Raw genomic sequence first — 918,539 nt, forward strand, 5'->3', positions numbered from 1 at the left:
CACGCCCACTTCCCAAGAACTACACCGGTACACTGACACCGTTCTCGCTGTGAGCGTGCCTGAGCGAGAGTCGAACACCTGTCACCAGCAGCGCCAGGACCGCGAACAATACTCCAGCCCAGACTAATTGGCGGGTTTCGAAATGCGCGAGAAACAGTCCACCGACCGCAGTGCCGAGCGTGATCCCCAGGTTGGAGAACGAGATGAAAAGGCTGTTGCCGAATTCAGGCGCGTCGACTGCGTCTCGCCCCATCCAGCTCTGCGAAACCACCAGTCCACCGGAATGCAGTACACCCCAAACTAACACGGCTACAACCATCGCGCCGAAGTACGGGCCCGCCAGATAGAGCATCACGTAGACGACGATATACAGCAAGGGAAAAGCCACAACCGTGCGCACCACCCCCTTGGCGAGCAGAGCCCCGAAGACGAAGTTGCCGAAGATCATCACGACACCGAAAGCCAAGAGCATCGCGCTGATCCACGATCCGCTCATGCCGGTCACTTCGCCGAGGTATTCGGCAAAGTATCCGTACACCGAGAACATGGCTGCGAAGACGAAGGTGACGGAAAGAATGGTCAACCACACGCGCGGCCGGCGAAGTATCCCGACCTGTGCACCGTACGACAGGCGTTGTGTCACAGGAGCCGAGGGCAGAAGTACGACAATCCCGAGAAACGCGAGAACGTTGACCACGGCGCCGAACACGAATGCTGTCGACACCGAAAAGTTCTCGGCCAAATAGGACGTCAAGGGCACGCCGAACGCGAATCCGACTGTGACGCCTGCAAATACCTTGGTCACCGCGGCGGTCGCCTGTTCCGGCGATACCAGACGAACCGCACTTGCAAGCGCGACAGCGAAGAAGACCGGATGAACCACGGCGGGGATGATCCGAAATGCAAACATCACCTCGAAACTCGATGTGGTCGCATACACCACATTGGAGACCGCAAAGACTGCAATCGCCACCAACAGAACGGTTCTCCTGTTGATTCCCGAGGTGATCAGCGTTGTGAACGGACCGGTCACCGCCACGACGAGTGCAAACACACCGACCAACCATCCGGCAGTCGACGCGGTGATACCGAACTTTTCGCTGATCTGAGGCAGAACCCCGATAATGCCCATCTCCGTAGTGATGATTCCGAATACACCCAACGCCAGAACCGGTATCAACAATTTCGACTTCACGACACACTCCTCACTACTTCGCCACACAAGACAGTTACATATCTGTATATGTAGATATATCTGGTTGAACAACCCGACCGACGAGGGCAATTCGGCCGCTACAGCTTTTCGCGAACGAATTCCCTGAACTCGCCGATCACGGATTCGTTTCGTCGGTAATACGTCCACTTCCCGATGCGCTCGGACTCGAGCAGACCCACGTCTTTCATGCCCTGTAGATACCCCGAGATCACCGACTGGGCAAGTCCCGATCGCCCCTGGATGTCACCGACACAGACTCCGATGTGAAACCCGAGATCCTGCTGCGTATACGAGTCCTCGTCGAAATACTTCGCCGGATGCGCGAGCCACTCCATGATCTGCAGGCGAGTCGGGTTGGACAGCGCCTTGAAGATCGCCAAAGCATCCATGGACCACACCCCTCTGCACGACAACCGGAACGCATCTACTTTTATGGATATGTTTGGCGAAGTCAAGCCCGATCCGGACCGAAAGCCGTCTGCATCACATCGAAGCATTCGAAGTGAGCTGCGACACTTACGTTTCGACGACCTGCGGAAATCTCAGCGTCGACTTTCTATCTGTGACGACTTGTTTATAGTTATCGCCAACAACGAATTGCCGGAAGTTTCCGGTTCACCTCAGAACGTCCGTGGGTGAACACAATTCGCTCAACACCAGCCGTACCCGGCTTGTCATTCGGGAGTCGAACCATGAACACACCGCATCAGTTCAGGGTCGTCACCTCATGGTGATGTCGAAGCTCGCCAAATGGCAGCTGGTCGCCCTCGTCGTGGTTGCACTCCTGGGCTTGATCTATGTCGGAGCGAAATACGTACGGCTGGACAATCTTCTGGGATTCGGCCAATACACGGTCAAAACCGAACTGGCGACGTCCGGTGGCATCTTCACCAACGCCGAAGTGACCTATCGCGGTGTACCCGTCGGACGCGTCGGGGACATGTCGCTCACGTCCGACGGAATCGAAGTCGACCTGTTGATCGACAGCAGTGCTCCGCAGATTCCCGCATCCGCGCGGGCCGTGGTGGCCAATCGCTCAGCCATCGGCGAGCAGTACGTCGACCTTCAGCCCGATACCGACCAGGGCCCGTTCCTCGAAGACGGCTCGGTGATCGCCGTGGGCGACACAACCACGCCGATCCCGATCGAGAATGTCTTGACCAGCGCCAACGGTCTGGTGCACTCCGTTCCGGTCGACGCACTCCACACCGTCGCGAAAGAACTCGGCGCGGCATTCAACGGCAAGGGCGAAGATCTGCAGGTACTTGCCGACTCGCTGTCGGGGATCTCCCAGTCGGGCCTCGACACCCTTCCCCAGACCCTCGGACTGATCCGCGACAGCCAGACGGTGCTCACGACCCAGTCCGATCAATCGTCGGCGATCAAGCAGTTCAGCACCGACCTCGACGCACTGACGGCGCAATTGCGCACCAGCGACCCCGACATCCGACGCGTGATCGACAACGGCATACCGGCCAGCGAACAAGTCGGCTCTCTCGTCACCGAAGCCGGCCCCGCGCTCACGACCAACCTCTCCAACCTCTCCGCCGTTGCAGCGGCAGCCGCACCGACACTGCACTCGCTGCAGCCCTTCCTGCTCTTCCTGCCTGCGCTCGCCGGGGCGGCGCCCACCGTTGCACCGGGAGACGGCACAGTACATCTGGGCTTGGTACTCGAGACCAACAACCCGCTCTCGTGCACCGTCGGTTACGAAGGGACCATGGCGATCCTCGACGAGATGAAGCGCAAGGACCCGAACTTCGACGACACGACGCAGAACTTCCCGTTGAACACTGCCGCCAACTGCCAGGCACCTCAGGGCAGCGAAACGGGAGTTCGTAGCGCCAACCGCATCGCGTTCGCCGACCCGAACACCTCGCAACCGTGGGACGGCAAGCCCAAGGTGGACCCGGACAAGCTCAACCTGAACCCGATTGCCACTCAACTCGCACCGATGCTCGGCGCCACCCCGAAGTAGCCGTAAACAACTGGCACCGTCGACCCTCCGCGACGATGATGATGTGATGTCGGAAGGAACGCCTGAAGGCGAGTCACAGAGCATGTCACGAGGTTTCGACGAACTTGTCGCCGAAGCGGAATCCGCCTCCGTCGACGGGTGGGATTTCTCGTGGCTCGACGGACGCGCCACGGAGCAGCGTCCGTCGTGGGGGTACCAGAGGCTGATGGGTGAACGTCTCGGCCGCGCCGGCGCCGCATTGGACATCCAGACCGGCGGCGGCGAAGTCCTCGCCGCTGCACCGTCACTCCCGCCGGTGATGGCAGCAACCGAATCCTGGCCACCGAACATCGCCAAGGCCACCGCCTTTCTGCGTCCCCGAGGTGTGGTGGTGGTCGCGGATCAGGACGAGCCGCCGCTACCGTTCGCCGATTCGGCTTTCGACCTGGTGACCAGCCGACACCCAGCGACGGTGTGGTGGACCGAAATCGCGCGGGTACTCGAACCGGGAGGAACGTACTTCGCTCAACATGTGGGTCACGCCAGCGTGTTCGAACTGGTCGAGTACTTTCTCGGTCCTCAGCCGCAGGCTCGTCGCGGACGGCACCACGAGGACGAAACTGCCGACGCGATTGCGGCCGGGCTCACCGTCGTCGACCTTCGTTTCGAGCGTCTGCGCATGGAATTCTTCGACATCGGCGCCGTTGTCTACTTCTTACGCAAGGTGATCTGGATGGTTCCGGGATTCACCGTCGCGCAGTATCGGGACCGGCTCCGCGAACTCGATCAGCAGATCCGTCGCGACGGATCTTTTGTCGCGCACTCGAGTCGATTCCTGATCGAGGCACGCAAGAGCTGAGCGCACCGCGACGGGCCGCACATCCCGAACGTGATCGATGCTGCTAGTCGGACTCGTCGGCGTCGCTCCGCGAGCCGATCGCAGCGGCAAGATAGTCGCCGAGTTCACGCTGAAGGTTCGCGTCGAGTGCCCGGGCCAGTGCCGAATGTACCGACGCCACACCGAGTTCACGCATCGTCTGGAGCATCTCGGCTGTTCCGGCAACCTCGTCGCCCTCCGGGAGCCAACCGACCCCGTGCTGATCGACGATGCGATCCTTCGCCGCCTGAATCAGGTCTTTGGCGATCCCGTCCACAGCGTTGTGAAGCTTTTCGTGCACATCGACCAGTTGATCGAGAGTGAAACCGTAGTCGAGGAGACTCGAAAATCCGCTGAGCAAAGCAGGATCGGTGAAAACGCAGTTCTCTCCTTCGATCTGTACCAGTCCGAGATCTACGAGACGATCCAGTTGACCATCTGCATCTCCCCCGAGAAACTCGCGTACGACGGCCATCTCGATACTCACGGTGTCGCTGCGGGACCATGGTTCGGTGACCGCGTGCTGCAGACCCAGCACCTCTGTCAGGTCTTTCCCGCTTTCCCACCCGGTGATGAAGTCGTCGATATGCGCAGTGGTGAAACCTCGTTGAAGAAGCGTGTCGATCAGCTTGAGGCGTTCGAGGTGCGCGTCGCCGTAGATGCCTACCCGCCCACGCTTCTCCGGCGGAGGAAGCAATCCACGTTCCTGATATGCCCGTACATTCCGCGAGGTGGTGCCCGCAGCGCGCGCTAGATCGTCGATGCGGTACTCGGTCACCGCCTCGTCTCCTCTGCCGCGTCGGTCGTCACGATTCCAACTTAGTGGCAACACCAGGCCGATCAGAACCCGGGATCAGGTCTGCGCGGTGTCTTTCTCGCGCACCGTGGTCGTGTAGTCCCGAAGATCCACCGATTTCAATTGGTTCACGTACTGGGTCGCGAAACCGGGAAACATAGTGGCATTGAATCCTTCGTCGGTGAGATACCAACTCGAACATCCCGAGTTCCACGTGGTCTTCGACAGCCGACGCTGCAACTCGACGTTGTACGCATCTTCGACATCTTGACGAACATCGAGTGCCTTGAGGTCGCGCTCGAGAACGATCTTGATCGCTTGGGCGAGATAGTCGAGTTGCGCTTCCATGTACACAAGGGCGGAACTGTGCCCCGGACCCGAGTTGGGTCCGAAGGTGAAATACAGGTTGGGATAACCGGATACCGCAATGCTCTTGTACGCACGCGCCCCGGATTTCCACTCCTGAGCGAGCACACGTCCGTCCCGGCCTATGATCGGGACCGGTGTTCCGGTCTTGCAAACGTCGAAGCCGGTGGCGAAGACGATGCAGTCGAATTGATGCTCGATCCCTTCGACCGTGCGAATGCCATGTGGCGCCAATCTCGCGATCGGCCAGGTCACGAGTGTGCAATTGTCTTGCTGGAGAGCCGGGTAATACTCGCTGGTCATCAGCAACCGCTTGCACCCTGCCCGAAAGTCGGGAGTGAGTTGTCGCCGCAACCACGGGTCCTTCACCTGCATGCGCAGATGAAGACGCCCGACTGTTTCCACCACCCTCGTCAACGGGGATTCCCACACCACCCCGAGAGCTACCGATTCGTGTCCCCAGTACCAAGCCCGACGCGCCAGAGTCTGGACGACCGGATGACGACGGTACAGATCCTTCGTGCGAGATCGGGTGCGTAGGTTTGCTCTCGGCAATGCCCATCCCGGTGTTCGTTGGAAAACCTTCACTGATCGTGCAGTTTTCACGAGTTCCGGGACGATCTGGACGCCACTGGCTCCGGTTCCGATCACTGCGACCCGCTTGTCGGTGAAGTCGTAGTCATGGTCCCAGCGAGCACTGTGAATCTTGTGTCCTTCGTAGCTCTCCAAACCCGGAACAGCAGGAAAGCTGACGTTCGCCAGCGGACCGGACGCCATGACGACGGTCCGGGCAATGACCGCTTCACGGCCCTCGAGCGCGATCGCCCAGACACCTGTCTGCTCGTCCCACTCGACGCCCGTGACGTTGCACCGAAACCGAATCTTCGGCTCGAGGCCGAACTCTTTCACCATCGTTCGGATGTAGCCGAGGATCTCCGCGCTGGCCGAGTAGGTGTGCGACCAGTCCGGGTTCGGGGCGAAACTGTACGAGTACAGACGGGACGGAATGTCGCACGCAGCTCCCGGATACGTGTTGTCGCGCCACGTCCCGCCGACCTCCGTGCCGCGTTCGAGAACGACGAAGTCCTCGATACCGTTCTGCTTCAACCGAATCGCCGCTCCGATTCCTGCGAAACCTCCACCGATGATCGCCACTGACAGTGGCTCGGCAGTACTCACGCGAGTGGCTCGTACGTAAGTTCCTTGGCCCAGGTCGGCTCGGAATTGAGCCTGCTGCCGGAAAGTCGGCCAGTGACCTTGACCATCCGATCGGCAAGCAGATGGTAGGGATGGTTGCGATTGATGACCATGTTGCCGTGCCACTTCACCACCCGATACATCGGGACGCGGAGCGCGGCCGGACTCCGTTCGCCTACGTTCCTGAATCGCTTCATCGCGGTGTAGAGCCGTTCCTCGTTCACTCCCATGTCGACGATGTTGTCGCGCATCTTGTTCAGCAGCGGGATGTAGCGAAGTGTCCCGATGATCAACGCCGGATTCAACCAGGCGCCGACGGTTTCGACAACGAGCTTGCGCGTCGTCGAGTGCCCGAGCATCTCGATCACCGCAAAATCGACCGCCAGATGCCTGGACTCGTCTGCATTGATCTTCTTGAACACAGCCTGACAGACCGGATCCTCGATCTCGTCCATGATGAACTTGACCAGGGCTCCGTCGAGCGCCACCTCGAGCATCGGTATGACGGTCCCGAGAATCGAGAGCGACAAACCGTCGGAATGCTTGTCCAGCCAGTCGATGACGAGCTTGACGTTGATGTTGGGCTCGGGCATCTCGTCGCCGTCGAGCATTCCCCACCGACGCATCAGCGCGAGTTCGGCGTTGGCGTGCTTCTGTTCCTCGGCGTGGAAATGCCGATAGATGTCTCGGAGAGTTCCAGTCGGCGCCTTGAGAGCCATCGCAGCGAAGCCACGGGCACCAACGTTCTCGATCCACATCAGGTCCGACATGAACGGTTTCAGCTTCGCATGAAGCTCTGGACTGATCGTCTCGGCGCCCGGAGCATCCCAGTCGATGTCCACCAGAGCCCACTGGCGGTCCTTGATCTTGTGCAGCATGCCGTCGAAATCGAAGGACATGTCACGCTCCTTTCGTGCTCGGCGAGTTCGTCTCCGGCGCCGCCGAAGTTCCAGATGATCCCGACTTCTGTTTCGGTGCAAAGCGATTGAGAACTCCACAGCCCCACGTGTATGCAACGGGTAGATACCGTTTGAGTCGCCAGATCACCTTCGCATCGAACTGCGGCACCACGTAGAGTCGACCCTTGTCGTAGGCGTCGAGAGTGGTGACGGCGATGCGCTCCGGCGAAAAGCCGGTTCGCCGCATCAACGCTTGCGCCAATTGTGTTGCTTCCGCGGTGATTCGGCCGTCGAGAGCAACATTTGTCTTGACGAAGGTCGGACACAGCACCGTCACCCGCACTCCCGTACCGGCAAGTTCAGCGGACAAGGTCTCCGAGAGCGACATCACGGCGGCTTTACCGACGTTGTAGGGCGCCATCAGCGGCGCAGCCGCAAACCCAGCAGCCGAGGCCACGTTGATGAATCCCCCGGCGCCGCTCGCACGCAGTTGTGGAGCAAATAGCTCACAGCCGTGCACGACACCCCACAGATTGATCCCGAGTGCCCACTCCCAATCGTCGAAACCGATCTCGCCCACCGGTTTTCCACCGATACCCACCCCGGCATTGTTGATCACCAGCGAAAGCGGACCCGCAAGTTCGAGTTCCGCGAACAACGCCAGGTCCTGAACCTGCTCACGAATTGACACATCGCATTTGACGGCGTGCGCGGTACCACCGATCTCATCGATGAGTGCCACTGTTTCCTTGGCCCGTTCCAGCGAGATATCCGCGCAGATCACCTCACCGCCTCTGCGCGCCAACTCCAACGAAAAGGCACGGCCGATTCCGCTGCCGGCGCCGGTCACCACTGCGCGGGCATTGTGGGACAACTTCGATCCGCGGTTCTTGGTCGGTTTCTTGGTCGGCACCGGTCGGCTCACCTTGAAGACGCTTCGACTGCTGTGTGTTTCTCCATCTCCAAAGAGTCATCCACAACCGTGCCAGTTGTCAATGGCCTAGAATTCGATGGCGGAATACGCGGCAGTCGAACCAGTACCCGGACTGCTCGAATGAAGTCTTTTGTCGACCGACCGTGATCTAAACGGGGTGCGCGGTCTTCCAGTGCTCGGCGATGTCGATGCGCCGCGCGATCCAGACCTTCTCGCGTGACTGCACGTGGTCCAGAAATCGCTCGAGAGCGGCCGCACGGGCAGGGCGGCCGACTATGCGGCAGTGCAACCCGATCGAGAGCATCTTGGGCGATCCGGCCGTCCCCTCCGCATACAGCACGTCGAAGGCATCGCGTAGGTGCGCAAAGAACTGATCACCGCTGGGAAATCCTGCGGGAGAGGCGAAACGCATGTCGTTGGTGTCAAGGGTGTACGGAACGACCAGGTGCTTCACCGATTCTGCGCCACGCGGAACGTCGACCCAGTACGGCAGATCGTCGGCGTATGAATCGGAGTCGTAGACGAAGCCGCCGTGCTCGACCACCAATTCGCGGGTGTTCGGTGAATCGCGCCCGGTGTACCAACCGAGGGGCGCCGAACCCGTCAGATCTCGCAGAATCTGCACTGCCTCGGCCATGTCTGCGCGTTCGCGCTCGATGTCCACGGATTGGTAAGACTTCCAACGTAATCCGTGGCACGCGATCTCGTGGCCCAACTCCTGAAAAGCACTGACTGCTTCGGGGTTCCGCTGCATCGCCCGCGCCACCGCAAAGACTGTGAGAGGCAGGTTTCGCCGCTCGAAGGTTCGCAGTACACGCCACAACCCGGCCCGGGAGCCGTACTCGTACAGCGATTCCATGCTCATGTGTCGATTCGGAAATGCCTCTGCCGGAGTCATTTCCGACAGAAATGTTTCCGAAGCCGCGTCCCCGTCCAGGACGTTGTTCTCGGCTCCCTCTTCGTAGTTGAGCACGAACTGAACCGCTATCCGCGCGTCGCCGGGCCAGTGCGGATGCGGCGGATGAGGGCCGTACCCCACCATGTCCCGGGGATAGTCGTCGCGCGGATAGTCGCTCATGCCAACAACTTTACCGTCAGCGCCCGGAGATCACAGCGCGAGCAGCGTCGGTGAGTACGCCGAAGACTCTCAGCCGCGCCAGGCCACCGTCCGGGAAGATGTCCAGGCGAACATCGGTGACCTGGACTTCGGAATCGATCGGAAAGCGATGGCGCGTATCCGGACGCAGCGTCGTGCGCGGCAACAGTTCGATCCACTCCCCCTCCGACGTCCGCCCGGTCAGAGCGCCCTCACCTGGACTGTTTCCGAGGAAGTACGAGGTGTCGATCTCGACGAAACTCAGCACGCCTTCACCCGCGAGTTGTACTTGCACCCAGTCGTTTCCGTTGTCGCGGCGCCTGGCGGTCTCCCACCCGTCACCCATCGAAGCAGCGCGTCCGGGAAACAGGATGTTCTGCGGTGAGCTGTAGAACATGTTGGAGCAATCGGTCACGCGGCCACCGTTTTCGAGTGCTGCGAGGTCCAACGGCCCGGCATCGAGGAAACGCGGGTCCGGCCGCGCTTCGCCGTGAACACGGAATCTCGCCACGCCGCCGTCCGGGTAAATGGTCAGCTTGACGTGCGTCCACCGCTCCTCCGACGCCACCGAGAACGGATTCTCCGAGTCACCGTGCACGGTCGAGCGCTCGACGATGGTTGTCCACTCGCCGGATCCGGCCAGGTCGGCGGGATCCGGATACCCGTCGACCGAGATTGCTTCCACCGAGATCTCGGGCGGGTAATTGCCCTTGAACCACGCGGTGTCGACCACGACGCCTCGCACCACTCCGGGAACACCGAGTCGAACGATCGCCTCGTCATGGCCTGCCACCCGGCGGCGACGCGTCTCCCAACCGTCGTACACCTGCCCCTTGTGACCGAACGTCGCCGGCTGGTACCCGGCCTTGCCTGGGCGGATCAGGGCCTCACGCTCGGCAAACGCCTCGTCGTTCGCCCAGATGACGGCTCCGCCGAGGGTGCGCAGTGCGAGATCGGGCAGCAAGGTGAATTCGGTGGTGCTCATCGGTCAGTGTTCTCCTGTGATCGGTGTGGTGCGTCCTACGAGGTGACGGAGTGCGTTGGTGTCGGCGCTCGGGGCGAGCCGGAGAACTTCGGATTCCGGATAAGCCCCCGCGTCGAGCCCGCGCAGTACCACCGCTGCGAGCGCCTGGGCGGTTGCAGGTTCGTCCATCACGTCGCCACCTTGGCGCCCCAAGTACGACTGGATGCGCGGGGCAGCGGCGCCGAGCGCGTTGCGATAGAAGCCGAACGTGGCGAGCCAGCGGGTGACCAGATGCCCGGGGTGCATGTCCCACCCCTGGTAGTAACCGCGTTCCAGGGACCGCGTGACGAGGCGATGGTGCCGAGTGATCGCGTCGCGGATCGCCGTGGCGCTCCCGACAGGCGCGACCTGAGTCGACCCGTCGCACACCCAGACACCGGTCTGCGCGGCAGCAGCCAACATGACAGCCTTTGCGTGGTCTGCCACCGGATGTTCGAGCGACTGATGACGCGATGCAATTCCGCAAGCTGCACTGTAATCGTAAGTGCCGTAATGCAAACCGGTCAGACGACCGGCACCGCGATGGATCGCCTGAGCAACTGCCACCGTTCCGTCGGCCGCGATGACCGCCTGCGGGCTCTCGATCTGCAACTCGAACCGAAGCGAACCGAGCTCGAGTCCGTGCGCCTTCTCCAGCTCTTCGCAGAGCAACACCGTCGCCGTGACCTGCTCCACCGCGCGCAGTTTGGGAACGGTGAAGACAAATCCGTCCGGCACTCCGCCGGCCGCGTCGAGCACAAGCTCGAGCGTCCTGATCGAGCGCCGACGCTCACCGGCCGGCAACCCCTTGAACCTGATTCCACTCCAGTTCGGCCCGGCAGGATCAGCGCTGAGCGCGGCAAGCGTCTGTCCGGCCGACGTCGCTGCATCGTCTTCTTCTTCGTCGCTGCGGCGTCCGTACCCGTCCTCGAAATCGATCCGAAAGTCTTGGACCGGCTTGCGGCCGAGTTGAACTCGCACATCAGCGAGCGCATTCTCCGTGTCGAGATCGGCGAACACATGAGCATGGGAATCGAGAAGCGCGATCGCCTGCTCACCCCAGAGTCGAGGGGTGTCGACGGTTGCATCCGCGGCACTGACGTAAATCGTGTGCACGGGTTGGATCTCGTCACGGTTTCCCGGGTACTGCGCCGCGAGCCGCTCGTCCACCGGATCCAGAAGTCCGTCCAGACGATCGTGGACGGCGGCGGAGAGTCGGGATTCTGTCATCGGACGATCTTCTCAGAACGTCCGCGAGCCCGCAGGTTCTCACGCCGCCGATCCAATCCGAGTCAGCGGCCCCCGACGAACGGAACGTTGACGAAGCTCGGCCGGTCTGCAGCCAACTCGATGTGCTGCGGTTTGAGTTGGCTGTCGGCGAGCATCGGGCCGAGCGCCAGGTATCGCGGCACGCTGGCAGCGTAGACGTCGACGCGGAGCCGGTGCCCCGGTTGCAGCACTGCGTCCGTCGGGAGCATGTTGATGTCGACGGTGGTGACCTCACCGGGAACCACCGGCTGACGCGTGTCGATCGTCAGATAGTGGTGCGGTTCACTGTAGTCACCGTTGGCCGAGCGAGTGCTCTTCGAATCGTCGACTGCCCGCAGCGACGCAGTCAGAGCGCCGTTCGTGATCGGTGTCGATGTTCCGTCCGGTGCTACGTCGTTGACCGTCGCTGCCCAGAATCCGTCCGTCGCGTCCAGGACGGTCTCGAGGTGGACGTTGATCGGGCCCGAGAGTGAGGTCGGCTCCGTCACTGCCTCACCGGTGAACGTCAGGCCCTCCGCTTCCTGGAATCGGGAATCCTTGGAACACGTCGCACCGAGCACCACGGAGATCCCGGCAGTTCCCTGAGTTCCGTCACCGGAGCAGAAGCCTCGCAGTCCTGGTGCGACTGTCAATCGCGCTGCGGCACTGGGCGGGTCATTCGTCAGCGAACCGTCGTACGCTGCGTGGGCGGCAGTACCGCTGGGCGCAGAGTTCAGATACATACGTTCGTAGCTCGCACCGGCTCGCGGGAACTGATCGTCCGTGATCCATCCGCCGCCTTGCTGGAACATCGTCACCGGACCGTAACGATCGATTCCGTTGTCGATGCCCTTGAGCCACTTGTCGAACCACGCACGTTCGAGTACGTCGAGGCGCGGCGGCGCACCGTCCTTGCCGAATCCTCCACCGGGAGTGACGTGATAGCCGTTCCCCATGATCAACTGCTTCTGCCCGGGCGGCAGATCGATTCCGTTGTAGATCCGCGGCTCACTGTTGGCGAAGATGTCGTGCCAACCGCCGTAGACCATCGTCGGAACGGCGATGTTGCCGACGTCAGCGGCTCGGTCCTGATAGAACTGCCCGTCTTGCGCGACTTGCAGAGTCGACGGCGACACGTCCTCGATTCTCTGAGCCGTCATCGCTTGCACCAGTTCGGGAATCAGCGTACCGGGATCCTCGAGGCGGCTCGCCAACCACAGGGGATCGAAGTTTCCTTGCAGGATGTCCTGAACGTTCGGGATGAGTTTGAGCCCGTTGACCGCGGTCAACCACAACGGCATGAACCCGACTCCGAGGCCGCCACCGGTTCCGACGATGTCGCGCAGCAGATCGTTGCCAGGTTCGACCGGGAAGATCGCCTTCAGTGCAGATGGATTGTTGCTCGCCGCCTGCACCGAGTTGATCGCGGAGTACGAGATGCCCGCCATCCCTACTTTCCCGTCGGACCATCCCTGCTTGCTCATCCAGTCGATGACCTCGACCGAATCCTGTTGCTCGCGCTTACCGAGCACGTCCCAATTACCTTGGGAGAAGCCGGTTCCACGAGCGTCGACCACTACCTGCGTGTATCCGTTCTGGACCAGATCACGGTTGACGCCGAGAACCCTGGCGCCTCCGCCGGCGATGACGCCCGTCAACTCCGACACGCCGTCGAACGGCGCCGCGAGGTCGAGCGAGTTCGCAACGTCCATCAGCGTCTCACCGACCTGCGGGATCGACAGAGCTGAATCCACCAGTGTGTCCAGCAGTTTCGTGTACGGCGTGATGTTGAGGACCGATGGCGTCTTCGATTCCACGGCCCGCCCGGATGCATCCGCCGGTCGGTACACATTCGCTTGCAGAACTGTGCCGTCACTCATCGTGATGGGCACGTCCCACTCGATCGAGACCCCCGGATACTGCGGCGTCGCCTCCGTTGCCGCGAGCCAGGCCTGCCCGTCCGACCCTCCCGTCGGATCCGCAGAAGCGACGGCGCTCGGCACCGCCAATCCCACGACGCACAGCCCCACCGCAATCGTTGTCGACCTTCGACGTAGAAGTCGTGTCCTCACGAAAACTCCAATTTTCTGTTGTGATGACCCAGCCCTGCCCCCACGACAGTGACCGGTGTCACGAACTTACCGGATAGTAACTTCCGTCCCATATGTCGTCAATAGGTCTGAATGCCGACCGGACGGCTAGCTTTGAAGATGTGTCACGATCACCGCTTCCCGTCCGCGACGGCCTGAACCCCAGTCGCATCCGTCAGCCAGACGACGGCATGTGGACGACGACGCTCGACTACCTGCTCGAACGGTTCCCCCAGGACGCCGTCCGATTGCGGGAGAAGGTCGCAGCCGGGGAGGTCGTCGACGAGAAGGGTGTCGGAATCACCGAGACGAGCGCTTTTGCTCCCCGGCGGTTCGTCTACCTGTACCGCGACCCTCCCGTCGAAACGCGGGTGCCGTTCGAGATCGACATCCTCTACCGGGACGAGAACATCTTGGTCGTGGACAAACCGCATTTCCTGGCGAGCACCCCGCGCGGGCGATACATCGCCGAATCGGCGTTGGTCCGCTTGCGTCGGGACCTCGAACTACCGGAGCTGAGTCCAGCTCATCGCCTCGACCGCGTCACGGCGGGACTGCTGCTGTTCACCGTGCATCAGGCGGCCCGGCGCGACTACCAGACCATGTTCGCCGAGCGCCGCGTCGCCAAGGAGTACGAGGCCATCGCGCGTCACGACGCTCAGGTGAGCACCCCCGTGGTCGTGCGTAGTCGCATCGTGAAAGAACGCGGCGTGCTCAAGGCCGCGGAGATCGAGGGCGAACCCAACAGCGAGTCGCGGATCGAACTGATCGAAACGCGAGACGGCTTCGCGCGGTACCGGTTGACTCCCCATACCGGCAAGACCCATCAACTTCGGCTGCACATGACCTCGCTCGGGCTCCCGATCCACGGCGACAACTTCTATCCCGACTTCTACGACGTTGCCGCAGAAGATTATTCGAACCCGCTGCGCCTGCTGTCGAAGGTTCTCGAGTTCGAGGATCCGAAGACCGGCCGGCTGCAACGGTTCGAAAGTCGGCGGACCCTGTCCTGGCCGGACGAATCAGGCCGTGGCGACTCGCCGTAGGGACCCCGGACCCTTCCACTGCGCCTCCGATACCGGGAGGATGGAAGCGCAGACCGCACCGCAAGAGGAGACCAGATGAGCAAGACCGCCGTCGTACCCGAAGCCGTACGGGAGATCGAGCGCAAGTACGAGGCGCCGGCCGAGCAGGAAGTTCCCGCCTTGGGCGGACTTCCCGGTGTTGTCGGCGAACCGGTCCACGACTCGATACAGCTCTCTGCCACCTACTTCGACACCGCGGACTACCGGTTGCTGGCCGAGAAGATCACGCTGCGCAAGCGTGAGGGTGGCGACGACGCGGGGTGGCACATGAAACTTCCCGCAGGCCAGGACACTCGAACCGAAATCCAACTTCCCCCGGACGAGAGCACCGATGTGCCCTCGCCGCTGTCGAGTCTGATCCGGGCGATCATTCGCGGTCACGATCTGGTGCCGGTCGCCCTGATCATCACCGATCGGGAGCGCACCAGGCTCAACGGCGAAAACGGTGTGCTGCTTGCCGAAGTGGTCTCCGACACCGTCATCGCCTGCAAGGCAGACGGTTCCGGAGAGTCCACGTGGCAGGAAGTCGAGGTCGAACAAGGCGCAGGCGGGCAAGAGCTGGCCGATGCAATCGAGTCGGTTCTACTGGACGCCGGGCTGGAGCGCTCTGCGAGTCCGTCCAAACTCAAACGAGCACTGGGCACGTCGGTCACACCGTACGCCGGTCACGAGGTCACCTCGGGCAAGGCGTCGAATCCGCGGATCTTGTTGCGTAATTACCTCATCGAACAATTGCGCGCACTGGTCGCCGCGGATCTCGGCACGCGTCGGGCCGACGACGAAGCCGTTCACGACTTCCGGGTTGCGGCACGTCGCATCCGCAGCGCTCTGCAGTCGTACGCCGGCCACTCCCCCAAGACCGACGATCTCATCACGGATCTGCGGTGGATCGGTGGAAAGTTCGGTGACGCCCGCGACGTCGAGGTCCAGTGGGAGCGTCTTGTGGAACGCCTCGGCGAAATCGACGAGATGCCCGAGCGAGAAGCTGTGCGAGCTCGAATCGACGAGTTCTTCTCTGCACGTGGTGAAACCGCCCAGGAAACAGCCCTCGAGGCGCTCGATTCCGAGCGATACACCACGCTGCTCGATCGCCTCGACGAGTACGTCGGCGACCTCGAATTCGACACCGCCACCCACCGCGTCGGAAAGAAGGCATCGGCACGAGAGTTGGCCCATACCCTGCGGCACCTGGCACACAAGGTCGGTAAGCGGGTCGATCACGTCTTCGATGCCGATAGCCGCACCGAGCGTGACGAGCGAATGCACCGCGCCCGCAAGGGAGCCAAGCGGATGAAGTACGCGATCGAGGTCATGGAACCCGTGTCGAAGAGCCGAGCGAAGCGCGCACTGAAGCATTTCAGCCACTTCCAGGATGTTCTCGGCGAGCACCAGGATTCCGTTGTCGCCCAACATCATCTACTTGCAATGGCAGCCGAGCAGGAGCATACCTCGCTCACCAGTTTCGGATTGGGCATGGCCTACCGACGAGAACTGGAAATAGCCGACGGGCAATCGACCCTGCTACGCAAGACGTGGAAGGAAGCCGTGAAATCAGCATCGTCACTCTGGTGACTTCGCTGTAAACAGTCGACCGATCTCGATCATTTCAGAGGGAGTAGACATGAACACACTTGCAGGACACCAGGATGTCGTCGCCGGTATCGACGGATCCGAGGCCTCGACGGCGGCGGCCCGGTGGGCAGCCTCCGTCGCGAACGCGGTGAACTCACGACTGATTCTGGCGCACGCCCTGCCGCAAGAGGGCCCGATCTACAGTCCCGCTGCAGTGATGTTGCAGTCACAGTTCCTCAGCCAGATCCGCGAAGACGGCGAAGCGATCGTCGATGCCGCCGCCGCGGTGATTTCGGCCGAATTCCCCGAACTGACCATCGAATCCGAGATCGCGCCAGGGCCGGCGTCGACGCATATCCTCGAATCCTCGGGTACCGCACGCCTGATCGTGATGGGGTCGACCGGATCGGGTGCACTGCGCTCACGGCTGCTCGGATCGACCGCACTGAAGGTGGCCAATCATGCAACCTGTCCGGTCACCGTGTGGCGTGGTTCGGCGGAGAATCCCGGTCCGGATCAGCGTCCCGTCATCGTCGGAGTCGACGGAAGCGCGTTGAGCAAGAAGGCCGTCGAGTACGCGTTTCGTTATGCCGATCAGTTCGACGCGCCGCTCATCGCGGTCCACACCTGGCAGGGCTCGTCCACCTTCCGCGAAGGCGGAGCGGGAATCCTGATCGACTGGGAGGCTGTCGAGCAGGAGGAATCGGCGCTACTGGCGGAAAATCTAGCCGGTATGGCCGACCAGTACCCGGACGTGCCGGTCACCCGCATCAGTGAACCCGGTGCCGCTGCTCCCGTCATGCTCAAATACGCCGACGACGCACAGTTGATAGTTGTCGGAAGTCACGGCCGCAGTGCGATGGCGGGCGCCGTGATGGGCTCCACCAGCCAGAATCTGCTGCACCATGCGCCAGGGCCGGTCATGATCTGTCGCGCCTGAATTGCTGTGCGCCTTTATTAACCCCCCGCGGTTAATAAAGGCGCACAGCAGGGGTCAGGCGAGACCCGTGCCCACCAACTGACCTACTCCGTACGTCACGGCCATCGCCAGCGCGCCGCCGATCACCACGCGTAGCACCGCTCTGGTCTTGCGAGCTCCGCCGAGCGTCGCGCTGATCGTCCCGGTCAGCGCAAGTGCGATCAGCACCGCGAAAAATGCGATAGGGACGCGGATGCCTGTCGGCGGCACCAGAATTGCGACCAACGGGATCGCCGCGCCGATCGTGAACGAGATTGCCGACGAAATCGCTGCATGCCACGGATTGGTGAGATCGTCTGGATCGATACCCAATTCGACTTCTACGTGCGCTGCGAAGGCGTCGTGCTCGGTTAATTCTTCGGCGACGCGGCGGGCCGTCTCCGGACTCAATCCCTTGTTCTCGTAGATCTCGGTCAGTTCCTGAAGTTCAGCCTCCGGGGTCTCGAGGAGTTCCTTCTTCTCCTTCTGCAGGAGTGCGCGTTCGGTATCCCGCTGAGCGCTGACCGAGACGTACTCGCCCAACGCCATGGACACAGCGCCGGCAACCAGTCCAGCAAAACCGGCTGTGAAGATTGCTGAGCGCTCGGTTGTGGCTGCCGCAACACCGACCACGAGGCCTGCGGTCGAGACGATTCCGTCGTTTGCACCCAGAACACCTGCACGCAGCCAGTTCAGGCGATTGTTCAAACTCGGTGCGTGAGGTTCCGATTCCCCACCGGGCGCCCCGTCGGTCAACTGCACACTGTCTCCGGACATGGCAACAGATTAGGACGATCAGTCCGGTTGCGATAGCAATCTGAGCCTGTCCTTCGCGCACTGATATATTCCGATTGGCACCCCAACCAAGCATTTGTTCGGTTTGGAATCGGCAGACATCTGGAGGCATTGTGAGCGCAGTACGCACCGCTTTTGTCAGCGGCGGAACCGGTGGAATCGGGTCCGCGATCGCCCTGACCCTTGCCGAACGCGGACACGACGTCGCCTTCACCTACCGAAACAACAAGGGCGCTGCCGAGCAACTGAGCGAGCAGATTCGAGCGCATGGCGTGCGCGCCCACTCGTACTCTCTCGACTTGACCGACGAGTTGTCGATCAGCGCCGCCGTCAACGATGCGGTCGATGATCTGGGCACATTGACGACGCTGGTCCACGCTGCGGGACCGCACGTCCCGATGACGCACCTCTCACGTGTGACGCCGGCGTTCTTCACCGAACAACTCAACCAGGAGGCCGCGGCGTTCTTCACCCTCATCCACACCGCCCTGCCTGCGCTGCGTGCATCCTCGGGTTCGGTGGTGGCGGTGACAACCGCGGCAACGGATCGCTTTCCCGTGCGCGACGGACTCTCCGCTGGCACCAAAGGGGCTGTCGAACAACTTGTTCGCGGATTCGCCGCAGAGGAAGGACGCTACGGCGTCCGGTTCAACGCTGTAGGACCAGGCATGTTGACGGACGGAATGGCGGAGCGCCTGATCAGCTCCGCCGAACTCGACCAAGGCGCGCTCGACGTGACGATGAGCCGAATCCCGTTGAAGCGCTTCGGATCAGCTGCCGACATCGCCGAAGCAGTATGTTTCCTCGCAAGCGACGCGGCCGGATTCATCAGCGGCCAGAAGCTCAACGTCGACGGTGGCTACACCGTCTGAGCGCTATCCGCCCAACTTGCGAAAGACCAGTCGCACGGCAAGTTCCAGGTGCGCCATCACCTCGTCCGTCGTCATCCGGCCCGCAACCCACGAGACGAGACTCGACATCCAGACGTCGTCGATCACCTTCACCGCGTCCAACTGCTGCTGCGAGACTTCCTCGACACCGATCGCCTTCGCGAACATCTCGGTCACGACCCCACCGAGCGCGTTGAGTTCCGGAGTCGCCGACGCGTCCGCGAACATGTACGCCCGAACCAACGCTTCGTAACGGAGGTGATCGGTCTCGAGGACCTCCGTATTCTTGCGCAGCACAAACAGAATCCGGTCCGACGGAGTCTCGCCCGGGATTACAAAGTCTTGGAATCTGTCACGCAAACCCTCGAACATCCACAACAATGCGACGACAAGCATGTGGTTCTTGGACGGGAAATACCGGTAAACAGTGCCGATCGCGACGCCGGCGCGATCGGCCACCGATCGCATCTGCACCGCGTCGTAGCCGCCTTCGGAGGCGGATTCCATTGCGGCGTCGACAATCCGGCGAAAACGCGCTCGCTGCGACGGCGTCGTACGACGTCCGGTCACCGAGCTACGTTCGACCACCGACTGGTCTGCCTTGTCGCCACCTGCCATGTCCACAACCCTTATTAGACGTCGTTTTGCCGACTCCCAATGTAGCCGCCCAACGCAATTGTCGGGTGCATGACTGCCCGCTTCCGAACTGCCCGCCAGTGGAACTGGCCCAGATCAGGAAGCGCGCCGCGGCCGATCGGATCGGCCGCGTCTACGTGGATCTTCCGACCAGTCGCGAGAGGGTGCGCGTCGGCCCGGAGCTGGAGTCCGGCGTCTGTCGGGTTGTGGTGCCCGTCGTTCCGGTCGGCGTTGCCCAGTTGGAGCAGGCTGGGCGCGGCGAGCTGGCGGCCTCCGTCGATCGGTCTGTGGCTTCTTGGCAATGCCGAACCGAGGCTTGCCGAAGACCAGCGGTATCCAACCGCGACCGCTGCTCTCTGCCGAGGCGACAGCCTCGGGCTCACGGAAGGCTGCGTGCGCGATGAGCCCGAACATCAGCAGGGTGGTGATCATCGACGTTCCGCCCGCCGAGATGAGCGGTAGTTGCAGACCGGTCACCGGAATCAGGCCGACGACGTAGGCGATGTTGATGAACGCCTGCACGACGATCAACGTCGTTGCCGTCGCTGTCATGACTTTGAGGAACGGATCAGTGGACCGTTTCGCGATCCGCAGCCCGACGATCAGAACCGCGGCAAAGAGAGCGACGACGATCAGCGCGCCGACCAGACCCAACTCTTCACCGATCACGGCAAAAATGAAGTCGTTGTGCGCCTGCGGGAGATAGCTCCATTTGGCGTCGGACTGTCCTAGACCGCGCCCGAAGATGCCTCCGTTCGCCAGTGCGTACTTGGCCTGAGTGCTCTGGAAGTTCAAACCCTGCGGGTCGAGATCAGGATTGAGGAAAGCCTTGATGCGATCCGAGCGGTAACCAGCAGTAAGCCCGAGCACGAGAAATGCGACTGCGGAACCGAGTGTGAGGCTGATGAATGTCTTCATCCGGAACAGCCCGAACCACAGCACCGACATGAAGATGATGCCGATGGTGATGGTGGTTCCGAGGTCCTTCTCCAACACCACCAGAACCAGAACCAGCAACGTCGTACCGCCGATCACCGGCAGCGCGCGGTTGACGTCCATCCGCGCCTTCATGAACGACGCAACCGTCGCTGCGGACCAGATCGCCAGAGCAAGTTTGGCCAGCTCCGACGGCTGGAAGGAAATGCCCGCGATCACGAACCAGCTGCGAGCACCCATCTGTTCCGAGCCGATACCTGGAATCAGCACCAGGACAAGCAGAACAAGACACAGGATCAGCAGCCATGGTGAGGCTCTACGCATCGTTTCGGTCGGCAACCGCACGACCGCCACGAACATCACCAAACCGATCGCTGCGAACATGCACTGCGGCCAGAAGCGGGCGTAGGACGTCCCGGACAGAACATAGGATTCGACGCCCGAAGACGACAGCACCATCAGCAGTCCGAACGCGACGATCAGCACGACCAGACCGACGATCATATGGAAATCGAACAGTGGCCGATTCGTCCACATCGCCGTTCGAGCGCGGAAGGGTGTCGATGTGCGGTCACGTTTGTCCGACGCTCCACGGGGTGAGTTAACTGGCTCTCCACTCCCGCGACCGTTGGGCTTGTCTTCACTGCGACCGGTCACCACACAAGTATCGTCCCACGACTCCTAACCCATGGGTAACACAAGTCCCATGAGTCACACGGGCTCGGCCTCCCGAGGTCCATGTAGACCCACGAAATACCAGGTCACGTCCTTCGCCGGCGTCGGTCTGCCACCGCTCCCGCCAACGAGAGCGTCAACATGACCACGCAGACGGCAAGCGCGATCCCGAACGCACGTCCGTATCCGTCGGGCGACGATCCGAGCACACCGAGATACAATCCCGATACCGCGGCCAGCGAGATGGTCGCTGACAGGCGCTGAGACAGTTGAAGGAAACCCGCCGCAACACCGTTCGCGCCCGGCGGTGCATATTCGAGAGTCAGCACCCGATTGGGCGCGTCGACCAAACCGCTGGCAACTCCCGACAACACCGCCAGGACCACCAGCACCGGGATCAGATGTTCCCGAGGAATCAGATTGACCGCTGCGATGTAGCCGAGGACGACAAGGATCTCGCCGACGATGGCAAAAACCACCGCACTTCGGCCGAACCTGGCAACCAGCCGCCATCCGAAAGCCGACGTCAATGCCATCGCGAGTGAGCTACCGGTCATGATCAACGCCGCACTCAGCGGGGCGAAGCCCAAACCCTCGATCAGATAGAGGCTGAGCACCGCGTTGACGGCGAGGATGGATCCGAACCAGAAGAGTGCAACCGTCGTACCCAACCGGAAGCCCCTCGAGGCGATCAACGACGGAAGCAGTACCGGCGTCCCGCCGCGCTCGGCGTACCGACGTTCCCAGAACCAGAAGGCAACGGCAGCGCCGAACGCACCGATCAGGAAAGCCGCAGCCACAGTGACACTGGTTCGGGTCACGATGGGCCACAACAGGAGCCCGGTCGTAGTCGCCAGCAGACACAGCCCAACCGGATCGATCGATGCGCCCGATCGGGTAGTTCGATCACGGCGCAGAAAGCGAAACGCCAGAATCAGTGTGATCAGAGCAAACGGCACGTTGAGAACGAGAAGCAACCGCCATCCGAAGTCGGCGTCAGAATACTTCAGCAGAACGCCACCGAGGATCGGTCCGGAAACGCCGGCCAGACCACCCGCGGTGCTGTACGCGCCTAACGCCTTCGCCCGAGCCTTTCCGGACACCCGGTCGGTGATGATGCCGAGCACCTGCGAACTGATGGTGCCTGCGCCGATCCCTTGCCCAAGACGAGCCAACACGATCATCGACGGATCCGACGCACATGCCCCGAGGATTCCCATCACAGCGAAAATGCTCAGCCCCGCCAAGAACAAGCGTCGACGCCCGACGACGTCACCGAGTCGGCCCGCCGGCACAAGGGCCAAGCCGAAAGTCAGCGAATAGCTCGCAAGGATCCACTGCACCTCGGAGGTCGACGCGCCCAGCGACGCCCGGATCGACGGAACCCCGATTCCGAGCACCGCCGAATCGAGAAGGGTGGTGAAACCCGCAGCTACGCAGACGACGATTTCCCAGCGGACGGCCGAACCGAGCTTGGTGGATTCGGCCGCCGCTGTGACCGTGTGGGACAGGACCCGTTACCCCGCAGCTTCAGACGTGGCCCGACGCGTGAGCGGCGGTCGCAACCCCAAGTGCTCTCGCAGCGTCGACGTGGAGTACTCGGTGCGGTACGCCCCACGCTCCTGCAGTTCCGGGATCAACCAGTCGACGATCTCGTCGAGCCCGGTCGGCACCAGGTACGGCGAGATGTTGAAGCCGTCCGAAGCTCCGTTGCGCACCCAATGGACCAACTGATCTGCGACCTGCCCCGGAGTGCCCGCAAAACCCGAACGCTGCGAGGTCTCGATAGCGACCTGACGTAGGGACAGATTCTTTGCCTCGGCAAGAGCACGCCATTCACGTGCGATCGCAATGGGGTCGTTGCCGTCCCGCGCGGAACCGCGCGTCTCCGAAACCGGGCGGGCAACCGGATCTTCCTCGGGGAGTGGACCGTCGGGGTCTCGATCGGAAAGGTCCTTACCCCACACCAGTCCGACGAGAGAGAGGGCAGTCTGACCGGTGAACTGGCCTTCGAGGACCCACCGTGCCTTCTCCTCGACTTCGGACTCGTTCTCCGCCAACACGATCTGCGTGCTGGGCAAGATCTTGACGTCGTCCTCCGGTCGCCCGGCTTTACGCAACCGAGCCCGAATGTCGTCGGCGAAGTCGAGCGCGCCCTCGAAATGAGTCCCGTGTCGCGAGAAGATGACGTCGGCATGGGTCGCCGCGAAATCGCGTCCACTCGGGGAATCACCCGCTTGGAAGATGACCGGATGCCCCTGGCGGCTTCGGGGAAGCGTCGGCGTCACGGTGATGTCGAACTGTGAAGTCTGCCTGCGCACGTCGCCGACGGCACCCGGAGTAGACCAGTTCTCGGACGTGCGAGAATCCGAGATCGCGTCGTCGGCCCACGAATCCCACAGTGCCCGCGCGGTTTCGATGAACTGCCCGGCACGCTCGTAGCGCAGGGAGTGGTCGAGGAAACCACCGCGACGGAAGTTCTCTCCCGTCCACGCGTTGTCGGTGGTCACCGCATTCCAGCCGGCCCGTCCGTCGGAAAGTAGGTCGAGGCCGGAGAGTCGACGCGCAAGGTCGGCCGGTTCGTTGTACGTGGTGTTCTGTGTCGCGACCAACCCGATCTTGTCGGTGATACCGGCGAGGGCGGCCAACTGCGCAATGGCGTCGGGGCGGCCGGCGATATCCAGATCGAGAATCTTGCCGTTCTGTTCACGAAGCCGCAGGCCTTCACCGAGGAAGAAGGCGTCGAACAGACCTCGCTCGGCGGTGAGTACCAACCGCCGAAACGTCTCGAAGTCGATCTGGGATCCGCTCGCGGAATCGGACCAGATGGTGGTGTGGTTGACCCCCTGGAAGAAGACACCGAAGTGAACGTGAGCGTCGGGTCGAGGTACGGCGGAGCGTGATGCAGTCATGGCCGAAATATCCTTAGCGCGAAGTCAAGTCAGGAGGGGTGGGCGAATCGATTTGAGGGCCGCTGCAGACCGAGGTTGCCCCTCAGGGTCGATCCCGGAACCGGGCGTCGCGTCAACCCGGCCTTGGACAGCGTCGGAAGCACGAATTTGGCCAGCACCGGAAGGTCCTCGTCGATCACGAGAGCATGGAAATGAACACCGTCGAGGTGTCCGGCCAATTCCTTCAGAACCACGGCCGCTTCCCCCGGATCTGCAGCCAGGAGCAGTCGGCCGGTGACGACGGCATTCCCGTACGAGTTCAGCTCGGTCCTCCGCTGCGCCGCAGACAGATTCGGCGTATCGAATGCCACATCGACCTCGGCGACCACCAATGACGCGCCCTCATCGCGCGCCTTGGCAGCCGACTGTGCAATGGTCTCCACCGAATCACCCGAAACGAGAACAACATCCGGCTGGCGTGGATCGATTTCGCCGTAGCGGCCGAACACCACCAACTGGCCTTGAGGCGGCCGCGGAACGATTGCCGGCCCCTTCACCGAGAACGTGTCGCCCTCGAAATTGACGTAATGCAGACGATCACGTTCGAGGAAACGCCCACTGAGATAGTCACGAACGACGGCGTCGTCCTCCCACGAGTCCCAGAGATCGGTCACAACGGTGACCGAATCCCGCTGCTCTTGCTGACGCGCCGACTCCGTTGTTACCGGAGCCCTCCCCCACGCCCTCGCCGCGGCATCGTCTTCGACCGGAACAGCAAGCCAGCCGCCGCGCCCACGCGAGGAGTAGTCCAACGTCGCCAATTGCGAGGACGTATGAAACGGTTCGGCGTACGTGGTCCCGACGACGGGGACCAGCCCGATCGTGCTGGTTGTCGCCGCCACGTACGACGCCCTCGAGACGGCATCGATGCGGCCGACGACGTCACCACTCGGGGGGAGGATGGAATCGTCGAACGTCGCGAACGTGAAGCCGGCATTCTCGGCAGCCGCGACGCGATCGCGCACGGCTTTGCCCGTGAGCAGCTGGTCCGGGCGGTGTGAGCTTCGGCGCCAGGCAGCGGGGTGAGTGCCCTCGCCGTCCAGTTCGATACCCACGGCAAATACAGTCATGTGTCCTCCATCGGTCCTGGCGGTAGCACCCACACTGCGGTTAGGTAGCGGGTTGCTGCGGCATCATCGAGCCAGGTCTCTCAGCCACTCTGGATGGTGGATGCAATCTATGCGGGCCACGCTGGGCAAGTCAAATCACGCTTGTCGAATCATATTGACCTACAACATATTTCAATACAATCATCCTGATCGAAAGGGTTGCGCAACGCTAGCCGACGTAGACACGAAAGAGCCCCGCCCGACTCGCGTCGGACGGAGCTCTCGGTGTGCGCTGGAACGCTACTTCGCGCCCATCCATGCCTGATCGAACAGCATGATGCCGGTTGCAGTCGGAACCACACCGTGCACGTTCTTCTGCCAAGCCCAGAACGACGTGAGCCCGCCGATCGGCGCCGATGGAACCGTCTCGTTCCACAGCGTCTGAATTTTGCCGATGATCGCCAGGGTCGACGAATTGTCCTTGGCCTGTTGTAGATCTGCGATCAGCTGATCCATCGCCGGGTTCGCATATCCAGCAGTATTCGCCCTCGAGGTGCTGTTGGTCGTGGAGAACAATCCGAGATCGAGAATCGACTCATACATTCCGATGCCCGCGTGCGCGAGGTCGAAATCGTGCTTGACGTAGACGTTCTGCACGATGTCGCCGGCGTTGTTGGCCAAGATCAAGTTCACCTCGAACCCGACGGCCTGCAACAGTGACTGCACGGCGAGGCCGATCGCGTGGTCCTTCGGCTCACTGAGAACGACGTAGTCGAGGCTGCCGTCGTACCCGTCTGCCTTTGCCTGATTCAGAAGTTCCTTCGACTTTTCGGGGTCGTAGGCAATACCCGGTGTGTCTACATGCCATTGCGACGTCGGACCGAACAACTCCGAGCCCGGCAGTCCCTCACCGTTTTCCACTCGCTGATCGATCAACGTGGTGTCCAGCGCGTAGCCGATGGCCTGGCGAACGCGAACATCCGAGCCCGGTCGGCCTTCACGGTTGTTGATAATCTCGGCACTGCCGGCATTGAGCACGTCGATGTAGCCGGGGTAACCAGCGGACTTGGCAGAATTGATCGCCGACGTGAGGCCGCGAATGTAGGCGACATCGAGCTGACCGCTGTTCAATGATTCGAGATTGGCCTGCGGGCCGTTGAGCGCAACCATCCGCAACTTGTCCAGCTTGGGAGCGCCGCCGTAGTAGGACGGGTTGGCTTTGAAGATTCGCTCGACGCTCGGTGTGAAGACATCTTCGGTGAAAGGTCCGGCTCCGACGGCGGTGAACTTGTCGCCTTGCTGCGAACTCGGGGCGACGATCATCCCGTGCCCGAGAGCGAGCATCGACGGAAAACGCATCCACGGCGTCTTCAGCTTGAATTCCACTGTCGTCGGACCGCTTGCCTGCGCCGATTCCACCGAAGCCAGCCACAGTTCGGCGCCATTGCCCTTGCCCGCGTTGTACCGATCGATGCTCGCGATCACGGCGTTGGCGTCGAGGGTGGTGCCGTCACTGAACTTCACACCGTCGCGAAGTTTCAGCGTCCAGGTGGCTCCGTCGTCAGCTGTCTCGAGCGATTCAGCCAACTTGGGCTCGAACTCGCCGCTCGCAGTGTCGTAACTCATCAGGACGTCGTACACAGCAGCGAAGGCCTCACCGCCGGAACCGCCGCGAGCGGCCGTCTTCGTCGGGTCGAGTGAGGGAACGAGCACCTGTACGCCGTACGTCATGGTCCCGCCGGCCACCGCAGTTCCCGGATCGGGCTGCTCGTTGACCATGCCGGTCACGATGTCTCCCGACGCGGTCGTCGTATCGGTACCGCTGTCGTCATTGCTGCTCGCGCAGCCCACCAACAGGACACCGGCACCGATCAGCGCCACGGCGACCCGGCTGACTTTCCCGATAGGCCAAGATCTCGAGTGCGACACGGAGATTCCACCTCACTTCCAGTAGACGCGGCCAGGGATCGGCCGCAACCGGCTAATAGTGAGGTTCTTGACGGAGTGACGCGCAGCACGTTCCCGGTCACCGGAATCATTCACGGAGACAAAGGATGCGTATAACTCAGATGATCGAGCCGAGCGGTTTATGGCGACTGACATCCGAATACGAAAAAGCTCCAACCTTATGTTCGAAGAACATGAGATTGGAGCTTGTCGATAAGAATTATGGTGGCCAGGGCCGGGATCGAACCGGCGACCTTCCGCTTTTCAGGCGGACGCTCGTACCAACTGAGCTACCTGGCCGGACGGCACCCGAACCGAATGCCTATCGCATTGCTTTGTTCTCAACCGATTGATTGAGAACAAAGCTTTGCGACCCTGACGGGACTCGAACCCGCGACCTCCGCCGTGACAGGGCGGCGCGCTAACCAACTGCGCCACAGGGCCTTGCTTTTTCCTTGCTGTGAAACCGTACTACATCTTCGAGCCGCTCCCAAACCACTGTCCTGGCCCGGCATTTGTGCATCTCAAAGCGTGTCGTGCGGGTCAAACCATACTGCATCGTTTCGCTTTCGCAAAACGTACCCCCTACGGGATTCGAACCCGCGCTACCGCCTTGAAAGGGCGGCGTCCTAGGCCGCTAGACGAAGGGGGCCCGCCGGATCTCTCCGAACTAGTACCCCAACGGCGTTCCGTTGGGAGCTTGGATAGCTTATGGCACGGCATTCGGAAATCACAAATCGCCTGTTCACGGGCAGAAAAGTGCACTATTCAGTGTCAGGGAACTCGACTTGGGGCCACCCGTCACGATGGAACGTCTCCAACCACTGCGGCGTAGCCATGGCTTCGAGGACTACTTCGAGAGACTCCTCGAACCACTCGCCCAGATCTCCACTGGAGGCAATCAGGTCTGCCATGTACCGCTGGCCGGCAAGGCTCGCTGCCAGTACACGCGTGAATTTGTCCGGGTCGGCGTCTTCTCGGAGCAAACCGTCGTCCTTGGCACGCAATGCCAACTCATAGGCGGTCTTTCCCCAGACCTGCCCACCACCGGACTGCACATCCTTGTAGAACTCGGGCTCGATGATCAGCCGGAATTCCGCCTGCACGATCACCTCGGCACGGAAGACCTCGGCAATGTCGAGCACGAGACCGTGCAAAGCGACGAATGGATCGAGGTCTGTTCTCTTGGCCCAACGATCAGTAATTCCAGTGAAGGTTTCGATAGCCGAGGTCAGAACCGCTCGCGCCAACTCTTCCTTGGACTGGAAATGGAAATACATGGCGCCTTTGGTGGCGCGGGAGCCCTCGAGGATCGTGTTCACCGACGCAGCTGCATAGCCGCGCTTGGCGAATTCGACTGCAGCCGCTTCGACCAGGGCGGCGCGGGTACGCCGCGCACGCTCTTGTTGACGTGCCATTTACGGTGTTGTGCCTCTCGCAGAGTTGGTACGCAGAGCCGCCGTGATCGGCGCCTGTCATCCCCCGAAACTTCACAATATCCCCTCCAACACACCCTACGTAAGGACTAGAGCCATACCCGCCAAAAGTACTAGACGCAATCGGCTGTTCAGGGGACAAGAACCGACTTTATGCCCAAAAGACACCAAGTGGTATGGTTTTGGCCGCTCGGGTGCGCCGCAGGGGGTGCGCATCCGAGCTTTTTCGTGCCCGAGATTCTGATAATTCGACCTCGCAGACGGAACTGCTTCGCCGACCGATGGACAGCAGTCCCAAGGTTTTAAACAACTAGTGCAATTGTTTATTCCCCCTTTTCCGTCGAAACCGTACTGGCAGCATCGAAACAACACAGTTAGACTGTCTAAATGAATATTGGAGAGGGTCGCAGCAAGGCTCGAGACGAGATCGACGTACTTTGGGACGATCTGGGTGCCTTCGTCCGACGTCTACGCACCAAACGCAACGACCACAAGCTCACGCCGAGCCAGATCCAGGCCCTCGGCCACCTCGACCGACAAGGTCCGTCGACCGCCAAAGAATTGGCAAAATTCGAGCGCGTCACGCCGCAATCAATCGCAAAGACCGTGGCCGCGCTCGAAGAGCAGGGCATGGTGACGCGAAGGGCGGATCCATCGGACGGCCGCGCGGTCTTGGTCACGATGACCGAACTCGGCACATCGACCCTTCACGAAGACCGAACGAAACGAACAGAGTGGCTGGCCGAGGTCATCGACGCCGAGTGCACCGAAGCCGAGCGTGACTTGCTTCTGATCGCCGGCCGAATCCTGCGAAGACTCGGCCAGGGCGAGTCCCCAGCATCGACATCGATATCAGAGGAGTCACTGATGAACTCGTGACCACCGTCGTCGAAACGCCGACCCCCCAAACTCCCGTTCCACTGAAACTGAGTCTTGCTCTCGGCTCCGGAACCGTTCTTCAAGCGCTGAACTCGTCGATGATTGCGGTGGCAATCGTCCCGATCGCCACATACTTCGGTTCCAGTTCAGGCACAGCGTGGGTCATCTCGGCCCTCTACATCGCGACTGCGGTCACGGCGCCGGCGGCTGGTCGACTCGGATCGATCCTCGGCGCCAAACGCGTCTACCTCGCCGGATTGGGCCTGATCGCTGCCGGATCGATCCTCGGCTCGCTCGCCCCGTCGCTGGGCTGGCTGATCGCCGCACGAATCCTGCTCGGAATCGGCACGGCGACACAGTATCCGAACGCAATGACCGTCATCCGCGAATACGCTGACCGCCACCGGACTCAAACCCGTTCAGCTATAGCAACACTCACCATTTGCGCTCAATCGGTCGTCGCGCTGGGGCCCACTCTCGGCGGGTTGTTGGTCGGCACACTCGGTTGGCAATCGATCATGTGGGTGAACCTCCCACTTGTCGTCGTCACTGTCGTATGGGTCTTCTTCGCCACCCCGAGCGACTCCGCCCTGCCCGACCGGGCCGGCGCCGCTGCGTTGTTCAAATCTCTCGACCCACTCGGCATCACCCTGTTTCTCGCTCTGACGACATCGACGATGCTCTTTCTCCTCTCTCTCGCCGAGCACGCGAAGTGGTACCTCGTCCCGTCGACGGCCCTCTTCGCGTTCCTGTTCGTCTGGTGGGAACGTCGAACGGCCTCGGCGTTCATCGACGTCCGCGCCGTCGTCCGAAACCGCGCACTGAGCATGACTCTCGGCCGGACGCTTCTGACGTACACGGCGTTCTACTGCATCTTCTTCGGGCTCCCCCAGTGGCTACAGGTAGCCCGCGGAATGTCACCGATCAGCGCCGGACTCTTCATGCTGCCCGTCGCTGCGGTCGGGATCTTCGCGACCATGTCCGCGTCCAGGGTGTACGGGAAATTCGGCGCACGGATCACCCTGCTGATCGGCACCGCGGCCTTGGCCGTCGGCGGCGTTCTGATCGCCTTTGTCGAATCGAGCTCGACTCCCCTAGTGGCACTCCTGCTGATTGCGGCGATCCTGGGCATTCCCAACGGCTTCAACAACATGGGAAACCAGAACCTGATCAACTCGGTGACCACCTCCGCCGACGTCGGGACCGCGATCGGCCTTTACCGAACAATCCAGTACATCGGCGCCAACCTTGCCGCCGTCGTCATCGAGCTGACCATGCGCGGAACCATCGACGACGCGGGTCTGCATCGCACGGGCGGGACCATCGCCGTCATCGGAATCGCCCTTCTGGTGGGGGTGGTGTTTTCACGGACTCTGCGGTCCCGTTAGACTCTGCGCCGCGCCCCTATAGCTCAGTTGGTAGAGCTACGGACTTTTAATCCGCAGGTCGTAGGTTCGAGTCCTACTGGGGGCACAAACACAGACCCGGCGCCTCATTCAGAGGCGCCGGGTCTTGTGCATTCGTGCCACATCGATTCGTGCCACATGAATGCAACAGCAGGTCATCGAAGCAGGAACTCGAGGGTCACGCGCTCGAATGCCTCCTTGGCTTCGATCATCACCCAGTGCCCGCAGTTCGAAAATACATGCAGTTCGGCGTTCGGAATCAGTCGCATCGGAATCATCGGCATGTCCGGTGGACACTGCCGATCATCGAGCCCCCATGTCAGCAAGGTCGGGCATTGCACCTTGTGCATCATCGACCAGTACGGCGGCACATCCGAGTTGGACATCATCTGCTGCTGAGCGGCAAAGGCTTTGGATCCGTACATCGCGGTCAATGCCTGGTGCGAGGCCGGATCGTTGGCCGTTTGCCATCGTTCCTCGATCCGCTCCTCGGTGATCACGGATCTGTCGTAAACCATGCACTCGAGCCAGCGAACCAACTTCTCACGGCTGGGAGCGTCGGCGAATTCCTGGAGGAGACGCGTACCTTCGCTCGGGTTCTGACTGAAGATGTTCGGGCCCACGCCTCCGATGGTGACCAATCTGCGGACGCGGTCAGGGAACCTCATCGCGACGTTGACCCCGACAACTCCGCCCATCGAATTGCCGATCATCGCAGCGGATTCGATTCCCAGCGCATCCATGAATCGAACCACCGCCGAGGTTGCCGTGAGAACTGGATGACCGTCGACGGCATCGCTCACGCCGAACCCCGGGAACTCCAGGAGGTAGCAGTGGAAGTGCTTTGCGAACACCTCGAGGTTCCCCCGATAGTTCCGCCAACCACTCACACCGATCCCTGAGCCGTGCAACAGGATCAACGGCGGACCATCGCCCGCCTCGTGATAGCGCAAAGTCCCCTTGTCAGTAGCGACTTCGCGTTTGGTCCCCTCATAGGTCACGTCCATCACGCAAGATTAGAACGTGTTACAGATCCAGGACGGCTGATTGCGGAACTTCGCAACCACCGTCAGAAGCATCCCCCGCTGCCTCGACGCCCACTGCGATTCGTGGACTTCTGCTCGCTCGGTTTCGACTTCCCCGTCCCGGCCTTCACACACCGGTTGGGGCGCCGCACCTGCTCGAAGTGCCCGGCGCTCACCACATGACCGGCCACGCTGACCTTGACCGGCGCGTCCGCGCGGGCGGTTCCGACTTGCGCCGATCCCAACGTCAGGGCGCAAGCAGCCACAACGACCAGCGCTACCTTCTTCGAGATCTTCATATGCACGGCCACTTCGACACGGGTCCACTCCAGATGCTGAACGGGTGCGCGCACCGAAGGAACACGCTCGGCGTCGACGATATTCAGTCAGGGTGGCCGGCCGCGATCCTTTTGCTCACCAGCATCTGAACAGTCGACGACAAAAGTTTTGGCGGCACGTCAACATCCCGAGGGCGTCAACGAGCCGACGCCCAACGTACGCACCGTTACTGAGAAATCCGTAAATCCGGGCAACCACACAGCGACGGGCGTGGACGTTCGCGTTTGGACTCGCTAAGCCACAATCAAACGCCGAACCGCCTCGACTGCCGCCTCCCGACGTCGAGGGATGGAACGAGACGACTTGAGCGCGAGCATCCGGGCGATATCCGTGATCAGCAGGATCAACTCCGTGGGATTCCACGCGGGGTCGATGTGCCCCTCGAGCTGCCCCTTGCGGATTTCCGCAACTTTAGGCCGGAAGGTCTTGCTTCGTATGTCGTCCTCGCTCATGACGTCCGGCGCTTCGAGATCCGCCCATTGCTGCAATCGGGCGTTCTCGGGATGGGCAACGTAGTTGTCGAAGAGGCGACCTGCATAGCCCGGCAAGTCGTCACCTCGAAGTGCTGTCTCCGCTGTTGTTTCGGACGTCCACTGTTCGGTCACGGCAGCGAACAACTCTTCCTTGCTTGCGAAGTACGCATAGAGACGGTCTTTGCTGGCACGCGCTTGCGCGGCGATCCGATTGATCCGCGCGCCGGCCAGCCCGTACGTGGCAAATTCGTCCTTTGCGGCCGCCAGAATGCGGTCCCTCGTAGCTTCCCCTGCTGAGCGCATGTTCACAGCCTAGAACGAATCGACCGTTGCCGAACCATCCGGTTCGGCGTAGCGTGCAGAGTTGACGAACAATTTGGTTCGCGAACAAGTCGTGCCACTTACCGTCAACTCGAGGAGAGACATGAATCTCGACGAAGCCCGAACTGCTTTCGCCCGGCTCCGTGCTGCGGAAAGTGGTGTATCACCAGCAGAACTCGACGAAGTGTGGGCCGCGCTGGAAACCGTCGCCGCCGAAGAAATCCTCGGCGAGTGGAAGGGTGACGACTTCGCCACCGGTCACCGTCTTCACGAAAAGCTGTTCGCGAGCCGTTGGTACGGCAAGACCTTCAACTCGGTCGAGGACGCCAAGCCGTTGATCTGCCGAGACGAAGACGGCAACCTCTACTCCGACGTCAAGAGCGGCAATGGCGAGGCAAGTCTGTGGAACATCGAGTTTCGTGGCGAAGTCACGGCGACGATGGTCTACGACGGCGCGCCGATCTTCGACCATTTCAAGAAAGTCGACGATTCGACGCTCATGGGCATCATGAACGGAAAATCGGCGTTGGTTCTCGACGGCGGACAGCACTACTACTTCCTGCTCGAGCGAGCGTGATTCGCGCCGAACAGAATTCGAGATTCTCCATGCAGATGACAGCGGCGCTCTCACACGGCCCGCACTCCCCCTTCACACTCGACACCGTTGAAATCGACGAACCCCGCGCAGACGAGATCCTGGTTCGCATCGTCGCTACCGGCCTGTGCCACACAGATCTGTTCACGAAGTCGGTGCTACCGGAAAGGCTCGGCCCCTGCGTGTTCGGGCACGAAGGGGCGGGGGTGGTCGAGGCCGTCGGCTCGTCGATCGACAGCATTGCGCCCGGTGATCACGTGTTGCTGAGCTACCGCAGTTGCGGTGTGTGCAGGCAGTGTCTCAGCGGCCATCGGGCGTACTGCGAAAGCTCACACGGGCTCAACAGCTCTGGCGCACGCACCGACGGCTCGACGCCGGTCCGGCGAAGCGGAACTCCGATACGGTCCGCATTCTTCGGCCAGTCCAGCTTCGCGGAATACGTCATCGCCACTGCCGACAACACCGTCGTCGTCGATCCTGCGGTGGACCTGACCGTCGCGGCTCCCCTCGGCTGCGGATTTCAAACCGGCGCGGGTGCCGTGCTGAATCTACTTCGCCCCGAGCCCGACTCGACGTTTGTCGTCTTCGGAGCCGGCAGCGTCGGACTCGCAGCGCTACTGGCAGCGAGGGCTGCCGGCGTTTCCACCCTGGTCGCCGTGGACCCCGTTGCGCAGCGGCGCGCACTCGCCGAGGAATTCGGCGCCGTCACTGTCGATCCGACCACCGAGGACGCGGTCGAAGCAGTACGCGCCGCCACCGACGGAGGTTCGACACATTCCCTCGACACCACCGGAATCGGCTCCGTGATCAATCAAGCCGTCACATCACTTCGAGCACGGGGAACACTGGCGGTAGTCGGACTCGGAGCGTCCACGGTCGAGATGAACATGGCCGACATCATGCTGAGCGGAAAGACAATTCGAGGATGCATCGAAGGAGAGTCGGAAGTCTCGACGTTCATCCCCGAACTCGTCGAACTCTACACTGGTGGCCGGTTTCCGATCGACCGCTTGGTGACGCGCTACGCCTTCTCCGACATCAACAAAGCCGTCGAAGATCAAGCGTCGGGGCGCGTCATCAAACCCGTTCTCGTGTGGTGAGGGGCGAAATGTCTCATTCGTCGACCCGACGGAATTCGCCCTAGACTGCGCTCCTGCACTAGACGTCGGAGCAAGGTGGGGACGATGACAGAACACACCAGTACAGGCGCGGGCCACGGCCGGGCCGTAATGCCGATCATCCGGATGCGCGCACGCAGCCGCGACGAGGACCATCGAGCATCGACGCCACTCGAACTGTTCTTCGACCTGTGTTTCGTGGTTGCAGCCGCACAGGCCGGAGTTCAACTGGTGCATGCTGTCGCCGAGGGCCACTACGCCGACGGCATCGCCGGCTATATGTTCGTCTTCTTCGCGCTGTGGTGGGCGTGGGTGAACTTCACCTGGTTCGCGTCTGCCTACGACACGGACGACGTCCCCTACCGGGTCGCGACCTTCGTACAGATTTGTGGCGTGCTCGTCTTCGCCGCCGGAATCCCCGACGCATTCGACGGAACCGACCGTACGACGGCCATCGTCGGCTACCTCATCATGCGAATTGCGCTCACCTGCCAATGGCTTCGAGCCGCCAGCGGTGAATCCGGTGCAGCGCGAACGACTGCTCTGCAATATGCCGCCGGGCTCGTGATCGTCCAGGCCGGCTGGATCGTGCTGCTTCTGATGCCGGCGTCGGCGTGGATTCCGGGCTTCTTCGTTCTCATGATCGCCGAACTCGCGGTGCCGGCGATCGCCGAACGCAACCACCAGACGCCGTGGCACCCGCATCACATCGCCGAACGCTACGGCCTCTTCACCATCATCATGCTCGGCGAAACCATCGCTGCCGCGACCATCGCGGTCCAATCCGGCATCCGGGATTTCGACGCCGCCGATCTACTGATTCCGATTGCCGTCGGCGGAGTTCTGATCGTGTTCTCCGCGTTGTGGATCTACTTCGCCGTCCCGATCCACGAGTACCTCGCAGACCAAGGCAATCGCGCCGTCCTGTTGTGGGGATACGGGCACTACTTCGTATTCGGATCCGCTGCGGCCATCGGCGCCGGCATCGAAGTAGCCGTCGAGGAAGCAGTTGGCGAAGCGCACATTTCGACGTTCGCAGCATCTGCCGCGGTCACGATTCCGGCCGCGATGTTCCTGATCTTCGTGTGGCTCATGCATTCACGCCACTTCAAGCGCGACAGAATCGAGCAGGCCGTTCTACCGGTGAGTGCAATCCTGGTTCTCGCCTGCACATTTGCCGGACACTGGGCTGTCCCGCTCGCCGGACTGGTGGCGGCGGGAACCGTCGGAGTCGGTGTCGGCCTGAGTACTCGGTCGAAGAGCTGACTCAGATTTCCGGAGCCGGAGCCTCGCCCTTGCTCTGCGGCTCGTGCTGCTTGAGCTCACCGCGCATCTTGTCGAGATCCTTTCCACGCTTTTTGTACATGTAGCCGAGCGCGACAAGTCCAAGGAACAACGCAACGCCCAGGACGGCACCGACAACGGATGCTCCGCGGAATCCGGGGCCGTCGACGTCGAGGATCCGCTCGCCCGCATGCGCAGCGTTGTTGTTGCCGAGAACAACTGTCAGAGAGAGCAGATTCGGCAGCGCGAAGATCACACCCAACGCGAGAGCCGTGATCTGCATGATTCGAGCATGCTTGCGCTTGCGCACCTGCCAGACCGCCCGGAAGAAGATGAGCGGGACCAGGGTGCACACGAGACCGAACAGCAGCCCCCACGCGATTCCGGCGCTGAAACTGCCGTTCGCCAACGACGCAATGCGCTGCGCCCACCAACGCGGAAGGAAGGCGGCAAGGATGAAGTAGGCGATGACCAGGACCACCGCCATCACTGCGATCCCGATGGCCTTCTTCGCCCACGGCGGCATGCCCGGTTTTGCGGTGGCCGGTGAAGTTTCCGGTGTCGTCATGACAATTCCTCGTCTAGTCGGCGTCTGTACTGACGAATCTATCCGTTACGGGCGTTCCTCATCCGCATCGAGAACGATCCGGGCAAGCCGCTTCGGCGCAACGAGGGTGAACGAGGTGTAGATCCACTCCTCCAGTTGCGACCATTTCTCCTCGGAAACGTCGGTGCCGATGTCGAGTGCAACCCACCCGTGTCGACCGAGTCCGTAGCCCGCAGCACTTGCGCCTGGTTCGGTGGCCACCACCGCTTCGGCTTCCTCCTTGCTCAGCTTGACGGTCAAGGAGGTGGCTTCGAGGTTGCAGAACACGAAATTCTTGCCGCGGACCCGGAACGTCGGGTGGCCGTCCCACGCTTCGATGTCGACGCGCTCCGCTTCCGGCAGCGACAGCGAGATCTCTTCGAGTCGACGCATGTTGTCGGGCATGGAGACGATTCTGCACGCCCGATACCGAGCTTGACACCCGCGACACAGCTAGGCTCGGCGACGACCGCGTCACCGAACTCCGAACACAGGGAGACTGGCATGCGCACGTTAGTTCATCTCGTTCTGCTCATTTGTGGAATCGCCGTTGCCGTCGGCTCGTTCATGTACGTACTGGCCGGGGTCAAACCCGACAACGTTCGCCTCGAGGACCTGCGGGACGGCTTTCCGGCCGGGTGGGCAATCGAGCAACTCGGCGATCAGTCCGTGACCTTCTACCGGTCGATGGCGATACTTCTGCTCGCCGCCGCCGTATTGATTCTGATCGCCGCATTATTCGGTTCTCGCATCGCAGCATGGATCGGAATTATCGTGGGATTGGGGACTCTTGGCACGTTCTACTACCGCGTGAACGATCAGTTCGACAATGTCATCAGGGAAAACTACTCCACGATCCTGACAAATCAGACAGGATTCATTCTGACGGCCGGCGGACTGATTCTCGCTCTCCTAGCGTGCCTGGTCCCCCGCGAGAAGACCCGAGCCTGACCGCTCGGCAACCGGAGGGTTACCGTCGACGCCGACATTCACTAGTGTCTGCAACAGCCGGGTACTGACGAGTAGTACCCCAGAAGAGGTAGGGCATCAATGGCATCGCTTGACGACCTTCTATCCCAGATCCCCATCGACCAGATCGCGCAGCAACTCGGCGTCGACCAGGCAACTGCCGAATCGGCGGTCAAGACTGCACTTCCGACCCTCGTCGGTGGCCTCGGCGCCAACGCGCAGGATCCCGCCGGTGCAGCCTCGCTGGAAAGCGCGTTGCAGTCTCACGCCGACACCAGCCTTCTCGACGACGGCGTCGACATCAGCAAAGTCGACACCGCTGACGGTCAGAAGATCGTCTCGAACATCTTCGGCGGCAACACCGATCAGGTCGCCAGCGCACTCGGCGGTGTCGGTGGCGGCGGTGGAAACGATCTGGTGAAGCAGTTGCTGCCGATCCTCGCTCCCATCGTCCTGGCTTACCTCGCCAAGCAGTTCACCGGTGGCGGAGCCGGCGCGCAGACCCAGACCTCCGGTGGCGGCGGACTCGGGGATCTCCTCGGCGGAATTCTCGGCGGCGGCGGCAATTCCGGCGGCGGCATCGGCGGAGCACTCGGCGGAATCTTGGGCGGATCCGGGGGCGGCGGCCTCGGAGACCTGCTCGGCGGCCTCCTCGGCGGCGGCAAGAAGTAATACGCTCGACAGATTCGCACTGCGGCGATCCCGTTCGGGATCGCCGCAGTGCTCGGTTCAGTCAACCGTCGAAGATCGAAACATCCTCAGTGACAAGGCAAACGCAACCAACAGCAGCGCGCCCACAAAAGTACTGACCCCGACCCAACCGCCACCCGCGTATGCAAGACCCGCGAGGGCGCCCGCCACGGACGAACCCGCGTAGTAGGCAAACAGATACAACGCCGACGCCTCGGCCCGGTGATCGGTAGCGATCAGCCCCACCCAACCGCTGGCCACCGAATGTGCGGCGAAGAATCCTCCGGTGAAGAGCAGCATCCCCACGAGCGTCAACGCCAGATTGTCCGGAACGGTCAGTGCCAGGCCGATACCGATGACGACAACCGACCCGAGCAGCACGCTGCGCCTACCCAGTCGGTCAGAGGCCCCGCCGGCTACCGCCGAGGTGAAAGTTCCGGCAAGGTAGAAAAGGAACACCAGGCCCACAAGCGCTTCGGGAAGGCCGAAAGGTGCTGCCGTGAGCCGAAACCCGAGGAAGTTGTAAATCGACACGAAGCCGCCCATCAGGATGAATCCCAAAGCGAAGAGTGTTCGCAGCGACGGGTTCGCAAGGTGGCGTCGTAGATTCGACGCGATCGTGCGCGCCGATATCGGTTGCGGGCGAAAGAACTTCGACGCGGGAAGCCGCCGGATCATGTTGAGCGCGAACAATGCCGACAGCGCGGACGCAGTCAACAGCGCCCAACGCCACGTACTGAAATCGACGACGGCCGACGGCACGAGCCGTCCGATCAGCCCACCGATCGTCGTGCCGGCGACGTACCTTCCCATCGCTGCACCGAGGTCCTTCCGATCGACCTCCTCGGCCAGATAGGCCATCGCCACCGCCGGGACACCGGCCAGAGCCAATCCTTGTGCTGCGCGTCCGACCAGCAGAACCTCGATCGTCGGACTCAGCGGCAGAAGTAAACCGATCACACAGGACGCCGACGCCGACGCGATCATCACCCGCGTGCGACCGAAGCGCTCGGAGAGCGCACTGGCCGGAATGATTGCCAACGCCAACATGCCCGTCGTCGCCGAGACGGACAGCGCAGACACCGCAGGCGAGACGTGGAAGTCTTCGGCGAACGCAGGCAGCAGCGCCTGTGCCGCGTACATCGAGATGAACGTCGACAGCCCGGCCGCGAACAACGCAACGGTCACGGTTCGATATCCCGATGTTCCGCGGCGAAGCGGCATCACTTCGGATTCGATCACATTCTCGACAGTCACCACGTACCTCCAGGCATCACTTACCTCCGGCAAGAATCCTCCCGCCCCGACTTGGCAAAAGAAAATGCATAAACTTGGTGTTCTATATGCTCTGGGGGTATATAGATTGGGTTCGTGATGCTGACCGAAGACCTCGAATGGTTTGTCGTGCTCGCCGAAACCCAACAGGTGACCGCTACCGCGGATCTGACTCACCTGTCGCAGCCGACCCTTTCGCGCAAACTCGCTCGCCTCGAACGACAGATCGGCGTGACACTCTTCGACCGTCAGGGACGCCGACTCGAACTGAACCGGTACGGCGAGATCCTCTATCGACATGCTCGCATCGCACTGCGTGCCCTCGACGCCGCGCAGACCGAAATCCAGTCGCTGGCGAGCCCCGAGAGCGGCACGGTCCGACTCGACTTCCTCCACTCGTTCGGCACCTGGTTGGTGCCGCACATGCTGCGCGGATACCGCGTCGAGTATCCCGGAGTGCGATTCGAACTGCATCAGGACAGCGCGCAGTTCCTGGTCGACAGAATCGCCGCCGGCACGTCCGACCTGGCCGTCGTCTCGCCTCAGCCGCGCGATCCGCAGGTGGCGTGGATGCAGATCGCCCAGCAGTCACTGGCATTGGCTGTTCCGGCTGATCATCGCTTTGCGAAGTTGCATTCGGTCGAGCTTGCGGACGCGGCCGACGAACCGTTCATCGGTATGCATCCGAACTTCGGGATGCGAAGAATTCTCGATGAACTGTGCGCGGCCGCAGGATTCACTCCGAATTTCGTCTTCGAGAGCAGCGAGCTGGCAACGGTCGGCGGACTGGTCTCCGCGTCCTTCGGTGTCTCGGTCATGCCGGTTCAGGATCCACCGATCTGGGCCGAAGGAGTCGTCTATGTACCGATCGAAGGAGCACAGCGAAAAATAGGGCTGATCTGGTCGAAGAGTCGCAAGCTGTCCGATCCCGCCCGGACGTTCCGCGACTACGTCGAAAGAACGACTTGGTAGTGAAAGTGCCCCCGGATAACTACGGATCGGTAACATCCCTCGAGGGGAGCAATTTTCATGCCATTCTTTTCAAACCTACGGTGCCGTAGGCTGGGGCGAAGTCGCGCATTCACTCAACATGGAGGCAAGAAATGACGAGGATTCTGACGCAGCTGGAGCTGCTACAAGAGCTGCAGCCGGTTGCCGAGGAGAACGTCAACCGCCACATCTCCATGGCCAAGGAATGGCATCCACACGACTACGTTCCGTGGGACGAGGGCCGTAACTTCGCAGCCATGGGTGGCGAAGACTGGAGTCTCGAACAGTCACAACTCGGCGAGGTAGCTCGCGCCGCGATGATCACCAACCTGCTCACCGAGGACAACCTGCCGTCGTACCACCGTGAGATCGCCGAGAACTTTTCGCAGGACGGTGCCTGGGGAACGTGGGTCGGCCGGTGGACCGCCGAGGAGAACCGCCACGGCATCGTGATGCGTGACTACCTCGTCGTCACGCGCGCAGTCGACCCCGTCGAGCTCGAGCGCTTCCGCATGGAACACATGACAAACGGTTACAGCGCACCCATCGACGAGGGCGACGCCGGCCTGCTGCACTCGGTCGCCTACGTGACCTTCCAGGAACTCGCGACGCGCGTCAGCCACCGCAACACCGGCAAGGCCTGCGACGAGCCGATTGCCGACAAGATGCTTCAGCGCATCGCCGCCGACGAGAACCTGCACATGATTTTCTACCGCAACATCTGCGCCGCCGCGCTCGATCTTGCTCCCGATCAGGCGCTCAAGGCTGTGGCGAACATCGTCCAGAACTTCCAGATGCCCGGTGCCGGCATGCCGAACTTCCGCCGCAACGGCGCCCTCATGGCCAAGCACGGCATCTACGACCTTCGCCAGCACCTCGACGAGGTCGTCTGGCCTGTCCTGCGTAAGTGGAACATCTTCGAGCGCAACGATTTCAGCGCCGAAGGCGAGAACACGCGCGAAGAGTTGGCGGCCTTCCTCGAGACACTCGCCGCCAACGCGACGAAGTTCGAGGAACAGCGCGATCGCATGCTCGCACGCGAAGCCGCCAAGCGCGAACAGCAGGCTTCTTAGTTTCACCAGCTATTCTGTGCCCGGTACCGGATTCGGTACCGGGCACTTCCAATTGTCACAAGTATTTGTTCAGAGGTAGACATGTCATCCCTTCGTATCGGTTCACTCGAGCTGCACAGCCCCGTGGTCCTCGCACCCATGGCGGGCGTCACCAACGTCGCCTTCCGCACGCTGTGCCGTGAACTCGAACTCGAACGTGCAGGCAGCACGTCCGGGCTCTACGTCTGCGAGATGGTCACCGCCCGCGCGCTCGTCGAACGCCAACCCGCCACGATGCACATGACCACGTTCGGTCCGACCGAAACGCCCAGGTCGCTGCAGCTGTACACCGTCGACCCGGATACGACTTACGCCGCGGCCAAGATGATCGTCGACGAGAACATGGCCGATCACATCGACATGAACTTCGGCTGCCCGGTACCCAAGGTGACCCGCAAGGGCGGCGGATCGGCGCTACCGTACAAGCGTCGACTGTTCGGTCAGATCGTCGCGGCAGCCGTGCGCGCCACCGAAGGCACCGACATTCCGGTCACCGTCAAGATGCGCGTCGGCATCGACCCCGAACATCACACGCACCTCGACGCAGGCCGGATCGCCGCAGCTGAAGGCGCCGCTGCCGTCGCACTTCACGCACGTACCGCGTCGCAGCGCTACTCCGGCACTGCTGACTGGAACGAGATCACGCGCCTCAAGGAACACGTCACCGACGTGCCGATCCTCGGCAACGGCGACATCTTCGACGCCTCGGATGCTGCCCGCATGATGAACGAGACCGGCTGCGACGGCGTCGTCGTCGGACGCGGCTGCCTCGGACGGCCATGGCTGTTCGCGGAACTCAGCGCAGCTCTCAACGGACAACAGATCGCCACGCCGCCGACGCTCGGCGAAGTCACCAAGATCATCGCCCGTCACGCCCAACTGCTCGCCGCACATCACGGTGAAATGAAGGGTCTGCGCGAACTTCGCAAGCACGTCTCCTGGTACATGCGTGGGTTCCCGGTCGGATCGGATCTGCGGGTCTCGATGGCTCTGGTCAGCACGTTGTCCGAACTGGACGATCTGCTCGGACAGCTCGACCACGACGTCCCGTTCCCCAAGGACGCCGAAGGCCCGCGCGGACGCCAAGGCTCACCCGGTCAGGTAGCACTCCCGGAAGGTTGGCTCGACGATCCCGAAGACGACCTTGTGCCGGTGGGAGCTGACATGATGCACTCGGGTGGCTAGCGAAAACACGCCGTCGGATTACTCACATCACTTTCTGAGTGAAGCACTCAGGATTCACCAGTAATATGGCTCCAGCTTCGTCGACAACCGGTTGACGCCGGCATCTGAATGACGAGTTACTGACAGTCGACGACGGGACAGGTTGCATCGGTGGGTGATGATCACGATTCGGGCCCACCTCCGCCCGAGAGCCGCGCCCCCTGGGAACGTCCGCTCGCAGACAAGCGCTTCCGCAACGCCCGACCGGACCAACCGGCAACGCCCCAGCGCCCTGCCACACCCCAGCGACCAACACCGCAACCACCCAGTCCCCCGGAGCGTCGCAGCAGTGGACGTACCGGGCGACGGGACTCGCCTCCGACCGACGACTCTGTTTCGGTCGCCGAGTTGGTCCGTCGGGTAGGCGACAAGAAGCCGCCACCAGCCCCGGCTACGCCGCCCAAGCCGGCGCCGAACAAATCCGTAACACCCAAGACTCAATCTTCAGCAGCGTCGTCGCCGCCCCCCGCCCGGCCGATTCCCGCCCGTCCGACCGTTCCGCCCGCCGCTGCGGACTGGATCACCGAAGAACATCCCGTCACCTCCGCAGTGCCGCGGGTAGTCGGTGACACCGGCGCCACTCGTCTGGCGCAAAGCAAGATTCGCCGCCGCCATCGCGCAAAAGTGATCGGCCGATCGGCAGTAGCGTTCCTGGCCGTCATGTCTCTCGCATTGACCGGCGTCGTGTGGGGCTATCTGCGCTCGGTCGAAGGCGGATTCGATCAGATTGCGGCACTCGACACCGAGTCCGACGACATCATCGACGCCGGTGGTCAACTCGGCGACGAGACGTACCTGATCATCGGCACCGATACCCGCGCCGGTGCGAGCGGTGAGATCGGCGCCGGAACCGTCGAAGACGCCGAAGGCGCCCGAGCCGACACGGTCATGCTGGTGAACATTCCCGCCGACCGAAGCCGCGTCGTCGCCGTCTCCTTCCCGCGTGACCTCGACGTCGAACGTCCGATCTGTCAGGGATGGGACAACGACGCCGGCAAGTACACCAGCGAAACCTTCCCGGCAGCGAGCGGGGACAAACTCAATGCGACGTACGCACTCGGTGGCCCCAAATGCCTGGTCAAGGTCATCCAGAAGATGTCCGGCCTGAAAATCGGGCACTTCGTCGGAATGGACTTCGCCGGTTTCGAGCGCATGGTCGACACCGTCGGCGGTGTGAACGTCTGCTCCCCCGGACCGATCGAAGACGGCATCCTCGGAACCGTCCTCGCCTCCGGCGGCACGCAGATGCTCGACGGCCGTACCGCCCTCAACTACGTGCGTGCTCGCCACGTCGAAGCCGAGGGCAACGGCGACTACGGGCGCATCACCCGTCAGCAGAAGTTCCTGTCTGCGCTGCTCCGCTCGGCCCTGTCCAACCAGGTCCTCCTGAATCCGAGCAAGCTCAACGGATTCATCAACGCCTTCACCAGCGACACGTTCGTCGAAAACATCGACACCAAGTCACTGGTCACCCTCGGTCGCTCGCTCCAGAACGTCGACGCAGGCGCGGTCACGTTCTTGACGGTCCCCACGGACGGCACCAACGACTGGGGCAACGAGATTCCTCGCACGGACGAGATCAAGTCCCTCTTCCAGGCGATCATCGACGACGATCCGCTTCCGGGCGAAGAGCGCGAGGACACCACACCGTCGTCGACCAGTTCCACGACAACCGCTCCTACGTCCAGCACGCCGCCGGCCGCCACTTCCGTCGAGGCAATGAGCGCCTACAACATCTCGGTCGACGTCTCCAACGCCTCGGGAATCGCCGGGCAGGCCGCGACGATCGCCGACAGCCTCGCGGCTTACGGTTTCCAGATCTCCACGGTCGGTAACTTCAGCGCAGCCACCGGCCTGGCGAATGCTCAAGCGTCGACCACCGTCGTGCGCTACGCCGCAGGTTACGAGGCTGAAGCGGTGACGGTCGCGTCGTCGATTCCCGGCGCGGTTCTGGTTCTCGCTCCGAGCATGGGAGACATGATCGAGGTCGTCGTCGGAAGCAATTTCGCCGGCACCGTCGTCGCCCCCGCGGACCCGGGAACCATCCTGGCGGCAAATCCGACGTCGGTCGACACCAGCACCTCGACGGCTCTGCCCGCCGACATCGCCAGCGTCAACGCCGGCGACACCACCTGCGACTGACACGCGTTCATTCACCTTGCGTTCACCTGGTGCTTGTGACTTGGTCTTTCACGGCACGTAGGCTCTGACCTCATGCGCGTGGCTTACAACGAACAGATGACCGAGCTTGCAGACACGCTCGGCGAGATGGCAGGACTGGCAGGTGCCGCTATGGAGCGCGCCACCCAGTCCCTGCTCCAGGCAGACCTGTCCCTGGCAGAACAAGTAATCGGCGAACACGACAAGATCACCGAACTCAGCACCATCTGCGAGGAGCGCGCGTTTGCGTTGCTCGCCCTGCAGGCTCCCGTTGCCGGAGATCTGCGCTCGGTGGTCAGCGGAATCCAGATCGTCGCCGACATCGACCGCATGGGCGCACTCGCCCTGCACGTCGCCAAGATCGCGCGCCGCCGACATCCCAACCACGTGCTTCCCGAAGAGGTCAACGGCTACTTCGCCGAGATGGGACGCATCGCTGTCTCCATCGGTGCGGCCGCCAAGGTCGTCCTCGAGACCCGCGACCCCGAGCGCGCTGCCCGTCTGCGCGAAGAAGACGAAGCGATGGACGACCTCCACCGCCACCTCTTCACCGTCCTCATGGACCGTGAGTGGAAGCACGGCGTTGCCGCCGCAGTCGACGTCACGCTGCTCGGCCGCTTCTACGAGCGATTCGCCGACCACGCCGTCGAGGTCGGCCGACGTGTCATCTTCCTGGTGACCGGCAAGCTGCCCGAAGAGCCCGAAACCACCGAGAAGGTCGACAACCTCACCTCGTACCCGGATCTCTGAACCCAACCGTCCACGTGAGTAAAAGGCGGCCGCGCACTTGCGCGGCCGCCTTTCCTATTCAGTTCTCGTGCAACCAGGTTTCCAACGTGGGTCCTGCAGTTGTCGATCCCGGCGCGGGCAGCAACGCCCCACCCTTCATCGCCTTACCCGCTCCCGGCATCGAGATCGGGATCAGCCACTTACATCGGCCACGGTATTTCAAGATCTCGCGCGTCATGGCCGGGATCTCGAGGACCTCGGGCCCGGCCAGGTCCGGAGCCCTCCCGGTCGGACCGTTCTGAGCGCAGGTCACGAGCGCCTCGGCAACGGTCTTCGCTGCCACCGGTTGTGACCGCATCCGGGGAACCATCGCGATCGGCCCCAGCCCGAAGAGCGCGATCGTCTTCTCGCCGAACTCGAACCACTGAGTGGATCGCAGGATCGTGAAGGGAATACTCGACGCTTCCACCGCGCGTTCCTGCGCAGCCTTCCCCTGGTAGTAACCGAAGGACTTCAATCGCGGATCGTCGCAGTTCACGATCGAGAGCAACACGTGGTGCTTCACGCCGGCCCTGGCTTCGGCCGCGGCGATGTTCTTCGCTGCCGTCTCGAAGAACTCGATCGCCTTCCTCGCACTGTTGGTGACATGATCACTCACGTCGACGACCACGTCGGCGCCGGAAAATGCTTCGTCCAACCCCGCACCCGTAGAGATGTCGACTCCCGTCGATCGAGCGGCAGCGACCACGTCGTGGCCCCCTGCCTTTGCCTGCTCGACGACCAGCTTTCCCATCTGGCCGGTTCCGCCCAGAACAACAATTCGCATGATGCCTCCGTCAAACCTGTGCGCCCGGCTCTCTTCGGCCTGGTCACATACTGGACGACGCAGCCTCCCGAAGTGTGACGGTAGGGCGAATCAGTCGGTGTACTCCTGCGAAACTCGCCCACGCCACTGCGACCAGATCGGATCCAACGCTGCGCTCGCCTCGTGTGCGTGATCGGCAACGGCCCGTGCCAGCATCCCTGCTCCCGCCAGCGGCGTCACGTGCCCTTCGACGTCGTCGGTAGTCTTCATCCCCAACAGCATGGTCGTACCGAGCACGCGATGGCCACCGAGAATTCCCGGCAGCGAACGGCCCGGCACGCTACGCAGGTCGAGAGTTTCCACGAGCAGCGCGTCACCGTCGACGGTAATGCGCTGATCCGAGCGAAGGGCACCGCCGGTTTCGCCGGTCCGGCCGAATACGATCATCTCGTCGAGCAGCGCAACGGCATCGGATTCCAGTGAAATATCCACGCGCCTGGTCACATCCGCGCCGCCGGCGACGACAAACGGTGCCGCACGCCAGATCAGCGCCGCACCGGCACCGACGCTCGCCGAAGCCGACCACGACGCCCGGCCACCGCGTGCGTTGTACGCGACGGTCCCGGACGGCTCGATCACCTCGAGACACGTACCGGGTGCGACCACGAAGTCGATACGCAGGTCGTCGCCGGCCAACAGCGTTGCGCTGTGCCCTACCAGGGCAATTCGCACGGTGAGCCCGCGAGCGTCGACGAACCGCGGGGCCAGGAAGTCGCCCGAGATCAGCTCTCGCGCAACAGCGGTGTCACCCACTCTCTCGACGACGACCCGCGTAGCTCCGGTGCGCATCAGTGAGCGTGAGAGTGGCTGTGCCCGTGACCGTGTCCGTGGTCTTCTTCATCGGCATGGAAGTGCGGCGCCATCGGCCCCGGATCCTGCGGGGTGTGACTACCCGCACGGTGAGCTGCGATGACCTGGCGAAGCCACGCACTGAGTTGGTCGATCGTTGAGTGATCCTTCTGGCTGAGCGCGAGAACGGGAAGTCCGTCACGCGCGGCCGTGGCATCGGCAACCATCTGGACCGCGTCGACGTCGACGTGCGGGGCCAGGTCGATCTTGTTGACCACCAACAGATCTGCCCGCTCGATTCCGGGACCGCCCTTGCGTGCGACGTCTCCGCCGCCCGCGACGTCGATGCAGAAGATCTGGGCGTCGACCAGTGCCGGGCTGAACGTGGCGGTCAGGTTGTCACCGCCGCTTTCCACGATCACCATGTCGAGGGGATGGAACTGACGCTCGAGGTCTTCGACCGCAATGAGGTTCGGCGTGACGTCGTCACGAATAGCCGTGTGCGGGCACGCACCGGTCTCGACTGCGACGATGCGCTCGATCGGCAGAACGTTGGCCGCGCGCAACAGTCGCGCGTCCTCGTCGGTGTAGATGTCGTTGGTGACCACCGCGATCTCGTACTCCGCCGCGAGTTCGCGGCAGATGGTGGCGATGAGGGTGCTTTTGCCGGTGCCGACGGGGCCGGCAACGCCGAGCCTCAAACCTCTTGCAGCAGTGGTGGTGTTGTTCAGGTTGTCAAGCACGGAAAATCCTCCTGGATCGAGCGTGGTGTTCGAGTGACCATTGTTCGACCAACGGCCCTGTTGTTGCGGGTATATCTGCGACGCCCTCGACGGCTACGGCAGCCGCGGCGACGGTTTCGATGGTCGGGGCTGCTCGGAGCAACCATTCGACCGGTTCTGCCGGATCCACCGGCAGTAGCTTCAATGCCGCCGACGCCACCGTTTGGGCGTCGTCGTACAAACAAGATCTGGCTGCCTGTAGGTCGTCCATCCCGGAGACCGCCGTGAAGACGCCCAACGCGAGCGGACGCATCGGATGCCCAGGCAGCGCCATGAGCATCTGCACCGCGGGGTGCTGCGGCCACAATCGCGACGCCAGTCTCGCCAGCCCACGGCCGAGCTGAATCGACGCCTCACGCAGCGGTGCGCTGGGAGTCCGAGCGAGCAGTTCCCTCGAGATGTCCTCGAGTTCGCCTGCACTACCCTCACTTACGGCCCAGCGGCGCGTGACCACCGTTGAAGCGGCCTCGACAAGTCCGACTGTTTCGAGTCGACCGCGAATGAAGTCAGGGACCTGACTCTGCAGGAGTCCGCCCGCCAGTGCCGGTTCCAACCCCGACGAGTGCGCGTGACCGCCGGTAGGCAGACGCCCATCTGCCAAGAGCATCGATGCTATCTCGGCAGATGCCGTCTCGATCGACATGGTTTCAGAACAGCATGTAGCGCTGAGCCATCGGCACCACGTCAACGGGGTTGGGCGCGATCAGGTCGCCGTTGACCTTGATGGCAAACGTCTCCGGATCGACGTCGATGGACGGCAGCGCCGTGTTGTTCGGCATGTCCGCCTTGGTGAGGTGTCTCGTCGGACGAACACCGGTAAGGGTGCGGGTGAGACCGAGACGATCGGCCAGACCGTCCTCGATGGCCATCGGAGAGACGAACGTCGTGGACAGGTGCGGGGCCGATCCCGGAGTCGCCGCGATGGCCGGGCGAACGAACACCGGCTGCGGGGTCGGGATAGCAGCATTCGGATCACCAAGCGGCGCAGCAACTATCGCCCCGCCCTTGATCACGGCAGAAGGACGGACTCCGAAGAACGCGGGATCCCACAGCACCAGGTCCGCCATCTTCCCGGCCTCGACCGAGCCGATCTCGTGATCGATACCGTGCGCCACCGCGGGGCAGATCGTGTACTTGGCGACGTAACGCCGCGCACGCTCGTTGTCGGCCGGCATGCTGGTGCCCAGCTTGCCGTACTGGGCCTTCATGACGTGAGCCACCTGCCATGTCCGCAGGGTCACCTCACCGATACGGCCCATCGCTTGGGCGTCGGACGAGGTGATCGAGATGGCTCCGATGTCGTGCAGAAAGTCTTCTGCTGCAATCGTTGTCGGCCGGATCCGGGACTCGGCAAAGGCAAGATCCTCCGGAACCCGGGGATTGAGCGCATGACACACGATGAGCATGTCGAGGTGCTCGGCAACCGTGTTGACGGTATGCGGCAACGTCGGATTGGTCGATGCTGGAAGAACGTTCGGCTCACCGGCGGTCACGATGATGTCCGGCGCGTGCCCGCCGCCGGCGCCTTCCGCATGGAATACGTGGATTCCGCGTCCGGCGATCGCGTCCAAAGTGTGCTGTACGTAACCGGTTTCGTTGAGACTGTCCGCGTGCAGCGCTACCTGGAGGCCGAACTCGTCGGCTGCTCGAAGAGCGGCGTCGATCGCGGCCGGAGTGGAACCCCAGTCCTCGTGAACCTTGAATCCGCCTGCGCCCGCGAGAGCTTCCTGGCGCATGGCCTCATGGCTGACGGTGCTGCCCTTGCCGAGAAGAAGGACGTTGAGCGGGATGTGGTCGAGGGCGCGGTGCATCATCGTCAGCGACCAGGCGCCGGGTGTGACGGTGGTTGCCTTGCTTCCCTCGGTGGGACCCGTTCCGCCGCCCGCCACCGTCGTCGTACCGGTCGCGAGCGCCTCCATCATCTCGATTTCACTGAGGAAGTGCACGTGAGTGTCGATCGCACCCGCGGTGAGGATCTTTCCCTCACCGGCGATCACGTCGGTGCTCGGCCCGATGAGCAACTTGGGGTGCACGCCATCCATGATGTCGGGGTTACCGGACTTGCCGATCGCAACGATGCGTCCGTCGCGAATTCCCACGTCTGCCCGGACGATTCCCCAGTGATCGAGAATCACCGTGTTGGTGATGACGACGTCGAGAGCACCCTGGTCGCGAGTGGTCAGGCCCTGGCCCATCGACTCTCGGATGCTCTTACCGCCGCCGAAGACCATCTCGTCGCCGGTCGCGGTGTAGTCGTGCTCGATCTCGATCCACAGATCGGTGTCGGCCAAACGGATCTGGTCACCTGCGGTCGGGCCGTACAGGGAGGCGTAGCCGCGTCGATCGATCCTGCTCATTCGGCTGTCCTCTCAACTGTCGTCGCGGCGTCGTCCGGTGAATCCGCCTCGACTGGAACATCACTCACACGCACGTTCACCGAGGACGCTCGCAAAGGTTCTTCGACCTCGACGCCGGGCGTGCCGAACGGCATGACGGTCTTGGGCTCGCGCGCATGTGTCGGTAGGTCTTCGTCCGGCACGATCTGCAGGCCCGGAACCCTTTTGAGTCCGCCGAGCGCGATCAGTGTCACCGTTCTGCTGACCCCGGGTTCGAACCGAACCGACGTTCCCGAGGGGATGTCGAGCCGGAAGCCGTCTGCCGCTTCGCGATCGAAGGTCAACGCCGGGTTGGCCGCGGGAAGGTGGAGATGTGAACCGATCTGAATGGGGCGATCGCCGTCGTTGACGACGACCATCGTGATCTTCTCCGCGTCCGTGCCGAACTCGAGCGGTTCGGTGGACACACGTACTTCGCCGGGAATCATCGAATGGGCTCCGTCACGGTGACCAGTTTGCGACCGTCCGGGAAAGTGGCCTCCACCTGGACGTTTGCAATCATCTCGGGTACCCCTTCCATCACGTCGTCGCGGGTGAGCACTTGCCGACCGGCGTTCATCAGTTCCGCAACCGTCATTCCGTCACGCGCGCGCTCGAGAATCCAGCACGAGATCAGTGCCATCGCTTCGGGGTAGTTCAGCAGTACCCCGCGCTCGCGGCGGTCACGGGCGACCATGCCCGCGACGCTCAGGAGCAGCTTTTCGGTATCTGAAGGGGTGAGGTGCACTGACAAGCCCTTCCGGTTGTGAAACGACATCGATCGACAGCGTGCTGTCGGGCCGAGATTAGCATTGTCCGAAGCGTCGTCAGTATCCACGAGATTCACGTCGTCGGCTACTTCAGCGCCCACTCGGCGCACTTGCGCTGCTCATCGAATTATTCGGGCGCCCAACGACGCTCAGCTCTGCGCACCGGAGTGGGAACTATCACCACAACCAAAAAGTTTCACCCCCGTCTCCTGTTGGAAACGGGGGTGAAACATGATCGTGCAGGGTTGATCCCGGGACCTATCCGAAGCGGCCGGAGATGTAGTCCTCGGTGGCCTTCTGCGTCGGGTTCGAGAAGATCTTCTCGGTGTCGTCGATCTCGACGAGCTGACCGGGCTTGCCGGTTGCCTCGAGGTTGAAGAATGCCGTCTGGTCACTCACACGCGCAGCCTGCTGCATGTTGTGCGTGACGATGACGATCGTGAAATCCTTCTTCAGCTCGGTGATCAGGTCTTCGATCGCGAGAGTCGAGATCGGGTCGAGCGCGGAGCACGGCTCGTCCATGAGCAGGACGTCGGGCGAGACCGCGATGGCACGCGCGATGCACAGACGCTGCTGCTGACCGCCTGAGAGGCCGCCACCGGGCTTGTCGAGGCGATCCTTGACCTCGTTCCACAGGTTGGCACCGCGCAGCGAACGCTCGGCCACCTCGTCGAGCTTCTTCTTGCTGCGCTCGCCCTGCAACTTCAAGCCCGCGACGACGTTGTCCTTGATGGACATGGTCGGGAAGGGGTTGGGTCGCTGGAACACCATGCCGATGGTCTTGCGAACACCGACCGGATCGACGTTCGAGCCGTAGATGTCCTCGCCGTCGAGCAGCACCGAACCCTCGACGCGCGCACCGGGAATCACTTCGTGCATGCGATTGAGTGAACGGAGAACGGTGGACTTGCCGCAACCGGACGGGCCGATGAAGGCGGTGACGCTCCGGGGCGGGACGGACAGGCCCACATCGGCGACGGCGTGGAACTTGCCGTAGTAGATGTTGACGTCCTTGAGATCCAGACGCTTGGCCATTACCGGCTCCCTACTGAGTTGTTGACGCTGTTGAGTACGAACATGTTCCGAGGCCGCATCACTTACTTCTGACCTGTGAGAAGTGACCGATCAGCTTCGCGACGATGTTGAGGATCGCGATCAGCAGGATCAGGGTCAGTGCTGCGCCCCAGATGCGGTTGGTGCCGGCGTCGGTGGGGTTGTTCATCTCGGCGACCATGACGGAAGGCAGTGTGCCCATTTCGCCGTTGAACAGGTCGAAGTTGATGAACGGTGCGTAGCCGACGAGGATCAGCAGCGGTGCGGTCTCACCGAGCACGCGGGCCAGGGCCAGCATGACGCCGGTGATGATGCCGGGAAGTGCCGTCGGCAGAACGATTTTCGAGATGGTCTTCCACTTCGGCACACCGAGCGCGTACGACGCCTCTCGCAGATCCATCGGGACGATGCGCAGCATTTCCTCGGTGGAGCGGATGACGACCGGGACCATCAGAAGGACCAGAGCCAGTGACACCGCAAACGCGGACTTGGGGAAGCCGAAGGTCGCGATCCACAGGGCGTAGATGAACAGCGCAGCCACGATCGACGGAACACCGCTGAGGATGTCGACCATGAACGTGGTCAGCTTGCCCAGCTTCGACTTCCGGTCGGCGTACTCCACCAGGTAGATCGCGACGAAGATACCGAGCGGGATGGAGAAGACCGCGCACACGATGCCTTGCAGCAGGGTGCCGATCAAGGCGTGATAGATACCGCCGCCGTCGGCCGACGCCGTCAATCCGCTCAGCGAGTTGGTGAACCAGGTAGGCGACGTCAGAGCGGGCAGGCCCTTGGCGATGACCGTGAAGAGCACCCAGACCAACGGGATGAGCGCGATGACGACTGCCAGGCTCACCAGGATGGTCGCGATGACGTCCTTGGCACGACGACGAGCGCCGACGCCTTGGAAAGTGGGGGCCTTGACCGGCCGGTCCAGAGTGGAGGTCATGGGTCAGTCCTTCTTTCCGGCGATCACTGCGCGGGCAGCCGCGTTGACGACGAAGGTCAGTACGAACAGCACCAGTCCGGCCGCGATGTACGCGCCTGCCTGGATGTCGTTGTTGAACTCCGCGTAGCCGAGGGCGATCTTGGAGGCGATGGTCGAGCCGCCGTCGAACAGCGACCAGCCGAAGGCCTGAGAGGTGGTGCGCAGGATCAGGTAGAGCGCCATCGTCTCACCGAGTGCGCGTCCGAGACCGAGCATCGAGCCGCTGATGTAGCCGGACTTACCGAACGGGATGACCGTGGTGCGCACAACTTCCCAGCGCGTGGCGCCGAGGGCGAGTGCGGCTTCGATCTGTGATCGCGGGGTCTGGATGAACACCTCGCGGGTCACTGCGGTGATGACCGGAAGGATCATCACGGCGAGGACGATGCCTGCGGTGAAGATGGTGCCGCCGCCGGTGATCGATCCGCTGCCGTCGGCGAAGAGCGGGAACCAGCCGAGAGTGTCGTTGAGCCACACCGCGACCGGGGTGATCGCCGGAGCGAAGACGAGAAGTCCCCACAGGCCGTAGACGATGGACGGCACAGCTGCCAGAAGGTCGATCGTGTACGACAGTGGCCGCGTGAGCCACTTGGGTGAGTACGAAGTCAGGAAGATCGCAATGCCCAGTGCGATCGGCATCGCGAGCACCAGTGCGAACAGCGAGACCAACACCGTGACCTGGAAAAGATCGAGGACACCGAACGCCATCGCGTTGATGTTCTGCGTGACCCATTCACGGCTGGTCAGGAAGTTGACCTGGTTCCGGCTCAAAGCAGGAACAGCACGCCAGATCAGGAACGCGCCGATCGCCGCGATGACAACCGTGATGAAGATTGCCGAACCGGAGGCGAGCGAGCTGAAGATGCGGTCACCCGGACGGGTCACCGTCTTGCTGTTGCCGCTACCCGGACCGTCACCCTTCGGAGGATGCTCGGTTTCTGGAGCCTTGGTGGAAGTAATCGTGTCCTCCGTGGTGCCGTTCGGACCGCCCACCCCGGCCCCGCTGGTTGCGGGGCCGGGAGAACGAGATGTCGAGGTGATGGGCGCGTCACTCATGCGCGCTCACTTCCTTCACGTCTGAATGTAGATCCATGAGCTTGTCCGCACGAGTCTCTAGGTCAGCTGATTGCCGTGATGGACGCGTTGAGGCGATCCTGGACGTTGGACGGCAGCGGGACGTAACCCTGCTCGGCCAGGTTGGCCTGACCCTCGTTGGCCGCGCTCGTCAGGAACGACTTCACTGCTGCGGAGGTGTCCGCGTCGTAGCCCTTGGAGCAGACGATCGAGTACGTGGCGAGAACCAGCGGGTAGGCGCCGGCTTCGTTGGTCTTGAAGATCGACGCGAGGTCGAGCGTCAGGTCGCCGGTTGCGTCGGACTTGAACTTCGCGCCTGCGATCGACTTCGCGGCCGTGTCGTTGGTCAGTGCGACTGCCTCGGAGCCGGTGTTGATTTCGGCAACCGAGAGCTTGTTCTGATCGGCGAACGACTTCTCGACGTAGGTGATCGAACCCGGTGCCGTGGCAACTGCCTGTGCAACGCCCGCCGAACCCTTGGCGCCCTCACCGACGCCACCGGTGAAGTCGGACCCTGCGCCCGACGTCCAAGCACCGTTCGATGCCGCGTCGAGGTACTTCTGGAAGTTGTCGGTGGTACCCGAGGAATCGGAGCGGATCACGGTGGTGATCTTCTCGTCGGGAAGCGATGCACCGGAGTTGAGCGCGGCGATTGCCGGATCGTTCCACTTGGTGATGCCGCCGTTGAAGATCTTCGCGAGAACCTCTGCGTTGAGAACGAGCTTGTCGACGCCGTCGAGGTTGTATGCAACTGCGATCGGGCCGAAGACGAGGGGAAGGTTCCAGGCTTCGCCGCCGACGCAACGCTCCTTGGCCTTGTCGGCCTGCTCGTCCTTGATGGCCGAGTCGGAGCCGGCGAAGTCGATCTGGCCGGCGATGAACTGTGTACGACCGTCGCCCGAACCGCTGGGGTTGTACGCGACGTTGACCGTCTTGCCCTTTTCCTGGCACACGGAGATGTAAGTGGCGACGAACTGGTCCATGGCGTTCTTCTGTGCCGAGGAACCAGCGGCAGAGAGGTTGCTCTTGCCTTCGCACGTTGCGTTCGATGCGGACGCGTCCACACCCGTCGACGACGAGTTGTTGTCGCTGCCACATGCGGCCAAGGTCATGGCGCCCACGGCCACTACACCAAGCAGGGCACCACTGCGCTTGAGATTCACCAAGATCCTCCGGAAATCGCTACCGCCACGCCCACGATCGGGCGGCGACATGAGACGCAGAATGATTGAAATCTGCATCAGGCAACACGGCGCTGCCCACAGAGAAAAGTAGGCGGGCGCGGTGTCCGGCTGGACCACACATGGTTAACGCAGAATGAACAGACTGGACATTTCTGCGTGTCCGACTGTGACGTCAGAGCGCGCGGGCGTAAGCCATGTCCACGTGGAACCGATCGAAGCCGAGTCGTTCGTACGTGTGGAGGGCGGCCGTGTTGTCGCCTTCGACGTACAGAAGGACGGTTCCGAGGCCGCGATCACGCAGGTAATGCATGCCCGCGAGAGTCAGCACTCGGCCGAGACCTCGTCCCTGCGCCGCGGGATCGATCCCCACGACGTACACCTCCCCCAGCTCCGGATCGTCACCTTCGGGTGCGTGCACCTTGGTCCAGTGAAAGCCGAGAAGAGTATCGGGATCGGTGTCCGCGAACGCCATGAACAGACCAGCAGGGTCGAACCAACCTTCGGCCGTTCTCTCGTCGATCTCCGCCTGGGTCCAGCCACCCTGCTCGGGATGCCAGGAGAAGGCCGCATTGTTGACGCGAAGGATCTCGGAATCGTCTTCGGGTCCACGATACGTCCGAATCTTCACACCTTCGGGCACAACGATTTCCGGAAGCTGCGGAGCATCGAGTGGTCGACGCAGCTGCAGGAGTTCACGAACGCTGACCAGATCGAGGCTCTTGGCGAATTCGACTGCGGCGTCGACGTTTCCGTGCGCCCAGACACGCGTGCCCGGCCGGCCCTCGTCGAATACCGCTGCGGCAAGCCTGGTTCCGATGCCGCGGCGCCGCGCCTGCGGGTCGACCACCAACTCCGCCATGTCGGGATGCTCGTCCGAACCGGCTTGCAGCTGCGCATAACCGACGACTGCATCGCCGTCGAGTTCGAGGAAGTGTCGCGCGCCGCCGCGCCCGGCAACGGCATGGCGCCCCTGTTCCGACACGGGCGCCTTGCCGTCGAACTCGGTTGCGCGATCGAGAAGCGCGGAAACCTGCTCGGCGAATCCAGCCGGCAGTGAATCTGTCCAACCCACGTCAGACCACCGATCCGTCGGCCGCGTCGTAGTCGACGTCCTCGTCGTCCTCGAACTGAACGGGAGCAGCTGCGCCACCCTTGGCCCTGGTCGGACGCACGGCCTTATATCCGACATTTCGGACTGTACCGATCAAGGACTCGTATTCGGTGCCGAGTTTCGCCCGCAGACGACGCACGTGGACGTCGACCGTCCTGGTGCCGCCGAAGAAGTCGTAGCCCCACACTTCCTGCAGCAGCTGCGCCCGGGTGAATACCCGTCCGGCGTGCTGCGCGAGGTACTTGAGCAGCTCGAATTCCTTGTAAGTCAAATCAAGGGGCCGTCCACGCAGTCGTGCCGTGTACGTCCCCTCGTCGATAACCAGTTCGCCCAGCGTGATCTTTCCCGACGCTTCCGGACTGGCCACACCGCCGCTGCGGGCGACCAACAACCGCAATCGGGCGTCCACCTCAGCCGGACCGGTACCGGGAAGCAGGATGTCGTCCAACCCCCAGTCGGCGTTGACGGCAACGAGTCCGCCTTCGGTGAGGACGGCGACCACAGGTACTGCGGATCCTGTGCTTCCGAGCAATCGACACAACCCGCGTGCGGCAGCCAGATCGGTGCGCGCATCCACCAATGCCACGTCCGCGGAACTTGCCTCGAGTAGCGAGGAAACCTCTGTGGGGGCAGGCCGAACCGAGTGCGCCAGCAACGCCAACGCCGGTAGTACAGCTTCCGGGTTGGGGTCGGAGGTGAGGAGGAGCAGTTCCACACGGCCTCCTATCTAGTAGCCCGCGCAACCCGTGAGGGCAACGCTCGAGTAGTTCGACGCTTTTGGTCGGTCCCTACATTAGCGTGCCTGGTACCGGGGCCGTCGCATCGAACCCCGACCGGAGTCCGTCACAATGGTGCGGTGCGCAAACTGATCATCGGCATCGTCTTTCTCCTCGGCCTCGGACTGGTGGCCGATTTCGGCGCGGCCGCGTACGCCGAGTACCGGGTTTCCCGCGAGCTCCGAACCGGCGCATCACTCGAGTCGGATCCGGAGGTCACCTTCAACGGGTTCCCCTTCCTCACCCAGGCACTCGGCGGGAAATACAAGGACGTCTACGTCAGAGCTACCGGCGTCCAGAGCGACGTGGTGGGCGAAGTGACCGTCGAGGCCGATCTGCGCGGGGTCACCGTTCCCTTCTCCGACATCGTGAACGGCAATGTCACCCAACTCCCCGTCGACAAACTCGACGGCCGGATGGGAATCAACGCCACCGACCTCGGAAAGCTGCTCAATATCCCTGACCTGCAGGTATCTTCGCCGCCGGCCAACAAGTCGGATGGCACCGGGGGCAGCGGCGGAACCGGAGCGAGCACCGCGGGCGCCGTCGTGCTGACGGGAACGGTTGCCGTCGGCCCGGTCGAGACTGCAGTGAGCGTGCAGGCCAACCTGGTTTTGGAAGGTGGGCAGGTCAAGATCGTCGCCAGCAATCTGTACTTCGGTCCGGAGGGCAAAGCCGATTTCTCGATCCCCGCAGCACTCGAACCCGTCGTCCTCGGACTGTTCAGCTACACGATCGATCCGCAGGCACTCCCCTACGGAATTCAGCCGAGCCTGGTCTACGCGGAAGGCGGAAGAATCGTGATCGAAGGCAGCGCCGAAAACACGACGATCGATCTCGCAGAGCTGCAGAACCGATGACCGGGATCACAATTCTGCTGGTCGCGCTGGTCGCCGTCGTCGCGGTCGGGCTCTTTCTCAAGTCGCGCAACGGAAAGGTCCGAGTCACCACGCCGGCCGCGACCGGCGCGGCGGACAGTCGCCTCGAACTGCTCCGCGCCGCTGGAGTCTCTTCGCCGAACGGCGGACCCGTCGTACTGCATTTCTCTGCCGACTGGTGCGGACCGTGCGCGGCAGTACGCCGCGTCGTCGGTCACGTCGTGATCTCGATGGCCGACGCTCCCCGTCCGCCGGTGGAGATCGAGCTCGACATCGACAAGGAACCGGCTCTGGCACGCGAGATGAGTGTCCTCTCGCTGCCCACCACCTTCATCCTCGACGGTGGCCTGGAGGAACAGTTCCGGGTGTCCGGAGTGCCATCCGCAGCCGATCTGAAAGCTGCACTCGTACCACTATCCGGACCCCACGAGCCAAAATCCGAGAATTCGGGGTAAACTCGCCGACGTGCAAACCCGCCACGAGCTGATGCTCACCCGACGCCGCGCAGTAGACCTGTGCCGCCTCGGGGGCTGTTGCTGTACCTGTTGCTGATCACCACATCCGTCAGATCTCTCTGACCTTCGAGCTTTCGCTCACGTGATCAATCCACCGAGTGGGACTTTGACGTCCCGTTTTCTCGGCCCAGGCACAGCATCATGCAATCCAGCGCAGGAGCACTCCCGATGTCCACAACCACACCCCAGCTCGAGCAGGTCGACGTCCGCGGACCTCGATTCGCCGCGTGGGTCACCACCGGCGTTCTCGTACTCACGCTCATCCTCTCGACCTTCTCACTGCCCGCCGCCACCGTCGTTCTCGCACTGCAGGCCATAGTCTTCGCGGTCGGAGCGGTACTCGGCCCCAAGCGCAGCCCGTACGGCCAGATCTTCGTCAAGCTCGTCGCCCCGCGACTCTCGCCGGTCAGCGAACGCGAACCCGTGGCGCCGCTGCGCTTCGCGCAGTTCGTCGGCTTCGTCTTCGCACTCGCCGGCACGGTCGGTTTCCTGGCCGGGTCGACGATCGTCGGCACCGTTGCCACCGGCTTCGCCTTGTTCGCGGCCCTGCTCAACGCCGCGTTCGGCATCTGCCTCGGCTGCCAGATCTATCCACTCGTCGCAAGGCTGCGAAATACCGGCCGCGCTACCACCGCGTGAAAACGCTTGCCCCACAACCCTGCTGAACCCCTGCTAGATAACGACCGATGCAAGACCACATCGAAAGGAACACCATGGCTCGCTCCGACGTCCTAGTCTCCGCTGACTGGGCTGAGCAGAACCTCAACACCCCCAAGACCGTTTTTGTCGAGGTGGACGAGGACACCAGCGCATACGACGGCGGCCACATCGAGGGTGCAGTCAAGCTCGACTGGCGCAAGGACCTCCAGGACGGCGTCCGACGCGACTTCCTGAACCAGGAGCAGTTCTCGGATCTGCTCTCCGCCAAAGGCATTGCGAACGACGACACCGTCGTTCTCTACGGTGGCAACAACAACTGGTTCGCCGCTTACGCTTACTGGTACTTCAAGCTGTACGGCCACCAGGACATCAAGCTGATCGACGGCGGCCGCAAGAAGTGGGAACTCGACGGACGCCCGCTCTCCAAGGACGCAGTCAACCGCGAAGCCACGCAGTACAAGGCCGAGACCCCCGACTTCTCGATCCGCGCATTCCGCGACGAGGTCATCGACGCCATCGGCAGCAAGAACCTCGTCGACGTTCGTAGCCCTGACGAGTTCTCGGGCAAGATCCTCGCTCCCGCCCACCTTCCGCAGGAGCAGGCGCAGCAGCGTGGCCACGTCCCCGGAGCCATCAACATCCCGTGGAGCACCACCGCCAACGAGGACGGCACCTTCAAGTCGGACGACGACCTCGCCAAGCTGTACGCGGAAAAGGGCTTCGACGACACCAAGGAAACGATCGCCTACTGCCGCATCGGCGAGCGTTCGAGCCACACCTGGTTCGTCCTGCAGGAGATCCTCGGCAAGAACAACGTCAAGAACTACGACGGCAGCTGGGTCGAATACGGCTCACTCGTCGGCGCACCGATCGAATTGGGAGCCTGATCATGTGTGGAGCACCTACCCAGGGCCAGACCCTGCCTGCCGGCGTCGACGTCGAGAAGGAAACGGTCATCACCGGCCGCGTTCTCGCAGCTGACGGCCAGCCCATCGGCGGCGCATTCGTGCGTCTGCTCGACGGCTCCGGAGAGTTCACGGCCGAGGTCGTGGCATCGGGAACCGGCGATTTCCGCTTCTTCGCCGCTCCGGGCGAGTGGACCGTGCGTGCACTGTCCAGCTCGGGCAACGGCACCTCCACCGTCGCTCCCGAGGGCTCGGGCGTGCACAACGTGGACGTGACCGTCAGCAAGTAATTCCTGCTTTGTCAGGCGGCCCCGCACCCCTCCGGTGCGGGGCCTTCTGCATTCCGGCTCCCGATTTTTCCGGTCGGTCGCCGCGGTCTAAGATGTACCCGTGGTCATTTTCTTCGAGGTACTCCTCGCACTCGCATCCGTCATGATCGCTTGGTTCTCCGTGTACGTCGTGTACCGCTTGGTCACCGACGAGTCGTGAGTCAGGCTCCGGATTCAGGGTCCGACGCGACCGCTGACGATTCCGCCGCTGCAGGTGCCGTAAGGCGCGGCAGCGGGGACGAAGCTGTCGCCATCGCCGTCGAGCGCTCCAAGTCGACGGCGTCGCTCAACATTCCGACCCTGCCGGACCTTCCGTTGCCGGAGGACACCGCAAACCTGCGCCTCGGCCCGGACATCAATCCCGAACTCCTCGCGCTTCTCCCCCTCGTCGGTGTCTGGCGCGGCGAAGGTGAAGGACACGACGAGAACGGCGACTACGCCTTCGGTCAGCAGATCGTCATCTCGCACGACGGCGGCCCCTACCTCAATTGGGAGTCCAGATCTTGGCGCCTCGACGCCGAGGGCAAGTACGTGAGCCCCGATCTGCGCGAGAGCGGTTACTGGCGCATGGGCGGCGACGGCATCCCGGGCAGCGTCAACCAGGAAGTGGTCGAACTCCTGCTCAGCCACAGCTCCGGTGTCGTCGAAATGTACTACGGGCGCGCACTCACCCAGGCGTCGTGGGAACTTGCCACCGACGTGGTGATCCGCAGCCAGTCGGGTGCACTGTACGGCGGCGCGAAGCGTCTGTACGGCATCGTCGAAGGCGGCGACCTCGCGTACGTCGAGGAGCGGATCATGTCTGACGGTGGCCTGGAACCGCGTCTCTCGGCCCGCCTGACGCGCTACATCGGCTAGCTCTGCTGTGCGCCTTTATTAACCCCCGGCGGTTAATAAAGGCGCACAGCAGATTTATCCACAGGCACCGACAAATTCCACAGGCGGGCTTCGGAGCGGCATCTTCGACCGATTCTTGTCGGTCCGCGATCTGACGGTATTCGCATGAGCTGCGACTACATCGATCCTGATCTCCGAAGACTCTTCGACTTCCAACACGGACTCGCGACCAATAAACAACTACGCCCTTTCGGCTATTCACCGCGGCGCATCCAACATCTGGTCGAATCGGGTCAATGGACTTCCGTCCTCCACGGCGTTCAATCCAGCACCAACGGCCCGCTCAACCGAGCAATGATTCTCGAGGCCGCCCTTCTGTTCGGCGGCGGAGAGACCTACCTGAGTCATCGGACGGCAGCTGAAGAGTGGGGACTCACGCACATCGAGTCCGAACTGCCGGTCCACATCACGGTCCGATACGGCAGATCCTCGCGCTGTCAGAGTCCGACGGTCAGACCCGAACGCTCCCCGGCGCGCCCCGTTCCGTTGGGGTGGTCCACTGCCCATCCCGGAGTGATCGTTCATCGTTCACGCGCTCAGGCCCACATCGGCGTTGCCACTCAGCCTGCTCGTACTTCGCTGGCCGACACCGCAATTGACCTGGCGGTTGCAGAGCCGTCGGCTCGCGACGCCGCTCGTTCTCTGGTTCGCTCGGCCACGGCGTGCAAAGTGTCACGGATGGAATTGCGCACCCGAATGGAATGCCGACGGCCGAGGCGATATGTCAAAGCGCTGTCCTCGACATTGGACCTGTTGGATCGCGGTGTCCAGTCGGTACTCGAGCATCGCTACGCAATCGAGGTCGAGCGAGCACACGGTTTGCCGGAAGCACGACGGCAATCGCCGGTCCTCGTCGATGGGAGAACTTTCTACGAGGACGTCGACTACCGCAATTGCGGTGTCGCACTGATCGTTCGACTCGACGGATTTGCCTTCCACTCTTCTCGGGCGACTGCGCTGCGGGATCGTCGGCGAGGAAACGCATCCGAACTGTCAGGCAACGCCACACTGGTCTTCGGTTGGGAGGAGGTGGAGGGGGCCTCGTGCCGAACTGCAGCCGAGGTCAGAGCGATCCTCGAGCGCGGTGGATGGTGGGGGCCTAATCCTTGTCCACGCTGTGCGCCTTTATTAACCGCCGGGGGTTGATAAAGGCGCACGGCACGAAGCGACCCCCGAGCCACACCCACGCTTTCGCGCGGATCCCGGTCGGACTGATCGGGGGCTCGGGGGTCGGGTGGCTGCCTGGGATTCGCCGGCCGCTCACGCGGTAAGTGAATTCCATCAGCGATTGCGGCTAGCTGGCAGCCACCTCACGCGTCCGTCTGTACTTCAATTTCAGACCACCTCCTTCCTTGTGTACAGGAGAAAGTACGCCCACTTCACGATGACGGCAACGTATTTTCCACAGAAACTCTTCCGACGCATATCACCTGGTCAGCTGTTGTGCCGTCCGGAAGTTGGTGGGTGACGACAACAACGGTTCGCGAAGAATCGACCAGCGTTGCGTCGCGACTGAGCAACTCGCGGAGCAACTGATCGCCCGCCTCCGCGTCCATGTGCTCGGTCGGCTCGTCGAGCAGCAGCACCTCCGCAGGCGAGACGATCGCGCGCGCCAACAGCAACCGACGACGCTCACCGCCCGAAACCGCTCGCATGCCGCCGACCAGGTAGGTGTCGAGCCCTCCCGGCAGTTCCGACAGCCAGTCGCCGAGACCAACTGCGGCAAGTGCCTTCTCCGCGTCCTCGGCGGTGAGGTCACCCCGCGCAACGCGCAGGTTCTCGAGTACCGACGTCTCGAAGAGGTGTGCGTCTTCGGCGAAGTACCCGACGTGCCTGCGCAGTTCGGCCGGATCGACTTCCGAAACATCCACTCCGCCAACGCGAACTGTTCCCGCGATAGGCGGCAGCAGTCCCGCCATCGTCATCAGCGCGGTGGTCTTTCCGGATCCGCTCTCGCCGACGACGGCAACACGAGCACCGCGAGGAAGATCCACCGACAGCGGTTCGGTCACCTTTCCCCCGGGCCAACCCGCCCGCAACGCGTGCACACTCAGGACCCCGTCCTCCGGCCACGCACGATTTCCTTCAACGTGTTCGGCGTCGGCTCGATCGAGTACCGCCATGATGCGTGCCGACGCCAGCCGCGCCTTGGTCAATGCCACCGCCGCGCTGGGCAGTATCGCGGTTCCCTCGAAAGCCGACAGCGGAAGCAGTACAAGGATTCCCATGGACATCGGTGACATGTCGGTGGTTCCGTACAGCGTAATTCCGATCAACAGGGCACCGAGGACGCTCACGCCGATTGCCAGGGGCGTCGCCGCGGCGGCAAAGGCACTCGGTACCGCCGCGCGATCGGTTGCATCGACCGCCTCGTTCTCGGCGGACACAGCCTCGCTCACCGCCTGATCCAAGCGACCCGATACCCGGAGCTCGGCGGAATGGTCGAGGGCGGTCACCGCGGACTCACTGAATCGCGCTGCGGCAGCAGAACTGTCGGCCTCGGCGAGACGAGCAGCACGAGCCGAAAGCCAGGGTGCCGCGATCCCGGACACCGCCAGCGCAACAGCCAGGATGAGCGCGGCCGGAACCGAGATGAACAACAGGATTCCCACCGCAGCAAACGCGAGGACAATCGAGACCGCAATCGGGATCAGTGCTTTGACGACGACGTCGCCCAGTGCATCCACGTCGGCGCCCGTACGTGAGAGCAGGTCACCGCGTCGTAGTCCGGCTGCTGCCGCGGGATCTCCTGCGGCCAACTGCTGGTAGATCCTCGATCGCGCCGCGGTGGTTCCGCGCAACGCGACGTCGTGCGTCGTCAATCGTTCGAGATAGCGGAAGACACCACGTGAGATTCCCAATGCGCGTACGGCAACTACCGCAACACTGAGATCGAGAACGGGGGGCATCTCCCAAGCACGCGTGATCAACCATGCGGACAGCGCGGCCAAGGCGAGTGCGCTACCGAGTGTTGCCACACCCGCCGCTACCGCCGTCAGTACGCGTCGTGGCCGAAGTTCCAGTAGCCGCAGAGCACGCAGAAGCGGATCGTGAGCGTCACTTCTCATGAGCGCGCACCTCGACGATCCGGTCAGCTGCGGCAAGCACACTCGGACGGTGGCAGATCACGACAACGGTGTCGCCACGCTCCGCCCGTGCTCTCAGAGAAGCCAACACTGTCCCTTCCGAATCCGAGTCGAGGTGAGCGGTGGGTTCGTCCAGGACAAGAACTGCGCGGTCCGAGGCAAGCACGCGTGTCAGTGCCAGCCGTTGCCGCTGCCCCAAAGACAGACCTGTACCGCCGACGCCGATCACGGTCTCGACGCCCGCAGGCAGCTCGGCCAGTACCGCGTCGAATCCCGTCGCAGCAGCGGCGTGGGTCAGTGCTTGCGCATCGACGACCCCGGTGAGATCGAGATTTTCACGAACGGTGCCGGGTAGGAGGACCGGATGCTGGGGAAGCCAGGCCAACTGACTCCACCACGCGTGCTCGTCCAGGTCTCGGACATCGACGCCGGCGACCGTCACACGCCCACTGCTCGGTTCGATCAACCCGAGCAGCGCGTGCACTGCCGTCGACTTGCCGCAGCCGTTGGGACCGGTGAGCACGGTGATCGCCCCTGGCGATGCCACGGCGGAAAGTCGAGACGGTGCGACTCCCCCACGAGAGGCCACACCGAGTCCGTCGAAGACGATGTCGGCGCCTCGAGCGACCACCGTCGTGCTACCACCCTCCGGCGCGGCAGAATCCGCCTCGATAACCTCGAATGCCTTGTCGGCTGCCGCCATTCCGTCCTCGGCGGCGTGGAACTGGGTTCCCACCATCCGAAGTGGCAGGTACACCTCGGGGGCGAGGATCAACGCGACTATCCCCGGCTCGAGTGACATGTCGCCGTACACCAGTCGCAAGCCGATACTCACGGCCACCAACGCGACGCAGAGCGTTGCGAGCAGTTCCAGCACCATCGAGGACAGGAACGCGACGCGGAGAGCTGACATCGTCGTTCTCCGATGAGCGTCACCGAGTTCACGGACGCGCTCGGCAGGACCTTGCTGACGACCGAGCGCCCGCAGCGTCGGCAAACCGGCAAGGAGATCGAGCAGTTGCGAAGACAACGTGGTCATCGCTGCCAGCGTCTTCTCCGACTTACCCTTTGTCAGCAGGCCGATCAGAATCATGAAGATGGGGATCAGCGGCAGCGTCACGAAGATGATGACCGCAGACGTCATGTCCTGCACCGCAATGACTATCAGGGTGATGGGTGTCAGCGTCACCGACAAGACCAGGGCCGGAAGGTATCCCGTCAGGTACGGACCAAGGCCGTCGACACCTCGGGTGACCACGGTCGCGATCTCGTCACGCCGCGGATCCAGATCGCGAGGACTCATCGCCGTCGCCGACGTCAGCACGCCGTTCTTGATCTCGGCAACGACGCGAGTCGACGCCCGGTGCGCATACCTGGTCTGCAGCCAGGTCCCCAGAACTCGGACCGCCACAGCTGCGGGGAGAACAACCAATTCGGTTGTCCACGAGGAAACATCCACAGTTCGAGTGGTGATCACTCCGGCCAGCACCCGGCCGATCATGAGCGCCGCGACGATGACCATCACGACGTTCACCATCGACAGAGCAACAGTCAGGATCAAGTAGCCGCGCGCAGAAGCGGAATGTCGCCACAGCCGCGGGTCGATCGGCCCCCGGCGACGCTCCCGAGTGGTGGGAGCGTCGCCTACTTCGATTGTCACGTGAATTCGACCGTCAGTTCTTTCGTGTTTCGAATGTGTCGTGATTCAGGGTTCGTGACTACCACGTCTTCTCCTTGAATCGGAGACCGATCGACGCCGGAATCTGCTTGGAGGAGATGCGCTGTCGGAACACCCAGTACGTCCAGCCCTGGTAGATGATCACCACCGGTGTCATGAATGCCGCGGCCCACGTCATCACCTTGAGCGTGTACGGACTCGACGACGCGTTCTCGATGGTCAGGCTGTACGCCGGATCAAGCGTCGACGGCATGACGTTCGGGAACAGCGAGGCGAACAGCAGCACGACAGTGGCGATGACGGCCACACAGGTGAGAACGAAAGCCCAGCCTTCGCGCTCGGCCCGCGTCAGGAAGACGACGCCGATCAGTGCCGCAGCAGCGGCGGCTACCAGAATCCACGTCCATCCCTTGCCGTAGGCGAGTTGCGTCCAGAGGACGAATCCGCCGGCGACCGGAATAGCCGGAATTGCCAGTCGTGCGGCAATTTTCACGGCGTCTTCACGAACCTCGTCGGCACTCTTGAGTGCCAGGAACACTGCGCCGTGGAGAGCGAACACCAGCGCGGTGGTCAGACCGCCGAGCAGCGCGTACGGATTGAGCAGATCGAAGAATCCCGACTCGACCTGCTTGTCGGCGTTGATCGCCACGCCCCGAACGATGTTCGCGAAAGCCACGCCCCAGAGAACTGCCGGGACCCAGGAGCCGAAGATGATGCCCCAGTCGCAACGCTGACGCCATTTGTCGTCGTCGATCTTGCTTCGCCATTCGATGGCACAGATACGAACGATCAAGGCCACCAGGATGATCAGCAGCGGTAGATAGAACCCGGAGAACAACGTCGCGTACCACTCCGGGAATGCCGCGAACATCGCGCCACCGGCGGTGATCAGCCACACTTCGTTGCCGTCCCACACCGGGCCGATCGTGTTGAGCGCCACCCGTCGACGCGTATCGGCCGGGAGGTCACTGCCTCTGCCGACGATCGGCATGAGCATCCCGACACCGAAATCGAACCCTTCGAGGACGAAGTAACCGATGAACAGTACTGCGACGAGCACGAACCATACTTCTTGAAGTCCCATGATCGCCTCCTAGTACGCGAACGACAGTTGTTTGGGCTTGTCCGGATCTTCCGGCTCGTCATGATCTGCATCGCCTGGTGGATGCATGTCGTGCTCCAACGGGCCTTCCTTCGCGTACCGCACGATCAGCTTGAACCAGACCACACCCAGCGCTCCGTACAGGAGGGTGAAGGTGATCAGCGAAGCCCAGACGGTAGCCGACGCGTGGTCCGAAACACCTTGGTCGACAGTGAGTCTGATCATGTCGACGCCGGTCGGATTGGGATGCACCACCCAGGGCTGACGGCCCATCTCGGTGAAAATCCAACCGGCACTGTTCGCCATGAACGGAGTGGGAATCGCGACGAGGCTGAGGACTCCGAACCACTTCTGGTCCGGGACTCGCCCCTTACGTGTGACCCACAGCCCCGCGAGAGCCAGTGCTGCCGAACCGGCGGCGAGGCCGATCATGGCGCGGAAAGACCAGTACGTGACAAAGAGATTCGGTCGGTAGTTACCCGGTCCGAAGTCCTGCTCCGCCTGCTCCTGCAGTTGGTTCACGCCTTGCAGTTCGACGCCGGTGAACTTGCCCTCGGCCAACCATGGCAGAACGAACGGCACCTTCAGAACGTGCGTCACGCTGTCACAGTTGTTGTGAGTGCCGATAGTGAGGATCGAGAAGTCCGGATCCATCTCGGTGTCGCACAGCGATTCCGCCGACGCCATCTTCATGGGTTGCTGCTGGAACATGAGCTTGCCTTGGACGTCACCGGTGTAGATGATTCCGATTCCGGCCACGATCATGACGAGCAACGCGAATCGTGTTGCCGGACGGTACATCGTGCGCGCGTCGGACTCGAGGCGTTCGGCTTCGGCGGCCTCAGCCTGCTTGGCGCGGCGCATGTTCCGCACCATCCACCAACCACTGATGCCGGCAACAAACGTCGCCGCCGTCAGGAAGGCGCCGGCAACCGCGTGCGGGAAGGCAGCGAGAGCGGTGTTGTTGGTCAGCAGCTCCCAGATACTGGTGAGCTCGGCACGACCCGTTTCAGGGTTGTACGTCGCACCGACCGGATGCTGCATGAACGAGTTGGCCGCGATGATGAAGAACGCCGACGCGTTGACGCCAATCGCCACGAGCCAAATGCACGCCAGGTGTACAAGTTTGGGCAGCCTGCCCCAACCGAAGATCCAGAGTCCGATGAAGACGGACTCCATGAAGAAGGCGACAAGGCCTTCCAATGCGAGCGGAGCTCCGAAGACGTCACCGACGAATCGCGAGTACTCGCTCCAGTTCATGCCGAACTGGAACTCCTGCACGATGCCGGTGGCTACACCGAGTGCGAAGTTGATGAGGAAAAGCTTGCCGAAGAACTTGGTGAGCCGATACCAGTGGTCCTTTTTGGTGACCACCCACATCGTCTGCATGATCGCGATCATCGGCGCAAGTCCGATGGTCAGCGGAACAAGGATGAAGTGGTAGACGGTAGTGATACCGAACTGCCACCTGGAGACGTCCAAAGTATCCATTGGCTACTCCGAGAGTAGGGCCCTGGGACAGGCTTCGGGGTTCGAGACGCGGGCAGTCGCTCGGCCCCTGCGGACACGGTACTGCTGTCCGGTTTGGACCGCAGGACTTTGCTACTACCAAATGTAGTAGAGACCTGTCGCGATTCCTATTCGCCTATCGCCCTGCTGAATCCGAATCAATTGCACGTTCAACCAATTCCGCGAATTCCCCGGAGACCTTCGGCTCTGGCAATGTGAGCCCGTCGAGTGTATGGACGCGTGCGGCCAGCGTGACGCTCGAAACCATCCACACTCCGTCGGCCGCAATCAAATCCGCAGGTCGGAGGGTTTCGTATCGGCAATCGAAGCGAGCACTGCCGGCAACGTCGAACAGGGCGCGCTGCGTCGTACCCATCAAAATGCCCTGTGCGGGAGGCGGTGTGATCAAAGTCCTGTCCCGAACGACCACCACCGTCGAGCGTGGTCCCTCCAACACATTGCCCTCGGAACTGACGAAGATCACATCGTCAGCACCCAAATTCGCCGCATATCGAAGCGCTGCCATGTTGGTTGCGTACGACAACGTCTTCGCGCCCAGTAGCTGCCAGGGTGCCCGGGCAGAGAGATCGACAGAGAAACCTCGCTCGAGAGTCATCACCGACAACCCCGATTCGCGGACCTGTCTGACCCGATCGGCCACCGGACCGACCATCACGAAGGCTGTCGGCTTGTCGCCGCTCTCACGGCCGCGGGTCAGAACGAGACGAAGGGCGCCTTCCTTCTCGGTCCCCCATTCCTCGGCAGCCATCTCGATCGCCAGACGCCAATCATCGAGAACCGGAGCGGGCAGGCCGAGTGCCCGTGCGCTCAGAACCAGTCGACTCAGGTGTCCCTCGACCACCCGGGCGCGGCCGTCGCGTACCAACAGCGTCTCGAAGACTCCGTCGCCGCGCACCACCGCCAGGTCGTCGGCGTGCAGAAACGGTGCGTCAGCATCGAGCACCTCATGGTCGAGAGTCACCAATACGCGATCAGGCATGCCATCAACCCTAACGATCCGCCAAGCCGCCGGGGCCGCCCTGTAACCGCGATCCCGCCCACACTCCTAGACTGGTCTCGTGGTCGACAACGCTCTTGTGCCCAACAGCCCACTTCTGACTTCCCCCGGCGCGGTCACCGCACCGGACGGTTCGGCCGACATCGGTGTCGCGTGGCACTACGGCGATCCCCTCGGCGAACAGCGAACCGCGCAGCGCGCAGCAGTGGTGGTCGACCGCAGTCACAGATTCGTGATCGCCATTCCCGGCGACGAACGCCTCACGTGGCTGCACACGATTTCGAGCCAGCACATCGCCGCGCTCCCCGACGGCAAGAGTGCCGAGAACTTGAGCCTGGACGTCAACGGACGCGTCGAGCACCACTTCGTGCAGACGGACCTGGCAGGTGTCACCTGGATCGACACCGAGGCGAACCGCGGACCCGACCTTCTCTCCTTCTTGAAGAAGATGGTGTTCTGGTCCAAGGCCGAACCTCGAGACGGCAACGAACTCGCGGTCCTGAGCCTGATCGGACCCGAAGCGTCAACTGTCCTCGCCGCACTCGAGGTTCAGACACCCACCGAGGCCTACGACGCTCACGCCTTGGCCGACGGCGGATTTGTCCGCCGCATGCCGTGGCCTACCGAGAACTCTTTCGACCTTCTCGTCCCACGTGAGCAACTGGCAGCGTGGTGGACCAGGCTGACCGATGCCGGCGCCAAGCCCGCCGGCAGTTGGGCCTTCGAGGCACTGCGCGTCGAAGCGACGAGGCCTCGCCTCGGACTGGACACCGACGAACGGACCATCCCGCACGAGGTCCACTGGATCGGTGGGCCGGCCGAGCACGGCGCCGTCCACCTCGACAAGGGGTGCTACCGCGGTCAGGAAACCGTCGCCCGGGTTCACAATCTCGGCAAGCCCCCGCGCCATCTCGTCATGTTGCACCTCGACGGCAGCGCCGAAGCCGTCCCGGAACCGGGTGACCCGATCACGGCGGGCGGACGGGCCGTCGGACGCGTCGGGACCGTCGTCAATCATCACGAGCTCGGCCCCATCGCACTCGCTCTGATCAAGCGCAACATCCCGGTCGACACCGAACTGATGGCCGGCCCCAGCGCTGCGTCCATCGATCCGGATTCGATCGTGGCGGACGACGCACCCCAGGCCGGACGTGAGGCTGTCAACCGATTGCGCGGAAAGTGACGGGCACGGTCGACGCGGTCTGCGTCGTCCACACCGAACGTGACAGTGGCGTCAGGCGAGTCCCCCGTACCGCGATCGACAAGCGTCCCGTCGACGGCCGCGTCGCGGTCGGCCGACTCGGTCTGGGTGGCGACTACGTCTGCGACACCGAGTTCCACGGCGGCGCCTTCCAAGCTGTCTACGCGTATCAGCGCGACGAAGCGCAGCGCTGGTCGGACGAATTGGGCCGACCTCTCGGCCCCGGATGGTTCGGCGAGAATCTTCACATCAGCGGGATGCTCGTCACGGACGCCGTGATCGGCGAGCGTTGGCACATCACCGGAGCCGAGGCGTCGGACGTTCTCGAACTCGAAGTGACCGCTCCCCGGGTCCCGTGTGGCACCTTCGGCATCTGGGCCGCGGAGAAGGGCTGGGTCAAGCGATTCACCGAGCGGACCGACGTCGGCGCCTATCTTCGCGTCAACCGGACCGGCACGATCGCCGCGGGCGATTCGGTCACCCGAGTCCACGTACCGGATCACGGAGTGACTGTTCGAGAGGTCTTCGCCGGAACGGACCCTGAGCGGCTTCGACGGCTACTCGCAGAACACACCGATCTTGCACCGAACGTCACCGCGCGTGTCCAGAGGTTCATCGAACAAGCAGAAGCGCAGGTGCACTCGTGAGTATCGAATTGGTGGAAGTGGTCCGCTCCGGATTCCGCGAATGCGTGCATCGCGGATCGGCCGTCATTCTCGGCGCCGACGGCGAGGTCGTTGTCGGACTCGGGGAAATTCACACACCTATCTACCCGCGCTCGGCGAACAAGCCGCTGCAAGCCGTCGCTGCGCTTCGTAACGGCTTTGCACCCACCAGCCCGGAAGAGTTGGCCGTCGCGTCGTCCTCACATGCGGGCGAGGCCGATCACATCGAACTGGTCGCAGCGCTTCTCGCTCGCTACCAACTCGGTGTCGACCAGTTGCAGTGCCCCTCCGATCTGCCGGGCAACGAACTGGCCCGAGCCGAACTGATCGCAGCGGGCGAGCTTCCCAGCCCGATCTACATGACCTGCTCGGGCAAGCACTCCGCGATGCTCGCCACGTGCGTCGTGAACGACTGGCCGCTCGAGACGTACATGGAGCCGACTCATCCCCTCCAACTCGCGATCCAGGAGACGATCTTCGATCTCAGCGGCGAGGAAGAGCAGGAACTCGGCATCGACGGTTGTGGTCTCCCGATCGTGCCGCTCTCGCTCACGAACCTGGCTCGGGCATTCGGACGCCTGCCCTCGGCTGAGCCCGACTCACCCGAACGAGCTGTGGCCGACGCGGTCCGCGAGAACCCCTTCCTCGTCTCGGGCACCGGCCGCAACGATCAGCGCCTGATGTCCGCCGTGCCGGGTCTGTTCTCCAAAACCGGATACGACGGCATCTACGCCGGAGCGCTTTCCGACGGTTCCGCTTTCGCCCTCAAGATCGACGACGGTCACGAGCGGGCGCTCCTGCCCTTGGCGGCAGCTCTGCTCAAGCGGATGAACACCGAGTGGACCGAGGAGTTGGCGGCTCTCGCATCCGCTCCGGTCTTCGGCGGCGACGCCCGAGTGGGGACGATTCGCGCAATTCCCGGAAACTTCTGAGCAGTTCTCACAAAGTTCTGACGAGTTCTTTCAGCATCCTGGCAGCTCGCGGCCATAGTGAGAGCAATCAGACACGGCGGTGAGGCCTTCGTGGAAGCGGAAGCGACTTTTCCACGCTAGAGTGTGTGTCAGGAAACTTACACACTCAAACGGGGCCGCCAAATTCCCCAGGCCGCCCCGCGAAAGCGCGAGGGGGTCAGCCATGGGCCGCGGCCGGGCTAAGGCAAAGCAGACCAAGGTTGCACGCGAATTGAAATACAGCGTACCGACCACGGATTTCGACAGCCTGCAAAGAGAGCTCGCAGGTGGATCGACCAACTCGCATCGGAGCAGTGTCCGATCGGACCAGACTTCCGATAGGGAAGGGCATGCGCGAGAGGACGACTACGACGACTGGCGGCGTTGACCGCGCACTGCCACCGCGCAGACTGTGAAATGAGGAAGAGCTGATCGCTCTTCCTCATTTTTGCGTTCCATTTTCCGCCTCGCGTCTGCTTGCACGGACACACAAAACTGCCCCACCGGATCTCTCCGATGGGGCAGCTGACGTTGCGGTCTAGAAGCGCGGGTGGTCTCCGGCCAGGAACGCACGCTCTGCAGCGGCGTCCGACGCCTTCTTGACGCTACCGAGCGTCCAGCAGTCGATGTGGCGTGCGGTGAGGACGGCAAGTGCGCGGTCGACGTCCTCGGGTGCGACGACGGCGACCATGCCGACGCCCATGTTGAACGTCTGCTCCATCTCGGCGCGCTCGACGCGTCCGCGCTGCGCGATCATGGCGAAGACCGGAGCGGGGCTCCAGGTTCCGCGATCGAGTTCGGCGACCAAGCCCTTGGGCATGACGCGCGCGAGGTTGTTGGCGAGGCCGCCACCGGTGACGTGGCAGAACGTGCGCACGTCGGTCTCGGCAGCGAGTGCCAGGCAGTCCTTGGCGTAGATCTTGGTGGGCTCGAGCAGCTCCTCACCGAGCGTGCGGCCGAACTCGTCGACGTGTGCGCTCAGGTTCATGCGGTCGATCTCGAGCAGGACCTTGCGGGCCAGTGAGTAACCGTTGGAGTGCAGTCCCGAAGAACCCATCGCGATGACGACGTCGCCGGGGCGAACGCGATCCGGTCCGAGCAGCTTCTCTGCCTCCACGACGCCGACACCGGTGGCGGAAAGGTCGTAGTCACCGTCGGCCATGATGCCGGGGTGCTCGGCGGTCTCGCCGCCGAGGAGAGCGCAGCCGGCCTGGATGCAGCCCTCGGCGATTCCGCTGACCAATTCCGCGACGCGCTCGGGGATGACCCGGCCGACGGCGATGTAGTCCTGGAGGAACAGCGGCTCGGCGCCACAGACGACGAGGTCGTCGACAACCATGGCGACGAGGTCGAGTCCGACCGTGTCGTGCTTGTCCATCGCCTGCGCGACAGCGAGCTTGGTTCCGACGCCGTCGGTCGATGCGGCGAGCAACGGCTCCTTGTAGTCACCCTTGAGGGAGAACAAGCCGGCGAAACCACCGAGGCCACCCATGACCTCGGGGCGGCTGGCCTTCTTGGCCAGAGGGGCGAAGAGTTCCACCGCCCGGTCGCCTGCGGCGATATCGACTCCTGCTGCCGCGTAGGAGGCGCCTGCGGTGCGGTGACTGTCCTCGGTCATCGGGTTACTACTCCAGCCTTGTATTTCTCGCGAGCACGTATTGCTCGTGCACAGGTAAGTGGTCTTGCAATGTGAAGTGTTTGCAATCCTCGTGACGCGAGATGGATCGTTCGACTCGAGACCCAGAGCGCGCACACAAATACCGACGATTACGCCCATACGCTACCGGACCGGCCCCCTCGGTGAGACCTCGCGTACCCCGAGACGTCAGTTCTGCAGCCGCGCACCGATCGAGGCGTGCAGTGCGCGCAGACTGTTCTGCCCGAGTGCGACCGTCTCGGATTCGATGTGTTTGAGGAGGTGTCCGTCGTGGACGACCTTCTCGCTCGACTGGATCAGTACCGTCCCGGCTCCGGTGAAATCGAACTGGCGTTCTTCACCGGTGTTCGCGCCGAACATGCTTCCGCGAACCGCGCCCAGGAAACTCTGCATCCAGTCGGCGTCGAAGTGGTGGGACGGCGACGGGCAGTCGGCCCAACCCACCAACGCCTGCGGGTCGATGCGCAGCGGCGGCTCCGCGAACATGACCGGGCCATTGGACGACGCCAGGAACTTGCCTGTCCCCAGTAGCGTCAAAAAGCCTGGGACGATGGACTGTTTGAGGTCCAGGCTCGTCTCGAAGGCGAGGAGATTGGCCGCGCGAATCGTGAGGTTGCCGTCGTCGAGGTCATAGGAATTGATGTTGAACCCGCGGTCCCCGAGGATCAACTTGCCCTGTCCCTGAGCGAGCACCCAGTCGTCCGCGTAGAGCGGTGAAGAGAACCTGGCCGCGACGATCGCCGTCATGCTCGTGCGCCCGAGCGGCTCGAAGTTGATGTTTCCGTAGTACGCGATCATCGCGCCCTTGGACGTGAACCACGGCTGCCCGGCCATCTCGACGCAGAAGGCGTAATCATTGCCCGGGACGTTGTCGTTGCCGGGCAGAGTTGCCGGATTGTGAATTTCGATACCCATGCTCTGTGCCCTCTCAGAACTTCTGCTCGGACGCCTGGACCCAGACGGTGCCGGCGCCGGTCATCTTCAGCTGGATGGACTCCCCCGAGCCCTTGCCGACGGCCTCGCGCCAACCGACGTTCGCGGAGATGTCGACGTTGATCTGACCGATGTGGCACACGTATGCCTGCGGGTCGACGACGACCTGAGGATTGTTCGGACCGACCTGCAACGGAATCGCGCCCCCGTGCGAGAGAACCGCGACGCTTCCCTGTCCGTGCAACTGCGTCGTGAACAGGCCTTGACCGGTCATGGCGCCACGTACCGCTCCGCGCACACCGCCCTGCGACGTGAGAGCGACTATCGAACTCTGCAGGTAACCGTCGTGTGCGAGGAGCCGGTCGGCTTCGACCGTGAGCATCGAGGAACCGTCGAGGTGGATGACCTCGACGTACAAGCCGGCATGCCCGTAGAAGACCTCACCGTTTCCCTCGGCCGCCATCATGCGTGCATGCTCGCCGGACATCATGCGGCCGGCCATCCCGGCGATACCGCCCATGTTCGGCATGGCGCCGGGCCCACCGCCCATGCTGTGCGGGATGAAGCGGACGTCGCCGGTGTAGTAGAGCATCGACCCGGTGCGGGCGAGCACGTTCTGTCCCGGTGCGAGGGTCGACTTGACGACCTTGCTGTTCACCAATTCCAACGGCATGGGTCAGCGCTCCTCAGGCTGGATGTAAACGACACCGGATCCGTCGAATCGCAGCGAGAACGCTTCACCGCTGCCACCGCCGATCGCGGAGCGCCAGGTGACGTCGGTGACGAAGCTCTGGTTCAGCTGACCGCGGTGAGCGACGAAGGCGTCGGGATCGGCAACCAGCGGATACTGCGGGCTGACTTCGAGCGCGATGATCGGTCCGCCCTTCGACAGCACCGCCACCAGACCGGTGCCGCTGACGACCGTCGTGAACAAGCCCTGTCCGGAACCTGCGCCGCGGAGGCCGGCAAATTTCACGTCGGTTCGCAGCTGTCCGACCAGTGCGAGCAATTGTGAGGCTTCGACGTGCAAAGCGTCGTTGTTGAGCTCGATAATCGTGATGTCCTGGGCGTCGACCGCGAAGTAGACGGTGCCTTGACCGCTGACTTCCATCAGGGACAGTGATTCACCTGCCGCCTTCTGTTTCAGCGCGGCACGTAACCCACCGCCACCGCCCATTCCGGCGTTCTTGAAGGTAATCGCACCCTCGTACGCCACCATCGAGCCGTTGATCGCTTTGATGGTGTCCCCCACCAGGTCTGCGACCAGGACCCGGTGCCCATCCATTCTCAGTTGCGCCACGGAGGGCACTATGCCAGATGCTCACGACGTATGCCGTGTCGTGGAACAGAAAGTCGTGAACAGAAAATCTGCCGCCCACATGCTGTGGACGGCAGATTCTCGGCTGTCGAATTTCAACGATTCTGATGTTCAGGGGCGGCTGAGCGCGCTCGCATTGTCGTTGTCGCGAGTGGCCGTCGAACCTGCGGTGCTCTCGAGCATCCCCTCGAGGACGTTCTTGCCGATCGACGTTTCCTTGGGAAGCGCGATCGGGTAGGTCCCGTCGAAGCACGCGGCGCACAGACGGCTGGCCGGCTGCTCGGTGGCGGCGATCATGCCTTCGGTGGAGATGTATCCGAGCGTGTCCGCTCCGATGGAACGACGCACACCGTCGAGCATTTCCTCGAACGTCGCATCCTGTCCGCCTGCGCCGTTGGCAATCAATTCGGCCGGTGAGGCGAAGTCGATGCCGTAGAAGCAGGGCCACTTGACCGGCGGCGAGGCGATACGGACGTGAATTTCAAGGGCGCCGGCTTCGCGGAGCATCCGGATGAGCGCACGCTGAGTGTTACCGCGGACGATCGAATCGTCCACCACCACAAGGCGCTTGCCGCGGATGACTTCCTTGAGCGGGTTGAGCTTGAGCCTGATACCGAGCTGACGGATCGTCTGCGACGGCTGGATGAAGGTACGGCCCACGTAGGCGTTCTTCATCAGACCCTGGCCGTAGGGGATGCCTGAGCCCTGTGCGTATCCGACGGCTGCGGGGGTGCCGGACTCGGGAACGGGGATGACCAAGTCACCTTCGGCGGGATGCTCGCTGGCGAGCAGACGGCCGATCTCGACGCGGGTCGAGTGGACCGAACGGCCACCGATGACGCTGTCGGGACGGGCAAGGTAGACGTACTCGAAGACACAGCCCTTGGGCGTCGGATTCGCGAAACGCGAGGAGCGGACGCCGTCGGCGTCGATCGCGAGTAGCTCACCGGGTTCGATGTCGCGAACGAACGACGCACCGACGATGTCGAGGGCTGCCGTCTCGCTGGCGACTACCCAACCGCGGTCGAGTCGACCGAGGCAGAGCGGGCGGATGCCGTGCGGATCGCGCGCTGCGTACAGCGTGTGCTCGTCCATGAAGGTGAGGCAGAACGCGCCCTCCAACGTGGGAAGCAATTCCATCGCGGCCTGTTCGATGGTGCTGTCGCCGGCAGCGTGTGCCAGGAGACCACCGATGAGGTCGGAGTCGGAAGTCGCGGCATTGGGGCGCTTGTCGTTGACCAGGCCGGCTGCACGGGTGCGGCTCGCGAGTTCAGCGGTGTTGACCAGGTTGCCGTTGTGGCCGAGCGCGATGCCGGTTCCGGCAGTGGTCGTACGGAAGATGGGCTGCGCGTTCTCCCACGTCGTGGAACCGGTAGTGGAGTAACGGCAATGTCCGACGGCGACGTGACCTGGCATCGCTGCGAGGGTCTGCTCGTCGAATACCTGACTGACCAGGCCGAGATCCTTGAACACCAGCACCTGGGAGCCGTCGGCTACCGCAATGCCGGCAGCTTCTTGACCACGGTGCTGAAGTGCGTACAGGCCGTAATAAGTGAGCTTCGCCACATCCTCTCCCGGCGCCCAGACGCCGAATACACCGCATTCTTCGCGGGGCTCGTTCTCGTCCTCGTCGGACGGGTTCGAAGCGAGGAGATTTGGACTGTTGACCGACAGATCGGCACGAGTCACCGGGCGCTCCCTTTGTGGGCAGGGGTTGGGGGGCATCCACAGTCTACGGCCATTTTGGGACTCACTTCCCCTGAGGGCTGCCTTGGGTCTCAGATCACGCCGAAGCGAACCGGATGGTCTCTGTCACTACGCCAACCGGAGCAGTGGGAGCCAGTGCGCAATTTCGGGAGCGCGGCTACCTGAGGCGTCGACTCTTCCGTCACCTGAGGCCTCGGAGAACTCGAGCAATCCGGTGACCATCTGCAACCACGTCCGAGCGTCCGTCTCGACGACGTTGGGCGGGGTTCCGCGCGTGTGACGCGGACCTTCGATGCATTGCACCGCAACAAACGGTGGGACCCGCACCTCGACGCTCGATCCGGGGGCGATCTGTTCGAGAGTGCGCGCACTCATCTTCACTGCCGCACCGAGTTCACTGCGCGAAGGCTTCGGCAGTTCCGGATCTCGAAGCCACGGGCCGACGGCCAGGACGGCGGCACGAAATTCGGCGGGGTCGACGGCGCGGCGGGGCGGCATCAGTTCACTCCCTGTCTGCGAGTAGCGATACGAACGGCAAGTGCGCCACCGGCATTCGTGGCCAGGTGCAGCAGGGCGGGGGCAAGTACGCTGCCGCCACGGCGGTGCAGCCACTCGAACAGCAATGCCGAAGCGCCGGTGAACGCCACTGCTGCGGGAACGTTGTCGCCGGCACCGCGAGCGGGAGCGACGTGCCACAGCCCGAAGGTCAGTGCGTGAACAGCCTGCGCGGTCGGCCTGTTCAGTTCGCGGCTCCAGACGGCCGACATCGCGCTACGGAACAACAGTTCCTCGGAGAGCACCGTCCCGAACGGGATGTGCAGGATGATCCATTCGAGGAAGTCTTCGCGGCCGTCTGCTCGCTCGTCGGCAGCGAGAGTCGCGCGCAAGGACGGAACGGCCAAAGCGACGCTGTAGCCGGTAAGGACCGCCCCCGCCGCGGCTCCGCCGAACTGAGCACCACCACGAATGCCGGTGTGCGCCAAGCCGAGTTCCTCGCGGGTGTAACCACGTGCGAGTAGGACTCCGATGGCCGACAGACCGGCCGCGGTGTTGACCACGGCGCGGGCTCGGGGCGAAAGACCGAATGCCGGAAGCACGACGTTGCTCCAGGTGATCGCGGTAGCGGAGAGCGCGATCGAGGCGACTCCCCTCACTTCTCGGGGCCCTCTGATTTCACGGCGACAACCAATGCCGACCGCACTCGCTCGGTTTCTGCGGCCGTCCACCCCTCGGGCTGGGCAACGCTGATCCAGGCGTCCAGAACGGAGGTTCCGTAATTGTGACCATGGCCGTCCGGAACTCCCGCGGCGTTGCCGAGGTCGGCCGACACCTGCCAGAACGTCACGACCGGGAACCATTTCATCGACGGCGAGCGGTCGAAACCGGGCACTTCCTTGAGCCACTCGGGCCGATTGAACATGAGGTCGGGTGACCACCACACCACTGGATCGGAAGGGTGCTGGACAAACAGAACCCGCGGCTGCGGCCACGTCATCCCGTCGGTCGGAATGTCTTCGGAGCGATCCGCGAACCGCACGCCGGCCAAGCCGTCCGCGTAGACAGGAGCTACTTCGGGAGTGCCTGGATCGCGCCTCTTCTCGATCGAACGCCACAACTGCGTCGCGTTCGGCGGGCCCACCCACAGAATTCCGTCGGCGGTATCGCGCGCCGCCTGCAGTGTGTCGAAGGCTCCGGCGCCGGCCATGACGCCGAGGCTCTCGCCGTAGACCATGAACTTCGGCCTGGTGGCTTCCGGTTCCTGGAGCCATCTTTCGTGTACCCGCTCGATCAACAGGCGTCCGGCAGCTTGCGCCTTCTCCTGGTCGGCGAGGAACGAGATCCAACTCGGCAAGTACGAGTACTGGCTGGCGACAAGAGCAGTGTCGCCGTCATGCACAAGTTCGATTGCCTGTGCCGCAGTGGGATTGACCCACCCCGTACCCGTCGTCGGAATGACCACGAGGACCTTGCGTTGGAAGGCGCCGGTTCGCTCCAGCTCCTTGATGACCAGATCCATACGCTCTTCGGGATCTTCGGCGCTTTCAAGTCCGGCATATACGCGAATCGGATCCATCGCAGGCTTACCGGTTGCCGCTTCGAGTTCCTGCGCGTCGAGTCCGCGCGAGACGAAGTTTCGTCCCTCGAACCCCAATGTGTCCCAGGGAGCGGCTGATTCGGGGCTACCCGATTTCATCGGATCCTGCGGTTCGACGACGCCGTCGCGAGTGGTCGAGTTCTGCAGACTGAAGATCGAGTTGGTCGCTGCATAGATTCCGCGGACCAGGACGCCGTCGACCAGCATGAAGAACAGGACGGTGACAACCAGGACACCGACGCCATTGGCCACCGACCGTGACCAGTGGAACCGCCGCATCAGCTGTCGGGCAATCAGTTTCACCAGATCATGGAGGACCCGCCAGATCGAGATGAGCAGGCCACCGACGAGCAGGCTCAGTCCGAGGGTTCGGATGTAGCCGGAAGTGGTCGTGCCTTCGGCATCGGTCAGTGCCGCGATTTCACGTTGCCACCCGGCCGCGTAGACCAGCATGATGATCGCCGCGACGATGGACGCGACCGGAACGAAGACCTTGATCGCGGAAGGCACCGGCTCGGGCAGTGGCCACCACCGTCGCCCGCTGAGCAGGTATCGCTCGACAGCCCAACCGATCGCAGTACCGACGCCGTAGCCGATGGCCGAGTTGATTCCGCCGATCAGACCTTGGAAAAGCCAATCGCGCGGCAACAGCGAAGGGGTCAACGACCAGCAGAAGAAGAACGCGGCAAACGCGATGCCGGTGAAGTCGAGTTTGAGGAGCCCCCACGCCCACTCGGTGAAGCGGTTGTCGAGCTTCTCGAGGGGTGCGGGAACAGCCAGCCGCAGGTGGTGTTCCTGCGGCTGGCTGTCAGAAGAAGTCAGTTCTCCGGAATCGACCATCTATCACCCGAACAGTGCGGGCAGCGTTCCCTCGAAGGCCTCACGGAGCTTGGCCATCGTGACGGAGAAGTGTCCCTGGACCTCGACGGAGTCGCTGCCCTCGTCGACGACCCCGATACGCGTCCACGGCAAGCCGCGGGCGGTGCACATACCGGTGAAGCGAGTCTCCTCGGTACGCGGAACTGCAACGAGGACACGTCCCGACGATTCCGAGAACAGGGTCACGAACGGATCGGCGCCCTCGGGAATCAGGATGCGGCAACCGGTTTCGCCGGCCAGCGCGGCTTCGACGACAGCCTGGGCCAGTCCACCCTCGGAGAGGTCGTGGGCTGCGGTGACGAGACCGTCACGCGAAGAGGCGAGCAAAATGTCGGCGAGCAGTTGCTCACGGGCGAGGTCGACCTTCGGCGGCACGCCACCGAGGTGACCGTGCTCGACCTGCGACCAGATGGAGCCGTCGAACTCGTCGCGGGTGTCGCCGAGCAGGATCAGCGTCTCGCCCGGCTCGAGTCCGAGGCCCGTCGGGATGCGGCGGTGAACGTCGTCGATCACACCGAGGACGGCAACCACCGGCGTCGGCAGGATTGCCGTGGATCCGGTCTGGTTGTAGAAGCTGACGTTGCCGCCGGTGACGGGGATGCCGAGGGTGGCGCAGCCGTCGGCAAGGCCGCGAACGGCCTGCTGGAACTGCCACATGACACCCGGGTCCTCGGGAGAACCGAAGTTCAGGCAGTTGGAGACGGCCTTGGGCGTTGCGCCCGTGACTGCCACGTTGCGGAAAGCCTCGGCCAACGCGAGCTGCGCACCGGTGTACGGGTCGAGCGCGGTGTAGCGGCCCGAAGCGTCGGTGGACAGTGCGATCCCGCGTCCGGTCTTCTCGTCGATGCGGATGACACCGCCGTCGGCGTTCTCGGCCAGGACGGTGTTTCCGCGGACGTAGCGGTCGTACTGCTCGGTGATCCACTTGCGGCTGCACAGGGCAGGCGAGGCGATCATCTTCAGCAGGGTCGCTTCGAGCTCGGCGTCGGTTTCGGGACGCTTCAGTCCGGCAGTCGTATTCGCGATCAAGGCATCCTGCGTTGCCGGACGCTCGACGGGGCGGTGGTAAACCGGACCCTCGTGCGCGACGGTGCGCGGGGGAACGTCGACGACGGTCTCGCCGTGCCAGGAGATGGTGAGGTGCTCACCGTCGGTGACCTCGCCGATGTCGGTGGCCAGGACGTCCCACTTCTTGCAGACCTCCATGAACGCATCGACGTTCTCGGGCGTGACCACGGCGCACATGCGCTCCTGCGATTCGCTCGAGAGCACCTCGGCCGGGGTCATTCCGGTGGCGCGCATCGGAACCTTCTCAAGGTTGATGTGCATGCCGCCGTCGCCGGCCGCGGCCAGCTCGGAGGTGGCGCAGGACAGCCCGGCGCCGCCGAGGTCCTGGATGCCGACGACGAGGCCGGCCTTGTAGAGGTCGAGACAGCATTCGATGAGCACCTTCTCGGTGAACGGGTCGCCGACCTGAACCGCGGGCAGCTTCTTACGTCCGCCGGTGTCTCCACCCTCGTCGTCGAACGTCGCCGACGCGAGGACCGAGACGCCGCCGATTCCGTCGAGACCGGTGCGTGCGCCGAACAGGATGATCTTGTTGCCCGCGCCCGAAGCGAAGGCCAGATGCAGATCCTCGACGCGCATGACGCCGGCAGCGAGGGCGTTGACCAGCGGGTTACCTGCATAGGACTCGTCGAAGACCGTCTCGCCGCCGATGTTCGGCAGGCCGAGGGAGTTTCCGTATCCACCGACACCACGCACGACACCGTCGACGACGCGACGGGTATCGGGGGCGTCAGCAGCACCGAACCGAAGCTGATCCATGACGGCGATCGGACGAGCACCCATGGCCATGATGTCGCGGACGATGCCGCCGACACCGGTCGCCGCACCCTGGTAAGGCTCGACGTACGACGGGTGGTTGTGGCTCTCGACCTTGAACGTGACTGCCCAGCCGTCACCGATGTCGACGACGCCGGCGTTCTCACCGATACCGGCCAGCATGTTGGCGCGCATCTCGTCGGTGGTGGTCTTGCCGAAGTATCCGAGGTGGACCTTCGAGGACTTGTACGAGCAGTGCTCGCTCCACATCACCGAGTACATCGCCAGTTCGGCGTCCGTGGGACGGCGGCCCAGGATCTCCTTGATGCGTGCGTATTCGTCGTCCTTGAGACCGAGCTCCTTGAACGGCTGAGCGGCATCGGGATCAGCCGATGCGTGCGTGACGGTATCGACCTGGTGAGCAGACACTGGAGAGTGGTCCCTTCCCTACGGGAGTCAAGAGGCAAGCCGGCGCGGAGCGGGACACCACGAATGTGCCCAACGAAAGAACGTGCCGGGGGACAGTCTATCGGTGTGGGCCGACGACTTCCGCAGACGGCAGCACCCGCAACACCTCCGGGCCTGCGAAGTATCGCCCGTCACACCCGCCCCGGTTGGGTGATCCGGTCGGTTTTCTTAAAGTCAGGGCCGGCCCACTCTCTCCCTCGAAAGGCCTCGCATGCCCCAGGATGTTCGTCAGTCCGACCTCACGGCACAGTCCCAGTCGGTGACCACTCCCCTCACTCCGGCTGCAATTTTCCTGGTCGCGACCGTAAATCCGGGTGGTGAGAACACCACACGAGAACTACTCGCCGACGTCGCCGGCCTGCAGCGCGCCGTGGGGCTGCGCGTCCCCGGATCAGGTTTGGATGTGGTGACAAGCATCGGTTCGTCGGTTTGGGATCGACTGTTCGCCGGTCCGCGCCCCGCGCTACTGCACCCGTTCGCCGCTCTACAGGGTGACGTTCACTCGGCGCCGTCGACTCCCGGCGATCTGCTCTTCCACATCCGCGCGATGAGCATGGATGCGTGTTTCGAGGTGGCTCGGCAGATCACGAAGCGACTGCACGGCGCAGCCACGGTGGTCGACGAGGTTCACGGCTTCCAGTACTTCGAGAACCGAGACCTCATCGGCTTCGTCGACGGCACCGAAAATCCGGTGGGCCGCGACGCCGTCGCCGCCGTGACTGTCGGAGACGAAGATCCTGCGTTCACCGGAGGAAGCTACGTCCATATCCAGCGCTACGTCCACAAGATGCGGGACTGGGAAGCAATCACCGTCGACGAGCAGGAACGTGTGATCGGACGCAGCAAGCTCGAGGACATCGAGATGACGTCCGAAGTGAAGCCGGCCAACTCGCACGTAGCCCTCAACGCAATCAAGGACGAGAACGGCAAGGCTCTCGAGATCCTGCGTGCCAACATGCCGTACGGGCGCCTCGGCGACGACGAGATCGGCACCTTTTTCATCGGCTACTGCCGCACGCCGGCGATCACCGAACGGATGCTCGAGAACATGTTTCTCGGCAACCCTCGCGGCAATTACGACCGTCTGCTCGATTTCTCGACGGCCGTGACGGGCTCGATGTTCTTCACTCCGAGCGCCGACTTCTTCGAGGATCTACCGGCTGCACCCGCTGGGCTCTCAGCCGTTTGACTGCCCGCTCCCAGCTACCCACCCTCTAACTACGCGGCGTGAGGAACGCACCGAGCGCGTCGGCATACATGCGGACATCTGCCGCGCCCATCAGCTCGCGGGCAGAGTGCATCGCGAGCTGAGGCGCGCCGACGTCGACGGTGGACAGTCCGGTGCGTGATGCCGTGATCGGTCCGATGGTGGAGCCGCACGGCAAATCGGCGCGGTGGACGTAGCGCTGCATCGGCACTCCCGCCTGATCGCACGCGAGCGCGAATTCGCCGGCACCGGCCGCATCGGTGGCGTAGCGCAGGTTCTGGTTCACCTTGAGTACCGGCCCACCGTTGATCTCGATCCGATGAGCGGGCTCGTGGCGGTCCGGGTAATTGGGGTGCGTCGCGTGTGCCATGTCGCCCGACGCGCATACCGAGCCGGCCATCGCCTGCAGGAATTCTTCGCGGCCACCACCGCGTCCCAACACGATCCGCTCGAGCACGGTGTTCAGCAGGTCCGAGAAAGCTCCGCGATCGGACATGCTGCCGACCTCTTCATGATCGAAGAGAGCAAGCACTGGGACCTGCTGACCGGGCGACTCAGCCGCGGCCAAAAGTGCTTGTGTCCCTGCATAACACGTGCCCTGATTGTCGAGCCTGGGGGCGCTGACCAATTCCTTGTCCACCCCCACGACTGCGCTGGGCGCAAGGTCGTGTGTCATCAATTCCCAGCCGAGAACCGACGACGCGGCTACACCCGCACGCTCGGCGACAAAGCCGATGAACGACTTGGGCTTCGAACCCACGCCCCAGATTCCGTTGACGTGCCTCTGCGGATCCAGCGTCACACCCTTGCGATCTTCGGACAGGTGGATAGCCAGCTGCGGAACACGAAGAATCGGGTCGTCGATGCGAACCAGCTTCTGCTCCACAGTGTTTCCCACCCGGACACTCAATCGGCCGGAGATACCGAGATCGCGGTCGAGCCAGGAGTTCAGCCACGCACCGCCATACGGTTCGAGGCCCACCATCTGCCACCCGGCCGAAGTGAGGTCGGGATGCTGTTTGACCCGCAGGTTCGGGCTGTCGGTATGACCTCCGACAATCCGGAACGGAGCGGTGTTTCCCACGCCCTCGGTGCTCCAGGCGATCAGCGAACCGCCTCGCACGAGGAAGTACCGTCCGGGCTCGGCTGGCCACGACTGCGTTTCGTGGACTTCGACGAACCCGCCGGCCGTCAGCTCGGTCGCCACCGTCGCGCACACATGGAACGGCGACGGTGACGAATCGACGAAGCTGCACAAGCCGTCTGCGTCGGCCCCGGTCAGAGAAGCCGCCCCGGCCCGAGCCGCCCGAGAAGTCTGAGAAGTCATGCCTCTCATCATGCCCGAACAGGTGTCCGGGATATCAGTGGCCACGAATCAGGTGAGCACAGAATCGGTTAGCTCAGGCGTGAGGACCGGACACGCAGAACTGATTCCCATCAGGATCGAGGAGCGTCACCCAGCGGAAACCGTCCATGTTTTCGCGGTGGTGCTCAGTTGCTCCGGCCTCGACGAGCCGCGCCACCTCGGCGTCGAGATCCGGACTCCCCAAATCGAGATGGATGCGATTCTTGCCGGCGGTGGGGTCCGGGACCTTCTGGAATGCGAAGTTGGTGGCGCTGTCAGGGACCGAGACGATGTAGAACCAACCGTCGTTTTCCTCGACGATGTTTCCGCCCAACTGCGCTGCCCACCACGTTGCGAGCGGACCGGGATCGAGACTGTCGAAGGTGATCATGCCGAGTGTGAGAGTCATGCGCACACGCTAATGGAAGCCACCGACAAAGACTCTCGATCTCGGGCTGAGATGAGACGATCGTCGAGTACGACTCACAACGCTGCGCGACCGTGTTGCAGAACCACTCTTCGCCGTTATCCACTTCGACCTCGAGCCGAACCTGATCACCTTCACCGCAACAGGTCTTGCCGTCGGCCTTCTCGCGGCCGCCCTGCTTTATGTCCGGAACTACTCGCTCACACGAACGAACTAGCGGGCGCGGAGATCACTCGACCGCTTCGAGTTCCGCGACACTCCCGTCCGAGATCACCCGGACGTGGCGGGTGATCTTCTCGATCGGCCAGTCCCACCACGCAATTCGCACCAACTTCTCGATGTCTTCGGCACTGAAGCGGCGCTTGATCTCCGTTGCCGGGTTGCCGCCGACAATTGCGTAGTCCGGGACGTCGCGCGTTACGACGGCGCCAGTGGACACGATCGACCCGTGACCGATCCGGACACCGGGCATGACTGTCACGTTCCCGCCGAACCACACGTCGTTCCCGACGACGGTGTCACCGCGTGACGGCAGATCCTGCACCAAATCCATGTGCCTGGCCCAATCACCGCCCATGATCGGAAACGGGTAGGTGGAGACACCGTTCATACGATGGTTCGCGCCGTTCATGATGAAGGTGACACCGGTGGCCAGGGCGCAGAACTTTCCGATCACCAGTTTGTCGGGACCGTAGTGATGCAACACGTTTCGAGTCTCGAACTCTTCGGCGAACTCCGGATCGTCGTAGTAGGTGTACTCCCCTACCTCGATCAACGGGTTGTCGATCAACGGCCTCAGCAACACCACTCGCGGTTGCCCGGCCATCGGATGAACATTGGTGGGATCCGGCGCGTTCACTGCTTACTCCGATCCGTCGGCGCGGTGTCGCCGACCGCAGCAAGACTATCTGGTTCCTGCTGCGATCGACCGACAAGCGAAAACGTACCGGTGTCAGCCCAGGAGACCCTTGGCGATATGGGTGACCTGAATTTCGTTGCTGCCCGCATAGATCATGAGCGACTTGGCATCACGCGCCAATTGCTCGACTCGGTACTCGGCCATGTAGCCGTTTCCACCGAACAGCTGCACGGCTTCCATCGCGACCTCGGTCGCTGCGCGCGAGGAGTACAGCTTCATCGCCGACGCCTCCGCGAGACTCACCTTGTCTCCGGCCGCGGTACGTTCGATCGCGTTGAAGACCATGTTCTGCACGTTGATTCGAGCGACCTCCATCTCGGCCAGCTTGAGCTGGATGAGCTGGAACTGCCCGATCTCACGTCCCCACAGTTTGCGGGACTTCGCGTATTCGATGCTCAGACGGTGGCATTCGTTGATGATGCCCAGTGAGAGCGACGCGATGCCGATGCGTTCGGCGGCGAAGCTCTCCTTGGCGCTGGATTTGCCGTCCGACTTTCCGCTGTCCTCGGTCTCGCCGAGCAGACGGTCCTTGGTGATGCGGACGTTGTCGAAGAACAGCTCACCTGTGGGTGAGGAGTTCATGCCCATCTTCTTGAACGGCGGGCTCTGGGTGAGACCCTCCATGCCCTTGTCGAGGATGAAGGCGAGCACCTTGCGATCGCGACGATCAACCGACGCATCGCCCTCGTCGAGCTTTGCGTACACGATCATCACGTCGGCGTACGGACCGTTGGTGATGAAGGTCTTGTTGCCGTTGAGAATGTAGTCGTCGCCGTCGCGGCGTACGTAGGACTTCATGCCGCCGAAGGCATCCGAGCCGGAGTCCGGTTCGGTGATCGCCCAGGCGCCGACGGTCTCGAATGTCACCAGGCCGGGGAGCCAGCGTTCCTTCTGCGCGAGTGTGCCGCGGCTGCGGATAGTTCCGGCAGCCAATCCGAGGCTGACACCCAACGATGCGACCAGGCCGAGGCTGACTCCGGCCAATTCGCTGTTGAGCACGACGCCCATGCTGCCGGCGCCGCTGAAGGCGCTCGACTTCTCACCGTCACCGGAGGGCGCATCGCCGCGCTCGCGTGCCAGCGACTTCTCGAGGCCCTCGCGTGCCATGTCGGCCAGACCGAAGGTCGAGTACAGCTTGCGAATGATGTCGAACGGCGGCAGCGCACCGCTTTCGAGCTCGTCGACGTGAGGTCGCACCTCTTTGTCGATAAAGCCCCGCAAGGCGTCGCGGAACATCAGGTCGGTGTCGGACCACTCGTACATGTGCCTGAACTCCAGTCGGTGAACGATCGAGAGACTGCCGAACGACAGCCACACACCGAATATAGAACACGTTCCAAAACCGGAACAGGATTCAGCTGATCAGTCCCATTCGCTGCGAGATCCACGTCAGCTCCTGCTCGACGCCGGCCGACCACACCGAAAAGCTGTGACCACCGGGAAGCTCGAGGTACCTGGCGTCCATTCCGGCCGCTTTGGCCGCTTCGTACACCTTTTGCTGACCGGGCTTGAACTCATTGTCATCTGTTCCGACGACGAACACTCCGCCCGAGTTCGGGAACTTCCGAGTCGCCAGCAGGTCCATCGGATTCACCTTCACGAACGCCGCTTCGTCGCCGCCGAATATCTCGTCGACGGTTCGCTGTCGGTCACCGAGCGAAGGCTCCAATTGACCGGACAGATCGAGGAATGTCGGGTACACCTCGGGGTAATTGGTCGCCATCTGCAGTGAGCAGGTGCCACCGTAGGAGAGCCCGCCGATTGCCCACGCTCGCGGATTCGTGTCGATCTGGAACGCATTCGCCACCGCAGCGGGCAAGTCCTTTGCCAGATACGTGCCGACCTTGCTTTGTGACGAGTCGGTGCACAGCGGATTGGCCATCTGCGACCCTGTTCCATCGGCTATCACGACGACTGGGGCCAACCCCTCGTGATCTCGTGCAAAGGCATCCATTGTCGCGGTCAGCTTTCCGCCCTGGAGCCAGTCCTCGGGCTTGCCAGGCTGACCTGCCATCAGCACGAGCACGGGAAGAAGCGGACGCGGATTGGTGAAGTACGACGGCGGCAGATATACCTGCGCGTCGCGCGCGGAGAATCCTGAAATCGTCCCGGGGACAGGCAAAGTCGTGACCCGTCCGCGAATCGGCATGCCCTCCGGCGCTTTCCACACAGTGTCGGTGGGATCGCCGGTGACAACAGGATCGGTCGGACCGGGAACTTCACTGAGTGAGATGCGGTCGAAATCGTCGTGTCCGAACGCAATTCCCACAGTCGGATACGCGGCGAAAACCAGATTGATCTGCGTCGCGGCAGTGATGACGACCAGAACCGTCGCGATCACGGACAGGAGCGCTTTCGCGACGGTTCCGCCCGCCTTGATTCGCGGCCCGAGAAGTAGCAACGCGTAGATACCGATTCCGATCCACACGTAGATCGACATCTCGATGGGATCGGGGAACGGCACGATCACCTTTTCGACGGTGATCCACACGGCGATCATGATCACCAGCGCAATCAGCCCCGCGATCGGCACCGCTCTGCGGTAGTACCAGCGCACGTTCGAACCGAGCAGCCACACACCACCCAGGACCCCAAGGACAGTCAGGATCACCGGCAGCGATCCCGAGATCAAACTGATTCGGTAGAGCCAGTCCACGTCAAGCCTCTCGCGCGTAGAAATGTCGCACGCACGAGGCTAGACGACGACGCTAGTACTCTGTATCAGGTGACATTCATCAAGGTCTGTGGCCTACGCGACGTTGACACGGTCGACCTCACGGTGGGCCTGGGCGTCGACGCCATCGGTTTCGTCTTCGCCGAGAGCGTCCGCAAAGTCGACCCCACACTCGCAGTCGCTCTGCTCGCGCGAGTTCCCGATCACATCCGTGCAATCGGAGTCTTTCTCGGCAACCCGATCGATCAGATCCTCGAGATCGCGAAGATCACCGGGCTTCGCACCGTACAGGTTCACGATCTTGTCGACGCCGAGCAAGTGCAGCGGCTGCACGATGCCGGCCTCACCGTCATCCGCGCGGTCGTCTCCAGCAACGTCCGCGACGGTTACAATCTCGACCTCGGCGAGGACGAACTCCTGATCGACGGCGCAGACGCCGGATCCGGGGTGCCGTGGAACTGGGCCCAACAGCAATCGCGCCCGCAAGGCCAGTGGATCCTGGCGGGCGGACTGTCCCCGGACAACGTTCGCGACGCACTCGATGCCACCGGCGCCTGGGGCGTCGACGTCTCCAGCGGCGTCGAATCCTCCCGCGGCGTCAAGGACCACACGTTGATCGAGAAGTTCGTCAGCGCTGTCCGGCAGACCGATCACTCGAAATAGGACGCGTAGTCACTGAAAGCGACTTGACCGGTGGGACTCGCTTTCACGGCGTCGGCAACGGCCGGCGGAATGGGAGCCCAATGTGCAGGCATCGCTGCCGCCAGTGACGGCTTCAAGATGTAGAGCAGTGCGAAGTTCACTATCCAGAGCGGCGGCGCCATCGACATGCCGACTTCCGAACTCACATCGCCTTTGGTGTTGGTCACCAGCTGCGCTGCTCCCGAAATCTGCTGCGCTGCAAATCCGTAGACTGCCTGCACCGTGTATGCCGACTGATAGAGCGCAATCAGAGTGTGCGTCGCACCGTTGTTGCGCAACCAGGTGCCCACGAAACCGCCAGGGGCGATCAGCGTATTCACCTGTCGCGTCGGCGCATCCGCGTTGGCCGGACTCTCCAGCAATCCGTCTGGATTCACGTATAACCCGTAACTGGCCAGAACCGACGGCGTCGTGCCGGAATAGAGGGGCCGCCCGTTCGTATTGGTGAGAATCCCGGCGCATTCGTCGATCACCGCGGCGTCCTCGCGATTTCCGCCGACCCCTCCGCCGGAGATGAGATCGCGATACTGCTCCTCGGTCAAAGCGTCAGCGGGCTCGAGTCCGATCTGCGCGGCAATCTCTTCCGCAGTCTGCTGACCGAGTAGCTGGTTGAGTTGATCCGGAGTAGTCATCTGCGTGGGCGCGACGCTCTCGTAGCCAGGCGCCCCAGCAAATGGGATCACGAACCCGGTATCGACTGTGTCTGCAACGGGTTGCGCGCCGGCCATCTGAGTGGCGGCACACGAAAGTACGCACACCCCAACCAAAGCCAGCACCGAGACGGTCCCGCGATGAGACCGTGCTCCACGTCTACAGCCCTCGTTTGAGAAAGCCTTGCCTGCAATTCCCTTGCCGCGCATAGGTCAACCTCCCGGGACACAGTCCGGCGAATCAACTCGAGCTTGCATCTCAGTCAAACGCTGTGACCAGCGCCGTGTCAAGACACAGGTCAGGTCGAGGCACGGCGACAGCTCGCTCGATACAGGCGACAGCTCGCCCGCTACAGTGATGCTTCCATCTGAAGTGACCTCACCCCATTTGAATTGCAGGACATCTCTGGAGGCGAGCAGTGTCTGACGAGCGCGGGACCGTATTGATCACCGGTGTCGGTCGGAGCAAGTCGATCGGAGCGAGCCTCGCATTGGGCCTTGCCGAGGATGGTTGGGATCTGGCTATCGGCTACTGGGAGCCTTACGACGAACGCGTCGGGTTCGGGCGCGGAGCGCACGATCCGCAAGACATTGCCGAGAAGTGTCGCGCACTCGGAAGCCGTGTCGACCTCGTTCCCGGAGATCTGGCCTCGCCCGACGTGGCCGATCAGCTCGTTGACGCTGCCGCAGCGCGGAACGACCTCCGTGGGCTGGTGCTCTCACATTGCGAAAGCGTCGACAGCTCGATCCTCGATACCACCGTCGAGAGCTGGGAACGACATTTCGCCGTCAACGCTCGCGCCTCCTGGCTGCTGATCAAAGCGTTCGCTGAACGGCTTCCGGAACAGCGCGACGTCAGTCAGGTGGCCGGGCGGATCATCGCACTCACCAGCGACCATGCGGCCCACAATCTTCCGTACGGGGCCAGCAAGGGCGCTCTCGACCGCATCGTCATCGCCGCCGCAGTCGAACTTGGATCACGCGGCATACGAGCCAACGTCGTCAACCCAGGACCTATCGACACAGGATGGATGACACCCGAGATCAGACAGGCCACAACCCTCCAGACTCCTGCCGGCCGGCTGGGTACTCCCGGCGACACTGCAAACCTCGTTCGGTTTCTGATGTCCGACGCCGGAGGCTGGATTACGGGACAACTCCTTCACTCCAACGGCGGATTCAGTACGAACTGAGCCTTGGCCGGACTCAATTCAGGCTTTGTAGGTCGGTAGCGTCTGGCCGAGCCTCTTACCCATTTCGGCAGCCAAAGCCGCGAGCCCGCTGGCCGGACGCACCATGACCTCGAAATCGACGATCTTGCCGTCCTCGTCGAATTCGACCATGTCGATTCCCTTGAGACTTTTATCGCCGATGTTCGCACTGAATTCGAGCACGACCTGCCGACCGTTGGCTCCGGCGAACTGACGGTGGTACTCGAAGTTCTCGAACACCTGGATCACCGTATTGAGAATGAGCACAACGGCATCCGCGGACTGGTACGGCTTGAATCCCGTGGGCGATCGGAACTGCGCGTCGGGCGCGACGATCGTCGGTAGCGCCGACAGATCGCCGGTTTCGATCATGGTGTGCCACAACTTCAGTGCAGCTTCGACTTTCGGTTCGAGCGTCAATTCCGTGCTCATGCTTCTACCCTTCCCTCGACGTTACCTGCCGCTTGATCTACCGGCACTTGACTTGCGACGGACCACGCACTCAACACAGTTCGCACCCCGGTCACGAGTTGCAACGGCTGATCGATCATGACGTGATGTCCGGCTTCGGGAATCTCCGCCACGATGGCCTCCGGTCCGAACAATCCGCGCATGTGCTCCATGAGTCGATCGGACACGATGCCGTTCTCAGCTCGGAAATAGGCTACGCGGCAACGTGGTTCGCTGTCGAGAACATCTTCGGCGCCTACTCGGAGAAAGAAATTCGGATCGAACTTCCACGACCAACCGCCCTCGACTTCCTCCATCGACGTGGCCGCCACATGGTCACGCACCGCAGGCAGACCCGAATCCTGCGGCGGAACGAAGCGGAAACGGCCCATCGCGTCTTCCCCGGTGGGATAAACCTTCTTGGGGCCGAACGCATTCTGGCGTCGAGCCGCCTCCTCTTCGGGCGTACGCGCCTTGAGCGGAGAATCGATGATGACAACCCCGTCCAACAGTTCGCCATGCAGATGCGAGGCCACGAAAGAAACAATCCCACCCATACTGTGCCCCACCAGAATCGGCTTGCCGTCGATTCCCCCTGCCTCGGCCGCCGCCAGCACCTCGCGAGCCCACTGGGACATCGCGTAGGCGTCGCGAGTGTCACTGTCGCCGTGGCCCGTCAAGTCGAGAGCGACGACGCGGCGCCCCTCGGCGAACTGCGGCGCAATGTGATCCCACCAGCGACTGTGGGCTGCGCCGCCGTGAATCAGCACGATTCCCGGCCCCGCCGGCCCCCAAGCCCGAAAGTGCACCGAGGCACCCTCGACCTCCACCGACCCCGTCTCGACCGGCGCTGCCAACGCCCGAGTGAACCAACCAGGCGCGTCTTCGACCACATTGCTCATCGATCGAACATACATAGTCGTCAATCGGTTCATCCAACTCTTCCCAGTTCGTGATCCATCACCTATATTGAATCCGGCCTCAAGTTCAATTCGTTTCGCCGAAGGGGAGAGATGACCAACCGCCAAGTACGCCTCGCCGCCCGCCCGACAGGACTTCCCGACGCTTCCACCTGGGAATACGTCGATGCCGAGATCCCGTCCGCCGGACCGGGCGAGTTTGTCGTCAAGGTCGAATACCTCTCCCTCGACCCCGCGATGCGCGGTTGGCTCAACGACGTCAAGTCGTACGTTCCGCCGGTCAAGCTCGGTTCCGTCATGCGCGCCCACGGCGTCGGACGCATCACCGAATCACAGCACCCCGATTACCAGGTCGGGGACATCGTGGCCGGATCCTTCGGCGCTTCCGAGTACGGCGTTTCCGACGGTACAGACGTCACTCGGGTCGACGAATCGATCGCTCCCCTGCCGACCTGGCTCGGCGCTCTCGGTTTCCCCGGCGTCACTGCGTATTTCGGATTACTCGACGTCGGAAAGCTGAAAGACGGTGACACCGTCGTCGTGTCCGGTGCCGCGGGTGCGGTCGGCAGTCTGGTCGGCCAGATCGCAAAGCTTCACGGATGCAAGGTCATCGGCATCGCCGGCGGTCCGGAGAAGTGCGCGTGGCTCACCGAGGACCTCGGCTTCGATGTCGCCATCGACTACAAGAACGAATCCGTATACAAGGCGCTCAAGTCCCACGCTCCCGACGGTATCGACGTGTACTTCGACAACGTCGGCGGAGAAATTCTCGACGCCGCTCTCTCCCGTCTGCGCCTCGGCGCTCGGGTGGTCATCTGCGGCGCCATCGCGGGCTACAACGCCACCGAACCTCAGCCAGGCCCTGCTCACTACCTGTCACTTCTCGTCAACCGCGCCACGATGGCCGGCTTCGTGGTCTTCGACTACCTCGATCGCTACGCAGAAGCACAAGAGCAGATCGGAAAGTGGATCAAGAGTGGCGAATTGACTGCTCGCGAGCACGTCGTCGACGGCGGTATCGACGCGTTCGGCGACAGCCTCAATCTTCTCTTCGCCGGAGCGAACACCGGAAAGCTGGTCTTGAAGGTCAGCTGAGTCGGCCACACACGCAGATCGGCCACCGGTATTCCGGTGGCCGATTCGCTTGGGTCAACTGACTCCGGACGGAGTGGGAACGCTGTCCTCCCCCAACCGCGGCGGGGCCGACCGATAGGTTGCCGGCGTGCCGCTCATCCGAATCGGATTGGCTACCTGCCGAGTCGGTGCATCGCGACGCGGGTCGTCGATGGACACCACCGGATCGAGATTCAGCCGTTCCGCCAGCGCTATCGCGTCGGCGATGTCGTTGAGAGGCCCACACGGAACACCTCGCTCGGTCAGTGCCTCGAACCACGAGTCCGCAGAGCCCTTGGCCAATGCAGCAGTGACGGCGTCGAACAGTTCTTCTCGATGCGCAACCCTGTCGCTGTTGGACGCGAAACGCGCATCAGCGGCAAGTTCGGAAACTCCGAGAACCTCTGTCAACGAACTGAATTGCCGATCATTGCCGACCGCGAGGACCAGCGGACGGTCCGCGGTGTCGAATACCTCGTATGGTGCGATGCTCGGATGCCGGTTGCCCATTGCCTGCGGCACCACGCCCGCGGCCACGTAGCCGGACGACTGGTTGGCCAGTGCGGACAGCAACGAGGACAACAGATTGACCTCGACGTGCTGCCCTTCGCCTGTGCGATCGCGATGGCGCAGCGCTGCAAGGATTCCCACGCTGGCATGCAGGCCGGTGATGACGTCGACCACCGCGACACCGACCTTGGTGGGAGTCTTGGGATCGGGTCCGGTGATACTCATCAATCCGCCGACCGCCTGAATCAACAGGTCGTATCCCGGCAGAGAGTTGTTGCCACCGAAGCCGCTGATCGAGCAGTAGACCGCACGCGGATTCATTTCTCGGACAGCGTCGTAGCCCAGCCCCAGACGGTCCATCGTTCCCGGCAGGAAGTTCTGCACCACGACGTCCGCATTGCGAACCAGCTCGCGTGCACTCTCCAGATCCTCGCGCTCGCGCAGGTCCAGAGTGACCGACTTCTTGTTGCGGTTCACCGACAGAAAGTAGCTCGACTCGTCCCCCACCCACGGTGGGCCCCAGCTGCGAGTGTCGTCCCCGACACCCGGCCGCTCGATCTTGACGACCTCGGCACCCAGGTCGGCGAGAATCATCGTGGCGTACGGACCGGCGAGGACGCGGCCGAAATCAGCGATCACCAACCCGTCGAGCGCTCCGACAGCGTCTGCCGTCACCGGAAAGCTTCTTCACCGGTGAGAGCGCGGCCGATCACGAGCTGGTGAACCTCGGACGTGCCCTCGTAGGTGAGAACGGATTCGAGGTTGTTGGCGTGCCGGATCACGGGGTACTCGAGCGTGATGCCGTTGGCGCCCAGAATGGTTCGGCATTCACGGGCGATCTTGATGGCCTCGCGGACATTGTTGAGCTTGCCGGTGCTGACCTGCTCGGGGCGAACCGTCCCGGCGTCCTTGAGGCGCCCGAGGTGGATGGCGAGCAACTGCCCCTTGCCCAATTCGACTGCCATGTCGGCGATCTTGGCCTGGGTGATCTGATACGCGGCGAGCGACTTGTCGAAGACCTTGCGATCACGTGCATATGAGATCGCAGTCTCGAGGCAGTCACGTGCTGCACCCATTGCCCCGAAGATGATGCCGAAGCGTGCCTCGTTGAGGCAGCCGAGCGGGCCGGACAGTCCGCGAGCCTTGGGCAGCATCGCCGAGGCAGGCAGACGCACGTCCTCGAGCACCAGTTCCGAGGTGACCGACGCCCGGAGCGACATCTTGTTCTTGATCTCGGGGGCGGAGAATCCCGGAGTGTCGGTGGGAACGACAAATCCGCGCACGCCGTCGTCGGTTCGAGCCCAGACCACGGCGACGTCCGCGATGGAGCCGTTGGTGATCCACATCTTGGTGCCGTTGAGGATCCAGTCGTCGCCGTCGCGTTTGGCGTTGGTTCGCATACCGCCGGGGTTGGATCCGAAATCGGGTTCCGTGAGACCGAAGCAGCCGATGGCTTCACCCGCCGCCATTCGCGGGAGCCATTCTTCCTTCTGCTCTTCACTTCCGTTGTGGTGGATCGCGAACATGGCGAGCGAGCCCTGGACCGAGACGAGGCTGCGAATGCCCGAATCGACAGCTTCGAGTTCCTGGCAGGCCAACCCGTACGCCGTGGCGCTCATCCCGGCACAGCCGTAGCCCTCGAGGTGCATGCCCAGTACGCCGAGCGCGCCCAGTTCCTTTGCCAGCTCACGAGCCGGCAGTGCTGCCGCTTCGAACCATTCACCTACGTGCGGGCGAATGCGATCGTCGACCATCTTGCGGACCGTGTCGCGGATCGCGTTCTCCTCGGCGTCCAGCAGGGTGTCGATGGCAAAAAGCTCGGACAGGGACTGCGGCGTGGTCACGGGGCCTCCAGTGTTCTCGGGCGCAATCCTTTGCGAGAACGATTGCGCAATCGTTTGCATCGCCTAGAGTAGAGCCCGGTTGCGCACCCGTCAATCCCCGAACTGCCGACCGACACCGAACCAACTCAGAACCGACGCAGACCAGGAGCCACGACGCAGATGACGCCCGATCCGTCGAACCGCAGCAACGGCCGTCCGCCGACGCTGCGCGAAATCGCCGACCAGGCCGGGGTCCACATCTCGACGGCGTCGCGGGTCCTCCGTCAGCCCGAGCCCGCCGACGGTTGGTCCGACTCCGCACTCCGAGTTCGTCAGGTTGCCGAGGAACTCGGTTACCAACCGAACCTGTGGGCGGCCAGCCTGCGTACCCGCAAGACCACCACTATCGGCGTCGTGATGCCGAGACTGACAGACGTTGTAGTGGCCACCATGTTCCAAGGCATCGAGGAAGCCGCCACCGCAGCCGGGTACTCCGTCTTGCTCTCCAGCCCGCCCGACGATCTGGAAGCGCAACGCAAAGCGGTCGAGTTCCTGGTGAGCCGACAGGTCGACGGTCTCATGCTGAGCAGCATCCACCTGCCGGGTACCGATTTCGTCGACTCGCTCCCCCTGCGCTCACTGCCGATCCTGCTGCTGAACCGGCACATCGACTCGGCGACGTCATCCGTCAACCGAAGCCTTCCCTTTGTCAGCGGCGACGACCGCCTCGGCGGCTACCTCGCGGGGAGGCATCTACTGGACTGCGGCTATCGCGATCTCGGAGTGATCGCGGGGCCGGATCACGCCAGCACGTCGCGGGAACGCGTCGCGGGTTTCCGCGACGCCCTGACCGAAGCCGGTCTGGAACTGCCGCCGAACCGAATAGTGGCGTCCGAGTTCGAAGTTCAAGGGGGCGTCGATGCGGCGGCCACGCTGCTCAGCGGGAACACGCGCCCTGACGCCGTTTTCACGGTGAGCGACACCATCGCGATCGGCGTACTCGGTGTGGCCCGTGATCTCGGGTTGAGCATTCCCGACAATCTTGCGTTGGTCGGCTACAACGACATTCCGGTTGTCTCCCAACTCCCGGTGCCCCTGACGACGGTCAGGTCCCCCGCTCGAAAGATCGGTGCGACCGGGCTCGAGCACCTACTCGCACTGATCTCCGGCAAGAACGTCGAATCCGTGAAACTTCCCGTCGAACTGATCGCGCGAGCCTCCACCAGAAAGCCTGCCAGTCACAAACTCTGAGCAGCTACCAGACCTGAGATTCGTCGATGCCCAACTGTCGCGCGTAACCGGAGTTGAGTGCGTCCCAGCCGTACTCGCGCGCCCGTTCACCCACGATCGGCCCGAAGGGCTCGCCTGCCAGAAGGGCATCGAGTACGTCGAAGCACAGATGCCACCCCGCAGCGAGCGCCGACGCCATCCCCTCGGCGCGCGACCTCTGCGTCAGCACGACGCGGGTACCGCCTTCGATCGGGGTCAGGTCCCACACCAATTCGTCCGGGCCCCACTCGTGTTCGAGCCGCCGAGTGGTCTCCACGACGTGAACGGTGACCGGCAGCGACATTTCGGGGGCGCCGTCCTCGGTGAGCATGGTGATCACCGCATCACCGGTACGGCTCAGATTCCGATCGGCGGTGTACGGCGTCCATTGCGCCAACATCTCCGGGTCGGTGATCGCCTCCCACACCTTCTCGACGGAATACGGCAGCACCCGAGGAAAGCTGACGACTGTGTCGTCACCGTCGACGCTCACCGTGACGTCGGACAGGGCACTGGGCTGATACGGCTGGGCACTCATGGTTCGATCTCACCAGGAACCACCGACACGGGCAACCGCCCGCTCGGCGTTCAGAACGCAAACACCGCCGATGCGGCCGCGACTGTCTCCTCCACCACCGGAAATTTCACCACGGACAAGTCGTGTCGAGCTCCTTCGAACTCCACCAGACGCGTCGCGGCGGGAATCAAGGCGAGTGCTGCCCGCATCTCCTCCGTTGTCGCGAACTCGTCCTTCGATCCGTGGACGACAACGGTCGGTGTGTTCAGGTCGGGCAGGTGTTCGGTTCTGAGCTTCTCGGGCTTCTTCGGTGGATGCAGTGGATAGGAGAGTAGGACCAGGCCGTCGGCAAGTCCCGGGTTCTCCACCGCAAGCATCGACGCCTGCCGACCGCCGTACGAATGTCCGCCGAGCAGAACGGGTCCGGGCACCGAGTAGTCCTTGCGAACAGCAGCAATCACCTCGGCAATGCCCGCGCGATCCTCTGCAGCACGCGACGGATGCGGAGGCCCCGAAGCTCGACGCACCCGAAACGCGAGATCGAAGCGCAGAACTTGCACTCCTGCCGCAGCAAAGCCGTCGGCAACAGCACGCAACAGCACGGTGTCGCAGTTACTTCCCGCGCCGTGAGTCAGTGCAAGCGTGGCGACGGGCGACGCGAAGGACACAGATGCAGGTCGATGAAGGAAACCGTGCACCGCACCTTCGTCGACCGTTTCGACAGTAGTCATGGACGCATCCTTGTCCGGCCCGCTCGGGCCTGTTCGACCGCGGCAGTCATGCTGCCCTCGTAAACCGGACCGTGTCCGGGAAACAGCACGCCGGCAGGTGCAGCGGCGATATTGTCCAACGCCTGGTCGGTCGCTTCACGGTCATGATTGAAGGGGCACACCAGAAACTGTGGTCCGGCGACGCTCGACGTCGCGTGTCCGGTCACCAGAGCGTCACCCGACGCGATCACTCCTGCGTCGGGAACAAGGTAAGCGCTGTGGCCGTCGGTATGCCCATGAGTGGGAATCGGCACGATCCGACCGGGAACGTCCAGCGCACCACCGGACGCAAAGGACTGTGCCCGAGGCAGTTCCGCACCTTTCAACGCGCCGACTCCGATCACGTCGCGAAGCCATTTCGGAGCACCTCGCCGCCACAACAGCAACGGAACTCCGGCCGGCGACAACTGTTGCAGATACTCCCTCTTCGCATGAGGCACTTCCAACGGATCCATCAGGACCGGAACTTCGAGCCGAGTCACGATGTCCGCGATCCCACCGATGTGATCGATGTGCGCGTGAGTGACGAGAATTGCCCGAACATCCCCGAGCTGGTGACCGATCTGTTCGATCGAGCGTTCGACGTCGGTGCCGTTGGCCGGATATCCGCCGTCGATCAAGGTCAGATCGGACCCCTCTTCGACCAGGACCCAATTGGCGTGACCGCACCGAACCAGATGTGTGTTCTCGATCTGCGTGATCGACAGTGCCGCAGTAGTCATGCTTGGTAGTCTGCGCCACGTGTCGGAATCCGTGAAGCAGGCCAGCAGCCGCAGCATTCGAGATCGCGCCGAAGCATCCTTGGTGGCAGCCGCATTCGCACTGCCCAGCGCGGTGAAACGTCGAATCACCGGACCACCCGTCGTCATCGAGGGCAACACGCTCGACGCCGACGCACACCTTCTGCTCACGCTCGCGAGGACGCGGCCACTCCCCTCGCATTCAGCCGATCCCCAGTCACTCGCCGCTGCTCGCGCCAATCTCACCCGAACCGCGATCATGATGGGCGGCAGGCCCACGCCCGTCCACACCGAGGAGATCTCCGTTTCGGGTGCCGACGGCCCGCTTCGCGCCCGGCTCTACGTCCCGACAGCCGACACCGGCGCTCTGCTCGTCTACTTCCACGGCGGCGGGTGGGTACAGGGCAGCATCGAATCCCACGATGCCCCGTGCCGCCTGTTGGCCGAAACCTCCGGCGCACGGGTCATCTCGGTCGACTACCGGCTCTCACCCGAATTCGCTTTCCCCACACCGGTACACGATGCCTACGCCGCCTACCTCGATATCGTCGACCGCGCCGACGAGTTCTGCGCAGACCCGACGCGCATCGCTGTCGGGGGCGACAGCGCGGGCGGGCATCTTTCCGCAACGGTCGCGCTGCGTGCCCGCGACGACGGCAAGACCCCACCGGCGGCGCAGCTGTTGATCTACCCCGCGACCGACTTTCACGAGAAGGCCCCCTCGCGAACGACGTTCGGTGAAGGTTTCTTCCTGACCGAGGCCAACATGAACTTCTACGAGTCCAGCTTCCTCGGCAGCAATGCCGATCGACTCGATCCGATGGTGTCGCCGCTACGCGCCCCCGACGCGACCGGACTGCCGCCGGCCATCGTGATCACGGCGGGATTCGATCCACTCCGGGACGAAGGCGAAGCCTACGCAGCTCGATTGCGCGACAACGGTGTTCACGTGACCGATCGACGCTATCGCGGGTTCATCCACGGCTTCGTCAACGTTCTGGGACCGAGCGTGGGTTCGCGCACCGCCGTCGCCGAGATCGGCGGAATGCTCCGCGTTCTACTCACCCACCCAGCAAAATCTCCCGCAACGTATCCACCAGCGGATCAACCGGCAGCTCAGGGCTGATCGCACGCTGTAGCCCCAAACCGATTCCGACGCTGAGTATGCGCAGTGCCGCGGCGTTCGGGTCCAGTGCCGGCGTCACGCCGTTGGACTCGGCAAGATGTTGCACCACTCCGGCAATCAATCCGCGCACCTGATCGGCACCCGTCGCGATCTTTTCGCGGATCTCTTCGCTGTGCCGCGATCGCACCGAGAACTCGACTTCGAGCAACGTCCATCTCTTGTCCCCGATGGTTCGCTCGGCCCATCGCGCGAACTCGGCCACCGCGTCGTCGAGCGTCGAATTGGCTCCGAGCTGTGAGGTGATCTCGCCGACCTTGGTCAACCTGATTCGGCCGAGCACCTCGGCGCACAACTCGTCCTTGTTCTTGAAGTTCGAGTACACCGCACCTTTGGAATAACCGGCATCCTCGGCGATCTGATCGAGCGACGCGGCGGCGTACCCGCGATCGAGGAAATGTTCGACGGCCGTCGCCAACAAGGTCTCGCGGGTCATCGCCTGCGCTTCCTGCCTGGTCAATCGCGCCATCGGAACCTCCTCGCGGTTCTGAGTATCGAGATTCCAACGGTAGCCGAATACCGGAAGCGCACCGCAGGCGCACTCCCGAAACCCAAATTTGGGGTACCCACGTTATTCAGATACTGATAGTCTCCGAAATATGACTTCAGAAGTGACCGGCACCACCGCGCCCGGGTCCGGACGACACAGCGCGCCTAGACGGGGATTGGCAATCGGATGCGGCGGCACCCTCGGGTTCGCCTGGACCGTTGCTGCCCTCGCCTCGGTTCGGGACGCCCTCGACTGGGATCCCCGCGAAGCCACCGCCATCATCGGCACGTCCGCCGGAGCCGAGTTCGTGACAATGCTCGGCAGCGGAGTCGGCGTCGACGAGTTGGTAGCCATGCAACTCGGAGAGCCCGCCGCACGTCCCGAACTCCTCGCCCACACAGCATCGGCGCCCGGAAGAATCCCGCCACTTCCGAGTTTAGGGATCGGCAATCCACGACTGGTGACGCGTCGAGATCTTCCCGTTCTGAGCCGGATGAGCGGTATCGCACCGCGTGGTGGCGGCGACCCGTCCTGGCTCACCACGCTCGCCGAATCTCTTGCCCCTGGCGATTCGTGGCTCCCACATCCGTGCGCGTACATGGTATCCATGGACTACAGAACCGGGCGACGGGTCGCGTTCGGGGCACAGGGGGCTCCGAAAGCGACAGTCGGTGAAGCGCTTCGAGCGTCTTGGGCGATTCCCGGCTGGTTCCCACCTGTCACCATCGACGGCGTCAGGTACATCGACGGCGGCGCGGCGTCCACGGCATCGGTAGACCTCCTGCTCCCCCTCGAACTCGACGAGCTGGTTGTACTGGCGCCCATGGCATCTCGAACACTGAAGCCGGCGCGCGGCGCCGCCCGTATCGAACGCGGCGCCCTGCGGAACTCCATGTCCAAGGGCCTCGACCGGGAAATCGAACTGGTGCGCGCTGCGGGAACCAGGGTCTTGCGCATAGACGCCACCGACGACGATCTCGCCGTCATGGGCGCCAACTTCATGGACGGCCGACGGCGGCTCGCCACCTTCGAATCATCCCTACGTACAACACGTGCGAGCGTGAAACGCGAACTCGATGCGCGCCCGTTCCACTCCACCCCGTCCCACCAGTGAAAGCGCAGACTCAGTGAACAACAGAACTGACCACTTCGAGGTCGTGATCATCGGTGGCGGGATCTCCGGGATCGGTGCAGCAATTCACCTGCAGCGCCTCGGGATCGACAATTTTGTCCTGCTCGAGAAAGCGGACTCCCTCGGCGGCACCTGGCGCGCCAACACCTATCCCGGTTGCGCCTGCGACGTCCCGTCCGGCCTGTACTCGTATTCCTTTGCCGCCAATCCGGATTGGACCCGACTGTTCGCGGAGCAGCCGGAGATCCGCGAGTACATCGAGGACACGGCCGTCCGCCACGGGGTCGACAAGCACGTTCGCTTCGGGGTCGAAATGCTCTCCGCACAGTGGGACGCATCGCAATCACTCTGGAAAATCACAACTTCCAGCGGTGAACTCACTGCTCGTTTCGTGATAGCCGCCGCCGGCCCGTGGAACGAACCCTTGACGCCGGCGATCCCCGGGCTGGAAACGTTCGAGGGCGAGGTGTTTCATTCCTCGCAGTGGAATCACGACTACGACTTGATCGGAAAGCGCGTCGCCGTCGTAGGTACCGGCGCTTCCGCAGTCCAATTCGTGCCGCGCATCGTCTCCGACGTGTCCGCCCTTCACCTTTACCAACGCACCGCTCAATGGGTCCTTCCCAAACCCGATCACTACGTACCGCGGATCGAAAGGTCCGTCATGCGATTCGTACCGGGAGCGCACAAGGCTCTACGCAGCATCGAATACGGAATCATGGAAGCGCTTGGATTGGGGTTCCGCTATCCGTGGATCCTGCGTATCGTGCAGAAACTCGGGTCGGCCCAATTGCGCTTGCAGGTGCGCGATCCGAAGCTACGCAAGGCGCTGACTCCCGACTACACCCTCGGTTGCAAGCGACTACTCATGTCGAACTCGTACTACCCGGCCCTCGGCAGACCCAACGTGACCGTCCATGCCAACGCAGTCGAAGAGATCCACGGCAACACCGTGATCGGAGCCGACGGAGTGGAATCGGAAGTGGACGCGATCATCTTCGGAACGGGCTTCCACATCCTCGACATGCCCATTGCATCAAAGGTATTCGACGGAGAAGGTCGATCACTTGACGATCATTGGCAGGGAAGCCCGCGGGCGTACTTCGGTTCCGCCGTCAGCGGATTCCCCAACGCGTTCATTCTGCTGGGCCCGAGCCTCGGCACCGGACACACGTCGGCCTTCATGATTCTGGAAGCCCAACTGAACTATGTGGCACAGGCGATCGGCCACGCTCGTCGGCACGGCTGGAAAACCATCGACGTGCGCCCGGAAGTACAGGCAGCCTTCAACTCTCAAGTTCAGGAGGCATTGGGTACCACGGTCTACAACGCCGGTGGTTGCGAAAGCTATTTCTTCGACGTCAACGGCCGCAACAGCTTCAACTGGCCGTGGTCGTCAGGAGCCATGCGTCGACGGCTACGGGCCTTCGATCCATACGCCTACAACCACACGCTGTCCGACAACCCTGCGTCAGACGACACCGCCGCTGAGCCCACCACCACCCCCGAACCGGAGTACACCACATGAGCCTTTTCGGCACCACCTACCCGCCGATCGATCTCGACGGAGCAGTCGTCGTCATCTCCGGAGGTGGCCGCGGAATCGGCCGGGCCACAGCGGAGTTGTTCGCAGCTCGCGGCGCACTCGTCTGCGTCGGCGACCTCGACGAGGAGACGGCCGTCGACACCGCCGCATCCATCGGCGCACGGGCCCGCGGGTACGCTCTGGACGTCACCTCACGCGAATCCTGGGATGTGTTCGTCTCCACAGTGATCGGCGAATTCGGTCACATCGACATTCTGGTCAACAATGCGGGCGTGATGCCGCTCGGCAGCTTCCTCGACGAGTCCGACGCCACCAGTCGAGTAACCCTCGACGTCAATGTCTGGGGCCCGATTCACGGGATGCGCACCGTGCTGCCCGGCATGGTGGATCGGCGACGCGGCCACGTCGTCAACATCGCATCCATGGCAGGCAAGCTACCGGTGCCAGGAATGGCCGTGTACAACGCAAGCAAGTTCGGTGCGGTGGGCCTTTCCGCCTCTGCTCGTGTCGAATTCGCAGATTCCGGCGTCAGCGTCAGCGCCATCCTGCCCAGCGCGGTGCGCACCGGGCTCTCCTCCGGTGTGCCACTCGGAAAGGGCATGCCGACGGTTGAACCCGAGGTCGTGGCCAAAGCTGTCGTCGACACGGTCGCGCACCGGCGAGCCGAAACTACTGTTCCGCGTTACCTTGCGGGCTGGGACCTCATCGACGCTGTAGTACCCGAATGGATGATAAACATCGGACGCCGGGTGATCGACGATCGCCGCGCGCTGACATCGGTAGATCCGAACGGGCGTGCGGACTACGAAAAGCGAGTGGCACGTCAGGCCGAAAACGAGGAGCACGATCGGAGATGAAGCGGGTAGTTTCGTGGCCATGTACATCCGCCGCGAAACTTCTTCCGACCGTGACGCAATCTATTCACTGCTCGGGGCGGCGTTTGCCGACCAAGCGCCGCCCGGCGAGTCTCCCTACGAGATCGAACTGACACGTCAGCTCTTCGCCTCGAACGACTACTTACCGAAGTTGTCCCTTGTCGCCGTCGCCGGTGATGAGATCGTTGGTTTCGTAATCGGAACACGCGGATGGGTCGGTCCCGTTGAGGCGGTTGGCCTCGGCCCGTTGGCAGTCACACCGGACAACCAACGCAGCGGCGTCGGTTCGGCGCTGATGCACGCGGTGATCGGTGCGTCCGACGCTCTGGACGTGCCACTGCTCGCCCTCCTGGGCAGCACCGAGTACTACCCGCAGTTCGGGTTCGTCACCAGCACGGACGCCGGGATCGAGTCTCCGGAAGCCGAGTGGGGCGAGCACTTTCAGATCAGGACCCTCACCACGCACCGCCCCGATCAGACGGGGAAGTTTTCATACGCAACGCCTTTCGGGGTCGCTTGACCCTCAGCGCGATGTAAGAGTTCTTTGACATCCAGCGCACGTAGACCTACGCTCAGGCATGTCAAAGAACTCTTACACCTGGGAGGCTTCATGAGCACCACGGCACGGTGGAGCCTGATCATCGGTATCGGCGTCGCAGCAACGCTAGCCTTCAGCTTTTTTGCAGCATTGACCGCCGATGATCGGAAGACGTTGGCCTTCATCGTCTTCGCAATCGTCATGGCACCGGCTTGTATCGGGTCGGCGTGGGCCCTTTTTCCATCGGAGAACGACAAGGCCCCCGCCTACCCCGAGGACACCGTCGAAACAGAATGGAGTCGCAAGGCCGGCTTCGGCGCGTTCACCGACTTGATCACTGCCATGGGGATCGCGCTGATCGCGCACAATGTCTTCGGCGCTCCCGAACTGCCGCTCGTAATGTTTACAGCCCTCGGTCTGGCCGACTTCGGAATCCGGTACTGGGCAGTGTCGAGGGACCGCACCCCACATTCGAGATCTGACGAGATCTGATGCGCAACAACCTTCAAGAACTTCGTACGGCAGCCGGATTGTCACAGCAAGCGTGCGCCGACGCGCTCGGCATCACACGCCAGACCGTCATCTCGATCGAGAAGGGACACTTCGACCCGCGTCTGTCACTGGCGTTCCGAATCGCCGAATACTTCGACAAACGCGTAGACGACATTTTCTCCAGCTGACGCCGACTCGAACTGACGGAAGATCAGTCGAGCTGCGGTTTCAGTCGAGCTGCGGTTTCAGTCGAACAGAGTTGGCGCACCGTTTTCGTCGTTCCCGTCTTCGACGGCCGTTGCCTTCTTGCCCGAGCCCTTGCGGACGACGGTCAACGTCGTCGTTCGACGCGACAACCTGTGCCCGTCACTGTGTTCGAGCAGCGCCATCCCCTGGCGAACTTCGACTACCGTCCACGGACCCGCATGGCCGGCTGCCTGCACGAGGTCACCGGACTCCACCTCAGTTGCCATGACCACTCCTTGTTCGTCGTGTCCTGCACGTTCTCCTTCCTATTATCGACGCGGCCACCTGGTAGTCGACGCGCAGGGTACCTACGCTGCAGCTGCAACCTTGACCGCATGGCCGACTTCGGCTCGGAATGCCGCGTATTCGGGTGAGCCTCGGAGATCGTCGGGATCGACGCCGGTTCGTGGCAGATCGATTTTCAGGTCGAGCGCGACCTTGCCCGGACGGCTTGTCAGAACTACGACGCGGGAGCCGAGAAAGGCCGCCTCGTCGGCACTGTGAGTGACGAAGACACTTGTTCGCCCCGATTCGGCACTGACACTGCGCAGGTCCTCCTGCAGACGCTCGCGAGTGAGGGCGTCCAGCGCGGCAAAGGGTTCGTCCAACAGGAGCAACGACGTTTCGGCCGCCAAGGCACGAGCAATTGCCACCCGCTGCTGCTGCCCGCCGGAGATTTCCCAGATACGCCGGTCCGCAGTGCCGACCAGACCGACGCGGTCGAGAAGCTCGTCACGCCTTTGCCCGCGTTCGCTCTTCGCAACGCCGGCGTATTTGAGTGCCAGATCGATGTTGCCGCCCACCGATTTCCACGGAAAGAGCCGTGGCTGCTGAAACACCACTCCCGCACTCGACCCGGGAATCGGGTCGGATCCGGAGACCTGAACCGTTCCACTGGAAGGATTTTCGAAACCCGCGATCAGGCGCAGCAATGTGCTCTTGCCGCAACCCGACGCTCCGACGAGAACCAGAAACTCACCAGGTGTGACGTCGATCGATACGGGCCCGAGTGCCGTGACGGACTCTCGACCGTGGCCGTACCTGTGCGAGACGGTGTCGATTCGGATCGCGCCCGGGCGGTCGGGGGCGAATCCTCCCGAGGCCTGCTGTGCGGTCACGCTACTGGTCAAGGACATCGGGAAGCCCCTTCACATAGAGAGCATTCTGAAAGACCGCCAGATCAGGCACACTGTCGATCTGCTTCTGCTCGGCCAGGAATTGCGCTGCACTCTGCAGGTTCACTGCCAGATTCCCGGGAGCGCCCTCGGTGCCCAACCATTCCGGCGAGGAGATCTGCTCCGGAGTGAGGAACACACCCTGTTTCAACTGCGCTGCCGCGTCGTCCTTCGAGGCGCCTAATTGTGCGGCAACAGCTTCCGCTGCCGCGTTCGGATCAGTGGCGATCGTCGTGAGCGCGCGGGCCTGAACCTGGCGCCAGGTGTCGACGATCTCGGGGTGATCCTTGGCAAACGCAGTCGACACCACACCAAGATCGAGTGTCGGCTTTCCTGCTGTCGCGAGCTCACGGCTGGCGATCAACTGTGTTCCGTCCTTACGGAGTTCGTCGAGCGTGGGCAGCCAGGTGTAGACGGCATCGATGTCACCGCGCTGCCAGGCTGCGAGGGATGCTTGCGGCTGGAGATCCACCAACTGGACGTCGTCGGCACTGAGTCCGGCCTGGTTCAGCGATGCCAGCAGACTGTAGTGCGCGGTCGAGGAGAATGCCGTGGCCACTTTCTTGCCGCGCAGATCTGCGACGGTCTTGATTCCGGTTGCGTTGCGCGCCACCAGGGCTTCGTTGTCGCCGGCCACGTCGAGAACAAACGCGACCTGGTACGGAATGTTCAGCGGTGCCGAGAGGCCACGAGCAACCGGGCTCGAACCGATTGCGCCGAAATCGATTTCACCGGCGATGAAGGCGGTGTTGATGTCGGCTCCCGAATCGAACTTCGTCCACTTCACGTTGTATTCGGGCAGCGCGTCTTCGAGCCAGCGATTGTTCTTGACGATCAAGTCGCCGCTCGGGAACGACTGGTAAGCGATACGGATTGTTTCCTTGGACGAATCCTGGCCCGAATGATCCACTGAGCACGCACCGAGAACAAGGGCAAGGACGCCGATCAGCACCGTGAACGCCGTCCGGGAAGCCCTTCCTTCATTGCGCGTCGAATTACTGCTGCGCTTCAGATTGCTGCTGGCGTGTTTCTGATTGTCAGTCATACTTTTCCCCTCCAGGGAACGGCGCGGCGCTCTGCAGCCCGCAGCAGTCCGTCGATGATCAGGCCGGAGAATCCGATGGCAAAGATCCCCACCAGCACGACCGGCGTGTTGTTGTAATTGCTTGCATCCTTGACCATTCCGCCGATTCCGGGGATGCCGTTGAACAGTTCGGCCGCGACCACCGACGAGTACGCCATACCCACCGACAGCCGAATGCCCGTGAAAGTTTCCGGTAAGGCCGACGGGACGACGACGTCCCGGATCACCTGCGCCCGTGAGGCTCCCAGGGCCCTGGCCGCTTCGACCAGTCCGACCGGCGCCGCGACCACAGCAGCTGTGGTGGCCACCGCTGCCGGCGGAAGAGCAGCGAGCGCCAGCAATGTAATCTTCGGCGCCTCGTCGATTCCCAGCCAGATCACCAGCAGGAAGAAATACGCCAGGGGCGGCAGTGCGCGCAGGAACGTCAACCACGGTTCGAGCAGGCTCCGCAGCCATGTCACCGATCCCATGGCCAAACCGAGGATCACGCCCAATCCGACGCCGATGATCACACCGACCAGCACCCGTCGCAGCGTCATGTAGAGGTGCTCCCAGAGCAGGTAGCCCTGGTAGCCGCGCACTCCGTCGTGCGTGGTCATCGTGTTGACGAAGGCATGCCAGACCGTGCTCGGGAACGGCACGAAGGTCTCACTCCAGGTGCCGCTCGCGGCAGCGACCTGCCACAGGGCCAAGAATGCGATCACGGAAAGCACCGGCAGTCCGACAGTGGTCGCACTCGAAGTCCACGGCCGACGCGGCTCACGGTTCGGTTCCGTGACTGATGTTGGTTCTATTGCTTCGACAGGAGTCGACATCGCTGTTCTTCCTCGACGTACGGAAAATTCCGGCACACATGCAGCAACGGGCGCATATGCAGGGGCGAAGGCGCACAGAGCGGCGCCATTCTCACTCAGGAGAGTCGGAAGGAATCAACAGCAACAGCAGTTGGCACCAAGACGGCACAGGTCGACGGCGATGCGTCGTGTCAGTGGCGTCGAGGGCATGGGGGTAATTACTACCTGTGTCTGCAATTACCCGCAAATGCGGGGGAAATAGGCGTCAGTCGGCCAAGCGAACCGACAGCGAATACATGAGCGGGATCTCGGGTCGTCCGGCCGGGACTCCCCAACGCTTGCCGCCGAGTTCAGCCATCTCCTCGAATCCTTGCCAACCGTTGGCGTACGGGTACTCGTCGAAGGACTCGAGCGTCAATCCGGCGCGCCGCAAAGCTCCTAGCACTTCGGAAATGGACCAGTTGAATTCACATGAGGGGAAAGGATTTTCGAAGTTCTCGACTCCGTTTCCCTCAGCGCCTGGCAAGATGAGATCGGCCGAATCTGCCACGTAGTCGCCCACGCCACGGGGTTCGGTCACGGGAGTCCCGCCTCCGTACGGGTATGTCAGCGACCACTTCTCGTCGAAACACATGGCAAACGGATGAAACTCCACCAGAACGAATCGACCGTTCGGCGCCAGAACACCGGCAATCCCCTCGGCCCACTCGTCGAGATCGGGTAACCAGATCACCGTTCCGTACGAAGAAAAGACTCGGTCGAACTTTCTCTGGCCAGCGGCAGCAGCGCGGAGCCACGCAGATACATCGGCACGCTCGAAATCGGCGGCAATATCGGATTCCGCGGACAAGGTTCGGGCGAAGTCGATCGCGGAATCCGCGATGTCGACGCCGGTCACCGCGGCACCGAGAGCGGCCAAACTCAACGAATCCTGACCGGAATTGCACTGCAGATGAAGAATCGAGGAGCCGTCGATCTCGCCGAGCAGCGCCAGTTCTTCCGGATACAAGGTCGACCCGCCGTTGCGAAAGAACTGTGCCTGGTCTCCTTTGTGACTGTTGTGAGCGACGGTCGCCGCATTCCACGACAACCGATTCATCTCCGCTGCATCCATCACTACTGCATCCACCTCTACTGCATCCACTTCTCGACCCACAACAAGTCCGCCCGAGTTCACCACGTCCCCGGTCACGTCGGCAATCGATTTACTGGGCCGGAAACCTATCCGAACGAAGATGCAACAGGTTACAGTTTTTCGACGGACCATCGAAGGAGAACCAGTGCGCTACGGACTCAGCCTGTTCACCAGTGATCGCGGCATCCGCCCTGCCGATGCAGCAAAGGCTGCGGAGGCGAATGGATTCGACGCCTTTTACGTTCCGGAGCACACTCACATCCCCGTCTCGAGGGATTCCGATCACCCCGGAACCCAGTCGGCCGAATTGCCCGACGACCGTTACATGCGCACACTCGACCCCTGGGTTGCCCTCGGCACCGCCGCGTCGGTCACGAACACCATCCGATTGGGCACCTCCGTGGCCCTCCCCCTCGAACACGATCCGATCACTCTCGCGAAAACCATCGCATCGCTGGACCATCTTTCCGGCGGACGCGTGGTCTTCGGCGTCGGATTCGGCTGGAATGCAGAGGAACTCGCCGACCACGGCGTACCGCCCAACAAACGCCGGACCGCACTCCGCGAGTATCTCGAAGCCATGGGCGAACTGTGGTCGAAGGAAGAAGCGTCGTACGACGGCCAATTCGTGAAGTACGGACCCAGCTGGGCGTGGCCCAAACCAGTTCAGAAGCCCCGTCCTCCCATCCTCTTGGGCGGCGGCGGCAACGAGAAGACTTTCAAGTGGATCGCAAAGTCTGCCGACGGGTGGATCACCACACCCATCGAGCAGGAGATCGACGGAAACGTGGAACTGCTCCGAAAGATCTGGGCCGAAGCAGGTAGAGTCGGCGAGCCTGAAATAACCGTCCTGGCAGGCAAACCCGATTCGGAGAAGCTCGCCCACTGGGAAGACATCGGTGTCACCGAAGCAATGTTCGGCACTCCGGACAAGAGCCCCGACGAGGTTGTCGGATACATGGAACGTCTGGCAGCCAAGCTCGGACGGTGAGGTCCGCCACAGCATCTTGACCTCAACTGCACTCGAGGTTTTAACGTCGGTATTGCACAAGACAGTGCAACGGCAGCAAAACCCGAGACAGAAGAGGGGCGAGGAGTGACCACAAAACTGGTTGGCACCCAATCTGTTTCGGACGACTCTGTTGATGCGGAGCCGTCCATCCGAAACTCCTTCGTCGAGGCGTTCCGGAACCATCCCGCCGGCGTCTCGATCATCACCGCAACGGGCGATGACGGCCCGGCCGGCATCACGTCATCGTCGGTGATCTCGATCAGCGCCGATCCTGCAGTTCTGGCGTTTTCACTGCAGTCGTTGCGAGGCTCTGCGAGCGTCATCGCTTCCGCCCGCAGTTTTGTTGTTCACCTGGCAAATTCGGCGAACGAACGACTGGCTTCCACGTTCGCAACCCGCGGCGCTGTGCGCTTCGGAGACGATATGCCCTGGTCGTTTCTCTCGACGGGTGAACCGTTCCTACATGGGACAGGCCACGCCCTGCGTGCGGTTCCCTTGAATGCCACTACATGTGGCGCCGCAGTGATCGTCACTGCACGCGTCGTCGACGTCATCGATCCGCAGCACATGTCAGCGCCGCTCGTCTATCACAATCGAACCTATCGGAATCTCTCGACTCACAACATTTCCTCAAAGGAAGGCATGTCACATGACTGAATACGTTCTCCCCGAACTGGATTACGACTACGCCGCTCTCGAACCGCACATCTCCGGCGAGATCATGGAACTGCACCACAGCAAGCACCACGCCACGTACGTGGCGGGCGCCAACAGCGCAATCGAGCAGTTGGCTGCTGCGCGCGAAGACGGCACGATCACCGCGAAGGCGCCGCTGCTCAGCAAGAACCTCGCCTTCCACCTCGGCGGCCACACCAATCACTCCATCTTCTGGAAGAACCTCTCCCCCAACGGCGGTGAGCGGCCAGAGGGCGAGTTGGCAGCCGCAATCGACGAGCACTTCGGCACCTTCGACGCATTCGTCAACCACTTCTCCGCTGTAGCAACCACTTTGCAGGGGTCCGGCTGGGCGGTACTGGCCTACGACACGGTCGGGCAGCGCCTGGTCATCGAGCAGCTCACCGACCAGCAAGGCAACATCAGCATCGGTATCGTTCCGTTGCTCATGCTCGACATGTGGGAGCACGCTTTCTACCTGCAGTACAAGAACGTCAAGGCCGACTACGTGAAGGCCTACTGGAACGTCATCAACTGGGAAGACGTTGCACAGCGATACGCGACGGCCACAGCGGCGACGGGCTTGATCGTCCCCGCCTGATCGTCCCCACCCGATCACTGCCATATCACCCCGATCAGCCCAGCTCGGCACGGTGGCTCCGTTGCCGAGCTGGGTTTTTACACCCCCGAGATCGATGTATGTGAAGGCAGGTAACATACACCGAGCGCGGCTGACTCGGCCGTCCGCCGATTCGACTCCGAGGGGAACCAGTGCTCGATATCAGTGGTTTGATCGCGACGTGGCGTCCGACGCTGGACACCGCAGCACGCAATGCATGGGGACTCTCGTTCGGCGACGGTGTCGAGAAGACCGAACGCACCCCGTCCGTACTGATCAGCGAAGGTCCACACCGCGATCTGTATCGCTTCGGCGCATTGTGGAGGCCAAGAGGTAATCCGGTTCTCCTCGTACCGCCCCTCGCGGTTTCAGCCGACTGTTACGACCTTCGTGCGGGCCAAAGCCTCGCCGCGCACCTACTGGATGGGGCGAACACGCCCTACCTCCTCGACTACGGGACCATGCGGTACTCCGACCGCGGGATGGGTTTCGAGGCCTGGGTCGACGACATCATCCCGGAAGCGATCCGTACGATCTCGGACCTACATGACGGCGCACCGGTTTCGCTGATCGGGTGGAGCCTCGGCGGGACCATGTCTCTGCTCACGGGCTCCGCTCACTCCGACCTGCCGATCGCATCGATCACGGCAATCGGAACGCCAATCGATTACACGAAGATTCCCGCTATCAGCCCCTTGAGGCTGATCGGCAAATACACGGGCGACACCCCACTCACGTCCGCGACCAATCTTGTCGGCGGACTACCTGCTCCACTCGTTCAGGCGAGTTACAAGGTGACGGCGTTGCAGCGCGAAGTTCTCAAGCCATGGTTCATCATGCGCAACCTCCACAACACCGAGACACTGGCTCGCATGGAATCGATAGACAAGTTCATGGCAGCCATGCCTGGATACCCTGGCAAGGCTTTTCAGCAGATCTGCGAACAACTCATGCTCGGCAACAATCTCTACAACGACGCCGTCACGCTTGCCGGACGCGAGATCAAACTGTCAGCTCTGAGCGTTCCCGTTCTCGCGATCGGCGGCACCACTGACGTGATTGCACCCATCGCTTCGGTGGAAGCAATCACGTCGGTCCTCACCGGCGCGCCGTCGGTCCGGTTCGAGAAGGCGCCGGGAAGTCACCTCGGGCTCGTTGCCGGCCCCACCGCGAGAGACTCCACCTGGGCGCACATCGACGAATTCTTGAAAGAGAATGCACCGCAGTTGGTTTCGACCAGCTAAATCACGGCGTTGTGATGCCCGCGGCTACAGCTGCCTTGTGCCAATCCGGGAATTCACTCAGCAAACGGGTGTACAACTGGGCGTCGTCGACGGTGTCGATGTCGTCCAGCGCGAAGAATCCGGCATTGTCGACCACCCTGCCGTCGAGGTCGTCGAGCTTCTCCAGCACTCCGTAGTTGGCCTTGCCGATTCCGACGAACTGCCAAAAGGCCGGGAGCCCAGACGCTTCGCGCATCAATTTCGTGATTTCCTTGCGCTCGCTGAAGCCACCGTCGGTGAAGAACAGGACGAGCGTCGGCGCCGAACCACGTGTCAGGCCGGAAAGAATCTCAGTCATGATCGGCACTTCACGATTTGCGGCGCCGATCTTGTCGTAGTTGAATCCGCCGTGCGAGCCGCGCAAGTGCAGGTAGGTATCCGACCACTCTTCCGCGTCATGGACAGAGATCTCGGGGAGTTTGACGAAGCTGACTGCATACAAGTACGGCTCCAGCTTGCCGTCGTCATCGAGTTGGATCGCAACGGGAATCATGCGTTCGACAACACGATGCACCACTCTGGTGCGGTACTGCTTGGCCATACTTCCGGTTTTGTCGATCACCAGGACCACCCGTGCCCGAATTCCGTTGCCACCCTTGGTCAGCAGGACCTTGGCCACTTCGCGCTTTCGGAGGTCCAGCTTCTCCCTCTTCACCATGGAGAGTTTGGCTTCGTCGGGCACGGTCCGGATACCGCCTGTCGATTCAGCAGAGCCGGCGGGTCGAGCCGGCGGTTCCTCGTCGACCGAAACGCCGAATGCTGTTACCAGGTCCGCCAATCCGCTGTCCCAGCCAGCTGACACGTTTCGCAGCTTCCAGCCCGTGCCGCGGCGATAGATCTCGACGAGAACCGCTGCTCTCTCACTCGTCAACCCCAAAGCCTGAGCCACGATGGCGGTGGAACCAACCTGCTCCACCACGACACCAAGGCCCCCGACAGCAGACAGGGTTCCGTTTGCCGCCGCATCAAGTGCCACGGCAACACTCAGCTGATGGATGTCAGCGGGCAACCTCGCAATGTCGATTTCGATGACGCCGCCGGACTCCAAGCGCACCGCGCCTTCGGGTGAGACCGGCTGATTGAAGAAGACAAAATCTGCGTCGTCCCGTACTTTGTTCCGTTCGTCGAGCTGGAACACCATCAGGTCTACCGTGCCCGGGGCGCTACCGTTCACCGCCACCTTCAGCGAAGTTCCCTCAACGACTGTGTTCGCTCCACGCGCCAGCTCCATACCGGAAGATTAGCTGGCCACCAAAGAATCAACGGCCCCGCGGTCGGAAGAATCACAGCACACTTTCAGCAATCGCGAGGATTCTCGAGGCAGACTGTTCGTGGAAGATTTGTCGCACGCGGGACCAAGAGCCTGAACATCGACAGAATCCTAGGGTCGATCAGGAGGTCAAAATGCCGCACGGCCAGACGCGCACCATCCCGATGTTGCCACTCTTGCCACCTCTGACGAATTTCGACGACGCAAGTCGCTCGGTCGTGTCCTACCTCGACGAATATCTTCCGCTGGCACTGTGGTCGATCACGCGGTTCGACGGGTCCAATCAAATCTTTCTCACCGTCTCACCCAACCCACTTCACATCGAATTCGGCGAGACCCGGGCTTGGCCAAACACCATGTGCAGCGAGGTGGTACTCGGAAATGCGCCGCCAGTCTCATCGAATCGCGCGCTCGTGCGCGCACTGTCCCGTGATGGCAGGTGGGAAGGCATTGGCGCATACGTCAGCATCCCAATCCTCCACAACGACGGCAGTCTCTTCGGCACTCTGTGTGGCGCCGACCCGAGTGCGGGCGACTCCGCACTCGAGGACAACCTGGCCCTCCTCAATCTCCTGTGCCGACTTCTCGGAACCATTCTCGACGTCGACTATCAGCGCGCGCAGTCAGTCCGACTGGCCGAAACTGCGCAACTCGATGCCGAGACCGACCCGTTGACAGGTCTTCTCAATCGGCGCGGGTGGAATCGCATCCTCGAGGCCGAGCAAACTCGGTACCGCCAATTCGCCGATCCGGGAGCTATCATCATCGTCGATCTGGACGGCATGAAGACCATCAACGACGAACTCGGCCACGCCGCGGGCGACAAATACGTTCAAAGGGCCGGCAAGATCTTGGCAGCGTGCGCGCACCCTGGTGCGGTGGTTTCACGGTTGGGCGGAGACGAGTTCGGAATCGCTCTGCCCGATACACAGCCGCGCGCCGTCGACTACCTGCTCGAGTGTTTGGAGAAGGCGTTCCGGAATGCCGACGTCTGTTGTTCGATCGGTCGAGCCGACTTTTCCATGACCCAAAGCCTTTCCGAGACTTGGGATACGGCCGATGCGGAGATGTACCGCCACAAGCGCTCGAAGCACTGATTCGACTCCTCCACGGCCGGTTGGCACCGCATCGGAGGATCCCTTCGATGCGGTGCTCGGTCCGTGTTCTGTTGTCGCCAAAGAGGTTTGACCTCTCAGGTTTTGAAGGTGGTGTTCGCCGGCCTGGGTTGCTGTCCGGGGTCGATCGAGGGCGGCGGGATGAACCAGGGTTTGTTGTCGACTCCTATTCGGATTTCCCATTTCCCGACGAACCCTGATTTTCGGTGCATCAGCCGGTGGTGTGAACGGCACAGCAGGACCAGGTTGTTCATCACCGTCGGGCCACCGTTGGCCCAGTGCCAGATATGGTGCGCATCAGTCCAGGCAGGCACGCATGTGCAGCCCGGGAAGGCGCAGCCTTTGTCTCGGGCGATGAGGGCGACGCGTTGTTCGGCGGTGACCAACCTCTTTCCTGGTTGCGCATCCAAGGGCGCGCCGTGATCGTCGAGCAGAACGGTGGAGAGGAAGCAGTCGCATCCGAGAAGTCGGGTCTGCGACACCGAGAGTGGCCCGAGCCAGGGCATGTGGCCGACATCAAGATCCGACAAGTCCAGATCGGGTGAGCCTTCGTCGTCCACATCAGAAGGCGACGCGGCGCAATCCCGATGCTCAGCGAGATCACGCGCATTGATGTGCACGTTCACGTGTGGACGCTGACCACCATCGGTACCAGTCTTGGCGCAATCGAGATAGCGGCGGATCAGTTCGGCGAACCCGTCCGCCGTCCGCTTGGCCGCCGACCGAGAATCCGGGGTTCCATCGGGTGCCGGGGTGGGCATCGTCAGATTCGACAACGCCGACAGCAACATCTCGCCGGTGAGGGCGTCGAAATCGCCGCGCACCACCACTCGACCGTTCAATGTCGACGCGATCCGGAGCTCGTTGAGGTCGGTATCCTCGGCGGGCGGAATCTCATCGGATTCGAACACTCGCTCCAAGGTCGCGATCACGTTCCGCACCTTCGTGGTCGTCGCTTCCACCCCCGACGCAGCAGCCAACAACAGATCGATGCACTTCGGTAGTGCTTCCTCCGGCATGCCTTTCGGCGGTGATTCGCAGAACGCCACGATCAACACGGCATGATCGAACGAGCAATCCCCATCATCGAAGCCTGCCGCCACCGCCGGAAACGGCCGCAAAGCTGCACCCAGGGCGGCGATCTTCTTCCCGTCCCGAACCTGCAGCATCGTGTTGGCCGCCAACCACGAACCGACCCCGCGGCTGGCGATCACCTGATCATCCGGGCGCATCGAGAGTTCGTCGACCACTGCCACCCGCACAGCCTCGAGACGAAGAATCTCCGCGCTCGCCGACACCGCAGCCGCACGTAACTCAGCAGCCGACAACTGCCACAGGCGTCCGCGTAACCCCACCGCAGAACCAGACACCACGTCCGACAGACAAACACTCATTGAATCCCCCGATCCCCTCCCCAAATCATACTCGAACATGCGTTCGAGTCAATACCTCGCTACCAGCGCAAATAAGAGCAGGGAATAGTTCGACCGTCACACGCGTATTATTTGAGTAAGCAATACTTGCGGTCGCAAATAAATGGAGGGCGTCACCGATGACAACTGATGAACACGTACGTGGTCGTGTGTGGCGCGACCTCGTCGTCTCCCACAGCGTCATCCTCGGCAAGATGGAGGCGGACCTTCGAACCACCACCGGACTCACCCTTGGCCAGTACGACGTTCTGCTCCGACTGCACGAAGCTCCGGGAAACACGATCCGAATGGGCGATCTGGCCGAACTGGTCCTGGTCACCACCAGTGGCGTGACGCGCGTCGTCGATCGATTGGTCGAGGCCGGATTAGTGGAGCGCGTTAGACCGGACAACGATCGACGCGTCGTGACGGTATCGATGACGCCTGCGGGCAAGAAGACGCTTCGAAAAGCGTCCGCCATACACACGCGAGGGATCGCCGAATACTTCTCCGATCTCATTGAAAACGAGGAGCTTCCGGTACTCGAACGCTTCTTCTCCCGACTTGCCACACATCACACGAATCAAGGCGGCGCATGCGATGCGCACGTAGAACAGCTTTCCATCACCCCCACGAACAGATAGCGAGAAACAACATGGCTTTCGAATTGGGCGTCTACCATTTCGGTGAACTCACCCCAGACCCCACCACCGGCGCGATGATGAATCCCGGTGTCCACCTTCGTCATTTGGTGGAGCAGGCAACCGTTGCCGATCAGGTTGGACTCGATGTCTTCGGCGTCGGCGAGCACCATCGCACCGACTTCGCAGTCTCAGCCCCTGCCGTTGTGCTCGCGGCAATGGCTCAGGCTACCGACAACATCAAGCTGTCCAGCGCCGTAACCGTACTCAGTTCCGACGATCCCGTACGTGTGTTCCAACAGTTCGCGACAGTCGACCTGCTTTCCGAAGGCCGTGCCGAGATCATTGCCGGCCGAGGTTCGTACACGGAGTCATTTCCGCTCTTCGGGTACGACTTGTCCCAGTACAACGAACTCTTCGCCGAAAAGCTTGATCTACTACTGAAACTGCGCGACGAGAACCCGATCAACTGGGAAGGACAACTTCGCCCACCACTGATCGACGGTGACGTGACGCCCCGCCCGGACCGTCAGATTCCGGTGTGGATCGCAGTCGGAGGTACTCCGGCCTCTGTCGTCCGTGCCGCGAAACTAGGCCTGCCCCTCTCACTGGCCATCATCGGTGGAAGTTACCAACAGTTCGAACCGTTCGTCGATCTATACCGCAGGGCTGCAGCGGAGTTCGGACACGATCCGAAGAAACTGGCTGTCTCGATTGCTTCGCCAGGATTTGTCGATACCTCGAAGCAAACAGCACTCGACACGTCGTACCCGTACTTCCAGGCCGGGTGGATGCAGAATCATCATCAGCGCGGAAACGGAGTTCCCATGCCGCGCAGGGCATATGAAGCGCAGGCAACCACCGCGGGTGCGTTCTTCCTCGGCGGCCCGCAGGAAATCATCGACAAGACGATGGCGCAGTACGAACTGTTCCATCATGACCGGATCATGATCCAGATGGGGTTCGGCAACGTGCCACAGAGGGACATGCTGCGTGCGATCGAGATCCTCGGCACCGAAGTAGCCCCCGTTGTGCGTAAGGAAATCGAATCACTGAAGTCGTCCCAAAAATAGGAGTTTCGATGAGCACACCGCTCAAAATTGTTGCCGTTGTCGGCAACCTTCAAAAACCCTCCAAGACTCGTGCCCTCGTCGACCTGATCGTCGAAACCTTGGGAGACTTCGAGCAGATCGACACACGAGTTTTCGAGATCGTGGATCTGATTCCAGGTCTTGCATCTGCTCTGGATCGCGATCACGTCGACTCAGTGACCGCCGAAGCGCTGGCAGCAGTCGAGTCCGCCGATATCGTCATCGCGGCGTCACCGGTGTTCCGCGGTTCGTACACGGGAATGTTCAAGCATTTTTTCGATCTCGTCGACCAGTACGCGCTTGCCAACACTCCGGTGATTCTTGCCGCTACAGGTGGTAGCGACCGCCATGCTCTCGTGTTGGATCATGCCCTGCGGCCACTGTTCGCTTTCTTCCAAGCGCTGACCGCTCCGGTCGGAATCTATCTCAGCTCAGGTGATTTCGACGGAACGACCATCCTCAATCCCGAGGTATTCGAACGTATCGAGATGGCAGCAAAGGACGTCCTGCCGGTAGCGAGGATGCTCGCGGAGCGGCATCGAGTTGCGCTGACGTGAACGCCCCTCGTCTGCACAACAATGACCCGGAACCACCACCAGCGGTCACGACTGGCAATGCGGCTGATCCAGCACACTTACGCCGCTGATCCACATCGCATCACCGAACACCGTTTTTCAGTGATTCTTCAGCTCCATCGCAGTAGCGTCGAAAGGGCCACCTCATGTCAGGAGCCCCCATGACCACCCCGGATCAACCCACTGTCCAGCAATCCGTTCCTCAGCACCCGATTCGACCACCCGTCAATGCGGGCTGGGCAGTGGTCTCGCTGCTGTTCTTCTGGCCGCTTTCCTTCTCCGCTTTCACGCACGCCTTCAACGTGTATCCGCTGTGGGCTGACGGCGATGTGGCCGGGTCGCGGTATGCGTCCGATCGAGTGAAACGGCTCGGTCAGATCTCGCTGTGGATCGCAGGCGGCCTACTACTCCTGGTCTGCATCCTGTACGCGATTGCGGCAATCGTGTGGTTCGCCAACGGTGGCCACGATTACGGTCCGCGGCGTATGCGCTGAACAGCCACCCTGGACAACCACACCACCAGGACATCACCTCATCAATCGATCGACGAACGCCATGGTCTGGTCCATCGAAGCGACCGTCGTTTGACCGTGGCTGATTCCGGCGAGTTCTTGATACTCGAACTGCGTTCCCCGCGAACGCATGTCGACCAGTTGCGCCCAGGTAAGGGCGACAGGAACCGTTGTGTCCGACACGCTCTGCACCACGCGCAGTGGACGGTCGTAGCCGTCGACCGGCACCTGCATCATCTCGCGGAACAGGTCGTACATGCGCGGCGTCCATACCGACCGAGAAAACAACGAGCTCAACTGGATTCGTTCGGCTCGAATGTGTCGGCCGAGATCTCCGGCGCACAGTGTCCGAGCCTTTTCCATCCACTCGATCCCCTGCGGCGAGAGAACCTCGCGAATGTTCTCTTCGGGTCGTTGATCGTCGATCCCAGCCAGGACGTACAGCGCATATCCCACCAGCCCGGTGATACCGATGTCGGGAAACAGCGGGCCGCCCAACGGAAACAGCCCTTCCATGTGTGTGGGGCCTGCGACGACAACCGAGCCACGGAAATCCAATTCCGGTGCACGAGTGGTGGCATCGTGTCCCGCGAAGTACGCCGCATGACCACCTTCGGACAAACCCGCGACCATCCACCGCGGACTCAGCACATTGCCGTACAACTCGTGCGCGGCCCGCACGATGTCGACGGCATTCGCCCCGGCGGCATGTCCGTCGAGATAGGCCAGCACCCCGTCGGTACCAACTCCCGAGTAGTCGGTAGCGACCACCGCGTACCCCTGCTCCAACCAGCGTTCGATCGGTTCGATCTCGCCCGGACCGAATCCGGTCGACGAGGGTGCACACTGATCCGCACTGCCCAAAGTTCCGTGGGCATAGGAGATGACGGGCCAACCGCCCGCCGGTGGGGCGCCTTCCGGCAGAAACACGGACCCTGACGACTCTCCCCATCTGTCAGCGGTACGCAGAGTTCGATAGACGACCCGCTGCGTCTCACCGGCGCCGACCGGAAACACTGCGGCCGAGAGTTCGCCATAGGACTCCAGCGCGCCCGCGACTTCCGGTTCGTCCGCCGTCGCCACTGCAACACCTGACCCCCACCCGAGACCCGACAACAGAATGCTCGCCACCACGGCCGCAACAGAGGTTCTACCCGAACGACTCACCACGCCAACCCCTCCCGACCTGTGCAGAGCATGATGTCGATATGCAGATCATCATCACCGGTCACCGCCTGCCCGGACGTGAGTGTTCCGAAACCGCAACCTTCGAAGAGCGCAGCAACATCCACGTCGGCGTTCAGCGCCGAGGCAAGCCACACGAAATCCTCGACCTCGTACCGGGAGATACCGAGACAGTGCGATGGGAACTGACAGCGAGTCTGGAGCGAAAGTCCGGTGCCTGGGACTTACTCGGTCCATACATCCAGGGTCCACCTCGCGGACGCTTCATCTACCTGTCCTGGGTGACGGTATCCGATGACCAGACGTTCGAGATGTTTCGGCGCGCAAAGCTGATGCTCGACGCGATCCCCGAGCACATCGCCGAGGAGGCCGACGCTTCCGACATGCTCCACGGAGACCTCGGCCTCACCGACGCCGCAGGTAAACCACTGTGTGCGGCTATCCGACCGCCGACGATCACATGGTCATCCTCGCCTTACTGAGCATCGTTCAGTAGTGTGGAGATCGAACACTTAGCCTGCCCGGTGGCCCCACACGATCGATACGGAGTCCGAACTGATGAGCACCGAACACCTCGATGTCCTGATCGTCGGCGCCGGCTTGTCCGGCATCGGTGCTGCGTATCGACTCCAGACCGAGCTTCCCGGCAAGTCGTACGCAATCCTCGAGGCCCGCGCGAACAGTGGCGGAACCTGGGACCTCTTCAAATACCCTGGCATCCGGTCGGATTCCGACATGTTCACGCTCGGCTACCCGTTTCGGCCGTGGACAGATGCCAAAGCAATCGCCGACGGTGATTCGATCCTCCGGTACGTGCGCGACACCGCGCGAGAGAACGGGATCGACAAGAAGATTCGGTACAACCGGAAGGTGACGGCCGCATCATGGTCGTCGGCGGACTCGACGTGGTCAGTCACGGTCACGACCGGCGACGAAGACGAAACATTGACCTGCAATTTCCTCTATCTCTGCAGCGGTTACTACAGCTACGAGGGCGGATACACCCCCGACTTCCCCGGACGTGAATCGTTTGCCGGCGAGGTTGTGCACCCGCAGTTCTGGCCCGAAGAACTCGATTACTCCGACAAGAAGGTCGTTGTGATCGGAAGCGGCGCCACCGCAGTCACATTGGTCCCCACGATGTCACGGGACGCAAGCCACGTCACGATGCTCCAGCGATCACCGACATACATTCTGGCTCTGCCGTCCAGCGACAAGGTATCGGACACCATCCGCGCAGTATTGCCGAATCAACTCGCGCACAGCATCGCTCGATGGAAGAGCATCGTAGTGAACCTGAGTTTCTACCAACTGTGCCGGCGCAGTCCTGCGCGTGCAAAGCGGTTGCTGAACCTCGCGATCAGTCGCCAACTCCCGGAAGAGATCCCACTCGATCCTCACTTCACACCCACCTACGATCCCTGGGATCAACGCTTGTGCGTCGTACCGGACGGCGATTTGTTCAAAGCCCTCCGATCGGGCAAGGCCTCGATCGAGACCGATCGCATCGACACTTTCACCGAGACTGGAATTCGTCTCGCGTCAGGTCGCGAACTCGAAGCTGACATCATCGTCACTGCAACAGGATTGAAGATGGAAGCGTGCGGCGGGATGTCGATCGAAGTGGACGGCGAACCCGTCACCCTCGGTGATCGTTACGTCTACAAGGGCATGATGATCAGCGACGTACCGAACTTCGCGATGTGCGTCGGCTACACCAACGCCTCGTGGACTCTGCGAGCAGATCTCACGTCGATGTACGTCTGCCGACTGCTGACGGAGATGGACAAGCGCGGCTATTCGAAGTGCGTGCCGCACGCGAGCGAAGAGATGGACCAGCGGCCGATCCTGGACCTGGCGTCGGGGTACGTCATGCGTGCTGTGGAACAGTTCCCGAAGCAGGGATCGAAGTCACCGTGGAACATGCGTCAGAACTACATCCTTGATCGTCTTCACTCGACGTTCGGGAGCATCAACGACCACATGACGTTCTCGAAGGCGCCAGCTCGACATTCGACACCGGTACCGAGCAAGAGTTGAGCGGACCACGAACAACCAGGTAGAGCAATCGGGCGAAGCCACCAATCGATCCGACGACAAAGAACACACCCGAACCTGCGACTACTGCACAGAGCGCACCGAGAACGATGATCGCCGACGCCTCTACCATTCGACCGGCGGACTCCGATCCGAGAACGTGTATTTCATCAACTCCTTCGTCCATAAAACTATTTTCAGCCAACCGTCCAGCCGGTTTGTAGGGACTTTAGTCGCGAGTCGGATCAAAATGGACTCATAATTGCAGGTCAAGCGTTCAGTTGGCCATTCCGGCCGGATGATCTCCAGTCCGTTCCGTTGTGATGGTCGGCAACAGAGTGCTGGTCGAATACATGGACGATTCACGAATCGACACGGTCGTATCAAATCTCCGTGCCTCTCCACCCACTCTTACGCAGGGTGTGGCCCAGCAGCGTGACCACCAGTGAAAACATCGGCAGGGCAATGATCACCCTCGCGGCAAACACCCCCGATCTTCCCGGCCGCGTCCTTCGCAGCGACAAGATCAACGAACTCGCGCAGGCCTGACAGCTTGACCTCGAAAGACGAAACCGCGGGCGACGAGTTCCAACGCCACGGCCACCGAGCAGGTTTGTGCCAACAACAACCCTGCCAATACAAGAATTTGCACAGCACCGGCCTGAACGGCCGATCCCGTCGCGAGCAACACACCGACAAAGGCTCCGGGCAATGTCACGAGGCCGACGGTGCGCGTCTGGTCGACTCCAGGCAGCAGAGCATCGGAGGCAGCGGTGCGGGCTACCTCCCACCGCGCATCGCGTTGGGAAAATCCAAGGCTCAGTGCTGCTTCCACTTCCCCGTACCGGTCGTCGACGGCGTCGAGTCCGCGTTTGGCTGCCATCGATGTTGCAGTCATCGCGCCACCCAGAACAATGCCGCCGATCGGCACCAGAGCGACGCCTTGCAGCGGAACCACTCCGGACAGCAGCATCAGTGGCAGAACCACACCGATTCCCGACGCCAACGCGATGGTCAGCCAAACTCCGGACGTCCCCGCGTTCGAGCGTCGTGCCGCGGTGAAAGACGCCGCAACGAACATGCCGGCGAGCACGAGGAGCGCCGACCAGATGTGGGCCAAGGCGGCGGCAAGGATCAACGAAATCGCAGCCAGCTGAAGAGCGCCACGAGCGAGGGCACCGGGGACCACCCGAACGCTACCGAGATAGGTGAATCGGTAGACGAGCGTGGCGACAAGTGCCATGACGATGCAGAGCACAGCCAGACGGATGCCGGAGTCGGCTATCGAAAGGCTCATGGGTCTCAGTGTTCCCTACGAGCCGAGTCCGATCCGAATTCGAGAACCGCTCAGAACACCCAACCGCGAAGGGCGACGAATCGCAGGCCACCGACAATTCCGCTCACGGCGATCACAAGCCCGGCTTGAAGAAGCCCGTCGGCGCCTGGGAGAAGGAAGCCGAGCGCACTGATGGCGGCAGAACTGGCGATCAACCCGACCAGTGCGAGTCCACCGCCTTCCCACTGCGCGGTGAACCAGTTGACGCGATCCGCGGCGTGGAAGGTGAGCCGGCGATGCAGTTCGTTGGCCAGAATGGTGCTCAAGACCGCACCAACTGCGTTGGCGACCAGCGCTCCGTCACCGCGCAGCGCCAGAAAAGCGGCAAAGTACAAGATGTTGCTGGCTCCGCCGACGAGGGCAAAACGAACGAGCTGAGCAAAGGCGCCGTCGCCGGCAAGGGCGCGAAGCCTCGTTGCCGCGAAACCTGCACTCCGCGTACCCACCATCGAGATCGGATTGCTCCCGACCCAGATGTCAGACGTGCTCATATCGGCTTCTCTCATACGGACAATCGGAACCACACGTTCCGCTTAGTAATATAGCACTAACGGAATCGATCATTCCGCTTAGTGCCGTAGACTGTGAGGATGCCGACAACACACCCCGACGCTTCTCATGCGGGGACCTCGGCCGACTGCTCACAGCCGCGCCTTCGGTCCGACGCCAAGGCCAACCTCGAGCGCATCCTCAACTCCGCTCGCGAGGTGTTCGCTGCCCAAGGACTCGACGCCACGCTGGCGGACGTCGCGAAGCACGCCGGCGTCGGCGTCGGCACCGTCTATCGCCGGTTCGCCAGCAAGGACGAACTGATCCAGGCACTGTTCGACACGCGGTGTTCCGAGATCGAAACGATCGCCGCCACCGCCCGAGAGATGCCCGACGCCTGGGAAGGTCTTGTCTACTTTCTCGACGTGATCTCTCTGCGCATGGCAGACAACCGCGGATTCGGCGATCTCCTGATGGACGGACGCTTCACGTCCGACACCTTCGCTCGCGCGCGCGCCGGGATCGCTCGACACACTGCGGTACTTGTCAATCGAGCCAAGGAACAGGGCACCCTGCGCAGCGACTTCGAAGTCAACGACATTCCGCTTCTCATGCAGGTCGTCAAGATGGCCCAGAAGTTCGGTGGCGACGAGGCCCCTCAGGCTTACCGCCGCGCACTCGGGTTCATGATCGACGGACTCTGCGCGTCCCGCACCGACCATCGGGAACTGCCCGTGCCGGCGCTGTCCTCCGAGCAACTCGATCACGTCCTTCATCGGTTTCAGGCAACGCCCGGGAAGAACTGCTGAGTCGATTTCGGGGTCGACGCCATTGCGGCGTCGACCCCGAAATTTGCTGTCAGTGGGCGATTACCGGTTCACCTTCCGGCGAATCCGGAAGCAGTCCACTCCGAAGAACCAGTCCGGTCAAGACCGCACCGACCGCGAATATGCCTGCGGCCCAATAGAACGTCGTGGTGTAACTCTCGACGGCGGCCTGCGCCTGAGTCAGCGGATTCATCTCGCGGCCCACCAGGTAGTTGGTGGAAGCCGAGGCGGCAATCGTGCTGAGCAGTGCAGTTCCGATCGAGCCGCCCACCTGCTGCATCGTGTTGACCGTGGCAGATGCGACGCCGGCATCTTCGTGATGCACGCCTGAAGTTGCTCCCTGCATCGACGGGGCGAAAATGCTGCCCATGCCGAGTCCGGTGACGACGAGCCCCGGCAGAATGTGGACTGCATAGGTGCTGTCCACCGAGATCTGGGCCAGCAGAGTCATTCCGATCGCCGCGATGACCATTCCGCTCACGATCAGCACTCGCGGACCGACGCGCGGCAGCAAAACCGCTGTCGAAAGCGTTGCCGCTGTCACGATTCCGAACACCATCGGCATGAATGCGAGGCCGGTCATGATCGGGCTGTACCCGAGGATCAGCTGCATGTAGTACGTCAGGAACAGGAAGACTGCGAACATGCCTGCGCCGGAAAGGAAGATCGCCAGGTACGAGCCCGCCCGGATTCGGTCGAGGACCACCCGCAGCGGAAGAAGTGGGTGCTCGGACTTGGTCTGCCAGTAGATGAACGCCGCCATGAACACGACGCCGGCAACGAGCCACGAGATAGTGGGAGTTGCACTCCACCCGTCCGACTCGGCCTTCGAGAATCCGAAGACGATGCTGAACAAGCTGATCGACACCAGGATCGTTCCGGGGATGTCGAGCTTGGGTCGCGAGTCACTGGTGTGCGGCGCGAGCAACAGGACTGCTCCGACCAGAGCGATCGCCGCGAAGAAGAGATTCACGAAGAGGCACCAGCGCCAGTCGACCCACTCGGTGAGTGCGCCGCCGAGCAGCAGTCCGATGGCGCCACCACCACCGGCAACGGCACCGAAGATACCGAACGCCTTGGCACGCTCACCTGGATCCGTGAATGTCACGGACAGCAGCGACAGGGCTGCCGGGGCAAGGAGCGCACCGAATACGCCTTGGCCGGCACGAGCGGCAACAAGCATTTCGAAGTTGACGGCTGCGCCACCGATGGCGGAAGCGACTGCGAAGCCGATCAGGCCGACGATGAAAGTTCGCCTGCGCCCGAACAAGTCGCTCAATCGACCGCCGAGTAGCAGCAAACTGCCGAACGCCAATGCGTATGCCGTGATGATCCACTGGCGGTCCGAATCACCGAACTCCAGTGAGCGCTGCGCAGCAGGCAGCGCGATGTTGACGATGGTGGCATCCAAGACCACCATCAGCTGCGCAATTCCCAGAACCGCGAGAACCAGCCACCGCTTTGCGTGGTTGTCCCCTGAAGGCGCTGAGGACTGCTCGAATTCAGTCCGTTCAGCAATGTCTGACATAGTCCCTCGCCCAACCTATGCGGAGATGGCTTCTCCGGTTAGCAAAAACGCTACACCAAAACGGAGAGGCTGTCTCCACTTGGCGGGTAGAGTGGGGACATGAGTACCGCAATGGAGCGCCCCCTTCGCGCCGATGCTGCACGTAATCGGCAGTTGATCATCGACGCCGCACGTGAATTGTTCGCCGAAGAAGGGATCGACGTCACACTCGACGACGTCGCCCGGCGCGCGGGGGTCGGCGTCGGAACGGTCTATCGGCGGTTCGCCAGCAAAGAAGAATTGATCGACGGAGTCTTCCAGCAGAACTTCGCCGACATGGCAGCGGCCGCGGACGCGTCACTTGCCAATCCGGATCCGTGGGACGGACTTGTCACCTTTGCCGAATTCGCCTGCAGCCGTATGTCGGTCAACCGCGGACTCAAAGACGTCCTGAACGGAACCGACGAGGGATGCGAGCAAGTCGCATGCCAACGATCCATCATCGAACCGTCGGTCGAGAGGATCTTCTACCGGGCCCAGGAGGCCGGGATGCTGCGCACCGACGCCGTACCGACGGACCTGTTCGGCCTCATCTTCATGGTGGGCGCAGTCACCGAATTTGCTCAGCCCGTCAACCCGACCGTGTGGCGTCGATACCTCTCGGTAATGCTCGACGGCCTACGCACGGAGGGCTTGCACCGTGACGCACTGCCCCTTCCTCCACTGAGTTCGGAGGAATTGCACGAGGCCAAGCAATGCCTGAAAGACCGCCGCCGTTGAGCGGTTCGGTCAGATCTGCTCACGAGGAATGAAAATCCACATCACGATGTAGATCAGAAACTGCGGGCCGGGCAGCAGGCACGAGAGTACGAACAGCAAGCGGACAGTCGACGACTTCCAACCGAAGTACCGAGCGATTCCGGCGCACACCCCACCGAACATTGCTCCCGAGCGGGCGCGGGTGAGCTTGCGGGTATTCATCGGGGAGGTCATGTGTTGTTTCCTTTCAACGGAACTCGCGGTTCATCCGCGTCGACCTCCACTATCCGCTGCCGATCCACCTGTGCGCATCAGGCCATGGACCCATCTTTTCCGACGCGGTGTGTCCTCAGGTACGAGTCCGTCCCCGCGTCGGACTCAGGGTTCTCCCCCACACCCCGGCCTCGGACCTCAGCCTCGCACCTCAGCAGGGAAACATGCGTCGAAGCCGTTTCGGAGCCGCAAAAGGTTGCCAGTTGTCGACGTCCTGCGCCAGACGATCGGCAACGGTCCACAACGCCGACGGGTTGTGGGTCAACCCCATGTGACTGCCTTGCACCGCAATGCTTTCCGACAGGCCTGCCGAGGTTTCACAGCACGCTTGCCATGGAACGATACCGTCGTGCCTGGAGTAGACCGACGTGGCGGGAACGGAAATAGGCGATCCCTGTTCGGATTCGATGCCGTCGACCGGAGGCAGTATCGCGTGATTGCCGGACAAACGAGCGTAGAGAGATCCGACTCTCGTCTGCTCCAGACTGGTGAGACCGAAAGGACTTCCCAGTGTCACTACCTGACGCACCGAATCCGGCAGGTCCCTCGCCAGCTTTCGAGCGTAGATACCGCCCAGACTCCAGCCGATCACCGACACCTTCTGCTCGTATCGATCTGCTACCTCGGCCAATGCGGCAGGCAGTCCGTCGACCACCGTCGCCGTCGGACCGGTGTTCAGACCCAGATTCCAACCGTGAACCCGGTATCCGAGAAAGCTCAAGTATGTCCTCAAGGCGAGAGTCGAAACGTCCGAAGTCAGCAATCCGGGGAGAACGAGGACCGGATGCCCGTCCCCACGCGGCGATCGAAGCAACCAAGGAGCCGCGAGAAGCAGTGAAGCGATGTCGACCAGTCCGCGCGTCGGTTCGCTCAGACACATCGCCAAGGATGGTGGCCCCGGAACGAGTGGGTCGACTTCACGAATCAGCGTCGATCGCTGTGCCCAATCGAATTCGGTCTCCGCGAAATCGATCGCCGAGACTTCCGCAACTACGGACACCTGAACTCCTGTCGGCCGGTGCCCTCGTCGGGGCGTGTGGTTGGGCGGTTCCGCGAGCTGTGTGCTCAACCCGCGGAACCTTGTCCTCATCCACCACCGGTAGCGAACCAGGACCCGTTCTGCCCACAGATTCGTGACCAAATGCCTCTCGACCACGCGAACACTGTGTGATCCAGAACACTAGTTTTGGTTACGTTGCATCTACGTTGCGTAGATGTTTCATCGCTACCAAGGAGAATCTCGACAAGTCTTGTCAAGCACTGCGGTAGGCCGTTTCCTCCGGCAGAGCCGTCGGCGCTGCAGGTCCGAAGGGTCTGAGTGAAGTCACGCGGCCAATCGGTTGCGTCTCGATTGATCCCCTTTTCCAGTCGCTGCAACCAGCCTGGAAGCCATGATCGGTACAGACAGCGGTACCCAGATCCGACAGTTCGCATGCCGGATCTGTTTGTCGCGACGTTTGTCGGCGCAGACATTCCCACCGATCCGCAAGACAGCTGTCAGCCTGAAGCCTCGAAAGTCCAGTTCCGGCAGTGGGTCAGGCGCCTACGGCGATGTGCCAGGCCTGGCGTCCCGGCGCGTGACTGATTTCCATTGGCGACCGGATCGGGGCAACGAGAACAGCAGCAGCACAACTACTCCAGCGAGCACGATACCGATCAGATTGACACCGAGCTGAGCCAGCGAACTCAGCACGACATTCCACTTACCTGCGAAGACCGCAACGACCGCCAATCCCGCAGCTGGCACCGTCGTCACCGAGATGAACACCCCCACCAGGACCGTAGAGGTAGAGGTGACCGTTGCCAGCATGCCAGCCGCTCCCGCCAGCAGTGCTACCACCAGTGAGAACGGCCCCACCTCGTAGATGAAGTCGAATGCGCGGGCGTTCTCGACATCGCCGATTCCGACCCAGCCCAGACGAATCCACAGCATGGTAGCCAGGCCGGTGAGGGCCATCGCGGCCGGAAACGAGATCGCGAGGGTACGAATCGAATTTCGCACGAGATCTTTGTCTCGACGTACCAGACCCACTGAAAGCGCTGCCAGCGGCCGGAACTCCGGCCCCACCACCATTGCACCGACCAGGGTCAGCGGCGACGCCGTGGCAACACCGACTGCCGAGAGCAAAAACGCGATCACCAGGAAGGCCAGGAACGCCGGAGTCAGTCGGGCACCTTCGCGCACCTGACCGAGCAACTGCTCCCACACCACTGTCTCGTCGGGTCTTCTCGGGGCCGCAGTGTCCGCCCGTTCTGCGGAGAAGGACAGCATGGTTCCCGCCGGCTCGAACGAAATACCGCCAGCCCTCACCAGGTCCAGAGCAGTCAACGCGGCAAGCACGTCGTTCGCGCATGCGCGGGCTACATCGGCCTCGATCACATCTCCCGGCGGATCGACAGCGGCTCTGAGTGCGAGTGTCACATGAGTAGCCCCAGGTTCGGCGGCCAACATGTTCAGCACATCTCCGGTCCGCTCACTCGGCGAGATGACACGCAGATGCAGCACAGTTCTGTCTCCTTCAGCCGGCGGTGGCCTCGGGTGCAGGCAGCATCGACGGCCGGTCCATCACCGGAAACCATAGCGGGCTCGGACATGTCTCAGCACCGTGGATTCTCAGCGCTACGAGCCACACTCCCCCGGCGCACATACATCTACCGCACTGCGTTAGTCGCTAGGGCGCTCACGCAGCCGCGGCGGTAGTCGGTCCAAGTTGATAGATCGCGTTATCGCGGAGGAGCGCCCACCACACGTTCAGTCTCCGCCTCCCAACGCAAGAACCGCCTGCGTATGACACTGCCCCTCGGCCCGTTTGCGGGTACAAAAAGCCTACGACTGAGCGTTGTGCCGGATACTGTGCTGCGCGGACAGATAGAACGCCCGCAACAGCCTGCGGTCGTACCTGCGCGGCCGGCGCAGATTTCCACTGACTCGGCCCGAATCTCGCGGCACAGGCGCTAGACCCTGAGATGCCGGCCAATCTGTCTGCGCTTCCGAACGCAGACACGTCACCACCCGTGGCGGCGACATCTGCCCAGCCACCCGCACCAACTACCCGTTTGCGGCCTCGACCGCGGCGTCGTCAATCCGAGAGGCGTTGTATGCCTTCTTGTTCCGGAAGAGATATTGTCAAGACCTGTGGATGAGGGTGTTTCAGGCGACCTCCGTTTCGCTTGATTCGTCGGGCTCAGCGGGTGAGATGTCGATGGGTCGTTCGAGCAGCTTGCCTTTGTGGAACACCGCGCCGGCACGGACCAGCGCGACCAGATGGGGGGCGTTGACCGCCCGCCAGCGGGCTTGTGCGGCGTCGATCAGCTTGTAGGCCATGGCAATCCCCGCTGCGCGTGACCCAGGGCCCTTGGTGACCTTGGTTCGCAACCGCACGGTCGCAAACGTCGATTCGATCGGATTCGTAGTGCGCAAGTGGATCCAGTGCTCGGCCGGGTACCGGTAGAACTCCAGGAGCACGTCGGCGTCGTCGACGATCTTGGCGACCGCCTTGGGGTACTTCGCGCCGTAATCTACCTCGAAGGCCTTGATCGCGACCTGGGCCTTGTCGATGTCCTCGGCGTTGTAGATTTCCCGCATCGCCGCGGTCGCACCTGGATGAGCCGACTTGGGCAGCGCAGCAAGCACATTGGCCTGCTTGTGAAACCAGCAGCGCTGTTCACGGGTATCCGGAAACACCTCCCGCAGTGCCTTCCAGAACCCCAGCGCCCCATCACCGACGGCCAGCACCGGGGCGGTCATCCCGCGGCGTCGGCATGAGCGCAGCAGATCAGCCCACGACTCTGTGGACTCCCGGAACCCATCGGTGAGCGCGACGAGCTCCTTGCGGCCGTCGGCGCGGACGCCGATCATCACGAGCAAGCACAGCTTCTCCTGCTCCAGGCGGACCTTGAGATGGATGCCGTCGACCCATAGGTACACGAAATCGGTGCCCGAGAGATCCCGGTCGGCGAAGGCCTTCGCCTCGTCCTGCCATTGCGCGGTCAGCCGGGTGATCGTCGAGGCCGACAGCCCGGCACCAGTGCCGAGGAACTGCTCCAACGCCGCACCGAAGTCGCCGCTGGACAGCCCGTGCAGGTACAGCAGCGGCAACACCTCGGTCATCTGCGGGGACTTGCGTGACCACGCCGGCAGGATCGCCGAGGAAAACCGTTGCCGTTCACCGGTCTCGGCGTCGACACGGCGGTCGTTGACCCGCGGTGCGGTCACCGTCACCGCCCCCGCCGCGGTGAGCACGTCACGCTCGTGGTGATAGCCGTTGCGGACCACCAGCCGCCGGCCGTGCTCATCGAGATGCTCGGCGAACTGCTCGATGTATGCGGCGACTTCGGCGGCCAACGCCGCCGCGAGCATCTGCCGGGCACCGTCGCGAACGATCTCGTCAAGCAACGACCGACCAACACCGCTGTCGTCGTTGGAGGATTGCTGATCCTGAACTACCGTGAGCATGGGCGTACCTTCCCGAACCAGCGCGCCAACGCCGGTCCTGATCAGAGCTGATGGAATTTCAGATCATTCCCGGGAAGGTGCGCCCACTCACGCCGCCTCGCCGAGAACCATCCACAGGTTCTGATCATTGCTCTTCCGGAACCACACTTCCGACTTCGTCCGGCCGAATTTTCGAAGTCCGTCAGGCGATTGATAGGTCGAGTCGTCGAGAACACCGGGCGGCCGTTCTCCTTCAGCCATGCGAACAGCAGCACAAAAAGAGCCATACCCGGCGTCCCCAGGCAGCCCCGAACCTACAAATGTTCGGCCAGTATCGCCCGGGAAAAACGGTAAGGAAATATCAACTGGCAGAAACAGGATCCGCGCAGTCGCTGAACTGCCGTTCGAGCTAGCGCTCAGTTCGAGCAACTCTCGGGTGGCAGATTTTCGGCGGCCCACGTTGTCAGTTCACTGAGAGCAGGGAGCAGCGCCTGCCCCGACGCTGTGAGTTCGTACTCCACGGCGATGGGCGGACCTGCATCGACGCTCCTCGTCACCAGGCCTGCCCCTGCCAACTCCGTCAGGCGTTCCGAGAGCACCGAATCACTGATCCCGCCCACCGCGCGCTTGAGTTCGGAGAATCCCGCCGGCCCGTTCAGCAGCGTGCCGAGAATGACGCCGTTCCACCGTTTGCCCAGGAAGCCGAACGCGCGGGCCAGAGCCCCGTCACATGCGCGGGGCTCGTGTCCCGCTTCGCTCTTGCTTGCCACCCCACCATCCTAGCCACAGTGCTAACGTATCCGTAGGCACTATTTTTTTACTAGCAACTAGCTTTACCGGGTGATGCTCGGTCGAGCTACCACGGAACGGAAACCCCCGATGTCTCTCGACGCAGCCACCCCATTCACCGCCCAGCAACTCGACGAAGCCGGCCGCGAGCTCCTCTTCACTGCGGCTCGCACCGCCAACTCCTTCTCGAACGAACCTGTGACCGACGACGAACTGACTGCGATCTGGGAGCTCGCGAAGTGGGCACCGACCGCGGCCAACACCAATCCGCTACGTGTGCTGTTCGTCCGTACCGAGGAGGGCAAAGCACGCCTCGTCGAGCACATGGCAGACGGCAACAAAGCCAAGACCGAGGCCGCTCCTGCAGTTGCCGTACTGGCGGTGGACACCGAGTTCTACAAGCACATCCCCAACCTGTTCCCCATTCGCCCGGAGATGAAGGACTACTTCGAATCCGACGAGGCTGCCGCCAGTTCGACGAGTCGGTTCAATGCCGCACTTCAGGCCGGCTATGTGATCCTCGCGATTCGCGCACAGGGTCTGGTCGCCGGCCCGATGGCCGGGTTCGACGCCGACGGCATCGACGGCGAATTCTTCGCAGACGGACGTTTCAAGACGATCCTCGTGGTGAACATCGGCCATCCCGGTGAGAACCCCTGGTTCGATCGTCTGCCGCGCCTCTCCGATGAGGATGCGCTCAGCTGGGCCTGAGGACAATTCGGACAAATCAAGCAATGCGGGAGAGTTCTGCGGAACTCTCCCGCTTTGCCATCTACAGCGCGTTTCAACTCTGCACGCAGTGGGTACATACCCGAGTCTCGCAAAATCTCACGTCCAGAACAACATCCGACACGCTGCAATCGGAATTAGTTGCAGTATCTCAGTTTTTGGACGACAGTCGAGGGAAACCCCTCGGCCTACGGAGGCTGCGGGGAAAACCCTTGTGCGCCGGTCGGTGTCGAGGGAAGACGTTCGAGCGAGCAGAAGTCCGAAGAAAGTGGGTTCGGAAATATGGGCGCCCTATGGGATTTTGTCGTTGCACGACGACAACAATTGATGACCGACTCGTACCTACATGTTTCAGCAGTTATCCAGTCCGTGATCATCGCGACGATTGCCGCCGTGATCATCGGCATTCTCGTCTACCGGAGCCCGGCGGGATCCTCCATCGCTACGGCGTTGGCCAGCACGATCCTGACGGTTCCTTCATTCGCCCTCCTCGGACTGCTCATTCCGATTCTCGGTCTCGGCGTCGCTCCCACGATCACCGCGTTGATCTTGTATGCCCTGCTCCCGATCATTCGGAACACGATCATCGGTCTGGATGCAGTCAACCCGGCGATCACGGACGCAGCCCGCGGTGTCGGAATGAATCGCATGCACGTACTGAGTCGAATCGAGCTACCGATCGCGTGGCCGTCGATCCTCACCGGCATGCGGGTCAGTACACAGATGCTCATGGGCATCCTCGCCATCGCGGCGTACGCCAAAGGTCCTGGTCTGGGAAACCTGATCTTCTCCGGACTCTCGCGTGTCGGTAGCCCGAATGCTGTTCCGCAAGCGCTGGTCGGCACCGTACTGATCGTCATTCTCGCTCTGATTCTCGACGGAATCTACGTCGTCATCGGTCGTCTCACTACTTCGAAGGGGCTGCAATGACTGAAACCATTCCGTCTGACGTATCCACAGATCAGAAGGTATCCGGGGTCGAGATCGTCCTGGAGTCCGTCACCAAGCGGTACCCGGGCCAGAAAGCTGCAGCGGTGGACAATGTTTCGCTGACTGTTCCGGCTGGTGAGATCGTGGTCTTCGTCGGACCTTCGGGTTGCGGCAAAACAACGACGATGCGCATGATCAACCGCCTGATCGAACCTACCTCCGGCAAGATCACCATCGACGGCAAGGACGCGCTGTCGATCGACCCGGACAAGCTCCGCCGTGGCATCGGGTACTCGATCCAGCAGGCAGGCTTGTTCCCGCACTTCACGATTGCGAAGAACGTCGCGACTGTCCCGGGTCTGATCGGTTGGGACAAGAAACGTATCGCAGCGCGCACCGACGAGATGCTCGACCTCGTAGGCCTCGATCCCGATACCTATCGCGACCGCTACCCTCGCCAATTGTCCGGCGGGCAGCAACAGCGTGTGGGCGTGGCGCGGGCGCTGGCTGCCGATCCTCCGGTGCTGTTGATGGACGAACCTTTCGGTGCCGTCGATCCGATCACCCGCGGCCTGCTCCAGGACGAACTGATGCGTCTGCAGTCGGAGTTGGGTAAGACCATCGTCTTCGTCACGCACGATTTCAACGAGGCAGTCAAACTCGGTGACCGTATTGCCGTGCTGGGCAATCAGTCCAGCATCATGCAGTACGACACTCCGGAAGCGATTCTCGCCAATCCCGCAAACGACATGGTCGCCGGATTTGTCGGGGCGGACGCCTCGCTCAAGCAGCTGACCCTGACACGCGTGCGCCAGATCAAACTCAAGCAGTGCCTCACCGCCCGCGAAACCGATTCGGTCGATGATTTGAGAACCGCACTCGCAGCGCGTAAGTGGAAGTGGGCCCTGATTCTCGATCAGCGCGGACGGCCGCTTCGCTGGGTCTCGCCCGGCCACCTCGCCCATGCGTCGACTCTTCGAGGTGTCGGTAACGAGATCGGCGAAGCCGTGTCCATCCAGTCCACCCTGCAGGATGCTTTGGAAGCTCTTCTCGCAGAGAGCAATGCGTCCACCGTGGTCACCGGACGGCGTGGCGAGTACGTCGGTCTCATCACCATCGACACACTGGTCAGCCATCTTTCCGAAATGCGCGAGGAGCATGCGCACGACCACGACGAAGAGCCAGACACCGAGAACGTCGAGGGTTGAACATGACTGCCACGACAGAGGAGCGCGTCTCCGCGCCTGAGATGGAACCGGACGCCCCCGATCTGGGTGCGGCCGAGAACGCCGCCACGCGCCGTGCGGAACGGATGCGACTGTATGTGCAGCCGGTCATCGTCCTGATCCTGGTTGCGGGCGTGTTGATCTGGGCATTCAGCCGAGATCTCAACGCGACGCAGAAGGCGAGCATCAACCTCGACAACATCGTCACTCTGACCTGGCAGCACGTACTGATCACCGCCGCCGTGGTCATCATCGTCGTCGCCATCGCGGTTCCACTCGGAACCCTGCTGACCAGGCCGAAATTCACCCGCCTGGCACCGTTCTTCGTGGGAATAGCCAACATCGGAGCCGCAGCGCCTGCCATCGGCCTGCTCGTGCTGTTCTATCTCGCGACAAGAACGACCGGCTTCTGGATCGGCGTGTTTCCCATTGCGTTCTATTCGTTGCTTCCGGTGCTGCGCAACACCATCCTCGGCTACCAGCAAGTGGACAAGACCTTGATCGATGCGGGGCGCGGGCAGGGAATGTCTTCGCTCACGGTCCTACGTCAACTCGAGTTCCCGATGGCCGTCCCGTACATCCTTGCAGGACTGCGTACTTCGCTCGTTCTGGCCGTCGGTACTGCGACGCTGTGCTTCCTGGTCAGTGCCGGCGGACTCGGCATTCTGATCGACACCGGATACAAGCTCCGCGACAACGTCACCCTCGTGGTCGGTGCCGTACTGGCGGTGTCGTTGGCCTTGCTGATCGACTGGCTCGGCGCGCTCGCCGAAACTTATCTCGGGCCCAAGGGATTGCGATGACCAAGACTTCGATCACCAGAACGTGGGGCTGGAAACTCGCGGTTGCCACGATCGGCCTCACACTTGTCGCTTCGTGTGGTCTCGAGTCCGGTGGCGCACTGCCCCTGGCCGTCGGCCCCGGCAGCATCGAGCCGGTTCCGGAGCTCGAGGGAGTGAAGATGACCGTCGGCTCCAAGGACTTCACCGAGCAGATCGTGCTCGGGTACGTCATCGAATTCGCGATGGCCGCTGCGGGCGCGGATGTTCGAGACCTCACGAACATCCAGGGCTCGAACAGCACCCGTGACGCACAGTTGAACGGCCAGATCGATCTTGCGTACGAATACACCGGAACCGGCTGGATCAACTACCTCGGCAACGAGACACCGCTTCCCGATTCGCAGGCGCAGTTCGAGGCCGTCCGCGATGCGGACCTTGCTGCGAACGACATGGTGTGGACCGATCCGGCGCCGATGAACAATACGTATGCATTGGCGATGAGCAAGGAGACCGCTGAGAAGACCGGTGTCAAGACCGTTTCCGACTACGCGAAGTTGGTCGAATCCGATCCCGGAGCTGCGGTGACGTGCGTCGAGACCGAGTTCAACGTCCGCCAGGACGGATATCCCGGCCTGGCAGCGAAATACGGTTTCGACGCCTCTCGTGCCCAACGCCAGATCCTGCAGACCGGCATCATCTACCAGGCGACAGCCGATGGCGATCAGTGCAAGTTCGGCGAGGTGTTCACCACCGACGGTCGCATCATCGCACTCGATCTCGTTCTGCTCGACGACGATCTCCAGTTCTTCCCGAAATACAATCCGGCACTGGTAATGAAAAAGGACTTCGCGGAAGCACATCCGCAGGTAGCAGAAGTCATGGCACCGATCTCGGAGCGACTGACCAACGAGGTGATGACCGAACTCAACCGGCAGGTCGACGTCGACGGCAAGGAGCCGGCGGACGTGGCCCGCGACTGGCTGGTCTCGGAAGGCTTTGTCACGGCGCAGTGATCGGCTGACCGCAACCCAGCCGAGTAGTTACCGCTTGCGTCCGACGCAGAACACCCGCCGGAACGGAAAGAGCGTTCCGGCGGCTGTTGCGGGGTAGGCCTCCCTCAGCAGATCGGAATACTGACGCTCGAACTCCGGAGCGTCAGCTTCGCCGAGAACGTCGAGCACGGGCCGTAACCCCGTCCCCCGTACCCATCCGAGCACCGGGTCGGCACCTGCCAGCACGTGTACGTACGTCGTCTCCCAGGCGTCGACGTCGAATCCGTGTTCCTGGAGACGCTGCGCGTACTGAACTGGACTGTCGACGCCTTCCGGGCCGCGTAGGACGCCACCCAGTCGCTCACTCCATTCCGCTGATTCCGCGAGATCTCGCATGAGCGCATGGGACGGAGCATCGAAGTTACCCGGCACCTGCCACGCCAGCCACGATCCGGATTCCAGGGTGTCCGCCCACTGGTCGATCAGCTCGCGATGGCTCGGAACCCACTGCAATGCAGCGTTACTGACGACCACGTCGTAACCGGTGGCGTCGAAGGACATGATGTCCCCTAACTCGACGGTGACGTTTCCCGGTAGGTCTGTAGGGGCCTGCGCGACCATTTCGGGAGACGAGTCGAATCCGGATACCGAGGCGTCCGGCCATCTTTCCCCGAGCATCGCGGTCAGGGTGCCTGATCCGCAGCCGAGGTCGGCTACCCGCGTCGGGTCTTCGGTGGCCACCCGTGACACCAGGTCCACGAACGGGCGTGACCGCTCACCCGAATAGCGGCCGTAGACTTCGGGATTCCACGTGACAGTGCGCATGAACCCATCCTGCACCCTGTTCCTGAGAATTGCCGCCCGTCAGATCTCGCTCTTCACGATCCGGCCATTCGAAAATCACCGACGCGGCACCACGGTGGACAGTACGTTCGGCAACCTCGACCAGTCCGCGGTGATGTAACTTGCGTGCTGCCCGGCCAACAGGTCGAGACGCTCGCTCGCCTCGGTTTCGGTGGCATGGGTTCCGTCGATCTGCGGAGCGACCTTGTGCGCGTCGGTCATGACGAGCAGGTAGCCGCGATCGTGGTACCAACTCGGATCCACGACTCCGGCGGTGTAGTCGAGAGCGTCGCCGTCGAAAATCACGAACCACGGACGGATCCCCGGGTCGGTATAGCGGTCGAGACGTGGGTCTCCCGGTGATGCACGGTGAACAGCGGGAAAGGCGGCGCCGAGTTCGACGAGCCCGGCGGAGGACAGATCTCGCAGGTGCGTCGCATACTGCCGGTCCGTCCACTCCGTATCGAGAGGGTTTCCCTCCTCGATCGTTCCCGGTATCAGCTCGAACAGAAATTTCCCGGTCATTTCGGAATTGCTCAGCCATCCACGCTCGGTGACGGCGGCATCCGGGGTGGAGTAGGACTCCCCCATCAAATCGGCCGGCGTGAAAACCGCGTCTCCGAGTGTCCCGAGAATCAGGGCGTCGAGATCCGCGGGCCCACGTCCGTACCCGGCAGTGAACCCGTCCTTGATTTCCAACTTGATCATCACCGGCGGATGCTCGGGATTGGCCTCGTGCCACGCCCGCATATCTGCCAGGCATCCACGGAATCCCTGATCTCGTAGACCGCTTCGCAACCCGGATGCGTCCTGAGCGCCGACGCAGTTGCTCTCGCTCGCCACCGGATTCATGTGCGACACACGCCAGTCCGGACCGCCCCCGTTGGTCCACAGGTCCAGCTCGAGCAACGACGCCCCGGAATCCAAAGCGTCGGCGAAGTACGGAAACGTCGCCTTCTCGTAGGAATTGTGGACCCCGACTGACGTGGTCTCGGAAAACGAGCGCACTTGGTTCGTAGTCGTTTCGGCGCCGGCAGAGGGCGCCGAGACGACCGCCACGAACGCACTCATACCGGCTACCAGGATTGCTCGCATGTTCGACACTCTCGCAGAAATCACCCCACGGCAGGATGGAATCGTCAGAGTTAACTGGACGATCGTCCTAGATTGCACCGGAGTGGGGCATGATTTCAGGCGGTGGGTGAGGGCAATTGTCAGGCCAATAGCATCAGTGCCGGAACTGATCCGAGTCAGAGCACTCGCCGCACAGTCGCAGGAGGAATCGCATGCAGCTGACTCAATTCGTTCACCGATCCCTACGAGCGTCGCCCGAAGCGGTGATGACGATCTCCGACGGCCGAGTGCGCACGTCTCGCGAATCGGTCGACCGGATCAAGAGGCTCGCGGGCGGGCTGCAGACGTTAGGCCTGCGCACCGGTGACAGAGTCGCGATCTTGGCATCGAACTCCGACTACTACCACGAGGCGCTCCTGGCCTGCTGGTGGTTCGGAGCAGTGGCCAGTCCGGTCAATTCTCGCTGGAGCACGGCGGAAATCAGGTACGCCCTGGAAGATTCAGGGTCGACGGTATTACTCGTGGACGAGAATTTTGCTTCCGTCGGATCTACCCTTCGCGAGGCGTGTCCAGGCCTGACCACTGTCGTCTACTGCGGCAACGACCGAGTTCCGGACGGAATGCTCGACTACGAACAGGTGATCGCGGAGGCGATTCCGGTCGACGATCTGCGCGTCGGCGGCGACACGCTTGCACTACTCCTCTACACCGGCGGGACCACCGGAGTGCCGAAGGGCGTGATGATCAGCCATCAAGCGCTGATGACCTCGGCGCTGGGCACTCTCGCGGCAGGCGGCGTGGCAATCAGCAACGGAACGAACCTCGCGGTGAACCCTCTGTTTCACATTGCCGGGATCGTCGGATGGTTGGCTCAGTCGCTGATGGGTGGAACCCAGGTCTTCGTAGCGAACTTCAGCCCACGGACGTTCCTCGAGGCCGTGGACCGCTATCGCCCGACAACCGTGGGTCTGGTGCCGACAATGCTCCAGATGTTGGTCGCCCACAAAAACGAAACGGGCGAAGACGCAACCACCTACGATCTGTCCAGCGTCAGGATCCTGAGATACGGCGCCTCGCCCATATCTCCGACGCTTCTCGGGCAGGTCATGCAAATGTTCCCCAACAGTTCCTTCGCTCAGGGCTACGGGATGACTGAAACCGCGCACATCAGCATGCTGAGTCCAGCCGATCACCTCGAAGGTGGTGATCTCCTCCGCAGCGCTGGTCGCGCGCTCCCTCATTGCGAGGTGAAAATCGTCGATCCGGCCGGCTCGGAACTCCCACCCGGCAAGGTGGGCGAAATCGTCACGTTCGGCAGCCACGTCATGCTCGGATACTGGAACAAACCGAAGGAGACCGCAGAAGTGCTCCGCGACGGGTGGATGCATACCGGCGACGCCGGATACCTCGACGCCCGCGGTTACCTGTTCATCGTCGATCGCATCAAGGACATGATCGTCACCGGTGGCGAGAACGTCTACTCCACCGAGGTCGAAAACGCTCTGGCACAACACGAATCCGTCGCGGCCTGTTCCGTGATCGGTCTGCCCGATGCCCAGTGGGGCGAGCGTGTCCATGCCGTGGTCGTCCTTCGGCATGGTTTCGACGCCGACGCCGACGAACTGCGCGCTCACGTGAAAAGGCTGATAGCCGGATACAAATCTCCGCGCACCTTCCAATTCGTCGATGCATTGCCGCTGTCGGCAGCAGGCAAGGTGCTGAAGCGCGATCTTCGTTGCAACGCAACGTAATCCTTTACGACGGTCAGGATTACAGCTTCAATGTCGGTTCTGGGTCGGTGATCAAGCGGTGCAGTGACGGCGACGCCGCTACGGCCTCTCCTAGTTGCGTCGCACTCGCGATTTCGTCGCCGAACTCCGATCGCCAGGCGTGCAGTCGACGCGTCAGTTGTTGCAATCGGTATTCGCGGGTCATGCCGATTGCACCGTGTGCCTGGTGGGCGGCGCGGACGCTCACGAGCGCATTCTGCGAAACCACCAATTTGGTTGCGCTCACTTCGAAGTCGGCGTCGCGTCTGATGAGTGCATGTGCAGTGCGATCGACGGCCAGCGTGGACATCGAAGCCATCTGAGCAAGCGTCACGATATGCTGCTGGACTGCTTGAAACTGCGCGACGGGCCTACCGAATTGCACCCGGTCGGACACATAGCGCCGGGTCAACGTCGACGCCGACTCCATCGCTCCCGACATCTGCACCGAGCGCAAGAACGCGCCGAGCTTGCTGAGAATCCGGGCATCGACCGGGTTGTCGCCGTCAATGGTCCGCGCTTCGGAGAACGTCAGGCTCTCACGCGGTTGCCCCGCAAGATCCGTCCCGCCACCGATCTCGGCGTCGGAGATGTCAAGGAGTACGACGCGATCACCGAGAACTGCTGCCAGCACTGATGCGGCACTACCCCACGGCACGTCGTGAAAGGTTCCCGACAGGAAACCGTCGTCGGTCCGGCGCACATCGTCGCGCGGCGAACCCGGGGCGACCGTTGCGATTCCGGAGGGCACGGGTAACCCGCCCGCTGTTGCCAGCCTGCCCGCGAGGTACGTCTCGGCGAGCGGCAGCGGCGCAGCGTGCCTCGCCGCCGCGCGCTGGACAGTCACGGCGTCGAGGAGCGAGCCACCGGAACCACCAACCGATTCGGGAAGACCGACCAGAGGTAACCCTAGTTCGACTGCCGCGCTCCATAATCCGGCGGGCAGACCGCCGATCTCCGCCTGCGCTACCACCTCGGTGCCGGACTTCTCGGCGAAAAATTGCTCGACCATCGATTCGAGGTCGGCGTCGAATGTGTTCGCGTTGATCTGTGACCCCGAATTCATCGGTCCAACCCTTTCATGATCACGGTGCGGAGAATTTCGTTGGTACCGCCGCGAATCGACCACGACGGCGCCACCAGCACGGCCCGGGCGAGCAGCGACTCGTACGGATCGTCGGATGCAAGGTCCGGAGCCCGGCCGAGGTGCCGCGCGACGGTCGCAACACAGTCCTGTTCGAAGCGTGTTGCCATCTCCTTGATCAGCGCGGCCTCCGTGACCGGCGAGCGACCGGCGTCGACCATCCGTGCGATGGACAGCGACATCCCGCGAAAAGCCCAGCAGCGTGCGGTAATCGAGCCCAGATCGGCGAGGGCAGCTGGACCGCCTTGCGCTGCTTGGTTGGCCGCGAAGTTCTCGAGGACCGGCATCAGCGACATCCAACGGTCGACGCCACCTCGCTCGAGTGCGAGTTCACCGGTGTTTTGTCCCCAGCCCGCTCCGACGTCTCCGAGGCGACGCGAATCCGGCACGAAAACATCCTGGAACGACACCTCGCAGAAGTCCTCACTACCGTCGATGAACGGAATGGGTGAGACGGTCAGGCCCTCGCTGTCGCGATCGACGATCAGCTGAGTGAGTCCGTTGTGCTTGTCTGCCGAGGTTCGAAGCAGGGCGAGTATGTGTGTGGCGTGGAAGGCGCCGGTGGTCCAGATCTTGGTGCCGTTGACTTTCCAGCCACCATCGACACGTTCGGCGCGAGTGCGCACCGATGCCAGGTCCGAACCCGAGTCGGGCTCACTCATCCCGATCGAGAACGAGAACTCACCGCTCGCGATACAGGGAAGGAAGTACCGCTTCTGTTCTTCCGTGCCGTTGGCGGCGATGCTCGGACCCGACTGTCTGTCTCCGATCCAGTGATAGCCGACCGGCGCTCCCCGCGCGAGAAGTTCTTCGACGACGACCAATCGATCCACTGCTGACCGTCCGCCCCCGCCGTATTCCTTCGGCAGCGACATGCCGAGCCACCCACGTCGACCCAGATCTCGCGAGAACACCGGATCCACCGCCCCGGCCATCCCGAGTCCGAGCGAGTAGGTACCGGGGGTGAGTCGCTTGTCGAGGTACTCCCGCACTTCAGCCTGAAGAGCAAGCTCCTCGATCGTCAGTTCTGTTGCGTCGAAACGCATGACGTCTCCGATCAGTTTCGTGAGTCGATCCGCCGCCCGTGGCGCTTACCCGAATTTTTCATGCGCCCAGCAGCAGGGCGCAGCCGATCTCGAAGAGTCTGTCCGACAGGTCGTCGCGACGGCGAAGCCGGCCGATTCGGACGGCGTTCTCCACAACTGTCAAAGTGGCATTGACGGTGATCCTGGCGGTGGCGGACTCGAGGCCCGGACGGACTTCTTCGAGCATCTTGACCCATAGCGCGACGTACTCACGTTGATTCTGTTCACACGTGCGGCGGAACTTGTCCGGTAATTGGTCGAGTTCGCTGATCAACAACCCGATCAAATGACGCTCGTTGATCGCGAAATCGATATGTGCGGCGAGCAATCCGGATAGCGCGTCCTCCGGGCCGGTTGCGGTGCCGAGAGCCTGCGCAACGCCGAGCCGGCGACGCTCGCCGCCCCTCGAGACCGCGGAGATCAGCAGGTCGATCTTGGCATCGAAGTGGTTGTACACATTCGGGCCTGTCGTTCCTGCAGCCTCACCGATGTCCTCGGTATTGACTGCTTGATATCCACGCTCGTCGAACAGCCGAATTGCTTCGGTCAACAAGAGTTCACGTCTGGGTATCACAACGGGCAGGTGACCCGTTGCCGCCACGACTTTCACTTCTGAGCGACCCAGTTCCGCGTATGCAGCGCGGTCTGCCAACTCGACAAGCAGCAGTTCCATCTGACGCCTCGGCAAGGACACTCGATGCGAAGACACACTGTTGAAGACTGCGATGACAGCCCAGGCGAGCAGATAGCTGTCTTCTTCGTCGAGGTCGGGACGCTCAATTCGGATCAGCGCTGCATCGCGCGAAGCTGCACTCTTGAGGGTCGAACGCATTTCCTCACGTTGCTCGTCAGGCAGATAGCGTGCCTCTCGCTGCCACAGGAGCGACAGACCCCGACGTTTGGACACCGATGCCGCAAGTTCGGTGATCAGTGTTTTCAGATCCTCGGCACCTGCGACCCGATCGTAGAGCGATTCGATGCCTGCGTTGACCGCGGCGTAGAGGAGATCCGGCTTGTTCTTGAAGTGCCGATAGAGCGCAGGTGCCGTGATTCCAACTGCAGCAGCCACCTGAGCGACAGACACGTTGTGATAACCGTGCTCACGGAAAAGCTCACCTGCAGCCGCAAGAATCTGCTGCTTACGGTCGCGGGGCCTGCGTACGACCATCGTGACTCTCTCCTTCGCGGCAGCGGACAAGCTCAGAGTACCGAGCCGAGGAATGAAGCAATGAACCGAACCGTCTACAGCAGCGACGATCCGATGCACCGTTCACGAACACGGAATCCCGCTCAGGAGTAGATGAACGACTCGACCATCCCTCGTTCGGCGGCTCTGTCTGCAAGCGGCCACGCCAACAGCATCAACACGATCCGAACCACCCACTGCGACTCTTGACCTTCAGGATCCAATCCTGCAAGTTCCAGTGCAGTACGCGGGAGCAACGGCGAGGACACGAGATACTCGTCGATTCCGTTGGCCCGCGCTGCCGCAAGGCCGTGGCTCATGGCAGCGTCGGATCTGATCGCGTCGACGGCGACGAGGATCGACTCCACGATGCGCTCGTCGCCGTGCAGTGATTCGACGGCGGTTGCGACCTGGCTCGCCACGGATGCCGCGCCTCGTGACAACAACCCCTCGCGGATCGCGGACTTGCCACCTACGTAGCGGTAGAGCGTTGCCCTCGAACAGCCTGCGCGGGCAGCGACGTCGTCGGCGTTGAACCGATCGAATCCCTGTTCTCGAATCAGCTCTGCCGCAGCCGCGAAGATGCGCTCGGTTGCGAGTTCACGGCGGTTACCGCCGGCCAACCAGTCGGCGGCGCGGCGCTCGTTTGCACCGGTCACTCTCCGTCACCTCGTCTCACTCTGAGACAGATTCAATCAGAAATCTCAAGGCTACGGAAGGCCGCGAGCCTCTGACCTGGAAGAAGTACGAGGGGGTTGAAGTGCGTGAGATTTTCTCAAAATGCCAGTTCAGAGGCATTTTCCACCTGTTGACTTCTCCTCGACGGCCGTGAAATCTTCCCTTCGTGACACCATCGACGCTCGACATCAACCCTTTCCTGCCGTCGAACATCGACGACCCGTACCCGCTATACGACGTACTCCGGCGCGAGCACCCCGTGTACCGCATTCCTGATACCGACTTCTATCTGGTGTCCACGTGGGAATTGGTCACCGAAGCCGTTTCCCGTACCGACGACTTCTCCAACAACCTCACCGGCGTGCTGGTTCGTACACCGGACGGTTCGGCCGTGACCTTCGACATGAACGGCGGCGGCCAAGCTGTTCACGTTCTCGCGACTGCCGACGAGCCCGACCATCAACACCAGCGCAAACTTGTCTTGCCGACACTGGTCGCCAAACGTATACGAGCACTTGAGCCGGCGATGACCGAGTACACGCAGCAGTTGTGGGACAACGGCTTCGACGGTCGACGGATCGAATGGGTCACGTCGGTAGCGGACACGCTGCCGCTGCAGATGGTTGCCACGCTGATCGGCTTGCCGGCACACGACGTCCCCCAATTGCTGGCGTGGTCGTACGACAGCACCGAACTTCTCAGCGGCATCGTGACCGCACAACGGTTGACAGGCGTCGTCACCTCGGCGGCCGAACTCACCGGGTACCTCTACAGCAAATTTCGTGAGGCACGGGCTCACCCGGTGGATGATCTACTCGGAGATCTCGTCCGTTGCTGTGACACTGGCGAACTCAGCGAAGACGTGGCCGTGCTCATGTTGGTGCAACTCGTCGGTGCGGGTGGCGAATCGACCGCCGGACTGATCGCCAACTCTGCACGGTTGCTCGCCGAGCGCCCTGAGATGCAGACGCAGCTGCGCGAGGACCCTCTACTCGTGGGTGCGTTCCTGGAAGAAACGCTCAGGCTCGAGTCACCCTTTCGCGGACATCACCGACATGTCAACGCGGACACGACACTCGGTGGCATGACACTGCCCGCCGGCAGTCATCTCATACTGCTGTGGGGTTCGGCGAACCGCGACCCCGAGTCGTTCGTCGAACCACAGGTGATGAACCTCGACAGAGTCAATCCCCGAGCACATTTCGCCTTCGGCAAAGGAGCACATTTCTGTGTCGGGGCCGCGCTGGCTCGTCTGGAAGCAAAGACCGCGATCGCAGTCCTTCTCGAAAACAGTTCACACTTCACAATCGATTCCGAATCCCCACCCCGTTGGGTCCCCAGCATGTTCGTGCGCCGCCATCAGAGTTTGTGTCTCGCTGTCACCGGATAGTTTCACTCAGTTGTCGAAATTGTGGGCTATCCAGTCGATCGTCTGCATTCCGAACAGATCAGTTCCCCAACCGTATGGATCCGTGAATGCGCGGTCCATACTGCAGTCGGTGGGCTGGTAGCTCACGTCCGTCCCTCGACTCCTGTACGTGTCCGCCAGTTCTCGCGCATCAGCTGCCGGTACAAGTGACATCGGGGAGTCGTCCTTTGCGCACGAAGTTATCAATACCTTCGACGCCGGAGCACCGTGGCCCAGTACGTTGTCGTCGTACGCGCGCTGGAAACTGGGTTCTGTGATCGGATCGATCCCCGGCTCGAAAAGGCTCGCCAGCGGTACGAACGGAAGCGTGAAGTACGCCGGCATCTGGCACTCATCCCGGTACACGTCGGCAATCGCTCGGCCCACGGGATTGAGCTTGTCGTTCAACTTCATCTCGGGGTACCAGGGTTCGAGGCCAAGGAGCGTCGCAAATCCGAAGCCTGCGCCGACCGAGGAATCTGTTGTCTCCATGAATGTTCGGGGCTTGATCACCATGCCCTCGAGGACTGTCGAGACGATATCGAGTTCCGGCGCGTAGGACTGCGCAGATTCTGCGGCGAATGCCGAACCAACTCCACCACCAGCGATTCCGAACAACGCAATCTCCGCATCCGGATTCAGCTCGGAATCCTGCAGCTGAAATGCTGCGCGCACAGCATCCAACTGCGCGTGCCCCGCGAACTTGCCCGCGAAGACGCCGTGAGGATCACGGTCTCCGTTGTTCCCGACGTCGGATATCACTACGGCATAGCCTTTTCCGAACATCAGTGCCAGCGGACCCAACGCCGACCAGGAGGCGCCGTCCAGCGGATCGCCGCCCGTCCAGTGCGAACTCGGATGACAGTAGCCGCCGACGCTGTCGTTGGCCTCCTGGTAGCTGATGACTTTCTTCTCCGATGCCGGTATTCCGTCGATCGGAATCATCATGATCCCGGTGCTCACCACCGGCGTCGAACCGTCGATTCCGGTTGTGACGTACATGATCTTGTAGGCGTCGAGCTGTCCCGGTTTGTATCCGGTGAACAGTACATCCACCTTCTTCGACTTCAGGAGATCACCGGGACGCTCGGCGCCGGTCAACACCGGCTCGTCGTAAAACGGATCATCGGGCGTGAGTGCAGTGAAGATCTCCTCTTCGGATGCGAACTCCCCCGAACTGAGAGCACCGACGGTGAACCCGTTGAACACCTCTCCCAGAGTTGGGGTGTCGGTTCGAAACTCCTCGGATACAGGAGTTTGCACGTCTTTCGGGGCATCACTGTCCGGCACCTCAGCTCCAGCCGTTGCTGGCAGGACCAGCGCAACGGTCAGCGCTACCAGCGGCGCCAACCTTCGGAATGTCGCCGACGACATCACTGAACCGTCACTTTCAAACTGGAGAGGGCCGATTCGAGAGTTTGTGGGAGGGTCACCATCGGGCGGTGACTCTCCAATTGAATTTCGTAGGGAACACTCAATGTGGCTACGAGCCGCGGCCAATCTTCTTCGACCATCGCTCGGTACTTCGGCAAGAGCTGCGAGGTGATGTAGTCCCACCGGTCCTCGTACACCGACCAGTTCCAATCCGGGAGGGGCAGCGTCACTGTCGCGGTGCGTCCGTCCGCCAGTGTTGTCGCGAACTCGAGAGACCGAAACGAGCGAGGCGGTACGACGCCGGCGACCGAAGGTGAACCGGCGACAGTCGATGCGTAAGTGATCGCCTCTCCCACATCACCTTTGTAGGCGCGCACGGTATCCCACTGGTCACGGATGATCATCCCTTGCTCACGTTGGAGCAGTGCTACGTTCCCACGTGCAATCCGATTCGAATCGCCGGAAGCTAGATCACGCCAGGCGTCCATGACATCCTGACCGAACAATCCGGCACTCTGCATTTCCTCCAGCGCGGGAAGTCCTTCATCCACGTATGCCTGATGCATCGGCATCAGATCCGAGAAGATGTTCTTCTGCATCACCAGGATCATCCCCAGCACATAATCCAAGTCGTCCGCTGTGACGTTCCTGCCCACCGCGGCGAGCGCGCGCAGCCCTGCCGGCAATTGGTTCAGCGCTTGCACGCCAACCTGATCCGTGACCTGAGAAACTATCGAATTGGCAACATATTGCAGATTCGGAAACGAGTACACGTCCGCCATCAGTTCGAAGTCGATCAGTCCTCCGCCGAAGTCCGCACCAACCTGTCCGCCCATGCCCGCCCACTGCAATTCCGGGTGACCGAGTTGCAGATCCTCGTAGAAGCGGTACGACTTCACCAGGTTCGTGCGATTGGCCGACACTCCGGCGCGCGGATTCCACGATGACAGATCGATTCCGGCGGCTTCCGTGGCAGCGACCAATCGATACTGAAACAGCAAGGCCGCATAGGATTCCGGACTGCGACCACTGGCGCTGGCTTCTTCCACAAGGGCTTGCAAGGTGCCGAGATCAGTCGGCAACGCGGGATGGACACCGCCCGGACTGTGTTCGGCATTCCGATTCACCAAAGGCAAATTTACGTACTCGTCCAACTCGGACGCCGACGCTGAAATCTGTACCGAGAGCAACGCGGACATCGCCAGCGCACATGCCGTCGCGGCTGCCAATACGTCGCGCGCCCAACGACGTCGCCGAACACCTGCCCCCAGGTTCATCCGCATATCGATCCCTGCACTCAGGTCGGCATAGCCCCGATCGACGCCGACACCAAACACTTACTTTGCAGTAAGATAGCTGAATCTGTAAGAAATACCAAATGCCGAATCAACATCTCCGCAGCGACTGAAGCCATTGCAGATGAGAAGCCTTTACCCCGCATGGCCGGCATCGAAACTCACTCGTCAAGCGATCGACCAGCTATCCGCGCTCCCAATCTGCGGCTCACATCCGCTCCGATCACAGTTCATTTTCAGCTCCCTCCCACTAGATTCGTCAAATTTGCGAAAATTGTTGCACAACAAACAGTTAGCTCTCACAACTCGTCACGCCCGGACGTTTGTCCGACTAGAATTCGGAGTTATGAAAACAATCAGTTACTCATCTCGAAAGCCTGGTGCGCTATGGAGCACAGTCATTGGGATACTCACGGCCCTCGTACTTGCACTGGTGGGCGGAGCGCTGATGCCGTCGCTCGCTCACGCAGCGGACGGTGAGAGTGGAATCATCGAGTACTCCGCAGACCACTCGACCTGGGGAGATACTTCCAAAATCGTCTGGAGCACAGACATACTCATCCCGGGTGGGAAGAACACAACCACATTTTACGTCCGAAACGCATCGGACCGCGCAGGTGAGGCACACTTCTACGTCGGAGACTACGAAATCAGCGACGGCATGGAAGCCTTCCTTCGTGTCGACGTAAACGGCGTCACCGGCAATCCGCTCACCGTCACCGGCAATGCCGCCACACCAGGGACCCAGTTGAACTCGGTCCGCCTCGCACCGGGCCAAAGTGCCAAGGTTGCCTTCGTGATCGGAATGCCCGTCGAGGCAGGGAATTCTTCGCAGAACGGCAGTATTACGCCGAACTGGAGTGTGGACCTCACACTCGATTCCACCGATACACCCGTCACGCCCGGCGGAACCGGATCACTCGATTTCGGTTCCCTGAATTTGGGGTCGGCGAGCTTCGGTTCACTCGACACCGGATCAGTTAAGACCGGATCTAACAGCTCCGGATCGCTTGATGTCGGATCGCTCGGCAAGCCGGTCACATTCATCGGATAACCTCCCCTACAACAATTCACAAAGTGAGGCCGGATAGCAGATTTGCTACCCGGCCTCACTTCTGAACAGCTACAGCGCTCGTGTTGTCCGCACCGACATCATGCGGGAATCTGCACCAGATTCACGTCGAATCGCGCCAAGTTCAACGACTGATCCATCGACAACGCTGTCGCGGAATCCTTGTCGAAGGTGAAACGTATTGCCACGTCGACTATCTTGCCGTCCTTCGCCGTACTGACCACAGTTCCGTCGGCACCGACAGGCACTGGCACCCCGTCGAGCTTGACTTCGGTGACCGGCTTCAGCTGGGCAACCAGCGCAGCTCCGCCGGAGACACCCAGATCACTGGTCGACAGCTTTGCCTTCATTCCAGTTCCCTTGATCTCCAACGCGAAACTGGCGTGGTAGGTCAGAACGTCGCCCGGCACGACAACCATCGTCGACAGATCGATCGGACCGTTCTGATCCGTCCAGGTAGGTGCGGTGACGGTTTTCAGCGCCAACGAACCGGATTCGACCGGAGTAGTCACCACAGGCGTAGTTGTGGCCGGAACGGACGTGGTCGTGGTGGGCTTACCGCCGCCGGACGAACCCAACGAGCCGGTATCAGCACAGCCAGTCAGGAATGCCGCCCCTCCGAGCATGACCAGCGATGTGCCGATCATTTTGGTACGTCGCGTATTCCATCGACTTGCAGGAACGATGCGATTATTCATTCGAACTCTCCCGTTCCCGAATTCCGTCTCTTCTATATTCATCACTTCTGCCCGTCGATCCAGGCAGCGATCTCTGCGGGAGCTTCGCCGGAGGGGTTCTTTTCCGAGACCCCTGTTTCGGCGTTGACGCGATAGACGTTGGCGCCGTCCATGATCCACAGCTCGTCTGCATCGGACTGCCACATCACGGTTGCAGTGGCGCTCACCGGTGTGCTCGACACTTCTGCACCCGAACTGTCGGTGACCACCACCGCGACGCTGGCACCGTCCTGCATCAACGTTGCGTCGTAGCCAGTCAGCGACGTCTCGGCCGCACCCAAAGCCACCGGCGGTTGCTTCGTGGTTGTGGTTGTCGTGGTGGTCGCATCAGTTGTTGTTGTCGGAGTTGTCGACTGAGTCGTAGTGCTGGTCGAGGACTCCGTTGTCAGTGGGGCGCCGGTCGTGGTTGTCACGTCAGTCGTAGTGGGAGCCGTCGTCGACGTTCCTGTCGGTGCACTTGTCGTGGTGGTCTCGGCAGCCGTCGTGGTTGTCGGTGCTACTCCGCGAGCAAGCGGTTCCGTTTCGACGAAAGCCGCTGCCGTATTCCCTGAGTTCCCGCTGCCGCAGACGACGTCATTCGTTGTGGCCTGCCTCAAATTATAGCCACCCCACTCAGTGCCGATTTCGCCGGTGACGCGGTTTACGCTGTAGATTCTCGCCGTGTAATTCCAGTTCGTGTGAATGCCGAGTTCGCCAGCACCTAATTCCACCAGCTGTGATGCACCGATCGCAGCATTGACTCCCGGATCGACGTTCTTTGTATACCGAAGCTCGCTGTTGTCCCTGTAGACCAGCACCCTGTATGTGAATGGAGAGCCCATATGCGGCCAAGTTATCTTGGTCCACCGGAATCCTGCCGATCCGCTGTTGCCGCAACTGATCGACCCAGGCTTGGGGAGGACATTTGAGCTGACCTGCAAAGCACCACTGGTTGCAGTTGAGTTATCCGTGAAAGCCGCTGCGGTGCCACCCACCTGCGTAACACCGATCAGTGCAAATGCTGAAACACCGAGAACCGTAAGCTTTCGGAGCGAGAACGCCGAGCTGTGCCCGCCTGTCCCGCTGCTCGAAGAAACCATCGGAAACTCCATTGTTGCAGCGGCTTCCGTGTCTACGCTGCCGATTCCTCCGCTCGGACCGTCATCCGAATCCTTACGGCGAGAGTTCGGCCGGAACGCAATGATCACCAGTCCGCCGACCAGTGCCCCACCGAGGAAGATCGCTAGTGGGCTGGAAAGCCAGGCAATCGCATAGCCCAAACCGCTTACGCTGAAGAAGATCCGGTCGGCCTCTGTGATGAAGTAGGGCTCCGCGTCAGGCTTGGCGTTTGCGTCGCCTTTGAGAGTCACCGTGACAGAGTTGCCGGCCTGCTGGTCAAGTTCGTACACGCGGTGTGTGATCCGCGTACCCTGGCCGTTAACGACGCTTACGACGTCGCCCACTGCGAGATCAGTGGCGGGCACGGTGTGGGCCAATGCCATTGAGCCAGTGGCGATTTCGGGAGACATCGAACCCGAACGGAAGACGAGCGGCTTGATGCCGAACAGCATCGAGGCCGCGGCGGCGAGAACGCAGATGAGTCCAGCCACCGCCCCTACTGTCAGCGCGAGTTCGCGACCGGCACGTGCCGATCTCGAACTGCCGGGAGTTGTGTGATCAGACATGGTCACCTCAGGCCGTCGTCGCCGCGAACTGGAACGAAACATTCATCGACTTGTTCTGTTGTGCCGAAAGCACTCCCGTATCGAGCGCAACCTTGAAGCACAGAGTCTCAGAACCTGAATTCGCAGCCAACTGGCGTCCCGTGGTGATGATCGGAGTCGCGGCAGTCGTCGACAAGCCGACCGGACCGGCGATAACGGTGGTGCAACTCTGATCGAGAACAGTCACCTTCATGAAGGGGGCGAGCGCGGCCTCGCCTGTTGCGGTTGCTGCCATGGTGTATTTGAACTGTGCCGCGCCAGTGTTCTGCACTGGAAGAGTTGCCGTGACACTGTCGCCGGGCATCATGCCCGTCTTGGTCAACGCGGTGAAGCCGTAAGCAGTCGGATCTCCCGGGTCACCGTTGAGCTTCATCTCGATCGAACCGGTGCTGAATACGCCGGAAGTCGCTGTAGCGTTGTCAGTCCACGCAGCAAGAGTGCCAACGGCACCGAGGCCCAGAACAATTCCCACCGACATGATCGCGCGTGCGCGGCCGCTGGTTGCGCCCCCGACCAGACGTGTACCGAGCGAGGCGGGCGCCTGCTGCTCCTCGTGCTTAGACATGGCTGTGCCTTTCTTGCTGCTCAACTCGAGGCGCCGACGCACTCGGTTCGGAAGGTTGGGAGTCTGCAGACGCAGAACGTCGCCGGGTACGGTCACGGACCGATCCGACGAACATGAACACGGCATAGATCGACAATGCGCCGACGACAACCGTCAGCATCACCGAGCGCATCTGTCCCGTGATGGCGTTGTACACGTATCCGATATACGGCACGCTGTACCACACCTTGCCGCGAATCTGCTCCGGTACAACGGGATTCTGATCTGCTATCGGATTTGCATCGCCTTGCGTGACGAAGGTGAGATCACCGGCGGAGTTGAGTCGCACCATGATGATGCGGTGCGTAACCACGTCGGGCTTCCCGGACTCGATCTGATAGGTGATCGCATCGCCTGCCTGCAATCGGTCAGCGTCCTGCGGTTTCACCACGATGAGGGTGCCGGGTGGATAGGTGGGTTGCATCGAACCGGTCAACACAGTGAAGGGCGTCGACCCCGTCAAACGTGGAACAACGACCGTCGACAACAGAATCGCCAGAACACCCAGCAGCAGAGCCCACGAGACAATATTGCGGATCCACCACCAGGCGCCGGTTCTCTGATCAGAACCCTTCACTGTGTGCGTCATACCGACTCCGCTTCGAACGAGAAATGCACGCTCGTGGAAACACCCGATGCGACGTCAGGACCGACAGTGCCACGCAGGCACAAGATTTCGGTACTGCCAGCAGCAACCGTGCGCCATCCCGAAGCTGTCGGTACCTGAGCGCCGACCATGGGACCGTCGTAGATCGCGGTGCCGGCAGCTGCGCCCTGGGCAGGGCAACCGGCTTCGGTAGTCACTGGCGTTACTACCAACGCGAGCGGAACATCAGCGGAAGACTGCGTGACGTTCTGGATCCGGTAATTGAGTGGAACGCTACCGGAGTTGTGAACTGTCAACGGAGCCTGTGCATATGCGTTGGGGAACATACCGGTGGCGCCCAGAGCAGTGAAGTCGTAACTGCTCTGGCCGCTCCCGGCACTGCCCACCGTTAGGTCGAGGATCCCGGACTGGATCGTGCCACCGGACAGTGTTTCAGCGGCCGTCCACCGCGCGCTGGTCTGTTGCACCGATACGAAGATCAGTCCGATGACCAGCGCGGCGGCAGTTGCCCACCAACGGTAGTGCTTACGCAAGCCTTAGACCTGTTCAAGCTTGACGTTGAAGTTCGCCAAGCTTGCCGTCTGGTCCTGGCTGGCGTTGTTGGCTGTGTTGTCAGGCAACACTGTGCCCTTAGGGAAGTCGAAGGTCACCACAACGTCAACTGTCGTGCCGTCGTTGGCTTCAGTCAGCTGAGTGAGCGGCTGCCCCGCGAGGGTGGTTGAGGTCGTGGTTGTCAGGGCAGTAGCCAACGAGCCGGTAATCGTGGTCGTGTCGGCAATCACTTGAGCCTTGAGATTCTTACCGTCGATACCGACCTTTACCTTGCCTGTGTAGGTGATCTTGTCACCGGGAGAAACGCGATAGCTCGCGATGTCGACATTGGTTTCCGTTGTTGCCCCATTGGTGACGGTCCAACTCGGCAGAGCAGAGGGATCGGCGCTGAGAGTCAGATGACCTGCGGTGATCGTTCCGCCGGTCATCGGTGCGTTTGCGTTCCACGCCGCCATGGTTCCCGCGCCACCGGCGAGGAGAAGTGCTGCTGCACCGGCCGCGACTGCGCCCTTGGTTGCCTTGTTCATGGAGAACACTCTTTTCGTCTGGTCCCCGTGGCGGGGAGCTTGCAGGGTGAGAAAGCTGGTCGGATCCAGTCATGTGCGCCCTGGTACGGGCAGAGGGTTTCGTTCATCCGTGGTCAGTGAGGGGTCGTAGCGGTAAGTGCAGAGCGAGAGCGTGTTGCGGAAAGATTGCGAGCCGTTCTCGCGAACGGGTCATTCCTCTCTCGTGCTGTCGACGTCCGCTTGCGTCGTTTAGATTTTTACCACACGTATCAGGAATTTTTGGCGAAAAGCTGGTCGAATGTCCAGAAGCTTGTTGAAACCTGAACTTGACTACAGAATCGCCTCTCACCTGGATCATTTAAAAGACGCAGCACTTTGTTGCAACCCGTTTGCTGAAGTAACCTTCGCCCGGATGGTCCATACAGTCGGAAATTCACCTGAAACAAGTTCTACAAACTTTTGGTTTGTTTTGGGGATCGTTCGATTGCCTCCGCTTTGAAAGCAGCGACAATCGAGCAACAAACTAAGGCGGAGGCCCTACACCTCGAAGACGGTCTCACCTCCGACAACCGTGCGCAGGACCGACAGTTCATTCAAGTCTGTCGAATCGCTGCGCAGCGGATCTCCGTCGAGCACAACAAAATCCGCCAAAAGTCCCACCGCTATCCGACCTTTGTCCGATGACTCACCGGTGAGACGAGCGGCTGCGCTTGTGTAGCCGGCCAGCGCCTCGGACGCGGAAACCCGTTGCTCCGCACCCAGAACATGACCTTCTCGCGTCACACGATGTACGGCGGTGTTCATCGTGAAGAGCGGGTTCACTGGAGTGACAGGGCAGTCGCAATGCAGCGCGTAGGCAAGCCCCGCCGCCACGACCGACGCCACGGGGCTGATCCGCTCGCCGCGACCCGGTCCGAGAAAACGATCGCGGTGCCGGTCACCCCAGTAGTAGACGTGGTTCACGAAGATCGACGCCACCACCCCGAGTTCGACCATCCGCGCGATCTGATCTTCCCGCAACGTCTGAACGTGCTCGAGGCGATGCGAAACTTTGATGTCCGGGTGCGCCGTCCGTGCCGCTGCAATTGCGTCCAATGCAAAATCGATGGCCTGATCACCGTTGGTATGAATCGCAACCTGTCGGCCGGCGGCGTGATGTTCCTCGACGAGTGCCCCGAGCGCACCTGCCGGGATTGCCATTCCGCCGCAGTGGCATCCGCCCAGATCGTGGTACGGCGCGGTCAGCGCAGCGGTGTGCAACTGAATCGACCCGTCCGAAATGAGTTTGACGCCGCCCACACGAACTCGCTCGGTCGGATCGGCGAGTTCACCCAACTGATCGTGAACCCCGTGGCCGAGATAGAGGCGCGCACGCAGCCTCAAGTCACCATCGGCGTCGAGTTGCCGGTACGCCTCGTACATCTCGGCCGTGACGTACATGTCGTGGAAACTCGTCACGCCCACCGACGCCATGACTTCCTGCGCCCGCAGCATCGCGATCTTGGACGCATCCGGGTTCATATCCGGAACAAGTCCGTGCACCAGAGACATTGCCGGAACCTCGCACAGTTCACCGGTGGGTACACCGTCGCTGTCCCGAACGATGACACCACCCTCCGGATCGACCGTGGTGGCATCGATTCCGGCCTTCTCCAGTGCGACCGAGTTGACATAGATCCCGTGAGCAGACAAGTGCCGCACCAGGATCGGATGCTCGGTGGAGGCTTTGTCCAGATCAGCTACGGTCAGGCCTCGATCTTCCGCCACGAGGCTGTCGTCGAAGCCCCACGCTTCGATGGGCTCGCCAACTGGTGTGATCGCGGCCCGCGCGGCCAACGCCGTGATCAACTTCTCGATGGTCGGGCACGTACTCGTCGTTGCGTCGACCCCACTGAGCATCAAACCCCACATCATCGGATGAAGGTGCGTCTCGATGAACCCCGGCACAACCACCGCTCCGGCGAGATCGACAACGGAGGTTTCGGAATCGGTCAGCGCCGCGATCTCGGCGTCAGTTCCGAGGGCGACAAATCTGCCGTCCTTGACTGCCACAGCGGTGGCGTTATCGCCGACCGCACCGTCCATGGCCCTGATGTCGCCGTTGATGTAGATGTGGTCAGCCGCCGTGGTCATACGCTTGTCTCCATTCGTTTTCCGACAACAGTCGTCGAGGATTTCTTCGCGGGTATCCGCGTCGCCACAACCACTCCGGCCAAAATCATTCCGGCACCCGCAAGTTGGACGAGAGTTGGGGTCTGTGCAAGCAGCACTGCGCCGAACAACAGTGCTGACGCCGATTGCAACACGAGGCTGGCGGCGACTGCACTTGCAGGCAGACGCTGACTGGCGCTGGCTACCAGCAGCCACCCGATCACCTGAGATACCAACGCGAGCAGCACAAGCCAGCCTTGAGCTACGAGCGAAGGGGTCAGATCCAAAGTTCCACTCACGAGGCCGTATGCACCTGCCGTGAGGGCAGTGGCTCCCGTCGAGACGAACATCGGCAACGCCGTTCTGCCCGCCGCCCGAGTAGCCAGACCCATGAGGAAGATGTAGACCGCGTACGCGCCTGCGGCGATCACGGCAAACGACACTCCGACAGCAGGATTCGACCCGGTGAGCGTTGTGCTCGTCCCGGCTACCAGAGCAACTCCGACAAAGAGCAACGGAAGGCTGGCGACCAGTTCCCGGCCGATCCGTTGGCGCAGGACAACGTAGCCGAGGATTGCGACGAACAGCACCTGCAAATTCAGGATCACAGTCGAAAGACCTGCCCCGATCGAATGAATCGACTCGTGCCAGAGCACCAGATCGATTCCGAGGAACGCGCCGGCAAGTAGAGACTTCACGATCCAGGGCGCCGAGACCGAAGGCCGGGGTGACCGACGACGCTGAACGAGCACGAGCATGCCGAGAGGGATGAGCGCATAGAGACACCGAAAGAATGCACCCGTCGACGGAGACACTCCTGAGAGTTCGTAGAGCACCGAGGTCAACCCGAGGATGCATGCACCGGTGACGACTACGCGCAGGTCACGACGGCGTAGTTGATCGCCGGACAGCTCGCGTGGCGATACTTCATCACTCATGGTGATAATGTATCACCGACGCGAAGCCTGTCATACAGGGAAGATGCGTGCATGAGAACTCCGGTTACCCGTGAACGCGTGATCGCTGCCGCAGCCGATCTGGTCGACAGCAAAGGCGCCGACGCTCTGGTACTGAGTCAACTCGCCGAGACCCTCGACGTCCGGCAGTCAGCCCTGTACAAACACGTCGACGGGGTCGACGACGTCCACCATCAACTCAGCCTCCTCGCACGCAACCTTCTCGCCGAACAACTGCGTGCCGCCGCGGTCGGTCTCTCGCGCGACGACGCCGTCATGGCGCTCGCGGACGCATGGCGTGCGTTCGTCCGAGTACACCCCGGGCTCTACGCCATCACCGACCGCTACCCCACTGCACCGCATCCCGATCTGGTCTCCGCCGTCGGCGAGGTGGTCGACGTCATCAACAAGGTGATCGCGGGATACGGTCTGAGCCCGGATGATTCGGAGCAGGCGGCGTGGTCTCTTCGCAGTGCGCTGCACGGCTTCTGCATCCTCGAATCGGTAGAGGGACAACCGGCCGGCACCGACCCGGATCGGGTGTATCGACGACTGGTCGAACTTCTCTGCGCCGGTATTGCTCGTATGTAGATACCGGCTCCTGTTATCGTCGGATGAAACGATACAGACCAAAAAGGATCAGACATGGTTGGTGAACTCGACATCTCCGGATAAAACCGGGCATGACGGCCACCGGCAGACGCCTCGGAGCGCTGCCGTCGTGGCCATGTTGTCGTTCACTTACCCGACTCTTCGCGGAGCAGCGTTGCCGCGACCGCACAACACCTGAGGTCTATTCATGTCCGATACCTACATCGTTTGCTCGAATCTGTCTTTTGCCTGGCCGGACGACACTCCGGTCTTCGACGAATTGTCATTCACCGTGCCCGGCGGCCGAACCGGGCTGGTGGCCCAGAACGGCGTCGGGAAAAGCACTCTGCTCAGATTGATCGCCGGCCAGTTGCGGCCGCGCGCCGGCAGTGTGTCCGTCGACGGCGTTCTCGGATACCTTCCGCAGGACCTGCCACTGACGGGCGATCTGACCATTGCCGAGGTCTTGGGCATCGCCCCGACGCTCGCTGCGTTGGACGCAGTCGAATCCGGGGACACACGAGAAGAACACTTCACGACAATCGGGTCCGACTGGGATATCGAGGAACGAACGCGAGCCCAACTCGGTCGACTCGGTTTGGCCGACATGACGTTCGATCGTCGCCTCGACACTCTGAGCGGCGGGCAGGTCGTCTCGCTCGGACTGGCGGCGCAACTCCTGCGACGCCCCGATGTCCTTCTCCTCGACGAACCCACCAACAACCTCGACCTGGACGCGCGCCGCAGGCTTTACGACGTTCTCGACGACTGGAGTGGTTGTCTGTTGGTGGTCAGTCACGATCGAGGACTACTCGACCGCATGGACCGCATCGCCGAACTTCACAGCGGCGAGATCAGCTTCTACGGTGGCAATTTCACCGACTACGAAGCCGCGGCACGCTCGGCTCGCGAAGTGGCGGAGAAGAACATCCGCAACGCCGAGCAAGAGGTCAAGCGCGAGAAGCGCGAACTGCAGCAGGCCCGAGAACGTGCTTCGCGACGCGCAAGTAACGCTGCCCGCAATCTCGGGAACGCGGGCTTGCCCAAGATCTTTGCGGGGACCATGAAGCGCAATGCTCAGGAGTCGGCAGGCAAGGCCAACGAGACACACCTCGCCCGGGTCGACGCGGCGAAGGACCGACTCGACAAAGCGGGCCGCGCTCTTCGAGACGACCAGACGATTTCACTCGAATTGCCTGGCACACATGTACCCGCCGGCCGGACGGTGTTCCTCGGTGAGCGAATGCAATTCGCGTTCGGTGATCATGCGATCTTCGCCGACTCCGGAATCGACCTGGCCATTCGAGGACCGGAGCGTATCGCGTTGACCGGGCCGAACGGCGTCGGAAAGTCGACGTTGCTACGCATCGTCAACGGGGATGTGGCGCCGACTTCCGGTGAGATCACGCGAGCCGACGGTCGAGTGGCATACCTGTCGCAGAGGCTCGACCTACTCGACCCCGCACGCACCGTCGCAGAGAACTTTGCCTTGTCTGCTCCAGGCCTACCGGCACCGGAACGCATGAACATCCTGGCGCGCTTCCTCTTTCGGGGTGCGGGTGCTCATCTTCCCGTCGCTGCACTCTCGGGCGGTGAACGACTGCGGGCTACATTGGCGTGCGTTCTCTTCGCCGATCCGGCCCCGCAGCTGCTTCTTCTCGACGAGCCGACCAACAACCTCGACTTGGTGAGCGTTGCTCAACTCGAAAGTGCCCTGAATGCATATCAGGGGGCGTTCGTGGTGGTCAGCCACGACGAGAGATTCCTGGCCGAGGTCAAGGTCGAACGCTGGCTCAGGCTCTCGGACGGCCGTTTGACCGAGGTCGCCGCACCAGGCGCAGTGGGCTGACACGAGAAGTGAACAGGCGAAAGGCCTTCACACACGATGTGTGTGAAGGCCTTCGTCTGCACTACTGGTCAAGGCGTCCTGGTGTACACCGGATCGTCGAAGGATCGACGTTGCGTCACCCAGTCCGTGGACAGGATGTTCTCGATCACGTCTTCACGGGATTCGTCGAACACGACAATCCGATCGGCGATTCGCCATTCACCGTGGCGCCTTTCGAACCTGTCGACGTAACGGCATTTGATCGTCGCAAGCGTCTGCACCGTATCCGTACCGGAACGCTCTTGCCGCAGAAAGCACAAACAGTACGACTCGCACTGAGCGACATCGCCGTTGACGTCGATCAGTATGTTGGAAATGCAGTGAATCGACGAGTCGATCGTCTTGTGTCTGAGCTTCATGTCTTCGATCAGCCCGTCGACGGTTCCGATGTAACCGCCGTGGTTGTCTATCGCGTCGTCGAAGTAGCAGAGGGCCACGCTGTCGAAATCCTTCCGATCGACGGCCCGAGCGTAGCGATACAGAACTTCGGTGATTTCTTGCTTGTCAGCGAGGGACACGGTCAGGCTCCTGTTCTACCCGATAATCAATCAACCTGCAGTTCAACACCCTTGGTCTCCTTGATGAAGAAGACCGTGACGAGGGTGATCACCGCACAGAAGACGAAGTATCCAGCCGGAGCGAGAGAGTTACCGGTCAAGCTGATGAGATAGGTGGCGATGAAAGGCGCGGTGCCACCGAGGAACATGTTGGTGACGTTGTTACCCAATGCCAGACCGCTGTACCGCACAGATGCTTTCAGCATTTCGACATAGGTCACGTACGAAGCACCGTTGACAACGGAAACGCAGATGAAGAGCACTGACTGACCGACAACCGCCTGCCAGATGCCAGAACCGGCCATCATCATGAACATCGGGATTCCGAGAACCACTGCGGCGGCACTACCGGCGAACAGCACCGGCCGACGCCCGTACTTGTCTGCCATGTATCCCGAGATCGGCAACGTGATGACGCCGAGAACCAGTGCAAGAGAAGTGGAAAGGAAAGCAACGCGCGACGAATGACCGCCGGTGGTCTGCAGGTACGTCGCGGCATACACCGAGGCGATGTAGTAACCGCCGGTGATGAGTGCGCCCAGCAGGATGATCTTGACGACGCTGCCACCGGAGGTGCTGAGCAACTCACGGATGGGAAGCTTCTTGGTCTCACCCTTGTCCTGCAGTTCTTCGAACTGAGGAGTGTCTTCCATCTGGCTGCGGATCCAGATACCGATGCCACCGATCAGCAGGCTGAGCAGGAACGGGATACGCCAAGCCCATTCGAGGATCTGCTCTTGCGAGAACACCGACGTCAGGCCGAGGGCCATGAGCGAAGCTGCCAGCGAACCCAGGTAGGTGCCGGTATTGACCATCGAGGTCTGCGTCGCACGCCACCGTTTGGGAGCGGACTCGGAGACGAACGCGTTGGCGCCGCCGAGTTCACCGCCGGCCGCGAAGCCCTGCAGGCAACGAGCCAGAACCAGGATGGACGTCGCCCACACACCCAACGTGGCGTAAGTCGGCAGCAGGCCCATTCCGGCTGTCGCGAGAACCATCAGGAGGATGGTCCAGGACAGCGCGTTCTTGCGGCCGTACTTGTCGCCGATGTGGCCGAAGAAGATGCCGCCGGGCACGCGTAGGAAGAAGGCCACGGCGAATGCTGCAAAGGTACCGAGCAGTGCTGCGTTCGGGTCATGGGAAACGAAGAACAGCGCGGCGATCGTCGTGGCCATGTATCCGTAGATACCGAAGTCGTAGTACTCGACGACGGTACCGACGATGGCCGCGCGAATTACCTTCGTCGTCGACTGTCGTTCGGTTGCCACGCTGCTGCCCTCGGTGGATTCGGCTCTCGCCATGGTCTCATTCTCTGACATGTTGTTCCCTGCCTGGATTGGATACTGACTGGATTCGGTGCCGCGCAGACGTCGGACGTCAGGAGTGCGCGATGGAATGGACCGGTGCGCTCTCAGCGCTGGTCCTGGTGTAATTCGCCGCATTACGTCCCGCTACGCGGCCCATGGTCAAAGCGTTGGCAACCGCATTGCCGCCGCCCACGTATCTCAGTCCGAGGATTCCGGCGCCGGCCTCACCTGCGGCGTACAGACCCTCGATAGGTACTCCGGTGCTGCCGAGCACGGCCGCATCGGTGTTGATCTCCATTCCCGCATGCGTACAGACGAGCTCTGCCGGAAGGATCTTCGCGGCATAGAACGGAGCTGTCGCAATAGGATCCGGATTGCCGACGGCACCCTTGTTCCGCAACGTGCGATGGCGGAGGAAGTCGTCGTCGTGACCGCTGGGCAGTTGGTCGTTCCATCGACGCAGGGTTTGCGCCAACGTCGCAACCGGAACACCCGTAGCCACTGCGAGGTCTTCGATCGTGTCCGCACGAATCGTGCCACCGGCGGCAACTTCTTCCTCGATGCGTTCGGGATTCCAATCCGCATATCCTGGAGCCAGATTCACGCGAGCGTTCTCGTCGAAGATCATCCAACCGTATCCACCCTGATGGTCGATGATGCCGGTCGAGACCGCGTACGAGCTGTCCTCGTCCATGAAACGACGGCCGTCCTGGTTGACGTAGATCCGCGACTTCGGCGGAAAGCCGGCCTGCCAGTGGTGGAATCGCTGGAAGTAGACGGTGGGCAGCATCAGACCCCAGCCGTCGCCCGCCAGGGAAGCACCGAGGTCTTCGGCAAAACGAAGATGGTCTCCGCGGCTCCCCTCGGCTGCGACGACGAACAAGGTCTCTCCGGCCTTGTTCGCGTCCGGGAAGTGGCGTTCCACCAAACCCGGATCTTGCGCGAATCCACCGGAGGCAACAACGACGGCGCCCGCAGGCACCTCGATGTCGTCGGCGACAACACCGACAACCCGACCGTCTTCCTCGATCAGCTTCTGCACCCGAGTTCCGAAGATGACCTCGATCCCGTGCTTACGACGAGCCTTGTCCAGCACCTGAATCAGTCCGTATCCCTGATCCTTGGGCACGTGGCCGCGCCAGACGTCCTCGACGCCGGCTTGGGCGAGTCCCGGCTGGTGAGCGTTACCCGAGATCGTCGCGGGAATCTCGACGCCGAGTCCGATGAGCCATTCCAGTGTCGGACCGGCGTTTTCGCAGAACGCACGAATCAATCCGGGTGAGAGCATCCACTGGTTGAGGTCCATGTAGTGCTGGAAGAACTTCTCTGCCGAGTCGTCGACGCCGAGGCCGGCCTGCACGCTCGTTCCGGCGGCCGTGAAGATGCCGGCCGACAGCGCGGTGGATCCACCGAGTTCGGTTTCGGATTCGAACAGCAGAACGGATGCGCCTTCTTCAGCTGCCGACACCGCAGCGGCGAGACCTGCTCCGCCGCCACCGATGACAACGACGTCCCAGTGCTCGGTCATGAAAGTTCTCCAGTCTCCGCGATGATGCGGTGGTAAAGACCGTTCGACACCAACCCGCCGTCGACAGTGAGTTCCGTACCGGTGGTGTAGGTGGAACTGTTCGAGAGCAGGAACAGCACTGCTTCGGTGATCTCGTCGAGAGTTCCCATGCGTCCGAAGGGAACCGACTTCAGTGACGCGGCGACGAAGTCGTTCGCGCCGCCGAGCAGCGCCGTACCGACCAGTCCCGGGTGCACCGAGTTGACGCGAATCCCCCACTGCGCGAAGTTGCCTGCGGCCGACTTCGACAGACCGGTCAGACCCCACTTGCTCGACGAGTAAGCCGGAGAGAAGTATCCGATCTGACCGGCGATGGACGAGATGTTGACGATAGATCCGCCACCACTCTCGCGCATCAGCGGCGCCACCGCCTTCATACCGTAGAACGGGCCGAAGAGGTTGATCTTCATGGTCAGCTCCCAGATGTCGTTCGGGGTGTCCATGAATTCGAGCCGACGCGAGATACCGGCATTGTTGACCAGTCCGCCGAGTTCCCCACGGGTGGTGCGAATTTCGTCGACAACCCGGTCCCAGGCATCGACATCGGTGACGTCGAGAATATGAGCGGACGCCGATCCGCCTGCGGCGACGATGTCGTCGACCACGCCGGATGAATCCGAAACATCGGCAATGCAGACATGCGAACCGCGCGCGGCGAGAGTGCGCGCGTGATGCGCCCCCATCCCGGCAGCACCGCCGGTAACGAGAACGACGCCGGGATATGTCGTGGACTCAGACATGCCGCGAACCACCGTCCACCGCAATGCTGTGCCCGGTGACGTAACGCGCGCTGTCCGAGAGCAGGAACAGCAGCGGGCCGAAGACCTCTTCGGGCGAGCCCAGACGATGCAGTGGTACCGCGTCGAGTGCGTTCGCGAGCGCGATCGGATCTTCCTGGACCCACTTCGTCATCGCCGTGTCGATGTAGCCGGGTGCAATGGAGTTGACCCGAATACCCTTGTCGCCGAACTCCACTGCGAGAGACTCCGTGAGGTGCGCAACGGCAGCTTTCGACGTGCAGTATGCGCCTCTCCCCTTCCGCACACGCAGCGCAGACACCGAAGACATGTTGACGATGGCGCCGCCGGGACCGAGGTGACGTGCCGCCGCCTGAGCACCGTAGAGCACTCCCTCGACATTGACACTCAGCGTTGCGCCGATCTGCTCCGGGGTGATCTCCTCGGCCAGCGCAAACGGGAAGATACCCGCATTGTTGATCCAGAAATCAACCCGGCCGAACTCCTTCAACGCCAACTGCGCAAGCAATTCATGCTCGTCGGGCTTGGTGACGTCGACCCGAGCTCCGACGACGCGACCCGGCTTGTCCGCCAGTGCATTCGATTCGAGGTCCGTGTTGATTCGTGCGGCCGTGGCGAGCATCTGCTCTTCGTTGATGTCGGCGCCGACGACATGTACGCCGCGCGTTGCCAGTCCTTCGGCGAACGTCGCACCCATACCCTGAGCCGCGCCGGTCACCACTGCGACCTTGCCTGCCAACTCCGGGTACACCGCCGACATCTGCGTCACAACGGTACGGCCCGGGTTCGTCTGGTCAGAGCTTTCGGTCATGATGTACTTCTCCTACTGAATATTGTTGTGCAAGAAACATTTCGGTACTTCAAGCTTGTTCGGACGCTCGGGGCGCGTCGTCGCGAGAAACGGTGCGGCGGGCGATCTTCCACTCCTCACCGACCCGAACCACGTGATCTGTGACAGTTGTCATCCGCACCAGTCGCGAGTCTCCGCCGCGAGCGGTGGCAACGATCTGCAGGTACCCGTGCACTGTGAGAGCACTCTCGTCCACCGCCTCGACGACGAGATTGGTCAGAACGTGGCGATGCACCTCGTCGGCAGCTTCCGCCGCAGCGAAGAAGCGAGCAGCAAAAGCCGCAAGGTCGTCGAAACCGACCACGGGTTCCGGATAACTGGGGGAATGAAACTCACCGCCATCGGTGAATGTCTGCGCCCAATCCTGCTGGCGCCCAGAGTCTATGCAATGACTCTGGTGGCCGTACAGCTGGTGGATTGCGGCAACGTCCTCCGTTGCCACGACGCTGTAGTTGCTCATGAAGGTTCTCTCCGAACACGCTGCGCTGCATCCACCCGAAGGTTGTGCAGCTTCGTAAAGTGTGCGATAATCGCACACACTGTGCGATATGTTCAAAGCGTAGGTGGCATACCTCACAAACGTCAAGAAAGGGATTTGATGTCAGAGCTGAGCGAGGAACACCGACCGCGCAAAAGTGCAGTTCAAGTGGACTCCAGCATGTCGAAAACGCTGCACCACGGACTCGAGATCCTGGAACTCCTGACGTCTTATCCGCACGGCTTGTCGGTCACCGACATCGCCGACGGAGTGGGAGTCCACCGAACCGTCGCACATCGGTTGATCCGCACGCTCGAGGCTCATCACCTGTGCCGCAAGGACTCCTTCAAGCGCGTCACTCTCGGCGCCGGCCTGGTCACCCTCGCCGAACCGGTGGAGCAAGATTTGCGCACTCTCGCTCGCCCGATACTTCAAGAACTTGCCGAGGCCACCGAGGCGACAGCGCACCTGGTGGTCCGCGAGAGCGATACCGAAGTGCGCGCGCTGATGGTGGTCGAACCACGCAGCGCCAAGGTTCACGTCGCGTTTCATCCAGGGCAGGTCGATCCGATCGACCGCGGCTCCGCCGGGCTTTCCATCCTTGCCTCACTCCCGCCGACGAGCGGGGAACGAGAGGAAGTGACGGCGGCACGCGCACGCGGCTACGCAGTGACCGTCGGCGAGGTCATCCCGTCCGTCCTCGGAATCTCGGCAGTCATCCCCGGCAGACGCCGCGACGCCATCTCCAGCCTCGGAATCTCCGTGTTCGACTCCGAGGACCAAGCAGCGCTGGGCGCCGAGGTCATGGCAGCGGCAAAAACCCTCGGCAGCATGTTGCGCTGATCCGAACACCAGTCGAGCCCCGGGAATACCCGGGGCTCGACTTTGTTGACTCCGAATGAGATAGTTGAACAATCAACTACCTGACATCAGCTTCACGGATACAAGGAGTACGACATGCCTGCTGTGACAGTCGAGAACATCTTGGCCCTGCCCCGTCTCGACGAGCCGGCAGAGTCAGCAGTCGACCGCCCCGTCAAGAGCATCACCACCGCACCGGTCGGATACGAAGGTGAAGGCTTTCCCGTTCACCGCGCCTTCGCCGGCATCGACCTCTCCGCCCTCGATCCCTTCATCCACATGGACCAGATGGGCGAGGTCAACTACGCACCCGGAGAACCCAAAGGCACACCGTGGCACCCGCACCGCGGCTTCGAAACCGTGACCTACATGATCGACGGCATCATGGAGCACCAGGACTCCAACGGTGGCGGTGGCATTATCGGCGGCGGCGACACCCAGTGGATGACCGCGGGTGGCGGCATCCTCCACATCGAAACTCCGCCGGAGCACCTCGTCCTCAGCGGCGGCCTTTTCCACGGCGTCCAACTGTGGGTCAACCTGCCTCGCGACAACAAGATGGCATCTCCGCGGTACCAGGACATCACCGGTAACAAGGTGGCCCTGCTTTCCTCGCCGGACGGCGGAGCCTTGGTACGCGTCATCGCCGGAGACATCGCCGGCCACGCCGGACCTGGTTCGACGTACACACCGATCGCGCTCTCCCACACGACTGTGGCCCCGGGTGCGAGCCTGACGCTTCCGTGGAACCCCGAGTTCAACGCGATCGTCTACGTGCTCGCCGGCGAAGGCACGGTCGGGGCAGAGCGTCGGCCCATTCGTGTCGGACAGACAGCTGTCTTCGGACGCGGTGACTCCATCACCGTCGCCGCCTCCGATCGCCAGGATTCACGGACCGAATCTCTCGAGGTATTCATCCTCGGCGGCAAACCGATTCGTGAGCCCATCGCGATGGCCGGGCCGTTCGTCATGAACACCAAGTCCGAGGTCATGCAGGCCTTCGAGGACTTCCAGGCCGGACGCCTGGGATCCATCCCGGCGGCACACGAGACGCTGAGCTGACATGTCGTCGGTAGTCGTCCAGCGAGCTGACGAACGTGCGCATCTCAACTACGGCTGGCTCACGGCGCGTCACAGTTTCCCCTTCGCTGGAAACTTCGATCACGCCGCGTACGCGCATGGACTTCTGTTGGTGAACAACGACGACATCATCGAAGCCGACTACGGTTTCGACACTCATCAGCACCGCGACACCGAGATCGTGACGTGGGTGCTCAGCGGATCTCTGGTTCACCAGGATTCCGCTGGGCACTCCGGGGTCATCCATCGCGGACTCGCGCAGAGAATGAGCGCCGGTACCGGAATCCTGCACTCCGAGCGCAACGATCGCTTCCGGGCCGACGGCTCACGTGTCACCGAGCCCGTTCACCTCGTCCAGATGTGGATACCCCCGGACGAATCCGGAGTGACTCCGAGCTATCAGGAACTCGACATCAACTCCGAACTCGACGGCGGTGGCCTGATCACCCTGGCGTCGGGGATGCCCGCGCATCGCGACCACAGCGCGATCAGCTTGCACAACAAACATGCGGCACTGCATGTTGCTCGCCTCGAGACCGGTGGGTCGGTATCTCTCCCGGATGCGCCGTACGTGCACGGCTTCATCGCCGGTGGCACTGTCGACGTCGAGGGAGTCGGATTGCTCGGTCCGGGAGATTCGTTGCGACTCAAGGATACTGGCGGTCAACGAGTCGAGGGAATCGGCGATGCGGAGATACTCGTGTGGGAGATGCACGCGTCGACGAACTGACGACACCACCGAGTACGCCCAATGTTCGGACTACACAGCAGGTTCGTCGTAGGGTGGATGCCGGTAGTGGCGGATCCCGATTGTGGTGGATCCCGGTGGTACAGAAGGAGGAGCCATGGCATCTGGTCGAGCACAGGCCCCACGGACGACACCGCACATCGATGTGCACCGCTCCGGCGATCGCTTGAAATCCCGCGTCTCCTGGCTGGATTCGAAACATTCGTTCTCGTTCGGACAGCACTACGATCCGGACAACACTCATCACGGATTGCTGCTCGTCAACAACGACGACACCGTACTGGCGGGAACCGGTTTCGACACCCATCCGCACAAGGACATGGAAATCGTGACCTGGGTGCTTCGCGGTTCGCTCGTGCACCAGGATTCCATCGGCCACACCGGCGTCATCTATCCGGGACTCGCCCAGCGCATGAGCGCCGGTACCGGAATCATGCACAGTGAGAAGAACGATTCGTGGCGTATCGGCGGCGAACAGCATTCCGACCCCGTGCATTTCATTCAGATGTGGGTGGTACCGGACGAAGGTGGACTGACCCCCGGTTACGAACAGCTCGAGATCGACGACGAACTGCTGCGCGGCGGTCTGATCCCGGTTGCCTCGGGGATGGAGCGCTACAAGGATCATTCGGCGATTCGCATCAACAACAAGAACGCCGCCATGCATGTCGCACGCATTCTGCCGGGCACCTCCGTGAATCTTCCGGGCGCACGGTTCCTGCACGTCTTCGTCGCGCAGGGCACTGCCGAGATGGAGGGCGTCGGCACACTGTACGAAGGCGATGCTGTCCGGTTGAGCGATTCGGGTGGCCAGCAGCTGACCTCCGACGCCGGGGCCGAAGTCCTCGTCTGGGAGATGCATTCACGTATCGGTGGTTGAGACCCGGTCTCGGCAGGACTCGGCGCGCTGGAGATACTCGACAGATGAGCATCGACAACTCCGCCGCGCCCGTCAAGAAGCTTGACCCACTCAACACATTGATGGGTGTGCGCGCCGTTTCGGTCGAGCCCGGGGACCTGGCCTTCGCGCAGGCCGTCGGCGAGCGATTCCACGATCACCGTGGCAAGACCGTGCTCGGTTCCATCGGAGTCATGATCGACGGTGCCATGGGTGGCGCGGTGTACTCGGGACTGACCTCGGGCCATCAGTCCGTGCTCGCGCAGGTCACGGTCAGTGCGGGCGCCGACATCCCCGACGTCGCGGACGTCGGTGCCACCGGAACACTCGTGCATCTCGACGACGGCGTCGGACTCGCATCCGGGCAACTTCGCGACGAGAACGGCACCCTTCTGGCAGTGATGGCCGGTCGCGCCATGGTGGTCTCGCGTCCCCCCGTCGTGGGAATCGACGACTACGTGGAGGGCGAGCCGCTGCCCGTCCCGACGCCGGAGAAGACAAGCGACCTGAGCGGGTTGTCCGGGTCCGACGTCGTCGAAGGAATCCGCGACGGCAAACTCGAACGCGGTCCACTCGCCGGACTCCTCGATCTTGCTGTCGTCGACGTGACCCCAGGTTCCGTCGTCGGTGAGTTCGCACCCGTGGCCTGGATGGCCAACCCGTTGGGCGCCGTTCAGGGCGGTGTCCTCATCTCGGCAGTCGACGCCATCACTGGCCTGTCTGCCCAGACCCTGACCAGCGTCGACCAGGACTATCGCGTCCTCGACCACAAGATCGACTTCCTGCGCTCACCCGACATCGGCGGGCCGGTCATGCGCGCCGAGGCCTCCGTGATTCGTGCCGGGCGCAGGCTCGCGCTGATCGAAACGCGCATCGTCGACGCCGGCGGACAGGTCTATGTGCGGGCCACTTCGAGCATTCAGATGCTCTCCCAGCAAGTTCACAGCGGATAACCAGTTCCGCACCAGGTCGCCCGTCCACCATTGAGACAACAGCCCACACAATGGAGGTACAGCGGCGTGAACAAAGACATCGAAGCGAGCAGGCTGCGCGTGAGCCGTCGGCGGGCTCTCGCCCTCGGCGGAACCATCAGTCTCGGCGGGCTCATCGCAGCGTGCTCCGGCAACAGTGGCACCGCCACGACGACTTCGGCTGCGGCTGCGTCGACGACAACCACTTCCGGCACCTCCGCCGCGGCCACGTCCGGCGACGCTGTCACCGCACTTCTGGCCAAAGCACCGCAGTGTGTCATGAGCAAGGAAGAGACGCAGGGTCCCTACTGGTTCGACGTCGACTCCATTCGCGGCGACATCCGCGAGGACCGTCCGGGCACCACGCTGCAGGTTGCGATGCGCGTGCAGGACAACAGCCAGTGCAACGTCGACGGCAGCATCGGCGCGGTCAGTAACGCCGTCGTCGAGATCTGGCACTGCGACGCCGGCGGCGTGTACTCCGGCTTCGAATCCGGTTCGCTGAGCGCCAACGGCGGCGGCGGTGGCGGAACTCCCCCGGCCGGGGGGATGGGTGAACCTCCGTCAGGTGCACCCGGAGGCGGAATGGGCGAACCACCGTCAGGCGCCCCCGGCGGAATGGGCGGCGGCATGGGAGGGTCCGGTGAGACCTCCGACGGTTCGTACAGCGTCGGCGACACCGAAGCCACCACCACCGACGACGGTACCTATCTGCGCGGGGCGCAGACCACCGATGCAAACGGCATCGCACAGTTCACCACGATCTTCCCCGGCTGGTACATGGGCCGCACCACCCACATCCACGTCAAGGTTCACATCGACAAGAAGACGGTCCTCACGTCGCAGACCTTCTTCGACGAGACCCTTCTCGACGAGGTGTACTCGCAGTCCCCGTACAGCGAGCACACCGGTCGTGAGAACAACACGAACAACGCCAGTGACGGCATCTACGACGACACCGGCCTCATGACCGTCGAAAAGCAGTCGGACGGGTCCTACCTCGCCGTCATCAACCTGGGTATCGACGCCTGAGGTAGGAGCCCGGTCAGCTGCCGACGTATGCCGCGAGGTGCTTTCCGGTGAGGGTGGAGCCGTCGGCGACGAGCTCCTCGGGAGTGCCCTCGAAGACGATCCGACCGCCGTCGTGACCCGCACCAGGGCCGAGGTCGATGATCCAGTCTGCGTGTGCCATCACCGCTTGGTGGTGCTCGATCACGATGACTGACTTGCCGGAATCGACCAGTCGATCGAGCAGGCCGAGCAACTGCTCGACGTCGGCCAGGTGCAGTCCGGTGGTCGGCTCGTCGAGGACGTACACGCCGCCCTTCTCACCCAGGTGGGTTGCCAGCTTGATGCGCTGACGCTCACCGCCCGACAGCGTCGTCAACGGCTGGCCGATCGTGAGGTATCCGAGCCCCACGTCGACCAGTCGGACGAGGATCTTGTGCGCAGCGAGGGTCTTGGCCTCACCGTCGCCGAAGAACTCCTCGGCCTCGGCCACCGACATCGTGAGAACCTCGTTGATGTCCTTGCCACCGAATTTGTATTCGAGTACCTCGGCTTGGAAGCGCTTGCCCTCGCACTCCTCGCAGAGAGTGGCAACGCCGGCCATCATCGCCAGGTCGCTGTAGATGACGCCGTTGCCGTTGCACGTCGGGCAGGCGCCCTCGGAGTTGGCACTGAAGAGCGCCGGCTTCACGCCGTTGGCCTTGGCGAATGCCTTGCGAATCGGGTCGAGCAGCCCCGTGTACGTCGCCGGGTTGCTCCGACGCGAGCCGCGGATCGCGCTCTGATCGACCGACACCACGTCTTCGCGTTTCGCGAGCGAGCCGTGGATCAGCGAACTCTTGCCCGACCCGGCGACACCGGTGACCACGACCAGGACGCCGAGCGGTACGTCGACGTCGACGTCCTGCAGGTTGTGTGAGTTCGCTCCACGAATCTCGATTGCTCCGGTGGACTCCCGCACGGTCTCTTTGATTGCGGCCCGGTCGTCGAAGTGACGGCCGGTTACGGTGTCGCTGGCACGCAAACCGTCGACGGTGCCCTCGAAGCAGACGTTTCCGCCGGCGCTACCCGCACCCGGACCGAGGTCGACGATGTGGTCGGCGATCACGATCGTCTCCGGCTTGTGCTCGACCACGAGCACGGTGTTGCCCTTGTCCCGCAGGCGCAGCAGTAGGTCGTTCATCCTCGCGATGTCGTGCGGATGCAGGCCGGTGGTGGGCTCGTCGAAAACATACGTGATGTCGGTGAGCGAGGAACCCAGGTGACGAATCATCTTGGTGCGCTGAGCTTCACCGCCGGAGAGGGTTCCCGACGGCCGATCGAGACTGAGGTAGCCGAGTCCGATCTCCACGAACGAGTCGAGCGTTTCACCGAGCGTCGTGAGCAACGGCGCGACCGAAGGCTCCTTCAGTCCGCTGACCCATTCCGCGAGATCGCTGATCTGCATCGAGCAGGCGTCGGCGATGTTGACGCCCTTGATCTTCGACGACCGCGCCCCCTCGCTCAGTCGCGTCCCGTCGCATTCGGGGCAGGTGGTGAACGTGATCGCCCGCTCGACGAACGCCCGGATGTGGGGCTGCATCGCGTCGACGTCCTTGGCCAGGAACGACTTCTGAATCTGCGGAATCAGACCCGTGTACGTCAGGTTGATGCCTTCGACCTTGATCTTGGTCGGCTCTTTGTAGAGCAGATCGTTCAGTTCCTTCTTGGTGTACTTCTTGATCGGCTTGTCGGGATCGAAGAAACCGCAGCCGCGGTAGATCCGGCCGTACCAACCCTCCATGCTGTAGCCGGGGACCGTGATCGCACTCTCGTTGAGCGACTTGGTGTCGTCGTACAACGCGGTCAGATCGAAATCGTTGACCGCCCCTCGTCCCTCACACCGCGGACACATGCCGCCGGTGATCTTGAAGCTGCGACGCTCTTTCGTCTGACGTCCGCCGCGTTCCATCGTGACCGCGCCTGCTCCGGAGATCGAGGCCACGTTGAACGAAAACGCCTGAGGCGAACCGATGTGAGGCTTTCCGAGACGGCTGAACAGGATGCGGAGCATCGCGTTGGCGTCGGTGGCGGTTCCGACGGTCGAGCGCGGGTCGACTCCCATCCGCTGCTGATCGACGATGATCGCGGTGGTCAGGCCGTCGAGAACATCGACGTCCGGCCGCGCGAGCGTCGGCATGAATCCTTGAACGAAAGCGCTGTAGGTCTCGTTGATCATCCGCTGCGATTCCGCGGCGATCGTACTGAACACCAGCGAACTCTTCCCCGAACCGGAGACGCCGGTGAATACCGTCAGCCTCCGCTTCGGGATCTCGACACTGATGTCTTCGAGGTTGTTCACCCGCGCGCCTTGCACGCGGATCAAATCGTGGCTGTCTGCGGTGTGCAAGGCAGTCATCGTGTCTCCATCTGTCAGTCGATCGCCGACGGTCTCAGCGCAGTTGACGGGCTCAGCGCAGTTCTTGAATACGGATCAGGTTTCCCGCTGGGTCCCGGACGGCGCAATCGCGAACGCCGTACGGCTGCTCGGTCGGTTCCTGGACGACGTCGATGTCGCCGGCCTGAAGCCGCTCGAACGTGTCGTCCAGATCTTTGGTGGCCAGGAGAAGTCCGCCGTAGGTGCCCTTGGCCATCATCTCGATGATGGTGCGGCGCTCCTCGTCGGTGATTCCGGGATCGACGGCCGGCGGATGCAGCACGATGGAGGTGCCGGGCTGGCCGGGCGGCCCCACCGTGATCCAACGCATCCCGTCGTAGCCGACGTCGTTGCGAACCTCGAAGCCGAGCGTGTCGCGATAGAAGTTCAGGGCGGCTTCAGGGTCGTCCTGCGGAAGGAAACTCGAGTGAATGGTGATGTCCATGGCGATCACGTTAATTGCGGCTGCGCGGTCTGCGCTTCTCGATTCCTGATCGGTCTGGTGACTTGTTTGGACACGCAGGACGGCATTCCTGCCGTCGACTGCTCGGCCTCGCGCCGATAGACACTGGGCGGAACCCCCACCAATTCGGTGAACTTGCTGCTGAAAGTGCCGAGAGAGCTGCAACCGACCTCGAAGCAGACGTCCGTGACACTGAGGTCTCCGCGCCGCAGTAACGCCATCGCTCGCTCGATTCGCCTGGTCATCAGGTAGGCGTACGGCGGTTCTCCGTATGCCTGACGGAATTGGCGACTGAGATGCCCCGCAGACATGTTCACTCCCCGCGCGAGCGCCTCCACGTCCAGAGGCCGCGCGTACTCCCGGTCGATACGGTCTCGCACACGTCGTAGTCGCGCGAGGTCCTGCAGGTGCGGATCTGCGGCAGGTCTGCTGGTCACGTATTCGATCGTGCCATGCCATACCGACGTTGCCCAGCACAAGAGATGAACTCGGCGTGGAGCGATCGCGCACACACCGAGCAGTTCGTCATGATCGTGTAAGGATGGAGAAATGACCACGGCTCATCGCTCAGGCATCGACCTCACCCACCTCGACGGCGACACACGGGCGCAGGACGATCTGTTCGTCCACGTCAACGGAAAATGGCTCGCCGAATACGAGATTCCGGCAGACCGCGCAGTCGACGGGGCCTTCCGGACGCTCTACGACAAGGCCGAAGAAGACGTACAGACCATCATCACCGAAGCCGCGGAGTCCAACTCGGCCGCCGGTACCGATGCACAGCGCATCGGCGACCTGTACTCGAGTTTCATGGACGCCGACGCCGTGGAGGCCGCAGGCCTCGGCCCCATCGACGACGAGCTCGACGCCGTCGCCGATGCGCCGGACCGGTCGTCGCTGGCCACCGTGATCGGACGCCACCAGCGCGTCGGCGTCGGCGGTGCCATCTCGCATTACGTCGACACCGATGCCAAGAACTCCGAGCGGTACCTGATCCACTTCAGCCAGTCGGGAATCAGCCTCCCCGACGAGTCGTACTACCGCGAGGACAACTACGCGGAGATCCGCGAGAAGTACGTCGCGCACATCGACAAGATGTTCACCCTCGCCGGCGTCGGCTACGACGCCCAGCGTGTGTTCGAGCTCGAGAAGAAGATCGCGGCCGGGCACTGGGACGTCGTCAAGCGTCGTGACGCAGATCTGAGTTACAACCTGGTGGGCTTCGAGGAACTGACCGAGCAGAACCCCGGTTTGGACTGGGCGGCATGGCTGTCCGGTCTCGGCGCCGATTCGGAGAAGTTCGCCGAGATCGTGGTCCGCCAGCCCGAATTCCTGCACACCTTCACCGCACTCTGGGCGTCGGAGTCACTGGACGACTGGAAGGCATGGGCGGCGTGGAAGGTGCTTCATGCCCGCTCCCCTTACCTGCATTCGGCCCTGGTCGACGAGACCTTCGCTTTCTACGGCACCACACTGTCCGGGACCGAAGAGAACCGTGAGCGCTGGAAGCGCGGGGTAAGCCTGGTCCAGGATCTGCTCGGCGAGGCCGTCGGCAAGCTCTACGTCGATCGACACTTCCCCGCAGAGGCGAAGACCCGCATGCTGGAACTGGTCGCAAACCTGCAGGAGGCGTACCGCCGCAACATCTCCGACCTCGAGTGGATGAGCCCGCAGACTCGTGAGGCTGCATTGGCCAAGCTCGAGAAGTTCACCCCGAAGATCGGTTACCCCGACAAGTGGCGCGACTACGCCGGACTCGAGATCTCGGCAACCGACCTGGTGGGCAACTACCGTCGCGGATACGCCGCCGAGTACGACCGTGACCTGGCCAAGCTGGGCGGCCCCGTCGACCGTGACGAGTGGTTCATGACGCCGCAGACCGTCAACGCCTACTACAACCCGGGCATGAACGAAATCGTCTTCCCCGCAGCCATTCTCCAGCCGCCGTTCTTCGACGCGGCAGCCGACGACGCTGCCAACTACGGCGGCATCGGCGCCGTCATCGGCCACGAGATCGGTCACGGGTTCGACGATCAGGGCGCCAAGTACGACGGCGACGGCAACATGGTCGACTGGTGGACCGACGAGGACCGCAGCGAATTCGGCAAGCGCACAAAGGCTCTCATCGAGCAGTACAACGAGTTCGAGCCCAAGGAACTTCCGGGCCACCACGTCAACGGCGAGTTCACGATCGGCGAGAACATCGGCGACCTCGGCGGGCTGTCGATCGCGATCGCGGCGTACAAGATCGCGACCGAAGGTACCGAACCTCCGGTCATCGACGGACTCACCGGCTTGCAGCGCGTGTTCTTCGGGTGGGCGCAGGTATGGCGCACGAAGGCCCGTGAGGCCGAAGCGCTTCGCCGTCTGGCCGTCGACCCGCACTCGCCGCCGGAGTTCCGGTGCAACGGCGTCGTCCGCAACCTCGACACGTTCCACGAGGAGTTCGACGTCAAGCCCGGTGACGCACTGTATTTGGAGCCGGAGAAGCGTGTGAAGATCTGGTAGCAGGGGCAAGCCCCTGTGCGCGCTTAGGGACCCCCTGGACTCCCTGAGCGCGCACGGGGCCGAAGGCCTACCGGGCGTACATGATCACCCCGACGCCGACCAGACAGATCAGCGCACCGGCGATGTCGAAACGATCCGGGCGGAATCCGTCCATCACCACCGCCCACAGCAGTGAACCTGCGACGAAGATCCCGCCGTACGCGGCGAGGATGCGCCCGAAGTTCGCATCGGGTTGCATGGTGGCGACCAGACCGTAGAGGCCGAGCGAGATGACGCCGAGCCCCACCCAGATCCATCCCTTGTGCTCGCGAATTCCCTGCCACACCAACCACGCGCCCCCGATTTCGAGCAGCGCGGCGAGTACGAACAGCAACAGCGAACGTGCGACGGTCATGCCGCACACAGTATCGCTACAGACGTACTCCGGTCTCCGCGGAAAAGAAGTACACCTCGCCGGCCTTGGGCAGCAGATGAAGCGACTCCCCCGGTGCCACCGACATCTTCCGGTCGACGCGAATGACGATTCGACCGGATCGGCTCTGCCACTGCGAATCCGGGGCACCCTTTGCATAGACGAACGATTCGGCTCCCAACTCTTCGAGCAGATCGGCATCCACGGCCAGCGAGCCCTTTCGCCACGCTCCCACCAGATCCCACGATTCCGGGCGCACTCCCACGACGACCCGCTCCCGCTCGGACGCCCCGGTGGGCAGCGGAATCCGCAGATCACCGAGCACTGCGACGGTACCCTCGACCGGCGCTTCGATCAGGTTCATGCCGGGCGATCCGATGAAGGCGGCCACAAAGGTGTTGACGGGGTTGTCGTAGAGTTCGCGCGGCTTCGCCACCTGCTGCAAGCGACCGTCCAGCATCACCGCCACTCGGTCTCCCATCGTCATCGCCTCGACCTGATCGTGGGTGACGTAGACCGTCGTGGTGCCGAGTCGACGCTGTAAGGCGGCGATCTGCGACCGCGTGCTGACGCGTAGTTTGGCATCCAGATTGCTGAGCGGCTCATCCATGCAGAACACCTTGGGATGGCGAACGATGGCTCTACCCATGGCGACTCGCTGGCGTTGCCCACCGGACAGCTTGGCCGGTTTACGTCCGAGCAGCGGTTCGAGCTCGAGCATCCGCGCTGCCTCGAGTACCCGCTCCCGTCGCTCGGCCTTTCCTACTCCGGCATTCTGCAGGGCGAAGCCCATGTTCTGCTCGACGGTCATGTTCGGGTACAGCGCGTAACTCTGAAACACCATGGCGACGTCACGTGCTCGCGGAGCGAGGTGCGTGACGTCCGTGCCGCCGATCTCGATCCGACCGTCCGACGCGGACTCGAGACCGGCGAGCATTCGCAGGCTGGTGGACTTACCGCAACCGGAAGGTCCTACGAGTACCAGGAACTCACCGTCGGCGATGTCGAGGTCGAGACGGTCGACTGCCGGCCGATCGGTTCCTTCGTAGCGGTGCGTGACTCCCGCGAATTGCACGTTGGCCATGAGTGTTCTCTCCTACTACTTCGGCAGCTTGGGGGTGATCTGCCGGTCGATGATCTGCTGCAACTGCGTGGCAACGCCGGCGAATGTCGATGCGACGTCGGCCTTCTGGAGAGCGATCTGCTCGAGTCCGGTGCCGATGATCTGATCCCCACCCGGGACGAACACGCGTGCGTAGTCCTGCGAGCGCGTACGCGAGAGCTGATCCACAGCGGTACGGGAATTGGGGTTCGCGTCGAGGAACGCCTTCATGCTCGGCTCCGAGGTTGCCGACTTGCGGACCGGCATGTAGCCGACGTTCTGCGAGAAGTACGCCGTGTTCTCACCATTGGTGATGAAGTCGATGAACTTGAGCGCGTTCTTCTTACGCTGATCGGAGATCTTGGACGGGATGGCAAGCCCGGCACCGCCGGTGGGGCAACCGGGAGTTCCGTCCACTGCCGGGAGGAAAGCGGTGCCGAAGTCGAAGTTGGCAGTCTTCTTGATGCCGGACAGATCGCCCGTCGACGCGATGGTCGACGCCAGAATGCCGGTACCGAATTCGTTTGCGATGTCAGTGGAGACCGCGGCGTACTTCTTGTCGTGAATCATGCTGGAGAGGAACTGCCCTGCGGCAATGGTCTTCTCGTTGTCGAGCTGCAGATTCCACTGGTCGGAGTACGAGCCGCCGAACGTCCAGATTGGGCCTTCGTAGGTCCAGCCGAGGTAATCCTTCGCGTTGCCCCACCCGTGTGCCAACTTGCCGTTGCCCACGACCTTCTGCAGCTCGGGTCCCCACTCGTCGAACTCCTGCCATGTCGCCGGCCCACGGTCGGGAAGACCTGCCTGCGACCAGACCGCCTTGTTGTAGTAGAACAACGGCGTCGACCGCGCGTAGGGAAGCGCATAGTGCTTGCCCTGGAACAGGTAGTCGGCGAGCAGTGAATCGACGTAGTCGGCCGAGTCGACCCCCACCTCGGAGAAGAGTCCGTCAAGCGGCTCGATTGCCCCGGCCAGTGCATAGTTGAACCACCAGACATCCGACAGCACAACCACATCGGGCACATCTCCACCGGAGAGGGCAGCGTTGAACTTCTGTGCCACCTCTTCGTAGTTCTTGCCGCCGTCCACCAAGTTGACCTTCAGGTCCGGGTACTTGGTCTGGAAGCGGTTGATCAGTTCCTTCTCCACGTCGGTGGACTTACCCGGATGGTTCGACCAGAAGGTGATGGTGTTGGAATCACCCGACGCACCGGATGTTCCCGCAGCATCAGCGCTCGACCCGCCGGATCCCGCGCACGCGGTCAGTGCGGCGCCGGCGGCGATTGCACCGCCGAGGCTCAAGAATCCGCGCCTGTTCATGTTTGCCATTACTGCTCCTCGAGAAAGAAATGTGACGGGAAAGCTGTCAGCCCTTGACCGCACCGGAGGTGAGGCCCTTGATCATGTGTCTTTGCAGCAGAAGGAAAATCACCAGGATCGGTAGCATCGTCAGCACCGTTCCTGCCATGACCGGACCCCAGTTGGTAAGTCCGTCGTTGTTCTGCAGTTGGGTCAATCCGATCGGCAGCGGTGCTACCGAGGAATCGTCGGACATGAGGAACGGCCACAGGTACTCGTTCCATTCGTTGACCACCGTGATGATGCCGAACGCCACCATCGTGGGTCCGGAAACGGGGAGCACCACGCGCCAGAGCAACCGCCAGTGGCCGGCTCCGTCCATCCGCGCCGCCTCGACGATCTCCGAAGGGATCGAGAGGAAGTGGTTGCGCATGAGGAACGTACCGAAGGCTACACCCGCGAGCGGAACTATGATGCCCTGGAACGTGTTACGCCAGCCCCACTCTGCCACGAGCGCGTAATTCGAGATCACGGTGATCTGGTTCGGAACCATCAATGCGGCGATGATTCCGAGAAAGACGAAGTTCTTCCCCGGGAAGCGCAGGAAAACAAGCCCATAGGCGCTGAGAGTCCCCAGAACGAACTTCGCCGCCGACAGAATCGTCGTGATCACTATCGAGTTCCGCAAGAACATCCAGAACGGGACCGATGTGGTTGCTTCCGAATAGTTTTCGGGATGCAGCGACGACGGCCACCACGTTGCCGGCTGCGTGTAGATCTCCGGGCGCTCCTTGAACGAGGTCATCACGATCCAGTAGAGCGGCAGGACGATGATGACCAACGCGATCACCATTGCCGCATAGCCGAGGATCTTCACACCGACCTCACGCCGGTCCACGTTCTTGCGGTCCGGCCCCGGCCTAACGACGGAAGTCGGAGCAGCGCTTTTCTTTTCCTCTACCGCTGTCATTTCTCTTCTCCCCGATCCATGGCACGAACCTGGTAGACGGTGATGATCAGCAGGATCAGGAACATGATGGTGGCAACCGTCGCACCGTAGCCCGCCCGGAAGTTTCGGAACGTCTCGTTGTACACCTGGTAGACCATCGTTGTCGTCCCTGTACCCAGCGGACCACCTCGGGTCATGACGTTGATGATGTCGAAGACCTGGAGCGAGTTGAGCATGACGGTGATGGAGAGGAAGAACGTCGTCGGGCGCAACTGAGGTAGGAGAACCCGGCGGAACTTGGTCCACGGCTTGGCGCCGTCGATTTCGGCAGCTTCGTTCAGCTCCTGCCGAACTCCTTGCAGTGCAGCGAGATAGATGACAAACGTGTACCCGAGGTTCTTCCACATGTATGTCACCGTCACCATGAACAGCGCCCAGTGGGGATCCTGATAGAAGTCGGGCGATTGGAGTCCGACACGGTGCAGGAGATCCTGGATCAGGCCGAAGTTGGGGTCGAAGACGAACTGAAACGCGACACCGATCGCTGCACCGGAGATCACGAACGGCGCGAAGATGGCCGACCGGACCAGGTTTCGCCCGACGAGCTTGCGATCGAGCAGCATGGCCAACGCCAAACCGATGACCATCGAACCCACCACTGTGACCAATGTGAATACCACTGTGTTGGTGACGATCTGCCAGGTGTCGCTTCGTCCGAACCACTCGCGGTAATTGCTCAGCCCGATGAACGTCGCCTTCGGGTCCGCAATGTTCCAGTCGAAGAACGAAAGTCGGATGTTGTCCACCAGCGGGCGATAGGTGAACAAGATCAGCAACGCGAGATTGGGACCTACCAAGAGCGCGAACAGCGCGTAATCACGCCATGGTCTGCCCCACAGACCTGGCTTGCCTGATGTGGGCAGCGTTCTTTCCGGACTCGATCTCACTGAGGCAGTCTGACCGCCCGCAACGAATGAATGGTGAACGTACAAGACACTCGAGCTGAACGCGACACGAAAAAGGCCCTGCGCGAATACTTCTCGCGCAGGGCCTTCCTCGTCGATGTCTAGCGGTTCCAGTCGCCCAATCCGTCGGCGCCGCTGAGGACTCCACCTGCGGTGTTCTGCACGATCACCGGGTCACCCTTGCCTGCGTTCTCGAAGAACCACTTGGCGTCCTCGGTGCTGACATTGAGGCAGCCGTGGCTGACGTTGGTGAAACCTTGTTGCGCAACCGACCACGGAGCGGCATGGACGAAGATGCCACTGTAGGAAATTCGTGTCGCGTACTCGACGTAGGTGCGGTAACCCTCGGGAGAATCGATCGGGACGCCGTACGTGGACGAATCCATGTACATGTCGCGCAACTGCTCGCCGACGATGTACGTGCCGTTCGGTGTTTCGTGACCCGGCTTGCCGAACGACGTCGGCATGGTGCGCACGACCTCACCGTTGCGGGTGACGGTGACCTGCTTGGTGTTGTCGTCCGCGACGGTGACGAGTGCGTCACCGATGTTGAACGTGGAGTGCGAATCACCGGCGTCGACGGTCACGGAGATGTTCGCCGGCCAGAACTGTGCCGGCTTCCAACGGACCTGACTGTCGTTGATCCAGTAGAAGCTGCCATCGACCGGAGGATTGGTGGTCACGCGAATCGCGCGCTCGGCCGTGGCACGGTCGCCGACTGCCTCGTTGAAACGAATGATGATCGGCTGCGCGATACCGACGGTCTCACCCGCGGACGGGTTGAGCGACGGCGCGGAGAAGTTGGGGACGCCGATGGGCGCCTGGATCGGCGTACCCGGGATGCCCGGAACCGGAATTGCCGGGTCGAGGTACGGAACGCCGGGGATCACGGGCAACGGAATGTCGGGTCCACCGGGAAAGAGCGGAACAGCCGCGGAGGGTCCGGCCAGAGCGAGGCCGGCGGCCACTGCTCCGACGATTGCCACGGCAACCCGTGACGTCCGACGACCCTGTTTGCTGCCCATGTCACTACCTTCGCTCGACTGACCACGTACTCACGTGGATCGTGCGCGGCCGGCATCGATACCCGCCTGGTACCGATGCCGATGCACCATTCGGACGCACCGCTCGGAGCACACCTACACACCCGAGCACGCCGAAGAGAGCAAACCGCACATTTCCATAGTCATTAACACACAAAAGCGGCAATCGAGCAATTCGGATGTTCGCCCAAACGTTGCTATCCGTCGCTGCGGGCAGCCGCCAACATGGATTCGATGGAGATGAGTTTGGTTCGCGGTCGTCCGGTTGCGGCACCGGATGCGCGTTCTGCCTTGTCGATCCGCTGCCAACCTTGATAGTCCACCTGATCCGGCGACCGGTCTGCCAACAAAACCTGCAACTTGTCGGCATCCTCGGTCGGGGTGGCGAGGCGCCCACCAGCGAAGTCGTCGAAGATCATCGACACGGTCTCGGCGGAGCAGTACTTGTTGGTGCCGATCACGCCAGTCGGTCCGCGCTTGATCCAACCCGCGACGTAGACACCCGGGATCGGCGTGCCGGTCTCGGTGTCGATTACTCTGCCGTTCTCGTTGGGGATCACGCCGCGAGCGTCGTCGAAGGGCAAGTCGGCCATCGGTGTGCCGCGGTATCCGACCGACCGAAGCACCAGTGAAGTGTCGATCGTCTCCTCGGTTTCGGTAGGCCGGGCGGAGAGCTGACCGGTCGGCGTTGCCACCAATTCGTTTTTCACGATCCGCACCTGTGAGACTGCACCGTCGCCGAGGACCTCGACGGGAGAGGTGAGGAACCGGAGAACGATCCGCTTGCGAGAAGGATCTGCGGTACGCGAAGCAAATTCCTGCGCCTGCTTGACCTTGAGCAGGACGGACGGCTCGGCGGCATCGCTGTCCACGAACGCCTGACTGGCCTCGTCGAGTTCGGCTTCGATCGGGTCGACGACTACGTCCACGTTCGCCATCTGTCCGAGCGCCAACAGTTCGGGATTGGTGTACGCGGCCTGCGCCGGCCCACGACGCCCGAGAATGACCACCTCACGAATCTTACTGTTCCGCAGCGCTTCCAATGCGTGCTCGGCGAGGTCCGTCTTCGCAAGCTGGTCAGGGTCGGTCACCAGGATGCGTGCGACGTCGAGTGCGACGTTGCCGTTTCCGACGATCACCGCTCGCTCGCCGGACAGATCGAAAGTCCGATCGGCATATCCCGGGTGGCCGTTGTACCAGGCGACGAACTCGGTGGCGGCGTGACTTCCCGGCAGATCCTCGCCCGGGATCTCGAGCTTGCGATCCCCGGCAGCGCCCACCGCGTAGATCACTGCGTGGTGATGGTCCAAGAGTTCCGAATGCGAGATGTGGGTGCCCACCTCGACGTTGAAGTGGCAGCGCACAGTCTTCTTCGCGACGACGGCGCGGAACTGATCGGTGACCCCCTTGGTTCCGGGATGGTCTGGCGCCACGCCGGCGCGCACCAAACCGTATGGAGTGGGAAGTCGATCGAACATGTCGACCTCGACGCGAGGCTTGCCGGTCAGTTCCATCGCCGCGTAGCAGGCGGCCGGGCCGGAGCCGACGATCGCCACTTTCAGCGTTCCCAGTTCGGGATCGATCTTGGCCATCGTGATCGGCTCGGGCCAATCCGGGCCCATCGGATGCTTCTCGAAGTACGACGCGTTCATCTGCAGGTACGGCGCGTCGTCCTCGTCGAGTTCGTTGTCCGGGAAGATCGCCTCGACCGGGCATTCGTCCACACACGCACCACAATCGATGCAGGTGTCGGGATCGATGTAGAGCATTTCGGTGGTCGCGAACGGGGCTTCGTCCGGTGTGGGGTGAATGCAATTGACCGGACACACGTCAACACACGAGGCGTCGTTGCAGCACGGCTGCGTGATCACATACGCCATGACATTCCCCTATCCCTGAAACACGAAGCTCGAACTGGTTCCCAGACTATAACGTGTTCCAATTTGGCGCGAGAATCGTTTTCAGATCACCCCATTGCGCTTCAGCAGCCACACCGCCTGCACGGTGGCGTGACCTCGCCATTCCAACGCCGCGACGGGCGAATAGCTGTCGAAATCCACCGCCCAACCGCCGTCGCCATGTTGTCGCGCAGCGAGCGCAGACAGTTCGGACTCGATCACTGATGCGTCGAACAACGCGCGGGTCGGGCCGCCGGGAAGCGGTGAGAAATCGAGGGGCCGCATGAATTCGCCCTCGGCTCCCCCGTCCACGTGAACCAAGCCGTCAGCCGGGATACGCGAACCAAGAGTGCTCACCAACGACGACGCTTCGGGACTGTTCCGGTGAACCGCGTCGAGAAACTGCAAGGCAAAGGCCAGCTCGAGGGCATGCAGAGAATCCGCCCCGTCGATCGCGTCGAGGCAATATCGAACGGCAGAGGCGAACCACGGATGTTCGGCGACGGCCTCGTCGAATTCGGCAACGCGAGCCGCTGCAGCACACACGATGCTGGTGATCTGCAACGACGGCGCCAACGGATCCGCATCCACCCAGAAGGGCGCACAACCGGCCGGGTCGGCGATCGGGAAGGCGAACGGCAAACCGCCGTCTGCCAGCGACTTGGTCTGCAACCAGTCGCACAGCTCGATGGCTCTGGGCGTCGGCGTTCCGATGTCGGCAAAGGCTTCGAAGGCGTGCAGCGCGCCGCCAGGTTGGCTCGATGCCGAGCGAAGATCCGGTTCGAGTCCCCAGCCGTACCCACCGTCCGGGTTGCGATAACTGTCCACAGCCGCCAATGCCGTGGTCCGGTCACCCTGTCCGAGAATCAAATTCAGTCGATGCCGATCGAGAGTTCTGGCATGTCCCGCCATGAACCCGACGGCCGCCCTGAGATCAACACTCATGAACGACGACTCAAGATTCGTCGCCGTCGAGCCGGAAGCCGACCTTCAACGTGACCTGGAAATGCGCCACGGCGCCGTTCTCGATGTGACCGCGAGTTTCCACCACCTCGAACCATTCGAGGTTGCGCACCGTCTCGTTCGCCCGGGCGATGGCGGTGCGAATTGCCGCGTCACTGCTCTCGGTGGACGAGCCGACGATCTCGGTCACCCGGTACACGTTGCTGCTCATGGCATTCCCTTCGTGTCAGATTCGACGAACCAACTCCTGCGCCTCGGCGCCGAGCCTCGCAAGGCGAAGATCACCGAGAGCTGTCACAGCACTACCCAACCTGTTGGTGGTGAAACCGAGCGAGAGTCCGCTGGACAGGTCCGCATACGCGCCTGAACCGCCGACTCCGTAGTGGCCTATCGCATTCCGCGGCTGCCGCCGCGCGGCAATGATCGGCGGGTGGTAACCGAGAGTCCAGTTGGGCCGCACCGCCAGCACGTAATCCCGATCGCGAGTCTGGATGGTCGACATCTGGTCGATGGTCGATTCCTTCAGGAACCGCTTCCCGTCGATCACGCCGCCGTTCGCGATGGCGCCGTACATCTTCGCGAGAGCACGCGCGCTGAACACTCCGTTCCAGCCCGGCATGACGGCGTCGTGGACAGCCGGGTTGCGCACCATGACGTCGAAACCGTCCGGCATCGCGGCCTCCGCGAGTCCGCGAGTCGGACCGACGTGTGAGAGCACGGTCGACGCGAAGGCCCAGTTCAAGCCGGCAGGGTTGATATGTGGGAACAGCTTCGCGATCCGTGGACGCTCGGTTTCGGGTACGCGGTACCAGAATTCGTCGACTCCGAGGGGCTTCGCTATCTCCGCTTGTACGACGTCGATGAACGGCTGACCGGACACCCTGGCCACAAGTTCGGCTACCAACCAGCCGTAGGTCACAGCGTGATAGCCGGGGCCTCGAAGCCGACGCGGATCCGGTTTCTCGGCAGCCAGGGCGGCAACGACCGCGTCGTAGTCCATCAGGTCGAGAGGATGCGGCATCAAGCCGCGAACTCGGTGAAGGCCCGCGCGATGTGACATCAGTTCACGGACGGTGATCTTGTCCTTGCCGGCCGCCGCGAATTCAGGCCAGTACCGAGCAACCGGAGCGTCGTAGTCGATCAACCCACGTTCGGCGAGTCGGTGAACGACGGTGCTGGCGACGCCTTTGCCGGTCGAGAACGACAGCGACACCGTGTCGTGGTCCCAGCGCCGATCACGATCGGCATTGCCGGCCCAGATGTCGAGCACTTTCTCACCGCCCAGGTACACGACCAGCGCGCCGCCGCCTTGTTGCGGTTGGCGATACATCGCGAAAAAGCGGTCGGCCAAGGGAAGGAATCGCCGGTCCACGTACAGCTCGGTGCGCGAAGGCACCTCCACCCGGGCGAGCGAACCCCGTCGTGCACTGGGAGTCATCGCGTCCTCCGATCCCCGCTGATCAAGTTGCCCGGTCACCTGATCGGTGGCAGGAGCTTGACACCATTGTGACCACTGTCACGCAAGAGGCTCAGGGCCGGGGTGCCCTCACGGGGTGACCCACGTCGAAGTGCCGTCGCTGAAACATCCCTGACCTGTGGCGATATTGAAAACAAGGGTGGGACCACCTGAGCAGATCGCCCCGACGTCCGCGTCACCCACCGCCGCTCTGCCACCAGGTCCGCTGAGCACCACGGCAAAGGGTGAGGAGTCGGTGCGACCGAGTGCGAGCGAACCCGGGCCGTACGCAACGGCGGCAAGTAACCCACCGCGCGACTCCGCCGCAGCAACGCCGCCGAAGAGTCCGACGCCCGCCGACCTGCCACCGTCTCGAGAATCCGCGACGCCGACACCGTCGCCCTCGACGTGTGAAATCGCGTAACTGGAGGGATCTGCCACCGCTCGGCATGCGGATGATCCGTCGACGATCGTCTGATCTTGCCCGCGCGCCGAACAATCCAACGTCGCGGCTGACGCTGTTCCGCTACCGAGTGACAATCCGAAGGCGGCAAGAATCACGCCGCCCGCCGCTAAGCTTGCTGCTCGCATTTTCCGGCGATCCATATCCAACCCCCACAGTGCATTCGACGTGACCGTACATTCGACGTCTGATCGAATTACCCGATATGTCCGCCTCTGACGCTACCCGTCTTTGTTCTTCCGATCGCGGTCCTTGCTCGGTTGAACACGTTTGGGTTCACCGGGCATTTTGGGATAGTTCGGCGGGTACGGCAGATCGCCCAGTCCCGCCGCCAGATCCTTCTCCCACATCTCCAACAGAACATCGAGGGCAAAGGCCTTGTCGTGCATGGCTTCCATCGGATCACCACGATCGGCGAGCAAGCCGGGAACCGTGGCGATGGTGCAGTCGTCTGGATGCACGTCGCGCAGTTCGTCCCAGGTCACCGGCGTCGACACAGTTGCGATCGGCGTCTTACGAGCGGAATACGCCGCCGCGATCGTCCGGTCACGGGCATTCTGATTGAAGTCGATGAAGATCCGTTCACCCCGCTCTTCCTTCCACCACGCGGTTGTGGCGCGATCGGCACTACGACGCTCGACTTCACGAGCAAGGGCGATACCCGCGTGACGGACCTCGACAAAATCCCAGCGCGCCTCGAGCGGGATGTAGACGTGAAGGCCTCGGCCACCGGACGTCTTGGGAAATCCTTCCAATCCCAACTCAGCGAGCAGAGGGCGAAGGACCTCGTCCGCGATGGCAACGGCCTCGTCGAACCCGGTCCCCGGTTGCGGATCGAGATCGATGCGCAGTTCGTCCGGGTGGTCGGTGTCCGGGCACCGCACGGCCCAGGGATGAAACGTGACAGTCCCGAGATTGGCGGCCCACACGATGTTCGCAGCACTTCGCACTCGAAGGACGTCGGCCTTGCGACCCGACGGGAACGTGACCTCGCAGGATTCGACGTGCTCAGGCCGTTTTGCCGGCAGCCGCTTCTGGTAAACCTCTTCGCCCTCGATGCCGTCGGGGAATCGCTGAAGATGCGTTGGCCGATCTTGGAGCGCCCGCAACGCTGCACCCTGCAGCGCCACCGTTCGGTAGTACTCGACAAGATGCCGTTTGGTTCCGCCGTCCTCACCCAACTGCGGATAGTAGATCTTGTCCGGGCTCGACAATCGGACCGCGATCCCGTCGACGTCCAGTTCCTCTGCCGGGCTCGCCATCACTTACCGCCTGCAAGAACATCCGCGAAGTCGTATCGCACCGGAACCTCCAACTGATCGAATGTGCATTCGTCGGGCACCCTGTCCGGACGCCAGCGCAGGAATCGTGCAGCGTGCCGAAAGCGTTCCCCTTCCATCTGGTCGTACGCCACTTCGAGCACCCGCTCAGGACGAAGCGGAATCCAGGAGCGGTCTGCGGCCGATCTCCACCGGCTGGCCTCTCCCTCGGCTACAACGTCGTCCCCGAGGCGCAAAGGTTCGAGTTCGGCCAACAACTCGATCCGCCGCGCCGCGGTGAAAGCAGAAGCGCCACCGACCATCTTCAATTCGGAACCGTCGTACAGACCAAGAAGCATCGACCCGATACCTGGCTGACTCTTGTGGGGACGGTAGCCCAGCAGTACGACATCCGCGGTCCTGGCGTGTTTCACCTTGATCATCTCGCGCTTGTTCGGCAGGTACGGTCCCGCCAGCTTCTTGGCGACAACCCCGTCGAGACCCGCGCCTTCGAAGGTTTCGAACCAGGCCATTGCTTCGGCGCTGTCGGCCGTCGCTGCCGTGACGTGGCAACTCGGCCCGCCACCGACGCAATCGAGGAGCAACGCACGTCGAACCCCGAAGTCCTCGATCGAGACGTCGCGATCCCCGAGCGCCAGTAAATCGAACCCGACAAATTGCGCGGGCGTCTGTTCCGACAACAATGCGACGCGGCTCGCGGCGGGGTGAATCCGCTCGGAGAGCGCTTCCCAACTCAAGCGCGTCACACCGTCGATCTCACGGGGAACCACCAGTTCTCCGTCCACCACACATTTTTCGGGCAATTCAGACTTGACGGCTTCCACCGCTTCGGGAAAGTACCGCGCCAGGTCCTTTCCTCCTCGCGATCCGAGCACCACTTCGTCACCGTCACGAAAGATGATTGCTCGAAATCCGTCCCATTTCGGCTCGTACGACCACGTCGGGTCACCGGACTCGGGCTGAGGCGGCACAGTGGCCGCAGCCTTCGCGAGCATCGGGGCGAGCGGCGGCATCAGGGGTAGCTCCACCTACCCATACTGACAGTCCGGTTGGCAATTCGACTACCGATGTATTGGAATAGGTCCCGAACAATCCACGAACCAACAGAACTATCCAAGAATCAACAAAGGGGTCCTTATGTCCGGAATCGTCCGGCGACTTTGCACTGCGGTGATCGCAACTTCTGCAATCGCCGCCTTCACCGTCGGTTGCGGTTCCGACATCGAGCCGAAAGCCATTGCGGAATCATCTTCCTCGGTTGCCGATTCGACCACTACCTCCGCAGCCCCGACCACCTCGAAGATCACCGGCCAGGAGGGTTCGGACGATGGCGGCGACGTCGACATCGACGTGTCGATCGGTGATTGCGTCAAACTCGGCGGTACCACGACGGCCGCAGAAATCGACAACGCGGACTGCGGTAGCAAGGATTCCAACTACAAGGTGGTCGCCAAGGTTCCCACCTCTGATCTGTGTGCCTCCGATGTCGACTCGTACTACTACGAGACCCTCGCGGGTGACGAGCAGGGCGCTGTCTGTCTCGACGTCGACTGGGTAGTCGGCGGATGCATGGACCTCGGCAGCGGAATGGATGAGCCCGCCCGCATCGAATGCTCGGATACCAGCGGCACCAACGTCGTCGAGGTCGTCGAAATCCTGCAGAACTCCACGTCGATCGACGAATGCGGTTCGGGGGCAGACTCGGGATTCGAGCACCCGGAACGTAAGTTCACGGTCTGCGTCGCAACGCTCTGATTCGAGCGCCCTCCCGAAAAACACCTGTGCGCCTTGCCAACCGATCTCGGTTGGCAAGGCGCACAGCGCTTTCTACAGCCGGCGCTTTCTACAGCCAGCCCCGACGCTTGAAGATCGTGTAGAGACTTCCACAGGTCAGGAACATCATCGAGAGCGCAAACGGATAGCCCAAGTGCCAGTGCAGTTCCGGCATGTCGTCGAAGTTCATCCCGTACACGGTTCCGATGAGCGTCGGCGCGAAGAGAATTGCCGCCCACGCCGAGACCTTCTTGATCTCCTCGTTCTGCGCGTAGCTTGCCTGCGTCAGATTGCGCATCTCCTCGTTCTGGTTCTGCGACACCAGAGTTGCGTTCACCGTGAGGATGTTTCCGAGCAACTGACGAAAGCCGTCGGCCCGCTCCACCACAGTCGTCGCATGGTCGGTGACGTCGCGCAGGTATCGCTGGAGTTCCTCGTCCGTGTGGTACTTGTCGAACCCTGCCGACAACCCACGCAGCATTCCCAGCAGCGGACGCGTCGCCCGCTGGAATTCGATCACCTCACGGGTCAGTTCGTAGATGCGACGCGAAACTCCGGGATCGCCACTGAATACTTCGGTTTCGATCTCGTCGATGTCGTTCTGCAGTCCGGCCACCACCGGGGCGTACCCGTCGACGACTGCGTCGAGAATGGCATAGAGAACGGCCTCGGTACCCAACCGCAACAGGTCAGGATCGTTCTCCATGCGAGTCCGCACCGCCGACAGATCCGGCGATTCACTGTGACGGACGGTCAGAATGAAGTTCGGACCACAGAAGATGTGCAACTCGCCGAATTCGACCCGCTCGGTCTCGTCGCGGTACCGCGCAGCACGCAGCACCACGAACAGTGTCTTGCCGTAGCGCTCGAGCTTGGGGCGCTGGTGCGCGACGATCGCATCCTCGACCGCCAGTTCGTGGAGGTCGAAATGTTGTGCAGCGGCATACAACTGGGCGTCGTCGGGCCGGTACATGCCGATCCACGCCATCGACTGCGAATCCGGAAGGCATGACAGTGCTTCCGCCAGCGTGGACGGTGACGCTATCCGCTCGCCGTCGCGGTACACGCCGCTGTTGACGACGGTCGATTCGACGGGCGCCACCGCCTCGGGCGGGGCAGCCTTGACGACGGTGCGTGCGGCACGCGAGTGTCCGGGATGTGAGTCACCGAGCCCCGCGGAACGACGCGGCAGTACCGAACGTGAACGACGAAATTCGCGCATGCTGAACAGCTTTCGAGGGAAGAGTGAACGACGACGCTTGCTTCACAGCAAAGCCGAAGCCGATGAACACACGATGAAGCTGCAGCAAAATACCGGATCAACCCGGGCGGCTACAGCTTCAGTTGGTACTCGGAGGTTGGCCACGCATTACAGCCACACCTCCTCTTCCCTGAATTCCTACGCAAGTCCGCGCACGACGCCAACATGCTACCCCGACTGTCAGAGCGGGACAAACCGAACGACAAGCCGCAGGACAGCACGAACCGGTCGGAGGAAACCCGCTCGACGAATGCAGCTTTCAGTCAGTTCGCAGCGCGCAATCCGCCGATCAACAGTTCGACGATCTGGTCCGCCAACGACTCCGTCTCCGCCAAAGTCTGCCCTTCACGCCTTCGGTACCAGAGGTCGATGCCGTTGAGACTGCTGAGGAGGACTTTTGCCGCCATTCGAGGTGAGCCCGCACGAATGGAACCATCCGCGACACCTTCGGTCATCACGTCGACGAACAGATTCTCGTAATCGAGTCGCAGCGAATTCAGTTCCACGAGGACTTGCTGTTGTCTCGGTTTGAGCGCGGAGTTCATCTGGCCCCGGACGCCTTGGTGGATCGTGTGGTGGTACCCGAGATGTGTCATGAGATTGACCAGGTGGGCGTGCGACATCGCTTCGAGACGCGCGAGGCCGCTTTCTGCCCCGCCCATCCGAGACTCGACCTCAGCGCGGAGCAGGCTCATCCCGCGCTCGTAGATTGCCAGGTAGATGTCGAACTTCGAACGAAAGTGGTAGTAGACAAGACCTTTGGTGGCGCCGATTCGATCGGCCAGTAAATCTACAGTCGTGGCCGCGTAACCGTCTTCGGCAAAGGCGTCGGCGGCGCTGGTGATGATCGCGGATCGCACGTCCGGAAGATCACTACTCATTCGACTTCCACTCCCATTCACACTGCCTGCCGGCCCTTGACTGTTTCCACGCCATCGCATAGTAATACTGAGTAGTATCCCACATCAGAGAGGTTTTCCAATGTCGTTGGATTTTTCCGGCAAGGTAGCGATCATCACGGGCGCAGGCGGCGGACTCGGCCGTTCACACGCATTGGCCCTCGCCGCACGCGGCGCACGCGTCGTCGTCAACGACATGGGTGGCTCGGTCAACGGCAGTGGCGGCGCTGATACCGCAGCAGCCAAAGTAGTGGCGGAAATCGTCGAGCTGGGCGGCGAGGCCATCGCGGACCACTGCGACATCACCGACGTCGACGCCGTTGCCGCCATGGTCGCGACGGCCGTGGACAAGTGGGGCCGCGTGGACATCCTGATCAACAACGCCGGAATCCTGCGCGACAAGTCGTTCATCAAGGCCGAGCTCGACGACTTCCGCAAAGTCATCGACGTGCATCTGATGGGTTCCGTCATCTGTTCCAAGGCAGTCTGGCCGCACATGGTCGAACAGAACTACGGACGCATCCTCATGACTACGTCAGCATCGGGAATTTACGGCAACTTCGGCCAGGCGAACTACGGCGCCGCGAAGTCCGGCGTCGTCGGCCTGATGAACGTTCTCGCCATCGAGGGCGAACGCAAGGGCATCCGCGTCAACTCGCTGGCCCCGACCGCCGCGACCCGCATGACCGAAGACCTCCTCGACGAGAAGACTCTCGCTCTGCTTGCACCCGAATCGATTTCACCCGGCGCACTGTTCATGGTCTCCGATGACGCACCGACGAAGACCATCCTCAGCGCCGGCGCCGGCGTCTTCGCGATCGCTCGCATGGAAGAGTCGCAGGGCGTCTACATCCCCGAAGGCGCACTCTCGCCCGAGGTCGTCGCCGAACGGTGGTCCGAGATCAGTGACATGACCGATTCCGTCCAGGTGCCCGCGGCGTTCGATCAGACCCGCCGGTTCGTCGAGAAGGCCGTGGCGGAGCAGCCCAGCAACTGAGCAGGGCAACCAGACAACTGATCGACCCCGCTCCCCCTAAGGTGTGGTGGTGACCACACCTACGGGAGTATCGATCGTCGACATCGTCGACAGACTGGGAATGACGTTCCTCAGCGGTGGCGACACCGTCGACGGCGCCCGCACTGTCAGCCGCGTGACCCTGCACGAAGGGTCCGAAGCTACCCAGGACAGTGCGGGCGCCGTCGTACTCGGCGCAGGTCTCGCAGGTTCGGCCGATATCGCAACGGCGGTAAGAGAATACGGCTCGGCAGGTGCGGTAGCGCTGATCGTCAAAGAGCCCCTGGACTTCGACGGCCTCGTCGAGAAAGCGGTGGCCGACACCGACGTCGCACTCCTCGGAATGGTCAAGGATGCAAGCTGGCTGCAAAGCGCGTCGTTGATCAACGAGATCCTCGAATCCGGCAACAACGGGGACCGCACGTCGGCCGCCGACGCCGACCTGTTCGATCTTGCCAACTCGATCGCTCAGGTATTGAACGGCCCGGTCACCATCGAGAATCAGTCGAGCCGGATCCTCGCGTTCTCGGCGGATCAAGCCTTCGGCGACGAGGCACGTAAGCAGAGTGTCCTCGGACATCAAGTGCCGCAGCACTATTCCGATCGGCTCAGGTCAATGGGGTATTTCAACAAGATCTACGGCTCTACCCTGCCGGTATTTCTACCGGGTATCGGGCCGGGCATCAGGCCCCGCGTCGGCATGCGAATACATGCGGCATCGCAGATCCTCGGTTCGATCTGGGTGATCTTGGACGAGGAGCCGAACGAATTGCAGGTCAAAACGCTCGTCGAGGCAGCGGGCGTGGCCGCGATGAGTTTACTTCGCGCCAAGCTGGCCGCCGATTCCGCACGACGACTGAGGTTGGGCGAGGTGATCACGTTACTGAGTGGCGGCACTTCAGCGAAGGAAGCGGCCGAGCGACTGGGCTACGGCCGTTCGAAAGCAAACGTGCTTGCGGCCGGCTTCCGTAGCGGCGCCGGTGCATCGTTGGAGGCCGAAGCCGACGTCGATCAACTGGCCCTGACACTCAATACCTATCTCGACCAAGTATTTCCGCTGTCGGTGGCGGCAGCGATCGGCGGCACCGTCTACGCCGTAATCCCACACACCCGGCACCAGACCGACGACGACTACGTGCGTCGGATCGCGTCGGAGTTTGCAGACCGTTCCCGTTCGGAAAAGTCGGTGGTCATCGGAATCGGTGCGACAGTGGCCGACGTGATGACGCTGGAGAAGTCACGCGACGAAGCCGACCGAGCACTTCGCGTTCTGAGGTCGACGTGGAATTCTTCGGGCCGGACCGTCGCGCGCGCCGACGACGTGCAGATCAATTCCCTACTTCTGCGCCTCTCCGACGCCCTGGCGGACGAGAACGAGACCGCATCGGGTCCGCTCGCGGTACTGCGTGAGTACGACCGCAGTCACGACATCAACCTTGTCGACACTCTCCGCGCCTGGCTCGACACGTTCGGCGACATTCCGGCTGCTGCGTCCTTGGTTCACATCCACGTCAACACGTTCCGGTACCGCCTCAAGAAGCTTGCCGGGATTGCCGGCATCGATCTCGATGATCCGGAAACTCGATTCAGCCTGATGCTCCAGCTTCGTCTCTTCCATCCGACAATGTTGTAGCGATCTACCAAGTCTCACGAAACATTCGTAAATCCGGACGATGTTCTCGTTCTTTTGTTGGGTGAAGATTCAAGCAATCGTCTTTTGCTCCTGACCCGACAGACCTCGCGTCACTCGGGCGGGACCACACCTTCCGGAGGCACCATGAAACAACGGTCCTACGCACTACTGGCCGCGGCAACCGGCACTGTCCTTGCCCTGACCGCATGCTCGTCGGGTGGAACATCAGGTTCGGGTGGGGGTGAGCCGCTCACCGACGGCACCTTCAAGTTTGCACTCGTGGCCGACCCCGGCGCTCTGAATCCGCTGATGACTGCCGCTTCACCGGCACACGCACTGGCACGTCTGAGCTACGACTATCTGCTCAACCCAGATCCCGATACCGGCGTCACCAAGCCGTGGCTCGCCGAAAAATGGGAAGAGACAACTACTTCCGCGTCGTTCACCATTCGCGACGGCGTCACCTGTACCGACGGATCCGCCCTGACTGCTCAGACTGTCGCAGACACCGTCAACTTCATCACGAACGCCGCAAACAAATCCGCTCTCCGCGGGGTGTACGCACCGGCAACTGCAACTGCCAACGCCGACCTGGCAACACGGACAGTGACTGTTACGACTCCGGAGCCCTCGCCCTTCCTGCTCCTCAATCTGGCGCGGATTCCGATCATGTGCGAGGCAGGGTTGAAGGATCCGACGGCGGCAAACAAGACGACCTTCGGATCGGGCATGTTCCAGATGACCGAGGCAGTCGCCAACGATCATTACTCCTACGTTCGGCGCGACGGATACAACTGGGGACCTGACGACACCACCTCCGACACTGCCGGAGTGCCCAAGAATGTCGTCGCGTCCATCGTGACCAATACGAGTACGTCTGCGAATCAGCTGTTGTCCGGTGATCTGAATGCCGCCGCCGTCTCCGGCGCCGATCAGGACCGATTGAATGCCGCGAACCTGAACACGGTCAAGCAGCCGGCTCCGGCAGGCGAGATGTTCTTCAATCACAGCCCGGGTAATCCGACCAGCGATCCGGCCGTGCGCAAAGCCCTTGTCCAGGCGCTCAATCTCGACGACCTCGCCGAGATCTTCACCGCCGGCCGCGGAACCCGGTCTACCACGATGGTGTCCATCGAACCGAGGGCCTGCATCTACGACTCTGTCGCCGGAAACCTGCCGGCCTTCGATCCCAGCGCAGCCGCAGAAACTCTCGAATCAGCGGGCTGGAAAATCGGTGCCGACGGTAAGCGCAGCAAGGACGGCACACCGCTCCGACTTCGGATGGTCTACGAAACGTTCGGTGACTCGACCGATGCTGCCGCCGACGTCGCACTCAACGCTTGGAACAATCTGGGCGCAACTGTCGAACTCACCAGCGGAGACTCGAACAAGATCCTCGATGTAGCACTCAGCGGCAAGGACAACACCGCGTGGGATGTTGCGTGGGAGCCGATCAACGTCGCGCTGCCCAGCATGCTCGTACCCTTCCTCTCCGGTCCGGTGCCAGCTGCGGGACTCAATTTCTCGTCGATCTCCAACCCGGCCTACGACGCAGCCGTCGCCAAGGCTTCGGGACTGACCGGCGAGGATGCTTGTGCCGCTTGGGCAGACGCCGAATCAGAGATCATCAAAGCAAACTCCGCGGTACCTTTTGCCGACAAGATCACGACTCTCTACTTCAACAATGCGGGTCTCGCATTCGGCCGTAATTTCACCGGTTCGGCCCTGCGCCTGTACCAGTAGACCGCCGGTAGCGACCGGGGAAATCGTCGTGTTTCGCCGGTCGCTGTCGGTATACGGACAGGTATTCACTGATCCTGACGGTTTTCGTGGGAGCGGACGAAAATCGACCCGATTTTCGTGAGGATCGACAGAGATGCGCGTCACGTCATGCGCCAAGATTTAGCAGTCAACACTCAACCGCGCCCTCACGTTTTTCGCTCGGGCCCCTGCTCCATCACGGAGGCACCATGAAACACCGCTTCTATCCAACACTTGCGGCAGCCGCAGGGCTCACGCTTGTGTTGTCTGCTTGTGGCTCGGGAGGCACGTCCTCGGGCGCCAGTGGCGGTGAACCGGCCACCGACGGGACCTTCCGTTTCGCCCTGCAGGCCGATCCGGGTGCACTCAACCCGATCATGTCGGCCGCCTCGGCGACCGCCGAGTTGTCTCGTTTGGCGTACGACTACCTGATCTACCAGGATCCCGATACCAGTGAAGTCGGACCGTGGTTGGCGGAGAAGTGGGAGGAGACCCCGACCTCGGCGTCCTTCACCATCCGTGACGGGGTGACCTGTACCGACGGATCGACGCTGACACCGCAGACCGTCGCGGACAACATCAACTTCGTGGCCAACCCGGACAACGGTTCACAGTTGCGCGGGTCCTCCGTACCGACCGGCGCCACTGCGACTGCCGATCCGGCAACGCGCACTGTCACGGTGACCACTCCGGCGCCGAGCCCGTTCCTTCTTCTCAACGTCGGTCGCCTGCCGATCCTGTGCGAGGCCGGATTGAAAGATCCGACAGCGTCGAACAAGAAGTCGCTCGGCACCGGCATGTTCGAAGTCACCGAAGTTGCCGCCAACGACCACTACACGTTCCAGCGTCGCGAGGGCTACAACTGGGGCCCCGACGGCACGACCTCCGACACCCCGGGCGTCCCCAAGACGGTCGTCGCCGCCATGTCGCCGAACGTGAGCACCGCCGCAAATCAGCTGCTCTCGGGTGAACTCAACGCAGCTCCGATCGCCGGTCCGGACAAGGACCGCGTCGCGGCAGCCAATCTGGACTCCGTCGGTCGGCCTCTGCCGGCAGGCCAGATGTACTTCAACCAGATCGCGAGTAATCCCACCAGCGATCCCGCAGTGCGCAAGGCCCTGATCCAAGCGGTCGATCTCGACGACCTCACTCAGGTCATCACCGCCGGACACGGCGTCCGGGCAACCAGCCTCGTCGCCGTCGAACCGCGCGCCTGCGTTTACGACTCTGTCGCAGGCAACCTTCCGGACTTCGACCTCACTGCCGCCAAGGCAACACTGGACGGCGCTGGTTGGACCGCCGGCGCTGACGGCAAGCGAAGCAAGGATGGCAAGCCGCTCAATCTCCGCCTCGTGTACGACGGCACCGACGATCCGCGCAACGCGGCGGCCGAACTTGCTCAGTCGGCGTGGTCCGAACTCGGCGCAAACGTCGAGGTGACCGGGGGCGACTCGAACAAGATCATCGACGTCATTCTGAGCGGCAAGGACAACTCTGCCTGGGACATCGCCTGGGTCCAGGTCAACTCCTCGCTGCCCAGCACCTTCACTGCGTACTTTGCCGGGCCGGTTCCCGCAGCAGGCAAGAACTTCGGATCGGTCAGCAACCCCGCCTACGAAGCAGCAGCCACCAAGGCTTCCGGTCTGACCGGTAGCGACGCTTGTGACGCCTGGGCCGACGCCGAGTCGGAGCTCACCAAGACGATCGCGGCCGTGCCCTTCGCAGACTCCGTCATGAACGTGTACTTCAACAAGGCCGGACTCTCATTCGGCAAGTCGCTCAACGGTTCTGCGCTGCGTCTCTACCAGTAGGCCGTCCGCCCACTCCGAAATATCTTCCCGCCCCAGCATCCCGCCCTCCGGAAAGACAGCCCATGAGTCAAACTATTGAAGCCGCGAAACCAGAAGCGGCGCCTCAGGCTCGAGCAAAGTGGCTCGAGTCCGACAGCTGGCCCGCATATCTTCTGCGCCGTTTCGGCACCTTCGTGATTTCACTCTGGGCGCTGGTGACTGCGGCGTTCCTGATGCTCCAACTGATTCCGGGAGACCCGGTTCGGTTGGCACTGGGAATGAACGCACCGGTCGAACTGGTCGAGACAACGAGGTCTCAGCTCGGTTACGACCTTCCCTTGTGGCAGCAGTACTTCCGATTCGTCGGCGGGTTGCTGAGCGGGAATCCCGGTGACTCGATCACCTTGAGGACTCCGGTCTTCGAGGTGATCGCGTCCCGCCTACCGGCAACACTCGAACTGGCTGTACTCACAGTCGTCACGGTGCTGCTAGTGGGCATTCCGATCGGCCTCATCTTCGCTGCACTGACCCGCAACGGTCGACGACGCGGAGTCGAGATCGGTTACACCGCAACGTCGGGCACCATCGCCGTGATCCCCGAGTTCATGTTCGGTACGGCGCTGGTCTACCTCTTTGCCGTCACGTTCCCTGTTCTGCCCGTCGCCGGCCGAGGTGGACCGGAAAGCTACATCCTCCCGGTCGCGGCCATGTCGATCGGTGCCATCGCCTCGATGTCGCGCATCGTCCGTGCAGAGGCACTCGGCGTGTTGGACATGGACTACATCCGTACGGCGCGCGCCAAGCGAATGCCCGTGGCACGAATCTACTTCCGTCATGCAATGCCCAACCTCATGACGTCGACGCTGACGCTCGCCGGACTCCTCCTGGGCGGTCTGATTGCCGGCACCGTGCTCATCGAGAGCATCTTCGCCTGGCCCGGCATGGGCATGGCGCTGGTCAAGTCCATCACCGAGAAGGACTACCCGCTCGCCCAGACACTGGTCGTGATCTACGGCGCCATCGTCCTTCTCATCAATTTCATCGTCGACGTGGTGCTCGCTCTCATCGACCCACGATCCACAATTCGGGAGAACTGAGTTGAGCACCTCACCTACGGCCCCCACTGCGGCCCCCAAGACGCCCCCGCGACGACACTGGATCGTCGGAACGTTCCGCACCCCATTGGGAATCCTGGCCCTCACCTTCCTGACCGCTCTGATCGCCCTCGTCATCTTCGGACCGATGATCTGGGGTGACGCCGCTGTCGCAGCCAACCCGAAGGCACTCTCTCAGGGACCGAGTTCCGAGCACATCTTCGGCACCGACGCCGGCGGGCGTGACGTCTTCGCCCGCACGATGACCGCCGCGAGACTGTCGGTGCTCATGGCTCTCGGAGCCGTCGCACTCGGTGTCACAATTGGCCTGATACTCGGTACGCTCCCGACGCTCGCTCCCCGCTGGGTCGGACGAATGGTCGTGGCATTCCTCAACTTCGCCATCGCATTCCCCGGACTGCTCCTCGCGATCTTCCTGTTGGTCGTTCTCGGACAGGGTGCTGGCAGCGCGGTGATCGCCATCGGTCTCGCCCTGGCCTCGCCGTTCGCGAGGTTGACGTACGCACTGGCTTCGTCGGTCAACGGACGCGACTTCATCGACGCAGCACGCATCCTCGGGGTTACCAAGCCCGGGCTGCTGTTCCGTCACATTCTCCCCAATATCCGTGAACCACTCATCGTCAATGCCAGCATCGCTGTCGGCAGCGGCCTGGTGGTCTTCGCCGGACTCTCGTTCCTCGGCTTGGGCATTCAGCCGCCTGCATTCGACTGGGGCCGGATGCTCAACGAAGGTCTGTCGAAGATCTTCGTCAACCCGGCCACCGCACTCGCCCCCGGCATCGCCGTCGTGCTCGCCGGCTTGACCTTCACGCTGCTCGGCGAGGCCATTGCTCGCGGCGCGGGAGTTCGCAGTCCGATCAGCAGTCGCCTGCCGAAGTGGAAGCCGATCAACCGGAAAACTGCCCAGGCCGATTCGGCGCCCACCGACGAAGACGCGGTACTGACCGTCCGCAACATGTCCGTCGCAGTTCCCGCGGTTGACGACTGGCGTCGCCCCGTCGACAACATCAGTTTTACAGTTCATCGCGGCGAAACCGTGGGCATCGTCGGTGAATCCGGATCCGGAAAGTCACTCAGTTGCATGGCAATCGCGCAGCTGACCGACCACCCCACCGTGGTCGACGCCGGGCTCATCGAGTTCGACGGCACCGTGCTGATGAAGGACGGCAAGCGGCCGGACGACGCGGCTTCGCGCAAGGTTGCCCGCCAACTCGGCACACGTATGGCGATGGTGTTCCAGGATCCGATGTCGTCCATGAATCCGTCTCTCAAGGTCGGATACCAGGTCGCCGAGATCGGTTGGCTCCACGAAGGTATGAGCAAGGCCGACGCGAAGAAGGCAGCAGTCGAGCGACTGAACGCCGTCAAGATCCCCGACGCGCCCAGGCGTGCGAAGCAGTACCCCCACGAGTTCTCCGGCGGCATGCGTCAGCGCGCGATGATCGCCATGGGTCTGATGGGTAAGCCCGCTCTGATCATCGCGGACGAACCCACCACTGCGCTCGACGTGACCGTTCAGCGTGAGGTCCTCGGGCTGCTCCACGAGGTTCGCGAAGAAACCGGCGCCGCAATCCTTCTCATCTCGCACGACATGGCCGTCATCACCGGCATGTGCACCCGTGTCCTCGTCATGTTTGCCGGCGAAATCGTCGAAGACATCGCAGTCGACGATCTGATTGCCGGCCGTGCAAAGCATCCGTACACCCGCGCGCTGATCGCCGCGGTCCCCACCATGAGCACCGATCGCGACAAGCCGCTTGCCACCGTCGACGAAGCCTGGCAGGTGGAGAGCCTCGACGCCGAGGAGAGCACCGCCGACATCGAGTTGGAAGAACTGTTGGCTGTTGCAGAGGAGATCCGATGAGCAGACTCGAATTCCGTGACGTCAACGTCCACCTCGGTAGCGGTTCGAAAAAATTCCACGCCGTCAAGAACATCAATCTCGACATCCCCTCCGGATCGGTGGTCGGTCTCGTCGGTGAATCGGGTTCCGGAAAGTCGACACTGGCGCGAGCAACTGTCGGCCTGGCCGAGCCCAGTTCCGGCCAGATCCTTCTCGACGGTGTGGACGTCGCTCACGCCCGCGGCGCGACGGCTCGTCTGCGCCACCGGATCCAGATGGTCTTCCAAGATCCGTACTCGTGCCTCGACCCGCGAATGACCATCGGCCAGTCACTCGCCGAGGCGCTGCGGTCCACCGAGCGTCGTGACAAAGCTCGGCGCAGCGGCGGCGACCGCGCTGCCGAGGTCGCTCGACTCCTCACCACCGTCCAACTGCCGGTGGAGAAGGCGCACGAATACCCATCGTCGTTGTCGGGTGGTCAGCGCCAACGCGTTGCCCTCGCGCGGGCTTTGGCAGCCGCACCGGCAGTTCTGCTTGCCGACGAAATCACCTCCGCTCTGGACGTGTCCGTGCAGGGCGCGGTTCTGAATCTGTTGGTGGATCTGCAGAAGCAGCTTGGTCTGACGGTTCTGTTCGTCAGTCACAACCTGGCGGTGATCCGCTACGTCTGTGACCACGTCGCAGTCATGCTCGGCGGCGAGATCGTCGAGCACGGGCCGGTTCTCGACGTGATCGATTCGCCCAAGGAGCCGTACACGGCAAAGCTGTTGTCCGCGATCCCGACATTCGGGGAGCCGATGTTCCAATGACAACGCCGACCACTCTCGACTCCCCCGCTGCCGTAGCCCGTGCCGAAGAACGTCGTTCGGCGAGAATCCAGGATTACGCGTCGGTGGTTACACCGACCGACATCGCCGTATCGGCGTCGGGACGCATTGCATACGTACGTACCGAAGCGAATCCGGCTGCGGATACCAACGAGCACTCGATCTGGTTGGCTTCCCCGCAACTACAGCTCACCGCGGGACCTGCCGACACCTCGCCGGCTTGGCATCCCGTTTCGACGCTGTTGGTCTTCGTTCGGCCGGATTCCTCGGGCACACCACAACTGTGGAAGGTCGACGCCACCGGGGGCCCGGCAACACAGCTGACCACCACGGCGCAGCTCCCGCTCGGCGCGGGGGCACCGGTGTTCTCTCCCGACGGCGCTCGGATCGCCTTCAGCGCCCCCGTCGACCGCACTGCCGCCGGATCGTCATGCCTCTTGGTGGCGAAGCGCCTCAACTACAAGGTCGACGGATCCGGTGTCCGGGGCAGCGTTCGGGCGCACCTGTTCGAGTTCGATCTGGCCGCCGGCTCACTACGGCAGCTGACGGACGGCGATTGGGACGCTTCGCATCCCGCGTACAGTCCCGACGGCACCGAACTGGCTTTCACCGCGGCGATGGACGGCGACGCCGATCTGACGCGGGCGAGTTCCGCCTGGACCGTATCGCTGACTGATCTCGCCTCCGCTCCGCGGATGTTGGGGCACGCACGCGGCATCGCAGGACCACTTGCATGGACACCTGCCGGCGACGCGGTCGTAGCCGTCGGTTGGCACACACCGATCATTCACAACAACGAACTTCTTGTCCTGCACCGCGACCAGCGAGTGGAAGACCGCAGCCTGACGTCCGGACTCGACCGAAACGTCATGCCGGGCGGGACCGGTTATCCCGGTGGCGCACCGAGTTTCACCGCCGACGGCGACATCGTCTTCTGCATCCGCAACCACGGCTCCACCGAACTGCACAAGGTCGATTTCGGATCAGGCTCCGTCTCACCACTTCTCACCGGCGAGCAGACAGTGGTCTCAGGCCTTGCCCTGACGTCCGGGCGAGCCGTCGTCGCGCTGGCAACGGCGACATCCTTCGGCGAGGTCGCCGTCATCGACCTCGAGACTCGTGCAGTCGAAACCGTCACCGAATTGAACACGGAACTGACAACTTCCGTCGCGTTTCCAGTCGCCTCCGAGCGTTGGTTCGACATCAGCGACGGCACCCGTGTTCAGGGTTGGATCCTGCGCGACCCGAACGTCACGGGCGCCGGTCCGCTGGTTCTGGACGTCCACGGCGGACCACACAATGCCTGGACCGGAACGCCCACCGTGATGCACGCATACCACGCGGAACTGGTCGCGCTGGGATTCACGGTCTTGATGATCAATCCGCGCGGAAGTGACGGCTACGGAAACGACTTCTTCGACGGTGTGCGGGACGGCTGGGGTGAGGCGGATCGTGCCGACCTGCTCGAACCGGTCGAAACCCTTGTCGCCGAGGGGATGGCCGATCCGAAGCAACTGGTACTCACGGGCTACAGCTACGGCGGATTCATGACGTGCGCCCTGACGTCCGTCACCGATCGGTTTGCCGTCGCAGTCGCCGGTGGGCTCGTTTGCGACATCGCGAACACAGCCGGCCCCTCGGACGAGGGCATCTTGCTGCAGACGGTCGAATTCGACCCGCAGTCATCTCGGGTACGGGAACTTTCGCCGCTGGGGCGAGTCTCCCAGGTGACGACACCGACGCTGATCCTTCACGGCGGCAGCGACGTCCGTTGCCCGGTCAACCAGGCCGAACAGTGGTTCGGTGGACTGCGTTTGGCCGGCACCCCGACCGAGTTGGTGGTTTTCCCGGACGCGTCACATGCCTTCGTGTTGACGGGTCGGCCGTCCCACCGACTGGAGTACAGCACTCGTCTCGTCGACTGGATCGAACGGCACCTCTCCCCCAAGCCCGCACTGACCACGGTCGATCCCGACTACTGGCAGTACCGACTCGACACCCTGAGTGCGAAGTACGGGGTGCCCGGCGCCTCACTGGGAATTCTGACCACAACCCGCAGCGGATTCTCCCGCACCGTGGTCACGTCCGGTGTCGTCAGTACCCGCACCGGCGTCGCGGCTACGCCCGACACGTTGTTCCAGATGGGTTCGATCAGCAAGGTCTGGACGGCCACCCTGATCATGCAGCTCGTCGAAGAAGGATTGCTGGATCTCGACTCACCTGTCCGGAACATCTTGCCGGACTTCGCAGTTGCCGACGCGGTAGCCACCGAAACGGTCACGACTCGCCATCTGTTGACTCACACCAGTGGCATCGACGGTGACGTTTTCATCGACGGCGGACGCGGCGACGACTGCGTCGAGCGATACGTCGCAGAACTGAAATCAACGGTGCAGCTCTTCGCCCCCGGCACCGATTGGTCGTACTGCAACACCGGCTTCGTGATCGCCGGACGAATCATCGAGGTTCTCCGAGGTAAGAGTTGGGACGCGGTTCTGCGCGAGCGGATCATCGAACCGCTCGGCCTGACCAAAACCACGACCCTGCCTGAGGAGACGGCACTGCACCGCGCTGCAGTCGGGCACGTCGGCGCTGCCGACGACCTCGAGCAGACACCACAATTCCTCATCCCTCGCTCGATGGGCCCCGCCGGCCTCATCAACAGCACGGCCGAAGATCTACTCCTGTTCGCTCAGGACTCGATGCGCGAGGACCCGGTTCTCCTTCGGCGTTCCACTCATCTGGCGATGCTCGAGGAGCGCCGCCAGATCGGTGACGTGTCGTCAGCGGACATCATGGGAACCACGTGGTTGCTGCACAATTGGGGCGGTGTACTGGCTCATGGCCACAATGGCGGAACTCTCGGCCAGCAGTCGTTCTTGCGAGTGGTGCCGTCGTGCGGTCTAGCCGTGGTCCTGATGGCCAACGGTGGAGCAATGGACGCTCTCTCCGGCGATCTTCTGGCTGAAGTAATCGGTTCCATAGGCGGCGTCAGTGTGACACCGGCATTCTCGCCTGGTGACCCCCACACCCGCGTCACGTCCTCACCTGAAGAACTCGATGCGCTGTGCGGCCTGTACCGCGATGCCGCAGCCGATTTCGTCTTGGAAAGGACCGGCGGTTCCCTGACCGCCCGCCGCACCGATCACATCGACCCTTCGGTCACCGCCGAAAGCGCAGAGTCCGTCTCTCTCAGCCTGATCGAAGTTCACCCTGGAGTGTTCGGGACCCGACTCCCTCAATCAGCAGGTTGGATCCGGATCACTTTCTCCGACAACGGGAGTACACAATTGCTACACGTCGGAAGCCGCGCGTATCCGCGAGTGAACAACCGATGACCATTCTCCGCGATCTGGCCGAGCGCCAACTTCCTCAGATCCTCGAGGACGCCATCGCGCTCATCGAAGTCGAGTCGCCGTCACACGATCTCGAAGCTGTTGCCCGCAGCGCGAAGTGGACGTCAGACCTTGTCCACGAACGACTCAGCGTGACACCGGAGTCGATAGTGACGGAAGGCCGTACCCATCTGGTGACCCGTTTCGGCAGCTCACCGACGCGGCTGATGCTGCTCGGTCATCATGACACCGTGTGGCCGATCGGCACCCTGACACGCCTGCCCGCAGCCGTCACCGACGGAGCGCTCCGAGGTCCGGGCGGACTCGACATGAAACTTGGTGTCGTTCAGGCAATCCACGCCCTCGCTATCGTCCGGGAGCTGCACGGCGACGATGCACTCGACGGAATCACACTCCTCGTGACCGGTGACGAAGAAATCGGTTCACCCACGTCGCGGTCCCTCATCGAGGAACTTGCGGCAGGCGCGGTACTGGTTCTCGAGGCCGGCGGTGACGGTGGCGAACTGAAGACTGTCCGCAAGGGAGTGTCGCTGTATCGGATCCATGTTGCCGGTCGCGCCGCCCACGCCGGGCTGGAGCCGGAAAAAGGCATCAACGCTGCAGTAGAACTGGCTCGTCTCGTGATCGCGATCAACGACTTGTCCTCGCCGGCGCAGGCAACCACCGTCACCCCGACTGTCATTTCAGCCGGAACCACAACCAACACCGTTCCGGCAGAAGCCTTCGTCGACGTGGACGTGCGCGCGACCAGCGCTGCCGAGCAGGAGCGCGTCGATGCGAATATCCGAGCCCTGCAGGCAATCCACCCCGAAGCCGTAGTCACGGTCTCGGGTGGTGTCAACCGTCCACCTCTCGAAGCGAAGATGTCCGCACCGTTGCTGGCGTTGGCGGAACGCGTTGCGCTCGAGCATGATCTGACTCCGCCCGTCGGCCTCGCCGTAGGCGGAGCCTCGGACGGAAACTTCACTGCCGGTATCGGTATCCCCACCCTCGACGGCCTCGGTGGCGTCGGCGGCGGTGCACACGCCGAGACCGAGCATGCGCTCGTGTCCGCAATCGCTCCGAGGACGGCGTTGGTTGCGGGCCTTATTCGTTCGATCACGTCTGAAGGGGGCCCTCGTGTCGAAAAGCAAAGCGGTTGAGTTTCGAGAACTGGTCGATACCCGCGAAATAGCCGATCTATCCGCCGTTTTCGACGAGATCTGGGCTACCAGTCCCGGACCGGCTCATTTCGGCACTGCGATGTTGGTTGCGCTTCACCACGGTGGTCACTACGTGGTGGGAGCCTTTTCCGAAGGCGAAATGATCGGTGGTTGCGTCGGATTCTTCGTCGAGCCTCTCGGCGAGGTTCTGCACTCACACATCGCCGGAGTACTACCGGGACACGCAGGCAAGGGAATCGGCCGCGCCCTCAAGCATCATCAGCGAGACTGGTGCATCGAGCGCGGCGTCAAGACGATCCGGTGGACCTTCGATCCACTGGTCGCACGAAATGCCTATTTCAACATTCAGCGTCTCGGAGCCGAACCGGCCGAATACAACCCGGATTTCTACGGGTCGATGGCAGACGGAATCAATGCAGGCGACGCCAGCGATCGTATGCTCGTCAGTTGGGACCTCGACGTCGGTGGATCTCCGAGTTCTACTGTGGCCGTGAATGATACATTCAAGGTGCTTCAACCCACCGAAGACGGTACACCTCGAATGCTCCCGATCCCACCCGACTGCGTCGATATCGCAGTCGGAATACCCAGAGACATCGAGCATCTGAGAACAGTCGACCGCGCCTCTGCCTTTGCCTGGCGACACGCGCTTCGCGAGTACCTCGAACCACTGATCGCCTCGAAGGAATGGCAATCGACCGGCTTCGACCCCAGCGGCTATTACATGTTCACGAAAATCTGCGAGACAACCGGAGAAGAGCAAGTCCATGCACATTGAGTCCGTCGAATTGCGCGAACTGCGCATCCCTCTCGTCTCCCCCTTCACCACGTCATTCAGCACCCAGCTCGAGCGCAACACCCTCGTCCTGAAAGTGAGCGGCACCACCGACGGCCCCAACGGTCCGGTGGAGACCGTCGGCTGGGGCGAGTGCGGCTCGCTCAGCGATCCGTACTACAACTCCGAATACACCGCTGGTGCGCGGGCGATGCTTCGCGAGTATCTCGTTCCGACGCTGCGTAAGTCGCAGTCGGATCAGCCGCTCTCGGCCGAGACGGTCGGCAGCGTACTTCACCACGTCGTGGGTCACCAGATGTCGAAGTCGGCTATCGAAATGGCAATCCTCGATGCTGAATTGCGCGCTCGTGGACAGTCTTTCGCTCGGTACCTCGGTGCCACTCGCACTCGGGTGCCCTCGGGAGTGTCCGTCGGCATCCAGGACAGCATTCCGCAGCTACTCGAAACCGTCGGTAATTATCTGTCGCAGGGTTACGTACGAATCAAACTGAAGATCAAGCCGGGCTGGGACATCGCTCCCGTCGCTGCGGTGCGCAAGGAGTTCGGCTACGACGTTCCTCTGCAGGTCGACGCGAACGCCGCGTACACCCTCGTCGACGCGCAGTTGCTCCGTCGCCTGGACGAATTCGCACTGCTCCTCATCGAACAGCCGCTGGCCGAGGACGATTTGGTGCAGCACGCCAAGCTCGCCCAGTCCCTTTCGACTCCGATCTGCCTCGACGAGTCGGTCGAGTCGGCCAAGGATGCGGCGGATGCCATCACGCTCGGTGCCGCTTCGGTCGTCAACATCAAGCCGAGCCGTGTCGGTGGATATCTGGAAGCCAAGCGCATCCACGATCTCGCCTCGGCACACGGTATTGCGGTGTGGTGCGGCGGAATGCTCGAGACCGGAATCGGCCGCGCCGCCAACGCAGCCCTCGCGGCGCTGGACGGATTCACGCTGCCCGGCGACATCTCGGCGTCCGATCGCTTCTACAAGGAAGACATCACCGAACCTTTTGTCATCGAGGACGGCCACATCGCCGTGCCGCAGGGACCGGGCTTCGGTGTGACTCCGCGCGAAGACGTCATGGATCGCTTCACGGTCGGAACCGAGATTCTGTAGGTCCGTCACACAGTCACGCAGCAGCCACCTCCACCTTCACCCCGGAGGTGGCTGTTCGTCGTTTGTGTCGGTAGGGGGGTGCATAGTGATTCGGACATGACGTTCTGCACCGAAAGGCCCCCGATGAGTAGCTGGTCCGATCGCCCAATCTGCGCGTTCGACCTCGAGACCACGGGGCGGGATCCGTCGACCGCTCGTATCGTCAGTGCCTGCGTCGCGGTGATCGACGGTTCGAGTGTCGAAACACGCACGTGGCTACTCGATCCCGGCGTCGACATCCCCGCCGGCGCCTCGGCTGTTCACGGCATCAGCACCGAGTTCGCGGCGCAACACGGCCAGGATTATTCCGAGGGCTACGAAGAGATTCGCGAGGCTCTGCACAATTCCTGGGCGCGCGATCACGCCGTCGTGGCGTTCAATGCCTCCTATGATCTGACGGTCATGCATGCCGAGGGTCTGCGCATCGGCAAGCCTGCATTCGTTCCGGGGTTGGTGATCGATCCGTACGTGATCGATCGGGCGATGGATACGTTCCGCAAGGGCAAGCGAACGCTTGCGGCCGTGTGCGAGCACTACGGAATTTCATTGGAGTCGGCGCACGAAGCCGAGGCCGATGCCAAAGCTGCGGCAGCGTTGGCCCGCGAGTTGGCCGTGCGGTTCCCCGACATCCTGGGGCTCGATCTCATGGTCGATCAAGCCGATTGGCACGCCGAGCGGCAACGCGATTTCGCCGAGTACCTTCTCAGCCAAGGGAGGGACGTGGCAGATGTGAACGGCCAGTGGCCGATTCGCATCATCGCCTGACGTCCTCCCCGGCTCGGACGACCGCGCGCTACGCCGGGACCGGCGGCCACACCGGCGCAATGGACCACGGACGGGCTGTTTCGAGCTGCGACGCAACCTGAATCAGCAGATCTTCACGGCCGAACGCGCCGACCAACTGCACGCCGATCGGAACGCCGGCCGAGTCATGACCCATCGGCAAGGAAATCGCCGGCTGACCTGAACTGTTGAACGGACTGGTCAAGCCGCTGTACCCGGCCGAATGCTCCCAGATCGACATAGGATTCGCCGTATCGAGCAGACCGAGCGGAGCTGCCGGCCGAGCCATCGTCGGAGTCAGCAACAGGTCGTGATCGACAAAGAACGCACCGATCACCTGGGCGGCCCGCTCGAGTTCCTGCAGCGCCTTGACGACGTTCGTCGCACTTTCGGACTTCGCGCGGTCGTAGATCATCCGCGCCATCGGCTCGAGGTCGTCGTCGCGGATCGCGCGGTTCAGGGCGTCGAGTCGTTCGTCGACCTCGATCGTCATCGGAATGCCCATCAACACCGACAGCCCGGCAGTGAGCGCATCGAGCGGAAAGTTCGGGGCACTCTCGGTGACATCGTGACCGAGTTCTTCGAGCAGGCCGGCAACACCGGTCGCGACGGCCGAGCACTCCGGGTCCACCGGTGTGCCGTCAGGAAGAGCGTTACTCAGACCGATCCGCAACCGTCCGGGATCGGCACCCACTTCCTCGATGTACGGCCGCTTCGGCGCCAGGATCACGTAAGGATCGCCCACTGTCGGCCCGGCGGACAGATCGAGAAGCAACGCAGTGTCGCGGACACTTCGGGTGAGCGCGTGATGAACACTCATCGGCGACGAGAAGAGCGTGCGCGCCGGTGCCGTCGGAGTACGTCCTCGGCTCGGCTTGAGGCCTACCAGGCCGCAGGCCGATGCGGGAATACGGATCGATCCACCACCGTCGCTGGCATGCCCGCCTGGCACGATCCCGACGGCAACAGCTACAGCCGTGCCACCCGAAGATCCGCCGGGCGAACGATCAAGGGCGTAAGGGTTACGGGTGGGTCCGAACAGCGCAGGTTCGGTACTCGCGTTCTTGCCGAACTCCGGGGTGTTCGTCTTGCCGATGACAACCAGACCAGCCTGGCGGTAGCGCTCGACGAGCGTCGAATCTTTTTCTGCCACAGCGTCGGCGAACAATCGAGATCCATTGGTGCTCGGCAATCCTGCGACGTCCATGCCGAGGTCTTTGATCACGAACGGGACGCCCTGCAGTGGACCATCCGGCAGGCCGCCTGATACCTCGTTGCGCGCTTCCTCTCGACGCTCACTGATCACCGCGTTGACTGCCGGGTTGCGCTCGTCGAGCCTGTCCAGACTGAACTCGAGGACTTCCTTGGCGGAGACGTCGCCGCTCTTGATCGCTTCGGCCAGGCCGGTCATGTCGTTGTTGTCGAACAAATCCTGCATCGATGCCCTCATCACTCGTGTCGAACTCTGCCGATAGTGAGGTCCGTCATATCAACCGGAGTGGCGACGCAGTTCCGAAATTCCGCTTGGCGGGACCGATCAGAGAATCAAGCCCTCACAGAATCAAACCCTGCCGCCGCGCTTCCACGACCGCTTCGTGACGACTGCGGACGTCGAGTTTTCCCATCAGATTCCTCATGTACGTCTTGATCGTTTCGACGCTCAGGGACAACCTCTCGGCGATCTCGGCATTGCGCAGTCCGAGAGCGACGTACCCCATCACCTCCCGCTCGCGTGGCGACAGGACAACGGTGTTCGCGACTGGAGTGTTCGCGGAAGGTTTCGGCGACGCCAACGCCCGCAACTTTGCCTCGACCGCGAGGACCTGCGCGCTGAGAGCCATGTCCTCGAGGTTCGCCGCGATCTCACCGAGCGCCAGGACGCTCTCGGTCAACCCTTCGGATATCTGGGCATCGCGGTTCGAACCATGTTCCACCGCAGCGGTATCGAGCATCGCCACCCGACGATCCACTTCGTCGCGAATCTCGAATTCTCGGGCCAACGCGTACGACGATCGCATCATCGTCTCGGCGATCACGTCGCCGATCGGCAGGTTGGCACGCAGTCCTCCGTAGATCGCTCCGCGAGTAACCCCGCGTACGACGATGGGGACTGCCATCAAGGATTCGATCGCTTCGGTGCCCACTTCGTAGTCGTAGTCGTGAGTGATGTGCGACGAGTTCGCGTAGTCCTGGACCGCGCCCGGTCGTTGTTCTGCGATCGCCCGACCGCCGAGTCCGCATTCGGCGTCGATCCGCAGGTTTCGCAGGATGTTGCTGCGCGTGCCGACGTGACCGGTGATGGTCAGCGACCGGTCGCTGACGCAGCCGCCGAACAGAACCGGCAACTCGGTTTTGGGGTGCAGCCGACGCAGTTCGGCGCGCAACGCGTCGTCGTCGCTCGGTCTCAGTACCCTGTTCACTCTCACCTCCACGTACCCAATTCAGAGGGTAGCGGCACCTTTGGCTGGGCAATAGCGTGCATCCAGGCCATTTGTAGTGCCGATCACACTTATCGTGACACCAACCGTGCCACGTCGCCTTCGGAGGAACCGTGTCTGTCCCGACAGCTGTTGCAGCCAACAACACCCCGCTCAGTCCGCTGCGTTTTCTCGAGCGCAGCGCCGCGGTGTTCCCCGAGCGCACCGCCGTCGTTCACGGCGACCGGACCTACTCGTACCGAGAGTTCGGTGACGAGGTCGCGGCTCTGGCCCGCGTCCTGCGTGAACGCATTCAGCCCGGTGACCGCGTCGCATACCTGGCGCCGAACGTACCCGAGATGCTGTTCGCGCATTTTGCCGTTCCCCTCGCCGGCGGGGTCCTGATCGCCCTGAACTCACGCCTCGCCGGTCCCGAACTCGAATACATTCTCGATCACTCGGGAACCACGATCCTGTTCGTGGACTCCGAATTCGTCGGTTCGGTCACCTCGTCCAAGGCAAACGTGGGGAGCCTGCGTGAGATCGTCGAGATCCCGGACTCCACCGTCCCCTATCCGGACGTTCCCACCGGAATCGTCACCGGGCAGTACGCCGATCTGATTGCCGAAGGCGAAGCTCTCTCCGATCAGCCACTGCACTGGGGCGTCGACGACGAGCAGCAGTGCATCGCCATCAACTACACCTCGGGTACCACCGGAAAACCCAAGGGCGTCATGTACTCCCACCGCGGGGCGTACCTGAACTCGCTCGGCGAGACATTCCACAACGGCTTCGACGGAGCGACGAAGTATCTGTGGACACTGCCGATGTTCCACTGCAACGGGTGGTGCACGCCGTGGGCCGTCACTCAGGCCGCGGGCACACACATCTGCCTGCGCGCGGTCCGCGCCGATGCGATCTGGGACGCCATCGACAATCTGGGCGTGACACATCTGTGCGGCGCTCCTACCGTCTGCTCCACCATCGCCGACGCAGACCAGGCCCACAAGGTCGACGCCTTGCGCATCACCACCGCCGGCGCTCCCCCGTCACCGACGATCATCGGAAAACTCGAAGACATCGGTGTCACCGTGGTTCACGTCTACGGCCTCACCGAGGTGTACGGCCCCTACACGATCTGCGAATACCAGGAAGCCTGGGACGACAAGCCGCAGTCCGAGCGCGCCGCACTTCTCTCGCGGCAGGGAGTCGGCATGGTGCAGGCCGAAAATGCTCGCGTTGTCGATGCCGAGATGAACGACGTCCCCGCCGACGGCCAGACCATGGGTGAGATCGTGCTCCGCGGCAACAACGTGATGCTCGGGTACTACCGCGACGAGGCCGCGACAGCCGAAGCATTTGCCGGTGGTTGGTTCCATTCCGGCGACCTCGGCGTCATGCATCCCGACGGATACATCCAGCTCAAGGACCGCGCGAAGGACATCATCATCTCAGGCGGCGAGAACATCTCCACCGTCGAGGTCGAGCAGGCGATCATGAGTCACCCCGCGGTGATCGACGTGGCAGTCGTCGGCGTTCCGGACGAGAAGTGGGGCGAGCGCCCGAAGGCATTCGTGGTGCTGGGCAAGGGATTACAGGCATCCGCCGAAGACATCGTCGAGCACACCCGCACTTTGCTGGCCGGGTACAAGGTTCCCCGCGACATCGTCTTCCCGCTCGACCTTCCTCGCACCCCCACCGGCAAGGTTCTCAAGTTCCAGCTACGCGCCGACAACTGACGCCGACGAAACCTGGATACTTGCATCCATGACCGAGCGCTCCGATGTACCCGGAACTGACCCCGCACAGTTTCGGGTACACGTCGCGTCTCAAGCGATCCGGTTGTTCTCGGAGAACGGGTACGAAGCCACCACCGTCGAGCAGATCGCCGCTGCCGCCGGTGTGTCGCGTCGGACGTTCTTCCGGCAGTTCCGCTCCAAGGAAGACGTGATCTTCGCCGATCACGAGTCCCTCCTCGAACACGTCGCAGAGTTCCTCGCGTCCGATTCCGCCGACCCCTGGGCGTCCGTGTGCGAGGCCGCGGGACTGGTCTTCGATTTCTTCCGCAGGAACCGAGACCTGTCGATGCGGCGATACCGCGTCGTACAGCATGTTCCGGCTCTTCGCGACCGCGAACTCGTCACCGGATTCCGCTACGAGCGCCTCTTCGTCGACTACCTGCGCAGCGCTGTGCCCCGCGAACCTGTCCTCGAGGTTGTCGGTTTTGCCGCAGCTGTCACCGCGTGCCACAACTACCTCTTGCGAAGCATGATCAAAGGCGACGAGGACGCCACAGCTGACGCACTAAGTCAGGCATTGCTCGACGTTCGGCGGACGTACGGCGTGGCACCCGGGTCCAAGACCAGCACGCCAGAATCGAAGTCCGTGCTGGTAGTAGCCTTTCCCCCGGGCACGTCCGCTGATGAGATCAGCAGAAAAATCCACGAACAACTCGGCTGACACTGCTCGTGCACCGAAACTTCACACACCCATCCCTTGACCTGGCACTCAGTGCCGTGTTTGACTGGGGTCATGGGCACCGGTCTGTCCGCGAATCTCGCTGGTAACGCCGGAGCCGCACCGACCGCCTTCAAGCCACCTTCACCAAGGAGCGTTCCCATGGCAGGAAACCCGGATTTCAATCTCTTCGCACTGAACGAAGAGCACGACGAACTGCGGGCTGCTATCCGCGGACTCTCCGAGAAGGAAATCGCGCCGTACGCCAAGGACGTCGACGAGAACGCACGTTTCCCAGAGGAAGCGCTCACCGCTCTCAACGCGTCCGGCTTCAACGCCATCCACGTTCCCGAGGCTTACGACGGCCAGGGCGCCGATTCCGTCGCCACCTGCATCGTCATCGAGGAAGTCGCCCGCGTCTGTGGATCCTCCTCGCTGATCCCCGCTGTGAACAAGCTCGGCACCATGGGCCTGATCCTCAAGGGTTCCGAAGAGCTCAAGTCCAAGGTGCTCCCGGACCTCGTCAACGGCGGAATGGCGTCGTACGCACTGTCCGAGCGTGAAGCCGGATCCGACGCCGCTTCGATGCGTACCCGCGCAAAGGCTGACGGCGACGACTGGATCCTCAACGGCTCCAAGTGCTGGATCACCAACGGCGGCAAGTCCACCTGGTACACCGTCATGGCTGTCACCGATCCCGACAAGGGCGCCAACGGCATCTCCTCCTTCATGGTCCACAAGGACGACGAGGGCTTTGTCGTCGGACCGAAGGAAAAGAAGCTCGGCATCAAGGGCTCCCCCACCGCCGAGCTGTACTTCGAGAACTGCCGCATCCCCGGCGACCGCATCATCGGCGAACCGGGCACCGGCTTCAAGACGGCACTCGAGACCCTCGACCACACGCGTCCCACCATCGGTGCTCAGGCTGTCGGCTTGGCCCAGGGCGCACTCGACGCGGCGCTGGCGTACACCAAGGATCGCAAGCAGTTCGGCAAGTCCATCAGCGACTTCCAGGCTGTTCAGTTCATGCTCGCGGACATGGCGATGAAGGTCGAAGCCGCACGTCTGATGGTTTACACCTCCGCAGCACGCGCCGAGCGTGGCGAGAAGAACCTCGGCTTCATCTCCGCTGCGGCGAAGTGCTTCGCTTCGGACGTTGCCATGGAGGTCACCACCGACGCCGTGCAGCTGTTCGGTGGCGCCGGCTACACCACCGACTTCCCGGTCGAGCGCATGATGCGCGACGCCAAGATCACGCAGATCTACGAAGGCACCAACCAGATTCAGCGCGTCGTGATGTCGCGTGCGCTGTTGAAGTAAGGCACTTCGCGCCCCTGTGCGCCTTTCTGGTAGTTCTGACTACCGGAACGGCGCACAGGGGCTTGCCCCCAAATTTTTGAGGAGAATCGTGGAACTCGTAGGCGTAATCGGCGGCGGCACCATGGGTGCCGGCATTGCCGAAGTTTGTGCAAAAGCCGGTAGCTCGGTACTGGTGCTCGAAACCAAAGAAGAATTTGCCGCCGCTGCTCGCGAACGGATCGCCAAGTCGATCAACCGCGGCGTCGCCAAGGGCAAGATCACGCAGGAAGAAGCCGACGCCGCGATCGCACGTGTCCGCGTCACCTTGGACATGGAAGAGTTCGCCGATCGCGATCTGGTGATCGAAGCTGCTCCCGAGATCGAAGCTCTCAAGTACGAGATCTTCGGCAAGCTCGACAAGATCGTCAAGCCTGCAGGCATTCTGGCGACCAACACGTCGTCGATCCCCGTCATCAAGATCGCCAAGGCCACCTCGCGCCCCGGCCAGGTTGTCGGCGTTCACTTCTTCAACCCCGTGCCGGTCATGCCGCTCGTGGAGATCGTGGTCAGCCTGACGACGTCCGAAGAGACCGTTCTCGCCGTCACCGACTACGCCAAGAACACCTTGCGCAAGAAGACGGTTCGCGCGGGCGACCGTTCGGGCTTCATCGTCAACGCTCTGCTCATCCCGTACCTGTGCCAGGCTGTCCGGATGCTCGAATCCGGCTACGCCACAGCAGAAGACATCGACGAGGCCATGAAGGGCGGCTGCGGCTACCCGATGGGCCCGCTGACGCTGCTCGACACCGTCGGTCTCGACATCGCTCTCGCAGCAGCGGAGTCGCTGTACGCGGAATTCGCAGAACCGCACTACGCTCCGCCGGCGCTGCTTCGCCGCATGGTCGACGCCGGTCGCCTCGGCAAGAAGACCGGTCGCGGCTTCTACGAATACGCCTGAGTCCGACCGCTTCACTCTTCCGGCCCCTCACCTGTTGCAGGTGAGGGGCCGGAGTTGTTTTCGGGCAGATCTAGCCGAATCCATTGACAAATTCGCGCGGCGCAGCAAAAGTCATCATGTGACAACAACCGTTGTCACATGAGCGCAGGCGGAGGGTCAACCAGATGAGCAGCGATCCGGACACCGATACTCGTCGACCTAAGCCCCAGGCGCGACCAGAGCCCCGGGAACTACGAGCCGATCCGATCGGCCCCGGTTCCCTGACGTGGACACACTTCGGCGACGTTCGCGGTCTGCTGTATCTCGGACGCGCAGGCACGCTGCAGAACATGCACCCCGCGGTAAGTGGAGCGCTGCAAGATCATTCGAACTTCTTCGACAATCCGCTCGACCGCCTGTTCCGCTCACTTCCTCCCATCTACGGGGTCGTGTACGACCGGACCGAAGAGGGCACAGGCACGCTCGTTCGCAACTTCCACACCGATCTCAAAGGAACAGACGAAACCGGCGGGCGCTACCACGCCCTCGCTCCTGACACTTTCTGGTGGACTCACGTCACGTTCTTCGAGGTGATTCTCGATTTCAACGAGCGATTCGCGTACAAGAAGTTCACGCAGGAGCAGAAGGACCAGCTTGTCCGTGAGGCCGTAACTTGGTGGCGTTGTTACGGTCTCACCGATCGACCGGCTTTCGACGACTACGCGAGTTTTCGCACGTATTGGGAAGACATGCTCGACAACCACCTGATCAACACCCACACCACAAAATGGTCGACGCGCATCGCCGAGCACGACATCGCACCGGCTCCGAAGGTTCCGACGTGGCTGTGGCGTCTTAGCTCTCGCCCCACGATGGCCGTGGCGAACTGGATCGGCAAGGCACTGATGCCGGAGAAGGCGCGCAAGACCCTTGAATGGGAATGGACGCCGCGCGACGAACGGATGTACTTCTGGTTCGCCCGCTTCCTGACATTGACAGATCGGTTCTGGCATCTGCTGCCGTTACGACTGCGGTATGCACCGCGCGCCTACTCGGGCATCCGCGCGCAGGGTCTGTGAGCACTCGTCGGTAGGCTGGAGTGCGTGCCAGCCCAACTCCCCTCCGACGCGATCAGTGTCCGCGTGGACAGCTGGACGTGGGCGGTTCGGCTGTTCAAAACACGCTCGCAGGCGGCGACCGCCTGCCGATCGGGACACGTTCGGGTCAACGGAACGTCGGCAAAGGCGGCTCAGCAGGTGAAAGCCGGCGACGAGGTGCGGGTGCGTGTATCCGGCATCGAGCGCATCGTCGTCGTGGTCAAGCCGATCACGAAGCGAGTCAGCGCCGTGCTGGCCGCCGATTGCCTGCAGGACAATTCGCCGCCCCCACCACCGCCCGAACTGATCGCGTCCATTCCGCGACGTGATCGTGGCGCCGGCAGACCGACCAAACGCGAGCGACGCGACCTCGAGAAGTTGCGCGGCCTCGAGCCCTGATTGCTACCTCGAAACAGGCTGACGCAGAACCGTCTTCAGTTTCTCGGGCGGTGTACGGCGAGCGTCGCTGAGATAGATCTCGTGATGATCGCCGTTGAAGCTCAGGCCGTTCGACGGGATGAACGTGTTGTGCAGCCGGTCCAGGGTAGGAGCTTCGTCGTCGTACGAGCCGACGTGAAGAATCTGGACGGACAGACCTTCCTCCAACTCGAGAAACCTGACCTTGTCGAGAGCGGCAATCTCCTTCTTGGCCCGCACTGCCTTGGCCCGGACTGCGTCAATCGACGCAGACAGTTCGGTCTCCGTGATCCACTCCGGTTGCGAGATCATCATCGTCCAATCCCACGACGACTTGTCCCGCGTCACGAACACCTCGGGGTCATCTGCCCGCCACAACCCTTCCAGCGGGCCCACGACGAAGTCGCGATCCAGTTCCTTCTTGCTCGCGAATTTGGTCGCGTAGGACACCGAATACAGCGCTTCGAGCGCCTCGGAGTACTCGGTGGCAGTGTTGGGATCACCGTGACCGTCGACGGCGAAGTAGCCGAAGCGTGGGACGGTCACGAGGGCAAAATCGCTGCGCCCGGGGGAATAGAGATCCTTGTGTGCCTTCTTGACGTCGTACTTCTCCATGCGCCACCCACCTGATCACTGGCCGAGTTTCAACGTTCGGAAACCTATCCGAGAACACCGACATTCCGATAGCGGACCACCGTCCCCTTGTTAATAGACCAGTGGACCTTTACTCTGGACGGGGTGACTACACCCCAGGCGACCGACGTCGCTCGAGTTCCGCGCCGCAGACCGTTGCGGATCGTTGCCATATCCGCGATTGTCGCGTCGATCTTGGCTCTGTTGTTCGTGTACCCGTGGTGGAGCTTGTTCGTCCGGCCGGACTGGCCGACAGCGGTGGCAGTTTTCGGCACCGTTCTATTTGCCGCCCTCCTGATCACCCTGCCTGCCACCATGATGCTCAGCCACGGACACACTGACCGCGATCCAGTTCGCCTGGTCGGCGACGCCCTCCTCGGAATCATCTGGGTCGTGTTCGTGTGGACCCTGCTCGGTGAAGTCCTGAGGCTCGGATTGCTCGTCGGCGGCGTGGATGACCCGCTTCGATCGAGAATCGTCGCCGTTGCGGCACTGATCACCTCGGCCGTTCTGCTGATCTGGGGCTATCGGGAAGCCATGAGACTGCCACGGATCAAGCACGTCGACGTCACCATCCCTCGCCTCGGAGCGGGAATGGACAAGCTTCGGGTAGTCGCAATTACCGACACCCATTTCGGCCCGATCAATCGCGAGAAGTGGTCCGAGCGCGTGATCGCGGCAGTCAACGAACTCGACGCCGACATCGTGGCCCACGTCGGTGACATTGCCGACGGAACAGTGGAGCAGCGCCTCGGCCAAGCCACCCCACTCGCGTCGGTGGAAGCCAGACTCGCTCGTGTCTACGTCACCGGGAATCACGAGTACTTCCACGAGGCTCAGGAGTGGCTCGACTACATGACCTCGATCGGCTGGGATGCCCTGCACAACCGGCACCTCGTCGTCACCAAGGGCGGCGACAACCTGGTCATCGCCGGAGTCGACGACGCCACCGCTCTGGGATCGAAGCTCGACGGTCACGGCGCGAACTTCGATATGGCCCTTGCCGGCACCGACCCCGATTTGCCGATCCTGATGCTCGCCCATCAACCGAAGCAGGTAACTCAGTCCGCTTCCGCGGGAGTGGATCTGCAGCTCGCCGGTCATACCCACGGCGGACAGATCTGGCCCTTCAACTTTCTGGTCAAACTCGATCAACCTTCGGTGCACGGGCTCACCCGTCACGGCGACCGCACGCAGTTGTACACAAGCCGCGGAACCGGGTTCTGGGGTCCACCATTCCGCGTGTTCGCACCGAGCGAGATCACCGTCCTGACGCTGCACAGCGCCTGAACGGGCTCAGCTCGTTCGGGTTGCCGCTCGCGCCGACAGCCCGACGAGCTGATTGATCAGACCTTCACGTAGGCCGGTTGCGAACATGTCGGCAGCAGGGGGCGCCTGCATCTCGTTCAGTACGACGACCATGGATTCGGCAGGCTCGGCAGTCGGCCACAAGCCTGCAACAATCACCAGGGTTACCTTGGCGAATTGAGCCGCGTCGCCCTCCGAGAGGTGAGGCAATTGCGAATGAATCAGCGACGCAAACCTTCCCGAGTTGACCGTTGCCCGCTTCTTGAAGTCACGGGCGAAGTCGACGGAGATGTTTCTTTCGAGGACACCTGCCATGACGCTCATCAACTCACACAGTAAACGCTGTGCGACAAGCGATTCCGCAACCGTCGATGCCACATGGATTTCAGTGGCGAACGGTGACTCGTCACCGGCCGGAGTCAACGACTCGGACAACCCGTCCAACCACGCAACCCAGTTCTCGTCGAGCACTTCGAGAAAGATGGCTTCGCGACTGTCGAAGTAGCGAAGCACGTTCGACTTCGCCAGTCCGACGCTCTCACTGAGCTCACGCAGGCTGATGTCGGCGACGGGCCTGGACCCGAGCATCGCGCGGGCCGCATCGAGAATCGCGCACCGACGCGCTTCGATCTGCTCAGGCCTGCGCGCGCGCTGAAATCCGTGGGTCGCCACCATCACGCAAGATTATCAGACCATCGTTCTATTGTTCGCTGCGATGCATGTCAGTTGTCCGAAGACGCGTGCTGCGCCACGACTCCCCTCGACGCCAATTCACGACGCAGCGAATCGGTATCGACAGACGCGAGATCAACCCGGTGAGTGCGGGCAGCCAAGGCTCGGACTTCCTCGGACAGGTCCGCCACCTGCTTACGCGTCGCGGCCTGGGATGCCTCGTCCTGTTCCGCCACGCGCTCGACCAACCAGGAAGCGAGTGTGGCAGTCACGATGCCCAGCAACGCAATTCCGCCGATCATCAATGCTCCGGCGGTACGACGTGATGGCAGCGCCCTGCGCGTGACGCTCGGCATCGAGCATGGCCAGCGCCGCGACACCGATCAGCAAGGCCGTGGCACCAGTGGCGTAAATAACCACCCGTCCACGCAAGCTTTGCCCGCTCGAGCGGTGAACTATCGCAAGCAGTGTGACCAACCGAAGTAGGCGCAGCGGACGCAGCATGGGCAACACCACCATCGCCAAGTCCAAGAGATGCCTGACGAACCAGCGACCGCGGGCAGGTGCCAACCACAGGCGAACTGCGTAGTCGACGGCAAAAACGACCCACGCAGCCCACATCGTCCATTCGGTCAGACGATGTGGAAGGCCCGTCGGTTGCGCCAGCACTTGGTACGCGTACGCCACCAAGAACAGGCAGGCCGCAGCGGTCAACGGGATGTCGATGGCTAGCTGCCATTTCTCCAACGTCCACGCAGCGCGGCGGTGCGCCGACTTCGTCGATTCGTTCATCCGAGAAGTCTGACACCACCGCTACCTAGTGCCCGGCAGAACCGACTCAGATCCGAGTGTGCGTCAAGATGTTGAGCGCCGTGGGAACTGCCTCGATCGTGATGGGCAACGGCCCCACCCGATCGCCGTCCGCGTAGGCGATGATGCCCTCGGAGACCAACCGCACCTTCTTCGACCGATACGTCTGCACCGCATCCAAGGAGACGTGAGTTCCCTTGTACACCCGCGGAAACAGGCGCACCAGACGCAACCTCGAACCGTGCCCGACGACGGTCAGATCCAGCAACCCGTCAGACTTCGACGCGCCCGGAGTGATGAGCATGCCGCCACCGTACGAGCGGCCGTTGCCGACAGCCACGAGCGTCGCGTCCACCGTGATGACCTCGTCGTCGAGTTCGATCCGGTACGGCAGCGGCTTCATCTTCGCCAACTCGGCGAGCATCGCCAAGTTGTAGCGCATCGGTCCCTTGGGCCACGACATCCGATTGGCCCGTTCACTGACCAGCGAATCGAATCCGCTCGCGATGATCGTTCCCGACCAGACGACGGAACCGTCGGCCAGCGTGATCTTCGCCAGGTCGGACTGCTGCACGACGCCGTCGGCGATCACATCGGCGGCTGCCTCGGGATCGCCTGTGGGAATGCCGAACTCACGGGCGTGATCGTTACCGGTGCCCGCCGGGATGAGCCCGATAGGAGTATCGGTCAACGCGGCAGCCTGCAATCCGATGCTGATGGCACCGTCACCGCCGACCACCACCAGCGCGTCGGTACCCTCCTCGATCGCACGACGGGCCAATTTCTTGGCGTCGTCGGCGTCGGTTCCGATGATCTCGGTGACGGCAACTCCCCGAGCGCGCAGTCGCGCAACACCTTTGCGTCCTGCCGCAGGCGCGTGACCATGTCCCGCCATCGGATTGATCAGGACGGTAACCTTCTCGATCTGACTGCGGGTTTCGGTCACGGAATCAGCTTTCCAGGATTGAGGATGCCGGCAGGGTCCACTGCATTCTTCACTGCGCGAAGGATGTTCGCGCCCAGTTCACCGATCTCGTCCTTCATCCATGGGCGGTGATCGGCGCCGACAGCGTGGTGATGGGTGATCGTGCCACCGGCGGCGATGATCGCATCGCCAGCGGCAGTTTTCGCCTTGTGCCACTGAGCGATCGGATCCTCGGTCTGCGCGCTGACCACGGTGAAGTACAGCGAAGCACCGGTCTTGTAGGTGTGCGAAATGTGGCACATCACGAGCGGCTGAGTCCCCTGCTCGACGAGAGCCTTGGTCAGCGCCTCGGTGACCGAGGAGCGCAGGTTCGCGAGGTTACCCCAGGTGGTTGCCGTCTCGAGGGTTTCACACAGCGCACCGACATCGAGGAGAGCGTCACGCAGATACGGTGCATCGAATCGCCCGTGTTCCCAGCTGTTTCCGGGCTCCTCGCCGAGCGATGTGCCGCCGTGAGCGGTGAGAATTGCTCGGGCCTCCGCCATCCGTTCAGCGGTGTGCGAAGCGGTGCCCTCGTAGGTAGTGATGCCGAGGCAACCACCGGTGAAGGCGTTCTCGCCGATCTTGTCGGTGGTCGCCAAATTCACGCCACTCTCGGCCTCGTCGGACAACCGCAGCACGGTCGGAGCCGATCCTTCCTGGACAAGCTCACGCAATGCAGCTGCGCCGGTGGCGAAGTCGGGGAAGCTCCACCCTTCGCGCACGGTGGTCTCGGGCAGACGGTGAACCCGCACACGCACGTGCGTGATGACGCCGAAGGTGCCCTCGGAGCCGACAAAAAGCTCACCCAGATCGGGGCCTGCAGCGGATGCCGGCGCACGCCCGGTCTCGATCACTCCACTCGGGGTGACAACGGTGAGGCCCTGAACCATGTCCTCGAAGCGCCCGTATCCAGCCGACGCCTGCCCCGAAGACCGGGTGGCGGCAAACCCGCCCAGAGTGGCGAACAGGAAGCTCTGCGGGAAGTGCCCGACCGAGAAACCGTGCTCACGCAGAAGCTCCTCGGCCCGTGGGCCGGTAGTTCCGCCGCCGAACGTCGCAATGCCCGATTCCTCGTCCAACCCGACAAGCTGATCGAACCTGCGCAGATCGAGAGAAAGAACTGCTTCGAACCCGTCACGAATGGGATCGAGCCCGCCGACGACGCTGGTGCCACCACCGAACGGGACCACTGCGATCCGGTTGGCAGAGCAGTATCGGAGAACCTGCTCGACCTCTGCGTCTGTCCCTGGAGTGACGACTGCGTCCGGTGCGTCCTGCGGCTCGACGCTACGACGGCGAAGCAGATCCGGGGTGCTCTTGCCACCGGCCCGAAGGATTCGATCGGAATCCTTGGTACTGACGTACTCGGCCCCGACCAGCCCGGACAGCGCTTCGACATGCGACTGGGCCATAGCGGACGGAGCCACCTGGACGTCTTCGATGGCGAGACGCGATCGAGTCGGTGCGGAGACACCGAGAAATCCGGTCAACAATGATGTGACTGCGTCCGACAGTTCACGCTTCTTGGCCGGATCGCCCCAGGCGTCCCACTGCATCGGCGGTTGCAAGGCAGACTTTTCGGTGCTCATAGACACTAGTGTTACATATTTGTGTGATGTGTAAACATCCCGGTGGATCAATCCATCCATCAACCCATCGTCTTGGAACCGTCGATGGCTTCGCGAAGCATGTCCGCGTGGCCCGCATGCTGGGCCGTCTCGGCGATGATGTGCAGCAATGCGCGCCGCGCTGACCAGCGAGCTCCCGCTTCGAACCACGGCGCCGACGGCAGTGGATGCGAGATGTCGAGGCTGTCCAGCGAGGCCACCAACTCGTCGGTCCTGGCCGCGATCCCCTCGTACTCGGAAACGATGCCTGCCAAGTTTTCACCCTCGACCATGGCGAATTCGTTCGCCCGTTCCTGTTGCATCTCTTCCGACCACTGGGTCGGGTCGAAGTCCCCACCAAGTCCGGCCGGCCCTTCCAGAATGAAGTCGACCCATCCCTTTTCCGCCTGACCCACATGCTTGATCAATCCGCCGAGGCACAGTTCACTCACGGTCGGCCTCGAAGCGGCCTGCTCGTCGGTGAGGTCCTTGACGGTGAAGAGAAGGAATTCACGATGCCGACGCAGGCTCTGGAGGAGATCCGCGCGCTCGCCGGTGACGGTGGTGATCGGTGCGTTCATGATGTTTTCCTTCGCTCGTGGGTTCGTGCCCTGTGAGAACTACGTTAGAAGTTATTGCGGACAGAAACGGTCCTCATTAGAAAACGATCAAGAAAAAACTCCCGGCACCCACCGATGAAGGTGAGTGCCGGGAGTTCGAGCGAGCTAGACGAGATCAGACTGTGCGGGCCAAACGATCGGCCAGCAGGCGCGTGAAGTGCGCCGGATCGCTCAGCTCGCCGCCCTCGGCAAGCAACGCCATGCCGTAGAGCAACTGAGCCGTCTCCGTCAGGTTCTCTGCATTGTCATTGGCGGCCTGCGCCTCCCGCAGACCCGAGACAAGCGGATGCTCCGGGTTGAGCTCGAGAATGCGCTTGCTGTGTGGAACAGGCTGACCCGAAGCCTTGTACATCTTCTCGAGCGTCGGAGACATGCTGAACGCGTCGCCGACGATGCAGGCAGCCGACGTGGTCAGGCGCGTCGAGAGACGCGTTTCCTTGATGTCTTCGGACAGGGTTTCGGTCAGCCACGTCAGTAGCGCGCCGAATTCCTTTTCCTTCTCTTCGCGCTCGGCCTCGGCCGCCTTCTTCTCGTCCTCGGTGTCGAGGTCGACCTCGCCCTTGGCGATCGACTGGAAGGTCTTGCCGTCGAAGTCCGAGACTGCGTCGACCCACATCTCGTCCACGGGATCGGTAAGTACCAGAACCTCGAGGCCCTTGGCCTTGAAAGCCTCCATGTGCGGCGAGCTTTCGATGAGGTGACGAGATTCGCCGGTCATGAAGTAGATCTGTTCCTGACCGTCCTTCATGCGCTCCACGTACTCGGCGAGAGTGGTCACGCCCTCTTCACTGTTGGTCGAGGCGAAGGACGAGATGTCGAGCAGCGTCTTGCGGTTGTCGGCATCGGCCATCAGGCCTTCCTTGAGCGCGCGTCCGAACTCGGTCCAGAAAGTCGAGTACTTCTCCGGCTCGTTCGCCTTCATGTCCTTGATGGTCGAGAGGACCTTCTTGGTCAGACGACGACGGATGGCAGCGATCTGCCGGTCCTGCTGCAGAATTTCACGAGAGACGTTGAGCGAGAGGTCTTGTGCGTCGACCACGCCCTTGACGAAGCGCAGGTAATCGGGCACCAACTCTTCGCAGTCGTCCATGATGAAGACGCGCTTGACGTAGAGGTGGATCCCGGCCTTGCGCTCACGCATGAACAGATCGAACGGCGCCGTCGACGGAATGAACAGCAGCGCTTGGTATTCGAAAGTACCTTCGGCCTTCATCGGGATGACCTCGAGAGGCTCGTCCCAGGCGTGGCTGACGTGCTTGTAGAACTCCTTGTACTCGTCCTCGGACACCTCGTCCTTGGCGCGAGTCCACAGCGCCTTCATCGAGTTGATCGTCTCGGTCTCGATGGTGACCTCGGGCTCCTCGCCCTCGGCCGGCGTCGACGTACGAGCGACATCCATGCGGATCGGCCACGCGATGAAGTCGGAGTACTTCTTGACCAGTTCCTTGATCTTCCATTCCGACGTGTAGTCGTGCAGGCCGTTCTCGGAATCCTCGGGCATCAGGTGCAGGGTCACGGAGCTACCCTGCGGTGCCTCGTTCACATGCTCGAGCGTGTACGTGCCTTCGCCGGTCGATTCCCAGCGCGTCGCGTGATCTTCACCGGCACGGCGGGTCAGCAGCGTGACCTTGTCCGCGACCATGAACGTGGAGTAGAAACCGATGCCGAACTGACCGATCAGTTCTTCCGATGCCGCTGCATCCTTGGCTTCCTTGAGCTTACGACGTACCTCGGCGGTGCCGGACTTGGCGAGCGTGCCGATCAGGTCGACGACCTCGTCACGCGACATGCCGATGCCGTTGTCGCGGATCGTGAGGGTGCGCGCCGCTTTGTCGATGTCGATCTCGATGTGCAGATCGGAGACGTCGACGTTGAGGTCTTTGTCCTGGTACGACTCGAGGCGGAGCTTGTCCAGCGCGTCCGAAGCGTTGGAGATCAACTCACGAAGGAAGCTGTCCTTGTTCGTATAGATTGAATGAACCATCAGATCCAGCAGCTGACGTGTTTCTGCTTGGAACTCGAGCTGCTCGGTATGCGCGGTCACTTCGATCCCTTTCTCTTCTCGGACTGATCACAGGAATTTTACTTGACCGCGAATACCGCGGGTCGGCCCCCGCACAGACAAGGGAGGCCACGCGACCTGCGCGTGACCTCCCGTTATCTTCACCACCGATCTACTCGGTGACGTTCACCATCGAATAGTTCGAGACGCCGGCGGCCAGCACCCTGAGGTGATCGTCAGATGCGCCCAAAGTGTGTTCGATGGCCACCAGCCGCGAGACGTAGTGCCCGACCGGATACTCGGCTGTCATACCGATACCACCGTGCATCTGAATTGCTTCCTGACCGATCTGATGCGCGGCGCGACCGACAGACAGCTTCGCTCGCGACGCGATGGTCGGATCGATCACTCCGTCGGCGATGGCCATGGTGGCGTACAGACTCATGCTGCTCGCCAGTTCGAGCGCCACGTACATGTCGGCCGCACGATGAGTCAGCGTCTGGAACTTCGCGAGCGGAACACCGAACTGCTTGCGCTGCTTCAGGTATTCCGTCGTCAGTCGCAGAGCTTCGGTCATGATCCCGATCGCCTCGGCGCACAGAGCTGCCTGCGCCCGAACCTCTGCTTCGACGATCGCCTCCGTGACATCGCCGCCCTCACCAAGCTGTTCGGCCGCGGCATCGGTGAACGTGAACTGCGCACCGCGACGGCCGTCGTGAGTTGCGTATTTGCTCCATGAGACACCCGCGCTTTCCGCATCTACCAGAAAGAGCCCGGTGCCCCCGTCTGGAAGTGCGGCGCTGACGATCACGACGTGCGCGCTGTCGCCCTGCAGGACCGGGTTCTTGACGCCGGTGATAGTCCACCCCGATCCCGACTGCGACGCCGTGGTCGTGACGGTGGCGACCGGCCAGCGCGTGCCGGGTTCCGTATGCGCGAAGGCCGACAGAGTGGTCCCGTCGCTGAGCGCCGGCAGGAGCCGCGCCCGCTGATCTGCCGAACCGACAGCCGCGATCAAACCGCCGGGGATCAGAACACCACCCAGATACGGCTCGGGTGCAAGCGCGCGGCCCAGTTCGGTCATCACGACCATGGTCTCGACCGGCCCAGCGCCCATCCCGCCGTCGGCCTCCGCGAATGGCAGGCCGAGCAGCCCGAGCTCGGCGAACTGCTTCCACACCGAGGCATTCCATCCCTCGTCAGTGGCCGAGGTGGCGTTACGCTTCTCCGCGTCGTAGCTGCGGTTGAGCAATTCGCGCGTCGTGTCGCGAAGCATCGTCTGCTCGTCATCGAGTTCGAAATTCATGTCAGATGCTCACAATCCGAGAATCGAGGAGGCAATGATGGAGCGCTGCACCTCACTTGATCCGCTGTAGATGGAAACCTTCCGGTAGTTCAGGTAGCGCGGCGCCGCTTGCTGCGCCCACTCCGGCGAGTCGATCTCGACCGTATTCACCGGCAACGAGTCCGGACCCGCAACATCCATCAGCAATTCCGTTGCTGCCTGCTGCAATTCGGAGCCGCGGAGCTTGAGCAGCGAGGACGCCGGGTTCGGCTTGCCGTCTGCCGAACTCGCCACAACTCGCAGTTGAGTCAGATCCAGCGCAAGCAAATCGTTTTCCAGCTCAGCCAACCGAGCCGCGAACAACGGATCATCGAGGAGGGTGCCGGTTCCAACGCGAACTTCCCGCGCCTTCTCTTTTGCCGTGGCGACAAGAGTTTTGGAGAACCCGACCCGCGTGACGCCCGTGCGTTCGTTGCCGAGCAGGAACTTGGCGTAGTCCCAGCCTTTGTTCTCTTCGCCGACAAGATTCTCCGCAGGGACGCGGACGTTGTCGAAGAACACCTCGTTAACCTCGACGCTGCCGTCGATCAGTTTGATGGGGCGAACCGTGATGCCGGGAGTTGCCAGATCGATGAGCAAGAACGAAATTCCGGCCTGCCGCTTCTGAGCACTGGCATCTGTACGAACCAGACAGAAGATCCACTCGGCGTGCTGCGCGAGAGTAGTCCACGTCTTCTGACCATTGACGATGTAGTCTGCGCCGTCACGAACAGCGGCCGTCTTGAGTGAAGCGAGATCCGAACCGGCTTCGGGTTCCGAAAAACCCTGGCACCACCAGATATCGGCGTTGGCCGTAGCGGGGAGAAATTTCTCCTTCTGCTCCTGCGAACCGAAGGCAGCGATAACGGGCCCAACCATGCTCACGTTGAACGGCAACGGGTTGGGTACCGACGCCAACTGCATTTCCTCGGAATAGATGTGGCGCTGTACCGGAGTCCAGTCCTTGCCACCCCATTCGACCGGCCAGTGCGGAACCGCCAGTCCGTGTGCGTTCAGAATCTGTTGGCCCGCAACGATGTCTTCACGCGTCAGCTTTCCGAATCCCGCTGCACGTGCTCGAAGTTCGGGCGAGAATTCGGTGGTGAAGAACTTTCGCATCTCCTCGCGGAACGCAACTTCCTCAGTGGTCAGTTCGAGATTCATGTGGAGTCTGCTTTCTTCTTGCAGGATTTCAGAACAAGATTCGCGCGACGGTCTGCGCAACGACGGCAGGTTTGCCCACGCCTTCGATCTCGACGGTGTTGGTGATCTGACTCTGTAGGGAACCGTTCGGCAATTCTTCGATTGCGGAGAGCACTGCGGTATTTCGAACCTTGGCCCCGACTGGCACCGGACTCGGGAATCGAACCTTGTCGGACCCGTAGTTGACGACCATTTTCGCGCCGTCGATGCGATACACGGACTTCGACAGAAGCGGCAGGAGTGAGAGCGTCAGATACCCGTGCGCAATTGGTCCACCGAAAGGTGATTCGCGCCTGGCTCTTTCGTCGTCGACATGAATCCACTGATGGTCACCGGTCGCGTCGGCAAATTGATGGACCATCTCGCGGGTGACCTCGACCCACTCGCTCGAGCCCAGCGTTTCACCGACCGCCCCCAGGAGATCGGACTTGTTCTCGAACACCCGTGTCATCTGATCCTCCACGTTCCCGAACACTGTTAGGTTAATTGGATAATAAACTCACAGTGTAAGGTTGTCCAGTACTCAGACGAAAGGTTTCTGTGCGATGGCGCGACCGCGGGTTCCACTACTGAGCAAGCCGATCATCAGGGACACCGCCCTGAAACTGGTCGACGAGAACGGTTTGACCGACTTCTCGATGCGCAAACTCGCCACCGTCCTCGGCGTGCAGGCACCGTCGCTGTACAGCCATTACGCCAACAAGGATGAGCTACTCGACGACGTCGCGAACGTCATCATGGAGTCCGTCGACGTGAGCGGCTTCGACTCCGACGATTGGCGCGGCGCGCTACGCACGTGGGCGCGGTCCTACCACGCCGCCCTGGGCAAGCATCCCAACATCGTTCCCTATCTGGCCTACGGTCCGAGCGTCAGGCCCATCGCCCTCGATCGCGCGAACGCCATCCACGGCGGCCTGGTGCGCGCCGGATGGCCGCAGCGCACGGCAACGCTGATCGGCGCTTCCGTCAAGTACGTGGTCATGGGTGCTGCGACGGCAACGTTCTCCGGCGGATTCGTGGACGATCCCGCTATCTACGCCGAGCGTTACCCGCACCTCACACGAGCACACCTGTTGCGTGAGCGTGCCACCGAGATCGACGGCGCCAGCTTCGAACTCGCACTGGAATCCCTGCTGGACGGGCTGGACGCCAAATACGCACTGCTGCAGAGAACTACAGAGCAACCTCCTCGAAACTGAGGGTTGTTACCGTCGATCAAGCGTGCCGAGCATCGCGACGAAGGCCGCCTGACGATCCCCCAGAGCGGCGAAGAATTCCCGGTCCGAAGATTCCACCGCGCGGTTCGCCCTGCCGGCCAAGGCCGCACCCACCGGCGTGACGGCAAGCGAGCGAGCACGAGCATCCGTCGGATGTGGACGTCGTTCGACAAACCCCTTGGATTCGAGGGTCCGAATCACCTGTGACGTCATCATCGCGTCGGTGCGCGCGTACTCGGCAAGACCGCGTTGAGTTATCGGCGTCTCTGCATCCAGCCAGGTCAGTGCGGCGAGCAGAACGAACTGCACGTGGGTCAGGTCGAAAGGTCGCAGCGCCACGCGAATCGAGGCTTGCCAAGCATTGGTGACACGCCACAACATCAGACCGGGACTCTCGTCCGCGTCCTCGAAGTCGGTTTCCAGTTTCTTCGCCACAGCGCCAGTGTGTCAGCTCGTCGTCGAACGCAGAACCTCGACGTCGTTGTCATCCAACGGAATCAAGCCACGCCGGAGTTGATACCCCCAATTCGGTGCCGAGGTCAGCGCCAATCGACTCCGGACTGCGTCGAGAGGAACGGGGTTGAACTGTTCGTACCGAACTCGCCGCCGAAACGGCTTGAAACACCCCTCGTCCGCCTGCCAGATCTCACCCTCTTCGATCACACCGAGAGCTGTGAACTCGCGCAACGGATCTCGGTCGCCCATGGACTCGACCGGCGAATAATAGACCAGCACGTCACCTGCTTTCATCCGTACCAAACCAGCTCTCTTTCCGTGCCCGATCTGTGCGATACCGAGATCCACTGCGCGACGCACATGTTCGGCAGAGACAACCCCTAACCAGGCATTCATCGCCGGCCCCCTGGCGAACCGAAAGCACATTCATTCATGCATTTAGTATGCGCGCTTATTATCTTTCACGCAACAGATCCACTCTTGAACGTGTTCAACTCCAGGGCGTACGCTGCACTTGAACATGTTCAAAGAAGGAGTGTCGATGGGTAGTCGCGGGATCGAGACCAGGGAAAAGCTGGTGGAAACAGCATTGCGGCTCTTCCGCGACGAGGGCTTCGCAGCGACGACCATGCGCAAGATCGCCAATAAGGCAGAGGTCTCGCTCGGGAACGCCTACTACTACTTCGCCAGTAAGGACGAACTGGTTCACGAGCTGTATCTCGTCATCCAACGCGATCACCGCGCGCGGGCGCTTCCACTCCTTCGCGAAGGTGGGTCACTGACAGAAAATCTCAGGATTGTTCTGCACACCGGACTCGATGTCATGGGGCCCTATCACGGCTTCGGTAGCGCGTTTCTGCACGTTGCACTGCCCACCGCATCACCGTCCAGCCCGTTCTCGGCCGAGTCGACCGATGCGAGATCGATGGCCGTCGAATTGATGCGCCAAGCACTGGCGGCGTCGAAGCAGAAGACGCCGGCGTCATTGGAGACCCAGCTCCCCACGCTCTTGTGGCTCAGCTATCTGGGCGTGACGCTGCACTGGGTCACCGACGCGTCTCCGGGGCAAACTCGTACCCGATCCCTCGTCGACGGCCTGGTACCGATCATCGCGAAAGCGCTCACCCTCGCCCGGCTGCCAGTGGCACGAGGTCTGGTCGGCGATGTCGCCGCCCTGATGACAAAAGTCGTTTCTGCAGAGGGGAACACAAAACCATGAAGACCGTTGTTGTCTGTGGTGCGTCGGGTTACGTAGGCCAACACCTTCTTCGAACGCTCGAATCCAACGGGGTCGACGTTCGGACGATCGGCCGGGGAGGAACGAGCGATGCCACGTGGTCCGACGAGCACGGCGTCGCCGATGTACTCAGCGGCACGGATCTGCTCGTCAACCTCGCCGGCCGCTCCGTGAGCTGCCGCTACAACAAGCGCAATGCCGACGACATCTTCTCCTCCCGAGTGGAAACGACTGCACTGTTGGGTCGTGCGCTGACCCGCACGCCGCAGCCACCCTCACTCTGGGCGAATGCCAGTACCGGCACGATCTACCGAGACGCACGAGATCGACCGATGGACGAGAAGAACGGAGAGCTGGGTAAGGGATTCTCCGTAGCGGTCGCGCGAGCGTGGGAACACGAATTGTTCTCAGCCCCGACGCCTGTTCGCATAGTGGCACTTCGGATGTCGATCGTCCTCGGAGCCGGCGGTGGGGCGATCAATCCGTTCGTCAACCTCGCCCGAATGGGCTTCGGCGGACGAATGGGCGACGGCCGACAGATGTTCAGCTGGATTCACATCGCCGACGTCATTCGCGCGATCATCCACGTCTACGAGAATCCGGAGATCTCAGGCCCGGTCAATATCGCATCCCCGTATCCGGTAACCAACACCGACATGATGCGGATGGTACGAGCGAAACTTGGCCGACAATATGGGTTTCCGACGCCGGGCTGGATGCTCGAGTTCGGCGCACGAATCATCCGCACCGAGGCTGAACTGGTAACGAAGAGTCGCTGGGTTTCACCAGGGGTGCTCGCGGACAGCGGCTTCCAGTATCAATTTCCGACGTTGGAGTCTGCGCTGAACCAGATCGCTCAAGAGACCCCGCGAGGGTTGCTTCCGGTTTCACTCGGCTGAAGTTCGGCTGCGATCGCAACCGCTCGCACGATATCCTGCTCGAGCAGATAGTGATTCAGTGCAATCGCAGCCTTTGATCCGGCAGCGGCGGCGGTGATCAACTGCGCCGGAGAATCCGACACATTCCCCGCGGCCCAGGCTCCAGGCACACTTGTGCTGCCTGCAGGATCAGTTACCACCCAACCATTTTCGTCGGCTTCACACCCCAGGTCAGTCAACAGATCGCCTCGCGGAACAAACCGTGGGCCGACAAACACTACGCTTCGCGGAATTACCTGACCGGAGGCCAGTTCGACGCCGTCCAATCGACCATCGCCAACCGACACGCCAGCCACATCGCCTTCGACAATGCGAATCCCCCTGGCAATCAGCCGCTCCCGTTCGGCTCCCGTCAGCTCGATACGGTTGGGAAAGAAGACGACATCCTCCGACCATTGGCGCACCAACGACGCCTGATGAATGGTGAACGGCCTGTTGTCACCACCGAGCACACCGATCGGGGAATCTCGAACCTCGTATCCGTGACAATAGGGGCAATGCAGAACATCGACTCCCCACCGATCGTGCAGCCCAGCGATGTTCGGCAGCTCGTCACGTAACCCCCCGGCCACCAGAACAGTCCGTGCCTCCAGCTGCGCGGTCGCATCGGTTTGCACAAGAAATCCACCGTCATCCGTGCGCTCGATTCGGATTGCGGTGCCAGTCGTCATTTCGCTGCCGTACTCGAGAACCTCCTTGCGGCCGGCCGCAAGTAATTGCGTAGGACTCTCACCATCCCGCGTCAGGTACCCGTGCAGGTGCTCGGAGACACCATTGCGCGGGTTACCTGCATCGACGATCATCACTCGCCGCCGAGCCCGAGCCAGAACAAGCGCGGCACTCAACCCCGCCGCACCGCCACCGACAATCACCACGTCGAACCTCATGTGCTCCCCCAGTCCGCAGATCGTCCCACCCGAGACGGTGGGCTATTCTGGCAATCTAGCAAATTTGTTTACCGGTTAACAAAGTTGAGGAATCGTGAACGAACCAACGCTCCGCTCCCGTACCTGCAACCTCTGGGCCGAAAACAATCCCGACCTCGACACCTCGCCCATGGAAGTAGTCGCGCAACTCAAACGGATTACGGCGCTTCTCGAACTAGCAGTCGAACCGGTATACCAAACCGCGGATCTCACCGTGTCGGAAGTGGAACTGCTTGTGCCACTGCGATACGCCGAGGAACCGGTCACCGCGATTCGTCTCGCCGAACGCCTCGGTATGTCTCGGGCCGGGGTCAGCAAGGCACTCGCGCGACTCGAGAAGCGAGGACTCGTCTCCCGCACAAGCAATCCCGAAGACAGGCGATCTGCACTGATCACGATGACGGTCCAGGGAAACGCTGTCGTCGACGACGTCTTTCCTCGCGAACTCGCCGCTCACGGTGAATTGTTCACCCAACTCGGCCGGGACCGGGGGAAGGTCCTTGCCGCACTCGAGCGACTGGCAGTATCCATGGAAAGCGGGCTGAATCGAATGCCGGGCAAGTAATCGGGGTTACTCCTGCTCTCCGGTCCGCCCGCCGTACGTCGCAATCTTGTACTCCGTCGCAGCCAAAGACAACGTGAGCTCCTTGATCTGCCGACGAACGGTGTCCCGGTGCTCGAGCAGCATGTCGAGCCTCTCCGGAACTGTCCCTTCACCGGCGTCGACCAGTTCGACGTAGTGCTGCAGGTCGCGAATCGCCATACCCGAGATGCGCATGCGGGTCAGAAACACCAGCCTGCGAACAGATTCCGGACCGTACACACGATGTCCGCTCGAGTCACGATCGACCTCGACCAGACCGATCTTCTCGTAGTAGCGCAGCGTATGTGCCGAGACATCCAGCAGGTCCGAGACTTCGGCGATCGACATCGGCTCCTGAACGTCCCCTGCATCGACGAGTCGGTGAATCACCTCGATCGACATTGGCCCGTCCACTTCCCCAAGTGCCTCGAGTGCCTTACGCATCAAGTCTTCCGTAGCCATGACTCTCAGCCTAGAACGGGCGGACAGGGCCGGCAGCATCCGCGAAGTCTGCACTGCGAGCCAGGTCGGCCCAGACGCATACCTCGGCGAGATTCTTCCGATACGACGCGGAGACACGCTCCACGGCTTCCTTTCCGAGTGGCAGACGAAGTGGCACATTCTCGCTGTGCACAAGCGAGGTGATGATCTCTGCTGCTTTCTCCGGATCACCCTCCTGAACACCGTCTGCGGCCGCCATGTCCCGCAGAACGGGATCCAGCAAATCACGGTATTCCGATGATGATTCGGCGAAGCTCAGAACGCCAGGCGTGTTGAATGCTGTACGGAATCGGCTGGGCTCGACGATCATCACCCGAACGCCGAACTGCGCGACCTCACCGGCGAGAGCCTCCGACCAACCTTCGAGAGCGAACTTCGACGCCGAGTACGCCCCGACGCCGGGAAACGACATACGGCCGCCTTGACTGCTCATCTGCACGATCGTCCCGCTGCCCTGCACTCGCATCGACGGGAGGACGGCGCGCACCAACGCGGCGGGTCCGATCAGGTGCAGTTCCATGAGATCCCGCAAGGTCGAATCGTCCACCATCTCCGCCGCGCCGACCATCCCATGACCGGCATTGTTGACCAGCACGTCGATGCGACCAAAACGCTCGAGCGCATATTCGACGACGCCCGGAGCCGCTGCGGTATCTCTGACGTCGAACGTCACCGCCGAGAACCGATCCGGATTCGCCGACGCAATATCTGCAACGGACTCGGGACGACGAACTGCAGCGACTACCGCGTCCCCCGATCGAAGTGCAGACAGTGCGAGTTCACGGCCGAAACCCTGAGAAACTCCAGTGATGATCCAGGTCTTTGTTGTCATGGTCGGCAACGCTAGGGGTTAGAGCGCGCTCCAACGCAAGCCTGTGGTTCTACCGCCGAACTACACGCCGGCCCAGAGCGGTCGTTCCCCGCGAAGGAAACCGTCGACGCCGGCTTTGAAGTCGTCACTGCTGTAGATCATGCTCATCAGATCATCGTTGTCGGCAATCACTCGGGTTCTGATGCGTCGCAGGGACTCCCGAATAGTCCAGACGGTCATCGGGGCGGCGGCAAGTAGATCGCGAGATACCTGGGCAGTCAGGGTCGCGAACTCGGACTCTGTTGCACAGTCGCTGAGGAAGCCGCTCCGCAGAGCCTCGCCACTCGACATCACCCCAGCCCGAGCGATCAACGACATCAGACGCGAACTGCCGATCCTGTCCGCCAGCAACGCCACGGAATGGATCGACAACGAGTTTCCGAGTGTGCGCGCGATCGGTAGGCAGAAGCGTGACCCCTGGGTCGCGATCCGCACATCGCACGCTGCCGACAGCAACAGCCCTGCTCCCGCGCACACACCGTCGATGACCGCGAGGGTGGGATCCCTCACTTTCTCGAGTTCGGTCAGTACGCCGACGAACCGGCTTTCGTAGTCGAGCCCGTCGTGAAAGCTCGAGAAGGTTTGAAAGTGGCCAATGTCGGAGCCCGCCGAGAACGCCTCTCCCCCAGCACCTCGGAGAGTGAGTAACCGAATCTCGCGGTCGGAGTCGGCGCGCCGGCAGGCTCCGGCAATGGCGTCGTACATCTGCGGGGTCAATGCGTTGCGCTTTTCCGGCCGGTTGAACACGATGTCGAGGGTCTCGCCACGACGGATGATCAAGATTTCTTCGTGCGTTTCAGTCATGACACTCACGTTATTTCCGGTAGAGAAAAGTCGAAACACATTGCACTTGAATATCTTTGCGAATTCTCGATGCAAAGTTGCAGATAGTGCGAACGGAGAAGCGTCGACGAGGCCAGGAGACGGTGATGCCAGAACCGAACCTCGCCGACGCAGTATCAAAGGGGCGTCATGCCACGACAGCAGAAAGTGTCATGCCACGACTGTGCGCTGTGGCACACCGGAGTACTGGCTCAGCGGCCTGATCAGTGCATTCGACTGCCCCTGCTCGATGATGTGCGCCGTCCATCCGGTGATGCGGCTCATCACGAAGATCGGCGTGAACATCTCGACGTCGAAGCCCATGAGGAAATATGCAGGGCCCGTGGGGAAATCGAGATTCGGCTTGATTCCGGTGGCACTGACCATGGTCTTCTCGAGGATCTCGTACATCTGCACCCACTTCTCGCCGTCGGTCGCTGCCGCGACGTCGAGGAGGGCCTGCTTCATGGTCGGAACACGCGAATCACCGTTCTTGTAGACGCGGTGCCCGAAGCCCATGACCTTCTCCTTGGCAGCCAACTTCTCCGACATCCAGGCTTCGGCGCGGTCGGGGTCGTCGATCTCGAGCATGTCGTGCATGACAGCTTCGTTTGCACCGCCGTGCAACGGGCCCTTGAGCGTGCCGATAGCCGCGGTCACTGCGCTGTAGATGTCCGAAAGTGTGGACGTCACAACACGAGCGGCGAACGTCGAGGCGTTGAAGGAGTGCTCCGCGTACAGGATCAGCGAGACCTCGAAGGCCTTCACGATCGCCGACTCCGGAACAGCACCGAAGCACATGTTCAAGAAGTTTTCGGCGAAACCCAGGTCCGACTGCGGCGCGATGGGATCCTGACCGCGCCGGCGGCGGAAATCGGCTGCGACGATGGTCGGCAGCACAGCCGTCATCCGCAGCGCCTTGGCCAGATTGGCCTTCTCCGAGTTGTCGTCCTCCGCCGGATCCTCGGCGCCGAGGTAGCTGATCGCCGTGCGGACAACATCCATGGGGTGGCAGTTGTCCGGCATCTTGGTCAGGAGTGAGAGCAGTGAGCGGTCGGCACGACGGGCCGCACGCTCACGCAGGCAGAGTAATTCGAGCTGCTCGGGAGTCGGCAGTTCGCCGTACCAGAGCAGGTGCGCAACTTCTTCGAAGCTGCAGTTCGCGGCAAGGTCCTGCACTGCGTAACCGCGATACGTCAACGAATTCGTCTCGGGCACTACCTTGGAGATAGCCGTCGTATCGACGACAACTCCGGCCAAGCCCTTGTAGATCGTCGGAATCTGTTCGGTCATGTCCTACTCCCCTCCAAGCTGAAATTGAAAATGCCACTGTCGAATTCGTTGTAGCGCTCGTACTCGAGAATCTCGTACAACCTGCTGCGATGCTGCATTTCGCCGAGCAGTCCTTCTTGCGTGCCCTCCGCAAAAATCTCGCGCAGACCCTTTTCGATAGCGAACATCGCCAGCCGAAGGGTGGTCACGGGGTAGATGACGGCGTTGAAACCGATCTCTTCCAACGTCTTCGCCGAAATGAGACTCGACTTCCCGAACTCGGTCATGTTGGCGAGGAGCGGAGTGTCGACCGCTGCGCGGAACTTCTCGAAGTCTGCTTCTGTGGCAAGAGCTTCGGTGAAGATCAAATCAGCACCGGCATCCGCGTAGGCCTTTGCTCGCTCGATCGCCGCGTCGATACCGTCGATTCCGGCAGCATCGGTGCGCGCGCAGATGACGAAGTTCGGGTCACGACGCGCCGACACTGCAGCATGAACACGGCGAACCATGTCTTCGGTGGGCACAATTGCTTTGCCGTCGAGGTGCCCACAGCGCTTGGGGTTGATCTGATCCTCGAGGTGCAGACCGGCTATACCGTCGTCCTCGAAGATCGTGACCGTGCGGGCCGCGCTCATAGGTTCACCGAAACCGGTGTCGGCATCGATCAGCGTCGGGAGGTCCGTGACGCGCGCGATCTGCTTGCTGTGGCCGGCGACCTCGGTCAAGGTTGTCAGTCCGATGTCGGGAAGCGCCAATCCGGCGGAATACGCACCACCTGAAACGTAGACACCCTCGAACCCGATTTCCTGAATCAGTCTGGCTGTCAGCGGATTGATCGCACCCGGGAGTCGTTGAATCTTTCCGGACGTCAGCCCGGCCCGGAAGGCAATCCGCTTGTCGGCTGCAGACGTCGCTGCTGCGATGAGGCCCGGCATCAGAAAAGTCCCTTGGCGACCTTGGGAGCCCGAGCGAGAACGTCTTCGGAAACGGTGAAGGTCAGCTGATCGAGTTCGCCTGCCTTCAATTCGGCGGTGCGCTGAGCCGCGTCGAGGAAGCGGTCCTGTTCGCTCGGCTCGATGACGCCCTCGGCGAGGGTGCGGAACTTCCCGACGTACTGATCGCGAGCGAACGGACGTGCGCCGAGCGGGTGCGCATCGGCAACCGCAAGCTCGTCGACGATGACTTCGCCGCTCTTCAAGGTGATCTCGGCGCGAGCACCGAAAGCCTTCTCGTCCGGATCCGTCGAGTGGTAACGGCGTGTCCATTCGGGATCTTCGCGCGTGGAGATCTTGTTCCACAGCTCGATCGTGTCCGCGCGCTGTGCACGCTCGGACGCGTAGGAATGTTCGTGGTGCCACGTACCGTCCTGTAGCGCAACGGCAAAGATGTACATCACCGAGTGGTCGAGGGTTTCACGCGAGGCGGTCGGGTCGAACTTCTGCGGATCGCCGGAACCGGTGCCGATGACGACGTGGGTGTGGTGACTGGTATGCAGGACGATCGACGCGATCTGGTCGAGATCACCGACACGAGAACGCATTCGGCGAGCGAGGTCGATCGGCGCCTGGCTCTGGTACTCCGCGGAGTGTTCTTTGGTGTACGAGTCGAGGATGGCGCGCTTCGCCTCACCCGAACCGGGTAGCGGAACGTGGTACTCCTTGTCCGGGCCACCGAGTAGCCAGGCGATGACGCCGTCTTCGCCTTCCCAGATCGGTGACGGTGCGCCCTCACCGCGCATCGCGCGGTCGACCGCCTCTACGGCAACCTTGCCTGCCAGCGCAGGCGCGTACGCCTTCCAACTGGAGATCTCGCCCTTGCGGGACTGACGTGTCGCCGTCGTGAGGTGCAGCGCCTGGCCGATTGCCTGGTAGACCGTCTCGGTGCCCAGGCCCAGCAAAGTTCCGATACCTGCCGCAGCCGAGGGGCCGAGGTGTGCGACGTGGTCGATCTTGTGCTCGTGCAGGCAGATAGCCCGAACCAGGTCGATCTGGATCTCGTAGCCGGTCGCCAGACCACGAATCAGGTCTCGACCGTCACGGCTGGTGTGCTGAGCGACGGCGAGGATCGGCGGGATGTTGTCTCCGGGGTGCGAGTACTCGGCGGCGAGGAACGTGTCGTGGAAATCGAGTTCACGAACCGCGACACCGTTGGCCCAGGCGGCCCATTCAGGCGAGAACGTACCGGGGATACCGAACACGGTGGAGCCCGGCGTATACGGATGCGACTGTGCTTGCGCCCGCGCATTCACCACGGGACGGCGCACCAGGGAAGCTGCGGCAACTGCCGCGTTGTCGATGATCCGGTTGACGATCATGTCGGATGTGGCGTCGGTGACGTCGACGGAATCCGTCGCAACTTCCGCGATCTTCCACGCGAGGTGGTCTTCCTTGGGGAACTCTTCGGCAGAGCGGTGAGTGCGTACGAGATGCGTCTTCATCGGTCCTCTTCTCACGTTCTTCGGTATCTATTTGCACGCTACGCAGCTCATTCACCTCGGGATAGGCCCTCGCAATTGCCTATTTGTGCAATGACAATGCTGCGATGTTGCGAATGTTGCGAATAGCTTCTCGGTAGGGTGAACGCGATCGGCACCGAGGAGATTCGATGAAGAAGATGTACGCGGGAGCGCGGCTGCGACGGCTGCGGGAGGAACGAAACCTGTCACAGTCCGCACTGGCGAAGGCACTCGAACTCTCCCCCAGCTATGTCAATCAACTGGAGAACGATCAACGACCGCTGACGGTGCCCGTCCTTCTCAAGCTCAACGCCGAGTTCGATCTCGACGTGCAATTCTTCGCCTCCGATTCCGACGCACGCCTGGTTGCGGACGTTCATCACGCCTTGGCCGAAACTTCGGAATCTGGAGACGTATCTCTGGCCGAGGTGGACGAATTGGTGGCCCGCATGCCGGCGGTCGGACGCACCCTCGTGATGTTGCACCGCCGCCTTCACGCCGCGACAGAGCAGTTGGACCAGTTCTCGACGCAGTTGTCCGGCGAACCAGCGTCCGATGTGTCAATCGTACCGATGCCCTACGAGGAAGTTCGGGACTTCTTCTACGACCGAAAGAATCACATCGCCGTTCTGGACGACGCTGCCGAGCAGATGTTCCTGGACAACGGATTGTCCGTGGGCGCAGTGGATTTGCAACTGGCACGACTACTTCGCGATCAGCACGGCGTCACCGTGACGATCCGTACCGACGAACCCGACAAGCTCGGCCCCAAGCGTTACTACGATCCGAACAAGTCGGTCCTCACACTCGCCCGTCGTCTGTCGGCAGGACAACGCGCGTTCCAGATCGCAATGCAGTTGGCCTTCTTCACGCAGGCCGACGTGATCGATTCCCTTGTCGCCGAGGATGAATCATTGAGCGCCGAGTCCGCAGCGCTGGCCCGCGTCGGACTCGCACACTACTTTGCCGGCGCACTGCTACTCCCGTACACCCAATTCCTGCAATCCGCTGAGGCCTTGCGGTACGACATCGACCTGCTCAGCCTCAAGTTCGAGGTCGGCTTCGAGACAGTCTGCCACCGGTTGTCCACTCTCCAACGACACGGCCAACGCGGCATCCCTTTCTTCTTCGTCCGAACCGATCGCGCCGGAAACATCTCGAAGCGTCAGTCTGCTACCGCCTTTCACTTCTCCAGAGTCGGAGGCAGCTGCCCGCTGTGGGTCATCCACGAGGCATTCGCGAGCCCAGGTCGCATCCTCACTCAGGTCGCGAAGATGCCCGACGGCCGGACATACCTCTGGGTGGCGCGCACTACCCACAGCGGCGGACTCGGGTACCTCGCACCCGAGCGCAACTTCGCCGTCGGACTCGGTTGCGACATCGGCTACGCCGATCGCATGGTCTACTCACACGGAATTCAGACGGACGACCCCGCGACCATCGTGCCGATCGGCGCGGGGTGCAAAGTCTGTGACAGGCCAGCGTGCTCTCAACGCGCCTTCCCCCAACTCGGCCGCTCGATCTCCGTCAGTGAGAACAGCAGCAGCCATCTTCCGTATCCGCAACAATAGGGCGCAAACAATAGGGCGCACCGACTCCACCTGCAGTTTCCCGGAGCTACGACGCTCTTCTGCTTCCATGGACGTCATGCAACCCGATGCCGTGACCCCTCGTCGACTGGTTCTTCGCCGCCTTTCGGCCGTGGCCGGTGTGGCCGGCATCGTGACTGGTTTGGTTGCCTTGATCGCAACTCAGTCGGACGTCGATCACAACATCGTGATCGTTCTGGCGTCGGTGGCGCCCTTGTTGATGATTGCTCCGCTGATCGGTGCCGTCGTCTCGGGTATCGGGCGTCAGTGGATCGTGTGCGCCGCCTCGATCCTCGTCCTTGGGTTGTTCGGATGGTCTGTGAGCCCGCTGTACATCGGCGGAACTGGGGAGTCGACGTCTGCGAACGGTCCATCGATTCGAATCATGCAGGCCAACTTGATGGTCGGTGCAGCGGATCCGGAGTCGCTTGTGGCGATGGTCCGCGAACGCGAGGTCGACGTGGTGACGGTCCAGGAGTTGACGTACCAGGAAGCCGACGCGCTCAAAGCCGCCGGGCTTGACGAGGTTCTGAGCCACCAATTCCTCGTCCCGTACACCGACGGTGGTGGCGGGGCAGGAATCTACAGTCGCTTTCCACTCTCCAATCCGCGTAGCCTCGACGGATTCTCACCCGAAACGCTGTCCGCAGAACTGAATGTCGGCTTGGCGCAGCCAGTCACATTGTTCGCCGTGCATCCGGCACCGGCGTACATCTCACCGCCTTCGGTGTGGGCGGACGAGCAGCGAAGGCTTGGGTCTTACATGGACAAAGTCGCCGGACGGGACAACGTGATAGTGAGCGGCGACTTCAACGCGTCGTACTCGAACAAACAGTTCCGGAATCTTCTCACGAACGGATACACCAGCGCCGCCGACCAATTGGGTTCCGGCCTGATCCCGACCTATCCGACCGACAAGCGGTATCCGGCGGTGGTCGGTATCGACCACATCATCACGAAAGGCGCCGTGGCGACATCCTTGGAACGGATCGAGATCGAGGGATCCGATCACCACGGCCTGATTGCCGACATCACGTTGTCTTGAGTAAATACTGGATTGAGCAAGCACCGGGGCATGGTTGTGCCCCGGCGTATTCGTCAGTTGTCGCGGTTCACGCCGCTGTCGGTGGGCTGTTCCCGCCGATCGGCTGCTGATACGGATCGATCGACATCGGCGGATAGAACACCGATTTCCGATCGGGCCCGATCTCCACCCGCCACTCCGTGTGATGCAGCGTCCGGTGATGATGACCGCACAACAAGACCAGATTATCGAGATCTGTTGGGCCACCATCGTTCCAGTGAACAATATGATGAGCATCGCACCACCCCGACGGAGTTCCGCACCCCGGAAACGCACACCCACCATCACGAACCGCCAACGCCCGCCGCTGGGGTACCGTCGCGGTCCTTGCTTCTTTGCCGCAGTCGAGCGGAACACCGTTCTCATCCAGGAGGATCCGCGTTACCGTGCAGTCGCACGCCAACATCCGCGCGGTATCGATACTGATCGGACCTACCCAATCCGTCCACGCGAAACCCAGTTCCTGAGTCGACGGCAGTAGATCCTTCAAGGCTTTGAGGTCCGTCATGTCTTTCGCAGACGCAGTCACCGTGATGTGCGGTTTCACCCCGCCCTCGATCGGACCCAACCCCGCCCGCTCGTACCGGCGCAACAATTCGCAGAACCCGTCCGCCCGCCGCAGTGCCGGAGTGCGGGTGTCTTTGACACCGTCCTTCTCCGGCGTCGGAGCCGACAGACTCGACAACAACGTGATCAACCGTGCCCCGTTCACCGCATCCAGATCACCCTTCACCGACACGCGCCCGTACAAGCCCTTCGACGCGTAGAACTCGTTACGCTCCGAATCCTCACCCACCGGAACCCCGTCTTCGCGCTTGCCGTACTGCTTCTCGATCCGCCGAATCGCCGCCCGCACCGCATCACAATCGGCAATGTTCTGCGACGCCAACCCCAACAGAATCCCGCGAGCCTTGTCCACATCCGCCGGCGTCATGTTCTTCGGTGGATGCTGACAAAACGACGCCACCTGCCGCGCCTTCAACGCATCCACGTCACCACGATGAAACGCATCGCCCACCACGGGTTCGAGCATCAACAACCGCGCCAACCCGACCAGCAGACTGCACTCACCGATCTCCAAATTCGTCGAACCATGCAACCACAGCGCGATCGCCCGAAAACCCTTCCCACCGAGAACCTCACGGGAAAACATCTCCACGATCAACAACACCAACCGCGACTGCAACTCGTGCCGGACACGCACCAGATCCAGAACCTCACTCTTGAGGTCCTCACCATCCAGCTGCCACGCTCCCCGACTATCCATGCCGAAAGTTTAATCGAACATACTTTCGAGAACCAGAGACAAAACGGACAACTTCAAAAAGGTGCGCGACTCGAGACCTGTTGAAGTACAGGCTCGTCCACGACTGATACAGCGCTAGGTCGGAGTGACTATCGCAAAGTTCGGATCCGGCTCGTCGAGGTATCCGGCAAGTTCTGCGAGCTTCGCCGGGTCGCCGGAAACCGAGATGGTTCCATTCGCAATCTCGGCACCCAAGTCCACACCACCGAGCAGCACACCGAGTAAGTCGCGCCGACTCAAACTGAACATCGCATCCACAGACCCAGCATCTGCAGACCCACCTTCCACGTCGAAATGGATCAGAACTCCGTTGCTGAGTTCCGTTCGGTGAACGATGTTTTCGTCAGTGATGTTCCAATCGACGACGATGTGCGAGCCCGCTGCGCGCACTCCATCCACGCGCAGCGATACTGCATCGAAGACTTGACTTACCGACAGCGCTGCGGTGATGTCGGGCGCCGCGGCAACCGTGGGCGTCCCCACTGAGCCGTTGCGCAGTTCGTATGCACCGGTGAGGTAGAAGTTCCGCCAGGTGCCGTTCTCGGCGCCGTACCCGAGTTGCTCGAAGGTATCGGCCTGCAGATTCTTGGCCTCGACGTTGTCCGGTTCAGCGAAGACCACGTAGTTCACCACCTGCGCAACCCAGCGAAAGTCGCCGCGCTCGTACGATTCCCGAGCTTTCCGTAACACTTCTGCTGATCCGCCCATGAACTCCACGTGACGCTTGGCCGATTCGACGGGTGGATGCTCCCACAGATGCGCAGGGTTACCGTCGAACCAACCCATGTATCGCTGGTAGATGGCTTTGACGTTGTGACTGACGGAACCGTAGTACCCGTGCGTGTGCCACGCTTGCGCCAATGCAGTTGGCAGCTCGATCGATTCGGCGATCTCGAGACCGGTCCACCCCTGATTGATTCGACGAAGTGTCTGATCGTGAAGGTACCCGTAGAGGTCGCGCTGCAATGACAGGAACTCGGTGAGCCGTTCGGTCCCCCACGTCGGCCAGTGGTGGGACGCAAACAGAACGTCGGATCGTGAGGCGTAACGATTGATCGATTCCGTCAGGTACGCAGACCAGACGTGAGGATCTCGTACCAGGGCACCGCGAAGCGTGAGCAGGTTGTGGAGAGTATGAGTTGCGTTCTCCGCCATACACAGTGCGCGCAAATACGGGAAGTAGAAGTTCATCTCGGACGGGGCCTCGGTTCCGGGCGTCATCTGGAATTCGATCCGAACGCCGTCGATCGTCTCCGTGTGACCTGTCTTCGAGATCGACACCGTCGGCGAAATGAGCGTCGGTGTGCCGGTTGAGGTGGTCTGCCCCAACCCGGCTCCGACGCTACCTCGGGGACCTCGGGGTAAGGCCGCCCCGTACATGTAGGCCGCGCGTCGAGCCATTGCCGTTCCCGCATAGACGTTTTCCTCGACCGCGTGCTCCACGAGCCCGGTGGGTGCGACGATCACGCATCGCCCGGCGGCGACGTCGTCGTCGGTGGTCACACCTTTGACCCCGCCGAAGTGGTCGATGTGCGAATGCGTGTAGATCACCGCGACTACTGGTCGATCACCACGGTGTTCCCGGTACAACGCGAGCCCGGCAGCAGCGGTTTCCCGGGAGATCAGTGGATCGATGACGATGATTCCGGTATCTCCCTCGATCAACGTCATGTTCGACAGATCAAGTCCGCGAATCTGATAGATCGAATCCGTCACCGCAAAGAGTCCCTGCTTGGCGACCAACTTCGACTGACGCCACAAGCTCGGATTGACCGTTGGCGGGCAGTCCTCGTCAAGGAAGGCGTAGGAATCGTTGTTCCACAGGACTTTCCCGTCCGAATCGGCAACCAGCCCCGGATCGAGCGCGGCGACGAAACCCCGCTTCGCCTCGGTGAAGTCGGCGTCGTCGGAGAACGGTAGAGTCTCGGCGACTCGGGCGTTCGCGGCTTCGATTGCGGCCGATGCCGCACGTGGGTCGATCATAAGTCAGCCTTTCACGCCGAATTGCGGCAATGCGCATTGCCGCAATTGAAGAGAACAGCAGGGCTAGCTCAGCAACTGCGCCTTTGCCGCCGCGAACTCGGCATCGGTCAACACGCCGGACTGATGAAGCTGTCCCAACTCCTGCAGCTTGGAGACCAGATCGTCCGCGCCTGAAGGGGGAACGGACTGCACGGGGGCGACCTGCTGCTGCGGCGGCGGCTGTTGCTGCTGGTACTCCTGCTGATATTCCTGCTGCTGCTCGCTGGCCTTTCGTTGACTCCGTCGATCCATGGCGTTGGACGTCGCCTTTGCGGTTCCAGCCACTACCGCCGTGCGCGCCACCGTGCCGAGCAACCCCGGCCGCCCTCTGCGTCCACCTCGAAAAACCATGCCGAACTCCTTGGGTAATTGTCGCTACTGAAATGCTGCTTCGACCGCTGCGACGACTACCTCGCGCGGTATCTGAACGTGAAGGACTACGTCGCCGCCGCCACCGCGAACCGTCGACGCGAGCTCACGCGCCCACGTCTGCTCGTAGACGATGACTGCGGCTGACGTTCCTGGTTCGAGTGACTCACGGACCACGTCCAGGTCCTCGTCACTGATCAATGCCTTGGCTTCGATGGACAGAATCGCCAGTCCGATGTCGGTGAGATCTTCGTCGACGTCGATCTGCGACACCTGTCCGTCCGCGTCCTTGGCGATGTACACGAGGTCGAGCAGAGTGACAAAACCTCGTTCCACCACGTTCTGCAGCGCGGCGACAGCTTCAGGATCCACAGTTGAACCTGGGAATGCCAGCACCACGAGCTCGACCGGTCCGATGTTCATTGCGTCGTTCATCCATCAAGCCTGGTGGCTCGGACGCTTGGGAACCTCACCCGCAGGGGATGAATTACCCGATGCGATCGAGTTATTTGTTGCGACGAATGACTTCGCGAATCGGCCGTACGCGTACGCCTTCTGCTGCGAGGGCGCGCCGGGCTTTGCCTCGGGTGACGAGCACGCCGACGATGCCGAGAACCCAGACCGGATATTGCACCATCCAGGCGACGCGGAATCCGTCGAACGTGTACCCGCCCATGTGCCCGAGGATGACGCCCATCACTTGAATCACGATGAGGGAAGCGAGGAATCCCCCGATGTTGACCATGCCCTGGGCGGTGCCCATCGCCGAACTCGGATTGGATGTGCGCGCGTAGTCGAAGCCGATCACCGAACCCGGCCCACCCACCGAGATGACGACCACCAGGATCGTCAACAACCAAAGCGGAGACGGTTCGCTTCGTGAAAGCACGATCGTCCACATGAGCGCGCTGGCCACCATGATGGTGAGAACCAACCACGATCGACGCATGGGATAGCGACCGGTGAGAATACCGAGGATCGGGCCGGCCACGATTGCCGAGATGACTGACAGCGTCAGCAGCGAGCCGACCGTCGTGGAGTCGAGGCCTTGAGCCGATTTCAGGTACGGCACACCCCACAGCAGCGCGAACGTCGTGATCGAGAACTGAGTCCCCATGTGGCTGAAGAACCCGAGTCGGGTGCCGGGCCGCATCCACACCGTCTTGATCTGTCGCCCGATCTCCTTGGCGCCGGCCGGCACGGCGACCACGTCGGCACCGGGAGGCGCGTCGCGGATGACACTCAACGCCAGCGCAAACGCCAACAGTCCGACAGCGGCAGCGCTGCCGTAGGCAAAAGTCCAGCCCGGTCCGGACAACAGCAACATGAACGGAAGCGCAGACATCACCTGGCCCAGCTGACCGAGGATGCCCGTGAACTGCGAGACCAACGGCACCTGCCGGGGCGGGAACCACTGCGGTACCAACCGCAACACCGAGATGAAGGTGAGTGCATCCCCGGCACCGACGGCAATACGTGCACCGATCGCGACGGGCAGCGATTCGGTGAAGGCGAGAGCCAACTGCGCGGACATCATGATGAACGCACCGACTGCGATCATGATCCGCGAACCGTAGCGGTCGAGGAGGACTCCCGCCGGAATCTGCATGCCGGCGTACACGACGATCTGCAGCACGACGAAGCTCGACAGAACGCTGGGCGAGATCGAGAACCGATCAGCAGCAGACAGACCCGAGACGCCGAACGAAGTGCGGTGAAGCACGGCGATCACGTAGGCAAAAACACCGACACCCCAGACCAACCACACTTTTTTCATCGGGTCTGTATGTTACTCCTGTCTTTCGCAAGGCTCAGGACATGATTATTCGCGGCCCTGAGACACCCAATTCAGATCGGCCGAACGGAAGCCTTCGGTGATCGCGGCGAGGGAGTCGAGGCGAGCGATCTGGTCTTCGCTCAAAACGATGTCCAACGCTCCGGCGTTTTCGGTGACTCGTGCAGCGAACCGAGTGCCGGGAATCGAAACGGAAGGCAACCCGTACTGGCGGCCCTTGGCATCGAGCCATGCCAGGGAAACCTGTGCAGGCGTCGCGCCGAGCTCCTCACCGACGGCGCGGACCACGTCGAGAACCTTCTGATTGGCGGGAAGTGCGGAGTCCGAGAAGCGGGGGAAGCGTCGGCGTAGGTCGTTGTCACTGAGCGTCGCCGCATCGAACGATCCCGCCAAGAAGCCTCGGCCCACAGGTGAAAAGGGCACGAACCCGACTCCGAGTTCCGCCGCGGTGGGTACTACCTTGTTCTCGACGTCACGGCTCCAGATGCTCCATTCCGACTGGATCGCCGCGATCGGATGTACCCCGTACGCACGACGCAGTTCATCGCCGGTCGCCTCGGACAGTCCGATGTTGCGGACCTTGCCCGCCTTCACCTGCTCCGCGATCGCGCCGACGGTGTCTTCGATCGGCACGTTCGGGTCGACCCGGTGCAAGTAGTAGAGGTCGACATGATCGACGCCGAGTCGTCCCAGAGACTCGTCGAGTGCCCGCGGCACGTAAGCCGGGTCTCCGTTGATCCCGCGCTGACCGTTGGCGATGTTGCCGACCAGACCGAACTTGGTCGCCAACTGCACTTCGTCCCGGCGGTCTTTGAGAAGCTCTCCCACCGCACGCTCACTCGAGCCCTCGCCGTACACGTTGGCGGTGTCGATGAACGTGATCCCGATGTCCACCGCATGGTGCAGCGTGGCGAGCGCCTCGGCCGGATCCACCGGGCCGTAGACCGGGGCGACGGACATCGCGCCGTATCCCTGGGCGCTGACAGTGAGACCTTCGGCCAGAGTGACGGTGGGGACGGTCATGAAAACTCCTCGATTCGACTGAGCGACAACCCCGACAGTCTTCACCGAATCGAAGCCTCACGCACCGATTAACGTCACGCTGATCGGGTTACCCTCGAGTGATGGCATTCGATTGGCTCGAACTCGTACTCACCGCCCACCGCGAATTCGGTTCACGACTCGCTGCGGTCGAGGACTGGAACGCACCCACGCCCGACTCCGACTGGCACGTTGAACACCTCGTCCGCCACGTCATCGAGGAGCAGCAGTGGGTACCGCCGCTCCTGGCCGGACTGACGGTCGGCGAGGCGACACCGGACATCGTTCCCGTCGGGGACGACCTGTGGACCGAATGGCAGAAGTACTCCGATGCCGCAATCAAAGCGTGGAAATCGACGGACCTCAGTGCCCACGTTCACCTCTCGTACGGCACGGTGAAGGTGGAACCCTATCTGCGCCAGCAGACCTCGGACGTCACGATCCACACCTGGGACCTCGCGCGAGCGGTCGGAGCAGACGAGCGACTCGATCCAGACCTCGTCGAGGCCGTCTGGTCCGACCTCGACGGGCAGCGCGACATGCTCGCCGAGAGCGGACTCTTCTCCGATCCCGTCGACCTCCCGGACGATGCGTCGTTGCAGGACAAGCTGATTGCCCTGACCGGTCGCGATCCTCGTTAGACGTTCAGCGACACACCCGTCGTGCGGGCGACGCCGTCCCAGCCGCCGGCAGGTGCACCGAGGCCGAGCAGAGCCGCAACCGTCGGCGCGACGTCGATCGTGCGAGCCTGCGTGTCGATCTTCCGTCCACCGTCCAGAGCGGGATGCCCGCCGCTGAGGAAGAACGGAATGGGCAGTGTCACGAAATGGCCGTGGTTGCCGGGAATCGGGTTGGACAGTGGAGTCGGATCACTGAACCGCCAGCCCTGAGCGCAAAACGCAACGACGTCACCGGCATTGGTGCCGAGATCGAATTCGGCGGGGAGGTGGCTGGATTCGACGCCGTCCACACCATCCACGATCTGCTGAATCCGGCTGACGGCTTCCGCCCGTTCGCCATCGGGTCCGATGAAGTAGATCAGGTCTGCGCCACCGTTCTGGGCGATTCGAATCTTGCCTGCCAGCAACGGGTCCGCGTTCAGCGGTCGATCCAAGCCGATGAGCCGCGCGGGCTCCGACCAGTCCATGGAGTGGTCGGCCAACACGATCAGAATGCTCCGATTCCAGCGACCCGTGTCATGAAGGAAGTCGACGAAGCGGCGAACCTGGTTGTCGGTGTTCTGAAGTGCAGCCGTGCGAGCGATCCGGATGGACGGACCGGACAGATCCAGGTGCCCGACCCGATCGACGTCACCGAGGTTGGTGAACGAGAGCCGCGGCGAGTTCCCGCCGACGATACGGATCAAGGCGTCGATCGTGAAGTTGTCCGGCGCATGCTCGGTACCGGGAACGAGCGGCTGCGGATCCCACACCAATGAGGCGCGGTCACCGAACAACCCGTGCAGGTAGCGCTTCGACAGCACACTCGCAGTGGTCAATCCGAGTTCGGTGCGCACCCGATCCAGAACCGTCGATGCCTGCAGGTCGGAAGGCCGATCGAGGTCACGCTTCTTGTCGATGGCCGGATCGTAGACGGAGTTGGCGGGTACACCCGAACGCGCCGGCAGCACTCCCGTCATCATCGCCGTGTGGTTCGGCAGCGTCTCTGCGATCGTGATGGCACTGGCGTCCGGGTAGTGGATACCGCCGGCCGCAAGCCCGGTCAGCGTCGGGGTGAGCTCCGATCGCAGCTCGTCCGGCCGCATGCCGTCGACGACTATGACATGCACGTCCAGGTCTGGGATTCCGGCGCTGGTGGGAACACTCGCGCGAGCGGGCGTTCCGAGCAATGCCGTTCCGGCGACAACACTTCCGCCGATCAGAACGCTACGACGCGAAACTTCGATGCTCACTGGTCGACTCCTGGTCGGTACGAGGCCTGATCGAGGGCGGCCGAGGTGGGTGAGACTCTACTGCCCGCGCCTGCCGGAAGACGGTAGCTCACGGCGTAGTGCGCATTGCTCTGCGGATTGGTGAGATCGTCGACGTAGTACCAGTCCATCTGAGTACCTTCGCGGGCGATTTCGAATACGCCGTAGCCGTGCGAATCCAGTTCGACGTACCGCACGTGTCGGTTCACGGCCTTGAATGCTTCTTCTGCCGCAACGGTTACCGTGCGCGGTGGCACTTTCAGCATGTCGTCGATATTGGGCGACGTCACCGACGGGACGACGAACTCGGCGCCGACGGTCGGCCCACCCGGATAGTTGGCGGCGTTGGTCGGTAGGTCGCAGGCCCACGACGTGTGGATGTCACCGGTGATGAAGACGGTGTTGTCCACACCGTTCGAGGTGATCGCGTCGAAAAGCCTGGTGCGGTCGGCGGTGTACCCGTCCCACTGATCCGTGTTGTACGGGACACCGGCCTGCGGCACACCCACCAGTTCGGTCAACGCCGCGGTGGTCGCCGGTTCCAGCGGCGGGAACACGCAGGGCGTGATCATGACCGGATTGCCGACGACCTTCCACTGCGTCGGGGAGGTGACGATTCCGTTGGTCAACCAATCCATCTGTGCGCGTCCGGTAATGGTGCGCGACGGATCGTCGACCTGCTTCATGGTCGGTTGCTCGTCGCGGTAGGTACGCAGATCGAGCATCGAGATCTCGGCCAGATTCCCGAAGCGGAACCGACGATACAGCTGAACGCTCGAACCATTACCCGACGGGCGGACGGGCATCCACTCGAAATATGCCTTGGCCGAGTTGGCCTTTCGATCTGCCCAGTCACCTTCGACACCGGGAGTGTGGTTTTCGGCGCCGTCCCGGTACGCGTTGTCGGCCGATTCGTGATCGTCCCACGTGGTGATGAACGGGAGCTTCAGGTGCAGAGCTGCCAGATCCGGGTCTGTCTTGTACTGCGCGTGCCGAATTCGGTAGTCGGCCAGCGAAATGATCTCGTGGGCCGGCTCGTGAAGGCGAACGGATCCGTTTCTCGCGCCGTACTCCCCCTGCCCGTACTCGTAGATGTAGTCACCGAGGTGGATGATCGCGTCGAGGTCTTCGCGGAATGCGAGGTGACGATAGGCACCGAAATACCCCGCCTCCCAGTTGGAGCAGGACACCACGCCGAAGCGGAGACGATCGAGATCTGCCGAGTTCGACGGAGCCGTGCGGGTGCGGCCCACCGGAGAAACAGCCGAACCCGCAGTGAATCGGTACCAGTACGTCGTCGACGAATCGAGTCCGGTGACGTCGACCTTCGCGGTGTGATCGGAATCCGCCGAAGCAGCAACACTTCCGGACGCAACGACGCTCGCGAACCCCTCATCGGTCGCGACCTGCCAGTTGAGAGTCACCGCCGGCCCGACGCCGGAACCGGGCGTCGCGTCTGCCGTCGGGGTGATGCGGGTCCAGATGATCACCGCATCCGGCAACGGGTCACCGGATGCCACGCCGTGCGCGAAGCCCGGGCTGCCACCCGGAACCTCGGCACCGGCGTGGCTCGCCGAAGCGACACCGAGACCTACTGCGCCGGCGAGGGCCGCCGATCCCTGCAGCAGGCCACGTCTGGATATTCGATCGAAGGCATTCGTGTGCACGCTAGGAGTGAACCCGCACCTGAACGGGCGTTCAAGAGAGCTTCGGGATGTTCACCCAGGCTTCGCCTGCGCTTCTCTGGAAGTTTGATCGAGTCGATCCCGATTACAACCGGTAATCGAGGGCCGAGCCTCGAACCACACCGACCTTGACTCCGATGTAACCGCCGAGTGCACCCCCGGCCGCGATCAGGATCCAGAACGCCGGCGGAAGCAGAGCCTCGGACCCGTCGACCTCGGAGAACGCGGAATAGCCTGCAATCAACGCGCCGAACAGGATGGGCAGTATCAGCAGAGCGGCAAAGAAAGTCACCCACACCCGATGCGACGAGTCTATTCACGACGGACGGCGTTTGTCGGCAAGTCGAGTCGCTCGTCTGCCGGAAACACACCCCGCTGACGCCTATGCTTGGAAAATGACCGAACCCGACATCAAGCCCAGAAGTCGTGACGTCACCGACGGACTCGAAAAGACCGCAGCGCGCGGCATGTTGCGTGCAGTAGGAATGGGCGACGACGACTGGGTCAAGTCGCAGATCGGCGTCGCCTCGTCCTGGAACGAAATCACGCCATGCAACCTGTCCCTCGATCGCCTGGCCAAGGCCGTCAAGGAGGGCGTACGGGAAGCCGGCGGGTTCCCTCTCGAATTCGGCACTATCTCCGTCTCCGACGGCATTTCGATGGGGCACGAGGGCATGCACTTCTCCCTCGTCTCCCGTGAAGTGATCGCGGACAGCGTCGAGACCGTCATGCAGGCCGAGCGTCTCGACGGATCGGTCCTTCTCGCCGGCTGCGACAAGTCGTTGCCCGGCATGATGATGGCGGCGGCCCGCCTCGACCTCGCCAGCGTGTTCCTCTACGCCGGCTCCACCCTCCCCGGCGTCGCCAAACTTTCCGACGGCAGTGAGCGGGAAGTCACCGTCATCGACGCGTTCGAGGCGGTTGGCGCCTGCTCGCGTGGGCTGATGAGCCGCGCCGACGTCGACACCATCGAACGGGCGATCTGCCCGGGCGAAGGCGCGTGCGGCGGCATGTACACGGCAAACACAATGGCGAGCGCCGCCGAGGCCATGGGAATGTCGCTGCCCGGCAGCGCTTCACCGCCCGCACCGGATCGTCGCCGCGACGGCTTCGCCCGCGAGAGCGGCAAAGCCGTCGTCGAACTCCTGCGTCGAGGTATCACCGCGAGGGACATCCTCACCAAGGAAGCGTTCGAGAACGCCATTGCAGTAGTCATGGCATTCGGCGGATCCACCAATGCGGTGCTCCATCTCCTCGCGATCGCGCACGAAGCGTACGTCCCGCTGACGCTCGACGACTTCGCTCGCGTCGGCGCGAAGGTCCCGCACCTCGCCGACGTCAAGCCTTTCGGAAAGCACGTCATGACGGACGTCGACCGTATCGGCGGCGTCCCCGTGATAATGAAGGCATTGCTCGACGCGGGACTCATGCACGGAGATTGCCTGACCGTCACCGGTAAGACCGTGGCGGAGAATCTCGCGCACATCACCCCGCCCGATCCGGACGGCAAGGTCCTGCGGGCGATGAACAAGCCCATTCACCCCACCGGAGGCATCACGATCTTGAAGGGGTCACTCGCGCCCGGCGGCGCGGTGGTCAAGTCGGCAGGATTCGAGTCTGATGTATTCGTCGGCACTGCACGGGTTTTCGAACGCGAGCGCGCCGCGATGGATGCTCTCGAGGACGGCACCATCACCGGCGGTGACGTTGTCGTCATCCGCTACGAAGGCCCGAAGGGTGGTCCCGGCATGCGCGAGATGCTGGCCATCACGGGCGCGATCAAGGGCGCGGGTCTCGGCAAGGACGTCCTGCTGCTGACGGACGGACGATTCTCGGGCGGCACAACCGGCCTGTGTGTCGGACACGTTGCGCCCGAGGCCGTCGACGGCGGTCCCATCGCGTTCGTTCGCGACGGCGATCAGATCCGGCTCGACGTGGGTACCGGACAACTCGAATTGTTGGTCGACGACTCCGAATTGGAAGCCCGCAAGAAGGGCTGGGAGCCGTTGCCGCCTCGCTACACACGTGGTGTATTGGCCAAGTACTCCAAGCTCGTGGGATCAGCCTCGGGTGGAGCAGTGTGCGGCTGATCCCAGCCCGCCGCTAGATCGGCCGGTACCCGGCGCCGACACCTCCGTGGGCATTGATCGTGTCCACGATGGAGGTCATGTTGGTGCCGAGTTCCGGCCCCAGGCACGGCACCCAGAGGTAGGCGTTGACCATCGCGACCAGCGTCGTCCCGACCGTGACCGGGGCTCCCGAATCACCGTGGTCGACGCAGATCTGAGTCCAGGTGGATGCGTCGGCGCTCAGGTCTCCCCAGACGACGCCGCAGGTCGTGCCCGTCGTACGGCCTTCCTTGCAGGCTGTGGCCGGGAAGCTGGCTGGAGCGCCGATCGAGGTGATGGTTGCCGCGCCCACCGTTCGAACTGGTGTGACCTTGCCCGGATCGAACTGGATGACCCCGTAGTCCAGGTCCGGGTTCGACTCGACGAACGTGCCGACCACGCCTGCGTCCTCGTTGCTTTCCGGGATCACGAACGATCCAGGACCACCGCAGTGACCTGCGGTGATACCCACGAGTCTGCCGCCGTTGTCGTGACCGATAGTGGTCAACGTACAGACCAGCTGATTGTCGATGATGATGCCCGAACCACCACCCATGGGCGTGGGTGCAGCAACAGCGTTGCTGCTGACGATGAACCCGAGTCCGAGTGCCAAGACCAACGCTGCCAGAGCCGAAACAATTCGCTGCAACATCACAATCTCTCCGCCGGTAATCTCCCCGCTGCAAAAAACGCATACCCCGGAAAGTGCGGACCTACGCAGCGTTTCTAGTCGGTAGCTCCGAGCGCTTCGAGCATCTTGCGTGCCTCCTCGAGCTGACGACTCAACTCGTCGACTCGCGCTGCAGCCATGTCCCGTGCAGCGACGATGATGGACTCGACAGCCTCGATTGCGGTGGGCTCACCCAACTCGCGGACAGCTCGCTCGACCGCATCGGGTGCGACCGGAACTGCTTTGCCCGGACGCTTGGCGCCCTGTGTGACCGTCACGCTCCAGTCGTTGTCCGCGCCCGCATGGATCGTGACGCTGATGCCGGCCGGCAGTTTCTTCGCACGCTTGACGGCCGGACGAGGTGTCGCGGCAGGGGCAGCAGTGGTAGTCGGTACCGGAGCGGGTGCAGGCTGCGCACGCGGCTTCGGTCGAACAGGCTCTACGAGTGGCTCCATCAGGGGCTCGGACTCCACAACTGGTTTGGGCCGTGGCGCCGGTTTGGCCGGTGCCGCGGAGACGCGGTTGATGCGCAATTCCTCTGCCTCGAAAGGCAATTCGTCGTTGACGCCTTTGGGGCGGATCATCACGGTGTTGCCGTCCACCGACACGACTTTCGCCGAGGTACCGGCTTCGATCCCCAGGCTGGGAGTCGCCTCGCGCAGATAGACGGTGGCGCGCTTGCCTTCGGCGACAGCCGTGGCGAGCGCTGCCAGATTGTCCGCAGTGAGGTGATCCGGCGTTGATGCGGCAGCGCCGGAACGTCTACGGGGTGGCATGCGCAGGTCCTTTCAGAAGTATCTCGTGCATTTCGGTATCGACAGTGCTTTTCTCGGGGCAACTCTTGCACAAGCCACCGACGTGTTGACTCTTACCGCCCGCCTGAGCCCGAGGATCCGTAGACGGTTCGGCCAATTCAGTACTGTTCTCGGGGCACCGCGTGGAAGATGGTGGACAGAAATTCGTTGCGGCAATAAGGAGCACGGTGAGCAGTTCGGAGTCAGAGTGGATCGACGAGGTCACCGAACCCGCCCCTGCTGAATCTCACGTTGCCGAACCTCACACTGCTGATCCGGTCGACGTCGATGCTCATCTGCTCAGCCGGATTCAAGCCGACATCGAGGAGTCCCTCCTCGGCGGACCGCGCTGCTTCACGCAATCGCAGATCGCGGAATTCGCCGGTGTGACACGCGAGCGTGCCGATCGTTTGTGGGTCGCGATGGGCTTTGCCGTCGACGAGGATCCCGACGCCGTCATGTTCACCCAGCAAGACGCCAACGCCCTCAAGACGATCATCGACATGGTCAATCGAGGAGTCATCTCGCAGAGCAGTGAGGTGGCTGCCGCCCGTTCACTGGGGCAGTCGATGTCGAGGTTGGCTGAGTGGCAGGTCTCGCTGATCAGCACACACATCATCGACCAGCTCGCCGACTCGGCAGATCACGAGCCCGAAGCGATCCGGAAGATCGTTCTGCGCCTCGGCGCCGAGATCATTCCCGCTGTCGAATCTCTGCAGACGTACGTGTGGAAGCGCCACGTCGCGTCGTCGACGGGCCGCAACGTCGGAAACCCGGGCGAAGAAGTAGCGAGTCGTGTTCTGGTCGTGGGTTTCGCCGACATCGTCGGGTACACCTCGCTGACCCGCGGCCTCGACTCCGCCGAACTCAACGATCTGCTCGAGCGGTTCGAGTCCGCGTCCACCGAAATCATCGGTCGCAACTACGGCTGGGTGGTCAAGACCGTCGGTGACGAGGTCATGTTTGCCGCTGAAAGTCCCCACCACGCCGCCGAGATCGCTTTGCAGATCCAGCAGGCGGTCCTCGCCGATCACGACGATCCGCAGCTTCGGGTGGGTCTGGCCATGGGGCCGACGTTGGTTCGCTTCGGAGATCTCTACGGTTCGGTGGTCAACAAGGCCGCGCGTCTCACCAGCTCTGCTCGTCCCGGCACCGTGCTGATCGACTCCGAGTTGGCCACCCAACTCGGCTCGGACGCCAATTTCAAACTGCGGCACCTTCGTCCGCGACGAGTACGCGGAATCGACAGGCTCGAACAGTACGTCCTTCGACGCAACCTGGAGCCGTGAGCGTCAGCTCGACACTCCGCGTGCAGCCAGAAAGTCGTCCACGATCTGCTCACACGCAGCCTCCCCGAGAGGCGTCAGCGTGGCCAGCTTGGTGAGCACCAAAGGTCCGACCAACTGAGCAAGTGCGACGTCGTAGTCGTACTCCCCCAACGCGTCGATCGCGCCCGGCGAGCGCAGGATCCGATCGAACGCGTGTCGGTACTGCTCGAAAACCGTCTGGCGCAGCGATCGCAATTCGGGCTTGTCCGTGGACAGGGCATCGACGCTCGAATAACCCTTCAGTTCCGGCCCCAAGCCGAGCCAGCACATCGCCGTCACCTGGATCGGTGCGCTTTCGATGGCCTTGGCCTGACTGGTCAACAACTCGAGCAACTGCGCGCGGAGATCGCCTTCACCGGACATCTCCGGCACCGGCGGCAGTAGACGTGCAAATGCCGCGGCGAGTAACTCCGTGCCGCTGTCGAAATGGCGATACAGCGTCGCACGCGCGACGTTGGCCAACTTGGTGACGGCATCGATCGTCACGGCGTCGACGCCGCCTTCTGCCAGCAGCGTGGTCGCTGCGTCGAGCAACCTGGACCTGGAACGCTGTTTGCGCGGGTCCTCGTCGTTTCCCTGCTGTTCGATTCCCTGCTTGTCGATTCCCACCGTCACAACTTCAGTTATACCCACTTGGGGGTTGTGGAACTGCTGTTCTTGTAACGATACTGATGGTCTTGTTTCTATCGGGAGGTTTCGTGAGTAGCGATACGACGCTCGAACAGTCCACGTGGACCATCCGACAGATCTGGATGCTGACGGTCGCGTGCTGCGCCGTCGCGCTGGTCGTCGCAGCGATGGCCGCGCTCAACACGGCCCTTCCCGACTTGGCCCGCGATACCGGTGCAACACAGAGCCAGCTCACGTGGATCGTGGACGGGTATACGCTCACGCTGGCTTGTCTCTTGTTGCCGGCGGGCGCACTCGGCGATCGATACGGTCGACGAGAACTGCTCATGTTCGGACTACTCGTTTTTGCTGCCGGCTCGTCGATTCCGGTCTTCGCGGACGAACCGTCGTGGATCATCGTCTCCCGCGTGATCTCCGGCGTCGGCGCCGCGTTTGTCATGCCAGCGACGCTGTCTCTACTCACTGCAGGTTTCCCGCCGGCGCAGCGTGCCCGCGCCGTCGGAGTCTGGTCCGGCGTCGCAGGGTCCGGTGCAATCGCCGGACTCGTCGTCTCCGGGCTACTCCTCGAAAAATGGTCCTGGCATTCGATTTTCGTCAGCCTGGCCGTCGTCTCAGTTCTCATCCTCGTGGTGTCGTTCACGATCGTGACGTCGAAGGACACGGAGGCAACTCCACTCGATCTACCTGGTACAGCGCTGATCGCCGGCTCGATTGGCCTGTTCGTCCTCGGGATGATCGAGGCGCCCGCCCGTGGCTGGCTCGATCCGGTGGTTCTCGCATTGCTGATCGGCGGAATCGCCATGACAGCAATCTTCAGCTGGGTCGAATTACGCACTCGCCACCCACTTCTGGACGTCAGACTGTTTGCCAATCGTGCATTCGGCAGCGGCGCGGCGTCGCTGACCCTGCAATTTCTGGCGACCTTCGGCCTGTTCTTTCTGATCGTGCAGTATCTGCAACTGGTGCTCGACTACTCCCCTCTGCAATCTGCGCTAGCCCTCATGCCGATCGCCGTGCCGGTAATGGCCCTGTCCGTGGTTGCGCCCCTGCTGATTCCGCGTATCGGTCTACGCGCCCTCACCGCAACCGGAGTCGCCTTCCTCGGAACCGGAATTGCACTCCTGACGCGCTTGGATGCCAGTTCGACCTATGCCGAAGTCTGTGTTCCCTTGGTAGTGGCCGCTATTGGATTGGGTTTGTCGACAACCCCCGCCACTGCTGCCATCGTCTCCAACGCACCGGACTCCAAACAGGGGGTTGCCTCAGCAGTCAACGACGCAACCCGTGAGATCGGCTCCGCCATCGGCGTTGCACTGGCGGGAAGTATCCTCGCCGCCGGCTACGGAAATCACGTCCAGCCCGCGGTCGACTTGCTACCCGTACCGGCCAAGGAGCCGGTATCCGGTTCTCTGGCCGCAGCTCTCCACGTCGCCGAAGCAGCCGGGCCGCAGGGTGCCCAGTTGGCCGAATTCGCCCGTGAAGCCTTCATCAAAGGCATGGATCAAGGAGCACTCATGCTCGCCGCGATCATGTGGGTATCCGCGATCGTTCTGGGATTCTGGGCTCCGGGTCGTCAGCGAGACTGATCGTCGTGTCTATACGCGGGAGCTTTTGTCGTCTGCTTCGACTGCAGAGTCTGCAGTAGGGGCATCGACCGGAGCGGCACCACAACCGAGAGAACCATGACGCTGGTCGACCGGGTGGCTATCCCCGACCGATTCAGTTCGAGCAGCGTCGCTTGCAAATCCTCGTGCGACGCAGCGGCAATCCGGCACAGCACGTCGCCGGAGCCGGTGGTGGCAAAGGCTTCGAGCACACCGGGGATTGCCTCGAGTTCCGCGGTGACGGTGTCGAGCGCCCCCTGGGCGATCTGCAAAGTCACGAATGCTTGTACTCCGAAACCCGCTGCAGCCAAATTGACGTGCGGCGCGTATCCGGCGATGACGCCCGCATCTTCCATCCTTTTCAATCTCGCCTGCACTGTCGCCCGCGCAACCTTGACCTGACGCGAAAGCTCCAACGCACCGGCTCTCGGGTGCTTGTTCATCGCGTCCAACAGAGCCAGATCCACTGCGTCGAGATTCACGTCTGCTCCACTCGTCGTTCAACTATGCAAATTGCCTACAAAACAGTGCCACCATCTTCGCATTCCGGCGCTGTGTCTACTTTCAACTACCTCCGTTGACTACCCAACCTCTGAAGGACTTATCTGTTTGTACTGGCAGTGCCGAACATAACTCGAGCACCGCGCTGTGTACATCGCACTCAGAGGGGACTCACCATGACCGTCGAACAGACTCTCACCGACGACGAACAGTTGGCCGGCCTGGATCTGGAGCAATTACGCCAGCTGGTCGGACTGGTCGAGTACGACAGCGATCACGATCCCTTCCCGGTGAGTGGTTGGGACGGCCTCGAATGGATCGTCGGAAACGCCACGCAGACTTCACATTTCTTCCAGTCCGCATTCGGCATGGAATTGGTGGCCTATTCAGGCCCGTCGACGGGAAACCGCGACCACCACGCGTTTGTACTCAAGAGCGGTGCCGTGCGCTTTGTCGTCAAAGGTGCTGTGGATCCGACAAGCGAGTTGATCGCGCATCACAGCCGTCATGGCGACGGTATCCGCGACATCGCGCTCAGCGTCCCCGACGTGGACAAGTGCATCGCACACGCCATCACCCAAGGCGCGACAGTGTTGAGCGAACCGCACGACGTCACCGACGAGCACGGCACCGTTCGCCTGGCCAGCATCGCGACGTACGGCGAGACTCGGCACACCCTCGTCGACCGTTCCCGCTACACCGGCCCTTACCTTCCCGGATACGTCGAACGGACGTCGTCGTACCGCAAGCGTGACGGCGCGCCCAAGCGAATCTTCCAGGCCCTCGACCACGTCGTCGGCAATGTCGAACTCGGCAAGATGGACCAGTGGGTCGACTTCTACAACCGGGTCATGGGATTCACCAACATGGCCGAGTTCGTGGGCGGCGACATAGCCACCGACTACTCCGCGCTGATGAGCAAGGTCGTCTCGAGCGGCAATCACCGAGTCAAGTTCCCACTCAACGAACCTGCCATCGCGAAGAAGCGGTCACAGATCGACGAGTACCTCGAGTTCTATCAAGGTCCCGGCGCTCAGCATCTCGCGCTTGCGACCAACGACATCCTCGGAGCAGTCGATGCTCTGGTCGACGAAGGAATCGAGTTTCTCTCTACTCCGGCTTCGTATTACGAGGATCCCGAATTGCGCGCGCGTATCGGAGAGGTTCGAGTTCCGATCGAGGAATTGCAGAAGCGAGGCATCCTCGTCGACCGCGACGAGGACGGCTATCTTCTTCAGATCTTCACCAAGCCGATCGGAGATCGTCCCACCGTGTTCTTCGAAATCATCGAACGCCACGGCTCACTGGGATTCGGACTGGGAAACTTCAAAGCCCTGTTCGAAGCGATCGAGCGTGAGCAGGCCGCGCGGGGCAACTTCTGAGGTAGGTCAGCTGTTTTCGGTCCACGCCCAGACCACCGCGGGTCGCCCGGTGGCACTGACCCGGACTCGTTCGTCCGTACGTTCCAACCCTGGCAACGCTTTGAGCGTCCGGTTCAAATTGCCCGGGTCCGGACGCACACCGGAAAGCTCCTCCGCCACGGCCAGCGCGTACGACGCCGGAAACGACGGACCCAGTAGTGCCCGCGTGAATGCCTGATCTCGCCACAACAGGGTGTCAGCAAGGATCGGGCGGGTATCGGCGACTATCCGATTGTGGTCGAACGCAAGGTCCCCCGGGTTGTCCCAGCTCACCCATTCGGCCGAACCCGGCACCTCGTCCGACGAGATCACTGCCCACATGGTCACCGAGAGCGTCGGACCGCGGGGGTCGCGATTGGGTTCGTCGAACACGGTCAATTGACCGCTGACGAGGATCTTCTCGTCGGGAATTCCGAGCTTGGTGGTCACGGCTCGCCTGGCGGCGTCCTGCAACCGCTCACCGGCGCCGAGCAGTACACCGGGCAGCGCCAACTGCCCGGTGTACGGCTCCGCTTGCCGCGGAGTGACGGCAAATCGCAACATCCCGGGTTCCGGATTGCCGAACCGGAGCGCGATGACATCGATCGAGACAAGTGACTGGTCCACACCGTCCATCATGCAGGCACTGGGCATCGCATCTGACGATCGACCCGGTCGGCACCGTTCGCGGTCAGCACTACCGGCGCACCCATTTCCTCGCTCAGATACCGGGCGAAATCCTCCGGGTCGGCCGGAAGTTCCTTCGGCACGACCCCTACGGCTTTCAGGGAATCTGTCAGCGCCTGCTGGTGATCGAGATCCTTCCACTCTCCGACGGGAACGAACGGCAATCCTTCGTACGCGTGCACCCCGTGGATCGGGATGCCTGCAGCCCGCGCGCGATCCATCGCATCGAGATGAGTAAGCGCCAAACCGTCGACGCCACCGCTCACCTCGATTGCGTAGTGCAACAACAACTCGTCGAAGTGGCCCGTCCGGAATCCGCCTTGATACTCACCCGTCCCGTTGTGCAGCTCGGGCAACACCTTCGCCAACTCCGGATCCTCCGTCGGGAAGGGCCCAGCTCCGTGTCGTGTCATGTAGGTGCGGGTGACGCCGAGTACGTAACTGTCCCGGCCCAACTCGTCGATCATTGCTCGCGCGTTGGACGGCTCGACCGTCGACCACGTGGTGTGTGGGTGAAACCCCCGCCACTCGTCGAGAAGGACACCTTGTGCCCCCTCGAATACCAGACGACCACCGGCACCCAACGCGCCCAGCGCATCCGGGTCGGCGATGTCCACGACGGCACCGAATTCCGCGTACATGTCGACCATGTCGTCGATCGGCGGAAAACCGTGGCGACTCTCCGCGATCAACGGTCCGTAGAATGTGACCAACGCCGACAACTTACGACGCAAGGAGTCAGGTCGCCGGCAGTCTCCCACCGTAGGCGCATTCGCAACTTCGAGCGCGTACGCCGCGGTCTCACCGATCCCCTTGCCACACGAGCCGTGTCGGTTACCGCCGCGAGCATCCTCACGGGCCCTGTTGGCGGCCACGTGAATCGGCGTCGTCAACAATGCGCGCGCGTCGATCCGTATCAAATCGAACGGATTTCGAACTCCGAGCGCTTCCAGAGCACGCGCCTCCCGGGCGAGCGCGATGGGCTCGACCAACACGAATCTCGAGAGAAACGTCGGGACGCCGGACAGCGTTCCCGAACCGAACTGCGAAAACGTGTGGTGGCGCTCGCCGACCGTCACGTTGTGCGCTGCCTGTGCCCCACCGTTGAAGCGGACCACTGCGGCCACACCCAAATCGGCTTGGTCGGAGCAAAGCCAATCGACGGTTGCTCCCTTCCCCGCATCTCCGAACCCGAGGTCTACGACGACGATATCGCGGTCTTCGAACGGCTCCATCATGCTCTCCTTCTATGCGAAATCGACATCGTCCGTATCGGTTCCGAGATCGTGGGGCAACCCGGCCACCGTCGCGGTGCTGCGCCCTGGAATTAGAGCGAGAGCCTTGCCGACGGTCTCGGCTTCAGCTCTTGAACCGATGTCGCGGAGATCCGCCAGTCCGTCACGCAGGTCGATGCGGTCCTCGCCGATTCCGACCGTCAGCGCGATCAGTTCGCACACCGCAGCGGGGTCGTCGAGTTTGACGAAGCGTTCACCGAGCAACTTCTTCCAGTGATCCGCGATTTCCGGATCGTTGAAGTACGACGACTGATCTGGCAGAACGAAGTAGACATTCCATCTTTCTTCGAGTTCACGGTAGATCGACGAGACCGATACGTCCTGACGTACCTTGTCCCCGATCACCGAACGGATGTGACGAGCCGAGAGCCGCGGCTTGTTCAGCTCGTCGCCGATGATGAAGAGGTAGCCTTTCCTTCCGCGCTTCTCCCAGGCATCCGTACTGGTGTGGCGCGCCATGAAATATGCTGCCAATTCATAGCTTTCCGACTTCTGTCCGCCACCGTTGCCCTCGAGGAAGATCGTCCGAAGCTGCTCGTCCATCGCGTTACCCGACTCGAACTGACCGACTTGTAGTGGCACCTGATCGGAATCGGCGTCGCCGATACCACCGAACAGAATCTGCGGATCATCCGCGTATCCCTTGCGTTGCAGCAGCCCGTGCAGCTTTCCGAGCTTGTCCTGCATGATTCGCGGAACAGCGCCCATCGAGCCGGTGACATCGAAAAGCACTGCTATCGGGAGAGAATCGGGGTGCCCGGCCGAGTCTCGGCATTCACGCTTGTCGACGCCGAAGGGGTCGAGGGTCGGGTCCGCTTTCCAACTGCTTCGCGGACGCGACCGAAGCGAATCGGTGTAACCGAAATCGTCGACACCGCGTGCGGCACGAAAAGTCTTGCCCGCCAAATAGGTGTTGTCGTCCCAGTATCCGTAGCCCATGACAATCACTGTCCTTTCGTGGATGGAACGGCGAACGGACGAAATGTCCGCTGGCCATAGAGAAGATCGAGGAGTTCGTCGAACTCACCCAGTAGGTCGACCGCGTCGGGACGCAATCTCGGGTTGTCCTGCATGCAGCCGTCGGCAAACACCTTCATCCGTTCGTGGGTCTGCTCGCCCAGCATTCGGAGCATCAAATGATGAGCCATGTAGACGTCCCAGCCCGGAGACGCTCCTTCGCCGAGTTCCGGTGGGTACGAATCACGATCGGAACCGATCGTCGCCACCGGGCGGCTGCCCGTACGGGTGCCAAAGGACCAGCCGACCAGCACCACCCCGTGCCGATCAGGCTCGATCAGCACGTTCTCCGCGGTAATCGCGGTGTGCACCCAACCAGTCGCATGTGCTGCTGCCAGAGCCCGAAGTAGCCGTCGGTGCATCCACGCCCAGTCCCGTGGATCGAGGCCACCCGGATACGCCTCACGGACGTCGGCGAGACTCACAAAACCTTCGGTCAGATCGTCCAGCACATCGATCTGACGTCTCGTGCCGCTGCCCACATGGGTGATTCGATCGATCAATCGCGGGAAGTACGAGACTGCCCAACCGGCTTCGCACGAATTCTCGATGTCCGTCAGCACATTCCGTTCGGCCTCGATCATCGAGTTCGCCCGAGGGTTTCGCGGAATCTTGAGTACGACACCGGCATCGGACCGGTACAGATTAGCGACCGAGCCGCGCTCTACCAGTCCACCCAACATGTACTCGCCCCGCTCGCCGACATAAACGGGTCGAGAATCTGCCGGCTCGAACTCCACTGTCCAACTGCGGTAAAGCTCGTTCAATCGAGATGTTGCGGCCGAGTATCGCACCCGATCTTCGGGCTTCGCCCGGTCCGGATGAATGGCTGAGGCGAGCCGATGAAAACGACGCTTTGCAGCGCGGCGGGAGTCGAGATCACTGGGGACTCCCCCGAACACATCAGCCGAAACCTTTGCCGTCTCGACCGTTTCGAGTGCAGTGTGCGTCGTTTTCATGGTTTTAGTCTAAGCGACTAAAACGAAAACGGCAAGAATGCGTATTTCATCCGAGTACATGCGCATCACATCAGGACACAGCAATCACCTGTCGGCACCGAGGGCTGAAACAGCTTTGCGTAGCTCGATCACTGCCGGACTGCTGTCGCCCTCACGGGTACACAGATCGATCGAACACTGCTCGATATCGGAAATGCGCACGAAACTGATATCCGAGCGGGTGTAGTACTCGGCAATGGTTGCTGCCGTTATCACCACCGCCCGACCGTTGGCGACAACCTCGAGCGCTTCGTCCATCGTGCGGACAGAGGGACCGTACCGGACGGGTACACCACTGGGGCGCGGGTCCACCGACCACCATTTCACCCATTCGGGTGGCGCACCGTCACTCGAAACCTGCACAGTCCCATCTATTTCAGAAATCTCGATGCTCGTACGGCCCGCCAGTCGGTGTCCTCGAGGCAGGGCCACCACCTGCGGTTCGACGCCGATCCGTTCGAGCACCACACCGTCGAGCACCGGCAGTGGAGGGCGCACGAAGGCGGCATCGACGGTCGCGCTCGCCACCGCGGAAACCTGTTGGGACCAGTCCAATTGGACCAGCTCCACCTCCGCATGCAACGAATCGATCACCGCACGTCCCAAACTTCCGGCCGCCCCGTTGATGAATCCGATCCGCAACCGCCTGGCCCGCCGACGCTCGAGTGCGTCGAGCCCGTTCATCGCGCGGACGGCGAACTCGAGAGCGGGCCGTGCATCCGCGACGAACACCTCACCCGCGGCGGTGAGCACCACCGGGTGCGAACTGCGATCGATCAACTCGACTCCCACCTGCTCCTCGAGTCGACGAATCTGCTGACTGAGAGCAGGCGCCGTGACGAACAACCGGTCTGCCGCTCGTCCGAAGTGCCCTTCCGCCACGACGACGAGCAACGAGGACACCAACCGCAGATTCAGATCTTCACCTCTTCTCGCCTTTTTCATTACCGTCCATTCGGTTGTCTTAGGCCGCCGTTCGCCAGCAAAGTGATGACCATCACGGTATCTGAACAGCGGAGTTAAGCAAACCGGCAATTGTCGAACGAAGTTCTACATGTACAGCGAATGCCACGTCAGGTCACAGTTGTCGCAGATCCGGACAGCCCGCCGAATCCGCGAAACCAGGAGATGTGATGAGCAAGTACGAGCACGAATTCGTCCACATGATGGATGGCGTCGAAAAGCAATTGGAAACCATCGACAATCCGCGGCACCAGAAGATCCTCCGAAACTACCGGCGCCACGCATTGCTCGAGGTCTCCGGTCGTTACAAGGAAATCCTCTCGCCCGACATGACCGTCGAAGAACCCGTCTACCGGTTGTTCGAAGACGGGCAGTCGATTGTCCTCGACGGCATGGACGCCGTCACCAACTTCTACCAGTCACTCGCCGAGACGGACACCCTTGTCATGTGGACCGGACAGTCCGACTTCGCGGTCTCCGACAGCGGATTCTCGGGTGAGACTCTCTTCAGTCAATTCGTCCCAGGATCGATTCTGGGAGACGGGGTGTTCGGCGCGGTGCACGAATCGGGTGGATCCACCCCCGCAGCCCCCGAACAGTCGTCGGACATCGACCCCGACGGTTGGTATCTCGTGCGTCGGACCTTGGCATTTGTCTGGCCGTACGACGAGCAGGGGCGACTCATCGGTGAGCATGTCTACGAAGATTCTGCTTCGAAAGTCGTGACCAAGGTGGACCCGAGCGAGGTCATCACTGCGGCGCGCGCAGCCGAACTGCTTGCCCCACTGCTCGAAACGCACCTGCCGTGAGCGCGCCCGTAGCCATTGTCACCGGCGCAGCTGCCGGGTTGGGCGCCGCTATTGCCGAGCGCCTTGCGGAGGACTTCGGCACCCTGCTTCTCCTCGACATCGAAGAGGCCGCACTCGCCGACACCGCAGCACGCCTGGAAAGCCTTGGCGTAGCAGTCCACACGGCACGATGCGATGTTCGACGTGAAGGTGACGTCAAGAACGCCTTCGACGTGGCTGCATCGGCCGGAAGCCCGACTGCACTCGTCAACGGCGCCGGAATCGGCGTCTTCACTCCGTTCCTCGAGATCACCGAAGACCAGTGGGACAACACCTTTGCGGTGAACACCAAGGGCAGCTTCCTGATGTGCCGCGAATTCGTGAGCAGAACCGAGGGTCCGGCAGCGATCGTCAACATCGCGTCGATCGGTGCCCGCTTGGGCGGTGACATGCTCGCGCACTACGGACCGTCGAAGGCCGCCGTGATCGAGATGAGTCACAGCGTCGCCCGAATCGGTGCGACTCGAGGACTTCGCTCGAATACGGTCATGCCCGGCCTGATCCTCACCGACATGTGGCTTCGAACCATCAAGGAACTGCGTCGACGCGATCCCTCGCTCACAGATGTTTCCGATGCTGACGTCTTCGATTCTTTTGTCGCACAGATGGTTCCGATGGGTCGAGCTCAGACGCCCGGAGACATCGCCGAGATGGTCGCCTTCTTGCTCAGTGACAAGGCTCGCAACGTCACCGGCCAGACGATTGCCGTCGACGGCGGCGCCGTGATGACCTGATCGGGTCGATGGCGGTCAGCCCCAGCGCGACTGGCCGCCGTCGAGCGGGATCGTGGCACCCGTGAGGTACCCGGCGTCTTCGCTGACGAGGAAGACGACGGCACGACCGATGTCGGTCTCGGGGTCTCCGACGCGTCCCAGCGGAATACCTGCGACAAATGCCGCTGCCTCTTCGGGATTCTTTTCCATCCACCACTGCAACGCGGGAGTCTTGGCGTGCGGGGCAACATTGAGAACGCGAATGTTGTCCTTGCCCCATTCGCAGGCGGCAGCGCGGGTCAACGAGCGCATGCCTTCTTTGATGGAACCGTAAGCGCCGTAGTTACTGGCATCCCAGCGCACCGCCGCCGAGGTGACCATGTTGATGATGACGCCACCGCCACGACTGTTCATGTGGGGGTACGACGCCTGCATCATGCGCAGGGTGGCGAGCGGCCCCGTCGCGAAGGAACGCTCGAAGTCTTCGTCGAGCACGCTCAAGAGCGGGCCGGGCTTGCAGTCGTTGGCGTTGTTGACCAGGATGTCGATTCCGCCGAACAGTTCGACGGTACGGTCCACGGCGTCGGTGATGTCGTCCTTCTTGCTGACGTCGCAGACCACCGCCTCACCGCGCGCACCGATGTCAGCCAGTAGTCCGCACGTGGTGTGCAACTTGGATTCGGTGCGGCCGGCAACGGCGATCACGGCGCCCTCTTTGGCCAAGGCCAGGGCAATCCCCTGCCCGATTCCCTGACCCGCACCGGTGATGAGTGCGACTTTGCCTTCGAGCTTGCCCATGTGACTACTCCAATGTCCGTCGACGCAGAGGTCCCTTTTGCGGGAGGGACCGGTCGATTCTGGTGACTGCCGCTGTTTGTCGTCTACACTCGACCTACAAAACAACCAAGCACTTGCTTGACCCTAAGGTGTGCGACCACGTCGCGTCAATCACATTGGGCGGCAATTCAGCTCGGCACCGCACCAGGAAGGCTCCACCGTGACACTGCCCAACCCCGTCGATTTCAGCGGACGCTCGGTGATCGTCACCGGCGGCACCAAAGGCATCGGCTACGTCATCGCCGAAACCTTTCTCGCCGCGGGTGCGAACGTGCTGGTCTGTGGCCGTAACGAGCCCGAAAACCTACCCACCGCCGACGGTCGTAGCGCAGCCTTTCGCGCCACGGACGTCCGCGATCCCGCCGACGCCGCAGCCCTCGTCCAGGATGCCGTCGAGCGCTTCGGCCGTCTGGACGTCCTGGTCAACAACGCCGGCGGCTCCCCCGACGCCGACGCTGCGACGGTGTCACCCCGCTTCGTCGAGAAGATCGTGGCCCTGAACCTGTTGGCACCCTTCAACGTTGCCCAGGCCGCAAATGCAGTGATGCAGACTCAGGACGACGGCGGCGCCATCATCAACATCGGCAGTGTCTCGGCGATCGACCCGCAGCCCGGAACCGCGGCGTACAGCGCAGCCAAGGCAGGCCTCCTCGTTCTGACCAAGGCATTGGCCCTCGAATGGGCGCCGAAGGTCCGGATCAACCACATCACCACCGGCCTGATCCGTACCGAGGCTGCCGCCGAGGTCTACGGCGCCGACGGCGGCGCTGCGGTCACCAGGACCATTCCGATGGAGCGCATGGCCGTGCCGGCCGATATCGCCAACTCCTGCCTGTTCCTGGCGAGCCCGCTCTCCTCGTACGTGAACGGCGCCGACATCGCCGTTCACGGCGGCGGTGAGTACCCGGCTCGCTACATGGCGACCCACCAGGATTGAAACAAATACGAAGCAGCCCCTGAGCGGATTCGCTCGGGGGCTGCTTCTTCGTGTGAACAACTGCGGGGCGCGACGAGGGGTCAAGCACCCCGCAGTTGAGTCTGGAGGGACTAGCGAGCGGAGAAGCTCACTCGTGCACCGGAAATCGCTACCTGATCACCCTTGGTGACCTGGAAGGCCAGGTCGTCGGGAGTTCCCCACGCAACGATGGACGGCGCTTCACCCGGATGGATTGCCGCAGCGAATCGACCCTCGAGGCTCACAAGGTCCGCCGGATGCACTCCGGCGACCCGGGCAAGCTCGAGCGTGCTCGCGGCCAACGTGCACAGGCCGTGCATGATCGGACGCGGCTGGTTGATCCGCGCCGCAGCCTCGGGATCGATGTGGATGTGGTGCTTGTCGCCCAGGAGCCGGTACATCGCCGTCTGGTTCTCCGCTGTGGTCAACACACCGGTCAACAAAGGCTCGCCGGTCGGCTCCGCCGGACGTGAGGGTCCACGTTCTCCGCCGAATCCACCGGCACCGGGGGCAAAAAGTGACCAGGTCGCGACGAAGTATTCGCACTCCACCTTCACTTCGAACACGGCCGCTGCGCCCTTGTCCCACACCTCGCCGACCGAAGCCTTCAAGGTCACGTCACCGCTACGCGGAAGCGGAGCAAGCACTTTCAGCTCTTGCGAGCCGTGCAGTGCCGTCGAGGTGTCGAAGGCGCCCGCCGAACCCAGAGCGTCGGGAGCCCACTGCGCCAGCGTCAGAGCAAAGGTCGGCAGTACCCGAAGCTGATCCTCGAAGACGAGGTCCAGCTCGGTCGCCTTGGCGCCCACGGCAAGTGCGTACAGGATCGCGTCGCGCTCGGTGTACGACACGGTGCGGGTCCCGAGATCGGCTCCACGCCAATCGCCGGCGGTCTTCGCAGCTTCCGAAGTTGTCACTGTCTTTTCCTCTCTCAAACAGCGCCGAGAACGAGACCGCTGGTGGGTACTGCTGTTCCGGCTGTGACCAATACGTTTTCGACGCCCTCGGGCTGGTTGGTCGACGTGCCTCGCACCAGTCGCACACCTTCGGCAATTCCGTTGACACCGTGCAGGTACGCCTCGCCGACCTGACCACCGTGAGTGTTGGACGGCAGGCGTCCACCGATCTCGAGGTTGCCTTCGCGGATGAAGTCCTTGGCTTCGCCTGGCTTGCAGAAGCCCAGTTCTTCGAGCTGCGGAAGCACCAACGGGGTGAAGTGGTCGTACAGGATCGCGGCGTTGATGTCATCAGGGGTCAGGCCGCTCTGGCCGTACAACTGACGAGCAACCAGGCCCATCTCCGGGATACCCGAGATGTCAGGACGGTAGTAGCTGGTCATCATGTGCTGATCCTTGCTACTGCCCTGAGCGGCGCCCTTGATGACGACGGGCTTGTTGGCCAGATCCTTTGCGCGCTCGGCAGAGACGATGACCAATGCCTGGCCACCGTCGGTTTCCTGGCAGCAGTCGAGCAGGTGCAGCGGCTCGGCGATCCAGCGCGAGTTCTGATGGTCCTCGAGCGTGATCGGACGCTCGTAGAACCAAGCAGCCGGGTTGTTGGCGGCATGCTTGCGCGCCACCACTGCAACTCGTCCGAAGTCCTCACTCGTCGCACCGTACTGGTGCATGTAGCGGCGGGCGAACATGGCGACCCACTGAGCGGGAGTCGACAATCCCTGCGGAGTCATCCACGCATATGCCGCGCGATCCGCGGTGCTGTCCATGGGGCGATCGTGCTGCCCTAGGCCGTAGCGCACACCGGAGCGCTCGTTGAAGGCGCGGTAACAAACCACGACGTCGGCAACACCCGTCGCAACTGCCATGGCCGCCTGCTGCACGGTGGCACACGCGGCGCCGCCTCCGTAGTGAATGCGCGAGAAGAACTTGAGCTCACCGAGGCCGCAGTTGCGAGCCACGATCGCTTCGCCGTTCGTCTCCGACGTGTAGGTGGACAGACCGTCGACCTCGGACGGATCGATACCGGCGTCAGCGAGTGCCGCGACGATGGCCTCACACGCCAACTGCAGTTCGGTGCGGCCGGAGTTCTTGGAGAACTCGGTGGATCCGATGCCGACGATGGCGGCGGCTCCCGAGAGTGGGCTGATCGCCATCAGGGCCTCTCCTCTTCCTTGAAAGCGACTGCGACGGTGCCGGATGCATGGTTGCCGAGGCTGTTTGCACCCTGCACCTTGACTACGACCACTCCGTCTTCCTTGGACACGACCTCACCGGTCATCGTCATGGTGTCACCCGGGTAGTTGGGCGCCCCGAGACGAATGGCGATGCGGCGCAGGGTCGATGCAGATCCGGCCCAGTCCGTGACGTATCGACCGACAAGACCGTTGCTCGTGAGGATGTTCATGAAGACATCCTTCGAGCCACGCTCCTGGGCCAGGCTCGGATCGTGGTGCACGTCCTGAAAATCGCGAGTGGCGATTGCCGTGGCGACGATCAACGTGCGGGTCAGCGGGATCGCCAACTCGGGCAATGCCTCTCCGACAACGACGTCTGCGTAACTGCGACCGGCAAGTACGGTCATGCGAGCACCTCCACACCGGATGCGAGCTGCGCACCCAGACGCGCTAGATCGGAGCTGGAACCACCGAGGGTGGCAGCAATCTGCTTGCCCCACAACAGGTGACGGTGAACCGGGTAGTCGGTGTCGACGCCCATGCCGCCGTGAACATGCGTGGTGCGATGCACGACGCGCTGTCCGCCGTCGGTAGCCCACCACTTGGCGACCAGTACCGAGGTGCCGAGATCCAGTCCCTCGGAGATGCGCCAGGCGGCCTGCCACAGTGTCACGCGCATCGCTTCGAGATCGATGTAGCAGTCAGCGAGTTGATGATTGACGGCCTGGAAGGTCGCCAGCGGACGGCCGAACTGCTTGCGGCCGTTCAGGTACGTGACGGCCTGCGCGACTGCACCCGAGCCGACGCCCCATTGGATTGCGGCCAATGCCAGCTGAACGCGGTCGATCAGCCACGGAACCGTGGTGCCGTCAGCCGCACCGATCAGCTGCGCGGGGGCACCGGCAAAGGTGACATTGGCACAGATCTCCCAACTGGTGGACTGCGTCTGTTCGAGCGTCACTCCCTCGGCACTCAGGTCGACCAGCAGCAGTGCCGTACCAGTGGAAGCGGTTGCCGAAACGAGAGCAAGGTTCGCGACGTGAGTCATCGGCACTACTGCCTTCTCACCCGTCAGAGTCCAATTGCCGTCGGCGTCCTGCTCAGCCGTGGTCAGTGGGTCGCCGCCAGTGTACGGACCGAACTCTTCGAGACCGACGGCCAGGAATCGACTGCCGTCGGCAACTCCCGGAAGGAGTTCGGCGCGAAGGGAATCAGAGCCGAATTCGTTGACAGCCAATGCTGCAAGGGTCGTTTCCCAGATCGGCACGGCCGCAACGTGACGTCCCTGCTGTTCGAGCAATGCGTACAGCTCGGACAAGCCGAGGCCACCGCCGCCGAACTCCTCCGGCAGGGCGATACCGAGCAGGCCGGTGCTCGCGAGTTCGCGCCACAGTTCACGGTCGACGCGCTCAGCGGAGAGTTCGATCTCCTTGGTGCGCTCGATCGTTGCCTTGCTGGTGAAGACCTCGTCGGCCAGTGCGCGAATTGCTTCCTGCTCTTCGCTGAAATTGAAGTCCATCAGTGCTCCTCGCGTACGGCCGGCCGGAACGCGGGAAGCGTCAGATCCGGGTCGGCGTCGATCCAGTCAAGTTCCACGGGCATGTCGACCACGACATCTTCGGGCGCGATACCCACCATGTTGGCGATCAATCGGGTTCCCTCTTCGAGTTCGATTACCGCAACGATGAGCGGGTAGTCGAACGCGTCGATCTTGGGGTGGTGATTGACCACGAAGCTGTACACCGTGCCACGACCCGACGCGTCGATCGTGTCCCACTCGAGTGACCGGCACTCCCCGCACATCGGGCCGGTGGGATGACGCAGCGTCTTGCAGGACGTGCAGCGCTGGATCACCAGACGGCGCTCCTTGGCTGCTTCGAACCAGAAAGCGTTGTCCGCGTTGAGAGCCGGACGCGGACGCAATGCGCGCGGAGCCTCCGGAGCCTTGGCTTCCTGAGGCTTGAACCGCAGCGTCCGCCACCGCTGCGTGCCGACAACTTCGTCGTCGCCGTTGCGGTACGTCTTGAGCGTCGTCACGAAGTGCCCAACGCCGAGGCCGGTCTTCTTCTCCGGGGAAATCGACTCGATGACCTCGGTGTAGTTCACGCGATCGCCTGGGCGCAGTTCGGCGAAGAACTCCTGATCGGAATCGGTTGCCACGACGGAGCTGTAGCCGGCTGCGTCGAGGGTGGCGATCAGATCGGTCCACACCTGCGACGGGTCGTTGCCCGCCATCTTGTCGGTGAACGTCCGCATGATCCAGACCTGAAGCATCTGAGCGGGAGCGACGACGCCGTCACGGCCGGTGGCGCGGGCAGCTTCGTCGTCGAGGTAGACGGGGTTGGTATCGCCCATGGTCTCGGCCCAATGCCGGATCATGGGGATGTTGACCTCGTCTGGCCCCCAGGTGGTGGGAACAAGCGTCTGGCCTACAAAAGCGTCGAGTTGCGCCGAAATGTCGCTCACTTGACCCTCTTTTCGCGAACGAGTCCCAAGCCGATGGTGCCGACCATGTCACGCAGAACTTCGTTGACGCCGCCGCCGAAGGTGTTCACGACACCCTGACGCGAGATCTGCTCGATCTGACCGGCAAGCAGAGCGCCCGGAGACTCGGGGCGGATGCGACCGGCGGAGCCGAGAATTCCGAGCAGGGTGCGGTAGACGTCGACGTGAGTCTCGGTCCCGTACGTCTTGGTGGCACCGGCGTCGGCTCCGGAGAGCGTGTCCTGTGCGACGGCTGCCGTCATCTTCCAATTCAGCAGTCGCATGGCCTCGAGCTTGGCGTGTGTGCGAGCGAAGTCCTGTTGCACCCACGGGATGTTGATGGCGCCGTTTTCCTTGGCCCAGTCCAGGACCAGGTTCCACAGACCGTACGTGCGACCACCGATGGCCGCCAGGCCGATTCGCTCGTGGTTGAGCTGAGCCGTGATGAGCTGCCAGCCGCCGTTGACCTCGCCCACAACGTCCTTCGACGGAACTCGAATGCCGGAGTAGTACGTGGACGTCACCATCAAACCGCCGACGGTGTTGATCGGTGACCACTCGAAGCCTGCATCCTCGGTGGGGACGATCAGGATCGAGATTCCCTTGTGCTTGGGGGCATCCGCGTCGGTGCGGCAGGCCAGCCACACGTAGTCGGCAGTGTTGGCGCCACTGGTGAAGATCTTGTTGCCGTCGACGATCCACTCGTCACCGTCGAGAACCGCACGAGTCTTGAGTGACGCGAGGTCGGTGCCGGCCTCGGGCTCGGTGTACCCGATTGCGAAGACGATGTCGCCGGCCAGGATGCCGGGCAGGAAACGTTCCTTCTGTTCTTCGGTGCCGTACTTCATCAACGTCGGTCCGACGGTATTGACCGTCACGAAGGGGAACGGCAGACCTGCGCGCTGAACCTCGTCGAAGAACACGAACTGCTCTTCGATGGAGCGTCCCTGGCCACCGAATTCCTTGGGCCAGCCGATACCGAGCCAACCGTCCTTGCCCAGCAACTTCACGATCTCGCGGAAGTACTCGCCACCCACACCTTGCTCGCCGGCCGCGCGACGCTTCTCTTCCGGCAGCAGCGCCGCGAAGTACGCGCGCAACTCCTTGCGGAGCTCCTGCTGCTCGGGCGATTCCCTCAGATCCATCGCTGTTTCTCCTATGGCATTCATGGCTGGCAACTCTTGGCCTGGACGCTAACCAGATGCCCAGGTGGGCGCTGTGAGTGTCTCGATGAGCGGGAAGCCGAAACATGAGCGGCGTCACATAGGGTGAGATATGCGCATGGACTCCTCGGATTTCGTCGCTCTCACCGACTTGGCCGCCAGGTACGCACAGGCCGTCGACCGCCGAAACACCACTGCACTTGCGGCTCTCTTCACTGACGACGTGGCATTCGTCTTGCCGCCGGCACTGAACGGAACGGGTGCGCCGACGGAGATACGTGGGAATTCCGTCGTCAGCAGTTCGGTGGTCGATGCCGTCTCACATCTGCACTCGACCCGGCACATCGTCGAGCAGCAGATCCTCGACCTCGACGGCCCCACCACTGCGCACGGTGAGGCCTACTGCTCCGCCCACCACATCTATCCGCGGGGCGAGGGCCACCGGGACAACCGGATCGAGATTCGTTACCAGGACAGCTTCGAAAAGATCGACGGCACCTGGCTGTTCTCGCGTCGCGAACTGGTAGTCGATTTTGCCGAGGACGTTCCGGTCATCCTGCTCGGACAATAGGTACATGAAAAAATCGCGGTGATTCTGTATCTCCTCACGGGAGGTTTACCGGGCTAGCGTTCAGCAACTGTCACGCCATCTCGGCGTGCGTTCGGCTATGTCTTGGAGATTCACATGTCACGCTCGCGCACCAGAAGATTCCTCGCTGCCTTCGCAGTGGCCGCCGTCGCAGTCGGAACCGTAGCCGCGTGCTCGAGCGACAACTCCTCCGACGAGAACGCACCTCTTCGCATCGTCGCTTCTTCGGTTCCGCACGCCGAGATCCTGAAGTTCGTCGAAGAAAAGGGCCTGCTCGGTGACACCAAGATCGAGGTCAGCGAGATCACCGGCGATCTCGACGCCAACGAGGTGCTCGAAGCCGGAGACACCGACGCCAACTTCTTCCAGCACGTGCCGTACCAGGAATCGTGGTCGAAGGAAAAGGGTGTCGACGACCTGGTCGCCGTGGCGAAAGTCCACGTCGAGCCGCTCGGTGCATATTCCAAGAAGGTCACCAACGTGGCCGACCTGCGCCAGGGCGCAACGGTCGCTTTGTCCAACAACGTGACGAACTTCGCCCGTGGGCTGTACCTGCTGCAGCAGGCCGGTTTGATCAAGCTCGATCAGCAGTTGGGCGCCCCCGGCACCGACATCACGCAGATCAGCGAGAAGAACATCATCGACAACCCCAAGGGACTCACGTTCACCCAGGTCGATCCCCCGCAGTTGCCGCGCACGCTCGACGACGGAAATGTCGATCTCGCAATCATCAACGGCAACTACGCAATCGAAGGTGGCCTCAACCCGGCCAAGGACGCCCTGGTGCTCGAGAAGGCCGAGGGCAACCCGTACGCCAATGTCCTGACCGTACGCACCTCGCTCGAAAACGATGCGCGAGTACAGAAGTTGGCCGAGGCATTGACGTCCGCCGACGTCGCGACGTTCATCGAGCAGACCTATCAGGGCTCGGTCATTCCGGCCAGCGCTACCTGATCGAGACCCGTCATGGTCTTCTCGATCGAATCGGTCTCCAAGGAATACCGCAGCGGCACAAAGGTTCTGCATGCACTCGATTCTGTATCCCTGAAAATCGAAGACGGCGAAATCTTCGGCATCATCGGCAAGAGCGGCGCCGGCAAGTCGACTTTGCTGCGCTGCCTCAACCTGCTCGAACGCCCGACCAGTGGCCGGATTCTGTTGGGCGACACCGATCTGACCGCGTTGAGCCCAGCGCAACTGCGCGACACACGCAAGCGGATCGGTGTCGTGTTCCAGCATTTCAACCTGCTGCATTCCCGTTCGGTCGCCGCCAACATCGCCTTCCCTCTCGAAGTGGCGGGATACTCGCGGGCAGATCGACGTGCCCGCGTCGACGAGCTGATCGAGTTGGTGGGCTTGGAAGACCGACGTGACGCCTTCCCCTCGCAACTGTCCGGCGGCCAGAAACAACGCGTCGGCATCGCGAGAGCCTTGGCGGCTTCACCCGACGTCCTCCTGTGCGACGAGGCCACGAGCGCCCTCGACTCGGACACAACCGATTCGATCCTCGACCTGCTCGCCGATCTCAATCGACGACTCGGTGTGACCATTGTTCTGATCACCCACGAGCTCAACGTGGTTCGACGGATCTGCCATCGCGCTGCGCTGATCGATCAGGGCCGCATCGTCGACGAGGGAACGCTCACCGAACTGGTCGCAGACCCGGACTCACCCCTCGGAGAGGCGCTACTGCCGACCGGAACGGTACGAACGTCCACGACCGGAATTCCGGCGCTCCTCACCTTTGTCGATTCACTGTCCACCTCACCCGTGATTTCCCAACTCTCACGAGATCTCGACGTCGACGTCACCGTGATCTCCGGCGGTGTCGAGGACATCGGATCCCATCAGGTCGGTCGCCTTCGCGTGGAGTTCGCCTCGCACACGGGACTCGTCAGCAACGAAGAGACAAGAAAGTCTGTCGAAGAACATCTTTCGCAGCGCGGAGTGAAGGTGACGTTCTCATGAACAAGACGTCCTGGCAGGATTCCCTGGGCGAAGCATGGGAAGCCCTACTCGACACGCTCTACATGGTCGGTGTCTCGTTCGTGCTCACCGTGATCATCGGTATCGCTCTCGGTGTTCTGTTGCACGCGAGCGCGCCCGACGGAATCCGTCCCAACCGCGTCCTCAATTCGGTTCTGGGCACCGTGGTGAACGTCGGCCGTTCGCTGCCGTTCGTCATCTTGTTGGTGCTCCTCATCCCGGCAACGAGGGCGATCGTCGGAACAGCGCTCGGCGCCACGGCAGCGATCGTCCCGCTGACCATCGGTTCGGTGCCCTTCTTTGCGCGCGTCGTCGAGAACGCCTTGCGTGAAGTCGATTCCGGACGCGTCGAGGCAGCGCGGTCCATGGGCGCCACCGACAAAGACATCATCACCAAGGTGCTACTGCCCGAATCCGTTCCGGGATTGGTAGCAGGAGCAACCCTGACGGCGGTGATGCTGATCGGCTTCTCGGCCATGGCAGGTGCCATCGGCGCCGGTGGACTCGGCGACTTCGCAATCAAGTACGGCTACCAACGATTCAACACACCGGTGCTGTTCGTCGCAGTCGTGATCTTGATCGTGCTGGTGCAGGCAATCCAGTCGACCGGCGATCTCGTGGTTCGTTCAATGGCGCACAAGCGGTAACTGATCAGCTCGAGACCATCGCGATCGCTGTTCGCAGTCCGCGCCGCTTACCCGTCTGCGGATCGACGCCGAACACTTCCTTGATTCCGCCTCGGATGCGGAACTTCAACTCCGAGTGCGTCTCCGGAGCGTCGTCCTGGGAAGCCGAGAGAAACCTGTTGGGCAGCGACAACTTCCAGATGGTGCGCAGAGTCAATCCGTACTGCTTCCACAGCGGCCCGGTCGTGTACGGGAGGTCGTACTTGTCACACAGGTCGCGCAACGGCACCGCGATTTCCGAGTACCGATTGCTCGGCAGATCCGGGAAGCAGTGATGCTCGATCTGGTAGCAGAGGTTGCCGCTCATGAAGGCCATGACGGGACCGGCATGAAAGTTGGCAGAGCCCAGCATCTGTCGTAGGTACCACTGAGCACGCGATTCGTTCTCGAATTCCTCGAGCGTGAACTTCTCGGCACCGTCGGGAAAGTGCCCGCAGAAGATGACGGCGTAACTCCAGTAGTTTCGGATGAGGTTCGCAACGACGTTCGCCGTCAACGTGGTCTTCCACGCCGGGCCGGTCAGGGCGGGGAACAGGATGTAATCCTTCGCCACCTGACGCGCGATCTTCTTTCCGACGTCCTTGGCCATCTCCGATTTCTCGGACCACTTCACCTCGCCTTTGCGAAGCTTGTCGGTCTCGAGGTGATGCAGTGCGACGCCCCACTCGAAGAGGGTCGCCAGCACGAAATTCGTGATCGGTTGGAAGAGATAGTCGGCGTGCCAGTTCTGATCGCGCGTGACGCGCATGATGCCGTAGCCGACATCGTTGTCGAGGCCGACGATGTTGGTGAACTTGTGATGGGTGAAGTTGTGCGAGTGCTTCCATCCCGAGGACGGGCAGGTGTTGTCCCACTCCCAGTTGCTCGAGTGAATCTCGGGATCGTTCATCCAGTCCCACTGGCCGTGGATGATGTTGTGACCGAGTTCCATGTTCTCGATGATCTTGCCGACCCCCAGGAGCGCAGTCCCCAGAATCCAGGCAGGCTTCTTCTTGCTGGCGAACAAGACGATGCGGCCGGCCACCATCAGAGAGCGCTGAAACGCGATCGTCCGCTGGATGTATCGAGCATCGTGCGCGCCGCGCTTCTCTTCGATGTCGAGCCGAATGGCATCCAGCTCGCGCCCGAGTGCCTCGACGTCTTCCTCGGTGAGATGGGCATATTCCTTGATGTCGGTGATCGCCACAGTGTTTCTCCGTATCGGTTTTCTCCGTGCCGCAGGACTGGTCCGTCGGGCGGTACCCCTGGGAGCCGGTGCGGAAACGTCAGCCCCGATATTCATGTGCGTCTTCGTGCAATCTATGCCAGAGTCGATACACGTGAGCCCCGAAAACAAGATCACCATCCGCACCGCTACCGAGAGTGACTGGCCGGCTCTCCAACTACTCGACTCGGTGGGGTTCGGTTTTCACCCGTCTCCCGCGGTCAGCGAACTGACGAAGGCGCTCTACAAGCCCGAGGACATCATCCTCGCCGTCGACGGTGACCTACCCGTCGGCGTGGCCATCGAAATCGACATGGAATTCACCGTGCCCGGCGGACGCCAACTCCCCACGCGCGGAATCACCTGGGTATCCGTCGCCCCGACTCACCGTCGTCGTGGCGTCCTACGCTCGATGTTCACTGCGCTTCATGCCCACATCGAGTCGACCGGAGCACCGCTTGCCGCCCTGACGGCCAGCGAGGCCGGCATCTACAACCGCTTCGGATACGGCCCGGCCACCTTCAGCGAAGGCGTCACCCTCGATCGCCGCTTCGCACGATTCCGCCCCGAGGTGCCCGACAACGGTGGCGTGTCCATCGTCGACATCAAAGCTGCCTCGACGCTTCTTCCCGAGATCTACGACCGCTGGCGACTGCAGACACCCGGCGCTCAGGTCCGTCCGCAACCACTCTGGGACCACATGTTCGCCGACCCGTCCGAGGATCGTGACGGCGCCTCCGGACTGTTCTTTCTGACACACGCGGACGGATACATCGCTTACCGGCACACGAGCGAGGGCCGCGACAGCATCGCCCGGATCGACGAGTTCGTGACGATCACCGAAGATGCGCACGCGGCGCTGTGGCGCACGATCTGCGGCCTCGACCTCGTCACCCGGATCGAGACACGCCAGCATCCTGCCGATCCACTCCGGCTGATGCTCACGGACTACCGCCTTGCCCGGACGACGACGCGCTCCGATCGACTGTGGCTGCGCATCATGGACGTTCCCGCGGCTCTCGAGGCTCGTGAATATGCTGCTGACCTGGACACAGTCATCAAGGTCGAAGATCCGTTCCTGAAGGCCGGCGGAACCTTCGCACTTCAGGTCAAGGACGGCAAGGCCACCTGTACGGCCACTGACGCGGTGCCTGCGATCACGATGCCCTCTGATGTCCTGAGCAGCTTGTACCTGGGCGAGCACCAGGCCAAGACCTTCGCGGCGGCGCACCGACTCCACGCGTCCGATCCGCAGGAGATCGTGAATTTCGACTTCGCTTTCAACGCGCAGAAGCCCGCAATTCTCGGGTACGGATTCTGATGATCTTGCCGACACGGGCATCGACGATTTGTGCCCTCGGTCGTATTCAGGGTTAGCCTCGAACAATGGCGTTTGTCGAAAAGATGGTCAATAGGCTTCCTGAGCGGGTTCTCGTGCGCGTCCTGCCGCACGCAGAAATGCTCAAGTTCCTGGTGGTCGGCGGCATCGCCTTCATCGTCACCACGGTGCTGTTCTTCGGCATCAAGTGGACGGTTCTGCCTCAGCACCCGGTGACGGCCAACATCCTTGCGGTCCTGATCGCGACGGTTCTGTCCTACGTCCTCAACCGCGAATGGTCGTTTGCGCAGCGCGGTGGTCGACAGCGCCATCACGAGGCCGCTCTGTTCTTCATCGTCGCGGGTATCGGTTTGGCCATCAACCAGGTACCACTCTGGACCTCCCGGTACGTGTTCCATCTGCGTCAACCCGAGGTGTCGGTGTTGATGGAAAACTTCGCGGACTTCATCAGCGGATCGATCATCGGGACCCTGCTGGCGACGGCCTTCCGCTGGTGGGCCATGCGTCGGTACGTCTTCCCCGAAGAAGCCACCGACAGCCAGGTCGTTCTCGACATCGAAGCGACTCCCGGCACCAAGACGCCGACAACCGACGCCACCGCCCTCGACTGACTCCCGGATCGACGCACCCGATCGCTCGCGCTTCGATCAGAGTTCGTCGATTGCGATCAACCCGTCCTGCAGCGCCCGCGCAAGCAGTGCCATCTTTGTCGGCGCGATGCTCCTGAACGGGCTGGCCCATCCCTGATCATCATCGGCGACAAGCACTCCAGCCTGCAGTTTTCCCGCTCTGCACAACACGGTCACGACACAGTGATCACTGGTGCGTAGCCTCCGATTTCCAATTGGATTCGGAGGACCCATGGCTACTTGCAAAACTCGAGTTCTTGCGCTGTCGGCGGCAGGACTCATGCTCGTACTCGGCGCATGCAGCAAGGCCGAGTCGGCGAAAACGCCGACCGACCTCGACGTGACATCAGCGTCCGCCGGACACTACTCACTGGTCTGGGAACACGGCGGCTCGGAAAAGGTGCGTGTATTCGCCGCCACCGACCCGAAAAACCCAGCCGCAGAAGGAAAGGAAATTGGCACGGTCGACGGCTTCTCCACTGAGGTCGACGGCCTCGACCCACTGTCACGCTGGTACTTCGAGGTCATAGACGAGGACGGCACTTCCACCATCGCGTCAACCCGCCACGTGACGCTGCAGGGCGCAGCCAACGTGCGTGATGTCGGCGGATACGAGACAGCCGACGGCCGATCAGTCAAGTGGGGCCTGGTTTTTCGTGGCGACCGCTTGAGCGATCTGACTGCTGACGATCAACAAACGATCGAGAACGCAGGCATCCGGACCGTTGTCGATTTCCGAGGTGACAGCGAGATCGCAAAGGACGGAGCAGACAAGGTTCCCGCGAACGTGAAAGTGGTCAACACGGCAGTCCTGGATGCCGGCACTCAGGCTCTTGCCACAGCGATTACGAGTGCCCTGAAATCTGGTGACCCTGCAATCGTGGAGCAGGTGCTCGGGGGCGGTGAAGCCGTCCGGATCAGCGACACCGGCGCCGTCGACCAACTGTCCAAGCCTGACGGAATGACTGGGTATTCCCAAGCCCTACGGACCATCGCCGATTCCGAGTCCGCAGTCGCTTACCACTGCACGGCAGGCAAAGACCGCACTGGACTGATGACAGCTCTACTTCTCGGCATTCTGGGTGTTCCTGACAAGACCATCGTCGACGACTTCGTCCTGTCGAACACCTACAACAAAGCCAAGAACGAACAGACCTACACGTTTCTGTCTTCGAAAGGAATCGATGTCGATCTGTTGAAACCGTTGATGGAGCAGCGTCCCAGCCAGATTCAGCCAGTACTCGACAAGATTCGCGACCAGTTCGGTGGGTGGGAGAAGTTTTCGCAGGACGTGCTGAAACTTGACGCCGACACGATCGCAAAGCTCCGGAGCAAATTGCTGACCAAGCAATAACTGATCGACGTTCCGACAGCAATGACCGGCAGCCGCTCCGATGGCTGCCGGTCACGCCCGCACTCCTAGTTACTCAGCCCCAGCCGCTTCGAGCATTCGGCCATTTCGTCGATGATCAGTTCCAGCGACGTGCCACGACGACTGGCGGACAGCACGATTCGATCGGCTCCCAACCCGCGTGCCCACTCGAGTTTCGCTTCGTCGAGCCTGGGCAGTGTCGCACCGAGTACCAGCGATACGTCGGCAGGATCTCGATCTGCCTTCACCGCAGCCGCTTTCATCGCCGCTACAGCCTTGTCGAGATCTTCACCGGCCAGTCCCAGCGGCTGGAAACCGTCACCCAACCGGCCTGCTCGCCGAGCAGCAGCGAGACTGTGTCCACCGATGTAGAGCGGAACTCCGGATTCGCGGTGCGGCTTCGGCCAGCTGTATGCACCCTTGAACGAGAAGTAATCGCCGTCGAAATCGACCGCTTCCTTGCCCGCCCAGAGTGAGCGCATCACCGCGATGGCCTCATCGGCTACCTTGCCGCGGCGCTCGAAGTCACCGCCGCACGCCTCGATCTCTTCCTTCATCCACCCCAGGCCGAGGCAGATGCGCAATCGCCCACCGGAAAGGCGATCGAGCGTCGCCAATCGTTTGGCGAGCACTACCGGATTGTGATTGGGCAGCACCAGAACTCCAGTGGACAAGCCCAAAGTGGTTGTGGCACCCGCCACGAACGAAAGCAGTTCGAGCGGATCCGGGATGTCGCAGTCATCGGGAAGATGCGATTTGCCGGTCGGAGAATAGGGGTACTCGCTCTCGGTGTCGGCGATGACCACCGAGTGCTCCACTGCCGAGATCTCGTCGAAACCCAGCGACTCGGCCGCACGGGCGAATTGCAGAATCCAATCAGGGTCTCCGCTTCGACCCAGTTCGACCGGAACGACCACGCCGAGCTTCATACCGTTTCCTCCAGTGTCGCCATCAATTTCGGACCATCCACGACGCGACCGAGGTACCGGTCCGCATCGGGATCTGTTGCAAGCCACACCGCCGCTGCAGCGGGTACGGATGCCGGTGTGGCCGCAAATCCGGCTTCCACGATTGCGTCCGCGCCACCACGGGCTTTCCCTGATTCCGTGATGACAAATCCCGGACTCAGGTTGAACGCTTTGATTCCGGCGTCTCGGTACTCGGAGTTGATCGCTCCGGCAATACGTCCGAACGACGCCTTCGACGCGGCGTACGACAGACCCCAACCACCCTCGCCGGGAGGCGCAGGCGGATCCATGGTCGCCGAGCCCGATGCCAGATTGACCACTACGCCGTTGCCGCTCTTGATCATCGACGGGAGTATCACCTGGACCAGAGCGAGTTGGTGCAGATAATTCCCGATCGCCATCGCCTGAGCGTCGTCGATCTCGATGTCGAGCACCCGGTCCATGTTTCCGACCGTCTGCGCATAGGCGTTGTTCACCAGCACGTCGACACGTCCCCACTCGGCCAGCACCCGTTCACCGGCGCCGCGGACGGATGCCAGATCGAGCAGGTTCATCGGAACGGCCAATGCGCGCACACCGAAGGACTCGATCTCGGCAACCGTCGTCTCCAGGCTGCCGGGCACCGGAATCACTTGCTCGCCTTGCCTCGTTCGCGGGGCTGCCCGCCCCTCTCCTTCACGAACGGTGCGAGCAGTGATTGCAACGTCGAATCCGGCGCGCGCGAATGCCAGCGCGCACTCTCGGCCGATCCCCCGGGAAGCGCCGGTCACCAGCGCAACTCCACTCACAGGAACCGCGTGCGGCCGTGAGTCTCGAACTCCTTCTCCAGGTTCACCACGTCAGCTTCGGTCATCAACGTGTATTCGGGAGTGCCTCGGCCCACCCAGTGGAACACTGGTTCGTCGGTCCGCCAGCGATCGGCTTGAAGTTCACGTTTGAGTACCTTGTTGGAGCCCGTGACGGGCAGATCGGTCGAAACGCGAACAAATCGTGGCGCTGCCTTGGTACCCAGATCCGCCTGCGCGGCAAGGTAGTCGGCGAACTCGACCGGATCGAAATCGGCGAGATCGGCGACCTCGATCGCAGCCATGACCTGATCACCCGAACGCGGATCCGGCACCGCGAAGACACCCGTGGCGATCACCTTGGGGTGCCGACGCAGGATGTGCTCGATCATCAGGGCCGAAGTGTTCTCACCGTCGACCCGGATCCAGTCGCCCTTGCGTCCCGCGAAGTAGATGAAGCCGGCCTCGTCGACGTAGCCGAGATCGCCTGTCCAGTACCAACCGTGGCGAATCTTCTCGGCGATCGCGTCTTCGTTCTTGTAGTACCCCTCGAACTTCTTCGATCCGGCCTTGTCGACCATCTCGCCGATGGATTCGTCGGGGTTCAGCACGTGACCGTGCTCGTCGAGAATTGCGCGGGGTCGCTCTTCGCGCGTATCGGGATCGACGATGACGATGTTCTCGCTCGCGGGACGGCCCAGCGCTGCGGCAGGTTGGTTCGGATCGAGCACTACTGAACCGGCACCTTCACTCGAACCGTATCCCTCGAAAAGTTGTGCACCGAAACGACGGATGAACTCTGCCTTGTCCCCCGGCGACGCCTCGGTCCCGAAGCCGTGGGTGAGGGTGTTCTCGATGTCGTCGGGCAGTTCCGGCGTCGCCATGAGATACCCCAAGGCCTTACCGACGTAGGTAAAATATGTTGCGCCGTAGAACCGAACGTCCGGCATGAATCCCGAGGCCGTGAACTTACGAACGAGGCAGACTGTAGCTCCCTGCGAAAGGGCCGGCGCCCACAGAGCCATCAACGCGTTGCCGTGGAAGAGCGGCATGCAGCAGTAGCAGACGTCGTCGCGGTCGATGTCGTACTTGGCGCAGTTCGCGTAGGCCAACCGCGTCAGACGCCCCTGGCTGCACCGCACTGCCTTGGACATTCCGGTGGTGCCCGAGGTGAAGAGAAGCAAGAACAGCGTCGACGCGTCGACACCGAGGTCGATCTGAGGCGACTCGACGTGATGTGCTGCAATCTTGTCCGGGTACGACGCGTCGTCGACGAGGACGAAACGATCTTCGGTCAGCCCGAGGTCCAGGCCGGCAAGCTTCTCGTAGCCTGCTTTGTCGGTGACGATCAGCTGGCAGTCGACGTACCGGACCTCAGCCTCGAGTTCAGCTCCACGCCTGGTCGGATTGATGCCGACGATCGTGGCCCCGGTCAGGGCCGCGCCGCCGAGCCAGAACAGGAACTCCGGATCGTTCTCGAGAAGTACTCCGATGTGAAACGGTCCGGGCGCGCGAAGCGACTTCGCCAGCGAGCCGCGCGCTGCGCTCTCGCGCACCACCTCGTCCCAGCTCCAGTCCTGCGTCCGCGTCCGCAGGCCCAGGTGCTGATCACCGAGACGGTCGATCAACATCTGCGCGACGTCCTCGCGCTGAGGAGCTGCAAGAGCTGCATTCGAAGATGCTTCGGTGGCGGTGTTCGTCATCGTGTCCTGTGTCCTAGTCGATATCGGAATGTCGATTACTCCAACTGCGATACGACTCGAACGTATCGACGCCTCAGAGCCGGAACGGTCCCAGTCTCGCTCAGTGGTAACCGCCGCCACAGATATGATTTTCTCGTGAGATTTTGTGACGTGAAAAGCGCCACAATACGAAAGGCCATTCCATGACTGCCCCCGCAGATCCGCAGTTGCTTCTGGACCAGGCGGTCTCACGCCTCACCGGTCCAGGTGGGCCATTCGAGATCGTCGAAGAAGAGGTTCTCGGCACCGTCATGCCTGTGATGAAGAACCGCGGTCACGCCATCGGTGAACTGATCTCGGCATCTCGCGCCTGGGGCGACGGCGACTATCTCGTCACCAGCGATCGTCGAATCTCGTTCACCGAGCATGCCGATTCCGTTGCCGCGCTGGCAACTGCTCTGCGGGACAAGTACGGAGTCCGCAAGGGCGACCGTGTGGGCATCCTCGCTGCCAACACTCCCGAATGGGTCATGACGTTCTTCGCGACGCAGGCGCTCGGCGCGATCGCTGTCGGTCTCAACGGTTGGTGGGTTCCGCGCGAGGTCACCCACGGGATCGAGCTCTCACGTCCGAAGGTTCTGGTCGTGGACGCCAAGCGCGGCGCCGCCCTCCCCGAACTGCCGGCAGACATCACGGTCCTCACCATGGAAGAGGATCTGCCCGCGCTCATCGCGGAATATGCAGGCTCCGACGTGCCGAGCACCGACATCGACGAGGACGACCCTGCCGTCATCTTGTTCACCAGTGGTACCAGCGGCCGCCCCAAGGGCGCACTCCATTCGCACCGCAACGTGATGGCCGTCGTCGACTACCACAAGTACAGCGACGCGATCGGCGCCGCATTCACCGGCCGTGAGTACGACGCTTCCAAGCCGAGCCCACTGCGTTATCTACTCACCTCCCCGCTCTTCCACATCGCCAGCCTGCACAATCTGGTGGTTCCCCGTCTCGCGACGGGCAGTGCCGTCATCCTGACCGAGGGCGGCTTCGACGTCGACAAGGTGCTCGGGTTGGTCGAACGCGAGCGTGTCACCAACTGGGGTGCTGTCCCCACGATGGCATCGCGGCTACTCGAGCACGGCAACATCGCCAAGTACGACGTCTCTTCGTTGACTGCATTCTCGCTGGCATCCGCGCCGTCGTCGCCCGCGTTCAAAGAACGCCTCAAGGAGCAGGTGCCGTTCGCACGCAATGCTCTGGTCGACAGCTACGGCCTCACCGAATGCAGCACCGCCATTGCGGTCGCCGTCGGCGCCGAACTCGAAGAGTTCCCAGGCACTCTCGGGCGTCCGATCATCACCGTCTCGATGGAGATTCGCGATCCCTTCGGCGAATGGCTGCCGGACGGCATCGAAGGTGAAGTGTGCGTACGCAGCCCCTTCGTCATGCTCGGATACTGGGAGAACGACGAGGCGACCGAGTCGGCAATTGCCCCCGGACGCTGGCTCCGCACCGGCGATTTCGGCGTAATCGAGAACGGGCGTCTCCGTCTCACCGGTCGTCGTTCCGACCTGATCCTGCGTGGCGGCGAGAACGTCTACCCCACCGAGATCGAGCAGACGCTCGACGAACACCCCGACGTGATCGAGTGCGCTGTCATCGGCATGCCGCACCCCGACCTCGGCCAGGAAGTGTCCGCCGTGGTTGTCCTGCGTCCCGGAGCCGCCACAACGGAGGCGGAGCTGCGTGATTACGCTGCCGAGCGACTGTCCTATTTCAAGGTGCCGTCGAAGTGGCGCATCACCAGCGATCTGCTGCCTCGCAATGCAACCGGCAAGATGGTTCGGCGCGAGATCACCGTATGACCGCGGAGCTGTCACGGATCGTCGCCGAGTCGGCGATCCGTGACCTGCTCTGCGAGTACACGCATCTGATCGATCAGGGCCGATTGCGTGAAGTCGCTGCATTGTTCGCCTCGTCCGACTACGGGCAGTGCGGGCCGGACGGGGTTGCCACCACGCTCATTTCGTCCGACGCCGACGCAGTGTTCGCAGCCTGCAGCGGCTTCATTCGAATGTACGGTGATCCGCCGGTTCCACGAACCAAACATCTGCTGACCAACACGCGAATCGTAGTCGACGGTGAATCAGCGACGGCACTCTCGTACGTCACGGTCATCCAAGGTACCGAAGATCTTGCCCTGCAACCCATTCTGGCGGGGCGCTACTTCGATCGCTTCACCTGCGTCGACGGGTCGTGGCAGTTCAGCTCGAGACTCTTCTGTCTGGACAACATGGGCGAGATGTCCGCGCATGCCAAGCGGGCACTGTAGAGGAACGACGACTGTGGAAATCGGCGTCAACATCTTGGGCCTCGAGGCCCTGTTCGACGGCAAGATTCGCCCGGTTCTGGACTTCGCCGCGCGTGCTGACCGTGCCGGGATCGATCTGATCTGCACCGGCGATCATCTCGGGTTCAATGCCGAAGCACACGCTCAGCGGGTAGCCGAACACAACTTCCTGTTCCCGTTGGATCACCCTTGGTACGAACCGATTTCACTTCTTTCCTCCATCGCCGCGGTGACCGAACGCGCTCGCCTCGGAGTATCGGTTCTGATCGCCACTGTTCGCCCAGCCGCTCTGCTCGCCAAACAGGTTGCAACTCTCGACTCATTGTCCGAAGGTCGAGCCGTCATGGGTTTCGGCGTCGGTTGGCAAGAAGCCGAATACACCGCTACCAACATGCCTTTCGACGCGCGATTCGGGCGCATGGAGGAGGCTGTCGCAGCGTGTCGCGAACTGTGGACCAATGCACCGGCCACCTTCCAGGGACGCGACTTCGCTTTCGAGAACTACCACAGCCTCCCGCTGCCGATCCAACCCCGAATACCGGTGCTCTTCGGTTTCGGACCAAGCCGGCGGAACTTCGACCGCATCGCACGCGTCGCCGACGGTTGGACCGTGAACCCGACCGACCTGGGAACGTTCACCGACAGTGTCACATTGCTGCGCAACACGTTCGAAGCCCACGACCGCGAGCCGGATACCGCACGTGTGCAAGTGTCTGCGGCGCCGGTTCGGCGCGACAATCGGTCCGTCGACCGCTCGGCAACCGCTGACAAGGTCCTGGACTGGTCCGACCGCGGCGCGTCTGCCGTGGTGCTTCGGCCTGCCGTATTCGATTGCGCTGCCGAAGAACTACCGGAATTACTCGACTGGATAACCAGCATCAAGGAGGCATGACATGGACCGGGCACTGCAGGATCTCATCGACAAGCAGGCAATTCGTGAGGTGGTTCTGACGTACTGCCGCGGCATCGATCGCCTCGACTTCGATCTCGTCCGCAGCGCCTACCACCCGGACGCGATCGACCATCACACCGGATTCGACGGCACCATCGACGAGTACATCGCCTGGGCCACAACAAAACTCTCCGCGATCGGCGGCACGATGCACCACATCGGCAACCACCTGGTCGAACTGCACGGCGACCACGCGATCAGCGAGGCATATTCGATGTCCACACACTGGGGCGGGCCCGAAGACATCGGAATGATCAACTTCACCAGTGGTGCGCGGTTCATCGACCACATGGAGCGGCGCGACGGCCGTTGGGCGATCAAGGAGAGATGGGCCGTACGCGAGTGGACTCGCTCGGACGAGGGCCGCTTCGTCAACCCCGAAGGGCCTGGTCCGCGTGGGCGTCGAGATGCCTCGGATCCGCTCACCGCACTACGAAGGTCCCTTGAATAACTTGGGGTTCAGTCTTCGAGGTCGAATTCAACTCGCGCTCTCGCGAACAACATGCGGATATCCTTCCCGAACGTGACTGCTGCCGTTCCCAATGCATTGACCGCTGCGGTCAACGGGTCCGATTCGATCGCGTCGAAAATCGCATTGAGAGCGTAGGACGGGACATGAATATTCCCGTGATCGAACGGATTGGACTCCGGTTGCGGCGAATGGTCCACTATCTCGATCTTGACTTCCAACTCCACATTCTCGGTCCCCGCACCGAATTCCTCCTCGTGTAGGTGCTCGAATGCCGCTGTGCGATTTCCGAAGGGTTCCGGAAGTTGTTGTCCCACATGCATAGCGTTGAGGGCCGGACGAACCCAATCCCTGTCGGCTAATCCCGCATGCTCATACGCCTGCACAGCGGCCCAAAACGCGAGTCGACGAAGAGTCGCGACGTTCATGCGGACGACCGCTTCGACAAGTGGTCGGTCCATACGAGCTAGATCTTTGCCGGACTGGAATCGTTCGAGTTCAGGCATCGGATCTCCTCCCCACTCCTGCCGCTCTCGTTCAGCAGCTTCGGCGCGGAGGTCACTGATTTGCACAACCCTGGACGGCTCGCCGTTCTCGCCGTAAATCGTTATCCATTTCGACTCGATGTCCCGTTGTGGACGAGGAATCGGTTCAGGTATCGGTTCGTCCACAGGAACGCCATATCCCGGCATGTCCCACTGCAGCGATGGCCGCACCTCGTCACCACCTGCAGGCCACATACGCACCCGCCAAACATCTCCGGGTTCCGTCGATCCGGGCCAGCCGTAGTTTACAAAACCGCGGCCGGCAATCTCGACCAGATATGACCCCTCGGGTACATCACAGACAATGAACTCCCCACCCGGAGGTGAATCAAAGCTGATTGACCCCTGCGGACCAACCGTCAGAAACGACTCACTGACCTGCTGCCATTTCTCGCGATCGGATGTGGGTCGGGAGGACCAGACTTCGACCGTTGTATGCATGTTGAAGTTGTTCTGGTGCGGGCTCAGGACAATCACAACTGTGCCGTCACTGTACGCAGGGCGCGAAGCCATCGCGAGTTCGAGCAGGTCCGTTTCCCTCCCGAAACCGTCATCGTCGCCGTATAAGTAAAACTGTCCATAGTCCATGAAGAGCACAAGCGACTGTTCACTGAGTTTCACCGCGTTGTCTGCCACAAGCCGATACTTACACAGTGGCACGACAATCACGTTCGAGTTTCGAATGAACAGGATCCAAAACGCAAGCACAATAAGCATTTCGGCCGATTCGGACTATTCCGACTGATTTGAGAATTCGGTTCGCATCGAACACACATTCGAATAGAATGGATGCATGTTCAACCCGACAACAGAGCTCTTCGGTATCTCAGCACAGCTGACCGGTACCGAAACTGATTGTGCGCTGGTTGATCTCATGACCGATCTGCATGCATGCGAGGCGATGCTGGTCGAACGCAAGCTCGCTGTGATTGCCGAGTTCTTTTCGCGGCGAAGCTCGGAGCATGTCGCCAGAGGTGCGTGGTCGTCGACCGCACACGAGTTGGCTGAATCGGAAGTCGGTGCGTCACTGACGATGGGTCGCGCGGCTGCCGGCAAGCTGATCGGGTTGGGGTTCTCGTTAAAGACTCGTCTGCATCGCACTCGAGCGGCGATGGCGCGTGGCGAGTTGGATCTGTACCGAGTTGGTTTGATCGATTCCGCGACCGCGAACGTGAAAGACGAATTGATCGACGAGGTGGAACGACTACTGCTCGAGCAGGTTCTCGCCCCACCAGTAGCAGGCGGAACGGGCTTGACGGGAAGACGACTGACAGCGGCGATCGATCGGATCGTGGCGATGGTGGACCCGGAAGGTATGCGAGAACGCCGACGCCGTGCTCTCACCGATCGGTTCGTCGGAGTCAGCGCTGCCGAGGACGGGATGGCAAAGATCTTGGGAAGCGTTCCGGCAGAGCAGGCCCGGGCATTCGACGGCCGACTACGCGAGTTGGCAGTGTCGGTATGCCGAAACGACTCACGAACGTACGAGCAGCGACGAGCCGACGCGCTCTTCGAGTTGACCAACGGATCACAATTCTTGCCGTGCAACTGTGGCCGAGATGATTGCCCGCAGGATCGTAGCGGTGGTGTTGTCGTTCGTCGGCCCGTGGTTCACGTCGTGATGACTGATTCCACTCTGCACGGTGGCGGTGAGCCCGCCCACCTCGACGGGTACGGGGTGATCAGCGCTGAGCATGCTCGCGATATCGCCCGTGACGCCGTAATTCGAAACCTCCGAGCACCTGCTGATGACGTCGTAGAGCCGGTGCCTGCTTCGGCGCGCGTCTACCGGCCGGGCGCCGTACTCGATACCTGGTTACGGATCATTGCGGGCAGCTGCCAATGGCTGCATTGTGATGTCCCGGCCTGGAATTCCGATCTGGACCACAATGAACCGTTCCATCATGGCGACCCCGAACGCGGCGGTAAAACGATCGCGTCGAATATGAGTGCGTTCTGCCGCAACCATCATCGCCTCAAGCATTCCGACCGGTGGCGGTTCACGTCGAACGAGGATCGGACCATGTCGCTGACGTCGCCGACCGGGCATTGTTACCGAACGCGACCCGCAGGATTGATGGCTGGATCGCACGAACCGACACCGCCCCAGGGCGGTCGAAATCGGCGGACCCAGGCGGAGAACAAAGCTGCCCGTATCCAGAGTGAACGCAATCGCCAGCGCCGACGGATACAGAAACGAGCAGAGAAATACGTTCAATGTAGGCAGTGGAAATCACCGCCGGCTCACCGAGAACCCATCGATTTCGGAGACGACCCGCCACCGTTCTGAGATACCGAGCGGTGTCGAGGCGCGCCGACGTGTCGCAGGGTCAGTCTGACGTCGGCTTGGTGCCGTCTTCTGGTGCCGGATCGTCGTCGGCAAGCGGATCTATGGTGTCGACACCTTCGAGGACGGTCAGCTCTTCTTCCGCCTCGGCGAGGAGCCCTTTGGCTTCAGCTTCGACCTTCTTCACCCAATCGGACATCCCGAGCCTCTTCTCTTCCGAAGCGAGTTCCCGCTGTAACTGAATTCAGACTACGTCGCCGGCGACGAATTTCGCCGTCCCCTCGGGTCAGTACTCATGACCGAGTAGTCATGATTCACGACGGACGGAGCACGCATGCCCGGACAGTTGGAAGGCAAAACCGCACTGATCACCGGGGCCGCCCGAGGTCAGGGCAGGAGCCACGCCGTGCGATTGGCGCAGGAGGGCGCGAACATCATTGCGCTCGACATCTGCCGTCAGATCGAATCGGTGGCCTACCCGATGGGAACCGCCGACGATTTGCGGCAGACAACAGCAGCGGTCGAGAACCTGGGACGAAGTATCGTCGCGCGAGAAGTGGATGTTCGCGATCTGTCCGCACTGCGAACTGCGGTATCCGAAGGAATTGCGGAGCTGGGCAGCGTCGACATCGTCCTGGCCAACGCCGGTATCGGCATGATGTCCCCGGATATCGACGATGCTCGCGCCTTCCGCGACCAGATGGAGGTCAATCTATTCGGCGTCTGGAATACCGTCCAGGCCGCAGCGCCCGCGATGATCGAACAAGGTACAGGTGGCGCAATAGTCCTTACCGGATCAACTCTGGGACTTGTCGGTCGTGGAGGTGACGGCACCGGCGGATCCGACGGCTACTGCGCGAGTAAACACGCCATCGTGGGGCTTGGGCGCACGTGGTCGCACTGGCTTGCTCCCCACAATATTCGTGTCAACTCCGTGCACCCGACTGGCGCGAATACACCGATGGTCGTCAACGACGCGGTCGCGAAGCTGTTTGCGGACTCCCCGACATCGAGCGGAGCCGACGTGGGCAACCTCTTGAACGTCGAATTGATCGAAGCTGCCGACGTCAGCAACGCGATAGCCTGGCTGGTTTCGGATCAGGCTCGATACGTCACAGGTATCGCGTTGCCGGTCGACGCCGGGTTCACGGCCAAATAGACGCCGGATACACCGGCTGCGTCGCCGTCGATCAGTCGACGGTCGGCGCCCACTGCACGCCGTTGATGTGCCCACCACCGTCGACGAAGAGGGTGTTGCCGGTGACGTAACGGCTGTCGTCACTTGCCAGGAAGGCCGCAACGGGGCCGATGTCGTCGAGGGGATCGCCGATCCGCCCCATCGGGTTCTGTGCGGCCATCACTGCCACGTTCTCCGGATTGGCTTCGGCGACTCGCTTGTACGCCGCACTCTGCGCACCGGGACAGATGACGTTGCAGTTCACCTGCTTGGGAGCCCACTCGCGGGCAGCAGTGCGAGTCAGGGTTCGCAATGCTTCCTTCGCCGCGTTGTACTGCACCGAGTACATGTGAGCATTCACGCCGTTGAGGCTGCACATGTTGATCACGCGGCCCGTGCCGTGACGCTCCAGTTCCGGCAGGGCAGCCTGCATCGCCCAGAATGCCGCCATCACTGCCATGTCGAAACCGCCGCGCAACTGCTCGTCGGTCATCTTCTCGAGCCGAGCGAAACCGAAAGTCCGCCAAGCATTGTTGACCAGGATGTCGAGGCGTCCGAACCGCTCGACGGACTTGTCGACCATGGCAACAACCTGAGCTTTGTCAGTGACGTCGGTCCGGACGAATTCCGCCTCCGCGCCCCATTCGTCCCGCAACCACTGGGTGGTTTCGAGGCCCGCTGCCTCGTCGATCTCGGCAACCAACACCGACGCGCCTTCACGCGCGAACGCGCCCGCCACTCCGCGCCCGATGCCCATACCGGCACCGGTGACCACTGCTACACGTCCGTCGAGCTTGCCCACTGGGCCCTCCTTCGTCAGAACCCCTGTGCGCCTTTTTGGTAGTTCCCACTACCAAAAAGGCGCACGGGGGCGAAGCCCCTACCTGGGGCGCGGCACGGTCTTGTCGATGAACAGTCCCTCTACCGACACACACAATTCGCCGTCCGCAGTTTTGATCTCACCGACGGTGTGAATCTTGCGGCCGTCCTTGGACAGGAATTTGCCGCTGATCGTGAGGGGCTCGAACAGCGGAGTCGGGCGATGGTACCGAGTGCTCAATTGTGCTGTCATGCCGGAAGTTCCACCCCAGGCGTTCGCGACGCCGAGAACGTGATCGAGCAGCAGCGCCGAAACACCGCCGTGCACATGGCCGGGAGGGCCCTGGTACGGCAGCGTCAACGTGACCACTCCCTGCACCGACCCGTCAGCGAGCCCTTCCAGAACGAGCGGCGGCGCAATGGCGTTCTCGGGGCCGGTCACGGGGTCGTGACGAGTCACGCCCTCACCGTTCCACATGTCGATCAAGCGCTCGGCCACCTCGGGTGAGTGCTGCTCGAGGTGCTCGGCAATGCTGTTGAGCTCCTCCGCAACCCGGTCCAGATTGGCGTTTCCGCGGTCGGTGCGCAGCATCGCGTCGACAACGCGACGCGCTGCTGCCGTGGCCCGGTCGACCGGGGCGTCCTGCGGCGGCGACGTCAGAATCGTGCCGCCCGGATGTGTCGCTGCTGTGGGGTGCGAACCGAGGTCCATCAGTTGATCTCCATTGTTGCGTGCGTGAGAACCGGGGAGTTCTCGCGTTCGGGGCACGTCGCCGCCAACGTCAGTGTGTTGCCGTCCTGCCATACCGAGGTGGTGATGGATTCGCCGGGGAAGAGCGAACCGGCAAACCGCACCGAGTAGTTCTTCACCCGCGTCGGATCTCCGTCGAGAATCCCGTCTACCACGGCCTTGCAGACGATGCCGTACGACGCGAGGCCGTGCAGAATCGGTGCATCGAAGCCCGCCATCTTCGCGAAGGAGGGATCAGCGTGCAGCGGGTTCATGTCTCCACTGAGTCGGTACACCAGCGCCTGTGAGGGACTCGTGCTCGACGTCAGTACCTTGTCGGGCGCTCGATCAGGCACCCCGGCAACAACTTCGGGTCCGGCGTTGCCGCCGAATCCACCTTCGCCGCGCGCCCAGATCTGCATTCCGGTGGTCCATAACGGATTCCCGTCCAGGTCCTCGGCCGCCGTCTCGAGAACGATCACAGCTGCCTTACCCTTGTCCCAGACATCGGCGACCCGAGAGGAAATACGGGCAGCACCCGTCGACGGGATGGGCGCGTGAAGTGCCAGCGACTGCCCACCGTGCAGGATCTTTCGCAGATCGATGTCGATTCCCGGCATACTCATCAACGGTGCGGGCAGTACACCCGCCGAAACTCCCTGGCCTGCAACCATTGCAAACGTCGGGAGTACCTTCAGCCCCTTTTCGTACACCCAGGTCAGTTCGGCGGGATCGAGAGCATTCGCCCCTGCCCCGAGTCCCAATTGGTAGAGCATGACGTCGCGATCGGTCCACGACGCCTCGCGCACAGTCGGTTCGGCGGCCAACGCCACCTCGAGATCGATAGCCATCAGTTCTCCAAAGTTCCGGCTCGGTAGACCGTCACGACGCACGCGCCGCCCAGTCCGAGGTTGTGTTGCAAGCCAATACGAGCGCCTTCGACCTGCCGCGCATCCGCGGTCCCGCGGAGCTGCCACGTGAGTTCGGCGCACTGCGCCAAGCCCGTCGCGCCCAGCGGGTGTCCCTTCGAGATCAAACCACCCGACGGGTTAACGACCCACTGGCCGCCGTACGTGGTCGCGCCGGATTCGACGAGCTTTCCGCCTTCTCCGACCGCGCACATCCCCAGGCCCTCGTAGGTGATGATCTCGTTGATCGCGAAGCAGTCGTGCAGTTCGATGACGTCGACGTCATCGATGGTGATCCCGGCCTGCGCAAAGACCTGCTCTGCCGCAGCTGCCGTCATCGGCGCGCCGACCACGTCGATCATCGACTTCTCGGCGAACGCTGCCTCGGTGTCAGTGGTCAACGCCTGTGCGACGATTTCGATCGCCCGGTCTTCGAGGCCGTGCTCACGCACGAACTTCTCGCTCACGACGATCGCGGCTCCGGCGCCGTCCGAGGTCGGCGAGCACTGCGAGCGTGTCAGCGGCTCGTGAATCATCTTGTCGCCGAGTACCTGTTCGAGGGTGTACTCGTCACGGAACTGTGCGTACGGATTGTTCACCGAATGCTTGTGATTCTTGACCGCCACCGCTGCGATCTGCTCGACCGTGGTGCCGTACGTCTTCATGTGCTCGACGGCAGCGTTACCGAACAGCTGAGCTGTCATCGGCGATCGGGCGAACCCGTAATCCTCGACCATGATCTTCAGCTGAGAGTCCAAGGTCGTGACCTTGGGCATCTCACCGTTACCGGTCAACGCCGTTTTGGTCATCTTCTCGAAGCCGACGGCCAAGGCGCACTCGGCTTGTCCGGCCTGGACCCACTCGCGCGCCATCATCAGCGCCGTCGAGCCGGTCGCGCAGTTGTTGTTGACGTTGAAGATCGGAATGCCGGTCAGACCGGTCTCGTAGAGAGCTCGCTGTCCTGCTGTCGACGCGTTGAACACGTAACCGACCGCAGCACGCTGAATCTGGCCGTAGCCGATCCCGGCATCGGTCAGGGCATTCGAGACGGCTTCGGTCACCATGTCCGGGTATTCCCAGTCGCGGGTCTCGATCTTCTCGAACTTGGTCATGCCGACGCCGATGACGAAGGTGCGATTGCTCATGTGCAGGTCACTTTCCCGGTTCAGGGTCGCGAGGCAGACCCAGGATTCGCTCACCGATGATGTTGAGCTGAACATTGGTTGTACCACCCGCGATGGACATGCACTGCGAGTTCAAGAACATCTGGGTTGCAGACATCCGATGCTGTTCGCCCAGAAGTGAACTCGGTCCGGCCCACTCCATTGCCACGTCCCAGACCTGCTGGATGTGCTCGACACCGATCAGCTTCGCCACCGAGGATTCGGCACCCGGCTGCGCGCCGGTGAGCGAGCGCAGCGTGGTGCGCAGACCGAGCAGACCACCGGATTGCGCGTCGCACAGCACCTTTCCGAGCACGGTCAGCTGCTCGTCGTCGATGCCACCGGGCAGTCCGTCGACCAGGCTCAGAAGAGCCTCGCCACCCGATCCGAGCGACGAGTCGTTGGACAGCGAGACACGCTCGTTGGCCAGCGTGGTGCGAGCGAGCTTCCAGCCGTCGCCTGGCTCGCCGACCAGGCACTCGTCGGGAACGAAGACGTCGTCGAAAAAGACTTCGTTGAACAGTGCTTCACCGGTGATCTCGCGCAGCGGACGAATGTCGAGGCCACTGTTCTTGATGTCGATGAGGAAGTAGGACAGGCCCTTGTGCTTGGGTGCGTCGGCGTCGGTGCGCGCGAGGCAGATTCCCCAGTGCGCGTCGCGTGCCATCGACGTCCACACCTTCTGGCCCTGCAACTTCCAGCCACCATCAACCTTGGTGGCCTTGGTGCTCAGCGCCGCGAGGTCGGAACCTGCGCCGGGCTCGGAGAAGAGCTGGCACCAGACGATGTCGCCGCGCAGTGACGGCGGGACGAACTTGGCAAGTTGCTCTTCGTTGCCGTGCGCGATGAGCGTCGGGATGACCCAGTTGCCGATGATCATGTCGTGCGGCTTGATCATCGCAGCGCGTAGCTCTTCGGCGATGACCAGCTGGCTGACGGCATCGGCGGATTTACCCCACGGAGCCGTGAAGTGCGGTGCGGTGTAGCCCTTTTCCGCGAGATACGTTTTCTGGGCGGCGCCTTCGAGTTCGAGTGCAGGAGCGAGCTCGGCTCGGACGTCGGCTCGGATCGCCTCGGCCTCGGGCGGCAGCTCGACGCTGAGCACGCGACGGGTTCCGGCAATGGTCAGCTCGGCAACGCGACGACGCCAGGATGCCGTGGAACCCAGCAGAATTCGCAGGGACTGCGCGCGGCGCAGGTACAGGTGCGCGTCGTGCTCCCACGTGTAGCCGATTCCGCCGAGCACCTGGATGCAGTCACGCGTGACGGAGAAGCCAGCCTCGAGGACCGTGGCTCCGGCGACGGCTGCTGCGAGAGAAGCCTCTTCGGCACCGACGCCGTTGGCGGGAGTCAGCGCACGCGCAGCGTCCCAAGCGCAGACGCGTGCCTGTTCGGCAAGCGCGAGCATACGTGCAGCCTTGTGCTTGACACCCTGGAACTGGCCGATCGGGCGACCGAACTGCTGACGCACCTTCGCGTAGTCGGCCGACGTCGTGACTGCCCAGTCGGCCAAGCCTGATGCCTCGGCCGCGAACAGTGTTGCGGCAATGTCCAGTACACGCTGGGTATCGATGGCGAGGATCTCGGAATCGGTGAGCACCAAACCGTCGACGGTGACCTCGGAGTTACGACGCACGACGTCGTAGCTGGCCAAGTCCGTGACCTCGAGGCGGTCACGTCCGAGCAGAACGAATCCGCTGTCCGTCGCGAGGAGGAACAGGTCAGCGACATGGCCGCCGAGAATAAGGCTGGACGTTCCGCTGAGGGTGGTGTTGTCGCCGTCGCGGGTGATCTTCAGCGAACCCGGCTGTAGTGCAACAGCTCCGAGCGTGCTGCCATCCACGAGCGTCGGCAGTCTGTCCGTTTCTCCGGCATCGCTGAGAACAGCGCTGACCACTACCGTCGGCAGGAACGGTCCGGGAACCATCGAGCGTCCAAGTTCCTCGACGACGATGGCGAGTTCGACCAATCCGTATCCTGCGCCGCCGAATTCCTCGGCTACGTGTAGTCCGAGAAGCCCCTGCTCGGCAAGCCCGTTCCAGAGTTGGGGGCGAGTTTCGACCTTCGCCTCGACGGCTTCACGGACGACGGTGGGTGTTGCGTGACGCGCCGCCCAGCCCCGTACGGAGTCGCGGAGGTCACGATCTTCTTCACTCAATCCAATAGTCATGTCTACCTCGTCAATTCGACAGTGTCAGTACGGGTCAGATGCGTTCGATAATGGTGGCGGTCGAGAGAGCGCCACCGGCGCACATCGTGACCAGAGCCGTCGACTTGTTCGAGCGCTCGAGTTCGTGCAGCGCAGTGGTGATCAGACGAGCGCCCGTGGAACCGACGGGATGCCCGAGCGCGATCGCACCACCGTTGACGTTGACCTTGGACAAGTCTGCGCCGTGAACCTGCGCCCAGGAGAGCACGACCGAGGCAAAGGCTTCGTTGATTTCGACGAGATCGATGTCGTCCAAGGTCATTTTGGCCTTGTCGAGCACCATCTGGGTGGACTCGATCGGCCCGTCCAGGTGATAGAAGGGATCGGATCCGACCATGCCGGACGCGACGATCCGCGCGCGGGGCTTCAATCCCAGTTCCTGTGCGCGCTCTTCGCTCATCAGCAGTACCGCAGCCGCGCCATCACTGATCTGCGACGAGTTGCCGGCGGTGTGGATATGGCCTTCGATGACCGGCTTGAGCCCAGCCAGCGCTTCTGCCGTCGTCTCACGCAGTCCCCCGTCGCGAGTGACAGTGGCGATCTCACCGGTAGGCACGCCTTCCTTGTCCACCACGGGAGCCTTGACGGGCACGATCTCGCGGTCGAAGCGTCCTTCTGCCCAAGCCTTAGCTGCGCGGCGCTGCGATTCCAGACCGAACGCGTCGACGTCGGCGCGCGTGATCCCACGCTTCTCGGCAATTCGCTGCGCGGAGGTGAACTGGTCACCCATGTCGATGGTCCAGTCGTCCGGGTACGGGTTTCCCGTTCCCGGTGCGTTTGCCTGACCCAGGAACACACGGCTCATAGCCTCGACGCCGCAGCCGATACCGGCCGAGATCTGACCAGACGAAATCAGGCCGGAAATCAAATGCACTGCCTGCTGGGCGGATCCACAGGCGCAGTCGATAGTGGTTGCCGCGGTGCTGTACGGCAATCCGGCGTGCAGCCACGCCTGCCGCGTGACGTTGTTGGACTGCTCACCTGCCTGGGTGACACAGCCGCCGATGATCTGTCCGATGTCTTCCGGTGCGACGCCTGCCCGTTCGAGAACGCCGAGCTGCGCTGCTCCCAGAATCTCGGCGGGGTGCAGTCCCGCCAGGGCGCCGCGACGACGGCCGATCGGTGTCCGAGCGGCCTCGACGATGACTGCATGACCCATGATGTTCGCTCCTTCGTGGAGTTTTCGGTCGGTGAGCTGGCTCACCGTCTAATTTTCTGTAATTTATTCTATTAATGATGTCAGGGCAATGTCCGGATTGACATCAACTCTCAACTGATGCGGATTCAAAAATAGAATTGATTTCAATTTTGCGAACATGACGAACCCACCCCAGAGAGGGGCGAAGTCACGTCAGTGCCGTGAGAGATTCACCAGAAGCAGGTCGCATCCCTTGCGGATGTCGTACTCCGCATCGGGGATGGAGATTCGACCGTTGAGGCACGATTGGATGACCCCGAACCACAACTGCATCAGCAGACGCAACCCGGTGTTGTCTTCCTCGGTGGGGTTCTCGATCCCGGCCGCATCGAGAATGATCTGCCGGAAGCCGCGATCGATCTTTCCCACGTCCGGCACCGTCGCGACGTTGGCGGTACTGGACGACTGCAGCATCGCAGTCGAGAGAGCCGGCCGACGCAGTAACCCGCGAGTCGCGCGAACCAATACCTCGTACACCGCATCCTGCGGATTGTCCGACTGAACCTGATGCCTGACAAAGCTGGCACCGATCTGGTCGATCTGCTCGACCATCACAGCGACGAAGAGGTGCGTCTTCGAGGGGAAATAGCGATAAAGAGTGCCGATGGCCACGCCCGCCCGCTTGGCGACCTCGTGCATCTGTACCCGTGAGAGTTCCTTCTCGGTCCCCAATTCGGCTGCCGCTTCCAGCATCCGCACATGGCGCGCCCGCTGCTCGTCCGAACTGGGCTCTGCAGCGTCCCTGACCTCGGCAATTCTCGGCAACGTCGCCCCCATCATCGATTCTGTGTCCCGGTCGCGAACGACCTCGCCAATTCTCTCATCTCGACCACCCATCTCGGCATATTGCCCGCTCAGTGGGACCTGGCATGGCCTTCTCTCCCCGTGCGGTATTCCGTGGACACCCCACCCTCTTGGAGTTAGGACGCAATGATGCAGGACTGGACCACCGAGTGCGACGTGTTGGTAGTCGGCTCCGGCGGCGGCGCGCTGACCGGCGCATACACCGCGGCAGCTCGAGGATTGACGACGATCGTCCTCGAGAAAACCGATCGCTTCGGCGGAACTTCCGCGTACTCGGGCGCATCCATCTGGCTGCCGGGAACCCAAGTACAGGAACGTGCGGGACTCCCCGACTCGACGGAGAACGCACGCACCTATCTGCGCGCATTGCTCGGCGACGCCGAGTCCGAGCGCCAGGATGCCTATGTCGAGACCGCTCCCGATGTCGTCGCACTACTCGAGCAGAACCCGCACATCGAATTCGAGTTCCGTGCGTTCCCCGACTACTACAAGGCCGAAGGCCGGATGGACACGGGACGCTCCATCAACCCTCTCGATCTCGATCCCGCCGACATCGGTGACCTCGCCGGCAAGGTGCGTCCGGAACTCGACCAAGACCGCACCGGTCAGGATCATGCTCCCGGCCCGATGATCGGTGGGCGCGCACTGATCGGCCGACTGCTGGCCGCAGTCCAGAGCACCGGTAACGCAGAACTTCGTACCGAATCCATCCTCACCTCCCTGATCGTGGAAGACGGTCGGGTTGTCGGCGCCGAGGTCGAATCCGGCGGCGAAACCCAGCGAATCAAGGCGAACCGCGGTGTGCTGATGGCAGCGGGCGGCATCGAAGGCAACGCCGAGATGCGTGAGCAGGCCGGCACCCCCGGCAAAGCGATCTGGAGTATGGGTCCCTTCGGCGCCAACACCGGTGACGCGATCTCCGCCGGAATTGCTGTCGGTGGCGCAACCGCTTTGCTCGATCAGGCGTGGTTCTGCCCCGGCGTCGAGCAGCCGGACGGCAGCGCCGCATTCATGGTCGGCGTTCGCGGCGGACTCGTCGTCGACAACGCGGGCGAGCGTTACCTCAACGAGTCTCTCCCGTACGACCAGTTCGGCCGGGCCATGGATGCGCACGACGACAACGGTTCTGCAGTGCCGTCGTTCATGATCTTCGACTCGCGCGAGGGTGGCGGACTGCCTGCCATCTGCATCCCGAACACGGCGCCCGCCAAGCACCTCGAGGCCGGAACCTGGGTCGCCGCCGACACTCTCGAAGAACTCGCCGCCAAGACCGGACTGCCGGCCGACGCATTGCGCAGCACTGTCGAAAAGTTCAACGACGCCGCAAAGCTGGGAGTCGACGAAGAGTTCCATCGCGGCGAAGACCCGTACGACGCATTCTTCTGCCCACCCAACGGCGGCGCGAATGCGGCACTGACGGCGATCGAGAACGGTCCGTTCTACGCGGCCCGCATCGTCCTCAGTGACCTCGGCACCAAGGGCGGATTGGTCACCGACGTCAACGGTCGAGTCCTGCGTGCCGACGGCAGCGCCATCGACGGCCTGTACGCCGCCGGCAACACGAGCGCGTCACTGAGCGGCCGCTTCTACCCCGGTCCTGGCGTTCCGCTCGGCACGGCCATGGTCTTCTCGTACCGAGCAGCCCAGGACATGGCGAAGTAACCAGCACAACGAGGACGTGGGGCAGGCAATGTCAGAATCACCTGCCCCACACTCTTTCGCACGGCGACGCGATTTTGTATCACTCCAGGTCGATACCGGGCAACCCGTCCACACTCTTCGCGTTCTTCTCGGCGCGATAGGCGATGAGCCGCTCCGGCCCCCTCTTCTCCGCTACGCGGTCGAGCACGTCACGATCGGATTGGTAGTCCATCAGCGGTACTGCGTATCCGCACGAATCCGAAATGCGCGTCAGATCGACCACGACGATCGACCGCAGCCCCGGGTGCTCAGGGAACCTACCGACAAGCTCGTTGAACGGTTCCGACCCTGCAAGCAGAACGTGTCCGTGACCGTGCAGTCGTACGATCTTCGGTGGTCCGTCAAACGCCATGAACATCAGTGTTATTCGGGAGTTCTCGCGCACGTGCGCGATGGTTTCCACACCGCTGCCGGTGAGGTCGAGGTACGCCACCCGGTTGGATGTCAGCACCACAAACGATCCGACTCCCCCTTTGGGTGAGCAATTGACCAACCCGTCAGCAGACAACGGTGCGGTGGCAACGACGAACAGCGGTTGAGCCTGCAACCACGTGGTGAGCTTTTCATCGATGCCTTCGTAGACGCGCCCCATGTCGAGAGTGTAGTTCGCGCCGACTGGACGTCACGGGGCAGACGCTGCGGCGGCTCGAATCTCCTCACACATCGCTGCGAAGACGCGGTCGTCGGCGGGATTCGCCGGCACCGCCAGTGCAATGCCGTCGCAGAGACTCGCGTATTTCGAACTCAGCACCTCGGGGAGTTCGGCGTAGGTGCATTGCGTGACCAGCCTGTCGAGAACATCGTCGGTGAGGACGGCAGGTAGTCGAGCCCAATCACCTGCCCGCGCCATCACTGTCAGTTCTTCCCCGACCTCGGATAATCCGAGGACCTCCAGCGCGACTCGGTACGCCGGAGTGGAGTAGAGAAAGGCAAGTTCACTGCGCACCGCTTCTCGTTGAGCAAGTATCGCGGCAGGATCTTTGCCGGTGATCATCTTCGGAACGGCAATCAGTCGCGGCTTCCTTCCGCCCGCCGTCAACGATGGAATGATCCTCTCCGCGAGCACCTTCGGATGGGAGCTGGTGGGGTGAGAAACAAAACCGTCGGCGACGGCTCCCGCCAGTGAGCACATACGCGAGTTCACTCCCCCGGTCCAGATCTCCGGAGCCGGAACATCGAGCGGCCCCGGATTGAAGTAGGGCTGCAGCCGGTCGAAGGTGTAGTGCGTTCCGACATGGTCGAGTTCACCGCCCTCCTGAAAAACTCGGAAGATCTCGCGTACAGCGCTGACGTAATCACGCAGTTGCGCAACAGGATCCGTCCACGGCATCGAGTACCGCCCAACGATGTTCCCACGCACCTGCGTCGCAAGCCCCAATTGAAATCGTCCACCCGAGAAACCCGCAAGATCCCAGGCAGCCAAAGCCGTCACCATGGGACTGCGCGCAAACGCGACAACCATCGACGTCCGGACAGTGAGAGTACTGCTGTGCTCGACGGCCAGGGCCGCCACCGCAAACGGATCACGAATGGTTTCGGAGATGTGCACCGTGTCGAAACCAAGGTTCTCGATGCGTCGGACGTGCTGAGCTACCTGCCGCAGCGGAGTGTCGGCAGGTAGCGAGGTCACCAATTCCATATCAGCTCAAAGGCTCCAGGCGAATCGACAGCAGCTTTCCTTCGGTAGCCACCTTGCGAGCGTGTTCATTGAAATCCGGGGCGGCACAAACGAACAGGGTACGACCGTCGGAACCGCCGAGTCCGCAAGCGAAGACACCGCTGTCGAAGGCAATTTCGTCGACTATCTCCCCGCTGACGCCCACATGAAGAACACGGCTTCCGAGGGCATCGGCCACCCACATCGAATCGTCTCCGTCGATACAACACCCGTCCGCCGCAACGACGATCTGAGCGAGGGTGGTCTCCATCTCGGGTCCACCAGGCACCGGCCCGAACGACGCCCAGTCGCGGCGTTCACCCAGAGAGCCGTCGGACTGGACGGCAAACGCACTGATTCGATTTCCCAGCGTTTCGTCCACGAGCAGATCTCCGGTCGACGTCAGAGCCATTCCGTTGGGGAAGTGGAGATCTCGCGCGACGACGTGCACCGATCCGTCGGGGTCGACGCGGAGTAGATCTGCCGTCTCGACGGGGGCCAGGTTCATCAGATCGAACCCGAAGTTGCCCACGTACGCTCGTCCCTGTGCGTCGACCAGCATGTCGTTGACGTTGGCACTGACGTACCCGGACAAGTCTGCGTGCACCACCAACTCGCCATCGGATTCTCGCCGCAGAATCTTCTGGTCCCGCATGGAGACGACCAGTAATCTGCCGTCCGGAAGCCACCCCAGCCCGGACGGCTGCCCTGGAACCTCCGCCTCGACGCGTATGTCTGTCCCGTCCTCGCAGGCCGAAATCACCTGGTAGGTGTAGAAGTCCGATACCCAGATCCGGTTCTCGTGCCAGCGCGGGCATTCGAAGTAGGTGTATCCCTCGAGAACTACCGCAACTTCTGGTGCCATCAGGCTCTCCTGCGTCGGTGACGAATGGACTATCAGCCCCATTCAATCACCGGCACCGCTGTCGCGGTGTCCGATTCCCGACTAGTCGCCGGCGCGAACTTCGTCCAACACGTCGAAAGCGGATTCCCATCCGTCGTACGCATTCCCGTCACCCTTGAATCCCGGAATTCCTACCAGGTGGAAGGTCATTTCGGTCTTGTCACCCCGTTCTGCGAGCGTGACCGTTATCCGAGGTGCGGCATCCACTGGATCACTCGGATTTCCCCAGGTGAAGACCAGCCTCTTCGGCTCGTCGACCTCGAGATAGGTTCCGCCGGTGGGGTACTCGGCTCCGTTCTCGTCGTTGATCATCAGGTAGCGGTACGTTCCGCCAACCCGGGGGTCGATCGTGACGTACTCCCGAGGACTGCTGACACCCTTCGGATGCCACCAGCGCGCCGCCTCGTCGGGGTCGGTCCACGCCTGCCAGACAAGGTCGCGCGGCGCATCGAAGATCCGGGTGATGGTGAATTCTGCAGTGGCATCGACGTTCTGGTCACTCATTGTCCTTCTCCTTCTTCGGTCGAGGTTGCTTCAGCTCACGTAGACGCTCGTCGAGGAGGTCGAAGCGTTCGTTCCAGCCTCGCCGGTGTTCGTCGACCCAGGCGCTGGCGTCGTCGAGACCCTCTGCGCGAAGGGTGCACGTGCGCCATTGCGCGGTGGCGGTTCGTTCGATGAGACCGGCTCGCTCGAGCACCTTCAGATGCTGAGAGATGGCGGGTCGACTCATTTCGAACGGCTCGGCCAACTCACCGACGGTCATCGAACCATCAGTGAGGCGAGAGAGCATTTCACGCCTCGTCGGGTCGGCCAATGCGCTGAACACTGCATCGAGTCGGCCACTTCGCTCGTCCATGTAAGCAACTCCTTAATTAAGGAATAGCTTAAACATAGGACTCGACATCTTGCGCGTCAACCCTTTCAGCTCCAGGTATATCGAAGCCGCTCGACGGTTGTCGCCTCGTCCATCTGGGAGAAAGTCTCGCGCTCAACTCCCTTCACTGACACCATCGCTTCGATGATCGACTCCCCGAAGATTTCCTTCGCCACCGAGGAGGAGTTGAACTTCTGCACTATCTCGCGCAGATCGGTGGGGACTCGGGTCACCCCGCGCTCATCACGTTCCGCCTCCGTGAGAGTCGACGGGTTCACCACAATTTCCGGCGGCAATGGCGAGGCATTGCCGATACCGATATGCGAAAGGCCAAGTATCGCAGCGGTCGCCAGATACGGGTTGGCCGATGGATCGACGATTTTCACTTCGGCGTTGGCGCCGTGTGGATTCGACGGTGACTCTGCGCAGAACCTCAGTGCCGCTTCCCGGTTCTCGAGCCCCCAACAGACGTAGGCCCCCGACCAATTGTCCGGTCGCAGCCTGACCCCGGAGAGCGGTGAGGACGCAAAGATGGCCGTGAATTCCGCGAGGTGAGAGAGGATTCCACCCAAAGCTGACGATCCTTTGTCGGTCATCCCGTACTCCTGCCCGCCACCGGAGAAGACGGGCCGCCCACCTGAGTTCAACGAAAAGTGCTGGTGTGCACCGTTCCCTGCACCTCCGACCGTAGGTATCGGTGAAAACGAGGCCGCCAATCCGTGGGCTCTGGCAGTGCGGCTGATCAAGATCCGGGCCAGTATCACCAGGTCGGCCGCCTGAACAGGAGTTGCCGGAGCGATGGAGATCTCGAATTGATCCGGTCCGTACTCTGCATGCACTTGCTCGATATGAAGTTGTGCGCGTTCGGCATTGCGCAGAAGGTCCTTGAGGAAGTCCTCGCGGAGCAGGACTGCACCTAACCCGTACGCCGACCACGCTCCGTTGCACGCATCACCGAAAAGAGTGAACTCGATCTCGTGACCCACCCGAGCTTCCAGTCCGTCGGCGGCAAGCCGCGCCACGACGGCAGTGAGTGCGGACCGAGTACACACGGCAGCCGTCGCACCGTCTTGCTCGTGCAACGTCGCCGGCGCCCACGACACGCCCCCGCCGAGATCACGGAGGTCGGAGCGGTCGATACGCAACCGGAGATCACCCACGACGGAAAAGGAATCGGTGAAGGCAATCCGATCGTCGCTACAGAAGACGTTCCAGCTCGGTGAGACTCCCGCACCGGCTTTCTCGAAGACACCGGTTCGGCCGGCCGGCATCACCTTCGCGCGCGCGACACCCGCCATGTCGACGATCGAGCCGATGGTCAGAGCCGGTACTTCCCTCATCCAAAGGCAAATACCCCACCCGGTGACGCGCCAACCCGTCAGATCAGGTTGTCCTCCACCGGCAGTCCGAACGCCGCCCGGCCGTAGAGCGCCAACGCGCGCTCGGGTTCGTTGGCAACGTGAACGCTGCCCGCATGAACGTCACGCCACGCACGCTCGATCGGGTTTCCGCGAGAGAGGGAGTTCCCTCCTGCCGTCTTGAAAAGCATGTCGATCGCTTCCACCGAGCGTTCCGTCGCACGAACCTGATCACGACGCGCACGCAGCCTCATCGAGAGTGGGAGCTCCTGACCGGCCACAGCAAGTTCGTACATCTCCCGGATATTGCGATCCATCTGCAGAATCGCAGCATCGATCTCCGACGACGCACGTGCGACGGCGACCTGAGCGAACTGATCCTCGCTGAACCGTCCACCACCCAAACTCAGACGGACGCGCTCACGCATCACGTCCAGGTACCCCTCGTAACAACCGGCGACGATGCCCACACACGGAGCGGCAACCGTCGAGGTGAAGATGCTCCCGAACGGAAGTTTGTACAGCGGGCCAGGATTGACCGCTTGGCCAGGCCCACGCAGTTGTGCGGTCTCGTAGTTGCGCTTCAATCGGTGCTCGGGAACGAAGGCCTTCTCGACCACGATCTCGTTGCTCGCGGTGCCCCGCATACCCACGACATCCCACACGTCACGGATTTCGTAATCGGTGCGCGGCACCAACACCGTCATGAAATCGACGGGACGACCATCCATGCCGACCACCATCGCTCCCAGCAACGCCCAACTCGCGTGGTCGCAACCGGAGGAGAAACCCCACTGGCCCGATAGCTCGTAGCCTCCGTCCACCGCCGTCAGTCGACCGACCGGCGCATAGGCGGACGAAATGAGCGTCGTCTGATCCTCTCCCCACACGTCGGCCTGCGCTCGGTCGTCGAAAAGTGCAAGATGCCACGGGTGCACCCCCACCACCGACGCGACCCAACCGGTCGAGCCGCAGGCAGCCGAGATGGCCCTGACCACTTCGTAGAACTGAACCGGGTCGCTCTCGGCACCTCCGTATCTTTTCGGCGCCAGCATGGAGAAGACGCCGGCTTCGGACAGCTCCCGGATGGTCCGTTCGGAGATCTTGCGCGAATCGTCGACCTTCTGAGCGCGGGCCGCGATCTTCGGAAGCAGATCACGGACTGAACTCAGAACCTTGTTGACCATGGGAGACACTCCTCGCACCGAACCGTGAGGGAGCGGATCGGCAGATAGACATAACGGCTGCCCCGTCACGATATGTCGGTCACGCGTTCCGGTGATCGGAAGTCCCGGAGGCCGGGATCAGCCGCCGGATCCTCGCGCTCGCCGCTGGTCCCGGCCAGTGAGACGAGACCCCAGAGGCAATTCACGCTCCCCTAGCGTCGGGCGTCGACACTGCCCCTGGAAAGGACGGGACTCATCGTGACGATCACTCAGTCCGACAACGACGAGGTTCGCGAGATCCAAGCTGGAACCGCGCCTACACGCTTTGCGCGTGGATGGCACTGCATTGGACTCACGGAGTCCTTCAAGGACGGCCAGCCGCACTCCATCGAGGCGTTCGGCACCAAACTGGTCGTCTTCGCCGACAGTGAAGGCAACGTCAAGATCCTCGACGCGTACTGCCGTCACATGGGTGGCGACTTGAGCCAGGGCACCATCAAGGGCGACGCCATTGCCTGTCCGTTCCACGATTGGCGCTGGGGCGGCAACGGCAAGTGCCAGAAGATTCCGTACGCACGCCGCGTCCCCCCGCTGGCCAAGACGCGCGCCTGGCAAACCCTCGACCAGGACGGCATGCTCTTCGTCTGGCACGACCCCGAGGGCAACCCGCCGACCGACGACGTGGCTATCCCCCGCATCGAAGGCGCGCTCAGCGACGAGTGGAGCGACTGGGTCTGGTACACCACGACCGTCGACACCAACTGTCGTGAAATCGTCGACAACATCGTCGACATGGCGCACTTCTTCTACGTGCACTACTCCTTCCCGACGTACTTCAAGAACGTCTTCGAAGGCCACGCCGCAACGCAGTACATGCGCGGCGTCGCTCGCTCCGATATGCGTCCCCACGCAGCAGGCACCCCGAAGATGGTCGGCAGCAACTCGGTTGCGACATACTTCGGCCCCTCCTTCATGGTCGACGACCTGACCTACGAGTACGAGGACTACAACGTCGACTCTGTACTCATCAACTGCCACTACCCGGTCAGCGCTGACAAGTTCGTGCTCCAGTACGGCATCATCGTCAAGAAGTCCGATCGCTTCCAGGGTGAAGCCGCCGACGCGATGGCCGCGAACTTCGGTACGTTCATCGCCAAGGGCTTCGAGCAGGACGTCGAGATCTGGAAGAACAAGACTCGCATCGAGAACCCGCTCCTGTGCGAAGAAGACGGCCCGGTCTACCAGCTCCGTCGCTGGTACGAACAGTTCTACGTCGATGTCGCGGACATCGCTCCCGAGATGACCGAGCGCTTCGAATTCGAACTCGACACCGCGCGACCCGTCGCAGCCTGGCAGAAGGAAGTCGAAGACAACCTCGCTGCAAAGAAGGCAGACGAAGATGCAGCCTCTTCAGTGCGCTGAGTGCAAGGCTCAGGTCCTGGTCCAGAAGAACAGTTGGGAACACACCACCGTTCAGTGGAGTGACCAGGCCCGCGCCCAGTGCCTCGAAATCGCCGACGACCGTGAATTCGGGCAGCGAGAGGGACGACCCGGTGCCCCTCGCAAGCAGTGCGGCGCCTTGATCGCGTCCATCGTGAACGCTGCAACAGCGGGCGAACTCGAGATCCTCAACGACGAGCCGGTGCCTCAGCCGATCGTCGACGACAGCGAACCCGTACCGACTCCGTTTCACTAGTCAAGCCAACATCTTTCGAAGAAGGTAGTAATGATCGATCCTCAGTACTACGGCCCGTGGGCAGTCATCGCCGGCGGTTCAGAAGGTGTCGGCGCAGGGTTCGCCGACGAGCTCAGCAAGATCGGCATCAACCTCGTTCTCATCGCCCGCAAGCCGGGCCCGCTCGAGGAGACCGCGGCCAAGGCACGCGCCAACGGCGTCGAAGTACGCACTCTCGCATTGGATCTGCTCGTTCCGGACGCGCTCGATCAGATCAAGGCTGTCACCGACGACGTCGAGGTTGGTCTCCTCATTTTCAACGCCGGCGCCAACAGCTACGGCCACGAGTTCGTCACCGGAGATCTGACGGGATTTGCCGGAGTCATCGAGCTGAACATCAACAAGCAGCTCGAACTCTCGCACCACTTCGGCGGATTGATGAAGGATCGCGGACGCGGCGGCATCATGCTGCTCGGTTCGCTGGCCGGATTCATGGGCTCCGAGCACCAGAGCATCTACGCGGCGTCCAAGGCATTCGGGCGCATCTTCGCCGAAAGCCTGTGGCTCGAACTCCAGCCGTACGGCGTTCACGTCGTCGAGTTCATTCTCGGTGTCACTCGCACACCCGCTATGATTCGCGCGGGACTGAACTTCGACATCCCGGGCATGAACGTCGCAGAGCCCGAAGATGTTGCACGTGAAGGTCTCGAACACCTTGCCGACGGCCCGATCTGGGTGGCTGCAGGAAACTACGAAGGCGCCAAGAAGCGCAGTGGCTTCCCCCGAGACAAGATGGTCAAGGGTGCTGCCGAAGCGATGCGCAAGCTGCTCAACCGCTGACATCTGCTGTGCGCCTTTATTAACCCCCCGACGTTAAGAAAGGCGCACAGCATGAGCATCGACATCACCACTCTTCTCGACGAACGCGAGATCACCCGCTCCATCTTCGAGTTCGCCCGAGCTATGGATGCGCGAGCGTGGGATGAACTCCACCGGATCATGACGCCGGACGCTACGGCAGAATTGGGCACCGGAACTCTGCGCGGACCCGCCGAGGTAGTGGCGTCCATCCGCTCGTTCCTCGACGAGTGCGGTCCCACCCAACATCTGATCGGTAACGTGCTGGTCGAGGTGGTCGGCGATCTCGCCACCAGCTGCTCCTATGTCAGCGACATGCATGTGGGCACCGGGAGCAAGGCTCACCTGAACTTCTTCACCCTCGGCGACTACCACGACTCATGGGCGCGGATCGACGGAAAGTGGCGAATGACGCACCGCACCAAGCATTCACACGCCAGTCAGGGATCCATCGAGGTTCTGGGCGCCGGCCCCAGCGGTTGGCGGAGCTGATTCAGCTCAACATCGACGAACGGCCGGTCGCGAGCGGACTCTTGCTGGTGAGTCCGCCGTCGACCACCAGGGTCTGCCCCGTCATGTAGCGAGATTCGTCCGAAGCCAGGTAGACCATGGCATGCGCGATGTCTTCGGGTTCGCCGAGGTAAGGCAGGGCGTTTGCCTGCTTCATACCGTCGATGACATCAGCGGGGATGTTGTCCACGAGAGCGGGTGTCATGATCGCGCCCGGCGCTACGGCATTGCACCGAACACCGTTTGCTCCGTACTGGACTGCGATGTACTGCGTCAGACGAATGACTGCCGCTTTGGCGGATCCGTAGGCAGACTGCAGGGAATCCCCGATCAATCCACCTACCGAGGCCGTGTTGACGATCGATCCTCCACCGGCACTGTTCATGTGCGGAATGGCAAGTCGTGAAGCGACGACAGTGCTGCGGACGTTGAGCGACATCACGCGATCCCACTCGTCCAAGTCCATCCGGAGCAGGTCGAGATCCTTGCGCGGGTTACTACCGCCCACGTGATTACACAGGACGTTGATGCCGCCGAATTCGGCGACCGCCTTTTCGATCATCGCTGCCAGAGAGTCCTCGCTCATGACATCGACGCCGAAACCCAGTGCATTGCCACCGGTCTCGCGAATCGCCACCGCCGCTTCCTCTGCACGCGCAGGATCGAGGTCGGCGACCAACACCTTGGCGCCCTCTGCCGCCATGAGTTGTGCTGCTGCACGCCCGATTCCACTGGCGGCGCCTGTGATCACTACACTCTTGCTTTCGAGCCTGTTCATATCTGTTCCTTTCGCGGAGAATCGCCGTACCCGGATCCCACGTGCCCGGAGTTGACAGCTCGGCGATTGCCCGATCACTACCAGTCAACGCAGGATCGACAGCCTCGTCCAACTTTCTTGAATGAACTCACAAGTACGTGACCACGGCCCGCGCACCTGCTACACCGCCGAAATCGAGTGGCGACGGAAGACCTCACTGTGCTGAAGTGGCACTATGCAGAATTCTGTTCGACCGCTGTCCATCGACGACCTCGACCGTGCCGCCGAGGTTCTCGGCGAGGCGTTTGCCGACTACCCCTGGACGAACTGGTGCGTCGCCGAAGACTCCCACGTGGAACGCGTCGCGACTCTGCAACGGATCTACCTCGAACACCTGGCACTACCGTTCGGGCGTTCCTACATAGACGATTCCGGCAACGGCGTCATCGCAGTCCTGCCGCCGGACGCTCCAGAGCCTGATGAAGCGACCGTCGAGAAGATCGTCGAACTGCACGGAGATCGGTTCGAGCGCGTTCTTCAGGCTGACGAACAACTGTCTGCGCTTCCCGTCCCCGACAACGCGTGGTCGTTGGCAACGATCGGTACGACGCCGCGCTCACGCGGAACCGGATTGGGTTCTGCGCTACTGAAACATGCTTTGGCGGAACTGGATCGAACCGAACAGAATTGCTGGCTCGATACGTCGACCGAACGAAATCTACCGCTGTACCAACGGTTCGGTTTCACGATCGTCGGCCAGACCTCGCTCCCCGACGGACCGGACGTATGGCGGATGCATCGACTTCAGGGCTGATTGTTCGACTTCAGCACTCGCCGAATCATTTTCGACAACGACGCGTATTGGGTGATCGTGTTGACGGCGATCCACCTCGAGACCGGCCACGTCCGGGTCCACGAGAAAACCCCGACCGACAGCAGTTGATCGTCGTCAAGGGTCTCGATGTAGTTGCGCAATATCGCAACAGCAGCTCCCAAGCGGTCACGAAGCTCCTGAGCCGGAATGTCGATGCTCGCGTCGACAACCGACTGGTTCAGTGCGGGTGTTTGCGTCCACTTGTAACCCGCCGCCGGCGTCTGCGGAGCCTCGTCTCGCAGCCCGGCACCTATCCACTCTGCGACGGCCTCTGCCCACCAGACACGCACAGCGAGTACGTCGTGCACCGTCCACGCGTCGACGGCAACGGCGTCGAACGCATCGGCCTCGGCGACGCCGTCGAGTAACGCTTCGAGTTTCGAATACGCCGAGTCCAGCTCGCTCACCAGTTCTTCGCGTGACCAGGTCTGCGCCACAATGCCTCCGAACGATCAGTGGAGAAGAAAGAAGCGGGACCATCTCGACTCGATGGCCCCGCCTCCAACTTTAACGTCCTCCCGGATTCAGTTCAGCTCACCCAAGAACCTTCCGAGGTTCTCGGCGATTTCCTTCGACCTGGTGTGGTGCAGGTAGTGGTCTCCGTCCAGCAAGATCACCTCTCCGTGGTCGACGGAGGCTGCCTGCCCCTCGTGCAGCTCTGCCCAGCCCTGAACTTCTGAATTGTTCACGGCGAACAACAGAATCGGAAGATCGGCTGGGAACGTCTTGCCGATTGCTTCAGCGAAGTTACTGGAAAGATGATCCATCTCGTTGAGATAGGTATCGCTGAAGTTGTTCTTCGCAGTCAACTGTCGCATCTCGTCCTTCGCGGCGGGATCGAGGTACTCGTCCGAGGCTTCACCACCGACGACCTTGGACAGCAATTCCGCCAAGCCCAATTGCCTTCCAACTCGGAGTGCGTCGATCGGGAATTTGGTATCCATGTTCGGCTGCCCTGGAACACTGCTGTCGATACCCACGAATGCGGTGACCTCGTCACGGTACTTCGCGGTGTAGTCCAGCGCATAGAGACCAGTGATCGAGTGCCCCATGAGGATGTATTCGTCAATTCCCAGCGACTGTACTGCCGTATGAATCTCTTCGACGATGTTCGCAGTCGTGCGGTCCTTGTCCGTTCCGTCACTGTAGCCGTAACCGAAGGGCTCGATCGTGACGACGCGGTAGTCGGGTGCGAGCTCGTTGACAAGCGGTGTGAAGTCGAGAATCGGTGCGGACGTTCCGAACCCGGGTAACAGCACTATGGTCTGATCGCCGTTGCCGCGGATCGAGTAGCTCATGTTCTTTCCGTCGACGGACACGAACTGGTTGCCCGTCTCCCCGGCCGGAACGCTCGCACTGCTGGAGCCGACATTGAATACGAGCGCTATCGATACCAGCACAACCAGAACTACGGACACCGAAGCAACCAGCTTCAGTGCAACGGTACGTATCTTCTTCATTCTCATCCTCATCTTCTCGGGCGTCGATACGGCTAGGAAAGGCTCGACATCGAGGCCGCACTGGTCTCGTCGAGCACACGCAACACGTTGTTGCCCATCAGCTTTGCCAAGTCCTCCGCGGACCAACCGCGTTCCGCCAGACGGTCTATCAACACCGCGAAACCGGATACGTCCTGCATACCGTCCGGAAAGTCGTCGAACCCATCGTAGTCACTGCCCAAACCGATGTGGTCGATGCCCGCGACGTCTCGGGCATGCTCGACGTGGTCGGCGAGATGGTCCACTGTCATCGCCGGTCGTGGGCCGACTCGCCCGCCTTTGAACCACTCGTTGTACTCGGCAGAAAGGAACATGGGTACAAAGGCGATCATGATGACCCCGCCGTTGTCCGCGAGCAGTCGCATGACGTCGTCGGGAACATTACGGGGGTGACCGCATAGCTGAGAGCACGACGAATGGCTGAAAATCACCGGCGCCGACGACGTCTCGATGGCATCTCTCATCGTTTCCACCGAGACGTGCGACAGGTCGACGAGTACGCCGAGCCGATTCATTTCGCGCACGATCTCGCGACCGAAGTCGGTCAGCCCGCCGTATACTCGAGTGTCCGTCGCGGAGTCCGCCCACCCGGTGTTGTCGTTGTGCGTCAGCGTCATGTACCGAAGACCAAGGCGCGCCATCATTCTCAGGACACCGAGCGAGCTGCCGATGCTGTGACCGCCCTCCGCGCCCAACAAGGACGCGACCTTGCCCTCACTCCAGATGCGACGCACGTCGTCACCTGTACGCGCGAATTCGAAAGTATCCGGATATCGCTCGATCATCCGGTACACGTAGTCGATCTGTTCGAGTGTGTACTGAACCGCCTCTGGCTCCGTCCTGTCACACGGGGTGTAAACCGACCAGAACTGCGCACCGACGCCGCCGCGACCGAGTTTGTCGATGTCGGTTTGGAAGATGGAATCCTTCTCGAGATTCTCCACCGAGTATGCGGCAGTTTCGCGAGCCGTCCAGGCCAGATCGTTGTGACCGTCGATGACCGGCGCAAGGCCGTAAGCATCCAGTGCCGCGGGGTGATTCACGTCCGGAAAAGGAGCGAGAGGTTTCATCATGAGTTTTCCTCGAAAAGTAGTGCGGGCAGGTCGAGGGCCCTCATCGCCTTCGACCTGCCCGAGATTTCATTCAGCGGAGAGAATCATCTCGCCGCGACTAGTCGGAAATCTTCTTGAAAAGCCTTGTCATGTAGAGATATTGCTCGCCATCGATCGTGAGATGAGCCATCTCACCCGAAGCGCTCTCGTTACTGATCAAGAACCTGGAGGCGGACAGAGGTACGACCTTGGTGGGCGGAGCCGGCGGCTCGCCGTCGATCTCGACCTTGGCGAAGTTCTGCACCTGGAATCCGCCGTCCTCGCCGCGCGTGAGTTCGATTCGCACGGTTGTCGATTCATAGGTTCCGAGAATGTGCGACAGGTCGATGTCTTCCGCATTCGGCTCGGACTTCGGTTCCGGCAGAACGAGATCGAGCTCCTGGGCGATCTCCTTCTCGATGTCGTGGGCCAGGGCGCCGCCGCCACGCGAGTTGGTCACCACGGCCATGGCGAGACCGAGCTCGGGGAAGGTGTGAAAACGAGTGATCTGGCCGATCGTCGCACCACCGTGCTGCGCGGACGTCACGCCGCCCCAGTCGGACAGGATCCAGCCGAGGCCCCAGGCCTGATCGACGCTCGAGACCGCGGTCAGGTCGAATTGCGGAGTGCGCATCAGGCGCGCGGATTCTTCGGACAGAATGCGTTCACCCGTCAATGCGAGTCCGTCACGCATGTGTGCAGCACCGAAGGTCAGGAGCGAGCTGACCGATCCGGTGATGATCCCGGCCGGACCGATACCGCGCGGAAGCAGCCACTGCTTGGTCGGAATCACCTTGTCCGGCGACGTCCGATCCGGGTTGGCCACGTGGCCGACGGCCGTGCGGAACAGCGGCGCGTCCTTGGCCTTGGTGATGATGTGCGTCAATCCGAGTGGCTTCCAGAGATATTCGACCAACGCCTCGTCCCACGTCATCTCACGGAGGACCTCGACGATGCGGCCGGCAACGGCAAAACCCGCGTTGCTGTAACTCAGATGCCCGCCGGGCTCGGTGACGCTGATCGCGGTCGCGAGTTCGTCGACGTACTTCTCGACGCAGTCGTCACCGTCACCGGTGTCGTTGAACAGGTCTCCGTCGATACCGCTTGTGTGCGTGAGCAACTGGCGGATCGTGATTTCCTTCGTGTTGGAAGGATCCGCGATCGTGAACTCCGGAAGCACCTCCACCACCAGGGTGTCCAGCGTCAGCTTGCCCTCGTCGACGAGCTGCATGATCAGCGTCGTCGTCCAGATCTTGCTCGCGGATCCGTACTGGAACAGGGTGTCTGCGTCGACGTCAACGCGCGTGTTCAGGCTCGTCACTCCGGTGGTGATGACACGGATGTCCGCTGCGCCGTCTTCGCCCAGCGCGATCACACCGACCTGCGCGCCCGGTACCGAATGCTTGGCTGCCAGTTCGTCGAGGCGTTCCTGCCACTTCGGGGCGACAAGTAGGTCCTTGGGCAAGTCGGTCACAGGTCGAACTCCTTCGATCATGGAAGCGAGCGGCGTAGACGGCGTTGCTGGGATCCGCTCAGGTCTCACTCGTCGGGAAGTGAGGTTGCGGAAGCAATAACCGTCCACCCATGATCTCAGTGTGCTCGCAGTCACGTCCTGGTCGATTGCACCGAAGTCGGCCCCGAAAATGGTGCAATCCGACGAGCGAGTGTTCAGGATTCGCCATTCGAAACGATCAACGCTCGAAGGTTCCTTCCAAGCGATTGCGTGAACCCGGATGGATCAAGCGCGCCGCGCTGACCAATCCGTTAGCCGACCACGTGCGGCGGCGAATCAGCAGGCACGGTTCCCCGCGATCGATGCGTAACAGCTCGCATTCGTCCGGGCTACCCAACACCGCTTCCACGACATGCTCGCCGCGAACCAGAGGCGCAACGTCACTCAAGTAGTTGTTGGGGGTGATCGCGGTGAAGTCCTGGCGCAGATAGTCTGGCGCCTCGTTCGGATTCACGAATCGGTCTTCCACCTGAATCGGAGTTTCGTCCTCGAAGTGCACCATCAGCGAATGGAACACCCGTTTGCCCACCGATTCACGAAGGAACGTCTGCCCGTGGTCGGTTTCTTCCTCACGAACGAAGACGACCTCGGTTCGATGACGGTGGCCGCGGCGCTGAATCTCGTCGGCGATGTTCTTGACTTCGAACAGCGGGGACGCGGTCTTCGTGGCGGCGACAAAAGTACCGACCCCCATCATCCGCACGATCAGACCGTCGCTGGTGAGTTCGCGAAGCGCTCGATTGATCGTCATTCGTGACAACCCCAGCGCACTGACCAGTTGATTCTCCGAAGGCAGCTGATCGCCTTCGGTCCACCGACCCGAGTTGATCTGCGAGACCACGAGGTTCTTGACCCGTTCGTAGGCAGGGGCGGACTCGCCGCCTGCCTCGTTGAACAGCACGGCGAGTTCTGCGTCCACTTCGGCAATCGCCATCGCCACCACCCGTTCGTCGAAAACCACCGAGTCGGTTCTCCCGTTCGGCCTCCGAAGTCTATCCGCCTCGTGCACCTTTCCGATCCATCCGCGAGCGTCCGCGCCGGACCTAACCCACCATGCGCCGCAATTGGCTCGTCGCAACCGAAAGCGCAGCAAGATCGTGTTGCCCGGACGCCTCGATCTCTGCGAGCGCGAGAGTGGACCTCTCGATTCTCGACGCATTCCTTTCTTCCCACCTCGAGAGTTTTTCCGCTGTCGTGTCACCCGCTTCCGCGTCGGCCAAGACGTCGAGGGTCAGGGCCCGCACCGTCGAGTACAACTCGTCCCGCAACGACAACCTCGCCAACGCGTTCCATTTTCCGTCCTTGCTCAATGCCGACACTCGATTGAGCATCGGGACGAGCCCAACATGCTCACCGAGCCGGAAATAGAGTTCGCCGGTCTCCGAGATCGTCCGATCGGCAAGGTCCGCGATCTCCACCACGTCGAGCAGTCCGAACTGATCGAGCAATATCTCCACTCGCCTGACCAGGTTCTCCGGCGCGCCCTTGTCCGTGATGAGGACCGTTCGCGCAGCCAGGTTCCGCTGATCTGCGCCTACCAGCCAGTCATCGAGCTCTGCCGACGCCTCCGCGATGCGATCACCGAATCTGCTGATCTCGGCCCCGACGGCCAGCGGTTGCGGACGACGTGTCAGCATCCACCGTGACGCCCGGTCGAGCAGTCGCCTGGTGAGCAGGATCAACTCGTCGGACACTGCGGTCGAGAGCGAGGCTTCGCTGATGTCGTGCCACAACTTCCACAGTCCGAACACCTCGGAGACCACAGTGAAGGCACGTACTGCGTCTTCCGGATCAGCGCCGACTTCTTCACCGAGCCGATACACATAGGTGATGCCGCCTCGATCGATGACGTTGTTCGTCAGTACTGTCGCGACGATCTCGCGACGAAGTGGGTGCCGGTCGAGGGCGTCACCCCCTGCAACTCGAACGCCCTCCGGAAAATAGTTCGCCAGCACCTGGCGGTAGATCTGGTTGTCGATCGAGCTTCCCGCCAACAGCGTGGATTTCAGATCGAGCTTGACGTGGGCCATCAGTGTGGCGAGTTCCGGCGACGTCAGCCCCGTTCCCGACTTCTCGGCCGCGGCGAACTGCTTCTTGGTCGGAAACCCTTCGATGACACGGTCGACGATCCCGCGCGATTCGAGGTTGGAAATCACTCTGCCGTGCACACCGATCATCGCCCCCGCATCCGCCCGCGTGGCACCCATCAGTTCGTTCTGCGAACGGTTGTCTGCGAGAACGAGTTCTGCGACCTGGTCGGTCAGCGATTCGAGTAGTGCGTCACGACGTGAGTCCGTGACGACGCCTGAGCTGATCAGGGAGTCGAGAAGGATTTTGATGTTCACCTCGTGGTCGGAACAATCGACTCCGGCCGAATTGTCGAGGGCGTCTGTGTTGATCCGTCCACCGCCGCGTGCGTATTCGATCCGTCCGGCCTGGGTGAGGCCGAGATTGCCTCCTTCACCGATCACTCGGGCACGCACTTCGTTGCCGTTCACCCGAACGGCGTCGTTGCTCTTGTCGCCGACTTCGAGGTCGGACTCACCGGAGGCCTTGACGTACGTTCCGATGCCGCCGTTCCACAACAGATCTGCCGGGGACCGCAAAATCGCCCGAACCAGTTGCGGTGGAGTCAGGTCGGTGACGTCGTCCTCGAGGCCCAGTGCCTCTCGTATCTCGTCACTGATCGGAACGCGCTTCGCCGAGCGTTCCCACACTCCGCCGCCGGCACTGATCAAGGTCGGGTCGTAGTCGGCCCACGAGGATCGGGGGAGCGCAAAGAGACGTGATCGCTCGTCGTACGAGCGCTCAGGCGACGGGTCCGGATCGACGAACACGTGCCGATGATCGAACGCCGCGATCAGGCGAATGTGCTTGCTGCACAACATACCGTTGCCGAAGACGTCGCCACTCATGTCTCCGATCCCCACCGCGGTGAAGTCATCGTGCTGGGTATCGACGCCGAGCTCACGGAAGTGCCGCTTGACACTTTCCCAGGCGCCCTTCGCCGTGATACCCATGGCTTTGTGGTCGTAGCCGACCGACCCGCCGGACGCGAAGGCGTCGCCGAGCCAGAATCCGTACTCCGCGGCAACCTCGTTCGCGATGTCGGAGAACTTCGCAGTTCCCTTGTCCGCGGCGACAACAAGATACGTGTCGTCTCCGTCGTGGCGAACGACCCGCCGCGCCGCGACAACGGCCCCGCTCTGCTTGTCGACGTTGTCGGTCAGATCGAGTAGTCCGCGAATGAAGGATCGGTAGCAATCGATCCCGGCCGCCAACGCGGCTTCTCGGTCTGCGTCTGCGCCCAGCCCTGGAACCGGTGGGCGTTTGACGACAAATCCGCCCTTCGCTCCGACAGGCACGATGACTGCGTTCTTGACTGCCTGCGCCTTCACCAATCCCAGTACCTCGGTGCGAAAGTCCTCTTTCCGATCCGACCAGCGCAAGCCGCCGCGAGCCACCGTACCGAAACGAAGGTGCACACCTGCTACATCGGGTGAGTACACGAATATCTCGAACTTCGGTCGAGGGAAAGGCAATACGGACAGCTTCTCCGAATCGAACTTCAACGAGAGCGCGCCGAGCGATTGAGTGGGATACACGAAATAGTTGGTACGCAACGTGTTACGGACCAGTTCGGACAATGCGCGCAGGATCCGATCGGCGTCGAGTCCTTGCACCTGCGCCACGGCCGTTTCCACGTCCGCTGCTGCACGTGCACCTCGATCTCCGTCGACGACGCCAGGATCGAAACGGCTCTCGAACAATTCGCACAATCTGCCGGCGATCTCGGGATGATCGGCAAGTACCTCGGCGACGCGACCGGTGCTGTAAGGAAATCCCGCTTGCTGCAAGAACTCCGCGTATGCCCGCAGCACCACTACCTGTTTCCAGCCGAGTCCCGCGATCGCGACCAATTCGTTGAACGAGTCCGGCTCGGCGTCACCGTTTCGAACCGCGGCAAACGTCGCCGCGAATCGCGCGGCAAAGTTGTCGAAGCCTTCGACCGGAGCACTCGGATAGTCGAGCGTGAACTCGTAGATCCTGGACTGTTCGGTTCCCACCGGTGCGATCTCGTACGGACGTTCGTCGACCACTTCGACGCCCAGGCTCTGCAATACGGGCAGCACCTCGCCCAGCGAGAGCGGATCACCCGAGACGTACAGCCCGAGACGGTGAGTACCCGGTCCGTCGACAGATCGGGCCAACCGTGGACTTACTTCTCCGGGCGCGAGGCCCTCGAACACCGCCATGTCCTCGGCGGCTCGGACAGCGTCGAAATCCTGCTTGTATGCCGCCGGAACTCGCTCGGCGAACCGAGCACGCCTGCGCCGCTCGTCGTAGTGCGAAGCATCCAGAACGAATCGTTCGTCCCACGTCAGGCACGCGTCGACGACGAGGTCCCGAATCTCCCGTGCTTGTCGCGCCGACGCGAAGTTCGCGCCGCCGCCGACTGTGGCCGTGAAATGTACGACGGCCAAGGGGGATTCCGAGACTCGACTGGAGAACTCGATATTGTGGGCACCGAGTGCGTCGGCGAGTACCGACTCGGCCGTTGTTCTGATCGTCGTACTGAATTTCTCGCGCGGAACGAAGAGCAAAGCCGACAACTCTTGATCTCGCCCTGTCGCCGGGGAACTTCCCACCGGTTGCAAGAACAGATGGATCGATGTGCGGCCGTCCACGGAAGTGAGTTCGTCCAGCGCGTCCGCGATTCGGGCCGGCTCGGCCGCCAGGAGCACTGTGACCGGAATCGACTGAATCACTGCCAGCATCGATTGTCCGACAAACGAATCGACGGTGGATCCTGAGGCCTCGAAGATGTCTGCGACGCGTCCTCGCACGAGCGGGGTTAGCCTGACGTCGGCGACGATACCGGTCGCGGTGAAGAACCCGACGAATCGGTACGCACGGTCGCCGACGGACACGTCGATCTCGGTGGCGTATTCGGATCCACCGAACCCTTGCCGGAGGTACACCACTGCAATCGCGAGGGGCGCCGCTTTCGAATCCGAAGAGCCGGTTGGATCGGGGAGCACGCCGATGGCGTACGGCTCGTCACTGTCGACAGTTCGCGCACCACCGATGACACTGAAGTTTCCGGCGCTGCACCACCGGAGAAAGTCAGCTTCTTCGGCGTAGCCGTTCGAGTCCAGTTGCTCGCGCGCCTCGTCGACGAGGTCCCGCAGGGGCACGGAATCGCGGAAGGCACGCGCGATACGGTCGAGGATTCCGGCGACGTCGTCCGCGATCACCTGCGCCTGCGCGTCCGAACAGTGTGCGGGTAGTCCTATGTGGATCCATGATTCGGTGCGCTCCCCGGCCCGGGCGTCTTCGGTGCTGTGCGCCGGTTGTACGGCTGTGCGAAGCACGGGGTGCACCACGAATTCAGGTTCCACGCGGGCACGGGCAAGTGTCGCCAAGACCGCTTCGACGAGCTGCGGCATGTCGTCGCCGACGTATTGAATCGCGGGGCCATCCCCTAACTCCCCGGCCGGCGCGAGTCGCGAGATCGACGAGTTGTGTCCTCGTCGACGCGAAAGGTCCATGTGCGCGGCGACAATCGCCAGCTTGCGGTCTTCGGCGAGCGCAGCGTATCGATCCGCCGACAAGCCCTCGAAATACGTACTGGACACCCTCCTCACATTCTCGGAGTCCGGTGTCGTGTCGACTGAAACGAGGCTCATGTCAGCACCTTCCGTCGAAAGCCACGCTGCTTCCGACTTGTAGTGGGTTCGATCCGCAATCAACTTGTCTATACAGGCTTAGACAAGTTGATCATTGCAGAACGTGAGCCGCGACACAACAAATTCACCCCTGGACAAATTCGCCACCCTCGGCCATAGTCAGTCCATGCCAACTAGTGGCAATTAGATTTCATTAGATGAAATTCGTAACTATTCCGCCTCGAAGGAGCCCCCGTGACTACCCAGACCGCGCCCGACACCGACAGCGTCGATCTCGCAGAGTTCCGCAGCACTGTCCGAGCCTTCGCCAACGCCGAGATCCACCCAGGAGCAGCCGCACGCGACGAGTCCAAGGAGTTCCCGGCGCAGCTGGTCAAGCGCCTCGGGCAGCAGGACCTCATGGGCATTTCCGTGCCCGAGGAATTCGGCGGCCTGGGTCTGTCGACACGAACCCAACTGGTCGCCATCGAAGAAGTTGCACGCACCGACGCCGCGCTGGCATCGATCTACACCGCCCACTACCTGGGCCTCGAGCCGATTCTCGTCGGCGGCTCCGAAGAGCAGAAGCATCGCTGGTTGCCCCAGCTCGCGTCGGGCGAACTACTGGCCGGCTTTGCACTCACAGAACCCGATGCCGGCTCCGACATCGCCTCGATGCGTACCGTCGCCCGACGCGAGGACGACGGCTGGCATCTCTCCGGATCGAAGACGTACATCTCCAATGCCAAGGAAGCCGACCTGGTCGTGCTCTTCGCCAAGACGGACCCGAGCGCAGGATTCCGAGGCATCACCGCCTTCGTCGTCCCCAAGGGAACTCCGGGAATCAGCTACTCGGAGCCGCAGGACAAGATGGGAATTCGTTCGGCCCCGACGTACACCGTCTACCTCGACGACGTCGTTCTGCCGCTCGACTCCGTGATCGGCACCGAAGGTCGCGGCGGCAACATTGCCTTGACCGCCCTGAACCGAGCACGCATCGACGTAGCGGCAATGGCAAACGGCATCGCTCTGCGCGCTTGGGAACTGGGACGCGAGTACGCAACGGAGCGAAAGCAGTTCGGCACGCCGATCTTCGACTTCCAGGCAATCCAGCTACTCCTCGGTGGCTGCGACGCGCAACTTGTCGCATCACGCGTCACCGCAGACTGGGCCGCCGACGTCAAGGACGCCGGTCAGGACATCCGCCGCGCCGCATCGATTTCGAAGTACGTCGCCACCGAAGCCTGCTTCTCGATCGTCGATCAAACCGTACAGATCCACGGTGGCGCAGGTTTCATGCGCGAATCGGAAATCGAACGCCTGTACCGCGATTGCCGCATTCTCCGCATCTTCGAGGGCACCTCGCAGATCCAGTTGCTCACCATTGCCGGCAATGCTCCGTCGCCGCGTTCCACCGAGTTCTGAAAGGCGCGGACATGACTGCACTTCCCCCACTCGACGGCATCCGGGTCATCGACCTCTCGCGCGTCCTTGCCGGACCCTACTGCACCGCACTGCTTTCCGACGCCGGTGCGGACGTCGTCAAGATCGAATCCGAACACGGTGAAGACTCTCGGCACCTCGGCCCGTTCCGCGACGGCGAGAGCATCTACTTCAACGTGCTCAATCGTGGCAAGCGTTCGGTGGCACTCAACCTCAAGAACGACGGGGACCGTGAGGCGCTATTAACGCTCATCGAGACCGCCGACGTCGTCGTCGAAAACTTTCGCCCTGGAGTCACCAAGCGCCTGGGAATCGACTACGAGGCTGCGCGGGCTCGCAATCCGCGGATCGTGTACGCGTCCATCTCCGGTTTCGGACAGGACGGGCCCATGTCCGGAGCCGCCGCCTACGACCTTGTAGTCCAGGCTCTTTCGGGCATCATGAGCATCACCGGTTCGGAGGAATCCGGGCCGACACGGTTGGGTGAGTCGTTCGGAGACCTGGTCGCCGGGCTGTTCGCCGCCTGGGGAATCAGTACCGCCCTGCTGAGTGCACGGGCGAGCGGACTCGGGCAGCACCTTGACGTCGCGATGTTCGACAGCATGCTCGCCATGCTGCCGACAGCACACAGCCAACTGCAATCCACCGGGCTCACTCCCCCACGCGTCGGCAACCGTCATCCGGTGTCAACACCGTTCGACACCTACAAGGCCGACGACGGACTCTTCGTCCTCGCGGTTGCGAGCCAGTCGGGTTTCGAGAAGCTGGCGCAGACGATGAATCGCGTCGACCTGATCGCAGATCCTCGATTTGCCGACGACACCGCCCGGACCGAGAACGAACCGGCACTGCGCAAGGAGATCGAAAACTGGGCTGCCGGAAAGACCGTCGCCGACGTGGTCGGCATTCTCGGCGACGCGGGCCTCGCCGGCTCGGAAATCTGGGACGTCCAGCAGGCACTCACCTCCGCGCAGGCCGAGTATCGCGGAGTCGTCGAATCGTTCGAGCACCCGGTAGCAGGAAAAATCTCCTACGTACGACAACCCGTCGTGTTCGGTGATAGCCGACGCCCCGATGTCCGCCGCAGTCCCCTGCTGGACGAGCACCACGGTGAGGTACTGCCGGGCTCGCGATAGATTCAGCGCAGACATCCCTCGGCACTTGGAGTAGGACATGGCCCCCGGCGACGTGACCCGCAGCGCGAATCGCACGTTCGAACTTCTCGGTGCGATCGTCGAGCACGGCGGGTTGACGCTCGGCGACGCCGCCAAGGCAACCGATCTGGCAACCAGTACCGCGCTTCGCCTGATCAGAAGCCTCGAACAAACCGAGTTCGTCGTCCGCGGCGAGGACAACGTCTATCGCGTCGGCCCGCGGCTACTACAGATCGGGGCTCGCGCACTCGGTGACAATCAACTGTTGCCGAGAGCGCGGCCCGCGATGAAGGCCATCGCCGAAACCACGAGAGAGTCGACCTACCTGTCGACGAAGGGACCGAAAGACACTGCGCTGTATCTCGATCAGATCGAGGGCACGCACGCGATCCGCCACATGGGGTGGGTGGGCCAGAGCGTTCCCCTGGACGGCACCGCCGTCGGCGCAGCGTTGAGCGGCAAGGTAGGCGAGAGCGGGTACGCCATTGCGCACGACACCATCGAGGATCACTCGACCGGAGTTGCCGCGCCGATCTACAACGCGGTCGGTCAGATAGCCGGAGCGCTCAGCGTCGTGGGCCCGACCTTCCGTCTGACGGACGAGGTCTGCGCCAGCCACGGCCGCGTCTTGGTGGAGCACTGCGCCCGGTTGTCCGCGGAACTCGGCAACCAGACTCCCTGACCACCCCGAGCACTTGGCGATTCAGTCTCGTATCCGAGCACTTGGCGATTCAGTCTCGTATCCGAGACAATGTGGTTCCCCGCTCCCACCTCAGCCCTACCCGTAAGGACACACCCCATATGACGACGAGCCGCGTGAAATCTGCTGAGCGCGTGCTCGACGTGCTCGATCTCCTGGCCCGCCGGGGTGTGCCGCTGGCGACGGCAGAAATCTCCAGCGCCCTCGAGCTGCCGAAGAGTACGACGCATCACCTCCTCAATGTCATGCGGGATCGACGGTTCGTCTCGTACTGGGCTGATCAACGCGCCTGGACCCTGGGTGTCTCGGCGTTCGAAGTCGGTGCGTCGTACATGCGGTCCGGCCCACTTCACCGTGAGGGCCAACGATTCATGCTGGCACTCACTCAGTCGACCGACGAGACCTCCCATCTGGCGGTACTTCAGGGTTCTGACGTCATCTACCTCGACAAACGTGAACCTCTGAAGCCCGGCGTTCGGTTGGTGACCGAGATCGGGACCCGCCTTCCGGCGCATCTCACCGCAGTCGGGCGGGCGATTCTGAGCCGTCTGGACGTGGAACAGATCAGCGCGCTCTACGAGGGGTACACCTGGCCGACGCGGACCGGGACGGGTCCGTCGGCGCTCGCCGAACTGCGAGAACTGCTCGCCGCAGCACGTGAGAGCGGATATGCGGTCGAAGAGAATGCGACGACATCCGGGATCAACTGCATCGCCAGCCCCGTGATCACACGGGACGGTCGTCCGGTCGCAGCTCTCGGCGTCACCTTCCTCTCCGGCTCCAAATCGGCCGAGGAGAGTGCCCTGATCGCCGACCGAGTGCGCGCCGTCAGCGCCGAGTTCTCCGCCGATCTCGGAGATCGAATGGTGGAGACCCCGACCGCAGACATGTAGCCAATTTCTCCGTTCCGTACTTTGCGGGCCTTGTTTTCGTCTCATATTCAAGACTAGAGTCTCGTATACAAGACTTTGTTAGATAGCCACGCATCATCATTGGAGTCCCATGAACGCCACCCCTGCCACCCAGACAGCCACCCGAACCATCGAGGTCGGAATCGGCGCTGTCACCATCGCCGACGTCGTCGACGTCGCGCGCAACGGATACGGCGTTGCATTGACCGCGGAATCACTGGCCGCGATCGCCGAAAGTCGTGCACGCATCGAAGCCCTGGCCGCAGACCCCACACCGGTCTACGGAGTTTCCACCGGATTCGGCGCACTTGCCACCCGGCACATTCCGGCGCATCTGCGGACACAGTTGCAGCGCAGCCTGATCCGCTCACATGCGGCAGGTTCGGGACCGGAAGTCGAACGCGAAGTGATCCGGGCCTTGATGCTTCTGCGTCTGTCGACGCTCGCCACCGGGCGGACCGGAGTGCGCCCTGTTGTCGCACAGGCGTACGCCGACCTACTCACCGCAGGCATCACCCCGGTGGTGCACGAATACGGCAGCCTCGGATGCTCGGGAGATCTGGCACCACTGGCGCATGTGGCGATGGCAATCATCGGTGAAGGTTCCGTCCGCACCGCCGACGGTGAACTCACCGATGCGGCAACGGCATTGGCTGCCCATGGTCTCGAACCGGTGGTTCTGGCCGAGAAGGAAGGCCTCGCACTGATCAACGGTACCGACGGGATGCTCGGTCAACTGGCCCTTGCGATCACCGATCTCGATCATCTGCTCAAGTTGGCCGACATCGCTGCCGCTATGAGCGTCGAGGGCTTGCTCGGCACCGATCAAGTGTTCGCCGCCGATCTTCAGGCGCTTCGCCCCCACCCCGGACAGGGCGCGGCCGCCTCGAACATGGTGCGCTTGCTTGCCGACTCCCCGATCGTCGCCAGCCATGCGGGCCCTGACTGCACCAGAGTTCAGGACGCGTACTCACTGCGGTGCGCACCGCAGGTTGCCGGCGGCGCACGCGACACCGTCGATCACGCCCGACTGGTTGCCGGGCGCGAATTGGCCAGTGCTGTCGACAATCCCGTCGTCACTCTCGACGGAAGGGTTCGGTCGAACGGTAACTTCCACGGAGCTCCCGTGGCCTACGTCTTGGACTTTCTCGCCATCGTGACCGCGGATGTCGCGGGTATCAGCGAACGCCGAACCGACCGCTTCCTCGACGTAGCACGCAATCACGGTCTGACCCCCTTCCTCGCCGACGACCCCGGTGTCGACAGCGGACTGATGATCGCGCAGTACACACAAGCTGCCATCGTGTCCGAACTCAAGCGACTCGCGAGCCCGGCCAGTGTCGATTCGATTCCCTCCTCGGCCATGCAGGAAGATCACGTCTCCATGGGATGGTCGGGTGCACGCAAGCTCCGCCGGTCCATCGACGGTCTCACCCGAGTTCTCGCGATCGAGATACTGACTGCAGCACGAGGAATCGATTTGCGCTCCCCACTCGAGCCCTCCCCCGCCACCGGAGCCGTCCTTCGGACCCTGCGCGAGAAGGTGCAGGGGCCGGGTACCGATCGCTTCCTGTCCCCCGAGATCGAGGCCGCGGTGGACTTGGCGGCATCGGGTGCACTTGTTGCGGCCGCGGAGAACGCGATCGGCGCCCTGGCATGACCGCGCCCGGTGCGCTGAGGCCTCGCCCCCGACCCGAAATCGAAGCACTCCCTCGATACTCCAAAGCCGCCGGCCTCGAGCAGGTTCGGTGGCGGGCGTCGAGCAACGAGTCGACGGTTGCACCCTCGGCGGCCATTCTCGAGGCCGTCAATCTCGCGGCCTCACACTCGCACTTGTATCCGTCGCTGTTCGGCGACACGCTGATCGCTCGGTTGAGCGGCCGCCTGGGCGTCGGCGACGACCAGGTATTGGTCGGCGCCGGTTCGTTGGCACTGCTCCAGCAGGTATTGACTGCGTACACGGGTCCGGGCACCGAGGTCGTCTACCCGTGGCGCAGCTACGAGGCGTACCCGATACTGATCGGAATCGCCGGGGCGAGCGGTGTCCCCGTCGCACTCGATTCCGAACATCGGCACGATCTGAGTGCAATGGCGGCGGCGGTGACCCCGCAAACCCGCGCGGTACTCGTCTGCAACCCCAACAATCCGACCGGTAGCGAGTTCTCGACCGCCGAGTTCGTCGCGTTCGCCCGTGCAATCCCGAGCGACGTCCTCATCCTCCTGGACGAGGCCTACCGGGAGTTCGCGACCAGCGACGTCGACGGCGTCGACCTGCTTCGAACCTTTCCCAACATCGTCGTCTTCCGAACCTTCTCCAAGGCTTACGGATTGGCCGGACTTCGTGCCGGCTATGCCGTCACCAACTCGGCGATCGCAGCGGATCTTCGCAGCGCTGCACCGCCCTTCGGGCTCAGCGCCGTTGCCGAGGCCGCGGCCTGCGCGGCCCTGACCGATCCGGCACACACCGATTCGATAGTCGAAACGGTGACCGCGGGTCGTTCTCACCTACGTGAGCAATTGGCTCTGCGCGGCGTCGAGACGGTCCCGAGCGGTGCCAACTTCGTGTGGATCCCTCTCGGCAAGAGAGCTTCTGCGCTCGAAGCGGCCTGCGTCGCGCAGGGTGTCTCGGTCCGGATGTTCCCCGGCGAGGGAGTGCGGGTGACCGTAGGTGAGCGGGCAGCAGAAGACGCCGTGATCGCCGCTGTGGATGCACTCGCACACAACCATTGACCGACTGGAGAAAAGAATGTCCGTCCACGAACTTGCTCGGTCGATCGGTTCGAGTCGCCTGATCACCGACCCTGCGGTAATGGACTCGTACCGCCGTGACGAGGCCCATCTCGCCGAACCCGGCCATCCGGCGGCCGTCATGCTCGCCGAAACTGCGGCCGACATTTCCGAGGCGCTGAAATGGGCTACTGCTCACCGTGTCCCGGTGGTAACCCGCGGTGCGGGAACCGGTTTGGCGGGCGGCGGGGCAGCCGTCGAGGGCTGCCTGGTCATCTCGACCACTCGCATGCGCTCGATTCTCGAGGTCAATCCGGACGATCAGCTCGCTGTCGTGGAAGCCGGGGTGATCAACGCCGACATCAGTCGAGCAGCAGACGAGTACGGGCTGATGTACGCCCCTGATCCGAGCAGTTTCGAGATCTCCACGATCGGCGGAAACATCGCCACCAACGCCGGTGGACTGCGTTGCGTGAAGTACGGCGTCACCCGCGATTCAGTCCTGGGTCTCGAGGTTGTGCTCGCCGACGGTCGGATCGTGCGGACAGGCCGAAGGACCGTCAAAGGTGTTGCGGGATACGACTTGACCAGTCTTCTCGTCGGTTCGGAGGGAACACTCGGAGTCGTCACGAGTGCCACGCTGAAGTTGCAGCCCAAGCCCAAGACAGCACCGGTCACCGTCGTCGGCAGTTTCGATTCTCTCCGCTCCGCAGCGGACGCAGTTGCCGCGGTCGTTCGCGACGGGATCGGACCGAGCCTGCTGGAGCTGATCGATCGAGCAACGCTGCGCGCAGTCGACGACTGGAAACGAATCGGGTTGGAAGACAACACCGCCGCGATGCTGATCGCACAGGCCGACGGGGTCGATGCCGACGCAGCAGCCGCGGCGATGCAGAAACACTTCGAGAGGGCGGGCGCAGATTTTGTCGCCGTCTCGCAGGACGCGGCAGAAGCCGCACAGCTACTCGAGATTCGCCGACTCGCCTATCCGGCTTCCGAACGACTCGGGCAATGTCTCGTGGAAGACGTCGGGGTCCCGCGGTCGAAACTGCCCGACATGCTCGAGAGTATCGACCGAGCCGCCGCCGAGCACATGGTCAAGATCATGACCGTCGCGCATGCTGGTGACGGCAACGTCCATCCGACCTTCGTCTTCGACCGCACTGCCGACGGCTCGGTCCCCGAAGCCGTGTGGACCGCCGCGGACGAGGTCTTCCGGCGTGCTCTCGAACTCGGAGGAACTCTGACCGGAGAGCACGGCGTCGGCGTTCTGAAGCGTCGCTGGCTCTCTCTCGAGCTCGGCGAGGACAGCATGCAACTGCACCGATCGATCAAGGCTGCCTTCGACCCGCTCGGAATCCTCAACCCGGGTAAGGGTTTCTGATTTCTCGCGTGGTGTTACACAGCATTTACGCGAAAACGGGTCCCGGGTATTGACGCCTGTATATACAGGCATATACATTTATCCGCAGTGACAGTGACCCAGCGCACAAAGCACAAGGCGCAAAGCACCAAGCACGAAGAAGGTGGGCAATACCCCGACGTCGATTCCGTCGCTCGACGGGCTCGCAGCAGAAAGACAGGCCTATGACTCACGATGGACCGGCCGAGGTCATCCTCACTCCGGAACGACGCACTATCGACGTCGTCCCGGATGCAGAACGACACGGCACCCCGCGCAGCCAGTTCACTCTCTGGTTCGGCGCCAACATGCAGATCACTGCAATCGTCGACGGCGCTCTCGCCGTCGTATTCGGCGCGGACGCCATCTGGGCGATCGTCGGACTTCTGATCGGCAACATCTTCGGTGGCGCTGTCATGGCGCTTCACTCCGCACAGGGCCCGCGTATGGGTCTCCCCCAGATGATCTCGAGTCGCGCCCAGTTCGGCGTCAAGGGAGCAGTCGTACCGCTTGTTCTCGTCATCCTGATGTACCTCGGCTTCGCTGCCACCGGCACCGTGTTGGCCGGACAGGCCGTCAACAAGATCCTGCACATCGACAGCCCCACCGTCGGCATCGTCGTCTTCGGTCTCCTCACCGCATTCGTCGCGGTCACCGGCTACAAGCTGATCCACATCGTCGGCAGGATCGCCACCGTCGTGGGCATCGTCGGTTTCTCCTACCTGGCCGTTCGACTGTTCCTCGAGTACGACGTCGCCTCGTACGTCGGCATCAAGGGCTTCGACATAGTCACCTTCCTGCTCGCGATCTCGCTGGGTGCCGGTTGGCAGCTCACCTTCGGCCCGTACGTCGCCGACTACTCGCGTTACCTGCCGCGCAGCACTTCCGAGAGCACCACGTTCTGGTCGACGTTCCTCGGTAGTGTCATCGGATCGCAGTGGTCCATGACCTTCGGCGCTCTCGTCGCGGCCTGCGCCGGCGACGCGTTCCTGAGTAACCAGGTCGGCTTCATGGGAGATCTGGCCGGACCCGCTGCCATCGCCTTCCTGATCTACTTCGTCATCCTGGTCGGCAAGCTGACGGTGAACGTGCTCAACGCCTACGGCGGATTCATGTCGATCCTGACCACCGTCACCGCCTTCAACGGACAGTCGCGAATCTCGAGCACCGCGCGCACCCTCTACATCCTCGGTTTCACTGCGGTCTCGGTCTTGATCGCCATCGCCGCCAGCGCCGACTTCCTGGACAACTTCAAGAACTTCGTCCTGGTGTTGCTGATGGTGTTCACGCCGTGGAGTGCGATCAATCTGATCGACTACTACCTGATCTCCAAGGAACGCATCGACATTCCGGCGCTGTACGACGTCAACGGTCGATACGGAGCATGGAACTTCACCGCATTGGCTTGCTACGCCGCCGGCGTTCTCGCCCAGATCCCGTTCCTCGCCCAGAAGATGTACACCGGCCCCGTCACGGACATGCTCGGCGGCGCCGACATCTCGTGGCTGGTCGGCATCGTGTTCACCGGGCTGATCTATTACCCACTCGCCAAGCGCACGAGCAATCCCCCTTCGTCGATGATCTACCCCGATCACACCGCGATGACCGACTCTCGCGTCTGATCCCCCAACGTCTTTCGAACTTCAGCAAGCTAGGAGAACACAATGGAAATCAGCACCCCCGGCCACGAGCCGCGCCCCGTCCGTGCTCCCCGCGGCCCCGAGCTCACGACGCTCGGTTGGCAGCAGGAGGGTGCCCTGCGCATGCTCATGAACAACCTCGACCCCGATGTTGCCGAGCACCCGGACAGCCTCGTCGTCTACGGCGGAACCGGTCGCGCAGCGCGTAGTTGGGCTGCCTTCGACGCCATGGTCGCCACGCTGAAGACGCTGAAGAACGACGAGACCATGCTGGTGCAGTCCGGCAAGCCGGTCGGTGTCTTCCGCACCAACGAGTGGGCACCGCGAGTGCTGATCGCCAACTCCAACCTGGTCGGTGACTGGGCGAACTGGGAAGAGTTCCGCCGTCTCGAAGACCTCGGCCTGACCATGTACGGCCAGATGACCGCAGGCTCCTGGATTTACATCGGCACCCAGGGAATCCTGCAGGGTACGTACGAGACCTTCGGCGCCATCGCGAAGAAGCGCTACAACGGCTCACTCGCCGGAACGATCACCCTCACTGCGGGTCTCGGCGGCATGGGCGGCGCTCAGCCTCTCGCCGTCACTATGAACGACGGCGTCGCGATCTGCGTCGACTGCGACATCACCCGCATCGACCGTCGTATCGCCCACAAGTACCTCGACACCAAGGCAGACAGCATCGAGCACGCGCTCGAACTGGCGACCGCGGCACGCGATGCCAAGAAGCCGCTCTCCATCGGCCTCGAAGGCAATGCGGCAGAGATCTTCCCGGCGCTGCTGGAGATGAAGGCCCCCATCGACATCGTGACCGACCAGACCTCGGCGCACGATCCCCTCGCCTACCTGCCGATCGGCATCGACTTCGGCGACATGAAGACCATGTCGGAGAAGGATCCGCAGAAGTTCACCGAAGATTCCCGCAACGCGATGGCCGCACACGTCAAGGCCATGGTCGGATTCATGGACGCCGGCGCCGAGGTATTCGACTACGGCAACTCCATCCGCGACGAGGCCCGCAAGGCCGGCTACGACCGTGCATTCGACTTCCCCGGATTCGTTCCCGCCTACATCCGTCCGCTCTTCGAAGAAGGCCTCGGCCCCTTCCGCTGGGCGGCGCTCTCGGGTGATCCCAAGGACATCGAGGCCACCGACAAGGCCATCCTCGAACTCTTCCCCGAGAACGAGCACCTGCGCCGCTGGATCACCATGGCCGGCGAAAAGGTTGCCTTCGAAGGCCTTCCGGCTCGCATCTGCTGGCTCGGATACGGTGAGCGCCACCTCGCCGGCCTCAAGTTCAACGAGATGGTGGCCTCGGGCGAGCTCTCCGCACCGATCGCCATCGGCCGCGATCACCTCGACTCCGGATCGGTCGCCTCGCCGTACCGCGAAACCGAATCGATGATCGACGGGTCCGACGCGATCGCCGACTGGCCGCTGCTCAACGCCCTGGTCAACACCGCGTCCGGCGCTTCGTGGGTTTCACTCCACCAAGGCGGCGGCGTCGGGATGGGGCGCTCCATCCACGCGGGACAGGTGTGCATCGCCGACGGCACCGAACTCGCAGCCAAGAAGCTCGAAGCAGTTCTCACCAACGATCCCGGGATGGGCGTCATCCGGCATGCGGATGCAGGATACGACCACGCCATCGACACGGCAGCCACCCGCGGCGTCCGCATCCCGATGACCGAGAACTGAAACAGCTCCACCACCTCACCCTGAGTTAGGAATTACATTGACCACGAATGGTTCTCGAACCACCGTTCTGACCAACATCGGAACCCTCGTCACCAATGACCCGACTCTGGGTGAGGGCAAGCTCGGCGTACGACACGACGCGGCAATCGTTTTCGACGACGGCGTTGTTGCTTGGGTCGGTGATTCCGCCGACGCCCCGGCTGCCGATATCGGTCAGGATATCGGCGGTCGGGCCCTGCTCCCCGGTTTCGTGGAGAGTCACTCGCACCTGGTGTTCGGTGGCGAGCGGGCCGAGGAATTCGCAGCTCGCATGGCGGGCGAGAAGTACGCCGCCGGCGGCATTCGCAACACCATCGAAGCGACGCGCTCGGCCACCGACGAACAATTGCAGGCCAATGTTCGACGCCTACTCGACGAATCCCTGCGCTCGGGCAGCACAACCGTCGAATGCAAGACCGGATACGGGCAGAACACCGAGAGCGAACTACGCAGCGCACTGATCGCCGGACAGTTCACCGACGAGGTCACACTGCTGGCCGCCCACGTTCCACCACCCGAATATGCCGGCCGCGCCGATGACTACGTCGCCATGGCGTGCGACGAGATGATCCCTGCCTGTGCGCCACACGCGAAGTGGATCGACGTCTTCTGCGAACGAGGGGCGTTCAACCGCGAACAGGCACATGCAGTCCTGAGCGCAGGCGTCGCCGCTGGACTGATCCCCCGCGTCCACGGCAATCAACTCGGCGAAGGGCCAGGAGTTCAGCTCGCCGTCGAGATGGGAGCCGCGTCCGTCGATCACGTCACCTACGTCACCGCCGAGGACATCGACGCCCTGGCTCAGAGTTCCACCGTCGCAACACTGTTGCCAGGTGCCGACTTCTCCACCCGCAACAAGTACCCCGACGCCCGCGCACTGCTGGACGCCGGCGTCACAGTAGCTCTCGGCGCCGACTGCAATCCCGGCACCTGCTACACCACCAGCCTCCCGTTCTGCATAGCAATTGCGGTGCGAGACATGCACATGACACCCGCCGAGGCAGTCTGGGCAGCCACTGCAGGAGGCGCCCGGGCGCTGCAGCGCACCGACGTCGGAACCCTTTCTCTCGGAACACGTGCCGACGCCATCGCGCTCGATGCACCGTCGTACCTCCACCTCGCCTACCGCCCGGGCGTCCCTCTGGTGCGCGAGGTCTGGAAAAACGGCGCACTCGCCACAAGCTACTGAAATACTCACCGGGAGGCCGTCGTGGCTCATCAGATCGCAGTCGACATCGAACCCAAGCCGTGGACCGGGCGCTCCGACGGCACCACTGCCGAGCATCTGCGGTGGCATCATGCCGTGCAACCGTATTCAGCCGAAACAGCTCCCGGCGACTGTGTTCTGATCGGATTCTCCAGCGACGAAGGAGTCCGCCGCAACAAGGGCCGCCGCGGTGCCGCGGATGGCCCCGACGCTTTGCGAGCCGGGTTGGCTTCCATGGCGCTGGCCGAACCACTGCAGATTCAGGACGCCGGAACCGTTGCCGTGTCGGGTGAAGAACTCGAGGCCGGTCAAGCCGCACTCGGGAACGCCGTCAGCGCTGCGCTTGATTCGGGACACTTCCCCGTGGTTCTCGGGGGAGGACACGAAATCGCCTACGGCACGTATCTCGGCGTCGCGGGCTCCGAGTTGCGAACCGCTGGAGCCAAACTCGGAATCCTCAACTTGGATGCGCACTTCGACCTGCGGGGCGATCCGATACCCAGCTCCGGCACACCCTTTCGTCAGATCGCCGAGGACGAAGCCGCGGCAGGCACCTCGCATCAGTACAGCGTGATCGGAATCAGCCAACCGAGCAACACCACGGCACTGTTCGACACGGCTCACCGCCTCGGTGTTCGCTATCTGCTCGACGAAGAATGCGGAGCGATCGGCCGAGGCGTCGTGGATCAGTTCCTCGCAGACTTCCTCGACGACGTCGATCTGGTCTACCTGACCATCGACCTCGATGTCCTGCCTGCAGCTGTGGCGCCGGGCGTCAGCGCACCTGCGGCCTACGGAGTCAGCCTCGAAACCATCCAATACGTATGTGACCGAGTCACATCCAGCGGAAAACTCGCGGTTCTCGATGTCGCCGAACTGAACCCGAGCCTCGACGTCGACAATCGCACTGCCCGAACGGCTGCTCGTCTGATCCACCGGATAGTCACGAAGCACGTGCCGGTTCAGCGCTAGCCTCGGCGCGCCTCCAGCGCATCGAGGATGAGATCGAGACCGTAGGCGAACTCACTCGTGTGGTCGTAAGCCGGACTCAGACCGTGATCGACGATCATCTCGTGAAGGAAGGGCAACTCTTCAGCCGGAAGGTGCTCGAGGATGTCACTCGCAACTTCTTCGACGTCGCCGGGTGCGCTTATCGGTAGATTCGCCTCCTGGAGAACATATCCGCCGATATAGCTGTCGATCAGCGAGGCTCCGTGGGCGGCCATCGGGAGTGTGAACCCGGCCTTCCGGAGGACTCCGAGCACAGCGTCGAGATGACGCAGGGTCGCCGAGCCAGGGTTGCGTCGCGAATCCAGCAGACCGAGAGCCCAACGGTGCTGCGACAGGACTGTGCGAGCGGAATAGGCGCGTCCACGGATTGCGTCTCGCCAATCCGCACACTCACTGTCGGGCAGGTCGATCGCCTCGAAGACCGCATCGACGAGGCCGTCGAGAATCGCATCTTTGTTGGGCACGTGGTGGTAGAGCGACATCGCCTCGATGCCCAGTTCCTGGGCCACCCGTCGCATCGTGACGGCTTCGACACCACCCGCGTCGGCAACGCGGATCGCACCCTCAATTACGCGAGTTCTGTTCAGCGACTGTCGCGGTTGCCGTGACACACAGACTCCCCTCGGCGGAACGAATACGTTGACAACCTTACATACGTAAGTCACCCTTACAGGTGTAAGCCCGCCTTACGTTCGTAAGGCGCTCGCGAAGGGAGACCGCAATGCCGATGCCGAGATGGTGGGGACATGTCAACAAGCGAGTGTTCAATCCTCGCGCGATCTCGAGCGGGAAATGGCCGGTACTGACTCACGTCGGACGCACATCCGGCACGACCTACCGGACACCTCTCGACGCCTATCCGGTCGAGGGTGGCTATGTCTTCATTCTGGTGTATGGATCAGGCTCGGACTGGGTGCAGAACGTCTTGAGAGCGGGAAGCGCTCGACTGTCGGTCGACGAGACGGAGGTGAGCCTCGGCACCCCACGCCTCGTCGCGAAAGACGAAGCATTTCAAGCACTTTCCTCAGACGTGTCCCAACCCCCGAGGCTGCTCCGCATCACCGAGTACCTTCGGATGGATCTGATTACGGCCTGAGGCTGCCACTCACGCGAGGACCTCACGCACGGCGGACCTGACTTCGTCCATGCTGCAACCGGATTCGATCAGTTCGGTACCCGTATGCACCAGCGAGTTGATCAACTTGGCGGTGAGCTTCGGGTCCGACACGCCACGGAGGCGGAGGGCCTCGACCAGCGGAAGCACAAGACTGTCGTGCATTTCCATGATCCGCGAATCTCGAAACGTTTGCGGGGTCAGCGTCGCCAGCGCTCCGACTATCGCATGCTCCCCGTCGGCAACCAGTTGGAGGTTTGCCTCGACGTACGCCCATACCGGATCGTCTGCGCCTGCCATCGCCTCGACGATCTTGTCGTTCCAGCGCGGGAACATGTCTTCGACGACGGCACTGAGGAGATCTTCCCGGGACCGGAAGTAGTGGTAGGCACTCGACCTGGCGAGCCCTGCCTTCGCTGCCACCTCACCGAGCCCCGGCGGCCGGTCCGGGGCCTCGGACAGAAGAGCGTGTGCAGCGTCGAGGAGGGCACGGCGCTGAGCAGCACGATGCTCGACCACAGTGGGCGCATCGATCCTCGGCACCGAATCTCCTCCAGTCCCCTCGCGGGCTTACTCGCTCTGACGCAACCGACCGTCAACCATTTCGAGGATGCGGTCGCAGTGCCCGAGCACGTCGTGATCGTGGGTCACCATGATCGTAGCGACGCCTGCCTCGTGAGTTTCGCGCGAGAGCAGTTCGACCACCTCATGGCTGCGTTTGCGGTCGAGAGCAGCCGTCGGCTCGTCGACGAGCAGTAGCGAGGGATTGCTCATCAATGCCCGAGCGATACCGACGCGCTGGCGTTCACCGCCGGAGAGTTGACCGGGTCGACGATCTGCACGGTGACTCATACCGACCGAGTCGAGCAACTCCTCGGGATCGCGACCCGGCCGCCCCGTGAGCTTGGGAATCATCCGAAGCTGATCGCGCGCCGTCAGCGCTGGAATCAGGTTGCCGGACTGAAAGACGAAGCCGACCTTGTCTCGTCGAAGTTTGGCGAGAGCACGGGCCGGCATCGCCGACACGTCCACGCCGTCGATGACAATCGTTCCACTCGACGGCCGACCGAGTCCGCCGGCCACAGCGAGCAAGCTCGACTTTCCAGCGCCTGACGGTCCGACGATCGCGACAAGTTCGCCGCACGAGACCTCCAGGTTCACGTTGTCGAGGGCGAGCACGGTGGAGTCACCGTCACCGAATCGAAGACTGACAGCGGTCAATACCAATCCGGTTGTGGCCTTTTCGACTGTGGTCATCGGTTTTCTCCCAATGCGGTGAGCGGGTTGACACGGGTAACACGGACGATGGCAACGGCTGCGCCGACCAGCCCGAGTACCGCCAAGAGCACTGCGCCGTTGACGACTGGGCCGGACTCGAGGGCGAACGGCATCCCCCCGCCTTCGAGCCCCGAACCGAGCCCCAAGCCCAGCAACACACCGAGGCCGATGGAACCAAGCAGCACTACCAGTGCCTGCGCCATGCCGTCACGAAGCAGGAAGCCGGTAGAGGCTCCCATCGCGCGCAACACTGCGAGTTCACGACCGCGCTGAACCGTCCAGATACTGAAGAATGCACCGACCACCAGGGCCGAAATCGCGTACAGAAACGCCTTGATCATCGACATAGTCATCATTTCCGCGGAGAACCCTGGTGAGGAGTCGAAAGATTCCTCGAGCGTCTTTGCGGACGTTCCCGCCGCCGCATCGCCCGACACGAGATCCGGTAACGCGCCACCAATGCCCCGAATCGCAACAACACTTGCTTCGGAATAGGCACTGGCATTGGCGGTTTCGCCGATCTTGGCACCGGCGTGAACCTCCTGCCAAGTACGCAGGGGCAGGTAGGCGACGTCGACGTGACCGAAAGTGCGCTTGTCTTCGGTGAATCCGACAACTGTCAGCTCCGTACCGAGTCGATCGAGTATCACGGTGTCACCGATCGCAACACCGTCGTCACGGAAGGTAGAGCTGACGATGATGTCCGTGTCGGCATGCAGCCCCCTCCCGTCGGCGGAGACGGGCTCGAGGAAGGAGCCAGGTTCGATGCCGAAGAGCGTGAGATCGACAGGCGTGCCACTGCGAGTTTTTGCATTGACGATCATGTTGCCGAAGAGCTCGGCGTCTTGGACATCGGGTTGCATACGCCATGCCTGCGCCTGCTCCTCGGTGACGACCGAGCGCGAAAACGCTGAGTCGGCTTTGGTGTCCGGTGCGAAGGCAAACCCCTGAATCGGCGTCCGCTGCAAAGCGGAGACACCGTCATTTACCAGTCCGGACGAGAGGCCGGACAGAATCACCATCAGGATCGAGATGAGGGCAACCACGGCACCCATCAAGAGGAATCGATTTCGCGCAAACCACAGTTCACGCAGGGCGAGGAACATTCGGGAAGCTCCAAAGTCGTCGATACGAGTCACGCCGACTTTTATCGACGCCTTGTCGAAATCATATCGACAAGGCGTCGAAAAACTATGTGAGGTGCGTTACTACTTCCCGTAGTAGACACTCGAGGCGCTGAGCGTCGTATCAGCCCCCGACGCCCACCGGTCGATCCCCGACAATCGAGATTCGATCCATCACACGACGAGCCGGGAAGTAGTCACTGGCCGCGTAGTGCTGGCAGGTCCGATTGTCCCAGAAGGCAACAGTATTCGGCTCCCACTTCAAACGGACCTGAAATTCCGGACGATTGACGTGGCGATACAGCATCGTGAGAAGTTCGTTCGATTCTTCTTCTGACACACCCAAGATCCGTTGCGTGAAGGTCATGTTGACGAACAACACCCGCCTGCCACTTTCCGGAATGATCCGAACCACCGGATGCTGCACAGCGGGGAACTTCGGACGCAACATCTCGACCGCATCCACCGGCATCGACCTGCCGAACGAGTTGATCCAATCGTGTTCTGCAACAAGCGGGTCGATACGCTTCTTGATGTCTTCAGGAAGCAGATCGTAGGCAGCTGCAGTATCGGCCCACAAAGTGTCACCACCCACCTCCGGCACCTCGACCGCACGAAGAACTGCTGCGAACGAAGGAAACTCGTGCCACGTAACGTCGTTGTGCCAGTTGTTCTCGACTCCGCCGACCATCGCATCCTTCGCCAGTGTCGTGACATCGACGTCCGTCTGCCCGGGCTGCGTGTACTTGAAGAACGGATGCTGTTCGAGATCGCCCCAACGCTCGGCAAAAGCTCGATGTTCCGCTCGGTCGAGGTCCTGATCGCGGAAGAAGAGGACTTTCCATTCGAGGAGAGCTCGGCGGAGTTCCGCAATCACGGCATCAGACAGACCCCCGCCGAGTCGAATACCGGAGATTTCCGCTCCGATCGTCGGCGCGACCGCCTTGACCGCAAGGTGTTCGTACGGTGCCGGAACTACCGACTCGGGATTCCGGTGAGCAACGAGTGGACCGTACGCAGCAAGCGGGTCGGTGGGGATCGGAAAGATTGTTGCCGCAGGAAAAAGGGTAGCCATCAGGGCACTTCCTCGAAATCGACGATGTCGTAAAGGACAAAAGTCAGATTAAGTCTGCCTCCTTAAAGTGTCAACGGTCACGTTCTCCGGCGCGAATCTTGACCCTGACGCCGCGTCAAGGTTGGAGAATGGTTTTCACAGACGGAATCCGATTCGATCACGGGAGGGCAGGGCGATGATGACCATCGGCGAGCTGGCCAAATTGGCCGGCACCACCGTCAGGTCCGTGCGCTACTACCACTCGAACGGCCTTCTCGAAGAACCACAACGCCAACCCAACGGCTACCGCATGTACCGGGCGGTGGACCTGGCACGACTGAGTCGCATCCGCCGCCTGCGCGATCTGGGGATTCCTGTTGCCAAGATCGCCGAACTACTCGACGGCGACGCTCACGACACTCGGTCTGCACTCGATACCCTCGACAAGGAATTGGCGACGAAGGCCGAACAGATCGCTGTTCAGCGTGCGCACATCGAGTCGCTACGCCGCAATGCCGATCCTGAACTACCCGACGCGTTTTCGGAAGTGCTCGCACAGTACGTCGTTGCCGGTGCGCCGACAGCGTGGATCGACAACGAGCGTGAACTTCTGATCCTCGCACTCACGGTCTCCGGGGGCGATCCCGAGGTCTGCGATTCACTCCTGTCCGCCCATCGCCGGGTATTGGCCGAGCCGAACCGCGAGCAGGCCATCGAATTGATAACTCGTATGTATGCCCTCGCCGACGCACCGGCTGACGCGGACACGATTGCGGCCCTTGCCATTCAGTTCTGCGACTTCACCGAGCGCGTGCTACCCGAACAGGCTGCACCGGAGGACGCTTCCCCCACCCGGCTGGTAGCGGTACTGCGCGAACACCAAGCGGATCGACGAACCGTCACCCAGGAAAGATTCGCGAAGGCTGTGGCCGCGGAGTTCGCCGCCCGTCAATCCCGCCTCTGAAAAACCCTGATTAGCCCCCACATTCGAAGTGGGGTGACCAACACTGCCCGAAAATGGGCTCAACGCAAGGACACGACAATGACTGGATTCACCATGCCCAGATCACGCATGCCTCGATCACGAAGGTGGCTGGCTACCACAATCGCCGCTGCCGCACTCGCCGTACCTGCATTGGCGGCGTGCTCGGATCCTGCTACTCCGCAGGAAGATCCACAATCGAATCTCAGCGCGTTCTACGAACAGGATCTCGAGTGGGGGCCATGCGCCACAGACACCGGAACGTCGACCGCAAGTGAATGCGCCATGGTCACAGTACCTTTGGACTATTCCGCCCCCGACGGCAAGACGATCGAAGTGGCGATCTCGCGGGTCGCATCCACCGACCCCGCACAGCGACGCGGGATCCTGCTCACCAACCCCGGCGGCCCGGGCGGCCGAGGACTGGGATTGCCCGAGATTCTGAATGCGGGCATGACACCGGAAGTCGCAGCGGCATACGACGTCATCGGCACGGACACCCGAGGACTCGGCAAGAGCACACCGATCGACTGCGGCGTCGAACAGATGACATGGATGCGGTCGCCGGGCACCACGGACGAGGGATGGAACGAGAGTGTTGCGCTCGCACGCGAGGCCGCTGACACATGCTGGGACAAGTACCCGGACTATCTGCCGCACATCAATACTCAAAACATCGCCCGCGACCTCGACGTGATTCGTGGCGCCCTCGACCAGGAGAAGGCGTCGTACTTCGGGTGGTCGTACGGCACATACCTCGGTGCAACCTATGCTCAAATGTTCCCGGACAGGATCGACCGTGTGGTTCTCGACAGTGCACCGGATCCGAAGAAATACGGATACGAGATGTTCCAGGACATGGGCCCGGCCAACGAGAAAGCGATCGACGGATTCTCGCAGTGGGCAGCAGAACACAACTCCACCTATGCACTCGGATCGACGCCCGCCGAAGTTCGCGCCCTCATCGAGAAGCTGATCTCGGACGCGGCCACCACTCCGATACAGATCGGTGATCATGCCGTCGACGATCACGTCCTTCCATTCCTGATGTACGTCAACGGAACCGGCGACACCGAGAAGGAAAGTGAGGCATTCGCACAGGTATTGGTTCAGTTGCGCGATCTCGCCGCAGGCAAGACCGTCGAGAACATCCATCCCCAGCTGACGAGATTGATGCAGGCATGGTTCCAGACCGAACTGGGAACCGGTCCTGACTATGCCGGGACAATCGCCATCGTCTGCGGAGACGTATCGATGCCGAGCGATCCCCAGTGGTACCGCAACAAGTTGGAGGAGCACCGTGATGATCAGCCGATCTTTGCCGGCACACACAACACGATCATGCCGTGCGCGTTCTGGCGCAGTGAGGCCCCTACGCGGATCGACATCGACAACAACGTTCCGGCATTGCAGATCCAGGCAACCGGTGACACCCGCACGACGTACGACGAAGGCCTCGGCATGCATGAAGCGATGAAAGGCTCACGGCTCGTGACAGTTCCAGGCCGCACTCATGCGGTGTTCCCGGGCTACGCGAATACTTGCGCGAACGCCGCCGTCAACTCGTACCTGCTCGACGGCTCACTGCCGGCCGAAGACGTGGTGTGCGAGTCGTGACCTCAGCCCGTCAGCTCGCTCTTGATCTCGTTCTTGAGAACTTTGCCGACCTTGGAGCGAGGTAGATCGTCCCAGACGATGACTTGCTTCGGAGTCTTCACACTTCCGATGCGAGCCTTCACGAAAGCCATCACCTCGGCGCCGTCGATGTCGGCGCCGAGGTGCGGTTGCACCACTGCCACAACGCGTTCGCCCCACTTGTCGTCCGGCAACCCGATCACTCCGCAGTCCTGAATCCCCGGATACGCCATGAGTACCTGCTCCACCTCGACCGAATAGACGTTGAAACCGCCGGTGATGATCATGTCCTTCGCACGGTCGACGATGAACAGGAAATTGTCCTCGTCCAGGTACCCGATATCGCCGGTGTGATGCCAGCCGTGGGCTGACGCTTCCGCGGTTGCGTCGGGGTTCTTGTAATAACCCGCCATCACCAACGAACTGCGAATCACCACCTCACCACGCTCGCCACGTCCGAGCAGCGCGCCTTTGTCATCCATGATCCCGACGGTCACCAGCGGCGACGGTCGACCGGCCGAGGAAAGTCGTGACGTTGCGACAGTGCCGTCCGAGCCGAAGTGCTCCTTCGGTGACATCGTCGAGATCATCATGGGGGCTTCACTCTGCCCGAACAGCTGAGCCATGACCGGGCCGATCTTGTCGATCGCCTCCGCGAGTCTGGTCGGGGAGATCGGCGCCGCTCCGTACCAGAAGCATTGCAGCGAGCTGAGATCCGTGGCAGACAGGGCCTCGTGCTCGAGCAGCATGTAGATGAGCGTCGGCGGCAGGAAGGTGTGAGTCACCTTGTGCTTCTGAACGTTCGCGAGGAAGTACCCGAGATCGGGCTTCGGCATGATCACTACTTCGCCGCCGAGGGCCATGATCGGGAAGCACAGAACACCGGCGGCGTGAGTCAGCGGTGCCAGCGCCAGATACACCGGGCGCCCCTCGAACGGATAACTCATCAAGGTGATTGCGGTCATCGTCTCGATGTTGTGCCCGGTCAACATCACTCCCTTTGGCCGTCCAGTTGTACCACCGGTGCCGACCAGCATGGTGACGTCGTCGGGCGCCGCGGCGTCGAGTTCTTCTTCCCCGAGCCAGCTTTCGAGGGACTGTGCCGAATCCCACTCGCCGTCGATACAGACGAGCGTCACCAACTGGGGAAGAGCATCCTTGATCTGGTCGACGAGCGGCGCATAGGACTTCTGGAAGAACAGAGCGCGACAATCGAACAGATCCAACAGGTCTCGGTTTTCCGCAGCTTCGTTGCGAGGGTTGATCGGGCACCAGACTGCGCCAGCCCTACTGATACCGAATACGCAGGAGAACGAGATCGGGTCGTTGCCGGACAAAATCGCGACCTTTTCGCCCGCCGCGATGCCCGAAGCCGCGAGCGAAGCTGCGAAGCGTCGGCTGAACTGCTGCACCTCGCCGTAGGAGAGAGTGCGCTCCCCCATCGTCAAACACGGTGCAGTGGAACCAAGAGAGGCTCCCTTGTCGAGATAGTCGGTCAAACGCATGGGGAGCCTCCAGGGCGGGGCTCCCGGCGTGCTACACGCCGGGAGCCGTGAACATGATGACGAGGACGACGAGTTAGGCGTTGATGGTTACTTCCGGCTCCAGAGCCAGCCCGAAACTACGTAGCGCGCCGAGCAGTTCGCGATGGCCGAACGCCTGGCAAGCCGAGGCAAGCCCGGTCCGCTTCGGCGCCTGCTGGAGCAGAGAATGCGCTGCATAGGCGTGCAGGAGGCCCGTCTGCTTGTAGTTACAGTTTCCGTGGATCACGACGTGCGAGCGACCCAGCGGGCCCGACGCGTATACGGAGTCGAGTGAGGTGTTGATGCGCGGATTTTCACGAGGGGGCATACCGGCCTGAACCGATCCGGCGATCTCGGCCAAGGCGGCTTCCTGCTCGTCGGCGGGCAGGGTCTTGATCTGCTCCTCCACGATCTTCTGCGTCGCGACAACGCCTTCCATCACGGTGCGGTCGAACACTCCGCCCGCAGCCTTGACGTTGGAAACTCGCGGATCGTTCTTGAACCACACCGGGTGGCATGTTCCGCCCCACGGCAATGCAAGCGCAGTTTCGTGCTGGCCCGGAACGACGACGTCGAAAGTCTGGCCGGGCGCCCACTGCACGTACTTGTTCTGCTCGAGGTAGTACCAGTTTGCCTTGAGGATGGTGAAGATCGTCTGAGTGGACGCGTAGGTGGGAAATCCCTTCCACAGCACGAGGATGTCGAGCGTATCGAGGCCCGGTGTTTCCAGTGCGATATTGGCCGCGATCTCACCGGTGGTGTACATCTGCGCGATACCGGGCGAGAGGAGCAGGCCCTTCTCCTGGTACTTGTCGCTGAACTTCTCCTGGACGTCGAGTACCCAGTCCTGCTCACCGGTTGTGTCCATGTAGTGGCAACCGGCATTCAACGCGGCCTCGACGACGGTCCCGCCGAGCTTGATGAACGGCCCGACCATGTTGCTGACAACCTGTGCACCGGTGAACAATTCGGTGAGAGCCTCGACCGTGTGCTCGACCTCGACGACCTCGTGATCGACGGTGTCTAATCCGGGGATCTTATCGAGGACCTCTTGGATGCGAGCGGCGTCGCGGCCGGCTGCGATGAACGGGATGTTGAACTCGCGCAGGTATTCACACACCAGACGGCCGGTGTACCCGGAGACGCCGTAAACGATGACGGGCTTCTTTTCGGACATGTTCGTGGAACCTTTCGAAGACGTGAGAAGGGTGTACGTACGAATGAAGGGCGAGTTACATGCCCATGCCACCGTCGACCGGTAGGCCGATTCCGGTGATGAATCGCGCGGCGTCGGAGGACAAGAACACAACGGCGTCAGCCATGTCGTTCACTTCACCGAGGCGGCCGAGCGGGGTGAGGCCGATGACGTCTCCGACTGCTGCTTCGGCGCTGGGCCAGAGACCGAGCTTCTCCATGTCCGCCGCGAGTCCGAGACCCATCTCCGTGGCGACAAGACCCGGGTAGATGCAGTTGACGCGGACTCCGTAGCCGAGCTTGCCCGACTCGGCGGCGGCAACTCTGGTGAAGCGATCGACCGCGGACTTGGTCGCGGAGTATCCACTGATCCCGGGAAACGGAATGGTTGCGGCCACTGAAGAGATGTTGATGACGGAACCGCCGGTTCCGGCTACGCCACCCGGACGCATGCTGCGCAGTCCGTGTTTGGTTCCGAGCGCTGTTCCGAGGATGTTGACCTCACACATACGGCGGATGTCGTTCGGATCGAGGTCGACCACCAGCGAGGAAATCTCGATGCCTGCGTTGTTGACGAGGATGTCGAAGCCGCCGAGAGTCTCCGCGGTGGCGGCGACTGCCTCTTCCCAGTTGGCGTCGTCGGTGACGTCCAGCTTTACGAAGCCGGTTTTGACTCCGCCCGAACCAACAGCCTCTGCGGTGGCACGACCCTCGTCTTCGAGAACGTCGCCGATCATCACTGACGCCCCCGCCTTAGCCAACGCCTCAGCCATTCCGGCTCCGAGCCCCTTGGCACCACCTGTGACCAGTGCTTTTCGTCCCTCGAGATCAAACACGCTCATTTTCGACTGCCTCCATGACTGAAACGACTCTCGCGATGCCACCGTTCACAGCGACGCTGCCAAGTGGTGTGAGTCACAGAGTATTCAACTTTGGACGAGTGTCAAGAGAAATCTTGACGACTGTCAAGATTTTGTTACACGCTCGTCAAAGACCAGGGGTTACACTGATTCGGACGCGGTGATCGTGCCGCTGTGGAAACCGCAGGGAACAGGACGTGCCATCGTGACCACGACAGTCGAGAAGCCTAGTGAGGCAGGGAAAAAGGCTGCACCTAGCTCACCGGGCCAGCAGTCCGACTCCGCGAAGCGGTCCGACTCCGCCAAGCGGTCCAACGCAGACAAGGTGTCGCGTCGCCAGGTCGACAAATTCTCCGAGCGACGTGATCAACTCGCCGAGGCCGCACTGCAAACCCTGGCCGAATTGGGCTACGCACGCACGAGCCTGCGCGAAATCGCCCAGAATTCGGAGTTCTCCCACGGCGTCCTGCACTACTACTTCAGCGACAAGGTCGATCTCATCACCCACTGCGTGCGCCACTACAAGGCACGCTGCGTCACCCGCTACGACGGCATCGTCGCCACCGCGAAGACACCGGAGGAACTGAAAACCGGTTTCGGCGCACTGCTCGCCGAGACCATGATCGAAGAACCCACGATGCACCGCCTCTGGTACGACCTGCGCGCGCAGTCGATGTTCGAGGAGTCGTTCCGAGCCGACGTCGCCGCGATCGACGAGAGTCTCGAAAACATGATCTGGCGCATTGTTTCTCGCTACGCCGAGCTTCTCGACGTAGAGGCATCGGTCACCTCGGCGGCGATGTACGCAATCTTCGACGGCCTGTTCCAGCAGAGCCTGCTGCGCCATCTGTCCGGCGATCAGACTGCCGCAAACTATCTTTCGGTGAGCGTCCAGCAGATGCTGCCTCTGGTAGTGCCCACTTCCTGATCAGCGAGCAGCGATGCCTTCCGCGACGTACCTGGCTCCGCGATCGAATTCTCCGACCACGTCGTAATCGGCGTCTTGCCGCCAGAAGCGGACCAACGCTCCGTACGTACCACCGATCATCTGTGCGAGAAAGAGCGGCGGGTAGTCCGATCTCACTTCGCCGGCTTCGATACCGGCAGTGACGATCCGGAGAAGTTCCACGTGGAACCGATGATCGTGGGCCGCCCCCGCTCCGGAGGAGGCGAAGTCGCGCTCGAGTTCTGCAGTCACCATGCGCAGATAGCGCGGGTGCATGATCGCTTGCTGCGCAAAGTCCTGAAAAATCCGGGAGATCCGATCAGAAGTCGGCATCGGCGATTCCATGAGCTGATCCACCAGTGCCGCAAGCTGATCGAGATGATCACTGTGCAGCGCCTCGAGAACCGAGTCCTTGCCCTGGAAGTAATTGAAGAAGGTGGCTCGCGACACCTCGGCTCGCTCGGCGATGTCGTCGACGGTCGTGCTGGCGAAACCCTGCGCCGAGAACAGAATTCGAGCAGCCGAGAGCAACCTGTCGTTGGTGTCGCGCTTGTTCTGTTCTCGTTTGGAAATCACGTCGACCTGCCCTTCTCCGCCTCAGAACACAGTCTTCGCCACAGTCCGGAATGTGTCCAATGTCCGTCCCGTCAGGTGACGCACCTCCGCCTCCGATAGGTGGACTACAGTCCAATTATGTCGACTGTTTCCACCGAACGCCATGACCGCGTTCTCATCGTCAGGATCGAACGCGAAGAACGCCGTAACGCGATCAACCGTGAGACTGCCGAGGGAATCGAAGCCGCGCTGAATCTTCTCGACGACGACCCTGATCTGTGGGTCGGCATCATCACCGGAACCCCCAACATCTTTTGCGCCGGAACCGATATCCGAGAGCGGGCCGACCTTCGCATGCCTCGCGGCGGTGAGTACGGCGTCATTCGGCGCCGGCGGAACAAGCCCCTGATCGCTGCAGTCGAGGGCTACGCGCTTGGTGGCGGTTTCGAAATCGCACTGGCCTGCGATCTGATCGTCGCCTCTGCCACAGCGCAATTCGGCCTTCCCGAAACCAAACGCGGTCTGGTTGCGACGTCCGGCGCACTCTTTCGGGCTCCTCGCGCGCTTCCGATCAACGTCGCCCGTGAACTCTTGATCACCGGCCGCACACTCGATCCCGAACGGGCAAAGGACCTCGGCGTCGTCAATGCAGTCACTGCCCCTGGTAAGACACTCGACGAGGCACTGGTGATGGCAGCGGAGATCTGCGAGTCCTCCCCCACCTCCGTGAGTCTGAGTTTGAAGGCCATCGAGGCTCTCTACGCCGACGCCGACGCCGACGGATGGAAGGTCACCGACGACGCCAAGGACGCAGTGTTGCGCTCTCCGGACATCGCCGAAGGACTCGACGCTTTCGCCAATCGTCGGACACCCCGGTGGAGCGGACTGCCGCCCGCATGACAGACCACAATCCGAGACAGATTTCCTATACGTCTGGTCGGAAAGGGTATGAACCGGTTACAGTCTCTCCTGTGACGGGAATCGACGCATACGAGACGGGCACGCTGCTGACGCGGCGGCGCCATGTCGACTTTGCGCATGTCTGTACATCCGGGTGTCCGATCTACTGATCGGACCTACGACGTGAGCGCCGCTCACGTCGATACTCGTATGTACACCCAGATCAGGGGACATTTCTGTCATGACCACCGCCTCCATCTCACACCTGAGTTCCGTCGTAGCAGCCAACGCCGACGCCATCGACAAAGACGCGAGCAAAGCGCACGTCGTCTTCAAGGCTTCCGCCCAGGCGCACGACGCCGTTGCCAGCACTATTTCTCTCGGTAAGTACAGCGTCGAGGTCGACGAGCCGCCGGCCCTCGGCGGCGAGAACACCGCAGCCAATCCTGTCGAGTACTACCTTGCTTCCCTGCTCTCCTGCCAGGTGGTCACCTACCGCGTCTGGGCGGACAAACTCGGTATCGCTCTCGACGACATCTCGGCCAGAGCCGAAGGTGACCTCGACGTTCGTGGATTCTTCGGCTTCGACGACGCCGTCCGTCCGGGATTCTCCGAGGTCCGCGTGGTCGTCACCCTGACCGGCCCCGAAACCCGCGAGCGCTACCTGGAACTGCAGGAAACGGTCGACGCACACTGCCCCGTACTCGATCTCACCCGCAATCCCGTCCCAGTGCATACAGTCGTCGAAACCGCCTGACCCGCACCAACCCACCTTCACCACGGAGTATGAATTCATGAGCGAGAACACCCCCGTCGATACCGATCCGACCGCCGATTGGTCGTTCGAAACCAAGCAGGTCCACGCCGGACAGGGCCCGGACAGCGCTACCAACGCTCGGGCGCTTCCGATCTACCAGACCACCAGCTACGTCTTCGACAACACCGACCATGCGGCGGCGCTCTTCGGCCTCGCCGAGCCGGGCAACATCTACACCCGCATCATGAACCCGACGCAGGACGCCGTCGAGCAGCGCATCGCCGCCCTCGAAGGCGGAGTCGCGGCTCTGCTGGTTGCGTCCGGTCAGGCCGCCGAATCCTTCGCGATCCTCAACCTCGCCGAGGCCGGGGACCACATCGTCTCAAGCCCTCGCCTGTACGGCGGCACGTACAACCTCTTCCACTACACGCTGCCCAAGCTCGGTATCACCGTCGACTTCGTCGAGGACCCGGACAACCTCGATCACTGGCGTGAGGCAATCCGTCCGAACACCAAGGCGTTCTACGGCGAAACCATCTCCAACCCCAAGAACGACGTGTTCGACATCCCCGGCATCAGCGCAGTCGCCCATGAGCACGGCATCCCGCTGATCGTGGACAACACGGTCGCAACTCCGTACCTCATTCAGCCGCTGAAGCACGGCGCCGACATCGTCGTCCACTCCGCCACCAAATACCTTGGCGGACACGGCACCGCGATCGCCGGCGTCATCGTCGACGGTGGCACGTTCGACTGGACCCAGGGACGCCACACCAACTTCACGACCCCCGACCCCAGCTACCACGGCGTCACCTTTGCCGATCTCGGTGCACCCGCCTACGCCCTCAAGGCACGCGTTCAGCTTCTGCGCGACCTCGGCTCGGCCATCGCACCGTTCAACGCCTTCCTCATCTCGCAGGGTATCGAGACACTGAGCCTGCGCATCGAGCGCCACGTGTCCAACGCCCAGAAGGTCGCGGAATTCCTCGAGGGCCGCGCCGAGGTCACGTCGGTCGCGTACGCCGGACTGGAATCCTCGCCCTGGCACGAGCGCGGAAAGCAGCTGGCTCCCAAGGGAACCGGCGCCATCGTCGCGTTCGAGCTCGCCGGTGGAGTCGACGCAGGCAAGAAGTTCGTCAACGCTCTGACGTTGCACAGCCACGTCGCCAACATCGGTGACGTTCGCTCACTCGTCATCCACCCCGCGTCGACGACGCACTCGCAGCTCACCCCCGAGGAGCAGCTCGCTTCGGGCGTCACCCCGGGGCTCGTCCGCCTTGCGGTCGGCATCGAAGGGATCGACGACATTCTCGCCGACCTCGAAACCGGTTTGGCCGCAGCAGCTTCCTGATCTATCGCACGAAAAAGCTCGGCCCCGATATGCATTGGGACCGAGCTTTTTCGTTGCGTAAGAGCTAGCTCTTGGGAGTGAACGCGGCCAGCGGTTCACTCTCGGACCAGTCATGGCCCCAGTAGCTGTCGGCCGTGATTTCCTCAGCGGTGTAGAAGGCTTCGTCAACAAGCATGCCTTCGCAACCGAACTCCAGATCCCATCCACCCGGTGCGCGCACGTAGAACGACACCATCTTGTCGTTCGTGTGGCGACCCAACGTCGAGGAGATCGAGAAGCCGAGCTTGGCAACACGATCGAGAGCCTGACCGACGGCGTCGAGAGTCTCGGCTTCCATCATCAGGTGCACGAGACCGGGCTCGTCAACCGGCGGCGCCGGGCACAACGCCAGGCTGTGGTGGCGCTGGTTGACACCCATGAAGCGAACGCGGCGAGCCGGCGGCGGCGCATCGATACCGCCGAGACGGATGGAACCGCGCGGGAGGAATCCGAGCACCTCGGTGTAGAAGGTGTATGCCTCGTCGAAACGCGTAACCGGAAGCACCACATGGCCGAGGCCCTGATCGCCGGTGACGAAACGGCCGCCGTGCGGGGTGACCAACGGGCTGTGGTCGAGTACCGGTCCGAAGAAGACCTCGACTCGGTTACCGTTGGGATCGTCGAATGCGATGACCTGCTCGGCATCGCGGTAGCTGGCGTCGACCTCGGAAAGAACCTCGACCTCGACTCCGGCCTTCTCCACTGCTTCACGAACACGCTGGAGCGCGAACTGATCTCGCACTTCCCAGCCCACTGCGAGAGCCTTGTCCGTCTCACCGGGCAGGACGATCAGTCGCGCACGACGCTCGTCCAGGCGCAAGTAGAGGCCGTCGGCTTCCGGGCCACTACCGACCGCGAGGCCGAGTCCGTCGACCACGAGCTCGCGCCAGCGAGCCACGTCCTGCGTTTGGATCCTGAGATACCCCAGGCCCCGAATTTCAGTCATGCCTAACCGTCCTTGCTTCGAAAGTATTTGTGGGACTAGATCATCGAGCGGTGGATACCCTGCGGTTCGCCGCCGAGCTGCGAGAGCGTCGACGCATGGAAAATGGAGCCAGGTACGTGGATCGCGTGCGCGAGACCGGCATGAGCATCACGCCAGAACCGCTGCATCGGCGTGTTCAACTGCAAAGCCCCACCACCGGAACGAGCAAAGATCTCGTCCACCGCACGCACCGCCCGCCACGCAGCAGCAGTCTGCGTACGGCGACCGATCGCACGAAGCTCGAACGAAACTTCCTGCCCCTTCTCGGTCATGTCCCAGAAACGATCCACCGTCTCCAAGATCGCAGCCCGAGAAGCAGCGATCTCGGCCGCCGCCTCACCGATCGCGAACAGCACGTACGGATCTTCCTTGATCGGAACACCACTGACCGTCACCCGCTCACGCTGCGCCGCCATGTTGCACGCCAACGCACCCTCGGCGATACCGATCAACGACGAGGTGATCCCCAACGGGAAAATGCACGAGAACGGGAACTTGTACAACGTCTCCGTACGACCCGCTTCCTTCCACGCCGTCCCGTCGTACACCTTTCCGGCGTCGATCGTGCGGTACGTCGGCAGGAATGCGTCCTTGACGATCAGGTCCTTCGACCCGGTTCCGCGCAGGCCCACGACATTCCAGCTGTCCTGGTCGATGTCGTAATCGGAGCGCGGCAGCAGTACGTGCAGGTGCTTCGGCGGCATCAACGGCTTACCGGACTCGTCACCGACCATCGCGCCGATCATGATCCAGTCACAATGATCGGTACCGGAGGAGAACGACCAGCGACCGTTGAGGATGTACCCACCCTCGACCGGCCTCGCCACGCCCATCGGCGCATACGGCGACGCCATCCACGTATCGGGATCGGTTCCCCACACCTCTTCCTGAGCCTTGCGGTCGAAGAACGCAAGCTCCCACGGATGCACACCGACGATGCCGCTGACCCAGCCCGTGGCACCGTCCATCGCGCCGATAGCCATTGCCGTCTCGGCGAATTCACGCGGATGCGCCTCGAGGCCTCCGAACTCCTTCGGCTGGAACATCCGGATGACGCCGGAGTCGCGCAAACGCTTCGCGCTGCCGTCCGTCAAGCGCATCAGCTTGTCGCCCTCGACTCCGTCGGCGCGGATCTCGTCGGCGAACTGTGAGATGTTGTCCAGAACCTGACCCATGATTTTTCCGGCTTTCTGGTTTCGCTACCCGGCGAGTGCCTGGGCAGAATGAAAATCTGTTGGTGAAACGGTGGCAGGTAGCCCACCGAAGTGCAGAAACGCTTCCCGGTGAGTGGGAGCACCCCTGTGCGCCTTTTTGGTAGTGGGGGCTACCAAAAAGGCGCACGGGCCTTACTTGCCTTCTGGACGCGTCAGAAATGCCAGAACGGACGCGACCCAGGCGTCGCGAGCTTCGATCATCGTCCAGTGTCCGCAGTTGGGGAAGATGTGAACTTCGCCGTTGGGGATGTCGCGCATCGGCAGAATCGCCATGTCCACGGGGCTGACGCGGTCGTCGCGTCCCCAGGTCAACAGCGTCGGCGCCTTGATCTTGTTCAGCTGCGCCCAGTACGGCACGGCGGTCGACGCAGCGGCAGCCGCGCCCATGGCGGCCATGGCCTTGCTGCTGTACATACGACGGGCGATCTCGAGCGTCGTCGGCTCGGTGGCCAGGGCCCAACGCTCTTCGATGAGCTGCTCGGTGACGACGGCACGGTCGAAGACCATCGAATGCAACCAGCGGACCAGGGCTTCGCGGGTGGGGTTGTCGGTGAACTCCATGAGGAGTTTGATGCCTTCACCGGGCCCCGGCGAGAAGGTGTTCTTTCCCATGCCGCCGATGGTGACGAGCTTGCTCACCCGGTGCGGCTCGTCGATCGCGACCTTGGTGGCGACGATGCCGCCCATGGAGTTACCGATCATGTGGACCGGGCCGAGGCCGAGGCCGTCGAGGAACATCCCGACCGACGCCTGCGCCATCATCATCGGATGGTCGGGGCCGGGATCGCTGACGCCGAATCCGGGAAACTCGAGAACGTAGCAGTGGAAGTGCTCCGCGAAGTCCGCGAGAACGCCGCGGTAGTTACGCCAACCGGTGACGCCGGGGCCCGATCCGTGCAGCAGCAGGAGCGGCGGGCCGTCGCCGGCTTCGTGGTACCGGAGCACACCGAGATCGGTCTGCAGTTCCTTCAGAGTTCCCTCGTAGCTCAGTTCAGTCGTCATGGTCCGAACGGTGCCATCAGTACCGCTGAGCTGCTATGACTCGTCCCGATCAGCGAGACAAGTCGATCAAAATACGTCAGATCCAGTGGTCGGACGACGCTGCCAGCAGGCGATCCATCGTCTCCGCCGAGAACGTATTGGTCGGAACGGGAGGCGTTTTGCGGCCGCGGCGAGGAGCACCCAGTTCGGGGTACAGCGTCCGTGAGACCTCGCGAGCCGCGTCGACGACCAGCGGAGCAACTCGCTCGAGCTGAGCGGTCCGCATGTCACCACACAACGCGATGCTGCCGACGGGACCCTCGTGTCCGCGAATTGCCGAAGCCACACAAGCGACTCCACGCGCTGACTCCCCTCGTTCGAAGGCCAGTCCCCGACGCTGACGGATGCGGTTCAGTTCCTGGTGGAGCACAGCGACGTCGGTGATCGTGTTCTCGGTACAGCGGGGAAGAGAAGACCCGAACAGAGCGTCGACGCGCTCAGGGTCGATCCACGCCAGCATCGCCTTGCCACCAGCCGTCGAATGAGCGAGCACTCTGCCGCCGACGCGGGACGGGAGCGCCGCGGCGAATCGTCCGCCGACCTTGTCGAGATAGACGCTCTCGCGTCCGTCGAGCACCGACAGGTGAACGACCATGCCGGTCTGCAGGTGCAGTTCGTGCAGAAGCGGTGCAGCGGCTTCGCGGATCTGGCTGTGGCCGCCGTCGCCACCACCGAGGCCGAGCGCGCGACGCCCGAGGCAGTAGCCGAACGATGCGTGATCGACCCAGTCCAGCTTGACCAGCTGATCGAGAATGCGGTGGACCGTGGAGCGCGGCAACTGAGTACGGCACGCGACCTCTTCCAGCGTCAGCCGCGCGGCGCGGCCGTCGAAGGCGTCGAGAATCAGTGTCATCCGCTCGACCATCGACGGCGGCAGATCCTTCTTGGGTTGCCCACCGGCAGTCTGGACGGTGGACAGTGTGTCGTTCATGTCAACAATGGTCATGGACGCCTCCCGAAAACTGGAATTGATTCTACCGACTATAACCCAGGTCACAGTTTCTGGAAAGTGAATCGATCTTTTCGATCCCGATCAGCGGTAATTCACCTGCCACCGGGCGAGTGGGGACGCTATAAACGCCCGATGCACCTGGGAATCGTCACACCGGTCCTGATTCAGCACCCGAGCACGCGCTCGGAGTGGGAGGCAAGTGCTGACATCGGCGAGATCGCCACAGTGGCCACCACGGCGGATCGACTCGGTTTCCATCATCTGACCTGCAGTGAACACGTGGCGGTCCCCGAGGAGATTGCCGCCGAGCGCGGCGGAACCTACTGGGATCCGCTCGCCACCCTTGGTTTTCTCGCCGCGCGTACATCAAGAATCCTGCTGGCGACCCAGGTGCTGGTGTTGGGCTACCACCACCCCCTCGAGATCGCCAAGCGTTACGGAACGCTTGATCGCGTCAGCAATGGACGCCTGATACTCGGCCTCGGGGTGGGGACTCTGAAACAAGAATTCGATCTCATAAATGCTCCATTTGCCGACCGAGGAGCGCGCGCTGACGATGCCTTGGCCGCACTTCGGGCATCACTGTCGACGCCGACTCCGGAGTATCACGGCGAGTTCTACGACTACTCCGGATTTGTCGTCGAACCCCACGCCGTCCAGAAACGGGTGCCGCTGTGGATCGGCGGCCGGACCAAGAGATCGCTGCGCCGGGCCACCACACACGGCGACGGGTGGGTGCCGTTCGGGCTGCGATTCTCCGAACTGAAGGAAATGCTCGATGCCACGACGCTCCCCGACGGATTCGACGTGGTGCTTCCCGCCGGTGCGCCGCTCGATCCTCTCGGCAATCGCGAATCCACCCTTCGCGCCTTGACTCGCGTCCGTGACGCCGGGGCGACCATCGCCAGCTGCTCGGTCGGCGCTCGAAGCGTCGAGCACTACTGCGAACAACTCGAAGAACTTCACCGAATCGCCCTCGCCGAGGGCTTTTCTTTCACCACTTCCTGATTCCCCGACAATTCAAGGCAAAGGACGTACCGATGACCGACTCGACCGCCCTGATCGAATCCCTGCTCGCCCGAGTGGAATTGCTCGAGGACAAGCTCGCGATCACCGAACTGCTGACCACATACAGCCCTGCCGTCGACAGCGGATCAGCCGACGAGGTCGCGAACCTGTGGCTCGAGGACGGCGTCTACGACGTCGATACCGGTGCGATGCACGGCCGCGGCGAACTGCGCGCGATGGTTCACAGCGCCTCGCACCAGAACTGGATCATGAACGGCGCGGCCCACATGATGACACCCGCGCACATCCGCATCGACGGCAACAAGGCCGTCGCGACCTGCCATTCGCAGTTGGTCATCAAAGACCCCGAGAACCCGACGGGATTCAAGGTCCTCCGCATCACCGCGAACCGCTGGGAACTGATCAAGACGGACGGCGAGTGGAAGGTCGAACTGCGTACCAACGCCCTCCTCGACGGCCGACCCGAGGCTCGCGCTCTCCTGGCTGCCGGCGTGACGGCCTAACCGGCCTGTGCGCGGTTAGGGACCCTCTGCGGTCGCTAACCGCGCACAGCTGTTGAAAGTTCGGCTCCCCGAACTCTATAGTTCACTTATTCGAACCAACAGGTCCGAGTACGTGTGACCAGGAGACCGATGAGCACCAGTACGCAAGAGCCGACGACTCCGCGCCGACGACCCACGGGGAGATCCATCGCCCTGCTCGGTCCGGCGTTCGTCGCGGCAATCGCGTACGTCGATCCGGGCAACGTCGCCGCCAACCTCACCGCCGGCGCCAAGTACGGCTACCTCCTCATCTGGGTACTCGTACTCGCCAACGCGATGGCCGTCCTCGTGCAGTATCTGTCCGCGAAACTCGGTCTCGTCTCCGGCAGATCCCTGCCCGAAATGCTGGGTCAGCGCCTGCGTAAGAACAACCGCCGCGCCTTCTGGCTCCAGGCCGAGATGATGGCGATCGCGACCGACGTCGCCGAAGTCATCGGCGGCGCCATCGCACTCAACCTGCTCTTCAACATCCCGCTCTTCCTCGGCGGACTGATCACCGGATGCGTGTCGATGGTCATCCTGACGATCCAAAGTCGGCGCGGACAGCGCACTTTCGAGTTCGTGGTCATGGGATTGCTGGCCATCATCACCATCGGCTTCCTGACCGGGCTCGCCTTCACCGACGTCTCCGGCAGCGAGGCCGTCGCCGGACTGGTCCCCCGCTTCGAAGGAACCGAGACCGTACTGCTCGCCGCCAGCATGCTCGGAGCCACGGTCATGCCGCACGCGATCTACCTTCACTCCGCATTGGCACGTGATCGCCACGGCCACATCAAACCCGGCCCACGGTTGCAGCGATTACTCAAAGTCACCCGTTGGGATGTCGTTGTCGCGTTGATCATCGCCGGTGGCGTGAACATCGGCATGCTGCTGCTGGCCGCTTCGGCGCTGCGCGGAGTACCCGGCACCGACACCATCGACGGCGCGCATGCCGCGATCGAGAATTCGCTCGGCCCGGGCGTAGCCGTGGTGTTCGCGATCGGCCTCCTCGCCTCCGGACTCGCGTCGACCTCCGTGGGATGCGCGGCCGGCGCCGAGATCATGCATGGTCTTCTGGCCATTCGGATTCCGGTGATCACACGCCGGATCGTCACGCTCGTCCCGGCGCTGATCGTGCTCGGACTCGGCGTCGACCCGACGCTGGCGCTCGTGCTCAGCCAAGTGGTCTTGAGCCTGTGCATCCCCTTCGCGATCATCCCGCTGGTGCGAATGACCTCGGACCCCGAACTCATGGGCGACGCGCGCAATGCCCCGCTCACGACCGTCGCGGCGTGGATTGCGGCGGGCTTGATCGTTGCACTCAACGTCGCTCTGCTGGTTCTAACGGTGACAGGCTAGAGCACCGGAGCCACCCAACGCGTCCCTCACAAACGCGCTGGACGGCTCCGGCCGGACTAGGAGACTTGCTCGGCGAGAGTGGCCTTGGCCCAGCGATAGTCGGCCTTTCCGCTGGGAGAACGCCTGATCGACGGAACGTTCATGACGGTGCGCGGCACTTTGTACCGAGCGACCTGCGACGCGCAATGCTCACCGATCTCGGCAGCGTCCGGGACGTCGAAGCCTTCGCGGGTCGTGATGACCGCAGCGACGCGCTCACCGAACTTCGCATCCGGAATTCCCGCGACCAAAGCGTCGAGCACCGCCGGGTGACTCTTGAGCGCCTGCTCGACCTCTTCCGGATACACCTTCTCCCCGCCGGTGTTGATGCACTGAGAACCACGCCCCAGCAGGACGATCGAGCCGTCGGCTTCCACGCGCCCGACGTCGCCGAGCACCGACATCCGCACCCCGTCGATCACCGGGAACGTAGCCGCGGTCTTGACCGGATCATTGAAGTAGCCGACCGGCACGTGACCGCTGCGAGCGATGTAGCCGGTCTCGGGCGATCCCGGCTCCAGCGGCCGCATCCTTTCGTCCACGACGCGGGTCTCGTCGCGAGCGGCGATGCGCATCAGGCCGTCTTCGCCGATCTCCAGATTGCCGTCGACGCCCGACTCCGAGGAGCCGAATCCGTCGCGGATCACCAGGTTCGGAAGCATCGACTTGAGCTGCTCCCGCAGTGAGAGCGAGAACAAGGCTCCACCCGACGAGACCATTCCGACCGTGCTGAGGTCGTAATCTGCTGCGTTTGCTGCCAATTCGTCTGCGAGCGGACGTGCCATCGCGTCTCCGACGACGGTGATGGAGACGGCCTTCTCACTTCCGGCGAGCTGCAGCGTCGTCTTCGCGTCGAACCGCGCCATGAGAATTGCGTTGGCGCCCATGAAGAATCCGGTGAACAGCGAGTACGACGCCGCACCGTGCATCAGGGGTGCGGTACTGAGCATGTTCATCGCGGGGACGTTCGGCACCGCGGCGAACAGAGCCTCAGCGGTCGTGTGCGGCGGACCGAACGGATTTCCGCCGGTGAGCGCCGCGAAGTAGAAGTCTTCATGACGCCACATGACACCCTTGGGCATCCCGGTCGTGCCGCCGGTGTAGATGACAAAGAGGTCGTCGTTGCTGCGGGGCGCGAAGTCACGAGTAGCGGGCTGCTCCGCGGCAGCGTCGGCGTATCCAACGACGTCGACACCTTCGATATCGCGGACCACGGACTTGCCGACGACAACGACGTGTTTGATGCCGGGCGCGGCCGGGAGAACCGTCTCCACGACGGAAACGAACTCCTCGTCCACGATCAGTGCCACCGACTGCGAATCGTTGTACAGATAGGTCAGTTCGGCGTCGACGTAGCGATAGTTGACGTTGATCGGGACCGCACGAATCTTGAGGCAGCCGAGCAAACTCTCGACGAACTCGATGCTGTTGCGCATGTGCAGAGCAACGTGATCGCCGGGCCCGACACCGACGCTCGCCAGGTGGCGGGCGATGCGATTCGAGCCCTCGTCCAGCTCGACGTAGGTGCGACGACGACCATCGCACACGAGCGCCGTGCGGTCCGGAATCAGATCCGAGATGCCCTCGTACAGATCTGCCAAATTCAGTGACACTGCTGGTGCCTTCCTTGATGTCCGGCCCGGTGAATTCGGGGCCGACCGTACTGCGTTTTCGGTGGGAACTATCCGACCCTGGAGCCGACGAATGCGGCCGAGAACTGAGCGGATCGGTGGTGACGCAAACGCGTACGCGGTGGGATCGCCGCGTCGCCCCAAGGTGGCATGCAGCGCTCGTGACCCAGATCACCGCTCCCACTGAGTGAGACTCCTCCTCAGTCGGCCAATCTTCTGTTCAAAACTAGAACTAATTCTGATTTCGCTCGAATGATTTTTTCGGAACGACTACCGAACTCTCGACTTCAAATTAGAATGAATACTAATTTTGCAAGACGTACCCGACCGCCCGGATCGAAGGAGCACGACATGACGCAATCACTGAGCTTGGAAGGCAAAGTTGCCGCCGTCACCGGCGCCGGCGCCGGCCTGGGTCGCGCCGAAGCACTCGGACTCGCGGCTGCCGGTGCAGCCGTCATCGTCAACGACATGGGTGCAGCGGCCAACGACGTGGTCGACGAGATCAAGGCCGCAGGTGGACAGGCACTCGCCATCACCGGCGACGTCTCCGACTGGTCGCTCGGCGGGCGCATCATCGAAGAGGCTGTCAAGAACTTCGGATCCTTCGACATCCTCGTCAACAATGCAGGCATCCTGCGCGACAAGATGATCTTCAACCTGACCGAATCCGATTGGGACGACGTCATCCGCGTGCACCTCAAGGGCCACGCCGCCACCTCGCACGCAGCCGCAGTCCACTGGCGCGCAGCCAGCAAGGCAGCCGACGCACCGGTCTACGGCCGCATCATCAACACCTCTTCCGAGGCCTTCCTCTTCGGCAGCGCCGGACAGCCCAACTACTCGGCAGCCAAGGCCGGCATCACCGCTCTGACGCTCTCGAGCGCAGCAGGTCTCTCCCGCTACGGCGTCCGTGCGAACGCGATCTGCCCCCGTGCCCGCACCGCCATGACGGCAGAAGCCTTCGGCGAGAACAACACCGGCGTCGTCGGCCTCGATCCGCTTGCACCCGAGCGCGTCGCGACCCTGGTCAGCTACCTCGCATCCCCCGATTCCGACGAGATCAACGGACAGGTCTTCGTCGTCTACGGCAAGATGGTGGCGTTGATGGAAGCACCCAAGGTCGAGAACCGTTTCGACGCAGCCGGATCCGCGTTCACCGTCGAAGAACTCGGTGGCCAGCTCTCGTCTTACTTCTCCGGCCGTGGGCCGTACGAGACCTACGCCGCCTACAGCATCGCCGGCCTCGAAAAGATCGCACTTGCAGTCGACGAGACCGCAACAGTTTGAGCAGCACTTACGAAGAGGAGCGTTTCATGAGGTTGAACGGCAAGGTAGCGATCGTCACCGGCGGCGCCGGTGGAATCGGTCGCGCTGTCACCCGAGTCTTCGCCCGTGAAGGCGCGAAGGTCCTGTTCGTCGACATCAACGACGAGCAGGGCCAGGCCCTCGAACAAGAACTGGCCGGCTCCGGCAAGTTCCTGAACGTCGACCTTGCTGCCGCCGGTTCGGCCGAGCAGATCCGTGACGCCGCGCTCGAGGCTTTCGGCAAGCTCGACATCCTGGTGAACAACGCTCACGCGTCCCGTCAGGCTCCGTTGCTCGAAACCACGCAGGACATGTTCGACCTGTCCTTCAACACCGGTTTCTACCCCGTTGTCCACCTCATGCAGGCGTGCCACGACGAACTCGCGAAGACCAAGGGTTCGGTCGTCAACTTCGCGTCGGGTTCAGGTTTGGACGGAATGCCGACCCAGACGTCCTACGCTGCGGCCAAGGAAGCTGTGCGAGGCCTGACGCGCGTCGTCGCCAACGAGTGGGCGCCGGAAGGCATTCGGGTCAACGTGGTCTGCCCGTTCGCCGCCACCGAAGGCGTCGTCAAGTGGCAGGAAGCCTTCCCTGAGCGCGCAGCCGCATCGGTTGCCAAGGTGCCTCTCGGACGCATCGGTGATCCCGAAACCGACATCGCTCCCGTCGTGGTGTTCCTGGCGAGCGACGATTCCAAGTACATGACGGGTCAGACGTTGATGGCCGACGGCGGCAGCATCAAACTGCGCTGAGTCGAAGTTCTTCTCGGTGAGCTCAGCACACCGAGAAGAGCTTGGCGGCGTTGTCGTGCACGACGGCTCGCAGCCATTCGTCTCCGAGATCGAAGCGCGTAACCGCTTGCAAGGCTGTGAGATACGGGTACGGAATGTTCGGGAAGTCGCTACCGAACAGAATCCGGTCCTGCATGTCGACGAGCCGTGATACGTCTACCTTCGGGAAGGCACACTGCTCTTCCGTGAAGTCGGTGAACGCCATGGTCGTATCCAGGCGGACGTTGCCGTAAGCCTCTGCCAGATCGAGGAATTCGCTGTACTCGGGCATCCCCATGTGGGCGACGATCAACGACAGGCGCGGGTACCGTGCGAGCAGCGAAGCAATGCGATCAGGTCCCGTGTACTCCCCCGGCGCCGGTCCCGAACCACAGTGGATCACGATGGGCGTCTCGGAGTCCTCGAGTTGCCCCCAGACCTTGTCGAGCAGAGGGTCGTTCGGATCGTAGTTTCCGACCTGGATGTGGGACTTGAAGATTCGCGCGCCCGAATCCAGGGCCTTGCCGACGTACGACGCCGCCGACTCCTCGGGATAGAACGTGGCCGTGTGCAGGCAATCGGGCGTTTGCGCGGCAAATTCGACGGCCCACTGATTGAGCCACTCGGCCATCGCGTGCTTGTGCGGGTAGATCATCGACGTGAAAGCCCGGACACCGAACTCGCGGAGACGGTGTACCCGCTCCTCCTCGGCAAGTCGGTACGCGATCGGCCAAGGTCGACCGATCATCGGTCCCGCCGAATCGAAGTAGCCCCACACCTTGTCCATGACGCTCTTCGGCATGAAATGGGTATGGACGTCGATCACGCCAGGAACACCCAACTCGCGCCAAAAAGCCCGAACCTCGGCGATCTCCTCCGGTCCGGTCGATGGGACCTCTTCGGTACACACGTCTGACACCCCTTTCGTTCGCTCGACCATACCGAGTGCCGTCGCGCTCACCGGGACAGGTCGTTGACGGCCCGCCCGGAGCACCCGAATGTGAACCCATCTTGCCGATCACCGTTGGAGGTTGAATGTCTCAGGCCGAGTCCGAAGTGGGGTCGATCAGTGCCGTCGAGGAACTGCTCGCAATCGAGGAAATCAAGCGTGTGTTCGCCGCGCGCCTACGCTGCATGGACACCAAGCAGTGGCACGTCTACCCAACCCTGCACACCGCAGACGTCGTCAGCGAGACGTGGGGCGGACTCCCGACAGACAAGCAACCCAAGACCGGCGACACCTCGAACCAGGTAGTGGGCATCGACAAACTCACCGCGGCAATTCGGAACATGCTCGACGGCGACATCCCCCTCACCACGGCGCACCACGCACACACTCCCGAAATCGTGCTGACCTCGCCCACCACCGCAACCGGCATCTGGGCGATGGAGGACATGCTGTGGTGGAACGACGGCGAGAAAGAACTGCACCTACACGGCTACGGCCACTACCACGAGAAATACCGCAAAGAAGACGGCAAGTGGCTGATCAGCTACCGAACCCTCACCCGGCTCCGTGTCGACCAGGACCCCGGATTCTTCCGATTCATGAAAGCGCTGTGACGAAGTGACCAACCCGCTGTTCCAACCGCTCCGCATCCGTTCGCTCGAACTGTCCAACCGCATAGTCATGTCGCCGATGACGCGCACGTACTCCATCGAAGGTGTGCCCGGCCGCGACGTTGCCGACTACTACCGCCGACGAGCTGAGGGCGGCACCGGACTGATCGTCACCGAAGGCGTCGCGATCGATCACGAGACTGCTGTCGACCACGCCAACGTCCCCAACCTCCACACTCCCGCTGCTCAGGCCGGATGGCGGAAGGTAGTCGACGACGTGCACGCTGCGGGCGGCAAGATCGTGCCTCAACTCTGGCACGTCGGACCTCTGTGGGGCGCGATGACGCAGATGGACCCCTCACTCAAGCCGATGCGCCCCTCAGGCGAATGGGGCCCGCTCGGCGTCACCTCGTACTCCGCTGCCTACGTCGAACGCGCACAGGCGAGCACCGAAGCGATGACCGAGCAGGACATCCAGGACGTCATCGACGCGTACGTCCGTAGCGCGAAGCACGCCGTCGAACTCGGCTTCGACGGCATCGCGATCCACGGCGGTCACGGCTACCTCCTCGATTCCTTCTTCTGGGAGGGCACCAACCAGCGCGACGACGCGTGGGGAGGCGACCTGGAGCGTCGTACCAGGTTCCCGGCCGCCGTCGTCGCCGCGATCCGCGCGGCCATCGGACCGGATCTGCCGATCATCTACCGTTTCTCACAGCACAAGCAGCAAGATTTCACCGCGAAGATCGCCGAAACCCCCGAAGAGTTGGGCGTCATCCTGGGCGCGCTGGTCGACGCCGGAGTCGACGTTCTCGACGCCAGCATCAGGCGTTTCGACGTGCCGGCCTTCGAAGGCAGCGATCTCTCGTTGGCGGGTTGGGCGAAGAAGCTGACCGGCGCCGTCACGATGGCCGTCGGCAGCGTCGATATCGGAAAGTCGCTGCGGGACAGCCGCATCGAAGGCGTCGCACCTGTAGTCGACAACATCCCACAGCTCGAGGAGCGCATCGGCAGCGGAGAGTTCGATCTGATCGCGATCGGCCGTCTCCATCTCGCCGATCCTGCATTGGCAACTACCCTGCGCGCCGGTGGCCCGCTACCGGCGTTCGATCGAGCGGTGCATGAGGGCAGCTTGATCTAGGGGCTCCGCCCCTGTGCGCCTTTCTGGTAGTTCGCACTACCAAAAAGGCGCACAGGGCCGAAGGCCTTTATGTTCGACCCATGACTACTTTCAACGCCTGGGTCGCCCGCGACAGCGACGGCACCATCGACTTCGCCCCCGAAACCGTCGACGAATCCTTCCTCCCGGCAGGTGAGGTCACCATTCGCGTCGAGTATTCGAGCGTCAACTACAAGGACGCGCTCGCGGTCACGCCGAAAGGCGGGGTGGTTCGCGAGTACCCGATCGTCCCCGGCATCGACGTCGCCGGCGAGGTCATTGCCTCCGAGTCCGACGCATTCGCCCCGGGAGACAAGGTCGTCGCACATGGCTACGAGATCGGGACCGCCCGCAACGGCGGCTACGCCGAGATCGCCCGTTTGCCTGCCGAGTGGGTCGTGAAGCTCGACGGCATTTCCACCGCCGACGCTGCCGCGATCGGCACGGCAGGATTCACCGCGGCCATGAGTGTCCAAGCCATTCTGGCCAGCGGAGTGAAGCCCGCCGACGGTCCCGTCCTGGTGACTGGCGCGAGCGGCGGAGTCGGCACCGTCAGCGTCGACCTTCTGGCAAGCGCAGGCTTCGACGTGGTCGCCTCCAGCGGTAAGCCCGGCGCGGCAGACCTTCTGACGTCACTCGGTGCGTCTTCGGTGATCGGCCGGCTCCCCGAGGATCCCGACGCCAAGCCTCGCCCGCTCGGAAAATCTCAGTGGGCGGCGGCCGTCGACTGCGTCGGTGGAATGACCCTCGCTCACGTTCTGAGCACGATCAACTACGGCGGTGTTGTCGCTGCCAGCGGATTGACCGGCGGCGCCGCGCTGCCTACGACCGTGCTGCCGTTCATTCTCCGCGGAGTCTCACTGCTGGGCATGGACTCGGTATTGATGCCGATCGAACCCCGTCGCGCGCTGTGGACCCGGCTGGGCTCCGACTTGGCCCCACGTCATCTGAAGGAGATCACGAACCTCGTTGCCGTCCGCGACGTCGTCTCGGTGATCGATCAGGTACGCGAAGGCAAGTACACCGGCCGGGCGCTGGTTCAGGTTGCCGACGGATTCTGAACCGCTCAGAAAAGTGTGAACAGATCTGCCGGTTCTTCGACCGTCGTGGACTTCTCCTTGTAAGGAGAGTTCACGGCGGTCGGTTCCTTCTTCACCGGGGCAGCAAGCGGGACCGATGCGATGTCCCCCGAGACGATGGCGCGTGCGGCTTCGCCGGCCAGCTTGTCTGCCATTTCGTTGTAGTGGTTGCCGACGTGCCCGCGCACCCAGCGAAAGCGCACCGGACCGACTCGATCGGTGATGGCTCGATCGATACTCTGCACCAGTTCGAGGTTCTTGACCGCCCCGCCGCTCGCGGTCTTCCAGCCCTTGCGCTTCCAACTGGGCAACCATTCGGAAGCGCACTTGATGGCGTACTGCGAGTCGGATTCGATGAGTAGAGGATCAGCACCGGGATGGGCGACGACGGCCTCGAACAGAGCACGCAACTCTGCAATCTGGTTGGTGCCGGACGCTTCTCCGCCGGACATGCTCGGACCCTCGTGATTGACCCACGCCCAGCCGATAGCCCCACCGGGGTTTCGCAGACAGGATCCGTCGGTGCTCACGATGATCATGGCTCGGACAATACGTTGCGCCACCGACACACGCCTTAACGGAGGATGGACGGTGGCGATACGCTGACCTCGATGACGCCGCTATCTCCGGTCGACGAAGTCACGGTGACTTCTCAGCGACCACTCGATGCCGCGCTGACGCTCAGCCCGCATCAGCGCGGACCCGGCGACCCCGCACATCGACGGTCAGCCGACGGAGCGATCTGGCGAGTTTCCCGCCAACTTTCGGGTCCTGTGACCTACCGCATCACCCAGTCGGATCGCCATACGGTCCGGGTACAGGCCTGGGGTCCCGGCGCCACGGAATTCCTGAACGGCGCCGAAGCGCTGCTCGGTCTCGACGACGAAGCCGAAGATTTTGCCCCCGAACATCCCAAGCTCGCCGAAGCTCATCGACGCTTCCCTCATCTGCGCATCGGCCGCACCGGCCGCGTCATGGAAGCTCTCGTTCCCGCGATCCTCGAGCAACGAGTCCACGGCATCGACGCATTCGCCGCGTGGCGCCGCCTGCTGACCAAGTTCGGGGAGCGCCCACCCGGCCCCGCGCCCGACGGAATGCGAGTTCCACTCACCGCGGACCAATGGCGTCGAATGCCGTCATGGGAATTCCATCGCGCGAACGTCGATCCCGCGAGGTCCAAGACGATCGTTCAGTGCGCTCGCGTCGCCGACCGCCTCGAGCAGGCATCCACGTTCCCCAGGACCGAGGCGACCAAACGGTTGCGAGCGGTACCCGGCGTCGGGATCTGGACTGCCGCCGAAGTGGCTCAGCGTGCATTCGGCGATTCCGATGCACTCTCGGTCGGCGACTACCACCTTTCTGCCGTCGTCGGGTGGTCACTGCTGGGTGAACCGATCGACGACGCCGAGATGGTGCAGTACCTCGCTCCCCTTCAACCGCATCGATACCGCGCCGTGAGGCTCCTGCAGGTCAGCGGGCAAGCCGTCAAACCCAAGTTCGGTCCGCGAACTGCCGTTGCCGACCACCGTTGGCACTGAGCATCAGGAGTTGGAAAATGTCGACCCGATACGCACACATCGCCTTCTCCCCCGCTGCGGTGGAGCGTCAGCGGTCGACCGGAAGTTTCACCGTGTACGGTTCGAAACTCGATCAGCCCGACGAGGGCCCGATGGAATTCGATTTCCGCGCGCAGGGATTCGTGAAATCCGTGGATTCCTTCTTCATGTCCACGGTGACGCCCGACGGTTGGCCGTACGTCCAACATCGCGGCGGCCCGCGCGGATTCCTGCATGTGTTGGGCCCGAATCGAATCGGATTCGCCGATCTCCCCGGCAATCAGCAATTCGTGACGCTCGGCAATCTGGAAGAGAACAATCGCATCTCGCTGTTCGTCATCGATTACCCGACGCGAACGAGATTGAAGATCTACGGGCGTGCGCAGGTGATCGAAGCGGACGAGGACCCTGCACTACTGCAACAGCTCTTGCAAGTCCCCGGCGGCACCATGACGGCAAAAGCCCAGCGTTCCATCGTCATCGACGTCGAAGCGTTCGACTGGAACTGCAGTCGAAACATCACGCCACGCTTCGACAAGGAGCGCATGGACGAATCCCTCGCTCTGGCACGCCAACCCCTGCAAGCCGAGGTAGATCGGCTTACTGCCGAGGTCGAAGAATTGCGTGCGCGGTTGTCGAAAAACGAATGAGACTAGGCGGTTTCAGGGCACTCGGAGTCGGGTAGCCACCAAACACGGCCCGTCGCGCGGAGACGACGGGTCCCGTTGTGCCCGAGGAGGTCCGCACGATCGATCCAGACGGTGGAGTTCTGGTTAACGAACTGCACCGCCACCATTCACGACTGGTTCCACACAGACAGATTGGCCGTCCCCATGAAACTGTCCCGAACTCTCACCATGTCCGTACTCGTCGTCGCCGCAGTCGGCGCCGGAGCCGGCACCGCGGTCGCAGCGCCCCCGAATGCGGGCTTCGATCCGTCCCAACCCCTACTGACACCGACCGCAGAGTCGAACAGCCAGGCGGCGTTGATGCTCTTCCCCGGTAACGATCCGAAGCAGGCCGCGTTCGACACGATGGCCAACGAGGTCAATATCGGCTGGAACAACGGTGGTCTGCAGTCGACCCTGATCGGAGCCAACCTCGGCGTCGGAATCGGCTGCCTGTCGATCTTCCCGAACTTCATCGCCGGCTGCATCGTCGGTGGAGTCATCGGCACGGTTGCCGGAGTCGGCGCAGGAATCACCAACGGAAACCCGAACGCTGCGCCGGCCGTCGAGAAGTTCTTCGCGACTCCTTGAGTAGCGCTCAGCTGTGCGTGTGCCCGGGGGTGGGTGTCTCGTCGTGAAAATGTGTGGCGCCGATCGAATGCAGCAGCTGGTGAACGGTGTCGTCCGCCAGTTGGTATCGCATCGATCGGCCGTCGCGGGTCGCGCTCACCCACCCCTGGCTACGCAGTAGCCGCAGCGCATGTGAGACGGCTGTGCCGCTCATCCCCAGCGCCACGGACAAATCCGTGACGCAGATACCCGGTGCGTGATGAAGGCAGAGCAACAGACGCAGACGGTTGGTGTCGGAGAGAAGCTCGAAGCGACCGGACCAACTGGTGACGTCCAAACCCTCGAGTGCGGCCCTGGCGCGACGAACATCCTCGACGCTCAGCGCGCCACTGGTGTCTGCTGCGCCTGCATTCGTCAACCGACTGCCTCCGTAGAACTTCCGATCCCCCGCCGCAAGTGTACCCAGAAGCGAACCTCGTCAGGCAGACTCCACCACGGCCGCCATACCCTGGCCACCGCCGATACACATGGTCAACAGCGCTTTTCCGCCGCCGCGTCGGCCGAGTTCGTGAAGCGCGGTTGTTGCCATACGCGCACCCGTCGCTCCCACGGGGTGCCCGAGCGAGATGCCGGAACCGTTGACGTTCAGGCGATCGAGGTCCTCGAATCCCCATTCCTTCACGACGCCGAGAACCTGGCACGCAAACGCCTCGTTCAGCTCGACCAGATCGAAATCGGCAAAGCCTGCCCCGGTGCGAGCAAACAGTTTCGAGACGGCGGCAACCGGCCCGAGGCCCATCAGCGCCGGTTCACAACCGGCCGCGGCCCAACTGTCGAGGAACCCGATGGGTTCCAGCCCCAGCTCGTCCAGACGATCCTCGGCTACAACCAACATCGCTGCCGCAGCGTCGTTCTGCTGGCTGGCGTTACCGGCGGTCACGACGCCTCCCTCGGTTACCGCACGCAGCCGTGCCAAGGTTTCGAGTGAGGTATCCGGACGGATCCCCTCGTCAGCACGAAACTGTGTGACGTTCCCTTTTCGATCCGTCAGTTCGACGGCGACGATTTCGGCATCGAAGCGGCCGGATTCTCTTGCCAGTGTTGCCTTTCGGTGGCTGTCGACGGCGAAGGTGTCCGACTCTTCCCGCGTGATCCCGCAGCGTGTCGCGACGTTCTCGGCCGTTTCGATCATTCCGCTGATCCGACCGAATCGCCACTCGGGTTGCGAGCGCTCGCGGCCACGATCGAGGCGGTCGAACAGTTGCAGCCCACCGGATCTGGTGCCCCACCGCGCTCCGGTGGTGTAGTGCTCGATCCCGCTCATCGATTCGACGCCACCCGCGAGAACCACGTCGGCCGCACCCGTCTGGACCATCATGGCCGCGGAAACGATGGCCTGCAGACCCGTTCCGCATCGGCGATCCGTCTGGAAGCCGGCTACCGAAATCGGCAACCCGGCCTCGAGCGCCGCCCACCTTCCGATGCACGGTGCCTCCGAATTGGCATACGACTGCCCCATCGCGACGTCGTCGATGCGGGACGGATCGATTCCGCTACGACGCACGGTCTCCTTGACGACGGTGGCAGCCAGACTTTCCGCAGGCACGTCACGAAGTGCCCCTCCGAAACGGCCCACTGCGGTTCTGACCGGCGCGACCAATGCTGCTCGTTTCACAACTGACCTCGAATCTCGTTCTGGAAGAATGGAAAAGGATTCAGGAGACCAACAGGCGCACGGTATCCGCTACCAGCGCAGGTTTACCCGCTCCTTCGATTTCGATCGTGTACCGCACGACTATCGTCGCGCCCTTCGCGGTGCGCTCGAAGGAAAGAATCTCCGCACCTGCCCGCACCGAAGAACCGACCTTGACCGGTTCGGGGAATCGCACCTTGTTGCTTCCGTAGTTCACGGTCATGGAGATTCCGTCGACACGCATCACCTGAGCGCCGAGCACCGGCAACAACGAAAGAGTCAGATAGCCGTGGGCGATGGTGCCGCCGTACGGACCCTGCGCTGCGCGCTCGGGATCCACGTGAATCCACTGGTGATCCTCGGTGGCGTCGGCGAACTTGTCGATCCGGTCCTGTGTGACCGGGAACCACGCGCTGTAGCCCAAGTGCTCACCGACAGCCGTCTCCACTTCGTCGATTCCGTTGAAAATTCGCATAGTTCTCTCCTGAAAGGTGTTGAACAGCAAAGAAAAGTGCAGCGCTAATGTGCGCCGCGGCGCAGCGTCAATGTGCGCCGCGGCGCAGCGTGACCCGATACGTGTACTGCTCCGGCAAGAAATAGCTCACCGACAACTCGTTGGCAACGCCCTGCGCGTTGGAGTACAAACGGTCCACCCGCAACATGGCGTGGCCGATTTCGCAATCGACGTCCCTGGCAACGTCCGCCGTGGCCGGGGACACCGTGATCGATTGTGCTGCTTCGACAATCGGACTGTCGATCAGCGGTTCCAGCAACCCGATCACCGTATTGGCGCTCACCGCACCGGCCGCCATGGCGGGCAGGTCGATGATCTGCCGCGCGATCGCCTCCGGCAGATGCGCCGTCGTCTGCACGAACGGAACTCCCTCGTGTATCCGCCGGAAGACCACGGTGTACACGACGTCGGTGTCGAGCCGAAGACGACTGGCCGCCTCGATGTCCACGCGCCGTTGCAGCGGTGACACAACTTCCATCGTCGTGTCCCGCGAAAGGTTCATGAGATCTTCGATGGATCCGAGATGACGGAGATAGCGGCCGCTGTTCTCGGTCACGAACGTTCCGCGCCCGGGTACTCGGTACACGATGCCCTCGGCAACCAGATCGTGAAAGGCTCGGCGGACCGTCTGCCGACTCACGCCGTGATGCTGCGCCAGTTCGGATTCGGTGGGCAGTTGAATGCCGTCGCGGTAGGTACCGGCAGAGATCTGCTGACGAAGCTCACGAGAGAGGCGTTGGTACGCCGGCTCCGTCTCTCTTTCCTTACCGCTCATAGCGACATGATCCTACTTGCTCACCGGTCCGTCACAGACCGCCGCGGGCAACCAGTTGCGAAACGATCACGTTGCGCTGAATTTCGTTGGTTCCCTCCCCGACGATCATCAGTGGTGCATCACGGAAATACCGCTCGACGTCGTACTCCGTCGAGTAGCCGTAACCGCCGTGGATGCGGACGGCGGACAAAGCGATTTCCATCGCCACCTCGGAGGCGTACAGCTTGGCCATGCCCGCCTCCATGTCGCACCGCTCGCCGCTGTCGTACATCTGCGCCGCGTGCCACGTCAGCTGCCGTGCGGCCGTCAGCTTCGTTGCCATGTCGGCGAGGTAATTGCCGATCGACTGGTGCTTCCAGATCGGCTGGCCGAAGCTCTCGCGCTGCTGCGCGTAGGCAAGTGAATCCTCGAGTGCGGCCGTGGCGACGCCCAGTGCGCGGCAAGCCACCTGGATACGGCCGGTCTCGAGCCCCTTCATCATCTGACCGAAACCCTTTCCGGGAGTACCGCCCAGAATGGCCGACTCGGAGATGCGGTAATTGTCGAAGGACAGTTCACAACTCTCGACGCCCTTGTATCCGAGCTTCGGGAGGTCGCGGGAGACGGTCAGCCCTTCGCCGTGCTCGACGAGAACGATCGAGATGCCCGCATGACGAGGGCTTGCGCTTGGATCGGTCTTGCACAGCAAGGCGATCACGCCGGATCGGCGGGCATTGGTGATCCATGTCTTGGCGCCGTTGACGACCAGATCTGTGCCGTCGCTCTTGGCGTTGGTTGTCATGGCCTGCAGATCGGAACCTCCGCCGGGCTCGGTGAGGGCCATCGTTGCCCGGATCTCGCCGGTTGCCATTCGCGGCAGGTACTTCACCTTCTGCTCTTCGGTACCGAACAGCGAGATGAGTTTCGCGACCACCGTGTGACCGCCCATCGCCCCCGCCAGGGACATCCATCCGCGTGACAGTTCCTGCGTCACCTGCGCATAACAGGGCATGGACACCGGCGATCCGCCGTACTCCTCGGGAATCGCGAGCCCGTAGATCCCGATCTGCTTCATCTGATCGATCCACTTCTCGGGATACTCGTTCGCGTGCTCCACCTCCTGGACCGTGGGCTTGACCTCTCGGTCGACGAACCGGCGCACGGTTTCGATCAGGAATGTCTCTTCGTCGTTGAGCTTGAGCATAAATCCGCCTCGACTTGAAATAAGTTTGTACGGCCATATTTCGATATTGTTCGCGCAATGTCAATACCGCGCCTTGACATCGATACGCAGCAACTGCCAGCATCGAGGCAGTTCGGTGCACATCAACGCCGTTCACGGCAGCTCATCCACTTCACAACTGGCCGTACATTTGATTTCCAGATCGAGGTAATCGACACACTATGGACGAGAACCACTACCGCGCCACCAGACGTCGCGCGTCCCTGGTCGCGCCGGGTTCAGACGAGCGCAAGGCACGCAAAGCACTCTTCTCGAACGCAGACGAGGTGATTCTCGACCTCGAAGATGCCGTCACTTCGGCGAACAAGGACCTGGCGCGAACCCTCGTGAGCACCTTGGTGCACGAGTTCGGTAGGGCGCGCACCATCTCGGTCCGAATCAACGGCCTGACCACACCATGGGCCCGCGACGACCTGATCGCCTGCGGCGCCCTGGGAGAATCGCTGACGAGCGTGATCGTCCCGAAGGTCGAGTCCGCCGACGAACTACTCGAGGCCGAGCACATCCTCTTCACTGCCGGTGGGCACCACACCACCCTGCAAGCCCTGATCGAAACTCCGCTCGGCGTCCAGAATGCCGACTCCATCGCCCGCGCGACCCCTCGTCTCCAAGCCGCGATCATCGGATACGCCGATCTCGGTGCAGCGCTCGGCCGTTCACGCTCGGCACTGCCTGAACACTGGCTTGCCGTCCAGGACAGAATTCTGATCGCCTGCCGCGCAGCCGGCGTCGCAGCCATCGACGGGCCCTTTCTCGGCATCACCGACGACGACGCTTTCCGCCGCGCCGCGCACTGGACCAGCGCTCTCGGGTTCGACGGCAAATGGGTCATCCACCCGGCGCAGATCGACTCGGCCACTACCGCATTCACTCCTTCGGACGACGCCGTCAATGACGCCCGACGGGTACTGACCGCACTCGAAGAAGCCGAAACCCTGGGTTCGGGTGCCGCCCAACTCGACGGCCAGATGCTCGACGAAGCTGTGGCCGTGGCAGCGCGTCGTACGCTTGCCCGAGCCGAAGGAGTCACCGTATGAGCGAGCACTACGTGGGAGGCCCGTACTTCGACGAGCTCACCCATGGTCAGATCTTCGACGAAGCCCCCGCGGTGACGTTGACCAGTGGACTCGCCGCCTCCCATCAGGCGATCCTCGGTGACCGCATGCGCCTGCCTCTCGACGCACACTTGTCGTCGAGCGTCACGGGTTCCGGTGCACCAGTGGCAAATCCAGGACTGGTCACCGACATCGCCATCGGCCAGTCAACCGTGGTCACACACCACGTCAAGGCGAACCTCTTCTACCGTGGACTGCGATTCCACCGTTTCCCGGTACTCGGTGACACCCTGTACACGCGCACCGAGGTTGTCGGTCTACGCGAGAACTCGGCCAAGCCGGGACGCGGCGCCACCGGACTTGCCGCGCTACGGATGACGTCTGCTGATCAGAACGGCAACACGGTCCTCGACTTCTACCGCTGCGCCATGCTCCCCCTGAGCCCCGACCCGATCGAGGCGAGAACTCGCCACGCCGACGACCTCGGGGCGATCGGTCCGTCCGAACCGGCTCCGTACGTATCACCTGACGGTTGGGACCTCGACACGTATCGAGAGCGGGTACCCGGCAGGCACTTCGATTCCGATTTGGTGGGCTCCGTCTTCCACAGCAGCGGCGACGTCGTCTCCAGCGCACCCGAACTTGCCCGGCTGAGCTTGAACATCGCAGCGACGCACCACGACGATCGCGTCGGCGCCCACGGTCGCCTCGTCTACGGCGGCCACACCATCGGGATCGCACTCGCCCAGGCGACTCGCGCTCTGCCCAACGTGGTGACGGTTCTCGGGTGGCACTCGTGCGATCACACCGGACCCGTTCACGAGGGCGATACCCTCACGAGCGAACTGCACGTCGAAAACTCGTCGCCCCTCGAACACGGAACCGCAGTGCAACTGCGTTCGCTCGTGTTCTCCCACAATGCTTCTGCAACACAAACTCCGGTTCTCGACTGGCGTTTCACCGTGTTGATGGCATGAGCACACACTCTTCTATCACGGAGGACCACACATGACTCAGAGCCCAGGCCCGCTGTCCGGGCTTCGCATCGTCGAGGTCTCGAGCTTTGTCGCCGCGCCGCTGTGCGGACTGACGCTCTCCCAACTCGGCGCCGAGGTGATCCGGATCGACCCGATCGGAGGTGCCTCCGATTACAATCGCTGGCCCGTCACAGACAAGGGCGAGAGCATCTACTGGACCGGACTCAACAAAGGCAAACGGTCACTGTCAGTGGACATGCGCGCCGAACGCGGCCAAGAACTGATACGCCGACTGGTCACGGCGCCGGGACCTGGCGGCGGAATCCTGGTCACCAACGCCGGCGGCCGTAAGTGGATGAGCCACGACTCCCTGGCCCAGTTGCGTAGCGACGTCATCACCCTCGAGATCCTCGGACGCCGCGACGGCAGCCCCGGAGTCGACTACACGGTCAACGCCGCCTTGGGATTTCCACAGATCACCGGCCCCGCCGACTACGCCGGAGTTGTCAACCACGCACTGCCCGCCTGGGACGTCGCATGCGGGCTCTACGCCGCCCTGTCGATCACTGCCGCAGTGCGCCAACGTGACTCGACCGGACATGGATCTCGGATCACGCTCCCACTCGAAGACGTCGCATTGGCCACCGCGGGAACCCTCGGTTACCTCACCGAGGTACAAGTGAACGGTCGCAGTCGCGAGTCCGGCGGAAACGCCGTCTACGGCACGTACGGAATCGATTTCGTCTCCAGCGACAACGAACGGTTCATGATCGTTGCACTCACTACCCGCCATTTCCGCGACCTTGCGTCGGTCACCGGCACCACGGCGGCTGTCGACGCTGTCGAAGCTGCGCTCGGAGCCGACTTCTCCACCGAAGCGGATCGCTACCGTCATCGAGAGGTACTCACTGCTCTGTTCTCACATTGGTTCCGGGAACACAGCGGCGCCGAGATCGCTGCAGCGCTGGACACATCGTCGGTTCTGTTCGAGAGGTACCGCAGTTTCGAGGAAGTGGTGAAATCTGGCGAACTGGAGAACAACCCGATGTTCTCCGCACTCGATCAACCTCGAATCGGAAGCTACCTGGCTGCCGCCAATCCTGCCTCGTTCGACGGCGCACACCTGGGTACCGGACCCGCCTCCGAGGTCGGCGGCGATTCGATCGCGGTGCTCGCCGACATCCTCGGAACCAACGCCGATCACGCCTCGACGCTGATCGCGGACGGCGTGGTCGGGGTTCCGGCGAACTGACCTACCCGGAAGATGTTTTCGGCCTCGGAACACTTGTTCCGAGGCCGACAACATGTCGAGAGTGCGTCAGAGACCAAGATCCTTCGCGATGATGGTCTTCATGACTTCACTTGTGCCACCGTAGATTCGTGTGACACGCGTGTCTGCGTAAAGACGCGCGATGGGATACTCGGTGATGTAGCCGTACCCGCCGTGCAATTGGAGGCACTTGTCGATCACTCGACCTGCCGCCTCGGTGCAGAACAGTTTCGCCTTCGCTGCGTCGGGAATCGTCAGAGTGCCGCGGTCATGACATTCGAGTGCGTTGTCGGACACCAGCTGGATGGCATCAACCTCGGTAGCGCATTCGGCCAGAACGAATTTGGTGTTCTGGAAGGCCGCGACCGGCTTGCCGAACACCTTGCGGTCCTTGACGTAGTCGATGGCAAAGCGAAGCGCTGCACTGGCAGTGGCGGCCGCTCCGAACGCGATGGTCAACCGCTCCTGAGCCAGGTTGTGGGTCAGATAGCTGAAGCCGTCGCCCTCTTCTCCGAGTCGGTCCTCGACGGGCACCTTGACGTCGACAAACGAAAGCTCCGCAGTGTCGGAGGTCTTGAGCCCGATCTTGTTGATCTTGCGCCCCACCGAGTATCCGGGCGACGACGTATCGATCACCAGAATCGACAACCCCGTGCGCCGGTTCTCCGCTGTGCTGGGCGCGGTACGGCACACCACCAGGACGCGGTCGGCAAGTACTCCACCGGTGATGAACGTCTTGGAACCATTGACCACGTAGTGCGTACCGTCCTCCGACAGCTTGGCCGTGGTCGCGATGTTCGCCAGATCCGATCCTGTTCCCGGTTCGGTCATCGCAATCGCGAACATCAGATCTCCGGAAGCGAAGCCCGGCAACCAGCGGCTCTTCTGTTCTTCGTTCGCGTACTCGAGCAGGTAGGGCAGGATCAGGTTCGTATGCACCGACTGCGAGCCGAACGACGCCCCGGCGGCAGCAACTTCCTCGGCGACGACGACGTTGAACTTGAGCGACTTCTCGCCGCCTCCGCCGTATTCTTCCGGCACCTGAATTCCGAGTACGCCCAGCTCTCCGAGTCGTCGGTAGAAGTCACGGGGCGGGTGACCGTCCTCTTCCCACTTCTCGTGGACCGGGGTTACTTCCTTCGCGATGAAATCGCGAACGGTTGCCCGGAATGCCTCGTGATCCTCGTTGAACACGGTGCGCTGCATGTATGAACTCCAGTCGGTCAAGGGGACAGGGTGATCCTGATCTCACCTTGCCTCAATGTTCCGCATTCGATCCAACACTCATCGGCTATGCGTCCGATAGGGCGTACCAATATGGCCTGACCTGCGATACATAGGCAACCGCTATCGTTCCGATCATCGACGCGACATTGCTCAAAGTGATCCAGAACACGTTGAATGGGTCAGCCGGCAAACACACCACCATCGATCGCTTCGAGGCCGCGCTTCGAGCACGATCGCATCCGCCCACCAGTCTCGAAGGGACGCCACGTGACCCCCATCGCGCCACAGCGTAACGACGTCCAGCCCGAAGCAACAGCAACGCCAGATTCGTCAGCAGTTCCCGTCTTCGGTACCCGCAAGCGTGCGTGGACGATGACCGGGCTCGTCGTTTTCCTCTACATCGTCAACTACGCGGACAAGGCAGTCCTCGGAATCATCGCTCAGCCCCTCGCTCGTGAGCTCGGACTGAAGTCTTCGCAAATCGGCATGGTCGGCTCGCTCTTCTTCCTGATGTTCTGCATCGGTGGATTCCTCGCCGGACCGCTCAACAAGTACCTGACCCTACGTTGGGCGCTGTTGATCCTGGCCGCAATCTGGTCCGTGGTCATGCTCCCCCTCGTTCTCGGCGCCAGCCTCGCGATGTTGATCGTCTCGCGCATGCTCCTCGGATTTGCCGAAGGCCCCAGTTCGGCGCTGATGCACACCGCGGCGTACTCGTGGCACCCGCCGGCCAAGCGCGGCCTTCCCGGCGCAATGCTCGCCGGATCCGCCTCTGTCGCAAAGATCGCCCTCGCGCCGGTACTGACCTTCATCGCCGTTCATTACGGCTGGCGCGCAGCGGTTCTCTCGCTCTCCGTTCTCGGTCTCGTGTGGATGGGTTGCTGGCTGGCCGGTTGGTCCGAGGGCCCGTACACGAGCAAGGCCGTCAAGGCGACCAAGACTGCAGATACAGAAGCAACCGAGGCAGCCGGGACAGCCACGAAGGCGGTCACCGAGCCCAACGTTCCGTGGCGCAAGATCCTGCTCTCCCGCACGTTCGTCAGCTGCTGCTTCCTCATCGCGACCATCTACGCGCTGACCACCGTCGTTCTCACCTGGTTGCCGTCGTACTTCGAGGTCGGCCTCGGATACAGTGCTATGCAGGCCGGTTCGATGTTCGCGCTGCCCTCGATCGTCGGTCTCGTCCTCATGATCACCTCCGGTTCCGTCACGGACAAGTTGATCGGCCGCGGCTTCACCTCTCGTACGGTTCGCGTCATCGTTCCCTGTGTCGGCGTTCTGATCTGCGGATCGATTCTCCTGTTCCTGCCACAGATCTCCACTCCCATCGTCGCTGTCGCCATGGTCTCGATCGGCTACGGGTTCTCGGCAATCACCTTCCCGCTCATCAACGCTGCGATCTCGGAGCTGTGCCCGCCGCAGCAGACTGCCGGAACGATGGGATTCTTCCTCGCCATCATGTCGATCGGTGGCCTGATTGCTCCTTACGCAACGGGAGTCATCGTGGACAACGCTGCAACCCCGGCCGACGGCTACGCCCAGTCCTTCCAGGCAATCGGCGTCATCGGAGTGATCGCCGCGGTTCTGGTCCTCGTCTTCGCCAATCCCGAGCGCGATCGCAAGCTCATCCGAGGCTGAGTACTCCACGTATAGCCATTCGCTAACAAAGCCATTCACCGAAAGACATTGCCGGGTCGACCCGCTCGTGATCGACTCGAGACACGCCCCGACCGCACAGTCGCAGAACCGGGCACGAACAGCAGGAGAGATACATGCGAGATGCCGTCATCGTCGACGCAGTACGTACACCGATCGGCCGTCGCGGCCGCGCCCTCTCGGAGATCCATCCGGCCGAGTTGTCCGCCCATGTACTGCGTGCGCTCGCTGAACGGACCGGACTCGACGCGGCGACGGTCGACGACGTGATCTGGGGTTGCGTCAGTCAGGTCGGCGAGCAGGCCGGAAGCATCGCCCGCACAGCGGCACTCGCTGCCGGCTGGCCCGACAGCGTTCCCGGCGTCACACTGACCCGGGCCTGCGGATCGAGCCAGCAGGCAGTTTCCTTTGCTGCGGCCACCGTCATCTCCGGTCAGAACGACGTGGTCGTAGCCGGAGGCGTCGAATCGATGTCACGAGTACCGATGGGTACCGCCAGCAAGAACGGTGAGCATTTTCCGGCTTCGGTACTCGAACGCTACGGGGTGGACGGTTTCAGCCAGGGGACCGGCGCCGAGATGATGGCCCGGAAATGGGCACTCACACGAACAGCTCTGGACGAATACTCCCTCCGCTCACACGAACTCGCGGCCCGTGCCACCGATGAAGGGGCATTCACCGGGCAGATCACTCCGATCGCGGGCTTGTCCCAGGACGAAGGCATTCGGCGAGGCGGAAGTGTGGAGTCGCTCGCGAAGTTGCCCCCGGCCTTCGACGCCGACGGTGCCATCCACGCCGGCAACTCTTCTCAGATCTCCGACGGGGCGGGCGCCACACTCGTCACGACCAGCGAGTACGCCCGGGCACGTGGGTGGAAGCCGCTCGTTCGTATTCACACCGCAGTGGTCGCAGCCGACGACCCGGTCATCATGCTCACCGGTCCGATTGCCGCCACCGCAAAGGCATTGGATCGCTCCGGATTGTCCATCGACGACATCGGCGCCTTCGAGATCAACGAGGCATTCGCCCCCGTCCCGCTTGCCTGGCAGTCTGAAACCGGCGCAGCCATCGATCGTGTGAATCCGCTCGGCGGCGCTATCGCGGTCGGCCACCCACTCGGCGGATCAGGTGCGATCTTGATGACTCGCCTGGCACATCACATGCGCGACAACGGAATTCGCTACGGTCTCCAGTCGATGTGCGAGGCCGGCGGCATGGCCAATGCGACCATTCTCGAATTGATCTGACCCGACAACGCTTTCGGGCCGACACGTCATCCAGCAGGAAAGAAGAATTGATCCATGAAACTCGAGGGACTTTCCACCGCGATCACCGGCGGCGCTTCAGGCCTCGGCCTGGCAACCGCTCGACGGCTGCTCGACGCCGGAGCGCAGGTCACGTTGATCGATCTGCCTTCGTCCGACGGTAAGCAGGTGGCGGCCGATCTCGGTGCTGCCGCACAATTCGCCCCGGCCGACGTCACCGACAGCGAACAATTCGCCGAAGCACTCGACGCGGCGCACGAGCGCGGCGGCCTCCGCGGCGTCGTCCACTGCGCGGGCGCCGGGCGTCGTATGCGCATTCTCGACAAGGACGGAAAAGCCGGATCGGTCGAAGATTTCGAGTTCGTCGTCAAGCTGAATCTTGTCGGTTCGTTCAACGCACTCCGTCTCGGCGCCGAGCGGATGGCGGAACTCGACGCCGTGGACGGTGAGCGAGGTGCCATCGTCATGACGGCGTCGGTCGCAGCATTCGAAGGTCAGATCGGTCAGATCAACTACACAGCGTCCAAAGCCGGCATCGTCGGTATGACGGTCACCGCTGCCCGCGATCTCGCCAGCCGCGGAATCCGCGTCAACACCATTGCTCCCGGCATCATGGACACTCCCCTCCTGGCGCGCCTACGCGAAGACGTGCGCACGGCCCTCGAAGCCTCTGTTCCCAATCCCTCACGACTGGGTCGTCCGGACGAGTTCGGCCAGCTCGCCGTCTCGATGCTCGAGAACGGCTACCTCAACGGCGAGACCATCAGACTCGACGGCGCTATCCGAATGGCTCCCCGGTGACGGGCACCAGCGTGATCGCCAATCCACAACTGCGGCACAACATGCAATACCCGGATACCACCATGGCGTACTGGGCGCCCAGCATGGCGGCGCTCTACGGTGACCGCCTCGCCGTCGTGGACGGCGAGCGTACGTGCACCTTCCGCGAACTCGGCCAGCGCAGTGCGCAATTCGCCGGCGCACTGCGGCAAGCCGGGGTGGGCGTCGGCGACGTGGTGTTGATGCACCTCGGGAACTGCGTCGAGTTCCTCCAGGCTTACTACGGATGCCTACAGGCCGGGGCGACAGTCACATTGGTCAACCCACTGCAGCCAGAGCTCGGCCTGCGCAAGCAGATCGAGGAGACGTCCGCCGTTGCTGCAGTGACTCAGAGTTCGCAGCTGCACGTACTGCTCGCGGCCGCTTCAGGAACCTCCGTGCGTACGATCGTGATGGTCCAGGACACCGAGGGCGCGCTCGACACACCGGAGTCGGTCGTCGCATTCGACTCCTTCATCGCCGATCTACCCACCGAATTCACCCCTGCCTCGGTTCGTAGCGACGACATCGCACACATCGCGTTCACCGGCGGAACCACCGGAGTCTCCAAAGGTGTTCGTGTTCTTCACCGCAACGTCGTCGGCAACATCACACAGATGTGTGGGTGGAGAACCGGTCACGAGTTGGATGCAGATCCTGAAGGTCTCGTCACTCCTCGACGCATCGATGGCCTCGACGTGCTCGGTCCGACGCCCGGGACCGGGGCGACCATCGTTGTCTCCCCTCTCTTCCACGCACATTCGTTGCTCAACACGTCGTTCCTGTTGATTTCCGGTCTCACCCAGGTGTTTGCCGGTCGGTTCGAACCCGGCCGGATGCTCGAGCTGATCGAAAAGCACGAGGCCACCTATCTCACCGGGTCTCCCGCCATGTGGCACGCACTGTCGGTTCATCCCGACGCCACGGTGCGCAACACCGACAGCGTGTGCGTCGTCTCTTCGGGTGCTGCCCCGATCGACAGTGTCACGCTCGCCGCACTCCGCCGGGCATTTCCCAAAGCGCTCGTCGTCGAAGGCTACGGGCTGACCGAGGCCACCTGTGTGGTCACGGCCGCTCCGCTGATCAACGGCTCGGAATATCGGCAGAGCAGCGTCGGCCTCCCGATCTTCGACACCGAAATCCAGATTCGCGATCAGCTCGACCGGAAGACCGTTCTAAGCGAGAACGAACGCGGCGAACTGTGGGTGCGTGGGCCTCAGGTCACCGACGGCTATCTCGGACACCCGGAAACCACCGCAGAACAGTTCGTCGACGGCTGGTTGGACACGGGAGACATCGCGTACCTGGACTCGGACGGATACCTCTTCATCTGTGACCGGGCCAAGGACATGCTCATCTACAAGGGATACAACGTCTATCCGCGTGAACTGGAAGAGATTCTGGTCTCGCACCCGGCGATCTCGACTGCCGCGGTCGTCGGCCGCGAAGTGGGGAGCAACGGCCAGGAGCCCGTAGCCTTCGTCGTGATGATTCCGGGCACCGAGTTCGACGCCGAGCAGATCAAGGCGTTCGTCGCCGAGCAGGTGCTGCCGTACAAGAAGATTCGCGAAGTCGTCGAGGTAGAACTCCTTCCGACATCGGCTGCCGGTAAGGTCCTCAAGACCGACCTCCGCTCGAGACTTCTCGAATCCGTCGATCAGAAAGGCGGTTCCAGGTGACGACCTTCGCAGACCTGACGTCGCAACTGCGTGTCCCGGTTCTCGCTTCACCGATGTTCATCATCTCGACCCCTGACCTCGTCATCGCGCAGTGCACCTCTGGCATCATCGGGTCCTTCCCGGCACTGAATGCTCGTCCGCAGTCGGCACTTCGGGATTGGCTCAAACTGATCACCGTGGCTCGTGAGGAACATGATCGTGAGCACCCGGAGAATCCATCGGCGCCATTTGCCGTCAACCTCATCGTCCACCGGTCCAACAACCGCCTGGAAGAGGATCTGGCGACCATCGCCGAGTTCGAGGTTCCGATCGTCATCACGTCCCTCGGCGCTCGCACCGACATCAACGACGCAGTCCACGCATACGGCGGAATCGTTCTCCATGACGTCATCGACAATCGCTTTGCACGCAAGGCGATCGAGAAGGGCGCCGACGGACTGATCGCGGTAGCTGCCGGGGCCGGTGGCCATGCCGGTAGGCAGTCGCCGTTTGCCCTGATTCGGGAGATTCGTGAGTGGTTCGCCGGTCCACTGCTGTTGTCAGGTGCCATCGCTCATGGTGATTCGATTCTCGCTGCGCTCGCGGCCGGGGCCGATTTGGCATACGTCGGATCAGCTTTCATCGCAACCGAAGAGGCTAACGCGGATCCTGCGTACAAGGAGATGATCGTGGATTCAGGGGCCTCCGACATCGTCTATTCCAACCTGTTCACCGGAGTACACGGAAACTACCTGCGGGGCAGCATCGTTGCCGCCGGCTTGGACCCCGACAACCTGGCCGAATCCGATCCATCCGCAATGAGTTTCGCGACCAACGACACCGATACCAAGGCCTGGCGTGACATCTGGGGCGCCGGACAGGGCATCGGAGCGATCGATGCAGTCCTTCCGACGCATGCAGTAGTAGAACGTCTCGCCGCCGAGTACTCTGCCGCGCGAGAACGTATCTGCCGACTCTAGTGCTGTGACCGGCGTTCGTCGGACAGGTACTCGTGGATCAGGTTCACGAATACCTGTCCCACCGGCGACAACGTCGAGGGGTCGAAGGCGAGACCGTACGCACGCAGGAATCTCGGCTCGCAGGCCCGTTCCACCACCTGACCAGGCATCGATTTCGCCACCGAGCGCTCGACCAACGAGCCGCCGAGTCCGGCGATGACCATCGGGAGCCGCGACTCCCGTTGCTCGGTCACCACCGCGAGTTCCGTTCTGGTACCGGCCTTTCGGATCGAATCTTCGATCGCGTCACCCATCGCTGCCCCGCGAGGAACGAATACCATGGGAATGTCCGGCATTTCCGAAAGGCGTACCGGCCCCTCGGGTAGTTCTGTTCCAGCCGGGTAGACCAGGCGGTATTCCTGCTCCCCCAATTCGACGATTTCGAGCCCTTCGCCCGCCTCGAGCGGCAGATGAGCCACCGCGAATTCGCAGTGGCCGTCCCGGATGAGACTTTCCAGATTGTCCTCACGCTCGAGTTCCGAGAATCTGACTCGTGCTTGCGGATACCGTCGACAGAACTCCGCAATCAGATCGACGATCGTCCCCGAGGTCAGTGCAGGGAAAGCCATGATGTCGAGGCGACCGACGATGGCGCCATCGGATGCCGTCAACTGTTCAGCCGCCGCAGCTACGTCTCGCAAAACCTGTCGACTCGGGCCGACCAGACTGCGACCGGCAGCACTGAGCACCATGCCGCGCCCGATGCGGTGAAACAGCCTCACTCCCAGTTCACGTTCGAGCCCGCGCAACGCTTGTGACACGGTCGGCTGAGCAACGCCGAGAGCCGCTGCGGCGCCGTTGATCCCCTTGTTCTCGACCACTGCGAGGAAGTACTCCATCTGCCGGAACTCCACAGTTCACTCCTCTTCCGTGGACGGAACGGCGGAGGTGGCCATTTCCGCAGCCGTCGCGATGAATGCAGCGGCCGCCGGGGATTGCTCGCCCGAGCGATAGACGATACCGACGTCGCGTGTCAGCGGCGGATCGAAGGAGAAGGCGCAGACGTCTGTCATCTGCTGTTGTGCAACCCTTCTCGGCACTACAGTGGCGCCGATTCCTCGACGCACGAGTTCCCACGTGGTCACAGGGTGGACACAGTCCACGACTACGTTCTCGGCGCCTTCGCTGAGCAAGCCCCGGAACTGATTCGATTGATCACCGAGATCGACCACAAGCGGCAAACTGTGCAAGAGCGCTCGCGGAACCGGATCCGCCAACGGCGTTGCAAGTCGGCCGGACAACGACGCATGGGTGGCGAGCACCAACTCCTGAGTGGCAATCGGAGCCGTGACCAAACCTTCGTACCCGATACTCAGATCGGTGACGCCGACCTCGGCCGACCCTCGCCGCAACGCATTGTCGACCCCGGCCGGGCCGTACGTGTCGAGAACACGCACGACGATCTTCGGGAAGTTGGCCCGGAATCGCCGGACCAACTCGACCATCGGATCGATCGAGAACGCCGAGTACGAGACGACGTCGACACGACCGAACTCGAGTTCGCGAACGGCGGTCACTTTCGCCTTCGCGCGCTCGACGTCGGCAAGGATTCTCCTGGCCGCGAGATCGAACGTGCGGCCCGCGTCGGTAAGAACCAACCGCCTGCCCGTCCGGTCGAACAGCGTGGCGCCGAGTCGACGCTCGAGCGTACGAATTGCCTGTGACAGCGAGGGCTGCGAAATGTAGAGAGCCTGAGCGGCCTTCGTTATCCCACCGTGGTCGACAACAGCGACGAAGTAGGTGACGAAGTGCAGATCCACTCATCCATCATACGACCAGCGATCCGTCGCTCACTCCACCCGAGTTGCCCCTGGTACGGCCCACTCTCCGGTGAAGATCGGCTCCCGCTTTTCCACGAAGGCACGAACCGCGTCGGTGGCATCCGTCGCAAAATTGACCGCTTGCGCCCTCGCCTCGTTGTCCAACGCCTCCCGCAACGAGAGGGAGGTGTGATGTTCGAGCATGGCGGCAGACTGACTCAGTGCGGCCGGCGGGCCGGCGGCGAGCCGCTGCGCCAGTGTTGACGTGTGTTCGTCCAGCTCGGCCGGTTCGACCAGATAAGTCACCAACCCGAGCTCGTAGGCTTCCTGTGCGTCGATCGTCTCGGCAAGCATCACCAGTCGCTTGGCTTGCTGGAGGCCGACCAGTCTCGGCAGGATCCACGAACCACCGAAGTCGACAGACAACCCCCGTTTGGCAAAGATCTGGCTGAACTTCGCACCCTTGGCCGCCACGACGAAGTCGCAGAGCAACGCCATGTTCCATCCGGCTCCGACGGCAAACCCGTCGACCTTCGCCACCAGAGGTTTGGGAAACTCACTCAGTGCGATTGCCGTTGCGTTGATGACACGCATGCGATCGAGCGGGTGCGACGAGCCACGCTTGTCCAGATCGGAGCCCGCGCAGAAGGTCCCATCCGCGCCGGTCAGGATTACCGAGCGAATCTGCGCGTCCTCTTGAAGTTCGAGGACTGCTTCACGTAGAGCGATCCAGGCGTCGAGATCGAGAGCGTTGCGGCGGTGCGGCCGACAGAGAACAATCGTCGCGACAGCACCGTCTCGTTCGATGCTTACGGCCGCACGCTCGATCGTCTCGGCACTCATGAACCACTCCACACGGGAGAGCGCTTCTCGGCAAATGCCGTGGCGCCCTCCTTGGCATCACGAGAGGTGAAGACCGGATCGATGAATTCGCGTTGCGCGACAAAGGCATCCGGATCGGTGTATTTGGCGGACATTGCCAGTACCTGCTTGGTCGCGCGAACAGCCAGTGGACCGTTAGCCGCTACTCGGGCCGCAAGCTCGCGTGCGACGGTCAGCGCGTGTCCCGGTTCGGCGAGCCGATTGACCAAGCCGTGATGATGCGCCACGGTGGCACTGAGTGGATCCCCCGTGATCGCGATTTCCATGGCCAACTGATACGGAAGAATTTTCGGCAGACGTAGGAGTCCGCCGGCGGCCGCGGCAAGTCCCCGCTTCACTTCGGGCAGGCCGAATTTCGCGTCCGTGGACGCCACGATCAAGTCGGCCGCCAAGGCCAGTTCGCAACCGCCGGCGAGTGCCCAACCTTCGACGGCTGCGATCAGCGGCTTCGACGGCGGTGCCTCGGTCAGACCGGCAAAACCACGACCCGGTAGCGATGGCCGCTCTCCGCGCGCAAATCCCTTCAGATCCATACCGGCGCAGAAGGTTCCACCAGATCCGGTCAGAATGCCGATGGTGAGATCGGGGCGTTCCTCGAACTCGTCGATCGCGGCGGCGAGTGCCTGTGCGAGTTCCAGGTTGACCGCGTTCTTGGCCTCGGGACGATTGAGGGTGATGACGGCAACGCCGTCGGCGAAGTCGGTGAGCACGACGCTCATGTTCGGTTCCTACTTCCGTGATGAGATTCTTGAAAGGTCACTGCGCGCGAATGCTCCAGCGCACGGGTGTGCCGCCGGACGGTGTCACGATCTCCCGCTTGGCCAAAACAACAAGATGAGCATGGGTTTCGCGGACTGCCAAGCGAAGTAGTCGCGGCGACATCTGTTCGAACGGGCGAGACCAGGAGATCGTGCGTGAGAGTTCCCAGGCCGTGGATTCAGGCTCATCCTGCACCGCAGCCACGATCTCCGCCAATCGCTCCTCGTGGTGCCCCATCAATTGACGTGCACGATCGGCGATCCCACGGAATCGATATTCATGTGCCGGAAGCACTTCGCACTCGCCCAGTGTTGTCGTCGCCTCGAGCGAGAGAAGATAACGATGAAGCGGGTTCTCGAGTTCACCGGGAATCGTGGAGATGTTCGGGCTGATCCTCGGCAGCATGTGATCGCCGCTGAACAACAAGCCTCTGTCCTCTTCCACGAAGCAGAGATGTCCGGGAGTGTGCCCCGGTGTCCACTGGGCCCGGAGATTCCACCCGGGAAGATCGAGTGAATCACCATCTCCCAGAACAATGTCGATGGTTTCATGCTCGGCGAACCGCACCAGGTCGACCCGAGACGCGTCGAGCACTTCGGCCGGTGCGCCGAGTTCGGACAATTGCAGGTTCCAGCCACTGATGTCGTCGCGGGTCTGCTCGGGACCGTGGTATCCGAGGAGCGTCGCGTCGGCCACGTGCATCGCAAGCGTTGCGCCGCTGACCTGCCGAAGACGCGGCGCCAGACCGAAGTGATCGGGATGCAGGTGCGTGATTGCCGCATAGCGCACTTCGGAAATGTGGTATCCGATCGATGCTATGCCGTCGACGAGAGCCTGCCACGACTGTTCGTGATCCCAACCGACGTCGATGAGGGCAAGTCCGTCGTCGAGCGCGAGTGCGTAGACGAGTACGTAGCGCAAAGGGTTGTCCGGCATGGGAACAGGGATCGACCACAATCCGTCCCGCACCTGTTCGACCGGTGGAAGGACTTTGTTCGCCCATGCCTCACGTTGTGCGACACCGACGTCTTCGGTCACGATCATGATGCTTCTCCGCTCGCGTTCAGCATGGTCCGCAGGCTCGACTTGAGCAGTTTCCCGCTCGCGTTGCGAGGTAGGGAGTCCACGAAATGGATCTGGCGAGGTTTCTTGTACGACGCCAACTTCGCTGTACTGAAGGCGATCAACTCGTCGACGCTCGGCACGTCGGCACCGTCGACCAGCTTGACCACTGCGGTCACGGATTCACCCCAGCGCTTGTCGGGAACCCCGACCACTGCGACCTCGGCGACCGAGGGGTGCTCGGCCAGAATGGATTCCACCTCGATCGGATAGACGTTCTCTCCGCCGGTGACGATCATGTCCTTGAGTCGATCGGTGACGAACAGATACCCCTCGTCGTCCAGATGGCCGGCGTCCCCCGTTCGGAGGAAACCGTCGTGGGTGAACAATTCGGCGGTCTCACGGTCACGTCGCCAGTATCCGCGAGTGTTGTTTCTACTGCGCGCGACGATCTCACCGGAATTATTGGGCGGCAATTCCTCACCAGTGGTGACGTCTCGAATCGAGATCTCGACGCCGATCATCGGCTTGCCCGCAGAGCGAAGCAACTCCGAACGCGGCCCGCTCACATGATGGTCGTAAGCACGAAGGACGGATACCGAACCCGTCGTCTCGGTCATCCCGTATCGCTGAACGAATTTGCAGTTCAAGACAGTCATCGCGTGGGCGAGGAGCGCCGGAGTGATCGGTGACGCCCCATAGGCGACCACCTCCAGGCTGGTCAGATCGAAACTGTCGAGAGTCGGCAGATCTACCAGCGTCTGAATGACTGCAGGCACCAGAAATGCGTGGGTGACGCGGTGGGTCGCGATGGCATCAGCGACCCGAGCAGGCGCCATGTCTCCGAGCAGCACCAAAGGCACTCCGGCCGACAAGCATGTACTCATCCAGCCGGCACCGGCGATGTGAAAGAGGGGAAGTGCATCGAGTGCGACTGCATTCGAACCGAATTCGTAGACATCGAACCCCTCGGGCTCGTTGTACAGATTCCGGTGCGTGGCCACGACGCCCTTGGGCCGGCCGGTTGTCCCGGACGTGTACAGCTGCAGAACTGCTGCGTCCGGATCGTGCCCGTGTCCGGGGTCGACACCGGTCCCTGATGCCACGAACTCCGCCCAGGTTCGCGAATCCGGCAGGCCCCCTGCAGCTCCCACGGTTATGACCTCGATGTCCGGCAACGCTGCGGACATCGCCGCCGCCCCCGCGGCGAACTCGTCATCGACGATCAAGACGTCGAGCTCCGCGTCCTCGGCGATGTCGACGAGTTCGAGTGGGTTGAGCCGCCAGTTCAACGGTATGAACACAGCGCCTGCCTTCGCACATGCGATGAAGGTTTCCGCACCTTCGAGCCCCATCCGCAGTAGCGCACCGACACGAGCACCCGTTGTGGTCACTTCTGCCAGCGCACTCGCCAAGGTGCTGGTCTCGCCATCCAGCTCAGCCCAAGTCAACGTTCGGTCGCCGCACGTGATTGCCGGATCGGACGGCCGTGTCGACGCCGAGTGGCGTATCCGGTTGGGTAGGTGAAGCTCGCTCACATCACGCTCCTGTGTTCCAGGTACTCACCGAGCACGAACCGCGGTCGGTGGTACTGGAACAGTCGACCATCGCTATGGCCTGCGCCACAAAGACGAGAAGGCGCACAGAGCCATAGCTCAGACCTATGTCCGCAGGTCGCAGCAAGTCACCGCCGCCAAGGCTCCGTCATCTGGGAGAATTCGTCAGATGCAGGCACCCGGGATGGACATACGCAGCGCGCAGTATCTCGTCGCGGTCGTCGATCACGGCAGCGTCACTGCCGCCGCGGACGTCCTGCGTATCTCGCAACCGTCCCTCTCGCAGGCCGTACGCAACCTCGAACGAGCTCTCGGAGCCACACTCTTCGAGCGCACCACTCGCGGTCTGGCTCCCACCACGGTCGGACTGGCAGTTGCCGATTCTGCCCGTACGTTGCTCGCCGACGTTGCTCGGGCCGAGGCCGCGGTGGCTGCGGTAACCGCTTTGCGCGCCGGGGAACTCGCCATAGCAGTTCAGTCCGATCTCGCCATCGACCCTGTTGCAGAGGTCGCCGGACGCCTCCATCTGACGGCACCCGGAATTCGGTTCTCCACGAACGCCTCCGCCAACGCACAGGACGTGCGCGCGCTCGTCAGAGCAGGTACGTGTGAACTCGGGTTTCTCGAGACCCACCCGGGTACCGAAGTCTCCGACGGGCTTCGAGAAATTGCCGTGAGCACCCAGGAAACGGTCTTGTCGATCCCCATTCGCCTGGCCACAGACCTCCCCGATCCGGTTCCGCGCACCGTGGTCGCGCGCCTGCCGATGGTGGTCGAGGCATCCGCAGTTCGGCGCGGGCACTCGATCGACGACGATCTGGAACTCACCGACGTCGTCGTGGAAGTACCTGATCGCCTTGCTGTCCGGGAAATGGTCGGGCAAGGTGTAGGCGCCGCGCTGCTGCCCAGATCGATCGCCGAACAAGACTCCCCGGCATCTGAGGTTCGCTCGCTTTTCCCACCGATCACCCGGCAGACGATCTTGGTCTACCGCGACGGCCCGCTCTCACCGGCCGGGTCTGCGTACATCGAGAACATCTCCCCACGTCACAAGCCCTCCACGAACAGCCTGCCCAACGGCGAGAGCGTCTCCGGATCGAACTCGACGCCGTAATTCAGTGAGATCGCCGGCTCCACCGGAAATATCTCCGCGCCGGACGCGACCGACCTCTCGGCCAACGAACGCTCCATGAATGCCATGCCCAAACCAGCAAAGACGAACGCGCCGACGGTCTCCCGCTGCGCCAACTCCGTCGACATCCGAGTCCGGGCCCCGGCGGCCTGCAGAGACGACTCGATGGCAAGCCGAGCCCGCGAGTGTTTGAGCACACCCACCACGGGGAGATCGGGCAATGCCGTCAATGACACCGGCTCTCCCGCAGCGGGTTTCACACCATTCGGCCAGACGTCGGGATGAACCCCCGACGGCACTGCCAGCCAGTACTCGTTCACCCCCAACACTTTCGTGGACAGCGCCGACATGTCGGGTGGCCAATAGCTGAAGACCACCTCGCACGCGCCGTCTGCCAACACCTGCTCAGACGTAGCACCCTGCGGCAACTCACCGACCCGAACGGTCACAGCAGGCCACCGCTCACGAAAGTCCGCCACGATGCGTGCGATCGGACCTTCGAGACCATGTGCCGCGGAGCAGATGTCGAGCCGGCCACGAGGCTCGTCGGCCGTACCGATCGCGACGTCGAACGCGGCCGCGCTGCTGCGAGTCATCTGCCTCGCCGGCCCTACCAACGCCCGACCTGCTGCCGTCAGCACCAAACCGCGACCGACACGGTGAAACAGTTCGACTCCGAGTTCACGCTCGAGGCCACGAATACCCTGCGACAGCGACGGCTTGGTGACCGACAGATTCTGCGCAGCCGTCGACAAGGACTCACCACCGGCAACGGCAAGGAAGTACTCGATCTGACGTAGGTCCACTCCATCGACTTTGCCATAAACGCAGCCGGGTATACCGGTACCAAGCACTGCAGGGTGTTCACACACGCTTCATTAATCGGACATTCAGGACACACCTTCTTCTACCCGGCGCCACCTACCGTAATTGGTCCAGACCAATTACGGATAGGTCTGAACCACCGCGTCGAAGACAAGGAATCCTCGTGAGACGTACGACCATCGCGATAGCAGCCGTGACCGCGGCTCTCGCCGTTCCCGGCATCGCCCCCGCCGAATCCCACGCCGAACCCGGCTGGGGCAGTTCGTCCTTCGAATGGGGCAGCTCTTCGGGCGAGAACAACACGCCGCCCGCAGCGCCCGGCGTCAGCGTCCCCGGCGGACGGTACGAGCACCCCGTCGACCTGACCTTCACCGCCGAGCGCGGCGCCACCGTCCGCTACACCGTGGACGGAACGACACCCACCACCGACAGCCAAGCTGCCACGCCGGGACGTCCGCTGCACATCGCACAGGACACCAACGTCACTGTCGCAGCTTTCCGCGGCGATCACGCGAGCGCGGCCGTCTCGTTCGGCTACCTGATCAAGACCTCGGAAAAGCCGCTGGCTCAGGTCGTCGTGATGTCCGACGTCCACGTCGGCGATCACGCGAACAACGACAAGAAGTACGAAAGCTTCTTCGACACAATCGGTTCCATCTTCCCGAAACCCGACGCTATCCTCTCCACCGGGGACATGATCAACGACAACGGAGACGGCAAGGGGCCCGACCACAAGATCGTCGCAGAAATCTTCCAGGCAAACCTCGCCCGGAAGGGCATGAACGACACACAACTCCTGATCTCCAACGGCAATCACGATGCAAGTCTCGCGGCGATCAGAGCCGGATATCCGGCGGAGTGGTTTCCGGATTCCGGTGGCGGATACTACGAATCCGACGTCAGTGGTGTCCATCTCTTCACGGTCAACACCGAAACCTACAACAATGATTCAGCGCAACGCAATTGGCTGAAGTCCCGCCTGACCGAAATCACCGCGGAGTCCGGGAACCTGACCAAGCCGATCCTGGTCCAGGGACACCGGCCGGCAAGCAACACAGCCATGGACGGCCAGCAGGCGTCGAACCCTCGATTGACCGAAGACCTGAGTGCCTTCCCTCAGGCAATCTTCTTCTCCGGGCACTCACATCTGAACAACAACGACGACCGGTCGATCCATCAGCGTGACTTCACGTCGGTCAACGACGGCTCGATGTCGTACATCGAAATCGATCACGGCTACCAGATGGTGACCGAGTCCGGTCTCGCGAACCGTTTCGAATCACCCACTGCCCAAGCGCTCTTCGTCGAGGTCTACCAGGACCGCACGGAAATCAACCGAATCAACATGGCGGCAGACAAGCACGACATCTACGCCGGTGGCGCGTGGTCAGCCAACTGGCAGCCGCCGTACTCGAGCGCGGGCACGCTGAGCGGTTCGGGGTGGACGGTCGAACTCGACGGGTCGACCAACCAGCAGATCAAGGACAACTTCCGCTACACCTCGGGCGCACGGAACACGCACGCGCCGGAGTTCACCTCGAGCACTCCGCTCTCGGTGACGACCGGCGAAAACGGTGCGACCGCACTGAGGATCGCGCAGGCCAAGGACGATCAGATGGTGCACCACTACGCCGTCGAGGTCACGGACACAGCCACCGGAGCGAAGGTGGTCTCGTCGAAGGTGCTCTCGGACTTCTACTTCATGCCGCGGCCGAACAGCCTCGACATTCCGATTCCCGATGCCGCAGCGGGCACCGCATACGAAGCCCGCGTCGAAGCCGTTGACGCATACGGCAACCGGTCACCGGTGACAACCCTGGCCTTCACCCGCTGACCCGACACGACTAAGCGGCACCGCGCATATTCGCGGTGCCGCTTCTCGGCTCAGTTGTACGTGCGAAGCAGGCCCTTGCTGATGATCTGCTTCTGGATGTCGCTGGTGCCTTCACCGATCAGAAGGAACGGCGCCTCACGCATCAACCGCTCGATCTCGTATTCCTTGGAATAGCCGTATCCGCCGTGGATACGGAAGCTGTCCTGGGTGACCTCCGAGCAGAATTCACTCGCCAGATACTTCGCCATACCCGCGGCGACATCGTTGCGCTCACCCGAGTCCTTGAGCCTGGCAGCGTTGACCATCATCAGATGTGCCGCTTCGACTTTGGTGCCCATCTCGGCGATCCGGAACGCGATGGCCTGATGCTCGGCGATCGGCTTGCCGAAAGTCTCGCGTTGCTTGGCGTAGGTGACAGCCAGTTCGAAAGCGCGCTGGGCAATTCCGCAGGCACGCGCGGCGACGTTGACCCGGCCGACCTCGACGCCGTCCATCATGTGCCGGAATCCCGAGCCAGGGGTGCCACCGAGAACCTCCTCGGCTCCGATCTCGAAACCGTCGAAGATCATCTCCGTGGTGTCGATTCCCTTGTACCCCATCTTCTCGAGCTTGCCCGGAATGGTCAGGCCCGGGAGTACCTCGCCGAAACCTGCGGGTTTCTCGATCAATATCGTCGTCAGATTGTTGTGCGGCTTCTCCGCGCCCTCGTCCGTCTTGACCAGGACTGCCACCAAGGTCGAGGAACCCCCGTTGGTCAGCCACATCTTCTGGCCGGTGATCACGTAATCGCCGGAGTCCGTCCGCTTCGCCTTGGTCGATATGGCAGCAACATCGGAACCGAGGGCAGGCTCCGACATGGAAAATGCACCGGTGAGTTCCCCGGAAGCCAAACGCGGCAGGTACTTCGCCTTCTGTTCCGGCGTCCCGTGCGCCGAAATCATGTGAGCCACGATGAAATGCGTGTTGATGACACCGGACACGCTCATCCATCCACGGGCCAATTCTTCGACGCACAGCGCGTAGGTGAGCAATGATTCGCCGATACCCCCGTACTCGGGGTCGATGGTCAGTCCGAACAGACCCATGTCCTTCATCTGCTTGACGATGTCGGTCGGGTACGTATCCGAGTGTTCGAGTTCCTGCGCCGCGGGGATGACCACACGATCGACGAACTCGCGTACCGCCCCGACGATATCGGTCTGAGTTTCGGTCAATCCCGCCGTCTGCGCCAAACGAGTCACTGTTCCACCTGTCAGTCGGTACTTCGTGCCCTCCCGGTCGACGAAATTGATTCGACTCCAGGAACTTTCATCCCGCCGCGACGTGTGTGCGGCAGAGACGCTGTATCCATTCAATCCCCGAACGGTATATGTGTCAAAGTCGATTTCGCATACGAACCGTATGGCGGAAACTATGTCCGAACAGGTCGTTCCTGCTGTTGACAACCGCGCCACGCGTGCTGGATATTCGAGTGGCCAGGTCGCGACGGGCCCTTCGATCGGCCCGTTCACGCGACGCATTCCCCACCTCTCCTCGAGACAGGCGCATTCCATGCACGACGCAGTCATCTGTGAACCCGTTCGCACCCCGGTGGGCGGATTCGGCGGAGTCTTCAAGGACGTTCCCGTCACCACACTCGCCGGCACTGTTGTGCGTGGCCTCGTCGAACGAACCGGCATTGCGTCCACCGATGTCGACGACGTCATCTTCGGTCAGGGGTACGCCAACGGAGAGGCCGCGGCCATCGGGCGAATCGCGGCACTCGACGCCGGTCTCGACGTGTCCGTTCCCGGAATACAACTCGATCGCCGTTGCGGTTCGGGATTGCAGGCGATCATCTACGCCGCGATGCAGGTACAGACCGGGATGAGTGATCTGGTCATCGCCGGCGGCGCGGAGAGCATGAGCGGAACCGAGTTCTACTCCACCGACATGCGTTGGGGCACAAAGCGCCCTTCCGTCGAGTTCCACGACCGATTGGCCAAACCGCGCACGAACTCCGGCGGAGTCAACTTTCCGGTGGAAGGCGGCATGATCGAGACCGCTGAGAACTTGCGCCGGGAGTACTCGATCACCCGCGACGAGCAGGACCGATACGCGGTGCGATCGCACGAACGGGCCGTTCACGCCCAAGACAGTGGGTACTTCGACGACGAGACCATTCCCGTTTCGGTGCCCGGACGCCGTGGTGAGCAGACGGTGGTCACTCGCGACGAGCATCCGCGCCGAGGGATTCAGTTGGCCGATCTCGCTGCACTGCGCCCCATTCGAGGTCGCGTCGATCCCGAAGCCACTGTCACCGCCGGTAATGCGTGCGGCCAGAACGACGCCGGCGCAGCCGCCATCGTCACTACTGCTGCCAACGCCGAACGGCTGGGCCTGCGACCGTTCGCGAAACTGGTCAGCTGGGGTGTGGCCGGTGTGGAGCCGAACCGGATGGGCATCGGCCCGGTTCCTGCCGTGGCGAAAGCACTCTCCCGGGTCGACCTGTCACTCGACCGCATCGACCTCATCGAAGTCAACGAGGCCTTCGCGGCCCAGGTTCTCGCGTGCGCCAAGGCCTGGGGATTGAGCGCCCAGGACATCGAGGAACGGTTCAACGTCAACGGTTCCGGCATCTCGCTCGGACATCCTGTCGGCGCTACCGGTGGGCGGATCCTTGCAAATCTGCTGCGCGAACTCGACCGGCGCCAGGGACGGTACGGGATCGAGACCATGTGCATCGGCGGCGGACAAGGGATTGCCGCGGTGTTCGAGAACCTTCGACGCTAGAAGCGTTAACCGATCGATCCGTCGCGGCGAAGTTCCGCGATCCGGTCGCCCGTAAGTCCCAACTCGGCCAGCAGAGAATCCGTCTGCTGGCCGAGTGCTGGAACGTCACCCATGCGCATTTCGACATCCGAATACGTCATCGGAGGCAGCACGGCATCGATCGGACCGTTCTCGGTGCCCACGGACCGCCACCTGGCACGCTTCTCCAGCTGCGGATGTTCCAGCAGACCGGCCATGTCGTTGAGTGCCGCGGCCGGAACACCAGCGGCGGCCAGACGCTGATCCAGATCTGTCGTCGAGTACAGACGCGTCAGAGAGCCCACCAATTCGTCTACCTCGCCACGGTTTTCGACGCGCACGATGTTGGTGCGGTAACGCGGATGATCGACCAGATCCTCTCGCTCGAACACGTCCACCATCAGCGCTCGCCATCCACGATCGTTCTGGACGCCGATCAGGATTTCGCCGTCGGCCGTGGGATACGAATCGTAGGGAACGATCGCGGCATGGCCGAGACCGACACGTGGAATCTGCTTGTCCGCATACATTTTCATGTACATCGGATGGCCCAGCCACTCGACGGTGGAATCGAACATCGAGACCTCGACGAGCGCTCCCTTGCCCGTTCGCTCTCTACGGAACAGGGCGCTCAGAATCGAAGTCAGCGCGTACATTCCTGCCGCGATGTCGGAGACCGGGATGCCGGTCTTGGTGGCCGTCTCCGGTGTGCCTGTCACGGAGATCATTCCGGTCTCGGCTTGGACCAACATGTCGTAGGCCTTGCGCTCGCGCCGCGGGCCGGCACTGCCGTAGCCGGACATGTCGATCACGATGAGCCGTGGGTATTTATCGCGCAGTTCCTCCGCGCCGAACCCCAGTCTCGCGGCTGCGTCGGGAGCCAGGTTCTGCAGGAACACATCGGCTCGCGCGACCAGATCGAGAAGGATCTGCCGGCCGGCTTCCGACTTCACATCGACGGCGATCGATTCCTTGGAACGGTTGAGCCACACGAAGTGTGATGCCTGACCGTGAACCGCCTGGTCGTAGTGACGCGCGAAGTCACCCTCGCCGACGCGTTCTATCTTGATCACCCGCGCACCCATGTCCGCGAGATGTCTGGTGGCGAGCGGTGCCGCCACCGCCTGTTCGAGTGCAACTACGGTGATTCCGTCGAGCGGAAGATCCGAGTTCGGCTGTCCCATGTCAGTAGTCACCCCAGAAGTTTTACACCCAGAATTCTCACACTCTGAATTCTTGCACTCGAACAGGACGGATCAGATGTGGCGGCCGCCGGTGATCTCGAGAACCGTGCCGGTCATGTAGCTCGAGAGGTCGCTCGCGAGGAACAGCACAACCGAAGCAACTTCCGAAGGCTCGGCTGCGCGCCCCATCGGAATCTCGGCAAGCTTCTCGTTCCAGATCCGTTCGGGCATCGCCTCGGTCATCGCCGTGCGGACCAGTCCGGGCTGAACGGCGTTGACGCGAACATTCTTGAACGCGACCTCTTTTGCCGCGGCCTTCGTCAGACCGACGATCCCGGCCTTCGCGGCCGAGTAGTTGGTCTGCCCGAGCATGCCCACCTTGCCGGAGATCGACGAGATGTTCACGATCGCGCCCGTCTCACGCTCGCGCATGCGGGCGGCGGCAGCGCGTGTTCCGTTCCAGGCGCCCTTGAGGTGAACTGCGATCACGTCGTCGAAGTCCTGCTCGGTCATCTTCCGCATCGTGGCGTCGCGCGTCATGCCGGCGTTGTTGACCATGACATCGACTGGACCGAAAGCGCTTTCGGCCAGATCGAGCATGGCCTCGACCTGTCCGGAGTCACGCACGTCGCAGGAAGCGAAACGGGCGACCGACTCTCCACCGAGTTCGGCGACCGCAGCCGTTCCCACGGTTTCGTTGATGTCGCCGAGAACGACGGTCGCGCCTTCCTTGATGAAGGTGCGCGCAATTTCGAGCCCGATGCCCTGGGCTCCACCGGTCACTACCGCAACCTTGCCGTCCAACAATCCCATGTCCACTCCGTTCGTGAGGTTAAAGCTCGTCTGGAAAATGTGTCAGCGCTGGTTTTGCTTTTTCGCTTGCGCCACGAGCCCACCACCGAGAATCAGACGCTGGATCTCGCTGGTTCCCTCGTACAGGCGCAACAGGCGAACTTCACGGTAGATGCGTTCGACCGGAACACCGCGCATGTACCCGTTGCCCCCGTGGATCTGCACGGCGAGATCTGCGACCTTGCCCACCATCTCGGTGCAGAAAAGCTTTGCCGCCGAAGGCCCGAGACGGCGATCCTCACCGCTGACGTACCGCGCGGCCACCTCGCGCACCATCGCGCGCCCTGCCATCACACCGGCTTGCTGGTCTGCCAACATCGCTTGAACCAGCTGGAAGTCGCCGATCGCGGTGCCGCCCTGTTCCGTGACCACGGAGAACGCGACAGATTCGTCGAGCGCTCGCTGTGCTGCTCCCACCGAGAGCGCCGCGATATGGACTCGTCCGCGCGCGAGAGACGTCATCGCTGCGCGGTATCCGGTGTCCTGGTCGCCACCGACGAGGGCCGACTCGGGAACCCGGACGTTGTCGAAGGTGACCTCGGAGGTCCAAGCACCTTCTTGACCCATCTTCTTGTCCTTGGGACCGACCGTGACACCTGGCGTGTCAGCCGGAACCAGGAACACTGCAATTCCCGGACCATCGGAATCCGCCGGGCGAGTGCGCGCGAACACCACGAACAGCTGCGCCAGTGGAGCATTGGTGATGAACCGCTTGTTGCCGTCGATCACCCAGTCGGATCCATCCAGCACTGCCTTGGTCCGAAGGCCGGCCGGGTTGGAGCCCGCGCCCGGTTCGGTGAGAGCAAAGGAAGCCACGACATCACCGGAGGCGATGCGCTCGAGCCACTGAGCCTTCTGCTCGTCGGTACCGAAGCCGACCAGCACCTGTCCGGCAATTCCGTTGTTGGTACCGAACATCGAACGCAGCGCCAGAGACGTGTAGCCGAATTCCATTGCCAGTTCGACGTCTTGGGTGAGGTCGAGTCCGAGCCCACCCCATTCCTGAGGGATCGCGTAACCGAAGAGCCCGATAGCTGCGGCCTTCTTGCGTATGTCCTCAGGAATGGCGTCGGTGTCGGCTATCTCCTGCTCACGCGGAACTACTTCCTTACGGATGAACTCCCGCGCAGTCGCCAAGATATCTGCGAAGTCATCTGCGTCGACCTGCATTCCCACCACTCACCTTGCTGTTTCCGAAGTCCATGCCGTCCCCCGAAGTCAATACCGTGAGGCAATCGGAGTCAAAGACCTGAAAACGAACCGAAGGTAAGGCAGAACCTATAGCAAGCTTCAGACGGTGCGCAGTTCCCGCTTCAGTAGCTTGCCGCTCTGGTTGCGCGGAAGCTCGGCCACGAAACGGACATGCTTGGGCACCTTGAACGGAGCGATTCGCTCCTTGACGTGGGCAATCAACGCCTCGGGCGTCAACTCGTCGTTGCCGTCCTTGAGCACGACGATCGCGGTGACGGCCTCGATCCACTTCTCGTCGGGCGTACCGATCACGGCAACTTCTGCCACGGCGGGGTGCGTGTAGACCGCATCTTCGACCTCGCGTGACGCCACCAGGATGCCGCCGGTGTTGATGACGTCCTTGATCCGGTCGACGACCGTGATGAACCCTTCTTCGTCCCGCACGACCAGATCGCCCGAATGGAACCAGCCGTCACGGAAGGCCTCGGCGGTGGCTTCCGGATTCTCCCAGTAGCCGTTGCACAGCTGCGGTGAGCGGTAGAGAACCTCGCCGGCCTCACCGTCGGCGACATCGTTTCCGTCGGCGTCGACGACGCGGGTTTCGACGAAGAACACCGCGCGACCACAGGAAGACGGGCGATCAGCATGCTCGCTGGGCTGGAGAACTGTTGCCAGTGGGCCGATTTCGGACTGGCCGAAGCAGTTGTAGAAACCGATGTCCGGGTAGCGCTCGCGCAGACGATTGAGCACGGTGACCGGCATGATCGAGGCGCCATACTGCGCCTTCTTCAGCGACGACAGATCGCGGGTCTCGAGGTCCGGATGGTTGGCCAGCGGCACCCACACGGTCGGCGCCAGGAACAGCGATCCGATCTTTTCGGCTTCGACACGGCGCAGGATTTCCGGGATGTCCGGCGCCTGCATCAGACTGACCGTCGCGCCGACGGACAGGTAGGGCAGCATGAAGACGTGCATGCCCGCGGAGTGGTACATCGGCATGCAGATCAGCGGGTTGTCGTTCTTGTCGAGGCCGAGCGCGATCACCGAGGACACGTACTCGTGAACCAGTGCACCGTGAGACATCATGGCGCCCTTGGGCTTCGAGGTGGTGCCCGAGGTGTACAGGAGTTGCGCCAGATCGGTCGACGTCGCACGCGGTTCGAAGACCGGCACCTCGCCTGCCTCACCGATCGTGACGACGGACAGTTCCGCGTCCCGCAGTGCGATCACGTGATCGAGATCGAGGTCGGAGCGTACCGAGTCGAGTGTCGGCGCCAATGCCGGATCCACCAACACCGCGCGGGCGCCTGACTGCGCCACGAGGTACCGGAGTTCCTCCCCCTTCAGTGCGTAATTGACGGGAACATGCACCAAACCTGCTCGTGCACAGGCAAGAAATCCGATTGCATAGGCGTCGGAGTTGGTTCCGTATGCCGCGACGCGGTCGCCGTGTTCGAGCCCCAGACCGAGCAAGTAGGCGGCGACCCGCGTCACCGCGTCGTCGAGTTCGCGGTAGGTGCGAGTGCGATCTTCGAAGACGACGGCTACACGGTCGGGGTACTTGGCTGCCGAGCGCCGAACCACTCCGTCGACAGTGTTGGTGCGTGGATCCAGGCTCATGCGCCTCAGGTTATAGGACGTCCAACTAAACCGGAAGAGCGATCGTTACTTATTGCGCCATTCGGGCTTTCGCTTGTCTACAAAGGCCTGCATACCTTCCTGAGCGTCGCAGGTCACGGCGTTGGTTGCCATAGTTTCCGCCATCGCCTCGTACGCCTGCGCTTGTGGCAGATCGATCTGGCGATAGAACGCCTGCTTACCGATCTTCACCGTCAAGGGGCTGGCCGTCGTGATCTTGGCGGCCAGTTCGCGCACCTCTCGGTCCAGGTCTTCGGGCGCGACGACGAAGTTCACCAGACCCCAGTCCGCAGCGGTGTCGGCGTCGATCGTCTGCCCGGTGAGCAACATCTGCATCGAGCGCTTGCGCCCTACTGCCCTGCTCAGCGCCACCATGGGCGTCGAGCAGAACAGTCCGATCTTGACGCCCGGCGTGCCGAAGACAGCATTCGACGCAGCAACAACCAGATCACACGACGCGGCCAGTTGGCAGCCCGCCGCGATAGCCGGGCCCTGTACTGCGGCAATCACCGGCTGCGGAATCCGCTGTACGGTCTCCATCATCTCGGTACAGCCGTCGAAGATCGCCCGCTCGTCCTCGAGGGTTCTCCCGATCATCTCCGTCAGATCGTGTCCGGCGGAGAACACCGGGCCTTCGGCGCGCACGATCACGACCCGCACGCGCTCGTCTACAGACAATTCGACAAGGGCAGCCGTCACCTCACGCATGGTCTCCGCCGAGAGCGGATTGCGCCGCGCCGGCCGATCGAGCGTCAGGAAACCGAGTCCCACCGATTCCTCGACGGAAATCTTCACTGCAGTGTCTTCTACCTGTGTCTGCGACATGTGTTCTCTCTACCAATCGAATCCGTCCCGGTCAACGAGACGAAAAGGACATCCACTCGCACCGCGTCGATACGGTCCGGTCAATACTTCGCCACTACGAGGAGTGCCCATGAGCACCGATGCCGCCGTCACCACTGATCTCGAAGAGATTCTGCGCGCTCAGCAGGAAGCAACTCGAGCCGCTGGTCTTCCGTCCGCGCAGACACGACGCGAGCGCATTCAACGCGTCGTCGATCTCCTGGTGGCAAACCACAAGGATCTGACCGAGGCGATCAACGAAGACTTCGGCGGCCGAATCCCGGCCTACTCGGTGATGAATGACGTTCTCGGGTCGATGGTTTCACTCAAGCACGTTCGTGATTCGCTCGAAGAGTGGATGATTCGCTCACCGAGAGCTACCGGAGCGATGCAGGACCAGTTGGGTGCCACGGCGTACGTGTCGTACCAGCCGAAGGGTTCGATCGGCATCATCGGAACCTGGAATGCTCCCCTGTTCACTCTCCTGAGCCCGCTCGCCTGCGCCCTCGGAGCAGGAAATCGCGCCGTTCTCAAACCGTCGGAGATCGTGCCCAATACTGCGGCCGTCCTGGCCGAGGCGTCTCGTCGAACTCTCGACCCCGTGGAGGTCGCGGTGGTGACCGGCGGCCCGGAAGTCGCTGATCTGCTGACGTCGCTGCCTTTCGACCACCTCGTCTTCACCGGCAGCACGACCGTCGGAAAGCTGGTCATGGCCAATGCTGCGAAGAACCTGGTGCCGGTCACCCTCGAACTCGGCGGCAAGTCACCGAGCGTCTTGAGCCGCAGTGCCGATATCAGCTCTGCTGCTTCGCGTTTGGCTATCGCGAAGTCCACCAACGCCGGTCAACTCTGTGTCTCTCCCGATCTGATCTACGTTCCGCGCGAGAACACGGAAGCATTCATCGACGCGTTCACCGACCAGTTCACGGGACTGTTTCCCACGATCGCCGACAACAAAGACATGGTCTCGATAGTCAGCGATCGTCACCTCGCACGCATCGAGGGGTACATCGCGGACGCCGAAGAACGTGGGGCACGGATCATCACCGTTCCCGACGAAGAACTCTCCGCAGACACTCGTCGTCGCCCACTGCGAATCGTGGTCGACCCTCCGACCGACGCGCAGATCATGAAGGAGGAGATCTTCGGGCCGGCCGTCGTCGTCTTGCCGTACGACCAACTCGACAACGTCGTCGCCGACATCAATTCACGACCGAAACCGTTGGCGCTGTACTACTTCGGAACCGATCTGGACGAGAAGGAATCCGTACTCGAACGCACCGTCTCGGGCGGCGTCACCATCAACGACGCGATGTCTCACCCCGGGCTGAGCGACGCACCCTTCGGCGGCGTCGGGGCTTCGGGCATCGGGCACTACCACGGCCGTGAGGGTTTCCTGGAGTTCAGTCACGCGCGAACGGTATTCGAAGCAGCGCAGCATGACCCACGCGGTGAATGGGGAATGCTCCCGCCGTACGGTGAGGGTTTCGAGCAGATGATGTTGGCTCAGGTAACGCCCTAGGGCCTCCGGCCCCGTGCGCCTTTTTGGTAGTTCGCGCTACCGGAAAGGCGCACCGGCAAGGCCGCGACTGAGGAACTCCACCAGCTGACCCGGCTCGGTGTCCTCGGACTCGATCAGTTGGATCAACACCTTCTTGTCTTCTACCGCAAGCGGTTCGATGCCACCGAACGTGCGCATCGTGGACCCGGCCGGAAGAACACGAGCACACACGAGTGTGCCTGGCTCGAGGTTCAGCGAGCCCCACTCGTCCGTGACCTTCACCAGATGCCCGTTGCGGACGTCGCTGAGGGTCACCAACTGTCCCGGCTCCGTCGAGGCGACCTTGTACACCGAGCGCGGAATCGACAACCACTGATCGGCCAGTTCGCGTTCGTCGGCAGGCAGCAGTTCTCCGCGGCGCTCGACAAAAGCCGCGAAGATACCCGCATCGAACAAGGCAGCGTCGACGGCCAAACCACCTTCGACGGCCAGCGTCAGTGCTTCTTCGCTGTTGAACTGCTCGGCACGGATGAGCGCAAGATCGAACACGGCGTCGAAGTACTCCGGCGTGCGCGAGAACAACTGAGCCTTGACGTAGAGCCAGCTGGCCCGGTCGTCGAACGTCACCTCGGACTTACCGAGATGGCAAACCTTGAACTTTCGACCGGAACCGCACCAGCACTTGTCATTTCGTCCGAGTTCGGGGTGCTCGGCCGGGGCGTAGCGCTGAAGAACCTCGTGCAGAACCTCGGACTCGCCACCCTCGATTCGGCCCAGCAAAGCCAGCGCGCGCGTCACATCGCTTCGATCGGCGGCCAGTAGCGCCAGATCGAAGATCGCGGGAGTCCAGTCGGGATCGAGATCGTGCGCTGATTCGTACGACGCCTCAGCGGCCAGGATCTTGCCGAGACGATCCGAAGCCTTGCCCGCCAGCCAGTGCGCTGCCGGCTTGACACGACGCGACCCTTTTTCGTCGAGAGCAGTTGCAACAGAATGCAATACGGAATCATGATCGTCGAGTTCGGACAACAGCTCCAACGCTGCCGCAGCCGCGGGCGGCTCGGCGAGGCCTGCGAAGGCCTGCGGATCCTCCTTGATCTGCTTGCGCGCCCAGTCCGAGACATCGTCGACGCCTTCAGCTTTCGCGGCCATGACCACATCGACGAAGGCGATCACCGACGCGGCTTCTTCGGGGTGCAGATTCTCGCGGACCTCGAGCATGCGAGCCCGGTTCGCCAGGTGGTACGCCTCGAAATCGAATCCGTCGACCGCAACGTAATCACCGTCGCGGACGTAACCTGCCGCCTCGAGCATTTCGCCCAGCGGTGCGGTCGGCTGACGGAACAGCGACGGCTCGTCGAGCATCAATTGCCAGACAATGGCATCGAGGGTGTCAGCACCGGTGTCTGCGAGGACCGTCCCCAGACTCTCGCCGAATCCGGGTGCGGGATCCAGTACCTCGGGGATGGTGCAGAGTGTCAGCTCACGGTCAGCGACGAACAATCCGATCAAGTCACCTACCGAGCACTCGGCAAGGGTGTCGGTGTCGAGCAGAAAGCCTTCGTCGTGTGGGAACTCCGGATCTTCGATCCCACGATCAGCCAAAAGATCGTCGTCGGTCCCGCGGTGCACGACGCTGATGCCGTGGATTTCGTCGTCGTCACGATCGAGGAAAACCCGCAGCATCATCAGATCGGGGTTCGCGTCGAGAACGCCGGACTTGATCTCCGCTTCGGTGAGGCGATGGGTCAACACTCGATGCTCGAACAACGTGTCGAGTGCGGCGTACCGCTCCTCACTCAAGTATCCGAGCAACGGGTCCTCGACGTACTCGACGAATTCGGTCATGTCCTCGGCTGTACCGTGCCCGGCGTCAGCCAACAGGGTGCCCCAGTCCGCCGCTGTCTGCGGGCCGTGCTCACGCAACAACTCCATCGCGGCTTCGGCGATCAAGTCATTGGCATCCATCGGTTCGTTCACCTATCCAACTTTAACGGGGTCGACTCGATACATCGTCACCGGTCATCGGTCGAGTGATCGGCGCCTCCACGCAACTCGCGCACCAGTTCTTCGGCCTCGAGATCTTCGGAAGCGAGAACCTCGAGCACCCTCGCAGCCTGCGATTCCATTGCCATGACCACAACACCCACCGCAAACGCTCCAGTGGGGGCCGTCAGGACCCGAGCACTGATCACATCACCTGGCTTGCCTTCGACCGAGTGAGCAACCGTGACGGTCTCCTTGGACCCACGATCGAGCAGCACGACGCCGGTGTCGGACGTTTCGATCACCTCGTACACCGACCTCCGGATTCCGAGCCACTGTGCGGCTGTCACAACTTCCGCCTCCGGAAGTAGTTCGCTGCGTCTGGCCAAGAATTCGGCAAAGATTCCACCCTCGAACAGAGCGACGTCCAGTGCCGATCCGTCGAAGATCGTGGCCGCGATCAGTTCGTCCTCGGAGAGATTTTCGTTTTCGAGATCGTCGAGCCCGGTCACGATGTCGACGAATTCGGAGGCAAACGCAAACAGGCATGCCTTCTTGTACAGCCACCGACCGTCCGCCTTGACGGATTCATCGGCCTTTCCGAGGTGGCAGACCTTGTACTTGCGGCCGGAACCGCACCAACACTTGTCGTTTCGCCCGAGTTCCGGGTGATCGGCTGGGACGAAGTCCTGCAGTACGGCGTAGAGATTCTCTTCGGTTCCGCCGTCGATCCGCCCGAGCAGTGACAGCGCCCGGGTCGCGTCGCCGCGGTCCGACGCGAACTGAGCCAGCTCGAACAAGGCCGGACCCCAACCGGATTCGGCAAGGAGCGCTTTCTCGTAGTGCGCCTCCGCTTCGAGGACGCGCCCCAGCCGATCGACGGCCTTACCGGCGAGCCAATGAGCCGCCGCCCTGACCGACCGTGGCCCTCGCTCGGCCAGTTCGGAGGCAAGCGCTTCGAGGATTGCGTCGGTCACCGGGTCCTGATTCCGAAATCCGAGATCGAACACGGCCACTGCAGCACCCGGATCTGCCAGTGAGACAAAAGAGTCCGGAGCAGCGCTCACATGACGGTGGGCCCAGTCCGCGATATCGAAGTCGGCGATGACCGCGTCGGTGTATCCGCGGTCCGCCAGATCGACAAACGCAACGGCAGAGACTGCCTCGTCGTGGGTCAGGTCGTAGGTACCGGCCACCAAGGCTGTCCGAATCTGCAGGTCGTAGGCGTCGAAGTCGAATCCCCGCCGAGCCAGTAGCTCACGCTCGTGCTCGTAACCTGCCACCTCGAAGATCTCACCCAGCGGCGCAACAGGAACCGTGAAGAGTGACGGATCCTCGATCAGGAGTTGCCAGCACACAGAATCCAGGGCCTCGACTCCGTCCTCCTCGAAGAGTTCGCCGAGCGCCGGAGCAAGATCGGGTTCGTCCTCGATCTCGACCAGACGAAACGCAAGTGTTCCGTCTTCGACAGCCAAGCCGACGAGATCACCGTCGGCGCACTCGCCGAGGGTTCCGGCCGGAAGTACCACAACTCGTCGACTCCGGAAGGGAGCAGCTCCGCGTTCGGAGGCTGCTTCTTCCGCCAGGGCCACCCGGATCGCCCCGTCGTCGTCGCCGAATGCCAAGATCGGTTCCAGGTCGGGGCTCGCGTCAAGGATGTCCGACGCAATTTCGACTTCGCTGAGCCGGTGAGTGAACACGAGCCCTTCGAGGACCGTGTCGAGAGCGACGTACTTTCCGTTGGGCAGGTACCCGAGCATCGGTTCGGACAGGTACTCGAGTACATCGGCCAACTCGGTCGCAGTTCCGTACTCCTCGAGATGGGTCGCCCACTCTTCGAGACTCAGCGGGCCTTGCTCGCGCAGAACAGCCAAAGCAGCGGAGGCAATGGAACCGGCAGCGTCGTCGTCGAAATCAGTCACCCGCCAATGGTAGGCGACCTATTGCAGCCCACTGAGCCCCTCGCCCAGCACGGTCGCACCGAGGATCGTCAGGATGACCGTCATCATCACCGCGTTGTTGGCGGTCATCCATGCCTTCGCGGACGCGAGGATCTCGTCGGCACGCTTGCCGGAGAGCACCTTCACCAGGATCGGCAACGCGATGCCGACGCTCGCGATGACCGTGAAGATCACCGCGGCAACAATCTGTTGGGCAACGACATTCGTGGCGACCGCGATAGTGGCCGCACCGGATACCGCCAGCGCTGCATTCTTGGGATTGACCGCCGCGGACAAGAACGCCAACCCGAACGCCTTCCGCGGAGTCAACCCGTCGACGCTCTTCATCCACTTCGGAACTGTCGGCTCACTCCCGTTTCGCGGACGCGCGCGCCACTGCTTGTATGCCAAGCCGAACAGGACCAGACCCAACACGATTCGTACGACGCTCGACCACACGGAAGTCCGCGACGACTCCGACTCCGCAAACGAATAGTCCGCGATCACGATGGTCACCGCGACGACTGCCGAGATTCCGAGGACCCACCCGAGTAGAAAAGATGCCGCCCCTCGATGTGCTCCAGCGGTGATCATGACGAGCACGATCACCGCCATGGGCATCGAGACGAAAAGCAGGCCGAGGGCAATCGGAAGAGACAGACCGATCGCAGCTAGCACCGAAAACCTCCAGTTGAATGCACGATCGACGATCGATTCGAGGTCGAAATCACGACGTCGGAGGCAGCATGACCTCGATGAGATGCGGGCCGGGTTCCGCCAGCGCTGCGGCAAACTGTTGGGCCAACTCCTCCGCTGTGTTCGCCCGCGACGCGGGCACTCCCAACCCCTCGGAGATCTTGACGTAGTCCATGTTCGGAGATGACAGATCCAGCATCGACTGTGCGACGACGCCGCCACCTTCTGCGCCGACTCGTTGCAGTTCGCCACGCAGGATGGCGTACGCGCGATTGTTGAGCAGAATCGTCGTGACGTTCAACATCTCTCGCGCCTGCGTCCACAACGCCGTGATGGTGTACATCGCGCTTCCGTCGGCTTCGAGATTGATCACCGGTCGCTCCGGCGCTGCCACAGCGGCGCCCGTCGCCACCGGGATGCCCTGGCCGATGGCACCTCCGGTGAGCGTGAGCACGTCGTGGCGCGGCGCTCCGGCAAGGGCAATCGGGATCGCCCAACCGGAAGTCGCCGCCTCGTCGGAGATGATGGCGTCGCCGGGCAGCAGGGCGCCGATCACGTCGGCCCAATTTCGAACGTCCAGAGGCCCGCTCGGCAGCGCCGGCCGATTCGCTTCCTGCAAAACAGGTTCGACTCCCGGTGCCACGAGTTCGGCCACTGCCTCCAGTGCACCGGCAACATCGTCGCCGACGCTTGCCAGCGTTGTCACCGCAGCACCCTCCGGTGCCAGATCGCTCGGTTTTCCGGGATACGCAAAGAACGAGACCGGCGAAACCGCTCCGGCCAGAACCAGCTGAGTTGTTCCGCGAAGTTGTTCGGTGGCGTGCTCGGCGAAGTATCCCAAGCGCTCGAATGACGGTAGCCCCGCACCTCGTTGAAGCCTGGCTGGAAAAGTCTCGATCAGAATCTGGGCACCGGTCGCGACCGCAATTCGGGAAGCGGCGCGCAGCCCAGCTTCGGAACAGGCTGCGCCGCCCAGCAGTAGCGTGGCGCGACCCTCGGCATTGAGCGCGCCCACCACCGAGTCGATCTGTGTTGCAGAAACTTCCGCCCGCCCCGGTATGTCCCGAGGACCCGCAAGAACTCCACCTTCGCCCCACGAGACGTCGGCAGGGAGGACAAGTGTGGCAATGCGTCCGGGCGGATTCAACGAGGCGGCAACGGCGTCGGCCGCGTCGCTACCGACGGTCGCGGTGGATTCGGAACGTCGACTCCACCCCTCCAACCATTCGGTCAGCGCATCGATGTTCGATTCGAGAGGAGCGTCGAAACCGTGGTGGTAGGTCGCGTGGTCCCCGACGATGTTCACGATCGGTGTGTGGGCGCGGCGCGCGTTGTGAAGGTTCGCCAGTCCGTTCGCCATACCGGGGCCCAGATGGAGCAGCGTCGCGGCAGGCTTTCCGGCGATCCGTGCGTAGCCGTCCGCGGCACCGGTCACGGCGCCCTCGAACAAGCCGAGTACCGCCCGCATCTGCGGAACGGAATCGAGTGCGGCGACAAAATGCATCTCGGACGTTCCTGGATTGCCGAAGCACACCTCGACGCCCGAGTCGACCAGGCTTTGGATGAGCGACTGTGCACCGTTCATTTCGATCACCTCTTCTTCATGAAAAGCTGCGAATGCTTCCTGCGCTTCATCGTGAGCAACCGAACTCCCGGTGCGTGCTCCTCGATCCGAACAGTCATCCGTACCTCCGTCGTGGCCGAGAGTCTCGATTCAAGCTACTCGGTCGGGAGTTCAGCGTTCATAGCCCTTGCGCATATCGTCGACGATGCGTGGCCGGTCGAGCGTCGAGGGTTCCAACTCCCGCCTCGGGCGATCGCGAGGAAACACCGAGGCCGACGCCAGCGTCGGCTCGTCGAGGAACCGTAGTTCCGGCACATCAGCGGGCAGACGAAGCTCGGGCGGCGTGGAACCTCTTTGCGCGAGCACATATCCCCAGTCACCGAAGCTCGGCACGAAAACGTGATAGGGCGAGACGCTCAGTCCGACAGCCGATACCGTCGACACCGTTCTCCAGTACGCATCCGGTGTCGAGTACGGGCTGCCGGACTGGACGACCATCAGCCCGCCCGGATTCATCGCGGCAGCGGCAAGTCCGTAGAACTCCATCGAATACAAGCGGCCAAGTGCGGGGGTGTCGGGATCTGGGAGGTCGACGATCACCGCATCGAAACCCGGTTCCGGACGCTCTCGCAGCCACCGAAACGCGTCGTCGGGTACGACGTCCACCCGTGGATCCTCGAGCGCTCCCTCGTTCAGATCACGAAGACGCGTGTTGGCCAACTCGATGACTGCCGGATCAAGTTCCACTTGAACGATCTGCTCGACGCTGCTCATTCGCAGCACTTCCCGTGCAGCGAGGCCGTCACCGCCGCCCAGAATCAGCACGCGCCGGGGGTCGTTCACCAGGGCCGGATACACCAGCGACTCCGTGTACCGATGCTCGTCGACACTGGAGAACTGCAGGTCTCCGTCGAGGAACAGGCGCACGTCGTTCCCCCGCTCGGTGACGACGATTTCCTGGTACACCGATCGCTCGGCGGCCACCACGGGATCGGTGTAGAGCCGCTGCCTCGACGTGGTCTCGATGTCCGAGGCCGCGATCAGCAACCATCCGATCAAACTTGCTGCCAACAGCATTGCGACGACGGCGATCGATCGTGCGCGCAGGCTGAGCTGCCACCGAAGGAGTATCAGCGCGACCACTGCCGCAGCCACGAGATTGATCATGCCGGTGAGTGCGGCACCGCGAATCATTCCCGCCCACGGCAACAGTACGAACGGCCACAGCAGACCACCGATCAATGCGCCGAGGTAGTCGGCGGCATTGAGGTTGGCCAGTACCTTTCCGGTGCTCTGTGCGTCGTTGTCGCTGCGACCGGACTGCAAGAGCGTCATCAGCAGAGGCACTTCGGCACCGACGAGGATGCCGATCAGCGCGGTCGCCGCCACCAGAACTGCTGCGCTGGAACCGAAGAACGTGAAGGTCACGTACAGCGTGACGGCACTGAATCCGCCGATCAGCCCGAGCAGTATCTCGACCGTCACGAACGAAACGGCAGCGTGTCCCAGCAGAGGTTTGGCGGCCAGCGCTCCGATACCCAGAGCGGCAACAAATCCCGCGACGATCAACGACGTCTGGGTGATGCCGCCGCCGGTCAGACTCACGCTGAGTGTCAACAGGGCCAGCTCGTAGATCAGGCCACACGCAGCGCACGCCGCAACAGCCGCAAGGAGAAGGACGCGTGCGCGCGGGCCGAGCATCGTCGAACGCTCGTCAACTGTCACATCGGGATCAGCGGCAACCATCAGGTGAGCGCTGCGGCGTTCACCAAACCGATGGACAGCAAGCTCACACCCACAGCCCACGCGGCGCCACACATCTTCGGATCCTGCACCAGCGCAACCAACTTGCCGGGAAGGAATGCGTTCATCAATCGCAGCGCGATCGCTTGCAACACGATCGCGAACAGTCCGTACACCGCGGAGTCGGCGAGTCCCTGAGCAAAGCCGTCCGAACTGGTCAGGATAGCCGTCACCACGATGATCGCCAGCGCAAGATGATTGGAGGCCAACAGAATCGCAGCGTTCGGGTTCTTGTCGACGTAAACCTGGTGGCGGAGATTTCCGGGTGTCATGAGGTCGAGGACCAGGAATCCCGTCGCCAGAACCGCTGCACCGACGACGAAGTAGGCGAGGGTGCCGAGAACGCCCCCGACGAGCAATGCCGGATCCACCGTTCCGATCTCGACGGAAGTGGATGCAAAGATGTTCGTCACGCCGTTCTCCTTCTCATTGAGCATTACCGTCATTTGGCACTACCCGAGCCGCCGCTGCCACTGCTTCCACCCGCCGGGGATCCCGGGTTGAAGCCCGGTCCCAGGTACGCGTATCCGCCGCTGCGATACGTGCCGTCGATGTCCTCTACCTTGATGGTGCTGCCACCGCCCGAAGCCGAACTGACAGTGACGATGTCGTCGTCGTAGCGCAGGTATTCGTTGCCGCCGTCAGCACTTCGCGCCGCTGGTTCGTCCGCGTCGACAATCCGTGAGACGGTCGTGCCCACTGGATCTTTCGACGAGTACAACACGACGTCGCCATCCTGGGACGTCTTGGAATAGTTGTCCGCGATGAAGTCTTTGGCTCCACCACCGCACGCCGACAACATAATTGCGGCCGCCAGCATCACCGGAGCAAACCACGTCCGCCCCCTCACGGGCGCCACCTACTGCGCGTCTTCACGATCACTCCTGTCCCCTCCCCCGGGTACAAATGCCAACTCTGCCAACTCCACCCCTGGCGGTCTCGCACGCCACACAACGCGGTCAACGCTGTGTCGTCGCCGGGAAAGGATCCGCAGATCCAACCGTCCTGGCCGGCGGACTCTCTCAACGATGCAGCTTCCGAATCGAATTCGACTCGGTCCAGGATCAGCGAGGAAGACTCGAACCGGTAGTTTTCCGTGGACTCCACTGCCGGCAAGGGTTCACCGCCGGCGGCAAGAGCATCGCACGAAACCTGCTCGGTCAGTTCCTTTCCCGACGCCCAGGCCGTCACCACGTGCGAAGCCCCGAGCACTCCGAGTGTCAGCGTCGCGTCGGAAGTTCCGATCACCAACTCGGCGAGGGTCGGTGGCGCAGGAGCTCCCAGTACCAACCCCAGTGCCGAGGCATCCACGTCGGTCGGCTCCACGTCGAGTAGATACAGGCTCATTCCGGGGGGCCCGAGTGGATGACAGTGAGTTCGCTGCGAGTGACCGCCCGTCCCGTGGAAACCTCCCACGACTGTCCGCGCGCCCACTTCTCGAATGCAATCAGGCCGGTCTTGTCTGCGGTCGCATAGTCCGCGTATTCCATCGAGCCGGAAGGGGCCGTACCCGTCGTACCCTCGGCCGTGAACTTCGCCGTTCCACTTTCGATCTTGCGGTGAACCTTGTCGTCGAGAATGACGTCGCCGTTCGGGACCAGGTTGGTTCCTTCTCGACGCATCCAGAGAGTCATCTCCAATTCGCCCTCGTCGTCCTCGACCGTCAACCAACGACGACCGGTCGAACCGTCGAGAAGGTGCTCACGCCAGATGTACCCCTCTTCGTCGAGCGTGATGGTCCCTCGAACAACATGGTCGATACCCGCGTACGTGATGATGTCGCCGACCCCGATCTTGTGGGGGTCGTACACCTCGGGATAGTCGGCGAGCGGGTCGACGCGAGCACTCGGCTTGCCCTGGCGTCCACGCAGGACCACAAACACGACGGCAGCGATCACTACGAGTATCAGGACAACTATCAGCACGTTGGTCAACGGTTTCTCCGAAATCGTCTCGGCAGGGTTGCCGCGGGCCATACCCTACCGATCCGTTCTCAGCCTTTTCGGATGAGACTGCCGGCAATCCGGCCTGTCGCCGACCGGACAGGTCTCCAGCGCCGCGGGCAGATCGAAAGACTGCCCCGGCGCACCTTTGCGTTTACGCTCAGCCCGAGGAACTCCGCGCGAACGAAAGCCGGTCGACTGACGATGAGCAAGAACACGGAGCCGTCTGCCCGCACCGTCATGCACACACCACGATTCTGGTTGACACCATTGATAGTGGTCACCCTCTTGATGTCTGCGCTGGCAGCGTTGTACATGGGCGGAATACTCGACCCCAAGAAACACCTGGACCAGTTCCCGATCGCCCTGGTCAACCAGGACGAGGGCGACACCCTCCCCGGTGGCGACCCCGCCGACCGCAAGAACTTCGGAAACGACATCGTCGCCGGCCTCGAAAGCGGAATCGACCACCAGAAGATCGACCTGCAGCAGATCGGTATCGCCGAAGCCCAATCGCGGTTGAACTCCGGCACGCTGTACGGCGCGATCGTGATTCCCAGTGATTTCACGAAGAGGACGATCATCCTGGCGGAGGCCAGCGTCGTCGCCGGTGACGTAGAGCAACCGATCATCACGATCTACACCAATCCTCGCGCCGGTTCCGTCTCGGCATCGCTGGTCCAGTCGATCGGAACCACAGCCCTCGCCTCGGTCAACAAGAACATGGGCGAGCAACTCACCGCCCTTGTCACCGCGCAGTTGGAAGCGGGAGGCACCGGAACCCAGATCTCCGGAGCGAGCCGCCTGCTGCTCGAAAACCCGGTGAACGTACTCACGGTTGCCCACGATCCGCTTCCCGACGGAACCGGATTCGGTTTGGTGGCATTCTATTTCGCGCTGCTGTTGGTCCTTGCGGGATTCACCGGAGCAACCGTGGTCAATTCCTTGGTGGACGGCATGCTCGGATACGCGCCTACCGAATTCGGTCCACTCTTCGTTCAGAACGACGTTGTGGGTATCAACAGGTTTCGAACGCTGCTCGTCAAATGGGCATTCATGATCGTGTTGTCCGGCATAGTCTCCGCGTTGTTCCAGTGGATCAGTCGCGCCCTCGGAATGCCGGTCACTCACGGGCTTGCATTGTGGGAGTACGGCGCGCTGGTCATCACAGCGGTGGGCATCACGGCGATGTCGGTGATGGCCGCGTTCGGCTCGTTGGGCATGTTGATCAACCTGTTCGTGTTCGTCATTCTCGCGCTGCCCTCGTCCGGTGGCACCATCCCCCTCGAAGCCAGCCCCAGGTTGTATGCCTGGCTGGCGCAATTCGAGCCGATGCACCAGATCTACATGGGCACGCGATCGATCCTGTTCTTCGGCGCACGCGGTGAGGCAGGCCTGCTGCATGCCGTCTGGATGACGTTGGTGGGGCTACTGATCGGCGTCGTACTCGGCATCGTGACCACCCGTTTCTACGACCGCAAGGGCTACGAGCGCACCCATCGTCCCAAGGTGGCGTGACATGGTACCCAGCCGGGATTTGATCGAAACCTGTTGAGCCGATTCAATGTGATTGCGCGTTTCGGGAATCTTCGAGCCCCTTCCGCACGTTGTACAACTATGGCTAATTACAAAACAGTCAATCCCGCGACAGGTGAAACCGTCAGGGAATTCGATACTTTGGATGACGCCGGAGTTGAAGCCGCACTTGCGAACACGCATCGCGGCTACTTGACCTGGCGCAACAGTGCGCCACAGCAGCGTGCGGCAGTCCTGAGCAAGACCGCCGAACTGTACACAGAGCGCGCAGACGAACTGGCCCGAATGATCTCCTTGGAGATGGGTAAGCCGGTCCGCGAGGCCAAGGGCGAAGTACAACTCTCGGCCGCGATCTATCAGTGGTATGCAGACCACGGTCCGGCACTGCTCGAGGAAGAACGACTCGACGTTCCCGGGGCCGAGGAGTCGGTTGTGTACCGGCGACCGATCGGCGCTCTCATCGGCGTCATGCCGTGGAACTTCCCGTACTACCAAGTCGCCCGCTTCGCGGCACCGAATCTGATGCTCGGTAACACGATCATTCTCAAGCACGCATCGAACTGTCCGCAGTCGGCGCTGCTGATGGAAGAGATTCTGCGACAAGCCGGATTGCCGGACGACGCCTACGTCAACGTCTTCGCGACCAACGAGCAGATCGCGGACATGATCGCCGATCCCCGAGTTCAAGGTGTGTCACTGACCGGCAGCGAACGCGCCGGAACCAGCGTCGCCGAAACTGCCGGACGCAATCTCAAGAAGGTCGTCCTCGAACTCGGCGGATCAGACGTGTTCATCGTCCTCGATTCCGACGACATGGATGCCACCGTCAAGTCCGCAACCAAGGCACGTCTGTCCAATGCCGGCCAGGCCTGCAACGCGGCCAAGCGTTTCATCGTCACCGAAGATTTCTACGACGACTTCACCAACAAGTTGGCGACGTCCTTCGAATCCGTCACTGCCGGTGACCCGTTGGACGAATCCACAGTCTTGGGTCCGCTCTCTTCGCAGAGCGCGGCAGACACTCTGATCGAGCAGATCGACGACGCTGTGTCCAAGGGTGCCACGCTGCTGACCGGTGGAAAGAAGATCGACGGCCCGGGCGCCTACGTTCAACCGACATTGCTCGCAGACGTGACACCGGACATGCGGGCCTACAGCGAAGAACTGTTCGGACCTGCCGGAGTCGTCTACAAGGTCAAGTCGGCCAGCGAGGCTGTGGAACTTGCCAATTCGTCGGTCTACGGCCTGAGCGGATCCGTCTGGAGTAGCGATCTCGATTCCGCCCGGTCGGTCGCTGCAGATCTCGACGTGGGAATGGCGTTCGTCAACGAGCACGGAACGACGTTGCCCGGTCTGCCCTTCGGCGGAGTCAAGCGCTCCGGAGTCGGCCGCGAGCTGGGTCCATGGGGAATGGACGAGTTCGTCAACAAGAAGCTGCTCCGCGTCTCGAAGAAGTAGTTCGACACAGAAGTAGCTCGACACAGAAGTAGCTCGGCGCAAAGGAAGGCCCTGACCTCGATGGAGGTCGGGGCCTTTCCTCATAACCCACGGACCAGCAAGCGGGTCCGCTGCCTGGTCACTCGCTTGCCGGCGTGGCACCCCCCACGAGTGAGGCTCCACCCGAACCTCGTCGCGATGACAGCTGACACCCAGCCCAACAGTGCACCCACCAGTGGAGCAGCGACGGCGGTGTAGATCGCCTCGTTGGAAACACCAACCGACACGGCGGAGTCACCGACGAAGGCGAAATCGGTTCGGGAGGCGAAGGACGCCCACTCGATCAGGCCGGAGACAACAATAATCAGGAACCCCAGCAGGAAGCCGAAGCCGGCCAGCAGAACGTGAAGTGCGCGCATCCGGTCAGTCTGCCTGTAACACCCACCCAGATAAAACCGACCTGCTGGTATGACACTTTCACGTATCGCTCGCACTTCCGTGATCGCCGCCGCCCTCTGCGCGGGCGCAGCCATCTGTTCCGCGACGTCAGCTTCCGCGGACGTAGTCGACGTCACGATCCTTCCGGGTCTCAGCAGCGGACCGACGACGCCGTACGGAGCGGGCTGCACGTATCTGGTGGTTGCCAGGACAGCAGCGTTGAACGAGCCGAACGTCTCGATTGTCGACATGAACCGGGCGTCGACCATGTTCCCGCAGGAACTGATCTGGGACACCGTCGATCCCTACTTCACCTTGCCGGTCGTACTCGGCCACGCCATCACGCTGTGGACTCCGACTGCACCGGGCGAACACTCTCTGATGGCCTACCAGACGTCCGCGGGCGGGCCGGTCACAACGGTCGATGTCAATCCGGCGACACCGATCGGTCCGGGGTGCGTCGTCGCACCCTGATCCGCTAGCCCTCCAAGAAGTCGACGAGCACCCGGTTGATTTCATCGGCGGGAACCATCGGAATGCTGTGATGCGAAGAAGCTTTCAGAACCTCGACACGCGCTGCGGGAAACCTCTCCCGCACTGACTTCGACACGGTTTCCGCATCATGCACCCGCCCGTCTTGTGCGAGGACCACCAGCAACTCGACATCCAGTGCGCTCAAGGCATCCTTCGAAGGACGTCGAGGCACTACGAGATCGGGTCGCGGTAGATCCGAAGTGCCCACTTCCACGAGAGACAGCCAGTCGGAGTCGATACTCAACTCGCCTGTCTCCCATTCCAACAGTCGGCGTCGGCGTGCTCGCGACGGGGAGAGCAACAGCGGAAGCGCACGCAGAAGGTAGCCCGCCTTCATGCCGGAGAAACTCGAATTGGGGTCGAGCAGAACAAGTTTGCCGAGACGATCCGGTCGATGCAGCGCAAAGGCCAACGCAATCATCGCGCCGTAGGAATGTCCGATCACATCGACGGTGTCGGCCCCGGTGTAATCGACTATCGAGTCCATCCACTCGATCAGATCGTCGACGGACTTCATCCGATCGCCATTCGGAACGCTGAGTCCGGCATCACCCAGCGTGTCGACGGCAAAAACACGCCGGGATTTCGACAGCGCCCCAACGTTGTCGAACCACACCGTCGAAGTGGCACCTCCCCCGGGCAGAAGGATCAACGGCCGCGAGTCTGCAGGTCCACAGACGTTCACGTGAGTGCTACCGAACCGCCCCGCGAGATCCACACCCAGCGGTTTCTGCGGCCATTTGGTCAGTACAGCGTCGTATGCGCGATTGAAGTCCATCCCCTACCCCCATTTCTCTCGATTATCGAGATAGTAGACAATCAAGAGACAACACACCAGGGCTGGAGGCATCCTTGAGCGTCGGCGATGCAGAAGACGAAGCGATGGCGATCGTCCACTCGCTTCGCGCACTTACCGTCGACTTGAACGTGGCGGTTTCCGGCTTTGCGAACAAGTACAAAATGCACTCCACCGACGTGCGCGCGTTGATCTGCCTTCTCGATGCCGAGCGCTCGGACACACCGGCGACACCAGGCTGGCTCGGCGCACAGCTGGGTATCAACTCGGCGTCAGTGACCGCGCTCGTCGACCGGATGGTCAAAGCGGGCCACGTAGCTCGGGAGCGGGACTCAGCAGACCGCAGGCGGGTGCTCTTGCAGGTCACACCAACCGCAGCCGCACTCGGCGAGAGTTACTTCGGCCCACTCATTTCACGGGCGGTGAGCACCCTCGGCAATTACACCGCCACAGAGCGAGCCACCATCGCGAGTTTCATCGCCGCGATGCGAGCGGACGTGGAGCGGACTCGAGTCGATAGGGAGCCCTCCCTGTGACTCGCATACTTCCCGCGGGAGAACGCGCATTGCTCGTGGACTTCGATTCCGAAGCTGGCGTTCTCGCGTTCACCGAAGCACTGACGCGTAACACCCCGGTCGGGGTCGAAGACTTCCTCCCCGCAGCTCGCACGGTCCTGGTCACGTGCACCCCGGCGGCAGATCTCACGTACGTCCGGAAGCGCTTGAACGATCTCGAGCAGACCGATTCTGCCGCGACCACAGACGAACATTTCGAGACGGATGCACTCACCATCGCCGTCAGGTACGACGGGCCCGACCTCGACGACGTCGCACAGTCACTTGGTATGAGCCGATCCGAGGTGGTTGCGGCCCACACCGGGGCAATGTGGCGTTGCGCCTTCATCGGATTCGCACCCGGCTTCGCCTACCTGACTTCAGGCGACACTCGGCTCGACGTTCCGCGTCGAACGCAATCACGAACCGCTGTGCCTGCCGGTTCCGTCGCCCTGGCCGCTGGATACAGCGCGGTCTACCCGCGTGCATCACCGGGTGGCTGGCAGATCATCGGGAGCACCGATGCCGTGATGTGGGATCTGAACGCCACACCACCGGCCACCGTTCATCCCGGCAGACGCGTGCGCTTCGTGAACGAGGAACAACGATGAACAGTCTGGAGATACTCGACACCGGGCCGCTGAGCCTGATCCAGGACCTCGGACGGATAGGTCATCTTCGCTCGGGTGTCGGGGTTTCCGGTGCGGCGGACAGGCGATCTCTCAGGCTTGGCAATCGGCTCGTCGGCAACAACGAGGGCGCAGCCGGTGTCGAGGTCCTCCTGGGTGGGCTGAGTCTTCGGGCGCAGCAACCGACAACGATCGCGTTCACCGGTGCGCCGGCACAGGCCTACCGCGACGGCATTCCGGTCGGGCATTCGAGCGTGATCGATCTGCGGGCTGGTCAGACCGTCCGCCTGGACTACGCACCGAGCGGACTGCGGACGTATTTGACCGTCCGAGGCGGCATTGTGGTTCCCGAGATCCTGGGATCGCGCAGCACCGACACGATGTCCGGGATCGGTCCGGCGCCTCTCGAGCCTGGTGTTTTTCTCCCGATCGGGCCATCGCCGACCACGTTCTCAGCCGTCGACCTCGCACCGGTGCCGCCGATGGCAAACGAGACTCTCGCCATTCGAGTGGTGTTCGGTCCTCGCGCAGATCGATTCACCAACCCCGAAACACTCCTCCATGGCCGATGGGCGATCTCGACCGACTCGGACCGAATCGGCGCACGCGTCGATCGCGTCGGCGCCGACGAACTACTTCGAAGAACAGACGACACCGAACTGCCCACCGAAGGCGTGGCACTCGGATCGATCCAGGTCCCACCCAGCGGCCAACCTGTCGTGTTCCTCGCCGATCACCCCATCACCGGCGGCTATCCGGTGGTGGGAGTGGTCGCGGACGCAGATATCGACCGACTCGGCCAAGCCCGCCCGGGTCAACACATCCGGTTCGTCAGGGCCTGAGCACGCCGAGCGATGGCGTGTCGGACCCAGCCGTCACACTGATGTCGTGCGAGTTGTCCTGGTCCCCGGTAGTACGACGTCCACGGGAGCTGTGACGGCAACTGTCCTACGGACCGATCCCGCTGGAACGCCGCTCGCCGATCCCGTCGAATACCCCGACCTGATCGCAGCGGTACGCACCATCGAGGAAGCCGAGCACCCGCGGTGGGTGTGGCCGAGTACGGCGACCGTGTACCCACCTCTTCTGCGGGCAGGCGTACGGGTTCAACGGTGCCACGACATCTCCCTGACCCGCGCGATACTCGGAATGCGCGCCGGCAAACCGTCACCGCCCGCCGACGAGTTCGACGACGATCGACTCGGACTCTTCGACACTGCACCCGTTCTCGATCCCCTCGCCGTCGTCACCGAATTCGCCGAGCAGCGCGCAACCATCGGCGCGGACGCTCGACTGGACTTGTTGATCGCAGCAGAATCGGCCGGCGCTCTCAGCGCCGCCGAGATGACGCACACGGGCCTTCCGTTCTCGACGCAGAAGCATCGCGAACTCCTCGAAGAACGGCTGGGGCCGCGGCCGACGGGATACGACCTCCCCGCTCGTATGCAGGAACTTGCCGCACAGATCAGTGAGGTCTTCGGGCGCACCGTCAATCCTTCGTCTTCGGTGGAGATCACCGAGGCGTTCGGTCGTCAGGGCATCGAACTTCCGTCGACGCGCAAGTGGTTTCTGCAGGAGATCGATCATCCGGCTGTGCCGCTACTCCTTCGTCATCGCGAACTCGCCAAGCTGTACAGCACCAACGGGTGGCAGTGGATGGACAGTTGGGTGCGGGGAGATCGATTCCGTCCGATCTACGTTCCTGGTGGTGTCGTGTCCGGCAGGTGGGCGAGTCGAGGCGGCGGGGCCCTCCAGATTCCGAAGACAATGCGCTCGAGCGTCGTCGCCGATCCGGGCCACGTGTTCGTCGTCGCCGACGCCGGTCAGCTCGAGCCCCGAATTCTGGCCGCCATGTCCGGCGACCGCCGCATGATGGCCGCCGCCGGCGACGACGATCTGTACGCACTTGTCGGTGCAGAAGCCTTCGGCGGGGATCGCGCAAAAGCCAAGGTCGCAATCCTCGGAGTCCTGTACGGGGCGACGGCGGGTGAAGCCAAAGCACTGCTCATCTTGTTGCGGAAGCGATTCCCGGTCGCCGTCGAGTACGTCGAGCAAGCTGCCAAGGCAGGTGAGCGCGGCGAGGTGGTGAAGTCACTGCTCGGCCGGGCCTGTCCCCCACCGTCTCCCGACTTCTACTCCCACGGCGACGCTCACGCCCGCGGTCGTTTCACGCGAAACTTCGTCGTTCAGGCCACTGCGTCCGAGTGGGCGTTGTGCCTGCTCGCCGACCTCAGGCGCCGCCTCGCCGAAGATCCGGACGGCGAGTTGGTCTTCTTCCAGCACGACGAAGTGGTCGTGCATACCCGAAACCCCGAGTCAGGTGCCGCCCACGTGCTGGCCGCCGCGGCTTCGGCAACTCGATTGTTGTTCGGCGACACAGTCGTTCGTTTTCCTATGGACGTCGCAGCCCGCGAGACTTACGGCAAAGGCACTTCGTAGCGTCGTCAATTCCACTCCAAGTGGTTCCACCACGCCCGTATTGCGTGTTCTACTGGAAAACGTTGCTTTGTTGGTGCTGGTCGACTGTGTTCGAGGAGAACCATGACCAAGCTGGATACAACTGATGCAGAACGGAACGAGCGCGGAACGGTCAAACGCCTTCGCGTGCCGATCTTCACCGTGATCGCGCTTGCAATCTTTGCCTTCGTCGCAGGCGGATTCGGCGGTTCTTTCCAGGGCAAACTCGCCGAGGTTCAGAAGAACGACAACGCCTCGTACCTGCCGAGTTCCGCAGAATCGACGATCGTCAGCAATCAATCCGCGAACTTCCTCGCAGTCGAGACGATCCCTGGTTTTGTTCTGTTCCATCGAGATTCGGCCCTCACCGAGGCGGACAAATCTGCAATCAACTCGGCGTACGGCGCCATTGCCGGCATCTCCGGGGTAGACGCCGACGGAATGCAACCCACTCAGTACTCCGCCGACGGCACAACTGCGTCGATCTTCGTGCCACTCGTCGCCAAGGACGGAGACACATCCGTGGCAGGCGATGTCCTGGCGACCACCGAGCAGAACGTCATCGACGCAGCAAAACAAGCAGCTGGTGATGTCGAGGTACTCCCAGCCGGGCCAGGTGGGCTACTCGTTGCGTTCATCGACGCCTTTGCCGGTCTGGACGGAGCGCTCCTTGGCGCGGCACTCCTGGTCGTGATCCTCATCCTGCTTGTCGTGTACCGATCGCCGGTGTTGTGGTTCTTCCCGCTGTTCTCCGCGCTCCTCGCCATCGGCTTGTCGTCGATGGTGATCTATTTCCTCGCGAAAGCCGAATTACTCACTCTGACCGGACAATCTCAAGGCATCCTTTTCGTGTTGGTGATCGGTGCCGGTACCGACTACGCCCTACTCTTGATCTCTCGCTATCGCGAAGAACTGCACACGTATCCCAACCGCTTCGACGCGATGATCAAGGCCTGGCGCGAGTCTGCGCCGGCCATCACCGCTTCGGCTGTCACCGTGATTCTCGGTCTGCTTTGCCTGACGTTCTCTCAACTCAACTCCAACAAGAGCCTCGGACCCGTCGCCGCCATCGGGATCGCCTGCACCTATCTGGTGATGATGACGTTCATGCCGGTCGCTCTGGCCGCCACCGGACGGTGGGTCTTCTGGCCGCGCAAGCCCAAGGTCGATCACGCCGCAGACCTTACGACGCACGGGATGTGGGGCAAGATCGCCGAGGCCGTCGGCAGCAAGGACCGCCCACTGTGGATCGGCGCCACAGTCTTGTTGATCATCCTGTTCGCGGCCGGGATCGGCAGTCTCGAAACCGATGGCCTGACATCCACCGAAAGCTTCACCAATCGTCCCGACGCTGTTGTCGGACAAGAACTCTACGACTCGAAGTTCGATCCCGGAGCCGGCGCACCGGCCGTGATCACCGCAAACGCCGACCGGGCCGACGCCGTCATCAAAGCAGCCAGCGGCGTCGAAGGTATCTCGCAGGATCCCGGCGCCGTCTGCACCCAGGTGGACGTCGCAAAGGTCAGCGAGCTGATCAAGACCAACCCCGCTGCCGTCGCACAAGCCGCCGCTGCGGGTTGCGCCCCTGCGGCTTTCACCGTTGCACCGATCGACGGCCGAACCATGATCAATGCAACCCTCGCCGACTCTTACGATTCGCCGCAGGCACTCGAAACTGTCAAGCGACTGCGGACTGCCGTCCACGACGTGCCCGGCGCCGACGCGCTCGTCGGCGGCAGCACGGCCACCACCCTCGATGTCCAGGCCGCCTCGGTCCGCGACAGAAACCTGATCATCCCGATCGTGCTGGTGGTGATCTTCCTGGTCTTGGCCGCTTTGCTCCGCGCTCTGCTGATCCCGGTGATTCTCATTGTCACCGTGGTACTTTCCTTCGCGGCGACCCTCGGTGTGAGCGGATTCTTCTTCACACACGTATTCGGGTTCGCCGGGGCGGATCAATCGTTCCCGCTGTTCGCCTTCGTCTTCCTCGTCGCGCTGGGTATCGACTACAACATCTTCCTGATGACCAGAGTCCGGGAGGAGACCGGAGAATTCGGCACCCGCGCAGGTGTACTGCGCGGTCTTGCGGTGACGGGCGGTGTGATCACGTCAGCCGGAATCGTCTTGGCCGCAACATTTGCCGTACTGGGCATCCTGCCACTGGTCTTCCTCGCCGAGATCGGATTTGCCGTGGCCTTCGGCGTGCTGCTCGATACGATCATCGTGCGCAGCGTCCTGGTGCCGGCACTCTCTCACGACATCGGGAAACGTATTTGGTGGCCGTCCGAACTGGCGCGCGCGAAAGACTGACCGACTACAGAAACGCTTCCTTGGTCCACAGATGAAAGAGCGCGTAGGCTCGCCAGGGTCGCCAGCGCTCGGACAACGCTGCGGCTTCTTTGGCCGTCGAGACCCCCAGCGCACGTTTCAACACCAGATCATCGGGTACGAATGCGTCGCGATCACCGAGAATCCGGACGGTGAGATAGTCAGCGGTCCACGGTCCGATTCCCTTTAGCGCCAACAGCTCTCGCCGAAATTGGACAGGATCCGCATTCCAGGAGAGGTCGAGGCCGTTCGCTGCCGCAGTTGCCAGCGTGTGCACTGTTCTTGCGCGCGCTGTGGTCAATCCGACGGCTTTCTGTATGCCCTCGGTTGATTGCGCTGCAACCATGTCCGGATCAGGGAAGGCAAGAAAATCCCCTTGCACCGGCGCTCCGAATGCGCTGACAAAACGACCACCGAACGTCCTCGCCGCGCCGAGCGAAACCTGTTGTCCCAGAACGGTGAGCACTGCGGTCTCGAACCCGTCCACCGAACCGAGCACACGCAATCCTGGACGGGCGGCAACAAGTGGGGCCAACAACTCATCACTACCGAACGCCGCTTCGACAGCAGTGTGATCGGCGTCGAGGTCGAGCCAACGGCGCACGATCACCTCCAGAACTGCGGAATCCGTTACCGGCACATCGGAATCCACGACGACACCGTCGTCGGTCCACGACACCGACACGACAACGGGTCCGGAAGGCAACGGTACGACTCTGGTGTGAACACCGTCGTCGTGACGCTCGAGGCCTGCGACGCAGTGAGCCCGCAGGGCACCGGTGAGCGGTTCGACTGCATAGGGCGCCTGAAAGCGCAGCGTCACTGCGCTCACCGGCCGGCTTCCAGATCCAGCAGAATCGCTTTCAGTTCGGGGCCACCCGCGTACTGCCCGAGGCTGCCGTCGCTGCGCACCACCCGGTGACACGGGACCACCAACGGCAGCGGGTTCTTTGCACATGCGGTCCCTACGGCACGCACCGCACGTGGGCTTCCCGACGCTGCCGCGACCACCGAATAGCTTGCAGTGTGGCCGTATTCGATCTCGGGAAGATGACGCAACACTTCGCGTCGAAACCCTTTCGCGAGTTGGAAATCCAAGCGCAGATCGAATTCTCGACGCGCACCGGCAAAGTACTCGTCCAACTCGCGAGCGACAGTGTCCAGCCTGCGCGGGTAATGAAGCACACGAGGGCTGACGGTGTCCGCCAATCGTTCCAGAACGAGGTCGTGCCCTTCGACGGCAAAGGCAACCCGCACCAGGCCGACATCAGTTGCCGCCAGCAGCAGCTTTCCGACCGGCGAATCGACGGTTCGATATGCCACGTCGATCAATTCGGCTTCGGACGCCTGAGCAGCCAGGCGCGCCCGTAGGCGGATCATGGCGTCGGCGTCAACGGCTGGAAGTGCCTCGAACACATCGTTACTCATGAGTGACTCCCTTCCGCAGCGGTAGCGGACAAGTAGGTTCTTCGTAGGGTGGCGATACCGTCCGCACCCGCGCGTCTGGCGGCTGCCGGCGTGTTGCCGAGGATGTCCGCGATCTCTGCGTACGGCAGCCCACCCAGAAAGTGATAGGCGACCGCCGCACGTTGTTTGAGTGGTAGTTGTTCGAGTGCGTCCCAGAGTTCGTGATCCCACGTGCCCGGCACGCCGATTCGCGTCGGCAACTCCGGAACGTCGTCTGTCGGCACGGCCACGCGGGCACGCACTCGGGTGATGTCGATCGCCTTGCGGTGCGCGATGGTGACCAGCCAGGCTTCGATGTTCGCGTCCGGGTTCAGATCCGGGTATGCCCGCATCGCCGCGATGAACGTCTCGGACCACGCGTCCTCGGCGTCGACGGGCCCGACCACCGCGCGGCAGACACGGAGGACCACTGCACCGTATTCGGTCACGACGTCTTCGAACGGTTTGAGTGTCACGACCGGTAGACGTTCCCGATCACCGAATTGTGAGCCGAGCGCATCAGAAGAGGACATCCGATTCGCCGCCGTGCTCGCGGTCGAGCAGGAACCGCTTACGTTCGAGGCCGCCGGCGAAACCGGTCAGACTTCCGTCGCTACCGACCACGCGATGACAGGGAACGATGATGCTGATCGGATTCTTGCCGTTTGCCGCGGCGGCAGCACGGATCGCAAGCGGGTTACCCAAAGTTTGCGCGAGCTCCATGTAGGTCCAGGTTTCGCCGTACGGGATCGTTCGCAAGGTGTCCCACACCCGCTTCTGGAACTCGGTACCCACGGGCGCCAGCGGCACGGAGAACTCCGTGCGATCACCCTCGAAGTACTCGGTGAGCTGCGATTCGACTTCACCGAAGACCGCCGAGGAACGATCACCGAACGTGGACTCGTCCGGCTTGTGGCGATGCTCCGCCATGTACAGACCGCAGAGGTCGTCACCTGCTGCTACCAGCGTCAACGCTCCGATCGGCGAGTCGATCACAGTGTGCGTACGGATAGCCGTCATGTCTCGATCCTTCCAGGTTGCGCGGTGCGGCAGGCAGCGGGTGAAGTGATTGTCCGCGCAGGCACCGACACCTCGAAGACGCCGCGGGCCTCGTGAATGTGAGATTTACCTGTACTTTGACGTCACATCAGGCAGTATCGAGGGATGGCTCTAGTTTTGCCCGGCAGCTCCACCGTCGTCCGCTCCGTCGGCGACGTGGTGCACTGGTCCCTGTCCACGGTCGCTTTTGCGGTCACCCTGCCCACTCGACTCGAGGCGCTCCTCTTCTCGGTCGAGAGGTTGGTGGCGCGCATCAACCAGATCGCCGAAAACGCCGACCGCGTCGTCATCGGAGCTGCCGCCGTGACCGTTCGCGCTGAGACACTGGTCGAGGCCGTCGAGCAGACGTCGGACATCGCGGGACAACTCCTCGAGATCTACGAGCCCATCGCCCTACAGCTCGCGCCGCTGGCCGCCAGGTTCGCCGACGACCTTTCCGAGGCAGAGGTCAGCGCCGCGATCAAGCTGATCGACCAACTACCGGAGCTCACCGACCGGGTGGCCGCGGTGTTGCCCATCCTCGGAACCTTGGACTCCGTCTCGCCCGAGATCCACGAACTCCTCGGAGTGGTCAAGGACCTGCGGCAGGCGATCGTCGGGGTGCCTGGCTTTCACTTCTTTCGCAAGCGGGGCGAAGCCAAGCTGGATTGAAATTTCAGGCGGAGTAGCCGTTGGTCCCGGCCCGCGCCATGACGACCTTCGGAACGACCGCTCGAGACGAGAGCTTGAGCAGACCGTCCACCAACTCCACGATGTCGTCGACCTTGATCATGGTGTCCGGTGTGATCCGATCGTGTGTCCATGCCGACATGTCGGTGTCGACGTAACCGGGAGCGATGGCCGTCGCACTGACGCCGTTTCCGGATTCCTCGGCGTTGAGTGCCTCGACCATCGAAATCAGCGCAGCTTTGGTGGCTCCGTAGACGGCCAGGCCGCTCTCGGCATACACACCGGCCATCGAGGCGAGAGCGATCACCTTCGCTCCGCCGGCAAGGTCCGCGTCCGCCGCTGTACGCAGGAGCGGCAGCGACGCTTGCAATAGTGCAAACGGTGTTCGGAGATTGACGGCAACGGTCTTGTCGAAACGTCGCATCGGGTAATCCGCTACTCGCCCACTGGTTCCCACTCCGGCGTTGAGGACGAGAGCCCTCATGGAGCCGAATCGCTCATTGTGTGTGGCGACGAGTGCTGCGGCGAAGTTCTCGTCCGCCATGTCGCCGGCCGAGACGACGACGTCCGGCGATCCGGCGCGCGTAAGTTCTTCGGCGACAACGGCGAGCCGCTCGGTATCACGCGCCGTGATGGTCAGCCCGTACCCTTGCGAAGCCAAGCGTGTTGCGATGCCGAGCCCGATTCCCTTGGAGGCGCCGGTGACCAGTGCTGATCGAGTCATTCGAATTTCCCTTGCAGTGCGTTGAGTCCGGCCGAGATCAGTTCCGGCACAGAAGATCCAGCCTTGTCGAATCCCCCGCCGACGGTGGCTCCTGCTCGGAATCGGTGATCGATGCCCTGCGCCACGACGGCGAGTTTGAAGAACCCGAGCGCCATGTAGAAGTTCCAATGCGCCAGTTCACGACCCGAAACGGACGAATACCGTTGCGCCAGATCGACAACGGACGGTAGCGACGGGCTCGTCCACGCAGCAGGCTCACCCAGAACCAGATCCAGCGCGGGATGCCGATAGACGCACATCATCGCGATGTCCGCCAGCGGATCGCCCAGCGTCGACAGTTCCCAGTCCACCACTGCGGCAACCTTGGTGACGTCGTTCGCCGCGAGAATCGTGTTGTCGATCCGGTAGTCGCCGTGAACGATCGACGAGGCTGATTCCGCCGGAATCAATTCCGCGAGGCTCGACGCCAACCTGTCCACGTCGGCCGAGTCCTCGGTCTTGACGCGTGACCATTGACCGGCCCACAACTTCACCTGGCGGGCTACGTAACCGTCGGGTCTGCCGAGTTCGCCGAGACCCACTGCGGTGTAGTCGACGTCGTGCAGTGCAGCGAGAACACGCACCAACTCGTCGGTGCACTGCGTGACCTGCGCTGCCGGAACAGCTTCCAACTCGGTTTTGGTTCGGATCACTTGACCGGTAACGAACTCGACCACCGTGAACGACGCACCCATCACCGAGGCGTCCTCGCACAGCACGACGGTCGGCGCGACCGGCACGGCGGTGTTCTGCAACGCCGAGGTGATTCGGAACTCGCGCGCAACATCGTGCGCCGACGGCGTGAGGCCGGCCGTGGGTGGACGACGGAGAATCCACTTCGAGTTGTCGTCGAAGATTCCGTAGGTGAGATTGGATTTGCCGCCTGAAATCAGTTCGGCTCGCAACTCTCCGCTCACCTCGACGCCAGCGGCTTGCAGATACTTGTGGAGCGCCGCGAGATCGAGTCCTGGAAAGTCCGTCACTTCGACTCCTCCCGAGCAGCGCGCTTCGCAGCTCCGACAACACGTTTCGCAATTGCCCAGCGATGAACCTCGGACGGGCCGTCGTAGACGCGGAAGGGACGCACTTCGCGGGACAAGCGTGCCAGCGGCAGATCGCCGGAAACGCCCATTCCGCCACACATCTGAATGGAGCGGTCCACGATCCGGAAGATCGCCTCGGCAGCGTAGGTCTTGGCGATGGACGTCGCGTTGCTCGCGTGCCCGCCCTGATCGAGTTCGAAGCAGGCCTGCACCAGAAGTGCGCGGCTGGCTGCGATGTCGATCTCGTTGTCGGCGACCATCTTCTGGATCATTCCGAGATCACCGAGTTTCGAGCCGAAGCCTTCTCGTTCGGCAACTCTGGCCACGGCGACGTCGTGGCCGCGGCGCGCTGCACCGAGCCAGCGCATCACGTGCGTCATGCGGGCGGGACCGAGGCGAACCTGCGCGTAGGCGAAACCTTGATCGACCTCACCGAGAACGGCCTCGTCGGGTACGAAGAGATCCTCGAACGTGACCTCGCAGTGCCCACCGATCATGGCCTTGTCGAGGGTGTCGATGTGTCGACCCACTACCAGGCCGGGAGTGTCCGTCGGCGCCAAGAACATGGTCGCTCCGCCGCGCTGCCCGGGCTCGCCGGACGTGCGCGCCATGATGATGAAGAATCCGGCGCCGTCGGCGCCGGTGATGAACCATTTCTTACCGTTGATCTTCCAGCCACCGGGGACTTTTTCGGCGCGGGTGTTCAAAGCCGAGGGATCGGATCCCGCTCCGGGCGCGGGTTCGGTCATGGCGAATGCCGACCGCATGTCCCCGCTTGCGAGCGGCGCGAGGAACTGCTGCTTCTGTGCTTCGTTCGCCACGTGGGCCAGCATGTGAACGTTGCCCTCGTCCGGCGCCGCGATGTTGAGCGCCGTCGGCCCGAAGAGCGAGTAGCCGGCTTCCTCGAAGACCGGCGCGCGATCACTCATGTTGAGTCCGTGTCCGCCGTACTCGATCGGCGCATGCGGGGCGAAGACACCGGCTTCTTTTGCTGCCGACTGCATCTCGATGCGGATGGCATCGCCACCCGCTACAGCGATGTCACCGGCGTGTTCGTCTTCGATGGGGAGCACTACGTTGCGCGTGAAGTCGCGCGTCTTCTCGATCAGCGCCACCACCTCGGGCGCGTACGTCAGATCGATTGCCACCAGCCACCTCCGAAAGAACATCCCGACCGAGCGATCGCTCGGTATCAGCACTCTCGCACACGCCGACGCGTCGGGTCAACAATCCTCGAGCATTGCCTCGCCCTGATCGAGCCGGCCGGCAACCACCATGTCGCGGTACAGATCGTCCTTGTCCATGAGCTCGTCATGGTTGCCGATGTTCCGGATCCGACCGTCTTCCATGACCACGATCCAGTCGGCGTCACGCACCGTCGAGAGCCGGTGAGCGATAGTCACCACGGCCCCGGTGCGCGCACGTTCGTTCGGACTGGGTGCAGAACCTGCTGTGGTCACTGCTCTACACGTCGATGGACTACGTGAACCGCGGTTCCGGGACGCGACTACAAGCCTTGGATCTGACGGTTCGCAGCCTCCGCCGCGGAATTGCCCCCGACCCCGCGGTCTAGGTTGTCGGCTGCTTGAACAGCGGCACGCCGTTTGGTCACGCCTAGTTTGCGGTAGATCGAGCGAATGTGAGTCTTCACAGTGGGATAGGCGATTCCGAGGTGCGCAGCGATCTCGTCTGCAGTCATCGTAGTTCGCAGAAAAGTGAGGATCTCTTTCTCACGTTCCGTCAGGACTCCGGCGAGTTTGGCAGAGAGCTGGCCCCGTTTTTCCAGAATCGTGCGCAGGAGCTCCTGGTGTCTCGACCCCTGTGTTGCGTGCGCGTTCAACAGATCGACGATTACCGGATCGCCGCTCAGAAATGGGGCGAGAATCCGCTCGGGGATTGCTTCCGCCAGCGCACGATCCAACTGCTCGTGTGCCTGCGGTCCACGCCCGGCGACGGAGCTCAGGGCGGCAGTCGTGACAAGGGTGCTCACCAGCGCATATCGGGGCAGCGCGGCCGAGGTTGCCAACCGAAGCGCCTGAGCTGACGGTTCCGGATCCCCCATGACTCGGTAGAGCTCCGCGAGAAGCGCGTGAGCGACCGCAGCACCTGTTCTGGTCAGCGTGGGCATTGCGATGCGGCGAGCTTGCTCGTCCTGTCCTTGAGCGTGGGCGAGCCAGGCCGTGGTGACGCGCCGCAGCGTATCCCAAGGAATGCCGTGCTTGTCCGCAGTGCTCACGCCTCGCAGCAGACGAGCGGCGTTGTGGTACCGGTCTTCCCGGTTCAGAGCGATCAGGCTCATCACCAGGTACAGACGGGCGAGCGCCTCGAAATTGGTTCCGGGGCTGCCCTCCTCGATGATCGAATCGAACTGAGCGATCGCCTCCTCGAAGTCGCCACGCCAGTAGGCGATGCACCCCCGATTCGACTGTGGGAGCCCACCTTCGAAGCGTTCCCAATCGGACGCCACCTCTCGCGCAGGAAGGCCGTCGAGGATCTGTTCGGCTTCCGTGAATGCTCCCGCGTGGGTCAGCGCAAAGGCCAAGTTGGACTGTGCAAGACGCAATGTCTCCGTGCGCGACTGCAACTGCGCCTCGTCGCCGGCGGAGCGAAGTAGCGCGATGGCACGAGGAAGGTCACGACGAAGCCTGACCTCGGTCCATCCGAGGAGGAAAAGCGCGGACGGGTAATCGTCCTCGGGCTCGCACTGGGCGAGCGCGTGACGCGCGCGATCGGCGATGACGGCCTTGGTCGAGGTGTCCGGAGCGAGCAGCAGGTCGGTGAAGCAGACGACAAAATCGTCGGACGCCACCCGCAGACCCTGCCCGCGGAGAAACTCAGCGCCGTACGGATCACCGCTGAGATCGCGGCAGCACGCTCGTATCAGCAGGATGTGCGGATCGTGGGGATCGGGATGAGCAAGGCAGAGCTGCTCGAGTTCCCTGGTGTGAGATTCGAGAATCAAACGAAGCCAGTTTTTCCGCAGGACTCGTCGAGCCTGCTCCGCCTCACCAGAGGCGAGTGCGTCACGCACGGCTTCGATCATGTGTCGAAGATACTCGAGACGTTCGATGTCCGTGGAAATCCGGTCTCATCCGCTTCGGATTAGGCCGCGATCGAAGCCCGCCGATACCGGTGAGAATTGCCGGAATCAACCGAAATGCGTGAGTCAGCGGAATACCGTGTGCGCAGGCCTTACACGAAACGGATAAGACACATGAGCTTCTGGGAAAGCCTCGGCTGGATGCTGTGGGCGACCGTCTTCATCGGATATCTCTTCGCACTGTTCGCGATCATCGCCGACCTGTTCCGCGACCACAAGCTGAACGGCTGGTTGAAGGCCGTTTGGGTGTTCTTCCTGCTCTTCCTACCGATCCTGACCGCCCTCGTCTATCTCGTCGCCCGCGGCGAAGGGATGACGGAACGCAGCAACAAGGCCGCACGCGACGCCGAGAAGGCCGCCGAATCGTATATCCGCGAGGTCGCGGGGAAGAGCCCCAGCGAGGAGATCGCCGCAGCCGCAGCACTGCTCGAAGCCGGAGCGATCAGCGAGGACGAGTTCGCCGCACTCAAGCTGAAGGTCCTCTCGTGAGTGCCGCGCGTTTCGGCCCCGTCGACTTCTACCTTCTCGGCCTGCCTGGGCAGAGCCTCGACCCGGCCGCGCTCTCCGCACTGACCGACCTTACGGATACCGGCCTGGTGCGGCTGCTCGATCTGATCGTCATCTCCAAGTCCGAGGACGATGAACTCACCCTCATCGAAGTCGAGGAGTTGCCGAACGGCTTCGAGATCAACGTCGAGATGCTCGGCGCGTCCGGTCTGCTCGGGCATGAGGACATCACCGAACTCGCGGCAGCCATTCCCACCGGCGCTGCAGCGCTGCTGGTCGCGCTCGAGCTGGTCTATCAGCGCGAACTCGCCGCCCGCACCGCTGCGTCAGGCGCGGTGCTACTGGGTTACGAGCGGATACCCGCACCCGTCGTCAATGCCCTCATGGACACGATCATCCCGAAATTGGAGGTCTGACATGCCGTACATCCCGAGACGAGGCCGCCCCGGACTGCTGGGCCTCGCCGCCCGCACCGCGGTCGTCACCGGTACCGCGACCGCCGTCAGCGACGGTATGGCCACCCGCCGGCAAAGGAGAGCTCAGGCCGACTACGAGCAGGCGCAGTACGAATTCGCCCAGCAGCATGCCGCACTCCCGATGCCCACACCCGCACCCGCGGCCCCGGTCGATCTCGTCGCCGAGTTGCAGAAACTCGGCGACCTCAAATCACAAGGCCTGCTGAGTGACGCCGAGTTCCAAGCCGCGAAAGCACGACTGCTGGGCTGATTCACCCCGACGGGCCATGGATTACCGCGCCCGCTTCCGTACCCCGACACCGATTGGAACCCACTATGTCCACGATCGCCGTCAACGTCCTGAACTTCAATCGGGCAGAGTCCGATCTCATGTTCGCTCGCCTGGCCGCGGGCGTCGGCCTGGGCACGTGGAACCACACTCGTGATCTCGGGTCACTCGACAACCAGCCGATCATCCGCCAGAACCGCGACACTCTGTACAGCAGCGCGATCATCGACGTGCGCGAGAACGTCACCATCACGGTGCCCGATACCGGCGAGCGCTACATCTCCGTGTGGGTGGTCAGTCAAGATCACTTCGGTCCCGTCATCCTGCGCGACCCGGGAGAGCACCTGCTCACGCGTGAATTGGTCGGGACCGACTACGCCGCACTGATCGTGCGCATCCTCGTCGATCCGAACAGCCCCGAAGACGTCGCCGAGGTGAACCGGTTGCAAGACGCCCTCAACATCGACGGCGGCGGAACGGGAGAGTTCCCGTTGCCCGACTACGACGAGCAATCGCAGACCGAGACCCGCGACGCACTCCTCGCACTCGCGCGTGGCATCACCACGTACGACCATTCATTCGGTACCGCTGCGGAAGTCGATCCGATCAGGCACCTGCTCGGTACCGCATCCGGCTGGGGTGGCCTTCCCGAGTACGAGGCCACCTACGTCAACTTCGACGAACGTCTCCCGGTCGGGGAATACCGTCTCCGCCTGAACGATGTTCCCGTGGATGCGTTCTGGTCGGTCTCGCTGTACAACGCGGCCGGATACTTCGAAGAGAACGCTCTGGGCGTCAACAGCATCAACAGCCTCACGGCCACCCCAGACTCCGACGGCAGCACCACCATTCGCTTCGGGGTCCATCTCGACGGCGTCGCGAACGCACTGCCCATCATGCCCGGGTGGAACTACGTACTGCGCCTGTACCGCCCCCGTCCCTCCGTGCTCGACGGCACCTGGACGGCGCCTCGTCCCGAAGCCCTGCAGCAAAGCGTTCCCCACGCACACACCACTCTCGGGTGACTCGACCTGATCACGGAGGTACAAGCCATGCGTCTGTTATTTCAGCTCATTTCGCAATGTGTTCTCGGCGCGATCGCGCTGATCGTCGTGCATTTTGCTCTTCCCGGGGTCAGCCTGAGCGTGAACGGCTTCTTGGCCGTTATCGGTGTATTCACCCTCGCACACATGATTCTCGGCCCATTCGTGCTCAGCGTGGCACTGCACTACGCGGCTCCGCTCGCGGGTGGTGTCGGCTTGGTCGCCACACTGCTCGCGCTCTGGGTTGCGACCCTGGTCCCCGACGGTATCGAGATCAGCGGCGTCGGGTCCTGGATCCTCGCCCCGATCATCGTGTGGGTGATCACGGCATTGGGAGGGTGGATCTTCATGGCCCTCGTCATCGACAAGTGGATCAAGAGACGCAATGCCGAAAAGCTCGTGCGCAGTGTGCAGAAGGCATGAATGATCAGTTCGGAAACGGAACCCACAAGGAGTCAGCCATGCCAACTCACCCGCTCGATCGCCGCGTTCTCCTGAAGTCCGCTCCGAACTTCCGGGACCTCGGTGGCATTCCTGTTGCGGACGGCACCGTCCGCGCGGGCGCGCTCTATCGTTCGGCGACTCTGGCGAAACTCGACGGCGACGACCTTGCCGCGGTCGCCGACTTGGACGTCCGGACGGTATACGACCTGAGGACCGCCGCAGAGCGCGACGGCGCACTCGACAATCTCCCTGACTCGACGCGCACAGTCTGGCTCGACGTACTTGCCGACAATGCCCAAAACGCCGCGGCCACTGGACTACTCATGACGGACCCGGTCGCATACGCCGAGACCATCAGCGACGGACGTGGGATCGCACAGATGGAGGAAGCCAACCGCAACTTCGTCAGCCTGCCGTCCGCTCTCGACGCCTATCGCACGTTCTACCTCGACCTCATCGACGAAAAACGCACCGGGGCAGCACTTTTCCACTGCACCACCGGCAAGGATCGAACCGGGTGGGCCGCGACCTCTTTCCTACTCCTCCTCGGGGCCGACGAAGCCGATGTACGCGCCGACTACCTGGAGACGAACACCGATCTGGCTCCCATGACAGAACCGATCCTCGACTTCGCCGCGAGCAAAGGCGTTGACGCAGAAGTGCTACGACCCCTCCTCGGAGTCCGTGACAGCTATTTCGACGCAGCTCTCGACGAAATGCGCACGCACTTCGGCACCGTCGAGGACTACGCAATCAACGGACTGAAGCTCACCGCAGAGCAACTCACCGCGCTCCGCGAGCGGTTCACATCCCGATCGGCCTTCATCAGCGCGACGTGATCGAAGCTCTCGCCGGGCAGGAATCCGTGCCCTCGTCCTGCTTCTTCGGGCGATTGCCCACCCGGGTGACCACGACGACGGCGACGATGCCCACCGCCAAGCCGAGCGCGGTGAACGGAGTGAAGGATTCTCCGAACATCAGTGCGCCCCAGACCGCGGTGACGGGGGCGATCAAGAACATCAGGGTGTTGACGGACGTAATGCCGATGCGGCGGAGCAACAACCAGTACAGCCCGTAACCACCGAAGGTGGACAACACGATCAACCAGAGCAACGCGATCCAGAATGTGCTGATACTCGGCGGTACGGCAGCATCCGAGACGATCGCCAGAGTTGTGAAAACTATTGCGCTGGTTGAGCAGTGGATGGCCAAAGCCTGCAGTGGCGGTGTAGACGTGGGAGCGCGTTGCTGGACGAAGGTGGATGCAACCAGGCTGAGCATCCCCAGGAACGGAATCGCGTACGCCCACCACGGCGCCGATGTACCGGCCCCGGCATCGGCTGCCGTGACCATCGCGACGCCGCCCATTCCGATCGCCAACCCGACCCACTGCATACGCGGGACTGCGACACCGAGGACCGGACCGAGCAGCGCGGCAGCCACCAGCGGCTGAATACCGTCGATCAGCGCTGTGGTTCCGGTGTTCACCCCGAGATCGACTGCCCAGTACACCGACAACAGGTAGCCACTCTGGGAGAGCATCCCGATCACCACCTGCCTGCCGAGAGCCCGCGGTGTGGGCATCGTGTTCCGGCGCCGGGCGGAGAGCCAGACAATCGGGAGCAGTACCACCGCGAGCGGGAGAAAACGCCACATCAGCAGTGTGGGGACCTCGGCACTGCCGGCGCCGAGTTTGGCCCCGATGAATCCCGAACTCCAGCACGCGACGAACAGGACCGACAAGGTAGCCGTCACGGCAGATCTCGAGGTCACGATCCGAGGTATACCGATCTGTTTACTCATGAGCCCGACTATACAGATCGGTATACTTTTGTCCATGGCAGAGGAATCCACACCCGAATTGACTCCGAAAGCGCGTCGCATTCTGGAGTCTGCGTCGAAGCTGTTCTACGAAAAGGGGATTCATGCCGTAGGCGTGGATACCGTCGCACTGGACGCCGGGGTCACGAAGAAGACTTTGTACGAACGGTTCGGCTCGAAAGACGGTCTCGTCGTGGAATACCTGAGGGCTCGAGATCGGCGGTGGCGAATCTTTCGCGACGAGAAGCTCGCATCAGCCGGAGCTAGCCGCGCCGAACAGTTGAGTGCGGTATTCGACGCTTCCGCCTCCTGGTCCAAGGCGAGCGGAGGCAAGGGGTGCAGCATGATCAACGCGCACGCCGAGTTCAGCGATCACTCACATCCGGTGTTCGCTGTCATCGCCGAACAAAAGCGGGAGATGTCAGACCTTTTCCGGCGCATTCTGGCGACGGACGGACTAGCCGACGAACGTCTCGTCGAGGCAATCATGCTGCTTCACGAAGGTGCCCTCGTCGCAGACGGGATCGGTATCGGCACCGACCCCTTCGGTGCCGGCCGGAACGCAGCGCTCGAATTGCTCAAAAATTCAGACTGATTCGCGCAGTTGCGTCAACAGATCACTCCCCCATCCGCTTCGCCCCCACAGTCACTCCCTCACCCGCTTCGCCCCCACCATCCGACGCGCTATCTCCAGATACCTCTCCACCAACTCGTCCGGAGACAACTCACCGTCCGCTCGGTACCAGACCGCGACGGCGACGCACATCGTCACCACGGCTCGGCTGGCGTCCTCGGGATGGTCGGCTTCGAACACGCCCGAGGCGACGCCGTCGAGGACGATCCGGTCCACCTGCTTCTGCTGTTCGTCGCGCTGGGCGATGTAACCAGCCCGGCTGTCGGGCTCCATGCTGCGGATCTCGGAGGAGGCGACGAACGACTGCTCGCGTCGAAACATGTGGAACCGCAACAGAGATTCGATCACCGCGTCGAAGCGATCAGAGGGATCGTCCCCGGCATCGAGTTCGGCGGCGCGGCTTCGCTCCAACAACTCCGTCATCACAACGGTCGCCAGACCGATCAGCAGAGCCTGCTTGGACGGGTAGTGGTGGTAGAGCCCCGGCACCGACAGCCCGGACCGCGACGCGACGTCACGGATCGAAGTCCCGTGATAGCCCTGCTCGACGAACGCCTCCAACGCCGCAGCGAGCGGTTTCGGTAGTCCCAGGTCTTCGTAATCGCGCCAGGACCCGCGTACCGGAAGCTCGTTCGTCATACCGATACCGTAGATCGCTCTTGCGCCGCCGCCGAACACGTCGGAGCCATTGGTTAGAGTCGGTGTTCACCGAAAGACAGGGACCAGTCATGATCCATGTTCGCCACACCGCGGTTGCTGCCGTGCCGGTTGATGTCGCCTTCGACTACATCGACAACTACCGCAATGTCCCGACGTGGATGTTCGGTGTTTCCGAGTTCACCCCGTTCGGAGAGTTCGATCAGGGACTCGGCGCCACGTTCGACGCGGCCATGCAGATCGGGCCGAGCACGTTGCGCTCCAAACTCGAGGTCACCGAGTGGGAGAAGAATCGGATCATCAAGCTGTCCTCGCTCGGCGGTGTATCCAACTCGTCCACGTGGGAGTTCGCCGCGATCGACGATTCCAAGACCGAGCTTTCCGTCGACTTCGCCTACAAACTGCCCGGCGGCATTGCCGGCAAGGCACTCGGCCGATTGATCGGGCCGTTCGTCGAAAACGCTGTCAAGAACAGCGAGGAAACACTGCGCCACAGCCTCGAGGAGCAGTTCGCGGCCCGCGGCGAAGGCTGAAACTACCCGCGGTCGCCTTCGAGTCCCAGCGCGTTGGCCCACACCTGAGTAGCCGTCTTGACGACGTCCTCGAACGGGACGGGGTTGCCGTCGGCGCCAGGTTCCTCGGAGACGAATGAACTGTAGGCAAGACGGCTCACCATCGCCGACAGTGCTCGGGAAGCCAACAGCGGGTCCAACGAGGCGTCTGCCTTGCCAGCTGCTTGCAAGCGTTCGATGGCTCGGGCATTGCGAGAAATGAAGGTCTCGGCTCGGTCCCGACGCAGTTTCGCGAAGGCCGGGTCGATGTGCGATACCTGCTCGAGTAGGCCCATGAGTTTGGCGTTGCGGCGAAAAGCCGTCAGGTAGGCACGGTTGCTCGATTCGAGGACCGCATACGGATTGTCGACGTCGCGGACCCGTCCCATGCCTGGGTGCAGCATGTCTTCCTGCGCGACCTCGAGAACTGCGGCGAAGATCTGCTCTTTGTTGTCGAAGTAGGTGTAGAACGTGCCGGTGGAGCAGTTCGCTTCCTTGGTGATGTCCGTGAGACGGGCGTCGAGATACCCTGCGCGCTCGAACACCGTTCGAGCCGCTGCGACCAGAGAAGCCCTGGTCCGGACGCCGCGGGCAGTCACCGGCAGGTCACGCAGAAGCTCCGTCGCAGCCATGGATGGTGGCGGACGGTCTTCCCAGTTCTCCTGAGGTTCGGCGCGAGAGGTCACCAGCTACTTATACGGCAAAGCCGGCGACATCTCGGCATCGGCGTCAGGTGATGGTGATTCCTCCGTCGACGGCGATGGTCTGACCGGTGACGTATCCGCCGGCCTCGGACGCGAGCCACACCATGGTGGCCGCGAGCTCTTCCGGATCGCCCATGCGGCCGAGGATCAGGCGCGGAGCCATCGCGTCCAAGTAACCGTCGTTGTATTGGTCTGTCATTTCCGACTTGAAGAAGCCGGGCGCGATCGCGTTGACGCGAATGCCCTTGCGCGTTCCCCACTGCTGTGCGAGGTCGCGGGTCAATCCGACGACGCCTGCCTTGCTCGCCGCATAGGCGGCCTGCGGGAGTCCGGCGGTCGTCAATCCGAGAATGCTCGAGATGTTGACGATGGAGCTGCCCGGGAGCATGACGCGGCCGCAGGCCTGCGCTGCCCAGTAGGACCCGTTGAGGTTGATGTCGATGACGGCGCGGAACTGGTCCGGGGTCTCGCGGGTCGCCGGAACGGCAGTTCCGACGCCGGCATTGTTGACCAGCACGTCCACGCGGCCGAACTTCTCCATCGCGGCGTCGACCATGTTCTGAGCCTGAGCCGGATCGACGATGTCGGTGGCCACGCACAATGCTTCGCGGCCTGCGTCACGCACGAGCTTGGCCGTGTCTTCGAGCTTGTCGACGCGGCGAGCAGCGAGGACGACGTCCGCGCCGGCCTCTGCTGCGGCTTTCGCAAACGCCACCCCGAGGCCCGACGACGCACCGGTCACGATGACCACTCGATCGGTCAGAGAGAACTTGTCGAGAACAGACATGCGCGGTGATGCTCCTGTGTCGTCGGGTTCGGGAAGTGGCGGTTGCAGTGACGTATCGACTGCAGTTGCGAAATTACAGGCCGAGATCGCGGCCGATGAGTTCCTTCATGATCTCGTTGGATCCGGCCCAGATCTTGGTGACGCGGGCGTCCATCCACGCGCGAGCGGCGCGGTACTCGGTCATGAAGCCGTAGCCACCGTGCAACTGAACGCAGTGATCGAGGACCTCGTTCTGCACCTGCGCGGTCCACCACTTAGCCTTGGCGGCGTCGATGGCGGTCAGCTCGCCGGCAGCGTGTGCCGCGACGCAGTTGTCGACGTAGGCCTGGGTGACCTCGATGCGGGTGACGAGATCCGCGAGAAGGAATTTGTTCCACTGCAACGAGCCGATCGGCTGACCGAAAGCCTTGCGGTCCTTGGCATATTGCAGCGTCTCTTCGAGGATCGGAGCGGCGTGCGCGATGTTGGACACCGCAGCGCCGACGCGCTCCTGCGGCAGCATTTCCATCATGTGGATGAAGCCGCGGTCGATCTCACCGATGATGTTGGTGGACGGCACGCGAACGTTCTCGAAGAACAGTTCGGCGGTATCGGACTCGTGCTGGCCGACCTTGTCGAGCTTACGTCCGCGCTCGAAGCCTTCCATGCCGGTCTCGACGGCAAAGAGGGTGATGCCCTTGGACTTCTTCTCGGGACTGGTCCGAGCCGCCACGATCACGAGGTCGGCGTTGTAGCCGTTGGTGATGAAGGTCTTGGAGCCGTTGATGATCCAGTCGTCGCCGTCCTTGACCGCAGTGGTCTTGAGCGAGGCGAGGTCGGATCCACCGGAAGGCTCGGTCATGCCGATGGCCGTCAGCATCTCACCGGTGCAGAACTTGGGCAGCCAACGCTGCTTCTGCTCTTCGGTGGTGAGCTGAACGAGGTAGGGAGCAACGACGTCGGCGTGAATGCCGAAGCTCGAGGCAACAGCCGCACTGGCGCGCGAGAGCTCTTCGGCCAGAACCGCGTTGAAGCGGTAGTCGCCGGCTTCGCTTCCGCCGTACGCCTCCGGAACCTCGAGTCCGAGGAAGCCGTTGCGTCCCGCTTCGAGCCAGATTTCACGATCGATGAAGCGCTGGTCGATCAGCTTCTCTGCGACCGGAAGGATGTTCCGGTTGACGAATTCGCGAGCAGATTCGCGAAATGCCTCGTGATCGGGTCCGTACAGAGTGCGACGCATGACGAGTTGCTTCCTTTCGGCGTGGCAAAGCCACACGTAACGATGTTCCTAAGCATTCGCTTAGAATCTAAGCACCTGCTTATAGTGAATCGAGAGCGGGATATTGTCAACATCGAAATCCGTCACACCTGGAGGAAACCGTGAGCGATTCACCTGACGTGGTGATCAGCCCCTCCAAAGCTGCGGCCCGTATCCGCGCGGCAGCCGTGGACGCTTTTGCCTCTGCCGGCTACGGCGGCACCACCACCCGTGACATCGCCGCGCGACTCGACATGAGTCCCGCCGCCATGTACCCGCACTACCGCTCGAAAGAAGAACTGCTTTTCGCGATCAGCTTCGAAGGCCACACCGAAGCGTTGAAGGTGGTCGAGGGCGCCGACCGACCTGGTGAAGAACCGTCCGTTCGTTTGCAGGAACTGATCAGCACCTTCGCCAGTTGGCAGGCCGGGCACCATTCACTCGCTCGCGTTGTCCAGTACGAACTCACTGCCCTCACACCAGAGCACTACCGAACCGTCGTCGCGCTTCGCCGCAGCACGACGCGGGTGGTCCGGGAGGTTGTCGATGCCGGCGTGCAGTCGGGCGATTTCACGATCCCCGATGCCGAAGGCGTCACCCTCGCCTTGATGTCCCTGTGCGTCGACGTGTGCCGCTGGTTCCCGGCCGGCAACTACACGAATCCGGAAGACATCGGAAAACTGTACGGAGACCTGGCATTGAGGATGGTGGGCGCCGCCCGAATCAGGTGACGCCGACCGCAGAAAGGACTCGGCCAGTGGCCAACCGCACCTATCTCTACTCGACCCCTGTTGCCCCGCATGAGAATCCGGCTGCCGCTCGCACCCGTGGACTCCAAGGAATCTCGGAGTGGTCGTACGCGATACCGCTGGTCCCCCGGATCCTTGTGTCCGTGAATCCGCTCCCCCGCCAGTCGATCATCTGGGACGACACCCCCGACCTGATCGCGGTCACCGCGCCCTGTGGTCCTGGTATCGCCCGGCTCGAAGACTTCCTCGGCCGCATCGATCACCCCGCACTCGGCACGATGGCCGGCGATGCGCTGCGTTTCCTGCACAGCCAAACCGAACCCGACCACTACTTCGTCCTCGAGTGCGGCGAGATCTTCGACATGGACGACGAACCGTTCGCCGAACAGGGCGCGGCCCTGATGGCCGGTCTGGCGGACATCGACGCCGAGATGGAAGCGGCGCTGGCCACACTCGCACCCGCCAAGCCGCGCTTCTGGGAGCGACTGTTCACGCCTACTCAGGAGAGCGTCGAGGAACCGCTACGCGAGCTCGGCCTCGGTTACTGGTCCGAGACCCTGTACTTCGATCTCGACGTCCCGCGATAGGCGAACCGAGCATCCATCGGTTTCAGACCAGTTGGTCCGCAAACAGGTACCCTCGGATTTCGTGTCCGACTACGCCACCGATCTGCCAACCGCTGCGTCCACCGTCCTCGGCGGTTGGGGTCGCACAGCCCGAACTACCTCGCATGTCGTTTCGACTCCTGATGTAGAGGCGATCGCAAAGGCCGTCGCCCGCGTCGCAGACGACAACGCGGACAAGCCGTTGCACCTCCGACGTGGAGTCATCGCTCGTGGCCTGGGCCGGTCTTACGGAGACAACGCGCAGAACACCGGCGGCTTGGTCATCGACATGACGGCCTTCCGTCGAATTCTCAAGATCGATGCCGAGTCCCGTCTCGTGGAGATGGACGCGGGAGTCTCTCTCGATCAGCTGATGCGCGCGGCGCTACCATTCGGTCTCTGGGTACCGGTACTCCCCGGAACACGCCAGGTAACCATCGGCGGAGCGATCGCCTGCGATATTCACGGCAAGAACCACCACACCGAGGGCAGCTTCGGAAATCATGTCCGCTCGATGGATCTGCTCACTGCTGACGGAAGTATCCGAACACTGGAGCCGCAAGGCCCGACATCCGAGCTCTTCTGGGCTACCGTCGGCGGGATCGGACTGACCGGGATCATCCTGCGCGTCACCCTCGAGATGACACCGACCGAAACGGCGTATTTCGCCAACGACGGCGCTCTGACCGCGAGTCTTGATGAAACCGTCGCTTTTCACAGCGACGGCAGCGAAGCCGACTACACGTATTCGAGCGCCTGGTTCGATGCAGTCAGTGCGCCGCCGAAGCTCGGCCGGGCCTCGATCACGCGTGGTTCGTTGGCGACCGTCGACCAGCTTCCGCTGAAATTGCAGAAGAATCCGTTGAAATTCGATGCGCCACAACTGTTCACGACACCGGATGTTTTCCCCAACGGCTTGATGAACAAGCTTTCGGCGTCAGCGATCGGCGAGTTCTACTACCGCACCGGCGGCAACTACGTCGGGAAGGTGCAGAACCTGACGCAGTTCTACCATCCGCTCGACCTCATCGGTGAGTGGAACCGTGCCTACGGGTCCAAGGGATTCCTGCAATACCAGTTCGTGGTGCCCGTCGACGCGGTGGACGAATTCAAGAGCATCATCCGCGATATCCAGCGTTCGGGACACTACTCAGCTCTCAACGTCTTCAAACTTTTCGGCGAGGGAAACGCAGCGCCACTGAGCTTTCCGATGTCCGGGTGGAACGTCGCCTTCGACTTCCCGATCAAGTCCGGCCTGGGTGAGTTCGTCGCCTCCCTCGACAAACGGGTACTCGAATTCGGCGGTCGCCTCTACACCGCCAAGGACTCTCGGACTACCGCAGCAAGCTTCCACTCGATGTATCCGCGAATCGACGAGTGGATCCAGATACGCAGAAATATCGATCCGACAGGTGTTTTCGTGTCCGACATGGCCCGAAGACTCGAATTGGTCTGAGGAGCCGATCAGTCCGAGATCTCACCCAACCGACGCTCCAGGTAGGCCCGCTCCGGTTCCGTACCAACGAGTTTCAGAGCTTGTCGGTACGCGGATGCCGCTGCGTCGGTGCGCCCCAACCGAGCAAGTAGTTCGGCTCGTGCAAGGTGATACGGATGGTAGTCGGCAAGTTTGGGCTCCGCTGCCAGTTCCTCCAGCGCAGTCAGCCCGACTTCCTCGCCGTCGCGCATCGCCAACGCTACTGCCCGATTGACGGCCACGACCGGCGACGGAGTCAGCGTGAGGAGCACTCCGTAGAGAGCGCAGATCTGTGGCCAGTCGGTGCTCTCCACATCGGCGGCCTCGTCGTGCAATGCGGCGATGGCGGCCTGCACCCCGTACGGCCCCGGCGCTCCCCCGGTCAACGCGACTACGACGAGGTCGCTGCCTTCCTCGATCATCGGCTGGTCCCAAAACCCGCGATCCTGGTCTTCGAGGAGCACGATCCCGCCGGCGGCGTCGGTACGGGCATCCCGACGCGCGTGGACGAGAAGCATCAATGCAAGCAACCCGGCGATCTCGCGCTCATCGGGAAGCAATGCGCGCAAGATCCTCGCCAGCCTGATCGCCTCCACCGCCAGGTCGACGCGTTGCAGATCCGGACCCGAACTCGCTGCGTACCCCTCGGTGAACACCGAGTAGATCACCTGCAGAACACCGGGCAAACGTTCCGGGAGTTCTTCGGCGCTGGGAGTGCGGAAGGGAATCCGAGCCTGACGGATTTTCTTCTTCGCGCGCACGATCCGCTGCGCCATCGTCGCCGAAGGAACGAGGAAGGCCCGAGCGACTTCGGGCGTCGTCAACCCGCCGAGGCAACGCAAGGTGAGTGCGATTCGGTCGTCCTCGGCCAGCGCTGGGTGCGAGCAGGTGAAGAACAGCTGCAACCGCTCGTCGGGAAGTTCTCCGTCGACCGTGGGCGGCGCCGGGTCGGCACGATCGGCGTCCACCTGCATCACCGCCAATCGCGCCGCATAGGCCTGATCACGACGAAGCCTGTCGACGGCTTTACGACGCGCCGTGGTCAGCAGCCAGGCGCCCGGTTTAGCCGGCACTCCGTCCACGGGCCAGTGCACCAACGCGGCCTCGACGGCTTCGGAGGTGACTTCCTCGGCCAGATCCAGATCACCGAAGCGGCGGACGAGCGAGGCCAAGAGTCGTCCGCGTTCCTCCCGGAACACTGACTCGATGGAGTTCTCGGCCTGCTCGTCCACGGCGAATCAGTCCCCGAACCCGGCCAGTGGACGCACCTCGACGCTGCCGCCGTCGCGCGCGCCGGGGCACCGCGCGGCCCAGGAAAGCGCCGCATCCAGATCGGGAACGTCGATGACGTCGTAGCCGCCGAGGATTTCACGGGTTTCTGCGAAGGGTCCGTCGGTGACAGTCTTTTCTCCGGACTGCGAGACCCGAACCGTCGTCGTTGTCGTCAGGTCGGCGAGGGCATCGCCGGACACCCAGATCCCGGCATCCTTCATTTCCTTGTCGTATTGCTGCCAGTCCTCGAACGTGCACTGGGGTTCGGTGTCTCCGCCGGGTGCGGTGTAGATGAGCAACATGTACTTCATGACTGACTCCTTGGTCTGTTGTTTTTCTTGCGGCTTTCTTGCCTTACAACATGACGACGAACGGTTCTCCCCGGAATCGACAGGCGACTCGAAAAAACTTTTGGCGAGTTCGTCCGGGGCGCTGCCGTTAGGCTGAGTGTATGACCGAACGCGACCGGGACGCCGCTGGGAAACCCCTCAATTCGCGGCCCCGTGACGGACTCGGACGTCCACTGCCACGCGACGCAGCGGGCGGTGTCCCGCGCATTCCGGACGATGTACGCCTGCCACCAGACGAGTCGATCACCGAGGCTCAGCGCCTCCTCGACCACGGCATGCCTTTCCATGCACACGAGATTCTCGAAGGAACGTGGAAAGGCGCGCCGCCCGAGGAACGTGACCTGTGGCAGGGACTGGCTCAGCTGGCCGTCGGGCTCACCCATCTGCTTCGGGGCAACAACACCGGCGCCGTCTCACTCCTCGGCCAGGGTCACGACCGCATCAGGCACTACGAGGTCGAGAGTCCGCACGGCCTCGATATCCCCGGTCTACTGACGTGGTCCGAACACCTGCTCGCCGAAATCGATCGCCCCGGCGATTTCCCCGCCCCTCCGATTCCGAGGTTGAGAATCCCCTGATGCCCATCTTCCCCATGTTTCCGCTCGGCTCCGCTTTGCTACCGGGTGAGGTGTTGCCCCTGAACATCTTCGAACCTCGGTATCGCGCACTGGTCGAGAACGTTCTCGAAGCTGCCGACGGCCCACTGTTCGGAGTCGTGCTCATCGCTCGTGGCCACGAGGTCGGTGGCGGCGAATCACGTCACGACGTCGGCACTCTGGCTCGGATCGAGTCTCATGTCGCCATGGGTGCCGGGCGGTATCAGTTGTATTGCCGGACCGAAGACCGCATCCGGGTCAATCGATGGCTGCCAGACGATCCCTACCCACTTGCCGAGGTCGAATTGTGGCCTGACGAGAACAACGGAACACCAGTCACTGCTTACGAATACGACTCGCTCCTCGAGCGCATCGAGTTCATGTACGGAATGCTGGGAAAGCTCGCACTTCGGGCCGGCGAACAGACTCCGCGAATGCCCGTCCCACCGGATCCCTTGGATCCGCTGGGTTCTCGGCTGTATGCCCTCGCCAGGAGCATTCCAATGGGTGACGCCGATCGCCTGGCGATTTTGACCGCGCCAGGCGCCGACGAACGTATTCGCACACTCTCGGAGGCAGTCGAGAACACCATCGAGGTCGCGCAGTTCAATCTCCTCTGAGCGCAACTACGCCATCGTCTGACCCATGTCGATGACGATCTTCGTCCCGGTGACCGCGCGGGAGAGGTCCGTCGCGAGGTAGACGACGGCGTTGGAGATGTCCTCGACGGTGGTGCGCGGGACGGACGTGAGCGGCCACTTGTACGAGTTCATGTACTCCGGATGAGTAGTGAGCACTTTACCCACGTTGGGATCGTTACCCATCTCGGTCTCCACCGCGCCAGGGTGGATGCTGTTGACTCGAATGTCGAAGCTTCCCAATTCCGTTGCAGCAGTGCGAGCCAAACCCACGAGGCCGTGCTTGGCCGCCGAGTAGTGCGCGCAGCCGGGCGCTTCGGCGACGCCGGCAGCACTGCTCACAATCACGATGGAACCACCGTTGCCGGCTTCGATCATTGCAGGAACCGCAGCTGTCATCGTGCGCCAGACACCATTGAGATTGATGTCCACCAGCGTCGACCACTGCTCTTCAGGCATCTCCCAGAAACGGTTCCACGTAGCGATGCCCGCATTGGCAATCACGACGTCGAGGCGACCGAACTTGTCGACGCCCGACGCCACCGCCGCACGCAGTGCCTCGAGGTCACGGACGTCCGCTACAGCGGTGACGATCTCGCGCCCCTCCGCTCGCACGAGACGAGCCGTTTCTTCGAGGTCGGCTTCAGTCGCGGCCGCGTAACCCACGTCTTCGGACACCGACGCGCACACGTCGACAGCGATGACGTCTGCACCTTCCTGCGCGAGTCGAATCGCGTGATTGCGTCCCTGACCCCGCGCTGCACCGGTGATGAAAACGACCTTGCCTGCCAACAGTTGTGTCATGGCCGGGACGTTAGACGCTGATGTGGCCCGCTGCCTGCGAGTTCCCGCTCGACGGGAATCAACCGTCGACGATGACGACGTGAAGATTCCTCGGACCATGGACACCTTCGACGCGCTCGAGTTCGATGTCGGAGGTCGCCGACGGGCCGCTGATCATGGTGGTGGGGCGCTCCGGTGTCAGATTCGCAATCGCCTCCGGCACTCCCACTTCCACACTGCTGCGATACACGACGCAGATGTGTGTGTCCGGTACCAGTGTCAACGCACGGCGTCCCTGCGATGGACCGGCGTCGAGGAAGATGGTGCCGGTTTCGGCGCACGCTACCTTCGAGCCGGTGACAACGGCGTCGAGGTTCTCGAGTTCAGGAGCCGGTACGTCCGGGCTGTCCACCACCAGCGTTCCGTCGAATCCGGCTACCCATGATCGGTCGAGGCCGGCGGGGATCCCCAGAGTGTGTAGTCCGTGCTCTCTCACTATTCCGGTGACGGCCTCAGCGATTTCTGTTGCAGCGCAATGGTGAACGTGCGCCTTGTAGTCCACCAGACGGTCGACGAACAAATCGATGAGTTCCTCGTCGGACATGGTTCTGCCAGTCCGGTAGTTTCGCGGTATCTCGCCTTCGCGGGCGGGCGCCAAGGTGATGGCATCAAGAATGCGTCCGAGCACCACCTCACGTGAATTCATCTGTCCGCCTTCCCGCCACGACGAGCCTCGTCCAATGCCGCGCGGCCTTCGTCGGAGTCCCACCAGGATCGGAAGGTCTGCTTGGGCGGTGCGGGAATGTCTCTGGCAGCTGTCCAACCGTTCAATGGAGGTGGCAACGTAGAGATCTTCCCTTTCCTGCCGGCCACGACGCGTCCGAGCCCGGCAGCTTTCTGAGCCAACGTCCACCGGCCCTCGGTCGACATCGCCAGAGAGGCGGCTTTCATCGCCAAAGACTCTGCTGTGACACCGGATTGCTCGACCTTCTGGTGCCGCAATTCGACGAGCAGCGAGGGTATGTCGATCTTGACCGGGCAGGCGTCGAAGCACGCACCGCACAGACTCGAGGCAAAGGGAAGCGTCGAGTTGGGATCGTCTTTGCCATGCATGCCCGCGAGCTGCGGAGTCAGCACCGCGCCGATCGGTCCCGGATAGGTCGATCCGTAGGCGTGACCGCCGGTGCGCTCGTAGACCGGGCACACGTTCAGACACGCCGAGCACCGTATGCAGCTCAGGGCTTCCCTCCCGATCTTGTCGGCAAGCGCGGCAGTCCGACCGTTGTCGAGGAGGACCAGGTGGAACTCCTGTGGACCGTCGTCGGGCGTGACGCCGGTCCACATGGAGGTGTACGGGTTCATCCGCTCCCCCGTCGAGGACCGCGGCAGCAGTTGCAGGAAGACCTCCAGATCCTGATACGTCGGCAGAATCTTCTCGATGCCCATCACGGTGATCAGTGTTTTCGGCAGCGTCAGGCACATTCGCCCGTTGCCCTCCGACTCCACGACGGTCAGAGTGCCCGTGTCCGCGATGCCGAAATTGGCGCCGGAGACGGCGACCGGCGTCGTCATGAACTTGTGGCGCAGAAACTTTCGTGCAGCAGCGGCAAGTTCGGCCGGGTTCTCCCCGAGGTTCGGATCGACATCTGGCATCTCTCGAAGAAATATCTCGCGAATCTCGGACCTGTTGCGATGGATCGCGGGAACCAGGATGTGCGACGGTTTGTCGTGGCCGAGTTGGACGATCAATTCCGCGAGATCGGTCTCGTAGGCGGTGATTCCGTGGGCTTCGAGATGCTCGTTGAGACCGATCTCCTGCGTGGCCATCGACTTGACCTTGATGACCTCGTCGGAGCCGGTGGCTTTGACAAGTTCGGTCACAATGGCGTTGGCCTCGTTGGCATCCGCCGCCCAATGCACCTGCCCACCGCGCGCGATGACTGCAGCTTCGAACTGTTCGAGCAGTTCCGGCAACCGCGCCATGACGTCGGCCTTGATCGCCGAACCCGCATCACGCAGGTCTTCCCAATCGGGAAGCTCTCCAGTCACGTTGATGCGCTTGGCACGGATGGTGTGCGTCGCCTTGCCGATATTGCGTCGCTGTTGCGCGTTGGCCAGCTCGTGATGTGCTGCGACGGGGAATTTCTCAGTACCTCGCAGGAACCCTGCACCCTCGGGCGACCTCGGCGGGAAGCTGGGCAGACCCAGCGTCACAGCGCTCATGCGTGCACCCGGCTTTCCACCGACGCCAGAATCTCCGCGAGGTGAATGGTCTTGGCGCCCATCTGCAGTCGTGACATACCGCCGCCGATGTGCATGAGGCAGGACGAGTCTCCGGCGCTGCAGAATTCGGCGCCGGTGTCCGCAACGTGGCGAATCTTGTCCGCCAGCATGGCCGTCGAAGTCTCCGCATTCTTGATGGCGAAGGTGCCGCCGAATCCACAGCAGGAATCTGCTTCGGGGAGTTCGACCAGATCGATGTCGCGGACGTTGCGCAGCAACTGAAGTGGCTTGTCCCCTACCCTCAGCATCCGCAGTGAGTGACAGGTCGGGTGATAGGTGACCCGGTGCGGGAAGTACGCGCCCACATCGGTGACCCCGAGAACGTCCACGAGGAATTCGGAAAGCTCGTACGTCTTTGCCTTCACGGTCTGCACCTGTCCACACAGCGACGCGGTGCCGTAGCGCTCGGCGACGATCTCGTGTTGATGACGGACCGAGCCGACGCACGACCCCGATGGTGCGACAACGGCGTCGATCGACGCATCACCGAAGGTATCGGCGTAGTTCGCGACCAGCGGTAGTGCGCCCGGCTGATAGCCGGTATTGACGTGCATCTGCCCGCAGCAGGTCTGCCCGGACGGAAACACGACGTCGTGCCCGAGACGGGTGAGCAGGAGGGCGGTGGCCTTGACGGCGTCGGGAAACATCGTGTCCCCGATGCAGGTGGCGAACAGCGCTACTCGCATGTGGTTCCCCGCAATCTGTCAGTGTGGTCTGACCACAGTAATACATCCCCGTACAGGCCACCCCATAAACGGCGTCCACCCGGTTATGCTCTTGCCTCATGCCGACCGAGCCGAGCCCGCGAGCGTGGGAACAAGTACTGAGTCACCTCGAACGTCGGCTCGTTTCAGGCGAGGTGTCTCCTGGCCAGCGCCTGCCGGGAGAGAGAATTCTGGCAGCAGAGTTGGGCGTCGGACGGTCATCGGTCCGAGAAGCGTTGCGGGTCATGGAAGCACTCGGCCTCCTGAAGGCGCAGACTGGATCCGGCCCGACGTCCGGCGCGATGATCGTCGCCAAACCGACCGGCGGTATGACCATGCTGATGCGGATGCAGGTTGCAGCACAAGGCTTTCCGGTCTCGGATGTGGTGAAGACACGACTCGTTCTCGAATCCGAGGTGATGCAGTCCCTGGCATCGCGGACCCCGGCACCCGACCTCCGCGCGGCCGTCGAACTGCTCGACTCGATGGAGGACGCAGCTCTCTCGGCCGAGGAATTCTTGCTACTCGACGCACAGTTCCACATGGCGCTCGCCGACGCGGCGGGCAATCAGGTGATCGCAGCCATGATGACCGGCCTGCGCGAGTCCATCGAGGCCTACGTTCTCGCGGGCGTCCAGATCGACAGCTGGCCGAGCACCTGCAGGCGACTGCGTGACGAACACCGAGGATTGGTGGATGCGGTCAACGCGGGTGACGGCGAACTCGCACGTCAGCGCATAGTCGGCCACATCCGCGGTTACTACTCGGAAAGCGCGCACTCCGGCCGGTGACAGGGGGGTGGTAATTGCGCCTCCAGAAGTCGTGTACTGTTGGTTTCACACCGACGCGGGGTGGAGCAGCTCGGTAGCTCGCTGGGCTCATAACCCAGAGGTCGCAGGTTCAAATCCTGTCCCCGCTACAAAGAAGAGGCCCGTAGGTTGCGAAAGCGACCTACGGGCCTTTTGCTGTGCGCCTTTATTAACCGCCGGGGGTTAATAAAGGCGCACAGCAGTACCTCACACCACCACGTTGTGAAAATCGATCTCTGCGACCAGCATGCCGGAGAACCACCGATCCAGGTCCTCGTCGGTGACGGACTCGGGCATGGCGTCCACCTCGCACGCCAGCACCGCCACCTGAGACACGAACGGCGGAGCGACATGCATGTCCACCCAGTCCTGCAACGCTGGTTCGCGATCTACCTTCACTGCCGCCGCCTCCCGGCACCACGACAGATACAGGGTTTCCGCGGCGTACATGCCCACCAGCGCCGCCGCCCTGCCCTCTTCGCGAGCGAGGGCCAAGGCGTGCGTGGACAGCACGGCCGACTCCTCGACCAGCGCCGCTGCGTCACCCTCGTACGGGAAGCGGGAACGCAACTGCGCGAAATACTCGCGCTGCTCGCCCACCAGGTTCGACATCGACGTCACGTGGTCGAGCGCGTCGTCGAGCGTCGGGGATTCGGCGACCACCAACCCCAACACCTTGACGGCCGTCAGTACGAATGCCTCTTCGATCACGAGGTACCGGCGGAATCCCTCATCACTCAACGTCCCGCCGATGGTGTCCTCGATGAATGGAACCGCCCGCGCGGCAGCGAGATTACTCTGCTGCCGCGCGAGCAGGTCTGAGGAGCGACTCATTCGCCGGCGACCCAACTGATCAAGCCGTCGAACAGGTCGGTGTATCCGGGCCACTGCTCACAGAACTCCGGCGGAGCCCAGTGCGGCGAGCAGTCCGAGGTGAAGACGATCGACCGTCCGGCGCCGTATTCACCGGCAGCGACAAGCGGGTCGCCGTTGATGGTGGCGGGAACCACGGCACCGTCCTTCGCGACGACGCGGTTGTATCCCAGGAGCGCCGGCCAGGAATCGCCGGCACCACCGAGAGCCGGGTGAGCAGCATCGACGACGGTGGGGACGATCCCGGCCGGTGTCTCGACGCGATCGTCCTCGGCCAGCATCGTCACGGGCAGTACCTCGGCGATCGCGGTCTGGCGGAAAGCTGCTCGCGCCTGGAACCCGGAGAACGAGAGGTAACCACCGATCATCATCAGTGAGCCGCCGGCGTTCACCCAGTCACGTAGCGCGACAAGACGATCCTCGCCGGCGCGGAACTGGTCGAACACGCCGGGAGCCAACTGCAGCGAGTTCGCTCCGATGTCGGAGAGAACGACGACGTCGAACTGGGACAACGCTTCTGCTGTACCGGGGAACTGCGTCGGCACCAGGTGTGCGGGCATGTGTGTCACGTCGTGGCCACGTGAGGTGAGCGCATCCCGAAGCGGACCGACTCCCTCGACGTAGGAATGGACACTGAACTCGTCGACGCCCTTGACGTGCGTCGACGTCGTCATCCAGCTCTCGCCGGCGATCAGTACTCGTTTACCCATGACTGCTTCTGTTTCCTTTCGCGGCCTGCTCGAAGAGCGACCTCGGGTTGTCTCGCATCAACGCGGACACTTGCTGGGGATCTACGCCTGCGCGCACCAATCGGGCGGCGAAGGCGAGTGGTACGTAGGAGAATCCGTTTCCGCCGTGCTTTCTGAGCATTGATTTGAGGAAGAGGTCGTGACTGAGCAGGAGCTGTGATGCGTGACCGGAGGTGACCAATCCGGCTACCGCAGTGGCTGTTTCCGCCGGATGCGGCGAAAGACCCTCGCCGGGGAAATCGAACGGCATCCCGATCATGTCGAACTCGAGAAAGACACCGCGGTCGGCGAGCGATCGTTGGTAGTCGGCGTCGTGTCCGGACGGGTCCATGTGGCACAGGACCACTGCTTGCGGATCGACGCCCATCTCGTCGACCACGATGTCGACGACGTGATGTCCGACGCGCTGCCATCCCGGAAGGTGGACGAACAGGGGCACGTCCACCTCGCGCTGGGCGATGCATGCCGCCCTCAACGCTTTCGCCTCGTTCTGAGTGAAGAGCGGGGAGACTCCGATCTCCCCGATCACGCCAGGTGCCAATTCCTTTGCCGGATCGAACTCCTCGACGAGCGAACCTGCCAGATCGTCGACACCGAGTTCGTGGACCTCGACCGGATGGGTCGTCTCGAGGTACCACCCTGAACCCATGATCACTCGCACGTCTGACTTTCGCGAGAACTCCGCCAGCTTCTCCGGTGCCCGGCCCAGTCCCGGCGGTGTCAGATCGACGATCGTCCGACCACCGAGGCGGGCGAAGTCCGCAAGGTCTTCCACCACGGCCGATCCGTCGTCGACTCGACAATTGTCGAGACTGTAATACGGATTGTCGTGAAGAAGCCAGGCATCCTCGGCGCGTACCGGACCGGCCAACCGCTGTGCCACAACCGGATCCGGGGCCTCGGTGTACGCACCGGTGACGTCGTTGTGCAGATGTTCGTGTGGGAGAACCAGTCCGAGTTCCGAGCTGTCCACAGTTCCCGTGACAGTACGAACCTTGCTCATGAGCGTGCAGGCCCCGAGGGTGCGGACTGCAGGTGTCGCCACAGCGCGCTCAGGGTGTGTCCCCGCATGTTGATCCAGATGGCCAGTAGCAGAACGACACCGGTGATGATCGGTGTCAAGAACGGGCTCACGCCGAGCAGGGTCAGTCCGTTGGCGATGATTCCGGTCAGGACGGCGCCGATGACGGTACCGATCACGGTGCCGCGACCGCCGAAGAGGTTGGTGCCACCGAGAACCACCGCGGTGATCACCGTGAGCTCGAATCCCGTTGCGGAGTTGGCCGAACCCGAGCCCAGTCGAGCCGCGATCAGCAGGCCCGCGATACCGGCAGCCAAGCCGGTGAAGACGAGCGTCATCATGAGCACACGACGCGTGTTGACGCCGGACCGTCGCACGGATTCGACGTTGGATCCGATACCGGTGACGTAGCGCCCGAAGCGCATGCGGTTGAGCGCAATTGCTCCGATGACCACGACGACGAGAGCAATCCAGGCGCTGGCGGAGAACCCGAGGAACTCAGCAGTTCCGAGCTTCGCGAAGTAAGTGTCGGCCGGAACCGGAACGGAGAATCCTTCGGTCCGATACAGCGCGATACCGCGAATGACGGACATCGTCGCCAGAGTCACGATGAACGGCGGAATGCCCTGATAGGCAGCGAGCCATCCGTTGACCAGGCCCCAGGCCGCACCCATCACCGGGGCGGCGACGAAGACCAGGGACGAATCGACGCCGGCCTGGATAAGCTCGGCACTCATCGCCGCGACGAACGCGACGATCGCACCGACGGACAGGTCGATCTGACCTGCCGTGATCACGAAAGTCATCGCCACCGCGATGATCAGAACCGGAGCGATCTGGGTTGCCAGGTTCGACAGGTTCGTGAATGTCAGGAACGACGACGTGGTCGCCGAGAAGACGGCTGCGACAGCAACTGTCACCGCCAGCATCGCGAGGGTGGGCTTGTTGACGCTATCCCACAAGGAGGGTTTCGCGGCGAGCTTGCGCTCGATCGGCGCCTGGGTCTTCTCGAGAGTGGTCATGCCGTGGCTCCCTGTGTTGCTGCCGATGTCCGTTGCGGCACCGGAGTTCGAGTGATGAGTCCGACGAGGGACTCGATGTTGAGGTCGCCGATCGGAACGTCGTCGACACTCTGCCCCTCGTACATGACCGTGATTCGGTCACACACGCGGAACAGGTCCTGCAGGCGGTGTGTCACGAGAATGACGCCCACGCCGGCCGCTGCGACGTCCGTGATCAGCTTGAGCACCGACTCGACCTCGGCGACGGCAAGCGCTGCGGTGGGCTCGTCGAGGATCAGTACGTCTGGGCGGAAGGAGACTGCGCGGGCGATCGCGACGGTTTGCCGCTGTCCGCCGGACAGTTGCCCGATCTCCTGGTAGGTCGACTTCACCTTGACATGCAGGTCGGCAAGAATGTGAGCCGCCTTCTCGTGCATGGCATGCCGGTCGAGGAAGGGGCCTTTTCGCGGTTCTCTGCCGAGGAACAGGTTGCTGGCGACGTCCAGCGTGTCGCACAGAGCCAGATCCTGGTAGACGATTCCGATCTTTTTCTGCTGGGCGTCGAGAGGCGTCGAAAAGCGCACTGGTTCACCGTTGACGCGCATTTCGCCGCCGTCGTGCTGAACCGCACCGGCGAGAATCTTCATCAGAGTGGACTTACCGGCGCCGTTGTCGCCAACCACTCCGAGTACTTCACCCTTCGCCAGCCGAAGGTCCACTCCTTGAAGGGACTTCACCGGTCCGTACGACTTGGTGATGCCCGAGAGTTCGATCAGTGGAGGTGCCATGATTACTTCTCCAAGTAGTACATGTAGTCGGCCACGTTCTCCGGGGTCACGATCTGGGTGGGAACCGGGATGTTTGCCGGAGCGCCGCGTCCGCAAGCCAGGTCGATTGCCGAATTCATTGCCTCATGGCCGAATTCGAAGGTGTTCTGCTGGACCACGCCTTTAAGCCAACCGGCTTTGAGTCCGCCTACCGCCTGATCCGAAAGATCCCAACCGACTGCTTCGATGCGTTCCTGCGCCTTCTGACTGTTGACCGCCGCGACGAGACCGATCAGTGCCGGCTCACCGGTTGCGTAGACGTACTTCATGTCGCCACCGCCGGTCAGCAGGTTCTCCGCCGCGGTCTGTGCGTTCTCCTGAATGTTACGTCCGTCCACGACGGTGCCGACGGTCATTCCGCGGCCGGTCACGGTCTCCGTGAAGCCCTTCTGCCGCTCCAACTGAACAGTGCTGTTGAGCGCGCCGACGATACCGACCGTTCCGGTGTTGTTCGCGACGTCGGCCAAGGTGTTTCCGATCTTGGCACCACCCTCGGCGTTGGCCGTACCGACCTGAGTCGACAGTGCCGGATCGTCGATGGTCGCGTCCACCGCGACGACGGGGATGCCCGCGTTCTTGGCCTTGACCACCGACGGCTTGATTCCGTCCGTGTCGATTGCATCGACGATGATCGCGTCGACTCCGGCGGCGATCAGATTGTCGAAGGCGTTGGCCTGCGCGACGGAATCGTCGTTGCCGCTGATGATCTGCAGGTCGACGCCTGCCTTGTCCGCGACGTTCTTCGCGGCATTGTTGATCTGGTTGAAGTACAGCGCCTGGAGGTTGATGGTCACCAGACCGACCTTGAGCTTGCCGTTCGTCCCGTCACAGCTTTCGGCGACCCGGGTCGGCTGCGGGATGGACGAGCCCCCCGACGCGTCCTTCGAGTCACTCGACGAAGCCGAGTCACAAGCGGTGAGCGTGAGCGCGACTGCAGCTCCCAGAGCCAGAGGCAATGCACGTTTCATCATCGAGTCTCCAAAAGGGTATGAGGGGTCAATGTTGCTGTGAAGCTGTCCAATTCATCTCGGGTGGGGCATCCGCGGGGGCCTGCGGTGGCGCAAGCCAATGCAGCCGATGCCCCGGCGAGTCGTGCGGCGTCCACCGGTGAGCGCCCGGCGTCGACAAAAGCGATGTACGTACCGCCGAAGCAATCACCGGCCCCGACTGCATCGACGACGTCGACCGCGACTGCCGGTTCGCTCGTCACCTCGCCGTCCGGTGTGGCCAGTGTCCAACCTCGCGAGCCGTCGGTCACCAGCAGGTGGGTGTGGTGCTCGGCGGCCAGAGTCTGCCACTGGTCGAAACCGATCCCGAACTCGCCTTCCCACAGGGCACGCCCTACGACGACGTGGTCGGCCAGAGCGAACGCTCGCAGTGCCGCGGCTTTGTTTTCACAACCGTCCAGATCGATTACCAGACTTACGCTTCCCGGTAATTCATCCGGGAGGAAGACCGCACGGTATCCGTCGAGGAACAGTCTTCCACCGCCGGCAGCGGCCAATCGGGTGACGACAACTCCGATGCGTTCGGCATCGTTCGGGTCGTCCTGGCTGATGATGGAGCGATCGCCGTCCTGCGCGATGAGAACAACTGCCGTCGACAGGAACGCATCTCGCGGCGACCAACTGGTGTCGACGCCATCTGCCTCGAGGGATTCGAGAAACTCGGTGGACCGCGCGTCCGGGCCCACGGCACCGGCAAAGATCACTTGCGCGCCCATTCTGGCCGCGGATACCGCAGCATTTGCATTCATTCCACCGTCGATCTGACTGATGGCCGTTGCCTGAACGCGCTCACCGAGTACCGGTACGTGTGGGACATGTACCGTCACATCGTTGTTGGCGTATCCACAAAAGACAATCATGGTTACTTTCCTGCGGCCCGGGACAGTTCGCGGACCTTCTCGCCTGCGACCCGTCCCCACCAGCGTCCATTGTCCTTCACCGAGGATGCAACTATGGCGCCGTCGCATTCCTTCATCAGCGCTGCGACATTGGCAGCCGTGATGCCGGATCCGATGATCACGGGAAGAACGGTGTTGTCTCGGATCACGGAAACCTCGTCGACCGAAGCGGCGTCACCGGTGCGCGAACCCGTCGCGATCAGAACATCTGCGTCGAAGAACTCGGCGTCTTCGGTCTGTTCCGCGACAGTGCGGTCCGCGACAATGGCATGCGCACCGTGCTTGACGTGCACGTCAGCGAAGATCCGGACCGGGTCGGCACCGATGCGATGGCGGAAGCGCGTCGTCTTGGCCGCCTGACCCTCGATGAATCCCTCATTGGCAATGTAGGCATTTGCCCACTGATTGACGCGCACAAAACTCGCGCCTGCCGCCCACGCTGCGGCCACTCCGCACTCGCCGGCGTTGGACAGGATGCTGACGCCGACCGCCTTGCCGAACTCGCCGACCACCGCTGCCGTGATGACTCCCATGCTGGCGGCGGTTTCGTATCCGTGTTCGCCGGGCTTGAGGAACGGTATGTCCCAGTGATTTTCGACGATCACACCGTCGAAACCGTTGTCGACATACGCGTGTGCTTCCTCGACGGCGAAGCGAGCAATTTCCGAAACCGGCTGCCCGGTGTAGTGCGGGCTGCCCGGCAGGGCCGGGAGGTGAATGGCCCCGATGAGAGATGGCGTGCCGGTGAACATCTCTGCCAGCGCCGAGGGCTTGGGCGGAAAGACTCCGAGCGGTGATGCGGTCACTTCAGCTACCCCATTCCATGCGCAAGATTTGCGCTGTATGTCCATGCACAAGATCTGCACACGATGTAATCGATTGCCTTGATGAATTAGCAGGTTATGCGATCAACACCGGGTTGTGTCAAGGATTTCACAATTCGAATTTGTAAACGATTGCCTCAATCGCGTTACATGCGGGACACTGGACCGTGCGGTTCGATAACCTCGGACCCGAATCGAGCAGAAAACGGGGGACGCATGCGCAAGGCGACCATTCGCGATGTCGCGGAACTGGCCGGGGTGTCGACGGCCACCGTGTCGCGGGCACTGTCCGGCTCCCGCCCTGTCTCGGACGAGCTTGCAGCGACGATCAAACGAGCCGCGGATTCTCTCGGATACTCGGGAAACATCATCGCCAGCTCACTGCGTCGCAATCGGACGGACACTGTCGGAATGGTGGTTCCGAGTATCGCGAACCCCTTCTTCACTTCGCTGGTGGTCAACGTCGAACACGTCCTCGCTCGGCGCGGCCTACAACTGTTCCTGTGCGATTCTCGTTCCGATCCCGACGTGGAAGCGCAGCGGCTCAAGTCGCTCGTCTCCCGGCAAGTGGACGGAATCATCATCAGCCCGTGCCACGGCGAACTGAGTGCAGAAGCCGTCCGAGCCAGCGCGGCAACGCTTCCGGTCGTTCAACTGGACCGGTTTGCAATGGATACCCAGACGGACTGGGTCGGCGTCGACGACGACGCCGCTCAATCCCTGGTGATGGAGCATCTGTCGGAGCGTGGCGCGCAATCAGCCGCCTTCATCAGTTCCGAGCTGACCAATTCGTCAACAGAACTTCGCCGGGCCGGCTTCTTCCGCCACGCGGATCGAATGGGCATCGAAACTCGTGACGAGTGGACACAACTCGGCGAGTACTCGATCGAGTGGGGGCGCACGGCATCCAACATCATCCTGACCGGCAAAACTCGCCCCGACGCCCTGGTCTGCGCCGACGACTTGATCGCACTTGGCGTGTTGCAGACGTGTCACACATTGGGCATCGACGTTCCCGGCGACGTTCTGGTCACCGGTTTCGACAACATCCCATTCTCCGAATTGTGCAACCCGCCGTTGACCACCGTCGGGCAGCCGCAGGAAAGAATCGCGGAAGAAGCTGTGCGACTTCTGGATCAGGCGATGAACAACTCTTCCGAGTCGACAGCCCACATCGCGCTTGCTCCTGAACTGATTGTCCGTCAGTCCACCGTCGGCCAAGCGGCGGCAACCGCACCGTAAGCAGCGATCGCATCGTCCAGTTCGGAGACCTTGACGCTTTCGTTGGCCGCATGCATCAGCGAGGGAGTGCCAGGGCCCCAGATCACGACGGGAGCACCAGGGGCGGCGGCGGCCAGTACCGAAGCGTCGGTGAAGTACGAAACCGGTTCGGTTGCAACAGGGATAGGCAGGGTGGCCAACCACGGGTCCGACGCGTCGGTACGCACACCTCCCAGATGAATCGACGTCTCCACCGAGTCGACTTCTGGTTGGGCTCGCCACCACGCGAGCAGGTCGGCGCCGTCTCCCACCGTGCGGTGATCGATCACCGCACGTGCACTGTCCGGCACGATGTTCGGAGCCGAACCCCCGCCGACCAAGCCGAGGTTCCAGGTTTCGGCACCCAGAAACGCGTCGGACGACAGCGGAAGCTCACGCCGGGCTCGGTCGACGACGTCAAGCAGTTTGAGGACGGCGTTAGTTCCTCGCTGCGGCGTACTCCCGTGCGCGGCTTTTCCTTTGACGGACACTTCGAGCCACAGTGCGCCGCGGTGCCCCAGGTTGATGCGATTGCCGGTCGCCTCGGGAACGATGACGGCCCCGACCTCGAGATTCGCAACGGCGTCGGCCGAACGAACAGCCCCGAGCGATCCGATTTCCTCGTCGCTCGTCAGCAACAGCGCGACCGGGACTCCACGTTCGAAAGCGTCGACAACCGCGGCAGTAGCGGCAACAAGGCCGGCCTTCATATCCGATGTCCCTCTGCCGAGGAACAATTCGCCGTCGACCTGTGCGGCATACGGATCGAACTCCCAGTCGGAGACAGTGCCCACCGGCACCGTGTCCACGTGGCAGGCGAACAGGAGTCTGGCTGCCGAGGGTGCAGCTTCGTTGGTGATCAAGGCCCAGGGATGATTGCCGGTCAGGTCTGACTCCACCTTCGCCTGTGGCGCACGTGAGAGAACCAACGAGACAATCGAATCCATCGCCCGCTGTTGAGGAGCGGACTCCCCCGAGACCGTGTCGAGAGCTACCAGTTCCGAGAGAAGTCCGAGGGAATCCATGTACCTATTCTTGCACTGCCACGGATTCAGTGCGCTGCCAGCTGGGCGATGACAACGTAATTGTCGTCGGTCGACTCTCCCTCGACGACATCACAATTGGCGAGGATCAGCCGTCCCGGAACCGATTCGCGCAACTCGTGAGCGCCCAGCAGCGAACCTTTGTGCAGCGGCCCGACTGTTTCGACGTCGTACTCGAGTGTGCCGTTCGGTGTACCCAGGAGAATTCGATCGCCCGGCTCCACTACCCGGAGCGCCCGGAATGGTGCTTCGCGAGTGGTGTAGTTGTGGCCGACCACGACAACTGTTTGTGTGGTCGACGTTCCCGGCATTCCGCTTTCACCCCACCACACCGGCAGTTCGTCGACGGGATTCAGTTGCTGCCCACTCTCGCCGCCGCGCATCAGTTTCTCCGAGTGCAACGGACTGCTCAGGTACGTGACCCCGGACGCAGACCTCAACTCGATCCTCTCGGGTTCTGCCGGATCGACGGTCACCGAAGCCGGTGCAGCCGCGATATGCGACTGCACCGGCGAGCGGTCAGGTAGCGATCCCGCGTTCTCGCCCGAACATCCGGATACGAGGACGGCGAGGATCGCTACCGCCGAGAGACCGAGGCTACGCAGACGTGTTGCCCGGGCCGTCATGACGCTTGCGACGAACAACCACCGTCGTAGCTGCTGCGGCGGCAGCGCCCACGACTCCGACGCCGATCAATACAGCCGGCAGGTTGGAGTTGCTGCTACCGCTGGTGCTGCTGCTTGCGGTGTCACCGAGAGCAAGGTCGACCGGGGGCAGGCTTCCGGCGAGCGCCGGATCGCCGTCGGCATCGGTGACGTAGTAGTCGACGACGTCGAAGGCTCCCTTGTTGTTGTAGTAGCCGACCAGCTTGACGCCGGTCTTGTTCACTACAGCGGTGGTCTCGTCGACCTTCGTGACCCCGGAGCCGTCGTCAGTGTGCTCACCGATGATCACTTCACCGCCGACGCCTGTTCCGTTGTCGATCTCCTTCTCGCCCTTTGCCTTGAGCTCGTCGACGATCTTCTGCGCTGCATCCGCTTCGGCCTTTGCGGCGGCTGCAGCGGCCTGAGCTTCCTTGGCCTTTGCTGCCGCGGCGTCGGCTGCGGCCTTCGCGTCTTCGGCGGCCAGGTAGAGATCCTGCGCCTTCTTGCTCGCCGCTTCGGCAGCTTCGGCCTTCTTGGCGGCTTCGGCAGCCTTTTCGTCGGCGATGGCTCGCTTGTCGGTGGCAGCCTCGCCCGCAGCATCGGCTTCGGCCTGGGCCGTCTCCGCGGCCTTCTGCGCAGCGTCGGCATCCTTCTGCGCGGAAGCCGCAGTAGCCGCCGCTTCATCTGCGGCCTTACGGGCGGCGGTAGCAGCTTCTACCTCGGTGGCAGCTGCGGACTCGGCTGCCTTGGCCGTGGTTTCAGCGGCGGTGGCCACCTTCTGAGTTTCCTTGACGGTGATCGCGAGCTGCTTGGCGTTCCAAGCCGCGGCCAGCGCCTGAGCCTTAGCGACGGCTGCCTTCGCGAAATCCCAGTTCTTGAAGGCTTCCTCGGCTTCCTTGTTCTTGTCCGCAACCAGCTTGGCGTTTGCATCCGCGGCAGCCTTCGCCTCATCGGCTTTGGCCTGCAGAGCATTAGCCTCGGCGCGCGCCTTTGCTGCCTCTTCGGTCTTGGGCCCCGAACCGGCGGCCTTCGCAGCCTCCTCGAGTTCCGCAGCCTTGGCTGCGGCCGCGTCGGCTTCTACCTGAGCTGTTTTTGCTACCTCCTTGGCATCGGCCGCCGCGGACTCCGCAACCTTGGCCGCCTCTTCGGCTTCCTTGGCAGACTGTTCCGCGGCCCCGGCCTCCGCCTTGGCCTTGGTCGATTCGACCGCCGCCTTGGTTGCCTCGACGCTCGCCTGGGTCATTGCCTCGGTCGCCTTCACCGAAGTGTCTGTCGCTGCGGACGAGTCGACCCCTGCCGTCGCGGCTGCTTCGGCGGCCTTCGCTGCCGCGTCGGCAGCTGCCTTGGCTTTTGCTTCGGCTTCCGCCAGTGCTGCAGCGTCCGTACCAGCGGTTTCGGCACTGCCCGTGCCCGCGACCCCGGCTTCAACCTTCTCCGGCGTGGTCTCGGTGCTCGTCGCCGCGTCGGCGTCGGTGGTGGCAGCTGCCTCTTCCTCGGCGCAGGTCACCAGCGGATCAGCGCTCGGTGTACACACGGTTTCCGGCTCTGCCGATGCAATTCCCGTGCCGCCCACCGCCAATCCGAGAGCTAGTACGGCACCGGCGGCCGCAGAGCGGACCCTCCGAGAATGGGCGATGGACTTCTCCGACATAGCGCTCAACCTTTCGGCCTTCTTTACGAAGACGGCAATTCCGGCGTGGACAGCCTTTACTTCGTCGGCTGACTTCCAGACGTTACGACCGGTCGGTCCGAAAAATTGAGAGGTGCTGCTCTACCCGCAAGAATCAGGACCGCGGAACGCGCCCCATCAGGTAGAACTCCGGATTGGGCAGCATGCCGGAGAAACTCGCCATGCGATTGCTGAGCCCGAAGAATGCAGTGATCGCGGCGATGTCCCACGCGTCCTCGTCGCCGAAGCCGTGCACACGAAGGGCGTCGAAGTCGGCGTCGGCGATTTCGTGCGAGGCGGAGTTCACCTTGGTGGCGAAGTCGAGCATCGCGCGCTGACGATCGGAGATTTCTGCGGTGCGATAGTTGACCGCAACCTGGTCGGCAACCAGCGGCTTCTTCTCGTAGATACGCAGAATCGCGCCGTGCGCGACAACGCAGTACGTACATTTGTTGGCCGCAGAGATCGTGGTGACGATCATTTCTCGATCACCCTTGGTGAGTGCGGAATCTTCCTTGAGCATGATCGCGTCGTGGTATGCGAAGAATGCCCGGAACTCGGCTGGGCGCCGAGCGAACATCAGGAAGACGTTGGGCACGAACCCCGACTTCTCCTGGATCTCGAGAATCTTGGCGGCGATGTCCTCGGGCACCTCGGTCAATTCAGCCTGCGGAAAACGGGTGCTCACTGTGCCTCCTGGTCAGCCATCGATGTTCGATTCAAGATAATGATGATTAACTGAGTTGTCCAGATGCATTTCCTGCCCTACTTTTTCGGGCACGGATAGTCGGGTACGGCCCAAGTGATCTGCGTAGCGTGAAACCCGTGAACAGGAAGACACGATGATCGACGGACTGAACCGCGCGCTCGACTACATCGAAAGCAATCTGAGCGGCGAGATCGAGACAGCCGAGATGGCAAGGCTGGCAACCACCTCGGAGTATCACTTTCGGAGGATGTTCTCGGCCCTGGCCGGCATTCCCGTATCCGAATACATCCGTCGACGTCGACTCACCCTGGCTGGTGCCGAGTTGTCCGTCAGCAGATCAGGAGTGTTGGAGACCGCCGTGAAGTACGGCTACTCGTCCGCGGAAGCCTTCACACGAGCGTTCACCGCATTTCACGGCGTGAGCCCCGGCGCGGTCAAACGCGCTCCCGCCGTTCTCAAATCCCAACAGAAACTTGTCATTCACGTGACACTGGAAGGAGCCACACCGATGGACTACATGCTTGTGGACAAACCTGCCCTGACGGTAGTCGGGTTCAAGACCCGGGTTCCATTGGTTCACGAAGGTCCCAATTCTGCGATCGAAGATTTCACCCGCTCCGTGGACAAGGTTGCGTTGCGAGGGTTGCGCGAGCTCTCCGATCAGGACCCGGCGGGAATCGTCAGTGTCGTCGACAATTTGGCGCCTCCCAGAACCGAAGGCACAGAACTGGATTACTACCTGGGAGTGGTCACCGGCAAACCTTCACCCACGGGTTTCGATCTGCTGACGGTCGACGCACACACGTGGGCCGTCTTCACCGCCGACGGGTCGGAAATCGAATCTGTGCAGTATTTGTGGCGAGATATCTACACGGAATGGTTCCCTGCCAACCCTTTTCGCTCCGTACCTGGTCCCGAGATCATGCGTACCGAATACAACGACGATTTCACCGTCGCACGGTTCGAGCTCTGGATTCCGGTCGAGAGCGAGCTGAGCGACGTCGGGGCGTAAAACAGCCGCCAGGTCGGATGGAAGTCACGACCCGGCGGCTGAGCCATCAGATGAAACAGACTGTCAAAGAATCAGTTTCGCTCCGGTAGCAGCAACCACGTCCTCGACGCTGATGCCCGGCGCCGTCTCCACCAGGCGGAGACCGTCGTCAGTCACGTCGATCACGGCCATGTCGGTGATGATTCGCTGGACGCAGCCCTTACCGGTCAGCGGAAGCGAGCACTTCTCGACGATCTTGTGCTCACCCTTCTTCGAGACGTGCTCCATCATCACGATGACGCGCTTTGCGCCGTGGACCAGATCCATCGCGCCGCCCATGCCTTTGACCATGTGGCCAGGGATCATCCAGTTCGCGAGGTCTCCGGTGGCACTGACCTGCATGGCACCGAGCACGGCAACGTCGACCTGGCCGCCGCGGATCATGCCGAACGACGCTGAGGAGTCGAAGAACGACGCACCGGGGAGAACGGTGATGGTCTCCTTGCCCGCATTGATCAGCTCGGGATCGAGTTCGTCCTCGGTCGGGTACGGCCCCACGCCCAGAACGCCGTTCTCCGAGTGCAATACAACGGTGATGTCGGTCGGGAGGTAGTTCGGAACCAGCGTCGGCATACCGATGCCGAGGTTCACGTACTGCCCGTCCTCGAGTTCGCGCGCGACGCGGGCCGCCATCTCTTCGCGGGTGAGTTTGGTGGGTAGTACAGAAGTCATGCTCGTACCGTCCGATTCTCGATGCCGACCGTCACGGGGCCGACGTGGACAACACGCTGAACGTGAATGCCCGGCGTGTGGATCTCGGCGGGGTCGAGCTCACCCGGCTCTACGAGGTGCTCGACCTGCGCAATGGTGATGCGCCCCGACGTTGCTGCAGCCGGATTGAAGTTCTGGGTACTCGCGCGGTAGACGAGGTTGCCATGCCGGTCACCTTTCCAGGCATGGACCAGTGCATAGTCGGCGACGATGCCGCGCTCCATCACATAGGTGACGCCGTCGAAGTCACGAGTTTCCTTGGGCGGACTGGCAACTGCGATGCCGCCGCTGCCGTCGTAACGCAGTGGCAGGCCGCCGTCGGCGACCTGGGTGCCGACGCCGGCCGGGGTGAAGAACGCGGGGATGCCCGCTCCCCCGGCGCGCATGCGCTCGGCGAGCGTGCCCTGCGGCGTGAGTTCGACTTCCAGCTCACCGGAAAGGTACTGACGCGCGAACTCCTTGTTGGAGCCGACGTACGAGCTGACAGTACGACGGATACGCCCCTTCTCCAGAAGCACTCCGAGCCCGAACCCGTCGGTGCCGCAGTTGTTGCTCACCGTTTCGAGTGATGTCGCGCCCTGCTCGAGGAGCGCATCGATGAGGATTTCCGGCACTCCGACGAGCCCGAAACCTCCGACAGCGATCGTGACGCCGTCCGGCACGTCGGCGACGGCCTCGGCAGCAGTGGGAATGACTTTGTCCATCATGTCGATCACAGTAGCGCGACCCGTACGTATTGTGAACCCCCGTCCGCATAACGAACATTTCTCGCCCCCGGCATTGCCTGGGTCACATCCACGAACTATTCTGTTCGCAGAGCGCAACACATGTACACATTGCGAACACCTTCACGTAACCGAACGACGAGGTTCCCTATGCTGCATCTACCGCCGAGGTACCAGCGGCCGACTGGCGTCAACGCCCCGGCCGATTTCGCGGACTACAAGACCACTTCTCTTCGCCACCCGAAGCAACCGCTGAAGCTGCTCCCCCAGCGCCTCACGGAGCTCACCGGGCCGGTATTCGGCGAAGATCGCGTCGGCGCCGGCGAAAACGACCTGACCATTGCCAACGGCGGCGAAGCACAGGGACAGCGCATCGTCGTTCACGGCCGCGTACTCGACGGCGACGGAAAACCCGTCCCCCACACACTGCTCGAGGTGTGGCAGGCCAACGCCGGTGGACGCTACCGCCACACCGGCGACAACTGGCCCGCGCCGCTGGATCCGTTCTTCAACGGCCTGGGTCGCTGCGTCACCGACGCGAACGGCCACTACAGCTTCACCACGATCAAGCCGGGCGCCTACCCGTGGATGAACCACGACAACGCCTGGCGACCGGCACACATCCATTTCTCGCTGTTCGGCACGGCATTCACGCAGCGCCTCGTGACGCAGATGTACTTCCCCGACGATCCGATGTTCTTCCAGGACCCGATCTACAACGCGGTACCCGAAGCAGCACGTCACCGCATGGTCAGCGTCTTCGACTACGACGCCACAGTCCCCAACTGGGCTCTCGGGTTCCGCTTCGACATCGTCCTGCGCGGCCGTAACGCCTCCGTATTCGAGAACGAGGAAGACCACGATGACTGATCACACCGCGAAGCCCGCACCCACTTATCCGGTCGTCCCCGGCGACTTCACCACTGCCCCCTTCGGGGTCACGCCCTCTCAGACCGTCGGGCCGTACTGGCACATCGGCCTCCCCTGGACGGACGGCCCCGACGCTGCCCCGAGCGATACCCCCGGACGAATCACGCTGGCCATCACGGTGATCGACGGCGCCCGTACACCCGTCGCGGACGCGATGATCGAAACATGGCAGGCCGATACGCTCGGACGCTTCAACCATCCGGACGATCCCCGTGGCGCAGTGGAGCTCACTCCGGCTGGTTTTCGCGGATTCGCCCGCAGCGCAGCGGATCCCACGGGCACTGCATTGGTCCACACTGTCAAGCCCGGTGCGCAGCCCACTGAAACGGATGCGGACGAGGCCCCACACGTGAACGTGTCGGTCTTCGCTCGCGGCATGCTCGACCGCCTGGTCACCCGCTTGTACTTCCCCGAAGACGCCGACGCACACGCAACAGATCCGGTGCTGTCCTCACTGAGCGAAACCGAACGCGCGAAGCTGGTTGCAACCAAGGTCGACGGTGGGTACTCCTGGACGGTCTATGTTCAGGACGAGGACGCGAACGGCGTCGAGACGCCCTTCTTCGAGCTGTAAGAGGAGTACACATGCCCACTCGCGGCGCACTGTTCGACCCGGTGTTCGGGGCCACCCGCGTATCGGAGCACCTGTCCGACCAGGCGTGGGTCACCGCGTTGCTCGACGTGGAGGCCGCACTGAGTTGTGCGATGGCCACCGTCGGATTGGCGGACGGGGAACATTGCGCCGCGGTGGCTGCTGCCGCGGCCGAACTCTCACAACCGGGCGGTCTGGACATCGTGGCGCTCGGCCGCGCGTCGGCCGCCGGCGGAAATCCCGTCATTCCTCTGGTGAAGATGCTGCGCGAAAGGGTGGGACAGGAAGGTGTGCCTGCCTCCGTGGTGCACCCGGGCGCCACCAGTCAGGACATCATGGACTGTGCGCTGATGCTGTTGACGCGACGCGCGGGCGCGGTGGTTCTGGCCGACCTGACCCGCGCCGCCGATTCCGCCGCCCACCTCGCCCGCATCCATCGCTCTACTCCGATGGTCGCGAGAACCCTAGGACAACAAGCACTTCCGACCACCTTCGGGCTACTGGCATCGAGTTGGTTCACCGCACTCGACGCCGCAGCGATTCGCCTCGAGATCGTGCTGTCCACGTTGCCGGTTCAATTCGGCGGCGCCGCAGGCACACTCGCTGCGTTGTATCCCGACGGGCTCAGGATCGCCGACGCGCTGGCCGACGAACTCGGCCTGGCCAGGCAGGTCACTCCCTGGCACACCGACCGCGTGACTATCGCAGAACTCGCGACCACACTCGGTATCGTCGCCGGCGCCATTTCCAAGCCCGCCACCGACATCACCGTCATGGCGTCCACCGAACTGTCCGAGGTTGCCGAGAGCGCTCCGGGCGGCTCATCGGCCATGCCGCACAAGCAGAATCCGGTTGCCGCGATCACCGCCCGCGCGGCAGCGCGACGTGCTCCCGCGCTGGTGGCCACAGCCCTGTCGAACATGGATCACGAATTCGCTCGCGCCGCAGGCCCCTGGCACGCCGAGTGGGAAACCGTCACCGATCTCCTGCGTCTGGCAGGCGGAGCGGCGCACCAGCTTTCCGTGAGCCTCACCGGCCTGCAAGTACACACCGAGTCGATGGCTCGCAATCTCGACATCACCGGTGGCCTGATTCTCGCCGAGCGTGTCACCAAGGCCCTGTCCGCACACACTGATCGAGCGCGCGACATCGTCACCGCGGCAGCCACTTCCGGAACCAGATTGGATCGTGATCCCGCCATCGCAGAGCACCTGAGCGAAACCGAGATCGCCGAACTACTCGACCCCGCACACTATCTGGGCCACGCCACCGATCTGGTCGACCGCGCCCTCGCCGAACGCCCCACAGGAGGATCTCGATGAGCGTCGCGCTCAACTTTCAACAGACCGGCAATCTCGATGCCCCGGCAGTGGTTCTCCTGGGTTCACTCGGATCCGATCTGTCCATGTGGCAGCCGCAGATTCACACGCTGTCGAATCGCTACCGCGTCATCGCCGTCGACCATCGCGGCCACGGCAAGTCACCGGTGCCTGCGGGCCCCTACTCAATTGCCGATCTCGCCGGCGATGTCATCGCTCTCCTCGATTCGCTCGAACTCGAGTCCGTACATCTCGTCGGGCTCTCCCTCGGCGGCGCTGTCAGCCAGTGGATCGCCGCACACCACCCCACTCGCGTCGAGACGTTGACCTTGATGTGCACGTCCTCGCAGTTCGCCCCTGCTCAGCCGTGGATCGATCGTGCTCGGGCTGTCCGTGCGGACGGTATCGCGTCCATCGCGGCCGCCGTCGTCGGACGCTGGTTCACGCCGGGACTGGCCGAGAATGATCCGGAGCTTGTCGCCCGTCACGTCGCGATGGTCGAAGCCACACCCGACGAGGGCTATGCCGCCTGCTGCGAGGCGCTTTCGACGTGGGACGGCCGCAACGACCTGGCCCGCATCGTCGCTCCGACGCTCCTCGTCGCGGGCGAGCAGGATCCGGCGACGCCTCCGTCGACGTTGGGTGCGATCGCCGACGGCATCGCCGATGCGGTACTGCACGTGGTCGATCCGGGCGCACACCTGGCCAACGTCGAACAAGCCGGGCACGTCACCAAACTACTTGCAACGCATATTGCCTCGCACACATCTGCGCTCGCCCAACGTAGCGCCGCGGTGTCGGCCGGCATGACCGTACGACGCCAGGTGCTCGGCGACGCCCACGTCGACCGTTCCATTGCCGGTGCCACCGAGTTCACCGCCCCTTTCCAGGACTTCATCACTCGCACGGCGTGGGGTGACATCTGGTCGCGCCCCGGCCTCGATCACCACACCCGCAGGCTCCTCACTCTCGCGATCCTCACCGCCGTCGGCAACGAACACGAACTCGACATGCACATTCGCGCTGCGCTGCGTGCCGGGATCGATCCCGACGAACTCGTGGAAGTATTTCTCCATACCGCGGTCTATGCGGGTGTGCCGAACAGCAACTTGGCTTTTGCGCTGGGAAAGCAAGCACTCGCGGACCTCTCGGCCGAACCTGAGGAGAACGAGACAACATGAGTGAGAACAGCAGCGAGCAGGCGCCGGGACCGTCCCCGGACTACGTGCAGTCGCTGGCCCGTGGGCTTTCCGTCATCAAGGCTTTCGACGGTGAGCACCCGCGTCGCACCCTCAGCGAGGTTGCCAGGCACACCGATCTCACGCGTGCGACCGCTCGCCGCTTCCTGCTCACACTCGTCGAACTCGAATACGTACGTACTGACGGTTCGGTGTTCTGGTTGACGCCTCGCGTCCTCGAACTCGGCTACAGCTACCTGTCCAGTCTGTCTCTCCCCGAGATTGCCGGGCCGCATCTGGAAGCTTTGTCCGCCAAGGTCCGTGAATCCACGTCCGTGTCGATCCTCGACGGTGACGACGTCGTCTACGTGGCTCGTGTTCCGGTCAGCCGCATCATGACGGTGTCCATCACCATCGGCACGCGCTTTCCCGCCTATGCGACGTCCATGGGCAGGGTCCTGCTCGCGGGCCTACCCGACGACGCACTGGACGCCTACCTCGCCCGAGTGTCCTTCGCCCGCCTGACCGGCAAGACCATCTCCACCGCCGACGGACTGCGTGCCGAACTCGAGAAGATTCGCGCCGACGGGTTCGCGATTGTCGATCAGGAACTCGAAGAGGGTCTGCGCTCGCTCGCCGCACCCATCCGGGACGCGACCGGTGACGTGGTCGCTGCCGTCAACATCTCCACCCAAGCCGCCCGCTACAGCGCCGAAGCTGTTCGCGGTGAACTGGTTCCGGCCGCAGTCGCCACCGCGGACGCCATCTCCGTCGATCTCGGACGTACTCAGTCGTCCAACAAACACTCGGCTGCCACCCGCTGACCGAGCAGACCCAAGGAAGAACCAATGCCTGACGTTGTCATCTGTGAACCGCTCCGTACCCCTGTCGGCCGCTTCGGCGGTGTCTTCCGTGACGTAGCCCCGGAAGATCTCGCCTCGACGCTGATCACCGAACTCGTCACGCGTACCGGCATTTCCGGCGCGGAGATCGACGACGTCATTCTCGGCCAGGCTTCGCCGAACGGTGAGGCTCCGGCGATCGGACGCATCGCGGCGCTCAACGCGGGTCTGGGCATCGATGTTCCCGGCATGCAGGTGGATCGCCGGTGCGGGTCGGGATTACAGGCAGTCATCCAGGCCGTCATGCAGGTTCAGTCCGGTGGCAGTGACCTGGTCCTCGCCGGCGGTGCCGAGTCGATGAGCCAGGCCGAGTTCTACGCAACCGGAATGCGTTGGGGCGTCAAGGGTGAAGGAGTTGCGCTCAGCGATCGTCTCGCGCGCGCCCGCGTCACAGCCGGCGGACGTGACTTCCCGGTTCCCGGCGGAATGATCGAAACGGCAGAGAACCTGCGCGCCGAGTTCTCCATCAGCCGCGAGGATCAAGATGCACTCGCGGTTCAGTCCCATCAGCGTGCAGTCGCAGCACAGAAGAACGGCGTCTTCGCCGAGGAAATCGTTCCGGTATCCGTTCCGCAGCGCAAGGGCGAGGCCCTGCTCGTCGACACCGACGAGCATCCACGCGCCGACACCTCGATGGAATCGCTTGCGCGCCTTCGTCCCATGCGCGCAAAGATCGACCCGGACTCCACCGTGACTGCAGGTAATGCCAGCGGGCAGAACGACGGCGCAGCACTGGCGATCGTCACCACCGCCGACAAAGCTCGTACCCTCGGACTGCGACCGCTCGCACGCCTCGCGAGTTGGAGCGTTGCGGGCGTTCCGCCGCGCACCATGGGCATCGGCCCCGTACCGGCGTCGGAGAAGGCACTCGGCCGCCTCGGATTGACCCTGGCGGACATGGACGTCATCGAACTCAACGAAGCCTTTGCGGCACAAGCACTTGCAGTCCTGCAGAGTTGGAATCTCGAGGCCGACGACCCACGCATCAACCCCAACGGCTCCGGCATCTCCCTCGGACATCCGGTCGGAGCCACGGGTGGACGAATCCTGGCCACCCTGTTGCGCGAGATGGACCGTCGCGAAGCGCGTTACGGCCTCGAGACGATGTGCATCGGCGGCGGGCAGGGCCTGGCTGCGGTCTTCGAGCGCCTGTCCTGATCAAGCCCCGACGTGCGCGACGCCGGAGTCACCGAGTTCGCCGCGTAGGCCGTCGAGAAAGACACGCAGCAGTTCGGTGAGTTCGGCCTGCTGCTGCTCGGTGAGAATCGACGTCAGTTCGGCTTCACGGCCGAGAACTCGGTCCACCAATTGCTCCACCAGCTCGTGACCGGCGGCAGTGAGGGTCACGAGCACTATTCGTGACCCTTGCGCGGCGGAGGACCTCTCCACCAGACCCGCGTTCTCCGCGCGTGCGAGTCGCTGCGAGATCGCACCGGCCGTGACTCCGGTCTGCTCGGTGATCTGGCGAGTCGTCAACTGATACGGCTCGCCGGATCGCCGCAGGACACTGAGTAGGTCCAGCGTGGCTGTGTCCGCACCGGCCGAGGCGAGTACCCGTCGGCGATCCTCACCGAGCAGCTTGGCGCACATCCACAGCCTGGTGACGATGCCGATACCCTCCACGGGCGTGCCCGGCCTTTCGCGAAGCCACGCCAAGGCAACCGCGTCCACCGCGTCGTCCGGGTTGTAGTCGCCCACCACTGCACACCTCGTTTAGCTCTAAATGATACGTTCTTCGTATAGGTCTAAACGTAGCTCACGGAGGTAGGCATGACACGCACAGTTCTGGTAACCGGCGGCGGAACAGGGATCGGACGCGCAGTTGCAGCGGCGTTCGCCCGGGACGGAGACACCGTTTTTGTCACCGGCCGACGCACGGAACCACTCGAAAAGACCGCGGAGGAGTTGGGCGATAATGTTCACGCCTTGACGTGTGACAACTCCGACCCGAAAGACCTGAAGCGGCTGCAGGATTCGCTTCCGGGAACCATCGACGTCGTGGCGCACTGCGCCGGCGGTAACACGGACTTCGATCGTGAAGCGCCGTCAGATCTGGAATCCCTGGCCGCCGGGTGGCGGGCCAATCTGGACTCCAATCTGATCTCGGCAGTGTTGACCACAGCAGCAGTTCGAGATCGAATCCCCAGTGGCGGTGCCGTCATCACCATCGGATCGATTGCCGCCGACAAGGGAGCTGGAGCGTACGGCGCTGCCAAAGCAGCAGTTGCGACGTGGAATGTCGATCTGGCCGCCGAACTGGGCCCAGAAGGCATCACGGCGAACATCGTCTCCCCCGGTTACATCGCCGACACCGAGTTCTTCCGGGACTTTCTGACGGACGAGCGTCGCGCGATGCTGATCGAATCCACCAGCACCAAGCGCGCCGGAACCCCGGACGACATCGCATCAGCCGTCCATTTCTTGGCCTCACCGGGTGCCCGGCAGATCACCGGTCAGGTATTGGCAGTCAACGGCGGTGAGAGAACCAGTCGCTGATCACGCCAGGTGGCGCTCGAAGAACGAGTCGATTCGCTTCCAGGCATCCTGCGCTGCAACAGGATCGGGACCGATTCCGAGGATGCGCTCCAAAGGACGAAGCACCTTGGGTCCGGCCTCCGCGTCGTTAAGGAACGCGTGGCCGGCGGTGGGGTACTCCTTGACGTCGTTCTCGATACCGGCATTGCTGAGCGCCGTCTCCAGCTTCGCTGCCGCGCCCCGGAGCGAAAAGTCCTTGCCTCCGAAACTCCCGACGATCGGGCACGCATCCACCACGGCCTCATCGAGTTTGCGTGGAAGCTGACCGTAATTGACCGAGGCAGCGTCGAAATCTCCGGCGCTGACCATCGCGAAGCCGCCGCCCATGCAGAATCCGATGACACCGATCTTTCCGGTGCAGTCCGGGGATTCCACCAGCCAACTGCGAGCGACTTCGATGTCGGTGAACGCCTTGCCGTGTCCTCGAAGCATCGACGTCATGGTGGGCACTAGGCACCGCTTCGCCCCGCCCGCGCTGTAGAGGTCGACAGCGAGCGTCAGGAATCCCGCAGCGGCCAGCCGCTTGGCTTGCCGCTGCATCACCTCCTCGAGCCCGAAGGCCTCGTGAATCATCACTACCCCCGGCCACGGGCCGGGGGTAGTGGGGGTTTCGAGTATCGCTCGCAGCGGTTGTGATCCGCCGACTACTGCGGCGCGGCCCGTCAGATCTATGTCCACCATGTTTCGATGCTAGGCCGACGCGGCGTCAATAGGCTCGGAAGCGAGGTCAGGGGAGCTGTTTTCCCTGGCCCGCCGCAAGCCCGGTCAAGACCCCGGCGAGCTGCGGCAAGGCGTACGGCGCGCTCAGTGGACCGAAATTATCGACAAAGGCATTCGAGAGCAGAAGTTCGACCGGCGCATAGGATCGCGCCTTCACCGCGGGGAGGTTCTGGAAAACTGCGAAGTTCTCCAACCTCGTCGTCGCTTCCTGATCAGAAGCGAGGCTGAGCAAAATGTCTGCGGGTGCGAGTTCCTCCGCCTGCTCCATCGACAGCGCAGTCATCTGCTCGGCGTTGTATCCGCGATAGTCGAGTCCGAGTTCGCGCAGCAGAACCCCGGGCGCACTGGCATCCCCCTGCACATACAACTGATCGCCGTACATCGAGCCGATCATGATCGACTTGCCACCCAAGCCGTTCAGGGAAGCTGCGGTGTCGGAGATCAGAGCGTCGGTCCGGGCGATCGCTGCAGCAGCAGCCTCGTCGACAAATGCGGCCTGCCCGACCGTGGCGACGCCGTCACGCCACGAGGTGGTCCAGTCCAGCGCGATGACCGGAGCGATCTGACTGAGCCTCTCGGCTGCAGGTTCGAGATAAGTCTTCATTCCGATGATGAGGTCCGGCGAGTAGCGCGCGATGATTTCCGGGTTGATTTCGCCTGTGGTGCCGAAGCTTTCGAGGTCGGCTATTCCCGCGGTGCTCTGCCAAGGCAGTGAACCGCGGTCCCACGATCCTGTGTTGCCGTAGGCGACTGGGTGAACGCCGAGCGAGAGCAGGAATTCCAGATCCGTGAAGTCGCTGGCAACAACGATCCTTTCCGGCTTTCCCGAGATCGTGGTGGTTCCGAGCGCATTGATCACCTCACGTTGTTCGCCGGCATCAGAAGCATCTGATGTAGTCGAACACCCCGCAAGGATGGCGGCCGCTGCCACTGCGCCGACCCCGAAGAACCCACGGCGACTGAGCTGGTCCACAAGTTCAGCGGTCGTCGGTGATTCGCGAATCGTTCCGTACACGTGTGCACTCTCCTTCTCGGCATCTGCTGCGCGCGCCGAGGGCACAGCGAATGCGAGATTAGCCCACCCTGAGCACGAGTGGGGCTCCTACGTTTTGGTGTACGGCAACCATTGACGTTTAAATATATCGATTGATATATTTAAACGAAAGTTGTACTGCCCATCGAAACGGAGACCGTATGAGCGCGCCGGCCACCACCCCGCCAACAATTGCCAAGTCCGAACTGGAACTTCGCCGCGAACTCGCCGCCGTCTACCGGTTGCTCGCCCACTTCAAGATGACGGACCTCATCTTCACGCACGTCTCGGTGCGCCTACCAGGACCCGAACATCACTTCCTCATCAATCCGTACGGCCTTCTCTTCGAAGAGATCACAGCATCCAACCTGGTCAAGATCGATCTCGACGGGAACCTCGTCGAGCCGTCCGAATATCAGGTCAACCCAGCAGGATTCGTAATCCATGGGGCAGTGCACTCCGCGCGGTCAGACGCACAGTGCGTCCTTCATACCCACACCAAGGCCGGCTGCGCCGTCGCAGCACAGGAAGACGGTCTGCTGCCGCTCAACCAGATCTCGATGGAGTTCTACAATCGGGTCGGCTACCACGACTACGAGGGCATCGCTCTCAACACCGTCGAGCGTGAGCGGTTGGTGAAGGATCTCGGCACCCACCCCGCGCTGATTCTCCGCAATCACGGCCTGCTGACTGTCGGCGAGACTGCGTCGGAAGCATTTCTGCGAATGTTCTACCTGGAGAAAGCATGCGACATCCAGATCGCCGCACAGGCTTCCGGCAGTCTGCGCCTACCCTCCCCTGAACTGGCGGAGTACACCGCCAGACAATTCGCGGGCGAGGTGAAAGACGAGTTCAGTGACGACCAGGCTTACGAATTAGCCTGGGCTGCACTACTTCGCCTTCTCGATCGAATCGATCCGGAATACAAGAACTGAGGCGAGCGCCCCTCAGGACCCCGGTGCGGCTACAACGCCCACCGGGGACTTTCCCGTCAGCACCGCAACGACGTTGAGTGCGGACTGTCTGGCCAGGGTCCCCGAGACCGCCGACGAATACCAGGCAGAATGAGGAGTGATCGTCAGGTTCGGAATCTGCAGTATCGGATCATCAGCAGTCGGCGGTTCTGCCGGTAGCACGTCGACCGCAGCGCCGGCCAATCTGCCGCTACGCAAAGCACTTCCGAGCGCTTCGTGATCGACGAGGCCTCCGCGCGAGACGTTGACCAGGAACGATCCCGGCTTCATCGACGCCAAAGCCTGAGCGTCCACGATACCGGCGGTCTCCGGAGTCAACGGCACATGCAGGCTCAGCACGTCCGATCGACGCAGAAGCTCGTCCCACTCCACGACCTCGACGCCGGGCGCTCCGGCCGAGAGCGAACGCCCCGCTGCCAAGACCGTCATCCCCAGCGCTGCTGCACGGCTGGCAAGTGCCTGAGCGATCAGTCCGAATCCATAGAGGCCCAGAACTGTTCCTGCGATCCGACGTGGCGGATACTCCACGACACTCCAACGACCTTGGTGCACTGCGGCATCAAGCGGACCGATGGAGCGCAGCAAGGACAGGATCGACGCCAGCGCATGATCGGCCACCTCCTCGGTGCAGTAGTCGACCGCGCGAGTGACGGTGACGCCCCGATCATGCGCCGCGCCCACCGGCAGGTGATCGAACCCGGCCGAGGTGGCCGCGAGGAGACGCAGATCCGGCAAGGAGTCGAGATGATGTGCGTCGAGCCCTACAGTCTCCGGCCCCACCAGTAGCGCGATTATGCCTGCGCCGCTCGGGATCTCGGAACTGAACTCGACGCCGACGTCGATCCCGGCGGCGCCGAGAGTTTCTCGCAGAGTGCCGAGGTCGATGAAATCGTCGAGCACCACGATTCGATCCGTCACGTCCGAGCCTCCGCGGTAATCGCTTGCAAGACTGCGTCGACGCCTCGGGCCACCGCGCCGGGAGCCCGAATGGCGTCCATCATGAAGGGATCAAGAATCGACTGCATGGCAAGGCCGTCGGTGAGTCCGACCAACCTGATCGTCACGAGGTCGGGGTCGACATCTGCCGGCACCGATCCCTCCTGTTGCGCCTCCAGAACCGTCTCGCGAACGATCCGGCGCCACCGAGCGAGAAAGCCCGCGATCTCACTGCGAGCCTTCTCTTCCTGTGCGCCTTCGGCGTAGAAGAAGAGGAACACGCGCGTCATCGCCAGGCGTCGATCGTCGAGCGGCAAGACACTGGCGGTGATTCCCCGCAACTTTTCGAGCGCCGAGTTGTCGACCTGATCCAGGATGACCTGATACTGATCACCTTGGATGTCCGCTGCCCGGCGCAGCGCGGCGAGGAGAAGTTCGTGTCGAGAATTGAAGTAGTGGTTCAACACTCCGGTCGACCATCCACTCTCCTCGGCAACCGCCCTGGTGGTCACCGCCGAGATACCCTCGCGGGCGATCAGGCTGAGGACAGCGTCGGCCAGCACCAACCGTCGCTCGTCGTGATCAACGACCTTGGGCACGATCTACCTCCTTGTGGCGTGCACTCCTGCACGCACCGACCTTCAGGCTATCGGGGCAACTTCCGGTTCGGCCGTCTCCGTGTCCTTTCCGGAAACTCGCTCGTTCCAGATCTTCATCACCGCGGGCGGAGTCGGCGCCGTGGTCAGACTCAGCGCAACGAAGACAACGAGTGCACTCACCAGACCGACGTACACCGGTTCGTTGGCCAGCACGTCGCCGACGACGAACATCGTGATCAGAGTCGCCGCCGTTCCCACCGCCATCGAAGCCATTGCCGCGGTTCCGGTGGCCCTCTTCCACACCAGACCACCGAGGATGGGGACGAGCAGGCCACCCACGAGGATGTCGTACGCAATCGTGAGCGCCGCGACGATGTCGTTGATCAGGGCAGCGAGAACGATACTGACGAGGCCGATCACGATGACGTACAGGCGGTTTCCGCGCACATCTGCTTCCGGATCGGACGTATCCAGGCCAGGCTGTGTACGCCCGAAGATCTTCGAGACGAGAGGCAAGACGTCTTGCCGAGCCACTGTGGCAGTGGCGATCAGTGCGCCGGAAGCGGTCGACATCATCGCTGCGACGGCGGCTGCCAGCACAATTCCGCTGAGACCGATCGGGAGAACGTGAACGGCGACGTCGGCGTAGACGTCGTCGGACGAACCGATGTCGGGCATCAGAGCCGAAGCCGCCAGACCGATCAGCGCACCTGCCACACCGTAAAGCAGGCAGTAAACGCCCGCAGCGACGCCGCCCCAGCGCGCAACTTCGGGCGACTTGGCCGTGAACACGCGCTGCCAGATGTCCTGCCCGATAAGGATTCCGAGCGTGTACACGACGAAGAAGGTGATGATCGTGCCGGTGCCGATAGTGCCGAGTGAGAACGCTGCGTCGCCCACACGCTCCTTGATCCCGTCGTACCCACCCGCTTTCGACCAGGTGAACGGGAGCAGGAGGAAGAAGATTCCGATCGTCTTGATGACGAACTGAACAACGTCGGTCAGCGTGATCGACCACATGCCGCCCATCGCGGAGTACGCGACGACGATCAATCCACCGAGGACTACGGAGAGCGTCCGGTCGAAACCGAAGAGCACGTTGAAGATAGTGGCGTAGGCGATGGTGGACGTGACGGTGAGCATCAACGTGTAGGCCATCATCACGATGCCGGACGCGCCGGTTGCGTCGATTCCGTAGCGCAACTTCAGCATTCCCGAAACCGTGTACACCTTCAGACGCTGAATCCGGGAGGCGAACAACAAACTCAGCAGGAGCACACCAGCGGCGATGGAGACAACCAACCACATACCGGAGATTCCGTATTTGTAGCCGAGGCCGACACCGCCGACCGTCGACGCTCCGCCGATGACGACGGCGGCCATCGTGCTCGTGTAGAGAACTCCACCGAGCCTTCGACCGGCGACGAGGTACTCACTGGAGTTGCTCGCGCGGCGTTTGCCCCACCAACCGAAAGCCAGCATTGCGGCCAGGTAGGTCAGGATTATGGCTATGTCCATGGTGACGATTCCTTCGTGAAGTACCAGCAGGTCCGAGAGCAGACGCCGGTCTCGTCAGACCGCCTGAGGAAACCGTAGAAGACGATTGACGTGAAATAAATCACTTGATACAAATAATCACTTCAGAAATTTCTGATGTATCTGTTCTCGACTCTGCCGAGGTACCCGATGCGTAGCACACTTCCCGATCTGAAACTGCTTCGGATCTTCACCTCCGTGGTGCGCCATCAGGGCTTCGCGCCGGCACAGCAGGATCTAGGACTGTCCGCCTCGGCGATCAGCACCTACATGAGCCAACTCGAACGCCAACTCGGCATCGTCCTATGCCACCGCGGTCGCAGCGGGTTCAGCCTGACCAGCAAGGGCGAGCTCTACCACCAGGAATGCGTCCGCATCCTCGGCGAGCTGGAGGGGTTCGAGCGGTATGCCACCGCACTCCAAGGCGAACTTCGGGGAACGATGACCGTCGGGGTACTGGATTCGACTGTCACGGATTCGACGCTCCCGCTCGCCGACGTCATCGGTGAATTCAGCCGAACACACCCCGGTGTCTATCTCGACCTCAAAATCCAAACTCCGCACGAGCTTCAGGTAGGCGTTCTCGACGACCGCATCGACGTGGCGATCGGAGCGTTCGCCTCGCCCATGAACGGCCTGACAGCGCAGGCTCTACACCGCGAGCAGCACTGGCTCTACTGCAGCGACAAACATCCGCTCTTCTCGAGCAAGCGGGTGCACCCGGACGTCATCACCCGTCAACGAATGGTCACCAGGGGTTATTGGAGCGAAGCCGAGTTGGCTCGCCAAGGATTCACCGAGAGATCGGCCACCGTCGAGAACATGGAGGCCCAACTCATTCTGATCCTCTCGGGCGGATACATCGGATATTTGCCCGAGCACTACGCCGGATATTGGGTCGACCAGCAACGATTGCGCCCACTCTTGCCCGCCTCCTTCGGATATCAGGCACCGTTCTCCCTGATCTATCGCCGCGGACGGGCACGCGAACCACTGGTCCTCGCTTTCCGTGAATTGGTCAGAACCAGCGTCGAAGATCAGTAGCGCAGCCACCTCCGATAGTCCTGACAACTCGCTTTCTGCACGTCGCCCACCGTTCGACTTGCGCGGCGTGGGAGGATAGACATATCGAGATCGGGACTTCGATGTGAGGGCCCGGATCGAGTTTGTAGGGAGTATCGGTATGGCACAGGGCATCGTGAAGTGGTTCAACGGCGAAAAGGGCTTTGGTTTCATCGCTCCCGACGACGGAACACCGGACGTGTTCGTTCATTACTCTGAAATCTCGGGCAACGGCTACAAGTCGCTCGACGAGAACCAGCGTGTGGAGTTCGAGGTTGGCCAGGGCCAGAAGGGTCCTCAGGCCACCAATGTGCGCGCTGTCTGATCAGTGACACAAGAAGAGGGCCGCACCCGCAAGGGTGCGGCCCTCTTCTGCATCGGATTCACCTCTGAATCACTGATCCTGAATGACGGCCAACGCTCCAACGATGTTCGACTCCGCCACCGACTTCGAGATTCCGAGATCAGCCAGAACGCCTGATCCGTCTTCGAGTTCGAGCAGCGCGAGCAGGATGTGCTCGGTTCCGATGTAGTTGTGGCCCAGGCGAAGAGCCTCACGGAACGTCAGTTCCAGGACCTTGCGCGCACGAGCGTCGTACGGAATGAGTTCTGGTAGTTCGGAAGTCGGAGTCGGTAGTACACCGGCCACTGCAGCTCGGACGGATCCGAGCTCCACCCCTTGCGCCACTATCGCCTTCGCAGCCAACCCGGCAGGCTCCTCGACGAGCCCCAGGAGCAGGTGCTCCGGCTGGATCTCTGCGTTACCGGCGGCGCGGGCTTCGTTCTGCGAGGCCATGACGACGTTCTTCGCCCGGGGAGTGAACCGGTTGAACCCTTCGTTCGGATCCATCGGCTTCTGATCACTCGGCGCCTTGGGAACAAAACGCTTCTGCGCAGCCTGCTTCGAGACACCCATGCTCGCGCCGATCTCCGTCCACGACGCTCCCGACCTGCGCGCCTGGTCGACGAAGTGACCGATCAGGTGATCTGCAACTTCACCGAGATGATCAGCGGCAATCACGGCGTCGGAGAGTTGGTCGAGAGCATCGGTGTGCACCTTCTTGATCGCGTCGATGAGGTCGTCGAGTCGAACCTTGTTGGTCATTTCCACTGGTTTGCTCATGCGTCAACCCTAGGTTGACGCAATCGAAAGCGTCAACCCTAGGTTGACGATCGTCTTCGCCGCCCAGTGCTCAGCCGGAAAAGAATTCACGCAGAGCCGGGACAATAGCGTCGTCGGCGACGCCGTGGCCCTGACCGGGGATCTCCAAAGTCTTTGTCCCCGAGACTTTTGCAGCGATTCTCGTCGCCGAGGCAGGTGCCCATTGACCACTGTCACCGCCGTACATGACCAACGTGGGGACGGTAATGGAGGCAAGCCAGTCGAGCGACTGACAGCCGTGATCACACACAGCGACGTCGTAAGGCAAGGTGTGCGCGATGGCGCACATGTCGGGCCAATCGGCACTCCGCTTGATCTCGTCGACCATCTCCGCGGATGCACCGGTCAGATCCAGAAAACGCGTCACAGCACCTTCCCTGTCGCCGCCCGCAATCAATCGCTCCAGGTCACTTTGGGCAGTCTCGTCACGCTGGTCGTCGTCCATGTACGGCGCCTCGTAGACGGCGAGCTTACGCATCGGAACGGCCTGCGCAGCGGCCTCCAAAGCCAGCGCGGCACCCGACGACAATCCGTAAACGAGCGGTGTTTCACCGGTGGCAGCGACGACCGCCCGCAAGTCCTCCACCTCGGCGTCGATCGAGAACGCGCGACTGTCACCGCTGTCCCCGCGTCCGCGCCTGTCGTACGAGTACACCGTGAAGTCCGCCGCCAACTCTGCAGCCAGGGAATCGAACCATCCGCGGTCGCAGAACGCTCCGGCGACCAGGACCACTGCTGGTCCGGCACCGGAGCGTTCGTATGCGATGGTCGTACCGTCGCGGGATTGCACTACCGCTGGGGATTGCTCTGTTTGCACGTCGATCTCCTCAGGTCTGGTCAATGCCTACCTGATTAGACCGCCCGCGTTACCGAAACTCATCGGTCCGGTCGGCAGAGGCTTCAGCTGATCTTGTTGTACAGGGCATCCCAACCCTGTGCCACGTACGAAATCGTGTAGATCGAACCGTAGAACGTAGAGCCACCCAGACTGGTGACGTTGCCCGCCTGCACTGCCGGGAGTCGCTGCCACAGCTTGCTCGCCACCAATGCCTGGTACGCGGCACTGTCCTCGTTCTCGGTGATCATGAAGCCGTCGACGCCGGCCAGCACGTCGAGGCCTTCGAGGCTGACGCCGCCCTCGGGATCGAGCCCCTCCGAGGTGGCGGTTTTGCCACCGATGTCGCCGAGCGTCATGTCGCTGGGCTTGTCGCCCTTCTCGGAGGTACGGATGCTCGTGACGTACAGCGTGTTCGTGTCCGGCATGAACGAGACACTGGCGACGGTCTTGGACGCAATCTTCTCGGCATGACGACTGCGGATGTCGGAAATCAGATTGTCGTAGTCGAGCGTCAATCGATCGAGTGTGGCCGTTCGACCGAGCCAGCCCGACAACCGCGAGAGGTTTGTGCGCCAGTCGTCGGTGAACTCTGTCGTCAGAACCGGTGCGATGGTGGACATCTCGGCCACCGGCCACCACTCGCTCTCGTAGTTCAGGCACACGATCAGGTCGGGCTCGAGCGCCAAGATCTGCTCGCGGTTGGGGATCTCCGACAGGAACGGTACCGACGAATCGATAGGCACCCACGGTGTCGCCTGGGCGTACGTGTAGCCGACGAGCGGAAGTTCCAGCGCTACAGCAGGTTCCAGATCGAGCCGCGAGTCGATCGCGACAACCCTCTTCGGATTGACAGGAATGTCGTACGTTCCGAGAGGTGTCGTCACAGAACGCATTTCGGTTTCACCCGAACTGCTCCCGCTGTCACCGCAGGCCGCCAGGAACGCGCCCAGCCCGGCGATTCCGGCACCGAAGCCGAACTGCCGACGTGTGAGGTCCGAAACGAGGCGGTTGTCGGAGTAGCCCTCGGGAAGCAAGAGCGTGGATTGAGCGGGCATGCGTGTCGAACCTCCAAAAGAAATGAATCATCCACTGTTGCGAGCGGATAAGGATGCCCTAACAGCGTACGCAGGGAGGGTCGTCGCGATCGGCCCAGAAATAGTCGAATCAGGCCAATTCGCACCCCTTACTTGTCGAGTTTGCGCATCTCGACGAAGTAGACCGCACTGAACGCGAGGTAGGTGCCGACGATTCCGAGGACCGAGATGATCAGGACGAGAGCGAGAAACATAGCCATGATGGTCTCCACTGACACGGGTTGTTCACGATGTCGATCGAGAGAAAATGGCTTCGAACTGCGGCGCTGCGACTCGAAGCGGGGCCGAAACTTTCGGTTACACACACCACGCTAGCCCCAGGCGTCTCGAGTTTTGATGAACTCGAGGTGAACTCTCCTACGGCTACGTCACACTTTTCTGTCGGACGGTCAGTTCGGTCCGAGCACCTGTCCGGACCATTCGACCAAAGGCGTCAGTGCGCGCCACGCTGTGCGAACTTCCTTCAATGTCCTGGCGCTGTCCAGCCACGACGGGCTTGGGTAACTACGACCAACAGTCAGCGACTTGTGACGCAGCAATTCGATCCGCGGGTGATCGACCGTGTATCCGCGAGGCGCCGTCTTGAGCTTGTCGCCGCCGATCGTGAATCCGGCCTTCTCGACGGAGGCCAGGATCTTCTCGAGCTCCGGCCCTCGAACGTCGTCGTCGACAGCCGCACGATAACGCGCGATGGTCTCCGAACTGCTGGCGTAGAAACCACCGGCCACCATCAACCCTGCCGCGTCGATCTGCACGTAGTAGCCACAGCTCTCGGCGAGACCGACGAACGCTCCCTGGTGCGTCTTGTACGGGATCTTGTCCTTCGAGAATCGAACGTCACGATACGGCCGAAAGAGCTTGGCCGTGCCGAATTCGTCCTCCAACGCCGCGGTCAACGACGCCATCGGACGACGAACCACTTCGTCGTACGTCTCCTTGTGCGCTGCCCACCAGGTCTTGCTGTTGTCGGCCTCCAAGTCTTCGTAGAAGTCGAGTGCAGCAACGGGTATGCCAGTGAACGCAGCCATGGCGTAAGCCTAGCTGCCTGTTCGGCTTGGACCGTCTGCCCTGCACCGATGCCCGGATCGGCCCGAATCCGTAGACTGCACGGAGATGATTTCCGAAATACAAGCATGGGAACTGACCGATACCAACCGAGACTGGTTGATTCACCGACCCGTCGAGATCGCGATCTACGTGGCACTCGCAGTCGTTCTGCGCTTCGCACTGCACCGCGGGATCGATCGAATGTCGAAGCCTCGCAAGTCTCCGAACGCCAAGGTGAACGAGCGCAGATCGCAGCGAGCCCGGACCATCGGTTCGGTACTCAAATCGACGGTGTCCATCGTCATCCTGGTCTGGTGTGTGCTGCAGATTCTCGGCATCCTCGGGATCAACGTCGCGCCGTTCATCGCATCCGCCGGAGTCATCGGCCTTGCCATCGGTTTCGGTGCACAAAACCTGGTGCGTGACTTCCTCTCCGGCATCTTCATGTTGCTCGAGGATCAGTACGGTGTCGGCGACATCGTCGATCTCGGCGACGCGGTCGGCACCGTCGAGACAGTGGGCCTGCGTGTCACCACGATTCGAGATGCCAACGGCACCTTGTGGTATTGCCGCAACGGCGAAATCCTGCGAGTGGGCAACATGAGTCAGGGTTACGCCACTGCAGTTCTCGATCTCCCGATCGCCCACAATGCGAACGTGCACAAAGCGTGTGAGGTGGCGACGCGAGCTGTCCTCGAGGCGGCGGAGTCCGAACCGATCAGGGCGGACATGATCGACAAGCCGGAGATGCTGGGAGTCAATTCGGTTACTGCCGAGGCAATTACCATTCGAGTGACGGCGCAGGTCAAGCCTGGGCGCCAATGGGCAGTCCAGCGCGCATTTGCGCGCTCGGCGCTGACTGCGTTCGAAGAGCAGGGAATCGAGGCGCCGTACCTGCCTGTTCTGCGATGACGGTTGAGACCGAAGCGTCTGCCCTTTCCATCAAGTACGCGAGCCCCCGGCGCGGTCGATACCGCCGGGGGCTCGCTGGTGCCTGAAGCACGATTCAGACGGTGGAGGTCGAGACCTCCCGATCTGCCGAGCTGTTGCCAAACACCCGGTGCAGGAACATCGTCAGAGCAATTGCTACGACGATGCCGATCAGCGGCGGGATTCCCACCTCGAACTCACCGGAAAGCCAAGCGAGGAACGCTGCGACGGCATAGACGGCCAGGTTTCGCCAGTGGACCGGCTGCGGGGTGTACCCCTCGGGTATGCCTCGCCGCCACCGGCACAGGAAGTCAGCGATGATCACGCCGCCCAATGGCGGGATGAAAGTTCCGAGCAGACTCAGGTAGTCGACCAGATGGTTGTGCACACCGGTCAGAGCGAGCGCCGTGCCGATCACACATCCACCGATGACGAACGGGGTCTTGCGAGGCTTTCTGAACAGTTCGGCACCGGCCACTCCGAAGGCGTATGCGGTGTCTGCGTTGCTCTTCCAGAGGTTTCCGAACAGCAAGACCAGGCCCCAGCCGACAAGCCCGAGGTTGTAGAGGATCAACACGAAGTCACCCTCGTGGAACGTGATGGCTCCGATGGCGCCGAACAGGATCATCAATCCGTTTCCGAGGAGGAACCCGATAACGCAGGCCCACACCGCTTGTGATCCGGAGCGAGCAAATCTGGTCCAGTTGGGCGCTTGCGTTCCCGCCGATACAAACGTGCCGACGACAGTGGTGATTGCGAGCGCGATCGTCATGGTCGTCTGCGGTTGAACCGAGACCAGGCCGGAGAATCCACCGACCTCTTCGAGGGACCGGAACACGACCCAGCAGGCCAACGCCAGGATCAAGGGCGTCGAGACGAGCGAAACCCAGTACATTCCGCGGTAGCCGTAGCAGGCGGTGACGCACATCAAGATGCTCGCCGCGATCATCACTGACGCCCTGGCGAGGTAGGAATCCCAGCCCAGCGCCTGGGCGGTGAGATCGCCGATCGTGCCGATGATGACTCCGTACCAGCCGATCTGAGTACCGCCCAGCAGGATCGAAGCGAGCTTGGACCCGCGAGTGCCGAAACTGTAGCGCGCCATCACAACTGTTGTCAGTCCGGTTCGAGCTCCGACGAACCCCATCATGGCGACGTAAACCCCCAAGATGGCGGATCCGGCGGCGATCACCACCATCAGTTTCCAGAACGAGAACGCGGTACCGAGCGCTGCTCCGGCCAACATCGTCGGTGTGAAGATGGTGAACCCCAACAACACCACCGCGAGCGAGAAGAACGGCTTTCGTGCATGAAGCGGAACCGGAGTAACGGGATAGTCAGGATCGACCGGGGGGCCTGCGCTCTCCGAATCGCCTGCGACCGTGGCAGGTTCGACGGCGCTGCTCATACAACTTCGCCGATGTCTTCGAGCCACAGGCTCGGGCGCTCGGCCAGCATGCGGTCCATCAGTGCCACACACTCCGCGTCGTCGACGACGTCGACCTGAATTCCGCTGCTGCGCAACCATTCCTCCGATGCCTCGAAGGAACGATTTTCGCCGACCACGATTCGAGGGATCTCGTACAGGCGCGCCGTTCCGGCGCACATGAAGCACGGCGACAAAGTCGTGTAGAGGACACACTCGCGATACACCGAGGCCGGCAGTCGTCCGGCGCGCTCGATGCAGTCGGTCTCTCCATGACGGATGGCGCTGTTCATCTGGACCCGACGGTTACGTCCGACTGCGAGAACCTCGCCCCGGTGAATCAGCGCCGCGCCGATCGGCACGCCGCCCTCCTCCCAACCGATCTTCGCCTGTTCGATCGCAAGTCCGAGAAAATACTCATCGGTGTGTGCCGGATGATTCATGTGCGCTCCTGGAGTCTGACCAAAATCGTCGATTGTGGCTCGTGTCACAATCCGACCACGGTGGTAACAGCCCGACAAGGGACAACCTGTCAGTTCGGCAGAACTAGCTCTATGACGAAGTGCCCCCTCGGCGGACGATATAGAAATGCTCCCGACTCTGCGACAAGTTCTTGCGATGCCCTCGTTCAAGGCCGCCGCAATCGAGGTGCTCGCGGGCGACATCGATACCGCGGTGGTCCGCTGGGTCCATTCGTCCGAGGTGTACGAGATGGGTGGGCTGCTGTCCGGAGGTGAGGTCCTTCTGACCACGGGCCTCGGTCTGCACGGGCGATCTCCCGAGCAGCTCACCGCCTACATCGACCAATTGGCGGACGCGGGATGCGTCGCACTCGCGATGGAAGTCGGGCGCTCGTTCCTCACGGCCCCTCCCGAACTCGTCGAAGCTTCGCGCCGACGGGGACTCGCGTTCTTGGCCCTGCACGCAGTAGTGCCCTTCGAGCGGATGGTCGAAGACTTTCACGACCTCATGCTCCGCCGCACTCTCGGTTCGGCGCAAGCGGGCGAGCCTGTCTGGCAAGAACTTCTGAGTCTCGTGGTTGCAGGCCAGGGCATGACCGCGCTGCTCGACAAGGTGTCACGACTCGCGGGGTGCGGCGTCGATCTGCTCGACGCGGATGGCAGAACCGTCGAGCGCAGCACAACCGGCGCAGAGCGATCCGAGACCGAACGCACTATCCACGACGTACGCGGCCCGACGAACTCACTCGGTCGACTTGTCCTGTGCGGGCCGGCAACCACACGCCGAACCGCCGTCGCAAACTGCGCCGCCGTCGCGGTAGCTCTGGAACTCGGCCGTCACGGCGATCTCGGCCCAAGACAGTCACTCGCCCAATCGGTGATCACCGACGTGGTGGGCGGTGTGCTCACATCGCACGGCGACTTGTCCGAGCGACTGACAGCGGCCGGGTGGACGCCGTTGTCGGAGGGGCACCACGTCCTCGTCGCCGCTGTCGACATCGATCGGCAAACCCCGGTTCGAGAGCTCGCTGACCAAGTACGCGACGCCGTGCGGGCCGTGCTCGGCTCCTGTGTCGTCGGGACTGCGGCCAATCACGTCATCGTGCTCGCGCACGGGTGGGCGTCCGCATCCCCCGCTCGAGTGCGGACTGCGTTCACCGAAGCCGACGAGCTGCTACGCCGCGGGCCGGGCGGTTCCGCGGTACGCACGCTCGGAGTGGCGACGCCGGTCGCGGATCTGTCGGGCGTCGGGGCTGCGGTCGCGCAAGCTCGTGAAGTCGTCCAGATCGCGCGGCGCTTCGGCTCCCGGACCGGAGTGATCCTCGCGAGGGACGTCGGCGTCCAACGACTGCTCGCCGCCGGAACGACACCCGCTTCGCTGTCCGTGTTCGTAACCGAGCAACTCGGTTCGCTGATCGCATACGACACAGCACATTCCGCCGATCTCGTCCGAACGCTCGACGCGTACCTCGCACATCGGGGCGGCAAGGCGAGAACCGCGGATTTCCTCGGCATTCGGCGTCAGTCGCTTTATGCACGGCTCACGCGTATCGAGAAGCTGATGGGTGTTTCCCTCGACGATCCGGCACAGGTGGTCTGCCTCGGGCTTGCGCTGACCGCATGGCGCATGCGCACCGGCCTTGATCCACAAGCAGCGTTCGAGCGTCTCCCCGGGTGAGCGACAACCTCTGCGATGATGAACGAATGACCGGAGCAGCGGAGTTGATGATCGAGATCCCTGCCGGCGAGGTGCACCTTCGGGACGACCGCAAAGGTACTGCGTGGACCTCGAAAGTCGAATCCTTCCGCCTCGCACGCCATCTCACCACCAGGGCGCTGCTTCACGGAGATTCCTCGGACGATTCGAGCAAACCAGCGGTCGACCTTTCATGGAAGGACGCCATCGCAACCTGCAACACACTTTCGGTCGCGGACGGTCTGACACCCGCATATCGAGACGTCGACACCGATTCTCCGCAGTGGGACCGGGGCGCAACTGGCTACCGGCTCGCCACCGAGGCTGAGTGGCAGTACGCATGCAAGGCCGGCACCTCCGGCTACCGCTACGGCGAGATCGACGAGATTGCCTGGTACAGCGACAATTCAGAGGGTAGAGCGCATCCCGTCGGAACCAAGACACCCAACAACTGGGGCCTGTACGACATGATCGGCAATGTCTGGGAATGGTGCTGGGATCTCTACGACCCCGAGGTTTACGGCACGTACCGGATCTTCCGCGGCGGCAGTTGGGCCGAAAGTGAGCGCGGTTGCGGCGCTACCGTAAGGAGGCGAAGCCACCCGACACTTGCTATCGACGACTTGGGATTTCGCCTAGCTCAGACGATCTGAGGGCAGACGGCCGAGGACTTCGAGCACAGCCTCGATCTCTTCTCGACTGCGCAGCCGAACTATCGGCAACGACGGCACATCGACAAGGACCGTGGCCATACGCCCGACGTTGCGTCCGTCGCTTCGCCAGGCCCAGCGCACCACGTGATCCGGATCGAACAGAATGGTGTGCAGTGGCGGCTCCATGTTGCGATTCCACAACACCTCTCGATGCAATCGCCGACGCACGGTTCGTGTGATCACCTGGCGCATCACCGTCCGCCGAGGCAGATCCAACCACAGCATCAGGTCCGCACGCTCGGCCAGAAGCTCACGCACCGCACCGTACTGCCACTCGGTCACCCAGGCCGGCTCGCTGGAAAAGCGTCGTACTTCGGTTTCGAAACTGTCGAGCGGAATCCAGCCGGGCCCGTGGAACAGCGAGTCCAGCTCAGTGTGTTCGATCTCGAGAAGCCGCCCGATTCGACCGGCGAGAGTCGTCTTTCCGGCACCGGAAGTCCCCGCGACAAGGATCTTCTGCGGACGAATCGTCAGCGCGGCGGGGTCTACGAAAGGCACCGATACACCCTAGGGGCCTTACACTTCGCAGTCCACCCATTCGATGTAACCGGTGCCGTTGATCGACGCACCGTCGAAGCTTCCCCGGTAGGTATACGCGCCGACGTATCCCTTGCCGTGACCGTAGCGCCACTCCGAGTCGATCTCGGCCTCGAACTCCACGACCGTCCTGCCGTGATCGCGTACCTGCCAACGCAGTACGCGCGGCACACGCATCTCGCGACCCTGTGGGTCGACGTGCAATGCGTCGGCGTACTCGAGCACGTCGAACTCGACGTCGTCGAAGACCTTCGCACTACCGTCGACAGTCCGAATGTAGGCGAGCTTGCACGCCGTAACCCCTGACGCTCGAACATCGGTGAGCAACAACTGATGCCGGTCGTCCAGTTGAACGATCTGGTAGGTGAAAAAGTCGGCCGGGAGCTTCCACGACTCGGGAAGCGCGCGGCGAGTCAACGATTGCGGTGTCATGCACCGCGCGTACTCGACGGTGCACGGAGCCGAAATACTCACCGGTCCATCCGGACTCGCAATTGTTCCGGAGCACTGTGCCAGCAGACTGACGTGGTCGTAGACGGGATTACGCACGAACCACGACGCTTGGTCCGGTGCCACGATCTCGAGATCGACGTCGAATGAGTCGTATCGCCCGGTGACACGGAAGTTCGGATAGCTGTTCTCGATGATCAGGTTGTCACCGAAGGCGATTCGCGAACCATCTTCTTCGAATGCACACTCATCGGCAGCGTCGTACGCCCGGTAGAAGTGATGGCCCGGCGCTGCGGTGGAACTCAGCACGGTTGCGGTGTTTCGCGCGTCTGGTGCAGCGAGATAGTCGTTGTCGAACACCACCGTCCCGGTTGCACCGATCAACGTCATGGTGTTGAGGTAACGGAGAGGCCCTGGCAGCCGGGGAACGAAGATCCCGTAGTGCGTCCACGCGAACTTCCGCGAAGCCAGGTGCGGACGCATCATGTCGGGCCGATCGAACGGGCGTACCGATTCCGCCATTCGCTTGTCGATCAGCGGTAGCGCGCCGTCCAGCAAGGCCCGAACCGCGGGTCGCCACAATCGGCGCGAGCGGGTGGCGGGAACAGGGTCGGAACGATCAACGGTTTGTCCGGTCACGCCCCTAAGTTAATGTAACCAGACGTAACAAACAAGTGTCGAATTTTCCTCGACGACCTCACACCCTGAACACCCGCGCCCTGCGCACGCGGCGAATAGCATGTGAGAATCCGCGTACCGGAACCGGTCGCAGAGAGGGCGCAACAATGCAGCACGAAGAGTCGTCGTTCACCGGAGTGGCCGGCACCAAGATCGTCTACGACGTGTGGACACCGGACCGCGAACCCACCGGGGTTCTCGTCCTGTGCCACGGACTCGGCGAACACGCGAGGCGCTACGACCATGTTGCTGCGCGGCTCGGGGAACTCGGGCTCATCGTGTACGCACCCGACCATCGCGGGCACGGACGCTCTGGCGGCAAGCGCGTTCACCTCAAGGAATTCTCCGACTTCACCGACGACGTCCACACGTTGTTCTCGATCGTGACGGCGGCACATCCCGGCAAGGACAAGTTCCTGCTCGGGCACAGCATGGGCGGCGCGATCGCCCTTTCCTACGCCCTCGACCATCAGGCCGATCTCAAAGCCCTCGCCCTGTCCGGACCTGCGGTGATCATCGCAACCGGCACTCCGAAGATCGTGATGCAGCTGGGCAAGATCGTCGGCAAATACCTCCCGGACGTGCCCGTCGAGAACCTGGAAGCTGCTGCCGTATCGCGTGATCAGAAGGTCGTCGACAAGTACAACGCCGACCCGCTGGTTCACCACGGCAAGGTTCCCGCCGGCATCGCGCGCGGCATGATCACCGCCGCGGAAGGCTTCCCGGCGCGCCTGCCCTCGCTCACCATTCCCGTACTGCTTCAACACGGCTCGGACGACCGTTTGACGGACCCGGCCGGCAGCAAGCTCGTCGCAGATCTGGCCGGCTCTTCGGATGTGACCTTGAAGGTGTACGACGGCCTGTACCACGAGATCTTCAACGAGCCTGAGCAGGAAGAAGTTCTGAACGATCTGATCGAGTGGCTGCGTCCGCGGGTCACCGGAGCATAGTCATGTCTACGTGCGGGATCCTGCTGGCGGCCGGGGTCGGATCCCGCATGGGCAAGCCCAAAGCGCTCGTCACAAACGCCGAGGGTCAGTCTTGGCTCCACCACGGGGTGACGACACTGCAGTCCGCAGGCCTCTCACCGGTCATCGTGGTCCTCGGCGCGCAGGCAGAGGACGCCCTCGAACTACTGCCCACCACCGATGTCATTGTGGTGATATCGGATTGGCAACACGGAATGAGCGCGTCACTGCGCTGCGGACTCGAGGCCGCCATGCGAATCGACGACGCAGATGCGGCAGCGATCTCTCTGGTCGACGTCCCGGACCTCAACGCCGACACCGTGACGCGGATCGTGGGTCACAGCTCCCCATCACGAAACATACTGCGAAGAGCTGTCTTTCACGGCCGTCCCGGCCATCCCGTCCTGATCGGACGCGACCACTGGCCGACGCTTGCAAAGTCACTCACCGGGGACGGCGGCGCCAACACCTACCTACGCGAACACGGGGTCGAGTTGGTGGAGTGCAGCGACCTCAGCAGCGGCGTCGACGTCGACTACCCCGAAGCCTGATCGCACGTCACAATCCTCCCAGGTGGTGGGTGTCCGTATTCGGTGTAAAGATGGCCCGATGAAACGTACAGTCGCCGCCCTGCTCGACATCGAGATCGACGAGGCGACCAACCTGGAGTTCAAGATCGCGGTGACGCGCGCGCCGGGTGTCGAACTGCTGGAAACGATGTCGTTCGTCCATGACGGCAATCCGCTCGAACCCCGCGAGATCACCGCCGAACACGGTACCCGGATTCACCTACTCGACTGTGCCCCAGGCAAACTGATCGTCAGCTACGACGCAACCGTCATCGGCCGCGCAGAACCGGCGTCGGTCAGCGACTACGACGTGTCGAAATATCTGCGCCCCAGCCGGTATGCCGAGGCCGACAAGTTCTTCGGTTTTGTCGCCGGGCAATTCGATCTCGCCACTCCCCCGGCCGAACTCCTCCTCGAAGTCACTCGCTGGGTGAGTACACATTTGAGTTATGTTCCCGGCACCAGTCGCGGCACCGACAGTGCGGTCGACACCTTGCTCGCCGGCGCCGGAGTGTGCCGCGACTACTCGCACCTGACCATCTCACTGCTGCGCGCCGTGGGGATTCCCGCTCGACTGGTGGCCGTCTACGCGCCGGGCTGCGATCCGATGGATTTTCACGCCGTAGTCGAAGCCAATATCGACCACGTCTGGCGCGTGGTCGATGCAACGCAATTGGCGCCGCGCAGCAATCTTGTGCGCATCTCGACCGGCCGAGATGCCGCAGACACAGCCTTCCTCGACAATCACGGCGGTTCGATCACGTTGCACGCCTCGGAAGTTCGCGCAGTCGTCGACGGCGTTCTCGACAACGACGACTACGCAACACTCACATCGATCGGCTGAAAAGCGTCAGGCGCTGATCTGGTTCTGCGAGGCCATCGTTCGCTCGAGGAACTTGATCGTGAGATCGACGATCGCCTTCCCCTCCCGAAGAGCTTTCCCGATCACCGGGAAAGCATGGATCTGCCCACTCCAGATGTGCGTTTCGACGGCTTGTCCTGCCTTGATCAAGTTTTCGGTCATGATCTCGACGTCCGGACGCATCAGTTCGTATTCGGCGGACACCAGGAACGACGGCGGAATCAGACTGGCGTCGGCGTTGATCGGCGACTGCGCACCAGGAATCTCGTCCGGCCCCTCGAGCCACCGGTCCTTGAGCTTTTCCACCTGTGACATCGGTAGGTAGGCATCACGTTTCATGAAATCGGGATCATGGTCCTCGAGGTTCACGTTGAGAAGAGGGGAATATCCCACCACGGCAGCGGGCCGCGTGATTCCGCGCAGTGCGGTAATTTCGGCGACCTTCATGGCCAGGTATCCGCCCGCCGAGTCACCGGCAACCACAATCTTGTTCGGGTCTTCGGCTGTCTCGAGCAACGCGGTGTACGCGGCCATTGCGTCCTTGACGGAGGTACCGATGGAACCTTCCGGCAGCTGGCGGTAGCGCACGGAGATCACCGGTACGCCGGCCTTCGCAGAGAGCAAACCGCACAGTGCCCGGTGCGTTGCCAGACCGCAGAAGACGAATCCCCCTCCGTGGAAGTAGAGGATCGTGGCGCCGGCCAACTCGCCCTGCGCTTTGCGTGGATGCTGCACCTTCTCGCTGGGCACACCACCCAGCGTGAAAGGCTCGATATCGAGGTTCTTCGGCTTCGGCAGTTTGTCCGCCATCGCGTCGAGTCGCTCGAGTTGGCGGATACCACGTTCGGTGGTCGGCCAGAGGGTGAACATCGGCTTCACGAACGTCCTGGTCAGGCAGAAGATAACCCGCGCTCGCGGACTCACGTTCCAATGCCATACCGTCGAATCTCGCGTCCGCATAGCGTCCTCCCAGGTCAAGCCGTTTTGTGCATTTGAGTTACACATACTTGTCGGCTGCTGATGTGAACGATAACTGACGCTGCGTCAAATTGACACGACGGGTATGGATCAATTGCTCGAGCGTGTGCAAGTTCTGGTCGCGATCACGGCCGGGAGAGATATGCGCACAGTCCGCGGTGCCCTCCACGCATCATCGCTTCATGATTCCACTCGAACAGCGGCTTCGCGACCTTCGCGGCCAGACCAAGCGCTCCGGACACCGCTACCTGTTGCCGAAATTCGGCTGTGCAACCAGATCCAGCGGGGCGCACCGCCCAGCTACTCCACCCGGTCATTGCGCCGGTGAGACGCACTTTCAGAAAGCGGTCAACTGAGTCTTCCACCTCGCGTCGCCCGAAGACCAGCAGCGTCAGAGGGACAGCGCTGCGGATGGACATGGAGCCTGAATGCTCGTCGATCGTCCCGACTCGGCGTATCTGAGGCCACCACTGCGAATACCGTTCGGCATCCGCGAGAACCTCGTAGACGCGGTCAGCAGAGGCAGGAAGCGTCCAGACGCTGTGGAAGTCGAAGTCGGTCACGGTTCAGTCCGTCTGCGCAGCAGCAGTCACCCAAGCACCGTAACCCGAACCGCGGGTGCCTACACGCCGGGCTTGCTCAGTATTCGAATGTCTCCACCCGTCGCAGGATCTCCTCCGCGATCTTGGCGGGACTCCCGCCCACGTCGACGACGATGGCCTGTTCGTCCGGGTCGACGGCCTCGAGTGTCGAGATCTGGGAGTCGAGCAGCGAGGCGGGCATGTAGTGATCGAGGCGAGCGGTCAATCGCTGGCCGATCTGATCCCGCGAACCGGCGAGGTGCACGAACACGACGTGCTCACCGCGAAGCACGTCGCGGTAGCTGCGCTTGAGTGCCGAACACGTAACGATGCCCGGCTGACCGGCGTCGGTATGGCTCTTGATCCAGACGGCGATCTTGTCGAGCCAGGGCCAGCGGTCTTCGTCGTTCAGCGGATGCCCGGTCGCCATCTTGTCGATGTTCGCCTGCGGGTGCAGATCGTCGCCTTCTTGAAGGTCCCAGCCCATCGCTCCGGCGAGCATGCCGCCGACCGTCGACTTTCCCGAACCCGAGACACCCATCAGGACGAGCACGGGGTACTGCTTCTGCTGTGCCGCTTCGCTGTCCATGTGCTCGCCTACCTAGATGAATGCGCTCAACACGAGCACTCCGGCCAGGCCCGATACCGAGATGATGCATTCCATCACGGTCCAGGTCTTGAGGTTCTGTACCACGCTGACGCCCAGATACTCCTTCACCAACCAGAATCCGGCGTCGTTGACGTGCGAGAGGAAGAGCGAGCCTGCGCCGATCGCCAAGACCATCAGCGAGACATGTGCGGACGAGAGATCGGCCGCAACCGGAGCAAGGATGCCCGACGCCGTCACCGTTGCCACCGTCGCCGAACCCGTTGCGACGCGGATCAATACCGCCACCAGCCAGGCCAGGAACAGCACGGGAAGGCTGCTGCCCTTGATCGCGTCGGCGATCACTCCGGCGATACCGGTGTCGATCAGGACCTGTTTGAAACCGCCACCGGCGCCGACGATCAACAAGATGCCTGCGATGGGAGGTAGGGAACTCTCGAGTGACTTCGAGATGGCCTTGCGGTCCATTCCGCCGCCGCGACCCAGCAGCACCATACCGACCAGAACCGCGAGACCCAAAGCCACAACGGGTGTTCCGAGGAAGTCGAGGACGGACTTGGGGAGTGCCTCGGAATCGGGTGCGATCACGTCTGCAAATGCTTTGCCCAGCATGAGAACAACCGGCAGGAGGATCGCTGCGAGAGTAGCCGCGAACGAGGGACGCTGCTTCTTCTCTTCCTCGCCTCGATCTTCGCCTGTGACAAAAAGATCCGGGACCTTCACGTCGACCCACCGCGCGGCGTACTTACTGAAGACCGGTCCGGCGAGAACAACAGTGGGGATCGCGACGAGGACACCGAGCGCGAGGGTGAGGCCGAGGTTTGCGTTCAAAGCCGAGACTGCAACCAGCGGCCCTGGGTGCGGGGGAACCAACCCGTGCATGGCCGAGAGGCCGGCGAGGGTGGGGATCGCGATGCGCATCAGGGACAAGCCGGAACGCCGCGCGACGAGGATGATGACCGGCATCAACAGGACGAGACCGATTTCGAAGAACATCGGCAGACCGATCACTGCGCCGACCAGAGCCATGGTCCACGGAAGCGCCTTGGTGCTGGAGCGGCCGACCAGCGTGTCGACCACTCGGTCGGCACCGCCGGAATCGGCGAGGAGTTTGCCGAACATCGCGCCGAAACCGATCAGGATTCCGACGCTTCCCATGGTCGACCCGAAGCCGGTGGCGAACGCCGCGACCGACTCGGCCGATCCGAGGCCGGCCGCCAGACCGACGCCCACCGCGCCGATGGACAGCGCGAGGAAGGGATGCAGGTCCAGCCAGGTGATCAACGCGATGATGACCGCGACGCCGGCGACTGCAGCGATGATCAATCGTGCGTCGCTACCAGCGGGGACGACCTCGGCCGCCAGCAATGCTGTGGTGTTCATAGGGACTCCCAGTCCGATGAGTGATTGAGGTCACTGTTCCTTAATTAACCTACAATTTCAAGAGCAGACACTAATTTGTAGTATTTATTCGGCTTCCACCGGGCTTACTCCATACGCATGGGACGATCTACGTATGCCTTCTGTCCCGTTTCAGCAGTTACACGACTCGATGCTGGAACAGCTCGGCCAAGACATAGTCGGTGGTGTGCTCGCTCCGGGAACCACGATCTCCGCCGACGAGGTGGCAACGCGATACGACGTGTCGCGAACCGTCATCCGCGAAGTTGTCCGCGTTCTCGAATCCCTCGGACTCGCCTCGGTTCGTCGACGCGTCGGAATCACCATCCTGGGCTCCGAACACTGGAACTCGCTCGACCCCAATGTCATCCGCTGGCAACTGGCCGGTCCTGATCGGTTCGAGCAACTTTCGATCCTCAGTGAACTCCGTTCCGGCATCGAACCTCTGGCTGCGCGACTGGCCGCAACTCGCGCCACACCTGAGCAGTGCGGCGCTCTCACTGCAGCCGTCATCGGCATGTCAGCTACCTCGCGCGCTGCCGATACCGACGCATATCTCGGCCATGATTCCGACTTTCACCGCACACTGCTCGCCGCTTCCGGCAACCCGATGCTGCGGGCGATGTCGCAGATCGTCGTCGAGATACTCGAAGGCCGCACCCGCCACTCGTTGATGCCCCACGAGGCCGACCCCGAAGCGATTCACCTGCACGGAGTGGTCGCATCTGCTATTCAGGCCGGGGACGCCGACGCCGCGGAAGCCGCCATGCGCTCGATCGTCGCGGAATCCGCAGAAGCGGTCGAAACAATGCGCGAAAGCCCCGAACCGCCGCCTCATCTGTAAGTCGAGCCACAGACTCGGCGGAATTGGCCCGCAACTGCTCCGCAAGTGGAACGCTTGGCGCCATGACAGCACTCGCTACCCAGAACAGCGCACTCTGATGGCCCGCCCGGTACGCGTCGTCGTCCTCGGTGCCGGATCGTGGGGAACCACGGTGGCCGGCCTCGCCGCCCGCAACACCCCGACCCTGTTGTGGGCACGCAATTCCGAAGCAGCCGACGAGATCAATTCGCAACGGACCAACTCCAAATACCTTGGTGAGCGCAAACTTCCCAAGGGGCTCAAGGCAACCTCGGATCTGGTCGAAGCCGCCCGCGAAGCGGACGTACTCGTATGCGGGGTGCCATCGCACGCCGTTCGCTCCACCCTCGCCGAGATCGCCAACGAGGTTCGGGCGTGGGTCCCGGTGTTGTCACTGTCCAAGGGTCTCGAGCCCGGCACCCGGCAGCGCCCCACCGAAGTGATCGCCGAGTGCCTGCCCGGCCATCCCGTCGGACTGCTCGCGGGCCCCAACATCGCCAAGGAGATCGTCGACGGCATGGCCGCGGCATCGGTCGTGGCGACCCAGGACGATCGTGTCGCCGCCGCGCTGCAACCCCTGTTCGCGTCGTCGGTCTTCCGCGTCTACCGCAACACCGACGTGCTCGGCTGCGAACTCGGCGGCATCCTCAAGAACATCGTTGCCATCGCCTCGGGCATGGCCGACGGTCTGGGAGTCGGTGACAACACTCGTGCGATGGTGCTCGCACGTGGTCTCGCCGAGATGACCCGACTCGGTGAAGCGATGGGCGCCAACCCACGCACCTTTGCCGGCTTGACGGGCGTCGGCGATCTGATTGCCACCTGCATGGCTCCGACTTCTCGGAACCGTCGCGTCGGCGAAGCTCTGGCGCAGGGATTGACCGTCGAGGAGGCGGTCGCCAAGCTCGGTCAGGTCGCCGAGGGCGTCAAGACCGCCCCCACTGTCATGGATCTGGCCCGTGAATACGGCGTCGACATGCCGATTGCCGCGGAGGTCGAGGCCGTCATCGGTGGTCGCCAAAGTGCCAGCGACGCATATCGCGGACTTCAGAAGGTTGCCCCGGGCGGCGAGCACGAAGTGGCGTGAGGAAGATCTACAGGTATCTAGCGATTTGGCTAGATACCTGTAGATCGCCCGAGATCACGGAATTGGAGCGTCGACGAAGATGTCGATCGCCAACGGTGACTGACCGCCGTACTGCGAGAAATCCGAGATCCCCGCCTCGCGCAAGATCTCGACGTCGAGCACTGTACGACCGGTATCCGTGCCGGCGGGACGACCGAGAATCTCGACAGCCGCATCGGCCATGATCTTGGGTGAACGCGAGTGCTCGATACTGTCGTCTCCCCCGAGCAGGTTTCCGACAGCGGCCGTGGCGATCATGGTCTCCGGCCACAGGCAATTACTCGAAATCGGTGCACCTGAATACTCTGCGGCGATACCCAAGGCCGCCAATGTCATTCCGTATTTGGCCAACATGTAGCCCGGATGAGCACCCAACCAGTGCGGCGAAAAGTTGAGCGGTGGCGACAGCGTCAATACGTGCGCGTTAGCCGAAACCCGAAGGTACGGAAGGCACGCGCGGGTGAGCGCAAAGGTGCCACGGACGTTGACCTGCTGCATCAGATCGAATCGCTTCATCGCGAGATCTTCGGTTTTCGAGATGTCGAGGACGCTCGCGTTGTTGACCACGATGTCGATGCCACCGAAGTGCTCTACCGCTGCAGCCACGGCCCGCGCGATGTCGTCGTCGTTCCTCACGTCGCCGACGACCGGAACGGCATGACCCTCGAGCTCGTTCAACTGGTCCACAGCCGTGTGGATAGTTCCGGGCAACCGGGGGTCAGGCGTATCGGTCTTGGCGAGCAACACGATATTTCCGCCGCGGCGCGCTATCGCACGGGCGATGGCAAGTCCGATGCCACGGCTTCCCCCGGACATGATCGCGGTTCGTCCGCGGAAGTTCTTGTCGTCCAAAACGAATCCTTGTCATCGTCGACGGTCTTCGTCGCTGCGGGTGTGGCCGCGTGAAGTCCCCACACGACCACTCGTCGACTTCCACGATATGAGCGCCTTCATGCGATGACTACGTCCGCAGAGCATCAACAATCGTTGGTCCGTTGTCCTGACGGGACAAAGGCTCAATCCGGTCAGCCACCCACCGGGCGCAGAATCCACCATCCGCCGAGCACGAGCACCGCGACGTTCACGAGCAGGAACAACCCGACCCAGACGATCGCGGGTATCGGTGAGAGCCTGGCCAATTGGTCTGCGTCCGAGTCCGGTGCCCCGCCTCGTCGCATTCGCTGCCGTTGAAGTTCCACGACCGGGCGTGGTCCGGCAAAGAGGAGAAAGAGCGTCAGGAAGTACGCTGCGGCCACTTGCTGCTCCTGGGTCCCCCACCAGACGAGTCCGAACAACACGGCTCCCACCACGGCAAGTGAGAAGACTCCGTAGAGGTTTCGGATCAGGACCATCATCACCGCGATGACGAATACGCCGATCCACAGCACCGAGACCGCGCGCTGCGCGCCCAACAACCCGGCCGCGCCGAGTCCGAGAATCGACGGACCGACGTAACCCGCGAACGTCATCAGAATGACGCCGAAGCCGGTCGGTTTGCCCGACGAAATAGCAACACCCGACGTATCCGAATGCAGGCGAAGACCTTTCAACCGTCGACCGACCAGGACTGCGACGATCAGATGAGCGCCCTCGTGTGCGATGGTGACGACGTTGCGGGCGATCCGCCACAGGTGCGGTTCGAGAACGATGATCACGGCGATCAACGCGGCCAGTTGAACCACCCAGGCCGGCGGATTGGGACTGAGCGCCGCCACCCGATCCCACGCGGTTTCGAGCGCGTTCACTCCGCTTGTCCGCGCAGGTATCGGCCGAAGTGCGGGACCGTGAATCCGATGGATCCACGTTCTGCCGAATAGATCAGTCCCTTCTTGATCAGTCCATCGCGTGCCGGCGACAGGGAAGCCGGTTTGCGCCCCAACTCGACGGCGATCTTCGCGGTTGCGACGGGTCCGTCGTCACCGGCGAGATCGGCCATGGCGCGCATGTACTCACGCTCCGCGGGCGTTGCTCGCTCGTATCGCGATCCGAAGAAACCGACAGCGAGTTCTTCCTCAGCCGTCGGCGCGCCGACGCGCACGTCTTCTGCCGTGATAGGACTCGACGCCGCCACATCCCACGTGGCTTTTCCGTAGGCCTGAACGAAGTACGGGTACCCGTCAGCCGCTTCGTACAGAGCGTCGAGCGCGGATTCGGTGAACTCGACGTCCTCACGCTCGGCAGGTGCAATCAGTGCCTGATCTGCAGCTTCACGCTCGAGGCGGTCGATCCGGTGGTAGCTGAACAGGCGCTCCGAGTAGCTTTTCGACGCCGACAGCACAGCAGGTAGATGTGGAAGCCCCGCACCGACGACGATCAGCGGTGCCGCGTCCTGACTCAACTCGTGGCAGGCCCCGCAGATCGCCGAGACATCCGCGGCACCGAGGTCCTGCATCTCGTCGATGAAGATTGCGATCCCGACGCCGACATCCCTGGCCAGCGCCGACGCGTCGAGCAGCAACTCGACCAGGTCGATCTCGATGTCGCCGCTGTCCGCGCGACCTTTGATCGCAGGTGCGTCGATGCCTGGTTGCCAGCGCTCGCGCATTCCCTTGTCCGCAGTGGCGCGTAGGGCAAACGATTTGAGGACTCCGAGGAACTGCTCGACCCGCTCCGGATCGCGATGGGAGACCGCGATCTCTCGGACTGCCATGTGCAGCGCCGACGAGAGTGGGCGTCGTAAATCCTGATCGGGGCGCGCCTCGATCTTGCCTGTCCCCCAGCTTCGGGAGATCGCGGCCGAACGCAACTGATTGAGCAGGACGGTCTTGCCGACGCCACGCAAGCCGGTGAGGACAACACTTCGTTCCGGGCGGCCACGCGCAATTCGCTCGAGAACGACGTCGAAGGCGTCGATCTGCTTGTCGCGCCCAGCGAGTTCCGGCGGGCGTTGACCGGCACCGGGGGCATACGGATTGCGCACGGGGTCCATGCCCATCGACGGTACAAGCCGAGTAGACGAATATCCCGCTCTCTAGCGCGTGTCCTAGAGAGAACTAGTAACTGCTATTGCACCCCGTGAACCTCGTACTATCGCCGTATGCAATGGCTTCGGGCGGGGATCGGAATCATCGCGGGGGGCGCGCTATGGGTCATGTCGTTGCTCGCGTCCACACCAGACACGCTTTGCCAGGACAACTATCCCGCCCCCGACTCGCCTGGTCCGGGATACTTTTCAGCTGTGTGGAAGGCACATCGTCTTCCGCTGCCTGTGCCAGCAGCCAGATGCACGACACATCTAGTCGATGTGGACTCCACGGCTACCTCGGTCGTCGTGGACTGGCCGATGGCCAGTTTGGGGGTTCTCGGCATTACCCTCGTGGTGGTCTCGTTGCTAACCCTAAAACGCCCTACCGAAAACTGAGCGCCCAGCATCCCGTCTACCTGTTCGAGCCCGACCGCTAGATGAAGTCCCCGGCCACGTGGGCCCCAATTGCTCCGGCCAGAATGATCGCAGGATGCGCCGCGGCCAGATAGAGCCCCGACACGTCTTCGGCGAAGCCCAGCAGTGGCCGGCCACCGCGTGGAATGGGACGGTCAGCGACTACCGCCTCGATCAGTTCCACGTGTTCACCGCCCACGAGCTGACTGCGGACCGCCTGCAGGGTCGGCTCGGCAAGCTCATGAGTGTCTCCGGAGAACCCGAACGGAACATCCTCAGCCGCAATCAGTGTCGTGTCGTCCAATTGCCTGATCTCGAAGTCCGGGGTGGAGAGGATTCCGCTCACCAATCGGTGCGGCGTCGAGAATCTGATGAGGCAACACGGTGAGGCGCCGACCGCGACGTCGACTCCCGCCGACGCCGCGAGGCCGGGGATAGCAGTGCCCGCGGAGAGGATTGTGGTCGATCCGTAGACGGGACCGTCGGCAGTCACTACTCCGCACACTCTCTTGCCTTCCGTGTACATCGAGAGCGCACTGACATCGGAATGCACTGTGGCACCGTATGCTTCGGCACCCCGCAGGAGCGATCGAGCGAACGCAACCGGGTCAACTCCACCATCGTCAGGCGCATATGCCGCTACCGCGGGCGCTGTGCGCAATCCCGGCTCACGAGCAAAGACCTCATCTTCACCGATGAGTTCGACTGGATGACCGAGTGCGCGATGCGCGTCGACGAACTTTCGAGTCTCCGCTTCCGTCGTCTCCCACGTGATCGCGCCTCTGCGGCGCAGACCGAATGGCTCGACGAGTTCGCGCTCCAGCCGGTCGAACTCGGGTGCGGCGCCATGTCGGCACGGATCGGAGTAGGTTTCTGCTGCACTCTTCGAGAGGCCGACCCAGGCAAACGAGTTGCCGGTCACCCCTCCCGCCACCGAGCCCCGCTCGAGCACGGTGACTCGGAGACCAACGCGCGCCAGGTGATACGCGATCGACGCGCCGACGACACCGGCACCAATCACCAGGATCGGGCTGTCGTTTCGACCATTCGGATGCGTCACCAGTGGACCATATCTGCGAGCCGCAACCTGGATCCACTCGATTTGGATGCGAGGACTTCGGCGGTTAATGGAGGACTAGGCCTGTTCCCGCTCGGCGGCGAGAGCGACCGCCCGTTCGAAGGTATGGACGAGCACTGCACGCCGAGCACCCTAAACTCGAGCCACTCCCCACGCGGTGAACCTGCGGTCACCAGTCATCGGAGTACACGCAGCAGTTCCCAAAAGAGAACAACAACCGCCTGTGGGCACCGACAGGCCCGCCAGACCGGGCGTAAAGCCCGCCCAGTCTTGTCGCCAAGTCGCCGATCAGGTAACCCGAGGTCATCCGCGCGCTGATGCTTTGAGGCTGTCGACATTGGCGACGGGTCGCACTGGTGAACGCCCAGTCGTGGCCGAGGCCCTAAAGAAGCCCTCCAACAACCGATCCCGACTTCAGGTCGCATCACCCCCAGAACACCGATACTGAAATCCCGGCTTCCGTCTGAACGCGTTGGCGTGCAATCTTTGCTCTGACTCTGTATCTCGGGACTTTCCAAAGCACTCTTCCGATCGTCGAAAAATATCCGCGCTGGATTCGACAATCGTCTAACGATATGTGACCTACATCTCCGTAGCGTTACCCGTCATATCCGGTTGGGTTTTCGTGAACAGGGAGTTGACGCTTGAAGAAGCCAGTTCTACATCGCGCGATGCGCGCTTACACGCGAACCGCCACGTACGCGGTATCGGCAACAGCACTCGTCCTCGTGGTTTCCGCGTGTGGCTCCGCACCGGGCGCCACACAGACTCGAACGATCACCGACGATCCGATACCCGCCTTCACCTTCGCTCTTGCAGCGGCTCCGATCTCCTTAGATATCACTAAGGATTTCGGTCCTTCCATGCAGGTTCAGACCCTGTTCACCGAACCGCTGGAACGGCTTTCCGGTGAAGGAGAGTTGCGACCTCATCTCGCCGAAGCCGTATCGGTTCCTGACCCGACGACCATCGACTACGTCATCCGGTCCGACGTGCGATTCTCCGACGGAACTCTACTGACCCCGGAGGACGTGATCTGGAGCCTTCGGCACGTCTCTGATTCCGCAGCCGGGGCGCAAACTGCCGGCGAGCTGGAAAGTCTCGAAAGCATCGAACAAACCGGACCGATGCGGGTGACTGTGAAGTTGTCGCATCCCGATCCGGTTGCCAGGCAGAGCATCGCGCTATTCGGACTGATCCAACAGGCAAGGTTCGCTGAAGAACATGCTGCCGAATTGGGTACTGCGCAAGCGGTTCCGGTGGGCACTGGCCCGTACCGGGTCCAAGAATATTCAAGTTCCGGTGTGCAACTTGTCCGTAACAATGACTACTGGTCGGAGCAACCTGCACCGGAAACGCTGAAGTTCGACGTGATTCCGGACGGCAACACCGCTCAGTTGGCAATGCGATCCGGCGACATCCAAGCTGCGAATGTGGCCGACATCAAGAAGCAGTCACAGTGGAAGCAGATCGGTGGAATCGACACGATCGAGGTCCCTCTGACCAAGCTCACGTATTTGACGTTCGATACCAGTACGAGTCCGTTCGACGATGTCCACGTGCGGAAGGCCGTCGCGCACTCGATCGATCGGAAAGGAATCGCAGAGGCGGCATTCGGCAACGACTCCGCGATATTGAAGGGTTTGGCAACTCCGGAAATGTTGACCGGTGTCGCCGGTTCCCCTGGGAACGCGCAATCCTTCCTGGACGGAATCGGCGGAATCGAGTTCGACAGTAACCTTGCGGCGCAAGAACTTGCCGCCTCGTCGCACCCCCAGGGATTCACGGTGGAGGTCCCCTACACCGACAACGTGAACTGGACGGAACTGACGGTACTCAACCTGCAACAAAACCTGGCGCCACTCGGTGTGACCGTTGTTCCAAAGCCCATCACCCAGACCCAATGGATTTCCGACCTGTACGCCCACAAGGTTCCCGGAATCGGATTCCTGTCGATTACCGCATCGACGCCCGACCCCAAATTGATCGGCTCCGTCGTCGGAAAGGAGAACGCTGTCGCACCGAAATTCAACGCCTCGAATTGGTCTACCGATTCCGTCGAACAGGCGCTGCCCGTCCTGAACGGATCGACCTCACCCCTGGACCGATGGACTGCCGCCCAGACCATCTTGACCGGCATCCACGAACAACTTCCGTACGTCCCGCTGTTCAATCCGAATCTGGTCTACGCAATTGCCGACGGGTTCGCCTTCGATCGCGACATGTCCTTCTACGACTTCGTCAACGGTTCGTGGGTTACCGCAGTGAAGGCAACGTCGTGAAAGACTATCTCTCCCACACAACGAGGTTCGATTGAGATGGCAGTAGCGGCGTTCATCGGCAAGCGACTCGTGGTGTCGGCCGCGCTGCTTCTGGTAATCAGTTTTCTGGTGTTCAGTCTGCTGTCGGTGACGCCAGGCTCTGCAATTGCCGTCCTTGTCGGCTCTCGTCCGAGCACACCCGAACTGATCGCGGCCCTGGAGGCACGACATCACCTCAACGATCCTTTCCTTGTTCAGTATTGGCACTGGTTGGTCGATGCACTGCAGCTCGATTTCGGGACGTCGACCAGATCAGGTGCGCCGGTGACCGGCATCATCACCGATCACCTACCGGTCTCGATCCAACTGGCGGTGTACACACTTGTTTTGGTGGTCGGGATCGGGGTCCCCTGCGGAATGTCAGCGGCGTATCAGCGCGATAAATGGGTGGACAGAGGTATCTCGATGGCTTCCGTAATAGGTATGAGTGCACCAGGTTTCGCAGTCGGAATGTTGCTGATTTTCGTATTCGGACTCGAGCTCGGACTGTTCCCCGTTTACGGCGTGGGCAATGGATTCTTCGATCGCTTGGTGCACCTCACCCTGCCAGCAACAGCACTCGGCATCGCGCTCATCGCACTGCTGATCCGGCAGACACGCGCCGGAGCGCTCAACGTGCTCCGGCAGGACTACATGACATTCGCGAAAGCTCGTGGTCTCGACCCCTCACGGGTCTTCTTCCGATATGCGTTACGGAACTCCGCAATGCCGGTGGTGACTGCGGCCGGTCTGATACTGATTGCTGCGCTGTCCGGCGCCGTACTCGTCGAGACCGTGTTCTCCGTACCGGGAGTCGGTTCGCTGATGGTGCAGTCGGTCACCGAAAAGGACCTACCCGTCGTACAAGGGTTGGCCGTGTGTCTCGGCGCCTTCGTGATTGTCGTCAACCTGGCGGTGGACGTGGTAGCTCTCCTCGTCGACCCGCGCATGCGGTACGCAGGAAAGGGATGACATGACTGCACTCACCGATCGCGAAAAGAGCAGGCAGGGATCGCGAATTCCCATCACCGTTGTGATTGCACTGGTGATCCTCGGTGTGATGGTATTCGCGGCTGTCGCCGGTCGGCTCATAAGCCCTTACGACCCTTACACTCAGGATCTTCTCCGCGGTGTGACCGGTTCCGATCGCACACACTGGTTGGGCACCGACGATATGGGACGCGATGTCCTCTCCCGTTTGATCGACGGTACCGGCCGCTCCGTGCTCGGACCGCTGTGCGTAGCGATGGGAACAGTGATAGCCGGCGCATCCGCGGGGCTGGTCGCCGGATATAACGGCGGTGCACTCGACAACGTCCTCAACCGATTCGCAGACCTCGTGTATGCCCTGCCCGCGCTCCTCGTCGCCATCGTGCTCCTGGGGATTCTCGGCGGGAGCTACTGGCTGACTGTGGCGATTCTGGTTTTCCTGTCAGTACCGAGCGCCATCAGAATAGTCGGCAGTGTGACGCGCGTCCAGGTTCGTCTGCCGTACATCGACTCTGCGAAGACCCTCGGATTGACCGACTCACGGATCATGATCCGCCATGTGCTGCCCAACATCGCGCCCACCGTGCTCGCCGTCTTCCTGCTGGATTTCGTCGGAGCGTTGGTCGCCTTCTCGTCGTTGTCATTTCTCGGTATCGGTATCGCCCCCGGGGCTGCAGATTGGGGATCGATGCTCTCCCAGGGGCAATCGATGATCTCCGAGAACCCCTGGGTCGCAGTCGCCCCCGCAGCCTGTCTCATCCTGACCGGCAGCGCCGCAACTATCTTCGGCGACTGGTTCTTCAAACGGCTGTCAGACTCAGGAGAACGGAAGTAGATGACTGTGGAAGATGTGACAGTACAATCGGAAACGGCCGATGCGAATGGCCCCCTCCTGAAAGTTTCCGGGCTATCGGTGTACGCGAACAGGTCGCAGGTGCTCGTCAGCGATGTCAACATCACGGTCCCCCGAGGCGAGACTCTCGGGATAGTCGGCGAGTCTGGCAGTGGAAAATCGATGGCAGTTCGTTCGCTTGTCGGTTTGCTACCGCCGGGAATCTATGCACGAGGAGCAGCAGATTTCGACGGAATCCCGTTGATCGGCACACGCGAACGTGAACTGCGATCGTTACGGGGCTCCCGAATCAGTCTTTTGATGCAGGACCCGTTCAGCATGCTCAACCCCATCCACACGGTAGGCGAGCACGTGCGGGAGACACTCCCGCCAAATGTCAGAAAAGGCGGACGCCAACAAGTTCGGGCCGAAGTTGCTGCGCGTCTCGCGGAGGTTGGCTTGGATCCCGCCGTCGCACAAAAGTACCCCTTTCAGCTCTCCGGGGGGATGCGGCAACGAGTTGCCATGGCGGCCGCGCTTGCCGGCGATCCGGAGTTGCTGATCGCCGACGAACCGACAACTGCACTGGACGTGACCACCCAGGACGAAGTCCTCCGACTTCTCGCCGGTCTACAGAAGTCACGAAACATGGCGCTCATCTTGATCACTCATGATCTGCACGTGGCGATGGACGTCTGCGATCGGATCCAGGTCATGTACGCCGGACGCGTGGTGGAGGAGGCTACGGTCGCCGATCTTGCCCGCACCCCGACGCATCCCTACACACGTGGGCTGATGTCGGCCAGTCCCCCTGTCGATCGTCGAGTCGAACGGTTGACGTCGATTCCCGGCAGTGTGCCCAGAGCCGCAGCCGTCGAGGCGATCTGCGCATTCGCTGACCGATGCGAATGGTCTGTCGGCGAATGCTTTTCAGCCCGACCAGCTCTTACTCCCATCACGATCGAACACGCTTCGGCTTGCATCCGGATCGATCGGATTCACGACGAGTTTCCCCGCGGTTCCGAGTTCGAACCACCTCTACCTCAACAATCCGAGTCACGATCTTTCGACACCATCGGCCCACCGATAGTCGAGGTTGCGAACGTACACAAGGTATATCGCGCCAAAGCGATGTTCGGCAAGCCCAAGGACTCGCACGCCCTCCGCGGCGTGACTTTCTCGATCCGCGCCGGCGAATCAGTGGGACTGGTAGGTGAATCCGGCTCAGGGAAGACAACTATCGCTCGTGCTCTCCTAGGTCTGGAGCACGTCACCTCGGACCGGATATCGGCATTCGGCAGAGAGCTCGCGCCCACTGGATCCACTGCGCGAAAAACCAGAGTCGAGTTGGCCCGGGAGATCCAAGTAGTGTTTCAGGATCCGTACGCAGCGCTCAATCCATCCCGAACCATCGGTGCAGCCTTGCGAGAAGCTATAGCCGTACGAACCGGAGCGGACAAACGCGATAGCGATTCCGTAGCCTCGGAAGTCTCGGAGTTACTCGGCAAGGTGGGACTACCAGGCAGCTACGCCGCTCTCCGTCCGGCTGCGCTCTCGGGTGGCGAACGTCAGCGCGCCGTGATTGCCCGGGCAATTGCCGTTCGACCCAGGCTGCTCATCTGCGACGAACCTGTTGCCGCCCTGGACGTGTCCGTGCAGGCCCAAATTCTCGAGCTGCTTCGCTCTATCAGAGCGGAAAACGGGATGAGCATGCTCTTCATCACTCACGACTTAGCAGTCGTGAGGCAGATGACCGATCGAACAGTGGTTCTCTACCGGGGTGAAATCGTAGAAGCCGGCGAGACAGAGGCCGTGCTCGACGCACCAAATCACCAATACACACAACGACTGCTCGCATCGGTTCCATCCTCCATTTCAGCAGTTGTGCAACGTAGTTCAAATGCAATCCCGAGGTAGCACTGCTGGATACGGCGACCGGGCACCCACTCTTGAACTGCCGGCACGCAACACGAATGCCGACCTCGGATTTGCATGGAACATCCGCCGATCCTGCACCTCCCGACGGACCGACACGGATGCACGGACTGCCACAGAAAACACCACTTCGTGAACCCGAAGCCGTGACGCCGAAAGACATCGACGTACAGCATCGCCAAGGCCTTGCAAGGCTGCAGACGATATCCAGCTTGAGATCGGATAGTCGCCGCGTCCGACGAAAGAGGACCACCCACCGTCATCGGCCATCTCGGCGAGCCCGTAGGTCCGTCCCACGTGGCGGGCGAGCACTGTTGCGCGTTGTACCCAGCGCCCGTCATCTACACCCAGTGACGATCCTGGGCGATCCTGCAAACAGGCTGCCGGTTCCGAACACCACGGGCACGGCAGCGAACCTGAGAAGCATTGCCGTCGAACCGTATCGGAGGCCACCCTGCATCTGGTTAGTGGTGGAACGCGTGTCGGCAAACTGCCGACGAAGCTTGCGCCAGCGGCGAACTTTTCGTTCGGAACGTACGTGACTCGTCTGATTTCGGCTCCGTTGAACCCGACGCCTTCCGCCGGTTCGAGTGCCAGTCGGCTGCAGCAATGCTCTTGCCGAACATCGCGTGAGCGTCGTCGGAGGACACGTCTACTCGTCGGGATCTCTTGGCGAGAAAATTCGGTCCTCCATCATGCCACCAGCCAGGCCGATCACTCTAAGAATGCTGGGACGCGGCTCGGTGGCCTTAGGCCATCAGCGACCACTCTCGTCTGAGTACGTGCGCACAATGCGATCGGTGAGAAGTGGAAAAATCTTGTCCGTGCCGATAGATGCAAAGTGCGGCGAAGTTCGGTGCGCTTCGAAGCCGTCTTCGTCGATGTACATCTCGAGGATGGTTACGTGTAGCGGATTCTCGACGTTGCGGAAGTACTCGTAGCCGAGATTGGCGGGCTCGTTCCGGCTTGCCTCAGCGAGTTGGGCCAGATGGCCGAGCACCTCGTTCGCGGTTTCCTCGCCCAGCCGGTATTCGGCGATTACCCGAAAGTTCGACGTAGCGGGCCGTGCGTTCTCAGTCACGAAAATTACTCTCTAGTAGTAGATTACGAGCAAAAGACAGTGCCTGACTGCAACTCAACGACGACCACGTGCGGTACGAGTCCTGACGCCTACTGACGCTTTTCGCGCGGTCGATTCAAGTGTCATCGGGGTGTCAACGTGTACTTCGTGGACAAAAACTCGCGAATTCCTTCGAAGCCACCTTCTCTTCCGATCCCCGAATGCTTGATGCCGCCGAAAGGCGCTGCTGCATTCGAGACGAGACCGGTGTTGAGGCCCATCATCCCGGTTTGAAGTTTTTCTATCATTCGCTGGCTTCGGCCGACGTTCTCTGTGTAGACATAGCTGACCAACCCGTACTCGGTGTTGTTGGCAATGTGCACGGCCTCGTCCTCGGACGAAAAGCGAGTTATAGCCAGCACTGGTCCGAAGATCTCCTTGTTCACCATCCGAGCTTCAGGCCCGATCTTGTCGATCACAGTCGGTTGAAAGAAGTTGCCCGGGCCGACGATAGCCTGACCGCCGGTGACAATCTCCGCGCCGGTGTCCACCGCGTCAGCGACGAGACCTTCTGTCTTCGCAATGGCTTTCTTGTCGACCAGTGCACCGATGTCGTAACCTTCGTCGGCCCCACGACCAATTTTCAACGCAGCAACCCTTTCACTTACTCGACGAACGAATTCGTCGGCCACGGAATCGTGTACCAATATGCGGTTTGCGGCGGTACATGCCTGACCGATGTTGCGGAATTTCGCGAGCATCACGCCATCAACCGCTCGGTCGATATCTGCATCCTCGAAAACCACGAAGGGTGCGTTGCCGCCGAGCTCCATCGAAGTACGCAATACGTTCTGCGCAGCAGCTTCGAGGAGTTTGACGCCAACCGCCGTCGAGCCTGTGAAGCTCAGCTTGCGAAGGCGTGGATCCGATAGCAGGGCACTGGACTGAGCGCTGGGATTCGACGTGGGTACTACGTTCACCACACCCGGCGGAAGTCCTGCCTCTTCCAGCAGCTGCACCAGGTAGATCGTGGTCAGCGGAGTGAGTTCCGCCGGCTTGATGATGGTGGTGCAACCGGCGGCGAGTGCCGGAGCAATCTTGCGGGTTGCCATCGCGAGTGGGAAGTTCCACGGTGTGATGAAGTAGCAGGGCCCCACAGGGAGGTGCGACACTGTGATGTTGCCTGTCCCTTCGGGGTTTCGGCGATAGTCTCCGCTGACGCGTACGGCTTCCTCGGAGTACCACCGAAGGAACTCTCCACCGTAAACGACCTCACCGCGCGCTTCGGCGATCGGCTTCCCCATTTCCAGGGCGATGAGCAGAGCAAACTCTTCTTTGCGATCCATCAGCAAGTCGAATGCTCTGCGGAGGATGTCCGAACGTAGGCGGCTAGGTGTTTCGGCCCACTCTTGTTGTGCTGCAACGGCTGAATCGAGGGCGCGAATGGCGTCGTCGACCGTTGCGTCGGCAATCGTCTTGATCACAAGCCCGGTTGCGGGGTCTTCGACGGTGAAGGTCGCACCCGAACTCGACGTCGCCCATGTTCCGCCGACGCCGATACCGGTCTCGACACGGTTGAGTAGGTCCTGTTCATGTGGCTTCAATGTCATGACTGGCTTTCCTTTGTGGCTGAGGTCGGGGCGTGCGCACGGAATCCGTCGGCCACGACGCGTAGACCTTCGCGTAGCAGTTCGTCCGAAATTGCGAGCGGAGGGAGAAATCGGATGACGTTTCCGTAGGTGCCGCACGTAAGAACCACTACGCCATGATCCGCGGCGAATTTTGCGACGGAAGCGGTCAGCGCCGGGTTCGGATCTGTGCTGTCGGGGTGTACTACTTCGATGGCCTTCATCGCGCCGCGGCCGCGGATGTCACCAATACGGTCGTCCGAGGCGCCCAGTTCGGTGAAGACCTCATCGATGATCGCCGCGATTTCACGTGCACGAACAACCAGGTCGTTCTTTTCGTACGTTTCGATTGTGGCGAGCGCCGCGGCGCAGGAGATTGGGTTTCCGGCGTAGGTGCCCCCGAGAGCGCCGGATTGTGGCGAGTCCATGATCTCTGCGCGGCCAGTGACCGCGGCCAGTGGCAATCCACCCGCGATACCTTTTCCTGTTGCGATGAGATCAGGTACGACTCGCTCGTGGTTCGCAGCGAAGAGATCACCGGTACGGGCGAACCCGGTTTGGACTTCGTCGAGGATGAACACGACGCCGTTGGCAGTTGCCCATTCGGCTAGAGCAGGCAGAAAACCGGTCGCGGGTTCGATGAATCCACCCTCGCCCTGGATGGGCTCGATGACGATTGCTGCGAGATTGGAAGCGCCGACCTGTCTTTCGATTTGCAGGAGCGCAATTTCTGCCGCCTCCACCCCGCTCAGCCCATCGCGATATGGGTACGAGGTTGGAACACGGTAGATCTCGGGTGTGAACGGACCGAAGCCGTTTTTGTAAGGGGTGTTCTTCGCAGTCATGCCCAAGGTGAGGTTGGTTCTGCCGTGGAACGCGTGATCGAAGACCACAACCGCATGTTTGTTGGTGAAGGAGCGTGCGATCTTGATCGCGTTCTCGACGGCTTCGGAACCGGTGTTGAACAGTGCTGTGCGCTTCTCGTGGTCACCGGGGGTGATCGAGTTGAGCTTCTCGGCGACCGCAACGTAGCCGTCGTATGGGGTGACGGTGAAGCAGGTGTGAGTGAACAGTTTCGCTTGGCGAGTTATGGCTTCGACAACGGCTGGAGCTGAATTGCCGACGCCGGTGACGGCAATGCCCGAACCGAGATCGATCAGAGAATTGCCGTCGGCATCGATCAAGATCCCGCCTCCGGCTGCGACGATCGATATGGGTACAACGTGCCCTACACCGGCCGCAACGGCCGCCTCTTTTCGACGCATAAGCACCTGCGATTGCGGTCCTGGAATTGCGGTTACGAGTTCTCTATGTTGCGACACCAGCGGGCCGCCCGTTACTGACGAGACTGACAATTCGTTCCTCATTTTCGTGTTGTCGATAGTGAGCGTCAGAGCCAGCGCGGAGCTGTCGGGGCTGTGCCGATCTCGCGGCCCGACGTGTCGACCGCGGACACTGCGATGTTTCTGCGGCCGGTCACCCACATCAGCAGATTCGGAAGCGACCCGGACACCGCCGTGCGTGCCGTGGTCGAATCGGCGGTGGTGATGTGACTCGAAGCCGGTTCGAACTCTTCACCGGTGTCCGCAACTGTCATGTGCACGCGATAGTCGTCTCGGGTGGCCCACGTATCCAGGACATTGTGAATTATTCGTCGCTGCACCGCTGGCGGTATGTCCGCTGCACTCGCCGAATAGTTGAGATCGATTGCGTGTAACCACAATTCGCGAGATCGCATCCACACTGTATCGACGACCGGTATCCGCACACCTTGAGCGTTGCTCACCTCGGTAGACCAGCGATTGTCGGGGACTGCGCTCCAGGCGATTTCGAGCGCTCTCGCCTCCCTGTCGCAGAGTTCACGGAGTTCGACATTTGACAGTGGTGCTGCACTGCCGATTTCCCGGCTCCGCGCATGGGCAGACTCGTACATCGGTTTCTCGATGCCTGTCGTCGCCCAATCCACCAGGCGGCCGAGGGCGCGGGCGTTGAAACCGACGTGCGCGATCACGTGCGCGCGAGTCCATCCTGGAAGCAACGAGGGTCCACGTAGTTCGTTGTCACCGAGTTCACGCAACGTCCGGTCGAAGTGCGTTTGTCCGGCTTTCACGTAGCCGAGATCGACGGCGAGTTCGTCAGCCGGCTCTCGCATCACGTTCACGGCATTCTCCTTCACAAGATTACGAGTAATTCTTCAGCGAGTCGGTCGGGCATCATGGGTTAGGTTTCCTCCGAGTATTGTTGCGACGACGTCGATCTCCGATATGTTTGGCGCGGTGAGCGGCGACGACGAGAACACGGCGAAGTCCGCAAGTTTTCCCCGTTCGAGGGTGCCTTTGTCGTCGATCTGACCGGTCGCGCGCGCAGCCCATTCCGTGTGCGTTCGAAGGGCTTCCTCCGGTGTGATCGCCTCGTTCGAGCCCAGGACGAATCCGGTGTCGGTACGACGATCGACGGCCGACTGCATACCTCTACGAAGATTGTTGTCGGCGACAGGAAGGTCTGATGAGCCTGCGAGTATTGCTCCCGCATCGATGACTGATCGCCCACGGTAGAGCCACGGTTCACGGTCGGTCCCGACAAGATCGACAATCTGATCGCCGAGCGGCCCGATGAAACCTGCCTGGGGGGTCACAGCAATAGCAAGATCGCCGGCACGCCGCACTTGATCCGGTCGAGCGATGCCGAAATGTTCGATACGGCACGGAGCTGTGTGGCGGCCGTAGCTCTTCTGTGCCTCCTCGATCAGGTCCAGGGCCAGGTCTATTGCTGCGTCTCCGATTGCATGCAGCGCAAGCGGCCACCCCGATCGATATGCCGCGAGTGCACGCTCTCGATACAGTTCCGGCGTGTCGAGGAGGTAGCCCCGGTTGTGTTCGTGGCCGCAGAAGTCCTCTGTCACAGCGGCGGTCGCCCCGAGCAAAGAGCCGTCGAGGAAAACCTTGACGTGCCCCAACTGAAGGTGGGAATCGCCGAAGCCGTAACGAATCCCGAGGTCCAAGCCAACTCCTGTGCCCTCGCCGCAGAAGTCCGAGGCGTTCGCAGCAAGGGGATGAAGGGCGTCGGTTGCCGGCATCAACTGTGCACGGGCGTGCAGATGATTGCGATCTGCGGCCAATTGATAGGCCGCGATTTCGATGGAGCTGTGGCCGATCCAACCGCCACCGACACCAGCTTCTGTGAAGCTTGTTATCCCCTGTGCAGCAAAGCGTTTGGTTGCTTCGTCGATTGCCTCGGCGAGCCGCTCGGTGGAGTAGGGCAAGAGCAACGCCTGCACCAAACCTTGCGCCGACTCTTCAACGACACCGGTAGGGCGGCCCTCGTCATCCCGCACGACGACACCTCCGACGGGAACTTCGAACCCGTCGTCAAGCGCACCGATGAGACGCAACGTAGCGGTGTTCGCAATCGCAGCGTGACCAGAGGTGTGCCGTAAGTACAGTGGGCGGTCTCCCGTCACGGCGTCGAGCCGATCGATAGCAGGGAATTCGCCGCCATAGTGCCCCTGGTTGAAACCTGTGCCGTGGACCCAGGCATCGGCGTCATCACCGATACGCTCTACTTCGGCCTCGATCAGCCTGTAGAGATCTTCGAGAGTGGCGGCGCGGCTGAGGTCTATCGACGCCAATCCAAGTCCCCACCAGACGGTGTGACAATGAGCGTCGATCAGACCGGGCGTCACACAGGCGTCTGCGAAGTCCAGGGTTCGTATCGCCTCGATACCGGCGACCTCGTCGTCGAACCCGACGATCCGGTCACCGATTACCCCGACAACCGACGCGATCGGCCGATGAGGATCCATGGTGATGATTTCGCGCGCCCGCACAATGAGGTCGAGTTGCATAAGAGAAATGTCCTTGTCCAGTAATCCAGCCGCGTCTGATCCAGCGGTACGAGGTGCGATGTTTCGAACACCAGCCGCGCTACGTTTCTCAGTGCTTGAAGCCGGGGAGGTCCACGCTGAATTTCGGCGCGATCGCTCCTGCCGATGCGGTGATCAACGAGATCAGCGCGAGAACCAACGCAGCTGGCCACCAGTGATCATGAGCTGCAGCTACGAGGCTGGTAACCAGAAGTGGAACGAATCCTGCAATCATCGCGGCGGTGTTGTTCGCGACGGCAACACCTGTGAATCGGGTTCGCGCCGGAAAGAGTCCGGTCAGAACAGCTCCTGTACCTGCGTAGGGAAACGACAACGTCGCCACTGCCAACGTCATCGACAGAACGATGAGCACGGGAACGCCCGAAGTCAGTAGCAGAAAGGCCGGCAGAGCGACTACGGCAGAGGCGATCCCGCCCCACAAGATCACTCGACTCGAACCGAACCGCGCGCCCAACCGCCCGCTCAACAAGATCACGAAGATCTCGACGACGGCCGCGACGATAGTTCCGAGCAACATCAACGATCGGCTGTATCCGAGTACGTTCACTCCGTACCACACACAGAATGTCGTGACGAGGTAGAACCCGCCCATTCCGAGAAGTGAAGCCGCCATTCCGATCAGAATCTGACGCCAGCTGTGTTTGAAGGCTGTGCTCACGGGATTGGTCGCCAACTCCCCAGCTTCCTCGAGCTGACGGAAGACAGGGGATTCTTCGAGTTTGCGCCGAATATAAACCGCGACAAGAAGTAACGGTAACGAGAGGAGGAAGGGAATGCGCCAACCCCAGGATTCGAAGTTCTGCTGCGAAATTGCAATGGTGACCAGAAAAAATCCACCAGAAGACAGAATTGTTCCGATCGGAGATCCGATGAGGGGAATCACTGCGTATCGCGCCCGCATATGCAGTGGCGCGTTCTCCACCACCAGGGTCAAGGCACCTGACCATTCCCCTCCTACGAAAAGTCCCTGCACGATTCTCAGCAGCACGAGCAGCACCGGCGCCGCGATGCCGATCGCTGCGTAGGTGGGCAGTATGCCGATCAACGCGGTAATGATGCCGATACCGACGATGGTGATCATCAGCGTCTTTCGGCGGCCGATCCGATCGCCCATTGCACCGAAGACAATGCCGCCGATCGGTCGGGCCGCTACCCCTACTCCGAAAGTGGCGAACGAGGCAAGTGCGGCCAAGGTTGCGTTGCCGCTGGTGAAGTACTGAACATTGAACACGAGAGCGGCCGCGGCACTGAACAGGAAGAAGTCGTAGTACTCGAGCACGGAACCGACCAGAGCGCCGAGTGCGACCTTGTTTGCGCTCTTCTTGTCGAGCTCGTGAACGGCTCCGAATTCGATCGACGTCGATTGTGTGTACGTCATAACTCTCCATCAGGGATGAGGGATTCGGTCTGCTTCTGTCCCCAGGGGATTTCGGCCTGTTGCAAGCATTTCAGGTTATTCGCTCACTGTCCCTAGGCATTCCCCGCCGATTACGGCCACGAATTTGTGCATATGCCCTATTCTGACTTGGTGAACCACTTCGCCCCCTCACGACCGGGCAACGAGCCGGACGCCCGCGACTCAGGAAGATGGCAAGAGCTGCTCGACAGCCTCGACGTCGCCGAACTGACCGACACCTTCGTCAAACGTGTCGCCTCGATCGCGGGCTACGACTCGTCGCCGCTTCCGACGTCCGAGATCGAACGCACAGGCCGGATGGCCTTCTCCGCCATGCTCCAAGGTCTGCGCGCGGGAGGTCTGCCCGATTTCGTCCCCGTCGCGAACGATGTCGGCATCTCTCGTGCACGGGCAGGGATCCCCATCACCTCATTGATGACCGCGATCCGATTGGACTACAACGTGCTGTGGGAGGCCCTCACCTCCGCGTCGTCACCGAGGGATGCCGAACTGTTGGTTCGACACACGTGGATCGTGCTTCGCACCGTCGACGAGTACGCCGCACAGACACAAGGGGCCTACATGGCCGAACGAGAACGCATGCTGAGAGAGGAATCGTCTGCACTGCAAGGACGCATCGCAAACCTGTTCCAGGATCCCCGATCCACAGACACAGATCAACTGGATGCTATTGCAGCCGAACTCCGAATCCCACAACGCGCCCCCCTTCTGGTCATCGGAGCTGCCGGTGACGACATCCCGGCGCTACGAGTGTTCATCTCCGAAACCGAGCGCTCCGGACGAACGGTGTACACCCACTACCTCGGCGACGTCCTGATTGCCTTCACGCGCAGATTCGACCTCGACGGACCGCAAGCTACCGATGTCGGCCGGAACCTCCTCAAGCTTCGAGTCGGAATTGTCAACGCCGACACCGGTCTGTCAGCCCTTCGCGCGGCGGCCAATACCGCACGAGCTCTCACACGAACAATCACCAGCGAAGACCACGCGGCTCTCACCTGGGACCGAGGGTGGGCAAGACTGGCCAAACTAGGCCTACAAGAATCAGGTAGCGGGCTACTCACCGATGTCGACGATGCTTTGGTGACCTGCGGAGACGCGGAGCGGGTCCGTCTCGAAGAATGCGTGCGCAGCTATATGAAAACAGGCAGTATCGGGGAATCGGCCAACGAGCTGTTCTGTCACCGCAACACCGTTTCCAATCGTCTTCATCGATTTGCGAAACTCACCGGTTTGGACCCCACGATTCCTGAACAATCGGCGAGACTCGTCGTGGGTTGGGCCTAGAAGCACTCGAACGCCTTCCCCTTTACCTTCTCGGGGCGATCGCCGTCGGAAGCGTCACGCAACGAACTGTATGGGCGAGGTAGCTCTGCGTGCGCTGGGAGGTTGCCCGGTAACGCGTTTGAAAGCGCGGCTGAACGCAGCTTGAGAGGTGTAACCAAGATTTCGAGCCATGGCTTCCACCGACATCGTGTCCTGGGCCAGCCACTGGCTGGCAAGAAGCATTCTCAGTTCCGTCGCGTACCGCAGAGGCGGTACGCCGATCATCGCATGGAAGCGCTCCGCGAACACCGATCGGGAAACATGGCACTGCGATGCCAATTCCGCTACCGTCCAATGATGTCCGGGATCCCGGTGGACAGCCAAGATGGCTCCCGCCAGTCGCGGATCGCGCAGCGCCGCCACCAGTCCAGAGGCATTGTCGCAGCCACATTCAACCCACCCTCGCACGATCATCGCAGCCACGACTTCGGCGAGACGCGCTGAAACACCAGCAAAACCGACACGCGCCGAACAGGTCTCACGCCTCATCGCAGCAAGGATCGGTAAAAGTCCGGGATATCGCTCCCCCTGGGCGTCGGCGATCATGATCTCGGGCATGATACGACTCAGGCCTTGCATCCCGCCGAGATCGAATTCCATGTAACCGGTGAACAATACGGCGCTGGGAGACAGGTCGGCGGCGAGGCCGACGTTCACGTCCCCCACCGCATCGCCGAGGGGTTCGGAGTCGTAGCTGTCGATGCCCTGAACCACTACGCCCGGCCCGGACAGCCACTGATGGGGTCGACCGTGCGGGATGAACACAGCGTTGCCCGCTGACAGTTCGTGGACGGTGCCGTTCTCGGCACGCAGAAACGCGTGACCGACTGCGAGGAAGTGGAAATAGGCACGGCCCGGTTTCGCATCGAAGCCGATGCCGAATCGCGGACCGGCATGGACGCGACGGTACTGCACTCCACGCAACCGCATACTCGTCAACAGTTCGCTGATGAGGTCGGAGGACGAGGCGAACGTCCCGGCAGCCGACTCGGCCGGACTCTTGATCAAAACGGCCGGATCCTCGGTCATAGATCATCCTGAAAGTCGTATCTAGTGTTGACTCAAAGCCTTTCATGCGATCCAGGAGAAGTACAGCCGTTGTCCAGTGATGTGTGCAGCACCGCGCCCGATACCCGACCCGTCCGAGCAGCCGCATTTGTCGACCCGCCACCGCTGCCGGTAACACCGAAGTGGATGGCGGTGATGTCACTGGCTCTGGGCGTATTCGGACTGCTTACGGCCGAGTATCTTCCGGCTAGTCTGTTGACTCCGATTGCCGATGATTTGGGCGTGCCGGAAGCACTGGTGGGCCAAGCAGTCACCGTCACGGCTGGAGCAGCAATCCTCTCTGGACTACTGACGGCAAGCCTGACACGACGGATGGACCGGCGGATTGTTCTGCTCAGCTTCACTGTGCTGATGATCGCGTCGAACTCGCTCGTGGCCCTGGCCCCGAACATGTTGGTGCTGTTGGCGATGCGGATCCTGCTCGGTATTGCGTTAGGTGGTTTCTGGAGCATGGCGGCTGCCACGGCGATGCGCCTGGTACCGGAATCGTCGGTACCTCGCGCTGTATCAATCATTTTCAGCGGTATCGCCGTGGCAACCATCGTGGCCGTGCCGCTCGGTAGTTACCTCGGTGAACTGTCCGGTTGGCGCAGTGCCTTTTGGGTCACCGCGGCCCTCGGGGTCGTGACGCTTGCCTTCCAACTGTTCGCGTTGCCCCCGATGGCACCGCGGCACGAGGCACGGTTGAGAACTTTGTGGTCGGTGTTGGTACATCCACGCTTCGGGATCGGCATCGTCGGCATGTTGCTCGTCCATATCGGGCACTATGCACTGTTCACCTACATTCGACCGGCGCTCGAAACCATGGTCAATGTCGGCGCCTCCACCTTGACTGTTCTATTGTTCGCCTTCGGAGTGGCGAACTTGGCAGGCACACTTGTCGCCGGATGGCTCCTCCAACTCAGCCTGCGTCTGACATTGGCGCTGATGCCCTTACTGATCGGGACAGCTGCTCTAGGTCTGGCACTGGTGCCTGCAACTCAGAGCGTAAGCGCAGCCTTGGTGGTGTTGTGGGGCTTGGCATTCGGCGGAGTTTCGGTGGCGTGGTCGACGTGGGCGACCAGGACCGTGCCCGACAAGGCGGAAAGTGCAGGCGGGATCGTGGTGGTCGGTGTCCAGTCCGGAATCGCTGCAGGTGCCGCAGCAGGCGGTGCGATGTTCGGAGCCGGGGGTGCCATGGCGGTGTTTTCGGTTTTCGGAGTCGTGCTGATTGCGTCAGCATTGTTCATCACATTGTCCGTGAAGAACCCCGATCACCTTGCGTGACACCGGTTACCTGCATGCGGCGGCAGACTGGGACTACGAATCAGCGAGGTCAGCTGATCGGTGCGCGAGCAGCGTGATCTGGCCCGCTCAACTCTCGAACAGCTTCCGCGCCTCGAGCTTCGCCGCGAACGACAGAAGACCAGCCTCGGTGTGTGAGCGTCCGACGAGCTGTACACCGACAGGTAGACCGTCGACGTCGGCTGCTGGAATGGACACTGCGGGCAGTCCGATGAGACTCCACGGCGCGGTGAGTGAGAGCAGACCACTTGGAACGTCGACCGGCTGATCCTCGACACTCACCCGACGGCTGAACAGCGGCGGTGCCGAAAAGGGAATCGTAGGCAGCGCAATGAAATCGACCGCACTGAGTAGCTGAGCAACACCTGCACGGAACTGTTCACGAATTGCGATCGCCTGCAAGAACTGCGAATCGGTGTACGTGCCGCCCATCTCGAGACGCTCACGCACCTCTGGGTCGTAGAGATCGGTTGCGAGACTGAGCCTTTCGGCGTGGACCGCGTGAGCTTCACGCCCTTGGATGACACGATAGGAGAAGCGAAGTGCCTCCGCGCCGTGGATATCTATTTCGTCGGCGAGAAATGGTGCGACCAGATCGCGGGCAGAACGGGCAATCGATGGTTGAGTGGCATGAATTGATCTCGGCGATATCCAGCGAACGCGCACACCGGCGACGGAAGTGCCCTCGGCCGGTGGTGAGAAATCGTCGATCAACGCCGACAGTACGACGTGTGCATCAGCCGCACAGCGAGCAAGAACGCCCACAGTGTCCATCGAACTGGCCAGAGGAAGTACTCCGTGCGTGCTGATCGCCCCTTGTGTGGGGCGAACACCGACGACGCCGCAGCATGCTGCGGGGATTCGCACGGAACCACCGGTATCGGTGCCGAGTGCGACTGGAACGATGCCGGCAGCGACGGCGGCCGCCGAACCGCTACTAGACCCTCCGGACATGTGCCCCAATGCATGTGGGTTACGAGTGGGTCCAGTAGCAGCACGATCCCCCGTCGGACCGTTCGCGAATTCATGCGTCGTCGTCTTCCCGATCACTATCGCACCTGCGCGTCTGAGCCGCTCGACGCAATCTGCATCGCGAGCGGCGATCCGATTCACGAAATGACGCGAACTGGCGGTCGTCGGGAGACCTCGTACATCGATCATGTCCTTCACCGCTATCGGCACCCCGTGCAGCGGACCCCGGTCAGCACCTGCGGCCAATTCTCGATCGGCGGCGGCTGCGGCCGCACGAGCTCCGGCCACGTCGATGGTGACGAACGCGTTGATTGTCGATTGCGAGCTCTCGGCCTCCTCGATGGCAATCCCGATCAAGTCCGCTGACGTGACCCGACGAGCCCGAAGGTCCGCAGCCAGGTCCGTGATGGTTCTTCGGCTGAAGTAGCCGCCAGTCGCGGAGCCATGGACGGCCGAAGGGGGATTCTCCGTCATGCCGCCGACACGGTGAGCGCCGCGATGGCCTCGCGGAAGGGTTCGATCGGGGCGATGAGCAGACCGGCGCCCGCGTGTCCGCCCTCACGCAGGGCGGCACCCATGTGGATATGTGGAGTGATCGCGGTGGAAACCACACGTGCCGCGTCGATTCCGAACGGAACGCCACGAAACCCTAGATACGGAATCTTCCACCGGGGGTGCTCAGTGTGAGTAATGCCGTACATTGCCTCCGTCGTTTCGACCATGTTCTGAGCCGATCCGCCGCTGTAATCCTGAAGCGAAAAAGCAGCCGCCGCCGAGAGGCCGCCGAGTCCCACCGTCTCGGTGATCAGGCTCTCCCCGCCCATGTACGCAGTATCCTCAGCGGTGATCCCGTCGAAATATTTCGCCTGCAACGTGGGAATCGGCGCGCGAAACCATCGCTGGCCGGTGCCAGCTGTACGAATCGCGAACTCCTTCCCGCTCAACGCCATAGCGGTGACGATGCTGCTGTGCGGTGTATTGCTGGCGGTTGTCGCGATGCTCTTACCCGTCGCCATGGCGACATGGAGAAAGAACAGGTCGTTCCGACTGAGGAAGTTCAGAACGTCGCGGGTTGCTGCAGTGAAGCCGTTGGCCTCGAGAACAGACTCGTAGATCTGTTCGAAGAACACCGCTGTTGCCGCTGTATTACGGCTGTGCAAGTCATCGCCCATACCGAGGGCACGCCGAATGATCGGACTGGTGTGTAGACCGCCAGTGCGCCGTAGTGCCGCTGAGAGAGCTGGGCCGAGCACGTCCTTGATCCAGGTCAATTGTTGGTGTACGGCCTCGTTCCATACCCCGTAGGTGAGGCGTTCGCGGGCACTTCCCTCGTAGAGAACGCAGTGTCCGCGTGAACCCGACATCGAATCTTCGACAACGAGGACAGGCATCGACGCCGTCGTCACCCCGGTCAGCGAGCCTACGCTCCCGTAGTCATGGCACGGCCGGACGAGGATGTCTCCCGCATGCAGGAGAGCGTCGGCCTCTTCCACCGAGTTCGCGAGCCCCTCGAAGAGTGCTGCTCCCAGTATTGCTCGGCGCTGGCCTCCTTCGTATGCAGGCCAGGGCAACGGGGCCCCCGAGGTGAGGATGGTGTGGCGGGTCATGCCGGGGAGCGCATCGAGTGCCGGGGTGACGTCGATCAAGACGGGGTCTGCTTGCAGCATCGCATTCACTGCGACCGCATTTGCATGAATTCGCCTGTCCGACAATATGTCTTGCATAGCTTCTTCCTTTTGCTCGAGCTGTGTGTCGGTCATGCCCACCGACCAAGGAAATCGATCACAGCAGCATTGACTTCAGCGGGTTTGGACGCACTCAGGAAGTGATGCCCGTTCGGGATCGTCTCGAGGCGCACTTCTGCCGCACGGGTGAACAGTTTGATTTCGTCCTCGGCGTTGGCCACTGAATAAACCTGGTCTGCCGTGCCGTGGAGCCACAGAACCGGCTGCGTCACTTCGTCCAATCGCCCGAACAAGCCGTCGCGATCACGGAGATTGATCGTGGCGAGCCGCAGTCGGTGCCGGCCCGCGTCGCCGGAGTAGTTCGTGCGGTAGATCTCAAGCCACCTCACTCGGTCTTCCGGGCTCAAGCCTCCCAGCGCAGCGTCGAAGGTGGCATCGACGAAATCATCGGGAACAACCCAGTCGTCGTCGACCGGCTCGCCGAAGGCCTCGATGTAGGGGGTGCAGAATCCCGGCCCGTCCCAGCACCCGAGGTCACGACTGCGTTGACTCTCGACGTCCAGCGAGGTACCCAACGGAATCAGGCCTTTGACTACCTCTGGTGCCAGCAAGCCCATCCGAGTGGCAATCCACCCCCCTTGCGAAGTCCCCAAGACGAATGCGTTCGGAATGTCCAGTGCCGCAAGCGCCTGCAGATTCGCAACTGCGCTGTCCCAGTAGGTAAAATGCTTGTATGTCGAACGGGTTCGACCATGACCGTACGGCTCGAGCGCCAGCAGGTTGGCCCTGCCGGTCAGCGCAGTATCCGCGAACTGGTCGCGGTACAACTCCGCAGAGGTGGTGTACGAGTTGATCATGACCAGGGTCGGCAATTCGGGGTTGTAAGGTCGCCCGAACGTGGCCCCTATGACCGAGCCGCCGAGGTGGGGGATGGTGATGGTTTGATCAAACGTGCTCATGAACTCAATTCCTCTTCTTTGTGGGAAAGTCCCGAGATCGGGTCACGGTAAAGGTGCGGGCGCTACCTGGCCGGCACTCGGCACGGGTGTTGTCTGGCCGGGGCTGCGGGACGGCTCTCGGGCCGACTCGAAGAGCTGATCAACTCGTTCCAACTCTTCCCGGTCACTGGCTCGAAGGAGACTGACCGCGACGAAGACGACAAGATTGGCTACGAGGCCGACCAGCCCGGAACCTAACCCCTCAAGCCACGGCACTGCCCCGCCTTGGTCCATGTACGGAACCGTCAGCGCCAGAGCGATTACCGCACCGACGAGCAGCCCGGCGATTGCGCCGTCCCTGTTACCTTTGCGCCACATGAGTCCACCGAAGATCGGTACGGCAAGTTGGATGATGGCTTGATACGCCAACTGCGTGACGCCGGCCAAGTTGGGTGAATCGTAGATGCGGTACGCGATGATCGCGGCAACCATTGCGGTAACTGCCATCGCAGCCTTGGCGAGGTAGAGCTCCTGCTTGTCCCGCAGTGGGTGAACGACAGCAACGATGTCGTTTGCAACTTGAGTGCCGATCGCTTGGGTGACCCCGTCGACGAAACCCATTCCCGCCGCGAAAACTATGACAAGCGCGATCGCCAACAACCAGGTACCACCGGCGTCCTGCGCGATCGCGAAGAACGACGATACTGGATTGGCGGCCGCGAAAGGAATCGGCGCCGCGCACAGCGCGACAAACATGAGTAGAACGCAGAACACGAAGCCGATTGCCATTGTTTGCAGCGAGCCCTTTTTCACTTCACGCACGCTGGCCGCAGTGTAGATTCGCGTGAATATCATAGGCCAGCAAAGACTTCCAATGATTCCGGCGGCCACGATGCCGAAGTAGTAGAGTCCGCCTTCATCGGATCCGAAGCCGGGCAGGCTCAGTTGAGCGTCGGTAAGCTTGCTCATGTTCGAGATGCCACCGAAGTAGAAGAACAACAGGCCCAGGCACAAAATGGCCGATCCGATGTAGGCAACAATCCCCTGGACCATATCGGTGAGGATGAGACCCCTCATACCCATCTGGACGGTCCAGAACTGACGCACGACCAATACTGCAATCCCGATCAGGATGGAGTCGGCGTCAGAGAGTTTACCCAGCGATGCCCACTGAACTACCGCGCCCATTGCAATGAGCCCGAGAACGAGCCAGGGCACGAGGGCGACGACACTGATGGCGCTTCCGATCAATTTCAGGCCGCGGCTGTTGTACCGCAGGTCCAGTAGATCCGCCTGGGTCCGCAGGTCGAACTTCTTACCCCACTTCCATACTGGCCGGGCGATGAAATACATCGCGAGAACACCAAGGACGGAGTAGACGAGAAAGTACAACCCGATCACGCCACTAGCAACGGTCAGACCGAAAACCGCGGTAAAAGTCGAACCGGGCCACCATGAATTCGTGTACGCCATCGACACGAACCAGCTCGAAAACGAGCGCTCGCCGACGGCGTAGTTGCTGAACGTCGCGACGCTTTGCCGGTTCTTGGAGATGTGAAGGACAACAACGATGACCACGAAGAAGACGCCTAAGGCGCCAAAAGTGACGATCATCAGTCCACCGCTCCCTGACGACACTCGGTGACCCAGAGGCCGGTGACTGCTGCGATCGCAGCTGCGGACACGAGTATCAGGTACCAGACCGAAATCGGTACGCCGATGACCAGACCGTGCTGGTGGGACATTGCGATGTACAAAGGTGGCCAGAGCGCGATCATATTGATCAGCGCGAATAGTGCGCCGAAGGCGATGTTCCTCGCTGGGGAACGACTGAATAAGCCAGTGCGTTTCATTGGTACTCTTTTCGTCTCTGCAGGCCGTCAACAGGGCCGGCTGGGCGGCGTATAGCCAGATGAAAAGCGTATGAACAATCACATTCCTCGACCATCGGTCAGTTGACGTATTTTCCGCATACCTCCGGTCGGACATCGCATGCGGACACAACAAACCGAACGGGCGAAATGTACTGGGGCATCGAGAATTTCATAACCGGAACTGAACGGGCGAGAATCCGCCACTAAAGATGCGGCTGCTGCATCATCAACGGAGATACATCTTCCCTCACAACGCCTTTGGCGCTACCGTAGGGCTTTGGTTTACGCCCGTTCCGGCTACCCCGACTCGCTGGTCGTTGCGGTCACCCTGCCCGACGGTTGCACTCCGGGTCCTCACATCTCGCTCGCGAGCAACAGTCCTGCTTCCACAGCAAGCGCGGCGAGCTGCACCCGAGATTGGCTCCCAAGTTTGACGAGAAGATGCTCGACGTGGGTCGAAACGGTTCTAGGACTGATGAACAGCTTCTTCGCGATCTGGGGATTGGAATAGCCTCGGGTGACCCAGTGAAGAATCTGCACTTCCCGGCAGCTCAACCCGAACGGCCACGGAATCCGACGTTCAACAACCACGAGGGACGTTCCGGGACCCGCCGACAACTCGATCCGATGGCACGAACCATCCGACTCGGCCCACAAGTACTGCGCAGGTCGGCCAGCCCAATCCCGGATCGCTGACGCCAACCACCTGCGCGCAGACTCTCCAAGAACCGGACCCGCCGTATGACCGGGCAGCTCCGAAATTACGCCTGTATCGGTGACGATGGCGGCGTGCGCTGCCACCCCAGCCCGTTGCACGGCACCATGAGCGCTCCGGAAGAGATCACAGACGTCAGCGAGTACAGGACGGAACCTCTCGATCACGCGAAGTGCCTCGTTACTGGCGTCTTTGGGGCGCGCCCAACTCACGTGCAGAGCACCGGTATATCGCCCACCAGGCAACCTCAGACACATGGTCGCCCCCTCCTTGAACCCAGCGGGAATCAAGAATCCCTCGGCTGACTGAGTCTGCGCGAACGGAATGTGCCAATCCCTCTGCAAGTCCAGCCAACGAAGGGCGTGCGGAACCTGGGTATGCAACAAATGAAAGCCCGGATTCCCATCGACGAACGCATCGTTCATATGTTCGTCGAGCTCCCGCGTATAGCCTTCGCTCGCCAACGTGACGTGCCTATGACTTCCTGAACCCGCATCCCATGCCGTCAATGCGTATCCATCCCATGGAATCGAATCACGCAGGACTCTCATTGCAGCAGAAGCGCGCACGTGGACATCGGATAGTTCGACGAAACGGCCATCGTCCGGCGGGATCATGGCCGGAAGCAAAGCGTGGATCTGCATACGATACTCCTGGATCCGACTCCCCCAAGTACGTATAGGCTCTCATTGTCTCGCCAGTCAGGCAACATCGGGGAACGAGAGGGAAACCGGCGGCAGAGCCACACGCAGTGGTCGAAAAGTGGCTGGGTTTACGCCCACCCGGCGATCGGCTCGACCAAGCTGGGGTCGCTGTCCCCGGCATTTTTGGCGGCAGTCGAGACTTCGCAAAGCTCAGATGCGGCACCCGCAATCGAACTGTCACTGGCGGCAACCGCTGACAAACAGTGCGCGCAGATTGGCTGCAAGTTGACCACCAATGGTGAATCGGCAATCGTTCGGGCAGCGATCAAGGGTATACCGTTCGGCACCATCACAATTCACACTGAATCAGGGCCGATCCACACCGAATCGTTGTCGAACACCGGGACCGGCGGAGGTGCGTTCGTCGCCGCGGTGGGCAGTGCAGCAAGTTTCCGGCCATGTTCGATGACGCTGCCAGATGCCCGTTCTCCTTGAAGAGTGCCTATCGCCCTCAGTCTCAGTCGCCGTTCGAACCGCCGAATACAAGTTCAGGCGTGCCCACTACCGATAGGCCGGGGTGTAGTTGCTGCTGTAGGGACTCGATCCCGGCGGTGTCGAGTGTTCCGTGGTGAATCTGGCAGACCCAGTCGAAATCTTCTGTAGACCAGGCGATCTGATATCCGTAAGTCTTGGTTTTCCACGGCTGGTTCGATCGTGGCCTCCGGGCGATCCATCCCGCTTTATCACCGAGTTCTGCGGCGAATGCGCCGGTTTCGGGTTCGATCGAGTGAACGAAGCGTGGGGTCAGGTCCGTCAGCATGGGCACCCTGATGGGTTCGGCGGCGATCTCCTCATGAAACCAGCTCATCGACTCCTGCGCCGGCGTTACTGGTGGCCCGCCGCGACCGGTGAGGCTCCTCGATTCTGCATCGGTGGTGACCGGACCGTCCCAGGTGAACAGGGAGAGTTCGAGGTGCTCCCCCACTCTGAGGTCGGTGTATGCGGCGCCGTCGATACCGTCGCCGGAGTGTTGGGCAAGTACCGCACCGGTTTCGGCGTCGACGACAAGCCGCAGCGACGGCTTCGGCAGATTCCGGCTCTCGCGTGGGGCGAGATCCACCGACCAGCATCGACGGCCGAGGAACTCGACGTCTGTCACCGGCCCTGTCGGGCGTGAATGATCGTTGCCGACCCAATGCTCAACGCGCGGGGTGATCGCAAGGTATCGGCCCGCGCCGGGCGAGTGCACGTGATGGAGTTCGGTGCAGCGCGGTTGGTCTGGGTCGGCGGTGAAGTCCCAAGCGGTGGTGCCGTCGCTGACGAACATCACCTGCCCGTCGAGTGACTCGATCCTCGATCGGCGCCCCCACCGATACAGATGCACGCCGGGGAGGCGAACGGGAAGAAACACAGGTTCTTCACCGTAGCTGCCGAAGCAATAGTGAAACGGTTCGTCGGAATTGCGGTACGGGACCACGACCCCGTGGACCGGTTGCCGCGGTCCGTCGGCCAAGGTCACCAACATCTGCACCCATTCGGTCATCACTGCCTCCGTTATGCATTCGGGTATCGGTCGTCTGCGGCCTAGGTCAACGCGCCTCCCACTGGTTTCGGTGAGCTTTCCGGCCCGATCGCCTGCGCCGCTCAGCTCAGACATGCAGGACTCCCGCGATCGCTTCGGAAGCCGCGGGGTAGGCGCGGGTGTCGGCTTGTTCCCTCAACTCTGCCGAGGCGTAGGACAGGAGATTGTCGAGACGAACACCAAGCTCGTCGTACAGATTCAGCCGAGCTGTCAACATCAGTCCCGGGTAGTCACGATGCCGGAATCGGACATGGATCCGGCCGCTCGGCCAGTGGCCGACGTACGTGGCGCTCACCTGATCGACTTTGTCCGAGAACCGCATTCGGTCGAGACCGCGCAGGCAGTACTGCACGTACCCGTGATGATCGAGTGGCTCAGGCCCGACAGGCCAGCACCGATCGGTGATGTCGATGCCGCCGGTGATCAGCGAATGGATGCCGCCATCGACCCCGGTGGAAAGTACCGACCGACCGCCGGCAGGACGGGTAGCGGTCCTCGCGACCAACCACAGCCTCCTGGCCCCTGCGACCCCGTGGGCGACATCCATCCCGGGCAGCATCAAAGTCGTCACCGGCGACGGAACCTCACCACGGTAGGCCCGTACAGTTGTGGCGCCACGCGCAATGGGGTCTTTGCCCCAGTACCAGCGCACGTTGCCATCGAATGCGCGCTTGCGGCGATGGTTTTCGTTGTACGACACATCCGCATACTCGCTGGCGTACCCGACCTGCCGATTTTCCGCGCACAGGTAGGTGTTGCGGTCGATGCGCAGCGGGGCCGGATCATGCAGAGGTATCTGCAATACCGATGAGCTGTAACGCAACTCGAACCCGGCCCGCTTTCCTCCCGTGCCGTCCACGCGCGGCACCCGTTCCCACGGATCGTGCTCGACACCGAGATAGAGCGAGGATTCGTCGAACTCGGCCGACACGATCGCCGCGGCATCCACTTCGACCAGACGCATCCCACCACCCGGCTTGCTCACCAGCAGCGCCGGTTTGCGCCTCAGCGTCCGTGGCGGAATATCCGGCGAGGGTGAGATGTCGTTGTGCCTGCGTGTAGTCGTCATACACCAGGCGCCGGCGCGTCCCGCGCCGATCAGATGGTGCCCTTCGGTGTATTCGGACCGGTCGATGCCGTCGGTACCGACGTGAACCAAAGGGCCGTCGCGGTGATTCTGTATCCACAAACCGGACTCGTCGGCAGAGATCTGTGCTGGGCCGAATCCCGGAGGGGTCGGAGGAAGATCGGTCCACGCCACCAACCCCGCCAACGATTCTGTGTGCGGATCAATCAGTGCCGCAACGGGTTGACGCTCGTCGACCACCCACAGGTGAGCAGCGGCGAAGAAGACATATCGAGGGCGCAGGAACCTACGCCGGAGGTGGGCGCTCATGCGCCTTTCTGCAGAGTCATGACATCGACGGTACCAGCGAAACCGCATCGTGTACCGCAACGGTCGCCCGACTGGTTCGATTTCAGGGCTGCCGATCGCGCAACTCCTCGACGATAATCCACTGCGATCGAGGGTTGAGCGCACCGTGCGCTGTGATTGTTTCTTTGCTGCGGTGCACTATCTTCTTTTTGGACGTTCGATCAGGACGGGTCGACATCGGAGCGAATGAACTCCAAAGTGCCCGAGCACGTTCGACGCTTGGGCACTGTCGGACTTTGTTACCCGTCAGTCGGGGTGGGCTCAGGGTTTTCCTGGATGAATCGCAGATTGCAAACCCGTACGCTATCGCAATGGACTTGATGGTCTGGATCGTCACGACGCCATTTCTTGCAGCAGCACTGGCGGGCGTGATGCGACGAACGCTGGGGACGAGAGTCGGATGGCCGCGAACCCTTGCGGTCGCGGTGATAGCACTCTCGGTGGGGGTTCCACTGTCGGGATACGTCGCAACACTTGCAGGAATTGCCAGCCAGGACGATCAACTTCTGGTGAGCGTAGGAACAGCGCTCATATTCTTCGGAGTTGTCGCGCTCTGGGTGTTCGCAGCATGCCTGGCCGCATTGGTTTTCCTCGAAGTTGTCCTTCCAACAGGATCCATCCCCGGACCGCCAGAAGCATTGCAGCGCAGCCGAAAATCGTGGCGCCGAACCAAGCGATACGTCCAGATCATGGGCATCGTCGTGCGAGCGGGAGGCGGGCCCGCTCTTCGTGCTGGGCCATCAGCGCCTCAGTTCGGGGACGCGCTAGTGGAAGTAATCAACCGGTGCGGTGTCACTTTCGTCAAGTTGGGACAGATCCTCGGCACGCGAGACGACCTCATACCACCCGAGTTGGCTCGCACTCTCTCGTCTCTGCAAAGTTCGGCACGACCGGCTGATCCAGTCCGCATTGCGGAGCTACTGGCATCGGAACTCGGCGACGCACCAGAGTCGGTGTTCGCATGGTTCGATGTGGAGCCGTTCGCCGCCGCCTCTGTCGCACAGGTACATTCCGCGCGCACCGTTGAAGGCGTCGACGTTGTGGTGAAGGTTCAACGCCCCGAGGCGAGCGCGCAAGTGAGCGTGGATTGCGATATCTTCCTTCGCGTTTCGGCGCTCGCGGAGACCCGTTTTCCCTGGGCACGCGATATCGGCGTTCACCGACTCGCCGGGGGCCTCGTCACGTCACTGCTCGAGGAACTCGACTACCGCACCGAAGCAGCGAATACCGGCGCGATTGCTTCCACCATGTCGAACCGCCCGGATATCGTCGTTCCGCACATCTACCCCAACCTCAGTAGCGGACGGGTGCTCGTGATGGAACGTCTTCACGGCACACCGCTTTCCGACGGTGAGTCGGCGCTCACCGGCCTCGACCGCGACACCCGCAGCAGCATCGCCAACGAACTTCTTGCGTCGTTGCTCGACGGGATCTTTGTCCACGGCGTGTTTCACGCGGACCTGCACCCCGGCAACATCATGATCCTCGATGACGGCCGGGTCGGGCTCCTCGACTTCGGCGCAGTAGGGGTTCTGGACGGCGAGACACGGATCTTGTTCGCCGTGCTCCTCAACGCTGCCCTCGCAGGTGATCCGGTGGCGACAGTCGACGCGATGCTGATGGCATTCGACGTGCCGCCCGAAGTTGATCGCGGAGCACTACGTCACCAGGTGGGCCGAGAGATCACCCTGCTCAGTGTCCAACCCAATGTTTCCATGGCATCGTTCGCGCGAATGTTCACTGTGCTTCGCGAACACCGAATCGGAGTGCCGGGAGACGTCGCCGCCGCTTTCCGTTCGCTCGCGTCCTTGGAGCGCGCCCTGCGGCTCCTGGATCCGCAGATCGACCTCGTCGCTGCTGTTCGGGCCGAAGTACCCCGACTGTTGACCCATGTCGCCAGCCCGACTGCAGCCGCGCAGGCAATCCTGTCGACGACGGCGGTCACAACCGCGGTGGTCCGGCGCCTGCCTGGTCAGCTCGATCAGATCGCGACCTCGATCGCGTCGGGAAGCTTCACACTTCGCACTCGCTCGGTTGCACACCCCGACGACAGGCGATGGCTACGACGGTCGGCGAACAACGCCCTGGGTATGGCGGCGGGAGTGACCGCGCTGATCGTCGCGGCGATCCTGCTGTTCGTACCTGGCGGACCACAACTCACACCTCAGCTGTCGGGCTATGCACTCGCGAGTGCGGTACTGGGCTTCGTCGGCGTCGTTCTGTGCATGCGGACCGTGTTCCGTTTGTTCACACTCGACAACAGGTAACCGAGAACTGATTTTCATCGCTTGATCTCGATGTCGTCGAAGTCGAGCGCCAGGAGGGTCGGCCGCGAGAGAACGCGACTGCCTGGGCCCCGCGGGAGAACGCGCCGTCGAGTGGGAAAGGTGAGACCGTCGAACTGACGGTGATGGTCACAGTAGAGAGCAGCTTTCGCCCAGCTGCCTACCGGTTCGGCGACGAAGTCGTGACGGCGGATGAGGCCACCGTTGTCGACATAGAAGGTCTGCTGCCGGCAATGGGTGTCGATTTCTGGCGCAAATGTTGCTTGTAGTCGTCGCCATTGCTGCCCGGATTCCTGCCAAGGTTCGGCTTCGGTGACAGTGATGTCGTCGCGGGCGAGCAGCAGCGGTGCGTTCAGATAGTTCCAAAAGGCGTAGCCGGCAAAGTAAGCGGTGTCGAGCGCGTCCCAGTGGAGGTTGCGCCGGACTCCACTCAACCCGAAAAACTCTGGACGTGGGTCGGTTCGCCTCCCGAGTTCTTCGCCGTCACGAGTTTCGATCCGCACGACGCCCTTGTCGAACACAGCGCACTCGCCGACACGCGGAAAGTCTTGGAGGACAGTGCGTTGCTCGGCGACTTCAACCTCGACCGTGAACTTCGCCAGCTTGTTGCCGGGGAAGCGCTGAGGCAGCAGACCGCCCAAACGTCCCCGTGCCGTGATCGCTGAAACAGACTGCCAACGTTCGACTCCGCCATGTGCGGTGAGGACTTCATCGAGTAGTTCGGTCATATGTCGACGCTCTCCGTCCCTTGACGGAACTGTGGAAATCAGCGATCAGACGGACGCGTAGTTGTAGTTGCGTTCCTCCCGCGGTACCACTGCCACCCCGCGGTGATGATGACAGCGCCGGCAAGGGACCCGAGGATGCCGCTCGGGCGCAATGATAATCCGTCGCCCGCAATCAAACTCACAAGCAGTCCGCCCACCAGCGAACCACCGATTCCCGCGATGAACGCGAAGGTCCAATCCACTCGTGCGGCCCTTTGTCCCAGAATCAACTGGGCTCCCGCTCCGATGACGATTCCGAACAGAAGTATTCCGATGATGAGCATGAGCTGAGACCCTTTCGTGGAGTGACGACGCAAGGCGCGAACGACTTACTCTGCGCCATCTTTCCGGTATGTCTCTTATGTCGTGGTGAAATCCGTGTGAAAGGTTGTCGCCACCCACTCCACACTGCTAGGACGACGCCAGTGTCGTCGCCCAGCGGTAGTCCGCCTTACCGGCCGGGGTCCTCTTGACTTCATCGACCAGCACGATCGTGCGCGGCACCTTGTAACCGGCCAACGTCTTACGGCAATGTTCCTGAACCGCTTCGAGAGTCAGCTCGTCGGACTCGGGATAGGTCGCGATCACCGCGGCAACCTGCTGCCCCATGCGCGCGTCGGGTGCGGGGACGACAAGCGCGTCGGAGATCGCCGGATGCGCGTGAAGGGCAGCCTCGACCTCTTCGGCGAAAACCTTCTCGCCGCCGGTGTTAATGCACTGTGAGCCGCGGCCCAGGAAGACAATCGTGCCGTCCGCTTCGACCTTGCCCATGTCGCCGAGCACCGAAAGACGGGTGCCGTCAGCGCGGGTCGGGAACGTGCGGGCGGTCTTCTCTTCGTCCTTGTAGTACCCGAGCGGGACGTTTCCGATACGCGCGATGTAGCCCACGTCGTCGGAGCCGGCGGGGATCTCTTCGAGCCGCTCGTCGACCAGGATCATGTTCGGCGAGGGCGGCATTCGCAGATTTCCCGCCTCATCGATGGAGAAGGCGCCGTCATTACCGGACTCCGAGGCTCCGAAGTTGTCCCGCAACAGCAGGTCCGGCTTCACCGCCAGCATGCGGTCTCGAACGCTGGTGGACCAGATCGCACCACCTGACGTGATCGAGAAGAGACTGCTGAAATCGACCTCGTCTTTGCGTCGTTCCATCTCGTCGACCAACGGCAGTCCCATGCCGTCACCGACGATCAGGATCACCTGTACCGAATCCTTCTCGATCGCTTCGACGACCTTCTCCGCAACGAATTCTCGTCGTAGAACCACGCGGGCACCGAGGGTGAGGAAGGTGAACAGCGAATACAACGCTGCGCCGTGCATGAGGGGGGCGGCAATGAGGAACGAGAGTTCCGGAAATTCCTTTGCAGCGCTGGCTATCTCGGCGAGGTCCTGTCGAGCTTCCTCGCCGTACGGATTTCCGCCGGAGAGCGGCTTACGGAAGAAGTCGTCGTGACGCCACATGACACCCTTCGGGTATCCGGTCGTCCCGCCGGTGTAGAGCAGGTACACGTCGTCGCCCGAACGAGAATCGAACTCCCCTACCGGTGACATCTCGCGAGCGTCGTCGAAGGAAACCACCGACACTTCATGCGCTTTCGCGGCAGCGACCAGTTCGGCCTCGACCTCGCCGATCACGATCACCGTCTTCACCTTCGGGCATGCACCGAAAAGGGAAGCAAGGACACGCTGATGCTCGGGGAGTTCCACGACCACTGCGACCGAGTCGGAGTTGGTGAAGATGTACTCCAGCTCGGCGGGCGTGTACCGGTAGTTCACATTGATCGGGACCGCACGGATCTTGATCAACCCGAGGATCGACGTGACATGTTCGACGCTGTTCTTCAGGAACAGGGCTACATGATCGCCGCGCGAGATGCCGGCTTGCGCGAGCAGGTTGGCCGTTCGGTTGGCTTCCGCGTCCAGCTCAGCGTAGGAGAAGTTCTCTCCCTCGTAAGTCAAGGCGACGCGATCAGGCACCGAGCTGGCGACGGTTTCGAATACATCAGCGAGGTTGAACTGCATCGTCTTCCCTTTCAGAGTCTGCGCCGCGATACCGAGGCATACAACCCTGAATCTAGAACACGTTCCATGTCACCCGAGGCAAAACGGAGCGATTAGCTGACCATTACCTGGACCTGACCTTGATCGGCGCAGCGACGGCCGAGCCCGCACCGCCCGACACCCATTCGGCGAGCAAGGTCTGCCACGACCCGCAATGGCAGCGCAGGTAGGTGACCGTCCCCTCGCTGGTCCGATGCCGAGATTCGATCTCCCAGCGGTGGATGCAACTTATCGGCGCGAAATCTGTTTTCTTCATACGACGAGCATGATGTAATGGCATTGTGCATCTCAACCCTTACGGCGAATATGCGGTGACGCTGGCCGCCGACCTGGCCAATCGAAATCCCGAGACCTTGGCCGAACTCGTCGAACGCTGCGTCGATGCAGGCATCATTCTCGATTTCCCCATCGCCGAGAAGGACCTCGACGAGACCCTCGACCTTCTGATCGAGTGGTCGAAAATCGTCGACGTCACGGAGGAGGCAGCCCGCGCCGAGTTGGTGAACGTCATGCTCGAGCAAGCGTCGGCGTATCCGCGCATGACCAACCACGCAAACGACGGGTGGCATCTGCACTACCGCGATCCGCAACAGTCGCTCGCCGAGGTCCTCAAAGCCCTCTTCTCGGTAGGCACGGCGCTGCACCTCGTCGGCCGCGGAATGCACAGATTAGGTCGGTGCACCCTGGACGAGTGCACCAACATCTATGCGGACACCTCACGCAACGGCAATCAGCGGTACTGCTCCCCCACGTGTGCGAATCGCGACGCGGTGCGACGCCACCGCGCGCGCAAGTGAGCCGGACCGATTACGACGCGGGACCTACTACCTCGAAATCCGAGCCACCTTGGTAGTCGAACTGGAAGCTGCCGCCGCTGCTTCCCGAGCTGATTCGATTCCACGCGTCGATCAAGTCCTGGACCGTGTTGTATCCCAGGTCCTCCAAAGATCCTGAGAGACTTCCGGTTCCGGCGCCCTCGAACCAGCCGCCGACCACAACGGCCTGCGGAATCGCGATAGTGGGGTTAGTCGGATCGAGCAGTCGAACGCACGCTCCCGCAACGGCGTACACCCCGGCCGGCAGATTCCCGACGGTCCGCGTGATCGTCTGCCCAGGCGAAACGGCAAACAGATCGAGGATGTTGCTGACGGTCGGATACACCAACACGCCGGGCTGGAGCAGCTTTGCCGGATCGCGGATCACGTCGGGGACATCCCTGGCGTTGAGGATCGCCACTGTGCAGTTGATGAAGCTGAACCGCGGGTTCGGATTGGTGATGGTGAAGGTGATCGCATTGTCCGCTGCGCTCACCGACACCGGAGGCGGGAGAATCGCCGGTGCTGCCGACGCCGTCGCCGGAGTCATGACAACCAGTCCCACGACGGCGGCCGACGCCGCGACAATGCTTCCGAGAGCGCGTTTGAATCCACGACTTCGCATTTCCGAACCTCCAGGCAAGTCGGTCAGATCACCAGATGCCTGAAGAATAGACCGCTCAGTCGGAAAATTGGGGAGACAGACGGTGAGCTACCCGAAAAGTCCTTCGAGGCTGCCGCTGCCAAACAGGTCGCTCAGGCTTCCGGTATTGATGCCGCTGAACGGTCCACCGATGACAACGAGGCTCGGCACGCCAGGAACAGGCTTACCCAACGTCTCCAGATCGAGAAGATCGGAGCAGGCACCGAGCACGGCGTAGGTTCCGTCCGGAACATCGGTCACGGTGTTGGTGACCGTCTGCCCCTTACCGACGGCGAACAGTGAGGACGGGTCGGTGATCTTGGGGTACACCACAAGGTTCGGATCGAGCAGCTTGAGCGGATCATCAAGCACGGCAGCAGAATCCGCGGCGTTGACGACAAACGCCTGGCACAACGGGGCAATGCCCGTGTTGTTGTTCGTGATCGTCAGTGCCAGATCGTTTCCGGTCACCTTGTACGAGACGACCGGCGGGACCACCTCGGCCGACGCAGTTGCAGGATTGACCATCGCGACGCCTGCCGCGGTTGCAGCGGCGACTGCCACGGTTCCCACGACGCGACGTACTCCACTCGTGCCCAGCTTCATCGAGGATCCTTTCGTACTGCGCCTTGAGTTCGGCAACAGTGCGCAGCCTAGAACGGATCTACTGACCGAATTGCGTGAATAGTCCCGGAGGGAGGCCGTGCCCGAAAGATCGGGACAAACGTCCCCTTCTCGAAGAGCTCGCTGTTCGACTCAGTTCCCACTGGAGACGAAGGGCGTTCGCACCGGTCCGCCGACCGAACCGTGCGGTGCTACCAATCCACGCTTTTCGAGGATCGGACGCACGCCCTCACCGAACTGATACGCCTCTTCGAGATGGGGATAGCCCGACAATACGAAGTGATCCAGACCGATCGCCGCGTACTCGGCAATCCGATCAGCCACTTCTTGGTGCGAACCGACCAATGCGGTGCCTGCACCCCCTCGCACCAATCCGACGCCGGTCCACAGGTTCGGCGCAATCTCCAGCGACCTCGCTCCGACGCCCTCCTTGTAAGCCGAACCGCCGCCGTGCAATTCGAGCATTCGACGCTGACCTTCGGAGCCGGATCGCGCAAGACTCGCCTGAGCCTGCTCGACGGTCGCCGGATCGAGCGCACTGAGCAGCCGATCCGCTTCTGCCCATGCCTGTTCCGAGGTGTCCCGGCTGATGACATGCAGACGGATTCCGTAGTCGAGGTGACGACCTTGGACTTCCGCGAGGTCGCGGATCCAGGCGATCTTGGCGGCAACAGCGGACGGCGTCTCACCCCACGTGAGATACGTATCCGCGTAACGCGATGCGACGGTTCCGGCCGCCGGCGACGATCCGCCGAAGAAGATGGGCGGTACCGGATCCGGAATACGCTGCAGCGTAGCCTTTTCCACGTTGACGTACTCGCCGGAGAAATCAACCGGACCGTTACCGGACCACAACTGGCGGATCACGTCGAGGAACTCGCCGCATCGTGCGTACCGTTGGTTCTTGTCGAGGAAGTCACCGAACGTGCGCTGCTCGTGGTCCTCCCCGCCGGTCACGACGTTGAGCAGCAGACGACCGCCCGACTGCCATTGGAAGGTTGCGGCCATCTGGGCGGCCAGCGTCGGGCTGAGCAATCCCGGTCGCAGAGCAACCAGAAACTTGAGCGTCTCGGTGGTCTCGAGCATCATCGCAGTCGTCAGCCATGCGTCTTCGCACCACGCGCCGGTCGGCGTGAGGACGGCCTCGAAGCCGTTCGTCTCGGCGGCCGCGCCGATCTGATTCAGGTATTTCAGCGTCGCCGGACGATCACCGGACATCGAGCTGCCGTGCCCACCCGCCATCAGATTCCGGGAATCACCGTAAGTAGGCAAGAACCAGTGGAAGCGCAGTGACACGGTGATTCCTTTCGTCGACGAACAGGCAGAACTCTTCTGTCATTACAACCACAGTCCACCTCGAAGAACAGGGTTGAAATCACCCTGATCGCTACGGGTGCCCACTTTCGGCTCCGGCGATACCTTCGTGAATTTGCACCGCGACCCGGGGGCTCCGATGACCACGTTTGCCGAAGTCGAGCACAATTCACCGTTCTCGAACGAGACCGACGACGAGCGGCGATCCAGACTGAGAACCGTCGTCGCCGCGAGCCTGCTCGGCACGACGGTCGAGTGGTACGACTTCTTCCTCTACGCGACGGCCGCGAGCCTCGTCTTCAACCAACTGTTCTTCCCCAACCAGAGTTCCTTTGTCGGGACCATGCTTTCTTTTGCGACCTTCGCGGTCGGCTTTCTCGTTCGCCCCATCGGCGGAGTGGTGTTCGGTCACATCGGCGATCGCATCGGGCGCAAGAAAACGCTTGCCCTCACGATGTTCATCATGGGTATCGCGACGGCGCTCATGGGTGTCCTTCCGACCGCAGCTCAAATCGGGGTCGTTGCACCGATTCTGCTTCTGCTGCTTCGTATCCTGCAGGGATTTGCTCTCGGTGGTGAGTGGGCCGGAGCCGTTCTTCTGGCGGTCGAACACAGTCCGGAGAAGAAGCGCGGGCTGTTCGGCAGCATCCCGCAGATCGGACTGGCTCTCGGCTTGGCTTTGGGCACAGGAATGTTCGCACTACTTCAAACGGTCTTCGACGACGAACAGTTTCTCCGTTTCGGCTGGCGCATAGCCTTTGTTCTGAGCTTGGTACTCGTGATCGTGGGGTTGGTGGTCCGTTTGAAGGTCGACGAGACGCCGGCATTTCAGGCCGTTCGCGACCTCGAACAGCGCTCATCCGCCCCGCTCAGGGAAGTCTTTCAAGGAAGAGTCGCGCGAAACACCGTACTGGGCATGCTGTCTCGCTGGGGCGAGGGCGCCGCGTTCAACACCTGGGGCGTCTTTGCAATCACGTATGCAACCAAGACTCTGCATTTCGAAAAGGTTCCGGTACTTCTTGTGGTCACCGTGGCCGCAGTAGTGATGGCGATCTTGCTGCCGTTTTCCGGTTCACTCGCTGATCGGTTCGGCCCGCAACGGGTCTACATCGTGGGCATCGCCGCGTACGGCCTCGCGATCTTCCCCGCCTTCGCACTGTTCGGTACCGAGAATCTCCTGCTCTTCGGAGTCGCGATGGTCGTGGTCTTCGGAGTGATTCATGCCTTGTTCTACGGCGCCCAGGGAACGCTGTATGCGAGCCTCTACCCCACAGAAATCCGGTACACCGGGTTGTCGGTCGTCTACCAGTTCTCTGGTATCTACGCCTCCGGCGTCACACCTCTGATCCTTACTGCACTGATCGGCGCCACCGGCGGTTCACCGTGGCTGGCCTGTGGATATCTGGTGGCTACCTCGGCGATCAGCGTCGTCGCCACTGCGGCGATCAGGAAGCGTGATCTGCATCTGTAGCGATCACATCTGAATATTCACCTCTCTTGCACATTTACTAGATATGCATAGAAATACCTGCGAAGAAGAACAGATCGAGATACGCCTGCGCATCGGATACATCGGTGTATCGTTTGGGGTCCCACCCTGACGGAGGCGCCGATGACGACTGGAACGGACAACTCTCCGGCCAAGCGTGTCACCAAACGCCGTGGTCAGACCCGGCAGCGCCTGCTCGACGCGGCTGCAGATGTCTTCTCCGAATCCGGGTTCGGGCACGCCACGGTCGAGCAGATCTGCGAACGCGCCGGATACTCCCGAGGCGCGTTCTACTCCAACTTCGATTCACTCGACGAATTGTTCTTCGCGATGTGGGAGCAGCGATCTGCATCAATGCTCGCCGATCTACGGCTGGCGACGGAGTCGATCACCGCCGGCAACACCGTCGACATCCATGCCGCTGTCGCCCGGATCGTGGCGGTGGTTCCGGTCGACCCCCAGTGGTACCGGATCAACGCGGAATTCACAGCCCACGCGCTCCGTAACCCGGCACTTCGCAAAGCCCTTGCCGACCGTGAAGACGCGATCCTTCGCACCCTGTTGCCCATCGTGGAGTCCGCACTCAGCGATGTCGGGCGAACAATCGTCGGCGACCCGACGGCGTTGGGACGGGCATTGGTTGCAGTGCACGACGGCACCAGCGTGCAGTGCCTCGTCGATACCGACACCAACGCCGCCTTTGCACTGCGCCGCGATATCTTCACTCGAATTCTGCTGTCCTACAGCGAAATAATCCAGAACAACCAATCGGAAGAGGAGTTGTCGTGAGCGAACAAGCTGACGTCATCGTTGTCGGGGCAGGGCTGGCGGGACTGGTCGCCACCTACGAACTGACGCGGGCGGGCCGCAAAGTCCTTGTCGTGGAACAGGAGAACGCTGCCAACCTCGGCGCGCAGGCATTTTGGTCTCTCGGCGGACTCTTCCTCGTGAACAGCCCCGAACAACGCCGACTCGGCATCAAGGACTCCCTCGAGTTGGCGATGCAGGACTGGATGGGCACAGCGGGATTCGACCGCGACCGCGAAGATCACTGGCCGCGTCAGTGGGCCAAGGCGTACGTCGAGTTCGCGGCCGGCGACAAGCGTCAGTACCTGCACGATCTGGGGCTTCGCCTGATGCCGAATGTCGGCTGGGCCGAACGCGGCCGCGGAATGGCTCTTGGACACGGCAATTCGGTGCCGCGCTTCCACCTCACCTGGGGAACCGGCCCCGGCGTGGTCGATGTCTTTCTGACCAAGGTGATTGCGGCCCAGAAGCGCGGACTGGTCACGTTCAAGCACCGCCACCAGGTGGATCAGTTGGTGGTCACCGACGGCGCGGTCACCGGTGTACGAGGAACCGTCCTCGAACCTTCCAGTGATCTGCGCGGCGTGAAGAGCTCACGCACTCCCGTCGGCGAGTTCGAGTTCGCCGCACAGGCCGTCGTGGTCACCTCCGGTGGAATCGGCGGCAACTACGAACTGGTGAAGAAGAACTGGCCCGAGCGACTCGGCAAGGCACCCAAGCACATGCTGACGGGAGTACCGGCGCACGTCGACGGGCGCATGCTTGAAATCACCGAATCCGCGGGCGGAAACATCGTGAACCGCGACCGCATGTGGCACTACACCGAAGGCATCCAGAACTGGAATCCCATCTGGCCGAACCACGGAATCCGAATCATTCCCGGACCGTCCTCGATGTGGTTCGACGCCACCGGCAAGCGTCTGCCGGTCCCCAACTTCCCGGGCTTCGACACGATGGGAACCTTCAAGTACATCCTGGACAGCGGCCACGAGTACACGTGGTTCATCCTCGACCAGAAGATCATCGAGAAGGAGTTCGCACTCTCGGGATCGGAACAGAACCCGGACTTCACCAACCGCGACTTCAAGCTCCTCCTCGAACGAATCAAGAAGGGCGCGCCGGGACCGGTCGAGGCGTTCAAGCAGAAGGGCGCCGACTTCGTTGTGCGCAACAACCTTCGTGATCTGGTCGACGGCATGAACGCCCTCACTGACGAACCGCTCCTCGACTACGAGGACATCGAGCGCGAGATGATCGCCCGCGACCGCGAAGTCGACAACAAGTACAGCAAGGACTTCCAGGTCACCGCCATCCACGGTGCCCGTAATCTGTTGGCAGACAAGATCGTGCGCGTCGTTGCACCGCACAAGATCCTGGACCCCAAGAACGGCCCACTGATCGCGGTCCGGTTGCACCTGCTCACACGCAAGACTCTCGGCGGCTTGGAAACCAACCTGGATTCGCAGGTCATCAAGGCCGACGGCAGTGTCTTCGACGGCCTGTACGCAGCCGGTGAAGTCGCGGGCTTCGGCGGCGGCGGAGTCCACGGTTACAGCGCACTCGAGGGGACCTTCCTCGGCGGCTGCATCTTCTCGGGCCGCGCAGCCGGACGAGCATTGGCGCGCGACCTGTAGCCCCGAAATCAGGCGAGCGAATGCGTGACCAGAATGTGGTGGGCACGCATTCGCCGCGCCTCGTGCACGGATTGATGGTGGTGATGGTGCGTCGGCCCGCGCGCGTGGCGGACCAGATCGTGAACAGTTCGGATGACGGTCGGCATTGCGACCCTCCCTCAGGAGATGGCGACTGCTGTTGTCGGTGAAATCACTGTCTGGACACCGCCACTCGCGCCACCTCCTCCGGATCGATCAGGTGGGTATGGTCGTCGTCACCGACATCGATCTGCACGACGTCGATACGGCAGTTGAATGTGGTTGCGCCACTGTAATCAACACTGACAGGCATGCCGTAGTCGTCACCGATATCGGTGGTCTCGTCCGCGGAGAACACCATCGGTTGAGTCTGCTCGACGCGACCCGAGCCCACTTCGCGACCGTCGTGATAGATCGTGACCCCGCCACCTCTCGCGAGACCACCTCCGTCGTAGGCGAACTCAGCCCTGATCTGGTGGGATCCTGCCGGAATGTCTTCGTCAGAGCCGATGACGAACTCGGTCATGCCCAGTAAGTTGTAGACGAATTTGGCGCGACCTTCCCGCGCGTAGAGTGCCCAGCCCCCGAACCTGCCTCCCTGCGCGATCATCACACCGTTTGCTGTGATGCCATCCGCGACGTCGACAGCTGCTGTCACACTGAACGATCGGTTCTTGATGCTCAGCACGCTGTGCTCGCTCAGTCGCTTCATTCCGGGAAACAGAACCTGTCTGTTCCCCGACACCAACTGCGGGCGCCCCGCGATGTGAGGGTTGAACCTCTCGAATCTTCGGTCGTCGATGGGGAGCACGTTGTACTTGACCGCTTCGATCAACCACAAACGTTGCAGTGCAGCGAGTTTCTCCGGCATCTGGGCCGCCAAATCTTTGGACTGCGTCCAATCCTGTGACCCGTCGTAGAGTTCCCAGACGTCGTCGTCGAGAGCGGGGAGTACCTCCGCGAACAGCCACGGAGTGCTGTGCCTGGTGACCGCACTCCAACCCTTGTAATAGATACCGCGATTGCCGGCCATCTCGAAGTACTGCAGATCGTGGCGTTCCGGGGCTTCGGCGTCGTCGAAGGTGTAGACCATGCTGGTCCCCTCGACGGGCGATTGCTGGACGCCGTTGACAAAAGTCGGTTCCGGTAGTTTCGCGGCTTCGAGGATCGTCGGTGCAACGTCGATGACGTGGGTGAACTGCGACCGCGTCTCCCCCTTGGTCCGAATCCCTGCAGGCCAGTGCACGATCGTCCCGTTACGGGTGCCACCCCAGTGTGACGCAACCTGTTTCGTCCACTGATACGGCGTACACATTGCCCACGCCCACCCCACGGAATAGTGGTTGTACGCGTCCTTGGTGCCGAACTTGTCTTTCACTTCCGCCATGAACTCCGGCGTCTCGATGGCGGCGAGTCCGTTGAAGTTGGCCATCTCGTTGAAGGCCCCGTTGATAGTCCCCTCTGCGGATGCTCCGTTGTCGCCGATGATGTAGTACACGAGGGTGTTGTCGAGAGCCCCGAGTTCTTCGATCGCATCGACAAGCCGGCCGACATGAAAGTCGGTGTGTTCGAGAAATCCTGCATAGACTTCCATTTGGCGTTCGAGGACAGGCTTCAATTCCTCACTCATGTCCTCCCACGCCGGAATGGCCTCAGGGCGCGGGGTGAGAACCGCATCCGCGGGAACGACTCCCCGCTGCTTCTGCTGCTCGAGAATCGACTCGCGTTGAGCATCCCAACCTCCTGCGAACCGCCCCTCGTACTTGTCGGCCCACTCCTTCGGAACATGGTGCGGCGCATGGGTAGCGCCGGGAGCGAAATAGACGAAGAACGGCTTGTCCGGAGCCAAGGACTTCTGCATGCGAACCCAGTCGATCGCGTGATCGGCAAGGTCTTCGGTGAGGTGATAACCCTCCTCCGGTGTCTTGTCCGGCTCGACAGGCGCGACGCCCTCGTACAGAGCCGGGTAATACTGGTTGTTCTCCCCGCCGATGAATCCGTAGAAGTGCTCGAACCCGCCTTCTCCCGTCGGCCACGATGTGAACGGTCCCACCGGGGATGTTTGCCACGGCGGAACCTCGTGACACTTGCCGAACTGCGCCGTCGAGTATCCGTTGAGTTTCAACGTCATCGGCAGTGCGGCTTTGGTATTCGGCCGCAGGCCGGAAAGACCAGGAGCCGAGGTAGCGGTTTCGGTGATCGATCCCATGCCGACCGAATGATGGTTGCGCCCGCTCAGAAGAGCGGCGCGGGTCGGAGCACACAGTGCCGTCGTGTGAAACCGCGTGTACGTGAGCCCATTACTTTGCAATCGCTCAGCAGTCGGTGTGTCCGCTGGTCCTCCGAAGGCACTGCTCGCGCCATATCCCACGTCGTCCAACAGGACCACCAGAACATTGGGTGCGCCGGCCGGCGGTAGTAGCGGAGTGATCGGCGGAAACTCGGTGTCCGGATCCTTCGCGTCGTACGTCACCAGACCAAGATGTTGTCGATCCGGAATCGGTAGTACGGCGCGGCTCTGGTCTGTCGGATCCGTCATGACGTCTCGCCTTCTGTCTCTCACATGGCTCTTTCAAGCGTTTCAGGATCACGACGACGTCGACATCATCCGTTTCGGGTGAAGGCGCACCATTGCCGCAGCGTGGAGGCTTGAAGTGTGGATCAGCCCGGACGTTTCGCTCCCACCCCGATCGGGCATGCCTTCCTCGTCCCCCGGCGCCGTGTACGTGCAGGCCTGACCCAGATCCTGTGCGTCGTCGTGGGACTGGCTGCCGGACTGGGGATGCCGTATGTCCGGAGCGGCCCGATGATTCCCGCCCGTCAGGTCAGCGAGATGCTCGTTGCCCTCGGACTGGGGTTACTGGGTGTAGTGGCAGTGATCTTCTCGCTGCTGTTCCTCGTCGTCCAGTGGGCCGCGACCACCTTCACTCCTCGCTTGTTGTTGTTCCGCGACGACCCCATCGTGTGGCGGACGTTTGCCTTCGCGATAGGCCAGTCGGTTTTCGACATCACGGCGGCGCTCGCCATCAGCAACGAAACGGACGTGTCGGTGATCGTGCCCAGCCTCGCAGTGCTGGCGCTCTTGGCGACGCTGACGCTGATCAGGCTGCTCCAGCTGCGCGCATTCTCGGCCATCCAGTTGGCTCCTGTACTGACCACGATCTCGAGTCGTGGCCGAGCAGTCTTCGCCGCCGTGTACCCCACCACTGATCTGGAGTTGCTTCCTCTACCAACACTTCCGGTGATCACGACAATCGAGTGGCATCGACCGCCGGCCGTTCTGCAGCAGATCCTCGTCGAAGATCTGCTGCAGAACGCTCGGAACTGCCGATCCATGGTGGTCCTCCGAGTGTCGCCGGGTAGCACGCTGCGAGACGGATTGCCGCTCGCCGACGTCTACGGCGGACCCATGCCCGCCAACACGATCCTTGACGCCTTGGTCAGTGGGAGTGAGCGGACCTTCACCCAGGACCCCCTACTCGCGATTCGGTTGTTGGCTGACATCGCGCTCAGAGCGCTCTCACCCGCTATCAACGATCCTGCGACGGCCGTGCAGGCTCTGGACGAGATCGAGGACCTCCTCTCTCTGGTGGCCTCCGTACGCGCAGATTCGATCCGGGCCGTCGACGAGCGTGGTGATCTGCGTGTGGTGATTCCACTGCCCGACTTCACGAGCTTCGTCAGAACCGGACTGGACGACGTCATAGCCTCGGCATCGAACTCGCCACTCGTTCTGGGCCGACTTCGCGACCTACTTTCGCACGTCGCCGCCCAATCGGAGTCTCGGAACCGCGATATTCTCGCCAAGCGCGCTCGCTGGATTGATCAGCTGTCACAAGGCTTCCCGCGACTCGAACCCCCGTTGTGAACCCGTACAGATTTGCGGGCCATCGCGTCAAAGCATCGTCAAGATCAGTCTCAGAGCTACGGGAAATGACGATACTGACTCGGTGAGACATGCAGTGATACTCGGACACCGTGGAGTCATATCGTCGACGACCCGCCCGGCCCGTGGGCCAGAGAATCAGAAGCTCTCCGTCGCAACCGGACTGGCAGGGCTTTCGCTCGACGCGATGGCCTCGGTGTCGTACGGGCCAGAAGCCATCGTGTTGGTGTTGGCCCTCGCCGGCGGCGCAGGGATCGGGTTCACCGTGCCGGTGACAATCGCCATCGCAGTGCTGCTTGTGGTCCTGGTGGCGTCGTACCGCCAAGTGATCGCCGCATTTCCCGAAGGCGGTGGCGCCTACGCCGTCGCAAAGAAGCATCTGAGCCCGCGGGCAAGTTTGACCGCCGCCGCGTCGTTGATCGTCGACTACACCCTCAACGTCGCGGTATCGATCGCAGCCGGTGTCGCGGCTCTGACCTCCGCCTTCCCCGCACTTCTCCCCCACACGGTCTGGATCGCACTGGCGATACTCGGCGGCATCACGGCACTGAATCTGCGGGGTATCGCAGATTCCGCGCGGGTATTCATGTTGCCCACCGTGATCTTTGTCGTCAGCATCTTCACGGTGATCGGTGCCGGACTGCTTCGGGAAAACCCTGCCGCCGCAACGGCTCCCTTTATCGTCGACAATGCACACACGATCGGCATTCTCCTTCTGCTCAAGGCATTTTCGAGTGGTTGCGCCGCATTGACCGGTGTCGAAGCCATCGCCAATGCCGTACCCAGTTTCAAGAAGCCTCGCGTGCGTAGCGCTCAGCGCGCCGAAGTAGCTCTGGGAATCCTTTTGGGCACCATGTTGATCGGCCTTGCCGTGTTGATCGAGAAGTTCTCACTGGCCCCAGTCCCTGGAACAACGGTCCTGTCGCAACTCACTTCCGCTGCCCTCGGAAATGGTGTGGGCTACTACGTCGTCCAATTCTCCACTGTGATTCTGTTGGCGTTGGCCGCGAATACCTCGTACGGCGGACTCCCCAATCTGATGCGAATCCTCGCCGACGACAACGTGCTCCCGCACCGCTTCAGCCGGAAGTCGACGCGCGACGTCTTCACGTACGGCGTCTTGTCGCTCGGAGGCGTCGGTGCTCTCCTGCTCATCGGATCCGGCGGAAACATGAACACCTTGGTGCCGCTGTTCGCCATCGGTGTGTTCATCGGATTCACGCTCGCGCAGTTCGGCATGGTGCGCCACTGGCTCGCCGAACGGACACCGGGCTGGAAGTGGCGATTGGCGCTCAACGGTTTCGGGGCTGCGTTGACTTCGATCGCAGCAGTGGTGACTACCGCCATGAAGTTCACCGAGGGCGCCTGGCTGATCGCTCTCGCGCTCCCTGCGCTCGTCCTCGGCATGGAACGCATCCGCGGTGCGTACACACATATCGGTACGCGGTTAACCGTTCAGGGTGAGAACGATTCTCTGTCCATCGGATACAAACCAGCGGTCCTAGTACCGGTGTCCGAAATTACGTCGCTCTCCACCCGCGCGATGGCCGCGGCAACGGCGATGTCGTCACAGCCCATCGCAATTCGAGTCTGCCTGGCCCACGAATCGACGACGGACTTCACACGCCGATGGCAAGCCCGACATCCGAATTCGCGTTTGATCGTCATCGAGGACACCGAGAATTCCGTGGGGAACACCCTCGCCCGATACATCCGCACACACTTCCCCCACCGAGAGACCTTTGTTGTCGTCGCCACCATCGACCCGGCGACCAGATGGCACCGGTTCCTCCCGAGCCAACGGACCGATGAGATCGCTCATGCACTGCGCAAACACACCGAGGCCGTGGTGTGCCAGATTCCGGTTCGGATCGATCCGGCTCACCGCGATCCCGCCCTACGCGCATGAGCCGACGCTCAGAGCGAGGTCCCGAACAACATGCCGAGCAGATACGTCGCGCCGGCAGCGCCGTAGCCGATCGCAAGTTGGCGTAGCGCCCGCTTGAATGGCGGCCCGCCCGAGAGCAACCCGACCACAACGCCCGTCGTCAGCAACGCGATCCCCACGAGAACAGATGCGACGATCAGAGCCGTCATGCCTTCCAGGCCGAACAGATACGGCAGCACCGGAATGATTGCGCCCGAGGCGAAGAAGCAGAAACTTGCCGCCGCTGCGCCCAACCCGGTTCCGACAGCTTCATGGTCGTCGACAACGTCGGCGGCGCCGAAGGTGCTGTTCGCGAGGACCTCGGCGGCGCGCTGATCCGCTTCCTCGGCGGACATGCCGCGGGCCCGGTAGACCAGGGCCAATTCGTTCGCGTCGACGTCGAGCAGTCCGACAGCTTCGCTGGCAGCCGGACCAGGATTGGACGCTTCCAACAACTCTCGCTGCGAGCGGACTGAAACGTACTCGCCGGCGCCCATCGACAGGGCGCCGGCCAGAAGCCCGGCCATGCCGGTGATCAGAACGATCTGATTGGAGACGCCGCTACCGCTGATGCCGAGCACGAGAGCGAGATTGCTGACGAGGCCGTCGTTGGCTCCGAAGACGGCGGCACGAAACGTCCCCGAAAGTCTGTTCCGACCCCGAGTGGCCAAGGCCCGCACCACTTCTTCGTGGATCTTCTCGTCCGCGCCCATCGATGCAGTCGCGTCGGCGTCGTTGGGATACGGGGATCGCGTCTCCGCGCGCTGTGCAAGAGCGAGCACGAAGACGGAGCCGAAGCGCCTGGCCAGAAAGCCCAGTATCCGAGTGCGGATATCGCCGCGAAGTGGTTTGCCGACGTGATCGCCGAGTAGCGCTCGCCAGTGCGCCTCGTGTCGCCCCTCCGCATCGGCCAGTGCGAGAAGGATTTCGCGCTCCTCGCCGCTGCGCCTACTCGCGAGGTCTCGGTAGACGGCGGCCTCGGCTTGTTCGTCGGCGAGGTATCGTCTCCAGCGCTTGACATCTCGCGGGTCTGGATCGGGTCGTGCGGCCGGAACTGTGGACATCGTGTTCCCCTTTCCGGTGAGGCGGTCACGCTTCTAGTACGCGGTCCATCCACGTCGTCAGATCGTTGATGACGTCGTCGCGGTTGGTCTCGTTGAAGATCTCGTGTCTGGCACCCGGATAGGTGTAGTAGGTGACGTCTTCGATCCCCGCCGAGTTGTACCGTTCGACTGCGACGTCGGTACGGCTCAGCGCGGCGTTGAGAGGATCCGAGGTGCCGACGAAGACCAGGATCGGAAGGTCTTGTCGCACGCCCTCGACGTCGACGAACCTCGGTCCCGCTGCGATAAGTCCACCCATGCCGGCGTCGTCCAGGCTGAAACCGCACAGCGGATCGTTGATGTACAAATCCACCTGCGCTTCGTCACGGCTGAGCCAGTCGTGCGGAGTACGGGCCGGTTCGAATTCCGCATTGAACTGGGCGAGGACGTCCGGGCCCTCGTTGACGAGGCTCTCGATCAGTTGATCGACCGCGGTGGTCCCCGACAGTGCGACGGCGTCGATCAGGTGCGAATGATCGAGGATGTACTGCTGCGAAGCGAACGAACCGAGGCTGTGGCTGAGCAGTACGACGGGCAGGCCGGGGTGTTTGTCGCGGATGATGCCCGTGAGGGTCACCATGTCTGCAACCAAGCGGTTCCAGCCGTCGTCGCCGATGTTGCCTGGGCCGGCGTGCATGCTCTCACCGTGGCCGCGGTGGTCCGCCGCGTAGACGTGGAAACCGCGAGCATTCAGGGCTTCGGCAACGTGTGCGTAGCGTTTTGCGTGCTCACCCATACCGTGCGCGAGTTGAACAACCCCTCGAGGTTCCTGCTCGGTGGGCCATTCGTGGACATGAATGACCACTCCGTCGTCGCTGGTGAAGGTGAACATGCGCTACTCCCGGTGATCGCGATCCGGACAGGTCATTTCTCATGCTAGATCCGCAACGGCAATCCATCCGGGAAGTAGGTCCTGATCACCGGCGAGCCTGATTCGTTTCTGCACATCCGGCTTCAAACTCGGATATACCGGACACGGATGTTCGGAAACAGTTGTCGACCAGCCTGAGGAGTACAGAGCGATGAATTCGAACCGCATGCGCAACGTCGGCTTGTTGGCGGCTCCACTTGCTGCTCTCGCCCTTCTCAGCGGTTGCGGCTCGGATGAAACGGGAACGGCCGAGAGTTCACCGGCACCCGCCTCAACGACGACCGCCTCTGCGCCGACGACCCAGACCGGCACCGCTTCACCTTCGACGACCCATACCGATCACACCCAAACCACAACCTCGACGGCACCCAATCCCGAAGGCTGCGCGATCGGGGAACTGAACGTCACCCTCGGCGAGTCGAGTGGCGCCGCCGGTTCTGTGGAGCTTCCGGTGGTCTTCACCAACACGGGCGGCCGCACGTGCACGCTCGACGGTTTCCCCGGCGTCTCGTATGTCACGGGAGCGTCCGGAAGCGAAGTGGGTGCTGCAGCCGGCCGCTCCGGATCCGGTTCACTCGTCTCCCTTGCCCCTGGCTCTGCCGCAACTTCTTTGGTGCGAGCTACGAACGTCGAGAACTACCCGGCAGATCAGTGCGGCCTGACCGACGTTGCGGGACTGAGGGTTTACCCACCCAACAGCTACGACTCGGTCTTCCTCGCCTACCCCACCAAGGGTTGCTCGATGACCGGCGCGAACATCAACCAGCTGACGGTCGCGCCGGTCGCCCGCTGAGTCACGGCTTGAGGCGTCGTAGACCCCAGAGCGCCGGCAGGAGGAACAATCCCGAAAGGAACAGGACGAGTGCAGCTTCCGTGAATTGGAAACGCCAGAACCGATCATCCGAGTGGTAGCGAACTTCGTAGTGGTCGACCCCGTGCTGCCGCAAACAAATCTCCATCTCTCTGTTCTGCTGCGCTGAGAGCACATCCATGCGGAGGCTGTACTCGGCGCCGGTCTCCTCCGGGCGCTGGTCGTACGGGTCCTCATCGCCTGATCCACCCCACGTGCACTCGTCGTATTTGACGTCGACCCAGTTACCTCGGAGGTCGACATATCCCTGCGCGAGTTCCCAATTGACCGCGGGGATACTGGTATCGCTCGAATAGTAGGAACTGAATCCGGCGACGGGTGACGTTCGGACACTCGGCTCGGCGTAATCGGGTCGTGCAACCAACTGAAATGCTGCCAGGATCGCAACAACACCGACCATCGTGATCGCCATTGCGCCGATCGAACTACGCACCAGCAAAGCCAGTGCTGCTCCGAGCATGAGTGCCATGAATGTGTATGCACCCAAGACCAGTCCGCTGGATTGAAAGAGCGGATACGACAGGTTCGATATCTCGACGAAAGTCGAACGCCCGGCAACAAATGCATACCGGGAGTTGTCCGGGAGAGATCGAGCCCATTGCAGTGCAAATCCGAGCAATGACGAAGCCACAGAAATCGGCAGGAAGACGATTAACACCCGGGTCCAGAACCAACGAGTCCGACTGACCGATTGAGTAAGCCCCAGTACGTGTGTTCCTTGTTCGACATCCCGCGAAAACACGGTGACACCGATCAACACGCCGAGGAACACCGGCAGAGCAGTAGCAACCACTGTCGTCAGTGTGAGAGCAGTCTCTGCCGTGCAGATAGCGGTGATGTCATCGAAGCAACTGAGAGGCGATCCGAAGAGTTGGGCTTGTCCGCCGCTCTTGATGATCGCACCACTCGACAAGACAATGACTGCTAATGCCGCGAGGAATCCCAACGACACAACGAGCGATGTCCGGTGATGCCGCCACGTAACCCAGATCATGCCGCCACCATCGTTTCTGCGCTCAGGTGCCCGAGCACCACGTCGTCGAGAGTTGCGTCGTCGATCACCCAGCCGTCCCGAGGGCTCGGACGCATTCCCTCCACCACGTGAGAATTCGACCGCATCCCCTTCTCGGTATGAATGACCGCACCGGCGCCGACCACGTCCGAGGGATCGCCGTCCCCGATCAATACGTAATGGGCAGCGATCAATTCATCCAACGGACCGGACAATCTCGCGTTTCCGCCGCCCAGCAGAAGAAGTCGATCCGAGACGTCTGCCAATTCGGAGACGATGTGTGAAGACAACAGAACCGTGGTGCCGTACTCGGCAACGTCTTCGAGCAGAGTGGTCGCCACAGACCGCCGCGCCACGGGATCGAGATCTGCCAGAGGCTCGTCGAGTAGAAGCAACTGCGGCCTGCGTCCGAGCGCCAAAGCCAGTGCAACCCTGGTTCGTTGACCTGGTGACAGAGTCTTCGCCTTCGCATCGAGAGAAATTCCAGCGCGCTCCACCAGATCCAGAGCGTACTTCGCATCCCACTCGTCGTTGGTGTATGCGCCGAATCGAAGAAGTTCTGCCACAGTGAATTTGGGGTACAGGGGCTTGTGCTGAGCGAGGTACGACAGGCCTGGGCAGATGCCGTCCTGATCCGGCGTGCTGCCCAGGACGGTGATCGAACCGTGGTCAGGCATCGTCAACCCGACCGCCAAGGACATCAGTGTGGACTTGCCCGCTCCGTTCACCCCGACCAGGGCAGTGATGCTTCCTGTCGCGACCTCGAATGTGCAGGCGTCGAGCACCTTCTTCTTGCCGAAGCGCTTGTCCACGTCCTGCATTGTCAGTGCCGATTCTTGCGCAGTCATGATGTCTCCCCCTGCTTTCCGGACGGATCCGTTTCGATGAACGTCTTCTCGAGCTCCAAACTCACCAATGCTTCGATGTCCGTGCGCTCGAGTCCGGCGGCCACGGCATCTGCCACCCAACGCGCCAACTCACGACGTAGCGCAGAGCTTTCCGCCATACCGGGCTTGGCCAGGGACTTCACGACGAACGTGCCCAATCCGGGCCTCGGGGCGACAAGTCCGTCGCGCTCGAGTTCCTTGTAGGCCTTCAGGACTGTGTTCGGGTTGATCGCGAGCGCTCCCACGACGTCCTTGGCTGTGGGCAGCCGATCCCCGACTTGGAGATCACCGAGCCTGAGCGCCTGCTTCACCTGAAGGACCAATTGCACGTAAGTGGGAATGCCGGATCGGCGGTCGATACGGAAGTCGATCATCCGAACCCTTTCACTAGTTCATTAGTGGAATAGATATTTACCCTGCCTTGACCTCCCGGGTCAAGCCAGACGACCCCTGTAAAGTGCAGATGCCCCGGTTCACCGGGGTGCCACGCTGCTCGTGTGAAGTTCGGTGAAACCCCGGCACTGTCGACGCAACTGTGAATTCGCCCGTCACTACTCGAGGCGAACGAGTCAGGTCACCGGCCTCGTGGCGACACGATGGTTCTCGGACGAAGGACCGCTCGTGGCGCTTCGCCTCGCGGCCGCGCTGCTCGCGACCCTTCGCCACTAGCGGAGGGGTGGCTGTGAGTACTCGGCCGACACGTAAATTCAGATCTGTACTTGCAGCACTGACGGTGAGCACCGCACTGCTTGCCGGTGCGTGCAGTAGCTCGACGTCCGATGCACCCGCAACCACAGCGGCCTCGGACGGCTCGTTCCCGGTGACTGTTGTTTCCGGTCCCACGGATTCCGGCACGGACATCACCATCGAGTCACGTCCGCAGTCGATCGTGTCACTCAGTCCCAGCGCCACCGAGACCCTGTGGGCCGTCGGCGCGGGCGATCAGGTGAAGGCCGTCGACAATCAGTCCGACTACCCGGCCGGTATCCCGGTCACCGATCTCTCGGGCTTTCAACCGAACGTCGAAGCCATCCTCGGCTACGCACCGGATCTGGTGATCGCATCGGATGACATGAACGATCTTGTCTCCGGACTGCAAAAGGCGAAGGTGCCGACACTCCTACTACCGGCAGCGACGAGCATCGACGACGTCTACGCCCAGATCGAGCGCGTCGCGAAGGCCACCGGCCACGAGGACAAGGGCACCGAAGTTGTCGACACCATGCGCTCGGACATCGACGCCGCTGTCGCCAGTGTTCCTGCGCGCCAACAGCCGCTGACGTACTTCCACGAACTCGACTCCTCGCTCTACACCGTCACGAGTTCGAGTTTTGTCGGGCAGATCTACTCGCTGTTCGGAATGAAGAGCATCGCCGACGCCGCGGGGCAGGGTGACTATCCGCAGTTGTCCGCCGAATTCGTGGTACAGGCCAATCCCGATCTCATCTTTCTCGCAGACTCCCAATGCTGCGGAGTGACAGCAGAATCCGTCGCCGCTCGACCCGGGTGGAGCGGCATGAAAGCGGTTACCGGCAACCAGATCCATGTGCTCGACGAAGACCTCTCCAGCCGCTGGGGACCTCGTGTCGCCGACCAGGTGAAGGCCGTCGCTGCCATCGTTGCCCAAGTTCCCACGGCCTGAGCACTCGATGATCAAAGCCGGTATCTCCCAACATCGGACCGCCGTTCTGCTCGGCGCCGCGCTAATTCTGTGCGCCGCCTTGCTGATCGGTGTTCTGGTGGGGCCGGCCGGTTTGACGCCTGATCGGACCATTCTCGAACTTCTGGACGGAATACCCGGCATCCATATAGATTCCGGCCTCACCGCAACACAGCAGGCCATTCTCTGGCAGATCCGGCTTCCGCGAGTAGTCCTGGGCGCGTTGGTCGGAGCAATGTTGGCGGTAGCCGGCGCCGCCTACCAGGGCGTGTTCCGCAATCCCTTGGCGGATCCGTATCTCCTCGGAGTTTCCAGCGGAGCCGGACTGGGCGCAACCCTCGCCATCGTTTCGGGTGGAGCGCTGGGCATGTTCGGAATTCCCATGGCCGCCTTCGTCGGTGGTGTGCTGGCAGTGTTCGCAACTTATTCGCTCGGTCGAAGCATTGGCGGGCCGCAGAACGCGGTAGTCATCATCCTCGCCGGTGTCGCAGTCGCAGCGTTCACGAATGCAGCGCAGACTTTTGTTCAGCAGCGGTTCGACGATTCACTGCGCGAGGTCTATTCCTGGCTACTCGGCGGACTGTCCACCGACGGTTGGTCGGAAGTTCTGGTTGTCTTGCCGTACGTCGCGCTGGCATCTGCCGTCATCCTGGTACACCGACGCGTACTCGACGTGATGGCCGTAGGTGACGTCGAAGCCGCCAGCCTCGGCGTCGACCCGGCCAGATCACGCCTGGTGCTGGTGCTCGCCGCAACTCTGGGAACGGCCGCGGTCGTGAGTGCAAGTGGACTCATCGGCTTTGTCGGAATCGTTGTTCCCCATGCGGTTCGACTGGTCGTCGGCCCGTCTCATCGGCTGCTTCTCCCCCTGTCACTCATGCTCGGAGCGGCGTTTCTTGTCCTCACCGACGTTACCGCCCGCACGGTCATGGCACCGGCCGAACTCCCCATCGGAGTTGTGACCGCGATGATCGGCGCTCCGTTCTTCCTTCTGGTTCTGCGCCGCAGCCGGGTCTCGGCATGACCGACAGCGCAGTGCGGTGCCGCGACCTCCGAGTCAATCTCGGCGGCAAGGACGTCGTCGACGGCATCGATCTCGATGTGACACCAGGCGATTGGGTTGCCGTGGTCGGGCCGAACGGCGCCGGCAAGACAACCTTGATGCATGCCCTCGCTGGATTGATTCCGTCTACCGGTGAGCTCTCGGTCGGGGGACTGAGTCCTCGCAATTCCAGCCGCAAGGCGATGTCCGCCGTCGTCGCGTTGATGCCTCAGCGTCCGGTAGTACCCGAGGGCTCAACGGTCAAGGAACTGGTTGCGCTCGGCCGCACTCCGTATCTACGACGATTCGGAACCGAAACCGCCACAGATCGTTCGGTGATCACTTCGGTGATCGAAAGGCTCGACCTCACCGAGTTCGCAGATCGACGAGCCACCGAACTTTCCGGCGGCGAATTGCAACGCGTGGTCCTGGCTCGGGCACTGGCTCAAGAGCCGCAGGTATTGCTCCTGGACGAACCCACCAGCGCCCTCGACATCGGTCACCAGCAGCAGGTTCTCGACTTGGTGGAGGAACTGCGAGAAGACGACAACATCACGGTCATCGCCGCGATGCACGATCTCACTCTCGCGGGTCAATACGGTCGACGAATTGTGCTGCTGGACAAGGGCAGCGTGGTTGCCGACGGTACACCCTCAGCGGTGCTGGAGGCAGACCTCCTCGGCCGCGTGTACGGCGCTCGCGTCGAAATCCTGGAACGGCCCAGCGGTCCCATCGTTGTTCCGATTCGGCAGGAAGGCACCCGCTGATGGAACTGGTGATGCTCGGCACCGGCGCTGCCGACGGTTGGCCGAACCCGTTCTGCACTTGCCCTTCCTGCCTGGCGGCATTGTCGAATGAAACCATTCGCGGACACACCGCTGCCTTGCTGGACAACCGCATCCTGTTGGACTGTGGACCCGAAGTACCGCGCGCCGCGTCGCGATTCGGTCGCACGCTGGCACACGTCGAACACATCCTGCTGACGCATTCTCATCCTGATCACCTCGGCCCGATGGCATTGCTGTTCCGGTCCTGGGCGTCTCGCACCGAACCGCTCCAGGTTCTCGGACCACCCGACGCGCTCGCTCCCTGCCGAGACTGGGTGGGCCCGGATGACCCGGTGACCTTCACACCGCTCGAGACCGGCCAGTCGATCATGTTGGGCACCTATCGTGTTCGCGCACTCGAAGCCGCGCACGAAGTAACCACCCTTCTCTACGACATCACCGACGCATCCGGAACCCGAATCTTCTGGGCCACCGACACCGGGCCTCTGCCCGAAGTCACTGTCGACGCCCTTGCCGACGCCCGTTTCGACGCCGTCTTTCTCGAAGAGACCTTCGGCCACAAGACTGACCACGGCACCGGGCACCATGATCTGCCGAGTTTCGCGGAGACGGTGAGCCGACTACGCAATTGCACCGCGATCACCGATAGAACCGATGTGGTCGCCGTACACCTCGGGCACCACAACCCGGTCGAAAACGAACTCTCGGAAGCACTTCGAACGTCCGGGGCGCGAGCGGTTCCGGATGGAGCTGTGCTCGAGATCGGGGTAGGACAGAGCCATCGAACTCTGGTCACCGGTGGCGCCCGCTCGGGCAAGTCCACTTACGCGGAGGGCCTGCTTGCCGGCTACCGGCACGTCACGTACATCGCCACCGGGGATCCGCAGGACGACGATCCCGACTGGATCGAACGAATTGCGTCGCATCGCGCGCGGAGGCCGTCGACGTGGACGACGGTAGAGACCTCCGAAGTGACCGAGATTCTCGCAACCGCAACAACACCGATCCTGCTCGATTGCCTAGGCACGTGGTTGACCGCATGTCTGGATCGACATCAGGCGTGGGCGACAGAAGATCTCAGCGCCGTCCACGCAGATATCGACCGGTTGGCCGACGCCTGGACCGCCTGTCCGGTACCGATTGTCGCCGTCACCAACGAAGTCGGAAGCGGCGTCGTCCCGGACACGAAGTCCGGGAGACTGTTCCGCGATCTACTCGGTCTGGTGAACAGCCGCATCGCCAGTGAATCGGAGTCCGTGGTCCTGATGACCGCCGGACTCCCCCTGAGCCTGCGCGTGTGACGTCAGAGCAATCCGGTGAGCTGACGCGCACAATCGAGTAGGAAACCGACCAACTCTCGATCCTCGTCCGTCACTCGCCCGCTCGCTCCCTGAACACACAACCCGCCGGCCACCTGGTCTGCGTGATCTCGAACCGGTACTGCCACTGCGGATCGACCCAGGCGGCATTCCTGGTTCTCGAATGCAAAACCCTGCAGGCGAACAGACCTCAACTGCTCATACAACGCGTCGAAATCACCGAGGGTGAACTCCGTGACCCGGCGAAGTTCCAAACCCGAAAGCAACCGCTCGTCGTGCGCCAACAGAACCTTCCCCAGCGCATTCGCGTGAAGGTTCTTCGGCAGTGCCGCTATTCCGATGATCTCGTGGTCCGGATCCTTGTCGACGAACCTCAAGCGCCCACCGGCGAATGACGCGACGTGCAATCCGAACCTCGTGTGTGTCCGCATGTCCTCGACGCGCTCGTGCAGCGTGGGCGCCGGGCCACTCGACGACGCCGCATGCGAGAGCTCGGCAGTCCGACGCCCCAACGCGAACCCTGACAGGTCCGGCACCCGCACGAGAAAGCCCTCCGCAACCAGCAGATTCAGCATCCGGTAGGCCGTGGCCGATGGAACGCCTGCAAAAGTGGCGATCTCCTTCGCTGTTGTTCCCGGTCCCAGATGAGCCACCGCCTCGAGCATCCCCAGCGCCTTCTGAACCGCACGCGGTTGTTGTCCACTGAAGTGGGTCTCTTCGCCGATCCGTTTGTCTGATCGTGGACCAGCGGTTGCACGGTCCGCGGTCACCGCCCATGCTCCGGCGAGTTACCCTCGGCGGCCCCACGATCCGGCACGAGTCGCCTTCGCCCGTCACCGTCGATCAGCAGAGTACCCGTACCGGGCAACAGGTCCGCCGTCTCGACGCTGTCGAAAGCGCCTACCATCAGAAGGCTTTCCGGTCTGGCTCTCCGAAGCAATGAACTCCACAATGTCCCCGAGACCGCAACAACAAGCGCCGCGATCGGCAGTGCCCACATTCCGTGAACCGCACCGTCGAGAACGATGTAGGCCAGTAGACCGGCACCCGCAGCGCTCACGGATACGGTGCATATCCGAGTCAGCGACGTGTGTTCCCCGATTCGGCGCAAGAACTTCCACGAGGCAAAGGCCACCAGCGTGTAAGCGCAGACCAACGCGGTCTCCACCACGCCGTCGAAGGATCCCGAATCGTCGCGAACCGTATCCGAATAGATGAATACGCCTGCCGCACTTACCGCGACGAACGCAAGTACCGCAACGTACGGGGTGCGGAACCGTCTGTGTACGCGAGCGAGCGGCGCAGGCAGTACCCGTTCGATCCCCATCGAGTACAACAACCGCGAACCCGCCTGCGCACAACCGAGAGTGGATGCGAACCAGGAACACGTCATTCCGATCTTGACTGCCAGAACCACTTCCGCGCTGGCTCCGGATGCCGTTCCTTCGAAGTACGCTCCGACGATCGTTGCGCCGTGGCCGGTCATCGCCGCCCAGGCCGCAAAAACGAAGAGGACCCCGCAGATGATCGGCGAAATGAGAACCGTGCGTGTGACGCTGATGAGTGGTCGTTTCGCTTCCGGGCCGAAGAAGGCCGAGCTTTCGAAGCCCGCCATGCTGAGCACCGTCAGCATCGCGAGAAACGGAACTGCACTCAGCGACGGATTCGGCAGGGCAACAGCAGTTGTCGTGTCACTGTGCGTCGCCAGCATGACCACGACGATGAGAATCAACGAGCACGCTTCGACGACCAGGATCGCTCGGGTGGCGAACCGGACGCCTCGCACTGCAATCCACGCGACGGCCAGGGCAATCGCCACCGTCGTGATCACCGTCGCGGCAGTTCCTCGCACGTCGGGGCCGACAATGGCGATGGTATCGAGCAGACTCGGAACTGCCTGCGAGAAAACCGAAACCGAGATTCCGAGATACCCGAGTACCAGTGCGGCACCCGCCGTCAGTGTCGCCCGGATACCGGAGCCTTGGAAGACGAAGCTGTACAACGATCCTGCTGCGGCCAGTCTCCGCGTGAACTGAGTGATGCAGAACGCAACGAGAAACACCGCCGAAGTTGTCGCAGCAATCGCAGCCAACCCGACGTAGCCGGGACTGTAGGTGATCATCCACAGGGCGATGAACACCATTCCCGTTGCCGGAGCGATCGTGGAAAGTGATTGCCCCAACAGGTCGATCGGGGTCAGACGTCCTCGTCCGAGACCACGGAGCGGGGAGAACACGGGCTCACTGTGTTGATCCGCATTCTGCGCTCGCGTGATCGCCGCACGCAGTGCCGCACTCACGGCCATGAGTCACCGTCCGTCGCGTCCAGGCCCGAACCTACGAGCGAATTGTCAGAATTCGGTCAAGTTAGTCCGCTTATGTTTCCGCGCAGTTTCCACGATGGCGCGCACAGAACTTTCAAGTGAGAATCCGACTCTGTTTCCCACCCAGCGTCATGCCGGATCAAGGGCGGCCGACGGTATCCGGCCCCTCCGGGAGCACCTTGACCTGCGAGTTCTCCGATTCTCACACGACAACTGCTCTCTCAGTTGCACCTCGTCCAGGCGTAGCGCGGTCGACGCGGGTTCGCAGCATCGCCCGTACAGGATGTGTCCCACACACCACCGGCACTACCCGAGAGGAACGGAGGAAGCATGCACTTGGTCAGCGCCACCACTTCGGCGATCATCGGATTTGTTCTCCTGCTCGCCGGCATTCCCAAGCTGAACGACCACGACGGGGTCCTTCGTTCGGTGCGCGGATACAAAGTGTTGCCGGTGCGACTCGAAGTACCGATCGCTCGCATCCTTCCCGTCGCGGAAACCGTCGTAGGCATCCTCCTGGTTCTCGGCGTGGCCCATCGCCTCGCCGCCTTGGTTGCTGCCGTCATGTTCGCGTCGTTCTTCACGGGCCTCACGATCAACCTCCTGCGTGGGCGACGCGATCTGGACTGCGGATGTTTTGCATTCGGAGTCGGCGAGATTCCGCGTATCGGATGGTTCCACGCCGTTCGCGCCGGAACACTCGCGGTGATCGCTGTGGCACTGTCGGTCACCGCCGGACAGGCTGAGATCGGCGTCCAGGTCGTGGCGGCGACCTTCGGATTCCTCCTCGTTCTGGCGGGAGTTGCTCTCGCACAGATTCGTTCGGTGGTCCACCTCGGACGACGCCCGGTCGACGACTACCTGTCGAGTGCCTCCATTCGCCTCCGAACCGCCGAAACCGCGTCCCGGTACGGCTCGTGAACTCACATCCCCACCACTGAAAACTCGAAGGCAGGACTACCACGATGACCACTTTCCTCCTTGTCGCGACAGTGATCCTGGTGATCGCCGTAGCCGTACTGTTCTTGATGGTTCTTGCTCTGGCTCGTGAAATCGGCCGCGTACAAGTACGTCTCGGACCTCTCGGTGCCCGGATGATGGATACCGGGCCCAAGGTCGAACAGGCCGGCCCATCGTTTGCCGGTCTCATCGATCAGGAAGGACGGATCGTCGGAGTCGGTGGTCACCGCGACAAACCTCAACTCCTGCTGTTCACAGCACCGAGTTGCTCGACGTGCAAGAGCCTTCTTCCCGGCGTAAGGGCAATGGCCCGAGCCGAATCGGATCTCGACGTGATCATCATCTCCGACGGAACACCCGAAGAGCATCGCGAGTTCCTGGCCGGCAGCGGGATCGGTTCCGAGCTCAGTTACATCGACGCTCGAGACGTCGGTATCGCATACCAGGTGGGCACCACTCCGTACGGCGTGATTCTCGACGAGCACGGCAAGATCCGAGGAAAGGGCCTGTGCAATCACATGGCTCAGGTGGAAAGCCTGCTCAATGCGCTCGAATCCGGCACCCCCTCACTCCAGCACCTTCATGCCCAGGCGAAATCCGGCAGCGCGGCCTGATCTTCCTGCACAGTTCGATCCTCTTCACGAATCAGGAGAAAATCGTTGGACGACAATGAATTCCCGCAGCACAACATGACGGAGAATCGATATCCCGTCGACGAGGCGACAGTTCAGGCCCAGGCCGAATGGATGGCGGGCCAGGGCGGTTCGCTCACCAGCCGAACCGGACGTAAACTCTCCGAACGAGTTTCGCGGCGCTCGATGATCAGTCGGATCGGCAAGTGGACCATGGGTGTGTCAGGAGTGGCACTGATCAGCACACTTCCCGTGACACGTAGTGCCTTCGCCCAAGAGCCCGAGGTTCCTGCGCCGGCACCTGGCCCCGAACCTCTTGTCCCTGTCTACGACGGTAAAGATCCGGCCGAGTGCGAGTACTGGCGCTGGTGCAACATGGACGGAACGTCCTGTGCCGCATGCAACGGCGGCGGTGTCACCACCTGCGCCCCCGGCAGCAAGCCCGGCGCAGAGTTCTGGGTCGGATGCTGCACCAACCCTGATACCGGCAAGACCTATCTGATCGCCTACTACGACTGCTGTGGTGCACCTTCGTGTTCCAACGCATTCTGCGGCGAACCGGACATGCAGGCCGTGATGTACAACCCGGTCTCCGGAAGCTACGACCAGGAAATCATCTGGTGTGTCTCCGACGAGTCCCAGGCATACACCTGCACGATGGCGCCCATCATCGGTGAGGACTGCCAGACTCGACCGGCCGAGCGCCCCAAGGTCGGTGCCGGATCATGAGCAGTCCGCGAACCCGAAAACTGGCGCGACCCGCCGTTGCCGTCATCCCCCTCACCGTCGTACTCGCGCTGGCCGGCTGCAGTTCGTCTGACAACGACGAACCCTCCAGCGCAGGTGATGTCACCTATCCGACAGTTCCGTTCACTGCTCCAGGTGAAGGAATCTCCCTCGGTCACGACGACCAGGAAATCGGCGACACCATTCCCGAGCCGTTGCACGTCGGTTCGATCACCCCGATCGCAGCTGACCGCTTGCTGGGCGTCGAAGGTGGATTCGGCCAACTCGAGCTCAGCGTCAACGTCATCGATCCGAAAACCGGTGTGGCCGAGAGCCGGATCACCGTCGGTCCTGGTATCTGGGATCCGGTCATTCACGGATTCGTCGGGGATTCCGCCGAGGATCCTGCGGTGCTCGCTGCCGAGGTGTGGCGGCCCCGAGGTTCCCGCGGCGCGGCAGATTTCACGGTCAGCACCTACTCCGGAAACCTGCTGGAACCAGCCGAGGTCATGCTTCCGGACGTCGCACGCGTACATTCCCGTCCCGGCTCGAACGCCGTGACGTCCGACGGCAAGTTCTTCGTCACGTGGGACGACGGTTTGTACGGCATCAGAGTGGTCGACCTCGAGAAGAAGGAAGCGACCGGTGCACTCCAGATAGTCGGCTGCGGTCCGTTCACGTGGATGGTCGATCACGAGCTGTACAGCGTCTGCGAGGACACCCGGGAACTGCTGCACGTCACGATCGGTGACGACGGAGTTCCGAAGGAAACCGCCCGAAGCAAGGTCCTACCCGAGGATTTTGTCTCCACCCGTAAGGTCACGTGGGCCTCGGAAGCACAAAAAGCCTTGATGGTCAGTGAGAACGGCGATGTGTACGTCTTCGACTTCTCCAACGGACTGCCTCAGGAAGGTGTCAAGCCGATCGGAAACGCCGGGCAGGACTCCGGTCGATTCTCGGAGAACGTCATCAACGCCGACGCAACCCGGCTCGCAATCGCGTACACGGACACGGCTATTCATCCGGACTCTGCTCGGGGAGGCTCACTGGTCAAGATCGACTTGTCCGATGCAACGACCTTCGCCCCGGTGAAGAGCTTGACGCTTGCAGACCTCGGCTTGACAGACATCAAGAGCATGACCTTTTCCGTCGACGGCGCCACGTTCTACGTGCTCGGTACCGGACCTGAGGTCGAAGGCTCCGCTCCGCAGAAGATCGTGGGTTACAACGCGAGCACCGGCGAGCAGGTCAGTTCCGTCGATGTCTCGGGCAACGTCGGGGATGTCAGCGGGTTGATCACACCAGAAGTACTCCGATGAGTCGTCCCGGATCCGGTGTGGTGATGGGCCGGCGCCGCTTCCTGAGTTTGGGAGCACTCGGCGCCGGAGCACTCGGGCTCGGCGCAATGGGGACGATTGCCGGATGCAGTTCCACTGCAGCATCTCCGACGCCGACGACCGATCTCGACTACATCCTGCCCACCGACCCGGAAGTTGCCGCCGCAGAATCGGCGCGAGCCTGGAACGGGACCACCGCTGCGTTTGCCCTTGCCGCCGGATTCTCGACGGTAGATCTTGGCGGACGCCTCGTGGACACGTGGACGTACGGAGGCGCTGCGGTGGCTCCGGAACTTCGCCTGAAGTCCGGTGACCGGGTGAACGTCAGCGTCCAGAACGGCCTCGACGCCGAAACAACACTGCATTGGCACGGAATTCGAATCCGCAACGACATGGATGGCGCGGCACCCACCACGCAGGCTCCCATCGGCGCCGGTTCGAGTTTCGAGTACAACTTCATCGCACCGGATCCGGGAACGTACTGGTACCACTCGCACAGCGGATTACAAGCCGATCGGGGGCTCTTCGGCGCCATGATCGTCGAGAACCCGAACGACATCACCGGGGCCGACATCGATGCCGTTCTGGTGCTCGACGACTGGCTCGACGGATTGGGTACCACACCGGATTCCGTCCTGATGGCCCTGAACCCGGCAATTTCGGGCGGGCACGGCGGACACGGCGGTGGGGCAACAACTCCGGCGGAACACTCGGAAGCCGACATGTCCGTCGCGCAACAGTTGGTGAGCGGCGGACACGGTTCTTCCGAACCACTCGGCGGGATGACTCAACACATCGTGTATCCACTGCACTTGATCAACGGGCGGCCACCCAACGATCCTGCTGTCGTGACTGCAGCGCCCGGTTCGACCCTGCGACTGCGAATCATCAACGCAGCCGCCGAAACTCCGTACCGGTTTGCGGTGGCCGGTCACGAGATGACAATCGTCGCTACCGATGGCTACGACGTGGAACCAACTCCCGCCGACACCATCATCGTCGGAATGGCCCAACGCTACGACGTACTGGTGACGGTGAAGTCGGGAACATGGCCGGTGGTGGCGAAGGTCGAGGGCCGAGATGGTTATGCGTCGACCGTCCTACGCAGCACCGACGCGTTGGCCCTGGCGAACCCGGATGTGGGCGGAAACCTCTCGGAACTGGCCGGCCGACTGGTCACCGAAAGCGAACTCCGGCCCGCGGAATCCGCACGGCTCGAGACGAAATCGCCTGATCGCGACTACCGCATCGAGTTGATCCAGGCCGGCGATCGGTACGTCTGGGGAATGGCGGGGGCCGATGCAGGCAAGCTCGTCATGAAACAGGGCGAACGGGTCCGGATCACGATGAAGAACGCGTCCACGATGTGGCACCCCATGCACACCCACGGCCACACGTTTGCGGTACCGGATTACGGCGGACTTCGCCGCGACACCGTCAACGTCCTACCCGGCACCGAGCTTGCCATCGAGTTCGACGCCGACAATCCCGGCGAGTGGATGTTCCACTGCCACAACGCCTACCACTTCGAGGCCGGCATGACGGCAAATCTGCGTTACGTCCGCTGACAAGTCGAAGAATGGAGAGAACACCTCATGAAGAAACTCGTTCCCGCTTTCCTGGCCGCGTGCGCTGCCCTGAGCCTCACCGCCTGCAGTAGTGATGCCGGTGCGTCGTCGGACGAACCTGCAGTCGTGATCGAGGTGAAGAACATGGCGTACACACCGGCATCGGTCACCATCGAGAAGGGACAGACCGTCGAATGGAAGTTCGACGACAGCGGACTCCCCCACGACGTGGTCGGCAACGGTGATCTCGACGGGAAACTGAAGAGCGAGTTGCTCACCGAGGGAACCTTCTCGTACACGTTCGACGACGCCGGAACCTTCACCTACCACTGCACGCCCCACCCGATGATGGTGGGCACCGTGATCGTTCAATAGTGAGGAGGTGGATCGCCGGCTTCGGCCTCGCCGTCGCGGCGACGTGTGTCCCAGCTTGCGGCACAGAAGATCCCGTCCCCGACGTGGTGGTCGAGATCAGCAATGTTCAGTTCAGTCCGATGGACGTCACCGTGGAGCACGGCGGCACCGTCGAGTGGCGCTTCGACGACGGTGGACTCCTGCATCATGTGGAATCACCCGGCCTGTTCGACAGTGATATCACCGGAGACGGAACGTTCCGGCACACGTTCGAGAGCGTCGGCGTCTACGAGTATTCGTGCTCCGTGCACCCGTACATGATCGGAGTCATCACAGTGCTGTGAACACTGGCTCATCACTTTTCGCTGCGACTTCGGCTCGACACTTTTCCTGAACCACAAACACTTCGGAGGATCTGATGACTACTGTTCTCTCACACGGCCCACTGCAGACCGATGTCCCTGACATCCGGCCGACCCTTCAAGGCTCGGTCGGCACCGCGACCCGTGTCAGCCTCGTCGCGGCGGGCGCCGCTGCGGGTGCCGGCCTCGCACTCGTGGCCACGCCATCTGCGACAACAGCTTTGACCACAGCTGTTATCGGCGCCGGACTGGTTACGTCGCTGGCCGCGAACTGGTCGACCTGCGGAATGTCCGTCGCCGGAGTTGTTGCCGCGCCGAAGCAAGTCGATCGGAAGGGATCCTCGACTCCCGTCCGCCGACTCGGCTGGCACGCTCTGGGTTCGGTCACGACGGGAGCCGTCACCGGGGCATTGATCGGCGCTCTCGGTGCGGCGATGTCCGGGTACGTGCCGGTCGGCTGGGCGCTGGGCGTCTGGGCCGTCGTCGCGGTTGCATACGGGCTGCACGAGTTGGGTGCGGTGAGCATGCCGACTCCGATGCGGCGCCAACAGCTTCCGCGCCATCTGCGCCGCACCATGGCGCCGTGGAAGGTCTCGCTGATCTTCGGCGCGATCATCGGTCCGGGATTTCTGATCTTCATCCGCTCGAGTGCGTACTACCTCTTGGCACTCGGCGTCATGGCTTCGGGTACACCGGCTCTCGGGGCGGCGCTGTTCACGGTCGTATCCCTTGGCCGCTGCATGCCCAGCCTCGCGGCAATCGTGCACACCAAGCGTGGTGGCTCGATGCCGGGATTCCTCTCGATCATGTGCGTCGTGGACCGTCGCGTGCAGAGCGTCACCGGCGCGGCATTGATCGCACTGGGAGCATTCGCCGCCGCAGCACTGATCTGACTGTCGAGCTAGCACCCTTCACCTCGAGTGAACACACGCTCCGACTCTCCGGAGCGTGTGTTCACTCGACAGAAACCGTGCGCACTCACCCCGCGTCAGGGAAACGACAGCGCCACCTGGACCGAGTCCTCCGACGGCGACGTCACCTTTGCGTCCCGGCTCCACAGCATGTCGAGCGCCGCCTTGGGCTTGGCAAGGACCCACTCCCGGGCGGCGTTCTTGATCAGCGTCGGACTTGCGCACCCGCAATCGCTGTTCACCCCGTCTGCGTCGATGCCGACGTCTCGGCACAATGCCACGGCGCGTGGCACGTGATACCCCTGAGTGACGATCAACGCCTTGGTCACCCCATACGTATGTATGGCCCGGAAGCAGGTGTCGTAGGTGTCGAGGCCGTACGGATCCCCCACGATGCGACGCTCATCTATTCCCTGCTCCAACAGGTAGTTCGTCATCGCCGCGATCTCGTCACCCGAGCCGCCGTTCGCGTCGCCGGAGACCAGGACCGCTTTAGCCTTTCCCGCTTCCACCAGTTCTACTGCTGCGTCCAGCCGCCCTTTCAGGAAAGCCATCGGCTTACCGTCCTTGATCTGCGCGCCCAGCACGATCACGACCGGAGCATCGGGAGCATCGGCGGCGTCCGACGTGTGGCCGGCCGACGCCACGGAAATCCACACGATCGAGCCTGCGTAGACAACCGCTCCGAGCACCGCAATGCCTGCGACCCAACGAGGCCACCGGCGCTTGCGCGGCGGTTTCACTGGATCTGCAGCGGCTTCGTCCATTCGTCGATCAAACCACACGGTTTCTTCACCGCTTAGGCGCTCGGTCGATCCTCCATCCCTCCGCGCCACTGCGCTCGGCCCACAAATCCGAGTACTTCCCACCTCGCGCGATCATGTCTTCGTGGGAGCCGACCTCCTCCACCCCACCGTCTTCGAGGTAGACGATGCGATCTGCTCCCTCAATAGTCGACAGGCGATGAGCGATGATCACCACCGTTCGACCACGGGCCAATCGGTGAATTGCCTCGGTGATGGCGACTTCGTTCTCTCCGTCGAGGGCGGAAGTCGCTTCGTCGAGAAGAACAATCGGAGTGTCCTTGAGGAATGCCCGCGCAATCGAGACCCGCTGACGTTCACCGCCGGACAGCAGTGATCCGCCTTCACCTACCCTGGTCTCCTCACCGCTCGGCAAACGGTCGATCACTTCGCCTAGCCTGGAATCCACCACTGCTTGACGGACCTCCGACTCGGTGGCATCCGGTCTCGCCAACCGAACGTTCTCCAGGATGGTTCCGTCGAACAGGTAAACCTGCTGTGAGACAGTCGATATCCGAGACATCAATGCTCTCGTTCCGATCTCGCGAACATCGGCTCCCCCGATGGTTACCGCACCTTCGTCTACGTCCCAGAATCTGGAGATCAGCCGAACCAGAGTTGTCTTTCCGGAACCGGAAGGACCGACCAGAGCGGTGACCGAGCAGTCCGGGAACTCGAGGCTCACGTTACGAATCACGCGATCCGGGCCGTAGCCGAAGGAAACCGAATCGAACCGAATATCATACGACGTAGGCTCTTTCGGCACCTCAGGTTCCGCCAGCACCGGTACATCGATCATCTCTCGGACAGATCCGAGCGACACCCGGGCCAGTGAGATACCTTCACCGAATCCTGCGAGCATCTGCATCGGCTCCACGAACCTCACGGCCAACACGAGAACAACGATCACGCTTGCTGTGTCGATGGACCCGGTGGTGACCAGCAGTGCCGCCAGAACCAGGACGGTGAGAAAGGCAACCTGAACGACGATCATGAAGCGCAGCAGATACTTGTCGACCGATCCGATTTCCTGCAGGTGTGCGTCCCGGTTGGACACAAGAGCTTCGTCCAACCGAGTCCAGCCTTCGCCGCTCTTACCGGCCGAACGTAGAACTTGCTGCGCCTGTGCATATTCGACGACGCGCGATGCCAACTCGGATTCGCTCTTGCCGATCGCCTCGTATTCGGGAACAACCGCACGCTGCACGTTGCGGTAAGCCCGAATCCCCAGTGGAACGAAGACGACCATCGCGAGGGATAGTCGCCAGTCCACAAACAATACAGCGATCGCCACTGTCGCTGGAGTCACCGTGACGGTGACGAGTTGCGCGATGATCATTCCCGGGATGCTCATCAAGATAGCCGTGCCCTCGGTGACCAGGCGAGTGAACGCTCCACGGTTTGCCTTGCTGAACCACCCGAGCGGAACCTGCACCAAGTGCTCACCGAGGCGATGCATGATTCCACCGGCAAAACCCTCGATTCCGATGCGGTACGCCCGATTCTCGGCGATCCACCGTACGGCGCCACATGCCACCGCCACGAGAGCAGCCGTGACAACCCACGGCACTGCGGCGTCGTAATCGCCGCGAACCACCGCTTTCAGGATCGGAACCATCAGTGCAAAGACGACACCCTCGAGTATCCCAGCGAGCGTGAAACCTGCTATCTGACCTCGCATCCCATTGCCGCGCCCGAGGATTTCGTCCAGGTCGCGAATCATTGCAGCGCCTTTCGCGGAGATATGTCTTCGACGAGGGGGTTCTGGAGCGCCCACATCCGCGCGTAGGTTCCGCCGAGCGCCGACAACTGTTCGTGCGTACCGTTTTCCACGATCCGTCCGGCGTCGAGAACGAGTATCTGATCTGCGTATCGGACGGTGTGCAGTCGATGAGCGATCACCATCAGGGTGCCGCCGTCTGCACTGATCTCGCCCAGTGCGCGTTGAACGGCCGATTCACTGTGGGGATCGGCCTGCGAAGTCGCCTCGTCCAGGATGACGATCGGCGGGTTCTGAAGGATGGCGCGGGCGATCGTCAGGCGTTGCTTCTCCCCACCCGACAGCTCACCGCCCGAACCACCACCGATCTCGGTGTCGTACCCGTCCGGCAGTCGCATGATCACGTCGTGAATCTGCGCCCGCCTCGCCGCTGTCTCCACTTCCAGATCCGTTGCATCCGGTCGACCGAGCCGAATATTCTCGCGCACGCTGTCCCGCAGGAGCACAACATCTTGGAAGACGATGGCCATTGATCTCAAGACTTCGCGACTGGACTGATCTCGTAAATCGCTTCCGCCCAGTCGAATAGACCCGTCCGTCACGTCCCAGAACCGCGGAAGTAGACGCGCCAATGTGGTCTTTCCGGAGCCGGAGGGGCCAACGATCGCGGTCACGGTGCCCGGTTGCATCTCGAAGGAGATGTTCTCGAGGACGCGCTGCCCAGTGGTGTATTCGAAGCCGACGCTGTCGAATTCGACCAAAGTGCTGCGAGCAGGCACTGCATCCTGAGGTTCGGCCAGCTCTGGTTCGCCGAGGATGCTCTCGACGTGAGTCGCTCCCAGTTGGCCTTCGCGGTAGAGGTTGGCCATCGTTCCCATGTGCAGAACCGACGACGGAACACCGATTCCGACGACCAGAAAGGCAACAAGAGCTACCGGGGTAATCCAACCCCCGGACAACATTGCAGTTCCCGTCGCCGTGATGACCACGATGAGTACCGCCGGTGAGAGGAGGATCGACATCGCGACCACCGGCCCTCCCATCCCCGACATCCATCGCACGCACACCGCAACCATCGAATCGACAGCGCTCGAGTAGCGCGCGAATGCGCGACTCCCACTCCCGTACGTCTTGACAACCTCGATACCGTCGCCCAGTTCTACTGTCGCAGAGGTCAATGTCGACATTGCAAGATTCCAGGAGTCGACGTTCGTTCGATAGGCTCTGCGCATCGACGGCGCGGCGAGAGCGAGACACACTCCGATGTAGCCGACCAGGACCAGGCTGAACTTCCAGTCCATCGCCACCAGATAGATCAGGGCCACTATCGGCGACAGGATCGCTGGTACCACGTCGGCGGGAAGGTGAGCGACGAGAAGATGCATCCGCTTCACGTCGTCCGTCATCGCCTGCTTCACTTCACCGGTGCCACCATTTGCAAACCACCCCAGAGGAACTCGGGACAGATGCCGAGCGATACGCGAGCGGATCGAGTATTTGAAATGCGCGTCGGCGGTGTGACAGACGGTCAGTGCTGCGTTGTAGACGACAAAACCGAGAATTGTGCCCGCTGCACCGATTGCGGTCCACATCCAGACCAGGTTAAACGACGAGCCGGTCAGGAGCACCCGCGCGATCTCGACCACCGCAACGTAGGGCAGGAATCGCAACGGCACCGACAGTGCCGACAGACCCGCCCCTAGGAGGAGTTGATTTCTCACCGGCGCGATCATCCTGCCCAAAGCGTCTCGGTCGACGAGTCCAGGCGAGTCTTCCGGGGCTGCGGACTCGTTCACTTTCATTGCCGCACTCACTCTTCGACGATGATCGTGCCGGTCATGTTCGGATGTGGTGTGCACGTGTAGGTGAACGTTCCGGCTTTGTCGAAGGTCTGACTGTAGGTTCCGCTTCCTTGGAGATCGCTCTTGATCCCCAACTCGGCGAACACGACATCGTGCGGCATTCCCTGGTCCTCGAAAATCCACGTGACGGTCTGTCCTGTGTGCACGGTGACGGAGTTCGGTGTGTACGCAAGGTTTTTCACCGAGATCTCGACCGGCGCTTGCTCGGTAGATCCCGTCGAATCGTTGCCGCACGACGTCAGTGTGAATACCGCTGCAACAGCGATCAATGTGGTCAATCCGGTGCGAACTGACATTCTGCTCTCCTCATCGAACGTAGTGGAGGTCGGCAGTCATCCCGGCCTCGAAGTGGTACGCGTTGTGACAGTGAAACATCCACCGTCCTGGATTGTCGGCGTCGAAGTCGATCGCCATTTGTGTACGCGGAAGTACGATCACGGTGTCTCGGCGAAGCCCGCCGTAGGAGGGAACCGAGAAGGTGTGCCCATGGGTGTGCATCGGGTGCCACATGTCGGTGTCGTTGTTCATGACGATTCGTATTCGCTCGCCCTGCTTCATTCTCAACCGACCTGCATCGGCGCCCGCCATTCCCCAGAGGTATCGATCGCCGGCCTGAATGAGATCCACCGAATACGCACGATCCGGTGCCCTCTGCTCCAGCGCTCCTGACGGGCGAAGCTCCGATTCCAGAACGAGCCGACCGCCGGAACCTGACAGCACTGCAGGCGAAGTCAGGTCGACGACCGCTACCGAATCCGGCGTCCGAAGCAGGCACGCGACGCCACCTGACTTCCCTTCCACCTTCGCGGCGATGGGCCACGAGCCGGACTGCACCGTCACCAATACGTCGTATCGCTGCGCGGGTGCGATCAGAATCTCGTCTCCGGCTGTGTAGGCAACGTCCTGCCCGTCAGCACTGACAACGGTCATCTCGTGCCCGGCGACCGAGAAACGGTACGGAGTCTCTGCCCCGGCATTGATCACCCGCAATCGAAGCCGAGTTCCGGCCGTCGCACTGACGACGAAGGGATCTTCCACAGGCCGTCCGTTGATCAGGTGCAGTGGATACGTGATGTGCGTTGCCATTCCACCGAGCGCCTCGGAATTTCCGTGACCACTGCCGAGAAGTTCTGCGGCAGAATCAATCTCTGCACCATCGACTTCCGGTGGAGTGCCGCCGTGCCCGTGGTGTCCTCCCTGCACGTCCGGTGACAATGCGCGAAGCACTGCATCCGGGGTTGTTCCCAGCCCGTCGAGCCAGTCGTCGATCACGATGACGACGTCCTCGTCGGCTCCGGTCCGGTCGTTCGGGTCCTCGACCACGAGTGCACCGAATAACCCTCGATCGGCCTGCAAGCCTGAATGGGAGTGGTACCAATATGTTCCGTGATCCGGGGCCACGAAGTCGTAGGTGAACTCGGCACCTGGTTGGATTCGTTCCTGGGTGACCGGCGGGACGCCGTCCATGTCGTTGCGGATCGCAATGCCGTGCCAGTGCACCGAGGTCTCCGTCGGAAGGTCGTTCTGCAAAAGAACGTTGAGCTGGTCTCCCTTGGAGATTCGAAGCTCCGGGCCAACTGCTTCCGCACCGTACGACCATGTGTCGACCTCTCTGGCGCCCAGACTCACCCGAGCCGGTGCAGCTGTCAGATTCCGTTCGACTGTGCGCCCGCTATGAAATCTCGCCTGTTCGGCAGCACGAACTTCGTCGTCGAACGGTGAAATCTCAGAACCGGTTTCGTTCGCCGAACCACGGCTGCACGCACTCAGTGCCACAGAACCCAAAGCCGCAGAGCCCAAAGCCGCAGAGCCGAGCGTCACCGCTCCCCATCGCAGAGCCAGGCGCCGACTCAACGCTCTCGAACTCATGCCGTCAGCGCCGTGAATTCCTGATAGCGCGTCGCGGCAACAGCTTCGGTTCCGGTGCCGGTCAGATTGCCGGCAGCCATGGCATCCATGTCCTCGATCATCCAGAAGGTGGCGAAGGGATGAGTGGCAAGCCACATGTCTCCGTTGACCTTGGCCACTCGGTTCTCCTGCACCGCTGAAAGACTCGAGAATCCGGGAACACCGGCAACCTTGCCGAACTCGTACACGCCCTCGTCGAACACGGCTACGATCCGAGCATCCTGCGCCGGGATCGCCTCGTCGGACAGGGGCGCATACGGCAGTCCTCCAGCGGCATTCGCTCGCTGGGATTCCGGACGCCCGAAGCCGCTCTCCGCCAACAGCAACGACGGCGGCGCCTGCTCGGTGGTGGTGGCAAGGATTCCAGAACTGCTCATCAGCACCGACACGGTGTTCGCTTCACCACCGGACCGAGCAGAGACGTCAGCGATCTTGCCCTCCAAGGCGACAGTCAGCTTGTCGGCAACCGACTGACGATCAAAAGCGCGTCCGAAGAAGGCAAGATTCTCACGCCACGGAGTGGTGACGGCTGGGACCGGCACTGTGGGGACGGTCGACGCGAGGGAGTCGTAGTAGCTCCGATCGCCCATCGACGTGAAGATGACCAGTCCGGGATCCTGTGCGAGTACCTGCTCGATCGGGGGTGCACCGAGCGGCGGCACCGTGACCACCTCGGTACCAGCTGACGCCAAGATGTCCTGGCCGATCTCCGATCCCCACGACGTGAAGACCACGTCAGGGGTGATGCCGACGGCAAGGAGACCGAGTGCGGCGTATTCGTCGAGGGAAACAATTCGCCCGAGGTCGCCCGGAACCGACGTTTCACCGAATTCATGGGACACAACACGCGTTCCCTCGGCAGGTTCCGTCGTCGGTCCCGCCTCACTCGAGCTACAGGCGGCCGCAGTCAGGGCAACGACACTGACCAGCAGCGAAGCACCCAGCCTCGATAGGTAACCGGGTCGCGTTTTCAACTTCATGGTGTCCTTCAGCTTCGAAAAATCGGGGGCTTCGCATAAATCCGAGCACTGCTCGGATTTGGCAAGTAAACCTCACCTAAGTTCATCCGTCAATCGCTTGCGTCGACTACGCGACGCGATCCGACGCCACTAAGCTCGGTCGGACCATGACTGCGCCATCACCTGACAAGAAGTCCGCCGCGAAATCACAGCGCCGCCGGAGTTACAACACCGGGATCACTGCGGACGCGGTGCTGACCGTGGCGTTCGGGCTCAGTCGCGAGCACGGAGTCGAGGGCTGGTCGCTGCGGCAGCTGCTCGGCGAACTCGATACGTCGTTCTCCGTCGTCTATCGACTCGTCGGAGATCGGGACGCACTCTCGGCTGCGGTGGTCGACAGTGCGGTGTCGGCCGTGAACGTGCCATCCGCACAAGAAGATTGGCGTCAATGGCTGACGCATCTGCTCTTGCAGATGCGAGAGGCCTTGATCAAGTGTCCAGGCGCGGCACAGTGGCTGCTGATGAACGGAGTTGCCACCCAGCGCAGCCGGGAACTCATGGAGGCCGGATTGGCATCGCTGATCGACGCCGGGTTCGGGGAAGAAGCCGCTCAGGCTTACACCGTCGCCTTCACCTCGACAACCACACTGATCGCCATGAACGACGCCAGGCGCATTCCCAGCGGACAGCCTTCACCCGATCACAGCGCGATGCTGGAACGACTGAGTAACGACAGACCCTCAGATCCTCGTTCATCGATGGAGACACTGATCGGGAAGTTCGCCGGTCCACCGGATGCTGCGGAAGCAACACGGGCAGAACACTATCGCTACACACTCGACCGTGTCCTCGACGGCCTCGAGGCGCGGCTGAACGCAATCAAGGAGTCACAGAAATGACCGAGGGTCGCTGTCGCAGTTGTGCGACAGCGACCCCGCGGATGATCTGGATTCTCGGTATGCCTAGCGGAACAGGTTCGCGACGAACGGAATCGTGTCGGCCTGTGATTCGACCAAAGCGCCGCTGTGATCGGTGTTGTAGGTCTTGAACGTGACCGGTTCACCGTTGGCGACCAACGCTGCAACCAGCGAAAGTGCAGACGGTGCAGGGACATCCACGTCGAGCAAGCCCTGGCCGATGAAGATGGGGCGATCGTATCCACTGGTCGGTACACCCATGTAATCGTTCAGCAGACCCTGGAAGTTCGGGATCTGACTGAGCGGGCGGGAGAAGATGTCACCGAGGACCAGATCCTTGGATGCCTCGTCCAGGTCTGCGGCGCAGAGCTTTTCGGCCGAGTCGACCTTTTCCCTTCCCAAGTCGTTCAGGTAGGAATTCAAGTCGATCTCGGGGTGCGCTTCCCGCAAGCCCGCGAGGATGTAGAGCGCGTACGACGTCAATCCGCCGCCGAGGGCGATGGGAGGGAAGCCCGGACCGGCAGGCAGGAGGGTCAACTCGATGTTGGCCGGCACTCCGGTACCCACCCCGCCGCGATAGTCGAGAGAATCCCCACCGTATTCGGTGGCGTAGCGCGCCGTCGTGATGGCCGCACCGCCGCCCTGCGACTGCCCGACCACTGCCCACCTATTCGAGATGGTGGGGTCGATCACCCGAGCAGCCTTGACCGAGTCGACGACGCTGTGCGCCTCCACCTTTCCGTCGAGATACGGCATCAGCCCCGGTGTTCCCAGACCGACGTAGTCGGTGGCGACTACGGCGTAGCCCTCGGAGAGCCAACGCCCCAGGTAGGGGTAGTCGCGCTCGGGCAGGCCAGGACCGACCAGCGAAGGGGCACAGGAATCGTCGAGTCCCGTGGTGCCGTGCGCCCACGCAATGACGGGCCAACCACCTTCCGGTGCCGGACCGGCCGGGACGTAGTACGCGCCACTGCTCAGCGCAGGCCCGCCGTTGGAACCGATGGTCCAGTACGTGAATCGCTTGGCGTCGGCGGTACCCGGAATCCACAGATCTTTCGGTAGCGGCTCACTCGACACCACAGTGCCGGTGGCTTGCGACGCGCTCGGTGCCTGTGCGGACGCGATGGGCGCAGCAACGGCGGAGCCGATCGTTGCAGCACAGAGGGCTGCGATGGATATGCGGGCAAACGACTTCGACTGGAATTTCACGTCTGACGACTCCGGTTCGTGCGGTGGGCGACCTCGTTGGACGTTATCGTAGATTTTGTTTAACCGATCGGTCAAGCAAAATCTTGCAGCTTCGTGAAACGTATATGTCGAGATTCCGGCCCCAACTCCGACCTAGCATCGAACCGCACGAAAAAACAGTAGGAGGATGTGTCCATGGCACACGTACAGCGTTTCGACCACATCGGCATCACCGTCACGGACCTCGAATCAGCGACGGCATTCTTCGTCGGTCTGGGTCTCGAGGTGGAGGGCACCGGATCCGTGGAGGGTGAGTTCGTGGAAACCGTCTGCGGTATCCCTGGAGCCAAGTGCGAAATCGCCATGCTGCGCCCGCCGGGCGAAGGATCACGGCTCGAGCTCTCGTCCTTCGTCACGCCCGAGCACGTACCCGGATCGCCTGCTCCGATGGCCAACGAGATCGGGATACGCAACGTGTCTTTCGAGGTGGGCGATCTCCAGGCTGCGGTCGACGCGGTGGCTGCGGACGGTTACGGACTCATCGGCGGGATCGGCGAGTACGAGAACAGCGTGCGCATGGCCTACGTCCGGGGGCCTGAAGGGATCATCGTGTCCCTGTTCGAGCAGATCGCCTGAAGCGTCACGGCATTCGGAGCGTCAGATCGCCTTCCAGGAGCTGGCCAGAGCGCCCATCGCAGCCGCGAATTCGGCGAACGCCGCGTCGATTCTGACGCGGTCACCGGTGGTCACCAGATCGAGCGTCAACCCGCGAATCTGCGCCAACACGATCGTCGCGTAGCGATCAGCGCGATCGGGTGGACATCCGTGCGCGAGCGCAGCTTCCGCCAAACCACCCAACCAGTCCCCCACCACATGGTCGAGAAACTCGCGATACCGCTCCGGATGCAACAACGCCTGTCCGTAGATCTCGAACATCAAGCGAAAGTTCGGCAACGATTCCGCTGATGTGCGCCCATTCCAGTAACTCGTCAACATCTCGACGATGTCGGTCCCGGAAGAGATGTCGAGAGAAGAGCTGTCTCGCAGGGTGGCAACCACTTCAGTGAGCAGTTGTTCCTTCGAACCGAAATGATGGATGAGTGTCGCATGACTGATCCCCAGATCCTTGGCCAATGGCCGCATGGACAGTTCACCGACGCCGTTCGCCGTGACGTACGCGGTTACCTGCTCGAGCAATTCGGCACGGCGATGCTGGTAACGCAGTTTCCGGCCGTCGACCGGCGTGCTGTCCTCCACCTGCAGGAGCCTACGCAGTACCGGAAACACAGCAGTACCGGAAACACGGCAGTACCGGAAACACGGCAGAACCGGTTACACGGTGACGTGGTGGCGATCCGATCGACTGATCGTCACAGCGGCGACGACAACACCGATCACCACGCCGATGAGAGTGTCCGCGACGCGAGCCACTGCCGCTTCGGTCCCGATCGGAGCACTGAAACCGATGAGGAGCAGTGCCATCGGGGTGACGGCCAGTGATGTCAGTGCATAGTTCTTGATCACGAGCAACTCAGCAGCAGTCTGCAGAATCACGACCACGGCAACCGCTTGCCAGTAGCCGAGCGTCAATGCGATGAGAGCAGCAGCGACGACGGCGCCACCGACATTTCCCACCAACCGCTGAATCCCACGCTGGACGGTCTGCTTGTAGTTCAGCCCCTGCATCGCGGCGATGGCACCCATCGACGCCCAGAGCGGATGCTCCAACCCGGCTCCCGCCGCGAGCCAACCGGCCAGAGCCGACGCTGCCACGATGCGGAGAGCATTCATCCGCACCGGGCGCGAATACAGCCGATTCAATCCTTCGAGAAAATAGCCTTCGGGCGCGGCCAGGTTCTTTGCCGGTGCGAGATCGTGTTCGATCATGCTGGATCGCTTGAGCTTCCGAAGCTCCTTCTCGTGCCGAGCAATGCTGCGAATCAGGGTGGCGTCGCCGTGCAACTGCCACTCCTGAACTGCCGCTTCTGCTTCGTCGAGCACCGCCACCAGTTCGCGTCCGTGATCGACGGTCGACTTGATCCGGCCACTCGACGCAATAACCAAGCGGGCGTTGGCAATCGATCCGAGCGCCGGTTCCACTCCGTCTGCGCCGGACTGTTCGAGACGCCCCACCGCAGAAACTGCACGGGCAACTGCCAGGCGGGCAGGTCCCATCGGCAGTACGAGCGCTGGGAGCATCGCGGCCGCCCAACCGACCAGAACTCCGAGCGCACCGGCAGTGACCAACCGCGCCAAATCATCAACGCTGGAGGCATATCCGGCTGCACCGGTCGCCGCGAAGACGAGGATGACGGGCCCTGGCCCGGTGATCCGGAAGCCCGACATGAAGCAGTACGACGCACCCGCAAGCAAAGAGAGGATGCCGATCTGCAACCACATCGGAACGCCCGCGACACCCATGGCGCCGCCGAAGGCAATCGAAACCACCAGTGCAGCACCCACCATTGCCAGCTTGCCGGCCAACCGTGGATACGGCTCGTACCTGCCGAACGCGGCGCACAGCGCGCCCAAGGCCGCGAAGCCGGCCAATTCCCGATGCCCGAGCAGTCCGCCGACCACGAGGACTACGGCGGTGGCGAGCCCGACCCTGATCGCGGGGGCGATGGTCGCGTCGGCAGATCCGACGCGAAAAGCCGCTCGCCACGTCGCCCCGGAGACGGTATGTGCAATGGCTTCACTCGAATGAGTGAGACGGCTGGGCGTCCTGGCTGCGGTTTCGGTTCGGCTCACCCACCCAGCATACATTTATTTCACTAGTAAATTACTTGTGAAGTAATGTGAAATCTGTCGCTAAGATGGGGCCATGGGCGCGGCGAACAGATCCGAAGACGACTTCATCGACAAAGTCCGTCGCGAATGGAAGCGCGCCTACCCGGAGTTCGACACCGCCCCCGTCGAAGTGATGGGCCGAATCGCCCGCATCAACGCGCAGTCTCTTCACCAGCTCGACCGCGCACTGGCGTCCAGCGGGGTCTCTCGCGCCGAATTCGACGTGATGAGTGCACTCGCTCGCAGTGACCGTCCCCTGCGGGCGAGCGAAGTCACCGCCGTCACGATGGTCAGCGGCGCCGCCACCACAAAACACGCAGACCGCCTGGCCAAGCTGGGCTTTGTCGAGCGTCAGCGCTTCGAACACGACGGACGAGTGGTTCTGCTTCAACTCACCGATGCCGGTCGCGCATTGGTCGAGGCAGAGTTTCCCCGACGCGTCGAGCGAGACCGTCAAGTACTCACCGGACTCGACGAGGACGAACGTGCCCAACTGACGGCACTGCTCAAACGCATCTCACTCAACATCGACTCGGGGATCTGGGACTGACCTACTTCGGCAGCGGCACGTTCTGCAAGCGCACCTGACCGCGCGCCACCTCTTTCCCCGATTCCGGATCGGTGATGACCACCGACCACAACTGCTGAACGCGTCCCTGCTGTATCGGCACAGCCACGACGTCCACGCGCCCACCCGTACGCGCCCGCAGGAAATCCGTTCCGTTGTGCACTCCGACGGCAAATTCGCCACGGTCCGCCACTGCGGTACTCGCCCCGATGCTCGCGGCCGACTCGACGGCAGTCGTGTAAACGCCGCCGTGGACAACGCCCCACGGAGTGTGGTGTGCCTCGGACAGATCGATGTGCCCGACAACCTTCGTGCCAGACACCTCGTCCAGTTGCAATCCGGCAGCGCTGACGAATCCGCTTGCTGCCTCGAGATTCAATTCCGTCATGACGACCCCTCATCTGCTCCGTTGGATTTCTCGACCTACCTTCCGCCCTCGAATACATGCCGTCAAGTGCTAAGTTGGAATTCCCAACTAACATTTCCAACTAACAGGGGCCCAGAGATGACGGCGACAAAAGGACGCAACTGCTCCATCGCCAACGCCTTGGAGGTCGTCGGCGAGAAGTGGTCACTGTTGGTGCTCCGAGAAATCGTCCTCGGGCAACGACGGTTCGACGAGATCGCCGCGGGCACGGGAGCCAGCCGCGACATCCTCGCCGCGCGTCTACGCACCCTTGTCGACGCCGACGTCCTCACGAAGCGACGCTACGAAGACCATCCACCGCGCTACGAATACGTCGCCACCGAATCAGGGAAGGCGCTCTATCCCATTCTGATGGCGCTCATGGAATGGGGGGACGCCTTTGCGACGACGGGTCCACCGCCAACCGTCGTCGAACACCGTTGCGGTGAGATCCTGCACGCCCAAGTTGTGTGCGCGCACTGCAAAGAGCCGCTGGCCGCCAAAGACGCGCATGTAGTCGAACTCTCGCCGCCTGCTCGATAGCGTCAGCGTCCGGGCGGAAACCCGCCTGTTGCGATCGGACCCCAGGAGTCGACGGTGACGCGGATCAGGCTCTTACCCTGCTTGCGCATGGCTTCGCGGTACTCGTCCCAGTCGGGATGATCACCGGCGATGGATCGGTAGTAGTCGACCAACGGTTCCACCGAGTCCGGGAGGTCGATCAACTCCGCGGTTCCGTTCACCTGGACGTACGGGCCGTTCCACTCGTCGGAGTGGATACACAGAGACACCGCCGGGGGTGCGGCGGACATTCGCGGCCTTGGCCCGTTCCGGGTACGTGGAGATGACGATCCGACCCTCGTCGTCGACCCCGCACGTCACCGGAGAGATCTGCAACTCGCCGGATTTCTTCACCGTGACGAACGTGGCCCGATGGCGCGGCCTGACGAATTCGAGGAGCTCGGCAAACGACACACGATCTGCGCTGGCGATCTTGGACATGACCTCAGCCTAATTCGATTTACGAACTGACGCTCAGGGCATCTCGATGGTCTGAGCACGTGCGATTTCGCCGATTGCACGAATGATGTACGCGCTCTGAGCTTTCTTCACTCCGGTCGACAAACTCCCGATGACCAGAACCGCCGAACGCAGGTACGCGCCGTGCCCGATACGGAACGAATCGTCTTCCAGATCCGAGATCCCGAGCGCCCCGGTGTAGACCGCAGCGAGCGCCTGCACGTCCAGATCCGGCAGCCACACGATCGTGGACTTGGCGCAGGCGGTGAGCGCATCCTGCACGTCCTCGCTGGACAAGCCGTCCGGATGCGTGTCCTCGAGCAATTCGCGCACGATCGCCGCGTGAACCGAGCTGACCTGCTCGAACGAGAGCCCGCGCAGTTCCTCGACAGCCACGAGTAGTCCGTCACGATTTGCCGCCCGCACCGCGGCGAGTGCGTCGGCCGTGGCATCGGCGATGTCACGGGCGACCTTCGGCCAATGCGTCGGCCAGCTCTGTTCTGGCGTCCGCTGTTCTGGCGTCATCGTGGTATCTCCTCGGTCCTCGTGTTCATGCGGAAGCCTTCCACATCCCACCGACAGGCCAGGCGATCCGTCAGCGCAGCCGCTCCAACAAGGACATTGCGTTGTGCGGCGCAAAGCCTTTCATGTCGTTGTCGAAGTAGACGTACACGTCGAGGCCCTCGTCCATCCAGTCCCGAAAGCGCTTGGACCACTTGTCCAGAGCTTCGTCGGTGTACCCACTCGCATACAGTTCCTTGTCCCCGTGCATCCGCACATAGACAAAATCGGCAGTAGGAGTGGTGATGCGGGGATACCTGCCGGCTGTGTCTGCGACGACAAAACCGATGGAGTGCTCGCGCATCAGGTCCACGGCTTCGTCGGTCTCGAAGCTGGCGTGCCGCGCTTCCACCGCGTAGCGAATCGGCACGTCCCTCTCGGTCTGGGCGAACACTCGGTCTTCGGTGAGTTTGTCGTCGTGCTGTGCTGCCAGATCTGCTGCAGCCTGCGTGGTACGGGGAAGACCGTCGAAGAAGTCGGCCAATCGCTGCGATTCGAACTGCAGCGTCGGAGGTAGTTGCCACAGAATCGGCCCGAGCTTGGGGCCGAGGGCGAGCGTTCCGGCGGCAAAGAAGTTGGCGAGTCCGTCACGGGCGTCGAGCAGCCGTTTCATGTGTGTGATGTACCGGCCGCCCTTGATCGCGAACACAAAATCTTCGGGAGTTTCGCTGCGCCATTTGGTGTAGCTTTCCGGCTTCTGCAGCGCGTAGAACGAGCCGTTGATCTCGATCGACGCCAATCTCTCTGCGGCATAAGACAATTCTTTGCGGTGAGCAAGACCTTTCGGATAGAAATCTCCGCGCCACGCGGGATACGTCCACCCGGAGATACCTACCCGAATATCTGCCATCGATTCAGACTAAGCGGCACTCGAGCGTTTTGGCACTCCGTGTTTCAAACTCCGGCGCTGAGCGCGACGGATACCGGTACGACGGTCAGGCACACCACCGCACCGACGAACAACGCGATCACGAGGCGACGGTCCCACTTTCCGCGTGCACCACTGGCAGCGAGCATGAAGATCACAAAACCTACACACACGGACACGATAGTCACGATCACCGGAGTTCCAACCATGCCGTGATTGTCCCCTACCCATTGCCACCGAGCGCCCTACGGGTACACGATCGAAGTACCCATCCCGAGCTAGGAGTGGAAATGCCGAAATACCTCTGGCAAGTGACGTACTCACCCTCCGGCGCCGCCGGTCTACAGCAGGAGGGAGGCACTGCGCGGCGCGACGCGATAACGCGAATGGTCGAAAGCATCGGTGGCACTGTCGAATCCTGCCACTTCGCACTGGGCGGTCACGACATGTTCGTGATCGGCAACCTGCCGGACGACGTCGCGGCAGCCGCATTGAGCATTCGCACGGCTGCGGCAGGTGCAGCACGCTCGGAGTCGATCACACTGCTCACGCCGGAGCAGATCGACGAGGCAGTCAAGCGACCGACCGACTACCGCGCGCCGGGCAAATGACGACGGAAGGAATAGATCCCGGCAGCAGCCGAGTTGCACCCGCTGTGACGGAGACTACGAAAACACCTGACCTGGGAACCTACGGAATCTGGCGAGGAGCGGCTGGTTTGCCGCCCGAGCTGGGAACTGCGATCGAGAAACTCGGTTTCGGCACCATCTGGATCGGCGGCTCCCCACGCGCCGATCTACGGATCGCCGAGAAACTTCTCGACGCGACCGAGCACATCACCGTGGCAACCGGAATCGTCAACATCTGGTCCTCACCTGCGGCTGAGGTGGCGGAGTCCTATCACCGACTCGAAGCCGCGCACCCGGGTCGATTCCTGCTCGGCGTAGGCGTCGGACATCCGGAGGCTACCGGCGACTACACCAAGCCGTACGCCTCGCTCGTGTCGTACCTCGACGAACTCGACGCGGCCCAGGTCCCGGAAGCGCGGCGCGTCCTCGCCGCACTGGGGCCGAAGGTGTTGAAACTGTCCGCCGCTCGCGCCGCCGGCGCGCATCCGTACCTGACCACCCCCGAACACACGGCCGAAGCTCGCGAAATCCTCGGCCCTTCGAAGATCCTGGCCCCCGAGCACAAGGTTGTCCTGGAAACCGATCCGGAGAAGGCCAGAGCAATCGGTCGCCCCGCCGTCGCCAACCCGTATCTGTATCTGCGCAACTACACGAGCAATCTCGAGCGCCTCGGTTTTGCGCCCGAAGAGTTGGCCAACGAGGGGAACGATCGCGTCATCGACGCCCTGGTTGCGCGGGGTACCGCGAAGTCCATCGCGGATCGACTTCGGGAGCATGTCGCGGCGGGTGCCGATCACGTTGCGATCCAAGCACTTCCCGCCGAAGGTGATCCGATCGCGACCTACGAAGCACTGGCCGCCGAACTCTTCGACTGACCGGGCAACCCTTGACTTGGATAAGTGGTGTCCGAGTATACTTGGACACTACTTATCCGAGTAAAGGAGAAAAACATGAAGATCGTCATTTTCGGAAGCGGACTCATCGGAAGCCAGGTCGCCGCCAAGCTCGCTGACGCCGGGCACGACGTGAAGGCGCTCGGTCGCGGCGACGGGATCGACATCACCACCGGCGCAGGTATCGCCGAGGCAGTCGAGGGTGCCGACGTCGTCGTGGATCTGACCAATTCCCCGTCATGGTCGGACGACGACGTCTTGGCCTTCTTCCGCGACGGAACCGGCCACATCCTCGCCGCGGAGGAGAAGGCAGGCGTCGGGCACCACGTCATCCTGTCCATCGTGGGTGCCGATCGACTGCCCGATTCCGGGTACATGCGAGCCAAGGTCGCCCAGGAAGACCTGGTCAAAGCGGGCCCGACCCCCTACACGATCGTCCGATCGACCCAATTCTTCGAGTTCGTCGCCGGAATCGCCGACGCGGGAACCACCGACGGCGCCGTCCACGCAACGCCGGGACATCTGCAACCCATCGCGTCTCGAGACGTCGTGTCCCACGTCGCCGAGGTAGTGACCGGCGCGCCGCAAAACGGCACGGTCGAGATTGCCGGACCCGAACCGCTGGGCATCGACGAACTGGTCCGGCGCTTGTTCCTCGTCACCGGCGACAAGCGTTCGGTTATCTCCGATCCCGAAGCCGGCTACTTCGGCGCGAAACTCGACAACTCGGCACTGACCCCGACACCCGGTGCAGATGCATGGATCGCGCCGACAACATACGACGCGTGGCTTGCCGAGAAGGCCTGACGTCGACAACTCGAGCGACGTCCGGCCCGCACCGCTTTCCGCGGCGTCGATAGAGTCCAATCATGAAGCTTTCCGGAGGCGTGGAGTGGTCACTCCACTGCTGCGTGGTTCTGAGCCAGTCCGAAGGGCCGGTACCCACAGCCAGACTCGCCGAACTTCACAGGGTGTCGAAGACATACCTGGCGAAGCATCTGCGAGCGCTCGCGCACGCCGGTCTGGTCAATCCGACCGAGGGCCGAGACGGCGGGTACGTTCTCACCCGGGCTCCCGAGAAGATCACCGTTCTCGACGTCGTACAGGCCGTTGACGGCACCGAACCTGCGTTCCGGTGCACGGAGATTCGACAGCAAGGAATCCTCGCCGCCCCACCGGAACAGTGCCGTTCCGCCTGCGGAATCGCCAAGGTCATGGCCGACGCCGAAAAAGCCTGGCGCGCATCACTGTCGGGGGTCACTATTGCAGATCTTGCTGCAACCCTGGACCTTCCGGCACTCAGAAAGATCCTGACCACACCGATCACACCCTAGAGCAGCCCACACCCCACGAGACGGCAATCCATCGTTCAACTATCGGGTACCTTGTTCGGGGATCAAATCTTGACGAAGAATCTTCCGGGAATTTTCGCAAGATCTCGGAGGGGGTTTCATGGGAGTCAGTGGCGCTGCGGGGTTGGGGCAGAACATTCGTCAAACAACGGGACTGTTGAGTCGCTGGTGGTCTCTTGCGTACGACGGCGAATGGTTCCCGAGGTTCCTGGCTGCTCGATCGATGTTGGGGACAGCCAGGGTGGTCGTCACCTTTTGGTGTGCTGTGTTCGTGGCACTCGCCGTACTGGCTCAATTCGTGAAGGGTGGCGCAACCGAGCTCCCTGAACGGCTCGCGGCGGGCGCAGCATGCATGATCGCGCTCTACTGCATGATTCGCTGGTCACTCGGACGGTCTTGGCCGAGTCACCATCAATCCGTTCGTTTCGTTTCGCTCACCAATATCTGCTTGTCCTTGACACTTCTCGCCGGAATCCATTCGAGCTTCCTGGCATTGACCGGCACCGTCCTGTTCGTGGTCGTCGCGAACTATTCGTCGGTATTCCACAGCCCTCGAATAGTCACCGCACAGATCACCGGCGCGCTGTTCGTCGTTGCGCTACTGACAATTCGAGCTGTAACCGATCCGGATACCGACTCTTCGCTGTCGGTGTCCACTGGATTCGTCATCGGGTGTGTTATCGCTTCAGCTTCGATGACCGTGCATTTCCTCGTCCTGTATTTGACCGACGACGCACGACACTCTTGGCGTGATCCACTCACCGCTGCCCTGAATCGACGTGGGCTGCACAATGTCTGGCAACAGTTGTTCGGTGTCGGCGAACTCCAAGGACACGTAGTCCTTGCGGTGGTGATCGATGTCGATTCGTTCAAGAGCGTCAACGACAAACTGGGTCACGCGGAAGGCGATCGGATGCTGGTGACAGTCGGCCGGCGCCTGAACTCGGTGGTCGGAGAGGTCGGACTGGTTGCGCGGACTGGCGGCGACGAGTTCGTGATTCTCATGCCCGTGGAGCCACGTCGCATCGAACAAACCGTGGTGGACATTCACAATTCGATATCGCGGCCCGCCGGCCGGCAGTCGATTTCCGTGAGCGTCGGAGCCAGCGTGTGGCTGTCCTCGACAATCCCGGACGCTTCGGGAACCATCGATCGGATTCTTGCCGATGCCGACAACGCGATGTATCGGGCGAAACGACGAGGTGGAGACCAGGTAGCTTGGGCAGTAACGCATCTGAGCTGAATCGGCACGACTACCTGCCGATCGAATTCAGAGCGCCGCTTCGCTGTCGTTCGCCGGATCCAGCTGATCCTGGGTTGCCGCCCAACTCGCCAAGAGTTTGAGTGCGTCAGCCGTGGGCGTCCCCGGCGCCGCGGTGTAGACCAGCAGTGTCAGCCCGGGATTGGACGGCAGTTCCATCGCCTCGAAGTTCAGCTCCAGGTCGCCGACGACGGGGTGACGAACCTTCTTGAATCCCGTCCGATGAAAGCGCACATTGTGTTTCGCCCACCGGGTGCGGAATACCTCACTGCGAGTGGCAAGTTCACCGATGAGCTCGGTCAGCGCCCTGTCATGGGGATTGCGCCCCGCTTCCGAGCGGAGCATCGCGGCGATGTCGTCTGCCGCGCGCTCCCAATCCACGAAGAAGTCCTGCGATGCCGGGTCCAGGTACACGAACCGGGCGTAGTTCGCCGGCCTACGTGGATCGGCCAACACCGGCGAATACAACGCGCGCGCCATACGATTGGCCGCCAGCATGTCGTGCCTGGCATTACGTACCCACGCCGGCGCGTCGGTGATGGCGTCGAGTATCTGCTGAATCGCCGGGCTCACGCCCTTGGGGGCGGGCCGCTTTCTACTCGGTGCGCCTGCACTGGCGGCCTTCGCGAGGTCGTACAAATGGGCAGTTTCGGCTTCGTCGAGTTGCAGTGCTCGGGAAAGGCTTTCGAGCACCGAGTCCGACGCTCCCGCCAGATTTCCGCGTTCCATGCGCACGTAGTAGTCGATGCTCACACCGGCGAGCGGAGAAGACCGAGGGAGGTACTGCCGTTACCTGGAACAACAGACACTCCCGCGCCCGCGAGGCGCGGCGTTGACTGATTGCAGTCGACCGGTCCACGCCGAAACGTCGACTTCGAAGCACGCGACACCAGAAGCAAGAGGGGACACCATGCGAGCAACCATCATGTACGGCGCCGGAGACGTTCGGGTCGAGACCGTGCCCGATCCGGCACTGCAGCAGCCGACGGACGCGATCGTGCGGGTCGTCAGGGCGTGCGTTTGCGGCTCTGACCTGCACCCTTACCACAACATGCCGGCCACACCCGGTGGTTCCCCGATGGGCCACGAATTTGTCGGAGTGCTCGAAGAGACCGGTCGCGAGGTGTCCACGTTGAAGAAGGGCGACTTCGTCATCGCCCCCTTCGCCTGGTCCGACGGGACGTGCGACTTCTGCCGCGAAGGCTTGCAGACGTCTTGCCGACACGGTGGATTCTGGGCCGGAAACGGGATCGGAGGCGGTCAGGCAGAGGCCATCCGAGTGCCGTTGGCAGACGGCACCCTGGTCAAGGCGCCGGTCGGTGAGGATTCCGAACTCCTACCGTCACTGCTCACACTCTCCGACGTCTTCGGCACCGGCTATCACGCGGCGGTCAAGGGTGGCGTCAACCAACGCACGACGGTCACGGTCATCGGCGATGGAGCCGTGGGGCTGATGGCAGTGCTCTCCGCCAAACGCCTCGGCGCCGAGCGCATCATCCTCATGGGGCGCCACAAGACCCGCACGGATCTCGGTCTCGAGTTCGGAGCCACCGACGTGGTTGCCGAACGTGGAGACGAGGGCATCGAGAAAGTCCGCGAACTGACCGGAGGCGACGGCACTCATGTCGTCCTCGAAGCGGTAGGTCACATGCCTGCCTACGAGCAGTCGCTCGGAGTTGTCCGACCGGACGGCATCATCAGCCGAGTCGGAGTACCCCAATACGAAGAAGCTCCAATCGGATTCGGGACACTCTTCGGACCCAACATCACACTCACCGGTGGACCGGCCCCGGTGCGCGCGTACATCGAAGAGCTGATGCCGGATGTGCTCGATGGAAAGATCGAGCCGGGCAAGGTCTTCGACCACACCGTCGGACTCGACGACGTAGCGGAAGGCTACCGAGCCATGGACTCCCGTGAATCGTTGAAGGTCCTCGTCCGCCCGTAGTCCACCACTTGCGAAAGTCCACCACTTGCGAAGAAGATGCGCGTGACCCACATTGCCACCCGTCCTGTTGCCGGTCGCATCAATCCCACCGCGATCCTGGCGATCATTCTGATCAGCTATTTCATGATCCTGCTCGACAATTCGATCATCTTCACCGGGCTACCCAGCATCCAAAGCAGCATGGGTTACTCGGCAACCGGGCTGTCCTGGGTCCAGGACGCCTACACCCTGGTGTTCGGCGGGCTTCTCCTGCTGGGTGCTCGTCTCGGGGACATCTTCGGCCGTCGTCGCGTATTCGTGGCCGGTCTCGCGATTTTCGCGATTGCGTCGTTTCTCGTCGGGGTCGCGCCGAACGGTTGGTGGCTCATCGCAGCGCGCGCTCTCCAAGGCGTCGGAGCAGCAGTGGTCGCCCCGGCGTCGCTGTCACTGCTGACCGCCAGTTTCCCGCCCGGCCCGGAGCGAACGCGCGCTGTTGCCTGGTACGGCGCTGCTGCGGGAATAGGCGCCAGCCTCGGACTCGTGATCGGCGGCGCCCTTGCCGACTGGGTGTCTTGGCGCGCAGGCTTTTTCATCAACGTTCCGATCGGTATCGCGATGATCGCTCTCGCTCCCCGGTTCATTCCGGAAACCGAGCCCAACTCCGGACGTTTCGATGTGACCGGCGCTGTTCTCGCCACACTCGGGATGACCGCGCTCGTCTTCGGCACCGTCAACTCGGCCGAAGCGGGGTGGACCTCACCGATCACCGTTGCGACACTGGCGGCCGGGGCGATACTACTGACCTTGCTCTTCCTCAACGAAGCGAGAGCGGAGCAGCCGATCATGCCACTGAGGTTGTTCCGTAGCCGGGAGCGATCCGGGGCGTACGCCGCCCGAATGCTCTATCTGGGTGCCATGATCGGATTCATCTACTTCACGACTCAGCTACTCCAAGGCGTCATGGGCTTCAGCGCGTTCCAAGCAGGCATCGCCTTCTTCCCGATGACGATCGTCAATTTTGCTGTGGCGATGCTTATTCCGCGACTGACACCGCGATTCGGAAATTCCGCAATTCTGTCGGTTGGCATTGCCGTCACCCTAGCCGGGATGGCGTGGCTCAGTCTGGTCCATCCCGGCAGCACGTACCTCACTGCGATAGCACTTCCGATGATCTTGATCGGCGCCGGACAGGGGTTGGCTTTCGCCCCACTGACTTCTGCTGGCATCTCCGGGGTACAGGCCGAAGATGCCGGTGCCGCATCAGGATTGGTCAACACTGCACATCAACTGGGCAGTGCTCTCGGACTCGGCATCCTCGTCGCAGTCTCCGCGGGCGCCGGATCCTCTGCCGACGACGCTACAACGGCACTCACCGATCACGTATCAACGGCTCTCACCGCAGGCACCGCCCTGCTCGCCGCTTGTCTCGTCATCGTCCTCGCACTGATCGTCCCGGCTACGAGAACGCGAAGTACCGCAAAGCAATTCGACCAGGAGAAAGGAAGCCGAGATGTCGCACTCGTGGACCGAGGCTGAACTGACCAAGATCGGCGACGCCGAGGAGTTGCAGGTCTCCTCGTACCGCCGAGACGGAACCGCAAGGCCGTACGTCACGATTTGGGTTGTCCGTACCGACAACCAACTGTACGTTCGCTCGGCCTACGGAACCGACAACCCGTGGTTCGTCCGAGCAACGGCAAGTGGAACGGGCCGAATCCGAGCAGGAGGAATCGAGCGGGACGTGGCGTTCGAGTCCGCCGCACCGGATGCCCACTCGTCGATCGACTCCGCCTATCACACCAAGTACGACCGCTACGGCCCGCAGATCGTCGGCTCCGTCACCGGCCGCGCCGCCGCACCCAACACCATTCGACTTGTTCCGCTGACGCAGAACTGAACCGCCCCTTTCGATTCCGAGGAGACCTCATGGAAATCTTGAAGCCCCAGCCCACCAGCAAAGCATCCAGCGACTGGTTCACCGGCGACGTCTGGTGGGACGTCATCTACGCCGGCCAGGAGCCGTCGAGGATGCGCGCCAACATGGTTCGCTTTGCACCGTGCGCGCGAACCGACTGGCACTCCCATGCAGTCGGACAGACCCTCCACATCGTCTCCGGTACCGCGCTGGTTCAAGCTCGCGGCGGCGAGATCGTCGAAGTCCACCCGGGTGAGACCGTCTACACCCCAGCGGGAGAGGAACACTGGCACGGCGCGGCACCCGACCGTTTCATGAGCCACCTCGCACTGTGGGAAGGACCCGGCGACGGAAGCACCGAAACTACATGGGGCGACAAAGTCACCGATGAGGAATACGGCGGTCCCCGCGCCAGACGTCGTTGAGACCGGACACCTCTCAGATACGGCGCATCACGGAAACAACTTTGCCCAGGATGACCGCGCGATCGCCGTCGATGACGCTGTATGCGGGATTGCGAGGCTCGAGGTACACGTGACCGTCGCGACGCCGGAGCACCTTCACCGTGGCCTCGCCGTCGATCATCGCGGCGACGATCTCACCGGAATGAGCTTCGTCCTGGCGGCGCACCACGACGACGTCACCGTCACAGATCGCTGCGTCGACCATCGACTCACCACGCACCCGAAGTCCGAACACCGTGCCGGAGCCGACGAGCTCGCGAGGAAGCGCAAGCACCTCGTCGGCGTGCTCCTCCGCGAGGATCGGCGCGCCGGCCGCGATGTCACCGACGACCGGAACCGTCACCGTATTCGACGACGACTGTTCCTTCGCGCCTACGAGGAACGGCCGCACGTCCAACTGCCGAGCCATGGCCGCTCCCCTACGGAGGAAGCCCTTCTCTTCGAGACTCTTGAGGTGCTTGGACACCGTCGACGTCGAGCGCAGACCAACCGCGTCTCCGATCTGCCGTGTGCTCGGCGTGCACCCGTTGGCAGCCACGAGATCCCGGATGGTCATCAGAATCTGCTGCTGGCGGAGCGGCAGGGAGGAGGCGTCGAGGCCACCGAACATGTCGAGATCGTCGTAATCGGTCACGATGAGAATCGTAGTGAGGGGTCCCGACATCCAGGCCAGGCAGCCGGAGTCTGCCAGAAACGGCACAGGCAGTTTGTTTCCCGAGCGGCGCATGGCACGCTGAGCTGATGGAGCCTCTCGAACCGATGCGCCCGGTCAGTGTTCCCACCGACACCCATAAGTCGACGCCGATCTGGAAGTCGGCACCGGTCACTTTGGGAACGGTGGGTGTGTTTGCCTACGCATTGATGTCCGCGAGAACCGGCGTCGTCGAAGTTGCACTTGGCGCGGCGATCGCGATCGCCGGCGCCGCCCTCTACTGCATGTCAGTGATGCGCACGATCAGAGAAAACTCGTGCAGCCGCGTACCTCTGCTCGGAACCCCACCCGTCTCGCCCCGTGACGTCGACCTGCTCGCCGGGGCCGGGATGCCCTTGATCATGGGCGGATCGTTGCTGGCCATACGAGCAGCGGGATGGACCTGGCCATATCTCTATCTCGGACTGCTCGCCGTGATCATGGTCGCTACCTATGTTCTTCCCGTGGTGGTGCACAACCGACGATTACGGAAGCGAACTCACCGATCGCAAACCCCGTGACGCGGGTACGTCGACGCAACATCTCCAGCACATTCTCCGACGTCCCCACTGGTACGACCGGTCCATCCCCCGGTGGAGCCGACTATGCGCTGGCGACCTTGCTATCAGGCACGACAGCAATATCGACCTTGCTGAACTGCAGCACACCGTCTTCGATCTCGGCGTCGTGCATCAGCTTGCGGTCGCGGTAGTAATTGTTGACCACTTTCCACGCACCGCGGGCACCCTGACGCGGCATCTCTCCGTCGCCGCGCTGGATGTAGCCCGAGGTCAGGGCTCCGCCCATGAGAGATTCTTCGGCGAAGTCCTCAGGTTCGGCGTGAACCTCGAAAGTCGTGTAGTCGCGCTTACGCATGATCTTGAGTACGCGACACAGATAGGACGCGGCCAGGTCTGCCTTGAGCGTCCAGGATGCGTTGGTGTAGCCGAGGATCATCAGGAAGTTCGGGATGTCGGAGTAGAGCACGCTCTTGTAGGCGACCGTCTCGTTGAGCTTGACGGGCTCGCCGTCGATGCTCATGGTCGCCCCGCCCAGGATCTGTACGTTCAAGCCGGTCGCCGTGACGATGACGTCGGCCTCGATTTCGCGGCCCGACTCGGTCACGATGCCCTTCTCGGTGAACGTGGCGATACGGTCGGTGACGATGTCGGCCTTGCCGCTCTTGAGCACCTTGAACAGGTCCCCGTTGGGAACCACGCACAGGCGCTGATCCCACGGGTTGTAGTTGGGGGTGAAGTGACGCAGGTCCACGTTCTTGCCGAGTTGCAAGCGGATCTGGGTGAGGAACAGCTTCTTCGCCAGCTTCGGATTGGTACGTGAGAGCTGAAAGCTGGCGCGTTGCAGTGCGATATTGCGGGCTCGACCGATCTTGTAAGCGATCTGGTCGGGAACGCGTGCAAGCTTGAGACCCTTGGCAACAGGGTCCTCGGACGGAAGCGCCTGGATCCACGTGGGCGAGCGCTGCAGCATGGTGACGTGACCGGCAGTGGGGGCCATCGACGGGATCAGGGTGATCGCGGTGGCACCGGAACCGATGACCACTACCTTCTTTCCGGTGTAATCGAGATCCTCCGGCCAGTGCTGCGGGTGCACGATCTGACCACGGAAGTCGTCCTCACCGGGGAAGGCGGGGCGGTATCCCTTGTCGTAGTTGTAGTAACCACAGGCGCCGACGAGGACGTTCGCGGTCCACGTCTCGGTCTCCCCCGTCGCCTCGACCAGGACGGTCACGGACCACTGAGCAGTCGCGCGATCGAAGTCCATTGCCACGACCTTGCGGCCGAAGTTGATGTGGTCGGTGACGCCGTATTCCTTGGCGGTTTCCTCGACATAGTCACGGATACTGGCGCCGTCTGCGAGCACTTTGGTTCCGATCCACGGACGGAAACCGAATCCGAAGGTGAGCATGTCGGAATCCGATCGGATGCCGGGATACTTGAACAGGTCCCAGGTGCCACCGATGTTCTCGCGGCGTTCGAGGATCGCGTAAGTACTTCCGGTCTGCTCACGAATGAGGTGGCAAGCCGCGCCGATTCCGGACAAGCCAGCGCCGATGATCAGTACGTCGACATGCTGTGTCATGAGGAAACTCGTTTCGTCGGTCGTCGCGAAGCTACTTCTGGCGTCGGCAGTGACCGAGAACGATCGGCCGGTTCAGGCCGGGTTCCCTAAGGTCAGCGCCAATGAACAGGGTATGTGCAACTGACGGTAACAGTCAATATCTCGACCCGGCCGCGTACGGAACATTGAGGCGCGACGCACCGGCCTCGCGGAAACTCGATCGAGACGCCTGAATGCCTCGAGCCATTGGGGAGTCGTTCACGTCGTCGACGGAACGCCTAATGGCCCGTCTACGCGGGATACTCATCGCCCAAATATTCAGCGCCCTAGCATAATTCGAAGGTCCACGATCAGGTGTCGAACGCGCGAGTTTCCATGGGAGGACGGGCAACTGCGATATCGCCGTAACCTTCGTGCGCATCAGCGGAAAGGTCACTGCGATAGCTAACCTGCTGACGAAACCACGCTGAAAGCAACGGTTTTGGTTCCGCAGCGAAGAGAGCGGGCGGAGTGGACCGAGCAATGATCAGAACCTGTGGATGGTTCTCGGCGAGGCGGCGTGAGTGGGCGCACCTTCCCGGGAATGATCTGAAATTCCATCAGCTCTGATCAGGACCGGCGTTGGCGCGCTGGTTCGGGAAGGTACGCCCATGCTCACGGTAGTTCAGGATCAGCAATCCTCCAACGACGACAGCGGTGTTGGTCGGTCGTTGCTTGACGAGATCGTTCGCGACGGTGCCCGGCAGATGCTCGCGGCGGCGTTGGCCGCCGAAGTCGCCGCATACATCGAGCAGTTCGCCGAGCATCTCGATGAGCACGGCCGGCGGCTGGTGGTCCGCAACGGCTATCACCACGAGCGTGACGTGCTCACCGCGGCGGGGGCGGTGACGGTGACCGCACCGCGGGTCAACGACCGCCGTGTCGACGCCGAGACCGGTGAACGGCAACGGTTTTCCTCGGCGATCCTGCCGGCGTGGTCACGCAAGTCCCCGCAGATGACCGAGGTGTTGCCGCTGCTGTACCTGCACGGGCTGTCCAGCGGCGACTTCGGTGCGGCGTTGGAGCAGTTCCTCGGCACTGGTGCCGGGCTGTCGGCCTCGACGATCACCCGGCTGACCGCGCAATGGCAGGACGAGGCGAAGGCCTTCGCCGACCGGGATCTCTCGGGCACCGATTTCGTGTACCTATGGGTCGACGGCATCCATCTCAAGGTCCGCCTGGAGCAGGAGAAGCTGTGCTTGCTCGTGATGATCGGCGTCCGCGCCGACGGCCGCAAGGAGCTCGTCGCGCTCACCGATGGGTTCCGGGAGTCCACAGAGTCGTGGGCTGATCTGCTGCGCTCATGCCGACGCCGCGGGATGACCGCCCCGGTGCTGGCCGTCGGTGATGGGGCGCTGGGGTTCTGGAAGGCACTGCGGGAGGTGTTTCCGGATACCCGTGAACAGCGCTGCTGGTTTCACAAGCAGGCCAATGTGCTTGCTGCGCTGCCCAAGTCGGCTCATCCAGGTGCGACCGCGGCGATGCGGGAAATCTACAACGCCGAGGACATCGACAAGGCCCAGGTCGCGATCAAGGCCTTCGAGGTAGATTACGGCGCGAAGTACCCCAAGGCGGTCGCCAAGATCGTCGACGACGCCGACGTGCTCCTGGAGTTCTACCGGTACCCGGCCGAGCACTGGATCCACTTGCGCACTACGAATCCGATCGAATCGACGTTTGCGACCGTGCGGTTGCGAACCAAGGTCACCAAGGGCCCTGGGTCACGCGCAGCGGGGATTGCCATGGCCTACAAGCTGATCGACGCCGCACAAGCCCGCTGGCGGGCGGTCAACGCCCCCCATCTGGTCGCGCTGGTCCGTGCCGGCGCGGTGTTCCACAAAGGCAAGCTGCTCGAACGACCCATCGACATCTCACCCGCTGAGCCCGACGAATCAAGCGAAACGGAGGTCGCCTGAAACACCCTCATCCACAGGTCTTGACAATATCTCGAGTGGACCTCCACCGGAGATGTAGTCGCTATGACACTCTCCAGCACAGTCACCCTGTACACCACTCATAGCGATCGAGAGTTCGCCAATGCAATCGCTGCCGGAATCAGCGCCAGGGCTTATTCCGAGCCACAAACCGCAGACATGAGCCTGTTAAGGCATCACACCAGCGATCACGGTAGAGCGCTCGTTCTCCTACCACTCGGGGGCGTCGATTGGCAGGTGAAGGAGCTCTCCGCGCTCGAGGGATCGGTCCTGGTCGGCGATCTCAGTAGCGGCAACTCCATGATTCGGGGGCTCGCAGCGGGCGCCCACGCCGTGCTCAACTCTCAACTGCCATTCGCATCCCTGCTCGATGAGCTGCAGGCCGCGATCAACCCCAACTCCGCTCGGTCTGCACACGACAAGTCCTCGCTCGTACAACGCATCCGGTTGCGCACCGAAGAATTCGCACGAATCAGCAGTCTCACCGATCGCGAGTTCGAGATCGTGGGCCTTCTCTACGGAGGCTCGAATGTCGACTCGATTGCTCGAACCGCCCACATCGCACCGACCACGGTTCGCGCCCACATCCGAAGCATCCTGCAAAAACTGGGGGTGCATTCCCAGCTGGAGGCATGCGCGATGCTCCGCCGCTCTGGTCACGACGCACGCAGACACCCACTGGAACTTCGGATCGGACGCTTCTAGCAGGAAGTGCCCCAGACACACTCGCCGAGATGGGGTGCCGCCCCTGATCGAACTCGACCTTCGAAAAGATCGTCAATTTTGACGATTCGATGACGCGCCCGGACGTCGAATATTAGGTCCTACACGACACCGAAGACACGAGTGAACATCGAAAGGTGCATTCAATCAATGGAATACACACGCACAGTGCCGCGGCATCTCGTCCACAGACATGCTGTTGCCGAGGTTTTCTTGACGGACTACCGGATCGAATCGGACTCGGCGTACCAGGTTGCTGTGCAACTCCCGGTCTCGCACCGGATATTCGACGTATCGAGCGAGCAACACGATCCGCTCGGGGTGGCAGAAGCATTTCGACAGGCAGTGGTGCTTCTGTGCCACACCCGATACGAGATTCCACTGCACTACAAGTTCCTCATGGAAACGTTCAGCTTCGAGATGCTGGACGCGCTCGACGTGCAATCAGTCGCGGAGCCGTTGAGTTTCTCGATGACAGTGGACAACCTCACTCATCGCGACGGAGCGGTTTCGGGGGTCGAAGTATCGGGGATCCTCAGCGAGGGCAACCGGCACGTCGCCAGATGCAACGCTGTTGCGCGAGGAGTCAGCCCCGAGGGATACCGTCGAATTCGGCAAGGACGAGAAGACCACCGCCCGAGCCGACGCATCCTTCCTTCCGGAGCCGCGGTGGTCGGATCGGAGCGAGTCGGACGCCTAACCGATGGAGATGTGCTCATCAGCACTGATCCTGCTCGGCACGCGATGTTCTGCGCTCCCGATCCGCGCAACCACTCCCTTTTCGATCACCCCGTCGACCACATCCCAGGAATGATTCTTTTCGAGGCCGCCCGACAAGCGCTCCGATTTCACATCGGCAACCCAGCAACAAAGATCGCCTCACTCTCGGCGGTCTTTCCGAGGTTCACTGAATGGGAAACGCCGTGCGAGGTGTCAATGATCCCCCTTGACGCGTCGGGCCATGTGCACCGAGTTCGGTTCACTCAAGAACTGGAAACCACCGCGGAACTCGAAATTACAGTTGCGGACCAATCATGAGAGGGAACGAACACGTTCTTCTCGTCGCGTCTTCCACGTCAAGCGCTCGGTGCTTCCCACTCTCTCGGTGCAAGCGCCGCCAGTTGCATGACGTGCGCCAACTTGTCCTCGCGGACGATCGTTGGCAGCACCAGGTTCCACATCTGACTCAACCGCTCGTACAGATCGGTTCTGCCCGTCAGCATTTCCGAGAGAATCTGCACTCCGGTGAACGACCCCACCACAAATCGAGCCAACGCGTCGATATCGGTGCCCGGGACGATATCGCCGGCTTCGGCCGCTTGGGTTGCCACCTGCTTGATAGCCTCGATCCAATCGAGGTACGGCTGTTCGATGGGGCCTTGAATACTGCCGATCTCCATCGTCAACCGCATGCCACCTCGCGCGATGGGCTCGGTCACAAGCTGCCGAGCCATCTCCTGCGAAACGAGCACCAGGGTTTCGACCGCGATGTCGGAGTGCGCAGCAACCCGCCGGGTACCCTCCATCGCCATACCGTGCTGCGCTGCGATGACCGCGTGCGCAAGCTCCTCCTTGGACGCGAAATGAAAATACATCGCCCCCTTCGACACACCCCCGTGCTGCAAGATCGTGCCCAAACTGGCGGAGTACCCGAACTTCTCGAAGCTCTTCGCAGCACCCAAAATGACGGCCTGGCGCGTCAGGACAGCACGCTCCTGCATGATCTACCCAGCTCTCGTTGCCGACGGAATGAATCTCAACGATACGTCGAAAGAGCCCGCAGCAACGCTCTCGACACGGACACACCGTGACGACTCTGGTACTCGGGGCCACTGGTTTCATCGGCTCCGCAGTGATGAAACAGCTGGTTTCCCGCGACGGAAACGCTGCAATCGGTTTCGTTCGCACGGCCACCGCAGCCAAACAGTTCGGCCGTGAAGGAATCGCCACCGTGATCGGCGACATCAACGAAAGTGCTTCTCTACGACTTGCAATGAGTCAGGCGTCGACCGTCATCTGTTGCGTGTCGTACGTGGGCGACGACGAACAACAGTGCGTTCACGTCAACCAACACGGCGTACAGAACGTTGCGTCGATGGCCGCCGACGTCGGCGTCGAACGCTTGCTCTACGTCAGTACCGCGGCCGTGTACGGGCCGGGACCGTTTCGAGACTTGCCGGTCAACGGCGCACCTCTCAGCCCCTTCTCACCTGCCAGTCGCACGCGCGCTCTCGCCGAGAAGTTCGTGCGCGACGCCGGAGGCCTGGTCGTCCGGCCGCATCTCGTGTACGGACCCGGCGACAGATGGTTTCTTCCGACACTGACGCGAATTGTCTCTCGCCTCGACTCGATCATCGACGGCGGTAGCGCTGTCCTGTCGGTAGTCGACGTAGACCTACTCGCCCGATCCATCTACGAGTTGTCGATAGAACAGCAATTTCGCTACGGCTCAACACTTCACGTCAACGAGCCTGTCCCGCGGACAGTCATCGACCTTCTCGAGCAACATGCACGGGAGACCAACTGGACTCTGCCCCAGAACTCTATCCCCCGCGCCGACGCGGTGAAAGCTGCTGCCCAGCTGAGTCTCGACATGCACCAGATCGACATGATCAGCCTCGATCACTGGTTCCGGTCGAGACTGTACTGATGGCACACGGATCACTCCTGCCAAAACACCTGTCTCCCAACTTTTTCAGCCCTCTCTATTGTTCAGCCTCAGCAATCAATACGACCTATTTCGCAGTCACTACAGGCAAACAGAGAGCTCTGATCGACGAAAACCACAGCTACACAAAGACGGCAGTGATCGCGCCCGACACCGATTCTCTCGGGCAGATGGCGATCCACAGTTCCACTACCGGTGTCAGCTCCCGAAGTTCATGCCAGGGGTTGATGTGGGCGCACCAGCGCTGGGCAGTGAGACCACCCAGGATGCCTGTTGCACCGCGTATGTGGTGTACGGGAACATCGCCAGGTAGGGCTCGAGTCCTGGATAGTCCGATACCCACATACTCGTCGGTTCATCGACGCTGCCGCAGGATGCCAGGACGACGTAGGAGCCGTCCGGGATATCGTTTATCGTCTGAACTGTTGTGCCGGTGGGGATCACGCCGCTCTCGTAGATCGTCTGTCCCGGACCGATCGTCACTTCGATCGGTGGCAGCACTCCGCCGGGCGCGTTCGCGAGCGAGGTGCTGCATTGCAGAGCTCCACCCGAATTGTTGGTGATGGTGTTGCTCACGGTCGAGCCGGAAGCACTGTAAGCGAAGGTGACGTCGGCAGCTGTGGAAGCTGAGGCCAGCGAGGGAGCAGCCATTGCCAACGGAAGAGCTGCAGCACCGATAAGGGCCGCTCGTGTGATCGAATGCATCGAATCTCCATCTCGTTCAGCCTGAAACGTCGTCGGTTGATCTTGACATGAAACGAGACCAATTGGACGGATTCAACGAAGGTTGATGCCTTAACTAATGACCACAGTTGGTGACTATTTCAGAATGACCTGGGATGTCGATAAATTGAATGCCCGTTTCTTCTCCGAGCGCTGCCCACCGATCCTCCCATTCGCGAGGCCGAAATCAACCTGAAACTCAGGACATCCCGGTATCGCGCAGCGTGATGTTCAACCGTCCGGACGGCAGACCTATGTCGGGACTTGCACTTCCCGCAATAACTTTCGGCACTCCGTGATATGCGAACCGAGACTCTCCACCGAAGACGAAGAGATCACCCGAATGGAGTTCGACATCGGTGTACGGCTTGTTCCGGTTCTCGGAATTCCCGAATCGAAAGACACAACTCTGCCCGACACTCAGTGAGACGACGGGAGCGTCGCAGCGCTCGTCCTTGTCCTGGTGCATTCCCATCCGAGCGCCCTCGTCGTAGAAATTGATCAGCGCGGTGTCCGGCGTGTACCGCTCCCCCGCAGTCGGATCATCATAGGCAGCGGCAACTGCGGCCCGGCCGAGATCGACGAGCCAGTCAGGCACCGCTGCGACAGGCGCACCGTTCACGTCGTCGGCGATGCGCGTGTACTTGTACGGCTGCCAATGCCAACCGAGACAGACTGTTTGCACCGACATCTTGTGCCCACCAGGGACAACAGCGGAGCGCATCGGTACGGGTGCGGTCGCCCACCGTCGGCACTCGGCCACCAAGAAGCGTTGCTGTTCGACGCTGAGCCAATCCGGAACGAGGATCGCCCCCGGCGCCACTTCCAATCGTGGCCGAGGAATCAGAGCGTTCATGGTTTCCACGCTAATCGGTTTCGAAGCATTGACACCCTCGGCATGGGCTCGTATCGTAATCAACAGATTGGTTGATAAAGGAGATGGTTGACAAGTGATCGTGGATCCAGGGGCGGACGAGCGTCTCGACAAAGCGTTCATGGCGCTTGCCGACCCGGTACGACGGCGGATCATCGCCCGCCTGAGCACCGGCCCCCAAACGGTCAACGAGTTGGCCGAGCCGTTCGAGATCACGAAACAGGCCATCTCCAAACATATTCAGGTACTCGAAGCCGCGGGTTTGGTCACTCGCAGCCGCGAAGCCCAGAGGCGGCCGGTACATCTCAACGCCGCAACTCTCGAGGCGTTGACCGCCTGGATCGACCGCTATCGACTGATCCACGAACAACAGTTCCGCAAGCTCGATCACCTACTCAGCACCACACAGAAGGAGACTTAGCCATGGCTACCACCAATCCCGTCACCATCACGGCTCCTGAGGGCGTGCCGTACATCGACATCACCCGCGAATTCGACGCACCCGTCAGTGCCGTCTTCGCAGCTCATTCGAATCCCGATCTGGTCAAGCAGTGGCTCGGCCCCAACGGATACGAGATGGAGATCGACGAATACGAGTTCGTGAGCGGCGGTCGATACAAGTACGTCCATCGCAACCCCGAGGGCGAAGAGTTCCGGTTCAACGGTGTATTTCACGTTGTTCGCGAGAACGACTTTGCCATCCAGACCTTCGAATACGAGGGATTTCCCGACGTCGTCAGCATCGAATCGATCACGTTCGAGGATCTGGGCAACGGACGCACCCGCCTCTCCGGCCATTCCGTATATCCGAGCCTCGAAGCGCGAGACGGAATGATCGAGAGCAATATGGAGCTCGGCGTCACCGAAGGTTACGAACGCCTGGACAAGATCGTCGCGCAACTCTGACTACCTGTTTGCCCGAACCTCCTCAGCGAAAGGCAGTTTCATGGACTGGACCCTCGAAGTAGTCATCGTTCCCGTCAGTGACCTCGACCGTTCCATCGAGTTCTACCGTGACAAGGTCGGTTTCGATCTCGACCACCACACCGTCAACGAACACATGACGGTCGCCCAGCTCACTCCGCGTGGTTCGGGCTGCTCGATCGTCATCGGCAACCTGCCGTCGCAAACCGAGATGGCCCCTGGTTCGTTGAAGGGATTGCAGTTGGTCGTGGCCGACGCTGCAGCGGCTCGCCAGGAGCTCATCGACCGCGGCGTCGATGCCAGTGAGGTCACCGTCTTCGACGAGCGTGACGGGGGCACCTTCTTCGGATTCGCCGACCCGGACGGCAATACCTGGGCTGTCCAGCAGCTGAAGGTCCGCGGCGACAAGCCGCTCATTCCGAAGGAGTACCGCGACCGCTTCGGCGCGTAGCAACTGCCTTCCAGGCTGCGTAACCTTCGGGCATGCAGACGGCACAGGGGCGATAACCGGCCGCAATCGCGGTCGGCTCGTCCGCGAAGAACACCCGACTGGCGACATACCCGCCACGCGCGATTGCCTGCGCGGCCCCTCGACAGTCGAGTCGCCCGTAGATCTTCGTTTTCCGGTGCCCGCCAAGCACACCGGGCGTCGAACTCTCGTAGGGTTTGTTGCGAGCGTCGCGGAGAATGTACGTCTTACTCGGCATCGTGAAGCACCAATCCCAATGTTCTACGCGTACCCGAGTGCACCACGCTGACACCATGTCGCACAGGGGCTCTCGACCACCCACGAGAACTCTGCACCGGTCGATCCCGCGTGGTGAAGATCAAAGCGTGACCTTGCCCGAGAACTGTCACCGTCCCTTTCGACTGGGCGCGCGGCCGCTGTTCCACGAGCAAGAACTCGCCGCCGACGTGGTCGATGCGAGGTCTGTCGAGCCCGATCACGACTTGCAAGGGAAACACCAACTCTCCGTACAAGTCCCGATGCAATGCATTCCAGTCACCAGGTCCGTAGGACAGAAGGATCGGGGTAGGGCGATTCTGACCGGCGTCGTGACACTGATCGATCCATTCTTCGAAAGAATCCGGCCACGGTGCACCCTCGCCCAGCTTGAACGCCCACTCCCGCGCCACGGGCAGGAGGTGTCGGTAGAAGGCGGATCGCATAGCCGTGATCGGCTCCGGTACGGGATCACCGAAGTACCGGTACTCCCCTTGGCCGAAACGGTATCGAGCCATGTCGACGGTGCTCCGGAACCGGTCGACCTCCGAGTACCAGGAAGCAATTTCGCGACATTCCGACTCGTCGAGTATCGGCGTCGTCTGGGCACACCCACTGGAGTCGATTCCCTCGATCAGCGCAGGCCAATCGAGGGATTCAACACGAGCAGACAGAGCGGTGAAGAGGTCCATACGTCGTAGACGACGCGGCGGTCAGGAATGTGAGAATGCCAGCAGCTGGTCAGCCAGATCGTTGTACGTACGGGCGATCCCGGCATAACTGAGCACGGGTTCCGGATTCCAGGTCCCGATCTTCCCCGCCTTCACCGCGGGCAAGTTGGACCACGCAGGATTGGTTCCGAGCGTATCCAGTTGCAAACTGGACGGGCGATCGTCGAGGAAGATCATGTCGGCCGGATAGTGGTCCGCCATCTCCCAAGCCAGTTTCTCGACGTAGACCGACGATCCCGCGGCCGGATCGACGACGGCAAGGCCCAATCCCGCCAGATCTGCAAGGATCGGGAATCCCGAACGACTGACACGAATCGTGTCCGGATCTGCGGACGCGAACAAAACCTGTGAATTATTCAGCGAAGAAGCAACTTCGGAGATCCGTGCACGCGCAGCGTCGTAGTCTTTTCGCTGAGCCTCCATATCCTGGTCCGCCCCGAGTTCCACGGCGAGTTCCACGATCTCTTGCACGGTTCGGTCGATGGTTCCTGCTGCCGTTTCCACGAACAGTACTGTCGACAAGCCTTTCACCGCATCCAAGTTCGCCTCGTCGAGTAGTGCCGAACCACGCAGCTGAGGGACTATGACGACGTCCGGCTCCAGCGAAGCGATCTTCTCGAGTTCCACTTGTCCCCAGAGCTGCCCGACCATGTCGGTCTTCGCGAAATCCAAATTGCCGGAGATGCTGGTGTCCGTTGATCCCGGCGATCGTGTCAGTGCCCCGAAAACTCCGACAGGCACCAGTCCGTAATCCCACAGAGCACCCGCGATACCGGTGTAGGTGACAAATGTCCTTGGTGGTGAATCCAATTCGATCAGATTGTCGCGATCATCGGTGAAGGACCAGCCTGCGTCGCCTTCGCCCCCGGCGTCTGCGTCCGAACGCGAGCAACCGGCCGCTGCCAGCGCAGCAGCCAATCCTGCTGCAGCGCCGAGGAACCTGCGGCGATTCCAGTCCATCTCGATACGCCGGTGCGGTCGTGGAGTGAACAGCGTGGTCATGTGTGTGCCCTTTCGGCGATTGGTTGAACTGTTTCAGGAGTTGACGAACGAGAAAAGAGAAGGATCGACACCAAACCCGTGAGCATTCCGACGCCGGCACAGAAGACCAACGGCCACAGCAAGGCGAACTCGTCCGGACCGACGAAGAGCGAGCCGCACAACGCAATTCCGACGGCAAGCCCGAATTGACGCGACGAGTTGGCTGTTGCCGAAGCCGTCCCGGCGCGCTCTGCCGGGGCGTCCGACATCGCGGCACCCGGCAGCACCGGCGACACCATCGCCGAACCGACACCGGTCAGAATCAGCCCGGCGATCAGTGCGGGCCAGACCGGCTCGGCGAGAACGTACAGCATGGCCACGCAACCGATTCCGCAAAGGATCGTCCCGAATCCGAGCGACAGTCGAAGGTCGACGCGCTGAAGCCGTGATCCACACAAGGCCGATACGAAGACAAAAGCGAGCGGTTGAATCGAGAGCACGAGTGCGGCCGCCGATGCCGACAGTTCCAGCCCGTTCTGCAGCCACAGTGAAAGGACTACGAGCGGGCCGTAGGCCGCGAGATTGTACCCGAAAGCAGCGACGAGGACGCCGTCGAATTTCAGGGATCGGAACAATGCCGGATCGAGCATCGGACTGCTGCCTCGACGCTGCCAGCACACAAACGCCGTCAGCGCACCGATTGCGATCAGGAAGGCAAGAGCTGTCGACGACGAAGCCCACCCGATGTCGCCGCCCCACGTCACGCCGAGAACCGCGGCAACGGCAGCGAGGGTGAACAAAACGATTCCGGCCCAGTCGATGTTGTCGTCGCCGCGCTCACTGTCGGCGAAACAGAACACAGCCATTGCGAGCGCCACTGCGGCCACGGGGATTCCGAAATAGAAGACCGCACGCCAGTCGAAGAACTGCGTCAGCAGCCCTCCTGCAACGTTGCCGATTCCCGCCGCCAATCCAGCGACGGCACCCCACGCGGCAAAAGCCACGTGCCGATCGCGGCCCGAATAAGCGTCGCCAAGCAGAGGCAGGAGTGTCGCGAACATCGCCGCACCGGCAATTCCTTGCGCGCCGCGAGCAACGACCAGAACCGTGATGTCCGGAGCAATCGCGCACACGGCCGTTGCAACCAGGAACACGACCAGTCCACAGATGTAGAGGCGTTTGCGTCCCCACGCATCGCCGAGTGCGCCCATGCCCACAAGAAGCGCGGCAAGAGCCAGCGTGTAGGCGTCGACGACCCATGACATCGCGCCCGTACTGCCGTCCAAACCGACTGCGATGGCCGGCACCGCGATCGTTGTGATCGTGGCGTACGTCAGTAACAGGAAAGTTCCGATGCATGCGGCGATGAGCAGCAGCCATCGTCGTGCCGACATGGTCAACCTCCGGGTAGGGCGGTAAGTGCACCCTAACTATGAAGGTTCAAGTGAACTTGAAGTCAAGCGCCGCTTCGACACGAATGTCGAGCTGCTCGAGCAACCACGGGCACTGCATCGGACGCTCTTGCCGACACGTCAGGTGATGCTCGAGGATCAGCTTCGCTCGCGTAGCAGCGGCGATCTGTGCCTCGAGTGTCGACACTTGATCTGCGAGAACCGTCGAGAACTGGTCGGACGTGGTGTCGGTTTCGATGAAGGACCGCACCTGTTCCAAGGACATTCCCGTCTCGGTGTACATCCGGATCAATGCCAGCCGGCGCAGCTCACGCTGCCCGTACCAGCGTTTACCGCCAGTTCGCGACCGCGCGGACAGCAGTCCTTCGTCCTCGTAATAACGCAAGGTCGACGCCGCAATTCCGAACGATTTTGCAACCTCGCCGATCGGGATCAAGTGCTCACGCATTCACCGATCGTAGGCTGAACGCGTAGGCGGTTCCGGCAGTTATGTGTGACTTGGCATACTGACTAACGGAAGGGGTCGCGTAAGTGATCTCACGGCAAAATGCTGGATGCGCTCGTTGAACGAGGGAGAGCTGTGCTGGATCCAACGCGACCTGTCGGGCCGTACTCGTCAGGAGTGCCCGCCACTGCCCTCGAAGTCCGCATGCCGGACCTCGAACGCTTCGGCCTCGCCCAGTTGTGGCGTTCCGCGATCATCGCCGTCGTGTTGTCGACGTCGATCATGCTGGCACTGATCGTGTGGCCTTTCCGCAAGCGTGGACGCACGTGGGCTGACGCCGCTTCCGACGGGATGGTCGACGGCTTCATCGCGCTGGGTCCCACCTTCGTCAAGCTCGGGCAACTGGTCGCGTCGTCGTCAGGCCTGTTCCCCGCCCCCGTCGCCAATGCATGCCTACGTTGCCTCGACGACGTTCCGTCATTTCCTGCCGAGCAGGCCAGAAGTGTCGTGCACGAAGACCTCGGATACTCCGTAGACGACCTGTTCGCGAAATTCGACGACGTACCTCTCGCGGCCGCGTCGGTAGCGCAGGTACACGCGTGCGTTCTGCACGATGGCCGCGAGGCCGTCATCAAGATCCAGCGTCCGGACATCTATGCGCGGATGCTGATCGACCTGAGGGCGGCGTACTGGGGCGCGAACATCCTCGAGAAGTTTGTCGAGTTCCTTCGAATTGCCAATGCCACCGCCATCATTCGCGATCTGCACAACGCAACGATGACGGAGTTGAACAGCGCGGTCGAGGCCGACCGGCAAACCACTTTCCGGAACAACATCAGCGCATTCGGTGACAACAAAGGAGTCACGACACCGGAGGTGTACTGGGACTACTGTGGTCCCCGCGTCATCTGTATGGAACGCATGCGCGGCGTTCCACTGGATCGGTTCGTCGCCGGTCCGGACGGCATCGACGAAGCCCGCATGCTGATCCGGCGCGGAGTGAAGGTCTGGCTCGAATCAGTCATCGTTCACGGTCCGTTCCACGGAGATGTCCACGCGGGAAATTTGTGGGTCCTCGACGACGGCCGGATAGCGATGCTCGACTTCGGCATCGTCGGCGTCCTTCCCGAGACCTGGAGATCCATCCTTTCCGACATGTTCCGAGCCACCCTCATCGACGGTGATTTCGCCCGTGTCGCCCGCGGAATTCGATCCTTGGGATATGCAACCGACTACGAGGTCGACGACGATCAGCTCGGTATGCAGGTCGCAACGGCCCTGGCCCCGATTCTCGGCCGTGACCTGGGTGAACTCAAGCTCAGTGAATTGATCATGGCACTGATTCAGTTGGGCAAGCAGTGGGGTGTTGCGAGTCCCGAGGAATTGGTTCTTTTCGGTAAACAACTCGGATACTTCGAACGATATGCGACGGCTTTGGCACCTGGTTGGGTGATCGGACAAGACCTTTATCTGTTCAAGAACGTTTTTCCAGAGGCAGTCGCCGAAAAGGTGCAGGAACTCGGCATCACCATGCCCGACGAATAAATTTGTCCCCTATTTCCTTATTCTGCATTTCGTCTGTCGGGGTTAGCCTGTAGTGACCCACTGGCCGAGGAGCAAATGTGCAGCCACTTTCTGTAGCCCTCCCGCAAGCGTCGACAGGTCCGAGGAATAACGGGCCGAGTGTCGGCACCACCCTCGGCGCCCTCATGCATTCCACGGACAAGTCCGTGATCGAACTTCTGGAAAGCCCGGACGGACTCGATGTCGAAATCCGTTCGATCGCCCTCGTCGAGTCCTCCGATATCGACGGCACCGACAGCCGTGGTGCGATCTCCGACATTTACCTTCCCGTGGGAGTTCCCGAATCGACGTTGACGCAGTGGCTGCGAAAGTTCGAAGGCAGGCCGGCGAGGCGTCGTCCGAAGCTCTTGCTCGTCAAGAATGCGCGCGCGGCGACAACGCTTCTCACCGCCGCACGCAACATCGGAATCGCAGTGGCCGCGGTACATCCGCAGGCTAGTTCCGGACACGTCTATTCACTCGTACAACGACTTCTGACACAGAGCATGTACCGTTCGCGGGCCGTCTCAGGAGCTGTGGCCGGTGGCGATTCGGATCTGTTCGCGCTCTCGGAGACGATCGCCGAATTGACCGGCGGACTCGTGACGATCGACGACACGGCACTCCATGTCATCGCATATTCAGCTGCTCACGAAGGTGAAGACGAACTCCGTCAGCTCTCCATACTGGGCCGGGAGTGGCCGATCGAATACACCGAATGGATAGAGCGCAGAGGCGTGTTCGAGCATCTCAGGCGATCGGACGAGGTCATCAGTCTGCCCTCCGAGCCGAGCATCGGAGCCGCGCACAGGTTGGCTGTGAGCATCACCCGCCCGGACCTGTCAGCGCCGACGGGTTCTGTTGCACACCAACACAATCTCGGCAGCATCTGGGTGCAGCGCGCCTCTGAACCTCTTTCCGACGACGCCCAAGCGGTATTGCGGGGTGCAGCGGCAGTCGCCGCACGCATTCTCATGCGAACCTTGGACGCCTCCAGCCGCGAGAATGCCCAATTGCAAAGGCTGTTCGGCGTTCGCTCCGGCGGAGTCGACATGCACTCGCTGGCCGGCTCCTTCGGCATCAACACCGACGGACCGTCTGCGGTCATCGGATTTGCGACATCACTCGCGCCCGGATCGAATCTCGATCGAATCACCAACGCCTTGCGCCTGCGCGCCAGCGCATTCCGCAGCGACGCGGTCACAACGATCATCGACAACCGGATCTACGTGCTGTTTCCTCAGGCCGAACACGAGGTCGCGATCAGCGACTGGGCTTACGACACCGTGGGAGTAGTCGAGGCCCGTGCGGGCATCAGCGTGCGCGCCGCCGTCGCGGTCCCGATCGCGCGATTGCACGGCGTACCCGAGGCGCGTCGAGAAGTGGACCGCGTGCTCGATACCACCGATGATCACGAAACCTCGAAGGTCACCACACTCGCGGCGTCACGCACCGCGGTGTTGCTGGGCGAGATACTCGACCTCGTTGCTGATCACGAGCGATTGCGGGACCCTCGTATCGACAGACTCGTCTCCTACGACGACAAGAACACCTCTGACATGCAGTTCACGCTCACGGCCTACCTGACAGCTTTCGGGGATGTGAAGAAGGCCGCCTCGTCTCTGAAAGTACATCCGAACACGCTGCGCTACCGCATTCGGCGCGCTGAACAGATCATGGGCATTTCGTTGGACGAGCCGGATACGCGACTGCTCACCGAACTGCAACTCGCCATCTTGGGACGCACCCCGGACGAGTCTGAAAGATACGAAACGTCCGATCAGTGAGATAGGCCTCGAGCCCGTCCTGAACTCTCGAGTAGACAACTGAGGAAGCCGAAGAACAACTCTTACCTCAGGAGATACCTTGCGCACTCGTGGAGCCGTCATTCGCCAAGCACCAGGCACATACGAGGTGGTCGATCTCGAACTCGATTCACCCCGCAGCGGCGAACTCACTGTCAAAATGGTCGCCTCAGGCCTGTGCCACTCGGACGATCACATCGCCAGCGGCGACCACGGAGTCGGCCGCTACCCCATCTGCGGCGGACACGAAGGCGCCGGAATCGTCGTCGAGGTCGGGCCGAACACGGAAGGATGGTCCGAGGGCGATCATGTCGTGTTCTCGTTCCTCGCCGCCTGCGGCCGTTGCCGTTGGTGTGCAAGCGGAATCCAGAACCTCTGCGACAACGGCGCCGCCATCATGACCGGCAGCAGACCCGGCGAAACCTCGAGTTACAGAATGTCTCTCGACGGTCAGCCCGTCGCACAAACCTGCGGCCTGTCCACCTTCAGTGAATACACCACGGTCAGCACTCTCTCGGCTGTGAAAGTCGACAAGCACCTGCCACTCGACGCTTTGTGTCTGCTCGGCTGCGGCGTCGGAACCGGTTGGGGCGCCGCGGTCAACTCCGCTCAGGTGTATCCCGGGCAGACTGTCATCGTCATGGGCGTCGGCGGAATCGGAATCAACGCGGTGCAGGGCGCCTCGCATGCCGGCGCCGCCCACGTGATCGCGGTGGATCCGGTTGCGTTCAAGCGCGACAGTGCATTGAAGTTGGGCGCCACCCACGCCGTGGCCACCATGGAGGAAGCCACCGACATAGCGCGCTCGTTCACCAACGGCCAGGGCGCGGATTCGGCCATCGTCACCGTCGGCGTGACCACCGGAGAACATGTCGCGCAGGCATTCTCGTCGATCCGCAAGGCAGGAACCTGCGTGGTCACCGGCCTCGGGAAGATGACGGACGTCGGAATTCCCGTGAGCCTGATGGAACTCACGCTGTACCAGAAGAGAATTCAGGGATCCCTGTTCGGTGCATCCAATCCCACCGCCGACATTCCCTGGATGATCGATCTCTACACCAGCGGCAAGCTCGAACTCGAAGGACTGATCACCAACCGGTACACCCTCGACCAGATCAACGACGGTTTCGCCGACATGCATGCCGGTCGCAACCTCCGTGGAATCATCGCCTTCTGAGCGAGTTCTCTCCGGACTTTCGATCGAGAGCAAGTCCGGAGAGATCCTCACTACAGCTTCACCAGGCGTTCATGGTGTCGAGGATTTGTCCTCTGGCCATCCACAATTCAGCAGACCAATACGGCCACGAGTGAATTCCGGCGGGCGGAAAGCTGTACGTCGCTGGGATTCCCAAGGATTTCAGGCGAATTTCGAATGCACGCGCGTGCACCCACGAGAGCGCCTCGAGCCCCATACCCGTCGCCGTGTGGAAGTAATCGATCGGCGCAGAGGGATGATCGTACGGTCCCGGGATGCCGTTGGACGACGAAATGTACATCGACAGTCCGCGAAGCGATTCCGCGTTGACGAACGGGTCGTTGCGAAGCCATCCGGATGACCACGGCGGGCCCCACATCGAATCGACGTTGTACCGGCCGGCGTCGAACATGGCCACGCGGATCGCTTCACGCATACCCGGACCCGAGATATTGATGTAGCCGGACAGCGAGCCGGCGAACTTGAACTGATCCCGATGATGCCCCGCCAGGTTCAACGCGGCACTGCCGCCCATCGACAACCCGATGATCGCATTGTTGATTGGTGAAACGCCATACCCTGCAAGGAAGTCCGGAAGCTCGCGGGTGAGGAACGTTTCCCACCTGTACGTTATCGGCTGAGCGTTGAAATTGGACGGCGCGTACCAATCCGTGTAGAAACTCGACTCACCGCCGACCGGCATCACCAACGTGATGTTGTCATTGCGGTACTGATCGAGTGCGTTCGTTTCGAAACTCCAAGCATTTCTGTCGTTTTGCGCGCGAAGACCGTCGAGCAGGTACAACGCGGCGTTGCCACCGCGCGCGGCCCACTGCACCTGAACCTTGATGTTTCCCATCGAAGACGGGACCCACAACTCGTCGTACCCACCCCATGGCGCCGAGCGCGCCGGAGTAGCACCCGCGGCGGTCGGACCGAACATACCGCCGAGCAGGAATATCGACAACAACGCCGCTACGAGCACCCGCACCCGCCGTGTATTGCGTTCGGGCAACGTGAATCTGATTCTCTGCAAGGTTGTGTCTTTCCCCGAAACTGCGCATCAAGAAACTCGCTTCGGTAAGTGCATCGTCGGTTCCACTGTCGACGTGTTTGTCCCTTTCCGGGGGCCCCGGTGTTACAAAGTCGAGGTCATCGCAACAATCGGACAACTGTCGTGCCGAGCGAATCCAGGTGGCGAAAAGCACAATTCACGAAGCACCCTGAATGCGCTCACTCAGCCGAGTGACGAAGCGATCGCATCACGACCTGCGGCAGCACACGCTTGGTCCTGCATTCCGTCTGGAGCGCCACCGACACCGATACCGGCGATCGACCCGGCTCCAGCCTTCAATGTGACTCCACCTGCAAGGAAGAGAGTGCCGGGAAGGTCGGCGATGGTTGATCCTTCGCCTTTGGTACGCTGCGAGAGGTCACTGGTGTCGGCTCCGAAAGCTGCAGAGGTGTACGCCTTCTCACGTGAGGCCTCCACCGTGTGCTGGGCTGCGTTGTCGCCGCGCACCATGGCGATGACGTTTCCGGCACGGTCGACGACGGAGACGGTGACGAAGCCGAGACCGTCGGCGCGGCATTTCGCCAGGGCCGCACCAGCAGCCTTCACCGCTGCGTCGGCGCTGAGTCGATTCTGGGTGACAATCGCCGAATCACCGGTCGCGGCAGGCTGCTGCGTGGCAGTAATCGACGTCGTGCTCGATGCGTTCGCCACCGGTGTGTCGGTGGTCGAGCATGCGGCGCTGGCAAGGATTGCGACAACCGGAACGGCGACAGCGAGCGTACGGGGAAGTCGTGTGTAAATGCGGTGGTTCATGTCGGGCACACTTTCAATCGAATGGTTCGAAACCGTCCACTACAGCGTCGCGTCCGGGGGCGGGTGCGCACATCGGGCGCTCGGGTGACGAACCGTGCCCCCTACGGCTACCCGGATATCATCCGAATGGTTGATACGACGGCCTGGTGCCCTCCGTAACATTCGAGGGATGAGTAACGGAGCCATGAACGCCGACGCCGAACGCGGCCTACGCGGCCCGTTGGCGTATGCGATCCACGCGTCGTTCTTCGTACTGCTGTCTACATCGGGAGTTCGGTACGTCACAGTCCACGGGACCAGCGGTCGGTTCGGGGTTGTACTCGTCCTGGCCGTGGTCCTCGCCCTGCTCTACGCCGTCATGGCCACGGTGTCCTCGCGAGATGTGGTTCGCCAACGGCTGTGGATGTGGCCGGTACTGAGCGCATGGGCAGCGCTGGTCTGGCTTGCCCCGAGTTTCGCGTGGTGTGCGTTTCCCGTTCTCTTCCTCTGCATTCGTCTGTATCCGAGCAAGATCGCCTACCCCCTCGTCGGGATCCTGGGCGTCCTCGCCGGTATCGCGTTCTACCGGGTCACCGGTCGTGCCGAATTGGTGACACTTCTCGGGCCGCTGTGCACCGCGGCACTGGTCGCGGCCGCGTACGGGCAGATGGAACGAGATGCCCGAGAACGCCTTCGGCTTCTGCGTCAGGTTGCGGAAGCGCAATCTGCACTGGCAGATACCGAACGCGCTGCCGGCGTTGCCGCTGAGCGAGAGCGCCTCGCGCGCGAAATCCACGACACCGTTACACAGGGACTGGCGAGCGCCCTTCTACGGCTCGAGGCAGCCGAACAAACGTGGAATACAACGGGTTCGCCGTCTCGAGCCGATGTCGATGCCGCAGCAGAGAACATCCGAACCAGCTTGATGCAGAGTCGCGACCTCGTCCACGATCTGGCGCCGACCAAGGGCGGCACGGGCGACTTCGACGCCTTGGTCGTGGCCGCCGCCCGCCAGTTCGTCCCGGCCGTTCGGATCCGCACCGTCGGTGAAGCCGTCATCTTGCCCTCGGACGTAGCTCATGCCATCGTGCGAGTGGTCTCGAGCGCGTCCTCCAACATCGCCCGCCACGCTCGCGCCGAAACGGCGGGCGTGACGATCACGTATCTCGACCACTCCGTCTCCGTAGACATCTTCGACGACGGCGTCGGCTTCGATCCGGGAAAGCTCGCCGACCATTCTCGGTACGGTGGATACGGCCTGCGTGCGATGCGAAGCCGCGTCGCACAGCTCGGCGGATCGTTCACCGTGGAAAGTGCACCGGGAGACGGCACCGTCGTCGCGGCCCAGTTCCCTCTCGAACGGAGGATCCGGTGACCACCACCATTCGGGTGTTCCTCGTCGACGATCATCTGGTCGTGCGAGCCGGGCTGAGAGCGCTGCTGAACACTCAGCCGGACGTCGAAGTAGTCGGCGAAGCATCGTCCGGCGAGGAGGCGGCCACGGCGATACCGTCGGCCTCACCGGATCTGGTGATGATGGATCTGGACATGGGCACCGGCATACACGGTGCAGAAGCGATCAAACGCCTGCGAAGCGACGGTGTCGATGTTCCCGTACTGGTTTTCACGACGTACGACACCGACGCCGACGTCGTGCGGGCCGTGGACGCCGGTGCCATCGGTTACCTACTCAAGGACTCAACGCCCGACGAGATCTTCGGCGCGGTGCGCGGCGCGGTAGCCGGGCGCAGCGTTCTCTCTCCCACTGTGGCCTCTCGTCTTGTCCAGCAGATGCAGCGCCCGCAGGAAGCGCTCACCGCCCGTGAGTCCGAACTGCTCAGCCTGCTCGCCGAGGGGATGACCAACCGCGAGCTGGGTAAGGCACTCTTCATCAGCGAAGCGACGGTGAAAACACACCTCGGGCACATCTACGCCAAACTCGGTGTCGATACCCGCTCTGCCGCAGTGTCCGTCGCACTCCGTCGCGACGGAATACGCTGACCTCGGTGGCGGCCGAACAGCTCAGCCGCCCATCGCCTTACGCACTCCGTCGATCAGTTTCGAGGAATTCAGCCTTGGGAGCAAAGTCGACATACTCCGAGTCGTCAATCGCTCCGGGAACGTGACCGGGTGCCCAGTAGAACACGTCGCCGGCATCGTAGGTTTGCCGACCTGCTTCGGAATCTGTGTAGATCCTTCCTTTCAAGACGTATCCGTAGTGCGGACATTGACAGCGCCCGCCTTCCAATTGTGCGAACGGTTCGGCGAAGTCTGCACCAGCAGGAATTTTGACGAAGTTGACGATCATGTCGCCTTCTTCTCGCATTCGCAATTCGAATTCGCCGTCCTGCAACACGATGGGAAGATCGTGAGCCGAGATGGTGTGCATAGGAGTACCTTTCGACTTCAGAAGGGGAAGGTCTGCGCCGCTGGCCGGCTGGTTCGCCACTGCCAGGTGGTGAATTCGTCCCAACTGCTTTGAGTTCCGAATCTCGCGCCGTTTCCGGAGGCACCCGTGCCACCGAATGGTGCATAGGCATCGTTGTTCAAAGTCTGATCGTTGATGTGCACGATGCCGGTACGCAGTCGGTCCGCGATCCGCTCGCCGCGTTCAACCGATCCTGTTTGAATGGCAGCAACCAGACCGTATTCGCTGTCATTGGCCGACCTGACTGCCTCGTCTTCGTCCTTGACGATCACGACGGGCGCCACGGGCCCGAAGATTTCTTCACGGAACGCGGGCATGTCCGAGGTGACTCCGGCCAGGACGGTCGGCTGATAGAAGAGCCCTTCGTATGTTCCACCGGCGCGGATTTCGGCGCCGGCCGCCTTGGTGCCCTGGACGATTCGATCGACGTTCGCAATCTGCCGCGCGTTGATGAGCGGTCCGAGAGCGACGTCGCCTGTATTGGGATCCCCGACCGGCAGGACCGCTGCGCGCTTGGCCAGCAGGTCCAGGTACTGATCGGCGACCGATTCCAACACGATGTGGCGGCCTGCGGTCATGCAGACCTGCCCCTGATGCAGGAACGAACCCCACGCGCCCGCCGAGCTCGCGGCATCCAGGTCTGCGTCGTCGAGGACGATCAGCGCATTGTTCCCACCCAGTTCCAGCGAGACACGCTTGAGCGTGCGACCGGCAGTTGCCCCGACCTGACGGCCGACGGCGGTCGAACCCGTGAAGGACACCATCGCGATGCTCGGGCTCTCGCACAATGCCTGACCAGGTTCCGCGTCACCGGCGAGCACATGCAGGAGGCCTTCGGGAAGACCTGCGGACGTGAACAATTCCGCGATGACCGCACCCCCGCTGATCGCGGTTTGAACATCCGGCTTGAGAACGACGCCATTTCCGAGCGCCAAGGCGGGGGCGACAGCGCGCATGGCGAGGAGAAGCGGGAAATTCCACGGGCTGATCACGCCGACCACACCCAGGGGCACCCGGCGACCGATGCTCGTGCGCCCCTCCTGGCTGGCGGGCAGAAGGTGCCCGAACGGCTGTGTCGGCAGTGCCGAGGCTTCCCACAGTTCGGAGATGACAAGATCAACTTCGAATGCGGCTTTCCCTGGTACGGAACCACCTTCACGGATCAACCAGCGCTCCACCTCGGCTCGCTCGGCTTCCAAAATCTGCGCTGCCTTACGGATCACCGAAGCGCGAGCCTGCCCGATCGTCGCCGCCCACGCCGGCTGCGCGGCTGACGCGATGTGTGCCGCTCGATCGATATCCGCAGCAGTCGCCGTGCCGATCACACCGAGCACCTCGCCGGTAGCCGGTTCGAGCGACTCGACGGTGTCACCGCCTCCGTCGATCCATTGGCCGTCGAAAATCTTTCCGTGCCATTGCTGATGAGCGAGCAGATTCGTCATGCGTTCCTCGATTCGTAGCTTTCGCTGCGGTCCTCGCTGTTCGTGGACCTGAGCTCTTCGCGAGCCTGAAAAAGCGATCTGAAAACACACTCTGCCCCGGTATTCGGGCTCCCAGTTGTCGTGATCGGACACGTTTGTTGTTCGGATGCGACAGATCAGTGACGTTCGCGGGCGTTCGGATCAGGCGAGTTACGTACTTCCGACGGCGCCGCACCGAATTCCGCTTTGAACGCACGCGAAAACGCTGATGCGTCATGGAAACACCATCGTGCGGCCAGGATGGAGATCGAATGACCCCGCAGTGAGACGTCGGTGAGATCGCGGCGCACGCGGATCAACCGTTCGCGGCGAATCAGCGCACTGAGGGTCAGATCCCCGTCACCGAAGTGACGCTGAACGGTTCGCGGCGACAGGTGCAACGCACCGGCGATCGACGCGACCGAGAGGTCTGGTGAGTCGAGATTCCGAAGCGCATATCGCAAGATCTCCTCTCGCGTCGAACGTCCGGGTGTCGCGGGCGCAGATCCTTGCATCAGAACTGCCGAAGCGAGATTGACTCCAGCATCTCCGAGAAGCCCGGCTGCGCTGCCGTCGACCTGGGATGCAACAGCGCCCGAGATGAAATTTTCCAGCAATGCACCGGACCCACGCCGACCGTCGTGGGTGCGCTCGAGCGCGCAATTCAGTTCTCGCTCGGTCAGACTCACCGCACTGCGCGGTAGGGTCATGACGGTGCACGACCAGTGACCGTCGAAACGCAGCGCGTACGAATGCTCGACGTCGTAGAAAATCATCGCGCCGGGCGGGGCCGTCAACTCGCGGTCCGATTGGCGCAGTATCGCGCTCCCGGTTCGGACCGTGCAGATCTTGAGCAGATCACTACCGTGTCGCTTCGCTGCGCGTGCGCTCCGCCGGAGTATCTGCGGCGAACCGGAGATGTCGAAAGCGCCTACGTCCCCGAGACTTACGCCGCTGACCGTACCGACAGGCGCGGCATCGACGGAACTCTCGGGGCACAGGCCACCGAAGGTCTCCGACATCTCGCAGTGCCACTGCTGCACAGATTCCGGCAGGCTCGCAGGCGTGGCAGACACGGCAGACATGGCGGGCTACTTGATCGAAGATCCGTGCTGCGTCAACGGCATGACCTCGATGGTCATGTACGGGAACAGGGGCAGGTTCCAGAGAATCTCATGGAGTTCGTCAGCCGACTCGACATCGAAGATGCTGATGTTGCTGAACTGTCCCACAATTCGCCACAGATGTACCCACTTTCCCTGTCGCTGAAGGTCTTGCGAGTACGCCTTCTCCGTTGCGACGGTATCGGCGCGTATTTCCGGATCCAGGTCGCGCGGAATATCGACGTCCATCCGAACGTGAAAGAGTGCCATGTTCTTCTATCCTCTAGTTCCTGGTCCAGGTCTTGACGGCGTCCATGTTCAGTTCGACTCCCAGGCCAGGTCCGGCGGGGAGGTGCAACTGACCCTCGGAATACTTCAGGGGTTCCTGAAGCAACTCTTCGCTGAAGAGCAGTGGGCCGAAAAGCTCTGTTCCGAAGTTGATTCCGGGCTCGGCGCACGCGAAGTGCAACGAAGCGGCGGTGCCGATCGGGCCTTCGATGGACGTCGCACCGTGGCACGCGATACCGGCGGCCTTGGCAATCGCGACGATGTCGCGGCTGCGCTGGAGGCCACCACATTTGGTGGTCTTGAGGGCGATGACATCGGCGGCGCTCCGGCGGGCGATTTCCAGAGCGTCGTGTGGGGTCTGCACACTCTCGTCGGCCATGATCGGAATCGGTAGAAGCCTACTGAGTTCGGCGAGGACCTCGATTTGGTCTGCCGGAGTGGGTTGTTCGATCAGTTCGACTCCACCCTCGGCGAGTTGTGGCAAGTACCGCAGGGCAGTGAAGCGATCCCACCGTGCGTTGACGTCGACACGGACTCCGGCGTGGCCGTCCAGCGCCTGCGCGATGTTGACGATGCGCGCGACGTCGACTGCTGGATCGAGTGCTCCCATTTTCAGTTTGAAGCTGAAATTGAGCCGGGATTCGAGCTTTTCGTGAGCTTCTTCGATGATCTCGTCCGCCGGCGCAGCACCCAGTGCCCACGTGACGTCGACACTCTCGCGGAAAGCCCCGCCGAGGAGCGTGTGCACGGGGACTCCCAGGCTACGCGCCCAGGCGTCGTGCAACGCCACGTCGACGGCGGCCTTCGCGAATCGTGCATTGGCAACAACTTTTTCGATGTCGGCCATGATCGCGGTGATGTGATCCACGCGCCTGCCGACCACCACGGGAGCGATGTACTTCTCGATGATGACCTGCATCGTCTCCACCGATTCGCCACCCCACCACGGCCCGCCCGGAACGACTCCTTCGCCGTATCCGATCACCCCGTCGGAGGTGCGAATCGCGACCAGCAACAACGGCTGCGCCGTCATCGACGTGGTGGCGAACTTGTGGGGGCGAACCAGCGGAACGTCGAGGATGGTCGTCTCGATGGAGACGATCGACAGGTCTGTCATCAAATCACTTTCTTCAGAGCAGTTGTGGATCAGGCCGGATCGAGCACGAAGTCGTATGTGACCCGGTTGGTTCCGTCGGCACCTGGCTTCGGATCGAGAATCAGTTCGGGCTTCGTCGCCGTTGCCACGTCGTTCTCGATCCACTCTCCATCCTTGAAATAGAGCTGGGTGGTGATGGTGCGCTTACCGGGAGCCTTCACCATGAGGTGCAGGTGAGCCGGACGCCACGGGTGCCAGCCGGCCTTCTCGATGAACCAGCCGGTGGGGCCGTCGGTCGGGATCTGGTACGGCGCAGGCTGAATCGTGGTGATCTCGAAGCGTCCCTCGTCGTCGGCGACGATCGTTCCGCGGAGGTTGCCGTCGGGGATGTGCGGCGCGAAATGGGAGTAGTAGCCTTCGTCGTCCGCGTGCCAGAGTTCGACGGTTGCACCGCCCAACCCCTTGCCGTCGAGATCGCGAACCTGGCCCTCGAAGACCAGCTTCGATCCAACCTCGTTGTCACGCATCGGAAGTTCACACTTGGCAGGCAACGTCTTGGCATCGGCAACGTAGTACGGGCCCTCGATGCTTCCCTTGGTGCCGTGCTGGCCGCGGTACGCGACCTCCTCGACGTTGTGCTCGAGGAAGACGTCCAGCCACAGGGGCCACTCGCCGAACTGGCCGATGTCGATGAGCCACTGCTTGAGGACGCGGTACTCGGGGTAGGTGATGCCGTGCTTGTCGATGACGCCTGCGAGTGCCTCGAGCACGTCCTTGGCGATGGCCGAGACGCGTTCGGGCGGGGTGTCCGCGCTGACTCGTTCCTGGAGGAACTTGTCGGTGGCGGCAGTACCCGAACCTACTGCGGTGGGGCTCTCGGAAGTGGTCATGTGGTCCTCCTCGGGGCCGTATGTGGCTGTTACCGGGTGGGTGCCGTACTGCTGGGCTGCGTCGGCTCCCCAAGTTTGGGTTGTACGCTCTGCGTACATCTGTTACGCTGTGCGTACGCTTGTACTGTGCGCCCAGTCACAAGGTTTGTCAACCTTCGAAGGCGTCGATCGGGCATACCCGCAGATGAAAGGCCATTCCGTGAGCGAGAACGATCGCGATTACATCCAGAGCATCGAGCGTGGATTTGCTGTGCTGACGGCCTTCGACGAGAAGAACCCCAACCCGTCGCTCGCCGATCTTGCCGCCGAAACGGGTCTCTCCCGCCCCGCGGTCCGGCGCATCCTCCTCACGCTGCAGAAGCTCGGATACGTCACCGGCAACAACAGTCGGTGGTCGCTCACCCCACGCGTTCTGAGTATCGGGCAGCACTTCTCGGCATCACATGCTTTGACAGAGGCGGCGCTCCCTCGTCTGTTGGAGATCGCAGAACACACCCACGAGTCGGCGTCGCTCGGGGTGCTCGACGGTGTCGACGTGGTCTACGCCGCGCGTGTACCCGTCCGGCGGATCATGAGCATCAACGTCAGCGTCGGCACCCGAGTGCCTGCATATGCCACCTCCATGGGTCGAGCCCTGCTAGCTTGGGCGCCAACCGAAATCGTCGACAACGTCATCGCGAACTCCACGTTCGACGCCCTCACACCCACCACGATCACCGACGAAGGCGCATTCCATACCGCCCTCCGGGTGGTGCGCGAGCAGGGATACGCGCTCACATCGGAGGAACTGGAAGACGGCCTGATTTCCCTCGCTGCTCCCGTCCGCGACGCCGGTGGAAGCGTCGTCGGAGTGACAGCGTGTTCGACCTCGGCCGGACGAACATCCCCGGAAGCTTTCCGCGCCGACGTCGCGCCTTTCCTCGTCGAGAAGGCGAACCAACTCAGCGCGGACATGGGGTACCGAAGCTAGCGCCTCAACACCTCGGAAGGCAGCAATCCGTACTTACGCCGAAAGGACGACGCGAACCGTCCGGTGTGCGTGAAACCCCATCTCACAGCGACATCGGTGACCGTCGTCGAGTCGTCGGCATCCACCAGATCTGCATGGACCCGCGCGAGACGGATGTCGAGCAGGCATTCCGACGGACTCCGGCCCACGTACTGCCGAAATCCCTCCTGCAATCTCCGTACGCTGACGCCCGCCACCTCCGCCATCTCGGCTGCGGTCCACACGCGGGCCGGGTCGTCGTGCATCTCGTCGAGCACCCGCTTGACGATGCGTGGCCTGGCGTGTCGCACCGCGTCCTCGCTTTCGGGCATTGCGGCAAGGACGAATGCCGTGACCACGGCGCCGGAGAGCTGACCTGCCACCAGTTCGTTGTGCAGCACGCCGACCGGGCCGAGTATCTGATCCGACAGTGAGCGAACAAATTTCAGCCATCTGGCTCCGTCGTCGCCCCGAAGATCCACCTGATCAGGCAAGTGCATTCCGGGTCGACCGAGAACCTTTTCCATCTCACGGTCGAGGTACTGACGGTCCATCCGGACTCCGACGATCTCGCAGTCCGCACTCCACCGCGTAATTCTCGTCGTGATGTCGGGTGGACATACCGTCGCAACACCCTGCGTCGAGAGCACGTGCGAGCCCGCGAACACCGACTCGAGCTCGCCCGAGAGCGGGATGTTCACCCCATAGGCACCGGGATGATCGGATTCGACGGCGACGTCAGCTCCCCACCGAATATGAGCGATCCTCAGCGGTCCCAACTCGGTGGTGCACACCCCGACTCCACTGGCCGCATGCCGTGACAACGGCGTCAGCGTGTGCGGAAAATAGGCGTCCGAAACCGCATGACACGCCTCGTCCCAGTCGCGGGGAGCAGTACCGATCATGGAGTCGACCATCGTCCTTCTTCACCTTCCAAACCCGTGACCAGCCACATTGCCGAGCAAGGGCGCTGAACATCATTGAACACTGTGTCCCCGGTCACTTCCAAGAGAAAACGGGTACGGGCCGCGATCGGGTGCGCAATCCGGATAGCCACCGCGCTGTACGGATCGACCGAAGCCTGCGCCCGCCGTACGTTCGTCTTCACTCCCGGCGCGAGTCGCCCACTACTTCCCTCCCGCACTTCGCGGCACTCTCACTCAACCGCCATCCGACAAGGAGGTCCGGTCATGGAACAAAATCAGCTTCGAGGAATCTTCGGTCAATTCGCGAGCGGCGTCACCGTCATCACCTGTACCAATGCCGACGGTCAACCACACGGAGCCACGGTCACCGCATTCACGGCCATTTCCCTGGAACCACGGCTGTGCCAGATCACGATGACTCGCAAGTCCAAGGCGTGCGGCTACCTCGGCAACGCGCCGTTTGCGGTCAACATCCTTGCCTCCGACCAAGTGGACACGGCCATGCATTTTGCCGGCCGACCGCAGCGCACCGAGCCGAGGTGGATCGACGGACCGACCGCTCCCCTGCTCGACGGCGCCGCAGCAACCATCTCGTGCGTCCCGTGGAGGGAGTACGACGGCGGTGACCACATCATCTTCATCGGCGAGATCGTCGACGCTCAGTCGAGTGGCAAGGATCCGCTTCTGTTCTACCGAAGCACTTTTCACGATCTAGGCGCTACCTCGTCGACCACAGTCTGGAACGGAAGTCAGGACGACCCCCACAGCGGCTGGTTCGACGCCACCACTTCGTTCACCCCGATTCATCTTCAGCCCGCACCCCAAACGATCTGAAAGGCTTTGCCATGACGACCACCGAAATTCCTCCCACCGGCGTCGATCCCGCAGATTCCGGAGCGCCACAGGTCAATCCGGCCGCCGATTGCGAAGCCAACCGCACGAAGAACTTCGCCACCCGACCGATGACCGGTGACGAGTACATCTCGAGCCTGCAGGACGGCCGCGAGATCTGGCTTCACGGTGATCGCGTCAAGGACGTCACGACGCACCCCGCGTTCCGGAATCCGATCCGCATGACCGCAAGGCTGTACGACGCTCTGCATACGGGCGAGCACGTGGACGCCTTGACCGTTCCGACGGACACGGGCAACGGCGGTGTCACCATGCCGTTCTTCCGCACTCCGACGTCGTCGGCCGATCTGCTCAAGGAACGCGACGCCATCGCGACGTGGGCTCGTATGACCTACGGCTGGATGGGCCGTTCCCCCGACTACAAGGCGAGTTTCCTGGGCACCCTCCACGCCAACAAGGAGTTGTACGCACCGTTCCAGGACAACGCCGAACGCTGGTACCGCGAATCGCAGGAGAAAGTTCTGTACTGGAACCACGCGATCATCAATCCCCCGGTGGATCGCCAACTTCCACCGGACGAGGTCGGTGACGTCTTCATGAAGGTGGAGAAGGAAACCGACGCAGGTTTGATCGTCAGCGGCGCCAAAGTGGTCGCCACCGGATCGGCGATCACGAACTACAACTTCATCGCTCACTACGGTCTGCCGATCAAGAAGAAGCAGTTCGCCCTGATCTGCACGGTACCGATGGACGCGCCGGGTGTGAAGCTGATCTGCCGCACCTCGTACACCGAACATGCTGCGGTGATGGGCAGTCCGTTCGATTATCCGCTGTCGAGTCGCATGGACGAGAACGACACCATCTTCGTCTTCGACAAGGTGTTGGTTCCGTGGGAAAACGTCTTCATGTACGGCGACGTCGACCGGATCAACGCATTCTTCCCTCAATCGGGCTTCCTGCCGCGCTTCACCTTTCAGGGCTGCACTCGCCTGGCCGTCAAGCTCGACTTCATCGCCGGACTGTTGATGAAGGCACTCGAAGCCACCGGCGCCGGCGGCTTCCGCGGAGTCCAGACCCGTGTCGGTGAGGTGATCGGGTGGCGAAACCTCTTCTGGTCGTTGACCGAATCGATGGCACGCGATCCCGAACAGTGGGTCGGCGATTCGGTGATCCCGAAGCTCGAGTACGGCCTCACCTATCGAATGTTCATGATCCAGGGGTACCCGCGGATCAAGGAGATCATCGAACAGGACGTCGCGTCGGGCTTGATCTACCTGCCTTCGAGTTCACTCGACTTCAAGAGCCCGGACGTGCGTCCGTACCTCGACAAGTACGTTCGCGGTTCCGACGGCATCACCGCCGTCGACCGCGTGAAAGTCATGAAGGCGCTGTGGGATTCGATCGGGACCGAGTTCGGCGGCCGACACGAACTCTACGAGCGCAACTACTCCGGCAATCACGAGAACGTCAAAGCCGAACTGCTGTTCGCAGCCCAGAATCGTGGACACGCAAGTTCCATGAAGGGACTGGCCGAGCAGTGCTTGAGTGAATACGACCTCGACGGCTGGACGGTCCCTGACCTCATCGGCAACGACGACGTCTCGTTCTTCAAGAACCGGTAATCCCCTCGGCAGGTAGGGCGGACTCGCGATGTCGAGTCCGCCCTGCTCGTCGTCTTCAGCAGGCATGGCCCATCAGCAGAATTCGACGAACACTGCACCCTTGGTCAGGACTAGGCAATTGCCTAGTGTGACCCGAGACACACGATGTCAAGGTGAATTCAGTACCGGACGCAGCCCCGTCCGGAAAGCGGGTCCACCGATTTGGTCCGACAGCCCTCGGCTTTCTCGGTAGGCGCCCACTCTTATCTGGAGGACACCCATGACGGATATGTTGGATGCTGCCCGCGGCACCGACCAGTTCGCGAACATCCGCGCCGTCCTCGACGACGCGCTCGTCGAGGACCCGGAGACCGGCCGCTACCAGGTGCGGCGCAGCGTCTTCACGGACGAGCAACTGTTCGAACTCGAGATGACGCACATCTTCGAAGGCAATTGGATCTACCTCGCGCACGAGAGCCAGATCCCAAACGTCGGCGACTACTTCACCACCTACATGGGCCGTCAGCCCATTGTGATCACCCGCAACAAGGACGGCGAATTGGGTGCGCTGATCAACGCATGCAGCCACCGCGGTGCGATGCTCTGTCGCCGTAAGACCGACAACCGAACCACCTTCACCTGCCCGTTCCACGGCTGGACCTTCAACAACAGCGGAAAACTCCTCAAGGCCAAGGACGCTCGCACCGGTGGCTATCCGGAGCAGTTCAACAAAGACGGCTCACACGACCTAACCAGGGTGGCGCGGTTCGAGAACTATCGCGGCTTCCTCTTCGGCAGCCTCAACCCCGACGTGCTGCCACTCGAAGAGCACCTCGGTGACACCACGAAGGTCATCGACATGATCGTCGATCAGTCACCTGACGGACTCGAAGTTCTGCGCGGTGCATCCACCTACACCTACGACGGCAACTGGAAGTTGCAGACCGAGAACGGTGCCGACGGCTACCACGTGTCTTCGACGCACTGGAACTACGCCGCTACCACCGCTCGCCGCACCGCCGGTGAATCGTCCAACGAGACCAAAGCCATGGACGCCGGCACCTGGGGGAAGCAGGGCGGTGGATACTTCTCCTACGACTACGGCCACCTCCTGCTCTGGATGTGGTGGGGCAATCCCGAGGACCGGCCCCTGTTCGAACGCAAAGCAGAACTGGAGGCTCAGTTCGGTTCCAAGAAGGCCGAATTCATGGTCGGTGCGTCGAGGAACCTCTGCCTGTACCCGAACGTCTACCTCATGGATCAATTCAGCAGCCAGATCCGGCACTTCCGTCCGATCTCCGTGGACCAGACCGAAGTCACCATCTACTGCATCGCGCCCAAGGGAGAGAGCGCCGAAGCGCGCAGCAACCGCATCCGTCAGTACGAGGACTTCTTCAATGCCAGCGGTATGGCCACCCCGGACGATCTCGAAGAGTTCCGTTCCTGCCAGAAGACCTACCAGGCAGCCGGCGCCCCGTGGAACGACCTCAGCCGTGGCGTCACACACCAGATTCCCGGTCCGAACGACGTCGCGAAGGATCTCGGCATGAATCGCGTGCTCTCGAGCGGAGCCAAGACCGAGGACGAAGGCTTGTATCCCATTCAGCACGGGTACTGGCGCGACGCCATGCTTGCGGCCGTAGATGCCGAGCAAGCCGCTTCCAACCGGACCATCTGAGGACGATCACCATGACTGTCACCACCACCAATGCCGTCGCCCTCGAAACAGTGCAGCAGTTTCTCTACCGTGAGGCTCGCTATCTGGACGATCGCGAGTTCGAGAAGTGGATCGAGTGCTACCACCCCGATTCCGAGTACTGGATGCCCGCATGGGCGGACGACGGCGAGCTGACCACGGACCCGGCCGCAGAGATCTCCCTGATCTACTACCCGAATCGCGGCGGTATCGAGGACCGCGTGTTCCGAATCAGGACTGACCGTTCCAGCGCGACAAGCCTTCCCGAGCCCCGCACCGGTCACAACATCACCAACGTGGAAGTGATCGAAGAACGCGGCTTCGTCGTCGACGTCCGCTTCAATTGGTTCACGCTGTACTTCCGCTACAACACAGTCGACACCTACTTCGGCACCTCGCACTATACGATCGACTTCTCGGGCGAGCAGCCGTTGATCATGAAGAAGAAGGTAGTCCTCAAGAACGACTACATCCATCACGTGGTCGACATCTACCACTTCTGACACGACTTCCCTTCGAATCGAGCTGTTTCCCATGAGCATTCAAGCTGCGCCGACCTTTCAAGTAGCCCTGAGTTTCGAAGACGGCATCACCCGCTTCGTCGAATGCAACACCGACGAGACCGTCGCGGACGCGTCGTACCGCGCACGAATCAACATTCCGCTCGACTGCCGCGACGGAGCTTGCGGCACCTGCAAATCACTCTGTGAGTCAGGTACTTTCGACGCCGGCGACTACATCGAGGAGGCCCTGACGGACGACGAGGCCGAGCAGGGATACTGCCTCCCGTGCCAGATGGTGCCGGAATCTGATCTCGTGCTGCAGATTCCCACCACGTCGGCGGTCGCCCAGACCACTGCCGGTTCGTACACGTCCACCATCACCGAGATCATTCGCCATTCGGATTCCACGGTGGGTTTCACCGTCGCAGTCGACAACCGCGCAGATCTGGTCTTCCTCCCCGGTCAGTACGTGAACATCCTCGTTCCCGGAACTGAAGCGACGCGGTCGTACTCGTTCAGCTCCGGCCCTGAGGTCGAGTCGGCGTCGTTCCTGGTCAAGATCACCCCGGGTGGTCTGATGTCCGAGTATCTCAGTCAGCGTGCGCAGGTAGGCGACACTCTCGAATTGACCGGACCGATGGGTAGCTTCTTCCTCCGGTCAGGTCAACGGAGAGCCCTACTGCTTGCCGGTGGAACCGGCTTGGCCCCGCTGCTCTCCATACTGGAGAAGATGCGTACCGAAAGCTCCACTCGGCCCGTCCATCTGGTCTACGGCGTCAGCTCCGACACCGATCTCGTCGAACTCGACAAACTGCACGACTACGCGGAGTCTCTACCCCAGTTCACCTTCGACTACTGCGTATCCGATCCCGACAGCACAGCACCGAACAAGGGCTATGTCACGGGCTTGATCGAGCCCGATCACCTCGACGACGGCAACGTAGACGTCTACCTGTGCGGCCCGCCGCCGATGGTCGAAGCCGTACGTCTGCACTTCAAGGACGTATCAATCACACCCACGAACTTCTACTTCGAAAAGTTCAACAATGCGGCAGCACCGGCTGATTCACCGGCAGCCTCGGCCGAAGAATCAGCTGCCGGCACGTACGAGATCGGTGAAGAACATCTGCCGGTCACGGAGTCGGACGCACAGTTCGACGCTCGGATGGCCCTCGAACTCGGAGCAATGGAACTCACGATCGGCCGCCTCACTCCGGCACAGTTGACGGAGTACCGCATTCTGGCGGAGAACTCGGCTGCTTCCATCGACCGCGATCACTTCACGGACGCAGCGGCATTCACCGAAACCAATGCCCTGTTCCACGACTTCCTCTTCCGCTGCACCGGAAACGAAGTGCTGCTGCAGGCATACCACCGTCTCGAGGTCACACAACTGATGAACCGAGTGCTCCGCACCGCCGATTGGGTGGACGAACATGTCGCGGAGGATCACTCACGTATCGTGAGTGCATTCGAGCAGAATGATCGCACCGCGGCCCGTGATCTGATCGTCCAGCACAGCGAACACGCCAAGTCGACGATGCACCGCGCCATCACTGACGCTCGGGAAAGTGTGGCGTCGTGAGCACGAGATTCTTCGCCGGCCGGTTCGACGACCGGGTCGTGGTCGTCACCGGAGCGGCTCAGGGGATCGGGCGCAGCGTTGCCGAAAGAGTTTCCGCAGAAGGTGGTTCCGTCGCGCTTGTGGATCGAGCTGAACTGGTTCACGACATCGCGACACCGCTGGAACGTTCCCATTCGGTGACCGCGGACCTCGAGACGTTCGAAGGTGCCCAGAATGCAATAGATTCCGCATTGGAGCGCTTCGGACGCATCGACGTCCTGATCAACAACGTCGGTGGGACCATCTGGGCCAAACCCTACGAGCACTACACGCCGCAGCAGATACAAGCCGAGGTCACACGATCACTGTTCCCCACGCTCTGGACGTGTCGCGCCGTACTGCCCCATCTGATCGAGCAGGCGAGCGGCACCATCGTGAACGTCTCCTCGGTCGCCACCCGCGGTGTCAACCGTGTTCCTTACGCGGCGGCCAAGGGCGGGGTCAGCGCGATCACCGCTGCACTGGCGATGGAAGTCGCGCAGTACGGAATACGCGTCGTGGCAACCGCTCCCGGCGGAACCGAGGCGCCACCACGCGTCGTGGCACGCGGGCCGGGTGCCGAGACCGACGAGGAGAAGGCCTGGTACCAGCAGATCGTCGACCAGACCGTCGACTCGTCGCTACTCAAGCGTTACGGCACCCTGGACGAACAGGCTGCTGCTATCACTTTCCTTGCCTCCGAAGAGGCTTCGTATGTCACCGGAACGGTTCTGCCCGTCGCCGGTGGCGACCTCGGCTGAATCCAGCCTCCCCCGATTCCTGATCTCTCGAACGGAGATTCGCCATGTCCTCGATCGAACGTGGTTCCTGGGCCAGTGCCCGCCATCGCTCGTCAGTGTTGTGGGTGGTTACCATCGCCGCCATTGCCATTCTGTTCGACGGATACGACCTGGTCGTGTACGGCACGATCCTGCCCGTACTCATGGACGACCCCAGCCATATCGGCACCTTGACCGCATCTCAGGCCGGCGCGTTGGGTTCGTATGCACTCGTCGGAGTGATGGTCGGCGCACTGACGTGTGGAGCGATCGGCGATCACTTCGGTCGCCGAAAGATGATGCTGGTCAACATCATCTGGTTCTCGGTCGGAATGGCACTGGCAGCGTTCGCCACCAGCATCACCACTTTCGGTCTGCTGCGGTTCTTCACCGGCATCGGTGTCGGTGGGCTTGTCGCCACCGCCGGAGCCATGATTGCCGAGTTCGCGCCGCCGGGACGCCGCAATCTGTTCAACGCCATCGTCTACAGCGGTGTCCCGGCCGGTGGCGTCATGGCTTCCGTCCTGGCGATCGTCCTCCGTGATTCCATCGGATGGCGCGGACTGTTCCTCATCGGCGCGCTGCCATTGGTGTTCCTGTTCCCACTCGCCTGGTTCAAACTGCCCGAGTCTCCCGCGTGGCTGATTGCTCGCGGACGTGTCGAGGAAGCTCGCGCCATTTCCTCGAAAACCGGAATTCCATTGCCTGTCGGTACAGATCGACCCAACGACGCCGTGGCCGAGAAGGTCGGCTTCCGAGCGTTGGCGAGCAGACAATATGTCTGGGGCACCGCGCTTCTCGGCCTCATGAGCTTCGCCGGCCTCCTCCTGACCTACGGGCTGAACACCTGGCTGCCCAAGATCATGGAAAACGCGGGATACAACGCGAAGGGTTCGCTCTCGTTCCTGTTGGTACTCAACGGCGGTGCCATCATCGGTGGACTTCTCGCCTCCAAGATCGCGGACGTCACCGGTCCGCAGCGGGTTGTCGCAACCACCTTCGGCCTGGCCGCACTCGCCCTACTCCTGTTCACATTCGGGTTCCCGCTTCCCGTACTCCTCGCCTCCGTTGCCATCGCGGGTGTCGGAACCATCGGTACTCAGGTTCTGATCTACGGATTCGTGTCCAACTACTATTCGACGGCCGCTCGGGCCGCAGGTGTCGCGTGGTGCGCCGGATTCGGACGTCTGGGCGGGATATTCGGGCCACTGATCGGCGGAAGTTTGATCAGCGCCGGAATCAGTTCCGAATCGGCATTCTACGTCTTCGCCGGCATCGCGGTGCTGGGCGCCATCGTCACCTTCTTCGTGCCGAAGCAAGCACCTGATCTGGGTGCCACTGCACTTCGATCCGATGGAGACCGTGCCGAAAAGGAAACCCGTGGTGAGCCCGGCGTTACGGTAGTCGGGTGACACTTCGTGACCTGTTGCTCGGCCGAGAACGCGAGCTCGCCGTTCTCGGCCGAGCCTTGGCCGCGGCAGAGACAGGAGTGCCGACTCTCGTGCTGGTCGAGGGCGATGCCGGTAGCGGTAAGTCCACTCTCGTCGACCGGTTCGCCGAAATCTCTTCCGCTCATACGCTCCGCCGCGCTCGTGGGCTGGAGTGGGAATCGAACACTGCCTTCGGAGTGATCGAACAACTACTCGAACGTCCGGTTTCCAACTCGGACCCGGTCGCCGTTGCACACGAGATCGTCGACGCAGCGGAGCAACTGACCCTGATCGTCGTCGACGATGCCCATCACAGCGATGTCAGCTCGCTTCAGGCAATCACCTCCGCCCTCCATCGAGGCCGAACGGCACCACTGCTGTTCGTCCTCGTCGCCGAGGAAACGCCGTTCCTGCGCGAGGATGTCAGGCAGATTCTCGACCTGCACTGGTCGACGCGATTGCACATCAGCCCGATCGACGCACCCGTCATCATCGACATCGCGCGCATGCGAAGCGGAATCGACCTCAGCTCCGGCGTCGCGCTTGCCCTTCAGGACTTCACCGCGGGCAACACACTCGACATCGTCTCGCTTCTCGACGAGCTGCCACCTACCTATTGGACCCAATGGCACCGAACTTTGCCCGTCCCTCGCCATCGTGCAGTATCGATCGCCGCCGCCCTCGCTACGTGTTCGGCGGGAGCACGAACGTTGATCGAAGCCGCAGCAGTTGTCGGGCGCAGCACGACGTTGTCGCATCTTGCTCAGCTAGCCGAAATCGACGACGTGGTCGGCGCCTTGGACAGCGCCTTCGCCAGCGGCCTCCTTTCTGTCCACGAGCAGCACGGCAGCACCGAGGTGTCACTGAGCAGCACGATGGTCACGGCCGCAGTGCGCGGGGCGTTGGGACCCGCGCACTTGCATCTGCTGCACACACGCGCAGCCGAGATCGCTTGGGGAGAAGGTGAACGGCTTTTCCACCTTGCCGCTGCCAGCACCACACATGACGAGGACCTCGCCGCCGAACTCGTTGCGTACGCATCACTACGAGCATCCGACGGCGCGTGGTCGGAAGTCGCCGACGCCATGGTCACGGCAAGCCGTCTCACCACGGCCCGAACCGAACACGAGGACCGACTGCTCCGCGGAGTCGACGCGCTGACCGGATCGGGTGACATCCCCCGCGCCATGGTCTTCGTGCCGGAGATCGAGAGTATTTCGCGCGGGCCTCTCCGCGACGCCGTCCTCGGCTACCTCGCCATCCATAGAGGGCGACCGACCGAGGCCGCCGATCTTCTGACCAGAGCGTGGGACAGCTGCAGCGTGGATCGTGAGCCAGGCATCGCTGCGATGATCGCCCAACGAATGGTCCTGCATTCTCTGGCTCGGCTCGATGGCACGGCGCTCGTCGAGTGGGTTGACCGCGCAGTCGAATTGGTGGGCCCTTCTGATCCCGCAGCAGTGGAGTCCGAAGCGATCAAGGGTCTCGGGCTCGGTGCTACCGGAAGAACCGAGAATGCGCTCGCGGCATACGCCGAACTCTCCGATCGTGTCCGCCCCGGAGCCCAGGCACAGCGCTTCCAGATGGGACGCGGATGGCTCGAGCTTGCGTTGGACCACCCGGAGTCCGCCAGACGCGACCTCGAAAGTGCGGTGTCCACAGAGTTTTCCAGTGGTTCGTCAAGAATCTCACTGTGGGCACAGGCCTGGCTCGCCCGCACTCAATTCGCTCTCGGCGCCTGGGACGAAGCGCTCTCGACCGTCGAGGGCGCCGGTGCCGAGGTGGATCGGTTCGAGATCGAGATCATCCGGCCGTTGGTCCACTGGTCGGGAGCACAGATTCACGCTCTGCGCGGCAACTGGGAACTGGCCCGTGACCATGTGCGACGTGCGTACGCCGGCATTCATGCCTACGAAATCATGTATGTTCCTGCACTTCTCGCCAGGGCCCAGGTTGCCGAGGCCGCCGCCGACTACGCCGAAGTTCTGGTGGCGCTGGCTCCGCTCACCTCGAGCAAGGCGCAACAATGGCTCGACGAGCCGGGCTTCTGGCCGTGGGTCGATCTCTACGCCAATGCATTGGTCATGGTCGGGCGAGCTGATGATGCCGACGCCTTTCTGCAACCACACGACCAGACCGCACGACGTCGGGAGCACCGCTCAGCTGCGGCACGTCTCGGCTACGTTCGCGGCCGGATCCACGGCGCACGGGGCGAACTCGACTTGGCAAGAGAAAGTTTCGATGCTGCACTACTCGGCATCGAGACGCTGCCGCTCCCCTACGACCGAGCCCGAATCAATTTTGCCTACGGCCAAACTCTCCGCCGGGCCGGGAAACGCGCGGAGGCCGACGTCGTCCTCCGCGCCGCCCGCGAGCTGTATCACTCGTTGGGCGCCGCTACTTACGTCGAGCGCTGCGAGCGCGAACTCCGCGCGGGCGGGTTGAACCTCTCGCGGACGGAGAAGGGAATCACCGACCTGACCCCGCAAGAACGAGCCGTCGCCGACCTTGTCGCAGCGGGCAAGTCCAACAAGGAAGCTGCCGGCGAATTGTTCCTCTCCGTCAAGACCATTCAATATCACCTCACGCGCGCATACGCGAAACTCGGACTGCGATCACGGAGCGAACTCGCGGCTTTGTTCCGCGACCGAGGGCTTTCGGATCCGCATCAGGAGAACTGAGAACATGCCGGACACTACGACGACCGCGCCCGTTCGCGTCGTCACCGAGCCACTCCCCCAACCGCTCTACGGCCCGAAGCGGGTCTTGCGCGACTTCGGCGGAACGTCCATTGCCAACGGAATCATCGGCATCGTCTTCTCGGCCACCGGGCCGGTGGCGGTCATTCTCGCTGCGGGGTTGGCGGGTGGACTGAGTCAAGCTCAATTGGCCTCTTGGCTTTTCGGTGCCTTCTTCGTCAACGGAATTCTCACCATCACGGCTTCCTGGCTGTACCGGCAGCCGCTGGCCTTCTTCTGGACGATTCCCGGAACCGTTGTCGTCGGAGCGTCGTTGGAGCATCTGCCGTGGGAGCAAGTGCTCGGAGCGTTCTTCGCGACCGGCGCCCTGATCTTGCTGTTGGGATTGACAGGGTGGGTCACACCGATCATGGCCGCATTACCCTTGCCCATCGTAATGGCAATGGTGGCAGGCGTTTTCCTTCATTTCGGAACGGATTTGGTCGAAGCGCCTGCCCACGACGCGGTGATTGCCCTGCCGATGATCGCCACCTTTGTCGCTCTGAGCGTGTTCGCCAAGCTGGGAAGATTCGTTCCGCCCGTTCTCGGCGCGTTGATCGTCGGCGTGGTTGTGATACTCGCGGCCGGAAGATTCAACTCCGCCGGCGACGCGCACGAGTGGCTGGCGCATCCGATGCTGACCACGCCAACCTGGTCTTGGCAGGCGATGATCGAACTGGTTGTACCGCTGGCGATCACAGTCGTCGTCGTGCAGAACGGCCAAGGAATCGCAGTCCTCCGCGCAGCGGGTCATCAACCGCCGATCGGGGCAGCAACGGTTGCCTGCGGTGTGTTCTCTCTCGTGAACGCGGCGGTGGGTTGTGTCTCGACGTGCCTTACCGGGCCGACGAACGCATTGCTCACGGCGTCGGGAGAGCGGACACGCCAATACACCGCCGGAATCTTCTGCGGCTTACTCGCCGTCGTCTTCGGACTGTTCGCCCCGACTTTCGTCGCGATGATGTTGGGAACTCCGACGGCATTCATCGTCACTCTGGGTGGTCTGGCCATGCTCAAGGCCTTACAGGGAGCCTTCGTGACCGCATTCGGCGGGAAATTCACCTTCGGCGCTTTGATCGCGTTCCTCGTGACGATCTCCGACATCGAACTACTCAATATCGGAGCCGCTTTCTGGGGACTCGTCTTCGGGGTCATCGCCTCGCGCATGCTCGAGCGAGCCGACTACACCTGACATGCGAATATTCGCATACTCGACTTTGACAATCATTTACATTAAGCAGTAGATCTATACCCATGCACCTCAACACCCGCATGTCGCGGCGCCTCACCCTTGCCACATCAGTAGGCCTCTCACTCGCCCTCGTTACGGGTTGCTCGTCCGACAACAAGGACTCCGCCCAGTCCGAAACCACGACCACGACGTCGGCCGCACCAACCGAACAGGCCTCGGCAACACCACGTCTCGCCGTGTCGTACGACGGCGGCGTCCTGGTGCTGGATGCAACTTCCCTCGACGTGGTCGGCGAGACCGAGATCGACGGCTTCACCCGACTCAACCCGGCCGGCGACGGTCGCCACGTCATGATCTCTGCCGGCGAAGCATTCAAGGTGCTCGACACCGGCACGTGGTCTTCGGCTCACGGTGATCATTCTCATTACTACACAGCCGATCCCGCGATGTCCGAGGTCGAGTTCGCAGCCAACGAGCCCGGACACGTCGTACGCCATGCCGGAAAGACGGTCCTCTTCAACGACGGCTCGGGACTCGTCGAGATCTTCGATCCGGCGCAGTTGGCAAAACGCCAACCCCGCGTCGAGACGTACACCACGCCAGAACCCCATCACGGCGTTGCGGTCGCACTTGCCGACGGCAGCCTGTTGACGACCATCGGAAATTCGGAGTCCCGCAACGGCATTGCCATCCTCGATGCCGACCGCAAGGAAATCCTGCGCAACGAACAGTGCCCCGGTGTCCACGGCGAAGCAGTCGCTGCCGGCGACGCCATCGTGCTGGGCTGCCAGGACGGGTTGCTCGTGTACAAGAACGGAGCGATCACCAAGGTCCAGAGTCCGGATGCATACGGCCGCATCGGAAATCAGGCAGGCTCGGAGGAGTCGGACATCGTGCTGGGTGATTACAAGACCGACAAGGACGCCGAACTCGAACGTCCGCAACGGGTCTCGCTGACCAACACGACGACGTCCGAACTTAAGCTCGTCGACCTCGGCACCAGCTACACCTTCCGCTCACTCGGCCGCGGACCACACGGAGAGGCACTGGTGCTCGGCACCGACGGCGCCATCCACGTCATCGACCCGAACACCGGCGTCGTCACCAAGAAGATCGCCGTCATAGACGCATGGACCGAGCCCACCAAATGGCAAGAGCCCAGGCCCGCGCTCTTCGTAGAAGATCACACCGCTTACGTCACCGACCCAGCGTCGAAGAAGCTGATCGCAGTCGACCTCGAGGACGGCAGCATCCTGACCGAGACCACTCTCGATCACGCCCCCAACGAATTGACCGGTGTCACCGGCTGATTCAGATCCTCACCTCAGGCCCCCATCTCACACCGAGATGAGGGCCTGAGCCGTTCTCGTGCTTCGCCTACTGACCAGGGAATCTCATACCCAGGCAATCCCCGAGGTGCTACGACGCGCACCTCAGAGAATCGAAGCCGTTGTCGCCAGCTCTGCTGGAGCTGAGCGATGAGCAGGACCACGATTGACCGCGGCACAAGTCAGCATGGAATAACTCCGTGTGGAGGTTCGTTGGAGATGGTGTCGGTGTTCGGTTCTTTGCCCCGGGTACCACCCCAGAATTGCCACTTCGAGTGGCCACTTGCCGAGAGGCGCAAGACGGGCACCGACGCGCCGGAGCCGCTGGACACCTTTTGGTGCCAGCGGCTTTGTCGTCTGAATGATCAGGCCGGGTTTTCGCCGGCAGCGACGTCGAGGATCCACGTCACCCCGAACGCATCGGTGAGCATGCCGAAACCGGGGCTCCACGCCGCGGCGGCAAGACCCTCGATGATCGATGCACCAGCAGAGAGTTTGGCCCAGTAGTTCTGCACCTCTTCGAGGGTTTCACCGCGAACCGAGACGAAGAACGGTTGGTCAGTGATCGTGGTGCCGTTCTCGCGGTGTGTCGAGCCTGCGTTGCCGGCCGAGCCGCCCGACTGTCCAGGGATGTCGTATGCCATCACACAGAAGCCGTCCTCTGTCTCCACCTGGCCGAACACGACGTTCTCAGCGCCGGGCACCTCCTTGGGCATCCCGAAGTCGCCGTAGGTTGCGATCGTGACCTGGCCACCGAAGACGGACTGGTAGAACTCCAGAGCCTCGCGGGCGTCTCCGCGGAAGTTGAGGTGGGTCGTTGTCTTGATGCTCATGTCTGCTCCTGGTACGAACGTCGCTCGGGTTTTCCCTGACAACGTCGACTCTCACAGCCGTATAGGACTGTTTTCGTCCTAGACTCGTCGTAGTCTCACCGCATGGCGACCACCACTCGACTCTTGAATCTGCTGTCCCTCTTGCAGACGAGACGCGACTGGCCGGGCGCTCTACTCGCCGAGCGGCTCGACATCAGCCATCGCACGGTCCGCCGCGATATCGACCGGCTCAGGGAGATGGGTTACCGCATTGCGGCGACCATGGGCCCGGACGGCGGATACCGACTCGACGCCGGCAGCGAGCTGCCACCCCTGCTGTTCGACGACGATCAGGTCATCGCACTGGCAGTTGCGCTGCAGGCGGCGACGCTGACCGGCGTCGGTATCGAAGAGGATGCGGTTCGAGCGTTGACCACTGTGCGGCAAGTGATGCCGTCGCGTCTGCGCCATCGCCTCGACGCGCTCACGTTCACCACGATTTCGGCCGGTTCCGGCGACGCAGACTCCGTGTCCCCAGAGGTGCTCGTAGCGATTTCCGCTGCAGTCCGCGCTCGCGAGGTGTTCCGCTTCGATTACTCGAACGACCACTCAACCGACAACAGCGAAATAACACCCCCGCGCCGAGTGGAGCCGCATCATCTGGTGACCTCCAAGCGTCGCTGGTACCTCGTCGCGTGGGATCTCGCGCGAGACGACTGGCGAATCTTCCGCGCCGATCGCATCACCCCACGCACCCCGAACGGTCCCCGGTTCACGCCGAAGGAAATCCCCGGCGGCGACGTCAGCGAATACGTGTCCGCGCGCTTCAAAGGATCGGAACATATCAACAATTGGCCGTGCCACGGCAAGGTCGTTCTCCATCGACCAGCCAGTTATGTTCTTCCCTTTGTCGGGGACGGCATCGTCGAAGATCTTGGCCCCGAGCAGTGCAGTCTCGAAGCCGGATCATGGTCTTGGACGGCGCTGGCAGCCTCCTTCAACCAATTCGACACCGACATCGATGTCGTCGGCCCGCCAGAACTTACCCACGCTTTCGCGCAACTCGCCGCCCGCAACGCCGCGACTGCTGAGAGTTAGTCAGTCGTCTCGAATGAGATCCAGGTCTCCAACGCAACCGTGCGCCCGCGGGTTCGTGATAGCTTTCAAGTCCTCAGAGGACCTGAGGACTTGAAGACCTGAACGAAGGGATGCCCAAGGAGATGAAGAAGGGGCAAGTTGCATTTCTCACCGGCACACACGTCGTGAACGATCTGTACCAGGGGGCTGTGCCTGCGCTGTTGCCGTTCATGATGCTCGAACGCGGATATTCCTATTCCGCGGTCGCCGGAATCACGCTCGCCGCGACCGGACTATCCAGTGTCGTGCAACCTGCATTCGGCATGCTGGTCGATCGAAAGAGCCGAAACTGGCTGGTACCCACAGGTTTTGTGACGGCCGCAGCAGGCATTGTCGTGGCAGCGATGAGCACCACCTACATCGTCACTTGGCTGGCAATTGCCGTGGCCGGCATCGGCATCGCCGCATACCATCCTCCCGCCACAAATTTGGCACGCGCGGCTGGAGGTCATTCACAGAAAGCCATGAGCGTGTTCTCCGTGGGCGGTACGTTGGGCGCCTCGCTGGCGCCACCGTTTGTCACGCTCGTGGTTGGCTCACTCGGTTTGTCCGGCGGCTATCTACTCGCAGTTCCTGCAGTGGTGGCGGCTATTTGGTGGATGGTCGCCCAGTCGCGATCGGCCAACACGGGTGCGGCCGAGTCAGCCCAGTCGTTGAGTGCGCAACTGGCAGCGAACGGTCCCGTGTCAGACGATTGGCGCTCGTTCACACGACTCGTGCTGGTAACGGTCTGTTGGTCAATTCCGTACGTGACCACTCTGTCGTTGGTCTCACCGTTCGTGCTCAACGCACTGAACGGATCGTCCTCGAGCGCTGCAATCGTGTTGTCCTCCTTCACATTGGCAGGAGCGGCCGGAACGCTACTGGGAGGAGTCCTCGCGGACCGTCGTGGTCGACGCGCATCCATCCGACTCGGCTACCTGCTTGCGGTACCTTCACTGGCACTGCTCGCTGCCGCCCCGCACGTAGCAGTTGCCGAATTGGGAATCGTCTGTCTCGGATTTGCTATGTTCCTGCCCTTCGCGCCACAGGTGACATTGGCGCAGGACTACCTACCGAATCGCCCCGGCACAGCAAGTGGGGTGACGCTCGGACTCGCGATGTCCGTGGGGGGCATCGCATCTCCGCTGTTCGGCTACCTGGCAGATCACTTCGGACCGCGCATGGCGATCGGGGCGACAACTGCAGTGCTGTTCGTCGGCGCCGTCATCGCATTCACCTTGCGCGATCGACGCCTCGACCCGGAAGACGAGACGGAGCGCGAACTGGACGTCATCGCCCTTCGATAAACCATAAGACGGCCCCGTAGTCTGAAGATTCATCGGAGGACATGAAGTATTACTCGGTGAGCCGCTCCATTGCGGTTCACCGAGTCAGTCAGGAGCAGTCACATGGCAGTGCGCCAGATCAAGCAGCAGTCGCTGGTACAGAAAGCCGCGGACGAACTTGCGCGCCTCATCGGCGACGGCGAGTGGCCGGTCGGGACCAAAATCCCGAACGAACAGGATCTGAGCACACTCCTCGGAGTCGGGCGTTCGACCGGCAGAGAGGCCGTTCGCGCACTGATTGCGTCGGGCCAGCTCTACTCGCATCAAGGGTCCGGCACCTACGTCATGTCCTCGACACCGGTCACAGAACTCGAGCGAGAACTCAAACGCTCGGACCGCCGCGAAGTCTACGAAGTACGCAGACTCCTGGAAGTGGAAGCGGGCCGCCTGGCTGCCATGCGCCGAACTTCGGCCGACGTCGATCTGTTACAGGCAGCACTCGAAGCCCGTGAAAATGCCTCGACACCAACAGAATTTGTCGACGCTGACATGGAACTACATCGCGCCGTGGTGAATGCTGCGCACAACAGCGTGTTGTCGATGGTGTTCGATTCATTCATCGAAACGCTCCGCAACTCGGCCCTGGACGTGATCACCGACGTCGCGGCGCGAGACCCCGAATCGATCGACGACGAAGCCGCTGCCCACCGAGATCTAGTAGAAGCCATCGTCGCGGGTGATGCCGACGCTGCCAGCGCGGCAACGCGCAGGAACATGGACGGGCTCGACTGACCCTCTCTATCGTTGTCAGGCATGACGTCCACATCGCTCCCTCCACGGGGTCTCCGGATCGGTCTGTCCGCCATCGCGTGGCTAAACCTGCTCTCTGCGCTCGTAGGAATGGCGGGCCTGACGATCGGCGGCGGGATGGGCCTGCCTCCTGAGTGGATCGAGGGAACCGTCTTCCCTTCATATTTCTGGCCCGGAATCCTCCTCGGCGTTGTCGTCGGAGGCATCCAGGCCGCCGCGCTCTTCGCTCAGCACAACAGGTTCCGTCTGACGTGGGGCCTGCACGCGGCCGCCGGCCTGACCATGATGATCTGGATCTTCGTCGAGATCGCCATCGTTCTCGCCTGGTCGCCGCTGCAGGGCATCTTCTTCACCACCGGACTAGTCCAGACGATCCTCGCCGTTCTCGCACTCGGCGCCTGGCCTCACCCCTTCCTTCAACGAGTCGAGTAATGACGGAACCTGTTCTCGAACAACAGAATCACGACGGCCGGGCCCACCTCACCTTCTCGAAAAAGCCCTTGACTCGAAAGTATGTTCGAGTATGATGGGAGGTGAAACGGGGGGTTCTCATGACGATCAACATCACCGACGATGCCGTCACCGACGTGGTCAACAACTCCGCCGTGGGTGTGCGCGGACGATTGTGGCGGCTTCACCCCAGCGACGTCCGCGAGATCGCCATCACCGCGTCAGCGGAAATCCTTCGCCTGGAAGCCATTCGAGTGGCCGCTGTCGACACCCTGACGTTGAACCCGGACGAACAAGTACTCTGCTACCGCGGCACCGGACAATGGCTCGCGAACCACACCATGCTGCAGATCTCCACCGGCAGAAGAATCGCAGCCCTGGGCAAAGCGCTACGGTCGTTTCCCGAGATCGAAGACCAATTCGATGCCGGTGACCTCACTTTCGAGCACGCAGCACTGATCGTGGCGTTCTGCGAATCCCCACCCAAGGCAATGCCCGACGCCGCACTACCGTACTGCCGCGACACACTCCTCGCCGCAGCATCCGGAACCGAAGCAACCACCGTCAAACTGCGCTACGCCATCAGCGTCCTCGAGCACATGTTCGAATCCGACGACCCACCACCAAGCGAAGACACCGACCGCAACGAACTGCGCATCTCCCCCACCCTCAACGGAAGAGTCGCCGTCCGAGGCGATTTCGACGGAGTGACCGGCGAAATGCTTCTCTCCGCCCTCTCCAACCTCTCCATGCCCACCCCCGCCGAAGACGGCACACCCGACAAACGACCCGCCGCCACACGCAACGCAGACGCCATGGCAGAACTCATCCGACGCTACCTCGACAACGCTGCCACCGGCATCGACGGCGGCCAACGCCCACACCTGAACGTGCACATCAACGCCAAAGACCTGGCCTACCACCGTGAATGCGCCACAACGAGTGATGGCTCAACACCTGTCCCCTCCGAGGACGACGATCCCGGCATGCTCGATCTCGACTTCCACGATCTCGACAAACAAGATCTCGATGTCGGCCACATGCCCTGGATGGGACCACTGAGCGTCGGCCGCACCCGCATGATCGCCTGCGACTGCATGCTCTCCAGCGTCCTCCTCGACGAAAACGGCGCCCCACTCGACGTCACCCCACTCAAAAGGCTTGTCACCGCAGCACAACGAACCGCACTGATCGCCCGAGACAAAGGATGCGCCTTCCCCGGCTGCGACTGCGTCCCCGCCTGGACCGACGCCCACCACATCAAACACTGGGCCAAAGGAGGACCAACCGTCATGGACAACCTGGTCCTGCTCTGCCGAACCCACCACACCCTGATGCACCGAAAACCCGGATTCACCGGCAAATGGGAAATCCGAATGGGCACCGATCACCTGCCCTGGTTCATCCCACCACCGGGCATCGACCCCGACCGGAAACCCCGCCGCTCCACCACACGACTCTGAACCCGGAGGTCACCGAGCAAACGCCTCGGTGACCCATTCCGGCGTGCTTCGATAACCGGAAAGGGCGGCACGGTATCCCCTATTGCTAGCGTTGAGGGTGTGTTTGCACAGGGAACCAACGCGCTGACGGTAGACGGCCGACCGACGCTCGCGCATATCGATTTTGCCCTTATGGATTCCTATCGATTTCCCGACCGGCAGGGCTTCCCCGATTCATATCGCGCATTCATCAGGCACGCAGGTTGGGCGCGGACCTTCGGACTCTGGCTCATCTATCCGCCCGTCCTTCCCGGATTTGCCGACGGCTGGCAAGGGCGCGCCCGCAACCTCACCGCCCATCTTCATTCGGTCTACAGAGAAGGACAGGATGACGAGTTCGATTGGATGATCGAACCCGACGGCGATTGGTCACTCCCCGACTCGCTGCAGGTTTTCGGATGGAGCGAAAACGGTGACGCCCTCCTGTGGGACACAGCATCACGCGACACCGACGGAGAGTTTCCGGTTTGGGAATCACGCTGGTTCAACTCTCTCCACCGCCTCGGCGGGAGCATCCACGAAGCAGTACCGTCCATTCGCACCCGGGCTATGGGCCTGTTCGGACCTCGCACCTTCGACATCGAGCCACTCCAGCCCACCCAACTCTGACGCGCGACCCAAATTATCGATAGGCCGCGGACACAGCCACGAATACGACACCTACGACGACGACCAGCGACAGATAACCGAGAACGAGTCCGGCCACTGCCAATCCTCGCCCACTTTCGCCGGAACGGCGAATCTGGTTCAACGACACATGGCCCACTGGAATAGCAAGAACTCCACCGAAGATTCCAAGTACAAGTGCGACGATGGCCAAGGCATTCGTGCCGACCGCTGGTCGCGCTGGATAACGCGCTTCAAGTTGATCTGCGAGTACCGGAATCCCGTCCGATGTGAAGCCCACTTGTGCAAAAACGGGTCGGCCATCGGCGGTGTAGCCGACCACCCCAGGGAGCGGTGCCGCCACCTGCCTGACAGGCCCGAACGTCGAACGAAGGCTCCTCCCTAACAGCAGCGCCGCGGCCATATACAGCAACAGCCCCGCCACAGATCCGGCTATCCAGGCTCCACGAAACGCCGGCCCGTCGACGTCGAGGATCCTCCCCGCCGCCCTCACACCGGATCCTGCTGCACCGACCGCGATACTCAAATTCACTGCGCCAGGAATAACGGCAAGCATGGCAATGGCACCGACACCAAGCGACAATGCCGGGCCACCGCGACGCCGCCACGCCAACGAACTCATCAGCGCTGCAAACAAAGTCACAGCGGCGCCTAGAAGCCCAGTCACAAATCCGACAACGACTCCCGTCTCGAAGTCCCCACCTAGATGACGAGCAACCCACTGTGCCCAGGCCCGCGCGAATGGCGGCCCGAGCGTCAGCGAGACAACGACCGTTGCAACCGCAACGCACGCCACGACACTGATGACCCGCAGAATCCACCCCAGATAACCGAAATGCGAATTATTCTGCGCAACAGTAGTTTCCGAGTCGATCACCAGGATTCCTTCGTTCAGAGTGTGAGAACAGAACGGCTCTAGCCGTCACTCCACACAGAACCGTGGCCGGACCGGCTCACTCATCTGATCAAGTTCTGGCGCCTGTGTCTGTAGTTCGTTCGCACGACCAAACCGGCGATAGCAACGATTACATAGTTGTGTTAGCGTTGTTTTTATGAGCTCGAGAGCAAAGATTCTGGCCGCGGCAACCGAGCTGCTGAACACCTCCCCCAACGGCGACATATCCACCCGCGCCGTGTGCGAGATGGCCGGCGTCGGCGCCCCCGCGCTCTACCGTCAGTTCGGCGACAAGGACGGACTGCTCGCAGCCGTCGTCGAGGCGGGCTTCTTCGAATACCTCGAAGGCAAACGGGCTGCGACACCTTCCGATGACCCCGTTGCCGATCTACGGGCCGGCTGGGATGCGCACACCGCCTTCGCGCTCGCGCATCCCGCTCACTACCGCTTGATGCACTCACCTTCCCCCCAGAGCGCCGACACTGCCTTGCAGGCTCAGGCGCTACTTCGATCCGTTCTCGAACGATGCGCTGCGGCAGGTGTTCTGACCGTATCGGTCGACGTGGCTACGCAGATGGTGATGTCCGCCAATGCGGGCGTCGCTCTGATGCTCGTCGTCAGGCCGGAACAGTACCCCGATCCGACGCTGTCACAGCGAGTTCGCGACGGAATCTTCGCGTCCATCATCGACGAATCCGGCGCCCACCCGGAAACCTCACTCAACAGAGTTGCATCTACTCTCGACGCCCAACTGGCCGCCGCAGATTCAACTTCTCTCTCCGCCAACGAAGTCGGCCTACTACGAGAGTGGCTTCGCAAGCTGTCCGATGCAACCGAAACCAGTTCAGGAGTTACATCATGACTGACACCACCACCCGCGTCGCCATCGTCACTGGAGCTTCCGGCGGCATCGGGCGAGCGACTGCCGAGAAGCTCGCCGCCGACGGAATGGCTGTCGCCGTGCACTATTCAGGAAACATTCAACGCGCCCAGGAAACAGCTGACGCCATCGTCGCTGCGGGCGGTCGCGCCATAGCGGTGCATGCGGACGTCGCCGACGAAGGTGAAGTCGCCGCACTGTTCGATACGGTCGAGGAGGAGTTCGGGGGCATCGACGTCGTCGTCCATGCAGCCGGAATCATGATTCTCTCCACCGTCGCAGAACTGAACTTCGACGATTTCGATCGGATGCATCGGACCAACGTCCGAGGGACCTTCGTGGTCGACCAGCAGGCAGCCAGACGTGTCCGGCGCGGTGGTGCGATCATCAATTTCTCCACCTCCGTGAAGAAGCTGGCGTTTCCGACTTATGCCGCGTACGCCGCCACCAAAGGTGCTGTCGACGCGATCACTCTGGTTCTCGCGAAAGAGCTACGGGGACGCGATATCACGGTCAACGCCGTAGCCCCAGGCCCCACGGCCACCGATCTATTCCTTGACGGGAAAGACGAAGCTACAGTGGAGAACCTGTCCAAGCTGGCTCCCCTGGAACGCCTCGGCACACCGGCGGACATCGCGGAGGCTGTCGCGTTTCTCGCCGGCCCAGCTCGTTGGGTCAATGGCCAGGTCATCTACGTCAACGGCGGAGTGATCTAGCGACACTGTCCTCTAAGGACCACACCTTGGCAATTCCGACAAAACAGTCAAACCAGTCGACTTTGGTTGTAATGTGCAAACAATGGATAACCAGGATCGAGGGTCCGCCCGGACGTCACGACGACAGTTCATCAGCGTTGCAGGGCTGGCGGCAACCGCGGTCATAACCCTCGCGACCTCCTCGACCGCCGGCGCCGCCGGCCCCACTGCACCCAATCCAGGTTCGCGGGTCGGCGATCCTGCGGAAGCCCAAGCGGTACAGCGCGTCGCAGAGACACTGCTGAACAGCGGAGTCCCCGGTCTTGCCTTCGCCATCGTCAAACCGGATGAGAAGAACCGCAAGGCGAGTGTCGCCACTACGTACCACTACGGCCAGGCCGACGTCGAAAACGGCGTGAGAGTCACTCCACGAACGCAATTCGAGATCGCCTCGGAGACCAAGACCTTCACCGCTGCACTACTGGCGAAACTGATCGCTCGGGGAGAAGTCGGATTGGACGACCTGGCGAGCAAGTATTCGGATGGCAACCCGCTGCCGAAAGGCATCGGCGGCGAGGAGATCACGCTTCGCCAACTGGTCACCCACCGTTCCGGCCTGAGCGACGACCCGCCCAATCTTTCGGCGGGGTGTGCCGATCCCACACGATCGTGCACGGACGAGAAGGCGAAGTACACCAGAAATATGCTCTGGAAAGGACTCCAAGACGCCGGCGCCTTGGAGTTCGCCCCCGGTAGCCACTGGCTGTACTCGGACTTCGGGTTCGGACTGCTCGGCACACTGATGGCCGACAAAATCATTCCGGGACAAGAGAAGCCACCATTCGCGGCGGCAGTCCCCCGCGAAATCACCGACCCGCTCGGGATGATGGGTACCGTGATCGAGACCAAAGCAACCGACCTTGCCGTTCCGTACCACCTCGACGGCACACGAGCGCCTCTGTGGAACAACACGGGTGCGATCGCAGGAGGGGGTGGGCTGGTCAGCACCGCCGAGGACATGTCGATTTGGGCTGCAACAACTCTCGGCTACGGAAACAACCCGCTCAAACCAGTCCTGACCTCGATGCTCGAGCAGATCGACACGCAAGCTCCGGAGAATCCTGCATTCGGAATGGGAATGGCGTGGCAGCTCCAACCCCCGACGCCGAACTTCCCACAACGGTTCGCCAAGAAAAACGGAGACAGCTCGGGATCCAACTGCATCACCCTGCTGGTTCCCGACAGCGGCTGGTCGATCACGATTCTGGCGAACGGTGGAAATGCGGCGATGATCGACCCTGCAGCCGTGAACCTGATGCATGATCTGGTTCCGAGACGACCCATATTCGGTAGCTCGACGGGAAGTTCGTCGGGCAGCGACGTCGGCTTCCAGACCGGGTCATTCGGATAGGCCCACTTGCCTACAGGCGCTACATCTTCGTCGAGCGCGCCATCACGAAGCAGTAGAGCCCGTAGGTGATGATGCCCAATCCGGCAAGGATCAGCAGCGCCACTCCGTACGGCTGCGCGCCCAGCGTCTTGAACGCTCCGTCGAGTCCGGAGGACTTGCCGGGTTCGGAACTGTTGACCGCAAGAAGAACCAGAATGCCGACTGCAGCGATGGCCAAGCCCTTGGCGACGTACCCGACGGTTCCGAGTCGGCGCACGAAGTTGCTGGGTGTGCCTTTCAGATCATCGAGGAAGTTCTGGCTCGCGCCCTTGTACACGTGGTACACACCAACGGCGATGATCGCGATCCCGCCGATCACCAATGCGATAGTTCCAAGCGTGTTCTCCATCAAACGCGCCGTGATCCCCGCACTCTGACCGCTGCTGGACTTCCCGCTACCGCGGGCGAATCCGAATGCAGTGAAAGCAAAACCGAAATAGACGAGCGAAATGCCCAGAGCCTTTGCGCGGTTGAAGAACTCTTTCTTCTTGTCGTCAGAGGACGGCGACGACGAGCTTCCCAACGCAGCTTCGGCCAATCTCCACAACGCCATGGCAAGGAAGGCCACGACGCCGACCCACAGAGCGAAGACACCCCCTGGCTTTCCTGCCAACTCGGCCATCGCACCCGATTGGTCCGCAGACCCGGATCCACCGAGAGCAAGGCGGATCGCGATATATCCGATCAGCAGATGAACCACACCGCTGACGACGAATCCGGCACGGGCAAAGCGCTCGAAGACATTGTTCTGTGCGACGTCAGCCGCCGTGGACGCGACGCTCTTCTGGTCGTGCGGTGACGATTCTTTATTCATCATGATCGTCGAACCATATACGGGCAGACGCTTCCCTCGAACGCCTGCATCAAGTGTTTCGAGATCAAGGGTTTCGAGGGTTCTGATCCGGCGTCGACCGCGGTTCTTCGGGGTTGGGAACCTTGGGGTCGATCGTGTCTGCATGATCTCGTTGCTGGTTCAGTTCCTCGCGAGAACTCGTCGCCTCTTTCCGATGCTGCGCTGCATGATGTTGCAGCGCAGACGCTTCCGCCGCTTTGGCGTCGGCCTCTGCCTGCACCATGCGCGCTTTGGCTGCTGTCTCTTCTGCCCGCGCCTCGCGCTCGCCTACTTGCAGTGACTTGTCTGCGACGTCTTCGCGGATCTGTTCTGCCTCGATGTGACGACGCTCGTCACGCCTGTTTCGCGCCACCCACAGGAGTGCGGCCACGATCGCTATCACCACGACCACGGCAACAATTATCCAGATAATGCTGCTGGTACTCATACTGCGAGAGGTACCCACCTGCGACTTTCTCACACGCAGGCAAACAAATACGCTGAAATTACAGGTCGGTCGGATGTGTGTTGGCTCCGCATAAAACCACGCACAGTTCACCGTCGGACGGCGGCGACACCGTTCCGTTCAGAACCGGAGCCAATGCTGCTGCGGTTCCCAACTCCACCAGAATCCGGAACTCCCGCCACAGGAATGCCCGCGCCTGTCGGATCGAATCATCTTCGACCACAACACTGTCTACCGAACTCTCATGCAGTGTCTCCCAGGCGATGGCACCAATTCGTGTAGCCCCCAACGAGTCTCCGGCGATACTGTTTACTTCGATATCCACCGGACGCCCCGCATCGAGCGAGGTGCGCAAGGTGGCAGCCCCGGTCGGCTCGACGGCTACCACGTGATCTTCGGGACGAGCCGCCGCGACGATTCCAGAGACCAATCCGCCGCCGCCGACTGCAACGCAATACGTGATCGGTCCGGATGCGTCGTCTTCGAGCTCGAGAGCGATGGTGCCGGCCCCACTGACGATGTCGGGCAGGTCGTAGGCGTGCAGTTCGAGCGCACCGCTGGTGCGTGCGATGTCCGCCGCAGCGGCAGCAGCGAGTGCATACCGGTCGCCTACCTTGTGAACGGTTGCACCCAACTCTCCGAGAGCCTTCACCTTGGCATCAGGCGCTGTCTCCGGCACCACCACTGTGCAGGTGAGTCCCTGTCGCCGCGCTGCCCACGCGGCCCCGATTGCAGCGTTGCCGCCAGACGCGATCACCACGCCGGCATCGGGCATGGTGCCGTCGGCGACCGCTCGTTCCACTGCATTGAGACTGCCGCGCACTTTGAAGGAACCGCCGTGCTGGAGGTACTCGAGCTTGAACAGAACCGGTACCTCACCCTGTGGCGTCGGTAGCGCAGAGCGAAAGATCGGAGTACGCCGCGCCAGTCCTGCGATACGAGTCCGCGCAGCTTCGACGTCCGAGCGCTCGATTGCCACTGGACCTGCATTGTTGTCGGCGGTGAGAGTCATGTACCAACCCTACGGTTCGCAACGTCGACCCGAAGCAGTCGGCCCATCGTCATCATGATGTCTGTTTTTCACCAAGGAATGCCCGCATCTGACCGAGACAATGCACCTCGGGGTGAATAAATTTACTACTACAAGCACAACGACGACATCAAGGAAAGGCACACCCCATGTCGAAGATCGCAGTATTCGGTGGAAACGGTTTTGCAGGAAGCGCAATCGCGAAAGAAGCCGCTTCACGCGGCCACGAGGTAACCGTCGTCGCTCGCAGCGCGCAGTCCGGAACCGACACGAATGTCGTGCAGGGTTCTGTTCACGACAACACGATCGTGGAGCAGGTCACGGCAGACAACGACGTCGTTGTCGTTGCCATCCCCGCTCGCGAGATCGACGGCAAGCGCCTGCTCGACGCCGTCACTCCCCTCGCAGATGCCGCCGCACGCAACGGTGCTCGCATTGCCGTAGTCGGTGGCGCCGGCAGCCTGTTGGTCTCCGAGGGTGGGCCACGCGTCGTCGACACCCCCGACTTCCCGGACGCATACAAGGGTGAGGCACTCGCTCACGCCGACGTCCTCGATGCGCTCCGCGCGACCGACAGCAATGTCGACTGGTTCTACGTGAGCCCGGCCGCAGCGTTCGGTGCCCATGCCGGCGTCGCCCCGAAGGGATCGTTCCAGTTGGGTGGCGACATTCTCCTGACGGACACCGAGGGCAACTCCGCCATCGCGGGCGAAGACTACGCCCATGCTTTTGTCGACGAGATCGAGACTCCGGCCCACCGTCGCCAGCGTTTCACCGTCGCACACTGAACATGAGCAACCTCCGTAGGCGCGCAGCCTGGATCACTGTTCCCGCTGCCGCCGCACTCCTGCTCACCGCGTGCTCCAACGACGCGGAATCCGCAACGCCCAGCAGTTCTACGACGTCCACGAGCGTTGTTGCCGAACAGGGCGATCAACTCGAATCCAACAAGACCGTCGTCACGGACTTCTACGAAGTGGCGTTCAACGGCCGTCAGGTACAGCAAGCCGCCGACCGGTACCTTGGCGACGTCTACATACAACACAACCCCACCGCCGCCGATGGGGCAGCCGGATTTGTCAGCGGCATAGGCGGTTACGTCGAGGCCACACCCGGATTGCATGCCGAGATCATTCGCGTTTTCGCCGAGGGCGATCTGGTTGCCCTCCAGTCCCACACCACGTCTGCACCCGGCGACCGCGGCCAGGCGGTATTCGACATCTTCCGCGTCGACAACGGCAAGATCGTCGAACACTGGGATGCCATTCAAGACGTGCCGGAAACGTCCGCGAATCCGAACACGATGTTCGACGGACCCACCTCGTCGCCGTCCAAGTCGTCAGAAGTCTTGGAGCGCAACACGGCCAACGCGTTGACGTTCCTGCAGCTCGCCTTCAACGAAGGCAAAGCCGCCGAGGCTGCCGACCAGCTGGTCGGTCCGACCTACACCCAGCACAACCCCTCGTTCGCTGACGGCAAGGACGCATTTGTCACCGCACTGGCCGGGATCGAACCCGTTACCGGAGACAAGGCCACCAAGTTTCCACGGACGGTAGCCGAGGGCGACTTCGTCTTTGTTCAGACCTTCGCTTCGTCCGGTGAGGGAACGGCCGGCAGCGGCTCGATGGACATCTTCCGATTCGACGAGAACGGCAAAATCGTCGAGCATTGGGACGCCGTCCAGGACTACCCGTCGACGACTGCAAGCGGCAACACCGTGTGGGACGACGGTCGCTGAGACGACAACTCCGAACAGTTCAGAGAGGGATGCGGATCAGCCGACGTTGATTCGTTCTGTGTCGCCGTCGTAGTAGTCCAACAATCTCTGATCCATCACCCGGCGCCACAGCGGTGGAATCCACGCGATCACGATCATCACTGCGTAGCCGGCCGGAAGTTGCGGCGCTTCGGCCGCGCTACGCAGACTTTGGTACCGCAGCTTCGGGTTGGCGTGGTGATCGCTGTGCCGCTGCAGTTGGTAGAGAAACAGATTGCTCACGACGTGATCGCTGTTCCAACTGTCAGCGGGGCTGCAGCGAACGTACGAGCCGTCGGCACGCTTGCCACGCAGCAGGCCGTAATGCTCGAGGTAGTTCGCGGCTTCGAGGAAGGTGAATCCGGCAACTGCCTGCAGCAGGAGCCAGGGCGCGACCTCCCAACCGAAGATACCGATCAGCGTCGCGAAGAGGACAACACTCATCGCCCAAGCGTTGAGAATATTGTTCTCGAAGCTCCAGGTTCGTTTGCCTTTCCTCTGGAGTCGAGCGCTCTCGATGCGCCATGCCGAACGCAGCCCGCCGAACACACTTCGTGGCAAGAACCTCCAGAAGCTCTCACCGAACCGTGAGCTGGCCGGGTCCTGCGGAGTAGCTACACGCACATGGTGGCCGAAATTGTGTTCCACGTAGAAGTGCCCGTAGAGAGATTGCGCAAGCGCCACTTTCGCGAGCCACTGTTCGATCTTCTCGCTCTTGTGGCCGAGCTCGTGGGCCGCGTTGATACCGACGCCGGCGACGACGCCCACCGTGAACGACATCGCGATCTTCTCCGCGATTCCCATCGGAGCGTTGATCCAGCACCAGCAGGCGAAGACCAGACCGGCGTATTGCAAGGGGAGGAACGCGTAAGTGCACCAGCGGTAGTAGCGGTCCTTCTGCAGTCGTGGGATCGCATCGTCCGGCGGACTTTCGCCGTCTTCACCGGCCAGCATGTCGATGATCGGGATGACGATGACCAGTAGCCACGCGCCGGTCGCCCAGAACAATCCGAGACGAAGGTTGTCGACGAGAATCCAGGAGAGGAACGGGCTGAGTGGAATCAGCAATCCGAGCGGCCACAGGTACCTCTTGCGGTCGCGCCAGCGCGGATTTTCGCCGGACGGCGAGTCGGTGTTCTGGACAGCGTTCGATTCGGTACGCCGTGCGTCGGAAGTCGCTGTCATTCGCCGATCTCGCCTTTCGTCCCCTCGAACGATTCGCCCCACGCACCGTTCACGCTCAGCAAACCAGAACTAATGTCCGGACGGGTATGGTCCCGAAATCCAGAGCGCCCTGCTCGAAAGACGGCACGAGCGCTTGTACTCACCAAAAAACTCCCCCGCACATCACTGCTCACCCCGACAGTAGATACGGACAAAATACCCCACGGATCTGCGGGGATGGCGACCACCTCCGCACGTCGCCGAGGATCGATGATCCCTGCCAAGGCAAGGTTGAACCGCGTCGCCCTCGTCGAAGTAACGGTAACCGGCAGTGACAGAAATCATAAGCAGAGGACAGGATTTCCGCTCGTAGTGGCGACCAAAAAGACTGCGCGCCCTCAACTGGTCAGTTGCGGGCACGCAGTGAAAAGGTGAGCAAGCGTCAGAGCGTTGCAAACACCTTCGTTTTCACTTCGTTCAGCCAACCGTTCGCGGTCACGAAGTCTGTGACGCTCGACTGCAATCCGAAGACGTGCCCGGCCTGCGCCGCCGGCAGCCTCGTGAAGAGGTTGTCGTCGAGGACCGCCTGAACCGCCGCACTGGTCGACCCGTCCGCGTTCAGCGGATACAGCACGACCGTCACGCCGTTCAGGATGTCGGCCAACTGCTCCATCGGATAGGACGCGTATCCGGCATCGGTGTAATTGGTCGGAACACCGGGCCCGTACGCCAATCCGAGTTCGTTGACCACCAAATTGCCGATCGCACCGGTGGGCTGCTGAACCGAGAAAGCGCCGGGCGCGTCTCCGAGTGAAATGTGAATCCACTTGTTGGTCGCGATCACGTCGGCGTACTCGCCACGGACACGTTCGAGATTCTCTTCGTAAGCAGTCCGCGTCGACTCGAGCACGTCGGTCTTGCCAATTGCCTCAGCAAGCTCGGTGGTGATCTTCTTCCAGTCGCCTCGGCTCTCTCCCTTGACGATGACGGTGGGTGCAATGCCGGACAGACGGTCGAACGCCGCTTGGTCCACCTCGTCGGCGTCGCCGACAATGATGTCGGGATCCGCCGCAGCGATCGCTTCGAAGTTCATTTCCCCGAAAGGCCCGATGGTCGGGAGCCCGTCGACGAAGGCCTGCTGCTCCGGCGTGAATTCACTGATCCACTTGCCGTAGTCCTGCACAGCAGCCGGTTTCACTCCGAGAGACATGAGCTGCCAAGGAGTGTCGTACGACGCGGCGACGACGCGCTCAGGTGAAACCGGCACCTCGATGTCCCCGTACGCCGACGCGACGGTCCGGACGTCCGTCTGCTCGGAGTCGGCCGACGACGAGGAACAGCCGGTCACCACCATCGCACCTACGACGGCAACCGCCGCCGCTGCGATGACTCTGGAACCGAAAGAAAATGATCGAATTGCGCGCACGCAGAACTCCTACAGGGTGATTGTTTAGCCAACCCTAAGTTCATTCTGCCGCACGGCACAAGTCCGATCGAGGCACTTAGAGTCGCTGTTCGGACTAGTCCTGTAGCCAATCGGTCATTGGCGCGCGCGGATGATCGATCAGGCTTGCAAACTCCCCCGGCGTCACGCCCATCGTTCGACGAAAAGCCGCACCGAACGCGCTTTCGGAACGAAAACCCGTCTTCCGCGCCACAAACGAGATGCTTCGACCGAGTGCCAGAAGTTGCATCGCATGATGAGCCCGCAGTCGCATACGCCATTCCGAGAAGGTCAATCCGGTTTCGGCCGGAAACCGTCGTGTGAGAGTCCTCGTACTGACCTTCGCGTCGGTGGCCCACTCCTCGACCGATCGGGTGTCGGCCGGGCTGGCAACCAACTGATCTGCGATCTGCCGAAGCCACGGCGTCGTCGGCAGCGGCACATCGAAAATCAGTCGCGGAACGGGTTCGACGAGGTCGATGGCAAACGCCTCGGCTCGTCGACGAGCCGCGTCGGTCAAGTCGTCTCGGGTGAGGTGATCGAGTACTTGTTCGAGCAGCGGAGGGGTGGACAAGGCCACCACACGATCCAACCCGGTCACATCGGATGCCACCAACCACGTGCACGACAATTCTGTGCCGCTACGCGCCGTCACCTCGTGGGGAACATAGGACGGGATCCACAGACTGACCCCGCTCGGCACCGTGTACACAGTCTCCGGAGTACGGACCTCGAGAACACCGTCGATCGCCCACAGCAATTCGTGATCGCTGTGGCGGTGCATCTCCCAGGTGTAGTCGGAATCGACGGCCAGCCGATTGGTCGCCAACCGCAAGTACCCGTCGGCACTGACGCGCAGCGGTCGAACGACGCGTTGCCACTCGGACAGTTCGTCGAGCGGACTGCTGAGCGGGTAGTCGATCTGCTCGCTCACCGCAGCGTCGACAGTTCGGGATGTCCGAACAGGCCAGGCAACCCACCGGTGTGCAGGAAGACCGTTTTTGATCCCGCCGTGATGGCTTTGTCCTTCACGAGTTGGATCAATCCCGCAAAGGCTCGGCCGGTGTACGTCGGGTCGAGGAAGATGCCCTCAGTACGAGCCAAACATCGGATCGCGCCGGCTGATGCTTCCGTGAGCGTCGAATATCCTTGTCCAACTTGGTTTCGCAGGATCTGAAGATCTGCGGCTCGCGCGGCCGGACCAGGCATCTCGTCCAATAACCCAGCGACAGTCGACACCGGGTCGGCAACAGCCCCGACGTCGACGCCCACAACTCTGTCGACGCCCAGATGCGCGACAAGGCCTGCCATCGTTCCGCCCGATCCGAGTGCAACCACGACGCGATCGACGCCGGAGAGTTGGTGCTCGATCTCGCGTGCGCAGTCGACGTAACCCTGCGCGGCCACCGCGCTGGTACCACCGAAGGGAATGACAAAAGGTACACCGCCCGAGTCAGCAACGGCCTGCGCCGCGGCGTCGAGCGCGGATGCCGTGTCCCCACCGGCCCAGACGATCTCAGCGCCCGCGAGTGCATCCAGAACGAGATTTCCCTGCGCGGATTCCGGCTCGGCACCACCGAGCACCAGCACACAACGCAATCCCAAACGGGCTGCTGCCGACGCAGTCAAGCGAGCGTGATTGCTTTGCGGTGCACCGGTAGTGATCAGAGTCGTCGCGCCGACGGCCAAAGCCTGAGCGCAGGTGTACTGCAGCTTTCGGATCTTGTTGCCGACGCCGCCCAGGCCGGTGACGTCGTCACGTTTGATCCACAGATCTTCCGGCCCCAATCCGAGTGCCTGCGCGCAACGCGCCAGAGGTTCGACGGGCGTCGGCCAACTGACCAAGCTGATCGGCGGAACGGCGGAACTCAACATTTGACGAGTCTAGTTCGACCGTGCACCTACAGGCTGGGCTCGCATACAGTCGGGACATGGGAACTTTCACGACGACCACACGTGATGTACCGCTGACCGTCAGCCGACCGGATTCGCCGAGTGAACCGAGACATGCGGTAGTAGTTCTCCAAGAAGCGTGGGGCGTGAACCAACACATCGAGAGCATCCTCGAACGCCTCGCCGATGCCGGCTACCTTGCCGTCGCCCCGCATCTCTACCACCGCGGCGCACAGACCTCCTTCACCGACTTCCCGTCCGCGAAGGATGCGCTCATGGCACTCGACAGCACAAGCATCGGCCACGACGTACGTGCCGCCGTCGACTACAGCCGATCCGAGGGAGCAGACAAAGTCGGCTCCCTCGGATTCTGCATGGGCGGCACCGCATCCCTGTGGTGTGCCGCCGTACCCCTCGTCGATCCCGCTGTCACGTACTACGGTGGCGGCGTTGCAGAAGCCCGATGGGATGGGATTGCCGCAGGCACCGAACTTGCAGCGCAACTGCAGGTCCCGTGGCTCGGTCACTACGGCGACCTCGATCCGAGTATCCCGCCGGAGAGCGTCGAGCAATTGCGCGCAACCGCGTCCGATCTCGCCCGGGTGTACCGCTATGCCGACGCCGGCCACGCGTTCAACAACGACACTTCGGCCAGCCACTACGCCCCGGATTCTGCTGCCCTCGCCTGGACCCGCACTATGGAGTTTTTCGCCGAAACCCTGTGATTGCCAATGTAAGTCAGGGAACCCGCTTGACCACCGTGCCGGTGATCTCCTGAACCTGTTCAGCCGTTACCGCTCGACTCTGCGCCCGACGTGATCGGGTGAAGTAGTAGATGCCGATCACGGCAAGAACAAACGGCACCCCGAACACCAAGGTCATCTTGAAATCCTCGACCCACAATGTCGTGACGAGGATCGCGACCATGAGGACACCTCCCAGTATCGTCCCCACCGGGAAGAACGGAATCGTGAACGAGAGGGTTCGTCCTTCGCTTGCCATCCGCTTGCGAAAGAACCAGTGCGTCACGAAGATCAGCAGCCACGTCGCCATTGCCCCGAACATCGACAGCGAGATCATCAAGGTGAATGCCTGCTCGGGAAAGAGAACGTAGACGATTGTTGCGACGGCGATACCCGACGTCGACAGCAGCAAGGCATTGACCGGTGAGCCGTTGGCCCTGACCTTGCCGAGAATGGCCGGCGCGTCACCAGCACGTGAGAGCGAGAACATCATTCGCGAAGACACGTACAACTGACTGTTCATCGCGGACAGTGCGGCAATGATCACCACGAAGTTCAGCACGCTGTCTGCGCCCGGAATCTCGACGACCTGCATCACCGTGACGAAAGGGCTTCCGCCGCTCAATATCTTGTCCATCGGAGCGATTGCCAGAATCAAGGCAAGCGTTGCGATGTAGAAGACGAACAGTCGGACGATCGTCACACGGAATGCCTTCTTCACCGCCACTGCCGGGTTTTCCGCCTCACCGGCCGCAATGGCGATCATCTCGATGCTCAAGTAGCTGAAGATCGATACGATCACGGCAAACCACATGCCGGACAAACCATTCGGGAAGAATCCGCCACCGGCCGTGTAATTGTGGAATCCGTAGTCCGGGTTTCCGCTACCGAACACGACGTACGCTGCCATCACGATGAACGCCACGATCGCGAAGACCTTGATCGTCGAGAACCAGTACTCCATCGTTCCGAAGGCCTTGACGTTGAACATGTTCACGCCGATCAGCACTCCGGAGAACAACACGATCCACAGCCACGACGGTACGTCGGCGAACCAGAACTGCATGTATTCACCGATCGCGGTGACCTCGGTCCCGACCGCGAGGACGATGCATGACCAGTAGAGATAGCGAACGAGGAAGCCGATCAACGGTCCGACGTAGAATTCTGCGTACGCACCGAACGAACCTGATGTCGCATGTGCAACAGTCATTTCGGCGAGGGCACCCATCAGCAGGAGGGCGATCAACCCGCCGATCGCGTAACTGATGATGACGCTCGGGCCGGCAAATCCGATGGCGAACTTACTGCCGAGGAAGAGTCCGGTGCCGATTGCACCGCCGAGCGCGATCATGCTCATCTGCTTGGGGCCGAGTTCGCGTTTGAGACCTGATTCTCGCTGCTGAATGTTTTTGAAATCACTCATGAAAGCTCCTTGCGAAAGGCGGTACCTCCCGGTCCGCGGAAACTTGGAAGAATCAGGTGACTGCGTCGCGCTCGCGGAATTCGGGGCGATCCCAGGACTTGTTCTCGAGGATGTCTCGCAACACGTCGACGGCGTTCCACACGTCGGCGTATCCGAGATAGAGCGGAGTGATACCGAACCTCAGCACTCCGGGTTCGCGGTAGTCGCCGATGACGCCCCGCGCGATGAGAGCCTTCATGATCGAATAGCCCTCGGGATGAACAAAACTCACGTGCGATCCACGACGCTCGTGTTCGCGCGGCGTGATCAACTGCAAACCGTAATCAGCGCAACGCTCCTCGACGAGGTCTATGAAGAGATCGGCCAGCGCGAGCGACTTGCTGCGGATGTCGGCCATGTCAGCTTTGAGCATGATGTCGAGACCACATTCGACGAGTGACAACGACGTGATGGGTTGAGTACCACTCAGAAACCGTCGTATTCCTGCGCCCGGTTCGTAGGCCGACTCCATCGCGAACGGTCGCGCGTGCCCCCACCACCCGGACAGCGGCTGGATTCCGGTGTTCTGATGGCGACGGTTGACCCAGATGAATGCAGGTGAACCCGGACCGCCATTGAGGTACTTGTACGTACACCCGACCGCGAAGTCGGCGTCGGCACCGCTCAGATCGACAGTGACGGCGCCGGCCGAGTGTGCGAGATCCCAGATCATGAGGGCGCCACGTTCCTGCACTGCTGCAGTGACTTCCGTCATCGCATACAGGTTTCCGGTGCGGTAGTTGACGTGCGACAACATCACTACGGCGGTGTCCGGTCCTACTGCTTCGGTGAGGTCGCCCGGTTGGTCGATCAGGCGTAGTTCGTATCCCTGATCGAGCAGCGAGATGATGCCCTCCGCAATGTAGAGGTCAGTGGGGAAATTGTCGCGCTCGGAGACGATCACCTTCCGGCTGGGATCCTGAGCAGCCGCGATGGACAGCGCAGAGGCCAATGCCTTGAACAGGTTGATCGACGTCGAATCCGTCACTACCACTTCGCCTTCACCTGCTCCCAGCAAGGGGGCAAGTTTGTCACCGAGGCGGACCGGGAGGTCGAACCATCCAGCCTCGTTCCAACTGCGAACCAAGCCGTTGCCCCACTCGTCGCCGATCACTCTCGCGGCGCATTCCTGCGCGGCAATGGGACGCGCGCCGAGCGAGTTTCCGTCGAAGTAGAGAACGCCCTCCGGAATCGCGAACTCGCGGCGGAACTCCCTCAGGGGATCCACTGCGTCGGCCTTGACGCAGTCTTCCAACGAAAGTGTGGTTGTCGATGTCATGACGATTCTTCTCCTGCATGTGTCGGCGTTGAGGGTGATGAAGGCAGAGTCCGGAGCACGGCCCGTACCGGGCTGGCATCGAGGTCGAGGAACTTCAGCGGCAGTGCGATCAACTCGTAGTAGCCTTCGTCGACGTCGTCGAGGCAAAGTCCTTCGAGGATCGCGACGCTACGATCGCTTGCCGCGTGGTGCCCGTCCATGGTCTTGCTGTCCATCGGATCGAACGAGGCGCCGTCGATTCCGATCAGAACTCCACCGCGGTCGGCGAACCAGTGGGTCAGCTCCGGAGATACACCGGCGAAGTCGTTGTCCCACTCGCGCGGGTACTTCGGGTACGTCCTCAGAATCAGCCGCTGCGGCAGATGTCCGCCGAGTCGCTCCACCGTCTCTTCGACGGGCCTGATGCAGGCGGCACCGTCGACCCCCGTCATGTCGACCACCAGTGCTTCGCCGAGATAGGGCTCGAGGGGAACGGAACCAATGGTCGCGCCGTCGATGCGAGTGTGCGCCGGCGCATCGGCGTGAGCACCGATATGCGGAGTGGTGGTGATTCGGTTGATGGTGACGGCGTCACTGCCGCCGAGGTCGGACGTGACAGCGCGGGTGAAGGCGGTATCGCCTGGCCACACGGGCGTCGATTCGGAGATCGGCGGGCTGATGTCGATCAACCGCGCCCTCCAGTCGCCCGTGTGTCCGTCGCCCGCGTGTCGGCCGATCCTCGGAAGCATCCAGACCCCTTCGTCGCAACAGTCGACTGTGTCGATCTCGACCGTTTGATAATTCGATGTGTTTGGCAAAAGCTAGGATCATCGACGGGCGCGGTCAATAGATGCTGAATATTTTCGCGACGGCAGGGAGAAATCGGATGATAAATGCGATCGAACGGGCAGCTGCCGCAGCTCGGCCGAATCATGTTCGGCTCGACGACGTCGATACGGCGATTCTCCGCGAACTCGTCCGGGATGCACGCATCCCCAACAACGCACTCGCCGAGAAGGTCGGGATAGCGCCGTCGACCGCTCTGGCGCGGATGCGCGCTCTACGCGAATCGGGCGTCATCAAGGGGTTTCACGCAGACATAGACCTCGAGCTACTCGGCCTCGAGATCTCGGCGATGGTGTCGATTCTGATTCACTCCCACGCCAGAAGTCGGATGACGGAAATTGCCGAGCACCTGAGCGGATTGGATTCCGTTCAGCGAGTGTTCCTGATGAGTGGGGACCGTGATCTCCTGGTGCACGTGTCGTGTGAATCCCCCACTCGGCTTCGCGATTTCGTCAGCGCGCACCTCAACGATCCGGCCATCGCCAATACCCAGACCAACCTGATCTTCAGCGAACTGAGTCAAGGCGGCTGAACTGCAGCTGTCGTCAAGGCGTCTTCGGGTGCTTCCGAGATCGACACCTCGATTCGAACTTCCCCCACTAGAGTCGAACGGCATGTTGCCACTCGGGTTGTCCATGCTCTGGGAGTCGGTGGAGTCGGAAGCCGCTCTGAAGCAGCGATTCGGATTCAACAGCTTCGGCGCAGCCACCCATTGGGTCTCGGCGGTACTCGAGCAGACTTGGGGATTGACGGCCCTCGAGTGCTCGCGAATGGCGATCAGTGACCAGAACGCGATCGTGTGGGTTGCGAGCGACCGCGGTGGGCTGGTGGTGAAGTGGTCGCGCGCCACAGAGCGCTTCGCGAACCTGGAGGCGTCGACGCGCCTACTGAGCGCACTCGCCGCGCAGGGCGTGCCCGTTCCGTCACCAATCACGTCCCTGAACGGATTGGACCGGGAAACACTGTTGGACCGGAAAACACTGGAAGGGCCTTCGTGCGCAGTGTCATTCACCGTACTGCCGGAGTTGGCGGGAGATTGGTTGGACGTGCAGGACCGCGTGGCGGTCCGTTCGGCAGGAGCATGTCTGGCAGAAATACACCGAACGCTCGGCGCCACCCATGTCGACGGATCGGTTTTCTCGTCGCGCAGCACCGGGTTGAAGGAGCGCATCGGTGGTTGGCTCGAGAATTTCGACCGCGGGTTCGCGCCTGAGGCAACGCGTAGGCTCGTGGGCCTCCTGGCGCGTGCGTCCGAGCTCGATGACCAAACTCAACTGGTACACAACGACTTCCGTGCAGCCAACATCTTGACTCGAAACTCTCGGACCACCGGAGTACTCGACTTCGACGACGTGGTGATCGAGCACCGGGTGAGCGACCTGGCCAAGGCAAGCGTCTATCTGGGCACCCTGTTCACCGATTGGCGACCGACACCGATCGCGGTACGGCAGAGCCTGCGCGCCGGCTACGAATCCGTCCGTCCCCTCAGCCGATCCGAGACAGAATGGTTCGAGATCCTCGAACTGTGGCACGGCCTGATGGCAATCCCGGGTGAGAACGACACCGCCGGTTGGGCATCAGCGTTGTGACAAAAGTGGGGACGCCGGTACCGGCGTCCCCACTTCGCTTCTGATCACATCAGGATCCGGCGCGGATCCATTCTTCGAGATGCGGCGCCTCGGTACCGATCGTCGTGCCGTCGCCGTGACCGGTGTGAACCTTGGTCTCGGCGGGGAGCGCGAACAGCTTGTCGCGAATGGACCCGATGATGGTCGGGAAGTCTGAGTACGACCGCCCCGTTGCGCCGGGTCCACCGGAGAACAAGGTGTCGCCGCTGAACAGTTCCCCCGCCTCGGGCAGGTAGAGGCAGGTCGACCCCGGGGAATGGCCCGGTGTGTGGATGGCCAGAATGTCCGTACCCGCCACAGCAATACGCTGATCATCTTCCAAGCTCAGATGCTTCACCCCGGGGTGAGTCATCTCCCAGAGGACATCGTCGGCCGGGTTCAGGTAGATCGGAGCGTCGAGTTTCTCGGCCAGCTCCGGCGCAACGGTGACGTGGTCGTTGTGGCCGTGGGTGCAGACGATTCCGATCACCTTGCGTCCACCGACAGCGTCGATGATCGGCTGCGCGGTGTGAGCTGCGTCGACGATCACCACTTCGTTGTCGTCACCGATCAGCCAGATGTTGTTGTCGACGTCCCATGTTCCGCCGTCGAGGCTGAACGTGCCCGAGGTGACGACGCGATCGACTCGCAATGTCACAGGACCACCACCGAACGAAGGACCTCGCCGCGGTGCATCGTCTCGAATGCCTTCTCGACCTCGTCGAGCTTGATGCGCTCGCTGACGAACTTCTCGAGCGGCAGACGCCCCTGCTGGTACAGGTCGACCAGAACGGGGAAGTCACGCTCGGGCAGGCAATCGCCGTACCACGACGACTTGAGGGCTCCGCCGCGCGAGAAGAAGTCCACCAGCGGCATTTCCAGCTTCATGTCCGGCGTCGGAACTCCCACCAGCACTACGGTTCCCGCGAGGTCGCGGGCGTAGAACGCCTGCTTCCAGGTCTCGGGACGGCCGACTGCGTCGACAACCACGTCGGCGCCGAAACCTCCGGTCAGCTCCTGGACTGCTTCGACGACGTCGTCGACCTCGGTCGCATTGATCGTGTGCGTTGCACCAAGTTCCGTGGCCCACTCCAGCTTTCGTGGATCCCGGTCGATGGCGATGATGGTATTGGCACCGGCCAGGCGTGAACCCATGATCGCTGCGTCGCCGACGCCGCCACACCCGATCACAGCCACCGAATCACCGCGTCCGACGTTGCCGGTGTTCATCGCGGCACCCATGCCGGCCATGACGCCGCAACCGAGCAGTCCGACGACAGCCGGATCGGCCGAGGCGTCGACCTTGGTGCACTGGCCTTCGTGAACCAGCGTCTTGTCTGCGAATGCGCCGATGCCGAGTGCCGGCGTCAGTTCGGTGCCGTCTTCGAGTGTCATCTTCTGCTCGGCGTTGAACGTGTCGAAGCAGTACTGCGGGCGGCCACGCTTACACGCACGACACTGCCCGCATACGGCACGCCAGTTGAGGACGACGAAGTCGCCCACCTCGACGTGAGTGACACCGGGGCCGACGCTCTCGACGATGCCCGACGCCTCGTGCCCGAGCAGGAACGGGTACTCGTCGTTGATTCCGCCGTCGCGGTAGGTCAGGTCGGTGTGGCACACACCGCACGCTGCAATGGCGACCACTACCTCGTTGGCGCCGGGATCGGGAATCGTGATGGGGACGATTTCGACGGGGGCACCCTTGGATCGGGCGATGACGCCGCGTACCTGCTGTGGCATGGCTTTGCTCCTGGCTTCGTGCGATTGAGGACGTGTCGTCACATGGCGCCGTGTTTTCACATTGCGATATGTGCACTCGTTGAAAGGTTAGCCCGAAGTAGGTGCCCGCAACCCTGGTCGAACTGACTGACCGACCTGGCCGAAAGGACTAGGGTGCAGGCTTCACGCCGGCCTCGGCGCCCGCGGCGGCCGCCGCACCCCGACTCTCGACGCCCAATTTCCGCAGGACCCCGGCAACATGAAACTTGACTGTGCTCTCACTGACGCCGAGTCGCTCCGAGATTGCCTTGTTGCGCCGTCCGGCCACCAGATGCTCGAGTACCTCGAACTCCCGCGGAGCCAGTTCCGTCAGGACGTCGCGGTTCGGTAGGGCGACGGGCGCGTCGAGCGGGATGGTTGCGCTGATCCGGTTCCCCCACCCGGGCGTCGACTCGGATTCGACGGTTCCACCCAAAGTCTCTACCCTCGAACGTAATTGGCGTTCCACGTCGATCACGTCGGCTTCACCACCACCGTCGTCGCGGATGTCGATCGAGAGCGAAGCCGCGTCGAGGGTCCAGGCCACCCGGATTCGCGAGAGCGTCTGCTGATCCGACAAGGCCAAGACCGCGCCGCGGACGACCGCGCGGGCGCCGTGCGCCACTTCACCGGGCAACCCACGCCCGTCGACGGGTGGCTCCACCAACTCCAACGCGATTTCCCGATGCTTGAGCAGCGAACGCAATTCCCCACGCATCCGCGCAAAAGCGGTGGTGGTCGACTCCTCGGCCAACTCGCGGTGCACGTCGACGGCCGAACGCAGGCCGATCAGGGCCGAAGCCGCAGTCTCCCTGGCCGAGGTTCGAGCACGCGTGTCGTCGAGATCCGCCGAGCGCAGCGTCGCCAGCATCGTCTCGAGGGTGGCCGCATGCACCTCCGTCATCTCTGCCACGGTGCGTGCACGCTCGGACGACGCTGCCCGCGACTCGGCGAGATATGCCGGACTCGCGTTCCGCACCTGGAGCTGAATTCCGGTTGCAGTCACCGCGAACAGTGCCTGGATCAATTCGAGGGATGCCGCCTTCACCGGTCCGGGGTGTGGCGTCAGCACGAGGAGGGTGTCTGTTCGATCGAGCATCGCGAGCACTTCACGGTCTCGGCCGGCGATAGCGCACTTTCCCCGAAATATCTGTCCGACAGTGAGATCCGTACGGATACGGTCGAGTTCGGCGATGGTCACACGATCGACGACAGCTGGATCCCCGGCAACCTTGCGCGGCCTACCGGTGCACTCGCGGGTGAAGATCACCAGAGAGGTGTGCGGCGCCATGTCCGCGATCAGCGTCGAAAATCGTCGGCCGATTTCGGGAAGTGGTCCCACCAACACGTCTCGAAGGGCGGTGATCAGTAGCGCATTGTCGGTGGTGCTCACTGTTCAACGATAACCATCCGGTTCACTGGTGCAGCGTGGTCTTCATGAGCATCACGTTGTAGTCGGACCACGTGGTGGCGAGAAAGTAGAGGTCCTGCCCCTGCGACCAGGGGTGCATGTACGCGCCGTAGAGTCCCGGAACCTCGTCGGTGCCGATCACGACGTCCGGTGCGCTCCACGGACCGGTCAGGTCCGAGGCCGTCCGCAGCACCAGCGCTCCCCACTCGTTGGAGTACATCGCGACGAACTTTCCGAGATAGTTGTTGTACTGCACCGACAGTTCGCTGACATCCCCGTCGAGAACTACTGCAGCGGCAGCAGGATTGTTGGGGACCCATGCCTTTCCGTCCCAGTATTCGTACGCCGCGACGTCCGCGATGGAGGCTTCCTTGACTCGCGAGAGACGCCCCTCGCCAAAGCGTCCGGCGGGGGTGCCGAAGTTGTAGACGTAACCACCGTCTTTGACGAAGGACCCCATCTGGAAGTTGTCGTTACCTGTCAACGGCAGATTGGGCCGGGACGAGGCCGGTTCGATCTGCCAGGTCTCACCGTTGTCGTGCGAGGACGCGATCTGCGAGAAGTTGGTGACCCACTCGCCCGACCCTCCCCACGAACGTATCGACATGTAGTTGACGTACTGAACGCCGCCCACGGAGATACCCGTCGTCGGAATGCTGCTGGTTTCGACGCCGGTGACTTTCAGACTTCCGATGATCTCGCGCGAGTGATTCGGTCGGTCGGTCGGTGAGGAGTCGATGTTCATGCCGTCGGACAGATTTCCGTCCGAGCTACGGAACAGGACGTTGCTGCGCCAGTCGCCGACCACCCCGGAGCACAGAGGGTCAGATCCGATACCGACGGTGTCACCGAAAGCTGTCAGGACCTGACCTGCGCCGTTGTCCCACATGATGCCCAGATCCGTGCCGAGAACGTTGAACCGCTCGACGGTTTGGTTGGGGCTCAGCGCGCCCGTGATGTACTCGACCGCCGAGGTGCGGCCTTGCAATTCCGGCAGTTTGCCATCCGTGCCGTTGAGCCAGGGAATCGGATTGGTCGGCCCACCTGATTGATCCAAGCTCCCGGTGACATTGCAATCCCATGGGGATGCATTGGCCTGGGTCGCCCCCAAGACCGCGGTCGACGCGAGTACACACGTCACTGCTGCTGTCGATATCTTCCGCATCCGGCGCATCGCTCCCCTTTCGCGGGGGAGATCCGGACTCTACGAGGTGTGTTGCTCGACCGGATCGGTTCATCCACCCACGAGAACACAAGGTAACAGGTAAATCGGTCAATCAGGACAAAACGGGCTTATTCGGTGGAGATGGATTTCAACCATTTCTCCATCACGGCTGCGGCAATCTCGAGCCCCTGCGACTCGGCTGCACTCAACTGCTGCATGAAGATGCGCGGACCGTCCGCTCCCAGCGAAGCATGCAGCGAATCGCGGTACTCGGCCAGTTCCATCCACTCGCGCGCCACCGCGGAGGACGCTTCGAGGTGAAACTGAACGGCGTAACTCTGCTTGTATCGGAAGAGTTGATTCGGATACTTGGCTGAACCAGCGAGCCGCACCGCGCCGTTCGGAATGTCGAAGGTATCCGAATGCCATTGCATTGCAGGAAATGTGGAGGGCAGATCTCCCCACACGGGATCTTGCCGGCCCTCGACAGTCAAGGTGATCTCCTCAACTCCGACTTCAGGCACAGCGCCCGTGTAGACGCGAGCACCCAGCGCCGCGGCGAGCAACTGCGAACCCAGACACACTCCCCACACCGGGACGTCGCTCTCGACCAGATCGCGAATGTATTCGATCTCGGATGCCAACCACTCGACCTCGCCCTGATCGCCGACGCCCATCGGCCCGCCCATCACGATCACGGCGTCGAACCGTCGATGTGCCGGAAGCGGGTCGGTGCCCAGAAGAACAGTCTGCACGTCTCCGTAGCTCTCCAGGACAGGCGAATACGCCGCTGGGGGTTCACACTGCGCGTGTCGTAGTTCCAGAAAATGCATGTAGGCAATTCCTCTCGAATCCGGTGCCGAAAGCCTATGGTTCTATTCGACATAAGGCACATCGACGGCGTCGGATGTGCTCTGCGCTCGAATCTCCGCTTTCATCGCCCCTTTACCGACAAGGAACGTCTGTGCGCGCACCACACCTCTTTTCGACATCGATTCGCCCGCCCTCAACTGCCGTTCGCATCGGACTCAGCGCATTCGCCTTGGCGTCACTTGCCGCGTGCTCAGGAACAAGCACCGACAGCGAGGCCGAATCAACATCCACCGCGACCTCCACTGCAACCTCGACAACTCAACCCACGACGACTCAGGCTCCATTGACCACCTCGGTGACCGGTACGACGAATTCTCCACTGGCCACGACCCCAGTCGCCGCGGAAGTGACGCCCGCTGCAGCTCCCGCGGTCATGCCCAACGTCGTGTGCATGAATCTTCAAGACGCACAGGACACCATTCAGTCGGCCGGAGTCTTCTTCTCCAGAAGTGCTGACGCAACCGGCGCGGGTCGACGCCAACTGGTCGATTCCAACTGGATTGTCGTCGATCAGACACCCTCTGCCGGAAGTCCTTTCGGGGAAATCGAAGCCGTGCTCTCGGCCGTGAAGATCGGCGAACCGAACCCCTGCTGATCGGCTGAGTTCTCGAACTTCGCAATTCCGGGAGCACTGCGCCTTACTTGACAACTACCTCCGACCTCCTTCACTGTAGTCAACATTACGAGTATCCAATATATTGGATGCGAAAGGTTGGATTGCAACATGAAGGTGCCACGAATACGGCAGAGCGCCAGCTCTCCGGCGTCCATGAGCGACCCCGTCATCGGAATACTCGGAGGCATGGGGCCCGCCGCTACTGCCGACTTCTACTCCAAACTCGTTGCGCTGACACCAGGTTCGACGGATCAGGAGCACCCCAAAGTTGTCATCTGGGCCGATCCCACCGTTCCCGACCGGACATTGGCACTCACCGAGAACGGCCCTGACCCCACTCCGTGGCTGATCCGCGGTGCGCGCGTTCTCCGAGAGTCGGGCGCGACGACGCTCGCCATCCCATGCAATACCGCCCACGCCTTCCTGCCCGCCATCTCGTCCCAACTGGGACTTCCCGTCGTCCACATGATCGACGAAGTCGCTCGGCACATCCGGACGCTCTCACCCGCCGTCACATCCGTCGGACTATTGGCCACCACGGGGACGGTCCGCACCGGGTTGTATCAACAATGGCTGTCGGAACACTCGATTGACGTCCTGGTGCCCGGACCTGCGATCCAGGACGAACTGGTGATGCCGGCGATCCGAGCAATCAAGAGCGGCAACGTCGGAGACGAGACCACCGACAAGCTCGTCAGGGCCGCTGATCTTCTCGTCGAATCGGGCGCGCAGGTCGTCGTGGCCGGATGCACCGAGATTCCGCTCGGACTGCCCGCCGACGCCACAACCTGTCAGATCATCGATCCGGCAACAATTCTCGCCCGCGCTCTGCTCCGGCGGGTTGCGGATGCCCGGAGACACCCTTCGATGGTCGTTTCGGGCTGACCTGCAGCAGGGAGGCTGCAGAGTACGCTATCCAGTATGTTGCGTGGCGGTAAACCGGTTGAGCGAGCACGAATGAGCGACATCGCTCTCGAACGCATTCGCGAAGCGATCGTCACCGGTGAACTGGCGCCGGGCTCGAAGATCAAGGACAGCGAACTCGCCGAGTATCTGGGACTGAGCAGAACTCCGGTCCGCGAAGCGCTCGCAAGGCTGGTCGACACCGGACTCGTGGAAGCGAAACCCGGTGCGTACACGCGCATCACCACCCTCGACCGCGGCGACGTCGAGGCAACACTCGCAGTCATCGAAGCTCTCGACCAACTGGCCGTCGTCACCGCTGTACCGAATCTCACCGACGAGATGATCGGGGCGATGCGTTCGGCCAACAAGGACTTCGCTGCCGCCGTCAAGCGAAACGACATAGGCCGAGCCCTGACCGCTGACGATCGCCTACACAGCGTCATCATCGATGCTGCGGCGAATCCGCTGTTGAAGAAGCTGATTCATCAGGTTCACCCACAAATTCACCGCATCTACTACCGCAAGTTCTCGAGCCTCCTCGGGAGCCAGGACTCCGTCGATCATCACAACAGACTGATCAAGCTGTGCGCAGACCACGATGCCGAGGCGGCAGCGACGCTGTCAGCCGAACATCGACGCCATCTCGGCGGGCTGATCGGCGAACTTTTCGACGCCGACGAGTTCGCGCTCTCGGACTGACCGAGTCCGGGTACAAGTTTCGGCGCTTGCCTATATTGGCCATTGCCGATATAAATGACTGGTGCATGCATTCGACGTTCTCGGAGACCCAGTGCGGCGACGAATCATGGAACTCCTGTCCGGCGGCGAGCGCTCGGCGGGTCAGATCGCCGAAGTCGTGGCAGCGGAGTTCGGAATCTCGCAACCGACCGCGTCCGGACACCTGCGAGTACTCCGAGAAAACGGATTCGCCACCGTCCGCAGCGAAGGCACCAGGCGTCTCTATGCCGTCGAGCCCGCGCCATTGCAAGAAGTGGACCAATGGCTCGACGGATTCCGGCAGTTCTGGAGCGGCCCTCTCGACGCATTGGCCACAGAACTCGCACGCGGGAAACGACGCGACTCGAAGCGGAGCAGATCTTCACAATCGAATTCTTCCGACGAAGGAGACTCACAATGACCGAGATCGCGAACCAGGACACCAGCCTCACCGCGGTGGAGCGGAGCATGGGTAACCGCGACATCGCAGAAGGTTCGGCTCGAACTGCCGTACTCAAGCGCCGCTACAACGCGTCGGTCGACGACGTCTGGGATGCCATCACGACCCCTGACCGCATCAACCGTTTCTTCCTTCCGGTGAGCGGAGACTTCCAGGTGGGCGGCTCTTACGCCTTCGAAGGCCAGGCAAGTGGCGAGATCCTGGCCTGCGACGCCCCACACCTGCTGCGACTGCAGTGGACACCGCCCGGCGATCGTGGATACAGCGATCAGGTCGAGATCCGGCTGACTGCCGACGGCCCCGACGCCACCTGGCTCGAGTTGGAGCACGCCTCCGTCGCCGATGTCTTCCGTAACGACCCGGACACCGGCTGCTACGGCGTCGGAACCGGCTGGGAAGGCCCACTTCACTACCTGGGCGAATACTTGCGCGGCACTCTCCCTGATGCGCCGAGCACCGAGTGGTACACCTTCGACGAAGCAGAGGAGCTTCGTCTGGCCAACTTCCGAGGGTGGGAGTGGGCAAAGATCGAGGCAGAGCACGGCGGCCGATAACGCCCAATTCTTCGAAAACGGTCACAGGATGGCCGTTTGCTTTGTATCGTGACCGAGCTGGACGTATGTCCAGCAGTTTTGGTGGCTTCCTTTCGTGCCACACCTGCTTCGGTCCACGAGAAGAGAGCTCCACATGGCGCCACAACCCGTAGTCGACAACGCGGCCACGACGCGACGCACGCACATCATCCGGACAGTTCTCGCTGTCCTCGTCATCGCACCGCTGTCGATTGCGGCGTTCTACATGTGGGCACTGTGGGATCCGGGCGACACGGTCAACCGCTTGCCCGTCGCCATCGTCAACGCCGATGCGGGCACAGAACTCGACGGAACACGTCTGCAAGCCGGCGATGAAGTTGTTGCCGCGCTCGTCGAGAGCGGAGACGTTGCATGGAAGGTCGTCTCGGAACAGGAAGCCGCCGACGGCGTCAACGACGGCACCTATTACTTCTCGGTCGTCATTCCGAAAACTTTCAGCGCGGATGTGGCCAGTGCCGCATCAGGTTCGGGCCGCAAGGCCGAACTCGACGTCTTGTACAACGACTACAACAGTCTGGTCGCCGGCCCGGTCGGTGAAAGCATCATCGCTCAAGTGCGCTCGGCGGTCTCCGAGTCGATCGGCGAGCAGTCCATCGACCAGGTGCTGGTCGGGTTGGGTGAACTCGGAACAGGATTCGGTGAAGCAGCAGCAGGAGCGCAACAGCTGTCCGACGGATCCTCCGAAGCGCTTGCCGGAACCAACGAGCTCTACGCTGGAAGCAAGGAACTCGCCACCGGCATGGGCGAAGCAAATCAGGGCGGCAAGGAGCTGGCCGCCGGAGCCGGCGAGCTGGCTGCCGGAGCTGGCGAAGCTGCTGCAGGCTCGGGCGAGCTGAGCAGCGGACTCAACCAGTTGGTCGGGGGAACCGACGAACTCGGCGCAGGCGCCCGACAGATCAGCGAAGTGGTCGACATGGTCACCACCCCGGTACTCGACCTCGCGGGGTCCTCGGACGCCGTCGTCGGTCAGATCGACGCCCTCACGTCGATGCTTCGAAACTCGGCCGATCCGGTCTCCGCCGGACTCGTCGAAGCCCTGGCTGGACTGCGGGCTTCCCTGACTGCACAACCGTCGGACGACGACGTGATCGGTCAGCTCGGCCAGCTTCGCGACGGCGCGCGGGAGATCTCGCGCCAACTCACCGATCCGAGCAGCGACTACCGTGGTGGGCTCCTTGCCGCCGCGGTCGGTGCAGGTGAACTCAACACCGGCCTGGGCCAACTGTCCGACGGTGCAGGCCAACTCGCTACCGGTGCACAGGAACTCTCCACCGGGCTGGGGCAGTTGGACACTGGAAGTATTGCGCTCCGTGACGGTCTCGGGCAGCTATCGGCCGGCGTCGGCGAGCTCGACGCGGGTAGCGCGGAACTCGCCACCGGTTTGTCCGACGGTGCCGCCCAGGTGCCGCAGTTCTCGGACGACGAGCGCGCCACCACGGCCAATCTGCTCTCGTCCCCGGTTGCCGTCGACGCGCGGAACAACTATCCCGCAGCCGGTTTCGGACCGGGAGCCGTCCCTGCCGTGATCTCGGTGGCACTGTTCCTGTGCGGAATTCTCACGTGGTTCGTCGTCCGTCCACGACGCGGACGTTCACTGAACTCGCACACCAGCGTGGTGCGTGAGGGGCTGCGCCGCTACCGCATTCCCGCCCTGGTCACCTTGGTCGCGGCGCTCGTGTTGTCGGTGGTGTCACTGACCGTGGCAAACGTCGAACCACCTAGTGTCCTGGCGATGATCGCAGTGATGATCCTGGTGGGTGCCGCCGCGGTCAGCTCGGGCAGGCTCTTCACCGTTGTGTTCGGAGCCGTCAACGGAACCTTCATCGCTTTGGGCGCCTTGATGATTCAGATCTTCGCCTTCGGCGCGGTGTACCCCATCGAACAGATGCCGACGGTTCTGCAGTGGCTGCACGCCCTGATGCCACTCACGTGGGCGCGCAACGCCATGCGCATGGTCCTTGTCGGATACTACGGCCCGAAATTCTGGGTGGCGGTAATCGCTCTGGCTGCCTTGGTGATCGGAGCCGTCCTGTTCACCATCTGGTGGCGCCGCCGACAAGAACCGCCGACCGAAGCCGATGACGACGCGCCGATCACCGAAGAGATCGTGTACCTCCAGCAAACGCAAGCGTGAGTCGGATCAGCGAACGAGCGTCGTACGCATCAACATGACGTTGTAGTCGGCCCACGTGGTGGCAAGGAAGTACAGATCCGAACCACTGGACCACGGGTGGATGTATGCGGCGTAGATACCGGGAACCTCGACCAGATTGACCAGTGTCTCCGGTGCCGTCCACGGACCGACCGGACTGGGAGCGGTTCGCATCACGATCGAACTGAACGCGTCGGCGTACATCGCCACGAACTTGCCGAGGAACTCGTTGTACTGAACGGAGACCTCACCGATGCGGCCGTCCATGACGGGTACGGCCGCAGCGGGATCGGCAAGGATCCAGCCGTTTCCGTTCCAGTACTCGTAGGCGGAAAGATCGAGGATCGCCCCCTCGGGCACGCGAGAAAGTCGAACCTCGCCGGATCGTCCCGCGGGGGTTCCGTAGTTGTAGACGAACCCGCCGTCCTTCACCATCGAGCTCATCTGGAAGTTCTCGCTACCGGCGACGGGGGCGACACCCGCGGGAAGAACCCCACCGATGTTGGGGCGCAGAGTTTCCGGACGAGTGGTCCACGTCTCGCCGTTGTCCGAGGAGGTAGCAATCTGTGAGTAGTTTGTACTCCACTGCCCGGCCTCGCCCCAGTTGCGCACCGACATGTAGCTCAGATACTGCACACCGTTCACTGCGATGCCGCTCGTGGGGATGCTGGAGGCCTCGACGCCCGGAATCTTCAGACCGGAAATGATCTCACGCGCCTGAGCTGTGCCGTCCATGGGCGCGCTGTCGATGCGCATACCGTCGGCCAGTACCCGATCCGAGCTGCGGAAGAGTACATTGCTTCGCCACTCGCCCACCAAACCGTCGCAGCCGGGGTTACGACTGAGCCCGGTGGTATCGCCGAAAGCGGTCAGAATCTGCCCCGCACCGTTGTCCCACATGATGCCCAGGTCGGTACCCAGGACATTGAAGCGATCAACTGTCTTGTTGGGACTGTATGTGCCGGTGACCTTTTCGATCGCGGTAGTACGACCGGATAGATCTGGCAACCCTCCGGTGTTGCCGTTGAGCCACGGCGCCGCATTGGCCGGACCACCGCTACTACCGACGCCACTGACTCCGACGCAGCCCGGCGCAGCCATCGCCGGCGAAGCCACCGCCGTGACGGCAGCAGCTGCCAGAGCAGCAACTACCCCGAACACCCCCAACGATCTCCCCGCGCGAAACATGACTCCCCCATGGCCGGGATTGTTGGTGTTGTCGTCGTCGTTCCCCCCGAACCTCGGACAATCTAGCAACTGCAGTCACAGATAACCCAATCCGACAAAGACGCGAAAAGGCCTGAAAGTCATAGTAGTTCAGACTTTCAGGCCTTTTCGGACAGAGAAGATCAGTCAGTAGGTCAGCGCGCTCCGCTCGCACCGCCGTCGAGTGGAATCACCGCGCCGGTCAGATAAGCCCCGGCACGTGAAGCCAGGAAGATGGCAAGACCTGCAGCATCCTGGGGAGTTCCGACCCTGCCCAACGGGACCGAGTCCGCCACAGCCTTTGCACTCTGCTCGTCCGCGAGGAGGAATGCCATCATCTTCGACGGGAACGGGCCCGGCGCAATGGCATTGACCGTGATCTGTTCCCCCGCAAGCGTTGCCGCGAGCTTGCGCGTCAACATGTGTACCGCAGCCTTACTGGCTCCGTACGAGAAGTTCTCCGAACCCGACACCACGAGTCCGTCGATCGATCCGATATTGATCACGCGCGCGGGATCTTCCGCCGTGGCTGCAGACCGCAACTGCGGCAACAGCTTCTGCGTCAGGAGGAAGATTGCCTTGACATTGATGTCGAAAATCTTGTCGAAGCCTGCGGCCGGAAAATCGTCGACGGGAGCTCCCCACGTGGCACCGGCGTTGTTGACCAGTACGTCGAGCGTCGGCGAAATCTCGGCGACCTTCGCAGCGAGGCTCTCGATCCCCTCGTCCGTGGACAGATCGGCCGGATGCGAGATGCAGGTGCCGAACTCCGAAAGCTCTCGCGCGGCTTCGTCACAGGCTTCGGCTTTTCGGGCCGAAATGACGACCGTCGCTCCGCCTTCGACAAACCCGCGAGCGATCATGTATCCGATGCCGCGTGATCCACCGGTGACCACAACGGTCTTGCCACTGACGTCGAACAGTCCCTCGATCAAGCTCATGCGACCTCGAAAAGCCCGGCAGCGCCCATACCGCCGCCGATGCACATGGTCACCACCACGAGCTTGGCTCCGCGCCGTTTTCCTTCAAGAAGAGCATGGCCGACCAGACGAGCGCCCGTCATTCCGTACGGATGGCCGACGGAGATACCGCCGCCGTCGACGTTGTACTTCTCGGGATCGATCCCGAGCTTGTCGCGGCAGTACAGGGCCTGAGAGGCGAAGGCCTCGTTGAGTTCCCAGAGATCGATGTCGTCGACCTTCAGGCCGTGAAGATCCAGCAGACGCGGAATCGCGAACACCGGTCCGATGCCCATCTCGTCGGGAGCGCAACCCGCGACAGCCATGCCACGGTAGATACCGAGAGGAGCCAACCCGCGGCGTTGCGCCTCGCCTGCCTCCATCAGCACCGACGCCGAAGCGCCGTCGGAGAGCTGAGACGAGTTGCCCGCAGTGATGGACGAATGAGCACTGACAGTCCCGTCGGCCAGAACCGGTCGCAGACTCGACAGCCCTTCCAACGTGGTGGAAGCGCGGTTGCCTTCGTCGCGGGTCAGCGTCACGGACTCGCTGCGGATCTCACCCGTCTCCTTGTCCTGCACCTGCTTGGTCGAGGGCAGCGGGACGATCTCGAGATCGAACCGACCTGCGTCCTGGGCCGTTGCGGTCCGCTGCTGGGAAACGAGCGCGAACTCGTCCTGCTGCTCGCGGGTGACTCCGTAGCGCTCGGCGACGATCTCGGCCGTATGCAGCATCGGCATGTAGATCGACGGCTTGTTTTCCTTCAGCCACGGATCAGCCGCGCGGAAGTTGTTCATGTGATCGTTCTGGACCAACGAGATCGATTCGACTCCGCCGCCGACCGCGATCTGCATTCCGTCGTCCACGATCTGCTTGGCTGCGGTTGCGATGGCCATGAGACCGGACGAGCACTGACGGTCGATCGTCATTCCGGAAACCGAATCCGGAAGCCCGGCCCGCAGCACCGCTTGCCGTGCGACGTTGCCGCCGGAAGAGCCCTGCTGCAGCGCGGCGCCGAGGATGACGTCCTCGACCTCGCCGCCCTCGAGGCCCGCGCGCTGAACTGCATTCCAAATGGCATGTGCAGCAAGCTCTTGAGCCTGAGTGTTGTTGAACGCGCCGCGGTACGCCTTACCGATCGGGGTACGGGCGGTGGAAACGATGACAGCTTGCCTCATCGGGGAATCCTTTCGTCGAACACGAAGTGCTGTGCGCCTTTATTAACCGCCGGGGGTTAATAAAGGCGCACAGCAAGAATCAGGGCTGGAACACGACGCGACCGACCGTGGTGCCGTCGCCGAGGCGACCGATACCGTCGGCAACGTCCGTCAACGACAGCCGCTCACTGATCAGTGGTTTGACCAAGCCGGCATCGGCGAGCCTGGTGAGCTCGACGTGGCAGTCGTCGATGGCCTGCTGGTTGTAGGCCTTGTACAGCCCCCAGTGCAGTCCGATGATCGAATAGTTCTTGATGAGAGCGTGATTGAGTGCCGGCTGCGGGATCGTGCCACCGGCGAAGCCGATGATGACGATCCGTCCCTCGAAGGCGATGCACTTGGTGGACTTCGCGTATGCGTCGCCGCCGACCGGATCGAAGACCACGTCGGCGCCCTTGCCGCCGGTGAACTCCTTGACCGCTGCCACGAAGTCCTCACTGTGACGGTCTACGACGAGGTCGGCGCCGAGCTTGCGCGCGTACTCGGCCTTGTCCGGGCCGCCGACGACACCGATCACCTTGGCGCCTGCCGCCTTGCCGAGTTGCACTGCCGCACTACCGACACCACCCGCAGCAGCGTGGACCAACAACGTCTCACCCTCGAGCAGTTGGGTGCGGCGATGCAGAGCGAACCACGCTGTCTGATAGCCGATGCTCAGAGCGGATGCTTCCGCGTCGTCGAGAGCCGACGGCGCCGGGAACGTGTTGTTCTGATCCAGTACCGAGTACTCGGCGAATCCGCCGGACGGCAGACTCGGATTACCGATCACCCGGTCCCCCACTGCGAATTTGGTCACCGATTCACCGACCGAGACCACTTCACCACACAGTTCGACACCGGGTGTGAAGGGCAGCGGCGGCTTGATCTGGTACTCACCGCGGCACATGAGGACGTCGGGGAAGTTGGCCGGAGCCGCCAGCACCTTGACCAACATCTCCGTCGCATTCGGGGTGGGATCCGCGGTCTCCTCCAACGCGAGCACATCGCGGGGTTGACCGAGTTCGTTGACGCGCCAAGCCTTCACAGCAATTCTCCAGACAGATAGTGGGTGAGTTTCAGGACGAGATCGGGAGGTCGACCAACTCGGCGAGGCGTGCCCGATGCTGATACGCGGTTCCCAGCGACAGCTGATCGCTCTTCGCCCGTTTGAGGTACAGGTGCGCCGGATACTCCCACGTCATTCCGATACCACCATGAAGTTGGACGCACTCCTCCGCAGCATGAACCGCGACGCCGCTGCAGAATGCCTGGGCCACCGTCGCTGCGATCGCCGCATCGGCGTCGCCGCGTGCATAGGTGTCCGCCGCATAGCGTGCTGCCGCGCCCGAAGAGCTGACTTCGAGCCAGAGATCGGCGAGGCGGTGCTTGATCGCCTGGTACGAACCGATCGCCCGGCCGAACTGCTTGCGCTCCTTCACATACGCGAGAGTCGTTTCGAGGCACCACTGAGCTACAGCGAACTGTTCGGACGCCAGAAGTGCGCTTCCGCAGAGCAACGCTTCCTCAACCGCTTGCGCCGCATTGCCGCTGTCGACACGGACCGACGACGAACCCGAGAACTCGACGTCCGCCAATCGGCGCGTCATGTCCAGGGACAGAACCGGCGTGACGGTGGCGTCGGCGATCCGAACGGTATGCAGCTCCAGGCCGCTCTCACCGGCAACCGGAACAACAAGAACATCGGACTCGGCGACGCCGGCAACCGTCGTGACGCTGCCGACGAGTCCACTCGCCGTTGCCTTGACAGTAGGTGTGAAAGTTCCTGATGCAGTGGACAACGGGACGACCAGAGCAGCCGTCGAATCCCCCGCTGCCAATTGACCGAGCACCTCGGTCTCGCCGGCCTTCAGCAACGCCGTCGTCGCCAGCACCGCGCTGGTGAAGAACGGAACGGGAGCGACCGCACGTCCGATCTCCTCCATCACGACCGCCGCCTCACGCGTCGACGCACCTGCCCCGCCCAGTTCCTCGGGTACCAGCAGTCCCGCCAAACCGAGTTCCGACGCCAGCGACTTCCACAGCCCGGTGAAGTCGGCGGACACGTCGTCGTACGCCGTGACCACGGTGTCGGCGCCGGCCCGCTCGCTCAGCAGTCGTCTGACGCTGGCTCGCAGATCTTGTTCGGTCTCGGAGTACAGCAGATCGGCGCTCATCGGGGTAGGTCCTTCCAGGCGATGTCCTTGTCGACGCGATGCTCGGGCGGCAACCCGAGTACACGTTCTGCGATGACGTTGCGCAGGATCTCCGACGTTCCGCCCTCGATCGAATTGCCCTTGGCTCGCAGGTACCGGTATCCGGGTTCACGCCCGGTGAAGTCGACGGAATCCGGTCGACGCAGTGTCCAGTCGTCGTAGCGCAGACCGGCTTCGCCGTGCAGTTCGAGGTCGAATCCAGAAATCTGCTGGGCCAAACCGGCAAACGCGAGCTTCATTCCCGAGCCTTCGGGGCCGGGCTGGCCGGCGGCGAGCTGCTGGCGCAGTCGCTCCCCGGTCAGACGCGCAACTTCGGATTCGGTCCAGAGTCGCATCAACTCGTCGTGCATCGCCGGGTTACGCAGCTCGGGCTCGTCACGCCAGGCCTGAGCGACCTTTCCGATCATGCCGCCCTCACGCGGTGCGCCCGAACCGATGGCAACACGCTCGTTGTTCAGGGTGGTGGTCGCAACCTTCCACCCCTGGCCTTCGGCTCCGAGGCGATTGGCGTCCGGAATCCTGACGTCCGTGAGGAATACCTCGTTGAATTCGGCCTCGCCGGTGATCTGACGCAGCGGCCGGACATCGACGCCCGGATCGGTCATGTCGCAGATGAAGTAGCTCAGACCCGCGTGCTTGGAACGTGACGGATCGGTCCTGGCCACGAGAATCGCCAGCTGCGCATTCTGCGCGCCCGACGTCCATACCTTCTGCCCGTTGACTATCCAGTCGTCGCCGTCGCGGACGGCGCGGGTAGCGACGGCCGCGAGGTCCGACCCTGCGCCCGGTTCACTGAACAGCTGGCAGTAGACCGTCTCCGCAGTCCACAACGGGCGCAGGAACTTCTGCTTCTGCTCCTCGGTGCCGAAGGCAGCGATGGTCGGTGCCGCCATGCCCAGTCCGATCCCGTTCTTGCCGGTGGCCGGGCCCGGTGCACCGGCGGCCTCCAGCTGAGCGTTCACCTGACGCTGAAAGCTCTGCGGTACACCGAGTCCCCCATGACCTTCGGGGAAATGAACCCACGCCAGTCCGGCGTCGAATCGTGCGCCGAGGAAGTCCGATACCGACACGCTGTTCGGATCGTTCTCCGCGAGAAGCGTGTTCACCTTCTCGGTGAGATCACGCGATACTGCCTCTTCGTCGAAAGCCATGCCCATTCCTTCGGTTCGAGCGGTGAGCGGACGGTCAGTCCTTCGGTCCACCGGCGACGTAGACGACCTGACCGGAAACAAAGCCTGCGCCTTCGCTGACAAAGAACGACGCGGTGTGCGCGATGTCCTCGGGCTGTCCGACGCGATTGACCGGAATCTGCGAAGCGGCAGCGGTCTTGAAGTCCTCGAAGCCGACGCCCATGCGCTCGGCCGTTGCGGCGGTCATCTCGGTTTCGATGAATCCGGGGGCAATAGCGTTCGCGGTCACGCCGAACTTGCCCAGCTCGAAGGCCAATGTCTTGGTGAAGCCCTGCATTCCGGCCTTCGCAGCGGAGTAGTTGACCTGTCCACGATTACCGAGAGCCGACGTGCTCGAGAGGTTCACGATGCGGCCGAACTTCGCTTCCACCATGTACTTCTGCACCGCACGCGACATGAGGAACGCTCCGCGCAGGTGGACGTTCATCACCGAATCCCACTCGGCAACGCTCATCTTGAACAGAAGGTTGTCGCGAGTGATACCGGCATTGTTGATCAGCACGGTAGGTGCACCCAGGTCTGCGGCCACACGATCCACCGCTGCGGCGACCGAAGCCTCGTCGGAGACGTCAGCGCCGACGGCCAGCGCCTGTCCGCCTGCGGCCTTGATCGCGTCGACGGTTCCGGCACACGCCGCTTCGTCGAGGTCGAGCACGGCGACGGCAAAACCGTCTTCCGACAGTCGCTTCGCTACTGCCGCACCGATTCCGCGTGCTGCACCCGTGACAATTGCGGTTCTACGTTCCTGGCTCACTGGCCCTCCATACTTTCGTGATTCGACGGACACCGGACGATCTCGTCAGATCCCGGCCTGATCTGCAATTTCCCTGGCTTTGGCGACCAAGGCGTCAATACGTTCCACGGTGGGAGTTCCGCTCTCGGCGGCATTCTGCGGTTCGTCGCGGGCGCGACGCATCACGCCCTCGGCGATCACGGCAATCTTCCACAGTCCCAACGTGTGCCAGAACTTCAGCGCAGCAGGATCCCGTCCGGTGGCCTCGAGATAGATCCGGGAGATCTCCTCTCGCGAGGGGAATCCCGGGAGTGCCGACGCCGGGAAATCGCCGCCGGTATTCTCACCAGCCGCCGGCCAGTACGCCAACAAGCTTCCGACGTCCGCCAACGGATCACCGAGTGTGCACAGTTCCCAGTCGAGGGCCGCGACAACTTCGCCGTTGCTCGCCGAGGTGATCACATTGCGTAGGTGAAAGTCGCCGTGCACCAACGTGGTTTCAGTGTGATCCGGCTGGGCTGCAATCAGGCGTCGGGTGAGATCGTCGAGATCAGGGCATTCCCGCGTCTTCGACTGTTCCCATTGACCTCCCCAACGCTTCAACTGCCGTGCAGCGTAGGGCTTGTGGCTTGCCAGGTCGTCGAGACCGGCCTGCTCGAGGTCGACGGCGTGTATCTTCGCCAGCGTCTGAGCGAGCGAGATTCCGATTGCCCGGCGACGATCTTCCGACAACGCCTCCGCAAGAGGCATTCGGTCCACCACTTCGCCGTCCACGAATTCCATGAGGAGCAGCGGAACTTCGGTGACGGCAGGATCCTCGGTCAACCCGAATACTCGCGGCGAAGGCACGTCGGTGGATTCGAGAGCGCTCAGGATTCGAGCCTCACGCGCCACGTCGTGAGCCGAGGCCAGCAGATGCCCCAGCGGTGGGCGTCGTAGCACCCAGCGATTGCCGTCCTGATCGCGAACCAGGTACGTGAGATTCGACTGCCCCAAGCCGATTCGATCGAAGGACAACGGCCCGGAAAAGTCGATCCCCAGGCCTGCGATCCACCCGGTGACCGCTTCGGTATCGAGTCCCACTACTCCGACGCTAGCCACCGACGGACGCTCCCTGCCGGAACGGGAGTGCGTCACCCAACAACTGGCCACCGTCGATGGTCATGATCTCGCCGGTGATCCACTGGGCTGCATCCGAAACCAGGAAGGCAATGGCAGCGGCCACGTCCTCGGGTTCACCGATGCGTCCGAGAGCAGTCGACGCGGACACCGCTTCTTCGTGTTCTTTCCACAGAGCTTCGGCGAGTTTGGTTCTCACCACTCCCGGCGCAACGGCGTTGACACGAATCTTCGGTGACAACTCGAGCGCCAACTGCTTGGTGATGTGGATCAGAGCAGCCTTCGACGCGTTGTACGTACCGATTCCCGCCTCGAACGCCATGCCGCCGATCGAAGCGGTGTTGACCACGGAACCACCGTGCTCGCCCATCCAGGCCCGCGCTGCGAGGCCGGTCCACAGGACTGGAGCCCACACGTTGACGTCGAAAGTCTTGGCGAAGCGCGAGTGATCCTGGTTGATGATCGGCCCGAACGACGGGTTGGTGCCCGCGTTGTTCACCAAGATGTCGAGACTGCCGAAACGCTCGATCGTCTGCTCGACGCACTTGCGTGCAGCATCCTCGTCCGTCGCGTGAGCGCCGACGCCGATCGCGTTGCCGTTCACCTGCGCGGCAGCCGCATCTGCGGATTCCTGTGAGCGCGAAGTCAGTACGACGTTTCCGCCCGCCGCCGCAATCGCCTGCGCGGTCGCGAGGCCGATGCCCCGCGATGCGCCTGTGACGATTGCCGTCTTACCAGTGAGATCCAGTCCTGCCATGTCAGTTCGCCTTGACTTCGCGGTACTTGCGCAGTTCCTGCTTGGCGATGGCGCGCTTGTGCACCTCGTCCGGGCCGTCGGCCAGGCGAAGGGTGCGCATGTGGGCGTAAGCCATCGCGAGCGGGAAGTCGTCGGTGACGCCGCCACCGCCGTGAACCTGGATGGCGCGGTCGATGATCTTGAGCGCGATGTTCGGTGCCGCAACCTTGATGGCTGCGATCTCGGTGCGCGCTTCCTTGTTGCCCACCGTGTCCATCATGTGTGCGGCCTTGAGTGTGAGGAGTCGAACCATCTCGATGTCGATACGAGCCTCGGCGATCCAGTCCTGGATATTCGCGTTGTCACTGACGGGCTTTCCGAAGGTGATGCGGGTGGATGCGCGCTTGCACATCAGTTCCAGTGCGCGCTCGGCCATTCCGATTGCACGCATGCAGTGGTGGATGCGGCCGGGGCCGAGGCGGGCCTGGCTGATCGCGAATCCTTCACCCTCACCGGCGAGAATGTCCTTGGCCGGGACGCGCACGTCCTCGAAAGTGATCTCGCCGTGTCCTTCGCGGTCCTGGTAGCCGAAAACCGGCAGGTTGCGCAGGATCGTGACGCCGGGAGCATCGATCGGCACGACCATCATCGACTGCTGACGGTGGGTGGCGGCATTGAAGTCGGTCTTACCCATGACGATCAGAACCTTGCAGTTCTGGTGCAAGGCGTTGGAAGCGAACCACTTACGGCCGTTCAGCACGTACTCGTCGCCGTCACGGTCCATACGGAGCTGGATGTTGGTGGCGTCGGAGCTGGCAACCTCGGGCTCGGTCATCGCGAAAGCGGAACGAATTTCGCCTTCGAGAAGCGGCTTGAGGTACTTCTCCTTGTGCTCGTCGGTGCCGAAGAGCGTGAGCACCTCCATGTTTCCCGTGTCCGGAGCGGCGCAGTTGGTGGCCTCGGAGGCCAGGTGGCTGCGGCCCATGATCTCCGCGAGCGGTGCGTATTCCAGGTTGGTCAGGCCGGGGCCCCATTCGGGATGGGGATGGAAGAGGTTCCACAGCCCGCGGGCCTTGGCTTCCTTCTTCAAGTCGTCGATGATCGGCGGCTGAAAGTGCGGGTTACCGGACTCACGCATCTGCTCTTCGTAGACCGCTTCGGCCGGGTAAACGTGCTTGTCCATGAAATCGAGCAGTTCGGCCTGGTACTTCTTGGTGCGATCCGAGAACTCAAACACTGACATGTGAACTCCTGACAGAGAGGGAAGGAAAATTGGGGGCTCGATGTTCGAGATGGCTGTTGACACCCTCGACGACATCCGGGCCGTGAAATGCGTTCAGCATCAGCGATTCCGCACGCCTGGCGGAATCGGTGAAGGTCGAGTGCGCGTCGGCACTCATCTGAGATTTGATGACGGAGAGGGACGTCGGCGAGCAGTTCGCCGCGATGTCCTCGGCGTAAGCAATCGCCGCATCCAGAACGTCACCGCCGCTGACCAGGTGGTCGATCAAACCGATACGGTACGCCTCGTCGGCATCCACCATCCGGCTGGAAAGCAGAAGATCGACTGCTCGACTGTGCCCGACCAAGCGGGGCAACATCCAGGAGATGCCGTACTCCGCAATCAGGCCGCGACGCGCGAACGCGGTAGTGAATCGTGTTGCGCTCGAACCGAAACGAACGTCGCAGTACAGAGCCTCGACCATTCCGAGCCCGGCAGCGACGCCGTTGACGGCGGCGATCAGCGGCTTGCGGATGGTGGTCGGGAAATGACGGTCTCGCGGCCGGACAAGATCACTTTCGGAGACTTCGCCGACGTTCTTCAAATTGCCGAGGTCAGCCCCCGAGCAGAATCCTCGGCCGGAGCCGGTGACAACAATTGCTCGGACACTGGGATCTTCGTCTGCCATGGCCAGAAAGTCGTAGTACTGATCTTCGAGCTCGTTGGTCCACGCGTTGAGAACGCGGGGCCGATTGAATGTCAGAACCAGCACCGCTCCTCTCTGCTCGGAGAGGACGAGTTCCTCGGTCATCGTGTTCCCGCGAGGAGCGACGCCTGGTACCGGCGCATCCCGCGCAGCCAACGGTCGTAGTCGGCGCCCTTCTGCCGGTACATGTCCAGCACGTTCTTGTGCGGAAGGATGAGAAATTCTTCGGCATCCACTGCCGCAAGAACGATTTCGGCGCATTCGGCAGGCTCGAGAACATTGCCTGCCGCAAGCACGGCTCCGGTTGCGGCCTTGCCGACCGGATCGCCGGAGTTCTCACCTTCGTAGAGAAGCTTGGTGTTGACGCCCATCGGGCACAGGCAACTGACGCGAACACCCTGATCTCCGTAGGTGATCGAGAGCCACTCGGCAAACGCGACCGCGGCATGTTTGGTCACCGAGTACGCGGCGGACCCGACCTGACTGAGCAAGCCGGCCGCAGAGGCCGTGCTGATGAAGTAGCCCTCCCCGCGCTCCGTCCAGCCGGGGACGAGGAGCCTGGCAGCGCGAATGTGGGCGCGAACGTTGACGTCGATCGTCGTGTCCCAGACGTCTTCACTGATGTCGAGGCCCATGCCACCGGTGACGCCGGCATTGGCGAAGTAGAGGTCGACCGGGCCGAATTCCTTTTCCGCCTGCGCGATCAGGCCCGCAATGACCGTCTCGTCGGAGACGTCGCCACCGGCAGACACGGCCGCTCCGGGACGCTCCGCGTTGATCGCCTCTGCTACTGCCGAAGCTGCTGCCCCGTCCAGGTCAGCCACTACGACGCGAGCACCCTCGGCAGCCAGTCGCTCGGCCAGTGCACCGCCGATTCCCCCGCCGCCACCGGTGACAATTGCTACCTTCTGGGCAACCTTCATGAGCGATTCCTCTCGCTTGCGTCATACCTACGCGCTGACAGTGATCCACGTCTCCCCTCATGTATAGTTGAATCCGGCGTCAGTTTCAACCGTCGAATCGCGACGGTCACCCGAACGGCCCGTTCCGTCCTCCTGAACTGCGAGTAAAGGGATAACGATGACTGAAAACCAATTGCCCGTCCGCCCGTCCACCTTCGCCGAGCTCGAGAAGCTCATCGGCCAGGAACTTGGCCCGACGGAGTGGTACGACATCACCCAGGAGCGCATCAACGCGTTCGCCGAAGCCACAAACGATCATCAGTGGATTCATGTCGACCCGGAACGAGCCGCATCGAGCCCGCTCGGCAGCACGATCGCGCACGGACTCTTCAGCCTCTCGCTGGGACCCCAGTTCTCCTACCAACTCATCCACTTCGACGGCTTCGCCCACAGCCTCAATTACGGCTACGACAAGGTTCGCTTCCCCGCTCCCGTTCCCGTGGGATCCCGGGTCCGGATGCGCGCAACCGTCGTGTCCGCGGAGCAGTTGCCCGGCGGAATCCAAGTGAAGATGAGCCAGGTGGTCGAGCGCGAGGGTTCCGACAAGCCCGTCGTGGTCGCCGAATCCGTCGCTCGCGTCGTCGAAAAGAGCTGAACCGAAAAGAGCTGAACCGAGACTGGGACGCCCGGCCGCTCGAACATCGATGCAGCCGGGGCGGCCCACCTCGTCAGAGACGGTCGGGGAACTTCAGAGCGTTCGCCCACAGATCGGTCACAGTGGCGACAATCTGATCGAACTCCGGTGAACGCCCGTCCACCTCACCCTCACGAAGGGTGAACAGACTGTAGGCGAGTCGACTCACCATGCCGGACAGAGCAATCGACGCCGTCATCGGATCCAGCGCCGTGTCCGCGATGCCGCGGGACTGCAGATCTGCGATCCCGCGGGCATTACGGCGTATGAACGCATTGGCACGCTCGCTGCGGAACTTCCGGAACTCCGGGTCGATGTGAGCAACCTGCTCCATGAGCCCCATCAACTTCGCATTGCGTTGATACGCGGCCAGATACGCTCGATTACTTGCCTCGAGCACGGCGTACGGATCGTCCGCGCTCGCAACGCGTCCCATGCCCGGGTGCATCATGTCGTCTCGCGCGACCTCGAGGACGGCGGCGAACACCTCTTCCTTGTTCGCGAAGTACGTGTAGAACGATCCCGTCGCGCAACCGGCTTCTTTTGCGATGTCGATCAAACGTGCATCGAGATAGCCACTGCGCTCGAAAACCTTACGGGCAGCAGCAACCAATGCCGCACGCGTGCGTGTCCCCCGCTCGGTGGTCGGTCGATCCCGGAGCAGCGCGGGCGGAGCCACCGGTAAGGCGGCAATTCGCGATTCGTCGTCGAGCACGGTGCGCTCCTCATCCTTCCGATCAACATCATTTTCGGGACAATCCCAGCAGACTCGATGTTGACGCCGGATTCAAGTGTACGCTCTGGTGAGACCCAGGACACACAATCGGTCGATTCCTCCCGAAAGGCAGAACCATGGTTAGCGTTCTCGACCCGGTGACCCGTCACGCGGAAGCCACTCCGGAAAATATTGCAATTCGCGGCACGGATAGTCATTGGACATACCGACAGCTTCACGACGCGTCTCTGGCGTTCGCCGGCCGCATTCGCGACGAAGGGTTGAGCATCGGCGACCGGGTTCTGCTCGCGGCGCCGTCGGTGCCTGAATTCATCGTGGCATACATGGGGATTCAGGCTGCAGGTTGTGTCGTGGTGCCCATCAACACGATGTCGGCGCAACCCGAAGTCGAGTACGTACTGGACGACGCCGAGATTTCGCTGGCGATCGCCTGGCACCAGCTCGGTCCCGCAGTTCAGGATGCAGGGAGTGCGCGCGGCGTCCCGGTGTGGACGCTCACCGAAGAATCGGCGAAGGCCGACCATCCACCGGCAACGGTGGTCGACCGCGACACAGCGGACACCACGGCGATTCTCTACACCTCCGGTACCACCGGACGTCCGAAGGGAGCTCAGCTGACAGTCGGGAATCTGTTGTCTGCCGGTGAGATCGGCGCCGAGAGCAGCCGCGGAAATCCCTCGGACCGCACCGGTACCGGACTGCCGCTCTTTCACATCTTCGGCCAGGGTTCGGTCATGATGGCAACCTTCACCGGCGGCGGATCACTGTCCCTGCTCGCCCGGTTCGACCCGGCCGCCATGCTCGACCTGGTGCGTCGGGACAAGCTCACCATCATGGCGGGCGTCCCCACCATGTGGAATGCCATGCTGCACGCCGCAGCCGACGTGGACAGCTCCGACTTCGAACAACTGCGGATCGCAATCTCCGGTGGCGCATCACTTCCCGGTGAAGTCGCTCGCGCCTTCGAAGCACGGTTCAACTGCACAATCCTCGAGGGCTACGGCCTGACCGAGACGAGCGCATTCGGAACTTTCAACAGCATCGACCGCGTCGCAAAGATCGGATACACCGGCCGCGCCGTACCGCGCACCGAGGTCGAGGTCCGTGATCACGACGGAAATGTCTGCCAGGCAGGCACAGTGGGCGAGGTATTCATCAAAGGACCGACGGTCATGAAGGGCTACTGGAAGCGCCCGGCCGACACGGCCGCCGTCCTGTCCGACGACGGATGGTTCCGCACCGGAGACCTCGGCGAGACCGACGCCGACGGTGACCTTCGCATCGTCGACCGCGTCAAGGACCTCATCATCCGCGGTGGATACAACGTCTATCCAGGCGAGGTCGAAGAGGTGCTCTACCAGCACCCCGACATCATCGAGGCCGCGGTGATCGGTATACCCGACGACTACTACGGCGAGGAGGTTGCGGCGGTGGTGGCCGTGCGCCCAGGCTCCGACCTCGAAGCAGATGACGTCACCTCGTGGGCTCGGGAACGTCTGTCCGCCTACAAGATTCCGCGGGTCGTCCAGTTCATCGACGCGCTCCCGAAGGGTTCGACGGGAAAGATCCTCAAGCGATCGATCGACCGCACCGAACTCCTCGCCCAGAAGCAGAACTGAAAACACAGGTGAACCCCGGCGAGATTTCGCCGGGGTTCACCTGTCCATGCGCTCAGAGTGCCCTGTCCATGCGCTCAGAGTGCGTCGAAGTACTCGATCTGCGGGGCGCCTGCGAGGAAGGGCGCCATCGCCTTTCCCGCGGCCTGGAAATGCTCGGACGATCCATGGGCCTTGATCGCAGCACTGTCTTGATACAGCTCCATGAACTTGTACGAATTCGTATCCGTCTTCGAGCGGATCAGTTGATACAGAACCGTTCCGGGCTCTTCCGTGCGCACCTTCTCGGCAAGTTCGGCGACTACGGCTTCGAACTGTTCGCCGCTTCCGTCTTTGACGGTGATATCCGCGATGACAGCAATCATTCATTCCTCCAAAAGTGTTCCAGCAGTATTCGAGTGTTACCGAGAACCTACAGTTTCACTGCATGGGCAGTAGTCCGAACGTCGATTCCAACTGACTGCGAGTGCTTTCCGCATCGGTGTGGAGAATGCCGGCGATCCCCAATCGTGCCGCGCCGTCGAGGTTCTGTTGCAGGTCGTCGATCATCACGGCGCCTTCGGGCGCAACACCCAGCCGCTCGCACGCGATGGTGTAGATCTGACGAGAGGGCTTACGAATCCCGACTTCCGAGGAGATCACCACTTCGTCGGCGAGGTCCTCGAGCACAAAACCCGCGTAGCAATCACGCCCGAAAGCATTGGACACGAGCGCAACAGGGTGACCCGCCGCTCGGACGTCCGCAATCAGTCGCACCATCTCTTCGTCTCGGACAAGCCCGGCCTGCATACGGTCGACCAATCCTTCGCTGTCCACGACGGCGCCGTGCGCTCGTAGCCGTTCCCCGAATCCTGCTTCGAAGGCCTCCTGGTCGATCTTTCCGGATTCGTGATCGGAGAGCAGTCGCTTCGAGACGTCGTCGCGGGAGAGCAGGGTCAACGGAAGTCGTGGGTCGCCCCCAAGCGAGGCTCCGAAATCTTCGAAGGCTCGCAGCACACTGGAGGTGAGAACTCCACCGAAATCGACGAGCACTGCCGTACGCGTGGGTGTCATTGCTCCATCAGACACCAAACATGAACCCGGCGTCAACATCAATTTCGGCGTAGCGAGAATTGCAAAGTGTTGATCCACAACCGGTTGACGGTATCGAGCAGACCGTCGAAGGTCACTCCGGCGGCGCCGTCCTCGCCGCCGCGGGATACGAAGTACCCGAACGCAAGTCGACTGATCATCCCGGAGAGTGCCCGAGACGTCAGTAGCGGATCCAGATTCGCGTCCGCCAGTCCGGCCTTCTGCAGCTTCTCGATACTGCGCGCGTTGCGTCGAACAAACGCGTCAGCACGCTCGAGGCGGAGAACCCGGAACTCCGGATCGATGCTTGCTACCTGCTCGAGCAGTCCCATCAGCTTCGCGTTCCGTCGGTACGCCTCGAGGTACGCGCGGTTACTCGCCGCGATGACCTCAGCAGGATCCGCGCCTTTCGGAGTGTGCGGCATACCCGGATGCATCATGTCTTCGCGTGCCAACTCCATCACTGCCGCGAAGATCTCTTCTTTGCTCGCGAAGTAGGTGTAGAAGGTACCGGCCGAGCACTGCGCCTCCACAGTGATGTCGATCAGCCGCGAGTCCAGATAGCCGGACCGTTCGAAAACGGTGCGGGCCGCATCGATCAACGCTCGCCGCGTACGCAAACCACGCTGAGTGGAGGGGAGTTCCCGTGACACTGTCGACGAAGCATCTTCGGAGCCTGTGCGTGCTGCAGCCATGCTCCAGTTATACGTCAGACGCCCGCTACCGGTGACCGATAGCGGGCGTCTGCTCGAAACCGAAAGAGTTACTTGGCGTACAGGTGCGCGCCCGGAATTGCGTTCGGATCGTCCCGAACTTCCTTCGGGTTGGTCTCTTTCAGCACCCAGGCACTGAAGAAGGTCACCAAGCCCATGAGTGCCACGAACACGGCAACCCATGTCGTGGTTCCGGTCTTCGCGATAAGTGCTGTCATGATGAACGGAGTGCCACCGCTGACCGTGATCGCAGCCAACTGGTAGGCCAACGATGCTGCCGAGTAGCGCACGTTGGGTGCGAACAGCTCACCCATGTATGCCGCGATCGGCCCGTAGGTCATCGACTGGAACACGCTGCCAACCGTCACCGCGATGAAGAACAGCGGCAGGGACTTGGTGTTGATCAACCAGAAGTACGGGAATGCCCAGACCACGATCGCCGCGGCGCCGATCAGGATCATCGGACGACGACCGATCTTGTCGGACATCTTCCCGGACCACAGCACCACGCCGACTGTCAGCAACGCGCTCAGGAGCGAGATGATGAGCAGTGAGTTCCGCTTCAACCCCAGTTCGGTTGTGCCGTAGCTGAGCACGCCGGCGATGCTGATGTAGAACAGTGCATTGGTGGCGGCCAGAAGTCCGCAACCGAGCAGAATCTTGCGCCAGTGATCCTTGAGCGCCTGCGCCAGTGGAGCCTGAACGACGACGTCCTTTTGGTTCTTCTTGGCGTCTTCCTGCAACTCGAGGAATTCCGGTGTGTCCTCGACCTTCGTCTGGATGTACAGAACCACAGGGAAGAGCAGCGCGCTGGCGAAGAACGGAACTCGCCAACCCCAGCTCAGGAATGCATCATTGGAAATGGTCGCGGTCGCGACGAGGAAGACCAGGTTGCCCAGCACTACACCGAACGAGACACCCATCTGACCGAAAGTGCCTGAGAATCCGCGCTTCTTGGGACTCGCGGATTCGGTGAGGAGAAGGACGATTCCGCCCCACTGGCCACCGCAGGCGAGACCTTGGATGAATCGCAGTGTCACCAGAAGAATCGGAGCGACGACGCCGATTGCCGAAGCACTCGGGATCGCGCCGATCAGGAACGTCGCGACAGCCATCAGCAACAGGCAGGTGACGACGGCGGGCTTACGCCCATACTTGTCGCCGAAGTGTCCGGCGACCAAACCGCCGATGGGGCGGGCAACGAAGCCGGCCCAGAACGTACTGAACGAGAGCAATGTGCCCATCAGTGCGGATGAATCGGGGAAGAACACATGCGGAAAGACCAGTGCCGCAGCCGTTCCGTACAAGAAGAAGTCGTACCACTCGATGGAACTGCCGAGCAGTCCCGCGCCTAGAAGTTTGCGGTGCGCCTTCTTCTTCTTCCGTTCCTGATCGGACAGGCCCCCTGCCTGCGTGCTCGAATCCACTGCCGATCTCGTCATGGGTTACTCCTCGATGGGTCGGACGCTCGTCGCGCCGGGAGTTGAGAAGCGGAACCGGGCCAGAAGTAGAAACTGACACCAACTTCAACTCTGTGGCGTTGCGATCAGTCTGCGATACAAAAAGAGTGATGTCAATCACTGAAATGCATTGCCGCATAGGGGACTAAATCCCCTACCGATGCTCGTCAGCCACCACGACGAATGGCCGGCTCACCTTGTCGGCGGCCGGCAATTCGTTTGTCAGGCAGATCTAGTTCGGTACCCGCAGTTCACGACGAAGAATCTTGCCGCTCACTGTTTTCGGGAGGTCATTCATGACCTCGACGATGCGTGGATACTTGTATGCTGCAAGCCTTTCCTTGCAGAACTCGACCAGATCCTCGGTGGTCGCCTCGGCACCGTCCTTGAAGGACACGAAGGCCTTCACGGTTTCGCCGCGATACGGATCCATGACACCGACGACAGCAGCCTCTCGTACGGCGGGGTGTTCATAGAGAACATCTTCCACTTCGCGTGGCCACACTTTGAAGCCCGACGCATTTATCTGATCCTTCATCCGGTCGACGATGTAAAACCAACCGTCGCCGTCCATGAATCCGATGTCGCCGGTGTGAAAACGCCCGTCCGGCATGGCATGTGCGGTCTCGTCCGGCTTGTTCCAGTATCCGAGTGCAACCTGGGGACCGGAGACCACGATCTCGCCGTACTCCCCGACCTGTACCGGCTTGTCGTTCTCGTCCACCACCTCGGCGTACGTATTCGATACCGGTACGCCGACAGCAACGGCCCCCGACGCCGGATCTACCGGCGCTTCACGCGAATTCGGCACCACGATTGCCGGGCTGTTCGTCTCGGTCAGCCCGTAGCCGTTGTGAATGTAGTGACCGAACTTCGCCCGGAACGCTTCCAACGCCGCGTGCGGGATCGGCGCGCCACCTGAATACACCGACTCGAGAGAGCTCAAAGATTCCTTCGAGACTGCGGCGCTGTCCGTCCACGCGATGAATACCGTGATCGCTCCGATGATCGCGGTAGCCCGATGCTCCGAAATTGACTCCGCTGCAACGATGGGATGGAATCGGCAGGTCAGAATCGTGGGCGCGCCGGCTAGGAGTGGAGCCGCGACGTGCCCGATCAACCCGGTGATATGGAACAGTGGCGCCACCGCGAACATCGCGCCGCCGGTTCGCAACCCCAGCCAGTCCCGATAGATCTGCGCTGCGAACACGACATTTGAGTGCGTGTTCATCGACCCCTTCGGCGGGCCGGTTGTCCCTGACGTATAGGGAAGGTAGGCAAGGTCTTCCGGGGACAGATCGACCTTCTCGGGCTTCTGCCCTCGATGAGCCTCGATCAATTCCAGTAGATCCGGAAATCCATCGTGCCGAATCCTGGACGCCGAACCGAAGATCCGTTCATCGTCGCGCGACTGAAAATCCAGTTCCGACGTGGTTATCACCCGTCGCACTGCGGTGCCCTCGGACGCAGTCGCCACGGTCTCGGCCGAGGACTCGAGACAGATGACTGCCGCCGCTCCGCTGTCGGCCAGTACGGTGGACAGCTCACGGTCGCGGTACATCGGATTGACCGGAACGACGACGGCACCGAGCTTCCAGACCGCGACTGTCGCGATCACGAACTGCGGAACATTCTGCAGGACAAAGGAAACTCTGTCTGCGAACCCGATTCCATCCTTGGCGAGGGCTACGGCAAGCGCATCCGACATCTCGTCGAGCTCGGCAAAGCTGACGGTCCTGTCGAAGTACCTGATGATCGGGGCAGTGCGATCGCGCTCCAGCGAAGCACGGAACATCGCGAGGGCGTCGACGTGCTCGATGTCTACGTTCGGCGGAGTGTCGGCGTCGTAATTGGCGAGCCAGGGCTTGCTCTCGTACACGTTGGTCATATCTCAGCTCTCGAAGTACCGACGTGGGTTGTCCACCAGCATCGCCTTGACCTGGTCTTCGGTGACACCACGTTCGAGCAGCGCCGGAATGACATCATCGCTGATGTGGGTGTAGTTCCAGTTCGGAAGTGCCGCTTCTCTTGCAGCACTGGGGAAGTAGTCGATGAAACACGACGCGTCATGCGCCAGAACCATCTTCTCCGCGTAACCGCGACGGGCCATCTCCACCACGGTGTTGACACGATCCTCGAACGACAGGAACGGTTCGAGACCGAAACGGTCCATCCCCAGTAGCGAACCGGCATCGGCCAGCGCACACAAGTAGTCGAGATCGGTGGTGTCGCCGGAGTGACCGATGACCACCTTGGTCAGATCCGCACCCTCTTCGGCCAGAACCTTCTGCGCGACCAGCCCGGATTCAGTGTGCGGATTGGTGTGCACGGTGATCGGCACTCCCGTTTCCACCTGCGACTGTCCGACCGCGCGCATGACCCGCTCGACGCCGGGGGTAAGGCCCGGCTCCTCGATGGCGCACTTCAGGAAGGAGGCTCGGACACCGGTTCCGGCGATTCCTTCCCTGATGTCCTTGACGAACAGTTCGACCATCGGCTCGGGGCCGTCGAACAGCAATCCCGGTCCGGTGTAATGGAATTGGAAGGGAATGTCGTTGTAGGTGTAAATGCCGGTAGCAACGATGATGTTGAGATCGACCTGCTCGTTGATCCGGACGATGCGCGGAATGTACCGGCCGAGGCCGATCACCGTGGGATCGACGATCGTGCTGATTCCGCGGGACTTCACCTCGGTCAGCTTTGCCACCGCGTCCGCTACCCGTACTTCCTCGTCCCAGGGTTCGGGGTAGTCGGGGTAGTTCTGGCGCAACTCCTCACCCAGAACGAAGACATGCTCGTGCATCAACACCTTTCCCAGATCGGCTGTATCCACCGGCCCACGAACGGTTTGTACTGAACTCATCGATCGAACCCCTGACTGTGATCGCCATCACTAACATGAGACAATGAGCTAGTGTGTCTCACGTGGCCAGGTTCGTCAATAGGCTCGATCCCCCGAGGCTCACCATTTTTCAACGGCCGAAATTGTGCAGTACCGGACAACCGGAGAGAATGTCCCGATGCCTACCGACCTCGAACGCCGACGCGCGATCGACACCGCCGCGAGCATGTACCTCGCGGAGGAACCACTCGACATGTCACTGCTCGCCGAACGTCTCGGCGTAGGCCGCGCGACGCTGTACCGCTGGGTCGGCAACCGCGACGAACTGCTCGGAACAGTGCTGGCCGAGGCCACCGAACGGACATACCGAAAGGCGATGTCACAGGCGTCGGGGCAAGGTCCGGAGTACATTCTCGACGTCTTCGGCCGCGTTATGCGATCGGTGGAATCGTCGACAGAACTGCGCGCGCTGACCAAACGCGAACCGATGGTGTTCATCAAACTCGCGATGATGCCCGGCTCCATCGAATCGATCTCCGCCTCCATCACCGCCGAAATCTTGCAGTCCCAGGTCGACGCCGGCCAACTGACGATCACGCTCTCGCCGCAAGTGCTGGGCGAAGCCCTCGTTCGCATCTGCGACGTACACCTCTACGCCCCCCTGCTCGGCCGAGAAAAGGCCGAGATCGAGACGGCCCTCGACCTGATCGCACTGCTCCTCGGCGTCACCCGCAACTGACACGCTTCGACCGCGTGAACACTACGGCGACACACCGGCCACCCGAGTCCTCAGACGTCTGATGAGTTGTTACTCTTTCGGTACCCACCCGAGAGGCGAGCCGTGTCCGACGACCACACAGGATTCACACTTCGCAGTGGTCCGCTGGTACCGCAACTCGAACAGTTGCTGCGCGGGCGAATCATGCATGGAACGTGGGCGCCGTCCGAGCGCATACCGAGCGAGGCGGCCCTCGCCGTCGAACTCGGCGTCGGGCGTTCCTCGATTCGCGAGGCAATCCGCCTCCTCGCTCGCGACGGACTACTCGAAGTCCGACACGGCGTCGGAACCTTCGTGGCTGCCGCGTCCGAACTCGAACACGTCGACGAATTCACCAAACTTCTTCGACGCTCGAGGATCCTCGAGGTCTTCGAAGTCCGTCGCGCACTCGAGATCGAGGCCGCCAGACTGGCCGCGGAGCGGGTACAACCCGAGGACCTCGACGGCCTGCTGCGTCGACTGACCATGCGACACAGTCATTTCGAGGGTGATGTCGAGAAGTTCGTCGACGTCGACCTCGACTTCCACACCGAAGTCGTTCGACTGTCAGGAAACGCAGTTCTGCTCTCGCTTTTCACGTCGGTGCGTCCACTCCTTCGTGAATCCCTCGTCGAGATGATGGCCCACGAGGCCGGCGTCCCCGACACCTCACATGCCCATGATCAGTTGGTCGAGGCCCTTCAAGACGCCGACCCAGAAGCCGCGGTAGCGGCAACTCGAGCAAACATCGACACCGTCCTACGACGACTGCGTGTGCTCGACGCCTAAGAGAGGTTAGTTCTCGTGCAACACCCCACCGGCACAGTTCTGTCGACCGAACACGTGGATCTCGTCCGCGACGGCCGATACTTGTTGAAAGACATCAACATTTCGATCGAACCCGGACAACACTGGGTCCTCCTCGGCGCGAACGGCGCGGGCAAGAGCACGCTTCTGAGCCTGCTCGGAGCAACCGCCCACCCGACTCGCGGTTCCGTTTACGTCCTCGGCCACAAGTTGGGCCGCGTCGACATGAGGGAACTGCGGATGGACATCGGGCACGTGAACCCTCGTCACACGATCGGAATTCCGATCACCGTCCGCAACGTCGTGATCACCGGCCTCACCAACACCACCGAGGTGATGCCGCGCTGGTCACCGACGCCGGAGCAAGAGGCTCACGCCGACGCACTGATCGATCTACTCGGAATGAGTCCGCGTTCAGACGCGCTGTGGCCCAACTTGTCCCAAGGCGAACGGGGACGAGCCCTGATCGCCCGCGCACTCATGGTCGAACCGCGCCTGCTTCTGCTCGACGAACCGGCGACCGGGCTCGATCTTGCTGCACGCGAACAACTCTTGACGGCACTGGACGACCTCCGCAATCAGAACCCGTCACTTGCCAGCATCCTCGTGACGCACCACATCGAGGAGATCCCCAGCACCACCACACATGCTCTTCTGATCAAGGACGGCGTCGTGACCGCCAGCGGCCTCGCCGAGGATGTGATCACCACCCAGAACATCAGCGAGTGCTTCTCGCATCCCATCGAGATCGAGCGTCGTGGTGGTCGGTGGAATGCTCAGTCGCGGCCACGCGAAAGAGTGTGACCGACAGTAGTTTCAGAGACGTCTGGCGCCGGGTCCCTCCCGGCCCAGTTCGTCTCCAGGGTTGAGCAGGTTGCATGTTTTCAGTGACAGACACCCGCAGCCGATACAGCCCGTCAGTTCGTCCTGCATCCGGTTGATGGCCTGCTTGCGATCCTCGAGGCGTTGATTCCACTCCGTGGAAATCTTGCGCCAGTCCTTCTTCGTCGGAGTTCGCCCCTGCGGCAACGATCCGAATACTTCGGCAACTTCGGCCAGGGGTATCCCGAATCTGACTGCCAACTGGATCAGCGACACCCGCCGGATCGAATGCCGCGGGAACTTCCTCATATTTCCTGCCGTCCGCTCCGCAGGAACCAGACCGAGTGTTTCGTAGTAGCGCACAGCCGACACGGCGACGCCAGTGCGCTCCGATACCTCGCCGATCGAGAGAAGTTCGTCACTCTTACGGATCATTCTGCCTCCCAATGGCTGCGCGACATTGACCTGAAGCGCACTCGAGATTCTACCTTCGACAACATGCACTCCCCCACCGATGCTCCCACCGGAACCTGGCGGCAGCTCCTGAGCGGTCGATACCTCGGCACCGCTACCGTCCTCGCAGGCGGCGTTGCGCTGTACGCGACCAACGTCTACCTGACGACCAGCCTGCTTCCGACTGCCATCGACGACATCGGCGGTCAGCAGTACTACGCCTGGACCGCGACGGTCTTCCTCATTGCTTCCGTCATCTCTTCGATGTTGGTCACCAACGTCCTCGCTGCCAGGGGACCGCGCGGGGCCTACCTGATCGGCCTCGCGATCTTCGCGCTCGGCACCGTTGTCTGTGCGGTCAGCCCGACGATGGAATTGCTGTTGGTCGGCCGCACGATCCAGGGTTCGGGCGGTGGCCTGCTGGCCGGTCTCGGTTACGCCGTCATCAATGCCGCGCTCCCCAGACATCTGTGGACTCGCGGGGCCGCGCTGGTTTCGGCGATGTGGGGAGTCGGCACCTTCGCCGGCCCTGCAATCGGCGGTGTCTTTGCTCAGTTCGGAGCCTGGCGATGGGCTTTCGGCGTCCTGGTCATCGCGACGATCGCAGTCGCCGCTCTCGTCCCCAGCGCGCTACCGGCACATGAACCGGGCAGCACCACCAGTAGCCCGGTGCCGGTCCTCTCGCTGGCATTGCTGACTGCGGCAGCTTTGCTGGTCAGCGTTGCCGGAATTCTGTCCAACCTCGCCGTGACCGCCGCAATGGTTCTCGCCGCTGTGCTGCTACTGATCGCCTTTGTCGCCGCTGACCGTCGCTCGCGCCACGGCGTACTACCGCCGTCGACGTTCAACGCGTCGTCCCTCAAATGGGTGTACCTGACCATCGTCGTCCTCGCTGTCGCGTCGACCGTCGAGACGTTCATTCCACTCTTCGGGCAACGACTTGCCGGCCTGGCGCCTCTCGCGGCCGGATTCCTCGGGGCCGCACTCGCTCTCGGCTGGACTCTCGGCGAAATCCCGAGCGCCTCGGCCACGACCCCTCGTATCGTGCGACGAATCGTTGTCAGCGGTCCGATCCTCGTCGCGATCGGGTTGGGCATCATGGCAGCATTTCTCACCGAACACGCCGGCGCCGGTGCGATGGTCGCGTGGGTGATCGGACTGCTGTTCGCCGGCGTCGGAATCGGCATCGCCTGGCCTCATCTTGCAGTCGGGGCGATGACCTCGGTCACCGATCCCGGAGAAGGTGCGCGTGCCTCGGCTGCCATCAACACCGTTCAGCTGATCGCCAATGCCTTCGGTGCAGCCCTGGCCGGAGTGCTGGTCAACATCGGCGAACCGTCGACGCTTCGTTCTGCGCAATTGCTTCTCTTCACCTTCGCCGCTGTCTCGATCATCGGCATTGCCGTGGCAGCTCGCGCACTTCCGCGAACGCCCGACAAAATCGGCAGCCCCGAAATCGTTCACGACGCTCGCTAAACTGTGAGAAACCCACACGGAGGAGTTGGCCAGTGACAGAACCGGATCCGGGCACAGTGGAAACCGACTTCCCGAAGACGGGAGCTCCCGCACAGCGCGCGCTGATCGCAGCGGGTTACACCCATCTCGCGCAGCTGACGTCCGTGTCCGAGAAGGAACTCGGCGCTTTGCACGGGATGGGACCGAAGGCCTTGAGGATTCTGCGCGAAGCACTCGCCGAACGTGGTCTGAGCTTCGCCGACTGAGCTCTCACATCAGACCAAGCTCGCCCGCACCTGGTTGCCACCTTCGCGCTTCGCTTCGTACATCACCGAGTCCGCGACGCGGAAGAGTTCGGCAAAAGCAGCGTCGACGGACTCACCCGGATTCCGGGGCGCGGTGCGGACCGCCATTCCGATGCTCGCGCTCGTCGGAGGGTCATCGTTCGCTCCGTCCATCGCGGAGCGGATCTGTCCTTCCAGCCTGGAGATCACGCTGACCGGTACCCGTTCGACCACGACGAACTCGTCACCGCCCATACGAGCAGTCAAGGCGGACTGGGTTGTCCACAAACGGATGCGCAGTGCAGTTCGCATGATCGTGCTGTCTCCTACGTCATGGCCGTGAACGTCGTTGATCGTCTTGAAGCGATCGAGGTCGATCACCACTACGAGCAGTGCATCCGCTTCGGTGACCGGAGCGCCCATCAAGTCGTTCACCCGACGCGCCAATCCGCGACGGTTGAGCAGTCCGGTCAACGGGTCGATGTCGGAGGTAGTGGCATCCGAACCCAGGACCGCCAGAACAATCTGTGACACAACAGGAATCACGATGATCGTAGCCAGCACAACCGAGATCTTCGCCAGTCCCAAGCCGACGTCCGCTGCTGGCCCGAACAACAAAGTCCACCCCGAAAGCACCGTGACGGTCGAGGCGAAGACCAAGTGACCGACTTGGAGTTTCGGATTGTGGAAGAACGCGATGTAGCCGCCGATCGACGCGAAAACGACGCACGCGATGAGTCGTCCCAGCGGTTCCGAGTCGGTTGCGGCCGCCGCCGCAATCGCGACGTCGGAACCCACGACAAAGGTGTACGACCACAGCGGCGTAGGCGGAAACAGCCACCAGATCAGGGCCGCGCCGAGGCACAGCGCGATGACCGCCAGATTGACCGCTCGCCAGAACGTACCTTGCGGACCGACGTCACTGAATCGCGCCGACAGCAACACCAGCCCCATCCAGAATGCTGTTCCGCCGACCAGCGCCCGGCAGGAAGTCAAGAACCCGCGGTCCTGGAGGTACCTGCTGAAACTGTGGAACTGGTCCGGCAACTGCCACCAGCGCATGACGACGTCGACCAAACCGTTCATCGCCGATCAGCCGATGCAGCTCCGCAACTTTTGGGCGTACTTCGACGAAACGGACTCGCTGATTTCCCCCCGGAACACACTGGCATATCCGGCAGCATAGTCAGCGGCGACAGACAAAAACCGTTCTGCCGGATTTGAATCGGTCGATCAACTCAAAGCGTCGTAGGCCGCCGATACGTACTGCGCCGATCTCTCGGAACCGAGCAGACCCGGCCCCATCTTGTTCATCACGTACGAGAACGTCATGCGCTTCTCGGTGTCGATGATGATCTGCGAGCCACCCCAACCTCCCCAGAAGCAGATTCGCCCCTCCGGAATGAACGGGACGGACTCGGGCGTCGGCAATCCGAATCCGACGCCGAAGCGGACCGGCACGCCGAGGACGAGGTCGACCCCGTACGACTGCTCCTCGAAGATCTTGTCGATCGTTTCCTCCGACAGCAAGCGAACGTCACCGACCTTGCCACCGCACGCGATCACCGATTGGATCCTTGCGAGTGCCCTCGCATTCGAATGACCGTTGGCCGCACCGATCTCGGCGGCGCGCCACCCGTCGGTCCACGAACCCGTAGCGTCAGCCGGCGGCGCGGTGAATGTCTTCACCATGATGTTGTCCATCCCGAGTGCCGCGATGTCGATCGGCAACGGCGGTGGCGCAATCACATTCGAGACTCGCCCGTATTCCGACTTCGGCAAGCCCAGGCGGAAATCAGCATCGAGTGGGCCGGCGATTTCCTCGTCGATGAAGCGGCCGAGGGTTCGTCCGTCGATGCGCCTGACGACCTCGCCGATCAGGTGGCCGTAGTTGAGGGCGTGGTATCCGGATGCCGTACCCGGTTCCCACCACGGAGCCTGCGTCGCCAACCGGGCGGTGGCATATTCGTCGTCGCAAATGTTCTCGAGGGTGAACGGTTGATCCCACCCCGACACACCCGAGGTGTGCGACAACAGTTGCCGGACCTGAATTCGGTCCTTGCCCGCTGCTGCGAATTCCGGCCAGTACTGCGCGACCGGGGCGTCGAGATCAAGCAACCCGCGGTCGACGAGCATGAGCGCGGCCAGTGCGGTCACGGTCTTGCTGCAGGACCAGACATTGGTAACGGTGTCGCGAGACCAAGGAGCAGTGTGCTCGAAGTCGACCCAACCGCCCCACATGTCGACGACGGATTCGCCGTCGATCGTCAGTGCGATCGCTGCCCCGACGTCCTCGCCGGAATCGAGATTGCGTGCCAGCGCCTCCTTCAAGCCAGAGAATCGCTGGTCACATACGCCTTCGATGTTCGCCACTGACAGCCTCCACAGGAATGATGAAACTTGACGTCAACTTCAACTATGTCGAGTATGTGTCCGATTCACCTGTGGTGTCAATCACTTCAAGTGCCAGAGTCGGCTCAGACCAACGGGATACCCTTGGCGATGCGCCGACGCAGATCCCAGAGATAGAAGTTGTAGGGAAACATCCGCAGAATCTTCGGACTGAACCGATTGACCAGCGCGGCGACGCGCATGGATCGATCGAAGTTACGCTGCTGACGCACTGACCACGGGAGCCGCATTTCGTCACGAAAGGCTTGGGGCAGGAACCCGGTGGTGACAAATCGGTTGAGCGGACCGACCACGGGATGCAACAACTTCGGAGTGAAGGTCGCCGACGCGATCCCGTAGAGATGCTCACGAATCGTCTCGTCGATCGCCACCTTGTCTAGGTTCTCGTTCCAGTAGACCTCGAACGCATCCCGGTCCGCCGGCCACATGTCGCGTCGCATCTGAAGGGTTGTACCGAACGTGGCGCTGCGCTGATAGAACGCATCCCGGGTGACCGGATCGAGATCCCCGTACAAGATTTTGTAGACGTCCTCGAAGCCTCGGTACAGGCAGGCGGCTACCCACAACTGCAGTTCGGGATCGAACGCGTTGTACCCGACCGCACTGTTCTCATCGGAGCGAACATGCTTGTGCGAGCCATTGACTGCGCGCCGGTACAGCTTCTTTTCTTCGTCCGTCGCCAGGCTCGCCACCGCGAGATACGTCAGCGTCGTCCGGGTTCGCTTCACCGGATGCCGATCCAACCGACCCGTCTCGACCTTGCTCTCGTACACGCCGTACCCCACCGCCGGGCGCGCCAACTGCATGATGACGTTGGCGCCGGCTGCCAACAGTCCGAGTCCGGACATCGCCTTTTCGACTTCCGCGTCGATGTCGATCGCCCGGACGCCGACCGCTCCGATGCCGCCTGCCACCGCTTCCTCGCGCCCGTCCATCGAATCCCTACTCACCGTCATGGCAGAACCCCTTCGAGTCGATATCTGCGAACGCATGTTCTCAGATGAGTGAAACGCCGAAATGCCGAGATGTCAAGCAATCTCGGGATGCAAAGATGGTCTTCATGAATGACCAACCGCGTTCGTACGGTGGCGTCGACGGCGCGCTCCGCGTAGCCCAACGACGGGAGGCGCTGATCGAGGCCGGTCTGGAACTCATGGGCTCCGCCGAGCCCGAACTGACGGTCCGCGGAGTGTGCAAGAAGGCCGGTGTCGCGGCGCGGTACTTCTACGAGAGCTTCACCGATCGTGATGCTCTGATGTCGGCCGTCTACGACACCGTCATCACGGACATCGCCGTTTCAACCCAGGCTGCAGTGGACGCCGCCGAGACCGAACGCGGCAAGGCGCTCGCTGGAATCGCGAACATCGTCCGCACTATCGCGAACGATCCCCGTCGCGGACGTCTACTGTTCTCCAGCGCCCTGACGAGCCCTGTCCTGGCCGAGAAACGCCAAGCGTCGACGACGATATTCATCGGTCTCCTGGCCGCCAACGCGAAGACCTTCTACCGATTGAACGACAGCGGTCATCTGACCCTGACCGCCACGTTCCTGGTCGGCGGCCTGGCGCAGACCCTCAGTGCATGGCTCGACGGGTACATCGACGTGACGGAAGAAGAACTGGTCGCCGAATGTGCGGCGATCCTGCTCGCACCCGCCCTGCCGCCGTCTTGAGCTCCTGATTCAGTCCCAGATCCCGATGTTGTCGAGGTGAGCGAGAAGTCGAGCAGCGCCGTCGGAGAACTGCAGACTCATCTGCGCGTCCACCTGTTCTCGATCGTGCTTCTCGAACGCCGCGATCAAAGCATCGTGGCTCGATACCGCAAGCTCACCCCAGCCTGGATCCGTCGCGTAGAGACGAGCAGGGGTGTACCGAATCGCGCCGAACAGGAACCATGCCAACTTCGCACCACCCGCAGCGCGATTGATCAGGCGATGGAACTCGAATTCGCACTGCTCGATCGCAGCTGCATCCGAAGCGTCGACCGCCGCTCGCAAATCGGCATTGAGTTCCGCGAGTTCCGCGAGTTGATCAGCGGTGATGCTGTCCATCGCCCGCAACGCCAGCTTGACCGCGATCTGCCCCTGCAACCAGAAGATGTCTTCGATGTCCTGGCGACTGAGGGGCGAGACGAGATAGCCGCGATGCGGAACCAACTCGACCATCCCCTCGCCGCGTAATGCGACGAGGGCTTCTCGCACCGGCGTGACGCTGACCCCGAGGTCGGCCGCCGTTTCGTCCAGCCTGACGAACTCGCCCGGACGGACCGAGCCGGACATGATCAGGTTGCGAACGTGGTTGGCCACGTCCTCCGACAACTGTGGCCGTCTCCTCAGCTCAGATGTCGCTCTCCGAGTGCGTGCAGACGTTGCCACAACCGATCCTCACAGTCCGTACGTTTTGCCGATGATGTCTCGCTGAATCTCGTTGGTACCACCATAAATGGAGGACACAAGAGTCTTTCGCACATGGTGCTCCATGTCGAACTCAGTCGCGTAACCGTACCCACCCATCATCTGCATCCCCTCGAGCGCGACCTTCTTGGCGGTCTCGGTCAGCTTGAGCTTGGCCATCGACGCTTCCCGCGGGAACATCTTGGTCGGGTTGGCGTCGACCATTCGGGCCACGCTGTAGACCAGCAGACGGCCGCATTCGATCTCCGTGGCGAGATCCGCGATCCGGTGGCGAAGCGCCTGAAACGATCCGACCGGACGGCCGAACTGCTTACGCGTGGTGACGAATTCGAGGGTGTCGTCGAAAGCGCGCTGCGCGGTCCCGAGCATCATCGCCGCGAGGATGAGGCGTTCGATGTTGAGTCCGGCCATGAGTTGACGCCAGCCGTTGCCGACTTCGCCAACCACCGCGTCCTCGGGCAGGAATGTGTCGGTGAAGTAGAGATCGTTGACCTCCTTGCCGCCCATGGTGTCGATTCCACTGATCTTCAATCCGGAGATGTCGGCCGGGACATGGAACATCGTCAGGCCCTCATGCTTGCCTTCACCTCGGGATGTGCGAGCCACCAGAAGGATGTTCTCGGCGAAGTGCGCGTTGGAACACCACGTCTTCTGGCCGTTGATCAGCCACCCACCGTCGACCTTCTCGGCGCGGCAACTCAGATTTCCCACGTCGGAGCCCGCTTCGGGTTCGGACATCGAGATCGACTGAGACGCGCCACGGACGATCCCGCCGAGCACTGCCTCCTTCTGGGCCGGACTGCCGAACTTCTCGTATGCAGCCCCGGTGATGACGGTCGGGCCGAGTCCACCGATCGGCGCCATGCCCTTGGCGGCTTCCTCCAGAAAGATGCACAGGTCGACCGTGCTTCCGGCGGATCCGCCGTATTCCTCCGGGACAGTCAGCCCGAGCCATCCCAATTCCGCCATCTTCTCGTAGAACGCCTGGTTGTGGTTATGGGCGCCATGATCGGTCAGCAGGTCTCGCTGCTCACGGGTACCACTTTCCTTCTTGCAGAACGACGCTACCGACTTGGCGAAATCAGACTGCTCCTGCGTGAAATCCATGTACATCGAAAACTCCCGAGTGAGATGAGGCTGGAGGCTTGTCGGAGCTCGGTCCGACGCATACTGTGACTACCAGCACAGTAAATCACATCACATATATGTGATGCACCGACATGTGGAGGATCTGAAGAACATGACAGAACAGCTCGGCCGCCAGAGCACGTCCACGTCGACAGATCCGAGATCGGACGATCACACTTTCGCGAGCCTCGACCCTCGCAATGATTCCGTGGTCGCGCAGCACCCCATTGCAGACCAGCAGGAGATCGAGAAAGCGGTCGCCGCAGCACGCACGGCGTCGAAGTGGTGGGATCAACTCGGATTCCAAGGCCGCCGGAAGGTGCTCGGCAATTTCCGCGCCGCGATCGCCACTCACGCCGAATCGATGGCGGCGATCATTTCCGCCGAGACCGGAAAACCCAGCGACGACGCACTACTCGAAGTCATGCTGGCCGTCGAACATCTCGACTGGGCGGCACGCAACGCACAGAAAGTGTTGCGCCGCAGACGTGTCGGTGCAGGACTGATCAGCGCCAACCAGTCTGCATCCGTTGGCTACCGGCCGATGGGCGTCGTCGGCGTGATCGGCCCCTGGAACTATCCGCTGTACACACCGATGGGGTCGATCGGCTACGCACTGGCCGCCGGCAACGCCGTAGTCTTCAAACCGAGCGAACTCTCACCAGGCGTCGGCGTCGAATTGGCCCGGCTGTGGAACATCGCCGCACCCGGACACCCTGTCCTGCAGACCATTACCGGTGACGGAAAAACCGGTGCACTTCTGTGTTCGTCCGGTGTCGACAAGATCGCATTCACCGGTTCGACCGCTACCGCAAAGCGCGTAATGGCCGCCTGCGCGGACACCCTCACCCCCCTGGTCGCCGAATGCGGCGGCAAGGACGCCATGCTGGTGGACTCCGACGCCAACCTCGATGCGGCCGTGAGCTTCGCGGCATTCGGGGCAGTGGGCAACGGCGGACAAACCTGTGCCGGCGTCGAACGAATCTACGTCGCAGCGCCCGTGTACGACGCCTTCCTGTCCAAGCTCACCGCCGCGCTACGAGACGCCCACGCCGGCGCCACCGACAGCTCGACCTACGGGCCGATGACGCTGGGAAAGCAGACTGGGATAGTCCGGGGCCAGATCGAAGACGCTCTCAGTCGCGGCGCGAAAGCTGTACTCGGCGGACTTGATTCGTTCAACGGTCCGTTCATCGATCCGATCATCCTGACGGATGTTCCGGAGGATTCCACGGCGATCACCGAGGAGACGTTCGGCCCGAGCGTCGTGGTGAACAAGGTCGCCGACATGAACGAGGGGATCGAGCGCGCCAATGCGTCGAAGTACGGCTTGGGCGCCTCGGTGTTCACCAAGAGTTCGTCGAAGGGCCGAGCAATTGCCGAGAAGCTCGAATGCGGTGTCGTCACGGTCAATTCGGTTCTCGGTTTCGCCGGAATCGCCGCCCTGCCGTTCGGCGGGGTCGGCGATTCCGGATTCGGCCGTATCCACGGAGCCGATGGGCTGCGTGAGTTCAGCAGTGTGAAATCACTGGCCGTTCAGAAGTTCAGCGCTCCACTGGACCTGCTGACCATCGAGCGAAAAGCCAGGGACATGAAGATCTCACGTTGGATGCTGGCGAAACGCCACGCGAAGTCCTGAGAGATCAGGCGATCAGCCGGCGGTGACGAGCACCTGCTCGTCGCTGTCGGCTGCTTCGAGTTCACGAACCAGCGGAAGCACCTTGGCCCCGAAGTATTCGATCTCCTCCTGGAAATGCAGGAATCCGCCGAGAATCAGATCGACACCGCGACGGCGATATTCGACGATCCGATGCGCGATTTGTTCCGGCGTGCCGATCAGTTGTGAGCGGAAACCGTCGTTGTACTGAACCAAGTCCTCGAACGTCGAATCCGCCCACATCCCGTCCTTGGACGCGGTCGATGCGCCGGCCTGTTGGACTGCATTCTTGAATCCCTCGACCGCAGGGCGGTTGGCCTTGGCGATGATCTCGCGCAGTGTGTCCTTTGCTTCCGCCTCGGTGTCGCGGGCGATGATGAATCCGTTGAGCCCGAACTTGACCTCCCGATCGTTCTCACGAGCAACACGGCGAACGTCGACCAACTGTTCGGTGACGCCGTCGTAGTCCTTGCCGTTACTGAAGTACCAATCCGAATACCGGCCCGCGTTCTCACGGGCTGCCGCCGAGTTACCACCTTGGAACAGTTCGGGATTGGGGCGCTCCGGAGTGTTGAGAGGCTTCGGCTTCAACGTGAAGTCGTGGATGCGGTAGAAGTCGCCGCGGAAATCGACGTCGTCCTCCGTCCAGATCTTCCGAAGAACCTGAAGGAACTCGGCGCTACGCCGATAACGCTCGTCGTGCTCGAGCCACGGCTCGCCTAGATGTGTGAACTCGTCCTTGAACCAACCACTGACGACGTTGACGGCAAAACGACCGTTCGACAAGTGATCGGCGGTAGCGCCCAGTTTCGCCAACACGGCCGGCTGCCAGAGTCCCGGATGCACCGCGGCGATCACCTTGAGCTTCTCAGTGGCCAGAAGAAGCGCAAGGCTGAAGCTCGTGGATTCGTGCTGGAATTCGGCCCCATAGCTCGCCTCGTAACGTACCTGGCTCAGGGCGTACTCGAAGCCGTTGTTCTCGGCGGTCTGTGCCAGCTTCTTGTTGTACTCGTAGTCCCAGCTGGTCCGCTGCTCGATGTCGGAGGTGACCAGACCACCACTGACATTGGGCACCCAGTAGGCGAACTTGATCTCGTCGGCGATACGTTCAGTAGACATGAAACCCAGCAAACATGCAGTTCCCAGTGGTTTCCAGGGTAGCGATCACACAGGTTGTAAGTGTTGGGTGGGTGCTGCGACTGTGAAACGGTGGCAGCATGACTGCTGTGGACATTCAGGAGATCGCGCACCGCATCACCAGCGAGGACGAGGCGCTCTCGGTGGCGTCACAGCTGTCCGACGAGTTCGCGGCAGGTGCCGGAGTCCGCGATGCGCAGCGCCTCCTTCCCCACGACGAGGTTCGCACCCTGGCGCGGTCCGGCTTGCTCGGACTCTCGGTGCCGAAGGAGTTCGGTGGCATCGACGCAAGCACCGAGACGTTGGCCGAGGTCTTCCGCCTACTCGCCGAGGGCGATCCCAGCATCGCGCAGATTCCGCACAGCCACTTCACTTTCCTGGAAGCGCTCCGGTACCAGGGGTCTAACGAGCAGAAGCAGTTCTTCTACGCCGAAGCATTGTCGGGCAAGCAGTTCGCCAACGCCCAGAGCGAGCGCGGCAACAAGACCATCGACATCGACGGCACCACTCTCACCCCCGACGGGGAAGACTTTGTGCTCGAAGGTCGAAAATTCTATTGCACAGGAGCACTTTTCGCAGATTGGATCGTGGTGCGTGCCGCCAATGCGGATCAATTCACCGAGACCGGCGCACAGGTGAAATCCGCGGTCTACCTACCCCGGAATACTCCCGGACTGTCGATCGTCGACGACTGGGACGGCATGGGACAGAAGACAACTGCAAGCGGAACCGTGACCCTGGAATCCGTTTCGGTGCCGCGGTTCAATGTCGTACCCTTCACGTCGCTCTTCACTCACCCGACCACCTACGGAGCACAGGCCCAGATCCTGCACGCCGCGATCGACACCGGCATCGCGTCGGCTGCACTGCGTGAATCCGTGAAACTCGCGGCAAAGGCGCGTCCCTTCTTCGAGGCGAAAGTCGATACAGCGGTGGAGGATCCACTGCTCGTTCAACTCGCCGGCGAAGCGGCAATCGAGGTTCGCGCTGCCAGATCCCTCTTGGCGGAAGCAGCGCGATCGATCGACGTGGCGCGTCGTGATCCCACCGAGGACTCCACGGCCCGAGCATCCATCGACGCTGCAACTGCCAAAGTGGTCGGCGCCAGGGCGTCATTGGCGGCCACGAGCACTTTGTTCGAGATCGGTGGCACCAGAAGCGCGGGCGAATCGGCGAACCTCTCCCGATTCTGGCGTGACGCGCGCACGCACACCCTGCACGATCCGACGAGGTGGAAGGTCCAGCACATCGGCCGGTGGACACTGTCCGGGACAATCCCACCGCGGCACGGACTGCTGTGAACACACTCAGTCGGAGTTCATATATCCGCTGATCAAGACTTCCAGTCCTTCCAAGTAGCTCTCAGTCGTCGTCCCTCCCGGCCAGTCCTCGAGCACCTCACTGAGCACCGGCAGTTTCTCGGGCCCGATTTCTCGGATCTTGACCGCGAGAGGTGACACGCTGCCTTCCGGTCGCGTAGTGGTGTCGTAGATGTTGAGCAATGCGCCGAGTGTGTAGTTCCACAGCGCTCGATAGACCAACAGTGCGCGACGAGGTGACATACCGAGTTCGACACACGCGGCCATCGCCCGATCGACCAAGACCACAGCGCCGCTCCCACCACGGCCACCGCGCTGAAGCAACTCGATGATCCAGCGCTCCGACGCCAGCTTTTCGAAGATCGCGGTGAAGATCGTGCGAAGCCGTTCGACCTGATCCTGCGGCAGGACCAGCGCGCCGAGATCTTGTGAGTACACATCGAGCACCGCGCTGATCAGCTGTTCCTTGTCGCCCACGTGCCGGTACAGCGCCATCGGCGTGGTGCCGAGCGACTTCGCCAACGCGCGCATGCTCAACGCGTCGGCGCCGCCGGTCTGAAGCTGCCGTTTCGCCTCGTCGACTATCTGCTCCGACGTGATCGTCGGGGGACGTCCGAGCCGCGGTGATCTCGGTTCCATCTTTTCGGCCATCCGTCGATTGTGCGCGCCCCTGCTACGACGCTCTCGCCCGGGGAACCCCTTGCATCTCAGTCGCCAGCAAGGTAAACCTAACTACTTATGAGAACGCGTATACAAATTAGGTACCTGCAATGACAACAACAACTCGAGCGGTAGCCGCACCGGCTCTGGTCCTCACAGCCGCCGCGGCAGCGCAGTTCCTGGTGGCCTTCGACATGTCGGTCATCAACGTCGCGCTGCCCGACATCCAGGAATCGCTGAACTTTTCCGACGCCGGGTTGTCCTGGGTCGTCAACGCGTACGCCCTCGCCTTCGGCGGACTGCTGCTTCTCGGCGGTCGTCTGTGCGACGTGATGGGCACTCGTCGAGTTCTGGTTTCCGGGCTTCTGCTGTTCGCCCTCGTCAGCATCGTCGGCACCTTCTCCGTGTCCGCCGAAATGCTTGTCGGAGCTCGGGCGCTTCAAGGCGTCGGCGCTGCACTGATCGCGCCGGCCGGGCTCGCCGCCCTCAGTCAGGCCTTTCCCACCGGACGCGCCAGGGCCAAGGCATTCGGCATCGGCGCAATGTCGTCAGCACTGGGCGGCGCACTCGGTGTCGTCCTGAGCGGCATTTTGACCGAAGGGCTCAGTTGGCGATGGGTGATGTTCGCCGGCGCACCAGTGGCCCTGATCGCCGCAGTTGCCGGTGCCCGCGGCCTGCCGGCCGGCCAAGCCGCCAGAGGCGGCTCTCTCGATCTCCCCGGAGCCATCTTGGCGACGGCCGGAATCACCGCCCTTGTCGGCACAGTGATCGCCACGGAATCACATTCCTGGACTTCGGGTTACGTGCTGGGTGGATTCGCGCTCACGATCGCGCTGCTCACTGCGTTCGTTGTGGTCGAAAGCCGCTGCGCCACACCACTGGTAAGACTGTCCACCCTGCTTCGACCCCGAATCGGACTGGCCAACGCCATCATGTGCCTGGTGTGCGCGGCACAGTTCAGCGCGTTCTTCTTCGTCTCACTCTTCCTGCAACGCGGGCTGGGCTATTCACCGACCATCACCGGTCTGGCTTTCCTGCCCTTCTGCTTCGGCCTGGTGATCGGCATCCTCGCATCCACCAAACTCCTTCCGCGCTACGGAGTTCGACCGTTGCTCGTAGTCGGAACAGCAGTCGCCGCATTCGGAACTTTCATGTTTTCGACCATGAACCTCGACAGTCCCTTCTGGGCCGTCATCCTGGTGCCTTCGCTTCTGGCGAGCATCGGCATCGGTCTGTCGTTCATGCCGCTCAGTAACGTCGCCACCGCCGACGCTCCCCCCGAAGAAGTCGGCATGGCATCCGGGCTACTGAGTACATCGCGTCAGATCGGCGGTTCACTCGGACTAGCCGTTCTCGTGAGCGTCGCCGCTTCCTCGACGGCACGTTCGGACAGCGCGCCGACCGAAGCACTGGTTTCCGGATACTCCCAAGCCCTCTTCGTCTGCTCCGGCCTACTGCTGGCCGGTACCCTCCTGTCCTTCTTCTTCCCACGAATGGATCGTTGACCTCAGATGTTCACCACCCGAACCGCATTCGGCATCGTCTCGGCGCTTCTCCTGACCGTCGCCGGCGCAAGCGCGTGCAGCAGCTCCGCCGAGTCCGACACCGCCTCTGCAACTCGCTCCGTCACCCACGAACTCGGCACCGTCGAAGTTCCGGCCTCACCGCAGCGCATTCTCGCGCTCGACGAGTACGCGGGGTTGAGTGCACTCGCACTCGGCGTGAAGCCCACCGTCGTCTACAGCACCCTGCGATCGGACGTCGCCAAGTCGATTCTGCGCGAGCAGGGCGTCGAAGTTCTCGACAAGCCGACTTTCTTCGCCAACCCCGCCGTCGAGGAGATCGCGTCCGTCGAACCCGACGAGATCTTGATGAGCAATGCCGGTCCACTACCGAGCCTGTTCGCGCAGATCAATTCCGTGGCGCCAACCTTGGTCCTCCCGTACTCGGCGCCGTGGCGTGATGTGCTCGAACAAGCTGGGGCACAGCTCGATCGAGGCAGCGAAGCTACCGCCATGATCGGAAAGCTGGAATCCGGCCTCGAAGGCGTCAAGTCCGCGGCTGCCGGCCAGAGCCTTGCGATCCTTCTCGGCTACAGCGGAAACCTGTTCACCGTGCCACCGACCACTCCCATCTCCACACTGGTCACCGAGGCCGGATTCACCAGGCCGGCATCGGAAATCAACGCGACCAACAATCAAGACACCGGCACGATTTCCCCCGTCTCGCCGGAACTCCTACCCGAGCATGCGGCGCAGACCGTCGCCGTACTTTCCGGGCAGCAGTACGACGCATCCATCGTGCGAAACACTCCACTGTTCGACAACCTGACACCCGATCCGGCGCACGCTCTGGACGTCAGCGGTGATCTCTGGTTCGGCAGCCATCCTTTTGCCATCTACTGGATCATCCAGGATCTGGACGGCATCGCACATGGCAAGGGGCAGAACAGTATTGGAACCCTCGACAGCGCCGACGCGCGATGGGCGGCATTCAGCGCGCTCTGACGTCCTGACGAAAGGTCAGCGGAGAAACACCCACCCGGGTGGCGAAGAACTTCGTGAAGTTCGCAGAATCGTCGAACCCCAACTTCGACGCCACCTGGGTGACCGTGTCCGTGCCGAAAGACAGCAGACGTTTCGCTTCGAGAACCACACGCTGATCGATGTACTGCTTTGCCGTCATCCCGGCAGCGGCTCGGGTGGCCCGCAGCACAGTCTTCTCGGAGTACCCGATCTTGTTGGCGTACTCCGAAACCGAACGGACCGTGGCGAAGTCACGTTCGACAACGGCATGAAACCTTTCGAACACGTCATTGTGCGCCAGCACGGAACTCTGTTCCTGTCCACCGAGATGGGTCAGTTTCAACAGAATTGCTGTCAGCGTGTGCCGCAGAATGGCCGCGCGAACGACCGGCGCGGAAGTATCCGGGCAGCCGTAGTTCAGGTTCAGGTGTTTCATACCCGTGCTGATGGTCTCGAGGTTCTCGCCGGACAACTGCCACGCTGCCTGCCGACTGCGAGCGTTCCCGTCCAACAACTGCTGACTGACGGCATCGAGCGACGAGGGCGTGAACAGAACAACCGTCGCCTCGAAATCCTGGATTCGCCCCCACTGTTGCACCTGCCCCGGTCTGACCCAGAACACGGTCCCCGGGCTCACCGCGTAGTTCACGAAGTCGATGGTGTGTAGCGCCGAACCCTCGGTCACCAACGCGAGCAAGTGAAATTGCGGACGTTGGGGGCCGACGAACTCTGCGCTTCCCCCGTTGATGCGAATGGTGTCCAGGCTGAGTACTTCGATCTCGGTCGCGTCAGCCACCGAAGATGCGTACCCGACGTCCCGGACGGGTACGTGTCTGTTTTTCACTAGTTCGGGACTCATCTTCACCGTGACCGAATACCCGAATGCGACATACCGTCAGGGTATCAATCAGTTCACGCTCGGATAGGAATCTTCCAGTGCAGACATCACGCTCGGAAACAGCAGGCACGACGCAACTCACCTACGTCTTCGACGCCTATTGCGGGTGGTGTTTCGGCTTCGGCCCTGCGTTGACGGAGTTCGTCCGTCAAAATGCCGATTCCATCGACTTGTCCGTGGTCAGCGGCGGACTGTTCACCGGTGAGCGCGTCGCGCCCATGTCTTCGGCTCCGTACCTGAAATCAGCCAACGCCACCATCGCCGCCCAGACCGGCGCTGTCTTCGGTGACGGATATTCACAACTGGTGACTGATGGGCGGTTCGTCATGGATTCGACGGATGCAGCGATCGGACTCGCCGCACTGCGCGCGCAAGATCCGACACGCGCCCTCGACATCGCGGAGGCCATGCAGATCACGTTCTACCGAGACGGTCGCAGCCTTTCCGATCCCGAGACGTACCGATCCATCGCGGAATCCCTCCAACTCGACCCATCTGCCGCGGTGTCTTCCCTGTTCACCGCCGCCTCGAAGGATGCCGCCCGCGCTGATTTCGTCCGAGCACGCAGGCTCGGCGCCACTTCGTTTCCGACGCTGTTGTTCCACGGGAGCGACGGGTCCGTCGTGAAATTCGGTTCTCCGACCAGTACCGCGGCCGATCTCACCCGCGACCTGAACACGTGTGTGCGGGCGTATGCGGTGGCTTGACCCACCCACCTTGCGAGTGAAAGGTACGCCCGGCGCCTTCAGTACGCCGAACGTACCTTTCGCTCAGCGTGACTTCACCCAAATCACTTCGGCCCTCCTTCTGGTTTGATGAACACCGAACGAATCGCACCAAAGGGGAAACGACAGTGGTTTCAGATCCGATCACGGGCCTGGAGATGGAACTTGCCGACATGTGGCAACGAGGACGCGCCCAGGCGCGCACCTATGCGCGCGCAATTCATCCCAAACTCGATCCGGCGCTCTACCCGGTTCTGGTCATCCTGAACCGTTCGGATGCGGTGCGGATGTCCGACCTGATCTGCACCCTCGATATCGAGAAGTCCACCTTGACCAGGCAAATCGACGCCGCAGCTCGACTCGGCCTGGTGGAACGAATCCCCGATCCCGACGACGCTCGCGCCAAGTTGGTAGCTCTGACCCCTGAGGCGCGAACGAAGCTCACGACCATCCGCAATCACCAGATAGATCGCTGGCGCGCCCGACTCGAGAAATGGGATACGGACGACATCACCACGCTGACAGCGCTGCTTCACCGACTGGGCAGTTCCGAGGACTGACGACAAATTAGTCGTGATGGGCAGCCCACTCGAACAGCCGGACGATTTACGCCGTCACGACAATTCTGCAGCAGCACGCAGGATCAACTGGGTGACCTCGTGCGGGTGGGACGCCAAGGATGCATGGCCTGCGTCGAGTTCCTCGATCTCGCGGGCACCGATACGCTCTGCCATCCATCGCTCGGTTTCCGGCGGAATCATTCGGTCCTGCCCTGAAACCTGATACCAACTGGGCTTCCCACGCCATGCCGGCGGCCCTGACGGGTCCGAGAAGCACTGACCCGCAATGGGTTTCTGCGTCAGCGCCATGACCAATGCTTCGGTGTCGTCGAGATCCTGACTGAAACTCTCCTGAAACTTGTCCGGGGCGATCCACAAGAAGCCCTCGGCGTCCGGCGCGATGTTCGCCGCGCCCGCCGGCTGATCCGTGCGGGCGAAGATACTTCCCAGGCTGTCACCCTCGTCCGGCGCAAAGGCAGCGATATATACCAGTCCCACAACGTTTTCCGCATGACCCGCGCCTGTGATCACCGCGCCGCCGTACGAGTGTCCGACCAGCAGGGTCGGGCCGTCCATCGATTCGGCCAACTTCCTGGTCCGGTCCACGTCGTCGGCGAGCGAAGTAAGTGGATTCTGGACCGCAACCACTCGATGCCCGGCGTTGTGCAGGGTGGGTATGACGTGACGCCAATGAGAACCGTCTCCCCAGGCTCCATGTACCAGAACGATGTTTACCTTCTCTGTCATGACCAACTCCTCCAGATACGCAGTGCGACGAATACTCCGACGATCGGCAAGCCTTCGAAACCCAGGCCTTGCCTGTTACCCAGGTTAAGGGGATCCTGGATCAATAACCATGACCAGATTGCCAAGTTTTTGTGCAGAAACGCCGAATGCTCGAGACATCGGAGTGATCGATCCATGAGGACAACATCATCACAGCGGTACGTACCCACCACCGACGAGACTCGAACCCGGGACACCCTCTCGCACGTTCTCGAAGTCGTCCACCTTCGCGGTGATCAGATTCATCGCTGCGTCCACGGCGAGAACTTCACCGTGGAGGTACCCGCTGGGGTGCGAGCACTTCACATTGCCGAGCACGGTGACATCGTGATCAGAACGCAGGGCAAAGCCCCGATCGAACTCGGCCCCGGGGAACTCGTACTGTTACCCCATGGGCATGCTCATACGATCGAGAATGCGATGCCGATGCACCCGAAAAACGAAACATGTTGGCTTTTCGGTACTTTCACACTCGACGACGTCGCAGCGCAGCGACTGCTGTCCGTTCTGCCGGACTTCGTCGAACTGCGCGCGACACAAGGGACCCCGGTCGAGTGGCTCGAGGTGAGCAGCCGACTGTTGGGCGCCGAGGTGGACGATCCGAAACCTGGTTCCTCCGTGATGGTTTCCCGGATTCTCGACCTTCTCTTCGTCCAGATCCTCAGAGCGTGGGCTCGAGCGGACGGATCGAACGGCGGATGGTTGACCGCAGCAATGGATCCACGAATCGGGCAGGCCCTCGAGGCCGTCCACAACGACCCGTCACGCAACTGGACCATCGACGAACTGGCGACGCTGTCCACCCTGTCGAGATCGTCTTTTGCGGAGCGCTTCTCGCGACTGGTCGGCCAGACGCCCGGCGCTTACATCACCGAGCGCCGACTCGACCGTGCCGCCGAACTACTCGTGCAAACCACCGAGCCGGTCGGAACCATTGCGATAACTGTCGGCTACGAATCCGATGCCGCGTTCAGCCGCGCCTTCCGTCGACGATTCGACGCCTCGCCGTTGAACTGGCGAAAGTCCAACTCCCACAATCACTGACGTCAGGTCGCAGCGATTACGCCTGCGACCGGGATCCGGCCGAGAACTGCAACGCGGAAGTCCACCATCGCGCGCTCCACGTGATTGGCGCTCGAGACCACAACCACGCCGGTCGCGCCTCGATCGGCGAGAATCCGCGCAGAGTTGATCGCATTCTCGACCGTCGACCACGAAGTTCCCTCTTCGGTGATCCGGCCCGGGTTGACGCCGTTGGCAACGAGCCATTCGCGCATCGCCCTGGCTTCCGTTACTCCGGCCTTCGGAGCCCCACCGCTTGTGATGATCGGAGACTGCGGGTACTGACGGGCCAGCTGGAGCGCCGCCTGAAGCCGGTCGACCAACATCGGACGCATCGTGCCGTCGTCGAAGAGGCCGGCACCCAAGACGACGATGTTCGTGCCCACGGGGTTGAGGTCGAGCAGCACGGGCGACTGGCGTGTCAGCGTCTCAGCACTCGTGCACGCGAGAATGAGAGACCGCACCGGTGTTTGGCAGCCGCCCACCGTCGACAGGATGCCGTTGACGACCGTCGTCGGAGTGATGTCGGCACTCGCTGTCGCCGGCGTCAATCCCACTCCGGCTGCGGCGATTACCGAAGCAGCAATCAATCCCTTCGTCAGAGACCTACGAACATTTGCCATGTAGCCGAACCCCCAGATTGTCGATTGTCCAGCCCACGGTAACGAACATTTCGTCGCGATTGCATCATTTGACTCAAATTTACTGTTCACTGACCGTCACACAGATTAAACATAAATATTGGGCAACAATTCGGGTTCGAAACCGTCATCTACCAGCATCTCGAATCGACGCGCCTGCCGCGTTACCGATCTGAGCTGCAGCATCCCCGAGCAGGTCGGCCACACTGAACGGCAACAATTCGTTGTTGCAGATCACGATGTTGCATCCGGGTGTTCCTGCTCGCCCCGTCCCGACCATCGTGTCGAAGATCAATTCGGGGTTCGCGAAGCCGACGAGCTGTGACGGATCGTCGATGAGCGGACCACCCGACCCATGCACGGGAGGCCCGACGTACGGCGGCGGTGGAACGTCCACGATCGAAGCGACGACAAGCCGCAAGAACTCCTGGAGATAGAGATCCCGAGGCGCGTTCTGCCACACCGGATGCGAAACATACTTGCTCACCGGCGCATTCACGGAGTAGAAGTCCTCGCCCGCGTTCACTCAGGTCAAGAAGCCGTACCCCCCATTGGACGGAGAGGGCGCGGACAACTCGTCGAGGTAGGCGGAGTCGATCAACGTCTGATCACGCCACGCGCCTCGTTGCACCATCAGCTGACCCAGTCTGGCCATGTCTCCCGACCACATTGCCAATCCGAGAATCGGACACGTTCACAGAGAACCACAGACGCATCACGTTTGGGAAGAGTCAGCCTCCATTCCGAGCGCGCGACGCGCTCCCAGCGCCATGGTGACCTGTACAAGATCTTTCGGTGACGACAGGTCAAGTCCCGTCAGGGAACTCGCTTTACGCAGGCGGTACACGACCGTGTTCGGGTGTACGTGCAACTGCCGAGCGGTGGTAGCTCGATCGAATCCGGAGTCGATGAAAGATTCGAGCGTCTCGAGCACGGCAGGATCGGACTCCAACCGCGACAACACATCTGCGAGGATCGGCAGCGCAGCGCTCGGGCGGGTCAGTTGATACTCGACTGCAAGATCCTCGAGACGCACGACCCCACTTGTACGGCCGTACTTTCGGGCAACGTTCAGCACCTCGCGCGCCTGCGACACCGCTGCGGGAATTGCCGGCGGTGCCGCGACATGTACGGCGGCAACCGTCGATGCACCGATGACCTTCTCGAGATCACCCAATCGTCGACACAATGAAAGATACTGCGGACTCGACGCCCAGTTCCCCTCAGCGGGTTCCGATTCCACAATAGGAATCAGTACGGCTCCGCCACTGCTCCCGAGCACCCCGAGCGCTTTGTCACGCCCCACCTGATCAAGCTCTCGTTGCAGGTGGCGCACCTTTCTCCGCTCGGCGACGGCAGTGTCCACCTCGGTCGAGGACTCGTCGTCATTCCGTTCGACGTGCAGCGCCACCACCCAGTACAGGCGCGCCAACCTGATGCCCACATCGTCGGAGACCCGATCAACATCGACACCCGTCGAAAGTGCTACGAACAATGACCTTCGCGCAGAATCCTCGTCCGTCTGGGTGGCATGGTCGGAACCGTAGCCGGCAAGAACCGCCGACGCGGAGGCCGCGGTGTATGCATTCAGGAGTCGTCCGGTGCGGGCAAGTGCGACACCGTCTTCCGGGACCGCCCATTCGCTGATGGTCTCCCACCACAGCCCGGCTGCCAAGTGATATGCCCGCAGCACCTCACCGAGCGGAACCAATTCCTGAGCCCGTTGGCGAGCCGATTCGCTGATGTCGGCGAGCAGCTCGGGCGCCAGATCGGCGCCGGTCCGCAGCATCGAAATGAACAGTTCCAGATTGCGCCTCACGATGGTGGTGACGTCGTTACGCAATGCCTCGTCAGGGAGCAACCGGTAGAAGGTGACGTCGCGGTGGACCAGATCGACTGTCTCAATGACCAGTGGATGGGTGCGTTGCGCCAGTCGGTCGGCCAGAGATCTGCCACCAACCAGGATCGGCTCGAACGGCAGATCTTTGTTTCCTGACACAAAACCCTCCACAGAATTGAATTGCCACCACAAGGCCGACCTGCCTTTTTCCTATCACTATGTAACCCACGCCACTCACGAATTCACAATCGGCGGCGTAACTGGAAGTACCACCTTCGACCAATAGGAGCCTCGAGTGACGTGGAAAACGCGCAGCGCAGCCATTCTGGCAGGCGTCGTGGCTGCCGGTTCGATCGCGGCTCTCGGGACCGGTGTGTCGAGTGCCAAGACAGCGGTCAGCACTATCCAGTACGTCGCGCTCGGCGATTCCGCGGCGGCCGGCCCACTGGTCACCGCGCAGGACTCGTCGTCACCGGGCTGTCTACGATCACTCGACAACTACCCGTCCGTGGTGGCGCGAGAACTCGGCGCTCAACTCACGGATATGACCTGCTCGTCGGCGCGATCCGCCAACGTCACGGACACCGCACAATCGACGTTCTCCGGTCAAGTATCACCGCAGGCCACAGCATTGGGGCCTGATACCGACCTCGTCACCATCACCATCGGTGCCAACGACATCTCGTTGTTCCCGACAGTTCTGAGCTGCGTCAATCCACTCCCCGAACCCACCGGAACGTCCTGCCGTGACAAGTTCACCTCCGGTGGCGTCGATCAACAGCGACAGATGATCGAAAATGCGTCCACAGGTTGGAGTTCCATGATCGAAGTCGCGCAGGATCGAGCACCGTCGGCGCGCATCGTCGTGGTCGGATACGGAACATACATCCGTGGTGGCGGCTGCCCCGGCACTCAGCCGTTCTGGCCGCGCGACGCCGACTATCTCCAGAGTGTGATCGACTACGGCAACACGGTCATGGCAGCAACTGCGGCCCGTCACGGCGTCGAGTACATCGACATCACCGAAACCACTGCCGGGCATGACATCTGCACGGACCCTGCCACTGCTTACTACACGGGAATCGTCCCTACCCAGCCGGCGGTTCCACTGCATCCCACTGCGGCCGGGATGCAGGCGATCGGCAAAACGGTCGCCGACGCTCTGTCCTGAGCTTCTCCCCCAGCACAATTCATTCAGCACTCGCGAAAAGGGTGGAACAATCATGTCAATTCAACGAGACGCTCCGCCGCTGCCGTCCGTCGACGGCGCCCCTGTCGGAACACGTGACAAACTACTCGGCGGCACACTCGTCGCCCTGTTTCTCGCGAACATGCTCAACTTCTTCGACCGGGCGATCCCCTCGGTCGTTGCCGAGCCGATCAAGAACGAGTTTTCGCTCAGCGACTTGCAATTGGGATTGATCACCTCTGCATTCACCCTCGTCTACGCAGTCGCAGGACTGCCTCTGGGCCGGTTGGCCGACACGAAGAACCGTCCCAAGATCATCGGGATCGGACTCCTGGTGTGGAGCGGACTGACGGCAGCAACCGGTGCCGCCGGCAGCTACGTGCTGTTCATCCTCGCGCGTCTCGGCGTCGGTGTGGGCGAAGCGACCTTCACACCCGCAGCAAACTCGATGATCGGCGATATCTACCCGGCGGAACGACGCTCACGCGCACTTGGTGTCTTCATGCTCGGTTTGCCAATTGGCCTCATGCTCGCCTACTTCACCGTCGGCAAGATCGCCGAGGCATTCGACAGCTGGCGTGCACCGTTCTTCCTCGCGGCGATTCCCGGTGTCCTGCTGGCAGTCGTGCTCTACCGCATGGCAGATCCGGTTCGTGGTGGTTCCGAAAGTCCGGAGGCCCGCGCAGCCGCTGTTTCACAGGCACCGATCACCCGCCCGATCCGTCGTCTGCTCGCAATTCCCACGCTTCGTTGGCTCATCCTTGCCGGGCTGACGTTCAACTTCGCCGCCTACGCAGTGAATTCGTTTGTCGTCCCACTGCTCATGCGCCAGTACCACCTGAAGCTGACTGCGGCGGCATCGGTCACGGGCATCATCGTCGGAATCACGGGCCTGATCGGATTGCTTCTCGGCGCTCGCTACGCTGACAAGGCCAGCGCACGCTCACCGCGCGCACGGTTGATGATCGGTGTCGGAACCTCGGCATTGGCGGCACCTTTGACGGCGCTGGCACTGTTGCAACACGGCGGAAACGTCGTGATGTTCACGCTCTTGTTCTCGGCCGGGTGGCTTCTGGCTTACGGCTTCTACATCAGCGTCTACCCTGCCATTCACGACGTCGTGGTTCCCAGGCTCCGCGGCACTGCGACGGCGCTGTTCTTCGCTGCCATGTACCTTCTCGGCGGATTCTCCGGACCGGTTGCCGTTGGAGCGATCTCGGACTGGTTCGCCAAGCGTGCACTTGCAGATGCCGGTACCGGGAAGTTGGCTCAGTACGCCGGCGACGGGTTGAACTCGGCCATGTATCTCGTGCCGATCATGTTGGCACTCACCGCGGTATTCATCTACCTGGCTACCCGCACTGTAGGCAAGGACTCCGCGCGCATGCAAGCGGAGCTGAGCCAGGCCTGACCGACAAGTTCACGGGCGGTGGCGGGACCCTGAGGCCCCGCCACCGCCGAGTTCAGTTGACCGTAATCGCCAGAGTCGACAACATGGACCGCAACATGTCCGGCAAGCGAGCGATCATTCGCTGCTCGGTTATCCGAACGGAGACGGGCGCGGCCAGCGTCGCTCGCCACAGTTCCGGTTGATTCTTCATCAGGTTGTTGTAGACCGGGAGCAACTGATCGTTGATGTAGGTCCAACGACCATCCCGGTCCGCCCAGTTGAAGTCCGGAAGCGGCGTTTGCACAACAGCATTGCCCACCGCGAACGAGAGCGGGTTCGACTCGCGTGGCGGCACGACGCCAGGCATCGACGGTGATGCGGCGAAGGTGGTCAGGTAAGTCAACGAGCGACCAACGCTGCCGCGGTAGGCCTTCGCCTCGTCCCACTGATCACCCACCGACTGGTACTGCTCCCTTCGCAGCAGACGCACATTGCCGTCGAAGACCGATTCCGGTGTCCCCGAAGCAATGTTGTTCCACGCGATACGGGCGTTCTCGTCGAGCAACCCTGCGCGATCGAGTTCGGCGATGCCGTCGACACCGTCGTGAACCCACGCCATGTGCATGGGAATCAGGTCCGAGTAGATGTGTTTGCTCATCGCAATCACTTTCCCCTGGAACCACATCACGTCCTCGGGGCGAATCTCGTGGCCGACCTCGAGAAGTGCCGCAATGTCCTCGGGTGCTCCCATCGACGATGCAACCGGCGACCCGATGCGGTCGATCTCTCGCCAGACCAGTGCCATCGCCTCGCTGATCGCTTGGACTTCCAGCACAACCCGCCCGTAGTCCAAGTCGAGGAGTCCACCGGCGAAAGCGGGCCCGACCATTCCTCCCATACCTGCCCACTGCAGCTCTCGATGCTCGAGCTGGAGTCGCTCGTAGAACTGGAAAGTGTTGGTGAGGTTTCCGAGATTCGCGTGCACACCGTCGAACGGAGTCCACGAAGCGAGATCGATACCTGCCGACTCCGTCCCGACCGCGAGCCAGTACTGCTTGAGCAGTGTCTGATAGCGATGCGGATCCACTCCCGAGGCTCGGGCGGTATCCACCAAAGACCGCAGCGTCGCGGAATCCGATGGCAGAGAAGGATGCAGGCCGCCCGTGGCTTCGGCGTTTGCGTTCACTGCTTCCAGGTCGAGGTACCTGTCGAGCTCACCAGTACCCGCGGACGCCCTGCCTCCCAGTACGACGGCACCGCCGATACCTGCCGAAGCAACGAGAACCGTGCGCGCAAAATCCCTGCGCGTCAGAGACTTCCGCAAGCTCATCGTCCCTCGGCTTCGTCGAACGTCTTTGCCAGCCAGGCGATGTCCTGCATACCCAGCTGATCGGTCACCGTCTTGTACAGGTTGGTCACGTAATCGAGCGGCCCGCACTGCGACGGGAGCAGGTCCACGTTGCCGCCGTCTGCTCGATATGTCTGCGCCAATTGCTCTGCCTCACTGAAGGGAACGAGAAAGTCGTCCTCACAGGAAGAAATCAGAAGCTTGGAAGCCGGCGCCTGCTTTCCCAACGTGTTGTCCGCGTACGCCGCGGCCAGCGCAGGGATCGTTCGGGGCGAAGGGTTGGTGAGTAGGACGTCGAACGGAACGAATGGGAGTCCGAGGTAGAGCGCCTGGCAGGACGCGCGGAAGGCTGCGGCGACGTTGTGACCGATCGGAGTCAGATGATCGTCGAGCCGAACGTCGGGGTAGCCCGCGTCGAATCCGAGAATGCTCGAGAAGACGAATCCGGAACCGATCCCACCGGCCGCTGTTTCCTCGAACGTTGCGGGGTCGATCATCATCGCCTGAATGGCACTGGCCTGGACGTTCAGTTCCGGCGCATAATCATGGGCTTGTTCCGCGGCAAAGCCCGCTGCGACACCGCCTCCGGCGACACCGTAGATGCCGACAGGGGTGTCTGATTCGAGGCCGCCTTCCGGAAGCGCGAGTGCTGCCCGAACGCCGTCGAGCGTTGCCTTCCCTGAGAACTGTCCGATCGAGAACGGATGGGGAGCAGTGTCGCCGTCGTTGCCGACGTCGCTCATCATCACTGCCCAGCCGTGGCCGAACATCTGAGCCACCGGGCCGAGCGCCGAGAACATCGCCGGGTCGCTCTGATTGCCGCCGGTCCACTGGTGACTTGGTGCGCAGTTCGCGCCGAGGCTGTCGTTCGCCTCGGCGTATCCGATGATCTTGCGATCACCTGGCGCAGTTCCGTCCTCGGGAATCATCAGAATTCCGGTGCTGATCACCTGCCGACCGAAGTGATCAGTGGTGGTGTACATGAGTTGGTGAGCCGAGACCACGTCGGGACGGACCTGGTAGACCTGCACGCTGACCGGACGCGCTTTGAGAAGTGTGCCGGGGGCGGTACCCGGCTCGATTTCAGGTTCGTCGAACCACGGATCATCGGACGAGAGCCCGAGTGGAGTCAATTCGGTGGAAATGTCAGCGCCTTGGAGTGCCTTCACGACCAACGGGTTGAACACGTCGGCCAGGTCGACGGTCTCCTGCGCACCAGCCGGCGACCCCACCGCAAACAAGGCCACTGCCAGGGCCGATGCCGTTCCGGCGCGCCATGACCACCGTCGCCACGTCGAGTCAAACATCGTTCACGAGTTCCTTACTTTCGGGTAATGAGCACCCCTACACTCCCATTCACCTGCATTAACAGACAAGTCGGGCACCCATCCGTTGGCCGAAAACCTCGATCGGGCTTAGGCTGACGGCACCTGTCCGGCAAGTCTGGCGTGGGAGGTTTGTCTGTGAGTGCTCCGACCCGTGTATCGCGAGCTACCGGCGATTCACTCCAAGCTCGACCGCGGCCGTCCAACATCACGTGCAAGATTCTGATGGCCGTGACAGGACTGATCTTCGCCGCTTTCGTTCTCGTCCACATGATCGGAAACCTGAAGGTCTACACCGGTGCCGATCACTTCGACGACTACGCACACTGGCTACGAACGGTGTTCGAACCCTTCCTGCCCTACGAGGGACTTCTGTGGATTCTTCGCATCGTCTTGCTCGCGTCATTGGTCGCACACGTCTGGTGTGCCTGGCTGCTCACCGTCCGCGGACGCCGAGCTCGAGGAAAATTTCGACGTAAAGGTCTGGGAATCAAGTCCTTTACAGCGCGCACGATGCCCGTCACCGGAGCTGTGCTGCTGCTATTCGTCATTTTCCACATACTCGACCTCACGACCGGAACCCGACCCATCGGCAGCAGCGAGTACGAAGCGGCCACGCGCACACAGAGTTACGCATACGACAATCTGATTGCCAGCTTCGAGCGTCCGCTGGTGGCAGCGTTCTACATCGTCGCGATGGCTCTGCTGGCAATGCACCTCGCGCACGGGCTCTGGAGCGCGGTCAACGATCTCGGCGTGACCGGCCAACGACTGCGCCGGATTGGCGTTGCACTCTCCGGAATCTTTGCGCTCGCCGTGATGGTCGGAAACATGTCGATCCCCATCGCGGTCATGACCGGCGCCATCTCGAAGACAGGAGCGTCATAAGTGAACAGCTTCGAACTCGACGATCTGCGCAGCATCGGGACACCGGTGGACGGTAAGGTCCCGGCCGGCGATCCGGCGACGGCCTGGCCCACTCGCAAACTCGACTACAAGCTCGTCAGCCCACTCAACCGGCGCAAGTTCACGGTCATCGTCGTCGGTACCGGCCTCGCCGGCGCGGCCTGCGCCGCCTCCCTCGGTGAACTGGGCTACCACGTCGAGTCCTTCACCTTCCACGATGCACCCCGCCGTGCACACAGTGTCGCCGCGCAAGGAGGCATCAACGCTGCTCGCGCTCGAAAAGTGGACAACGACAGTCTCGCCCGCTTCGTGAAGGACACCGTCAAGGGCGGTGATTTCCGGGGCCGTGAGGCCGACTGTTTCCGTCTCGCCGAAGAATCCGTACGCGTCATCGATCACATGAATGCCATCGGGGCACCGTTTGCTCGCGAGTACGGCGGCACTCTGGCCACCCGATCCTTCGGCGGCGTTCAGGTGTCGCGCACGTACTACACGCGCGGGCAGACAGGCCAGCAGTTGCAGATAGCGTCGTCGCAGGCACTGCAACGTCAGATCGCAGCCGGAACGGTCAACCTACACACCCGAACCGAGATGCTCGATCTCATCGTTTCGGACGGGCGAGCACAAGGGATAGTCACACGCGATCTCGTGACCGGTGAGATCGGCGCCACCACAGGCCATGCCGTCGTACTGGCATCCGGCGGCTACGGAACCGTATTCCACAAGTCCACACTTGCGAAGAATTCCAACGCCACGGCCGCCTGGCGAGCGCACCGACGCGGTGCGTTGATGGCTTCACCCTCGTTCATCCAATTCCATCCGACGGCACTTCCCGTCAACTCCGAGTGGCAGTCGAAAACCATTCTGATGAGCGAATCCCTGCGCAACGACGGCCGGATCTGGGTACCGGCCAAGCCCGGAGACGATCGTGAGCCCGGCGACATTCCCGAAAACGAACGCGACTACTACCTCGAGCGCAAATATCCGGCGTTCGGGAACCTCTCTCCCCGCGACGTCTCTTCACGGGCCGCCCGCGAGCAAATCGACTCCGGTCACGGCGTCGGCCCTCTGAAAAACAGTGTGTACCTGGATTTCCGCGATGCGTTGGCACGGCTCGGCCGCAAGACCATCGAGGAGCGATACGGAAATCTGTTCTCGATGTATCGCGACGCCACCAGCGAAGACCCCTATACGGTGCCGATGCGCATCGCCCCCGGAGCCCACTTCACCATGGGAGGACTGTGGAACGACTACGACCAGATGACCTCCATCCCCGGCTTGTTCGTCGGTGGTGAGGCAGGCTGGGGATACCACGGGGCCAACCGCCTCGGCGCCAATTCGTTGCTCTCGGCATGCGTCGACGGCTGGTTCACCCTCCCGTACGCGATTCCGAATTATCTTGCACCGCTACTCGGATCCACTCCACTCGAACTGTCCGATCCCGCTGTGACGTCGACGCTCACTGACGTGAGGGGTCGGGTGGACCTGCTGCTCTCGGTCGGCGGAACACACGGCCCCGACAGGTTCCATCGACAACTGGGCGAGATCCTCTATGCGGGTTGCGGTGTCACCCGAACGGCCGAGGGCTTGACCAAGGCGATCGCCGAAATCCGCGCACTGCGAACCGATTTCTGGTCGAACCTGCGAGTTGCCGGCAGCGGAAACCAGTTCAACCAGGAGTTGGAAAGGGCCGGCAGGGTAGCCGATTTCCTCGAGCTCGCCGAACTGATGTGCGTCGATGCTCTCGATCGTGACGAGTCCTGTGGAGCGCACTTTCGTGCCGAACATCAGACTCCCGACGGCGAAGCGCAGCGAAACGATCAGGACTGGTGCTTCGTCTCCGCGTGGGAAACCGCCCAGGACGGCAGACACGTTCGACACGACGAGCCGTTGTCCTTCACCGCTGTTCCACTGCAGACGAGGAACTACGTATGAAAATCACCGTGGACGTGTGGCGCCAATCCGGACCTGAGTCGTCCGGCGCATTCGACACCTACCAAATAGACGACGCGACGGTGGAGATGTCGCTGCTGGAGCTCCTCGACCGACTCAACGACCAACTCGTGGAAAGCGGCAACGAACCCATCGCCTTCGATTCCGACTGCCGAGAAGGGATCTGCGGGTCCTGTGGCATCACCGTCGATGACGTTCCCCATGGGCCGGTTGCGAACACTCCCACGTGCCGTCAGCACCTGCGCAGCTTCTCCGACGGTGACCGAATCAAACTGGAGCCGTTCCGCTCCGCAGCCTTTCCAGTGGTCCGCGACCTCGTCGTCGATCGCTCTGCGCTCGACCGGGTGCTCGAAGCCGGTGGATACGTTTCGATCAATGCAGGAACCGCGCCGGACGCAGACAGTCAGCCGCTCTCGCATCAAAGTGCCGAAGCTGCACTGGACTTCGCCGCGTGCATCGGCTGCGGCGCTTGCGTGGCAGCCTGCCCGAACGGTGCCGCGCACCTCTTCACCGGGTCCAAACTGACCCACCTGTCTCTCGTCACGCAGGGCCGCAACGAACGTGGCAAGCGGGCCCGAGCGATGTCGCACCAGATGGAGGCCGATTTCGGGCCGTGCTCGACCTACGGTGAATGTGCGCAGGTGTGTCCCGCGGAGATACCGCTGACCGCGATTGCCGCTGTCAACAAGGAATCGATGCGATTCGGATTGCGGCGCAAGGACAACTGATCGTCACCAGGCGCCGATCAGCTTCATCCACGCGCCGCCGATGATCGTCCAGATCAGGATGATCACGACGCTCATCACGAAACCGATTCGGAACCATTCCGAGGTCTTGATGTATCCGGAACCGTAGATCACTCCGGCCGGACCGGACGCGTAGTGCGAGATACCGCCGAACAGGCTGCCGATGAAGCCGAACACCAGGGCTGAGAACAGCGGCGGTGCACCGGTTGCCACCGCCGCGCCGAGAAACACCGCGTACATCGCGACGATCTGCGCGGTGTTCGACGCAAACAGATAGTGCGCGTAGAAGTACACCAAGGTCAGGATCGCAAAAGCCCAGATCCACGGCAAACCGTCGACGCTCGAGGAGACCTGGGTTCCGATCCACGAGATCACGCCGAGTTCTTCGAGATGGCTTGCCATACCGACCAGAACGGCAAAGAACACGAGCGTCTGCCACGCCCCGGTGTCGTGGACCAGGTTGTTCCACGTCAGCACCTTGGTCACCAACAGGATGCCGATTCCGACGAATGCTGTTGTAGTGGCATTGACGTTGAGCTGCGAGCCCAGGCACCAGAGCACCAGCAGCAGAACGAAGGTGGCGGCCATGATCTTCTCGTTGCGGCTGATCGGACCTGCCTTGCGCAGTTCCTCCCTGGCTTGCTCGGGTGCTTTCGGAGTCTTCAACATCGTGGGCGGGAAGATCTTCGACATCACCCACGGGATCGCGATCAGACTCGCAATTCCCGGAACCGATGCTGCCAGCGCCCATTTGCCCCACGAGATGTCGATGCCGATCTTGGCAGCCGCATCGACGGCCACAGGGTTACCCGCCATGGCGGTGATGAACATCGCGGAGGTCACGACGTTGACTTGCAGCGACGTGAGCAGCAGATATGCTCCGAGCTTCTTGCGAGAGTCCTCGGGCTCGGGATTGGAGTCCTCCAACTTGCTCAGCGAGACGATGATCGGATAGACGACGCCACCCGCACGGGCGGTGTTCGACGGCGTCGCCGGAGCAAGTATCAAGTCCGTCAACGCCATTCCGTAGGACAATCCGAGACTCGACTTGCCGAGTTTGGTCACGAACATGAGCGCAACCCGTTTGCCGAGTCCAGTGACCAGAAAGCCCTCGGCAATGAAGAACGATGCGACAATCAGCCAGATCGTGGTGTTACTGAAGCCGGACAACGCTTCCGTCGGCGTCTCGGTCTGGGTGATCATGGCGATCGATAGGCCTACCAGCGCCACAGAACCCGTCGGCAGCGGCTGCAAGATCAACGCCACGATGGTGCCGACGAAGATTCCGAGCATGTGCATGCCCTTGGGATCCACACCGTCCGGAACAGGCATGAAATAGATGATCAAGCCGAGGACGACGGGCACCGCAGCCGGGTAGTACCGCCTGAGCACTGATTGTTTCGACGGCTCCGCCGGCGGTGTCGTCTCAGAAAAAGACTCAGTGCTTTCGGATTTGGCCTCGGACATTTGCATCTCCTCGACTTGTCGCCCCAGGTGATCGCCCCAGATGATTGTCCCCCAAACATCAGGTTTTCGTGCGGTCAATCCAAGTTCGAGAGAAATTGCCCGGAAGTACAGTCGTCCTTACGAGGCGCTGTCTCGCACCGACGCTTCAGTGGGAGAATGCCCATCTCTCGCAAAAGATTGTGCCAATCGATCAACAGAGGCGCCGGCGTGCTGCACGCTTGAATCTCGGAGAGTTGTTCAACCTGCTTCTGCGAAAGGTATTCGTCGGCACGATGTTTGGGTCAGGACTGCGCGGATTGCCGATCTCGACCGGATCTTCGCGCGTGATGTGATCCAATTCCGAAGCATGTCAGCCGACAGACAGACCCACGAACCGAGAAGATTCGTATCGGGCCGACGACTGGTTGCGCCATCTATTGTCGGGAGTGTGACGGAATCCGACGCCCACGAGGACTCGACCGACTCCACTGAATCGGCAGTGGCCGATCACCCGAGGAAACGTCCACTGTGGCGTGAGATTCTGATCCTCGTTGTCGTCGCACTTGTCCTGAGTGTTGTCATTCAGAACTTCGTCGGACGCATCTTTCTGATCCCGTCGGAGTCCATGGAACCGACACTTCACGGATGCACCGGCTGCACGGGAGACAAGATCTTCGTCGACAGAATCAGCTATCGATTCGGGGATCCGCAACCTGGGGATGTGGTCGTGTTCAAGGGACCCGAGTCCTGGAACGACGAGTACAAATCCATTCGATCCGACAATTCGATTGTTCGCGCGTTTCAGGGACTCGGGTCCATCGTCGGCTTGGTTCCGCCAGACGAAAACGACCTCGTGAAGCGGGTAGTCGCGGTCGGTGGCCAAACCGTACAGTGCCTGTCCGAGGAAGAGGGGCTTCGAGTGAACGGCAAGCCGCTGACCGAGCCGTACATCGACAAGCGCATTCCGGGCAACGATACCTCTTGTCAAGGAAGGTATTTCGGGCCGGTCACGGTTCCCGACGGGAACCTGTGGGTGATGGGCGACAACCGCGCCCATTCGAAGGATTCACGTTTCCATCTCGATGACGAACATAGTGGAACGGTGCCGATCGACAATGTCATCGGCAAGGTTCAATTGATCGTCCTTCCCTTCTCACGGTGGGGAACTGTGAGCTCGTTCGATCCGCAGTGACAAATCGAATCAACCAGGCGGCCTGCATCTTCGGACGGCACAGTCGACATGGCTCCGCTTTCGGACGATCATCGAGCGCATCTGTTGCCGAAGGTAGGAGAACCACATGCGCGCTCGACGCATCACCGCCAATCTCAAAGTCGCCGATATCGGAACCGCCAAGAGCTTCTACTCCGACTTTCTCGGCCTGAGCACCGAAGAGTTCAACATGGGGTGGGTCGCTCGCTACACCTCTCCCGACACCGGCGCGAACGTACAGCTCGTCACGCACGACGCCACTGCAGCCGAGGACTCGGTCATCTCAGTCCACACGGACGACGTCGACGGCGCCTACGAAGAGGCCCGCAGGCTCGGCTACGAAATCGTGCACCCCATAACGACCGAAGAGTGGGGTGTTCGCCGATTCCTCGTCCGGACACCCGATGGCAACGTCGTCAACATCGTGCGACACCGGGACTGAGCAGCGGAAAGAACCCCATTCGACGTTTTAGGTCATTTGACCTAGAGTTAGGTGCATGACCGATTCATTGCAGTATTCAGCCGACGGCCCGATCCTCGTGGCCGGCGGATACGGAACCGTGGGCAGCGCCCTGACAGCGTTGCTCGCCCCCGACTTCCCACTACTCCTCACCGGACGCACCCCCGAGCGAGGCGACGAACTGGCCGGCCGTCACGGCGCTTCCGTCCGCCGCTGGGACCTCCTCGACCCGACACCCTTCGACGCGTCCGTACGCGCGGTCGTTTCGACGGTCAACGATCCCCACGATCGTGTCCTGTCCGCCGCCGTCGAGGCCGGCATTCCGTACGTGGACATCACCCGCTGGACAACCCGCGTCGCTCGCGCCGCCACTCTGGCGGGTCAGAAGTCGCCGAGCGCACCGGTGTACCTGTCGTCCGGATGGATGGGCGGAGTCACCAATATCGTCGCCGCAGCGCTGGCCGAGGAACTGGGTGGCGCGAGCACGATCGACGTCTCGATTCGCTACGACGTCAACGACATTGCCGGGCTCGACTCCGTCGACTTCATCGATCGGCTCGGGCAGGATTTCGAGGTGATTCAGCAAGGAAACCCGATCACCGTCAGCCCGTTGACGGATACACGCTGGGTCGACTTCCCCGGATCGCGCACCAAGGTCGGAAGAATCGACACTCCGGAACAATTCACGTTCCCCATGACCCTGGGCGCCGAAACTGCCAGCACTCGAATAGGTTTCAGTTCGAATGCATCCACAACTGCGCTGCTCGCCGCCAAGAAGGTGGGTCTGTTCCGTTGGGGTCGCGGCGACCGCTTCACACCGCTACGACGCGGACTCCTGTACTCGCCGGGCAAGGGCGGGAGCGCGCAAGTACGCATCGATGTCACGGGCCCGAGCGGCACGACAAGCGCGACAATCGTCGACCGGCAGGGCCAGGCTCACCTCACCGCGGTGGGCGGCGCGCTGGCCGTCAGACGAGCCTTGGCCGACGATGCCCGGCCTGGAGTCACTTTCCCCGAATCGCTTCCGAACCCTCGCCGCACCGTCTCCGAGTTGGAGAGCTTCGGGGTGGCAGTATTGCGACCATGACCCTCTCCAAGGGCGCCGCCCGTGCGGCAGCACTTCTCGACGCAGCAGAACAGGTCCTCACTACTCAGGGCAATGCCAACTCGGCAATGCGCGATTTCGCAGCCGCGGCCGGAGTGCGGGTAGGACATCTGCAGCACTACTACCCCACCCGTGCAGATCTGATACGCGCAGTGATGTCACGTGCATTGACCCGCTCACTGGATCGCCTTGCCGTCGTCCCCGATACGGATCAGAGCCTCTCCCGCGAGGAATCCGAACACTTCATCGGAGTCCTGCTCGGAGAACAGGACGACCAGGCCACGGTGCGTCTGTACGTCGAAGTATGGGCCATTGCAGCGGCGGACCAAGAAGTCGCGGTCGTGCTTCGAGACTTCTACGCCCAGTACATCGCACACGTAGAGCGCGCAGTCGCGTGTGCACAACCGGAGCTGGATGCGGCGGAACTTGGCGCGACAGCGCAGACCATCGTGAGCCTGCTCGAGGGTTCCGCAATTCTCCGATCGGGAATCACCGGCCGAAAGTCCGAGGCTTCGGACCGAAAGCTCGTGGACACACTGCAGTACCTGATTCACGGGTCCTGACTCGGACGTATCGTAAAGCCCATGAGCGTTGCAAACGAATGGAGCCGAATCGAAGCGTGGTGCCGTACACACGCACCGGTGACGGCTGCAGCGTTTCAACCAGGACTCGGTGACGCCGTTATCGAGGAATTCGAAGCCTCGACCGGCGTCACGTGGCCCCAGGAACTTCGCGACCTGTATCGGGTCCACAACGGCAGCCTGACCCACGACGACCGGACCGGCCTCTTTCTCGGCAGCGTGCTCCCGGACAAGTTCTTCTACCCCATAGACGTCGCAACCGAAGTTCGTCTCACTCTACTCGAAACGTGGGACGAGACGATCTACGAGAATCCAGACCTCTACGCCGAGGACGAGATGGATCGACACGATCAACGCGACGCAGGCACTGCCGCAACCATGTTCATCCCCTCGTTCGTTCCCTTTGCCGGACTGGACGAGTACCACTACTTCGTGGACACCCGTAGCGGCGCACTCCACCATTGTGTGACCGAGTATGCCTCGGACGCCACTGACAACGGCGGTCCGATCTGGGCGTCCATCTCGGTAATGCTGGCCGCCCATGCCGTAGCGCTGGAAACAGGATCAACGATCGGAGTGTGGAAACCCGTTGTCAGCAAGGGTGTTCTGGAATGGGAAGTCGACGCATGACACCCAAGCAGGATCCGACCCGTCGCACCCTCGCCGACGGGCGTCAGATCTTCTACTTCGACGATGCCGGCAGTGCCCGCGCCCACTCTGCGCGAGATTCCCGCGAATTGCCGGCTCTCGACCACTCGTCTCGGATGAGATTCGACGTTCTCACCGGGGAGTGGATCACCATGGCTTCGCATCGCATGACACGGACACATCTCCCCTCCGCCGCCGAATGTCCATTGTGCCCGACCGACGAAACACGCACGCCCACAGAGATACCCGACGGAGACTACGACGTCGCGGTGTTCGAGAATCGGTTTCCGAGCTTTGCCGCGGCGCCTGAGGAAGCCATTGACAGTCCCGGAGACGGTGCGGGCGATCGCCCAGCGGCCGGTCACTGCGAAGTGATGTGCTTCTCGAGCGATCACACGGCGTCCGTCGCCGAGCTTCCACTCGAACGCATGCGCACGATTGTGGGCGCCTGGATTTCTCGGACCGAAGAGTTGTCGGCGGATCCGCTTGTGGAACAAGTGTTCTGCTTCGAGAACCGCGGCGAAGAAATCGGGGTGACACTCACCCATCCACACGGACAGATCTACGCATACCCGTATGTCACGCCACGCACCCGATCGATGCTGACGCAGGCGCACAAACACTTCGAGCGCACCGGTCGCTCACTACTCGCCGATGTTCTGGCGTTCGAGCGCGAGGACAAGGCCCGGTTGATCTACGACGGCGATCACTGGAGCGCCTACGTCCCGACCGCCGCACGATGGCCCATCGAGATTCACCTGGCACCGCACCGAGACGTCCCGGACCTTCCCTCGCTGAACGACCAAGAGCGCGACGAGCTTGCGGTCGTCTACCAAGATCTCCTACGCCGTATCGATCGCTTCTATCCGGGCGTCGACCGGGTACCGTACATCGCGGCTTGGCACCAAGCTCCCGTCCGCATCAACCGACCTCTGGGCCGACTGCATCTTCAGCTGTTCTCGATCTTGCGCGCACCGGGCAAACTCAAATACCTCGCCGGGTCCGAGTCCGCCATGGGCGCCTGGGTGAACGACACCATTCCCGAGGCAGTCGCGGCCCGTCTACGGGAGTTGAAATAGTGGATACCGTCTCGAACAATTCTGTGCTCCAACAGTTTCACGCCACCTACGGCTATCCGGCAACCGGAGTGTGGGCGGCACCCGGTCGAGTCAACCTGATCGGTGAACACACGGACTACAACGGTGGATTGTGCCTACCGGTCGCTCTCGAGCAGCGAACACTGGTTGCCGTCGCACTGCGCAGCGACGGGGTCGTCCGCGTGCACAGTCGGCAATCCGCCGAGACGTACACCGGGCCCGTCGACGACATCGCCACAGGGTGGGCCGCCTACCCCACAGCCGTTCTGTGGTCTCTTGCGCGCAGAGGCCTCCCGATCGGAGGAATCGATCTTGCCGTCGACTCGTCGGTACCGGTCGGGGCCGGACTGTCGAGTTCCGCCGCCCTCACCTGTTCGGTTGCGTTGGCCGTCAATGAACTTCATGATTCACCCTTCCCCCGCGATGAGCTGGTACAGGTGTGCATCCAGGCGGAGAACGACGGCGTCGGCGCACCGACCGGAGGAATGGATCAAACCATTGCCCTCTTTGCTCAGCCCTCGACTGCGCTCCTGCTGGACTGTCTGGACGGATCCACCGAACCCATACCTTTCGAACTCCACGGTGCAGGGTACGAACTGATCGTCATCGACACCCGGGTCAAACACTCGCTCGCAGACGGACAGTACGGAATGCGGCGCTCTCAATGCGTCGCTGCAGCAGCAGCTCTCGGCGTCGGCAGCTTGCGAGAGGCTACAGCAGACCAGGCCGAGACAGTGCGAGACCCGATCCTCCGGGCGCGGGCACGGCACGTCGTGACCGAGATCGAGAGGACGCGGAAGACCGCAGAACTTCTGCGCAGCAGCAGATTCAGTGACGTCGGCGAGCTGTTCGACAACTCGCACGCCTCGTTGCGCGACGACTTCGAGGTCTCGTGCGATGAACTCGACGTCGCCGTTGCCGCAGCACGACGCGGCGGCGCGATCGGTGCGCGGATGACCGGCGGCGGATTCGGAGGCTCGGCCATCGCGCTGGTTCCGGAAGGAAGCGGAGCGGAGGTCATCGCGTCGGTGAGCCGCGACTTTGCGGCGCGAGGTTGGCGAGCACCCCACTTTCTCGGCGTCGTTGCCGGGGGTTCGGCCGCCCGTCTCTGAGCGAACGGCACGTTCAGCGCACTGGAGGCGCCGAACGTACCGTTCGCCCTGGTTGGGGCATCTCGAGATCCCCCTCACATAAATAGTCATCTCAGATGCGAATTATGTAGGTTCAGATCATGCAACTGACGCAGTTCACCGATCTGGGATTGCGCGTCGTCATGCGGTTGGCCGTACTCGACGCGGATGCCTCCCCCAGCACTCGGGATGTTGCGCAGCAGCTCAACGTGTCGTATTCCCATGCCACCAAGGTGGTTACACGGCTCGGTGAGCTCGGCATCGTGACAACCAGGCGCGGCCGCGGCGGTGGGCTTTCCATCACCGAACTCGGCCGCACCGCCACCATCGGCTGGCTGGCCAGACGCCTCGAAGGCCCGGGTGAAGTCGTCGACTGCGAAGGCGACAAACCGTGCCCACTGCGCGGAGGTTGCCTCCTTCGGAGCGCTTTGCGCGAAGCACAGGAAGCGTTCTTCGTTTCACTCGACGCGGTCACGATCGAAGACGTCATCCGGCAGCCGTCCAAAACTGTCCTGCTACGCCTCACCACCCGGAGCGACGAAGCAGGCTGATCAATCGAATTTCGACCGAACGGAGCAGCTCATGCTTTCCCCACAGTCAACCGAGGTCATTCGCGCCACCCTTCCCGTGGTCGGCGCTGCCATCGGCGATATCACAACCCTGTTCTACCGCAGGATGTTCGACGCGCATCCTGAACTCGAACGCGATTTGTTCAATCGCGGCAATCAGAAGCAGGGCGAACAGCAGAAGGCTCTCGCCGGCGCCATCGCGGCATTCGCGACGCTTCAGCTCGAGCCGGACAGCGCCAAGGTCGATCTCATACTTTCACGTATCGCCCACAAGCATGCGTCGCTGGGAATCACGCCCGACCAGTACGCAATCGTGCACGAACACCTCTTTGCCGCGATCGTCGAAATACTCGGCGATGCAGTCACTCCCGACGTCGCAGCAGCCTGGGACGAGGTCTACTGGCTGATGGCGGAAACCCTCATCACGATGGAGCGTGGCCTCTACCAACTCGCCGGCGTGGACGCCGGTGACGTCTGGCGCACAGTCAGGATCAGTGAACGAGTTCTTCAGTCCGCCGACACCGTCTCACTGACGCTCACGTCGCTCGACGGCAGTGCACTCCCCACCTTCGCTCCCGGACAGTATCTTTCGGTTGGGGTTACGCTGCCCGACGGCGCCCGCCAGATCCGCCAATACAGCCTGTGTTCGATACCGAGCAGCGCAGACTGGCGGATCAGCGTCAAGCGAATCTCCGGAACTCCCGATGGCGAAGTGTCGAACTTCCTCTACAACAACGTATTCGAAGGCCAAGAACTCTCCGTCACCACACCTTTCGGTGATCTCACCATGCCGGACGACAACTCGCCGCTCCTGCTCGCGTCGGCCGGAATCGGTTGCACACCGATGATCGGGATGCTCAATCATCTCGTGGACACCGGCGCTGACCGTCCGGTATCTGTCATCCATGCGGATCGATCCATTGCGGATCACGCGCACCGCGCAGAACTCAGCACACTCGTCGACCAGATTCCCGCCGCAACCCTGCACCGTTGGTACGAGGATCTCGGCACGCACGTTGCGTTCGGATCGGTTCACGAAGGACGGGCGGATTTGCAAGGTATTGCAGTGGAGCCCGATACCCAAGCCTTCCTTTGCGGGCCGATGCCGTTCATGTTGGCGATGCGCGCATCGTTGCTCGAAAGGGACGTCCCGGCACAGAATATCCACTACGAGGTCTTCGGGCCCGACAGCTGGGCCAACACCTGAGCGGACCACTGCCTGCGAACTGGACCTTGGCGCGCGACTGCAAACCCTTGTGTACTCGACGAAACATACGCATCGAGTAGTGGGAGACCGACATGATCACGTCAGCGTCGATGACGGGAGTCGCGCTGATCGCCCTGGCGATGGTTCTGACACCGGGCCCCAACATGATCTATCTGGTGTCCCGCAGCATCAGCCAGGGCCGCCGGGCAGGTTTGATCTCGCTCGGCGGAGTCGCAACCGGTTTCCTGGTCTACCTCACCGCCACGTGTGCAGGGCTGACGGCGGTTCTCTTCGCCGTACCAACGGTGTTCACCGCGGTGAAAATCGGTGGTGCCCTGTACCTGGCCTATCTCGCCTGGTCGACACTCCGACCAGGTGGGAAGTCCGCTTTCGAGGTGGGCGAGGTCGACCGCCACGGTAGCGGCCGTCTGTTCGGGATGGGGTTGACCACCAATCTGCTCAATCCCAAGATTGCGCTGATGTACGCGGCCCTGATCCCCCAGTTCGTCGATCCCACTGCGGGTCCGGTCTGGCAACAGGCACTCGTACTCGGCGGCGTGCAGATCCTGGTCGCAGTCACCGTCAACGCGTTGATCGTGTGCTGTGCGGCAGCCGTGTCGACCTTCCTCATGGCGCGTCCGGTGTGGATGCGGGCTCAGAAATGGCTAGCTGGTGGCATTCTCGGAATCTTCGCCACCCGCATGGCCCTGGAGTAGTTTCAGTCCTTCGGACGTTGGTCGATCAGACGACGCGCTTTGCCGATCGAGCGTTCGAGTCCGCCGGGTTCGAGAACGCTCACCTCGACCGTGACACCGATCTTGTTCTTCACCAGCTTCTGCAACGCCGAAGACGCTGCCGCATGATCGGAAATTGCCGCGTCAGGACGAGCCTCGACGCGCACTGTCAGAGTATCCATCCGGCCCGGACGCTCCAGCACACACTGGAATTGGGGTGCCAGGGCGGGGACGGTCAGGATCAGCTCTTCGATCTGTGTGGGGAACAGATTGACCCCACGCAGGATGATCATGTCGTCGGTCCGGCCGGTGACCTTCTGCATCCGACGCATCGAGCGCGCCGTACCCGGCAACAGTCGGGTCAGGTCCCTGGTTCGGTAGCGAATGATGGGCAGCGCTTCCTTGGTGAGAGAGGTGAAAACCAGCTCACCTTCTTCACCGTCCGGCAGCACTTCGCCCGTGACCGGATCGATGATCTCCGGGTAGAAGTGGTCTTCCCAGATATGGAGCCCGTCTTTGGTTTCCACACATTCCATTGCCACACCCGGGCCCATGATCTCGGAGAGTCCGTAGATGTCGACCACATGCATGTCGAGTTGCTGTTCCAGCTCGGTACGCATCTGTTCGGTCCACGGCTCCGCTCCGAAAACTCCCACCCTCAGTGAGGTCTTCGAGGGATCGATGCCTTTCTTGATCATCGCATCCACGATGGTCAACATGTACGACGGAGTCACCATGATGGCGTCGGGCTCGAAGTCCTCGATCAGTTGAATCTGCCGCTCGGTCATGCCACCGGACATGGGAATGACCGTGCAGCCCAAGCGCTCCGCACCGTAGTGTGCTCCCAACCCACCGGTGAACAGACCGTACCCGTAAGCCACGTGAACCTTGTCCGAAGACCGCACGCCCCCGGCCGAGAGACTGCGCGCGATGAGATCGGCCCAGTTGTTCAGGTCGTTGCTCGTGTACCCCACCACCGTCGGGCGACCGGTGGTCCCCGAAGACGCGTGAATTCGCGAGACCCGGTCCTGTGGCACCGCAAACATCTTGAACGGATAGTTCTCACGTAGATCCGCTTTGGTGGTGAAGGGAAACTTCGCGAGATCGCTCAGATCCTTCAAGTCGCTCGGGTGGACGCCGGCGTCGTCGAAAGCTTTGCGGTAGTGCGGAACATTGGTGTACGCGTGCATCAGGGACCATTGCATCCGCTCGAGTTGGAGCGTCGAAATGCGGTCCCGACTGGCAAATTCGATTTCTTGCGAAGTAGCAGTGACGAGTTCGGTCATGATTGTCTCCGGTGGGCTCAGTGAGGGCGCTGTGCGGGCGGTCAGGCGTCGAAATCGACTGTTATCTGTTCACCGACAGGGAAGGTCTGGCAGGTCAGTACAAAACCCGCGTCGACTTCGTAGTCTTCGAGTGCGTAGTTCCTGCGCATCTCGACGTCACCGCAGGTGACCTTGGCGCGACACGTTCCACAGACCCCGCCCTTGCACGCGAAGGGCAGATCCGATCGGTACTGTTCCGCTGCATCGAGAATCGACTGGTCTCGCGGAAGTGTCGCGGTGGTCGATCGACCGTCGAGCGTGATGGTGACCTCGCTGCCTGGTCCCACAATTCCGGGCTCACGATGCACTGCAACCGGCGGAGCGACGTCGTCGACGTAGAACAGCTCGTGATGGATGCGATCCTTGGCAATTCCCAAGCCGGCCAGTACTTCCTGGGCGTCGTTGACCATCCCGAACGGACCACACAACCAGAAGCCGTCGACCTGGTCGCACGGAACGAGAGAGGTGAAGATCTCACGCAACCGGTCGGCGTCGAGACGGCCCGAGAACAACTCGACCTCGCGCGGCTCGCGAGAGAGGACATGAATAACGTCCAGGCGCGCACCGTACCGGTCCTTCAGGTCGGCGATCTCTTCGGCGAACATGACCGAACGGGTGCGCCTGTTCCCGTACAGCAGGGTGACATCGGCCTCGGGGTTCACCAGCAGTGTTGCAGCGATGGACAACATGGGCGTGATTCCGGAGCCCGCCGCGATCAGAACGTGCCGTCCACCCAATGCCGGATCGGCGACAAAATTGCCAGATGGGCCCTGGACGTCGATTCGATCCCCGGCCTTGACGTCTCGCACCAACCAGGAGGAGAAGAGTCCGTCTGCCACTTCGCGAACCCCCACCCGTGGAGACGCCCCTACCGGTGCACAGATCGAGTAGGAGCGACGGTGTTCGACGCCGTCGATCATCCGCCGCAGTGTCAGTGACTGCCCGGCGCCGAAGTCGAATTGATCGGCGATATCGGCAGGCACGTCGAAGGTGACGGCAACTGCGTCGTCGCACAGTGATTCGACACCGGCGACCGTCAACGGGTGAAATGGTTTGTTCCGGTTCGTCGTTGCGGTACTCATCTGTTCAGATCTCCTTCACGTGATCGAACGGCTCGAGGCAGTCGAGGCAGCGATAGAGCGCTTTGCACAGGGTCGCACCGAATTCCGAACTCAGTCTGGTGTTTGCCGAACCGCACTGGGGGCACAGGATGTCGCGCGGCTTGGCCGTCAAGGTCAAGGCGATCGGGCCGGAGGTGCGACGCGGCGCGGCCCCCGGCACCGAGTACCCGGCCGTCCGAAGTTTCGCGAGCCCCTCTTCGCTGATCCAATCCGAACTCCAAGGCGGCGACAGTTGAGTCTTGATCTGGACGCTGCCGTACCCCGCGTCGGTCAGCTTGTGCTCGATGTCGTCTCGCATCGTCGCCATCGCCGGACACCCGGAATAGGTGGGAGTGATTGTCACACAGACCAAGTTCGCTTCGACGTCGACCGATCGGATGACGCCGAGATCGGCCAAGGTCAACAGTGGCATCTCCGGATCCATCACCGAGGCGACGATCTCCTGCGCCGAAGAGACAGTAGCGGAAGAGACGGTAGCGGCAGTCACGGTCACCACACCCCTTCCGGATGCTCCCGAGCGACGCTCTGCATTTCGGCGAGAAGTAGCCCCAGTGCCCCGGTGTGCAGTCCGGCACGCCCGCCGCGGCCGCCGACGAAACCGGAGAAACGCGAAGGGGGCTCTTCCATTTCGGCTGCATGGAGGACCTGGGCAAGAACAGCGTCGAACTCCGGCCGAACAGTACGCGGATCCACTCCGACGCCAACTTCTGCCAAAACGAGTTCGTCCTGGGTGGGAACAAAGAGTTCGTCCACGAACGGGAAGATCTCGAGCAGGGCCGCGGCAGTCCGACGCTTGGATTCTGCCGTGCCGGCGCCCAACGTGACGACCCATCTTGCCGCGTAGTCGCGGTGGTAGGTCAGTTCTTTGACGCCCTTGTTCGCCACGGCCGCGAGGACCGGGTCCCGCGATGTGCGGAGCCGATCGAACAGCGCCAGCCGCCAGGTCGAGAACACGAGCAGCCGAACGACCGTGTGCGCGAAGTCGCCGTTGGCGAGCTCCACCAGTCTCACGTTGCGGAAACGGAACTGATCACGAAAGAAGGCAAACGCATCTTCAGCCGGCACCGGCGACGTGTCCGAGATGAACGGAACGACAGTGGAATCGGCTGCTGCCGCGCGAGCCAGCAGCAGCCTGGCCTGTCCGATCAGATCCAGACCGACATTCGCGAGAGCTACCTCTTCTTCGAGTTCCGGTGCCCGCGTCGACCATTCGGCGAGGCGCTGCGAACTGACGAGCGCGTCGTCGCCGAGCATGAGGCAGTAGTGCGCCAGCGCACCGAGATCGACGTCATCCGGCACCGTGGTGTCGACTCCGGCGAGGGGGTCGTCGAAGCTGGTTCCGAACGCCCACTGACCGTGGCCGTCGCCGTCGACCAGGCCGTCGTAGGCACTGTCGTGATCGTTCATCTGTTGGTCCTCGAAGTCGAAGTGATTCTCACATGTGCGGAACGGAGTCCGGGATGTCGTAGAAAGTCGGGTGCCGGTAGACCTTGTCGCCGCTCGGCGCGAAGAACGGATCCTTTTCTGCCGGACTCGAAGCCACGATGTTCGCTGACGGCACGACCCAGATGCTCACGCCTTCGTTACGTCTGGTGTAGACGTCGCGCGCGTGGCGTAGGGCCATCTGATCGTCTGCCGCGCGCAGGGATCCGACGTGCACGTGGTTCAGTCCGCGCTTTCCCCTCAGAAATACCTCGTACAAAGGCCATTCGCCCCGCACCTGATCGCGCTGTACCTGATCGTTCTCGCTCATGATGTTTCCCCAGTCGTGCGATCGTGCGCGAGTCTCTCGCGCTGTGCAAAGGCGTACGCGGCGTCGCGAACCCAGGCCCCGTTGTCGTGTGCGGCTCTCCGATTGGTGATCCGCTCGACGCTCGCCGCTCCGTTGCCGCGGACCACGTCCATGAATTCGCTCCAGTCCGGCTCGCCGAAATCGTGTGCGCCACGCTCGGGGTTCCAGCGCAGGTCGGGATCAGGGAAGGTCACACCGAGCATCTCGGCCTGCGGTATCGACATGTCCACGAATCGTTGCCGCAGTTCGTCGTTCGTGTGCCGCTTGATGCGCCACTTCATCGACTGCTCGGTGTTCGGCGATTCGTCGTCCGGCGGTCCGAACATCATCAGAGCGGGCCACCACCATCGGTCGACGGCTTCCTGCACCATTGCCCGTTGAGCTTCCGTGCCGCGCATCATCGTCGCCAACAGCTCGAAGCCTTGCCGCTGATGGAACGATTCCTCCTTGCACACACGGATCATCGCGCGCGCATACGGCCCGAAGGAGCTGCGGCACAGCGGAACCTGATTGCAGATAGCAGCTCCGTCGACCAGCCAGCCGATCACACCCACGTCGGCGTATGTCAGCGTCGGATAGTTGAAGATCGAGGAGTACTTCTGCTTTCCCTCGATCAGTTTGGTGGTCAGATCGCCACGATCGGCACCGAGCGTCTCGGCCGCGGAGTAGAGATACAGACCGTGCCCGGCTTCGTCCTGGACCTTCGCCATCAAGATCGCCTTGCGTCGCAACGAAGGCGCACGGGTGAGCCAGTTTCCCTCGGGCTGCATTCCGATGATTTCGGAGTGCGCATGCTGGGCGACCTGACGGATCAGAGTCTTGCGGTAGCCGTCCGGCATCCAGTCGCGAGGCTCGATGCGCTGGTCTGCCGCGATCGTCTCGTCGAACAGGTTCTGCAGGTCTTGTGGAGCTTCCACGTTGGTCATCGTACCTACCTTTTATTACCGAATGATCGGTTGGTAACTAGTATGCACCGAGGTGTCCCAGCACACAAGAGAATCTTTCGCCGCACCAGAAATCAGCGGCCCTCGAAAACCGGCTTCTGCTTCGACAGGAAAGCCGTGACTGCGCCTCGATGATCTGCCGTGGAACCCAGCTCCACCTGTGCGTTCGCCTCGGCCGCCAGCGTCTGGGAAAGCCCAGGAGCAACGGCACGGATCAGCGATTTCACGTGGGCGAAGGCCGCGGTGGGTCCGTCGGCAAGCCGACGCGCGAGTACCCGAGCCTCAGCTGCGACGTCCTCGTCGGCCACCACGCGATGAACCAAGCCCCACTCCAGCGCGCTCTGCGCGTCGAACTTGTCGCCGAGCAACATCAGGCCACTGGCGCGGCTAGGTCCGAGCGCGTGCACGAGCGCATGACTGAGCCCGGAGTCACTGGCCAGACCGATGCCGGTGAATGCCGTCGCAAAGCTCGCGCGAGCCCCCACGACACGGATGTCTCCGGCCAACGCGATTCCCAACCCGGCCCCGACGCAGGCTCCGCCGATACCCACCACCACCGGGACAGAGAGCGTCGACAGTGCCGTGACGATGGGGTTGTAGTGCGCCTCGACGGTATCCATCGCGTGCGCCGGATCAGCATCCAACGCTGCGGCGTGCTCGCCCAGATCCTGACCGACGCAGAAGTTCTTGCCTTCGGCGAGAATCAACACCGCTCGAACCTCTGCGTCCGCGTGGACCTGCAGCAACGCTTCGAGCAGCTGAGACTTCATTTCGCCGTTGACGGCATTGGCGGCCTTGGGTCGGTCGAGAGTGATTGTCGCCAAACCTCGCTCGATCTCCAAGCGAATCACGTCAGTCATCGATGTTCCTTTCGCAGGCAGTTCGGGTCAGCTCCATGTGTGAAAACCCTGTCCCGTCTTGCGCCCCAACTCGCCGCGAGCCACCTTCTCTCGCAGCAGTGCTGGAGGTGCAAATCGATCACCGAGCGTGCTCGCGAGGTGTTCGGCGATCGCCAGGCGCACATTCAACCCGACCAGATCTGTCGAACGCAGCGGGCCCATCGGATGCCGATACCCCAATTCCATTGCTCGGTCGATCGATTCCGCGTCCGCCACACCCTCTTCGAGCATGCGGATGGCTTCGAGCCCGAGACCGACACCAAGCCGGCTGGTTGCAAAACCAGGTGAGTCGTTGACGAGCACCTCGGCTTTGCCGAGCATCGACACCCATGCTCGTACCGAGTCGACAACCTCGGGGCGGGTCTGAGGCGCCCGGACGATCTCGACCAACAGCGACGCCGGGACTGGATTGAAGAAGTGCATACCGATGAACCGGCCCGGATCCGACAGCGCTGCGCCGAGTTCGGCGATCGACATGGAACTGGTGTTGCTGGCGATCACGGTGCTTTCTCCGGCAACGGTTTCCGCAGCGGCGAGCACCTCGACCTTGAGGGCCGCAATTTCCGGGACCGCCTCGACGATCAGGTCGAGCGACGGTGGCAACGAGGTCACTGCGTCCACGGTGCTCACGCGCGCCAGCACCGTCGCGGGGTCCTGGTCGTCGAGTTTCCCTCGCTCGTGAGCTCTGTCGAGGCCGGCGGAAACACGCTGCAACGCGGCCGCGGTGTCGCCACTCTCCGCGATGGTGACCGCCCCGCCGAGACTGGCGAACACCTGGGCGATACCCGCACCCATGCGTCCACCGCCGATGACTCCGACGGTCTTCGGTGCAACTGCTTCAGTCATGATTTCTTCTCCAGGAAGGCCGTCATGCGATCGCGCTTGTCCGAACTCTCGAACAGGACGGCCTGGGCGATGTCGTCGGCAAACGGATGCGATCCCGGCGCATCGACGATGATCTTGGTCAATCGCAGTGCCAGCGGGGACAGTCGGGAAATGCGGTCGAGCAGCCGATGCGCTGCGTCGACGTGGCAGTTCGGTTCGGTTACCTCGACAACCAGGCCCGCTCGTAGCGCCAACTCGGCGTCGAGGTTCCTGGCACCGAGGAGCACCTGCTTCGCGATCGAGACGCCGACGAGCTTCGGCAATCGATAGCTGGCGCCGGCGGCTGCCATTATGCCGAGATTGGGCTCCGGATTCCCGAAGACCGCCGTCGTTGTCGCGATGCGAATGTCGCAGGCGTAGGTCAACTCTGCCCCACCGCCGAGCGCGTAGCCGCTCACGGCGGCCACGGTGGGAAGCGGGAGCTTTCCGATTCGGTCGAACAGCGTGCGGTTGATACCCGCGAACGCTTCCTCTCGTCCGCGCTCTCGGAGCTCCGCGATGTCAGCGCCGCCTGCGAAGTGATCGCCGCGCCCCGCAAGCAGGAGCAGCTTCGGATCCCGTTCGAGGCGTCCACAAACCTGATGCAGTTCGTCGATCATTTCCGCGTTGATCGCATTGCGTTGCGCGGGCCTGTCGAGGGTGACCACGACGCGATCCTCGCGCTCGTCCACGTGCAGGGTGTTCACATTCGCTCCTTCTCGCTCTTCTCCATTAGTAACCGAACATTCGGTCGTTTGGCAAGGGTGAGAACGAGGATGGTGCACAGCTTTGCCCGAACTGAGAAGATGGGGACATGACTACGGCACGCCCCACTCGACGCACCGGCCTCCCCGGACGTCCCGGCTACGACCTCGATTCGCTCCTGGCCGTGGCCGTGAAGGTGTTCAACGACAAGGGCTACGACGGCGCCAGCATGGAGGTGCTCGCCAAGAAACTCGGCATCACGAAGTCCTCGATCTACCACCATGTGTCCGGAAAGTCAGAACTTCTCGAACTCGCCCTTTCGCGTGCACTCAACGCCCTGTTTGCGGTCACGACCGAAGAGGGCGCCACCACCGGTCCGTACATCGACCGGCTCGAATACCTGGTCCGGCGCAGCGTAGAGGTGCTGGTCGCAGAGCTTCCATACGTCACCCTGCTCCTGCGCGTCCGCGGCAACACGACGGTCGAGCGCGCCGCGCTAGCTCATCGACGCGAATTCGACAACTTCGTCGGAGGTCTCGTCGCGTCCGCCGCAGCGGAGGGAGACTTGCGCCCGGACATCGAACCAGCCCTCGCCAGCAAGCTGATGTTCGGCACCGTCAACTCACTGATCGAGTGGTACAAACCCCGAGCGGGTGAGTCCGTCTCCGACATCGCCGACGCGGTCGTCGCCGTCACTTTCGACGGACTTCGCAAGGCCTGACTCCAGGCAGTTCTGCCGAATCCTTGACAACGCGGCGTTACCGGGCGATCGTAATTACCGACCGAACGTACGGTGAGATGGAGTTGTCGTGAGCAGACTGTTGGAAAGCTATGTGGCCGGTCAGTGGTACGCCGCACCGGACGCAGGTACCCCGTTGCCGAGCGCAGTGGACGGATCGGAGGTGGCCCGGATCTCCGCAACCGGCATCGACCTCGCCGAGATGGTTACGTACGCCCGCGAGGTCGGCGGGCCTGCACTGTCCGCGATGACCTTCCACGAACGTGCCGGCGCGCTCAAGGCTCTCGCCCTCACGTTGATGGCAGGAAAAGCCGAGTTCTACACACTCGCCACTGCCACCGGTGCGACGACGCGAGATTCCGGGGTGGACATCGACGGCGGATTCGGGACCCTACTGAGCTACGCGAGCAAGGCTCGGCGCGAATTGCCCGACAGCACAGTCTTTCTGGACGGAAACGTCGAGCCTCTCGGCAAGGGCGGAACCTTCCTCGGGCAACACATCTATACATCACGTCGCGGCGTCGCCGTGCAGATCAACGCCTTCAATTTCCCGGTGTGGGGGTTCCTGGAGAAGCTGGCACCGGCATTCATCGCGGGGGTGCCGTCCATCGTCAAACCTGCCAGTTCCACGGCATATCTCACCGAACTCGTCTTCCGGCGCATCATCGAGTCAGGCTTGCTCCCAGAGGGTTCCGTCCAACTGCTCTCCGGTAGTGCACGCGGCCTCCTCGATCACCTCGGCGGGCAGGACTCAGTGGCATTCACCGGATCCGCCGACACCGCGGCAACGCTGCGTGCTCACCCGAACGTCGTCGGCAAGGGCGTCCATTTCAATGCCGAAGCCGATTCACTCAACGCGTCGATCCTCGGCGAGGACGCCGTACCAGGAACGCCCGAATTCGATTTGTACGTCAAACAACTCGTCACCGAGATGACGGTCAAGGCGGGCCAGAAGTGCACGGCGATCCGGCGCGCCCTGGTCCCGCTCTCGCTGGTCGACGCCGTTGTCGATGCCGCATCCGAGCGACTGAACAAAGTGGTCGTGGGACACCCCGATGCTGATGGCGTCACTATGGGAGCTCTCGCCAGCATCGAACAGCGTGACGAGGTCTTGAAATCCATTCGCGGTCTGACGAAGTCGGCAACTATCGTATTCGGAGACCCGGACAACGTCGACGTGGTCGGTGCCGACGGCCAGTCAGGAGCCTTCCTTTCCCCAGTCCTTCTCCGGGCGGAAGAGAATGCGCACGAGGTACACGAACTGGAGGCCTTCGGACCCGTCAGCACCGTCATCGGATACGACGGCATCGATCATGCGATCGAACTCGCGGCCCGTGGCGAGGGAAGCCTCGTCGCCTCGGTGGTCACTGCCGACACCGACATCGCACGTCGACTGGTGCTGGGTCTCGCAGCTTTTCACGGCAGAGTGCTCGTGCTGAACCGCGACGACGCCAAGGAATCCACCGGCCACGGCTCTCCCCTTCCAGTCCTCGTACACGGCGGTCCCGGCCGTGCCGGCGGCGGTGAGGAGCTGGGTGGCATCCGCGGAGTTCTGCACCACATGCAGCGGACCGCCGTACAGGGCACACCCGACGTCCTCACCGCAGTCGGCGAGCGCTGGTTCACCGGATCGCAGCGCACGACCGGATCCGAACATCCATTCCGAAAGAGTCTCGCCGAGTTGAAGATCGGTGACACTGTTGTCGGCGGTCCGCGCCAGGTCACACTCGCAGACATCGATCATTTTGCAGAGTTCACCGGTGACACCTTCTACGCTCACACCGATCCGGTGGCCGCTGCGGCGAATCCACTCTTCGGCGGCATCGTCGCGCACGGCTATCTTGTTGTCTCACTCGCTGCGGGCCTGTTCGTCGACCCGGCTCCCGGCCCGGTTCTCGCGAACTTCGGCGTGGACAGCCTCAGGTTCCTGACTCCGGTCAAAGCCGAAGACAGCCTGACGGTCACCCTCACAGCCAAGACCATCACACCTCGCAGCAGCGCCGACTACGGTGAGGTTCGTTGGGACGCCGTGGTGACGAACCAGGACAACGATCCGGTCGCGACATACGACGTCCTGACTCTGGTAGCCAAGACTCGCCCCGAAGGGAATTGAAAGCACATGACCTATCGAGTAGCAGTGTGTTACGGACGCCCCACCGATCCGGAGGCTTTCGACAAGTACTACAACGAGATCCACGTCCCGCTCGCCAGCGCAGTGCCAGGGCTCTCGGACTTCACGTTCAGCAAGTGCTCGACGCTGGACGGCTCCGATCCAGTCTTCTATGCCGTCGCCAACCTCGAGTTTCCCGATCTCGAGACTATGCAGAGCGGCCTGAAGTCCCCGGAGATGGGCGCCGCTGGAAAAGATGTCGCAAACTTTGCCACCGGCACGGTCGACATGTATGTCCAGGAAGTTGTCTCGGTCCTCTAGACCCCTGCAATTTCCCGATCACACAGGAGTTGTCTCGTGAGTACAGGAAGCATCACCGCCAGAGAGATGTTCGACGCGGACCAGGCATCGCAGGCACTCGGTATCGAGATTTCCGAACTGGCGCCCGGTAGCGCAACCGTGACCGTCACCGTGGGCGAAACCATGGTGAACGGTCACGGAATCACACACGGCGGTTATGTTTTCCTGCTCGCGGACACCGCGTTTGCGCTCGCCTGCAACGGCTACGAGGATTCAGCCGTTGCAGCGCGCGCGGACATCAGATTTCTGCGTCCGACCCGTCTGGGCGACACCTTGACCGCGGTCGCCACCGAGAAGGCTCGAGGCGGCCGAAGTGGGATCTACGACGTGACCGTTCGCAATGGCGACGCCGTCGTGGCCGAGTTCCGCGGCGACAGTCGAACCATCACCCGCTGAAATTCAGCCCACGGTGTATCAGCCCACGGTGTATCAGCCCACGACGGGAAGTTCGAGGGGGCCGGACCCGTCGGCGAAGATCGTCACCGGCATGCCCTGCAATCCCCCACGGAAACTGATGTCGCCACCGGTGATCGCGAGACGCACGGAATGCCCTGGCTCGAATCGATGCACTATCGCCGGCATCGTCACCGGCACCGGCTGCGACGGATCACTGATGCGTATGGGTGCGATGAGTCCGTTGATCAGCGAGGAAGTTCCGTCCGGAGCCACGTCGTAGAGTTTCGCGAACACCACCGGCTGTCCGGGCGCCGCAACACGCAGCGTCACAGTGGGGGCTCCCACCACGTCCATCGCCTCGGTCATCGGCGCAGTGGTCCAGAGCGCCTCGGTTCCCGGAATCTGTGCATTCGGAATGTTTCCGGCCGGATTGATATTGAGTGGCTCTACGCCCGTCGGCAGCCCAGCCGGTGCGGTGACGATCGTCTTCGAACCCGGTATCACCGGCGTGCCGTCCGGTAGCAGTCCCCCGTCAGCGGACAGATGGAAGGCGCGAGCGGTCCCGACATCGACGGTGTCGGACGTCGCGTAGGCCGGTGCCGCGTTTCCCTCGTAGTCGATCCAGTTGCGGAAATACGCGAATTCCGGGCCGGTCTCCGTGTTCTCGTCCTTGAGGTAGTGATCGAACCAGTCCATGAAGCGACCGGTCTCGTACTGGGTATCCTCGTCGGGTGCGGAGAAGCTGAACTCGCCCGGCGCAGCGGCCAAGTGGCTGTGCCCCCACGAGTGCCAGATCATCTTGGCTTCGACGCCACGATCCTTCAGCGCGTCGTAAGTCGCGGTTGCCTCGTTCAGATCGAACAGGGTGTCCTGTTGCCCCTGAGCAAGCAGTACCGGAATGTTGATCCGGTCGACGAACGACGAGACCGACGACGCTCGGAGCTCACTCACTACTTGCGGTCCGATGTCGCCGGTCACCACCGCCTCGGCGATCGCGTTGCACATGTAAGGGACGTAGTTCGGGCAGCCGGGTAGCCGTGCGGGATCTGCGATGTAACCGTCCACACCGGGATTCGCGATGCCCGCGCCGAAGAGCAGCGATGCAAAGAGCACCTTCGCGGCTCCCGGCTCCGCAGTCGACACTCCGGAGATGATCCCGGTGCTGTTGGGCGCCAGAGAATACGAGAGATCGTTCCAGGTGATCATGGGGATGATCGTGTCGATACGGGGATCGACACTCGCGGCGGCGAATTGAATCCCGCCGCCGTAAGAGCCACCCGTCATTCCGACCCGCGGGTCGTTCGTCGACGGTGCACCGGTGTGATCGACGGAGTCCTGAACCACCGCGGTGAGCGCCGGATAGGGCTGCGTCAGAGCCTGATCCGTGAAGGCAATCCCTTCTTGGCCGCCGAGGAAGCTGACCAACTGGGAAGCGGCGACACCGTCGTATGCGGGAGAGTCGAGGGTGATCTTGCAACTCGTGCCGCCGAAACCCAATCCCGAATACGTCAGTCCGACATACCCGTTCTCGGCGAAGTTCTGCAGGGCAGGAATCTGGTCCTTGTACGAACCGCCGAACCCGTTGGTGGTCAGGATCGCGGGAGCTGGGTTGTCAGCGTCGACACCATCGGGAACAAAGAGTTCACCGACGACGGTGCACGGCGTCGAGAGTTCAGGCCCGACATCGACCGAGAAGTACAGCAGCTGTGACGAATACGAGCCGTTCGGTGAATCCGCGAGCGCCGGCGGCGAAAAGCCGAGGGCGCAAACCACGAGCGTGACGACACTGATCGCAATTCTCCGGCGCACCTGAAAACCGTACACCCGGATCTGTTCTCCACCAGCTCAATCCGGCGCGTGCCGCCAACGTTTTCTCGCGAAAGTCACGCCAGACCGAGCCGACCTCTACTTGACCGTCAAGGTGCCGCGCATGCTCGGATGATAGGTGCAGTGGAACGTGTACGTTCCCGGCTCGTTCGGCACCGTGATGGTTTCCGTCTCGCCGGCCTCGATGTCCTCACTGAACAGTCCTGCCGTATCGGACGTGACCGAGTGCTCGACGGTGTCGTTGTTCTGAATGGTCAGTACCTGTCCGGGCATCACCGACTCCGGCGTCGAGTATTCGAAACCGCTGATCACGATTCCCATCGACGACGCTCCCGGCGTCGACATACCCAGAGGCATGCTCGGCATCGACATACTGGTCGGCATGCTGGTCATCGGCATACTGATCATCGCCATGCCGTCGTGATCGGCCGAATCGTTGTCCGACGAATCGTTGTTGTCACTGCACGCGGTCAGTGCGAACACCGCCAGGATCAGCGCTGCGAGCACTGCGAGAATCCGCTTCATTGCTTCGCCTCCTGCTCGTTCCCCCGCAGTCTGCTGATTACCCGCCGCCTAGGGGGCCAAACAGCTCCGATGTGGTGCCTGCGGCGCTGATAGTGCACGATTTCTGCACCAGCTCCACTCGCGGACCGACACTGAAGGAAACAGCACAGATGGCCAAGAGCAAAACGTCGAAGGCAGCCAAGACGAAGGCGCCGGTAGCGTCAAAAGCACCCGCGGCGAAGGCGCCCGCAGTCCTCTGGAAGGACCTGCCGGACGAGCACGACTACCCGGCAGCCCGCGATTACCTCCAGTTGGGCGCGACGCCGGTTCAGGTCCAAGCTCTCGTGTACGCCCTCGAGACGGCGACGCTGGTCTCGAAGAAGGCCAAGGACATCCTGCGGGCTGCTGGGCTCCCTCTGCTTCCGGTCGACAACCCACACGTGGCTGCCGACCTGTTGAAGATCCGTAAGGGGATCGCGCTGTCGCCGATCCTGCTGGTGCAGGGAGACTTCCGCGCCGGAGTACCGGCGCAGATCGCCGACGGCTACCACCGTGTGTGTGCGAGCTACCACGTGGACGAGAACACCGGCATCCCTGCAAAGATCGCTCCCTCGACAGTGACGTCGTAGGTCGTCGATGACCTTCGGCATCCTTGCCCTCGTCGCGCTGGCCGGCATTCTCGGCCCGCTGCTCGGCGCTCGCGTCAGTTGGCATGTCCCCGTGGTGGTCGGCGAACTTGCCGCGGGCGTCGTCTTCGGTGTCACAGGTTTCGGGCTGCTGGACTCTTCCGACCGGACTTTCACCTTCCTGGCCGATATCGGATTCGCGCTCACGATGATGGTGGCCGGCTCACACGTCCCGGTTCGCGATCCGGCAGTCCGTGCGGCCATCGGCAAGGGTGCCGTTCGCTCGGTTGTCGTCGGACTTCTGTCGGTTGTTGCCGGCTACGGTGCGGCGACGGCATTCGGCACCGGTCACGCCGCGCTGTACGCGGTCCTGATCGCGTCGTCGTCCGCGGCGTTGATTCTCCCCATCGTCGATTCGCTGGGGCTCGGTGGAACCTCGGTTCTGCAGATGACTGCCCAGGTCGCGATCGCGGACACCGTCTGCATTGTTGCGCTGCCTTTGGTGATCGATCCGGACAATGCCCCTCGTGCCGGTGTCGGCGCACTGGCTGTGGCGGCGTGTGCGGTTGCCTTGTTCTTCGTACTGCGAGCCTTCCACCGGTCCGGCCATTGGCGAAGGCTCCACAAATTCTCGGAGAAACGAAAGTTTGCACTCGAACTCCGGATCAATCTGGTGATCCTCTTTTCTCTGGCAGCGCTGGCGTCGAGCACTCACGTGTCGATCATGCTCGCGGGCTTCGCCTTCGGGCTCGTTCTTGCCGCGATCGGTGAACCCCGCCGCCTCGCCAAACAGCTCTTCGCCATCACCGACGGCTTCTTCGCTCCCCTCTTCTTCGTCTGGTTGGGAGCGGCGATCAATCTGCGCGACCTCGTCACCCATCCGTCCGCCATCTGGCTCGGATTGGTCTTGGGCGGAGCAACTCTCGTGGTTCACGCCGCGATACGCGCCCTCGGTCTCCCGCTCCCTCTCGGCGTGCTGTCCGCCGCACAACTGGGAGTACCGGTTGCCGCAGTTACGGTGGGCACTCAATTGGGGGTGATGGGCGACGGTGAACCCGCAGCCATCCTCCTCGCCGCCATGATCACGATCGGTGCAGCAACGCTGGCGGGTGCTGCCGCGTCGAAAGCTGGTCTCACGAAGCCTGCTTGACCGCGGCCCTCTCCACCGTCAGCAAGCTCTCCTCCGAATGTTCGGCGTGATACGCCGCGCCGCCGCCGCGGACACCGAAGAGTCGCTTGCTCCAGATCAGCCATACGACGGCAGCGATGTTCACCAGCAGCAACCCGGCCCTCAACCACGTGATCTTCTCGGTCAATTCGTAGATTTCGAGGGGCAGGAACAAGCTGGTCGCCACCACCGCGAAGTACTCGCCCCAGCGTTCGACCATCCACAGGCCGACTGCCTCGATCACTTGAAGGCCGGCGTAGACCAACAGCCCGACTGCGATCCAGGTGAGCGTCGTAGCGGACAACGAAAACGCCTGCTCGATGTGATGGACCAGTTTGGAATCGTCGATGTTCCAGCCCAATTGACGGGCAAGTGGCCTGATCAACGGCAATTCGTTCTCGAAGGCGTCCTCGGCGCGACCCTTCGACGATCTCAGTTCGAACACACCGATCGCCAGAAGAACCAAACCCAGAGCGCGGAACATTCTCTCGGTGGCAAGAAGTCGCATGATCAACCGGTCGCGAAGCAGCCTCCCCCGCGGAACCTCGGGGGCGGCGTCCGCCGGTCCCGATGCTCGGGGCGCTCCCGGGACGAAGTTGCCGCAACGTAGGCATCGCCACGCCTGACCCACCGCAGTATCCACATGTAGTCGATCCCGCAGTTCCGGTTCGTCCGGAGCGTAGGTCTCGTGACCGTGCCAACTGCACGAGCGCAATGCGAAGTCCACGGGTGAACTCTATGCCGCATATGCCCGGTAGCGTGGATACCCGCTGACCGTGCACTTCGAACGATGAGGATTCCGATGACAACCACCAAGATCGAAACCCGGCATGGCGTCATGGCAGTCGACGACAGTGCCACCGACGGTTTTCCGGTTGTCTTCATCCACGGGAACTCGGCCAGCCGCTCCATCTTCCGTCATCAGGTCGACGCCGACTGGGCCGGCGACTACCGCATGATCACTCTGGACCTACTCGGCCACGGCGACTCCGAGGACGCGAGCGATCCCGAAGCCGCATACACGCAGAACGGTTACGCCGACGCCATCGTCGATGTTCTGACCGAACTCGGCGTCGAAAGAGCCGTTGTCGTCGGCTGGTCGCTCGGCGGACACATCGCTCTCGAGTTGATCGCGAAATTCCCCGGGCTCACCGGAATCGTCATCACCGGTACGCCGCCGACAAATCCCGAGACGCTCGGCGACGCCTTCAATGCCGGCGACGGATTGTCCATCGGCGGCACCGAGGTCATCACCGCGCAAGAAGCCGAACTCTACGCACGAATGACCGCCGTTCCCTTCGAGCAGGCTGCCCTCGACGCCGCGATACGCACGGACGGACGCGCTCGCAAGATCATGTTCGACGCATTCGGCGCCGGCCGCGAATCGGATCAGAAGGCTCTGGTTGCAACGGCGTCTGTGCCTCTCGCGGTGATCGACGGCGCCGAGGACCCGTTCGTGAACACGTCGTATGTCGCGTCGTTGACCTTCGCGAATCTCTGGGAGGGCACGTATCACGTGATTCCCGGTGTGGGGCATGCAGCGTTCTGGGAAGCCCCTGAGGTGTACAACCCACTGTTGCAACGATTCCTCGGCAGTTTCGCACAGTAACCTGCTGGACAACCTGCTGGACGCGGCGTCCTATGAGATAGAAGCCACTCGACAATCCGGCCATGTCCGGATCATTCATCGCCGTCCTACAGTTCGGAAAACGACTGGAGGCACTGCGATGACCATTCTCGAGCACGGCACGGAAACGTGCATCGGTGGACCGACCCTTCCCCAGATACGACGCCTCGTCACCGAAGTGCCCGGCCCCAACTCGCGCGCTTTGGCAAAGCGCCGGAGCGCCGCACTGCCGGCCGGGCTGACCAGCGGATCCAGCATTTACGTTGCCGCAGCGGGCGGAGGAGTTGTCGTCGACGTCGACGACAACTCGTTCATCGACTTCGGCAGCGGCATCGCCGTGACCACCGTCGGAAACAGTGCGCCGCGCGTGGTCGAACGCACCACGCGCCAGCTCGGTCAGTTCACCCATACGTGTTTCCTCGCAAACCCCTACGAGGGGTACCTCGAGGTCTGCGAAGCGCTCAACCGCCTGACCCCGGGAGATCACGAGAAGCGAACAGCGCTGTTCAACACCGGCAGCGAAGCGCTCGAGAACGCCGTGAAATACGCACGTGCCGCCACCGGTCGCCCGGCAGTTGTCGTCTTCGACCACGCATTCCACGGTCGCACGTTGATGACCATGACGATGACAGCCAAGAACCAGCCGTACAAGGCCACATTCGGCCCGTTCGCACCAGAGGTCTACCGGGTTCCGATGGCATACCCCTACCGTTGGCCGAGCGGCCCCGAAAACGCGGCCGACGAAGCATTCGCCCAGTTCCGTCTTGCGATCGACACTCAGATCGGCGCCGGATCGGTAGCCGCTGTGGTCGTGGAACCGATTCAGGGTGAGGGCGGTTTCATCGTTCCCGCTCCGGGATTCCTGAAGCGAATCTCGGAATTCTGCCGTGAGCGCGGCATTCTCGTCGTCGCGGACGAGGTCCAGACCGGTATCGCACGAACCGGAGCCTGGTTCGCCAGCGAGAGTGAGGACTTCGTCCCCGACATCATCACAACCGCAAAAGGTCTCGCCGGCGGAATGCCACTCGCCGCCGTGACCGGCCGTGCCGACGTCATGGACGCCGCGCATCCCGGTGGTATCGGCGGTACGTACAGCGGCAATCCCGTTGCCTGCGAGGCCGCCCTGGCAGTTTTCGAGACGATCGAGATGGAAGGGCTCCTCGACCGCGCCAAGGACATCGGCGACATTCTGACCACAGGTTTGTCCGAAATCGCTTCGGACACAGACATAATCGGCGACATTCGTGGACGCGGCGCCATGATTGCAATCGAACTCGTCCACGACGAGGACAAGGCTCCGAATCGCGAGGCCGTCGCCCAGATCGTCAGCTACGCCCACGCGCACGGTCTCCTTCTGCTCACCGCCGGCACCTATGGAAACGTCGTCCGTTTCCTCCCGCCGCTGAGCATCTCCGACGAGTTGCTGACCGAAGGACTCGGCATTCTTCGCGACGCTGTGGCCGCAGTCCGATGAGCGTCGCAGTGCGCAGCTTGATCGGCGGAGCTTGGGTCACGGGCAGCGACGGCACACTGACGGACACCAACCCGGCCCGTCCCGACGAGGTTGTCGCCACCGGAGGCCGCGCCGGTGCCTCCGAAATGGCGACCGGTGTTCGCGTCGCCCGCATCGCCGCGAACGACTGGGCCCGCCTGCCGATGTCCGCACGCGGCGCATACCTCACTCGCGCAGCGGAAATCATAGACTCCAACGCTGAGGCCTGGGGCGAAGAACTCACCCGCGAAGAAGGGAAAACGCTGGCCGAGGGTATCGGAGAGGTGCGCCGCGCAGCGCAGATTCTGCGTTACTACGGCAACGCCGCCGACCGCGAGACCGGAACGGTGTATTCCTCCCCACGTAGCAGCGAGCAGATTCTCATCACTCGCAAACCTCTCGGCGTGGTAGGCGTCGTCACGCCGTTCAACTTCCCGATCGCGATCCCGGCATGGAAGATTGCGCCTGCCTTGGTGTACGGAAACACCGTCGTCTGGAAACCGGCTGCCGCGGTGCCCCTTCTGGCCTTCCGTCTCGCGCAGGCACTGACCGAAGCGGGCCTACCCGACGGAGTCCTGAACATGATCCTCGCCGACAGCGCGGCCGGTGAAGCGCTGGTCGATCACCCGGACCTCGACGCCGTCACCTTCACCGGTTCCACCGGCGTCGGCCGAAAGATCGCGGGATCTGCTGCGGCGCGCGGAGTTCCGGTACAGGCGGAAATGGGTGGAAAGAACGCAGCCGTCGTACTTGCCGACGCAGATCTCGAGCTTGCGGTCGAGCAGGTCATGCTGGGCGCATTTCGGTCAACCGGCCAGAAATGCACGGCCACTTCACGTCTGGTGCTCCATGAATCCATCGCCGAGGAATTCCTGGCCAGGCTGACCGTTGAAGTCAAGCAACTGAGAGTCGGAGATCCACTCGATCCCGACGTCACGACAGGTCCCGTGGTCAGCGCATACGCGCAGCAGTCGATCATCGAGGGGATCAATCGAGCCGTCGACGGCGGCGCCAGGGTTGTGGCCACCGCCGAAGCGCCGCAGTCGGGCTACTACGTCCAACCGACAGTGCTGGAACTACCGTCGAGCACCGAACTGTGGTTCGAGGAACTCTTCGGCCCGGTACTGGCGGTGCAGCGGGCAGCAACAACCGCAGACGCATTCCGCTTGGCGAACGAGGGCGAATTCGGTTTGTCCGCAGCATTGTTCACGCAAGACCTGACCAGTGCACTGGCCGGTATCGACGATCTGGACGTGGGGATCCTGCACGTGAATTCGGAATCGGCGGGCGCTGATCCCCACGTACCTTTCGGTGGCGCGAAGAGGAGTGGATACGGACCCAAGGAACAAGGCGACGCGGCGCGAGAGTTCTTCACTCACACCACCACCGTCTATCTCAGGGGCGGCCGAGCGTGATCTGAATTCGATTCCGCCTGCAGCAGTTCACGAGCTTTGAGTGCGATCCACAACTCGGACCGGGTGTGGGCGGAATCGAGATCTCTCCCGATCAACTCGGCAGCCTTGTCCATGCGGTTACGCAGCGTGTGCCGGTGAACACCCAATTGCGCTGCAGCGGATTCCCATTGACCATTGTGGTGCAGGAACGCTTCGATCGAGTCCACCAGACGGGAACCGTTCTCGGCGTCGTAGCCTTCCAGCACACCGAGACCGCTGGCCGCGATCGACTGCAGAACATCGCTCGACTGCACACTCAACAAGAGACTGAAAGTCCCGAGTTCCGAGAACGGAACGAGTGTGTGTCCTTCGACCTGCCCCACTTTGGCAGCAGAGACGGCCTCGCGCAGACTGGCCGCAACACCGCTAATCGGCCGGACGCCACCGATTCCACCGTTGATACTCCGGCGTGAATTCTCCCGTACTCTCGCATACACACTGCGCGTGACCTTCTCCGCAACTTCACTTTTCACGACGAACCACACACCGGTTCCGTCAGTCAGCGGGGCCAACAGGTACGGCACCGACTCTTCTTCCAGGGCCGCTGAAGTGATGTCGGTGGCCGCAAGCAAAGGTCCGACATCGGTCAAGGCGGTTGCCACCACCGTGGTTTCGGATTCGAATCCGAAGTACCGCAACAGACTTTCGTCGACGTCACCGCCGGCCTGGCGCACCATCGTCGTAACGGCCAACCTCAGCCGCTGTTCGGCATCGACAACCCGCAACGGCTTGGCAAGCTCGATGGTCAACAGCGACACCGTGTGGCCCACCAACAATCGCTCGGACTGATCCAAGGCGGCCTCGGACGCCACGGCCAGCGTGCCGCTCACAGCAAGGCGGTGAATGGCCAGGTGGCCGTCGTCGTCCACCACGATCCGGCTGCGCTCCTTACCTGATCGCTCCCTGATGCGTTCGGGCAGAGACGAACTCGCACCTTCCGTCAGAGCCAGCACCGCGCCGTCCCGATCGAGAACACAGACTGCTGCGTGAACGGCTCGACCCAGGGCAGTGATCAGAGCCGGCACCCCGTCGAGCAGGGCACGCGCCAACTTCTCCTGCGCGTCGACCACCGCCTGCACCGTTCGTATCTGGTCGGCAGTCAGTTCGTCGATCACGGCCCGCGAAATGGCGATGAACGGCGTCTCCTTGGCGACGGAAAGCACGGCAAAACCCAGTTCGTCGCCGGCCTTGATGATCGCGTCCGGCACCCTCTCGTGGACGGTGCCGGTGTCGAACGCCAGTGCCACCGCACCAGTCTGCGCGATTCGCTCGACGTACTCGTATTGCTTTGTCGCCGAACGCGGTAGATGCAGCCCCGTCGTCATGACAAGCTCTCCACCGGCGAGCCAACGGGTCGGATCCTGCAATTCGATTGCGTGCGCCCAGCTGATCGACAGATCCACGTCGTCGTGACCGGCAACGATCGTGAGACCGAGCGAGGTGGTGGCAGCCAGCCGTCGGACAGTCATCGGCATTACCGGAACCTCCGAAGGCAGTGAATAGAAAGGCAGTGGATAAATGGGCAGTGGACAGAACTGACAGTTTCAAGTTCAGATTTGTACATCAAGTCCATGTTCTGGATCACACGATGAGCTTAGCGTCTCTCCGAAAGAACTGATCGCGTCATGCAATAGGAGCTGAGCCCAGATGCCCGACAGCAGCACCGAAACAGCCGAAGCCGCCAGCGTTCATTCGACACTCAAAACAGGCTTGAAGAAGCGCCACCTGACCATGCTTTCCATGGGCGGCGTCATCGGCGCCGGTTTCTTCGTCGGGCTGAGCGGAATCATCAACCAGGCCGGCCCCGGCGCAGTCATCACGTGCGCGATCTGCGGCATCATCGTGTTCCTGGTGATGCGCATGCTCGGCGAAATGGCCGTGGCCAAGCCGTGTACGGGATCGTTCACCGAATACGCCCGCATGGCGTTGGGCGACTGGGCGGGTTTCACCACTGGCTGGCTCTACTGGTATTTCTGGGTGATCGTCGTCGGCATCGAATCCGTCGTCGGAGCAACCTTGCTCTCCCGGTGGATCCATGGTGTCCCGCTCTGGCTCATGTCAGCGGTACTCCTGTTGGTGATGACCGGGGTCAATCTTCTCTCCGTCAGCAACTTCGGCGAGGCCGAGTACTGGTTTGCGGGTATCAAGGTCGCCGTCATCATCGGCTTCATCGTGCTCGGCAGTCTGTTCGTCTTCGGCATCTGGCCCGGCAGTGAAGTCGATTTCAGCAATCTGACCGGCCACGGAGGATTTCTGCCGAACGGCTTCACCCCCGTACTGGTGGGCGTTGTCGCCGTGATCTTCTCCATGACCGGAGCCGAGCTTGTCACGATCGCCGCAGCGGAATCCGCCGAACCCGCCGGAGCGATCAGGCGGGCCACGAACACGGTCGTCTTCCGCATTCTCGCCTTCTTCGTTGTCGCCACCTTCCTCCTCGTGACGATGCTGCCGTGGGATTCGTTCGTCGTCGGCGATTCTCCGTTCATCTCCGCACTCGACCTGCTCGGAATTCCCGGCGCCGCCGACATTCTCAATCTCGTGGTTCTGGTCGCGGTGCTGTCCTGCCTCAATTCCGGCCTGTACACGGCGTCACGGATGCTCTTCGCACTCTCCGTCTACAACGACGCGCCGGCCTGGATGACACGGACCAACAGCCGCGGCGTGCCGGTGAAGGGCGTACTCGCCTGCACCGTGGCCGGGTACTTCTGTATCGCGGCCGGCTACATCTGGCCGGATACGATTTTCTTGTTCCTCGTGAATTCGTCGGGCGCAATCTGCTTGTTCGTTTACATCCTGATCTGTGTATCCGAACTACGCCTCCGACGCCGATGGGAACGCGAAAGCCCCGAGATTCTGAAATTCCGTGTCTGGTTGTATCCCGGCCTGCCGATAGTGGTCACTGGTCTGATTCTCGTGATCCTGGTGGGAATGGGTCTCAACGAACCCACGCGCGCGGAATTCGTCCAAAGCCTGGTCGCGCTGGGGGTCATCCTCGCCGCTTACGGCGTGAGAAAGTCTCGTACGCGAAAAGTCGGATCGTTCGCGACCGCCTCGAACAACGCACACAGCAATTCGAAGAAGGCTTGAAACAAGCATCGAGTAAGCGCTCGACTCGATAATTGAACCTCTTCCCCGAAAAGAGCCGATCCAATGGAAGCGGTCGAACATAGATTTTCTCTTTACCTAAATTCAAGGCAAAATGGACAGCATGCCGAGCCCTGTCATCGCCTCCGAGGGGCACAGTTCTTGGCGAACACTTCACGAATGGTTCAACGAACCACACGACTACGAGTGGATAAAGCACCAGAGATCCGGCCGGGCAATCATTCCGATCTTCCGAACCTTGCTCGGAATGATGACGATCATCTTCGGACTGTCCGCTTTCTACAAATTGATCGGTCCGGATACGCCGCCGACCACCCCCGGCAAAGCTCTTTCGATTTTCATGATCTGTACGTGTGTGGGAATCGCCGCATGCTGGTTCACACAACCGTTTCCCGGACGCCGGGGGTTGCTTGCATTCGGAATATTCGCAGATCTCGGGATCGCGGCTGCCGTCCTCCTGGTGCCGGATCGCTCGTCCGGGACGTTCGGTTGCATCGTCTTCGCGGTCACCGGAACCTTTGCGACGCTTTTTGTCAGCGCAAAGTGGCTTGTCGCTCATGTCGTTTGGTCGACGACCGTCACGACTACCGTTTTCGTTCTTGCATATATGGAAGGCGACGTCGATATCACGACGCTTCTGGCCCGCGGCACCGTTCTTTTCGGGGCTGTCACACTCGTTCCCATTTTTGCGCACCTGACTTGGCGCACTCTCTACCGCGATGCCCAGTATTCGGACCGGGATCCCCTCACTGGACTGTTCAACCGTCGGGGGCTGGAAGGGGCAGTCGGCGATCTCTTCGAGAGCGCCCGAGACGATTCTTCATCTCTCGCCTTCATCGTCGTCGATATCGACAAATTCAAAACGGTGAATGATCTTCACGGTCATGCCGAAGGCGATCATGTCATCAGGAGAACCGCGAACCGATTGAGCACACATCTCGGCGAACGCGGAGTCATCGCTCGAACCGGCGGGGAAGAATACCTGGCCGTCATCGCCGGCAATCCCGAATCGACAACCCTGTTGATCGAAGGGATAAACGCGGCGCTGTCGGATTGTTCCGACGCGATCCCCACAACGGTGAGCGTCGGAGCGGTGATGATGACCGCCGAATCGAAGGCGTGGAGCGGCGGTGCTTCCGCAATCCTGGCGGCGACAAATGTCGCGGATTCGATGATGTATCAAGCGAAAGCGGCAGGCGGTAATACGATCCGCTCGGCTCAGATCTGATTCACAGCCACGTAAGTGGGTGGACGCTGCGCCCAGTTTCCGTGTCCGTCGCGGCAAGATACACATCGACGCGCTCAGCGGTCAGAGCCTTGCTGATGTGGTAACCCTGGACCAGGTCACACCCGACCCACTGGACGCGGCGGAACTGCTCGATGGTCTCCACGCCCTCGGCCAACGATTTCATACCGAGGGCCGCGGCCAATTCGACAATGGACTTCACCACGGACATCTTCGGATCGTCCGAGTCGGTGACCAGCATGCGATCGATCTTGAGAACGTCGATTGGAAGTCTCTGGAGCGTGGCAAAGGACGAATAGCCGGTGCCGAAATCGTCGAGTGCGACGGTGACCCCGAGCTCACGCAGCTTGTAGAGATCCCGGATCGCGCGATCGTCCACAACACCTGTCTCGGTGATTTCGAGCTGCAGCAGTTGCGGAGGCAAGCCCGAATCCGTCAGCGCTTTCTTCACCATCGCACCGAACTCTCGCGACACCAACTGCACTGGTGAAACGTTGACCGAGACGCCAATTCCGGTCGGCCACCCCGCAGCAGCGGCGGTCGCCATCGCCATTGCCTGCGCGCCGAGGGGAATGATCATTCCGGTTTCCTCCGCCACCGAGATGAACTGGCTGGGCCCGATGAGGCCGCGGCTGGGATGGTTCCACCGAAGAAGAGCCTCGAAGGCCACCACTTCACCGGTCTGAGTGTCGACCTGAGGCTGGTAATGGAGATCGAACTGCCCTTCCTCGATCCCTCTGTCCAGCTCGTGCAACGCCGTCGCCCGCGCCGATGCCCTCGCCCGCAGCAGCGGTGAGAACTTACCCACTCGATTGCGTCCCGTCGACTTCGCCTCGTACAGAGCCAGATCCGCCAGCATCACCAATCCGTCGGCGTCCGTCGAATCCTCGGGCGCGCTCGAGTAACCGATCGTGGCCCGCACTTCGATCCGATTGCCTTCGACGAAGAATGGTTCGTGCAGCACTTCCAGGTACCGATCGAAGATCACACCGGGATCGTCGCGCGAAGAGGTGCAGACGATCAGCCCGAATTCGTCACCGCCCATCCGCGAGCACATGTCCGAACCGATCACGTCGCGAAGGCGTTTCGTGACTTCGAGAAGTAATTGGTCCCCGATCGGATGGCCAAGGGTGTCGTTCACCGATTTGAAGTTGTCGAGGTCGAGAATCCCGACGAGAACCTGCTTCTCCGGCACGCGGGAATCGATCGCTTCCTCGAGCGCCACTCCGAACGCACGACGGTTCGGTAACCCGGTCAACGAGTCGGTGGCCGCAAGGCGAAGGATCTCCTGCTCGTGGACATACCTCTCCGTGATGTCGGAACCGACACCGCGCCAACCCAGAATCACGCCGGATTCGAGGACCCGTGGATTGCCGGAAAGAGACCACCAGCGTCGCCTACCGTCGACATGCACCGGCACGACAGTGTCCCGGAAGGGAGCACTCGATTCGAGTTTGTCGATCATCTGGGCCGCGGCCGCACGCCCCTCCGGACTCGATGCGATCTGGAGTCTGGTGAGGAGTTGTCCGAAGGTGAGTTGCTGCAACTCGTCCACCGTCATACCTGCGACCTCGGCGAGACGTGCCGAGGTGTGGGAGAACCGGCCGTTGGTGTCGCACTCCCACAGCCAGTCGCGGGAACCGCCCTCGAAACCGTCGAGCAACAACGCCACAGTCTGACGCTCGGATTCCGCCTGAAACTCTGCGAGACAACGTCTCTGGAAAGAGGCCGACAGATAGACCGCCCCTACGGTGAGCGCAAACATGTAGATGCACAACTGAATCGCAAGTATGCGAAAGTGGGGTTCGGCGTGGACGACGAGAACAGTGAAGACGCCGAGGCCGTGAATGTAGATCCAGGTCAGGCTCACCGATCTCAGACTCGAGAACGTCACGGTCCCGGCGCCCATGATCCCGGCCATCGTCGCGATCAGAACCAAGTCGCGGAAGACGTCCATGTCGTGAAAGAGCAGAGCGAAAAGTGTGACGTCGAGGGTCGCGACCACGATCACTTCGACGAGCAGACCCACGTAGTCGTAGCGCGGGGTGTGCTTCGACGGCCGCCAGCGAAGGGGAATCCATACTCGGATCGAATTCGCGAGGACGAGAAAGATGAGGGCGCCACCCAACCACCTGAGCGTCTGACGTCCGGGCGGGACGGTGTAGGTCAGAATCACGACCAAACTCGCCATGTACGCAAGATTGGCGAACGGCGCGACGGCTGCAGCTTCGTCTATCTGACGGCGAAACAGGCTGTTGCAGTCGGCCTCCGAAGCAGGATCTTGCCTGCCCAATCGACTCGGACGGCTCATCAGCGAGGCATCCCGACATCTGCGCAGGCGCCATCAGCGGGCGTCGAATCCGCTCGCCTGGCCATCCGAACCTCCCCTGGCTCCCCACCGAACCCTTATCCGGTGAAACGTCAGTGTTTCAGACCCGCTGCTTGTTTCCTTCACAACGGTAGCCATCTGACGAATCGATTGTGCGCAGATCACTATATCCAGAGGTCGTTCCGTCGATCGTCCAGGTCGATCCGCGATTGCTGATTCTTAGCTCGAACCACGTTTGTCGCCGACCGCGACGCGGGGGATTCGAGCGGTCGGGAACAACGCGGCGATCGCGAGCAGCGCTGCCACGGCAAAAGCGACACGCAACGCGTCCAGCCTGGCTTCTTCGTTCACGTCCACGATCGCATCCGCCGTGGACTCGGCGACGCCGGCGTCATCGAGAGCGGATCGGAGTTGGGTCGTCGACAGGAACGGCACGCCCGAGGCCATGTCGGTGCTCGCTTGCTGCTGCACCGATGTCGGAACCGCCGGATTGTCTTCGATTCCGGCGATCGCCGACGTCGTGAGAGTGGCAATGAGAACCGATCCGATCAGGGCAGTTCCCAAGGAAGCGCCGAGGTTGGTGGCGGTGTTCTGCAACCCGCCGACCTCGGTGCTGCGCTCGTCCGGGACCGAGGACACCGTGACGGCTCCGAGCTGCGAAGACAGGCACCCCAAGCCGAAACCCATGAACAGCATGGGAATCATCACGATCGCCGCATTGGCGCCGGGGTCCATGCCTGCAACGAGCATCAGAATGCCGACGACCATGACCAACAATCCGACTCGGACCACGCGTCGCGGGTTCGCGGTAGGCCGTAGCTTCGGAATACCGATCGCCGCCACGACGAGCGCCGCCGACAACGGCAGGATGCGAACTCCCGTCTCCAGGGCACTGAGCTCCAGAACTACGGACAAGAACAACGGGACCGCGAAGAACACGCCCGCCTGGACCAGAAACTGCGCGAAGAACATGGAAAGTCCGCCACTGAGCTCGCGGTTTCGCAGCATCGCCGGATCAAGCAACGGCTCCTTCCCCGCAGCGGCCAGGCGTCCCTCCCAGCGCAGGAATCCGTACACGACCAGGAGCCCGGCGATCAGCAGCCACACCACCGGGGAAAGCCCGACCAACTGCGGTCCGTCGGGTTTGGCCTGCACCCAACCCCACTCGCTCGAGCGCAGTACACCGAAGACGATCATGCCCAGTCCCACCACGGACAAGATCGATCCGACGTAGTCGAGGCGCGACTTCGACGGTGGGACGTCGACCACCTTGCTGAGCACCAGCAAGATCAGGACAACGATCACGACTTCGCCGACGAACACGTAACGCCATGACGCAAATGTCGTCGCGGCGCCGCCGATCAGCGGCCCGACCGCCACGGCCATCGCGCCGGCGGCAGCGACCAGACCGTAGGCAGCCGGGCGCTTCTGAGCCGGAAAGTTGGTGGCGACGAGCGCGACGATCGCGGGCATGATGAGTGCCGCACCGACGCCTTCGAGGAACGACCATCCGATCAGCAGGACCGCAAGATTGGGAGCGAGCGCCGTTGTCAGAGAACCTGCGCCGTAGATGATCAAGCCGAGCGCGAAGGCCCGGCGACGACCCATCATCGACCCCAGCTTGCTGCCCGTGATCATCAGCGTCGCCATGACCAGGGTGTACAGCGTGATCGCGGTTTGAATGCCGGTGATGCTCGTGCCGACGTCCTCGGCGACGGTTGCCATCGAAACGTTCATGACCGAACTGTCCAACGTCATCAGGAATTGGCTGGATGCCAACACCGTGAGAACCAGTCCTGAACCCGCCTGCGTCGTCGAACCAGCAACCTGTCCGTCACCCATCGTGCGGGTGTACCCGGTGTTCAGGTTCTCGAAGCAGACCGGTCAGTGCTGTTCGAGGCTGAGCTGATCCGCCCAAGCCGACACGTCCCCGCGTTCCAGAGCCACCGCCAGCAGTTCCGGAAACTTGTCCGGCGTGCACGCAAACGCGGGAATCCCGAGGGCACTCAGCGACGCTGCATTGTCGTGATCGAACGACGGTGCCCCGTCGTCCGAGAGTGCCAGTAGAACCACGACTTGAACGCCGGAGTTCTTGATGGCGGCCATCCGGCGCAACATCTCGTTGCGAATACCGCCCTCGTAGAGGTCCGAGATCAGAACGAACATCGACTCGGCAGGACGCGAGATCAGTGACTGGCTGTACGCGATTGCGCGGTTGATGTCCGTGCCCCCACCAAGTTGGGTCCCGAAAAGGACGTCGACTGGGTCGGACAGTTTGTCCGTCAGGTCGACGACGGCAGTGTCGAAAACCACGAGCGAAGTCTTCAGCGCCTGCATCGACGCCAACACCGCGCCGAACACGGATGCGTAGACGACGCTGGACGCCATCGAACCCGATTGGTCGATCGCCAGGACTACGTCGCGCTGCACGGATTTCGACTTACGGCCGTATCCGACGAGCCGCTCGGGGACGACGGTTCGATACTCCGGAAGGTAGTGCGACAGATTTGCTCGGATGGTTCGGTCCCAGTCGATGTCACGCAACTTCGGATTCGACGTTCTGGCCGAACGATTGAGTGCCCCGGTCACTGCGGCCTTCGTTTTCTGCGCGATTCGCTCTTCGACTTCCCGAACCACCTTGCCGACGACCATTCGAGCAGTGGCCTTGCTGGCCTCCGGCATGACCTGGTTGAGGCTCAGCAGCGTCCCGACCAGATGCACATCGGGCTCGACGGCATCGAGCAGTTCCGGTTCGAGCAGCAACTGCGCCAAACCCAGTCGGTCGATCGCGTCCTTCTGCATCACCTGCACCACCGTGCTGGGAAAGTACGTCCGGATATCGCCGAGCCATCTGGCGACGGACGGAGCCGACGCCCCCAATCCGGCTGAGCGGCGTCGCCCCTTGGTCGGGCCGGACGAATCGTAGAGTGCGGCAAGAGCTGCATCCATTCGACGCTCGCCCGGTTGGCCCAGCCCACCCGTCGATTCTTCGGCGGATTCCCCGAGCATCAGTCTCCAGCGTCGAAGGCGCTGATCGTCGTCGCTCATGCGCCCACCCCCAAGATGTCCGCAACGACCGCCATTGCCGCTCTGCCGCGTCGAGCATCGGTCTCCACTGTCGTTTCGACGCGTCGTCCACCTCTGACCGCCTGACCGATCGCTCGACGCTCCCCCGCCTCGAACGCTCCGAACGTACGTCGAAGCAGTGGAAGCGTGTCGATGAAGTCCTGCTCACGAAGTTGGCGAACCCACGTGTCGATCAGCGTGAGCAACGCTCGATCGTGAACGAGCACAAGCCCTCCTCCACCGAGAAACCCGTCGACCCACCCGGCTTTGGCTGTCGGCGTGCTTCCCACGGACAGGGCCCGAGACAAGCGCTGGGCTGCAGCGGTTTCCGTGATCGAACCGCTGTCGCGCAGTAGCCGCACCATCCGGCCGACGAGTAATCCGTTGACGTCGTCACGGTCGATCACGCCGGCCATGGCCTGCAGCCACCGCGCGCTCGCATCGCGATCGTCACGAACCATGACTGCCGAGTGAACCTTGTCGAGGTGTTCGCGAAACTCCTCGGCACTGGGATCGTCCAGGCCCGTGACGGCGACTGCGAGGCCGGTGCAAATGCGGATCAACAGGCTGTCGGCGACGTCGACCAATGCCGACACGTCGGTTCCGCGCACATCGCCGTACCGCAGCGTTCGCGTCAGCGTGGGCAGCGCCGCCATCAGGTGCGTCACGTCATGATCCAGTGCCGCAACCGTTTTCACACTTTCCAGCACAGCGGACAACGCTGCCGGCAGGTTCGCCAGGAGCGAGTTCTCCAGTAGTCCGATCAGTGACGCGAGAGAGATGTCCGGCTCGTTGATCTTCGAGACGACACGTGATGTTGCCGCTGCAGCCACCGTCGTGCCCCACAGCGACGCCTCGATCACCGAGACCGAGAATTCGGGCTTCCATTGCAGCGCCCAAGTTTCCCGGAACGTTCCGGTGGAACGGACCTCACTGTCGGCCGGGGTCCCCCAATCGATCTCGAGGATCCCCAGTCGGTGCAGGAACTGGGAACGCTCGACGTCGATATCGCGTCGCAGGTCCAGATCGAGAGTCTTTGCTCCCGCTTGTTGTCTGAGCCGCAAGGTCTTCGAGCGTGCGCGCAGGTCTGCTTCGAGTGGGACTGTCGGCGTTTCCTCGGGCACCGCGCCCAGCGCTTCGCCCACAACCAATCTTCGCGTGATCAGATCCAGAAGAACGTCGTTCCCGTCGCACATCACCGACCTCGTTGCCTCGGTGACCTCCGACAATCCCGCCAAGGGTCGAGAACGCAGTGCCGCCAACGTATCTGCCAAACGGACAGCTTCGATGACGTGAGCACTCGAGATCGGAAGGTCCTCGTCCCTGAGCACCCGCGCAACTTTGGTGAGCCACCGCGTGATCGTCTTGTCGTTCGCGGTGAACAGGTGGTGATACCAACCCGGCGAGGTGATTCCGGCGCCGTAACCCGATGCCGACGCCAGGCGTGAGTGAGTCCAGGGAACCCACGTCAGCGAGGTCTTGACCTTGGACATTCCTTTGAGGATGCGAGCATCGGGTGCCGCCGGCCCCAAGGCTCCGACCAACGCCGGCGCGTGCCAGGCTCCGCAGACGACCGCTACCCGCTCAGCGCCATCTTTCAACGTCTTTCGCAGCACCTGACGCATATACGCTTCGCGATGCGCTGTCTCCTCGTCGATCGGCACTGTCTCACGCAGCGCCTCCATCGCCTCGGTGATCGCATCGAAAGAATCTGCGCCCGAGCTAGATTCGATCACCGAATCCCACCAGCGTTCGGTATCGTCGAAACCCGCGGCCGCGGCCAGTTCCGACAGAGGATCGCCCTCGCGGACAGTACGAATCCCCTGATCCGCCAACACGTTGAAGGCGGGCAGATCGCAGAACCGTGCCTGCACACCGTTCTTCGCAGCCCACTGCAGCGCTTGCCATTCGGGTGAGAACACCGCAAACGGCCAGAATGCCGCCTTCGACGGTTCGCCAGTGGCGTACGCGAGCAACGCAATCGGTGGTTCCATCGATTCCGACGCCGCCAGCATCACCAACGGGTCTGCGTCCGAAGGCCCTTCTATCAGGACGACGTCAGGCGAGAACTCTTCCAGGCCCTGCCGAACCGAACGAGCAGATCCCGGGCCGTGGTGACGGATACCGAAGACCCGGACACGCAGGTCCGGAATCACGATGGTCACCCGGTGACCTCGCGGCACGCCCGGTAGAAGTCGGACCACTCGCCGCGTTCACGCACTACTGCCTCGAGGTACTCGTTCCACACCACCTTGTCTGCGACCGGATCCTTGATCACCGAGCCCAGGATTCCGGCAGCGACGTCGGATGCCCGCAGTACGCCGTCCCCGAAATGCGCAGACAACGCCAAACCGTTGGTGACCACCGAGATCGCCTCCGCCGTCGACAGAGTTCCGGACGGGGACTTCAACTTGGTGCGGCCGTCGGTGGTCGTGCCTGATCGCAGTTCCCGGAACACGGTGACGACCCGGCGAATTTCCTCGGCTGCTGCGGGGGTTGTCGGCAATTCCAGTGCTGCGCCCAGCTGTTCGACTCGACGTGCCACGATGGCCACCTCGTCTTCCTCGCTGGCCGGCAAAGGGAGGACTACGGTATTGAACCGTCGACGCAGTGCGGACGACAGGTCGTTGACACCGCGATCGCGATCGTTGGCGGTAGCGATCAGGTTGAAGCCCTTGGCTGCCTGCACCTCGATGCCCAGCTCCGGCACCGGCAACGTCTTCTCGGAGAGAATGGTGATGAGGGCGTCCTGCACGTCGGCCGGAATACGCGTCAACTCTTCGACGCGGGCGATCTTCCCGGTTTCCATCGCCGTCATCACGGGAGAAGGCACCAGCGCACCGGCGGTCGGCCCCTCGGAGAGAAGACGTGCGTAGTTCCAGCCGTAGCGGATAGCTTCCTCGGGCGTACCCGACGTGCCTTGAACCAGGAGCGTCGACGCACCCGAGATTGCGGCCGAAAGGTGTTCGGAGACCCAGGTCTTGGCCGTACCGGGAACCCCCAACAGCAGTAGCGCCCGGTCGGTGGCAAGAGTTGCGACGGCCACTTCCATCAACCGCCGTGGACCGACGTACTTCGGTGAAATGACTGTTCCGTCGTCGAGAGTGCCACCCAACAGATACGTCACCACGGCCCAGGGCGACAAGTTCCACGACGGTGGACGCGGACGGGTGTCCTGCGCGGCCAGTGCTTCGAGTTCGAGCGCGTACTCCTGCTCTGCGTGGGGCCGCATCAGCTTTGCCGGTTGCGCGAGCTTTTCCGGTTCCGTGGTGGGCACGGTTACGCTGTCAGTCACTTGAGCTCCTCGAGCAGAGTCTTGCGGTGGGTGATGGCACTGGCAGTTCTGGCGAAGGTCTGCCGCCAGTCCGGGTCACGTGCACGTTCCGCAGCACGCTCCAGCAAAGTTACTGCGCTGTAAGGAAATCGAGTCTCGGCCAGGCGCAGCGATGCGACGTACTTGTAGCGTGAGAATTCGCCGGCCTTGGCGCCTCCGTCGGCACGTCTGGCCGCAACTCGTTCCCACTGGGCCACCACTGCCCGGGTGATGTCCTCGGGCCATGGACCTCGCAGAGCGTCGTAGATCGCTGCCCGGCCCGGGTGCAGAACATTGGCGTCGCCGTTTCCGGACCTCAACAGATCAGCCAGCGCCTTGGCCGGCACCAACGGGAGCACGCGTCGATCGGTGGCGGTGCCGCGCATACGAAAGAGTTCCAGCGCCCATTCCGTATTGTTCTGCGCGACTGCGGCAGTGGACCACGCGTCGTGAAGGATCGGCTCCCAGCCTTCGTCAACGCTCATCCCCAAGGCCTTGCCTGGTCCACCGATCATGTTGTTCCACAGAGACAACGGCGCAGAACCGATCGCCTGACGCACATACTCGGCACGATAGTCGGTGTGTGGATTCGGCCGGTCTTCGATGCCGTCTCGCCTCGCCGCTGAATCGACTTCCTCAGGCGGGACGATGACGAGCGTGGACCGAACGAGTTTCCGTTCCACCCGCACCCATTTCCGAACCCGAGCAGCCATTCTCTCCCCGAACTCCGATTCGGGGAGTTGTCCGAGTACTTCCACTGCCGCGCGTCGCACGTCCTTGCGACGGTCGTCGAGGGCTTCCTCCAACAATGGTTGATCATCCGCACTCAGTCCGTTTGCCAGCGCCGCGACGAAGGCAGCCTTCTGTTCGCCCCGCTCGGTGCCCCAGGACATTCGGAGTTCGGCCAGCGCCAGCGCGGGATCTGTTCGACGAGTGTCTATCAGCCACTGTGTGCGCTGCGACGAACTTCCGTGACGCCACACGTCCGGGTTGGCATCCCTGGTTCGGACGAGTTTGCTCCACTCGGGGTTTTGCGCGGCAAGCCATCGACCACGCTCGCCGACAATCTGCAGGATGCTCTCCCGGTGAGCTTCACTTGCACGTGCAAAGGAAAGCAACTCGGCGACCAGATGATCAGGCGCACGGTAATTGTGCTCCAACGCGACTGCGAACCATTCGTCGAGCAAGGTCGCCTTGGCCGCGAGCATCGACAGCAGATGCGCCGATGAGGATTCCGGCAGCGTGAATCGAACATCGTCTGGCGCAGGTGTCGGCACCGCCGCCGTGGTGGAGCCCGCACCGCCACGGCGGTACGCCCTCTCCAACGCTGCTCCTGCGAGAAGCATCTCGGCAGGATCGCCGTCGAGTTCGCGAGCGTAGCCACGCACTTCAGCCGGCAGCTCCTCGAATGTTGTTGCTGTTCTGGCTGTCCCAAGGAGCGCCGCTGAGATCAATGTACTCACAGCACGATCACCTGCCCTCCCGTGAAAACCGAGATCGGAGTAAGAGCCAGCGCGTTCCACGTTCCGCAGACTGTGACCGGGTAACCGCCGGAAATGCCGAGCAACTTCCACAGAAGATCCGAATCACCCTCTGCCCGAAGCGCTGTGCCCGATTCGTCGACGACAAACCATGATCCGTCGACGAACGACGGGACCACCGAACTGATCACTGCCGGCCACGAGCGCAACCATGGATCCGCGGCGAGGGCATCGGTAAACTGCTGCAACGCAGTGTCGATGCTTCCGAACGGCATGGTTGTGAAGGGCTCCGGTTCTCCGTGCGTGACCCCTATCCGCGCCCGCAATGCCGCGGCACCGGGATAGAAATGAACATCGGCGTTGAGCAGAAACCCGACTGGCGGCGTTTCGGTGGCAAAATTGGGTGACCCGTGGGAGAAGTCGAGCAGCATGGCCCACCGCTTTGAATTCCTGCCGAGCATCCACACCGTTCGGGTGAACAGTCGCTTCTCCTCGGTGATCCCGGAACCGAGAATCATCCAGTTCTCTTTCACCGGAATCGATTCCATCACACTCTCGGTTGAGACCGGATAGCCGACGTGTGCTTTCACCGAATGGGCAAGATCTTCCGGCAACTCGGACAGCTTCTGATGCGCAGCAACCAGCAGGTGCAACCGAGCCAACTCGTCGAGGACTTTCTCGGGCCAGTTCTCGGTAGACGCAACGGTGCCCGCCAAGGCTCGAAGTGTGCCTGCGACACCAGGCGCCTGAGCATCCACCATTCGAGCAGCTACTGCGTCGAAGCCCGCCCAGGATGTGTCCATCGCTGCCAGACCACTGCGGATCTGATCGGTGATCCACAGGTCCAATTCGACGAGCCCGCTCGCAACGCGGTCGGCGCGCTTCTGCGCTGTCGCCGGGTCGGGAGCCCTCTTGGGAGCCTCGTCGCCGGTCTCAGCCCTTTCGCCGCGGGTCTCGGCCTTCTCCTCGCGGCGCAACAACCACTCTGCCGCGAAGTCGGCGGGCTCGTCCGCCGACGGCACACGCCCTTCCGACCATTCCACCAACAGCCCCAGAGCATGTTTGCACGGAAACTTTCGACTGGGGCACGAGCACTTGTATGCAGGGCCCCGCAGGTCGACCACTGCTTGATACGGCTTCGAGCCGCTGCCCTGACACAGCCCCCAGAGCGCGAGACCCCTGTTGCCGGCATGGCTCCACGAACCAGCCAACTTGCGCGCAGCGGCCAGCGATGCGGCGTCCGGAGCTACCGACGCCACCTGCCCAGCTGTCCACGGCGAAGTCACTCGACCACAGTATGACAACCCGCTGACATCACGGAGTCAGGCCGATTCGTTGGTGAATAACCCCTTGACTCGAACACATATTCGAATATGATTTGGGGAGGGGATCGGGGGATTCAATGAGCGTCTTGTTGTCGGATGTGGTGTCTGGTTCTGCGGTGGGGTTACGCGGACGCCTGTGGCAGTTGACTGCTGCCGAGTTGCGCGCTGCTGCTGTCGAGGCGAGTGCGGAGATTCTGCGCCTGGAAGCCGTTCGAGTGGCGGTGGTCGATGAACTGTCGATGCGCCCGGATGATCAGGTGATTGCCAGCCGCGGAGTGGGTGCGTGGTTGGCGGCTAACACCATGCTGCAGGTTCGGGACGGGAAAAAGATCGCCGCTCTCGGTGCAGCGTTGCGGCCGTTTCCGGCGGTGGCTGCTCGGTTCGATGGCGGGGACTGTTCGTTCGAGCATGCGGTGTTGATCGTGGCGTTCTGTGAATCACCCCCGAAAGGCATGCCGGACGCCGCGCTCCCTCGCTGTATCGACCTACTGCTTGCGGCTGCGTCGGGCGTGGAAGCGACGACCACGAAAGTGCGGAACGTGATCGCGACCTTGGAGCGAATCTTCGAATCCGATGAAATTCCACCCGCCGAAGACATCGACCGGAATGAGCTGCGGATCGCGTCGACATTGAACGGTCGAGTGGTGGTGCGCGGCGATTTCGACGCCCTCACCGGCGAAATGTTGCTGTCGGCCCTGTCGAATCTGACGATGCCCACCCCGGCACCCGATGGAACCCCGGATTCTCGGTCGGCGGCGAAGCGGACCGCGGACGGGTTCGCCGAACTGATCCGCCGCTATCTCGATTGCGCGAAGACCGGCACCGATGGTGGGCAGCGTCCGCATGTGAACGTGCACATCAATGCTCGGGATTTGGCGGAGCATCGGGATTGTGCCGCACAGTCTTCGGATTCGGGTGATGACGACTCTCTGGACCTGGCCGATCTTGATGTCGGGCACATGCCCTGGCTCGGACCACTGTCCGTGTCGCAGACCCGACTTCTCGGATGCGATTGTTTCCTCTCCACCGTCCTGCTCGACGATCACGGCGCGCCCTTGGATGCGCAACCCGGGAAACGGTTGGTGACCGCGGAGCAGCGAGTGGCGTTGATCGCCCGAGACAAAGGCTGCGCGTTCCCCGGCTGCACGTGTGTACCGCCGTGGACTGATGCGCACCATATCCGGCACTGGGCGAACGGCGGCCCGACGGTGATGAACAACCTGGTGCTGCTGTGCCGTTCACATCATCGATTGATGCACCGAAAATCCGGGTTCGTCGGGAAATGGGAAATCCGCATCGGTGTCGACAACAAACCCTGGTTCGTCCCGCCGCCCTCGATCGACCCCGGGCAGCAACCGCGGCCCGCGAACACCACCTTCAAACCTGAGGGGTCAAACCTCTTTGGCGACAACAGAACACGGCCAGGCTCCGCATCGGACATCAAAACCCGATACGGAGCCCACAGGCCGTGGCGCGTCCACAACTTTCCACAACTCACGACGTTCGCGCGGGGCGCAAGACCGATCTGCCCAACAACTCACAAACCTGCAGGGCCAGAGCAAGATCCAACTTGTCTCGGCCGGCAGCAACTGGATCGCCGAGCGCCTTGTTGATGCGATACTTCACCGTATTCCGGTGCAGATTCATGTGATTGGCAGTGTGCAGATGACTTTCACCATGTGCAAAGTACACACTCAACGTCGTCCGCAAGGATGCAGCAGAGGGCGTATCTTCCGCCAACGGGCCAAGCACCTCCCAGACCCACGACTTCGTCGAATCGATGTTCTCGGACAGAAGTGAAACCACAGCGACGCCGCGGTCTCCGAAGCTCACCACAGGTCGCTGCGGTGTATCCGGGACGGCAGCAACCGAATAGGCGGCGGTTGCCTGTTCGTGGGACCGTTTGAAACCGTCGACCCCTGACCCCGGCAGTCCGATTGCCACCCGCGCCCCGCCGTCCAACGGCACTGCCGCCGCGAGAACCTCCGGATCCGGCGCAGGCACCCGGCGACCGAACGGCAGCCACGCCCACACCGTGCGCCGATCGATGGCGGTGATGATCGGCGGCTTGTCCGCTCCCGCCGCTGCGCCGAGATCACGTACGAGTCGGTCCAGCGTATTGATGCCCATGACGTCGGCATCCCACGTCGACCAGACCACCAGGGCGACGTGGTTCTGACCCAGGCGGTACCCGGTCTCCGCTTCGAAAGCAGCGGTATCTGCGTTGGTGCCGGACAGGAGGGCGTGGATTGCGGCGGAATGGAGGTTTCCCTGCGCTGCCATCCATCGACTGCGTTCCCGCTCGTACGCGTCGAAGACGTAGAGCGTGATCCAGTCGATGTAGCTGTAGACCACGTCCGAAGTGTGTTTCAGGACAGCCAAAGTGAGTCGCGCCGGAATATCCAGTGTGCTGATCTCGTCGTGGCATATCCGCATCAGATCGCCTTGGCCCATGTGATAGGCCCGGACAAGGGAGTTGGACGGGACATCCCGCTGCGCCAGACGCAGAGCGTATTCCACTGCAGCAGTGGTGGGTTGGAGATGATCGATCGGAATGTCGTTGGCCAATACGTGGATGATCGTCGTGATGTTTCCCTGCACGCTGGCCTCGAGCATTTCGAGCAATTTGGCGTCTGCATCCAATTGGTCGATTTCGTGAGCCATCATGAAGGCCATCTCACGCGCGATGTCGGCGCTGCGCTCGTCGAGTCGTCGTGCCAACTCGGCAACCACCGCAAGCACTTCCGGCTCCGCGGCTGCAGGCACTCGGGCGAGGCGCCGCATCGCACCGGCGCCTCGTTCCTTGTGCGATGGACTACTCACAGAACTTCCGCACCCTTTCGTCGCAGGTACTTCAGAGCCGATTCGGCTGCGTTGTACCCGCACATTCCATGTGCTCCGGCACCCGGCGGGGTCGAGGCCGAGCACAGGTAAGTGCCCGCGATCCCCGTGCTGTACGGATCGACTGCGACGCGCGGACGCAAGACAACCTGCAGTTCGGTGTTGGCACCTCCGATGATGTCGCCGCCTACCTGATTCGGATTGTCCTCTGCCAGGTCAGCTGTACCACTGCTCGACGTCGCGACGATCTGCTCCCGGAATCCTGGCGCAAACCTCTCGATCTGACGGATGATCGCCTCCGTAGCGTCGCCGGCGTAACCGTGAGGCACGTGCGCATAGGCATACAGCGGATGAACGCTCCCGGCAGATCGGGTGGGATCAGCCAGGTATTGCTGACCTAGGAGCACGAACGGCCGGTCCGGCATACGGCCTGAATTCGTCTCACGCTCAGCGGCCACGATTTCGTCGAAACCACCTGCCAGATGGACAGTTCCGGCCCGAGCACAGTCCGGATTGGTCCACGGCACATGACCTTCGATCGCAAAATCGACCTTGAATGCTCCGGGAGCCTGCTTGAACTTTCGATAGGCCCTCGCCACTCGGCCAGGGAGTCGATCGCCCAGAATTTCGAGCGCACCCCCCGGATTGACATCCAGCAGAACAACATCGGCGTCCGGAATCTCGGAGGCCGTACGAACCCGAACGCCAGTGTCGATCTTGCCGCCGTGATCGAGGAGCATCGCGGCCATCGCGTCGGTGATCGACCGCGAACCTCCCTCGGCAACCGGCCAACCGTAGCGGTGACCAGCAGCAGTGATCATCAATCCCACCGCCGAGGTGGCCGGACGGTTGAGTGGATAGAAGGCGTGTGCGGCAACCCCGCCGAACAGCGCCTTCCCCTTGTCCGTCTTCCACAGTTTGGCGGTCACCGTTGCCGGAAGCAGCGCTCGCGGACCGAAAGCTGCGAGCCGCAGCGGATGGTGCGGAACATTGACGATCGGGCGCATCAGATCGGACGCCAGCGCATCGAACCCAGTCGACAAGTCACCGAACATGCGTTGCCATCGAGGCCCGTCAGCGCCGAGTCCCGCAGCCGTCTGCTCCAGCGAGCGGTACAGAACCCCGGCGTCCCCGTTGTCGAGCGGATGCGCGCAGTCCACCTCTGCCCATCTCCAGATCAGCCCGTATCGCTCGAGGTCCAGCTTGGACAGGTACGGCGAGCCGATACCCATCGGGTGAAACGCCGAGCAGTGATCATGGATCAACCCCGGCACGTCGATCGGACCGGAGCGGGTGCCTCCGCCGATCTGGTCGGCAGCCTCGAGCACCTGCACGTCCACACCGCTACGTGCGAGGTGTACCGCGGCAGCGAGCCCATTGGGCCCGCTGCCGACGACTACGGCCTTTGTCACTTACTCACCTCTTGCTCGCTACCGCTGACCCTCGTACGCATCTTCGGTTCGGAGACAACCTGCGGATCCGTTGCCGCGCGGTCGGCCCGTACGTCCAGTGTCCACTGAACGTCGAACGGAATGGGCCCGTTCGGCAACCACGGCTGTTCGGCCACTGCGTCGGCGACCTTGAAAGTACCTCGTTCGATGACACCGAGAGCGGCATCGATCACCTGGTACTCCTGCGTTCCCTTGTGGATGGGCTGCGATTCGATCCAGGTCACCAGGAACTCACCGGGTGCGAAATTGCAGCGACGCTGAATGGCTGCGATCAACTTCGCGTCGTGCAGGTGCCCGTCACCGAAGTTGAAGGCGACGATGGAGTTGCACATGAACTCTGCTTCCCGCAGTGAGTACGTGTTGATGTCGTCGCCGAGGTGCCTGATCATCAGAGAGAACAGCGCACGCCCCTGGCTGTGCATGGAACGCCAGCCCAACAGCTGATGCAGAACGACATCGGACACATCTTCGGGGTACATCGTCATCAACTGATTGCGCGTATCCGGCGACGGACGCTTGATGAACTGGTCGATCTTGGCTTCAGCGCCCGGCGCGAATGCCCACGTCGCGGATGCCCAGTTGCCGGCGTACTGACGCATCGACGGCAGGAAGGACACCAGATCGGGTCGAAGGTTTCCGAGAATGGGGAAGAAGGCAAGGGCTGCAACAATTCCCGCGGTAATCCACGGTGAGGACATGGCGCCGAGTCCGTAGCCGTCCCATGCCGGGAATCCCAGGAACAGGAAGACCGAGGCGTAGGCGAACAGAAGATTCCATTCGAGTGGGACGGCAAGCGGGAAGGTCGACGCGATGAACAGATGGAATCCGACCATGAGGATCACGGCGAGGATCGTGAGGGTCTTGTTCGTCGAGAACAGCAGTATCAACGGGGTGACGATTTCGACCATCGTTCCGGCCACGTGTGCGACGCCGCCGCCCAGGTGTGAAGGCCGCAGATCCTCCGGGAAATTCCGGTAGTGGGCGCGCTTGATCTTCTTCGACGGGATCCACGGGGTATTGCTGAGCATCGGAGGAACCACCAGCGAGAAATGGCGACCGAACTTCGAGACACCGGCACCGATCCACACCATGACGATCAGCAGTTTGAGCGCCAGGATCATGTCGACGAACGGCAGGAATGTGAAGAAGAAGATCGCCGGCAGGTACTGCTCACTACGGGCAGCGATGAAGGGCACCTTGTCCCGCAACCCGAGAATCACCATGAGTACCAGGAAGGAGTACAAGACCGTCGGACGCACCAGTCCGGCATTGTCAGCGATTGCCGAATCGATTCCTGTGGTGTGAACACCGGGGAGAACAGCGGCAACAAGGAGATTGGCGACTGCGGCGGCATAGATGAAGACGTCGAACACCGTGCGGGTGTCACCCGAGGTGAGCGGCACTTTGCCCGGCCACGGTGGCAGACGAATGGTGCCGGGGCGGAGCCAGTAGAGAACTCCACCGGTCATCGGCTTGAAGTGGCCGGCGAGCGGCCCCCAGGATCCTGCCAAGCCCAGCATCTCGAGCATCATCGTCCAGATGATGAGTTTCTGGTAGACGATCGGCTGGTTCCACCACGATCCGATGTCGAACCACGAGAGGCCGGAAGTCAAAGTGGCAACGGCTGTTCCAGCTGCCAGGTAAAGGAACAACAGTTTCATGATGTAGACGGTGTGGACCATCTTCGGCGTACCGAAGCCGTAATCCACCCAGTGCGTGGACATGTCACGCAGACGCTCGAGAAACGGCTTGTCCATGAACGTTGCCGGATCGACGGGAGGGAAGTTTCCTTCTTTGAATCCCATGATGTGCTCCTGAAATACGGAATGTGGGCATGACGGATCGACTCGACGGACGTCGTCGAGTTGTGCTGGTACTACGGGGAAGTGACTAGTGAGCGGGAGTTGCGCTCAGAGCTCGTCTCATTCCAGGTTTGTCGATCTTGCCCACCGGGTTTCGGGGAAGCGCATCGACGACGTAGATCGCCACTGGCACCTTTACTCGGGTGAGCAAGGCCGTGACATGTTCGAGCAGTTCGTCTTCGGTGACGGGCGCATCGGGGTAGGCGACAACATAGGCAACTGGCACCTCTCCGTAGACCTGGTGCGGAGCGCCGATGACGGCTGCCTCGAGCACGGAAGGGTGTGTAGCGAGCGAGTTTTCGATCTCCTTGGGGTAGATGTTCTCTCCCCCACGGATGATCATGTCCTTGATGCGATCGACCAGGGTCAGGTAGCCGTCCTCGTCGAGGACTCCGACGTCACCGGTATGCAACCAACCATCCTTGACGGTCTTCGCAGTCTCCTCCGGCTTACCCAGATAGCCACGCATCACGTTGCCACCCTTGATGACCACCTCTCCGGCAGTCCCGGCGGGCGCAAAGGTTCCGTCCTCGGCAAGAATGGAAATCTGCTGGCCGGGCAACGCCGGGCCGACCGTACCGAGTTTGCGCACGCCGTCCACAGGATTGCAGGCCGACGCACAGGTCCCCTCGGTGAGTCCGTAACCTTCCACGATCACGAAACCGAAACGCTGCTCAGCGCGTTCGAGGAGTTCCTTGCTGATCGGCGCCGCACCGCACACGGCAAACCTCAAGGACGACGTGTCGATCGAAGGGTCTTCCGGCTGTGAGGTCAGCATCGCGTAGATTGCCGGCACCGCCGAGAAATACGTGGGGCGAAGCCGCGCGACGTCGTCGAAGAATCTCGAAACCGAGAACTTCCCGGTGACACTCACCTGTCCGCCGACAAGTAAGGGCGTCAAGACGCTGACGCAGATCGCGTTGACATGGAACAGCGGCAGAATCAGCAGGCAGTGATCCGCGCCGGTAACACCGATGTTCTTGCCCATCGACGAAGCCATGAACTGCAGGTTGGCATGAGTCAGCATCACTCCCTTGGGCCGTCCGGTGGAGCCGCTGGTGTAGATGAGCAACGCCAGATCGTCTGCTGCAACATCGATTCCGGGTCGGGGATCGGTCGGCGGCACTGTCGCCAGATCCTCGACGCCCAACACTGCGCGGCCGCCCGAGGGTGCGTCGGCAGTGGCGGTGATGACCAACTCGGCCCCGGAGTCCGCGATCTGGTAGTCCGCTTCGTTCGCGGTGAACATCGGATTGATGGGTGTAGCGGCAGCACCGATGCGCCAGGCAGCCATGATCGCGATCAGCAACTCGACGCGATTGGGCAGCATGATCGCCACCACGTCACCGAGGCCGATTCCGAGTCCAGCCAATTGCGCGGCAACAGCTTCCGTGCGATCTGCGAACTCTTCATACGTGAGTTCGACGTGGTCGTCCCGCAAGCACGGCTTCTGCCCGTACTTCTCTGCAAGATCCCAAGCCAGATATCCGATGTTCGCCACGAGAGTCAGCACCTTTCATTCGTGTGTGACTCAAAACACTATCGGCGTCCTGCGGCCGAAGAAACGGTCCCAGGGGATCAACTTGTCCAGGTTCTTTGTTCCCTGAGCACAACACCACACGTACGGTATGCATCAGTTCGACGGCTGATGCAACACCTCGTGGGCGCGTCTGGTCACCACCTCGGAGATCCGGCGCAAGACAGGTGACGACAGTTTCCACTGCTGCCAGTACAGCGGAACGTCGTCCACGAAGTCCGGATCGAATCCGATCAGCACGCCGGAGCGATCGTCGTCGCCGCGCTGCAGGTCCGGTATCAATCCCCAGCCGTATCCCCGCCTGACGGCGTCCGCGAAGTCTGCCGATGACGGAACAAGATGACGGGGCGGATCGGCGGGGTGGCCGACCTTTTGATCGAGGTAGCGATCCTGCAGTAGATCCTTGCGATTGAACACAACCAGCGGCGCCTCCGAAAGGGATTCGGCCGTGACACCGTCTGCGAACCAACGACGGCAGAACTCCGCACTCGCCATCGGCCGATACCGCATGATGCCCAAACGGCTGGAGGTACACCCTTGAATCGGTGACGCAACAGAGGTGACGGCAGCCATGACCGAACCGTCGCGCAGTAGTTCAGTGGTGTGGTCTTGATCGTCGAGATGAAAATCGAAACCGACTTCTTGCGTGAACTCCGCGAGGGCCCCGAGAACCCAGGTGGACAGCGAATCGGCATTGACCGCGATCGAGACGCGTGCAAACATCCCTGAATCATTTTCAAGGCCGAGTTCTCGCACGGTGTCACGCGACAGTGCGTCTATCTGACGGGCAAGACGCAGGACTTCTCTCCCCGAATCGGTGACCCGGATGGGTTTGGTGCGCTGCACCAGGATCCGGCCAACCGAGGTCTCGAGACCTTTGATTCGTTGGCTGACCGCCGAAGGCGTGATGTGTAACTTCCGCGCCGCCGCCTCGAAGGTTCCCTCGTCGACCGCGGCGTGCAATGCCCTCAGTTGCTCGAAATCCAACATAATCTGAAGCTACTCTGATGCATCCTAAGAATCATTAGCTGGACTGACTGAAATCCGAGCGGCAGGCTCGACGACATGCTCAGCACCAACGACCCTGCGTCGGCCCTCGTCGGTTTCGGAGTCGGACTGTCATTGATCGTCGCAATCGGCGCCCAGAATGCGTTTGTTCTTCGCCAAGGTCTGACGCGATCGCACGTACTCCCGATCGTCGCAGTGTGCGCGTTGTCAGACGCAATTCTGATCCTTGCAGGCATCAGCGGAATCGGGACCCTCCTCGAACACGCACCGTCGCTGATCACGTTCGTTCGTATCGCCGGTGCGGTCTTCCTCCTCAGCTATGCAATCTTCGCCGCCAAGCGGGCGCTTCGACCCCAGACGCTGGCACCGGATCAGCACGGCAACGGTTCGAGGCTGACCGCCGTCACGATGGCATTGGCCCTCACCTGGCTCAATCCACACGTTTACCTCGACACCGTGGTGCTCATGGGTTCTATCGCCAACGGTCGCGGCGAGATCGGACGTTGGTGGTTTGCCGCCGGTCCCATCACGGCAAGTGTGGTCTGGTTCGGCGCCCTCGGTTACGGCGCACGTCTGCTGACGCCGCTTTTCGCGAAACCCAACGCGTGGCGGGTTCTCGATGCTCTGATCGCCGTGATGATGGCGGTTCTCGGAATCAGCCTGCTTGTCGAATTGTGACCAGGCTGCACAACCTCGATCCGACCCTGCGGGTAGCGGGATGGGTTACCGTCCAAGGTGAGGAAGCTCAATTCACCTGTCGCGAGTTGTGACCATCAGGTAGGGCTGATCACGATGACCGAGGACGATGGCGGCACCGAACCGCGGGACTCCCTCCGCGGACTGGGTTTGCTGTGTCTACTCGCTGCGGTCGCCGGCGTCGGGGTCGGATTTGTCGGCGGCGCGTTCCGTTGGTGTCTGATCAGGGCCGACGAACTTCGTCAGGCGATCGTGAACTGGGCGCATCACGTTCCGTACGTCGGGTGGCTCGTGCCGGTCCTCCTGGTGGCCCTGTGCACCGTACTTGCCGTACTGATCGTCAGACGAGTGCCCCTCGCAAAGGGAAGCGGCATCCAGCACGTCGAGGCGGTGTCCCGCGGTGAAGCGAAACCGCCGGGAATCAATCTCGTGCCCGCCAGATTCATCGGCGGCCTCTTGGCGATCGGCTCCGGTCTGGTTCTCGGTCGTGAAGGCCCCACCGTACACATGGGTGCGGCGATCGGAGCAGAAGCGGGACGGCGAGCCCGCCTCACCGAACCCGACGTCGCCATGCTGCAAACATCCACGGCCGGAGCAGGACTCGCTGTCGCATTCAACGCGCCGATCGCGGGAGCACTGTTCGTCTGCGAGGAGGTGACGCACTCGTTCCGGCTGCGCACCGTGCTGCCAACGCTTTTCGGTGTTTCAGTGGCGGTGGGCTGTGCACGGATCGTCATCGGTGATCAACCCGATTTCGAAGTCGGCACCGTCCCGACACCTCAACTCGCATTCTTGCCACTGTTCGTCGTCTTCGGAATCCTCACGGGGCTACTGGGTATTGCGTACAACCGCCTGATTCTAGGACTACTCGACATCGTGGCACGGCTCGACAAGATCCCACCGACTGTCATCGGCGCAACGATCGGCGCCGTCATCGGCCTGACGCTGTTCCTCGACCCGTTGGCCAGTGGGGGCGGCGACGTTCTTGCACAGATGATCGTCGGCGGAAGGACCTTCCTACTGCCGATCCTGCTGCTGTACTTGGTGGTTCGGTTCTTCACCGGCCCGCTCTCGTATGCCGCTGGAACTCCCGGCGGACTGTTCGCTCCCTTACTCGCTCTCGGCGCGCTCTGGGGGTCGATCTTCACCGGACTGTCGAGCTTCGTGCCCGGAGTGGACGCCGGGCTCACGGTCACCATGGCCACCGTCGGTATGGCTGCCTTCTTCGGCGCCGTAGTACGCGCACCGTTCACCGGCATCGTAATCGTGGTCGAAATGACCGCGGTGACGTCGACGCTGGTCCCGATGCTCGCTGCCACTGCGGCAGCGGTATTCGTCACCACGTCGGCAGGGTCGGCACCTATCTACGACAGTCTGCGCGAACGGATGTTGGAGCCGCAACGCCCGCATACGGATTGATCCCCGCACACGGGTCATTGCAGCACGGGCGCGCTACGTGAATTCAGAATTTGCAGATGACTTCCTCAGAGAACCTGCGTACCGCATCTTTCTTCGCTTCCAGGTCGCAGTCGAACCCGAGGCCGTACATGGCCCAAGGAATGACGATCGATTCCGTCACTCCGCTATCGGCCAGTTCCAAGGAGCCGTCGAGACCGAAGCGATCGGCGCAGACGGCCTGAATTTCGAACGGGGACTCGGCGCGCCCGTACTCGACCCGCAGGACGCCGATCCTCGCGATGAGAGCTTGCAGATCAGCGAAAGAGACTGTAGCCGAGGTCCAACCGTCACCCACTCGCGCTGCACGGCGCAATGCGGCCGCGGAATGTCCTCCGATGTAGATGGGGACGGGATCGATCGGCGCCGGGCTCATCTGCAGCCTGTCGAAGTCGAAGAACTTGCCGTGATGTTCGACCATACCGCCGCCTAGAACCAGTCGCAGTACCTCGAGCATCTCGTCCACTCGCGGGCCTCGATCCTTGGGGGAAGCGCCGCACCACTCGAATTCCTCTGGCGCCCAGCCCACACCGACCCCGAGACCGAAGCGGCCTCCTGTCAAATTCGCGACCGACCCCACCTGGCTTGCCAGCAGCAGAGGATTGCGTGAGCTGAGCTCGAGCACCTGCGGATAAAAGCGAATCTTCGACGTTCCGGGTCCCATGAAGGCCGCGGCAATCATGGGGTCTACAAATGGTGTCTTCACGTCCCACATCCGCACACCGTCAGCGGTATACGGATACCCGGTAGCGCCCCGCTCGGGAAAGAACAGTGAGTCGGGCATCGTGATCGAAGAAAAGCCGCATTCTTCGGCCACTTTCGCAAGTGCAACGAGTTGAGAGAGGGGAATCATCGCCACGGCGAGGCTGAACTTCATCGGAAGATCCCTCTGTTCAGTTGACCGGAGCGACTGAAGTGTCTCGATGAGCTCGAAGTCGGTTCGCACCGATCGGCTTGGGAGACAGTGGATCCTGAACAGTCACTTCTTGCAACGCTCAGTCATACGACAACTCCCCCGCAGTGCGGTCGAAGCATCAGCCACCCTCGGTTGGACAAGGACGTGTTCGAGGTTACAAAGCTCCCGCTACTTCGGCTCGGCGGCTTCCCGCCAGGCGGACACATACCAAGAACTTCGGGGTCCTGGTGACACCTGGCACCCCACTCCCCCTGATTTCGCACCGTGCAACCTGCGAATCGGCCTACTGATGCAAGGGAGTTCCGACGTAGTTCTCGGCGATCAGCGTTCGTCCCGCCACGGAACGCGTGACCATGTCCAACTCGGCCAACTGTCGGCGATGCCCGAAACCGCTGTCGTCTGGCAAGCGATGGAGCATCGACGACATCCACCACGAGAAGTGCTGCGTCCGCCACACACGCGGCAACACCGTTTCGGTGTACCCGTCCAGCATCTTTCGGTCGGACGAGGTGAAGAAACCGTCCATTGCCTTCGCCAGTGCGTAGACGTCGGCGATCGCGAGATTCATTCCCTTCGCGCCGGTCGGCGGCACGGTGTGCGCCGCATCCCCTGCAAGAAACAGGTTGCCGTGCTGCATCGGCTCACACACGAAGCTGCGGAACTGGAGGATCGACTTCTGAAAGATCCTGCCGTCCTTGATCTCCGCCCCCTCACCGTCGACGCGCATGTGCAGCTCGTCCCAGATTCGATCGTCGGACCAGTTGTCCACGGAGTCGTCCGGATCGACCTGAAGGTAATGACGCTGTACCTCGGGCGTCCGTGTGCTGATCAGTGCAAACCCGCGCTCATGGTTGGCATAGATCAGTTCTTCGGACGACGGCGGCGCCTCGGCCAGGATGCCGAACCACGCGAAGGGATACTGGCGGAAATGATCCGTTCGGATCGACGGTTCGGGAATCAGCTTTCGCGTTCCGGTGCGTGAACCGTCGCAACCGGCCACCAGGGCGCACTCGAGCTTCTGATCATTTCCGTCCGAGTCGACAAAAGTGATACTCGGGCGATCCGATTCGTGATCGTGTACTTGCGCGTCGGACACTCCGAATCGAATGTCCCCGCCGTCAGCGAGACGCCGCGCGATCAGATCCTTGAGCACCTCGTGTTGCGGATACACCGTGACTGCTCGCCCGTCGGTCAGTTCGTCGAACGCGATTCGGTGCCCTCGTCCACCGAATCGCAACTCGATTCCGTGATGTTCGAGGCCCTCCCGCTTCAGTCGATCACCGAGTCCGGTCTCGACCATGAGATCAACCGTGTTCTGTTCGAGCACGCCGGCACGAATGGTGCCTTCTACCTCTTCGCGGGTGCGGCATTCCAGGACAACCGAATCGATTCCCTTCAGATGCAACAGATGCGAGAGCATCAACCCGGCGGGACCACCACCGACGATTCCGACCTGGGTGCGTGAAGAAGACATACAGAGAGCTCCTGAGGTGAGTGACGATTGAGACCACCCTCGACCACGATCACTCCTCTGAACAGCTGCAATTTCACTCAGTGAAAGACCGAAACGAGCTATCGAAACCCACCGCTACCAAGCCCGCGTGATATTCCACGGGCGGCCGCGACCAACGCCGGCAGTAAAGGAGCCGGATCCTGCTCCACCGGAACAACTGTCGAGACCGCTGCCACGACACTGCCCCCGGCTTCGCGGACAGGAGCGGCGACGGCAAGGGTTCCGACGTTCAGATACTCGCGACAGACCACGAATCCGGCGCGCCTGATCTCGTCGAGAGTTGCTCGCAAAATCCGCTCGGAAGTAATGGTTTTGGGAGTGAACGACTCGAGGCCGGCGCGAAGGACGTCGTCGAGAAGCTCGGTTCCGCCGTGCGCGAGGAGAATCAATCCACCGCTGGACGCGTGCAACGGCAATCTTCCGCCGGCACGGCCGACCACGGTGACGGCGCTACGCGAGGACAAGCGCTCGAGGTACAGAGCCTCGGTGCCCTCACGAACGACCAACTGCACGTTCTCTCGGGTGACCTCGTACAGGTCTTCGAGGAACGGCAACGCCACCTGCCGTAGGCCGTGAGCGCCGGGAGCGAGAGCGCCGATCTCCCACAACCGGACTCCGACCTGGTACTTGCCGTCACTCCGACGCTCGAGTGCGCCCTCAGCCACCAACTGCCCACACAGTCTATGGACGGTGGGCAGAGGCAAACCGCTGCGACGACTGATCTCCGACTGCGTCAACCGCGGCGATTTCGCGTCGAAGGCACCGAGCACGATAAATGCCCGGCCGATCAACGAACGCTCGCCTGATGCCATTCACACAGTGTGACTGACATCAGGCGAAACGTGTTCAGGCGGTGCGGAGCTACGCGGAGTGCGCCAATTCCGGTTCGCGTTCGGTCACCGGCGGCGTGGCCTCGATCTTCATCGGCTCCTGCGCGTAGTGGAAGTGCGGACGACGGTGACCGATGAACGAACCGAACCACGACATCACAGCGACATACCGGTTGCGGAAGCCCACCAGATACATCACGTGCACGGCCAGCCACATGAACCAGGCGATCGTGCCCTTGAACTCGACCTTGCGGACGCGACACACAGCGCTGAATCGGCTGATGATCGACATGCTGCCCTTGTCGAAGTATTTGAAAGGCGTTCCGGCCTTGACCTTTCCGTTCACAGTCTTCGCTGCGTGACGTCCACCCTGCATTGCAACGGGCGACTGACCAGGCAGACCGTTCAGCGAAGTCATGTCGCCGATGGCAAAGACGTTGGCAAACCCGCCGACGGTCAAGTCCGGATTGATGAGCAGACGACCTGCACGGTCACTCTCACAACCGGTCGCCTCGCCGAGCACTGCTGCGAAGTCGTTGGCGCGAACACCGGCCGACCAGATGACGGTCTCGGCGTCGATGCGCTTCTCTTCCTTGGTCTTTGCCGAAGAGACGGTGACACCGTGCTCGTCGATGGCGGTGACCATAGTGTTGAGAACAACCTCGACACCCGACTTCTCGAGCGAGGCCTGTGTGTACTCACTGAGCTTGCCGCCGAAGGCCGGAAGCGCAACGCCCGCGCCCTCGACCATGGTGACCGTGACCTCGTCGGCGCTGATGTTGTTGATGGACTTGGCGAAGTAGCGACGCGCCAGTTCCTTGATCTGTCCGGCGAGCTCGACGCCGGTCGCGCCTGCACCGACGACAACGAAGCTGAGCAGGTTGCGGCGAACCAGCGCGTCGTTGGTGGTGTGAGCCTCTTCGAAGCAACGCAGGATCTGCTTACGCAGGACCTCGGCATCCTCGACGGTCTTGAGCTTGTAGGTGACCTTTTCGAACTCGTCATGACCGAAGTACGCCTGGGTGGCACCGGTGGCTGCGATGAGCGAGCGGTATCCGAGAGTGTGGCGGGTGCCTGAAGCCTCGTAGACGACGGTGTTCTCTTCGGCGTTGACCTCGACGACGCGACCGAGACGCACGTCGGCGTTGGGGTACTTCTGCAGGATCGTGCGGATGGGCGGAGCAACTTCGCCTGCCGACAGAACGCCCGTCGCCACCTGGTAGAGCAGCGGCTGAAAGAGGTGCTCGGTGGTGGCGGAGATGAGGACGAACGGCGTCTTGGACTTCGCGAGGGTCTTGGCCGCGGCGAGGGCTCCGAATCCCGAACCGACGATGACTACCTGAGTCTGCTCGTGTCCAGTCGCGTCGATGTCAGCGCGACCCGCAGCTGTTCTATCCACAACAAATCTCCTCAACCAAATTGAAAGTATGACTATTACGGTATGGACTGATCATGGGTCGGGTCCAGCTAGCTGGAGTATTCGCAAGACTGTTATCTCGATTGCTCATAAGTAAGCTGTCCTCATGGACTTCCGCCAACTCAAGTACTTCCTCGTCGTGAGCGAGGAACTGAGCTTCAGTCGCGCTGCCGAGCGCTGCTTCATCTCGCAGTCGGCGATCAGCCATCAGGTCGCCCGACTGGAGAAGGAGCTTGGCGCGACACTCTTCGAACGCTCGACCCGAGCCGTTCGCCTTGCCCCGGCAGGATCGCGACTCGTGCCCATTGCGCAGCAAGTCCTCAGCCTCGAAACGATGGCCTACTCCGTCGCACGCGACCCACGAGCCCGGATCCGGATCACCGGAAACATGAGCTTCGCCGCTCAGACGCTGGACGCCATCGCACACGTGCGCGAACTTCATCCGGACCTGGACGTCGAGTTCGTCATCAAGAGTTTTGCCCACCGCATGGACGCCGTAGCCTCCGGTGACGCCGACATCGCGCTGATTCGCGGCGGCGTCGACCGCCCCGGACTCGAACCCTTGGACCTCGGCGTCGAAGATCTGCTGGTCGTCATGTCGAGCCGGCACCCCCTGGCCGGCCAGCAAAGCGTCGACCTCAATGATCTGGCCGCATACCCCCTGCTCCTGCCGCCGCGCCAAAGCCAGGTGCTCATTCACAAGGTGGTCGAGGACGCGTTCCGCGAGATAGATCGACGCGTCCAACTGGGCCCTGCAATTCCGAGCGATCACACAGCCACGCTGGACGTGATCACCAACCCGCGCGCCTGGACCCTGCTGTATTCGATCACCGCAGGCGAATCTCCACGCGCCGGCATCAGCTTCATGCGAGAATCGCACGGCCGCTTGCGAATTCCCGTCTCGGGAGTGACCCGCAGCGGCGCCACCCACTCGACCGAGTTCGCCGATCTGATCCAAGCGCTCAAGGACGCCATGAATCCGTCTTTCACTGAGTGAAAGTGCGATGGCGATCGACTCCCCTCACGGAGCAACGTGGTCCACAACCATGTGATGCGGCGCGCGGTTGCATCCCTTTACCGAGGAGCGGCCATGACGCGTCTACTGAGCGAACCTGTGTGGGAATCGAAGATCTTCGACGGCGAATGGGTTCTCGGTAGCGCCGACGATCGTATTGTCGTCGAGCCGGCCACCGGCAAGCAGTTGACGACGGTCGGCATGGCAACACCAGACGACGTGGCAGCCGCTGCAACAAAAGCTACTGCCGCTCAGAAGGATTGGGCAGCAAGGCCGTACACCGAACGAGCCGCCGTTCTACGCCGCGCCGGTCAACTGTTCGAGCGGTACGCCGACGAAATCGGCGAATGGGTAATCCGCGAGGCCGGCAGCATTCCCGCCAAAGCCGGACTGGAAACCCACACCGCTGCCGAAGAGTGCTACAACGCAGCAGCTTTGGCCGCACACCCCGTCGGCGAGGTGCTGCGCTCGGAGCAACCGCGGCTGAGCTTCTCTCGTCGCGTCCCCGTCGGCACCGTCGGCGTCATCGCACCGTTCAACTTCCCGATCATTCTGTCGATCCGTGCAGTCGCTCCCGCACTGGCACTGGGCAATTCGGTGATCCTCAAGCCTGATCCGCGCACGGCGATCTGTGGCGGTGTGGTTCTTGCCCGCATCTTCGAAGAAGCCGGTCTGCCTGCCGGAGTGTTCGGCATGCTGCCGGGTGGCGCTGACGCCGGTGAGGCAATCGTGGTTCATCCGAGCGTTCGCGTCATCGCATTCACCGGGTCGACCCGGGCAGGACGCGCTGTCGGTGAACTGGCGGGCCGCCATCTCAAACGAGCACACCTCGAACTCGGGGGAAACAACGCACTGATCGTCATGGACGACGTCGACCTCGAAAAGGCCGCATCTGTAGGCGCTTTCGGATCCTTCATGCACCAGGGGCAGATCTGCATGACCACCGGCCGCCAGCTCGTCCACGAAAGTATCGCCGCCGACTACACCGCACTCCTTGCCGAACACGCCGACAAGCTTCCGGTAGGCGACCCGTTCACCGGTCAGGTCGCACTCGGACCCATCATCGACGCCGGACAACGCGACCACATCCACTCCCTGGTCACCGGAAGCATCGCGGCCGGAGCAAAACTGGCGGCCGGCGGCACCTACGAGGATCTCTTCTACCGGCCCACCGTGCTGGCCGACACCCCACTCACCGCGCCGGCATTCGCCGACGAAGTCTTCGGGCCAGTCGCACCGGTCACCTCCTTCGCCACCGTCGAACAGGCCGTCGCCATAGCCAACGATTCCGAGTACGGACTGTCACTGGGCATTCTGACCTCCGACGCCATGCGAGGGCTCGAGCTCGCCCAACAAATCCCCACCGGCCTCGTACACATCAACGATCAGACCGTCGGCGACGAAGCAGTCATCCCGTTCGGCGGTATGGCGTCTTCGGGTAACGGTGGCCGCGTCGGCGGTATCGGCGCAAACCTCGACGCCTTCACCGAAACGCAGTGGGTGACTGCGCAGAGCGCACTCCCGGTCTACCCCTTCTAGTCCGGAACACGCCGAGTTGGTCCTGAATACACCGAGCTGGCCCCAGGGGCTCACTGACCAGCATTGACGGGATCGATCTCGCGGACTTACCATCCAGAGAAAATTACTTCGGCACATTAAGCAATTTCTCTTGTAATTCCCGAGAAGGACCCACTTGACGAATTCAGTGACGACCGACAGCGCTGCGCAGCCAACGGTCCACGACACCCCGGATGTATCCGTCGTAACATCGCCGCGCCGCGAGGCCGTCATCATCGGGGCGCTCAGCCTGGCCGCGATGATCGTCTCGATGATGCAGACACTGCCCGTCCCGATTTTGGGGCGTATTCAGTCCGATCTGGGCGCATCCGCGGCCGGCATCAGTTGGGTGACGACGGCGACGTTGCTGTCGGCCGCCGTTTTCACTCCCCTGTTGGGCCGCTACGGCGATCAGCACGGCAAGAAGCGCACGCTGGTCGGCGTTCTGGTCGTCATGGTCATCGGTTCGATCGTCGCCGCACTGGCACACAATCTGCCACTTCTCATCCTCGGACGCGTCCTCCAGGGGACCGCCACCGCCATCTTCCCGCTGGCTCTGTCGGTCCTGCGCGAAGAGGTCCGCCCACACAAGCTTCCCGGCGCGATGGCATTGGTCAGCGGAACTCTCGCATTCGGCAGCGGGCTCGCCCTCGTAGCCACCGGACTTCTCACATCGGCTCCGGATGCCGACTACCGCAACGCCTTCTGGATGGCCACCGGGTTCGCGTTGCTTGCCCTCGTCGCCGTCATCACGCTGGTTCCGGCAACCAAGCACAAGAGCGGCGGGCGCGTCGACGTCATCGGCGCGCTGAGCCTGGGCGCTGCACTCCTTCTGCTCCTGTTGTCGATTTCGCAAGGCCACCAATGGGGTTGGTTCTCACCCGTGACCATCGGTGTTTTCCTGGGCTCGATCGTGATGTTCGCAGTCTGGGTCTGGATCGAGAAGATCGTCGACGAACCACTGGTCGACATGCGAATGTTCGTCCACCGGCCCGTGATGATGGCGAATCTGGCGGGGGTCATGCTGGGCTTCGGAATGTTCGCCAACTTCCTGGGCATCTCCTATCTCGTGCAGCTTCCCCACGCCCTCACGGGATACGGATTCGACGCCAGCATTCTGCGTGCGTCGGTGGAATTCCTGCTGCCGGGTGCGATTGCCTCGCTGATCGCAGCACCGATCGGTGGGCGGCTCATCAGAGTGCGTGGGCCACGCTTCGTCCTGGGACTCACCGCCATCTGTGGTGCGGTGCCGTTCGCCTGGCTCGCGTACGACCACACGCACACCGCGTCGGTCATCGGTGCCGGCATCGTGATCGGCGCCGCCGTGAGCCTGGGCTACGCGGCCATGCCCGCGATCATCATGTCGAGCGTTCCGCGACACCAGAGTGGAATAGCCAACGGCATCAACTCGATCTCCCGTTCCACCGGCAGCGCCATGGGCAGTGCAGTGGTGACTACGATTCTCGCCTCGATGACCATCGCGAACCTGCCAGAGGGCGTATCCGCTCTGCCCAGCGAATCCGCCTTCACCGTCACCTTCGTCACTGCCGCCGTAGCTTTCGCTCTGGTCGGCCTGGTGGGTTGGTCAGGCCTCCCCAAGAGTGCGTCGACGTCTGTCAACGGCAGCGCGTGAACAGGCCTGCTCCGAACAGCTCCGCATTCACGAGATGCCCATGCGCGTGAGCATTGTGCGAGGATCGGCGGGAGGTTGCAGGTCTCGAAGCTGAGCGGCTCGGCGGTCGGTGAACTGCCGACACGCGTCGTCGTCGGAGAACACCCAGAAGTCCCCACGCGCTATTGCTTCGGTCATGTGCTCGGCGGCATCGAGCGGGTCGAGTCCGGATTCGACGTTCGCCTGTTGCATTGCATCGAAGACAGCGTTTGCCGTGACGTTCGTAGTCGGCGCGTCACGCTGGGCCGCACGAAAGATCTCACTCCGGATCGAGTGTGGAACAACAGCACTGACCTGAATCGGAGAGTCGACCAACGACAGATCTTGGTGCAAGCTCTCGGTCATCGCCAGCACCGCGAACTTACTGACGATGTACGGTCCTTGCACCGCGGCGCTGTTGATCCCGCCGACAGAAGACAGATTGGCCACACACGCCGGCTTACCCACCTTCAACATCAATGGCACGAAAGCACGAAGGCAATAGAAGACGCCGTCGACGTTGATCTCCATCAACCGTCTCCACCGCGCACCACTGACTTCCCACAGCAACCCGGCCGTCTCCACTCCGGCATTGTTGACCAGCAACTCGACGCTGCCGTGACGATCGAACACATTGTCCGCCATCCTCTTCACGGCATCGGCATCCGCTACGTCCACCCCATGGACGTCAGCTCTCCCACCGGCCGCGCGAATGTCCTCGGCGACGAGCGACGCACGCTCCTCGTCGATGTCGGCAACGACCACCGTCATTCCCAGCCGCGCAAGGTGACGGGCGAACCCTGCACCGATACCGGCCCCCGCACCGGTCACGACGGCCGTGCCGGTACCGAACCGGCGTTCAGCGTGGGACATCTCCACTCCTCGGGTTGTGTCGCCGAAACTATTGCTCGACAAAGACTTCAGATTCCTTCGGGCAGAATGTTGGGATTGCACCACGTCGGTGGCTCTCGTCTGGGCATCAGCCCTTGCCCGTCGAGCGCCTTCACGACCAGATCCTGATACCAGGGAAAATGAAGACTGAAGGCTACAAGGCCGGTCCGCTCGGCCGCGGGAAGAGAACACATGGCCAGTACCGTCTCGGCAAGATACTCGACGGGCTCGGTTTCGTATCCATCCGGAATGAGTGCGTCGGCGCCGGGAGTCGAGATCGCAGTGGAAGGCCCCACCGAGTTGACCGCGATATTGTCGTCCAGCACCTCCGCGGCGAGGCCCTGTGTGAACCTGTGCAGTGCTGCCTTCATCGACGCGTAAATCACGTCACCCGACGTCTTGTTGTAGTCGCGGAAGGGCCTGATCGGATTCAGTCCCGTCGAGGAACCGATGTTCACGATCCAGCCTGCGCCGCGCTCTCGCATGTAGGGGATGGCTGCCTTCGACAGGGCGAACGGCGCGCGAATGTAGTGGTCGAGGGTCCGATCGAACGTCGCCAGCGACATCTTCTCGATCGGCGCGTAGTCGGCAAACCCGGCATTGTTCACGAGGATGTCGATACCTCCGGTCCGCGAGACGACCTTCTCGATCAATCCGTCGCGAGCCTCGGAATCCTCGAGATCGGCCGGAATGGCAAGTGCACGACCGTGTTGCGACTCGATCATCTCGACGGTCTCGGACAACGTACCGCCGATGACGACATTACTGTCGGCACGGACTGCCGCGGTAGGCCGAGTCGACCGTGCGGTGACGACCACGGTTGCCCCCTCTGCCGCCAGTCGCCTGGCGATCGCCCTGCCGATGCCTCGACTGCTCCCGGTCACCAGCGCGGTCTTCCCTACCAGCGAGTGATTCAACTGCTCCTCCAAGGCTCTTCCACTTCACGACATCGAACACATGACGTATGTGTTCGACCTGAGTTCGACTGCATTTCACGCAATCGTTGTCCGCCATGTTGCATCATCCGATTCTGTTGCACAGCAACGATTCCCGCCTGACGGGAGGTGTCGAAATGCCGGGCACATGACCAAATTCGCTATCTCCCGCTGTGTGAGATCGAAAGCATCACAACGGGTTAGGGGAAAGTAATCTTCACCAATGGCAGATGAAACGCTCTACGTGATCGATCGGATAGTCACGAAACCGGGATGCGGTCGACAGTTCGTCGACGCGCTACTCGACCAGTATTTGCCGAGTGCACAGCGTCGCGGCATGACACTCGCCGACGTACTCGTCAGCCCTCCGTTGTGGTGCGATCAAGACCCGAACACCTTGACCGTCACCTGGACGGTCGACGGCACGGCCGGCTGGTGGTCGATGACGCGCCAGGGCCGCAGAGACTCCACCCTCAGGCAGTGGTGGGATGCAATGGCTCCGCTCATAATCGAACGGAGTCGCTCCATGGCCGCCGCAGCAAAGGACATCGAAGGACTGAGCAATGTATAACGTGACAAGAGTCGTGCACGCCGCCAACGGGGCGGGCGCCGACGAGTGGACCGCTGCAGTGAAGAACATTGCCGCAGTTGCCGAATCGTCGAACGCGCTGCGTCGTCTCGTCTGTACGACACTTCCCGGCGTCATCAACGGCGGAGATCTGATCGTCCATCTTCAGTTCGAAGACGAGATGGCTTGGCAGACAGCCCGAGATGCGGTCGACGACAGCCTGCGCTGCGCCGCCGTCGACCACTTCCACGGTGCCGAGTACTCGTCCGGGACCACGGGACGTTCCGGCGCCGAAGCCGCCGGTCAGGTGTACCGAGCGCTGTTCATCCGGGTATCCCCCAGCACACCCCAGGACGTACTCGAGGAATTCGAACGGGATCTGCTCAGGATGCCTACCCATATCTCGTCGATCTGCGCCTGGCGTCTCAGCCGAGTCGACGCAGCGATCGGGCACACACCATGGACTCATGTCTGGGAGCAGGAGTTCACCGACCTCGGCTCACTGCAGACCCAGTACCTCGATCATCCGATTCACTGGGCAGTGGTGGACCGGTGGTTCGACCCCGAATGTCCCGAGGCCGTGGTCCACGACAGAATCTGTCACACGTTCGGCAATCTCACCGAGAGACTCCTGACAGTGAAGTGATCTGCCTACTCGCTACCGAGCGCCTCGCGCGTCATCGCCCAAAGCTTCTGTCGCGCAGGCTCGGTCAGTGACAAAGACGGGATAGTGAGGAAGCCGTGGAACAATCCTTCGAAGCGATGATGGCGCACCGAAACGCCAGCCGTCGCGAGCATCTGCGCATACGCGTCACCTGACGAACACGGCGGATCGAGTTCGGCTGTCACGACGACAGCAGACGGAAGACCGGCGAGCGTCTCCGCACGCGTAGGAATCACACGGGCGTCGTCGCGACCTTCAGGCGCGTACTGCTGCCAGTACCATTCCATCGCTGCGGTGGTGTTGTAGTGACCCGTGCCGTAGAGCCGATACGACTCGGTTTCGAAGTCGTCGTCGATCACGGGGTAGATGAGAACCTGAAGGGCGATTTCCGGACCACCCCGATCCCGAGCGGCAATAGCCACGGTCGCCGCGAGGTTCCCTCCCGCACTGTCGCCCACAAGTGCGATTTTACCTGCGTCGGAACCGTATTCGGCAGCATGCTCGCTGGCCCACGCCGCCGCGGCGTAGACGTCGTCGTGGGCTGCCGGTGCCGGATGCTCCGGCGCCAACCGATAGTCGACGGCAACCACTACTGCGCCGACTCCCTGCGCCATCGATCGACAGAATTCGTCGTGACTGTCCAGATCGCAGAACACGAAACCGCCCCCGTGAGCGAAGACCACGAGAGGAACGTCGTTCGAGGTTCCATGCGGACGAAAGACGCGAATTGCCAGATCTCCACCGGGACCGTCGATTACGTGATTCTCGACTGAAAGCATGTCGGGAAGACCCGTCAGCGGCGCACGTCGGTTCCGAATCAGAGTTCGTAGCTCCGACGGCGGGACACTGGTGACATCCGGGAATCCAGCGTTGAGGGTTGCGAGCATCGTGGTGACTTCCGCTTGAATCGTCATATCGTCTCCTGGTCTCTCAGCCCGGCGGGTGGCGCTACGTCTGCGCCGGCATCCGCGTTTGTCCACTTGGCGTGTGATCACGTCAACGTAGATCGCCCACCACCAAGCAAGGAACCCGCTCTCCCGATCAGTGGTCCGTTTCCGCCGACGAGCACCGGAGGCGTCCGATCCACAGGGTGGCCTTCTTCACAAAGCAGAAAAAACATGTCATCATTCCTAATCGAAATAGCCTTGTCCAGGGCAGTTGTCCAACTTGACTACGGGATAGCAGAGGGAACACATGTCGCTCCAGCTCGAGGTCGATCCCGCAACGCCGAACGCCTTCCTCGACCGAGTCTCTCTGCTACTGGATGCTTTCGGCGGTCGAGATCGTCTCACCCTCGCCGAGATTGTCCGACGAACCGGGCTTCCAAGGTCTTCAGCCCACCGCATACTCGACCATCTGGTCCAACTTCGGTGGCTGCACCGCAGCGGCCGCGATTACACGCTCGGGTTGCGGCTCGTGGAACTCGGCTCGTTGGCCGTGTACCAGGACAGACTTCACTCAGCTGCGCATCCGCACCTGTACGAATTGCACCGGCGTACCGGACTGATCGTCGAGATGACGATTCTCGACGGCTCAAATGTGGTGTGCCGCGCCCACATGGCAGGTCGTTTCGCCAGCATGATTCCGAATCGGATCGGTTTCAGCACGCGCGCAGACGGAACTCTCGTCGGCAGGGTCCTCCACACCTTCAACAACGAGCGAGGAGAGGCGGCCGACGAGGTCCGAAAAACCGGCGTGGGATACGGCCGTGACACGCCGATCGACGGATTCGGCACGATCGCCACTCCGATCGGCCCGATCGGCGTCGCGACCTCCGCGCTGTCGATCTGCGGACCGCTCCGACAAATGCCGCTCGACGAGCGGAACTCGCCTCTCACCGGGCTTCTTCGGGAAACAGCCGCTTCCCTGTGGCGAAATGCGGGCGTCCGGACCACCGAAAGCATGCGAGCTCAGTAGGCACGAAGACTAGGCACGAAGACTAAGCACGAAGACTGGGCACGAAAACCTCGACAGCACAATTCTATTGGCGTGGGGCAGAATCTGGAGAGTTGTACCTCCGCACGCTCAGATCAACTTCCAACTACCGGCATTGACGGGCTGCGGCAAGCCGAGAGCGTTGGCGTCGCCTTGCGCGAATCGAGCGGCGGCCTCATCGATGTCATCGAGCAACTGAGCGGCGAGGTCGATCTCCATCTGAAAATGGCGGCCTATCCATCGCAGACTCATCTCGGTAAATGCCCAGGCGGGTTCATTCTCCGAGTTATCGGCGTGTTCGATTGCCTTGAGCTTCTTTGCCTCGAGGTTGTCGATGTGATCGAGCACTATCGACTTGAGCTGATCGGGGTCGTTGAGGTGGCCGACCCACAGTCTCAACATCACTCCATGTTTGAGAACGGGGGTTTCGATCTCCGATCGGCGTGACCATGATCTGAGAGCCTCGATACCGGATTCGGTTATCGTGAACACTCGTCGACGACGCCCACCCGATTCCGAAACCTCCCGCGAACTGACGAATCCCAGCGTTTCCAGCTTTTTGAGCTCGGTATAGACCTGGCTCACCGACGGGCTCCAGTAATAGAACCCGAAGCTCCAGTCGGCCCAGCTTTTCAGATCGCTGCCACTGAGTTCTTCTCCGAATGTGAGCATTCCCAGCACTGCCCAACTTGTCGCGGGCAATGCCGGGTAACGCGCAGTTGCGGGATCAGGCACCGGCCCAGACTAACAAGACGTCGACCATCTGACACCGACTTGCCCACCGAGTGGTCTGTTCACGAATTCGTGCAATCAGAAAAGGTTCAATCGCAGTTCGGAGACACCGCGGATAAAGGCCGTGCCACCCCACGTCACTCCACCGTCGACGAGCTCGGTCTTCGGCGCTTTGTCGATCAACGCATTCAGGATGGTCTTGATCTCCAGCCGGGCCAACCACGCACCGAGGCAAGCGTGCGCACCGTGACCGAACGTGATGTGGTCCCGGACATTTGACCTCGACCAGTCCAATCTGTCCGCGTTCGGACCGAATCGAGTTTCATCGCGGTTTGCCGACGCCAGCCACGTCACAATGTGATTTCCGGCCGGAATCACCGCATCTCCCACCGCGTAATCCTCGGGAGCAATGCGAATCATCAACTGCGCCGTCGGCTCATAGCGCAGGACTTCTTCTACCGCGTGATCGAGCAGTGCCCTGTCGTCGACGAGTCGTTCCCACTGATCACGATGGCCCATAAGTGCATTCATGGTGAGACCGACCTGATTGACTGTGGTGTCCAGTCCGGCGATGACCAAAGTCTGCACGGTAGCGGCAACTTGATCCGGCCCGATTATCTCGCCTTCGTCGCCGGCGGAGATGAAGTCCGACAGGATGTCGTCGCCAAGATTGTTGCGCTTCCAAGCGATAACGTCCTGAAGGTGTGCCGAGAAATCACGCTGAGCGGAAATGTAGTCGCTGGTCTGCTCGGCAGTCAGAAACGGATCGAGTAGGTTGAGTCCCTTACGGGTCCACTCGAACATCGTATCGGTGTCGGCAGGTACGGGGATACCGAAAATTTCGCAGACAAGGCGAATCGGTAGCGGATGAGCAAGTTCCGTCACCAGCTCGATCTCGGAGCCCCGTCCATGATCGGCAAGCAACTCGTCGACGATTTCCTTCGCCCGCGCGTCGTAACGCTTGATTGCCCTGGGCGTGAACGGGCGCGCCAGTAGCTTGCGCAATGCCAGATGGTCCGGCGGATCCAGCTTCGACAACGATGGGCGCAACAAGTAGGCGTCGCTGCCACCGGCCGCCTTGATCCGCATATTGCGCGGTGCCTCGAGTGCATACTGTTCCGACGAACTCAGCGACTTGTCCGCCAGTGCGCGTTTCACGTCGTCGTAGGCGAAAAGCATGTATACGCCATTCGAATGCTGTTGTACCGGAGCAACTTCTCGCGCAATCGCGTACCGCGCGTACGGATCGGACAGGAAGCCTGGCTCCGTTGGATCGACCAATCCCGTTCTGAGCCAATCCGTTGTGTCATGAACCGCACGCTCCGAACCCACCGGCGAAGTCATAGTCAACCTCTCGTCCTCGACAAAATCACTCACACAAGATCTGGCAGATCATTGACGCCCTCGTAAAAATCCACAGCCGAATACCACTGGTGACGAGCGTCAGCGCTGCGCTGAACTGAACTGCGCAGAGCTTCACAGTCGGACTACGAGGCAACCAACAAACCGCCCGCTGTATGGGAAATGAAGTCGCGCTCCGGACGTCGGGTTGCCACATTCTCACTGAGCGGGCGGGAAGGTGCGCTCCTTGCTGCTCGAGGACAGAATTCCCAGACGTCTTCGCCGTGAATCAGTAAGGCGGCGAGATCAATTCCGGGCAATCGTCCCGAGAAGTGATGCGAACCGGTGTCGAAGCAGATTGGAAATTGCGCATGACCGAATATGTGAACCGCGCTGTGCGAGTCGTTCGAGCTCCCCGCGGCTTGCCTGTCGTAGAAGATTTTCGGATCGACGAGGTTCCGATCCGGCCGCCCGCGGACGGCGAAGTTCTGTTCCGCGCCCACTATCTTTCGATCGATCCGGCGATACGAAGACGCCTACCGTCCACCAGCTCTGCCCCCGGGCCGTTGGGAGCTGTTGCCGGTATCGGCGACGTCGTCTTGGCTGGAGTGGTGCCTGCGCACTCCGGTTTGGACGGCATCGCAGTCGGCGAAGTGATTTCTTCGCGGCATCCTGACTTTGCGGCAGGTGATTTGGTTCGAGGCGGCACGCACTGGCAGGTTTATCACACAATCAAAGGCGCTGCCCTGGACCGCATACCGAGGGAGAATCGAGCTTCCCTAGGAGATGAACTCGGAATTCTAGGACAGCCAGGATTTGTCGCACACTGCGGAATGCGGTTGGTCGCCGACGTCCGAGAGCGAGACACAGTCGTGGTTTCGGCGGCCGGCGGAGCAGTCGGCATGGTTGCAGGCCAAATCGCGAAGCTGGCGGGCGCCCGGGTGATCGGAATCGCCGGGGGTGAGAAGACCGAATACGTTGTGGAGGAATTGGGGTTCGACGCCTGCATAGATAGGAAGACGGCGAACATCGGCGAGCAGTTGGACGAATTGTGTCCGAAGGGCGTCGACGTCTATTTCGACAACGTCGGAGGCTCGATCACGCGAGCGGTTTTCGATCGCATGGCCGATTTCGGAAGGGTCGTCGTGTGCGGAATGATCAGCGAATACAACCAGGATGAAAGCGAAGTCGGGCCTCCCCTACGCCCTGTACTACGCAAACGTCTACGCATCGAAGGGTTCGTCTGTTACGACCACTACGACCGGTACCCGGAGTACCGGGCGTGGGCGTCCGCTCGAATCGCCGAAGGTGGACTGCGCTACCGCAACGATGTCACCGAGGGCATCGAAAATGCCCCAGCGGCCTTGATCGGGCAGCTTTCGGGGCACAACCGGGGGAAGCAGTTGGTGATGATTTGACAAAGGGAGACCACACGTCGTTGTGTGGTCTCCCTTTTCGATTCGTTCAGCCGATCAGGCGTCAGCCTCTGGGCCGAGCATCTACCTTGTCGTCATCGTCGTCGCGCTCGCCGGTTGCGAGCTGGACGCCGGATTTCTCGATGCTGCCGTCAGGACCTGACTTCTCGAGGTCGATCGGTGCATCACCGGTCGCAACCTCTTCGGCCTCAGGCTCTTCCGGTAGCGGCTTCTTGAGACTCAGGATGATCGAGCCTGCCAACACCACGATGATCACCGCGAGGCTGACCAGTGAGGGAATCTCGGGGATCGACGTGCTGATCACCTTGTGGCTGGCCTGCATGATCAGCTTCACGCCGATGAAGGCGAGGATGATCGACAGACCCTTGGACAGGTAGTGGAACTTCTCGAGCAGGCCCGAGAGCAGGAAGTACAGGGCACGCAGACCCAAGATCGCAAACGCGTTGCTGGAGTACACGATGAATGGATCGTCACTCACTGCCAGCACTGCCGGGACACTGTCGACTGCGAACACGAGGTCGGCAGCTTCGATGGCGACGACGACGGCGAACAGTGGTGTTGCGACGCGCTTTCCGGCTTCCTTGACGAAGAACTTGGTTCCTGCGTATTCCTCACGGACCGGCATGATCTTGCGCAGCAAGCGAACCGCCAGCGAGGTTCCCGGATCGAAGTTCTCGTCGTCGTCCTTGAGCAGCTTGTAGGCGCTGTAGAGCAGGATGGCGGCGAAGACGAACAGCACGGCCGTGAACTTGCTGACCACGGCAACGCCGGCGGCGAGGAAGATACCGCGGAAGATCAGGGCGCCGATGACACCGAAGAACAACACGCGGTGCTGGTATTCACGGGGCACCTTGAAGTAACCGAAGATCAGGGCGAACACGAAGAGGTTGTCGACGGAGAGGCTCTTCTCCAACAGCCAGGCCGTGGTGAATTCGACGCCCGAGTTCACCCCCAAGGTCAGGGTGACGACCACCGCGAATACGAGAGACAAACCGACCCAGAGTGCACTCCACCAGGCCGCTTCCTTGAAGCCGATGACGTGCGCGCCGCGGTGGGCGAGCAGGTCGATGAGCAACATGACGACGATGACTGCGGCGAACGCGGCCCACGCCCACATGGGAACGTTCATCGCTGACCACCTACCCGAATGGCACTGATGACTGCGGTCACGGGGAGCTCCTTCACTGGGTTCGGACGGCCGTCTCGCCGTCTTCTCCAGTGTTCCTTGCCGACTTCTATCCATCCCGGTCGAAATATCGACGACTTTCACACCTGAAGTTGCCGAAACCATGCAATCTGAGGGTGTTGCGTCCGAAACCGCCGCTGGACGGCATCTTGTTCTAGCCTGGCAAGCATGAGCACCTCGTTGTACTACTCCGCCGTCCGCACCACACCGCTGACCGACGACGAGAAGGCCGAAGTCGACCGACTCATCGCCGTCCACAACGACGAATTTCCGTTCGACTACGAGGTCCTGGACCTCTATCCGTCGGATATCCCCAACACTCTGCTCAACGGTTCGACAAAGATCTCAAGCGACCCGACCGAGGTAATCCCTTCGCTCGTCTACTGGTTCAACGCTCTGACCGAACTCCGGCGAGCGGTGCCCGACGCAGACTGGGACGTTTCACTCGACGACACCCCCGCCGATTGGGATGACAGCTCCGGCTATTCGCTCCCCGGGCTCGACGACATGCAGTAGCGAGTCACGGGTTCGCCAGGAGGGCGGCTCCGTAGCTCTCCAGCGCGATGAGCGCCAACTCTGTTGGCAGCCGACGCTGGTCCACGCTGCGGTCTAACAGCTTTTCGGCCTGATCGAGTCGATACCGCACGGTGTTCTTGTGCAGACCGAGCGCCACGGCGGTAGCGGCTGCAGTGCAATTGTTCTCGTAATAGACCCGAACGGTGCCACGGATACGCGTCGTGACACCGTCCGCGCCGGCGAGGCCTTTCAATTCCCGAGCCACCAACGCACGCAGTTCGTCCAGATCTTCGGTGAGCAGACAGGGAACCTGAACATCTTCGTAGACGGTGACCCCCGGCGAACCCGTCGAACGGACCGCGATGCGCTGCGCGGCGAGAGCCTCGCGGTGACTGCGCGCGAATCCTTCCATTCCGTAACCGCTGGCCCCCACCGCGACACGGAGATCCGAATTCCGAGCACGATCGAGCGCCGCCCACTCATGGTCGTCGAAATGCGCGACCCACGACCACACCTCGCGCGCCCCCGAAGGCAGCGTCAGCACGCGCTCGGCATTCGACTCGTCCACAAAGGAACGCGCATACGAGTCCAATCGGGCCAATACGTCGGCGGCCGGATCGGTGTCGTCCGTCCAGAGAACAAACGCAGTGTGGTGGCGCCGCATCGGGTAGTCGAGAATCTGCGACACCTCATCGGAGTGAAGTGCTTCGCCTGCGACAATCGCGTGCACCGTCTCGGACCGACGCGCAAAAGCGCCGCGCGCCAAGCTCTCACGCTCCTTCGCATACGTTGCCACCAACAATTCGGTGGTCACTTCCAGCCATCTCATCGCCGAACCCCACACTCGGACCAGAAGTGCGCGCTTGAGTTCCGGACCGATCGGGAGTGCTTCTATCGACTCGTCGACGAAGCCCAGCATCGCGAGGCGTCCGGCACCGTAGATCTTGAGCAGGACTCGAAGATCCATACCGCGCCTGGCGACGGTGAGTGCAAGCGCAACCGACTCCGGCGGCGGCGTGACCTCCTGGGAACCGCCCGCGATCGCGGCCACGATGACGCGAAGCTGCGCCGCAGTGCTCGCATCCACATCGCGTCGTAGCTCCCGATCACCCGCCACTTCAGGATTGGCCACCGCAATGGCGTCGTCGATGCGTTGAACGAAACCGTCGATCACCTCCGGCTGGAGATAGATGGGCGCGAGATTTGCAATCCAGCCGTCCAACTCCGATGTGTCCATGGCGCCTCCCTGACTTGTCACCCTGATTGTTATTTAGTCACAAATCTACCGTCTCGCTTCGGCCAAGAAGCCCTAGCAACCCGGTTTCGACTGGTCCACAATCACATCTCACTGCAGATTCATCTCACTGCAACCAACCCCTATCTTTGGAGACGCTGGAGTAAATGAACAAACCTTTCGACGGTCAGGTAGTGGTCATCACCGGCGGCGCCCGGGGCATCGGATACGCCACCGCGAAGCGGCTGATCAGCCTGGGTGCGACGGTCGCGATCGGCGACATCGACGAAGCCACTCTCGCGCGAGCAGCCAAGGATTTGGGCATCCGCACGTTCGGGCGCCTCGACGTCACCGACCCCGCCTCGTTCTTCGACTTCCTCGACACCGTCGAAGGTGAACTCGGCCCGATCGACGTGCTGGTCAACAATGCGGGCATCATGCCGGTCGGACGGATCGTCGACGAGGACGACTCCGTGACCAGACGCATCATCGAGATCGACGTCCTCGGCGTGATCACGGGAACCAAGCTCGCATTGCGACGGATGCTTCCGCGCGGACGTGGACACGTCATCAATATCGCTTCGCTTGCAGGCGAACTCCCGTGCCCCGGTTTGTCGACGTACTGCGGCGCCAAGCATGCGGTGTTGGGCTTCACCGATTCTGTCCGCAAGGAAGTTCGTGGCACCGGAGTTCACATCTCGTCCGTGCTGCCGACGCTCACCAACACCCAACTCACCTCGGGCACTTCGGGCATGAAGGGATTCCGAGAGGTTCAGCCGGAGGAAATCGCCGAAGCCGTCGTCGGCTTGATCACCAAACCGCGCCCACGCGTACGCATTACGCGGGTGTCCGGGCTGCTCGTGCAGGCACAGGGCTTCTTCCCCCGGCGGCCGTACGAGGCATTGAGCCGACTGTTCGGCGTCGAGACGCAGTTTCTCGGCGACGTCGACACCGCGGCACGTGCTGCCTACGAAGAACGCGCCCGCGCAAGCTGATCAGGTCAGCTCGGTGGCCGGCCAGTCGAGCAGCTTCGCACCCAGTACGGCAGCGTGGAGTGCGAAGCTGTCGTTGGGATCGTTGACGTTCTGACCGGTGAGTTCACGGATGCGGTCCAACCGGTACGTCACGGCGCGGACGGACAAATGCAGGTCTCGGGCGGTCTTAGCCGTATTGCCGCCGGCGGAAAAGTACGCGAGCAGTGTGTCGATCATCGGTCCAGCGCCACCACGCGCCTCGAGCAGCGGCGTGAGAAGGGTGTGGATCAGGTCGGTGACCGCCGGTCTGTCGTTGACCAGAACCCGGTAGACCAGCAGGTCACGAGCATCGATGATCGGTGCGGTCAACGACAGGCGCTGCGCCAGGTCCAGTGCGTCCAGCGCCTCCCGGTACGACGCCACCACGCCCGAAGCGGTGGTTCGAGGGCGCCCGACAGCGATCTGCCACGTGCCGTCCAAAGGACGCCGCTGCAACTGCACTCGCCCGTCGTCATCGGTCCCCGGTCCGAGAGCCGAACGAATCCCTGCCAGCACGTGGTCGACGGCATCGCGATCCGGCGCCGCGAAAACGACCACCAGTTTGCCGCTCTTGCTGGCGACCAACGCGTCGGCGTCACCCTTGCTACCCAGAACGGCACGTTCGACGGCGCGCACCAAAGGGTTGTCGTCGGTGAACTCACGGGCGGCGGTCACTACCGCCACGGCATGCGGACCACTGAGGTGGAGACCGAATCCTGAAGCGCGATCCAACAATCCGACGACGTCAGCGCCGCCCGTCAACAAGTCGTCGACGAACTCGCGGCGTGCCGATACCTGCGAGCGGACCAGAGAACGCCTGGCCAACTGAAAACCTTCGGCCAGTTCGGCGACGGCATCGTCGACGGCACGCAGCATCACTTCGCCGGCCGCGACGACGGCGTTCGGATCCGATTGTGCCGCAATAACAGCAGGCAGTTCACGCCACAGACGCCAGGCCGAGGAGAGATACAGATCGAGCAGGGCTCGCAGGGCGACACCCTGCTGCGCTGCTTCTTCCCCGCGAGCGCGGAAGCGGTGCAGCTGGCGACGCTGCAGCGGTTTCCCTTCACAGACAGCGTCGCTGAGCACGTCGAGGAAATCACCCAGCAGTTCGACGGGCAGGCCACCGGCGTCATCGGCCCCCGCCGCGGCAACCCGGCGTATGGCGTCGTCAGGTACCCCGGTTCGGCTCACCCTCGCATTCTCTCACTGCCGGCAGCATTGCCTGGCTTCACGAAAGGCGCATCGAACCCGTGTCGATGTACCGCTGATGGAACGAGAATGCCTCGCCCAGGATGTGCGGCGTCTGCCCCGCACCCGGTTGAGCGTCGGCGCGAGCGATGTAATCGTGGAGCAGTGGCCGGAATTCCGGGTGAGCACACTTGTCGACGATCAGGCGCGCGCGTCGCCGCGGCGACAGACCTCGCAGATCCGCCAACCCCTGCTCGGTCACCAACACCTGAGTGTCGTGCTCGGTGTGGTCGACGTGCGGAACCATCGGCACGATCGCCGAGATCTCACCGCCGCGGGCCGTCGACGGGCTCAGGAACATGGACACGTAGCCGTTGCGGGCGAAGTCCCCCGAGCCGCCGATTCCGTTCATGATCTTCGTCCCCATGACGTGCGTCGAGTTCACGTTGCCGTAGATGTCGGCCTCGAGCATGCCGTTCATGGCGATGATTCCGAGTCTGCGCACCACCTCCGGGTGGTTGCTGATCTCCTGCGGACGGAGCGTGATGTGGTGGCGGTAGAAGTCGATGTTCGCGGTCAGTTCTTCGATGCCCTCTTCGGTGAGCGCCAAAGCCGTCGACGACGCATGCGCGACGGTTCCGTCCTTGATCAGCTTCAGCATCCCGTCCTGGATGACCTCGGAGTAGCAGGTCAGGCCGCGATACGGCCCCCGATCGAGCCCTCCGAGCACCGCGTTGGCGACATTGCCGATGCCCGCCTGCAGCGGAAGCAACGTATCGGCCGGCATCCGTCCGGCGCGCACCTCGAAGTCGAAGAATTCCAGGACGTGGCCGGCGATCGCCTCACTGACGGCGTCGGGTGCAGTGAGAGGGCTCGCGCTGTCACGGCAGTTGGTCTCGACAACGGCCACAACCTTCGTGGGATCCACTCGGAACGTGGTCTGGCCGATCCGGTCCTCGACACGAATGATCTCGAGCGGCTTGCGATGCGGCGGCAGCGCGGTGCCGTAATAGACGTCGTGAATACCTTCCATCGCCTCGGGCACCCACGAGTTGACTTCGAGGATGACCCTGTCGGCGACGTCCAGCCAGGTCTTGTTGTTGCCAATCGACGCGGAGGGAATCAGTTCCCCCGATTCGGTGATACCGGCGACCTCGACCACCGCGACGTCTACGTTGCCGTAGTAGCCCTCCCACACCTGCTGAGCCACGTGGGAGAGATGGATGTCCACGTAGTCCATACGACCGTCGTTGATCCGGCGACGTGCGGTGGCCTCGGACTGATACGGCATGCGCAGCGCGATTCCATCGACCTCCGCGAGCAGCCTTTCGGTCTCGGTGGACACAGAAGCGCCGGTCAGGAGATTGATCGTGAAGTTCGATCCGTTGCCGCGGGTCCGGTGAATGCGCTCGGCCAGGGCCGGAATGACAACCTTTGGTGTACCGGCGCTCGCGAAACCGCTGATCGCGACGGTGTCGCCCGGGTTGATGAACTTCACGGCGTCGGACGCAGACATCACCTTCGACGCAAACGCTGTGGCGCGAATGCGGTTGGAGGTGGCGTTGTGTCCGGTCTCACCGAAGGTTGAACTCACGGCACCAGGATAAACAGGGCACGTCGAAGCGATTTACGGGGATAACCCAGACAGAATCGCTCCGACGTGCTATGTGCACCGATCAGTTGACGACGCCGTACACGCCTTCGCCGACCAGGCTCGCAATTCGATATTTCTGGATCTTGCCCGACCCTGTCAGTGGGAACGCCTCCGCGCTGAACCACTCCTTGGGCGCCTTGTGGCGCGCCAGTCGCTCGGTGCAGAACTCGACCAGCTCGGCGGCGGTCGGTTGGTCGGACTCGTCCTTCCAGCGGATAACGGCGACAACTCGCTCACCCCACACCTCGTCGGGCACACCCACGACCGCCACGTCGAGAATCTTCGGATGTGTGAAGATCACGGACTCGACCTCACGCGGATAGATGTTCTCACCGCCGCGGATGATCATGTCCTTGAGGCGGCCGGTAACCCGGACGTATCCACGTTCGTCCATCGTCCCCAAATCGCCGGTATGCAACCAACCGTCCTTGTCCACGGTGTCGGCCGAAGCCTCCGGATTACGGAAGTACTCGGTCATGACGAGGTACCCGCGCGCGCAGATCTCGCCTTGTTCGCCGAGCGGCACGCTGTCCCCGGTCACGACGTCGGAGATCTTCACCTCGACCTGCGGCAACGCGAGTCCGACCGTCTCCGACTTGTCTTCGTGGGTGTCGGCCGGGCTGGTCTGTGTGATGACGGGGCTGGCCTCGGTTTGTCCGTAGACGATGCTGAACCCCGCCCCGAAGGCCGACTCCACCGTGCTGACGAGTTCGGGCGGGACCGACGACCCGCCGGATACGACCACCGAACAGGCCGAGAAGTCGCGGCTCGCGAAGCTGGCGTCGTTGATCATCGCGATCAGCATCGTCGGCACTCCACTGATCACGTCAGCGTGAAAGCGTTCCGCCGCATCGAGAACCGCAGTCGGATCGAAGTACTGGATCAGGCCGATGGACATTCTTCGCTGCGCGGCGCCGAGAACCAGGATGCCGCACCCGGCGGTGTGGAACAGCGGCATGGCCGACACAACCGAACCCCGCTCAGGGAATCGGCCTCTCCGACTCACGAAATCGGCATTGTTGACCAATCCTCGGTGATGCAACAGAGCACCTTTGGGAACCCCGGTGGTTCCCGACGTGTACTGGATCTGCGCATTGTCGTCAGGCGAGACTTCGGGCAGAGCGCCCCGCTCGCCCGCCCAACCTCGAACCTGGCGATCCCACTCCTCGAAGTTGACTGCGAGAACTTCTTCTCCCGAAATCGAAATCGCCTCGGATGCAACCGCTGCCATATCGCCACCGCGGAACTTTCCGGTGTGGAAGAGCCCCCGAGACTGGGACTGCGACAGGACGTACGCGAGTTCCTCCGCACCCAACGCCGGATTGGCGGTCACCAGAACCATCCCGGCGAGCGCGGCGCCGTATTGCAGAATCATCCATTCCGGAACGTTCGGAGCCCAGACAGTGATCCGATCTCCACAGTCGAACCGAGACAAGAGGTAGTGCGCACACCCCTCTGCTTCGTCGAGAAGCTCCGCGAAGGTCCACGTGCGATCGGTTTCAGCCGCCCCGGAAAGCGAATGCGATTGCGTCGGAACCACTTCTCTGATTGCAATCAGATTCGGCGAGTCCGCGGCGCACTCTCGCAGCAGCCCACCCACCGTTTGCTCCTCTATCGGGTCAGACACGTCAGCGGGGAAGTACGACGTTTCGAGAACACTGCTCATCTCACATCCACTTTCTATCGAGGAGGGGTGTCGGACGCGGGGAGCGGCCCGCCTCCGTCTGGAATCTTGCGTCCGGAATCGCGGTACTGAACCGCGGCATGGAATCCGTCGCGCTCGGCAAAATCCTTGAACCAGCGCCCCTCCGGGGAGTGACGCGTAATTCCGTCGAACAGGGTTGCCAGTACCTGGGTGCCTTGCAATCCCATGTTGTCGTACGCCTGGTTGATCATCATCTTCTGCATGGCCAACTGATTGAGCGGAACACCGGCGATGCGATCCGCCAACGCTTCCACCGCCGAGTCCAATTCGTCGGCCGGCACCGCTTCGAGCGCCAATCCCCAGTCAGCCGCAGTGACACCGTCAATGGTGTCTCCCGTCAACAGCATTCGCTTGGCACGCTGGGCTCCGAGCCGGTACACCCACATCGCCGTCGTCGGGCAACCCCACACACGCGCAGGCGGGTATCCGATGCGAGCGTCGTCGGCCATGATCAGCATGTCGCAGGACAGCGCGATGTCACTCCCACCGGCAATCGCATATCCCTGAACCTTGCAGATCGTCGGCTTGAGCGATCGCCAGAGCGTGAAGAAGTCGTCGGTGTTCTGCTTCATCCCGCGAAAGTCCTTGATGGGGTCCCAGACCGGGCCCTGGTTCCACTTTCCGTCAAGGTCGCCTTCGGCAAACTTCTTGAGGTCGTACCCGGCACAAAACGCCTTGCCCGCACCTTGCAAGACGATCACACGGACCTCGTCGTCGTCATTGGCTGCTGCCACCGCGTTTCGAATGTCCGACGGCATCCGGTCGTCGATCGCGTTGAGCCGATCGGGACGGTTGAGCGTGATATACGCTTTACCACCGGACGTCTCGTACTTCAGGGTCGCAAAATCCGTCATCATCGGTCCTGTCGACAGAGCGCGCCTCGCTCGGAACGAGTTGCGCTAGTTCTGGGTGAGGAGCAGGCGAACGACGCCTGCCCATTGACTGATCGAACGACGCGCAGACGCGTCGCTCTTCTGCACTGCCCGGGACAGCGCCAAACCACGGAGCATCAGCACCGTCAGATCTGCAATCTGCGAATAGTTCTCGGAAGCAACAATTTCGGGACCGAAAGCGTCGTGGACAACTCGCCGCAGATCCCGTCCGGCGATTCGCTCCGATTCCCGGAGCACCTCGGCCAACACCGGATCCGTCCGCGCTGCGGACCACAGTTCGAGTTCCGCTTGAAATGGCGGCTGAGTCAACGCCGAATACAGAGCGGAGATCGAGTTCTCGATCGTGTCAACCGACGAATCCTGCCGAGACATGGCAGCTCTTACCGCCACCTCGTTCCGTACGACGATGTTCGACACCAACGCCGCAGTGAGCTCCTGCATGTTCGGAAAGTGGTGCAGCAGAGCGCCCCGACTGACTCCGGCAGCGGTTTGCACCGACTGCGCCGTCAGAGATGAATAACCTTCCGCTATCAGTAAATCCGTTGCCGCATCGAGAATCCGGTGGCGCGTCGCTTCGCGCTGCGCATCGCGCAGGGTCACGGTCTCACCTCCAACTTCTCGAGTGGCATGGATCACAGTTTCACAGTCCATTCAGACTGTCAATGGCCGAAAGCCTCCGGCGTACTCTCGATGCACCGGCCCTTCGGACTGATCGGAGCAACACGTGACGACCTCACCGCCGACCGTCTCGCTGACGCTCGACCAACTTGCTTCACGCGCTGCTTCCCTGATCACCGACGACGGTCGGAGAATCCTCGGCATCACGGGCGCACCGGGAGCCGGAAAGTCGACGGTGTCACAGGCAATTGTGCGGAAATTAGGTTCTCGTTGCTCCATCGTCGAGATGGACGGTTTTCATCTTGCCAATCGGGAACTCGACCGACTCGGCAGGCATGAACGCAAAGGCGCACCGGACACCTTCGACGTCGACGGCTACGCGGCTCTACTACGCCGACTCCGAGCCTCGAACTCGACGGTCTATGCTCCGGTCTTCGATCGCGAGTTCGACGAATCAATAGGCAGCACAACGGCTGTCGATCCATGTACACCGCTGATAGTCACCGAGGGGAACTATCTCCTCCTACCCAGTGGTGGATGGCAGGAAGTGCGAGCAGCACTCGACGAGGTCTGGTATCTCGACGTTCCGGAGGAAACTCGGACGAAGCGCTTGGTGAAACGCCACAGCCGCTTCGGAAAGAGTTCCGAAGCGGCTGCAGAGTGGGTGAAACGGGTAGATCAGCCGAACGCCGAGTTGATCAGCGCAGTCAGGCCACGCGCGGATCTGATCGTCAGAATCGAACGGTCCGAGCCTCACTGATGTCAGCTGAAAACCTAAGAACCGCCGCCGGTTCCGAGAAAAGTGGCCAGCCCGGCAACTCCGGCGATTCCGCCGAATATCGCCGCCAATGCACCGGCGACGGTGATAACGCTGTCGAGCGCTTTGAGATCGGTGTCGGATGAACCCATGGCAGTCTCCTGGAGTCAGAATTGAAAGTGGGGTTGAATGTGCGCCGAAGTGCGCAATGTTGCACACGTCACTTTACCGGCATTCGCGACCCGAATCAACGAAAATTCTCTCTAAACATGTTGCACTGCAACATATTCAAACAGCAGCTTGCAGGTCCACCGAGGCACGACGACGGCCACCTGCCCGCAGCGCGGGCAGATGGCCGTCGTTGGATATTGCCGAGGAGTCAGACGCTCGTCACATGCATGACGTGCTTGGCCCTCGTGTACTCCGCCAGTGCGAGCTCCGACAGATCCTTGCCGTAACCCGACCCAGCGAAGCCACCGTGAGGCATCTCAGCGGCGAGCATTCCGTGGGCTCCCACCCAGACGCAGCCGAAGTCCAGTTCAGCCGTCATCCTCATCGCGGTGCCGTGGTCGGACGTCCACACGCTCGACGCGAGAGCGTACTTGGTCCCGTTCGCAAGTTCGATCGCTTCAGCCTCGGTGGAGAACGTCTGTACGGTGACAACCGGCCCGAATATCTCTTCCTGGACCAGCTCATCTTCCTGCTGCACCCCGGAAATAACAGTCGGCAGATAGAAAAACCCTGGTCCAGCTGGCTTTCCCCCGCCAATACATACGTTCGTATTTGCTGAGCGTCTCTCTACCAACTCCGCCACTCGATCACGGTGAGCGCGGCTGACCAGGGGGCCGAGACAATCACCCGATTCCGGTCCGCCCAACCTCAAGTCCGCGGCCGCAGCCGTCAACTTCTCGGTGAACTCCTCCGCAACCTCCTCTTGAACGAGAATCCTCGTCGCAGCGGTGCAATCTTGACCGCTGTTGTAAAAGGCCCCGGCAACAATCCCCGCGACTGCGCCGTCGAGGTCCGCGTCGGCGAAAACAACGGCGGGTGCCTTGCCTCCGAGTTCGAGATGCAACAGCTTGACGTCTTCCGATGCGGCCTTTGCGACCGAAATCCCCGCTCTCGTCGATCCCGTCAGCGCAATCATCCGAGGAACCGGATGAGCGACGAGCGCGGCTCCGGTATCGCGATCGCCGCACACTACGTTCAACACCCCGGGCGGATAGATCTGCGCTGCAAGCACTCCCAGCATCACCGCAGTTTCCGGCGTCTCCTCGGCCGGCTTGAGCACGAGGGTGTTTCCCGTCGCGAGTGCCGGCGCGATCTTCCAGATCGCCATCATCAACGGGTAGTTCCAAGGAGCGATCGCACCGATCACGCCAATGGGTTCACGTCTGACATAAGACGTAGCACCCTCCGTATACTCCATTGCGGCAACGCCCGGCAGAGAGCGGGCAATACCCGCGAAGTACCGCAGAAAGTCAACACACTGCGGGATCTCGTCGTCTCGCACCTGCCTGAGAGGCTTGCCGGTACTGCGGCATTCGACCTCGAGGAAATATTTCGCGTTTGCTTCCAGCGCGTCCGCGAGGGCCAGCAGCAACTCCTGACGGCGCGCAGGGGTGGACCGGCGCCAGGACCGCGCAGCCTTCTCGGACGAACGGCAGGCTCGGTCGACGTCATCGGCGGAACCGACGGCAGCACGGGCGTATACATTGTCGGTCACCGGATCGACCAGCACGGAAAGTCTACCTGCCGGGCTCTCGCACGTTCCGTTGACCACGTGACCAAACGCTGCGACAGTCATCGAAGTTTCCACCGTCATGAGCGCGATCCGGGGAGCGCGACGAAGAACTTCTTCGACGGCTCAACCGTCTCCCAGGTACCGCGAAACGACTGCGGCACGAAAAATGCTTCCCCAGAAGAGAATTCGCGACGGTTTCCATCGAGGTCGATCAGCGCCACCCGGCCGCTGATCATGATGCAGACCTCGTCGTACGGATACGGGTCGCACAAGACCTCGCCGAACGTGGCGCAAGGGACATTTTCGTCCTCACTCCCGGAATGCATTCGGAGTGGACCCGCGCAACGACTTTCGCTTACTTCGAATGGTGCCGCGCCCGGGGAGTGGCACCACGCACCAGCGAGGATTTGACGTCGTTTGCGGGCGCCAGCACCGTCGGAGGCCTCATCGGCGCCGCGTATGCGGCCACCCGCGAGGCCCTCGACTCCCCGACTGCGCCTGACGCGATCCTGTCGTTGATTCTCGGTTGCGCCCCGGCAGCGGCGCGAGCGGCCCTCGATCTCGGGCTGTCGATTCCGGGTGACGTCTTGATTGCACAGGACAGCGACGAACCTGCCCTGCTGGTTTCCCAGCCCCCGATCACTGCCTTCGACTTCTTCCCCCAAGAACAGGCGGCAGCGGCCGTGCATGCACTGTTGGCCCTGGTCAACGGTGACGAACCCCCAGTTCAGAGCTATACGCGTAGCGAACTCCGCGTGCGCGCGAGCACGGCCCATTCGCTCACACCATAAATTCACCTGGCACCGATAGACTGATTTCCGAATTATCGTCCGTCGCCTGCCGAGAGGAATCAGGTCATCGCGCACCGCTCCCGCGACCGCTTGGCCGGGTATCTCGCCGTAGTGCTGGTCTGTGCACTCGCCCTCCTCGCATCTGTCAGCAGTGCGACCGGCCTCGACCGCGACGTCGCTCCGGTCCGCATCGCCTACGCCGCGGCCGCAGACACTTTCGGCGATCTGTATCTTCCAGAAGGATCGGACGGTGACCTGCCGGTCGTCGTACTCATCCACGGCGGTGGATGGGCCCAGAAGAGCAATCTCGAATACGCGGGCGCGTGGGCAAAAACCCTGACCCCGTACGGAATTGCGGTCTGGAACATCGAATACAGACGCGTCGGCGGTCAGGGTGGTTGGCCGACCACGCTCTCCGATACTGTTACGGCCACCAACGCCCTGGCCGGCATCGTTCAGGAAAAGGCCTCCGGGCGACTGGATTTGAGCCGTGTACACATCGCCGGCTACTCCGCGGGTGGACAACTTGCCGCCTGGGTCGCATCGCGATCCCAACAGGGTGCAGACGCCCCGGAACCAAACCTCTCGGTGCCGGTTCGCTCGACGACGATCATGGCCGGCGTCTTCGACATGACGCTCGCCGCAACCGCGGGCAAAGATCGATTTGTTCGAAATCTTCTGGGCGGCATGCCTACCGATCATCCCGATCGCTACCGCATCGCATCACCGATCGAGCACCTCCCCACCGGCCTCCCCGTCACGGTGATCCACGGACTCGGAGACAAGGTCGTGTCGGTCGAACAGAGTCGGCGCTATGCCCGTGCCGCCCGAGCAGCAGGCGACGTGGTCGATCTGATCGAACTTCCCGGCGTCGGCCACGGCGAGTTCGGCAACCCGACGACCGACGCCTGGGCTACCACCAAGCAAGCAATAATCGGCCACATAAATGCCTCTTGAGCAGGTAATACGGGCCACAGTGCTCTCAGCCGCTCGAAATAGAATTAGCTGAAACTCAATCGATGACGTACGGTGGGGTTATCAGAGGGCAGCCGTCAGTCAGGCAGCCGGTCGCTTCGCCCGGAACAACAGTTCCAGTATTCGTTCCAGGGGCAGACTTCCAATTCGGTGCAAATCCGCGCCTTTGATCACTACGCACTTTCATCAGTCCCGCAGATTGTTGACCAGGCCGAAGGCTCCGACGGAGTCCGCCGCCAATCGCGTACCGACTGCACCAGTATCAACATGCGCTACACACCGCACGGGCCCAAAGACCCTGCGGTTCAAAGGAATACCTTGATCAACACCATGATTCACCCCGACGACACGAACAACCAGACGAACAGCAACTCGACGAACGGTCTACGGATCCCGACTACTTCGGGCCGGATCCGCGAGCGCGGTATCGAAATCGTCTGCACCCTCTACCGTTGCAGCACCGACGAAGCCGCCGAGCTGTTGCTCCGACATTCTCAGACCAACAACCTCAAGGTCACCAGCCTGATCAAAGCGCTTGTCGCCCTGATCGACGAAGACACGTCCGGCACTGGTTACGGAAGCAGTAACACGCTGGCGTCTCACTTCTGGCTGCGTGAGATCAGAAATCTCAGCCAGGCCCACCGACGCAGCGATCATTTTCATCGCCATCTCGTCGGCGCGTAACCGGCGCTGAGCGACAACTGACTTGAAACGACGGCTGGGGCAGTACACGGAAATCGTGTACTGCCCCAGCTGTCGTGTTTTCAGTTGTCAGGCGGAAGCCGACTCTCGGCAGTCAGGCGGAAGCCGACTCTCGGCAATCAGGCGGAAGCCGATTCCTTGTTCAGGCCCTGCTGAGCACTGTCGGTATCGGTCGCCTCGTCCACGTGCTGCGGAGCGAAGAGCAGGCACACGATGCTCAGGATGCACATGCCGATCAGCAGTGCGATGACCGGCCAGATGCTGCCGGTTGCCTTGTACATCAGCGTCGACACCAGCGGAGACAACCCACCGAAGATCGCGCCCGCACCCTGGTACGCCAACGAAATGCTCGTGTAGCGGGCCTGCGGCTTGAACATCTGTGACAGGACGGCGGCGATCGGGCCGTACGTGGCCGCCAGCACCAGTCGCATGACAGCGAAGGTCAGGAAGATCAGGAACACGGATCCGGACTTCAGCACCAGGAACTGCGGCGCTGCGAGAATCGCGACTGCCGCAAGGCCCCAGATGACCACGCGGACGCGTCCCACCTTGTCGCCGAGCCACGCCACGCCGAGAGTCGCGATCAACTCGACCACTGCAGCGACACTGAGCGCGTTGAGAATCAACGTCTCCGACAATCCGACGTCGGGGTCGGTTGCGTATGCCGTGATGAAGGTCGTCACGAGGTAGTAGCCGCCGACTGCGACGGGCAGAATGCCGATGCCCAGAATGATCGGGCGCCAGTTGGTCACCAGCGCGTACTTGAGCGGGAGCGTTTCCGGTACGTCCGCGGACTTCACCTCGGATTCGAAAACCGGGGACTCTTCGACCTTCAGGCGAACGACCAAGCCGACGAGAATCAGCAGCGCCGAGCAGAGGAACGGCAGTCGCCAAGCCCACTCGCGCAGAGCGTCGTCGCCGAAGGTGGAGAGAATGCTGAAGAAACCTGTGGCCAGGAGCGCGCCGGCCGGGTTGCCCAGCTGAGCGAAACCGCCGTAGAAGGTCTTCTTGTCCTCGGGTGCATGCTCGACGGCCATCAGGACCGCGCCGCCCCATTCGCCGCCGACGGCAAAGCCCTGGACGAAGCGGAGCAGTACCAGCAGTAACGGCGCCCAGAACCCGATGGACGCGTAAGTGGGCAACATGCCGATGAGGAACGTGCCTGCACCCATCAGCGTCAAAGTCACCACCAATGCGGTGCGTCGGCCCATCTTGTCACCGACATGGCCGAACACGATTCCGCCGAGCGGGCGAGCGAAGAAACCGACGGCGTATGTCGCGAACGCCGCCGCAACGCCGGTCAGGCGGTCGGTTCCAGGTGGGAAGAAGATGTCACCGAACACCAGGGCTGCTGCCGTGGCATACACGTAGAAGTCGTACCACTCGATAGTTGTACCGACGAAGGCTGCAAATCCCGCCTTGCGGGCCTTCACGATCTGTTGCTCTCGGTTCATTACTTTTCCTCGGTGGTCGAAGTGCTCGACAATAGGTGGTTATGACCTGAATGTGCGAGTTCGCCGTCGATCCAGGTCTCTCGGACCTCGATCTGCGCAATCGCGTCGGCCGGAACCTCGAGGGGATCCGCGCCCAGAATGACGAAGTCGGCCCGCTTGCCGACCGAGATGCTGCCCAGCTCTGCTTCGCGGCCCAGCGCACGCGCACCGTTGAGGGTATGAGCCTGCAATGCCTGGTCGGCGGTGATGCGGAGTGCATCGGAGCCGAGCTGATGACCCTGACGCGTCACACGAGTAACGGCTGCCTGAATTGCTTCGAGCGGCTTCGGCTCTGCGACGGGGGCGTCGGAGCTGATGGTCACGGGAACTTCGGCAGCGATGAACTCGCCGAGCGGGTTGAACCGCTCGCCCGGAGTGCCGATCGCAGCGGTGACGCCCTCGCCCCAGTTGTAGTAGTGCTGTGGCTGGTTCACCGGGTAGACACCGGCCAGGTTCATCCTTGCGATCTGCTCGGCCGTCGGGAGTCCGCAATGCTCGATGCGGTGACGAGCGTCGGCGTCGGGGTGAGCCTTCTGCGCAGCTTCGATGGCATCGAGCACCATGTCGATGGCGGTCGGTGACTGAGCGTGCGTGGCGGTCTGCAGACCCACCGAATGTGCCTTGGCAATCAGCTCCGAGTAGTCCGCCGGCTCGTGGTAGAGCTGCCCGGTGCGGCACGGGTCGCCCACGTAGCCGTCGGGGAAGTATGCGGTCCAGCCTCCGAGTGTGCCGTCGGCGTAGAACTTGATGCCGCCGAACGCGAGCCGCGAATTGCCGAAGGCGCCGTGCATTCCCGTGTCGATGACGTGATCGAGGAGGTGGCTGAGCATGTACATGCTGACGCGGGTCTTGAGCTGATCCTGCTCGGCCAGACGCAGGTACATGTCGAATTCACGCCGGGTCACCTGGCAGTCACCGATGGTGGTGACGCCACCGGCCAGGAACTTGTCCTGAGCGACCGACAGCTGGCGAAGGTGCTCTTCCGGCTCGTCCTCGAGATGGAAGTTGGGGCCGTGATGGCCGACCTTCACTCCGTTGACGCCGGTGAGAATGTTGCACGCGGCGTCGGAGAGCTCACCGGTGAGTTCGCCGTCTTCATCTCGGAAGAACTCGCCACCGGCCGGATTCTCGGTGCTCGCGTCAATACCGTGCTTGTCGAAAGTGAAGGAGTTGACGACGCCGCCGTGACCGCTCGCGTTCATGAGGTAGACCTCGCGATCGGTGGCCACCTGATCGAGCTCTTCCTTGAGCGGGTGACGCCCTTCGATCAGGTTGCGGTGCTCGTAGCCGTATCCGCGAATCGGGACGCCCGCAGGTGCTGTGAGCGCCGCTTCCTGAAGTAGCGCAATGATTCCGGGGATGGAATGTGCCTTCTCCGGCCCACAGTCCACCCAGCTGAGCATCTGCCCGTACATCAACGGGTGTGCATGTGGATCGACGAAGCCGGGGACGACGGTGGCGCCGTCGAGTTCGACCACCGCGGTTGTGCGAGTGCTCAGCCGACGCGCCTCCGTGCGGCATTCCTCGAGCGTTCCCACCGCTGCAAAGCGGTTTCCGAACACCAGGAACGCTTCGGCTCCCACCGTGCTGTCGTCAACGGTGTGGATCTTGGCGCCGGTGAAGATCGTGCCGGTGGCGTCGAGAGGCGAGGCTTCGTGCGTGTGCAACTTGCGCATGGTGGTCCTTCGTCGAGATGGTGGTGCAGGTCACTGCGTGTTGAGCGAAAACTACGCCCTGACCTGGAGCTATGCAATGCATCAAAGTTTCAGACCAGGCGGTATACAACTTTTTTGTATGAGTTTTCGAGCATTTCTGCACTTATCCACATCATCCATGGCCACATGCGACTGTTCTAATAGGAAGCTCATACAGAAAAATCTCTGGAAAAGTTGGGGCAACCATGACGGTCGATCTCGATTCCAAGCTCATTGCCGCACTTCAGCGCAACGGGCGAGCGACGTACCGCGAACTGTCCGTGGCGGTCGACGCCCCACGAGCGGCGGTGTCTACCAGAGTGCAGGCGCTACTCGACTCGGGAACGGTGTCCGTAGTGGCCGTCGCGCACCCCGAACTTCTCGGGCTGAAGGCGCTTGCACACGTCTCGATCGCGGTGTCCGGACCGATGACCCCGGTGCTGGACGCGTTGATCGCATCCGAGGCCGCCGTCTACATCTCGGCAGTCAGCGGGCAGTACAACGTGATTGCGGAACTTCGGGTGCCCAGTCACGACGATCTGTACCGTGCCATCGCCGAACTCCGCTCACAACGTGGCGTTCGATCCGTGAGCACGCTGGTCTACGTCGACGTCATCAAGGGAATCTTCATGCCCGAGACCGCTTTACAAGCCGATATCCGACTCGACTCGACAGATGTCGCGTTGATCGAACTGCTCGAGCGCAACGGGCGAATGCCCTTTCTCGAACTGGCCGAACACACCGGACTGTCGCCGAGCGCCGTGCGCAACCGGGTCAATCATCTGATCGCGAGCACGGCACTGCGCGTCGGCGCTGTCGTCAAGCGGCGAGGTGGTGGCCGAACGCTGGCGATGGGCATCGGCGTCAACCTGGGCTCACGGGACGACAACGCGGTATCGGAGATCGAGTCCCTGCCCGGAATCGAATTCCTCGCCCGGACCCTCGGACGATACGACGTGATCGCGACGGTTGCCGCCAACTCGTCCAACGACCTCCATGCCCTGTCCGAGCGAATCCGGGGCATCGACGGTGTCAGCGGCTTGGAATCGTGGGCGCATCTCGAGGTCTTCAAGGAGCACTACGCCCGCAGCCTGGACGTACGCGGGTAATTTCCGAGTCATTGACCCACTTGGTCGGGCACGCTAACCTCGATCAAGTCATTGACCCACTTATCCGAGGTGACATACATGGCCGATTCCGGACGCAAGGTAGACATCGTCGCCGCGGCGATCGAGGAGGCGATCTCGACCGGTCGATGGCCCGTCGGATCGAAACTCCCGCCGGAGACCGCATTGGTCGAAGAATTGGGAGTCGCCCGAAACACCATGCGCGAAGCGGTACGGGCGCTTGCCCACGCCGGAGTTCTGTCCGTACGCCACGGTGGCGGCGTGTACGTCATGGCGGCGTCGCCGGTCGAAGGATTACTCGGGCGCAGGCTCGCCAGAGGTGACGTTCTCGACGTACTGAGCCTGCGACGCGGACTCGAGGTCGAAGCCGCGCGACTTGCAGCGCAGCGCCACACCCCCGAAGATCTCGCGCGGATACATGCAGCCTGGAATGCCCACCCCGGTCACGTCGGCGGCTTCACTGTCGAAGCCGGCATGGCCTTGCACCTTTCGATCGTCGAGGCGTCCCACAATTCCGCACTGATCGACGTCTACCGGGGAGTCCTTGCCGCCGTGACGGATTCGCTGTCCGCCGTCAGTGTCGGTCCAGGTTTCCACGTCGACGAGCACCGACCCTTGATCGCTGCCATCGAGGAACGCAACCCCGGCGAAGCAGCGCGTGCGGCAGGCGCAGCGCTCGATACGGTCATCGACGCAGTCGAAAGGAGCTTGTCGTGAATCGGGGAAACTGGAACGGTGCGGCATATTCCCCTCTTGCCGAACAACTCTCACCTGCATCGACAGAGGCGCTGCGCTCGATCGGGCACGTGAGCACGGCGTACGACGTCTGCGCTGGAACGGGGAACTTTACGCTCCCGGCGGCCCAGTCCGGGATCGCGGTCCACGCACTCGACCTCTCCGCCAGCCAGCTGGAGGTCGCGCGCGAACGCTGGATTCCTCGCCCCGGAACTACCGAACCCACTTTCACGATCGGCGATGCACAGTCTCTGCCGTGGTCGGATTCGAGCGCCGACGCCTGTGTCAGCATCTTCGGGATCATCTTCTGTCCCAACCCTGCGATCGCCCTCGCAGAGATGATGCGGGTGACCCGCCCGGGTGGAAGCATTTGTGTCGCAACGTGGTCGGAGAACGGGTGGGCAGCAGCACTCCGAAGGGAGGCCGCCTCTGCGTGGAATGGCATCACACCACTACCGACGACATGGTCGAGCCCGAGCGAATTCGAGAAGGCAGCAGCTGGATTGGAGTCGGTGAGCTCGGCCTCGCACCTGCTCGAGTGGCAACTACCAGCCGGTTCGGATCCCGTCGAGGAACTGTGCGACCAGGCGCCGGCGTTGAAGAACTTTCGCGAGGCGGTTCGAGGCGCAGGGAATTGGGCTTCGATGTCAGCGCACCTCCGCTCGACGCTCGCACCCTGTCTCAGGTCGAGCGCGGCCGGCCCCGTCGCCACCAGCGAATACGTCCTCCACACGGGCACTGTCCCGAACTCTGACACCGCGCTCTTCCGAACGCGCGGGTAACCCTCTTTGCCGGATACGGTCTCTTCACCGTCCACCGAACCGAAGAGGCCCGCTTGATGTCTGAATCGAACTCCCTACCTGAATTGAAGCAAGCATCGCAGCAAGCATCGAAACAAACCTTGTCCATGTCCGTCCTCATGACGCCGGACATGTCAAACTTCTCGGGCAACGTGCACGGCGGAACGATTCTGAAGTTTCTCGACCAGGTTGCCTATGCGTGCGCGAGTCGATATGCCCAGACCTACGTCGTGACTCTGTCGGTGGATCGTGTGGTGTTCCGCGAACCGGTGCATGTCGGCGAACTCGTCACGTTCAGCGCTTCCGTCAATTACACCGGGCGCACCTCGATGGAAATCGGAATTCGAGTCGAAACCGAAGACATTCTTCTCGGAAAATCTCGCCACACCAATAGTTGCTATTTCACGATGGTGGCGATGGGAAGCGACGGGAAACCGGCTGAGGTACCCCAACTCCGGCCGACCGGAACAATCGCCAGGCAGCGATTCGAGGCCGGGCGACGGCGTCGTGAACTGCGCAGAGAGAACGAGCTTCGTGAACAGTCCATCCGGGCCGCAGTTCGGGACTTAACGCCCGAACACGATGACTGAATCCAGTCATATTTAAGTTATAACCTTATGCATTAAGCTGATCGAGTGACTTCGAAGGCACGGGAAAAGTATGACGTTGTGATTGTCGGCGCGAGCATCGCGGGATGCGCGGCCGCCATCATGTACGCCCAGCAAGGTCTGCGGATAGCGCTTCTCGACGCTCGCTCCGACATCCGGGCGCACAAAGTCCTGTGCACTCACCACCTGCAACCGTGCGGTGCCCCGATCTTGCAACGACTCGGCGCCACGGAAAAACTGCTCGCCCTGGGAATGGTGGAAACCGTTCCGACATTCTGGACCCCTTGGGGAGTGATCACCCCTGACGCGGCAGAGAACTCACCGCCACCTGGGTTCAACGTCCGAAGGGAAACTCTCGACCCCCTACTGCGCCAACTCGCGAACGACTACCCGAACGTCGACCTTCTTCTCGGGTATCGCGTTTCCGGACTGCTGACCGAGAACGGCACTACTGCAGGCGTCTACGGCACCGAACAGGGTTCGGTCTTCACTGTCGAAGCACGATTGACCGTCGGAGCGGACGGCAAGGATTCGACCGTCGCACGATCCGCTCGTTGCGACTCCGTGACTGCATCCAACGGGCGTTTCAGCTATTTCGCCCAACTCTCCGGACTTGAACGACCCGGCGGAGAAACGTCATTGTCGTGGTTCATGGATCCCGACGTCGCCTATCTGCTCCCCAACGACGGCGGAATCAGCGTGCTGGTGGTCTTCCCTGCCCTCGACAAGCTCGGCTCGTTCGCTGACGACCTGTCTACTGCTTTCCTCGAGTACGCCAACGCATTACCCGGCGCTCCGCTTGTTCGGCGAGAGCACATCGTCGGAAAGATCGTTGGTACCAAACACTTCTCCACAACCCTCACCGAACCCGTAGGTAACGGGTTCGCACTCATCGGCGACGCTGCGGCAACCAACGACCCGTTGTGGGGTATCGGATGCTCGTGGGCACTCGAGACCGCTCAGATGCTGGTCGATGCGACCGCGCACATGCTGACGGAGACGCCGGCAGACACACTCGACTCACATCGGAACGTGAACGCTGCATTGACCGAATACCGTAGCGCCAGAGCGAGTATGACGAATCACATCGACTACATGAGTGGTTACGCCGGTGGGCGAAAGTTCACCGCGATCGAACGTCTGCTCATCTCCGCGGCCACCCACGACCACGACGAAGCCCGAAGGTTCTACTTGTTCGGTTCCCGGTTGATACCGGCCGAACAGTATCTCTCGACTCGCTCGGTCGCGCGGGCAGCACAAAAACATCTCAGGCACCGTCTGCGTCGTAGATCTGTGGCCGGGACGTAATCTGACAAGCGTTTTTTCGGCGCCGGCAACGGGGAACCCTCCGATCGCAACCGAGCCGGAGGAGCGACCATGCGTGCACACATCGCCATTCCGAGTGAATCGACTTGTCACAGGTACGTAGTCGCCGTCGCCAGCTCCACCTTCGCCGAATCGGTCATCTGGTGCGACGGCCCCGCGTTCGACGCAGTACTCGTTCTGGGCAGCGAGATTCCGCAGCACAGTGGCCACCGAGCCGTACTCGCCTGGAATCACTACTTCGGGTGGGCGCTCGGCGTGGAAACCACACCGGATGCGTCGTTCGCCGTTGTCGAATGCCTCGGTATCGGGAGAATGCCGGATCCTGAACTGTGCGCCGACCGCGCTGTCGAGTTGATTGCCCAGGCGGGTAGTTAAGGAACTCGTCGCGCGGCGCACAATCCGGCGGGCATAAGATCGAGCGCGAGTTTCGCACGCCCGACGAAAGAGAGCCCGACATGGACCCGCTGAACAGGCCTGCCGGTCAGCTGGCTCTCGAGAACGAACCGGACGGCAGGGCGACTTTGCGGGCGCGTCAGACGCCCCGCAGTGAGCGTCGCAAGATCGGGAAAGGCCTGCGCAAGCGAGTGGCGCGATCGTCGCTCGGCGACTGGACGCCCCCATCCGATCGACGTGACCCGGTCGATCAGGTCAACACGGCACACGAGGGAAGACTCGACTGGTTGGTTCCGATCCGTGTGGGGCGAATGGTCGCTTCGCCATACGGATTCCTGCGCGGTACCGCCGGATTGATGGCAGAGGACATGGCGCAGCTGCCGTCCACCGGCATCACTCCCGTCATCTGTGGAGATGCGCACGTCGGAAACTTCGGGTTCTACGGATCTCCGGAACGCGAACTTGTCATAGACCTCAACGATTTCGACGAAGCACATCCCGGCCCCTGGGAATGGGATCTACGAAGGCTGGCTGCGAGCATCTGGGTGGCCGGTCGGCAGAACGGTCTCACCGAAGCTCAATGCGAAACAGCAACAACCTCGTGTGTGTCCGCGTATCGCCTCCACTTGGCGAAGCTCTCCGAGCGTCCGCTGTTCGATCGCTCCTTCGACCGGGTCGATCTCGACGGACTCACCGACCACGTCACCGATCCTGGGTTGCTGGCCGAGATCAGGCGCGCCGCGGAGCGCGCCCGGCGGCGTACGAGTGACCATGCGGTGCCGCGGTTCACCGTCGAGGATCACGGACGGCGCCAGTTGGTCGAGAACCCGCCGCTCACAACACGACTCACGCCGCAGGACACCGACTTCCTCCTGGAGGGTCTGGACGAGTATCTCGAAACCCTTGCACCACACTGGCGCCGAGTCGTCTCGGGATACAACGTCATCGACGTCGCGCACCGGGTTGTCGGAGTCGGGAGTGTCGCTCTGCGCGCCTATGTGGCCCTGTGCGAAGGGAGCATCCCGGACGACGTCATCTTCTTGCAGCTCAAGCAGGCTCGCCGATCCGTCGTTGCACCCTTCGTGCACGGTGACTCGGCCTGGCACGACCATCAAGGACGACGCGTCGCGGAATACCAGCAGGCTCTCCAGACAGTCAGCGATCCACTGCTCGGGTGGTGCACCGTGGACGACCGCCAGTACTACGTCCGTCAGTTCCGGAACATGAAAGGTTCTGTGGACCTGAACAATATCGATGCAGCGGCCTTGACCGACTATGTCGCGATCTGCGGTCGCCTACTGGCCAAGGGGCATGCACGAACCAGTGGCGCGTCACTGATTTCCGGTTACCTGGGAACCTCGGACGCGGTCGATACCGCCCTCACCCGGTTTGCTCGGCTCTACGCCGATCAAACCGAACGTGACCACGACGCTCTGTGCCGGGCGGTATCGGCCGGTACGATCGCCGCGGAGCCGGGAATCTGATCCCTCACGCCGCGACGATCCTGCCCTGCTCGAACTTCACTCCTCCCCAGATTCCGGTCTGGCCAGTGGCAGAGGCGAATTCGCGACACGATTCCGCAATCGGGCACCTGTTGCACACGTCGGTCGCGTAGTCGTATCCCTCGGACGGAAAGGGAAACCACCGGTCCGGCTCGGGGTCTCCTCGGCATTCCGCCTGCCACCACGTCCGGTCGTCCGAGATCGGCAAAAGCTCAGCCAAATTGGAGATTTCGTCAGCGCACATCACTGGCTCCCTTCGACTGTCACGTCCGACTCAATTCACGCCAGATCTCCTGCTGCACTTTCTCGATGCGCCGAGGTGCCTTCGGCTCCCACAGCAGCCGCATACCGGCCTCGGCCGGAGTGCGATCCGCCTTGCGCTGATTGCAGGAACTGCAGCACGCCACCAGATTTCCCCACGTGTTGGGCCCGTTACGGCTCCGCGGCTGGACATGGTCGATGGTCGTTGCCCGGGCGGCGCAGTACGCACATTGACGACCGTCCCGGTCGAAGACACCGGCAAAAGTGGCCCGACTGGAATCGGTGACCGTCACCCGGTGAGCAACGTACACGTACTCGGCGAGCAGGATCGTCCTCGGCAGTGGGATTTCGACGTGCTTGGAGCGCACCGGAAATATCGGGGTCACGTCTTCGGTGGACTGCGCGGAGCCGGTGGCGATCAGGACGACCGCACGATCGGCGCTCACTTCACCGAGGTACTCGTACGTGGCGTTGAGTACCCGGACGGGGCGGTTCATCCAACTGTGAGCAAGTGCGCGGTTCGGGTTCCGCATGAGAGTTCTCAGTTCGCGTCGAGGAGTGAAACTCCTGGACACGAAGACGGGTCAGGAGCAAATGCAAGAAATGGGGAACGGCATATATCCAGCGCCGCTCTGTTCCCCGAATGCGGGATGGGAAATACCGCGGGGTGAGTGCCCGCGCAGGTGCAACGCTTGCTTCCAGTCGCGCATGCCTGTCCCCTTCCACTTCTTGTTCTCGTCACCGGCGATTGCCGGCGCTCATCATCACACGGAAAGCATCCTCAGCGATATCGATTTATCAGGCCGGAAGAGCCGTCCTGGAAATACCGCGGTTTGACGCCGGAACACGCGGCTTGATCGAATGAGCCATGACTTCGTCGTACATCGACCTACGCTCGGACACCGTCACCAAGCCTGATGCGGAGATGCGGAAGGCGATGGCCGACGCCGAGGTCGGTGACGACGTCCTCGATCACGACCCGACCATGGCGGCGCTCGAGGAAGAGGTGGCGCACACTCTGGGTTTACCGGCGGCACTGTGGGTGCCGAGCGGATCGATGGGCAACCTGATTGCGCTGATGCTGCACCTTCACCGCGGCGATCAGTTCCTGGCACCGGAACACTCTCACGTCTTGGGCTCCGAATTGGGCACCGCTGCCTGGCTCGCCCAGGGAATGCCGATGGCGTTGCCGCACGACGGCGGACCCGGACGTCCCACCCCCGAGACTGTCGTGAAGGCGGCGGGCTCCCCCGGCCCGTACTTCGCGTTGAACACCACGCTGCTCTGTCTCGAGAACACTCATAACTTCGCCGGCGGTGCCGTCATGAATCCGACCGAATGGACGAAGCTGGTCGACGCAGCGCGATCACGCGGCTTGAAGATTCACCTCGACGGCGCCCGTCTCTGGAATGCCGCTGTTGCACTCGATGTTTCGCCCACCGAATTGACTTCCGGCGCCGATACCGTTCAGGTGTGCCTGAGTAAGGGACTCGGTGCGCCGGTCGGCTCGATACTCGCCGCATCACCCGAATTGATCACCGAAGCCCGAAGGATCCGCAAGATGCTCGGCGGCGGCGTTCGTCAGGGCGGAGTGCTGGCCGCAGCCGGCATCGTCGCGTTGCGCTCACAAGCTCGCCTCTCCGACGATCACGACAACGCGCAGCGCCTCGCGTCGGGGCTTCGTGAACGCGGTTGGGCCGTCGACGAACCTGCCACCAACATCGTTCTGGCCGCGACAGCCGATCCGTCGGTCACCGTTGCTCAGCTCGCCGCTGTCGATGTCGGCGCGGTCACCGTTGCCGGGAAGGTTCGGTTCGTGACACATCGCGACGTGAGCACTGCCGACATCGACGCGGTTCTGTCCAGAGTAACCTTCTGAACTACGCCACCAGGGGTTGAACCTCCTGCGCGACAAAGCGAATGAACTCGCGGACATCCGGCTCGTCAACAGTCGGTTGGAGTGCCACGGTGGTTGCACCTGCTGCAACCCATCGCCGTGTTGCTGCCGCGACTTCGGCCGCGTTGCCCACGGCAATCGCATCCTCCGGCGACTCGCTATCGGACGCTGCGGCCTCGGCAAGGGCGCGCTCACGACCGCCGGAACCGAAAGCACAGATGACGTAGACGACGACCTCGTGATCCGACGCCCCGATGTGAGCGATCGCCCGACGCACGCCGTCCGGGGTCGTCCCACCCGAGAGCACGGTGCCCTGCGCCAACTCGCCACTGAGCGCCAAAGTCTTTGGCCCCGTGGCGCCGACGAGCAACTGCGGCACCGTCTCCGGTGGCCACGCCAGCGTGACGTCCGTGAGATTCACGTATCGACCGGACACCGTCACCGACTCACCGCCCAGTAGCCGCTCGACTGCTCCGAACTGCTCCCGCAGGAGGGTCAACGGCGATTCGGCTTTGGCCCCGATCTGCCGCATCCAACTCTGAACGCCGTGACCGAAGCCAACCCGTAGTCGATCCGGATGAACTCTGGCCAGCGCTGAAATCTCCATCGCCGTGATCGCGGTGTTGCGCATCGGGGTCGGCAGCACACCGATCGCCACACCCACGCGATCGGTCTCAGCCAATACAGTTGCAGCAGTGGCTATTCCTCCGCCGAAGAAGCAGTCTTCCCACAACCAGACCTCGTCGATACCGACTTCGTCTGCATACCTGGCATGTCGAACCAGATCTTCCGGAGATTGCTCCGGGCGCACGACGACGGCAATCCGTGCGGCGCTCATGCCGTCACCAGAAACGCGGCGATCTCGTCGGCGGTTCGACGGCCCTGTTCGCGGCCGAGTTCGGCTGCGGGGCGCCTGGTTGTCGGTGAAAGCGAGTTCGTTCCGATCGCTTCGACGACGGCGTCGTCGGCGAAGACAGGCAGCACGGGCAAGGGCGTCATCACGTCGATTTCCTCTCGTAGACTGCCGCCAAGCAGATTCGGGGCGGGGTCGGCTGCGGGTGAAAGAACCACGACCACATCGCAGTCGGCAGCCAGATGAACATTCGAGCCACTCGCCATTCCGCCGTCCATGTACCGCTCGCCCTCGATCACGACTACCGGCCACACCCCTGGTACGGCGCAACTTGCTCCGACTGCGTCGATCAGTTCTACGCCGTCAGCGTTGCCGAACACCCTCAACTCACCGGTCTGTGCGTTGATCGCCGGGATGCGCAACTCCCGGTCGGGCCACAACCGATTGGGCAGCCTCGCCTCGATGACCGCGCGACGCACGGCAGGTTCGACGGTATCGGCTCTCATCGCTGCTTCGCCGAGCAAACGGAGCTGCTCGGCCCGGTCCTGCGATCCTGCGATCGCGTCGACGAACATCTGACCGAGTACCTCGACATCGACCTTCGGGTCGATTTCGCCGGTCGCCTCCGCTGTTTGTGCGTCGAAAAGCTCTTGCAGTGTCACGCCGCTCGCTATCTGAGCGCTCACCGTGGAACCTGCGGAAGTGCCGATCAACACGTCCGCCGTCAGCAGCGCAGCGGCAGTGTCCGGTGATTTGTCCTGAAGGCCCAACAGAAAACCTGTTTCCCAGGCGATTCCCGCAACGCCGCCACCGGCAAGTACCAACCCCAATTTCACGCCGTCCACCTCTCGTCGATCGTGATCCGTGCCCGAAGTCGACGTTAGACCTACTCTGAAGTGATGTTCATGCGCAGCGCAAAGACATTTGTTCCCGACGCACTCCGTGGTTTGATCGCATCCACCGACGACATCGCGTGGAATCCCGACCCTGGGTACCTCACACGCGCAAGGCCACTTCCCCGCGGACGGGTCGCGCTCGTCTCCGGCGGCGGTTCAGGCCACGAACCCATGCACGCCGGATTCATCGGCGAAGGAATGCTCACAGCCGTCTGCCCCGGATTGGTCTTCAGCTCACCCAATGCACTTCAGATCCACGAGGGGTCCAAGGCTGCCGACGCCGGCGGCGGCGTCCTTCACATCGTGAAGAACTACACCGGCGACGTGATGAACTTCGGTATCGCCCGAGAGTTGCTACGCGAGGACAAGATCGATACGGACGTCGTCCTGGTCGACGACGACGTCGCGACCGAACGCGCAGACGGCAGTGGCCCGGGGCGACGCGGTACTGCGGCAACCATCGTGGTGGAGAAGGTCTGCGGCGCATCCGCCGCCCGCGGCGACGACCTGGCCGAGGTGACCCGGATTGGACAACACGTCGCGCACTCCGCTCGGAGCATGGCCGTCGCCCTTCGCCCATGCACTTTGCCGGGGGCTGACGAGCCGTCGTTCGACTTGCCGGCGGGTCAGATGGAACTCGGTATCGGCATCCACGGCGAACGCGGCACAGAACGCGTGGACGCCCTGCCCGCACCGGAATTGGTGCGGCGGCTGACGGACCCGATCATCAAGTCCCTGAGTCTCGCCGAAGGCGACCGCGTCATCGCCGTCGTCAACGGTCTCGGCGCCACCCACCCGCTGGAGTTGCAACTTCTGTTCGCCGAACTCGGAGATTATCTGGACGAACAGGGAATTCACATCGAGCGGACACTGATCGGAACCTTCGTCACTGCATTGAACATGGCCGGCGCGTCCATCACCCTTGTTCGCACAGACAAAGAAATCCTCGAATTATGGGACGCACCAACAAAAGCGCCCGCCTGGCCGAATGCTATAGCGCGTGAGTACACCGGCATGGGCACGCGCGAATCTTTCGGTCCCACATTCACACCCGACACCTCACGCACCGCCGAAAGCAGCTTCGTCGGAAGCTGGATTGCGGACTGGGCCGAGAAGGTACTGGATCAGGAACCGGCACTGACCGATCTCGACCGACGAGCGGGCGACGGCGATTTCGGGACCAACATGGTGGCCGCACTGGATCAACTCGACATCTCGGCGATCCGTGACACGTACTCCACCGCAACGATATTCGATGCAGTCTCACAGGCGTACCTCGGCCACGCCGGTGGCACCTCCGGCGCATTGTTCGGCATCTGGTTCCGGCATTTCTTCCGCGTTGCCGCAGACTCGGCGGCCTCCGAACTCGATCTCGGCGCGATCGCGACTGCAGCGCGAGCGGGACTCGACAACATCACCTCGCTCGGCGGCGCACGCGTCGGCGACAAGACGATGGTCGACGCGATAGTTCCGGCGGTCGAGTCGTTGGAGCAATCCGTGAGCTCGGAAGCCGATCGAGATGCTGCGCTGGCGAGCGCAGCGGAAGCCGCAGCGGCCGGGGCGGAGTCGACCGAAACCATGCTCGCGAACCGCGGACGTGCAAGTTATGTGGGCGAAGCCGCTCGCGGAGTAGTCGATCCGGGAGCGCTACTCATAGCGTGGTTCTTCGCCAGTGCAGTGGGTCACTAGCGAGCACTTCGGGGCTGTGACTAATCTGGCAGCCACAGCACATCGTTTGTGACGACCCGTGGGCAAAAGCACCGGTCTCACACACCACACAGGAGCAGCCCATGCTGAGCACCATGCAAGACGCCCCCCTCTCCATTGCTCAACTTCTCCGCCACGGTGCCTCCGTTCACGGCGCCTCCGAGGTTGTCACGTGGACCGAGTCCGGCCCGCGCCGTGTGTCCTACGCTGACGTCGGCAAGCGCTGTGCTCAGCTCGCGCACGCCCTGCGCGGGCTCGGCGTCGAGGGCGACGAGCGAGTCGCCACGTTCATGTGGAACAACTCCGAGCACCTCGAGGCGTACCTGGCGATCCCCTCGATGGGCGCTGTGCTCCACACCCTGAACATTCGTCTGTTCCCCGAGCAGTTGATCCATGTCGCCAATCACGCCGAGGACCGCGTGATCATCGTCGACCCGTCCCTGATTCCGCTTCTCTCTCCGCAGCTTCCGTCGCTGACCACCGTCAAACACATCGTCGTCACCGGCTCCTCCACTGCAGGACTCGAAGCTCCCGAGGGAGTGCAGGTTCACACCTACGAGGGCTTGATCGCCGATCAGCCCACCGAGTTCGACTGGCCCGAGGTCGACGAACTGAGCGCTGCCGCAATGTGTTACACGTCCGGCACCACGGGTGACCCCAAGGGCGTCGTCTACTCCCACCGTTCGATCTACCTGCACTCCATGCAGGTCTGCATGAGCGACGGCCCCAACCTCGCGCAGGGCGATCGTGCGCTCGCCGTGGTGCCTCAGTTCCACGCCATGTCGTGGGGACTTCCCTACGCCGCGTTCATGATCGGTGCTTCGCTGATCATGCCCGACCGCTTCCTCCAGCCTGCCCCGTTGGCTGCGATCATCGCCAGCGAGAAGCCGACGTTCGCCGCGGCCGTCCCCACCATCTGGCAGGGCCTGCACCTCTACCTCGAGCAGAACCCGCAGGACATCTCCTCGATGCGTGAGGTTCTGATCGGTGGGTCCGCGGTACCGCCGGCCCTCATGCACGCATTCGAAGCCGATCACAACGTCTCCGTCCTGCACGCCTGGGGCATGACCGAAACCTCCCCGCTCGGATCCGTTGCCCGTCCGCCGGCCGGTGTCACCGGCGACGCGATGTGGAAGTACCGCTACTCGCAGGGTCGATTCCCGGCATCCGTCGAGGCGCGTCTCATCGACGACGACGGCAAAGTTGTTGCACACGACGGCGTTTCCGTCGGCGAGCTCGAAGTGCGCGGCCCTTGGATCACCGGGTCGTACTACGGCGTCGATGCGGAAGACAAGTTCAACGACGGCTGGCTCAAGACCGGTGACGTCGGATCCATCACGGCCGACGGCTTCCTGAGCCTGTCCGACCGCTCCAAGGACATCATCAAGTCCGGCGGCGAATGGATCTCCTCGGTCGACCTCGAGAACGCCGTCATGGGTCACCCTGACGTCACCGAAGCTGCCGTCATCGGCGTGCCGGACGAGAAGTGGGACGAGCGCCCGTTGGTTGCGGTTGTTCTTCGCGCTGGTTCCGAAACCACCATGTCCGAACTGCAACAGTACCTTTCGGACAAGGTTGCCAAGTGGCAGCTGCCCGAGAACTGGGCCGTGGTCCAGGAAGTCCCGAAGACGAGCGTCGGCAAGTTCGACAAGAAACGCCTTCGCGCCGACTACCACGAGGGCGGACTCGAAGTTACGCGACTCTGACACCGAGTGAATGCCGAAGTCTGAATACTGAAGGTGGGCAACAGGTTTTCGACCTGTTTCCCACCTTCGTTCACGAGCGAGGCACTTTACGGCCGATAGCCGACCGTGTGAAAAGCGATGTCGACGTACTTCTGCGCCAATTGCGACGGCGACATCGGACCGCCGGTCTGGAACCAACGCGGCAGTGACTGCGCCATACCGAGTATTGCCCGGACGGTCTCTTCGGTATCGGTGACCGCGAAATCTCCCGATGCCACACCGTCGTCGACGATCCTGCGCATCAGCAACTCGAGCCGCTTACGACTGGCGGCGTACCGACTTCGACTCTCCGGTGAGACATGCCGGATCTCGGTGTCCAACGCAGCATGCCGCGACCGGTGGGTCATATAGAGAACAATCGCCTCCACCACCAAGGCGAAGCGTCGTACCGGATTTTCGCCGGCCTCCGCTTCTGCCGCTTCGGTTCTGGTATTCAGCTCACTCATCGAGACCTCGAACAAAGCGACGAGAATTGCCTCTTTGTTCGCGTGGTGATAGTAGAGCGCGGGAACGGTTACCCCGACACGATTGGCAATCTGGCGCACCGTCGTGCCGTGGTAACCATTCTCGTCGAACAGCTCGAGCGAAGCCATCAGGATGTCGGTCATCACCAGCGGCGGGAAGGACCTCCAGTCCACTGCCACCGAGCTCACCGACTCCACCTCGCCAGTCATGTGATAGCCGAAATTACCGCGGTGCCATACGGATTGCACCGTCGAGGCGGATCGTCTCACCATTGAGCATGGGGTTGGAAACGATGTGCGCAGCAAGCGCGCCGTACTCGCTGGGATCACCCAGGCGAGAGGGGTGAGGCACCTGCTGACCCAACGACGCCTGGGCTGCTTCGGGCAGTCCGGCCAGCAACGGGGTCTTGAACAAGCCTGGTGCAATGGTGTTGACGCGGATCAGCAGCGACGCGAGGTCACGGGCGATGGGAAGCGTCATACCGACGACGCCGCCCTTCGACGCGGAGTACGCAGCCTGCCCGATCTGGCCGTCATACGCTGCGACCGAAGCGGTGTTGATGATGACACCGCGTTCACCGTCGATCGGCTCGGTCTTCGAAATACGTTCCGCAGCAAGACGAAGGACGTTGAAGGTGCCGATCAGATTGACGTCGATGACCTTCTTGAACGCGTCGAGCGGGAAAGCGCCCTTCTTGCTGACCGTCTTGACTGCGTTGCCGATTCCGGCGCAGTTGACTGCCACGCGCAGGGGTCCGAGGGACTCGGCCACGTCGAGTGCCGCGGTGACCGCAGCCTCGTCGGTGACGTCTGCCGCCGCGAAGCGGACCCGGTCGCCAAGTTCCTTGGCGATGGCTTCACCGTTGGACGACGGAAGGTCGATAATGACGACGCTGGCACCGTCGGCAAGAAGGGCTTTGGTCGTAGCCAGGCCGAGGCCGGATGCTCCACCGGTGACGACGGCGACGCTGTCGTTGACGATCATGAGAGTTCCTTTCGAAAGGTTATGTGTTTCAGATGCGTTCGATGATTGTGGCGTTGGCCATGCCGGCGCCCTCGCACATGGTCTGCAATCCGTAGCGTCCGCCGGTGGCCTCGAGGTGGTTGACCATCGTGGTCAGCAGACGAGTACCCGAGGACCCCAGGGCATGGCCGAGTGCAATCGCGCCGCCCCACGGGTTGAGCTTTGCCGGGTCGGCGCCGAACTCGTGAGCCCAGGCGAGTGGAACGGGAGCGAAGGCTTCGTTGACCTCGTAGGTGTCGATGTCGTCGATGCTCAGACCCGCGCGAGCGAGCACCTTGTGGGTGGCCGGGATGGGCGCGGTGAGCATGAAGATCGGGTCGTCGCCCGCGACCGAGAAGGAGTGGAAGCGTGCTCGCGGCGTCAGCCCCAGCTTCGACGCCATTTCTTCGCTCATGATCAGTGCTGCGGACGCGCCGTCGGTGAGCGGAGACGAGTTACCGGGAGTGATCGACCACTGTGCCTCGGTGAAGCGCTGCGCGTACTTCTCCGAGTAGAACGACGGCTTCAAGCCGGCGAGGCCCTCGGCGGTAGTGGACGCGCGAACCGTCTCGTCGACGGTATGCGAGACGGTCTCACCGGCGGCGTTGGTCACCGAGATCGGCAGAATCTCCTTGTCGAAGAGCCCCTTCGCCGCTGCCTCTGCTGCCCGCTGGTGGGACTGCGCGGAGAATGCGTCGAGAGCGTCGCGGTCAAGCTTCCACTTGGCGGCGATCAATTCTGCAGAGATTCCCTGGTTGACCAGGCCTTCGGGGTAGCGAGCCGCGACGCCCGGACCGGAAGCGTCCTTCCCCATCGTCGTGGTACCCATCGGGACACGACTCATGGATTCGACGCCTGCCGCGATCACGATGTCGTAGGCCCCGGCGATCACGCCCTGCGCCGCAAAGTGCGCAGCTTGCTGACTTGATCCGCACTGGCGATCAATCGTGGTGGCGGGTACCGACTCGGGGAACCCTGCCGACAGGACCGCGCTGCGGGTGATGTTGAGCGCCTGCTCACCGGCCTGGCCGACGCAACCGCCGATCACGTCGTCCACCAGGGCGGGGTCGAGGCCGTTTCGCGAGGTGATGGAACGCAGAACGTGGGCCATCAGTTCGACAGGGTGCGTCCCGGACAGTGCTCCGCCCGGCTTTCCCTTGCCGGACGCGATCCGGACTACATCGACGATCACTGCCTTGGTCATCTTCGTTCCCTTCGAGGACGTGCATTGCTGGGGCGGTCCGGCACCCGAGTTTCGTGGCGCCGGGTACCGGACCGAGATCGAGGGAGCACCCTGACTTAGCGCTCGCTAAAGAACTACCACCGACTTGATCCTCTCGTCAAGAGGGGGCCTCCGAACTCGAAACAAATGCGGCCGACTAAAAGCTGGGCGATCAGTGACCTCGCCTGGCCCACGCCATTCATTAGTACTTTCGAATGATAGGTTTTCAATCTTCGCCCGAAATGTCCGGAATCGGATAACCTTCCGCCACAAGCAATCCAAGCCACAGGGGATTCGGGGCGTGGCACCAATCGATGACAACCGCAGGGGGACTGACCGGGAGGTTTGGCGTGGACCTGCGATACGTTGCCTTCACGCGTGCCGACTCGCATTTCTACGACCGAATCAGAACGGTCACCCAACCAGATACATCAACTGACCAGCACTTTATCCCCGCGAAGTCGGTGGATTGGTCACTCTGGCGGCGCGGTCCCCAAAGCGGACCGTGGAACTACTTCCAACCGCCTGACAGCGTGCTGCCAGAACAGGGATGGAAGATTCACTGCTCCGCTACCCAAGCCAACGCGCAGGAGCTGCTCGATACCGTCTCCGCGTATTGCGGCCACAATCTGGTGCCTTTCAAATTTCTTCGGACGGCAGCAGACCTCATGTTGTCCAACAGCAAGCAGGCCAATCGAACTTCCAGCGGAAAATTCATCACGATCTATCCGGCGGATGGTGTTGCCACACAACGTGTCATCACCGAACTGGACAAGCTTGTCACCGGTGCCGACGGGCCGTACATCCTCAGCGATGTGCGATGGAACCGGGGACCGCTCTACTTACGGTACGGCGCGTATCTGCCCATGCAGACCTACGATTCATTCGGCGATCGCGTCCCGGCAATTCGGCGTCCTGACGGATCGCTCGAACCCGATGTGCGCGGCACTTCCTTCAGAACTCCGGACTGGGTACAAATCCCGGACTTCGTTCGCGCGCAGCAAGACAAGCTGAAATCACATGACGAATTCCCCTATTCGATCAATGAAGCCCTGCACTTCAGCAACAGCGGGGGGATCTACTCCGCATTCGACGACGCCGGCATCGATCTGGTCATCAAAGAAGGCCGTCCCTTTACCGCCCCGGACGCAAACGGCCGGTACGCAATCGACCGCATCCGTAACGAGTACGACAAGTTGACTCACCTTGCCGACAACCCGTACACACCTTCTGCCATCAGCTTGTTCGAGCGCGAGGGACACCACTTCCTTGTCACCGAGCGCGCTGCCGGCACTCCACTGAATCAGGAAGTTGCGCTCCGCCACCCACTGATACGCGCCGACCAGACACTCAGTTCCCGAACGGAATACAGAACCTGGGCACTCGACATTGCACAACAGTTGACTACCGCAGTCGAGAGCTTCCACAACGCCGGAATCGTTCATGCCGATCTTCACCCTGGCAACGTCATGTGCTCACCGTCCGGTATTCGGATCATCGACTTCGAGATGGCCCACAACATCGACGAGCATCCGCCCCGGTCCACCGGAGCCCCCGGATACACAGCACCTCGACAGTTGACAGGAATCGCGGCGGATCGATACTCGTTGGGATGCATCGAGCTGGGACTCTTTGTTCCACTTACTACATTGTTCCCTCTCGATTGCAACAAGATTCCCGAACTCATCGACTATGCGGTGTCTCGCTTCGATCTTCCTCGTGCCTTCGGTGCCTCGCTCTATTCGATGCTCGACGTACAGGCGCCGGAACCGGAGAATCGCCCGCATCGTTGGGACACGTCGCCCGGGGAAAACCTGCAACGGGCGGCCGCTCTATTGCGCTGCGGCATCCTCGCCTCGCTTGATCTCTCCCGCCCTGATCGACTCTTTCCCGGTGACATCGCCCAGTTCGAAGTGAACGGCTACGGCATTGCTCACGGCTCGTGCGGAAACCTGCTCGCCGATGTACTTCCCGCAGACACCTTGGAGTCAGTTCTGGAATGGACTGAACATCAAGTTGATTCGGATACTCAACCAAAGTTCGGCTTCTTCGACGGGCTCGCGGGTGCGGTGCATACCTTTCGGCAACTAGGGCGACACTCGACTGCCGACAGATGGGTAGAGACTTTGTGCAAAGCTCCACTCGACGAGCACGACTCCAGCCTCTTCGACGGCCTTTCCGGCATCGGTTGCCTCCTACTCGAGGAATCGGTTTCACGGCCGATCGTGTCACCCGCTCTCGCCGTCGTGACTGAAACTCTGCGCGAACGAATTTCAGCTGCTCGCTTGCATGTCCGCGACGCCGGCGGAACACCTTGGGCAGTGGCCGGCCGAGGTGGGCTGATGCGGGGACCGAGCGGACAAGCACTGTTCTGGACTCGCCACTACGAACTGAGTGGTGATCCTCGATCGCTGGAACACGCACGCCAGCTCGTCGACATCGATCTGTCTGTGATGTCGATGTGCCCTGACGGGTCGATGCAGCTGAGAGAGGAGCGCCGGACGATGCCGTATCTCGGATCCGGGTCTGTCGGTGTGGGCCTGGTACTTCTTCAACTTCTGCGCCATGTCGACGAACCGCGTTACGCAGCTGCGGTGCGTGCGATATCCCGCGCCGCCACAGTCGAATTCACTGCCCAAGCCGGACTACTCAACGGGCGAGCCGGGCTGATTCTGTTTCTCAGCGAACTCTCCAAGACTCCATACGCCGGCGCCGATTGTGAACAGACGCTTGCACAGCAGTTTCAGCTTCTGGGCTTGCACAGCCTCAATCACGCAGGAGGCCTGCACTTTCCAGGTGAACAGAACCTGAGACTCTCGACAGACTGGGCAACCGGATCCGCGGGAATACTGGCATTGCTCCGTCATGCCGGATTGCCAACTGTCCGACAGTCGTTTCCACTGATGTGCGTGTCGAACTGCCACATCTCCTAGTTGTTCGGAAAGTTATCACCCCGGAAGATTGGAGCACAGAAGTACCAGGCGAAAAACCTGGAATTAAATCAACACCGCAAGCAAACTCGATCGATCAAATCCATCGGCAAGAACGCCGATCAACAAAGGAAATGACAATGGACGCTATTCTCTCCCTTCAAGATCTGTCAGTCGCCGCCGGCAACGTCGGAGATGCCGGCCAACTCGAGCAGAACGCGGCAATCAGTTCCCTCAGTTTCTTCTGCCTCTGACCTCAGGCCGATACCTCGGAGCAAGTCCGGGGTATCGGCTTTCGGAATCCGTGCGGATCATCAGACGAACAATATTGTTTCATCATGAGACGCATCCGCACTTCACCGAGCTGTATTCGCCGATGATGTGTGCGGCCTGGCGGGCAATGCCGAGGGTAGATCGCATGGTCACTGGCGACGATATTCCTACTGATCCTGACAGCCGCACTTTCGGGCTGGTTCGTTCAGCGTTGGGGCGAGAGTTGGGACTTCAGGGACATCTGCTCGCGCTGGTACGACGGGGGGTGGCGGTTGCCGCGCCGCCACCGCCTTGACCTTCACGACGCTTTTCGTACTCCTACTTCCCTTCGCCTCAGGAATGCTGGTCGGCGTCACCACATTCGCCCGAGACTTCGAGCGGAGGGTCTGGTGGTTTGAGTTTCAATAGCTGTCAACGACAAGATGAGGGAATCGGTACCATCCGCCCCCGATGTCTTCCAGCCGGAGCTGATTGAAGGTCTTGTCGGACACACCATCGGGTGCATACACCCAGCCGGGATTGTCCAAGATGTCCAATCCATCTCGTGCGTCATAGAAATAGACGTGGGCTTCACTGCTGACGTTGGCATAGGAGATATCGAATCTGCCGATTCGTAGATCACGATGATACCCATCGGAATAGGGATCGTCAGGTTCTTGAAGTAGTTGCTGTGCAACGGTTTCGAAGTCTGCCCGATACTGATCGAAATGTGGCTGCCCCGCGGCCGCGATCCCGAGTGCGATCACCACGAGAACCGGAACAGCGACATCGGACCACAACCATGGGCGTCGCTGCCACCAGCACACTCCGAGCAGCACGATTGCAACACTCGCCGTGAGGACCCAGAGAACGACCGCACCGGCGATCGAGAGTGCACTATCCGCAGGTTCGGGCCAGGTGAGATGGCATTTCGCTGCGACATACATCGCCGACGCCGACGCTGCGATAAGTGCGTTTACCAAAACAACCCAACGAAGAGCACCGGACCTTCTCGTTGCCTGCGAGTTCGACACTGCCTGATCCATTCGATGAGAATAGCGAGCTGTTTGTCGCGGACTAGCAGTAACCACTTCCCCGATCTCACGATCGATTGTTTCTCGGCACGGAGAAAGTGTCCACGGTGCTATCTTTGCTGACTATGGGAGGCAGGGCTGCGAGGATGGTCGATTTGAACTACCGATGTCAGGAGAGCTCGGCGACTCCCAAAGTCGACAGGTCAATTTTGAGCACGGCTGGATTCGGTGGATCGCAGCAACCAATACCATCGTCACCTCATGATGACGTGACTGTTGCGGGCGAGTCGTGAAGATTCGATTATTACGAGCAAGCCAAGCGTCTTTAGCAATATCGCTGATCGCACTAACCTTGGTCTATTTGTTGGACGCATTTTCTTTGCGCCTCCAACATCAGCCCAGCTGGTGCATTGATCACTATGGAATCCCATCACGATTCAATTATCTCCTTCCCGACCGGGCGGAGAGGGTAGCGGCAGGAATTACAGACTTCTGGGGATGGTTCCCTCCAGGCATAAGCTGTACATTCACTGATGCAGTGACCAAAGAAAGCGAAACGGTGGCACCGGCCGCGGACAGGTCGCACATCGTCGTCGTTCTTGTGGCGCTGATCATGATCTCGGCTGTCGGCGTATTGTTCGGCCGCCGGAAGCGCTGAAGATTGGTTTTGGCTCGGGACTGCAGATGCGCACTCGACACCAGACCGATGAGTAATAAATCGGTGTCCGTCGTGTCCGGCGCTTCCACTACTCGTCGATCTTCGCGAATCCACCAGCCTTGTTCGAGGGCATTTCTTGCGGGTCCTGGTGGTCTTCGTTCCCATCACGCTGGCGATGACACTCCTGGGCCTGGTGCTCGGCTGGACCCATGCGCTTGCCGGGGACAGGCGGCAACATGATCGACGCCGATTACACAATGTGCTGGGGCTCAGACAATTCCGACGTGATGCTGTTGCGCTCCGGGTTGATGGTGGCGCTCGCACTCGTCGGCGCACGTGGACTACGTCGGCGACCCGCCTATAGCCGACTGTCCGAAATGTCGAAATCGATTTGATAGCAGCAATTTTCGATCCACATTCTCTTGTGTTCGAAACTTTGTTCGATTATGCTTTCGGCATGGACAGTCGGGATGCGTGGCAACTGGATGGTGAGGGCCTCAAGAGCGAGGTTCTCGATCTGGTGCGCGCCCGGCACGAGTTGCAGTCGCGGATGGTGTTGTTGATCGTGGAGATGTTTTCCCGGGAAGTTCTCGGCGGGAAGGGTTTTCGGGCGATCGCGCAGTGGTTGCATGGTTCGACGAATCTGGAGATCGGTGAGTGCAGTCTGCTGGTCGGGTTGGCGCGGTTGTTGATGCTCGAACCTGTTGTCGCGGATGCGTTTCATCGCGGTGACGTGGATGCGTTGAAGGCGCGGCAGGTGGCGTCGTTTTGTCAGCATCCGCCGAAGAACATGACCCTGGCGGATGTGGACAAGGCTCGCGGGATTTTGTTGTCGTTGGCGTCGAAGAACATTGCGGATTGCGATGCAGTGCGGGCAGCGATCCGCCGAATCGAGAAGCAGTACGGCAAGCGCGAGGACGGCATCCCGGTCGGCGAGGATTCCGAACGTAACGAGTTCTACGCCTCGAAAGGCTTGTACGGGCGGGTCACTGTGAAGGGGGATCTGGATGCGATCAACGGGGCCCGGTTGATCACGTTGTTGTCGAGCCTGTCTGCGCCGACGCCGGAGAAGGACGGCGTGAAGGACACCCGTACGCCGGCATTACGACGGGCGGACGGGTTCTGCGAATTGTTGCGGCGGTACGAGCGGGCGGGGTTGGGTCCGATCGAGGGCGGGGTGAAACCGCACATCACGGTGACTGCGTCGGCGATAGACATGACGGACCTGCAAGCGTTGAAAGACCTCTTGCCGTCGACTCAGGAACTGGGTTTCGCGTGGACGGATTGGGTGGGCCCCATCAGTATCGATACCGCGCGGATGTTGGCGTGCGACTGCACCGTGACGCGAATTTTGTTGGATGAGAACGGGGTTCCGCTCGACTGCGGCAAGGAAGCGAGAACAGCGACGGTTCCGCAAAGGCGAGCACTGGCCGTCCGGGATGGCGGGTGCGCGTTTCCGGGGTGCGGGACTCCGTCGGGGTGGTGCGATGCCCATCATATTGTTCACTGGAACGATGGTGGCCCAACAGATCTCGACAACCTGGTTCTGTTGTGCGGTCATCACCACCGGACGATGCACCACACCGAGTGGCGTGTCGAGATCGGCCCGGATCGGAAGACGGTGTTCTATCCACCCATGTCGATCGATCCGTATCAACAGCCGATCGGCGGGAACAGCCCACCCACAGCAGCCTGAACCGCGACAATCGAATACATCAGCACCGGGGACGAACCATGCCCCGGTGCTGGTGCACGTTTCTGGTCAGATCCCAACCCCTCAAATCCCAGCCCCTCAGATCCCGGCCCTTCGCACGAGAGCGTCAGTGGCAGAAGGGGATACAACGTCAATCGCTCGTAACAGCCCCGCGTACCGCGGATACAGCTCGACGGGACGCGTATTGATCGCCCTCAAGATCCACGATGCAGCTTGATCGGCCGTCAGCGCCGGCTGGCTCACGTAATCCGCCGTCGGCGCGATCATCGGTGTTCGTATGAGTGGGAATTGCACTGTGGTGACATCGACACCGGTGCCGTGACATTCCGCGCCGAGGCTTCGGCCGAAGGCACTGAGAGCAGACTTCGACGCGTGATAGGCACTGAACCTCGGCATCACGCCCGCAGTGACTCCCCAGGTTCCGACGTTGATGATGTGTCCGGACTTCGCCTCGAGCATCGCGGGCAGTAGCCGCAACGTCAGTCTTGTCGGCCCGAAGTAGTTCAGCGCCATGGTGCGCTCGTAGTCGTGGAATCGGTCGACCGAATCCAACGCGGTGCGCCGGATCGAGCGACCCGCATTGTTGACGAGGATGTCGACCGACCCGAATCGATCCGCGATCGTCGCCGCGAGTTCGTCAACGGCTTCACCGCGGGAGAGGTCCGCAGGCACGATGTGTGCCCATCCTCCCCTGCGGTGAATCTCGTCCCGTACGTGTTCGAGGTTTTCCTCACCGCGCGCGACCAGGATCATCTCGGCTCCCCGACGAGCCAATAGATGAGCTGTCGCCTCACCGATCCCCGACGAGGCTCCCGTCAGGACGATGGTCTTGTCGGAAAGCGTGACGCCGCGAGACGGAACAAGTGAGCGCAGACGCGTCGGCGGACTCAATGCAATATTGCTGAGAATCGATCTGATCACGTCGGCCTCGGTTCGATCTTCGCGTGCGATTCGGTGCGAACCCGTCCCTGAACAGCCCACTTCGGACGCACCGCGGAAATTACTCAAAAGTAAGTTATGGCGCCGTTTCGGCCGTGTCAAGAATTCATCGGGATTCAGGAGTATCTGCCACTAGCTTTTCCTGATACCTCGGGTTACATTAAATCCAGACCGAGTGCCAGCGATCACACAACCGGCCCTCGATTCCACCGAACACCGCGAGAAATACCAGCGGTGACCGAAACGAAGAGGAGACGCCATGACGCTCACATCGCCGCTCGACAAGCGCGGAGAAGCATCCGACGACTCGTACAACGAGACGCTTCGACTCCTGTCCGAGGGCTCGGTGCACAAGCACTTCGACCCGTACCTCGACATCGACTGGGACTCCCCCGAGTTTGCCGTCGTCCCGAACGATCGCCGCTGGATCCTCCCGGCCGAGACTGACCCGCTGGGTGCACACCCGTGGTACCAGTCGCAGTCCGAGGCCAGGCAGATCGAAATCGGCATGTGGCGCCAGGCCAATGTCGCGAAGGTCGGTCTCCAGTTCGAGAACATTCTGATCCGCGGCATGATGCAGTACGTCTTCTCACTGCCCAACGATTCGGCCGAGGCGCGCTACTGCACGCACGAGTCGGTCGAAGAGTGCAACCACACGATGATGTTCCAGGAGATGGTCAACCGCATCGGTGCCGACGCTCCCGGGATGAGCCGTCCGATGAAGATGCTTGCGCCCTTCATTCCCCTCGCTGCGGGTCCGTTCCCCGAACTGTTCTTCGTCGGTGTCCTCGCCGGTGAAGAGCCGATCGACCACATTCAGAAGAGCATCCTGCGCGCCGGCGGCCAGATCCACCCGATCATGCAGTCGGTCATGGCCATCCACGTAGCCGAGGAAGCGCGTCACATCTCGTTCGCGCACAAGCTTCTGAGCCGTCGCATCCCGCTGATGTCACGCCCGAACCGGTTCGTCCTCTCGCTGCTGTTCCCGATCGTCATGCGCATTCTCTGTGACGCCATCGTCATCCCGCCGAAGTCCTTCTGGAAGCAGTTCGACATCCCGAAGTCCGTGAAGAAGGACCTGTTCTGGGATCTGCCCGAGTCGCGCCAGACCCTGCGCAACTACTTCGGTGACGTCCGCATGCTGGCCACCGACACCGGCCTGATGAACCGTGCCTCGCGCCTGGTGTGGAAGGCCTGCAAGATGGACGGCCGCGCATCACGCTTCCGTAGCGAACCTCACCGCAGCTCGCACAACGCCGCCGCGTAGCTCCCGGACAGTCGAGATCGGACTCATAGCGCCATGCCACACGTAGTCACGCAGTCCTGTTGCAGCGACGCCTCGTGCGTCTACGCCTGCCCGGTCAACTGCATCCATCCGACGCCGGACGAGCCGGACTTCCTCACCGCCGAGATGCTGCACATCGATCCGCAGGCCTGCGTCGACTGTGGCGCATGCGTCTCGGCCTGCCCGGTCGACGCCATCGTCCCCGAGTCGAAGCTGACCGACCCGCAGCGAGTCTTCCTGTCCATCAATGCGGACTTCTACAAGGAAGAGCGACCCAGGCCGCTTCTCGCCAAGGTCATCCCGGCAGCCCACGTCGACAAGGGCCGACCGCCGTTGCGCGTTGCCATCGTCGGTTCCGGACCGTCGGCGATGTACGCCGCGGACGAGTTACTGACTCAGCCTGACGTGCAGGTCAACGTCTTCGATCGCCTTCCTGTGCCTTACGGCTTGGTTCGCGCCGGCGTTGCTCCGGACCATCAGAAGACCAAGCAGGTCACTCGCTTGTTCGACAAGATCGCCGCACAAAAGGGTTTCGAGTTCTACCTCAACGTCGAGATCGGCAAGCACATCTCGCACAGCGAACTGCTCGAAAATCACCATGCGGTGCTCTACGCAGTCGGCGCTTCGTCCGACCGTGGTCTCGGCATTCCGGGCGCTGATCTGCCTGGCACGGCCTCGGCCACCGACTTCGTAGCCTGGTACAACGGCCACCCCGATCACGCCGACGACGTCTTCGACCTCTCACATCGCCGCGCGGTCATCATCGGAAACGGAAATGTCGCGCTCGACGTCGCTCGCATTCTGACGGCCGATCCCGAGAAGTTGGCCGGTACCGACATCTCCGCTCACGCACTCGCCGCTCTGCGGAAGAGTCGCGTCGAAGAAGTTGTCATCGTGGGTCGACGCGGAATCGCGCAGTCCGCGTTCACGGTCCCCGAGTTCACCGGCCTGATGGCACTGCCGGACATCGAACTCTCTGTCGGACCCGACGACATGGTTCTCGACTCGGCCACCGAAGAACTGGCAAAACGCGGCGAACTCCCGCATGCCGTCGAGCAGAAGTTGCGTCTCCTCGAAGCCCTGAAGAACCGCGATCACGTCGACGTCGGCAACAAGCGCATCACGTTGCGCTACCTGCTCACGCCGACCTCGATCACCGGCGACGATCAGGTCAGCGGAATCGAGTTCGCTCGCAACGCTCTTGTCGACGCCAACGGAACCGTGCAGATCGAAGCAACCGGCGATACCGAGACCATCGATACCGGCTTGGTCCTCACCTCGATCGGCTACCGCGGAGTGCCCATCCCCGGCGTCCCGTTCGACGAGCGTGCGTCGGTCATTCCGAACGAGAACGGCCGAGTCCTCGAAGCTCCGAACGGTGATCCCGCCACCGGGGTCTACGCGACCGGTTGGATCAAACGCGGACCGAGTGGGTTCATCGGCACCAACAAGTCCTGCGCGCAGGAAACGATCAGGATGCTCGTCGACGACTTCAACGACGGACGCCTGACCAACCCGGTCGCAGACGACTCCGCAGTCGATCGTCTGGTCCGGGCGCGACAGTCCGACGTCGTCGACCGCGAGGGCTGGCATGCCATCGACAAGGCGGAACTGGAACGCGGCGCTGCGCACGATCGTGCCCGCGAAAAGGTTCTGGATCAGGTCGAGATCACCTCCATCCTCGACGCTGCGGCCCGGGTGAAACCGACGCGTCGATTCGGTCGACCTGTACGCGTTCGCTGATCCGCTACAGGTAAACAGCTACTTTCACGCACACGGCCCCGCCTGCAGACTCGTCTGCCCGGCGGGGCCGTCTGCGTTCCGGCAGCGTCCCACTCAGCGAAAATTTTTGCCCGTCAGCAGCCGAAATCGTGTAATACTGCAACCTGTTCCAGTAAGCGGCACAGCGGGCCCACGATCCCCCGGATCACGCTCGCCAACCAGATGAGGATTGCATGAGCGAGACTGCAACGCCGGCGCCGAACGGGAGTGTGACACCTGCAGTAGAGGGTTGGTTCACCACCGGCGACGAACCTGCTCTGATCGGCACGAAGTGCCAATCCTGCGGCACCATTTCCTTCCCTCGTGAGGCGACGTTCTGCAAGAACCCGAGCTGCTTCAGCGAGGAGTTCGACGACGTGGAACTCTCCCGCCGCGGCACTGTCTGGTCGTACACCGACGCGCAATACCAGCCCCCGCCGCCATACATCCCGCGCTCGGATCCGTACGAGCCTTTTGCTCTCGCAGCAGTCGAACTGCCCGAGGGCATCGTCATCCTCGGCCAGGTGGCCGACGGATTCGGCGTCGACGATCTCAAGGTCGGCAATACCGTCGAATTGGTTGTCGAGCCGCTGTACACGGACGAAACCGGAGTACGTACGACGTGGCGCTGGAAGCCTGTCGCCGCCGATCAGGAGTTGCAGTCATGAGCAAGGACGTCGCAGTACTCGGTGTCGGTATGCACCCCTGGGGCAAGTGGGGGCAGTCGTTCGTGAAATACGGCGTTGCGGCCGCTCGCGCCGCGCTCGCCGATTCGGGTGTGAATTGGCAGGATGTCGACTTCATCGTCGGCGGCGAGACCGTCCGCAACGGGTACGGCGGATACGTCGCCGGAGCCACCTTCGCCCAGGCACTCGGCTGGAACGGCGCTCGCGTCGCCACGTCGTACGCCGCGTGTGCGACGGGAGCCCAGGCACTCGACACCGCTCGCGCACGAATCCTGGCCGGCCTCAGCGAAGTTGCCCTGGTCGTCGGCGCCGACACCACGCCGAAGGGCTTCCTCGCTCCCGTCGCCGGTGAGCGTTGGGACGACCCGGACTGGCTGCGCTTCCGCCTCATGGGTATGACCAACCCGGCGTACTTCGCGCTCAACGCGCGTCGTCGCATCGACCTCTACGGCGCCACCGCGGAGGACTTCGCCAACGTGAAGGTCAAGAACGCCAAGCACGGACTCAATAATCCGAATGCGCGCTACCGCAAGGAAGTCACCGTCGAGAACGTGTTGGCCTCCCCCGTGGTGTCCAATCCCCTTCACCTGCTCGACATCTGCGCGACGTCCGACGGCGGCGCCGCAATCTTGCTGACGTCGATGGAATACGCCCGCAAGATGGGCATCGCGGAACCTGTTCGCATCAAGGCTATTTCGACGGTCACGCCGACGTTCCCCCAGACGATCATGGACATGCCGAACTTCTCCACCGATTCCAGCTCCGCCGTTCCCGCTCCGGAGCGCACGTTCAAGGAATCCATCGGCTACGCCGCATACGAAGAGGCCGGGATCTCTCCCGAGGACGTCGACGTCGCCGAAGTCTACGACCTCGCTACCTCCGTGGAACTGGACTGGATCGAAGACCTTGCCCTCTGCAAGCGGGGCGAGGCCGAGCACCTCCTGCGTGCGGGTGACACCAGTATTGGAGGCCGCATCCCGGTCAATCCGTCCGGCGGTCTCGCGTGCTTCGGCGAAGCCGTTCCCGCACAGGCACTTGCGCAGGTGTGCGAGCTCACTTGGCAGCTTCGTGGACAGGCCGAAGGCCGTCAGGTCGAAGGCGCCCGCATCGGTATCACCGCCAACCAAGGTCTGTTCGGACACGGCTCCTCGGTAATCGTTTCCGCCTGACCCTGTTCTACTTTCGTGGCGGTCGCACACTCACCCGTGAGCGGCCGCCACGATCACGTCTGCCACTGCCCCTGGCCGGGAAACCAGCGATGCGTGCGAGGTCGGGAGTTCGCTGGTGTTCGCGCCCATCCGGTTTGCCATGAACCGCTGCGCCGATGCTGGGATCACGCGATCCTCACCGGCAACCAGATACCAGCTCGGTGTGTTCGCCCACGACGGTGGCCCGCCGAGCTCGAGGTTCGCCCACAAAGCCGCAGACTTCTGATGCGCCAACATCGTTGCCGCTGTCTCGTCGGAAACATCCTGAGCGAAGACGGAATGGAAATACTCGTCCGTGACGTAGCCGTCGACGTTCTTCCCGCCGATCGCGTGAGGATCGTCGACGATCTTCAATCCCAGAGCCGGAGGAAGCAATTGGCTGCCAGGAAACCTGATGGGATCGATCGTGATCTGCACCGGCTCACCCTGAACCGGAGCAAACGCCGCGATGTACACCAACGACTGCACCTTCGGGTCGTGAACATTGGTGATCACCGCGCCGCCGTACGAGTGTCCGACGAGCACGACAGGTCCGTCGATGTCCGCAACCGTCTTCTCGATCACGGACGCGTCGTAAGCGGGCCCGCGTAGAGGATTGTCCGGCGCCACGACGCGATAGCCACGCGAACGTAGGTCGGCGGCAACGCCGTCCCAACTGGTCGCGTCGGCAAAAGCGCCGTGGACGAGAACGACGGTTGGCTTGGGGCTCGCCACCGCAGCGCCGGAGCCGAAGATCACTCCAGCCGCGACTGTCATGAGTAACGCCAGAACTGCGGTGAATACACGTGAGATCTTCATGCGTTTCCTTCACTCTCGTCGAAAAGCGAGAAACTGCGGTAGGCCGGGACACGCCCGTTTCGATCCTAGAAATACCTGCTGCGACGGACGTGACTGTCCGTGCAGACTTTTGAGCTCACACTGCAGAACTTCTGGTTGAGCGTCCGCATCGCGGGGTATCAGGGCTGCATGGCTTTGCTCCTGGATACTTCCGTGTTGGAGCCTGACCAACGCGCGGACGCCTTTGTCGACGCGATGGGTCGTGCCTCGGTCCCGTGTGCAATCCACTTGGAGAACCCGGAACGGGTGAGCGCGAGAATGAACGTGTGGAACCTCGGTGCAGCATCACTGTTCCGCTCCGAGTCGACCGGTATGCGGTTGACCCGAACACCACGTCACGTCCGGTCCGCGTCGATGCCCGTCCTTGCGATTGCCCTGCAGGAGATCGGGATCGGCCATCTAGATCAGCACGACGAACAACGCAGAGTGCCCGCCGGTGAGCTGTTGATGACGGACCTGACGTCGACCTACGATTTCTCCTGGCCGGGAACGGGCGCTTCCCAGTGCCTCTACGTTCCGATGGATCGGCTGGGACTGCCGATCGACACCGTGCGGGACGCAGCTACCCGGCCTCATCACAGCAATCTGTACCCCGTGATGATCGCGCACGTTCGTGAATTGTTCCGCAGCGCCGCTCTGTTGGAGACCGATCCTGCCGCCGAACAATTGGGCGAGGCCTCGATCGAACTCGCACGTGCTTTGGTCGCTTCGATCGCACATGCGAATCCTGACGCATCCGCTCCGAGATCGGCCCTTGCCATGACTTCGATCCGTCGATACATCCGTGAACACCTTCACGATCCGACACTGAATCCCGCACGAATTGCTCACGCCCACAACATCTCACTGCGACAGCTGTACAAGATCTGCTCGGACAACGGCTTTCGGATCGAACAGTGGATCATCACCCAGCGCCTGCAGAAGGCTCGGGACGAACTGGCTCGACCCGCTACCGTCGATCTGCCGATCGCGACCGTTGCGCACCGGGCGGGGTTTGTCGACGCCGGACACTTCAGCCGACGCTTTCGACAGGCCTACGGGCTGAGCCCGACTCGTTGGCGTCAGCTCCGCGATTGAAGCAGCGCCACAACGTCTGACTGACCACGACTTTCGGCATTGTCCAACGCGGTCTTCCCCGATGCATCCCGGATCGAGGGATCTGCCCCCGCGTCGAGAAGCTGAGTGATCACGTCGATATAGCGCGCCGAACCATCGCCGTACACAACGGCTTCGAGTAGCGCCGTCCACCCGGGATCGTTGACGTGATTGACCGGAACCCCGGCAGCAATCAGCATCCGGACGGTCTCGACATGCGCGTGTTCACTCGCGGGAATCAGCGCCGTACCGCCGTAACGGTTCACGCTGTCGACGTCCGCGCCGTGGGCGAGCGTGAGCGCCAGAATCTCGTTCAAACCCTCGGCTCCGGAATACAGGAAGGCCGAATCCTGCATGGAATCCTTCGCGTTCACGTCTGCTCCGGCAAGAATCAACGTAGAAGCCGCAGCGACGGCGTTGTTCTTGGTGGCCTCGACGAGTGGAGTCCGTTCGCCCTCGCCGCGCGCTTCGATGTTCGCGCCGGCAGTCAGGGCAGCGGTAACAGCTGCGGGATCATTGCGGTCCACAGCATCGAAGAGCGCGCGTTCGGATTCCGGCGTCGATGGTGGATTTACACCCGTAGGCGGTACAGCTGCCGTTGTTGGTGCTGACGCCGCGGTTGTCGGCGTCAGCGGGGTGTCGGACGAACTGCAGCCAGCCAACGCTCCGGTCACCGATGCCGCGAAGATTGCGCAGGCGAGGACAGACCTGCGCGGCCGCGCCATCACAACGAATCACTTTCTTGGACAAGTGTTTCGAGCGTCATCCTGACGGCGTCCAGATGTTCGGCCATCGCCCTGGAGGCGTGGTCGTAACTGCCGGACGCGATTCCTTCGACTATTCGTTCGTGTTCCTCGTTCGACCTTTCCTGGCGACCGGCAACAAGATTGAGTGTCTCGGACTGCCTTGTCAACGCTTCACGAATATCGACGATTACCGACTCGAAGACCCGATTCCTACTGGCTTTCGCAATCAGTCCGTGGAACTGCGCATCGAGTGCGACCCATACGAGCGGATCATCCTCGTCACGCATCTGCTGGACCAGTCCGCGGAGGGCCGTCAACTCCTCCACTGTGTGCCGTTGGGCAGCCCACCCTGCGGCCGGAATTTCGACATGCGGCCGCGCTTCGACCAACTCGTTGGCCGCGTAGCTGCCGAAGTCGAGGTCTCGCGCTATCGAATCGCTGACGACGAAGGTGCCGAGCCCGGATTTCGTCTCGGTGAGCCCGAGGGCATGGCACGAGCGCAGGGCTTCACGGATGACCGATCGACTGACCCCGTGTCTTTCGGCCAGGGACGCCTCGGACGGGAGACGCTCTCCGACTGCCAGTTCGCCGGAGGTTATTGCGGCACGGAGGTCGGCGAGAACCGCCTCGGCAGCACTCACCCGCGAGGCGACGGGTCGCCTGGTGGCCCAGCTGTCTGACAGGTTCATGCCGTCATTGTTGCGACTGCCGAAGTCCCGCGTCAAACATCGCACTTGATGAAGGGTTGACGTGCCGGAGTGAGCGAGGTAACAATTACACCTGTCAGACAGCCTGATAGCCCGATAGCAGGGCGGGACTACTACTCGACCGTCAGCGCTGCGATCCCGAAATACACCCACCGCGCAGAGTGATGCTTGCGCGAAGAGACACGAGGAATTGATCAAGTGCTCGAAACGCGAACAGAACACGATCTGCTCGGCGATCGCGAGGTTCCAGCCGATTCGTACTGGGGTATCCACACCTTGCGCGCAATGGAGAACTTCCCGATCACTGGTCGAACAATCTCCACGAACCCGCATCTGATCCGCGGCATCGCTTACGTCAAGTGGGCCGCAGCCAGCGCAAACGAAAAGCTGGGCATCCTCGACCGCCCGCGCGCGGAGGCCATCTCACAGGCATGCAAGGAGATCGTGGACGGGCGGTGGCACGAACAGTTCGTGGTGGACGTCATCCAGGGTGGCGCCGGCACGTCGACGAACATGAATGCGAACGAGGTCATCGCCAATCGCGCGTTGGAAATCCTCGGCCACCAGCGCGGCGACTACGAACGGCTTCACCCCAATGAACACGTGAACCTGAGCCAATCGACCAACGACGTCTACCCCACGGCCGTGAATATCTCGACGATCTTCGCGATCGATGACCTGCTGGATGCACTTCTTACACTCCAGAACGCATTCACGACCAAATCTCTTCAGTTCGCCGACACAGTGAAGATGGGACGCACCCAACTGCAGGACGCCGTGCCGATGACTCTGGGTCAGGAGTTCGGGACCTACGCGGTCATGATCGAGGAGGATCGGGCGCGTCTGGCTGAGGCCGCTCTTCTCGTTCACGAGATCAACCTCGGCGCGACTGCTATCGGCACTGGCCTCAACGCACCCGCCGGCTACGCCGAGGTGGCCTGTTCCGACCTGGGCGCACTGACCGGACTGCCGCTGGTGTTGGCAACGGATCTGGTCGAAGCGACCCAAGACGTGGGCCAGTTCGTCCACCTCTCCGGCGTCCTCAAGCGGGTCGCTGTGAAGTTGTCCAAGGTGTGCAACGATCTCCGACTGCTCTCTTCGGGCCCGCGAGCGGGATTGAACGAGATCAATCTTCCACCGGTGCAGGCAGGTTCGTCGATCATGCCGGGCAAGGTCAATCCTGTCATTCCCGAAGTCCTCAATCAGGTCGCGTACGAAGTCATCGGCAACGACGTGACGATCACGATGGCTGCGGAATCCGGTCAGCTCCAACTCAACGCTTTCGAGCCGATCATCGTGCACTCACTGTCCGAAGGAATGCGACACCTCGGTGCGGCTTGCCGCATTTTGGCGGACCGGTGCGTACTCGGCATCACGGCTAACACCGAACTGCTGCGCGCCCGAGTCGAAGACTCCATCGGCCTCGTCACCGCGCTCAACCCCTACATCGGATATACCGCGTCCACTCGGATCGCCCAGGAGGCGTTGATTTCCGGGCGTCGCGTCGCAGATCTCGTAATCGAAGCCGGCCTGCTCGACCGAGAGGAACTCGATCGGTTGCTCAGCCCCGAACATCTCGCCAATCTCCGCGTTTCGGGCGAGAAGCCTCATGCCACCGCTGTTGCGGAGGAGGTTTGATGACCGTCGAACGGGAAGAGACAGGCCGCGCCGAAGCTGCGACTGAGGAGGATCTTGGGTATCAGAAAGCGCTCGGCCCCAGACAAATTCAGATGATCGCGATCGGTGGTGCGATCGGAACCGGCCTTTTCATGGGTGCGGGAGGGCGACTACAACAGGCGGGCCCGGCCTTGGTTCTCGTGTACGCGCTGTGCGGATTCTTCGCGTTCCTGATCCTGAGGGCACTCGGCGAACTGGTGATGCACCGACCGACCTCCGGATCCTTCGTTTCCTACGCACGCGAATTCTTCGGCGAAAAGATGGCTTTCGCTGCGGGCTGGTTGTACTGGATGAACTGGGCAATGACTGCCGTGGTCGACGTCACGGCTGTGGCGTTGTACATGAACTTCTTCAAAAAGTACTGGGCGCCACTGGGACACATCGATCAGTGGATGTTCGCTCTGATCGCGGTGTTGCTGGTTCTCGGACTGAATCTCGTGTCCGTGAAAGTCTTCGGAGAGTTGGAGTTCTGGTTCGCGTTGATCAAGGTCGTGGCCTTGACCGCATTCCTCGGGTTCGGTGTCTATTTCGTACTCTTCGGCACGCCCATCGAAGGGCATTCCTCCGGATTCAGCCTGATCGCCGACAACGGTGGGCTGTTCCCCAACGGAATACTGCCGGCAGTCGTGGTGATTCAGGGCGTCGTGTTCGCCTACGCTTCAATTGAACTCGTGGGGACCACGGCTGGAGAGACCGAAAATCCCCGGAAGGTGATACCCAAGGCGATCAACACAGTGATCATTCGGATCCTCGTCTTCTACGTGGGGTCGGTCCTGCTGCTCTCACTGTTGCTCCCGTACACCGAATACCACGCCGGTGAAAGTCCATTCGTCACATTCTTCGGTTCGATCAACATCCAAGGCGCAGATGCGATCATGAATCTGGTCGTTCTCACGGCGGCGTTGTCTTCCCTCAATGCCGGATTGTATTCGACCGGACGAATACTCCATTCGATGGCGACGGCCGGTTCGGCGCCTGCCTTCGCTGCCAGAATGAACAAAGCCGGAGTGCCGTACGGGGGAATCGCACTCACCGGCGTGGTCATCCTGTTCGGCGTCGGGCTCAATGCTGTTGTCCCAGCGCAAGCCTTCGAAATAGTCCTCAATCTTGCGGCACTGGGCATCATCAGTGCATGGGCGGTAATTGTGCTGTGCCAGTTGAGGCTCTGGCAACTTGCGAAACAAGGCAAAGTCACTCGCCCTTCCTTCCGCGTATTCGGCGCACCGTACACCGGGATCGCGACACTGGTCTTTCTTGCGGTCGTTATCGTGTTGATGGCATTCGACAACCCTGTTGGAACGTGGACCGTCGGATCCATCGCGATCATCGCACCGCTCTTGATGATTGGTTGGTACGCCGCCAGGAATCGTATTCGCGAGTTGTCCATCCACCACCCCGCAGCTTGACGTGAAAGGACCACAGTGTCGAAAGTCGCAGTTGTCACTACCGGTGGCACCATCGCCAGCACCCGGGATGCGCATGGAATCAGCCGGCCCGCAATCACCGGTGCAGATCTGGTCGGCAACGAGCAGACCGACATCGAGCTTCGAGTCGTCGACGTGATGTCGAAGGACAGCTCGAGCATGACCTTCGCGGACATGGATCGTGTTCGCGACGCCGTAGCCGATCAATTGAAAGATCCCGGACTCGACTCGGTGGTCGTGCTTCACGGCACCGACACGATGGAGGAAACTGCGTTCTTGTTGGACCTGCACCACGACGACCAACGCCCGGTGGTCTTCACCGGCGCGCAGCGCACTTTCGACCATCCCGAATCCGACGCTCGTTCGAATCTCGCCGCGGCGATCTCAGCCGGACTGGACATCTCGTCACACGGGCGTGGTGTCCTCATCGCCTTCGGCGGTTCGGTCCATCCAGCCGCAGGTACGCGAAAGTCCGATACGACGGCACTCGATGCCTTCCGCCGCGTGCACATCGATCCGCTCCTGCTGCGCACTCCCGAACCATTGCCGTGGCATCCGATTTCGGACACCCGCGTCGACATCATCGCCGTGTATCCCGGGGCAGACCGCGTACAGATCGACGCCTGCGTGCACGCCGGGGCGCAGGGACTTGTTCTCGACGGACTCGGTTCGGGAAATGCCAATCCGACGATAGTCGAGGCCGTACGAGACTGCGTCGGCGCTCACATTCCGGTAGCCGTGACAACTCGGGTGCCCTCGGGGCCAATCTCCCCGGTTTACGGTGGCGGTGGTGGCGGGCACGACTTGATCGCCGCAGGCGCTGTATTTTCCACCGATCTTCGAGCCGGGCAGGCACGTGTACTTCTGGCAGCCTTGTTGTCAGATCCGGATCTCGTGGGCCTGGAAAAGGTATTCGACCGCTATTCGAGGTTTGCTCGCACCCCGCCGTTCGGGCGGTAGAACTGGCGACACCATTCATTGTTCGAAATTCACTCCACTAAATCAGGGACTTTGGTCCGAATTTTCGACTTGGACGCTTATTTGGTGTCCGAATTGGGTAGTTTCACATCATCTAACTCGTTCAAAATTTCGATCCAGCGGTCACGTCCAGTGCAGCCAGTCGAACAGGAGTCGGATGAGCAGCCCATTTCGTGATGCCGCTGCAGTAACGCTCGACGCGTCTCACCGCGTCGGGCAAGCGCACGTGCCAGGCGCCGCACTCAACGGTCGTTTTCACCCGCCAACTGCCGTGAAAGGACTGGTCGCGCGTCCGCGCCTGCACCGCAAACTCACCGCATCCACTGCCACCAAAGGCTCAGGCCCCGGGCCTGTCGGGTTGCTCTCGGCTCCGGCCGGTGCGGGGAAGACCCTACTTCTGGCCGATTGGGCTCGCGAATATTCTCGAGCCTCCCCTGATGTTGCGCTGGCCTGGCTGACGTTGGCCGAGCGCGACAACAACGTGTCGATACTGTGTGAATCCCTCGCCGAGGCGATCGCGACCTCCGTCGATGCGGCCGGCCAGAGGCTCCCCGTGCAGACCGGATCCAGGCCGCCCGTCGAGCAGTGGCTCGCGCACTTTGCGGAAACCCTCGAAACGCACGAGCGCCGAACAACGTTGATCCTCGACGACGTTCACACCCTCCACGATCCGATGTCGATCGGTCTCCTCGATCGGATACTCACACAGACCCCGGGCAACCTGTCGATTATCGTTGCCGCCCGCTACGAACCACCGCTCACGTGGCATCGTCTGGCTCTCGACGGCCGACTCACCCGCTTTGCATCCACCGATCTCGCTTTCGATCGCTCCGAGATCACCGCGATATTCGGCGAGTACGACATCACGCTGCGCGACGACGAACTCGCAATCGTCGAGAACTTCACCAAGGGGTGGGGCGCCGTCGTTCGCCTGACCGCCGCGTTTCTGGCCGGCCGCAGTGACATCGGCGATGCGCTGGACGAGTTCACGCACACACCCCGCCCGATCGCCGACTTTCTCGTCGACGAGGTACTGACGTCCTTGCCCGAACATGTCACCTCGTTCATGTTGCGAACATCGGTAGTCGATTCTTTCTCCGCCCAACTGGCGGAAACTCTGACGGACTCGAACGCTCGATCCGAGATCGACTCGCTGATTCAGTTCAACTTCCCCGTGACCCGTACCGATTCCGCCGACCACACAACGTGGTTCAGCTATCACCCTCTCTTGCGCGAGCACCTTCGGGCAGAGTTCCGTCGCGTCGATCACGTCGAGAGAAACCGCGTACACCTGCGAGCAGCAAGCTGGTTCGAAAGCAATCACTTCGAACTCGAGGCGCTCGAACTCGAGGTGTCGATCGGAGACCCACACCGCATTCTCGCGTTTCTCGAACGCTGCGGGCTGGGCCTCGTACTCGACGGGCACTGCGGGGACGTCGTGCGAGTCCTGGAATCGGTGTCGACGCAGGTTTCGGAATCCCCGATCACCCGACTGGTGCTGGCGGCGGCCGCCCTCCACTCCGGTGACGTGACCTCGGCGACCACGTGCCTCGATCTTCTCGAGGCAACTCATCCACCGATTGCAGAAGATCCATTGTTCCTGGCGATGAGCCTGGAAATCTCCTGCGTTACGGCGACTTCCGACAACGAGCCGCTGGCGGCACGTCTGGAGCGGCGCCAGAAAAGCACCCACTCCGACATCGAAGCCTACGCACACATGGAATTGGCGACGGCACACTTACTGCGACGTGAGTTCGACAGGGCGACTGTCGAATACACTCAAGCCGTCGCACTCGGGACAATACGGGGCAGGGCGCGATTCGTCTTGAAGTCGCTGACCGGACTGGGCTACGTAGCTTCTCTCGGCGGAGACATCGGGGCGATGAGGGCTCACTCCGTCTACGCTCTCGACTACGCGGTCGAACATCGCATCACGACGACTGCGGAGTACGAGTTGTCCGCGTCGGTGGCCGCCTTTGCCACATACCTCTGCGCTTCGAGCGAACTCCCGTACCGCATCCCGACAATCGGAAACTACCGGAGCACAGACGTTCTCGGCGCCAGCGCGCCGGTGTTCGGGTGGCACTCCGTCGTAACCTTCGGCCTTCACAGTCTCGACGGCTCGACCGACCGACGCTCGACCGCCGCCGATGTCCGCGACGCGATGCTCAGCGCGATCGAATTACGTACCTTCGCGTTCGCGACCTTGGCTCTTCTACCACCCGTCGTCCACGCATGCCTTTCCGTCGGTGAGGTGGAATGGGCAGCGAGACTCGTGCGTGACGCAGCCGATCAATTCGGAGAAACGTCGGAGATACATCTCGCACGGGGTGCCGTCGCCTTCTCGTCCAACAAGTTCGCGGAAGCACTCGTCGAAGTTTCCGAAGCTCTCGGGTCCTCCGAAATCCCGTTGCTCGCACATCACGTCTACGCCTGGACACTCGAAGCCGGGATCCACGCTGCAACAGGTCACGAGCGCAAGTCGTTTCGCTCCCTCCACAAAGCGCTGCGCGCCGCGGAAGCCGGTAGCCTGCTACGCCCCTTCCTCGACTACGGCGCATCCCTGCGGCCGGTGTTCGACGAGTTCAGTGGACATTTCGGCGATCAGGAAGCATTTGCCGAACAGGTACGTAGCCGCATTCGCCCACAAGAATTGGTGAGTGCACCGATCCTCACGCCAGGCGAATACACCGTGCTCCGTGAACTGGCTTCCGGAGACACCACCGAGTCCATTGCCGACACGCTGTTCCTTTCCGTCAACACCATCAAGACGCATCTTCGCGGGATCTATCGCAAGTTGGAAGTGAGCAACCGACGCGACGCGCTCAAGGCTGCGCGACGCGGCGGACTCATCTGAGCAAGACTGCTTCCATGCCCCCGAAGCTGTATTCCGATACGCGCGATCGATTGACCGTGTGGGCGAGACGTACACCCAGTCGACGGTTGGCGACTGATGCAACCATCGGGGTCTTCGAAGTCGGGCTCGTGGACAGCGCCATGACTTTGGCGGCCCAGGCCTTTACGTCATTGCTCCCGGTCATGATTGCAGCGTCGACCTTGGAGAAGCTGAAGCCGTTGGCTGATGCCGCCAAAGACGACCTCGGCGTCCAACTCCCCGACACCGTATTGACCAGTACCTCTACCGCGGCAGCGTTCGGGATTGTCGGCTTGCTCATGCTGCTGATCAGTTCCACGTCCTACGCTCGCGCTCTCGGCCGGATGTACGGACGGATCTGGAGCGTGCCGACGGCGACACTCCGTCAGGCGTGGCGGTGGTTCGCGGTAGTGTGCGTCGTGGCCGCGTCGGTGGTCGGTGCGGCCCTGTGCCGTGAACTGAATGGCGTTCCGGGAGTGGGCAGAGTCCTGGAATTCACAGCGGTCTACGTCGTGTGGGCACTCGTGTGGACAGCCGTGCCCATGCTGCTGACGGCCAATCGCATGACCACTCGAATGTGCGTCGGGTCAGGATTGCTCACCGCGACGGGCCTGACCGGACTGCACGTGGCCGGCACTCTTTTCCTCCCCCGAATGACAAAGACGTCGCAGGACGAGTTCGGTCTTCTGGGCGTGATGTTCACCGTCATCGGCTGGCTGTTCATCTTCTCGGCCATCGTGGTTGTCGCGTCGTCGATCGTCGGATCAGTGGCCAAAGATTCCGGTCCCCTGGGAATCTGGCTACGGACATCACGCTGAGGTGTTGTCTCGACCTGCAAGCGCTTGCGAGACGGTCGGATAGACGTCGACCTTCAGCGCGCCCTGGTCGGCACCGGACAGAACGTCGCGGAACTGCCCGATGTCGCGTGCCACTCGGAAGCTCACATTCCTGCGTGCCAACGAATCTCGAAGCTGAGCCAACATCTGCGCAGCGCTGACGTCGATGAACGGTGACGTCTCGGCGTCGAGAACGACCATGGTGGTGCCGGCGGTCACCAGACCGGTGATCTGATCACGCACGTGATCGGCATTGGCGAAGAACATCCCCGCTTCGACCCTGACCACTACGACGCCGTCGAGTGTCGTCAGATCAGGATGCCCACTGATGTCGACCCAGCGCGTGCCGTCCTTGGCCAGAGCGGCCACGTGCGGTTTGGAGACCCGATACAGGAGCAGCAACATCGAGACGGCGATTCCGATGATCAGACCGGGCAACGTGTCGAAGAGGAGAACCCCGAACATCGCCGCGATCGCCGCCGCGAAATCGGCCCGGGCAGCGTGCCCGTAGATACTGCCCAACCTCTTCGTCCACACCCGGTACAGCGCTGCGAGAGAGGAGAAATCGACCAGTTCGATCACTGCTGCGATGACCACAGCCGAGAGCGTCGCCTCTGGCAACTTCTCGAACAGGCCGGTGAGAAACAGCAGTGTCACCAGCGTCAGTGCCGCGACCACCAGTCCGCTGACCTGAGATTTGGCGCCCGCTCCTCCGTTGACAGCGGTCTTCGACAGGCTGCCGTTGACCACCATTCCCGAGCAGAGACCCGATCCGAGATTGGCCGCACCCAGTCCTGCCAGTTCACGATTGGCGTCGATGGTGTAGCCGGCCTTGGCCGCGTATGTCTTTGCAGCGCCAAGACCTTCGGCGAAACCGATGAGCAGAACGCCGACCGCCGGTCCGACCAGGTCGAGGTAGTCCTCGGCTCCCACACCACTCGGCAGACCCATCGACGGCAGGCCCGCGTCGATGTGTCCGACAATGTCGATGCCACGATCGTCGAGGCCGAACAACGCTACTGCGGTAATGCCCAGCAGCACGACGAGGAGCGAACCCGGTACGAGCGGAAGCCATCGCTTGACGCCCAGGACCATTGCCAGGCTGAGCAATCCGATGATCACGGTCGGTAGGTCGACCTCACCCAGTTCCTTCACCACTGTCCACGTCTGGACGAAGAAGTTTCCCTCCCCCTTGTCCACGCCCAGGAGTTTGGGTACTTGACCGATGATGATCGTGAGCGCCAGACCGACGATGAATCCCTTGAGAACCGGCTCGGAGATGAAGGACGCGATGAATCCGAGGCGCATGAATCCTGCGAGCAGTCCGACGAGCCCGGTCACGATCGCCAATGCCGCCGACAGCGCGATGAATCGGCCGTCGTTTCCTGAAGCCAATGGCGCGATCATCGCCGCGGACAACGCTGCGGTCGCCGACATCGGCCCGACGATCAGATGGCGCGAACTGCCGGCTGCTGCATACAGAATCAATGACGGAACCGCAGCATAAAGCCCGACCACCGGCGGAACTCCGGCGATGGTGGCGTACGCGAGCGCTTCCGGAACAAGGACAGCCCACACCGTAAGGCCCGCAATGATGTCGGGGCGAAGCCAAGCGCGTTGATAGTCGGACAACGATCCGAAGACCCACCAGGTCCGCGTGTGCGGAGCACTCATAGTCCTTGCACCCCTTTACTGATCTGCATCGCCGCGATCAGGACGAGGAGCCCGACGTTCAGCAAGTGCGTGTTGGTGGCTATCCAGGTGCGGATCTTCAGCAGCGGTTCGGTTGCCTCGTCCTTCTTGATCAGCAGGAGGGCAACAGGTACCGCGACCGAGGTCACGGACACCAACGAGAAGATCACGGCCGAGACGATCTGCGACGTCGGTGCCACGGTGCTGAGACGAAGGTTCATCGCTGCTGCGATGGCACACGACATGTCGATGGGGTTGAGAACGAACAGCGCGAAACCGAGCACACCGGATCGCATTGGTTGGAAGTGCTCAACCGATTGCAGCATCTTCGGCAGCTGAGGGGCCGCAGCCACAACGTCGCCAGGGGCAACTGCAGCCGCCATCGCCTGAACCCCGCGACGACTGCGTGAGTAGACGAACCAGGCACCCGCCAGCAGAGTTGCCCCGAGAACGAGATGGATGATGGGCACCCACAGCGGAGGGTGTGTGCGCTGATGAACCTGGAGTGCGGTCAAGATGACGTACGAACCGGCCAGCGCGACAACTATTCCGAGATACCACCCGATCAGGTACGCAATGCTGTTGATACGCGCTCGTTCGGAAAACAGTACGGCCACAACGGCGACAACCGCCAGCGGGCTCATGATGATCCCGAGCGCCAGCGGGATCTGTTGCAGTAGCAGCGATCCCATAACTACCTCCAGTTGTCAGAGACCGCCGATGCCCTTGCCGATGAGAACAACACCGATAACCAGGATCAACACACTCATCACCGTGGCGTTGTTTTCCTGCAACCACACCTTCAGCTTGGCCAGCGGACCACGCAGTCGCTCCGCGGCAACGAGGTAGCCGATCACGGGCACGCACACTGTGCAGGCCGCGATGATCGTGAAAACCAGAATGGCGACAACAACTTCTCCGGAGCCCAATGACGCGGATCCGATCGAGATTCCGGCCGCGATACACATCATCAGATTCTTCGGATTGATCGCAGCCAGAGCGAAGCCCAAGCCGAGGCCTTTGACAGCGGTCATGTCATCGATGGCGTGCATCCACTTCGGGGTTTCGTGCTCGCCTCCGCGTCCGCGCCATTGCTTGACTCCGAACGCAAGAAGCAATACACCCAACGCCAGCTTGATCCACGACACTGTCGCTGACGGATCACCTTCGGAGTCACCGAGCTTGCTGGACAGAAGCACGAAGATCACGGTGGCGACGACGATTCCCAGTATCCAGCCCAGCGCGAACCCGACGCTCGTGCTGCCGGCACGCTTGGACAACAACATCAAGATTGCCGCGATGATCGGGATCGGCGATACCGCAACGCCGACCGCGAGGGGTAACAGATCCCCGATGACAGATCCCATGCCGACCTCTTCTCTCTCCCGGTCGACACTAGGGGTGGCGACTCTACGGAGCCTCACACAAAAGGGATGAACGGACCCGCGACGACATTCACCCGTAGGGGATGACGCCCCGAGCGCGTACGCGAGTAAGACTGGATCTCACGGATGCGGAGTCCTGGATCGGGCAGCGACGCCGATTGCACTTGACGACATGCGATTTCGAGGCTCGGAGCGCTGCCTTCTCGAACCTCATGGCCCTACGAAATGGAGCGGATACTGATGAATGCTCCCACTCGGTATCAATTCCTCATCGACGGCGAAGTGTCGGACCGCGTCAAGGCCGCATTTCCTGAACTCAGTGTCGCCAGTGCGGCCGGCGGGTTCACCAGTTTGTACGGACCCGTCGCGGACCACACGGCTATGCGGAGCATCATGGCCCGTCTCGATTCCCTCGGCCTGACCGTCGCCGAAATGCGTCGACTCCCAGACTGATCCGAGCCACACCCTGTCGAAATGTCCCACGCACGAGCGATGGTCCCGACCGAGTCGACTCGGTCGGGACCAACTGCTCTCGGGTTGTTCGGTGCCTAGACTCTGTCCCTGTCCCAGGTCGCGACCGCCCAGATCACAACGACATCGAGCGCGATGACCAGGATCGACCACAGTGGGTAATACGGCATCCACAAGAAGTTGGCGATGATCGAGAGCGACGCAATGACGATTGCCGCCGCCCTGGCCCACACTGCACCGGTGAAGAGGCCGAGGGCCACCACGATCCCGATGATGCCCAAGATGATGTGGATCCAACCCCACGTCGTGATGTCGAACTTGTACGTGTAGTTGATACCCACGACAAACAGATTGTTGTCGGCAACGGCCGCGATGCCCTGAAGCAGAGCGACAATGCCTGCGGTGAGCAGCAGAATTGCTGCTGCAAACGTCGTACCTACCGCGAAACCCTGCCGGACAGGGTGATTCGCGGGTTCCCGCGGTGGAGCAGTCATCAGCGTTCCTTTCGACAGAATGCACTTCCCTTACTCAGTCTCGAGGGGCTGGAAGGCGAAAACATCACCCGTCGCGGATGAACCGCAGGTCACCGACCCGTACCCGCTTGCCGGGATCGCAAACCAGGCCTGACACCCTTTTCCTCGACTGAACACAGGCTGTGGCGTACTTGTGGGGGTGTTCACTCAGCTGAACCTGTGCCCACTCAGCAGTAGTCGCACTCGTCATCGCTCTCCGGCACGTCTTCGACGTTCAGCCGGGTGGGTGGACGCGGATGCATGACCGCTTCACGGTTACGGCCCCCTTCGGAGTGCTCGGACACCTGGCACTGAGGTTGGCTGTCGGCCCGTATCTGCGGCGCCTTCTCGAGCAACGCGCCGCGCACATCAAGGGCCGCGCAGAAGTCGGCACGCCTTTCATCGAGTGAACACCCGCTCTAACGCACCGCAGCGAGTGCTCACTCGACAAAACCTGTGTTCACTCAGCAGCAGTCGCACTCGTCACCGCTCTCGGGCACAGCCACAACCGGGCAGCACGGATCACCCTTCCACGCGTTGATGCCTTCTTTCACCGCGATGACGGCGATGACCAGTGCCGCAATCGGATCCGCCCACGACCAGCCGAGCAGCGAGTTGAGCAGCAAACCGACCAACAAGACAGCAGAGAGGTAAGTGCAGAGCAGCGTCTGCTTCGAATCCGCGACCGCCGACAGCGAACCCAACTCCCGACCGGCTCGGCGTTGCGCATAGGACAGGGCCGGCATGATCGCCAAACTCACCGCAGCCAATACTATTCCGACGCTCGTGTGCTGAGCTTCCCCCAGACCGAACAGCGACCGAATCGCGTCGAACGAGACGTACGCAGCGAGCCCGAAGAACGAGAATGCGATCACTCGCAGTGCCGTCTTCTCACGGCTCGTCGGATCCGGCGCCGAGAACTGCCAGGCAACAGCTGCCGCCGAGGACACTTCGATCACCGAATCAAGGCCGAAACCGAACAGTGCTGCGGACGACACCCGTGTGCCCTCCGCCAGCGCGATGATCGCTTCGACGACGTTGTAGCTGATCGTGATCGCCACGAAGATGCGAATTCTTCTCGACAAGAGCGCACGCCGGTAAGTCGAGAGCCCGACACCGTCAACGGGCGCAACCATCAGCAGCACCCCTCTGATTCGCTGTCCGGGCAGTACGACGGATCCACCGCGAGTACGACCCCGAGCAGGTCGTCGAGGGCCCGACCGATATGTACATCGGCGAGTTCGTATCTGGTCCGGCGCCCTTCCGGGACGGCCACCACCAAGCCACAACCGCGCAGGCACGCCAGATGGTTGGACAGCTTCTGCCTGGTCACAGCCAGCGTTTCAGCGAGGTCGGACGGATACCGCGGTGCGGTCTTCAGTTCGAGCAGTATCCGTGTCCGAGTCTCGTCGGACAGTGCATGCCCGAACCTCGCAAGCACCGCCACGTTGGTCACCACATCTACGCCCTCGATATCCATACGTGCGACAGTACATCGAAAACTGGATTCAGAAAACGATGAACTCCGATGGTTCAAGATCCCACCATCGGGTAACGCAAGCGTGAAGCCACCCAACCAAGCGAACACCGGGAGCCCACATCCGATGAACCGTACAAAAGTCGACGACCACGTAGCGATGGCCGAACTACCGACAACCGGAAGCATCTTCCAGGCCTCGTGGCCGGTGCGTACGGGTGACATCCACACCGACAAACAACTGCGCCTCGACGCGATCGCGCGCTACCTCCAAGACGCGGGCTTCGACAATCTCGTCGACCGCGGCGCCATGGATACACACCCGCTGTGGATGGTACGAAGAACGGTGATCGATGTACTCGAACCGGTCGTCTGGCCGGATCGAGTTCACCTACAGCGCTGGTGTTCAGGCCTGTCGAACAAGTGGTGTTCGATGCGAGTTCGCATCAGATCCGATGGCGGCGGGTTGATCGAAACCGAGGCGTTCTGGATCAACATCGACCCGAAGACGGGAATGCCGGCATCCATCAGTGAGAAGTTCACCGCTGCCCTGGCATCAACGGCCGTGGACCAGCATCTTCACTGGCGTCGGTGGATCGACCCGACCCCGGACACGACGCCGTCAGCGGATACGCCGTTCCCGTTGCGCTCGAGCGATTTCGACCCCTTCGATCACGTGAACAACGCAATCTACTGGCAGCCCGTGGAAGATGCGCTGCCCGACAGATTACGAAGCGGGCCCTTTCGCGCGATCCTCGAGTACACCCAGCCCATCAAGAGAGGTGAGCAGGTGAGCGTGCGAACCGGCACGAACACGCTGCACATCGACGCAGGCGACGAGGCACGTGCGTCGGCGCGGTGGTTCGCCTTGACTCCGAAGAACAGCGATCAGGGGTGAAGTTTTCCGAATCCCACGACGGCAGAGTCGGATTGCCAGTCCAGATCATGAACCCGCACCTTGCCGAACTCGTTGCCGCCAACCGTGATCGCAGAGTTGCCGTCCACTGCCACAACGATGTTGGTGTGCTGACCGACCCATCTCGAACTGTCGTAGATCACCACATCACCCACGTTCGGGGTGTACCCGCTGCCGTTCTCGGCGTACGCGCCGATCCCTTGGTAATACTCCTGCAAGGTGTACACCCCCGGGATGCGCCAACTTCCGGAGTTCGGGTTGGACAACGGTCGACCCGCTTCCCTCATGATCCAGCTGACAAAGTCGGCGCACCACTCTTCGTCGATGCCGTCGGAATAGAAGGTGCCCGGACGGTCCTGCTCATGCTCGGATTGCAGTAGCTCGAGCACCCGACCTTGATCAGACGTGAGCGCACTCGCGTCCACCGCCGGGAACTCAGCCGTGCCCCAGGGCAGGTACCGCGATGGTGCGATCGCGACCACCACCACCCCAACCACGATCACGACGCCGAGCACCCCGGCAATCCAGAGCACGATGCGGCGTCGGCGGTTCGATTCGGCAGGACTCACCCTTACGAGTGTGCCAGCCTGCCGCGGACCGAATCGCCAACCACCCCGATGACCTGGCAATTCTCACCAAATTCACACGAATGTGCCACCAAACTATTGCGGTGGCACCAAAGTGGTGCCATAGTGATGCCATGGACTTGACACCGTACGTAGACAACCTTCGCCACGAACTCGCGGTGGCGGCCGAAGCAGGCGGAGAAGACGCAAAGGCACTCGCCGATCGTTTGACCGCACCGCTGGAATCAGCAGTGCGACTCACCCTTCTCGACGCATTGTCTGCGGCAGCCGCCGAGATCACGCGTGACCTCGCCCCGGGTTCGGTGGACCTGCGCCTGCGGGGACGCGAACCCGAATTCGTGGTGGCACCAGCCATCAGTGAACCGGTTCCAGCCCCCGTCGAAGAGGACCCGACTCCGGCACCGCGCCCCGTCACGGAGTCCGACGACGCCTCGATGACTCGAATCAACTTGCGGCTGGGGCAAGACCTCAAAGACCGGATCGAGGCGGCGGCCCGGGAAGCCGGTATCTCCGTCAACGCGTGGCTGGTTCGCTCGGCTGCAACGGCTCTGGAAGGCGGCGCGAACAGAAGCACTCCGAGACAGCGCACGTCCCAAGGTTCCGAAAGCTTCAGCGGCTGGGTGCACTGACACCGGCTTCATCTTTCGCACCACCCTCTTTCATCAACCGAGACAACCTCATCGGGAGTATCACCATGCCTACATTCAGCACACCTGACCCCATCACCTTGAACTTCGACGTGGCAGTCGCACAAATCCGGATCACGGCGAGCAGCCGCAACGACACTGTCGTGGAAGTGTTGCCCAGCAACTCGTCTCGCGAGGTCGACGTTCGAGTCGCCGAACAAACGCGCGTCGAATTCGCAGGTGGCCGGCTGCAGATCAAGACTCCGAAACAGCGCGGCCTCGGCATCTTCGGGAAGACAGGATCTGTGGACATCTCCGTTCAGCTTCCCTCCGGCTCGGAACTCGAAGGCACTGCCGCAGTTGCCAACCTCCGTAGCGAAGGCACTCTCGGACGATCACGGGTGAAGGTTTCCGCGGGCGATTGCACACTGGAAACCACCGGGCCGCTCAACGTCAGCACCGGGGCCGGCGCGATCATCGTCGAGCACGTGGCCGGTGACATCGACACGAGCACCGGGTCCGGAAGCATCCGCATCGGCCGCGTCGACGGCAACGCGGAGGTCAAGAACTCCAACGGCGACATCAACATCGGCACGATCACCGGCGCACTGAAGGCGAAGACCGCCAACGGCAGTGTCGCCGTCGAGCACGCCGAATCCGACGCGAGCGCCGCAACCGCCAACGGCGACATCCGTTTCGAGACCATCGAGAGTGGAGTCGTATCCGCCAAGACGGCCGCCGGGCGAATCCATATCGGCGTTCGATCCGGAACCGCCGCACGATTCGACGCTCATACGTCCTTCGGCCGCGTCGACAACCAGATGAATGCCACGCACGGTCCGGCTTCCACTGAACGCCGGGTAGACGTCCGGGCACACACCAGTTACGGCGACATCGTCATTCGACGTTCGGAGCCCCGAGAAGAATCCAACAAGAAGATCTAGCGAAAGGAACGCTGATGTCCCGTAAACCAGCCATCACCGCGACGGGCCTGAAGAAGGCCTACGACGACAAGACGGTACTGGACGGAATCGACATCTCCGTCGACCGCGGAACCGTCTTTGCGCTCCTCGGCCCCAACGGCGCCGGCAAGACCACCATCGTGGAAATTCTCTCGACCCTCGTTCCGGCAGACGGCGGCAACATCCGCATCGCCGGGTACAACCCTTCCGACGATCCCGACGCGGTGCGTTCGCGCATCGGCGTCACCGGGCAGTTCTCAGCAGTCGACGACTATCTGTCCGGTGAGGAAAACCTTCTCCTCATGGCCGACCTGCACCATCTCGGCAAGGACGAACGTCGAACGCGCACTGAAGAACTCCTGAAGAAGTTCGATCTGATCGACTCCGCGGACAAGCTGGCGTCGACCTACTCGGGCGGCATGCGTCGACGGCTCGACCTGGCAATGACGTTGATCGGACGACCGGAGATCATCTTCCTGGACGAGCCCACCACCGGCCTCGACCCCCGGAGCCGACGCACCATGTGGCAGATCATCCGGGAGTTGGTCGAGGGCGGTGTCACCATCTTCCTCACGACCCAGTACCTCGAGGAAGCTGATCAACTGGCCGACCACATCGCCGTCCTCGATCAGGGACGGATCGTCGCCCAAGGTACGGCAGCGGAACTCAAACGGCACATCCCCGGCGGCCACATTCGTCTTCACTTCTTCGACCGAGATCAGCTCGATTCTGCTGCAGCTGTTTTCGACGAATCATCACGTGACGATGCCGCCTATGTCCTCCAGGTCCCCAGCGACGGGGGTGTCCGCTCGCTGCGCTCTCTTCTCGACCAACTCGACGCTCACTCGATCGACGTCAAGGAACTCTCCGTGCACACACCCGACCTGGACGACGTGTTCCTGACTCTGACCGCCACCGAAAGGACCGACGCGCGATGACCACCATGACGCTTGCCTATCAGGACTCGAAAACCATGCTGCGTCGCAGCATTCGACACATCCTTCGATATCCGTCGATGACGGTGATGCTCGTCGGAATGCCAGTCGTTTTCCTACTGCTGTTCGTCTACGTGCTCGGCGGAACGCTCGGGAACGGCCTCGGCCCCGGCGGTGGCGGCCGAGCCGAGTATGTCAATTACGTTGCACCGGCGATTATTCTGATGACCGTGGCATCAGCGGCACAAGGTACTGCCATCTCCGTCGCAACCGATATGACCGCCGGGATCATTGCACGATTCCGAACGATGGCGATCACGCGCACGTCCGTCCTGACCGGTCAAGTTCTCGGCAGCCTCCTTCAGACGATCGTGAGCCTCGTTGTCGTCATCGCCGTAGCGATAGCCGTCGGCTTCCGGCCCACTGCAGGCTTCGTGGAGTGGGCCGCGACGTTTGCACTCCTCGTCCTGGTCTCCATCGCCATGATCTGGATGTCGGTCGCCTTCGGCCTGGTCAGCAAGAGTGTCGAGACGGCCAGCAACCTTCCAATGGTGTTGATCCTCTTGCCGTTCCTGGGAAGCGGCTTTGTCCCCACCGACTCGATGCCGACTGTGTTGCGATGGTTCGCCGAGTATCAGCCGTTCACTCCGATCATCGAGACTCTTCGAGGACTTCTTCTCGGCGAAGCCATCGGAAACAACGCGATACTCGCGATCGGATGGTGCGTCGCAATCACCTTCCTCTCCTACCTCTGGGCACGGAGTTTGTTCAACCGACGCCCGGTGCGCTGACCTCGAAACACACGATCTTCGAGAACAGGTACGGTGTCGCTGTCGTCGAGTTCCGAGGCGATGGCGACGTCGTGTGGAAACCCCATGGCGATCAACTCACGTCCTGAGGCACAGTCCCGCAGGCGGTCCTCGTACGAATCCGCCACCGCCGCCCACGCATCCGCCGCCATCCGAGCCTCGGGCGATACGTGGCCGTCCCAACCAGCAGCGGTCAGCGCCGTGACAACCGCACCGGCACCCCACAGATCCTCCACCGCCGGGCGCAACTCTCCACCGGGCCACTTCTCCCCGGATGCGACTATCGCAACCCGCGATCCCGGACCATGTTCGTGCACAATCCAATCCGCGACGGCATAAGCGTTCCTCAAGGAAGCGCCGACACACACCGCAACCTCGGACGCCAACGCAAACGCGATAGTCGACCCGTTCGGAGACGGCAGCACCAGCCGACTTGGCGCCTCGGTCTCGCGAATCGTCTTGGGAGACAGACTGATCTGACCCTCTCTGGCCACACTTCGCCGTACAGCCAGAACCGCATCGGCATCACGCGCGTAGTCGACCGCACTCTCGTCATTCCAGGAAAAGGGAAGTACGTCGATTCCCGCGTCGGCGGCAACGCTCAGCGTCGTCGTGAACGAGAGAACGTCTACCACCACTGCCACATCGACGCCGGCAGCAATCGCTTCGGCGCCGCGCAACCCCCAGTCGAATCGAAGTCCGTAATCGAGTTGGCGATGCTCCGGATTCATCGCACCAGCATCTCAGAAACGAATCAGCTTGTCCGGCACGCGCAAGTCATCGTGCTCGTACAGTGCTCGCACGGCAACGGGATCGTCGGCGGCGCACACCGCGGCGACATCGTCCAACAGTAGGTCGTAGTCGGCGCCTGTCTTTCCGTCGTAGGCGTCCGTCATACGACCCCACTCGTCCCACGGCAGAGTTTCGACCTTGTTCATCGCGGCAAGATCCTTCACTGCGTTGCCGCGGATCTCGGCCGGCCCCCAGTTCTCGGTGCCGTACACCCCGAACTGGGACCCGTCGATCACGCCGCGTCGATACGCCAGCCACGCCTCACCACCACTGAGGAATTCTCCCGGCTGCAGGTTATGGGCGTGAGGAAGGACGTTTTGTCCGAGGATCTCCGAATCGATGCGGATCCACCGCTTGCCGGCGTCGTCCCAGTACTCGGTGATCCAGTGGCCCACGCCCTGTCCCGGTTGAAAGTAGGTGGCAAAACCACAGCGGACGCGAGGGGCAATTCCGCGATAGCGCAGAAACGCACAACTCAAAACAGCAAAGTGCCGACAGGTTCCGACGAGCCGCTTGTCGGGTTCTCGGGCGGAGGTCACCGGTGCCGGATCGAGCGCAAGCAGGCGTTGAAGCAGAACGCTTGCCGGCCGGATCTGGTTTTCGTCGAATCGGTCGGTGGGCAGATTCAGCGACCGTGCATCGGTGGGTTGGACCACCAGGTACGGCACTACCCGGCATATTTGCATGGGGTCGGTGGGGAGCGACTCGAGGGCGAGCATGTCCACCCCGTCGATGCGGGTGAACGGTCCTGCTGATGTGTAGTCGAGAACCGCCGTCATGGGCGGAGGTTAACAAACACTGCCGACACAGCAACTCCACTATGGTTAGGGTCCCATAACCATGAAACCCGAGGTTGCCGTGAACCCTATGTTGAGCCGCCGTGCCATGCTGTCCGTCACCTTCGCAACAGCAGCCGGTTTCGCCCTTGCTGCCTGCGGCGACAGTGCGAAAGACGAATCCACTCCCGGCACCGAAGGTGCTCACGCCGAGGTCAACGCCTTCCCGGTGACGATCGACCACAAGTTCGGCTCCACCACCATCGAGCAGGCACCCAGCCGCATCGCAGCGGTCGGTATCGGCGACGCGGACGTTTTGCTTTCCCTCGGGCTGACGCCCGTCCTGGTCCCGGTGTGGAAGGGATCGACCGACGACGGAATCGGCGTCTGGGCCGACTCCGCAGTCCAGGGCGCCGAGCCGACGCCATTGGCCAACGCCACCACCGATTTCGACATCGAAACGATCGTGGCTGCAGCGCCTGACCTGATCATCGCCGTCAACAACGCGATCGACGAGGATCTGTACAAGCAGCTCAGCGCCATCGCGCCGACGGTGCTGCACGCCGCCGATCAGACGGATTGGGTTCTGCCCTGGCAGGAAGTCACGACCCGCATCGGTACGGCTGTGGGCGTTCCCGCGCAGGCAAAGAAGGAGGTCCAGGAAGTCGAAGACCTCATCGTTCGCACCCGCGCGGAGAACCCCCAGTTCGAAGGCAAGACAGCAGCTCTCGTCATTCGCTGGAGCGACGGAAATCTGCGAGCGTTCAGCCCCGAGGCAGCGCGGGCTCAGCTGCTCACGCAATTGGGATTCACGGCGCCTGCCGCACTGAAGGATCGGTTCGCGGGCAAGCTGAACTACGAGATCTCCGCCGAGAACTACGACCTCCTCGAGTGCGACTACCTGCTCTTCGACAACTACGAGAAGGCTCGCGCCGAGATGGAGTCGCAGCCGGCGTTCACCAATCTGAACGTGGTCGAGACCGGAGGCCTGATCAGCTTGGACCCCATCGTCAGTGACGCGGTGTCCATGCCGAACCCACTCACCATTCCGTTTGTGCTGGAAGATTTCGTCGCAAAGATCAATCAGACGATCGCTGGTCGATAACTTTCGTTCGGCCTGACCACACCCACAACACCACAGCCGACACGGCCACGCAGAGCGCAACGATCACCCATGGTGACGCCGGCGCTGCGTGGCCGTTGTCGACGAGGTCGTACACGAATCCGACTCCCACGGTTCCCAGGAGCGCGAGCAGACCGCCGATCGTGTTGAGCATGCCGAAGTGCGCTCCGAGGTTGCTTTCACGACCGAGGATCGCGATGGTGTCTCGCATCGGCGGCACCATCAACATCTGTCCCAGGTGCAGCAGCCCGATCCACACCGCCAGACCGACTATCTGCGTCGACGCCGAAGCTGCGGAGTCGACGCCGGTGACCAGCGGAACCAGGAACGACACCGAAATGAGCACAAGCCCGAAGGTGATCGCGCGCCGATGCCCGATGCGGTGGGCAACCGCGACCGTCGGTCCCTGCCCGACGATCACCAACACCGCCGCGCCCACGTAGAACCATCCCAGCGCCGACTGCGAACCGATTCCGCGCTCGAGCTGTTCCGGAAGCATCAGGTACAGCTGGCTGTACGCAACCAGCTGAAAACTGCAGAGCGTCGCGAAGAGCAGAAAGTTGTTGTTGGTCAGGACACTTCGGCAGACGTCGCGCAGCGTATAGGTCGACACCGGGCCGTCGTGGGCATCGCCCGGTCGGGGGAACCAGATGAAGAACCCGACCCACATGATCGCGAAGAGCAACGCGGCGCTCGACGCCGTCCACGAGAACGGAAACATCAGGAGAGCAGCTCCCAGCGCCGGACCGATCACGGTTCCCAGGCGGCTGCACATCTGTTCCACTGCAAACAAATCGGTACGACGCATAACTCCGGCGGACTCGAGTTCGCGTCCGTACTCCGCGTTGGCCGACTCCACTGCGGGCGCGAAGAGCGCGGCAGCAAAGCCGACCAGGAGCACGCCGACGATCACGGCGCTCATGCTTTCTGCCAGACCGAGCATCAGAAAACCGACTACACGAACGGCTATGCCCAGCAGGATGATCGGACGCTTGCCGAACCTGTCGGCGAGGCTTCCACCGATGAAGAACATGCCCTGCTGACTGAACATCCGCAATCCGAGGACGAGGCCGACAATCCAGGCCGCAAATCCGAGGTCCTCCGAAAGGTGCACCGCCAGAAAGGGGACAACCAGATAGAACCCGATGTTGAAGAGCACCATCGAGAGGAGGAGCAGCTTCACCACCGGCGGCAGGACACGAACCTTCGCGAAGGTCTTGTTACCGGGGAAACGCTCACTGAGTACCACGATCAGAAGACTATTGCCCGCACGGCGTTCTGTGGAAATCTGCCATTTTACAATTGGTTAACTGTCCGTTTAGGTAGCGATGGTAATCATCTTCCGGGGGTTCGAGCACACGACAACGAGAGCCGGGATTTGATGAATGGATTGACGCGCCGCCAGATGGTCAAGGCGATGGCGGTAGCCGCGGGCACAGTCACCGCGAGCGCATTTACATTGGGTGCCAATACCTCCGTCGCGGGGGCGAGCCCCGCGCAGGAGATCAAAGTGCTCTCCCTCAACACCTGGCACGGCGGAACCAAGATCAACGGTGGCCTGCAGCTGATCGCCGACATGATCATCTCGACACAGGCGTCGATAGTTCTCCTGTCGGAAGCCGGCACTGCGACAACTGCATTGGCGGACATGCTGACCAAATCAGGAACCACCTTCTACGGAGCAGCGTCCTCCGACGTGGGGATTCTCTCCAAGTTTCCGATCGAGGAAACAGCCGACCTGAACTCGATGATCAAGGCAGTCGTGACGGTCGACGGCAAACAAATCGCCGCCTACTCGGCACATCTGGCCTACACGTCCTACGCGACGTATCTACCGCGCGGATACGGCGCGGGTGTTCCCAAACCCGGAGAGTTCTCCGAGTTCGGCTGGAACAAGATGCCGTCCGGTCCGGTCACGGACCCCGAGACGGTTCAGCGCGTGAACATCAATTCGGGACGACCCAAGGCAATTTCGACGTTCGTCGACGATGCGGCAAAAGAACGGGCCAAGGGCAGATCCGTCATCCTCGGTGGCGATTTCAACGAACCATCGGCCCTGGATTGGACCGACGGCACGCGAAATCTGTTCGACCACAACGGTGTAGTCGTTCCTTGGGAATCCACCCGCCTGCTCGACCAAGCCGGATTCGTCGACGCTTACCGCAGTAAGTACCCGAACCCGGCCACACACCCGGGCTTCACCTGGCCGTCCGACAATCCCGACGTCGACACCTCACAGCTCACCTGGGCACCCGAGGCAGACGAACGCGATCGGATCGACTACATCTTCGCCGATCGCGCTTCCGACCTGAAGTTGGGATCTGTAGGAATCATCGGACCCCGAAAGACGATCGTGCACAACCAAAGAGTGGAAGAGAACTCCCAGGACAACTTCATCGCTTCGCCGACGCCGTGGCCGACCGATCACAAAGCCGTTCTTGCGACGTATCGTTTTGCCAGCTTCGGCGGCGGATCATCGACCGGTTCGTGGAGCGGTTCCTGACAGGGCATCTCGTAGCCAGTCGATCATCATCGGCGTCAACTCGGGCAGCTTGGTCACTGCGCAGTGCCCCGCATCCGGGATGACGTGTACCTGAGTGTTCGGGCGCTCCTCGAAGAGAGTGGTGTCCGAGAGCGGAATGTGAACGTCGTCGGCCCCGTTGACCACAAGCATCGGGGTCCGGCCGTCGTCTGCGGTCATCAAGGCACTGCGATCGAAAGCACGGAGACCTTGTACCAGTGCATCTTTGGTTGCCGGCGCATCGAAACCCAGTGCGTTTCCGACGATGTCACCCATGCCGTAGACCAGGCGCTCCGCGTTCGCGGTCTCGAACGCGCCCTTGACCGGGGCGCCGATGTTGATCACCGCATCGACGGCGCCGGTCAACCCCGACCGCACGGCGAAGTTGCCACCGAAGGAGACTCCCAGGTGTGCCACCTGGCCATTGCCGAGGGCGCGAGCCGTCGCCACCAGTCCGTCGATCACCTCGTCACCGAAAGCGTCGAGAGGAACCGGTGATTCACCAGTTCCCGGCTGGTCGAAGGCAACAACAGTCACTCCGGCGTTCTTCGCGAACGCACTGACCAACGGATGCATGTCCATCTTCCAGCCGTCGACGCCGCCGCTGAGCAACAGGGCGGGTGCATCCTCGTACCTTCCGTCCACGGAGAGAATGTGTACCGGTAGCTCGATCTCGCCGTTTCGGTAGGGCAGGGACAGGATTCGACGCTCGAACTCGAGCCCGAATCCCGGTGCTGCCTTGACGTATTCGTCCACCTGATTCTGCAGGGCCCGGCGCCGCGAATCGTTGGCCAGGACGGGGAACTTGGCGATTCCGTAGATCATCGCCGCGAGTGAATGATTGCCGGCCGCGGAGTACTTTGCTGCCAACGCCGACCACTCGTACGACCAACCACCCGGCGCGTCGGCCCAGGTCGAGTGGATGGACGCGCGCAGTTCCTCGAGATCCGAGACGGGGAGCCCGAAGCTCAGAAACTGTCCTGTGCGCTCTTCGAAGAGGCCTCGGTGATCGACAGGAAATTCGTATGACATGGGAAAACACCCCTCAATTTATCTCTAATGCAACGATCAGTTGCATTAGCTCAGTGAACCACGTGCCTCCAGCTAACACAACACCTTGTTGCGATAAGGTTGGCTCATGACTTCGACACCACAACGGCCCGGAGGGCGTAGTGCCAGGGTGCGCGAGGCCGTCATGGCAGCCACGGCGGCCGAATTGTCCGAACGCGGATTCGCGGCGATGACTATCGAGGACATAGCCGCCCGCTCCGGAGTCCACAAGACCACGATCTACCGGCGGTGGAGCACGCTGTCCCAGTTGGTGGCCGACGCGGCGATCGAGGTATCGGCAACCACCGTCCCCATCCCGGATACCGGTTCCATCGAATCCGACCTGCGCGAGATGGCCAGATCGATAGTCGCACTGGTGACCAGCGAGTCAGGCGGCGCGTTGGTGGCTGCACTGTTCTCCGACGCGGTCCGCACGCCCGAGGTCGCGAGACTCAAGCGCGAGTTCTATTCCGCACGTTACGAACTGGCAGACATCGTCGTTCGCCGAGCAGTCGAGCGCGGGGAGATCTCCGAGAAGGTCTCGGCCGCTGATCTTCTGGCGGCCGTCGCCGCACCCATCTACTATCGCCTGCTGGTCGCCGATCTACCCGTCGACCAGTCGGTTGCCGATCGTGCTGCTGCCGGTGCGCTCGCTGCGGCCCGCGCCGGGGCACTCGATCAGGCCGAATGAGCCAGTGAATTCAGCGCTTCCACGATTGCCTCGTTGAATCCGCTGCCGCCATGCCCGGCGCCGTCGAGTACCACCAACTCACTACCCGGCCAACGCCGGTGGATCGCCCAGGCAGTGTCGAGTGGCCCGGAAATGTCATACCGTCCGTGCACGAGAATCGCGGGAATCTCAGCGAGACGGTCCATTCCGTCCAATATCTGATTCGGCGCCAGGAAGCAGTCGTTACCCCAGTAATGCGTAACCAGCCTGGTCATCACCCGGCGGAAGTCCGGATTCTGGTATCGAACACTCGGAGTCCACCCCGGCATCAGCGACACGTGCACGTCTTCCCAACGGCACCACTGCAACGCGGCATTCTCGCGCACAACAGGATCCGGATCGGCAAGCAGTCGCGCGTACGCCGCGGGGAGGTTTCCGTCACGCTCGTCCACCGGCAACGGCGCCACGAACTCTTCCCATTCACGCGGAAATACCCGGCCCATGGCACGGGTGATCCACTCGATTTCGACCCTCGTCCCGCCGGTGATCGCGCCCAGGGCCATCGCTTGCACCCGCGCGGGAAACGCCTGCGCGTACACCAGACCCAAACTCACGCCCCAGGAAAGTCCCGTCACGATCCATCGCTCGATACCGAGATGCTCACGAAGACGCTCGATGTCTTCCACAATGTGCGCCGTGGTGTTCACGGTCAGATCGACGTCCGGACTGCTCGCTAGCGGAAGACTGCGCCCACAGCCTCGCTGATCGAACAGAACTGCGCGAAAGACTTCGGGATCGAAGAAACGCCTGGCGCCGACAGTGCATCCCGAACCAGGACCGCCGTGGAGGTAGAGAACCGGAATGCCCGCCGGATTGCCGACTGTCTCCCAGTACAGACTCTGACCATCCGCCACTTCCAACAGACCGGACTCGTACGGTTCGACGGGCGGGTACAGGACAGCAGTCATAGGCGGTGATTCTTCCATCAAGCTGCCTACTCGAGTAGGCAGCACGCGGCCGAGCAATGGCCTAGCGTGGACAGGACACCACTGCGACGGGAGTACACCAGATGCGTGATGGGTTCAGGTTGCCGGGATACGGCGGCGCCGCAGTCTTCCTTCGCAGTCATGCGGTTCCCGCCACTGTCTTCGAATCCGACGTACCCACACTCGTTTTCGACGTCGGGCTGCTCAGCCCCGACCGCTTCAATCAGTATCTCAGCCGACATACGGACGACGGATTCGTCGAACGGCTGGCGGCGTTCTTCTTTCACGCGGCCGCAGACTTCCATCCCGAGAAATCGCTTCCGGCGTTCACCGACGAACGACTCGGGCTGATGATCTCGGTCTGTTCCAGCACCGATCGAGAGGTGGAACTCGACTTCTCACTCGCCGAAGATCCCGAATCGGAGGACACCGAACGCGACGAGATGACCTTCGAGACAAGCCGAGTCGTCCTCGCGACCTCGGCGCAGACGGTTTCTCGACTGACCGGTGGAGTAACCACCCACTTCGACGGGGAGTTGTAGAGACATGGGTTTTCTCTTCGAGGTTCTCGATTTTCCCGAAGGCAGTCGGATGACCGATCTGTGGAACAACACATGGGCTGAGCCGGCAATGGGCGAGGAGATTGCCTCCGGCCACTTCATTCATCTGGGCGACGATCAACACGTCGACGTGGAGACCGATTTTCTCAGTAGCCACCTACCGTTCAACGTGGCAGGCTTCGGTGGAGTCTTTCCCGACGGCAAACCTTGGATGTTCGTCATGCAGAAGGCGCCGGCGGACCTCGCGACCAGGCTTCGCGGCGAGGACGATCCGCACTCACTTCTGCGCGGATCACTCGACCGCGCCATGTCTTTCAACCCTGATGCACTGGTGGCCGAGGAATTGTCCTGGAGGCACGCCGATCTGGTGAAGGTGTACGAGGAAGAGGGAATCCCTGCGGTATCCGTCGCGGGTTGGTCGGTTGCGGATCTCCTGCGTGGCCTCTTGGCGCAGTGTTGCAACGTCGAACTTGCCGCCGTCGTCGCCGGATACCCAGAGTGCGCCTATCCCGAATCGGCGCATGCGTGCGAAGCGGACGTGTTCTCAGACGTGTTCGCCGGTTGGGTCAGCGGACTGCGGTGATGTGACGGAGGAGACTCCACCCTCCCGATATTTCGGAGTAGACTCATTTATGAGCGTGATCCGAAATGGAACGAGGTGAGCGGGATGACGAAGCCGGACCAAGAGCTGGGCCGTCGCGAACGCAACAAACTCGAGAAGCAGACACGCATCTTCGACGCCGCTGCCGAACTGTTCGCGGAAAAGGGCTACAGCGCAGTCACAACTCAAGAAATTGCCGACCGCGCCGATGTAGCCGGCGGCACTCTCTTTCGTTACGCCGCAAGCAAAGCCGAGTTGCTGCTCATGGTGTACAACGCGGAATACCGCAAGCAGATCGAATTGGGAGAAGAGCGTGAAGCCAAGTCGACCGGCACAGAAGATCGTGTGCTCGAGCTGGTTTCACCCCTGCTGATCGCAAGTCGCCGAAACGACGAGAACACCGGCATCTACCAACGCGAGGTGTTGTTCGGTGAGCCCAGCGAGTGTTTCCGGGCCGAAGGCCTGGAACTCTCGCAGCGCCTGCAAACGCGGATTGCGCAAATCTTGCGCGAGGCACACCCCCACCACACCACCCGAACCACCACTGCAGCGCGAACGATTTCCAACGTGCTGCACTTCGAAATAGCCCGCGCGGCATTGGACCGGATCACGGCTGACGAACTCACGAACATCGTTGCCGCACAGGTCCGATTGACGCTTGCCGGACTACCCACCGAATAGGATTGAGGATCGAAAATGACTGAACTGAAGCAGATCACCGTTCTGGGTACCGGAGTTCTCGGCTCACAGATCGCCTATCAGACCGCCTATCACGGCTTCGACGTCGTCGCGTACGACATCAACGCCGAGGTCATCGAAAAGGCCAAGGCTCGGTTCGACTCGTTGGCCGCGGCCTACAAGGCCGAGAACGTCGAGGGTTCCAAGGAAGGCAAGGCTGACGAAGCGCTGCAACGTATTACGTACTCGTACGATCTAGGCGAAGCCGTCGCCAAGGCCGACCTGGTCATCGAGGCAATTCCCGAGGACATCGCCATCAAGCGCGACACCTACGAGAAGCTTGCCACGGTTGCTCCTGAGCACACGGTGTTCGCTACCAACTCCTCGACGCTGCTGCCGAGCGATCTCAAGGAGTTCACCGGCCGCCCCGAGAAGTTCCTCGCACTGCACTTCGCAAATCACGTGTGGGTCAACAACACTGCCGAGGTCATGGGCACCGAGTCCACCGACCCCGCCGTGTACCGCGAGGTCGTCGAGTTCGCGAAGAACATCGGCATGGTGCCGATCGAACTCAAGAAGGAGAAGGCGGGCTACGTACTCAACTCGCTCCTGGTCCCGCTCCTCAACGCGGCCTCCGACCTGCTGATCGACGGCATCGCCGATCCCGACATGGTCGACAAGACGTGGCGTATCGGCACCGGAGCCCCGTTCGGCCCCTTCCAGATCATGGACGTCGTCGGGTTGACCACCGTCTACAACATCTCCTCCCAGGGCGGCGAGAAGCAGCGCGAATTCGCCGACTACATCAAGAAGAACTACATCGACGAGGGCAAGCTCGGCGTTGCTGTCGGCGAGGGCTTCTACAACTACAAGGGCTGATCAACTGCAACGCTGATCAACTGCAGGGCTGATCAACTGCAGGGCTGATCAACCAACCGGCTCACCGCGCGGTGGTTACGACGTGAATTCACGTGGTAGCCACCGCGCGGACGTCTGTTGTCAGTAAGTCCGAAACCACCCTGAGCGATTGTGACGCAAGCTTCTTCACGTGCGAACCCATCATCAGGAGAGATCCCCACATGCGTCGTTCCGCCATCTCGGCACTCACAACACTGGCACTGCTCGGCGCCGGAACATTGGTCAGCACTCCCGCTGTCGCCGCTCCCCTCGCGTGTGGCGGAATCTCCACCGGTTCGTTCTCAGGCTCCGCCGGCGGATCGGAGTACCTGTGCGCCAAGGAAGGTGATCTCCTGGACGTGCGCATCGGCGACGTTCACGCGACACAACCGTCCCTCGGCTACGACGAGGTGTACTACAAGCTCGGGCGATACACGCTCGGAAAAGACACGATCAACAAGAAGTTCGACGACTGGTGTGAGGCGAACGGCCAGATCCAGGCCGCGACCGCTACTGCGGCGTCGACACTGAAGGACCCGTCGTCCTTCACCTGCCAGCTCCCGGTGGGTCAGGAAACCGCGGAGAGCATCGCGCCCATGAAGACCGTGGTCGTCGGTCCCCGCGGCGATCTCTACCTGACCGACGGTCACCACACCCTCACGTCCTTCATCGAGACGGCCGACGGCGGTCCCGACCTTCACGTGAGACTGCGGGTTCTCGGCAACCTCAGCGGCTTGAGTGAAGGTGCCTTCTGGACCGAGATGGAGAAGAACAAGTGGGTCTGGTCGCGTGACGTCGACGGAAACCAGGTACCGGTCCAGGCTCTGCCGAAGAGCGTCGGCCTGGCCAACTTCGCCGACGACAAGTACCGCAGCTTGATGTACTTCTCCCGCGACATCGGATTCGCCGCAGGCACGATTCCGTTCCAGGAGTTCTACTGGGGCGCCTGGGTCCGCGACACCGCGCCCGTCGACCTCACCAACTGGAATCGCGATGATCTCTCCAGCTACCTGGGCACCGTGAAGTCGGTGACCAAAGCACAGACAGCGTTGACGGGCGATGCCGTCGTCGACAGCGGATTCACTGCCACCGATCTTGGCGTCCTGTCGGCCTGGAACGACGGCAAAGCCGAGTCCAAGGGCGAGTTCGCAAAGCTGTCCAAGCCGTACACAGACGACAAGCCGGGCAAGATCGCCTACGCACTTGCCTACAAAGCAACCCTCTGACCTGCTCAGATCCAAGTCACACCAAGCAGACTTGACTAAGGTAAGCCTCTACTCAGTAGTCTGAACCCATTCGGGTGCCGCTTCATCGAAGCAGCGACGCCCTGCCCTGACGGAATACATGCCGTCGTATCTGCCCGGTCGAACAATCTCCGGGCAACCAGGACAGGGAGAAGGTTGCTGCAGTGAGCACGTCCATCGTCGGTTTGTACGACCCCGCAGATGACAAGAGCAGTTGCGGGGTCGGGTTCATCACGCGCAAGGACGGCGTGCAGACCCACGATGTCCTGATCAAGGGCCGCGAAGCGCTCTGCTCGGTTCCGCACCGCGGCGGTATGTCCTCCGAGGGCGTCGGCGACGGCGGCGGCGTCTCGGTGGACCTCTCCCTCCGGTTCTTCCGCAAGGTAACCGGGCGCTCCGACCTTCGCGCCGGACGCTTCTGCGTCGGCAACTTCTTCCTTCCGGACGACGACGCCCAGCACGCTCGCGCTGCCGCCCTGGTCGAACGTGAACTTCTCGATCGCGGTTTCACCACTCTCGCAGTGCGCGACGTCCCGGTCGACAACTCGGCGATTCGGCCGGCCGCGATCGCGCATCAACTTCCGGTCAGGCAGTGGATTTTCGAGGTCCCCACTCCGCGTCCCGAGCCTGCGGTTGTCGATCGCCTCGTGCACGAAGCTCTGCTCGCCATCGAAGCCATCGCGTACAACACCCCTGCACTGCGCGGGTTGTACCCACTCTCGCTCAGCGCGCGAACTCAGGTTCTCAAGGGTCGCTTGAACTCCGACGAAGTGATCCCGTACTTCCGCGACCTGGTCGACCCCGATCACGCCGTGCACACGATGTACTTCCATACGCGGTTCTCGACCAACACGGACCCGCATCCCACGATGGCGCAGCCGTTCCGGTTCATGGCTCACAACGGAGAACTGAACACGGACAAGAAGAATCGGCTCTCCGAAGCTGCTGTCGCCAGTGCAAAACGACGTGCGATCGTCCGTCCGCCCGGCCAGTCCGACAGTTGCCGACTCGATCAGACCCTGGAAGCACGCGTCATCGAGGACAGTGTCGACCTGGTGACGGCTGTGGTCTCGATGATGCCGCCTGCCTGGGAAAACGACACCACCCTCTCCCCCGCAGTGCGTGCGATGTTCGAGTACTTCTCGCTGTACGAGGAGAAGAACGACGGACCGGCAGCGCTGGTGTTCGGCGACGGCACCATCATCGGTGCGCGCCTGGATCGCCTCGGTCTGCGTCCACTACGCACGATCGAGACGCACGACTACGTGTGCGCGTTCTCCGAAGCCGGACAGATCGCGTTCGCACCCGAGACGGTGATTCACCGTGGCCGCGTCGAGGCCGGCGGAATGTTGTACTTCGATCATCGCGATCGCCATACCTACACTGCCCGCGAAGCTCTGGAAAAGATTGCCGCTCAGCGCGATTACCAGTCGTTGCTGGAGCAATCGCGAATCCTGATCGAAGACATTCCCGCCGTGCCAGCGGAGAAGGTCAGCTCCCCGACCCGTTACAACGGCACCTTCGAGGTTCATCAGCGCTACATGGCGTACTCCCTGGATCAGGAAAGTTTCAAATTCCTGATGGATCCGATGCTCACGCACGGAGCCGAAAAGGTCTCCGCCATGGGTTACGGCAACGCCATCAACGCATTCAGCGACCGCGAAGGCGGCGTGGCACGTTACTTTTCGCAGCGATTCGCCCAGGTAACCAACCCTCCGCTCGACAGCATCCGTGAAGCGGACGGTATGACTCTCCGGGTTGCATTGGGTGCGAAGATGGCCCCCGGACAGGGCAAGCAGATCGTCATCGCCTCGCCGATCCTCGGGCACCTGGACATGCTCAAGATCCGCGAACAGAACCACACTCCGCACCGCCGCTTCGAAATGCTCTACCCCGCCGAGGGCGACGCGCAGGCAATGGTCGACGCGATGACCGCGCTCGGCGATGCTGTTGTCGCCTTCGCGGCCGAACAGGGCGGAATCGCAGTCCTGACCGACCGCCACGTATCTCACGAGCGCGCAACACTTCCCGCGATCATGGTCGTCGGAGCACTGAATCAGCGTCTCATCGACGCGGGCCTGCGATTGCGCGTCTCTCTCATCGTCGAGAGCGGCCAGATCGAGTCCTCCCACCACGTTGCCGCTGCGCTCGGATTCGGTGCTTCCGCTGTCTACCCCTTGTCCGTTCAGTTGCGAGCCGAGGAGAAGTTCGCTGCCGACCCGGATGCCGCGTTCCGACGCTTCGCGAAGGCCGCCGAGAAGTCCCTGATGAAGACGATGGGACGCGTCGGTCTGTGCACCGTCGAAAGCTACATCGGCGGAGAATTTTTCGAACCCAACTTCCTCGATACGTCCGACCCTGTTCTGCGCCAGTGGTTCCCCAACATGAAGTCACCGGTGGGTGGCGTCGGTTTCGAGACCGTCGCGGTGACCTCGAAGCAGTGGCACGAGCGTGCGAGCGCAGTCGGGGGCGAGAAGGATCTGCCACTGCTCGGCCTGTTCAAGGAGCGTGCAGACGGCGCAGGGCATTCGTTCGGTACCACCGCGGTCCGTAAGTACGTCGAACTCACCGAGGAGAAGATCGCGTTCGACAGTCCCTCCGGAACAGAACAATTCGAGGCTCTACGTCTACTGCCGCTCGGACGGCTCGACGACGCCTTCCGCCTCGACGCCGGGGCATACCGGGCGACGAGCTTCGACCGGTTGACCACCGAGCAGATCGACGACTTCGACATCACCGCCGGGTACCGGGACTTTTCCACTGTCATGGCTGCGGAACGATCGCGTCGTCCCGCCGCGTTGCGCGATGTCATCTCCGTGCCCGGTGATGTCACATTTGCGGTGACGACAGCCGAGTTCACCGACCAGATCAGCCGATTCTCGGTGCGCGGCAATAAGACGATCGTGATTCGTGGAATCCGGTGTGAATCTGCCGCGGACGGCCAGTACACACTTAGCCTGGACGGTCCACTGGCCGACGACACCGCTCGGGTGGTAGCACTCGGCGATGCTCTTTCCGTCGCCTTTGCCGACGACGTCACCATCGAGGCCACCGACCCGGATCTGGTGCTGAATGCAACCGGTATTGCGGCAGAGTTCCTTTCCAAGCTGAGGGTCGCACCGGCAGGTGTACCTCTCTCCGAGGTACAGAGTGCAAGCGACATCACCCCGAAGTTGGCGTCGGGTGCCATGAGCCATGGCGCACTGAACGCTCCGGCGCACGAAGCCGTCGCGCACGGCACGAACATGGTCGGTGCGATGTCCAACAGCGGCGAAGGCGGCGAACACCTTTCGCGCTACGACACGATTCGTGCATCGCGCATCAAGCAGTTTGCATCCGGACGCTTCGGAATCTGGGCGGGCTACCTCGCCGATCCGATGCTCGAAGAGATCGAGATCAAACTCGGCCAAGGCGCAAAACCCGGTGAGGGCGGGCAGCTTCCGGCCGCCAAGGTCACCGTCGACATCGCTGCCGCCCGCGGCGGAACGCCCGGGGTCGAACTGGTTTCGCCGCCGCCTCACCACGACACGTACTCCATCGAGGACCTCGCTCAGCTCATCCACGACTGCAAGGCAGCTCGCATTCGGGTGATCGTGAAGTTGGTGTCCTCGGAAGGAATCGGCACCATCGCCGTCGGTGTCGCCAAGGCCGGCGCCGACGTCATCAACGTCGCCGGAAATACCGGTGGCACCGGCGCCGCTTCGGTGACCAGCCTCAAGTACGCGGGCCGTGCGGCCGAGGTCGGTATCGCCGAGGTCCATCAAGCTCTGTGTGCCAACGGCCTTCGCCAGAAAGTCGTTCTGCGATGCTCGGGCGCGCATCAGACCGGCAGCGACATCATCACTTCCGCCCTACTCGGCGCAGACAGCTTCGAGTTCGGTACGTCGGCGCTGATGATGATGGGCTGCGTCATGGCCAAGAACTGCAACATCAAGTGCCCCGCCGGTCTGACCACCAACCCGGAACTGTTCGACGGCGATCCCCGCGCGATGGCGCAGTACCTTCTCAACATCGCTCACGAAACTCGGGAACTGCTCGCGAATCTGGGAATGCGATCCCTTCAGGAAGCGCGGGGTCGAACGGATCTCCTGCATCTGCTCGATCACCCGTCCATCGTCGGCAATCTGAAGCTGGACGCGATGTTCGAGTCCGCTCCGAACATCACCATCGACAATCCTGTGTACCTCGAACGTGAGTACGCGCTCGACGAGAAGATCATGGACGAGGTTCGTACGGTGTTCTTCAACCGTGGCGAGGCCTCGGTCGCCGTGTCCGGACCTGAATTCGCCGAAGGTGCACTGCACCTGGGTAACCGGAACAAGAGCGTCGGTGGTCAGTTGGCGATCGACCTCGAACGCGAGCTCAACTACGGAGCGCCCGGCCTTCTCGCTCCGGGAGTACTGACCGACGAGCGTGGGCGTCGCTACCTGGCGCCGGGCAGCGTGCGCGTCCTGACGACCGGATCTGCGGGCCTGTCGTTCGGCGCATTCTGCAACGACGGCATGCACCTGGAACACACCGGGACATGTAACGACGGCGTAGGAAAGAGCATGAGCGGCGGCGTGATTGCCGTGCGCAGCCCAGGCGGCGGCTCCAGTGACGCCGGTGGAAACGTGTTGATCGGCAACTTCGCGCTCTTCGGCGCCACCGGTGGACGAGTGTTCGTCGAAGGTGAAGCAGGCGATCGCTTCGCAGTTCGCAACTCCGGCGCCAGTGCTGTCGTAGAAGGTGTCGGAGACTTCGCCGGCGAGTACATGACTAACGGTGCTGTCGTGAATCTCGGCGAGTTCGGCAAGGGTGTCGGCAACGGCATGAGCGGCGGGTTCTTCTACCAGTACGACCCTCGCGGCGAACTGGCACTGCGAGCAAGTACGGATTCCGTACTGCTGGGTTCGATCACCGCTGCGACCGATCCTCTGGCCGCCGTCCACAACCACGCGGTACAACTCCTGCTCGAACTGCATGTGGAAGCAACGGGATCCGCGCTCGGAACCCGACTACTCGAGAACTGGGAAGTCGAACAGCACTCGTTCGTCTACGCCATGCCCAAGGCATTGATGCTTTACCAGGACAGCGATGCAATCCTGGCTGCGAAGTCGCACAAAGAGCTTCTCGAAGAATTGGCGTCCGCCATCGCAGCACGTCAGGTCCGCACGTTCAAACTCGCAGTGCGCGATGGGCGCCCTGCACTGAACGGAGCAGTCCCTGCCTACGGCGAGACCGATACGGCGACGATGTATGCGCTGCTCAGTGAGTACACCGTGCTTCACTTCGCGCAACAACTCGCCACCGCCCGCACGCCGGGTGCGTCCGGACCCGACGATCCAGCAGTGCAGAAGGCGGCCCGAAACCTGGTGCTGACCGAGGACTTCGCCCTCGTCCAGCACTTGGTCAAGTACTCGAAAGAGATTCTCGCCGGCTACGACGACGAACAGTTGGCTGCGTTGATTGCAGCCAAGCGCGTCGACGACTACAAACAGGCGCTGAGCCTGCGCAACGTGTTGGCCATGGACAGCCCGGCGACGTACGGGTGGATTCTGTTTCAAGACAACAAGAATCGGGACAAGCTCGGATCACTGCCGAACTTCGACGAACTGTTCGCTTCGCGCACGATCCCCGACCTGGTGTCCTGACCTCCTCCCCCGAACGTAGGTGAGCTTCAAAATGGAAATCCCGTACATCCCCGAATACGCACCGTTCAACGGCGACCAACGCGCGTGGCTTTCCGGATTCCTGGCCGGTCTACACTCACGAACTTTCATGCCCGGTCAAACCGGTGCTGCAACAGCGACAGTGGAGAGAACTGCCGGCGCAGCAGTGCACATCCTCTACGGAAGCCAGACCGGCAACGCGGAGTCCGTGGCCGAAGACGCGGCCGCAGCTGCTCGTGCCCACGGTCTCGAACCACTTGTCGCGAGTCTGGACACCGTGGATATCAATGCACTTTCCGCCATGCGCCGGGTGCTCGTCATCACCTCCACCTACGGCGAGGGCGAGATGCCCGACAACGCGCAGCTGTTCTGGGATGCAGTCGAATCCGAGAGCGCACCCAGATTGGACGGTCTCTACTTCGGCGTGCTCGCGCTCGGCGACACCAGCTACGACGGCTACTGCCAGTCGGGCAAGAACATCGACGCCCGCTTCGAAGCGCTCGGCGGGACCCGGGTTGTCGACCGCACCGATTGCGACGTCGACTACGAGGATCCGGCGGCCGAGTGGATCGTTCGGGCCGTCGCTGCGGTGGCCGGTGTCGACGGTGATGCGGGGGCCGCTGCCTCGCCGGTTGCGCCCGCTCAGACGAAGACCAAGTCCCAGTGGACTCGCAAGAACCCCTATCCTGCAACCGTCCTCGCCAACCGGCTGTTGTCCGGCGAGGACTCAGCCAAGGAAGTCCGCCACTTCACCTTTGCGCTCGGCGAGGACGGTCTGGACTACGAGGCCGGAGATGGATTGGGCATCCGCCCGATCAACGACCCCGCCCTCGTCGAGGCGATCATCCATCAGCTCGGTGTCAGCGGCGATTACGTGGTTACCGCGAAAGACGGCTCGTCCGCACCGTTGGACCAGGTGTTGACCAGCGACTACGAGATCTCCATTCCCTCGCGCGATTTGATCGAAGACATCGCCCGACGCAGCGGCGACGCCGAACTGCAGCACATTCTCGACACGGAAGATCGGGAAGCGCTCGATGCGTGGCTGTGGGGCAAGGACGTTCTCGATCTCCTCCAGTTGGACAACAGCATTCGCCTGAATCCCGAGGATCTGCTTACACTTCTTCGTCCGCTGCAACATCGGGTCTATTCGATCTCCTCCAGCCCGCTGGCCCACGACGGCACCGTCCATCTGACGGTAGCGAGTGTGCGCTACCGCTCGGGCGAGCGGGACCGCGGCGGCGTCTGCTCGACGTACCTGGCGGACCGCGTCGGCGAGGGAGATCGGGTCGGAGTTTTTGTCTCCAAGAACAATTCGTTCCGCCTACCTGCCGATGACACTACTCCCGTCGTGATGATCGGACCCGGCACCGGTATCGCACCCTTCCGCGCTTTCCTGCACGAGCGTCGCGCGCGCAACGCGTCGGGGCAGAATTGGCTCTTCTTCGGCGATCAGCATCAGTCGAGCGACTTCATCTACGAGGACGAGTTGAACGGGCTGACCCGTGACGGTGTCCTGACTCGCCTCGATCTGGCCTTCTCGCGCGATCAGTCCGAGAAGATCTACGTCCAGACTCGTATGCGCGAGCAGGGCCGAGACTTGTTCGACTGGCTCGAAAACGGTGCGCACGTGTACGTCTGCGGCGACGCCACTCGGATGGCAAAGGACGTCGACGACGCATTGCACGACGTGGTCGCGGAGCACGGCGGATTGGATGCGGACGCCGCCGAGGATTACGTCAACAACCTCAAACGATCGAAGCGGTACCTAAGGGATGTCTACTGAGATGTGCCCGCACCGTGGCGAATGTCGTTGCGCAGCTTTGGCACGCATGTCGGACCTGGACGCACTGCTTGCGCGTCCGGGGTTCCGTGGTGGACTGATCGACACCGCACCTGACGTAGTCGGCGAAATGTTGCCGCTCTTGGACGACACCGTAGCAATCACCGTCGCAGGCCCGGTGGCTGTCAACGACTCGGGCAAGTACTCCGTTCCGACAGTTCCCGGAGATCCGTTGGTCTGCACGCCCGGGCTCGTCTCTCTGCGTTTGAACGTTGCCTCCCTCGGCTCGGTGGTGACCACGGAAGCAGAGCAGCACATACCGCCGACGCTCCGCATTTTCGACATCCACGGATCAAGTTCACACACCACGTATTTGACCCCGGCCTCGGATCGTCTCGCCTTCGAAGCGATGCGAACTGCGCCGAGCACTGCGAGGGAAACAAGCCCTCCCATCCAGACGTCGAATACGCCCGCATTCTGGGCCGAAGCCGATCAGCTGACACAGCTCGACTTCATCCTCGCGGACGGCGGCAGCGAACGTCGTAGCGGCCTGGTCGCTCTGGGCGCCCTCGGTTACCGGCGAGTCGATCCTCACCTCGTGGCTGCCGGGATGGAGCACCTGTCCTACCACCAACTTCCCGTCACGACCGTCGTCGCCGGGAACGGATGCCTGCAGATCCACCGTGGTGACCTCGACGCCGCAGCCATGTTCGGGGGGACGCTGACTTTGGCGTCCGACACCTGCCGGACGATGATCGACCTGAATGGTGTCTCGGAGTGCTGGCTGACTCGCACCCACGGCGTTCACGGCCTGACCAGCTCGATCGAGATGTACGACTTCCGCCGCAAATGCGTGGCAGTCTTCACCCAAACGGGTCCAACCGAACCCGCAGTCATGGGCGTGTGGGAAGACGTCATGAGTTCCATCTCGGCCGCATCCTGACACCGACAGATGCTGTGCGAGTGTAAGAAATCGGCGTACGGCGATAACCACATGGAGCCATCGACCCCTAACCTTAGGTCTCGGTCATTTGTCGTGCCTGCACCCTGAAGCTGATTCAAGGAGTTATCCATGCCCCGCCCTCTCGTCGAACCGTCGCTGGTCCCGGCCTTGCGCCCGGCGCTGCCTGCATTGGCTGCCGGGGTCGTCGCGGCCGCAGCGTCGGGGGTCGCGATGCTCGGGGCGCTCTGGTGCGTCGTGCAACTCATCGGTGAACCGTCGATGAGCTGGGCCGGGTGGGCATGTGCGCTATGGCCCGTGGGCGTCGCGCTCGCTGCCACATCGTCGTGGCTCTCGCACCACGCGGAATCGCTTTTCGAGGCAAGGGTTCGCCGCCAACTCGCAGCTCATCTCGTTCGACTGCCCGCAAGCACACTGTCCCGCTACAGCGGAGACGCACTGCGGAGGCTCGTTTCGGACGACATCTCGGCGCTGCACCATATGACTGCGCACCTACCGGCAGAGTTCGCCACACTCATCGTGGTCCCCGCGGTCACGATCGCGGCGTTAGTTGCCTCAGCCGGCCCCGTGGCGCTTCTCGCTCTGGCTCCCGGCATCGTGGCAGCTCTGTTCTACCTGGTCGTGATCCCCCGAATGGCCGCTCGGCACAGCGCTGAAAGCGCAGATGTCATGGGCGACATCGTGACTGCCGTGGACGACTATGCCCGCGGCATCCGCGTCTGCCGGATCTACGGCGCGCAGACCGGCGCTGCCGCCGACTATGCAGAATCGACAGCACGGTTCACCCGGGGAATGCAGGAGCGCGTTCGACTCGTGGCTACCCCTGCGGCCGTCGCCGTTGCCCTCATGCAGGCGACGGCGACGTTCGCGATCGCCTATGCCGTCGGATTTCACTGGGATGCAACGACGTTGGCCGCCACCATTCTCTTCAGCCTCGCAATCGTGACACCGGCCCTGCGACTCGGGCACGGCCTCGACTACGTCGCGGCTGGACGCTCTGCTGCGGTCCGGCTCGCCACTGCCCTGAACGAACCCACTCTCCCTGCCGGTGAAGCACTCACCGTTCCGGCGGCGAGTCCCTCCGACCACCTGGAGATCGTCGACCTGACTGTCACGATCACGGACCGCAGAGTCGTCGACGGCGTCACGCATGCATTCCGCCCAGCCGCGATCACTGCGATCACGGGACCGAGTGGAGCGGGCAAGTCGACGCTCCTGAAAGCATTGGCCGGCTTCGAGATCCCGGAACTGGGTACCGTCCGCTACGCAGGTCGTAGCATCACCGCGATCGACGAGAACCTGCGGCCACCGTCCGTTCTGCTCACACCCCAGGGCGCAGACGTGTTACCTGCCACGGTGCGCGAGAACATCGCGCTGGCCGCCCCCGATGCAACGGACGCGGAATACACCGCCGCACTACGCCGGGCACAGATCGACGTCAGCCTCGACGCCCACGCCACTTCACTCTCCGGAGGAGAACGTCAGCGCGTCGGGATCGCTCGGGTGTTCCTCTCGCCCGCAGCAGTACTGCTGCTCGACGAGCCGACCAGTGCACTCGACGATCGGACAGCGGCAGAACTGCTGAAAGAACTGCGGCACCTCGCGCACGACGAAGGAAAGACGGTCGTGATCGTCACCCACGACCCCGCTCTTGCAGACGATGCCGACGATCGACTCGACCTCGGCGGTCGAAACCTGAACGAGGCTGCCTCGCACAATGCAGCCCTGACTGGAGCCGAATAATGAACAGCGCCAATGCAGCCCGACGACGCTTGATCACCATCGGACTCGGTTGGGTGTCCGTTGCTGTCCTCGAGGCGATCGCGTACACCACCCTCGCGCTCTCGATCGCTGATCACCGGTCGCCGGTTCTCGTCCTGGCCACGGCCACCATCGCTCTCTTCGTGACCGTCCTGGTCTCGCGGGGCGGTTACTTCACCGGGGCTCGACTCGTGGGCGATCTCTACGACGCTCTCGGCGACGCCTTCGCCCGTGCGAAACTGTCCTGGTTCACCGACGACAACCGGGCACTGCTCGCCACCGTCGCCGGGCGCGGAATCCCGTCGCTGATGAGTGTTCCCGCGCACCAACTTCAGACCTTCCTGGTTGCACCGCTGATCCCGCTGCTCCTGCTTCCTGGGATCGCGGTCGTCGCGGGGCCAGGCGTCATGCTGCTCGTCGGTGGACTGCTCGCCGTGTCGCTCGTCGCTCAGACGCTGGCCCAACGTGCGCTCAGCCGAGCGGACGAGCGCCGACACGAAGCCGAGCTCGCAGCAACTCAGTCGACACTCGAGCTCACCGACCACCTCGAATTACTGCGCACAGCAGCCGGTCCCACACGTTCCGTCGAACGAATCGAGCGAAGCTGGCGGAATCAGGAAGCCGCGCTTGCACGGACAAATCTCGCCGCGGCACCAGCGACATTCATCTCGGCGATCGCCACCGTTGTGCCGCTGGCAGGTGCAGTGATTTTCCTCGCCGCCACCGGATTCGACGATCCCGCAGCCGCTCTCGCGCTTGTCATCCTCACCGCCCGCGCCGCTGCGCCGCTCGACGAACTCGCCCTGGCCGGAATCGGAGTCAACGAGCTGCGCGCAACGGTTCGCGACTACCGCACAGCGACTTCGGCTCCCGCACTGGCCGAGCCCGCACCCTGGGACGCCGCGCGCCCTGTTGGAACGGACATCGAGGTCGCCGGGGTAGATCACGCTCCGGTTCTGCGTGGCATCACCGCGAAGATCCCCGCGGGTGAGCGAGTTCTCGTCGCAGGACGCTCGGGTACGGGGAAGAGCACACTTCTCGGGCTGCTCATGCGCTTCGACGATCCGGACCAAGGCAGCGTCACTCTGGGCGGAGTTTCACTGCGCGACTTGCCCTACGACGACCTGGCGGCACACATCGGCTACGTGCCGCAGGACCCACTCGTGTTCTCGGGCACCCTCGGGGAGAACATCGGACTTGGAAGACCGGGCGCTACCGAAACCGAGATCGAGGACGCCGCCAGGCGCGCTGCCCTCGGCGCCGTTCTCGACCGCTCGACGCTCGGCATTCATCAGGACATCGGACACCAGGGTGCCGCTCTCTCCGGTGGCGAACGTCAGCGGGTGGCGATCGCTCGCGCCTTCCTCAAAGACGCTCCCGTCCTGGTTCTCGACGAAGCCACCTCGGCCCTCGACGAGGCCACCGAGCGCCGTATCGCCGGCGCCGTGCGGGAATTGGCGGCCACCGTCTTCGTCGTCACCCACCGTGACCCCGCCATCTGGGAGCCCACCCGCACGATCACCCTCTGACATCGCTTGTCTTACACGCGTGGATACATTGCCGGTCCCGTCGCACCCAGGTGATGACCGCAGTCGGCGATTTCAGCTCAGCCGCTCGATGATGGTGACGTTCGCGGTCCCGCCACCCTCACACATGGTTTGGAGTCCGTACCGTCCATCAATGCGGTCCAACTCGTGCAACATCGTGGCGAACAACTTGGTGCCAGTGGCCCCAAGAGGGTGGCCCAATGCGATTCCACCACCGTTGGGATTGACCCGGGAGGGATCTGCACCCGTCTCGATCAACCAGCTCAGAACTACCGAAGCGAATGCCTCGTTCATTTCTACGGTATCCATCTGGCCGATCGCCATGCCGGATTTCGCCAGTGCATACTTCGTCGCGGGTATCGGCGCCGAGAGCTGCAGCATCGGATCGTCGCCGCGCACGCTCATATGATGAATGCGCGCACGTGGCTTCAATCCATGAACCTCGAGCGCCTTCTCGGAGACGATCAGGGCCGCTGATGCGCCGTCACAGATCTGCGAAGCCACAGCAGCCGTCAGCAACGAGCCATCCCTCAATGCGGGCAGTGCAGCCATCTGCTCCATGGATGTCTCTCGTGGGCATTCGTCAACGACGCATTGGCCCAATGACACTGTCTCACGCTCGAATCGGCCGTCTGTGATGGCAGCACGGGCACGCTGATGCGATTGCAGTGCCCATTCCTCCATGTCTTCACGGCTGATACCCCATTTCTTGGCAATCAGGTCGGCGCCGACGAACTGTGAGATTTCGGCCTCACCGAATCGTGCTGCCCACCCCCGGGACTTGCTGAAGGGCGTGTCGAATCCGTACTCGTTGCCGGCACGCATTGCCGCCGAGATAGGAATCGAGGACATGTTCTGCACACCGCCGACAAGCATCACATCTTGGGTCCCGCTCATGACCGCTTGCGCTGCGAAGTGGACGGCTTGCTGTGAAGATCCGCATTGTCTGTCGACTGTCGTTCCTGGGATGTCCAAGGGTAGGCCTGCTGAAAGCCAGGCGGTGCGGGCAATGTTGCCCGATTGCGGCCCGATAGCGTCGACACAACCGAAGATCACATCGTCGACGGCCATCGGGTCCAGTCGAGTGCGGTCGAGAATCGATGTGATCACGTGGGCCCCCATGTCCGCTGGGTGCTCTCCTGCGAGCGAGCCGTGCCGTTTACCCACCGGAGTGCGGAGCGCATCGACGACATAAGCCTGAGGTGCAACCATACGAACTCCTTCGAAATCGAGCTTTGTCGGGCTTTCGATGTCGCACACACTTTAGCGATCAAGCATTTGTTTGGTAGATGAAACGTGATTTCGAGACCCGCAGCCACCACCACAGGATTGGTCTCCGCACTTCTATCCAACGAAATCCACTGCTGTCGCAATCATTCGACAGTTCGAGGCTCGACCCCCAAACGCGACTTGGCTGCCCACGCCGCAGACCCCTCACGCCAGCGTGAAACGGCGAAAGATGGGAGAACAGCTGCGGGAGTGCATCTTCGAGCGGAACGAGCGCATCATCCATATCCATTGCCTTCCCTGAGAAATCGTTCAGCCCGCCTTGCGAACAACACCAGCTTTGTCGAGCTACACCGCAAGCCGGCTGGCCGATGGCTGGAAAGTTAGTACTTTCGGTGGAGCCCAGCATGATTGGGCTATTCACCGCCCAATACAGGCTTCGTATACCGATACGCGTTGCAAGACAACGATTCTACAAACGGTCACGCACTCAGCGATTCACGAACCGCCGCTGGCTCGAAAACTGGATCCCCTTGCGGTAATTGCGCTCCGGGTAGAGCATGGGCACCACACCGTCTTCGATTACCGGAGGTTACCGTGACGAATCTCGTACGCCGACTATCTGCCTGCGTATCCATAGTGGCCGTTTCGGTTCTCGCGCCCGCAGCCGTTGCCTCCGCTGCGGTCACCGTTCCGTTCCAGATCAACCCGGCGCCGTTCGGGAACCCAAACGGCAGCTTCGACGCACCCCCTGTCCACTGTGTGGCGGTAGTCGGCGAACAACCTGGCACGGTGACGATCACCGGCGCCAAAGACGAGCGGTGGGGTTGCATGCTTTCGACGGAAGTGCGCTGGATGAACCTCTCGACAGGAGCCTCCGGCTCCGGTCGGCTTTCTGGCGACAACCAAGGAACCCCGGGAGAGGCAACCCTGCAGACTGGAGCCGGGCAAGTTGCCGTCGCCATATTGCCTGCCGCCGGACCTGTCACCCCGGGTTTCGCAACCTTCTTCGTCCCATAGGCAACCCTCAAACCCGGGACACCTGCTGTACGAACGACCCGTCGCCACACAATCGTGTGGCGACGGGTGAGTGCTTTCCGTTCTGCAGTTGCGTGCCTACAGCTTCGCGCTGATGAGCGGCACGATATGTTCAGCCGCCCACATCGTTCCGATCGGGCCACCGCTCGTGATTGCCCACAGAACGTCGCCACCGTCGGCGGTGCGAGGAGGCAGAGCGACCCAACGACCGGAGGACACCACTCCCAGCGCTTGGAAGAGCTTCCCGCCGGTCAGCTTGTCGAAATCCTCCTCGCTTCCGGCGGCACTGCGGCCGATCAGCAGGAAGTCCGCATCGATGTTCTCGAGAAGTTCCTCGCCGACAGTGCTTTGGGTGACGAACTCCTGTGCACGCGGATTCTCGGCAAAACCGAGCTCACCCAAGAAAGTTGCCGGCGCCGAGCCGGGAGCTGAAAGGTACTGCAACCCGTTGCCGGTTCCGTAGAAGATCGCCCAGGTTGCAGTCAAGCCAGTGAGTTCAGGGTTCTCCTGACGCACCTTCGCAAAGTATTGATCATGGTCGGTCACGATCTTTTCGGCTGCCTTCGAGAGGTCGAGTGTCTCGCCGAGTACGCGGATCGATTCCTTCCACGGCACGAGCATCCGCGACTTCGTGTCGGGGCTCGTCACCACCGGTGCGATGGAGGACAAACGTTCGTAGTAATCGCCCATCGACAAACCACCCAGGCCGTCGGCCCAGCCGACGGCGACGATGAGGTCAGGTTCGCTCGCGGCGATCGCTTCGACGGGAAGTGTGCCGCCCATCGCGAACTCGAAGGTGTCGAGATCCTCTGCGCCGTAAGGCAGCAAGTACGACTGGGAAGCCGACTCCTTGACCATCGACGAGGAGAGAACGGGTTTGACGCCGAGCGCGAGGAGCATTTCCGTGTCGACGGCATTGGGGACGATTGCGGCAACCCGCTCCGGGCGCTTCTCGAGAATACTTGTACCATATGGCGATTCCAGGGTCAGCGGGTAAGTAGTCGTTCCTTCCGCAGCGGGAAGGGCGTTCCCCTCCGAACCGGGAGTGGACGCCGTTTTCGAGTTTTCGGCCGAGGCCGAGCACCCGGTTACGAGGAGCGCTGCGGCGAGCGCGGCCCCGATCAGTCCGATGATCCGTGATCGTCTGGTGCGCAGGACTGTCATTTCTGCCTTTCGGTGTTATCGAGCGCTTCGGTCTTACCGAGCGATGGAGCCGGGTCAGGAATCTGTGCGCACTGTGTCGCTGCGTTTCCAGTAGCCGGTGAAATCGATGTCGGTCTTCGCAATTCCTCGATCACGAATCAAATGACGCCGAAGCGAGCGAATCGTCGCCTGTTCGCCTGCAAGCCAAGCGAATACGCGTCCGTCAGGCCATTCGACTGCACTGACCGCGTCGAGCAACAAAGAATTAGTGCCGGGCTCCGCCCCCTCGCGTGGCAACCACGTGACACTCACCCCGGGCAACTCGCGCACCGATTGAATGTGAGCCGAGTCCGCAATTTCGACGAACACATGCCCCCTGGCATCGGCAGGCAATTCCTCGAGCAGACGTGCGATCGCAGGTAGCGCCGTCTCGTCACCGACGACGAGCAGATACTCGCAATCTTCCGGGAGTCCCTGCGATACAGAGGGACCCGCGATGTGCATTCGGTCGCCCGGGCCGGCGTCGCGCGCCCAGGTGGTAGCAACTCCACCGCCGTGAACGACGAAATCGACGTCGAGTTCACTTGTTCGCGGATCGTAACGGCGCACGGTGTACGCGCGGGCAAGTGGACGGCGTCCCGCTGCGAAAGTCACAGTGCCGTCGACTATCACCGGCAAGACCGGATCGGTTTCGCCAGGATAGGCGAACAACAATCGGAGGTCGTCGTCGAAGCCGGTGCTGACGAAGGCGGGCTCGGCAAAGCCATCGGCGTTTGTGAAGGTGTCGAGCTGCGCTCCGGTGAGCGTCACTCTCCGCATGCCCGGCGTCACGTCTGTCACCCGACGTACCTCGAGTTCACGCAAGGTGACTGAGTACGCCGTTGTCGGACGGGTGTTTCGGGGCACGGAAAGACTCCACGGAAGCGCACAGACGGGGGGGTTCGACCCACGCTCGATCACGGCGGAAGGGCCATTGAATAAAGCTAGCCTCCCCTAATCGGCTACGGTTATCCGTGCGTGCCGACTTCTTACACTCATCGGTGGCTGCGTGAGAAAGCATCTGAATCGGGAGGGCATACGTGGGACCACGGTTGGTGTTCTCCGCGGGCGAAGTCCCCGAGATCCCCGCGTCCCGACTCTCCTTGATCGCGAATGCACGTGAGCCACTGCTCTTCTGGGTACACACCGGACACGCGGAACTACAGATTGGCGACCGCACCCGCAGCGTGACCGCTGGGGCGGCAGCCTGGGTGCCCGCGGGAATCGCCTACAGCATCCGAGTCGACCCGGGAGCGGTCGCGTTTCCCATTCCGATGCCCGCTGCCGACCTGCCGCCCACGTTGAACCGGATCATCGATTTCGAGATCCCGGCAGCCTGGCAGGACTGGCTCGTCCACCAGTTCGCGCACAACTTGGGATTTCTGCGCGGTGGGGCGACTGTGGGGGCCGGACTACTCGAGCTTGTCGCGGGGGCCCATTCCAACGACGCCGACGCTTCGGTGTCGTACGCCCCACCGAATTTGCCACGCTCGGCCGAGACCCTCGAGATCGCTCGCACGCTTCTACGGACGCCAGCCGACGACACGGAGCTTTCCCAGTTCGCCCGGCAACTCAAGATCGGCGTCCGCACCCTGCAGCGCCGATTCACGGAGGAGACGGGGTTGCCTTTCGCGCGTTGGCGCACCTCGGCCCGGATCGCGGCAGCAATCGCATACCTGAACTCCGGCCGCGAAATCGGATGGACGGGTGGGCAGGTCGGATTCGCGACGCCCGCGGGATTCACCCGTGCCTTCCGTGAACACACCGGTGTGACACCCAGTGACTACACACGTGCAAACCAAGGCTCAGCGCCGATCCATGAGAACGAGACCTTGGCACAGAGCGTCGCACTCTTGTCCGAGGAAGGCGCCCACTCAGGCTCGGCGCCGATACCGCCGACGATTCCCGCAAGCGGAACGTGGGCCAGGGTCAACAACTTTCACGTCATCGTCTGGATCTACCGAGGCTCCGCCCGGGTCACTTTCGGCGACCGAACCTGGAATCTGAGGCGGGGCGACGCGATGTGGCTTCCCGCGGGAGTACGCAACAGCGTCGAGATCGCGGAGGGTTCGCTTCTACTTCCGCTCGGATCCCAGCCTGGCGACTCTCCCGTCACTGCACCGCCGCCACGAGTGCTGCACTTCGCGCGCGAAGCGGAGGCGTATCTGTTGCACACGGTCGTTGCGAATTACACCCTTCTGCGCCCCGAAATCCATGACCCAGCGAGGATCTCGAGGCTGATCCGAAACAGCGCGGCGACGCGGACACCCGGCGGCCGAACCGATCCTGTCGAAACGATCCTTACCGCACTCCGCGCGGACCCCACCGATTCGCGCACGCTGCCGGAGTGGAGCGCTCGACTCGGCGTCGACGAGGGCCTGCTCCACAAACGCTTCGTAGCGGCCACCGGCCAGAGCTTCCCGCGCTGGCGCGGTCAGTTGCGGATGACCCTCGCCCGCGCTTATCTCGAGGAGGGCTTCTCGGCCGGAGAGACCGCCCGTCGACTCGGCTACGCGCACGCGTCCGGATTCACCAAGGTCTTCATCGGTGCCCACGGCATGTCGCCCCGGGACTACCAGCGCCGCGGATGGCGGGGAACGGTCGAAGGACTCATCGACTCGTGACCTTCCGACGGATGAGTCCTTCGATCCGTCGTGTCGCCCGCCGAAACGGTCTCGAACTGGCACTACTTCCTTGACTAAATTTTCAGTCAAGGTTTACGCTCCATGCAAGCAGGACGCGGACCGGGCGCGCACGCACACAGCACAAGGAGTCACCGCAATGCAAAGACGTCGGTTCATTCAGGCAGCCGCCGCTGCGCTCAGTGGCCTCTTTTTGGCAGGTTGCGGCGATTCCGACTCAGCCTCGCGCGGGAGCGATGGCAGCAACGATCTTCGCGAGTGGGTGATGCCGGAAGAGGGGGATCCGCACAAGCGCACCTGGATGGCGTTCGGTGCCAGCGAAGCGATCTGGGGAGCAGCCCTCCTGCCCGAGGTCCAGCGCAACCTCGCGACGATCGCGCAGACCATCGCGCAGTTCGAGCCCGTCTCGATGCTTGTTCGTTCCGAGGAACTGGACTTGGCTCGCTCCCTCGTCGGCCCATCGGTCGAACTGATCGCCGCGCCTCTCGACGACCTCTGGATGCGCGACACCGGCCCTGTATTCGTGAAAGGCAACGGGACCAAAGCGGGTATCGATTTCAACTTCAACGGTTGGGGCGAGAAGCAGGATTTTGATCAGGACGGCCAGGTCGCAGCTTTCGTTGCCGCCCGCGCGGGAGTCGAATCATTGCCTACCGACCTGATCCTCGAAGGCGGCGGCATCGAGGTCGACGGCGAAGGCACAGCCATCATCACCGAAAGCTGTGTACTCAACAACAACCGCAACCCGGGATGGTCGAAGTCGGACGTCGAAGCCGAACTCGGCCCCCTGCTCGGTCTCGACAAGATCATCTGGCTACCGGGAATCGCCGGCAAGGACATCACGGACGGCCACACGGACTTCTACGCCCGTTTCGCACGCCCAGGTGTCGTGGTCGCAGGCCTCGACACAGACCCGGAGTCGTTCGACCACGACGTGACCGCACGTCACCTCGAGATTCTCCAGAACGCGACCGACGCACGGGGACGGAAGCTGGAAGTGGTGGTCCTCGAGGCGCCGGTCGCGATCAGGCCCGACTTCGAATCGGACGATTTCGCAGCCGGATATATCAACTTCTACGTATGCAATGGGGCGGTCATCGCACCCGAGTTCGGTGACCCCGAGGCCGACCAGGCCGCCAGAAGTGAATTGGAGCGCCTCTTCCCCGACCGCCGTGTCGTGCAGATCAACATCGACGCCATCGCCGCGGGTGGTGGCGGCATTCACTGCACCACCCAGCAGGAACCCGCGGACTAGAAACCTGTCCCGACCACCCTCGTAGAATTCGGACTCGTGTCGAACCGCCAAACGCAAATCTTGGAAGCAGCAGTCCGCGTCATTGCCCAACACGGCGTACGCGGGCTGAGGGTGGAGACGCTCGCTGCCGAGGCCGGAGTGTCGACGGCACTCATCTACTACCACTTCCAGAACCGTGCAGGTGTGCTGCGCCGGGCCCTCGATCACATCAACGATCGCGCCGCGCTGTACACCGAAAGTGCCTTCACGGAGACAGACCCTCGTGCGCAGCTCGAGCAGATGCTCCTGCTGGAGTTTCAGAATGCCCCGAAGATTCGAGAGAACAGCATCGCCTGGGGTGAACTCCGAGCAAGCGCAGTCTTCGCCGACGAACTGCGCGAACCGCTACGCACCACGACGCAAGAGTGGGCAGACGACGTCGAATCTTTGATCCGCCAAGCGCGGGACGCCGGACTCGCTGACCCGAAGGCAAGCCCGGCCGACGCCGCCGAGCGACTCACCGCCCTGGTCGAGGGTTTGAGTGAGCGCTGGCTGAGCGGCTCGATCCCCATCGAACGAGCCAGAGAACTGCTCACCGGCGCGATCAGTGTGGAGATCGATCCGAGCTAGCCTCTACCGCTCGCCGACGCCCTTCGATTCCGGAGACAGAGCCGGGAACCAGATGTCGGTCAGAACTTCGGCGGCCTGAATCCGCGTCACATCGATTGTCCCCTGCACGGCCCAGCGTGTGAAGAATCGCTCCAACTGACTCACGAGCAGTTCGACGCGCAACCGTGCCTCGTCGTGCTGTTCCTCCGGCCAACGGCCCAGGTACTTGGGCATGGCATTCGGTAGTTGGGTCATACCGTCTCGCGCTGTCTCGCGGAACTCCGGTTCGAGTGCCACGGCCTCGTCCCAGGCCGGCAGCAGGCGTTTGTTCTCGTCGAACCAGTCGAAGGCACGCTCCAGCCAAGCCGTGAATTCCACGCGAGAGTTCGTGTCGAGAACCCGATCGAGATCGATGTAGAAAGCGAACGCACTCGCCGCCATCCCGGCCGCGCCGATCGTCTTGAGCATCTCCACCTTGCTGGCGAAATGCACGTAGAACGTGGCTCGACTGCATCCGACGACCGAGGCGATGTCGTCGACCGTGACAGCCGCGTATCCCCGTTCCTCGAACAGAGTGCGTGCGGCGTCCACGAGTTTGGCCCGCGTCGCGCGTTTCTGCTCGTCGCGAAGTGTTCCCCGCCTGTTCTTCGGGCCGTCCGTAGTCGTGCTCACGTCGCCCACCTTGCTCGCATTTCAACCTCCTGGCAAATCACCGACTCGCCGTCACCAAAAAACATTGCGTCATTCATTGACACAACGTCAGCGAATGGCGCACTATGACTCAAGTCACTTCTCGGGCTTCGATTCTTCTTCTCGCACGCCCGAGACAGAACAGAAAGCGATGGCGAATGAGCCCCTCCCCCTTGCCGAGCGTGTGCATCATCGGCGCCGGGCCTACCGGAATCACGACGGCCAAGCGAATGAAGGAATTCGGAATACCCTTCGACTGCTACGAAGCGTCCGACGAGGTCGGCGGAAACTGGTACTACAAGAATCCCAACGGGATGTCGGCCTGCTACCAGAGCCTGCACATCGACACGTCGAAGTGGCGCTTGGCATTCGAGGACTTCCCGGTCTCCGCTGACCTTCCCGACTTCCCGCACCACTCCGAACTCTTCCAGTACTTCAAGGACTACGTCGAGCACTTCGGACTGCGTGAGTCGATCATCTTCAACACCAGTGTTGTTGCAGCAGAACGTGATACAGACGGGCTGTGGACCATCACGCGCTCGGACGGCGAAGTTCGCACCTACGACGTCCTGATGGTCTGCAACGGACATCATTGGGATCCCAACATCCCGGACTACCCAGGTGAGTTCGACGGGGTCCTCATGCACAGCCACAGCTACAACGACCCGTTCGACCCGGTCGACATGCGCGGCAAAAAGGTAGTCGTGGTCGGAATGGGCAACTCCGGCTTGGATATTGCCTCCGAACTGGGCCAGAGATACCTCGCCGACAAGCTCATCGTGTCGGCTCGCCGTGGAGTCTGGGTACTGCCGAAATATCTCGGCGGTGTACCCGGCGACAAACTGATCACCCCGCCCTGGATGCCGCGTGGTCTACGACTGTTCCTGAGTCGTCGATTCCTCGGCAAGAATCTGGGAACGATGGAAGGCTACGGTCTGCCGAAGCCGGACCACCGCCCCTTCGAGGCCCACCCCTCGGCCAGCGGCGAGTTCCTCGGACGCGCCGGCTCAGGCGACATAACCTTCAAGCCTGCCATCACCAAACTCGACGGAAAGCAGGTTCACTTCGCGGACGGCACCGCCGAGGACGTCGACGTGGTCATCTGCGCCACCGGCTACAACATCAGCTTCCCCTTCTTCAGCGATCCGAATCTGCTGCCGGACAAAGACAACCGATTCCCACTGTTCAAACGAATGATGAAGCCCGGCATCGACAACCTCTTCTTCATGGGACTGGCGCAGCCCATGCCGACACTCGTCAACTTCGCCGAGCAGCAGAGCAAACTCGTCGCGGCCTACCTGACCGGCAAATACCAACTGCCGTCTGCGAACGAGATGCAGGAGATCACCAAAGCCGACGAGGCGTACTTCCTCGCCCCCTATTACAAGTCGCCGCGGCACACCATCCAGCTCGAGTTCGATCCCTACGTCCGCAACATGAACAAGGAAATCGCCAAGGGCACCAAGCGTGCTGCGGCCTCCGGAAACAAGCTACCTGTTGCCGCGCGTGCAGCAGCACACGAACTCGAGAAGGCGGATCGCGCATGAGTCTGGTGAACGGTCACTGCGACAACGAGTTCGACGCCGTCCGAGCGGCTTTCGAGACTCAACTCGAATCCGGTGAAGAACTCGGCGGCTCCGTTGCCATCACCGTCGACGGAGAATCCGTGGTCGATCTCTGGGGCGGGTACGCCGACGAATCCCGTACCACTCCATGGGGCAGCGACACCATCGTCAACACGTTCTCCATCACCAAGACCATGACGGCCCTGTGTGCGCTCCTGCTGGTCGAACGCGGCCAATTGGACGTGTACCAGAAAGTTGCTCACTACTGGCCCGAATTTGCGGCAAACGGTAAGGAAGACATCGAAGTTCGCCACCTCCTGTCGCATACGTCTGGCGTCTCCGGTTGGGAGCGCCCGATCGAACTGACGGACATCTACGACCTCGAGGCGTCCACCGCTCGCCTCGCTACCCAGAAGCCTTGGTGGACCCCGGGTACGGCGTCGGGCTATCACGCGATCAACTACGGCCATCTCGTCGGTGAGGTCATTCGTCGCATCGACGGGCGAACTCTCGGCAGGTTCTTTGCCGAAGAGCTTTCCGGTCCACTGGGAGCCGACTTCCATATCGGCACGTCCGCAGAGCATTTCGGTCGAATCGCCACCATGGTTCCGCCGCCCGCGTTGGAGTTCGACCTGTCCACGCTCGACCAGGACAGCATCTTCATCAAGACCCTGACCTGCCCACTGCTCGACTACCCCGAGGTCAACACCGCACCCTGGCGGGAAGCCGAGATCGGCGCAGTCAACGGCCACGGCAACGCACGTTCTATCGCTCGGGTCCAATCCCTGATCTCGAACGGTGGTGTGCTCGACGGCCGGAAGCTGCTCTCGCAGAGCACCATCGACCTGATTTTCGAGATCCAAGCCGACGGTATCGATCTCGGGATCATGACACCACTCAAGTTCGGCATCGGCTACGGACTGCCACATCCGGTTACCGCGCCACTGATTCCCGACGGACGCGCCTGCTGGTGGGCAGGTATCGGCGGCTCGATGCTGGTCAACGATCTGGACCGACGGATGACCTTCGCCTACGTCATGAACAAGATGGCACCGGGTCTGATCGGATCCGACCGCAGCAACGCGTACCTGAGCGCCGCATACAACTCCGAGGTCAGCGAGGTCAGCTCATGAAGGCAGCCCAGCTCATGGGGCCCGGGCTCCTGGAAATCAACGACGTGCCGGTCCCGGAGATCGGCCCGTCGGAACTACTGATTCGGGTGGGCGCAGCGGGAATCTGCCACTCCGATCTCCATCTCCTGCACTTTCCGTACAAGATGCGCGAAGAACCGCTGACTATCGGCCACGAAATTGCCGGCACGATCGAAGCCGTCGGGAGTGGCGTCGACGGCCGTTCCGTCGGAGAGCGTGGCGTCGTCTACCTCTGTTGGTCATGTGGACAGTGCCGAGAATGCATGAGCGGCAACGAGAATATGTGCCTCGCCGCTGGACGCACCGCGATGCCGCCCTGCCCCGGGCTTGGTCCCGAAGGCGGGATGGCCGAGTACGTCAAGATCCCGGCTCGCTCATTCGTACCCATCGGAGACCTCGACTTCCTGCAGGCCGCACCTCTCGCCGATGCGGCACTGACGAGCTACCACGCCATTCGCGGTGCCCGCGAACATCTCCAGCCCGGTACCACCGCCGTCGTGATCGGCGTCGGCGGACTCGGTCACGTTGCAGTACAGATACTTCGCGCAATCAGTGCCGTGCGCATCATCGCCGTCGATGTCGGACAGGATCAACTCGATCTCGCCAAACGTTGCGGCGCCGACATCACGCTCGAATCGGGACCGGACACCGCGCAGCACATCCTCGACCTCACGTCGGCCAGAGGCGCAGAAGTCATCTTCGACTTCGTCGGTATCGACGCAACTGCACAGATGTCCGTTCAAGCGGTTGCGCCGAACGGCGCGTATCGAATGGTGGGCCTCGGAGGCGGAAACCCCGGAATCACTGCCGAAGCTGCCGGCGGACCGGGCTGGCCGTGGGGCGCATCGATCCGGAAGTCCTACGGCGGCACCAGAAACGACCTCGTCGATTCCATCGCCCTGGCACAGGCCGGTCTGGTAACGGTAGAAGTAGCCCGCTTCGACCTCGCTGATGCCCGCGACGCACTCGACCGTCTCGAACACGGCAAGGTCACCGGACGCGCAGTGCTCGTACCCTAATCTTCGAAAGGCACTTCACGTGACTACTTCCGCTGATACACAAGCATTCATCGCGTCCGTCATGGCTGGGCTGACCGGCCCCGGTGGTCCTTTCGAGATGCAAGTCGAGGATGTACTGGGCAGTTCGATGCCCGTCATGAAGAACCGTGACAAGGCACTCGGCGACGTGCTCGCTGCATCCTTCGACTACGGATCACGCGACTACCTGGTGACCAAGGACCGACGCTTCAGCTACCTCGAGCACGGCGAGGCCGTAGCAGCATTGGCGACGGCGCTGCGCGAGCGGTACGGCGTCCGCAAGGGTGATCGGGTCGGCATACTTGCTGCCAATACGCCGGAATGGGTGATGACCTTCTGGGCGGCTCAGTCCCTCGGTGCCATCGCCGTCGGATTCAACTCGTGGTGGGTGGCCCGCGAGGTGGCGTACGGCATCGATCACACCACCCCCACAGTGGTGATCGCCGACGCCAAACGCGCGCAGATTCTTTCCGAACTGAACACCGATGTTCCCGTACTCACGATGGAAGAAGATCTACCTACCTTGATGGAGAAGTATTCGGGATCGACACTGCCCCGTACTTCCGTCAACGAGGACGATCCGGCCGTCATCCTGTACACGAGCGGAACCAGCGGCCGCCCCAAGGGGGCTGTTCACAGTCACCGAAACGTGTTGGCCGTCATCGACTACCACCGCTACAGCGATCGCCTCGCTGCGGCGTTCACCGGCAAACCCAGCGACGGCCGACCGAGTGACTTGCGGTATCTGCTGACCGCGCCGCTGTTTCACATTGCAAGCCTGCATAACCTGGCGATCCCACGACTCGCGACGGGCGGAGCGGTGGTCATCCATCAGGGCGCCTTCGACGTCGACGAAGTCCTTTCCCTCGTCGAACGCGAGAAGGTCACAAACTGGGCGGTGGTCCCCACCATGGCAACCCGTCTCCTCGAGTACGGCAGTCTCGAGAAGTACGACCTGACCTCACTGAGCGCCTTTGCGCTCGCGTCTGCGCCGTCATCTCCGGCCTTGCAGGACCGACTGCGCGCACGCCTGCCTTTTGCGCAGCACACCTTGGTCGACAGCTACGGGCTCACCGAATCCTCCACCGGCATTTCAGTTGCCACACCACCGGAACTTGCCGCGTTCCCCGGAACTCTCGGCCGGCCGATCATCGGGGTGAGCGTGGAGGTGCGCGACCCCTTCGGTGTTGCAGTCCCCGACGGCGAGGAAGGTGAGATCTGTGCGCGCAGCGCCTATGTGATGTTGGGGTACTGGAACGACGAGACCGCGACTGCAGCCGCTATCGGTCCTGATCGATGGCTCCGAACCGGCGACTTCGGAGTGTTCGAGGACGGCCGGCTCCGCCTGACGGGTCGCCGATCCGACCTGATCCTGCGCGGCGGCGAGAACGTCTATCCTCTCGAAATCGAGCAGACCATCGACGAGCATCCCGCCGTACTCGAATGCGCTGTGATCGGCATTGATTCGGCAGACCTCGGCCAAGAAGTTGCAGCCGTCGTCGTTTTGCGGAGTGAGGGAGCCGCCGGCGAAGAAGAACTACGCGACTATGTCGCCGAACGACTGGCTTACTTCAAGGTGCCGGTGAAGTGGAAACTGAGCACAACTCCTCTGCCCCGCAACGCAACCGGAAAAACGATACGTGCAAAGGTGGTTCTCTCATGACCTACGACGCCGTGATCAACAACGGTCTGTGGTTCGACGGCACCGGGGCCAAACCAGCTGTCCGCAATCTGGGTATCCGCGATGGGTTGGTTACTGCCATCTCCCTCGATCCACTCGACGAAACCGACTGTCCCCGTGTAATCGACGCGAGGCGCAAGTGGGTGATCCCGGGCATCGTGGACATCCACACTCACTACGACGTCGAGATCCTCGAAGGCCCGGCGCTGAGCGAATCTCTCAGACACGGGGTCACGTCGATCTTTGTCGGATCGTGTTCCCTGTCCACCATTCACGCCAGCCCCTCCGACGCGGGTGATCTCTTCGGCAGAGTAGAGGCAATTCCGCGTAAGCACGTCGTCGACGCACTCAACCGTGCCAAGACCTGGAACTCTGCGAGCGAGTATGTTGCTGCACTAGAGGCGCTTCCGCTAGGTCCCAACATTGCAGCCTTCATCGGACACTCCGATATGCGGGCCGCCGAGATGGGACTGGATCGTGCTACCAGGAAGGACGTCCATCCCACAGACGCCGAACTCGCGTCGATGGAAGCACAGTTGACCGAAGCTCTCGACGCAGGATTCGTCGGGATGTCCAGTCAGCAATTGTTGTTCGACAAACTCGACGGCGAGACCTGCCGCTCACGCACGCTGCCGTCGACGTATGCAACCACGAAAGAACGACGCCGACTCAATGCGATCCTGCGCCGTCGGGGACGGGTATTTCAGGCCGGACCTGACCTCTCCAACCCGATGAGTACCGGAGCGATGGCGTTCTCCAGCGCGGGTATCTGGCGTAAGCGACTCAAGACGAGCATGCTTTCGGCGGCCGACATCAAGTCCAACAAGTTGGCCGTGGTGATACTCGGCCCACTGGCACACTTGGTCAATCGACTCGGCGGCGACCTGCGCTGGCAGCACCTGCCAGTTCCCTTCGAGGTATATGCCGACGGCATCGACCTGGTTGTCTTCGAGGAGTTCGGATCTGGCGCTGCAGCACTGCATCTGACCGACGAGATGGAACGCAACGTCCTCATGCAGAGCGAGGATTACCGTCGACAATTCCGCAAGGACTACGACCAGAAGTTCGGTGTCAAAGTTTGGCATCGCGATTTCTTCGACGCCGAGATCGTGTCCTGCCCCGACGAATCCCTGGTCGGCAAGAGCTTCGGGCAGGTCGGCGTCGAACGTGGCGGCCTCCACCCTGTCGATGCATTCCTGGATCTGGTCCTCGAACACGGCACGAAAGTGCGTTGGCGCACAACCATCTCGAACCACCGGCCGGAGGTTCTGGACAAGTTCGCCCAGGACAATGGCGTCCAACTCGGGTTCTCCGACGCCGGAGCGCATTTGCGCAACATGGCGTTCTACAACTTCGGCTTACGCCTACTACGACGTGTCTACGATGCCCAAAAGGTCGGCCGTCCGTTCATGACCGTCGAGGCAGCGGTGCATCGTCTCACCGGTGAACTCGCCGAGTGGTACGACGTCGATGCCGGGCACCTTCGATTAGGTGATCGCGCCGACCTGGTTGTGATCGATCCCGCTCATCTCGACGATTCGCTCGACACTTATGCGGAAAGCCCGGTTGTGGAGTACGACAACCTCTCCCGCATGGTCAATCGCAACGACCAGACCGTCACCGCAGTGTTCGTCGGCGGCGAGTACGTCTTCGGCGACGGAGAAGCAGCACCCGTTCTCGGCAACCGCCGAACCGGAAAGTTCTTGAAAGCAGGTGCCCATTAACACGTCCAGATTTGCCGGGAAAACAGCAGTCGTCACTGGAGCAGCATCAGGTATCGGTGCAGCCATCGCACTAAGGCTTATCGACGAAGGCGCACAGGTAGCTGGAATCGACATCGCTGCAGAGGGTTTGAAAGAGATAGCCTCCCAGCAGGGCGGGGCTTTCCTCGCCGTTCCCACTGACGTCACCAAGGAATCCGATGTTGCCGAGGCCCTTGCCGCGGCGGCGGCGGAATTCGGCGGTATCGATCTGGCTTTCAACGTTGCCGGTGCGTCGAGGGTGGGGCAGATCGTCGACCTCGACGAGGCCGACTGGGACTTCACCATCGACCTGGTGCAGAAGGGCGTCTTCCTCTGCACCAAACATGAAGCGCGGCATATCCGAGAGCATGGTCGCGGTGGTGCGATAGTCAACGTGTCCTCATTGAACGCGCACGTGCCGAGCCCCTACGGGAGCGCATACGCGACAGGCAAAGCCGGAGTCGAGATGTTCAGCAAGAATGCCGCGATCGAACTGGCTGCGTCGGGAATCCGGGTCAACGCAGTTCTGCCCGGCTTGGTCGACACGCCACTGGTCGCGCCGGTCATGAACTACGAACCCGCCCGCGACATGTTTCTCAGCCGAATCCCCATGTCCCGAGCGGCAACTCCCGACGAGATCGCGGGCCCCTGCCTCTATCTCGCCAGTGACGACGCCTCGTACATCACCGGAACCAGTCTGGTCGTCGACGGCGGCTGGGAGGTCTCGAACTACCCGGATCTGACGACGCTGGGCAACTAGTTCAGTTACCGGGCAACACACATTGAGTATCGAGGCCGAGGACGTGGTTGAGCCGGCCGAAGGCCAACCACGATCCGAGGCACATGCTCAACTCGACGATTTCTCGCTGGGAATAGTGAGCGGTCATGCGTTCCCAGAACTCGTCGTCGAGTCCGTGGTGGTCGAGGGCGTATCTCTCGGCGTATTCGGCAGCGAGGCGCGTCCTGTCGTCGAAGGCATCGGTGGTGCGCCAGTCGGTGACAGACTGATCGAACGTCGACTCCACAGTCTCGCCGTCACGCTCGGTGCGCCAGTCCTGACAGAAGATGCACCCGTTGATCTGAGCGATCCGAAGCCTGGCCGCCTCGAACTCGCGGAGTCCGAGAGTGCCGTCCGTGTAGACCTTTTGGGAGAACCCGGCGGCCGCGGGTCCGATGCCGGGGACCATCTCTCCCCACACGTAGCCGATCGGATTCTTGCCTTCGGGTATGTCGATATTCATGTGAGTACCTCCGAGTTTCGGGCACCGAGCTTGCCGACGCCGGGTGTGAGCGGAACGTCCAGCGCGTCGTAGAGACCGGGTTCAGCCTGACGTAGCCAGGGAATTGCGTTGACGAGACGTCCTACGGCCGTGGCATTTCCACCGGCCGCGCGATTTCCACCTTCATCGGTGGCTTCGACGTTGATCTCGATTCGTGGTCGTCCTTCGACGATCACCTTGTGCGCGCCGTCGCCGCCGTCGGGCGGGAGCGGCCAGTCGCGGGCACAGGACGGATGAATACGCGTGACGTGTTCGATCACGATCAGTGGTTCCCCGCCGACGATTCCCTGAACCTCGAATCGCAGTGCGCCTTGGGTGCCGGCCGCGAACTCCCCCATATGTTCGGTCGACACGGTTTCCTCGAGCGGGCGGCGCAGCAAGGTCTCGCGGATCTCGTCGAGTTCCACCCCGAGTGCCCGGGCGATGAGCCGAATCTGCCCGCCCCAGACCATGGTGGGTACGGTCGGCGCGA

The 918,539-nt window shown here is 62.1% G+C and carries 892 protein-coding genes, 5 tRNA genes, 5 pseudogenes and 1 riboswitch (2 of these 903 cut by a window edge); of the genes and pseudogenes, 405 read left to right on the forward strand and 497 right to left on the reverse strand.

The window, feature by feature from the left end:
- A protein-coding gene (locus RHP72_RS23050) for an aspartate/glutamate racemase family protein (RefSeq protein ID WP_064687637.1) crosses the window boundary here: on the forward strand, positions 1-53 show its final stretch. 676 nt of this gene lie to the left of the window's left edge; 53 of the gene's 729 nt are visible here — the last part of the coding sequence; the start codon falls outside the window, past its left edge; the stop codon is at positions 51-53.
- On the opposite strand, the gene RHP72_RS23055 is transcribed toward RHP72_RS23050, so the two are convergent.
- Positions 20-1,195, reverse strand: coding sequence for an MFS transporter (locus RHP72_RS23055; RefSeq protein ID WP_064687638.1), 1,176 nt, complete (start codon positions 1,193-1,195; stop codon positions 20-22). The genes RHP72_RS23050 and RHP72_RS23055 overlap by 34 nt on opposite strands.
- Positions 1,196-1,293: 98 nt before the next feature.
- On the reverse strand, positions 1,294-1,605 hold the full coding sequence (locus RHP72_RS23060) for a helix-turn-helix transcriptional regulator (RefSeq protein WP_007733929.1): 312 nt from the start codon (positions 1,603-1,605) through the stop codon (positions 1,294-1,296).
- Between the two features lie 338 nt (positions 1,606-1,943).
- On the opposite strand from RHP72_RS23060, the gene RHP72_RS23065 reads away from it, so the two are divergent.
- Both RHP72_RS23065 and RHP72_RS23070 read left to right on the forward strand, forming a co-directional pair.
- The gene (locus RHP72_RS23065; protein ID WP_397517595.1) at positions 1,944-3,194 is read left to right on the forward strand and encodes an MCE family protein; all 1,251 of its coding nucleotides are present in this window, start codon (positions 1,944-1,946) and stop codon (positions 3,192-3,194) included.
- Positions 3,195-3,276: 82 nt separating this feature from the next.
- Positions 3,277-4,032 (forward strand): class I SAM-dependent methyltransferase, encoded by a 756-nt coding sequence (locus RHP72_RS23070; protein ID WP_042922354.1) that lies wholly within the window; start codon positions 3,277-3,279, stop codon positions 4,030-4,032.
- A gap of 43 nt (positions 4,033-4,075) precedes the next feature.
- Here RHP72_RS23070 and RHP72_RS23075 read toward each other — a convergent pair whose 3' ends face one another.
- From RHP72_RS23075 to RHP72_RS23110, 8 genes are all read right to left on the reverse strand, one after another.
- Positions 4,076-4,828, reverse strand: a complete 753-nt coding sequence (locus tag RHP72_RS23075) for a MerR family transcriptional regulator (RefSeq protein WP_030535276.1) — start codon at positions 4,826-4,828, stop codon at positions 4,076-4,078.
- Positions 4,829-4,903: 75 nt separating this feature from the next.
- Positions 4,904-6,391, reverse strand: coding sequence for an NAD(P)/FAD-dependent oxidoreductase (locus RHP72_RS23080; protein WP_030535275.1), 1,488 nt, complete (start codon positions 6,389-6,391; stop codon positions 4,904-4,906).
- Positions 6,388-7,308, reverse strand: coding sequence for a ferritin-like domain-containing protein (locus tag RHP72_RS23085; protein WP_311093860.1), 921 nt, complete (start codon positions 7,306-7,308; stop codon positions 6,388-6,390). Before RHP72_RS23085 ends, RHP72_RS23080 begins: the two co-directional genes overlap by 4 nt.
- Before the next feature lies 1 nt (position 7,309).
- The gene (locus tag RHP72_RS23090) at positions 7,310-8,221 is read right to left on the reverse strand and encodes an SDR family NAD(P)-dependent oxidoreductase (RefSeq protein WP_311093861.1); all 912 of its coding nucleotides are present in this window, start codon (positions 8,219-8,221) and stop codon (positions 7,310-7,312) included.
- 169 nt (positions 8,222-8,390) lie between these two features.
- Positions 8,391-9,320 (reverse strand): allantoinase PuuE, encoded by a 930-nt coding sequence (gene puuE / locus RHP72_RS23095; RefSeq protein ID WP_064073410.1) that lies wholly within the window; start codon positions 9,318-9,320, stop codon positions 8,391-8,393.
- 16 nt (positions 9,321-9,336) lie between these two features.
- On the reverse strand, positions 9,337-10,323 hold the full coding sequence (alc, locus tag RHP72_RS23100; protein WP_030535271.1) for an allantoicase: 987 nt from the start codon (positions 10,321-10,323) through the stop codon (positions 9,337-9,339).
- Positions 10,324-10,326: 3 nt separating this feature from the next.
- Positions 10,327-11,571, reverse strand: a complete 1,245-nt coding sequence (locus RHP72_RS23105; RefSeq protein ID WP_007733914.1) for a DUF6986 family protein — start codon at positions 11,569-11,571, stop codon at positions 10,327-10,329.
- Positions 11,572-11,633: 62 nt separating this feature from the next.
- On the reverse strand, positions 11,634-13,661 hold the full coding sequence (locus tag RHP72_RS23110) for a CocE/NonD family hydrolase (protein ID WP_064073412.1): 2,028 nt from the start codon (positions 13,659-13,661) through the stop codon (positions 11,634-11,636).
- Between the two features lie 140 nt (positions 13,662-13,801).
- Between RHP72_RS23110 and RHP72_RS23115 the strand changes: the two genes are divergently transcribed.
- From RHP72_RS23115 to RHP72_RS23125, 3 genes are all read left to right on the forward strand, one after another.
- Positions 13,802-14,725 (forward strand): pseudouridine synthase, encoded by a 924-nt coding sequence (locus tag RHP72_RS23115; RefSeq protein WP_081377549.1) that lies wholly within the window; start codon positions 13,802-13,804, stop codon positions 14,723-14,725.
- A gap of 75 nt (positions 14,726-14,800) precedes the next feature.
- Entirely contained in the window at positions 14,801-16,336 is a 1,536-nt protein-coding gene (locus RHP72_RS23120) for a CYTH and CHAD domain-containing protein (RefSeq protein WP_007733905.1), read from the forward strand.
- A gap of 49 nt (positions 16,337-16,385) precedes the next feature.
- Positions 16,386-17,276 carry a universal stress protein gene (locus tag RHP72_RS23125; protein WP_063315860.1) on the forward strand — a complete coding sequence of 297 codons (891 nt, stop codon included), beginning with the start codon at positions 16,386-16,388 and terminating at the stop codon, positions 17,274-17,276.
- A 54-nt stretch (positions 17,277-17,330) separates the two neighbouring features.
- Here the strand turns inward: RHP72_RS23125 and RHP72_RS23130 are convergent, their stop codons facing one another.
- Positions 17,331-18,071, reverse strand: coding sequence for a VIT family protein (locus RHP72_RS23130; protein WP_007733901.1), 741 nt, complete (start codon positions 18,069-18,071; stop codon positions 17,331-17,333).
- 131 nt (positions 18,072-18,202) lie between these two features.
- Between RHP72_RS23130 and RHP72_RS23135 the strand changes: the two genes are divergently transcribed.
- Positions 18,203-18,961 carry an SDR family oxidoreductase gene (locus RHP72_RS23135; RefSeq protein ID WP_311093865.1) on the forward strand — a complete coding sequence of 253 codons (759 nt, stop codon included), beginning with the start codon at positions 18,203-18,205 and terminating at the stop codon, positions 18,959-18,961.
- Positions 18,962-18,964: 3 nt separating this feature from the next.
- On the opposite strand, the gene RHP72_RS23140 is transcribed toward RHP72_RS23135, so the two are convergent.
- From RHP72_RS23140 to RHP72_RS23185, 10 genes are all read right to left on the reverse strand, one after another.
- Positions 18,965-19,597 carry a TetR family transcriptional regulator gene (locus tag RHP72_RS23140; RefSeq protein ID WP_007733896.1) on the reverse strand — a complete coding sequence of 211 codons (633 nt, stop codon included), beginning with the start codon at positions 19,595-19,597 and terminating at the stop codon, positions 18,965-18,967.
- A gap of 114 nt (positions 19,598-19,711) precedes the next feature.
- Entirely contained in the window at positions 19,712-21,088 is a 1,377-nt protein-coding gene (gene ftsW, locus RHP72_RS23145) for a putative lipid II flippase FtsW (RefSeq protein WP_064687643.1), read from the reverse strand.
- 224 nt (positions 21,089-21,312) lie between these two features.
- Entirely contained in the window at positions 21,313-22,674 is a 1,362-nt protein-coding gene (locus RHP72_RS23150) for an MFS transporter (RefSeq protein WP_311094894.1), read from the reverse strand.
- A gap of 69 nt (positions 22,675-22,743) precedes the next feature.
- Positions 22,744-24,138 carry an NtaA/DmoA family FMN-dependent monooxygenase gene (locus RHP72_RS23155; RefSeq protein WP_311093867.1) on the reverse strand — a complete coding sequence of 465 codons (1,395 nt, stop codon included), beginning with the start codon at positions 24,136-24,138 and terminating at the stop codon, positions 22,744-22,746.
- Between the two features lie 29 nt (positions 24,139-24,167).
- Positions 24,168-25,247 carry an LLM class flavin-dependent oxidoreductase gene (locus tag RHP72_RS23160; protein ID WP_311093869.1) on the reverse strand — a complete coding sequence of 360 codons (1,080 nt, stop codon included), beginning with the start codon at positions 25,245-25,247 and terminating at the stop codon, positions 24,168-24,170.
- A 4-nt stretch (positions 25,248-25,251) separates the two neighbouring features.
- Positions 25,252-25,347: riboswitch (SAM riboswitch) on the reverse strand.
- Positions 25,348-25,526: 179 nt separating this feature from the next.
- Complete coding sequence (locus RHP72_RS23165) at positions 25,527-27,155, reverse strand: ABC transporter substrate-binding protein (RefSeq protein ID WP_311093870.1); 1,629 nt, start codon at positions 27,153-27,155, stop codon at positions 25,527-25,529.
- 241 nt (positions 27,156-27,396) lie between these two features.
- Positions 27,397-27,473, reverse strand: a tRNA-Phe gene (locus RHP72_RS23170).
- A gap of 70 nt (positions 27,474-27,543) precedes the next feature.
- Positions 27,544-27,617, reverse strand: a tRNA-Asp gene (locus RHP72_RS23175).
- Positions 27,618-27,752: 135 nt separating this feature from the next.
- Positions 27,753-27,825: transfer RNA gene (locus RHP72_RS23180), tRNA-Glu, on the reverse strand.
- A 112-nt stretch (positions 27,826-27,937) separates the two neighbouring features.
- Positions 27,938-28,591 (reverse strand): TetR/AcrR family transcriptional regulator, encoded by a 654-nt coding sequence (locus RHP72_RS23185; protein WP_003940323.1) that lies wholly within the window; start codon positions 28,589-28,591, stop codon positions 27,938-27,940.
- A gap of 405 nt (positions 28,592-28,996) precedes the next feature.
- Here RHP72_RS23185 and RHP72_RS23190 point away from each other — a divergent pair, with 405 nt between their 5' ends.
- The 3 genes from RHP72_RS23190 (at position 28,997) to RHP72_RS23200 (ending at position 30,961) form a co-directional block, all read left to right on the forward strand.
- Positions 28,997-29,488 carry a MarR family winged helix-turn-helix transcriptional regulator gene (locus RHP72_RS23190; RefSeq protein WP_214926407.1) on the forward strand — a complete coding sequence of 164 codons (492 nt, stop codon included), beginning with the start codon at positions 28,997-28,999 and terminating at the stop codon, positions 29,486-29,488.
- Positions 29,485-30,876 (forward strand): MFS transporter, encoded by a 1,392-nt coding sequence (locus tag RHP72_RS23195; protein ID WP_311093871.1) that lies wholly within the window; start codon positions 29,485-29,487, stop codon positions 30,874-30,876. The genes RHP72_RS23190 and RHP72_RS23195 overlap by 4 nt, the downstream gene beginning before the upstream one ends.
- A 12-nt stretch (positions 30,877-30,888) precedes the next feature.
- A tRNA-Lys gene (locus RHP72_RS23200) sits at positions 30,889-30,961 on the forward strand.
- Between the two features lie 88 nt (positions 30,962-31,049).
- Here the strand turns inward: RHP72_RS23200 and RHP72_RS23205 are convergent.
- From RHP72_RS23205 to RHP72_RS23215, 3 genes are all read right to left on the reverse strand, one after another.
- Complete coding sequence (locus tag RHP72_RS23205) at positions 31,050-31,901, reverse strand: alpha/beta fold hydrolase (RefSeq protein WP_311093872.1); 852 nt, start codon at positions 31,899-31,901, stop codon at positions 31,050-31,052.
- A gap of 62 nt (positions 31,902-31,963) precedes the next feature.
- On the reverse strand, positions 31,964-32,272 hold the full coding sequence (locus RHP72_RS23210) for a hypothetical protein (protein ID WP_136470805.1): 309 nt from the start codon (positions 32,270-32,272) through the stop codon (positions 31,964-31,966).
- Between the two features lie 219 nt (positions 32,273-32,491).
- Positions 32,492-33,034 carry a TetR/AcrR family transcriptional regulator gene (locus tag RHP72_RS23215; protein ID WP_030535258.1) on the reverse strand — a complete coding sequence of 181 codons (543 nt, stop codon included), beginning with the start codon at positions 33,032-33,034 and terminating at the stop codon, positions 32,492-32,494.
- 121 nt (positions 33,035-33,155) lie between these two features.
- Here RHP72_RS23215 and RHP72_RS23220 point away from each other — a divergent pair, with 121 nt between their 5' ends.
- The 3 genes from RHP72_RS23220 to RHP72_RS23230 all read left to right on the forward strand — a co-directional run bounded on the left by RHP72_RS23220 (position 33,156) and on the right by RHP72_RS23230 (position 36,031).
- Positions 33,156-33,629, forward strand: a complete 474-nt coding sequence (locus tag RHP72_RS23220) for a DUF4334 domain-containing protein (RefSeq protein WP_007733878.1) — start codon at positions 33,156-33,158, stop codon at positions 33,627-33,629.
- 29 nt (positions 33,630-33,658) lie between these two features.
- Positions 33,659-34,747, forward strand: a complete 1,089-nt coding sequence (locus tag RHP72_RS23225; RefSeq protein WP_311093873.1) for an NAD(P)-dependent alcohol dehydrogenase — start codon at positions 33,659-33,661, stop codon at positions 34,745-34,747.
- A gap of 84 nt (positions 34,748-34,831) precedes the next feature.
- Positions 34,832-36,031 carry a low temperature requirement protein A gene (locus tag RHP72_RS23230; RefSeq protein WP_075834255.1) on the forward strand — a complete coding sequence of 400 codons (1,200 nt, stop codon included), beginning with the start codon at positions 34,832-34,834 and terminating at the stop codon, positions 36,029-36,031.
- Between the two features lies 1 nt (position 36,032).
- Here the strand turns inward: RHP72_RS23230 and RHP72_RS23235 are convergent, their stop codons facing one another.
- Both RHP72_RS23235 and RHP72_RS23240 read right to left on the reverse strand, forming a co-directional pair.
- Positions 36,033-36,617 (reverse strand): hypothetical protein, encoded by a 585-nt coding sequence (locus RHP72_RS23235; RefSeq protein WP_003940111.1) that lies wholly within the window; start codon positions 36,615-36,617, stop codon positions 36,033-36,035.
- A gap of 45 nt (positions 36,618-36,662) precedes the next feature.
- A complete protein-coding gene (locus RHP72_RS23240; RefSeq protein ID WP_020908916.1) occupies positions 36,663-37,040 on the reverse strand; it encodes an MmcQ/YjbR family DNA-binding protein in 378 nt (125 codons plus the stop codon).
- A 99-nt stretch (positions 37,041-37,139) separates the two neighbouring features.
- On the opposite strand from RHP72_RS23240, the gene RHP72_RS23245 reads away from it, so the two are divergent.
- Together RHP72_RS23245 and RHP72_RS23250 are read left to right on the forward strand one after the other, a co-directional pair.
- Positions 37,140-37,586 carry a hypothetical protein gene (locus tag RHP72_RS23245; protein WP_003939955.1) on the forward strand — a complete coding sequence of 149 codons (447 nt, stop codon included), beginning with the start codon at positions 37,140-37,142 and terminating at the stop codon, positions 37,584-37,586.
- 99 nt (positions 37,587-37,685) lie between these two features.
- Entirely contained in the window at positions 37,686-38,276 is a 591-nt protein-coding gene (locus tag RHP72_RS23250; RefSeq protein WP_118603199.1) for a DUF937 domain-containing protein, read from the forward strand.
- Positions 38,277-38,333: 57 nt separating this feature from the next.
- Here the strand turns inward: RHP72_RS23250 and RHP72_RS23255 are convergent, their stop codons facing one another.
- Positions 38,334-39,518 carry an MFS transporter gene (locus RHP72_RS23255; RefSeq protein ID WP_168798803.1) on the reverse strand — a complete coding sequence of 395 codons (1,185 nt, stop codon included), beginning with the start codon at positions 39,516-39,518 and terminating at the stop codon, positions 38,334-38,336.
- 147 nt (positions 39,519-39,665) lie between these two features.
- Between RHP72_RS23255 and RHP72_RS23260 the strand changes: the two genes are divergently transcribed.
- The 5 genes from RHP72_RS23260 (at position 39,666) to phoU (ending at position 45,805) form a co-directional block, all read left to right on the forward strand.
- The gene (locus RHP72_RS23260; protein WP_080726688.1) at positions 39,666-40,541 is read left to right on the forward strand and encodes a LysR family transcriptional regulator; all 876 of its coding nucleotides are present in this window, start codon (positions 39,666-39,668) and stop codon (positions 40,539-40,541) included.
- A 131-nt stretch (positions 40,542-40,672) separates the two neighbouring features.
- Positions 40,673-41,632, forward strand: a complete 960-nt coding sequence (locus RHP72_RS23265) for an acyl-ACP desaturase (protein ID WP_003940492.1) — start codon at positions 40,673-40,675, stop codon at positions 41,630-41,632.
- Between the two features lie 81 nt (positions 41,633-41,713).
- Complete coding sequence (gene dusB / locus RHP72_RS23270; protein ID WP_003939756.1) at positions 41,714-42,856, forward strand: tRNA dihydrouridine synthase DusB; 1,143 nt, start codon at positions 41,714-41,716, stop codon at positions 42,854-42,856.
- Positions 42,857-43,006: 150 nt separating this feature from the next.
- Positions 43,007-45,037, forward strand: a complete 2,031-nt coding sequence (locus RHP72_RS23275; RefSeq protein WP_064073420.1) for an LCP family protein — start codon at positions 43,007-43,009, stop codon at positions 45,035-45,037.
- 72 nt (positions 45,038-45,109) lie between these two features.
- Positions 45,110-45,805: a phosphate signaling complex protein PhoU gene (gene phoU / locus RHP72_RS23280; protein ID WP_003940130.1), complete on the forward strand. Its 696-nt coding sequence runs from the start codon at positions 45,110-45,112 to the stop codon at positions 45,803-45,805.
- Positions 45,806-45,863: 58 nt separating this feature from the next.
- Here the strand turns inward: phoU and RHP72_RS23285 are convergent, their stop codons facing one another.
- From RHP72_RS23285 to RHP72_RS23345, 13 genes are all read right to left on the reverse strand, one after another.
- The gene (locus tag RHP72_RS23285) at positions 45,864-46,610 is read right to left on the reverse strand and encodes an SDR family oxidoreductase (protein WP_311093874.1); all 747 of its coding nucleotides are present in this window, start codon (positions 46,608-46,610) and stop codon (positions 45,864-45,866) included.
- Positions 46,611-46,700: 90 nt separating this feature from the next.
- Positions 46,701-47,438, reverse strand: a complete 738-nt coding sequence (locus tag RHP72_RS23290; RefSeq protein WP_311093875.1) for an urease accessory protein UreD — start codon at positions 47,436-47,438, stop codon at positions 46,701-46,703.
- Complete coding sequence (gene ureG / locus RHP72_RS23295) at positions 47,438-48,181, reverse strand: urease accessory protein UreG (RefSeq protein WP_311093876.1); 744 nt, start codon at positions 48,179-48,181, stop codon at positions 47,438-47,440. Before ureG ends, RHP72_RS23290 begins: the two co-directional genes overlap by 1 nt.
- Positions 48,174-48,863, reverse strand: a complete 690-nt coding sequence (locus RHP72_RS23300; RefSeq protein ID WP_007733855.1) for an urease accessory protein UreF — start codon at positions 48,861-48,863, stop codon at positions 48,174-48,176. Before RHP72_RS23300 ends, ureG begins: the two co-directional genes overlap by 8 nt.
- 4 nt (positions 48,864-48,867) lie before the next feature.
- Complete coding sequence (locus RHP72_RS23305; protein WP_030535249.1) at positions 48,868-50,577, reverse strand: urease subunit alpha; 1,710 nt, start codon at positions 50,575-50,577, stop codon at positions 48,868-48,870.
- Positions 50,574-51,044, reverse strand: a complete 471-nt coding sequence (ureB, locus tag RHP72_RS23310) for an urease subunit beta (protein ID WP_007733849.1) — start codon at positions 51,042-51,044, stop codon at positions 50,574-50,576. The genes RHP72_RS23305 and ureB overlap by 4 nt, the downstream gene beginning before the upstream one ends.
- On the reverse strand, positions 51,041-51,343 hold the full coding sequence (gene ureA, locus RHP72_RS23315) for an urease subunit gamma (RefSeq protein WP_003939800.1): 303 nt from the start codon (positions 51,341-51,343) through the stop codon (positions 51,041-51,043). Before ureA ends, ureB begins: the two co-directional genes overlap by 4 nt.
- 280 nt (positions 51,344-51,623) lie before the next feature.
- Positions 51,624-52,400, reverse strand: a complete 777-nt coding sequence (gene pstB, locus RHP72_RS23320; protein ID WP_003939968.1) for a phosphate ABC transporter ATP-binding protein PstB — start codon at positions 52,398-52,400, stop codon at positions 51,624-51,626.
- Positions 52,401-52,458: 58 nt separating this feature from the next.
- The gene (pstA, locus tag RHP72_RS23325) at positions 52,459-53,367 is read right to left on the reverse strand and encodes a phosphate ABC transporter permease PstA (protein WP_003940100.1); all 909 of its coding nucleotides are present in this window, start codon (positions 53,365-53,367) and stop codon (positions 52,459-52,461) included.
- Between the two features lie 3 nt (positions 53,368-53,370).
- Positions 53,371-54,462: a phosphate ABC transporter permease subunit PstC gene (gene pstC, locus RHP72_RS23330; protein WP_007733846.1), complete on the reverse strand. Its 1,092-nt coding sequence runs from the start codon at positions 54,460-54,462 to the stop codon at positions 53,371-53,373.
- A 62-nt stretch (positions 54,463-54,524) separates the two neighbouring features.
- Complete coding sequence (gene pstS, locus RHP72_RS23335) at positions 54,525-55,643, reverse strand: phosphate ABC transporter substrate-binding protein PstS (protein ID WP_003940482.1); 1,119 nt, start codon at positions 55,641-55,643, stop codon at positions 54,525-54,527.
- A gap of 193 nt (positions 55,644-55,836) precedes the next feature.
- Positions 55,837-56,736 (reverse strand): mycothiol synthase, encoded by a 900-nt coding sequence (gene mshD, locus RHP72_RS23340; protein WP_311093877.1) that lies wholly within the window; start codon positions 56,734-56,736, stop codon positions 55,837-55,839.
- A gap of 1 nt (position 56,737) precedes the next feature.
- Entirely contained in the window at positions 56,738-57,490 is a 753-nt protein-coding gene (locus RHP72_RS23345) for a response regulator transcription factor (RefSeq protein ID WP_003939728.1), read from the reverse strand.
- A 141-nt stretch (positions 57,491-57,631) separates the two neighbouring features.
- Here RHP72_RS23345 and RHP72_RS23350 point away from each other — a divergent pair, with 141 nt between their 5' ends.
- From RHP72_RS23350 to RHP72_RS23380, 8 genes are all read left to right on the forward strand, one after another.
- Complete coding sequence (locus RHP72_RS23350; RefSeq protein WP_003939847.1) at positions 57,632-58,411, forward strand: LmeA family phospholipid-binding protein; 780 nt, start codon at positions 57,632-57,634, stop codon at positions 58,409-58,411.
- The gene (locus RHP72_RS23355; protein ID WP_311093878.1) at positions 58,408-58,884 is read left to right on the forward strand and encodes a thioredoxin family protein; all 477 of its coding nucleotides are present in this window, start codon (positions 58,408-58,410) and stop codon (positions 58,882-58,884) included. The genes RHP72_RS23350 and RHP72_RS23355 overlap by 4 nt, the downstream gene beginning before the upstream one ends.
- 10 nt (positions 58,885-58,894) lie before the next feature.
- Positions 58,895-58,981 (forward strand): putative leader peptide, encoded by an 87-nt coding sequence (locus RHP72_RS29445; RefSeq protein ID WP_350318872.1) that lies wholly within the window; start codon positions 58,895-58,897, stop codon positions 58,979-58,981.
- A 131-nt stretch (positions 58,982-59,112) separates the two neighbouring features.
- Complete coding sequence (locus tag RHP72_RS23360) at positions 59,113-59,583, forward strand: DUF4395 domain-containing protein (RefSeq protein WP_311093879.1); 471 nt, start codon at positions 59,113-59,115, stop codon at positions 59,581-59,583.
- Between the two features lie 74 nt (positions 59,584-59,657).
- The gene (locus RHP72_RS23365) at positions 59,658-60,491 is read left to right on the forward strand and encodes a sulfurtransferase (RefSeq protein ID WP_003939859.1); all 834 of its coding nucleotides are present in this window, start codon (positions 59,658-59,660) and stop codon (positions 60,489-60,491) included.
- Positions 60,492-60,493: 2 nt separating this feature from the next.
- Positions 60,494-60,799: a DUF1416 domain-containing protein gene (locus tag RHP72_RS23370; protein WP_003939797.1), complete on the forward strand. Its 306-nt coding sequence runs from the start codon at positions 60,494-60,496 to the stop codon at positions 60,797-60,799.
- Positions 60,800-61,090: 291 nt separating this feature from the next.
- Complete coding sequence (locus tag RHP72_RS23375; RefSeq protein WP_172827035.1) at positions 61,091-61,696, forward strand: FABP family protein; 606 nt, start codon at positions 61,091-61,093, stop codon at positions 61,694-61,696.
- 144 nt (positions 61,697-61,840) lie between these two features.
- Positions 61,841-62,881 carry a type IV toxin-antitoxin system AbiEi family antitoxin domain-containing protein gene (locus RHP72_RS23380; RefSeq protein WP_063315846.1) on the forward strand — a complete coding sequence of 347 codons (1,041 nt, stop codon included), beginning with the start codon at positions 61,841-61,843 and terminating at the stop codon, positions 62,879-62,881.
- Between the two features lie 233 nt (positions 62,882-63,114).
- On the opposite strand, the gene cydC is transcribed toward RHP72_RS23380, so the two are convergent.
- The 5 genes from cydC to RHP72_RS23405 all read right to left on the reverse strand — a co-directional run bounded on the left by cydC (position 63,115) and on the right by RHP72_RS23405 (position 70,110).
- The gene (cydC, locus tag RHP72_RS23385) at positions 63,115-64,803 is read right to left on the reverse strand and encodes a thiol reductant ABC exporter subunit CydC (RefSeq protein WP_311093880.1); all 1,689 of its coding nucleotides are present in this window, start codon (positions 64,801-64,803) and stop codon (positions 63,115-63,117) included.
- Positions 64,793-66,481, reverse strand: a complete 1,689-nt coding sequence (cydD, locus tag RHP72_RS23390; protein WP_311093881.1) for a thiol reductant ABC exporter subunit CydD — start codon at positions 66,479-66,481, stop codon at positions 64,793-64,795. Before cydD ends, cydC begins: the two co-directional genes overlap by 11 nt.
- 58 nt (positions 66,482-66,539) lie before the next feature.
- On the reverse strand, positions 66,540-67,583 hold the full coding sequence (gene cydB, locus RHP72_RS23395) for a cytochrome d ubiquinol oxidase subunit II (RefSeq protein ID WP_003939727.1): 1,044 nt from the start codon (positions 67,581-67,583) through the stop codon (positions 66,540-66,542).
- A 9-nt stretch (positions 67,584-67,592) separates the two neighbouring features.
- The gene (locus RHP72_RS23400) at positions 67,593-69,092 is read right to left on the reverse strand and encodes a cytochrome ubiquinol oxidase subunit I (protein ID WP_311093882.1); all 1,500 of its coding nucleotides are present in this window, start codon (positions 69,090-69,092) and stop codon (positions 67,593-67,595) included.
- A 154-nt stretch (positions 69,093-69,246) separates the two neighbouring features.
- Positions 69,247-70,110, reverse strand: a complete 864-nt coding sequence (locus RHP72_RS23405; RefSeq protein WP_099697820.1) for an aminodeoxychorismate lyase — start codon at positions 70,108-70,110, stop codon at positions 69,247-69,249.
- 79 nt (positions 70,111-70,189) lie between these two features.
- Between RHP72_RS23405 and RHP72_RS23410 the strand changes: the two genes are divergently transcribed.
- The 4 genes from RHP72_RS23410 (at position 70,190) to RHP72_RS23425 (ending at position 73,332) form a co-directional block, all read left to right on the forward strand.
- The gene (locus RHP72_RS23410) at positions 70,190-71,311 is read left to right on the forward strand and encodes a folate-binding protein YgfZ (RefSeq protein WP_007733828.1); all 1,122 of its coding nucleotides are present in this window, start codon (positions 70,190-70,192) and stop codon (positions 71,309-71,311) included.
- Positions 71,308-71,976: an MOSC domain-containing protein gene (locus RHP72_RS23415; protein WP_030535239.1), complete on the forward strand. Its 669-nt coding sequence runs from the start codon at positions 71,308-71,310 to the stop codon at positions 71,974-71,976. Before RHP72_RS23410 ends, RHP72_RS23415 begins: the two co-directional genes overlap by 4 nt.
- Complete coding sequence (locus RHP72_RS23420) at positions 71,973-72,926, forward strand: asparaginase (protein WP_311093884.1); 954 nt, start codon at positions 71,973-71,975, stop codon at positions 72,924-72,926. The genes RHP72_RS23415 and RHP72_RS23420 overlap by 4 nt, the downstream gene beginning before the upstream one ends.
- A gap of 202 nt (positions 72,927-73,128) precedes the next feature.
- Complete coding sequence (locus RHP72_RS23425) at positions 73,129-73,332, forward strand: DUF3073 domain-containing protein (protein WP_003940337.1); 204 nt, start codon at positions 73,129-73,131, stop codon at positions 73,330-73,332.
- Positions 73,333-73,482: 150 nt separating this feature from the next.
- Here the strand turns inward: RHP72_RS23425 and purM are convergent, their stop codons facing one another.
- The 9 genes from purM to purL form a co-directional block, all read right to left on the reverse strand.
- A complete protein-coding gene (gene purM, locus RHP72_RS23430) occupies positions 73,483-74,562 on the reverse strand; it encodes a phosphoribosylformylglycinamidine cyclo-ligase (protein ID WP_003940225.1) in 1,080 nt (359 codons plus the stop codon).
- 207 nt (positions 74,563-74,769) lie between these two features.
- Complete coding sequence (locus tag RHP72_RS23435) at positions 74,770-75,516, reverse strand: AIM24 family protein (protein WP_311093885.1); 747 nt, start codon at positions 75,514-75,516, stop codon at positions 74,770-74,772.
- A gap of 13 nt (positions 75,517-75,529) precedes the next feature.
- Positions 75,530-76,207, reverse strand: a complete 678-nt coding sequence (locus RHP72_RS23440) for an AIM24 family protein (protein WP_003939918.1) — start codon at positions 76,205-76,207, stop codon at positions 75,530-75,532.
- Between the two features lie 3 nt (positions 76,208-76,210).
- A complete protein-coding gene (locus RHP72_RS23445; RefSeq protein ID WP_003940441.1) occupies positions 76,211-76,819 on the reverse strand; it encodes an AIM24 family protein in 609 nt (202 codons plus the stop codon).
- Positions 76,820-76,963: 144 nt separating this feature from the next.
- Complete coding sequence (gene purF / locus RHP72_RS23450) at positions 76,964-78,541, reverse strand: amidophosphoribosyltransferase (RefSeq protein WP_003940541.1); 1,578 nt, start codon at positions 78,539-78,541, stop codon at positions 76,964-76,966.
- Positions 78,542-78,667: 126 nt separating this feature from the next.
- Positions 78,668-79,057 carry a sterol carrier family protein gene (locus RHP72_RS23455; protein WP_161120097.1) on the reverse strand — a complete coding sequence of 130 codons (390 nt, stop codon included), beginning with the start codon at positions 79,055-79,057 and terminating at the stop codon, positions 78,668-78,670.
- Complete coding sequence (locus tag RHP72_RS23460) at positions 79,057-79,713, reverse strand: CPBP family intramembrane glutamic endopeptidase (RefSeq protein ID WP_007733821.1); 657 nt, start codon at positions 79,711-79,713, stop codon at positions 79,057-79,059. Before RHP72_RS23460 ends, RHP72_RS23455 begins: the two co-directional genes overlap by 1 nt.
- Positions 79,710-81,494 carry an alpha/beta-hydrolase family protein gene (locus tag RHP72_RS23465; RefSeq protein ID WP_042922291.1) on the reverse strand — a complete coding sequence of 595 codons (1,785 nt, stop codon included), beginning with the start codon at positions 81,492-81,494 and terminating at the stop codon, positions 79,710-79,712. Before RHP72_RS23465 ends, RHP72_RS23460 begins: the two co-directional genes overlap by 4 nt.
- Before the next feature lie 3 nt (positions 81,495-81,497).
- On the reverse strand, positions 81,498-83,786 hold the full coding sequence (purL, locus tag RHP72_RS23470; protein ID WP_037125770.1) for a phosphoribosylformylglycinamidine synthase subunit PurL: 2,289 nt from the start codon (positions 83,784-83,786) through the stop codon (positions 81,498-81,500).
- Positions 83,787-84,036: 250 nt separating this feature from the next.
- Between purL and RHP72_RS23475 the strand changes: the two genes are divergently transcribed.
- Positions 84,037-85,014, forward strand: a complete 978-nt coding sequence (locus RHP72_RS23475) for a Dyp-type peroxidase (RefSeq protein ID WP_081558361.1) — start codon at positions 84,037-84,039, stop codon at positions 85,012-85,014.
- 25 nt (positions 85,015-85,039) lie between these two features.
- Here RHP72_RS23475 and RHP72_RS23480 read toward each other — a convergent pair whose 3' ends face one another.
- The 5 genes from RHP72_RS23480 to RHP72_RS23500 form a co-directional block, all read right to left on the reverse strand.
- Positions 85,040-86,359, reverse strand: coding sequence for a M18 family aminopeptidase (locus RHP72_RS23480; protein WP_228401288.1), 1,320 nt, complete (start codon positions 86,357-86,359; stop codon positions 85,040-85,042).
- Between the two features lie 73 nt (positions 86,360-86,432).
- Entirely contained in the window at positions 86,433-86,786 is a 354-nt protein-coding gene (locus tag RHP72_RS23485; RefSeq protein WP_003939907.1) for a VOC family protein, read from the reverse strand.
- A gap of 247 nt (positions 86,787-87,033) precedes the next feature.
- Positions 87,034-87,630 carry a CatB-related O-acetyltransferase gene (locus RHP72_RS23490; protein ID WP_037125853.1) on the reverse strand — a complete coding sequence of 199 codons (597 nt, stop codon included), beginning with the start codon at positions 87,628-87,630 and terminating at the stop codon, positions 87,034-87,036.
- 126 nt (positions 87,631-87,756) lie between these two features.
- Positions 87,757-88,986 carry an acyl-CoA dehydrogenase family protein gene (locus tag RHP72_RS23495; RefSeq protein WP_007733810.1) on the reverse strand — a complete coding sequence of 410 codons (1,230 nt, stop codon included), beginning with the start codon at positions 88,984-88,986 and terminating at the stop codon, positions 87,757-87,759.
- A 91-nt stretch (positions 88,987-89,077) separates the two neighbouring features.
- Positions 89,078-90,379 (reverse strand): alpha/beta hydrolase-fold protein, encoded by a 1,302-nt coding sequence (locus RHP72_RS23500; protein WP_311093887.1) that lies wholly within the window; start codon positions 90,377-90,379, stop codon positions 89,078-89,080.
- Positions 90,380-90,448: 69 nt separating this feature from the next.
- On the opposite strand from RHP72_RS23500, the gene RHP72_RS23505 reads away from it, so the two are divergent.
- Entirely contained in the window at positions 90,449-91,060 is a 612-nt protein-coding gene (locus RHP72_RS23505; protein ID WP_054825155.1) for a phosphoribosylanthranilate isomerase, read from the forward strand.
- Here RHP72_RS23505 and RHP72_RS23510 read toward each other — a convergent pair.
- Complete coding sequence (locus RHP72_RS23510; protein WP_311093888.1) at positions 91,048-91,959, reverse strand: hypothetical protein; 912 nt, start codon at positions 91,957-91,959, stop codon at positions 91,048-91,050. The genes RHP72_RS23505 and RHP72_RS23510 overlap by 13 nt on opposite strands.
- A gap of 209 nt (positions 91,960-92,168) precedes the next feature.
- Between RHP72_RS23510 and RHP72_RS23515 the strand changes: the two genes are divergently transcribed.
- Positions 92,169-92,942, forward strand: coding sequence for an SDR family oxidoreductase (locus tag RHP72_RS23515; RefSeq protein ID WP_208690271.1), 774 nt, complete (start codon positions 92,169-92,171; stop codon positions 92,940-92,942).
- An 18-nt stretch (positions 92,943-92,960) separates the two neighbouring features.
- Here RHP72_RS23515 and RHP72_RS23520 read toward each other — a convergent pair whose 3' ends face one another.
- Together RHP72_RS23520 and RHP72_RS23525 are read right to left on the reverse strand one after the other, a co-directional pair.
- Entirely contained in the window at positions 92,961-93,392 is a 432-nt protein-coding gene (locus RHP72_RS23520; RefSeq protein WP_003940510.1) for a nuclear transport factor 2 family protein, read from the reverse strand.
- Positions 93,389-94,312 (reverse strand): alpha/beta fold hydrolase, encoded by a 924-nt coding sequence (locus tag RHP72_RS23525; RefSeq protein WP_208690270.1) that lies wholly within the window; start codon positions 94,310-94,312, stop codon positions 93,389-93,391. The genes RHP72_RS23520 and RHP72_RS23525 overlap by 4 nt, the downstream gene beginning before the upstream one ends.
- 111 nt (positions 94,313-94,423) lie before the next feature.
- Between RHP72_RS23525 and RHP72_RS23530 the strand changes: the two genes are divergently transcribed.
- Positions 94,424-95,425, forward strand: a complete 1,002-nt coding sequence (locus tag RHP72_RS23530) for an NADP-dependent oxidoreductase (protein ID WP_208690269.1) — start codon at positions 94,424-94,426, stop codon at positions 95,423-95,425.
- A 54-nt stretch (positions 95,426-95,479) separates the two neighbouring features.
- On the opposite strand, the gene RHP72_RS23535 is transcribed toward RHP72_RS23530, so the two are convergent.
- Positions 95,480-96,628, reverse strand: a complete 1,149-nt coding sequence (locus RHP72_RS23535) for a CaiB/BaiF CoA-transferase family protein (RefSeq protein WP_003939934.1) — start codon at positions 96,626-96,628, stop codon at positions 95,480-95,482.
- Positions 96,625-97,797 carry an acyl-CoA dehydrogenase family protein gene (locus RHP72_RS23540; protein ID WP_311093890.1) on the reverse strand — a complete coding sequence of 391 codons (1,173 nt, stop codon included), beginning with the start codon at positions 97,795-97,797 and terminating at the stop codon, positions 96,625-96,627. The genes RHP72_RS23535 and RHP72_RS23540 overlap by 4 nt, the downstream gene beginning before the upstream one ends.
- 159 nt (positions 97,798-97,956) lie before the next feature.
- On the opposite strand from RHP72_RS23540, the gene RHP72_RS23545 reads away from it, so the two are divergent.
- Entirely contained in the window at positions 97,957-99,027 is a 1,071-nt protein-coding gene (locus RHP72_RS23545; protein WP_285182049.1) for a LacI family DNA-binding transcriptional regulator, read from the forward strand.
- A gap of 4 nt (positions 99,028-99,031) precedes the next feature.
- On the opposite strand, the gene RHP72_RS23550 is transcribed toward RHP72_RS23545, so the two are convergent.
- Genes RHP72_RS23550 through RHP72_RS23560 form a run of 3 tightly spaced genes read right to left on the reverse strand, consistent with a single transcriptional unit; the run spans position 99,032 to position 101,054 of the window.
- Positions 99,032-99,583, reverse strand: coding sequence for an SRPBCC family protein (locus tag RHP72_RS23550; protein ID WP_003940599.1), 552 nt, complete (start codon positions 99,581-99,583; stop codon positions 99,032-99,034).
- Between the two features lie 50 nt (positions 99,584-99,633).
- Positions 99,634-100,293, reverse strand: a complete 660-nt coding sequence (locus RHP72_RS23555) for an alpha/beta fold hydrolase (RefSeq protein WP_311093891.1) — start codon at positions 100,291-100,293, stop codon at positions 99,634-99,636.
- Positions 100,290-101,054, reverse strand: coding sequence for an MBL fold metallo-hydrolase (locus tag RHP72_RS23560; protein WP_003940355.1), 765 nt, complete (start codon positions 101,052-101,054; stop codon positions 100,290-100,292). Before RHP72_RS23560 ends, RHP72_RS23555 begins: the two co-directional genes overlap by 4 nt.
- Before the next feature lie 19 nt (positions 101,055-101,073).
- On the opposite strand from RHP72_RS23560, the gene RHP72_RS23565 reads away from it, so the two are divergent.
- A complete protein-coding gene (locus RHP72_RS23565; RefSeq protein WP_256519831.1) occupies positions 101,074-102,198 on the forward strand; it encodes an alpha/beta hydrolase in 1,125 nt (374 codons plus the stop codon).
- Here RHP72_RS23565 and RHP72_RS23570 read toward each other — a convergent pair.
- On the reverse strand, positions 102,134-102,724 hold the full coding sequence (locus tag RHP72_RS23570; RefSeq protein ID WP_030535226.1) for a TetR/AcrR family transcriptional regulator: 591 nt from the start codon (positions 102,722-102,724) through the stop codon (positions 102,134-102,136). The genes RHP72_RS23565 and RHP72_RS23570 overlap by 65 nt on opposite strands.
- A 130-nt stretch (positions 102,725-102,854) precedes the next feature.
- Here RHP72_RS23570 and RHP72_RS23575 point away from each other — a divergent pair, with 130 nt between their 5' ends.
- From RHP72_RS23575 to RHP72_RS23600, 6 genes are all read left to right on the forward strand, one after another.
- Positions 102,855-103,859, forward strand: coding sequence for a patatin-like phospholipase family protein (locus RHP72_RS23575; protein ID WP_042451435.1), 1,005 nt, complete (start codon positions 102,855-102,857; stop codon positions 103,857-103,859).
- 13 nt (positions 103,860-103,872) lie between these two features.
- Positions 103,873-105,405 carry an NAD(P)/FAD-dependent oxidoreductase gene (locus RHP72_RS23580; RefSeq protein WP_311093892.1) on the forward strand — a complete coding sequence of 511 codons (1,533 nt, stop codon included), beginning with the start codon at positions 103,873-103,875 and terminating at the stop codon, positions 105,403-105,405.
- On the forward strand, positions 105,402-106,280 hold the full coding sequence (locus RHP72_RS23585) for an SDR family oxidoreductase (protein WP_007733788.1): 879 nt from the start codon (positions 105,402-105,404) through the stop codon (positions 106,278-106,280). Before RHP72_RS23580 ends, RHP72_RS23585 begins: the two co-directional genes overlap by 4 nt.
- A 19-nt stretch (positions 106,281-106,299) precedes the next feature.
- Positions 106,300-106,818: a GNAT family N-acetyltransferase gene (locus RHP72_RS23590; RefSeq protein WP_064073442.1), complete on the forward strand. Its 519-nt coding sequence runs from the start codon at positions 106,300-106,302 to the stop codon at positions 106,816-106,818.
- A gap of 90 nt (positions 106,819-106,908) precedes the next feature.
- Positions 106,909-107,328, forward strand: a complete 420-nt coding sequence (locus tag RHP72_RS23595) for a hypothetical protein (RefSeq protein WP_030535224.1) — start codon at positions 106,909-106,911, stop codon at positions 107,326-107,328.
- The gene (locus RHP72_RS23600) at positions 107,328-107,516 is read left to right on the forward strand and encodes a helix-turn-helix transcriptional regulator (RefSeq protein WP_003940277.1); all 189 of its coding nucleotides are present in this window, start codon (positions 107,328-107,330) and stop codon (positions 107,514-107,516) included. Before RHP72_RS23595 ends, RHP72_RS23600 begins: the two co-directional genes overlap by 1 nt.
- Before the next feature lie 57 nt (positions 107,517-107,573).
- On the opposite strand, the gene RHP72_RS23605 is transcribed toward RHP72_RS23600, so the two are convergent.
- The 5 genes from RHP72_RS23605 to RHP72_RS23625 form a co-directional block, all read right to left on the reverse strand.
- The gene (locus RHP72_RS23605) at positions 107,574-107,801 is read right to left on the reverse strand and encodes a hypothetical protein (RefSeq protein WP_172403438.1); all 228 of its coding nucleotides are present in this window, start codon (positions 107,799-107,801) and stop codon (positions 107,574-107,576) included.
- 81 nt (positions 107,802-107,882) lie between these two features.
- On the reverse strand, positions 107,883-108,710 hold the full coding sequence (locus RHP72_RS23610) for an ABC transporter ATP-binding protein (protein WP_081558371.1): 828 nt from the start codon (positions 108,708-108,710) through the stop codon (positions 107,883-107,885).
- On the reverse strand, positions 108,694-109,794 hold the full coding sequence (locus tag RHP72_RS23615) for a glycine betaine ABC transporter substrate-binding protein (RefSeq protein ID WP_063315833.1): 1,101 nt from the start codon (positions 109,792-109,794) through the stop codon (positions 108,694-108,696). The genes RHP72_RS23610 and RHP72_RS23615 overlap by 17 nt, the downstream gene beginning before the upstream one ends.
- On the reverse strand, positions 109,791-110,648 hold the full coding sequence (locus tag RHP72_RS23620) for an ABC transporter permease (RefSeq protein WP_003939782.1): 858 nt from the start codon (positions 110,646-110,648) through the stop codon (positions 109,791-109,793). Before RHP72_RS23620 ends, RHP72_RS23615 begins: the two co-directional genes overlap by 4 nt.
- Positions 110,649-110,892: 244 nt before the next feature.
- Entirely contained in the window at positions 110,893-111,819 is a 927-nt protein-coding gene (locus tag RHP72_RS23625) for a bifunctional 2-polyprenyl-6-hydroxyphenol methylase/3-demethylubiquinol 3-O-methyltransferase UbiG (RefSeq protein WP_003940163.1), read from the reverse strand.
- A gap of 88 nt (positions 111,820-111,907) precedes the next feature.
- Here RHP72_RS23625 and RHP72_RS23630 point away from each other — a divergent pair, with 88 nt between their 5' ends.
- The 4 genes from RHP72_RS23630 to RHP72_RS23645 all read left to right on the forward strand — a co-directional run bounded on the left by RHP72_RS23630 (position 111,908) and on the right by RHP72_RS23645 (position 115,312).
- Positions 111,908-112,753 carry an LLM class F420-dependent oxidoreductase gene (locus RHP72_RS23630; protein ID WP_050654799.1) on the forward strand — a complete coding sequence of 282 codons (846 nt, stop codon included), beginning with the start codon at positions 111,908-111,910 and terminating at the stop codon, positions 112,751-112,753.
- A 105-nt stretch (positions 112,754-112,858) separates the two neighbouring features.
- On the forward strand, positions 112,859-113,431 hold the full coding sequence (locus RHP72_RS23635) for a flavin reductase family protein (protein WP_042451450.1): 573 nt from the start codon (positions 112,859-112,861) through the stop codon (positions 113,429-113,431).
- Positions 113,424-114,050 (forward strand): superoxide dismutase, encoded by a 627-nt coding sequence (locus RHP72_RS23640; protein WP_030535220.1) that lies wholly within the window; start codon positions 113,424-113,426, stop codon positions 114,048-114,050. The genes RHP72_RS23635 and RHP72_RS23640 overlap by 8 nt, the downstream gene beginning before the upstream one ends.
- A gap of 170 nt (positions 114,051-114,220) precedes the next feature.
- Entirely contained in the window at positions 114,221-115,312 is a 1,092-nt protein-coding gene (locus tag RHP72_RS23645) for an alpha/beta fold hydrolase (RefSeq protein WP_007733778.1), read from the forward strand.
- Between the two features lies 1 nt (position 115,313).
- Here RHP72_RS23645 and RHP72_RS23650 read toward each other — a convergent pair whose 3' ends face one another.
- Positions 115,314-116,582 (reverse strand): VWA domain-containing protein, encoded by a 1,269-nt coding sequence (locus RHP72_RS23650; RefSeq protein WP_065351361.1) that lies wholly within the window; start codon positions 116,580-116,582, stop codon positions 115,314-115,316.
- A 173-nt stretch (positions 116,583-116,755) separates the two neighbouring features.
- Here RHP72_RS23650 and RHP72_RS23655 point away from each other — a divergent pair, with 173 nt between their 5' ends.
- On the forward strand, positions 116,756-117,718 hold the full coding sequence (locus RHP72_RS23655; RefSeq protein WP_311093893.1) for a sensor domain-containing diguanylate cyclase: 963 nt from the start codon (positions 116,756-116,758) through the stop codon (positions 117,716-117,718).
- 95 nt (positions 117,719-117,813) lie between these two features.
- Here RHP72_RS23655 and RHP72_RS23660 read toward each other — a convergent pair whose 3' ends face one another.
- Positions 117,814-119,130, reverse strand: a complete 1,317-nt coding sequence (locus tag RHP72_RS23660; RefSeq protein ID WP_311093894.1) for a DUF222 domain-containing protein — start codon at positions 119,128-119,130, stop codon at positions 117,814-117,816.
- 158 nt (positions 119,131-119,288) lie between these two features.
- On the opposite strand from RHP72_RS23660, the gene RHP72_RS23665 reads away from it, so the two are divergent.
- From RHP72_RS23665 to RHP72_RS23680, 4 genes are all read left to right on the forward strand, one after another.
- The gene (locus tag RHP72_RS23665) at positions 119,289-119,792 is read left to right on the forward strand and encodes a MarR family transcriptional regulator (protein ID WP_311093895.1); all 504 of its coding nucleotides are present in this window, start codon (positions 119,289-119,291) and stop codon (positions 119,790-119,792) included.
- An 11-nt stretch (positions 119,793-119,803) separates the two neighbouring features.
- Positions 119,804-120,862: an LLM class flavin-dependent oxidoreductase gene (locus RHP72_RS23670; protein ID WP_063315826.1), complete on the forward strand. Its 1,059-nt coding sequence runs from the start codon at positions 119,804-119,806 to the stop codon at positions 120,860-120,862.
- Positions 120,863-120,870: 8 nt separating this feature from the next.
- Entirely contained in the window at positions 120,871-121,437 is a 567-nt protein-coding gene (msuE, locus tag RHP72_RS23675) for an FMN reductase (RefSeq protein WP_007731485.1), read from the forward strand.
- 179 nt (positions 121,438-121,616) lie between these two features.
- Positions 121,617-121,949, forward strand: coding sequence for a CD225/dispanin family protein (locus tag RHP72_RS23680; RefSeq protein WP_007731480.1), 333 nt, complete (start codon positions 121,617-121,619; stop codon positions 121,947-121,949).
- A 33-nt stretch (positions 121,950-121,982) separates the two neighbouring features.
- On the opposite strand, the gene RHP72_RS23685 is transcribed toward RHP72_RS23680, so the two are convergent.
- Entirely contained in the window at positions 121,983-123,137 is a 1,155-nt protein-coding gene (locus RHP72_RS23685; RefSeq protein ID WP_311093897.1) for a lipase family protein, read from the reverse strand.
- Between the two features lie 38 nt (positions 123,138-123,175).
- Here RHP72_RS23685 and RHP72_RS23690 point away from each other — a divergent pair, with 38 nt between their 5' ends.
- Entirely contained in the window at positions 123,176-123,634 is a 459-nt protein-coding gene (locus tag RHP72_RS23690; protein WP_311093898.1) for a DUF5990 family protein, read from the forward strand.
- Between the two features lie 76 nt (positions 123,635-123,710).
- Positions 123,711-125,192: an NAD(P)/FAD-dependent oxidoreductase gene (locus RHP72_RS23695; protein ID WP_311093899.1), complete on the forward strand. Its 1,482-nt coding sequence runs from the start codon at positions 123,711-123,713 to the stop codon at positions 125,190-125,192.
- A 523-nt stretch (positions 125,193-125,715) separates the two neighbouring features.
- Here the strand turns inward: RHP72_RS23695 and RHP72_RS23700 are convergent.
- Together RHP72_RS23700 and RHP72_RS23705 are read right to left on the reverse strand one after the other, a co-directional pair.
- Positions 125,716-126,486: an ABC transporter permease gene (locus RHP72_RS23700; RefSeq protein ID WP_007731470.1), complete on the reverse strand. Its 771-nt coding sequence runs from the start codon at positions 126,484-126,486 to the stop codon at positions 125,716-125,718.
- A gap of 50 nt (positions 126,487-126,536) precedes the next feature.
- Positions 126,537-126,974 (reverse strand): GtrA family protein, encoded by a 438-nt coding sequence (locus RHP72_RS23705; RefSeq protein ID WP_020908979.1) that lies wholly within the window; start codon positions 126,972-126,974, stop codon positions 126,537-126,539.
- 141 nt (positions 126,975-127,115) lie between these two features.
- Between RHP72_RS23705 and RHP72_RS23710 the strand changes: the two genes are divergently transcribed.
- Positions 127,116-127,823 carry a TetR/AcrR family transcriptional regulator gene (locus RHP72_RS23710; RefSeq protein ID WP_007731468.1) on the forward strand — a complete coding sequence of 236 codons (708 nt, stop codon included), beginning with the start codon at positions 127,116-127,118 and terminating at the stop codon, positions 127,821-127,823.
- Positions 127,824-127,872: 49 nt separating this feature from the next.
- Here the strand turns inward: RHP72_RS23710 and RHP72_RS23715 are convergent, their stop codons facing one another.
- Positions 127,873-129,369 (reverse strand): MFS transporter, encoded by a 1,497-nt coding sequence (locus RHP72_RS23715; RefSeq protein ID WP_003940566.1) that lies wholly within the window; start codon positions 129,367-129,369, stop codon positions 127,873-127,875.
- A 99-nt stretch (positions 129,370-129,468) separates the two neighbouring features.
- On the opposite strand from RHP72_RS23715, the gene RHP72_RS23720 reads away from it, so the two are divergent.
- A complete protein-coding gene (locus RHP72_RS23720; RefSeq protein WP_080712681.1) occupies positions 129,469-130,128 on the forward strand; it encodes a TetR/AcrR family transcriptional regulator in 660 nt (219 codons plus the stop codon).
- Between the two features lie 9 nt (positions 130,129-130,137).
- Here RHP72_RS23720 and RHP72_RS23725 read toward each other — a convergent pair whose 3' ends face one another.
- From RHP72_RS23725 to RHP72_RS23755, 7 genes and pseudogenes are all read right to left on the reverse strand, one after another.
- Positions 130,138-130,341 (reverse strand): PspC domain-containing protein, encoded by a 204-nt coding sequence (locus RHP72_RS23725; protein WP_003939828.1) that lies wholly within the window; start codon positions 130,339-130,341, stop codon positions 130,138-130,140.
- A gap of 190 nt (positions 130,342-130,531) precedes the next feature.
- Positions 130,532-131,380, reverse strand: a complete 849-nt coding sequence (locus RHP72_RS23730; RefSeq protein ID WP_020970664.1) for an alpha/beta fold hydrolase — start codon at positions 131,378-131,380, stop codon at positions 130,532-130,534.
- A 543-nt stretch (positions 131,381-131,923) separates the two neighbouring features.
- Entirely contained in the window at positions 131,924-132,886 is a 963-nt protein-coding gene (locus tag RHP72_RS23735) for a DUF389 domain-containing protein (protein WP_007731461.1), read from the reverse strand.
- Between the two features lie 175 nt (positions 132,887-133,061).
- A pseudogene (locus RHP72_RS23740) lies at positions 133,062-133,406 on the reverse strand (transposase); the annotation flags it as partial.
- Positions 133,407-133,531: 125 nt separating this feature from the next.
- Positions 133,532-134,836, reverse strand: a complete 1,305-nt coding sequence (locus RHP72_RS23745; protein ID WP_042927240.1) for an IS256-like element ISRer3 family transposase — start codon at positions 134,834-134,836, stop codon at positions 133,532-133,534.
- An 87-nt stretch (positions 134,837-134,923) separates the two neighbouring features.
- Positions 134,924-135,076, reverse strand: a complete 153-nt coding sequence (locus tag RHP72_RS23750) for a hypothetical protein (RefSeq protein WP_311093900.1) — start codon at positions 135,074-135,076, stop codon at positions 134,924-134,926.
- A 155-nt stretch (positions 135,077-135,231) separates the two neighbouring features.
- On the reverse strand, positions 135,232-135,585 hold the full coding sequence (locus RHP72_RS23755; RefSeq protein WP_007731459.1) for a helix-turn-helix domain-containing protein: 354 nt from the start codon (positions 135,583-135,585) through the stop codon (positions 135,232-135,234).
- 109 nt (positions 135,586-135,694) lie between these two features.
- Between RHP72_RS23755 and RHP72_RS23760 the strand changes: the two genes are divergently transcribed.
- The 5 genes from RHP72_RS23760 (at position 135,695) to RHP72_RS23780 (ending at position 140,284) form a co-directional block, all read left to right on the forward strand.
- On the forward strand, positions 135,695-136,315 hold the full coding sequence (locus RHP72_RS23760; protein ID WP_007731458.1) for a malonic semialdehyde reductase: 621 nt from the start codon (positions 135,695-135,697) through the stop codon (positions 136,313-136,315).
- A gap of 300 nt (positions 136,316-136,615) precedes the next feature.
- Entirely contained in the window at positions 136,616-137,263 is a 648-nt protein-coding gene (locus RHP72_RS23765; RefSeq protein WP_019745160.1) for an ABC transporter permease, read from the forward strand.
- Positions 137,260-138,471, forward strand: a complete 1,212-nt coding sequence (locus tag RHP72_RS23770; RefSeq protein ID WP_007731456.1) for an ATP-binding cassette domain-containing protein — start codon at positions 137,260-137,262, stop codon at positions 138,469-138,471. The genes RHP72_RS23765 and RHP72_RS23770 overlap by 4 nt, the downstream gene beginning before the upstream one ends.
- Before the next feature lie 2 nt (positions 138,472-138,473).
- Positions 138,474-139,292, forward strand: coding sequence for an ABC transporter permease (locus RHP72_RS23775; RefSeq protein ID WP_003939758.1), 819 nt, complete (start codon positions 138,474-138,476; stop codon positions 139,290-139,292).
- The gene (locus RHP72_RS23780; protein WP_003939988.1) at positions 139,289-140,284 is read left to right on the forward strand and encodes a glycine betaine ABC transporter substrate-binding protein; all 996 of its coding nucleotides are present in this window, start codon (positions 139,289-139,291) and stop codon (positions 140,282-140,284) included. The genes RHP72_RS23775 and RHP72_RS23780 overlap by 4 nt, the downstream gene beginning before the upstream one ends.
- Positions 140,285-140,311: 27 nt before the next feature.
- Here the strand turns inward: RHP72_RS23780 and RHP72_RS23785 are convergent, their stop codons facing one another.
- Both RHP72_RS23785 and RHP72_RS23790 read right to left on the reverse strand, forming a co-directional pair.
- The gene (locus RHP72_RS23785) at positions 140,312-141,088 is read right to left on the reverse strand and encodes a trans-aconitate 2-methyltransferase (RefSeq protein ID WP_030535206.1); all 777 of its coding nucleotides are present in this window, start codon (positions 141,086-141,088) and stop codon (positions 140,312-140,314) included.
- A gap of 75 nt (positions 141,089-141,163) precedes the next feature.
- Positions 141,164-142,201, reverse strand: a complete 1,038-nt coding sequence (locus tag RHP72_RS23790; RefSeq protein WP_064687676.1) for a phosphatidylinositol-specific phospholipase C domain-containing protein — start codon at positions 142,199-142,201, stop codon at positions 141,164-141,166.
- Between the two features lie 191 nt (positions 142,202-142,392).
- Here RHP72_RS23790 and RHP72_RS23795 point away from each other — a divergent pair, with 191 nt between their 5' ends.
- Complete coding sequence (locus tag RHP72_RS23795) at positions 142,393-143,931, forward strand: long-chain fatty acid--CoA ligase (RefSeq protein WP_311093901.1); 1,539 nt, start codon at positions 142,393-142,395, stop codon at positions 143,929-143,931.
- Between the two features lie 19 nt (positions 143,932-143,950).
- On the opposite strand, the gene RHP72_RS23800 is transcribed toward RHP72_RS23795, so the two are convergent.
- From RHP72_RS23800 to RHP72_RS23815, 4 genes are all read right to left on the reverse strand, one after another.
- Entirely contained in the window at positions 143,951-145,015 is a 1,065-nt protein-coding gene (locus RHP72_RS23800) for an acyl-CoA dehydrogenase family protein (RefSeq protein ID WP_311093902.1), read from the reverse strand.
- Complete coding sequence (locus tag RHP72_RS23805; protein WP_311093903.1) at positions 145,012-146,139, reverse strand: acyl-CoA dehydrogenase family protein; 1,128 nt, start codon at positions 146,137-146,139, stop codon at positions 145,012-145,014. Before RHP72_RS23805 ends, RHP72_RS23800 begins: the two co-directional genes overlap by 4 nt.
- A gap of 58 nt (positions 146,140-146,197) precedes the next feature.
- Positions 146,198-147,346, reverse strand: coding sequence for a TetR/AcrR family transcriptional regulator (locus RHP72_RS23810; RefSeq protein WP_311093904.1), 1,149 nt, complete (start codon positions 147,344-147,346; stop codon positions 146,198-146,200).
- A 122-nt stretch (positions 147,347-147,468) separates the two neighbouring features.
- The gene (locus RHP72_RS23815; protein WP_007731448.1) at positions 147,469-148,023 is read right to left on the reverse strand and encodes a TetR/AcrR family transcriptional regulator; all 555 of its coding nucleotides are present in this window, start codon (positions 148,021-148,023) and stop codon (positions 147,469-147,471) included.
- Between the two features lie 185 nt (positions 148,024-148,208).
- Here RHP72_RS23815 and RHP72_RS23820 point away from each other — a divergent pair, with 185 nt between their 5' ends.
- Positions 148,209-149,432: a cytochrome P450 gene (locus RHP72_RS23820; protein WP_311093905.1), complete on the forward strand. Its 1,224-nt coding sequence runs from the start codon at positions 148,209-148,211 to the stop codon at positions 149,430-149,432.
- A 6-nt stretch (positions 149,433-149,438) separates the two neighbouring features.
- Here the strand turns inward: RHP72_RS23820 and RHP72_RS23825 are convergent, their stop codons facing one another.
- Both RHP72_RS23825 and RHP72_RS23830 read right to left on the reverse strand, forming a co-directional pair.
- On the reverse strand, positions 149,439-150,824 hold the full coding sequence (locus tag RHP72_RS23825) for a lipase family protein (RefSeq protein ID WP_397517596.1): 1,386 nt from the start codon (positions 150,822-150,824) through the stop codon (positions 149,439-149,441).
- Positions 150,824-152,107 carry a hypothetical protein gene (locus RHP72_RS23830; protein WP_311093907.1) on the reverse strand — a complete coding sequence of 428 codons (1,284 nt, stop codon included), beginning with the start codon at positions 152,105-152,107 and terminating at the stop codon, positions 150,824-150,826. The genes RHP72_RS23825 and RHP72_RS23830 overlap by 1 nt, the downstream gene beginning before the upstream one ends.
- Positions 152,108-152,567: 460 nt before the next feature.
- Here RHP72_RS23830 and RHP72_RS23835 point away from each other — a divergent pair, with 460 nt between their 5' ends.
- Entirely contained in the window at positions 152,568-153,173 is a 606-nt protein-coding gene (locus tag RHP72_RS23835) for a hypothetical protein (protein WP_311093908.1), read from the forward strand.
- Between the two features lie 98 nt (positions 153,174-153,271).
- Here the strand turns inward: RHP72_RS23835 and RHP72_RS23840 are convergent, their stop codons facing one another.
- The 8 genes from RHP72_RS23840 to RHP72_RS23875 form a co-directional block, all read right to left on the reverse strand.
- A complete protein-coding gene (locus tag RHP72_RS23840; protein WP_050654813.1) occupies positions 153,272-153,838 on the reverse strand; it encodes an alternate-type signal peptide domain-containing protein in 567 nt (188 codons plus the stop codon).
- A gap of 92 nt (positions 153,839-153,930) precedes the next feature.
- Positions 153,931-155,592, reverse strand: a complete 1,662-nt coding sequence (locus RHP72_RS23845) for a signal peptidase I (RefSeq protein WP_285182062.1) — start codon at positions 155,590-155,592, stop codon at positions 153,931-153,933.
- Between the two features lie 7 nt (positions 155,593-155,599).
- Positions 155,600-156,196 carry a SipW-dependent-type signal peptide-containing protein gene (locus RHP72_RS23850; protein ID WP_285182063.1) on the reverse strand — a complete coding sequence of 199 codons (597 nt, stop codon included), beginning with the start codon at positions 156,194-156,196 and terminating at the stop codon, positions 155,600-155,602.
- Positions 156,189-156,824: a signal peptidase I gene (locus RHP72_RS23855; protein WP_285182064.1), complete on the reverse strand. Its 636-nt coding sequence runs from the start codon at positions 156,822-156,824 to the stop codon at positions 156,189-156,191. The genes RHP72_RS23850 and RHP72_RS23855 overlap by 8 nt, the downstream gene beginning before the upstream one ends.
- A complete protein-coding gene (locus tag RHP72_RS23860; RefSeq protein ID WP_007731434.1) occupies positions 156,821-157,375 on the reverse strand; it encodes a hypothetical protein in 555 nt (184 codons plus the stop codon). The genes RHP72_RS23855 and RHP72_RS23860 overlap by 4 nt, the downstream gene beginning before the upstream one ends.
- Positions 157,376-157,378: 3 nt before the next feature.
- Positions 157,379-157,921 carry an alternate-type signal peptide domain-containing protein gene (locus RHP72_RS23865; RefSeq protein WP_311093909.1) on the reverse strand — a complete coding sequence of 181 codons (543 nt, stop codon included), beginning with the start codon at positions 157,919-157,921 and terminating at the stop codon, positions 157,379-157,381.
- A gap of 516 nt (positions 157,922-158,437) precedes the next feature.
- Positions 158,438-160,033, reverse strand: a complete 1,596-nt coding sequence (locus RHP72_RS23870; protein ID WP_311093910.1) for an amidohydrolase — start codon at positions 160,031-160,033, stop codon at positions 158,438-158,440.
- Entirely contained in the window at positions 160,030-160,989 is a 960-nt protein-coding gene (locus RHP72_RS23875) for a DMT family transporter (protein WP_064113427.1), read from the reverse strand. Before RHP72_RS23875 ends, RHP72_RS23870 begins: the two co-directional genes overlap by 4 nt.
- 51 nt (positions 160,990-161,040) lie before the next feature.
- Here RHP72_RS23875 and RHP72_RS23880 point away from each other — a divergent pair, with 51 nt between their 5' ends.
- Positions 161,041-161,598 carry a TetR/AcrR family transcriptional regulator gene (locus RHP72_RS23880; RefSeq protein ID WP_003940110.1) on the forward strand — a complete coding sequence of 186 codons (558 nt, stop codon included), beginning with the start codon at positions 161,041-161,043 and terminating at the stop codon, positions 161,596-161,598.
- A gap of 208 nt (positions 161,599-161,806) precedes the next feature.
- Positions 161,807-163,447: an ABC-F family ATP-binding cassette domain-containing protein gene (locus RHP72_RS23885; protein ID WP_030535189.1), complete on the forward strand. Its 1,641-nt coding sequence runs from the start codon at positions 161,807-161,809 to the stop codon at positions 163,445-163,447.
- A gap of 68 nt (positions 163,448-163,515) precedes the next feature.
- Here RHP72_RS23885 and RHP72_RS23890 read toward each other — a convergent pair whose 3' ends face one another.
- From RHP72_RS23890 to RHP72_RS23915, 6 genes are all read right to left on the reverse strand, one after another.
- On the reverse strand, positions 163,516-164,004 hold the full coding sequence (locus RHP72_RS23890) for a nuclear transport factor 2 family protein (RefSeq protein ID WP_030535188.1): 489 nt from the start codon (positions 164,002-164,004) through the stop codon (positions 163,516-163,518).
- A gap of 26 nt (positions 164,005-164,030) precedes the next feature.
- Positions 164,031-165,344 carry an MFS transporter gene (locus tag RHP72_RS23895; RefSeq protein WP_007731424.1) on the reverse strand — a complete coding sequence of 438 codons (1,314 nt, stop codon included), beginning with the start codon at positions 165,342-165,344 and terminating at the stop codon, positions 164,031-164,033.
- A gap of 76 nt (positions 165,345-165,420) precedes the next feature.
- Entirely contained in the window at positions 165,421-166,878 is a 1,458-nt protein-coding gene (locus RHP72_RS23900) for an FAD-dependent oxidoreductase (RefSeq protein WP_054827908.1), read from the reverse strand.
- The gene (locus RHP72_RS23905) at positions 166,875-167,657 is read right to left on the reverse strand and encodes an SDR family NAD(P)-dependent oxidoreductase (protein WP_039973229.1); all 783 of its coding nucleotides are present in this window, start codon (positions 167,655-167,657) and stop codon (positions 166,875-166,877) included. Before RHP72_RS23905 ends, RHP72_RS23900 begins: the two co-directional genes overlap by 4 nt.
- Positions 167,650-168,486 carry an SDR family NAD(P)-dependent oxidoreductase gene (locus tag RHP72_RS23910; protein WP_007731420.1) on the reverse strand — a complete coding sequence of 279 codons (837 nt, stop codon included), beginning with the start codon at positions 168,484-168,486 and terminating at the stop codon, positions 167,650-167,652. The genes RHP72_RS23905 and RHP72_RS23910 overlap by 8 nt, the downstream gene beginning before the upstream one ends.
- A gap of 49 nt (positions 168,487-168,535) precedes the next feature.
- The gene (locus RHP72_RS23915) at positions 168,536-168,985 is read right to left on the reverse strand and encodes a nuclear transport factor 2 family protein (RefSeq protein WP_007731417.1); all 450 of its coding nucleotides are present in this window, start codon (positions 168,983-168,985) and stop codon (positions 168,536-168,538) included.
- 138 nt (positions 168,986-169,123) lie between these two features.
- Between RHP72_RS23915 and RHP72_RS23920 the strand changes: the two genes are divergently transcribed.
- The 6 genes from RHP72_RS23920 (at position 169,124) to RHP72_RS23945 (ending at position 174,593) form a co-directional block, all read left to right on the forward strand.
- Entirely contained in the window at positions 169,124-169,846 is a 723-nt protein-coding gene (locus RHP72_RS23920; RefSeq protein WP_003939719.1) for an IclR family transcriptional regulator, read from the forward strand.
- Positions 169,847-169,960: 114 nt separating this feature from the next.
- Positions 169,961-170,926 carry a pirin family protein gene (locus RHP72_RS23925; RefSeq protein ID WP_007731415.1) on the forward strand — a complete coding sequence of 322 codons (966 nt, stop codon included), beginning with the start codon at positions 169,961-169,963 and terminating at the stop codon, positions 170,924-170,926.
- 1 nt (position 170,927) lies between these two features.
- The gene (locus RHP72_RS23930) at positions 170,928-171,674 is read left to right on the forward strand and encodes a pirin family protein (protein ID WP_003939960.1); all 747 of its coding nucleotides are present in this window, start codon (positions 170,928-170,930) and stop codon (positions 171,672-171,674) included.
- A 115-nt stretch (positions 171,675-171,789) separates the two neighbouring features.
- Complete coding sequence (locus RHP72_RS23935; protein ID WP_003940511.1) at positions 171,790-172,572, forward strand: pirin-like bicupin family protein; 783 nt, start codon at positions 171,790-171,792, stop codon at positions 172,570-172,572.
- A 44-nt stretch (positions 172,573-172,616) separates the two neighbouring features.
- Entirely contained in the window at positions 172,617-173,543 is a 927-nt protein-coding gene (locus tag RHP72_RS23940) for a PaaI family thioesterase (protein WP_042452744.1), read from the forward strand.
- Between the two features lie 66 nt (positions 173,544-173,609).
- A complete protein-coding gene (locus RHP72_RS23945) occupies positions 173,610-174,593 on the forward strand; it encodes an intradiol ring-cleavage dioxygenase (protein WP_042926419.1) in 984 nt (327 codons plus the stop codon).
- 13 nt (positions 174,594-174,606) lie between these two features.
- Here RHP72_RS23945 and RHP72_RS23950 read toward each other — a convergent pair whose 3' ends face one another.
- The 3 genes from RHP72_RS23950 to RHP72_RS23960 are packed head-to-tail and all read right to left on the reverse strand — an operon-like array spanning position 174,607 to position 177,885.
- Positions 174,607-176,967, reverse strand: a complete 2,361-nt coding sequence (locus RHP72_RS23950) for an excinuclease ABC subunit UvrA (RefSeq protein WP_007731409.1) — start codon at positions 176,965-176,967, stop codon at positions 174,607-174,609.
- Between the two features lie 52 nt (positions 176,968-177,019).
- On the reverse strand, positions 177,020-177,430 hold the full coding sequence (locus RHP72_RS23955) for a VOC family protein (RefSeq protein ID WP_003940539.1): 411 nt from the start codon (positions 177,428-177,430) through the stop codon (positions 177,020-177,022).
- Positions 177,431-177,435: 5 nt separating this feature from the next.
- Positions 177,436-177,885: a helix-turn-helix transcriptional regulator gene (locus tag RHP72_RS23960; protein ID WP_030535180.1), complete on the reverse strand. Its 450-nt coding sequence runs from the start codon at positions 177,883-177,885 to the stop codon at positions 177,436-177,438.
- A 112-nt stretch (positions 177,886-177,997) separates the two neighbouring features.
- Between RHP72_RS23960 and RHP72_RS23965 the strand changes: the two genes are divergently transcribed.
- Positions 177,998-179,956, forward strand: coding sequence for a M13 family metallopeptidase (locus RHP72_RS23965; RefSeq protein WP_007731407.1), 1,959 nt, complete (start codon positions 177,998-178,000; stop codon positions 179,954-179,956).
- Between the two features lie 67 nt (positions 179,957-180,023).
- On the opposite strand, the gene RHP72_RS23970 is transcribed toward RHP72_RS23965, so the two are convergent.
- The 13 genes from RHP72_RS23970 to RHP72_RS24030 all read right to left on the reverse strand — a co-directional run bounded on the left by RHP72_RS23970 (position 180,024) and on the right by RHP72_RS24030 (position 192,814).
- Positions 180,024-180,350: a YnfA family protein gene (locus RHP72_RS23970; protein ID WP_003940244.1), complete on the reverse strand. Its 327-nt coding sequence runs from the start codon at positions 180,348-180,350 to the stop codon at positions 180,024-180,026.
- A gap of 16 nt (positions 180,351-180,366) precedes the next feature.
- Positions 180,367-181,452 (reverse strand): ABC transporter ATP-binding protein, encoded by a 1,086-nt coding sequence (locus tag RHP72_RS23975; protein ID WP_054187729.1) that lies wholly within the window; start codon positions 181,450-181,452, stop codon positions 180,367-180,369.
- Between the two features lie 15 nt (positions 181,453-181,467).
- On the reverse strand, positions 181,468-182,799 hold the full coding sequence (locus RHP72_RS23980) for an ABC transporter substrate-binding protein (RefSeq protein ID WP_003940485.1): 1,332 nt from the start codon (positions 182,797-182,799) through the stop codon (positions 181,468-181,470).
- A gap of 37 nt (positions 182,800-182,836) precedes the next feature.
- Positions 182,837-183,739: a carbohydrate ABC transporter permease gene (locus tag RHP72_RS23985; RefSeq protein WP_003939837.1), complete on the reverse strand. Its 903-nt coding sequence runs from the start codon at positions 183,737-183,739 to the stop codon at positions 182,837-182,839.
- Positions 183,736-184,710, reverse strand: a complete 975-nt coding sequence (locus tag RHP72_RS23990; RefSeq protein ID WP_003940557.1) for a carbohydrate ABC transporter permease — start codon at positions 184,708-184,710, stop codon at positions 183,736-183,738. The genes RHP72_RS23985 and RHP72_RS23990 overlap by 4 nt, the downstream gene beginning before the upstream one ends.
- Positions 184,711-184,784: 74 nt before the next feature.
- The gene (locus tag RHP72_RS23995) at positions 184,785-185,708 is read right to left on the reverse strand and encodes a L,D-transpeptidase (protein ID WP_311093911.1); all 924 of its coding nucleotides are present in this window, start codon (positions 185,706-185,708) and stop codon (positions 184,785-184,787) included.
- A gap of 215 nt (positions 185,709-185,923) precedes the next feature.
- Entirely contained in the window at positions 185,924-187,606 is a 1,683-nt protein-coding gene (locus RHP72_RS24000) for an FAD-dependent oxidoreductase (RefSeq protein ID WP_209447948.1), read from the reverse strand.
- Positions 187,607-187,687: 81 nt separating this feature from the next.
- Complete coding sequence (locus RHP72_RS24005; RefSeq protein ID WP_311093912.1) at positions 187,688-188,569, reverse strand: hypothetical protein; 882 nt, start codon at positions 188,567-188,569, stop codon at positions 187,688-187,690.
- A 10-nt stretch (positions 188,570-188,579) separates the two neighbouring features.
- Positions 188,580-188,798 carry a dodecin gene (locus RHP72_RS24010; RefSeq protein WP_003939815.1) on the reverse strand — a complete coding sequence of 73 codons (219 nt, stop codon included), beginning with the start codon at positions 188,796-188,798 and terminating at the stop codon, positions 188,580-188,582.
- Between the two features lie 15 nt (positions 188,799-188,813).
- Positions 188,814-190,025, reverse strand: a complete 1,212-nt coding sequence (locus RHP72_RS24015; protein WP_003940004.1) for a serine hydrolase domain-containing protein — start codon at positions 190,023-190,025, stop codon at positions 188,814-188,816.
- 108 nt (positions 190,026-190,133) lie between these two features.
- Positions 190,134-190,649: a DUF6764 family protein gene (locus RHP72_RS24020; RefSeq protein ID WP_037128623.1), complete on the reverse strand. Its 516-nt coding sequence runs from the start codon at positions 190,647-190,649 to the stop codon at positions 190,134-190,136.
- A 78-nt stretch (positions 190,650-190,727) separates the two neighbouring features.
- Complete coding sequence (gene ligD, locus RHP72_RS24025) at positions 190,728-191,768, reverse strand: non-homologous end-joining DNA ligase (RefSeq protein WP_003940248.1); 1,041 nt, start codon at positions 191,766-191,768, stop codon at positions 190,728-190,730.
- Positions 191,768-192,814, reverse strand: a complete 1,047-nt coding sequence (locus RHP72_RS24030; RefSeq protein WP_039973226.1) for an ATP-dependent DNA ligase — start codon at positions 192,812-192,814, stop codon at positions 191,768-191,770. The genes ligD and RHP72_RS24030 overlap by 1 nt, the downstream gene beginning before the upstream one ends.
- 109 nt (positions 192,815-192,923) lie before the next feature.
- On the opposite strand from RHP72_RS24030, the gene RHP72_RS24035 reads away from it, so the two are divergent.
- The gene (locus RHP72_RS24035) at positions 192,924-193,541 is read left to right on the forward strand and encodes a hypothetical protein (protein ID WP_007731384.1); all 618 of its coding nucleotides are present in this window, start codon (positions 192,924-192,926) and stop codon (positions 193,539-193,541) included.
- An 88-nt stretch (positions 193,542-193,629) separates the two neighbouring features.
- Here the strand turns inward: RHP72_RS24035 and RHP72_RS24040 are convergent, their stop codons facing one another.
- Entirely contained in the window at positions 193,630-194,781 is a 1,152-nt protein-coding gene (locus RHP72_RS24040; RefSeq protein ID WP_007731382.1) for a magnesium and cobalt transport protein CorA, read from the reverse strand.
- A 302-nt stretch (positions 194,782-195,083) separates the two neighbouring features.
- On the reverse strand, positions 195,084-195,701 hold the full coding sequence (locus RHP72_RS24045) for a TetR/AcrR family transcriptional regulator (RefSeq protein ID WP_007731377.1): 618 nt from the start codon (positions 195,699-195,701) through the stop codon (positions 195,084-195,086).
- A gap of 100 nt (positions 195,702-195,801) precedes the next feature.
- Between RHP72_RS24045 and RHP72_RS24050 the strand changes: the two genes are divergently transcribed.
- The 12 genes from RHP72_RS24050 (at position 195,802) to RHP72_RS24105 (ending at position 212,927) form a co-directional block, all read left to right on the forward strand.
- On the forward strand, positions 195,802-196,716 hold the full coding sequence (locus RHP72_RS24050; RefSeq protein WP_007731375.1) for an SDR family NAD(P)-dependent oxidoreductase: 915 nt from the start codon (positions 195,802-195,804) through the stop codon (positions 196,714-196,716).
- A 49-nt stretch (positions 196,717-196,765) separates the two neighbouring features.
- Entirely contained in the window at positions 196,766-198,367 is a 1,602-nt protein-coding gene (locus RHP72_RS24055) for a CdaR family transcriptional regulator (protein ID WP_007731373.1), read from the forward strand.
- Between the two features lie 144 nt (positions 198,368-198,511).
- Positions 198,512-200,110, forward strand: a complete 1,599-nt coding sequence (locus RHP72_RS24060; RefSeq protein WP_063315804.1) for an ABC transporter substrate-binding protein — start codon at positions 198,512-198,514, stop codon at positions 200,108-200,110.
- A gap of 227 nt (positions 200,111-200,337) precedes the next feature.
- Complete coding sequence (locus RHP72_RS24065) at positions 200,338-201,939, forward strand: ABC transporter substrate-binding protein (protein ID WP_083056733.1); 1,602 nt, start codon at positions 200,338-200,340, stop codon at positions 201,937-201,939.
- 62 nt (positions 201,940-202,001) lie between these two features.
- Positions 202,002-203,015, forward strand: a complete 1,014-nt coding sequence (locus tag RHP72_RS24070; protein WP_003940249.1) for an ABC transporter permease — start codon at positions 202,002-202,004, stop codon at positions 203,013-203,015.
- Between the two features lies 1 nt (position 203,016).
- Positions 203,017-204,897, forward strand: a complete 1,881-nt coding sequence (locus RHP72_RS24075; RefSeq protein WP_311093913.1) for a dipeptide/oligopeptide/nickel ABC transporter permease/ATP-binding protein — start codon at positions 203,017-203,019, stop codon at positions 204,895-204,897.
- A complete protein-coding gene (locus RHP72_RS24080; protein ID WP_311093914.1) occupies positions 204,894-205,685 on the forward strand; it encodes an ATP-binding cassette domain-containing protein in 792 nt (263 codons plus the stop codon). Before RHP72_RS24075 ends, RHP72_RS24080 begins: the two co-directional genes overlap by 4 nt.
- On the forward strand, positions 205,682-209,041 hold the full coding sequence (locus RHP72_RS24085) for a serine hydrolase (RefSeq protein WP_311093915.1): 3,360 nt from the start codon (positions 205,682-205,684) through the stop codon (positions 209,039-209,041). Before RHP72_RS24080 ends, RHP72_RS24085 begins: the two co-directional genes overlap by 4 nt.
- The gene (locus RHP72_RS24090; RefSeq protein WP_311093916.1) at positions 209,038-210,201 is read left to right on the forward strand and encodes a M20/M25/M40 family metallo-hydrolase; all 1,164 of its coding nucleotides are present in this window, start codon (positions 209,038-209,040) and stop codon (positions 210,199-210,201) included. The genes RHP72_RS24085 and RHP72_RS24090 overlap by 4 nt, the downstream gene beginning before the upstream one ends.
- Complete coding sequence (locus RHP72_RS24095) at positions 210,179-211,000, forward strand: GNAT family N-acetyltransferase (protein WP_030535170.1); 822 nt, start codon at positions 210,179-210,181, stop codon at positions 210,998-211,000. Before RHP72_RS24090 ends, RHP72_RS24095 begins: the two co-directional genes overlap by 23 nt.
- Entirely contained in the window at positions 210,990-212,123 is a 1,134-nt protein-coding gene (gene menC / locus RHP72_RS24100) for an o-succinylbenzoate synthase (RefSeq protein ID WP_311093917.1), read from the forward strand. The genes RHP72_RS24095 and menC overlap by 11 nt, the downstream gene beginning before the upstream one ends.
- 123 nt (positions 212,124-212,246) lie before the next feature.
- Positions 212,247-212,927 carry a 3'-5' exonuclease gene (locus tag RHP72_RS24105; protein ID WP_003940028.1) on the forward strand — a complete coding sequence of 227 codons (681 nt, stop codon included), beginning with the start codon at positions 212,247-212,249 and terminating at the stop codon, positions 212,925-212,927.
- A 28-nt stretch (positions 212,928-212,955) separates the two neighbouring features.
- On the opposite strand, the gene RHP72_RS24110 is transcribed toward RHP72_RS24105, so the two are convergent.
- Together RHP72_RS24110 and RHP72_RS24115 are read right to left on the reverse strand one after the other, a co-directional pair.
- On the reverse strand, positions 212,956-214,383 hold the full coding sequence (locus tag RHP72_RS24110) for an amidase (protein WP_003940167.1): 1,428 nt from the start codon (positions 214,381-214,383) through the stop codon (positions 212,956-212,958).
- A gap of 115 nt (positions 214,384-214,498) precedes the next feature.
- The gene (locus RHP72_RS24115; RefSeq protein WP_007731357.1) at positions 214,499-215,365 is read right to left on the reverse strand and encodes a response regulator transcription factor; all 867 of its coding nucleotides are present in this window, start codon (positions 215,363-215,365) and stop codon (positions 214,499-214,501) included.
- 131 nt (positions 215,366-215,496) lie between these two features.
- Between RHP72_RS24115 and RHP72_RS24120 the strand changes: the two genes are divergently transcribed.
- The 6 genes from RHP72_RS24120 to RHP72_RS24145 all read left to right on the forward strand — a co-directional run bounded on the left by RHP72_RS24120 (position 215,497) and on the right by RHP72_RS24145 (position 221,551).
- Positions 215,497-217,101 (forward strand): acyl--CoA ligase family protein, encoded by a 1,605-nt coding sequence (locus tag RHP72_RS24120; protein WP_030535166.1) that lies wholly within the window; start codon positions 215,497-215,499, stop codon positions 217,099-217,101.
- 28 nt (positions 217,102-217,129) lie between these two features.
- A complete protein-coding gene (locus tag RHP72_RS24125; protein ID WP_003939674.1) occupies positions 217,130-217,822 on the forward strand; it encodes a TetR family transcriptional regulator in 693 nt (230 codons plus the stop codon).
- Positions 217,823-217,981: 159 nt separating this feature from the next.
- Positions 217,982-219,139: an acyl-CoA dehydrogenase gene (locus RHP72_RS24130; RefSeq protein ID WP_003939784.1), complete on the forward strand. Its 1,158-nt coding sequence runs from the start codon at positions 217,982-217,984 to the stop codon at positions 219,137-219,139.
- 88 nt (positions 219,140-219,227) lie between these two features.
- Positions 219,228-220,076: a 3-hydroxybutyryl-CoA dehydrogenase gene (locus tag RHP72_RS24135; protein WP_003940434.1), complete on the forward strand. Its 849-nt coding sequence runs from the start codon at positions 219,228-219,230 to the stop codon at positions 220,074-220,076.
- 164 nt (positions 220,077-220,240) lie between these two features.
- The gene (locus RHP72_RS24140) at positions 220,241-221,134 is read left to right on the forward strand and encodes an oxygenase MpaB family protein (protein ID WP_311093918.1); all 894 of its coding nucleotides are present in this window, start codon (positions 220,241-220,243) and stop codon (positions 221,132-221,134) included.
- Between the two features lie 24 nt (positions 221,135-221,158).
- Positions 221,159-221,551 carry an RNA-binding S4 domain-containing protein gene (locus RHP72_RS24145; protein ID WP_029256216.1) on the forward strand — a complete coding sequence of 131 codons (393 nt, stop codon included), beginning with the start codon at positions 221,159-221,161 and terminating at the stop codon, positions 221,549-221,551.
- Between the two features lie 3 nt (positions 221,552-221,554).
- Here the strand turns inward: RHP72_RS24145 and RHP72_RS24150 are convergent, their stop codons facing one another.
- The gene (locus RHP72_RS24150) at positions 221,555-222,184 is read right to left on the reverse strand and encodes a GyrI-like domain-containing protein (protein ID WP_311093919.1); all 630 of its coding nucleotides are present in this window, start codon (positions 222,182-222,184) and stop codon (positions 221,555-221,557) included.
- A gap of 123 nt (positions 222,185-222,307) precedes the next feature.
- On the opposite strand from RHP72_RS24150, the gene RHP72_RS24155 reads away from it, so the two are divergent.
- Positions 222,308-223,492 carry a metallophosphoesterase gene (locus RHP72_RS24155; RefSeq protein ID WP_054781212.1) on the forward strand — a complete coding sequence of 395 codons (1,185 nt, stop codon included), beginning with the start codon at positions 222,308-222,310 and terminating at the stop codon, positions 223,490-223,492.
- A gap of 6 nt (positions 223,493-223,498) precedes the next feature.
- Here the strand turns inward: RHP72_RS24155 and RHP72_RS24160 are convergent, their stop codons facing one another.
- The 9 genes and pseudogenes from RHP72_RS24160 to RHP72_RS24200 all read right to left on the reverse strand — a co-directional run bounded on the left by RHP72_RS24160 (position 223,499) and on the right by RHP72_RS24200 (position 233,166).
- Positions 223,499-224,185, reverse strand: coding sequence for a TetR/AcrR family transcriptional regulator (locus tag RHP72_RS24160; protein WP_058226231.1), 687 nt, complete (start codon positions 224,183-224,185; stop codon positions 223,499-223,501).
- 47 nt (positions 224,186-224,232) lie between these two features.
- A pseudogene (locus RHP72_RS24165) lies at positions 224,233-224,974 on the reverse strand (ion transporter).
- A 46-nt stretch (positions 224,975-225,020) separates the two neighbouring features.
- Positions 225,021-225,938, reverse strand: a complete 918-nt coding sequence (locus RHP72_RS24170) for a diacylglycerol kinase (protein ID WP_007731349.1) — start codon at positions 225,936-225,938, stop codon at positions 225,021-225,023.
- The gene (locus tag RHP72_RS24175; RefSeq protein ID WP_063315800.1) at positions 225,935-227,515 is read right to left on the reverse strand and encodes an FAD-binding oxidoreductase; all 1,581 of its coding nucleotides are present in this window, start codon (positions 227,513-227,515) and stop codon (positions 225,935-225,937) included. The genes RHP72_RS24170 and RHP72_RS24175 overlap by 4 nt, the downstream gene beginning before the upstream one ends.
- Before the next feature lie 92 nt (positions 227,516-227,607).
- Entirely contained in the window at positions 227,608-228,147 is a 540-nt protein-coding gene (locus RHP72_RS24180; protein ID WP_063315799.1) for a DinB family protein, read from the reverse strand.
- 154 nt (positions 228,148-228,301) lie between these two features.
- A complete protein-coding gene (gene htpG / locus RHP72_RS24185) occupies positions 228,302-230,230 on the reverse strand; it encodes a molecular chaperone HtpG (protein ID WP_063315798.1) in 1,929 nt (642 codons plus the stop codon).
- 130 nt (positions 230,231-230,360) lie between these two features.
- On the reverse strand, positions 230,361-231,494 hold the full coding sequence (locus tag RHP72_RS24190) for an acyl-CoA dehydrogenase family protein (RefSeq protein ID WP_063315797.1): 1,134 nt from the start codon (positions 231,492-231,494) through the stop codon (positions 230,361-230,363).
- A 9-nt stretch (positions 231,495-231,503) separates the two neighbouring features.
- The gene (locus tag RHP72_RS24195) at positions 231,504-232,676 is read right to left on the reverse strand and encodes an acyl-CoA dehydrogenase family protein (protein ID WP_050656415.1); all 1,173 of its coding nucleotides are present in this window, start codon (positions 232,674-232,676) and stop codon (positions 231,504-231,506) included.
- A gap of 28 nt (positions 232,677-232,704) precedes the next feature.
- A complete protein-coding gene (locus tag RHP72_RS24200; RefSeq protein WP_047271233.1) occupies positions 232,705-233,166 on the reverse strand; it encodes a MaoC family dehydratase in 462 nt (153 codons plus the stop codon).
- A 94-nt stretch (positions 233,167-233,260) separates the two neighbouring features.
- On the opposite strand from RHP72_RS24200, the gene RHP72_RS24205 reads away from it, so the two are divergent.
- The gene (locus tag RHP72_RS24205; protein ID WP_003939740.1) at positions 233,261-233,914 is read left to right on the forward strand and encodes a TetR/AcrR family transcriptional regulator; all 654 of its coding nucleotides are present in this window, start codon (positions 233,261-233,263) and stop codon (positions 233,912-233,914) included.
- Positions 233,915-233,920: 6 nt separating this feature from the next.
- Here RHP72_RS24205 and RHP72_RS24210 read toward each other — a convergent pair whose 3' ends face one another.
- Positions 233,921-234,367, reverse strand: a complete 447-nt coding sequence (locus RHP72_RS24210) for a MarR family winged helix-turn-helix transcriptional regulator (protein ID WP_165638910.1) — start codon at positions 234,365-234,367, stop codon at positions 233,921-233,923.
- Between the two features lie 12 nt (positions 234,368-234,379).
- A complete protein-coding gene (locus RHP72_RS24215) occupies positions 234,380-234,784 on the reverse strand; it encodes an EVE domain-containing protein (protein ID WP_030535154.1) in 405 nt (134 codons plus the stop codon).
- Between the two features lie 145 nt (positions 234,785-234,929).
- Here RHP72_RS24215 and RHP72_RS24220 point away from each other — a divergent pair, with 145 nt between their 5' ends.
- Together RHP72_RS24220 and RHP72_RS24225 are read left to right on the forward strand one after the other, a co-directional pair.
- Positions 234,930-235,607 carry a TetR family transcriptional regulator gene (locus RHP72_RS24220; protein WP_311093920.1) on the forward strand — a complete coding sequence of 226 codons (678 nt, stop codon included), beginning with the start codon at positions 234,930-234,932 and terminating at the stop codon, positions 235,605-235,607.
- Positions 235,604-236,524, forward strand: a complete 921-nt coding sequence (locus RHP72_RS24225; protein WP_311093921.1) for a TIGR01777 family oxidoreductase — start codon at positions 235,604-235,606, stop codon at positions 236,522-236,524. The genes RHP72_RS24220 and RHP72_RS24225 overlap by 4 nt, the downstream gene beginning before the upstream one ends.
- Here the strand turns inward: RHP72_RS24225 and RHP72_RS24230 are convergent.
- Positions 236,482-237,450 (reverse strand): NAD(P)/FAD-dependent oxidoreductase, encoded by a 969-nt coding sequence (locus RHP72_RS24230; RefSeq protein WP_083056715.1) that lies wholly within the window; start codon positions 237,448-237,450, stop codon positions 236,482-236,484. The genes RHP72_RS24225 and RHP72_RS24230 overlap by 43 nt on opposite strands.
- 94 nt (positions 237,451-237,544) lie before the next feature.
- Between RHP72_RS24230 and RHP72_RS24235 the strand changes: the two genes are divergently transcribed.
- Entirely contained in the window at positions 237,545-238,054 is a 510-nt protein-coding gene (locus RHP72_RS24235) for a MarR family winged helix-turn-helix transcriptional regulator (protein WP_118606639.1), read from the forward strand.
- 6 nt (positions 238,055-238,060) lie between these two features.
- On the opposite strand, the gene RHP72_RS24240 is transcribed toward RHP72_RS24235, so the two are convergent.
- From RHP72_RS24240 to prpD, 6 genes are all read right to left on the reverse strand, one after another.
- On the reverse strand, positions 238,061-238,534 hold the full coding sequence (locus RHP72_RS24240) for a MerR family transcriptional regulator (RefSeq protein WP_030538051.1): 474 nt from the start codon (positions 238,532-238,534) through the stop codon (positions 238,061-238,063).
- 10 nt (positions 238,535-238,544) lie between these two features.
- Complete coding sequence (locus RHP72_RS24245) at positions 238,545-239,405, reverse strand: SDR family NAD(P)-dependent oxidoreductase (protein ID WP_311093922.1); 861 nt, start codon at positions 239,403-239,405, stop codon at positions 238,545-238,547.
- Positions 239,406-239,465: 60 nt separating this feature from the next.
- Positions 239,466-240,248, reverse strand: a complete 783-nt coding sequence (locus tag RHP72_RS24250) for an enoyl-CoA hydratase (protein ID WP_311093923.1) — start codon at positions 240,246-240,248, stop codon at positions 239,466-239,468.
- 189 nt (positions 240,249-240,437) lie between these two features.
- Positions 240,438-241,559 carry a bifunctional 2-methylcitrate synthase/citrate synthase gene (locus RHP72_RS24255; RefSeq protein WP_047269777.1) on the reverse strand — a complete coding sequence of 374 codons (1,122 nt, stop codon included), beginning with the start codon at positions 241,557-241,559 and terminating at the stop codon, positions 240,438-240,440.
- Positions 241,556-242,473 (reverse strand): methylisocitrate lyase, encoded by a 918-nt coding sequence (gene prpB / locus RHP72_RS24260; protein ID WP_311093924.1) that lies wholly within the window; start codon positions 242,471-242,473, stop codon positions 241,556-241,558. Before prpB ends, RHP72_RS24255 begins: the two co-directional genes overlap by 4 nt.
- Positions 242,473-243,975, reverse strand: a complete 1,503-nt coding sequence (gene prpD, locus RHP72_RS24265; protein ID WP_311093925.1) for a 2-methylcitrate dehydratase PrpD — start codon at positions 243,973-243,975, stop codon at positions 242,473-242,475. The genes prpB and prpD overlap by 1 nt, the downstream gene beginning before the upstream one ends.
- Before the next feature lie 167 nt (positions 243,976-244,142).
- Here prpD and RHP72_RS24270 point away from each other — a divergent pair, with 167 nt between their 5' ends.
- Together RHP72_RS24270 and RHP72_RS24275 are read left to right on the forward strand one after the other, a co-directional pair.
- Positions 244,143-245,564 carry a short-chain fatty acyl-CoA regulator family protein gene (locus RHP72_RS24270; RefSeq protein ID WP_311093926.1) on the forward strand — a complete coding sequence of 474 codons (1,422 nt, stop codon included), beginning with the start codon at positions 244,143-244,145 and terminating at the stop codon, positions 245,562-245,564.
- 67 nt (positions 245,565-245,631) lie between these two features.
- Complete coding sequence (locus tag RHP72_RS24275; RefSeq protein WP_064074311.1) at positions 245,632-246,627, forward strand: endonuclease/exonuclease/phosphatase family protein; 996 nt, start codon at positions 245,632-245,634, stop codon at positions 246,625-246,627.
- A 67-nt stretch (positions 246,628-246,694) separates the two neighbouring features.
- Here RHP72_RS24275 and RHP72_RS24280 read toward each other — a convergent pair whose 3' ends face one another.
- The 6 genes from RHP72_RS24280 to RHP72_RS24305 all read right to left on the reverse strand — a co-directional run bounded on the left by RHP72_RS24280 (position 246,695) and on the right by RHP72_RS24305 (position 253,181).
- Positions 246,695-247,933 carry an HNH endonuclease signature motif containing protein gene (locus tag RHP72_RS24280; protein ID WP_064074310.1) on the reverse strand — a complete coding sequence of 413 codons (1,239 nt, stop codon included), beginning with the start codon at positions 247,931-247,933 and terminating at the stop codon, positions 246,695-246,697.
- A gap of 114 nt (positions 247,934-248,047) precedes the next feature.
- The gene (locus RHP72_RS24285) at positions 248,048-249,955 is read right to left on the reverse strand and encodes an alkyl/aryl-sulfatase (protein WP_075834389.1); all 1,908 of its coding nucleotides are present in this window, start codon (positions 249,953-249,955) and stop codon (positions 248,048-248,050) included.
- Positions 249,956-250,018: 63 nt separating this feature from the next.
- On the reverse strand, positions 250,019-250,345 hold the full coding sequence (locus tag RHP72_RS24290) for an SHOCT domain-containing protein (protein ID WP_003939954.1): 327 nt from the start codon (positions 250,343-250,345) through the stop codon (positions 250,019-250,021).
- A 24-nt stretch (positions 250,346-250,369) separates the two neighbouring features.
- On the reverse strand, positions 250,370-250,798 hold the full coding sequence (locus tag RHP72_RS24295) for a DUF6325 family protein (protein ID WP_007732604.1): 429 nt from the start codon (positions 250,796-250,798) through the stop codon (positions 250,370-250,372).
- Between the two features lie 70 nt (positions 250,799-250,868).
- On the reverse strand, positions 250,869-252,140 hold the full coding sequence (locus RHP72_RS24300) for an MFS transporter (RefSeq protein WP_311093927.1): 1,272 nt from the start codon (positions 252,138-252,140) through the stop codon (positions 250,869-250,871).
- A gap of 45 nt (positions 252,141-252,185) precedes the next feature.
- Positions 252,186-253,181, reverse strand: a complete 996-nt coding sequence (locus RHP72_RS24305) for an aldo/keto reductase (protein WP_042924858.1) — start codon at positions 253,179-253,181, stop codon at positions 252,186-252,188.
- Between the two features lie 101 nt (positions 253,182-253,282).
- Between RHP72_RS24305 and RHP72_RS24310 the strand changes: the two genes are divergently transcribed.
- Complete coding sequence (locus RHP72_RS24310; RefSeq protein ID WP_007732609.1) at positions 253,283-253,840, forward strand: TIGR03086 family metal-binding protein; 558 nt, start codon at positions 253,283-253,285, stop codon at positions 253,838-253,840.
- Here RHP72_RS24310 and RHP72_RS24315 read toward each other — a convergent pair.
- From RHP72_RS24315 to RHP72_RS24325, 3 genes are all read right to left on the reverse strand, one after another.
- A complete protein-coding gene (locus tag RHP72_RS24315) occupies positions 253,837-255,111 on the reverse strand; it encodes an alkaline phosphatase family protein (RefSeq protein ID WP_007732611.1) in 1,275 nt (424 codons plus the stop codon). The two genes, RHP72_RS24310 and RHP72_RS24315, sit on opposite strands and share 4 nt — an antisense overlap.
- Complete coding sequence (locus tag RHP72_RS24320; protein ID WP_064074308.1) at positions 255,108-256,796, reverse strand: alkaline phosphatase; 1,689 nt, start codon at positions 256,794-256,796, stop codon at positions 255,108-255,110. Before RHP72_RS24320 ends, RHP72_RS24315 begins: the two co-directional genes overlap by 4 nt.
- Positions 256,797-256,899: 103 nt before the next feature.
- The gene (locus RHP72_RS24325; protein ID WP_223304509.1) at positions 256,900-257,106 is read right to left on the reverse strand and encodes a hypothetical protein; all 207 of its coding nucleotides are present in this window, start codon (positions 257,104-257,106) and stop codon (positions 256,900-256,902) included.
- Between the two features lie 103 nt (positions 257,107-257,209).
- Here RHP72_RS24325 and ilvD point away from each other — a divergent pair, with 103 nt between their 5' ends.
- The gene (gene ilvD, locus RHP72_RS24330) at positions 257,210-258,904 is read left to right on the forward strand and encodes a dihydroxy-acid dehydratase (protein ID WP_003940201.1); all 1,695 of its coding nucleotides are present in this window, start codon (positions 257,210-257,212) and stop codon (positions 258,902-258,904) included.
- Between the two features lie 13 nt (positions 258,905-258,917).
- Here ilvD and RHP72_RS24335 read toward each other — a convergent pair whose 3' ends face one another.
- Together RHP72_RS24335 and RHP72_RS24340 are read right to left on the reverse strand one after the other, a co-directional pair.
- Positions 258,918-259,574 (reverse strand): S1 family peptidase, encoded by a 657-nt coding sequence (locus RHP72_RS24335; RefSeq protein WP_007732621.1) that lies wholly within the window; start codon positions 259,572-259,574, stop codon positions 258,918-258,920.
- Between the two features lie 74 nt (positions 259,575-259,648).
- Entirely contained in the window at positions 259,649-260,368 is a 720-nt protein-coding gene (locus RHP72_RS24340) for a DUF6319 family protein (RefSeq protein WP_003940205.1), read from the reverse strand.
- Positions 260,369-260,574: 206 nt separating this feature from the next.
- Here RHP72_RS24340 and RHP72_RS24345 point away from each other — a divergent pair, with 206 nt between their 5' ends.
- Complete coding sequence (locus RHP72_RS24345) at positions 260,575-261,675, forward strand: adenylate/guanylate cyclase domain-containing protein (RefSeq protein WP_007732623.1); 1,101 nt, start codon at positions 260,575-260,577, stop codon at positions 261,673-261,675.
- A 3-nt stretch (positions 261,676-261,678) separates the two neighbouring features.
- On the opposite strand, the gene RHP72_RS24350 is transcribed toward RHP72_RS24345, so the two are convergent.
- On the reverse strand, positions 261,679-262,329 hold the full coding sequence (locus RHP72_RS24350) for a TetR/AcrR family transcriptional regulator (RefSeq protein WP_042448361.1): 651 nt from the start codon (positions 262,327-262,329) through the stop codon (positions 261,679-261,681).
- Positions 262,330-262,385: 56 nt separating this feature from the next.
- Between RHP72_RS24350 and RHP72_RS24355 the strand changes: the two genes are divergently transcribed.
- Positions 262,386-263,930: an MFS transporter gene (locus RHP72_RS24355; protein ID WP_311093928.1), complete on the forward strand. Its 1,545-nt coding sequence runs from the start codon at positions 262,386-262,388 to the stop codon at positions 263,928-263,930.
- Here RHP72_RS24355 and RHP72_RS24360 read toward each other — a convergent pair.
- Entirely contained in the window at positions 263,918-264,430 is a 513-nt protein-coding gene (locus tag RHP72_RS24360) for an Lrp/AsnC family transcriptional regulator (RefSeq protein WP_054831433.1), read from the reverse strand. The genes RHP72_RS24355 and RHP72_RS24360 overlap by 13 nt on opposite strands.
- Before the next feature lie 195 nt (positions 264,431-264,625).
- Here RHP72_RS24360 and hppD point away from each other — a divergent pair, with 195 nt between their 5' ends.
- Positions 264,626-265,831, forward strand: coding sequence for a 4-hydroxyphenylpyruvate dioxygenase (gene hppD / locus RHP72_RS24365; RefSeq protein ID WP_064074306.1), 1,206 nt, complete (start codon positions 264,626-264,628; stop codon positions 265,829-265,831).
- Between the two features lie 6 nt (positions 265,832-265,837).
- Here the strand turns inward: hppD and RHP72_RS24370 are convergent, their stop codons facing one another.
- The 5 genes from RHP72_RS24370 to RHP72_RS24390 form a co-directional block, all read right to left on the reverse strand.
- Complete coding sequence (locus RHP72_RS24370) at positions 265,838-266,488, reverse strand: NUDIX domain-containing protein (protein WP_020909123.1); 651 nt, start codon at positions 266,486-266,488, stop codon at positions 265,838-265,840.
- Positions 266,485-267,774 carry an adenylosuccinate synthetase gene (locus RHP72_RS24375; RefSeq protein WP_397517597.1) on the reverse strand — a complete coding sequence of 430 codons (1,290 nt, stop codon included), beginning with the start codon at positions 267,772-267,774 and terminating at the stop codon, positions 266,485-266,487. Before RHP72_RS24375 ends, RHP72_RS24370 begins: the two co-directional genes overlap by 4 nt.
- 9 nt (positions 267,775-267,783) lie before the next feature.
- Positions 267,784-268,770, reverse strand: a complete 987-nt coding sequence (locus RHP72_RS24380; protein WP_030537005.1) for a hypothetical protein — start codon at positions 268,768-268,770, stop codon at positions 267,784-267,786.
- 5 nt (positions 268,771-268,775) lie between these two features.
- Entirely contained in the window at positions 268,776-269,807 is a 1,032-nt protein-coding gene (locus RHP72_RS24385) for a hypothetical protein (protein ID WP_311093929.1), read from the reverse strand.
- An 84-nt stretch (positions 269,808-269,891) separates the two neighbouring features.
- Positions 269,892-270,791 (reverse strand): LysR family transcriptional regulator, encoded by a 900-nt coding sequence (locus RHP72_RS24390; protein ID WP_311093930.1) that lies wholly within the window; start codon positions 270,789-270,791, stop codon positions 269,892-269,894.
- A gap of 188 nt (positions 270,792-270,979) precedes the next feature.
- On the opposite strand from RHP72_RS24390, the gene RHP72_RS24395 reads away from it, so the two are divergent.
- Together RHP72_RS24395 and RHP72_RS24400 are read left to right on the forward strand one after the other, a co-directional pair.
- Positions 270,980-271,618 carry a hypothetical protein gene (locus tag RHP72_RS24395; RefSeq protein ID WP_007732640.1) on the forward strand — a complete coding sequence of 213 codons (639 nt, stop codon included), beginning with the start codon at positions 270,980-270,982 and terminating at the stop codon, positions 271,616-271,618.
- Positions 271,615-272,391 (forward strand): SDR family NAD(P)-dependent oxidoreductase, encoded by a 777-nt coding sequence (locus tag RHP72_RS24400; RefSeq protein WP_007732641.1) that lies wholly within the window; start codon positions 271,615-271,617, stop codon positions 272,389-272,391. Before RHP72_RS24395 ends, RHP72_RS24400 begins: the two co-directional genes overlap by 4 nt.
- Positions 272,392-272,406: 15 nt before the next feature.
- Here RHP72_RS24400 and RHP72_RS24405 read toward each other — a convergent pair whose 3' ends face one another.
- Positions 272,407-273,168: an SDR family NAD(P)-dependent oxidoreductase gene (locus RHP72_RS24405; RefSeq protein ID WP_081558427.1), complete on the reverse strand. Its 762-nt coding sequence runs from the start codon at positions 273,166-273,168 to the stop codon at positions 272,407-272,409.
- Positions 273,169-273,367: 199 nt separating this feature from the next.
- On the opposite strand from RHP72_RS24405, the gene RHP72_RS24410 reads away from it, so the two are divergent.
- Positions 273,368-274,144 carry an SDR family oxidoreductase gene (locus RHP72_RS24410; protein WP_003940546.1) on the forward strand — a complete coding sequence of 259 codons (777 nt, stop codon included), beginning with the start codon at positions 273,368-273,370 and terminating at the stop codon, positions 274,142-274,144.
- A 110-nt stretch (positions 274,145-274,254) separates the two neighbouring features.
- Here the strand turns inward: RHP72_RS24410 and RHP72_RS24415 are convergent, their stop codons facing one another.
- From RHP72_RS24415 to RHP72_RS24440, 6 genes are read right to left on the reverse strand one after another with little or no spacing between them, the layout of a single operon-like run.
- Complete coding sequence (locus RHP72_RS24415) at positions 274,255-275,076, reverse strand: MaoC/PaaZ C-terminal domain-containing protein (protein ID WP_058226567.1); 822 nt, start codon at positions 275,074-275,076, stop codon at positions 274,255-274,257.
- Between the two features lie 14 nt (positions 275,077-275,090).
- Positions 275,091-276,269, reverse strand: coding sequence for a lipid-transfer protein (locus tag RHP72_RS24420; protein ID WP_003940050.1), 1,179 nt, complete (start codon positions 276,267-276,269; stop codon positions 275,091-275,093).
- Positions 276,269-276,697, reverse strand: coding sequence for a MaoC family dehydratase (locus RHP72_RS24425; RefSeq protein ID WP_003940399.1), 429 nt, complete (start codon positions 276,695-276,697; stop codon positions 276,269-276,271). Before RHP72_RS24425 ends, RHP72_RS24420 begins: the two co-directional genes overlap by 1 nt.
- Complete coding sequence (locus tag RHP72_RS24430) at positions 276,694-277,809, reverse strand: acyl-CoA dehydrogenase family protein (RefSeq protein ID WP_311093931.1); 1,116 nt, start codon at positions 277,807-277,809, stop codon at positions 276,694-276,696. The genes RHP72_RS24425 and RHP72_RS24430 overlap by 4 nt, the downstream gene beginning before the upstream one ends.
- Entirely contained in the window at positions 277,809-278,756 is a 948-nt protein-coding gene (locus RHP72_RS24435; RefSeq protein WP_311093932.1) for a MaoC family dehydratase N-terminal domain-containing protein, read from the reverse strand. Before RHP72_RS24435 ends, RHP72_RS24430 begins: the two co-directional genes overlap by 1 nt.
- Complete coding sequence (locus RHP72_RS24440) at positions 278,753-279,919, reverse strand: acyl-CoA dehydrogenase family protein (RefSeq protein ID WP_020970792.1); 1,167 nt, start codon at positions 279,917-279,919, stop codon at positions 278,753-278,755. Before RHP72_RS24440 ends, RHP72_RS24435 begins: the two co-directional genes overlap by 4 nt.
- A 130-nt stretch (positions 279,920-280,049) precedes the next feature.
- Between RHP72_RS24440 and RHP72_RS24445 the strand changes: the two genes are divergently transcribed.
- The 4 genes from RHP72_RS24445 (at position 280,050) to RHP72_RS24460 (ending at position 283,159) form a co-directional block, all read left to right on the forward strand.
- Entirely contained in the window at positions 280,050-280,508 is a 459-nt protein-coding gene (locus tag RHP72_RS24445; RefSeq protein ID WP_234551297.1) for a nuclear transport factor 2 family protein, read from the forward strand.
- Between the two features lie 114 nt (positions 280,509-280,622).
- Entirely contained in the window at positions 280,623-281,480 is an 858-nt protein-coding gene (locus tag RHP72_RS24450; protein ID WP_003940478.1) for a MetQ/NlpA family ABC transporter substrate-binding protein, read from the forward strand.
- A 12-nt stretch (positions 281,481-281,492) separates the two neighbouring features.
- Positions 281,493-282,494, forward strand: a complete 1,002-nt coding sequence (locus RHP72_RS24455) for a methionine ABC transporter ATP-binding protein (protein ID WP_166502637.1) — start codon at positions 281,493-281,495, stop codon at positions 282,492-282,494.
- Positions 282,491-283,159, forward strand: a complete 669-nt coding sequence (locus tag RHP72_RS24460) for a methionine ABC transporter permease (RefSeq protein ID WP_042448389.1) — start codon at positions 282,491-282,493, stop codon at positions 283,157-283,159. The genes RHP72_RS24455 and RHP72_RS24460 overlap by 4 nt, the downstream gene beginning before the upstream one ends.
- A gap of 4 nt (positions 283,160-283,163) precedes the next feature.
- On the opposite strand, the gene RHP72_RS24465 is transcribed toward RHP72_RS24460, so the two are convergent.
- A complete protein-coding gene (locus RHP72_RS24465; RefSeq protein WP_311093933.1) occupies positions 283,164-284,384 on the reverse strand; it encodes a fatty acid desaturase in 1,221 nt (406 codons plus the stop codon).
- Between the two features lie 133 nt (positions 284,385-284,517).
- On the opposite strand from RHP72_RS24465, the gene RHP72_RS24470 reads away from it, so the two are divergent.
- Both RHP72_RS24470 and RHP72_RS24475 read left to right on the forward strand, forming a co-directional pair.
- Positions 284,518-285,723, forward strand: coding sequence for an enhanced intracellular survival protein Eis (locus RHP72_RS24470; protein WP_397517598.1), 1,206 nt, complete (start codon positions 284,518-284,520; stop codon positions 285,721-285,723).
- 65 nt (positions 285,724-285,788) lie between these two features.
- Positions 285,789-286,352: a GtrA family protein gene (locus RHP72_RS24475; protein ID WP_003939753.1), complete on the forward strand. Its 564-nt coding sequence runs from the start codon at positions 285,789-285,791 to the stop codon at positions 286,350-286,352.
- 36 nt (positions 286,353-286,388) lie between these two features.
- On the opposite strand, the gene RHP72_RS24480 is transcribed toward RHP72_RS24475, so the two are convergent.
- Complete coding sequence (locus RHP72_RS24480; RefSeq protein WP_223304510.1) at positions 286,389-286,547, reverse strand: hypothetical protein; 159 nt, start codon at positions 286,545-286,547, stop codon at positions 286,389-286,391.
- 55 nt (positions 286,548-286,602) lie between these two features.
- Between RHP72_RS24480 and RHP72_RS24485 the strand changes: the two genes are divergently transcribed.
- A complete protein-coding gene (locus RHP72_RS24485; RefSeq protein WP_082845730.1) occupies positions 286,603-287,724 on the forward strand; it encodes a tyrosine-protein phosphatase in 1,122 nt (373 codons plus the stop codon).
- A gap of 65 nt (positions 287,725-287,789) precedes the next feature.
- Here RHP72_RS24485 and RHP72_RS24490 read toward each other — a convergent pair whose 3' ends face one another.
- From RHP72_RS24490 to RHP72_RS24500, 3 genes are read right to left on the reverse strand one after another with little or no spacing between them, the layout of a single operon-like run.
- On the reverse strand, positions 287,790-288,671 hold the full coding sequence (locus RHP72_RS24490) for an LLM class F420-dependent oxidoreductase (protein WP_030536995.1): 882 nt from the start codon (positions 288,669-288,671) through the stop codon (positions 287,790-287,792).
- A complete protein-coding gene (locus tag RHP72_RS24495) occupies positions 288,668-289,498 on the reverse strand; it encodes an SDR family NAD(P)-dependent oxidoreductase (protein ID WP_217017843.1) in 831 nt (276 codons plus the stop codon). Before RHP72_RS24495 ends, RHP72_RS24490 begins: the two co-directional genes overlap by 4 nt.
- Positions 289,495-291,126: an AMP-binding protein gene (locus tag RHP72_RS24500; RefSeq protein WP_397517617.1), complete on the reverse strand. Its 1,632-nt coding sequence runs from the start codon at positions 291,124-291,126 to the stop codon at positions 289,495-289,497. Before RHP72_RS24500 ends, RHP72_RS24495 begins: the two co-directional genes overlap by 4 nt.
- A gap of 254 nt (positions 291,127-291,380) precedes the next feature.
- Here RHP72_RS24500 and RHP72_RS24505 point away from each other — a divergent pair, with 254 nt between their 5' ends.
- Genes RHP72_RS24505 through RHP72_RS24520 form a run of 4 tightly spaced genes read left to right on the forward strand, consistent with a single transcriptional unit; the run spans position 291,381 to position 294,930 of the window.
- Positions 291,381-293,042: a class I adenylate-forming enzyme family protein gene (locus RHP72_RS24505; RefSeq protein ID WP_007732670.1), complete on the forward strand. Its 1,662-nt coding sequence runs from the start codon at positions 291,381-291,383 to the stop codon at positions 293,040-293,042.
- Positions 293,039-293,509 carry a nuclear transport factor 2 family protein gene (locus tag RHP72_RS24510; RefSeq protein ID WP_311093936.1) on the forward strand — a complete coding sequence of 157 codons (471 nt, stop codon included), beginning with the start codon at positions 293,039-293,041 and terminating at the stop codon, positions 293,507-293,509. Before RHP72_RS24505 ends, RHP72_RS24510 begins: the two co-directional genes overlap by 4 nt.
- Before the next feature lie 13 nt (positions 293,510-293,522).
- Positions 293,523-294,419 carry a TIGR03619 family F420-dependent LLM class oxidoreductase gene (locus RHP72_RS24515; RefSeq protein ID WP_311093937.1) on the forward strand — a complete coding sequence of 299 codons (897 nt, stop codon included), beginning with the start codon at positions 293,523-293,525 and terminating at the stop codon, positions 294,417-294,419.
- A 1-nt stretch (position 294,420) separates the two neighbouring features.
- Entirely contained in the window at positions 294,421-294,930 is a 510-nt protein-coding gene (locus RHP72_RS24520) for a nuclear transport factor 2 family protein (protein ID WP_054187458.1), read from the forward strand.
- Between the two features lie 8 nt (positions 294,931-294,938).
- Here the strand turns inward: RHP72_RS24520 and RHP72_RS24525 are convergent, their stop codons facing one another.
- The gene (locus RHP72_RS24525; RefSeq protein ID WP_311093938.1) at positions 294,939-296,129 is read right to left on the reverse strand and encodes a hypothetical protein; all 1,191 of its coding nucleotides are present in this window, start codon (positions 296,127-296,129) and stop codon (positions 294,939-294,941) included.
- Positions 296,130-296,286: 157 nt separating this feature from the next.
- Between RHP72_RS24525 and RHP72_RS24530 the strand changes: the two genes are divergently transcribed.
- Entirely contained in the window at positions 296,287-297,783 is a 1,497-nt protein-coding gene (locus tag RHP72_RS24530) for a DUF222 domain-containing protein (protein WP_311093939.1), read from the forward strand.
- Between the two features lie 40 nt (positions 297,784-297,823).
- On the opposite strand, the gene RHP72_RS24535 is transcribed toward RHP72_RS24530, so the two are convergent.
- The gene (locus RHP72_RS24535; protein ID WP_003940615.1) at positions 297,824-297,979 is read right to left on the reverse strand and encodes a hypothetical protein; all 156 of its coding nucleotides are present in this window, start codon (positions 297,977-297,979) and stop codon (positions 297,824-297,826) included.
- Between the two features lie 135 nt (positions 297,980-298,114).
- On the opposite strand from RHP72_RS24535, the gene RHP72_RS24540 reads away from it, so the two are divergent.
- Entirely contained in the window at positions 298,115-298,939 is an 825-nt protein-coding gene (locus RHP72_RS24540; protein WP_003940537.1) for a mycofactocin-coupled SDR family oxidoreductase, read from the forward strand.
- A 31-nt stretch (positions 298,940-298,970) separates the two neighbouring features.
- On the opposite strand, the gene RHP72_RS24545 is transcribed toward RHP72_RS24540, so the two are convergent.
- From RHP72_RS24545 to RHP72_RS24575, 7 genes are all read right to left on the reverse strand, one after another.
- On the reverse strand, positions 298,971-299,759 hold the full coding sequence (locus RHP72_RS24545; RefSeq protein ID WP_007732675.1) for an SDR family NAD(P)-dependent oxidoreductase: 789 nt from the start codon (positions 299,757-299,759) through the stop codon (positions 298,971-298,973).
- Between the two features lie 78 nt (positions 299,760-299,837).
- Positions 299,838-300,488 (reverse strand): PaaI family thioesterase, encoded by a 651-nt coding sequence (locus tag RHP72_RS24550; RefSeq protein ID WP_003940283.1) that lies wholly within the window; start codon positions 300,486-300,488, stop codon positions 299,838-299,840.
- Positions 300,488-301,357 carry a MaoC/PaaZ C-terminal domain-containing protein gene (locus RHP72_RS24555; protein WP_311093940.1) on the reverse strand — a complete coding sequence of 290 codons (870 nt, stop codon included), beginning with the start codon at positions 301,355-301,357 and terminating at the stop codon, positions 300,488-300,490. The genes RHP72_RS24550 and RHP72_RS24555 overlap by 1 nt, the downstream gene beginning before the upstream one ends.
- A complete protein-coding gene (locus RHP72_RS24560) occupies positions 301,357-302,559 on the reverse strand; it encodes a lipid-transfer protein (protein ID WP_063315774.1) in 1,203 nt (400 codons plus the stop codon). Before RHP72_RS24560 ends, RHP72_RS24555 begins: the two co-directional genes overlap by 1 nt.
- 7 nt (positions 302,560-302,566) lie before the next feature.
- Positions 302,567-304,747 carry an acyl-CoA dehydrogenase gene (locus RHP72_RS24565; RefSeq protein WP_311093941.1) on the reverse strand — a complete coding sequence of 727 codons (2,181 nt, stop codon included), beginning with the start codon at positions 304,745-304,747 and terminating at the stop codon, positions 302,567-302,569.
- Positions 304,748-304,781: 34 nt separating this feature from the next.
- On the reverse strand, positions 304,782-305,945 hold the full coding sequence (locus RHP72_RS24570; RefSeq protein WP_064688117.1) for a steroid 3-ketoacyl-CoA thiolase: 1,164 nt from the start codon (positions 305,943-305,945) through the stop codon (positions 304,782-304,784).
- Between the two features lie 192 nt (positions 305,946-306,137).
- On the reverse strand, positions 306,138-306,764 hold the full coding sequence (locus tag RHP72_RS24575; protein ID WP_030536987.1) for a TetR family transcriptional regulator: 627 nt from the start codon (positions 306,762-306,764) through the stop codon (positions 306,138-306,140).
- 153 nt (positions 306,765-306,917) lie between these two features.
- Between RHP72_RS24575 and RHP72_RS24580 the strand changes: the two genes are divergently transcribed.
- Entirely contained in the window at positions 306,918-308,450 is a 1,533-nt protein-coding gene (locus tag RHP72_RS24580; RefSeq protein ID WP_037128865.1) for an FAD-dependent oxidoreductase, read from the forward strand.
- Positions 308,451-308,529: 79 nt separating this feature from the next.
- Here RHP72_RS24580 and RHP72_RS24585 read toward each other — a convergent pair whose 3' ends face one another.
- From RHP72_RS24585 to hsaA, 7 genes are all read right to left on the reverse strand, one after another.
- Positions 308,530-309,081, reverse strand: a complete 552-nt coding sequence (locus RHP72_RS24585) for a pyridoxamine 5'-phosphate oxidase family protein (RefSeq protein ID WP_007732686.1) — start codon at positions 309,079-309,081, stop codon at positions 308,530-308,532.
- A gap of 30 nt (positions 309,082-309,111) precedes the next feature.
- Entirely contained in the window at positions 309,112-310,128 is a 1,017-nt protein-coding gene (locus RHP72_RS24590) for a TIGR03617 family F420-dependent LLM class oxidoreductase (RefSeq protein WP_311093942.1), read from the reverse strand.
- 1 nt (position 310,129) lies between these two features.
- A complete protein-coding gene (locus RHP72_RS24595; protein ID WP_075834416.1) occupies positions 310,130-311,011 on the reverse strand; it encodes an SMP-30/gluconolactonase/LRE family protein in 882 nt (293 codons plus the stop codon).
- An 81-nt stretch (positions 311,012-311,092) separates the two neighbouring features.
- The gene (locus RHP72_RS24600; protein WP_007732694.1) at positions 311,093-311,554 is read right to left on the reverse strand and encodes an SRPBCC domain-containing protein; all 462 of its coding nucleotides are present in this window, start codon (positions 311,552-311,554) and stop codon (positions 311,093-311,095) included.
- The gene (locus tag RHP72_RS24605; protein ID WP_007732695.1) at positions 311,547-311,906 is read right to left on the reverse strand and encodes a helix-turn-helix transcriptional regulator; all 360 of its coding nucleotides are present in this window, start codon (positions 311,904-311,906) and stop codon (positions 311,547-311,549) included. Before RHP72_RS24605 ends, RHP72_RS24600 begins: the two co-directional genes overlap by 8 nt.
- 65 nt (positions 311,907-311,971) lie before the next feature.
- Positions 311,972-313,264: a glutamine synthetase family protein gene (locus RHP72_RS24610; protein ID WP_007732696.1), complete on the reverse strand. Its 1,293-nt coding sequence runs from the start codon at positions 313,262-313,264 to the stop codon at positions 311,972-311,974.
- Positions 313,265-313,302: 38 nt separating this feature from the next.
- Positions 313,303-314,469, reverse strand: coding sequence for a 3-hydroxy-9,10-secoandrosta-1,3,5(10)-triene-9,17-dione monooxygenase oxygenase subunit (hsaA, locus tag RHP72_RS24615; RefSeq protein WP_003940567.1), 1,167 nt, complete (start codon positions 314,467-314,469; stop codon positions 313,303-313,305).
- Between the two features lie 237 nt (positions 314,470-314,706).
- Here hsaA and RHP72_RS24620 point away from each other — a divergent pair, with 237 nt between their 5' ends.
- From RHP72_RS24620 to RHP72_RS24635, 4 genes are read left to right on the forward strand one after another with little or no spacing between them, the layout of a single operon-like run.
- Positions 314,707-315,870, forward strand: a complete 1,164-nt coding sequence (locus tag RHP72_RS24620; protein ID WP_003940257.1) for a Rieske 2Fe-2S domain-containing protein — start codon at positions 314,707-314,709, stop codon at positions 315,868-315,870.
- The gene (locus tag RHP72_RS24625) at positions 315,848-316,144 is read left to right on the forward strand and encodes a hypothetical protein (RefSeq protein WP_003940353.1); all 297 of its coding nucleotides are present in this window, start codon (positions 315,848-315,850) and stop codon (positions 316,142-316,144) included. The genes RHP72_RS24620 and RHP72_RS24625 overlap by 23 nt, the downstream gene beginning before the upstream one ends.
- Before the next feature lie 30 nt (positions 316,145-316,174).
- Positions 316,175-316,963, forward strand: coding sequence for an SDR family oxidoreductase (locus tag RHP72_RS24630; protein WP_020909164.1), 789 nt, complete (start codon positions 316,175-316,177; stop codon positions 316,961-316,963).
- A gap of 51 nt (positions 316,964-317,014) precedes the next feature.
- Positions 317,015-317,473, forward strand: coding sequence for a nuclear transport factor 2 family protein (locus RHP72_RS24635; protein WP_161121085.1), 459 nt, complete (start codon positions 317,015-317,017; stop codon positions 317,471-317,473).
- A gap of 1 nt (position 317,474) precedes the next feature.
- Here RHP72_RS24635 and RHP72_RS24640 read toward each other — a convergent pair whose 3' ends face one another.
- Positions 317,475-318,269 (reverse strand): SDR family NAD(P)-dependent oxidoreductase, encoded by a 795-nt coding sequence (locus tag RHP72_RS24640; protein ID WP_149357914.1) that lies wholly within the window; start codon positions 318,267-318,269, stop codon positions 317,475-317,477.
- Between the two features lie 214 nt (positions 318,270-318,483).
- On the opposite strand from RHP72_RS24640, the gene RHP72_RS24645 reads away from it, so the two are divergent.
- A complete protein-coding gene (locus RHP72_RS24645; RefSeq protein ID WP_030536976.1) occupies positions 318,484-319,062 on the forward strand; it encodes a GNAT family N-acetyltransferase in 579 nt (192 codons plus the stop codon).
- Here the strand turns inward: RHP72_RS24645 and RHP72_RS24650 are convergent.
- The 6 genes from RHP72_RS24650 to RHP72_RS24675 form a co-directional block, all read right to left on the reverse strand.
- A complete protein-coding gene (locus tag RHP72_RS24650) occupies positions 319,053-319,559 on the reverse strand; it encodes a ClbS/DfsB family four-helix bundle protein (RefSeq protein ID WP_050656853.1) in 507 nt (168 codons plus the stop codon). The two genes, RHP72_RS24645 and RHP72_RS24650, sit on opposite strands and share 10 nt — an antisense overlap.
- A gap of 87 nt (positions 319,560-319,646) precedes the next feature.
- On the reverse strand, positions 319,647-320,582 hold the full coding sequence (locus RHP72_RS24655; protein WP_311093943.1) for an alpha/beta hydrolase: 936 nt from the start codon (positions 320,580-320,582) through the stop codon (positions 319,647-319,649).
- Between the two features lie 32 nt (positions 320,583-320,614).
- A complete protein-coding gene (locus tag RHP72_RS24660; protein WP_311093944.1) occupies positions 320,615-321,694 on the reverse strand; it encodes a dipeptidase in 1,080 nt (359 codons plus the stop codon).
- 97 nt (positions 321,695-321,791) lie between these two features.
- A complete protein-coding gene (locus tag RHP72_RS24665) occupies positions 321,792-323,186 on the reverse strand; it encodes a serine hydrolase (protein ID WP_003940270.1) in 1,395 nt (464 codons plus the stop codon).
- Positions 323,187-323,403: 217 nt separating this feature from the next.
- Positions 323,404-324,159: a histidine utilization repressor gene (gene hutC, locus RHP72_RS24670; protein ID WP_024487384.1), complete on the reverse strand. Its 756-nt coding sequence runs from the start codon at positions 324,157-324,159 to the stop codon at positions 323,404-323,406.
- A 109-nt stretch (positions 324,160-324,268) separates the two neighbouring features.
- Positions 324,269-328,915: an NAD-glutamate dehydrogenase domain-containing protein gene (locus RHP72_RS24675; RefSeq protein WP_311093945.1), complete on the reverse strand. Its 4,647-nt coding sequence runs from the start codon at positions 328,913-328,915 to the stop codon at positions 324,269-324,271.
- Between the two features lie 234 nt (positions 328,916-329,149).
- Between RHP72_RS24675 and RHP72_RS24680 the strand changes: the two genes are divergently transcribed.
- From RHP72_RS24680 to hutG, 11 genes are all read left to right on the forward strand, one after another.
- Positions 329,150-330,319 carry an acyl-CoA dehydrogenase family protein gene (locus RHP72_RS24680; RefSeq protein WP_007732726.1) on the forward strand — a complete coding sequence of 390 codons (1,170 nt, stop codon included), beginning with the start codon at positions 329,150-329,152 and terminating at the stop codon, positions 330,317-330,319.
- An 11-nt stretch (positions 330,320-330,330) separates the two neighbouring features.
- Positions 330,331-331,473 carry a CaiB/BaiF CoA-transferase family protein gene (locus tag RHP72_RS24685; RefSeq protein ID WP_285182107.1) on the forward strand — a complete coding sequence of 381 codons (1,143 nt, stop codon included), beginning with the start codon at positions 330,331-330,333 and terminating at the stop codon, positions 331,471-331,473.
- Between the two features lie 37 nt (positions 331,474-331,510).
- On the forward strand, positions 331,511-332,173 hold the full coding sequence (locus RHP72_RS24690) for an IclR family transcriptional regulator (protein ID WP_030536970.1): 663 nt from the start codon (positions 331,511-331,513) through the stop codon (positions 332,171-332,173).
- A gap of 119 nt (positions 332,174-332,292) precedes the next feature.
- Complete coding sequence (locus RHP72_RS24695; protein ID WP_311093946.1) at positions 332,293-333,084, forward strand: IclR family transcriptional regulator; 792 nt, start codon at positions 332,293-332,295, stop codon at positions 333,082-333,084.
- A 109-nt stretch (positions 333,085-333,193) separates the two neighbouring features.
- Positions 333,194-334,762 carry a histidine ammonia-lyase gene (hutH, locus tag RHP72_RS24700; protein WP_007732730.1) on the forward strand — a complete coding sequence of 523 codons (1,569 nt, stop codon included), beginning with the start codon at positions 333,194-333,196 and terminating at the stop codon, positions 334,760-334,762.
- On the forward strand, positions 334,759-335,832 hold the full coding sequence (locus tag RHP72_RS24705; RefSeq protein ID WP_311093947.1) for a histidinol-phosphate transaminase: 1,074 nt from the start codon (positions 334,759-334,761) through the stop codon (positions 335,830-335,832). The genes hutH and RHP72_RS24705 overlap by 4 nt, the downstream gene beginning before the upstream one ends.
- A gap of 16 nt (positions 335,833-335,848) precedes the next feature.
- Complete coding sequence (locus tag RHP72_RS24710; RefSeq protein ID WP_311093948.1) at positions 335,849-337,213, forward strand: FAD-linked oxidase C-terminal domain-containing protein; 1,365 nt, start codon at positions 335,849-335,851, stop codon at positions 337,211-337,213.
- 203 nt (positions 337,214-337,416) lie between these two features.
- A complete protein-coding gene (locus RHP72_RS24715; protein ID WP_311093949.1) occupies positions 337,417-338,853 on the forward strand; it encodes a cytosine permease in 1,437 nt (478 codons plus the stop codon).
- A 42-nt stretch (positions 338,854-338,895) separates the two neighbouring features.
- The gene (gene hutU, locus RHP72_RS24720; protein ID WP_007732742.1) at positions 338,896-340,569 is read left to right on the forward strand and encodes a urocanate hydratase; all 1,674 of its coding nucleotides are present in this window, start codon (positions 338,896-338,898) and stop codon (positions 340,567-340,569) included.
- Positions 340,570-340,606: 37 nt separating this feature from the next.
- On the forward strand, positions 340,607-341,797 hold the full coding sequence (hutI, locus tag RHP72_RS24725) for an imidazolonepropionase (RefSeq protein WP_029256288.1): 1,191 nt from the start codon (positions 340,607-340,609) through the stop codon (positions 341,795-341,797).
- A 21-nt stretch (positions 341,798-341,818) separates the two neighbouring features.
- A complete protein-coding gene (gene hutG, locus RHP72_RS24730) occupies positions 341,819-342,787 on the forward strand; it encodes a formimidoylglutamase (RefSeq protein WP_042926100.1) in 969 nt (322 codons plus the stop codon).
- Here the strand turns inward: hutG and RHP72_RS24735 are convergent.
- Positions 342,784-343,437, reverse strand: coding sequence for a TetR/AcrR family transcriptional regulator (locus tag RHP72_RS24735; protein ID WP_234551285.1), 654 nt, complete (start codon positions 343,435-343,437; stop codon positions 342,784-342,786). The two genes, hutG and RHP72_RS24735, sit on opposite strands and share 4 nt — an antisense overlap.
- A 110-nt stretch (positions 343,438-343,547) precedes the next feature.
- Between RHP72_RS24735 and RHP72_RS24740 the strand changes: the two genes are divergently transcribed.
- Positions 343,548-343,922 (forward strand): nitroreductase family deazaflavin-dependent oxidoreductase, encoded by a 375-nt coding sequence (locus RHP72_RS24740; protein WP_058037648.1) that lies wholly within the window; start codon positions 343,548-343,550, stop codon positions 343,920-343,922.
- Positions 343,923-343,931: 9 nt separating this feature from the next.
- Here the strand turns inward: RHP72_RS24740 and RHP72_RS24745 are convergent, their stop codons facing one another.
- The 4 genes from RHP72_RS24745 to RHP72_RS24760 all read right to left on the reverse strand — a co-directional run bounded on the left by RHP72_RS24745 (position 343,932) and on the right by RHP72_RS24760 (position 347,417).
- Complete coding sequence (locus RHP72_RS24745; RefSeq protein ID WP_007732757.1) at positions 343,932-344,483, reverse strand: TetR/AcrR family transcriptional regulator; 552 nt, start codon at positions 344,481-344,483, stop codon at positions 343,932-343,934.
- A gap of 27 nt (positions 344,484-344,510) precedes the next feature.
- Positions 344,511-345,197, reverse strand: a complete 687-nt coding sequence (locus RHP72_RS24750) for an ABC transporter ATP-binding protein (protein WP_311093950.1) — start codon at positions 345,195-345,197, stop codon at positions 344,511-344,513.
- Positions 345,194-346,324 carry an ABC transporter permease gene (locus RHP72_RS24755; RefSeq protein WP_311094897.1) on the reverse strand — a complete coding sequence of 377 codons (1,131 nt, stop codon included), beginning with the start codon at positions 346,322-346,324 and terminating at the stop codon, positions 345,194-345,196. Before RHP72_RS24755 ends, RHP72_RS24750 begins: the two co-directional genes overlap by 4 nt.
- Positions 346,325-346,466: 142 nt before the next feature.
- Positions 346,467-347,417 (reverse strand): TauD/TfdA family dioxygenase, encoded by a 951-nt coding sequence (locus RHP72_RS24760; protein WP_311093951.1) that lies wholly within the window; start codon positions 347,415-347,417, stop codon positions 346,467-346,469.
- 175 nt (positions 347,418-347,592) lie between these two features.
- Between RHP72_RS24760 and RHP72_RS24765 the strand changes: the two genes are divergently transcribed.
- Together RHP72_RS24765 and RHP72_RS24770 are read left to right on the forward strand one after the other, a co-directional pair.
- Positions 347,593-348,360 carry a MerR family transcriptional regulator gene (locus RHP72_RS24765; protein WP_311093952.1) on the forward strand — a complete coding sequence of 256 codons (768 nt, stop codon included), beginning with the start codon at positions 347,593-347,595 and terminating at the stop codon, positions 348,358-348,360.
- Positions 348,361-348,438: 78 nt separating this feature from the next.
- Complete coding sequence (locus RHP72_RS24770) at positions 348,439-349,995, forward strand: alpha/beta fold hydrolase (protein ID WP_083057061.1); 1,557 nt, start codon at positions 348,439-348,441, stop codon at positions 349,993-349,995.
- A 2-nt stretch (positions 349,996-349,997) separates the two neighbouring features.
- Here RHP72_RS24770 and RHP72_RS24775 read toward each other — a convergent pair whose 3' ends face one another.
- The 3 genes from RHP72_RS24775 to RHP72_RS24785 all read right to left on the reverse strand — a co-directional run bounded on the left by RHP72_RS24775 (position 349,998) and on the right by RHP72_RS24785 (position 353,572).
- Positions 349,998-351,518 carry an AMP-binding protein gene (locus RHP72_RS24775; protein WP_311093953.1) on the reverse strand — a complete coding sequence of 507 codons (1,521 nt, stop codon included), beginning with the start codon at positions 351,516-351,518 and terminating at the stop codon, positions 349,998-350,000.
- 73 nt (positions 351,519-351,591) lie between these two features.
- Positions 351,592-352,713, reverse strand: a complete 1,122-nt coding sequence (locus RHP72_RS24780) for a DUF5938 domain-containing protein (RefSeq protein WP_003940189.1) — start codon at positions 352,711-352,713, stop codon at positions 351,592-351,594.
- Positions 352,714-352,768: 55 nt separating this feature from the next.
- Complete coding sequence (locus RHP72_RS24785; RefSeq protein WP_007732778.1) at positions 352,769-353,572, reverse strand: SDR family NAD(P)-dependent oxidoreductase; 804 nt, start codon at positions 353,570-353,572, stop codon at positions 352,769-352,771.
- A gap of 343 nt (positions 353,573-353,915) precedes the next feature.
- Between RHP72_RS24785 and RHP72_RS24790 the strand changes: the two genes are divergently transcribed.
- Positions 353,916-354,518, forward strand: a complete 603-nt coding sequence (locus tag RHP72_RS24790; protein ID WP_058037890.1) for a TetR/AcrR family transcriptional regulator — start codon at positions 353,916-353,918, stop codon at positions 354,516-354,518.
- On the opposite strand, the gene RHP72_RS24795 is transcribed toward RHP72_RS24790, so the two are convergent.
- Positions 354,519-355,112, reverse strand: a complete 594-nt coding sequence (locus tag RHP72_RS24795) for a TetR/AcrR family transcriptional regulator (protein WP_003940428.1) — start codon at positions 355,110-355,112, stop codon at positions 354,519-354,521.
- Between the two features lie 117 nt (positions 355,113-355,229).
- Here RHP72_RS24795 and RHP72_RS24800 point away from each other — a divergent pair, with 117 nt between their 5' ends.
- From RHP72_RS24800 to RHP72_RS24810, 3 genes are all read left to right on the forward strand, one after another.
- A complete protein-coding gene (locus RHP72_RS24800; protein ID WP_007732783.1) occupies positions 355,230-355,991 on the forward strand; it encodes an enoyl-CoA hydratase-related protein in 762 nt (253 codons plus the stop codon).
- Between the two features lie 241 nt (positions 355,992-356,232).
- On the forward strand, positions 356,233-356,748 hold the full coding sequence (locus RHP72_RS24805; protein ID WP_007732784.1) for an OsmC family protein: 516 nt from the start codon (positions 356,233-356,235) through the stop codon (positions 356,746-356,748).
- 37 nt (positions 356,749-356,785) lie between these two features.
- The gene (locus tag RHP72_RS24810; RefSeq protein WP_003939848.1) at positions 356,786-358,099 is read left to right on the forward strand and encodes a bifunctional o-acetylhomoserine/o-acetylserine sulfhydrylase; all 1,314 of its coding nucleotides are present in this window, start codon (positions 356,786-356,788) and stop codon (positions 358,097-358,099) included.
- Between the two features lie 64 nt (positions 358,100-358,163).
- Here RHP72_RS24810 and bphC read toward each other — a convergent pair whose 3' ends face one another.
- From bphC to RHP72_RS24830, 4 genes are all read right to left on the reverse strand, one after another.
- Positions 358,164-359,084: a biphenyl-2,3-diol 1,2-dioxygenase gene (gene bphC, locus RHP72_RS24815; protein WP_003940493.1), complete on the reverse strand. Its 921-nt coding sequence runs from the start codon at positions 359,082-359,084 to the stop codon at positions 358,164-358,166.
- A gap of 35 nt (positions 359,085-359,119) precedes the next feature.
- Complete coding sequence (locus RHP72_RS24820) at positions 359,120-360,298, reverse strand: acyl-CoA dehydrogenase family protein (protein WP_003940250.1); 1,179 nt, start codon at positions 360,296-360,298, stop codon at positions 359,120-359,122.
- A gap of 171 nt (positions 360,299-360,469) precedes the next feature.
- Entirely contained in the window at positions 360,470-361,339 is an 870-nt protein-coding gene (locus RHP72_RS24825) for an alpha/beta fold hydrolase (RefSeq protein WP_019745379.1), read from the reverse strand.
- A gap of 76 nt (positions 361,340-361,415) precedes the next feature.
- Positions 361,416-362,324, reverse strand: coding sequence for an IclR family transcriptional regulator (locus RHP72_RS24830; RefSeq protein WP_003940451.1), 909 nt, complete (start codon positions 362,322-362,324; stop codon positions 361,416-361,418).
- Between the two features lie 138 nt (positions 362,325-362,462).
- On the opposite strand from RHP72_RS24830, the gene RHP72_RS24835 reads away from it, so the two are divergent.
- The 3 genes from RHP72_RS24835 to RHP72_RS24845 all read left to right on the forward strand — a co-directional run bounded on the left by RHP72_RS24835 (position 362,463) and on the right by RHP72_RS24845 (position 365,239).
- Positions 362,463-363,338: a TIGR03619 family F420-dependent LLM class oxidoreductase gene (locus RHP72_RS24835; protein WP_311093954.1), complete on the forward strand. Its 876-nt coding sequence runs from the start codon at positions 362,463-362,465 to the stop codon at positions 363,336-363,338.
- Between the two features lie 32 nt (positions 363,339-363,370).
- The gene (locus RHP72_RS24840; protein WP_003939809.1) at positions 363,371-363,862 is read left to right on the forward strand and encodes a nuclear transport factor 2 family protein; all 492 of its coding nucleotides are present in this window, start codon (positions 363,371-363,373) and stop codon (positions 363,860-363,862) included.
- Between the two features lie 129 nt (positions 363,863-363,991).
- Positions 363,992-365,239 carry an Nramp family divalent metal transporter gene (locus tag RHP72_RS24845; RefSeq protein ID WP_007729446.1) on the forward strand — a complete coding sequence of 416 codons (1,248 nt, stop codon included), beginning with the start codon at positions 363,992-363,994 and terminating at the stop codon, positions 365,237-365,239.
- Positions 365,240-365,295: 56 nt separating this feature from the next.
- Here the strand turns inward: RHP72_RS24845 and RHP72_RS24850 are convergent, their stop codons facing one another.
- Positions 365,296-366,891, reverse strand: coding sequence for an acyl-CoA synthetase (locus RHP72_RS24850; protein ID WP_065351432.1), 1,596 nt, complete (start codon positions 366,889-366,891; stop codon positions 365,296-365,298).
- A gap of 369 nt (positions 366,892-367,260) precedes the next feature.
- Here RHP72_RS24850 and RHP72_RS24855 point away from each other — a divergent pair, with 369 nt between their 5' ends.
- Positions 367,261-368,199: a 3-oxoacyl-ACP reductase gene (locus tag RHP72_RS24855; RefSeq protein WP_064443707.1), complete on the forward strand. Its 939-nt coding sequence runs from the start codon at positions 367,261-367,263 to the stop codon at positions 368,197-368,199.
- Between the two features lie 26 nt (positions 368,200-368,225).
- Positions 368,226-368,969: an SDR family NAD(P)-dependent oxidoreductase gene (locus RHP72_RS24860; protein WP_054831239.1), complete on the forward strand. Its 744-nt coding sequence runs from the start codon at positions 368,226-368,228 to the stop codon at positions 368,967-368,969.
- A 22-nt stretch (positions 368,970-368,991) separates the two neighbouring features.
- Here RHP72_RS24860 and RHP72_RS24865 read toward each other — a convergent pair whose 3' ends face one another.
- Positions 368,992-369,897 carry an amidohydrolase family protein gene (locus RHP72_RS24865; protein WP_311093955.1) on the reverse strand — a complete coding sequence of 302 codons (906 nt, stop codon included), beginning with the start codon at positions 369,895-369,897 and terminating at the stop codon, positions 368,992-368,994.
- Positions 369,898-370,022: 125 nt separating this feature from the next.
- Here RHP72_RS24865 and RHP72_RS24870 point away from each other — a divergent pair, with 125 nt between their 5' ends.
- From RHP72_RS24870 to RHP72_RS24880, 3 genes are all read left to right on the forward strand, one after another.
- Positions 370,023-370,550, forward strand: coding sequence for a nuclear transport factor 2 family protein (locus RHP72_RS24870; protein ID WP_003939692.1), 528 nt, complete (start codon positions 370,023-370,025; stop codon positions 370,548-370,550).
- Positions 370,551-370,554: 4 nt separating this feature from the next.
- Positions 370,555-371,688, forward strand: coding sequence for a 12-oxophytodienoate reductase (locus tag RHP72_RS24875; protein ID WP_311093956.1), 1,134 nt, complete (start codon positions 370,555-370,557; stop codon positions 371,686-371,688).
- 80 nt (positions 371,689-371,768) lie between these two features.
- Positions 371,769-372,767 carry an MDR family oxidoreductase gene (locus tag RHP72_RS24880; RefSeq protein WP_311093957.1) on the forward strand — a complete coding sequence of 333 codons (999 nt, stop codon included), beginning with the start codon at positions 371,769-371,771 and terminating at the stop codon, positions 372,765-372,767.
- 5 nt (positions 372,768-372,772) lie between these two features.
- On the opposite strand, the gene RHP72_RS24885 is transcribed toward RHP72_RS24880, so the two are convergent.
- A complete protein-coding gene (locus tag RHP72_RS24885; protein ID WP_054188389.1) occupies positions 372,773-373,324 on the reverse strand; it encodes a ribonuclease H in 552 nt (183 codons plus the stop codon).
- Positions 373,325-373,369: 45 nt separating this feature from the next.
- On the opposite strand from RHP72_RS24885, the gene RHP72_RS24890 reads away from it, so the two are divergent.
- The 3 genes from RHP72_RS24890 (at position 373,370) to RHP72_RS24900 (ending at position 375,600) form a co-directional block, all read left to right on the forward strand.
- Positions 373,370-374,323, forward strand: coding sequence for a DNA-3-methyladenine glycosylase 2 family protein (locus tag RHP72_RS24890; RefSeq protein WP_311093958.1), 954 nt, complete (start codon positions 373,370-373,372; stop codon positions 374,321-374,323).
- A gap of 17 nt (positions 374,324-374,340) precedes the next feature.
- Entirely contained in the window at positions 374,341-374,991 is a 651-nt protein-coding gene (locus RHP72_RS24895; protein WP_003940212.1) for a pyridoxamine 5'-phosphate oxidase family protein, read from the forward strand.
- A 111-nt stretch (positions 374,992-375,102) separates the two neighbouring features.
- A complete protein-coding gene (locus tag RHP72_RS24900) occupies positions 375,103-375,600 on the forward strand; it encodes a hypothetical protein (protein WP_003940625.1) in 498 nt (165 codons plus the stop codon).
- 7 nt (positions 375,601-375,607) lie between these two features.
- On the opposite strand, the gene RHP72_RS24905 is transcribed toward RHP72_RS24900, so the two are convergent.
- The 5 genes from RHP72_RS24905 to RHP72_RS24925 all read right to left on the reverse strand — a co-directional run bounded on the left by RHP72_RS24905 (position 375,608) and on the right by RHP72_RS24925 (position 379,744).
- On the reverse strand, positions 375,608-375,997 hold the full coding sequence (locus tag RHP72_RS24905; protein ID WP_003940184.1) for a metalloregulator ArsR/SmtB family transcription factor: 390 nt from the start codon (positions 375,995-375,997) through the stop codon (positions 375,608-375,610).
- Between the two features lie 60 nt (positions 375,998-376,057).
- The gene (locus RHP72_RS24910; RefSeq protein WP_042923990.1) at positions 376,058-377,254 is read right to left on the reverse strand and encodes an acetyl-CoA C-acetyltransferase; all 1,197 of its coding nucleotides are present in this window, start codon (positions 377,252-377,254) and stop codon (positions 376,058-376,060) included.
- Between the two features lie 40 nt (positions 377,255-377,294).
- The gene (locus RHP72_RS24915) at positions 377,295-377,747 is read right to left on the reverse strand and encodes a MaoC family dehydratase (protein WP_003940415.1); all 453 of its coding nucleotides are present in this window, start codon (positions 377,745-377,747) and stop codon (positions 377,295-377,297) included.
- A 67-nt stretch (positions 377,748-377,814) separates the two neighbouring features.
- Entirely contained in the window at positions 377,815-378,561 is a 747-nt protein-coding gene (locus tag RHP72_RS24920; protein WP_003940169.1) for a GntR family transcriptional regulator, read from the reverse strand.
- A 31-nt stretch (positions 378,562-378,592) separates the two neighbouring features.
- On the reverse strand, positions 378,593-379,744 hold the full coding sequence (locus RHP72_RS24925; protein ID WP_003940468.1) for an acyl-CoA dehydrogenase family protein: 1,152 nt from the start codon (positions 379,742-379,744) through the stop codon (positions 378,593-378,595).
- Positions 379,745-379,944: 200 nt separating this feature from the next.
- Here RHP72_RS24925 and RHP72_RS24930 point away from each other — a divergent pair, with 200 nt between their 5' ends.
- The 3 genes from RHP72_RS24930 to RHP72_RS24940 are packed head-to-tail and all read left to right on the forward strand — an operon-like array spanning position 379,945 to position 383,067.
- The gene (locus tag RHP72_RS24930) at positions 379,945-380,820 is read left to right on the forward strand and encodes a CoA ester lyase (protein ID WP_030537187.1); all 876 of its coding nucleotides are present in this window, start codon (positions 379,945-379,947) and stop codon (positions 380,818-380,820) included.
- Complete coding sequence (locus RHP72_RS24935) at positions 380,817-381,815, forward strand: MaoC family dehydratase (protein WP_030537188.1); 999 nt, start codon at positions 380,817-380,819, stop codon at positions 381,813-381,815. Before RHP72_RS24930 ends, RHP72_RS24935 begins: the two co-directional genes overlap by 4 nt.
- Before the next feature lie 31 nt (positions 381,816-381,846).
- Entirely contained in the window at positions 381,847-383,067 is a 1,221-nt protein-coding gene (locus RHP72_RS24940; protein ID WP_064114217.1) for a CoA transferase, read from the forward strand.
- A gap of 66 nt (positions 383,068-383,133) precedes the next feature.
- Here RHP72_RS24940 and RHP72_RS24945 read toward each other — a convergent pair whose 3' ends face one another.
- Positions 383,134-384,291 (reverse strand): acyl-CoA dehydrogenase family protein, encoded by a 1,158-nt coding sequence (locus RHP72_RS24945; RefSeq protein WP_003940617.1) that lies wholly within the window; start codon positions 384,289-384,291, stop codon positions 383,134-383,136.
- A gap of 195 nt (positions 384,292-384,486) precedes the next feature.
- On the opposite strand from RHP72_RS24945, the gene RHP72_RS24950 reads away from it, so the two are divergent.
- The 5 genes from RHP72_RS24950 to RHP72_RS24970 all read left to right on the forward strand — a co-directional run bounded on the left by RHP72_RS24950 (position 384,487) and on the right by RHP72_RS24970 (position 390,690).
- Positions 384,487-385,950 carry an MFS transporter gene (locus RHP72_RS24950; RefSeq protein ID WP_172403434.1) on the forward strand — a complete coding sequence of 488 codons (1,464 nt, stop codon included), beginning with the start codon at positions 384,487-384,489 and terminating at the stop codon, positions 385,948-385,950.
- A 134-nt stretch (positions 385,951-386,084) separates the two neighbouring features.
- Positions 386,085-387,215, forward strand: coding sequence for a thiolase family protein (locus tag RHP72_RS24955; RefSeq protein ID WP_165638943.1), 1,131 nt, complete (start codon positions 386,085-386,087; stop codon positions 387,213-387,215).
- A gap of 54 nt (positions 387,216-387,269) precedes the next feature.
- Positions 387,270-388,034 (forward strand): SDR family NAD(P)-dependent oxidoreductase, encoded by a 765-nt coding sequence (locus tag RHP72_RS24960; RefSeq protein ID WP_003939944.1) that lies wholly within the window; start codon positions 387,270-387,272, stop codon positions 388,032-388,034.
- Between the two features lie 41 nt (positions 388,035-388,075).
- Complete coding sequence (locus tag RHP72_RS24965) at positions 388,076-389,731, forward strand: AMP-binding protein (RefSeq protein ID WP_311094899.1); 1,656 nt, start codon at positions 388,076-388,078, stop codon at positions 389,729-389,731.
- 53 nt (positions 389,732-389,784) lie between these two features.
- Positions 389,785-390,690 (forward strand): nitronate monooxygenase family protein, encoded by a 906-nt coding sequence (locus RHP72_RS24970; RefSeq protein WP_245361854.1) that lies wholly within the window; start codon positions 389,785-389,787, stop codon positions 390,688-390,690.
- Here RHP72_RS24970 and RHP72_RS24975 read toward each other — a convergent pair.
- Genes RHP72_RS24975 through RHP72_RS25000 form a run of 6 tightly spaced genes read right to left on the reverse strand, consistent with a single transcriptional unit; the run spans position 390,687 to position 396,730 of the window.
- Positions 390,687-391,583 (reverse strand): LysR family transcriptional regulator, encoded by an 897-nt coding sequence (locus RHP72_RS24975; protein WP_003939949.1) that lies wholly within the window; start codon positions 391,581-391,583, stop codon positions 390,687-390,689. The two genes, RHP72_RS24970 and RHP72_RS24975, sit on opposite strands and share 4 nt — an antisense overlap.
- Before the next feature lie 3 nt (positions 391,584-391,586).
- On the reverse strand, positions 391,587-392,489 hold the full coding sequence (locus RHP72_RS24980) for a LysR family transcriptional regulator (protein ID WP_007729501.1): 903 nt from the start codon (positions 392,487-392,489) through the stop codon (positions 391,587-391,589).
- Between the two features lie 30 nt (positions 392,490-392,519).
- Positions 392,520-393,332, reverse strand: a complete 813-nt coding sequence (locus RHP72_RS24985; protein WP_003939691.1) for an enoyl-CoA hydratase/isomerase family protein — start codon at positions 393,330-393,332, stop codon at positions 392,520-392,522.
- On the reverse strand, positions 393,329-394,090 hold the full coding sequence (locus RHP72_RS24990; protein WP_030537194.1) for a crotonase/enoyl-CoA hydratase family protein: 762 nt from the start codon (positions 394,088-394,090) through the stop codon (positions 393,329-393,331). The genes RHP72_RS24985 and RHP72_RS24990 overlap by 4 nt, the downstream gene beginning before the upstream one ends.
- A 37-nt stretch (positions 394,091-394,127) precedes the next feature.
- Positions 394,128-395,174, reverse strand: a complete 1,047-nt coding sequence (locus RHP72_RS24995) for an MBL fold metallo-hydrolase (RefSeq protein WP_064074251.1) — start codon at positions 395,172-395,174, stop codon at positions 394,128-394,130.
- Entirely contained in the window at positions 395,171-396,730 is a 1,560-nt protein-coding gene (locus RHP72_RS25000; protein WP_064687749.1) for a long-chain-fatty-acid--CoA ligase, read from the reverse strand. Before RHP72_RS25000 ends, RHP72_RS24995 begins: the two co-directional genes overlap by 4 nt.
- Before the next feature lie 187 nt (positions 396,731-396,917).
- Between RHP72_RS25000 and RHP72_RS25005 the strand changes: the two genes are divergently transcribed.
- A complete protein-coding gene (locus tag RHP72_RS25005; protein ID WP_054188394.1) occupies positions 396,918-397,862 on the forward strand; it encodes a LysR family transcriptional regulator in 945 nt (314 codons plus the stop codon).
- On the opposite strand, the gene RHP72_RS25010 is transcribed toward RHP72_RS25005, so the two are convergent.
- Positions 397,796-398,686, reverse strand: a complete 891-nt coding sequence (locus RHP72_RS25010) for a LysR family transcriptional regulator (protein WP_030537198.1) — start codon at positions 398,684-398,686, stop codon at positions 397,796-397,798. The two genes, RHP72_RS25005 and RHP72_RS25010, sit on opposite strands and share 67 nt — an antisense overlap.
- A 182-nt stretch (positions 398,687-398,868) precedes the next feature.
- Between RHP72_RS25010 and RHP72_RS25015 the strand changes: the two genes are divergently transcribed.
- Positions 398,869-400,539: a chitobiase/beta-hexosaminidase C-terminal domain-containing protein gene (locus RHP72_RS25015; protein ID WP_083056623.1), complete on the forward strand. Its 1,671-nt coding sequence runs from the start codon at positions 398,869-398,871 to the stop codon at positions 400,537-400,539.
- Between the two features lie 50 nt (positions 400,540-400,589).
- Here RHP72_RS25015 and RHP72_RS25020 read toward each other — a convergent pair whose 3' ends face one another.
- Positions 400,590-401,780, reverse strand: a complete 1,191-nt coding sequence (locus RHP72_RS25020; protein ID WP_007729528.1) for an acyl-CoA dehydrogenase family protein — start codon at positions 401,778-401,780, stop codon at positions 400,590-400,592.
- Between the two features lie 310 nt (positions 401,781-402,090).
- Here RHP72_RS25020 and RHP72_RS25025 point away from each other — a divergent pair, with 310 nt between their 5' ends.
- Positions 402,091-403,311, forward strand: a complete 1,221-nt coding sequence (locus tag RHP72_RS25025) for an acetyl-CoA C-acetyltransferase (RefSeq protein ID WP_211920934.1) — start codon at positions 402,091-402,093, stop codon at positions 403,309-403,311.
- A 5-nt stretch (positions 403,312-403,316) separates the two neighbouring features.
- On the opposite strand, the gene RHP72_RS25030 is transcribed toward RHP72_RS25025, so the two are convergent.
- From RHP72_RS25030 to RHP72_RS25050, 5 genes are all read right to left on the reverse strand, one after another.
- Positions 403,317-404,513 carry a CaiB/BaiF CoA-transferase family protein gene (locus RHP72_RS25030; protein ID WP_007729534.1) on the reverse strand — a complete coding sequence of 399 codons (1,197 nt, stop codon included), beginning with the start codon at positions 404,511-404,513 and terminating at the stop codon, positions 403,317-403,319.
- Positions 404,514-404,585: 72 nt separating this feature from the next.
- Complete coding sequence (fabG, locus tag RHP72_RS25035; RefSeq protein WP_003940214.1) at positions 404,586-405,326, reverse strand: 3-oxoacyl-ACP reductase FabG; 741 nt, start codon at positions 405,324-405,326, stop codon at positions 404,586-404,588.
- Between the two features lie 42 nt (positions 405,327-405,368).
- Positions 405,369-406,535, reverse strand: coding sequence for an acyl-CoA dehydrogenase family protein (locus RHP72_RS25040; RefSeq protein ID WP_007729538.1), 1,167 nt, complete (start codon positions 406,533-406,535; stop codon positions 405,369-405,371).
- 120 nt (positions 406,536-406,655) lie between these two features.
- Positions 406,656-408,176, reverse strand: a complete 1,521-nt coding sequence (locus tag RHP72_RS25045) for an acyl-CoA synthetase (protein ID WP_311093959.1) — start codon at positions 408,174-408,176, stop codon at positions 406,656-406,658.
- A gap of 45 nt (positions 408,177-408,221) precedes the next feature.
- On the reverse strand, positions 408,222-409,019 hold the full coding sequence (locus RHP72_RS25050; RefSeq protein WP_003939812.1) for an enoyl-CoA hydratase: 798 nt from the start codon (positions 409,017-409,019) through the stop codon (positions 408,222-408,224).
- Between the two features lie 109 nt (positions 409,020-409,128).
- Between RHP72_RS25050 and RHP72_RS25055 the strand changes: the two genes are divergently transcribed.
- Complete coding sequence (locus RHP72_RS25055) at positions 409,129-410,559, forward strand: coniferyl aldehyde dehydrogenase (RefSeq protein ID WP_063315748.1); 1,431 nt, start codon at positions 409,129-409,131, stop codon at positions 410,557-410,559.
- A 36-nt stretch (positions 410,560-410,595) separates the two neighbouring features.
- Here the strand turns inward: RHP72_RS25055 and RHP72_RS25060 are convergent, their stop codons facing one another.
- The 9 genes from RHP72_RS25060 to RHP72_RS25100 form a co-directional block, all read right to left on the reverse strand.
- Complete coding sequence (locus tag RHP72_RS25060) at positions 410,596-412,518, reverse strand: SEC-C domain-containing protein (protein WP_311093960.1); 1,923 nt, start codon at positions 412,516-412,518, stop codon at positions 410,596-410,598.
- 35 nt (positions 412,519-412,553) lie between these two features.
- Positions 412,554-414,446, reverse strand: coding sequence for an SEC-C domain-containing protein (locus tag RHP72_RS25065; protein ID WP_311093961.1), 1,893 nt, complete (start codon positions 414,444-414,446; stop codon positions 412,554-412,556).
- A gap of 18 nt (positions 414,447-414,464) precedes the next feature.
- Entirely contained in the window at positions 414,465-415,142 is a 678-nt protein-coding gene (locus tag RHP72_RS25070; RefSeq protein ID WP_064443695.1) for a GAP family protein, read from the reverse strand.
- A gap of 49 nt (positions 415,143-415,191) precedes the next feature.
- Positions 415,192-416,745, reverse strand: a complete 1,554-nt coding sequence (locus RHP72_RS25075; protein WP_064688125.1) for an acetolactate synthase large subunit — start codon at positions 416,743-416,745, stop codon at positions 415,192-415,194.
- 150 nt (positions 416,746-416,895) lie between these two features.
- On the reverse strand, positions 416,896-418,470 hold the full coding sequence (locus RHP72_RS25080; protein WP_311093962.1) for a polyamine aminopropyltransferase: 1,575 nt from the start codon (positions 418,468-418,470) through the stop codon (positions 416,896-416,898).
- Positions 418,470-418,973 carry a DUF350 domain-containing protein gene (locus RHP72_RS25085; protein WP_042448576.1) on the reverse strand — a complete coding sequence of 168 codons (504 nt, stop codon included), beginning with the start codon at positions 418,971-418,973 and terminating at the stop codon, positions 418,470-418,472. The genes RHP72_RS25080 and RHP72_RS25085 overlap by 1 nt, the downstream gene beginning before the upstream one ends.
- Positions 418,970-419,347 carry a DUF4247 domain-containing protein gene (locus RHP72_RS25090; protein WP_042448578.1) on the reverse strand — a complete coding sequence of 126 codons (378 nt, stop codon included), beginning with the start codon at positions 419,345-419,347 and terminating at the stop codon, positions 418,970-418,972. The genes RHP72_RS25085 and RHP72_RS25090 overlap by 4 nt, the downstream gene beginning before the upstream one ends.
- Before the next feature lie 26 nt (positions 419,348-419,373).
- Positions 419,374-419,874: a DUF2617 family protein gene (locus RHP72_RS25095; protein ID WP_042448582.1), complete on the reverse strand. Its 501-nt coding sequence runs from the start codon at positions 419,872-419,874 to the stop codon at positions 419,374-419,376.
- Positions 419,871-420,503 carry a DUF4178 domain-containing protein gene (locus tag RHP72_RS25100; protein WP_042448586.1) on the reverse strand — a complete coding sequence of 211 codons (633 nt, stop codon included), beginning with the start codon at positions 420,501-420,503 and terminating at the stop codon, positions 419,871-419,873. The genes RHP72_RS25095 and RHP72_RS25100 overlap by 4 nt, the downstream gene beginning before the upstream one ends.
- Positions 420,504-420,674: 171 nt before the next feature.
- Here RHP72_RS25100 and RHP72_RS25105 point away from each other — a divergent pair, with 171 nt between their 5' ends.
- Both RHP72_RS25105 and RHP72_RS25110 read left to right on the forward strand, forming a co-directional pair.
- Positions 420,675-421,988, forward strand: a complete 1,314-nt coding sequence (locus RHP72_RS25105) for a YhgE/Pip domain-containing protein (RefSeq protein WP_007729572.1) — start codon at positions 420,675-420,677, stop codon at positions 421,986-421,988.
- Between the two features lie 99 nt (positions 421,989-422,087).
- Positions 422,088-423,464 (forward strand): NAD-dependent succinate-semialdehyde dehydrogenase, encoded by a 1,377-nt coding sequence (locus RHP72_RS25110; RefSeq protein WP_039973099.1) that lies wholly within the window; start codon positions 422,088-422,090, stop codon positions 423,462-423,464.
- 80 nt (positions 423,465-423,544) lie between these two features.
- Here RHP72_RS25110 and RHP72_RS25115 read toward each other — a convergent pair whose 3' ends face one another.
- Positions 423,545-423,862 carry a hypothetical protein gene (locus RHP72_RS25115; protein WP_311093963.1) on the reverse strand — a complete coding sequence of 106 codons (318 nt, stop codon included), beginning with the start codon at positions 423,860-423,862 and terminating at the stop codon, positions 423,545-423,547.
- Between the two features lie 49 nt (positions 423,863-423,911).
- Here RHP72_RS25115 and RHP72_RS25120 point away from each other — a divergent pair, with 49 nt between their 5' ends.
- On the forward strand, positions 423,912-424,355 hold the full coding sequence (locus RHP72_RS25120; protein WP_311093964.1) for a hypothetical protein: 444 nt from the start codon (positions 423,912-423,914) through the stop codon (positions 424,353-424,355).
- Between the two features lie 4 nt (positions 424,356-424,359).
- Here RHP72_RS25120 and RHP72_RS25125 read toward each other — a convergent pair whose 3' ends face one another.
- Entirely contained in the window at positions 424,360-425,193 is an 834-nt protein-coding gene (locus tag RHP72_RS25125; protein WP_311093965.1) for an alpha/beta hydrolase, read from the reverse strand.
- Positions 425,194-425,267: 74 nt separating this feature from the next.
- Between RHP72_RS25125 and RHP72_RS25130 the strand changes: the two genes are divergently transcribed.
- The 5 genes from RHP72_RS25130 to RHP72_RS25150 all read left to right on the forward strand — a co-directional run bounded on the left by RHP72_RS25130 (position 425,268) and on the right by RHP72_RS25150 (position 431,161).
- On the forward strand, positions 425,268-425,747 hold the full coding sequence (locus RHP72_RS25130; protein WP_075834447.1) for a MarR family winged helix-turn-helix transcriptional regulator: 480 nt from the start codon (positions 425,268-425,270) through the stop codon (positions 425,745-425,747).
- The gene (locus RHP72_RS25135) at positions 425,744-426,376 is read left to right on the forward strand and encodes an allophanate hydrolase subunit 1 (RefSeq protein ID WP_007729588.1); all 633 of its coding nucleotides are present in this window, start codon (positions 425,744-425,746) and stop codon (positions 426,374-426,376) included. The genes RHP72_RS25130 and RHP72_RS25135 overlap by 4 nt, the downstream gene beginning before the upstream one ends.
- Entirely contained in the window at positions 426,373-427,236 is an 864-nt protein-coding gene (locus RHP72_RS25140; RefSeq protein WP_007729591.1) for a biotin-dependent carboxyltransferase family protein, read from the forward strand. Before RHP72_RS25135 ends, RHP72_RS25140 begins: the two co-directional genes overlap by 4 nt.
- A gap of 46 nt (positions 427,237-427,282) precedes the next feature.
- Complete coding sequence (locus RHP72_RS25145) at positions 427,283-428,833, forward strand: bifunctional 3'-5' exonuclease/DNA polymerase (RefSeq protein WP_311093966.1); 1,551 nt, start codon at positions 427,283-427,285, stop codon at positions 428,831-428,833.
- Positions 428,834-428,935: 102 nt separating this feature from the next.
- Entirely contained in the window at positions 428,936-431,161 is a 2,226-nt protein-coding gene (locus tag RHP72_RS25150) for an MMPL family transporter (RefSeq protein WP_311093967.1), read from the forward strand.
- A gap of 4 nt (positions 431,162-431,165) precedes the next feature.
- Here RHP72_RS25150 and RHP72_RS25155 read toward each other — a convergent pair whose 3' ends face one another.
- From RHP72_RS25155 to RHP72_RS25170, 4 genes are read right to left on the reverse strand one after another with little or no spacing between them, the layout of a single operon-like run.
- Positions 431,166-432,011, reverse strand: a complete 846-nt coding sequence (locus RHP72_RS25155; protein ID WP_007729596.1) for a DNA-3-methyladenine glycosylase — start codon at positions 432,009-432,011, stop codon at positions 431,166-431,168.
- On the reverse strand, positions 432,008-432,607 hold the full coding sequence (locus RHP72_RS25160) for a methylated-DNA--[protein]-cysteine S-methyltransferase (RefSeq protein WP_007729599.1): 600 nt from the start codon (positions 432,605-432,607) through the stop codon (positions 432,008-432,010). Before RHP72_RS25160 ends, RHP72_RS25155 begins: the two co-directional genes overlap by 4 nt.
- Positions 432,604-433,158 carry an RNA polymerase sigma factor gene (locus RHP72_RS25165; protein WP_080961251.1) on the reverse strand — a complete coding sequence of 185 codons (555 nt, stop codon included), beginning with the start codon at positions 433,156-433,158 and terminating at the stop codon, positions 432,604-432,606. Before RHP72_RS25165 ends, RHP72_RS25160 begins: the two co-directional genes overlap by 4 nt.
- A complete protein-coding gene (locus RHP72_RS25170; protein ID WP_003940613.1) occupies positions 433,145-433,645 on the reverse strand; it encodes a methylated-DNA--[protein]-cysteine S-methyltransferase in 501 nt (166 codons plus the stop codon). Before RHP72_RS25170 ends, RHP72_RS25165 begins: the two co-directional genes overlap by 14 nt.
- A gap of 144 nt (positions 433,646-433,789) precedes the next feature.
- On the opposite strand from RHP72_RS25170, the gene RHP72_RS25175 reads away from it, so the two are divergent.
- On the forward strand, positions 433,790-434,335 hold the full coding sequence (locus RHP72_RS25175; protein WP_311093968.1) for a ribulose 1,5-bisphosphate carboxylase large subunit: 546 nt from the start codon (positions 433,790-433,792) through the stop codon (positions 434,333-434,335).
- Positions 434,336-434,339: 4 nt separating this feature from the next.
- Here the strand turns inward: RHP72_RS25175 and RHP72_RS25180 are convergent, their stop codons facing one another.
- From RHP72_RS25180 to RHP72_RS25200, 5 genes are all read right to left on the reverse strand, one after another.
- Entirely contained in the window at positions 434,340-435,077 is a 738-nt protein-coding gene (locus RHP72_RS25180; protein ID WP_030537223.1) for an SDR family oxidoreductase, read from the reverse strand.
- Positions 435,074-436,099 (reverse strand): phosphotransferase family protein, encoded by a 1,026-nt coding sequence (locus RHP72_RS25185; RefSeq protein ID WP_007729609.1) that lies wholly within the window; start codon positions 436,097-436,099, stop codon positions 435,074-435,076. The genes RHP72_RS25180 and RHP72_RS25185 overlap by 4 nt, the downstream gene beginning before the upstream one ends.
- On the reverse strand, positions 436,096-437,307 hold the full coding sequence (locus RHP72_RS25190; protein ID WP_003940162.1) for an acyl-CoA dehydrogenase family protein: 1,212 nt from the start codon (positions 437,305-437,307) through the stop codon (positions 436,096-436,098). The genes RHP72_RS25185 and RHP72_RS25190 overlap by 4 nt, the downstream gene beginning before the upstream one ends.
- Positions 437,308-437,382: 75 nt before the next feature.
- Positions 437,383-437,619 (reverse strand): hypothetical protein, encoded by a 237-nt coding sequence (locus RHP72_RS25195; RefSeq protein ID WP_371746406.1) that lies wholly within the window; start codon positions 437,617-437,619, stop codon positions 437,383-437,385.
- Positions 437,620-437,666: 47 nt separating this feature from the next.
- The gene (locus tag RHP72_RS25200; RefSeq protein WP_311093969.1) at positions 437,667-439,202 is read right to left on the reverse strand and encodes a LuxR C-terminal-related transcriptional regulator; all 1,536 of its coding nucleotides are present in this window, start codon (positions 439,200-439,202) and stop codon (positions 437,667-437,669) included.
- A 171-nt stretch (positions 439,203-439,373) separates the two neighbouring features.
- Here RHP72_RS25200 and RHP72_RS25205 point away from each other — a divergent pair, with 171 nt between their 5' ends.
- The 6 genes from RHP72_RS25205 (at position 439,374) to RHP72_RS25230 (ending at position 442,836) form a co-directional block, all read left to right on the forward strand.
- A complete protein-coding gene (locus RHP72_RS25205) occupies positions 439,374-439,748 on the forward strand; it encodes a PLDc N-terminal domain-containing protein (RefSeq protein ID WP_007729621.1) in 375 nt (124 codons plus the stop codon).
- Positions 439,745-440,182 (forward strand): DUF6325 family protein, encoded by a 438-nt coding sequence (locus RHP72_RS25210; protein ID WP_007729624.1) that lies wholly within the window; start codon positions 439,745-439,747, stop codon positions 440,180-440,182. The genes RHP72_RS25205 and RHP72_RS25210 overlap by 4 nt, the downstream gene beginning before the upstream one ends.
- Before the next feature lies 1 nt (position 440,183).
- Positions 440,184-440,492, forward strand: a complete 309-nt coding sequence (locus RHP72_RS25215) for an SHOCT domain-containing protein (protein WP_007729626.1) — start codon at positions 440,184-440,186, stop codon at positions 440,490-440,492.
- Positions 440,493-440,557: 65 nt separating this feature from the next.
- Positions 440,558-441,535: a DUF1214 domain-containing protein gene (locus RHP72_RS25220; protein WP_003940299.1), complete on the forward strand. Its 978-nt coding sequence runs from the start codon at positions 440,558-440,560 to the stop codon at positions 441,533-441,535.
- A 27-nt stretch (positions 441,536-441,562) separates the two neighbouring features.
- Positions 441,563-441,976 (forward strand): phage holin family protein, encoded by a 414-nt coding sequence (locus RHP72_RS25225; protein ID WP_099698110.1) that lies wholly within the window; start codon positions 441,563-441,565, stop codon positions 441,974-441,976.
- Between the two features lie 38 nt (positions 441,977-442,014).
- On the forward strand, positions 442,015-442,836 hold the full coding sequence (locus tag RHP72_RS25230) for a tyrosine-protein phosphatase (RefSeq protein ID WP_235867873.1): 822 nt from the start codon (positions 442,015-442,017) through the stop codon (positions 442,834-442,836).
- Here RHP72_RS25230 and RHP72_RS25235 read toward each other — a convergent pair.
- Positions 442,823-443,800 carry a DMT family transporter gene (locus tag RHP72_RS25235; protein WP_235867874.1) on the reverse strand — a complete coding sequence of 326 codons (978 nt, stop codon included), beginning with the start codon at positions 443,798-443,800 and terminating at the stop codon, positions 442,823-442,825. The genes RHP72_RS25230 and RHP72_RS25235 overlap by 14 nt on opposite strands.
- A gap of 34 nt (positions 443,801-443,834) precedes the next feature.
- Between RHP72_RS25235 and RHP72_RS25240 the strand changes: the two genes are divergently transcribed.
- A complete protein-coding gene (locus RHP72_RS25240) occupies positions 443,835-444,413 on the forward strand; it encodes a TetR/AcrR family transcriptional regulator (protein ID WP_047272072.1) in 579 nt (192 codons plus the stop codon).
- 51 nt (positions 444,414-444,464) lie between these two features.
- Here RHP72_RS25240 and RHP72_RS25245 read toward each other — a convergent pair whose 3' ends face one another.
- Positions 444,465-445,091: a TetR/AcrR family transcriptional regulator gene (locus RHP72_RS25245; protein ID WP_099698126.1), complete on the reverse strand. Its 627-nt coding sequence runs from the start codon at positions 445,089-445,091 to the stop codon at positions 444,465-444,467.
- Positions 445,092-445,180: 89 nt separating this feature from the next.
- Between RHP72_RS25245 and RHP72_RS25250 the strand changes: the two genes are divergently transcribed.
- Positions 445,181-445,642: an SRPBCC family protein gene (locus RHP72_RS25250; RefSeq protein WP_003940411.1), complete on the forward strand. Its 462-nt coding sequence runs from the start codon at positions 445,181-445,183 to the stop codon at positions 445,640-445,642.
- Between the two features lie 2 nt (positions 445,643-445,644).
- Here the strand turns inward: RHP72_RS25250 and RHP72_RS25255 are convergent, their stop codons facing one another.
- The 3 genes from RHP72_RS25255 to RHP72_RS25265 all read right to left on the reverse strand — a co-directional run bounded on the left by RHP72_RS25255 (position 445,645) and on the right by RHP72_RS25265 (position 448,370).
- A complete protein-coding gene (locus tag RHP72_RS25255; protein WP_256082592.1) occupies positions 445,645-446,292 on the reverse strand; it encodes a TetR/AcrR family transcriptional regulator in 648 nt (215 codons plus the stop codon).
- A 97-nt stretch (positions 446,293-446,389) separates the two neighbouring features.
- Entirely contained in the window at positions 446,390-447,151 is a 762-nt protein-coding gene (locus RHP72_RS25260; protein ID WP_003939707.1) for an SDR family NAD(P)-dependent oxidoreductase, read from the reverse strand.
- A gap of 73 nt (positions 447,152-447,224) precedes the next feature.
- Complete coding sequence (locus RHP72_RS25265; RefSeq protein ID WP_007730036.1) at positions 447,225-448,370, reverse strand: acyl-CoA dehydrogenase family protein; 1,146 nt, start codon at positions 448,368-448,370, stop codon at positions 447,225-447,227.
- A gap of 140 nt (positions 448,371-448,510) precedes the next feature.
- Here RHP72_RS25265 and RHP72_RS25270 point away from each other — a divergent pair, with 140 nt between their 5' ends.
- From RHP72_RS25270 to RHP72_RS25280, 3 genes are all read left to right on the forward strand, one after another.
- Complete coding sequence (locus tag RHP72_RS25270) at positions 448,511-449,119, forward strand: TetR/AcrR family transcriptional regulator (protein ID WP_030536572.1); 609 nt, start codon at positions 448,511-448,513, stop codon at positions 449,117-449,119.
- A 26-nt stretch (positions 449,120-449,145) separates the two neighbouring features.
- Positions 449,146-449,724: a hypothetical protein gene (locus RHP72_RS25275; RefSeq protein WP_311093970.1), complete on the forward strand. Its 579-nt coding sequence runs from the start codon at positions 449,146-449,148 to the stop codon at positions 449,722-449,724.
- 61 nt (positions 449,725-449,785) lie between these two features.
- A complete protein-coding gene (locus RHP72_RS25280) occupies positions 449,786-451,198 on the forward strand; it encodes an FAD-binding oxidoreductase (protein ID WP_064688129.1) in 1,413 nt (470 codons plus the stop codon).
- 8 nt (positions 451,199-451,206) lie between these two features.
- Here RHP72_RS25280 and RHP72_RS25285 read toward each other — a convergent pair whose 3' ends face one another.
- Both RHP72_RS25285 and RHP72_RS25290 read right to left on the reverse strand, forming a co-directional pair.
- Positions 451,207-452,448, reverse strand: coding sequence for an RNA polymerase sigma factor (locus RHP72_RS25285; protein WP_064687766.1), 1,242 nt, complete (start codon positions 452,446-452,448; stop codon positions 451,207-451,209).
- Positions 452,449-452,454: 6 nt separating this feature from the next.
- A complete protein-coding gene (locus RHP72_RS25290) occupies positions 452,455-452,799 on the reverse strand; it encodes a YciI family protein (RefSeq protein ID WP_003939718.1) in 345 nt (114 codons plus the stop codon).
- Positions 452,800-452,939: 140 nt separating this feature from the next.
- On the opposite strand from RHP72_RS25290, the gene RHP72_RS25295 reads away from it, so the two are divergent.
- The gene (locus tag RHP72_RS25295) at positions 452,940-453,416 is read left to right on the forward strand and encodes a DUF309 domain-containing protein (protein ID WP_209447989.1); all 477 of its coding nucleotides are present in this window, start codon (positions 452,940-452,942) and stop codon (positions 453,414-453,416) included.
- A complete protein-coding gene (locus tag RHP72_RS25300) occupies positions 453,416-454,054 on the forward strand; it encodes an LON peptidase substrate-binding domain-containing protein (RefSeq protein ID WP_003940076.1) in 639 nt (212 codons plus the stop codon). Before RHP72_RS25295 ends, RHP72_RS25300 begins: the two co-directional genes overlap by 1 nt.
- Before the next feature lie 6 nt (positions 454,055-454,060).
- On the opposite strand, the gene RHP72_RS25305 is transcribed toward RHP72_RS25300, so the two are convergent.
- Genes RHP72_RS25305 through RHP72_RS25320 form a run of 4 tightly spaced genes read right to left on the reverse strand, consistent with a single transcriptional unit; the run spans position 454,061 to position 457,824 of the window.
- Positions 454,061-454,876, reverse strand: coding sequence for a mycofactocin-coupled SDR family oxidoreductase (locus RHP72_RS25305; protein ID WP_042446953.1), 816 nt, complete (start codon positions 454,874-454,876; stop codon positions 454,061-454,063).
- 58 nt (positions 454,877-454,934) lie between these two features.
- Complete coding sequence (locus RHP72_RS25310; protein WP_311093971.1) at positions 454,935-455,561, reverse strand: LUD domain-containing protein; 627 nt, start codon at positions 455,559-455,561, stop codon at positions 454,935-454,937.
- On the reverse strand, positions 455,558-457,078 hold the full coding sequence (locus RHP72_RS25315) for a LutB/LldF family L-lactate oxidation iron-sulfur protein (RefSeq protein ID WP_311093972.1): 1,521 nt from the start codon (positions 457,076-457,078) through the stop codon (positions 455,558-455,560). Before RHP72_RS25315 ends, RHP72_RS25310 begins: the two co-directional genes overlap by 4 nt.
- A complete protein-coding gene (locus RHP72_RS25320; RefSeq protein ID WP_003940529.1) occupies positions 457,075-457,824 on the reverse strand; it encodes a (Fe-S)-binding protein in 750 nt (249 codons plus the stop codon). The genes RHP72_RS25315 and RHP72_RS25320 overlap by 4 nt, the downstream gene beginning before the upstream one ends.
- A gap of 98 nt (positions 457,825-457,922) precedes the next feature.
- Between RHP72_RS25320 and RHP72_RS25325 the strand changes: the two genes are divergently transcribed.
- Both RHP72_RS25325 and RHP72_RS25330 read left to right on the forward strand, forming a co-directional pair.
- Entirely contained in the window at positions 457,923-458,633 is a 711-nt protein-coding gene (locus RHP72_RS25325; protein ID WP_311093973.1) for an FCD domain-containing protein, read from the forward strand.
- A 54-nt stretch (positions 458,634-458,687) separates the two neighbouring features.
- A tRNA-Met gene (locus RHP72_RS25330) sits at positions 458,688-458,761 on the forward strand.
- Positions 458,762-458,858: 97 nt separating this feature from the next.
- On the opposite strand, the gene RHP72_RS25335 is transcribed toward RHP72_RS25330, so the two are convergent.
- The 8 genes from RHP72_RS25335 to RHP72_RS25370 are packed head-to-tail and all read right to left on the reverse strand — an operon-like array spanning position 458,859 to position 465,834.
- Positions 458,859-459,485, reverse strand: a complete 627-nt coding sequence (locus RHP72_RS25335; protein WP_042446961.1) for a TenA family protein — start codon at positions 459,483-459,485, stop codon at positions 458,859-458,861.
- Positions 459,482-460,234: a glutamine amidotransferase gene (locus RHP72_RS25340; protein WP_003939869.1), complete on the reverse strand. Its 753-nt coding sequence runs from the start codon at positions 460,232-460,234 to the stop codon at positions 459,482-459,484. The genes RHP72_RS25335 and RHP72_RS25340 overlap by 4 nt, the downstream gene beginning before the upstream one ends.
- Complete coding sequence (locus RHP72_RS25345; protein WP_039973132.1) at positions 460,227-461,276, reverse strand: phosphotriesterase; 1,050 nt, start codon at positions 461,274-461,276, stop codon at positions 460,227-460,229. The genes RHP72_RS25340 and RHP72_RS25345 overlap by 8 nt, the downstream gene beginning before the upstream one ends.
- Positions 461,273-462,316, reverse strand: coding sequence for an ABC transporter permease (locus RHP72_RS25350; protein WP_003939698.1), 1,044 nt, complete (start codon positions 462,314-462,316; stop codon positions 461,273-461,275). Before RHP72_RS25350 ends, RHP72_RS25345 begins: the two co-directional genes overlap by 4 nt.
- Positions 462,313-463,083 (reverse strand): ATP-binding cassette domain-containing protein, encoded by a 771-nt coding sequence (locus RHP72_RS25355; protein ID WP_003939830.1) that lies wholly within the window; start codon positions 463,081-463,083, stop codon positions 462,313-462,315. Before RHP72_RS25355 ends, RHP72_RS25350 begins: the two co-directional genes overlap by 4 nt.
- 2 nt (positions 463,084-463,085) lie before the next feature.
- Entirely contained in the window at positions 463,086-464,093 is a 1,008-nt protein-coding gene (locus RHP72_RS25360; RefSeq protein WP_311093974.1) for a substrate-binding domain-containing protein, read from the reverse strand.
- Positions 464,090-464,989, reverse strand: coding sequence for a PfkB family carbohydrate kinase (locus tag RHP72_RS25365; protein WP_311093975.1), 900 nt, complete (start codon positions 464,987-464,989; stop codon positions 464,090-464,092). The genes RHP72_RS25360 and RHP72_RS25365 overlap by 4 nt, the downstream gene beginning before the upstream one ends.
- 2 nt (positions 464,990-464,991) lie before the next feature.
- Positions 464,992-465,834, reverse strand: a complete 843-nt coding sequence (locus tag RHP72_RS25370; RefSeq protein ID WP_003940276.1) for a BtpA/SgcQ family protein — start codon at positions 465,832-465,834, stop codon at positions 464,992-464,994.
- A gap of 234 nt (positions 465,835-466,068) precedes the next feature.
- Between RHP72_RS25370 and RHP72_RS25375 the strand changes: the two genes are divergently transcribed.
- The gene (locus tag RHP72_RS25375) at positions 466,069-467,094 is read left to right on the forward strand and encodes a LacI family DNA-binding transcriptional regulator (RefSeq protein ID WP_003939717.1); all 1,026 of its coding nucleotides are present in this window, start codon (positions 466,069-466,071) and stop codon (positions 467,092-467,094) included.
- Here the strand turns inward: RHP72_RS25375 and RHP72_RS25380 are convergent.
- The 4 genes from RHP72_RS25380 to RHP72_RS25395 form a co-directional block, all read right to left on the reverse strand.
- Positions 467,055-468,137 carry a M20/M25/M40 family metallo-hydrolase gene (locus RHP72_RS25380; protein ID WP_030536559.1) on the reverse strand — a complete coding sequence of 361 codons (1,083 nt, stop codon included), beginning with the start codon at positions 468,135-468,137 and terminating at the stop codon, positions 467,055-467,057. The two genes, RHP72_RS25375 and RHP72_RS25380, sit on opposite strands and share 40 nt — an antisense overlap.
- 26 nt (positions 468,138-468,163) lie before the next feature.
- A complete protein-coding gene (locus tag RHP72_RS25385) occupies positions 468,164-468,781 on the reverse strand; it encodes a sortase domain-bontaining protein (RefSeq protein WP_030536558.1) in 618 nt (205 codons plus the stop codon).
- Entirely contained in the window at positions 468,753-470,450 is a 1,698-nt protein-coding gene (locus tag RHP72_RS25390) for a hypothetical protein (RefSeq protein WP_063315729.1), read from the reverse strand. Before RHP72_RS25390 ends, RHP72_RS25385 begins: the two co-directional genes overlap by 29 nt.
- A gap of 133 nt (positions 470,451-470,583) precedes the next feature.
- Positions 470,584-471,156, reverse strand: coding sequence for a peroxidase-related enzyme (locus RHP72_RS25395; RefSeq protein WP_003940498.1), 573 nt, complete (start codon positions 471,154-471,156; stop codon positions 470,584-470,586).
- 154 nt (positions 471,157-471,310) lie between these two features.
- Here RHP72_RS25395 and RHP72_RS25400 point away from each other — a divergent pair, with 154 nt between their 5' ends.
- On the forward strand, positions 471,311-472,189 hold the full coding sequence (locus RHP72_RS25400; protein WP_208690203.1) for an AraC family transcriptional regulator: 879 nt from the start codon (positions 471,311-471,313) through the stop codon (positions 472,187-472,189).
- Positions 472,190-472,252: 63 nt separating this feature from the next.
- Here the strand turns inward: RHP72_RS25400 and RHP72_RS25405 are convergent, their stop codons facing one another.
- Positions 472,253-472,900, reverse strand: a complete 648-nt coding sequence (locus tag RHP72_RS25405; RefSeq protein WP_003940102.1) for a CoA transferase subunit B — start codon at positions 472,898-472,900, stop codon at positions 472,253-472,255.
- Positions 472,897-473,643: a CoA transferase subunit A gene (locus tag RHP72_RS25410; RefSeq protein ID WP_030536554.1), complete on the reverse strand. Its 747-nt coding sequence runs from the start codon at positions 473,641-473,643 to the stop codon at positions 472,897-472,899. The genes RHP72_RS25405 and RHP72_RS25410 overlap by 4 nt, the downstream gene beginning before the upstream one ends.
- A gap of 171 nt (positions 473,644-473,814) precedes the next feature.
- On the opposite strand from RHP72_RS25410, the gene pcaH reads away from it, so the two are divergent.
- Genes pcaH through RHP72_RS25440 form a run of 6 tightly spaced genes read left to right on the forward strand, consistent with a single transcriptional unit; the run spans position 473,815 to position 479,743 of the window.
- Positions 473,815-474,534: a protocatechuate 3,4-dioxygenase subunit beta gene (gene pcaH / locus RHP72_RS25415; RefSeq protein ID WP_007730015.1), complete on the forward strand. Its 720-nt coding sequence runs from the start codon at positions 473,815-473,817 to the stop codon at positions 474,532-474,534.
- Positions 474,527-475,168 carry a protocatechuate 3,4-dioxygenase subunit alpha gene (pcaG, locus tag RHP72_RS25420; protein ID WP_030536553.1) on the forward strand — a complete coding sequence of 214 codons (642 nt, stop codon included), beginning with the start codon at positions 474,527-474,529 and terminating at the stop codon, positions 475,166-475,168. Before pcaH ends, pcaG begins: the two co-directional genes overlap by 8 nt.
- Positions 475,169-475,179: 11 nt before the next feature.
- Positions 475,180-476,508: a 3-carboxy-cis,cis-muconate cycloisomerase gene (gene pcaB / locus RHP72_RS25425; protein ID WP_311093976.1), complete on the forward strand. Its 1,329-nt coding sequence runs from the start codon at positions 475,180-475,182 to the stop codon at positions 476,506-476,508.
- On the forward strand, positions 476,505-477,686 hold the full coding sequence (gene pcaD / locus RHP72_RS25430) for a 3-oxoadipate enol-lactonase (RefSeq protein WP_311093977.1): 1,182 nt from the start codon (positions 476,505-476,507) through the stop codon (positions 477,684-477,686). Before pcaB ends, pcaD begins: the two co-directional genes overlap by 4 nt.
- Positions 477,683-478,507, forward strand: coding sequence for an IclR family transcriptional regulator C-terminal domain-containing protein (locus tag RHP72_RS25435; protein WP_311093978.1), 825 nt, complete (start codon positions 477,683-477,685; stop codon positions 478,505-478,507). The genes pcaD and RHP72_RS25435 overlap by 4 nt, the downstream gene beginning before the upstream one ends.
- A gap of 24 nt (positions 478,508-478,531) precedes the next feature.
- Positions 478,532-479,743 carry an acetyl-CoA C-acetyltransferase gene (locus RHP72_RS25440; protein ID WP_030536550.1) on the forward strand — a complete coding sequence of 404 codons (1,212 nt, stop codon included), beginning with the start codon at positions 478,532-478,534 and terminating at the stop codon, positions 479,741-479,743.
- Here RHP72_RS25440 and RHP72_RS25445 read toward each other — a convergent pair whose 3' ends face one another.
- Positions 479,744-480,283, reverse strand: coding sequence for a MarR family winged helix-turn-helix transcriptional regulator (locus tag RHP72_RS25445; RefSeq protein WP_099698127.1), 540 nt, complete (start codon positions 480,281-480,283; stop codon positions 479,744-479,746).
- Between the two features lie 72 nt (positions 480,284-480,355).
- Between RHP72_RS25445 and RHP72_RS25450 the strand changes: the two genes are divergently transcribed.
- A complete protein-coding gene (locus tag RHP72_RS25450) occupies positions 480,356-481,081 on the forward strand; it encodes an SDR family NAD(P)-dependent oxidoreductase (RefSeq protein ID WP_054188428.1) in 726 nt (241 codons plus the stop codon).
- On the opposite strand, the gene RHP72_RS25455 is transcribed toward RHP72_RS25450, so the two are convergent.
- Together RHP72_RS25455 and RHP72_RS25460 are read right to left on the reverse strand one after the other, a co-directional pair.
- The gene (locus RHP72_RS25455) at positions 481,082-481,801 is read right to left on the reverse strand and encodes a dienelactone hydrolase family protein (RefSeq protein WP_030536547.1); all 720 of its coding nucleotides are present in this window, start codon (positions 481,799-481,801) and stop codon (positions 481,082-481,084) included.
- Between the two features lie 46 nt (positions 481,802-481,847).
- Positions 481,848-482,900: an ABC transporter substrate-binding protein gene (locus tag RHP72_RS25460; RefSeq protein WP_311093979.1), complete on the reverse strand. Its 1,053-nt coding sequence runs from the start codon at positions 482,898-482,900 to the stop codon at positions 481,848-481,850.
- Between the two features lie 134 nt (positions 482,901-483,034).
- Here RHP72_RS25460 and RHP72_RS25465 point away from each other — a divergent pair, with 134 nt between their 5' ends.
- On the forward strand, positions 483,035-483,808 hold the full coding sequence (locus RHP72_RS25465; protein ID WP_047272043.1) for a class II aldolase/adducin family protein: 774 nt from the start codon (positions 483,035-483,037) through the stop codon (positions 483,806-483,808).
- Positions 483,809-483,820: 12 nt separating this feature from the next.
- Here the strand turns inward: RHP72_RS25465 and RHP72_RS25470 are convergent, their stop codons facing one another.
- The 3 genes from RHP72_RS25470 to RHP72_RS25480 are packed head-to-tail and all read right to left on the reverse strand — an operon-like array spanning position 483,821 to position 486,900.
- Positions 483,821-484,765, reverse strand: coding sequence for a C-terminal binding protein (locus RHP72_RS25470; protein WP_047272041.1), 945 nt, complete (start codon positions 484,763-484,765; stop codon positions 483,821-483,823).
- On the reverse strand, positions 484,762-485,382 hold the full coding sequence (locus RHP72_RS25475) for a TetR/AcrR family transcriptional regulator (protein WP_047272039.1): 621 nt from the start codon (positions 485,380-485,382) through the stop codon (positions 484,762-484,764). Before RHP72_RS25475 ends, RHP72_RS25470 begins: the two co-directional genes overlap by 4 nt.
- Positions 485,383-485,424: 42 nt before the next feature.
- Positions 485,425-486,900, reverse strand: coding sequence for a sodium:solute symporter (locus RHP72_RS25480; protein WP_003940304.1), 1,476 nt, complete (start codon positions 486,898-486,900; stop codon positions 485,425-485,427).
- Between the two features lie 168 nt (positions 486,901-487,068).
- Here RHP72_RS25480 and RHP72_RS25485 point away from each other — a divergent pair, with 168 nt between their 5' ends.
- Positions 487,069-487,962, forward strand: coding sequence for a LysR family transcriptional regulator (locus RHP72_RS25485; RefSeq protein ID WP_003939834.1), 894 nt, complete (start codon positions 487,069-487,071; stop codon positions 487,960-487,962).
- 139 nt (positions 487,963-488,101) lie between these two features.
- A complete protein-coding gene (locus RHP72_RS25490; protein WP_003939930.1) occupies positions 488,102-488,305 on the forward strand; it encodes a cold-shock protein in 204 nt (67 codons plus the stop codon).
- Positions 488,306-488,374: 69 nt separating this feature from the next.
- On the opposite strand, the gene RHP72_RS25495 is transcribed toward RHP72_RS25490, so the two are convergent.
- The 4 genes from RHP72_RS25495 to RHP72_RS25510 all read right to left on the reverse strand — a co-directional run bounded on the left by RHP72_RS25495 (position 488,375) and on the right by RHP72_RS25510 (position 492,102).
- On the reverse strand, positions 488,375-489,103 hold the full coding sequence (locus tag RHP72_RS25495) for a Clp protease N-terminal domain-containing protein (RefSeq protein ID WP_080552754.1): 729 nt from the start codon (positions 489,101-489,103) through the stop codon (positions 488,375-488,377).
- A 70-nt stretch (positions 489,104-489,173) separates the two neighbouring features.
- Complete coding sequence (locus RHP72_RS25500) at positions 489,174-489,959, reverse strand: alpha/beta fold hydrolase (RefSeq protein ID WP_042447011.1); 786 nt, start codon at positions 489,957-489,959, stop codon at positions 489,174-489,176.
- An 83-nt stretch (positions 489,960-490,042) separates the two neighbouring features.
- A complete protein-coding gene (locus RHP72_RS25505) occupies positions 490,043-491,035 on the reverse strand; it encodes an ABC transporter substrate-binding protein (RefSeq protein WP_007729992.1) in 993 nt (330 codons plus the stop codon).
- Between the two features lie 428 nt (positions 491,036-491,463).
- Positions 491,464-492,102 (reverse strand): DUF2461 domain-containing protein, encoded by a 639-nt coding sequence (locus RHP72_RS25510; RefSeq protein WP_084325398.1) that lies wholly within the window; start codon positions 492,100-492,102, stop codon positions 491,464-491,466.
- Between the two features lie 85 nt (positions 492,103-492,187).
- Between RHP72_RS25510 and RHP72_RS25515 the strand changes: the two genes are divergently transcribed.
- A complete protein-coding gene (locus RHP72_RS25515; protein ID WP_047272037.1) occupies positions 492,188-493,033 on the forward strand; it encodes a mechanosensitive ion channel family protein in 846 nt (281 codons plus the stop codon).
- Positions 493,034-493,127: 94 nt separating this feature from the next.
- On the opposite strand, the gene codB is transcribed toward RHP72_RS25515, so the two are convergent.
- Positions 493,128-494,459: a cytosine permease gene (gene codB / locus RHP72_RS25520; RefSeq protein WP_058037944.1), complete on the reverse strand. Its 1,332-nt coding sequence runs from the start codon at positions 494,457-494,459 to the stop codon at positions 493,128-493,130.
- Positions 494,456-494,920, reverse strand: a complete 465-nt coding sequence (locus RHP72_RS25525; protein WP_003940577.1) for a nucleoside deaminase — start codon at positions 494,918-494,920, stop codon at positions 494,456-494,458. The genes codB and RHP72_RS25525 overlap by 4 nt, the downstream gene beginning before the upstream one ends.
- Before the next feature lie 175 nt (positions 494,921-495,095).
- On the opposite strand from RHP72_RS25525, the gene RHP72_RS25530 reads away from it, so the two are divergent.
- Both RHP72_RS25530 and RHP72_RS25535 read left to right on the forward strand, forming a co-directional pair.
- Positions 495,096-496,616: a PucR family transcriptional regulator gene (locus tag RHP72_RS25530; protein ID WP_228401375.1), complete on the forward strand. Its 1,521-nt coding sequence runs from the start codon at positions 495,096-495,098 to the stop codon at positions 496,614-496,616.
- A 26-nt stretch (positions 496,617-496,642) separates the two neighbouring features.
- Positions 496,643-497,287, forward strand: a complete 645-nt coding sequence (locus tag RHP72_RS25535) for an SUMF1/EgtB/PvdO family nonheme iron enzyme (protein WP_172827041.1) — start codon at positions 496,643-496,645, stop codon at positions 497,285-497,287.
- Here the strand turns inward: RHP72_RS25535 and RHP72_RS25540 are convergent.
- Positions 497,270-497,845, reverse strand: coding sequence for an AAA family ATPase (locus RHP72_RS25540; RefSeq protein ID WP_050654565.1), 576 nt, complete (start codon positions 497,843-497,845; stop codon positions 497,270-497,272). The two genes, RHP72_RS25535 and RHP72_RS25540, sit on opposite strands and share 18 nt — an antisense overlap.
- 18 nt (positions 497,846-497,863) lie before the next feature.
- Complete coding sequence (locus RHP72_RS25545; RefSeq protein ID WP_311093980.1) at positions 497,864-498,973, reverse strand: DUF6670 family protein; 1,110 nt, start codon at positions 498,971-498,973, stop codon at positions 497,864-497,866.
- 146 nt (positions 498,974-499,119) lie between these two features.
- Between RHP72_RS25545 and RHP72_RS25550 the strand changes: the two genes are divergently transcribed.
- The 3 genes from RHP72_RS25550 to RHP72_RS25560 are packed head-to-tail and all read left to right on the forward strand — an operon-like array spanning position 499,120 to position 501,393.
- Entirely contained in the window at positions 499,120-499,962 is an 843-nt protein-coding gene (locus RHP72_RS25550) for an alpha/beta hydrolase (RefSeq protein WP_019745522.1), read from the forward strand.
- A gap of 2 nt (positions 499,963-499,964) precedes the next feature.
- Positions 499,965-500,531 (forward strand): NTP transferase domain-containing protein, encoded by a 567-nt coding sequence (locus tag RHP72_RS25555; protein ID WP_058037946.1) that lies wholly within the window; start codon positions 499,965-499,967, stop codon positions 500,529-500,531.
- 58 nt (positions 500,532-500,589) lie between these two features.
- Positions 500,590-501,393 (forward strand): transglutaminase family protein, encoded by an 804-nt coding sequence (locus RHP72_RS25560; RefSeq protein WP_030536536.1) that lies wholly within the window; start codon positions 500,590-500,592, stop codon positions 501,391-501,393.
- Between the two features lie 6 nt (positions 501,394-501,399).
- Here the strand turns inward: RHP72_RS25560 and RHP72_RS25565 are convergent, their stop codons facing one another.
- The 4 genes from RHP72_RS25565 to RHP72_RS25580 form a co-directional block, all read right to left on the reverse strand.
- On the reverse strand, positions 501,400-502,371 hold the full coding sequence (locus RHP72_RS25565) for an alpha/beta hydrolase (RefSeq protein ID WP_003939690.1): 972 nt from the start codon (positions 502,369-502,371) through the stop codon (positions 501,400-501,402).
- Positions 502,372-502,514: 143 nt separating this feature from the next.
- Positions 502,515-502,952, reverse strand: coding sequence for an SRPBCC family protein (locus tag RHP72_RS25570; protein WP_007729979.1), 438 nt, complete (start codon positions 502,950-502,952; stop codon positions 502,515-502,517).
- 76 nt (positions 502,953-503,028) lie between these two features.
- A complete protein-coding gene (locus RHP72_RS25575) occupies positions 503,029-503,559 on the reverse strand; it encodes a gluconokinase (RefSeq protein WP_311093981.1) in 531 nt (176 codons plus the stop codon).
- Between the two features lie 12 nt (positions 503,560-503,571).
- Complete coding sequence (locus RHP72_RS25580) at positions 503,572-504,960, reverse strand: GntP family permease (protein ID WP_003939838.1); 1,389 nt, start codon at positions 504,958-504,960, stop codon at positions 503,572-503,574.
- 133 nt (positions 504,961-505,093) lie between these two features.
- Between RHP72_RS25580 and RHP72_RS25585 the strand changes: the two genes are divergently transcribed.
- Positions 505,094-505,822 (forward strand): FadR/GntR family transcriptional regulator, encoded by a 729-nt coding sequence (locus RHP72_RS25585; RefSeq protein ID WP_047272025.1) that lies wholly within the window; start codon positions 505,094-505,096, stop codon positions 505,820-505,822.
- 97 nt (positions 505,823-505,919) lie between these two features.
- Complete coding sequence (locus RHP72_RS25590; protein ID WP_003940093.1) at positions 505,920-506,927, forward strand: NAD(P)H-dependent glycerol-3-phosphate dehydrogenase; 1,008 nt, start codon at positions 505,920-505,922, stop codon at positions 506,925-506,927.
- 54 nt (positions 506,928-506,981) lie between these two features.
- Here RHP72_RS25590 and RHP72_RS25595 read toward each other — a convergent pair whose 3' ends face one another.
- The 4 genes from RHP72_RS25595 to RHP72_RS25610 all read right to left on the reverse strand — a co-directional run bounded on the left by RHP72_RS25595 (position 506,982) and on the right by RHP72_RS25610 (position 511,405).
- A complete protein-coding gene (locus RHP72_RS25595) occupies positions 506,982-507,818 on the reverse strand; it encodes an NAD(P)-dependent oxidoreductase (protein WP_311093982.1) in 837 nt (278 codons plus the stop codon).
- Between the two features lie 173 nt (positions 507,819-507,991).
- A complete protein-coding gene (locus RHP72_RS25600; RefSeq protein WP_003940327.1) occupies positions 507,992-508,711 on the reverse strand; it encodes a M50 family metallopeptidase in 720 nt (239 codons plus the stop codon).
- Positions 508,708-509,895 (reverse strand): ATP-binding protein, encoded by a 1,188-nt coding sequence (locus RHP72_RS25605; RefSeq protein ID WP_063315718.1) that lies wholly within the window; start codon positions 509,893-509,895, stop codon positions 508,708-508,710. The genes RHP72_RS25600 and RHP72_RS25605 overlap by 4 nt, the downstream gene beginning before the upstream one ends.
- Before the next feature lie 469 nt (positions 509,896-510,364).
- Complete coding sequence (locus RHP72_RS25610) at positions 510,365-511,405, reverse strand: FAD-binding oxidoreductase (RefSeq protein ID WP_165638962.1); 1,041 nt, start codon at positions 511,403-511,405, stop codon at positions 510,365-510,367.
- 662 nt (positions 511,406-512,067) lie between these two features.
- On the opposite strand from RHP72_RS25610, the gene RHP72_RS25615 reads away from it, so the two are divergent.
- Genes RHP72_RS25615 through RHP72_RS25630 form a run of 4 tightly spaced genes read left to right on the forward strand, consistent with a single transcriptional unit; the run spans position 512,068 to position 517,462 of the window.
- Complete coding sequence (locus RHP72_RS25615; protein WP_134929666.1) at positions 512,068-513,705, forward strand: ABC transporter substrate-binding protein; 1,638 nt, start codon at positions 512,068-512,070, stop codon at positions 513,703-513,705.
- Positions 513,706-513,741: 36 nt separating this feature from the next.
- Entirely contained in the window at positions 513,742-514,695 is a 954-nt protein-coding gene (locus tag RHP72_RS25620; protein ID WP_047272018.1) for an ABC transporter permease, read from the forward strand.
- Between the two features lies 1 nt (position 514,696).
- Complete coding sequence (locus tag RHP72_RS25625) at positions 514,697-515,548, forward strand: ABC transporter permease (protein ID WP_047272016.1); 852 nt, start codon at positions 514,697-514,699, stop codon at positions 515,546-515,548.
- Positions 515,549-517,462, forward strand: coding sequence for an ABC transporter ATP-binding protein (locus RHP72_RS25630; RefSeq protein ID WP_311093983.1), 1,914 nt, complete (start codon positions 515,549-515,551; stop codon positions 517,460-517,462).
- A 775-nt stretch (positions 517,463-518,237) separates the two neighbouring features.
- Here RHP72_RS25630 and RHP72_RS25635 read toward each other — a convergent pair.
- From RHP72_RS25635 to RHP72_RS25660, 6 genes are all read right to left on the reverse strand, one after another.
- Positions 518,238-518,561 (reverse strand): putative quinol monooxygenase, encoded by a 324-nt coding sequence (locus tag RHP72_RS25635; protein WP_311093984.1) that lies wholly within the window; start codon positions 518,559-518,561, stop codon positions 518,238-518,240.
- Positions 518,562-518,683: 122 nt separating this feature from the next.
- Positions 518,684-520,150 carry an NAD-dependent succinate-semialdehyde dehydrogenase gene (locus RHP72_RS25640; RefSeq protein WP_192713410.1) on the reverse strand — a complete coding sequence of 489 codons (1,467 nt, stop codon included), beginning with the start codon at positions 520,148-520,150 and terminating at the stop codon, positions 518,684-518,686.
- On the reverse strand, positions 520,147-521,535 hold the full coding sequence (gene gabT, locus RHP72_RS25645; protein ID WP_192713409.1) for a 4-aminobutyrate--2-oxoglutarate transaminase: 1,389 nt from the start codon (positions 521,533-521,535) through the stop codon (positions 520,147-520,149). The genes RHP72_RS25640 and gabT (RHP72_RS25645) overlap by 4 nt, the downstream gene beginning before the upstream one ends.
- A gap of 23 nt (positions 521,536-521,558) precedes the next feature.
- Positions 521,559-522,320 carry a maleylpyruvate isomerase family mycothiol-dependent enzyme gene (locus RHP72_RS25650; RefSeq protein WP_235867987.1) on the reverse strand — a complete coding sequence of 254 codons (762 nt, stop codon included), beginning with the start codon at positions 522,318-522,320 and terminating at the stop codon, positions 521,559-521,561.
- Positions 522,321-522,362: 42 nt separating this feature from the next.
- Positions 522,363-524,012 carry an amidohydrolase gene (locus RHP72_RS25655; protein ID WP_311093985.1) on the reverse strand — a complete coding sequence of 550 codons (1,650 nt, stop codon included), beginning with the start codon at positions 524,010-524,012 and terminating at the stop codon, positions 522,363-522,365.
- 88 nt (positions 524,013-524,100) lie between these two features.
- A complete protein-coding gene (locus RHP72_RS25660) occupies positions 524,101-525,429 on the reverse strand; it encodes an MFS transporter (RefSeq protein ID WP_054827038.1) in 1,329 nt (442 codons plus the stop codon).
- A 150-nt stretch (positions 525,430-525,579) separates the two neighbouring features.
- Between RHP72_RS25660 and RHP72_RS25665 the strand changes: the two genes are divergently transcribed.
- A complete protein-coding gene (locus RHP72_RS25665; protein WP_207624349.1) occupies positions 525,580-526,755 on the forward strand; it encodes a CdaR family transcriptional regulator in 1,176 nt (391 codons plus the stop codon).
- Positions 526,756-526,809: 54 nt separating this feature from the next.
- Here RHP72_RS25665 and RHP72_RS25670 read toward each other — a convergent pair whose 3' ends face one another.
- Entirely contained in the window at positions 526,810-527,823 is a 1,014-nt protein-coding gene (locus tag RHP72_RS25670; RefSeq protein ID WP_099698376.1) for an AraC family transcriptional regulator, read from the reverse strand.
- Between the two features lie 69 nt (positions 527,824-527,892).
- On the opposite strand from RHP72_RS25670, the gene RHP72_RS25675 reads away from it, so the two are divergent.
- Positions 527,893-529,128, forward strand: a complete 1,236-nt coding sequence (locus RHP72_RS25675) for an MFS transporter (protein ID WP_311093986.1) — start codon at positions 527,893-527,895, stop codon at positions 529,126-529,128.
- 87 nt (positions 529,129-529,215) lie between these two features.
- Here the strand turns inward: RHP72_RS25675 and RHP72_RS25680 are convergent, their stop codons facing one another.
- From RHP72_RS25680 to RHP72_RS25715, 8 genes are all read right to left on the reverse strand, one after another.
- Positions 529,216-530,592 (reverse strand): amidase, encoded by a 1,377-nt coding sequence (locus RHP72_RS25680; protein WP_311093987.1) that lies wholly within the window; start codon positions 530,590-530,592, stop codon positions 529,216-529,218.
- Positions 530,589-531,842, reverse strand: coding sequence for a DUF1116 domain-containing protein (locus RHP72_RS25685; protein WP_197494169.1), 1,254 nt, complete (start codon positions 531,840-531,842; stop codon positions 530,589-530,591). The genes RHP72_RS25680 and RHP72_RS25685 overlap by 4 nt, the downstream gene beginning before the upstream one ends.
- A gap of 32 nt (positions 531,843-531,874) precedes the next feature.
- Complete coding sequence (locus RHP72_RS25690) at positions 531,875-532,762, reverse strand: alpha/beta fold hydrolase (RefSeq protein ID WP_099698380.1); 888 nt, start codon at positions 532,760-532,762, stop codon at positions 531,875-531,877.
- Between the two features lie 42 nt (positions 532,763-532,804).
- On the reverse strand, positions 532,805-534,355 hold the full coding sequence (locus RHP72_RS25695) for a sodium:solute symporter (RefSeq protein ID WP_283552365.1): 1,551 nt from the start codon (positions 534,353-534,355) through the stop codon (positions 532,805-532,807).
- Positions 534,355-534,594 (reverse strand): hypothetical protein, encoded by a 240-nt coding sequence (locus RHP72_RS25700; RefSeq protein ID WP_047271996.1) that lies wholly within the window; start codon positions 534,592-534,594, stop codon positions 534,355-534,357. Before RHP72_RS25700 ends, RHP72_RS25695 begins: the two co-directional genes overlap by 1 nt.
- Before the next feature lie 375 nt (positions 534,595-534,969).
- Positions 534,970-535,974 (reverse strand): LuxR C-terminal-related transcriptional regulator, encoded by a 1,005-nt coding sequence (locus RHP72_RS25705; RefSeq protein WP_311093988.1) that lies wholly within the window; start codon positions 535,972-535,974, stop codon positions 534,970-534,972.
- A gap of 517 nt (positions 535,975-536,491) precedes the next feature.
- Positions 536,492-537,517, reverse strand: coding sequence for a hypothetical protein (locus RHP72_RS25710; protein WP_311093989.1), 1,026 nt, complete (start codon positions 537,515-537,517; stop codon positions 536,492-536,494).
- Positions 537,518-537,623: 106 nt separating this feature from the next.
- Positions 537,624-538,952 carry a hypothetical protein gene (locus tag RHP72_RS25715; protein ID WP_134929656.1) on the reverse strand — a complete coding sequence of 443 codons (1,329 nt, stop codon included), beginning with the start codon at positions 538,950-538,952 and terminating at the stop codon, positions 537,624-537,626.
- Positions 538,953-539,302: 350 nt separating this feature from the next.
- Between RHP72_RS25715 and RHP72_RS25720 the strand changes: the two genes are divergently transcribed.
- Complete coding sequence (locus tag RHP72_RS25720) at positions 539,303-541,258, forward strand: AarF/ABC1/UbiB kinase family protein (RefSeq protein WP_231782590.1); 1,956 nt, start codon at positions 539,303-539,305, stop codon at positions 541,256-541,258.
- A 14-nt stretch (positions 541,259-541,272) separates the two neighbouring features.
- Here the strand turns inward: RHP72_RS25720 and RHP72_RS25725 are convergent, their stop codons facing one another.
- From RHP72_RS25725 to RHP72_RS25740, 4 genes are all read right to left on the reverse strand, one after another.
- Positions 541,273-542,004, reverse strand: a complete 732-nt coding sequence (locus RHP72_RS25725) for a hypothetical protein (RefSeq protein WP_042447058.1) — start codon at positions 542,002-542,004, stop codon at positions 541,273-541,275.
- A 38-nt stretch (positions 542,005-542,042) separates the two neighbouring features.
- Positions 542,043-542,327 (reverse strand): hypothetical protein, encoded by a 285-nt coding sequence (locus RHP72_RS25730; protein WP_042924918.1) that lies wholly within the window; start codon positions 542,325-542,327, stop codon positions 542,043-542,045.
- A gap of 127 nt (positions 542,328-542,454) precedes the next feature.
- Positions 542,455-544,062 (reverse strand): AMP-binding protein, encoded by a 1,608-nt coding sequence (locus RHP72_RS25735; protein WP_007729954.1) that lies wholly within the window; start codon positions 544,060-544,062, stop codon positions 542,455-542,457.
- A gap of 103 nt (positions 544,063-544,165) precedes the next feature.
- A complete protein-coding gene (locus tag RHP72_RS25740) occupies positions 544,166-544,357 on the reverse strand; it encodes a hypothetical protein (RefSeq protein WP_039973125.1) in 192 nt (63 codons plus the stop codon).
- 25 nt (positions 544,358-544,382) lie between these two features.
- Here RHP72_RS25740 and RHP72_RS25745 point away from each other — a divergent pair, with 25 nt between their 5' ends.
- A complete protein-coding gene (locus RHP72_RS25745) occupies positions 544,383-544,898 on the forward strand; it encodes a CGNR zinc finger domain-containing protein (RefSeq protein ID WP_003940315.1) in 516 nt (171 codons plus the stop codon).
- A 10-nt stretch (positions 544,899-544,908) separates the two neighbouring features.
- Here the strand turns inward: RHP72_RS25745 and RHP72_RS25750 are convergent, their stop codons facing one another.
- From RHP72_RS25750 to RHP72_RS25760, 3 genes are all read right to left on the reverse strand, one after another.
- Positions 544,909-545,541 (reverse strand): hypothetical protein, encoded by a 633-nt coding sequence (locus RHP72_RS25750; protein WP_125052113.1) that lies wholly within the window; start codon positions 545,539-545,541, stop codon positions 544,909-544,911.
- Positions 545,542-545,628: 87 nt separating this feature from the next.
- Positions 545,629-546,165, reverse strand: a complete 537-nt coding sequence (locus tag RHP72_RS25755) for a hypothetical protein (protein ID WP_007729952.1) — start codon at positions 546,163-546,165, stop codon at positions 545,629-545,631.
- A 150-nt stretch (positions 546,166-546,315) separates the two neighbouring features.
- Complete coding sequence (locus RHP72_RS25760; RefSeq protein WP_003940457.1) at positions 546,316-547,479, reverse strand: LLM class flavin-dependent oxidoreductase; 1,164 nt, start codon at positions 547,477-547,479, stop codon at positions 546,316-546,318.
- Between the two features lie 157 nt (positions 547,480-547,636).
- Between RHP72_RS25760 and RHP72_RS25765 the strand changes: the two genes are divergently transcribed.
- The 3 genes from RHP72_RS25765 (at position 547,637) to RHP72_RS25775 (ending at position 551,427) form a co-directional block, all read left to right on the forward strand.
- Positions 547,637-548,968, forward strand: a complete 1,332-nt coding sequence (locus RHP72_RS25765) for an MFS transporter (protein ID WP_064444197.1) — start codon at positions 547,637-547,639, stop codon at positions 548,966-548,968.
- A 141-nt stretch (positions 548,969-549,109) separates the two neighbouring features.
- Positions 549,110-549,775, forward strand: a complete 666-nt coding sequence (locus tag RHP72_RS25770) for a TetR/AcrR family transcriptional regulator (protein WP_065454946.1) — start codon at positions 549,110-549,112, stop codon at positions 549,773-549,775.
- Entirely contained in the window at positions 549,772-551,427 is a 1,656-nt protein-coding gene (locus RHP72_RS25775) for an FAD-binding dehydrogenase (RefSeq protein ID WP_007729934.1), read from the forward strand. The genes RHP72_RS25770 and RHP72_RS25775 overlap by 4 nt, the downstream gene beginning before the upstream one ends.
- Positions 551,428-551,435: 8 nt before the next feature.
- Here RHP72_RS25775 and RHP72_RS25780 read toward each other — a convergent pair whose 3' ends face one another.
- Both RHP72_RS25780 and RHP72_RS25785 read right to left on the reverse strand, forming a co-directional pair.
- Positions 551,436-551,573, reverse strand: coding sequence for a hypothetical protein (locus tag RHP72_RS25780; RefSeq protein WP_153211511.1), 138 nt, complete (start codon positions 551,571-551,573; stop codon positions 551,436-551,438).
- Between the two features lie 44 nt (positions 551,574-551,617).
- Positions 551,618-553,984, reverse strand: coding sequence for an arylsulfatase (locus RHP72_RS25785; protein WP_166502700.1), 2,367 nt, complete (start codon positions 553,982-553,984; stop codon positions 551,618-551,620).
- 117 nt (positions 553,985-554,101) lie between these two features.
- Here RHP72_RS25785 and RHP72_RS25790 point away from each other — a divergent pair, with 117 nt between their 5' ends.
- Together RHP72_RS25790 and RHP72_RS25795 are read left to right on the forward strand one after the other, a co-directional pair.
- Positions 554,102-555,313 carry a DUF2254 family protein gene (locus tag RHP72_RS25790; protein WP_165638981.1) on the forward strand — a complete coding sequence of 404 codons (1,212 nt, stop codon included), beginning with the start codon at positions 554,102-554,104 and terminating at the stop codon, positions 555,311-555,313.
- Between the two features lie 94 nt (positions 555,314-555,407).
- Positions 555,408-557,240, forward strand: coding sequence for an APC family permease (locus tag RHP72_RS25795; protein WP_311094901.1), 1,833 nt, complete (start codon positions 555,408-555,410; stop codon positions 557,238-557,240).
- Positions 557,241-557,248: 8 nt separating this feature from the next.
- Here the strand turns inward: RHP72_RS25795 and RHP72_RS25800 are convergent, their stop codons facing one another.
- Both RHP72_RS25800 and RHP72_RS25805 read right to left on the reverse strand, forming a co-directional pair.
- Positions 557,249-558,322, reverse strand: coding sequence for a VIT1/CCC1 family protein (locus tag RHP72_RS25800; RefSeq protein WP_007729922.1), 1,074 nt, complete (start codon positions 558,320-558,322; stop codon positions 557,249-557,251).
- Between the two features lie 25 nt (positions 558,323-558,347).
- A complete protein-coding gene (locus RHP72_RS25805) occupies positions 558,348-559,193 on the reverse strand; it encodes an alpha/beta hydrolase (protein WP_054780970.1) in 846 nt (281 codons plus the stop codon).
- Between the two features lie 190 nt (positions 559,194-559,383).
- Here RHP72_RS25805 and RHP72_RS25810 point away from each other — a divergent pair, with 190 nt between their 5' ends.
- Entirely contained in the window at positions 559,384-560,025 is a 642-nt protein-coding gene (locus RHP72_RS25810; protein ID WP_063315626.1) for a DUF4232 domain-containing protein, read from the forward strand.
- Between the two features lies 1 nt (position 560,026).
- On the opposite strand, the gene RHP72_RS25815 is transcribed toward RHP72_RS25810, so the two are convergent.
- The 3 genes from RHP72_RS25815 to RHP72_RS25825 are packed head-to-tail and all read right to left on the reverse strand — an operon-like array spanning position 560,027 to position 562,376.
- Positions 560,027-561,097, reverse strand: a complete 1,071-nt coding sequence (locus RHP72_RS25815; protein WP_064687790.1) for a hypothetical protein — start codon at positions 561,095-561,097, stop codon at positions 560,027-560,029.
- Positions 561,094-561,963: an ABC transporter ATP-binding protein gene (locus tag RHP72_RS25820; RefSeq protein WP_063315624.1), complete on the reverse strand. Its 870-nt coding sequence runs from the start codon at positions 561,961-561,963 to the stop codon at positions 561,094-561,096. The genes RHP72_RS25815 and RHP72_RS25820 overlap by 4 nt, the downstream gene beginning before the upstream one ends.
- Entirely contained in the window at positions 561,960-562,376 is a 417-nt protein-coding gene (locus RHP72_RS25825) for a GntR family transcriptional regulator (RefSeq protein WP_003939899.1), read from the reverse strand. The genes RHP72_RS25820 and RHP72_RS25825 overlap by 4 nt, the downstream gene beginning before the upstream one ends.
- A 308-nt stretch (positions 562,377-562,684) precedes the next feature.
- Between RHP72_RS25825 and RHP72_RS25830 the strand changes: the two genes are divergently transcribed.
- Genes RHP72_RS25830 through cobU form a run of 4 tightly spaced genes read left to right on the forward strand, consistent with a single transcriptional unit; the run spans position 562,685 to position 566,793 of the window.
- A complete protein-coding gene (locus tag RHP72_RS25830) occupies positions 562,685-563,644 on the forward strand; it encodes an ABC transporter substrate-binding protein (protein WP_063316028.1) in 960 nt (319 codons plus the stop codon).
- A 7-nt stretch (positions 563,645-563,651) separates the two neighbouring features.
- Positions 563,652-564,686 (forward strand): iron ABC transporter permease, encoded by a 1,035-nt coding sequence (locus tag RHP72_RS25835; RefSeq protein WP_311093990.1) that lies wholly within the window; start codon positions 563,652-563,654, stop codon positions 564,684-564,686.
- Positions 564,683-565,471: an ABC transporter ATP-binding protein gene (locus RHP72_RS25840; RefSeq protein WP_058226645.1), complete on the forward strand. Its 789-nt coding sequence runs from the start codon at positions 564,683-564,685 to the stop codon at positions 565,469-565,471. The genes RHP72_RS25835 and RHP72_RS25840 overlap by 4 nt, the downstream gene beginning before the upstream one ends.
- Entirely contained in the window at positions 565,471-566,793 is a 1,323-nt protein-coding gene (gene cobU, locus RHP72_RS25845) for a bifunctional adenosylcobinamide kinase/adenosylcobinamide-phosphate guanylyltransferase (RefSeq protein WP_064687792.1), read from the forward strand. Before RHP72_RS25840 ends, cobU begins: the two co-directional genes overlap by 1 nt.
- 2 nt (positions 566,794-566,795) lie before the next feature.
- Here the strand turns inward: cobU and RHP72_RS25850 are convergent, their stop codons facing one another.
- Together RHP72_RS25850 and RHP72_RS25855 are read right to left on the reverse strand one after the other, a co-directional pair.
- A complete protein-coding gene (locus RHP72_RS25850; RefSeq protein WP_217017917.1) occupies positions 566,796-567,581 on the reverse strand; it encodes an IclR family transcriptional regulator in 786 nt (261 codons plus the stop codon).
- Positions 567,578-569,116 carry an APC family permease gene (locus tag RHP72_RS25855; RefSeq protein WP_217017919.1) on the reverse strand — a complete coding sequence of 513 codons (1,539 nt, stop codon included), beginning with the start codon at positions 569,114-569,116 and terminating at the stop codon, positions 567,578-567,580. Before RHP72_RS25855 ends, RHP72_RS25850 begins: the two co-directional genes overlap by 4 nt.
- Positions 569,117-569,464: 348 nt before the next feature.
- Here RHP72_RS25855 and RHP72_RS25860 point away from each other — a divergent pair, with 348 nt between their 5' ends.
- From RHP72_RS25860 to RHP72_RS25895, 8 genes are all read left to right on the forward strand, one after another.
- Positions 569,465-570,055: a MauE/DoxX family redox-associated membrane protein gene (locus RHP72_RS25860; RefSeq protein WP_042925923.1), complete on the forward strand. Its 591-nt coding sequence runs from the start codon at positions 569,465-569,467 to the stop codon at positions 570,053-570,055.
- 44 nt (positions 570,056-570,099) lie between these two features.
- Entirely contained in the window at positions 570,100-570,708 is a 609-nt protein-coding gene (locus tag RHP72_RS25865) for a redoxin domain-containing protein (RefSeq protein WP_021345728.1), read from the forward strand.
- Between the two features lie 75 nt (positions 570,709-570,783).
- The gene (locus RHP72_RS25870; RefSeq protein WP_029256402.1) at positions 570,784-571,455 is read left to right on the forward strand and encodes a methylamine dehydrogenase light chain; all 672 of its coding nucleotides are present in this window, start codon (positions 570,784-570,786) and stop codon (positions 571,453-571,455) included.
- Positions 571,452-572,771, forward strand: a complete 1,320-nt coding sequence (locus tag RHP72_RS25875) for a hypothetical protein (protein ID WP_287979328.1) — start codon at positions 571,452-571,454, stop codon at positions 572,769-572,771. The genes RHP72_RS25870 and RHP72_RS25875 overlap by 4 nt, the downstream gene beginning before the upstream one ends.
- On the forward strand, positions 572,768-574,357 hold the full coding sequence (locus tag RHP72_RS25880) for a multicopper oxidase family protein (RefSeq protein WP_311093991.1): 1,590 nt from the start codon (positions 572,768-572,770) through the stop codon (positions 574,355-574,357). Before RHP72_RS25875 ends, RHP72_RS25880 begins: the two co-directional genes overlap by 4 nt.
- A gap of 27 nt (positions 574,358-574,384) precedes the next feature.
- Positions 574,385-574,732, forward strand: a complete 348-nt coding sequence (locus RHP72_RS25885) for a plastocyanin/azurin family copper-binding protein (protein ID WP_003940240.1) — start codon at positions 574,385-574,387, stop codon at positions 574,730-574,732.
- Positions 574,732-575,055: a cupredoxin domain-containing protein gene (locus RHP72_RS25890; RefSeq protein ID WP_311093992.1), complete on the forward strand. Its 324-nt coding sequence runs from the start codon at positions 574,732-574,734 to the stop codon at positions 575,053-575,055. The genes RHP72_RS25885 and RHP72_RS25890 overlap by 1 nt, the downstream gene beginning before the upstream one ends.
- A gap of 74 nt (positions 575,056-575,129) precedes the next feature.
- Positions 575,130-575,966 (forward strand): hypothetical protein, encoded by an 837-nt coding sequence (locus tag RHP72_RS25895; protein WP_050656036.1) that lies wholly within the window; start codon positions 575,130-575,132, stop codon positions 575,964-575,966.
- A gap of 95 nt (positions 575,967-576,061) precedes the next feature.
- Here RHP72_RS25895 and RHP72_RS25900 read toward each other — a convergent pair whose 3' ends face one another.
- Genes RHP72_RS25900 through RHP72_RS25925 form a run of 6 tightly spaced genes read right to left on the reverse strand, consistent with a single transcriptional unit; the run spans position 576,062 to position 583,257 of the window.
- Positions 576,062-576,751 carry a YdcF family protein gene (locus RHP72_RS25900; protein WP_311093993.1) on the reverse strand — a complete coding sequence of 230 codons (690 nt, stop codon included), beginning with the start codon at positions 576,749-576,751 and terminating at the stop codon, positions 576,062-576,064.
- Positions 576,752-576,776: 25 nt separating this feature from the next.
- Entirely contained in the window at positions 576,777-578,510 is a 1,734-nt protein-coding gene (locus tag RHP72_RS25905) for an ABC transporter ATP-binding protein (RefSeq protein WP_311093994.1), read from the reverse strand.
- A complete protein-coding gene (locus RHP72_RS25910) occupies positions 578,507-580,321 on the reverse strand; it encodes an ABC transporter ATP-binding protein (protein ID WP_311093995.1) in 1,815 nt (604 codons plus the stop codon). Before RHP72_RS25910 ends, RHP72_RS25905 begins: the two co-directional genes overlap by 4 nt.
- Positions 580,318-580,665 (reverse strand): plastocyanin/azurin family copper-binding protein, encoded by a 348-nt coding sequence (locus RHP72_RS25915; RefSeq protein ID WP_003940254.1) that lies wholly within the window; start codon positions 580,663-580,665, stop codon positions 580,318-580,320. The genes RHP72_RS25910 and RHP72_RS25915 overlap by 4 nt, the downstream gene beginning before the upstream one ends.
- A 10-nt stretch (positions 580,666-580,675) precedes the next feature.
- Positions 580,676-582,238, reverse strand: a complete 1,563-nt coding sequence (locus RHP72_RS25920; protein ID WP_058038276.1) for a multicopper oxidase family protein — start codon at positions 582,236-582,238, stop codon at positions 580,676-580,678.
- Entirely contained in the window at positions 582,235-583,257 is a 1,023-nt protein-coding gene (locus RHP72_RS25925; RefSeq protein ID WP_041815331.1) for an ABC transporter substrate-binding protein, read from the reverse strand. The genes RHP72_RS25920 and RHP72_RS25925 overlap by 4 nt, the downstream gene beginning before the upstream one ends.
- A 146-nt stretch (positions 583,258-583,403) precedes the next feature.
- Between RHP72_RS25925 and RHP72_RS25930 the strand changes: the two genes are divergently transcribed.
- A complete protein-coding gene (locus RHP72_RS25930; protein ID WP_064112403.1) occupies positions 583,404-584,135 on the forward strand; it encodes a TetR/AcrR family transcriptional regulator in 732 nt (243 codons plus the stop codon).
- A gap of 63 nt (positions 584,136-584,198) precedes the next feature.
- On the opposite strand, the gene RHP72_RS25935 is transcribed toward RHP72_RS25930, so the two are convergent.
- Positions 584,199-585,362 (reverse strand): S9 family peptidase, encoded by a 1,164-nt coding sequence (locus RHP72_RS25935; protein WP_003940397.1) that lies wholly within the window; start codon positions 585,360-585,362, stop codon positions 584,199-584,201.
- A gap of 174 nt (positions 585,363-585,536) precedes the next feature.
- On the opposite strand from RHP72_RS25935, the gene RHP72_RS25940 reads away from it, so the two are divergent.
- Positions 585,537-585,977 (forward strand): VOC family protein, encoded by a 441-nt coding sequence (locus RHP72_RS25940; RefSeq protein WP_064687801.1) that lies wholly within the window; start codon positions 585,537-585,539, stop codon positions 585,975-585,977.
- Between the two features lie 21 nt (positions 585,978-585,998).
- Here RHP72_RS25940 and RHP72_RS25945 read toward each other — a convergent pair whose 3' ends face one another.
- Positions 585,999-586,598, reverse strand: a complete 600-nt coding sequence (locus RHP72_RS25945; RefSeq protein WP_030536496.1) for a TetR/AcrR family transcriptional regulator — start codon at positions 586,596-586,598, stop codon at positions 585,999-586,001.
- A 75-nt stretch (positions 586,599-586,673) separates the two neighbouring features.
- Entirely contained in the window at positions 586,674-588,107 is a 1,434-nt protein-coding gene (locus tag RHP72_RS25950; RefSeq protein WP_064687802.1) for an FUSC family protein, read from the reverse strand.
- A gap of 58 nt (positions 588,108-588,165) precedes the next feature.
- Between RHP72_RS25950 and RHP72_RS25955 the strand changes: the two genes are divergently transcribed.
- Positions 588,166-588,681 (forward strand): MarR family winged helix-turn-helix transcriptional regulator, encoded by a 516-nt coding sequence (locus RHP72_RS25955; protein WP_003940222.1) that lies wholly within the window; start codon positions 588,166-588,168, stop codon positions 588,679-588,681.
- Between the two features lies 1 nt (position 588,682).
- Here RHP72_RS25955 and RHP72_RS25960 read toward each other — a convergent pair whose 3' ends face one another.
- Positions 588,683-589,087, reverse strand: coding sequence for a PaaI family thioesterase (locus tag RHP72_RS25960; RefSeq protein ID WP_019745591.1), 405 nt, complete (start codon positions 589,085-589,087; stop codon positions 588,683-588,685).
- A 117-nt stretch (positions 589,088-589,204) separates the two neighbouring features.
- Between RHP72_RS25960 and RHP72_RS25965 the strand changes: the two genes are divergently transcribed.
- Positions 589,205-589,648, forward strand: a complete 444-nt coding sequence (locus RHP72_RS25965) for a helix-turn-helix domain-containing protein (protein WP_064687803.1) — start codon at positions 589,205-589,207, stop codon at positions 589,646-589,648.
- A 2-nt stretch (positions 589,649-589,650) separates the two neighbouring features.
- Here RHP72_RS25965 and RHP72_RS25970 read toward each other — a convergent pair.
- The 4 genes and pseudogenes from RHP72_RS25970 to RHP72_RS25985 all read right to left on the reverse strand — a co-directional run bounded on the left by RHP72_RS25970 (position 589,651) and on the right by RHP72_RS25985 (position 591,763).
- Positions 589,651-590,107: pseudogene (locus RHP72_RS25970) on the reverse strand (PPOX class F420-dependent oxidoreductase).
- 33 nt (positions 590,108-590,140) lie between these two features.
- A complete protein-coding gene (locus tag RHP72_RS25975; protein WP_030536492.1) occupies positions 590,141-590,650 on the reverse strand; it encodes a hypothetical protein in 510 nt (169 codons plus the stop codon).
- A gap of 70 nt (positions 590,651-590,720) precedes the next feature.
- On the reverse strand, positions 590,721-591,536 hold the full coding sequence (locus RHP72_RS25980) for a DUF72 domain-containing protein (protein ID WP_136470894.1): 816 nt from the start codon (positions 591,534-591,536) through the stop codon (positions 590,721-590,723).
- A gap of 44 nt (positions 591,537-591,580) precedes the next feature.
- Positions 591,581-591,763: a hypothetical protein gene (locus tag RHP72_RS25985; protein WP_007729726.1), complete on the reverse strand. Its 183-nt coding sequence runs from the start codon at positions 591,761-591,763 to the stop codon at positions 591,581-591,583.
- A gap of 81 nt (positions 591,764-591,844) precedes the next feature.
- Here RHP72_RS25985 and RHP72_RS25990 point away from each other — a divergent pair, with 81 nt between their 5' ends.
- From RHP72_RS25990 to RHP72_RS26010, 5 genes are all read left to right on the forward strand, one after another.
- Positions 591,845-592,165, forward strand: a complete 321-nt coding sequence (locus tag RHP72_RS25990; RefSeq protein ID WP_007729728.1) for a GYD domain-containing protein — start codon at positions 591,845-591,847, stop codon at positions 592,163-592,165.
- Between the two features lie 44 nt (positions 592,166-592,209).
- On the forward strand, positions 592,210-593,058 hold the full coding sequence (locus RHP72_RS25995) for an LLM class F420-dependent oxidoreductase (RefSeq protein ID WP_039973116.1): 849 nt from the start codon (positions 592,210-592,212) through the stop codon (positions 593,056-593,058).
- Between the two features lie 75 nt (positions 593,059-593,133).
- Positions 593,134-593,883: an SDR family oxidoreductase gene (locus RHP72_RS26000; RefSeq protein ID WP_047271926.1), complete on the forward strand. Its 750-nt coding sequence runs from the start codon at positions 593,134-593,136 to the stop codon at positions 593,881-593,883.
- A 62-nt stretch (positions 593,884-593,945) separates the two neighbouring features.
- Positions 593,946-594,410, forward strand: coding sequence for an Rrf2 family transcriptional regulator (locus tag RHP72_RS26005; protein ID WP_311093996.1), 465 nt, complete (start codon positions 593,946-593,948; stop codon positions 594,408-594,410).
- 118 nt (positions 594,411-594,528) lie between these two features.
- Entirely contained in the window at positions 594,529-595,671 is a 1,143-nt protein-coding gene (locus RHP72_RS26010; RefSeq protein WP_311093997.1) for a diguanylate cyclase, read from the forward strand.
- A gap of 27 nt (positions 595,672-595,698) precedes the next feature.
- Here RHP72_RS26010 and RHP72_RS26015 read toward each other — a convergent pair.
- Positions 595,699-596,451: pseudogene (locus tag RHP72_RS26015) on the reverse strand (helix-turn-helix transcriptional regulator); the annotation flags it as partial.
- 148 nt (positions 596,452-596,599) lie between these two features.
- Here RHP72_RS26015 and RHP72_RS26020 point away from each other — a divergent pair.
- The 4 genes from RHP72_RS26020 to RHP72_RS26035 are packed head-to-tail and all read left to right on the forward strand — an operon-like array spanning position 596,600 to position 599,956.
- Positions 596,600-597,637 carry a zinc-dependent alcohol dehydrogenase family protein gene (locus RHP72_RS26020; protein ID WP_311093998.1) on the forward strand — a complete coding sequence of 346 codons (1,038 nt, stop codon included), beginning with the start codon at positions 596,600-596,602 and terminating at the stop codon, positions 597,635-597,637.
- 36 nt (positions 597,638-597,673) lie between these two features.
- Complete coding sequence (locus tag RHP72_RS26025; protein ID WP_311093999.1) at positions 597,674-599,152, forward strand: MFS transporter; 1,479 nt, start codon at positions 597,674-597,676, stop codon at positions 599,150-599,152.
- Positions 599,127-599,513, forward strand: a complete 387-nt coding sequence (locus RHP72_RS26030; protein ID WP_007729735.1) for a DUF2255 family protein — start codon at positions 599,127-599,129, stop codon at positions 599,511-599,513. The genes RHP72_RS26025 and RHP72_RS26030 overlap by 26 nt, the downstream gene beginning before the upstream one ends.
- A 29-nt stretch (positions 599,514-599,542) precedes the next feature.
- Positions 599,543-599,956: a cupin domain-containing protein gene (locus RHP72_RS26035; protein WP_311094000.1), complete on the forward strand. Its 414-nt coding sequence runs from the start codon at positions 599,543-599,545 to the stop codon at positions 599,954-599,956.
- A gap of 13 nt (positions 599,957-599,969) precedes the next feature.
- Here RHP72_RS26035 and lexA read toward each other — a convergent pair whose 3' ends face one another.
- On the reverse strand, positions 599,970-600,659 hold the full coding sequence (gene lexA / locus RHP72_RS26040; protein ID WP_174519486.1) for a transcriptional repressor LexA: 690 nt from the start codon (positions 600,657-600,659) through the stop codon (positions 599,970-599,972).
- A gap of 77 nt (positions 600,660-600,736) precedes the next feature.
- Here lexA and RHP72_RS26045 point away from each other — a divergent pair, with 77 nt between their 5' ends.
- Complete coding sequence (locus tag RHP72_RS26045; RefSeq protein WP_064687809.1) at positions 600,737-601,207, forward strand: hypothetical protein; 471 nt, start codon at positions 600,737-600,739, stop codon at positions 601,205-601,207.
- Positions 601,208-601,289: 82 nt separating this feature from the next.
- Here RHP72_RS26045 and RHP72_RS26050 read toward each other — a convergent pair whose 3' ends face one another.
- Positions 601,290-602,789, reverse strand: a complete 1,500-nt coding sequence (locus tag RHP72_RS26050) for an NAD(P)/FAD-dependent oxidoreductase (RefSeq protein ID WP_003940522.1) — start codon at positions 602,787-602,789, stop codon at positions 601,290-601,292.
- A gap of 629 nt (positions 602,790-603,418) precedes the next feature.
- On the opposite strand from RHP72_RS26050, the gene RHP72_RS26055 reads away from it, so the two are divergent.
- From RHP72_RS26055 to RHP72_RS26065, 3 genes are all read left to right on the forward strand, one after another.
- Positions 603,419-604,723, forward strand: coding sequence for an IS256-like element ISRer3 family transposase (locus RHP72_RS26055; protein WP_042927240.1), 1,305 nt, complete (start codon positions 603,419-603,421; stop codon positions 604,721-604,723).
- Between the two features lie 63 nt (positions 604,724-604,786).
- Entirely contained in the window at positions 604,787-605,446 is a 660-nt protein-coding gene (locus RHP72_RS26060; RefSeq protein WP_003939969.1) for a LuxR C-terminal-related transcriptional regulator, read from the forward strand.
- 168 nt (positions 605,447-605,614) lie between these two features.
- Complete coding sequence (locus RHP72_RS26065) at positions 605,615-606,502, forward strand: ScbA/BarX family gamma-butyrolactone biosynthesis protein (RefSeq protein ID WP_099697097.1); 888 nt, start codon at positions 605,615-605,617, stop codon at positions 606,500-606,502.
- A 38-nt stretch (positions 606,503-606,540) separates the two neighbouring features.
- Here the strand turns inward: RHP72_RS26065 and RHP72_RS26070 are convergent, their stop codons facing one another.
- Positions 606,541-607,185: a ScbR family autoregulator-binding transcription factor gene (locus RHP72_RS26070; protein WP_003940238.1), complete on the reverse strand. Its 645-nt coding sequence runs from the start codon at positions 607,183-607,185 to the stop codon at positions 606,541-606,543.
- An 86-nt stretch (positions 607,186-607,271) separates the two neighbouring features.
- Between RHP72_RS26070 and RHP72_RS26075 the strand changes: the two genes are divergently transcribed.
- On the forward strand, positions 607,272-608,114 hold the full coding sequence (locus RHP72_RS26075) for an NAD(P)-dependent oxidoreductase (RefSeq protein WP_030536480.1): 843 nt from the start codon (positions 607,272-607,274) through the stop codon (positions 608,112-608,114).
- Positions 608,115-608,330: 216 nt separating this feature from the next.
- Here RHP72_RS26075 and RHP72_RS26080 read toward each other — a convergent pair whose 3' ends face one another.
- Together RHP72_RS26080 and RHP72_RS26085 are read right to left on the reverse strand one after the other, a co-directional pair.
- Positions 608,331-608,837 carry a hypothetical protein gene (locus RHP72_RS26080; protein WP_003940400.1) on the reverse strand — a complete coding sequence of 169 codons (507 nt, stop codon included), beginning with the start codon at positions 608,835-608,837 and terminating at the stop codon, positions 608,331-608,333.
- A 217-nt stretch (positions 608,838-609,054) separates the two neighbouring features.
- Positions 609,055-609,711, reverse strand: coding sequence for an alpha-ketoglutarate-dependent dioxygenase AlkB (locus RHP72_RS26085; RefSeq protein WP_030536476.1), 657 nt, complete (start codon positions 609,709-609,711; stop codon positions 609,055-609,057).
- A gap of 94 nt (positions 609,712-609,805) precedes the next feature.
- Between RHP72_RS26085 and RHP72_RS26090 the strand changes: the two genes are divergently transcribed.
- From RHP72_RS26090 to RHP72_RS26100, 3 genes are read left to right on the forward strand one after another with little or no spacing between them, the layout of a single operon-like run.
- Positions 609,806-610,150, forward strand: a complete 345-nt coding sequence (locus RHP72_RS26090) for a helix-turn-helix transcriptional regulator (protein ID WP_003939956.1) — start codon at positions 609,806-609,808, stop codon at positions 610,148-610,150.
- A gap of 2 nt (positions 610,151-610,152) precedes the next feature.
- Positions 610,153-610,635: an SRPBCC family protein gene (locus tag RHP72_RS26095; protein ID WP_003940319.1), complete on the forward strand. Its 483-nt coding sequence runs from the start codon at positions 610,153-610,155 to the stop codon at positions 610,633-610,635.
- Between the two features lie 40 nt (positions 610,636-610,675).
- Positions 610,676-611,104, forward strand: coding sequence for a VOC family protein (locus RHP72_RS26100; RefSeq protein WP_003940449.1), 429 nt, complete (start codon positions 610,676-610,678; stop codon positions 611,102-611,104).
- On the opposite strand, the gene RHP72_RS26105 is transcribed toward RHP72_RS26100, so the two are convergent.
- The 5 genes from RHP72_RS26105 to RHP72_RS26125 are packed head-to-tail and all read right to left on the reverse strand — an operon-like array spanning position 611,067 to position 614,949.
- Positions 611,067-611,360 (reverse strand): Ada metal-binding domain-containing protein, encoded by a 294-nt coding sequence (locus tag RHP72_RS26105; RefSeq protein WP_007729748.1) that lies wholly within the window; start codon positions 611,358-611,360, stop codon positions 611,067-611,069. The genes RHP72_RS26100 and RHP72_RS26105 overlap by 38 nt on opposite strands.
- On the reverse strand, positions 611,350-612,069 hold the full coding sequence (locus RHP72_RS26110; RefSeq protein ID WP_007729749.1) for a 2OG-Fe(II) oxygenase: 720 nt from the start codon (positions 612,067-612,069) through the stop codon (positions 611,350-611,352). Before RHP72_RS26110 ends, RHP72_RS26105 begins: the two co-directional genes overlap by 11 nt.
- Positions 612,070-612,090: 21 nt before the next feature.
- A complete protein-coding gene (locus RHP72_RS26115) occupies positions 612,091-613,110 on the reverse strand; it encodes an ABC transporter substrate-binding protein (protein ID WP_047271909.1) in 1,020 nt (339 codons plus the stop codon).
- Positions 613,107-614,483, reverse strand: coding sequence for an MFS transporter (locus RHP72_RS26120; protein WP_311094001.1), 1,377 nt, complete (start codon positions 614,481-614,483; stop codon positions 613,107-613,109). The genes RHP72_RS26115 and RHP72_RS26120 overlap by 4 nt, the downstream gene beginning before the upstream one ends.
- Before the next feature lie 46 nt (positions 614,484-614,529).
- Entirely contained in the window at positions 614,530-614,949 is a 420-nt protein-coding gene (locus RHP72_RS26125; RefSeq protein WP_021345761.1) for a MerR family transcriptional regulator, read from the reverse strand.
- Positions 614,950-615,081: 132 nt separating this feature from the next.
- Between RHP72_RS26125 and RHP72_RS26130 the strand changes: the two genes are divergently transcribed.
- From RHP72_RS26130 to RHP72_RS26140, 3 genes are all read left to right on the forward strand, one after another.
- Positions 615,082-616,491 carry an AarF/ABC1/UbiB kinase family protein gene (locus RHP72_RS26130; protein WP_030536471.1) on the forward strand — a complete coding sequence of 470 codons (1,410 nt, stop codon included), beginning with the start codon at positions 615,082-615,084 and terminating at the stop codon, positions 616,489-616,491.
- 164 nt (positions 616,492-616,655) lie between these two features.
- A complete protein-coding gene (locus RHP72_RS26135; RefSeq protein WP_047271905.1) occupies positions 616,656-618,296 on the forward strand; it encodes a CdaR family transcriptional regulator in 1,641 nt (546 codons plus the stop codon).
- Between the two features lie 79 nt (positions 618,297-618,375).
- Positions 618,376-619,491, forward strand: coding sequence for an NDMA-dependent alcohol dehydrogenase (locus RHP72_RS26140; protein ID WP_054188464.1), 1,116 nt, complete (start codon positions 618,376-618,378; stop codon positions 619,489-619,491).
- Between the two features lie 58 nt (positions 619,492-619,549).
- On the opposite strand, the gene RHP72_RS26145 is transcribed toward RHP72_RS26140, so the two are convergent.
- Together RHP72_RS26145 and RHP72_RS26150 are read right to left on the reverse strand one after the other, a co-directional pair.
- The gene (locus RHP72_RS26145) at positions 619,550-620,545 is read right to left on the reverse strand and encodes an alpha/beta hydrolase (protein ID WP_397517599.1); all 996 of its coding nucleotides are present in this window, start codon (positions 620,543-620,545) and stop codon (positions 619,550-619,552) included.
- Between the two features lie 201 nt (positions 620,546-620,746).
- Positions 620,747-621,337, reverse strand: coding sequence for a heme-binding protein (locus RHP72_RS26150; RefSeq protein ID WP_003940245.1), 591 nt, complete (start codon positions 621,335-621,337; stop codon positions 620,747-620,749).
- A 184-nt stretch (positions 621,338-621,521) separates the two neighbouring features.
- Here RHP72_RS26150 and RHP72_RS26155 point away from each other — a divergent pair, with 184 nt between their 5' ends.
- Positions 621,522-622,691, forward strand: a complete 1,170-nt coding sequence (locus RHP72_RS26155) for a sensor histidine kinase (RefSeq protein WP_311094903.1) — start codon at positions 621,522-621,524, stop codon at positions 622,689-622,691.
- Positions 622,688-623,317, forward strand: a complete 630-nt coding sequence (locus RHP72_RS26160; RefSeq protein WP_311094002.1) for a response regulator transcription factor — start codon at positions 622,688-622,690, stop codon at positions 623,315-623,317. Before RHP72_RS26155 ends, RHP72_RS26160 begins: the two co-directional genes overlap by 4 nt.
- A gap of 37 nt (positions 623,318-623,354) precedes the next feature.
- On the opposite strand, the gene RHP72_RS26165 is transcribed toward RHP72_RS26160, so the two are convergent.
- The 6 genes from RHP72_RS26165 to catA form a co-directional block, all read right to left on the reverse strand.
- The gene (locus RHP72_RS26165) at positions 623,355-623,705 is read right to left on the reverse strand and encodes a hypothetical protein (RefSeq protein WP_311094003.1); all 351 of its coding nucleotides are present in this window, start codon (positions 623,703-623,705) and stop codon (positions 623,355-623,357) included.
- A gap of 17 nt (positions 623,706-623,722) precedes the next feature.
- A complete protein-coding gene (locus RHP72_RS26170; protein ID WP_065351504.1) occupies positions 623,723-625,186 on the reverse strand; it encodes a benzaldehyde dehydrogenase in 1,464 nt (487 codons plus the stop codon).
- 155 nt (positions 625,187-625,341) lie between these two features.
- The gene (locus tag RHP72_RS26175) at positions 625,342-626,289 is read right to left on the reverse strand and encodes a helix-turn-helix domain-containing protein (RefSeq protein WP_283551684.1); all 948 of its coding nucleotides are present in this window, start codon (positions 626,287-626,289) and stop codon (positions 625,342-625,344) included.
- 6 nt (positions 626,290-626,295) lie between these two features.
- Positions 626,296-626,577, reverse strand: a complete 282-nt coding sequence (gene catC / locus RHP72_RS26180; RefSeq protein ID WP_042925169.1) for a muconolactone Delta-isomerase — start codon at positions 626,575-626,577, stop codon at positions 626,296-626,298.
- A 13-nt stretch (positions 626,578-626,590) separates the two neighbouring features.
- Positions 626,591-627,712: a muconate/chloromuconate family cycloisomerase gene (locus RHP72_RS26185; protein ID WP_003940572.1), complete on the reverse strand. Its 1,122-nt coding sequence runs from the start codon at positions 627,710-627,712 to the stop codon at positions 626,591-626,593.
- Between the two features lie 29 nt (positions 627,713-627,741).
- A complete protein-coding gene (gene catA / locus RHP72_RS26190; protein ID WP_003940427.1) occupies positions 627,742-628,581 on the reverse strand; it encodes a catechol 1,2-dioxygenase in 840 nt (279 codons plus the stop codon).
- A gap of 199 nt (positions 628,582-628,780) precedes the next feature.
- Between catA and RHP72_RS26195 the strand changes: the two genes are divergently transcribed.
- Positions 628,781-629,551: an IclR family transcriptional regulator gene (locus RHP72_RS26195; RefSeq protein WP_003939932.1), complete on the forward strand. Its 771-nt coding sequence runs from the start codon at positions 628,781-628,783 to the stop codon at positions 629,549-629,551.
- On the opposite strand, the gene RHP72_RS26200 is transcribed toward RHP72_RS26195, so the two are convergent.
- Positions 629,548-630,486: an AraC family transcriptional regulator gene (locus RHP72_RS26200; protein ID WP_042447172.1), complete on the reverse strand. Its 939-nt coding sequence runs from the start codon at positions 630,484-630,486 to the stop codon at positions 629,548-629,550. The two genes, RHP72_RS26195 and RHP72_RS26200, sit on opposite strands and share 4 nt — an antisense overlap.
- 273 nt (positions 630,487-630,759) lie before the next feature.
- Between RHP72_RS26200 and RHP72_RS26205 the strand changes: the two genes are divergently transcribed.
- From RHP72_RS26205 to aztD, 10 genes are all read left to right on the forward strand, one after another.
- On the forward strand, positions 630,760-631,329 hold the full coding sequence (locus RHP72_RS26205) for a flavin reductase family protein (RefSeq protein WP_007729773.1): 570 nt from the start codon (positions 630,760-630,762) through the stop codon (positions 631,327-631,329).
- 11 nt (positions 631,330-631,340) lie between these two features.
- Positions 631,341-632,969 carry a 4-hydroxyphenylacetate 3-hydroxylase family protein gene (locus RHP72_RS26210; protein WP_003939685.1) on the forward strand — a complete coding sequence of 543 codons (1,629 nt, stop codon included), beginning with the start codon at positions 631,341-631,343 and terminating at the stop codon, positions 632,967-632,969.
- A 259-nt stretch (positions 632,970-633,228) separates the two neighbouring features.
- Positions 633,229-634,626, forward strand: coding sequence for a benzoate 1,2-dioxygenase large subunit (gene benA, locus RHP72_RS26215; RefSeq protein ID WP_003940124.1), 1,398 nt, complete (start codon positions 633,229-633,231; stop codon positions 634,624-634,626).
- 11 nt (positions 634,627-634,637) lie between these two features.
- Positions 634,638-635,147 (forward strand): benzoate 1,2-dioxygenase small subunit, encoded by a 510-nt coding sequence (gene benB, locus RHP72_RS26220; RefSeq protein ID WP_003939939.1) that lies wholly within the window; start codon positions 634,638-634,640, stop codon positions 635,145-635,147.
- Positions 635,148-635,178: 31 nt separating this feature from the next.
- Positions 635,179-636,732, forward strand: a complete 1,554-nt coding sequence (gene benC / locus RHP72_RS26225) for a benzoate 1,2-dioxygenase electron transfer component BenC (protein WP_311094004.1) — start codon at positions 635,179-635,181, stop codon at positions 636,730-636,732.
- The gene (locus RHP72_RS26230; RefSeq protein ID WP_007729779.1) at positions 636,729-637,511 is read left to right on the forward strand and encodes a 1,6-dihydroxycyclohexa-2,4-diene-1-carboxylate dehydrogenase; all 783 of its coding nucleotides are present in this window, start codon (positions 636,729-636,731) and stop codon (positions 637,509-637,511) included. The genes benC and RHP72_RS26230 overlap by 4 nt, the downstream gene beginning before the upstream one ends.
- 44 nt (positions 637,512-637,555) lie before the next feature.
- On the forward strand, positions 637,556-638,941 hold the full coding sequence (locus RHP72_RS26235) for an aromatic acid/H+ symport family MFS transporter (RefSeq protein WP_007729781.1): 1,386 nt from the start codon (positions 637,556-637,558) through the stop codon (positions 638,939-638,941).
- Positions 638,938-641,640: a LuxR C-terminal-related transcriptional regulator gene (locus tag RHP72_RS26240; RefSeq protein ID WP_311094005.1), complete on the forward strand. Its 2,703-nt coding sequence runs from the start codon at positions 638,938-638,940 to the stop codon at positions 641,638-641,640. Before RHP72_RS26235 ends, RHP72_RS26240 begins: the two co-directional genes overlap by 4 nt.
- Positions 641,641-641,644: 4 nt before the next feature.
- Entirely contained in the window at positions 641,645-642,889 is a 1,245-nt protein-coding gene (locus RHP72_RS26245) for a benzoate/H(+) symporter BenE family transporter (protein WP_054188474.1), read from the forward strand.
- A gap of 62 nt (positions 642,890-642,951) precedes the next feature.
- Positions 642,952-644,199 (forward strand): zinc metallochaperone AztD, encoded by a 1,248-nt coding sequence (aztD, locus tag RHP72_RS26250; protein ID WP_311094006.1) that lies wholly within the window; start codon positions 642,952-642,954, stop codon positions 644,197-644,199.
- 383 nt (positions 644,200-644,582) lie between these two features.
- Here aztD and RHP72_RS26255 read toward each other — a convergent pair whose 3' ends face one another.
- Complete coding sequence (locus RHP72_RS26255) at positions 644,583-645,050, reverse strand: VOC family protein (RefSeq protein ID WP_063315587.1); 468 nt, start codon at positions 645,048-645,050, stop codon at positions 644,583-644,585.
- Between the two features lie 102 nt (positions 645,051-645,152).
- Between RHP72_RS26255 and RHP72_RS26260 the strand changes: the two genes are divergently transcribed.
- The 6 genes from RHP72_RS26260 to RHP72_RS26285 all read left to right on the forward strand — a co-directional run bounded on the left by RHP72_RS26260 (position 645,153) and on the right by RHP72_RS26285 (position 650,805).
- Positions 645,153-646,127 (forward strand): YafY family protein, encoded by a 975-nt coding sequence (locus RHP72_RS26260; RefSeq protein ID WP_070162549.1) that lies wholly within the window; start codon positions 645,153-645,155, stop codon positions 646,125-646,127.
- A gap of 122 nt (positions 646,128-646,249) precedes the next feature.
- Positions 646,250-647,455 (forward strand): MFS transporter, encoded by a 1,206-nt coding sequence (locus tag RHP72_RS26265; protein ID WP_042447245.1) that lies wholly within the window; start codon positions 646,250-646,252, stop codon positions 647,453-647,455.
- A gap of 102 nt (positions 647,456-647,557) precedes the next feature.
- Positions 647,558-648,226 (forward strand): FadR/GntR family transcriptional regulator, encoded by a 669-nt coding sequence (locus RHP72_RS26270; protein WP_003939850.1) that lies wholly within the window; start codon positions 647,558-647,560, stop codon positions 648,224-648,226.
- 21 nt (positions 648,227-648,247) lie between these two features.
- A complete protein-coding gene (locus RHP72_RS26275; protein ID WP_228401410.1) occupies positions 648,248-648,676 on the forward strand; it encodes a hypothetical protein in 429 nt (142 codons plus the stop codon).
- A gap of 119 nt (positions 648,677-648,795) precedes the next feature.
- On the forward strand, positions 648,796-650,157 hold the full coding sequence (locus RHP72_RS26280) for a DUF222 domain-containing protein (RefSeq protein WP_311094007.1): 1,362 nt from the start codon (positions 648,796-648,798) through the stop codon (positions 650,155-650,157).
- 99 nt (positions 650,158-650,256) lie between these two features.
- Positions 650,257-650,805: a hypothetical protein gene (locus RHP72_RS26285; RefSeq protein WP_283377164.1), complete on the forward strand. Its 549-nt coding sequence runs from the start codon at positions 650,257-650,259 to the stop codon at positions 650,803-650,805.
- 13 nt (positions 650,806-650,818) lie between these two features.
- On the opposite strand, the gene RHP72_RS26290 is transcribed toward RHP72_RS26285, so the two are convergent.
- Entirely contained in the window at positions 650,819-651,700 is an 882-nt protein-coding gene (locus RHP72_RS26290) for a DUF4190 domain-containing protein (protein ID WP_047269436.1), read from the reverse strand.
- A gap of 175 nt (positions 651,701-651,875) precedes the next feature.
- Here RHP72_RS26290 and RHP72_RS26295 point away from each other — a divergent pair, with 175 nt between their 5' ends.
- From RHP72_RS26295 to RHP72_RS26305, 3 genes are all read left to right on the forward strand, one after another.
- The gene (locus tag RHP72_RS26295; RefSeq protein WP_311094008.1) at positions 651,876-652,580 is read left to right on the forward strand and encodes a TetR/AcrR family transcriptional regulator; all 705 of its coding nucleotides are present in this window, start codon (positions 651,876-651,878) and stop codon (positions 652,578-652,580) included.
- Positions 652,577-653,314 carry an SDR family oxidoreductase gene (locus RHP72_RS26300; protein WP_081558526.1) on the forward strand — a complete coding sequence of 246 codons (738 nt, stop codon included), beginning with the start codon at positions 652,577-652,579 and terminating at the stop codon, positions 653,312-653,314. The genes RHP72_RS26295 and RHP72_RS26300 overlap by 4 nt, the downstream gene beginning before the upstream one ends.
- An 82-nt stretch (positions 653,315-653,396) precedes the next feature.
- Positions 653,397-654,704 (forward strand): serine hydrolase domain-containing protein, encoded by a 1,308-nt coding sequence (locus RHP72_RS26305; protein ID WP_311094009.1) that lies wholly within the window; start codon positions 653,397-653,399, stop codon positions 654,702-654,704.
- Between the two features lie 19 nt (positions 654,705-654,723).
- On the opposite strand, the gene RHP72_RS26310 is transcribed toward RHP72_RS26305, so the two are convergent.
- The 3 genes from RHP72_RS26310 to RHP72_RS26320 all read right to left on the reverse strand — a co-directional run bounded on the left by RHP72_RS26310 (position 654,724) and on the right by RHP72_RS26320 (position 657,053).
- Entirely contained in the window at positions 654,724-655,560 is an 837-nt protein-coding gene (locus RHP72_RS26310) for a DUF1206 domain-containing protein (RefSeq protein WP_003943056.1), read from the reverse strand.
- Positions 655,561-655,621: 61 nt separating this feature from the next.
- A complete protein-coding gene (locus RHP72_RS26315; protein WP_020971062.1) occupies positions 655,622-656,023 on the reverse strand; it encodes a hypothetical protein in 402 nt (133 codons plus the stop codon).
- 58 nt (positions 656,024-656,081) lie between these two features.
- On the reverse strand, positions 656,082-657,053 hold the full coding sequence (locus RHP72_RS26320) for a serine/threonine dehydratase (protein WP_075834625.1): 972 nt from the start codon (positions 657,051-657,053) through the stop codon (positions 656,082-656,084).
- Positions 657,054-657,220: 167 nt separating this feature from the next.
- On the opposite strand from RHP72_RS26320, the gene RHP72_RS26325 reads away from it, so the two are divergent.
- Both RHP72_RS26325 and RHP72_RS26330 read left to right on the forward strand, forming a co-directional pair.
- Entirely contained in the window at positions 657,221-657,859 is a 639-nt protein-coding gene (locus RHP72_RS26325; RefSeq protein WP_311094010.1) for an NAD(P)H-binding protein, read from the forward strand.
- A gap of 2 nt (positions 657,860-657,861) precedes the next feature.
- Positions 657,862-658,809: a nuclear transport factor 2 family protein gene (locus tag RHP72_RS26330; RefSeq protein WP_063315574.1), complete on the forward strand. Its 948-nt coding sequence runs from the start codon at positions 657,862-657,864 to the stop codon at positions 658,807-658,809.
- 36 nt (positions 658,810-658,845) lie between these two features.
- Here RHP72_RS26330 and RHP72_RS26335 read toward each other — a convergent pair whose 3' ends face one another.
- The 4 genes from RHP72_RS26335 to RHP72_RS26350 form a co-directional block, all read right to left on the reverse strand.
- Complete coding sequence (locus RHP72_RS26335) at positions 658,846-660,012, reverse strand: alkane 1-monooxygenase (RefSeq protein ID WP_007730881.1); 1,167 nt, start codon at positions 660,010-660,012, stop codon at positions 658,846-658,848.
- A 421-nt stretch (positions 660,013-660,433) separates the two neighbouring features.
- On the reverse strand, positions 660,434-661,417 hold the full coding sequence (locus RHP72_RS26340; RefSeq protein WP_030536016.1) for an ABC transporter substrate-binding protein: 984 nt from the start codon (positions 661,415-661,417) through the stop codon (positions 660,434-660,436).
- Positions 661,418-661,511: 94 nt separating this feature from the next.
- Positions 661,512-662,369, reverse strand: coding sequence for an AraC family transcriptional regulator (locus RHP72_RS26345; protein WP_030536017.1), 858 nt, complete (start codon positions 662,367-662,369; stop codon positions 661,512-661,514).
- On the reverse strand, positions 662,366-663,310 hold the full coding sequence (locus RHP72_RS26350) for a D-cysteine desulfhydrase family protein (protein ID WP_311094011.1): 945 nt from the start codon (positions 663,308-663,310) through the stop codon (positions 662,366-662,368). Before RHP72_RS26350 ends, RHP72_RS26345 begins: the two co-directional genes overlap by 4 nt.
- Before the next feature lie 56 nt (positions 663,311-663,366).
- Here RHP72_RS26350 and RHP72_RS26355 point away from each other — a divergent pair, with 56 nt between their 5' ends.
- Positions 663,367-664,053, forward strand: coding sequence for a dienelactone hydrolase family protein (locus RHP72_RS26355; protein WP_311094012.1), 687 nt, complete (start codon positions 663,367-663,369; stop codon positions 664,051-664,053).
- 13 nt (positions 664,054-664,066) lie between these two features.
- Here the strand turns inward: RHP72_RS26355 and RHP72_RS26360 are convergent, their stop codons facing one another.
- The 3 genes from RHP72_RS26360 to kynB are packed head-to-tail and all read right to left on the reverse strand — an operon-like array spanning position 664,067 to position 667,543.
- Positions 664,067-665,497: an amino acid permease gene (locus RHP72_RS26360; RefSeq protein WP_311094013.1), complete on the reverse strand. Its 1,431-nt coding sequence runs from the start codon at positions 665,495-665,497 to the stop codon at positions 664,067-664,069.
- A 52-nt stretch (positions 665,498-665,549) separates the two neighbouring features.
- Positions 665,550-666,815 (reverse strand): kynureninase, encoded by a 1,266-nt coding sequence (gene kynU / locus RHP72_RS26365; protein ID WP_208690163.1) that lies wholly within the window; start codon positions 666,813-666,815, stop codon positions 665,550-665,552.
- Positions 666,812-667,543: an arylformamidase gene (gene kynB / locus RHP72_RS26370; protein WP_051649548.1), complete on the reverse strand. Its 732-nt coding sequence runs from the start codon at positions 667,541-667,543 to the stop codon at positions 666,812-666,814. Before kynB ends, kynU begins: the two co-directional genes overlap by 4 nt.
- A 137-nt stretch (positions 667,544-667,680) precedes the next feature.
- On the opposite strand from kynB, the gene RHP72_RS26375 reads away from it, so the two are divergent.
- Complete coding sequence (locus RHP72_RS26375; RefSeq protein ID WP_007730865.1) at positions 667,681-668,172, forward strand: Lrp/AsnC family transcriptional regulator; 492 nt, start codon at positions 667,681-667,683, stop codon at positions 668,170-668,172.
- An 82-nt stretch (positions 668,173-668,254) separates the two neighbouring features.
- On the forward strand, positions 668,255-669,229 hold the full coding sequence (locus RHP72_RS26380; protein WP_311094014.1) for a phosphotransferase: 975 nt from the start codon (positions 668,255-668,257) through the stop codon (positions 669,227-669,229).
- A gap of 49 nt (positions 669,230-669,278) precedes the next feature.
- On the opposite strand, the gene RHP72_RS26385 is transcribed toward RHP72_RS26380, so the two are convergent.
- The 5 genes from RHP72_RS26385 to RHP72_RS26405 all read right to left on the reverse strand — a co-directional run bounded on the left by RHP72_RS26385 (position 669,279) and on the right by RHP72_RS26405 (position 674,339).
- On the reverse strand, positions 669,279-669,905 hold the full coding sequence (locus tag RHP72_RS26385; protein WP_007730862.1) for an MBL fold metallo-hydrolase: 627 nt from the start codon (positions 669,903-669,905) through the stop codon (positions 669,279-669,281).
- Positions 669,902-670,990, reverse strand: coding sequence for an S-(hydroxymethyl)mycothiol dehydrogenase (locus RHP72_RS26390; protein ID WP_007730860.1), 1,089 nt, complete (start codon positions 670,988-670,990; stop codon positions 669,902-669,904). The genes RHP72_RS26385 and RHP72_RS26390 overlap by 4 nt, the downstream gene beginning before the upstream one ends.
- A gap of 148 nt (positions 670,991-671,138) precedes the next feature.
- Positions 671,139-672,401, reverse strand: coding sequence for a response regulator transcription factor family protein (locus RHP72_RS26395; RefSeq protein WP_003943037.1), 1,263 nt, complete (start codon positions 672,399-672,401; stop codon positions 671,139-671,141).
- A gap of 22 nt (positions 672,402-672,423) precedes the next feature.
- Positions 672,424-673,593, reverse strand: a complete 1,170-nt coding sequence (locus RHP72_RS26400) for a DUF4185 domain-containing protein (protein WP_064074987.1) — start codon at positions 673,591-673,593, stop codon at positions 672,424-672,426.
- A 119-nt stretch (positions 673,594-673,712) separates the two neighbouring features.
- Entirely contained in the window at positions 673,713-674,339 is a 627-nt protein-coding gene (locus RHP72_RS26405; RefSeq protein ID WP_007730853.1) for a type 1 glutamine amidotransferase, read from the reverse strand.
- Between the two features lie 209 nt (positions 674,340-674,548).
- Between RHP72_RS26405 and RHP72_RS26410 the strand changes: the two genes are divergently transcribed.
- From RHP72_RS26410 to RHP72_RS26435, 6 genes are all read left to right on the forward strand, one after another.
- Positions 674,549-675,052 (forward strand): PASTA domain-containing protein, encoded by a 504-nt coding sequence (locus RHP72_RS26410; RefSeq protein WP_311094015.1) that lies wholly within the window; start codon positions 674,549-674,551, stop codon positions 675,050-675,052.
- 129 nt (positions 675,053-675,181) lie between these two features.
- A complete protein-coding gene (locus tag RHP72_RS26415) occupies positions 675,182-675,958 on the forward strand; it encodes an aspartate/glutamate racemase family protein (protein WP_223304559.1) in 777 nt (258 codons plus the stop codon).
- 36 nt (positions 675,959-675,994) lie between these two features.
- Positions 675,995-676,678 carry a GntR family transcriptional regulator gene (locus tag RHP72_RS26420; RefSeq protein ID WP_003942830.1) on the forward strand — a complete coding sequence of 228 codons (684 nt, stop codon included), beginning with the start codon at positions 675,995-675,997 and terminating at the stop codon, positions 676,676-676,678.
- 61 nt (positions 676,679-676,739) lie between these two features.
- The gene (locus tag RHP72_RS26425) at positions 676,740-677,117 is read left to right on the forward strand and encodes a helix-turn-helix transcriptional regulator (RefSeq protein ID WP_054187497.1); all 378 of its coding nucleotides are present in this window, start codon (positions 676,740-676,742) and stop codon (positions 677,115-677,117) included.
- The gene (locus tag RHP72_RS26430) at positions 677,114-677,710 is read left to right on the forward strand and encodes an SRPBCC domain-containing protein (protein ID WP_047269425.1); all 597 of its coding nucleotides are present in this window, start codon (positions 677,114-677,116) and stop codon (positions 677,708-677,710) included. Before RHP72_RS26425 ends, RHP72_RS26430 begins: the two co-directional genes overlap by 4 nt.
- 133 nt (positions 677,711-677,843) lie before the next feature.
- Entirely contained in the window at positions 677,844-679,883 is a 2,040-nt protein-coding gene (locus RHP72_RS26435) for a YhgE/Pip domain-containing protein (RefSeq protein ID WP_311094016.1), read from the forward strand.
- Between the two features lie 6 nt (positions 679,884-679,889).
- On the opposite strand, the gene RHP72_RS26440 is transcribed toward RHP72_RS26435, so the two are convergent.
- The 12 genes from RHP72_RS26440 to RHP72_RS26495 form a co-directional block, all read right to left on the reverse strand.
- Positions 679,890-681,089, reverse strand: coding sequence for a DUF4185 domain-containing protein (locus RHP72_RS26440; protein ID WP_311094017.1), 1,200 nt, complete (start codon positions 681,087-681,089; stop codon positions 679,890-679,892).
- A gap of 173 nt (positions 681,090-681,262) precedes the next feature.
- Positions 681,263-682,048 carry a RhlG family 3-oxoacyl-ACP reductase gene (locus RHP72_RS26445; RefSeq protein WP_161120568.1) on the reverse strand — a complete coding sequence of 262 codons (786 nt, stop codon included), beginning with the start codon at positions 682,046-682,048 and terminating at the stop codon, positions 681,263-681,265.
- Entirely contained in the window at positions 682,045-683,244 is a 1,200-nt protein-coding gene (locus RHP72_RS26450) for an acetyl-CoA C-acyltransferase (RefSeq protein WP_311094018.1), read from the reverse strand. The genes RHP72_RS26445 and RHP72_RS26450 overlap by 4 nt, the downstream gene beginning before the upstream one ends.
- 79 nt (positions 683,245-683,323) lie before the next feature.
- Positions 683,324-684,307 carry an NADPH:quinone oxidoreductase family protein gene (locus RHP72_RS26455; RefSeq protein WP_003943088.1) on the reverse strand — a complete coding sequence of 328 codons (984 nt, stop codon included), beginning with the start codon at positions 684,305-684,307 and terminating at the stop codon, positions 683,324-683,326.
- Between the two features lie 31 nt (positions 684,308-684,338).
- Positions 684,339-685,436: an acyl-CoA dehydrogenase family protein gene (locus RHP72_RS26460; protein ID WP_054187499.1), complete on the reverse strand. Its 1,098-nt coding sequence runs from the start codon at positions 685,434-685,436 to the stop codon at positions 684,339-684,341.
- Positions 685,433-686,626 (reverse strand): acyl-CoA dehydrogenase family protein, encoded by a 1,194-nt coding sequence (locus RHP72_RS26465; RefSeq protein WP_003943047.1) that lies wholly within the window; start codon positions 686,624-686,626, stop codon positions 685,433-685,435. The genes RHP72_RS26460 and RHP72_RS26465 overlap by 4 nt, the downstream gene beginning before the upstream one ends.
- A 34-nt stretch (positions 686,627-686,660) precedes the next feature.
- Entirely contained in the window at positions 686,661-687,419 is a 759-nt protein-coding gene (gene fabG, locus RHP72_RS26470) for a 3-oxoacyl-ACP reductase FabG (protein ID WP_042446291.1), read from the reverse strand.
- A 45-nt stretch (positions 687,420-687,464) separates the two neighbouring features.
- Positions 687,465-688,499, reverse strand: a complete 1,035-nt coding sequence (locus RHP72_RS26475) for a phosphotransferase family protein (RefSeq protein WP_039973187.1) — start codon at positions 688,497-688,499, stop codon at positions 687,465-687,467.
- Positions 688,492-689,274 carry an SDR family oxidoreductase gene (locus RHP72_RS26480; protein ID WP_007730827.1) on the reverse strand — a complete coding sequence of 261 codons (783 nt, stop codon included), beginning with the start codon at positions 689,272-689,274 and terminating at the stop codon, positions 688,492-688,494. The genes RHP72_RS26475 and RHP72_RS26480 overlap by 8 nt, the downstream gene beginning before the upstream one ends.
- A 1-nt stretch (position 689,275) precedes the next feature.
- Positions 689,276-690,496: an acyl-CoA dehydrogenase family protein gene (locus RHP72_RS26485; RefSeq protein WP_019745701.1), complete on the reverse strand. Its 1,221-nt coding sequence runs from the start codon at positions 690,494-690,496 to the stop codon at positions 689,276-689,278.
- A complete protein-coding gene (locus RHP72_RS26490; protein WP_047269420.1) occupies positions 690,483-691,286 on the reverse strand; it encodes an enoyl-CoA hydratase-related protein in 804 nt (267 codons plus the stop codon). The genes RHP72_RS26485 and RHP72_RS26490 overlap by 14 nt, the downstream gene beginning before the upstream one ends.
- Positions 691,283-692,104: an SDR family oxidoreductase gene (locus tag RHP72_RS26495; protein ID WP_003942864.1), complete on the reverse strand. Its 822-nt coding sequence runs from the start codon at positions 692,102-692,104 to the stop codon at positions 691,283-691,285. Before RHP72_RS26495 ends, RHP72_RS26490 begins: the two co-directional genes overlap by 4 nt.
- A 157-nt stretch (positions 692,105-692,261) precedes the next feature.
- On the opposite strand from RHP72_RS26495, the gene RHP72_RS26500 reads away from it, so the two are divergent.
- Positions 692,262-692,738, forward strand: coding sequence for a MaoC family dehydratase (locus tag RHP72_RS26500; protein ID WP_003942878.1), 477 nt, complete (start codon positions 692,262-692,264; stop codon positions 692,736-692,738).
- A 73-nt stretch (positions 692,739-692,811) separates the two neighbouring features.
- Here the strand turns inward: RHP72_RS26500 and RHP72_RS26505 are convergent, their stop codons facing one another.
- On the reverse strand, positions 692,812-693,492 hold the full coding sequence (locus tag RHP72_RS26505; protein WP_054187502.1) for a TetR/AcrR family transcriptional regulator: 681 nt from the start codon (positions 693,490-693,492) through the stop codon (positions 692,812-692,814).
- Between the two features lie 137 nt (positions 693,493-693,629).
- Here RHP72_RS26505 and RHP72_RS26510 point away from each other — a divergent pair, with 137 nt between their 5' ends.
- A complete protein-coding gene (locus RHP72_RS26510; RefSeq protein WP_063315559.1) occupies positions 693,630-695,132 on the forward strand; it encodes a class I adenylate-forming enzyme family protein in 1,503 nt (500 codons plus the stop codon).
- 74 nt (positions 695,133-695,206) lie between these two features.
- On the opposite strand, the gene RHP72_RS26515 is transcribed toward RHP72_RS26510, so the two are convergent.
- From RHP72_RS26515 to RHP72_RS26540, 6 genes are all read right to left on the reverse strand, one after another.
- Positions 695,207-695,494, reverse strand: a complete 288-nt coding sequence (locus tag RHP72_RS26515; RefSeq protein ID WP_007730819.1) for a putative quinol monooxygenase — start codon at positions 695,492-695,494, stop codon at positions 695,207-695,209.
- Positions 695,495-695,549: 55 nt separating this feature from the next.
- Positions 695,550-696,182: an HAD family phosphatase gene (locus tag RHP72_RS26520; RefSeq protein ID WP_007730818.1), complete on the reverse strand. Its 633-nt coding sequence runs from the start codon at positions 696,180-696,182 to the stop codon at positions 695,550-695,552.
- Positions 696,183-696,220: 38 nt separating this feature from the next.
- Entirely contained in the window at positions 696,221-696,895 is a 675-nt protein-coding gene (locus RHP72_RS26525) for a TetR/AcrR family transcriptional regulator (protein ID WP_007730817.1), read from the reverse strand.
- Between the two features lie 68 nt (positions 696,896-696,963).
- Positions 696,964-698,355 carry an MFS transporter gene (locus RHP72_RS26530; protein WP_030536042.1) on the reverse strand — a complete coding sequence of 464 codons (1,392 nt, stop codon included), beginning with the start codon at positions 698,353-698,355 and terminating at the stop codon, positions 696,964-696,966.
- A 250-nt stretch (positions 698,356-698,605) separates the two neighbouring features.
- Complete coding sequence (locus RHP72_RS26535) at positions 698,606-700,261, reverse strand: AMP-binding protein (RefSeq protein WP_165638396.1); 1,656 nt, start codon at positions 700,259-700,261, stop codon at positions 698,606-698,608.
- 3 nt (positions 700,262-700,264) lie between these two features.
- Positions 700,265-701,236, reverse strand: coding sequence for a phosphotriesterase (locus RHP72_RS26540; protein WP_030536044.1), 972 nt, complete (start codon positions 701,234-701,236; stop codon positions 700,265-700,267).
- A gap of 157 nt (positions 701,237-701,393) precedes the next feature.
- On the opposite strand from RHP72_RS26540, the gene RHP72_RS26545 reads away from it, so the two are divergent.
- The 3 genes from RHP72_RS26545 (at position 701,394) to RHP72_RS26555 (ending at position 703,583) form a co-directional block, all read left to right on the forward strand.
- A complete protein-coding gene (locus tag RHP72_RS26545) occupies positions 701,394-701,954 on the forward strand; it encodes a QsdR family transcriptional regulator (protein WP_003943195.1) in 561 nt (186 codons plus the stop codon).
- Positions 701,955-702,056: 102 nt separating this feature from the next.
- A complete protein-coding gene (locus RHP72_RS26550) occupies positions 702,057-702,761 on the forward strand; it encodes a FadR/GntR family transcriptional regulator (RefSeq protein ID WP_064074994.1) in 705 nt (234 codons plus the stop codon).
- Between the two features lie 15 nt (positions 702,762-702,776).
- The gene (locus RHP72_RS26555) at positions 702,777-703,583 is read left to right on the forward strand and encodes an ABC transporter ATP-binding protein (protein ID WP_003943111.1); all 807 of its coding nucleotides are present in this window, start codon (positions 702,777-702,779) and stop codon (positions 703,581-703,583) included.
- A 12-nt stretch (positions 703,584-703,595) separates the two neighbouring features.
- Here RHP72_RS26555 and soxR read toward each other — a convergent pair whose 3' ends face one another.
- Positions 703,596-704,036, reverse strand: a complete 441-nt coding sequence (gene soxR, locus RHP72_RS26560) for a redox-sensitive transcriptional activator SoxR (protein WP_003943238.1) — start codon at positions 704,034-704,036, stop codon at positions 703,596-703,598.
- 63 nt (positions 704,037-704,099) lie between these two features.
- On the opposite strand from soxR, the gene RHP72_RS26565 reads away from it, so the two are divergent.
- Both RHP72_RS26565 and RHP72_RS26570 read left to right on the forward strand, forming a co-directional pair.
- Positions 704,100-705,530, forward strand: coding sequence for an MFS transporter (locus RHP72_RS26565; protein ID WP_047269414.1), 1,431 nt, complete (start codon positions 704,100-704,102; stop codon positions 705,528-705,530).
- A 32-nt stretch (positions 705,531-705,562) separates the two neighbouring features.
- Positions 705,563-705,775 (forward strand): hypothetical protein, encoded by a 213-nt coding sequence (locus RHP72_RS26570; protein WP_007730800.1) that lies wholly within the window; start codon positions 705,563-705,565, stop codon positions 705,773-705,775.
- A gap of 9 nt (positions 705,776-705,784) precedes the next feature.
- Here RHP72_RS26570 and RHP72_RS26575 read toward each other — a convergent pair whose 3' ends face one another.
- From RHP72_RS26575 to RHP72_RS26585, 3 genes are all read right to left on the reverse strand, one after another.
- Positions 705,785-706,879 carry a GGDEF domain-containing protein gene (locus tag RHP72_RS26575; protein ID WP_042446343.1) on the reverse strand — a complete coding sequence of 365 codons (1,095 nt, stop codon included), beginning with the start codon at positions 706,877-706,879 and terminating at the stop codon, positions 705,785-705,787.
- A 147-nt stretch (positions 706,880-707,026) separates the two neighbouring features.
- Positions 707,027-708,166 (reverse strand): serine hydrolase domain-containing protein, encoded by a 1,140-nt coding sequence (locus RHP72_RS26580; RefSeq protein WP_311094019.1) that lies wholly within the window; start codon positions 708,164-708,166, stop codon positions 707,027-707,029.
- Between the two features lie 104 nt (positions 708,167-708,270).
- The gene (locus RHP72_RS26585; RefSeq protein ID WP_311094904.1) at positions 708,271-709,140 is read right to left on the reverse strand and encodes an oxygenase MpaB family protein; all 870 of its coding nucleotides are present in this window, start codon (positions 709,138-709,140) and stop codon (positions 708,271-708,273) included.
- A 116-nt stretch (positions 709,141-709,256) separates the two neighbouring features.
- On the opposite strand from RHP72_RS26585, the gene RHP72_RS26590 reads away from it, so the two are divergent.
- A complete protein-coding gene (locus tag RHP72_RS26590) occupies positions 709,257-709,877 on the forward strand; it encodes a TetR/AcrR family transcriptional regulator (RefSeq protein ID WP_007730794.1) in 621 nt (206 codons plus the stop codon).
- Between the two features lie 9 nt (positions 709,878-709,886).
- Here RHP72_RS26590 and RHP72_RS26595 read toward each other — a convergent pair whose 3' ends face one another.
- Positions 709,887-710,579, reverse strand: a complete 693-nt coding sequence (locus RHP72_RS26595; RefSeq protein WP_054781111.1) for a GntR family transcriptional regulator — start codon at positions 710,577-710,579, stop codon at positions 709,887-709,889.
- Positions 710,580-710,588: 9 nt separating this feature from the next.
- On the reverse strand, positions 710,589-711,731 hold the full coding sequence (locus RHP72_RS26600; protein WP_007730792.1) for an acyl-CoA dehydrogenase family protein: 1,143 nt from the start codon (positions 711,729-711,731) through the stop codon (positions 710,589-710,591).
- Positions 711,732-711,858: 127 nt separating this feature from the next.
- On the opposite strand from RHP72_RS26600, the gene RHP72_RS26605 reads away from it, so the two are divergent.
- Positions 711,859-713,385: an aldehyde dehydrogenase family protein gene (locus RHP72_RS26605; protein ID WP_065455056.1), complete on the forward strand. Its 1,527-nt coding sequence runs from the start codon at positions 711,859-711,861 to the stop codon at positions 713,383-713,385.
- Positions 713,386-713,397: 12 nt separating this feature from the next.
- Here the strand turns inward: RHP72_RS26605 and sfnG are convergent, their stop codons facing one another.
- Entirely contained in the window at positions 713,398-714,522 is a 1,125-nt protein-coding gene (gene sfnG / locus RHP72_RS26610; RefSeq protein ID WP_007730790.1) for a dimethylsulfone monooxygenase SfnG, read from the reverse strand.
- Between the two features lie 98 nt (positions 714,523-714,620).
- Here sfnG and RHP72_RS26615 point away from each other — a divergent pair, with 98 nt between their 5' ends.
- Positions 714,621-715,841, forward strand: a complete 1,221-nt coding sequence (locus RHP72_RS26615) for an SfnB family sulfur acquisition oxidoreductase (RefSeq protein WP_058038329.1) — start codon at positions 714,621-714,623, stop codon at positions 715,839-715,841.
- 6 nt (positions 715,842-715,847) lie between these two features.
- Here RHP72_RS26615 and RHP72_RS26620 read toward each other — a convergent pair whose 3' ends face one another.
- On the reverse strand, positions 715,848-716,510 hold the full coding sequence (locus RHP72_RS26620) for a TetR/AcrR family transcriptional regulator (RefSeq protein WP_003943078.1): 663 nt from the start codon (positions 716,508-716,510) through the stop codon (positions 715,848-715,850).
- 119 nt (positions 716,511-716,629) lie between these two features.
- Here RHP72_RS26620 and RHP72_RS26625 point away from each other — a divergent pair, with 119 nt between their 5' ends.
- Both RHP72_RS26625 and RHP72_RS26630 read left to right on the forward strand, forming a co-directional pair.
- Positions 716,630-718,024: an MFS transporter gene (locus RHP72_RS26625; RefSeq protein ID WP_311094020.1), complete on the forward strand. Its 1,395-nt coding sequence runs from the start codon at positions 716,630-716,632 to the stop codon at positions 718,022-718,024.
- A 6-nt stretch (positions 718,025-718,030) separates the two neighbouring features.
- On the forward strand, positions 718,031-719,026 hold the full coding sequence (locus RHP72_RS26630; protein WP_311094021.1) for an ABC transporter substrate-binding protein: 996 nt from the start codon (positions 718,031-718,033) through the stop codon (positions 719,024-719,026).
- On the opposite strand, the gene RHP72_RS26635 is transcribed toward RHP72_RS26630, so the two are convergent.
- Complete coding sequence (locus RHP72_RS26635) at positions 719,013-719,840, reverse strand: AraC family transcriptional regulator (RefSeq protein WP_030536057.1); 828 nt, start codon at positions 719,838-719,840, stop codon at positions 719,013-719,015. The genes RHP72_RS26630 and RHP72_RS26635 overlap by 14 nt on opposite strands.
- Positions 719,841-719,980: 140 nt before the next feature.
- Here RHP72_RS26635 and RHP72_RS26640 point away from each other — a divergent pair, with 140 nt between their 5' ends.
- Complete coding sequence (locus RHP72_RS26640) at positions 719,981-720,649, forward strand: DsbA family protein (RefSeq protein ID WP_311094022.1); 669 nt, start codon at positions 719,981-719,983, stop codon at positions 720,647-720,649.
- Positions 720,650-720,795: 146 nt separating this feature from the next.
- Positions 720,796-721,227 (forward strand): MarR family winged helix-turn-helix transcriptional regulator, encoded by a 432-nt coding sequence (locus RHP72_RS26645; protein ID WP_234552629.1) that lies wholly within the window; start codon positions 720,796-720,798, stop codon positions 721,225-721,227.
- 54 nt (positions 721,228-721,281) lie between these two features.
- Here the strand turns inward: RHP72_RS26645 and RHP72_RS26650 are convergent, their stop codons facing one another.
- Positions 721,282-721,974, reverse strand: coding sequence for an alpha/beta hydrolase (locus RHP72_RS26650; RefSeq protein WP_007730784.1), 693 nt, complete (start codon positions 721,972-721,974; stop codon positions 721,282-721,284).
- 189 nt (positions 721,975-722,163) lie between these two features.
- On the reverse strand, positions 722,164-722,331 hold the full coding sequence (locus RHP72_RS26655; RefSeq protein ID WP_225320434.1) for a hypothetical protein: 168 nt from the start codon (positions 722,329-722,331) through the stop codon (positions 722,164-722,166).
- On the opposite strand from RHP72_RS26655, the gene RHP72_RS26660 reads away from it, so the two are divergent.
- Complete coding sequence (locus tag RHP72_RS26660) at positions 722,254-723,057, forward strand: AraC family transcriptional regulator (RefSeq protein WP_311094905.1); 804 nt, start codon at positions 722,254-722,256, stop codon at positions 723,055-723,057. The two genes, RHP72_RS26655 and RHP72_RS26660, sit on opposite strands and share 78 nt — an antisense overlap.
- A 2-nt stretch (positions 723,058-723,059) precedes the next feature.
- On the opposite strand, the gene RHP72_RS26665 is transcribed toward RHP72_RS26660, so the two are convergent.
- From RHP72_RS26665 to RHP72_RS26680, 4 genes are read right to left on the reverse strand one after another with little or no spacing between them, the layout of a single operon-like run.
- Entirely contained in the window at positions 723,060-723,788 is a 729-nt protein-coding gene (locus RHP72_RS26665) for a YdcF family protein (RefSeq protein WP_054781017.1), read from the reverse strand.
- Positions 723,789-723,843: 55 nt separating this feature from the next.
- Positions 723,844-724,203 (reverse strand): hypothetical protein, encoded by a 360-nt coding sequence (locus RHP72_RS26670; protein ID WP_311094023.1) that lies wholly within the window; start codon positions 724,201-724,203, stop codon positions 723,844-723,846.
- A gap of 39 nt (positions 724,204-724,242) precedes the next feature.
- Positions 724,243-724,371, reverse strand: coding sequence for a hypothetical protein (locus RHP72_RS26675; RefSeq protein WP_311094024.1), 129 nt, complete (start codon positions 724,369-724,371; stop codon positions 724,243-724,245).
- A 60-nt stretch (positions 724,372-724,431) separates the two neighbouring features.
- Positions 724,432-725,715, reverse strand: coding sequence for a CdaR family transcriptional regulator (locus tag RHP72_RS26680; RefSeq protein ID WP_003943177.1), 1,284 nt, complete (start codon positions 725,713-725,715; stop codon positions 724,432-724,434).
- A 136-nt stretch (positions 725,716-725,851) separates the two neighbouring features.
- On the opposite strand from RHP72_RS26680, the gene RHP72_RS26685 reads away from it, so the two are divergent.
- Both RHP72_RS26685 and RHP72_RS26690 read left to right on the forward strand, forming a co-directional pair.
- The gene (locus RHP72_RS26685) at positions 725,852-726,727 is read left to right on the forward strand and encodes an SGNH/GDSL hydrolase family protein (protein ID WP_311094025.1); all 876 of its coding nucleotides are present in this window, start codon (positions 725,852-725,854) and stop codon (positions 726,725-726,727) included.
- A 52-nt stretch (positions 726,728-726,779) separates the two neighbouring features.
- On the forward strand, positions 726,780-728,156 hold the full coding sequence (locus tag RHP72_RS26690; protein WP_003942962.1) for an MFS transporter: 1,377 nt from the start codon (positions 726,780-726,782) through the stop codon (positions 728,154-728,156).
- A 52-nt stretch (positions 728,157-728,208) separates the two neighbouring features.
- Here RHP72_RS26690 and RHP72_RS26695 read toward each other — a convergent pair whose 3' ends face one another.
- Both RHP72_RS26695 and RHP72_RS26700 read right to left on the reverse strand, forming a co-directional pair.
- Entirely contained in the window at positions 728,209-729,465 is a 1,257-nt protein-coding gene (locus tag RHP72_RS26695; RefSeq protein ID WP_063315552.1) for a hypothetical protein, read from the reverse strand.
- The gene (locus RHP72_RS26700; protein WP_042446378.1) at positions 729,462-730,790 is read right to left on the reverse strand and encodes a lipase family protein; all 1,329 of its coding nucleotides are present in this window, start codon (positions 730,788-730,790) and stop codon (positions 729,462-729,464) included. The genes RHP72_RS26695 and RHP72_RS26700 overlap by 4 nt, the downstream gene beginning before the upstream one ends.
- A gap of 156 nt (positions 730,791-730,946) precedes the next feature.
- Between RHP72_RS26700 and RHP72_RS26705 the strand changes: the two genes are divergently transcribed.
- Genes RHP72_RS26705 through RHP72_RS26715 form a run of 3 tightly spaced genes read left to right on the forward strand, consistent with a single transcriptional unit; the run spans position 730,947 to position 734,395 of the window.
- Positions 730,947-731,696 (forward strand): succinate dehydrogenase cytochrome b subunit, encoded by a 750-nt coding sequence (locus RHP72_RS26705; RefSeq protein ID WP_099697147.1) that lies wholly within the window; start codon positions 730,947-730,949, stop codon positions 731,694-731,696.
- Complete coding sequence (locus tag RHP72_RS26710) at positions 731,697-733,649, forward strand: fumarate reductase/succinate dehydrogenase flavoprotein subunit (RefSeq protein WP_007730764.1); 1,953 nt, start codon at positions 731,697-731,699, stop codon at positions 733,647-733,649.
- Complete coding sequence (locus RHP72_RS26715) at positions 733,646-734,395, forward strand: succinate dehydrogenase/fumarate reductase iron-sulfur subunit (RefSeq protein ID WP_099697148.1); 750 nt, start codon at positions 733,646-733,648, stop codon at positions 734,393-734,395. Before RHP72_RS26710 ends, RHP72_RS26715 begins: the two co-directional genes overlap by 4 nt.
- Positions 734,396-734,398: 3 nt before the next feature.
- Here RHP72_RS26715 and RHP72_RS26720 read toward each other — a convergent pair whose 3' ends face one another.
- Positions 734,399-735,880: an anion permease gene (locus RHP72_RS26720; RefSeq protein WP_042446385.1), complete on the reverse strand. Its 1,482-nt coding sequence runs from the start codon at positions 735,878-735,880 to the stop codon at positions 734,399-734,401.
- 427 nt (positions 735,881-736,307) lie between these two features.
- On the opposite strand from RHP72_RS26720, the gene lepB reads away from it, so the two are divergent.
- From lepB to RHP72_RS26770, 10 genes are all read left to right on the forward strand, one after another.
- Positions 736,308-737,051, forward strand: a complete 744-nt coding sequence (gene lepB, locus RHP72_RS26725) for a signal peptidase I (RefSeq protein WP_054781019.1) — start codon at positions 736,308-736,310, stop codon at positions 737,049-737,051.
- 106 nt (positions 737,052-737,157) lie between these two features.
- Positions 737,158-737,511: a glyoxalase superfamily protein gene (locus RHP72_RS26730; RefSeq protein ID WP_054781014.1), complete on the forward strand. Its 354-nt coding sequence runs from the start codon at positions 737,158-737,160 to the stop codon at positions 737,509-737,511.
- Between the two features lie 55 nt (positions 737,512-737,566).
- Entirely contained in the window at positions 737,567-738,616 is a 1,050-nt protein-coding gene (locus tag RHP72_RS26735; RefSeq protein WP_054781013.1) for a saccharopine dehydrogenase family protein, read from the forward strand.
- Positions 738,613-739,197 (forward strand): TetR/AcrR family transcriptional regulator, encoded by a 585-nt coding sequence (locus RHP72_RS26740; protein WP_003943180.1) that lies wholly within the window; start codon positions 738,613-738,615, stop codon positions 739,195-739,197. The genes RHP72_RS26735 and RHP72_RS26740 overlap by 4 nt, the downstream gene beginning before the upstream one ends.
- 21 nt (positions 739,198-739,218) lie before the next feature.
- Positions 739,219-739,845: an SMI1/KNR4 family protein gene (locus RHP72_RS26745; RefSeq protein ID WP_042446400.1), complete on the forward strand. Its 627-nt coding sequence runs from the start codon at positions 739,219-739,221 to the stop codon at positions 739,843-739,845.
- Complete coding sequence (gene galT, locus RHP72_RS26750) at positions 739,842-740,942, forward strand: galactose-1-phosphate uridylyltransferase (protein ID WP_054781012.1); 1,101 nt, start codon at positions 739,842-739,844, stop codon at positions 740,940-740,942. The genes RHP72_RS26745 and galT overlap by 4 nt, the downstream gene beginning before the upstream one ends.
- The gene (gene galK / locus RHP72_RS26755) at positions 740,942-742,072 is read left to right on the forward strand and encodes a galactokinase (protein ID WP_042446406.1); all 1,131 of its coding nucleotides are present in this window, start codon (positions 740,942-740,944) and stop codon (positions 742,070-742,072) included. The genes galT and galK overlap by 1 nt, the downstream gene beginning before the upstream one ends.
- Positions 742,073-742,191: 119 nt before the next feature.
- On the forward strand, positions 742,192-742,641 hold the full coding sequence (locus tag RHP72_RS26760) for an Rrf2 family transcriptional regulator (protein WP_003943059.1): 450 nt from the start codon (positions 742,192-742,194) through the stop codon (positions 742,639-742,641).
- A 31-nt stretch (positions 742,642-742,672) separates the two neighbouring features.
- Positions 742,673-743,866 carry a globin domain-containing protein gene (locus RHP72_RS26765; protein ID WP_075834673.1) on the forward strand — a complete coding sequence of 398 codons (1,194 nt, stop codon included), beginning with the start codon at positions 742,673-742,675 and terminating at the stop codon, positions 743,864-743,866.
- Positions 743,867-743,958: 92 nt separating this feature from the next.
- On the forward strand, positions 743,959-744,582 hold the full coding sequence (locus RHP72_RS26770; protein ID WP_007730629.1) for a LysE family translocator: 624 nt from the start codon (positions 743,959-743,961) through the stop codon (positions 744,580-744,582).
- A gap of 2 nt (positions 744,583-744,584) precedes the next feature.
- On the opposite strand, the gene paaK is transcribed toward RHP72_RS26770, so the two are convergent.
- The 9 genes from paaK to RHP72_RS26815 all read right to left on the reverse strand — a co-directional run bounded on the left by paaK (position 744,585) and on the right by RHP72_RS26815 (position 752,252).
- Complete coding sequence (gene paaK / locus RHP72_RS26775; protein ID WP_311094026.1) at positions 744,585-745,886, reverse strand: phenylacetate--CoA ligase PaaK; 1,302 nt, start codon at positions 745,884-745,886, stop codon at positions 744,585-744,587.
- A gap of 41 nt (positions 745,887-745,927) precedes the next feature.
- Positions 745,928-747,007, reverse strand: a complete 1,080-nt coding sequence (gene paaE / locus RHP72_RS26780; RefSeq protein WP_003942835.1) for a 1,2-phenylacetyl-CoA epoxidase subunit PaaE — start codon at positions 747,005-747,007, stop codon at positions 745,928-745,930.
- A gap of 4 nt (positions 747,008-747,011) precedes the next feature.
- Positions 747,012-747,470 carry a 1,2-phenylacetyl-CoA epoxidase subunit PaaD gene (paaD, locus tag RHP72_RS26785; protein WP_047269445.1) on the reverse strand — a complete coding sequence of 153 codons (459 nt, stop codon included), beginning with the start codon at positions 747,468-747,470 and terminating at the stop codon, positions 747,012-747,014.
- A 65-nt stretch (positions 747,471-747,535) separates the two neighbouring features.
- Positions 747,536-748,453, reverse strand: a complete 918-nt coding sequence (gene paaC, locus RHP72_RS26790) for a 1,2-phenylacetyl-CoA epoxidase subunit PaaC (protein ID WP_311094027.1) — start codon at positions 748,451-748,453, stop codon at positions 747,536-747,538.
- Positions 748,454-748,481: 28 nt separating this feature from the next.
- Complete coding sequence (paaB, locus tag RHP72_RS26795; RefSeq protein WP_007730622.1) at positions 748,482-748,799, reverse strand: 1,2-phenylacetyl-CoA epoxidase subunit PaaB; 318 nt, start codon at positions 748,797-748,799, stop codon at positions 748,482-748,484.
- Positions 748,796-749,764 carry a 1,2-phenylacetyl-CoA epoxidase subunit PaaA gene (gene paaA / locus RHP72_RS26800; RefSeq protein WP_047269397.1) on the reverse strand — a complete coding sequence of 323 codons (969 nt, stop codon included), beginning with the start codon at positions 749,762-749,764 and terminating at the stop codon, positions 748,796-748,798. Before paaA ends, paaB begins: the two co-directional genes overlap by 4 nt.
- Before the next feature lie 92 nt (positions 749,765-749,856).
- On the reverse strand, positions 749,857-750,642 hold the full coding sequence (locus RHP72_RS26805; RefSeq protein WP_029256503.1) for an enoyl-CoA hydratase-related protein: 786 nt from the start codon (positions 750,640-750,642) through the stop codon (positions 749,857-749,859).
- 27 nt (positions 750,643-750,669) lie between these two features.
- Complete coding sequence (locus tag RHP72_RS26810; protein ID WP_311094028.1) at positions 750,670-751,527, reverse strand: 3-hydroxyacyl-CoA dehydrogenase family protein; 858 nt, start codon at positions 751,525-751,527, stop codon at positions 750,670-750,672.
- Complete coding sequence (locus RHP72_RS26815) at positions 751,524-752,252, reverse strand: enoyl-CoA hydratase/isomerase family protein (protein WP_151098376.1); 729 nt, start codon at positions 752,250-752,252, stop codon at positions 751,524-751,526. The genes RHP72_RS26810 and RHP72_RS26815 overlap by 4 nt, the downstream gene beginning before the upstream one ends.
- Before the next feature lie 107 nt (positions 752,253-752,359).
- Here RHP72_RS26815 and RHP72_RS26820 point away from each other — a divergent pair, with 107 nt between their 5' ends.
- The 4 genes from RHP72_RS26820 to paaI all read left to right on the forward strand — a co-directional run bounded on the left by RHP72_RS26820 (position 752,360) and on the right by paaI (position 755,855).
- On the forward strand, positions 752,360-752,971 hold the full coding sequence (locus tag RHP72_RS26820) for a TetR/AcrR family transcriptional regulator (RefSeq protein WP_311094029.1): 612 nt from the start codon (positions 752,360-752,362) through the stop codon (positions 752,969-752,971).
- An 88-nt stretch (positions 752,972-753,059) separates the two neighbouring features.
- Positions 753,060-755,102 (forward strand): phenylacetic acid degradation bifunctional protein PaaZ, encoded by a 2,043-nt coding sequence (gene paaZ, locus RHP72_RS26825; RefSeq protein ID WP_311094030.1) that lies wholly within the window; start codon positions 753,060-753,062, stop codon positions 755,100-755,102.
- A gap of 6 nt (positions 755,103-755,108) precedes the next feature.
- Positions 755,109-755,420: an EthD family reductase gene (locus tag RHP72_RS26830; RefSeq protein ID WP_007730606.1), complete on the forward strand. Its 312-nt coding sequence runs from the start codon at positions 755,109-755,111 to the stop codon at positions 755,418-755,420.
- A gap of 66 nt (positions 755,421-755,486) precedes the next feature.
- Complete coding sequence (gene paaI, locus RHP72_RS26835; protein ID WP_047269444.1) at positions 755,487-755,855, forward strand: hydroxyphenylacetyl-CoA thioesterase PaaI; 369 nt, start codon at positions 755,487-755,489, stop codon at positions 755,853-755,855.
- Between the two features lie 33 nt (positions 755,856-755,888).
- Here paaI and RHP72_RS26840 read toward each other — a convergent pair whose 3' ends face one another.
- Positions 755,889-757,679 carry a CocE/NonD family hydrolase gene (locus RHP72_RS26840; RefSeq protein ID WP_397517600.1) on the reverse strand — a complete coding sequence of 597 codons (1,791 nt, stop codon included), beginning with the start codon at positions 757,677-757,679 and terminating at the stop codon, positions 755,889-755,891.
- 81 nt (positions 757,680-757,760) lie between these two features.
- Positions 757,761-758,207 carry a cupredoxin domain-containing protein gene (locus tag RHP72_RS26845; RefSeq protein WP_311094032.1) on the reverse strand — a complete coding sequence of 149 codons (447 nt, stop codon included), beginning with the start codon at positions 758,205-758,207 and terminating at the stop codon, positions 757,761-757,763.
- 149 nt (positions 758,208-758,356) lie between these two features.
- On the opposite strand from RHP72_RS26845, the gene RHP72_RS26850 reads away from it, so the two are divergent.
- Both RHP72_RS26850 and RHP72_RS26855 read left to right on the forward strand, forming a co-directional pair.
- Positions 758,357-758,815, forward strand: coding sequence for a hypothetical protein (locus RHP72_RS26850; protein WP_311094033.1), 459 nt, complete (start codon positions 758,357-758,359; stop codon positions 758,813-758,815).
- Between the two features lie 7 nt (positions 758,816-758,822).
- Positions 758,823-759,962: a cation:proton antiporter gene (locus RHP72_RS26855; RefSeq protein WP_054187526.1), complete on the forward strand. Its 1,140-nt coding sequence runs from the start codon at positions 758,823-758,825 to the stop codon at positions 759,960-759,962.
- On the opposite strand, the gene RHP72_RS26860 is transcribed toward RHP72_RS26855, so the two are convergent.
- Complete coding sequence (locus tag RHP72_RS26860; protein WP_003943067.1) at positions 759,946-760,707, reverse strand: DUF2127 domain-containing protein; 762 nt, start codon at positions 760,705-760,707, stop codon at positions 759,946-759,948. The two genes, RHP72_RS26855 and RHP72_RS26860, sit on opposite strands and share 17 nt — an antisense overlap.
- Before the next feature lie 75 nt (positions 760,708-760,782).
- Here RHP72_RS26860 and RHP72_RS26865 point away from each other — a divergent pair, with 75 nt between their 5' ends.
- The 3 genes from RHP72_RS26865 (at position 760,783) to RHP72_RS26875 (ending at position 764,514) form a co-directional block, all read left to right on the forward strand.
- Positions 760,783-761,589 carry an alpha/beta fold hydrolase gene (locus tag RHP72_RS26865; protein ID WP_064113657.1) on the forward strand — a complete coding sequence of 269 codons (807 nt, stop codon included), beginning with the start codon at positions 760,783-760,785 and terminating at the stop codon, positions 761,587-761,589.
- Between the two features lie 118 nt (positions 761,590-761,707).
- Positions 761,708-763,081: a 4-aminobutyrate--2-oxoglutarate transaminase gene (gene gabT, locus RHP72_RS26870; RefSeq protein ID WP_311094034.1), complete on the forward strand. Its 1,374-nt coding sequence runs from the start codon at positions 761,708-761,710 to the stop codon at positions 763,079-763,081.
- Positions 763,078-764,514 carry an aldehyde dehydrogenase family protein gene (locus tag RHP72_RS26875; protein ID WP_311094035.1) on the forward strand — a complete coding sequence of 479 codons (1,437 nt, stop codon included), beginning with the start codon at positions 763,078-763,080 and terminating at the stop codon, positions 764,512-764,514. The genes gabT (RHP72_RS26870) and RHP72_RS26875 overlap by 4 nt, the downstream gene beginning before the upstream one ends.
- Here RHP72_RS26875 and RHP72_RS26880 read toward each other — a convergent pair.
- Entirely contained in the window at positions 764,490-766,022 is a 1,533-nt protein-coding gene (locus tag RHP72_RS26880; protein WP_378396864.1) for a PucR family transcriptional regulator, read from the reverse strand. The genes RHP72_RS26875 and RHP72_RS26880 overlap by 25 nt on opposite strands.
- A 178-nt stretch (positions 766,023-766,200) precedes the next feature.
- On the opposite strand from RHP72_RS26880, the gene RHP72_RS26885 reads away from it, so the two are divergent.
- Entirely contained in the window at positions 766,201-767,640 is a 1,440-nt protein-coding gene (locus RHP72_RS26885; RefSeq protein ID WP_054826907.1) for an amino acid permease, read from the forward strand.
- 121 nt (positions 767,641-767,761) lie between these two features.
- Positions 767,762-768,886: a GGDEF domain-containing protein gene (locus RHP72_RS26890; RefSeq protein ID WP_232329937.1), complete on the forward strand. Its 1,125-nt coding sequence runs from the start codon at positions 767,762-767,764 to the stop codon at positions 768,884-768,886.
- Position 768,887: 1 nt separating this feature from the next.
- On the opposite strand, the gene RHP72_RS26895 is transcribed toward RHP72_RS26890, so the two are convergent.
- The 7 genes from RHP72_RS26895 to RHP72_RS26925 all read right to left on the reverse strand — a co-directional run bounded on the left by RHP72_RS26895 (position 768,888) and on the right by RHP72_RS26925 (position 780,379).
- Positions 768,888-771,215, reverse strand: a complete 2,328-nt coding sequence (locus RHP72_RS26895; RefSeq protein WP_007730571.1) for a bifunctional diguanylate cyclase/phosphodiesterase — start codon at positions 771,213-771,215, stop codon at positions 768,888-768,890.
- 237 nt (positions 771,216-771,452) lie between these two features.
- Positions 771,453-773,075, reverse strand: a complete 1,623-nt coding sequence (locus tag RHP72_RS26900) for an MFS transporter (RefSeq protein WP_042446444.1) — start codon at positions 773,073-773,075, stop codon at positions 771,453-771,455.
- Positions 773,076-773,117: 42 nt separating this feature from the next.
- Positions 773,118-774,281, reverse strand: coding sequence for a VWA domain-containing protein (locus tag RHP72_RS26905; protein ID WP_165638418.1), 1,164 nt, complete (start codon positions 774,279-774,281; stop codon positions 773,118-773,120).
- Positions 774,278-776,464, reverse strand: coding sequence for a DUF5682 family protein (locus RHP72_RS26910; protein WP_311094037.1), 2,187 nt, complete (start codon positions 776,462-776,464; stop codon positions 774,278-774,280). Before RHP72_RS26910 ends, RHP72_RS26905 begins: the two co-directional genes overlap by 4 nt.
- Positions 776,461-777,531, reverse strand: coding sequence for an AAA family ATPase (locus RHP72_RS26915; protein WP_031330719.1), 1,071 nt, complete (start codon positions 777,529-777,531; stop codon positions 776,461-776,463). Before RHP72_RS26915 ends, RHP72_RS26910 begins: the two co-directional genes overlap by 4 nt.
- Positions 777,532-777,590: 59 nt before the next feature.
- Positions 777,591-779,075 (reverse strand): DUF5691 domain-containing protein, encoded by a 1,485-nt coding sequence (locus tag RHP72_RS26920; protein ID WP_311094038.1) that lies wholly within the window; start codon positions 779,073-779,075, stop codon positions 777,591-777,593.
- Positions 779,072-780,379 carry an SWIM zinc finger family protein gene (locus tag RHP72_RS26925; RefSeq protein ID WP_230359183.1) on the reverse strand — a complete coding sequence of 436 codons (1,308 nt, stop codon included), beginning with the start codon at positions 780,377-780,379 and terminating at the stop codon, positions 779,072-779,074. The genes RHP72_RS26920 and RHP72_RS26925 overlap by 4 nt, the downstream gene beginning before the upstream one ends.
- Positions 780,380-780,495: 116 nt before the next feature.
- Between RHP72_RS26925 and RHP72_RS26930 the strand changes: the two are divergent.
- A pseudogene (locus RHP72_RS26930) lies at positions 780,496-781,800 on the forward strand (DUF222 domain-containing protein); the annotation flags it as partial.
- Positions 781,801-781,912: 112 nt separating this feature from the next.
- Here RHP72_RS26930 and RHP72_RS26935 read toward each other — a convergent pair.
- From RHP72_RS26935 to RHP72_RS26955, 5 genes are all read right to left on the reverse strand, one after another.
- Entirely contained in the window at positions 781,913-783,202 is a 1,290-nt protein-coding gene (locus RHP72_RS26935; RefSeq protein ID WP_030536101.1) for a CdaR family transcriptional regulator, read from the reverse strand.
- A gap of 35 nt (positions 783,203-783,237) precedes the next feature.
- Positions 783,238-784,671 carry an NAD(P)/FAD-dependent oxidoreductase gene (locus tag RHP72_RS26940; RefSeq protein WP_311094039.1) on the reverse strand — a complete coding sequence of 478 codons (1,434 nt, stop codon included), beginning with the start codon at positions 784,669-784,671 and terminating at the stop codon, positions 783,238-783,240.
- Entirely contained in the window at positions 784,668-786,515 is a 1,848-nt protein-coding gene (locus RHP72_RS26945) for a DUF3556 domain-containing protein (RefSeq protein WP_064075024.1), read from the reverse strand. Before RHP72_RS26945 ends, RHP72_RS26940 begins: the two co-directional genes overlap by 4 nt.
- Before the next feature lie 85 nt (positions 786,516-786,600).
- Entirely contained in the window at positions 786,601-788,073 is a 1,473-nt protein-coding gene (locus RHP72_RS26950; protein WP_165638423.1) for an AMP-binding protein, read from the reverse strand.
- 132 nt (positions 788,074-788,205) lie between these two features.
- A complete protein-coding gene (locus RHP72_RS26955; protein ID WP_311094040.1) occupies positions 788,206-789,099 on the reverse strand; it encodes a LysR family transcriptional regulator ArgP in 894 nt (297 codons plus the stop codon).
- A 75-nt stretch (positions 789,100-789,174) separates the two neighbouring features.
- Here RHP72_RS26955 and RHP72_RS26960 point away from each other — a divergent pair, with 75 nt between their 5' ends.
- Entirely contained in the window at positions 789,175-789,795 is a 621-nt protein-coding gene (locus tag RHP72_RS26960) for a LysE/ArgO family amino acid transporter (protein ID WP_311094041.1), read from the forward strand.
- A 114-nt stretch (positions 789,796-789,909) separates the two neighbouring features.
- Positions 789,910-791,232, forward strand: coding sequence for a ClC family H(+)/Cl(-) exchange transporter (locus tag RHP72_RS26965; RefSeq protein ID WP_311094042.1), 1,323 nt, complete (start codon positions 789,910-789,912; stop codon positions 791,230-791,232).
- A 43-nt stretch (positions 791,233-791,275) separates the two neighbouring features.
- Here the strand turns inward: RHP72_RS26965 and RHP72_RS26970 are convergent, their stop codons facing one another.
- From RHP72_RS26970 to RHP72_RS26985, 4 genes are all read right to left on the reverse strand, one after another.
- Positions 791,276-792,145, reverse strand: coding sequence for a TIGR03619 family F420-dependent LLM class oxidoreductase (locus tag RHP72_RS26970; RefSeq protein WP_311094043.1), 870 nt, complete (start codon positions 792,143-792,145; stop codon positions 791,276-791,278).
- Positions 792,146-792,467: 322 nt separating this feature from the next.
- Positions 792,468-793,658 carry a 4-hydroxybenzoate 3-monooxygenase gene (locus tag RHP72_RS26975; RefSeq protein WP_007730544.1) on the reverse strand — a complete coding sequence of 397 codons (1,191 nt, stop codon included), beginning with the start codon at positions 793,656-793,658 and terminating at the stop codon, positions 792,468-792,470.
- 98 nt (positions 793,659-793,756) lie between these two features.
- A complete protein-coding gene (locus tag RHP72_RS26980; protein WP_003943227.1) occupies positions 793,757-794,509 on the reverse strand; it encodes an IclR family transcriptional regulator in 753 nt (250 codons plus the stop codon).
- A gap of 49 nt (positions 794,510-794,558) precedes the next feature.
- Positions 794,559-795,926, reverse strand: coding sequence for an NAD(P)/FAD-dependent oxidoreductase (locus RHP72_RS26985; protein WP_003942969.1), 1,368 nt, complete (start codon positions 795,924-795,926; stop codon positions 794,559-794,561).
- Between the two features lie 124 nt (positions 795,927-796,050).
- On the opposite strand from RHP72_RS26985, the gene RHP72_RS26990 reads away from it, so the two are divergent.
- The 3 genes from RHP72_RS26990 (at position 796,051) to RHP72_RS27000 (ending at position 800,149) form a co-directional block, all read left to right on the forward strand.
- Positions 796,051-796,941, forward strand: a complete 891-nt coding sequence (locus RHP72_RS26990; protein WP_003943104.1) for a LysR family transcriptional regulator — start codon at positions 796,051-796,053, stop codon at positions 796,939-796,941.
- Positions 796,942-797,034: 93 nt separating this feature from the next.
- Positions 797,035-798,498, forward strand: a complete 1,464-nt coding sequence (locus tag RHP72_RS26995; RefSeq protein ID WP_311094044.1) for a benzaldehyde dehydrogenase — start codon at positions 797,035-797,037, stop codon at positions 798,496-798,498.
- 154 nt (positions 798,499-798,652) lie between these two features.
- On the forward strand, positions 798,653-800,149 hold the full coding sequence (locus RHP72_RS27000) for an MFS transporter (RefSeq protein ID WP_202426560.1): 1,497 nt from the start codon (positions 798,653-798,655) through the stop codon (positions 800,147-800,149).
- A gap of 27 nt (positions 800,150-800,176) precedes the next feature.
- Here the strand turns inward: RHP72_RS27000 and RHP72_RS27005 are convergent, their stop codons facing one another.
- Positions 800,177-801,040, reverse strand: coding sequence for an SDR family NAD(P)-dependent oxidoreductase (locus RHP72_RS27005; protein WP_311094045.1), 864 nt, complete (start codon positions 801,038-801,040; stop codon positions 800,177-800,179).
- Positions 801,041-801,087: 47 nt separating this feature from the next.
- Complete coding sequence (locus RHP72_RS27010) at positions 801,088-801,975, reverse strand: SDR family NAD(P)-dependent oxidoreductase (RefSeq protein WP_042921616.1); 888 nt, start codon at positions 801,973-801,975, stop codon at positions 801,088-801,090.
- 241 nt (positions 801,976-802,216) lie between these two features.
- Here RHP72_RS27010 and RHP72_RS27015 point away from each other — a divergent pair, with 241 nt between their 5' ends.
- Positions 802,217-802,564, forward strand: a complete 348-nt coding sequence (locus RHP72_RS27015) for a hypothetical protein (RefSeq protein WP_007730530.1) — start codon at positions 802,217-802,219, stop codon at positions 802,562-802,564.
- Entirely contained in the window at positions 802,557-803,207 is a 651-nt protein-coding gene (locus RHP72_RS27020; RefSeq protein WP_030536113.1) for a Dabb family protein, read from the forward strand. The genes RHP72_RS27015 and RHP72_RS27020 overlap by 8 nt, the downstream gene beginning before the upstream one ends.
- A gap of 5 nt (positions 803,208-803,212) precedes the next feature.
- Here RHP72_RS27020 and RHP72_RS27025 read toward each other — a convergent pair whose 3' ends face one another.
- The gene (locus RHP72_RS27025; RefSeq protein ID WP_030536114.1) at positions 803,213-804,139 is read right to left on the reverse strand and encodes an alpha/beta hydrolase; all 927 of its coding nucleotides are present in this window, start codon (positions 804,137-804,139) and stop codon (positions 803,213-803,215) included.
- Positions 804,140-804,419: 280 nt separating this feature from the next.
- On the opposite strand from RHP72_RS27025, the gene RHP72_RS27030 reads away from it, so the two are divergent.
- Entirely contained in the window at positions 804,420-805,142 is a 723-nt protein-coding gene (locus tag RHP72_RS27030; RefSeq protein ID WP_007730520.1) for an IclR family transcriptional regulator, read from the forward strand.
- Positions 805,143-805,250: 108 nt separating this feature from the next.
- On the opposite strand, the gene RHP72_RS27035 is transcribed toward RHP72_RS27030, so the two are convergent.
- Complete coding sequence (locus tag RHP72_RS27035; protein WP_311094906.1) at positions 805,251-805,832, reverse strand: PadR family transcriptional regulator; 582 nt, start codon at positions 805,830-805,832, stop codon at positions 805,251-805,253.
- Positions 805,833-805,970: 138 nt separating this feature from the next.
- Positions 805,971-807,236, reverse strand: a complete 1,266-nt coding sequence (locus RHP72_RS27040; protein ID WP_058226857.1) for a cytochrome P450 — start codon at positions 807,234-807,236, stop codon at positions 805,971-805,973.
- 368 nt (positions 807,237-807,604) lie between these two features.
- On the opposite strand from RHP72_RS27040, the gene RHP72_RS27045 reads away from it, so the two are divergent.
- The gene (locus RHP72_RS27045) at positions 807,605-808,651 is read left to right on the forward strand and encodes an NADP-dependent oxidoreductase (RefSeq protein ID WP_030536117.1); all 1,047 of its coding nucleotides are present in this window, start codon (positions 807,605-807,607) and stop codon (positions 808,649-808,651) included.
- A gap of 61 nt (positions 808,652-808,712) precedes the next feature.
- On the opposite strand, the gene RHP72_RS27050 is transcribed toward RHP72_RS27045, so the two are convergent.
- Complete coding sequence (locus RHP72_RS27050) at positions 808,713-809,798, reverse strand: TerC family protein (protein ID WP_064075031.1); 1,086 nt, start codon at positions 809,796-809,798, stop codon at positions 808,713-808,715.
- A gap of 225 nt (positions 809,799-810,023) precedes the next feature.
- On the opposite strand from RHP72_RS27050, the gene RHP72_RS27055 reads away from it, so the two are divergent.
- Positions 810,024-810,371 carry a hypothetical protein gene (locus RHP72_RS27055; RefSeq protein ID WP_003943172.1) on the forward strand — a complete coding sequence of 116 codons (348 nt, stop codon included), beginning with the start codon at positions 810,024-810,026 and terminating at the stop codon, positions 810,369-810,371.
- Positions 810,372-810,375: 4 nt separating this feature from the next.
- Here RHP72_RS27055 and RHP72_RS27060 read toward each other — a convergent pair whose 3' ends face one another.
- The gene (locus RHP72_RS27060) at positions 810,376-811,608 is read right to left on the reverse strand and encodes a CdaR family transcriptional regulator (protein ID WP_054781271.1); all 1,233 of its coding nucleotides are present in this window, start codon (positions 811,606-811,608) and stop codon (positions 810,376-810,378) included.
- Between the two features lie 164 nt (positions 811,609-811,772).
- On the opposite strand from RHP72_RS27060, the gene RHP72_RS27065 reads away from it, so the two are divergent.
- Positions 811,773-812,600, forward strand: a complete 828-nt coding sequence (locus tag RHP72_RS27065) for an SDR family oxidoreductase (RefSeq protein WP_003942902.1) — start codon at positions 811,773-811,775, stop codon at positions 812,598-812,600.
- Here the strand turns inward: RHP72_RS27065 and RHP72_RS27070 are convergent, their stop codons facing one another.
- The 5 genes from RHP72_RS27070 to RHP72_RS27090 form a co-directional block, all read right to left on the reverse strand.
- Complete coding sequence (locus RHP72_RS27070; RefSeq protein ID WP_007730515.1) at positions 812,601-813,812, reverse strand: CdaR family transcriptional regulator; 1,212 nt, start codon at positions 813,810-813,812, stop codon at positions 812,601-812,603. It lies immediately after the preceding gene.
- Between the two features lie 37 nt (positions 813,813-813,849).
- A complete protein-coding gene (locus tag RHP72_RS27075) occupies positions 813,850-815,403 on the reverse strand; it encodes an acetyl-CoA hydrolase/transferase family protein (protein WP_007730514.1) in 1,554 nt (517 codons plus the stop codon).
- Positions 815,404-815,485: 82 nt separating this feature from the next.
- A complete protein-coding gene (locus RHP72_RS27080; RefSeq protein ID WP_007730513.1) occupies positions 815,486-817,129 on the reverse strand; it encodes an AMP-binding protein in 1,644 nt (547 codons plus the stop codon).
- 14 nt (positions 817,130-817,143) lie between these two features.
- Positions 817,144-818,022 carry a crotonase/enoyl-CoA hydratase family protein gene (locus RHP72_RS27085; RefSeq protein ID WP_223304467.1) on the reverse strand — a complete coding sequence of 293 codons (879 nt, stop codon included), beginning with the start codon at positions 818,020-818,022 and terminating at the stop codon, positions 817,144-817,146.
- A gap of 45 nt (positions 818,023-818,067) precedes the next feature.
- The gene (locus tag RHP72_RS27090) at positions 818,068-818,661 is read right to left on the reverse strand and encodes a TetR/AcrR family transcriptional regulator (protein ID WP_311094046.1); all 594 of its coding nucleotides are present in this window, start codon (positions 818,659-818,661) and stop codon (positions 818,068-818,070) included.
- Positions 818,662-818,785: 124 nt separating this feature from the next.
- Between RHP72_RS27090 and RHP72_RS27095 the strand changes: the two genes are divergently transcribed.
- Positions 818,786-819,439 (forward strand): nucleoside/nucleotide kinase family protein, encoded by a 654-nt coding sequence (locus RHP72_RS27095; RefSeq protein WP_007730507.1) that lies wholly within the window; start codon positions 818,786-818,788, stop codon positions 819,437-819,439.
- A 14-nt stretch (positions 819,440-819,453) separates the two neighbouring features.
- Here the strand turns inward: RHP72_RS27095 and RHP72_RS27100 are convergent, their stop codons facing one another.
- The 3 genes from RHP72_RS27100 to RHP72_RS27110 all read right to left on the reverse strand — a co-directional run bounded on the left by RHP72_RS27100 (position 819,454) and on the right by RHP72_RS27110 (position 821,506).
- Positions 819,454-819,588: a hypothetical protein gene (locus RHP72_RS27100; RefSeq protein WP_003942853.1), complete on the reverse strand. Its 135-nt coding sequence runs from the start codon at positions 819,586-819,588 to the stop codon at positions 819,454-819,456.
- Positions 819,589-819,815: 227 nt separating this feature from the next.
- The gene (locus tag RHP72_RS27105; RefSeq protein ID WP_165638427.1) at positions 819,816-821,243 is read right to left on the reverse strand and encodes an aminobutyraldehyde dehydrogenase; all 1,428 of its coding nucleotides are present in this window, start codon (positions 821,241-821,243) and stop codon (positions 819,816-819,818) included.
- 14 nt (positions 821,244-821,257) lie between these two features.
- Positions 821,258-821,506 carry a cupin domain-containing protein gene (locus RHP72_RS27110; RefSeq protein ID WP_311094047.1) on the reverse strand — a complete coding sequence of 83 codons (249 nt, stop codon included), beginning with the start codon at positions 821,504-821,506 and terminating at the stop codon, positions 821,258-821,260.
- Here RHP72_RS27110 and RHP72_RS27115 point away from each other — a divergent pair.
- The 3 genes from RHP72_RS27115 (at position 821,501) to RHP72_RS27125 (ending at position 823,630) form a co-directional block, all read left to right on the forward strand.
- Positions 821,501-821,971, forward strand: coding sequence for a substrate-binding domain-containing protein (locus tag RHP72_RS27115; protein ID WP_311094048.1), 471 nt, complete (start codon positions 821,501-821,503; stop codon positions 821,969-821,971). The two genes, RHP72_RS27110 and RHP72_RS27115, sit on opposite strands and share 6 nt — an antisense overlap.
- Positions 821,972-822,061: 90 nt before the next feature.
- Positions 822,062-822,928: a S9 family peptidase gene (locus RHP72_RS27120; protein WP_030536126.1), complete on the forward strand. Its 867-nt coding sequence runs from the start codon at positions 822,062-822,064 to the stop codon at positions 822,926-822,928.
- A 336-nt stretch (positions 822,929-823,264) separates the two neighbouring features.
- Positions 823,265-823,630 carry a hypothetical protein gene (locus RHP72_RS27125; RefSeq protein WP_007730475.1) on the forward strand — a complete coding sequence of 122 codons (366 nt, stop codon included), beginning with the start codon at positions 823,265-823,267 and terminating at the stop codon, positions 823,628-823,630.
- Positions 823,631-823,767: 137 nt separating this feature from the next.
- On the opposite strand, the gene RHP72_RS27130 is transcribed toward RHP72_RS27125, so the two are convergent.
- Positions 823,768-825,102 (reverse strand): MFS transporter, encoded by a 1,335-nt coding sequence (locus RHP72_RS27130; protein ID WP_058038367.1) that lies wholly within the window; start codon positions 825,100-825,102, stop codon positions 823,768-823,770.
- Positions 825,102-826,817, reverse strand: coding sequence for an amidohydrolase (locus RHP72_RS27135; RefSeq protein WP_030536127.1), 1,716 nt, complete (start codon positions 826,815-826,817; stop codon positions 825,102-825,104). The genes RHP72_RS27130 and RHP72_RS27135 overlap by 1 nt, the downstream gene beginning before the upstream one ends.
- 224 nt (positions 826,818-827,041) lie before the next feature.
- Between RHP72_RS27135 and RHP72_RS27140 the strand changes: the two genes are divergently transcribed.
- The 7 genes from RHP72_RS27140 to RHP72_RS27170 all read left to right on the forward strand — a co-directional run bounded on the left by RHP72_RS27140 (position 827,042) and on the right by RHP72_RS27170 (position 833,308).
- Positions 827,042-827,944 (forward strand): Lrp/AsnC family transcriptional regulator, encoded by a 903-nt coding sequence (locus RHP72_RS27140; protein WP_042921480.1) that lies wholly within the window; start codon positions 827,042-827,044, stop codon positions 827,942-827,944.
- 78 nt (positions 827,945-828,022) lie between these two features.
- On the forward strand, positions 828,023-828,679 hold the full coding sequence (locus RHP72_RS27145; protein ID WP_125052245.1) for a FadR/GntR family transcriptional regulator: 657 nt from the start codon (positions 828,023-828,025) through the stop codon (positions 828,677-828,679).
- The gene (locus RHP72_RS27150) at positions 828,676-829,479 is read left to right on the forward strand and encodes a class I SAM-dependent methyltransferase (protein WP_030536129.1); all 804 of its coding nucleotides are present in this window, start codon (positions 828,676-828,678) and stop codon (positions 829,477-829,479) included. The genes RHP72_RS27145 and RHP72_RS27150 overlap by 4 nt, the downstream gene beginning before the upstream one ends.
- A 125-nt stretch (positions 829,480-829,604) precedes the next feature.
- A complete protein-coding gene (locus RHP72_RS27155) occupies positions 829,605-830,087 on the forward strand; it encodes an acyl-CoA thioesterase (RefSeq protein WP_030536130.1) in 483 nt (160 codons plus the stop codon).
- Between the two features lie 45 nt (positions 830,088-830,132).
- Complete coding sequence (locus RHP72_RS27160) at positions 830,133-831,413, forward strand: NAD(P)/FAD-dependent oxidoreductase (protein WP_232329939.1); 1,281 nt, start codon at positions 830,133-830,135, stop codon at positions 831,411-831,413.
- A 69-nt stretch (positions 831,414-831,482) separates the two neighbouring features.
- On the forward strand, positions 831,483-831,806 hold the full coding sequence (locus tag RHP72_RS27165; RefSeq protein ID WP_003942947.1) for a DUF6292 family protein: 324 nt from the start codon (positions 831,483-831,485) through the stop codon (positions 831,804-831,806).
- Between the two features lie 80 nt (positions 831,807-831,886).
- Positions 831,887-833,308, forward strand: a complete 1,422-nt coding sequence (locus RHP72_RS27170; protein ID WP_047269369.1) for a DUF2252 domain-containing protein — start codon at positions 831,887-831,889, stop codon at positions 833,306-833,308.
- A gap of 4 nt (positions 833,309-833,312) precedes the next feature.
- Here the strand turns inward: RHP72_RS27170 and RHP72_RS27175 are convergent, their stop codons facing one another.
- Complete coding sequence (locus tag RHP72_RS27175; protein ID WP_003943196.1) at positions 833,313-833,570, reverse strand: WhiB family transcriptional regulator; 258 nt, start codon at positions 833,568-833,570, stop codon at positions 833,313-833,315.
- Positions 833,571-833,589: 19 nt separating this feature from the next.
- The gene (locus RHP72_RS27180; protein ID WP_099697175.1) at positions 833,590-834,120 is read right to left on the reverse strand and encodes an HNH endonuclease; all 531 of its coding nucleotides are present in this window, start codon (positions 834,118-834,120) and stop codon (positions 833,590-833,592) included.
- Between the two features lie 335 nt (positions 834,121-834,455).
- Between RHP72_RS27180 and RHP72_RS27185 the strand changes: the two genes are divergently transcribed.
- A complete protein-coding gene (locus RHP72_RS27185) occupies positions 834,456-835,466 on the forward strand; it encodes a low specificity L-threonine aldolase (RefSeq protein ID WP_007730456.1) in 1,011 nt (336 codons plus the stop codon).
- A gap of 1 nt (position 835,467) precedes the next feature.
- Here the strand turns inward: RHP72_RS27185 and RHP72_RS27190 are convergent, their stop codons facing one another.
- Both RHP72_RS27190 and RHP72_RS27195 read right to left on the reverse strand, forming a co-directional pair.
- Positions 835,468-836,322, reverse strand: coding sequence for an LLM class flavin-dependent oxidoreductase (locus RHP72_RS27190; RefSeq protein ID WP_054186995.1), 855 nt, complete (start codon positions 836,320-836,322; stop codon positions 835,468-835,470).
- On the reverse strand, positions 836,319-837,182 hold the full coding sequence (locus RHP72_RS27195; protein ID WP_047269365.1) for a patatin-like phospholipase family protein: 864 nt from the start codon (positions 837,180-837,182) through the stop codon (positions 836,319-836,321). Before RHP72_RS27195 ends, RHP72_RS27190 begins: the two co-directional genes overlap by 4 nt.
- 54 nt (positions 837,183-837,236) lie before the next feature.
- Here RHP72_RS27195 and RHP72_RS27200 point away from each other — a divergent pair, with 54 nt between their 5' ends.
- On the forward strand, positions 837,237-838,922 hold the full coding sequence (locus RHP72_RS27200) for a dihydroxyacetone kinase family protein (RefSeq protein WP_209448062.1): 1,686 nt from the start codon (positions 837,237-837,239) through the stop codon (positions 838,920-838,922).
- 101 nt (positions 838,923-839,023) lie between these two features.
- Entirely contained in the window at positions 839,024-840,646 is a 1,623-nt protein-coding gene (locus RHP72_RS27205; RefSeq protein WP_003943212.1) for a long-chain fatty acid--CoA ligase, read from the forward strand.
- A gap of 86 nt (positions 840,647-840,732) precedes the next feature.
- Here the strand turns inward: RHP72_RS27205 and RHP72_RS27210 are convergent, their stop codons facing one another.
- From RHP72_RS27210 to RHP72_RS27220, 3 genes are read right to left on the reverse strand one after another with little or no spacing between them, the layout of a single operon-like run.
- Positions 840,733-841,359, reverse strand: a complete 627-nt coding sequence (locus RHP72_RS27210; RefSeq protein WP_051649542.1) for a TetR/AcrR family transcriptional regulator — start codon at positions 841,357-841,359, stop codon at positions 840,733-840,735.
- A gap of 13 nt (positions 841,360-841,372) precedes the next feature.
- Positions 841,373-842,134: a 3-hydroxyacyl-CoA dehydrogenase gene (locus RHP72_RS27215; protein WP_003942978.1), complete on the reverse strand. Its 762-nt coding sequence runs from the start codon at positions 842,132-842,134 to the stop codon at positions 841,373-841,375.
- A 28-nt stretch (positions 842,135-842,162) separates the two neighbouring features.
- Positions 842,163-843,356 (reverse strand): acetyl-CoA C-acyltransferase, encoded by a 1,194-nt coding sequence (locus tag RHP72_RS27220; RefSeq protein WP_311094055.1) that lies wholly within the window; start codon positions 843,354-843,356, stop codon positions 842,163-842,165.
- 332 nt (positions 843,357-843,688) lie between these two features.
- Between RHP72_RS27220 and lanKC the strand changes: the two genes are divergently transcribed.
- Positions 843,689-846,307: a class III lanthionine synthetase LanKC gene (gene lanKC, locus RHP72_RS27225; protein WP_311094056.1), complete on the forward strand. Its 2,619-nt coding sequence runs from the start codon at positions 843,689-843,691 to the stop codon at positions 846,305-846,307.
- 671 nt (positions 846,308-846,978) lie between these two features.
- Here the strand turns inward: lanKC and RHP72_RS27230 are convergent.
- Positions 846,979-847,602 carry a hypothetical protein gene (locus RHP72_RS27230; RefSeq protein ID WP_063315512.1) on the reverse strand — a complete coding sequence of 208 codons (624 nt, stop codon included), beginning with the start codon at positions 847,600-847,602 and terminating at the stop codon, positions 846,979-846,981.
- Positions 847,603-848,128: 526 nt separating this feature from the next.
- On the opposite strand from RHP72_RS27230, the gene RHP72_RS27235 reads away from it, so the two are divergent.
- Positions 848,129-848,248 (forward strand): LPXTG cell wall anchor domain-containing protein, encoded by a 120-nt coding sequence (locus tag RHP72_RS27235; protein ID WP_117435002.1) that lies wholly within the window; start codon positions 848,129-848,131, stop codon positions 848,246-848,248.
- A gap of 457 nt (positions 848,249-848,705) precedes the next feature.
- Positions 848,706-849,944 (forward strand): DUF222 domain-containing protein, encoded by a 1,239-nt coding sequence (locus tag RHP72_RS27240; RefSeq protein ID WP_311094057.1) that lies wholly within the window; start codon positions 848,706-848,708, stop codon positions 849,942-849,944.
- A gap of 96 nt (positions 849,945-850,040) precedes the next feature.
- On the opposite strand, the gene RHP72_RS27245 is transcribed toward RHP72_RS27240, so the two are convergent.
- Positions 850,041-850,883 (reverse strand): SDR family oxidoreductase, encoded by an 843-nt coding sequence (locus tag RHP72_RS27245; protein ID WP_397517601.1) that lies wholly within the window; start codon positions 850,881-850,883, stop codon positions 850,041-850,043.
- A 277-nt stretch (positions 850,884-851,160) separates the two neighbouring features.
- Between RHP72_RS27245 and RHP72_RS27250 the strand changes: the two genes are divergently transcribed.
- The 4 genes from RHP72_RS27250 (at position 851,161) to RHP72_RS27265 (ending at position 855,802) form a co-directional block, all read left to right on the forward strand.
- The gene (locus RHP72_RS27250; RefSeq protein ID WP_003943163.1) at positions 851,161-852,168 is read left to right on the forward strand and encodes a diiron oxygenase; all 1,008 of its coding nucleotides are present in this window, start codon (positions 851,161-851,163) and stop codon (positions 852,166-852,168) included.
- Positions 852,169-852,201: 33 nt separating this feature from the next.
- Positions 852,202-853,929 carry an FAD-dependent oxidoreductase gene (locus RHP72_RS27255; RefSeq protein WP_003943176.1) on the forward strand — a complete coding sequence of 576 codons (1,728 nt, stop codon included), beginning with the start codon at positions 852,202-852,204 and terminating at the stop codon, positions 853,927-853,929.
- A gap of 212 nt (positions 853,930-854,141) precedes the next feature.
- The gene (locus RHP72_RS27260; RefSeq protein ID WP_007730419.1) at positions 854,142-854,615 is read left to right on the forward strand and encodes a Zn-ribbon domain-containing OB-fold protein; all 474 of its coding nucleotides are present in this window, start codon (positions 854,142-854,144) and stop codon (positions 854,613-854,615) included.
- Complete coding sequence (locus tag RHP72_RS27265; protein WP_020909545.1) at positions 854,612-855,802, forward strand: lipid-transfer protein; 1,191 nt, start codon at positions 854,612-854,614, stop codon at positions 855,800-855,802. Before RHP72_RS27260 ends, RHP72_RS27265 begins: the two co-directional genes overlap by 4 nt.
- Before the next feature lie 30 nt (positions 855,803-855,832).
- Here the strand turns inward: RHP72_RS27265 and RHP72_RS27270 are convergent, their stop codons facing one another.
- Entirely contained in the window at positions 855,833-856,639 is an 807-nt protein-coding gene (locus tag RHP72_RS27270) for an alpha/beta fold hydrolase (RefSeq protein WP_064075045.1), read from the reverse strand.
- A 99-nt stretch (positions 856,640-856,738) separates the two neighbouring features.
- Here RHP72_RS27270 and RHP72_RS27275 point away from each other — a divergent pair, with 99 nt between their 5' ends.
- Entirely contained in the window at positions 856,739-857,755 is a 1,017-nt protein-coding gene (locus RHP72_RS27275; protein ID WP_223304470.1) for a helix-turn-helix domain-containing protein, read from the forward strand.
- Here RHP72_RS27275 and RHP72_RS27280 read toward each other — a convergent pair.
- Entirely contained in the window at positions 857,740-858,498 is a 759-nt protein-coding gene (locus RHP72_RS27280) for an ankyrin repeat domain-containing protein (RefSeq protein ID WP_075834729.1), read from the reverse strand. The two genes, RHP72_RS27275 and RHP72_RS27280, sit on opposite strands and share 16 nt — an antisense overlap.
- Complete coding sequence (locus RHP72_RS27285) at positions 858,498-859,208, reverse strand: FadR/GntR family transcriptional regulator (protein ID WP_075834731.1); 711 nt, start codon at positions 859,206-859,208, stop codon at positions 858,498-858,500. Before RHP72_RS27285 ends, RHP72_RS27280 begins: the two co-directional genes overlap by 1 nt.
- Positions 859,209-859,424: 216 nt before the next feature.
- Here RHP72_RS27285 and RHP72_RS27290 point away from each other — a divergent pair, with 216 nt between their 5' ends.
- From RHP72_RS27290 to RHP72_RS27310, 5 genes are all read left to right on the forward strand, one after another.
- A complete protein-coding gene (locus tag RHP72_RS27290) occupies positions 859,425-860,864 on the forward strand; it encodes an aspartate ammonia-lyase (RefSeq protein WP_058038379.1) in 1,440 nt (479 codons plus the stop codon).
- Positions 860,864-862,309, forward strand: a complete 1,446-nt coding sequence (locus tag RHP72_RS27295; RefSeq protein ID WP_075834732.1) for an amino acid permease — start codon at positions 860,864-860,866, stop codon at positions 862,307-862,309. Before RHP72_RS27290 ends, RHP72_RS27295 begins: the two co-directional genes overlap by 1 nt.
- 15 nt (positions 862,310-862,324) lie before the next feature.
- Positions 862,325-863,287, forward strand: a complete 963-nt coding sequence (locus RHP72_RS27300; RefSeq protein WP_007730395.1) for an asparaginase — start codon at positions 862,325-862,327, stop codon at positions 863,285-863,287.
- A gap of 175 nt (positions 863,288-863,462) precedes the next feature.
- Positions 863,463-866,162 (forward strand): LuxR C-terminal-related transcriptional regulator, encoded by a 2,700-nt coding sequence (locus RHP72_RS27305; protein ID WP_075834734.1) that lies wholly within the window; start codon positions 863,463-863,465, stop codon positions 866,160-866,162.
- A 14-nt stretch (positions 866,163-866,176) separates the two neighbouring features.
- Positions 866,177-866,998 carry a hypothetical protein gene (locus tag RHP72_RS27310; RefSeq protein ID WP_003942972.1) on the forward strand — a complete coding sequence of 274 codons (822 nt, stop codon included), beginning with the start codon at positions 866,177-866,179 and terminating at the stop codon, positions 866,996-866,998.
- On the opposite strand, the gene RHP72_RS27315 is transcribed toward RHP72_RS27310, so the two are convergent.
- The 3 genes from RHP72_RS27315 to RHP72_RS27325 are packed head-to-tail and all read right to left on the reverse strand — an operon-like array spanning position 866,990 to position 870,075.
- Positions 866,990-868,690, reverse strand: a complete 1,701-nt coding sequence (locus RHP72_RS27315) for a SulP family inorganic anion transporter (protein WP_075834736.1) — start codon at positions 868,688-868,690, stop codon at positions 866,990-866,992. The genes RHP72_RS27310 and RHP72_RS27315 overlap by 9 nt on opposite strands.
- Positions 868,687-869,400 carry a GAP family protein gene (locus tag RHP72_RS27320; RefSeq protein ID WP_042451601.1) on the reverse strand — a complete coding sequence of 238 codons (714 nt, stop codon included), beginning with the start codon at positions 869,398-869,400 and terminating at the stop codon, positions 868,687-868,689. The genes RHP72_RS27315 and RHP72_RS27320 overlap by 4 nt, the downstream gene beginning before the upstream one ends.
- A gap of 15 nt (positions 869,401-869,415) precedes the next feature.
- Positions 869,416-870,075 (reverse strand): GAP family protein, encoded by a 660-nt coding sequence (locus RHP72_RS27325; RefSeq protein WP_007730384.1) that lies wholly within the window; start codon positions 870,073-870,075, stop codon positions 869,416-869,418.
- 258 nt (positions 870,076-870,333) lie between these two features.
- Here RHP72_RS27325 and RHP72_RS27330 point away from each other — a divergent pair, with 258 nt between their 5' ends.
- On the forward strand, positions 870,334-870,546 hold the full coding sequence (locus RHP72_RS27330) for a hypothetical protein (protein WP_003943015.1): 213 nt from the start codon (positions 870,334-870,336) through the stop codon (positions 870,544-870,546).
- A gap of 95 nt (positions 870,547-870,641) precedes the next feature.
- Here RHP72_RS27330 and RHP72_RS27335 read toward each other — a convergent pair whose 3' ends face one another.
- Positions 870,642-871,058, reverse strand: coding sequence for a hypothetical protein (locus RHP72_RS27335; RefSeq protein ID WP_003943077.1), 417 nt, complete (start codon positions 871,056-871,058; stop codon positions 870,642-870,644).
- A 275-nt stretch (positions 871,059-871,333) separates the two neighbouring features.
- On the opposite strand from RHP72_RS27335, the gene RHP72_RS27340 reads away from it, so the two are divergent.
- The gene (locus RHP72_RS27340) at positions 871,334-871,486 is read left to right on the forward strand and encodes a cyclase/dehydrase (RefSeq protein ID WP_065456526.1); all 153 of its coding nucleotides are present in this window, start codon (positions 871,334-871,336) and stop codon (positions 871,484-871,486) included.
- 54 nt (positions 871,487-871,540) lie between these two features.
- Here the strand turns inward: RHP72_RS27340 and RHP72_RS27345 are convergent, their stop codons facing one another.
- Both RHP72_RS27345 and RHP72_RS27350 read right to left on the reverse strand, forming a co-directional pair.
- A complete protein-coding gene (locus RHP72_RS27345; RefSeq protein ID WP_311094058.1) occupies positions 871,541-872,212 on the reverse strand; it encodes a cation transporter in 672 nt (223 codons plus the stop codon).
- A complete protein-coding gene (locus RHP72_RS27350) occupies positions 872,212-872,556 on the reverse strand; it encodes a helix-turn-helix transcriptional regulator (protein WP_007730375.1) in 345 nt (114 codons plus the stop codon). Before RHP72_RS27350 ends, RHP72_RS27345 begins: the two co-directional genes overlap by 1 nt.
- 124 nt (positions 872,557-872,680) lie before the next feature.
- Here RHP72_RS27350 and RHP72_RS27355 point away from each other — a divergent pair, with 124 nt between their 5' ends.
- Positions 872,681-873,451, forward strand: a complete 771-nt coding sequence (locus RHP72_RS27355) for an acyl-[acyl-carrier-protein] thioesterase (RefSeq protein ID WP_075834740.1) — start codon at positions 872,681-872,683, stop codon at positions 873,449-873,451.
- On the opposite strand, the gene RHP72_RS27360 is transcribed toward RHP72_RS27355, so the two are convergent.
- Positions 873,442-874,038, reverse strand: coding sequence for a CHAP domain-containing protein (locus tag RHP72_RS27360; protein WP_311094059.1), 597 nt, complete (start codon positions 874,036-874,038; stop codon positions 873,442-873,444). The two genes, RHP72_RS27355 and RHP72_RS27360, sit on opposite strands and share 10 nt — an antisense overlap.
- 131 nt (positions 874,039-874,169) lie before the next feature.
- Between RHP72_RS27360 and RHP72_RS27365 the strand changes: the two genes are divergently transcribed.
- From RHP72_RS27365 to RHP72_RS27380, 4 genes are all read left to right on the forward strand, one after another.
- Positions 874,170-874,685, forward strand: coding sequence for a toxin-antitoxin system HicB family antitoxin (locus RHP72_RS27365; RefSeq protein ID WP_007730367.1), 516 nt, complete (start codon positions 874,170-874,172; stop codon positions 874,683-874,685).
- Positions 874,686-874,750: 65 nt separating this feature from the next.
- Positions 874,751-875,626, forward strand: a complete 876-nt coding sequence (locus RHP72_RS27370; protein ID WP_075834742.1) for a DUF4097 family beta strand repeat-containing protein — start codon at positions 874,751-874,753, stop codon at positions 875,624-875,626.
- Positions 875,627-875,640: 14 nt separating this feature from the next.
- Positions 875,641-876,582, forward strand: coding sequence for a daunorubicin resistance protein DrrA family ABC transporter ATP-binding protein (locus tag RHP72_RS27375; protein WP_007730361.1), 942 nt, complete (start codon positions 875,641-875,643; stop codon positions 876,580-876,582).
- Entirely contained in the window at positions 876,579-877,370 is a 792-nt protein-coding gene (locus RHP72_RS27380; protein ID WP_311094060.1) for an ABC transporter permease, read from the forward strand. Before RHP72_RS27375 ends, RHP72_RS27380 begins: the two co-directional genes overlap by 4 nt.
- On the opposite strand, the gene RHP72_RS27385 is transcribed toward RHP72_RS27380, so the two are convergent.
- Entirely contained in the window at positions 877,325-878,119 is a 795-nt protein-coding gene (locus tag RHP72_RS27385) for a 2-phosphosulfolactate phosphatase (RefSeq protein ID WP_054780763.1), read from the reverse strand. The genes RHP72_RS27380 and RHP72_RS27385 overlap by 46 nt on opposite strands.
- Before the next feature lie 12 nt (positions 878,120-878,131).
- Positions 878,132-878,959, reverse strand: a complete 828-nt coding sequence (locus RHP72_RS27390; protein ID WP_311094061.1) for a transglutaminase-like domain-containing protein — start codon at positions 878,957-878,959, stop codon at positions 878,132-878,134.
- A gap of 88 nt (positions 878,960-879,047) precedes the next feature.
- Here RHP72_RS27390 and RHP72_RS27395 point away from each other — a divergent pair, with 88 nt between their 5' ends.
- Positions 879,048-880,061, forward strand: coding sequence for an ABC transporter substrate-binding protein (locus RHP72_RS27395; protein ID WP_231917411.1), 1,014 nt, complete (start codon positions 879,048-879,050; stop codon positions 880,059-880,061).
- Here the strand turns inward: RHP72_RS27395 and RHP72_RS27400 are convergent.
- Complete coding sequence (locus tag RHP72_RS27400; protein ID WP_311094063.1) at positions 880,036-881,328, reverse strand: MFS transporter; 1,293 nt, start codon at positions 881,326-881,328, stop codon at positions 880,036-880,038. The two genes, RHP72_RS27395 and RHP72_RS27400, sit on opposite strands and share 26 nt — an antisense overlap.
- Before the next feature lie 132 nt (positions 881,329-881,460).
- Here RHP72_RS27400 and RHP72_RS27405 point away from each other — a divergent pair, with 132 nt between their 5' ends.
- Positions 881,461-882,582: an endonuclease/exonuclease/phosphatase family protein gene (locus RHP72_RS27405; protein WP_064075055.1), complete on the forward strand. Its 1,122-nt coding sequence runs from the start codon at positions 881,461-881,463 to the stop codon at positions 882,580-882,582.
- Here the strand turns inward: RHP72_RS27405 and RHP72_RS27410 are convergent.
- Positions 882,553-883,632 (reverse strand): alpha/beta fold hydrolase, encoded by a 1,080-nt coding sequence (locus RHP72_RS27410; RefSeq protein WP_311094064.1) that lies wholly within the window; start codon positions 883,630-883,632, stop codon positions 882,553-882,555. The two genes, RHP72_RS27405 and RHP72_RS27410, sit on opposite strands and share 30 nt — an antisense overlap.
- A 106-nt stretch (positions 883,633-883,738) precedes the next feature.
- Between RHP72_RS27410 and RHP72_RS27415 the strand changes: the two genes are divergently transcribed.
- Positions 883,739-884,341 carry a TetR/AcrR family transcriptional regulator gene (locus RHP72_RS27415; RefSeq protein ID WP_256938547.1) on the forward strand — a complete coding sequence of 201 codons (603 nt, stop codon included), beginning with the start codon at positions 883,739-883,741 and terminating at the stop codon, positions 884,339-884,341.
- Here RHP72_RS27415 and pip read toward each other — a convergent pair.
- A complete protein-coding gene (pip, locus tag RHP72_RS27420) occupies positions 884,329-885,288 on the reverse strand; it encodes a prolyl aminopeptidase (protein ID WP_007730337.1) in 960 nt (319 codons plus the stop codon). The genes RHP72_RS27415 and pip overlap by 13 nt on opposite strands.
- 101 nt (positions 885,289-885,389) lie before the next feature.
- Between pip and RHP72_RS27425 the strand changes: the two genes are divergently transcribed.
- The 10 genes from RHP72_RS27425 to RHP72_RS27470 all read left to right on the forward strand — a co-directional run bounded on the left by RHP72_RS27425 (position 885,390) and on the right by RHP72_RS27470 (position 900,971).
- The gene (locus RHP72_RS27425) at positions 885,390-885,848 is read left to right on the forward strand and encodes a hypothetical protein (protein ID WP_003942982.1); all 459 of its coding nucleotides are present in this window, start codon (positions 885,390-885,392) and stop codon (positions 885,846-885,848) included.
- 4 nt (positions 885,849-885,852) lie between these two features.
- Positions 885,853-886,449, forward strand: coding sequence for a hypothetical protein (locus RHP72_RS27430; protein WP_007730333.1), 597 nt, complete (start codon positions 885,853-885,855; stop codon positions 886,447-886,449).
- A gap of 84 nt (positions 886,450-886,533) precedes the next feature.
- Positions 886,534-887,148 (forward strand): helix-turn-helix domain-containing protein, encoded by a 615-nt coding sequence (locus tag RHP72_RS27435; protein ID WP_311094066.1) that lies wholly within the window; start codon positions 886,534-886,536, stop codon positions 887,146-887,148.
- A gap of 15 nt (positions 887,149-887,163) precedes the next feature.
- Entirely contained in the window at positions 887,164-888,024 is an 861-nt protein-coding gene (locus tag RHP72_RS27440; RefSeq protein WP_311094067.1) for a 3-hydroxyacyl-CoA dehydrogenase, read from the forward strand.
- Positions 888,025-888,224: 200 nt separating this feature from the next.
- A complete protein-coding gene (locus RHP72_RS27445; protein WP_003942919.1) occupies positions 888,225-889,268 on the forward strand; it encodes a ParB/Srx family N-terminal domain-containing protein in 1,044 nt (347 codons plus the stop codon).
- Positions 889,269-889,450: 182 nt separating this feature from the next.
- Positions 889,451-894,919 (forward strand): glutamate synthase-related protein, encoded by a 5,469-nt coding sequence (locus RHP72_RS27450; RefSeq protein WP_311094068.1) that lies wholly within the window; start codon positions 889,451-889,453, stop codon positions 894,917-894,919.
- A 31-nt stretch (positions 894,920-894,950) separates the two neighbouring features.
- Complete coding sequence (locus tag RHP72_RS27455; RefSeq protein ID WP_058038397.1) at positions 894,951-896,723, forward strand: sulfite reductase subunit alpha; 1,773 nt, start codon at positions 894,951-894,953, stop codon at positions 896,721-896,723.
- A gap of 46 nt (positions 896,724-896,769) precedes the next feature.
- A complete protein-coding gene (locus tag RHP72_RS27460) occupies positions 896,770-897,663 on the forward strand; it encodes a hypothetical protein (RefSeq protein WP_058038398.1) in 894 nt (297 codons plus the stop codon).
- Between the two features lie 129 nt (positions 897,664-897,792).
- On the forward strand, positions 897,793-899,424 hold the full coding sequence (locus RHP72_RS27465) for an ABC transporter ATP-binding protein (protein ID WP_311094070.1): 1,632 nt from the start codon (positions 897,793-897,795) through the stop codon (positions 899,422-899,424).
- A complete protein-coding gene (locus RHP72_RS27470; RefSeq protein WP_311094071.1) occupies positions 899,424-900,971 on the forward strand; it encodes an ABC transporter ATP-binding protein in 1,548 nt (515 codons plus the stop codon). The genes RHP72_RS27465 and RHP72_RS27470 overlap by 1 nt, the downstream gene beginning before the upstream one ends.
- Positions 900,972-901,043: 72 nt before the next feature.
- On the opposite strand, the gene RHP72_RS27475 is transcribed toward RHP72_RS27470, so the two are convergent.
- Positions 901,044-902,201 (reverse strand): acetyl-CoA C-acetyltransferase, encoded by a 1,158-nt coding sequence (locus tag RHP72_RS27475; protein WP_311094072.1) that lies wholly within the window; start codon positions 902,199-902,201, stop codon positions 901,044-901,046.
- 654 nt (positions 902,202-902,855) lie between these two features.
- Between RHP72_RS27475 and RHP72_RS27480 the strand changes: the two genes are divergently transcribed.
- On the forward strand, positions 902,856-903,236 hold the full coding sequence (locus RHP72_RS27480; RefSeq protein WP_050655001.1) for a hypothetical protein: 381 nt from the start codon (positions 902,856-902,858) through the stop codon (positions 903,234-903,236).
- Positions 903,237-903,332: 96 nt separating this feature from the next.
- Here RHP72_RS27480 and RHP72_RS27485 read toward each other — a convergent pair whose 3' ends face one another.
- The gene (locus RHP72_RS27485; protein ID WP_311094073.1) at positions 903,333-904,418 is read right to left on the reverse strand and encodes an ABC transporter substrate-binding protein; all 1,086 of its coding nucleotides are present in this window, start codon (positions 904,416-904,418) and stop codon (positions 903,333-903,335) included.
- 54 nt (positions 904,419-904,472) lie between these two features.
- Positions 904,473-905,303: a siderophore-interacting protein gene (locus RHP72_RS27490; protein WP_042451620.1), complete on the reverse strand. Its 831-nt coding sequence runs from the start codon at positions 905,301-905,303 to the stop codon at positions 904,473-904,475.
- 173 nt (positions 905,304-905,476) lie between these two features.
- On the opposite strand from RHP72_RS27490, the gene RHP72_RS27495 reads away from it, so the two are divergent.
- The 3 genes from RHP72_RS27495 to RHP72_RS27505 all read left to right on the forward strand — a co-directional run bounded on the left by RHP72_RS27495 (position 905,477) and on the right by RHP72_RS27505 (position 908,942).
- Positions 905,477-907,060, forward strand: a complete 1,584-nt coding sequence (locus tag RHP72_RS27495; protein WP_311094074.1) for a helix-turn-helix domain-containing protein — start codon at positions 905,477-905,479, stop codon at positions 907,058-907,060.
- A 157-nt stretch (positions 907,061-907,217) separates the two neighbouring features.
- Complete coding sequence (locus RHP72_RS27500; protein WP_285181624.1) at positions 907,218-908,333, forward strand: agmatine/peptidylarginine deiminase; 1,116 nt, start codon at positions 907,218-907,220, stop codon at positions 908,331-908,333.
- A 36-nt stretch (positions 908,334-908,369) separates the two neighbouring features.
- Complete coding sequence (locus RHP72_RS27505) at positions 908,370-908,942, forward strand: TetR/AcrR family transcriptional regulator (protein ID WP_083056270.1); 573 nt, start codon at positions 908,370-908,372, stop codon at positions 908,940-908,942.
- 3 nt (positions 908,943-908,945) lie between these two features.
- On the opposite strand, the gene RHP72_RS27510 is transcribed toward RHP72_RS27505, so the two are convergent.
- Positions 908,946-909,602, reverse strand: a complete 657-nt coding sequence (locus RHP72_RS27510) for a TetR/AcrR family transcriptional regulator (protein ID WP_058038401.1) — start codon at positions 909,600-909,602, stop codon at positions 908,946-908,948.
- 167 nt (positions 909,603-909,769) lie between these two features.
- Between RHP72_RS27510 and RHP72_RS27515 the strand changes: the two genes are divergently transcribed.
- From RHP72_RS27515 to RHP72_RS27540, 6 genes are read left to right on the forward strand one after another with little or no spacing between them, the layout of a single operon-like run.
- Positions 909,770-911,158, forward strand: a complete 1,389-nt coding sequence (locus RHP72_RS27515; protein WP_007730290.1) for an NAD(P)/FAD-dependent oxidoreductase — start codon at positions 909,770-909,772, stop codon at positions 911,156-911,158.
- Complete coding sequence (locus RHP72_RS27520; protein WP_311094077.1) at positions 911,155-912,309, forward strand: serine hydrolase domain-containing protein; 1,155 nt, start codon at positions 911,155-911,157, stop codon at positions 912,307-912,309. The genes RHP72_RS27515 and RHP72_RS27520 overlap by 4 nt, the downstream gene beginning before the upstream one ends.
- Positions 912,306-913,346: an NAD(P)-dependent alcohol dehydrogenase gene (locus RHP72_RS27525; RefSeq protein ID WP_081558604.1), complete on the forward strand. Its 1,041-nt coding sequence runs from the start codon at positions 912,306-912,308 to the stop codon at positions 913,344-913,346. Before RHP72_RS27520 ends, RHP72_RS27525 begins: the two co-directional genes overlap by 4 nt.
- A 19-nt stretch (positions 913,347-913,365) precedes the next feature.
- Positions 913,366-915,027 carry a class I adenylate-forming enzyme family protein gene (locus RHP72_RS27530; protein WP_007730286.1) on the forward strand — a complete coding sequence of 554 codons (1,662 nt, stop codon included), beginning with the start codon at positions 913,366-913,368 and terminating at the stop codon, positions 915,025-915,027.
- Positions 915,024-916,769 (forward strand): amidohydrolase family protein, encoded by a 1,746-nt coding sequence (locus RHP72_RS27535; protein ID WP_215516170.1) that lies wholly within the window; start codon positions 915,024-915,026, stop codon positions 916,767-916,769. The genes RHP72_RS27530 and RHP72_RS27535 overlap by 4 nt, the downstream gene beginning before the upstream one ends.
- Positions 916,759-917,547, forward strand: a complete 789-nt coding sequence (locus RHP72_RS27540) for an SDR family NAD(P)-dependent oxidoreductase (RefSeq protein ID WP_054188276.1) — start codon at positions 916,759-916,761, stop codon at positions 917,545-917,547. Before RHP72_RS27535 ends, RHP72_RS27540 begins: the two co-directional genes overlap by 11 nt.
- Position 917,548: 1 nt before the next feature.
- Here the strand turns inward: RHP72_RS27540 and RHP72_RS27545 are convergent, their stop codons facing one another.
- Positions 917,549-918,028 carry a carboxymuconolactone decarboxylase family protein gene (locus RHP72_RS27545; RefSeq protein WP_003943220.1) on the reverse strand — a complete coding sequence of 160 codons (480 nt, stop codon included), beginning with the start codon at positions 918,026-918,028 and terminating at the stop codon, positions 917,549-917,551.
- Positions 918,025-918,539 carry the end of a dihydrodipicolinate reductase gene (locus RHP72_RS27550; protein WP_054826742.1) on the reverse strand. Its footprint extends 610 nt past the window's final position, so the window shows 515 of its 1,125 coding nt (coding positions 611-1,125); the start codon falls outside the window, past its right edge; it ends in the stop codon at positions 918,025-918,027. Before RHP72_RS27550 ends, RHP72_RS27545 begins: the two co-directional genes overlap by 4 nt.

This window comes from Rhodococcus sp. SG20037 (assembly GCF_031763325.1).
GTDB lineage: Bacteria > Actinomycetota > Actinomycetes > Mycobacteriales > Mycobacteriaceae > Rhodococcus_F > Rhodococcus_F qingshengii.

Excerpts from the sequence above, each read along its gene's own strand:
- RHP72_RS23060 (WP_007733929.1), bottom strand. The coding sequence starts at position 1,605 with ATGGATGCTTTGGCGATCTTCAAGGCGCTGTCCAACCCGACTCGCCTG.
- RHP72_RS23065 (WP_397517595.1), top strand. The coding sequence starts at position 1,944 with ATGGTGATGTCGAAGCTCGCCAAATGGCAGCTGGTCGCCCTCGTCGTG.
- RHP72_RS23070 (WP_042922354.1), top strand. The coding sequence starts at position 3,277 with ATGTCACGAGGTTTCGACGAACTTGTCGCCGAAGCGGAATCCGCCTCC.
- RHP72_RS23085 (WP_311093860.1), bottom strand. The coding sequence starts at position 7,308 with ATGTCCTTCGATTTCGACGGCATGCTGCACAAGATCAAGGACCGCCAG.
- puuE (WP_064073410.1), bottom strand. The coding sequence starts at position 9,320 with ATGAGCGACTATCCGCGCGACGACTATCCCCGGGACATGGTGGGGTAC.
- alc (WP_030535271.1), bottom strand. The coding sequence starts at position 10,323 with ATGAGCACCACCGAATTCACCTTGCTGCCCGATCTCGCACTGCGCACC.
- RHP72_RS23105 (WP_007733914.1), bottom strand. The coding sequence starts at position 11,571 with ATGACAGAATCCCGACTCTCCGCCGCCGTCCACGATCGTCTGGACGGA.
- RHP72_RS23120 (WP_007733905.1), top strand. The coding sequence starts at position 14,801 with ATGAGCAAGACCGCCGTCGTACCCGAAGCCGTACGGGAGATCGAGCGC.
- RHP72_RS23125 (WP_063315860.1), top strand. The coding sequence starts at position 16,386 with ATGAACACACTTGCAGGACACCAGGATGTCGTCGCCGGTATCGACGGA.
- RHP72_RS23130 (WP_007733901.1), bottom strand. The coding sequence starts at position 18,071 with ATGTCCGGAGACAGTGTGCAGTTGACCGACGGGGCGCCCGGTGGGGAA.
- RHP72_RS23140 (WP_007733896.1), bottom strand. The coding sequence starts at position 19,597 with ATGGCAGGTGGCGACAAGGCAGACCAGTCGGTGGTCGAACGTAGCTCG.
- ftsW (WP_064687643.1), bottom strand. The coding sequence starts at position 21,088 with ATGTGGACGAATCGGCCACTGTTCGATTTCCATATGATCGTCGGTCTG.
- RHP72_RS23155 (WP_311093867.1), bottom strand. The coding sequence starts at position 24,138 with ATGACTGCATCACGCTCCGCCGTACCTCGACCCGACGCTCACGTTCAC.
- RHP72_RS23160 (WP_311093869.1), bottom strand. The coding sequence starts at position 25,247 with ATGACTGTATTTGCCGTGGGTATCGAACTGGACGGCGAGGGCACTCAC.
- RHP72_RS23185 (WP_003940323.1), bottom strand. The coding sequence starts at position 28,591 with ATGGCACGTCAACAAGAGCGTGCGCGGCGTACCCGCGCCGCCCTGGTC.
- RHP72_RS23190 (WP_214926407.1), top strand. The coding sequence starts at position 28,997 with ATGAATATTGGAGAGGGTCGCAGCAAGGCTCGAGACGAGATCGACGTA.
- RHP72_RS23205 (WP_311093872.1), bottom strand. The coding sequence starts at position 31,901 with ATGGACGTGACCTATGAGGGGACCAAACGCGAAGTCGCTACTGACAAG.
- RHP72_RS23215 (WP_030535258.1), bottom strand. The coding sequence starts at position 33,034 with ATGCGCTCAGCAGGGGAAGCTACGAGGGACCGCATTCTGGCGGCCGCA.
- RHP72_RS23220 (WP_007733878.1), top strand. The coding sequence starts at position 33,156 with ATGAATCTCGACGAAGCCCGAACTGCTTTCGCCCGGCTCCGTGCTGCG.
- RHP72_RS23225 (WP_311093873.1), top strand. The coding sequence starts at position 33,659 with ATGCAGATGACAGCGGCGCTCTCACACGGCCCGCACTCCCCCTTCACA.
- RHP72_RS23230 (WP_075834255.1), top strand. The coding sequence starts at position 34,832 with ATGACAGAACACACCAGTACAGGCGCGGGCCACGGCCGGGCCGTAATG.
- RHP72_RS23235 (WP_003940111.1), bottom strand. The coding sequence starts at position 36,617 with ATGACGACACCGGAAACTTCACCGGCCACCGCAAAACCGGGCATGCCG.
- RHP72_RS23240 (WP_020908916.1), bottom strand. The coding sequence starts at position 37,040 with ATGCCCGACAACATGCGTCGACTCGAAGAGATCTCGCTGTCGCTGCCG.
- RHP72_RS23245 (WP_003939955.1), top strand. The coding sequence starts at position 37,140 with ATGCGCACGTTAGTTCATCTCGTTCTGCTCATTTGTGGAATCGCCGTT.
- RHP72_RS23250 (WP_118603199.1), top strand. The coding sequence starts at position 37,686 with ATGGCATCGCTTGACGACCTTCTATCCCAGATCCCCATCGACCAGATC.
- RHP72_RS23255 (WP_168798803.1), bottom strand. The coding sequence starts at position 39,518 with ATGCCGCTTCGCCGCGGAACATCGGGATATCGAACCGTGACCGTTGCG.
- RHP72_RS23265 (WP_003940492.1), top strand. The coding sequence starts at position 40,673 with ATGACGAGGATTCTGACGCAGCTGGAGCTGCTACAAGAGCTGCAGCCG.
- dusB (WP_003939756.1), top strand. The coding sequence starts at position 41,714 with ATGTCATCCCTTCGTATCGGTTCACTCGAGCTGCACAGCCCCGTGGTC.
- phoU (WP_003940130.1), top strand. The coding sequence starts at position 45,110 with ATGCGCGTGGCTTACAACGAACAGATGACCGAGCTTGCAGACACGCTC.
- RHP72_RS23285 (WP_311093874.1), bottom strand. The coding sequence starts at position 46,610 with ATGCGAATTGTTGTTCTGGGCGGAACCGGCCAGATGGGAAAGCTGGTC.
- RHP72_RS23290 (WP_311093875.1), bottom strand. The coding sequence starts at position 47,438 with ATGCGCACCGGAGCTACGCGGGTCGTCGTCGAGAGAGTGGGTGACACC.
- RHP72_RS23300 (WP_007733855.1), bottom strand. The coding sequence starts at position 48,863 with ATGTCGATCGAGACGGCATCTGCCGAGATAGCATCGATGCTCTTGGCA.
- RHP72_RS23305 (WP_030535249.1), bottom strand. The coding sequence starts at position 50,577 with ATGAGCAGGATCGATCGACGCGGCTACGCCTCCCTGTACGGCCCGACC.
- ureB (WP_007733849.1), bottom strand. The coding sequence starts at position 51,044 with ATGATTCCCGGCGAAGTACGTGTGTCCACCGAACCGCTCGAGTTCGGC.
- pstB (WP_003939968.1), bottom strand. The coding sequence starts at position 52,400 with ATGGCCAAGCGTCTGGATCTCAAGGACGTCAACATCTACTACGGCAAG.
- pstA (WP_003940100.1), bottom strand. The coding sequence starts at position 53,367 with ATGACCTCCACTCTGGACCGGCCGGTCAAGGCCCCCACTTTCCAAGGC.
- pstC (WP_007733846.1), bottom strand. The coding sequence starts at position 54,462 with ATGAGTGACGCGCCCATCACCTCGACATCTCGTTCTCCCGGCCCCGCA.
- RHP72_RS23355 (WP_311093878.1), top strand. The coding sequence starts at position 58,408 with ATGACCGGGATCACAATTCTGCTGGTCGCGCTGGTCGCCGTCGTCGCG.
- RHP72_RS23360 (WP_311093879.1), top strand. The coding sequence starts at position 59,113 with ATGTCCACAACCACACCCCAGCTCGAGCAGGTCGACGTCCGCGGACCT.
- RHP72_RS23365 (WP_003939859.1), top strand. The coding sequence starts at position 59,658 with ATGGCTCGCTCCGACGTCCTAGTCTCCGCTGACTGGGCTGAGCAGAAC.
- RHP72_RS23370 (WP_003939797.1), top strand. The coding sequence starts at position 60,494 with ATGTGTGGAGCACCTACCCAGGGCCAGACCCTGCCTGCCGGCGTCGAC.
- RHP72_RS23380 (WP_063315846.1), top strand. The coding sequence starts at position 61,841 with ATGAGCTGCGACTACATCGATCCTGATCTCCGAAGACTCTTCGACTTC.
- cydC (WP_311093880.1), bottom strand. The coding sequence starts at position 64,803 with ATGAGAAGTGACGCTCACGATCCGCTTCTGCGTGCTCTGCGGCTACTG.
- cydB (WP_003939727.1), bottom strand. The coding sequence starts at position 67,583 with ATGGGACTTCAAGAAGTATGGTTCGTGCTCGTCGCAGTACTGTTCATC.
- RHP72_RS23400 (WP_311093882.1), bottom strand. The coding sequence starts at position 69,092 with ATGGATACTTTGGACGTCTCCAGGTGGCAGTTCGGTATCACTACCGTC.
- RHP72_RS23405 (WP_099697820.1), bottom strand. The coding sequence starts at position 70,110 with ATGCCTGATCGCGTATTGGTGACTCTCGACCATGAGGTGCTCGATGCT.
- RHP72_RS23425 (WP_003940337.1), top strand. The coding sequence starts at position 73,129 with ATGGGCCGCGGCCGGGCTAAGGCAAAGCAGACCAAGGTTGCACGCGAA.
- purM (WP_003940225.1), bottom strand. The coding sequence starts at position 74,562 with ATGACCGAGGACAGTCACCGCACCGCAGGCGCCTCCTACGCGGCAGCA.
- RHP72_RS23435 (WP_311093885.1), bottom strand. The coding sequence starts at position 75,516 with ATGGGTATCGAAATTCACAATCCGGCAACTCTGCCCGGCAACGACAAC.
- RHP72_RS23440 (WP_003939918.1), bottom strand. The coding sequence starts at position 76,207 with ATGCCGTTGGAATTGGTGAACAGCAAGGTCGTCAAGTCGACCCTCGCA.
- RHP72_RS23445 (WP_003940441.1), bottom strand. The coding sequence starts at position 76,819 with ATGGATGGGCACCGGGTCCTGGTCGCAGACCTGGTGGGGGACACCATC.
- RHP72_RS23455 (WP_161120097.1), bottom strand. The coding sequence starts at position 79,057 with ATGCCGCCCCGCCGCGCCGTCGACCCCGCCGAATTTCGTGCCGCCGTC.
- RHP72_RS23465 (WP_042922291.1), bottom strand. The coding sequence starts at position 81,494 with ATGGTCGATTCCGGAGAACTGACTTCTTCTGACAGCCAGCCGCAGGAA.
- RHP72_RS23475 (WP_081558361.1), top strand. The coding sequence starts at position 84,037 with ATGCCCCAGGATGTTCGTCAGTCCGACCTCACGGCACAGTCCCAGTCG.
- RHP72_RS23480 (WP_228401288.1), bottom strand. The coding sequence starts at position 86,359 with ATGACTTCTCAGACTTCTCGGGCGGCTCGGGCCGGGGCGGCTTCTCTG.
- RHP72_RS23485 (WP_003939907.1), bottom strand. The coding sequence starts at position 86,786 with ATGACTCTCACACTCGGCATGATCACCTTCGACAGTCTCGATCCCGGT.
- RHP72_RS23490 (WP_037125853.1), bottom strand. The coding sequence starts at position 87,630 with ATGGCCGGGCAACCGCGAGTGGTGTTGCTGAGGCCGTTGATCGACAAC.
- RHP72_RS23495 (WP_007733810.1), bottom strand. The coding sequence starts at position 88,986 with ATGTACGAGTGGTCCGACACCGACCTGATGTTCCGCGACGCCTTGCGG.
- RHP72_RS23510 (WP_311093888.1), bottom strand. The coding sequence starts at position 91,959 with ATGCGCGGCAAGGGAATTGCAGGCAAGGCTTTCTCAAACGAGGGCTGT.
- RHP72_RS23520 (WP_003940510.1), bottom strand. The coding sequence starts at position 93,392 with ATGAGCACGGAATTGACGCTCGAACCGAAAGTCGAAGCTGCACTGAAG.
- RHP72_RS23525 (WP_208690270.1), bottom strand. The coding sequence starts at position 94,312 with ATGAGCAATGTGGTCGAAGACGCGCCTGGTTGGTTCACTCGGGCGTTG.
- RHP72_RS23530 (WP_208690269.1), top strand. The coding sequence starts at position 94,424 with ATGACCAACCGCCAAGTACGCCTCGCCGCCCGCCCGACAGGACTTCCC.
- RHP72_RS23545 (WP_285182049.1), top strand. The coding sequence starts at position 97,957 with ATGACGCCCGATCCGTCGAACCGCAGCAACGGCCGTCCGCCGACGCTG.
- RHP72_RS23550 (WP_003940599.1), bottom strand. The coding sequence starts at position 99,583 with ATGAGTGCCCAGCCGTATCAGCCCAGTGCCCTGTCCGACGTCACGGTG.
- RHP72_RS23555 (WP_311093891.1), bottom strand. The coding sequence starts at position 100,293 with ATGACTACTGTCGAAACGGTCGACGAAGGTGCGGTGCACGGTTTCCTT.
- RHP72_RS23560 (WP_003940355.1), bottom strand. The coding sequence starts at position 101,054 with ATGACTACTGCGGCACTGTCGATCACGCAGATCGAGAACACACATCTG.
- RHP72_RS23570 (WP_030535226.1), bottom strand. The coding sequence starts at position 102,724 with ATGGCGCGATTGACCAGGCAGGAAGCGCAGGCGATGACCCGCGAGACC.
- RHP72_RS23575 (WP_042451435.1), top strand. The coding sequence starts at position 102,855 with ATGACTTCAGAAGTGACCGGCACCACCGCGCCCGGGTCCGGACGACAC.
- RHP72_RS23585 (WP_007733788.1), top strand. The coding sequence starts at position 105,402 with ATGAGCCTTTTCGGCACCACCTACCCGCCGATCGATCTCGACGGAGCA.
- RHP72_RS23590 (WP_064073442.1), top strand. The coding sequence starts at position 106,300 with ATGTACATCCGCCGCGAAACTTCTTCCGACCGTGACGCAATCTATTCA.
- RHP72_RS23595 (WP_030535224.1), top strand. The coding sequence starts at position 106,909 with ATGAGCACCACGGCACGGTGGAGCCTGATCATCGGTATCGGCGTCGCA.
- RHP72_RS23600 (WP_003940277.1), top strand. The coding sequence starts at position 107,328 with ATGCGCAACAACCTTCAAGAACTTCGTACGGCAGCCGGATTGTCACAG.
- RHP72_RS23605 (WP_172403438.1), bottom strand. The coding sequence starts at position 107,801 with ATGGCAACTGAGGTGGAGTCCGGTGACCTCGTGCAGGCAGCCGGCCAT.
- RHP72_RS23610 (WP_081558371.1), bottom strand. The coding sequence starts at position 108,710 with ATGTCCTTGACCAGTAGCGTGACCGCACAGCAGGCCTCGGGAGGATTC.
- RHP72_RS23615 (WP_063315833.1), bottom strand. The coding sequence starts at position 109,794 with ATGACTGACAATCAGAAACACGCCAGCAGCAATCTGAAGCGCAGCAGT.
- RHP72_RS23620 (WP_003939782.1), bottom strand. The coding sequence starts at position 110,648 with ATGTCGACTCCTGTCGAAGCAATAGAACCAACATCAGTCACGGAACCG.
- RHP72_RS23640 (WP_030535220.1), top strand. The coding sequence starts at position 113,424 with ATGACTGAATACGTTCTCCCCGAACTGGATTACGACTACGCCGCTCTC.
- RHP72_RS23650 (WP_065351361.1), bottom strand. The coding sequence starts at position 116,582 with ATGGAGCTGGCGCGTGGAGCGAACACAGTCGTTGAGGGAACTTCGCTG.
- RHP72_RS23655 (WP_311093893.1), top strand. The coding sequence starts at position 116,756 with ATGCCGCACGGCCAGACGCGCACCATCCCGATGTTGCCACTCTTGCCA.
- RHP72_RS23660 (WP_311093894.1), bottom strand. The coding sequence starts at position 119,130 with ATGAGTGTTTGTCTGTCGGACGTGGTGTCTGGTTCTGCGGTGGGGTTA.
- RHP72_RS23665 (WP_311093895.1), top strand. The coding sequence starts at position 119,289 with ATGACAACTGATGAACACGTACGTGGTCGTGTGTGGCGCGACCTCGTC.
- RHP72_RS23670 (WP_063315826.1), top strand. The coding sequence starts at position 119,804 with ATGGCTTTCGAATTGGGCGTCTACCATTTCGGTGAACTCACCCCAGAC.
- msuE (WP_007731485.1), top strand. The coding sequence starts at position 120,871 with ATGAGCACACCGCTCAAAATTGTTGCCGTTGTCGGCAACCTTCAAAAA.
- RHP72_RS23680 (WP_007731480.1), top strand. The coding sequence starts at position 121,617 with ATGACCACCCCGGATCAACCCACTGTCCAGCAATCCGTTCCTCAGCAC.
- RHP72_RS23690 (WP_311093898.1), top strand. The coding sequence starts at position 123,176 with ATGCAGATCATCATCACCGGTCACCGCCTGCCCGGACGTGAGTGTTCC.
- RHP72_RS23695 (WP_311093899.1), top strand. The coding sequence starts at position 123,711 with ATGAGCACCGAACACCTCGATGTCCTGATCGTCGGCGCCGGCTTGTCC.
- RHP72_RS23700 (WP_007731470.1), bottom strand. The coding sequence starts at position 126,486 with ATGAGCCTTTCGATAGCCGACTCCGGCATCCGTCTGGCTGTGCTCTGC.
- RHP72_RS23705 (WP_020908979.1), bottom strand. The coding sequence starts at position 126,974 with ATGGTGGGTACGCGGAGTGCAGGTTTCGCGGCAACGAGGCTTCGCGCC.
- RHP72_RS23710 (WP_007731468.1), top strand. The coding sequence starts at position 127,116 with ATGCCGACAACACACCCCGACGCTTCTCATGCGGGGACCTCGGCCGAC.
- RHP72_RS23715 (WP_003940566.1), bottom strand. The coding sequence starts at position 129,369 with ATGTCAGACATTGCTGAACGGACTGAATTCGAGCAGTCCTCAGCGCCT.
- RHP72_RS23720 (WP_080712681.1), top strand. The coding sequence starts at position 129,469 with ATGAGTACCGCAATGGAGCGCCCCCTTCGCGCCGATGCTGCACGTAAT.
- RHP72_RS23725 (WP_003939828.1), bottom strand. The coding sequence starts at position 130,341 with ATGACCTCCCCGATGAATACCCGCAAGCTCACCCGCGCCCGCTCGGGA.
- RHP72_RS23745 (WP_042927240.1), bottom strand. The coding sequence starts at position 134,836 with ATGCTCACGGTAGTTCAGGATCAGCAATCCTCCAACGACGACAGCGGT.
- RHP72_RS23750 (WP_311093900.1), bottom strand. The coding sequence starts at position 135,076 with ATGGCTGAAGGAGAACGGCCGCCCGGTGTTCTCGACGACTCGACCTAT.
- RHP72_RS23760 (WP_007731458.1), top strand. The coding sequence starts at position 135,695 with ATGTCTCTCGACGCAGCCACCCCATTCACCGCCCAGCAACTCGACGAA.
- RHP72_RS23765 (WP_019745160.1), top strand. The coding sequence starts at position 136,616 with ATGGGCGCCCTATGGGATTTTGTCGTTGCACGACGACAACAATTGATG.
- RHP72_RS23770 (WP_007731456.1), top strand. The coding sequence starts at position 137,260 with ATGACTGAAACCATTCCGTCTGACGTATCCACAGATCAGAAGGTATCC.
- RHP72_RS23775 (WP_003939758.1), top strand. The coding sequence starts at position 138,474 with ATGACTGCCACGACAGAGGAGCGCGTCTCCGCGCCTGAGATGGAACCG.
- RHP72_RS23780 (WP_003939988.1), top strand. The coding sequence starts at position 139,289 with ATGACCAAGACTTCGATCACCAGAACGTGGGGCTGGAAACTCGCGGTT.
- RHP72_RS23785 (WP_030535206.1), bottom strand. The coding sequence starts at position 141,088 with ATGCGCACTGTCACGTGGAATCCCGAAGTCTACGGCCGCTATTCGGGT.
- RHP72_RS23790 (WP_064687676.1), bottom strand. The coding sequence starts at position 142,201 with ATGCGAGCAATCCTGGTAGCCGGTATGAGTGCGTTCGTGGCGGTCGTC.
- RHP72_RS23795 (WP_311093901.1), top strand. The coding sequence starts at position 142,393 with ATGCAGCTGACTCAATTCGTTCACCGATCCCTACGAGCGTCGCCCGAA.
- RHP72_RS23800 (WP_311093902.1), bottom strand. The coding sequence starts at position 145,015 with ATGAATTCGGGGTCACAGATCAACGCGAACACATTCGACGCCGACCTC.
- RHP72_RS23805 (WP_311093903.1), bottom strand. The coding sequence starts at position 146,139 with ATGCGTTTCGACGCAACAGAACTGACGATCGAGGAGCTTGCTCTTCAG.
- RHP72_RS23810 (WP_311093904.1), bottom strand. The coding sequence starts at position 147,346 with ATGGTCGTACGCAGGCCCCGCGACCGTAAGCAGCAGATTCTTGCGGCT.
- RHP72_RS23825 (WP_397517596.1), bottom strand. The coding sequence starts at position 150,824 with ATGTCGTCGGCGACATTCCGAAGGTTGGCGCCGCTGGTAGCGCTGACC.
- RHP72_RS23830 (WP_311093907.1), bottom strand. The coding sequence starts at position 152,107 with ATGCGGATGAACCTGGGGGCAGGTGTTCGGCGACGTCGTTGGGCGCGC.
- RHP72_RS23835 (WP_311093908.1), top strand. The coding sequence starts at position 152,568 with ATGCCGTCGCTCGCTCACGCAGCGGACGGTGAGAGTGGAATCATCGAG.
- RHP72_RS23840 (WP_050654813.1), bottom strand. The coding sequence starts at position 153,838 with ATGATCGGCACATCGCTGGTCATGCTCGGAGGGGCGGCATTCCTGACT.
- RHP72_RS23845 (WP_285182062.1), bottom strand. The coding sequence starts at position 155,592 with ATGTCTGATCACACAACTCCCGGCAGTTCGAGATCGGCACGTGCCGGT.
- RHP72_RS23850 (WP_285182063.1), bottom strand. The coding sequence starts at position 156,196 with ATGTCTAAGCACGAGGAGCAGCAGGCGCCCGCCTCGCTCGGTACACGT.
- RHP72_RS23855 (WP_285182064.1), bottom strand. The coding sequence starts at position 156,824 with ATGACGCACACAGTGAAGGGTTCTGATCAGAGAACCGGCGCCTGGTGG.
- RHP72_RS23865 (WP_311093909.1), bottom strand. The coding sequence starts at position 157,921 with ATGAACAAGGCAACCAAGGGCGCAGTCGCGGCCGGTGCAGCAGCACTT.
- RHP72_RS23870 (WP_311093910.1), bottom strand. The coding sequence starts at position 160,033 with ATGACCACGGCGGCTGACCACATCTACATCAACGGCGACATCAGGGCC.
- RHP72_RS23875 (WP_064113427.1), bottom strand. The coding sequence starts at position 160,989 with ATGAGTGATGAAGTATCGCCACGCGAGCTGTCCGGCGATCAACTACGC.
- RHP72_RS23880 (WP_003940110.1), top strand. The coding sequence starts at position 161,041 with ATGAGAACTCCGGTTACCCGTGAACGCGTGATCGCTGCCGCAGCCGAT.
- RHP72_RS23885 (WP_030535189.1), top strand. The coding sequence starts at position 161,807 with ATGTCCGATACCTACATCGTTTGCTCGAATCTGTCTTTTGCCTGGCCG.
- RHP72_RS23895 (WP_007731424.1), bottom strand. The coding sequence starts at position 165,344 with ATGGCGAGAGCCGAATCCACCGAGGGCAGCAGCGTGGCAACCGAACGA.
- RHP72_RS23900 (WP_054827908.1), bottom strand. The coding sequence starts at position 166,878 with ATGACCGAGCACTGGGACGTCGTTGTCATCGGTGGCGGCGGAGCAGGT.
- RHP72_RS23905 (WP_039973229.1), bottom strand. The coding sequence starts at position 167,657 with ATGTCTGAGTCCACGACATATCCCGGCGTCGTTCTCGTTACCGGCGGT.
- RHP72_RS23910 (WP_007731420.1), bottom strand. The coding sequence starts at position 168,486 with ATGACCGAAAGCTCTGACCAGACGAACCCGGGCCGTACCGTTGTGACG.
- RHP72_RS23915 (WP_007731417.1), bottom strand. The coding sequence starts at position 168,985 with ATGAGCAACTACAGCGTCGTGGCAACGGAGGACGTTGCCGCAATCCAC.
- RHP72_RS23920 (WP_003939719.1), top strand. The coding sequence starts at position 169,124 with ATGTCAGAGCTGAGCGAGGAACACCGACCGCGCAAAAGTGCAGTTCAA.
- RHP72_RS23925 (WP_007731415.1), top strand. The coding sequence starts at position 169,961 with ATGCCTGCTGTGACAGTCGAGAACATCTTGGCCCTGCCCCGTCTCGAC.
- RHP72_RS23930 (WP_003939960.1), top strand. The coding sequence starts at position 170,928 with ATGTCGTCGGTAGTCGTCCAGCGAGCTGACGAACGTGCGCATCTCAAC.
- RHP72_RS23935 (WP_003940511.1), top strand. The coding sequence starts at position 171,790 with ATGGCATCTGGTCGAGCACAGGCCCCACGGACGACACCGCACATCGAT.
- RHP72_RS23940 (WP_042452744.1), top strand. The coding sequence starts at position 172,617 with ATGAGCATCGACAACTCCGCCGCGCCCGTCAAGAAGCTTGACCCACTC.
- RHP72_RS23950 (WP_007731409.1), bottom strand. The coding sequence starts at position 176,967 with ATGACTGCCTTGCACACCGCAGACAGCCACGATTTGATCCGCGTGCAA.
- RHP72_RS23955 (WP_003940539.1), bottom strand. The coding sequence starts at position 177,430 with ATGGACATCACCATTCACTCGAGTTTCCTTCCGCAGGACGACCCTGAA.
- RHP72_RS23965 (WP_007731407.1), top strand. The coding sequence starts at position 177,998 with ATGACCACGGCTCATCGCTCAGGCATCGACCTCACCCACCTCGACGGC.
- RHP72_RS23970 (WP_003940244.1), bottom strand. The coding sequence starts at position 180,350 with ATGACCGTCGCACGTTCGCTGTTGCTGTTCGTACTCGCCGCGCTGCTC.
- RHP72_RS23975 (WP_054187729.1), bottom strand. The coding sequence starts at position 181,452 with ATGGCCAACGTGCAATTCGCGGGAGTCACGCACCGCTACGAAGGAACC.
- RHP72_RS23980 (WP_003940485.1), bottom strand. The coding sequence starts at position 182,799 with ATGGCAAACATGAACAGGCGCGGATTCTTGAGCCTCGGCGGTGCAATC.
- RHP72_RS23985 (WP_003939837.1), bottom strand. The coding sequence starts at position 183,739 with ATGACAGCGGTAGAGGAAAAGAAAAGCGCTGCTCCGACTTCCGTCGTT.
- RHP72_RS23995 (WP_311093911.1), bottom strand. The coding sequence starts at position 185,708 with ATGGGCAGCAAACAGGGTCGTCGGACGTCACGGGTTGCCGTGGCAATC.
- RHP72_RS24000 (WP_209447948.1), bottom strand. The coding sequence starts at position 187,606 with ATGGCGTATGTGATCACGCAGCCGTGCTGCAACGACGCCTCGTGTGTT.
- RHP72_RS24005 (WP_311093912.1), bottom strand. The coding sequence starts at position 188,569 with ATGAGTGTTGATCTCAGGGCGGCCGTCGGGTTCATGGCGGGACATGCC.
- RHP72_RS24010 (WP_003939815.1), bottom strand. The coding sequence starts at position 188,798 with ATGAGCAGCAACGTGTACCGGGTGACCGAGATCGTCGGCTCGTCCACC.
- RHP72_RS24015 (WP_003940004.1), bottom strand. The coding sequence starts at position 190,025 with ATGACTCCCAGTGCACGACGGGGTTCGCTCGCCCGGGTGGAGGTGCCT.
- RHP72_RS24020 (WP_037128623.1), bottom strand. The coding sequence starts at position 190,649 with ATGGATCGCCGGAAAATGCGAGCAGCAAGCTTAGCGGCGGGCGGCGTG.
- ligD (WP_003940248.1), bottom strand. The coding sequence starts at position 191,768 with ATGGCGAGCCCGGCAGAGGAACTGGACGTCGACGGGATCGCGGTCCGA.
- RHP72_RS24035 (WP_007731384.1), top strand. The coding sequence starts at position 192,924 with ATGTCCGGAATCGTCCGGCGACTTTGCACTGCGGTGATCGCAACTTCT.
- RHP72_RS24040 (WP_007731382.1), bottom strand. The coding sequence starts at position 194,781 with ATGCGCGAATTTCGTCGTTCACGTTCGGTACTGCCGCGTCGTTCCGCG.
- RHP72_RS24045 (WP_007731377.1), bottom strand. The coding sequence starts at position 195,701 with ATGAGTAGTGATCTTCCGGACGTGCGATCCGCGATCATCACCAGCGCC.
- RHP72_RS24050 (WP_007731375.1), top strand. The coding sequence starts at position 195,802 with ATGTCGTTGGATTTTTCCGGCAAGGTAGCGATCATCACGGGCGCAGGC.
- RHP72_RS24060 (WP_063315804.1), top strand. The coding sequence starts at position 198,512 with ATGAAACAACGGTCCTACGCACTACTGGCCGCGGCAACCGGCACTGTC.
- RHP72_RS24065 (WP_083056733.1), top strand. The coding sequence starts at position 200,338 with ATGAAACACCGCTTCTATCCAACACTTGCGGCAGCCGCAGGGCTCACG.
- RHP72_RS24070 (WP_003940249.1), top strand. The coding sequence starts at position 202,002 with ATGAGTCAAACTATTGAAGCCGCGAAACCAGAAGCGGCGCCTCAGGCT.
- RHP72_RS24080 (WP_311093914.1), top strand. The coding sequence starts at position 204,894 with ATGAGCAGACTCGAATTCCGTGACGTCAACGTCCACCTCGGTAGCGGT.
- RHP72_RS24085 (WP_311093915.1), top strand. The coding sequence starts at position 205,682 with ATGACAACGCCGACCACTCTCGACTCCCCCGCTGCCGTAGCCCGTGCC.
- RHP72_RS24090 (WP_311093916.1), top strand. The coding sequence starts at position 209,038 with ATGACCATTCTCCGCGATCTGGCCGAGCGCCAACTTCCTCAGATCCTC.
- menC (WP_311093917.1), top strand. The coding sequence starts at position 210,990 with ATGCACATTGAGTCCGTCGAATTGCGCGAACTGCGCATCCCTCTCGTC.
- RHP72_RS24105 (WP_003940028.1), top strand. The coding sequence starts at position 212,247 with ATGAGTAGCTGGTCCGATCGCCCAATCTGCGCGTTCGACCTCGAGACC.
- RHP72_RS24110 (WP_003940167.1), bottom strand. The coding sequence starts at position 214,383 with ATGCAGGATTTGTTCGACAACAACGACATGACCGGCCTGGCCGAAGCG.
- RHP72_RS24125 (WP_003939674.1), top strand. The coding sequence starts at position 217,130 with ATGACCGAGCGCTCCGATGTACCCGGAACTGACCCCGCACAGTTTCGG.
- RHP72_RS24130 (WP_003939784.1), top strand. The coding sequence starts at position 217,982 with ATGGCAGGAAACCCGGATTTCAATCTCTTCGCACTGAACGAAGAGCAC.
- RHP72_RS24140 (WP_311093918.1), top strand. The coding sequence starts at position 220,241 with ATGAGCAGCGATCCGGACACCGATACTCGTCGACCTAAGCCCCAGGCG.
- RHP72_RS24150 (WP_311093919.1), bottom strand. The coding sequence starts at position 222,184 with ATGGAGAAGTACGACGTCAAGAAGGCACACAAGGATCTCTATTCCCCC.
- RHP72_RS24160 (WP_058226231.1), bottom strand. The coding sequence starts at position 224,185 with ATGGTGGCGACCCACGGATTTCAGCGCGCGCGCAGGCCTGAGCAGATC.
- RHP72_RS24175 (WP_063315800.1), bottom strand. The coding sequence starts at position 227,515 with ATGCAGTGGGACGCCTGGGGCGATCCGGCCAAGAAGCGTGAACTGTCG.
- RHP72_RS24180 (WP_063315799.1), bottom strand. The coding sequence starts at position 228,147 with ATGAACGCACCGATCACCACCGTCACCGGCGAGCGCGCGGATCTCCTC.
- RHP72_RS24190 (WP_063315797.1), bottom strand. The coding sequence starts at position 231,494 with ATGAATTTCGAACTCGATGACGAGCAGACGATGCTTCGCGACACGACG.
- RHP72_RS24195 (WP_050656415.1), bottom strand. The coding sequence starts at position 232,676 with ATGAATCTCGAACTGACCACTGAGGAAGTTGCGTTCCGCGAGGAGATG.
- RHP72_RS24200 (WP_047271233.1), bottom strand. The coding sequence starts at position 233,166 with ATGACACGGGTGTTCGAGAACAAGTCCGATCTCCTGGGGGCGGTCGGT.
- RHP72_RS24205 (WP_003939740.1), top strand. The coding sequence starts at position 233,261 with ATGGCGCGACCGCGGGTTCCACTACTGAGCAAGCCGATCATCAGGGAC.
- RHP72_RS24215 (WP_030535154.1), bottom strand. The coding sequence starts at position 234,784 with ATGAATGCCTGGTTAGGGGTTGTCTCTGCCGAACATGTGCGTCGCGCA.
- RHP72_RS24220 (WP_311093920.1), top strand. The coding sequence starts at position 234,930 with ATGGGTAGTCGCGGGATCGAGACCAGGGAAAAGCTGGTGGAAACAGCA.
- RHP72_RS24225 (WP_311093921.1), top strand. The coding sequence starts at position 235,604 with ATGAAGACCGTTGTTGTCTGTGGTGCGTCGGGTTACGTAGGCCAACAC.
- RHP72_RS24230 (WP_083056715.1), bottom strand. The coding sequence starts at position 237,450 with ATGAGGTTCGACGTGGTGATTGTCGGTGGCGGTGCGGCGGGGTTGAGT.
- RHP72_RS24240 (WP_030538051.1), bottom strand. The coding sequence starts at position 238,534 with ATGGCTACGGAAGACTTGATGCGTAAGGCACTCGAGGCACTTGGGGAA.
- RHP72_RS24245 (WP_311093922.1), bottom strand. The coding sequence starts at position 239,405 with ATGACAACAAAGACCTGGATCATCACTGGAGTTTCTCAGGGTTTCGGC.
- RHP72_RS24250 (WP_311093923.1), bottom strand. The coding sequence starts at position 240,248 with ATGACTGAAACGCACGAAGAAATCTTGATCATCCGTCGTGGCGAGACC.
- RHP72_RS24255 (WP_047269777.1), bottom strand. The coding sequence starts at position 241,559 with ATGACCGAACAGATTCCGACGATCTACAAGGGCTTGGCCGGAGTTGTC.
- prpB (WP_311093924.1), bottom strand. The coding sequence starts at position 242,473 with ATGCCGGGCCTCATCGCAGCAGCGACGTCTGCAGCCGACAAGCGGATT.
- prpD (WP_311093925.1), bottom strand. The coding sequence starts at position 243,975 with ATGAAGACGCATCTCGTACGCACTCACCGCTCTGCCGAAGAGTTCCCC.
- RHP72_RS24270 (WP_311093926.1), top strand. The coding sequence starts at position 244,143 with ATGAAGAAGATGTACGCGGGAGCGCGGCTGCGACGGCTGCGGGAGGAA.
- RHP72_RS24275 (WP_064074311.1), top strand. The coding sequence starts at position 245,632 with ATGGACGTCATGCAACCCGATGCCGTGACCCCTCGTCGACTGGTTCTT.
- RHP72_RS24280 (WP_064074310.1), bottom strand. The coding sequence starts at position 247,933 with ATGGATAGTCGGGGAGCGTGGCAGCTGGATGGTGAGGACCTCAAGAGT.
- RHP72_RS24285 (WP_075834389.1), bottom strand. The coding sequence starts at position 249,955 with ATGATCGACCCACGTGCGGCATCGGCCGCAATCGAAGCCGCGAACGCC.
- RHP72_RS24290 (WP_003939954.1), bottom strand. The coding sequence starts at position 250,345 with ATGGTTTTTCGAGGTGGACGCAGAGGGCGGCCGGGGTTGCTCGGCACG.
- RHP72_RS24295 (WP_007732604.1), bottom strand. The coding sequence starts at position 250,798 with ATGAACGACGCAATGAACATCGGACCGGTCGAGCTCGTGGTGCTGGCA.
- RHP72_RS24300 (WP_311093927.1), bottom strand. The coding sequence starts at position 252,140 with ATGAAAAAAGTGTGGTTGGTCTGGGGTGTCGGTGTTTTTGCCTACGTG.
- RHP72_RS24305 (WP_042924858.1), bottom strand. The coding sequence starts at position 253,181 with ATGACCGTCCCCACCGTCACTCTGGCCGAAGGTCTCACTGTCAGCGCC.
- RHP72_RS24310 (WP_007732609.1), top strand. The coding sequence starts at position 253,283 with ATGGCATTCGATTGGCTCGAACTCGTACTCACCGCCCACCGCGAATTC.
- ilvD (WP_003940201.1), top strand. The coding sequence starts at position 257,210 with ATGACCGAACCCGACATCAAGCCCAGAAGTCGTGACGTCACCGACGGA.
- RHP72_RS24335 (WP_007732621.1), bottom strand. The coding sequence starts at position 259,574 with ATGTTGCAGCGAATTGTTTCGGCTCTGGCAGCGTTGGTCTTGGCACTC.
- RHP72_RS24340 (WP_003940205.1), bottom strand. The coding sequence starts at position 260,368 with ATGCCACCCCGTAGACGTTCCGGCGCTGCCGCATCAACGCCGGATCAC.
- RHP72_RS24355 (WP_311093928.1), top strand. The coding sequence starts at position 262,386 with ATGGTCTTGTTTCTATCGGGAGGTTTCGTGAGTAGCGATACGACGCTC.
- hppD (WP_064074306.1), top strand. The coding sequence starts at position 264,626 with ATGACCGTCGAACAGACTCTCACCGACGACGAACAGTTGGCCGGCCTG.
- RHP72_RS24370 (WP_020909123.1), bottom strand. The coding sequence starts at position 266,488 with ATGATGGACGGTGTGGACCAGTCACTTGTCTCGATCGATGTCATCGCG.
- RHP72_RS24375 (WP_397517597.1), bottom strand. The coding sequence starts at position 267,774 with ATGATGGAGCCGTTCGAAGACCGCGATATCGTCGTCGTAGACCTCGGG.
- RHP72_RS24380 (WP_030537005.1), bottom strand. The coding sequence starts at position 268,770 with ATGGGCTACGGATACTGGGACGACAACACCTATTTGGCGGGCAAGACT.
- RHP72_RS24385 (WP_311093929.1), bottom strand. The coding sequence starts at position 269,807 with ATGAAAACGACGCACACTGCACTCGAAACGGTCGAGACGGCAAAGGTT.
- RHP72_RS24390 (WP_311093930.1), bottom strand. The coding sequence starts at position 270,791 with ATGAAAAAGGCGAGAAGAGGTGAAGATCTGAATCTGCGGTTGGTGTCC.
- RHP72_RS24395 (WP_007732640.1), top strand. The coding sequence starts at position 270,980 with ATGAGCAAGTACGAGCACGAATTCGTCCACATGATGGATGGCGTCGAA.
- RHP72_RS24405 (WP_081558427.1), bottom strand. The coding sequence starts at position 273,168 with ATGGGCAAGCTCGAAGGCAAAGTCGCACTCATCACCGGTGCGGGTCAG.
- RHP72_RS24420 (WP_003940050.1), bottom strand. The coding sequence starts at position 276,269 with ATGGCGATCAGCCCACTCTCGGGAGCCGCCGCCATCGTCGGCATCGGA.
- RHP72_RS24425 (WP_003940399.1), bottom strand. The coding sequence starts at position 276,697 with ATGACCGTACTTGCCGGTCGCAGTTACGCAGACGTCGTTGTCGGAGAG.
- RHP72_RS24430 (WP_311093931.1), bottom strand. The coding sequence starts at position 277,809 with ATGGACTTCAATTTCAGCGAAGAGCAGGAAGCAATTCGCGCACTGGCC.
- RHP72_RS24440 (WP_020970792.1), bottom strand. The coding sequence starts at position 279,919 with ATGGATCTGAGGGAATCGCCCGAGCAGCAGGAGCTCCGCAAGGAGTTG.
- RHP72_RS24445 (WP_234551297.1), top strand. The coding sequence starts at position 280,050 with ATGCGCATGGACTCCTCGGATTTCGTCGCTCTCACCGACTTGGCCGCC.
- RHP72_RS24450 (WP_003940478.1), top strand. The coding sequence starts at position 280,623 with ATGTCACGCTCGCGCACCAGAAGATTCCTCGCTGCCTTCGCAGTGGCC.
- RHP72_RS24455 (WP_166502637.1), top strand. The coding sequence starts at position 281,493 with ATGGTCTTCTCGATCGAATCGGTCTCCAAGGAATACCGCAGCGGCACA.
- RHP72_RS24460 (WP_042448389.1), top strand. The coding sequence starts at position 282,491 with ATGAACAAGACGTCCTGGCAGGATTCCCTGGGCGAAGCATGGGAAGCC.
- RHP72_RS24475 (WP_003939753.1), top strand. The coding sequence starts at position 285,789 with ATGGCGTTTGTCGAAAAGATGGTCAATAGGCTTCCTGAGCGGGTTCTC.
- RHP72_RS24485 (WP_082845730.1), top strand. The coding sequence starts at position 286,603 with ATGGCTACTTGCAAAACTCGAGTTCTTGCGCTGTCGGCGGCAGGACTC.
- RHP72_RS24490 (WP_030536995.1), bottom strand. The coding sequence starts at position 288,671 with ATGAAGCTCGGCGTGGTCGTTCCGGTCGAACTGGGTCGAAGCGGAGAC.
- RHP72_RS24500 (WP_397517617.1), bottom strand. The coding sequence starts at position 291,126 with ATGTTGATCGACCGTCTCGGTGATCAGCACCTGGGCCTGCGGACGCGG.
- RHP72_RS24505 (WP_007732670.1), top strand. The coding sequence starts at position 291,381 with ATGACTGCCCCCGCAGATCCGCAGTTGCTTCTGGACCAGGCGGTCTCA.
- RHP72_RS24510 (WP_311093936.1), top strand. The coding sequence starts at position 293,039 with ATGACCGCGGAGCTGTCACGGATCGTCGCCGAGTCGGCGATCCGTGAC.
- RHP72_RS24520 (WP_054187458.1), top strand. The coding sequence starts at position 294,421 with ATGGACCGGGCACTGCAGGATCTCATCGACAAGCAGGCAATTCGTGAG.
- RHP72_RS24530 (WP_311093939.1), top strand. The coding sequence starts at position 296,287 with ATGTTCAACCCGACAACAGAGCTCTTCGGTATCTCAGCACAGCTGACC.
- RHP72_RS24535 (WP_003940615.1), bottom strand. The coding sequence starts at position 297,979 with ATGTCCGATTGGGTGAAGAAGGTCGAAGCTGAAGCCAAAGGGCTCCTC.
- RHP72_RS24540 (WP_003940537.1), top strand. The coding sequence starts at position 298,115 with ATGCCCGGACAGTTGGAAGGCAAAACCGCACTGATCACCGGGGCCGCC.
- RHP72_RS24550 (WP_003940283.1), bottom strand. The coding sequence starts at position 300,488 with ATGGACCTCGGTTCGCACCCCACAGCAGCGACACATCCGGGCGGCACG.
- RHP72_RS24555 (WP_311093940.1), bottom strand. The coding sequence starts at position 301,357 with ATGGCTATCGATCTCGAGGTGGCGTTGGCCGCCGAACCGACTGTGCGC.
- RHP72_RS24560 (WP_063315774.1), bottom strand. The coding sequence starts at position 302,559 with ATGAGCAATCGCACCTTCGTCATCGGCGTCGGCATGACCAAGTTCGAG.
- RHP72_RS24565 (WP_311093941.1), bottom strand. The coding sequence starts at position 304,747 with ATGACTATTGGATTGAGTGAAGAAGATCGTGACCTCCGCGACTCCGTA.
- RHP72_RS24570 (WP_064688117.1), bottom strand. The coding sequence starts at position 305,945 with ATGGGTCATGCAGTCATCGTCGAGGCCGCTCGGACACCGATCGGCCGT.
- RHP72_RS24575 (WP_030536987.1), bottom strand. The coding sequence starts at position 306,764 with ATGATGGGGGCGACGTTGCCGAGAATTGCCGAGGTCAGGGACGCTGCA.
- RHP72_RS24580 (WP_037128865.1), top strand. The coding sequence starts at position 306,918 with ATGCAGGACTGGACCACCGAGTGCGACGTGTTGGTAGTCGGCTCCGGC.
- RHP72_RS24585 (WP_007732686.1), bottom strand. The coding sequence starts at position 309,081 with ATGGGGCGCGTCTACGAAGGCATCGATGAAAAGCTCACCACGTGGTTG.
- RHP72_RS24590 (WP_311093942.1), bottom strand. The coding sequence starts at position 310,128 with ATGGAATTGGTGACCTCGCTACCTGCCGACACTCCGCTGCGGCAGGTA.
- RHP72_RS24595 (WP_075834416.1), bottom strand. The coding sequence starts at position 311,011 with ATGGCACCAGAAGTTGCGGTAGTTCTCGAGGGATACACCTACTTCGAA.
- RHP72_RS24600 (WP_007732694.1), bottom strand. The coding sequence starts at position 311,554 with ATGAGTGACCAGAACGTCGATGCCACTGCAGAATTCACCATCACCCGG.
- RHP72_RS24605 (WP_007732695.1), bottom strand. The coding sequence starts at position 311,906 with ATGGACGAGCGAAGTGGCCGACTCGATGCAGTGTTCAGCGCATTGGCC.
- RHP72_RS24610 (WP_007732696.1), bottom strand. The coding sequence starts at position 313,264 with ATGAGGGAAGTACCGGCTCTGACCATCGGCTCGATCGTCGACATGGCG.
- hsaA (WP_003940567.1), bottom strand. The coding sequence starts at position 314,469 with ATGGTCAACAAGGTTCTGAGTTCAGTCCGTGATCTGCTTCCGAAGATC.
- RHP72_RS24625 (WP_003940353.1), top strand. The coding sequence starts at position 315,848 with ATGCAGCCTCTTCAGTGCGCTGAGTGCAAGGCTCAGGTCCTGGTCCAG.
- RHP72_RS24630 (WP_020909164.1), top strand. The coding sequence starts at position 316,175 with ATGATCGATCCTCAGTACTACGGCCCGTGGGCAGTCATCGCCGGCGGT.
- RHP72_RS24635 (WP_161121085.1), top strand. The coding sequence starts at position 317,015 with ATGAGCATCGACATCACCACTCTTCTCGACGAACGCGAGATCACCCGC.
- RHP72_RS24640 (WP_149357914.1), bottom strand. The coding sequence starts at position 318,269 with ATGAACAGGCTCGAAAGCAAGAGTGTAGTGATCACAGGCGCCGCCAGT.
- RHP72_RS24645 (WP_030536976.1), top strand. The coding sequence starts at position 318,484 with ATGCAGAATTCTGTTCGACCGCTGTCCATCGACGACCTCGACCGTGCC.
- RHP72_RS24655 (WP_311093943.1), bottom strand. The coding sequence starts at position 320,582 with ATGAAGAAGATACGTACCGTTGCACTGAAGCTGGTTGCTTCGGTGTCC.
- RHP72_RS24660 (WP_311093944.1), bottom strand. The coding sequence starts at position 321,694 with ATGATGAAACCTCTCGCTCCTTTTCCGGACGTGAATCACCCCGCGGCA.
- hutC (WP_024487384.1), bottom strand. The coding sequence starts at position 324,159 with ATGGCGATTGCCGAAGTGGACGCAGAACTCGCCGTGCTGTTCAACGAG.
- RHP72_RS24675 (WP_311093945.1), bottom strand. The coding sequence starts at position 328,915 with ATGAGCCTCGTTTCAGTCGACACGACACCGGACTCCGAGAATGTGAGG.
- RHP72_RS24685 (WP_285182107.1), top strand. The coding sequence starts at position 330,331 with ATGACTGCACTTCCCCCACTCGACGGCATCCGGGTCATCGACCTCTCG.
- RHP72_RS24690 (WP_030536970.1), top strand. The coding sequence starts at position 331,511 with ATGGCCCCCGGCGACGTGACCCGCAGCGCGAATCGCACGTTCGAACTT.
- RHP72_RS24695 (WP_311093946.1), top strand. The coding sequence starts at position 332,293 with ATGACGACGAGCCGCGTGAAATCTGCTGAGCGCGTGCTCGACGTGCTC.
- hutH (WP_007732730.1), top strand. The coding sequence starts at position 333,194 with ATGAACGCCACCCCTGCCACCCAGACAGCCACCCGAACCATCGAGGTC.
- RHP72_RS24705 (WP_311093947.1), top strand. The coding sequence starts at position 334,759 with ATGACCGCGCCCGGTGCGCTGAGGCCTCGCCCCCGACCCGAAATCGAA.
- RHP72_RS24710 (WP_311093948.1), top strand. The coding sequence starts at position 335,849 with ATGTCCGTCCACGAACTTGCTCGGTCGATCGGTTCGAGTCGCCTGATC.
- RHP72_RS24715 (WP_311093949.1), top strand. The coding sequence starts at position 337,417 with ATGACTCACGATGGACCGGCCGAGGTCATCCTCACTCCGGAACGACGC.
- hutU (WP_007732742.1), top strand. The coding sequence starts at position 338,896 with ATGGAAATCAGCACCCCCGGCCACGAGCCGCGCCCCGTCCGTGCTCCC.
- RHP72_RS24740 (WP_058037648.1), top strand. The coding sequence starts at position 343,548 with ATGCCGATGCCGAGATGGTGGGGACATGTCAACAAGCGAGTGTTCAAT.
- RHP72_RS24750 (WP_311093950.1), bottom strand. The coding sequence starts at position 345,197 with ATGACCACAGTCGAAAAGGCCACAACCGGATTGGTATTGACCGCTGTC.
- RHP72_RS24755 (WP_311094897.1), bottom strand. The coding sequence starts at position 346,324 with ATGTTCCTCGCCCTGCGTGAACTGTGGTTTGCGCGAAATCGATTCCTC.
- RHP72_RS24760 (WP_311093951.1), bottom strand. The coding sequence starts at position 347,417 with ATGGCTACCCTTTTTCCTGCGGCAACAATCTTTCCGATCCCCACCGAC.
- RHP72_RS24765 (WP_311093952.1), top strand. The coding sequence starts at position 347,593 with ATGATGACCATCGGCGAGCTGGCCAAATTGGCCGGCACCACCGTCAGG.
- RHP72_RS24770 (WP_083057061.1), top strand. The coding sequence starts at position 348,439 with ATGACTGGATTCACCATGCCCAGATCACGCATGCCTCGATCACGAAGG.
- RHP72_RS24775 (WP_311093953.1), bottom strand. The coding sequence starts at position 351,518 with ATGCGTTTGACCGACTATCTCGACAAGGGAGCCTCTCTTGGTTCCACT.
- RHP72_RS24780 (WP_003940189.1), bottom strand. The coding sequence starts at position 352,713 with ATGTCCGAAAAGAAGCCCGTCATCGTTTACGGCGTCTCCGGGTACACC.
- RHP72_RS24785 (WP_007732778.1), bottom strand. The coding sequence starts at position 353,572 with ATGAGCGTGTTTGATCTCGAGGGACGAAAAGCACTGGTCACAGGTGGT.
- RHP72_RS24800 (WP_007732783.1), top strand. The coding sequence starts at position 355,230 with ATGTCGACTGTTTCCACCGAACGCCATGACCGCGTTCTCATCGTCAGG.
- RHP72_RS24805 (WP_007732784.1), top strand. The coding sequence starts at position 356,233 with ATGACCACCGCCTCCATCTCACACCTGAGTTCCGTCGTAGCAGCCAAC.
- RHP72_RS24810 (WP_003939848.1), top strand. The coding sequence starts at position 356,786 with ATGAGCGAGAACACCCCCGTCGATACCGATCCGACCGCCGATTGGTCG.
- bphC (WP_003940493.1), bottom strand. The coding sequence starts at position 359,084 with ATGACTGAAATTCGGGGCCTGGGGTATCTCAGGATCCAAACGCAGGAC.
- RHP72_RS24820 (WP_003940250.1), bottom strand. The coding sequence starts at position 360,298 with ATGGGTCAGGTTCTGGACAACATCTCACAGTTCGCCGACGAGATCCGC.
- RHP72_RS24825 (WP_019745379.1), bottom strand. The coding sequence starts at position 361,339 with ATGACGACTGAACTGAGCTACGAGGGAACTCTGAAGGAACTGCAGACC.
- RHP72_RS24830 (WP_003940451.1), bottom strand. The coding sequence starts at position 362,324 with ATGACCATTGTTGACATGAACGACACACTGTCCACCGTCCAGACTGCC.
- RHP72_RS24835 (WP_311093954.1), top strand. The coding sequence starts at position 362,463 with ATGCACCTGGGAATCGTCACACCGGTCCTGATTCAGCACCCGAGCACG.
- RHP72_RS24840 (WP_003939809.1), top strand. The coding sequence starts at position 363,371 with ATGACCGACTCGACCGCCCTGATCGAATCCCTGCTCGCCCGAGTGGAA.
- RHP72_RS24845 (WP_007729446.1), top strand. The coding sequence starts at position 363,992 with ATGAGCACCAGTACGCAAGAGCCGACGACTCCGCGCCGACGACCCACG.
- RHP72_RS24855 (WP_064443707.1), top strand. The coding sequence starts at position 367,261 with ATGACGCAATCACTGAGCTTGGAAGGCAAAGTTGCCGCCGTCACCGGC.
- RHP72_RS24860 (WP_054831239.1), top strand. The coding sequence starts at position 368,226 with ATGAGGTTGAACGGCAAGGTAGCGATCGTCACCGGCGGCGCCGGTGGA.
- RHP72_RS24870 (WP_003939692.1), top strand. The coding sequence starts at position 370,023 with ATGTCTCAGGCCGAGTCCGAAGTGGGGTCGATCAGTGCCGTCGAGGAA.
- RHP72_RS24880 (WP_311093957.1), top strand. The coding sequence starts at position 371,769 with ATGACTACTTTCAACGCCTGGGTCGCCCGCGACAGCGACGGCACCATC.
- RHP72_RS24885 (WP_054188389.1), bottom strand. The coding sequence starts at position 373,324 with ATGATCATCGTGAGCACCGACGGATCCTGTCTGCGAAACCCCGGTGGG.
- RHP72_RS24890 (WP_311093958.1), top strand. The coding sequence starts at position 373,370 with ATGGACGGTGGCGATACGCTGACCTCGATGACGCCGCTATCTCCGGTC.
- RHP72_RS24895 (WP_003940212.1), top strand. The coding sequence starts at position 374,341 with ATGTCGACCCGATACGCACACATCGCCTTCTCCCCCGCTGCGGTGGAG.
- RHP72_RS24915 (WP_003940415.1), bottom strand. The coding sequence starts at position 377,747 with ATGCGAATTTTCAACGGAATCGACGAAGTGGAGACGGCTGTCGGTGAG.
- RHP72_RS24920 (WP_003940169.1), bottom strand. The coding sequence starts at position 378,561 with ATGAGCGGTAAGGAAAGAGAGACGGAGCCGGCGTACCAACGCCTCTCT.
- RHP72_RS24925 (WP_003940468.1), bottom strand. The coding sequence starts at position 379,744 with ATGCTCAAGCTCAACGACGAAGAGACATTCCTGATCGAAACCGTGCGC.
- RHP72_RS24930 (WP_030537187.1), top strand. The coding sequence starts at position 379,945 with ATGGACGAGAACCACTACCGCGCCACCAGACGTCGCGCGTCCCTGGTC.
- RHP72_RS24935 (WP_030537188.1), top strand. The coding sequence starts at position 380,817 with ATGAGCGAGCACTACGTGGGAGGCCCGTACTTCGACGAGCTCACCCAT.
- RHP72_RS24940 (WP_064114217.1), top strand. The coding sequence starts at position 381,847 with ATGACTCAGAGCCCAGGCCCGCTGTCCGGGCTTCGCATCGTCGAGGTC.
- RHP72_RS24945 (WP_003940617.1), bottom strand. The coding sequence starts at position 384,291 with ATGCAGCGCACCGTGTTCAACGAGGATCACGAGGCATTCCGGGCAACC.
- RHP72_RS24950 (WP_172403434.1), top strand. The coding sequence starts at position 384,487 with ATGGGTCAGCCGGCAAACACACCACCATCGATCGCTTCGAGGCCGCGC.
- RHP72_RS24955 (WP_165638943.1), top strand. The coding sequence starts at position 386,085 with ATGCGAGATGCCGTCATCGTCGACGCAGTACGTACACCGATCGGCCGT.
- RHP72_RS24960 (WP_003939944.1), top strand. The coding sequence starts at position 387,270 with ATGAAACTCGAGGGACTTTCCACCGCGATCACCGGCGGCGCTTCAGGC.
- RHP72_RS24965 (WP_311094899.1), top strand. The coding sequence starts at position 388,076 with ATGCAATACCCGGATACCACCATGGCGTACTGGGCGCCCAGCATGGCG.
- RHP72_RS24970 (WP_245361854.1), top strand. The coding sequence starts at position 389,785 with ATGTTCATCATCTCGACCCCTGACCTCGTCATCGCGCAGTGCACCTCT.
- RHP72_RS24985 (WP_003939691.1), bottom strand. The coding sequence starts at position 393,332 with ATGAGTGCCGAGACGATCGAGCGTGCGGCCGTAAGCATCGAACGAGAC.
- RHP72_RS24990 (WP_030537194.1), bottom strand. The coding sequence starts at position 394,090 with ATGAGCGTCGTGCTCACCGACTTCGCCGACGGCGTTGCCGTCATCACC.
- RHP72_RS24995 (WP_064074251.1), bottom strand. The coding sequence starts at position 395,174 with ATGATCGTGACCGAAGACGTCGGTGTCGCACAACGTGAGGCATGGGCG.
- RHP72_RS25005 (WP_054188394.1), top strand. The coding sequence starts at position 396,918 with ATGCAGGCACCCGGGATGGACATACGCAGCGCGCAGTATCTCGTCGCG.
- RHP72_RS25025 (WP_211920934.1), top strand. The coding sequence starts at position 402,091 with ATGCACGACGCAGTCATCTGTGAACCCGTTCGCACCCCGGTGGGCGGA.
- RHP72_RS25030 (WP_007729534.1), bottom strand. The coding sequence starts at position 404,513 with ATGGGACAGCCGAACTCGGATCTTCCGCTCGACGGAATCACCGTAGTT.
- fabG (WP_003940214.1), bottom strand. The coding sequence starts at position 405,326 with ATGGGATTGTTGGACGGCAAGGTTGCGGTAGTGACCGGTGGAGCCCAG.
- RHP72_RS25040 (WP_007729538.1), bottom strand. The coding sequence starts at position 406,535 with ATGCAGGTCGACGCAGATGACTTCGCAGATATCTTGGCGACTGCGCGG.
- RHP72_RS25045 (WP_311093959.1), bottom strand. The coding sequence starts at position 408,176 with ATGAGCCTGGATCCACGCACCAACACTGTCGACGGAGTGGTTCGGCGC.
- RHP72_RS25050 (WP_003939812.1), bottom strand. The coding sequence starts at position 409,019 with ATGTCGCAGACACAGGTAGAAGACACTGCAGTGAAGATTTCCGTCGAG.
- RHP72_RS25055 (WP_063315748.1), top strand. The coding sequence starts at position 409,129 with ATGAGCACCGATGCCGCCGTCACCACTGATCTCGAAGAGATTCTGCGC.
- RHP72_RS25075 (WP_064688125.1), bottom strand. The coding sequence starts at position 416,745 with ATGAACGGTGCACAGTCGCTCATCCAAAGCCTGGTCGACTCGGGCGTC.
- RHP72_RS25080 (WP_311093962.1), bottom strand. The coding sequence starts at position 418,470 with ATGGTTGCCGCTGATCCCGATGTGACAGTTGACGAGCGTTCGACGATG.
- RHP72_RS25085 (WP_042448576.1), bottom strand. The coding sequence starts at position 418,973 with ATGACGGTAATGCTCAATGAGAAGGAGAACGGCGTGACGAACATCTTT.
- RHP72_RS25090 (WP_042448578.1), bottom strand. The coding sequence starts at position 419,347 with ATGCTGGCGGCCGCAATTATGTTGTCGGCGTGCGGTGGTGGAGCCAAA.
- RHP72_RS25095 (WP_042448582.1), bottom strand. The coding sequence starts at position 419,874 with ATGAGCCTGTATCTACTCGACGTGGAGCCGACCGACGTGGATGCCTCG.
- RHP72_RS25100 (WP_042448586.1), bottom strand. The coding sequence starts at position 420,503 with ATGGCCCGCGGCAACCCTGCCGAGACGATTTCGGAGAAACCGTTGACC.
- RHP72_RS25105 (WP_007729572.1), top strand. The coding sequence starts at position 420,675 with ATGAGCAAGAACACGGAGCCGTCTGCCCGCACCGTCATGCACACACCA.
- RHP72_RS25110 (WP_039973099.1), top strand. The coding sequence starts at position 422,088 with ATGGCTAATTACAAAACAGTCAATCCCGCGACAGGTGAAACCGTCAGG.
- RHP72_RS25115 (WP_311093963.1), bottom strand. The coding sequence starts at position 423,862 with ATGCGCGCACTTCACGTTCTGCTGGCCGGCTTCGGCTTCCTGCTGGGG.
- RHP72_RS25120 (WP_311093964.1), top strand. The coding sequence starts at position 423,912 with ATGACACTTTCACGTATCGCTCGCACTTCCGTGATCGCCGCCGCCCTC.
- RHP72_RS25125 (WP_311093965.1), bottom strand. The coding sequence starts at position 425,193 with ATGGACTTCAATCGCGCATACGACGCTGTACTGACCAAATGGCCGCAG.
- RHP72_RS25140 (WP_007729591.1), top strand. The coding sequence starts at position 426,373 with ATGAACAGTCTGGAGATACTCGACACCGGGCCGCTGAGCCTGATCCAG.
- RHP72_RS25150 (WP_311093967.1), top strand. The coding sequence starts at position 428,936 with ATGACCAAGCTGGATACAACTGATGCAGAACGGAACGAGCGCGGAACG.
- RHP72_RS25160 (WP_007729599.1), bottom strand. The coding sequence starts at position 432,607 with ATGAGTAACGATGTGTTCGAGGCACTTCCAGCCGTTGACGCCGACGCC.
- RHP72_RS25165 (WP_080961251.1), bottom strand. The coding sequence starts at position 433,158 with ATGTCCTCTTCTGATGCGCTCGGCTCACAATTCGGTGATCGGGAACGT.
- RHP72_RS25170 (WP_003940613.1), bottom strand. The coding sequence starts at position 433,645 with ATGACGGCTATCCGTACGCACACTGTGATCGACTCGCCGATCGGAGCG.
- RHP72_RS25175 (WP_311093968.1), top strand. The coding sequence starts at position 433,790 with ATGGCTCTAGTTTTGCCCGGCAGCTCCACCGTCGTCCGCTCCGTCGGC.
- RHP72_RS25180 (WP_030537223.1), bottom strand. The coding sequence starts at position 435,077 with ATGACTCGATCAGCACTGGTCACCGGCGCCTCCAAGGGAATCGGGCTC.
- RHP72_RS25200 (WP_311093969.1), bottom strand. The coding sequence starts at position 439,202 with ATGATCGAAGCCGTGCGTGACGCACTCGCCTCTGGTGAGGCGGAGCAG.
- RHP72_RS25205 (WP_007729621.1), top strand. The coding sequence starts at position 439,374 with ATGAGCTTCTGGGAAAGCCTCGGCTGGATGCTGTGGGCGACCGTCTTC.
- RHP72_RS25215 (WP_007729626.1), top strand. The coding sequence starts at position 440,184 with ATGCCGTACATCCCGAGACGAGGCCGCCCCGGACTGCTGGGCCTCGCC.
- RHP72_RS25220 (WP_003940299.1), top strand. The coding sequence starts at position 440,558 with ATGTCCACGATCGCCGTCAACGTCCTGAACTTCAATCGGGCAGAGTCC.
- RHP72_RS25225 (WP_099698110.1), top strand. The coding sequence starts at position 441,563 with ATGCGTCTGTTATTTCAGCTCATTTCGCAATGTGTTCTCGGCGCGATC.
- RHP72_RS25230 (WP_235867873.1), top strand. The coding sequence starts at position 442,015 with ATGCCAACTCACCCGCTCGATCGCCGCGTTCTCCTGAAGTCCGCTCCG.
- RHP72_RS25235 (WP_235867874.1), bottom strand. The coding sequence starts at position 443,800 with ATGAGTAAACAGATCGGTATACCTCGGATCGTGACCTCGAGATCTGCC.
- RHP72_RS25240 (WP_047272072.1), top strand. The coding sequence starts at position 443,835 with ATGGCAGAGGAATCCACACCCGAATTGACTCCGAAAGCGCGTCGCATT.
- RHP72_RS25245 (WP_099698126.1), bottom strand. The coding sequence starts at position 445,091 with ATGACGAACGAGCTTCCGGTACGCGGGTCCTGGCGCGATTACGAAGAC.
- RHP72_RS25250 (WP_003940411.1), top strand. The coding sequence starts at position 445,181 with ATGATCCATGTTCGCCACACCGCGGTTGCTGCCGTGCCGGTTGATGTC.
- RHP72_RS25255 (WP_256082592.1), bottom strand. The coding sequence starts at position 446,292 with ATGGCTGCGACGGAGCTTCTGCGTGACCTGCCGGTGACTGCCCGCGGC.
- RHP72_RS25260 (WP_003939707.1), bottom strand. The coding sequence starts at position 447,151 with ATGTCTGTTCTCGACAAGTTCTCTCTGACCGATCGAGTGGTCATCGTG.
- RHP72_RS25265 (WP_007730036.1), bottom strand. The coding sequence starts at position 448,370 with ATGCGTCGCACTCTGTACGGACCCGATCACGAGGCATTTCGCGAATCT.
- RHP72_RS25290 (WP_003939718.1), bottom strand. The coding sequence starts at position 452,799 with ATGAAGTACATGTTGCTCATCTACACCGCACCCGGCGGAGACACCGAA.
- RHP72_RS25295 (WP_209447989.1), top strand. The coding sequence starts at position 452,940 with ATGACCGAACGCGACCGGGACGCCGCTGGGAAACCCCTCAATTCGCGG.
- RHP72_RS25300 (WP_003940076.1), top strand. The coding sequence starts at position 453,416 with ATGCCCATCTTCCCCATGTTTCCGCTCGGCTCCGCTTTGCTACCGGGT.
- RHP72_RS25305 (WP_042446953.1), bottom strand. The coding sequence starts at position 454,876 with ATGACACAACTGTTGGCAGGCAAGGTCGTTTTCATCACCGGTGCAGCG.
- RHP72_RS25310 (WP_311093971.1), bottom strand. The coding sequence starts at position 455,561 with ATGAATTCACGTGAGGTGGTGCTCGGACGCATTCTTGATGCCATCACC.
- RHP72_RS25315 (WP_311093972.1), bottom strand. The coding sequence starts at position 457,078 with ATGAGCGCTGTGACGCTGGGTCTGCCCAGCTTCCCGCCGAGGTCGCCC.
- RHP72_RS25320 (WP_003940529.1), bottom strand. The coding sequence starts at position 457,824 with ATGCGAGTAGCGCTGTTCGCCACCTGCATCGGGGACACGATGTTTCCC.
- RHP72_RS25325 (WP_311093973.1), top strand. The coding sequence starts at position 457,923 with ATGCCGACCGAGCCGAGCCCGCGAGCGTGGGAACAAGTACTGAGTCAC.
- RHP72_RS25335 (WP_042446961.1), bottom strand. The coding sequence starts at position 459,485 with ATGAGTCGCTCCTCAGACCTGCTCGCGCGGCAGCAGAGTAATCTCGCT.
- RHP72_RS25340 (WP_003939869.1), bottom strand. The coding sequence starts at position 460,234 with ATGGGTAAACGAGTACTGATCGCCGGCGAGAGCTGGATGACGACGTCG.
- RHP72_RS25345 (WP_039973132.1), bottom strand. The coding sequence starts at position 461,276 with ATGAGCAAGGTTCGTACTGTCACGGGAACTGTGGACAGCTCGGAACTC.
- RHP72_RS25350 (WP_003939698.1), bottom strand. The coding sequence starts at position 462,316 with ATGACCACTCTCGAGAAGACCCAGGCGCCGATCGAGCGCAAGCTCGCC.
- RHP72_RS25355 (WP_003939830.1), bottom strand. The coding sequence starts at position 463,083 with ATGGCACCTCCACTGATCGAACTCTCGGGCATCACCAAGTCGTACGGA.
- RHP72_RS25360 (WP_311093974.1), bottom strand. The coding sequence starts at position 464,093 with ATGATGAAACGTGCATTGCCTCTGGCTCTGGGAGCTGCAGTCGCGCTC.
- RHP72_RS25365 (WP_311093975.1), bottom strand. The coding sequence starts at position 464,989 with ATGATTGTCTTTTGTGGATACGCCAACAACGATGTGACGGTACATGTC.
- RHP72_RS25375 (WP_003939717.1), top strand. The coding sequence starts at position 466,069 with ATGCGCAAGGCGACCATTCGCGATGTCGCGGAACTGGCCGGGGTGTCG.
- RHP72_RS25380 (WP_030536559.1), bottom strand. The coding sequence starts at position 468,137 with ATGGATTCCCTCGGACTTCTCTCGGAACTGGTAGCTCTCGACACGGTC.
- RHP72_RS25385 (WP_030536558.1), bottom strand. The coding sequence starts at position 468,781 with ATGACGGCCCGGGCAACACGTCTGCGTAGCCTCGGTCTCTCGGCGGTA.
- RHP72_RS25390 (WP_063315729.1), bottom strand. The coding sequence starts at position 470,450 with ATGTCGGAGAAGTCCATCGCCCATTCTCGGAGGGTCCGCTCTGCGGCC.
- RHP72_RS25400 (WP_208690203.1), top strand. The coding sequence starts at position 471,311 with ATGATCGACGGACTGAACCGCGCGCTCGACTACATCGAAAGCAATCTG.
- RHP72_RS25405 (WP_003940102.1), bottom strand. The coding sequence starts at position 472,900 with ATGACTTCTGTACTACCCACCAAACTCACCCGCGAAGAGATGGCGGCC.
- RHP72_RS25410 (WP_030536554.1), bottom strand. The coding sequence starts at position 473,643 with ATGGACAAAGTCATTCCCACTGCTGCCGAGGCCGTCGCCGACGTGCCG.
- pcaH (WP_007730015.1), top strand. The coding sequence starts at position 473,815 with ATGCTGCATCTACCGCCGAGGTACCAGCGGCCGACTGGCGTCAACGCC.
- pcaG (WP_030536553.1), top strand. The coding sequence starts at position 474,527 with ATGACTGATCACACCGCGAAGCCCGCACCCACTTATCCGGTCGTCCCC.
- pcaB (WP_311093976.1), top strand. The coding sequence starts at position 475,180 with ATGCCCACTCGCGGCGCACTGTTCGACCCGGTGTTCGGGGCCACCCGC.
- pcaD (WP_311093977.1), top strand. The coding sequence starts at position 476,505 with ATGAGCGTCGCGCTCAACTTTCAACAGACCGGCAATCTCGATGCCCCG.
- RHP72_RS25435 (WP_311093978.1), top strand. The coding sequence starts at position 477,683 with ATGAGTGAGAACAGCAGCGAGCAGGCGCCGGGACCGTCCCCGGACTAC.
- RHP72_RS25440 (WP_030536550.1), top strand. The coding sequence starts at position 478,532 with ATGCCTGACGTTGTCATCTGTGAACCGCTCCGTACCCCTGTCGGCCGC.
- RHP72_RS25450 (WP_054188428.1), top strand. The coding sequence starts at position 480,356 with ATGACACGCACAGTTCTGGTAACCGGCGGCGGAACAGGGATCGGACGC.
- RHP72_RS25455 (WP_030536547.1), bottom strand. The coding sequence starts at position 481,801 with ATGGTGGACATAGATCTGACGGGCCGCGCCGCAGTAGTCGGCGGATCA.
- RHP72_RS25465 (WP_047272043.1), top strand. The coding sequence starts at position 483,035 with ATGAGCGCGCCGGCCACCACCCCGCCAACAATTGCCAAGTCCGAACTG.
- RHP72_RS25480 (WP_003940304.1), bottom strand. The coding sequence starts at position 486,900 with ATGGACATAGCCATAATCCTGACCTACCTGGCCGCAATGCTGGCTTTC.
- RHP72_RS25485 (WP_003939834.1), top strand. The coding sequence starts at position 487,069 with ATGCGTAGCACACTTCCCGATCTGAAACTGCTTCGGATCTTCACCTCC.
- RHP72_RS25490 (WP_003939930.1), top strand. The coding sequence starts at position 488,102 with ATGGCACAGGGCATCGTGAAGTGGTTCAACGGCGAAAAGGGCTTTGGT.
- RHP72_RS25495 (WP_080552754.1), bottom strand. The coding sequence starts at position 489,103 with ATGAGCAAACCAGTGGAAATGACCAACAAGGTTCGACTCGACGACCTC.
- RHP72_RS25505 (WP_007729992.1), bottom strand. The coding sequence starts at position 491,035 with ATGCCCGCTCAATCCACGCTCTTGCTTCCCGAGGGCTACTCCGACAAC.
- RHP72_RS25510 (WP_084325398.1), bottom strand. The coding sequence starts at position 492,102 with ATGGCTGCGTTCACTGGCATACCCGTTGCTGCACTCGACTTCTACGAA.
- RHP72_RS25515 (WP_047272037.1), top strand. The coding sequence starts at position 492,188 with ATGATTTCCGAAATACAAGCATGGGAACTGACCGATACCAACCGAGAC.
- codB (WP_058037944.1), bottom strand. The coding sequence starts at position 494,459 with ATGAGCAGCGCCGTCGAACCTGCCACGGTCGCAGGCGATTCGGAGAGC.
- RHP72_RS25525 (WP_003940577.1), bottom strand. The coding sequence starts at position 494,920 with ATGAATCATCCGGCACACACCGATGAGTATTTTCTCGGACTTGCGATC.
- RHP72_RS25530 (WP_228401375.1), top strand. The coding sequence starts at position 495,096 with ATGCCCTCGTTCAAGGCCGCCGCAATCGAGGTGCTCGCGGGCGACATC.
- RHP72_RS25535 (WP_172827041.1), top strand. The coding sequence starts at position 496,643 with ATGACCGGAGCAGCGGAGTTGATGATCGAGATCCCTGCCGGCGAGGTG.
- RHP72_RS25550 (WP_019745522.1), top strand. The coding sequence starts at position 499,120 with ATGCAGCACGAAGAGTCGTCGTTCACCGGAGTGGCCGGCACCAAGATC.
- RHP72_RS25555 (WP_058037946.1), top strand. The coding sequence starts at position 499,965 with ATGTCTACGTGCGGGATCCTGCTGGCGGCCGGGGTCGGATCCCGCATG.
- RHP72_RS25560 (WP_030536536.1), top strand. The coding sequence starts at position 500,590 with ATGAAACGTACAGTCGCCGCCCTGCTCGACATCGAGATCGACGAGGCG.
- RHP72_RS25565 (WP_003939690.1), bottom strand. The coding sequence starts at position 502,371 with ATGCGGACGCGAGATTCGACGGTATGGCATTGGAACGTGAGTCCGCGA.
- RHP72_RS25575 (WP_311093981.1), bottom strand. The coding sequence starts at position 503,559 with ATGGACAGCGAAGCGGCACAGCAGAAGCAGTACCCCGTGCTCGTCCTG.
- RHP72_RS25580 (WP_003939838.1), bottom strand. The coding sequence starts at position 504,960 with ATGAACACCACAGCATTGCTGGCGGCCGAGGTCGTCCCCGCTGGTAGC.
- RHP72_RS25585 (WP_047272025.1), top strand. The coding sequence starts at position 505,094 with ATGCCTTCTGTCCCGTTTCAGCAGTTACACGACTCGATGCTGGAACAG.
- RHP72_RS25590 (WP_003940093.1), top strand. The coding sequence starts at position 505,920 with ATGGCCCGCCCGGTACGCGTCGTCGTCCTCGGTGCCGGATCGTGGGGA.
- RHP72_RS25605 (WP_063315718.1), bottom strand. The coding sequence starts at position 509,895 with ATGGACCCCGTGCGCAATCCGTATGCCCCCGGTGCCGGTCAACGCCCG.
- RHP72_RS25620 (WP_047272018.1), top strand. The coding sequence starts at position 513,742 with ATGGCAGTAGCGGCGTTCATCGGCAAGCGACTCGTGGTGTCGGCCGCG.
- RHP72_RS25625 (WP_047272016.1), top strand. The coding sequence starts at position 514,697 with ATGACTGCACTCACCGATCGCGAAAAGAGCAGGCAGGGATCGCGAATT.
- RHP72_RS25630 (WP_311093983.1), top strand. The coding sequence starts at position 515,549 with ATGACTGTGGAAGATGTGACAGTACAATCGGAAACGGCCGATGCGAAT.
- RHP72_RS25640 (WP_192713410.1), bottom strand. The coding sequence starts at position 520,150 with ATGACATTGAAGCCACATGAACAGGACCTACTCAACCGTGTCGAGACC.
- gabT (WP_192713409.1), bottom strand. The coding sequence starts at position 521,535 with ATGAGGAACGAATTGTCAGTCTCGTCAGTAACGGGCGGCCCGCTGGTG.
- RHP72_RS25650 (WP_235867987.1), bottom strand. The coding sequence starts at position 522,320 with ATGCGAGAGCCGGCTGACGAACTCGCCGTCGATCTCGGCTACGTGAAA.
- RHP72_RS25655 (WP_311093985.1), bottom strand. The coding sequence starts at position 524,012 with ATGCAACTCGACCTCATTGTGCGGGCGCGCGAAATCATCACCATGGAT.
- RHP72_RS25660 (WP_054827038.1), bottom strand. The coding sequence starts at position 525,429 with ATGACGTACACACAATCGACGTCGATCGAATTCGGAGCCGTTCACGAG.
- RHP72_RS25670 (WP_099698376.1), bottom strand. The coding sequence starts at position 527,823 with ATGACCGAGGATCCGGCCGTTTTGATCAAGAGTCCGGCCGAGTCGGCT.
- RHP72_RS25680 (WP_311093987.1), bottom strand. The coding sequence starts at position 530,592 with ATGACGGAGAATCCCCCTTCGGCCGTCCATGGCTCCGCGACTGGCGGC.
- RHP72_RS25685 (WP_197494169.1), bottom strand. The coding sequence starts at position 531,842 with ATGCAAGACATATTGTCGGACAGGCGAATTCATGCAAATGCGGTCGCA.
- RHP72_RS25690 (WP_099698380.1), bottom strand. The coding sequence starts at position 532,762 with ATGAGCACGTTTGATCAAACCATCACCATCCCCCACCTCGGCGGCTCG.
- RHP72_RS25695 (WP_283552365.1), bottom strand. The coding sequence starts at position 534,355 with ATGATCGTCACTTTTGGCGCCTTAGGCGTCTTCTTCGTGGTCATCGTT.
- RHP72_RS25700 (WP_047271996.1), bottom strand. The coding sequence starts at position 534,594 with ATGAAACGCACTGGCTTATTCAGTCGTTCCCCAGCGAGGAACATCGCC.
- RHP72_RS25705 (WP_311093988.1), bottom strand. The coding sequence starts at position 535,974 with ATGCAGATCCACGCTTTGCTTCCGGCCATGATCCCGCCGGACGATGGC.
- RHP72_RS25710 (WP_311093989.1), bottom strand. The coding sequence starts at position 537,517 with ATGACCGAATGGGTGCAGATGTTGGTGACCTTGGCCGACGGACCGCGG.
- RHP72_RS25715 (WP_134929656.1), bottom strand. The coding sequence starts at position 538,952 with ATGAGCGCCCACCTCCGGCGTAGGTTCCTGCGCCCTCGATATGTCTTC.
- RHP72_RS25720 (WP_231782590.1), top strand. The coding sequence starts at position 539,303 with ATGGACTTGATGGTCTGGATCGTCACGACGCCATTTCTTGCAGCAGCA.
- RHP72_RS25725 (WP_042447058.1), bottom strand. The coding sequence starts at position 542,004 with ATGACCGAACTACTCGATGAAGTCCTCACCGCACATGGCGGAGTCGAA.
- RHP72_RS25730 (WP_042924918.1), bottom strand. The coding sequence starts at position 542,327 with ATGCTCATCATCGGAATACTTCTGTTCGGAATCGTCATCGGAGCGGGA.
- RHP72_RS25735 (WP_007729954.1), bottom strand. The coding sequence starts at position 544,062 with ATGCAGTTCAACCTCGCTGATGTATTCGAAACCGTCGCCAGCTCGGTG.
- RHP72_RS25740 (WP_039973125.1), bottom strand. The coding sequence starts at position 544,357 with ATGAAGAAAACAGATTTCGCGCCGATAAGTTGCATCCACCGCTGGGAG.
- RHP72_RS25750 (WP_125052113.1), bottom strand. The coding sequence starts at position 545,541 with ATGCGAAGTCGTGGATTCAAACGCGCTCTCGGAAGCATTGTCGCGGCG.
- RHP72_RS25755 (WP_007729952.1), bottom strand. The coding sequence starts at position 546,165 with ATGAAGCTGGGCACGAGTGGAGTACGTCGCGTCGTGGGAACCGTGGCA.
- RHP72_RS25765 (WP_064444197.1), top strand. The coding sequence starts at position 547,637 with ATGACCACGTTTGCCGAAGTCGAGCACAATTCACCGTTCTCGAACGAG.
- RHP72_RS25770 (WP_065454946.1), top strand. The coding sequence starts at position 549,110 with ATGACGACTGGAACGGACAACTCTCCGGCCAAGCGTGTCACCAAACGC.
- RHP72_RS25780 (WP_153211511.1), bottom strand. The coding sequence starts at position 551,573 with ATGCCGACCGTCATCCGAACTGTTCACGATCTGGTCCGCCACGCGCGC.
- RHP72_RS25785 (WP_166502700.1), bottom strand. The coding sequence starts at position 553,984 with ATGACGGATCCGACAGACCAGAGCCGCGCCGTACTACCGATTCCGGAT.
- RHP72_RS25800 (WP_007729922.1), bottom strand. The coding sequence starts at position 558,322 with ATGTCCACAGTTCCGGCCGCACGACCCGATCCAGACCCGCGAGATGTC.
- RHP72_RS25805 (WP_054780970.1), bottom strand. The coding sequence starts at position 559,193 with ATGTTCACCTTCACCAGCGACGACGGAGTGGTCATTCATGTCCACGAA.
- RHP72_RS25810 (WP_063315626.1), top strand. The coding sequence starts at position 559,384 with ATGAATTCGAACCGCATGCGCAACGTCGGCTTGTTGGCGGCTCCACTT.
- RHP72_RS25815 (WP_064687790.1), bottom strand. The coding sequence starts at position 561,097 with ATGATCTGGGTTACGTGGCGGCATCACCGGACATCGCTCGTTGTGTCG.
- RHP72_RS25820 (WP_063315624.1), bottom strand. The coding sequence starts at position 561,963 with ATGACTGCGCAAGAATCGGCACTGACAATGCAGGACGTGGACAAGCGC.
- RHP72_RS25825 (WP_003939899.1), bottom strand. The coding sequence starts at position 562,376 with ATGATCGACTTCCGTATCGACCGCCGATCCGGCATTCCCACTTACGTG.
- RHP72_RS25835 (WP_311093990.1), top strand. The coding sequence starts at position 563,652 with ATGATCAAAGCCGGTATCTCCCAACATCGGACCGCCGTTCTGCTCGGC.
- RHP72_RS25840 (WP_058226645.1), top strand. The coding sequence starts at position 564,683 with ATGACCGACAGCGCAGTGCGGTGCCGCGACCTCCGAGTCAATCTCGGC.
- cobU (WP_064687792.1), top strand. The coding sequence starts at position 565,471 with ATGGAACTGGTGATGCTCGGCACCGGCGCTGCCGACGGTTGGCCGAAC.
- RHP72_RS25855 (WP_217017919.1), bottom strand. The coding sequence starts at position 569,116 with ATGGCCGTGAGTGCGGCACTGCGTGCGGCGATCACGCGAGCGCAGAAT.
- RHP72_RS25860 (WP_042925923.1), top strand. The coding sequence starts at position 569,465 with ATGCACTTGGTCAGCGCCACCACTTCGGCGATCATCGGATTTGTTCTC.
- RHP72_RS25865 (WP_021345728.1), top strand. The coding sequence starts at position 570,100 with ATGACCACTTTCCTCCTTGTCGCGACAGTGATCCTGGTGATCGCCGTA.
- RHP72_RS25870 (WP_029256402.1), top strand. The coding sequence starts at position 570,784 with ATGACGGAGAATCGATATCCCGTCGACGAGGCGACAGTTCAGGCCCAG.
- RHP72_RS25875 (WP_287979328.1), top strand. The coding sequence starts at position 571,452 with ATGAGCAGTCCGCGAACCCGAAAACTGGCGCGACCCGCCGTTGCCGTC.
- RHP72_RS25880 (WP_311093991.1), top strand. The coding sequence starts at position 572,768 with ATGAGTCGTCCCGGATCCGGTGTGGTGATGGGCCGGCGCCGCTTCCTG.
- RHP72_RS25885 (WP_003940240.1), top strand. The coding sequence starts at position 574,385 with ATGAAGAAACTCGTTCCCGCTTTCCTGGCCGCGTGCGCTGCCCTGAGC.
- RHP72_RS25895 (WP_050656036.1), top strand. The coding sequence starts at position 575,130 with ATGACTACTGTTCTCTCACACGGCCCACTGCAGACCGATGTCCCTGAC.
- RHP72_RS25900 (WP_311093993.1), bottom strand. The coding sequence starts at position 576,751 with ATGGACGAAGCCGCTGCAGATCCAGTGAAACCGCCGCGCAAGCGCCGG.
- RHP72_RS25905 (WP_311093994.1), bottom strand. The coding sequence starts at position 578,510 with ATGATTCGCGACCTGGACGAAATCCTCGGGCGCGGCAATGGGATGCGA.
- RHP72_RS25915 (WP_003940254.1), bottom strand. The coding sequence starts at position 580,665 with ATGTCAGTTCGCACCGGATTGACCACATTGATCGCTGTTGCAGCGGTA.
- RHP72_RS25920 (WP_058038276.1), bottom strand. The coding sequence starts at position 582,238 with ATGAGTTCGAGAGCGTTGAGTCGGCGCCTGGCTCTGCGATGGGGAGCG.
- RHP72_RS25925 (WP_041815331.1), bottom strand. The coding sequence starts at position 583,257 with ATGAAGTTGAAAACGCGACCCGGTTACCTATCGAGGCTGGGTGCTTCG.
- RHP72_RS25930 (WP_064112403.1), top strand. The coding sequence starts at position 583,404 with ATGACTGCGCCATCACCTGACAAGAAGTCCGCCGCGAAATCACAGCGC.
- RHP72_RS25940 (WP_064687801.1), top strand. The coding sequence starts at position 585,537 with ATGGCACACGTACAGCGTTTCGACCACATCGGCATCACCGTCACGGAC.
- RHP72_RS25950 (WP_064687802.1), bottom strand. The coding sequence starts at position 588,107 with ATGTATGCTGGGTGGGTGAGCCGAACCGAAACCGCAGCCAGGACGCCC.
- RHP72_RS25955 (WP_003940222.1), top strand. The coding sequence starts at position 588,166 with ATGGGCGCGGCGAACAGATCCGAAGACGACTTCATCGACAAAGTCCGT.
- RHP72_RS25960 (WP_019745591.1), bottom strand. The coding sequence starts at position 589,087 with ATGACGGAATTGAATCTCGAGGCAGCAAGCGGATTCGTCAGCGCTGCC.
- RHP72_RS25965 (WP_064687803.1), top strand. The coding sequence starts at position 589,205 with ATGACGGCGACAAAAGGACGCAACTGCTCCATCGCCAACGCCTTGGAG.
- RHP72_RS25975 (WP_030536492.1), bottom strand. The coding sequence starts at position 590,650 with ATGACGCCAGAACAGCGGACGCCAGAACAGAGCTGGCCGACGCATTGG.
- RHP72_RS25980 (WP_136470894.1), bottom strand. The coding sequence starts at position 591,536 with ATGGCAGATATTCGGGTAGGTATCTCCGGGTGGACGTATCCCGCGTGG.
- RHP72_RS25985 (WP_007729726.1), bottom strand. The coding sequence starts at position 591,763 with ATGGTTGGAACTCCGGTGATCGTGACTATCGTGTCCGTGTGTGTAGGT.
- RHP72_RS25990 (WP_007729728.1), top strand. The coding sequence starts at position 591,845 with ATGCCGAAATACCTCTGGCAAGTGACGTACTCACCCTCCGGCGCCGCC.
- RHP72_RS26000 (WP_047271926.1), top strand. The coding sequence starts at position 593,134 with ATGAAGATCGTCATTTTCGGAAGCGGACTCATCGGAAGCCAGGTCGCC.
- RHP72_RS26005 (WP_311093996.1), top strand. The coding sequence starts at position 593,946 with ATGAAGCTTTCCGGAGGCGTGGAGTGGTCACTCCACTGCTGCGTGGTT.
- RHP72_RS26010 (WP_311093997.1), top strand. The coding sequence starts at position 594,529 with ATGGGAGTCAGTGGCGCTGCGGGGTTGGGGCAGAACATTCGTCAAACA.
- RHP72_RS26020 (WP_311093998.1), top strand. The coding sequence starts at position 596,600 with ATGCGAGCAACCATCATGTACGGCGCCGGAGACGTTCGGGTCGAGACC.
- RHP72_RS26025 (WP_311093999.1), top strand. The coding sequence starts at position 597,674 with ATGCGCGTGACCCACATTGCCACCCGTCCTGTTGCCGGTCGCATCAAT.
- RHP72_RS26030 (WP_007729735.1), top strand. The coding sequence starts at position 599,127 with ATGTCGCACTCGTGGACCGAGGCTGAACTGACCAAGATCGGCGACGCC.
- RHP72_RS26035 (WP_311094000.1), top strand. The coding sequence starts at position 599,543 with ATGGAAATCTTGAAGCCCCAGCCCACCAGCAAAGCATCCAGCGACTGG.
- lexA (WP_174519486.1), bottom strand. The coding sequence starts at position 600,659 with ATGTCGGGACCCCTCACTACGATTCTCATCGTGACCGATTACGACGAT.
- RHP72_RS26045 (WP_064687809.1), top strand. The coding sequence starts at position 600,737 with ATGGAGCCTCTCGAACCGATGCGCCCGGTCAGTGTTCCCACCGACACC.
- RHP72_RS26050 (WP_003940522.1), bottom strand. The coding sequence starts at position 602,789 with ATGACACAGCATGTCGACGTACTGATCATCGGCGCTGGCTTGTCCGGA.
- RHP72_RS26055 (WP_042927240.1), top strand. The coding sequence starts at position 603,419 with ATGCTCACGGTAGTTCAGGATCAGCAATCCTCCAACGACGACAGCGGT.
- RHP72_RS26060 (WP_003939969.1), top strand. The coding sequence starts at position 604,787 with ATGACACTCTCCAGCACAGTCACCCTGTACACCACTCATAGCGATCGA.
- RHP72_RS26065 (WP_099697097.1), top strand. The coding sequence starts at position 605,615 with ATGGAATACACACGCACAGTGCCGCGGCATCTCGTCCACAGACATGCT.
- RHP72_RS26070 (WP_003940238.1), bottom strand. The coding sequence starts at position 607,185 with ATGCAGGAGCGTGCTGTCCTGACGCGCCAGGCCGTCATTTTGGGTGCT.
- RHP72_RS26080 (WP_003940400.1), bottom strand. The coding sequence starts at position 608,837 with ATGCATTCGATCACACGAGCGGCCCTTATCGGTGCTGCAGCTCTTCCG.
- RHP72_RS26085 (WP_030536476.1), bottom strand. The coding sequence starts at position 609,711 with ATGAACGCTCTGATTCCTCGGCCACGATTGGAAGTGGCGCCGGGGGCG.
- RHP72_RS26095 (WP_003940319.1), top strand. The coding sequence starts at position 610,153 with ATGGCTACCACCAATCCCGTCACCATCACGGCTCCTGAGGGCGTGCCG.
- RHP72_RS26100 (WP_003940449.1), top strand. The coding sequence starts at position 610,676 with ATGGACTGGACCCTCGAAGTAGTCATCGTTCCCGTCAGTGACCTCGAC.
- RHP72_RS26105 (WP_007729748.1), bottom strand. The coding sequence starts at position 611,360 with ATGCCGAGTAAGACGTACATTCTCCGCGACGCTCGCAACAAACCCTAC.
- RHP72_RS26110 (WP_007729749.1), bottom strand. The coding sequence starts at position 612,069 with ATGGACCTCTTCACCGCTCTGTCTGCTCGTGTTGAATCCCTCGATTGG.
- RHP72_RS26115 (WP_047271909.1), bottom strand. The coding sequence starts at position 613,110 with ATGACCACGCTGTTCACTCCACGACCGCACCGGCGTATCGAGATGGAC.
- RHP72_RS26120 (WP_311094001.1), bottom strand. The coding sequence starts at position 614,483 with ATGTCGGCACGACGATGGCTGCTGCTCATCGCCGCATGCATCGGAACT.
- RHP72_RS26125 (WP_021345761.1), bottom strand. The coding sequence starts at position 614,949 with ATGCGTGAGCACTTGATCCCGATCGGCGAGGTTGCAAAATCGTTCGGA.
- RHP72_RS26135 (WP_047271905.1), top strand. The coding sequence starts at position 616,656 with ATGCATTCCACGGACAAGTCCGTGATCGAACTTCTGGAAAGCCCGGAC.
- RHP72_RS26150 (WP_003940245.1), bottom strand. The coding sequence starts at position 621,337 with ATGAACCACCGCATTTACACACGACTTCCCCGTACGCTCGCTGTCGCC.
- RHP72_RS26155 (WP_311094903.1), top strand. The coding sequence starts at position 621,522 with ATGAACGCCGACGCCGAACGCGGCCTACGCGGCCCGTTGGCGTATGCG.
- RHP72_RS26165 (WP_311094003.1), bottom strand. The coding sequence starts at position 623,705 with ATGCACACCATCTCGGCTCACGATCTTCCCATCGTGTTGCAGGACGGC.
- RHP72_RS26170 (WP_065351504.1), bottom strand. The coding sequence starts at position 625,186 with ATGACGAATCTGCTCGCTCATCAGCAATGGCACGGAAAGATTTTCGAC.
- RHP72_RS26175 (WP_283551684.1), bottom strand. The coding sequence starts at position 626,289 with ATGTCTGCCGTGTCTGCCACGCCTGCGAGCCTGCCGGAATCTGTGCAG.
- catC (WP_042925169.1), bottom strand. The coding sequence starts at position 626,577 with ATGGCACTCTTTCACGTTCGGATGGACGTCGATATTCCGCGCGACCTG.
- RHP72_RS26185 (WP_003940572.1), bottom strand. The coding sequence starts at position 627,712 with ATGACAGACCTGTCGATCGTCTCCATCGAGACGACCATCCTCGACGTT.
- catA (WP_003940427.1), bottom strand. The coding sequence starts at position 628,581 with ATGACCACTTCCGAGAGCCCCACCGCAGTAGGTTCGGGTACTGCCGCC.
- RHP72_RS26200 (WP_042447172.1), bottom strand. The coding sequence starts at position 630,486 with ATGGTCGACTCCATGATCGGTACTGCTCCCCGCGACTGGGACGAGGCG.
- RHP72_RS26205 (WP_007729773.1), top strand. The coding sequence starts at position 630,760 with ATGGAACAAAATCAGCTTCGAGGAATCTTCGGTCAATTCGCGAGCGGC.
- RHP72_RS26210 (WP_003939685.1), top strand. The coding sequence starts at position 631,341 with ATGACGACCACCGAAATTCCTCCCACCGGCGTCGATCCCGCAGATTCC.
- benA (WP_003940124.1), top strand. The coding sequence starts at position 633,229 with ATGACGGATATGTTGGATGCTGCCCGCGGCACCGACCAGTTCGCGAAC.
- benB (WP_003939939.1), top strand. The coding sequence starts at position 634,638 with ATGACTGTCACCACCACCAATGCCGTCGCCCTCGAAACAGTGCAGCAG.
- benC (WP_311094004.1), top strand. The coding sequence starts at position 635,179 with ATGAGCATTCAAGCTGCGCCGACCTTTCAAGTAGCCCTGAGTTTCGAA.
- RHP72_RS26235 (WP_007729781.1), top strand. The coding sequence starts at position 637,556 with ATGTCCTCGATCGAACGTGGTTCCTGGGCCAGTGCCCGCCATCGCTCG.
- RHP72_RS26245 (WP_054188474.1), top strand. The coding sequence starts at position 641,645 with ATGCCGGACACTACGACGACCGCGCCCGTTCGCGTCGTCACCGAGCCA.
- aztD (WP_311094006.1), top strand. The coding sequence starts at position 642,952 with ATGCACCTCAACACCCGCATGTCGCGGCGCCTCACCCTTGCCACATCA.
- RHP72_RS26255 (WP_063315587.1), bottom strand. The coding sequence starts at position 645,050 with ATGAGCATCAAGACAACGACCCACCTCAACTTCCGCGGAGACGCCCGC.
- RHP72_RS26260 (WP_070162549.1), top strand. The coding sequence starts at position 645,153 with ATGGCGACCACCACTCGACTCTTGAATCTGCTGTCCCTCTTGCAGACG.
- RHP72_RS26265 (WP_042447245.1), top strand. The coding sequence starts at position 646,250 with ATGAAGAAGGGGCAAGTTGCATTTCTCACCGGCACACACGTCGTGAAC.
- RHP72_RS26270 (WP_003939850.1), top strand. The coding sequence starts at position 647,558 with ATGGCAGTGCGCCAGATCAAGCAGCAGTCGCTGGTACAGAAAGCCGCG.
- RHP72_RS26275 (WP_228401410.1), top strand. The coding sequence starts at position 648,248 with ATGACGTCCACATCGCTCCCTCCACGGGGTCTCCGGATCGGTCTGTCC.
- RHP72_RS26280 (WP_311094007.1), top strand. The coding sequence starts at position 648,796 with ATGACGATCAACATCACCGACGATGCCGTCACCGACGTGGTCAACAAC.
- RHP72_RS26295 (WP_311094008.1), top strand. The coding sequence starts at position 651,876 with ATGAGCTCGAGAGCAAAGATTCTGGCCGCGGCAACCGAGCTGCTGAAC.
- RHP72_RS26300 (WP_081558526.1), top strand. The coding sequence starts at position 652,577 with ATGACTGACACCACCACCCGCGTCGCCATCGTCACTGGAGCTTCCGGC.
- RHP72_RS26305 (WP_311094009.1), top strand. The coding sequence starts at position 653,397 with ATGGATAACCAGGATCGAGGGTCCGCCCGGACGTCACGACGACAGTTC.
- RHP72_RS26310 (WP_003943056.1), bottom strand. The coding sequence starts at position 655,560 with ATGATGAATAAAGAATCGTCACCGCACGACCAGAAGAGCGTCGCGTCC.
- RHP72_RS26315 (WP_020971062.1), bottom strand. The coding sequence starts at position 656,023 with ATGAGTACCAGCAGCATTATCTGGATAATTGTTGCCGTGGTCGTGGTG.
- RHP72_RS26320 (WP_075834625.1), bottom strand. The coding sequence starts at position 657,053 with ATGACTCTCACCGCCGACAACAATGCAGGTCCAGTGGCAATCGAGCGC.
- RHP72_RS26325 (WP_311094010.1), top strand. The coding sequence starts at position 657,221 with ATGTCGAAGATCGCAGTATTCGGTGGAAACGGTTTTGCAGGAAGCGCA.
- RHP72_RS26330 (WP_063315574.1), top strand. The coding sequence starts at position 657,862 with ATGAGCAACCTCCGTAGGCGCGCAGCCTGGATCACTGTTCCCGCTGCC.
- RHP72_RS26335 (WP_007730881.1), bottom strand. The coding sequence starts at position 660,012 with ATGACAGCGACTTCCGACGCACGGCGTACCGAATCGAACGCTGTCCAG.
- RHP72_RS26350 (WP_311094011.1), bottom strand. The coding sequence starts at position 663,310 with ATGTTGAGTTCCGCCGTTCCGCCGATCAGCTTGGTCAGTTGGCCGACG.
- RHP72_RS26355 (WP_311094012.1), top strand. The coding sequence starts at position 663,367 with ATGGGAACTTTCACGACGACCACACGTGATGTACCGCTGACCGTCAGC.
- RHP72_RS26360 (WP_311094013.1), bottom strand. The coding sequence starts at position 665,497 with ATGAGTGATTTCAAAAACATTCAGCAGCGAGAATCAGGTCTCAAACGC.
- kynU (WP_208690163.1), bottom strand. The coding sequence starts at position 666,815 with ATGACATCGACAACCACACTTTCGTTGGAAGACTGCGTCAAGGCCGAC.
- kynB (WP_051649548.1), bottom strand. The coding sequence starts at position 667,543 with ATGCTTCCGAGGATCGGCCGACACGCGGGCGACGGACACACGGGCGAC.
- RHP72_RS26375 (WP_007730865.1), top strand. The coding sequence starts at position 667,681 with ATGATAAATGCGATCGAACGGGCAGCTGCCGCAGCTCGGCCGAATCAT.
- RHP72_RS26380 (WP_311094014.1), top strand. The coding sequence starts at position 668,255 with ATGTTGCCACTCGGGTTGTCCATGCTCTGGGAGTCGGTGGAGTCGGAA.
- RHP72_RS26390 (WP_007730860.1), bottom strand. The coding sequence starts at position 670,990 with ATGCCACAGCAGGTACGCGGCGTCATCGCCCGATCCAAGGGTGCCCCC.
- RHP72_RS26400 (WP_064074987.1), bottom strand. The coding sequence starts at position 673,593 with ATGCGCCGGATGCGGAAGATATCGACAGCAGCAGTGACGTGTGTACTC.
- RHP72_RS26415 (WP_223304559.1), top strand. The coding sequence starts at position 675,182 with ATGAAGGTGCCACGAATACGGCAGAGCGCCAGCTCTCCGGCGTCCATG.
- RHP72_RS26420 (WP_003942830.1), top strand. The coding sequence starts at position 675,995 with ATGTTGCGTGGCGGTAAACCGGTTGAGCGAGCACGAATGAGCGACATC.
- RHP72_RS26430 (WP_047269425.1), top strand. The coding sequence starts at position 677,114 with ATGACCGAGATCGCGAACCAGGACACCAGCCTCACCGCGGTGGAGCGG.
- RHP72_RS26435 (WP_311094016.1), top strand. The coding sequence starts at position 677,844 with ATGGCGCCACAACCCGTAGTCGACAACGCGGCCACGACGCGACGCACG.
- RHP72_RS26440 (WP_311094017.1), bottom strand. The coding sequence starts at position 681,089 with ATGTTTCGCGCGGGGAGATCGTTGGGGGTGTTCGGGGTAGTTGCTGCT.
- RHP72_RS26445 (WP_161120568.1), bottom strand. The coding sequence starts at position 682,048 with ATGAGCTTGATCGAGGGACTGTTCGACGTCAGTGGCAAGACCGTTGTG.
- RHP72_RS26450 (WP_311094018.1), bottom strand. The coding sequence starts at position 683,244 with ATGAGGCAAGCTGTCATCGTTTCCACCGCCCGTACCCCGATCGGTAAG.
- RHP72_RS26460 (WP_054187499.1), bottom strand. The coding sequence starts at position 685,436 with ATGAGCGCCGATCTGCTGTACTCCGAGACCGAACAAGATCTGCGAGCC.
- RHP72_RS26465 (WP_003943047.1), bottom strand. The coding sequence starts at position 686,626 with ATGGCTTTCGACGAAGAGGCAGTATCGCGTGATCTCACCGAGAAGGTG.
- RHP72_RS26480 (WP_007730827.1), bottom strand. The coding sequence starts at position 689,274 with ATGGCAGGACTGGATCTCACTGGTAAGACGGCAATCGTCACAGGCGCA.
- RHP72_RS26485 (WP_019745701.1), bottom strand. The coding sequence starts at position 690,496 with ATGTCAGTGTTTGAGTTCTCGGATCGCACCAAGAAGTACCAGGCCGAA.
- RHP72_RS26490 (WP_047269420.1), bottom strand. The coding sequence starts at position 691,286 with ATGACCGAGGAACTCGTCCTCTCCGAGCAGAGAGGAGCGGTGCTGGTT.
- RHP72_RS26495 (WP_003942864.1), bottom strand. The coding sequence starts at position 692,104 with ATGAAGGTTGCCCAGAAGGTAGCAATTGTCACCGGTGGCGGCGGGGGA.
- RHP72_RS26500 (WP_003942878.1), top strand. The coding sequence starts at position 692,262 with ATGACTGAAAACCAATTGCCCGTCCGCCCGTCCACCTTCGCCGAGCTC.
- RHP72_RS26510 (WP_063315559.1), top strand. The coding sequence starts at position 693,630 with ATGGTTAGCGTTCTCGACCCGGTGACCCGTCACGCGGAAGCCACTCCG.
- RHP72_RS26515 (WP_007730819.1), bottom strand. The coding sequence starts at position 695,494 with ATGATTGCTGTCATCGCGGATATCACCGTCAAAGACGGAAGCGGCGAA.
- RHP72_RS26520 (WP_007730818.1), bottom strand. The coding sequence starts at position 696,182 with ATGACACCCACGCGTACGGCAGTGCTCGTCGATTTCGGTGGAGTTCTC.
- RHP72_RS26525 (WP_007730817.1), bottom strand. The coding sequence starts at position 696,895 with ATGGCTGCAGCACGCACAGGCTCCGAAGATGCTTCGTCGACAGTGTCA.
- RHP72_RS26530 (WP_030536042.1), bottom strand. The coding sequence starts at position 698,355 with ATGACGAGATCGGCAGTGGATTCGAGCACGCAGGCAGGGGGCCTGTCC.
- RHP72_RS26535 (WP_165638396.1), bottom strand. The coding sequence starts at position 700,261 with ATGACCAACGTGTACGAGAGCAAGCCCTGGCTCGCCAATTACGACGCC.
- RHP72_RS26540 (WP_030536044.1), bottom strand. The coding sequence starts at position 701,236 with ATGAGTTCAGTACAAACCGTTCGTGGGCCGGTGGATACAGCCGATCTG.
- RHP72_RS26545 (WP_003943195.1), top strand. The coding sequence starts at position 701,394 with ATGCCTACCGACCTCGAACGCCGACGCGCGATCGACACCGCCGCGAGC.
- soxR (WP_003943238.1), bottom strand. The coding sequence starts at position 704,036 with ATGATCCGTAAGAGTGACGAACTTCTCTCGATCGGCGAGGTATCGGAG.
- RHP72_RS26565 (WP_047269414.1), top strand. The coding sequence starts at position 704,100 with ATGCACTCCCCCACCGATGCTCCCACCGGAACCTGGCGGCAGCTCCTG.
- RHP72_RS26575 (WP_042446343.1), bottom strand. The coding sequence starts at position 706,879 with ATGAACGGTTTGGTCGACGTCGTCATGCGCTGGTGGCAGTTGCCGGAC.
- RHP72_RS26585 (WP_311094904.1), bottom strand. The coding sequence starts at position 709,140 with ATGGACGGGCGCGAGGAAGCGGTGGCAGGCGGCATCGGAGCGGTCGGC.
- RHP72_RS26590 (WP_007730794.1), top strand. The coding sequence starts at position 709,257 with ATGGTCTTCATGAATGACCAACCGCGTTCGTACGGTGGCGTCGACGGC.
- RHP72_RS26600 (WP_007730792.1), bottom strand. The coding sequence starts at position 711,731 with ATGTACATGGATTTCACGCAGGAGCAGTCTGATTTCGCCAAGTCGGTA.
- RHP72_RS26605 (WP_065455056.1), top strand. The coding sequence starts at position 711,859 with ATGACAGAACAGCTCGGCCGCCAGAGCACGTCCACGTCGACAGATCCG.
- sfnG (WP_007730790.1), bottom strand. The coding sequence starts at position 714,522 with ATGTCTACTGAACGTATCGCCGACGAGATCAAGTTCGCCTACTGGGTG.
- RHP72_RS26615 (WP_058038329.1), top strand. The coding sequence starts at position 714,621 with ATGACTGCTGTGGACATTCAGGAGATCGCGCACCGCATCACCAGCGAG.
- RHP72_RS26620 (WP_003943078.1), bottom strand. The coding sequence starts at position 716,510 with ATGGCCGAAAAGATGGAACCGAGATCACCGCGGCTCGGACGTCCCCCG.
- RHP72_RS26625 (WP_311094020.1), top strand. The coding sequence starts at position 716,630 with ATGACAACAACAACTCGAGCGGTAGCCGCACCGGCTCTGGTCCTCACA.
- RHP72_RS26630 (WP_311094021.1), top strand. The coding sequence starts at position 718,031 with ATGTTCACCACCCGAACCGCATTCGGCATCGTCTCGGCGCTTCTCCTG.
- RHP72_RS26650 (WP_007730784.1), bottom strand. The coding sequence starts at position 721,974 with ATGACAGAGAAGGTAAACATCGTTCTGGTACATGGAGCCTGGGGAGAC.
- RHP72_RS26675 (WP_311094024.1), bottom strand. The coding sequence starts at position 724,371 with ATGGCCAGACTGGGTCAGCTGATGGTGCAACGAGGCGCGTGGCGTGAT.
- RHP72_RS26690 (WP_003942962.1), top strand. The coding sequence starts at position 726,780 with ATGTCAATTCAACGAGACGCTCCGCCGCTGCCGTCCGTCGACGGCGCC.
- RHP72_RS26695 (WP_063315552.1), bottom strand. The coding sequence starts at position 729,465 with ATGAGCTTGCGGAAGTCTCTGACGCGCAGGGATTTTGCGCGCACGGTT.
- RHP72_RS26700 (WP_042446378.1), bottom strand. The coding sequence starts at position 730,790 with ATGTTTGACTCGACGTGGCGACGGTGGTCATGGCGCGCCGGAACGGCA.
- RHP72_RS26715 (WP_099697148.1), top strand. The coding sequence starts at position 733,646 with ATGAAAATCACCGTGGACGTGTGGCGCCAATCCGGACCTGAGTCGTCC.
- RHP72_RS26720 (WP_042446385.1), bottom strand. The coding sequence starts at position 735,880 with ATGTCCGAGGCCAAATCCGAAAGCACTGAGTCTTTTTCTGAGACGACA.
- RHP72_RS26730 (WP_054781014.1), top strand. The coding sequence starts at position 737,158 with ATGCGCGCTCGACGCATCACCGCCAATCTCAAAGTCGCCGATATCGGA.
- RHP72_RS26735 (WP_054781013.1), top strand. The coding sequence starts at position 737,567 with ATGACCGATTCATTGCAGTATTCAGCCGACGGCCCGATCCTCGTGGCC.
- RHP72_RS26740 (WP_003943180.1), top strand. The coding sequence starts at position 738,613 with ATGACCCTCTCCAAGGGCGCCGCCCGTGCGGCAGCACTTCTCGACGCA.
- RHP72_RS26745 (WP_042446400.1), top strand. The coding sequence starts at position 739,219 with ATGAGCGTTGCAAACGAATGGAGCCGAATCGAAGCGTGGTGCCGTACA.
- galT (WP_054781012.1), top strand. The coding sequence starts at position 739,842 with ATGACACCCAAGCAGGATCCGACCCGTCGCACCCTCGCCGACGGGCGT.
- RHP72_RS26760 (WP_003943059.1), top strand. The coding sequence starts at position 742,192 with ATGCAACTGACGCAGTTCACCGATCTGGGATTGCGCGTCGTCATGCGG.
- RHP72_RS26765 (WP_075834673.1), top strand. The coding sequence starts at position 742,673 with ATGCTTTCCCCACAGTCAACCGAGGTCATTCGCGCCACCCTTCCCGTG.
- RHP72_RS26770 (WP_007730629.1), top strand. The coding sequence starts at position 743,959 with ATGATCACGTCAGCGTCGATGACGGGAGTCGCGCTGATCGCCCTGGCG.
- paaK (WP_311094026.1), bottom strand. The coding sequence starts at position 745,886 with ATGACCGAACTCGTCACTGCTACTTCGCAAGAAATCGAATTTGCCAGT.
- paaE (WP_003942835.1), bottom strand. The coding sequence starts at position 747,007 with ATGAGTACCGCAACGACGAACCGGAACAAACCATTTCACCCGTTGACG.
- paaD (WP_047269445.1), bottom strand. The coding sequence starts at position 747,470 with ATGGATCCGGAGATGCCACTGTTGACCTTGGCCGATCTCGGCGTCATC.
- paaC (WP_311094027.1), bottom strand. The coding sequence starts at position 748,453 with ATGAACGATCACGACAGTGCCTACGACGGCCTGGTCGACGGCGACGGC.
- paaB (WP_007730622.1), bottom strand. The coding sequence starts at position 748,799 with ATGAGCGAGAACGATCAGGTACAGCGCGATCAGGTGCGGGGCGAATGG.
- paaA (WP_047269397.1), bottom strand. The coding sequence starts at position 749,764 with ATGACCAACGTGGAAGCTCCACAAGACCTGCAGAACCTGTTCGACGAG.
- RHP72_RS26805 (WP_029256503.1), bottom strand. The coding sequence starts at position 750,642 with ATGACTGACGTGATTCGCTTGGAGATCGAGCGAGGTTTGGCGACAATC.
- RHP72_RS26810 (WP_311094028.1), bottom strand. The coding sequence starts at position 751,527 with ATGACTGAAGCAGTTGCACCGAAGACCGTCGGAGTCATCGGCGGTGGA.
- RHP72_RS26820 (WP_311094029.1), top strand. The coding sequence starts at position 752,360 with ATGACTACGGCACGCCCCACTCGACGCACCGGCCTCCCCGGACGTCCC.
- RHP72_RS26830 (WP_007730606.1), top strand. The coding sequence starts at position 755,109 with ATGACCTATCGAGTAGCAGTGTGTTACGGACGCCCCACCGATCCGGAG.
- paaI (WP_047269444.1), top strand. The coding sequence starts at position 755,487 with ATGTTCGACGCGGACCAGGCATCGCAGGCACTCGGTATCGAGATTTCC.
- RHP72_RS26845 (WP_311094032.1), bottom strand. The coding sequence starts at position 758,207 with ATGAAGCGGATTCTCGCAGTGCTCGCAGCGCTGATCCTGGCGGTGTTC.
- RHP72_RS26850 (WP_311094033.1), top strand. The coding sequence starts at position 758,357 with ATGGCCAAGAGCAAAACGTCGAAGGCAGCCAAGACGAAGGCGCCGGTA.
- RHP72_RS26855 (WP_054187526.1), top strand. The coding sequence starts at position 758,823 with ATGACCTTCGGCATCCTTGCCCTCGTCGCGCTGGCCGGCATTCTCGGC.
- RHP72_RS26865 (WP_064113657.1), top strand. The coding sequence starts at position 760,783 with ATGACAACCACCAAGATCGAAACCCGGCATGGCGTCATGGCAGTCGAC.
- gabT (WP_311094034.1), top strand. The coding sequence starts at position 761,708 with ATGACCATTCTCGAGCACGGCACGGAAACGTGCATCGGTGGACCGACC.
- RHP72_RS26875 (WP_311094035.1), top strand. The coding sequence starts at position 763,078 with ATGAGCGTCGCAGTGCGCAGCTTGATCGGCGGAGCTTGGGTCACGGGC.
- RHP72_RS26880 (WP_378396864.1), bottom strand. The coding sequence starts at position 766,022 with ATGACTGTCCGACGGCTGGCTGCCACCACCTCGCTCGGTCTCACGATC.
- RHP72_RS26885 (WP_054826907.1), top strand. The coding sequence starts at position 766,201 with ATGCCCGACAGCAGCACCGAAACAGCCGAAGCCGCCAGCGTTCATTCG.
- RHP72_RS26890 (WP_232329937.1), top strand. The coding sequence starts at position 767,762 with ATGCCGAGCCCTGTCATCGCCTCCGAGGGGCACAGTTCTTGGCGAACA.
- RHP72_RS26895 (WP_007730571.1), bottom strand. The coding sequence starts at position 771,215 with ATGAGCCGTCCGAGTCGATTGGGCAGGCAAGATCCTGCTTCGGAGGCC.
- RHP72_RS26900 (WP_042446444.1), bottom strand. The coding sequence starts at position 773,075 with ATGGGTGACGGACAGGTTGCTGGTTCGACGACGCAGGCGGGTTCAGGA.
- RHP72_RS26905 (WP_165638418.1), bottom strand. The coding sequence starts at position 774,281 with ATGAGCGACGACGATCAGCGCCTTCGACGCTGGAGACTGATGCTCGGG.
- RHP72_RS26915 (WP_031330719.1), bottom strand. The coding sequence starts at position 777,531 with ATGCGGCCCCACGCAGAGCAGGAGTACGCGCTCGAACTCGAAGCACTG.
- RHP72_RS26935 (WP_030536101.1), bottom strand. The coding sequence starts at position 783,202 with ATGCGGCGCCTCGCCCGAGTGCCTGCAGCCGCGGAGCCGGAAGTGCTT.
- RHP72_RS26945 (WP_064075024.1), bottom strand. The coding sequence starts at position 786,515 with ATGGGATTCAAAGAAGGAAACTTCCCTCCCGTCGATCCGGCAACGTTC.
- RHP72_RS26955 (WP_311094040.1), bottom strand. The coding sequence starts at position 789,099 with ATGTTGGATTTCGAGCAACTGAGGGCATTGCACGCCGCGGTCGACGAG.
- RHP72_RS26960 (WP_311094041.1), top strand. The coding sequence starts at position 789,175 with ATGCTCAGCACCAACGACCCTGCGTCGGCCCTCGTCGGTTTCGGAGTC.
- RHP72_RS26965 (WP_311094042.1), top strand. The coding sequence starts at position 789,910 with ATGACCGAGGACGATGGCGGCACCGAACCGCGGGACTCCCTCCGCGGA.
- RHP72_RS26970 (WP_311094043.1), bottom strand. The coding sequence starts at position 792,145 with ATGAAGTTCAGCCTCGCCGTGGCGATGATTCCCCTCTCTCAACTCGTT.
- RHP72_RS26975 (WP_007730544.1), bottom strand. The coding sequence starts at position 793,658 with ATGTCTTCTTCACGCACCCAGGTCGGAATCGTCGGTGGTGGTCCCGCC.
- RHP72_RS26980 (WP_003943227.1), bottom strand. The coding sequence starts at position 794,509 with ATGGCATCAGGCGAGCGTTCGTTGATCGGCCGGGCATTTATCGTGCTC.
- RHP72_RS26990 (WP_003943104.1), top strand. The coding sequence starts at position 796,051 with ATGGACTTCCGCCAACTCAAGTACTTCCTCGTCGTGAGCGAGGAACTG.
- RHP72_RS26995 (WP_311094044.1), top strand. The coding sequence starts at position 797,035 with ATGACGCGTCTACTGAGCGAACCTGTGTGGGAATCGAAGATCTTCGAC.
- RHP72_RS27005 (WP_311094045.1), bottom strand. The coding sequence starts at position 801,040 with ATGTCCCACGCTGAACGCCGGTTCGGTACCGGCACGGCCGTCGTGACC.
- RHP72_RS27015 (WP_007730530.1), top strand. The coding sequence starts at position 802,217 with ATGGCAGATGAAACGCTCTACGTGATCGATCGGATAGTCACGAAACCG.
- RHP72_RS27020 (WP_030536113.1), top strand. The coding sequence starts at position 802,557 with ATGTATAACGTGACAAGAGTCGTGCACGCCGCCAACGGGGCGGGCGCC.
- RHP72_RS27025 (WP_030536114.1), bottom strand. The coding sequence starts at position 804,139 with ATGACGATTCAAGCGGAAGTCACCACGATGCTCGCAACCCTCAACGCT.
- RHP72_RS27030 (WP_007730520.1), top strand. The coding sequence starts at position 804,420 with ATGTCGCTCCAGCTCGAGGTCGATCCCGCAACGCCGAACGCCTTCCTC.
- RHP72_RS27035 (WP_311094906.1), bottom strand. The coding sequence starts at position 805,832 with ATGCTCACATTCGGAGAAGAACTCAGTGGCAGCGATCTGAAAAGCTGG.
- RHP72_RS27040 (WP_058226857.1), bottom strand. The coding sequence starts at position 807,236 with ATGACTTCGCCGGTGGGTTCGGAGCGTGCGGTTCATGACACAACGGAT.
- RHP72_RS27045 (WP_030536117.1), top strand. The coding sequence starts at position 807,605 with ATGACCGAATATGTGAACCGCGCTGTGCGAGTCGTTCGAGCTCCCCGC.
- RHP72_RS27050 (WP_064075031.1), bottom strand. The coding sequence starts at position 809,798 with ATGAACGTTCCCATGTGGGCGTGGGCCGCGTTCGCCGCAGTCATCGTC.
- RHP72_RS27055 (WP_003943172.1), top strand. The coding sequence starts at position 810,024 with ATGAGCACCTCGTTGTACTACTCCGCCGTCCGCACCACACCGCTGACC.
- RHP72_RS27060 (WP_054781271.1), bottom strand. The coding sequence starts at position 811,608 with ATGGACACATCGGAGTTGGACGGCTGGATTGCAAATCTCGCGCCCATC.
- RHP72_RS27065 (WP_003942902.1), top strand. The coding sequence starts at position 811,773 with ATGAACAAACCTTTCGACGGTCAGGTAGTGGTCATCACCGGCGGCGCC.
- RHP72_RS27080 (WP_007730513.1), bottom strand. The coding sequence starts at position 817,129 with ATGAGCAGTGTTCTCGAAACGTCGTACTTCCCCGCTGACGTGTCTGAC.
- RHP72_RS27085 (WP_223304467.1), bottom strand. The coding sequence starts at position 818,022 with ATGACGGATTTTGCGACCCTGAAGTACGAGACGTCCGGTGGTAAAGCG.
- RHP72_RS27100 (WP_003942853.1), bottom strand. The coding sequence starts at position 819,588 with ATGGGTTCATCCGACACCGATCTCAAAGCGCTCGACAGCGTTATCACC.
- RHP72_RS27105 (WP_165638427.1), bottom strand. The coding sequence starts at position 821,243 with ATGACTGTCGCAGCGTTTGGTCACGTGGTCAACGGAACGTGCGAGAGC.
- RHP72_RS27115 (WP_311094048.1), top strand. The coding sequence starts at position 821,501 with ATGCATTCGGAGTGGACCCGCGCAACGACTTTCGCTTACTTCGAATGG.
- RHP72_RS27110 (WP_311094047.1), bottom strand. The coding sequence starts at position 821,506 with ATGCATTCCGGGAGTGAGGACGAAAATGTCCCTTGCGCCACGTTCGGC.
- RHP72_RS27130 (WP_058038367.1), bottom strand. The coding sequence starts at position 825,102 with ATGAACCGAGAGCAACAGATCGTGAAGGCCCGCAAGGCGGGATTTGCA.
- RHP72_RS27135 (WP_030536127.1), bottom strand. The coding sequence starts at position 826,817 with ATGCGCAAGTTGCACACGCACGAAGCCTCGCCTCTCGACGCCACCGGC.
- RHP72_RS27140 (WP_042921480.1), top strand. The coding sequence starts at position 827,042 with ATGACGGTCGATCTCGATTCCAAGCTCATTGCCGCACTTCAGCGCAAC.
- RHP72_RS27145 (WP_125052245.1), top strand. The coding sequence starts at position 828,023 with ATGGCCGATTCCGGACGCAAGGTAGACATCGTCGCCGCGGCGATCGAG.
- RHP72_RS27155 (WP_030536130.1), top strand. The coding sequence starts at position 829,605 with ATGTCCGTCCTCATGACGCCGGACATGTCAAACTTCTCGGGCAACGTG.
- RHP72_RS27165 (WP_003942947.1), top strand. The coding sequence starts at position 831,483 with ATGCGTGCACACATCGCCATTCCGAGTGAATCGACTTGTCACAGGTAC.
- RHP72_RS27170 (WP_047269369.1), top strand. The coding sequence starts at position 831,887 with ATGGACCCGCTGAACAGGCCTGCCGGTCAGCTGGCTCTCGAGAACGAA.
- RHP72_RS27175 (WP_003943196.1), bottom strand. The coding sequence starts at position 833,570 with ATGTGCGCTGACGAAATCTCCAATTTGGCTGAGCTTTTGCCGATCTCG.
- RHP72_RS27180 (WP_099697175.1), bottom strand. The coding sequence starts at position 834,120 with ATGCGGAACCCGAACCGCGCACTTGCTCACAGTTGGATGAACCGCCCC.
- RHP72_RS27185 (WP_007730456.1), top strand. The coding sequence starts at position 834,456 with ATGACTTCGTCGTACATCGACCTACGCTCGGACACCGTCACCAAGCCT.
- RHP72_RS27190 (WP_054186995.1), bottom strand. The coding sequence starts at position 836,322 with ATGAGCGCCGCACGGATTGCCGTCGTCGTGCGCCCGGAGCAATCTCCG.
- RHP72_RS27200 (WP_209448062.1), top strand. The coding sequence starts at position 837,237 with ATGTTCATGCGCAGCGCAAAGACATTTGTTCCCGACGCACTCCGTGGT.
- RHP72_RS27205 (WP_003943212.1), top strand. The coding sequence starts at position 839,024 with ATGCTGAGCACCATGCAAGACGCCCCCCTCTCCATTGCTCAACTTCTC.
- RHP72_RS27210 (WP_051649542.1), bottom strand. The coding sequence starts at position 841,359 with ATGACTGGCGAGGTGGAGTCGGTGAGCTCGGTGGCAGTGGACTGGAGG.
- RHP72_RS27215 (WP_003942978.1), bottom strand. The coding sequence starts at position 842,134 with ATGATCGTCAACGACAGCGTCGCCGTCGTCACCGGTGGAGCATCCGGC.
- RHP72_RS27220 (WP_311094055.1), bottom strand. The coding sequence starts at position 843,356 with ATGACCAAGGCAGTGATCGTCGATGTAGTCCGGATCGCGTCCGGCAAG.
- lanKC (WP_311094056.1), top strand. The coding sequence starts at position 843,689 with ATGACAACCGCAGGGGGACTGACCGGGAGGTTTGGCGTGGACCTGCGA.
- RHP72_RS27230 (WP_063315512.1), bottom strand. The coding sequence starts at position 847,602 with ATGGATCAGGCAGTGTCGAACTCGCAGGCAACGAGAAGGTCCGGTGCT.
- RHP72_RS27240 (WP_311094057.1), top strand. The coding sequence starts at position 848,706 with ATGGACAGTCGGGATGCGTGGCAACTGGATGGTGAGGGCCTCAAGAGC.
- RHP72_RS27250 (WP_003943163.1), top strand. The coding sequence starts at position 851,161 with ATGACGCTCACATCGCCGCTCGACAAGCGCGGAGAAGCATCCGACGAC.
- RHP72_RS27255 (WP_003943176.1), top strand. The coding sequence starts at position 852,202 with ATGCCACACGTAGTCACGCAGTCCTGTTGCAGCGACGCCTCGTGCGTC.
- RHP72_RS27260 (WP_007730419.1), top strand. The coding sequence starts at position 854,142 with ATGAGCGAGACTGCAACGCCGGCGCCGAACGGGAGTGTGACACCTGCA.
- RHP72_RS27265 (WP_020909545.1), top strand. The coding sequence starts at position 854,612 with ATGAGCAAGGACGTCGCAGTACTCGGTGTCGGTATGCACCCCTGGGGC.
- RHP72_RS27270 (WP_064075045.1), bottom strand. The coding sequence starts at position 856,639 with ATGAAGATCTCACGTGTATTCACCGCAGTTCTGGCGTTACTCATGACA.
- RHP72_RS27280 (WP_075834729.1), bottom strand. The coding sequence starts at position 858,498 with ATGGCGCGGCCGCGCAGGTCTGTCCTCGCCTGCGCAATCTTCGCGGCA.
- RHP72_RS27285 (WP_075834731.1), bottom strand. The coding sequence starts at position 859,208 with ATGAACCTGTCAGACAGCTGGGCCACCAGGCGACCCGTCGCCTCGCGG.
- RHP72_RS27295 (WP_075834732.1), top strand. The coding sequence starts at position 860,864 with ATGACCGTCGAACGGGAAGAGACAGGCCGCGCCGAAGCTGCGACTGAG.
- RHP72_RS27305 (WP_075834734.1), top strand. The coding sequence starts at position 863,463 with ATGAGCAGCCCATTTCGTGATGCCGCTGCAGTAACGCTCGACGCGTCT.
- RHP72_RS27310 (WP_003942972.1), top strand. The coding sequence starts at position 866,177 with ATGCCCCCGAAGCTGTATTCCGATACGCGCGATCGATTGACCGTGTGG.
- RHP72_RS27315 (WP_075834736.1), bottom strand. The coding sequence starts at position 868,690 with ATGAGTGCTCCGCACACGCGGACCTGGTGGGTCTTCGGATCGTTGTCC.
- RHP72_RS27320 (WP_042451601.1), bottom strand. The coding sequence starts at position 869,400 with ATGGGATCGCTGCTACTGCAACAGATCCCGCTGGCGCTCGGGATCATC.
- RHP72_RS27325 (WP_007730384.1), bottom strand. The coding sequence starts at position 870,075 with ATGGGATCTGTCATCGGGGATCTGTTACCCCTCGCGGTCGGCGTTGCG.
- RHP72_RS27330 (WP_003943015.1), top strand. The coding sequence starts at position 870,334 with ATGAATGCTCCCACTCGGTATCAATTCCTCATCGACGGCGAAGTGTCG.
- RHP72_RS27335 (WP_003943077.1), bottom strand. The coding sequence starts at position 871,058 with ATGACTGCTCCACCGCGGGAACCCGCGAATCACCCTGTCCGGCAGGGT.
- RHP72_RS27340 (WP_065456526.1), top strand. The coding sequence starts at position 871,334 with ATGCATGACCGCTTCACGGTTACGGCCCCCTTCGGAGTGCTCGGACAC.
- RHP72_RS27345 (WP_311094058.1), bottom strand. The coding sequence starts at position 872,212 with ATGGTTGCGCCCGTTGACGGTGTCGGGCTCTCGACTTACCGGCGTGCG.
- RHP72_RS27350 (WP_007730375.1), bottom strand. The coding sequence starts at position 872,556 with ATGGATATCGAGGGCGTAGATGTGGTGACCAACGTGGCGGTGCTTGCG.
- RHP72_RS27355 (WP_075834740.1), top strand. The coding sequence starts at position 872,681 with ATGAACCGTACAAAAGTCGACGACCACGTAGCGATGGCCGAACTACCG.
- RHP72_RS27365 (WP_007730367.1), top strand. The coding sequence starts at position 874,170 with ATGGACTTGACACCGTACGTAGACAACCTTCGCCACGAACTCGCGGTG.
- RHP72_RS27370 (WP_075834742.1), top strand. The coding sequence starts at position 874,751 with ATGCCTACATTCAGCACACCTGACCCCATCACCTTGAACTTCGACGTG.
- RHP72_RS27375 (WP_007730361.1), top strand. The coding sequence starts at position 875,641 with ATGTCCCGTAAACCAGCCATCACCGCGACGGGCCTGAAGAAGGCCTAC.
- RHP72_RS27380 (WP_311094060.1), top strand. The coding sequence starts at position 876,579 with ATGACCACCATGACGCTTGCCTATCAGGACTCGAAAACCATGCTGCGT.
- RHP72_RS27385 (WP_054780763.1), bottom strand. The coding sequence starts at position 878,119 with ATGAATCCGGAGCATCGCCAACTCGATTACGGACTTCGATTCGACTGG.
- RHP72_RS27390 (WP_311094061.1), bottom strand. The coding sequence starts at position 878,959 with ATGACGGCGGTTCTCGACTACACATCAGCAGGACCGTTCACCCGCATC.
- RHP72_RS27395 (WP_231917411.1), top strand. The coding sequence starts at position 879,048 with ATGTTGAGCCGCCGTGCCATGCTGTCCGTCACCTTCGCAACAGCAGCC.
- RHP72_RS27405 (WP_064075055.1), top strand. The coding sequence starts at position 881,461 with ATGAATGGATTGACGCGCCGCCAGATGGTCAAGGCGATGGCGGTAGCC.
- RHP72_RS27410 (WP_311094064.1), bottom strand. The coding sequence starts at position 883,632 with ATGTCATACGAATTTCCTGTCGATCACCGAGGCCTCTTCGAAGAGCGC.
- RHP72_RS27415 (WP_256938547.1), top strand. The coding sequence starts at position 883,739 with ATGACTTCGACACCACAACGGCCCGGAGGGCGTAGTGCCAGGGTGCGC.
- pip (WP_007730337.1), bottom strand. The coding sequence starts at position 885,288 with ATGACTGCTGTCCTGTACCCGCCCGTCGAACCGTACGAGTCCGGTCTG.
- RHP72_RS27425 (WP_003942982.1), top strand. The coding sequence starts at position 885,390 with ATGCGTGATGGGTTCAGGTTGCCGGGATACGGCGGCGCCGCAGTCTTC.
- RHP72_RS27430 (WP_007730333.1), top strand. The coding sequence starts at position 885,853 with ATGGGTTTTCTCTTCGAGGTTCTCGATTTTCCCGAAGGCAGTCGGATG.
- RHP72_RS27435 (WP_311094066.1), top strand. The coding sequence starts at position 886,534 with ATGACGAAGCCGGACCAAGAGCTGGGCCGTCGCGAACGCAACAAACTC.
- RHP72_RS27440 (WP_311094067.1), top strand. The coding sequence starts at position 887,164 with ATGACTGAACTGAAGCAGATCACCGTTCTGGGTACCGGAGTTCTCGGC.
- RHP72_RS27445 (WP_003942919.1), top strand. The coding sequence starts at position 888,225 with ATGCGTCGTTCCGCCATCTCGGCACTCACAACACTGGCACTGCTCGGC.
- RHP72_RS27455 (WP_058038397.1), top strand. The coding sequence starts at position 894,951 with ATGGAAATCCCGTACATCCCCGAATACGCACCGTTCAACGGCGACCAA.
- RHP72_RS27460 (WP_058038398.1), top strand. The coding sequence starts at position 896,770 with ATGTCGGACCTGGACGCACTGCTTGCGCGTCCGGGGTTCCGTGGTGGA.
- RHP72_RS27465 (WP_311094070.1), top strand. The coding sequence starts at position 897,793 with ATGCCCCGCCCTCTCGTCGAACCGTCGCTGGTCCCGGCCTTGCGCCCG.
- RHP72_RS27470 (WP_311094071.1), top strand. The coding sequence starts at position 899,424 with ATGAACAGCGCCAATGCAGCCCGACGACGCTTGATCACCATCGGACTC.
- RHP72_RS27475 (WP_311094072.1), bottom strand. The coding sequence starts at position 902,201 with ATGGTTGCACCTCAGGCTTATGTCGTCGATGCGCTCCGCACTCCGGTG.
- RHP72_RS27485 (WP_311094073.1), bottom strand. The coding sequence starts at position 904,418 with ATGACAGTCCTGCGCACCAGACGATCACGGATCATCGGACTGATCGGG.
- RHP72_RS27500 (WP_285181624.1), top strand. The coding sequence starts at position 907,218 with ATGCAAAGACGTCGGTTCATTCAGGCAGCCGCCGCTGCGCTCAGTGGC.
- RHP72_RS27515 (WP_007730290.1), top strand. The coding sequence starts at position 909,770 with ATGAGCCCCTCCCCCTTGCCGAGCGTGTGCATCATCGGCGCCGGGCCT.
- RHP72_RS27520 (WP_311094077.1), top strand. The coding sequence starts at position 911,155 with ATGAGTCTGGTGAACGGTCACTGCGACAACGAGTTCGACGCCGTCCGA.
- RHP72_RS27525 (WP_081558604.1), top strand. The coding sequence starts at position 912,306 with ATGAAGGCAGCCCAGCTCATGGGGCCCGGGCTCCTGGAAATCAACGAC.
- RHP72_RS27535 (WP_215516170.1), top strand. The coding sequence starts at position 915,024 with ATGACCTACGACGCCGTGATCAACAACGGTCTGTGGTTCGACGGCACC.
- RHP72_RS27545 (WP_003943220.1), bottom strand. The coding sequence starts at position 918,028 with ATGAATATCGACATACCCGAAGGCAAGAATCCGATCGGCTACGTGTGG.